This window comes from Azoarcus sp. DD4, from assembly GCF_006496635.1.
Lineage (GTDB): Bacteria > Pseudomonadota > Gammaproteobacteria > Burkholderiales > Rhodocyclaceae > Azoarcus.
Genome location: NZ_CP022958.1, coordinates 1,239,770 through 2,156,318, shown reverse-complemented (window position 1 = coordinate 2,156,318; position 916,549 = coordinate 1,239,770). Strand labels below are relative to the sequence as shown.

At 66.0% G+C, this 916,549-nt stretch carries 811 protein-coding genes, 20 tRNA genes, 3 rRNA genes, 1 other RNA gene, 6 pseudogenes and 2 riboswitches (1 of these 843 only partly in view); of the genes and pseudogenes, 329 read left to right on the top strand and 512 right to left on the bottom strand.

The window, feature by feature from the left end; all coding sequences use genetic code 11:
* Positions 1-253: 253 nt before the first annotated feature.
* Positions 254-1,351, top strand: a complete 1,098-nt coding sequence (locus CJ010_RS10085; RefSeq protein ID WP_141017916.1) for a formylglycine-generating enzyme family protein — start codon at positions 254-256, stop codon at positions 1,349-1,351.
* Positions 1,352-1,391: 40 nt separating this feature from the next.
* Here CJ010_RS10085 and CJ010_RS10080 read toward each other — a convergent pair whose 3' ends face one another.
* Positions 1,392-3,398, bottom strand: coding sequence for a serine/threonine protein kinase (locus tag CJ010_RS10080; RefSeq protein ID WP_141017915.1), 2,007 nt, complete (start codon positions 3,396-3,398; stop codon positions 1,392-1,394).
* A gap of 434 nt (positions 3,399-3,832) precedes the next feature.
* Between CJ010_RS10080 and CJ010_RS10075 the strand changes: the two genes are divergently transcribed.
* From CJ010_RS10075 to nadB, 5 genes are all read left to right on the top strand, one after another.
* Positions 3,833-4,105, top strand: coding sequence for a hypothetical protein (locus CJ010_RS10075; protein ID WP_141017914.1), 273 nt, complete (start codon positions 3,833-3,835; stop codon positions 4,103-4,105).
* A 36-nt stretch (positions 4,106-4,141) separates the two neighbouring features.
* Positions 4,142-4,414: a hypothetical protein gene (locus tag CJ010_RS10070; protein WP_141017913.1), complete on the top strand. Its 273-nt coding sequence runs from the start codon at positions 4,142-4,144 to the stop codon at positions 4,412-4,414.
* Positions 4,415-4,466: 52 nt separating this feature from the next.
* A complete protein-coding gene (locus CJ010_RS10065; protein ID WP_141017912.1) occupies positions 4,467-4,736 on the top strand; it encodes a hypothetical protein in 270 nt (89 codons plus the stop codon).
* Between the two features lie 140 nt (positions 4,737-4,876).
* Positions 4,877-5,092 (top strand): hypothetical protein, encoded by a 216-nt coding sequence (locus tag CJ010_RS10060; RefSeq protein ID WP_141017911.1) that lies wholly within the window; start codon positions 4,877-4,879, stop codon positions 5,090-5,092.
* 111 nt (positions 5,093-5,203) lie between these two features.
* Complete coding sequence (gene nadB, locus CJ010_RS10055; protein WP_141020646.1) at positions 5,204-6,829, top strand: L-aspartate oxidase; 1,626 nt, start codon at positions 5,204-5,206, stop codon at positions 6,827-6,829.
* On the opposite strand, the gene CJ010_RS10050 is transcribed toward nadB, so the two are convergent.
* From CJ010_RS10050 to CJ010_RS10010, 9 genes are all read right to left on the bottom strand, one after another.
* The gene (locus tag CJ010_RS10050) at positions 6,783-7,226 is read right to left on the bottom strand and encodes a protein YgfX (RefSeq protein WP_141017910.1); all 444 of its coding nucleotides are present in this window, start codon (positions 7,224-7,226) and stop codon (positions 6,783-6,785) included. The genes nadB and CJ010_RS10050 overlap by 47 nt on opposite strands.
* Before the next feature lie 19 nt (positions 7,227-7,245).
* Complete coding sequence (gene fabF, locus CJ010_RS10045) at positions 7,246-8,481, bottom strand: beta-ketoacyl-ACP synthase II (RefSeq protein ID WP_141017909.1); 1,236 nt, start codon at positions 8,479-8,481, stop codon at positions 7,246-7,248.
* A gap of 82 nt (positions 8,482-8,563) precedes the next feature.
* Positions 8,564-8,803 (bottom strand): acyl carrier protein, encoded by a 240-nt coding sequence (gene acpP / locus CJ010_RS10040; RefSeq protein ID WP_011765359.1) that lies wholly within the window; start codon positions 8,801-8,803, stop codon positions 8,564-8,566.
* A gap of 93 nt (positions 8,804-8,896) precedes the next feature.
* Positions 8,897-9,646, bottom strand: a complete 750-nt coding sequence (gene fabG / locus CJ010_RS10035) for a 3-oxoacyl-ACP reductase FabG (RefSeq protein WP_141017908.1) — start codon at positions 9,644-9,646, stop codon at positions 8,897-8,899.
* 3 nt (positions 9,647-9,649) lie between these two features.
* Positions 9,650-10,579: an ACP S-malonyltransferase gene (fabD, locus tag CJ010_RS10030; protein ID WP_141017907.1), complete on the bottom strand. Its 930-nt coding sequence runs from the start codon at positions 10,577-10,579 to the stop codon at positions 9,650-9,652.
* A 27-nt stretch (positions 10,580-10,606) separates the two neighbouring features.
* A complete protein-coding gene (locus tag CJ010_RS10025; protein WP_141017906.1) occupies positions 10,607-11,572 on the bottom strand; it encodes a beta-ketoacyl-ACP synthase III in 966 nt (321 codons plus the stop codon).
* Complete coding sequence (gene plsX / locus CJ010_RS10020; protein ID WP_141017905.1) at positions 11,569-12,588, bottom strand: phosphate acyltransferase PlsX; 1,020 nt, start codon at positions 12,586-12,588, stop codon at positions 11,569-11,571. Before plsX ends, CJ010_RS10025 begins: the two co-directional genes overlap by 4 nt.
* An 88-nt stretch (positions 12,589-12,676) precedes the next feature.
* Positions 12,677-12,856 (bottom strand): 50S ribosomal protein L32, encoded by a 180-nt coding sequence (rpmF, locus tag CJ010_RS10015; RefSeq protein ID WP_141017904.1) that lies wholly within the window; start codon positions 12,854-12,856, stop codon positions 12,677-12,679.
* Positions 12,857-12,893: 37 nt separating this feature from the next.
* Positions 12,894-13,406 (bottom strand): DUF177 domain-containing protein, encoded by a 513-nt coding sequence (locus tag CJ010_RS10010; protein ID WP_141017903.1) that lies wholly within the window; start codon positions 13,404-13,406, stop codon positions 12,894-12,896.
* 103 nt (positions 13,407-13,509) lie between these two features.
* Here CJ010_RS10010 and CJ010_RS10005 point away from each other — a divergent pair, with 103 nt between their 5' ends.
* Together CJ010_RS10005 and CJ010_RS10000 are read left to right on the top strand one after the other, a co-directional pair.
* Entirely contained in the window at positions 13,510-14,085 is a 576-nt protein-coding gene (locus tag CJ010_RS10005; protein WP_141017902.1) for a nucleoside triphosphate pyrophosphatase, read from the top strand.
* Positions 14,082-14,837 carry an SAM-dependent methyltransferase gene (locus tag CJ010_RS10000; protein ID WP_141017901.1) on the top strand — a complete coding sequence of 252 codons (756 nt, stop codon included), beginning with the start codon at positions 14,082-14,084 and terminating at the stop codon, positions 14,835-14,837. The genes CJ010_RS10005 and CJ010_RS10000 overlap by 4 nt, the downstream gene beginning before the upstream one ends.
* 32 nt (positions 14,838-14,869) lie before the next feature.
* On the opposite strand, the gene CJ010_RS09995 is transcribed toward CJ010_RS10000, so the two are convergent.
* Genes CJ010_RS09995 through CJ010_RS09980 form a run of 4 tightly spaced genes read right to left on the bottom strand, consistent with a single transcriptional unit; the run spans position 14,870 to position 17,757 of the window.
* Complete coding sequence (locus CJ010_RS09995) at positions 14,870-15,820, bottom strand: S49 family peptidase (protein WP_141017900.1); 951 nt, start codon at positions 15,818-15,820, stop codon at positions 14,870-14,872.
* Positions 15,817-16,170, bottom strand: coding sequence for a Rieske 2Fe-2S domain-containing protein (locus tag CJ010_RS09990; protein WP_141017899.1), 354 nt, complete (start codon positions 16,168-16,170; stop codon positions 15,817-15,819). Before CJ010_RS09990 ends, CJ010_RS09995 begins: the two co-directional genes overlap by 4 nt.
* A complete protein-coding gene (locus CJ010_RS09985) occupies positions 16,149-16,805 on the bottom strand; it encodes an HAD-IA family hydrolase (RefSeq protein WP_141017898.1) in 657 nt (218 codons plus the stop codon). Before CJ010_RS09985 ends, CJ010_RS09990 begins: the two co-directional genes overlap by 22 nt.
* A complete protein-coding gene (locus CJ010_RS09980) occupies positions 16,798-17,757 on the bottom strand; it encodes an RluA family pseudouridine synthase (RefSeq protein WP_141017897.1) in 960 nt (319 codons plus the stop codon). The genes CJ010_RS09985 and CJ010_RS09980 overlap by 8 nt, the downstream gene beginning before the upstream one ends.
* A gap of 411 nt (positions 17,758-18,168) precedes the next feature.
* Between CJ010_RS09980 and CJ010_RS09975 the strand changes: the two genes are divergently transcribed.
* Positions 18,169-21,213, top strand: coding sequence for an Rne/Rng family ribonuclease (locus CJ010_RS09975; RefSeq protein WP_141017896.1), 3,045 nt, complete (start codon positions 18,169-18,171; stop codon positions 21,211-21,213).
* A gap of 82 nt (positions 21,214-21,295) precedes the next feature.
* Here the strand turns inward: CJ010_RS09975 and CJ010_RS09970 are convergent, their stop codons facing one another.
* Both CJ010_RS09970 and uvrB read right to left on the bottom strand, forming a co-directional pair.
* The gene (locus CJ010_RS09970; protein ID WP_141017895.1) at positions 21,296-21,760 is read right to left on the bottom strand and encodes a low molecular weight protein-tyrosine-phosphatase; all 465 of its coding nucleotides are present in this window, start codon (positions 21,758-21,760) and stop codon (positions 21,296-21,298) included.
* Between the two features lie 12 nt (positions 21,761-21,772).
* Positions 21,773-23,845 carry an excinuclease ABC subunit UvrB gene (uvrB, locus tag CJ010_RS09965; RefSeq protein ID WP_141017894.1) on the bottom strand — a complete coding sequence of 691 codons (2,073 nt, stop codon included), beginning with the start codon at positions 23,843-23,845 and terminating at the stop codon, positions 21,773-21,775.
* Between the two features lie 142 nt (positions 23,846-23,987).
* Between uvrB and CJ010_RS09960 the strand changes: the two genes are divergently transcribed.
* From CJ010_RS09960 to CJ010_RS09950, 3 genes are all read left to right on the top strand, one after another.
* Positions 23,988-25,196 (top strand): amino acid aminotransferase, encoded by a 1,209-nt coding sequence (locus CJ010_RS09960; protein WP_141017893.1) that lies wholly within the window; start codon positions 23,988-23,990, stop codon positions 25,194-25,196.
* Between the two features lie 87 nt (positions 25,197-25,283).
* Positions 25,284-25,359 (top strand) — tRNA-Asn (locus CJ010_RS09955).
* 66 nt (positions 25,360-25,425) lie between these two features.
* A tRNA-Asn gene (locus CJ010_RS09950) sits at positions 25,426-25,501 on the top strand.
* Between the two features lie 98 nt (positions 25,502-25,599).
* On the opposite strand, the gene CJ010_RS09945 is transcribed toward CJ010_RS09950, so the two are convergent.
* Together CJ010_RS09945 and CJ010_RS09940 are read right to left on the bottom strand one after the other, a co-directional pair.
* Positions 25,600-28,020 (bottom strand): Lon protease family protein, encoded by a 2,421-nt coding sequence (locus CJ010_RS09945; RefSeq protein WP_141017892.1) that lies wholly within the window; start codon positions 28,018-28,020, stop codon positions 25,600-25,602.
* Positions 28,021-28,131: 111 nt separating this feature from the next.
* Complete coding sequence (locus CJ010_RS09940; protein WP_240794548.1) at positions 28,132-28,407, bottom strand: hypothetical protein; 276 nt, start codon at positions 28,405-28,407, stop codon at positions 28,132-28,134.
* A gap of 292 nt (positions 28,408-28,699) precedes the next feature.
* On the opposite strand from CJ010_RS09940, the gene moaA reads away from it, so the two are divergent.
* Positions 28,700-29,773: a GTP 3',8-cyclase MoaA gene (moaA, locus tag CJ010_RS09935; RefSeq protein WP_141017890.1), complete on the top strand. Its 1,074-nt coding sequence runs from the start codon at positions 28,700-28,702 to the stop codon at positions 29,771-29,773.
* Between the two features lie 10 nt (positions 29,774-29,783).
* Here moaA and CJ010_RS09930 read toward each other — a convergent pair whose 3' ends face one another.
* Positions 29,784-32,279, bottom strand: a complete 2,496-nt coding sequence (locus CJ010_RS09930; RefSeq protein ID WP_141017889.1) for an ABC transporter permease — start codon at positions 32,277-32,279, stop codon at positions 29,784-29,786.
* Between the two features lie 3 nt (positions 32,280-32,282).
* Positions 32,283-33,455 carry a M20 aminoacylase family protein gene (locus tag CJ010_RS09925; protein WP_141017888.1) on the bottom strand — a complete coding sequence of 391 codons (1,173 nt, stop codon included), beginning with the start codon at positions 33,453-33,455 and terminating at the stop codon, positions 32,283-32,285.
* A 263-nt stretch (positions 33,456-33,718) separates the two neighbouring features.
* Here CJ010_RS09925 and CJ010_RS09920 point away from each other — a divergent pair, with 263 nt between their 5' ends.
* The 5 genes from CJ010_RS09920 (at position 33,719) to CJ010_RS09900 (ending at position 42,511) form a co-directional block, all read left to right on the top strand.
* Positions 33,719-37,114 carry a DUF2126 domain-containing protein gene (locus tag CJ010_RS09920; RefSeq protein WP_141017887.1) on the top strand — a complete coding sequence of 1,132 codons (3,396 nt, stop codon included), beginning with the start codon at positions 33,719-33,721 and terminating at the stop codon, positions 37,112-37,114.
* Between the two features lie 49 nt (positions 37,115-37,163).
* Positions 37,164-39,653: a circularly permuted type 2 ATP-grasp protein gene (locus CJ010_RS09915; RefSeq protein WP_141017886.1), complete on the top strand. Its 2,490-nt coding sequence runs from the start codon at positions 37,164-37,166 to the stop codon at positions 39,651-39,653.
* Positions 39,654-39,755: 102 nt separating this feature from the next.
* Positions 39,756-40,712 carry a transglutaminase family protein gene (locus tag CJ010_RS09910; RefSeq protein WP_240794547.1) on the top strand — a complete coding sequence of 319 codons (957 nt, stop codon included), beginning with the start codon at positions 39,756-39,758 and terminating at the stop codon, positions 40,710-40,712.
* A 33-nt stretch (positions 40,713-40,745) separates the two neighbouring features.
* On the top strand, positions 40,746-41,663 hold the full coding sequence (locus CJ010_RS09905) for a histone deacetylase (RefSeq protein WP_141017884.1): 918 nt from the start codon (positions 40,746-40,748) through the stop codon (positions 41,661-41,663).
* Between the two features lie 11 nt (positions 41,664-41,674).
* Positions 41,675-42,511 carry a DUF429 domain-containing protein gene (locus CJ010_RS09900; RefSeq protein ID WP_141017883.1) on the top strand — a complete coding sequence of 279 codons (837 nt, stop codon included), beginning with the start codon at positions 41,675-41,677 and terminating at the stop codon, positions 42,509-42,511.
* Positions 42,512-42,525: 14 nt separating this feature from the next.
* Here CJ010_RS09900 and CJ010_RS09895 read toward each other — a convergent pair whose 3' ends face one another.
* The 6 genes from CJ010_RS09895 to mltG are packed head-to-tail and all read right to left on the bottom strand — an operon-like array spanning position 42,526 to position 47,057.
* On the bottom strand, positions 42,526-43,221 hold the full coding sequence (locus CJ010_RS09895; protein ID WP_141017882.1) for an ankyrin repeat domain-containing protein: 696 nt from the start codon (positions 43,219-43,221) through the stop codon (positions 42,526-42,528).
* Positions 43,208-43,978, bottom strand: a complete 771-nt coding sequence (locus tag CJ010_RS09890; protein ID WP_141017881.1) for a TatD family hydrolase — start codon at positions 43,976-43,978, stop codon at positions 43,208-43,210. The genes CJ010_RS09895 and CJ010_RS09890 overlap by 14 nt, the downstream gene beginning before the upstream one ends.
* Positions 43,979-43,997: 19 nt before the next feature.
* A complete protein-coding gene (locus CJ010_RS09885) occupies positions 43,998-44,363 on the bottom strand; it encodes a PilZ domain-containing protein (RefSeq protein ID WP_141017880.1) in 366 nt (121 codons plus the stop codon).
* Positions 44,360-45,427 carry a DNA polymerase III subunit delta' gene (gene holB / locus CJ010_RS09880; protein ID WP_141017879.1) on the bottom strand — a complete coding sequence of 356 codons (1,068 nt, stop codon included), beginning with the start codon at positions 45,425-45,427 and terminating at the stop codon, positions 44,360-44,362. Before holB ends, CJ010_RS09885 begins: the two co-directional genes overlap by 4 nt.
* Complete coding sequence (gene tmk, locus CJ010_RS09875; protein ID WP_141020645.1) at positions 45,424-46,047, bottom strand: dTMP kinase; 624 nt, start codon at positions 46,045-46,047, stop codon at positions 45,424-45,426. Before tmk ends, holB begins: the two co-directional genes overlap by 4 nt.
* Positions 46,048-46,052: 5 nt before the next feature.
* Complete coding sequence (mltG, locus tag CJ010_RS09870; protein WP_141017878.1) at positions 46,053-47,057, bottom strand: endolytic transglycosylase MltG; 1,005 nt, start codon at positions 47,055-47,057, stop codon at positions 46,053-46,055.
* 244 nt (positions 47,058-47,301) lie between these two features.
* Between mltG and CJ010_RS09865 the strand changes: the two genes are divergently transcribed.
* From CJ010_RS09865 to CJ010_RS09855, 3 genes are read left to right on the top strand one after another with little or no spacing between them, the layout of a single operon-like run.
* Positions 47,302-48,330, top strand: a complete 1,029-nt coding sequence (locus tag CJ010_RS09865) for a folate-binding protein YgfZ (protein ID WP_141017877.1) — start codon at positions 47,302-47,304, stop codon at positions 48,328-48,330.
* On the top strand, positions 48,327-48,644 hold the full coding sequence (locus CJ010_RS09860) for a DUF4936 family protein (protein ID WP_141017876.1): 318 nt from the start codon (positions 48,327-48,329) through the stop codon (positions 48,642-48,644). Before CJ010_RS09865 ends, CJ010_RS09860 begins: the two co-directional genes overlap by 4 nt.
* Positions 48,635-49,420 carry an NRDE family protein gene (locus CJ010_RS09855; protein WP_141017875.1) on the top strand — a complete coding sequence of 262 codons (786 nt, stop codon included), beginning with the start codon at positions 48,635-48,637 and terminating at the stop codon, positions 49,418-49,420. Before CJ010_RS09860 ends, CJ010_RS09855 begins: the two co-directional genes overlap by 10 nt.
* A 6-nt stretch (positions 49,421-49,426) precedes the next feature.
* Here the strand turns inward: CJ010_RS09855 and CJ010_RS09850 are convergent, their stop codons facing one another.
* The 3 genes from CJ010_RS09850 to tadA are packed head-to-tail and all read right to left on the bottom strand — an operon-like array spanning position 49,427 to position 50,804.
* Positions 49,427-49,861 (bottom strand): GNAT family N-acetyltransferase, encoded by a 435-nt coding sequence (locus CJ010_RS09850; protein ID WP_141017874.1) that lies wholly within the window; start codon positions 49,859-49,861, stop codon positions 49,427-49,429.
* Entirely contained in the window at positions 49,858-50,337 is a 480-nt protein-coding gene (locus tag CJ010_RS09845; protein ID WP_141020644.1) for a L,D-transpeptidase, read from the bottom strand. Before CJ010_RS09845 ends, CJ010_RS09850 begins: the two co-directional genes overlap by 4 nt.
* A gap of 2 nt (positions 50,338-50,339) precedes the next feature.
* The gene (gene tadA / locus CJ010_RS09840; RefSeq protein WP_141017873.1) at positions 50,340-50,804 is read right to left on the bottom strand and encodes a tRNA adenosine(34) deaminase TadA; all 465 of its coding nucleotides are present in this window, start codon (positions 50,802-50,804) and stop codon (positions 50,340-50,342) included.
* A 190-nt stretch (positions 50,805-50,994) separates the two neighbouring features.
* On the opposite strand from tadA, the gene CJ010_RS09835 reads away from it, so the two are divergent.
* The 4 genes from CJ010_RS09835 to ogt all read left to right on the top strand — a co-directional run bounded on the left by CJ010_RS09835 (position 50,995) and on the right by ogt (position 55,832).
* Positions 50,995-52,713 (top strand): PAS domain S-box protein, encoded by a 1,719-nt coding sequence (locus CJ010_RS09835; protein ID WP_168224927.1) that lies wholly within the window; start codon positions 50,995-50,997, stop codon positions 52,711-52,713.
* 102 nt (positions 52,714-52,815) lie between these two features.
* Positions 52,816-53,313, top strand: a complete 498-nt coding sequence (locus CJ010_RS09830; protein ID WP_141017871.1) for a DUF3016 domain-containing protein — start codon at positions 52,816-52,818, stop codon at positions 53,311-53,313.
* 227 nt (positions 53,314-53,540) lie between these two features.
* Positions 53,541-55,154 carry an ATP-binding protein gene (locus CJ010_RS09825; RefSeq protein ID WP_141017870.1) on the top strand — a complete coding sequence of 538 codons (1,614 nt, stop codon included), beginning with the start codon at positions 53,541-53,543 and terminating at the stop codon, positions 55,152-55,154.
* A 153-nt stretch (positions 55,155-55,307) separates the two neighbouring features.
* Entirely contained in the window at positions 55,308-55,832 is a 525-nt protein-coding gene (gene ogt, locus CJ010_RS09820) for a methylated-DNA--[protein]-cysteine S-methyltransferase (RefSeq protein ID WP_205754925.1), read from the top strand.
* A gap of 321 nt (positions 55,833-56,153) precedes the next feature.
* Here the strand turns inward: ogt and CJ010_RS09815 are convergent, their stop codons facing one another.
* From CJ010_RS09815 to CJ010_RS09805, 3 genes are all read right to left on the bottom strand, one after another.
* Positions 56,154-56,417 carry a hypothetical protein gene (locus CJ010_RS09815; RefSeq protein ID WP_141017868.1) on the bottom strand — a complete coding sequence of 88 codons (264 nt, stop codon included), beginning with the start codon at positions 56,415-56,417 and terminating at the stop codon, positions 56,154-56,156.
* A gap of 61 nt (positions 56,418-56,478) precedes the next feature.
* The gene (locus CJ010_RS09810; RefSeq protein ID WP_240794546.1) at positions 56,479-57,135 is read right to left on the bottom strand and encodes an SOS response-associated peptidase; all 657 of its coding nucleotides are present in this window, start codon (positions 57,133-57,135) and stop codon (positions 56,479-56,481) included.
* 29 nt (positions 57,136-57,164) lie between these two features.
* Positions 57,165-58,175 carry a phospholipase D family protein gene (locus CJ010_RS09805; protein WP_168224926.1) on the bottom strand — a complete coding sequence of 337 codons (1,011 nt, stop codon included), beginning with the start codon at positions 58,173-58,175 and terminating at the stop codon, positions 57,165-57,167.
* Positions 58,176-58,283: 108 nt separating this feature from the next.
* On the opposite strand from CJ010_RS09805, the gene CJ010_RS25390 reads away from it, so the two are divergent.
* Together CJ010_RS25390 and CJ010_RS09795 are read left to right on the top strand one after the other, a co-directional pair.
* On the top strand, positions 58,284-58,550 hold the full coding sequence (locus CJ010_RS25390; RefSeq protein WP_141017866.1) for a DNA-binding transcriptional regulator: 267 nt from the start codon (positions 58,284-58,286) through the stop codon (positions 58,548-58,550).
* Positions 58,551-58,629: 79 nt separating this feature from the next.
* Positions 58,630-59,109 (top strand): SHOCT domain-containing protein, encoded by a 480-nt coding sequence (locus tag CJ010_RS09795; protein WP_168224925.1) that lies wholly within the window; start codon positions 58,630-58,632, stop codon positions 59,107-59,109.
* Positions 59,110-59,141: 32 nt separating this feature from the next.
* Here CJ010_RS09795 and CJ010_RS09790 read toward each other — a convergent pair whose 3' ends face one another.
* From CJ010_RS09790 to guaB, 19 genes are all read right to left on the bottom strand, one after another.
* Positions 59,142-59,396: a hypothetical protein gene (locus CJ010_RS09790; RefSeq protein WP_141017864.1), complete on the bottom strand. Its 255-nt coding sequence runs from the start codon at positions 59,394-59,396 to the stop codon at positions 59,142-59,144.
* Complete coding sequence (locus tag CJ010_RS09785) at positions 59,393-61,189, bottom strand: terminase (protein ID WP_141017863.1); 1,797 nt, start codon at positions 61,187-61,189, stop codon at positions 59,393-59,395. The genes CJ010_RS09790 and CJ010_RS09785 overlap by 4 nt, the downstream gene beginning before the upstream one ends.
* Entirely contained in the window at positions 61,186-61,707 is a 522-nt protein-coding gene (locus CJ010_RS09780) for a hypothetical protein (protein ID WP_141017862.1), read from the bottom strand. Before CJ010_RS09780 ends, CJ010_RS09785 begins: the two co-directional genes overlap by 4 nt.
* Positions 61,673-61,912, bottom strand: coding sequence for a hypothetical protein (locus CJ010_RS09775; RefSeq protein ID WP_141017861.1), 240 nt, complete (start codon positions 61,910-61,912; stop codon positions 61,673-61,675). The genes CJ010_RS09780 and CJ010_RS09775 overlap by 35 nt, the downstream gene beginning before the upstream one ends.
* A 19-nt stretch (positions 61,913-61,931) precedes the next feature.
* Complete coding sequence (locus CJ010_RS09770; RefSeq protein ID WP_141017860.1) at positions 61,932-62,120, bottom strand: hypothetical protein; 189 nt, start codon at positions 62,118-62,120, stop codon at positions 61,932-61,934.
* Complete coding sequence (locus tag CJ010_RS09765; RefSeq protein WP_141017859.1) at positions 62,117-62,332, bottom strand: hypothetical protein; 216 nt, start codon at positions 62,330-62,332, stop codon at positions 62,117-62,119. Before CJ010_RS09765 ends, CJ010_RS09770 begins: the two co-directional genes overlap by 4 nt.
* Positions 62,333-62,340: 8 nt before the next feature.
* On the bottom strand, positions 62,341-62,994 hold the full coding sequence (locus CJ010_RS09760) for a hypothetical protein (protein WP_141017858.1): 654 nt from the start codon (positions 62,992-62,994) through the stop codon (positions 62,341-62,343).
* Between the two features lie 2 nt (positions 62,995-62,996).
* Positions 62,997-63,713: a hypothetical protein gene (locus CJ010_RS09755; RefSeq protein WP_141017857.1), complete on the bottom strand. Its 717-nt coding sequence runs from the start codon at positions 63,711-63,713 to the stop codon at positions 62,997-62,999.
* Positions 63,714-63,792: 79 nt separating this feature from the next.
* A complete protein-coding gene (locus CJ010_RS09750; protein ID WP_141017856.1) occupies positions 63,793-64,263 on the bottom strand; it encodes a hypothetical protein in 471 nt (156 codons plus the stop codon).
* A 70-nt stretch (positions 64,264-64,333) separates the two neighbouring features.
* Positions 64,334-64,798 (bottom strand): hypothetical protein, encoded by a 465-nt coding sequence (locus CJ010_RS09745; protein WP_141017855.1) that lies wholly within the window; start codon positions 64,796-64,798, stop codon positions 64,334-64,336.
* 165 nt (positions 64,799-64,963) lie between these two features.
* A complete protein-coding gene (locus CJ010_RS09740; protein ID WP_141017854.1) occupies positions 64,964-67,342 on the bottom strand; it encodes an AAA family ATPase in 2,379 nt (792 codons plus the stop codon).
* Between the two features lie 9 nt (positions 67,343-67,351).
* Positions 67,352-67,594 (bottom strand): AlpA family transcriptional regulator, encoded by a 243-nt coding sequence (locus tag CJ010_RS09735; RefSeq protein WP_205754924.1) that lies wholly within the window; start codon positions 67,592-67,594, stop codon positions 67,352-67,354.
* 146 nt (positions 67,595-67,740) lie between these two features.
* Positions 67,741-68,070: a hypothetical protein gene (locus CJ010_RS09730; protein ID WP_141017853.1), complete on the bottom strand. Its 330-nt coding sequence runs from the start codon at positions 68,068-68,070 to the stop codon at positions 67,741-67,743.
* Positions 68,067-68,297 carry a hypothetical protein gene (locus CJ010_RS09725; protein ID WP_141017852.1) on the bottom strand — a complete coding sequence of 77 codons (231 nt, stop codon included), beginning with the start codon at positions 68,295-68,297 and terminating at the stop codon, positions 68,067-68,069. Before CJ010_RS09725 ends, CJ010_RS09730 begins: the two co-directional genes overlap by 4 nt.
* Positions 68,294-68,569, bottom strand: a complete 276-nt coding sequence (locus CJ010_RS09720; protein ID WP_141017851.1) for an AlpA family transcriptional regulator — start codon at positions 68,567-68,569, stop codon at positions 68,294-68,296. The genes CJ010_RS09725 and CJ010_RS09720 overlap by 4 nt, the downstream gene beginning before the upstream one ends.
* 118 nt (positions 68,570-68,687) lie before the next feature.
* Positions 68,688-69,077 (bottom strand): hypothetical protein, encoded by a 390-nt coding sequence (locus tag CJ010_RS09715; protein WP_141017850.1) that lies wholly within the window; start codon positions 69,075-69,077, stop codon positions 68,688-68,690.
* Positions 69,074-70,513 carry a site-specific integrase gene (locus CJ010_RS09710; protein ID WP_141017849.1) on the bottom strand — a complete coding sequence of 480 codons (1,440 nt, stop codon included), beginning with the start codon at positions 70,511-70,513 and terminating at the stop codon, positions 69,074-69,076. The genes CJ010_RS09715 and CJ010_RS09710 overlap by 4 nt, the downstream gene beginning before the upstream one ends.
* 217 nt (positions 70,514-70,730) lie before the next feature.
* Positions 70,731-72,296: a glutamine-hydrolyzing GMP synthase gene (gene guaA, locus CJ010_RS09705; protein WP_141017848.1), complete on the bottom strand. Its 1,566-nt coding sequence runs from the start codon at positions 72,294-72,296 to the stop codon at positions 70,731-70,733.
* A gap of 81 nt (positions 72,297-72,377) precedes the next feature.
* Positions 72,378-73,838 carry an IMP dehydrogenase gene (gene guaB, locus CJ010_RS09700; protein WP_141017847.1) on the bottom strand — a complete coding sequence of 487 codons (1,461 nt, stop codon included), beginning with the start codon at positions 73,836-73,838 and terminating at the stop codon, positions 72,378-72,380.
* A 117-nt stretch (positions 73,839-73,955) separates the two neighbouring features.
* Here guaB and CJ010_RS09695 point away from each other — a divergent pair, with 117 nt between their 5' ends.
* Positions 73,956-74,486 (top strand): DUF4124 domain-containing protein, encoded by a 531-nt coding sequence (locus tag CJ010_RS09695; RefSeq protein WP_141017846.1) that lies wholly within the window; start codon positions 73,956-73,958, stop codon positions 74,484-74,486.
* A gap of 21 nt (positions 74,487-74,507) precedes the next feature.
* Here CJ010_RS09695 and CJ010_RS09690 read toward each other — a convergent pair whose 3' ends face one another.
* Positions 74,508-74,834: an RnfH family protein gene (locus CJ010_RS09690; protein WP_371415693.1), complete on the bottom strand. Its 327-nt coding sequence runs from the start codon at positions 74,832-74,834 to the stop codon at positions 74,508-74,510.
* The gene (locus CJ010_RS09685; RefSeq protein WP_141017845.1) at positions 74,834-75,271 is read right to left on the bottom strand and encodes a type II toxin-antitoxin system RatA family toxin; all 438 of its coding nucleotides are present in this window, start codon (positions 75,269-75,271) and stop codon (positions 74,834-74,836) included. The genes CJ010_RS09690 and CJ010_RS09685 overlap by 1 nt, the downstream gene beginning before the upstream one ends.
* 114 nt (positions 75,272-75,385) lie before the next feature.
* On the opposite strand from CJ010_RS09685, the gene smpB reads away from it, so the two are divergent.
* Together smpB and CJ010_RS09675 are read left to right on the top strand one after the other, a co-directional pair.
* Positions 75,386-75,832, top strand: coding sequence for an SsrA-binding protein SmpB (gene smpB / locus CJ010_RS09680; RefSeq protein ID WP_141017844.1), 447 nt, complete (start codon positions 75,386-75,388; stop codon positions 75,830-75,832).
* Between the two features lie 77 nt (positions 75,833-75,909).
* On the top strand, positions 75,910-76,503 hold the full coding sequence (locus CJ010_RS09675; protein ID WP_141017843.1) for an NnrU family protein: 594 nt from the start codon (positions 75,910-75,912) through the stop codon (positions 76,501-76,503).
* A 7-nt stretch (positions 76,504-76,510) separates the two neighbouring features.
* Here CJ010_RS09675 and CJ010_RS09670 read toward each other — a convergent pair whose 3' ends face one another.
* The 5 genes from CJ010_RS09670 to CJ010_RS09650 all read right to left on the bottom strand — a co-directional run bounded on the left by CJ010_RS09670 (position 76,511) and on the right by CJ010_RS09650 (position 83,716).
* A complete protein-coding gene (locus CJ010_RS09670; protein ID WP_141017842.1) occupies positions 76,511-78,070 on the bottom strand; it encodes a YdiU family protein in 1,560 nt (519 codons plus the stop codon).
* A gap of 106 nt (positions 78,071-78,176) precedes the next feature.
* A complete protein-coding gene (locus tag CJ010_RS09665) occupies positions 78,177-79,592 on the bottom strand; it encodes an ABC transporter permease (RefSeq protein WP_141017841.1) in 1,416 nt (471 codons plus the stop codon).
* Positions 79,593-80,570: an ABC transporter permease gene (locus CJ010_RS09660; RefSeq protein WP_141017840.1), complete on the bottom strand. Its 978-nt coding sequence runs from the start codon at positions 80,568-80,570 to the stop codon at positions 79,593-79,595.
* A gap of 1 nt (position 80,571) precedes the next feature.
* Positions 80,572-82,779, bottom strand: coding sequence for an ABC transporter substrate-binding protein (locus CJ010_RS09655; RefSeq protein WP_141017839.1), 2,208 nt, complete (start codon positions 82,777-82,779; stop codon positions 80,572-80,574).
* Between the two features lie 28 nt (positions 82,780-82,807).
* Positions 82,808-83,716 carry a bestrophin family protein gene (locus CJ010_RS09650; protein WP_141017838.1) on the bottom strand — a complete coding sequence of 303 codons (909 nt, stop codon included), beginning with the start codon at positions 83,714-83,716 and terminating at the stop codon, positions 82,808-82,810.
* A 165-nt stretch (positions 83,717-83,881) separates the two neighbouring features.
* On the opposite strand from CJ010_RS09650, the gene fabI reads away from it, so the two are divergent.
* Positions 83,882-84,673, top strand: a complete 792-nt coding sequence (gene fabI / locus CJ010_RS09645; RefSeq protein ID WP_141017837.1) for an enoyl-ACP reductase FabI — start codon at positions 83,882-83,884, stop codon at positions 84,671-84,673.
* Positions 84,674-84,759: 86 nt separating this feature from the next.
* Here fabI and CJ010_RS09640 read toward each other — a convergent pair whose 3' ends face one another.
* The gene (locus CJ010_RS09640; protein WP_141017836.1) at positions 84,760-86,655 is read right to left on the bottom strand and encodes a SurA N-terminal domain-containing protein; all 1,896 of its coding nucleotides are present in this window, start codon (positions 86,653-86,655) and stop codon (positions 84,760-84,762) included.
* 150 nt (positions 86,656-86,805) lie between these two features.
* On the opposite strand from CJ010_RS09640, the gene CJ010_RS09635 reads away from it, so the two are divergent.
* Positions 86,806-90,078, top strand: coding sequence for an EAL domain-containing protein (locus CJ010_RS09635; RefSeq protein WP_141017835.1), 3,273 nt, complete (start codon positions 86,806-86,808; stop codon positions 90,076-90,078).
* A gap of 66 nt (positions 90,079-90,144) precedes the next feature.
* On the opposite strand, the gene clpB is transcribed toward CJ010_RS09635, so the two are convergent.
* Positions 90,145-92,727, bottom strand: coding sequence for an ATP-dependent chaperone ClpB (gene clpB / locus CJ010_RS09630; RefSeq protein WP_141017834.1), 2,583 nt, complete (start codon positions 92,725-92,727; stop codon positions 90,145-90,147).
* A gap of 311 nt (positions 92,728-93,038) precedes the next feature.
* Between clpB and CJ010_RS09625 the strand changes: the two genes are divergently transcribed.
* Positions 93,039-93,545, top strand: coding sequence for a phasin family protein (locus tag CJ010_RS09625; protein ID WP_141017833.1), 507 nt, complete (start codon positions 93,039-93,041; stop codon positions 93,543-93,545).
* A 58-nt stretch (positions 93,546-93,603) separates the two neighbouring features.
* Here CJ010_RS09625 and moaE read toward each other — a convergent pair whose 3' ends face one another.
* The 6 genes from moaE to zapE all read right to left on the bottom strand — a co-directional run bounded on the left by moaE (position 93,604) and on the right by zapE (position 99,244).
* Positions 93,604-94,083: a molybdopterin synthase catalytic subunit MoaE gene (moaE, locus tag CJ010_RS09620; RefSeq protein ID WP_141017832.1), complete on the bottom strand. Its 480-nt coding sequence runs from the start codon at positions 94,081-94,083 to the stop codon at positions 93,604-93,606.
* A gap of 3 nt (positions 94,084-94,086) precedes the next feature.
* Complete coding sequence (gene moaD / locus CJ010_RS09615) at positions 94,087-94,341, bottom strand: molybdopterin converting factor subunit 1 (RefSeq protein WP_141017831.1); 255 nt, start codon at positions 94,339-94,341, stop codon at positions 94,087-94,089.
* A gap of 13 nt (positions 94,342-94,354) precedes the next feature.
* Positions 94,355-95,560: a gephyrin-like molybdotransferase Glp gene (gene glp, locus CJ010_RS09610; protein WP_141017830.1), complete on the bottom strand. Its 1,206-nt coding sequence runs from the start codon at positions 95,558-95,560 to the stop codon at positions 94,355-94,357.
* The gene (gene mobB / locus CJ010_RS09605) at positions 95,557-96,051 is read right to left on the bottom strand and encodes a molybdopterin-guanine dinucleotide biosynthesis protein B (RefSeq protein WP_141017829.1); all 495 of its coding nucleotides are present in this window, start codon (positions 96,049-96,051) and stop codon (positions 95,557-95,559) included. Before mobB ends, glp begins: the two co-directional genes overlap by 4 nt.
* A 96-nt stretch (positions 96,052-96,147) precedes the next feature.
* Complete coding sequence (locus CJ010_RS09600; RefSeq protein ID WP_141017828.1) at positions 96,148-98,121, bottom strand: ATP-dependent DNA helicase; 1,974 nt, start codon at positions 98,119-98,121, stop codon at positions 96,148-96,150.
* 10 nt (positions 98,122-98,131) lie between these two features.
* Positions 98,132-99,244 carry a cell division protein ZapE gene (gene zapE / locus CJ010_RS09595; RefSeq protein WP_141017827.1) on the bottom strand — a complete coding sequence of 371 codons (1,113 nt, stop codon included), beginning with the start codon at positions 99,242-99,244 and terminating at the stop codon, positions 98,132-98,134.
* Between the two features lie 221 nt (positions 99,245-99,465).
* On the opposite strand from zapE, the gene CJ010_RS09590 reads away from it, so the two are divergent.
* Positions 99,466-101,784, top strand: coding sequence for a DUF3141 domain-containing protein (locus tag CJ010_RS09590; RefSeq protein ID WP_240794545.1), 2,319 nt, complete (start codon positions 99,466-99,468; stop codon positions 101,782-101,784).
* An 87-nt stretch (positions 101,785-101,871) separates the two neighbouring features.
* Here CJ010_RS09590 and lpdA (CJ010_RS09585) read toward each other — a convergent pair whose 3' ends face one another.
* The 10 genes from lpdA (CJ010_RS09585) to CJ010_RS09540 all read right to left on the bottom strand — a co-directional run bounded on the left by lpdA (CJ010_RS09585) (position 101,872) and on the right by CJ010_RS09540 (position 113,374).
* Positions 101,872-103,296: a dihydrolipoyl dehydrogenase gene (gene lpdA, locus CJ010_RS09585; RefSeq protein WP_141017826.1), complete on the bottom strand. Its 1,425-nt coding sequence runs from the start codon at positions 103,294-103,296 to the stop codon at positions 101,872-101,874.
* Between the two features lie 81 nt (positions 103,297-103,377).
* Positions 103,378-104,568 carry a 2-oxoglutarate dehydrogenase complex dihydrolipoyllysine-residue succinyltransferase gene (gene odhB, locus CJ010_RS09580; protein WP_141017825.1) on the bottom strand — a complete coding sequence of 397 codons (1,191 nt, stop codon included), beginning with the start codon at positions 104,566-104,568 and terminating at the stop codon, positions 103,378-103,380.
* 131 nt (positions 104,569-104,699) lie between these two features.
* Positions 104,700-107,531, bottom strand: coding sequence for a 2-oxoglutarate dehydrogenase E1 component (locus CJ010_RS09575; protein WP_141017824.1), 2,832 nt, complete (start codon positions 107,529-107,531; stop codon positions 104,700-104,702).
* A 160-nt stretch (positions 107,532-107,691) separates the two neighbouring features.
* Positions 107,692-108,987, bottom strand: coding sequence for a citrate synthase (gene gltA, locus CJ010_RS09570; RefSeq protein WP_141017823.1), 1,296 nt, complete (start codon positions 108,985-108,987; stop codon positions 107,692-107,694).
* A gap of 63 nt (positions 108,988-109,050) precedes the next feature.
* Entirely contained in the window at positions 109,051-109,287 is a 237-nt protein-coding gene (locus CJ010_RS09565; protein WP_141017822.1) for a succinate dehydrogenase assembly factor 2, read from the bottom strand.
* A 4-nt stretch (positions 109,288-109,291) separates the two neighbouring features.
* Positions 109,292-110,002: a succinate dehydrogenase iron-sulfur subunit gene (locus tag CJ010_RS09560; protein WP_141017821.1), complete on the bottom strand. Its 711-nt coding sequence runs from the start codon at positions 110,000-110,002 to the stop codon at positions 109,292-109,294.
* A gap of 19 nt (positions 110,003-110,021) precedes the next feature.
* Positions 110,022-111,815, bottom strand: coding sequence for a succinate dehydrogenase flavoprotein subunit (sdhA, locus tag CJ010_RS09555; protein ID WP_141017820.1), 1,794 nt, complete (start codon positions 111,813-111,815; stop codon positions 110,022-110,024).
* 2 nt (positions 111,816-111,817) lie between these two features.
* Positions 111,818-112,165, bottom strand: a complete 348-nt coding sequence (sdhD, locus tag CJ010_RS09550) for a succinate dehydrogenase, hydrophobic membrane anchor protein (protein ID WP_141017819.1) — start codon at positions 112,163-112,165, stop codon at positions 111,818-111,820.
* On the bottom strand, positions 112,159-112,548 hold the full coding sequence (sdhC, locus tag CJ010_RS09545; protein ID WP_141017818.1) for a succinate dehydrogenase, cytochrome b556 subunit: 390 nt from the start codon (positions 112,546-112,548) through the stop codon (positions 112,159-112,161). Before sdhC ends, sdhD begins: the two co-directional genes overlap by 7 nt.
* Positions 112,549-112,645: 97 nt before the next feature.
* A complete protein-coding gene (locus tag CJ010_RS09540; protein WP_141017817.1) occupies positions 112,646-113,374 on the bottom strand; it encodes a GntR family transcriptional regulator in 729 nt (242 codons plus the stop codon).
* Positions 113,375-113,596: 222 nt separating this feature from the next.
* On the opposite strand from CJ010_RS09540, the gene CJ010_RS09535 reads away from it, so the two are divergent.
* Together CJ010_RS09535 and CJ010_RS09530 are read left to right on the top strand one after the other, a co-directional pair.
* The gene (locus tag CJ010_RS09535; RefSeq protein ID WP_141017816.1) at positions 113,597-114,589 is read left to right on the top strand and encodes a malate dehydrogenase; all 993 of its coding nucleotides are present in this window, start codon (positions 113,597-113,599) and stop codon (positions 114,587-114,589) included.
* Between the two features lie 108 nt (positions 114,590-114,697).
* Positions 114,698-115,693, top strand: a complete 996-nt coding sequence (locus CJ010_RS09530; RefSeq protein ID WP_141017815.1) for a CoA ester lyase — start codon at positions 114,698-114,700, stop codon at positions 115,691-115,693.
* A 14-nt stretch (positions 115,694-115,707) separates the two neighbouring features.
* Here CJ010_RS09530 and CJ010_RS09525 read toward each other — a convergent pair whose 3' ends face one another.
* The 3 genes from CJ010_RS09525 to CJ010_RS09515 form a co-directional block, all read right to left on the bottom strand.
* Entirely contained in the window at positions 115,708-116,397 is a 690-nt protein-coding gene (locus CJ010_RS09525; RefSeq protein ID WP_141017814.1) for a hypothetical protein, read from the bottom strand.
* 42 nt (positions 116,398-116,439) lie between these two features.
* The gene (locus CJ010_RS09520; protein WP_141017813.1) at positions 116,440-118,950 is read right to left on the bottom strand and encodes an EAL domain-containing protein; all 2,511 of its coding nucleotides are present in this window, start codon (positions 118,948-118,950) and stop codon (positions 116,440-116,442) included.
* 120 nt (positions 118,951-119,070) lie between these two features.
* Positions 119,071-119,964, bottom strand: a complete 894-nt coding sequence (locus CJ010_RS09515; protein WP_141017812.1) for a LysR substrate-binding domain-containing protein — start codon at positions 119,962-119,964, stop codon at positions 119,071-119,073.
* A gap of 226 nt (positions 119,965-120,190) precedes the next feature.
* Between CJ010_RS09515 and CJ010_RS09510 the strand changes: the two genes are divergently transcribed.
* A complete protein-coding gene (locus CJ010_RS09510) occupies positions 120,191-121,366 on the top strand; it encodes an MFS transporter (protein WP_141020639.1) in 1,176 nt (391 codons plus the stop codon).
* Here the strand turns inward: CJ010_RS09510 and CJ010_RS09505 are convergent.
* The 9 genes from CJ010_RS09505 to acnB form a co-directional block, all read right to left on the bottom strand.
* Positions 121,329-122,267 (bottom strand): AEC family transporter, encoded by a 939-nt coding sequence (locus tag CJ010_RS09505; RefSeq protein WP_141017811.1) that lies wholly within the window; start codon positions 122,265-122,267, stop codon positions 121,329-121,331. The two genes, CJ010_RS09510 and CJ010_RS09505, sit on opposite strands and share 38 nt — an antisense overlap.
* Positions 122,268-122,362: 95 nt before the next feature.
* Complete coding sequence (locus CJ010_RS09500) at positions 122,363-122,977, bottom strand: glutathione S-transferase family protein (RefSeq protein WP_141017810.1); 615 nt, start codon at positions 122,975-122,977, stop codon at positions 122,363-122,365.
* Positions 122,978-123,116: 139 nt separating this feature from the next.
* The gene (locus tag CJ010_RS09495) at positions 123,117-124,073 is read right to left on the bottom strand and encodes an alpha-ketoacid dehydrogenase subunit beta (RefSeq protein WP_141017809.1); all 957 of its coding nucleotides are present in this window, start codon (positions 124,071-124,073) and stop codon (positions 123,117-123,119) included.
* An 11-nt stretch (positions 124,074-124,084) separates the two neighbouring features.
* Positions 124,085-125,047: a thiamine pyrophosphate-dependent dehydrogenase E1 component subunit alpha gene (locus tag CJ010_RS09490; RefSeq protein WP_141017808.1), complete on the bottom strand. Its 963-nt coding sequence runs from the start codon at positions 125,045-125,047 to the stop codon at positions 124,085-124,087.
* A 136-nt stretch (positions 125,048-125,183) separates the two neighbouring features.
* The gene (locus CJ010_RS09485; protein ID WP_141017807.1) at positions 125,184-126,545 is read right to left on the bottom strand and encodes a GAF domain-containing protein; all 1,362 of its coding nucleotides are present in this window, start codon (positions 126,543-126,545) and stop codon (positions 125,184-125,186) included.
* Entirely contained in the window at positions 126,542-127,030 is a 489-nt protein-coding gene (locus CJ010_RS09480) for a hypothetical protein (protein ID WP_240794544.1), read from the bottom strand. The genes CJ010_RS09485 and CJ010_RS09480 overlap by 4 nt, the downstream gene beginning before the upstream one ends.
* A gap of 94 nt (positions 127,031-127,124) precedes the next feature.
* Positions 127,125-127,610, bottom strand: a complete 486-nt coding sequence (locus tag CJ010_RS09475) for a cytochrome C (protein WP_141017805.1) — start codon at positions 127,608-127,610, stop codon at positions 127,125-127,127.
* Between the two features lie 138 nt (positions 127,611-127,748).
* Positions 127,749-130,139, bottom strand: coding sequence for an EAL domain-containing protein (locus CJ010_RS09470; RefSeq protein WP_141017804.1), 2,391 nt, complete (start codon positions 130,137-130,139; stop codon positions 127,749-127,751).
* Positions 130,140-130,428: 289 nt separating this feature from the next.
* Positions 130,429-133,038: a bifunctional aconitate hydratase 2/2-methylisocitrate dehydratase gene (gene acnB / locus CJ010_RS09465; protein ID WP_141017803.1), complete on the bottom strand. Its 2,610-nt coding sequence runs from the start codon at positions 133,036-133,038 to the stop codon at positions 130,429-130,431.
* Between the two features lie 274 nt (positions 133,039-133,312).
* Between acnB and acnA the strand changes: the two genes are divergently transcribed.
* Positions 133,313-136,024 (top strand): aconitate hydratase AcnA, encoded by a 2,712-nt coding sequence (acnA, locus tag CJ010_RS09460; protein WP_141017802.1) that lies wholly within the window; start codon positions 133,313-133,315, stop codon positions 136,022-136,024.
* Positions 136,025-136,078: 54 nt separating this feature from the next.
* Here the strand turns inward: acnA and CJ010_RS09455 are convergent, their stop codons facing one another.
* Complete coding sequence (locus CJ010_RS09455) at positions 136,079-137,995, bottom strand: diguanylate cyclase domain-containing protein (RefSeq protein ID WP_240794543.1); 1,917 nt, start codon at positions 137,993-137,995, stop codon at positions 136,079-136,081.
* Between the two features lie 293 nt (positions 137,996-138,288).
* On the opposite strand from CJ010_RS09455, the gene CJ010_RS09450 reads away from it, so the two are divergent.
* The 3 genes from CJ010_RS09450 (at position 138,289) to CJ010_RS09440 (ending at position 140,896) form a co-directional block, all read left to right on the top strand.
* Complete coding sequence (locus CJ010_RS09450; protein WP_141017800.1) at positions 138,289-138,675, top strand: YchJ family protein; 387 nt, start codon at positions 138,289-138,291, stop codon at positions 138,673-138,675.
* An 89-nt stretch (positions 138,676-138,764) separates the two neighbouring features.
* Positions 138,765-139,148: a DUF6394 family protein gene (locus CJ010_RS09445; protein WP_141017799.1), complete on the top strand. Its 384-nt coding sequence runs from the start codon at positions 138,765-138,767 to the stop codon at positions 139,146-139,148.
* Between the two features lie 11 nt (positions 139,149-139,159).
* Positions 139,160-140,896, top strand: coding sequence for an NAD-binding protein (locus CJ010_RS09440; RefSeq protein ID WP_141017798.1), 1,737 nt, complete (start codon positions 139,160-139,162; stop codon positions 140,894-140,896).
* On the opposite strand, the gene CJ010_RS09435 is transcribed toward CJ010_RS09440, so the two are convergent.
* The gene (locus CJ010_RS09435) at positions 140,893-141,111 is read right to left on the bottom strand and encodes an RNA-binding S4 domain-containing protein (RefSeq protein ID WP_141017797.1); all 219 of its coding nucleotides are present in this window, start codon (positions 141,109-141,111) and stop codon (positions 140,893-140,895) included. The genes CJ010_RS09440 and CJ010_RS09435 overlap by 4 nt on opposite strands.
* Before the next feature lie 88 nt (positions 141,112-141,199).
* Between CJ010_RS09435 and CJ010_RS09430 the strand changes: the two genes are divergently transcribed.
* Positions 141,200-142,090, top strand: a complete 891-nt coding sequence (locus CJ010_RS09430; protein WP_141017796.1) for a DUF4922 domain-containing protein — start codon at positions 141,200-141,202, stop codon at positions 142,088-142,090.
* Between the two features lie 39 nt (positions 142,091-142,129).
* On the opposite strand, the gene CJ010_RS09425 is transcribed toward CJ010_RS09430, so the two are convergent.
* The 5 genes from CJ010_RS09425 to CJ010_RS09405 all read right to left on the bottom strand — a co-directional run bounded on the left by CJ010_RS09425 (position 142,130) and on the right by CJ010_RS09405 (position 145,312).
* Positions 142,130-142,489 (bottom strand): YkgJ family cysteine cluster protein, encoded by a 360-nt coding sequence (locus CJ010_RS09425; protein WP_141017795.1) that lies wholly within the window; start codon positions 142,487-142,489, stop codon positions 142,130-142,132.
* 61 nt (positions 142,490-142,550) lie between these two features.
* Positions 142,551-142,901, bottom strand: a complete 351-nt coding sequence (locus CJ010_RS09420) for a YkgJ family cysteine cluster protein (protein WP_141017794.1) — start codon at positions 142,899-142,901, stop codon at positions 142,551-142,553.
* Positions 142,894-143,601 carry a UPF0149 family protein gene (locus CJ010_RS09415; RefSeq protein WP_141017793.1) on the bottom strand — a complete coding sequence of 236 codons (708 nt, stop codon included), beginning with the start codon at positions 143,599-143,601 and terminating at the stop codon, positions 142,894-142,896. The genes CJ010_RS09420 and CJ010_RS09415 overlap by 8 nt, the downstream gene beginning before the upstream one ends.
* A complete protein-coding gene (locus CJ010_RS09410) occupies positions 143,598-144,296 on the bottom strand; it encodes a tRNA (guanosine(46)-N(7))-methyltransferase TrmB (protein WP_141017792.1) in 699 nt (232 codons plus the stop codon). Before CJ010_RS09410 ends, CJ010_RS09415 begins: the two co-directional genes overlap by 4 nt.
* Positions 144,297-144,325: 29 nt before the next feature.
* Positions 144,326-145,312 (bottom strand): tRNA-dihydrouridine synthase, encoded by a 987-nt coding sequence (locus CJ010_RS09405; protein WP_205754923.1) that lies wholly within the window; start codon positions 145,310-145,312, stop codon positions 144,326-144,328.
* 154 nt (positions 145,313-145,466) lie between these two features.
* Here CJ010_RS09405 and rpmE point away from each other — a divergent pair, with 154 nt between their 5' ends.
* Together rpmE and CJ010_RS09395 are read left to right on the top strand one after the other, a co-directional pair.
* Positions 145,467-145,685: a 50S ribosomal protein L31 gene (rpmE, locus tag CJ010_RS09400; protein ID WP_141017791.1), complete on the top strand. Its 219-nt coding sequence runs from the start codon at positions 145,467-145,469 to the stop codon at positions 145,683-145,685.
* A 221-nt stretch (positions 145,686-145,906) separates the two neighbouring features.
* The gene (locus CJ010_RS09395) at positions 145,907-147,553 is read left to right on the top strand and encodes a glycosyltransferase family 39 protein (protein ID WP_141017790.1); all 1,647 of its coding nucleotides are present in this window, start codon (positions 145,907-145,909) and stop codon (positions 147,551-147,553) included.
* 120 nt (positions 147,554-147,673) lie between these two features.
* Here CJ010_RS09395 and orn read toward each other — a convergent pair whose 3' ends face one another.
* Complete coding sequence (gene orn / locus CJ010_RS09390; protein ID WP_141017789.1) at positions 147,674-148,222, bottom strand: oligoribonuclease; 549 nt, start codon at positions 148,220-148,222, stop codon at positions 147,674-147,676.
* Between the two features lie 171 nt (positions 148,223-148,393).
* On the opposite strand from orn, the gene CJ010_RS09385 reads away from it, so the two are divergent.
* The 3 genes from CJ010_RS09385 to rsgA are packed head-to-tail and all read left to right on the top strand — an operon-like array spanning position 148,394 to position 150,910.
* Positions 148,394-149,647 (top strand): M48 family metallopeptidase, encoded by a 1,254-nt coding sequence (locus CJ010_RS09385; protein ID WP_141017788.1) that lies wholly within the window; start codon positions 148,394-148,396, stop codon positions 149,645-149,647.
* A gap of 19 nt (positions 149,648-149,666) precedes the next feature.
* The gene (locus tag CJ010_RS09380; RefSeq protein ID WP_141017787.1) at positions 149,667-149,984 is read left to right on the top strand and encodes a cytochrome c; all 318 of its coding nucleotides are present in this window, start codon (positions 149,667-149,669) and stop codon (positions 149,982-149,984) included.
* Positions 149,981-150,910 (top strand): ribosome small subunit-dependent GTPase A, encoded by a 930-nt coding sequence (rsgA, locus tag CJ010_RS09375; protein WP_141017786.1) that lies wholly within the window; start codon positions 149,981-149,983, stop codon positions 150,908-150,910. Before CJ010_RS09380 ends, rsgA begins: the two co-directional genes overlap by 4 nt.
* Positions 150,911-150,956: 46 nt before the next feature.
* Here the strand turns inward: rsgA and CJ010_RS09370 are convergent, their stop codons facing one another.
* The 4 genes from CJ010_RS09370 to CJ010_RS09355 all read right to left on the bottom strand — a co-directional run bounded on the left by CJ010_RS09370 (position 150,957) and on the right by CJ010_RS09355 (position 157,014).
* Positions 150,957-151,901: an alpha-E domain-containing protein gene (locus tag CJ010_RS09370; RefSeq protein WP_141017785.1), complete on the bottom strand. Its 945-nt coding sequence runs from the start codon at positions 151,899-151,901 to the stop codon at positions 150,957-150,959.
* A gap of 101 nt (positions 151,902-152,002) precedes the next feature.
* Positions 152,003-153,421, bottom strand: coding sequence for a circularly permuted type 2 ATP-grasp protein (locus CJ010_RS09365; protein ID WP_141017784.1), 1,419 nt, complete (start codon positions 153,419-153,421; stop codon positions 152,003-152,005).
* Positions 153,422-153,633: 212 nt separating this feature from the next.
* Positions 153,634-154,545, bottom strand: coding sequence for an alpha/beta fold hydrolase (locus CJ010_RS09360; RefSeq protein WP_141017783.1), 912 nt, complete (start codon positions 154,543-154,545; stop codon positions 153,634-153,636).
* Positions 154,546-154,680: 135 nt separating this feature from the next.
* Entirely contained in the window at positions 154,681-157,014 is a 2,334-nt protein-coding gene (locus CJ010_RS09355; RefSeq protein ID WP_240794542.1) for a DNA internalization-related competence protein ComEC/Rec2, read from the bottom strand.
* A 124-nt stretch (positions 157,015-157,138) separates the two neighbouring features.
* On the opposite strand from CJ010_RS09355, the gene CJ010_RS09350 reads away from it, so the two are divergent.
* The gene (locus tag CJ010_RS09350; protein ID WP_141017782.1) at positions 157,139-157,696 is read left to right on the top strand and encodes a DUF2062 domain-containing protein; all 558 of its coding nucleotides are present in this window, start codon (positions 157,139-157,141) and stop codon (positions 157,694-157,696) included.
* On the opposite strand, the gene lolD is transcribed toward CJ010_RS09350, so the two are convergent.
* From lolD to CJ010_RS09335, 3 genes are all read right to left on the bottom strand, one after another.
* Positions 157,693-158,388 (bottom strand): lipoprotein-releasing ABC transporter ATP-binding protein LolD, encoded by a 696-nt coding sequence (gene lolD, locus CJ010_RS09345; RefSeq protein ID WP_141017781.1) that lies wholly within the window; start codon positions 158,386-158,388, stop codon positions 157,693-157,695. The two genes, CJ010_RS09350 and lolD, sit on opposite strands and share 4 nt — an antisense overlap.
* On the bottom strand, positions 158,381-159,637 hold the full coding sequence (locus tag CJ010_RS09340) for a lipoprotein-releasing ABC transporter permease subunit (RefSeq protein WP_141017780.1): 1,257 nt from the start codon (positions 159,635-159,637) through the stop codon (positions 158,381-158,383). Before CJ010_RS09340 ends, lolD begins: the two co-directional genes overlap by 8 nt.
* 133 nt (positions 159,638-159,770) lie before the next feature.
* A complete protein-coding gene (locus tag CJ010_RS09335; RefSeq protein ID WP_141017779.1) occupies positions 159,771-161,975 on the bottom strand; it encodes a YgiQ family radical SAM protein in 2,205 nt (734 codons plus the stop codon).
* Positions 161,976-162,160: 185 nt separating this feature from the next.
* On the opposite strand from CJ010_RS09335, the gene CJ010_RS09330 reads away from it, so the two are divergent.
* From CJ010_RS09330 to CJ010_RS09315, 4 genes are all read left to right on the top strand, one after another.
* Complete coding sequence (locus CJ010_RS09330) at positions 162,161-163,237, top strand: hypothetical protein (protein WP_141017778.1); 1,077 nt, start codon at positions 162,161-162,163, stop codon at positions 163,235-163,237.
* Positions 163,234-164,925 (top strand): single-stranded-DNA-specific exonuclease RecJ, encoded by a 1,692-nt coding sequence (recJ, locus tag CJ010_RS09325; protein ID WP_141017777.1) that lies wholly within the window; start codon positions 163,234-163,236, stop codon positions 164,923-164,925. Before CJ010_RS09330 ends, recJ begins: the two co-directional genes overlap by 4 nt.
* Positions 164,926-165,041: 116 nt before the next feature.
* On the top strand, positions 165,042-166,460 hold the full coding sequence (locus CJ010_RS09320; protein WP_240794541.1) for a histidine kinase: 1,419 nt from the start codon (positions 165,042-165,044) through the stop codon (positions 166,458-166,460).
* On the top strand, positions 166,457-167,086 hold the full coding sequence (locus CJ010_RS09315) for a response regulator transcription factor (protein ID WP_141017775.1): 630 nt from the start codon (positions 166,457-166,459) through the stop codon (positions 167,084-167,086). Before CJ010_RS09320 ends, CJ010_RS09315 begins: the two co-directional genes overlap by 4 nt.
* A gap of 8 nt (positions 167,087-167,094) precedes the next feature.
* Here CJ010_RS09315 and CJ010_RS09310 read toward each other — a convergent pair whose 3' ends face one another.
* Genes CJ010_RS09310 through CJ010_RS09300 form a run of 3 tightly spaced genes read right to left on the bottom strand, consistent with a single transcriptional unit; the run spans position 167,095 to position 168,826 of the window.
* Entirely contained in the window at positions 167,095-167,490 is a 396-nt protein-coding gene (locus CJ010_RS09310) for a hypothetical protein (protein ID WP_141017774.1), read from the bottom strand.
* Positions 167,487-167,972: a tetratricopeptide repeat protein gene (locus CJ010_RS09305; protein ID WP_141017773.1), complete on the bottom strand. Its 486-nt coding sequence runs from the start codon at positions 167,970-167,972 to the stop codon at positions 167,487-167,489. The genes CJ010_RS09310 and CJ010_RS09305 overlap by 4 nt, the downstream gene beginning before the upstream one ends.
* On the bottom strand, positions 167,969-168,826 hold the full coding sequence (locus tag CJ010_RS09300) for a tetratricopeptide repeat protein (RefSeq protein ID WP_141017772.1): 858 nt from the start codon (positions 168,824-168,826) through the stop codon (positions 167,969-167,971). Before CJ010_RS09300 ends, CJ010_RS09305 begins: the two co-directional genes overlap by 4 nt.
* Positions 168,827-168,999: 173 nt before the next feature.
* Here CJ010_RS09300 and CJ010_RS09295 point away from each other — a divergent pair, with 173 nt between their 5' ends.
* Positions 169,000-169,428 (top strand): HIT family protein, encoded by a 429-nt coding sequence (locus tag CJ010_RS09295; RefSeq protein WP_141017771.1) that lies wholly within the window; start codon positions 169,000-169,002, stop codon positions 169,426-169,428.
* Between the two features lie 9 nt (positions 169,429-169,437).
* Here CJ010_RS09295 and CJ010_RS09290 read toward each other — a convergent pair whose 3' ends face one another.
* A complete protein-coding gene (locus CJ010_RS09290; protein ID WP_141017770.1) occupies positions 169,438-169,863 on the bottom strand; it encodes a DUF2721 domain-containing protein in 426 nt (141 codons plus the stop codon).
* A 183-nt stretch (positions 169,864-170,046) separates the two neighbouring features.
* On the opposite strand from CJ010_RS09290, the gene prfB reads away from it, so the two are divergent.
* From prfB to CJ010_RS09235, 11 genes are all read left to right on the top strand, one after another.
* Positions 170,047-171,151, top strand: a protein-coding gene (prfB, locus tag CJ010_RS09285; RefSeq protein ID WP_141017769.1) for a peptide chain release factor 2 whose coding sequence is annotated in 2 segments (ribosomal slippage) — positions 170,047-170,127 and positions 170,129-171,151 — 1,104 coding nt in all. Because the reading frame shifts where the segments join, the coding sequence is not laid out codon by codon here.
* A 55-nt stretch (positions 171,152-171,206) separates the two neighbouring features.
* Positions 171,207-172,520, top strand: coding sequence for a hypothetical protein (locus CJ010_RS09280; RefSeq protein ID WP_141017768.1), 1,314 nt, complete (start codon positions 171,207-171,209; stop codon positions 172,518-172,520).
* Positions 172,521-172,529: 9 nt separating this feature from the next.
* On the top strand, positions 172,530-173,228 hold the full coding sequence (locus CJ010_RS09275; protein WP_141017767.1) for a hypothetical protein: 699 nt from the start codon (positions 172,530-172,532) through the stop codon (positions 173,226-173,228).
* Between the two features lie 5 nt (positions 173,229-173,233).
* Positions 173,234-176,023, top strand: coding sequence for an ATP-binding protein (locus CJ010_RS09270; RefSeq protein ID WP_141017766.1), 2,790 nt, complete (start codon positions 173,234-173,236; stop codon positions 176,021-176,023).
* A 117-nt stretch (positions 176,024-176,140) separates the two neighbouring features.
* Positions 176,141-176,575 (top strand): DUF2784 domain-containing protein, encoded by a 435-nt coding sequence (locus CJ010_RS09265; RefSeq protein ID WP_141017765.1) that lies wholly within the window; start codon positions 176,141-176,143, stop codon positions 176,573-176,575.
* A gap of 322 nt (positions 176,576-176,897) precedes the next feature.
* Positions 176,898-178,742 (top strand): PAS domain S-box protein, encoded by a 1,845-nt coding sequence (locus CJ010_RS09260; protein ID WP_141017764.1) that lies wholly within the window; start codon positions 176,898-176,900, stop codon positions 178,740-178,742.
* Between the two features lie 2 nt (positions 178,743-178,744).
* Positions 178,745-179,137, top strand: a complete 393-nt coding sequence (locus CJ010_RS09255) for a response regulator (protein WP_141017763.1) — start codon at positions 178,745-178,747, stop codon at positions 179,135-179,137.
* 4 nt (positions 179,138-179,141) lie between these two features.
* Complete coding sequence (locus tag CJ010_RS09250) at positions 179,142-182,411, top strand: EAL domain-containing protein (RefSeq protein ID WP_141017762.1); 3,270 nt, start codon at positions 179,142-179,144, stop codon at positions 182,409-182,411.
* Between the two features lie 98 nt (positions 182,412-182,509).
* Positions 182,510-182,878, top strand: a complete 369-nt coding sequence (locus CJ010_RS09245) for a group 1 truncated hemoglobin (protein WP_141017761.1) — start codon at positions 182,510-182,512, stop codon at positions 182,876-182,878.
* A 61-nt stretch (positions 182,879-182,939) separates the two neighbouring features.
* Entirely contained in the window at positions 182,940-183,401 is a 462-nt protein-coding gene (locus CJ010_RS09240; protein ID WP_141017760.1) for a hypothetical protein, read from the top strand.
* Positions 183,402-183,454: 53 nt separating this feature from the next.
* Entirely contained in the window at positions 183,455-183,967 is a 513-nt protein-coding gene (locus tag CJ010_RS09235) for an O-acetyl-ADP-ribose deacetylase (RefSeq protein WP_141017759.1), read from the top strand.
* A 3-nt stretch (positions 183,968-183,970) separates the two neighbouring features.
* Here the strand turns inward: CJ010_RS09235 and CJ010_RS09230 are convergent, their stop codons facing one another.
* Positions 183,971-184,342, bottom strand: a complete 372-nt coding sequence (locus CJ010_RS09230; protein WP_205754922.1) for a hypothetical protein — start codon at positions 184,340-184,342, stop codon at positions 183,971-183,973.
* A gap of 157 nt (positions 184,343-184,499) precedes the next feature.
* On the opposite strand from CJ010_RS09230, the gene lysS reads away from it, so the two are divergent.
* Positions 184,500-186,002 carry a lysine--tRNA ligase gene (gene lysS, locus CJ010_RS09225; RefSeq protein ID WP_141017758.1) on the top strand — a complete coding sequence of 501 codons (1,503 nt, stop codon included), beginning with the start codon at positions 184,500-184,502 and terminating at the stop codon, positions 186,000-186,002.
* 74 nt (positions 186,003-186,076) lie between these two features.
* On the opposite strand, the gene CJ010_RS09220 is transcribed toward lysS, so the two are convergent.
* The 3 genes from CJ010_RS09220 to ald form a co-directional block, all read right to left on the bottom strand.
* Entirely contained in the window at positions 186,077-186,673 is a 597-nt protein-coding gene (locus tag CJ010_RS09220; protein ID WP_141017757.1) for a Yip1 family protein, read from the bottom strand.
* A gap of 188 nt (positions 186,674-186,861) precedes the next feature.
* A complete protein-coding gene (locus CJ010_RS09215; protein ID WP_141017756.1) occupies positions 186,862-187,227 on the bottom strand; it encodes a diacylglycerol kinase in 366 nt (121 codons plus the stop codon).
* A gap of 12 nt (positions 187,228-187,239) precedes the next feature.
* A complete protein-coding gene (gene ald, locus CJ010_RS09210) occupies positions 187,240-188,328 on the bottom strand; it encodes an alanine dehydrogenase (protein WP_141017755.1) in 1,089 nt (362 codons plus the stop codon).
* Between the two features lie 201 nt (positions 188,329-188,529).
* Between ald and CJ010_RS09205 the strand changes: the two genes are divergently transcribed.
* The 5 genes from CJ010_RS09205 (at position 188,530) to CJ010_RS09185 (ending at position 196,781) form a co-directional block, all read left to right on the top strand.
* Positions 188,530-191,373: an ExeM/NucH family extracellular endonuclease gene (locus CJ010_RS09205; protein ID WP_240794540.1), complete on the top strand. Its 2,844-nt coding sequence runs from the start codon at positions 188,530-188,532 to the stop codon at positions 191,371-191,373.
* Between the two features lie 120 nt (positions 191,374-191,493).
* Positions 191,494-193,491, top strand: a complete 1,998-nt coding sequence (locus CJ010_RS09200) for a bifunctional UDP-sugar hydrolase/5'-nucleotidase (RefSeq protein ID WP_141017754.1) — start codon at positions 191,494-191,496, stop codon at positions 193,489-193,491.
* 75 nt (positions 193,492-193,566) lie between these two features.
* Positions 193,567-195,477 (top strand): bifunctional tRNA (5-methylaminomethyl-2-thiouridine)(34)-methyltransferase MnmD/FAD-dependent 5-carboxymethylaminomethyl-2-thiouridine(34) oxidoreductase MnmC, encoded by a 1,911-nt coding sequence (gene mnmC / locus CJ010_RS09195; protein WP_141020634.1) that lies wholly within the window; start codon positions 193,567-193,569, stop codon positions 195,475-195,477.
* A gap of 51 nt (positions 195,478-195,528) precedes the next feature.
* Positions 195,529-196,467, top strand: coding sequence for a sodium-dependent bicarbonate transport family permease (locus CJ010_RS09190; protein ID WP_141017753.1), 939 nt, complete (start codon positions 195,529-195,531; stop codon positions 196,465-196,467).
* 2 nt (positions 196,468-196,469) lie between these two features.
* Positions 196,470-196,781 carry a P-II family nitrogen regulator gene (locus CJ010_RS09185; RefSeq protein WP_141017752.1) on the top strand — a complete coding sequence of 104 codons (312 nt, stop codon included), beginning with the start codon at positions 196,470-196,472 and terminating at the stop codon, positions 196,779-196,781.
* Positions 196,782-196,857: 76 nt separating this feature from the next.
* On the opposite strand, the gene gltX is transcribed toward CJ010_RS09185, so the two are convergent.
* Positions 196,858-198,258: a glutamate--tRNA ligase gene (gene gltX / locus CJ010_RS09180; RefSeq protein ID WP_141017751.1), complete on the bottom strand. Its 1,401-nt coding sequence runs from the start codon at positions 198,256-198,258 to the stop codon at positions 196,858-196,860.
* Positions 198,259-198,352: 94 nt separating this feature from the next.
* Here gltX and CJ010_RS09175 point away from each other — a divergent pair, with 94 nt between their 5' ends.
* The 3 genes from CJ010_RS09175 (at position 198,353) to CJ010_RS09165 (ending at position 202,168) form a co-directional block, all read left to right on the top strand.
* Complete coding sequence (locus CJ010_RS09175; protein WP_141017750.1) at positions 198,353-198,766, top strand: MerR family transcriptional regulator; 414 nt, start codon at positions 198,353-198,355, stop codon at positions 198,764-198,766.
* Between the two features lie 58 nt (positions 198,767-198,824).
* The gene (locus tag CJ010_RS09170; RefSeq protein WP_141017749.1) at positions 198,825-199,406 is read left to right on the top strand and encodes an NAD(P)H-dependent oxidoreductase; all 582 of its coding nucleotides are present in this window, start codon (positions 198,825-198,827) and stop codon (positions 199,404-199,406) included.
* Positions 199,407-199,585: 179 nt separating this feature from the next.
* Positions 199,586-202,168, top strand: coding sequence for a bifunctional diguanylate cyclase/phosphodiesterase (locus CJ010_RS09165; RefSeq protein WP_141017748.1), 2,583 nt, complete (start codon positions 199,586-199,588; stop codon positions 202,166-202,168).
* Here the strand turns inward: CJ010_RS09165 and ggt are convergent.
* The 8 genes from ggt to CJ010_RS09125 all read right to left on the bottom strand — a co-directional run bounded on the left by ggt (position 202,162) and on the right by CJ010_RS09125 (position 209,208).
* Positions 202,162-203,901, bottom strand: coding sequence for a gamma-glutamyltransferase (gene ggt / locus CJ010_RS09160; protein WP_240794539.1), 1,740 nt, complete (start codon positions 203,899-203,901; stop codon positions 202,162-202,164). The genes CJ010_RS09165 and ggt overlap by 7 nt on opposite strands.
* Positions 203,902-203,909: 8 nt before the next feature.
* Positions 203,910-205,175, bottom strand: coding sequence for a 6-phosphofructokinase (locus tag CJ010_RS09155; RefSeq protein WP_141017747.1), 1,266 nt, complete (start codon positions 205,173-205,175; stop codon positions 203,910-203,912).
* A gap of 205 nt (positions 205,176-205,380) precedes the next feature.
* Positions 205,381-206,034, bottom strand: a complete 654-nt coding sequence (adk, locus tag CJ010_RS09150) for an adenylate kinase (protein WP_141017746.1) — start codon at positions 206,032-206,034, stop codon at positions 205,381-205,383.
* A gap of 133 nt (positions 206,035-206,167) precedes the next feature.
* Entirely contained in the window at positions 206,168-206,974 is an 807-nt protein-coding gene (gene kdsB, locus CJ010_RS09145) for a 3-deoxy-manno-octulosonate cytidylyltransferase (protein ID WP_240794538.1), read from the bottom strand.
* Positions 206,961-207,149 (bottom strand): Trm112 family protein, encoded by a 189-nt coding sequence (locus CJ010_RS09140; protein ID WP_141017745.1) that lies wholly within the window; start codon positions 207,147-207,149, stop codon positions 206,961-206,963. The genes kdsB and CJ010_RS09140 overlap by 14 nt, the downstream gene beginning before the upstream one ends.
* Entirely contained in the window at positions 207,130-208,137 is a 1,008-nt protein-coding gene (gene lpxK / locus CJ010_RS09135) for a tetraacyldisaccharide 4'-kinase (RefSeq protein ID WP_141017744.1), read from the bottom strand. The genes CJ010_RS09140 and lpxK overlap by 20 nt, the downstream gene beginning before the upstream one ends.
* Before the next feature lie 28 nt (positions 208,138-208,165).
* Positions 208,166-208,588: a biopolymer transporter ExbD gene (locus CJ010_RS09130; protein ID WP_141017743.1), complete on the bottom strand. Its 423-nt coding sequence runs from the start codon at positions 208,586-208,588 to the stop codon at positions 208,166-208,168.
* Positions 208,589-208,599: 11 nt separating this feature from the next.
* Positions 208,600-209,208, bottom strand: coding sequence for a MotA/TolQ/ExbB proton channel family protein (locus CJ010_RS09125; RefSeq protein ID WP_141017742.1), 609 nt, complete (start codon positions 209,206-209,208; stop codon positions 208,600-208,602).
* A gap of 313 nt (positions 209,209-209,521) precedes the next feature.
* On the opposite strand from CJ010_RS09125, the gene xseA reads away from it, so the two are divergent.
* The 4 genes and pseudogenes from xseA to tal all read left to right on the top strand — a co-directional run bounded on the left by xseA (position 209,522) and on the right by tal (position 213,641).
* Entirely contained in the window at positions 209,522-210,895 is a 1,374-nt protein-coding gene (gene xseA, locus CJ010_RS09120; protein ID WP_205754921.1) for an exodeoxyribonuclease VII large subunit, read from the top strand.
* Positions 210,896-211,095: 200 nt separating this feature from the next.
* A complete protein-coding gene (locus CJ010_RS09115; RefSeq protein ID WP_141017741.1) occupies positions 211,096-211,680 on the top strand; it encodes a superoxide dismutase in 585 nt (194 codons plus the stop codon).
* A gap of 88 nt (positions 211,681-211,768) precedes the next feature.
* The gene (locus CJ010_RS09110; protein WP_141017740.1) at positions 211,769-212,551 is read left to right on the top strand and encodes a pseudouridine synthase; all 783 of its coding nucleotides are present in this window, start codon (positions 211,769-211,771) and stop codon (positions 212,549-212,551) included.
* Positions 212,552-212,567: 16 nt separating this feature from the next.
* Positions 212,568-213,641, top strand: a pseudogene (tal, locus tag CJ010_RS09105) (transaldolase).
* A 95-nt stretch (positions 213,642-213,736) separates the two neighbouring features.
* Here tal and CJ010_RS09100 read toward each other — a convergent pair.
* The 20 genes from CJ010_RS09100 to CJ010_RS09005 all read right to left on the bottom strand — a co-directional run bounded on the left by CJ010_RS09100 (position 213,737) and on the right by CJ010_RS09005 (position 238,037).
* On the bottom strand, positions 213,737-213,991 hold the full coding sequence (locus tag CJ010_RS09100; protein WP_141017739.1) for a DUF3135 domain-containing protein: 255 nt from the start codon (positions 213,989-213,991) through the stop codon (positions 213,737-213,739).
* A gap of 118 nt (positions 213,992-214,109) precedes the next feature.
* The gene (locus tag CJ010_RS09095) at positions 214,110-216,032 is read right to left on the bottom strand and encodes a chemotaxis protein CheA (protein WP_141017738.1); all 1,923 of its coding nucleotides are present in this window, start codon (positions 216,030-216,032) and stop codon (positions 214,110-214,112) included.
* A 103-nt stretch (positions 216,033-216,135) separates the two neighbouring features.
* Positions 216,136-217,011, bottom strand: coding sequence for a protein phosphatase CheZ (cheZ, locus tag CJ010_RS09090; RefSeq protein ID WP_141017737.1), 876 nt, complete (start codon positions 217,009-217,011; stop codon positions 216,136-216,138).
* Between the two features lie 37 nt (positions 217,012-217,048).
* Positions 217,049-217,450, bottom strand: coding sequence for a chemotaxis response regulator CheY (gene cheY / locus CJ010_RS09085; protein WP_011765193.1), 402 nt, complete (start codon positions 217,448-217,450; stop codon positions 217,049-217,051).
* Positions 217,451-217,489: 39 nt separating this feature from the next.
* Entirely contained in the window at positions 217,490-218,446 is a 957-nt protein-coding gene (locus tag CJ010_RS09080) for a chemotaxis protein (RefSeq protein ID WP_141017736.1), read from the bottom strand.
* An 8-nt stretch (positions 218,447-218,454) separates the two neighbouring features.
* Positions 218,455-219,420, bottom strand: a complete 966-nt coding sequence (locus CJ010_RS09075) for a chemotaxis protein (protein WP_141017735.1) — start codon at positions 219,418-219,420, stop codon at positions 218,455-218,457.
* A 202-nt stretch (positions 219,421-219,622) separates the two neighbouring features.
* Positions 219,623-221,188, bottom strand: a complete 1,566-nt coding sequence (locus tag CJ010_RS09070) for a methyl-accepting chemotaxis protein (protein WP_240794537.1) — start codon at positions 221,186-221,188, stop codon at positions 219,623-219,625.
* 246 nt (positions 221,189-221,434) lie between these two features.
* Positions 221,435-222,541: a chemotaxis response regulator protein-glutamate methylesterase gene (locus tag CJ010_RS09065; protein WP_141017733.1), complete on the bottom strand. Its 1,107-nt coding sequence runs from the start codon at positions 222,539-222,541 to the stop codon at positions 221,435-221,437.
* Positions 222,542-222,548: 7 nt separating this feature from the next.
* Positions 222,549-223,514 carry a CheR family methyltransferase gene (locus CJ010_RS09060; RefSeq protein ID WP_141017732.1) on the bottom strand — a complete coding sequence of 322 codons (966 nt, stop codon included), beginning with the start codon at positions 223,512-223,514 and terminating at the stop codon, positions 222,549-222,551.
* 2 nt (positions 223,515-223,516) lie between these two features.
* The gene (locus CJ010_RS25700; protein ID WP_141017731.1) at positions 223,517-226,045 is read right to left on the bottom strand and encodes a methyl-accepting chemotaxis protein; all 2,529 of its coding nucleotides are present in this window, start codon (positions 226,043-226,045) and stop codon (positions 223,517-223,519) included.
* Complete coding sequence (locus CJ010_RS09050) at positions 226,042-227,907, bottom strand: methyl-accepting chemotaxis protein (protein ID WP_141017730.1); 1,866 nt, start codon at positions 227,905-227,907, stop codon at positions 226,042-226,044. Before CJ010_RS09050 ends, CJ010_RS25700 begins: the two co-directional genes overlap by 4 nt.
* The gene (locus CJ010_RS09045) at positions 227,904-228,404 is read right to left on the bottom strand and encodes a chemotaxis protein CheW (protein ID WP_141017729.1); all 501 of its coding nucleotides are present in this window, start codon (positions 228,402-228,404) and stop codon (positions 227,904-227,906) included. Before CJ010_RS09045 ends, CJ010_RS09050 begins: the two co-directional genes overlap by 4 nt.
* An 81-nt stretch (positions 228,405-228,485) precedes the next feature.
* Positions 228,486-230,528 (bottom strand): chemotaxis protein CheA, encoded by a 2,043-nt coding sequence (locus CJ010_RS09040; RefSeq protein ID WP_141017728.1) that lies wholly within the window; start codon positions 230,526-230,528, stop codon positions 228,486-228,488.
* A gap of 18 nt (positions 230,529-230,546) precedes the next feature.
* The gene (locus CJ010_RS09035) at positions 230,547-230,972 is read right to left on the bottom strand and encodes a response regulator (protein ID WP_240794536.1); all 426 of its coding nucleotides are present in this window, start codon (positions 230,970-230,972) and stop codon (positions 230,547-230,549) included.
* Between the two features lie 88 nt (positions 230,973-231,060).
* Positions 231,061-232,128 carry a flagellar motor protein MotB gene (motB, locus tag CJ010_RS09030; RefSeq protein ID WP_141017727.1) on the bottom strand — a complete coding sequence of 356 codons (1,068 nt, stop codon included), beginning with the start codon at positions 232,126-232,128 and terminating at the stop codon, positions 231,061-231,063.
* A gap of 61 nt (positions 232,129-232,189) precedes the next feature.
* Entirely contained in the window at positions 232,190-233,044 is an 855-nt protein-coding gene (motA, locus tag CJ010_RS09025) for a flagellar motor stator protein MotA (RefSeq protein WP_141017726.1), read from the bottom strand.
* 223 nt (positions 233,045-233,267) lie between these two features.
* Complete coding sequence (gene flhC / locus CJ010_RS09020) at positions 233,268-233,822, bottom strand: flagellar transcriptional regulator FlhC (protein WP_141017725.1); 555 nt, start codon at positions 233,820-233,822, stop codon at positions 233,268-233,270.
* 10 nt (positions 233,823-233,832) lie between these two features.
* The gene (flhD, locus tag CJ010_RS09015) at positions 233,833-234,150 is read right to left on the bottom strand and encodes a flagellar transcriptional regulator FlhD (RefSeq protein ID WP_141017724.1); all 318 of its coding nucleotides are present in this window, start codon (positions 234,148-234,150) and stop codon (positions 233,833-233,835) included.
* Positions 234,151-234,285: 135 nt separating this feature from the next.
* Positions 234,286-235,995, bottom strand: coding sequence for a bifunctional diguanylate cyclase/phosphodiesterase (locus CJ010_RS09010; RefSeq protein WP_240794535.1), 1,710 nt, complete (start codon positions 235,993-235,995; stop codon positions 234,286-234,288).
* Between the two features lie 53 nt (positions 235,996-236,048).
* Positions 236,049-238,037: a diguanylate cyclase gene (locus tag CJ010_RS09005; RefSeq protein ID WP_141017723.1), complete on the bottom strand. Its 1,989-nt coding sequence runs from the start codon at positions 238,035-238,037 to the stop codon at positions 236,049-236,051.
* A 188-nt stretch (positions 238,038-238,225) separates the two neighbouring features.
* Between CJ010_RS09005 and CJ010_RS09000 the strand changes: the two genes are divergently transcribed.
* From CJ010_RS09000 to CJ010_RS08955, 10 genes are all read left to right on the top strand, one after another.
* A complete protein-coding gene (locus tag CJ010_RS09000) occupies positions 238,226-238,798 on the top strand; it encodes an NUDIX hydrolase (RefSeq protein ID WP_141017722.1) in 573 nt (190 codons plus the stop codon).
* Between the two features lie 126 nt (positions 238,799-238,924).
* Positions 238,925-239,560, top strand: a complete 636-nt coding sequence (locus tag CJ010_RS08995; RefSeq protein WP_141017721.1) for an HNH endonuclease — start codon at positions 238,925-238,927, stop codon at positions 239,558-239,560.
* 77 nt (positions 239,561-239,637) lie between these two features.
* Positions 239,638-240,222 carry an electron transport complex subunit RsxA gene (gene rsxA, locus CJ010_RS08990; RefSeq protein ID WP_141017720.1) on the top strand — a complete coding sequence of 195 codons (585 nt, stop codon included), beginning with the start codon at positions 239,638-239,640 and terminating at the stop codon, positions 240,220-240,222.
* 31 nt (positions 240,223-240,253) lie between these two features.
* Complete coding sequence (gene rsxB, locus CJ010_RS08985) at positions 240,254-240,805, top strand: electron transport complex subunit RsxB (RefSeq protein WP_141017719.1); 552 nt, start codon at positions 240,254-240,256, stop codon at positions 240,803-240,805.
* Positions 240,802-242,490, top strand: a complete 1,689-nt coding sequence (rsxC, locus tag CJ010_RS08980; RefSeq protein WP_141020628.1) for an electron transport complex subunit RsxC — start codon at positions 240,802-240,804, stop codon at positions 242,488-242,490. The genes rsxB and rsxC overlap by 4 nt, the downstream gene beginning before the upstream one ends.
* Positions 242,487-243,494, top strand: a complete 1,008-nt coding sequence (locus tag CJ010_RS08975) for an RnfABCDGE type electron transport complex subunit D (protein ID WP_141017718.1) — start codon at positions 242,487-242,489, stop codon at positions 243,492-243,494. Before rsxC ends, CJ010_RS08975 begins: the two co-directional genes overlap by 4 nt.
* On the top strand, positions 243,491-244,168 hold the full coding sequence (locus tag CJ010_RS08970; RefSeq protein ID WP_141017717.1) for an RnfABCDGE type electron transport complex subunit G: 678 nt from the start codon (positions 243,491-243,493) through the stop codon (positions 244,166-244,168). The genes CJ010_RS08975 and CJ010_RS08970 overlap by 4 nt, the downstream gene beginning before the upstream one ends.
* Entirely contained in the window at positions 244,165-244,866 is a 702-nt protein-coding gene (locus CJ010_RS08965) for an electron transport complex subunit E (RefSeq protein ID WP_141017716.1), read from the top strand. Before CJ010_RS08970 ends, CJ010_RS08965 begins: the two co-directional genes overlap by 4 nt.
* 11 nt (positions 244,867-244,877) lie before the next feature.
* Positions 244,878-245,510 carry an endonuclease III gene (gene nth, locus CJ010_RS08960; RefSeq protein ID WP_141020627.1) on the top strand — a complete coding sequence of 211 codons (633 nt, stop codon included), beginning with the start codon at positions 244,878-244,880 and terminating at the stop codon, positions 245,508-245,510.
* A 31-nt stretch (positions 245,511-245,541) separates the two neighbouring features.
* Complete coding sequence (locus tag CJ010_RS08955) at positions 245,542-245,982, top strand: DUF1841 family protein (RefSeq protein ID WP_141017715.1); 441 nt, start codon at positions 245,542-245,544, stop codon at positions 245,980-245,982.
* Positions 245,983-246,027: 45 nt separating this feature from the next.
* Here the strand turns inward: CJ010_RS08955 and CJ010_RS08950 are convergent, their stop codons facing one another.
* Entirely contained in the window at positions 246,028-246,375 is a 348-nt protein-coding gene (locus CJ010_RS08950; RefSeq protein WP_240794534.1) for a cytochrome c, read from the bottom strand.
* Positions 246,372-246,689, bottom strand: coding sequence for a cytochrome c (locus CJ010_RS08945; protein ID WP_141017714.1), 318 nt, complete (start codon positions 246,687-246,689; stop codon positions 246,372-246,374). The genes CJ010_RS08950 and CJ010_RS08945 overlap by 4 nt, the downstream gene beginning before the upstream one ends.
* 120 nt (positions 246,690-246,809) lie before the next feature.
* Here CJ010_RS08945 and CJ010_RS08940 point away from each other — a divergent pair, with 120 nt between their 5' ends.
* Both CJ010_RS08940 and CJ010_RS08935 read left to right on the top strand, forming a co-directional pair.
* Positions 246,810-247,661 (top strand): MoxR family ATPase, encoded by an 852-nt coding sequence (locus CJ010_RS08940; protein WP_141017713.1) that lies wholly within the window; start codon positions 246,810-246,812, stop codon positions 247,659-247,661.
* A 46-nt stretch (positions 247,662-247,707) separates the two neighbouring features.
* Complete coding sequence (locus CJ010_RS08935; protein ID WP_141017712.1) at positions 247,708-248,886, top strand: VWA domain-containing protein; 1,179 nt, start codon at positions 247,708-247,710, stop codon at positions 248,884-248,886.
* Between the two features lie 30 nt (positions 248,887-248,916).
* On the opposite strand, the gene CJ010_RS08930 is transcribed toward CJ010_RS08935, so the two are convergent.
* Together CJ010_RS08930 and CJ010_RS08925 are read right to left on the bottom strand one after the other, a co-directional pair.
* Positions 248,917-249,687 carry an MBL fold metallo-hydrolase gene (locus CJ010_RS08930; protein ID WP_141017711.1) on the bottom strand — a complete coding sequence of 257 codons (771 nt, stop codon included), beginning with the start codon at positions 249,685-249,687 and terminating at the stop codon, positions 248,917-248,919.
* 239 nt (positions 249,688-249,926) lie between these two features.
* Positions 249,927-250,439: a MarR family winged helix-turn-helix transcriptional regulator gene (locus CJ010_RS08925; RefSeq protein ID WP_141017710.1), complete on the bottom strand. Its 513-nt coding sequence runs from the start codon at positions 250,437-250,439 to the stop codon at positions 249,927-249,929.
* 219 nt (positions 250,440-250,658) lie between these two features.
* Here CJ010_RS08925 and CJ010_RS08920 point away from each other — a divergent pair, with 219 nt between their 5' ends.
* Positions 250,659-252,101 carry a chloride channel protein gene (locus CJ010_RS08920; protein WP_141017709.1) on the top strand — a complete coding sequence of 481 codons (1,443 nt, stop codon included), beginning with the start codon at positions 250,659-250,661 and terminating at the stop codon, positions 252,099-252,101.
* A gap of 47 nt (positions 252,102-252,148) precedes the next feature.
* Here the strand turns inward: CJ010_RS08920 and CJ010_RS08915 are convergent, their stop codons facing one another.
* From CJ010_RS08915 to greB, 3 genes are all read right to left on the bottom strand, one after another.
* Positions 252,149-252,637 carry an aminoacyl-tRNA deacylase gene (locus tag CJ010_RS08915; protein WP_141017708.1) on the bottom strand — a complete coding sequence of 163 codons (489 nt, stop codon included), beginning with the start codon at positions 252,635-252,637 and terminating at the stop codon, positions 252,149-252,151.
* 204 nt (positions 252,638-252,841) lie between these two features.
* The gene (htpG, locus tag CJ010_RS08910; protein ID WP_141017707.1) at positions 252,842-254,776 is read right to left on the bottom strand and encodes a molecular chaperone HtpG; all 1,935 of its coding nucleotides are present in this window, start codon (positions 254,774-254,776) and stop codon (positions 252,842-252,844) included.
* Between the two features lie 85 nt (positions 254,777-254,861).
* Positions 254,862-255,416 carry a transcription elongation factor GreB gene (greB, locus tag CJ010_RS08905; RefSeq protein WP_141017706.1) on the bottom strand — a complete coding sequence of 185 codons (555 nt, stop codon included), beginning with the start codon at positions 255,414-255,416 and terminating at the stop codon, positions 254,862-254,864.
* Positions 255,417-255,623: 207 nt separating this feature from the next.
* Between greB and CJ010_RS08900 the strand changes: the two genes are divergently transcribed.
* From CJ010_RS08900 to CJ010_RS08885, 4 genes are all read left to right on the top strand, one after another.
* Positions 255,624-255,839, top strand: coding sequence for a YdcH family protein (locus tag CJ010_RS08900; protein ID WP_141017705.1), 216 nt, complete (start codon positions 255,624-255,626; stop codon positions 255,837-255,839).
* 77 nt (positions 255,840-255,916) lie between these two features.
* Positions 255,917-257,221, top strand: coding sequence for an O-acetylhomoserine aminocarboxypropyltransferase (locus tag CJ010_RS08895; RefSeq protein ID WP_141017704.1), 1,305 nt, complete (start codon positions 255,917-255,919; stop codon positions 257,219-257,221).
* A gap of 3 nt (positions 257,222-257,224) precedes the next feature.
* Positions 257,225-258,031 (top strand): alpha/beta fold hydrolase, encoded by an 807-nt coding sequence (locus CJ010_RS08890; RefSeq protein WP_141017703.1) that lies wholly within the window; start codon positions 257,225-257,227, stop codon positions 258,029-258,031.
* Positions 258,032-258,169: 138 nt separating this feature from the next.
* Positions 258,170-258,967, top strand: coding sequence for a DUF2189 domain-containing protein (locus tag CJ010_RS08885; protein WP_141017702.1), 798 nt, complete (start codon positions 258,170-258,172; stop codon positions 258,965-258,967).
* Between the two features lie 9 nt (positions 258,968-258,976).
* Here the strand turns inward: CJ010_RS08885 and CJ010_RS08880 are convergent, their stop codons facing one another.
* Positions 258,977-259,828 carry an endonuclease/exonuclease/phosphatase family protein gene (locus tag CJ010_RS08880; RefSeq protein WP_141017701.1) on the bottom strand — a complete coding sequence of 284 codons (852 nt, stop codon included), beginning with the start codon at positions 259,826-259,828 and terminating at the stop codon, positions 258,977-258,979.
* A 121-nt stretch (positions 259,829-259,949) separates the two neighbouring features.
* Between CJ010_RS08880 and CJ010_RS08875 the strand changes: the two genes are divergently transcribed.
* Genes CJ010_RS08875 through CJ010_RS08865 form a run of 3 tightly spaced genes read left to right on the top strand, consistent with a single transcriptional unit; the run spans position 259,950 to position 263,068 of the window.
* Positions 259,950-260,963 carry a cation diffusion facilitator family transporter gene (locus CJ010_RS08875; protein WP_141017700.1) on the top strand — a complete coding sequence of 338 codons (1,014 nt, stop codon included), beginning with the start codon at positions 259,950-259,952 and terminating at the stop codon, positions 260,961-260,963.
* Positions 260,964-260,990: 27 nt separating this feature from the next.
* Entirely contained in the window at positions 260,991-261,848 is an 858-nt protein-coding gene (locus tag CJ010_RS25265; RefSeq protein WP_141017699.1) for an HDOD domain-containing protein, read from the top strand.
* Complete coding sequence (locus CJ010_RS08865) at positions 261,845-263,068, top strand: benzoate/H(+) symporter BenE family transporter (RefSeq protein WP_141017698.1); 1,224 nt, start codon at positions 261,845-261,847, stop codon at positions 263,066-263,068. Before CJ010_RS25265 ends, CJ010_RS08865 begins: the two co-directional genes overlap by 4 nt.
* Here the strand turns inward: CJ010_RS08865 and CJ010_RS08860 are convergent.
* From CJ010_RS08860 to CJ010_RS08840, 5 genes are read right to left on the bottom strand one after another with little or no spacing between them, the layout of a single operon-like run.
* Complete coding sequence (locus CJ010_RS08860) at positions 263,015-263,491, bottom strand: hydrogenase maturation protease (RefSeq protein ID WP_141017697.1); 477 nt, start codon at positions 263,489-263,491, stop codon at positions 263,015-263,017. The genes CJ010_RS08865 and CJ010_RS08860 overlap by 54 nt on opposite strands.
* 45 nt (positions 263,492-263,536) lie before the next feature.
* Positions 263,537-265,000, bottom strand: a complete 1,464-nt coding sequence (locus CJ010_RS08855) for a Ni/Fe hydrogenase subunit alpha (protein ID WP_141017696.1) — start codon at positions 264,998-265,000, stop codon at positions 263,537-263,539.
* Positions 265,001-265,008: 8 nt separating this feature from the next.
* Complete coding sequence (locus CJ010_RS08850) at positions 265,009-265,551, bottom strand: NADP oxidoreductase (protein WP_141017695.1); 543 nt, start codon at positions 265,549-265,551, stop codon at positions 265,009-265,011.
* A gap of 39 nt (positions 265,552-265,590) precedes the next feature.
* Positions 265,591-266,295, bottom strand: coding sequence for a 2Fe-2S iron-sulfur cluster-binding protein (locus CJ010_RS08845; RefSeq protein WP_141017694.1), 705 nt, complete (start codon positions 266,293-266,295; stop codon positions 265,591-265,593).
* Positions 266,292-268,139 carry an NAD(P)H-dependent oxidoreductase subunit E gene (locus CJ010_RS08840; RefSeq protein WP_141017693.1) on the bottom strand — a complete coding sequence of 616 codons (1,848 nt, stop codon included), beginning with the start codon at positions 268,137-268,139 and terminating at the stop codon, positions 266,292-266,294. Before CJ010_RS08840 ends, CJ010_RS08845 begins: the two co-directional genes overlap by 4 nt.
* Before the next feature lie 358 nt (positions 268,140-268,497).
* On the opposite strand from CJ010_RS08840, the gene CJ010_RS08835 reads away from it, so the two are divergent.
* On the top strand, positions 268,498-271,374 hold the full coding sequence (locus tag CJ010_RS08835) for an adenosylcobalamin-dependent ribonucleoside-diphosphate reductase (protein WP_141017692.1): 2,877 nt from the start codon (positions 268,498-268,500) through the stop codon (positions 271,372-271,374).
* A 156-nt stretch (positions 271,375-271,530) separates the two neighbouring features.
* Here CJ010_RS08835 and CJ010_RS08830 read toward each other — a convergent pair whose 3' ends face one another.
* From CJ010_RS08830 to tpiA, 18 genes are all read right to left on the bottom strand, one after another.
* Positions 271,531-272,082 (bottom strand): NUDIX domain-containing protein, encoded by a 552-nt coding sequence (locus CJ010_RS08830; protein WP_141017691.1) that lies wholly within the window; start codon positions 272,080-272,082, stop codon positions 271,531-271,533.
* 95 nt (positions 272,083-272,177) lie between these two features.
* Positions 272,178-273,647 carry an NADH-quinone oxidoreductase subunit NuoN gene (nuoN, locus tag CJ010_RS08825; RefSeq protein ID WP_141017690.1) on the bottom strand — a complete coding sequence of 490 codons (1,470 nt, stop codon included), beginning with the start codon at positions 273,645-273,647 and terminating at the stop codon, positions 272,178-272,180.
* Between the two features lie 37 nt (positions 273,648-273,684).
* Complete coding sequence (locus tag CJ010_RS08820) at positions 273,685-275,166, bottom strand: NADH-quinone oxidoreductase subunit M (RefSeq protein ID WP_141017689.1); 1,482 nt, start codon at positions 275,164-275,166, stop codon at positions 273,685-273,687.
* 75 nt (positions 275,167-275,241) lie between these two features.
* Positions 275,242-277,266 (bottom strand): NADH-quinone oxidoreductase subunit L, encoded by a 2,025-nt coding sequence (gene nuoL, locus CJ010_RS08815; protein WP_141017688.1) that lies wholly within the window; start codon positions 277,264-277,266, stop codon positions 275,242-275,244.
* Positions 277,267-277,278: 12 nt separating this feature from the next.
* Positions 277,279-277,584: an NADH-quinone oxidoreductase subunit NuoK gene (gene nuoK, locus CJ010_RS08810; RefSeq protein WP_133587840.1), complete on the bottom strand. Its 306-nt coding sequence runs from the start codon at positions 277,582-277,584 to the stop codon at positions 277,279-277,281.
* Positions 277,585-277,641: 57 nt separating this feature from the next.
* Positions 277,642-278,244, bottom strand: coding sequence for an NADH-quinone oxidoreductase subunit J (locus CJ010_RS08805; protein WP_141017687.1), 603 nt, complete (start codon positions 278,242-278,244; stop codon positions 277,642-277,644).
* 35 nt (positions 278,245-278,279) lie between these two features.
* A complete protein-coding gene (nuoI, locus tag CJ010_RS08800) occupies positions 278,280-278,765 on the bottom strand; it encodes an NADH-quinone oxidoreductase subunit NuoI (protein ID WP_141017686.1) in 486 nt (161 codons plus the stop codon).
* Between the two features lie 10 nt (positions 278,766-278,775).
* On the bottom strand, positions 278,776-279,825 hold the full coding sequence (gene nuoH / locus CJ010_RS08795; protein WP_141017685.1) for an NADH-quinone oxidoreductase subunit NuoH: 1,050 nt from the start codon (positions 279,823-279,825) through the stop codon (positions 278,776-278,778).
* Positions 279,825-282,140 (bottom strand): NADH-quinone oxidoreductase subunit NuoG, encoded by a 2,316-nt coding sequence (nuoG, locus tag CJ010_RS08790; RefSeq protein WP_141017684.1) that lies wholly within the window; start codon positions 282,138-282,140, stop codon positions 279,825-279,827. The genes nuoH and nuoG overlap by 1 nt, the downstream gene beginning before the upstream one ends.
* Positions 282,134-283,453, bottom strand: a complete 1,320-nt coding sequence (gene nuoF / locus CJ010_RS08785) for an NADH-quinone oxidoreductase subunit NuoF (protein WP_205754919.1) — start codon at positions 283,451-283,453, stop codon at positions 282,134-282,136. The genes nuoG and nuoF overlap by 7 nt, the downstream gene beginning before the upstream one ends.
* On the bottom strand, positions 283,450-283,929 hold the full coding sequence (gene nuoE / locus CJ010_RS08780; RefSeq protein ID WP_141017683.1) for an NADH-quinone oxidoreductase subunit NuoE: 480 nt from the start codon (positions 283,927-283,929) through the stop codon (positions 283,450-283,452). Before nuoE ends, nuoF begins: the two co-directional genes overlap by 4 nt.
* A gap of 93 nt (positions 283,930-284,022) precedes the next feature.
* Positions 284,023-285,276 (bottom strand): NADH-quinone oxidoreductase subunit D, encoded by a 1,254-nt coding sequence (locus CJ010_RS08775; RefSeq protein WP_141017682.1) that lies wholly within the window; start codon positions 285,274-285,276, stop codon positions 284,023-284,025.
* Complete coding sequence (locus CJ010_RS08770) at positions 285,269-285,874, bottom strand: NADH-quinone oxidoreductase subunit C (protein WP_141017681.1); 606 nt, start codon at positions 285,872-285,874, stop codon at positions 285,269-285,271. Before CJ010_RS08770 ends, CJ010_RS08775 begins: the two co-directional genes overlap by 8 nt.
* An 11-nt stretch (positions 285,875-285,885) precedes the next feature.
* Complete coding sequence (locus CJ010_RS08765; RefSeq protein WP_011765130.1) at positions 285,886-286,362, bottom strand: NADH-quinone oxidoreductase subunit B family protein; 477 nt, start codon at positions 286,360-286,362, stop codon at positions 285,886-285,888.
* A 4-nt stretch (positions 286,363-286,366) separates the two neighbouring features.
* A complete protein-coding gene (gene ndhC, locus CJ010_RS08760) occupies positions 286,367-286,741 on the bottom strand; it encodes an NADH-quinone oxidoreductase subunit A (RefSeq protein ID WP_141017680.1) in 375 nt (124 codons plus the stop codon).
* A 99-nt stretch (positions 286,742-286,840) separates the two neighbouring features.
* A tRNA-Leu gene (locus CJ010_RS08755) sits at positions 286,841-286,925 on the bottom strand.
* A 64-nt stretch (positions 286,926-286,989) separates the two neighbouring features.
* Positions 286,990-287,352 carry a preprotein translocase subunit SecG gene (gene secG, locus CJ010_RS08750; RefSeq protein ID WP_141017679.1) on the bottom strand — a complete coding sequence of 121 codons (363 nt, stop codon included), beginning with the start codon at positions 287,350-287,352 and terminating at the stop codon, positions 286,990-286,992.
* Positions 287,353-287,377: 25 nt separating this feature from the next.
* On the bottom strand, positions 287,378-288,133 hold the full coding sequence (gene tpiA / locus CJ010_RS08745; RefSeq protein ID WP_141017678.1) for a triose-phosphate isomerase: 756 nt from the start codon (positions 288,131-288,133) through the stop codon (positions 287,378-287,380).
* Between the two features lie 338 nt (positions 288,134-288,471).
* Between tpiA and CJ010_RS08740 the strand changes: the two genes are divergently transcribed.
* Positions 288,472-288,711 carry a DUF2789 domain-containing protein gene (locus CJ010_RS08740; protein ID WP_141017677.1) on the top strand — a complete coding sequence of 80 codons (240 nt, stop codon included), beginning with the start codon at positions 288,472-288,474 and terminating at the stop codon, positions 288,709-288,711.
* Here the strand turns inward: CJ010_RS08740 and CJ010_RS08735 are convergent.
* From CJ010_RS08735 to CJ010_RS08695, 9 genes are all read right to left on the bottom strand, one after another.
* Entirely contained in the window at positions 288,708-290,324 is a 1,617-nt protein-coding gene (locus tag CJ010_RS08735) for a methyl-accepting chemotaxis protein (RefSeq protein WP_141017676.1), read from the bottom strand. The two genes, CJ010_RS08740 and CJ010_RS08735, sit on opposite strands and share 4 nt — an antisense overlap.
* Positions 290,325-290,529: 205 nt before the next feature.
* Positions 290,530-291,294, bottom strand: a complete 765-nt coding sequence (gene pstB, locus CJ010_RS08730) for a phosphate ABC transporter ATP-binding protein PstB (RefSeq protein WP_141017675.1) — start codon at positions 291,292-291,294, stop codon at positions 290,530-290,532.
* A gap of 33 nt (positions 291,295-291,327) precedes the next feature.
* A complete protein-coding gene (pstA, locus tag CJ010_RS08725; RefSeq protein WP_141017674.1) occupies positions 291,328-292,170 on the bottom strand; it encodes a phosphate ABC transporter permease PstA in 843 nt (280 codons plus the stop codon).
* A gap of 10 nt (positions 292,171-292,180) precedes the next feature.
* The gene (gene pstC, locus CJ010_RS08720) at positions 292,181-293,143 is read right to left on the bottom strand and encodes a phosphate ABC transporter permease PstC (protein WP_141017673.1); all 963 of its coding nucleotides are present in this window, start codon (positions 293,141-293,143) and stop codon (positions 292,181-292,183) included.
* A gap of 111 nt (positions 293,144-293,254) precedes the next feature.
* Positions 293,255-294,298, bottom strand: a complete 1,044-nt coding sequence (gene pstS, locus CJ010_RS08715; RefSeq protein ID WP_141017672.1) for a phosphate ABC transporter substrate-binding protein PstS — start codon at positions 294,296-294,298, stop codon at positions 293,255-293,257.
* A 149-nt stretch (positions 294,299-294,447) separates the two neighbouring features.
* The gene (gene glmM / locus CJ010_RS08710; protein ID WP_141017671.1) at positions 294,448-295,803 is read right to left on the bottom strand and encodes a phosphoglucosamine mutase; all 1,356 of its coding nucleotides are present in this window, start codon (positions 295,801-295,803) and stop codon (positions 294,448-294,450) included.
* A gap of 32 nt (positions 295,804-295,835) precedes the next feature.
* Positions 295,836-296,657, bottom strand: coding sequence for a dihydropteroate synthase (gene folP, locus CJ010_RS08705; protein ID WP_141017670.1), 822 nt, complete (start codon positions 296,655-296,657; stop codon positions 295,836-295,838).
* A gap of 62 nt (positions 296,658-296,719) precedes the next feature.
* Entirely contained in the window at positions 296,720-298,612 is a 1,893-nt protein-coding gene (gene ftsH / locus CJ010_RS08700) for an ATP-dependent zinc metalloprotease FtsH (RefSeq protein ID WP_141017669.1), read from the bottom strand.
* A 121-nt stretch (positions 298,613-298,733) separates the two neighbouring features.
* Positions 298,734-299,351, bottom strand: a complete 618-nt coding sequence (locus CJ010_RS08695) for an RlmE family RNA methyltransferase (protein ID WP_141017668.1) — start codon at positions 299,349-299,351, stop codon at positions 298,734-298,736.
* Between the two features lie 43 nt (positions 299,352-299,394).
* Here CJ010_RS08695 and yhbY point away from each other — a divergent pair, with 43 nt between their 5' ends.
* Entirely contained in the window at positions 299,395-299,862 is a 468-nt protein-coding gene (gene yhbY, locus CJ010_RS08690) for a ribosome assembly RNA-binding protein YhbY (RefSeq protein ID WP_141017667.1), read from the top strand.
* An 89-nt stretch (positions 299,863-299,951) separates the two neighbouring features.
* Here the strand turns inward: yhbY and CJ010_RS08685 are convergent, their stop codons facing one another.
* The 11 genes from CJ010_RS08685 to CJ010_RS08635 form a co-directional block, all read right to left on the bottom strand.
* The gene (locus tag CJ010_RS08685; RefSeq protein WP_141017666.1) at positions 299,952-300,413 is read right to left on the bottom strand and encodes a DUF4149 domain-containing protein; all 462 of its coding nucleotides are present in this window, start codon (positions 300,411-300,413) and stop codon (positions 299,952-299,954) included.
* A gap of 8 nt (positions 300,414-300,421) precedes the next feature.
* Positions 300,422-300,898, bottom strand: a complete 477-nt coding sequence (gene greA / locus CJ010_RS08680; protein ID WP_141017665.1) for a transcription elongation factor GreA — start codon at positions 300,896-300,898, stop codon at positions 300,422-300,424.
* Complete coding sequence (gene carB, locus CJ010_RS08675; protein ID WP_141017664.1) at positions 300,895-304,122, bottom strand: carbamoyl-phosphate synthase large subunit; 3,228 nt, start codon at positions 304,120-304,122, stop codon at positions 300,895-300,897. Before carB ends, greA begins: the two co-directional genes overlap by 4 nt.
* A 54-nt stretch (positions 304,123-304,176) precedes the next feature.
* Positions 304,177-305,319: a glutamine-hydrolyzing carbamoyl-phosphate synthase small subunit gene (gene carA, locus CJ010_RS08670; protein WP_141017663.1), complete on the bottom strand. Its 1,143-nt coding sequence runs from the start codon at positions 305,317-305,319 to the stop codon at positions 304,177-304,179.
* A 249-nt stretch (positions 305,320-305,568) separates the two neighbouring features.
* Positions 305,569-305,644: transfer RNA gene (locus CJ010_RS08665), tRNA-Ala, on the bottom strand.
* 79 nt (positions 305,645-305,723) lie between these two features.
* Positions 305,724-306,770: an L-threonylcarbamoyladenylate synthase gene (locus tag CJ010_RS08660; protein ID WP_141017662.1), complete on the bottom strand. Its 1,047-nt coding sequence runs from the start codon at positions 306,768-306,770 to the stop codon at positions 305,724-305,726.
* Positions 306,767-307,921 (bottom strand): 5-(carboxyamino)imidazole ribonucleotide synthase, encoded by a 1,155-nt coding sequence (locus CJ010_RS08655; protein ID WP_141017661.1) that lies wholly within the window; start codon positions 307,919-307,921, stop codon positions 306,767-306,769. Before CJ010_RS08655 ends, CJ010_RS08660 begins: the two co-directional genes overlap by 4 nt.
* A gap of 13 nt (positions 307,922-307,934) precedes the next feature.
* On the bottom strand, positions 307,935-308,438 hold the full coding sequence (gene purE, locus CJ010_RS08650) for a 5-(carboxyamino)imidazole ribonucleotide mutase (protein WP_141017660.1): 504 nt from the start codon (positions 308,436-308,438) through the stop codon (positions 307,935-307,937).
* Positions 308,439-308,448: 10 nt separating this feature from the next.
* A complete protein-coding gene (gene folD, locus CJ010_RS08645; protein WP_141017659.1) occupies positions 308,449-309,312 on the bottom strand; it encodes a bifunctional methylenetetrahydrofolate dehydrogenase/methenyltetrahydrofolate cyclohydrolase FolD in 864 nt (287 codons plus the stop codon).
* 139 nt (positions 309,313-309,451) lie between these two features.
* Positions 309,452-310,090, bottom strand: coding sequence for a response regulator transcription factor (locus CJ010_RS08640; RefSeq protein WP_141017658.1), 639 nt, complete (start codon positions 310,088-310,090; stop codon positions 309,452-309,454).
* Positions 310,065-312,776, bottom strand: coding sequence for a PAS domain S-box protein (locus CJ010_RS08635; protein ID WP_141020624.1), 2,712 nt, complete (start codon positions 312,774-312,776; stop codon positions 310,065-310,067). The genes CJ010_RS08640 and CJ010_RS08635 overlap by 26 nt, the downstream gene beginning before the upstream one ends.
* A 171-nt stretch (positions 312,777-312,947) precedes the next feature.
* Here CJ010_RS08635 and CJ010_RS08630 point away from each other — a divergent pair, with 171 nt between their 5' ends.
* From CJ010_RS08630 to lpdA (CJ010_RS08615), 4 genes are all read left to right on the top strand, one after another.
* The gene (locus CJ010_RS08630) at positions 312,948-314,162 is read left to right on the top strand and encodes an ABC transporter substrate-binding protein (RefSeq protein WP_141017657.1); all 1,215 of its coding nucleotides are present in this window, start codon (positions 312,948-312,950) and stop codon (positions 314,160-314,162) included.
* A 433-nt stretch (positions 314,163-314,595) separates the two neighbouring features.
* Complete coding sequence (gene aceE / locus CJ010_RS08625) at positions 314,596-317,277, top strand: pyruvate dehydrogenase (acetyl-transferring), homodimeric type (protein WP_141017656.1); 2,682 nt, start codon at positions 314,596-314,598, stop codon at positions 317,275-317,277.
* 20 nt (positions 317,278-317,297) lie between these two features.
* The gene (gene aceF, locus CJ010_RS08620) at positions 317,298-318,944 is read left to right on the top strand and encodes a dihydrolipoyllysine-residue acetyltransferase (protein ID WP_141017655.1); all 1,647 of its coding nucleotides are present in this window, start codon (positions 317,298-317,300) and stop codon (positions 318,942-318,944) included.
* Between the two features lie 10 nt (positions 318,945-318,954).
* Positions 318,955-320,721, top strand: coding sequence for a dihydrolipoyl dehydrogenase (gene lpdA, locus CJ010_RS08615; protein ID WP_141017654.1), 1,767 nt, complete (start codon positions 318,955-318,957; stop codon positions 320,719-320,721).
* Positions 320,722-320,791: 70 nt separating this feature from the next.
* Here lpdA (CJ010_RS08615) and CJ010_RS08610 read toward each other — a convergent pair whose 3' ends face one another.
* Complete coding sequence (locus CJ010_RS08610) at positions 320,792-322,411, bottom strand: methyl-accepting chemotaxis protein (protein ID WP_141017653.1); 1,620 nt, start codon at positions 322,409-322,411, stop codon at positions 320,792-320,794.
* 206 nt (positions 322,412-322,617) lie between these two features.
* Positions 322,618-323,910, bottom strand: coding sequence for a serine--tRNA ligase (gene serS / locus CJ010_RS08605; protein ID WP_141017652.1), 1,293 nt, complete (start codon positions 323,908-323,910; stop codon positions 322,618-322,620).
* A 265-nt stretch (positions 323,911-324,175) separates the two neighbouring features.
* Here serS and CJ010_RS08600 point away from each other — a divergent pair, with 265 nt between their 5' ends.
* The gene (locus tag CJ010_RS08600) at positions 324,176-324,439 is read left to right on the top strand and encodes a hypothetical protein (protein ID WP_141017651.1); all 264 of its coding nucleotides are present in this window, start codon (positions 324,176-324,178) and stop codon (positions 324,437-324,439) included.
* A 49-nt stretch (positions 324,440-324,488) separates the two neighbouring features.
* Here the strand turns inward: CJ010_RS08600 and CJ010_RS08595 are convergent, their stop codons facing one another.
* The 4 genes from CJ010_RS08595 to CJ010_RS08580 all read right to left on the bottom strand — a co-directional run bounded on the left by CJ010_RS08595 (position 324,489) and on the right by CJ010_RS08580 (position 329,653).
* Positions 324,489-325,826 (bottom strand): replication-associated recombination protein A, encoded by a 1,338-nt coding sequence (locus tag CJ010_RS08595; RefSeq protein WP_141017650.1) that lies wholly within the window; start codon positions 325,824-325,826, stop codon positions 324,489-324,491.
* Between the two features lie 12 nt (positions 325,827-325,838).
* Complete coding sequence (gene lolA, locus CJ010_RS08590) at positions 325,839-326,510, bottom strand: outer membrane lipoprotein chaperone LolA (RefSeq protein WP_371415692.1); 672 nt, start codon at positions 326,508-326,510, stop codon at positions 325,839-325,841.
* The gene (locus tag CJ010_RS08585; RefSeq protein ID WP_141017649.1) at positions 326,507-328,795 is read right to left on the bottom strand and encodes a DNA translocase FtsK; all 2,289 of its coding nucleotides are present in this window, start codon (positions 328,793-328,795) and stop codon (positions 326,507-326,509) included. Before CJ010_RS08585 ends, lolA begins: the two co-directional genes overlap by 4 nt.
* Positions 328,796-328,981: 186 nt before the next feature.
* Positions 328,982-329,653, bottom strand: a complete 672-nt coding sequence (locus tag CJ010_RS08580) for a Crp/Fnr family transcriptional regulator (protein WP_141017648.1) — start codon at positions 329,651-329,653, stop codon at positions 328,982-328,984.
* A 253-nt stretch (positions 329,654-329,906) separates the two neighbouring features.
* Between CJ010_RS08580 and trxB the strand changes: the two genes are divergently transcribed.
* Both trxB and CJ010_RS08570 read left to right on the top strand, forming a co-directional pair.
* Positions 329,907-330,863 carry a thioredoxin-disulfide reductase gene (gene trxB, locus CJ010_RS08575; protein ID WP_141017647.1) on the top strand — a complete coding sequence of 319 codons (957 nt, stop codon included), beginning with the start codon at positions 329,907-329,909 and terminating at the stop codon, positions 330,861-330,863.
* Between the two features lie 8 nt (positions 330,864-330,871).
* Positions 330,872-331,924: a Smr/MutS family protein gene (locus CJ010_RS08570; RefSeq protein ID WP_141017646.1), complete on the top strand. Its 1,053-nt coding sequence runs from the start codon at positions 330,872-330,874 to the stop codon at positions 331,922-331,924.
* Positions 331,925-331,960: 36 nt separating this feature from the next.
* Here CJ010_RS08570 and CJ010_RS08565 read toward each other — a convergent pair whose 3' ends face one another.
* Positions 331,961-332,299, bottom strand: coding sequence for a P-II family nitrogen regulator (locus CJ010_RS08565; RefSeq protein WP_141017645.1), 339 nt, complete (start codon positions 332,297-332,299; stop codon positions 331,961-331,963).
* Positions 332,300-332,355: 56 nt separating this feature from the next.
* Positions 332,356-333,972: an NAD+ synthase gene (locus CJ010_RS08560; protein WP_141017644.1), complete on the bottom strand. Its 1,617-nt coding sequence runs from the start codon at positions 333,970-333,972 to the stop codon at positions 332,356-332,358.
* Between the two features lie 187 nt (positions 333,973-334,159).
* Between CJ010_RS08560 and CJ010_RS08555 the strand changes: the two genes are divergently transcribed.
* A complete protein-coding gene (locus tag CJ010_RS08555; protein ID WP_141017643.1) occupies positions 334,160-335,299 on the top strand; it encodes a GNAT family N-acetyltransferase in 1,140 nt (379 codons plus the stop codon).
* A gap of 81 nt (positions 335,300-335,380) precedes the next feature.
* Here the strand turns inward: CJ010_RS08555 and ppa are convergent, their stop codons facing one another.
* A complete protein-coding gene (gene ppa / locus CJ010_RS08550) occupies positions 335,381-335,908 on the bottom strand; it encodes an inorganic diphosphatase (RefSeq protein WP_141017642.1) in 528 nt (175 codons plus the stop codon).
* A gap of 271 nt (positions 335,909-336,179) precedes the next feature.
* Between ppa and CJ010_RS08545 the strand changes: the two genes are divergently transcribed.
* A complete protein-coding gene (locus CJ010_RS08545; protein WP_141017641.1) occupies positions 336,180-339,002 on the top strand; it encodes an EAL domain-containing protein in 2,823 nt (940 codons plus the stop codon).
* Positions 339,003-339,032: 30 nt separating this feature from the next.
* Here the strand turns inward: CJ010_RS08545 and CJ010_RS08540 are convergent, their stop codons facing one another.
* Both CJ010_RS08540 and CJ010_RS08535 read right to left on the bottom strand, forming a co-directional pair.
* Positions 339,033-339,242: a heavy-metal-associated domain-containing protein gene (locus CJ010_RS08540; RefSeq protein ID WP_141017640.1), complete on the bottom strand. Its 210-nt coding sequence runs from the start codon at positions 339,240-339,242 to the stop codon at positions 339,033-339,035.
* A 40-nt stretch (positions 339,243-339,282) separates the two neighbouring features.
* Positions 339,283-341,718, bottom strand: a complete 2,436-nt coding sequence (locus CJ010_RS08535; protein ID WP_240794533.1) for a heavy metal translocating P-type ATPase — start codon at positions 341,716-341,718, stop codon at positions 339,283-339,285.
* Positions 341,719-341,787: 69 nt separating this feature from the next.
* Here CJ010_RS08535 and CJ010_RS08530 point away from each other — a divergent pair, with 69 nt between their 5' ends.
* Complete coding sequence (locus CJ010_RS08530) at positions 341,788-342,183, top strand: MerR family transcriptional regulator (RefSeq protein ID WP_141017639.1); 396 nt, start codon at positions 341,788-341,790, stop codon at positions 342,181-342,183.
* A 19-nt stretch (positions 342,184-342,202) separates the two neighbouring features.
* Here the strand turns inward: CJ010_RS08530 and CJ010_RS08525 are convergent, their stop codons facing one another.
* Together CJ010_RS08525 and hemN are read right to left on the bottom strand one after the other, a co-directional pair.
* Positions 342,203-342,916 (bottom strand): sulfite exporter TauE/SafE family protein, encoded by a 714-nt coding sequence (locus CJ010_RS08525; RefSeq protein ID WP_141017638.1) that lies wholly within the window; start codon positions 342,914-342,916, stop codon positions 342,203-342,205.
* 86 nt (positions 342,917-343,002) lie between these two features.
* Positions 343,003-344,394, bottom strand: a complete 1,392-nt coding sequence (hemN, locus tag CJ010_RS08520) for an oxygen-independent coproporphyrinogen III oxidase (protein WP_205754973.1) — start codon at positions 344,392-344,394, stop codon at positions 343,003-343,005.
* A 111-nt stretch (positions 344,395-344,505) separates the two neighbouring features.
* On the opposite strand from hemN, the gene fnr reads away from it, so the two are divergent.
* Positions 344,506-345,246 carry a fumarate/nitrate reduction transcriptional regulator Fnr gene (fnr, locus tag CJ010_RS08515; protein WP_141020621.1) on the top strand — a complete coding sequence of 247 codons (741 nt, stop codon included), beginning with the start codon at positions 344,506-344,508 and terminating at the stop codon, positions 345,244-345,246.
* 35 nt (positions 345,247-345,281) lie between these two features.
* Here the strand turns inward: fnr and CJ010_RS08510 are convergent, their stop codons facing one another.
* Both CJ010_RS08510 and CJ010_RS08505 read right to left on the bottom strand, forming a co-directional pair.
* Positions 345,282-347,015 (bottom strand): alpha/beta hydrolase, encoded by a 1,734-nt coding sequence (locus CJ010_RS08510; protein WP_141017636.1) that lies wholly within the window; start codon positions 347,013-347,015, stop codon positions 345,282-345,284.
* 88 nt (positions 347,016-347,103) lie between these two features.
* The gene (locus CJ010_RS08505; RefSeq protein ID WP_141017635.1) at positions 347,104-348,513 is read right to left on the bottom strand and encodes an MBL fold metallo-hydrolase RNA specificity domain-containing protein; all 1,410 of its coding nucleotides are present in this window, start codon (positions 348,511-348,513) and stop codon (positions 347,104-347,106) included.
* Between the two features lie 127 nt (positions 348,514-348,640).
* On the opposite strand from CJ010_RS08505, the gene CJ010_RS08500 reads away from it, so the two are divergent.
* Both CJ010_RS08500 and CJ010_RS08495 read left to right on the top strand, forming a co-directional pair.
* On the top strand, positions 348,641-349,084 hold the full coding sequence (locus tag CJ010_RS08500) for a universal stress protein (RefSeq protein WP_141017634.1): 444 nt from the start codon (positions 348,641-348,643) through the stop codon (positions 349,082-349,084).
* A 191-nt stretch (positions 349,085-349,275) separates the two neighbouring features.
* A tRNA-Arg gene (locus tag CJ010_RS08495) sits at positions 349,276-349,352 on the top strand.
* 93 nt (positions 349,353-349,445) lie between these two features.
* Here the strand turns inward: CJ010_RS08495 and CJ010_RS08490 are convergent.
* From CJ010_RS08490 to CJ010_RS08435, 12 genes and pseudogenes are all read right to left on the bottom strand, one after another.
* Positions 349,446-349,682 carry a hypothetical protein gene (locus CJ010_RS08490; protein WP_141017633.1) on the bottom strand — a complete coding sequence of 79 codons (237 nt, stop codon included), beginning with the start codon at positions 349,680-349,682 and terminating at the stop codon, positions 349,446-349,448.
* Between the two features lie 32 nt (positions 349,683-349,714).
* Complete coding sequence (locus CJ010_RS08485; protein ID WP_141017632.1) at positions 349,715-349,864, bottom strand: DUF3149 domain-containing protein; 150 nt, start codon at positions 349,862-349,864, stop codon at positions 349,715-349,717.
* A gap of 26 nt (positions 349,865-349,890) precedes the next feature.
* On the bottom strand, positions 349,891-350,406 hold the full coding sequence (locus CJ010_RS08480; RefSeq protein WP_141017631.1) for a FixH family protein: 516 nt from the start codon (positions 350,404-350,406) through the stop codon (positions 349,891-349,893).
* Between the two features lie 4 nt (positions 350,407-350,410).
* Positions 350,411-351,838, bottom strand: a complete 1,428-nt coding sequence (gene ccoG, locus CJ010_RS08475; RefSeq protein ID WP_141017630.1) for a cytochrome c oxidase accessory protein CcoG — start codon at positions 351,836-351,838, stop codon at positions 350,411-350,413.
* 75 nt (positions 351,839-351,913) lie between these two features.
* Positions 351,914-352,807 carry a cytochrome-c oxidase, cbb3-type subunit III gene (gene ccoP, locus CJ010_RS08470; RefSeq protein WP_141017629.1) on the bottom strand — a complete coding sequence of 298 codons (894 nt, stop codon included), beginning with the start codon at positions 352,805-352,807 and terminating at the stop codon, positions 351,914-351,916.
* Positions 352,808-352,811: 4 nt separating this feature from the next.
* The gene (locus tag CJ010_RS08465) at positions 352,812-352,988 is read right to left on the bottom strand and encodes a cbb3-type cytochrome c oxidase subunit 3 (RefSeq protein WP_141017628.1); all 177 of its coding nucleotides are present in this window, start codon (positions 352,986-352,988) and stop codon (positions 352,812-352,814) included.
* Between the two features lie 18 nt (positions 352,989-353,006).
* Positions 353,007-353,642, bottom strand: a complete 636-nt coding sequence (gene ccoO / locus CJ010_RS08460) for a cytochrome-c oxidase, cbb3-type subunit II (RefSeq protein ID WP_141017627.1) — start codon at positions 353,640-353,642, stop codon at positions 353,007-353,009.
* A 15-nt stretch (positions 353,643-353,657) separates the two neighbouring features.
* The gene (gene ccoN / locus CJ010_RS08455; RefSeq protein ID WP_141017626.1) at positions 353,658-355,082 is read right to left on the bottom strand and encodes a cytochrome-c oxidase, cbb3-type subunit I; all 1,425 of its coding nucleotides are present in this window, start codon (positions 355,080-355,082) and stop codon (positions 353,658-353,660) included.
* 364 nt (positions 355,083-355,446) lie between these two features.
* Complete coding sequence (ccoS, locus tag CJ010_RS08450) at positions 355,447-355,674, bottom strand: cbb3-type cytochrome oxidase assembly protein CcoS (RefSeq protein ID WP_141017625.1); 228 nt, start codon at positions 355,672-355,674, stop codon at positions 355,447-355,449.
* A gap of 8 nt (positions 355,675-355,682) precedes the next feature.
* Positions 355,683-358,166 carry a heavy metal translocating P-type ATPase gene (locus CJ010_RS08445; RefSeq protein WP_141017624.1) on the bottom strand — a complete coding sequence of 828 codons (2,484 nt, stop codon included), beginning with the start codon at positions 358,164-358,166 and terminating at the stop codon, positions 355,683-355,685.
* Positions 358,167-358,342: 176 nt separating this feature from the next.
* Positions 358,343-359,109, bottom strand: a pseudogene (locus CJ010_RS08440) (3-hydroxyacyl-CoA dehydrogenase).
* Positions 359,110-359,242: 133 nt separating this feature from the next.
* Positions 359,243-360,385: pseudogene (locus CJ010_RS08435) on the bottom strand (lytic murein transglycosylase).
* 430 nt (positions 360,386-360,815) lie between these two features.
* Here CJ010_RS08435 and CJ010_RS08430 point away from each other — a divergent pair.
* The 8 genes from CJ010_RS08430 to CJ010_RS08395 all read left to right on the top strand — a co-directional run bounded on the left by CJ010_RS08430 (position 360,816) and on the right by CJ010_RS08395 (position 368,814).
* On the top strand, positions 360,816-361,826 hold the full coding sequence (locus CJ010_RS08430; protein WP_141017623.1) for a sulfate ABC transporter substrate-binding protein: 1,011 nt from the start codon (positions 360,816-360,818) through the stop codon (positions 361,824-361,826).
* On the top strand, positions 361,826-362,680 hold the full coding sequence (cysT, locus tag CJ010_RS08425) for a sulfate ABC transporter permease subunit CysT (protein ID WP_141017622.1): 855 nt from the start codon (positions 361,826-361,828) through the stop codon (positions 362,678-362,680). The genes CJ010_RS08430 and cysT overlap by 1 nt, the downstream gene beginning before the upstream one ends.
* Positions 362,680-363,567 (top strand): sulfate ABC transporter permease subunit CysW, encoded by an 888-nt coding sequence (gene cysW / locus CJ010_RS08420; RefSeq protein ID WP_141017621.1) that lies wholly within the window; start codon positions 362,680-362,682, stop codon positions 363,565-363,567. Before cysT ends, cysW begins: the two co-directional genes overlap by 1 nt.
* Positions 363,568-363,580: 13 nt before the next feature.
* Positions 363,581-364,666, top strand: coding sequence for a sulfate/molybdate ABC transporter ATP-binding protein (locus CJ010_RS08415; protein ID WP_141017620.1), 1,086 nt, complete (start codon positions 363,581-363,583; stop codon positions 364,664-364,666).
* A gap of 2 nt (positions 364,667-364,668) precedes the next feature.
* Positions 364,669-365,604, top strand: a complete 936-nt coding sequence (locus CJ010_RS08410; protein ID WP_141017619.1) for a CysB family HTH-type transcriptional regulator — start codon at positions 364,669-364,671, stop codon at positions 365,602-365,604.
* A 125-nt stretch (positions 365,605-365,729) separates the two neighbouring features.
* On the top strand, positions 365,730-366,764 hold the full coding sequence (locus CJ010_RS08405; protein WP_141017618.1) for an amino acid ABC transporter substrate-binding protein: 1,035 nt from the start codon (positions 365,730-365,732) through the stop codon (positions 366,762-366,764).
* Entirely contained in the window at positions 366,761-367,729 is a 969-nt protein-coding gene (locus CJ010_RS08400; RefSeq protein WP_205754918.1) for an ABC transporter permease subunit, read from the top strand. The genes CJ010_RS08405 and CJ010_RS08400 overlap by 4 nt, the downstream gene beginning before the upstream one ends.
* A complete protein-coding gene (locus CJ010_RS08395; protein ID WP_141017616.1) occupies positions 367,726-368,814 on the top strand; it encodes an amino acid ABC transporter permease in 1,089 nt (362 codons plus the stop codon). The genes CJ010_RS08400 and CJ010_RS08395 overlap by 4 nt, the downstream gene beginning before the upstream one ends.
* A 13-nt stretch (positions 368,815-368,827) precedes the next feature.
* Here CJ010_RS08395 and mltF read toward each other — a convergent pair whose 3' ends face one another.
* Positions 368,828-370,219, bottom strand: a complete 1,392-nt coding sequence (gene mltF / locus CJ010_RS08390; protein ID WP_240794532.1) for a membrane-bound lytic murein transglycosylase MltF — start codon at positions 370,217-370,219, stop codon at positions 368,828-368,830.
* A 174-nt stretch (positions 370,220-370,393) separates the two neighbouring features.
* Between mltF and CJ010_RS08385 the strand changes: the two genes are divergently transcribed.
* Positions 370,394-370,483: transfer RNA gene (locus tag CJ010_RS08385), tRNA-Ser, on the top strand.
* A 127-nt stretch (positions 370,484-370,610) separates the two neighbouring features.
* Here CJ010_RS08385 and CJ010_RS08380 read toward each other — a convergent pair.
* Positions 370,611-371,618 (bottom strand): zinc-dependent alcohol dehydrogenase family protein, encoded by a 1,008-nt coding sequence (locus CJ010_RS08380; RefSeq protein WP_141017614.1) that lies wholly within the window; start codon positions 371,616-371,618, stop codon positions 370,611-370,613.
* 113 nt (positions 371,619-371,731) lie between these two features.
* Here CJ010_RS08380 and CJ010_RS08375 point away from each other — a divergent pair, with 113 nt between their 5' ends.
* The 3 genes from CJ010_RS08375 (at position 371,732) to CJ010_RS08365 (ending at position 374,232) form a co-directional block, all read left to right on the top strand.
* On the top strand, positions 371,732-372,634 hold the full coding sequence (locus CJ010_RS08375; protein WP_141017613.1) for a LysR family transcriptional regulator: 903 nt from the start codon (positions 371,732-371,734) through the stop codon (positions 372,632-372,634).
* Positions 372,603-373,250 (top strand): YigZ family protein, encoded by a 648-nt coding sequence (locus CJ010_RS08370; RefSeq protein WP_141017612.1) that lies wholly within the window; start codon positions 372,603-372,605, stop codon positions 373,248-373,250. The genes CJ010_RS08375 and CJ010_RS08370 overlap by 32 nt, the downstream gene beginning before the upstream one ends.
* Positions 373,251-373,392: 142 nt before the next feature.
* Complete coding sequence (locus tag CJ010_RS08365) at positions 373,393-374,232, top strand: alpha/beta fold hydrolase (protein WP_141017611.1); 840 nt, start codon at positions 373,393-373,395, stop codon at positions 374,230-374,232.
* A 41-nt stretch (positions 374,233-374,273) separates the two neighbouring features.
* Here the strand turns inward: CJ010_RS08365 and CJ010_RS08360 are convergent, their stop codons facing one another.
* Positions 374,274-375,170, bottom strand: coding sequence for a LysR family transcriptional regulator (locus CJ010_RS08360; protein ID WP_141017610.1), 897 nt, complete (start codon positions 375,168-375,170; stop codon positions 374,274-374,276).
* Between the two features lie 119 nt (positions 375,171-375,289).
* Here CJ010_RS08360 and bla point away from each other — a divergent pair, with 119 nt between their 5' ends.
* Positions 375,290-376,159 (top strand): class A beta-lactamase, encoded by an 870-nt coding sequence (gene bla / locus CJ010_RS08355; RefSeq protein WP_141017609.1) that lies wholly within the window; start codon positions 375,290-375,292, stop codon positions 376,157-376,159.
* 214 nt (positions 376,160-376,373) lie between these two features.
* On the opposite strand, the gene CJ010_RS08350 is transcribed toward bla, so the two are convergent.
* From CJ010_RS08350 to CJ010_RS08335, 4 genes are all read right to left on the bottom strand, one after another.
* Positions 376,374-377,429: a universal stress protein gene (locus CJ010_RS08350; protein ID WP_141017608.1), complete on the bottom strand. Its 1,056-nt coding sequence runs from the start codon at positions 377,427-377,429 to the stop codon at positions 376,374-376,376.
* 29 nt (positions 377,430-377,458) lie between these two features.
* Positions 377,459-377,734: a fumarylacetoacetate hydrolase family protein gene (locus CJ010_RS08345; RefSeq protein WP_240794531.1), complete on the bottom strand. Its 276-nt coding sequence runs from the start codon at positions 377,732-377,734 to the stop codon at positions 377,459-377,461.
* A 155-nt stretch (positions 377,735-377,889) separates the two neighbouring features.
* The gene (gene hisD, locus CJ010_RS08340; protein WP_141017606.1) at positions 377,890-379,170 is read right to left on the bottom strand and encodes a histidinol dehydrogenase; all 1,281 of its coding nucleotides are present in this window, start codon (positions 379,168-379,170) and stop codon (positions 377,890-377,892) included.
* Between the two features lie 31 nt (positions 379,171-379,201).
* On the bottom strand, positions 379,202-379,633 hold the full coding sequence (locus CJ010_RS08335; RefSeq protein WP_141017605.1) for a carboxymuconolactone decarboxylase family protein: 432 nt from the start codon (positions 379,631-379,633) through the stop codon (positions 379,202-379,204).
* Between the two features lie 174 nt (positions 379,634-379,807).
* On the opposite strand from CJ010_RS08335, the gene CJ010_RS08330 reads away from it, so the two are divergent.
* Positions 379,808-380,287, top strand: coding sequence for a VOC family protein (locus tag CJ010_RS08330; protein WP_141017604.1), 480 nt, complete (start codon positions 379,808-379,810; stop codon positions 380,285-380,287).
* A 224-nt stretch (positions 380,288-380,511) separates the two neighbouring features.
* Positions 380,512-381,243 carry an MBL fold metallo-hydrolase gene (locus CJ010_RS08325; RefSeq protein ID WP_141017603.1) on the top strand — a complete coding sequence of 244 codons (732 nt, stop codon included), beginning with the start codon at positions 380,512-380,514 and terminating at the stop codon, positions 381,241-381,243.
* Between the two features lie 166 nt (positions 381,244-381,409).
* On the opposite strand, the gene CJ010_RS08320 is transcribed toward CJ010_RS08325, so the two are convergent.
* The 3 genes from CJ010_RS08320 to CJ010_RS08310 all read right to left on the bottom strand — a co-directional run bounded on the left by CJ010_RS08320 (position 381,410) and on the right by CJ010_RS08310 (position 384,604).
* The gene (locus tag CJ010_RS08320) at positions 381,410-382,615 is read right to left on the bottom strand and encodes a hypothetical protein (protein WP_205754916.1); all 1,206 of its coding nucleotides are present in this window, start codon (positions 382,613-382,615) and stop codon (positions 381,410-381,412) included.
* A gap of 701 nt (positions 382,616-383,316) precedes the next feature.
* Entirely contained in the window at positions 383,317-384,036 is a 720-nt protein-coding gene (locus CJ010_RS08315) for an SDR family oxidoreductase (protein ID WP_141017602.1), read from the bottom strand.
* Between the two features lie 22 nt (positions 384,037-384,058).
* Positions 384,059-384,604: an ester cyclase gene (locus tag CJ010_RS08310; protein WP_141017601.1), complete on the bottom strand. Its 546-nt coding sequence runs from the start codon at positions 384,602-384,604 to the stop codon at positions 384,059-384,061.
* Positions 384,605-384,738: 134 nt separating this feature from the next.
* Here CJ010_RS08310 and CJ010_RS08305 point away from each other — a divergent pair, with 134 nt between their 5' ends.
* Positions 384,739-385,641 carry a LysR family transcriptional regulator gene (locus tag CJ010_RS08305; RefSeq protein ID WP_141017600.1) on the top strand — a complete coding sequence of 301 codons (903 nt, stop codon included), beginning with the start codon at positions 384,739-384,741 and terminating at the stop codon, positions 385,639-385,641.
* Between the two features lie 353 nt (positions 385,642-385,994).
* Here CJ010_RS08305 and CJ010_RS08300 read toward each other — a convergent pair whose 3' ends face one another.
* From CJ010_RS08300 to CJ010_RS08290, 3 genes are read right to left on the bottom strand one after another with little or no spacing between them, the layout of a single operon-like run.
* A complete protein-coding gene (locus tag CJ010_RS08300) occupies positions 385,995-386,573 on the bottom strand; it encodes a methyl-accepting chemotaxis protein (protein WP_141017599.1) in 579 nt (192 codons plus the stop codon).
* Positions 386,536-386,901 carry a hypothetical protein gene (locus CJ010_RS25260; protein ID WP_205754915.1) on the bottom strand — a complete coding sequence of 122 codons (366 nt, stop codon included), beginning with the start codon at positions 386,899-386,901 and terminating at the stop codon, positions 386,536-386,538. The genes CJ010_RS08300 and CJ010_RS25260 overlap by 38 nt, the downstream gene beginning before the upstream one ends.
* 12 nt (positions 386,902-386,913) lie before the next feature.
* On the bottom strand, positions 386,914-388,014 hold the full coding sequence (locus CJ010_RS08290) for an amidohydrolase family protein (RefSeq protein WP_141017598.1): 1,101 nt from the start codon (positions 388,012-388,014) through the stop codon (positions 386,914-386,916).
* Positions 388,015-388,354: 340 nt separating this feature from the next.
* On the opposite strand from CJ010_RS08290, the gene CJ010_RS08285 reads away from it, so the two are divergent.
* The 3 genes from CJ010_RS08285 to CJ010_RS08275 all read left to right on the top strand — a co-directional run bounded on the left by CJ010_RS08285 (position 388,355) and on the right by CJ010_RS08275 (position 393,007).
* On the top strand, positions 388,355-389,302 hold the full coding sequence (locus tag CJ010_RS08285) for a LysR family transcriptional regulator (protein WP_141017597.1): 948 nt from the start codon (positions 388,355-388,357) through the stop codon (positions 389,300-389,302).
* Positions 389,303-389,507: 205 nt separating this feature from the next.
* Entirely contained in the window at positions 389,508-390,437 is a 930-nt protein-coding gene (locus CJ010_RS08280; protein ID WP_141017596.1) for a Tim44 domain-containing protein, read from the top strand.
* A 137-nt stretch (positions 390,438-390,574) separates the two neighbouring features.
* Positions 390,575-393,007, top strand: a complete 2,433-nt coding sequence (locus CJ010_RS08275; RefSeq protein ID WP_240794530.1) for a Lon protease family protein — start codon at positions 390,575-390,577, stop codon at positions 393,005-393,007.
* Positions 393,008-393,010: 3 nt separating this feature from the next.
* Here the strand turns inward: CJ010_RS08275 and CJ010_RS08270 are convergent, their stop codons facing one another.
* Genes CJ010_RS08270 through groL form a run of 8 tightly spaced genes read right to left on the bottom strand, consistent with a single transcriptional unit; the run spans position 393,011 to position 401,727 of the window.
* Positions 393,011-393,259: an acyl carrier protein gene (locus CJ010_RS08270; protein ID WP_141017594.1), complete on the bottom strand. Its 249-nt coding sequence runs from the start codon at positions 393,257-393,259 to the stop codon at positions 393,011-393,013.
* A gap of 9 nt (positions 393,260-393,268) precedes the next feature.
* Positions 393,269-394,456 carry a dihydrolipoamide acetyltransferase family protein gene (locus CJ010_RS08265; protein WP_141017593.1) on the bottom strand — a complete coding sequence of 396 codons (1,188 nt, stop codon included), beginning with the start codon at positions 394,454-394,456 and terminating at the stop codon, positions 393,269-393,271.
* Between the two features lie 4 nt (positions 394,457-394,460).
* Complete coding sequence (locus CJ010_RS08260) at positions 394,461-395,432, bottom strand: alpha-ketoacid dehydrogenase subunit beta (RefSeq protein WP_141017592.1); 972 nt, start codon at positions 395,430-395,432, stop codon at positions 394,461-394,463.
* A complete protein-coding gene (pdhA, locus tag CJ010_RS08255) occupies positions 395,429-396,439 on the bottom strand; it encodes a pyruvate dehydrogenase (acetyl-transferring) E1 component subunit alpha (protein WP_141017591.1) in 1,011 nt (336 codons plus the stop codon). The genes CJ010_RS08260 and pdhA overlap by 4 nt, the downstream gene beginning before the upstream one ends.
* Entirely contained in the window at positions 396,436-398,199 is a 1,764-nt protein-coding gene (gene acsA / locus CJ010_RS08250) for an acetate--CoA ligase (RefSeq protein ID WP_141017590.1), read from the bottom strand. Before acsA ends, pdhA begins: the two co-directional genes overlap by 4 nt.
* A 24-nt stretch (positions 398,200-398,223) precedes the next feature.
* The gene (locus tag CJ010_RS08245; RefSeq protein WP_141017589.1) at positions 398,224-399,657 is read right to left on the bottom strand and encodes an RtcB family protein; all 1,434 of its coding nucleotides are present in this window, start codon (positions 399,655-399,657) and stop codon (positions 398,224-398,226) included.
* A 20-nt stretch (positions 399,658-399,677) separates the two neighbouring features.
* On the bottom strand, positions 399,678-400,103 hold the full coding sequence (locus CJ010_RS08240; RefSeq protein ID WP_141017588.1) for an archease: 426 nt from the start codon (positions 400,101-400,103) through the stop codon (positions 399,678-399,680).
* Positions 400,104-400,113: 10 nt separating this feature from the next.
* Positions 400,114-401,727, bottom strand: a complete 1,614-nt coding sequence (groL, locus tag CJ010_RS08235; protein WP_141017587.1) for a chaperonin GroEL — start codon at positions 401,725-401,727, stop codon at positions 400,114-400,116.
* 223 nt (positions 401,728-401,950) lie between these two features.
* On the opposite strand from groL, the gene CJ010_RS08230 reads away from it, so the two are divergent.
* Entirely contained in the window at positions 401,951-402,583 is a 633-nt protein-coding gene (locus tag CJ010_RS08230) for a nicotinamidase (protein WP_240794529.1), read from the top strand.
* A 145-nt stretch (positions 402,584-402,728) separates the two neighbouring features.
* On the top strand, positions 402,729-404,081 hold the full coding sequence (locus CJ010_RS08225; protein ID WP_240794528.1) for a nicotinate phosphoribosyltransferase: 1,353 nt from the start codon (positions 402,729-402,731) through the stop codon (positions 404,079-404,081).
* Positions 404,082-404,094: 13 nt separating this feature from the next.
* On the opposite strand, the gene CJ010_RS08220 is transcribed toward CJ010_RS08225, so the two are convergent.
* The 5 genes from CJ010_RS08220 to CJ010_RS08200 all read right to left on the bottom strand — a co-directional run bounded on the left by CJ010_RS08220 (position 404,095) and on the right by CJ010_RS08200 (position 408,658).
* Entirely contained in the window at positions 404,095-404,823 is a 729-nt protein-coding gene (locus tag CJ010_RS08220) for an N-formylglutamate amidohydrolase (RefSeq protein ID WP_141017585.1), read from the bottom strand.
* A complete protein-coding gene (locus CJ010_RS08215; RefSeq protein ID WP_141017584.1) occupies positions 404,820-406,085 on the bottom strand; it encodes a glutamate-cysteine ligase family protein in 1,266 nt (421 codons plus the stop codon). The genes CJ010_RS08220 and CJ010_RS08215 overlap by 4 nt, the downstream gene beginning before the upstream one ends.
* Complete coding sequence (locus CJ010_RS08210) at positions 406,082-407,551, bottom strand: RimK family protein (protein WP_141017583.1); 1,470 nt, start codon at positions 407,549-407,551, stop codon at positions 406,082-406,084. Before CJ010_RS08210 ends, CJ010_RS08215 begins: the two co-directional genes overlap by 4 nt.
* On the bottom strand, positions 407,548-408,282 hold the full coding sequence (locus CJ010_RS08205) for a hypothetical protein (RefSeq protein ID WP_168224923.1): 735 nt from the start codon (positions 408,280-408,282) through the stop codon (positions 407,548-407,550). The genes CJ010_RS08210 and CJ010_RS08205 overlap by 4 nt, the downstream gene beginning before the upstream one ends.
* 88 nt (positions 408,283-408,370) lie before the next feature.
* The gene (locus tag CJ010_RS08200) at positions 408,371-408,658 is read right to left on the bottom strand and encodes a hypothetical protein (protein WP_141017582.1); all 288 of its coding nucleotides are present in this window, start codon (positions 408,656-408,658) and stop codon (positions 408,371-408,373) included.
* Between the two features lie 32 nt (positions 408,659-408,690).
* Here CJ010_RS08200 and CJ010_RS08195 point away from each other — a divergent pair.
* Positions 408,691-408,915, top strand: a pseudogene (locus CJ010_RS08195) (GTPase HflX); the annotation flags it as partial.
* A gap of 60 nt (positions 408,916-408,975) precedes the next feature.
* Here CJ010_RS08195 and CJ010_RS25695 read toward each other — a convergent pair.
* The 4 genes and pseudogenes from CJ010_RS25695 to CJ010_RS08175 all read right to left on the bottom strand — a co-directional run.
* Positions 408,976-409,143 (bottom strand): annotated as a pseudogene (locus CJ010_RS25695) (hemerythrin); the annotation flags it as partial.
* A 429-nt stretch (positions 409,144-409,572) separates the two neighbouring features.
* Positions 409,573-410,322, bottom strand: a complete 750-nt coding sequence (locus tag CJ010_RS08185) for a bifunctional 2-polyprenyl-6-hydroxyphenol methylase/3-demethylubiquinol 3-O-methyltransferase UbiG (protein WP_141017581.1) — start codon at positions 410,320-410,322, stop codon at positions 409,573-409,575.
* 341 nt (positions 410,323-410,663) lie between these two features.
* Positions 410,664-411,527, bottom strand: a complete 864-nt coding sequence (locus tag CJ010_RS08180) for a sulfite exporter TauE/SafE family protein (protein WP_141017580.1) — start codon at positions 411,525-411,527, stop codon at positions 410,664-410,666.
* Between the two features lie 145 nt (positions 411,528-411,672).
* Entirely contained in the window at positions 411,673-412,086 is a 414-nt protein-coding gene (locus CJ010_RS08175) for a winged helix-turn-helix domain-containing protein (RefSeq protein WP_141017579.1), read from the bottom strand.
* Between the two features lie 131 nt (positions 412,087-412,217).
* Between CJ010_RS08175 and CJ010_RS08170 the strand changes: the two genes are divergently transcribed.
* The 3 genes from CJ010_RS08170 to CJ010_RS08160 are packed head-to-tail and all read left to right on the top strand — an operon-like array spanning position 412,218 to position 414,027.
* Positions 412,218-412,823 (top strand): ATP-binding cassette domain-containing protein, encoded by a 606-nt coding sequence (locus CJ010_RS08170; protein ID WP_141017578.1) that lies wholly within the window; start codon positions 412,218-412,220, stop codon positions 412,821-412,823.
* Complete coding sequence (gene fetB / locus CJ010_RS08165) at positions 412,820-413,617, top strand: iron export ABC transporter permease subunit FetB (RefSeq protein WP_141017577.1); 798 nt, start codon at positions 412,820-412,822, stop codon at positions 413,615-413,617. Before CJ010_RS08170 ends, fetB begins: the two co-directional genes overlap by 4 nt.
* A gap of 38 nt (positions 413,618-413,655) precedes the next feature.
* Entirely contained in the window at positions 413,656-414,027 is a 372-nt protein-coding gene (locus CJ010_RS08160) for a hypothetical protein (protein ID WP_141017576.1), read from the top strand.
* A gap of 25 nt (positions 414,028-414,052) precedes the next feature.
* Here CJ010_RS08160 and CJ010_RS08155 read toward each other — a convergent pair whose 3' ends face one another.
* Positions 414,053-414,391 carry a zinc ribbon domain-containing protein YjdM gene (locus CJ010_RS08155; RefSeq protein WP_141017575.1) on the bottom strand — a complete coding sequence of 113 codons (339 nt, stop codon included), beginning with the start codon at positions 414,389-414,391 and terminating at the stop codon, positions 414,053-414,055.
* Between the two features lie 33 nt (positions 414,392-414,424).
* Positions 414,425-415,519 carry a tRNA (uridine(54)-C5)-methyltransferase TrmA gene (gene trmA, locus CJ010_RS08150; protein WP_141017574.1) on the bottom strand — a complete coding sequence of 365 codons (1,095 nt, stop codon included), beginning with the start codon at positions 415,517-415,519 and terminating at the stop codon, positions 414,425-414,427.
* A gap of 364 nt (positions 415,520-415,883) precedes the next feature.
* Here trmA and CJ010_RS08145 point away from each other — a divergent pair, with 364 nt between their 5' ends.
* Complete coding sequence (locus tag CJ010_RS08145) at positions 415,884-416,147, top strand: PAAR domain-containing protein (RefSeq protein WP_141017573.1); 264 nt, start codon at positions 415,884-415,886, stop codon at positions 416,145-416,147.
* A gap of 1 nt (position 416,148) precedes the next feature.
* Positions 416,149-417,213 (top strand): type VI secretion system protein TssA, encoded by a 1,065-nt coding sequence (tssA, locus tag CJ010_RS08140; RefSeq protein ID WP_141017572.1) that lies wholly within the window; start codon positions 416,149-416,151, stop codon positions 417,211-417,213.
* Positions 417,214-417,329: 116 nt separating this feature from the next.
* Here tssA and ssrA read toward each other — a convergent pair.
* Positions 417,330-417,707: a transfer-messenger RNA gene (ssrA, locus tag CJ010_RS08135) on the bottom strand.
* 263 nt (positions 417,708-417,970) lie between these two features.
* Between ssrA and CJ010_RS08130 the strand changes: the two genes are divergently transcribed.
* The gene (locus tag CJ010_RS08130) at positions 417,971-420,166 is read left to right on the top strand and encodes a bifunctional diguanylate cyclase/phosphodiesterase (RefSeq protein ID WP_168224922.1); all 2,196 of its coding nucleotides are present in this window, start codon (positions 417,971-417,973) and stop codon (positions 420,164-420,166) included.
* Positions 420,167-420,230: 64 nt separating this feature from the next.
* Here CJ010_RS08130 and CJ010_RS08125 read toward each other — a convergent pair.
* Positions 420,231-420,306, bottom strand: a tRNA-Thr gene (locus tag CJ010_RS08125).
* A 214-nt stretch (positions 420,307-420,520) separates the two neighbouring features.
* Between CJ010_RS08125 and CJ010_RS25135 the strand changes: the two genes are divergently transcribed.
* The gene (locus CJ010_RS25135) at positions 420,521-420,679 is read left to right on the top strand and encodes a hypothetical protein (protein ID WP_168224921.1); all 159 of its coding nucleotides are present in this window, start codon (positions 420,521-420,523) and stop codon (positions 420,677-420,679) included.
* Between the two features lie 30 nt (positions 420,680-420,709).
* Here CJ010_RS25135 and CJ010_RS08120 read toward each other — a convergent pair whose 3' ends face one another.
* Both CJ010_RS08120 and CJ010_RS08115 read right to left on the bottom strand, forming a co-directional pair.
* Positions 420,710-421,183, bottom strand: a complete 474-nt coding sequence (locus tag CJ010_RS08120) for a CreA family protein (protein WP_141017570.1) — start codon at positions 421,181-421,183, stop codon at positions 420,710-420,712.
* A gap of 14 nt (positions 421,184-421,197) precedes the next feature.
* Positions 421,198-421,611, bottom strand: coding sequence for a ProQ/FINO family protein (locus CJ010_RS08115; RefSeq protein ID WP_141020617.1), 414 nt, complete (start codon positions 421,609-421,611; stop codon positions 421,198-421,200).
* 154 nt (positions 421,612-421,765) lie between these two features.
* Here CJ010_RS08115 and CJ010_RS08110 point away from each other — a divergent pair, with 154 nt between their 5' ends.
* From CJ010_RS08110 to CJ010_RS08085, 6 genes are all read left to right on the top strand, one after another.
* Positions 421,766-422,719, top strand: a complete 954-nt coding sequence (locus tag CJ010_RS08110; protein WP_141017569.1) for a YcjF family protein — start codon at positions 421,766-421,768, stop codon at positions 422,717-422,719.
* A gap of 228 nt (positions 422,720-422,947) precedes the next feature.
* Positions 422,948-424,687, top strand: coding sequence for a diguanylate cyclase (locus tag CJ010_RS08105; protein ID WP_168224920.1), 1,740 nt, complete (start codon positions 422,948-422,950; stop codon positions 424,685-424,687).
* Positions 424,688-424,767: 80 nt separating this feature from the next.
* Complete coding sequence (locus CJ010_RS08100; RefSeq protein WP_141017567.1) at positions 424,768-426,576, top strand: diguanylate cyclase; 1,809 nt, start codon at positions 424,768-424,770, stop codon at positions 426,574-426,576.
* 210 nt (positions 426,577-426,786) lie between these two features.
* Positions 426,787-428,268 (top strand): flagellin, encoded by a 1,482-nt coding sequence (locus tag CJ010_RS08095; protein ID WP_141017566.1) that lies wholly within the window; start codon positions 426,787-426,789, stop codon positions 428,266-428,268.
* 80 nt (positions 428,269-428,348) lie between these two features.
* Positions 428,349-433,766: a methyltransferase domain-containing protein gene (locus tag CJ010_RS08090; protein WP_141017565.1), complete on the top strand. Its 5,418-nt coding sequence runs from the start codon at positions 428,349-428,351 to the stop codon at positions 433,764-433,766.
* A 13-nt stretch (positions 433,767-433,779) separates the two neighbouring features.
* Positions 433,780-437,517 (top strand): glycoside hydrolase family 99-like domain-containing protein, encoded by a 3,738-nt coding sequence (locus tag CJ010_RS08085; protein ID WP_141017564.1) that lies wholly within the window; start codon positions 433,780-433,782, stop codon positions 437,515-437,517.
* Here the strand turns inward: CJ010_RS08085 and CJ010_RS08080 are convergent, their stop codons facing one another.
* Positions 437,518-439,857, bottom strand: coding sequence for a tetratricopeptide repeat protein (locus CJ010_RS08080; protein ID WP_141017563.1), 2,340 nt, complete (start codon positions 439,855-439,857; stop codon positions 437,518-437,520).
* Positions 439,858-440,139: 282 nt separating this feature from the next.
* Here CJ010_RS08080 and CJ010_RS08075 point away from each other — a divergent pair, with 282 nt between their 5' ends.
* The 8 genes from CJ010_RS08075 (at position 440,140) to CJ010_RS08040 (ending at position 446,723) form a co-directional block, all read left to right on the top strand.
* Positions 440,140-441,618, top strand: coding sequence for a flagellin (locus CJ010_RS08075; RefSeq protein ID WP_141017562.1), 1,479 nt, complete (start codon positions 440,140-440,142; stop codon positions 441,616-441,618).
* Positions 441,619-441,696: 78 nt separating this feature from the next.
* A complete protein-coding gene (locus CJ010_RS08070; RefSeq protein WP_141017561.1) occupies positions 441,697-442,095 on the top strand; it encodes a flagellar protein FlaG in 399 nt (132 codons plus the stop codon).
* 26 nt (positions 442,096-442,121) lie between these two features.
* A complete protein-coding gene (fliD, locus tag CJ010_RS08065; RefSeq protein ID WP_141017560.1) occupies positions 442,122-443,540 on the top strand; it encodes a flagellar filament capping protein FliD in 1,419 nt (472 codons plus the stop codon).
* Positions 443,541-443,554: 14 nt separating this feature from the next.
* Entirely contained in the window at positions 443,555-443,965 is a 411-nt protein-coding gene (gene fliS, locus CJ010_RS08060; protein WP_141017559.1) for a flagellar export chaperone FliS, read from the top strand.
* 15 nt (positions 443,966-443,980) lie between these two features.
* A complete protein-coding gene (locus tag CJ010_RS08055; protein WP_141017558.1) occupies positions 443,981-444,307 on the top strand; it encodes a flagellar protein FliT in 327 nt (108 codons plus the stop codon).
* A gap of 34 nt (positions 444,308-444,341) precedes the next feature.
* On the top strand, positions 444,342-445,463 hold the full coding sequence (locus tag CJ010_RS08050) for a flagellar hook-length control protein FliK (RefSeq protein WP_141017557.1): 1,122 nt from the start codon (positions 444,342-444,344) through the stop codon (positions 445,461-445,463).
* Positions 445,450-445,839, top strand: coding sequence for an EscU/YscU/HrcU family type III secretion system export apparatus switch protein (locus tag CJ010_RS08045; RefSeq protein WP_141017556.1), 390 nt, complete (start codon positions 445,450-445,452; stop codon positions 445,837-445,839). The genes CJ010_RS08050 and CJ010_RS08045 overlap by 14 nt, the downstream gene beginning before the upstream one ends.
* A gap of 104 nt (positions 445,840-445,943) precedes the next feature.
* Positions 445,944-446,723 (top strand): flagellar brake protein, encoded by a 780-nt coding sequence (locus CJ010_RS08040; RefSeq protein ID WP_141017555.1) that lies wholly within the window; start codon positions 445,944-445,946, stop codon positions 446,721-446,723.
* A gap of 98 nt (positions 446,724-446,821) precedes the next feature.
* Here the strand turns inward: CJ010_RS08040 and fliE are convergent, their stop codons facing one another.
* From fliE to CJ010_RS08025, 3 genes are all read right to left on the bottom strand, one after another.
* Entirely contained in the window at positions 446,822-447,142 is a 321-nt protein-coding gene (fliE, locus tag CJ010_RS08035; RefSeq protein ID WP_141017554.1) for a flagellar hook-basal body complex protein FliE, read from the bottom strand.
* A gap of 151 nt (positions 447,143-447,293) precedes the next feature.
* Positions 447,294-448,796 (bottom strand): sigma-54 dependent transcriptional regulator, encoded by a 1,503-nt coding sequence (locus tag CJ010_RS08030; RefSeq protein WP_141017553.1) that lies wholly within the window; start codon positions 448,794-448,796, stop codon positions 447,294-447,296.
* Positions 448,793-449,986, bottom strand: coding sequence for a PAS domain-containing sensor histidine kinase (locus CJ010_RS08025; protein WP_141017552.1), 1,194 nt, complete (start codon positions 449,984-449,986; stop codon positions 448,793-448,795). Before CJ010_RS08025 ends, CJ010_RS08030 begins: the two co-directional genes overlap by 4 nt.
* Before the next feature lie 159 nt (positions 449,987-450,145).
* Between CJ010_RS08025 and fliF the strand changes: the two genes are divergently transcribed.
* The 5 genes from fliF (at position 450,146) to fliJ (ending at position 455,572) form a co-directional block, all read left to right on the top strand.
* The gene (gene fliF / locus CJ010_RS08020; protein ID WP_141017551.1) at positions 450,146-451,840 is read left to right on the top strand and encodes a flagellar basal-body MS-ring/collar protein FliF; all 1,695 of its coding nucleotides are present in this window, start codon (positions 450,146-450,148) and stop codon (positions 451,838-451,840) included.
* Complete coding sequence (gene fliG, locus CJ010_RS08015; protein WP_141017550.1) at positions 451,837-452,838, top strand: flagellar motor switch protein FliG; 1,002 nt, start codon at positions 451,837-451,839, stop codon at positions 452,836-452,838. Before fliF ends, fliG begins: the two co-directional genes overlap by 4 nt.
* Positions 452,839-452,871: 33 nt before the next feature.
* A complete protein-coding gene (fliH, locus tag CJ010_RS08010) occupies positions 452,872-453,627 on the top strand; it encodes a flagellar assembly protein FliH (protein ID WP_141017549.1) in 756 nt (251 codons plus the stop codon).
* The gene (gene fliI / locus CJ010_RS08005; protein WP_141017548.1) at positions 453,627-455,033 is read left to right on the top strand and encodes a flagellar protein export ATPase FliI; all 1,407 of its coding nucleotides are present in this window, start codon (positions 453,627-453,629) and stop codon (positions 455,031-455,033) included. The genes fliH and fliI overlap by 1 nt, the downstream gene beginning before the upstream one ends.
* 86 nt (positions 455,034-455,119) lie before the next feature.
* On the top strand, positions 455,120-455,572 hold the full coding sequence (gene fliJ / locus CJ010_RS08000; RefSeq protein ID WP_141017547.1) for a flagellar export protein FliJ: 453 nt from the start codon (positions 455,120-455,122) through the stop codon (positions 455,570-455,572).
* Here the strand turns inward: fliJ and tssG are convergent.
* The 9 genes from tssG to CJ010_RS07955 all read right to left on the bottom strand — a co-directional run bounded on the left by tssG (position 455,569) and on the right by CJ010_RS07955 (position 468,806).
* Positions 455,569-456,615, bottom strand: coding sequence for a type VI secretion system baseplate subunit TssG (gene tssG, locus CJ010_RS07995; RefSeq protein ID WP_141017546.1), 1,047 nt, complete (start codon positions 456,613-456,615; stop codon positions 455,569-455,571). The two genes, fliJ and tssG, sit on opposite strands and share 4 nt — an antisense overlap.
* Positions 456,579-458,441 (bottom strand): type VI secretion system baseplate subunit TssF, encoded by a 1,863-nt coding sequence (gene tssF, locus CJ010_RS07990; RefSeq protein ID WP_141017545.1) that lies wholly within the window; start codon positions 458,439-458,441, stop codon positions 456,579-456,581. The genes tssG and tssF overlap by 37 nt, the downstream gene beginning before the upstream one ends.
* 23 nt (positions 458,442-458,464) lie before the next feature.
* Positions 458,465-461,194 carry a type VI secretion system Vgr family protein gene (locus CJ010_RS07985; RefSeq protein ID WP_141017544.1) on the bottom strand — a complete coding sequence of 910 codons (2,730 nt, stop codon included), beginning with the start codon at positions 461,192-461,194 and terminating at the stop codon, positions 458,465-458,467.
* 61 nt (positions 461,195-461,255) lie between these two features.
* A complete protein-coding gene (locus CJ010_RS07980) occupies positions 461,256-461,750 on the bottom strand; it encodes an OmpA family protein (RefSeq protein ID WP_168224919.1) in 495 nt (164 codons plus the stop codon).
* A complete protein-coding gene (locus tag CJ010_RS07975) occupies positions 461,747-462,244 on the bottom strand; it encodes a type VI secretion system tube protein Hcp (protein ID WP_141017542.1) in 498 nt (165 codons plus the stop codon). The genes CJ010_RS07980 and CJ010_RS07975 overlap by 4 nt, the downstream gene beginning before the upstream one ends.
* A gap of 55 nt (positions 462,245-462,299) precedes the next feature.
* Positions 462,300-463,793 (bottom strand): type VI secretion system contractile sheath large subunit, encoded by a 1,494-nt coding sequence (gene tssC, locus CJ010_RS07970; protein WP_141017541.1) that lies wholly within the window; start codon positions 463,791-463,793, stop codon positions 462,300-462,302.
* The gene (tssB, locus tag CJ010_RS07965) at positions 463,790-464,305 is read right to left on the bottom strand and encodes a type VI secretion system contractile sheath small subunit (RefSeq protein WP_141017540.1); all 516 of its coding nucleotides are present in this window, start codon (positions 464,303-464,305) and stop codon (positions 463,790-463,792) included. The genes tssC and tssB overlap by 4 nt, the downstream gene beginning before the upstream one ends.
* Positions 464,306-464,376: 71 nt before the next feature.
* Positions 464,377-468,036 carry a type VI secretion protein IcmF/TssM N-terminal domain-containing protein gene (locus CJ010_RS07960; protein WP_141017539.1) on the bottom strand — a complete coding sequence of 1,220 codons (3,660 nt, stop codon included), beginning with the start codon at positions 468,034-468,036 and terminating at the stop codon, positions 464,377-464,379.
* Complete coding sequence (locus CJ010_RS07955; RefSeq protein WP_141017538.1) at positions 468,033-468,806, bottom strand: M15 family metallopeptidase; 774 nt, start codon at positions 468,804-468,806, stop codon at positions 468,033-468,035. Before CJ010_RS07955 ends, CJ010_RS07960 begins: the two co-directional genes overlap by 4 nt.
* A gap of 72 nt (positions 468,807-468,878) precedes the next feature.
* Between CJ010_RS07955 and tssJ the strand changes: the two genes are divergently transcribed.
* The 4 genes from tssJ (at position 468,879) to tssE (ending at position 472,079) form a co-directional block, all read left to right on the top strand.
* Complete coding sequence (gene tssJ / locus CJ010_RS07950) at positions 468,879-469,526, top strand: type VI secretion system lipoprotein TssJ (protein WP_168224918.1); 648 nt, start codon at positions 468,879-468,881, stop codon at positions 469,524-469,526.
* 12 nt (positions 469,527-469,538) lie between these two features.
* Positions 469,539-470,888 carry a type VI secretion system baseplate subunit TssK gene (gene tssK / locus CJ010_RS07945; RefSeq protein ID WP_141017536.1) on the top strand — a complete coding sequence of 450 codons (1,350 nt, stop codon included), beginning with the start codon at positions 469,539-469,541 and terminating at the stop codon, positions 470,886-470,888.
* Between the two features lie 61 nt (positions 470,889-470,949).
* A complete protein-coding gene (gene icmH, locus CJ010_RS07940; RefSeq protein WP_205754914.1) occupies positions 470,950-471,609 on the top strand; it encodes a type IVB secretion system protein IcmH/DotU in 660 nt (219 codons plus the stop codon).
* A 23-nt stretch (positions 471,610-471,632) separates the two neighbouring features.
* Entirely contained in the window at positions 471,633-472,079 is a 447-nt protein-coding gene (gene tssE, locus CJ010_RS07935; protein WP_141017534.1) for a type VI secretion system baseplate subunit TssE, read from the top strand.
* Positions 472,080-472,086: 7 nt separating this feature from the next.
* Here tssE and tldD read toward each other — a convergent pair whose 3' ends face one another.
* The 3 genes from tldD to CJ010_RS07920 all read right to left on the bottom strand — a co-directional run bounded on the left by tldD (position 472,087) and on the right by CJ010_RS07920 (position 478,371).
* Positions 472,087-473,532, bottom strand: a complete 1,446-nt coding sequence (gene tldD, locus CJ010_RS07930; protein WP_141017533.1) for a metalloprotease TldD — start codon at positions 473,530-473,532, stop codon at positions 472,087-472,089.
* A 64-nt stretch (positions 473,533-473,596) separates the two neighbouring features.
* Positions 473,597-474,457, bottom strand: a complete 861-nt coding sequence (locus tag CJ010_RS07925; protein WP_141017532.1) for a carbon-nitrogen hydrolase family protein — start codon at positions 474,455-474,457, stop codon at positions 473,597-473,599.
* The gene (locus CJ010_RS07920) at positions 474,454-478,371 is read right to left on the bottom strand and encodes a YhdP family protein (RefSeq protein WP_141017531.1); all 3,918 of its coding nucleotides are present in this window, start codon (positions 478,369-478,371) and stop codon (positions 474,454-474,456) included. Before CJ010_RS07920 ends, CJ010_RS07925 begins: the two co-directional genes overlap by 4 nt.
* Before the next feature lie 150 nt (positions 478,372-478,521).
* Here CJ010_RS07920 and glnE point away from each other — a divergent pair, with 150 nt between their 5' ends.
* From glnE to CJ010_RS07900, 4 genes are all read left to right on the top strand, one after another.
* Positions 478,522-481,203 (top strand): bifunctional [glutamate--ammonia ligase]-adenylyl-L-tyrosine phosphorylase/[glutamate--ammonia-ligase] adenylyltransferase, encoded by a 2,682-nt coding sequence (glnE, locus tag CJ010_RS07915; protein ID WP_141017530.1) that lies wholly within the window; start codon positions 478,522-478,524, stop codon positions 481,201-481,203.
* Positions 481,204-481,303: 100 nt separating this feature from the next.
* Positions 481,304-482,806: a CYTH and CHAD domain-containing protein gene (locus tag CJ010_RS07910; RefSeq protein ID WP_141017529.1), complete on the top strand. Its 1,503-nt coding sequence runs from the start codon at positions 481,304-481,306 to the stop codon at positions 482,804-482,806.
* Between the two features lie 68 nt (positions 482,807-482,874).
* Complete coding sequence (locus tag CJ010_RS07905) at positions 482,875-483,327, top strand: histidine phosphatase family protein (protein ID WP_141017528.1); 453 nt, start codon at positions 482,875-482,877, stop codon at positions 483,325-483,327.
* Positions 483,328-483,564: 237 nt separating this feature from the next.
* Positions 483,565-484,482, top strand: coding sequence for a hypothetical protein (locus tag CJ010_RS07900; protein ID WP_141017527.1), 918 nt, complete (start codon positions 483,565-483,567; stop codon positions 484,480-484,482).
* A 21-nt stretch (positions 484,483-484,503) separates the two neighbouring features.
* Here CJ010_RS07900 and CJ010_RS07895 read toward each other — a convergent pair whose 3' ends face one another.
* A complete protein-coding gene (locus CJ010_RS07895) occupies positions 484,504-486,186 on the bottom strand; it encodes a bifunctional protein-serine/threonine kinase/phosphatase (RefSeq protein ID WP_141017526.1) in 1,683 nt (560 codons plus the stop codon).
* Between the two features lie 125 nt (positions 486,187-486,311).
* Complete coding sequence (locus CJ010_RS07890; RefSeq protein WP_141017525.1) at positions 486,312-487,526, bottom strand: NarK/NasA family nitrate transporter; 1,215 nt, start codon at positions 487,524-487,526, stop codon at positions 486,312-486,314.
* Between the two features lie 671 nt (positions 487,527-488,197).
* Here CJ010_RS07890 and CJ010_RS07885 point away from each other — a divergent pair.
* The 3 genes and pseudogenes from CJ010_RS07885 (at position 488,198) to CJ010_RS07875 (ending at position 490,990) form a co-directional block, all read left to right on the top strand.
* Positions 488,198-488,494: a hypothetical protein gene (locus tag CJ010_RS07885; RefSeq protein WP_141017524.1), complete on the top strand. Its 297-nt coding sequence runs from the start codon at positions 488,198-488,200 to the stop codon at positions 488,492-488,494.
* 182 nt (positions 488,495-488,676) lie between these two features.
* Complete coding sequence (locus tag CJ010_RS07880; RefSeq protein ID WP_141017523.1) at positions 488,677-489,711, top strand: IS630 family transposase; 1,035 nt, start codon at positions 488,677-488,679, stop codon at positions 489,709-489,711.
* Positions 489,712-489,927: 216 nt separating this feature from the next.
* Positions 489,928-490,990: pseudogene (locus tag CJ010_RS07875) on the top strand (IS3 family transposase).
* A 220-nt stretch (positions 490,991-491,210) separates the two neighbouring features.
* Here CJ010_RS07875 and rrf read toward each other — a convergent pair.
* The 5 genes from rrf to CJ010_RS07850 all read right to left on the bottom strand — a co-directional run bounded on the left by rrf (position 491,211) and on the right by CJ010_RS07850 (position 496,390).
* Positions 491,211-491,324: ribosomal RNA gene (rrf, locus tag CJ010_RS07870) — 5S ribosomal RNA — on the bottom strand.
* A 117-nt stretch (positions 491,325-491,441) separates the two neighbouring features.
* Positions 491,442-494,326, bottom strand: a 23S ribosomal RNA gene (locus CJ010_RS07865).
* Positions 494,327-494,604: 278 nt separating this feature from the next.
* Positions 494,605-494,680: transfer RNA gene (locus CJ010_RS07860), tRNA-Ala, on the bottom strand.
* Positions 494,681-494,706: 26 nt separating this feature from the next.
* A tRNA-Ile gene (locus CJ010_RS07855) sits at positions 494,707-494,783 on the bottom strand.
* A gap of 71 nt (positions 494,784-494,854) precedes the next feature.
* Positions 494,855-496,390 (bottom strand): 16S ribosomal RNA (locus CJ010_RS07850).
* Together the 16S, 23S and 5S rRNA genes with 2 tRNA genes alongside form the textbook arrangement of a ribosomal RNA operon.
* A 594-nt stretch (positions 496,391-496,984) precedes the next feature.
* Positions 496,985-497,077, top strand: a riboswitch (glycine riboswitch).
* A 170-nt stretch (positions 497,078-497,247) separates the two neighbouring features.
* On the opposite strand from CJ010_RS07850, the gene gcvT reads away from it, so the two are divergent.
* From gcvT to CJ010_RS07830, 4 genes are all read left to right on the top strand, one after another.
* Positions 497,248-498,339: a glycine cleavage system aminomethyltransferase GcvT gene (gene gcvT, locus CJ010_RS07845; RefSeq protein WP_141017522.1), complete on the top strand. Its 1,092-nt coding sequence runs from the start codon at positions 497,248-497,250 to the stop codon at positions 498,337-498,339.
* Positions 498,340-498,430: 91 nt separating this feature from the next.
* Positions 498,431-498,817: a glycine cleavage system protein GcvH gene (gcvH, locus tag CJ010_RS07840; RefSeq protein ID WP_141017521.1), complete on the top strand. Its 387-nt coding sequence runs from the start codon at positions 498,431-498,433 to the stop codon at positions 498,815-498,817.
* Between the two features lie 73 nt (positions 498,818-498,890).
* A complete protein-coding gene (gene gcvP, locus CJ010_RS07835) occupies positions 498,891-501,785 on the top strand; it encodes an aminomethyl-transferring glycine dehydrogenase (protein ID WP_141017520.1) in 2,895 nt (964 codons plus the stop codon).
* Positions 501,786-501,890: 105 nt separating this feature from the next.
* Positions 501,891-503,501: a beta-1,6-glucan synthase gene (locus tag CJ010_RS07830; RefSeq protein WP_141017519.1), complete on the top strand. Its 1,611-nt coding sequence runs from the start codon at positions 501,891-501,893 to the stop codon at positions 503,499-503,501.
* On the opposite strand, the gene CJ010_RS07825 is transcribed toward CJ010_RS07830, so the two are convergent.
* Positions 503,442-503,837 carry a hypothetical protein gene (locus CJ010_RS07825; RefSeq protein ID WP_141017518.1) on the bottom strand — a complete coding sequence of 132 codons (396 nt, stop codon included), beginning with the start codon at positions 503,835-503,837 and terminating at the stop codon, positions 503,442-503,444. The genes CJ010_RS07830 and CJ010_RS07825 overlap by 60 nt on opposite strands.
* A 289-nt stretch (positions 503,838-504,126) precedes the next feature.
* On the opposite strand from CJ010_RS07825, the gene CJ010_RS07820 reads away from it, so the two are divergent.
* Complete coding sequence (locus tag CJ010_RS07820) at positions 504,127-506,745, top strand: glycosyltransferase family 2 protein (protein WP_141017517.1); 2,619 nt, start codon at positions 504,127-504,129, stop codon at positions 506,743-506,745.
* A 49-nt stretch (positions 506,746-506,794) separates the two neighbouring features.
* Here CJ010_RS07820 and CJ010_RS07815 read toward each other — a convergent pair whose 3' ends face one another.
* Positions 506,795-508,123: a DASS family sodium-coupled anion symporter gene (locus CJ010_RS07815; RefSeq protein ID WP_141017516.1), complete on the bottom strand. Its 1,329-nt coding sequence runs from the start codon at positions 508,121-508,123 to the stop codon at positions 506,795-506,797.
* 44 nt (positions 508,124-508,167) lie between these two features.
* Complete coding sequence (locus CJ010_RS07810; RefSeq protein WP_141017515.1) at positions 508,168-509,094, bottom strand: LysR family transcriptional regulator; 927 nt, start codon at positions 509,092-509,094, stop codon at positions 508,168-508,170.
* A 107-nt stretch (positions 509,095-509,201) separates the two neighbouring features.
* Here CJ010_RS07810 and CJ010_RS07805 point away from each other — a divergent pair, with 107 nt between their 5' ends.
* The 5 genes from CJ010_RS07805 to CJ010_RS07785 all read left to right on the top strand — a co-directional run bounded on the left by CJ010_RS07805 (position 509,202) and on the right by CJ010_RS07785 (position 515,795).
* The gene (locus CJ010_RS07805; RefSeq protein ID WP_141017514.1) at positions 509,202-509,978 is read left to right on the top strand and encodes a ferredoxin--NADP reductase; all 777 of its coding nucleotides are present in this window, start codon (positions 509,202-509,204) and stop codon (positions 509,976-509,978) included.
* A gap of 128 nt (positions 509,979-510,106) precedes the next feature.
* Positions 510,107-511,159 carry a cytochrome-c peroxidase gene (locus CJ010_RS07800; protein ID WP_141017513.1) on the top strand — a complete coding sequence of 351 codons (1,053 nt, stop codon included), beginning with the start codon at positions 510,107-510,109 and terminating at the stop codon, positions 511,157-511,159.
* On the top strand, positions 511,156-513,819 hold the full coding sequence (locus tag CJ010_RS07795; protein WP_240794527.1) for an EAL domain-containing protein: 2,664 nt from the start codon (positions 511,156-511,158) through the stop codon (positions 513,817-513,819). Before CJ010_RS07800 ends, CJ010_RS07795 begins: the two co-directional genes overlap by 4 nt.
* Before the next feature lie 89 nt (positions 513,820-513,908).
* Positions 513,909-514,400, top strand: coding sequence for a glutathione peroxidase (locus CJ010_RS07790; RefSeq protein WP_141017512.1), 492 nt, complete (start codon positions 513,909-513,911; stop codon positions 514,398-514,400).
* A 156-nt stretch (positions 514,401-514,556) separates the two neighbouring features.
* A complete protein-coding gene (locus tag CJ010_RS07785) occupies positions 514,557-515,795 on the top strand; it encodes a hypothetical protein (RefSeq protein WP_141017511.1) in 1,239 nt (412 codons plus the stop codon).
* On the opposite strand, the gene CJ010_RS07780 is transcribed toward CJ010_RS07785, so the two are convergent.
* Positions 515,784-516,683 carry a class I SAM-dependent methyltransferase gene (locus CJ010_RS07780; protein ID WP_141017510.1) on the bottom strand — a complete coding sequence of 300 codons (900 nt, stop codon included), beginning with the start codon at positions 516,681-516,683 and terminating at the stop codon, positions 515,784-515,786. The two genes, CJ010_RS07785 and CJ010_RS07780, sit on opposite strands and share 12 nt — an antisense overlap.
* 142 nt (positions 516,684-516,825) lie before the next feature.
* On the opposite strand from CJ010_RS07780, the gene ettA reads away from it, so the two are divergent.
* From ettA to CJ010_RS07755, 5 genes are all read left to right on the top strand, one after another.
* Positions 516,826-518,490, top strand: coding sequence for an energy-dependent translational throttle protein EttA (ettA, locus tag CJ010_RS07775; protein WP_141017509.1), 1,665 nt, complete (start codon positions 516,826-516,828; stop codon positions 518,488-518,490).
* Positions 518,491-518,577: 87 nt separating this feature from the next.
* Positions 518,578-519,714, top strand: a complete 1,137-nt coding sequence (locus CJ010_RS07770; RefSeq protein WP_141017508.1) for an ABC transporter permease — start codon at positions 518,578-518,580, stop codon at positions 519,712-519,714.
* On the top strand, positions 519,711-520,508 hold the full coding sequence (locus tag CJ010_RS07765) for an ABC transporter ATP-binding protein (RefSeq protein WP_240794526.1): 798 nt from the start codon (positions 519,711-519,713) through the stop codon (positions 520,506-520,508). Before CJ010_RS07770 ends, CJ010_RS07765 begins: the two co-directional genes overlap by 4 nt.
* Position 520,509: 1 nt before the next feature.
* Positions 520,510-521,451: an MlaD family protein gene (locus CJ010_RS07760; RefSeq protein ID WP_141017507.1), complete on the top strand. Its 942-nt coding sequence runs from the start codon at positions 520,510-520,512 to the stop codon at positions 521,449-521,451.
* Positions 521,448-522,080 carry an ABC-type transport auxiliary lipoprotein family protein gene (locus CJ010_RS07755; protein ID WP_141017506.1) on the top strand — a complete coding sequence of 211 codons (633 nt, stop codon included), beginning with the start codon at positions 521,448-521,450 and terminating at the stop codon, positions 522,078-522,080. Before CJ010_RS07760 ends, CJ010_RS07755 begins: the two co-directional genes overlap by 4 nt.
* Before the next feature lie 26 nt (positions 522,081-522,106).
* On the opposite strand, the gene CJ010_RS07750 is transcribed toward CJ010_RS07755, so the two are convergent.
* The gene (locus CJ010_RS07750) at positions 522,107-523,735 is read right to left on the bottom strand and encodes a DUF342 domain-containing protein (protein ID WP_141017505.1); all 1,629 of its coding nucleotides are present in this window, start codon (positions 523,733-523,735) and stop codon (positions 522,107-522,109) included.
* A 220-nt stretch (positions 523,736-523,955) separates the two neighbouring features.
* On the opposite strand from CJ010_RS07750, the gene purT reads away from it, so the two are divergent.
* The gene (gene purT, locus CJ010_RS07745; protein WP_141017504.1) at positions 523,956-525,137 is read left to right on the top strand and encodes a formate-dependent phosphoribosylglycinamide formyltransferase; all 1,182 of its coding nucleotides are present in this window, start codon (positions 523,956-523,958) and stop codon (positions 525,135-525,137) included.
* 12 nt (positions 525,138-525,149) lie between these two features.
* Here purT and CJ010_RS07740 read toward each other — a convergent pair whose 3' ends face one another.
* Both CJ010_RS07740 and CJ010_RS07735 read right to left on the bottom strand, forming a co-directional pair.
* Positions 525,150-525,374, bottom strand: coding sequence for a VF530 family DNA-binding protein (locus CJ010_RS07740; protein WP_141017503.1), 225 nt, complete (start codon positions 525,372-525,374; stop codon positions 525,150-525,152).
* Complete coding sequence (locus tag CJ010_RS07735) at positions 525,371-525,856, bottom strand: acyl-CoA thioesterase (protein ID WP_141017502.1); 486 nt, start codon at positions 525,854-525,856, stop codon at positions 525,371-525,373. The genes CJ010_RS07740 and CJ010_RS07735 overlap by 4 nt, the downstream gene beginning before the upstream one ends.
* Before the next feature lie 228 nt (positions 525,857-526,084).
* Between CJ010_RS07735 and CJ010_RS07730 the strand changes: the two genes are divergently transcribed.
* The 3 genes from CJ010_RS07730 to CJ010_RS07720 all read left to right on the top strand — a co-directional run bounded on the left by CJ010_RS07730 (position 526,085) and on the right by CJ010_RS07720 (position 527,762).
* Positions 526,085-527,110: a DnaJ C-terminal domain-containing protein gene (locus tag CJ010_RS07730; RefSeq protein WP_141017501.1), complete on the top strand. Its 1,026-nt coding sequence runs from the start codon at positions 526,085-526,087 to the stop codon at positions 527,108-527,110.
* Positions 527,111-527,179: 69 nt separating this feature from the next.
* On the top strand, positions 527,180-527,476 hold the full coding sequence (locus tag CJ010_RS07725; protein ID WP_141017500.1) for a hypothetical protein: 297 nt from the start codon (positions 527,180-527,182) through the stop codon (positions 527,474-527,476).
* 79 nt (positions 527,477-527,555) lie between these two features.
* A complete protein-coding gene (locus tag CJ010_RS07720) occupies positions 527,556-527,762 on the top strand; it encodes a hypothetical protein (RefSeq protein ID WP_141017499.1) in 207 nt (68 codons plus the stop codon).
* Positions 527,763-527,774: 12 nt separating this feature from the next.
* Here the strand turns inward: CJ010_RS07720 and CJ010_RS07715 are convergent, their stop codons facing one another.
* A complete protein-coding gene (locus tag CJ010_RS07715) occupies positions 527,775-529,028 on the bottom strand; it encodes an LCCL domain-containing protein (RefSeq protein WP_141017498.1) in 1,254 nt (417 codons plus the stop codon).
* Positions 529,029-529,065: 37 nt separating this feature from the next.
* Positions 529,066-529,278 (bottom strand): dodecin, encoded by a 213-nt coding sequence (locus CJ010_RS07710; RefSeq protein ID WP_141017497.1) that lies wholly within the window; start codon positions 529,276-529,278, stop codon positions 529,066-529,068.
* A 181-nt stretch (positions 529,279-529,459) separates the two neighbouring features.
* Here CJ010_RS07710 and CJ010_RS07705 point away from each other — a divergent pair, with 181 nt between their 5' ends.
* Genes CJ010_RS07705 through CJ010_RS07695 form a run of 3 tightly spaced genes read left to right on the top strand, consistent with a single transcriptional unit; the run spans position 529,460 to position 531,612 of the window.
* Complete coding sequence (locus CJ010_RS07705) at positions 529,460-530,089, top strand: LemA family protein (protein WP_141017496.1); 630 nt, start codon at positions 529,460-529,462, stop codon at positions 530,087-530,089.
* Positions 530,090-530,105: 16 nt separating this feature from the next.
* Positions 530,106-531,032: a YgcG family protein gene (locus tag CJ010_RS07700; RefSeq protein ID WP_141017495.1), complete on the top strand. Its 927-nt coding sequence runs from the start codon at positions 530,106-530,108 to the stop codon at positions 531,030-531,032.
* A 43-nt stretch (positions 531,033-531,075) separates the two neighbouring features.
* A complete protein-coding gene (locus CJ010_RS07695; RefSeq protein WP_141017494.1) occupies positions 531,076-531,612 on the top strand; it encodes a TPM domain-containing protein in 537 nt (178 codons plus the stop codon).
* Here CJ010_RS07695 and CJ010_RS07690 read toward each other — a convergent pair.
* From CJ010_RS07690 to CJ010_RS07680, 3 genes are all read right to left on the bottom strand, one after another.
* Positions 531,604-533,079, bottom strand: a complete 1,476-nt coding sequence (locus tag CJ010_RS07690; RefSeq protein WP_141017493.1) for an aminoacyl-histidine dipeptidase — start codon at positions 533,077-533,079, stop codon at positions 531,604-531,606. The genes CJ010_RS07695 and CJ010_RS07690 overlap by 9 nt on opposite strands.
* Positions 533,080-533,209: 130 nt before the next feature.
* Positions 533,210-535,261, bottom strand: a complete 2,052-nt coding sequence (locus CJ010_RS07685) for a C13 family peptidase (protein WP_141017492.1) — start codon at positions 535,259-535,261, stop codon at positions 533,210-533,212.
* A 95-nt stretch (positions 535,262-535,356) separates the two neighbouring features.
* Entirely contained in the window at positions 535,357-537,729 is a 2,373-nt protein-coding gene (locus CJ010_RS07680) for a serine/threonine protein kinase (RefSeq protein WP_141017491.1), read from the bottom strand.
* Positions 537,730-537,968: 239 nt separating this feature from the next.
* Here CJ010_RS07680 and CJ010_RS07675 point away from each other — a divergent pair, with 239 nt between their 5' ends.
* Positions 537,969-539,039 carry an extracellular solute-binding protein gene (locus CJ010_RS07675; RefSeq protein ID WP_168224917.1) on the top strand — a complete coding sequence of 357 codons (1,071 nt, stop codon included), beginning with the start codon at positions 537,969-537,971 and terminating at the stop codon, positions 539,037-539,039.
* A gap of 10 nt (positions 539,040-539,049) precedes the next feature.
* Positions 539,050-540,774, top strand: coding sequence for a GGDEF domain-containing protein (locus CJ010_RS07670; RefSeq protein ID WP_141017489.1), 1,725 nt, complete (start codon positions 539,050-539,052; stop codon positions 540,772-540,774).
* A 52-nt stretch (positions 540,775-540,826) separates the two neighbouring features.
* Here the strand turns inward: CJ010_RS07670 and CJ010_RS07665 are convergent, their stop codons facing one another.
* Positions 540,827-541,978, bottom strand: a complete 1,152-nt coding sequence (locus tag CJ010_RS07665; protein WP_141017488.1) for a PQQ-dependent sugar dehydrogenase — start codon at positions 541,976-541,978, stop codon at positions 540,827-540,829.
* Between the two features lie 110 nt (positions 541,979-542,088).
* On the opposite strand from CJ010_RS07665, the gene CJ010_RS07660 reads away from it, so the two are divergent.
* Both CJ010_RS07660 and CJ010_RS07655 read left to right on the top strand, forming a co-directional pair.
* Complete coding sequence (locus CJ010_RS07660) at positions 542,089-542,490, top strand: VanZ family protein (RefSeq protein ID WP_141017487.1); 402 nt, start codon at positions 542,089-542,091, stop codon at positions 542,488-542,490.
* Between the two features lie 96 nt (positions 542,491-542,586).
* Positions 542,587-544,527 (top strand): U32 family peptidase, encoded by a 1,941-nt coding sequence (locus tag CJ010_RS07655; RefSeq protein WP_141017486.1) that lies wholly within the window; start codon positions 542,587-542,589, stop codon positions 544,525-544,527.
* A gap of 14 nt (positions 544,528-544,541) precedes the next feature.
* Here CJ010_RS07655 and CJ010_RS07650 read toward each other — a convergent pair whose 3' ends face one another.
* From CJ010_RS07650 to CJ010_RS07635, 4 genes are all read right to left on the bottom strand, one after another.
* Complete coding sequence (locus CJ010_RS07650) at positions 544,542-544,742, bottom strand: SlyX family protein (RefSeq protein WP_141017485.1); 201 nt, start codon at positions 544,740-544,742, stop codon at positions 544,542-544,544.
* Between the two features lie 75 nt (positions 544,743-544,817).
* Positions 544,818-545,084, bottom strand: a complete 267-nt coding sequence (locus CJ010_RS07645) for a hypothetical protein (RefSeq protein ID WP_141017484.1) — start codon at positions 545,082-545,084, stop codon at positions 544,818-544,820.
* A gap of 9 nt (positions 545,085-545,093) precedes the next feature.
* Positions 545,094-545,828 (bottom strand): dinitrogenase iron-molybdenum cofactor biosynthesis protein, encoded by a 735-nt coding sequence (locus CJ010_RS07640; RefSeq protein WP_141017483.1) that lies wholly within the window; start codon positions 545,826-545,828, stop codon positions 545,094-545,096.
* A 144-nt stretch (positions 545,829-545,972) separates the two neighbouring features.
* Positions 545,973-546,896 (bottom strand): LysR substrate-binding domain-containing protein, encoded by a 924-nt coding sequence (locus CJ010_RS07635; protein WP_141017482.1) that lies wholly within the window; start codon positions 546,894-546,896, stop codon positions 545,973-545,975.
* Positions 546,897-547,010: 114 nt separating this feature from the next.
* Here CJ010_RS07635 and CJ010_RS07630 point away from each other — a divergent pair, with 114 nt between their 5' ends.
* The gene (locus CJ010_RS07630; protein ID WP_141017481.1) at positions 547,011-548,177 is read left to right on the top strand and encodes a mandelate racemase/muconate lactonizing enzyme family protein; all 1,167 of its coding nucleotides are present in this window, start codon (positions 547,011-547,013) and stop codon (positions 548,175-548,177) included.
* A gap of 86 nt (positions 548,178-548,263) precedes the next feature.
* Here CJ010_RS07630 and yiaA read toward each other — a convergent pair whose 3' ends face one another.
* Entirely contained in the window at positions 548,264-548,692 is a 429-nt protein-coding gene (gene yiaA / locus CJ010_RS07625; RefSeq protein WP_205754913.1) for an inner membrane protein YiaA, read from the bottom strand.
* 203 nt (positions 548,693-548,895) lie between these two features.
* Here yiaA and CJ010_RS07620 point away from each other — a divergent pair, with 203 nt between their 5' ends.
* The gene (locus CJ010_RS07620; RefSeq protein ID WP_168224916.1) at positions 548,896-550,530 is read left to right on the top strand and encodes a methyl-accepting chemotaxis protein; all 1,635 of its coding nucleotides are present in this window, start codon (positions 548,896-548,898) and stop codon (positions 550,528-550,530) included.
* Here the strand turns inward: CJ010_RS07620 and queG are convergent.
* Positions 550,520-551,596, bottom strand: coding sequence for a tRNA epoxyqueuosine(34) reductase QueG (gene queG / locus CJ010_RS07615; RefSeq protein WP_141017478.1), 1,077 nt, complete (start codon positions 551,594-551,596; stop codon positions 550,520-550,522). The genes CJ010_RS07620 and queG overlap by 11 nt on opposite strands.
* Before the next feature lie 12 nt (positions 551,597-551,608).
* On the opposite strand from queG, the gene tsaE reads away from it, so the two are divergent.
* Both tsaE and CJ010_RS07605 read left to right on the top strand, forming a co-directional pair.
* A complete protein-coding gene (tsaE, locus tag CJ010_RS07610) occupies positions 551,609-552,136 on the top strand; it encodes a tRNA (adenosine(37)-N6)-threonylcarbamoyltransferase complex ATPase subunit type 1 TsaE (protein ID WP_141017477.1) in 528 nt (175 codons plus the stop codon).
* The gene (locus CJ010_RS07605; protein ID WP_141017476.1) at positions 552,079-553,422 is read left to right on the top strand and encodes an N-acetylmuramoyl-L-alanine amidase; all 1,344 of its coding nucleotides are present in this window, start codon (positions 552,079-552,081) and stop codon (positions 553,420-553,422) included. Before tsaE ends, CJ010_RS07605 begins: the two co-directional genes overlap by 58 nt.
* 143 nt (positions 553,423-553,565) lie before the next feature.
* Here the strand turns inward: CJ010_RS07605 and map are convergent, their stop codons facing one another.
* Positions 553,566-554,348 (bottom strand): type I methionyl aminopeptidase, encoded by a 783-nt coding sequence (gene map, locus CJ010_RS07600; protein WP_141020614.1) that lies wholly within the window; start codon positions 554,346-554,348, stop codon positions 553,566-553,568.
* 44 nt (positions 554,349-554,392) lie between these two features.
* A complete protein-coding gene (locus CJ010_RS07595; protein WP_141017475.1) occupies positions 554,393-554,626 on the bottom strand; it encodes a ParD-like family protein in 234 nt (77 codons plus the stop codon).
* Positions 554,627-554,829: 203 nt separating this feature from the next.
* Between CJ010_RS07595 and CJ010_RS07590 the strand changes: the two genes are divergently transcribed.
* Complete coding sequence (locus tag CJ010_RS07590) at positions 554,830-555,261, top strand: DUF2141 domain-containing protein (protein ID WP_240794525.1); 432 nt, start codon at positions 554,830-554,832, stop codon at positions 555,259-555,261.
* Positions 555,262-555,313: 52 nt separating this feature from the next.
* On the opposite strand, the gene CJ010_RS07585 is transcribed toward CJ010_RS07590, so the two are convergent.
* The 26 genes from CJ010_RS07585 to CJ010_RS07465 all read right to left on the bottom strand — a co-directional run bounded on the left by CJ010_RS07585 (position 555,314) and on the right by CJ010_RS07465 (position 581,960).
* Entirely contained in the window at positions 555,314-556,981 is a 1,668-nt protein-coding gene (locus CJ010_RS07585; RefSeq protein ID WP_141017474.1) for an FAD-dependent oxidoreductase, read from the bottom strand.
* A gap of 27 nt (positions 556,982-557,008) precedes the next feature.
* Complete coding sequence (gene petA, locus CJ010_RS07580; protein WP_141017473.1) at positions 557,009-557,599, bottom strand: ubiquinol-cytochrome c reductase iron-sulfur subunit; 591 nt, start codon at positions 557,597-557,599, stop codon at positions 557,009-557,011.
* Positions 557,600-557,849: 250 nt separating this feature from the next.
* Positions 557,850-559,220 (bottom strand): sigma-54-dependent Fis family transcriptional regulator, encoded by a 1,371-nt coding sequence (locus CJ010_RS07575; protein ID WP_141017472.1) that lies wholly within the window; start codon positions 559,218-559,220, stop codon positions 557,850-557,852.
* Positions 559,221-559,329: 109 nt separating this feature from the next.
* Complete coding sequence (locus CJ010_RS07570) at positions 559,330-560,079, bottom strand: porin (protein WP_240794524.1); 750 nt, start codon at positions 560,077-560,079, stop codon at positions 559,330-559,332.
* A gap of 142 nt (positions 560,080-560,221) precedes the next feature.
* On the bottom strand, positions 560,222-561,787 hold the full coding sequence (locus CJ010_RS07565; RefSeq protein ID WP_141017471.1) for a GMC family oxidoreductase: 1,566 nt from the start codon (positions 561,785-561,787) through the stop codon (positions 560,222-560,224).
* Between the two features lie 25 nt (positions 561,788-561,812).
* Positions 561,813-562,406: a twin-arginine translocation signal domain-containing protein gene (locus CJ010_RS07560; RefSeq protein WP_141017470.1), complete on the bottom strand. Its 594-nt coding sequence runs from the start codon at positions 562,404-562,406 to the stop codon at positions 561,813-561,815.
* Between the two features lie 53 nt (positions 562,407-562,459).
* On the bottom strand, positions 562,460-562,861 hold the full coding sequence (locus tag CJ010_RS07555) for a VOC family protein (protein WP_141017469.1): 402 nt from the start codon (positions 562,859-562,861) through the stop codon (positions 562,460-562,462).
* Positions 562,862-563,249: 388 nt separating this feature from the next.
* Positions 563,250-565,313 carry a sigma-54-dependent Fis family transcriptional regulator gene (locus CJ010_RS07550; RefSeq protein WP_141017468.1) on the bottom strand — a complete coding sequence of 688 codons (2,064 nt, stop codon included), beginning with the start codon at positions 565,311-565,313 and terminating at the stop codon, positions 563,250-563,252.
* A gap of 201 nt (positions 565,314-565,514) precedes the next feature.
* The gene (locus CJ010_RS25130) at positions 565,515-565,667 is read right to left on the bottom strand and encodes a hypothetical protein (protein ID WP_168224915.1); all 153 of its coding nucleotides are present in this window, start codon (positions 565,665-565,667) and stop codon (positions 565,515-565,517) included.
* An 86-nt stretch (positions 565,668-565,753) separates the two neighbouring features.
* Complete coding sequence (locus tag CJ010_RS07545) at positions 565,754-567,391, bottom strand: molecular chaperone GroEL (protein WP_141017467.1); 1,638 nt, start codon at positions 567,389-567,391, stop codon at positions 565,754-565,756.
* Positions 567,392-567,466: 75 nt separating this feature from the next.
* A complete protein-coding gene (locus tag CJ010_RS07540) occupies positions 567,467-567,823 on the bottom strand; it encodes an MmoB/DmpM family protein (RefSeq protein WP_141017466.1) in 357 nt (118 codons plus the stop codon).
* A gap of 44 nt (positions 567,824-567,867) precedes the next feature.
* Positions 567,868-568,959, bottom strand: coding sequence for an aromatic/alkene monooxygenase hydroxylase subunit beta (locus tag CJ010_RS07535; RefSeq protein WP_141017465.1), 1,092 nt, complete (start codon positions 568,957-568,959; stop codon positions 567,868-567,870).
* Positions 568,960-569,025: 66 nt separating this feature from the next.
* Positions 569,026-570,069 carry an FAD-binding oxidoreductase gene (locus CJ010_RS07530; RefSeq protein ID WP_141017464.1) on the bottom strand — a complete coding sequence of 348 codons (1,044 nt, stop codon included), beginning with the start codon at positions 570,067-570,069 and terminating at the stop codon, positions 569,026-569,028.
* 78 nt (positions 570,070-570,147) lie between these two features.
* Positions 570,148-571,818, bottom strand: a complete 1,671-nt coding sequence (locus tag CJ010_RS07525; protein ID WP_141017463.1) for an aromatic/alkene/methane monooxygenase hydroxylase/oxygenase subunit alpha — start codon at positions 571,816-571,818, stop codon at positions 570,148-570,150.
* 420 nt (positions 571,819-572,238) lie between these two features.
* The gene (locus CJ010_RS07520; RefSeq protein WP_141017462.1) at positions 572,239-573,198 is read right to left on the bottom strand and encodes a metal ABC transporter permease; all 960 of its coding nucleotides are present in this window, start codon (positions 573,196-573,198) and stop codon (positions 572,239-572,241) included.
* On the bottom strand, positions 573,195-574,094 hold the full coding sequence (locus tag CJ010_RS07515) for a metal ABC transporter permease (protein ID WP_141017461.1): 900 nt from the start codon (positions 574,092-574,094) through the stop codon (positions 573,195-573,197). Before CJ010_RS07515 ends, CJ010_RS07520 begins: the two co-directional genes overlap by 4 nt.
* Positions 574,095-574,104: 10 nt before the next feature.
* Positions 574,105-574,905 (bottom strand): metal ABC transporter ATP-binding protein, encoded by an 801-nt coding sequence (locus CJ010_RS07510; RefSeq protein WP_141017460.1) that lies wholly within the window; start codon positions 574,903-574,905, stop codon positions 574,105-574,107.
* A gap of 19 nt (positions 574,906-574,924) precedes the next feature.
* Positions 574,925-575,869 carry a metal ABC transporter solute-binding protein, Zn/Mn family gene (locus tag CJ010_RS07505; protein WP_141017459.1) on the bottom strand — a complete coding sequence of 315 codons (945 nt, stop codon included), beginning with the start codon at positions 575,867-575,869 and terminating at the stop codon, positions 574,925-574,927.
* Positions 575,870-576,115: 246 nt separating this feature from the next.
* On the bottom strand, positions 576,116-576,646 hold the full coding sequence (locus CJ010_RS07500; protein ID WP_141017458.1) for a DUF1097 domain-containing protein: 531 nt from the start codon (positions 576,644-576,646) through the stop codon (positions 576,116-576,118).
* A gap of 129 nt (positions 576,647-576,775) precedes the next feature.
* Entirely contained in the window at positions 576,776-577,702 is a 927-nt protein-coding gene (locus CJ010_RS07495; protein WP_141017457.1) for a transporter, read from the bottom strand.
* Positions 577,703-577,838: 136 nt separating this feature from the next.
* Entirely contained in the window at positions 577,839-578,066 is a 228-nt protein-coding gene (locus CJ010_RS07490; RefSeq protein ID WP_168224914.1) for a hypothetical protein, read from the bottom strand.
* Positions 578,067-578,102: 36 nt separating this feature from the next.
* Positions 578,103-579,173: a WD40 repeat domain-containing protein gene (locus tag CJ010_RS07485; RefSeq protein ID WP_141017456.1), complete on the bottom strand. Its 1,071-nt coding sequence runs from the start codon at positions 579,171-579,173 to the stop codon at positions 578,103-578,105.
* Positions 579,170-580,162, bottom strand: coding sequence for a GTP-binding protein (locus tag CJ010_RS07480; protein WP_205754912.1), 993 nt, complete (start codon positions 580,160-580,162; stop codon positions 579,170-579,172). Before CJ010_RS07480 ends, CJ010_RS07485 begins: the two co-directional genes overlap by 4 nt.
* A complete protein-coding gene (locus CJ010_RS07475; protein ID WP_141017455.1) occupies positions 580,159-580,488 on the bottom strand; it encodes a hypothetical protein in 330 nt (109 codons plus the stop codon). The genes CJ010_RS07480 and CJ010_RS07475 overlap by 4 nt, the downstream gene beginning before the upstream one ends.
* 374 nt (positions 580,489-580,862) lie before the next feature.
* Complete coding sequence (gene gloB, locus CJ010_RS07470) at positions 580,863-581,627, bottom strand: hydroxyacylglutathione hydrolase (protein ID WP_141017454.1); 765 nt, start codon at positions 581,625-581,627, stop codon at positions 580,863-580,865.
* 9 nt (positions 581,628-581,636) lie between these two features.
* Positions 581,637-581,960 carry a hypothetical protein gene (locus CJ010_RS07465; RefSeq protein ID WP_141017453.1) on the bottom strand — a complete coding sequence of 108 codons (324 nt, stop codon included), beginning with the start codon at positions 581,958-581,960 and terminating at the stop codon, positions 581,637-581,639.
* A 405-nt stretch (positions 581,961-582,365) separates the two neighbouring features.
* Here CJ010_RS07465 and CJ010_RS07460 point away from each other — a divergent pair, with 405 nt between their 5' ends.
* The 5 genes from CJ010_RS07460 to ispH are packed head-to-tail and all read left to right on the top strand — an operon-like array spanning position 582,366 to position 588,096.
* Entirely contained in the window at positions 582,366-583,346 is a 981-nt protein-coding gene (locus tag CJ010_RS07460; RefSeq protein WP_141017452.1) for a bifunctional riboflavin kinase/FAD synthetase, read from the top strand.
* 37 nt (positions 583,347-583,383) lie between these two features.
* Positions 583,384-586,182, top strand: coding sequence for an isoleucine--tRNA ligase (gene ileS, locus CJ010_RS07455; RefSeq protein WP_141017451.1), 2,799 nt, complete (start codon positions 583,384-583,386; stop codon positions 586,180-586,182).
* Positions 586,175-586,705: a signal peptidase II gene (gene lspA, locus CJ010_RS07450; RefSeq protein WP_141017450.1), complete on the top strand. Its 531-nt coding sequence runs from the start codon at positions 586,175-586,177 to the stop codon at positions 586,703-586,705. Before ileS ends, lspA begins: the two co-directional genes overlap by 8 nt.
* Entirely contained in the window at positions 586,702-587,130 is a 429-nt protein-coding gene (locus tag CJ010_RS07445) for a peptidylprolyl isomerase (protein ID WP_141017449.1), read from the top strand. The genes lspA and CJ010_RS07445 overlap by 4 nt, the downstream gene beginning before the upstream one ends.
* 27 nt (positions 587,131-587,157) lie before the next feature.
* Positions 587,158-588,096, top strand: coding sequence for a 4-hydroxy-3-methylbut-2-enyl diphosphate reductase (gene ispH / locus CJ010_RS07440; RefSeq protein ID WP_141017448.1), 939 nt, complete (start codon positions 587,158-587,160; stop codon positions 588,094-588,096).
* A 374-nt stretch (positions 588,097-588,470) separates the two neighbouring features.
* Here ispH and CJ010_RS07435 read toward each other — a convergent pair whose 3' ends face one another.
* Positions 588,471-589,571, bottom strand: coding sequence for an aromatic ring-hydroxylating dioxygenase subunit alpha (locus tag CJ010_RS07435; RefSeq protein WP_141017447.1), 1,101 nt, complete (start codon positions 589,569-589,571; stop codon positions 588,471-588,473).
* Between the two features lie 129 nt (positions 589,572-589,700).
* On the opposite strand from CJ010_RS07435, the gene CJ010_RS07430 reads away from it, so the two are divergent.
* The 5 genes from CJ010_RS07430 to CJ010_RS07410 all read left to right on the top strand — a co-directional run bounded on the left by CJ010_RS07430 (position 589,701) and on the right by CJ010_RS07410 (position 594,638).
* Positions 589,701-589,955, top strand: coding sequence for an exodeoxyribonuclease VII small subunit (locus CJ010_RS07430; protein ID WP_141020609.1), 255 nt, complete (start codon positions 589,701-589,703; stop codon positions 589,953-589,955).
* On the top strand, positions 589,952-590,854 hold the full coding sequence (locus tag CJ010_RS07425; RefSeq protein ID WP_141017446.1) for a polyprenyl synthetase family protein: 903 nt from the start codon (positions 589,952-589,954) through the stop codon (positions 590,852-590,854). Before CJ010_RS07430 ends, CJ010_RS07425 begins: the two co-directional genes overlap by 4 nt.
* A 25-nt stretch (positions 590,855-590,879) precedes the next feature.
* On the top strand, positions 590,880-592,739 hold the full coding sequence (dxs, locus tag CJ010_RS07420; protein ID WP_141017445.1) for a 1-deoxy-D-xylulose-5-phosphate synthase: 1,860 nt from the start codon (positions 590,880-590,882) through the stop codon (positions 592,737-592,739).
* 86 nt (positions 592,740-592,825) lie between these two features.
* The gene (folE2, locus tag CJ010_RS07415; RefSeq protein ID WP_141017444.1) at positions 592,826-593,635 is read left to right on the top strand and encodes a GTP cyclohydrolase FolE2; all 810 of its coding nucleotides are present in this window, start codon (positions 592,826-592,828) and stop codon (positions 593,633-593,635) included.
* Positions 593,636-593,639: 4 nt separating this feature from the next.
* On the top strand, positions 593,640-594,638 hold the full coding sequence (locus CJ010_RS07410) for an LLM class flavin-dependent oxidoreductase (protein WP_141017443.1): 999 nt from the start codon (positions 593,640-593,642) through the stop codon (positions 594,636-594,638).
* A 76-nt stretch (positions 594,639-594,714) separates the two neighbouring features.
* Here CJ010_RS07410 and CJ010_RS07405 read toward each other — a convergent pair whose 3' ends face one another.
* A complete protein-coding gene (locus tag CJ010_RS07405; protein WP_141017442.1) occupies positions 594,715-595,893 on the bottom strand; it encodes an acetylornithine transaminase in 1,179 nt (392 codons plus the stop codon).
* A 63-nt stretch (positions 595,894-595,956) separates the two neighbouring features.
* On the bottom strand, positions 595,957-597,246 hold the full coding sequence (locus CJ010_RS07400) for an MFS transporter (protein WP_168224913.1): 1,290 nt from the start codon (positions 597,244-597,246) through the stop codon (positions 595,957-595,959).
* A 334-nt stretch (positions 597,247-597,580) separates the two neighbouring features.
* Between CJ010_RS07400 and CJ010_RS07395 the strand changes: the two genes are divergently transcribed.
* Entirely contained in the window at positions 597,581-598,168 is a 588-nt protein-coding gene (locus CJ010_RS07395; protein WP_141017441.1) for a malonic semialdehyde reductase, read from the top strand.
* A gap of 49 nt (positions 598,169-598,217) precedes the next feature.
* On the opposite strand, the gene CJ010_RS07390 is transcribed toward CJ010_RS07395, so the two are convergent.
* Positions 598,218-598,967 carry a GntR family transcriptional regulator gene (locus CJ010_RS07390; RefSeq protein ID WP_205754911.1) on the bottom strand — a complete coding sequence of 250 codons (750 nt, stop codon included), beginning with the start codon at positions 598,965-598,967 and terminating at the stop codon, positions 598,218-598,220.
* 562 nt (positions 598,968-599,529) lie between these two features.
* Between CJ010_RS07390 and CJ010_RS07385 the strand changes: the two genes are divergently transcribed.
* From CJ010_RS07385 to CJ010_RS25125, 12 genes are all read left to right on the top strand, one after another.
* Positions 599,530-600,852 carry an aromatic ring-hydroxylating dioxygenase subunit alpha gene (locus tag CJ010_RS07385; protein WP_141017440.1) on the top strand — a complete coding sequence of 441 codons (1,323 nt, stop codon included), beginning with the start codon at positions 599,530-599,532 and terminating at the stop codon, positions 600,850-600,852.
* Positions 600,853-600,864: 12 nt separating this feature from the next.
* Positions 600,865-602,304: a glutamine synthetase family protein gene (locus CJ010_RS07380; RefSeq protein ID WP_141017439.1), complete on the top strand. Its 1,440-nt coding sequence runs from the start codon at positions 600,865-600,867 to the stop codon at positions 602,302-602,304.
* Between the two features lie 8 nt (positions 602,305-602,312).
* A complete protein-coding gene (locus tag CJ010_RS07375) occupies positions 602,313-602,636 on the top strand; it encodes a 2Fe-2S iron-sulfur cluster-binding protein (RefSeq protein ID WP_141017438.1) in 324 nt (107 codons plus the stop codon).
* Positions 602,633-603,901, top strand: a complete 1,269-nt coding sequence (locus CJ010_RS07370; protein WP_141017437.1) for an NAD(P)/FAD-dependent oxidoreductase — start codon at positions 602,633-602,635, stop codon at positions 603,899-603,901. Before CJ010_RS07375 ends, CJ010_RS07370 begins: the two co-directional genes overlap by 4 nt.
* Before the next feature lie 110 nt (positions 603,902-604,011).
* Entirely contained in the window at positions 604,012-605,196 is a 1,185-nt protein-coding gene (locus tag CJ010_RS07365; RefSeq protein WP_141017436.1) for an ABC transporter substrate-binding protein, read from the top strand.
* 69 nt (positions 605,197-605,265) lie between these two features.
* Complete coding sequence (locus CJ010_RS07360; RefSeq protein WP_141017435.1) at positions 605,266-606,123, top strand: branched-chain amino acid ABC transporter permease; 858 nt, start codon at positions 605,266-605,268, stop codon at positions 606,121-606,123.
* A gap of 1 nt (position 606,124) precedes the next feature.
* Entirely contained in the window at positions 606,125-607,084 is a 960-nt protein-coding gene (locus CJ010_RS07355; RefSeq protein WP_141017434.1) for a branched-chain amino acid ABC transporter permease, read from the top strand.
* Complete coding sequence (locus tag CJ010_RS07350; RefSeq protein WP_141017433.1) at positions 607,084-607,854, top strand: ABC transporter ATP-binding protein; 771 nt, start codon at positions 607,084-607,086, stop codon at positions 607,852-607,854. Before CJ010_RS07355 ends, CJ010_RS07350 begins: the two co-directional genes overlap by 1 nt.
* Complete coding sequence (locus CJ010_RS07345; protein WP_141017432.1) at positions 607,847-608,635, top strand: ABC transporter ATP-binding protein; 789 nt, start codon at positions 607,847-607,849, stop codon at positions 608,633-608,635. Before CJ010_RS07350 ends, CJ010_RS07345 begins: the two co-directional genes overlap by 8 nt.
* 45 nt (positions 608,636-608,680) lie before the next feature.
* Positions 608,681-609,403 (top strand): type 1 glutamine amidotransferase, encoded by a 723-nt coding sequence (locus tag CJ010_RS07340; protein WP_141017431.1) that lies wholly within the window; start codon positions 608,681-608,683, stop codon positions 609,401-609,403.
* 77 nt (positions 609,404-609,480) lie between these two features.
* Positions 609,481-610,299, top strand: a complete 819-nt coding sequence (locus CJ010_RS07335; RefSeq protein WP_141017430.1) for an EcsC family protein — start codon at positions 609,481-609,483, stop codon at positions 610,297-610,299.
* A gap of 105 nt (positions 610,300-610,404) precedes the next feature.
* Positions 610,405-610,581: a hypothetical protein gene (locus tag CJ010_RS25125; protein WP_168224912.1), complete on the top strand. Its 177-nt coding sequence runs from the start codon at positions 610,405-610,407 to the stop codon at positions 610,579-610,581.
* 42 nt (positions 610,582-610,623) lie between these two features.
* On the opposite strand, the gene CJ010_RS07330 is transcribed toward CJ010_RS25125, so the two are convergent.
* Together CJ010_RS07330 and CJ010_RS07325 are read right to left on the bottom strand one after the other, a co-directional pair.
* Complete coding sequence (locus CJ010_RS07330) at positions 610,624-613,503, bottom strand: tetratricopeptide repeat protein (RefSeq protein WP_240794523.1); 2,880 nt, start codon at positions 613,501-613,503, stop codon at positions 610,624-610,626.
* Positions 613,504-613,530: 27 nt separating this feature from the next.
* A complete protein-coding gene (locus tag CJ010_RS07325) occupies positions 613,531-613,860 on the bottom strand; it encodes an antibiotic biosynthesis monooxygenase (RefSeq protein WP_141017428.1) in 330 nt (109 codons plus the stop codon).
* 180 nt (positions 613,861-614,040) lie between these two features.
* On the opposite strand from CJ010_RS07325, the gene CJ010_RS07320 reads away from it, so the two are divergent.
* The 3 genes from CJ010_RS07320 to CJ010_RS07310 all read left to right on the top strand — a co-directional run bounded on the left by CJ010_RS07320 (position 614,041) and on the right by CJ010_RS07310 (position 619,268).
* Complete coding sequence (locus CJ010_RS07320) at positions 614,041-615,087, top strand: porin (RefSeq protein ID WP_141017427.1); 1,047 nt, start codon at positions 614,041-614,043, stop codon at positions 615,085-615,087.
* Positions 615,088-615,244: 157 nt separating this feature from the next.
* Positions 615,245-616,531, top strand: a complete 1,287-nt coding sequence (locus CJ010_RS07315) for an ATP citrate lyase citrate-binding domain-containing protein (protein ID WP_141017426.1) — start codon at positions 615,245-615,247, stop codon at positions 616,529-616,531.
* A gap of 31 nt (positions 616,532-616,562) precedes the next feature.
* Positions 616,563-619,268 (top strand): CoA-binding protein, encoded by a 2,706-nt coding sequence (locus CJ010_RS07310; RefSeq protein WP_141017425.1) that lies wholly within the window; start codon positions 616,563-616,565, stop codon positions 619,266-619,268.
* Positions 619,269-619,296: 28 nt separating this feature from the next.
* Here the strand turns inward: CJ010_RS07310 and CJ010_RS07305 are convergent, their stop codons facing one another.
* Positions 619,297-620,361 (bottom strand): ABC transporter substrate-binding protein, encoded by a 1,065-nt coding sequence (locus CJ010_RS07305; protein WP_141017424.1) that lies wholly within the window; start codon positions 620,359-620,361, stop codon positions 619,297-619,299.
* A gap of 102 nt (positions 620,362-620,463) precedes the next feature.
* Here CJ010_RS07305 and CJ010_RS07300 point away from each other — a divergent pair, with 102 nt between their 5' ends.
* Together CJ010_RS07300 and CJ010_RS07295 are read left to right on the top strand one after the other, a co-directional pair.
* Positions 620,464-621,141 (top strand): response regulator, encoded by a 678-nt coding sequence (locus CJ010_RS07300; RefSeq protein WP_141017423.1) that lies wholly within the window; start codon positions 620,464-620,466, stop codon positions 621,139-621,141.
* Between the two features lie 11 nt (positions 621,142-621,152).
* Positions 621,153-622,550, top strand: a complete 1,398-nt coding sequence (locus CJ010_RS07295) for a sensor histidine kinase (protein WP_141017422.1) — start codon at positions 621,153-621,155, stop codon at positions 622,548-622,550.
* A 10-nt stretch (positions 622,551-622,560) separates the two neighbouring features.
* Here the strand turns inward: CJ010_RS07295 and CJ010_RS07290 are convergent, their stop codons facing one another.
* The 8 genes from CJ010_RS07290 to CJ010_RS07255 all read right to left on the bottom strand — a co-directional run bounded on the left by CJ010_RS07290 (position 622,561) and on the right by CJ010_RS07255 (position 629,313).
* Positions 622,561-623,010, bottom strand: a complete 450-nt coding sequence (locus tag CJ010_RS07290) for a universal stress protein (RefSeq protein ID WP_141017421.1) — start codon at positions 623,008-623,010, stop codon at positions 622,561-622,563.
* A gap of 52 nt (positions 623,011-623,062) precedes the next feature.
* On the bottom strand, positions 623,063-624,040 hold the full coding sequence (locus CJ010_RS07285; protein WP_141017420.1) for a tripartite tricarboxylate transporter substrate-binding protein: 978 nt from the start codon (positions 624,038-624,040) through the stop codon (positions 623,063-623,065).
* 22 nt (positions 624,041-624,062) lie between these two features.
* Positions 624,063-624,503 (bottom strand): universal stress protein, encoded by a 441-nt coding sequence (locus tag CJ010_RS07280; RefSeq protein ID WP_141017419.1) that lies wholly within the window; start codon positions 624,501-624,503, stop codon positions 624,063-624,065.
* A gap of 11 nt (positions 624,504-624,514) precedes the next feature.
* Positions 624,515-625,255, bottom strand: a complete 741-nt coding sequence (locus CJ010_RS07275; RefSeq protein ID WP_141017418.1) for a TerC family protein — start codon at positions 625,253-625,255, stop codon at positions 624,515-624,517.
* A gap of 12 nt (positions 625,256-625,267) precedes the next feature.
* The gene (locus tag CJ010_RS07270; RefSeq protein ID WP_141017417.1) at positions 625,268-626,785 is read right to left on the bottom strand and encodes a tripartite tricarboxylate transporter permease; all 1,518 of its coding nucleotides are present in this window, start codon (positions 626,783-626,785) and stop codon (positions 625,268-625,270) included.
* A 1-nt stretch (position 626,786) separates the two neighbouring features.
* On the bottom strand, positions 626,787-627,269 hold the full coding sequence (locus CJ010_RS07265; protein WP_141017416.1) for a tripartite tricarboxylate transporter TctB family protein: 483 nt from the start codon (positions 627,267-627,269) through the stop codon (positions 626,787-626,789).
* Positions 627,266-628,249, bottom strand: coding sequence for a tripartite tricarboxylate transporter substrate binding protein (locus tag CJ010_RS07260; RefSeq protein WP_141017415.1), 984 nt, complete (start codon positions 628,247-628,249; stop codon positions 627,266-627,268). Before CJ010_RS07260 ends, CJ010_RS07265 begins: the two co-directional genes overlap by 4 nt.
* Before the next feature lie 92 nt (positions 628,250-628,341).
* Positions 628,342-629,313, bottom strand: coding sequence for a tripartite tricarboxylate transporter substrate binding protein (locus CJ010_RS07255; protein WP_141017414.1), 972 nt, complete (start codon positions 629,311-629,313; stop codon positions 628,342-628,344).
* A gap of 394 nt (positions 629,314-629,707) precedes the next feature.
* Here CJ010_RS07255 and CJ010_RS07250 point away from each other — a divergent pair, with 394 nt between their 5' ends.
* Entirely contained in the window at positions 629,708-633,160 is a 3,453-nt protein-coding gene (locus CJ010_RS07250) for an EAL domain-containing protein (RefSeq protein ID WP_205754910.1), read from the top strand.
* Between the two features lie 103 nt (positions 633,161-633,263).
* Here CJ010_RS07250 and CJ010_RS07245 read toward each other — a convergent pair.
* The 6 genes from CJ010_RS07245 to pqqA form a co-directional block, all read right to left on the bottom strand.
* Positions 633,264-633,339 (bottom strand) — tRNA-Thr (locus CJ010_RS07245).
* A 35-nt stretch (positions 633,340-633,374) separates the two neighbouring features.
* Entirely contained in the window at positions 633,375-634,556 is a 1,182-nt protein-coding gene (gene pqqE / locus CJ010_RS07240; RefSeq protein WP_141017412.1) for a pyrroloquinoline quinone biosynthesis protein PqqE, read from the bottom strand.
* A 2-nt stretch (positions 634,557-634,558) separates the two neighbouring features.
* A complete protein-coding gene (pqqD, locus tag CJ010_RS07235) occupies positions 634,559-634,849 on the bottom strand; it encodes a pyrroloquinoline quinone biosynthesis peptide chaperone PqqD (RefSeq protein ID WP_141017411.1) in 291 nt (96 codons plus the stop codon).
* Positions 634,846-635,637, bottom strand: a complete 792-nt coding sequence (pqqC, locus tag CJ010_RS07230; protein ID WP_205754909.1) for a pyrroloquinoline-quinone synthase PqqC — start codon at positions 635,635-635,637, stop codon at positions 634,846-634,848. Before pqqC ends, pqqD begins: the two co-directional genes overlap by 4 nt.
* Positions 635,638-635,672: 35 nt before the next feature.
* Entirely contained in the window at positions 635,673-636,587 is a 915-nt protein-coding gene (gene pqqB / locus CJ010_RS07225) for a pyrroloquinoline quinone biosynthesis protein PqqB (protein WP_141017410.1), read from the bottom strand.
* Between the two features lie 58 nt (positions 636,588-636,645).
* Positions 636,646-636,720 (bottom strand): pyrroloquinoline quinone precursor peptide PqqA, encoded by a 75-nt coding sequence (gene pqqA / locus CJ010_RS25690; protein ID WP_083831988.1) that lies wholly within the window; start codon positions 636,718-636,720, stop codon positions 636,646-636,648.
* 325 nt (positions 636,721-637,045) lie between these two features.
* Here pqqA and CJ010_RS07215 point away from each other — a divergent pair, with 325 nt between their 5' ends.
* Genes CJ010_RS07215 through pip form a run of 3 tightly spaced genes read left to right on the top strand, consistent with a single transcriptional unit; the run spans position 637,046 to position 639,652 of the window.
* Entirely contained in the window at positions 637,046-637,306 is a 261-nt protein-coding gene (locus tag CJ010_RS07215) for a helix-turn-helix domain-containing protein (protein WP_141017409.1), read from the top strand.
* A gap of 43 nt (positions 637,307-637,349) precedes the next feature.
* Positions 637,350-638,666: a type II toxin-antitoxin system HipA family toxin gene (locus CJ010_RS07210; protein ID WP_141017408.1), complete on the top strand. Its 1,317-nt coding sequence runs from the start codon at positions 637,350-637,352 to the stop codon at positions 638,664-638,666.
* A 35-nt stretch (positions 638,667-638,701) separates the two neighbouring features.
* Positions 638,702-639,652 (top strand): prolyl aminopeptidase, encoded by a 951-nt coding sequence (gene pip / locus CJ010_RS07205; protein ID WP_240794522.1) that lies wholly within the window; start codon positions 638,702-638,704, stop codon positions 639,650-639,652.
* 13 nt (positions 639,653-639,665) lie between these two features.
* On the opposite strand, the gene CJ010_RS07200 is transcribed toward pip, so the two are convergent.
* Positions 639,666-640,604, bottom strand: coding sequence for a LysR family transcriptional regulator (locus CJ010_RS07200; RefSeq protein WP_141017407.1), 939 nt, complete (start codon positions 640,602-640,604; stop codon positions 639,666-639,668).
* A gap of 162 nt (positions 640,605-640,766) precedes the next feature.
* Between CJ010_RS07200 and uraH the strand changes: the two genes are divergently transcribed.
* Genes uraH through CJ010_RS07165 form a run of 7 tightly spaced genes read left to right on the top strand, consistent with a single transcriptional unit; the run spans position 640,767 to position 646,503 of the window.
* Positions 640,767-641,117, top strand: coding sequence for a hydroxyisourate hydrolase (gene uraH, locus CJ010_RS07195; RefSeq protein WP_141017406.1), 351 nt, complete (start codon positions 640,767-640,769; stop codon positions 641,115-641,117).
* 36 nt (positions 641,118-641,153) lie between these two features.
* Positions 641,154-642,347, top strand: coding sequence for a urate hydroxylase PuuD (locus CJ010_RS07190; protein WP_141017405.1), 1,194 nt, complete (start codon positions 641,154-641,156; stop codon positions 642,345-642,347).
* Positions 642,348-642,365: 18 nt separating this feature from the next.
* Complete coding sequence (gene uraD, locus CJ010_RS07185) at positions 642,366-642,893, top strand: 2-oxo-4-hydroxy-4-carboxy-5-ureidoimidazoline decarboxylase (protein ID WP_141017404.1); 528 nt, start codon at positions 642,366-642,368, stop codon at positions 642,891-642,893.
* A gap of 32 nt (positions 642,894-642,925) precedes the next feature.
* A complete protein-coding gene (locus tag CJ010_RS07180; RefSeq protein ID WP_141017403.1) occupies positions 642,926-643,954 on the top strand; it encodes a BMP family protein in 1,029 nt (342 codons plus the stop codon).
* 15 nt (positions 643,955-643,969) lie between these two features.
* A complete protein-coding gene (puuE, locus tag CJ010_RS07175) occupies positions 643,970-644,908 on the top strand; it encodes an allantoinase PuuE (protein WP_141017402.1) in 939 nt (312 codons plus the stop codon).
* Positions 644,909-644,936: 28 nt separating this feature from the next.
* On the top strand, positions 644,937-645,980 hold the full coding sequence (gene alc, locus CJ010_RS07170; RefSeq protein ID WP_141017401.1) for an allantoicase: 1,044 nt from the start codon (positions 644,937-644,939) through the stop codon (positions 645,978-645,980).
* 10 nt (positions 645,981-645,990) lie between these two features.
* Positions 645,991-646,503 (top strand): ureidoglycolate lyase, encoded by a 513-nt coding sequence (locus tag CJ010_RS07165; protein ID WP_141017400.1) that lies wholly within the window; start codon positions 645,991-645,993, stop codon positions 646,501-646,503.
* Positions 646,504-646,579: 76 nt separating this feature from the next.
* On the opposite strand, the gene CJ010_RS07160 is transcribed toward CJ010_RS07165, so the two are convergent.
* Both CJ010_RS07160 and CJ010_RS07155 read right to left on the bottom strand, forming a co-directional pair.
* Entirely contained in the window at positions 646,580-647,311 is a 732-nt protein-coding gene (locus CJ010_RS07160; RefSeq protein WP_141017399.1) for an aspartate/glutamate racemase family protein, read from the bottom strand.
* Between the two features lie 72 nt (positions 647,312-647,383).
* The gene (locus CJ010_RS07155; protein ID WP_205754908.1) at positions 647,384-648,046 is read right to left on the bottom strand and encodes a GntR family transcriptional regulator; all 663 of its coding nucleotides are present in this window, start codon (positions 648,044-648,046) and stop codon (positions 647,384-647,386) included.
* A gap of 285 nt (positions 648,047-648,331) precedes the next feature.
* On the opposite strand from CJ010_RS07155, the gene CJ010_RS07150 reads away from it, so the two are divergent.
* The 6 genes from CJ010_RS07150 to CJ010_RS07125 all read left to right on the top strand — a co-directional run bounded on the left by CJ010_RS07150 (position 648,332) and on the right by CJ010_RS07125 (position 655,213).
* Entirely contained in the window at positions 648,332-649,693 is a 1,362-nt protein-coding gene (locus CJ010_RS07150) for a C4-dicarboxylate transporter DctA (RefSeq protein WP_141017398.1), read from the top strand.
* Positions 649,694-649,938: 245 nt separating this feature from the next.
* Complete coding sequence (gene alc / locus CJ010_RS07145; protein WP_141017397.1) at positions 649,939-650,982, top strand: allantoicase; 1,044 nt, start codon at positions 649,939-649,941, stop codon at positions 650,980-650,982.
* A 10-nt stretch (positions 650,983-650,992) separates the two neighbouring features.
* Positions 650,993-651,502, top strand: a complete 510-nt coding sequence (locus CJ010_RS07140) for an ureidoglycolate lyase (protein ID WP_141017396.1) — start codon at positions 650,993-650,995, stop codon at positions 651,500-651,502.
* Positions 651,503-651,863: 361 nt separating this feature from the next.
* Complete coding sequence (locus CJ010_RS07135; RefSeq protein WP_141017395.1) at positions 651,864-653,387, top strand: nucleobase:cation symporter-2 family protein; 1,524 nt, start codon at positions 651,864-651,866, stop codon at positions 653,385-653,387.
* 41 nt (positions 653,388-653,428) lie between these two features.
* On the top strand, positions 653,429-654,298 hold the full coding sequence (locus CJ010_RS07130) for an outer membrane protein OmpK (RefSeq protein ID WP_141017394.1): 870 nt from the start codon (positions 653,429-653,431) through the stop codon (positions 654,296-654,298).
* A 399-nt stretch (positions 654,299-654,697) separates the two neighbouring features.
* Positions 654,698-655,213, top strand: coding sequence for an AmiS/UreI family transporter (locus CJ010_RS07125; protein WP_141017393.1), 516 nt, complete (start codon positions 654,698-654,700; stop codon positions 655,211-655,213).
* 109 nt (positions 655,214-655,322) lie between these two features.
* Here the strand turns inward: CJ010_RS07125 and CJ010_RS07120 are convergent, their stop codons facing one another.
* The 4 genes from CJ010_RS07120 to nirB are packed head-to-tail and all read right to left on the bottom strand — an operon-like array spanning position 655,323 to position 660,818.
* A complete protein-coding gene (locus CJ010_RS07120) occupies positions 655,323-657,059 on the bottom strand; it encodes a bifunctional protein-serine/threonine kinase/phosphatase (protein WP_168224911.1) in 1,737 nt (578 codons plus the stop codon).
* A gap of 22 nt (positions 657,060-657,081) precedes the next feature.
* Entirely contained in the window at positions 657,082-657,894 is an 813-nt protein-coding gene (locus tag CJ010_RS07115; RefSeq protein WP_141017392.1) for a formate/nitrite transporter family protein, read from the bottom strand.
* A gap of 45 nt (positions 657,895-657,939) precedes the next feature.
* Positions 657,940-658,278, bottom strand: a complete 339-nt coding sequence (nirD, locus tag CJ010_RS07110) for a nitrite reductase small subunit NirD (protein ID WP_141017391.1) — start codon at positions 658,276-658,278, stop codon at positions 657,940-657,942.
* 20 nt (positions 658,279-658,298) lie between these two features.
* Entirely contained in the window at positions 658,299-660,818 is a 2,520-nt protein-coding gene (nirB, locus tag CJ010_RS07105) for a nitrite reductase large subunit NirB (protein ID WP_141017390.1), read from the bottom strand.
* A 629-nt stretch (positions 660,819-661,447) separates the two neighbouring features.
* On the opposite strand from nirB, the gene CJ010_RS07100 reads away from it, so the two are divergent.
* Together CJ010_RS07100 and CJ010_RS07095 are read left to right on the top strand one after the other, a co-directional pair.
* On the top strand, positions 661,448-661,762 hold the full coding sequence (locus CJ010_RS07100) for an EthD family reductase (protein ID WP_141017389.1): 315 nt from the start codon (positions 661,448-661,450) through the stop codon (positions 661,760-661,762).
* A 241-nt stretch (positions 661,763-662,003) separates the two neighbouring features.
* Complete coding sequence (locus CJ010_RS07095) at positions 662,004-662,483, top strand: carboxymuconolactone decarboxylase family protein (protein ID WP_141017388.1); 480 nt, start codon at positions 662,004-662,006, stop codon at positions 662,481-662,483.
* Between the two features lie 53 nt (positions 662,484-662,536).
* Here the strand turns inward: CJ010_RS07095 and CJ010_RS07090 are convergent, their stop codons facing one another.
* Entirely contained in the window at positions 662,537-663,451 is a 915-nt protein-coding gene (locus tag CJ010_RS07090) for a LysR family transcriptional regulator (protein ID WP_141017387.1), read from the bottom strand.
* Between the two features lie 119 nt (positions 663,452-663,570).
* On the opposite strand from CJ010_RS07090, the gene eno reads away from it, so the two are divergent.
* From eno to pyk, 8 genes are all read left to right on the top strand, one after another.
* A complete protein-coding gene (gene eno / locus CJ010_RS07085; protein WP_141017386.1) occupies positions 663,571-664,851 on the top strand; it encodes a phosphopyruvate hydratase in 1,281 nt (426 codons plus the stop codon).
* A gap of 255 nt (positions 664,852-665,106) precedes the next feature.
* Positions 665,107-666,882 carry a glyoxylate carboligase gene (gcl, locus tag CJ010_RS07080; RefSeq protein WP_141017385.1) on the top strand — a complete coding sequence of 592 codons (1,776 nt, stop codon included), beginning with the start codon at positions 665,107-665,109 and terminating at the stop codon, positions 666,880-666,882.
* A gap of 58 nt (positions 666,883-666,940) precedes the next feature.
* Positions 666,941-667,720, top strand: a complete 780-nt coding sequence (gene hyi, locus CJ010_RS07075; RefSeq protein WP_141017384.1) for a hydroxypyruvate isomerase — start codon at positions 666,941-666,943, stop codon at positions 667,718-667,720.
* A 51-nt stretch (positions 667,721-667,771) separates the two neighbouring features.
* A complete protein-coding gene (locus CJ010_RS07070) occupies positions 667,772-668,656 on the top strand; it encodes a 2-hydroxy-3-oxopropionate reductase (protein ID WP_141017383.1) in 885 nt (294 codons plus the stop codon).
* Positions 668,657-668,977: 321 nt separating this feature from the next.
* Positions 668,978-669,400 carry a DUF3830 family protein gene (locus tag CJ010_RS07065; protein WP_141017382.1) on the top strand — a complete coding sequence of 141 codons (423 nt, stop codon included), beginning with the start codon at positions 668,978-668,980 and terminating at the stop codon, positions 669,398-669,400.
* 19 nt (positions 669,401-669,419) lie between these two features.
* A complete protein-coding gene (locus CJ010_RS07060; RefSeq protein ID WP_141017381.1) occupies positions 669,420-670,682 on the top strand; it encodes a glycerate kinase in 1,263 nt (420 codons plus the stop codon).
* 155 nt (positions 670,683-670,837) lie between these two features.
* The gene (locus CJ010_RS07055) at positions 670,838-671,260 is read left to right on the top strand and encodes a heme-binding protein (protein WP_141017380.1); all 423 of its coding nucleotides are present in this window, start codon (positions 670,838-670,840) and stop codon (positions 671,258-671,260) included.
* On the top strand, positions 671,257-672,684 hold the full coding sequence (pyk, locus tag CJ010_RS07050) for a pyruvate kinase (RefSeq protein WP_141017379.1): 1,428 nt from the start codon (positions 671,257-671,259) through the stop codon (positions 672,682-672,684). The genes CJ010_RS07055 and pyk overlap by 4 nt, the downstream gene beginning before the upstream one ends.
* A 130-nt stretch (positions 672,685-672,814) precedes the next feature.
* On the opposite strand, the gene CJ010_RS07045 is transcribed toward pyk, so the two are convergent.
* The 4 genes from CJ010_RS07045 to CJ010_RS07030 form a co-directional block, all read right to left on the bottom strand.
* On the bottom strand, positions 672,815-673,156 hold the full coding sequence (locus tag CJ010_RS07045) for an antibiotic biosynthesis monooxygenase (protein ID WP_141017378.1): 342 nt from the start codon (positions 673,154-673,156) through the stop codon (positions 672,815-672,817).
* 112 nt (positions 673,157-673,268) lie between these two features.
* Positions 673,269-674,660 (bottom strand): MBOAT family protein, encoded by a 1,392-nt coding sequence (locus tag CJ010_RS07040; RefSeq protein WP_240794521.1) that lies wholly within the window; start codon positions 674,658-674,660, stop codon positions 673,269-673,271.
* Positions 674,661-674,692: 32 nt separating this feature from the next.
* Positions 674,693-675,913, bottom strand: coding sequence for an SGNH/GDSL hydrolase family protein (locus tag CJ010_RS07035; protein ID WP_141017376.1), 1,221 nt, complete (start codon positions 675,911-675,913; stop codon positions 674,693-674,695).
* 181 nt (positions 675,914-676,094) lie between these two features.
* Positions 676,095-677,018, bottom strand: coding sequence for a LysR family transcriptional regulator (locus CJ010_RS07030; RefSeq protein WP_141017375.1), 924 nt, complete (start codon positions 677,016-677,018; stop codon positions 676,095-676,097).
* Between the two features lie 194 nt (positions 677,019-677,212).
* On the opposite strand from CJ010_RS07030, the gene CJ010_RS07025 reads away from it, so the two are divergent.
* Positions 677,213-677,995, top strand: coding sequence for a sulfite exporter TauE/SafE family protein (locus tag CJ010_RS07025; protein ID WP_141017374.1), 783 nt, complete (start codon positions 677,213-677,215; stop codon positions 677,993-677,995).
* Positions 677,996-678,015: 20 nt separating this feature from the next.
* Positions 678,016-679,620, top strand: coding sequence for a malate synthase A (gene aceB / locus CJ010_RS07020; protein WP_141017373.1), 1,605 nt, complete (start codon positions 678,016-678,018; stop codon positions 679,618-679,620).
* A gap of 80 nt (positions 679,621-679,700) precedes the next feature.
* On the opposite strand, the gene CJ010_RS07015 is transcribed toward aceB, so the two are convergent.
* Positions 679,701-680,657, bottom strand: coding sequence for a toll/interleukin-1 receptor domain-containing protein (locus CJ010_RS07015; RefSeq protein WP_141017372.1), 957 nt, complete (start codon positions 680,655-680,657; stop codon positions 679,701-679,703).
* A 308-nt stretch (positions 680,658-680,965) separates the two neighbouring features.
* On the opposite strand from CJ010_RS07015, the gene CJ010_RS07010 reads away from it, so the two are divergent.
* From CJ010_RS07010 to CJ010_RS06990, 5 genes are read left to right on the top strand one after another with little or no spacing between them, the layout of a single operon-like run.
* On the top strand, positions 680,966-682,102 hold the full coding sequence (locus CJ010_RS07010) for a cytochrome c oxidase subunit II (protein ID WP_141017371.1): 1,137 nt from the start codon (positions 680,966-680,968) through the stop codon (positions 682,100-682,102).
* Entirely contained in the window at positions 682,099-683,871 is a 1,773-nt protein-coding gene (ctaD, locus tag CJ010_RS07005) for a cytochrome c oxidase subunit I (RefSeq protein WP_141017370.1), read from the top strand. The genes CJ010_RS07010 and ctaD overlap by 4 nt, the downstream gene beginning before the upstream one ends.
* Positions 683,868-684,560 carry a cytochrome c oxidase subunit 3 gene (locus CJ010_RS07000; RefSeq protein ID WP_141017369.1) on the top strand — a complete coding sequence of 231 codons (693 nt, stop codon included), beginning with the start codon at positions 683,868-683,870 and terminating at the stop codon, positions 684,558-684,560. Before ctaD ends, CJ010_RS07000 begins: the two co-directional genes overlap by 4 nt.
* A 16-nt stretch (positions 684,561-684,576) precedes the next feature.
* Entirely contained in the window at positions 684,577-685,260 is a 684-nt protein-coding gene (locus CJ010_RS06995) for a heme-copper oxidase subunit III family protein (RefSeq protein WP_141017368.1), read from the top strand.
* Between the two features lie 11 nt (positions 685,261-685,271).
* Positions 685,272-685,595, top strand: a complete 324-nt coding sequence (locus CJ010_RS06990; protein ID WP_141017367.1) for a cytochrome C oxidase subunit IV family protein — start codon at positions 685,272-685,274, stop codon at positions 685,593-685,595.
* 11 nt (positions 685,596-685,606) lie between these two features.
* Here CJ010_RS06990 and CJ010_RS06985 read toward each other — a convergent pair whose 3' ends face one another.
* Entirely contained in the window at positions 685,607-687,157 is a 1,551-nt protein-coding gene (locus CJ010_RS06985) for a fibronectin type III domain-containing protein (RefSeq protein WP_141017366.1), read from the bottom strand.
* Positions 687,158-687,340: 183 nt separating this feature from the next.
* Between CJ010_RS06985 and CJ010_RS06980 the strand changes: the two genes are divergently transcribed.
* From CJ010_RS06980 to CJ010_RS06945, 8 genes are all read left to right on the top strand, one after another.
* Entirely contained in the window at positions 687,341-687,541 is a 201-nt protein-coding gene (locus CJ010_RS06980; RefSeq protein WP_141017365.1) for a hypothetical protein, read from the top strand.
* A 177-nt stretch (positions 687,542-687,718) separates the two neighbouring features.
* The gene (locus CJ010_RS06975) at positions 687,719-688,657 is read left to right on the top strand and encodes a nucleoside recognition family protein (protein WP_141017364.1); all 939 of its coding nucleotides are present in this window, start codon (positions 687,719-687,721) and stop codon (positions 688,655-688,657) included.
* A gap of 37 nt (positions 688,658-688,694) precedes the next feature.
* Positions 688,695-689,066, top strand: a complete 372-nt coding sequence (locus tag CJ010_RS06970; protein WP_141017363.1) for a CidA/LrgA family protein — start codon at positions 688,695-688,697, stop codon at positions 689,064-689,066.
* Entirely contained in the window at positions 689,063-689,797 is a 735-nt protein-coding gene (locus CJ010_RS06965; RefSeq protein ID WP_141017362.1) for an LrgB family protein, read from the top strand. The genes CJ010_RS06970 and CJ010_RS06965 overlap by 4 nt, the downstream gene beginning before the upstream one ends.
* Positions 689,798-689,910: 113 nt before the next feature.
* Positions 689,911-691,479 (top strand): folate/biopterin family MFS transporter, encoded by a 1,569-nt coding sequence (locus tag CJ010_RS06960; protein WP_141020602.1) that lies wholly within the window; start codon positions 689,911-689,913, stop codon positions 691,477-691,479.
* A gap of 95 nt (positions 691,480-691,574) precedes the next feature.
* Positions 691,575-693,623 (top strand): elongation factor G, encoded by a 2,049-nt coding sequence (gene fusA, locus CJ010_RS06955; RefSeq protein ID WP_141017361.1) that lies wholly within the window; start codon positions 691,575-691,577, stop codon positions 693,621-693,623.
* Complete coding sequence (locus CJ010_RS06950) at positions 693,620-693,916, top strand: DUF4212 domain-containing protein (protein WP_141017360.1); 297 nt, start codon at positions 693,620-693,622, stop codon at positions 693,914-693,916. The genes fusA and CJ010_RS06950 overlap by 4 nt, the downstream gene beginning before the upstream one ends.
* A 154-nt stretch (positions 693,917-694,070) precedes the next feature.
* The gene (locus CJ010_RS06945) at positions 694,071-694,844 is read left to right on the top strand and encodes a hypothetical protein (RefSeq protein ID WP_141017359.1); all 774 of its coding nucleotides are present in this window, start codon (positions 694,071-694,073) and stop codon (positions 694,842-694,844) included.
* 74 nt (positions 694,845-694,918) lie between these two features.
* Here CJ010_RS06945 and icd read toward each other — a convergent pair whose 3' ends face one another.
* Entirely contained in the window at positions 694,919-696,163 is a 1,245-nt protein-coding gene (gene icd / locus CJ010_RS06940; RefSeq protein WP_141017358.1) for an NADP-dependent isocitrate dehydrogenase, read from the bottom strand.
* Between the two features lie 237 nt (positions 696,164-696,400).
* A complete protein-coding gene (locus CJ010_RS06935) occupies positions 696,401-698,638 on the bottom strand; it encodes an NADP-dependent isocitrate dehydrogenase (protein ID WP_141017357.1) in 2,238 nt (745 codons plus the stop codon).
* 479 nt (positions 698,639-699,117) lie between these two features.
* On the opposite strand from CJ010_RS06935, the gene aceK reads away from it, so the two are divergent.
* On the top strand, positions 699,118-700,905 hold the full coding sequence (gene aceK / locus CJ010_RS06930) for a bifunctional isocitrate dehydrogenase kinase/phosphatase (RefSeq protein ID WP_141017356.1): 1,788 nt from the start codon (positions 699,118-699,120) through the stop codon (positions 700,903-700,905).
* A gap of 28 nt (positions 700,906-700,933) precedes the next feature.
* On the opposite strand, the gene soxB is transcribed toward aceK, so the two are convergent.
* From soxB to soxC, 7 genes are all read right to left on the bottom strand, one after another.
* Positions 700,934-702,658: a thiosulfohydrolase SoxB gene (gene soxB / locus CJ010_RS06925; RefSeq protein WP_141017355.1), complete on the bottom strand. Its 1,725-nt coding sequence runs from the start codon at positions 702,656-702,658 to the stop codon at positions 700,934-700,936.
* A 78-nt stretch (positions 702,659-702,736) separates the two neighbouring features.
* Positions 702,737-703,354, bottom strand: a complete 618-nt coding sequence (soxX, locus tag CJ010_RS06920; protein ID WP_141017354.1) for a sulfur oxidation c-type cytochrome SoxX — start codon at positions 703,352-703,354, stop codon at positions 702,737-702,739.
* An 11-nt stretch (positions 703,355-703,365) separates the two neighbouring features.
* A complete protein-coding gene (soxA, locus tag CJ010_RS06915; RefSeq protein ID WP_141017353.1) occupies positions 703,366-704,178 on the bottom strand; it encodes a sulfur oxidation c-type cytochrome SoxA in 813 nt (270 codons plus the stop codon).
* A 46-nt stretch (positions 704,179-704,224) separates the two neighbouring features.
* On the bottom strand, positions 704,225-704,536 hold the full coding sequence (soxZ, locus tag CJ010_RS06910; RefSeq protein ID WP_205754906.1) for a thiosulfate oxidation carrier complex protein SoxZ: 312 nt from the start codon (positions 704,534-704,536) through the stop codon (positions 704,225-704,227).
* 25 nt (positions 704,537-704,561) lie between these two features.
* Positions 704,562-705,029, bottom strand: a complete 468-nt coding sequence (gene soxY, locus CJ010_RS06905) for a thiosulfate oxidation carrier protein SoxY (RefSeq protein WP_141017352.1) — start codon at positions 705,027-705,029, stop codon at positions 704,562-704,564.
* A 41-nt stretch (positions 705,030-705,070) separates the two neighbouring features.
* Complete coding sequence (locus CJ010_RS06900; protein WP_141017351.1) at positions 705,071-706,126, bottom strand: c-type cytochrome; 1,056 nt, start codon at positions 706,124-706,126, stop codon at positions 705,071-705,073.
* Positions 706,110-707,444, bottom strand: a complete 1,335-nt coding sequence (gene soxC, locus CJ010_RS06895) for a sulfite dehydrogenase (protein ID WP_141017350.1) — start codon at positions 707,442-707,444, stop codon at positions 706,110-706,112. Before soxC ends, CJ010_RS06900 begins: the two co-directional genes overlap by 17 nt.
* 334 nt (positions 707,445-707,778) lie before the next feature.
* On the opposite strand from soxC, the gene CJ010_RS06890 reads away from it, so the two are divergent.
* Positions 707,779-708,078 (top strand): cytochrome C, encoded by a 300-nt coding sequence (locus CJ010_RS06890; RefSeq protein ID WP_141017349.1) that lies wholly within the window; start codon positions 707,779-707,781, stop codon positions 708,076-708,078.
* 15 nt (positions 708,079-708,093) lie between these two features.
* Entirely contained in the window at positions 708,094-709,359 is a 1,266-nt protein-coding gene (locus CJ010_RS06885; RefSeq protein ID WP_141017348.1) for an FCSD flavin-binding domain-containing protein, read from the top strand.
* A 61-nt stretch (positions 709,360-709,420) separates the two neighbouring features.
* On the opposite strand, the gene CJ010_RS06880 is transcribed toward CJ010_RS06885, so the two are convergent.
* From CJ010_RS06880 to coaBC, 4 genes are all read right to left on the bottom strand, one after another.
* Entirely contained in the window at positions 709,421-710,035 is a 615-nt protein-coding gene (locus CJ010_RS06880; RefSeq protein ID WP_141017347.1) for a c-type cytochrome, read from the bottom strand.
* A gap of 91 nt (positions 710,036-710,126) precedes the next feature.
* The gene (locus CJ010_RS06875) at positions 710,127-710,552 is read right to left on the bottom strand and encodes an NUDIX domain-containing protein (RefSeq protein WP_141017346.1); all 426 of its coding nucleotides are present in this window, start codon (positions 710,550-710,552) and stop codon (positions 710,127-710,129) included.
* Between the two features lie 4 nt (positions 710,553-710,556).
* A complete protein-coding gene (dut, locus tag CJ010_RS06870; protein ID WP_141017345.1) occupies positions 710,557-711,006 on the bottom strand; it encodes a dUTP diphosphatase in 450 nt (149 codons plus the stop codon).
* 20 nt (positions 711,007-711,026) lie between these two features.
* Complete coding sequence (gene coaBC, locus CJ010_RS06865) at positions 711,027-712,229, bottom strand: bifunctional phosphopantothenoylcysteine decarboxylase/phosphopantothenate--cysteine ligase CoaBC (RefSeq protein WP_141017344.1); 1,203 nt, start codon at positions 712,227-712,229, stop codon at positions 711,027-711,029.
* Between the two features lie 45 nt (positions 712,230-712,274).
* Here coaBC and radC point away from each other — a divergent pair, with 45 nt between their 5' ends.
* From radC to rpmG, 3 genes are all read left to right on the top strand, one after another.
* Positions 712,275-712,952 carry a DNA repair protein RadC gene (gene radC / locus CJ010_RS06860; RefSeq protein ID WP_141017343.1) on the top strand — a complete coding sequence of 226 codons (678 nt, stop codon included), beginning with the start codon at positions 712,275-712,277 and terminating at the stop codon, positions 712,950-712,952.
* A gap of 99 nt (positions 712,953-713,051) precedes the next feature.
* The gene (gene rpmB, locus CJ010_RS06855) at positions 713,052-713,288 is read left to right on the top strand and encodes a 50S ribosomal protein L28 (RefSeq protein WP_141017342.1); all 237 of its coding nucleotides are present in this window, start codon (positions 713,052-713,054) and stop codon (positions 713,286-713,288) included.
* Between the two features lie 65 nt (positions 713,289-713,353).
* Positions 713,354-713,521, top strand: coding sequence for a 50S ribosomal protein L33 (rpmG, locus tag CJ010_RS06850; RefSeq protein WP_141017341.1), 168 nt, complete (start codon positions 713,354-713,356; stop codon positions 713,519-713,521).
* A gap of 309 nt (positions 713,522-713,830) precedes the next feature.
* On the opposite strand, the gene CJ010_RS06845 is transcribed toward rpmG, so the two are convergent.
* Positions 713,831-714,034, bottom strand: coding sequence for a cold-shock protein (locus CJ010_RS06845; RefSeq protein WP_141017340.1), 204 nt, complete (start codon positions 714,032-714,034; stop codon positions 713,831-713,833).
* A 435-nt stretch (positions 714,035-714,469) separates the two neighbouring features.
* Here CJ010_RS06845 and clpS point away from each other — a divergent pair, with 435 nt between their 5' ends.
* The 4 genes from clpS to rraA all read left to right on the top strand — a co-directional run bounded on the left by clpS (position 714,470) and on the right by rraA (position 718,410).
* Positions 714,470-714,778: an ATP-dependent Clp protease adapter ClpS gene (clpS, locus tag CJ010_RS06840; RefSeq protein ID WP_141017339.1), complete on the top strand. Its 309-nt coding sequence runs from the start codon at positions 714,470-714,472 to the stop codon at positions 714,776-714,778.
* Entirely contained in the window at positions 714,779-717,061 is a 2,283-nt protein-coding gene (gene clpA / locus CJ010_RS06835) for an ATP-dependent Clp protease ATP-binding subunit ClpA (protein ID WP_141017338.1), read from the top strand.
* Between the two features lie 158 nt (positions 717,062-717,219).
* Positions 717,220-717,783 carry a hypothetical protein gene (locus CJ010_RS06830; protein WP_141017337.1) on the top strand — a complete coding sequence of 188 codons (564 nt, stop codon included), beginning with the start codon at positions 717,220-717,222 and terminating at the stop codon, positions 717,781-717,783.
* Positions 717,784-717,924: 141 nt separating this feature from the next.
* On the top strand, positions 717,925-718,410 hold the full coding sequence (gene rraA, locus CJ010_RS06825; RefSeq protein ID WP_141017336.1) for a ribonuclease E activity regulator RraA: 486 nt from the start codon (positions 717,925-717,927) through the stop codon (positions 718,408-718,410).
* Positions 718,411-718,490: 80 nt separating this feature from the next.
* Here rraA and CJ010_RS06820 read toward each other — a convergent pair whose 3' ends face one another.
* The 5 genes from CJ010_RS06820 to CJ010_RS06800 form a co-directional block, all read right to left on the bottom strand.
* The gene (locus CJ010_RS06820) at positions 718,491-719,675 is read right to left on the bottom strand and encodes an ABC transporter substrate-binding protein (RefSeq protein WP_141017335.1); all 1,185 of its coding nucleotides are present in this window, start codon (positions 719,673-719,675) and stop codon (positions 718,491-718,493) included.
* Between the two features lie 112 nt (positions 719,676-719,787).
* Positions 719,788-720,504 (bottom strand): ABC transporter ATP-binding protein, encoded by a 717-nt coding sequence (locus CJ010_RS06815; RefSeq protein WP_141017334.1) that lies wholly within the window; start codon positions 720,502-720,504, stop codon positions 719,788-719,790.
* Complete coding sequence (locus tag CJ010_RS06810; protein WP_141017333.1) at positions 720,501-721,247, bottom strand: ABC transporter ATP-binding protein; 747 nt, start codon at positions 721,245-721,247, stop codon at positions 720,501-720,503. Before CJ010_RS06810 ends, CJ010_RS06815 begins: the two co-directional genes overlap by 4 nt.
* Positions 721,244-722,239, bottom strand: coding sequence for a branched-chain amino acid ABC transporter permease (locus tag CJ010_RS06805; RefSeq protein ID WP_141017332.1), 996 nt, complete (start codon positions 722,237-722,239; stop codon positions 721,244-721,246). The genes CJ010_RS06810 and CJ010_RS06805 overlap by 4 nt, the downstream gene beginning before the upstream one ends.
* Positions 722,240-722,241: 2 nt before the next feature.
* A complete protein-coding gene (locus tag CJ010_RS06800; RefSeq protein WP_141017331.1) occupies positions 722,242-723,162 on the bottom strand; it encodes a branched-chain amino acid ABC transporter permease in 921 nt (306 codons plus the stop codon).
* Between the two features lie 343 nt (positions 723,163-723,505).
* Here CJ010_RS06800 and CJ010_RS06795 point away from each other — a divergent pair, with 343 nt between their 5' ends.
* The 5 genes from CJ010_RS06795 (at position 723,506) to CJ010_RS06775 (ending at position 727,915) form a co-directional block, all read left to right on the top strand.
* The gene (locus CJ010_RS06795; protein WP_141017330.1) at positions 723,506-724,453 is read left to right on the top strand and encodes a PDR/VanB family oxidoreductase; all 948 of its coding nucleotides are present in this window, start codon (positions 723,506-723,508) and stop codon (positions 724,451-724,453) included.
* 19 nt (positions 724,454-724,472) lie between these two features.
* On the top strand, positions 724,473-725,828 hold the full coding sequence (locus tag CJ010_RS06790; protein WP_141017329.1) for an aromatic ring-hydroxylating dioxygenase subunit alpha: 1,356 nt from the start codon (positions 724,473-724,475) through the stop codon (positions 725,826-725,828).
* Positions 725,815-726,351, top strand: coding sequence for an aromatic-ring-hydroxylating dioxygenase subunit beta (locus tag CJ010_RS06785; protein WP_141017328.1), 537 nt, complete (start codon positions 725,815-725,817; stop codon positions 726,349-726,351). Before CJ010_RS06790 ends, CJ010_RS06785 begins: the two co-directional genes overlap by 14 nt.
* A gap of 152 nt (positions 726,352-726,503) precedes the next feature.
* Entirely contained in the window at positions 726,504-727,109 is a 606-nt protein-coding gene (locus tag CJ010_RS06780; protein WP_141017327.1) for a cysteine hydrolase, read from the top strand.
* Positions 727,106-727,915 (top strand): SDR family oxidoreductase, encoded by an 810-nt coding sequence (locus tag CJ010_RS06775; protein WP_141017326.1) that lies wholly within the window; start codon positions 727,106-727,108, stop codon positions 727,913-727,915. The genes CJ010_RS06780 and CJ010_RS06775 overlap by 4 nt, the downstream gene beginning before the upstream one ends.
* An 80-nt stretch (positions 727,916-727,995) precedes the next feature.
* On the opposite strand, the gene CJ010_RS06770 is transcribed toward CJ010_RS06775, so the two are convergent.
* Positions 727,996-729,576 (bottom strand): NAD(P)/FAD-dependent oxidoreductase, encoded by a 1,581-nt coding sequence (locus tag CJ010_RS06770; protein ID WP_141017325.1) that lies wholly within the window; start codon positions 729,574-729,576, stop codon positions 727,996-727,998.
* A gap of 224 nt (positions 729,577-729,800) precedes the next feature.
* Entirely contained in the window at positions 729,801-730,832 is a 1,032-nt protein-coding gene (locus CJ010_RS06765) for an AraC family transcriptional regulator (RefSeq protein WP_141017324.1), read from the bottom strand.
* 514 nt (positions 730,833-731,346) lie between these two features.
* Between CJ010_RS06765 and aceA the strand changes: the two genes are divergently transcribed.
* From aceA to parC, 6 genes are all read left to right on the top strand, one after another.
* Positions 731,347-732,660: an isocitrate lyase gene (aceA, locus tag CJ010_RS06760; RefSeq protein WP_141017323.1), complete on the top strand. Its 1,314-nt coding sequence runs from the start codon at positions 731,347-731,349 to the stop codon at positions 732,658-732,660.
* 144 nt (positions 732,661-732,804) lie between these two features.
* Positions 732,805-732,904, top strand: a riboswitch (glycine riboswitch).
* A gap of 270 nt (positions 732,905-733,174) precedes the next feature.
* A complete protein-coding gene (locus CJ010_RS06755) occupies positions 733,175-733,789 on the top strand; it encodes a trimeric intracellular cation channel family protein (RefSeq protein ID WP_141017322.1) in 615 nt (204 codons plus the stop codon).
* Between the two features lie 73 nt (positions 733,790-733,862).
* A complete protein-coding gene (locus tag CJ010_RS06750) occupies positions 733,863-735,836 on the top strand; it encodes a DNA topoisomerase IV subunit B (RefSeq protein ID WP_141017321.1) in 1,974 nt (657 codons plus the stop codon).
* Between the two features lie 82 nt (positions 735,837-735,918).
* Complete coding sequence (locus CJ010_RS06745; RefSeq protein WP_141017320.1) at positions 735,919-736,710, top strand: TIGR01458 family HAD-type hydrolase; 792 nt, start codon at positions 735,919-735,921, stop codon at positions 736,708-736,710.
* Positions 736,711-736,770: 60 nt separating this feature from the next.
* Positions 736,771-737,286 carry a hypothetical protein gene (locus tag CJ010_RS06740; protein ID WP_141017319.1) on the top strand — a complete coding sequence of 172 codons (516 nt, stop codon included), beginning with the start codon at positions 736,771-736,773 and terminating at the stop codon, positions 737,284-737,286.
* 192 nt (positions 737,287-737,478) lie between these two features.
* Positions 737,479-739,875, top strand: a complete 2,397-nt coding sequence (gene parC, locus CJ010_RS06735; RefSeq protein ID WP_141017318.1) for a DNA topoisomerase IV subunit A — start codon at positions 737,479-737,481, stop codon at positions 739,873-739,875.
* A gap of 105 nt (positions 739,876-739,980) precedes the next feature.
* On the opposite strand, the gene CJ010_RS06730 is transcribed toward parC, so the two are convergent.
* Both CJ010_RS06730 and motD read right to left on the bottom strand, forming a co-directional pair.
* Positions 739,981-740,463 carry a bacteriohemerythrin gene (locus CJ010_RS06730; RefSeq protein WP_141017317.1) on the bottom strand — a complete coding sequence of 161 codons (483 nt, stop codon included), beginning with the start codon at positions 740,461-740,463 and terminating at the stop codon, positions 739,981-739,983.
* Between the two features lie 90 nt (positions 740,464-740,553).
* A complete protein-coding gene (gene motD / locus CJ010_RS06725; protein ID WP_141017316.1) occupies positions 740,554-741,399 on the bottom strand; it encodes a flagellar motor protein MotD in 846 nt (281 codons plus the stop codon).
* Between the two features lie 167 nt (positions 741,400-741,566).
* Between motD and CJ010_RS06720 the strand changes: the two genes are divergently transcribed.
* Entirely contained in the window at positions 741,567-743,189 is a 1,623-nt protein-coding gene (locus tag CJ010_RS06720; protein WP_141017315.1) for a methyl-accepting chemotaxis protein, read from the top strand.
* Positions 743,190-743,278: 89 nt separating this feature from the next.
* On the opposite strand, the gene CJ010_RS06715 is transcribed toward CJ010_RS06720, so the two are convergent.
* From CJ010_RS06715 to rlmD, 10 genes are all read right to left on the bottom strand, one after another.
* On the bottom strand, positions 743,279-744,019 hold the full coding sequence (locus CJ010_RS06715) for a flagellar motor protein (RefSeq protein WP_141017314.1): 741 nt from the start codon (positions 744,017-744,019) through the stop codon (positions 743,279-743,281).
* Between the two features lie 73 nt (positions 744,020-744,092).
* Positions 744,093-744,863 carry an RNA polymerase sigma factor FliA gene (locus CJ010_RS06710; RefSeq protein WP_141017313.1) on the bottom strand — a complete coding sequence of 257 codons (771 nt, stop codon included), beginning with the start codon at positions 744,861-744,863 and terminating at the stop codon, positions 744,093-744,095.
* Between the two features lie 124 nt (positions 744,864-744,987).
* On the bottom strand, positions 744,988-745,770 hold the full coding sequence (locus CJ010_RS06705) for a flagellar FleN (RefSeq protein WP_141017312.1): 783 nt from the start codon (positions 745,768-745,770) through the stop codon (positions 744,988-744,990).
* 1 nt (position 745,771) lies between these two features.
* Positions 745,772-747,286, bottom strand: a complete 1,515-nt coding sequence (gene flhF / locus CJ010_RS06700; protein WP_141017311.1) for a flagellar biosynthesis protein FlhF — start codon at positions 747,284-747,286, stop codon at positions 745,772-745,774.
* Between the two features lie 137 nt (positions 747,287-747,423).
* Positions 747,424-749,520 (bottom strand): flagellar biosynthesis protein FlhA, encoded by a 2,097-nt coding sequence (gene flhA, locus CJ010_RS06695; RefSeq protein ID WP_141017310.1) that lies wholly within the window; start codon positions 749,518-749,520, stop codon positions 747,424-747,426.
* Positions 749,521-749,536: 16 nt separating this feature from the next.
* Complete coding sequence (flhB, locus tag CJ010_RS06690) at positions 749,537-750,682, bottom strand: flagellar biosynthesis protein FlhB (protein ID WP_141017309.1); 1,146 nt, start codon at positions 750,680-750,682, stop codon at positions 749,537-749,539.
* A 151-nt stretch (positions 750,683-750,833) separates the two neighbouring features.
* Positions 750,834-751,292 (bottom strand): DUF192 domain-containing protein, encoded by a 459-nt coding sequence (locus CJ010_RS06685; RefSeq protein ID WP_141020600.1) that lies wholly within the window; start codon positions 751,290-751,292, stop codon positions 750,834-750,836.
* A 37-nt stretch (positions 751,293-751,329) separates the two neighbouring features.
* Positions 751,330-751,932 (bottom strand): pseudouridine synthase, encoded by a 603-nt coding sequence (locus tag CJ010_RS06680; RefSeq protein WP_141017308.1) that lies wholly within the window; start codon positions 751,930-751,932, stop codon positions 751,330-751,332.
* Positions 751,933-751,950: 18 nt separating this feature from the next.
* A tRNA-Ser gene (locus CJ010_RS06675) sits at positions 751,951-752,040 on the bottom strand.
* Positions 752,041-752,108: 68 nt separating this feature from the next.
* Positions 752,109-753,410, bottom strand: coding sequence for a 23S rRNA (uracil(1939)-C(5))-methyltransferase RlmD (rlmD, locus tag CJ010_RS06670; protein ID WP_141017307.1), 1,302 nt, complete (start codon positions 753,408-753,410; stop codon positions 752,109-752,111).
* Between rlmD and CJ010_RS06665 the strand changes: the two genes are divergently transcribed.
* Complete coding sequence (locus CJ010_RS06665) at positions 753,409-754,617, top strand: cupin domain-containing protein (RefSeq protein WP_240794520.1); 1,209 nt, start codon at positions 753,409-753,411, stop codon at positions 754,615-754,617. The genes rlmD and CJ010_RS06665 overlap by 2 nt on opposite strands.
* Here CJ010_RS06665 and CJ010_RS06660 read toward each other — a convergent pair.
* Positions 754,605-754,847, bottom strand: coding sequence for a hypothetical protein (locus CJ010_RS06660; protein WP_141017306.1), 243 nt, complete (start codon positions 754,845-754,847; stop codon positions 754,605-754,607). The two genes, CJ010_RS06665 and CJ010_RS06660, sit on opposite strands and share 13 nt — an antisense overlap.
* 100 nt (positions 754,848-754,947) lie before the next feature.
* Between CJ010_RS06660 and CJ010_RS06655 the strand changes: the two genes are divergently transcribed.
* The gene (locus tag CJ010_RS06655; RefSeq protein ID WP_141017305.1) at positions 754,948-755,253 is read left to right on the top strand and encodes a hypothetical protein; all 306 of its coding nucleotides are present in this window, start codon (positions 754,948-754,950) and stop codon (positions 755,251-755,253) included.
* A gap of 154 nt (positions 755,254-755,407) precedes the next feature.
* Here CJ010_RS06655 and bamC read toward each other — a convergent pair whose 3' ends face one another.
* The 3 genes from bamC to CJ010_RS06640 form a co-directional block, all read right to left on the bottom strand.
* Positions 755,408-756,553 carry an outer membrane protein assembly factor BamC gene (gene bamC / locus CJ010_RS06650; protein ID WP_141017304.1) on the bottom strand — a complete coding sequence of 382 codons (1,146 nt, stop codon included), beginning with the start codon at positions 756,551-756,553 and terminating at the stop codon, positions 755,408-755,410.
* Positions 756,554-756,579: 26 nt separating this feature from the next.
* The gene (gene dapA / locus CJ010_RS06645) at positions 756,580-757,458 is read right to left on the bottom strand and encodes a 4-hydroxy-tetrahydrodipicolinate synthase (RefSeq protein WP_141017303.1); all 879 of its coding nucleotides are present in this window, start codon (positions 757,456-757,458) and stop codon (positions 756,580-756,582) included.
* Between the two features lie 162 nt (positions 757,459-757,620).
* Positions 757,621-758,547 (bottom strand): histone deacetylase family protein, encoded by a 927-nt coding sequence (locus CJ010_RS06640; protein WP_141017302.1) that lies wholly within the window; start codon positions 758,545-758,547, stop codon positions 757,621-757,623.
* A 170-nt stretch (positions 758,548-758,717) separates the two neighbouring features.
* On the opposite strand from CJ010_RS06640, the gene CJ010_RS06635 reads away from it, so the two are divergent.
* The 4 genes from CJ010_RS06635 to mltB are packed head-to-tail and all read left to right on the top strand — an operon-like array spanning position 758,718 to position 763,624.
* On the top strand, positions 758,718-759,635 hold the full coding sequence (locus CJ010_RS06635; RefSeq protein WP_141017301.1) for a MoxR family ATPase: 918 nt from the start codon (positions 758,718-758,720) through the stop codon (positions 759,633-759,635).
* On the top strand, positions 759,635-760,624 hold the full coding sequence (locus tag CJ010_RS06630) for a DUF58 domain-containing protein (protein ID WP_141017300.1): 990 nt from the start codon (positions 759,635-759,637) through the stop codon (positions 760,622-760,624). The genes CJ010_RS06635 and CJ010_RS06630 overlap by 1 nt, the downstream gene beginning before the upstream one ends.
* Positions 760,608-762,608, top strand: coding sequence for a DUF3488 and transglutaminase-like domain-containing protein (locus CJ010_RS06625; RefSeq protein ID WP_141017299.1), 2,001 nt, complete (start codon positions 760,608-760,610; stop codon positions 762,606-762,608). The genes CJ010_RS06630 and CJ010_RS06625 overlap by 17 nt, the downstream gene beginning before the upstream one ends.
* Positions 762,605-763,624, top strand: coding sequence for a lytic murein transglycosylase B (gene mltB, locus CJ010_RS06620; protein WP_141017298.1), 1,020 nt, complete (start codon positions 762,605-762,607; stop codon positions 763,622-763,624). Before CJ010_RS06625 ends, mltB begins: the two co-directional genes overlap by 4 nt.
* Before the next feature lie 4 nt (positions 763,625-763,628).
* Here the strand turns inward: mltB and rpoS are convergent, their stop codons facing one another.
* From rpoS to CJ010_RS06460, 32 genes are all read right to left on the bottom strand, one after another.
* Complete coding sequence (gene rpoS, locus CJ010_RS06615) at positions 763,629-764,564, bottom strand: RNA polymerase sigma factor RpoS (protein WP_141017297.1); 936 nt, start codon at positions 764,562-764,564, stop codon at positions 763,629-763,631.
* A gap of 11 nt (positions 764,565-764,575) precedes the next feature.
* Entirely contained in the window at positions 764,576-765,484 is a 909-nt protein-coding gene (locus CJ010_RS06610; protein WP_141017296.1) for a peptidoglycan DD-metalloendopeptidase family protein, read from the bottom strand.
* Entirely contained in the window at positions 765,481-766,134 is a 654-nt protein-coding gene (locus CJ010_RS06605) for a protein-L-isoaspartate(D-aspartate) O-methyltransferase (protein WP_141017295.1), read from the bottom strand. The genes CJ010_RS06610 and CJ010_RS06605 overlap by 4 nt, the downstream gene beginning before the upstream one ends.
* The gene (gene surE / locus CJ010_RS06600) at positions 766,131-766,874 is read right to left on the bottom strand and encodes a 5'/3'-nucleotidase SurE (RefSeq protein ID WP_141020598.1); all 744 of its coding nucleotides are present in this window, start codon (positions 766,872-766,874) and stop codon (positions 766,131-766,133) included. Before surE ends, CJ010_RS06605 begins: the two co-directional genes overlap by 4 nt.
* Positions 766,875-767,076: 202 nt before the next feature.
* A tRNA-Pro gene (locus tag CJ010_RS06595) sits at positions 767,077-767,153 on the bottom strand.
* Between the two features lie 59 nt (positions 767,154-767,212).
* Positions 767,213-767,593 carry a MerR family transcriptional regulator gene (locus tag CJ010_RS06590; RefSeq protein ID WP_141017294.1) on the bottom strand — a complete coding sequence of 127 codons (381 nt, stop codon included), beginning with the start codon at positions 767,591-767,593 and terminating at the stop codon, positions 767,213-767,215.
* A complete protein-coding gene (locus CJ010_RS06585) occupies positions 767,574-767,885 on the bottom strand; it encodes an integration host factor subunit alpha (RefSeq protein WP_011764819.1) in 312 nt (103 codons plus the stop codon). The genes CJ010_RS06590 and CJ010_RS06585 overlap by 20 nt, the downstream gene beginning before the upstream one ends.
* The gene (gene pheT, locus CJ010_RS06580; protein ID WP_141017293.1) at positions 767,882-770,272 is read right to left on the bottom strand and encodes a phenylalanine--tRNA ligase subunit beta; all 2,391 of its coding nucleotides are present in this window, start codon (positions 770,270-770,272) and stop codon (positions 767,882-767,884) included. The genes CJ010_RS06585 and pheT overlap by 4 nt, the downstream gene beginning before the upstream one ends.
* Positions 770,273-770,278: 6 nt before the next feature.
* A complete protein-coding gene (gene pheS / locus CJ010_RS06575; protein ID WP_141017292.1) occupies positions 770,279-771,310 on the bottom strand; it encodes a phenylalanine--tRNA ligase subunit alpha in 1,032 nt (343 codons plus the stop codon).
* A 66-nt stretch (positions 771,311-771,376) separates the two neighbouring features.
* Positions 771,377-771,736, bottom strand: coding sequence for a 50S ribosomal protein L20 (gene rplT / locus CJ010_RS06570; RefSeq protein WP_011764816.1), 360 nt, complete (start codon positions 771,734-771,736; stop codon positions 771,377-771,379).
* Between the two features lie 12 nt (positions 771,737-771,748).
* Positions 771,749-771,946 carry a 50S ribosomal protein L35 gene (gene rpmI / locus CJ010_RS06565; protein WP_141017291.1) on the bottom strand — a complete coding sequence of 66 codons (198 nt, stop codon included), beginning with the start codon at positions 771,944-771,946 and terminating at the stop codon, positions 771,749-771,751.
* Positions 771,947-772,095: 149 nt separating this feature from the next.
* Positions 772,096-772,620 carry a translation initiation factor IF-3 gene (infC, locus tag CJ010_RS06560; protein WP_141017290.1) on the bottom strand — a complete coding sequence of 175 codons (525 nt, stop codon included), beginning with the start codon at positions 772,618-772,620 and terminating at the stop codon, positions 772,096-772,098.
* Between the two features lie 26 nt (positions 772,621-772,646).
* A complete protein-coding gene (gene thrS, locus CJ010_RS06555) occupies positions 772,647-774,563 on the bottom strand; it encodes a threonine--tRNA ligase (protein ID WP_141017289.1) in 1,917 nt (638 codons plus the stop codon).
* A gap of 197 nt (positions 774,564-774,760) precedes the next feature.
* Positions 774,761-774,837 (bottom strand) — tRNA-Val (locus CJ010_RS06550).
* Positions 774,838-774,894: 57 nt separating this feature from the next.
* Complete coding sequence (locus CJ010_RS06545; RefSeq protein WP_141017288.1) at positions 774,895-775,137, bottom strand: GlsB/YeaQ/YmgE family stress response membrane protein; 243 nt, start codon at positions 775,135-775,137, stop codon at positions 774,895-774,897.
* Positions 775,138-775,184: 47 nt separating this feature from the next.
* On the bottom strand, positions 775,185-775,973 hold the full coding sequence (locus CJ010_RS06540; RefSeq protein WP_205754967.1) for a 3'-5' exonuclease: 789 nt from the start codon (positions 775,971-775,973) through the stop codon (positions 775,185-775,187).
* Positions 775,973-776,383: a YdbL family protein gene (locus CJ010_RS06535; RefSeq protein WP_141017287.1), complete on the bottom strand. Its 411-nt coding sequence runs from the start codon at positions 776,381-776,383 to the stop codon at positions 775,973-775,975. The genes CJ010_RS06540 and CJ010_RS06535 overlap by 1 nt, the downstream gene beginning before the upstream one ends.
* The gene (locus CJ010_RS06530) at positions 776,380-776,571 is read right to left on the bottom strand and encodes a hypothetical protein (protein ID WP_141017286.1); all 192 of its coding nucleotides are present in this window, start codon (positions 776,569-776,571) and stop codon (positions 776,380-776,382) included. The genes CJ010_RS06535 and CJ010_RS06530 overlap by 4 nt, the downstream gene beginning before the upstream one ends.
* Positions 776,572-776,617: 46 nt before the next feature.
* Positions 776,618-778,663, bottom strand: a complete 2,046-nt coding sequence (locus tag CJ010_RS06525) for a hypothetical protein (RefSeq protein WP_240794519.1) — start codon at positions 778,661-778,663, stop codon at positions 776,618-776,620.
* Positions 778,626-779,516 carry a cysteine synthase CysM gene (cysM, locus tag CJ010_RS06520; protein WP_141017285.1) on the bottom strand — a complete coding sequence of 297 codons (891 nt, stop codon included), beginning with the start codon at positions 779,514-779,516 and terminating at the stop codon, positions 778,626-778,628. The genes CJ010_RS06525 and cysM overlap by 38 nt, the downstream gene beginning before the upstream one ends.
* A 194-nt stretch (positions 779,517-779,710) precedes the next feature.
* Positions 779,711-781,033 (bottom strand): UDP-glucose/GDP-mannose dehydrogenase family protein, encoded by a 1,323-nt coding sequence (locus CJ010_RS06515; RefSeq protein WP_141017284.1) that lies wholly within the window; start codon positions 781,031-781,033, stop codon positions 779,711-779,713.
* A gap of 89 nt (positions 781,034-781,122) precedes the next feature.
* Complete coding sequence (gene lapB / locus CJ010_RS06510; RefSeq protein WP_141017283.1) at positions 781,123-782,298, bottom strand: lipopolysaccharide assembly protein LapB; 1,176 nt, start codon at positions 782,296-782,298, stop codon at positions 781,123-781,125.
* A 7-nt stretch (positions 782,299-782,305) separates the two neighbouring features.
* Complete coding sequence (locus CJ010_RS06505) at positions 782,306-782,611, bottom strand: lipopolysaccharide assembly LapA domain-containing protein (protein WP_141017282.1); 306 nt, start codon at positions 782,609-782,611, stop codon at positions 782,306-782,308.
* A gap of 85 nt (positions 782,612-782,696) precedes the next feature.
* A complete protein-coding gene (locus CJ010_RS06500) occupies positions 782,697-782,981 on the bottom strand; it encodes an integration host factor subunit beta (RefSeq protein ID WP_141017281.1) in 285 nt (94 codons plus the stop codon).
* A gap of 11 nt (positions 782,982-782,992) precedes the next feature.
* The gene (gene rpsA / locus CJ010_RS06495) at positions 782,993-784,699 is read right to left on the bottom strand and encodes a 30S ribosomal protein S1 (RefSeq protein ID WP_141017280.1); all 1,707 of its coding nucleotides are present in this window, start codon (positions 784,697-784,699) and stop codon (positions 782,993-782,995) included.
* A 111-nt stretch (positions 784,700-784,810) separates the two neighbouring features.
* The gene (locus CJ010_RS06490; protein WP_141017279.1) at positions 784,811-786,763 is read right to left on the bottom strand and encodes a bifunctional 3-phosphoshikimate 1-carboxyvinyltransferase/cytidylate kinase; all 1,953 of its coding nucleotides are present in this window, start codon (positions 786,761-786,763) and stop codon (positions 784,811-784,813) included.
* Between the two features lie 2 nt (positions 786,764-786,765).
* Positions 786,766-787,656, bottom strand: a complete 891-nt coding sequence (locus CJ010_RS06485) for a prephenate dehydrogenase/arogenate dehydrogenase family protein (protein WP_141017278.1) — start codon at positions 787,654-787,656, stop codon at positions 786,766-786,768.
* Between the two features lie 18 nt (positions 787,657-787,674).
* The gene (gene hisC, locus CJ010_RS06480; RefSeq protein ID WP_141017277.1) at positions 787,675-788,772 is read right to left on the bottom strand and encodes a histidinol-phosphate transaminase; all 1,098 of its coding nucleotides are present in this window, start codon (positions 788,770-788,772) and stop codon (positions 787,675-787,677) included.
* An 18-nt stretch (positions 788,773-788,790) separates the two neighbouring features.
* Positions 788,791-789,855, bottom strand: a complete 1,065-nt coding sequence (gene pheA, locus CJ010_RS06475) for a prephenate dehydratase (RefSeq protein ID WP_141017276.1) — start codon at positions 789,853-789,855, stop codon at positions 788,791-788,793.
* A gap of 15 nt (positions 789,856-789,870) precedes the next feature.
* Positions 789,871-790,968: a 3-phosphoserine/phosphohydroxythreonine transaminase gene (gene serC, locus CJ010_RS06470; RefSeq protein WP_141017275.1), complete on the bottom strand. Its 1,098-nt coding sequence runs from the start codon at positions 790,966-790,968 to the stop codon at positions 789,871-789,873.
* Positions 790,965-793,607 carry a DNA gyrase subunit A gene (gene gyrA, locus CJ010_RS06465; protein WP_141017274.1) on the bottom strand — a complete coding sequence of 881 codons (2,643 nt, stop codon included), beginning with the start codon at positions 793,605-793,607 and terminating at the stop codon, positions 790,965-790,967. The genes serC and gyrA overlap by 4 nt, the downstream gene beginning before the upstream one ends.
* Before the next feature lie 102 nt (positions 793,608-793,709).
* Positions 793,710-793,940, bottom strand: coding sequence for an oxidoreductase-like domain-containing protein (locus tag CJ010_RS06460; protein WP_141017273.1), 231 nt, complete (start codon positions 793,938-793,940; stop codon positions 793,710-793,712).
* Positions 793,941-794,120: 180 nt separating this feature from the next.
* Between CJ010_RS06460 and grpE the strand changes: the two genes are divergently transcribed.
* The 4 genes from grpE (at position 794,121) to CJ010_RS06440 (ending at position 799,365) form a co-directional block, all read left to right on the top strand.
* Complete coding sequence (gene grpE, locus CJ010_RS06455) at positions 794,121-794,687, top strand: nucleotide exchange factor GrpE (protein ID WP_141017272.1); 567 nt, start codon at positions 794,121-794,123, stop codon at positions 794,685-794,687.
* Between the two features lie 133 nt (positions 794,688-794,820).
* A complete protein-coding gene (dnaK, locus tag CJ010_RS06450) occupies positions 794,821-796,749 on the top strand; it encodes a molecular chaperone DnaK (protein WP_141017271.1) in 1,929 nt (642 codons plus the stop codon).
* A 97-nt stretch (positions 796,750-796,846) separates the two neighbouring features.
* On the top strand, positions 796,847-797,968 hold the full coding sequence (dnaJ, locus tag CJ010_RS06445; RefSeq protein WP_141017270.1) for a molecular chaperone DnaJ: 1,122 nt from the start codon (positions 796,847-796,849) through the stop codon (positions 797,966-797,968).
* A 227-nt stretch (positions 797,969-798,195) separates the two neighbouring features.
* Positions 798,196-799,365 (top strand): ABC transporter substrate-binding protein, encoded by a 1,170-nt coding sequence (locus CJ010_RS06440; RefSeq protein WP_141017269.1) that lies wholly within the window; start codon positions 798,196-798,198, stop codon positions 799,363-799,365.
* A gap of 105 nt (positions 799,366-799,470) precedes the next feature.
* Here the strand turns inward: CJ010_RS06440 and cysS are convergent, their stop codons facing one another.
* Positions 799,471-800,853 (bottom strand): cysteine--tRNA ligase, encoded by a 1,383-nt coding sequence (cysS, locus tag CJ010_RS06435; protein ID WP_141017268.1) that lies wholly within the window; start codon positions 800,851-800,853, stop codon positions 799,471-799,473.
* Positions 800,854-801,075: 222 nt separating this feature from the next.
* Between cysS and CJ010_RS06430 the strand changes: the two genes are divergently transcribed.
* The 6 genes from CJ010_RS06430 to CJ010_RS06410 are packed head-to-tail and all read left to right on the top strand — an operon-like array spanning position 801,076 to position 805,316.
* The gene (locus tag CJ010_RS06430) at positions 801,076-802,188 is read left to right on the top strand and encodes a tetratricopeptide repeat protein (protein ID WP_141017267.1); all 1,113 of its coding nucleotides are present in this window, start codon (positions 801,076-801,078) and stop codon (positions 802,186-802,188) included.
* A gap of 2 nt (positions 802,189-802,190) precedes the next feature.
* A complete protein-coding gene (locus CJ010_RS25375) occupies positions 802,191-802,379 on the top strand; it encodes a hypothetical protein (protein ID WP_240794518.1) in 189 nt (62 codons plus the stop codon).
* A gap of 2 nt (positions 802,380-802,381) precedes the next feature.
* On the top strand, positions 802,382-803,383 hold the full coding sequence (locus CJ010_RS06425; protein WP_240794517.1) for a L,D-transpeptidase family protein: 1,002 nt from the start codon (positions 802,382-802,384) through the stop codon (positions 803,381-803,383).
* Between the two features lie 37 nt (positions 803,384-803,420).
* On the top strand, positions 803,421-804,002 hold the full coding sequence (locus tag CJ010_RS06420) for a peptidylprolyl isomerase (protein ID WP_141017266.1): 582 nt from the start codon (positions 803,421-803,423) through the stop codon (positions 804,000-804,002).
* 17 nt (positions 804,003-804,019) lie between these two features.
* The gene (locus CJ010_RS06415; RefSeq protein WP_141017265.1) at positions 804,020-804,514 is read left to right on the top strand and encodes a peptidylprolyl isomerase; all 495 of its coding nucleotides are present in this window, start codon (positions 804,020-804,022) and stop codon (positions 804,512-804,514) included.
* A 46-nt stretch (positions 804,515-804,560) separates the two neighbouring features.
* Entirely contained in the window at positions 804,561-805,316 is a 756-nt protein-coding gene (locus CJ010_RS06410; RefSeq protein ID WP_141017264.1) for a UDP-2,3-diacylglucosamine diphosphatase, read from the top strand.
* Between the two features lie 117 nt (positions 805,317-805,433).
* On the opposite strand, the gene CJ010_RS06405 is transcribed toward CJ010_RS06410, so the two are convergent.
* From CJ010_RS06405 to fdxA, 24 genes are all read right to left on the bottom strand, one after another.
* Positions 805,434-806,603, bottom strand: a complete 1,170-nt coding sequence (locus CJ010_RS06405) for an O-succinylhomoserine sulfhydrylase (RefSeq protein ID WP_141017263.1) — start codon at positions 806,601-806,603, stop codon at positions 805,434-805,436.
* Between the two features lie 14 nt (positions 806,604-806,617).
* Positions 806,618-808,147, bottom strand: a complete 1,530-nt coding sequence (purF, locus tag CJ010_RS06400) for an amidophosphoribosyltransferase (protein WP_141017262.1) — start codon at positions 808,145-808,147, stop codon at positions 806,618-806,620.
* A gap of 11 nt (positions 808,148-808,158) precedes the next feature.
* Positions 808,159-808,650 (bottom strand): CvpA family protein, encoded by a 492-nt coding sequence (locus CJ010_RS06395; protein ID WP_141017261.1) that lies wholly within the window; start codon positions 808,648-808,650, stop codon positions 808,159-808,161.
* Positions 808,651-808,659: 9 nt separating this feature from the next.
* Positions 808,660-809,322, bottom strand: coding sequence for an SPOR domain-containing protein (locus CJ010_RS06390; RefSeq protein WP_141017260.1), 663 nt, complete (start codon positions 809,320-809,322; stop codon positions 808,660-808,662).
* 13 nt (positions 809,323-809,335) lie between these two features.
* On the bottom strand, positions 809,336-810,634 hold the full coding sequence (gene folC, locus CJ010_RS06385; RefSeq protein WP_141017259.1) for a bifunctional tetrahydrofolate synthase/dihydrofolate synthase: 1,299 nt from the start codon (positions 810,632-810,634) through the stop codon (positions 809,336-809,338).
* Positions 810,635-810,650: 16 nt separating this feature from the next.
* Entirely contained in the window at positions 810,651-811,523 is an 873-nt protein-coding gene (gene accD, locus CJ010_RS06380; RefSeq protein WP_141017258.1) for an acetyl-CoA carboxylase, carboxyltransferase subunit beta, read from the bottom strand.
* Positions 811,520-812,335: a tryptophan synthase subunit alpha gene (trpA, locus tag CJ010_RS06375; protein WP_141017257.1), complete on the bottom strand. Its 816-nt coding sequence runs from the start codon at positions 812,333-812,335 to the stop codon at positions 811,520-811,522. Before trpA ends, accD begins: the two co-directional genes overlap by 4 nt.
* Positions 812,336-812,378: 43 nt before the next feature.
* Positions 812,379-813,593, bottom strand: a complete 1,215-nt coding sequence (gene trpB / locus CJ010_RS06370; RefSeq protein WP_141017256.1) for a tryptophan synthase subunit beta — start codon at positions 813,591-813,593, stop codon at positions 812,379-812,381.
* On the bottom strand, positions 813,580-814,203 hold the full coding sequence (locus CJ010_RS06365; protein WP_141017255.1) for a phosphoribosylanthranilate isomerase: 624 nt from the start codon (positions 814,201-814,203) through the stop codon (positions 813,580-813,582). Before CJ010_RS06365 ends, trpB begins: the two co-directional genes overlap by 14 nt.
* The gene (gene truA / locus CJ010_RS06360) at positions 814,204-814,998 is read right to left on the bottom strand and encodes a tRNA pseudouridine(38-40) synthase TruA (RefSeq protein WP_141017254.1); all 795 of its coding nucleotides are present in this window, start codon (positions 814,996-814,998) and stop codon (positions 814,204-814,206) included.
* A complete protein-coding gene (locus CJ010_RS06355; RefSeq protein WP_141017253.1) occupies positions 814,995-815,609 on the bottom strand; it encodes an energy-coupling factor transporter transmembrane component T in 615 nt (204 codons plus the stop codon). Before CJ010_RS06355 ends, truA begins: the two co-directional genes overlap by 4 nt.
* 61 nt (positions 815,610-815,670) lie before the next feature.
* A complete protein-coding gene (locus CJ010_RS06350) occupies positions 815,671-818,562 on the bottom strand; it encodes a FimV/HubP family polar landmark protein (RefSeq protein WP_141017252.1) in 2,892 nt (963 codons plus the stop codon).
* 215 nt (positions 818,563-818,777) lie between these two features.
* Entirely contained in the window at positions 818,778-819,911 is a 1,134-nt protein-coding gene (gene asd, locus CJ010_RS06345) for an aspartate-semialdehyde dehydrogenase (RefSeq protein ID WP_141017251.1), read from the bottom strand.
* Positions 819,912-819,946: 35 nt separating this feature from the next.
* Positions 819,947-821,011, bottom strand: a complete 1,065-nt coding sequence (gene leuB / locus CJ010_RS06340) for a 3-isopropylmalate dehydrogenase (protein WP_141017250.1) — start codon at positions 821,009-821,011, stop codon at positions 819,947-819,949.
* Between the two features lie 36 nt (positions 821,012-821,047).
* A complete protein-coding gene (gene leuD / locus CJ010_RS06335) occupies positions 821,048-821,686 on the bottom strand; it encodes a 3-isopropylmalate dehydratase small subunit (RefSeq protein WP_141017249.1) in 639 nt (212 codons plus the stop codon).
* Between the two features lie 16 nt (positions 821,687-821,702).
* A complete protein-coding gene (leuC, locus tag CJ010_RS06330; RefSeq protein ID WP_141017248.1) occupies positions 821,703-823,112 on the bottom strand; it encodes a 3-isopropylmalate dehydratase large subunit in 1,410 nt (469 codons plus the stop codon).
* Between the two features lie 84 nt (positions 823,113-823,196).
* Positions 823,197-824,018, bottom strand: coding sequence for a M48 family metallopeptidase (locus tag CJ010_RS06325; RefSeq protein ID WP_141017247.1), 822 nt, complete (start codon positions 824,016-824,018; stop codon positions 823,197-823,199).
* Positions 824,015-825,229, bottom strand: a complete 1,215-nt coding sequence (locus tag CJ010_RS06320) for an MFS transporter (protein WP_240794516.1) — start codon at positions 825,227-825,229, stop codon at positions 824,015-824,017. The genes CJ010_RS06325 and CJ010_RS06320 overlap by 4 nt, the downstream gene beginning before the upstream one ends.
* Positions 825,230-826,366 carry a chorismate synthase gene (gene aroC / locus CJ010_RS06315; protein WP_141017245.1) on the bottom strand — a complete coding sequence of 379 codons (1,137 nt, stop codon included), beginning with the start codon at positions 826,364-826,366 and terminating at the stop codon, positions 825,230-825,232.
* Positions 826,367-826,498: 132 nt separating this feature from the next.
* Positions 826,499-826,816, bottom strand: a complete 318-nt coding sequence (gene ilvN / locus CJ010_RS06310) for an acetolactate synthase small subunit (RefSeq protein WP_141017244.1) — start codon at positions 826,814-826,816, stop codon at positions 826,499-826,501.
* A complete protein-coding gene (gene ilvB / locus CJ010_RS06305) occupies positions 826,816-828,483 on the bottom strand; it encodes an acetolactate synthase large subunit (RefSeq protein ID WP_141017242.1) in 1,668 nt (555 codons plus the stop codon). The genes ilvN and ilvB overlap by 1 nt, the downstream gene beginning before the upstream one ends.
* Positions 828,484-828,760: 277 nt before the next feature.
* Positions 828,761-830,437, bottom strand: coding sequence for a long-chain-fatty-acid--CoA ligase (locus CJ010_RS06300; RefSeq protein WP_141017241.1), 1,677 nt, complete (start codon positions 830,435-830,437; stop codon positions 828,761-828,763).
* A 223-nt stretch (positions 830,438-830,660) separates the two neighbouring features.
* A complete protein-coding gene (locus CJ010_RS06295) occupies positions 830,661-831,110 on the bottom strand; it encodes a CBS domain-containing protein (protein ID WP_141017240.1) in 450 nt (149 codons plus the stop codon).
* 172 nt (positions 831,111-831,282) lie between these two features.
* Positions 831,283-831,606 (bottom strand): ferredoxin FdxA, encoded by a 324-nt coding sequence (gene fdxA, locus CJ010_RS06290; protein ID WP_141020594.1) that lies wholly within the window; start codon positions 831,604-831,606, stop codon positions 831,283-831,285.
* 281 nt (positions 831,607-831,887) lie between these two features.
* On the opposite strand from fdxA, the gene trxA reads away from it, so the two are divergent.
* The gene (gene trxA, locus CJ010_RS06285; protein ID WP_011764764.1) at positions 831,888-832,214 is read left to right on the top strand and encodes a thioredoxin TrxA; all 327 of its coding nucleotides are present in this window, start codon (positions 831,888-831,890) and stop codon (positions 832,212-832,214) included.
* 175 nt (positions 832,215-832,389) lie between these two features.
* Positions 832,390-833,649 carry a transcription termination factor Rho gene (gene rho, locus CJ010_RS06280; RefSeq protein WP_141020593.1) on the top strand — a complete coding sequence of 420 codons (1,260 nt, stop codon included), beginning with the start codon at positions 832,390-832,392 and terminating at the stop codon, positions 833,647-833,649.
* A 111-nt stretch (positions 833,650-833,760) separates the two neighbouring features.
* Here rho and CJ010_RS06275 read toward each other — a convergent pair whose 3' ends face one another.
* The 17 genes from CJ010_RS06275 to phaC all read right to left on the bottom strand — a co-directional run bounded on the left by CJ010_RS06275 (position 833,761) and on the right by phaC (position 848,038).
* Positions 833,761-834,591, bottom strand: a complete 831-nt coding sequence (locus CJ010_RS06275) for a 3-hydroxybutyryl-CoA dehydrogenase (protein ID WP_168224910.1) — start codon at positions 834,589-834,591, stop codon at positions 833,761-833,763.
* Between the two features lie 259 nt (positions 834,592-834,850).
* Positions 834,851-834,927, bottom strand: a tRNA-Asp gene (locus CJ010_RS06270).
* A 68-nt stretch (positions 834,928-834,995) separates the two neighbouring features.
* Positions 834,996-835,071, bottom strand: a tRNA-Glu gene (locus CJ010_RS06265).
* 9 nt (positions 835,072-835,080) lie between these two features.
* Positions 835,081-835,156: transfer RNA gene (locus CJ010_RS06260), tRNA-Ala, on the bottom strand.
* 94 nt (positions 835,157-835,250) lie between these two features.
* Positions 835,251-835,327: transfer RNA gene (locus CJ010_RS06255), tRNA-Asp, on the bottom strand.
* 67 nt (positions 835,328-835,394) lie between these two features.
* Positions 835,395-835,470, bottom strand: a tRNA-Glu gene (locus CJ010_RS06250).
* 23 nt (positions 835,471-835,493) lie between these two features.
* A tRNA-Ala gene (locus CJ010_RS06245) sits at positions 835,494-835,569 on the bottom strand.
* A gap of 115 nt (positions 835,570-835,684) precedes the next feature.
* Complete coding sequence (locus tag CJ010_RS06240; RefSeq protein ID WP_141017237.1) at positions 835,685-837,091, bottom strand: FAD-binding oxidoreductase; 1,407 nt, start codon at positions 837,089-837,091, stop codon at positions 835,685-835,687.
* Between the two features lie 28 nt (positions 837,092-837,119).
* Complete coding sequence (rssA, locus tag CJ010_RS06235; RefSeq protein WP_141017236.1) at positions 837,120-838,055, bottom strand: patatin-like phospholipase RssA; 936 nt, start codon at positions 838,053-838,055, stop codon at positions 837,120-837,122.
* Positions 838,056-838,085: 30 nt separating this feature from the next.
* Complete coding sequence (gene rimO, locus CJ010_RS06230) at positions 838,086-839,399, bottom strand: 30S ribosomal protein S12 methylthiotransferase RimO (RefSeq protein WP_141017235.1); 1,314 nt, start codon at positions 839,397-839,399, stop codon at positions 838,086-838,088.
* A gap of 297 nt (positions 839,400-839,696) precedes the next feature.
* Positions 839,697-840,029 (bottom strand): hypothetical protein, encoded by a 333-nt coding sequence (locus CJ010_RS06225; RefSeq protein WP_141017234.1) that lies wholly within the window; start codon positions 840,027-840,029, stop codon positions 839,697-839,699.
* Complete coding sequence (locus tag CJ010_RS06220) at positions 840,026-841,771, bottom strand: choice-of-anchor Q domain-containing protein (protein WP_141017233.1); 1,746 nt, start codon at positions 841,769-841,771, stop codon at positions 840,026-840,028. Before CJ010_RS06220 ends, CJ010_RS06225 begins: the two co-directional genes overlap by 4 nt.
* 1 nt (position 841,772) lies before the next feature.
* A complete protein-coding gene (locus CJ010_RS06215; RefSeq protein ID WP_141017232.1) occupies positions 841,773-843,131 on the bottom strand; it encodes a hypothetical protein in 1,359 nt (452 codons plus the stop codon).
* 636 nt (positions 843,132-843,767) lie between these two features.
* Positions 843,768-844,373, bottom strand: a complete 606-nt coding sequence (gene phaR / locus CJ010_RS06210; protein WP_141017231.1) for a polyhydroxyalkanoate synthesis repressor PhaR — start codon at positions 844,371-844,373, stop codon at positions 843,768-843,770.
* Between the two features lie 125 nt (positions 844,374-844,498).
* Complete coding sequence (locus tag CJ010_RS06205; protein WP_141017230.1) at positions 844,499-845,239, bottom strand: beta-ketoacyl-ACP reductase; 741 nt, start codon at positions 845,237-845,239, stop codon at positions 844,499-844,501.
* Positions 845,240-845,444: 205 nt separating this feature from the next.
* Positions 845,445-846,185, bottom strand: coding sequence for a beta-ketoacyl-ACP reductase (locus CJ010_RS06200; protein ID WP_141017229.1), 741 nt, complete (start codon positions 846,183-846,185; stop codon positions 845,445-845,447).
* A gap of 110 nt (positions 846,186-846,295) precedes the next feature.
* Positions 846,296-848,038, bottom strand: coding sequence for a class I poly(R)-hydroxyalkanoic acid synthase (gene phaC, locus CJ010_RS06195; RefSeq protein WP_141017228.1), 1,743 nt, complete (start codon positions 848,036-848,038; stop codon positions 846,296-846,298).
* Between the two features lie 116 nt (positions 848,039-848,154).
* Here phaC and CJ010_RS06190 point away from each other — a divergent pair, with 116 nt between their 5' ends.
* Positions 848,155-848,376, top strand: a complete 222-nt coding sequence (locus CJ010_RS06190) for a hypothetical protein (RefSeq protein ID WP_141017227.1) — start codon at positions 848,155-848,157, stop codon at positions 848,374-848,376.
* A 37-nt stretch (positions 848,377-848,413) separates the two neighbouring features.
* On the opposite strand, the gene pgeF is transcribed toward CJ010_RS06190, so the two are convergent.
* The gene (gene pgeF, locus CJ010_RS06185) at positions 848,414-849,178 is read right to left on the bottom strand and encodes a peptidoglycan editing factor PgeF (RefSeq protein ID WP_141017226.1); all 765 of its coding nucleotides are present in this window, start codon (positions 849,176-849,178) and stop codon (positions 848,414-848,416) included.
* The gene (rluD, locus tag CJ010_RS06180; protein WP_141017225.1) at positions 849,175-850,095 is read right to left on the bottom strand and encodes a 23S rRNA pseudouridine(1911/1915/1917) synthase RluD; all 921 of its coding nucleotides are present in this window, start codon (positions 850,093-850,095) and stop codon (positions 849,175-849,177) included. Before rluD ends, pgeF begins: the two co-directional genes overlap by 4 nt.
* Positions 850,096-850,168: 73 nt before the next feature.
* Here rluD and CJ010_RS06175 point away from each other — a divergent pair, with 73 nt between their 5' ends.
* A complete protein-coding gene (locus CJ010_RS06175) occupies positions 850,169-850,978 on the top strand; it encodes an outer membrane protein assembly factor BamD (RefSeq protein WP_141017224.1) in 810 nt (269 codons plus the stop codon).
* 57 nt (positions 850,979-851,035) lie between these two features.
* Here CJ010_RS06175 and CJ010_RS06170 read toward each other — a convergent pair whose 3' ends face one another.
* The 6 genes from CJ010_RS06170 to CJ010_RS06145 form a co-directional block, all read right to left on the bottom strand.
* Positions 851,036-852,187 (bottom strand): alpha-hydroxy acid oxidase, encoded by a 1,152-nt coding sequence (locus tag CJ010_RS06170; RefSeq protein ID WP_141017223.1) that lies wholly within the window; start codon positions 852,185-852,187, stop codon positions 851,036-851,038.
* A 74-nt stretch (positions 852,188-852,261) separates the two neighbouring features.
* Entirely contained in the window at positions 852,262-853,197 is a 936-nt protein-coding gene (locus CJ010_RS06165; RefSeq protein WP_141017222.1) for a LysR family transcriptional regulator, read from the bottom strand.
* Positions 853,198-853,302: 105 nt separating this feature from the next.
* Positions 853,303-853,379, bottom strand: a tRNA-Pro gene (locus CJ010_RS06160).
* 24 nt (positions 853,380-853,403) lie between these two features.
* A complete protein-coding gene (gene ispB, locus CJ010_RS06155; RefSeq protein ID WP_141020592.1) occupies positions 853,404-854,372 on the bottom strand; it encodes an octaprenyl diphosphate synthase in 969 nt (322 codons plus the stop codon).
* 154 nt (positions 854,373-854,526) lie between these two features.
* Complete coding sequence (gene ugpQ / locus CJ010_RS06150; protein ID WP_141017221.1) at positions 854,527-855,273, bottom strand: glycerophosphodiester phosphodiesterase; 747 nt, start codon at positions 855,271-855,273, stop codon at positions 854,527-854,529.
* A 10-nt stretch (positions 855,274-855,283) separates the two neighbouring features.
* Complete coding sequence (locus CJ010_RS06145) at positions 855,284-856,573, bottom strand: extracellular solute-binding protein (protein WP_141017220.1); 1,290 nt, start codon at positions 856,571-856,573, stop codon at positions 855,284-855,286.
* 248 nt (positions 856,574-856,821) lie between these two features.
* On the opposite strand from CJ010_RS06145, the gene CJ010_RS06140 reads away from it, so the two are divergent.
* A complete protein-coding gene (locus CJ010_RS06140) occupies positions 856,822-857,232 on the top strand; it encodes a hypothetical protein (protein WP_141017219.1) in 411 nt (136 codons plus the stop codon).
* Between the two features lie 12 nt (positions 857,233-857,244).
* Here CJ010_RS06140 and CJ010_RS06135 read toward each other — a convergent pair whose 3' ends face one another.
* Positions 857,245-858,297: an aldo/keto reductase gene (locus CJ010_RS06135; protein WP_371415689.1), complete on the bottom strand. Its 1,053-nt coding sequence runs from the start codon at positions 858,295-858,297 to the stop codon at positions 857,245-857,247.
* 142 nt (positions 858,298-858,439) lie between these two features.
* Between CJ010_RS06135 and rlmM the strand changes: the two genes are divergently transcribed.
* From rlmM to CJ010_RS06120, 3 genes are all read left to right on the top strand, one after another.
* On the top strand, positions 858,440-859,534 hold the full coding sequence (gene rlmM, locus CJ010_RS06130) for a 23S rRNA (cytidine(2498)-2'-O)-methyltransferase RlmM (protein ID WP_141017218.1): 1,095 nt from the start codon (positions 858,440-858,442) through the stop codon (positions 859,532-859,534).
* Positions 859,535-859,736: 202 nt separating this feature from the next.
* Positions 859,737-861,203: a DEAD/DEAH box helicase gene (locus CJ010_RS06125; RefSeq protein WP_141017217.1), complete on the top strand. Its 1,467-nt coding sequence runs from the start codon at positions 859,737-859,739 to the stop codon at positions 861,201-861,203.
* A gap of 99 nt (positions 861,204-861,302) precedes the next feature.
* On the top strand, positions 861,303-863,756 hold the full coding sequence (locus tag CJ010_RS06120; RefSeq protein ID WP_141017216.1) for an EAL domain-containing protein: 2,454 nt from the start codon (positions 861,303-861,305) through the stop codon (positions 863,754-863,756).
* Positions 863,757-863,760: 4 nt separating this feature from the next.
* Here the strand turns inward: CJ010_RS06120 and CJ010_RS06115 are convergent, their stop codons facing one another.
* The 14 genes from CJ010_RS06115 to hemC form a co-directional block, all read right to left on the bottom strand.
* The gene (locus CJ010_RS06115) at positions 863,761-864,216 is read right to left on the bottom strand and encodes a hypothetical protein (RefSeq protein WP_240794514.1); all 456 of its coding nucleotides are present in this window, start codon (positions 864,214-864,216) and stop codon (positions 863,761-863,763) included.
* Positions 864,216-865,595, bottom strand: a complete 1,380-nt coding sequence (locus CJ010_RS06110; RefSeq protein WP_141017215.1) for an NAD(P)(+) transhydrogenase (Re/Si-specific) subunit beta — start codon at positions 865,593-865,595, stop codon at positions 864,216-864,218. Before CJ010_RS06110 ends, CJ010_RS06115 begins: the two co-directional genes overlap by 1 nt.
* Positions 865,592-865,906, bottom strand: coding sequence for an NAD(P) transhydrogenase subunit alpha (locus tag CJ010_RS06105; protein WP_141017214.1), 315 nt, complete (start codon positions 865,904-865,906; stop codon positions 865,592-865,594). Before CJ010_RS06105 ends, CJ010_RS06110 begins: the two co-directional genes overlap by 4 nt.
* A gap of 13 nt (positions 865,907-865,919) precedes the next feature.
* The gene (locus tag CJ010_RS06100; protein ID WP_141017213.1) at positions 865,920-867,041 is read right to left on the bottom strand and encodes an NAD(P) transhydrogenase subunit alpha; all 1,122 of its coding nucleotides are present in this window, start codon (positions 867,039-867,041) and stop codon (positions 865,920-865,922) included.
* Positions 867,042-867,278: 237 nt separating this feature from the next.
* Positions 867,279-868,064: a PP2C family serine/threonine-protein phosphatase gene (locus CJ010_RS06095; protein WP_141017212.1), complete on the bottom strand. Its 786-nt coding sequence runs from the start codon at positions 868,062-868,064 to the stop codon at positions 867,279-867,281.
* 124 nt (positions 868,065-868,188) lie between these two features.
* Positions 868,189-869,433: a glycolate oxidase subunit GlcF gene (glcF, locus tag CJ010_RS06090; protein ID WP_141017211.1), complete on the bottom strand. Its 1,245-nt coding sequence runs from the start codon at positions 869,431-869,433 to the stop codon at positions 868,189-868,191.
* Between the two features lie 3 nt (positions 869,434-869,436).
* Complete coding sequence (gene glcE / locus CJ010_RS06085; RefSeq protein ID WP_141017210.1) at positions 869,437-870,498, bottom strand: glycolate oxidase subunit GlcE; 1,062 nt, start codon at positions 870,496-870,498, stop codon at positions 869,437-869,439.
* On the bottom strand, positions 870,495-870,623 hold the full coding sequence (locus CJ010_RS25565; RefSeq protein WP_256378944.1) for a hypothetical protein: 129 nt from the start codon (positions 870,621-870,623) through the stop codon (positions 870,495-870,497). The genes glcE and CJ010_RS25565 overlap by 4 nt, the downstream gene beginning before the upstream one ends.
* A 6-nt stretch (positions 870,624-870,629) precedes the next feature.
* Complete coding sequence (locus CJ010_RS06080) at positions 870,630-872,117, bottom strand: FAD-linked oxidase C-terminal domain-containing protein (protein ID WP_371415705.1); 1,488 nt, start codon at positions 872,115-872,117, stop codon at positions 870,630-870,632.
* Positions 872,118-872,230: 113 nt separating this feature from the next.
* Positions 872,231-872,974, bottom strand: a complete 744-nt coding sequence (locus tag CJ010_RS06075; protein WP_240794513.1) for a FadR/GntR family transcriptional regulator — start codon at positions 872,972-872,974, stop codon at positions 872,231-872,233.
* A gap of 143 nt (positions 872,975-873,117) precedes the next feature.
* Complete coding sequence (locus tag CJ010_RS06070) at positions 873,118-874,317, bottom strand: heme biosynthesis HemY N-terminal domain-containing protein (protein ID WP_141017209.1); 1,200 nt, start codon at positions 874,315-874,317, stop codon at positions 873,118-873,120.
* Between the two features lie 12 nt (positions 874,318-874,329).
* Positions 874,330-875,559 carry a uroporphyrinogen-III C-methyltransferase gene (locus CJ010_RS06065; RefSeq protein WP_141017208.1) on the bottom strand — a complete coding sequence of 410 codons (1,230 nt, stop codon included), beginning with the start codon at positions 875,557-875,559 and terminating at the stop codon, positions 874,330-874,332.
* Positions 875,560-875,568: 9 nt separating this feature from the next.
* The gene (locus CJ010_RS06060; protein WP_240794512.1) at positions 875,569-876,354 is read right to left on the bottom strand and encodes a uroporphyrinogen-III synthase; all 786 of its coding nucleotides are present in this window, start codon (positions 876,352-876,354) and stop codon (positions 875,569-875,571) included.
* Positions 876,355-876,376: 22 nt separating this feature from the next.
* The gene (gene hemC / locus CJ010_RS06055; protein WP_141017206.1) at positions 876,377-877,330 is read right to left on the bottom strand and encodes a hydroxymethylbilane synthase; all 954 of its coding nucleotides are present in this window, start codon (positions 877,328-877,330) and stop codon (positions 876,377-876,379) included.
* A 128-nt stretch (positions 877,331-877,458) separates the two neighbouring features.
* On the opposite strand from hemC, the gene CJ010_RS06050 reads away from it, so the two are divergent.
* Both CJ010_RS06050 and ppc read left to right on the top strand, forming a co-directional pair.
* On the top strand, positions 877,459-877,923 hold the full coding sequence (locus tag CJ010_RS06050; RefSeq protein ID WP_141017205.1) for a thioredoxin fold domain-containing protein: 465 nt from the start codon (positions 877,459-877,461) through the stop codon (positions 877,921-877,923).
* A gap of 77 nt (positions 877,924-878,000) precedes the next feature.
* Positions 878,001-880,754, top strand: coding sequence for a phosphoenolpyruvate carboxylase (gene ppc / locus CJ010_RS06045; protein ID WP_141017204.1), 2,754 nt, complete (start codon positions 878,001-878,003; stop codon positions 880,752-880,754).
* An 11-nt stretch (positions 880,755-880,765) separates the two neighbouring features.
* Here ppc and CJ010_RS06040 read toward each other — a convergent pair whose 3' ends face one another.
* Both CJ010_RS06040 and CJ010_RS06035 read right to left on the bottom strand, forming a co-directional pair.
* Positions 880,766-881,530 carry a LytTR family DNA-binding domain-containing protein gene (locus CJ010_RS06040; RefSeq protein WP_141017203.1) on the bottom strand — a complete coding sequence of 255 codons (765 nt, stop codon included), beginning with the start codon at positions 881,528-881,530 and terminating at the stop codon, positions 880,766-880,768.
* Positions 881,527-882,561, bottom strand: a complete 1,035-nt coding sequence (locus CJ010_RS06035) for a sensor histidine kinase (RefSeq protein WP_141017202.1) — start codon at positions 882,559-882,561, stop codon at positions 881,527-881,529. Before CJ010_RS06035 ends, CJ010_RS06040 begins: the two co-directional genes overlap by 4 nt.
* An 89-nt stretch (positions 882,562-882,650) precedes the next feature.
* Here CJ010_RS06035 and argH point away from each other — a divergent pair, with 89 nt between their 5' ends.
* From argH to CJ010_RS06005, 6 genes are all read left to right on the top strand, one after another.
* Entirely contained in the window at positions 882,651-884,093 is a 1,443-nt protein-coding gene (gene argH, locus CJ010_RS06030) for an argininosuccinate lyase (protein ID WP_141017201.1), read from the top strand.
* On the top strand, positions 884,090-885,385 hold the full coding sequence (locus tag CJ010_RS06025; protein WP_141017200.1) for a serine/threonine-protein kinase: 1,296 nt from the start codon (positions 884,090-884,092) through the stop codon (positions 885,383-885,385). The genes argH and CJ010_RS06025 overlap by 4 nt, the downstream gene beginning before the upstream one ends.
* Positions 885,386-885,642: 257 nt before the next feature.
* On the top strand, positions 885,643-886,215 hold the full coding sequence (locus tag CJ010_RS06020; protein WP_141017199.1) for a hypothetical protein: 573 nt from the start codon (positions 885,643-885,645) through the stop codon (positions 886,213-886,215).
* Positions 886,212-886,553, top strand: coding sequence for a hypothetical protein (locus tag CJ010_RS06015; protein WP_141017198.1), 342 nt, complete (start codon positions 886,212-886,214; stop codon positions 886,551-886,553). The genes CJ010_RS06020 and CJ010_RS06015 overlap by 4 nt, the downstream gene beginning before the upstream one ends.
* Complete coding sequence (locus tag CJ010_RS06010; RefSeq protein WP_141017197.1) at positions 886,540-887,460, top strand: HprK-related kinase A; 921 nt, start codon at positions 886,540-886,542, stop codon at positions 887,458-887,460. Before CJ010_RS06015 ends, CJ010_RS06010 begins: the two co-directional genes overlap by 14 nt.
* Positions 887,457-888,557: a nucleotidyltransferase family protein gene (locus CJ010_RS06005; RefSeq protein WP_141017196.1), complete on the top strand. Its 1,101-nt coding sequence runs from the start codon at positions 887,457-887,459 to the stop codon at positions 888,555-888,557. The genes CJ010_RS06010 and CJ010_RS06005 overlap by 4 nt, the downstream gene beginning before the upstream one ends.
* A gap of 43 nt (positions 888,558-888,600) precedes the next feature.
* On the opposite strand, the gene grxD is transcribed toward CJ010_RS06005, so the two are convergent.
* The 4 genes from grxD to hemA all read right to left on the bottom strand — a co-directional run bounded on the left by grxD (position 888,601) and on the right by hemA (position 892,299).
* On the bottom strand, positions 888,601-888,933 hold the full coding sequence (gene grxD, locus CJ010_RS06000; protein ID WP_141017195.1) for a Grx4 family monothiol glutaredoxin: 333 nt from the start codon (positions 888,931-888,933) through the stop codon (positions 888,601-888,603).
* 87 nt (positions 888,934-889,020) lie between these two features.
* Positions 889,021-889,857, bottom strand: coding sequence for a peptide chain release factor N(5)-glutamine methyltransferase (gene prmC / locus CJ010_RS05995; protein ID WP_141017194.1), 837 nt, complete (start codon positions 889,855-889,857; stop codon positions 889,021-889,023).
* A 49-nt stretch (positions 889,858-889,906) separates the two neighbouring features.
* Positions 889,907-890,992 carry a peptide chain release factor 1 gene (gene prfA, locus CJ010_RS05990; RefSeq protein WP_141017193.1) on the bottom strand — a complete coding sequence of 362 codons (1,086 nt, stop codon included), beginning with the start codon at positions 890,990-890,992 and terminating at the stop codon, positions 889,907-889,909.
* Positions 890,993-891,045: 53 nt separating this feature from the next.
* Entirely contained in the window at positions 891,046-892,299 is a 1,254-nt protein-coding gene (gene hemA / locus CJ010_RS05985) for a glutamyl-tRNA reductase (RefSeq protein WP_141017192.1), read from the bottom strand.
* Between the two features lie 1,403 nt (positions 892,300-893,702).
* On the opposite strand from hemA, the gene CJ010_RS05980 reads away from it, so the two are divergent.
* On the top strand, positions 893,703-893,966 hold the full coding sequence (locus tag CJ010_RS05980) for an AlpA family transcriptional regulator (protein ID WP_141017191.1): 264 nt from the start codon (positions 893,703-893,705) through the stop codon (positions 893,964-893,966).
* A gap of 168 nt (positions 893,967-894,134) precedes the next feature.
* On the opposite strand, the gene brxL is transcribed toward CJ010_RS05980, so the two are convergent.
* The 13 genes from brxL to CJ010_RS05915 form a co-directional block, all read right to left on the bottom strand.
* Positions 894,135-896,222: a BREX system Lon protease-like protein BrxL gene (gene brxL, locus CJ010_RS05975; RefSeq protein ID WP_141017190.1), complete on the bottom strand. Its 2,088-nt coding sequence runs from the start codon at positions 896,220-896,222 to the stop codon at positions 894,135-894,137.
* 5 nt (positions 896,223-896,227) lie between these two features.
* On the bottom strand, positions 896,228-898,756 hold the full coding sequence (locus CJ010_RS05970) for a PglZ domain-containing protein (protein ID WP_141017189.1): 2,529 nt from the start codon (positions 898,754-898,756) through the stop codon (positions 896,228-896,230).
* The gene (locus CJ010_RS05965) at positions 898,753-900,615 is read right to left on the bottom strand and encodes a DUF262 domain-containing protein (protein ID WP_141017188.1); all 1,863 of its coding nucleotides are present in this window, start codon (positions 900,613-900,615) and stop codon (positions 898,753-898,755) included. Before CJ010_RS05965 ends, CJ010_RS05970 begins: the two co-directional genes overlap by 4 nt.
* Complete coding sequence (locus tag CJ010_RS05960) at positions 900,612-901,262, bottom strand: hypothetical protein (protein ID WP_141017187.1); 651 nt, start codon at positions 901,260-901,262, stop codon at positions 900,612-900,614. The genes CJ010_RS05965 and CJ010_RS05960 overlap by 4 nt, the downstream gene beginning before the upstream one ends.
* On the bottom strand, positions 901,259-903,172 hold the full coding sequence (locus CJ010_RS05955; RefSeq protein WP_141017186.1) for a type II restriction endonuclease subunit M: 1,914 nt from the start codon (positions 903,170-903,172) through the stop codon (positions 901,259-901,261). Before CJ010_RS05955 ends, CJ010_RS05960 begins: the two co-directional genes overlap by 4 nt.
* Entirely contained in the window at positions 903,172-905,061 is a 1,890-nt protein-coding gene (locus CJ010_RS05950) for an Eco57I restriction-modification methylase domain-containing protein (protein WP_141017185.1), read from the bottom strand. Before CJ010_RS05950 ends, CJ010_RS05955 begins: the two co-directional genes overlap by 1 nt.
* Before the next feature lie 3 nt (positions 905,062-905,064).
* Positions 905,065-905,550, bottom strand: coding sequence for a hypothetical protein (locus tag CJ010_RS05945; RefSeq protein ID WP_141017184.1), 486 nt, complete (start codon positions 905,548-905,550; stop codon positions 905,065-905,067).
* Positions 905,543-906,874, bottom strand: a complete 1,332-nt coding sequence (locus CJ010_RS05940; protein WP_141017183.1) for an AAA family ATPase — start codon at positions 906,872-906,874, stop codon at positions 905,543-905,545. The genes CJ010_RS05945 and CJ010_RS05940 overlap by 8 nt, the downstream gene beginning before the upstream one ends.
* Positions 906,875-906,876: 2 nt before the next feature.
* Positions 906,877-910,500, bottom strand: coding sequence for a BREX system P-loop protein BrxC (gene brxC / locus CJ010_RS05935; protein ID WP_141017182.1), 3,624 nt, complete (start codon positions 910,498-910,500; stop codon positions 906,877-906,879).
* A 28-nt stretch (positions 910,501-910,528) separates the two neighbouring features.
* Positions 910,529-911,104 (bottom strand): BREX protein BrxB domain-containing protein, encoded by a 576-nt coding sequence (locus CJ010_RS05930; protein ID WP_021263471.1) that lies wholly within the window; start codon positions 911,102-911,104, stop codon positions 910,529-910,531.
* Positions 911,085-911,873 (bottom strand): DUF1819 family protein, encoded by a 789-nt coding sequence (locus tag CJ010_RS05925; RefSeq protein WP_141017181.1) that lies wholly within the window; start codon positions 911,871-911,873, stop codon positions 911,085-911,087. Before CJ010_RS05925 ends, CJ010_RS05930 begins: the two co-directional genes overlap by 20 nt.
* Before the next feature lie 2 nt (positions 911,874-911,875).
* Positions 911,876-912,376 (bottom strand): BrxE family protein, encoded by a 501-nt coding sequence (locus tag CJ010_RS05920; RefSeq protein ID WP_141017180.1) that lies wholly within the window; start codon positions 912,374-912,376, stop codon positions 911,876-911,878.
* Between the two features lie 62 nt (positions 912,377-912,438).
* Complete coding sequence (locus tag CJ010_RS05915) at positions 912,439-913,353, bottom strand: WYL domain-containing protein (protein ID WP_141017179.1); 915 nt, start codon at positions 913,351-913,353, stop codon at positions 912,439-912,441.
* Between the two features lie 2,208 nt (positions 913,354-915,561).
* On the opposite strand from CJ010_RS05915, the gene CJ010_RS05910 reads away from it, so the two are divergent.
* Positions 915,562-916,549, top strand: partial view of a hypothetical protein gene (locus CJ010_RS05910; protein ID WP_141017178.1) — the 5' portion only. 107 nt of this gene lie beyond the right edge of the window; the window shows 988 of its 1,095 coding nt (coding positions 1-988); its start codon is at positions 915,562-915,564; its stop codon lies beyond the right edge, outside the window.

Below are 916,549 nucleotides of genomic sequence, written 5' to 3'. Positions count from 1 at the left end.
TACATATAATGAAAGCAATAATCCGGGCGATCCCGCAGCGCTGAAGCCCTGGCGTTACGGGCCAATAACGGCGGCCGGGGACGGTCCGCGGCGCTCGACAGGCGCCCTGGGCAGGGCCGTCGGAAATGCCTGCCGCCATGATGCCGAGGGCACCGGACAGGCACGCGGCCGTCATCCGGATTCCGGCGGAGGAGACTGCGCCGGGTCTTCACTGCGGATCTGAGGGGGAGGGTCGGCTGTGTGGCAAAAACTCATGATCGCTTGCGTGCTCGGGGTGGCGACCTGCAACGGCGCCATGGCAGGCGTCCTGCCCAAGGACAGCGCCGAACAATACGAATTGCTGTTCTGGGATTCCATCAAGGACAGCAGCCACGCTGCCGACTACGAGGCCTATCTCGAAGCCTATCCGAAGGGGCGTTTCTCGGCACTGGCGCGCTCCCGTATCGAACGGCTCCGCGTATCAGCTCCGCCCAAGGGCGACCCGCCGTCCGACGGCGCGCGCACAACGGCACCACGCAAGCCGCCGGAATCGGTGCGCACCATACCACCCACGCCCGTGCCCAAACCTCCCCAGGAACGTGCCGTCCAACCGCCGGTCGAGACGGCTCCCCGGCCAGCCGCCGCGGTCGCCGCACTGGGCGAGCTGAAGGACTGTCCTGCCTGTCCGGTGCTGGTCAGCCTGCCCGGCGGACGCTTCACGATGGGCACCAACACCGGCGACCGTTCGGAGCGGCCGGCGCGCGAGGTAACAGTCGCGGCACCGTTCGCGATCGGTAAGTACGAAGTGACGGTGGAGCAGTGGACGATATGCGCCGACGCGGGCGCCTGCCCGCGCGTGGATACGATGGCCAATGCCAACAAGACCACGCCGGCGCGCGACCTCAGCTGGGACGACGCCCAGCGTTACCTGCGTTGGCTGAGCAGCACGACGGGCAAGGCTTATCGCCTGCCGACCGAGGCCGAATGGGAATACGCAGCCCGCGGCGGCACCTCGACCCGCTACTGGTGGGGTGACTCGATGCAGCCAGGCAAGGCGGCCTGCAAGGGCTGCGGGGATCCGTGGCGGCAGGAGGAGCCTGCGCCGGTCGGCTCCTTCGCCCCCAACCCCTTCGGTCTGCACGACGTCAATGGCGGCGTGTGGGAATGGGTCGGCGACTGCTGGCACACCACGTATACCGGCGCGCCATCGGACGCCCGCACGTGGGACGAGCCGAACTGCCGCGTCCGCGTGATACGTGGAGGTTCATGGCGGGACGGCGCGGACTACATGCCGTCATCGACGCGGTTCAAATACGATGCGAGCGTACGCTATTCGCAGAACGGCTTTCGCGTGGCGAGGGATGTGCCCTAGCGCGGCCATCTCCGCCCGATGAACCACATACCCGCGGCGCTCACTGGCTGCGGGCAGCGGTGGTGATCTGGACGAAATCGACCGCCACCCGGTCGGCGCCGTGCTTCTCCGCCACCTGGGCCAGTCGTGTTTCCATTGCCCGCAGATAGTCGCGCTGTGGCTCGGACTCGCGACGAAGACCACTGAACAGCCGCTCCGGGGTCACCACGAGCACGATCAGCTCGGTGCCGAAAGGCTTCGAGATCACCCAGTTGCCCAAGCTGCCTATCGTCGCGGCGTAGTTGGGCGGAGCCTGGTCTTCCCTCGCCCGCGGACTGGGCACGAGATGGACCACGCTGCCGTCGTGCACGTAGTAATCCACGTTCACGTAGGAGTCGAAGCCCGGAGTCCTGATGTCGACGACGAGATACTCGCCTTCGCTGAGTTGCGTCTTGCCGCCCCGGGTGCCTATCGACGCGGCTGCGGCTGCCTGACGGTTGCGGCTCCAGTAAGGCGCGAACTTTTCGACAACGCCGCACTTGTCGTCGCCGACCGTTTCGACGTCGGCCGCGACGGACCTCACCCCGGCGACCGTAGCAAGCTCATTCCTGAAGCGCGCGAGGCCGAAACGCTCCGGAATGTAGCCTTGGGCCCGCACTGCCCCGTTTTCCACGCTCGCAACCAGAGCCGAGCACGGCACCCCGGCCAGCACCGATGCTACTGCGGCTGACACGGCCGAATCCGGCGGTTGTGTCACCGGCGCCGGCGCTTCCGCATCCGGCACCGGCGCCGCCGCGACCGGGGAGCCCTCCTCGCTACGGCCACCGAGGTACAGGCCGGCAGCGCCAAGCACCAGCGCCGCAGCCGCCACGCCAGCGCCTATCATCAAGCCGCGCGACGGTGCGGCACCCCGATCGTCCCCCAACTCCTCGAGGAAACGCGCCACCGAGGGCGTGCGGGTTTCACGCTCGAACGACAAGGCATTCTTCAGCGCACGCCACTTGCGGCTGGACAGGTTCTTCGGTGGCTGCGGCTTCATTCCGGCGTTACGCGCCTGGGTCGCGGCGACCTGATCGAACGGATGGTGCCCGGTCAGGAGTTCGTACGTGATGCAGCCCAGCGCATAGATGTCGTCGCGCGGATCGGGCTCGCGGTGTTCGAGCATTTCCGGGCTGGCGTAAGCCGGCGTCAGCGCCCCCAGGCTGCCCGGATCGAAGACTGTCGCCTCGGTGTCCACCTCCGGACGCTGGAAGACCCGCGCGATGCCGAAATCGATTACCTTGACCTCGCCGGCATCGGTGAGGAAGACATTGGCCGGCTTGAAGTCGCAATGTACGAATCCACGCTGGTGGGCGTAAGCCAGCGCGCGGGCCATCCCATCGACAATGTGAATGACGTCCGCCCACGGCATGCCGTTGAAGCCCGGCGCGCGCAGTATCCGGTTGAGCGGCCGCCCCGAGAGATACTCCATGGTCAGATACACCATGGACCCCTCGCGATCGAAGTCGTACACCGTGACGATGTTCGGGTGAGCCAGTGTCTGCGCCTTCTTGGCTTCGCGCTGCAAGGCAATCAGCGACTTCGGATGTCCGCGGAACTGGACATTCAAGACCTTGATCGCGATATACGGATTGCGGTCGGACGCCTCCAGCTTGCGCAGGTCCAGTGCCTTGTACACCGTTCCCATCCCGCCGACGCCGAGGCACTCCTTGAGTTCGAAACGGCCGTTGAGCGTATCGCCGACGCCCTTGACCCTCCCGCCCTCGTCGCTAGCGATATTGAGCGGCAACCCCGAAGCCTGCGCCTGCGCCACCCGCTCGGTGCGCATCCGCGTCTCTTCGCTAACCGGCCCCTGCTCCGCTTCGCCGCGGTGTTCGATCCTGCGCTGGACCTCGGCATACACGTCGGGAGGCAGCGGAAACTTGGTCTGCTCCTCGCTCAGGATGTCCAGCAACTCCGCCGAGTTCGTTCCATCCGTGGCCAGCGCATGATCGATCTGGGCAAGAAACTCCGCCTGCGACAGACCGCCATGTTGGAAGATGTGGATCGCGTGAGTAAGGGTAGCCATACGTTTTCGCGATGCGTGCCCGGATAGACGCGTGGTCATCGGTATGGACTGCGCCTGGATTCGTCCAGGCCCCGACAAGAAAAATATAGTACAAACCCCGCCCCTCGGCCCGTACAGCTCATCCCCGCGCAGCAGGCCTGAATTCGCCTGCAAACCGCCACCACGGACCACCCCGCACCAGCTGTTCACGGAAATCCGACAGATCGCCGGCATCCGTTGGCCGCGACCGATCACCTGCAACCGTCCGAGGACGTCTTCCTGTCGACGGAACCACCGAGAAACTCATAGTTTATTATTTATTTTCATATACTTATCAATTTACCCCGGACTCGGACTCGCCCCTGGCACGCGTCCTGCGATATGAACCTCGAGCGCAGCAGATGGCTCACCCCCCAACCCCAAGCCGTACCGCCAGAACCCCGAGGAGAACCACCATGAACACCCTGACCATCAAGGACCTGCCCGCCACCGCCGAACTCGACCGCAGCGCCATGAGCGCCGTGCGCGGCGGCATGTTGAAAGGCTTCGCCCCCTACTGGATGCCCTACCACGCCGTCACCAAGAACTCGTTCTCGGTCGAAGCCTCCCAACTCATCGGCCAGACCCAGAACGTGATCAACACCAACGGCAACAACGTCGCCTTCGCCAGCGACATCCACTCCGTCGTCAAGCCCAACCAGACCGCCACCAACAACATCAGCTTCTGAACCAAAGCGCACAAGCGAACCCCGAGGAGAACCGCCATGAACACCCTGACCATCAAGGACCTGCCCGCCACCGCCGAACTCGACCGCAGCGCCATGAGCGCCGTGCGCGGCGGCATGATGAAAGGCTTCTACCCCTACTGGATGCCCTACCACGCCGTCACCAAGAACTCGTTCTCGGTCGAAGCCTCCCAACTCATCGGCCAGACCCAGAACGTGATCAACACCAACGGCAACAACGTCGCCTTCGCCAGCGACATCCACTCCGTCGTCAAGCCCAACCAGACCGCCACCAACAACATCAGCTTCTGAACCCCGGCCCATGCGGCGGCGAACCGCCGCCGCTGCCCCAAAGGAGAATCCCATGTCCGCCATCGTCATCCGTGACCTCGCCCAGCGCCGCGAACTCGATCGCCACGCCATGACCGCCGTGCGCGGCGGCAATGCCTGGCTCAAGGGCCTCGGCCCCGTCGCCAACGTCGATATCGACATCGGCGTCAGCCAAAGCATCGTTCAGCTACAGAACGTCGAGGTCAATGCCCTCAACAACGTCGGCGTCATCGGCCACGCCTTCGGACCCATCCGTCTCAACGTCAGCCCCACCCAGCACGCCGCCACCGCCGTCGTCTTCTGAACTAACCGGCAAGGCAGCCAACGGTTACCTTGCCCAACGGCGCAAGCCCGCAATCCAACACCTATACTCAGGGCCGAAGCAATCGTCTCCACGCGGAATCTTCGTTTCCGCTTGCCCTTGCCAGCCCGGAGGAGCAGATCATGGCCATGATCGTCATCAGGGATCTACCCGAAAGCCTGGAACTCGACCACGAAGCGATGCTCGCCATCGTTGGTGGTGCGCGCACGCATGGCAGGCAGCCCTTCGCAAGCCGCCTGCTGTCGCATGGGCACCTTCTCCGCAACGCGGCTGCCATCAAACCGAGCCAACTCTACTGCCCGCGCAAGCGGCTGGTCGATGCGCCTGTACCCCGCTGAACGACAGTCCCCTCCCCCTCGCCGGGCCGACAACCCCGCTGTTTCACGAACGTGAAGGGTGGAAGGCGCGTGCTATCATTCACGCGCTTTCAAATCGAACGACCCCCCATCTTGCAAAAAAAATACGACGTTCTCATCTTGGGGAGCGGCACGGCAGGTCAGTCCCTTGCACTGCGGCTCGCGGACCATCAACGTGTCGCACTCGTCACCAAGCGGGAACTCGCCGATAGCGCAAGCGCCTGGGCACAGGGTGGTATCGCGGCGGTGCTGGACACGACCGACAGCATCGAAGCACACATCCAGGACACCTTCACGGCCGGGGCCTACCTTTGCGACCCGGCAGCGACACGTTTCGTCGTCGAAAACGGCCGCCGTGCGATCGAGTGGCTGATCAACCGCGGCGTGCCTTTCACCCGCGAAGATCAGTCAGAACTCGGCTATCACCTCACCCGTGAGGGCGGACATTCGCACCGCCGCATCATCCACGCAGCGGACGCGACCGGGGCAGCGGTTCAGGCCACCCTGAGCGAGGAAGTCCGCCGCCACCCGAATATCGACATCTACGAGCACCATATTGCGGTCGATCTCATCATCGGCGACAAGATAGGCCGGCCTGGCGAGGGCTGCCTCGGCGCCTACGTGCTGGACATCAAGCAGGATCGCGTCATCACCTTCGGTGCGCGCAACACGGTCCTGGCAACCGGGGGTACCGGGAAGGTCTACCTCTACACCACGAACCCGGACGTCGCCACCGGTGACGGCATTGCCATGGCATGGCGAGCGGGTTGCCGGGTCGCGGACATGGAATTCATCCAGTTCCACCCGACCTGCCTCTATCACCCGCAGGCCAAGTCCTTCCTGATTTCAGAAGCAGTCCGTGGTGAAGGCGGGCTGCTGCGCCTGCCCGACGGCACCCGCTTCATGCCGGAACACGATCCGCGGGCCGAGCTCGCGCCGCGGGACGTGGTCGCCCGCGCGATCGACTTTGAAATGAAGAAGCATGGTGTCGACTGTGTGTATCTCGACATCAGCCACAAGCCTGCAGCCTGGCTGCGCGATCACTTCCCCAACATCCATGCGCGCTGCCTTGAGCTTGGCATCGACATCACCCGCGAACCCATCCCGGTGGTGCCGGCGGCGCATTACACCTGTGGCGGCATCGTCACCGATCTCGCGGCTCGCACCGATGTGGACGGCCTTTACGCGGTCGGAGAATCCGCCTGCACCGGCCTGCACGGCGCCAACCGCCTGGCGAGCAATTCGCTCCTCGAATGCCTGGTATTCGGCGAAGCCGCCGCGCAGGACATCCTGTCGAAAGCCTCGCATGAGCCGCTCCCGCTGCCCGACTGGGACGAGAGCCGGGTAACCGATGCCGACGAGGAGGTCGTGATCTCCCACAATTGGGCCGAGCTTCGCCGAGCCATGTGGGACTACGTGGGCATCGTTCGCACCACCAAGCGACTGCAGCGCGCCCAGCACCGCATCCGCCTGCTCGCGCGCGAGATTCACGAGTTCTATTCGCATTTCCGCGTGTCGAACAATCTGATCGAGTTGCGCAATCTCGTCGTAACCGCCGACCTCATCGTGCGCTGTGCCTTGCAACGCAAGGAAAGCCGCGGCTTGCACTACTCGCGTGACTATCCCGACTCCCAGGCAAACATCCGCGACACGGTACTGCGACCACGCGGCTTCAAGCCGCGGGCGCCTTCGTCGCGCGGTGACGCAACCAGATCCTGAAGAGTCGCCAGTGCCCTGCCGGCAGATTGGCCGGCAGCAGCATGAGACGGCGCAGGCGCCACGGCAGATCACCCCCGCCAGCCGGGTGCAAGCTCAACCACACCGCCCAGCCGAAATCGACGGCGCCACCCGCCGACACCCGGGCAGCGAATTCCCGCCCTCCCAGCCTTATCGAGACACCGCCATCGTGCTCAAGCAGCACTTGATGAGACTTCCCGGCCTCTTGCCACAGGCCATAGCAAGCCGACGCACAGATCACAGTCGTCGCGCCGGCAAAGACCCACGGCAACGGCGGGCTCAAATGAAAAAGCGCCAGTCCTGCGAGCATATGCAACGCAAGGACTGACGCGATTGCGCCCTTCGCGGGACGCACGTCGAGTTTCAGCGGGTACCGCATCCGCGCGGCACCTCGAGGCTTAAACCCGACGGAACACCAAGGTTCCGTTGGTGCCGCCGAAACCGAAGTTGTTCTTCATTGCCACATCGATCTTCATCTTCCGCGCGACATTGGCGCAATAGTCAAGATCGCACTCCGGATCCTGCTCGAAGATGTTGATGGTCGGTGGCGAGATCTGGTGATGGACCGCCAGCACCGTGAACACCGACTCCAGACCACCCGCCCCACCGAGCAGGTGCCCGGTCATCGACTTGGTGGAATTCACCACCAGCTTCTTCGCCGCATCGATACCGAAAGCGAGTTTGATCGCATCGGTTTCATTCTTGTCGCCAAGCGGCGTCGACGTCCCGTGGGCGTTCAGGTAGTGGATCTCATCCGGATTGACGCCGGCATTCTTCATCGCGTTGACCATGCTGCGACGCGGGCCATCGGTATCCGGTGCGGTCATGTGGAAGGCATCGCCGCTCATGCCGAAACCGGCGAGTTCAGCGTAGATACGCGCGCCGCGCTTGACCGCATGCTCGTATTCTTCCAGCACCATGACCCCGGCACCTTCGCCGAGCACGAAACCATCGCGCTCCTTGTCCCACGGCCGGCTCGCGGTAGCCGGATCGTCATTGCGGGTGGACAAGGCCTTCGCCGACGAGAAACCACCGATGGCAAGCGAAGTCACGGTCGATTCGGCACCACCGCAGACCATCACGTCAGCATCGCCGTATTCGATCATGCGCGCGCTGGTGCCAATAGCGTGCAGGCCAGTGGTGCACGCGGTCACCACGGCGATGTTCGGCCCCTTCAAGCCGAACATGATCGAGAGATTGCCGGAGATCATGTTGATGATCGTACCGGGAATGAAGAAGGGAGAAATCTTGCGAGGACCACCAGCAAGGTAGTCATCGTGGGTATCCTCGATCATCGGCAGACCGCCGATGCCGGAACCGATATTCACGCCGATCCGTTCGGCGTTCACATCATTGATTTCGATGCCGGAGTCACGGATGGCCTGGATTCCAGCTGCCATGCCGTAATGGATGAATACGTCCATCCGTCGCGCTTCCTTGGGCGACAGATAGGTCGTGACATCGAAGCCCTTCACTTCGCCGGCAATACGCGCGGCAAAAGCGGAAGCATCGAAACGGGTGATAGGGCCAATGCCGCTCTTGCCGGCAAGCAGGTTTTCCCAGGCTTCGGGAACAGTATTGCCGACCGGTGAGACGAGTCCCAGACCGGTGACGACGACTCTACGACGCGACACAGGCAACTCCGTAATAAAACGAGGCGGAGAGGTTTAAATCGATCCGGATTCCGTCAGCGCGAAATCCGGATGGAAAACCGAATTACTTCTTCAGATGGGCGTTGACGTAGTCAATCGCTTGCTGGACGGTAGTGATCTTCTCGGCTTCTTCGTCCGGAATTTCGCACTCGAATTCTTCTTCCAGCGCCATGACCAGTTCCACGGTGTCCAGCGAATCCGCGCCCAGATCGTCCACGAACGAAGACTCGTTCTTGATCTCCGATTCGTTCACGCCAAGTTGCTCAGCGACGATCTTCTTGACGCGCTGTTCGATGTTCTCCATGAACAAACTCCTTCCCTGAAAGATGCAGGTATGTAAGAAAAAAAGCCGGCGTATTCTACCAAAAAGCACCGTTACCGCTATCGCGGCGAACGGTCATGACATGTACATGCCGCCGTTGACATGCAGCGTCGTTCCGGTGACGTAGGCCGCCGCCGGAGAAGCCAGGAAGGCAACCGCCGCAGCGATCTCCTCCGGACGCCCGAGACGACCCAGTGCGATACTGCCGAGCAGAGCGTCGCGTGCCGCATCGGGCAGCGCACGGGTCATGTCGGTATCGATGAAGCCGGGTGCTACGCAATTCACGGTGATGTTGCGGCTGCCCAGCTCACGCGCCAGCGCGCGACTCATGCCCGCCACGCCGGCCTTGGCCGCTGCGTAATTGGCCTGTCCGGGGTTGCCCGCGCTGCCGACGACCGAAGTGATATTGATGATGCGGCCGCTCCGGGCTTTCATCATGCCCCGCATCACAAGCCGGGACATGCGGAAGACAGCCTTGAGATTGGTGTCGATCACCGCATCCCACTCATCGTCCTTCATCCGCATCGCGAGGTTGTCGCGCGTGATCCCGGCGTTGTTCACCAAGATGCCGACTGCACCGAAGCGCTTCTCGACCTCGCCGATCAATGCTTCGCAGGCCTCCGCGTCGGTAACGTTCAGCGCCAGACCCGCACCCTTGTAACCCGCTTCGGCGACAGCCTTCTCGATGTCGGCTGCGCCACCTTCGGAGGTCGCAGTACCCACCACCGTTGCGCCCAACCGACCCAGTTCCATCGCCACCGCGCGACCGATGCCGCGCGAGGCGCCGGTTATCAGGGCAACCTGCCCTTCAAGCGAAAAACTCATTTCTTACCTCACAGCCGCAATCGATTGCTCGAGGCTGGCGGCGTCGTGCGCCGAGCCACCCTCGACTTCCTTGGCGATACGCTTGGTCATGCCGGCAAGCACCTTTCCGGGACCACACTCGATGACATGACTCATGCCCCGACGCGCCATCTCCTGGACGGACTCGATCCAGCGAACCGGCGAAAAAGCCTGGCGCACCAGCGCATCGCGGATCTTCTGGGGATCATCATAGACAGCGACGTCGACATTGTTCAGCACGTCGATTTCGGGCTTGCGGATTTCGACGCCGGCGAGACGTTCAGCAAGGCGCTCGGCCGCTGGCCGCATCAAGGCGCAATGGAAAGGCGCCGACACCGGCAGCAGAACCGCGCGCTTGGCGCCCTTGGCCTTGGCCACTTCCACCGCACGCTCCACCGCCGCCTTGCCGCCGGCAATGACAATCTGCCCCGGCGCGTTCAGGTTGGCGGCCTCGACCACTTCGCCCTGTGCGGCTTCGGCACAGGCCTCGCGCACGGCATCCACTTCCAGGCCAAGCAGGGCCGCCATCGCACCTTCTCCGGCCGGCACCGCTTCCTGCATCGCCTGAGCGCGGAAGCGCACCAACGGAACCGCATCGGCGAACGCCATCGAACCTGCGGCAACCAGTGCGGCATATTCGCCGAGACTGTGGCCGGCAACGATGCTCGGCTTGGGACCACCACCGGCAAGCCAGGCGCGATATGCCGCCACGCCGGCAGTCAGCATCAGCGGCTGGGTGTTTACCGTCAGCGCCAGGCGCTCGGCCGGCCCCTCGCAAACCATCTGCCACAGATCCTCGCCCAAGGCGGCGGAAGCTTCGGCAAAGGTATCGCGGATCGCCGCCGACTCGCCGTAGGCGGCCATCATGCCGACGGACTGCGAACCCTGGCCGGGAAAAACCAGCGCAAAAGCCATCATCTCTCCACTATCGGTCGGAAGAAATCAGAAATCGATCAGGGCTGCGCCCCAGGTGAAACCACCGCCAACACCCTCGATGATGACGCGGTGCCCCGGCCGGATGCGCCCATCGCGCACGGCGAGATCGAGCGCCAGCGGAATCGAGGCAGCGGAGGTATTGCCATGACGATCAACCGTCGTGACCACTTTGTCCATGGACAGGCCGAGCCGCTTGGCGGTCGCCTGAATGATGCGGATGTTGGCCTGATGCGGGATCAGCCAATCGACGCTGTCGGCCGCTTCGCCAGCCTGCTCGAGCACTTCGAGCGCCACGTCGCCCAGCACCTTGACCGCGAACTTGAAGACCGCCTGGCCGTCCATGCGCAGGAAGGGGTCGCCGATGACCTGCCCCGACGCAACACCGCCGGCCACGCACAGGATGGGATGATGACTGCCGTCGGCGTGCAGCGCCGTGGTGAGTATGCCCGGACGCTCCGACGCCTCGAGCACCACCGCGCCTGCTCCGTCCCCGAACAGCACACAGGTGCCGCGATCGGACCAATCCAGAATGCGGGAAAACACTTCCGCACCAACCACCAGGGCGCGCTTGTGACTGCCGGATCGAATGAACTTCTCGGCCACGCTCAAGGCGTAGACGAAACCGCTGCACACCGCCTGCACGTCAAACGCCGCTCCGCCATTGCGGATACCCAGCTTGGACTGCAGCAAGGCCGCAGTGCTCGGGAAGATGTAATCGGGCGTCGACGTCGCCACGATGATGAGATCGATGTCTTCCGCCTCGCAACCGGCGGCTTCGATCGCACGCTCGGCCGCAATGCGCGCGAGGTCGCTGGCACCGACATCGGCAGCCGCAAGGTGGCGGGTCCGGATGCCGGTCCGCGTCACCACCCATTCGTCAGAGGTATCGATGCCGCGCGCAACCAGATCGTCGTTCGTCACCGGTTCGCCCGGCAGATAGCTGCCGGTGCCGGCGATCTTCGCGTGGATCATGCTGCTGCCTCCTGATTCATCGTCGCCATGCGCTCCTCGATACGTTCGATCAAGCGGTTGGATGCGGCATCAGCCGCGCGGGCAATGGCCTGCTCGAAAGCAAACGCGTCGGCCGAACCATGGCTCTTGACCACCACGCCGCGCAAACCGAGCAGCGACGCGCCGTTGTAGCGGCGGTGATCGACCCGCTTCTTGAAGCGTTTCAGCGCCGGCAGCGCCACCACCGCCATCAGTTTCGTCAGCCAGTTGCGGCTGAACTCCTCGCGCAGGAAGGTCGCCAGCATCTGCGCGAGGCCTTCCGAAGTCTTGAGCGCCACATTGCCGACGAAACCGTCGCACACCACGACGTCGACCGCGCCCTTGTAGATCTGGTCGCCCTCGACGTTGCCGGTGAAATTCAGACCGCTGGTTCGCAACAACTCGCCAGCCTGCTTGACGACCTCGTTGCCTTTGATCGCCTCTTCGCCGATATTGAGCAGGCCGACCGTCGGCCGGTCGATGTGCTCCACCGCGGAAACCAGCATCGCACCCATGATGCCGAACTGAAGCAGGTGCTCGGGCGTGCAATCCACGTTCGCACCGAGATCGAGCACATAGGTACGGCCATTGCGACTGGGCAGCACGGTGGCGATGGCTGGACGATCGATACCCGGCAACGTCTTCAGTACGAAGCGGGAAATCGCCATCAGGGCGCCGGTGTTGCCGGCAGAAACTGCGGCAGCAGCGACACCCGACTTCACCAGATCAACGGCGACGCGCATGGACGAATCCTTCTTGCTGCGCATCGCATTGGCCGGCGCCTCATCCATGCCGACCACTTCCGTCGCCGCCTGCAATACGAGACGATCGCCAAACTCACCTGCCACAGGCGTCAACAGCGGCGCCAGCACTTCTTCTCGACCGACCACGATCGCACGCGCATCCGCGTGACTGCGCAGGAACGCAAACACGGCAGGCAGCGTCACGACCGGGCCGTGATCGCCACCCATGCAATCGACTGCAACGGTGACACTCATCGGCTTCTCGCGTGATTCAGAAACATCGGATAAAAAAGGCGGCGCAGGCGCAACGCGCTCTGCGCCGCCTCCAATTCAGGAAGCAGGCTTATTCGCCCTTGGTCTTGACGACCTTCTTGCCGCGATAGAAGCCGTTCGGGCTGATGTGGTGACGCAGATGCACTTCACCGGTGGTCGCTTCGACAGCCAGCGACGGCGCGGTCAGGAAATCGTGCGCACGGTGCATGCCACGCTTGGAGGGGGACTTCTTGTTCTGCTGGACTGCCATGAAAAACTCCTAATTCACAGGTACTACGTAATTTCGTTCAAGCCTTGCCGCCGCCACGCAAGCCGGCCAGCACAGCAAAAGGCGACTGCTTGCCTTCACCATTGACCGGGCGAGGCTGATCACAATTCTCGTGCCGCGGCGCGATTGGCAACGCCAGCAGAATCTCGTCCTCGACAAGCCCGATCACATCAAGATCGGCCTCCACCTCGAAGGCATCAACCTCGTCGTCTTCAAGCTCTTCGTCAGGAATGCCCTGACCCGGGCGAACCGGTTGCAACACCGACTCCAGAACCAGATCCCAACTCATGCCCTCGAGACAACGCTGACAACGCAACTCAAGGCGACCATCGGCCACAAGCCGCAACCTCGGCTTACCCTGCTCATCGACAGATCCGTCGATGCGGTAACTGACCACACCGTCGGTATTCGCAAGGAAGTCCGCAAGCCGCTCAAGCGCAGCAATCCGCACCTCACCACCCAGACTGCGGAGATCGGCAGCAAAGCGGAAAGGATCGGAAATTACAACGGATTGAACGTCTTGATGCGACATAAGAGGCGCATGATATTATTTTTTTCAACCGTCTGTCAAAGCTTGCACCGCCCTCGAAGCCCTAGCCGGGCGTGCACCAAATTCCGTAACCGCACACGAAAACATGAAACTCGTACTTGCCTCCACGTCGTCCTATCGCCGCCTGCTGCTCGAACGCCTGCAATACCCCTTCGAGGTAGCCCGCCCCGACACCGACGAGGCGCCACTTCCAGGCGAACACCCCGCCGCCACCGCCGAACGCCTTGCCGTCGAAAAAGCGCGCGCTGTCGCCGAACATCACCCCGACGCCCTGGTGATCGGCAGCGATCAGGTCGCCTATCTTGGCGACACGATCTTCGGCAAACCCGGCACCGAGGCGCGCGCAATCGAGCAACTGACCCGCATGAGCGGACAAACCGTCATCTTCCATACCGCCCTTGCCGTGATCAACACCCGCAGCGGCCGTGTTCACTGCGAGGGAGTTCCGACCGAGGTCCGTTTTCGCGAACTCTCCGACGCAGAGATCCGGCGCTATGTCGACAAGGAAAAGCCGCTGGATTGCGCCGGCAGCGCCAAATCCGAAGGCTTGGGGATTTCGCTGCTCGATGCCCTTTCTGGCGACGACCCGACCGCACTGATCGGCCTGCCCCTGATTGCCCTCTCGCGCATGCTGCGTGCCGAGGGCATCGATCTGCCATGAACCCGGAACACGGACAGCGCGCCGGAAGCCCGGCGCCGCGCACCTGCGGCACGCTTTACCTGATCCCGGTCGGACTGGGCGGCACCGACTGGCCGGGATTTCTGCCGGCGCAGACGCAGGCGATCGCGGCCAGGCTCACTCACTTCATCGTCGAGAATGCGCGTGCGGCGCGCGCTCACCTCAAGCACATCGGCTACCCACAGCCACTGCGCGACACGGATATCCAGGAATTACCGGAGAACGCGTCGGCGGCGGCTCTCGACGCCCTCCTTGCACCGGCATTGCAGGGCGACGATATCGGGCTGATGTCCGACGCCGGCTGCCCGGCCGTGGCCGACCCGGGTTCCCGCGTTGTCGCACGCGCCCACGAACGCGGTATCGCGGTGGCGCCACTGGTCGGGCCGTCATCGATTCTGCTGGGATTGATGGGCTCCGGACTCAACGGCCAGAGCTTCGCGTTCCACGGCTATCTGCCGGTCGCCGAAGCCGAGCGCGACGCCCGCATCCGCGGACTCGAAGAAGAGTCGCGACGCCTCGATCGCACGCAGATCTTCATCGAGACGCCCTATCGAAACGAGCGCATGCTCGACGCCCTGCTCCGACTCGGCCACCGTGAAACCCGACTCTGCATCGCGTGCGACCTGACCACGCCGAACGAATACATCGTCACGCATCCGATCGACCGGTGGCGGCGCGAGACACGTCCGGCACTCGCCAAACGCCCCGCCCTTTTCCTGCTGCTTGCGCGCTGAACGCCTGAACGCGTTTGGCCCGTCCGACCGGCTCAGCGCAGGCTGATCCGGCCAAGCGCGCCAACAACGCTTTCGGTCATGCTCGCACCGAAACGGCGGGCAAAGCGCTCGGCAACGCTGGGCTTCTGAGTGAAGTCGCGAATCTCCTCGGCCTGGAATACATCACGCGCGACCGACTCTACCGTGCCGAAGCCGTCGGCAAGTCCGAGCTCCACGCTGCGCGCACCGGTCCACACCAGACCCGAGAACAGTTCCGGCGCATCCTTCAGCCGCGCTCCCCGCCCCTTGCGTACCACCTCGATGAATTGCCGGTGAATGTCGTCGAGCAGACCGCGCGCGTGCTCCATCTGCCCGTCACGCTGCGGCGAGAAGGGATCGAGGAAACCCTTGTTCGCACCGGCCGACAGCAGGCGGCGCTCCACCCCGAGCTTGTCCATCGCGCCGACAAAACCAAACCCGTCCATCAGCACGCCGATGGAGCCGACAAGGCTGGCCTTGTCGACCAGGATCTTGTCGGCCGCCACGGCGACGTAGTAGCCGCCCGAAGCGCACATGTCCTCGACCACCGCAACCACCGGCAGATCGGGGCGGGTGGCGCGCAGACGATAGACCTCGTCGTTGATCATCCCGGCCTGCACCGGGCTACCGCCGGGACTGTTGATGCGCACGATCACGCCGCGCACCGCCTTGTCCTCATAGGCCGACTGCAGCGCTGCGATGACGTGTTCGGCACTGGCTTCCGAGCCGGCATCGATGACACCCTCGACCGCAACCAGCGCGGTATACCCTCGGCCATCGGTCAGATTCTCGGCGGACTCGCCCCAGTCACCCGCCATCCAGATCAGGAATCCGACATAGGCGAAGGCCAGCAGCTTGAAAAAGATGCCCCAACGCCGCCGCCGCCGCTGTTCGGTCAAAGATTCGAGCGCCAGCTTTTCGAGCAGCTTGCGCTCCCAGTTGTTCCCGTCGCCATCGCCACTCATCGCTCACCTTCCAACAGGAATACCTGCCCCGATCGCTCGACCACGCTCAGGCGCGACAGCTGCCCTCCCTTGCAAGGCCCCATCACGCAACGTCCGTTTTCAGGCTGGTAGTGTGCACCGTGCACTGCACAAATCAAGAGATGCCCGGTCAGGTCGAAGAACTTGCCGGGCGTCCAGTCGAGCTCGACCGGAACGTGCGCGCAACGATTGAGATAGGCGTGCACCGCACCGCGATAGCGCACCACGAACGCCGGCTCCTCGACCCCGGCGCGCAGGACGGTGAACCGGATGCCGTCGCCGCCGTCGGCCAGCGCCTCGGCGGCGCAGATCAGACGTTCGCCCTGAGCCATCGATCGAGCGCTCCTGGCGTATCGACGAAAGCCAGCGGCAATTCGCTCTCCAGCGCCTCGCGCGGATGAGCACCGAAGCCCACCGCCAGCCCGGCAACGCCAGCATTCTTCGCCATCAGCAGGTCGTGCGTCGTGTCGCCTATCATCAGCGTACGGTCCCGTTCCACCCCGAGCTCGTCCATCAACTCTTCCAGCATCGCGGGATGCGGCTTGGAAAAGCACTCATCCGCACAGCGCGTGGCGTGGAAATACGCCCCCAGCCCGGAATGCGACAAGGCTCGGTCCAGACCGACCCGGCTCTTGCCCGTCGCCACCGCCAGCATTTTCCCCTGCCCCGACAGCCAACCCATCATTTCAGGCACGCCGGGAAACAGCGTCAGCTCGTGGTCGGACGCCAGGTAGTGATGCCGATAGCGCTCGACCATGCGCGGGTAGTCCTCGGCGCCGAGATCCGGCACCGCGTGGCGCAAGGCGTCGCCGAGTCCGAGCCCGATGACGTAGCGAGCACGCTCCTCGCTAGGCTCCGGGAGACCGAGGTCGCGACATGCCGCAAGTATGGCCCGCACGATGGCGGCCGCCGAATCCATCAGCGTGCCGTCCCAGTCGAAGACGATGAGATCAAAACGTTCAGCCATGTGCGGCGGACTCCTTGTCATCCAGTCGGGCGATGAAATCGTTCAATTCGTCCGGCAACGGCGCTTCGAATATGAGACGTTCGCCGGTGAGCGGGTGAACGAAACTCAGCGATGCGGCATGCAGGAACATGCGTCGCAAGCCCTCGCCCTCCAGCACCTTGTTCAGCGCGAAGTCGCCGTACTTGTCGTCGCCGCAAAGCGGGAAGCCGAGGTGGGCAAGATGCACGCGAATCTGATGCGTACGCCCGGTCTTCAGTTCCACCTCGAGCAGACTGTAGGCAGCCCAGCGTCGCACCAGCCGCACGATGCTGTGCGCAGGCTTGCCCTCGGCGCTCACGCGCACACGCCGCTCGCCTTCGGGGGTCAGATATTTGAACAGCGGCACTTTCACATGCTGCATCGGGTTGGTCCAGCGCCCCGGCACCAAGGTCAGGTAGCGTTTCTCCACCCTGCCCTCACGCATCATGTCGTGCAAGGCGGTAAGCGCCGAACGCTTCTTCGCCACGATGAGCAGGCCGGAGGTTTCCCGGTCCAGGCGATGTGCCAACTCCAGCATCTTCAACTCGGGGCGCTGGCTGCGGAGTTGCTCGATCACGCCATAGCTCACGCCGCTGCCGCCATGCACGGCCTTGCCCGACGGCTTGTTGACCACCAGCAGCGCGTCGTCCTCGAATACCACCGGCAGCGGCTTGCCGGCCGGCGCCGGTACAGTACGGGTCGGTTCGGCCACACGCATGGGCGGAATCCGCACCTCGTCGCCGAGCACCAGCCGATAGGTCGGCTGCACCCGCTTGCCGTTCACCCTCACCTCGCCGCCGCGCAGGATGCGATAGACGTGGCTCTTGGGCACGCCTTTGGCGAGCCGCAGCAGGTAGTTGTCGATGCGCTGGCCGGCGGCCGCATCGTCGATGCGTTCGTGTCGGACTGCGAGCGCTTTGCCTTGAGTCGTCATCCTGAAATATACTTGCGCACAGTTTTTCCGGTTGCGGTCGACATCCCCTCGCGCCCGAAGGTGGTGGTGGATGAACGACGACGAGCCCGCACGAGCGCTCCCGGAAGAACCGATGTGTGCCGTACGAAGCCCAAAAAGGCGGCGATGGTAACGCAATCAATAAAGTAAGACACACTCTTCGATCTACCAGTTGGATTTATTCGCGTAGCACGCACGCAGGATCAAATGTTCTGGCTCCGATACGGCATGCCGGTATCGAGCGGGAATACGAGAATTTCGACCAGCCGCTCCATCACAGCCCAATCAACCACCGGAAGAAAGCAGCCTTACCCAATCGCTCCTGATCCCGGAAAGCGCGATGGTGCGCGCCGTTCGTCCTGCCCGTGTGCTTTGCGCGGGGGAACGACCTAAATGAAGCGCATGCTTTTCAACGCGACGCAGGCCGAAGAACTGCGCGTCGCAATCGTAGACGGTCAGAAACTGATCGATCTCGATATCGAATCGGCCGCAAAAGAACAACGCAAGAGCAACATCTACAAGGCGGTCATCACCCGAATCGAGCCCAGCCTCGAAGCCGCTTTCGTGGATTACGGCGCCGAGCGCCACGGTTTCCTTCCCTTCAAGGAAATCTCCCGCTCCTATTTCCAGCCCGGCGTAGACGCCGGCAAGGCGAGCATCAAGGAAGCCTTGCGCGAGGGCCAGGAACTCATCGTCCAGGTCGAGAAGGACGAGCGCGGCAACAAGGGTGCGGCGCTCACCACCTACATCTCGCTGGCCGGCCGCTATCTGGTGCTGATGCCCAACAACCCCCGTGGCGGTGGCGTGTCGCGCCGCGTCGAGGGTGACGAGCGCGCCGAACTGCGCGACGTCATGGACCAGCTCGAAGTACCGGGAGGCATGAGCCTGATCGCGCGTACCGCCGCCATCGGCCGCAACGCCGAAGAGCTGCAGTGGGATCTCAACTACCTGCTGCAGTTGTGGACCGCGATCGAGGGCGCTGCCACCAGCCAGTCGGGCGCTTTCCTGATCTATCAGGAAGGCAGCCTGGTCATCCGTGCCATCCGCGACTATTTCCAGCCGGAAATCGGCGAGATCCTGATCGACACCGACGACATCTATGAGCAGGCGCGCCAGTTCATGGCCCACGTCATGCCGGGCAACGTCAACCGGGTCAAGCGTTACCAGGACGACGTGCCGCTGTTCTCGCGCTTCCAGATCGAGCACCAGATCGAATCGGCCTACTCGCGCCAGGTCGGCCTGCCCTCGGGCGGCGCCGTGGTCATCGACCACACCGAAGCGCTGGTGTCGATCGACGTGAACTCCGGCCGCGCCACCAAGGGCGCCGACATCGAGGAAACCGCCTTCCGCACCAACCTCGAAGCGGCCGACGAAATCGCCCGCCAGCTGCGCCTGCGCGACCTCGGCGGCCTGATCGTCATCGACTTCATCGACATGGAGTCGCAAAAGAACCAGCGCGAAGTCGAGAACCGCCTGCGCGACGCGCTGCGCCACGACCGCGCTCGCGTGCAGACCGGCAAGATCAGCCGCTTCGGCCTGCTCGAACTGTCGCGCCAGCGCCTGCGTCCGGCGCTTGCCGAGACCAGCTACATCCCCTGCCCGCGCTGCAACGGCACCGGCCACATCCGCAGCACCGAATCCTCGGCGCTGCACATCGTGCGCATCCTCGAAGAAGAGGCGATGAAGGAAAACACCGGCGCGGTGCACCTGCAGGTGCCGGTCGATGTCGCCACTTTCCTGCTCAACGAGAAGCGGGTCGACATCGCGCGCATCGAGATGCGCCACAAGGTGCAGCTGATCATCGTCCCCAACCGCCATCTGGAGACGCCGCAGCACGAGATCATCCGCCTGCGTCACGACCAGCTCAACCTCGAGGACATCGCGCTGGCCAGCTACCAGATGGTGCAAAAGCCCGCCGACGAGGAACCGCGCCTGCCGACCAAGGATGGCGAAAAGCCGGCCCGCCAGGAAGCCGCCGTCAAGGGCATCGCGCCCGAGCAGCCAGCCCCCATCGTCGAGCATCGTGCCGAAGCGGCTGCGCCCGCCGCCACAACTGCTCCGCGTCGCGGCCTGATCGAGACCATTCTCAGCTGGTTCCGCAGCGAACCCGCCGCCGCACCGGAGACCCCGGCTACGCCGGAAACACCCACACGCCGTGAAGGCCGCGGCCGCAGCGAACGCAGCACCGACAACCGTCGTGGCAACGGCAACCGCAACCGCCGCGAAGGCCAACGCGGCGAACGGCCGGATCGTGGCGAACGTGAAGAGAGCGCAGCGCAGCGCACCGAAGGCGGTCGCACCGGCCGCAGTGAACGTGGCGAACGCGCCGAGGGCGTCGAGCGTGAGAAGCCCCAGCGCCAGTCTCAGGAGCGTACAGAACGCGGCGAGCGTACAGAACGCGGCGAAGGCGGTCGCAATCGCGGCCGCGGCCAGCGGGGCGCCGGACGCGGCGAAGAAGCTGCCGAGAAGCCGGCCGACAAGGTCATCGAAGCAGTGTCCGATGTGGCTGTCGCCGCCGTGCCGGCAGAGCTGATCGTGTCCGCTGCCGAAACCGTGACGGCTCCGTCCACGCAAGATGAGGCATCGCTCGACAGCGGAACCCCGGAGAAACGCCGTCGCCGCGGCCGTGGCCGCCGCGACCGCCGCGGTCCGGACGCCGCCGGCGAGCAAGTGACCGAAGCCGGCGCAGTCGCCGAGCCGTCGTCCGCCGAAGTTGTCGCCGAGGTCGTCGACGAAGTTGTGGCATCGCCGGCCGCTCCCGCGGTCGAGGCTGTCGCCGTCGCGGAAGCGCCCGCGGAGCCGGCTGTCGAACCGACCGAGCCGCTCCACGAGCAGGTTGTGCTGGCCGAACCGGCAGCGGTCACTGAGGAAGTTGCCGCCGAACTGCCTGTCCCCGCGACCTCCGTCACGACGGTCGAGACCGTGGTCGAAGCGGCACCGTTGCCGGTCAGTGTCAGCACGCAGCAAGACCTGCCGTCGGCTGCCGAGCCTGCCGCATCGGAGGTCGTCGTGGTGGCTGTTGCCGCCGAGGAAGCGGTCGCATCGAGTGCGCCTGTAGAAGCTCCTGCAATCGAAGCTCAGCCGGCCACCTCGGCCGAACCGGTCGCAGTTGAAGTCGCCAGCGCTGAGGCCGCCGTGGCAGAGACTATCGTTGCCGAACCGGCACCAGTTGCGGTGGTCGGGACGGAAACCCAGGCCATGGAAGTCGAAACGACCACTACCCGTCCCGCTGCGCCGCAGCCACCGGCCACCAGCACGCCGATCGATCTCGGCCCCGCACTGGCTGACAGCGGCCTGGTACTGATCGAGACCAACCGCGACAAGCTGGCCAGCTTCGGCACCGGCGCGCCCGAGCAGCCCCAGCATATCGGCCGCAAGCCGCGCCCGGTGGCCGTAGTCGCCAGCGAACCGCTGCAGCAGGTCGAAACCCGTAAGTAAGGCAAGGCGCGAAAGTGCCGAAAGGAAAAGGCCACCCCGCGGGGTGGCCTTTTCCATTACGTCAGCGCTGCCGTGATCGAGCTCAGCGTACCAGCCTGTCCAGCAGGCCTCCGACGCCGCTTTCGCACAGGTCGAGCACCGCCTCGAAACCCTGGGGACCGCCATAGTACGGGTCCGGTACCTCGTCAAACTCCGCCAGGGGCGCGTAGTCGAGAAAAAGCGCCAGCTTGGGCCTGTAGACCTCCGGACAGGCACGGGTCATCAGTTCCAGATGACCGCGATCCATTGCCAGCAGCAGGTCGAAGCGCTGGAAATCGCCAGCATCGAGCTTGCGCGCGCGCAAGCGGCTGAGGTCGTAGCCGCGCCGCGCCGCCGCCTTGACGGAACGCGGGTCCGGCGCCTCACCGGCGTGATAGCCGTGCGTGCCAGCGGAATCGACCTCGACCATGCCGTCGAGCTTGCCGCGCTGGATGAAATGCTGCGCCACGCCCTCCGCAGTGGGCGATCGGCATATGTTCCCCGTGCACACGAACAAAACCCGTTTCACTCCTTCGCCTCCCTAGATGCTGCCGTGCTGGTCGGCGCCGAAGGCGCGCTCCCGCAACTTGAATAGTTCGTCCCGCGCCGCCGCAGCCTTCTCGAAATCCAGGTTGCGGGCGTGCTCCTGCATCTCCTTCTCCAGCTTCTTAATGGCGCGCGCGAGTTGCTTCTCGTCCATCGCCGCGTAATCGACCCTCGCCTCACCGACACGCGCAGCGTCCCGACTGGCGCCATCCGCATTGTAGACACCGTCGATGATGTCCTTGATCCGCTTGGTCACCGTCTTGGGCACGATGCCGTTGGCCTCGTTGAAGGCAATCTGCTTGGTACGACGACGCTCGGTTTCACCGATGGCCGCCCGCATCGAATCCGTCATGCGATCGGCGTAGAGGATGGCGGTGCCGTGGATGTGGCGTGCCGCACGGCCTATGGTCTGGATCAGCGAACGCTCGGAACGCAGGAAGCCCTCCTTGTCCGCATCGAGTATCGTCACCAGCGACACCTCGGGAATGTCCAGCCCCTCGCGCAGCAGGTTGATGCCGACCAGCACATCGAACTCGCCCAACCGCAGGTCGCGGATGATCTCGACACGCTCCACGGTATCGATGTCCGAGTGGAGGTAACGGACCTTGACCCCGTTGTCGCCGAGGTAGTCGGTCAGATCCTCGGCCATGCGCTTGGTCAACACCGTCACCAGCACCCGCTCCCCGACGGCGGTCCGTTTCTTGATCTCACCCAGCAGGTCGTCCACCTGGGTGGTCGCCGGTCGCACTTCGACCACCGGATCGATCAGCCCGGTCGGCCGCACCACCTGCTCCACCACCTGGCCCTGGTGTTCCGCCTCGTAGGCGGCCGGCGTGGCCGACACGAAGACGGTCTGCGGCATCAGGCGCTCGAACTCCTCGAACTTGAGCGGCCGGTTGTCCAGCGCCGAGGGCAGGCGAAAGCCGTAGCCGACAAGGTTTTCCTTGCGCGAACGATCGCCCTTGTACATGCCACCGACCTGGCCGATGGCGACGTGCGACTCGTCGACGAACATCAGCGCATCGGCCGGCAGATAGTCGATCAACGTCGGCGGAGGCTCACCCGGGCCGCGGCCCGAGAGATGGCGCGAGTAGTTCTCGATTCCCTTGCAGAAGCCCATTTCGTTCAACATCTCGAGGTCGAAGCGGGTGCGCTGCTCGATGCGCTGCGCCTCCACCAGCTTGCCCTCGCGCTGGAAGCAGGCCACGCGTTCCTTGAGTTCGTCCTTGATCGCCTCGATCGCCTTCAGCACCGTCGCCCGCGGCGTCACATAGTGGCTGGACGGATACACCGTGAAGCGCACCAGCTTCTGCTTGAGATGGCCGGTAAGCGGGTCGAACAGCGTCAGGTGCTCGATCTCGTCGTCGAACATCTCGATGCGGATCGCAAGCTCCGCGTTCTCCGACGGAAATACGTCGATGACATCGCCGCGCACGCGGAAGGTGCCGCGGCGGAAATCCATGTCCGAGCGTGTGTACTGCATCGCCACCAGGCGCGCGATCAGGTCGCGCTGCCCCATGCGTTCGCCTTCGCGCAGGTGCAGGATCATCGCGTGGTAATCGACCGGATCGCCGATACCGTAGATGCACGACACCGTCGCCACGATCACCACGTCGCGCCGCTCCATCAGGCTCTTCGTGGCCGACAGCCGCATCTGCTCGATATGCTCGTTCACCGATGAGTCTTTCTCGATGAAGAGGTCGCGCTGCGGCACGTAGGCTTCCGGCTGATAGTAGTCGTAGTAGCTGACGAAATACTCGACCGCGTTCTCCGGCAGGAACTCGCGGAACTCGGCATAGAGCTGCGCCGCCAGCGTCTTGTTGGGCGCCAGCACCAGCGCCGGCCGCCCCATGCGGGCGATGACATTGGCCATGGTGTAGGTCTTGCCCGAGCCGGTCACGCCGAGCAGGGTCTGAAACATCAGGCCGTCCTCGATGCCCTCGCACAGCTGTGCGATCGCCGTCGGCTGATCGCCCGCCGGCGGAAAGGGCTGGTGCAACCGGAACGGGCTCCCTTCGAAACTGAGCACCTGCGCACTGCTGGAACCGCTGTCGGTCGAACTCTGCATGCTAGAATTTCCGCCTTGTTTCAAGCGCCTTCACCGTGTGGGCCGGGCGAACGAAACATCGATTATTTCCCAAATCGCGCCGCAAGGCACGGCAGATCGCCGCGCCGGGTGCGACAGAACCGCTAGCGCAACTGGAGTCTTCATGTCCGCATCGATCTTCGCCGCCGTCGAACTGGCGCCCCGTGACCCGATCCTCGGCCTCAACGAGGCCTTCGCCGCCGACACCCGTGCCGAAAAGGTGAACCTCGGCGTCGGCGTCTACTACGACGACAACGGCAAGATCCCGCTGCTGGCTGCCGTTCGCGCTGCCGAGAAGGCCCGCCTGGAAGCCATGCCGCCGCGCGGCTACCAGCCGATCGAAGGCCCCGCCGCCTACAACAACGCGGTGCAGAACCTGCTCCTGGGCAAGGATTCCGCACTCATCGCCAACGGCCAGGTCGTCACCGTCGAAGCGCTCGGCGGCACCGGCGCGCTCAAGGTCGGCGCCGACTACCTCAAGCGCCTGCTGCCCGGCGCCAGCGTGTATATCTCCGACCCGAGCTGGGAAAACCACCGCGCGCTGTTCGAATCCGCCGGTTTCCCGGTCGAAACCTATCCGTACTACGACGCGGCCACCCGCGGCGTCAACTTCGCCGGCATGAAGGCCACGCTGGAAAGCCTGCCCGCCGGCTCGATCATCGTGCTGCACGCCTGCTGCCACAACCCGACCGGCGCCGACCTCAGCGACGCCCAGTGGGATGAAGTGGTTGCGGCCTGCCGCACCCGCGGCCTGGTGCCCTTCCTCGACATGGCCTACCAGGGCTTCGCCGACGGCATCGACGCCGACGCGGTGGCGGTGCGTGCCTTCTCGGCCAGCGGCCTGCAGTTCTTCGTCTCCAGCTCGTTCTCGAAGAGCTTCTCGCTCTACGGCGAACGCGTCGGCGCGCTCTCCATCGTCACCGCCAGCAAGGACGAATCCGCCCGCGTACTGTCGCAGGTCAAGCGCGTGATCCGTACCAACTACTCCAACCCGCCGATCCACGGTGGCGCGATCGTGGCCGCAGTGCTGAACTCCGCCGAACTGCGCCAGCAGTGGGAAGACGAGCTCGCCGGCATGCGCGACCGTATCCGCGCCATGCGTACCGGCCTGGTCGAGCAGCTCAAGGCCGAAGGCGTGGCGCAGGACTTCTCCTTCGTCATCAAGCAGCGCGGTATGTTCTCCTACACCGGCCTCAGCGCCGCCCAGGTCGAGAAGCTGAAGACCGACTTCGGCATCTACGCGGTCTCCACCGGCCGTATCTGTCTGGCCGCGCTGAACTCCAAGAACATCGGCTACGTCGCCAAGGCGATCGCGGCCGTGGTCAAGGCCTGACGTATCCGGCCGGCGACGATTTCTTGAAAAAATCGTCGCCGGTTTCTTGACGAACCGCGACTCGATGCCTAGAATGCGCGGCTCTGTTCCTCGATAGCTCAGTCGGTAGAGCGCCGGACTGTTAATCCGTAGGTCCCTGGTTCGAGCCCAGGTCGAGGAGCCAAAAATCTGGATGTACGACAGCAACAAGGTCGGACATCAAGCGGTAAAAGCAACAACGAGCATCAATTCCCCGATAGCTCAGTCGGTAGAGCGCCGGACTGTTAATCCGTAGGTCCCTGGTTCGAGCCCAGGTCGGGGAGCCAAATTAAAGGCCGTGTTCATGAGGAACACGGCCTTTTTCTTTTCCCGCGTCAGATCACCGGCCCGCCGGCGCAAGCGCCGCGCAGGCCGATGCAGCAACTCAATGCGTGCGCCGCCGCTTGCGCCGCGAAGCCGGCTCGCCGTCGGCAAAGGCGTGACGCGCCGCCGTCATGTCGGCCAACACGGCCGCCACCTTGTAGTTGAGCGAACCACGTGGCATTGCCCCCTTGGCATCCGGCTCGCCGGCCGGCACGCCGGTAAGCACCGTCATCGCCTCGTCCACGGTGTTGACCGGGTAGATATGGAAGCGCCCCGCCCTCGCCGCATCGACCACGTCCTCACGCAGCATCAGATGGCGCACACTCGCCGCCGGAATCACCACCCCGTGACTGCCGTCCAGACCGCGCGCTGCGCACAGGTCGAAGTAGCCTTCGATTTTTTCGTTTACGCCGCCGATGACCTGCACTTCACCGAACTGGTTCACCGACCCGGTGATCGCCAGACGCTGTTCGATGGGCAGCTGCGTCAGCGCCGACAGCAACGCGCAGAGTTCGGCAAGCGAGGCCGAATCGCCTTCCACCGGCGCATAGGATTGCTCGAATACAAGGCTGGCCGACAGCGACAGTGGCTGATGACGCGCATAGCGCGCTGCCAGGAAGGCCGACAGGATCAGCACGCCCTTGGAGTGGATCGCACCACCCAGATCGGCCTCGCGTTCGATGTCGACCACATCGCCCTCGCCCAGCCGCACCGTGGCGGAAATCCGCACCGGATGGCCAAAGCGCTCGCCGGCAAGCTCGATCACCACCAGACCATTGATCTGCCCGGCACGCGCGCCGGTGGTGCTGATCAGCGTGGTGCCCTCGAGCATGGACTGCCGTACCCGCTCGGGGTAACGCCCGCTGCGACGGACGCGGGCGGCAAGCGCGGCCTCCACCTGCTCGCGGCCGACACGGTCGCAGGCGGCCTCGCGGGCAAAGTGGTCTGCCTCGCGCATCAGATCGGCCAAGCTGCGCGTCTGCAAGGACAAGCGCCCTGCATCCTCGGCGAAGCGAGCACCCTCCTCCACCAGGCGGGCCACCGCACCGCGATCCAGCGGCAGCAGGTTGGCGCCTCGCGCCAGCATCGCCAGCAGCCGGGCATACTGGAACTCGTTCTCCGGCGTGCGGGGCAGGTCATCGTCGAAATCCGCCGCCACCTTGAAGAGTTCGGCAAAGTCCGGATCGTGCTCCATCAGCATGTAGTAGATGTCGCGGTCACCTATCATCACGACCTTGAGCGCACAAGGCACCGCCTCTGGCTCCAGCGTCAGCGAGCCGCTCCAGCCCTGCGCCTCCGCCGGCGGCTCGATACGGATCTCGCCCGAGCGCAGGCTGCGCTTGAGTCCTTCCCAGGCGAAGGGCTGGGTCAGCAAACGCTCTGCATCGACCACCAGATAGCCGCCATTCGCGCGGTGCAGCGCGCCGGCTCGGATCAGGTTGAAGTGACTGACCTGCACGCCCTGCTGCATCAGGTGCTCGATACGACCGATGAGGTTGCCGTAGCCCGGATTGTTCTCGAACACGATCGGAGCCCCCTGCGAGGCTGCGTGATCGACCAGCAGCTTCACCTGGTAACGGCTGAAACGGGCGTTTTCCTCGGTATCGGTCGTTTCGTCCTCTTCCTCCTCGAACAGCACGCTGTTGGCTGCGCTGTCCAGCACATCGCGCGCAACCGCATCGAAGAAGCGCAGCACTTCTGGCAGATCGACATGGCGCTCGCGCATCTCGCGCATCAGGTGGGCGATGGCCGGCGAAAGCACCTCATGCTCCGCGCGGACGATGGATTCACGCAGGGCCTTGCGCCAGCCAGGAAATTCGTTGAGCAGCGCCTCCAGCTTGTCGCTCCAGGCCTCGACACGCGCCTCTATCGCTTCACGCTCGGTCTCGGGCAAGGCCTCGAAGGCTTCCGGCGACAAGGCCTCGCCGTCGCGCGACGGGGCAAACACGAAGCCGTCCTGGGTCTGCAGCAGGGAAATACCCTCTGCGGCACAACCTTCGCCGAGTTCGCGCAGCGCAGCCTCTTCACGCGCCTTGTGGGAGTTCTGCAACGCCTCGATGCGCTCGGTGTGAGTTTCGTGGCCGAGTGCTGCGTCGATCGCCGGCCCCAGTTCGCGGATGAAGACCTGCATGTCGGTACGCAAGGCGGCCCCCCGACCAGCAGGCAGCGTCAGCAGACGGGGACGGAGGGTTTCGTCAAAGTTGTGGAGATAGCACAGGTCCGGCGGCACCGGCTCGGTTGCGGCGCGTTCGCGCAGCAGGCGGAAAGTGGTGGCGTGCTTGCCGCTGCCGGCCTCGCCGAGGACGAAGACGTGATAATCCGAATGCCCTATGGAAAGGCCGAAGCGCAGCGCTTCCATGGCGCGTGTCTGGCCAAGGTCGCCGGCGTGGCCTTCCAGGGTTTCGGTGGTATCGAAATCGAATTGATCGGGATTGCAGCGCGTCCGCAGCAGGTCAGCGGACAGGGGTGTGGCGTCGGCCATTATGTGTTCTTCTCCGGAAGCCGAAAATGAATCGGGGAGCAGGCGCGTTCGGCCCCTGCTCCCCGACATCTTTACCGCAAGCGTCCCGGCGGGCAAGCCCGGTACAGGCCTTCAGCGCCCGTAGCGCCGCAGGTGATCCTCGCCCCACATCGGCAATGCGGCGTCTTCCTCATACTGCGGATAGAGCCGGTCGTGTTCGAGCAGCAGCAGCATGATGGTCCGCGCATGCTCCGCCGGAAAACCCGCCCGACTGCCGCCCCGGGTATCGTTCATCAGCTTCATCAGCCGCATCCGACAGCCACGCGTACCCCATTCCTCGTCAATGGCGCGAAGGTGCGGAAAGCGTTGAAACAGGGCTTCCGCATCGGTCTTTCGTGATATGGACATGATTCGCGTCTCCATAATTTCTTCTTATCTTTCAGAACACTCTGTTCCGTTAGTCTCCGACTTCCATCCAGTGTTCCGCCCCGTTTCGATTTTGCCGATGCGTAGCCCGACAGCTGTGATTGGCTTCACGTTCGTTGCGGAAAATTCGCCGGTGCCGACGGCCTTGCCTCGCCGCAACGCTCTACCGATAATCGGATCAAACGAGTGCGACATCCGCAACTTGATCGCAGACAAGGCATGGTCCGGCCGACCATGCCGATAATGCTTCAAACGAATACGGCAGCCCCACACGATGAAGGTCATCCCCATCCGCGCCACCCCTGTGGCGACCGCGGAGTTTCCGCCGGCGCCGGCCGCCGGCCTGCCACTCGCGGACACGCGCGGCCGCAATGTGCGCGACCTGCGCATCTCGGTTACCGATCGCTGCAATTTCCGCTGTGTATACTGCATGCCGCGCGAAATCTTCGACAAGGATTACCCTTTCCTGCCGCGCACGCAATTGCTCAGCTTCGAGGAAATCCTGCGCGTCGCCCGGCTTTTCGTCGCCCGCGGCGTGCGCAAGATCCGCATCACCGGCGGTGAACCCCTGCTGCGCAAGGACATCGAACGCCTGGTCGAAATGCTGGCGACGCTCGATTGCGTGGAACTGACGCTCACCACCAACGGCGTATTGTTACCCAAGCTCGCTGCGCGACTGCGTGCGGCGGGGCTGCATCGCGTCACCGTCAGCCTGGACGCACTCGACGACGCCACCTTCCGCCGCATGAACGATGCAGACTATCCGGTCGAGCGCGTCCTCGAAGGCATCGCCGCGGCGCAGGCCGCGGGCTTCGACGCCATCAAGGTGAACATGGTGGTCAAGCGCGGTACCAACGACCAGGACATCGAGGCCATGGCCCGCCATTTCCGCGGCAGCGGCCATATCCTGCGTTTCATCGAGTTCATGGATGTGGGCTCCAGCAACGGCTGGAAGATGGACGAGGTGTTGCCCTCGCGCGAGGTCGTCGCCCGCATCGACCGACTGTTTCCGCTCGAAGCCATCGATCCCAACTACGAAGGGGAGGTTGCCGAGCGCTGGCGCTACAAGGACGGTGCCGGCGAGATCGGCGTGATCTCTTCCGTGACCCAGGCCTTTTGCGGCACCTGCACCCGCATCCGGCTATCGACCGAAGGCAAGCTCTACACCTGCCTCTTCGCACAACAGGGACACGACCTGCGCAGCCTCCTCCGCGAAGGTGCCGACGACACCCGGATCGACGCTGCCATCGCCCACGTCTGGCAGCGGCGCGATGACCATTATTCCGAAATCCGCACTGCTGCCACCGTCAAGGCACGCAAGATCGAGATGTCCTACATCGGCGGCTGAGCTGGCTCGTTCAGGCCAGGGCCCGCAGGCTGGCCAGCGGCGGACGCCGCAGGAGCCCACGGGTGCCCAGCCAACCGCCCAACACCACCCCGGCACCGCCGAGCAGCGCCGCCAGGAGCAAGGGCGCGAAACCCGGCAGGTAGTTCATCTTGAAGACGTAGTGCGCCAAGGCCCAGCCGATGGCACTGGCGCCGATGCCGGCGAGCACCCCGGCGAGTCCGCCGAGTACCAGGAATTCGGCCAGCAGGGCCTGGCGCACCTGCCGGTTGCGCGCCCCCAGCGTGCGCAGCATCGCCAGTTCGTATTCGCGTTCGTCGTGGGTGGACTGCAGCGCGGCGTAAAGCACCACCAGGCCTGCGAACAACGCAAAGCCAAACACGAACTGCACGATCACGATCAGCCGGTCGGTCATCGCCTGCACCTGGGCCAGCACCGCCGCGACGTCGATCACCGAGAGATTGGGGTAGGCATTGACCAGCGCGGTGGTGAAGTCGTGCCGTGCCGCGGGCAGATGGAAACTGGTGATGAGGCTGGCCGGATAGGCTTCCAGCCAGCCCGCCGAGCCGATGAAGAAGAAGTTCACCCGCATCGAGTCCCACGACAAGGCACGTACGCTGGTGATCGGCCCGTCCACCATACGGCCCGCGATCTCGAATCGCACCCAGTCGCCGACGGCGAGCCCAAAGGTTTCGGCAAGGCCCTTTTCGACCGACAGCTGCGGCGTGGTGTCGGTGCCGTGCCAGCGCCCCTCGGCCACCGCGTTGCCCGCCGGCAGCGCCGTGTCGTAGGAAAGATTGAACTCGCGTTCAGCTAGGCGGCGGGTCCGCTCGTCCGCATAATCTGCACCATTGACCGGCTTGTCGTTGATCGCCACGAGCCGCGCCCGGATCATCGGCTGGATCTGCGGCACCGGCAGCCCGGCCCCGGCAAAGCGGGCGGCGATGCCCTCTCGTTGATCGGGCTGGATGTTGATGATGAAACGGTTGGGGGCATCGGCCGGCGCCATGCGCCGCCAGCTGTCGAGCAGGTCGGCGCGGATCAGGGTAAGCAGCAGCAAGGCAGTCATGCCCAGACCAAGCGCCGTTACCTGGATGACGCTGCCGCCCATGCGCCGCCCGAGCGCCGCGATGCCGTAGCGCCAGCCACCGCCGCGCAGGCTGCCCTGCCCCTTCAGGCGGGTCACGAGGCCGAGACTCCACCATGCCATCAGGGCAAAAAGCCCCAGCGCGAGGACGAAACCGAGCGCGACGAACAAACCCAGGCGGAGATCGGCGGCAATCCAGAACACCAGCGCGAGCAGTGCCGCAGCGCCCAGCACCCAGGCGATGCTGCTGGCGGGTTCGGCGACATCGAACTCGCGCCGCAGCACCCGCAAGGTCGACACCTTGCCCAGACGCAGCAGCTGCGGCAGCACGAAACCCACCAGCAGGGCCATACCGACCGCCAGGCCGTGCGCCAGCGGCAGCAGCGAAGGCGCAGGCAAATCGCTGGCGAGAAAGGCCTGCACGCCATCGGCCAAGGCCCATTGCGTCACCCAGCCGAGCAGGCTGCCCAGCAGTGCGGCGATCAGGCCGAAGACGAGGAATTCCCCGGTCACCACCCCCAGCACCTGACGCTGGCGTGCGCCCAGGCAGCGCATCACCGCACAGGCATCGAGATGGCGACGCATGAAGCGCCGCGCCGACAGGCCCACCGCCACTGCGGCCAGGATCACGGCCAGCAGCGCCGCAAGCCGCAGGAAGCGCTGCGCGCGATCGAGCGCCTCGCGCACTTCCGGCCGCGCATTTTCGATGGTCTCCACGCGCTGGCCACGACCCAGCTGCGTCCTGGCCCATTTTTCGTAGTCGGCTACCGCCTCTTGCGTACCCGCGATGTGCAACAGCCAGCTGGCACGGCTGCCGGCAGCCAGCAGCCCGGTGGCGGGCAGGTCCGCGGCATTGAACATCGCCCGTGGCAGCAGGCTGAAGAAATTGGCGCCACGGTCGGATTCGAAGCTCACCATGCCACCGACGCGAAACTCCACCAGCCCGAGCCCGACCTTGTCGCCAACCTTCACCCCCAGATCGGCGAACAGGCGCTCGTCCAGCCACACCTCGCCCGGCGCGGGCACCCGGCCGGCGACCGCATCCGCCGCGTTCGGAGCTGGCGCAATGCGCACGCTGCCGCGCAGCGGATAACCCGGTTCGACTACCTTGACGCCGGCCAGCTGGGCAGCTGCCGGCGTGCTCGCCATGCTGGTGAAAAGCACGGTGGTGACAGTGCCCAGCCCGCGCTGCCGCGCCTCGTCGGCAAAGCGTTCCGGCCAGGGACGATCGGCGCGCAGCAACAGGTCGCCGCCGAGCAACTGGTTGGCCTCGCGGTCCAGGCCGCGGCCGACGCGATCTGCCAGGAAGCCGACGCTGGTGAGACTCGCCACCGCGACGATGATCGCCAGCCCGAGCAAATGGAGTTCTCCGGCGCGCAGGTCGCGCAGCATCATGCGGAAGGCAAGGCGCAGGGTGATCATCGTTCAGCGGGCTGCCGGCAGAAGGTGGCGGACGAGTTCTACCCAGTAGGCTACGCCCGCCGGCAGGATGTCGTCGTTGAAGTCGTAATGCGGGTTGTGCAGGGTGCAACCACCCTCGCCCGGCCCGTTGCCTATCCACACGTAGGCGCCCGGCTTTCGCTGAAGGAAATAGGCGAAATCCTCGGCGCCCATGCTCGGCCGAGCGGCGGTGTCGACTGCGGCGTCGCCGACCAGGCTGCGCGCGACCTCGACGCAGACCGCGGCCTCGGGCGCGGTGTTGATGGTCGGCGGGTAACCGCGCCGGTAGGCAAAGTCCACCTTCACCCCGAATCCGGCCGCGATGCCGTCGCACAGCGTGCGCAGCCTCGCCTCCACCGCATCCTGCACCGTCGCCGAAAATGCGCGGACCGTGCCGGACAGCTCGGCGCGGTCCGGAATCACGTTGTAGGCTTCGCCCGCATGGAACTGGGTGACCGAGACCACCGCCGAGTCGGCCGGGTCGAGATTGCGCGACACGATGGTCTGCACCGCCTGCACCAGCGCAGCGGCGGCCGTTACCGGATCGGCGCCGAGGTGCGGCATGGCCGCATGGGCGCCATGGCCGAGCACGGTGATGTCGAAACGGTCGGCGCTGGCCATCACCGGCCCGGCGTGGACGGCGAAGCTGCCCGCCGGAAGCCCCGGCCAGTTGTGCATGCCGAATACGGCCTCCATCGGGAAGCGCTCGAACAGGCCGTCCTCGATCATCGCCAGCGCGCCGCCTTCGCCTTCCTCCGCCGGTTGGAAGAGGAAATAGACGATGCCGTCGAAATCGGGATTCGCAGCCAGCACTTCGGCCGCGCCGAGCAGCATGGTGGTATGGCCATCATGGCCACAGGCATGCATGCAGCCATCGGTGGTAGAGCGGTGGGCGAAGGTGTTGCGCTCGGTGATGGGCAGTGCATCCATGTCGGCGCGCAGGCCGACCGCACGCAGGCCGCGACCGCCGCGCAGCACGCCGACCACGCCGGTGCCGCCCAACCCACGATGGACCTCCAGCCCCAGGGACTCGAGATGGCGGGCGACGAGGTCCGCGGTACGATGCTCGGCGAACGCGAGTTCCGGATGGGCATGGATGTCCCGCCGGATGGCCGTCAATTTGTAAAGACGCGGGCGGACGATATCGATGACGCTCATGTTGGCACCGGGGTGTAGATAGGGCGGGCGAATGACGGACAGGCCGGCAAGCCGGCTTTCGGGGCAAACCAGTGTAGTACAGGAGACAAGACGCTGTCCGCCCGCCAAACGGCGGGAATATTGAACAAAAACGGTGCGCCCCAAAACAGGGCGCGCCCGATTACAGTGCGCCCATGCCGTCTTGATCCCGACAATCCGGGCAGAGTGGCTTGGCGCAAGACTTGCTGTGCATTATCCAATCTGCTCGAACAAGGAAGACTTCCATGTCCATCCATGTGGCGCTCTCTCACGTCACCACCTACAAGTACGACCGCCCGATCAACCTCGGTCCGCAGGTGATCCGGTTGCGGCCGGCGCCACATAGCCGTACCCGCATTCTTTCGTACTCGCTGCGCATCCTGCCCGACACCCACTTCATCAACTGGCAGCAGGATCCGCAATCCAATTACCTTGCCCGCGTGGTCTTCCCCGAGAAGACCACCCAGATGCGCATCGAAGTAGACCTCGTCGCCGAGATGGCGGTCATCAATCCGTTCGACTTCTTCCTCGAGCCGCATGCGGAGCACATCCCCTTCGAGTACGAATCCTGGCAGCGCGACGAACTCGCGCCCTATTTCAAGAAGCTGCCGCTGACACCGAAGTTCGCCGAATACGTCGGCAGCATCGACCGCGAACAGAAGCAGAGCGTCAACTTCCTGGTCGACCTCAACGCCGAGCTCTACCGCCACATCGACTACACCATCCGGCTGGAGCCGGGGGTCCAGACCCCTGAAGAGACGCTGGAAAAGCGTTCCGGTTCCTGCCGCGATTCGGCCTGGCTGCTGGTGCAGCTGCTGCGCCACCTCGGTTTGGCTGCGCGCTTCGTGTCGGGCTACCTGATCCAGCTCACGCCGGACGTCAAATCGCTCGACGGCCCCTCCGGCCCCGAGGCCGACTTCACCGACCTGCACGCCTGGTGCGAGGTCTACCTGCCGGGTGCAGGCTGGATCGGCCTCGACCCCACCTCCGGCCTCTTCGCCGGCGAGGGCCACATCCCGCTCGCCTGCACGCCCGATCCATACTCCGCCGCCCCGCTCACCGGCGCGCTCGACAAGTGCGAGGTCGAGTTCGAGCACGCGATGAAGGTCACCCGCATCTGGGAGGCGCCGCGCGTCACCAAACCCTACACCGAAGAGCAGTGGAGCGAGATCGAACTGCTCGGCCACGCCATCGACGGCGAGCTGACCGAGCACGACGTCCGTCTCACCCAGGGTGGCGAACCGACCTTCGTATCGGTCGACGACCCCGACGGCGCCGAATGGAACACCACCGCGATGGGGCCGAACAAGAAGCGGCTCGCCGCCGACCTCTACGATCGTCTCGCCGCCAAGTACGGGCCGCAGGGCCTGGTCCACTACGGTCAGGGCAAGTGGTATCCGGGCGAGCAACTTCCGCGCTGGTCGCTCAACTGCTATTGGCGCAAGGACGGCGAACCGATGTGGGCGCGCCGCGAACTGATCGCCGACGAAAGCCGCCCGGATGGCGCCACCGACATCATCGCCGGCCGCTTCCTGCGCAGCCTGGCCGACCGCCTCGGGCTGGACGCCCAGTACGTCTTCCCGGCCTACGAAGACGTCTTCTATTACCTGTGGCGCGAACGTCGCCTGCCGGCCAACGTCGATCCCTTCGATTCACGCCTGGACGATGCGCTCGAGCGCGAGCGGCTGATGAAGGTCTATACGCAGGGCCTGACCAAGGTCGCCGGCCACATCCTGCCGATCGCGCGCAATCCCGCAAGCGGCGCCTGGCAGACCGGGCCGTGGTTCCTGCGCAGCGAGCGCTGCTACCTGATCCCGGGCGATTCGCCGCTGGGTTACCGGCTGCCGCTGGATTCCCAGCCGTGGACCACACCGGGCGAATATCCCTGGATCCACCAGCCCGACCCCTTCGACAACTTCCGGCCGCTGCCGACGCATGCGGCGATCCGCCAGCAATTCGGCCCGGCCAGCGGGCTGACCTCGGCGCTGTATCCGTCGGCCGGCGGCGACCCTGGCCTGCTGGCCGGTGGCGGCCGCGGCGGCAAGGACGGCAATGGAAAGCCCGGCAGCCAGGCGGAGACCACCGACCGCAAGCCCCAGGCCAAGCAGTCGGCCGGATGGATCACCCGCACTGCCATGTGCGCAGAAGCCCGCAACGGTACGCTCTACGTGTTCATGCCGCCGGTCGCCACGCTGGAAGACTACCTCGAGATCACCGCGGCAATCGAAGCCACGGCCGAAAGCCTCAACCAGCGGGTCATGCTGGAAGGCTACGAGCCGCCGCGCGATCCGCGCCTGTCGCATTTCCGCATCACGCCAGACCCGGGCGTGATCGAGGTGAACATCCACCCCGCCTCGAACTGGGACCAACTGGTGGACCAGACCACCCACCTCTACGAATCCGCACACTACTCGCGGCTGACCACCGAGAAGTTCATGCTCGACGGCCGCCATACCGGCACCGGCGGCGGCAACCACTTCGTGCTCGGCGGCGAGACACCGGCCGATTCGCCCTTCCTGCGGCGCCCCGACCTGCTGCGCAGCCTGATCAGCTACTGGCATAACCATCCCAGCCTGTCCTACCTGTTCTCCGGCCTCTTCATCGGCCCGACCTCCCAGGCACCGCGCATCGACGAGGCACGCAACGACTCGGTACCCGAGATCGAGCTCGCCTTCCGCGAGATGGACCGGATCATCAAGCAGAGCGACAACGGCTGCCCGCCCTGGATGGTCGACCGCCTGCTGCGCAACCTGCTGATCGACGTCAGCGGCAACACCCACCGCGCCGAATTCTGCATCGACAAGCTCTACTCGCCGGACGGCCCCACCGGCCGCCTCGGCCTGCTCGAAATGCGCGCATTCGAAATGCCGCCGCATGCCCGCATGAGCCTCACCCAGCAACTGCTGCTGCGCACCCTGGTCGCCCGCTTCTGGAAAGACCCCTACACGCCGCCCAAGCTGGTGCGCTGGGGAACGGAACTGCACGACCGCTTCCTGCTGCCGCATTTCGTCTGGCAGGACTTCAACGACGTCATGACCGACCTGCAGGCCGACGGCTACCCGGTGAAGGCTGAGTGGTTCGCGCCGCACCTCGAGTTCCGTTTCCCGAAATATGGCGATTTCGCCGTCAAGGGCATGCAACTCGAACTGCGCGCCGCCCTCGAACCCTGGCACGTCATGGGCGAGGAAGGTGCGGTCGGCACCACGGTACGCTACGTGGATTCCTCTATCGAACGCATCCAGGTCAAGCTCAACGGCGCCGCGCCGGACCGCTACACGGTGACCTGCAACGGTGTGCCCGTGCCGCTGCAGCCGACCGGCACGGTGGGCGAATCCGTCGCTGGCGTGCGCTACCGCGCCTGGCAGCCGGCATCCTGCCTGCATCCGACCATAGGCACCGACGGCCCGCTTACCTTCGATATCGTCGACACCTGGAACCAGCGCAGCCTGGGCGGCTGCCAGTACCATGTGGCCCACCCCGGCGGGCGCAACTACGACACCTTCCCGGTTAACGCGTTCGAGGCCGAAAGCCGCCGCATGGCGCGCTACTTCCGCATGGGTCATACGCCCGGACGGATGGACATCGGGGAAGCCCGCATCAACCCGGAGTTCCCATTCACGCTAGACTTGCGTCAACACTAACCCGCGCGCCGCGCTCGCCCTGCGAGCGCGGCGCGATTTGCTAGCGATCATGTCCGCAGGTCTCCTCGACACCTATCCGCTCATCGCGGACCGCTACGACGAGATGCTCGCCACGCGCGGCGAAACCCGGCCGCACTGGCAGGCCTTCGCCGAACGCCTCGAGCACGCGCCCGAAGACGCCTTGAAACGCCGTGCCGATTTCGTGCGCGACGCGATCGAGTCCGACGGTGTCACGTACAACGTCTATGCCGACCCCAAGGGCACCAAGCGCCCCTGGGAACTCGACATGCTGCCGCTGCTGGTCAGCCCGGAGGAGTGGCACGGGATTTCCAGCGCCATCTCGCAGCGCGCGCGCCTGCTCAACGCCATTCTGGCCGATCTCTACGGCCCGCAGACATTGCTCGCCGAGGGCCTGCTGCCGCCAGCGCTGGTATTCGGCCAGCACGGTTTCAAGTGGCCTGCGCGCGGCACCTTGCCGCCTGGCAAGGTGTGGCTCTTCAGTTACGCGGCCGATCTCGCGCGCGCTCCGGACGGTCGTTTCTGGGTCATCGCCGACCGCACCCAGGGGCCCTCGGGTGCAGGCTACGCGCTGCAGAACCGCATCATCGTGTCGCGCGCCTTTCCGGACGCCTTCCGTGAGCTCCACGTGCAGCCGCTGGCGGGCTTCTTCCGCGCGATGCAGGACAGCCTTGCGCGCATGGCGCCGGCCGACGGCGACGTGCCGCTCACCGTGCTGCTCACGCCGGGGCCGTACAACGAGACCTACTTCGAACACGCCTTCCTCGCCCGCTACCTCGGCTTTCCGCTGGTCGAGGGCCAGGATCTCACCGTTCGCGACGACACCGTCTACCTGAAGACGCTGCGGGGCCTGCGCCGCGTACACGCGATCCTGCGCCGGCTCGACGACGATTTCTGCGACCCGCTCGAACTGCGCGCCGATTCGGCCCTCGGCATTCCCGGCCTGCTCGGTGCGATCCGCGCCGGACGGGTGCTGATGGCCAACGCCATCGGTAGCGGCGTACTCGAATCCGGCGCCATCTTCGGTTTCCTGCCAGCGATCTGCCAGCGCCTGCTCGGCGAACCGATGGCAATGCCCTCGGTCGCGAGCTGGTGGTGCGGCGAACCGCCGGCGCTCGAGTACGTGCTCGAACACCTGGACGAACTCGTGATCAAGCCCGCTTTCGCCAGCATGCGCATGGAAGCCGTATTCGGCCACCAGCTCAAGGGCGACGCGCGCAAGCGCATGATCGCGAGCATCGTCGCGCAACCCCACGCCTATGTCGCCCAGGAATGGGTGCGGTTGTCGCAGGTACCGGTGTGGAACCAGCGTCTGACACCCCGCTCGGTGGGCGTGCGCGTGTTCGCGACCGCGACACCGGAAGGCTATGCCGTCATGCCGGGCGCGCTCGGCCGCGTCGCGCCGCGCGCCGCGATGGAAGTCATCTCCATGCAGCGCGGCGGCCTGTCGAAGGACGTTTGGGTCCGCGCGGAAGCGCCGGTGGTACGGACCTCGCTGCTCAAGCGCCGCCTCGGCGTGATCGACCTCGTCTGCGGGGGCTCCGACATTCCCTCGCGGGTGGGTGAAAACCTCTTCTGGATGGGACGCTACGCCGAGCGTTGCGAAGCCAGCGCCCGCCTGCTGCGCGCGGCCCTCACCCGGGTTGCCAGCACAGACCCTGAAACCGAACAGAGCCTCGCCGGCCTTGTTCTTGCAGCCCGCCGCCTCGGCGTCCTGTCGCCGCTGGACGACGAGGACGATGACGACGAGCGACCGCCGCTCGAAACCGAACTCGTCGCAGCCCTCACCGACTTCACCCAGCCCGGCTCGGTAGCCGCCAACCTGCGCGCACTGGCCTTTGCCGCCAGCCAGGTGCGCGAGCGCCTGTCGTCCGACAACTGGCACGCGCTCAACCGCCTGGAACAGCAACTCTCCGAGCCGGTGCTGACCACCGACCAGGCGCTGTCGGCGCTGGACCGGGTGATGCAGTCCTGTATTGCGCTGGCCGGTTTCGCGATGGACGACATGACGCGCGACGAAGGCTGGCGTTTCCTCATCCTCGGCCGCCGCATCGAACGCCTCGCCGGTCTGGCAGGCCTGATCTCGGTACCGCTGGAGGCACCGCCCGAGATCCGCGAACGCATGTTCGAATGGATGCTGGAGGTTGCCAACTCCATCGTCACCTACCGCGCGCGCTACCGCCGCGTGCCGGAACTGCTGCCGGTGGTGCACCTGCTGGTGTTCGATACCGCCAACCCGCACGCGGTCGGCTTCCAGGTCGAGATCCTTCAACGCTACCTGGCGCGCACCGCACGTGAACTCGGCCACCCCTATCCGTCCTTGATGATCGACCCGCTCGCCCGCCGCCTGGAAGACTTCGACCTTACCCGCTTCGAAGCCGACGACTGCGAACTCGCCATCGGCACGCTCCGCACCCTGCTGAACGAGGCCCTCGAGGCCTCCGGCAACCTGTCCGACGAAGTGCATCGCCGCTTTTTCACCCACACCGTGCGCCCGATGCACCTGCGGAGGGTCGCATGAGCGCCGCCGCCCGGCCGCCCGAAGGGGGCGGCGCACCCTCCCCCGGGGACGATGTCGCGCAGCGACAGGAGGGTCGTCGCGTTGCGCCAGGAGGTAGCTCCAGTGAGTGACTTCGCAGTGCGCTATCACATCCGCCACGACACGCTGTACGCCTACGACCAGCCGGTGGGGGAGTCGCGTCAACTGCTGCGCCTGACGCCGCGTGACCTGCCCTGGCAGCACTGCCTGTCGCACCGTATCGAGATCCATCCCGAACCCTCGCGCAAGCAACACTTCCGCGACGGCTTCGGCAATCCGGTGCAGTCCCTGCACTTCGAGCGCGACCACGAGGAACTCTTCATCCGTGCCGAAAGCTGGGTCGGGCTGACGCCACGGCCGGCGCTGTCCCTGTCCGATTCGCCGCCCTGGGAAGAAGTGCGCAACGGCCTCGCCTATCGGGCCGGCCGTAACGTACCGCCGGCCGAACTCGAAGCCACCGGCTACCTGTTCGAATCGACCCATGTGCGGGTCAAGCGCGACTTCGCCGATTTCGCCGCAGCCGACTTCGAGCCGGGCACGCCGATGCTGCTGGCGGTGAAGGGATTGATGCAGCGCATCTTCGACGAATTTACCTTCGACCCCGAGGCCACCGACGTATCCACCCCGGTGACCGAGGTGTTCGAAAAGCGCCGTGGCGTCTGCCAGGACTTTGCCCACTTCATGCTGTCCTGTCTGCGCTCGCTCGGGCTGCCCGCACGCTACGTCAGCGGCTATCTGCTGACCAGACCGCCGGCCGGCAAACCGCGCCTGATCGGCGCCGACGCGACCCACGCCTGGATCGCGGTGTATTGCCCGGTGTACGGCTGGGTCGATTTCGACCCGACCAATGCCTTGCTGCCGGCACTGGAGCACGTCACCATCGGCTGGGGGCGCGACTTCGCCGATGTTTCGCCGCTGCGCGGCGTTCTGCTCGGCGGCGGCGACCATGAACCCAAGATCGCCGTCACCATGGTGCCGGAAGGCGAACTCGCCGCCGTCTATGGCGACCGCGATGCCATCGTCGCCCCGCTGATCGAATGATCCGGCAAGCGCAGCACTGACACAGCGGCAAGCTTGAAGCTCTACTACGCGGACCACTTCGTACTGCCGCTGCCAGCCGGGCACCGCTTTCCAATGGAAAAATACGCCCGCCTGCGCGAACGCCTGGCCGCCAGCGGCACTTTCTCCGACGACGACTTCCGCGTACCGGCCGCCGCGACGGATGCCGAACTGTCACGCGCACACGATAGCGCCTACATCCGCCGCGTCGCCGACGGTGAACTGGCCCACGACGAAGTGCGCCGTATCGGCTTTCCATGGTCGGCCGCCATGGTCGAACGCTCGCGACGCTCGGCCGGCGCCACCCTGGCCGCATGCCGCAGCGCGCTGGCCGAGGGCTGTGGCGTCAATCTTGCCGGCGGCACCCACCATGCCCACCGCGCGTTCGGCTCTGGCTTCTGCGTCTTCAACGATGCCGCGATCGCAGCCCTCGCCATGCTGACCGAAGCGCGTGTCGAACGGGTCGCCGTGGTCGACTGCGATGTGCACCAGGGTGACGGCACCGCCGCCATCCTCGCCGCCGAACCCAGGGTGTTCACCTGCAGCCTGCACGGCGCCAAGAATTTCCCCTTCCGCAAGGCCGTCAGCGACCTCGACATCGAACTCGCCGACGACACCGGCGACGAGGCCTATCTGGCCGCGCTCGACAGCGCACTGAAACAGGTGTTCGACGGCTTCCAGCCGCAACTGGTGATCTACCTTGCCGGGGCCGACCCCTATGTCGGCGACCGGCTTGGCCGTCTCGCACTTACCACCGACGGCCTCGCCGCCCGCGACCGGCGGGTACTCGGGGCTTGCCACCAGCGTGGCGTGCCGGTGGCGGTCGCGATGGCCGGCGGCTACGCGCACCATATCGACGACACCGTTACCATCCATGTGAACACGGTGCTGACCGCGGCCAGCCTGTTCCACAGGCTTGACCAAAGCACCTGAGGCGACATGCGATGACGATGCAGGCTGTGCCGCGAGGCTGGCGCCTCTACGGCGTCGATTTCACCTCCGCCCCACGCGCCGCCAAGACGATCACCATCGCTCGCGGCACACCGACACCGGGCGGAGTACGGCTGGAGGCGCTGCGCAGCTGTCCGGACTGGCCGGCTTTCGAAGCCTTTCTCGGCGAGAGCGGCCCCTGGCTCGGCGCCTTCGACTTCCCCTTCGGCCTGCCCCGCGAAGCGGTCGCCGATCTGGGGTGGCCGCAGGACTGGCCGGCCTTGGTGCGCCATTGCCGCCAACTCGGTCGCGCGGACTTCCGGCGGGCGCTCGACGCCTACCGCGAAAGCCGCCCGCCAGGGCGGCGCTATGCCCATCGTGCCAGCGACCACGCGGCGAAATCCCACAGCCCGCTGAAGCTGGTCAATCCGCCGGTGGGTTTGATGTTCCTCGAAGGCGCGCCGCGCCTGCTCGACGCAGGCCTCACCCTTCCCGGCATGCACGCTGGGGCGGCAGATCGGATTGCGATCGAAGCCTATCCGGGCGCGCTGGCGCGGACGATCACGAACGCCTCGTACAAGAGCGACGAACGGCGCAAACAGACGCCGGAACGTCTGGCCGCCCGCGGCACCATCCTGGCTGCGCTATGCAGTGGTGATCATCCCCTGGACCTGATCCTCGAAGCGGATGAGACGCTGCGCGGCCAGCTCGTGGACGACGGCAGCGGCGATCTGCTGGACGCCGTGCTGGCCCTGATCCAGGCTGCCTGGGCCTTGCGCGCCGGAGCACCCCGGTACGGCCTGCCCGACAGCTTCGATCCGGTCGAAGGCTGGATCATCGCCACCGGTTGAGGACAGCCCGCCGCTTACTGGATCTCGATGCGCAGGGTGGGCAGTTCGCCGCCACGGCGCACCCGTTCCTGCCGGATCAGGCTGGCAATGTCGGTGTTGTTGTTCGCCATCGCCCAGGAATCCGCCGTCTGCCCGGCATCGTTGCGCAGGTCGAGGTCGGCACCGGCCCTGATCAGGGCACGGACGGCATCGATGTGGCCATTGCGCGCTGCCAGCATCAGTGCGGTGGATTTATTCGGCGCCAGCGCATCGATTGACGCACCGGCCGCGAGCAGGCGTTCGACCAGGTCCAGGTGCCCCTCGAACGCAGCGTAGTGCAAGGGTGCCCAGCCCTCCTGGTTCACCGGTGCCCCCGCTGCCAGCAACTGCGCCGCCACCTTGTCGTGCCCGCGCAGGACGGCCAGCATCAGCGCACTGTCCCCCGCCAGATTGCGCTGGCCGAGCGAGGGCCGGTACTTGAGCAGGCCTTCGACGGTGTCGGCGTTGCCTTCGCGCGCGGCCAGGATGAGCAGCGTATTGCCCTGCTCGTCGACCGTATTGACGTCGATGCCGCGATCGAGCAGGTCGACCAGTTGGCGGGTATCGCCCAGCCGTGCAGAGCTCAGCGCATCCTCGTAACTCCCGGCGAGCACCGGGCCGTTGGCAAGCAGGAGGTTCAAGCCGACGAGGCCGGCGAGCAGTACGCGACGCGGAAAATCAGGCATGGGCATGGCGGAACAGCCGGAAGAAGTTGTCGGTGGTCGCCTCGGCGATGCGTTCGAGCGTCTCGCCGCGCAGGCGGGCGATCTCTTCGGCGACATGCACCACCCAGGCCGGCTCGTTGGTGCGACCGCGATGCGGCACGGGTGCGAGATAGGGCGAATCGGTCTCGATCAGCAGGCGGTCGAGTGGCACCATCGTCGCAACTTCCTTGAGCGCCGCGGCGTTGCGGAAGGTGACGATGCCCGAGAACGAAATGTGGAAACCGAGTTCCAGCGCGGCCTCGGCCACCTCGCGGCTCTCGGTGAAGCAGTGCATCACGCCGCCGGCCTCCCCCGCCGACTCTTCACGCATCAGCCGCAAGGTATCGGCCGCGGCATTGCGGGTATGGACGATCAGCGGCTTGCCACTGGCGCGTGCGGCGCGGATGTGGGTCCGGAAGCGCGCGCGCTGCCACTCCGGTTCGTCCTTGTGCCAGTAGTAATCGAGCCCGGTCTCGCCTATCGCCACCACCTTGGGGTGATTCGCGAGGGTGGTCAGCCGTTCGACGTCGGGTTCCTCGCAGTCGGCGTTGTCGGGATGTACGCCGACTGAGGCCCACAGCCCCGGGTGGCGCTCGGCCAGTGCCAGCACCCGCGGGAAATCTTCCAGTTTGACGCTGACGCAGAGGGCGTGATGCACCCGGTTGGCCGCCATGGCGTCGAGTACTTCTGCCTCGCGCGCGATCAGGTCGGGAAAATCGAGATGGCAATGGGAATCGACGAACATCGGGCAGCGCAGCGTGTATTCAGAGCGTGTGGGTGGGACGGTTGGAACCGAGATGGCCGGCAAGGACCTGTTCGATGCGGTGGCGCAGCGCCTTGCCCGACTCGTCCTCGGAAAAATGCACGCCTATGCCTTGCGTCTTGCCGCCCTGGGCGCCCTGCGGCGTTACCCAGATCACCGAGCCGGCCACCGGGTGTTTGGTCGGATCGTCCATCAGCTGGAGCAGCATGAAGACCTCGTCACCCAGGTTGTAGCTCTTGGGCGTCGGCACGAAGATGCCGCCGTGGGTGAGAAAAGGCATGTAAGCGGCATATAGCGCCGACTTCGAATTGATGTTCAGCGACAGCACGCTGGGGCGTGCCACCTGCGGCCTTGCAGCTTCGCTCATCCTTTGGCTCCGGTGAGTGCGCGCGCATAACGCAGCAGCATGTCCTCCAGGACGAGGCGCATGTTCAGTGGGTGCTGGGAAACGCGGCGGATCTGGGCAAATTCATTGTAGCAGTTCGTCATCGCGGCCACGCTGACGCGCCTGCTTAGCGCAGCCATGGCGTCCTCCTGCGCCGGGAAGAAGCGCACCCGCCCCCCAAGCCGCAGGGAAGCCAGGTCGGCAACCCAACGTTGCATCCAGTCGATCAGCTGGACGATGCCGAAACCGACGGCGATCGCCTCCTTGGATTTGAGCCAGGTCTCCCACTGCCCTGCCAGGCGCAGCGGGTCGCCACCGGGCAACTGGGCGAGATCGCGCACGAAACGCTCGAACAAGGCCGCACCGCCGGCTTCCTCGAGCCGCTCGGCCGCGAGCGGCATGCCCCCCACCAGCGCGAGCAGATCGCCAGCCGTGCCGCCGGCCTGCGCCTGCCACTGCGCCAGCTGCACCGCATCCGGCCGGGAAAACGCCCATTGCTGGCAGCGGCTGCGGATGGTGGGCAGCAGCCGGCGCGGCGCCGACGATACCAGCAGGAAGGTGCAACCTTCCGGCGGCTCTTCCAGCAGTTTCAACAGCGCATTGGCGGTGAACACGTTCATCGCCTCGGCCGGATCGATGATCGCCACGCGCCGCGCACTGTGGTGCCCGGTCACGGCCAGCGCGGACTGCAGGTCGCGGATCTGCTCGATCACGATCTGTGCCGACTTGGCCTTGGTGCTGCCGCCCTCGCCACCCTCGCCCGCGCCCTCTGACTTCTCCGCGCTCTCCGCTTTCTCCGCATCGGCAGCGGGAATCACGCGATAGAAATCCGGGTGGTTGCCGGAGACGCGCCACTGGCATGGCTCGCACTGACCACAGGCGTTGCCGTCGGCACGCGGCGCGTCGCACAGCAGACGTGCGGCCAGCGCCTCGGCCAGGTCGCGCTTGCCCAGACCGCCCGGACCGATGAAAAGCAAGGCATGCGGCAGACGCCCGCCGAGCGCGACCAGCCGCGCCCACTCCGCCTGCATCCACGGATGGATCATGCGAACCAGCGCTCCAGCACGAGGCCTTCGATCTCGGCGCGTACGGTTTCGGGCGGGCGGTCGGCGTCGATCACCCGGACACGTCGCGGCGCCTGCTCGGCACGTTCGAGATAGGCAGCCCGCACCCGCTCGAAGAAGTCGAGCTGCTCGCGCTCGAAGCGGTCGGGCGCTGCGCCGCTCGCCACCACACGTGCGGCGGCCACCGCCGGCGGCAGGTCGAACACCAGGGTGAGATCCGGCTGGAAGCCGGGATGCACCCAGGCTTCGAGCGCTTCGAACTTGGCGCGATCGAGGCCGCGCCCGCCGACCTGATAGGCGTAGGTCGCATCGGAGAAACGGTCGCACACCACCCACCGGCCGGCGTCGAGCGCCGGCAGGATGCGGGCGGCCAGATGTTCCCGGCGCGCGGCGAACATCAGCATCGCCTCGGTCTCGAGATGCATCGGCTCGTGCAGCAGGAGCTCGCGCAGACGCTCACCCAGCTGCGTACCGCCCGGCTCGCGCGACTGCTCGACGGCACAGCCGCGTGCCTGCAGCAAGGCGACCACGGCGGCGATCTGACTGCTCTTGCCGGCGCCGTCTATGCCCTCGAAAGTTATGAAACGACCACGTTCGGGCATCTGGCTCAACTTCCCTTTCCATTGCGCTGGTAACGGTCGACCGCGCGGTTGTGATCTTCCAGCGTGCGCGAGAAGGCACTGGTGCCATCCCCGCGCGACACGAAATAGAGGTAATCGGTCTTGGCAGGCTTGATCGCCGCCTGCAGCGACTCCCGCCCCGGAATGGCGATCGGTGTCGGCGGCAGGCCGACCCGGGTATAGGTATTCCAGGGGTGATCGGTATCGAGGTCGCGACGCCGCAAACGCCCATCGAAGCCGACGCCCAGGCCGTAGATCACCGTGGGATCCGTCTGCAGCCGCATGCCGATCCGCAGGCGATTGGTGAACACCGAAGCGACCAGGTCGCGATCCTCGGCACGCCCCGTCTCCTTCTCGACGATGGAAGCGAGGATCAGCAACTCGTAGGGCGACGCCAACGGCAGGCTCGGATCGCGCGCTTCCCAGGCGAAGGCCAGCCTGTCCTTCATCGCGCCGTAAGCCCGTCGCAATACCGCAAGCGCGCTCGACTGCTTGTCGAACAGATAGGTATCTGGAAAGAACAAGCCCTCGGGGTGGCTTTCGCTAGCGCCGATGCGGCTCATGATCTCCTGCTCGGACAAACCGACGGTGTCGCGCAGCAGATAGGGGTGCGACTCCAGTGCCTCACGCACCTGACGGAAATTCCAGCCTTCGACGAACAGCACCTCGCCCTGGGAGACGTCGCCGGCGGACAGCTTCAGGATCAGCCCCCAGGGCGTGATTCCGTTGTGCACCTCGTAGCTGCCGGCCTTGATCAGCGCCGCCTTGCCACTGAGGCGGGCAATCCAGTAAAGCAGGTCGGGCTGGACCTGCACGCCGGCGCGGACTATCGTCGCAGCGGCCTGCCGCATCGTGTAGCCGCGCTGGACGGTGAAGTCGATTACCGGCGTTGCAAGCTTGAGCGGCTGCCACGCGTACCACCAGCCGCCAGCCGCAAGGACGACAGCCAGGACGCCAACAACGGCAGAAAGACGAAGAAACAGACGTTTCATGCTTAGAAGGAAGTGGTGCAAGGCATCGGGTCGCCCACGCCGACGGGCCGGCATTGTTGCGGCTTACGGGGCATGCTTCATGCTTGAACATCTCGACGACGCGGCGCCGAGCCGTACCCGGCCGGTTGCGGGGCCCTATAATACTGCATTGATTACAGCGCCGCCGCGCCAGCAAGCCTGTGCGGGCACGCGCCCGCCGCATCGTCGCATCCTCCACCAACTCCATCATTGTGCCGAAGACGACATGACTGCCTGGACTGATCACCTCGCGCTGGAAGGCGCCAAGCTCGACGCACTGTCCGTGAGTTTTGCGGACGCCCGAACCGAAGCCGCCGCGGCAGAACAGGGCACCGTCGTCGTGCCGCTGCTGCACCTCGGCCTGATCCGCAGCGTCGGCCCCGAATCGACACCATTCCTGCACAACCTTTTCTCCAATGACGTCGCCAAGCTCGGCGCCGACGCGGCGCAGTGGACCAGCTTCAACAGCCCCAAGGGCCGGATGCTGGCCAGCATGCTGCTGTGGCCGGAAGCCGAGGGCCACGCGCTGGTGATGTCGGCGGACATTCTGCCGGCCATGCTGAAGAAACTGTCGATGTATGTGCTGCGCAGCAAGGTCAAGCTTGCCGATACAAGCGAAAGCTGCGTGCTGCTCGGCATCGCGGGCGCCGACGCTGCCGGCACGCTGCAACGCGCCGGCCTGCCGCTGCCGGCGGCCACCATGGCCCAGGCTGCCGATAGCGCCGTGCGCAGCGTCCGCATCGGCGAACAGGCCTTCGTACTGGCCGTCGAGGCAGCCGAAGCCCCGCGCGTGTTCGCCGCGCTGCAGGCCTCCGGGGCTGCCAAGGCCGGCACCTCCGCCTGGCAACTGGCCATGATCCGCGCCGGCGTGCCGCTGATCACCGCGCCGACGCAGGAAGAATTCGTTGCCCAGATGCTGAACTACGACCTCATCGGCGGCGTCAATTTCAAGAAGGGCTGCTATCCGGGCCAGGAGATCGTCGCCCGCACGCAATACCTCGGCAAGCTGAAGAAGCGGATGTACCGTATTGCACTCGCCGCCGATGCGACACCGAGCCCGGGCGACGACCTCTACGCGCCCGAGTTCGGCGACCAGTCGGCCGGCAAGCTCGTGAACGTAGCACCCGCGGCCGATGGCGGTTTCGAGGCGCTGGCCGTACTCCAGAGCAGCAGTGTCGACGCCGGAGAAATCCACCTCGGCGGCCCCGCTGGCCCGCTGGTTCGTCTGCTCGACCTACCTTACGCCCTGCCATGAACGCACTCGCCGACAATACCGACGGTCCGATGCAGTACTTTGTGTACTACCGGGTCAGGGCCGACCTCGACGTCGACGATGCCCACGCGGGCATACGTGCCATGCAGAGCGAGCTCGAACGGCTCACCGGGGTGCGCGGACGCCTGCTGACCCGGGTGCACGAGGAATCGACCTGGATGGAAATCTACGTCGACGTCGCCGACCCGGTGGCCTTCGAAACCGCGCTGGAAGCGGCAGTGGCTGCGGCCGGCGTCCGCGACTACATTGAGGACGGCGCTGCCCGCCACATCGAGCGCTTCGTCGAATGTGCCTGATCCTGTTCGCCTGGCGGGCCCATCCGGCGTATCCGCTGGTGGTCGCTGCCAATCGCGACGAATTCCGCGCGCGCCCTGCCCTGCCCCTGCACTGGTGGCAGGATAGCCCCGACCTGCTGGCCGGGCGCGACCAGGAAGCCGGAGGCACCTGGATGGGCGTGAGCCGCAACGGCCGCTTCGCCGCCCTGACCAACTACCGCGACCCAAGCCTGCGCCGCAGTGACGCGCCCTCGCGCGGCGCGCTGGTGCGCGAGGCGCTGGAGAGCAACGCCGATGCGCACGCGACGCTCAACGCGCTCGCAAGCCGCAGTGCGGACTACGTCGCCTTCAACCTCATCGTCAGCGACGGCCACCAGCTGGGCATCCACGAAAGTACCACCGGTGCGGTGCGCATGCTGGCACCCGGCATCTACGGACTCTCCAACCACCTGCTGGATTCGGCCTGGCCCAAGGTCGAGCGTGCCCGTGCGCGCTTTGCCGCCGCGCTCGACAAGCTGCCGGCGGACGGCGACTTCGTCGAGCTGCTGCGCGACACCACGCCGGCCGAGGACGAAGACCTGCCGCGCACCGGAGTCAGCCTGGAATGGGAACGCTGGCTCTCGCCCGCCTTCATTCTCGCCCCGGGCTACGGCACACGCAGCTCCAGCGTCCTGAGCGCCGGCCACGACGGGCAAATCCGCTTCAGCGAGTGGACCTGGGACGAGGACGGCAACGAGCTCGGTGTCGTCACCCACCGCTTCCGCGCGGAAGCTGCGGACACCGGCACGCCTGGCTGAACCTGCTCAGGCGCGCAATACCCGCCGCATCGCCCGATGAGGAATGCCGGCCTCCATGAAACGCTCGCCGAATGCGGTAAACCCGTGGCGGGCATAGAAGGGCATCGCGACCACCTGCGCATTGAGCTCCACCACCTCGAATCCGCGGCCACGCGCTTCTTCGACCAGCACTTCCAGCACCTCGCCGCCGATGCCGCGCCCGCGCCAGCCGGCATCGACCGCCATCCGCCCCACGTGGCCATCGGGTAACAGACGCCCGGTGGCGATGACTTCGCCGTCGGTCGTGCGCACCACCGCGTGCAGGCAAACCGGATCGAACTCATCGAGCTCCAGCTCTGCCGGCACCCCCTGCTCCACCACGAACACCCGTTCGCGCAAAGGCATCACCAGACCGGCAGCCCGCGCCCAGTCGAGCACGGCCAGCGTGTATTCCTGACTCATTCGCAAATCTCCACCTTGGTGCCGGCTTCGACCAGCTCGAACAGTTCGATGACGTCGCGGTTGCGCATGCGCACGCAACCATGCGAGAGCGGACGCCCCATCGGCTGGTCCTCGCCGGTGCCGTGGATGTAGATGTAGCGACGCATCGAATCGACAGCGCCCAGGCGGTTGAAACCCGGCTCTTCGCCACACAACCACAGGATGCGCGACAGTATCCAGTCGCGCTGCGGCTGGGCCGCCGCCATCTCGACCGACCACCGCTCGCCGGTCGGTCGCCGGCCGCGAAACACCGTCCCCCACGGCATGCCCCGTCCTATCAGCGCGCGGATGCGATGGCGTCCGCGCGGCGTGCAGTTGCTGCCTTCGGTCTCGCCGGGCCCGTTCAGCGCGGTCGATACCGGATAGATGCGGATCGCCGCGCCGTCCGTGCCGAACAGCGTGAGTGTCTGTGCGCCGATAGCGATGCGGACGCGCATGCTCATGCCACCGAGGTCCGTCCGCGCCGCGCAGCGAAGAAGCCGGACAGCAAGCCGCCGCACTCCTCGGCCAGCACCCCGCCCTCGATCCGCGCATGGTGGTTGAGGCGGCCTTCCGCGTAGAGGTCGATCACGCTGCCTGCCACGCCGGTCTTCGGATCGCGCGCACCGAACACCACCCGGCCAATGCGGGCGTGCATGATCGCGCCCGAGCACATCGCGCAGGGCTCCAGCGTCACGAACAGCTCGCAACCCGGCAGCCGATAATTGCCGAGGCGTGCCGCCGCATCGCGCAGCGCCATCACCTCGGCGTGCGCCGTCGGATCATGACGGCCGATGGGCTGGTTGAAACCGCGGCCGACGATCTCGCCATCGCAGACCACGATCGCGCCGACCGGCACCTCGTCGCATGTCGCCGCCAGCCGTGCCTGCACCAGGGCCTCCCTCATGTACTCCTCGTCCGTCATTCCGTCCTTGCTCTCCGTTCTCAAGTCCCGCCAGTTTAACGGAGCCGGGCGCCGCCACGACGCCGGAGCCGCGGCCCCTTGCACGACACTATTACTTACGTATTATGAGGAGGGTATGGATGCAATTTCACCCGCAACTCCGCAACGAACGATCGCGCAGCCCGCCGGGCTGCTGGCGAGGCATGGCAGCTTGTTGCGCGCCGTTGCGCTCTACCTGATCGGTGCTGTCTCGTGGGGCCTGCTGTCGGCACCGACGCTCGCACTACTGGAAGTCGACCCGGACAGCACCGAAGCCCTGCGCTTCTGGGGGCTGGTGGCGCTGAGCGCGATGCTGCTGCCCAGCCTGTTGCGCCTGCAGGGCAAGGGCGACACCATCGTGCCGGACGGTGACATCGACCCGGCACAGTCCCTGCAACGCCGGCTCACCGAGGTCGCGGCGCGCTACAGCACGCTGGTGGACAGCTCTCCGGTCGGGATCTTCCACTTTGACAGCGATCTGCACCTCACCCACTTCAACACGCGTTTCGCCGACATTCTCAAGGCGTCCGCCGATGTCCTGGAAGGTCTTGACATGTGCTCACTGCGCGACCAGCGGGTATTGCCCGCCATGCGCGCCGCGCTCGACGGCCTGCCCGGCCAGTACGACGGCGAGTACATCACCACCCATTCCAGCCGCCACATCCACGTCAGCCTGCGCACGGCTCCGCTGCACGATGCCGAAGGCCGCGTCGTCGGCGGCATCGGCATTGTCGAGGATACGACCGCCCGGCACGAAGCCGAAGCCATGCTGCGGGAGAGCGAGACCCGCTACGCACTCGCGATGCGCGGCACCAACGAGGGCCTGTGGGACTGGAATCCGGTGACTCACGGACTCTTCCTGTCGAGCCGCCTGCTGACCGCACTCGGCATGAAGAGCGAACACCTGAGCACCAACAGCGACGAGTGGCTGGCACGCATCCACAGCGACGACAGGCCGGTCTTCCAACAGCGCCTGACCGAGCACCTCAAGGGCGTGACGCCGCATTTCGAGTGCGAATACCGGGTGCTCGACGCCGAGGGCAACTACCGCTGGGTACTGGCGCGCGGTCTTGCCCAGCGTGACTGGAAGGGCCGGGCCTACCGGATGGTCGGCTCGATCGGCGACATTACCGATCGCAAGCGCGCCGAAACCGCGCTCATGAACATGAACCGCGAACTCGAGGCCCGCGTCAGCGAACGCACCGCACAGCTCGGTGCAGCGCTGAAGGAGCTGGAAACCTTCAGCTATTCGGTGTCCCACGACCTCAGCAGCCCGCTGCGCGCCATCGACGGCTACAGCGCCCTGCTGGAAAGCGAACATGCAGCCGAGCTCGACGACGAGGCGCGCGAGCTGCTCAAGCGCATGCGTGCGGCGGTACATCGCATGGGCGAACTGATAGACGACCTGCTCGACCTGTCGCGCGTGTCGCGCCAGCCGCTCGTGCTCAAACAGGTCGATCTCAGCGCGCTGGCCGAGGACATTCTCCGCGAACTGCGCGAAGCCGACCCGGCACGCGGCATCATCACCGAGGTCGAACCCGGCATCGTCGTCGAAGCCGATCCGGGCCTGCTCCGCATCGCCCTGCACAACCTGCTCGCCAACGCCTGGAAGTTCACCGGCAAGACACCAGCGCCGCGCATCCGCCTGTACCGCAGCACGACCGAAAAGAACGTGCTGTGCGTCGAGGACAACGGCGCCGGCTTCGACATGCGCTACGCGGACAAGCTTTTCGGTGCGTTCCAGCGCCTGCACACCGAGCGCGATTTCCCCGGCACCGGCATCGGCCTGGCGACGGTGGCACGCATCCTTCAGCGTCATGGCGGACACATCCGGGCCCACGGCACCCCGGGCGCGGGGGCACGTTTCGAGTTCACCCTGAAGCGGTCCTGACGCCGGTCGCTGCACCGGCGCGGACATCACTTGACGCCGGGGCACGGCATCTTTGACGCATCCGGCTGTCCAACCCGCATCGGTCGATCCCTGGAGACATCGATGCGCGCGCCCTTCCTTGCCGCAGTCATCAGCCTGCTGTTCCTTGCTCCGGCACCATCGGCTGCTGCCGAGGTGATCGTGGAGTTCGTCGATCCACAAAGCTACACCGACACCGGCGGCTACGGTGTCGATGCCGAGCGCAATCTCGCCGCACTCAAGCGCCACCTGCAAACCGAAGGCCGGCGCTGTGTTGCAAGCGACGAGACGCTCGCCCTGCGCGTGCTCGACGTGGATCTCGCCGGTCGCCAGGAATGGTGGCACCCGCACAGCGGCGGCGACCTGCGGGTCATGCGGGAAATCACCTGGCCCCGCCTCGAGGTGGCCTACGTTCGCCGCAATGCCGCCGGGGCCAGCATCCAGGAAGGTCGGGAACGCATCAGCGACATGTCCTACCTGTGGCGCTCCGCCTACGTCCGAAACGACACCGGCCCGCTTCCCTATGAAAGGGCGATGCTCAAGGACTGGTTCGAACGCCGCTTCTGCCGCGACGCCCACTGACGAGATCCGCCACCTACCTGGCCGGCTGGCCGGGCATGAGGCCGAAGCCGGCTCGTTCGGCTATATTGCATGGACATCCGCCGTATCCGGTTTGAAACCCGGATCGGATAGATTCGACCTTTCGCAAGGTGGATGAAGGCCACTTCACATCGACAGACCGGCCACGCGACGAACCTCTTACCTTCCGACCAAGGCCGCCCAGCCCCCTCAGAACACCGGAGACGCCGATGAGTACCTTGCGGATTCTGCATATCGAGGACGACTCGAACGATGCCGAGCTGATCCACCGGGCTGCGTCACGTCAGGCCGAAGCGCCGAGTTGGACGATGGCCGACTCCCGCACCGCCTTCCTTGTCGCGCTCGGCGACGGCGAATACGACGCGGTTCTGTCCGATAGCCGGGTGCCCGGTCTGGACGGCCAAGAGGCAATGCGCATCGTGCGAGAGCGCCACCCGGGCCTTCCCTTCATCTTCGTCAGCGGCAGCGCGGACCCGCGCTGGGTGGAGCAGTGCTTCACACTCGGCGCCTACGACTGCGTCCCCAAGGACCAGCTGTGGCATCTGGGACCGGCTCTCAAGGGCGTACTCACCGCCGTCGAGAACCAGCGACTGGCTCGTCTTGCACGCGCGCACGCACTGCTGGTGGAGATCGTCACGCAACTGTCATTGGCACGCAGCCTCGATGCCATCGTCGACATCGTCAAGACCGCAGCCCGCCAGCTCAACGGTGCCGACGGAGCGACCTTCGTCCTGCGCGATGGCGATCTCTGCCACTACGTCGCGGAAGACGCCATCGGTCCGCTCTGGCAGGGCAAGCGCTTTCCGCTGCGTGCCTGCATCAGCGGCTGGGCGATGGCCGAACGTCAGGCCGCGGTGGTGCCGGACATCTATGCCGATCCGCGCATTCCGGTCGATGCCTACCGCCCCACCTTCGTCAAGAGTCTGGTCATGGTGCCGATCCGCGCCGAAGCGCCGATAGGCGCAATCGGCAATTACTGGGCCCGGCCGCACGAAGCCAGTCCCGACGAGGTCAGCCTGATCCAGGCCCTGGCCGATTCGACCTCGCTCGCACTCGAGAACCTCGAGCTGTACCAGAGTCTCGAGCGCCGGGTTCGCGAACGCACCCAGCGGCTGCAGGAGGCCAACGAGGAACTCGAAGCCTTCTCGTATTCGGTGTCGCACGACCTGCGCGCGCCACTGCGGGCCCTGCAGGGCTATGCCGACCTGCTGCTCGGCCAGATCGAACCACCACTCGAAGGACAAGCCCTGAGCTACGTGGAGCGGATACGCAATTCGGCGCAGCGCATGCACCTGCTGATCGAGGACCTGCTCAACCTGTCCCGCGTTTCGCGCGCGGAGGTACGCAGTGCGCCGGTCCCCTTGGGCCGGATCGCGATGGAGATCCTGACCAGCTTGCGCAACACATCCTCGCAGCGCGGCGACGTGCAGATCGTGGTGGACGAGTCGCTCGCGACCGAAGGCGATCCCGGCCTGCTGCGGATCGCCCTGGAAAATCTCCTGGCCAATGCGTGGAAATACACCGGGAAGACCCAGGACGCCTGCATCGAGTTCTTCGCCGAAAAATACCCCGGCAGCAAGACCGTCTACGCAGTGCGGGACAACGGCGCCGGCTTCGACATGAGTTTTGCCGACGAACTGTTCCAGGCCTTCCATCGGCTGCACACCGAAGCCGAGTTTCCTGGCACCGGCATCGGCCTCACCATCGTCCAGCGCATCATCCAGAAGCACGGTGGCCGCATCTGGGCAGAAGCAGCCCCCGGAGCCGGCGCCTGCTTCCGTTTCACCCTCGGCGTCTCATCCCCTCCCACGGCTGGCCGGTAAGCGCTCAGCCACCAGCAGCGGCCGGAGACTCGCGGAGTTCGCGTCACGGCAAAGCCTTCTACACTGGCAATACCCAGACTGGAGAAGTCCGCCAGACTGCAGTTGCCAGCGGATGACCCATCAGACCAGAAGCCCCGGTACAAGATGCCCACAATGAAATTCCTGCTGGAGCGAGTGACGACACCGCTCGGCCAGATGCTGATCGTCACCGACGAACAAGACCGGCTACGCGCGCTCGACTGGCAAGACTACGAAGACCGCATGCGCCTGCTCCTGCGCAGGCAATACCGCGCCGACACGGTCGCCTTGCAGGAAATCACGCATACGTCGTCGGCAACGCGGGCAATGCAGCTTTACTTCGATGGCGACACCGCGGCCATCGGCACACTTGCCGTGGTGACCGGCGGCACCGATTTCCAGCGCCAGGTCTGGACGGCCTTGCGCGACATTCCCTACGGCGAAACCATCAGCTACGGCGAGCTTGCCGCGCGCATCGGACGGCCGCAGGCGACGCGTGCGGTCGGACTGGCCAACGGCGCAAACCCGGTCAGCGTCGTCGTGCCCTGCCACCGGGTCATCGGCAGCAAGCGCTCGCTGACCGGCTACGGCGGCGGTCTTCCGCGCAAGCAGTGGCTGCTCGACCATGAGCGCAAGTGGCGGCATCCTGGATTGTTCTGAGCCCAATAAACAAACAGGGCGCCCGAATCGGCGCCCTGCTCGCATCTCACCTCAGGCTTCCGCTCACTCCCACTCGATTGTCAATAGGACTGAATCGGCGTTGAAACAATGGGCTCTGCGCCATTCTATCGAGCGCCGTTACCGTCATTCGTACCGTTCGTCAGAGATACGTGCCTCGCCGGCTCACGTGGCCACCAAGAGGTGCCACCTTGGGTAAGGCTGCCGCCCGGCGTGCTGTGCACACAGTTTTCCCTCTTTTGACGGTAGGAGACCATCGACGCACCGACGGTAAACGCCCGACCATGACGGTAGCGAACGCGGCTACTCATCTGCCCGCGTCACCGACTCCACAGTTGATTCCGGCGGCGTGCAGCGCGTCACCTTCTTCGGAAGCCAGCAGGCGAAGCGGTTGCGGCCTCGGCGGTATCGGAACCGCTCGAAGGTGATGGTTACCAGGCCGTGCTCGGGGACTTCGATCGTTCTCGAATAGGTGTCGAGATCCGCCGTATAAGGATTGGGGAGTCCATGCCTTTCCGGTGCGAGGTATTCACCTCGAACAGCGGCGAAGATGTTCTCGTCGTCCATGTGCGCCTCCGTGATTGCTGTACATCTGTACAGTATAGACCTCACGCGACGCTGCAACCGCCTACGTCTCCTTCACCGTCCGCGGGGGCCGTGGCGCTGGCTCCGCTTTCATCTGCTCAGGATCGAAGGGCTGTAGGAACGAACGGGCTTCGATCTCCGTCCGCGCCCTCAACCACCCCTCGTAATCGCCTGGGTCGAGCACCACGACGCTCCGCTTCTCCTCGCCTGGCTTGTGGAATCGCGACATCAGGGGGTGTTCGTCGGCGTTGATCGTGAGCATGGAGAACGACCAGCGCGCCGGCCCCTCGTCGCCCATGCGGCGCTCCCAGATCCCCGCGAGCGCGAAGGGCTCACTGTCGGCCCGCTCGATGCGCCAGCGAACCGGCTTGCCCGTTTCGTAGCAGGGCTCGTAGAACGACTCGACCGGAATCAGGGCGAACTGCCTTTGCTTCCAGGCGCTGCGGTAGGCGGGCTTCTGGCCGACCGTCTCCGACCGCGCGTTGTAGGTCATCCGGAACAGCTTCTTAGGGTCACCCCAGTGCGGCACCATGCCGAACATGCCGACCATCCACTCCGTCGGCAGGCAGTTCGCGAGGAACGGTGCCAGGCCGCCGGGGAAGGTCTCGCCGAAGTCCAGCGGAGGCGTGGAGATGGTGTGCCGCCCCCATGACATCCGCTCGAGGTAGGCGGTACGGGCGGGGTTGTAGTCGGCGCACACGTGGTGGCTCCTTTAAAGATGCCTCTTTGCTAGCTTGCCCGAAGCAAGTATTCCTCCTTCAGAGCCGCGATAAACCGCCCTATGTGGCCGCGACAGGAGTCTGCCGACCACAGTTCGCCGTCCTTCTCCCGGAAGCAGGAGAACTCCTCTTGCCCAAGCACCGCCTTGATGGCTCGATCGGTGACGGAGTCTAGGACAAACGGCGGCTGCGGTTGATTCCCGGCCTTTAGCTGTACGAGGACCTTCTTATATTCGTCGTTGGTGATCCCGTCTGCAATCGCATGATGGACGTACAGCCACGAAGCCACTCCTCGTCCGTCCGGCTTCCCGTCGCTCCTCGCGGGCCAAAGCAAGACCCACATGCCCTCGGAGATTTCATCGTCATTCAGCACGGTGGTCCAGTTGGCAACGTTCTCCTCGAACGTCGCCTCAGCCAGAAGGGGGTGTGCCGCGGTGAGCGCGCGGTCGTCCCTGACCACCTCGACGTTCCGGCACCACACCAAGGAAAGACTGCCATCTGTCACTAGTTGGTAATCGGTGATCCTGACCGCGGGTTCAGCGCTTTTTATGAAGCCGTGTCGGACACCGAGACTCAATTGCACCTCTAGCGCTTTGAGCTTCAGTTCCTTCTTATCCGGGGACGGATAGCACTGCATGGCGAGTTCTCGCCAGCGCTCAAATTCTCCAGCCAGCTGAGCAAGATGCGCTGGGTCCTCAGTAATGGCCCCCAGTTCTTCAAGGACTTCACCACTGAGACCATTCTTTGTGAGGTTGAAACTCCCGAATGCGGCGCTCTCCTCGCCCAGATACACCTTTGCATGGAGTTGATCGAGGAAGTGAACCCTGTCCCAACCAAGTTTGGCCTGAAGCTGCCGGATAGCCTTGGGGTTACTGCCAAATGTTGGGGAGACGATGACCTCCTGCAAACCATCCGCGGTAACGTATTTCTCCCAGTCGCCTCCGATATACGCAACGGCTACACGTTTTGCATTGATCGCTCTGATCGCTTCCGCGGCATCAGACGTGGTAAGGATGCGCATTTCTGAGGCTCCGAATATTCGAAAGTGATAGTCTGTCATGCTAATGCGAACGTGGTGGGGCTACCAGCGTCGCGACGGTGGACCGTGGAAATTCGAAGACGAAGGGCGATGAAGCTTAAGACATACACTGGAGCGCAGATTCGTGAGCACCGAAAGCGCCTCGGTCTCAACCAGACCGAGTTTTGGGGAGCACTCCAGATCACACAAAGCGGCGGCTGCCGGTACGAGTCGGGGCGCGATATTCCAGAGCCTGTTCAACTCCTGTTGAACCTGGCTCTCGGAGCGCCGAAAGCCTCGTCGAGCATCCTTGAATCCCTTCGCGACCTGCTCGGGCATGGGCGGCGGGCACCGCCGCCCCCTCGGTCGTCGTATTAGGGGTGGGCGTTCCGCCTCGGCTCCCCTGCGTGTTGGACTGCATCGCAGGGGCCACGCATTTCCCAGGAAGAGGGCAACAATGGAAGCAAAAGGAAGTGTGGCGCTTACGTTATGCGTCGCATTAGCAGCAGGATGCGCCGTATCTGGCCCCATCACTCCCCTCGAAAGCTCACAGTCCGGGTTTGATGGGGCGGTGTACGCTGGTCAGACAACCGTGATAAATGCCAAGACTCAGACGTCGGAGCAGTACCGCGTCTTCAATCAGGCGGCGACGGGATTTGTGCCGAACTCTGCAAATATTGCAGATGCCGAAAGCCGTGCGAAGACCTATTGCAACGACAAGGGAAAGCAGTTGCGAGTGCTTTCTTTAACGACCTCCCCCGCTGCACTGCTCCCAGGAAACTTCCCCAGGGCCGAGCTGGTTTTTGAGTGCGTCAATGGCGTTACGCAGGAGACCAAGTACGACCAGCTCCTAAAGCTCAAGTCCCTACTCGACAACAACGCGATTAGTGAAGCTGAGTTCGCGGATGAGAAGCGGAAAATCTTGAACTCGGAGTAGCGATTTGCGCCGGACCTCTGCGGCGGCCTAGGTCAGGACGTAACTCCACCCCGCTTGTGCATCTCCCGCAACAGGGTCTTGGCGAGGCACTGCAGGTCAGATCCAGCACCCTGCGTAACCTCCTTCTCTCGGCTGGTTGGCAGGATCGTGGTCACCGTCAGCAGGTCCGCGTCCCCGTCGTAGCTGGCGCGGCCGAAGATGACCAGCGGCGCACCAAGAAGCGTCGGATGGTCGGGAAGGAGGGCCACGACCAGCCAGGTGAGGGGGTCATTGAGGCCAATGCTCATACCCCCAACCTCGAGAACGGGTCATAGCTCAGGACGGCCAGGCGGTCCCGCTCGGAGTGTGCCGCGCTTGGCAGCATGTCCTCGCCCGGTAGCGGAGGCGACACGGCGAAGGTGATGGCCAGCGCGTCGGCCACGTCGGGCGACGACAAGCCGCGGGCCTTCATATCCGCCTTGCGCTCGAGCTGGATCTGCTCGGTGCTCGTGAACCCGTACTCGGGGCCGGTCAGGTCGTCGACCAGCTCCTGATCGTTCGGGATCGCGCCGACCTTCAACCAGTCCCGCAAGAGGCCCCACAGCTCACTGCGGCGCTGGGCGTACTTGCGCGGGTCCAGCGCGCGGCTGCCGAATTGCACCTCGTCTACCTCGTGGCCGATGGCACGAAGGCGGTCGATCACGCCCCCGCCCACACCGCCGCCGTCGATGGCGACCAGGACGTAGTGGCCGGCGCTGCGGAAGAAGTTGGCTTGCTCGGCGATGCGGCTGGCCACCTGCATCGTATCCGCCCCTTTCAGCTTGATCGGCGGGTAGGTCCGCGCATCGCGCCCCTGCCGGAAGTAGAGCACCGTCGAGTCGTCGCCGAAGCGTGCGATGTCGCAGCCGATGACAACAGCCTCTCCGCGGGCTGACGGCAGGTCGCGCGTGGCGGCGTCCTGAACCAGCTCGCGCCCGATGAACTGCAGGCTCGACTGGCTAGGGAACTCGCCAAGGACGCGGACCTTGAAGAAGTCGGAGTCGCGCCCGTAGTCGTGCGCCCACTGCTCGATCTGGGTCTTGTTCGTGATCTGGCACGTGCTGCTGTCGACGCGACGCGTCATCCAGCGGTGCCGCTGACCGTGGAAGCAGGCGTGAAAACGTGTGCCCGTCCGGGTGGGGTTCCCGAACGCGAACCACATGGGGCTGCCGTCGGTCATGCCGCCCTCGGCCACTTCCCAGATTCTCGCGGGGATGGCTGACGCCTCGTCGAAAATGTAGAACGGGGTCGAGTCGGCAGCGTGCAAGCCGGCGAACGATTCGCTGTTCTCCTCGCGGCAGGTCTGAGCGTCGCAGCGCCAGGACTCGGCGAAGCCCTTGGCCGTTAGGCGCATCGAGCCCTTGCCGGTCGTGATGTCGAACCAGTCCGCGAACACGGACCGCTTGAGCCACTTGCCCAGCTCAGCCCACGTCTTGCTCTCCAGTTGCGGGCTGGTGTTGGCCGTGACGACACCGCGCGCGTTGGGCCGGGTGGCCATGATCCAGAGGGTGATCCAGCTCGTGATCGCACTCTTGCCGATGCCGTGCCCGCTGGACACTGCGGCGCGGATCGCTTCGACCGCCTTGGTGCCGTCGAAGCCTCGGGCGCGCACCTCCTGCCCGATGTCGTCCAGCAAGTCGCAAGCCCACAGGTCGGGGCCGTACTCGCTGTCGTACTGCACTCGATACTCGTCGGGCAGATTCACCAGTCGCAGGGCGCGATCCACGTTCCAGTCGAAGGCGAACAGCACGAAGTCCAGCGGCTTGTCGTGCAGGTGGCCCGCCAGCATCGGCAGCAGGTGCTCGGGGTCGATCTCGGGCGCGGCAGCGCGTGGTGAGTCACTGGAATAGAGGCCGATGCGCAGCAGGCCGCGGGCGATGCGTGCCGTCAGAGCGTTGCCTTCAGCGAGCGCCAGCAGCTCGTCGTAGCTGTGAGTGGGCACGATGTCAGTGCTGCGTGCTTGCAGGATGCACTGGCGCAGGTCGCCCGTGGCGGTTGCCGTAGCCGTGCTCTCAAGCTTGGCCAGGCGCTGCTGAATGGTGGTGCGTGCGAAGCGGCTCATGCGAGGTCGTCCAGGTTGTCCAGCACGCGGCCGGTGTCATGATCCAAAGTGACCGGCTTAGGGGCGTTGCGCCCGGCCTCGATTGCCTGCAGGCGCTTCTCGTGATCGTCAGCGACCACCACGCGAGCGTAAGCGTCCAGGGTGCGCAGCAGGCGCTCGCCAGCCTCGGCAGTCACTTGACCCGATGCGACTGCGCTCATGACGGCCTGTGCCTTGAGTTCCAGCGTGGGCGCACTTGCAAAGCCCTCCACGATCACGCGCTCGGCATCCTGCTTGGCGATAGGCGCGTAGCGTTCGAGGATCAGTTTCTGGCTGGCCGGGTCCCCAAGTTTCGCCAGTTCGATGGCCTTCGCGATGATGTCGGGGATGTGGGGCTCGATGGCCTCCGCCAGCCGCTCGGCGCGGCTCGGGCCAGGTGTGCGCCCGCCCTTGACCGCGTGGCCAGAGCGGAACTTGCCATCGGGCAATCGGTTGTCGCTCATGTCAGTGCCCCCGCTGTTGCCGAGCTTGCGGGTCATTCATTTCCGCCTTGAGCCGGTCCCAGAATCCTTCCTCGTGCTTCCAGAGCTGTCGCATCGCGCGTTGCTGCGCGGCGACAGCGATGAGTTTCGCGATGGCACTGGTCAGCTCGGCGGTCTGCGAGCCGGGAGCGGGCTCGCCGTAGTGCTGGGTCAGGACGTCAAGGATCTGCACAGGGAGCGGCGCAGGAGTGGTTTTGCTCATGCTGTGTCTTCCTTTCGCGTCAAGAGGTTGGCCGGACGCGCAGGCTTCCATACTTGGCCACGAACGCATCAAGCAGCGCCTGATGTTCTGCCCACGACTTTTCGCGCTCGAAGCCAGCTTGTGCGGCGTACACCCGCTGCGCTGAGGCACGCAGAGCTTCCTTGTCCTGCGCCAACTCGGTCTGGTTGATGTCGTTCGGGTTAATCACGATCGGGGCTCCTTGTGGTCGTTTGGTGCGAGGAGGAAATAGCCGAAGGGCCGGTGCGTCGAGCAATGCCCGACCCGGTGGCCTTCACCGGCGCCGTGCGTGTGGGTCTTGCCGCACGTGCAACGGAAGAACCAGCCACCTTGCGGAGTGATGTGGCAGCGGAAGGCGGGTAGCCCTTCGACGCTGCCTTCGAGGTCCTGGCCGATGTCCATAGCAGGCCTCACTTCAGTTTGCCGGCCATGCGCAGCGCGCGCCCGCGGGCGGCGGCCATAGCGACGATCTTGGGATGGGAGCCAAGACCGAGCGCGTTGAGCATGTCGGCGGCGTCGGGCACGCCTGCGATATAGGCCCGCGCGTCATCCAGAGCGCGGCGGGCGCCTTCCACTCCGTACTCGGCCTGCAGGTTCTCGATCGCCGTCTCGCGCCAGGCGAGCACCGTCGCTTCGCTGGGCGGGGTACGCATCACAGAGGCCCCGATGTCGGCGACCACCTTCGACTCGGTGGCGTTGAGCTGGTGCTGGGCAAAGGTCGCCGCCCATGCCGCCGCGATCTCTCCGGCGGTGTCCGGGTCGTGCAGGTGGTCGTGCATCGCAGCGTTGCGGATGGCCACCGTGGCGTCGGCATGGGTGAGCTTCGGGTCGGTCTGGCCGTAGATCCGGTCTGCGAGTTCCGCTTCCGTCAGCTCGTTCGCCGGGCGGTCGTCACGCTGCGCCGGCTGGGTCTCAGCCTTGGGTTTCACGCCGAACAGGCGCTCGGCCGTGGTCTGCTCTTCGGTGGCCGGCGCCGGGGTGTCCCCAACCGGGGCGGGTGCTGCGGGCTTGGCTGTGCCGCCATAGAAGGCTTGGGCTGCACGTTCAAAGTCGAAGTCGTCCATGGTCAAAACTCATCCTCGGTGGTGGGTTGCGGATTGGTTGCCTGCTCGAGGGCATCGGCCAGGAAGGTGTCGAGCTTCTTCGCCTGGGCGTCCAGCGCCTCCAAGGCGTCGTCCGGCGTGCCAAGGCCCCCGAAGGGCGTGGAAACGATGACGTAAGGGTCCAGAGCCGGGCCGACCTGCCCGATCCCGGCGCGCACGATCGCGGCCAGCAGCGCAGCGCGCACATGGGCGTCGCCAGCGAGTCGATCGACGGTGCTGGCGCTGCGGTTTGCCGACTCTCGGCCCAGTGCTCCGGATGCGGCGGCCCACGCCTGCGAAGTACGCTCGCGTTGCAGCGAATCCAGCTCGGCCAAGGCGGGGCCGATGGTCATCTCGAAGGTTTCGACCAGACGCTCGAGCGTCGAATGAATGCGGAGGGTCGTGGCGGTGACGACCTTGGCGGCTTCACGGGCGGCATTGATCCGTGCCGCTTCGGCTTCCTGCTTCGAGGATGCGGACTGCGCGAGCTTCGCAGCCTCCAGCCGCTCAATTGCACGTGCGTGCTCGGCAATCTCGGCCTCCAGCTCGGCGACAGCGTGCTGGAGGTCACTGTCCTCGGGGCGCTGCGCGAGGAGGAGGCAGGCTTCGCGGTACGCGATTCGCGCACCCTTCTGGTCCTGGATGCGGGTCAGGATCTGGTTGTCGATGCTGAAACGGTCAGCTGCCGGTGTTTTCGCCATGAATGCGACTCCTGAAAAGACGCATCCATGGTCGGACCGTTCACGCGCTTCGGCCCCTTTACGAACTCAGCACGAACTTTTAGCGGGTGATTACCTTCGGCGCGTGCGCCGGGCGCTCGCATCGCACCACACCGGTACCATTGGCGACCTTGCACGCCGTCGCCGCAGCCGCCAGCTCTGGCATACCCCACCGGGCGAACTGCTTGGCCGCCGTGGTGCGAATCATTCGGCGCACCGACTGCTCGGGCTCGGTGGCGTGTGGCGCGGCAAGGTCAGTGGCTCGCAGGGCTTCAGATGCCCCGCCGTCGTCCAGCACCCACCACACGGCCCAAATGCCTCGATTTGAGGTCTTGACCACTCGCAGCCGGTCGCCCTCGCATCCGATCTCGAAATGGTCGTGCTGGCCCTCGGTGCGGAGGTGGCGAAAGACGGGGGCGCGGTGTTGGTTGCGTGCAAGTGCCTGCAACTCCGCGTCAAGGAACGCGCGCTCCTCAATAGTGAAACGGCGCTCAAAATCGTGGACGTGCAAAAAGGCGCGCAGTCGGTTCAAGGCTCGCCCTCTTGCTGCAGGGCTCATTGTGTTTTCGGCGTCTTCTATTGTCATGGTCGTTCAATGTCGGTCAATCTGTCGGTTCATCGCGATCAGCCCGTGGCGCATTCGGCTCCACCACTGGGTTCTCGCCCTGTCGTAAATGATCCTTATCGAATGATTCGGAACGAACACGGCGGGCGACGACGCGCGCCGCAGGCTTCCGAGCCGTCCCGGCAAGCCAGCGGTAGATCGTCGCGCGGTGGGGGCCGTCGAGTTGCGCAGCGATCCCGTCGATGGTCATCCCCTGAGCGCGCAGTGCGCGCGCTTCGGCGACCAGGGTGTCGGGCCACTTGCACATGGGTTGCGATTCGCCGCAAAGAACACCGCGGGCGTTTGTGGTGCGCAGTTCAATCAAAGTTGCTGCTCCTTGCGCGTTCGACGCATTGGAGGCGCTGACGGTGGTCGTGCGCTTCGTTTCGGGCACGGGTCCCACACAACCGCTCTTTGTCTTCTTCGTTCCTCCCCCACCAGCCGCGGACAGCCAGGGGGACATAGGACAAACCTAAGGGTTTTGTCCTGTCCTGTCCCCCTACTGGCCGGGACATGGCGGGACATGTCCCCCTCTTGTCCCCCTTGTCCCCCTCGGCGCAATTGACGGGGACAAAAGGGGACATGTCCCCCTTCCGTCCCCCTTGTCCCCCAGCGCGCACGGCCCGGCTCATGCTGCACCCCGGAGCCAACACATGTCCTTCCAAACCTTCACCATGCTGTCGGCGATCAGCTTCTCGCGCGCACGCTTGAACGCTTTCTTCTTGGCCTCGCCGTCACCGTCCGAAATCCCCATGTCGTAAGCCATGGCGCGCCAGTCGTCCACGTGCACGGCGGCCTCGGGTGCCGGGCAGTTGAGCGCATTGGATGCCTCGCCAGCGAAAGCGGCGTCGAGCATGCGGCTGGTCTTCATGTCGCCCAGCGCTGCATCGAGCGCGCGGTAGGCGACGCCGACTGCGCCTGTCAGCGGCTTGCGACCGATGGGTGCCGGGTCGTCGTTGTCGGACTCCACGGCCAGCACCGTGACGACAGGCTCACCGAAGTTGTCCTCCATCCCCGGCAACTCGAATCGCTCAAGCTCGAATCGCATCGGCTCGAAGCCGGGGCCGCGAAACTTGGTGCGGTGAAAGAACTCGACTTGCCCGCGCTCTTGCCAGGCGCACAGTTCACCGTCGATCGAACCAGAAAACGCACCGCCCCCTCGGGGCTGCAGGTTGTCGCGCGTGGCTTCCTTGGTCGGGTGCATCAGCGCCACAGTGGCCGGGTTGCCCAACGGCTCCATCAGGTCGCGCATGGCCATGGCCAGTTTGTGCATCTCGCGGTTGTCGTTTTCCTCTTCGGCCGACGAGTGCGCCGGACCGGTGTCGATCACGGCCATACCGAACGGGCCGAAAGCGCTGGCCTCTTTCACAAACCGCTTCAGCTCGACATCGTTGTCCAGGGCGAATGGTCGGCGGGTGAAGAAGATCTGGCCCGCGAGTTCGCTGGGTTCCATGCCGAACTTCAGCGCGGCAGCCGTGGTGCGCAGTTGCACGTCGGCGGGGTTCTCGCCGCAGAGGTACAGCACGCGCTGACGCTTGACCTGGTGGCCGCCCAGCTCGCGCCCGGTGGCAACGTGCATCGCCACGGTAATCATGACCGCCGTCTTGCCGTGGCCCCACTTGGCCGTCAGCGCGTACAGGCAGCCCTTCTGCAGCACCCGATGCCAGACGTAGCTCGGAGGCTCCATGCTGCTCGTGAACTCGGTATAGGGCACCACGTTGGCACCGAGCACGGGGGCGGTCTTTTCTCCCCATGCCGCTTTCGCCTTGGCGCGCCAGCTTTCACCCGTCTTGAGCACGCCGCACTTTTCATCGTGCTCGTCGGCCCACTTGAAGATGGACGTGTAGGTGATGTCGCGGGCGTTCTCCCGGTCCCACTTGGTGTCGTCGGGTTCTTTCACGCACCAGTTGAGACCGTGCGTCTGACTCCAGCCCTCAATAAGCGAACGGGCGCGCTCATCGTGCTCGGTGCCCTTGAAGCACACCATGGCCAGGAACGTCTCGTTCCAGGGGCCGCGCGCAACGGCGCGATCCTTGATTGCCTCCAGCGCAAACTCAAGATCGTGCAGGGTGCGGTCTGTCACCTTGCTGAGCGTGATGGCGCGCTCGAAGTCGCGGTCCTCGTCCAGCGCGGGGGAGGTGCGCTCGGTGGTCGCGGTCTTGGCTGCCTCGCCAGGCTTGCCAATAGGTGCCCAATCCACGCCGTCGACGGCCAGGATGTCGATAGGCAAGCCGGTCACACGCTCGAACCGGTACTCGACACCTCTGACCTTGCCGTAGAAGTAGGACCGGGAGGTTTCCCAGCTCTCACCGGCCAGGATGCCGCCCAGCGCGCCATTTACGAGGTCGAGGTATTCCGCGTACTCATCAGGTGTCACGGGGCTCGCCAACTGCGCGACGACACGCCAACGGGGCGAGTCCGGGCGATGCCTTGCAGTGGTATAGACCGCCGCTGAGATTCCCGCAGTGGACAATCGCTCAACAGCCTCATCGACCGTGACCAGGCCGTCGTCGTAGTCGCCTACAACTGCGGTCATGTTCTCGGGCACGGTGCCCGCGGTGCGCGAGTTGCGGGGGAGCTTGGAGAACTTCAGCAGCGGCATGTTCTCCTTGCTGGCGTACTCGTCTGGGTTGGCAAGCACTTCGCAGAGCTTGGTCCAGGTAACGTCGTGGCGCTTGCCAGCGGTCTCCTTCAAGTAGGCGAAACGTGTGATCGTCACGAGGGGGTCGTGGGCGTTGCGGATTACCTGAGCAACTTGGCGGCGCACTTCGGTGTCCAGCTGCTCGAACTCCTCGGGCTGCGCGGGCTCGCACAGGTAATCCTCGATGGACTCCCAGTCGTGTCCGTGAGCATCTGCTAAATGGGTATCCTTCATGTTGTCGTTTCCGTTAGTGCCGCCTCCGCTGGTCACGGCAGGCTGTTGTTCTTCGATGCCGCCTTCGGGCGGCATTTGTTTTTGCGCCGTATCCCCGCGCATCACGTCGATGAAGCTCTGCTCCCTCTTCATGGCCGTCGCTCACGCATGAGGCGCAGCTTTGCGCCCGGCAAACTCCACCCGCGGGAGTGACCCGATCCATGCGTCGATTTCGGAGGCCAGCCACACCAGACGGCGGCCGGGCTTCCGCGGCGCGGGGAACGTTCCTTGTTCGACCGCCAGATAGATGGACGTGCGGGGCTTGGCGGTGATCTTCATCACCTCGGGGAGGGTCAGCAGCCGATCAGTTGGCGAATTCATTTCGCGCTCCATGTGGTTGAACACGCCTAGATGTTCCTGCACTTTTTTGGAGTCACGGACACTCCCCAGGCTCTCCCTAAATCGCTGATTAGCAAACGCTAAGACCCCAAAAAGAAAACGCCCGCGCGGTATCCCGAGCGGGCATCTAGCAATCGCCAACTGATAGGCCCTCACCGCATGGCTGCCGCGTCGATGATCGCCTGCAGGCGTGCGCCAACGTCATCCCGCACCGCGCTCGCAGGCGCCGGCCGCGCTGGTGCCGGTTGTCCTGGTTGCACCCACGCAACGGGCGTCTGGCCGCGTCGCCGGCCGCTGATGACGTGCGCGATGCAACTCTTGGAGCACTCCATCCGCTGGGCGATCTGGGAAAGGGAGAGCCCGGCCTCCCGCAGCTCGTGCACGAGGTCGATCTCGTGGTCGGTGAGCAAGGCTAAAGGGTGCGACGCGCCAATCAGGCGACCGCGCTCGTTGACCGCCTTGAGCGCCATCAGCGGGCTCATTGCAGGCTCTCCACGATCGTGACGGCGAAAGGCGCCGGCTCCACGGTCTCCTCCAGGATGTCGTGCGCTGCGTCCAGGCGCTCGATTGCTGCGCTTATCGCCCCGAACAGGGTGAGCGCCCGGTGCGTGGTCAGCGGCTTGTCATCGCTCAACCTTTCGGCGACCAACTCAAGCACTGCCTGCGCCTCTGTGACGGCAAGTCCAATCTGTCCCATGTCAGCGCTCATGCCTCCACCCCCTGCTCGGGCTTTGCACGACCACGACCGGGGAAGTGGGTACGCCGGGTATGGTCAGGCCCCGCAGCGGCCGCTACGGGCGCTTGGCGACGGCTTTCCAACCAGGCGTCGATCTCACCTTCGTCCCATACAGCACAGCGGGGCGTGAGCATGAAATGCTGCGGAAAGCTGCCGGCCTTCTCGAGGTTGTAGATCGTGGTCTTGGAAAGGCCGGTCTTGGCCAGCAACTCGGCGCGGCGGATAGATCGCTTGATGGTTTGCATGTGTCGTCCTTGGTTGAAAGTGAACGACACCTATTTGATGACACACCCCTATACAAAGTCGTCCGCGCTTTTTTGTGCAGACTCGTGCGGGCAATAAAAAAAGCCGGGTTGCCCCGGCCTAATTGTGCTTCCTCAACTTTCGCCTGATGTACTCGATCCGGCGCATCAACTTGTGACGTGGAGCGCCTCTCACGTCGCACAGCAGGTCCGCCACATTGGCGAGTTGAGACGGCGTTGCTTCCGGAATCGCGACGACCAATTCCTGAAGGTCAGCATTCTTGTCGATCGCGCCTTCAAGCCCCAGCGCAGCCCGCGCGTTCTCTCGAGCGCGGTTCGCTGCGATGTCGGGGTTGATGACTTTGGCGACAACCTGCGTCGCCACAGAGCGCGCCCACGCCGCGGTGGTGGCGTCGTCCACCGCGCCGGCGTCGATGGCCCGCCATAGCGCCGCTGCAGCGGTGGCGTCACCCGCGATCGCCTGCTGCAGGAGTTTGGCGTGCTTGCTCATAGATCCATCTCGGAGTCGTCGTGCGCGGCTTCATCAATCTTGATCTTCGTCGCCTGGATGACCGCCTTGGCGCTCTCATCCCGCAGCCAGCAGTCCACGATGTCGGCCCAGCCTTGCATCAAGGCGCGCCGCGGCGCCGCATGCTTTGCATGGTTGTACGCAGCGGCCACTTGGTCCTTCTTGGCGTGGGCCAGGCATGCCTCGATCAGCGCCTCCGGGAACAGCGCGTCGTTCAGGCGTGTCGAGAAGGTCCGCCGCAGGTCGTGCACGCTGAACGTCTCGAACTGCTCGTCAGCGGGGTCGCGCTGCTCGTTGATTAGCTTGACCGTCGCGTCGATGGTCCGATTCAGCGTCGCATTGCTGATCGGCACGTCGCGCTCGTATCGGCCGGGGTGCAGGTACTTGCTCGACGGATAGCAAGCCTGGAACGTGGTGAGGATGTCGAGCGCCTGCTCCGACAGGTACACCACATGTTCGCGGTCAGCCTTCATCCGTTCCTTGGGAATGGTCCACGTCGCCCGGTCCCAGTCGATCTCCTTCCAAGTCGCGCCGATGAATTCGCCTTTGCGCACGCCCGTCAGCAGCATGAACTTGACCGCCAGCCGCAGGGTTGGACTCGTCGCGGTGTGTTGGAGAGCGTCGAAGAAGGTCTTGATTTCGTGGCGCGTCAGGTTGCGGTCGCGCGCCTGGAAGGTGGCAATGGCCTTGCGGGCGATCTTCTCGGCGGGGTTATCGACCTCAATCCCCTTTCCGATCGCGTAACGGAAAACCAGGAGCACCAGCTCGCGCGCATGGACTGCGGGACCCGGACCGCGCTCTTCCTTCGCCTTGTCCAGAAGCTCGGCCAGCGCCATCGGCTTGATCTCCTCGAGCCGCTTTTTGCCCAGCGGGATATCCAGGATGCGACGGTAAACGGATTTGCGCAGCGCCAGCGTCGAGTCGGCCAGTTGCTCTTTGCCGCTCTTGGGATCGGCCTTGTGCTCGAAATACTTCTTCGCCCAGGCGCCGAAGGTCTGGGCATCCGTCTCGGCAGCGCGCTTCTCGACCTTGGCCTTGGACGGTGAAATGCCCGCCTCGACCTGACGGCTGGCGCGATCGCGCAGGGCTCGCGCGTCCTTGAGTGAGACCACCACACCGTAGTCGAGCGCCTTCAGCTCGGCCTCGTCACGGCTGGCGGTGCCGGGCACGTATCGGCCGACGGTAAGCGTTTCGCGCTTACCGTCGAGTCGGTAGTCGTAGCGGAACGTGATCGTCCCAGCGTCCGACATGACGGCATAAAGGCCGTCGCTGTCGGCTAGCTTGCGCAGCGGGATCAACGTTCCCGCCTTGATCTTGACGACCTTCTCCCCTGTGGCGGGGTCAGTCTGGATGATGTCGCGTTTGCAGGGGGCCGTGTCGCTCGGTCGCCACGCCCGGAGTTGGGTATCGGTCAGCATTTCTCGGTCTCCGTGCCGGTTGCTGATACCGTCAGAACAGCCTGTCGGTAAAAATCAGCAACCGGATCGTAGCGGTCGAAAGACCCGTCACGGATACCGTAAAAGCAGCCTTGCTACCGTTGAACGCCCCTGAACGACGTTGATAGCTAAGTTATTGAACTGCCTGAAAAACAAGCGGGCTCGTGAACGTTCTTGAACGCTACGAACCGATCTTGTTTTATTCCCACTCGATCGTCGCCGGCGGCTTGCCGGAGATATCGTAGACCACCCGGTTGATGCCACGCACCTCGTTGATGATGCGGTTGCTCACCTTGCCGAGCAGGCTGTGCGGCAGTTCGGCCCAGTGCGCGGTCATGAAGTCCTGGGTCTGCACCGCGCGCAACGCCACCACGTATTCGTAGGTGCGGCCATCGCCCATCACGCCGACGCTCTTGACCGGCAGGAACACCGCAAAAGCCTGGCTGGTCTTGTCGTACCAGTCGGCGGCCCGCAGTTCGTCGATGAAGATCGCGTCGGCGCGACGCAGCAGGTCGGCGAACTCCTTCTTGACCTCGCCCAGGATGCGCACGCCCAGGCCCGGTCCCGGGAAAGGATGGCGATAGACCATGTCGTGCGGCAGGCCAAGCGCGACACCGAGTTCGCGCACCTCGTCCTTGAACAGATCGCGCAGCGGTTCGAGCAGCTTGAGGTTGAGCGTCTCGGGCAGGCCGCCGACGTTGTGGTGGCTCTTGATCGCATGCGCCTTGCCGGTCTTGGCGCCGGCCGACTCGATCACGTCGGGGTAGATGGTGCCCTGCGCCAGCCAGCGCGCCTTGGGTAGCTTCTGCGCCTCGGCCTGGAACACCTCGACGAACTCGCGGCCGATGATCTTGCGCTTCTGCTCGGGGTCGGACACGCCCTTCAGGTGCCCCATGAACTGCTCGGTGGCATCGACGTGGATGACCTTGACGCCCAACGAGCGGTTGAAGGTTTCCATCACCTGCGCCCCCTCGTTGAGGCGCAGCAGGCCGTTATCGACGAACACGCAGGTGAGCTGATCGCCGATGGCGCGGTGGATCAGCGCCGCCGCGACCGACGAATCGACACCGCCGGACAGGCCAAGGATGACTTCCTCGTCGCCCACCTGAGCGCGGATCTTCTCGACCGCTTCCGCGATGTAGTCCGGCATGTTCCAGTCGCGACCACAACCGCAGATCTCGTGCACGAAGCGGGCGAGCATCTCCTTGCCCTTCATCGTGTGCGTGACTTCCGGGTGGAACTGTACGCCGTAGAAACCTCTGGCCTCGTCCGCCATCGCCGCGATGGGCGTCGACTCGTTGCTGCCGATCACCTTGAAGCCGGCCGGCAGTTCGGTGACCTTGTCGCCGTGACTCATCCAGACGTCGAGCAGGCCGTGGCCTTCGTCGTTGGTGCGATCCTGGATGCCCTGAAACAGTTTGGAATGACCGCGGGCGCGCATTTCGGCATAGCCGAACTCGCGCTTGGCCGAACTCTCCACCTTGCCACCCAGTTGCTCGGCCATGGTCTGCATGCCGTAGCAGATGCCAAGCACCGGCACGCCGAGTTCGAACACTACCTGCGGCGCCCGCCAGTCCTGGGCTTCGTAGACCGAGTTCGGCCCGCCGGACAGGATCACGCCCTGCGGATTGAATTCGCGAATGAAGGCCTCGGAAACGTCGTAGGGATGCAGCTCGCAATACACCTGAGCCTCGCGCACGCGGCGGGCGATGAGCTGGGAAACCTGGGAGCCGAAATCGAGGATGAGGATTTTCTGGTGGGACATGTCCGCCTCAAGAAACAGGAAAGGCGGCGCCGGTAGTCTTACCGGCTGCCGCCTGGTCCGGATCGATGCCGGGATCGGGCATCAATCGACGTGGTAGTTGGGTGCTTCCTTGGTGATCTGAACGTCGTGCACATGCGATTCGCGCACGCCCGCCGAGGTGATCTCGACGAACTGGGCCCGCGCGTGCATCGTCGCGATGCTGTCGCAACCGAGGTAGCCCATGGACGCCCGCACGCCACCGATCAACTGGTGGATCACCGCGGTCACCGCCCCCTTGTACGGCACACGGCCTTCGATGCCTTCCGGCACCAGCTTGTCGACGTTGGCCGAGCTGTCCTGGAAGTAGCGATCCGCCGCACCTTGCTGCATCGCACCCAGCGAACCCATGCCACGGTAGGACTTGTACGAGCGGCCCTGATAGAGCACGGTCTCGCCCGGGGATTCCTCGGTGCCGGCGAAAAGGCCGCCCAGCATCACCGCATTGGCACCGGCAGCCAGCGCCTTGGCGATGTCGCCGGAGTAACGGACGCCACCGTCGGCGATCAGCGGGATACCGCTACCCGCCAGCGCGGTGGCGACATTGTCGACCGCGGTGATCTGGGGCACACCCACCCCGGCAACGATGCGGGTGGTGCAGATCGAGCCGGGCCCGATGCCGACCTTCACGCCGTCCGCCCCCGCATCCACCAGCGCACGTGCCGCGTCGCCAGTGGCGATGTTGCCGCCGATCACTTCAACGTTCGAGAAATTCTTCTTGACCCAGTTCACCCGGTCGAGCACACCCTGCGAGTGTCCGTGAGCGGTATCGACAACGATGACATCCACACCGGCCTCGGCCAGCAACTCGGCGCGTTCCTCGGTCCCGGCACCGACACCGATCGCCGCACCGACCCGCAGCCGGCCCAGTTCGTCCTTGGCGGCGAGCGGATGCTCGGTGGACTTCATCATGTCCTTGACGGTGATGAGGCCGCGCAATTCGCCGTCGTCGTTGAGCACCAGCACGCGCTCGAGGCGATGCTTGTGCATCAGCGCCCGGGCTTCTTCCAGGCTGCTGCCTTCACGAACGGTGACCAGGCGCGCATGCGGCGTCATGATCGCCGACACCGGTTGATCGAGATTGGTTTCGAAGCGCAGATCGCGGTTCGTGACGATACCCACGACCTTCTTGCCTTCCAGCACCGGCAGACCGGAGAACTTGTGCTGGCGGGTGAGCGCGACCACTTCACGCACGCTCATGGTCGGCGGGATGGTGATCGGATCCTTCAGCACACCGGATTCGAAGCGCTTGACCTTCAGCACTTCGGCCGCCTGCTGCTTGGGGGTGAGATTCTTGTGCACGATGCCCAGGCCGCCTTCCTGTGCCAGCGCAATGGCGAGACGGGCCTCGGTGACGGTATCCATCGCTGCCGACACGAGCGGGATGTTGATGCGGATGCGCCGCGTGAGCTGTGTCTGAAGGCTCACATCGCGCGGCAGGACCGTCGAGTGGGCGGGAACGAGAAGGACGTCATCGAACGTCAGCGCCTTCTGGATCACTCGCATGGCTTCTATCCTTTCAACCAAATCCGTATTATACAGACCGGTTGATCGCCTTGTAAGAGACCTTGCAGATCCCGTGCACGCGCAGCCCTGCATGGGACGTTCCGGAGAAAGCCCCGCATGATTCGCCGTGCCACGCTCACCATCGCCGCCCTTTCTCTGCTGACCGCACTGCCCGTCGGCGCCGAGATCTACAGCTGGCGCGACAAGGACGGCAAGATCCACTACTCGGACCAGGCCCCGCCCAGCGGCGACGTCAAGGTGTTGCGGGGCGGCGTGCAGCGGCCAAGCAGCCGCAATGCCGCACCGGCCGAGGGCGCCACCGAAGGCGCTGCGCAGGAACAAGGCCAGACGCAGGCCAAGCCCGCCGCCACGGAAACCAAGCCGAAAACGGCTGCCGACCAGGAACAGGCCTTCCGCCAGCGCCGCGCCGAAGCCGCCGAGGCGCAGGCCAAGGCGGACAAGGAAAACAAGAACTCGGCAGAGCGCGAACGCAATTGCCAGGAAGCGCGCAACCAGCTCGCCGCCCTGCAGTCCGGCCAGCGCATGGCCCGTTTCGGCGAGGGCGGAGAGCGCGTGGTCATGGACGACGCCATGCGGTCCGAGGAAACCGCACGCACCCAGCGCCTGGTAGACGATCTCTGCCGCTGATCCCCGCGGCAACCCGCCTGCTCAGGCGGCGTCGATCGCCCCGCCGCCTTTCTTCATGACCTTGCCCTCATCGGCGCGCTTCTTCCGTACCGCCTTGGGGTCGGCAATCAGCGGCCGGTAGATTTCCACTCGGTCGCGGTCACGCAACACGGTGTCGGCCTTCACCAGTTTGGCGAATATGCCCAGCTTGTTGGGGCCGTCGATCTCGATGTCGGGATACTTCCCGAGCAGACCGGACGCGATGACGGCATCGCGCACCGTCGCACCGTCGGGCAGATGCAGGCGCACCAGCTCCTGGCGCTGCGGAAGCGCATAGACCACCTCGATCTCGATATTGGAAGCCACCATCACCCCTTGGGATAGACCTGCGCCGCGCGCTTGACGAAGGAATCGACGAACGTGTTCGCGATATGGCTGAACACCGGCCCCAAGGCCTTTTCCAGCAACTTGCTCGAAAACTCGTAGTGCAGGTTGAACTCGATCTTGCAGGCGGTATCCCCCAGCGGCGTAAAGCGCCAGCTGCCATGCAGGTGGGTAAAGGGGCCTTCCTTCAGGCGAATGTCCATTTCGGTCGGTACGCGCTTGGCGTTTTCGGTACTGAAATGGGCCTTGATGCCGTGGTAGCTGATGTGCAGCGTCGCCGCCGTCACCGTGTCGCTCCGTTCGTGCACGTCGGCGCCGCCGCACCACGGCAGGAACTGTGGATAGTCTTCGCAGCGATCGACCAGATCGAACATCTGCGCCGGGGTGAATTCGATCAGAACCAGTTTCTTGACATCGGCCATGACGGACGGGGAACGGTTGGGTTGCCGAGCTGCTAAAATGCGCGATTCTACCGCAAGCCGAATGCCGTGCCGCCTGGCACGGTTGGCGACGCCTCCGGACGGACACGTGTTTCCATGAGCATCATCGACAACCGCAAGGCCTATCACGACTACTTCATCGAGGAAAAATACGAGGCCGGCCTCGTCCTCGAAGGCTGGGAAGTGAAGGCGATCCGTGCAGGCCGCGCCAACATCAAGGAAGCCTACATCATCGTGCGCGGCGAGGAGATCTTCATCCTTGGCATGCACATCACGCCGCTCACCAGCGCGTCGACCCACATCAAGGCCGATCCGACCCGCACGCGCAAACTGCTGCTGCACGGCGCCGAAATCGCCCGGCTGATCGGCAAGGTGGAACGCGCCGGCTTCACCCTGGTGCCGCTGGACCTCCACTACAGCAAGGGGCGGGTCAAGGCCGAGATCGGCCTGGCCAAGGGCAAGAAGCAGTACGACAAGCGCGAAGACGAGAAAAAGCGCGACTGGGAACGCGAGAAGCAGCGGTTGATGCGGGTGAAGACGTAGGACTTGCCGAACGCCGAGCGCGTGCAATCGTCATTCTGCCGCGCTAAGCTCGACCTTCCACCTTTGGGAGTCCGGTCATGAGCAAGCTTGCTACCAGCGGCCTCGTTCTCGGCCTGTTGATCTTTCTCGGCACGCATTCGGTCCGCATTTTTGCCGACAACTGGCGCAACGCCTGCATCGCCCGGATCGGGCCACATCGCTGGAAGGCGATCTACTCCGTGCTTTCCGGCCTCGGACTGGGCCTCATCGTCTGGGCCTATGCCGCCGGACGCGCGGAACCGACGATCCTGTGGCAGGCGCCGACCTGGAGCCGACACCTCGCCGCCTTCCTCACCCTGCCGGCCTTCGTGCTGATCGCCGCAGCCTATGTTCCGGGCACCCGCATCAAGGCGTGGCTGGGCCATCCGATGGTGCTCGGCATCGGGCTGTGGGCGCTCGCCCATCTGCTCGCCAACGGCAGCCTTGCAGACCTGCTGCTCTTTGGCGGTTTTCTGGGCTGGGCTGTGGTGGATTTCGCCTCGGCGCGCGCCCGCGACACACGCGCCGGCATGCGGTACGCAACACGCTCCATCCTCTTCGACGCTATCGCGGTGGCAGCGGGCATCGTCGCGTGGGCGGTGTTCGCGCGCTTCCTGCACGCCTGGCTGTTCGGCGTTCAGCCTTTCGCCTGAAGCCGGATCAGGAACTGCACGACAGCATCGAGCACCCCGCCTTCTGACGCGCCCAATCCGGTCGGCGCGCGGCGTAGCGCTCGCGCCCCGGCTGATCGTCGTAGGGCTTGCGCATGACGTCCAACAATTCACGCACGGGTGCGTAGTCGCCCTGCTCCGCCGCATCGATCGCCTGCTGGGCAAGGTAGTTGCGCATCACGTAGCGCGGATTGGCCGCACGCATGCGCTGACGCCGGACCTCGGTGGGAATCCCATCCTGCGTGCTGCGCACCGCATAGCGTGCCAGCCAGGCCGACAGCTCGACAGCCGACTCGGCACGCTTTTCTTCGTCGTAGAAGGCGTCCGCAAAGATCGCCGCATCCGGGGCGGCGAGATCGAGGTCGGACAGCGCGCGGAAGAAGATCGTCATGTCGATTTCGGCGCGCTTCATCAGGCTGTGCAACTCCTCGACGAGCGGCAGGTCGGCGTCGGCCAGTCGATCCCATCCCAGCTTGGCGGCCGTCATCCTGCGGCTTTCGAAGTCGTAGGTCTCGATGAAGGTGTTCATCCCGGCCTGCAACGGTTCGGTAGCCCCGAATGCCGGGAACAGGGCATTGGCGAGCTGCAGCAGGTTCCAGTTGGCGATCCTGGGCTGATGGCCGAAGCGGTAGCGCCGCCCCGCCGCGTCGGTGGTATTGGGGGTCCAGCCGGTGTCGAAATTGTCTATCCAGCCGTAGGGGCCGTAATCGATGGTCAGGCCGAGGATGGACATGTTGTCGGTGTTCATCACGCCATGGACGAAACCCACCCGCATCCAGTGCGAGACCATCACCGCGGTGCGCCGGCACACCTCGTCGAACCAGCGCGCGCGCCGAGCCTTGGCATCGCCCTCGATTTCGGGGAAATCGCGCGCGATGGTGAAGTCGATCAGGCGGTTGAGCAGATCGAGGTCGCCGCGCGCGGCGAGGATCTCGAAATTGCCGAAGCGGATGAAGGAAGGCGCGACACGGCACACCACCGCGCCCGGCTCGGCCTGCGGATTGCCGTCGTAGAACATGTCGCGTACCACCTGCTCGCCGGTTTCGACCAGGCAGAGTGCGCGCGTGGTCGGCACGCCGAGGTGATGCATCGCTTCGCTGCAGACGAATTCGCGGATGGAGGAACGCAGTACCGCGCGCCCGTCGGCGCGGCGGGAATACGGCGTCGGCCCGGCGCCCTTGAGCTGCAGCTCCCAGCGCTCGCCACGCGCGTTGATCGCCTCTCCCAGCGTAATCGCCCGGCCGTCGCCGAGTTGCCCCGCCCAGTTGCCGAACTGGTGGCCACCGTAGCAGGCCGCGTAGGGCTCCATCCCCTCCAGCAGACGATTGCCGCCGAACACCTCGGCGAACGCCGGCTCGGCAATGTCGGCTTCGCCCCAATCGAGCATTGCCGCGACCTCGGCGGAATGCGCGATCAGGTGCGGCGCCGCGACCGGCGTCGGATTCACCCGCGAATAGCTGGCGCCCTGTACCTGGCGGATCTGTGGCCCGGTCTCCGGATCGGCGGGCAGTTCGCGGACGAAGCGATTGTCGAAAACAAGTGGTCTCATCGGTCGGGGTTCGCGTTTTGTCGGGTTTTCACCATCAGATGACCGATGGCGGCGAAGGTTCGGCATGTTCGGCGCAGATCGAGCAAGGAGCGCGCCAGTGCGGGTGTCAGCGGCGCCGCGGATCGAAGGCATCGCGCACGACGTCGGCAAACAGGTTGGCCGCCAACACCAGCACGAACATGAAGACGAAGGCCGCGGCGAGCGACCACCACACCATCGGTTCGCGCGCGAGTTCGGCGCGTGCCATGTTGATCATGGTGCCGAAGCTGATGGTGGTCGGATCGACGCCGATGCCCACGTAGGACAGCACCGCCTCCGCCAGCACCAGGCCGGAGAAGTCCATCACCAGGGCGATCAGCACGATGTGCATCACGTTGGGCAGGATGTGGCGGCGCAGGATCCCGGCCGTACCGACGCCGAAGGCGCGCGCCGCCTGCACGTATTCCAGCTCGCGCAGCTTCAGCGTCTCACCGCGCAGGAGCCGGCACAGGCCGGTCCAGCTGGTGATGCCGAGGATGAAGCACAGCGCGAGCAAGCGGGCATCGGAACGCTCCGCGGCGGTGCCGAACCAGTGCGGGTGAGTGTCGATCACCACCTGCATCATCAGCACGGCGGCGGCAATCAGCAGCACGCCTGGAATGGCGTTGAGCACCGTGTACACATACTGGATGGCGTCATCCACCCAGCCACCGAGATAACCCGCTGCGATCCCCAGCGCGACGGCGAAGGGCAGCATCACCAAGGTGGTGATCGTGCCGATCACCAGCGCTGTACGCACGCTCTTCAGGGCAAGGTAGAGCACGTCCTGCCCGACCTTATCGGTACCGAGCACGTGGTAGTACGGCGCCAGCGCCCCCGCTACCGCGACGACCAGCAGCAGCAAGCCGGAGGCGAGCAGCGCGGCCCGCCATGCCAGGCTTGTGCGGCCCTGCACCAGGGCTTTCGCGGCAACAATCCAGCCACCATGAGAGCTTGCCAGTGCAGTCGCAAGCAGGCAAAAAAGCAAGGCGCTCGCCAGCATGCTACCACCGACCGCCGTCAGTAACCGCCTGCCTACGTCGTCGGCGGTATCGACATCGGGATCCGGCAGATGCGCACCGCCATACTGCAGACGCGGGTAGATGCGTGCCTGGCCGCCGCCAGCCAGTTCCACCGTCTCCCGTTGGTACAAGGTGGAGGCAAAGGGCGCCGAGTAAGTCTTCTCGGTGTTGAGGCGCAGGTCGGCCAGCAAGTGGTCGAGCACGCTCAGGACTTCGGCCGAATAGGTCGGACCACTCCGCGCGGCGTCGCCGTCGACTGTCGGCAAGGCCGGCCGGTAATGCAGGCTGTCGAGCAGGCCGACGGCGATGAAGGCCAGCAGCACGCAGGCCGACGCCATGCCTGTCGGCCTCTGTCCGACCTTGCGCCAGGCCTCGCGCAGGGGCGGATTGGCCCGCACATGCAGCGCGATCAGCACGCCGGCCGCCAACAGAACGAAGAGAAGCAGATCGGTCCACAACAGGACGGGCTGGAAGCTGCGCATCTACTGCAACCTCACGCGCGGATCGACCAAGGTGTAGGACAGATCGGTCAGGATCAGGCCGACGATGTAGAGCACCGAGCCGATGAAGACCATGGCGCGCACCACCGCGAAATCCTGCGCGTTGATCGCGTCGATGGTGTAGCTGCCCAGCCCTGGGATGGCAAAGAAGGACTCGACCAGCAGACTGCCGAGGAAGAGCAGCGGAATCACCACCACGACGCCGGTGAGGATGGGGATCATCGCGTTCTTGAGCACGTGCCGGAACAACACGGCCAGCTCGGACAAGCCCTTGGCGCGGGCGGTGCGGACGTAATCGCGCGAAATCTCCTCGAGGAAGAGCGTGCGATACCAGCGCACGCTGGAGCCGACGCCGCCCAGTACGCTGATCAGCACCGGCAGCACCAGGAAACGCGCCGCATCCAGCCCGCCCGCGTAGCCGGAGATCGGCACCAGCGCCCACAGCTTGGACACCAGCCACTGGCCGCCGATGATGTAGAAGAGACTGGAGATCGACATCATCGCCACGCACAGGACCACGCCCCAGAAATCGAGATAGGTGGCGCGGAAGAACACCAGCAGCAAGGCAAGACTGATGGACGCGAAGAGGCCGAGCACGAAGGTGGGCAAGGCGATCGCCAGCGACGGCCCCATGCGGGCGCGGATCTCGCGGCCGATGTCGCGACCGTCGTCGGCACGGCCGAAATCGAGCGCGAACATGCGCAGCGATTTCTCGAAGAAGATGGTGTCGGTCACATGCGCAATCCCTTTCGCCTCCGCATTGAAGAGCAGCGGGCGATCGTAGCCGCGTTCGACCTTCCAGCGCTCGATCGCTTCCGGCGTGGCGCGCTTGACGCCAATCTGCATGCGCGCCATGTCGTCGGGCGAATTGACCACGAAGAACAGCACGAAAGTCAGCAGGTTCACCCCGATCAGGATGGGCACCGCATAGAGCAGGCGGCGGACGATGTAGGCCAGCATCTCAGCGCACTCCCCTGCCCACCGTCGCGGTCTCGCGCTCGCGACGGCGCCAGTGCGACACCGCCGGCATCACGACCAGTGCGCCCAGCACGCCGAGCGCCAGCAAGGGCCACCACACCGGCCGGTTCCACTCGGCGCGCGCGGCCTCCCGCTCGGCGAGGTCGATGCGCTGGTACTTCAAGCCGTTGCGTACGATGCTGCCCGGCTTGCGGTTGTGCAGCCAGCCATGCTGCAGGGAGTAGGACTTGGGGTGGAAGCCGAACAGCCACGGCGCATCATGCTGGAGCATGGCCACCATGCGATCGATCACCGCCTGCCGCTGCGGACCATCCGGCAGCGTTTTCATCCGCTCGAAGAGCGCGTCGAATTCCGCGTTGGTGTAGTTCGACGCGTTCTGTCCCTGGTATTTCACCTTGCCCTGAGGGCCGTGAAGCAGGAACAGCATGTTCTCGGGATCGGGATAGTCGGCATTCCAGCCGAAAAAGAAGAGCTGGGCGTTGCCCAGGCGGATCTTGTCCTGGAAGCGGTTCCAGTCCGTCGGCCGCACCACGAACTGCACGCCGAGATCGCGGAACTGCTTGGCCAGCCAGTCGGAACGTGCCTTGTCGCCGAGCCCGCCTGGCGTGGTGTCGAGGTTGATGATCAGGGGTTCTCCGGTCTTCGCGTCGCGGCCGTTCGGATAGCCCGCCTCCGCGAGCAGTTGGCGCGCGCGTTCGACACCTCGGCGCAATGGACGACCATCACGCCATTCATACACCACCGGGTTGATGCCCTCCTCGCCCTCACGCGCACCGAAGACGCCCGGCGGAATCGGGTGCATCGCCGGCACGGCGCGGCCGTTCATGAAGATGGACACGAATTCTTCCATGTCGAGCGCGACCGAAATCGCCTGGCGCAGCTTGCGCGCCCTCTCGCGGGAGGCGGGGCCGGCCCCGTCGGGCGCCCCGACCACTGGGTCGAGCATGTTGAAACCCATGTAGAAGATGGACGGCGAGACCGAGGTAAGGAGGCGGATGCCGCGTTCCTGCATGTCGTCGGACAGGCTGACCTCGCCCTGGCTGGTCAGCACCACTGCCTGATCGAAGTTGTCTGACGACACGCCCGAGGCGTCGTAGTAACCCTGCAGAAACTTGTTCCAGTACGGAATGCCTTCACGCTCGCGCGAAAAAACCGCGCGGTCGATGAAGGGAATCGGCTTGCCGCAGTCCGCCAGCAGGCCTGCAGCCTCGTCGCCGGCTTCGCCCTCGCAGGGATAGTTCTCGCCGCGGAAGTTCGGGTTACGGGCCAGTTCGATACGGCCGTTGGGATCATTCTCCACCATCATGTAGGGGCCGGTGCCGATCGGCCACCAGTCGAGGGTGAGGTTGCGCTCGGCCATGCCCGGCTGCCCGAAGAAACGATCGGCCTCGGGCGGCACCGGCGCGAAGAAGGGCATCGACAGCCAGTACAGAAACTGTGGATAGGCCCCCTTGAGGGTGATGCGGTAGGTGTATCGGTCGACGATCTCGACGCCGGGCAGTTCGTAACGCGCGAGATCCAGCCGACCCGGTCTGCGCTTGAGCTCGTCCGCCAGTTGCTGCTGCAGGGTCTTGAGCCCCGGCAGATACTCCGCCATCAGTTCGAAGACCGGCGAGTGCAGCTGCGGATGCGCCAGGCGCTTCATCTGGTGGACGAAATCGGCGGCCTCCAACTCGCGGGAACCGGTTTCGGCAAAATCGGCGACTCCGTTCACGCCGCGCAGATCCTCGGGCTTCAGATCGAAGTAGCGCGGCGTGCCGTCCTCGCGCCTGGCGAAGGCCGGATGCGGCTGGTAGAGCACACCCTCGCGGACGCGGATCTCGTAGACGCTCCGTGCCACCCTGGACGCATCGACATTGGGCGGCAGTTCCCGGCCCCCAGCATCAAAGCGTTTGAGCAAGGGCATACCGGCGGCTGAACCGGGCTCGAGCTGGTAGGGGCGCTTGAGGTAGTGGTATTGCAGTGGCGGTTCGTAGATCTGGTAGACGAACACCGCCTCGTCTTCCGCATAGGACTGAACCGGGTCCAGATGTTTGGGGCTCTGGCTGAACGCGCTGTAGAGGATGTTCTGTCCCCGCTCAACCGCAGGGTAAGGATCGTTCCAGAGCGGTCCGCAGCCGGCGAGCAAGGAGGCGCCTGCAAGCGCGGCCGCAGCAAGGCGTATCGGGTGGAGTGGCACAGGGCGAGTCATCGCCCGCGAGTGTATGCGGCCTTGCCGCTCAAGTCAGTATGTAGTCTTGGGGAGTGGGCGCCGGCTGCGCCTTCTCGCCCAGCATCTCGCGCAGACTGGCCTCGATGCCGGCCGCCATCGCGTCCAGCGCCAGATCGTTGGGCGCAAGGCCGAAGGGTTCCTCGATCTCATCGCTCAGGGCTTCGAGCGCGAAGAAGGTGTAGGACACGAAGGCCACCACCACCGGCGTCATCATCCCGATCGCGTCTACCAGACCGAAGGGCAGCATCATGCAATACAGGTACACCGTGCGATGCAGGATGACCGAATAGGTGAAGGGCAGCGGCGTGCTGGCAATGCGTTCGCAGCCGCCCAGCACTTCCGAGAGCCCGGACACATGGACGTCGATCCGCTGCACCAACACGGGATCGAGTTCGCCCGCCTCGCGCCGTTCGCGCAGCCATTCAGCCAGCCAAAGCAGGATCAGCGCACAGGGAAAGCGCACCGTTTCCAGGCGTACAAGCAGCGAAGTCGGGAGCAGGCCGTCGAGACCCTTCACCGCCGGCAGGCCGCGCAACTGGTTGCGCAACGCAAAGGTGAAGGCGATTACCCCGAGGACGAAGGGGCGCGCATCGGTGCGCCGCCTTGTCATCGTCAGCGCCTGCCGGGTAACGGTGCGCGCCTCCACCAGCAGCCGCCCCCAAAGCTTGCGCGCTTCCCAGTAACGGTCGTAGCTGGCGCTGTTGCGAAAGCCGAGAAAGATCGCCAGCGCCACGCCCATCAGCGAGAACGGCGCCGAGGTCAGCGTCACCTTCCAGTGGAAGAGCTGTCCATGGGCCAGCACCACCGTGGCGGAAAGCAGCGTGGTGAATAGTAGCTGCGGAAGGATGCGACCGAGGATGGAACCACGACGGACGAATAGCAGCTTGAGCCAGTGCGGCCTGGGGCGAACGATCACGACGGCGACGCCCGGTGGGGCGCGATATGGAAGGGAGATGCGATTCTGTCAGGTTTCCCGACACCCTGCTGCGACGCAGCAACAATTTGTCGATATCCGATGGACGGAAGCGCTCGGGGAACTTTTCGATATAATCATCGGTTCTGTCACTCGGAGTTGTATTACATGGGCTTTCTCGCCGGCAAACGCATCCTCATTACCGGGCTGCTCAGCAACCGCTCGATTGCCTATGGCATCGCCAAGGCCATGCATCGCGAGGGCGCGGAACTTGCCTTCACGTACCAGAACGAGCGTTTCCAGGAGCGTGTGGCCAAGATGGCGGCCGACTTCGGCAGCACGATGCTCTACGCCTGTGACGTCCAGAACGATGCCGAGATCACTGCGCTGTTCGAGCAGATCGGCCAGAAATGGGACGGGCTCGACGGCTTGGTGCATTCGATCGCCTTCGCCCCGAGCGACGCGCTCGAAGGCGATTTCCTCGACGGGTTCTCCCGCGAAGCCTTCCGCATTTCGCAGGAAGTCAGCGCCTACAGCTTCCCGGCGCTCGCCAAGGCCGCACGTCCGCTGATGAAGGGCCGCAATGGCGCCATCCTGACGCTGTCCTACCTGGGCGCAGTCCGTACCATGCCCAACTACAACATCATGGGTCTGGCGAAGGCCAGCCTCGAAGCCGCGGTGCGCTACATGGCCGTCTGCGTCGGCCCGGAGGGCACGCGGGTGAACGCGATCTCCGCCGGCCCGATCAAGACGCTGGCCGCGTCAGGCATCGGCAGCTTCGGCAAGCTGCTCTCGTTCAACGAGCGCAATGCGCCGCTGCGCCGCAACGTCACCATCGACGAAGTCGGCAATGCCGCCGCCTTTCTCTGCTCGGATCTCGCCAGCGGCATCACCGGCGAGATCATGTATGTCGACGCAGGTTTCAACACCACCGCACTCGGCAATTCCGAACAGGTCTGAACCCGGCCGGGTGCGCAGCGCCCCGGCAGGTGAAAACAAAACGCCCGGCCATGTAGCCGGGCGTTTTGTTTTGAAGCGCCTGCCGCTTACTGCGCGGGCTTGTTCTCAACCAGCTTGAGCTGAACCTTGTAGCGCTCGCGCAACTGGTTAAGGAAAGCGCCGAAATCACGCTCGGAAACCAGCCGTCCGTACTGGCTGACCACTGCGGCGATGCGCGGGTCGTCGTCGGCCAGTTGCGGCCGATTCACCGCGTCGATGCGATACACGACATAGCCGCCGTCAGGCACGTTCACACCGACATGCGCCGGCAGCTTGCCGGTCGGGGCCGAAAACACCGCCTGCATGGCGGGCCCCGGCAGCGCGGGCGCGCCGCGTTGCAGCTTGCGACTCGGCGTCCAGTCTCCGCTCGGGCTCTCGCCCTTCTCCAGCGCGGCGAGCACGGCAGCGCCCCGTTCGGCGGCCAGTTTCGCCGCCTCTTCGTTGCGCAACTGCTGGTCGATCTGAGCCTTCACATCGTCAAAGGGCAGGCGCTGAGCCGCTTCGAAGGACTGCACCCGGGCCGCCACCAGGGTATTCGCCCCCGCCTCGACCGCCTCGGTGTTGCGGGCGTTCTTCACCACATCGTCGGAGAACAGGGCCTCGACCAGACGCGGACTGCGATAGCTGCCGAGCGCCTCGGCACCGCGGTTGATCCAGTCGCTGCTGCGGATCTCCAGGCCGAACTGGTCGGCCACCGGCTTCAGGCTGTCCGACTGCTCGTACACCATGTTGGAAAACTGCTCGGCAACTTCGGCGAAGCGGCGGCCGACAGCCTGCTTGCGCAGTTCCTCGACGATCTCGCCCCGCACGCTCTCGAAGGGACGAACCGTCGTCGGCTTGATGTCGGTGACCTGGATGATGTGAAAGCCGAAGTCCGAGCGCACCACCGGGCCAACCTCGCCCTTGTTCTGCGAAAACGCTGCATCCTCGAACGCCTTGACCATGGCGCCGCGACCGAAGAAACCCAGGTCGCCGCCGCGCGAGGCGGAACCCGGATCCTGCGACGACGCCTTGGCGAGCTCCCCGAACTGCTTCGGATCCTTGGCCAGACGACTCGCGATGTCGTCTATCGTCGCGCGCGCCTTGGCAACCGCATCTTCGGGCGCATCGGCGTCGACCTGGATCAGGATGTGGCTCGCGCGCCGCTCCTCGGCCTGACCGTAGCGCGACTGGTTGGCGTCGTAGTAGGCCTTCACCTCTTCGTCGCTCACCTTGACCGACTTACCAAGCGCCGCCTCGTCGAGCACCACGTATTCGGCCTTGAGTCGCGCCGGACGCTCGAAACGCGCGCCGTTGGCCTCGTAGTAACGCTGCGCCGCACCGTCGGCCAGCTTCACCTCGGCCAGGTAGCGGTTCGCGGGGAAGCGCAGTTCGCGGATCTCGCGTTCTTCCAGCTGCGCGGCAAGGAAGCGCTTGGCCGACGCCTTGGGCGCAAAACCGGCCTCGGCAACCGAGGCCGTGATCTGCTGGATGCGCACATCCTGGGCGAGACGCGCCTCGAAACCGGCCGGTGTCATTCCCTGGGCACGCAGCAGCGACTCGTAGCGCTGCAGCGAGAAGCGGCCGTTTTCCTGGAAGGCCTCCACCGCAGCGATGGTGTCCTGCAGTTCCTGCGGGCTGACCACCATGTGATTGTCGGCCGAGTAACGGACAAGCACCCGCTGGTTCACCAGGTTGTCGAGCACCGAGCGGCGCAAGACCTCGGACTCAAGCAGGGCGCGATCGACCTGGCCATCCATGGTGCTGCGCAGGCGATCCTGGCGCTCGCGCAGGGCCTGGTCGAACTCGACCGCGCGGATGGGCGTACCGTCGACCACGGCCACATCGCCGCCGCCGGGACCGTCCTGGAAATAGGCATCCAGACCGAAAAATGCAAAAGGAACGATGAGCAGCGCCAGGATGACCTGGGCGACACGCTTGTTGTTGCGAACAGCCTCGAACATCTTGATTTCCGTGTAAGACTCGGGGATACGGCGCACAGGACAGGGTCGTGACGCCAGAGGCCGGAGTGTAGCGCATCCGGCCCCGCCGCAGGCCTCGGACTGTGGCCCAGACCACGGTTTGCGGGGACGGCCGCAGCTATACTGCGCGCCATGCGTTCCTATCCCGCACAGCTCGCACTGATCGCTGCCGCTTATGCCGTCATTGGCGGCGTCTCGCTGAAGCTGGCCGTACCGCCAGGGTACGCCGCCCCCTTCTTCCCGGCCGCCGGCATCGCACTGTCCGCCCTGATCATCTTTGGCTGGCGCCTGCTGCCGGCCATTTTTGCCGGCTCGCTGGCAGTACAGATACTGGCGCTGATGCAGTCGTCCATCATCGACGTCAACTGGTTGGGCATTCTGCTCATCCCGTGCGGCGCATGCCTGCAGGCCGCAGCAGGCAAATCACTCGCACAATGGCTGGTACGCTTTCCGAACGCGCTCGACACCCCGTCCGCCATCGTCCGCTTCCTCGCCCTGGTAGCTCCCGCCAGTTGCCTGGTCAGCCCCAGCATCGCCATCCCGGTTCTTGCGCTGTCCGGCGTGTTGCCGGCCAACGAGGCCTCGTTCAACTGGTGGAACTGGTGGGTGGGCGACACGCTCGGCGTAATCGTCGCCACGCCGCTGATGTTCGCCTTTTTCGGCCGCCCCACCGCCGACTGGCGTTCGCGCCGCCTCGGTATCGCCCTGCCGCTGGGCATCGCCATCGTGCTGCTCGGCTTCGCCTTCCACCAGGTGCACAGCTGGGAAGCGCTGCGCGTACAGAATCAGTTCAACCGCGACGCCGAGCACTTCGCCAGCCAGGTACGCAAACGCCTCGATGTACAGATCGACATGATGCAGTCGATCGAGCGGCTGATCTCGGTCAGTTCCGATGTCGGTCGGAACGATTTCCGCGACTTCGTCATGCCCTGGCTGGACCGCTATCCGGGCGCCCAGAATTTCGGTTGGAGCCCGCTCGTCCGCCACGACGAAGCCGCTGCCTACGAGGACAGGATCAGGCGGACCGACGTCGCGGACTTCCGCATACTCGACCGCATGCCCAGCGGCCAGACCTTTGCGGCGGCGGCAGCGGATGAATACCTCCCCATCACCTTCGTCGAACCGCTCGCGTCCAATCGCAGCGTGCTCGGCCTGAATCCCCTCTCGCTGCCAGCCACCGCCGCCGCGATCCACCAGGCTCGTGTCAGCGGCCGTGCCGCGGCCACCGAAGGCATCCGCCTGGTACAGGAGAGCGGCGTCCAGCGTGGCGTGGCGGTGTATCTCGCGGTCTTCGAGCGACAGAGCGAGTTCGCCGCCGAACGCCACCTGCGCGGCGTGATCTCCAGCGTGTTCCGCATGGACGATGCGCTCTCCAGCGCAATCAGCGGCGCGCTCGCCAGCGGCATAGAACTCTGCCTCGTCGATCTCGACGCGACACCCGGCAACCGCCGTCTGTCCGGCGCCGAGGGCTGCGATCGCGATCAATGGCTCGCCGGCCGGATCTCTCACGCCAGCCCGCTGCACTTCGCCGAGCGGCGCTGGGCCCTGGTGCAGCGCGCCAGCATGGACTATCTCGGCGCAATACGGAGTTGGGCCGCGTGGAGCTCCATCGCTGTCGGCCTGGTGTCGGTCGGTATGCTGGGTGCCTTCCTGCTGATCACGACCGGCAACACCCGCCGCATCGCCGCGCTGGTGGAACGCCGCACGGCCGAACTTGCCAAAGCCAGCAGCCGCCTGCGCGAACAGCAGACCGCGCTCACCCAGGCGCAGCGCATCGCGCACCTGGGCAGCTGGGAGACCGACGCGGATCTCGACAAGCTGCGTTGTTCGAGCGAACTGCACAATGTGCTCGACCTGGCCGAAGGGCGTCTGGCGCGCATGGAGGATCTGCTCGCTGCCGTCATCCCCCCCGACCGTCCGGTGCTGCTGACCGCACTCGAACAGGTCGCACGCGCGCCGGAGCACGCCACCGTGGACTGCCGCGTGCAGGCCCGCCCCACCCGCATCGTGCAGTTCCAGATCGAAAGCGAATGGCATGGCACCGAACTGCAGCGGGTACGCGGCACCGTGCAGGACGTGACCAGCGCACGCGAGGCCGAGGCGCACATCCAGTACCTCGCCCATTTCGACGCGCTGACCGGCCTCCCCAATCGCAGCGCCTGGATGAACCAGGCCCGCAATGCCCTCAGTCAGGCACAACGCCACGACCATTCGCTGGCGGTACTCTTCCTGGACCTCGACAACTTCAAGACGGTGAACGATTCGCTCGGCCACCCGGTTGGCGATCGTCTGCTGTCGGCAGTCGCCCAGCGCCTGTCCCATTGCCTGCGGGAGGAGGACATGTTCGCGCGGCTGGGCGGCGACGAGTTCGTCGCCCTGCTGCCCCACCTTTCGCAGCCGGCCGACGCCGCCGCCGTCGCACGCAAGATGCTGGAGGTGCTCACCGCGCCGGTGGTCATCGACGAGCACGAACTGTCACCCTCGGTCAGCATCGGTATCTCGCTCTTCCCCGGCGACGGCGCCGACGTCGATACGCTGCTCAAGCACGCCGACACCGCGATGTACGGTGCCAAGGAAGCCGGCCGCAACAACTTCCAGTTCTTCGTGCCGGAGATGAACACCCGCGCCTTCGAACGCCTGATGCTGGAAAACGCGCTGCGCCGGGCAATCGAGCGCAACGAGTTGACGCTGCACTACCAGCCGCAGATCGCCGCCGCCACCGACCGCCCGAACGGCTGCGAAGCGCTGGTCCGCTGGAAGCACCCTGAACTCGGCCTGGTCCCGCCCGCCCAGTTCATCCCGGTGGCGGAAGATTCCGGGCTCATCATTCCTCTCGGCGTGTGGGTACTGCGCGAAGCCTGCCGTCAGCAGGTGGCCTGGGCTGCGAACGGCCTTCACCTGATGGTGGGCGTAAACATCTCGGCCCTGCAGTTCCGCCGTGAGGACTTCGTCGACTCGGTGGCCGACATCCTGGCGGAAACCGGCGCCAACCCGGAGCGCATCGAGCTCGAAATCACCGAAAGCGCGCTGATGCAGGCAAGCGCCGAACTGTCCGGGCGTCTGCGCAGGCTGGCCAACATGGGGCTGACGTTGGCGCTGGACGACTTCGGCACCGGCTACTCCAGCCTCGCCTACCTCAAGCGCCTGCCGATCGGGCGGCTGAAGATCGACCGCTCCTTCGTCAAGGATCTTCCTGGCGATCCGGAGGACGCGGCGGTCACCGCCGCCACGCTGTCGCTCGCCCGCGATCTCGGCCTCGAGGTGGTGGCAGAAGGCGTTGAAACGACGGCCCAGCGCGACTTCCTCGTCGCCCGCGGCTGCCACACGCTACAGGGCTTCCTCTACTCCCGCCCGCTCGACGTGACGGACTTCGAAGCCTGGATGCAGGCGACGCTGGAGGCATGAGAAAACGGGGCGGCCTATTGAAGGAAGCCGCCCCGTCTGCGCCTGCCCGCCCCGCTGCAGCCGGAGTCAATCCATCCGGCTGAAGCCCAGTTTGCCGCCAACCGCATCGACGCGGATTCGATCCTTCGCGCCGAACTGGCCTTCCAGGATGGCCTTCGCCAGCGGATTCTCGATTCGCTCCTGGATCGCCCGCTTCAGTGGCCGCGCCCCGAACACCGGATCGAAGCCGGCCTCGGCGATCTCCGCCAGCGCCGCATCGCTGACTTCCATGCTCATGTCGAGCTTGGCCAGCCGTTTTTCCAGATACTTGAGCTGGATGCGGGCGATGCCTGCGATGTTCTTCTCGTCGAGCGCATGGAACACCACCACCTCGTCGATGCGGTTGATGAACTCCGGCCGGAAGAAGGTCTTCACCTCGGCCATCACCGCCAGCTTGATGACCTGATAGTCGTCGCCCGACATCTGCTGGATCATCTGGCTGCCGAGGTTGCTGGTCATCACGATCACGGTGTTCTTGAAGTCCACCGTGCGGCCCTGGCCGTCGGTCATGCGACCGTCGTCCAACACCTGCAGCAGCACGTTGAACACGTCCGGGTGCGCCTTCTCAACCTCGTCGAACAGGATCACGCTATAGGGCTTGCGCCGCACCTGCTCGGTCAGGTAACCGCCTTCCTCGTAACCGACGTAGCCCGGCGGCGCGCCGATCAGCCGCGCGACCGAGTGCTTCTCCATGAACTCGCTCATGTCGATGCGGATGAGATGCTCTTCCGAATCGAACAGGAATTCGGCCAGCGTCTTGCAAAGCTCGGTCTTGCCCACGCCGGTGGGGCCGAGGAAGAGGAAGGAACCATACGGCCGGTTCTCGTCGGCGAGGCCGGCGCGCGAACGGCGGATGGCGTCCGACACCAGCCGCACGGCCTCGTCCTGGCCCACCACGCGGCCGTGCAGTCGCTCTTCCATCTTCAAGAGCTTGTCGCGCTCGCCCTGCATCATCTTGCTCACCGGGATTCCGGTGGCGCGCGACACCACTTCGGCGATTTCCTCGGCGCCGACCTGCGTGCGCAGCAGCTTGAACTGGCGCTCGCCGCTGCCCGCGGTTTCGGCGGCCTTCAGCTGGGCTTCGAGCTGCGGCAGCTTGCCGTACTGCAGTTCGGCGAGCTTGTCGAACTGGCCCTTGCGCTGCATCTCGGCCATCTGCGCGCGCAGCTTCTCGATCTCTTCCTTGATGTGCTGGCTGCCCTGCACGCTCGCCTTCTCGGAACGCCAGATCTCGTCGAGGTTGGCGTACTCGCGCTCGAGCTTGTCGATCTCGTCGCGGATCAGCAGCAGACGTCGCTGCGACGCCTCGTCGGTCTCGCGCTTGACAGCCTCCTGCTCGATCTTGAGCTGGATCAGCCGGCGTTCGAGCTTGTCCATGACTTCGGGCTTGGAGTCGATCTCCATCTTGATGCGCGCCGCCGCCTCGTCGATCAGGTCGATCGCCTTGTCCGGCAGGAAACGGTCGGTGATGTAGCGGTGGCTCAACTCCGCCGCGGCGACGATGGCCGGGTCGGTGATGTCCACGCCGTGGTGCACCTCGTACTTCTCCTGCAGGCCGCGCAGGATGGCGATGGTGGATTCCACCGTCGGCTCGTCCACCAGCACCTTCTGGAAGCGGCGTTCGAGCGCGGCATCCTTCTCGATGTACTTGCGGTATTCGTCCAGCGTGGTCGCGCCGATGCAGTGCAGCTCGCCGCGGGCGAGCGCCGGCTTGAGCATGTTGCCGGCGTCCATCGCGCCTTCGGCCTTGCCGGCGCCGACCATGGTGTGGATCTCGTCGATGAAGAGGATGATGCGGCCTTCGTCCTGGGCGATGTCCTTCAGCACCGCCTTCAGGCGCTCCTCGAACTCGCCGCGGTACTTGGCTCCGGCCAGCAGCGCCGCCATGTCGAGCGACAGCACGCGCTTGCCCTTGAGCGTTTCCGGCACCTCGTCGTTGACGATGCGCTGTGCCAGGCCTTCGACGATCGCGGTCTTGCCCACGCCCGGCTCGCCGATCAGCACCGGGTTGTTCTTGGTGCGCCGCTGCAGGATCTGGATAGCACGGCGGATCTCGTCGTCGCGGCCGATGACAGGGTCGAGCTTGCCGGCACGGGCACGCTCGGTGAGATCCATGCAGTACTTCGACAGCGCCTCGCGCTGGCCTTCGGCGTCCTGGCTGCCGACGTTCTGGCCGCCGCGCACCGCATCGACCGCGGCTTCCAGCGCCTTGCGGTTGAGGCCGTGCTCCTTCAGCAGACGGCCGCTCTCGCCCTTGTCCTCGGCGAGCGCGAGCAGGAACATCTCGCTGGCGATGAACTGGTCGCCGCGCTTCTGCGCCTCGCGGTCGGTGAGATTGAGCAGGTTGGTCAGATCGCGGCCGATCTGCACCTCGCCGCCGTGCCCTTCGACCCTGGGCAGGCGTTCGAGCGCGCGCTGCAAGGCAGTCTTCAGCGGCGGCACGTTGACGCCGGCGCGCTGCAGCAGCGACACCGTGCCACCGTCATCCTGGTTGAGCATGGCCGCGAGCAGATGCTGCGGTTCGATGAATTGTTGGTCGTTGCCCACCGCAATGCTCTGGGCATCGGCGAGGGCTTGCTGGAACTTGGTGGTGAGCTTGTCGAAACGCATGGCGATCGTCCTTGTGCTGAGCGGCTTGGCAGGGATATGGGGCCAGCACGGGCGAATTCAAGCGCATTCCACTGCCTCGCGGCGGCAGCCTGCCCAGTCTGGGCAAATCGCCCCCCGACGACAGCCGCAACGCAACATTTGCCCTGAAGGTCACGCCGGCCGACTATGCGACGCACCGGCCGTCAATGCGCTGTGTTATGTTTCACGATGAGGCGGAGGGAGAGGAAGGAATCGCGGCCGCAAGGCTGCCACCGACCGATATGGAGTCTTGAGCGCCTCTCACAACATTCAACTGCGCGCGGAGGAAACACATGGCTAGCAAACAGGATCAGTTCAACGAACTGCAGAAGAAGAACCTCGAAGCCGCAATGCGTCTGGCACAGCTGTCGATCGAGAACTCGCAGCGCATCATGGAAATCCAGGTGTCGACCGCCAAGTCCCTGTTCGAGGAAGGCGTCGAGAACGCCAAAGCCCTGTCTACCACTCAGGACCCGAAGAACCTGATGGAGCTGCGCACCCAGTTCGCCCAGGCCACCACAGAGAAGATGCTGGCGTGCGCCCGCGAGATCGCCGAAATCACCGCCCGTGCGCAGGCCGAAGTCGGCAAGCTGGTCGGCGAGCAGCTCACCACCGGCAGCACCGACGTGTTCGAAGCCATGCAGAAGATGTTCAAGGGCATGCCGATCACCGACCAGAACGCCATGGGCGCTATCCAGACGGCGATGGACACCACTCGCGCCGCCTTCGAACAGGTGAGCCGCGCCTCCGCCGAGGCGTTCCAAGCCTTCACCAACGCCGGCGGCAAGCCGCGCAAGTAAGCCGCAACCCTGGCATGCAGAACGGCGCCCGCGGGCGCCGTTTTTTGTGTCGACCGGGTCAGCGTCGTTGCTCGACTTCGTCCCAGTTTTCGGACCAGCGCGCAGCGGCACTGTCGTCGGTCTCCCGCGCATCGACCCAGCGTGCGCCCTCGGGTGTCTCCTCGCGCTTCCAGAACGGCGCGCGGGTCTTGAGGTAATCCATGACGAACTCGCATGCGGCAAACGCCTCGCCGCGGTGCGCCCCCGCCACCGCGACGAAAACGATGCGATCACCCGGCAGCAGACGCCCGTAGCGATGGATGACGCGCACCGCGTTCAGCGGCCAACGCTGCTGCGCCTCGGCCACGATGGCTTCCAGCGCCTGCTCGGTCATGCCGGGATAGTGTTCCAGCGTCATCGCCGACACGCCACTACCGTCGTTCGCATCGCGCACCAGACCGACGAAGCTGGCCACCGCACCGATATCCTTGCTTCCGCTGCTCAGTGCCGCGATCTCCGCACCGACGTCGAAATCCGCTTCCTGCACGCTGACCGACATCGCTCAGCCTCCGGTCACCGGCGGGAAGAAGGCCACTTCGTCACCCGCCCGCAGCTCGACATCCGGTCCGGCCATGCGCTGGTTCACCGCTGCCCGCACATTGCGGCCTGCCGCCAGCGCCCGCCAGCCTTCTCCCCGCGCGGCGAGTTCGCTGCGCAGGGCGCCCACCGTGACACCGCCGACGGGCAGTGCGAATTCTTCCGCTGCGGTACCGACCGCTTCGCGCAAGCTGGCGAAATAGAGGATCTTCACGTTCATGGAATCAGTATAGTCAGTAGAGCAATTCGCCATAGGGCAGGAAGCGGACCGTCTGGCCGCGCGCGATCGGTGTGTCGGCCGGTACGTCCACCAGTCCGCTGGCCCACACCGTGGAGCCCAGCGCTGCCGCCCCCTGGTTCGGAAAGAGTTCGACGCCGCCTTCGGCATTGATGCGGGCGCGCAGGAATTCGCGACGGCGGTCCGGCCGCGGCCAATCGAAATCCGCACGCAGGCTCAATGCCAGCGGCGCGGTCTCGCTCACACCCTGCGTGGCAAGCAGGAAAGGCCGCACCATCAGCAGGAAGGTGACGAAGCTGGATACCGGATTGCCCGGCAGCCCGATGAAGGCCGCGCCATGCACTTTGCCGTAGGCGAGCGGCTTGCCCGGCTTCATCGCTATTCTCCACATGTCGAGGCTGCCCTCGGCCTCCACCGCAGGCTTGACGTGGTCCTCCTCGCCCATCGACACACCGCCGCTGGTAAGGATCAGGTCGTGCCCCTGGGCGGCCTCGCGCAGGGTCGCGCGGGTGGCGTCGAGCTTGTCGGGCACGATGCCCAGATCGCTGACTTCGCAGCCCAGCCCGGTGAGCAGCGCCCGCAGCATGAAGCGGTTGGAATTGTAGATACCACCCGGCGGCAAGGCTTCGCCCGGCATCACGAGTTCGCTGCCGGTGGAGAACATCGCCACCTTGACACGGCGATAGACAGGCAGCTGGGCCAGACCGACCGAGGCCGCCAGAGCCACTTCCTGGGGTCGCAGGCGCGTACCGGCGGGCAGGATGACTGCACCGGCAGCAATATCCTCGCCCTCGCGGCGCAGCGATTCGCCCACACGCGGCACCCGGTTGACCACGACGCTGTCACCGTCGTGCTCGCAGAACTCCTGCATCACCACCGCGTCCGCACCCTCCGGCACCGGCGCACCGGTGAAGATGCGCGCGGCTGTGCCCGCCGCGAGCGGATGCGCGCTGCTACCGGCCGGAATGCGCTGGCTCACCGGCAAGCGGGTTCCGGCGGCTGGCACGTCCGCCACGCGCACGGCGTAACCGTCCATCGCCGAGTTGTCCATCGGCGGCTGGGCAATGGGGGAATGCTGGGTAACCGCAAGTACCCGCCCGGCGGCGACCATGGTGTCGACCTCGTCGATCTCGCGCACCGGCCGGGCGTAGCCGAGGAGTTGCTGCAGGGCGTCGTCGAAACTGAGCATGCTGGCGTTCATGGTTTGTCCGGGAAATCGATGATGAAGGCCGCGACCGCCGCGGCGTCGTTCAAGGGCAGGCGCGGCAGCGGGCAGTCGATGTCGGCATCGGTGGCCACTGCCACCACGTGGGGGTTCTCCGGCCACAGCGGCGGCTTGCCGTGGCTCGGTCGGTGAACCTCGACCTTGGGCACCGCGGCGGCCTTGTAGCCTTCGATCAGCACAATGTCGCAAGGCGCGAGCAGCGCAAGCTGCTCTTCCAGCGTCGGCTCGGCACGACCGCGCAGTTCGTGCATCAGCACCCAGCGCTCACCCGACAGCATCAGCACCTGGGTGGCTCCGGCCTCGCGATGACGGAATGAATCCTTGCCGGGACGATCGAGATCGAAACCGTGGTGCGCATGCTTGATCACCGACACACGCAGGCCGCGGCGGGTGAACTCCGGGATGAGTTTCTCGAGCAGGGTCGTCTTGCCCGAGCCTGACCAACCGGCGATGCCGAATACTTTCATCGAAGGCGCGCCGCAGGGGCGTCTCATTGTTCGAGGCAGGGAGCATACAACAAGGCGCCGCGATCGGCTCCCCCCGGGGACGCCCGCCGGCTCTGGCTACGAGTCGTGCTGGTCGGGCGAGGCCTTCGGCGGCGGCAGCTTTTCGAGGAAGGCCACGGCGACCGCCTCGTCCTTGGTGCGGCTCATCGGCGGCAGGCTGCGCCAGATCACCTTGCCGTAGGATTTTGTGAGCATGCGCGGATCGCAGATGCAGAGCACGCCGCGGTCGCGCTCGGTACGGATCAGGCGGCCGGCGCCCTGCTTCATGCTGATCACCGCGCGCGGCAGCTGATAATGGATGAAAGGACTGAGGCCCTGCTTCTGCATGTGCTCGACGCGCGCGGCCAGCACCGGATCGTCCGGCGGCGCGAAGGGAAACTTGTCGATCACCACCAGCGATAGCGCATCGCCCGGCACGTCCACGCCTTCCCAGAAGCTCTGGCTCGCCACCAGCACCGCGTTGCCCAGGCGCCGGAAACGCTCCAGCAGCTCGGTGCGCGAACCTTCGCCCTGCAGCAGCAGCGGCAGTTTGTCGCCGGCGCGCTCCAGACCGTCGGCGATCAGTTCATGGATGCGGCGCATCGCCCTCAGCGAGGTGCACAGCACGAAGCTACGGCCGCGCGCGGCACGGATCAGCGGCAGCGCGGTACGCGCCACGGCGTCCGCATAGTCCGGCGAATTCGGCTCCGGCATGGCCTGCGGCGCATACAGCAAGGCCTGCTCGGCGTAATCGAACGGGCTGCCCCACACCGCGGTCATCGGCGGCGGATCCATCCACGCCAGCCCGAGTTCGCGGCAGTAGTGGCCGAAGTCCTGACCGACCGCGAGCGTGGCCGAGGTGAAGATCCAGGCGCGCGGATGGCCTTCGAGCTGGCGGCGGAACACGTCCGACACATGCAGCGGCGTGGCATTGAGCGCCAGCGAGTGGCTGAAGACCTCGACCCAGCGGATCAGATCCTTCTCTTCCGGATTGCGCCAGCGCGCCAGACGTTCGCTCATCTCCTGGGTACGGCGCAGGCAGTTGGCCAGCCCCTCGGAACGCTCGGCCTGGGTGTCGAGGATGGCGTGGAAGTGATCCAGCACCTCGGTGAGCGCGCCCAGCTGCTTGTCGAACTCCGCCTTCTCGGCCGCCTGCGCGGCGGACAGCCGTGCCGGCTCGGCGCCGAACACCAGACGCAGGTCGCGCGCCGCTTTCTCCAGCGCGCGGGTGTCGTCGATCAGTGCGACGCAATCACGCGCCGCGGCCACGCCTTCCGAACGGGTATCGCGCGCCAGTTCCAGCACCTGGGCGGTGGACACGGTTTCGCCGAAGAACAGGCTGGCGGTTTCCGGCAGCTGGTGCGCCTCGTCGAAGATCACTGCGTTGCACGCCGGCAGCAGCTCGCCCATTCCTTCGTCGCGCAGCATCACGTCGGCGAAAAAGAGGTGATGATTCACCACCACCACGTCGGCCTCCATCGCATTGCGACGCGCCGCCATCACGAAACACTCCTTGACGTCGGGGCATTCCTGGCCGAGGCAGTTGTCGCGGGTGGAAGTAGCCGCCATCCAGGCGGCGGAATCCTCGCGCACCTCGGTGCACTCGGCCTTGTCGCCGCTCTGGGTGATCTTGGCGAAACGTGAGATCGCACGCAGGTCGGCGGCGTCCTGCGCGGTGAGGAAGCGGCCGTCGCGTTCGTTGCGGGCGAGATGGTAGGGGCAGACGTAGTTGGCACGGCCCTTCAGCAGCGCGATCGTCACCGGCACCTTGAGCGCCGCGCGCACGGTGGGCAAATCGCGATTGAAGAGCTGATCCTGCAAGGTCTTGGTGCCGGTGGACACGATGACCTTGCCGCCCGCCATCAGCGCCGGCACCAGGTAGGCGTAGGTCTTGCCGGTGCCGGTGCCCGCCTCGGCAACGAGAATGCGATGGCCCCGGATGGCCTCGGCAATGCGGCCGGCCATCTCGATCTGCTGCGGCCGCGCGCGAAAGCCCGGCACCGCCTGCGCCAGCGGGCCGTCGGGGGCGAACAGCGGGTCAAGGTCGGACATCGGTGCAGTCCTACTCCACCCGGTGCGCCTCGGCGAGGTATTCGCGGGTGCGCATTTCCATCAGGCGGCTGACCGTGCGCACGAACTCGTGGGCATTGTGGCCCTCGGTGTAGAGCTCGTAGGCCTCCACCTCGGCGCTGAGGATGAGCTTGACGCGGTGGTCGTAGAGCACATCGATCAGCCAAGTGAAGCGGCGCGCTTCGGAGGCGTTGCCGGCCGACATCTTCGGCACCGCCGACAGGAACAGGGTGTGATGCTCGCGCGCGATCTCGAGGTAATCGTTCTGCGAGCGCGGCCCGCCGCAGAGCGTGGCGAAATCGAACCAGATCACCCCCGGTGCGCGGCGGATAACCGGCAGCTTGCGCTCGTTGAGCGCGATCTCGCCGGTCGTGCCGTCGCTCGCAGCGAGCCGGCGGAAGTCGTCCTTCATCTTGCGGTCCGATTCGGCATCGGCCGGCACCAGGAAGATCTCGATCTTCTCCAGCGTGCGCAGGCGGTAGTCGGTGCCGTGGTCCACCTCGACGACGTCGAAGCGGCGTTTGATCATCTCTATGGTCGGCAGGAAGTTCACCCGCATCAGGCCGTTGGGGTAGAGACCGTCGGGCGGGTAGTTCGAGGTCATCACGAAGATGACGCCGCGGACGAACAGGGCTTCGAGCAAGCGGCCGAGGATCATCGCGTCGGCGATATCGGACACGTGGAACTCGTCGAAGCACAGCAGGCGGGTCTCGCGCGCGATGCGGTCGGCCACCTTCTGCAGCGGATCGGGTTCGTGGTTGTGGTTCTTGAGATCGTTCTGCACCTCCTGCATGAAGGCATGGAAGTGCACCCGGCGCTTGCGCTTGTAGGGCACCGCATCAAAGAAGCAGTCCATCAGGAAGCTCTTGCCGCGGCCGACACCTCCCCAGAAATACACACTGCGTGGCATGTCGGGCCGCGAGAACATGCGGCGCAAGGTGCTGCTGCGGGCGACCTTGAAACAGAGCAGTTCGCCGTAGAGCTTTTGCAGGCGTTGCATCGCGGCGCGCTGCGCCGGATCGGACTTGAAACCGCGGGCGCGCAACTGGGCCTCGTAGGCGTCCAGCACGCCGTGTTCGGAAACTTTGAGGGTGCGATGGGGCATGGTCTTGGGCGGTACCGCCGCGGGACCGGACCGACACCCCGCGTTCGGCCGCGGTGGCTCGAATCGAAGCCGAGATTGTAGTGCAAGTCGGGCGCCGATTTCCGCTATGCAACAGCGCTTGCCGTGGTTTCTCCCCGGCGCTATGCTGCAACGCAACATACGTCTTTTTCCATATTGCGCATGCAGGTACGCCCCGCCTGCCGTCCTTCGGAGACCTGCCCGTGTATCCAGTCCTGTCGCCCGTCGTCCCCACCTTGCCTGCCCTGACCACGCTGTCCGCCGCGCTTGCCGGCGTTCGGCAACTGCTTCGCTACCAGGCCAGCGGCTTCACCGCCGCGGCGGAGTATCTTTACGACCGCTGGCAACGCCAACTGCTGTTCGCCGACGTCCTGCGCGAACGCGGCAACCAGTATCTGGAGCACAGCCGCTCCGGCAAACCACCTGTGCTGGCATTCGACTACGAGATCATCATGGACGGCCGCGCCCTGCCCGATCCGGCCAACTATGCGCTCGCCCGCATCCATCCGCCGACGGACTGCCCCGCGACCGATCCGGCCAAGCGCCCTTTCGTCGTCATCGACCCGCGCGCCGGCCACGGTCCGGGCATCGGCGGCTTCAAGATAGACAGCGGCATCGGCATCGCGATGCGTCAGGGCCATCCTTGCTACTTCGTGATGTTCTTCCCCACGCCTGAACCGGGGCAGACCATCGAATCGGTCGCCAAGGCCGAATATGCCTTTCTGTCCCGCGTCAATGCCATGCACCCCGAGGCCAGCGCACCGCTGGTGATCGGCAACTGTCAGGGCGGCTGGGCCCTGATGATGCTGGCTGCAGCCGCACCCAGGGTGGTCGGCCCCATCCTGCTTGCCGGCTCGCCGATCTCCTACTGGGCGGGCGTACGCGGCAAGAATCCGATGCGCTACACCGGCGGTCTGATGGGCGGCACGTGGCTGGCCTCGCTGGTCGGCGACCTCGGCAACGGCCGCTTCGACGGTGCCTATCTGGTCAACAACTTCGAATTGCTCAATCCGGCCAACACCTTCTGGAGCAAGTCCTACAACTTGTTCGCCCGCGTCGATGAGGAACGCGAACGCTTCCTGGAGTTCGAGCGCTGGTGGGGCGGTCACTTCCTGCTGAACAGGGAGGAAATGGACTGGATCACCCAGAACCTCTTCGTCGGCAACCGCCTGACTGCCGGCGAGATCGTGTCGTCCAGCGGCAAGACGCGGATCGACCTGCGCAACATCCGGTCGCCCATCATCGTGTTCGCATCCTGGGGCGACAACATCACGCCGCCGCAGCAAGCCCTGAACTGGATTCCCGACCTGTACGACAGCGTCGAGGACATCCGCCTCAACGAGCAGACCATCGTCTATTGCCTGCACGAGAAGATCGGCCACCTCGGCATCTTCGTGTCGGGTGCGGTCGCCCGCAAGGAAACCGACAAGCTGGTCGGCACGCTGGAGCTGATCGACATCCTGCCGCCCGGTCTCTACGAGGCGGTGATCGAGGACACCCAGCCGGACATGGCCGGACGGGAATACGTGCAGGGCCGTTTCCATGTCCGCTTCGAGCCGCGCAACATCAGCGACATCCTGGCGCTGGACGACGGACGCGACGACGAACGTGCGTTCGAGGTGGTCAAGCGCGTGTCGGAGATCAATCAGGGGCTTTACGACACTTTCGTGTCCCCCTGGCTCAAGCTTGCAAGCAACGAATTTCTCGCCGAAACCCTGCGCAATCTCAACCCGGCACGCTTCGAGCGACTGTGGTTCTCCGACGCGAATCCGCTGCTGTGGCCGCTCGGCCCTATCGCCGGCCTCATCCAGCACAAGCGGGTGCCTGCTGCCGAGGACAATCCCTTCGTTGCGCTGGAGCACAAGATATCGGAAGGCATCGAGCATGTGCTCGACAGCTACCGCGACGCCCGCGACCTGATGCAGGAGCAGGTGTTCACCACCATCTACGAGGCACCGCTGGTGCGTGCCCTCAGCGGCCTGGGCAACAACACGGTCAGCCGCCGGCGCGAGCAGGCGCACAGTTGGATGGAAGACGAGTTCCGCAACCTGCAGCGCCGTGTGCTGGCGGAAGACTTCGAAAGTGGCACGGCGCTCGACGGCCTGGTCCGCACCATCTTCTACACCAAGCCGGACATGCTCGGTTTCGACGAACGGCCATTCAACCTGCTGCGCCAGGAGCTTCAGCACGCCGGCCTGTCGGCCACAGGAGCGGTGGCGGACCTCAAGCACACGCTCAAGCGCCAGGCATTGCTCTTCCTGCTGGACGAAGACCGCACCCTCGCCGGCCTGAGCGCCCTGCTCCCGACCGCCGAACTGCGCCGGCTGGCACTCGACACGGCCTACTCCCTGGCACGTGCGCGTGGCGACCTCGGCGACACCTTCCAGCAACGTTACAAGCGCGTTGCCGAGCAGTTCGGCCTGCCACCAGCACCGTTGCTGCTGGAAGAGCGCCCCGCACACACGCTGCCGGCCGACACGCCGGCGCCGCGGCGCCGGACCCGTCAGAAGCGGGACGCCTGAAATAGAGAACGGGCGGGTGTCGCCGACACCCGCCCGTTCTGCCCACCGCGCCCCACGGCGCGGCAAACCCAAGCGCTTACGCGTGAATCAGAAGTGCAACGGCCGCTTGTCGCAGGCCAGCGCCGCTTCGTGCACCACTTCCGACAAGGTCGGGTGGGCATGACAGATGCGGGCGAGGTCTTCGCTGCAGCCGGCAAACTCCATCGCCACCACGGCTTCGGAGATCAGCTCCGAGGCGTTGGCGCCGATGATGTGCACACCGAGGATGCGGTCGGTGGCGGCGTCGGCGATCATCTTGACGAAGCCGGTCGGTTCGCCCATGCCGAGCGCGCGGCCGTTGGCCAGGAAGGGGATCTTGCCGACCTTGTAGGCGACGCCTTCGGCCTTGAGCTGCTGCTCGGTCTTGCCGACCCAGGCGATTTCCGGGCTGGTGTAGATCACCCAGGGCACGGTGTCGAAGTTGCAGTGGCCGGCCTGGCCCGCCATCAGCTCGGCGACCATCACCGCTTCTTCCATCGCCTTGTGCGCCAGCATCGGGCCGCGCACTACGTCGCCCACCGCCCACACGCCGGGCAGGTTGGTGCGGCAGTGGCCGTCAACTTCGATCATGCCGCGCTCGTTGAGCTTGAGTCCCACCGCTTCGGCGTTTAGGCCGTCGGTGTTGGGCACGCGGCCTACCGAGACGATCAGGCGGTCGGCATCGAGCTTCTGCTCCGCACCGTCCTTGTCGGTGTAGGCGATGGACACGCCCTTCTTGGCGGTCTTGACTTCGCCGATCTTGACGCCGAGCTGGATCTTGAGACCCTGCTTGGTGAAGACCTTGAGCGCTTCCTTGGCGACGTCCTGGTCGGCGGCGCCGAGGAAGTCCGGCAACGCTTCGAGCACGGTGACGTCGGCACCGACGCGGCGCCACACCGAACCCATTTCCAGGCCGATCACGCCGGCGCCGATGATGGCGAGCTTCTTCGGCACCGCGTCGATGTCGAGCGCGCCGACGTTGTCGCAGACCAGCTTGTTGTCGACCGGGATTCCCGGCAGATGGCGCGCCTTGGAGCCGGTGGCGACGATGACCTGCTTGGCGGTGACGACTTCGTCGCCGACCTTGACCTGCCAGCCGCCCGCCGCCTGCGCGACGAAGGAGCCGTGGCCGTTGAGCAGGGTGACCTTGTTCTTCTTGAACAGCCCCTTGATGCCACCGGTGAGCTGGTCGACGATGCCGCTCTTGCGGGCGATCATCTTGGTGACGTCGATCTTGGGCGTGCCGACGGTGATGCCCTGGTCGGCGAAGCTGTGCCCGGCCTCCTCGAACAGGTGCGAAGTGTGCAGCAGCGCCTTGGACGGAATGCAGCCGACGTTGAGGCAGGTGCCGCCCAGACGCGGTTCGCCCTTGGGGTCGGCATAGGGATTTGATTCGCAGCATGCGGTCTTGAAACCGAGCTGGGCCGCGCGGATGGCCGCGACGTAGCCGCCGGGGCCGCCGCCGATGACGAGAACGTCGAATTCTTTGGACATTGAAAACTCCCTTGCAGAAAAACGGGGCGCACGCCGGCGGGGCAGCACGCTGCCCCGCGGAATGCGCCCCGACTACGTGTTTTAGACGTCGAGGATCAGGCGGGCCGGATCTTCCAGCGCTTCCTTCATCGTCACCAGGCCGAGCACCGCTTCGCGGCCGTCGATGATGCGGTGGTCGTAGGACATCGCCAGGTAGTTGATCGGGCGGATCACGATCTGGCCGTTCTCGACCACCGGACGGTCCTTGGTGGCGTGGATGCCGAGGATGGCGGACTGCGGCGGGTTGATGATAGGCGTCGACAGCATCGAGCCGAACACGCCGCCGTTGGAGATCGAGAAGGTGCCGCCGGAGAGCTCTTCCAGCGACAGCTTGCCGTCCTTGGCCTTCTGGCCGAATTCGGCGATCTTCTTCTCGATATCGGCGATCGACATCGATTCTGCGTCGCGCAGGATGGGCACGACCAGACCGCGCGGCGAACCGACAGCGATGCCGATGTCGATGTAGCCGTGGTAGACGATGTCGTTGCCGTCGACCGAAGCGTTCAGGATCGGGAACTTCTTCAGCGCAGCCACCGCGGCCTTGACGAAGAAGCCCATGAAGCCCAGACGCACGCCGTGTGCCTTCTCGAACTTGTCGCCATACTGCTTGCGCAGCGCCATCACCGGCGCCATGTTCACCTCGTTGAAGGTGGTAAGGATGGCGTTTTCGTTCTTCGATTGAAGCAGACGCTCGGCGATGCGGGCGCGCAGGCGGGTCATCGGCACGCGCTCTTCCGGACGCTCGCCGGCGATCACGACCGCCGGGGCGGCAGCGGCGGCCGGTTTGGCGCTGGCGGCGACTGCGTCTTCCTTGGTCACGCGGCCACCACGGCCGGAACCGGCCACGTCGGCAGCGGCAATGCCCTTCTCGTCGAGAATCTTGCGCGCGGCCGGGCTGGCAGCGCCCGCTGCGGCGGCCGGCGCAGCAGCAGCCGGCGGCGGGGTCACCGCCTGCACCGGCTCGGCCACCTTGGCGCCACCAGCGGCGGCCTTGGCTTCGGTGTCGATCTGGGCGATCAGCTCGCCCGAGGTGACGGTACCACCATCGGCCTTGATGATCTTGACCAGCACGCCGTCGGCCGGCGCCGGGGTTTCGAGCACGACCTTGTCGGTCTCGATGTCGATCAGGTTCTCGTCGCGCGTTACCGCGTCGCCTTCCTTCTTGTGCCAGGTCACCAGCGTGGCTTCGGACACGGATTCGGACAACTGCGGCACTTTCACTTCGATCAGCATGGAAATCTCTCCCGTTATCGTTCGGAGTTTTGCGTTGTTATTCGGCGCGACTCAAGCGAGCCGCTGCCCGCAGGGCGTTCGCCCCCGAAGGAGCGTGCCGGGCCGTCCTGCGACGGCCCGGCGGCAGTCACTCAGTCCTGGATCGGACCAAAGGCGTTCTCGATGACCGCCTTCTGCTGTGCATTGTGCTTGGCGTAGTAGCCGACCGCGGGCGACGCGGCGGCCGGACGGCTGACCAGCAGCAGCTTGTGCTTGGGACCGAGCACGTTCACCAGATGCTGACGCGAGGCCAGCCAGTACCAGGCCCCCTGGTTGCGCGGCTCTTCCTGGCACCACACCACTTCCTTGGCATTCGGGAACTGCGCGATCGCGGCGGCGAAGGCTTCGGCGGGGAAGGGATAGAGCTGCTCGATGCGGACCAGCGCGGTGTCCTTGATCTTGTTCTCGCGGCGGTGGGCCAGGAGTTCGTAGTAGATCTTGCCCTGGCACAGCACCACGCGCTTGACCTTCTTCGGATCGAGCTTCTCGACTTCCGGGATCACGGTCTGGAAGCGGCCGTTCGCCAGTTCGTCCATCGACGAGATCGCTTCCTTGTGACGCAGCAGCGACTTCGGCGTGATGATGATCAGCGGCTTGCGCACGCGACGCAGCATCTGGCGGCGCAGCAGGTGGAAGATCTGGCTCGGCGTGGTGGGCACGCAGATCTGCCAGTTGTTCTCCGCTGCGTTGTTCATGAAACGCTCGAGACGGGCGGAGGAGTGCTCCGGGCCCTGGCCTTCGTAGCCGTGCGGCAGCATGATGGTCAGGCCACACAGGCGACCCCACTTCGACTCGCCGGAGCTGATGAACTGGTCGAGCACGACCTGCGCGCCGTTCACGAAGTCGCCGAACTGGGCCTCCCAGACCACGAGCTCATTCGGCTCCGCAGTCGCGTAGCCGTACTCGAAACCAAGCACCGCTTCTTCCGACAGCACCGAGTCGAAGCACTGGAAGCCGGCCTGGCCGTCCTGGATGTGTTCGAGCGGCTTGTACGTCCCTTCGTCCCAACGCTCGCGCTTCTGGTCGTGCAGCACCGCATGGCGGTGGAAGAAGGTCCCACGGCCCACGTCCTCACCGGAAATGCGCACCGCGTAACCCTGCGCCAGCAGCGAAGCGTAGGCGAGGTTCTCGCCCATGCCCCAGTCGAGCGGCAGCTCGCCCCGGCCCATCGCAGCACGGTCTTCGATGATTTTCTTGACGCGCGAGTGCAGCGTGAAGGTCTCGGGGATGGCGGTCAGGCGCTCGGACAGGCGCTTGATCTCCTGCGTCGGGATCGCGGTGTCGCCCTCGTCGGTGTAAGGCTGGTTGAGGAAGGGGGTCCAATCGACCGAGTACTGACGGTTGTGGCCCGACAGCACCGGGTTGTAAAGCAACTCGCCCTTGTCGAGGTGTTCGCGGTATTCCTGGATCATGCGATCCGGCTCGTCGGCCTTCAGCGTGCCCTCGGCAACCAGACGGTCGGCGTAGAGCTTGCGCGTACCCGCATGCTGCTGGACCTTGCGGTACATCAGCGGTTGGGTGACCATCGGCTCGTCCTGCTCGTTGTGGCCGAGCTTGCGGTAGCAGACGATGTCGACCACCACATCCTTCTTGAATTGCTGACGGAATTCCACTGCCAGCGCGGTCACGAAGGCAACAGCTTCCGGATCGTCGCCATTGACGTGGAAGATCGGCGCTTCGACCATCTTGAAGATGTCGGTGCAGTACAGCGAGGAACGGTAGTCGCGCGGATCGGAGGTGGTGAAGCCGATCTGGTTGTTCACCACGATGTGCACCGTGCCGCCGGTGCCGTAACCGCGGGTCTGCGAGAAGTTCAGCATCTCCTGGTTGACGCCCTGCCCGGCAACCGCGGCGTCGCCGTGGATCAGCACCGGGATGACCTGGCTCTTCTCGGTATCCTTGCGGCGGACTTGGCGCGCATAGACCGAACCTTCTACCACCGGGTTGATGATCTCGAGGTGGGACGGGTTGAACGCCAGGGTCAGGTGGACCGGGCCGCCCGGGCTCATGACGTCGCTGGAGAAGCCAAGGTGATACTTGACGTCGCCGGCAGACAGGTCGGCCGCAGCCTTGCCCTCGAATTCGGAGAACAGCATCTTCGGCGACTTGCCGAGCGTATTCACCAGCACGTTCAGACGACCACGGTGGGCCATGCCGATGACGATCTCCTGGGCACCCAAGGTACCGCCGACGTGGATCAGTTCGTCCATCGCCACGATGGTCGATTCGCCACCTTCCAGCGAGAAGCGCTTCTGACCGACGTACTTGGTATGCAGGTAACGTTCGAGCGTCTCGGCCGCGGTGGTGCGTTCGAGCACGCGGCGCTTCTTCTCGGCGGTGAACTTCGGCGTGCCGCGCACGCTCTCCAGGCGGCTCTGAATCCAGCGCTTCTGCTGAATGTCGGAGATGTACATGTATTCCGAGCCGATCGAGCCGCAGTAGGTCTGGCGCACCGCTTCAAGGATCTCGCGCAGGCTGGCGTGCTCGGTCGAGAAGCCATGGAAGGAGCCGACGTTGAAGCTCTTCGACAGATCGGCTTCGGTGAAACCGTAGTAGGACGGCTCGAGTTCGGCGATCTGCGGGCGCTCGGTACGCTTGAGCGGATCGAGGTTGGCCCAGCGGTTGCCGAGGAAGCGGTAGGCGTTGATCAACTGCAGAGTCGCGACCTGCAGCTTGTCCTCGCCGCCTGCGGCGACCACGGTACGCACCGGACCACGCTTGGCCATCTGCTCGAAAGCAGCAATGACCGGACCATGGGCGACGTCGCGCACTGCGGCACCGGCCTGGCTTTGCAGGTTGTCGAAATAGGCCCGCCAGGCCTCCGGCACCGAAGCCGGATCAGCGAGGTAATTCTCGTAAAGTTCTTCGATGAACGGTGCATTGGCACCGAACAGATGGGACGTGTTCTGTAGTTGCTTCATCATGATGAAAGCCACCTGTGGTGTTCTGATTCCCTGCTTGCGGCAAAACGGCGGTTGGCGGATCCAGTGCTAGGCGTCGGATGGAAAAACGGGATGGCGACGCAAGGCCACCATCCCGCGACGGCTAGAGCCGGGATTGCCTCCCTCCCCTCTCCATCGTCTCTTACGGACGCTGCCCGATGGCCGGAACGTCGCGCCGTGCTGCGCCGGTGTACAGCTGGCGCGGACGGCCGATCTTGTATTCCGGATCGGTGATCATTTCTTCCCACTGGGTGATCCAGCCCACCGTGCGCGCGAGCGCAAAGATGCAGGTGAACATGGAGGTCGGGATGCCCAGTGCCTTCTGCACGATGCCCGAGTAGAAGTCGACGTTCGGGTAGAGCTTCTTCTCGACGAAGTACTCGTCTTCCAGCGCGATCTTCTCGAGTTCCTTGGCGAGCTTGAACAGGCGGTCGTTCTCAAGGCCGAGTTCACCCAGCACGTCGGCGCAGACCTTGCCCATCAGCTTGGCGCGCGGGTCGAAGTTCTTGTAGACGCGGTGACCGAAGCCCATCAGCTTGAAGCTGTCGTTCTTGTCCTTGGCACGCTTGATGTACTCGCCGACGCGGGAGACGTCGCCGATCTCTTCCAGCATGTTGAGGCAGGCTTCGTTCGCGCCGCCATGCGCCGGGCCCCACAGGCAGGCAATACCGGCCGAGATGCAGGCGAAGGGGTTGGCGCCGGAGGAGCCGGCCAGACGCACGGTGGAGGTGGAGGCGTTCTGCTCGTGGTCGGCGTGCAGCGTGAAGATCACGTCGAGCGCGCGCACCAGCACCGGGTTCGGCTTGTATTCCTCGCACGGCGTACCGAACATCATGTGCATGAAGTTCGACGTGTAGTCGAGGTCATTGCGCGGGTACATGAACGGCTGGCCGGTGTTGTACTTGTAGGCCATGGCGACGATGGTCGGCAGCTTCGCGATCAGGCGATTGATCGAGACGTTGCGGTGCTCCAGGTCGGAGAAATCCATCGCGTCGTGGTAGAACGCGGACAGCGCGCCGACCACGCCCACCATGATGGCCATCGGGTGGGCATCGCGGCGGAAACCGTTGTAGAAACGGGTCAGCTGGTCATGCACCATCGTGTGGTTCTTGATGGTGTTTTCGAAATCCAGCTTCTGCGTGGCGTTCGGCAGTTCGCCGTTCTTCAGCAGGTAGGCGACTTCGAGGAAGTTGCACTTCTCGGCGAGTTGCTCGATCGGGTAACCGCGATACAACAGTTCGCCCTTGTCGCCGTCGATGAAGGTGATCTTCGACTTGCAGCTGGCGGTGGAGAGGAAACCGGAATCGTAGGTGAAGAGACCGGTCTTGGCGCCCAGGGTACGGATGTCGATGACATCCTGGCCATGGGTGCCGGTCATCACCGGGAAATCGACGGTCTTGCCATCGACGGTTAGGGTTGCAATGCGTTCAGTGCTCATGGTCGTCCCTTTATGCTTGCCCGATTAAAGCTAACTCCCTCGTTCATGACCGGCTTGTCCGCGTCACTTCTGACGCAGTAAGCCAACCATCTCCTTCCAGCGGTCGACCGTGCATTCCGCGCTACCGTTGACCATCGCCCAGATGTCGTAGTCGTCGGCGCGCAGAAGATCGTCCAGATCCGCCAGCTGATCGTCGGTGAGACGATCAAAGTCGCGTTCGAGGAAACGCGCGAAGACCAGATCGAGCTCGAGCAGAGCCCGACGACACTGCCAGCGCACGCGCCCTCGATTGATAGTCATCGCCTTACACCGCCCTGCGGACCATCATGTCCTTGATCTTGCCGATGGCGCGCGTCGGGTTGAGACCCTTCGGGCAGACGTCGACGCAGTTCATGATGGTGTGGCAGCGGAACAGGCGGTACGGGTCTTCGAGGTTGTCGAGACGCTCGTTGGTCGCCTGGTCGCGGGTGTCGGCGAGGAAACGGTAGGCGGCAAGCAGGCCAGCCGGGCCGACGAACTTGTCCGGGTTCCACCAGAACGACGGGCAGGAGGTCGAGCAGCAGGCGCATAGGATGCACTCGTAGAGCCCGTTGAGTTCCTCGCGGTCCTCCGGGGTCTGCAGGCGCTCGCGCTCCGGCGCCGGGTCGTTATTGACCAGATAAGGCTTGATCGAGTGGTACTGCTTGAAGAACTGGGTCATGTCCACGATCAGATCGCGGATGACGGGTAGCCCCGGCAGCGGACGCAACGTGATCGGCTGCGCCAGGGAGTCCACATCGGTCAGGCAGGCCAAGCCGTTCTTGCCGTTGATGTTCATCGCGTCCGAGCCGCACACGCCTTCGCGGCAGGAGCGGCGGAAGGACAGGGTGTCGTCCTTGGTCTTGAGGCGGACGATGGCGTCGAGCAGCTTCTTGTCGGAAGCTTCGAGCTCGACCGAGATGTCCTGCATGTAGGGCTTCTCGTCCTTGTCCGGATCGTAGCGGTAGATCTTGAAGTGAACGGTACGCTTGCTCATTTGTGCTGTTCTCCCGCGCTCAGTAGGTACGCTTGGCGAGCGCGATGGGTTCGACATCGTCGGACATCGGCTTCAGGTTCACCGGCTTGTAGTCGAGGCGGTTGCCTTCACTGAACCACAGCGTGTGCTTGAGCCAGTTGGCATCATCACGACCATTCGGACGCTCCGGGGTATCGATGGCGTCGTCGCGGACGTGAGCGCCGCGCGATTCCTTGCGGGCCTCGGCGGAGATCATGGTGGCCTTGGCCACTTCGATCAGGTTGTCGAGTTCCAGCGCTTCGGTACGGGCGGTGTTCCAGACCTTGGACTTGTCGCCGATCTCGGTGGTCTTGGCCTGCTCGGCCACCTCGAGGATGCGGGTGACGCCTTCCTTGAGCAGGTCGTTGAAGCGGAACACACCGGCATGCTTCTGCATGGTGCGCTGCATGGCCAGGCGGACTTCGTGCACGTCGGTCCCGTTCTTCTGAGTTTCGAGACGGTTGATGCGTGCCAGCGAGGCATCGGCCGCATCGGCAGGCAGCGGCTTCAGCGTCAGGTTGCCGGACTGGTAGTCCGCCACCACGGTTTCACCGGCCGACTTGCCGAACACCAGCAGGTCAAGCAAGGAGTTGGTACCGAGGCGATTGGCGCCATGGACCGAGGCGCAGGCGCATTCGCCGGCGGCGTAGAAGCCGGACACCGGAGTGTTCGGGTTGCCGTCCTTCGGCACCACGACCTGACCCTTGTAGTTGGTCGGAATGCCGCCCATCTGATAGTGGCAGGTCGGCACGACCGGGATCGGCGCCTTGATCGGGTCCACACCGGCGAACTGGATCGAGATTTCACGAATGCCGGGCAGGCGCTTCATGATGGTCTCGGGCGACAGGTGGGTGATGTCGAGCAGCACGTGGTCCTTGTCGGGACCGCAACCGCGACCTTCGTTGATCTCGGTCACCATCGAACGCGACACGACGTCGCGCGAGGCGAGGTCCTTCAGGTTGGGCGCGTAGCGCTCCATGAAGCGCTCGCCCGAGGCGTTGCGCAGGATGCCGCCTTCGCCGCGCACGCCTTCGGTGATCAGCACGCCGGCGCCGGCCACGCCGGTCGGGTGGAACTGCCAGAATTCCATGTCTTCCAGCGGGATGCCGGCACGCGCGGCCATGCCCACGCCGTCGCCGGTGTTGATGAAGGCGTTGGTCGAACTGTAGTAGATGCGGCCCGCACCGCCGGTGGCGAAGATCGTCGCCTTGGCGTGGAAGATCGAGACTTCGCCGGTTTCCATTTCCAGCGCGGTGACGCCGAGGACATCGCCTTCGCTGTTGCGGATCAGGTCGAGCGCCATCCATTCGACGAAGAACTGGGTGTTGGCGCGCACGTTGCGCTGGTAGAGCGCGTGCAGCATGGCGTGGCCGGTACGGTCGGCTGCCGCACAGGAGCGCATCACCGGCGCCTGACCGTAGTTCATCGAATGGCCGCCGAACGGACGCTGGTAGATCTTGCCGTTGTCGGTACGGTCGAAAGGCATGCCGTAGTGTTCGAGTTCGACCACGACTTCGTTGGCCTTGCGGACCATGAATTCGATCGCATCCTGGTCGCCCAGCCAGTCCGACCCCTTGACGGTGTCATACATGTGCCAGTGCCAGTTATCTTCGGTCGAATTGCCGAGCGAAGCCGCCACGCCGCCCTGCGCCGCCACGGTATGGGAGCGAGTCGGGAAGACCTTGGTCAGCACGGCGGTCTTGAGGCCGGCTTCGGAGAGTTGCAGGGCCGCACGCAGGCCGGCACCACCGGCGCCGACGATGACCGCATCAAAGGTACGCTTTGCGACGTTCACGCTTACAGCCTCCACAGGATCTGGGCAGCCCAGCCGGCATAGCCGACGAGCAGAAAGAGGGTAATCAGGTGCAGGGACAGGCGCAGGCCGTCCGGCTTGACGTAGTCCATCCAGATGTCACGCACGCCGATCCAGGCGTGGTAGAACACCGAGAGGAAGAACAGGAAGGAGGCGAACTTCATCAGCCCGTTGGAGAACAGACCCGACCAGGCTTCGTAGGACAGCTCCGGCAGGGTCAGCGCACAGATCGCGAACACGACCGTGTAGAACGCCATGAACACCGCGGTCGCGCGCTGCGCGATCCAGTCCTTCAGCCCGTAGTGGGCGCCGACGATTTTGCGATTCACCACAGCTTCACCCCGATGATCACGGTGAGCGCGATGCTCACGACCAGAACGATGCGCGACGAGTTGCGCGCGGCCTGCAGTTCAGTCCCCTTGTGGAGATCGAGCGCGAGGAAGCGGATGCCGGCACAGAAGTGATGGAGGAACGCCCACAACAGGCCGATGAGGATCAACTTGACCAGCGGATGACCGACCACGGCTTCGAAGGTAGCGAAACTCTCGGGCGAACCCAGGCTACGATCCAGCAAATAGAGCAGGAAAGGCAGGAGCAGAAACAGCCCGGCCCCACTCACCCGATGAAGAATCGACACGATCCCTGGCAGCGGCAGCCGGATCTCGTTGATGGCCAAGTGCTTAGGCCTTTGTTTGCGTACTGTCACTTCTGACATGAAGACTCCCCTCAACATGTGCGACGGAGATCCGTCGCTGACTCCCAAAAGTTCATAATTATAGCGACCATCTCTCAAGTCGAAGCTGCCTGCATACTCAGTTCAACTCGTTGAGATAAAAGTGCTCGGCGGTCGAATAGAGCCCCCTGCGCCACTCGACCGGCTTGTCGCCATAGGTATATGTCACACGCTCGACAGACAGCAGCGGCGTCCCTTCCGCCACCTTGAGCGCCTCGCTGGTGGAACGATCGGCTGCGACCGCACGAATACGCTCCTGCGCACGGATCATGCGCAGACCGAAACGCGTCTCGAACAGGCTGTAGAGCGAACCGCTCCAGCCCTGCAGCATTTCGAAACTCAGCCCCGGGAAGACATCGCCGGGCAGATAGATCTCGTCTATCACCACCGGCTTCATCGCAAACCGGAGCAGACGACGAACAATGATGATGGGCGCACCCAGCTCGATGCCAAGCATGCGCGACGCCTCCTGACCTGCCTTGGCACGCCAGCAGTCGAGCGGAATGCTCTGCGGATGGGACAGATCCCCATCCATAGGCACCAACCTCAGGAAACGGAACAGCGCGCGCGGGTCGTTGTGCGAAGCGACGAAGGTGCCCTTGCCCTGCTTGCGGATCAGCAGGTTCTCGGCTGCCATTTCATCGATCGCCTTGCGCACCGTTCCCTGGGATACACTGAAGCGCGACGCGAGTTCCTGCTCACTCGGAATCGCCTGACCGGGACGCCACTCCCCCGCCTCAAGCGCCTGAAGAATCAAGGCCTTGATCTGACGGTAAAGCGGGCTGAATGTGGGGGATTCCTGAGCCATCCGCGTATTTGAGCATAAAAATTCTGTAGCGTCTATGGGCTGTCATATGTCTTATATAAGATAAAAGACATGATTTGACAGGCGCTCAGCTTGCTTCTACCATCTTCGCGCTCTCGTTCTATGGAACCGACCATCCCGCCCACCCACCGGCGTGCGGATGGTGCCGCCGCCGAGGCAGGAACACCTTTCACCCAGTCCGTCTTCTTTTGAGGGAGTATTCACATGAGCAAAGCCCCCGTGCGCGTTGCCGTGACCGGCGCAGCCGGCCAGATCGGTTACAGCCTGCTGTTCCGCATCGCCAGTGGCGAAATGCTGGGCAAGGACCAGCCCGTCATCCTGCAACTGCTCGACCTGCCCCAGGCCCAGAAGGCGGTCAAGGGCGTCATGATGGAACTGGAAGACTGCGCCTTCCCGCTGCTGGCCGGCATGATCGCCACCGACGACCCCAACGTCGCCTTCAAGGACGCCAAGGTTGCCCTGCTGGTCGGCGCCCGTCCGCGCGGCCCCGGCATGGAGCGCAAGGACCTGCTGACCGAAAACGCCAAGATCTTCACCGTGCAGGGCGCCGCCATCGGCCAGTATGCCGATCCGGACTGCAAGGTGCTGGTGGTGGGCAACCCCTGCAACACCAACGCCTACATCGCCAAGGAAGTGGCCCAGAAGTACGGTCGCGTCCCGGCCAAGAACTTCACCGGCATGCTGCGCCTGGACCACAACCGCGCGCTGTCGCAACTGGCTGCGAAGTCCGGCCGCGAAGTCTCCAGCCTCAAGAGCCTGGTCGTGTGGGGCAACCACTCGCCCACGATGTACGCCGACTACCGCTTCGTCACCTCCAACGGTGACGGCGTCAAGGGCCTGATCAACGACGAAGCCTGGAACAAGGACGTGTTCCTGCCGACCGTCGGCAAGCGCGGCGCCGCCATCATCGAAGCGCGCGGCCTGTCGTCCGCCGCCTCGGCCGCCAACGCTGCCATCGACCACATCCGCGACTGGGTGCTGGGTTCGAAGGGCGAATGGGTCACCATGGGCATCCCGTCCGATGGCTCCTACGGCATTCCTGAAGGCATCATCTACGGCTTCCCGGTCACCACCGAAAACGGCGAGTACAAGATCGTCCAGGGCCTGGAAATCGACGAGTTCTCGCGCGAGCGCATGACCCACACGCTCAACGAACTGCTCGAAGAGCGCGAAGGCGTGAAGGATCTGCTGGCCTAAGCTGCCGCCGGCATCACCGCGAAGGCGCACGGCTCCGGCCGTGCGCCTTTTTCGTTCACGACAGCGCTGCTATCCTTCGGCGCCATCGCCACCGCATAGAGACCGACGATGTCCCACGCTCCTCATCCCCGCGACGTGCTGTTCGCGGGCGAAAAGCCCTTCCCTGCCATGCCGGCCGTCGATCACTACGCGGGCTCGGAGAAACTGATGCAGAAGGCTCTCGCGCTGCAGAACGAACTCGGGCCGATATTCGACATTACCTGCGACTGCGAAGACGGCGCGCGCGCAGGCGCCGAGGCCGAGCATGCGCGCATGGTGGTCGGCGTGGTGAATTCCGCCGACAACCGGCATGGTCGCGTCGGCGCACGTATCCACGACGTCACCCACGGACATTGGCAGCAGGATCTGGACATTCTGGTTCGTGGCGCCGGCAAGCGGCTGGCCTTCATCACCCTCCCAAAGGTGCGCTCGGCGGCCGACACCCTTGCACAAATTGCCGAGTTGCGGCGCATCGAACGGGAATCCGGCCTGACGTCGGCCCTGCCGGTTCATGTGCTGATCGAAACCCACGGCGCACTGCGGGAAGTCTGGGAAATTGCCGCACTGGACGGCGTGGAGTCGCTCGATTTCGGCCTGATGGACTTCGTGTCCGGCCATCACGGCGCAATTCCTGGTTCAGCGATGAAGAGCCCGGGGCAATTCGAACATCCGCTCATCGTTCGCGCCAAGACGGAAATCTCGGCTGCGGCGCTGGCCAATGGCGTCGTACCCTCACACAACGTCACCACCGAACTCAAGGATCTCGACTACATCCGCAGCGACGCCGAACGCGCCCGCCGCGAGTTCGGTTACCTGCGCATGTGGAGCATCCACCCCAACCAGATCCGCCCCATCGTCGACGCGATGCGACCGGATTTCTCGGAGGTCGAGGACGCCGCCGCCATCCTGATTGCCGCGCAGGATGGCGCCTGGGGACCGATCCAGCACGAAGGCAAACTGCACGACAGGGCGTCGTACCGCTACTACTGGGAACTGCTTCAGCGCGCACGCAATACCGGCATGGAGCTGCCTGCCGAGGCCAGCCGGCGCTTCTTTGCCGGCTGATCCCCGGACCCCGATCAGGCGCCTTCCGGCTTCTGCCCGGAGGCTGGCGCCGTGGCCGGTTTCACGGCCTTGCGCCTGACAGCCTTCGGCCTCTGCGCTTCGGCGGACTCGACCACGGCCGCCTGGGCGGGCGCCGGAACCGCGGTCGCGACCGGCACACCGCCCGCCCGCTTTGCCGATCCGCCCTTACTCACCGCAGACGCCTTCGCAGCGGTCGTCGCCTTGCGTGGGCTGCGCTTGACCGGCGCCACGGCTTTCGTGGTCTCGACCTTCGGCTCGACCAGCGATAGCGGCCTCGCTTCCGCCGACTGCGCCGCCGGCTGGACATCGATCGCCTTCTCGTCGCCAGCCGGACGATAAGCGAGCGCACCGAACAGGCCCGCGGCCGGGACGGCGGCACGCAGCATTGCATGGACGGTATCACGCCCGGCATCGACGCCCTGCCACCCCATGCGGAAATCCGCCCGCGGCAGCCAGGGCAGGAAAAAGTCGATCGCCTCCGGCTGCTTCCTGCGCTCTTCCGCCAGGGCAGGCAACCAGGGCGTGGGGACCGCGGCAAGCGCATCGAACCAACGCTGCCATTGCTCACCCCACAGCCGCGACCAGGTCTGCCATGCGGACCAGGGCTGAGTCCAACTCTCCGTCCAGGCATCGGACAATTCTGCAAACGGATTGGACGGCGTACTCGGCGGCAAATGCTTCATCGGTAACCTCGCATCAGGAACGGAATCTGGCTTCGGAACAGGCTAACCGTTGGCGGCCTGTGCATGGACGTGGGGCCGGTAGGCCGCCAGCCATGCGGCAAACTCGGCCCCCGGCATCGGCCGCGCGAACAGATAGCCCTGGGCAAGGTCGCAGCCTTCGCGAACAAGGAATTCGGCCTGCCCGGCTTCTTCCACGCCTTCGGCCACAACGGCAAAACCCAGGCTACGGCACATGGCGATGACGGCACGGGTGATCGCCAGGTTGCCGGCGTCATTGGGCAGGTCGCGCACGAATTCGCGATCGATCTTCAAGGTCTGGATCGCCAGATTCTTGAGGTAGGCAAGCGAGGAATAGCCGGTGCCGAAGTCGTCGATTGCGACCGCCACCCCTTGCGCCCGCAAGGCAGCGACCGCACGTCGCGCGTTGTCTGCGCTGCGCAGCAACGAACCTTCGGTGATTTCCACCTCGAGGGCGGTCGCCGGCAGGCCGGAAACCTCCAGTGCGCGAGCCACCGCGTGCTCGAAGCCACCACGCTCGATCTGCGGCGCGGCCACGTTCACCGCGATACGCCCCGGTGCCAGTCCGGCATCGAGCCAGCCTCGTGCGGCCCGGCAGGCTTCCTCCAGCACCCAGATGCCGATCGGCACGATCAGCCCGGTCTCCTCGGCCAGCGGGATGAACTCGGCCGGCGACACCAGCCCCCGCTGCGGATCGCGCCAGCGCAGCAGTGCCTCGGCACCGGCCACCCTTCCGTTGCGCAGATCGATCTGCGGCTGGAACCAGAGCTCGAACCCGTCCTGCTCCAGCGCCTGACGCAGTCCGTGCTCGAGCGCGAGACGCCGGTGCGCCGCCTGCGCCATGTCCTCGTGGTGAAAGCTGAAGGTATTGCGGCCCAGCGCCTTGCTGCGGTACATCGCCGTGTCCGCCGCCTTGATCAGCGAGGTCGCGTCGTTGCCGTCACGCGGGAACAACGCGATGCCGATGCTGGCCGACACGCGGGCGCCATGGCCATCCAGATCGAGCGGTCGCGCGATCTCGTCGATGATGTGCTCGGCCACCTCGGATACGGCCTCGCCCAGCACGACGTCTTCCAGCACCACCGCAAACTCGTCGCCGCCGAAGCGCGACACCGAATCTTCCTTGCGCAGCACCGCACACAGACGCTCGGCGACGATCTGCAGCAGCCTGTCGCCGGCCGGATGCCCGAGACTGTCGTTGACGTTCTTGAAACCGTCGAGGTCGAGAAAGAGCACAGCCACCGAGGTGCCGGCGCGGCGTGCCCGCGAGATCGCGTGCTCCAGGCGGTCGTCGAGCAGCGCGCGGTTGGGCAAACCGGTCAGAGGATCGTAGTGCGCCAGCCGTTCGAGCTGCGTCTGGGCGTCCTTGATCTGGGAGATGTCCGAGAACACCGCCACGTAGTTGCTGACCTCGCCTTCCTCATTGCGCACCGTGCCGATGGTCAGCCACTGCGGATAGACCTCGCCGGTCTTGCGCCGATTCCAGATCTCGCCCTGCCACTGCCCCGTCCTGGCCAGCGTGCGCCACATCGCCCGGTAGTAGTCACGGCTGTGGCGGCCGGACTGCAGGACGCGGGTGTGGCAACCGACGACCTCGCTCTCGGCATAACCGGTGATGCGGCTGAAGGCCGGATTGACCGACAGGATGATGCCGTTGCGATCGGTGATGGAGATGCCTTCGATGGTGTTGTCGAACACCGTTGCGGCCTGTCGCAGGCGCTCCTCGACGACACGCCGGTCGGTGACGTCGCGCCCCACCACAACCAGACCGTCCCGCTCGCCGGCAGCGCCGAAGAGCGGGATGCGGGTGACGTCGAAGATCCGCCTCCGGCCTTCCGGATCCTCCACCACTTCGCTCGACTGGTAGGCGCCCCCCTGCCGCCAGACGGCTTCATCGTTCTCGGCGCAGGTCTGGTAGGTCTCGGCGTGCGCCGGGTCGAGTTTGGCGAGCTGATGGTCGGTCAGGCCGTACCAGGCCGTATCGCCCAAGCCGAACAGGGCCTGTGCCCTGCCGTTGGTGACCAGCCAGCGGCCGAGACCATCCTTGAAGAACACCGCATCGGGCAAGGCTTCGATCAGCGCACCGAGGCGCTGTTCGCTGTCGCGCACCCGGCCCTCGGCCCGCTTGCGGTCGGTGATGTCGAGGATGGTGCCGACCAGCCCGGCGACACGCCCCTGGGCATCGCGAAAGGTCGCCTTGTAGAACACCACGTCGCGCCGCTCGCCTCGAACGTTCTGCACCTGGGCTTCGTAAACCTGTTCGCCCGGCTGGTCGAACAGGACTTGATCCTGCGCGTGATAGCGGGCCGCGAGATCCTGCGGCGACAGATCGAACACCGACTTTCCGAGTATGCGATCGGCCTGGTAGCCGAGGAACTCCAGGAAAGCCGTGTTGCATCCCAGGTAGCGGCCGGTGGCGTCCTTGAAGAAAACCGGCGCCGGAATGGCATCGAGCACCGTTTGCAGGAAGACGCCGTCAGGGCGGAACGGGCCTTCCGCGTCGGACAGCGAGGCGTGGCCAGATGAAACGGGCATGTCGATGGCAGTCTTCCCTGGTCTGGGTCTGGCGTCGCTGAAGGGTCACGGGACCGCGAACGCATTGCCTGCATTCTACGCGGCGAGCGCCTATCGACAAAACCACCCCGGGGCCGAAGCTCACGAACGGCGGATATCGTCGAGCACTTCGAGGAAGCGGCTTACCGCGGGATTCCCTTTGCGTTCGGTACAGGCCACTGCCAGCGGAAAGTCCGCGCCCTCGTCCTTCACCGGCAGATAGCGCACGCGCGGAATCCGCACGCATTCGAGCGGACCAGGCAACAGCGCAACGCCGAGCCCTGCGGCGACCAGACCGATCTGCGTGGTGGCCTCGCGCGCGATCTGCACGATGCGGGGTTCGAAACCGGCAGCCCGACTCAGGCGCAGCAGGATGCCCGGCAGGCCGGTGCCGGCGTCGGCGGGAAAGCTGATGAATTCCTCACCCCGCAGATCACGGAACGCAACCGAATCCTGCGCGGCGAGCGGATGGGCAACGTTGACCACCAGCCGCAGGCCATCGCGACCGATCTCGCGGATGACGATGCCGGGAGGCGCCTCGGCAACGTCATGCCGCACCAGACCGACATCGAGGCGGCCCTGTTCCAGCGCCAGGAACTGGTCCGCGGAAAACATCTCCGTCACCTGCAGGCGCAGGCCGGGATGACGGCGGCGGAAGGCGCCGAGCACATCCGGCAGGATGGCCGTGTAGGGCAAGGACGACGTGATGCCCACGCGCAGTTCGCCGACCTCGCCGCGGGCTGTCCGGCGCGCCTCGTCCGCCGCAAGCACAGCCTGTTCGAGAATATTGCGGGCACGCGGCAGGAAGCGCTTGCCCGCCTCGGTCAGCTCGACCTTGCGCCGGCTGCGCTCGAACAGCACTGCGCCGATCTCGGTTTCAAGGTCACGTATCTGCATCGACAGGGGCGGCTGGCCGATGTGCAGACGCTCGGCAGCCCGCGTGAAGTTCAACGTTTCGGCCACGGTGACGAAGTAGCGCAGGTGACGCAGTTCCATATATACAAAACATATCAATAGACCATATCGAATATATTGGACTGATGACTGATCCGCAACCTAGGATCACATCCACGCTAGGCACCGCGCACTGGCCCCGAGGATTTCCCCGATGTCTCCCCCACCCGCCACCACTGCAGTTCCGCTCGCCAAGCCAGTGCTGCCGCCGGCCACGGCCGTACAACTGGAGGCTGGCACCGCCGCCTTCCGGCACGCCAATCTGGCGATGTTTCTCGGCGGATTCGCCACGTTCGCCATGCTGTACGGCACCCAGCCGATGCTGCCGTTGCTCGCCGCGGTATTCGGCGTCAGCCCGGCACACGCCAGCCTGTCCGTGTCGGCCGGCACGGCAGCACTGGCGTTGAGCCTGATTCCGGCCAGCGTGCTGTCCGACCGCTACGGCCGCGAGAAGGTGATGAAGGGCTCACTGGCGCTGGCGGCGCTGATCGCCCTGGCCAGCGCGGCGGTCAGCGACTTCAACCAGTTGCTGGTGTTGCGTGCCCTGCTCGGCATGGCACTCGCCGGCCTGCCGGCAGCGGCGATGGCCTATCTCGGCGAAGAGGTGGCGCCCAACGCCCAAGGGCGGGCGATGGGCATCTACATCGCCGGCAATGCCTTCGGTGGCATGAGCGGCCGCTTTCTCGCCGCGCTGCTGACGGAATGGGGCTCATGGCGGATCGCGCTGGTCATGCTCGGCGTGCTCGGCGGCATCGCCGCCGTGGTGTTCTGGCACGGGCTGCCCGCCTCCCGTCATTTCCGTCCGCGCCCGGCGACGCCGCTGCGCATCGCGCGCGACGCGGCCGACATCTTCCGCGACGCAGGCCTGCCCTGGCTGTTCCTGACCGCCTTCCTGATCATGGGCGCCTTCGTCGGCCTCTACAACTACCTCGGCTTCCGCCTGCACGACGCCCCCTTCCATCTCGGCCAGACGGCGATCGGCGCGGTGTTCCTGCTCTACTTGATCGGCACCTGGGCCTCGGCCTGGGTCGGCCGCCTTGCCGACCGCTTCGGTCGCCGCAACGTGCTTTGGATGATGGTATGCCTGATGGCCGGCGGCCTCGCGCTGACCGCCAGCGGGCAGCTCGCGGTCATCATCCTGGGGGTGGCGGTGTTCACCTTCGGTTTCTTCGCCAGCCACACTACCGCCAGCGGCTGGGTGGGACGACGCGCCCAGGAGCGCCGGGCGCTGGCGGCCGCGCTCTACCTGTGCAGCTACTACCTCGGCGGCAGCGTGATCGGCACGCTGGCCGGTTTCGCCTGGAGTTCGGCGCGCTGGGCAGGAGTCGCCCTGCTGCTCGGCCTCGGCACGGCGCTGACCTTCGCCATCGCCCTGCGCCTGCGCCGCCTGACGCCTGTTGCCGCAGTCAGCCCGTCGCCAGCGCCAGGATCAGGGGCGTCGTGAGCGCGGACAGCAGGGTCGATAGCACCAGGCTGCCCGCTACCGCGCCTTCCACCACATTGAACTGCCTGGCCATCAGGTAGACATTCACGCCGACGGCGGTCGATGCAAGCAGGACCACCACCTGGGTTTCCAGCGGCGGCAGACCCAGTGCGCGTGCGATGCCCCATACGATCAGCGGCTGCACCAGCAGCTTGATGGCCGAGATTGCCGCCGCCATGCCGATGCCGTCACGCACGCGGTAGTGCGCCAGGCCCATGCCGAGCGCCATCAGCGCAAGCGGTGCGGCGGTTTCAGCCACCATGCCCAGCGTGGTATCGATGAAGTCCGGCAAAGCGAGGCCAACGAAACCGAAGGCCGTTCCCGACAGGATGGCTGCGATCAGCGGGTTGGTGATCACGCCCCGTGCCGTCTTGGCAAAGCCCCCGGCGGAAAAGCGGCCGTGGCGCGCCCACTCCACCGAGGTGGTCACCAGCGTCCACAGGATGAGCGCATTGAACACCAGGACCAGCGCCACCGAAGGCACCGCTGCCTCGCCCAACGCAAGACGTGCGATCGGCAGACCGATCATGACGTTGTTGGAGAACACCCCGCCGAGCGCGAACACCGACTGGGCCACGCCGTCGAGTCCGAACAGGCGCCAGGCCACGATGCGCCCGATCACGAACACCACCAGGCAACTGCCGAAGAAGGCGATCAGCAGGCGCGCATCGACCGGCGGCAGGCGCGAGAAATCGCTCATCAGGCGGAACAGCATCGCCGGCAGCGCAGCCGCGAAGACGAAGCGCGATAGCGCATCGCCGATCGACCGCGGCCAGCCCGCCAGGCGGATCAAGGCATAGCCGACGAAGACAAGAAGGAACAGCGGCGCAGACAGCGCCATCTGCTGGGTGATCGCTTGCATAGGGGAAGGTGGGGGCAGACCATGAAGACCGGGGCTGCCCCCGAATCGAGCCCGCATTCTACCCGCAAGGCCAACCGTCCCCGCCGCCGCCCGGCTCAGCGATAGCCTTCCTCGCGCAGGACCTGCTGCACCACCGGCCGCGCCCGCATGCGCTGGTAGTGCGCAAGACAATTGGGTGGCAAGGGGATGCCGATGCGGTCGGCCCAGAACTCGACGTAGAAGAGCGCCGCATCGGCGATCGAGAAGTTGCCGACGAGGTAATCCTTGTCCGCCAGCGCCGCTTCCATCACCGCGAAGCCGGCATCGACGATTTCACGCCCGCGCGCCTTGACAGCATCGTGTTCGGCCGGATTGGCAGTGTAGGCATCGGTGGTGAAGATGCGGGTGAAACCCTGGCCGTGGATGGTGGCGGTGACGTAGCACAAGTGTTCCAGCACGCGGGCCACGCCTTCGTCGTCCTCCGGCAGCAGCCGCGCGCGCGGATTGGCGCGCGCCAGCCAGAAGGCAATGGCCGGGAACTCGGTCAGCACCGAACCGTCATCGCGCACCAGTACCGGAATGCTCGCCTTGGGATTCATCGCCAGATAGTCCGGCTTGCGGTGGTCGCCGGCCGGCAGATTGACGATGTAAGCCTCGAAGACCTTGCCGATCTCTTCGAGCAGGATGTGTATGCCGGTCGAACACGAGCCGGGGGTCATGTAGAACTTCATGCGGAATTCCGTCTGGTTGGCAGGGATGTCGCGAAACGCACACGAATGCGCCTTGACAGGACACGAAGCAAGCTCCGTTCCGCCGGGCGCAAGCGCGCTCGCCCCCCGCCGCCAGAAGGATGGGACCGCCGCTTGCGTGTCAGCCGAGCAGGCGCCGCACTGCGGCCACCACTGCATCGGGCTGGGGCACGAAGGCCTGCTCCAGCGGATAGCTTGCCGGCGCCGGCGCATCCGGCCCGGCCACGCGCAGGACCGGCCCCTTGAGCGCATCGAAGGCCTGCTCGGTAATGGTCGCCGACACCTCGGCACCCGCCCCGTAACTGCGGCTGGCCTCGTGCACCACCACCGCCCGGCCGGTCTTGCGTACCGATGCAAGCACCGTCTCGGTATCCAGCGGCTTGAGGCTGCGCAGGTCTATCACCTCCGCGGAGATGCCCTGTCCGGCCAGGGCGTCGGCCGCGCGTTGGCAGACATCCACCGTCTTGGCGTAGGACACCAGACTCACGTCGGTGCCCTGCCGCAGCACCGCCGCCTTGCCGATGGGCACCAGGCAGTCGCCCTCCGGCACCTCGCCGCTGGCATAGGCCAGGCCGATATCGACGAAGAACAGCACCGGATTGTTGTCGCGGATGGCGCTCTTCAACAGCCCCTTGAAATCGGCCACGCTGGCCGGCATCACCACCTTCAGGCCGGGCGAATGGGCGAACCAGGCCTCGACGTTGTGGTTGTGCTGGGAGCCGACGCACCAGCCGGCGCCCGTCATCGAGATCGCCACCATCGGGAACTCGAACTGTCCGCCCGAGAGGTAACGCAGCTTGCCGGCGCTGTTGACGATCTCGTCCATCGCATAGCAGAGGAAGGGCGCGAACAGCAGGTCGACAACCGGTCGCAGCCCCATCGCCGCGGCGCCCACCGCGGTACCGGCGATGATGCCCTCGGCAAGCGGCGTGTTGCGCACCCGCTCCGGGCCGAAGGCCTCCACCAGGCCGCGGCGCTTGGTGGCGACGCCCTCGCCCATCAGCATCACGCCCGGATCGCGGCGCATTTCTTCGGCCAGCGCCTGCTCGATCGCTTCCTGTACGGTGATCTGTGCCATCTTCGTGCTCCTCAGGCGTAGACGTCGGTGGTAAGTTCGGCGACGCCCGGATAAGGCGAGTCGATGGCGTAGGCATAGCCGGCAGCGACACGCGCCTCCGCCTCGGCCTTCATTGCGGCGATCGTGGCGGCATCGCAAAGGCCGGACGCGAGCAGACGGGCCTCCATCTGCGGCAGCGGATCGCGCGCCTGCCAGGCGGCCAGCTCCTGCGGGTCTACATACGCCTGGTCGTCCGGTTCGAAGTGGCCGCGCAGCCGGTAGGTGCGCGTCTCCAGCAAGAATGGCCGGCTACCGGCGCGCACCGTCGCCACCGCCTCGGCGGCAATCGCCCTGACCTGCTCGACGTCGTTGCCGTCCACGCTGGCATAGTCGATGCCGTAAGGCGCCGCCCAACCGGCGATGCTGTCGCCGACCATGGTTTCGCGCCGATGGACGAAAGCCTGCCACTCGTTGTTCTCGCACACATAGAGGATGGGCAGCCCCCACACCGCAGCGAGATTGAGCGATTCGTGGAAGCGGCCCTCGCAGGCGGCGCCGTCGCCGAAGAAACACACCACCACGCCCGGCCGGCCGAGCGTCTTCTGCGCCAGTGCCACGCCGGTGGCGAGCGCGAGTTCGCCGCCGACGATGGTGGATGTCAGGACCACGCCGAGCTCCTTCGCCGATATGTGCAGCGAACCGCTCTTGCCCTTGCAGTAGCCACCGCGCCTGCCCATCACTTCGGCCAGCATGCGGCCGGGATCGGCGCCGCGGGCAAGCAGATGGCCCGCGCTGCGGTGGTTGGTGAGGATGAGGTCGTCTTTCGTGAGTGCGGCCACCACACCGACAGCCGACGCTTCCTGGCCGACCGCGGTGCAGGTACCGGGTACGCCCAGTGCCGCCTGCAGCGCCACCGCGCGCTGCTCGTAGGCCCGGATCAGCAGCATTGCCTGCAGCAATGCCTCCGGGCTGTCGTCGTATTCCTTGATATCCATGCCTCGGCTCCTCGTTGCCAGGTTCATGGCGACGCACTGTAGCGACGGCGGTGCCGGGCGAATACCTGCTTAGGAAACTCTTAGGAATATCGAAAGGAATTCTTAGGCTGGGACGGCACAAGGCCGCCGGCCGCCATCAAGGCGCGGCGTCGACCAGCACCAGCGGACGGTCGACGCACAGCCGGAAACGGCCGCGGCCGGTCTTTTCGAGCCGCAACGGGGCCTTGCGCTCGGCGAGCCTCCGGGCAAGCAGGATGAGCCGCGCTTCCAGATTGTCGCTGATGTCGGGCAGGTGAATGCGGCGATCGAGGCGCAGTTCGCGGTTGGAAAACTCCGTCCGGCCCTTGTCGACGTAATCGCTCACCAGCGCCCAGAAGATCGACCCGGCCACGCCCTTGATGAGGTAGTCGCCGTCGAGGAAGACGCTGTCGTTCTCGCCGTAGTGCCGCAAGGACACCGCCTGTCCGCCATGCCGCGGCGGTGGGTCTTCCGCTACCGCCGCCGCCCCGGTCTCGTCCGGCTGCTCGAGCAGCGGCTGTTCGTGCGCCTGCTGCAGCAGGCGGATGCAGGCGCCGACCTGACCGGCCAGCGTCACCAGCGCGTCCTCGTCGTCGTAGCCGAAGCGCAGATCCTGCACGCTCTCAACGTACAGCACGCCGAGCAGGCGCTGACAGGCCATGATGGGCACGGCCAGCTGGCTGCAGGAATCGGGCAAGCCCGGCAAGGGAATCTCGGTCTCGATACCGGCGCCACCCTGACGCGCCAGGCTGTCGCGAATTGCCCGGCCGTAGCTGTACTGCGCCGTGAAGTGACCGATGCGGATGGGCGTCCTTTCACGCGCCGCAACGCCGATCACGCCGTCGCCGAGGGCGATCTCGGAGCCCACACCCGAGCTGGGATAGCCCCGGCTGGCGACGGTGTAGAGCCGCCCGCCCGCTTCGTCGAGCATCAGCACCATCGCATGTTCGACGCCGAACTGGCGCTCCAGCCCATCCAGCAGCTTGCCGAGCAAGGCATCGAGGTCGGTGGCGGCGCTCAACTGCTCGGCACAGGCGCGCAGGGCCGCCAGCAGGTTGCGGCGCGGCGGCGAAGGCAGCGTCTCACCCGGTACCTGTTCGATATCCAGTACCCGGTAGATATCCGCCCCGAGCAGTCGGAAGACCCCGCTCATGCCGGTGTGCGAGGCGATGCTTTCCAGCCGCGCCTTCATGTTTTCGAACAGCGGGCCGGATTCCTCGGTGCGCAGGTAGTGCAGGCTCATCCGGAAGTGCGCGCCGGTGTGCGGATCGATCGCGGCGATCCGGGCATAGGGCGAGGCAAGGATGTTGCGCCGGGTGTTGTTGAAGAACTGGTAGGACAGCGCCAGATGCTCGCTATCCACATACTGGATCTGCGAAAGATAGGCGACGTTGGGTGTGCCGTCTGCCGCGCAGGTGGCGATGTTGCCCGGGATGACGCCTTCGAGGCATTCCCGGATGGCGTCCAGCGTGATCTTCACGCGCTGCCCCCCAGCGGCTCGCCGGCATGCGGCCCGGGTGTCTGCTGGAACACCGACGACGGCGTGAAGCGCACGGTGACGAGATCGTCGGCCGGGACGGCGAGGAAGGCGTGGATGATCGCCGGTGGAAAGCCCATCGGCTCCAGCACCGCGGCGAAACCGGCGCGGTAAGCGTCCGCCAGCGCGGCGTCGCCCGCTTCGGCCGGCAGCACGATGGCGTCCTTGCCCTTGAGCTGCAGCGTGCGATGGCTCGGCGGATCGCTGAAAACCGCCGCGAAGGCGGCATTGCGCCGCACGCCTTCGATCACCTCCGCCGCCATCGCCGCCCCTACCAGCACGGTTACGTGCCGCCTGTCCGAGGACACCCGGCAACCGACCGCACGCGACAAGGCCGGAAACCCGCCCGGGCGGGATGCCGCGACGTTCATGCTCACCGGACCAGCGATGAAAACGGAAGAAGCAGCATCGAGCAGGGGCAAGGGCATGTCCGGCATGGTGCCGGAATCATAGCCGTATATCCCCCGCTGCCAGTAGTGTCACCGCGAAAAAATGCGTATCGCTTGGTCCGGGCGACCGCCGTCAGCCCGGCGGCATCGGAAAGCGCACCACCGGCCCTTCCGGCTGCTGCGTCGGCGGCAAGTAGGCCGGGGCCTCCTCCCCGGCGGGACCGAGCGCTCGCACGAAACGCCAGACGGCGCGCAGGTCGGCCGTGCTCATGTCGTGCAACACGCTGGACGGCATCGGCGGACGGTAATTGGCCTGGCGGGCGGTCTTCAGCCAATCCGCCTCGGAAACGCGCGAGAAGTAGTTCCGCAGATTGGACGGATAGCTCGTCCCCCACGGACCGTTCCACCCCAGCCTGTCGCCGGTCAGCCATTCGGCCTCGGCGACCTTGCCGCCACTCATCGCATAGTTGGGGGTATGGCAATCGTTGCAGCCGGCGATCTGCACGATATAGCGGCCGCGCTGCTGTTCGGCGCGCGTGGCCTGATTCCCGGCCGCACAGGCCGCCTGCGAAACGAATAGCACCGCAGCCACGGCAATGCCGGTCGATAACTTGTTCATCGAAATTCTCCTGGTCTCGGGATGGGAGTCCGCAAGCTCGCGTCACGACTTGGCGGACGGGGCGCAGCATGCGCCTGCCGGGCACAGGGGATTCCTAAATTGCACTGTCTGAAAGCCTAAATTTCTCTTAAAGCCCGCTTACATCAGCACCCTGCCCGAGGCACCTCCACTCACCCACCCGGCATAGGCCTCGGCCGGAATCGGATGGCTCAGCACATAGCCCTGGCAGACGTCGCAACCCTGCGCCGCCAGGTGTTCCCAACCGGCGTGATCCTCCACGCCCTCGGCGACGACTTCGAGATCGAGGTCGTGGGCCAGATCTATCGTCGACCGCACGATCACCGCGGAATCGCTGTTGGACAGCATGTCGTGCACGAAGGACTGGTCGATCTTGATCGCATCGACCGGCAGCTTCTGCAGATAGGCGAGCGAGGAATAGCCGGTGCCGAAATCGTCGATGAAGAGCTCCACCCCCAGATCCTTCAGGCGTTTCATGCTGTCCAGGCTGCCTTGCGGATCCTGCATCAGCGCGCTTTCGGTGAGTTCGAACTGCACCCCCTCCGGCTCCCCTCCCCAGGTGGTGAGCAGGTTGCGCACCCGCTCGACCAGTCGCGGATCGCGCAGGTCGCGGGCGGAGAGATTGACCGCCATCGGCAAACGCAGCCCGGCCTCACGCCACACATAGGCCTGGCGGAAGGCGGCCTGCATCACCCAATCGGTCAGCGGACTGATCAGGCCGCTGTGCTCGGCCAGGCCGATGAATTCGTTGGGCGAGATCATGCCCAGTTGGGGATGCTGCCATCGCACCAGGGCCTCGACGCCGCAGATCTCCCGGTTCGAAAAGCGTGCCTTGGGCTGGCAATAGAGCTGCAGCTCGCTGCCTTCGATCGCGCGGTGCAGGTCGCCGATCAGCGCCAGCCGGCGGGCGCACTCGCGGTCCCGCCCACCGGTGTAGAGCGCATAACCGTGGCCGCTCTGGCGTGCCTGGTGCATCGCCACGTTGGCGCGCCGCACCAGTGCATCCGGTTCGGTACCGTGACCGGGGAACACCGCGATGCCGATGCTGCTGCCGGCATCCAGCATGACGTCCCCGATCGCCACGGGATCGAACATCTCGGCGAGGATGCGCTGTGCCGCCACCGACGCTCCCCCGGCATCGCAATTGGTTAACAGAACGGCAAACTCGGCCTCGCCCATGCGCGCCACGTTGGCGCCGTCGGTCACGGCGCGCGCTACCCGCGCCGCGACCTCGCACAGCATCGCGTCGCCCTGCTGGTAGCCGAGCGTCTCGTTGATCTCCTGGAAATGGTCGATGCCGAGCATAAGCAGCGCGAAGGGGCGATGTCCGGCCCTGGCCGCGCGGATTTCCTCTTCCAGCCGCATGCGCAGCCGCCAGCGGTTGGGCAGGCCGGTCAGCGCGTCCTGCTCGGCCATGCGCTTGATCGTGGCCTCCGCCTCCCGGCTGCGCTGGCGCATGCGCAGGGTTTCGATGCCGAAGGCCAGGTCGCCGGCGAGTTCGCCGAGCAGGTCGGCTTCGGCCGCATCGAAGGCATCGGGCTCGACCGCGGCGATGCTCAGGTTGCCGATGACCTCGCCCGCCACCGTCAGCGGAAAGGCGGACACCGCCGCATAACCGCGGCGCAGGGCCTCGTCGCGCCAAGGCGCGAGATCCGGATCGGTGAGGATGTTGCGGCCTATGCTCGGCTGTCCGGTGCGTATCGCCATCCCGGTGGCGCTGCGGCCGCGCTCGCTGTCCGCCCAGGTCAGGCGCAGCCCTTCGAGATGGGCACGTTCGACGCCCACGTGCGCCATCACGTCGACGCCGCGGCTCTCGTCGCGGCGGGCATAGCCCACCCAGGCGTAGCGATAACCACCCTCCTCCACGATCACCCGGCAGATTTCGCCGAGCAGCGCGAGTTCGTCGGTGGTCCGCACCAAGGCGCGATTGGTTGCGCTCAGGGTGCGCCTGGCACGTTCGACGCGGTGCAACTCTGCCTCGGCACGCGTCCTCGCCAGGGTCGAGCGCAGCGTCGCGACACCGTAGGCCAGGCTACGCGCCGCCTCGTGCAACAGGGCGAGCTCCGCCGACTGCAGGGGCTGCCGGTCACGCACCACCATGACACCGAGGAGGCCCGCGCCGCTCCCCAAGGGCAGGATCGCCAGTGCGGACCCAGCGCCCATCGCCGACATAGGCACCTGCCACGACCAGCCGAGCCGCAGCCGCTCCAGCAGGCCGCCCCCGTCCTCGCCGCCAACCGGCGACAAGGCCAGGCGCCCGAACTCGCCCGCCTCGGCACCGCAGGCGGCCGCAATCCGCAAAGCGCCATCGTCGCCGTCGGGATAGCCGATCCAGGCACAGTCGTAGCCGCCGATCTCGACCACACTCCGGCAGGCGTCAGCGAGCAGCAGGTCTTCATCGCCGGCGTCGATGATCATCGAATTGATTGCGCGCAACACCGCCAATGCCCCGCCGCACTGCCACGCGTCACCGCCGTCCGCCGCGTGCCCGCCCTTTCTCGACTCGCTCATGGCCGCGCCCCTTGCCGAACACCACTCCGCCTAACTGGAGAATAGCTCCCGATACTCCATCCGACGACGGCAAAGTACGTCCGCTTGCAAATTCTTCTCACTTTCAAGCCCGTCGCCGTCCACCGCCGGGCATCGGCCGATGACAGACCGCCGCGGCAATGATCCGCGCTGCGAACGACGCGAAAAAAACAAACGCCCCTGCCGGCAACCCGGACAGGGGCGTTCCTCATCGATGGGCGGACGCTCTTGGGGCGCCCTGCTCCAGTCTCCCTACCTCAAACCTTGAAGCTCAGACCTCGACGGTATCGGCGACGCTCTTGAACTCTTCGATCTGGTCGAAGTTCATGTAGCGGTAGATGTCGGCAGCCTTCTTGTTGACCACTTCCACCTGGGCCAGATACTCCTCGACGGTCGGGATCTTGCCCATCAGCGCGCACACCGCGGACAGTTCGGCCGAACCCAGATACACGCGGGTGTCGATGCCGAGACGGTTCGGGAAGTTGCGCGTCGAGGTCGACATCGCGGTGCTGCCCTTGCGGATCTGCGCCTGGTTGCCCATGCACAGCGAGCAGCCCGGCATCTCCATGCGGGCGCCGGACTTGCCGAGCACGCCGTAGTAGCCTTCCTCGTTGAGGATCATCGCGTCCATCTTGGTGGGCGGGGCGATCCACAGTCGGGTCGGGATGTCGGACTTGCCGTCCAGCACCTTGCCGGCCGCGCGGAAGTGACCGATGTTGGTCATGCACGAACCGATGAAGACTTCGTCGATCTTGTCGCCCGCGACTTCGGACAGCAGCTTGACGTCGTCCGGGTCGTTCGGGCAGGCGACGATCGGCTCCTTGATGTCGGCCAGATCGATCTCGATGACCGCGGCGTACTCGGCGTCGGCATCGCCCGACAGCAGTTCGCCGTTGGCGATCCAGTCTTCCATGGCCTTGATGCGACGCTTGAGGGTGCGGGCATCCTGGTAGCCGTTGGCGATCATCCACTTCATCAGGGTGATGTTCGAGTTCATGTACTCGACGATCGGCGCCTTGTTGAGGTGGACCGTACAACCGGCGGCGGAGCGCTCGGCCGAGGCGTCGGTCAGTTCGAAGGCCTGTTCGACCTTCAGATCCGGCAGGCCTTCGATTTCGAGGATGCGGCCGGAGAAGATGTTCTTCTTGCCCTTTTTCTCGACGGTCAGCAGACCCTGCTTGATCGCGTACAGCGGGATCGCGTTGACCAGGTCACGCAGGGTGACGCCCGGCTGCATGGTGCCCTTGAAGCGCACCAGCACCGATTCCGGCATGTCCAGCGGCATCACGCCGGTGGCGGCGGCAAAGGCGACCAGACCGGAACCGGCCGGGAAGGAGATGCCGATCGGGAAGCGGGTGTGGCTGTCGCCGCCGGTGCCGACGGTATCCGGCAGCAGCAGGCGGTTGAGCCAGGAGTGGATCACGCCGTCGCCCGGACGCAGCGCGACGCCGCCGCGGGTGCTGATGAAGCTCGGCAGCTCGCGGTGCATCTTGACGTCGACCAGCTTCGGGTAGGCCGCGGTGTGGCAGAAGGACTGCATCACCAGATCGGCGGAGAAACCGAGGCAGGCCAGATCCTTGAGTTCGTCGCGGGTCATCGGGCCGGTGGTGTCCTGCGAGCCGACGGTGGTCATCTTCGGTTCGCAGTAGGTGCCCGGGCGGATGCCCTGCTGATTTCCGCCAATGAGCGGCAGTCCGCAGGCACGGCCAACCATCTTCTGTGCCAGCGAGAAGCCCTTGCCGGAATCGGCGGGCGCCTGCGGCAGGCGGAACAGGGTGGAGGGCGGCAGGCCCAGCGCTTCGCGCGCCTTGGTGGTAAGACCACGGCCGATGATCAGCGGAATGCGGCCACCGGCGCGCACTTCGTCGAGGATGACCAGGGTCTTGAGCTGCGATTCGGCGATCACGGCGCCATTCTTGAGCGCGGTGACCTTGCCGGTGGCGGCATCGACCTTGAGCTCGATCTCGTCGCCCATGTCCATCTGGCCGGCGTCGATCTCGATCGGCAGCGCGCCGGCGTCTTCCATGGTATTGAAGAAGATCGGGGCGATCTTGGAGCCCAGGCACACGCCGCCGAAACGCTTGTTCGGCACGAAGGGGATGTCTTCGCCGGTGAACCACAGCACCGAGTTGGTGGCGGACTTGCGCGAGGAGCCGGTGCCGACCACGTCGCCGACGTAGGCGACCAGGTTGCCCTTGGCCTTGAGTTCTTCGAGGAACTTGACCGGGCCGCGCACGCCCGGCTCTTCCGGGGTGATACCCGGACGCGCGTTCTTCAGCATCGCCAGCGCGTGCAGCGGGATGTCGGGACGCGACCAGGCGTCCGGCGCCGGCGAGAGGTCGTCGGTGTTGGTTTCGCCGGTGACCTTGAACACCGTCAGCTTCTGCGAAGCCGGCACTTCCGGGCGGCTGGTGAACCACTCGGCGTCGGCCCAGGACTGCATCACGGCCTTGGCGTTGGCGTTGCCGGCGGCGGCCAGTTCCTTGACGTCGTGGAAGTAATCGAACATCAGCAGCGTGCTCTTCAGACCGGTGGCGGCCACCGTGCCGACTTCGGCGTCGGCGAGCAGGTCGATCAGCGGCTTGATGTTGAAACCGCCGAGCATGGTGCCCAGCAGTTCGGTGGCCTTGGCACGGGAGACCAGACCACAGGATTCTTCGCCCTTGGCGACCTTGGCCAGGAACTCGGCCTTGACCTTGGCTGCATCGTCCACACCGGCCGGCACGCGATGGGTGAGCAGTTCGACAAGGAAGGCTTCCTCGCCGGCGGGCGGGTTCTTGAGCAGTTCGACCAGCTCGGCGGTTTGCTGCTTGGTCAGGGGCAGCGGCGGGATGCCGAGGGCGGCACGCTCGGCGACATGGGCACGGTAGGCTTCAAGCACGGCGACTTCCTTCCAGTTTCGTGACGGTGGCAGGGGGTCCAGGCGGGGTTCGCCCGCGCGGACGGACGGAATTATATGTCTTTTATAAGACTTGCGGTGCAACGCAACACAAAAGTGCAACGGGCGGCGCGATTCTACTCCCGGCACATCCTCGAACAATAGGCCAGGATGGCGGATTTATCAGCCCTTCATGTCGGGTCGCAGCACGGGAACATCGCCCGCCGCCCCCTGTCCGACCGGGGTATCCGGAACGCGCAGCCCAAGGGAGGAAACCATGTCCGACACCGGCATCGCTCGACTCAAGACACAGACGCTCAAGTCCTTTACCACCCGCAGCGGCATAACCGGCCGCTACTTTTCGCTGCCCGCGCTCGACGCGGCCGGCATCGGCCCGGTGTCGCGCCTGCCGGTGTCGCTGCGCATCGTGCTGGAGGCGGTCCTGCGCCACTGTGACGGCCTCAAGGTGGACGAAGAGCACGTCCGCGCGCTGGCCAACTGGGCACCCGCCGCCGAACGCAGCGCGGAGATCCCCTTCGTCGTCGCCCGCGTGGTGCTGCAGGACTTCACCGGCGTGCCGCTGCTGTGCGACCTGGCCGCCATGCGCGATGTCGCTGCCGGCCAGGGACGCGACCCGAAGCGCATCGAACCGCTGGTGCCGGTCGACCTCGTGGTCGACCACTCGGTGCAGGTCGACCACTACGGTTCGCCGATCGCGCTGCGCCAGAACATGGAACTGGAATTCGAGCGCAACCGCGAGCGCTACCAGTTCCTCAAGTGGGGCATGCAGGCCTTCGACACCTTCGGCGTGGTGCCGCCGGGCATCGGCATCGTGCACCAGATCAACCTTGAATACCTCTTCCGCGGCCTACGCCACGATGGCGACCTCTACTACCCGGACACCCTGGTCGGCACCGACTCGCACACCACGATGATCAACGCGCTCGGCGTGGTCGGCTGGGGCGTGGGCGGCATCGAGGCGGAAGCGGCGATGCTCGGCCAGCCGGTGTATTTCCTCACGCCCGACGTGATCGGCGTCGAACTACGCGGCCGTCTGCCGGAAGGCGTGACCGCCACCGATCTGGTGCTGACCGTCACCGAGATGCTGCGGCGCGAAAAAGTGGTGGGCAAATTCGTCGAGTTCTTCGGCGAAGGCACGGCGAATCTCACCGTCACCGACCGCGCCACCATCGCCAACATGGCACCGGAGTATGGCGCCACCATGGGCTTCTTCCCCGTCGATGAAAAAACCCTCGTCTACATGCGCGGCACCGGCCGCGACGAGGAGAGCTGCGAACTGTTCGAGGCCTGGTTCCGCGCCCAGCAGATGTTCGGCGTGCCGCGCGCCGGCGAGATCGACTATACCCGCACGCTGGTGCTCGACCTGGCGAGCATCGTGCCGTCGCTCGCCGGCCCCAAGCGGCCGCAGGACCGCATCGCCCTGTCCGACATGCGCAGCCGCTTCGCCGAACTGTTCAGCGCACCGACGGCGGACAACGGCTTCGGCAAGGTCGCCGGAGAACTCGACACGCGCTACCCGAGCGGCCGCAACGGCATCGAACTGGGCAACGGCGACGTGCTGATCGCCGCGATCACCTCCTGCACCAACACCAGCAACCCCGCAGTGCTGATCGCCGCCGGCCTGCTGGCAAAGAAGGCGGTGGATGCCGGCCTCAAGGTCGCGCCGCACATCAAGACCTCGCTCGCGCCAGGCTCGCGCGTCGTCACCGACTACCTGGAAAAGGCCGGCCTGCTCGCCCCGCTGGCCGAGCTCGGCTTTGCGCTGGCCGGCTACGGCTGCACCACCTGCATCGGCAACGCGGGCGACCTCGCGCCGGAATTCAACGACACCATCGCCAGGCACGAACTCGTCGCAGCCGCGGTGCTCTCCGGCAACCGCAACTTCGAGGCCCGCATCCACCCCTCGATCCGCGCCAACTACCTGGCCTCGCCGCCGCTGGTGGTGGCCTTCGCGATTGCCGGGCGCGCCAACATCGACCTCAGCGCCGAACCGCTCGGCAGCGGCCGCGACGGCAAACCGGTCTACCTGCGCGACCTGTGGCCGAGTTCGGACGAGATCGCCGCGATCATGCCGCTGGCGATGGACCCCGACAACTACCAGCGCCGCTACACCGACCTCACCCGCGACCACGACCTGTGGAACGCGATCACCGCGCCGGTCGGCCAGCGCTACGACTGGCCGGTCTCCACCTACATCGCGCGGCCGCCCTTCTTCGACGGCTTCGCGATGATGCCAACGCCGACAACGGATATCCGCGAGGCGCGCGCCCTGCTGCTGCTCGGCGATTCGGTCACCACCGACCACATCTCGCCGGCCGGCTCCTTCCGCGAGACCACGCCGGCCGGCCAATGGCTCACGGCCCGTGGCGTGGCGCGCAAGGACTTCAACTCCTACGGTTCGCGCCGCGGCCATCACGACGTGATGGTGCGCGGCACCTTCGCCAACGTGCGCATCCGCAACCTGATGCTGCCGGCCGACGCCGACGGCAAGCGGCCCGAAGGCGGCTACACCCTGCTCGACGGCCGGCAGGCCACGGTGTTCGACGCCGCCAGCACCTACCTCGCACGCGGTACGCCGACGGTGATCTTCGCCGGCGAGGAATACGGCACCGGCTCCTCGCGCGACTGGGCGGCCAAGGGAACCGCCCTGCTCGGCGTCAAGGCGGTGATCGCGAAGAGCTTCGAGCGCATCCACCGCTCCAACCTCGTCGGCATGGGCGTGCTGCCGCTGCAGTTCAGGAACGGCGACAGCTGGCAGTCGCTCGGGCTGGACGGCAGCGAACGCTTCGACATCGGCGGCGTCGCCGCGGGCTTGCAGCCGCTGCAGGACCTGGAGCTGGTGGTGCGAAGGGAGGACGGCAGCGAAACACGGGTGTCGCTGCTGTGCCGCATCGACACCCCGATCGAGGTGGAGTATTACCGGCACGGCGGGATACTGCCCTATGTGTTGAGGGATATCCTGCGCTGAGGCCGCGCCGCGCGCCGCCCGCCACAGTCGGGGCCAGCCGTGACCGCCTGCGGGTCAGCGGGCGGCATCGCTCGCGAGCGGCTCCCAACTGAAGCGGTTCTTTCCCGAGTTCTTGGCGGCATACATGGACGAATCTGCGTAGGCCACCAAGGCGGCGGTATCGTCGCCATGGGCGGGAAAGACCGCCGCCCCCACGCTGGCCGAGATGGAGACCGCAGCCGCCTCGAGTTCAAACAGTGTCGCCAGGGCATTGATGATCTTGAGGGCGACGGCCTCGCAATCCTGCGCCTTGGTGAGCTTTGCCAGCACGATGCCGAACTCGTCGCCACCGAAGCGCGACACCGTGTCTTCCGCCCGCACGCAGCCCTCCAGGCGACGGGCAACCTGCTGCAGCAGCGCATCGCCGGCAGCATGGCCGTGGTTGTCGTTGACCGCCTTGAAGCCGTCCAGATCGATATACAGGACTGCAGCCAGCTCGCCGTGCCGGCGCGCAGACTCCAGCACCCGGGCGAGCCGATCCAGGAACATCACGCGATTGGGCAGGCCGGTCAGCGCGTCGTGCAGCGCATCGTGCGAGAGGCGGGCCTCCAGATCCTTGCGGGCAGTGATGTCTTGCGTGACCACCACCAGGAAGTCCGGCCTGCCGCGCGCATCCCTCACCACGCTGAGCCCCTCGTTCACCCACAGGATGGAGCCGTCCTTGCGACAGTAGGTTTTCTCGATCTCGGGTGAAAAGACCGGCGAACGGGCCGACAGCAGGACGCTTAGGAACTGCCGCTCCTCATCGCGCCTGTCCGTGTCGCTCAGCTCGAACACCGTGCGTGCGCGCAGTTCGTCGCTGCCATAGCCCAGCATCAGACAGAACTTTTCGTTGGCGCCCAGGATGCGTCCGTCGGGGGCGATGTGCGCGATACCCACTGCAGCTTGATGGAAGGTCGCCCGAAACAGGGCTTCGCTTGCCTGCAGGGCGTCGGCTGCGGCACGCTGCCGCGCCAGAACCAGCATCAACATGCCGGCAAAGACCAGCAAGGCCGCGGTCGCGCTGCCCGCCATCGCCAGATAGGTCGAGCGCCGTTGCAGGACGGGTGCGAGTTCATCGGCATAGGCCGTACCCACGGTCACCATCAAGGGGTAGCCTGCCATGCTGCGGTAGCTGACGATACGTTTGACGCCATCGACCGCGTCACCGCCGTCCATGAAATCCCCCATCGACGCCGCTGCCCGGCGCTGAAACCAGGTGAGGCCGGCGGCTTCCAGCCCGAACATGCTCTCACCGCCGATCTTGCGTCCGCGCACGATGCCGTCGAGGCCGGTGAGTTCAAGCAGGCCCTGGCTTCCCAGGTCGGCCTGGCGATAGAAATCGGTGAAGTTGGCGGGATCGACCGACATCACCACCACGCCCCCGAAACCGCCATCCGGACGCGAGATACGCAGCGACATCGGAATCTGCCAACGGCCGGAGACCCGACCGAGCACCGGCCTGCTGACGAACAATTCGTCCTGCGCGCTATCGCGCTGCGACTGGAAGAACTCGCGATCGGCGTAGTTCACCCTGCCCGTCGCCAGGCTGCTGCTGACGATCTCGCCGCTTTCATCGACCACGCTGATGATGGTGAACATCGTCTCCCGGATGACGCCGTGCTCCACCCACTGGCGCAGGTTGATGCCGGAGCCCTGCTGGAGATATCGCTCCCGGACGAAGGCGGCCACCTGCTCGGCAGCCTTCAGGGTGCGGAACACCTGCTGCTCGAAGGCGATGGCCAGGTTGGCGTTCGATTCCATCGCCGCGGCCACCGCCTGCGCACGCTCTGACTCGATGCGCTGCAGCGTGGCCAGCCAGAGGCCTGCGATTGCGACGACGCACACCAAGGTGATGAGCAGATTCAGCCGCGTACCGGCACGGTCGGGCCTTGCTGCGCTTGCGGCTGGCGCCCCGTTACGGTCGCCACCGGACGGCCGGTGCGGTGTCATCGCATGGTTCTCCATGCCTGTTCTGAATTACCCCGAATGCCCCGGTCCGGACATTCCTTGGTCGATCGGGCAGACTGGCCTGCAGCCGGCATCGATCGCATCCGGTCTTTGCCCGATGCATATCTTCCTTCACGATCAGGGTGCAAGCAACAGCTGACCGCTTTCGTCATTCGCCGCATGGCCGCGACCGGGCAGGCTGCGTCGGACATCGCGAATCGCCGCGCCCCGGCACCGGGTGACGTCCCGCCCCCTTCATTGCAAAATCCCTGCCTTGCCGATTGCCTGTCCACCCGATGAAACCCACCGATTGCCCCTGCGGATCCGGTCGTACGCTTGCCACCTGCTGCGGCCCCGCGCTCCACGGCAGCACGCCGCCCGCCACCGCCGAAGCCCTGATGCGCTCGCGCTACACCGCCTTCACCCTGAGCCTGGGCGACTACCTGCTCGCCACCTGGCATGCAAGCACCCGCCCGGCCACCCTCGATTTCGACGAAGAACCGCGCCCCAAGTGGATAGGCCTGCAGGTCAGATCGCACCGCCCGCTGGCCGAAGACCGCGCCGAGGTCGAATTCGTCGCCCGCTACCGCGTCGGCGGCCGCGCCCATCGCCTGCATGAAACCAGCCGCTTCGTCCGCGAGGACGGTCGCTGGTATTACGTGGATGGCGACATCCACGCCTGAGCGCGGGCGCGCTTACCGCACACGCAGTGTGCCTATAATGGCCGCAGCTGGAGCGTCCGCCCTGGACGACGCCTCATGACGAGAACAACATGAACCTCGAAAAAGTCATCTTCGGCTTCTTCATCCTGCTCGCCGCCACGCTCAACTTCGGCTTCTTCGTCGGCGACATCGACGATCCGGCCCATCACGACATCTACGAGCTGTTCGCCGCCATCGTCGTCAGCCTGATCGCGACCGTGCTCAAGTTCGGCGACCGTACCCAGATCGGCGCGGTGCACCTCGCCACCAGCCTGGTGGCCGACCTGCAGCTGATCGCCGCGGCCATGGTGTGGGGCTACGCAGTCCACATATCGGGCGACGGCCTGACCGCCAAGGCCACCGCCAGCGTGGTGTCACTGTCGGGCGGCGCGCTGCTGGCCAACGTCGTCTCGGTCGTGATCCTGATCGCCGAGACCATCATGCAGCGCCGCTGAGCACCACCGCGATGACGCCACTGCCGCGCCATCACAGCATCTTCTTCCTGATCATGCGGCGCATGCGCGCGCCGCTGATCCTGCTGATCGTCATCATGTCGATCTCGGTGCTGGGCCTCACCCTGGCTCCCGGCGTCGATGCCGACGGCAACCCGCACAAGCTCAGCTTCTTCCACGCGCTCTACTTCATCAGCTACACCGCCACGACCATCGGCTTCGGCGAGATTCCCTACGCCTTTTCCGACCAGCAGCGGCTATGGGTGCTGGTCTGCATCTACATGTCGGTGATCGGCTGGGCCTACACCCTGGGCACGGTGTTCGCACTGCTTGCCGACCGCAACCTGCAGCAGGCCTTCGCCATGCAGCGCTTCGTGCGCAGCGTGCGCCACCTGCGCGAACCCTTCTACCTGGTGTGCGGCTACGGCGAAACCGGCGGCCTGATCTGCGATGCGCTCGATCGCATGGGCCACCGCGCGGTGGTCGTCGAGATCGACGAGGCCAAGGTCGGCGACATCGAACTCCACACCTACGCCGCCGATCTCCCGGCGATCGCCGCCGACGCGCGCAATCCGGAAATTCTCAAGTTCGCCGGTCTCACCCATCGGCATTGCATCGGCGTCATCGCGCTGACCAACGACGACAACGCCAACCTCGCGATCGCCATCGCCGCCCGCCTGCTCGCCCCCAAGATCCCGGCGCTGTGCCGCGCGGCCTCCCGCGACATCGCGGCCAACATGGCCTCGTTCGGCACCCGCCACATCATCAACCCGTTCGAGAAATTCAGCGAATATCTCGGCCTCGCGCTCCATGCGCCCGCCGCCTGGCACCTGCTCACCTGGCTCACCGGCCTGCCCGACACCATGGTCAAGCGCCACCGCGATCCGCCGCGCGGCAACTGGATCGTCTGCGGCCACGGCCGCTTCGGCCGGATGATGACCGAGGCGATGGATGCCCAGGCGGTACCCGTCACCATCATCGATCGGCAGCCGCCCGCCGACCCCGACCACCGCTGGGTACAAGGCGACGGCACCGGTGCCAATGCGCTGAACGAGGCCGGAATCCGCCAGGCAGCCGGGCTGGTGGCCTGCACGGGTTCGGACGTCGACAACCTGTCGGTGGCCGTCACCGCACGCGAACTCAACCCCGACCTGTTCGTGATCGTCCGCCAGAACCTCTTCGTCAATCGCGCCCTGTTCGACGCCTTCGACGCCGACATCGCGGTCGTACCGAGCGAGATCATCGCGCACGAATGCCTCGCCATCCTCGGCACGCCGCTGCTCGCACCCTTCCTCGAGGAGATCCGGCGTCGGGACGAAGCCTGGTGCGCACGGCTGCTGGAACGGCTGACCGGGCGTTTCGGCTGGTCGGTGCCGGTGGTGTGGAGCGAACGGATCAACCTGTCGCGCGCGCCAGCGCTCTACCGCCGGCTGATGCGCGGCGACACCGTCACCATCGGCCAACTGCTGCGTTCGCCAGCCAATCGCGACGAGGCGCTGGAGTGCGAAACCCTCTACCTGCGACGCGACGACGACGATCACCTGGTGATGCCGACACTGGACTGCGCACTCAAGCCCGGCGACGAATTGCTGCTGGTCGGCCGCGCGGGCGCCCGTAACGAACTCGGCCTGATGCTCGCCTACGAGCACACCCTGAACTACGTCCTGACCGGACGCGACCTGCCCGGCGGCTGGGTGTGGGAACGCTTTGCCAACCGCCGCGAAAAGCTGGCCACCCGCCGCCTGCCCTAGGCCTGGGCGACGAGAACGACCTCTTCCCCGCCGAAACGCACCCGCTGTCCCGGCCGCAGTTTGGCGCGCTTGCGCGACTCCGGCTTGCCGTCCACCTTTACCTGGCCGGCTTCGACCGCGGCATGCGCCTCGCCGCCCGAGGTCACCAGATTCGCAGCCTTCAGCAACTGGTCGAGCTGGATGTAGTCGCCGCGCACGGCAAATTCGATGGACATCGCGTTGCATTCCTTGTCATGGATGGAGCGTTCGCCGCTCCGGGTGGTCGTGTCACAATAGCGCGATTGTCCCCTGACCGATGCCCCGATGACCAGCGGCCCGAACCCCAACGCCGAACTGCTCGCCCAGATCGACCGCACGATCGCCGACGCGCTCGCCAGCGGCGCCCTGCAACCGATACGCACCGAACAGACCGAAGTCATCGACGCCGGACTGCGCTTCGCCGTGCGCTGGGTCTCGTCGCTGGCGCACAAGGATTCCGCCCGGGTGGACGCGGTAAGTCGCCGCAACCCCGACTTCAACCCATTCCTGCCGCCCGATCCGGCACTGACGGTGGCCGAACTGGGCAGCGCCCATCTGGCCGTACTGAACAAGTACCCGGTGATCGAACGTCATCTGCTCATCGTCACCCGCGCCTTCGAAGCCCAGACCTCACCGCTCACCGTGGCCGACTTCACCGCGCTCGCTGCGGTGATGGCCCCGCACGGCGGGCTGGGTTTCTACAACGGTGGCGCCGACGCCGGTGCCAGCCAGGCCCACAAGCACCTGCAATGGATCCCGCACGGCAAGGGCCTGGCCGCTTTCACCGACCACCTTGCCGATCTCGATGCCGGCCAGGCGGCGGCGCTGCACGTGCTCGAATGGCAGCACCTGTTCCTGAAGCTGGACGAAGCCATCTGGCGCTCGTCCGCCACCGCCGGCGCTGCCCTGCATGCCGTATTCGACCAGGCATGCCGCCAGCTCGGCCTGATCGCCAACAGCGACCCGATGCCGCCCTACAACCTGCTGGTCACCCGCGAGCACATGCTGGTGGTACCGCGCAGCTGCGAAAAGTGGGACGACATCTCGGTCAATGCCCTGGGTTACGCTGGCTCGCTGTTCGTGCGCCGGCCCGAGCAGATCGCGCATCTCCGGGACGTCGGCCCCCTCACCCTGCTCACCCGCGTGGCACGCCAGCGTACCGCGCCGGCCAGCTGAGGCGGGGCGCCCCGCCCCTTTACCGGAGTAGCAGGCCGTTCAGGCCGCGTCGGGCAAATCCCTGGGCGGCAGCGGCGGCAAGCCAATCCGTGCGCGCAGCTCGTCGCATTTCGGATTGGGCTCCCCATCGTCCAGATACGAGGGGAACTCGCGACAGGGCGTTGGCCTGTTCTCGTAGATCGTGCACCAGACTTGCTCGCCTACCTCGCCGGCCAGCGCCGAACAGCGCCGCGGCACCGAGTTGCTGCCCTTCATGCAGCGCAGGTGCGGCGTGAGCTGTTCGGTCATGTCGACAGGGACGAAGCCGCCAGGCGCGTCGTCGGCCTCGGTCCAGTAGAAGGAAACGCGAAAATGGACGCAGCACATGCCGCAGTCCAGGCAGGGATTGAAGGTTTCCATCGCGCGCTGCGCTCCAGAACAGTCTCTGCAAACTTGATGATGGTTTGAACTCAGGCCTCGCTCAGGCGGCCGCCAGTGGCGGCAGGCCGTGGCGCGCACGCGCACGGTCGCAGGCATCCTCGCCGATGCCCAGGGCCGCATAAGGTGCGAAGTCGCGGCAGGGCGAAGGCCTGTCCGCGTAGATGGTGCAGCGTACCGACTGGCCGACTTCCCCCGCCAGCGCGATGCAGCGCGGCGGCGCCTCATCGGTCCCGCGCATGCGCACCAGGCTGCCGGTCACCGGGTAGGTCAGCGCCACCGGCACGCCGTCGCCGGACAGGGCGCCATTGCCGCCCGCGAGTTCGGAACAGTGGAAGTCGACGCGGAAGGCTGCGCAGCAGGCGCCGCAACGAGTGCAATGATCCTCACGCATTGGCGCCGTGGCACTTCTTGTATTTCTTGCCGCTGCCGCAGGGGCAGGGTTCGTTGCGCCCCGGCCCGGCCGCCTTCGGCGCTGCAGGCAGCTCCACCGCAACCGGTACCGGCATCGCCAGTTCGAGTCCGCGCCAGCGTGCGACGATGCCGGACACGGTCTCACCCGCCTCCTCCAGCCAGCCCAGCCGCAACTCGTCGGTGGCGGCTGCTGCGGCGTCGCTGCCCCAGGGCCCGAGGATGGCATCGAGATCGGTGCGCACCGCCTCTGCATCGGCCGGAGACAGTACCGTCTCCCAGTCCTGCGGCCACAGTTCCAGCCCCTGGGCGAAACCGCCTATCCACTCCTCGCCGAGCTTGAGGCTGTCGCCCTCCGCGATCGCGAAGCAGAACGGCTCCCAGCCATCTTCCTCGCCTATCGTCGTCACCAGTTCGTTGTAGTACGCAAGCACCAGGCGGATCGCACGCTGCGCGCCGCTGCCGGAACCGAAGCTGATCTCTTCGGCATGGGCCGACCACACCGCCGGCAGCCATTCCGCCGTGGGGATGACCACCGGCGAGGCGAGCACACCGGCGAGAAAGCCGTCCAGCATCTCGAGGTCCATGCAGTCCTCGGGGACGACGTCGGAGGTCAGCAATTCTTCCAGCGCCTCGAAGTCTTCATCGCTCATCAGGTGAGGATGTTCGGCGTCGTTGTTCATCGGGGTTCTCCAGAAGGTGGGGCGCCGGCGCCCAGATCGGCGACGACGTGAAACAGCGGCTGGCCGGAATCGCGGTACTTGCGTTCGAAAGGCGTCAGCGGCGACGGCGCCTCGAAGCGCGCCCATGCAAACGATCGGCCGCAGGCACGCTCGAGGGCGAACGTGAACTCTTCAATATAGACCTGCCAGTTGCTGCGACATTCCAGCACACCCCCCAGCCGTGGAATCCACGGGAAAACCGGATGGCCGTGCCAGCGCCGCCCAAGGTGCCCGATCTTGGGCCAAGGATTGGGATACAGGATGTAGTGGCGGTCCAGTCGCAGGCCGGCATCGGCCAGCAGGCGCCAGAAATCGACCAGATCGGCACGCACGAAGACCATGTTGCGCGGCAGCAGCGCGTCCGGATAGGGCTTGCGCCGGGTCAGCCGCTCTTCGGACTGATCCACGCCGATCACCCAGTGCCCGGGATAGGCGCGCGCAAGCTGGATGGTGCTGTGGCCGACACCACAACCCGCATCGAGGATCAGCGGCGCGCGGCTGTCCCAGCCGGTGAGCGCGGCATCGAACGCGGCACGGTTGTAATCGGCATAGGGTTTGCGGAAGGGTTCGGCGAGGTGGCGATCGACGAGGCGGGCCAGGCTGTCGTGCACGCCCACCTGGGCGCTCGCTGGAATACGGGAATTGGCGTAACTCATGGTCGCATCTGTCGGTTCTGGGCGGAAACTCAGGCAGCGAGCCTGGTCTCCAGCATTGGCACGCCGTGCGCGGCGAGCACGCGGTCGATCTCAGGCATGTGGCGCAGCACGCGGATCTCGCCGAACAGGCAATCCGCCTGCGGATAACTGCGGCGCAGCAGATTCAGCCACTGCTTGATCCGGCCCGGCACATGGATTGCACGCAGCTTGCGGAGCACCCGCAGACGGAAATCGCCGAGCATTCCGAGCACTTCCAGCCATTCGGCCGCGCGCGTCCGTTCGTCCGGCGCTGCAAAGTCGCCACGACCGATGCGTGCAGCCAGGAAAGGATCGGCGACGGCACCCCGCCCCAGCATGACATCGGCCACGCCAGACACCTCGCGGCAGCGCTGCCAGTCCGCCGCGGTCCACACCTCGCCGTTGGCGACCACCGGCACGGCCACCTCGCCGGCGATGCGGCCAACCCACTCCCAGTGCGCCGGCGGCCGGTAACCCTGCTGTTTGGTCCGGGCGTGCACCACCAGTTCGCTCGCGCCGCCCTCGGCCAGGGCGCGTGCGCAGTCGATCGCTCGTCCGGTATCGCCGACACCCAGCCGCATCTTGGCCGTGAGCGGAATGTGCGGTGGCAGCGCCCGTCGCACCGCCAGCGCGATCCGATGCAGCAATTCAGGTTCGTCGAGCAGCACCGCGCCGCCGCGATGACGATTCACCGTCGGTGCAGGACAGCCAAAGTTCAGATCCACCGCAGTCGGCGCCAAGCCTGCCAGCTGCCTGGCGTTGTCGGCGAGGCAGTCCGGGTCCGACCCGAGCAGCTGCACACGCAGCGGGGTGCCGCCTTCGGTCCGGCTACCATGATCGAGTTCCGGGGCGATGCGCCGGAAGCTGCGCTGCGGCAGGAGCACCCCAGTCACCCGCACGAACTCGGTCACGGCGCAGTCGTAACGCGTCTGCCGGGTCAGCACGGCGCGCAGCACCTCGTCGAGCAAACCTTCCATCGGGGCGAGCAGCAGGCGCAACGTGTGAGATCCAATCGTGGGCGAAGCGCGCAATTGTAGTCGATCGCCCGGCCGGCATCGCAGCGGTCTTGCGATGTTCTTTCCAGTCGGGGATAATTCCGCTCTTTCCACCCAGGGCGGCCACATTCACCGCCCGCTTGTACCAAGGACCATCATGAAAGCCGACATTCATCCGAAGTACGCCGAAGTGAGCGTGACCTGCTCCTGCGGCCACGTCTTCAAGACCCGCTCCACCCTGGGCAAGCCCGAACTGCACGTCGAAGTGTGCGCCGCCTGCCACCCCTTCTACACCGGCAAGCAGAAGATCGTCGACACCGCCGGCCGCGTCGAGCGCTTCCGCCAGAAGTACGGCAACGTCCAGCGTCTGGGCTGAGCCGGTGTCCGGCGCGGAGCTTCCTCCGCGCCCGGCACGGATCATCGGAAAAGGCAGCTGCGGCTGCCTTTTTGTTGCGTCGGCGCATCGCATCGACGCCTCAGCATCGCTAGAATCCAGCCCCCGGGGGGCCTGCACCGCCGCGCCAGACAAAGGCCGGCCCATCCGGGCGCCACCTTCCCGAACGCCAACGTCCTATCCGCGGAACGACCGGAACGCGCATGATCAGCAACCCGCCCCAAGCCTCCCTGCTGCAGCGAAGAATCTACGGCACGCTGGGCCTGAGCGTGCTGGTCGCGCTCTACCTGCTCGTCGGCCTGACCGGGCATGACCCCTGGCGTGGCGACGACGCCCGTTACTTCGGCCCCATCCATTCCATCCTGCAAGGTGAAGGCTGGCTCTTTCCGCGCATTGCCGGGGAGCCCTTCCCTGACTTCCCGCCGCTGTATTACTGGACAGCGGCGCTGCTCGCCACCGCATTCAAGTTCCTGCTGCCGGTCCACGACGGGGCCCGCCTTGCCAGCGCGCTGTTCACCGCGCTCGCCATCTACTGGATCGCCCGCGCGGCCGAGCGCCTGCACGGCCGGCCGGCCCGCACGCCCGCAGCCATGCTCATGCTCGGCTCTCTCGGACTGGTGCTTCACGCTCACGAAACCCAGCCAATGATCGCCTTGATGGCGATGCAGGCACTGGTACTGGCCGGTCTCGCCCGTGCTCCGCAGCAACCGCTGGTGGGTGGCGTACAGGCGGGCGTGGGCGGCATGCTGGCGGTGCTCGCCGGCGGCCTGACCGGCGCCCTGCTGACAATCCCGCTGTTTCCGCTGGCGCTGGCGCTGAGCCCTGATTGCCGCAATCCGCGCACCAGCGGTGGCCTGTTGATCGGGCTCAGCCTGGCGCTCGGCCTCGGCGCCCTCTGGCCGATCGCGGTGCATCTGACCACGCCGGAGATTTTCTCCCTGTGGCTGCGCGAGGAATGGCAGCAGCTCACCGCCGGCGCGCTGGCGTTCGACGACATCCACCGCCTGCTCGAACTGCTGGGCTGGTCCACCTGGCCGCTGTGGCCGATCGCGCTATGGGGGCTGTGGCGCGGTCGCAGGCAGATCACCCGGCTGCACTGGATGCTGCCGCTGTCGGCCGTGTTGCTGACCGCCCTGTGGCTTTATCTGTCGGGCGATCTTTCTCCAACCGCGGCGCTGCCGCTGATTCCTCCGGTCGCACTGCTCGCAGCGGGGGGCGCACCGACCTTGCGGCGCGGAGCCGCCAACGCATTCGACTGGTTCGCGGTGATGACCTTCGCCGTGTTCGCCATCCTGATCTGGATCGCCTGGACCGCCCAGGCCTTCACCTGGCCGCCGGGCCTCGCCCGCCACATCGCCAAGGTCACGCCGAATTTCGTGCTGCATGGCGGCCTGACACAGGCCCTGATCGCCGGCACCATCTGCGTGACCTGGTTCGTGCTGGTGTGGCGGCTGCCGCGGACAAGCTCGCGCGGACCGGCGAACTGGGCGCTCGGCATGACCATGATCTGGTGCCTGGCGGTGGTGCTGCTGATGCCCTGGTTCGATTACGGCCGCAGCTACCGTCCGGTTGCCCGTTCGCTGGCCCAGGCGCTCAACCGCCAGGCCGACGAATGCATCGCCACCACCGGCCTGCCCGACGCCGTCCGCAGTTCGCTGGACTACTACGCCGGCATCCGCAGCAGCCTGATCCGCGGCGACAGCACCACCTGCAGGCTGTTGCTCATGTACGAGGATCGCCGGCCGAGCGGCCAGAAGCCCGCGCCGGAGTGGCAGAGCATCTGGGAATATCGCCGCGGCGGCGGCAAGCAGCTCGAAACCTTCCGCCTCTACCGCCGCCAGCCTTCATGACCGACCGGCGCCCGCGCCGCATCGTCTGAGCGAAGCGGTACCGGCGGGTCGGGCACGACTGCGCAGCGAAACCACCACCGCGCCGGGCACCGACCCATCCCCACCGGTGCCCGGTTTCGCTCATGCAAGACGCAGGAAGTTGTCGCGGTAGTGGCGCAATTCACCGATGGATTCGTGAATGTCGGCGAGCGCCTCGTGCTTGCCCTTCTTCTCGACTCCCTTGTACACCTCCGGCCGCCAGCGCTTGGCGAGCTCCTTCAGGGTCGACACGTCGAGGTTGCGGTAATGGAACCAGGCCTCGAAGGCGGGCATGTAGCGCGCGAGGAAGCGGCGATCCTGGCACACCGAGTTGCCGCACATCGGCGAGGTCCGCGCCGGCACCCATTCCTGCAGGAAGGCCAGCATGCGCGCCTCGGCCTCCGCTTCCGACACGGTCGATGCGCGCACGCGGTCGATCAGGCCGGATTTGCCGTGGGTGTTCTTGTTCCAGTCGTCCATCGCGTCGAGCACCGCATCGGGCTGATGCACCGCGATCACCGGCGCCTCGGCAACAGTATTGAGCTGGCTGTCGGTGATCACGAGCGCGATCTCGATGATGCGGTCACGGTCCGGTTCCAGCCCGGTCATCTCCATGTCCAGCCATATCAGGTGATTCGGGTCCTGTGCCATAATCTTCAAGCCTTTCCAATGCGTTGGAGCGAAACATTCGAGGGCGGGATTGTGTCACAGAAAGGCCAGCGTCACGGCCGCTTCGGATGCTCCCCGCCCGGGGTTTTCCGCCGCTCCGCCCACCGCGGCCCCAAGACGCAGCACCCACGGCCACTACCCATTTTTTTCCTGATGACAGCCCAGTCCTTTGCCCTTCTATTCGCCGGCTTCCTGCTGCTCGGCGTTCTCGTCAGAAGCCTGCTGATGTTGCGTCAGATCAGGCACGTCGGCGAGTTCCGCCATCGCGTTCCGCCGGTCTTTGCCCACAGCATCAGCCTCGAATCCCATCAACGCGCGGCCGACTACACCGCAGCGCGGATGCGTCTCGGCATTGTCGATGCCGTGGTGGGCGCGCTGCTGGCGCTGGCACTCACGCTGGGCGGCGGACTGCAGGCGATCTACGATGCCTGGGCCGCAGTGTTCGCAGCCGGCGGCATCGCGCACGGCATCGCCCTGCTGGCCACTCTGGCGGTGGTGAGCTGGCTGGTGGAGCTGCCGTTCGGTCTCTACCGGACCTTCGTCGTCGAGAAGCGCTTCGGCTTCAATCGCATGACGCCGGCGCTGTTCATCGCCGACACCGCCAAGGGCAGCGTGATCGCCACCGCCGTCGGCCTGCCGGTACTGGCGGCCGTGCTGTGGCTGATGGGCGCGATGGGGAGCTACTGGTGGCTGTGGGTGTGGGCCGTCTGGCTGGTCTTCAACCTGCTCGTGCTGCTGGTGTGGCCCACTTTCATCGCGCCCCTGTTCAACAAGTTCACCCCGCTGGCGGACGAAGCGCTCAAGGCCCGCGTCGAAGCCCTGCTCGCACGTTGCGGATTCCAGTCCAAGGGCCTTTTCGTGATGGACGGATCGAAGCGCTCGGCGCACGGCAACGCCTACTTCACCGGCTTCGGCGCGTCCAAGCGCATCGTCTTCTTCGACACCCTGCTGGCCAAGCTGGAGCCGGCCGAGGTGGAAGCGGTGCTCGCACACGAGCTCGGCCACTTCCGCCATCGCCACATCACCAAGCGGCTTGCGGTACTCGCGCCGGGTGCGCTCGTGCTGTTCGCCCTGCTCGGCTGGCTCATGCAGACACCCTGGTTCTATGCCGGACTGGGCATGGCGAGCGGCGGCACGGCGGTCGCGCTGGCGCTGTTCTCGCTCGCCCTGCCGGCCTTCACCTTCCCGCTGTCGCCCATCGCCAGCCATTGGTCGCGACTGCACGAGTTCGAGGCCGACCGCTACGCTGCCAGCCAGACCCGCGCCGACGACCTGGTTGCTGCGTTGGTCAAGCTGTATCGCGACAACGCCGCCACATTGACGCCCGACCCTTTGTATTCGCGCTTTTTCGATTCGCACCCGCCGGCGGCGATCCGCATCGCGCGCCTGCAGGGCCTGCCAGCCTGAGTCATCGCCGGAGGACGACATGCGCCCGCACATCCCCGCCACACTTGCCCTGCTCGCCACGTTGAGCACCGTGGCCAGTGCCGATCCCTTCCCGCAGGCCGATATCGCCGCCGGGCAGAAGCTGCACGCGGAGAATTGCGTGAGCTGCCATGCCCGCAACTTCGGCGGCGAGGACGCCGCCGCCATCTACACCCGCGCCGACCGGAGGGTGACGAGCGCTGCCGCGCTCAGCCGCCAGATCAGCTTCTGCACCACCCAGCTTCAACTCCAATTATTCCCGGAAGACGAGCTCAACCTCGCCGGCTATCTGAATCAGCGCTACTACAAGTTCAAGTGAAGCCGCACGGAAAAAAGCAACAGCCCACCCTCACCGGCACCATCACCGCCGCCTTCGGCCGCCACTACGAGGTAGAGACCGCACAAGGCCGGATGCAGTGCTATCCGCGCGGGAAAAAGAGCGTGTTCGCATGCGGCGACGAAGTCGACGTGCTGCCCGGCGGCGACGGCCAGGGGGCGATCGAACACCTGCATCCGCGTCGCAGCCTGCTGTGGCGCTCCGACGCCTTCCGCGAAAAGCTGATCGCAGCCAACCTCACCCACGTCGCCATCGTCGTCGCCACCGAGCCGGGGTTCTCGGACCTGCTTCTGTCGCGCTGCATTGCGGCTGCCGAACAGCAGGACATCACGCCGCTGATCGTGCTCAACAAGGCCGACCTCACCGACAGGCTGGAAGCGGCCCGCGCCCAGCTCGCGCCATTCGCCGCGCTCGGCTACGAGATCGTCGAACTCAGCGCGCTCGACAACGCCGAACTGCTGCGCGACACGCTCGCGGAACGCCACAGCATCCTGGTCGGGCAGTCCGGCATGGGTAAATCCACGCTCACCAACGCGCTGATACCCGAAGCCAACGCCGCCACCCGGGAAATCTCGACGGCGCTCGATACCGGCAAGCACACCACCACCTTCGCCCGCCTCTACCCGCTGGGCCCAAATGGGCACAAGACGGGCTGGCTGATCGACAGCCCCGGCCTGCAGGCCTTCGGACTGGCGCATCTCTCTGCGGAAGAACTGGCCGAGAGCTTCATCGAGTTCCGCCCGCATCTGGGTCGTTGCCGCTTCCGCGACTGCCGCCACGAGAGCGAACCCGGCTGCGCGCTGCAGGCCGCGCTGGCCAGCGGAGCCATCCATCCGCGCCGCTTCGAACACTACCGCACGATACGGGAAGAGATCGCGACCGCCCGTAAACTGAATCCGGGCTGGTAAGCCTGCGCCTGCCAGCCCGGACGCGGCCCCTCCGCGACGGTGCCGCTCAGGACACCGGCACGAGGAAGTCGTCCGCGATGCGGTTGCCGAGATCCTGTACCCGCGTCAGCAGGCGCGTCACGTAGTTGTGCAGGCCGCCGCGCACGATGTCCTCGACGCGCGAGAAGCGCAGCTGCGCCTCGAGCTCGCCGGCCTGGCGCTCGGTTTCGGCCGACTGCGCGTTCGACACCCGCTGCAGGTTGCTGTAGACCTCCTTCAAGCAACGTGCGAGCGAGCGCGGCATGTCCACCCGCAGCAGCAGCAGTTCTGCCACCCGTGCCGGCGTGATCAGATCGCGATAGACCTTGCGGTACACCTCGAAGGCGGACACCGAGCGCAGCAGCGCGCTCCACTGATAGTAGTCGGCCGCGCCGCCTTCGACCTCGCCGGCCGGCAGCAGCAGCTGGTACTTCACGTCGAGGATGCGCGCGGTGTTGTCCGCCCGCTCCAGGAAGGTGCCGATGCGGATGAAGCGCAACGCCTCGTCCTGCAGCATGGTGCCGATGGTAACGCCACGCGAGAGGTGCGAGCGGTACTTGACCCACTCGAAGAACTCGCTGGCGCCGACGTCGGCGAACTCTTCCGGCGTGAAGTCGCGCATCTTCAACCACGTACCGTTGGTGGTTTCCCACAGCTCGGAGGTCAGCGTGCCACGCACCGCGTGGGCGTTTTCGCGTGCGGCGCGCAGGCAGTTGCGGATGCTGGACAGGTTGTCCGGGTCGAAGATCATGAACTCCAGCACGTTGTCGGGCGTGATCTCCGCGTGTCGCTGATGGAAGGCGGCTTCCAGGCCCATGATGCGTAACGTGGCACCCCAGGCCTGCTCTTCCTGCGCGGGGGACTGCGGCATCATCGACATGCGGTGGTTCACATCGAGGATACGGGCGATGTTCTCGGCCCGTTCCATGTAGCGGGCCATCCAGTAAAGGTGATCGGCGGTACGGCTCAGCATGTTGTTTTCCTCTTGGTCCTGCTTGTATGTGCCCCACCCGCTGCGCGGTCGCCCCCCAAGGGGGCTGAGTGACCGTCTTGGGGCAGCCCGGCGACAGTAACTCAGGCTTCCAGCACCCAGGTGTCCTTGGTGCCGCCCCCCTGGGACGAATTCACCACCAGCGAACCCTCGCGCAACGCGACCCGCGTCAGGCCGCCGGGGATCAGCTGGATCTCCTCGCCCGACAGCACGAAGGGCCGCAGGTCGATGTGGCGTGGCGCAATGCCGGCATCGACGAAGGTAGGGCAGGCCGACAACGCCAGCGTGGGCTGGGCGATGTAGCGCTCGGGGTGCTTGACCAGGACCTCGCGGAAGGCCTCGATCTCGGCCTTGGTCGAAGCCGGACCGACCAGCATGCCGTAGCCGCCGGCACCATGGACCTCCTTCACGACCAACTCGGGCAGGTGATCCAGCACGTAGGCCAGATCGTCCTTCTTGCGGCACATGTGGGTCGGCACGTTGTGCAGGATGGGTTCCTCGCCGAGGTAGAAGCGGATCATGTCCGGCACGTAGGGATAGATGGACTTGTCGTCCGCCACACCGCTGCCGATCGCGTTGGACAGCGTCACCCGGCCGGCTTGGTAGGCCTTGAGGATGCCGGGCACGCCCAGCACCGAGTCGGAGCGAAAAGCCTGCGGATCGAGGAAGTCGTCGTCCACCCGGCGATAGATCACGTCCACCCGCTGCGGACCCTGGGTGGTACGCATGTAGACCTGCTCGTCCTTGACGAACATGTCCTGGCCTTCGACCAGTTCCACCCCCATCTGCTGGGCGAGGAAGGCATGCTCGAAGTAGGCGCTGTTGTAAGCGCCCGGGGTCAGCACCACCACGGTAGGATCGGTCACGCCGGTCGGTGCCACGCTGCGCAGCGTCTTCAGCAGCATGTCAGGATAACGGTCGACCGGCGCGACCCGGTAGCGCGAGAACAGGCGCGGGAAGAGCCGCATCATCATCTTGCGGTTCTCCAGCATGTAGGACACGCCGGACGGCACCCGCAGGTTGTCTTCGAGCACGTAGAACTCGCCGGCGCCGGCACGCACGATGTCGACACCGGCAATGTGCGCATAGATGTTTCGCGGCACGTTCACGCCCTGCATCACCTTGCGGTACTGCGCGTTGTTGAGCACCTGCTCGGCCGGGATCTTGCCCGCCTTGAGGATCTCCTGATCGTGGTAGATGTCGTGGATGAAGAGGTTGAGAGCCTTGACCCGCTGCTTCAGGCCCGCGGCAAGATCAGCCCACTCGTTGGCCGGAATGATGCGCGGAATGATGTCGAAAGGAATCAGGCGCTCGGTGCCCGCCCCCTCGCCATACACCGCAAAGGTGATGCCATAACGGTGAAACAGTGCATCCGCCTCGGCCCGCTTCTGCGCCAGCCTCTCTTCCGGCATTTCGGACAGCCACGCGGCATACGATGCATAGTGCGGCCTCACCCGCCCCGCATCGTCGGTCATCTCGTTGTAGAAGTTCTTGATGGTCATGGCGCCAAGCCCGCCTTTCTTGTGATGGATCCGGATAAAACCCAAACAGCGAAAAACATGCCAGCCACCGGCAAACACTTATCCACGGTCGGATGGCGGTTTTTCTTTCAACATAGCACCACCTTGGTGCATAAGGATCATCCAAATCCGGCGCATGGTGCATCCGGAATGTTTCTGCACCAATCTGTCGCGCCCAAGCCTGCAAACCGCGCTCAAGCTTCGAGCAGGAAATCGCGCACCACCGCAATCTGGCCAGGGTCCATCAGCATGGGCGCATGGCCCACCCCGGGGAATTCGACCGTCCGTGCCCGCGGTCCGCGCTCGGCCATCGCGCTCAGCGTGGCCGGTTCCAGCAGGTCGGATTCCGCACCGCGCAGCGCCAGCGTCGGACAATGGACGTGGTCGTAGACCTCCCACAGGCTGACGTCGAGCAACAAGGGCGTCTGGCGGAAGACTTCGCCGATGCCGGGGTCGTAGATCATCGCAAAGCCGCCTTCGACCGGGCGCACGGCATAGCGCGTCAGATGGCGCCACTGGGCGTCGGATAGCGGCCCGAAAGGCGCGCTCACCTCACGGATGTAAGCCTCGGCCGCCTCCATGCTGGGAAAGCGCGGCGCGGTACCGACGTACTGACCAATGCGGCGCAGCGATGCGGCGGTGATGACCGGGCCAACGTCGTTGAGCACCAGGCGGGTAACGGGTGTGTGGGGCTGGCTGGCGATGAGCATGCCGATGATGCCGCCCATGGAGGTGCCGACCCAATGCACCGTCGGCACGCCCAGCCGCGCGATCAGGGTGATCATGTCGGCTACGTAGAGCGGAAAGCCGTAGTCGGCCTTCACCCCCAGCCAGTCGCTGCGGCCGCGGCCGACCACGTCGGGACAGATGACCCGGTAGTGCGAGGACAGCGCACGGGCGAGATCGTCGAAATCGCGACCGTTGCGGGTAAGGCCATGCACGCACACCACCACCCTGGGATTGTCCGGATCACCCCATTCGGTATATGCCATCCGGTGCAGACCGTGCGGCCCTATGCACTGGACGGAGCGCTCACGCAGACCGAAGTCACGCGGCAGCACTGGCTCGGGTTGCAACAGGCGACGCAAGGCGGAAAGCAGACTCATGGCGGCTCACGGCGGCTGGTCGATGACGAGTGCGAGTCTAGCACCGCGCCATTCCGACCGTCCCGCGCGCATGAACGCCCACCCCGCAGCCGGTCGCCCCCGTACCTTAGGCATAGCCCGGCGGCGCCGGGTGGATCAGCGGCCATGCCAGTAGCGCGGCGCGCGCTCGCGCACCGCGGCGAGTCCGGCACCATTGTTGTCGATGAGGATCTCGACCGCCCCCTGGCTGTCGGTGCGCCAGTTGCGCGCGCCGGCTTCCGCCCAGCGCGCCCACACCGCCGGATGGGGATGGCCGAAGGGGTTGCGGTAACCGACCGAGAACACCACCGCCTCGGGCAGTACCGCATCGACGAAGGCCGGTGAGGACGAGCTGCGACTGCCGTGATGGGCCGCTACCACGACCGAACTCGCCAGGCGTTCCGGCGTGCGGGCGAGCAGTCCGGCTTCGCCGCGATGCTCGATATCGCCGACCAGCAGCAGGGAGCCGCCCCCGGCCTCGATGCGGATCACGCAGGAATCGTCGTTGTTGCGCCGCGCCGGCGGCAGCCCCGCGACCGGATGCAGGACTTCGAAGCGCACGCCGTCCCAGTCCCATGTCGTCCCGGCGGCGCACACTTGGGCAGGCAGATGGCCCGCCACCGCCAGCATGCCCGGCTCGCCTGCCATGACGGAGTCCACCGCCAAACCTTCGAGCACGCTGCCTGTCCCGCCGACATGATCGGCATCGTCGTGCGACAAAACCAAGCGATGCAGCCGCCCGACACCGTTCGCCGCGAGATGCGGCAGCACCACCCGGCCGCCGGCGTCCGCCAGCGGTCCATAGGGCGGCCCGGCGTCGTACAACAGGTCGTGTGTGGCGGTCTGGACATGCACCGCCAGGCCGTTGCCGACGTCGAGCACGGTGGCACGCAAACTGCCAGCCTGCGGCCGCGGTGCCGGCCACCACAACAGCCCGGCGAGTACCACCAGCGCCGCTGGTTTGCCCGGCGTGGCCCGCGGCAAGAGCAGCAGCAGGGTCGCCACGACCCCGGCCAGGGTCAGCCACGCAGGTATGGCCGCCTGCTGCCACAGTGCAAAGGGGGACGCCGCCAGCCACTCCATCACCTGCATCATCGCACTCGTCAGCCAGTGCGCCAGATGAAGTACCGCATCGAGCGGCAGCAGCATCGCCAGCAGGGCGAGCGGCGTGACCACGAAGCTCACCAGCGGAATCGCCAGCGCATTGGCCAGCGGCGACACCAGCGAGAAAGACTGGAACAGCGCCAGCAGCACCGGCAGCGTCGCCACGGTAATGCCCAGTTGCACGCGGACGGCGGCCCGCCAGCCGCCCGCCGCACCGATGCGCCCGCCGAGCAGGAAGAGGATGACCGCGACCGCGCCGAAGGACAGCCAGAAGCCGGCCGACAACACGCCCCAGGGATCGACCACCAGCACGCCCAGCAGCGCAAGCGCCAGCACCCGGCTCGGTGCCGGCTCGCGACCGAACAAGAGCGCAGCCGCCACGACCGCCAGCATGATCAGCGCCCGCTGTACCGGAATGCCCATGCCGGCCAGCAAGGCATAGGCGAGCGCCGCCAGCACGGCCGCAAGGGCCCCTGCCCGGCGGGCCGGCAGCCGCAGCACAAGTGCCGGAACACGTCGCCAGACGAAGGCCAGCGCGCCACCGACCACCAGTGCGACAAAGGACACATGCATGCCGGAGATGGAGACCAGATGCGAAATTCCGGTGCGGCGGAATACCTCCCATTGTGCGGAAGGAATCGCACGCTGATCGCCCACAGTCAGCGCCACCAGCACGCCTGCATAGGGGGCCTCGCCCAGCACTGCAAGAAAACGGTCGCGGATGTCGGCGCGCAGGCGATGCACCGCGGCCATGAGACCGCCCTCGCCCACCGCCAGCCTTTCGGGTGGCGGCGCCGCACGTACATAGCCGGTGGCACGCAGGCCACGCTCCAGCAGCCAGGCCTCGTAGTCGAAGCCGTGAGGATTGGCGAAGCCGTGCGGCCGCTTCAGCCGCAGCGTCATCTGCCAGCGTTCGCCGGCCTCGAGTTGCGGTATGGTCGCCTCTTCGTCGCGGCCGCGATACCAGGACACCAGCACCAGGCGCGGGACCGGCGCATCCGCGCGCTCGATCTGCAAGACGAAGCGCACGCCTTCGCTCATCGGCTGCGGCAGGTCCGCCACCACCCCCTCGACGAGCACGTCCTGCCCCTCCCAGCCCATGGGCAGCGCATCGGCCAGCCGCCAATGCGCGCGCATGCCCGCCCAGGCGAAGCCGGCGAGCAAGGCCGCCAGGCCGAGCGCAAGCAGGCCGATGTAACGAACCCGCCCGGATGCGCTGCGCAGACGAAACGCAAGCGCAACACCGAGGGTCAACGGCAGCATCAACCCGAGCAACGTGGCCTCGGCGGGCAGATCCGGCTGGCGCTGCAGCGCCCAGACCCCGGCCGCGAACATGAAAATTGACATCAGCATAATCCGGAATCATGCACGGCGGGCCGCTACGGCGGCAAGCGGAACCCGTCGCCCGCCGCTGGGCTAGAATTCGCCGAGGACGCGCCGGCCGCCCTTCCGCGTCGCAAGCCTGGAGACCATGCGCAAAGCACTGAAGCGATTCCTGCCCAAGCACGAGACAGTGAGCGAAAACCGCTGGCTGCGCCCGTTCGCCAACACCTTGCTGCATCCGCGCCTGTGGCACCTCAACCGCCATTCGGCGGCGGGTGCGGTGGCGGTGGGGCTGTTTTGCGGCCTGGTACCCGGCCCCTTCCAGATGCCGAGTTCGGCGCTGTGCTGTGTGGTTTTCCGGGTGAATCTGCCGCTTGCCCTGCTCACCACGCTCTACACCAATCCGCTGACCCTGGTGCCGCTCTACATCCTCGCCTTCAACATCGGCGCCTGGGTGCTGGGCGGGCAGCACACCTTCACCGCGCCGCCCGAGATGAGCGGCATGGACCTCGGTGGCTGGATAGTGGCGCTGGGGGGCTGGATGGTGGATCTGGGCAAGCCGCTGGCGCTCGGCCTGGTGCTGCTGGCGGCGACGCTGTCGCTGGCCGGCTACGTCGGCGTCAAGGCGGTCTGGCGCTGGTGGCTGATACGCCACTGGCGCCGCCGCGGCGCGCGGCGCAAGGCCGCGCCTCCTGCCTCGAACTAGACCAGCAGGCCGTCCTGCAGGCGCAGGGTGCGTTGCACCCGGCGGGCCAGCGCCTCGTCGTGAGTGACGATGACGAAGCTGGTGGCGTGGCGCTCGTTGAGCGAGAGCATCAGGTCGAACACGCTCTCGGCGGTGCGGCGGTCGAGATTGCCGGTGGGCTCGTCGGCCAGCACGCAGGCCGGCTGCGTCACCAGCGCGCGCGCGATCGCGGCGCGCTGGCGCTCGCCGCCGGAGAGTTCGCCCGGCGTGTGATCCAGCCGGTGACCCAGCCCGACTTCATGCAGCATCGCCGACGCCTTTTCGTCGGCCGCTGCCTTGTCCATGCGGCGGATGTAGAGCGGCATGGCCACGTTCTCCAGCGCGGTGAATTCCGGCAGCAGGTGGTGGAACTGGTAGACGAAGCCCAGCGCGGCATTGCGCAGATTGCCGCGCGCCGCATCCGACAGCCGGGAGAAGTCCTGCCCCATCAGGCTCACCTTGCCGGCCGTCGGCACGTCCAGCCCGCCCAGCAGATGCAGCAGCGTGCTCTTGCCGGAACCCGAGGCGCCGACGATGGCGAGCCGCTCGCCGCGCGCCACCGACAGGCTGACGCCCTGCCCTTCGCCATTGCCGCCCAACACCCGCAGGGCGTCGGCGCCTTCGCGGAACTGCTTCTGCAAGCCCTCGCAGGCGAGTACGGTCAGCTCACTCATAACGCAGCGCCTCCGCCGGATTCACCTTGGATGCCCGCCAGCTTGGGTAGAGTGCGGCGAGCAGGGTCAGCACGAAGGAGACAGTCAGGATGGTCACCACGTCGCTCATCAGCACCTTCGAGGGCAGCTCGTTGATGTAATAGATTTCCTTGTTCCACAGCGTGGCGCCGGTGATCGCCTCCAGCGCCGGGATCACCACGTCGAGGTTGTGCGCGATCGCCAGCCCGCCGACCACGCCGGCCACCAGCCCGACCAGGCCGATGATGGAGCCCTGCAGCACGAAGATCGCCATGATCGAACCCGGACTCGCCCCCAGCGTACGCAGGATGGCGATGTCGGCGTATTTCTCCTGCACCGCCATCACCAGGGTCGACACGATGTTGAACGCGGCCACGCCGACGATGAGGAAGAGGATCAGCGTCATCATGGTTTTCTCGAGCGCCACCGCTCGGAAGAAGTTGGCGTGGCTGCGGGTCCAGTCGGAAATCATGGCGTTGGGCTGCTCGATGTAGCCCACCAGTTCGCGCGCCACCCGCGGCGCGGCGAAGAGGTCGTCGAGCTTGAGGCGCACGCCGGTCACGCCGTCGCCCATGCGATAGAGCGCCTGGGCGTCCGCCATGTGCACCAGCGCCAGGCCGGAGTCGTATTCGTACATGCCGGCCTCGAAGATGCCGACCACCTCGAACTGCTTGACCCGCGGCAGCACCGCCGCCGGCGTCACCAGGCCCTGCGGCGCGATCAGGGTGACCTTGTCGCCCAGATGCACCCGCAGGCTCATCGCCAGATCGCGGCCGAGCACGATGCCGAAGCGGCCGGCCTGCAGCGCATCCAGGCTGCCCGCCTTCATGTAGCGGCCGAAGTCGGCGACCTTGTCCTCGACGGCGGGGATCACGCCGCGCACCAGCGTCCCGCGCACCACCTCGTCGAAGGAGAGCATGCCCTGCTCCTGGATGAAGGGCGCCGCCGCCTTCACCGACGGATGACGACCGGCTTCGTCCGCCACCTGCTGCCACGATGGCAGTTCGCCTTCCAGCCCCTGCACCACCACGTGCGAAGCCACGCCGAGGATGCGGGTGCGCAACTCCTCCTGGAAGCCGTTCATCACCGACAGCACGACGATGAGCGCGGCCACGCCGAGCGCGATGCCCAGCATGGAGACCAGCGAGATGAAGGAGATGAAGCGGTTGCGGCCTTGCGCACGCTTGCGCGAGCGGGTGTAGCGCAGGCCGACGAGGAATTCGTAACGCATCAGGTATGAGGGCGGCAGGAGACCGGCAAAGCGGCAAGCCCGGCATTGTGCCGTCTAGCCATGTCGATTGGGAGGGCGAAAACGCTTCGAGTTGATTCGGAGCGGGAATTACCCCCGCCCCGACGCTGCAATCTCAACCCCGCGCACCGCGCCGGTTCGGAGCCGGTTTGCGCGCTGCAGGTAACGCCGGCCGGCCGCGACCTTCCGCCGGCTTCCCGGCAGGCGCGCTCGTTCTGCCGCGTTGCGACTGGCCGCGTGGTGTCGCGCCCCGCCCCGCAGGCGCGGCCGCGGCGGCCGGCTGCTGGCGCGGCACCAGGCAGTCGGGGCCGTTGCCGATCAGGTCGGCACGGCCCATGCGCATCAGCGCCTCGCGCAGCATCGGCCAGTTCTCCGGGTCGTGCCAGCGCAGGAAAGCCTTGTGCAGGCGGCGCAGTTTGCCGGTGCGCACGGTGTCCACCGCCTCGGAATCGGCGCTCACTTTTTTTAGCGGATTCTTGCGGGTGTGGTACATCGCGGTGGCGAGCGCCATCGGCGTCGGCAGGAAGGTCTGCACCTGGTCGAGGCGGAAGTCGTTTGCCTTCAGCCACAGCGACAGGTTGAGCATGTCTTCGTCGGTGGTGCCGGGGTGAGCGGCGATGAAGTAAGGCACCAAGTGCTGCTTCTTGCCGGCTTCCTTCGAGTACTTCTCGAACAGCTTGCGGAAGGCCTCGTAGGCGCCCATGCCCGGCTTCATCATCTTGGAGAGCGGGCCTTCCTCGCTGTGCTCGGGCGCGATCTTCAACAGGCCGCTGACGTGGTGGGTCACCAGCTCCTTTACGTATTCCGGCGAGCGGACCGCGAGGTCGTAACGCAGGCCGGAACCGATGGTGATGCGCTTGATGCCGGGCAGCGCGCGCGCCTTGCGGTAGATCTGGATCAGCGGGCCGTGGTCGGTGCCGAGGTTCTCGCAGATGCCGGGATAGACGCAGGACAGCCGGCGGCAGGACTGCTCGATCTTGGGGTCCTTGCACGCCATCCGGTACATGTTGGCGGTGGGGCCGCCGAGGTCCGAGATATGGCCCTTGAAGTCCGGCGACTTGTCGCGGATTTCCTCGATCTCGCGCAGGATGGATTGTTCCGACCGGCTCTGGATGATGCGGCCCTCGTGCTCGGTGATCGAGCAGAAGGTACAGCCGCCGAAGCAGCCGCGCATGATGTTCACCGAGAACTTGATCATGTCCCAGGCCGGAATGCGCGCGCCCTTGTAGGCCGGATGTGGCTGGCGCGCATAGGGCAGGCCGTAGACGAAGTCCATCTCCGGCGTGGTCAGCGGCAGCGGCGGAGGGTTGAGCCAGACCTCGCGTGCGCCCGGCCCTTCGCCGTGGCGCTGCACCAGCGCACGCGCGTTGCCGGGGTTGGATTCGAGGTGGAACACACGCGAGGCGTGGGCGTACAGCACCGCGTCGTCCTTCACGGCTTCATAGGCAGGCAGGCGCACCACGGTGTGCTCCCGTGCCGCGCGCCGGGCCGCGACGCGTTCAGCCGCCGGCACGATGCGCACCGGCTGGGCGCCGTCGGCGGCGGGCTGCATCGCGCTGCCCTGCGGCTCCATCGCGTAGGGATCGGCATGGCTGTCGATGCGGCCCGGCTTGTCGAGCGCGAGCGAATCGATCTCGACCCAGCCTTCCGGCCGCCAGCCCGGCTTGGCCATGAAGGCGGTGCCGCGCAGGTCGCGGATGGATTCGATCGGTTCGCCCGCCGCCAGTCGCTGGGTCAGCGCCACCAGCGCGCGCTCGGCATTGCCGAACAACAGGATGTCGGCCTTGGAGTCCGGCAGCACCGAGCGCCGCACCTTGTCCGACCAGTAGTCGTAGTGGGCGATGCGGCGCAACGAAGCCTCGATGCTGCCGATCACCACGTTGGCGTCGGGATAGGCTTCGCGGGCGCGCTGGGCATACACGGTGAGCGCGCGGTCCGGCCGCTTGTTGGCTTCGGCGTTGGGCGTGTAGGCGTCGTCGGAGCGGATCTTGCGGTCGGAGGTGTAGCGGTTGACCATCGAATCCATGTTGCCCGCGGTGATGCCGAAGTACAGCCGCGGCTTGCCGAGCGCGCGGAAGGGCTCGGCCGAATGCCAGTCGGGCTGACTGATGATGCCGACGCGAAAGCCGTGGGCTTCGAGCAGGCGGCCGACCAGCGCCATGCCGAAGCTCGGGTGGTCGATATAGGCGTCACCGGTCACCAGGATGACGTCGCAGGCGTCCCAGCCGAGCTTGTCCATCTCGGCGCGCGAGGTCGGCAGAAAAGGGGCTGACCGACGCGGCGAGGCGCCGGCCGGCAATATCGTAGGCACTGCATTCATGATGGCCGCCATTGTAGCCGCCCGCGCCGCCCAAGCCCCGGTAAACACTAACTTTTTTTCCGTGGGGTTATTGCCGGGCGGGGGCTTTCCGGATGGCATGCGCAGCACCATGCCGGCGCCTAGTCGGCGGCCGGCCGTACGGCACTGCGTGCTAGACTGCGGCCGCTTCGCTTCCCCTCCCCGCCATGCAAATCCACCTCGTCATCCCCGGCCTGATCTGGCCGACGCCGCATGCCACCGCCCCGGCCGGCAGTCTTGCCCTGTCCGGCCTCGAACGCCTGCTCGGACTGGGCGAACGGCGCGCGCTCGACGATCGCTCCGGCGACGCGGCGCTGGCGCGGCTTTTCGGCATGGCGGTCGACGCGATTCCCTACGCCGCGCTGCGCCGGCTGGGCGAAGCCGATGGCGCAGGGATGGCGCGCGACGGGCAATGGCTGTGCGCCGACCCGGTGCACCTGCAGTTCGCCCGCGAACACCTGCTGCTCACCGAACTCGACGACAGCGAAGTCGACCAGCAGGACGCCGACACCCTGCTCGCCGCGCTCAACGACACCTTCGCCGACATCGGCCGCTTCGAGGCGCCGGCGCCGCGGCGCTGGTACCTGAAACTGGCGGCGCCGACACGGGCAAGCCTCTTCCCGCTGACCGACGTGGTCGGCCGTCCGATCGCCCATTTCCTGCCGGAAGGCGAAGACGCCCGACTGTGGCAGCGCACGCTCAACGAAGTGCAGATCGTGCTGCACAACCATGCGCTCAACCAGGCGCGCGAAGGCCGCGGCCTGCGCACCCTCAACAGCCTGTGGTTCTGGGGCGCCGGCATGCTGCCGGAACGCACCGTCGCGCCCTGCCCCACGGTGCTCGCCAGCGATCCGCTGAGCGTCGGCCTCGCCCGCCTCGCCGGGGCGACGCCGCAGCCGGCGCACTCCGCAGCCGCCCTCGCCGGCGACAGCCTGGTGGTGCTCGATGCGCTGCAGCGCCCCGCCCTGCAGCTCGACCTCGACCGCTGGCGCGAAGCCCTCATCACGCTCGAACGCGACTGGTTCGCCCCGCTCGCGGCGATGCTCGGCGGCAAGCTGCAGCGCCTGCGCATCACCGCCCCCGGCGACCACGCCGGCTTCGAACTCGAAGTGCGCGCCGGCCAGCGCTGGAAGTTCTGGCGCAAGCCGCAGTCGCTCGACGCCCTGCTCAAGCAGATCGTGCCACCGCCGCAACGGCCGGAAACCCCGGCCGGCGCGATGCACACCGAACACGGACACCCATGATCCAGATCCAGCCCCGCGCGGTTCCGCAGCGCGCCGTTGCGGCCCTTGCCGACGCCGGCATCCATCCGCTGCTCGCCCGCCTCTACGCCGCACGCGGCATCGCCCGCAGCAGCGAACTCGACAACTCCTTGAAGGCGCTGCTGCCGCCGCAGGCGCTCACCGGCGCCGCCGAGGCGGCGCAACTGCTGGCCGACGCCATCGAGGCCGGCGCCCGCATGGTCATCGTCGCCGACTACGACTGCGACGGCGCCACCGCCTGCGCGGTCGGCATGCGCGCACTGCGTGCCTTCGGCGCCGACGTACATTACCTGGTGCCCGGCCGCGTCACGCTGGGCTACGGCCTCACTCCCGCGATGGTGGAGATCGCCGCGCGGCTGGAGCCGGACGTGCTGATCACCGTGGACAACGGCATCGCCAGCGTCGAGGGCATCGCCGCTGCGCGCGCCCACGGCATGGCCACCATCATCACCGACCACCACCTGCCGGGCGACGTGCTGCCCGAGGCCGACGTGATCGTGAACCCCAACCAGCCCGGCTGCGATTTCCCCAGCAAGGCGCTGGCCGGCGTCGGCGCGATGTTCTACGCCATGCTCGCGCTGCGCGCCGAACTGCGCGAACGCGGTGCCTTCGCCGGCGGCCAGGAACCCAACCTCGCCGACCTGCTCGACCTGGTCGCGCTCGGCACCGTGGCCGACGTGGTCAAGCTCGACCACAACAACCGCATCCTCGTCTCGCAGGGGCTGCAGCGCATGCGCGCCGGCCGCATGCAGCCGGGCATCCGCGCGCTGTTCGCCGCCGCCGGCCGCGAACCCTCGCGCGCCACCACCTTCGACCTCGGCTTCGCCCTCGGTCCGCGGCTCAACGCCGCCGGACGGCTGTCGGACATGAGCCTGGGCATCGAATGCCTGATCACCGACGACGTCGGCCGCGCGATGAACATCGCCCAGGAACTCGACAAGCTCAACCGCGAACGCCGCAGCATCGAAGCCGGCATGCAGGAAGAGGCCGCGCTGCGGCTGGAAGGTTTCGATCCCGGCGCCAGCGCCAGCATCGCGTTGTTCGAGCCGGACTGGCACCAGGGGGTGATCGGCATCGTCGCCGGCCGCATCAAGGAGAAGCTGCACCGGCCGACCATCGCCTTCGCGCGCGGCAACGAGGGCGAGCTCAAGGGCTCCGGCCGCTCGATTGCCGGCCTGCACCTGCGCGACGCGCTCGACCTCGTCACCAAACAGCATCCCGACCTGATCGTGCGCTTCGGCGGCCATGCGATGGCGGCCGGCCTCACCATCCGCGAGGCGGACTTCGACCGCTTCACCGCGGTATTCGAGGAAGTGGTGGCCGGCCTGGTCGATCCGGCGGCGCTGCAGCGGCGCATCGAAACCGACGGTGCGCTCGAATCCGGCTACCTCGGGCTGGAATCCGCCCGCCTGCTGGAGCAGGAGATCTGGGGCCAGGGCTTTCCGGCGCCGGTGTTCGACGACATCTTCCGGGTCGAACGCCAGCGCGTGCTCAAGGACCGCCACCTCAAGCTGGAACTGGCCAAGCAGGGCGTGCGCTACGACGCAATCCAGTTCAACTTCGCCGACGGCGCGCCCGACACCATCCGCGCCGCCTACCGGTTGTCGATCAACGAGTACAACGGTGTCAGCAACGTGCAGCTGATGCTGGAGCACTTCGAAGCAGCCTGAGCGCGCTTTGCCCGCGTTGCGCCGGCCGGGCAATTTGCCCGCCTGGGCGATACCCGCTTCCATTCGGGATGCGGCGGCAGGAAGATGACGGCCCTCGCCGCCGCCCCGCCCCGCCGATGAATCCAACGCCTGCGCCTTCCGCGCCCACACACCGCCAACCCGCTGCCGCCAGTGCCGCCGCGTTCGACCTGCAGCGCGCGCTGCTGATCCGCATCGTCCTGTTCGGACTCGCCGCCACCGGCATCGGGCTTGCCGCGCTCGGCTGGCTGGCGCGGCAGGCGGCGCTCAGCGATCTCGAACCCACCGGCGCCATCGTCCAGCAACTGCTCAGCCAGGACCAGCCGCGCCTCGCCGACCCCTTCAACCGCGAGCAGATCGCGGTGGATCTCGCCGTGCTCGCACCGCTGGCGCGGCGGCTTGCATTCTGCGTCGAGGTCGAGGACCTGTGGGGCCGCGTGATCGCCCGCGACTGCATGGCGCCCGCCCCCGCACTGGCGGGCACGGCGCTTCCGGCAAGCGGGCTGGCCGCACTCGCCGGGGACGCGGGCGTCGCCCGCTTCGGCCTGCTGCGCCCGCCCGGGGTGACGGTCGGCGAGATCCGCGTCGCCCCGCATTGGGCCGCCGAGCTGTCGGGCTGGCTCGGCGCCGTCGGTGTCCTCGCCCTGGCATGGCTGGCCCTGGCGGCGCTGGCGGTAGTGCTGATCGCGCCGGTGCGGCGCGCGCTGCGGCCAGCCGATCGCATTCTGGCCGCCATCGGCCAGCTCGAAGCCGGCGACACCACGGTGCGCCTGCCGGCTTTCGAGCTGCGCGAATTCCGCCGCATCGGCGAGGACTTCAACAGTCTTGCCCGCCAGCTGGGCGAAACCCGCGCCGCCGAGCGCCGGCTCGCCACCGGCCTGCTCGATGCGCGCGAAGCCGAACGCCGCCATCTCGCCCGCGAGCTGCACGACGACATGGGCCAGCACCTCACATCGCTGCGGGCGGAAGCCGCCTTCCTGCGCCATGTCGCCGACGGCGACAAGGCCGCGCTGCTGCCAAGTCTGGACATCATCGAAACCAGCCTCGCGCAGTTGCACGAAAGCGTTCAAGGCATCGTCCAGCGCCTGCGCCCGCCCGGCCTGGACGCCTTCGGCCTCGGCAACTGCCTCGCCCAACTGGTACGCGATGCCCGCCGCCGTCCCGACGGTACGCCGGTGGAGACCGAACTCGCGGTACGCGGCGATCTGGCTGCCTTGCCGGGCGAGTTCGCCGTGCATGTGTACCGCATCGTCCAGGAAGGTCTCACCAATGCGCTGCGACATGCCTGCGCGAACCGGGTGACGGTCGCCGTTGCCTGCGATGGTGGCCGGATCGAGGTGGAAGTCGTCGACGACGGCCTTGCCGACGGTTCCGCCATGGACACGCGCGGCGGCCACGGACTGTCCGGGATGGCCGAGCGGGTCGCGGCCCTCGGCGGCAGCGTCGCGCTGGCGCCGCTGCACGCGGGTGGCATGCGGCTGGCGGCCGGCTGGCCGCTGCCGGAGGCGCGGCCGTGATCCGGCTGCTGTTGGTCGACGACCACGCGGTGGTGCGCCAGGGCTATCGCCGCCTGCTCGAACAGCAAGGCAACATCGTGGTAGCCGGCGAAGCCGCGACCGGGGCGCTGGGCCTGCAGCGATGGCGCGAACTGCAGCCCGACCTCGCCATCCTCGATCTTGCCCTGCCCGACATCGGCGGCCTCGAACTGCTCGCCCGCATCCGCCAGCGCGACCCGCAGGCGCGGCTGCTGGCCTTCAGCATGCATCGCGACGTGCTGTGGGCGGTGCAGGCGATACGCGCCGGCGCACTCGGCTACGTGACCAAGAGCAGCCCGCCCGAGGTGCTGCAGCACGCCGTGCGCGAGGTGGCCGGCGGCCGCAGCTTCGTCAGCCCGGACCTTGCCGCCGAGGTCCGGGCCGCGCTGCGCGAACCCGATCCGCCCGCCACCAACGGCCTGAGCCCGCGCGAACTCGAAGTGCTGCGCCTGCTGCTGGCCGGCACGCCGGTTGCCGACATCGCCACCGCGCTCTTCCTCAGCGCGAAGACGGTGCACAACACCCATTACCAGATCAAGGCCAAGTTGGGCGCGGCCAACGACTTCGAGCTGGTGCGCCTCGCCCGCCGCCTGGGCCTGGGCGACTGAGGCCCGGCTCAGGCAGCAACCGGAAAGAAGCCGAGCGTCAGCGCCAGCAACAGGCTGTAGAGCCCGATCTCGGCCGTTTCGGTCCAGGGCTGGATGCGCTGGATCGCGCCAACCACATGCAGCAGCACCATGCCGGCGAAGATCGCCACCAGGATCTCGAAGGTCGGCACGATGGCGGTGCCGGCCAGCGCGGCACGCAGCATCAGGGCCTCGACGATCAGGATGAAGCAGCCCAGGCAGCGGCCGAAATACACCGCCAGGTCGGTGTGCTCCGGGATACGCCAGCGCATCAGCCGGGCCCAGCGCAGCGGTGCGAAGGTGATGGGCAGCGCGAAGACCGCGGTGGTGACGATGCACAGCCCGAGCAGATAGGTTTGACTTGCGGATTGCCAGATTCCGATCATGGGTTTGCCTCATTGGTGTCGATGGTTTGGAGGAATTCGGCCGCGTCGGCGACGCCTTCGGCGGCGGCACGGCGCAGCCAGTAGCGCGCCCGCGGCAGGTCGGCCGGGACGCCGCGGCCCTGGGCGAGCACCACGCCCCAGTGGTAGCGCGCGAGGCTGGCATGGGCGTCGTTTTCGACCTGGGCGCCGCGCTCCATCAAGCGGGCGGCGCGAACCGGATCACGCGGCGTGCCGATCCCGGTTTCGAGGATCTGCGCCAGCCAGATCATCGAATACACGTCGTTCCAGCGCGCGATGCAGTCCTCGAAGATGCGGATCGCCGCGGCATGGTCGCCGGTCTTGTCGGCGGCGTAGCCGTACAGGCATTTGAAGCGCCGCGGGCTGTCGATATGGCTGCGGTAGCTGAGATCGCCTTCGTCTGCGGCCGCCGCCGCACCGCCGGCGAGCAGCAGGCCTGCGAGCGCGGGCAGCACCCGCTTCATTGCAGTCCTCCTGCAGGAAAATCCGGATCGTGGAACAGGCTACCGTCCGCCTGGCGCCAGGCGCTGTGGCTGCCACTGCGCAGAAAATCGACGGCGTCGGCATCGCCCAGCGCGGCGGCGCTGCGGAACAAGGCCAGCGCGCGCGGCCGGTCAGCTGCGGTGCCGACGCCGAAGTAAAGCGCGGTCGCGTACAGCGTCTTGGCACCTATGTGGTATCCGGTGCCGGTGGCCGCCGCCGCCCTTTCCAGGAAATGCGCCATGCGCTCGGGCCGCCGCGGCACGCCGCTGCCGATCTCGTACAGCTGCGCGATCCGCACCAGCCCGCCGGCATGGCCCTCGCGCGAGCAGATGCTCAGCAGCCGCAGCGTGGTTTCGTGATCGCCGCACTTTTCCAGTTCCAGCAGCGCGGACGAGAAATTGCCGGTGCCCATGCCGCAGCGAGTGGCGGCATCGATGCTCGGCTCGGGAACGTCGGCGTGGCGCGGGTCGGGAACCAGGCCGCGGCAATAACGGTTGCGCTGCGGCAGGCGGGCGGCGTCGGCGGCCACCCCCTCCATCCAGCCGGCCACGGCATCCGGCGCATCTGCGGAGTCGGTCCACCCCAGTCGCGTCAGCCCGCTGTGTTCATCCCAGTCGACCGACACCCGGACAGGCTCGCCACCACCCAGCGCCAGGCGTCCTTCGTAGCGCATGTCGTCCGCCACCAGCGCGCTGCCGGCGCGCGCGGCCAGCGCCGTCCACACTCGCTCCGGCCCCACGCTTAGCTGCAATTCGCCGGCCGCGGCTTGGTGGCCGGCCAGCATCCCCAGCGCCAGGGCGGCCGGGCCCGCCCACGTCGCATATCTATTTTTCATCGTCGTCTCCACCGTCAGGGTGGGACGATTCTATGCAGCGGGGTTGCGGGCAGTCCCGGGCAAATCGCCCGGCGTGAGGGCAGACGGAATCGCGCACGCCGATATAATCGCGGACATCGGTGCGGCGACGGCACCAGCCGCCGACCCTTCATCAGAACAAGGAAGATTCAACGATGAGCTACGACAACAACAACGTCTTCGCCCGCATCCTGCGCGGCGAACTGCCTTGCCAGAAGGTGTACGAGGACGACGCCACCTTCGCCTTCCTCGACATCATGCCGCAGGCCGAAGGCCACACCCTGGTGCTGCCCAAGGAGCCGGCCGCACTGCTGGTCGATCTTTCGCCCGCCGCGCTGCAGGCCGCCATCCTCACCACCCAGAAGCTGGCGCGCGCGGTGCAGGCCGCCACCGGCGCACCCGGCATGCTGATCTCGCAGTTCAACGGTGCCGCTGCCGGTCAGACGGTGCCCCACGTGCATTTCCACATCATCCCGCGCTCGCCGGAACAGCCGCTGCGCGCCCATGCGCGCGACAACGCCGACCCGGCCGCGCTCGCCGCCATGCGCGAAAAGGTGATCGCCGCGCTGGCCGCCCAGGCCTGAGTTCGCCAGTCAGAGCAAGGGCGGCGTCTCGTCGCCGCCGTTGCTGCGCTTGCCGCCGCGCTGCATGTCTTCGACCACCACCCATAGCGCATTGGTGGAGATCAGCACCTCGAACAGCGACAGCACCAGCGACACCGCCAGCGCGACGATGCTGGTGCCGAACAGCAGCTTGCCGGCCGCCTCACCGTGCATGAACAGCGCCAGCATCGACAGCGCGCACAGCAGAAAGCTCAGCACGCCGGAAGACTGCATGTACTGGATCAACTGGATGCGGCGCTTGAGCCCCGGAATCTGCCGCATCACCAGCGGGCTGTCGTGCTCCGGCGAGGCGTGCAGTTGGCGGATGACCTGCGCCAGCGTCAGGAAGCGGTTGGTGTAGGCGAGCAGCAGCAGCGAAATCGCCGGAAACAGCAAAGCGGGCGTGGTGATATCCATCGTCGGGTGCGCGGGCGGTGGCGAGGGCGCGGAGTTTACCCGCGAATGGCCGTCCGCCGCGTCCGTGATTACCCGCTGGCGCGCATCCCGGCCGCATTTGCGTTCCCAGCCCCAAGCCGCATGCAGGGAAGCGCCCATGCACCGGTATAATGCCGGGTTTTCCGCATTGTCCCGGAGCCGCACATGGAAGCCGAACGCAAGAACGCCATCGCCGAAAAACTCGCCGACCTCGCCGCCCGCGGTCGCGAACTCCGGAGGTATCTTTGACTACGATGAGAAAGCATCGAAGCTCGAAGAAGTAAACCGCGCGCTCGAAGACCCGGCCGTCTGGAACGATGCCGCCCGCGCCCAGGAACTGGGCAAGGAAAAGCGCCAGCTCGAAGACGTGGTGCTGACGCTGCAGCAGATCGAGCAGCAGGCGATCGACCTGAAGGACCTCTTCGACCTCGCCGACATGGAAGGCGACGACGACACCTTCGAGGCGGTCGAGGCCGATCTGGGTGCGCTGGAAGCGCTGGTCGGCAAGCTCGAGTTCCGCCGCATGTTCTCCAACCCGATGGACCCGAACGCCTGCTTCGTCGAAATCCAGGCTGGCGCCGGCGGCACCGAGGCGCAGGACTGGGCAGGCATGCTCGAACGCATGTACCTGCGCTACGGCGAAAAGAAGGGCTTTTCCGTCGAACTGCTGGAAGAGACCGAAGGCGAAGTCGCCGGCATCAAGAACTGCACGATCAAGGTAAGTGGCGAATACGCCTACGGCTTCCTGCGCACCGAGACCGGCATCCACCGCCTGGTGCGCAAGAGCCCGTTCGACTCCAACGCCCGCCGCCACACCAGCTTCACTTCGGTGTTCGTGTATCCGGAAGTGGATGATTCGATCGAGATCGAGATCAACCCGGCCGACCTGCGCGTCGACACCTACCGCGCCTCCGGCGCCGGCGGCCAGCACATCAACAAGACCGACTCGGCGGTGCGTATCACCCACCAGCCCACCGGCATCGTCGTGCAGTGCCAGAACGACCGTTCGCAGCACCGCAACCGGGACGAGGCGATGTCCATGCTGAAGGCGCGCCTGTACGAGCTGGAACTGCGCAAGCGCCAGGCCGAGCAGCAGAAGCTGGAAGACAGCAAGAGCGATATCGGCTGGGGCCACCAGATCCGCAGCTACGTGCTCGACCAGTCGCGCATCAAGGATCTGCGCACCGGCTACGAAGTCGGCAACACCCAGGCGGTGCTCGACGGCGACCTCGACAACTTCATCGCCGCCAGCCTCAAGCAGGGCGTCTGATCCCCGCACGCAACCCGCGAAGAGCCGGCCCGCCGCGGCCGGCTCCGTTTTTTTGATGACCGCTCCAGACCTCTCGGACTTTCTCGCTGCCGGCGTCGTCCCCGACGACGTGCCCGAGCTCGCCCCGCTGCTGGGCGCGCGCGGCATCATCGGCACCTTCATCTCGCTGTTCCGCGGCTCGGATGCCGAGGTGCTGCTGCGCCTGCTCGTCCTGCGCGAGATCGGCCAGGAATCGGAGGCGCCGCGCTGGTCGCCGGATTCGCTGCGGCGCCGCTTCTCCTACCTCGACACGGTCAAGCTGGAAACCGTGCTGAAGCGCCTGCGCGAGCACGACCTGCTCGCCATCGGCGAGGACGGCCTGTACCACCTGTCCGACCTCGGCCGCAACGCGGTGGCGGCGCTCGGCATGCTGCTGCAGTTCGGCGCCGGGGAAGACGCCGAGCTCGGCTTCCTCACCGCCCAGCTGGCCGGGCTGTCGGCCACCGGCAACGTTACCGCGGAAAACCTCAGCCATCTGCTGTCCAAGCTCAACGACCTCACCTGGCATTTCGAGGAGGCGATCGCCTCCGGCTCGGAGTTCCGCATCGTCACCGCGCGCAGCCGGCTCAAGGCCAACGGCCGCTGGCTGGACCGCGGCACCGCCATCCTGCGCGAGCTGCTGGCCGATCCCGAGGTGGATTTCGAGATCGCCCGTGTCGCCCAGCGCATCGGCCTCGCGCAGTCGCGGCTGGCGCGGGTGGATGCCGCCTTCCAGCGCGCGTTGAACAAGATCGAGACCCAGCGCGTCACGCTGGGCGGCTCGGGCATCTCGTCGTCCGACGTCGCCGCCTGGCTGCGTCGCCAGGACGCCGCCACGCTGGCGGCGATGATGGTCGGCGCGCTCGACGTCTCGCCCGCGCCGGCACTGCTCGCCGGCGGCCACGAACTGCTCGACCGCGCCGAAGCCACGCTGGCGGACGACCCGCGCGCCGAGGCCATCGCCGCGGTGCTGCCGGAAGCCGACAGCGCGCCGGTGTCGGTCGCGCCCGAGCATGAAGACCTGCGCCTGCTCGAACACTTCGGCGAACGCCTCGGCCGCGTCGCCGAACCCACCCCGCTGCACCAGCTGGTGGGCGGCGGCGGTTTCGCCCCGGCCAGCTACCGGCTGTCGCTGCTCGCCCTGCTGGCCGACGCCGACAGCAGCGGCCCCGCCGACGGCCCGGTGGCCGTCTTCATGAACCAGCCGCTGGACGTGCATTTCGGCGACACCCTGGTGCCGGTCGGCGAGGACGAGATCGCCGCGATGAGCGCCGGCCACGTCGCCCGCCGCGACCGCCCCATGCCGGACGCCGGCACGGAAGAACCCGGCCTAGCCCCCGCCACACCCTGAGGGAGCCCCATGGATCACGAACTGCAAACCCTCACCGCCCGCCTGCTGGCCAACCGCTGGCTGCCGCGCACCGACCGCATGGTGCGGCGCGCGCTGGTGGACGAGACCTTCCGCCTCGAACTCGACCGCCGCCTCGAGGCCGTCGGCCTGCGCCTGCTCGACAACCCCTACGCCGCCAACGTCGCGGTCGGGCTGAACACCGACATGTACGACCCGGTGTTCGGTTCCAGCCGCGAATACGCCGCCAGCAACCTCGGCCTCACCCGCGACGAGGTCGCGCTGCTGGTCATCGTGTGGTCGCTGATCGTGCTGCCCAAGCGCGAACGCCAGGTCACCCGGCGCGAGACCGATGACGACGGCCAGGGCGACATGTTCGGCGGCGAAAAGCCGGTGGCGCACGGCGACGCGGTCTCGGCCGGGCTGTCGGAAGCCTCGCTGATCGCCGACTTCGGCACCCGCCTCGGCGGCAAGACCAAGGTGCGCAACTTCATGCTCGGCAAGCTCGCGCGCCTCGGCTTCATCGAACGGCGCAACGGCATGGTCATCGAAGGCCCGCTGCTCGACGTCGCGCTCGACTACCGCATGCTGGCCGACCGCGTCATCCACGGCACGCTCGCCGAAGTGCTCGCCGAAGCCGGCCATCCGGTGCCCGAGGCCAACGCCTTCGAGGTGGCCGACACCCTGCCCGACGAAGAACCGGAAGACTGATCCCGATGTTCCACATCAAGACCCTAGAGCTGGTCCACTGGGACTACTGGCGCCGCTTCACGCTGCCGCTGGACGCCCAGATCATCACCATCGTCGGCCCCAACGGCTCGGGCAAGACCACCCTGCTCGACGCGATGCGCACGCTCTTCGCGCTGCGCTGCTCGGGCAAGCGCGACTTCCGCCGCTACGTGCGCCGCGCCGACCGCAGCTTCGCGTGGATACGCGCGGTGGTCGCCAACAAGCCGGGCAGCAGCGGCCGCCGCCCCTTCTTCCCCTGCCTGCAGGACGAAGTCACGCTCGCCTGCCGCATCCGCAAGGCCGGCGGCGACTGGACGCGCGATTACGCGATCATCGACGGCAACCTCAGCATCGAGGAGCTGGAGAACAGCAGCGACTGGACCGGCCTGCGCGACTACCAGACGCGGCTCGCCTGGGGCGGCCTGACCCCAGCGATCGCCAAGGTGCTGTCGCTGGAACAGGGCGACACCGACAAGCTGTGCGAATACTCGCCCAAGGCGCTGCTGGAATTGGTCTTCGACGTGTTCGGCGACAAGGAGGTGCTCGACAACTACGACGCCGCCCGCGAGGAACAGAAGAACGCCGAGCGCGAAATCGAAAGCCTCGGGCTCGACCTCGACCGCCTGCGCGCGCAGGCCGAGACCAAGCGCCTCGAGGCCGACCGCTTCCTCGAATGGAAGCAGCTCGCCGACGAAATCCACGCGCTCGAAGCCGAGATCGTGCCGCGCCTGGAAACCGCCGAACTCGCCCGCGAAGTCGAGAACGAACGCCATGAGCTGCTGCGCCTCGACGAGGAACGCGTGGACCGCCAGCGCGAACAGCGCGACGCCCGCGCCCGGCTGGAGCAGATCCGGGCCGAACAGAGCACCGCCACCGCCGAGCGCAGCCGGCTGAAGACCCACGCCGACGAGGCCGAACGCCAGCACCTCGCCGCCCACGACCGGGTGCGCGACCTTGAAAAGCTCACCGCCGAGCGCGACGCGCTGCGCGCCCAGCTCGCCAGCGAACACGGCGCCGACGCGGTGGCGCTGGAGAAGGAGCACGAGGAGGCCGACGCCGCGCTGGTCGCGCTGCGCCGCAAGGAACGCGAACTGGTCGCCGCCTTCGAGGAAAAGACCGAACAGCTGCGTGGCGAGCGCAGCCGCAGCGGCCCGCCGGGCGACGCCGAGGTCAGCCGCTTCCGCGTCAAGCTCAGCGCCGAGGGCATCGCTCACCAGAGCCTCGCCGAGGTGCTGGAAGTCACCGACCCGGCCTGGCAGGCAGCGCTCGAAGCCATCCTGCGGCCCTACCGCCATGTGATCCTGCTCGAACACGAAAGCGACCGCCACGCCGCCTGGGCGCTGGGCGAGCGCGAACGCTTCCGCCACTTCATCGTGCCGGAGCGCGAAACCCCGCCGCCGCCCAAGCCGATGAGCCTGGCCGAAGTGGTGAACATCGACGCCCCGGTGCCGCGCTGGCTCACCGACCTGCTCAACCGCATCCGCCGCGTGGAAGACGCCGAATCCGCGCGCAAGCTGCCGCGCGAGCAGGAATGGATCACCCGCGACGGCTACCATCGCGAACGCCGCGGCGCCCGCCACCTCGGCCGGCCGCAGGACTTCCACTTCGGCGAACTGGCGCGCCAGTCGCGCATCGACGCGCTCACCGCCGAGATCGCCGGGCTGGACAAGCAGTTGCAGGCGCTGCGGCCCAAACTCGACGCCGCCGGCGAGCGCCTTGCCGGCATCCGCCAGCGCCTGCTCGGGCTGCAATCGGCCCAGTTGCTCGCCGCCAACACCGAGAAATACGCCGCCGCCGACGCCGAGCTGCCGGCCGCGCGCAAGGCGCTGACCGAAGCGATCGCCGAACGTGCAGCGACCCGCGGTGCGCTCGACGAGGTGGCCGAGAAGCTGCGCGGCGTTGAAATCGAACTCGACCGCCGCAACCGCGAGCTGAAGAACATCGAGCTGCGACTGGCCGACATCGCCCGCGACAACGCGCCGCGCCGCCGCAGCCAGGCCGAGCGCATCCTCAAGCTGCGCCGGCGCCGCCGCGGCATGCCGGCGCACTGGCTGGACAGCGCCGAACTCGCCCTGCTGGCCGAAAAGTACGGCGACGCCCGCGGCGCCCGCCTGCAGCTCGACCGCCTGCGCCGCCACATGGACGAAGGCGACTGGGTCACCGACGGCACCGTGCTCACCCTGCGCGACCGCCTCACCACCGACCTCACCGGCCGCGAGCGCGACTACGGCGACCGCCAGGCCTACTGTGCCACCGCCCGCCGCCATACCGACGAGGCGCGCGCCGCCTACATCGCCAAGCTGCGCGCTACCGTGCGCCAGTACGGCAAGAACCTGAAGGCGCTCGGTGAGTTGGCCAACCTCGACGTCGATTGTCCGGCGCCGCACCTGGACAACGACGACCTCTCGCTCGCCCAGGCCGGCCTCGAAGTGCGCTTCGACTTCGACCGCAAGGGCGCGGTCGGCCTCAACGACGGCGAAGCCTCCGGCGGCCAGCAGGTGATGAAGTCGCTGATCCTGCTGGTGGCGCTGCTGATGGACGACGCCCGCCCCGGCGGCTTCGTGTTCATCGACGAGCCCTTCGCCCACCTCGACGTCGCCAACATCGACCGCGTCGGCACCTTCCTGCGCGCCACCCGCGCGCAGTACCTGATCACCACCCCGGTCACCCACAACGCCAACGTCTTCGCGCCCGCCCAGCTCACCCTGGTGACGCGCAAGAAGCCGCCGGCGGAAAGCTGGGCGCCGCCGATAGGCGTGCTGCAGCGCGCCGTCTAGCGCCAATCCGCCGGCGGCCGCCACGGCTGCCGGCCTGTTGCAGCGTCCCCGGGAGCACCGCGACACCCGCCCTGTCCAAGTACAGACCGGGTCAGACGCGCCGGGAGGTCGCGCACCATGCCCACGCCGCCCTATCGCCTGCTCGCCGATCTCGTGCTGGCCATCCACTTCGCCCTCGTCCTGTTCGTGATCGGCGGGTTGGTGGCGATCGTGATCGGCAACCGGCTGTCGTGGCCGTGGGTAAATCGCTGGAGCTTCCGCGCCGCGCATCTCGCGGCCATCGCCATTGTCGTCCTGGAATCCTGGCTCGGCCTCGCCTGCCCGCTCACCACGCTGGAAATGTGGTTGCGCGCCCAGGCCGGCACGGCAGTCCATGAGCAAGGCTTCGTCGCTTACTGGCTGCAGCGCCTGCTCTTCTACGAGGCGCCCGCCTGGGTCTTCGGCCTGGCATACACGGTGTTCGGCCTGCTGGTCGCCGCCGCCTGGTGGCGCTTTCCGCCCGCGCGGTCCGCACGACGCAGACCGCATGCCCGGCGTAACAGCGGGATATGAAGCGCCCCGCGCAGGAGCCGCGCCACATGTGCTTCTCCAGCCCGAACCCATGACAGCAGCAGGGGAATACCCGACAAAATCAGTTGGCTAAGCAAGCTGACTTTGCTATTAATACAACATTCCCGGCGGTCTATTTCATTCGCATTTCATGCCATGCGAACGCCGGGAACGCCCGCCGACAACATCCCGCCACGCAACGGCGCGTATTGCGGAGTCATGGCGTGCGGCAATGATTTTCGATTCCCCGCCGCTCCGTATCCGTTCGAACCTGACAGCCCGGAACGGGAACGCGCCCGGAGCATGGTGACCCACTGGAGCGGGCATGCCGATCGACGTTTGCAGACTGCTGCTGGACGAATCCCCCGATGCCTTCATCGTGCTCACTCCCGAAGGCGGCGTCGAGCACTGGAGCAAGGGAGCCGAGACGCTCTTCGGATACAGCGCGGAAGCCGCCGTCGGCCAGGCGCTGATAGACCTCGTCGTGCCCGCCGACCGCATCGAGGAGGAACGGGCCCTGCTGCACGAAGCGATCGGCCACGGCTATGCCACCTCGGAATCGATCCGGCGGCGCAAGGACGGCTCGCTCGTCTATGTGTCGATCTCGGGCAAGACGGTGCGCGACGAGGACGGCACCGTGCGCTACCTGATCATCAACAAGAAGGACGTCACCCAGTTGAAGGTGACGCGCGACGCCAAGCTGGTCGACGCCCGTTATCGCGACCTGCTGGAATCCATGCCCGACGGCATCGTCATGGTCAATCCCACCGGCCGCATCGTCTTCTCCAACCGCCAGGCCGAGGCGATGTTCGGCTACGATGCCGGCACGCTGCGCGGCCAACCGATCGAAATGCTGCTGCCGTCGCGCCTGCGCGGCAGCCATGTGGCGCATCGTTCGCACTACTTCGGCCAGTTGCGCACGCGCACCATGGGCATGGGCCTGGAACTCTACGGCCTGCGCCAGGACGGCACCGAGTTCCCGGTCGAAATCAGCCTCAGCCCGCTGCTCACCGAGGAAGGCACGCTGGTGATGAGTGCGATCCGCGACATCAGCGGCCGCAAGAAGGCGGAAGAGAAGTTCCGCAGCCTGCTCGAGTCGGCGCCGGACGCGATCATCATCGTCAATCGCCAGGGCCGCATCGTGCTGGTGAATTCGCAGACCGAAAAACTGTTCGGTTACGCGCGCGACGAACTCATAGACCAGGCAATCGAGATCCTGCTGCCCGAGCGCTTCCGCGCCCAGCATCCCGGCCACCGCAACGGCTTCTTTCAGGATCCGCGGGTACGCCCGATGGGCGTCGGGCTGGAACTCTACGGCCGGCGCAAGAACGGCGACGAGTTTCCGGTGGAGATCAGCCTCAGCCCGCTCGAAACCGAAGACGGCACCCTGGTGTCGAGCGCCATCCGCGACATCACCGAACGCAAGCGCTTCGAGCGCGCGCTGCAGGAGAAAAACGTCGAACTGGCCAATGCCAACGCCGCCAAGGACCACTTCCTCGCCAGCATGAGCCACGAGCTGCGCACGCCGCTCAACGCCATCATCGGCTTCACCGGCACGCTGCTGATGAAGCTGCCCGGCCCGCTCAATGCCGACCAGGAGAAACAGTTGCGCACGGTGCAGCAAAGCGGCCGCCACCTGCTGGCGCTCATCAACGACCTGCTCGACATTGCCAAGATCGAGGCCGGCAAGTTCGAGCCGGCCACGGAGCCGGTAGACCTGTGCGCCACCCTGGAAGAGCTGGTCGGCACCCTGCGTCCGCAGGCCGAAGGCAAGGGCCTGGCGCTGACGCTGACGCTGCCGGCGCAGGCCTGTGTGCTGCATACCGACCGGCGCGCCTTCAGCCAGATCGTCATCAACCTGCTGCAGAATGCGATCAAGTTCACCGCCCACGGCAGCGTGCACGTGAGCCTGTGCCACCGGCCCGATGGCGAAGCATCAGCGGTCGAACTGAGCGTCGAGGACAGCGGCATCGGCATCCATGCGGAAGACCAGGCACGGCTGTTCGCACCTTTCTCGCGCATCGCGCCGGCCTCCGGCCACGCGCCCGAAGGCACCGGGCTCGGCCTGCATCTGAGCCAGAAGCTGGCGGGTCAGATCGGTGGCCGCATCTCGATGCGCAGCACCCATGGCGAAGGCAGCGTGTTCACGCTGACCCTGCCGGAGCGCTGAGCATGGCCGCCCGCATTCTCGTCGTCGAAGACAACCCGGCCAACCTCGAGCTGGTGCGCTACCTGCTGCAGCACGCCGGCCACACCGTGCTCAGCGCCACCGACGGCGCCGAAGGGCTGGCAGTCGCGCAGCGCGAACGGCCCGACCTGGTGATCAGCGACCTGCAGATGCCACACATGGACGGCTACGAACTCCTCACCCGCTTGCGCGCAGAGCCGTCCCTGCACGGGACGCCGGTGATCGCCGTGACCGCCTTTTCGATGAGCGGCGACCGCAACAAGGTGATGCTCGCCGGCTTCGACGGCTACCTGCCCAAGCCCATCGTGCCCGAAACCTTCGTCGGCCAGATCGAGGCCTGGCTGCCCGAAGCGCTGCGGCACGTCGATCGGGGATGAGTCCATGGCCACAATACTGATCGTCGACGATCATCCGGCCAACCGCGAGCTGATCGCCACCCTCGCCCGCTACGCCGGCCACGAAGCCGTCGAAGCCGGCGACGGAGCCGAGGCACTCGCGGCGGTACGAAGGGCACGCCCGCAGCTGGTGATCTGCGACATCCTGATGCCCACCATGGACGGCTACGAGTTCGTGCGCCAGCTGCGCGCCGACCCGGCGGTGGCCGACACCACGGTGATGTTCTACACCGCCAACTACCACGAGCGCGAAGCCCGCAGCCTGGCAGGCGAGCTGGGCGTGTCGCGCATCCTGGCCAAGCCCAGCATGCCGGAAGAGATCATGGAGGCGATCGATCTGGCACTCAGCCAGTCGCCACCGCCGGTGGCCCCACCCGGCGAGAATTTCGAGCAGGACCACCTGCGCCTCCTCACCGACAAGCTGGCCGCCAAGGCCGACGAACTGGAACGCGCCAACCAGCGCCTGGCTGCACTCACCGAGCTCAACCTGCAGCTGTCGGCCGAACGCGATCCGCATATCCTGCTCGACAAGGTCTGCCAGGGCGCGCGCGAACTGACCGGCGCGCGCTATGCCCTGCTGTGCATCCAGGCCAGCAGCAACGGCCATGCGGTGGGCGTGTGGGGCTATGGCCTGTCGGCGGAGGAATCCGGCCGGCTGGAAAACCCGGTGATCGACCGCGGCGTGTTCGCGCAGGTGATGGCCGAGGGACGTCCCATCCGCTTTCGCAACCCGGGCGGCCAGCCGGAAGGCGTCGGCCTGCCCAGCGGCTTCCCGCCGGTGCACTGCGGCGTGGCCGCACCCATCGCCTCGGCCATCGCGGTGTTCGGCTGGGTCTGCCTGCTCGACAAGGTCGGCGCCAGCGAATTCACCGAAGAAGACGAATGGATCTCGCGCGCCCACGCCGCCCAGGCCGGGCGCATCTACGAGAACCGCAACCTCTACGCCCAGCTGGAGCGCCGCGCCACCGACCTCGCCGCCGAGATCCGCACCCGTCAGCTCGCCGAACAGCAGCTGCGCCGCGTGCTGCGCGCCCGCAAGGTGATGGCCGAGTGCAACCGGACGCTGGTGCGGGCCGCCGACGAGGCCACCCTGCTGCACGACATGTGCCGTTTCCTCGTCGATCTCGGCGGCTACGGCGCCGCCTGGGTCAGCCTCGTCCGCCACGACCCCGGCAGCACCCTGGAAACCGTGGCCAGCGCCGGCGACGACAAGGGTCTCCTGAAGGTGACGAAGTTGTCCTGGGCCGACAACGAGTACGGCCGCGGCCCGGCGGGGATGGCGATACGCACGGGTGTGCCGCAGATCGTGCACGATCTCACCACCCAAGCCAGTCTGCAGCGCTGGCGCGAAATCGCCGTGGAGCGCGGCTTCAACGCCGCCGCCGCGCTGCCCCTGCACTGCGAGGGCGAAACCTACGGCGTGCTCTGCATCGTCGCCACCGAAGCGGACGCCTTCGACGCCGACGAGGTCGAGCTGCTGGACGAACTCGCCGACGACATCGCCTTCGGCATCCACACCCTGCGCGCCCGCGTGGTGCAGCAGCAGCTCGCCGCCATGCTGGAGCTGCGCAATCGCGCCATCGAAGAGAGCATCAACGCCATCGTCATCAGCCGCGCCGACCGCAAGGCGGACAACCCGGTGATCTACGCCAACCGCGCCTTCACGCTGATGACGGGCTTCAGCACCGACGAGGCCATCGGCCGCAACGTCCGCTTCCTGCTCGGCAGCGACTGGGACCAACCCGACATCGAACGCCTGCGCGAAGCGGTACGCCACGGTCACGACGCCCGCGTCACGCTGCGTAATTACCGCAAGGACGGCTCCTTGCTATGGAACGAGATCTCGCTCGCGTCAATGCGCGATCCGCACGGCGACGTCTCGCACTTCATTTCCATCTTCAACGATGTCACCGAGCGCACGCGCTACGAGGCCGAACTCGAGCAGCAGGCCACCCATGACGCGCTCACCGGGCTCGCCAACCGCAACCTGCTCAACGACCGCATGCAGCGCGCCATCATCCGCGCCGCGCGCGACAACGCCGCGGTGGCGGTGATGCTGCTCGATCTCGACCGCTTCAAGCTCATCAACGACAGCCTCGGCCACGGCACCGGCGACGCCCTGCTGCAGGAGGCCGCCCGCCGCCTGCTCGCCAGCGTACGCAGGGGCGACACGGTGGCGCGCCTGGGCGGCGACGAGTTCATGATCGTGATGTCGGACATGAGCACGGTGAACGACGCCGCCACCCTGGCCTGCAAGGTGCTGGACACGCTGTCGACGCCGATGACACTGAACGGCCGCGAAATCATCATCACCGGCAGCATCGGCATCTCGCTGTACCCGCGCGACGGCGAGACGGCCGCAACCCTGTTCAAGCACGCCGACGTCGCGATGTATCGCGCCAAGGAACTCGGCCGCAGCCGGCTCCAGTTCTACGCGCCCGAGATGAACGAACGCATCCTCGAACGCCTGGAGCTGGAAAACGGCCTGCGCCGCGCGCTCGAGCACCACGAACTGGAACTGCACTACCAGCCCAAGGTGGAACTCGCCCACGGCCGGGTGGTGGGCGCCGAGGCCCTGATACGCTGGCGCCATCCGCGGCTGGGCATGGTGCCGCCGGGCGACTTCATCCCGCTCGCCGAAGAGACCGGGCTCATCGTCCCGATAGGCGAATGGGTCATAGACAGCGCCTGTCGCCAGGCACGCGCCTGGCGCGACCAGGGGCTACCCGAACTCAGCATCGCGGTTAATGTCTCTGCCCGCCAGTTCCAGCACGAACAGCTGACCACGGTGCTGGCGCGCGCGCTCGACACCTACGGCATACCGCCCGGCCAGCTCCACATCGAGGTGACCGAGAGCGCGGTGATGAGCAATCCCGAGCGCACCATCGTCACCCTGCAGGAGCTGAAGCGCATCGGCGTGCAGATCTCGCTCGACGACTTCGGTACCGGTTACTGCAGCCTCAACTACCTCAAGCGCTTCCCCATCGACAGCATCAAGATCGACCGCTCCTTCGTCACCGACATTGCCACCTCGGCCGAGGATGCCGCCATCGCGCTGATGGTGATTTCGCTGGCGCACAGCCTGCAGCAGACGGTGATCGCAGAGGGTGTGGAAGACGGCGACCAGCTCGACTTCCTGCGCCGCCACCGCTGCGACGAGATGCAGGGTTACCTGTTCAGCCGCCCGCTGCCGGCCGAGCACTTCGCCCGCCTGCTGCGCGATGGCGCGCGGCTGGACACCGCGGCGCAATCCTGAGCGCAGCGGGCGGCCCACCTCATCCGGACGTCGTATGCCGCCGCGCCGCTGTGCACTACAATTCCGGCAATACCCATTCCGCCTGACAAGGAGCCAGCATGACCAGCCTGTACGACAAGCTCGGCGGCGCCCCCGCCGTGGAGGCCGCGGTCGACATCTTCTACGGCAAGGTCCTGGCCGACGCCCGCATCAAGCACTTCTTCAGCAGTACCGACATGGCGCGGCAACGCCAGCACCAGAAGAGTTTTCTGACCTTCGCCTTCGGCGGACCGAACGCCTACCACGGCCGCAACATGCGCGCTGCACATCAGCAGCTGGTCGACAAGCTCGGTCTGGACGACAGCCACTTCGACGCCGTCGTCGAAAACCTCGCCGCCACACTGGGCGCACTCGGCGTGCCGCAGGCGCTGATCGCCGAAGTCGGGCAGGTCGCAGCCTCAGTCCGCGACGACGTGCTCGGCCGCTGACCGCCTCACCACGCGTACTTCACCCGCTTTCCCGACAGCCCACCCCGGAGGCCGGACGATCATGTCCCTCGAGTTTCACGACGGTTCCCATACGCTCTACCGCGGTTACGCCAGCAGTGCCTGGAACGACACCGGACTGTTGCGTCTCAATCCGGGCGCCAGCACCTGGGACGCCTGGCTGATGAACAACTACAACACCGAAGAGAAGGTGACCGCGCTGCTCGGCAGTTCCACCGCCCGCGCCATCAAGTTCAACAAGTTCGGCTCCAAGCTGGGCGAACTGCTCGATACCGACCATTCCAGCATCATGGTGGTCAAGGGTCTGCACCAGTGGCAGCGCGTCGGCAAGAGCTGGAACTACAAGCTGCACCTCACCCTCGGTTTCGACGCCAAGCTCTGGCACCTTTATGCGCTGTACGAGGACAGCTCGAGCAGCATCAAGCTGACAGGCAGCATCAGCGCCGGGGAGCAGTTCGGCAACGTCACCCACGACGGCTGGAATATCCCCAAGAAGAAGCGCTGAGCCGGAACACCACCCGCGCGGGAACGCCCCGTCAGGCCGCCGATCCAACCGCCATGCCCGCACAGCTGGAAGCCCTTCGTGCCGACATCACCACGCTGCCGGTAGACGCCATCGTGAATGCCGCCAACCGCTCGCTGCTGGGCGGCGGCGGAGTCGACGGGGCGATCCACCGCGCCGCCGGCTTCGAGCTGCTGGAAGCCTGCCGCCAGCTCGGCGGCTGCGACACCGGCGACGCCAAGCTGACACCCGGCTTCCGCCTGCCAGCACCCTGCATCATCCACACCGTCGGCCCGATCTGGCACGGTGGCATGCACAACGAAGCAGCCCTGCTCGCCAGTTGCTACCGGCGCTCGCTGGAACTCGCGGCGGCCCACCAGCTGCGCTCCATCGCCTTTCCCTGCATCAGCACCGGCGTGTACGGCTATCCGCCCGACCAGGCGGCCCGCATCGCGGTGCACACGGTGCAAACCACCCTTGCCGGATCGGACGCCATCGATCTGGTCGTCTTCTGCTGCTTCTCGCCGGCCGACCTGCGCCTCTACGAAGCCCTGCTGACCGCACCCTGAACCTCATTCGCCGCCGCTGCCGCCAAGCACGCCGGCTTCGCGCAGGCGCGCCTTGTAGGCCTTCATGACCGGGCGGGAAATTGCGGTCTCGGCCAGCACCCGGTGCTCGTAGATCTCTGCCACCAGCGCCTCGCGCTCGCCGTCGCGGGCACGGGCGATCAGCGTGTGCATGTCCTCGCCGAGCAACTGGCCCGGGCGGTGACGGATGGCGTCGTACAGCACCGGGATCACATCCTTGTCGCGCGGCCCCATCTTGCACTTGCCGTCGAGGATCTTGAGCATCACCGTGGTGGTGCAATCGACATCGGCAGGGGCCAGCAGGTGCGTCACGGCCCAGTCGGAAAGCCGGGCGGCATGCAGCGGGAACGACGGCATTGCGGACTCCATCCGGTAAGGGGTAGCTGTTTTCCGAGCAACAATCGCGCCAAAACCCGGCTTTCCCCGGAAATCTGCGCCGTTTCATGCAACTCCGATTTGCTCGACGGTGGCGCGCCTGCGACAATTGCGGCCTTGATCACAGTGCTGATGAATCATGTCCGACCAGAACGCTACACAAGCCCCCCAGGACGAAAACCACATCATCGCCGAGCGCCGCGAAAAACTGGCGCAGTGGCGCGCCAGCGGCCGTGCCTTTCCCAACGACTTCTCGCGTGAGAACACCGCGGGCAAGCTCGACGAACTCTACGGCGAGAAAGAACCGGAAGAACTCGAAGGCATCGCCGTCGAGGTCAGGGTGGCTGGCCGCGTCATGCTCAAGCGCGTAATGGGCAAGGCCAGCTTCATCACCATCCAGGACCTTTCCGGCCGCATCCAGCTCTACGTCCAGCGCGACGGCGTGGGCGAGGACGTGTACGCGGACTTCAAGCACTGGGACATCGGCGACATCGTCGGCTGCGTCGGCACCCTGTTCAAGACCAAGACCGGCGAACTCACCGTCAAGGCCAGCGAGATCCGCCTGCTCACCAAGAGCCTGCGTCCGCTGCCGGACAAGTTCCACGGCCTCACCGACGTCGAGCAGAAGTACCGCCAGCGCTATCTCGACCTGATCATGAGCGAGCAGACCCGCTTCACCTTCGTGGCGCGCAGCCGCATGGTGCAGTCGATCCGCAACTACATGGTCAATCACGGTTTCCTCGAGGTCGAGACGCCGATGATGCACCCCATCCCCGGCGGCGCCGCGGCCAAGCCCTTCGTCACCCACCACAATGCGCTCGACATGGAACTCTTCCTGCGCATCGCGCCGGAGCTCTACCTCAAGCGCCTGGTGGTCGGTGGCTTCGAGAAGGTGTTCGAGGTCAACCGCAACTTCCGCAATGAAGGTCTGTCGCCGCGTCACAACCCCGAATTCACCATGATGGAGTTCTACGAGGCCTACGCGGACTACAAGAGCCTGATGAACTTCACCGAAGGCCTCATCCGCCAGGCCGCGCGCGAGGCGCTGGGTGCCGAGAGCTTCGTCTACCAGGGCCGCGAGCTCGACCTCTCCAAGCCCTTCCACCGCCTGACCATCGTCGAGGCGATCCGCAAATACCACCCGGGCTTCTCCGAAGCCCAGCTGGCCGACGCGGAATGGGTCAAGGAAAAGATCCAGGCCTTTGGCGAAAAGGTGAAGCCGGGCGGCCTCGGCAGCCTGCAGCTGCAACTCTTCGAAGCCTGCGCCGAAGCCGAGCTGTGGGAGCCGACCTTCATCATCGACTACCCGGTGGAGGTCTCGCCGCTCGCCCGCGCCTCCGACAGCAACCCGGAAATCACCGAGCGCTTCGAACTCTTCATCGTCGGCCGCGAAATCGCCAACGGCTTCTCCGAGCTCAACGATCCGGAAGACCAGGCCGCGCGCTTCATGGCCCAGGCCCAGGCCAAGGAAGCCGGCGACGAGGAAGCCATGTATTTCGACGCCGACTACATCCGCGCGCTCGAATTCGGCCTGCCGCCCACCGGCGGCTGCGGCATCGGCATCGACCGCCTGGTGATGCTGCTGACCGACAGCCCGTCGATCCGCGACGTCATCCTTTTCCCGCAGATGCGACCCGAGTAAGCATCACCGATCCGCGGACACGCCAAAACCCGCCGGGCCGTCTGGCCGGGCGGGTTTTTCTTCGCTCTATGCCTTCAGCGCAGGCCGAGGATCATGCTCAAGGCGAGGGCCAGCACTACCATCAGCGCCGCCCAGGCAATCACGCCGGCCATCAGCACGAAGGTGCCCATCACCCGCGCCTTGCTCCTGTCTTCCATCTGGAAGAGCGGCAACACGCCGTGGTAGATGAGCGCCGCCGACGCCACCCAGGCCACCGCCACCACCAGGCCGCCGAACCACACCGACGGCACGAACAGGGCCAGCGCCGACAGCCATAACGGGGTCGGTGCCACCGCGGCCAGCATGAAGGCCTCGTGGTAGGCAGGCTTGACGTCGACCACGTCACCCATCTGCTGAATGATGGAAGCCATCAGCGGCACCATCAGCAGTTGCGCCAGATAGAAGGCGATCACCACCGCCAGCGCTTCCATCGCGGTGATCTGGGGTACCAGCGCGGGAAAGACCGCGCCCGGCGTCACCACCATCGAATAGACGAACATCGCCGGCGGAATCAGCGACATCGGCATGACGTAAAGGGAAAACAGCTTGGCGACCGAGGGGTGGATGCGGACCAATTCCGGCCAGCCTTCGGAGTACGAGTAGAACATCTTGGGCAGATCGTGGAGCGTCATGACGACCTCCTCTGTTGCCGATTGCTCCCCGTGCTTGTTTTTGTAGGAGTGCCGGATGCCCGCCCGCACCCCGGAGGCATCGCCTTCGCGCTCAGGCCACGCCCCTTGTCGATAGGCAGGGCTTCCGGCAATCGGGTAGACCGACTACCCCGGCAAGAGTGCCCGAAATCGGCAAACAGTCCGACGACTCAGCGCAGGCAGAAAGCGACGGCAACCGCCAGCGCGACCAGACTGGCAAGCAGCACCGCGGCGGCGGCGATGTCCTTGACCACACGGATCTCCGGATGGCGCTCCGGATGCAGATGATCGGCCAGGGTCTCCAGCGCGGTGTTCACCAGCTCGGCCACCAGCACCAACCCGATCGCCAGCAGGCCGATCGCCCACCACAGTGCGGGCGGCCGGGTCAGTACCAGCACCAGCAGCACGCCCACGGCCGCCAGCGCCTGGGTCCGCAGGCTGCGTTCGCGGATCAACGCAGTCCGCAGGCCGTTCGCGGCAAAGCCGAGCCGGCGCAACAGCCCCTGCCCCTTCCGCGCCTCCCGTTCCACCGGCATCGCCCTGTACCTTCAAACCAGGCCGAGCGCCTGCGCGACGGCGGTACAGGTAACCTTGCCCTCGTGGATATTCACGCCGTTGCGCAGGTTCGCATCGTCGGCCACCGCCTGCCGCCAGCCCTTGTCGGCCAGCGCCAGGACGAAAGGCAGCGTGGCGTGGTTGAGTGCAAAGGTCGACGTGCGCGGCACCGCACCCGGCATGTTGGCCACGCAGTAATGCACCACGCCATCAACTACGAACGTCGGATCCGTGTGGGTAGTCGGGTGGCTGGTCTCGAAGCAGCCTCCCTGGTCGATGGCGACATCCACCAGCACCGAGCCCGGCCGCATCCGTGCCAGCCAGCTCGCCGGCACCAGCCGCGGCGTGGCGGCACCCGCCACCAGCACCGCACCGATGACCAGATCGGCATCGAGCACCAGCGCCTCGATGTCGCTCGCGGTGGCGGCCTGGGTGCGGATGCGGTTGCCGAACTCGGCATCGAGCCGGCGCAAGCGTTCGATCGAGCGGTTCACCACCGTCACCCGCGCGCCCAAGCCCACCGCCATCCGGGTCGCGTTGTAGCCGACCACGCCGCCGCCGAGCACCACCACCTTGGCCGGCGCCACGCCGGGCACGCCGCCCAGCAGCAGGCCCGCGCCACCGCTGGGCTTTTCCAGGCAGGCCGCGCCGACCTGGATGGACATGCGCCCGGCCACCTCGCTCATTGGCGCAAGCAAGGGCAGGCCATCGCGGCCGTCGGTCACGGTTTCGTAGGCGATCGCGGTAACGCCGGCATCGAGCAATGCGCGCGCCTGCACCGGGTCGGCAGCGAGATGCAGATAGGTGAAGATCACCTGGCCGGCCCGCAGGCGGGCACACTCGCCGGGCTGCGGCTCCTTGACCTTGACGATCAGCTCCGCGCGCGCATAGACCTCGTCGGCAGTCGCCGCGACGGTCGCGCCGGAGGCAGCGTAGGCCTCGTCGCCCAGCCCGATGCCCGCTCCTGCGTCGTGCTCGACCAGTACCTGGTGGCCATGGGCGATCAGCTCCTGCACGCTCGCCGGGGTCAGGCCCACACGGTACTCGTTGTTCTTGATTTCCCTGGGTACGCCGACAAGCATGATGTTTCGCTCCTGCAGGAAGGAAAGACCGCTCGCATCGCCATCGTGCGCCGGGGCGCAGCCGAGATCAACCCGTCGCACAGCCTGCCGCCATCCGCTCAGGCTACACTCGCGCCCCTTGCCGCCTCCCTCGCCAGCCGGCTTCAAGAAGCCGCAACAGTCGGCCCCTACGCTGCCGGCATCCATACCGAGGGAATAAACATGATGCCCGCCACCCCAGCACTTCGCCCCACTGTCGTTGCGCTCCTCCTGGCAAGCCTGCAGCTGACCGCCGGCCCGGCAGGCGCTGCGCCGACCGAGCTGTTCTTCTCCGAATACGTGGAAGGCAGCGCCAACAACAAGGCGCTGGAGATCTACAACGGCACCAGCGCACCGATCGACCTCGCCGCCGGCGGCTACGTCGTGCAGATGTACTTCAACGGCGGAAGCAGCGCCGGCCTCAGCATCCCGCTCGTCGGCACCGTGGCCGCGGGCGAAGTCTTCGTGCTGGCGCAGGCCGCCGCCGATCCCGCCGTCCTCGCGCGGGCCGACCACACCAACACCAACGGCTGGTACAACGGCGACGACGCGGTGGTGCTGCGCAAGGGCGGCACCGACGGCAGCATCATCGACGTGATCGGCCGGATCGGCAGCGACCCCGGCGCCGAGTGGGGCAGCGCGCTGGCCAGCACCGCCGACAACACGCTGCGCCGCAAGGCGGCCATCGATCGCGGCGACACCGTGGCGGACGACGCGTTCGATCCGGCGCTCGAATGGGACGGCTATGCCACCAACACCTTCGACGGCCTCGGCAGCCACCTCGCCACGCCGGGTGACGGCAGTGGCGACGGAGGCACCGGCAATGGCGGCGGTGGCAACGCCTGCAGCGGCGCCTACACGGCCATCGGCCAGATCCAGGGGCACGGCGCCACGGCAGCCGTGACCGGCACGGTGACGACCCGCGGTGTGGTGGTCGGCGACTACGAACTCCCCGCCGGCGGCAGCCAGCTGCGCGGCTTCTACATCCAGGACCCGGTCGGCGACGGCGACCCGGATACCTCGGACGGCCTCTTCGTCTACAACGGCGGCAAGGACAGCGTCGCCCTCGGCGACCTCGTCCAGGTGGCGGGCACCGCCGGCGAATTCCAGGGCCAGACTCAGGTCAGCGCGACTGCCATCACCCGCTGCGGCACCGGCACGGTGAGCCCGACCGACATTCATCTGCCGCTCGCTGGCGCGGACGTGCTGGAACGCTACGAAGGCATGCTGGTGCGCCTGCCGCAGACGCTGTACGTGACGGAGCACTACCAGCTCGGCCGCTTCGGCCAGGTGGTGCTCTCCAGCGGCGACCGTCTGCCCCAGCCCACCGCGGTGGTCGCGCCGGGCGCCGCGGCGCTAGCCCGCCAGGCCGAGAACGACCTCAACCGCATCATCCTCGACGACGCCGACAATACCCAGAACCCCGACCCCGTCCGCTTCGGCCGCGACGGTGCGCCGCTGTCGGCCGTCAATACCCTGCGCGGCGGCGACAGCGCCAGCAATATCGTCGGCGTGCTGACCTGGGGCTGGTCGGGCAACAGCGCCAGCGGCAACGCCTGGCGCGTCCGTCCGGAGAACGCGCTCGGCGGCAACGCACAATTCGGCGCCACCAACCCGCGCCCGGCGGCACCGGACACCATCGGCGGCAGGCTCAGGGTGGCCAGCGTCAACCTGCTCAACTACTTCAACACCTTCGACGGCCTGCCCGACGAGGTGGACAACTGCCGCTACGGCCTGGGCGGCGGCGCCACCGACTGCCGCGGTGCCGACGACGCACCGGAGTTCGAACGCCAGGCGGCCAAGACCGTGGCCGCCATCCTCGGGCTGGACGCCGATATCGTCGGCCTGATGGAAGTGGAGAACGACGGCTACGGCGCGCAGAGTGCGATCGCCGACCTCGTCGCCCGCCTCAACGCCGCGGCCGGCCCCGGCCGCTATGCCTACATCGACGCCGACGCCATGACCGGCAAGACCAACGTGCTCGGTACCGACGCCATCAAGACCGGCCTGATCTACCAGCCGCCGCGGGTGAGCCCGCTCGGCACTGCCGTACTCGACCGCGCGGCCTTCGGCCTCTACACCACCGTGAGCGAAGGCACCATAGGCCGCAACCGGCCGGCGCTGGCACAGAGCTTCCGCGCCGCCGACGGCGGCCGCTTCACGGTGGTGGTGAATCACCTCAAGTCCAAGAGTTCGTCCTGCGCCGGCAACATCGCCCCGGTGCCGTCCGACCCTGACATCGGCGACGGCCAGGGCGACTGCAACCAGACCCGCAGCCAGGCCGCGCGCGAACTGGCCGCCTGGCTCGCCACCGATCCGACCGGCGCCGGAGACAAGGACGTGCTCATCATCGGCGACCTCAACGCCTACGCCCAGGAAGACCCGGTGACCGCGCTGACCGGCGCCGGCTACACCGACCTCGTCGCCCGCGACCTCGGCAGCGCCGCCTACAGCTACGTGTTCGACGGCCAGTGGGGCTACCTCGACCATGCGCTGGCCTCGCCCTCGCTGGCGCGGCAGGTGAGCGGCGTCGCCGGGTGGCACATCAACGCCGACGAACCGGGCGCGCTCGATTACAACACCAACTTCAAGAGCGCCGCGCAGATCGCAGGCTACTACGCCGCCGACGCCTTCCGCGCCTCCGACCACGACCCGGTGGTGGTCGGCCTCGACCTCGACGGCGAGGCGCCGGTGCTGCAGCTCGCTGCCACACCCGACGTGCTGTGGCCGGCGAATCACCAGTATGTCGACGTGGCGGTGACGGTGGACGTGCGCGACAACCGCGATCCGGCGCCGGCGGTGAAGCTGGTGTCGGTAAGCTCGAACGAGCCCGACCAGGGCATCGGCGACGGCCACAGCGCGAACGACATCGTGGTCGTCGACGAGCGCAACTTCCGTCTGCGTGCCGAACGCGCCGGCACCGGCAGCGGCCGCATCTACACCCTCACCTACCGGGCAACGGACTACGCCGGCAACGTCGGCACCGCCAGCGTCGGGGTGCGCGTACCGCACGCAGCGGACAAGTAAGCACCGACGGTGACCGATGTCACGCTGTGGCAGCCCGCTTCACGCGGCTGCCGCGGCAGCGTCACCGCAATGCAAAATGCAACTGGCAGGGTGATGGCTCCCCGCCCCCGGAGATTTTCCATGCATTTCCAGATCAAGACCCTCGCCCTGCTGGTCGGCCTTGCCTGTACGCAGCCGCTCTTCGCCGCCGAATGCGGCGGCAAGGTCGGCTTCGGCGAGGCCGCCGGCCGCGTGCTCACCCAGGTGGACAACCGCGCCGTCGGCGAGAACTGCTTCAACGACCTCATCGTCGACACCGATGCCGAAGGCGCCAACTACGGCAACCATGGCGAATTCGTCAGTGGTTTCGGCGCGCTCGCCCGCGACTGGCGCAGCAAGGGCCTCGTCAGCGAACGCGAGTACGGCGAACTGATGAGCGCGGCAGCGCGCTCCAACGTCGGCAAGACGCTCAAGCTGCGCGTCATCGCCTTCAACGACTTCCACGGCAACATCGACGGCGCCGCCCTCACGCTGTCGAGCAGCGCCGACGGCTTCTCCGGCGTGCGTGCCGGCGGCGTCGATTACCTCGCCGGCCTGGTGAAGCAGCTGCGCGCTTCCGCCCCCAACAGCGTGGTGGTATCGGCCGGCGACCTGATCGGCGCCAGTCCGCTCAATTCGGCGCTGTTCCACGACGAGCCCGCCATCGAAACCATGAACCGGCTCGGGCTCGACTTCAATGCGGTCGGCAACCACGAGTTCGACGAGGGCAAGGACGAGTTGCTGCGCATGAAGGCCGGCGGCTGCCACCCGACCGACGCCAATTCCTGCCAGGGCAACGCGGTCGGCACGCCCTACCCCTTCGAGGGCGCTGCCTTCGACTTCCTCGCCGCCAACGTCACCGACGGCACCACCGGCAAGACTGTCTTCCCGGCCTACGGTATCAAAGAATACAAAGGCATCCGCGTCGCCTTCATCGGCATGACGCTGAAAGGCACGCCGTCCATCGTCACGCCCGGCGGCATCGTCGGGCTGCAGTTCGGCGACGAGGCCGACACGGTCAATGCGCTCATCGGCAAGCTCAAGGACGATGGCGTGAACGCGGTCGTAGTGCTGGTGCACGAGGGCGGCTACGCCAGCGGCGGCATCAACGGCTGCAACGGCATTTCCGGCCCCATCGCCGACATCGTCCAGCGGCTGGACGACGCGGTGGACCTGGTCGTCTCCGGCCACACCCACGCCGCCTACAACTGCACGCTGCCCAATCGCAACGGCCGCAGCATCCCGGTGACCAGCGCCGGCTCCTACGGCCGGCTCCTCACCCGCATCGACCTGGTGCTGGACACCCGGCGCCGCGACGTCATCGCCGCCCGCGCCACGAACCTCGTAGTCGATCGCAACAACGCGCTCGGCGCCGCCGAACCCATCGTGCCGGACGCCGCCATCGCCGGCATCGTCGCCAACTACAACGCGCTCAGCGGCCCGATCGCCAACCGGGTGATCGGCAGCATCACCGCCACGCTCAGCCGCAGCGCCAACGCCGCCGGCGAATCGGTGCTGGGCGACGTGATCGCCGACGGCCAGTTGCTGGCGACCGCGCCGGCGGACAAGGGCGGCGCGGTCGTGGCCTTCATGAACCCGGGCGGCATCCGCGCCGACTTCACCTACGCCGGCAGCAGCGCCGGCGAAGGCGACGGCCAGGTGACCTACGGCGAGGCCTTCACCGTGCAACCCTTCGGCAACAGCCTGGTGGTGAAGACCTTGAGCGGCCAGCAGATCCACGACCTGCTCAACCAGCAGTGGGCGGTGGGCCAGTCGGCCAGCGGCCGCATCCTGCAGGTATCGGAAGGGTTCAGCTACAAGCACACCTTCACCCCCGGCGTCAGCCCGCTGGGCGGTAACTACCTGTGCGACGGCTCGGTCATGCTCAATGGCACCCCGATCGACAAGGCGGCCCCCTACCGGGTGACGATGAACTCTTTCCTCGCCACCGGCGGCGACAACTTCAGCGTGTTCAACCTCGGCACCGACCAGCTCGGCGGCGACGTGGACCTCGACGCGCTGGCCGCCTGGTTCGCGGTACGCGCGCCGGCCGCACCGACGCCGCTCGATCGCATCCAGAAAGTCGCGAGCTGCAACTAGGCGGGCACCACCATGGCGGACGGCAGGGCCGCCCGCTACCTGTGGCGCGGCGGGCGCGTTACCATGGCGCCCGCCATGCCCATCACCCCAGCCAGCCTCAGCTTTGCCGACGACGGCACCCCGTTTTCCGCCACCTACGACGACGTTTACCACTCGAGCGATGGCGGTCTCGGCCAGGCCCACCACGTCTTTCTCGCCGGCAATGGCCTGCCGGCGCGCTGGCGTGGACGCGAACGCTTCGTCATCGTCGAGACCGGTTTCGGCCTCGGCCTCAACTTCCTCGCCACCTGGGCCGCCTGGCGCGCCGATCCGCAGCGCAGCGCACGCCTGCACTTCGTGTCCTGCGAACTCCACCCCTTCCGCGTGGACGATCTCGTCCGCCTGCATGCGCGCTGGCCGGAATTTGCCCCGCTTGCCGCCGAACTGCAGGCGCAGTGGCCCTGCCTCGCGCCCGGCGTGCATCGCCTGCACCTGGACGATGGGCGGGTCTGCCTGACGCTGTGGTTAGGCGATGCGCGCGACGGCCTCGCCCAGCTCGACGCACGCGCCGACGCCTTCCTGCTCGACGGCTTCTCGCCGGCTAAGAACCCGGAGCTGTGGTCGGCGCGCATCTTCCACCTGCTCGCCCGGCTGGCCGCACCCGGCGCCACCCTGGCCACCTGGTCGGTGGCCGGCGAGGTGCGCGAAGGGCTGCGCCGCGCCGGCTTCGAGGTCGAGAAGGCGCCCGGCTTCGGCGGCAAGCGGCAGATGCTGCGCGGCCGCTACCTCGGCCGCGAGCCGGCGGTGGCGACCGACGCCGCATCGGCGCGCCAGGCGCTGGTGATCGGCGCCGGTGTCGCCGGCACGTCAGTCGCCGAACGTCTCGCCGCGCGCGGCTGGACGGTGGATGTGATCGACGCCGCCGACGGCCCCGGCCGGGGCGCCTCCGGCAATCACGCCGGCGTGCTGCGCCCGCTCCCCAGCCTCGACGACAACCGCATGGGCCGGCTGACCCGCGCCGGCAGCCTCTACGGCTGGCGCCACATCCGGCGCCTGCAGGCACGCGGCTTCGCAGTCCGCGCCGAGCCCTGCGGCGTGCTGCATCTCGCCCGCGACGCTGCGCAGGAGGCGAAGATGCGGGCGGTGGTCGAGCGCCTGCAACTGCCCGCTCACCATCTGCGTTTCGTCACCGCCGCGCAAGCCGGCGAGCTTGGCGGCTGGCCGGTGCCGCTCGGCGGCTGGTGGTTCGGCGACAGCGGCTGGGTGCAGCCGCCCAGCCTGTGCGCGGCCAACCTCGCCGCCGGCGGCGAGCGCATCCGCACGCACTGGAATGCCCGGGTGCGGCTGGCGCGCGCGGACGATCTCTGGCAGGCCGTCGATGAGCACGGCGCGGTCGTCGCTGCGGCGCCGGTCGCCATCCTCGCCGCCGGCACCGGCATCGCCGGCTTCCCGCTCGCCGCGGCACTGCCGGTGGTGAGCGCGCGCGGCCAGGTCAGCCTGCTGCCCGCCGACGCCGGCAGCCCGCCCAGGGTGGTGATGTGCCGCATGGGCTACGTCAGCCCGGCGGTCGATGGCCTGCGCTGCGCCGGCGCCACCTTCGACGTCGATGACGACGACGGCACGCTGCGCGAGGGCGACCACCGCGAGAACCTGGACAAGCTCGAAGCCATGCTGCCCGGCTATACCGCCGGGTTGGATGCGGCCCGGCTCGCCGGCCGTGTCGGCTTCCGCCCGGCCTCGCCCGACCGCCTGCCGCTGGTCGGTGCGGTGCCGGCGATTGACCATCTCGACAAACCCTGCAAGCTCGACGACATCCCCCGCCAGCCGGGGCTGTACGCACTCTCCGGCTTCGGCGCGCGCGGCCTGGTGTGGGCGGCGCTGGCGGCCGAGACGCTGGCCAGCCGGCTCGACGGGGAACCTTTGCCGGTCGAACGCGATCTGGTGGAGGCCGTCGATCCCGCCCGTTTCCTGCTCCGTCCGGTGCGCATGCCGCGCACCGAGGAATGAGCGCGCTCAGCCCGCGGCCACGGCACTTTTCCTCCTGACAAGACCAACGATATGGATGCGATTCCGCTCTTCTTCCTGCTCGGCTTCGCCGCGCGCCTTGCCCGTTCCGACCTCAAGCTGCCGGGCCAGCTCTACGAGGCCCTGTCGATCTACCTGCTGCTGGCGATCGGCCTCAAGGGCGGCATGGAACTGGCCAAACAGGACCCGCTGCAGGTGGCGCCCCAGGCGCTGGCGGTGCTGGCGCTGGGCGCGCTGATTCCGCTGGTGGCCTTCCCCATCCTGCACAAGCTCGGCCGACTCGACCGCTACAACGCCGCCGCCATCGCCGGCCATTACGGTTCGGTGAGCGTGGTCACCTTCGCGGTCGGGGTCGATTACCTCACCGCGCGCAGCATCCCCTACGAAGCCTACCTGCCGCTCTTCCTGGTGCTGCTGGAGATGCCCGGCATCGCGGTCGGCATCCTGCTCGCCCGCCTCGGCGGCGACCTGCGCAGCGTGCGCTGGGGGCCGCTGCTGCACGAGATCTTCCTCGGCAAAAGCATGGTGCTGCTGGCCGGCGGCCTGCTGATCGGCTGGGTGGCCGGGCCCAAGGGCCTGGTGCCGCTGGAGCCCTTCTTCTTCACCCTGTTCAAGGGCGTGCTCTGCCTCTTCCTGCTCGAAATGGGCCTGGTCGCCGCCGGCCAGGCCGGCGCCCTGCGCACCAGCGGCGCCTTCCTGGTCGGTTTCGCGGTGGCAATGCCGGTGGTGGCCGCAGTCATCGGCAGCGTGGTCGGCCTCGCCATCGGCCTGTCGGCCGGCGGTACGCTGCTGCTGGCGACGCTGGCGGCGAGCGCCTCCTACATCGCCGCGCCGGCGGCGATGCGGATCGCCGTGCCCGAGGCCAACCCCGGCCTGTCGATCACCGCGGCGCTGGTGATCACCTTCCCCTTCAACATCCTGCTCGGGATTCCGCTCTACGAGCGCATCGTGAGCTTTGTCCACGGGAGCTGACCATGCCCAACACCCATCCCTGCAAACTGGTGGTGATCATCGCCGAAGAGGCCCTCGAAGGCCCGCTGGAAAAGGACGTGATGACGCTCGGCGCCCACGGCTACACGGTGAGCGACGTGCGCGGCCACGGCAGCCACGGCGACCGCCAGGGCATCTGGGACGCCGACCGCAGCATACGCATGGAGATCCTGTGCGATGCGGCGACCGCGCTGGCGATCACCACCCACGTCGAGGAGAAATACTTCCGCCACTACGCGATGGTGGCCTATGTGGCCGACGTCGGCGTGCTGCGGCCGCAGAAGTTCGTGCGCTGAAAACGGCGCGGCGCCGGCCCCGCGCAAGGCGGGACGGGCGCCGCGAGTCACCGGCCGGATCGGCCGGCGGACGGGCTCAGAGGTGGTGCGCCAGGCGCGACAGCACGCGCTCGCGGCCCAGCACTTCGACCACCGCGTCGATGGACGGCGTCTGCGGCACGCCGAGCAGCGCCACCCGCAGCGGAATCGCCACCTGCGGCATCTTGAGGCCGTGCTCGGCCATGGTGTCCTTGATCGCCTGGTTGATCGCCGCCTTGTCCCAGTTTGCCGCCTCGAAGCGGGCGCGCAGGCTGGCGAGCGCGGCGCGCGCGGTTTCGGTGAGGTGCTGGCCGATCACCTCGGGCGCGGCATGCACTTCGACGCAGAAGAGTTCGGCCGCATCGGCCAGCTCGTTGAGATTGCCGGCGCGGTCCTTGTACAGCGCCACCACCGCTTCCAGCGCCGGGCCGGCCTCCGGATTCACGCCGCGGCGGGCAAGCCGGCTGGCGACTTCGGCCGCCAGGTAGGCGTTGTCGGCCTGCTTGATGTAGTGGGCGTTCAGCCAGTTGAGCTTCTCGGTGTTGAACTGCGCGGCCGAGGGCGTGATGTGGTCGAGGTCGAACCACTCGACGAATTGCTGACGGCTGAATATCTCGTCGTCGCCGTGGCTCCAGCCGAGGCGCGCGAGATAGTTGATGACCGCTTCCGGCAGATAGCCCTCGTCGTCGTACTGCATCACGCTCACCGCGCCGTGGCGCTTGGAGAGCTTGGTGCCGTCGTCGCCGAGGATCATCGACAGGTGGGCGTACTGCGGCACGGTGGCGCCGAGCGCCTGCAGCACGTTGATCTGGCGCGGGGTGTTGTTCACATGATCGTCGCCGCGGATGACCTGGGTGATGCCCATGTCCCAGTCGTCCACCACCACGCAGAAGTTGTAGGTCGGCGTACCGTCGGCGCGGGCGATGATGAAGTCGTCGAGTTCCGTGTTGGCGATCTCGATGCGGCCCTTCACAAGGTCGTCCCAGGCCACCACGCCGGTGGTCGGGTTCTTGAAGCGCACCACCGGCTGCACGCCGGCCGGCGGCGTCGGCAGCGTCTTGCCGGCTTCGGGGCGCCAGCGGCCGTCGTAGCGCGGCTTCTCCTTCCTCGCTTCCTGCTCGGCGCGCAGCGCGTCGAGTTCTTCCTTCGACGTGTAGCAGTGGTAGGCGGTGCCGGCGGCGAGCATCTGCCGGATCACTTCCTTGTAGCGATCCATGCGCTGCATCTGGTAGAACGGGCCCTCGTCGTGCTCCAGGCCCAGCCACTTCATGCCGTCCAGGATGGCCTGCACCGCTTCCGGGGTGGAGCGGGCGACGTCGGTATCCTCGATGCGCAGGATGAAGCTGCCGCCGTGGCGGCGGGCATAGGCCCAGGAGAACAGCGCCGTGCGGGCACCGCCGATGTGGAGGTAGCCGGTGGGGCTGGGCGCGAAACGGGTACGGACTTGGTTGGCGGCCATCGTGGGACTCGGAATGCGGACAAATCGGAAGGCGCGATTCTAAGCGATCGGCGCCACCTTGCGGCGCAGCAGGCGCCGCGCAAGAGGATTGCAGATGTATATCGGAGAAATCGCCCGACGGACCGGCGCCTCGCCCAAGGCGATCCGCCACTACGAGGCCCTCGGCCTGCTCGGCACGGTGGGGCGCAGCGGCAGCTACCGGGTGTATTCGGAACTGGATGTAGCGCAGGTCGAGCTCATCCGTCAGGCGCAGGCGCTGGGCTTTCGCCTGGCCGAGTTGCAGCCGCTGGTCGCCGGCGGCGGCGAACCGGACTGGCCAGTGCTGTGCCGGCTGATCGAAGCCAGGCGCGCCGCGATCACGGCCGAAATCGAACGCCTGCGCGCGCTCGACCTGCGACTCGACGCAGTACATGCGGAAATCCGCGCCTGCCTCGCCAGCACTGCGACCGTCGCCGCGTCACACTGCGAAGCGGCCCGCGCCGCACTGCCGGAAGACGCCCCCGCTTGACTCTGCCCCCAAGGGCAAGCTCTAGCCTGTTCGCCCTTTCCAGCATGGAGCGAAGACGATGGGCAAACGCATCCTGGTGATACTCGGGCATCCCTCGCACGAAAGCCTGTGCGGCGCGCTCACCGATGCCTATGCCGAAGCCGCTCAAGCGGCGGGGCACGAGGTCACGCTGCTGCGCCTGGGCGAACTCGATTTCGATCCCAGTCTGCACGAGGGCTACAACCGCATCCAGGCGCTCGAAGCCGATCTGGTGAAAGTGCAGGCCGCCATCCGGTGGGCCGAACACATCGCCTTCGTCTTCCCGGTGTGGTGGGGCAGCGTGCCGGCGGTACTCAAAGGCATGCTGGACCGCGTTTTCCTGCCCGGTTTCGCCTTCCAGTACCGGACGGGGGCGCTGTTTCCGGAACCGTTGCTGAAGGGCCGCAGTGCCGACCTCGTGGTGAGCATGGATACCCCGCCCTGGTATTTCCGCTGGATATACCGCATGCCGGCGGTGCACCAGATGCGCAAGACCACACTGGAATTCTGCGGCATCCGGCCAGTGCGGACCCTGCTGCTGGGCCCGGTGAAAGGTGCCGCGCCGCAGCGCCGCGAAGCCTGGCTGGCCAAGGCGCGCGCGCTGGCCGGACGCATCCGCTAGCCGCCGGCACCGGCGCCCCTGCCCTGTCGCACGGCTGCAATCTCCACGACTCCGTGACACCTGCCACATCCGCCGAAGGCCTGTGCGCCCCGCCCGCCGTCGATTCTTGATCTAGCGCAAATGCCTAAATTGGGCAGTCAGTATCGTTCCGGGCTGTTTACCCCGACACCTCCGCCACCATGAACCTCAAGGCCTTCATCATTGCCACGTCGGCCGCCGTCGGCATCATCTTTGCCGGTGGCAGCTGGTGGGCGATCAGCTCGGCGTTCGAACAGGCCTTCAGCACCCACGCCCGCGATCAGGCGCGCGAAGCCGCCCGCGTCAGCTTTGCGGCGATGTACGGGATCATGAGCCAGGGCTGGACGCGCGCGCAGGCCGAACGCTTTCTCGACGGCATCCACGCCGGCAGCAGCGAATCCGGCCTGAAGGTGGCGATCTACCGCGGCGCCGCGGTCGAGGCCCGCTACGGCAGCATCGCCCAGCCTGTTCCCGACGCGCTGGTGGATGCCGCCCTGCGCCACGGCGAAGCCGCCGACCGGCTGGCAGACGGCGTGTTCCGCAGTGCGATTCCGCTGAAGGCCGAGGCGCGCTGCCTCGGCTGCCACGACAACGCCGGCGTGGGCGAGGTGCTGGGCGCGATCGAGGTCAGCCAGCCCTATGCCCAGGTGCTGCAGCATGCGCGCTCGGCCTTCTATCTGAGCGCCCTGCCCAGCCTGCTGCTGGGCCTGCTGCTCGCCGGCACCGCGGTGTGGTGGGTCGGCCGCCTGATCTCGCGCAGCGTCAGCGAGGTCGAACGCAGCCTCGATTCGATCAACAAGGTGTCGGACCTGCGCCACCTCACTCCCGGCAAGCACCGCCACAGCTTCAGCGAGATCGAGCGGGTGCACGAGGCCATCGGCGGGCTTGCCGGCCGGCTGCGCACCATCGCGGTGGACAAGGACATCCTGCTGTTCGAGATCGGCCTGCTCGAGAAATTCGTCATCACCTCGGAAGTGATCCGCGACTGGCGCGCCTATGTCGGCAGGCTGCTGGAGGACATCAACACCATCATCGACGCCCATGTGCTGTTCTCGGTGTTCCAGATCGACGACGAACTCTTCGACGTCGAGATCTTCTGGCATGTGCAGCCGGGCGCCGCGACCCGCGCGCAGATCGAGGGCGTGGTGCGCGACACCCTGCGCGACGACCCGCGCTTCTCCGATCCCGCCCTGCTCAACATCCATCACCACTATCCGGCAAAGCCGGCAACCGAGCCGGTGGATGCGGTGGCGCTGACGCTGCGGGTGAAGTCCTTCTTCGTCGACCGCCCCAAGATCGGCAGCATCGTCGGCATCGGCGTGCAGTCGGCCGGCGCGGTGGACCAGACCCACAACCTGGTGCTCGACTCCATCCTGTCGACCCTGCTGAACGTGGTCGGCTCGATCAAGGCCATCCACAAATACACCCGCGACCTCGAGTACTACGCCACTCGCGATCCGCTCACCGACCTCTACAACCAGCGCGTGTTCTGGGAACTGCTCGACTACGAGATCGACCGCAGCCGGCGCCACGACAGCCGCGCCACCCTGCTGCTGATCGACCTCGACAACTTCAAGCTGATCAACGACCACTACGGCCACGCCACCGGCGACCGCTTCCTCCAGCAGTTCGCGCGCAGCATGCAGGGCGCGCTGCGCGGCGGTGACATCCTGGCCCGCTACGGCGGCGACGAGTTCGTCGTGATCCTGCCCGAAACCGAGCTGGAACAAGGCCATGCGATCGCACGCCGGGTGCTGGACGTGACCCGCGACATCGCCCTCGACGTGCCGGACAACGATCCGATCCGGGGCACGGTGTCGATCGGCCTGGCGGTCTATCCCGACCACGCCACCGCCGGCAAGGATCTCTTCCTCTTCGCCGACAACATGATGTACCGCGCCAAGGCCGAGGGTAAGGAACGGGTGGTGGTGCCGACCGAGGAGGACGTGATGGCGGTGTTCCGCGACGTCTCCGAGATGAGCCTGGCGGTGCTCAACGCCGTCAACGAGCGCCGCATCATCCCCTTCTTCCAGCCCATCATGCGGGTGGAGGACGGCCGCATCGCGGCGGTGGAAGTGCTGTCGCGGCTGGAGGTGAACGGCCAGTTGCTGCGCGCCGACCAGTTCATCGAGATCGCCGAGAAGATGGGCGTGATCCACCGTCTGGACGCCATCGTCATCGAAGCGGCCCTCGCCAGGGTGCGCGAGAGCGACTTCGACGGCCACATCTTCTTCAACCTGTCGCCGCGCGCGCTGGTGCTGGCGGAATTCGCCCGCACGCTACGCACCATCGTCGCCGCCTCCGGCATCGCCCCCGAGCGCATCGTGTTCGAGATCACCGAACGCGACACGGTGAAGAACCTGTCGCTGCTGGAACGCTTCATCTGCGACCTCAAGGCCGAGGGCTTCCGGCTGGCGATCGACGACTTCGGATCCGGCTTCTCGTCTTTCCACTACCTGCGCCGCTTCCCCTTCGACTTCCTCAAGATCGAAGGCGACTTCATCGCCAACATGATCAACAGCGAACGCGACCAGATCTTCGTGCAGAGCATCACCGAGCTGTCGCGCGCGCTCAACATCCAGGTGATCGCCGAGTTCGTGGAGTCGGCCGAGGTGCTCGACATGCTGCACGACTTCGGCATCGACTACGCGCAGGGCTACCACATCGGCCGGCCGGACCGTCAGATCGCGGCGCACCGCCCCGCGGCTGCCGCACCCGGCCGCGGGGTGGTGACGATTCAGTAACCCGCCGCCTTGCCCTCGCGGCGCGGATCGGCTGCGCCCACCCAGGCATCGCCTTCGCGCACGATCAGGCTGGTACCGCTGGTCAGTTCGCGCAGCACCGTTTCGTGGCCGAAGAGCCCCAGGCGCCGGGCCAGTTCGCGTCCGGCAGGCCCGTCCTCCACCTCGGTCGGCCCGTTGCGGCTGCCGGCATGCGGGCGTGCCAGCACCGCGTCCGGCGGCAACTGCCAGGCGAGCAGGCCGACCAGCGTCGCCGCGACGTAGTTGATGATGGCGCTGCCGCCGGGCGACCCCAGCACCGCATGCAATCGGCCGTCCGGTGCAAGCACCAGGGTAGGCGCCATCGAGCTCAAGGGCCGCTTGCCGGGGCCAACACGGTTGGGATGCTTACCGCGTGCATCCTCCGGCCGGAACGAAAAATCGGTGAGCTGGTTGTTGAGCAGCAGGCCATGCACCATGCGCCGGCTGCCGAAGGCGTTCTCGATCGACGCGGTCAGCGCCACCGCATTGCCGTCCGCATCGACCACAGAAACATGCGTGGTGGCCGGCAGTTCGGGGCTTATCGCCGCCGTCGCCGGTGGCGCGGACACCGGCACCCCCGGCTGTGCAAAGCCCATGCTCGCATCCAGCGCGATGCCATCCGCGCGCGCGGTCAGATAGCGCCGATCCAGCAGCCGCGCCGGACTCAGCGGCATGGCTGGCGGATCGCCGTACCAAGCATCGCGGTCGGCATAGGCCAGGCGGCCCGCCTCGGCAAACAAGTGTGTGGTAAAGGCGGAATCCGGATCGAGCGCCGGCAGGTCGAAGCGCTCCAGCATGCCGAGCAGGGCCAGCACGCTGGCGCCACCGGCGCTCGGCGGCGGCATGCCGCATACCGTCCAGTGGCGATAGGCGCCGCACAGGGGGCGCCGCTCGATCACCCTATATCCGGCAAGATCCGTTTCCGCCAGCTTGCCGGCGGCCGGCTCGCGCCGGACTGCGGCGACGATGTCGCGCGCGATCCCGCCACGGTAGAAGACGTCGGCGCCTTGCTCCGCGACCATGTGGAGCAGTTCGGCAAGCGGCGGATTGCGCAACGTCGCGCCGACCGCGAGCGGCCTGCCATGCGCATCGTAAAAGCGCTCCCGCGCCTCGGCATCGCTCGCCAGGAAGGGATCGCGCGCGATCAGGGCATGCAGCCGGGGGGAGACCGGAAAGCCCTCGCCCGCCAGCCGGATGGCGGCCTCGAACAGCCGCCGCCAAGGCAGCCGGCCATGCCGTCGATGCACCTCGCCGAGCAGTTTCGGCAAGCCGGGCACGCCGACCGCACGCCCCCCGACCACGGCGTCGAAGAAGCCCATGGCTTGTCCGTCCGGGCGCAGGAACCAGCGTTCGTCGACTTCAGCCGGTGCCGTCTCGCGGCCATCCCAGGCGCTGATGCGACGCGATGCGGCATCGAAATTCAGCAGGAAACCGCCACCACCCAAGCCGGCGGACTGCGGTTCGACCACGTTCAGCACCAAGGCTGCCGCGATCACCGCATCGACCGCGCTGCCGCCTTCGGCCAGTACGGCGACGGCGGCATCGGTGGCGTGCGGGTTGGCCGTGACGACCATCGCGCGCGGCGCACGGACCGCCGGCCTGGCCTCGAATCCGGTCGCACCTTCCGGCTGCGGCGGCAACCCGGCGGCATGCGCCCCCCAGGCGCCCGCGCACAGGGCCGCGAACGCCAGCCGGCCGAAGGCGCGCATCGACATGCCGCAGTTCAGCCGGTCCAGGCCGGCAGCTGCCGGGGCAGCGAAGTCCAGGCCAGACGCAGGTAGTCCGGCAGGCCCGCGCGCGTCTCCACCTCGACTTCACCTTCGAGCAGCGGTGCGAGATAGGCCTTGGCCTCCGCGGTGACATGCAGGCCGTCCGCGCGGATGAAACGTGCCGGCACGCGCCGCTCCAGATTGGCCACCTCTGCCACATCGATCGGCTGCACGTCCCAGCGGTAAGGCTGGTCGGCCAGCCGCCGGATGCCGGGCATCACGCCATCGAGACCGGCCAGCGCGTACATCACCCCGGCCCGCCCCACCGCCTTCGCCTGTGCCACGTCAGTGGCCGAACGCCAGTGTCCGGCCGCGCGCTGCAGGTAATCGGGAATCGCCCAGTGGTGCTTGTAAGCCAGCCTCGCTTCGACCAGCCGGGCAATGCACTGGCCGGCGCCGCCGAGTTGGACATGGCCGAGCGCATCATGCGACTGCTCCATCACCAGGCTGCCGTCGGCGCGGCGTATGCCCTCGGCCACGGTCACCGCGCAGTAGCCCAGGCGCTCCACCACAGCCTGCACCCGCGCGAGGAAGGTGGCCTCGTCGAACGGCACCTCGGGAAGCAGCACGATGTGCGGCGGCTCGTCCTCGCCACGCGCGGCAAGCGCGGTAGCCGCAGCCAGCCAGCCCGCATTGCGCCCCATCACCTCCATGACGAAGACGCGGCCGCGACGGCTGGACATCGCGGCCAGATCCAGGCCGGATTCGAGCATGGAGGTGGTAAGGTACTTTGCCGCCGAACCGAAACCGGGTGAACAGTCGGTGCCTTCCAGATCGTTGTCCACCGTCTTGGGCACGCCGATGCAGCGCAAGGGGTAGCCGCGCGCGCGCGCCGCCGCGGACAGGCGCGCCACCGTGTCCATCGAACCGTTGCCGCCGTTGTAAAGGAAAGCACCGATGCGATGCGCGGCAAACACCGCAAACAGGCGGTCGTACTGGGCGGGATTGCGCTCCATCGGATCGAGATCGAAGCGGCAGGAGCCAAAGGCCCCGCCCGGCGTGCGTGCCAGCCGTGCCAGTTCGTCGGCGGACAGGGCCGCGGTATCGAACAGGTTCTCATCGAGTACGCCGAGGATGCCGTGGCGGGCGGCCAGCACGGTACCGATCTCGTCCGGGTGCTCGCGCGCAGCCTCGATCACGCCTGCAGCGGTGGCATTGATGACGGCAGTGACACCGCCCGATTGCGCGTAGAGAAGATTGAAAGCGGCGTTGGAAGTCATCGGTATCGGTGTGCGGCGATTCGACATGGCGGCACGAAGGCCGCTTCATACCTGCAAAGACAAACGCGGCCGGCACCGGGTTCGGCACCGACCGCGTTCTGAGCGCGAAAAACGACTGCCACGCTTGCCACTACATGGCGGCGCTGCCCCCCGAGGGGGCGTTTTCTGTCTTGGGGTGGCCCGGCGACAAAAAAACGCGCGCTGCTTACTTGAGGGCGTCGAAGGCGCGTGCGGTGATCGCGTCGACCGCACCGAGGCCGGAGATCTTGCGCACCTTGGGCGCCTTGGCGTCGCCGGACGCAGCCCAGCTGCTGTAGTACTCGACCAGCGGCTTGGTCTGGGCGTGATAGACGTCGAGGCGCTTCTTGACGGTTTCTTCCTTGTCGTCGTCGCGCTGCACCAGGTCTTCACCGGTGACATCGTCCTTGCCTTCGATCTTGGGCGGGTTGTACTTGACGTGGTAGGTACGGCCCGAAGAGAGGTGGGCACGGCGGCCGCTCATGCGCTCGACGATCTCGCTGTCGGGCACGTCGATCTCGAGCACGAAGTCGATCGGCACACCGGCATCCTTCATCGCGTCGGCCTGCGGAATGGTGCGCGGGAAGCCGTCGAACATGTAGCCGGACTTGCAATCGTCCTGCTGCAGGCGATCCTTCACCAGGCCGATGATGATTTCGTCGGAAACCAGGCCGCCGGCATCCATCACCTTCTTCGCCTCGATACCCAGCGGCGTGCCGGCCTTGACCGCGGCGCGCAGCATGTCACCGGTGGAGATCTGCGGAATGCCGAATTTCTCCTTGATGAAGTTCGCTTGCGTGCCCTTGCCCGCTCCCGGCGGTCCCAACAGAATCAGTCGCATACACCCTCCCGATATTTCGGCCGTTACTGCGCGGCCTGACTTTATGAACTAAAAGGCCGAAACTTAACCGAGTCGCCGGGTGTGGTCAAACAATGGACTACCCGATGTCGGCTTTGCGACAGGCACCGCCGGCTCAGCCCGCCATCGCGGTGAAAACGGCCCGCACCCGCTCCAGATCTTCCGGCGTATCCACACCGGCTGCCGGTGCCGCATCGAGGCTGAGCACCCGGATGCGGTAGCCGTGCCACATCGCGCGCAACTGCTCCAGCGCCTCCCACTGCTCGATCGGCGCCGGCGTCAGCTCCGCATAGCGCCGCAGGAAGCTGACGCGGTATGCATAGAGCCCGACGTGGCGCAGCACCGGCATGCCGGACGGAATCGCTACACGGCCGCCCGCATCGGCCCAGGCGTCGCGTGCCCAGGGAATCGGCGCGCGCGAAAAGTACAGCGCGCGGCGCCTGGCGTCGCACACCACCTTGACCACGTTGGGATTGAAGACATCGCCCGCGTCGTGGATCGGGTGCGCCGCGGTGGCGATCGCGGCCTCCGGATCGTCGGCCAGCTCTTGTGCCACCGCGGTGATGATGCTGACGTCGATCAGCGGCTCGTCGCCCTGCACGTTGACCACGATGTCCTCGTCCCGCCACCCCAGCAGGCCAGCCACTTCGGCAAGGCGATCGGTACCGCTAGGATGGTCGGACCGGGTCATCACGACCCGCCCGCCGGCCGCCTCGACCGCCTCGCGCACGCCGTCGTGATCGGTTGCGACCCAGACCTCGTCCGCGCCGGCAGCGCAGGCCTGCTCCAGCACACGAACGATCATCGGCTTGCCGGCAATGTCGGCGAGCGGCTTGCCCGGCAGGCGGCTGGAGGCGAAGCGCGCCGGGATGACAATGCGAAACCCCTTGCCCATGACGGCGTGCGCGTCAGCGCAGGGCATCCACTTCTTCAGCGCTCATGGTGCGCGCCTCTTCTTCCAGCATCACCGGGATGCCGTCACGAATCGGGAAGGCCAGGCGGTCGGCCTTGCACACCAGTTCGCGCTTGTCCTTCAGGTAATCCAGCGGCCCCTTGCAGATCGGGCAGACGAGAATTTCAAGCAGGCGGGCGTCCATTGTTCAGTTTCTCCAGGATGCGTTCGGCGGCACCCGAACCGATTTCGGCCTGCACCGGGAACTCCCAGGTGTCGGCCGGCGCGAAAGGCGCGCATTTTACCGCATCCTTGCTGGTCATCAGCTTCGGTTCTCCGGGCGCGAAATCGAGGTCGGCCGCCGTGAAACGGTGATGATCGGGGAAGGGATGCGGCACCACGTCCAGCCCCATGGCCATGAGCTGATCGAAAAAGCGTTCGGGCCGGCCTATCCCGGCGATCGCATGCACGCGGCGACCGACGAAGGCCGCAGCGTCACAGCGGTCGGCCGGCGTGGCGAGCCTCCTGAACAGGCTGCCGGACAAATGCATGGCAAAGGTCGGTGCCGGCCAGACGGCACCCCGTGCCGAACGAGCGTCGCCGTGGAGCAGCACGACATCGACCGCCTTCAACCGGGACACCGGTTCGCGCAAGGGGCCGGCCGGCAGCAGCCAGCGATTGCCGAGCGTGGCCGGATCGACCACCGCCACTTCGACATCGCGTGCCAGCCGGTAATGCTGCATGCCGTCGTCGGAGACGATGACGTCACACTCGGGATGCCGGTCCAGCAGGGCCCGTGCCACCCGCGGACGGTCGCGGCCGACGAAGACCGGGCAGCCGGTGAGGCGGGCAAGCAGCACAGGCTCGTCGCCGAACACCGCGGGATCGCCGTCCGCCGGCACCGAGGCGAACTCGTCCACCGTACCGCCATGGCCCCGGCTGACAACGCCGGGCTGCCAGCCTGACGCTTTCAACCGCGCGACCAGCCAATCGACCGTGGGGGTCTTGCCGCTGCCGCCGACGGCGATGTTGCCGACGACGATGACCGGCACCGGCAAGCGTACCGCGCGCAACAGGCCGATCCGATAGAACCCGCGTCGCAGCCCGGCAAGCAGGCCGAACAGCAGGGAAACCGGGAACAGCAGCCAAGCGCGCGCGCCACGTTCGCGCCAGAACGCCGGGGCGGAGGGCATCTGCCCGCGCTCGGCCATCGTCGCTGCCTCAGTTCGCCGGCGTCTGGGTGGCGAAGGTGATGTGGGCGAGCCCCGCCCGCTGCGCGGCCTGCATGACATCGACCACGCTCTGGTGGGCAGTCTTGGCATCCGCGCTGACGACCACGACGGGTTCTGCACCGCTGCCCGGCATGGCTTTGCCGAGCGCCGCCGCGATCGCGTCTATGCCTTTGCCGCCGACCGGCTGGCGATTGACCAGCACGTCGCCCGCGGCGGTCACTGCCACCGCGATCTCGTTGGGAACGGTGTCGCTGCTTTCCGTCGCGGAGGTCGGCAGGTTGATTTCCAGCCCGGACACCTTGGAGAAGGTGGTGGTCAGCATCAGGAAGATCACGATGACCAGCAACACGTCGATGAACGGGATCAGGTTGATCTCCGGCTCCTCGCTACGGGCGCCCCGCCTGAAATTCATGGACATCGCCCTCAACCGCGCCGGTCGCCCTGGGCGACCTCGACCAGCTTGATCGCCTGCTGCTCCATGTCGATGACGAAATCGTCGATCAGGCGGCGGAAATGGCGCCAGAAAATCATCGTTGGAATGGCGATGACGAGGCCGAAACCGGTGGCATAGAGAGCAACGGAGATACCGTGCGCGAGTTGGGCCGCGTTGGCACCACCAACGCCCTGCGAGGCGAAGATCTCGATCATGCCGATGACGGTGCCGAACAGGCCCAGCAAGGGCGCCACCGAAGCGATGGTGCCCAGGGTGGTGAGGAAACGTTCCAGCTCGTGCACCACGGCGCGGCCGGTTTCTTCGATCGCCTCCTTCATCACCTCGCGCGTGCTGCCGATGTTGCGCAGACCGGCAGCCAGGACCCGACCGAGCGGGGAATGGGCTGCGACGCGGCCGATCATCTCGCTGGATGCGCCGTGATTGCGCAGGTCGGTCAGCACCTTGTCCAGCAGGCCGGCCGGCACGACGCGGGCGCGACGCAGGGAAATGGAGCGCTCGATGATCAGTGCCACTGCAATGACCGACGCCAGCAACAAGGGCCAGATCGGCCAACCGGCAGCCTGGATGATCTCGAACACGCGCACACTCCCCGGTAAAAAGCGGCACTCTAGCGCCCGGAATCGGACACGGCAAGCCCGCAACGCCATCGTCATCAGAGAGGCGGGATGGCCGCAGCAATCCACAAAAGCTGTGGATAAGTTTGTGGACTGATTCGGGATGTTGCCCCAAACCCTTGTCGCCACAAGCCTTCCCTTGCTCCGCTGAAAAAAGAGGCAACAAATTAAATCTTTTTAAAACAGATACTTATTAAATCCACCTAATCGGATCAAGGACTTGCGCTGTTCGGCTTGACAGGGCTTCGGCCCTGTGGATTGCGCTACAATCCGGGCCATGAATTTCACCGACCCGACGCCGGAAAAAACGCCGCTATCCCTGTCCGCTCAAGTGCTTACGGTGTCGGCCCTGAACCGTCTCGCGCGCGAGGTGCTGGAGTCCTCGATTCCCTTGCTGTGGGTCGCCGGCGAAATTTCCAACCTCACCCGGGCCGCGTCCGGGCACCTGTACTTCACCCTCAAGGACGAGCAGGCGCAGGTGCGTTGCGCGATGTGGCGCAACCGCGCGCAGCTGCTGGCCTTCCGCCCCGAAAACGGCATGCGGGTGGAAGCCCGCGCCCTGGTCACGCTGTACGAGGTCCGGGGCGACTACCAGCTCGGGATCGAGGCGCTGCGACCGGCCGGCATCGGCAACCTGTTCGAAGCCTTCACCCGCCTGAAGGAAAAACTCGCTGCCGAGGGGCTGTTCGACCCGCTGCTCAAGCGTCCGCTGCCGCCCTTCCCGCGCGGCATAGGCATCGTCACCTCGCCGGCCGCCGCCGCCCTCCGCGACGTGCTGGCAACGCTCAGGCGGCGCGCACCGCAACTGCCGGTCGTGCTTTATCCGGCGCCGGTACAGGGCCAGGACGCCGCCGCCAAACTGGCGATCGCACTCGAACAGGCGGGGAAACGTGCCGATCGTGACGGCATCGACCTCATCCTGCTGGTTCGCGGCGGCGGCAGCATCGAGGACCTGCAGGCCTTCAACGACGAGGCGCTGGCGCGCACCATCCGCTGCAGCCCGATACCGGTGGTGAGCGGGGTCGGCCACGAAACCGACTTCACCATCGCCGACTTTGCCGCCGACCTGCGCGCGGCGACGCCGACCGGTGCCGCCGAGCTCGCCAGCGCAGGCTTTCACGCCGCACAGGACCGCCTCGCCACGGCCGGGCACCGCCTCACCCACGCGCTGCGGCGACGCCTGGAGAGCGCAGCACAAAGGGTGGACCGCGCCGCACTGCAGCTCGTCCATCCGCGCCAGCGACTGCAGCGCGCCCGTGCCGACATCGATGCGCTATCGAGACGCCTGCGCACCGCCATGACGCAGCAGCTGCAGCGCGCCCGGCACGCCCACGGACGCCTCGAACTCCGGCTCGCGACCCGCCGCCCCGACCTTGCACGCGAACGCGACCGCCAACGGCAGCTGGCCCTTCGGCTGACGCGGGCTGCCGACCTCTGGCTGCACCATCGTCACCAGCAACTCGACACGCTGCGCGCCCATCTCCAGCACCTCGCGCCCGAAGCGGTGCTTGCTCGCGGCTACAGCATCGCGCGCGATGCCACCGGGAGCATCCTGCGCTCGACTGCGGCGGTGCAGGTCGGCGATGCAGTCAGCGTGCAACTGGCCGACGGCACCCTGCACACGCAGGTCAACCGAACCACGCCGGATTGAGGCGCCAGACACGCAAGCGCCGGGCGGCTTGCGCTCGCGCCGGCCGTCCGCGCGTAGCGGGATATGCATTTGCAGTCGCCGCGGTTTCCGAAAACCCCGGATCGGCTTAAGATCACCGGCTGTCGGGATTGGCATCGAACTCCAATCCTGACTAGAATTGTCGGACTTTACCCCCCAACGAATACTGACAGGAGAACTCGATGGAACACACCCTGCCCGCCCTGCCCTACGCCAAGAACGCCCTGGCGCCGGCCATCTCGGAAGAAACGCTGGAATTCCACTACGGCAAGCACCATCAAGCCTATGTCACCAACCTGAACAACCTGATCAAGGGCACCGAGTACGAGACCCTCGACCTCGAAGCCATCATCAAGAAGGCCCCGGCCGGCGGCGTGTATAACAACTCCGCCCAGGTCTGGAACCACACCTTCTTCTGGAACAGCATGAAGCCGAACGGCGGCGGCGAGCCGACCGGCGCGCTGGCCGACGCGATCAAGGCCAAGTGGGGCTCCTTCGACGACTTCAAGAAGGCCTTCCAGGCTTCCGCCGTGGGCAACTTCGGTTCCGGCTGGACCTGGCTGGTGAAGAAGGCCGACGGCTCGGTCGACATCGTCAACATGGGCGCCGCCGGCACCCCGCTGACCACCGGCGACAAGGCCCTGCTCTGTATCGATGTGTGGGAACACGCCTACTACATCGACTACCGCAACCGTCGCCCGGACTTCGTCGCCACCTTCCTCGACAAGCTGGCCAACTGGGAATTCGCGGCCAAGAACTTCGCCTGATCGCTCAGGTTCGCGGGTGCCCGGCACCTGCCACGCGGAAAGCGACCCCTGGGGTCGCTTTCTTTTTTTGCACGCGACGAGGGCCCCGGTGCTCGACATCCTCTATCGCGACGAGCACCTCGTCGCCATCCACAAGCCGTCCGGCCTGCTCGTCCATCGCAGCGCACTGGACGCCCACGAGGAACGCTTCGCGGTGCAGATGCTGCGCGACCAGATCGGGCGCCATGTGCACCCGGTGCACAGGCTGGACAAGGGCACATCGGGCGTACTGCTGTTCGCACTCGACCGCGACAGCGCCGCCCGGCTCGCCAGCCAATTCGAGAGTCGGCAGGTCGGCAAGCGCTACCTCGCGATCGTGCGCGGCCATCCGCCCGAAGGGGGGTTGATCGATCACGCCCTGAGCCGCCGTTTCGATCCCGTGGAGCATGTTCCCGCCGGGCGCGACGACACGCCCCAACCGGCGCTGACCCGCTATCGGCGCCTCGGCGTCGTCGAACTGCCGCATCAGGTCGACCGCTACCCGAGCAGCCGCTACGCCCTCGTCGAACTGGAGCCCGAGACCGGGCGCCGCCACCAGTTGCGGCGCCATCTCAAGCACATCGCCCACCCCATCATCGGCGACTCCACCTTCGGCAAAGGCAAGCACAACCGGCTGTTCCAGACGCTGTTCGGCAGCGACCGTCTGTTGCTCGCCTGCCTGCGCCTCGAACTTTGCCATCCGCATACCGGTCGACCGCTGGTCCTGGAGACGGCGCCGTCGGCCGACTTCGCCGCGGTGGCGAACGCACTCGGCTGGCATTCCGCGCTGGCGCGGCTTCCGGGCACGGCCGATACGGGGCACAATGCCGTCTCCGACCTACTTCCGCGCTAAGCCCAGCTCCACCGCCATGAATCCGCTGCTCCAGGTCCGCCAGCATGGCCAGCAAGTCTGGCTCGACAACCTCTCACGCACGCTGCTCAACGACGGCCACCTGGCCCGCTTCATCGCGGAGGACGGTGTTGCCGGCGTCACCACCAATCCGGCCATCTTCTACAAGGCGATCGCCGACGGCCGCTACTACCAGGACGACCTGACCGCGCTCAAGGCGCAGGATCTGAGCGCGGAAGCACGCTACGAAGCGCTGGTGATCCCCGACGTGCAGCGCGCCTGCGACCTGCTGCTGCCGCTGCACCGCGACAGCAAGGGCGACGCCGGCTATGTGAGCCTGGAGGTATCGCCAGCGCTGGCCCACGACGTCGACGGCACGGTCGCGGCCGGCCTGCGCCTGAAGGCCGCGGTATGCCGCCCCAACCTGCTGGTCAAGGTGCCGGCCACCGCTGCCGGTATCCAAGCCATCGAACAGCTGATTGCCAAGGGCGTCAGCGTAAACGTCACCCTGATGTTCTCGCTCGCTCATGTGGATGCCGTGGCCGGCGCCTACCTCAAGGGTCTCTCCCGGTTCAAGGCGGCAGGCGGCGATCCGGCCACCGTGATGTCGGTGGCCAGTCTCTTCCTTTCGCGCGTCGACACCCTGGTCGACGGTCTGCTCGAAGCCAAGGGACGCGGGTCTCGCCAGCCGCGGCAAAAGCGCGGTCGCCATGGCCAAACTGGCCTACCAGCGTTACCTGGAACGCTTCCACGGGCCGGCTTTTGCCGAGCTGCGCGCTGCCGGCGCACGGCCGCAGTTCATGCTGTGGGCGAGCACCGGCACCAAGAATCCGGCCTACAGCGACCTGCTCTATGTCGAGCCGCTGATCGGTGCCGAGACGGTCAATACCTTGCCCGACGCGACCCTGGCGGCCCTGCTCGACCACGGCAGGATCGCCGACACGCTCACTCTGGATGTAGACGCCGCACGGGCGCACTACACCACCTTGGCCCACATGGGCCTGGATATGGACACAATCGGGAGAACCTGCAGCTGGACGGGCTGAAGCAGTTCGAACAGGCCTTCGCCAAGCTGCTTGAACTGACCGCCTGATCGGACAAGAGGCCCGCGCCGGGGTCGGGGGCGGGCGTTTCAGATATGTTCTTCGAGGTGGCTCACCACCTCGCGCAGACGCAGGCTCGCGGCATCTAGCTCCGCCCCTGACGGCGCAGCAGCTCCATCCGTTCCTGCATCATGCTGGTGATGTTGCGTACCGCGCACATCGGTGTGCCTGAGGCCACCCGCACACAGTCGATGAATGCCTGCATCTCGCGCAGGCGACTCGCCTGCGGCGCCGGATGCGCATCGATGAAACGATCAATCAGGCGGCGCCGCGCCCGGAAGAAGGCCGCGGGATCGCGCTTGGCCAACTCGCTCCAGTGATCGAAATCGAACCCCGCCATGTCCGCCCCCGTCGGGGCTGCCAAGGTGGTCCCCGTGTTTCATCCTAGGCAAGCGGACCGGACAAAACAAACCCGCCGCCTGACGGCGGCGGGTGGCATGGGGGCAAGCGGGAACAGCTCAGGCCAGCACGGGAACGGCTTGCTCGCGCACCAGCACGGAACGCGCAACCCCGCGGTGGTCGCCGGCGGCACCAAGCAGTTCCTTCATGTCGAGGATGAGCACGATCTGGCCGTTGGACAGCGTGGTGACACCGGCCACGCCCTTGGGACGAAAGTCGTCGAGCGACTTGATCACCGCGTCCTCACGGCCGGCGAAGCTGTCGATCGCCAGGATGAAGGAGAGTTCGGCAGTCTGCATCAGCACGCCGTACTCCGGCGTACGCTCCTGCGGCCAGCCGAGCAGCGAGGCCAACGGCAGCACCGGCAGCACCTCGCCGCGCACCACCATGGTGGCGCGGCCGCCTACTTCCTGAACTTCCCTGACGTCGATCGGCAGGATCTCGCGCACCATCGACAGCGGCACCGCCAGCGGTTGCTCACCCAGACGCACCAGCAGCACCGGCAGGATGGCCAGGGTGAGCGGCAGGCTGATGACGAAGGTGGTGCCCTTGCCCTGCACCGAGCGGATGTCGATCGAACCGTTGAGTTTCTGGATATTGGTGCGCACCACGTCCATGCCGACGCCGCGGCCGGAGACGTCGGAAATCTGCGCTGCCATCGAAAAACCGGGCAGGAACACCAGATTGAAACTCTGGCGTTCGTCCATGGTGTTGGCCTCTTCGTCGGTGATGAGGCCCTTCTGCAGCGCCTTGGCACGCAGGCGCTCGGCATTCATGCCACGGCCGTCGTCGGCCACCATGATGACGATGTGATCGCCCTCCTGGCGCGCCTCGAGCCGCACGATGGACTTCTCCGGCTTGCCGCTGGCAAGGCGTTCGGCCTTGTCCTCGACACCGTGGTCCACCGCATTGCGGATGAGGTGGATGATGGGATCGGACAGATCCTCGATCATCGTCTTGTCGATCTCGGTTTCCTCGCCGGCCAGCACCAGTTCGACGTCCTTGCCGAGATTGCGGGCAAGGTCGCGGGCGATGCGCGGATACTTCTGGAACAGCCGGCCGATCGGCTGCATGCGCGTCTTCATGACCGCGTTCTGCAGGTCGGACACCAGCAGGTCGAGCTGGCTCACCGCCAGATCGAGCGCATGCAGGGTCTCGGTATCGTTGCGACCGGAGAGGATGTCGCTGCGCAGCGCATTGAGGCGGTTCTTGGTCAGTCCGATCTCGCCGGACAGGTTGAGCACCTGGTCGAGGCGGGCGGTATCGACGCGGATGGAGTTGTCGCGCTGGCGCTCGCCCTCGCGCCGGCCGACTGCCGCGGCGCCGGGCTTGTCGGTCGCACGACGGCCGATCGCCGCCTGGATGATTTCCTCGGGATTCTTCTCCGGCACCGCCGGTACAGCCTCCAGGACCTGGGCGACAGGCGCCGGCTGCGCGCGCGGCGGCGTCACCGACACCGGCAAGCCGGTGACCGCGTTGTAGAGCAGATCCCAGTCCGGCTCCTTGGCCCCACCGCCGGTCTTGGGCGGCGGCGACTTGCTCGCTGCCGCCGAAGCGGGCGCGGCCGGGGTGGCGGCGGCAATCACTGCCTCGCCGGCAATCACCGCCTTGAGACCGCTGATCAGCCCGGGATCGGCCGCAGCCGGCTGCGTGCCGCGTTCGAGATCGCCGAACATGTCGCGCACCGACGCCGTGGCGGCGAGGATCATGTCCATCACTTCGGCGGTGATCGACAGCTCGCCGTTGCGCAGCTTGTCGAACAGGTTCTCGGTGAGGTGGCAGAGCGTCACCAGCTCGGTGGCGTTGAGAAAGCCTGCGCCGCCCTTGATGGTGTGGAAACCGCGGAAGATGTCGTTGAGCAGGCCGCGGTCGTCGGGCGAACGCTCGAGATCGACGAGCTTGTTGTCCACGCCGGACAGCAGGTCTCCGGCTTCGATCAGGAAGTCCTGCAGCAAGTCTTCCATACCGGCAAAGTCACTCATGGCTCAAGCTCCCGTTCTTTCGTGTGCGGTGGCGACGCGCGCCCACCGGCTCCCGGACGTGCCGGTCGTACAAGACTGCTCCGGGGCCGCAGCCCCGGCATGTTCAGAAACCCAGGCTCTCGAGCAGGTCGTCGACCTGTCCCTGGCTGGTGACCACGTCGTCGCGCCCCTCGCTGCTGACCACCGGGCCGTTCATCAGGCCACTGTGCTTCTCGCTGCGCTTTTCCAGCGGGGTGACTTCGAGCAGGACCTTCAGCAGCTGGGACTCCAGCGTCTGAGCCATGTCGACGACCTTCTTGATGACCTGGCCCGTCAGATCCTGAAAATCCTGCGCCATCATGATCTCGAGCAGCTGGGCATTGGTCGCCCGGCTGCTTTCCGCGACCGTACCGAGGAAGCCACGCGTCTCCTGGGTCAGCGCCTTGAACTCTTCGACCGACAATTCCTGGGCAAAAAGTTTGTCCCAGCGCGCCTGCAGCGCTTCCGCATCGCTTTCCACCTTGTCCTGGATGGGGCGCGCGATGTCGGTGGCGTTCAGCACCCGGCTGGCGGCCTGCTCGGTCATCTGCGCGATGTAGGTCAGACGCTGGCGCGCATCGGGAATGGCCTCGGCGACTTCCTGCAGCGCGTTGTCGAATCCGAGTTCGCCGAGCATGTCGTGCACCTGACGGGTGAGCTGGCCGAGGCGGGTGAACACCACATCGCAGCTATGCTCATCGCCCGCGGCCGCCTGGCCGGATGCCGTGGCCGGCGCCGCACTGGTCGCCGGCTCGGAGAATTCCGCCGCAACGGCATCGAACAAGGCCTGCAACTCGTCGTTGTCGCCGGCGCCGCCACTGGCTGCCGCAGCCGGCGCTGTCGGCGCGACCACGCGCACCGGTTCGACCACCGCCGGCGCAGGTGTCGAAGCAATGCTGTCGAACAATGCCTGCAGATCGTCGGAATCGCCCGATTCGTCGAACTTCATCTTCTTCGCCATCTTCTGGCTCCCTGTTCTGTTCTCTTGCGCAGCCCGCTCAGGCGACGGTGCTCTTGCCCAGCCGCTCGAAGATCTTTTCCAGTTTTTCGGCCAGCGTCGCTGCGGTGAAGGGCTTGACGATGTAACCGCTGGCGCCGGCCTGGGCGGCGGCGATGATGTTTTCCTTCTTCGCCTCCGCGGTGATCATCAGCACCGGGAGGTGCTTGAGCTGCGGCGTCTGACGGATGGTCTGCAGCAGGGTCAGGCCGTCCATGTTCGGCATGTTCCAGTCGGTGACGACGAAGTCGAACGGTGCGCTGTTCAGCTTCTGCAGCGCGACCGCACCGTCCTCCGCTTCATCGACGTTGGTGTAGCCGAGCTCCTTCAACAGGTTGCGCACGATGCGGCGCATGGTCGAGAAGTCATCGACGACGAGAAATTTCATCTTGGGATCGGCCATATTGGTCTCCGTATTACGCTTGACGCTTGCCGGGAGGGCTCAGACCGCTCGGGCCCGCTGCAACAGCGGCCGCAAGGTTTCGGCGAGCACATCGGCGTCGAATTTTGCCACGTAAGAATCGACCCCGACCCGTTTTCCCATGGCCCGGTTGGCGTCGGACGACAAGGACGAGTGCATCACGACCGGGATGCCCTCGAAGCGCGAGTCGTTCTTGATGTTGCGGGTCAGCACGTAGCCGTCCATCTCCGGCATTTCGGCGTCGACCATGATGAGGTCGATCTCCTCGGCGACATGGCGGCCCATCTGCTGGGCATGGCTGGCCATCCCTTCGAGCCGGGTCCAGGCCTCCATGCCGTTCTGCGCATGCTTGTGGCGCACGCCGAGCTTGTCGAGCACCTCGGTGATCTTGCGGCGTGCCACCGCCGAGTCATCGACGAAGAACACGTTGACCTCGTGCCCGCCACTGATCGGCGCGATGTTGCCGACGATGGCTTCGCCGAAGGTGTTGGCGAGGATGGTCTCGACGTCGAGGATGGACACCAGCTTGCCGTCGGCGAGTTCGGTGATCGCGGTGATGTAGCCATTCACGCCGGAGGCGACGTTGTCCGGCGTGCGCACCTTGTCCCATTCCACGCGGATGATGCGGTCGACTTCCTCGACCAGGAAGCCGAGCGTGCGCTTGCTGTACTCGGTGACCATCATCGAACCGCCCAGGCCCGCGCCTGGCCGGGCCACGCCGAGGATCTTCGCCAGCGACAGCACCGGGATGACATTGCCGCGCAGCGAGATCAGCCCTTCGACGCCGTTGGGCATGTTCGGCGCCTTGGTGATGAAGGGCGTCTTGGAGACTTCGCGGACCTTGAACACGTTGATGCCGAAGGTCTCGCTGGTGCCGAGCGAGAACAGCAGGATCTCCATCCGGTTGGAACCTGCCAGCATGGTGCGGCCGTCGACCGCCTCGAGCAGCGCGTTGTCTTTGTGATCCAGATTCAGCATGACCTACCTCACTCGTTTCCGGCCAAGTCGCGCTTGAGCAGCCGGCGCAGGGTCTGGGACAGGCGCTGGGGTTCGAACTTGGGCACGTACTCGTCGACGCCGACCGACTTGCCCAGCTGCTGGTTCGACATCCCCGACAGCGACGAATGCATGATGACCGGCACGCCCTCGAAGCGCGGATCCGACTTGATGTGCTTGGTCAGGATGTAGCCGTCCATCTCGGGCATCTCGACATCGGTCAGCACCAGGCTGACCATATCCTTGACCTTGCGCCCGGTCGCATCGGCATGGGCGGCGACCTTCTTGAGTTCCTCCCAGGCTGCGCGGCCATTGACCGAACCGACATGGCGCACGCCGAGGATGTCCAGCGTCTGGGTGATCTGCTTGCGCGCGACGGAAGAATCGTCGGCGAAGAACACAGTGTGCTGCGAACCGTCCTCGATCGCCTCGATGTCCTTGAACAGGAAGGCGTCGTCGTAGCGGGTGGTCTCGGACAGCACCTTCTCCACGTCCAGCATCATCACCAGCTTGTTGCCCTGCAGCTCGGTAACCGCCGTGACCAGGCCGCCCATGTTGGCGGTGAGCATTTCCGGTGGCACCCGCATCTGCGACCAGTCCAGCCGCAGGATGGTATCCACCGCCTCGACCAGGAAGCCCTGGGTGTGACCGTTGTACTCGGTGACGATCATGATGTCGCGCGGCGTATCGGCGCCGATGCCGACGTACTTGGCCAGATCGACCACCGGCACCAGCACGCCGCGCAAGCTGACCATGCCTTCGACGGACGAAGGCATTTCAGGCGCGGCGGTGATCTGCGGTGTGCGCATCACCTCGCGGACCTTGAACACGTTGATGCCGAACGTCTCGCGGCGGCCGGTACGCTGATCCGTACCCAGCGTGAACAGCAGGATCTCCAGCTTGTTGGTGCCCGCTAGCCGGGTGCGTGCATCGATGTTCTTCAACAGATCGGACATTTCATTCTCCGCATGGGGCGGCTCATCTGGCCGGCCAACACGACCGGAAGTTGCTTGTTGTGTTTATCGACCGGTCGCCGGGAGACTTGAGGCATTCCGTAAGCAACCGTTACAGCCTGGCATTCTCGCATCAACCGGGCCGCTCGGCACCGCTGTCATGGCCGATTTTCACCTGCGTTACTCCTTCCCGCCCCTGCGCGGATCAAGCCCGGTAGCCGATGCGGAAGCCGCCCCAGTGGCGGCCCCGCACATAAACCGGTGCGGAAATATCGTGCATGATCTCGCCGGTGTCGCGGCGATAGGTCTGGATCAGGAACTGCAGTTCGTGCGTCCCGCACTGCTTGCCCACCGGATCGTCGAAGATCCGCTTGCCGCGGTTGCCGACGAAATCCTTGTCGTAATCACCTGTCAGCGGCAGCGAGAAGCGCTTGTTATGGGTCGGCACGTAACCCTTGCGGTCGCAGCCGATGGCATAGACCACCTCGCTGTTGCGATCGAGCACCGACTCCTGCACCCGCGGGAAAAGCTTGTCGGTGATGGAATCAAAGCGGGTGTTGAACTTCTGCGGCCGGGTGTTGGGGATCGGCTGGTAGTTCGCATCGAAAACCGCGTCCTCGGCGAGCTGGCCGGCCGCGATCGCGTCATCGAGCAGCTTGCCGATGTCGCGCGCGGCCTGCTGCACGAGTTCCGGCATGCGCTTGTGGACCTGCATCGCCTGTTCGCCCTCGGCACCGAGGCGGAACACCTTGCTGATTTCGTGCAGATTGGCCGCCAGGCTTTCGAGCGCCTGCGCCTCGTGCAGGGTATCGGCGGCGCCGGTCGAATTGCGTTCGACCATGTCCATGATCTGGCGGACATGGCCGACGACGCTGTCGGCCTCGCGGCTTTGCTGCGCGATCGCCACCGCGATCTCGTCGATGCGCTCCATGGTCTGCTGGGCGCCCTGGTTGATGCGATCGAGCGAACCGGCCGCCTGCTGCGCCAGTTGCGCGCCGGCATGGGCCTGGTTGCTGCCTTCGCGTATGGAAGAGATCGCCGTGCGGGTCTCGTCCTGGATGGCGGAGATCATGGTGCCGATCTCGCTGGTCGCCGCCGAGGTGCGCTCGGCCAGCTTGCGCACTTCGTCCGCCACCACTGCGAATCCGCGGCCCTGTTCGCCCGCGCGGGCCGCCTCGATCGCGGCATTGAGCGCCAGCAGGTTGGTCTGGTCGGCAATCTCGCGGATGACCTTGACGATGCCGCTGATCGCCTCCGAACGCTCGCCGAGCGCGGCAATCACCTGTGCCGACTGTTCCACCGAACGCGCAATGCGCTCGATCTCCTGCGAGGCGTCTGACACGATGCGGGTGCCTTCGCGTGACAGCTCGCGCGCCTCCTGGGCGTTCTGCGCGGTCAACGTGGCATGGTCGGCAACGGCATTCACCCCGGCGGTCATCTCCTCGATGGCACGGACCATGTGCTCGGATGCCTGGCGTTGCGCGCTCGAACCGTCGGCCACGCTGCGTGCGTGCGACGACAGTACATCGGCGGCATCCGCCACGCGCTGGGCGTCGTAGATCACCTTGCCGACGATGCCCTGGAAGCTCTCGATCAGCACGTTGAAACGATGGGCGCATTCGCCCACCGGCCCCGCCGCGGCCGGCGCGCGACGCGACAGGTCGCCATCCAGGTGCATGCGCTGCAGCGTATCGCCGAAGGCCGCCAGCGGTTGGCCGAAGCGCATCCGCAACCACACCCATCCGAACAAGGCGACCACCACGCCCACCACGAGATGTCCTCCGAGGACGAGCGGGGAAGCGTCCCCACCCAAGACCGCGATTGCCGCTCCACCCAGGGCCGAAACGGCGCCCAGGGCAATTCCGATTGAACCGTAACCCATTTTATTTCCCCCGATATCGCGATCATCGCCGCGCTTTTATCGCTTCTCCCGGCCATCGCCCGAGGGCGTGTCCGTCTCCGTGAAGCATTCTATCGGCGGGGAGGGGAAACTTCTTTAGGAAAGTCGGCGCGACACTCAGGCGCCGACTGCATGCTGCAGAACGCTGGCAGCAATCTCGGACAGCGGCAGCACCTGCACGGCCGCACCCAGCGCCGCCGCTTCGCGCGGCATACCGTACACGACGCAGCTGTCCTGGTCCTGGGCGATCGTCCACGCGCCGGCATCGCGCATCTGGCGCAGGCCGGCAGCGCCGTCCTTGCCCATGCCGGTGAGCAACACGCCGACCGCAGCCGCGCCGACCTGCTCGGCCGCCGAGCGGAACAGCACGTCCACCGCCGGACGATGGCGATTGACCGGCTCGGAGCGCGCGAGCTCGCACTGGTAGCCGGTACCGGCGCGGCGAATGGAAAGGTGGGAATGGCCCGGCGCGATATACACCGTGCCCGGCACGATGCGCTCGCCCGACTCCGCCTCCTTGACCCTCATCGCACTGAGACCGTCGAGCCGGCGGGCGAAGGAGGTGGTGAACATCTCGGGCATGTGCTGCACGATGAGGATGGGCGGGGTCGCGGCGGGCAGACGCTGCAGCACTTCCTTGATCGCCTCGGTGCCGCCGGTGGATGCGCCGATGAAGATGATGCGGCCGCCGGCGCTCCGCGCCGCAGTCGCCAGTGGCGCGGAGCGCGACGCGGCATCGGAGCGGACCGCACTGAGGGCTGCGACCGGTGGCGGTACGATGGGCCGGACCAGCGGGCGTGGCCGCGTTGCCCCGCGCATCCGTTCCCAGGCCTGATGCGCGGCACGAATGCGTTCGACCAACTGGCCGGCATACTCGGTGAGCGCCTCGGGACTGCGGGCGGCCGGCTTGCCGACGATCTCCAGTGCACCGAGCTCGAGCGCGCGCAGCGAAGCATCCGATCCCCGCTCGGTAAAACTGGAGATCATCACCACTGCCATCGGGTGCAGGCGCATCAGCCGTTCGAGGAAGGCCAGCCCGTCCATCTGCGGCATTTCCACATCCAGCGTCAGGACGTCGGGCTCGCGATTGCGGATCATCTCGCGCGCCACCAACGCATCGGCGGCGGTGCCGACCACCTCCATGCCGGGCTCGCGACCGATGATGTCGGCCAGCAGCGCGCGCATCACCGCCGAGTCGTCGCAAATGAGAACGCGGATCGGCATGCTGGGTTCAGCGCAAAGGCTGATCGGCGCGCTGGTAGACGGTGCGGCCGCGCGAACGGAACAGATCGGCCGCGTGCATGAAGCTCTCCGAATGGCCGGCAAAGAGCTGCCCATCCGGCCGCAGCATTGGCGCGAAGCGCTTGAGGATGCCGTACTGCGTCGGCTTGTCGAAATAGATCATGACGTTGCGGCAGAAAATCGCGTCGAGCGGCCCCTGCACCGGCCACACCGGTTCGAGCAGATTGATGCGGCGGAACTGGATCAGCCGGCGCAACTCGGGCCTCACCTTGACCATGCCATCCTGATCCCCCGTACCGCGCAGGAAGAAGCGCCGCAGGCGGTCGGGTGAAAGGCGCTCCACCCGGTCCTGGCGGTACATGCCGGCCTCGCCGTGGGCCAGCACCGCGGTGTCGATGTCCGAGGCGAGAATCTGTACCGGCGGATTGAGGCTGTCGAAGGCCTCGCAGGCGGTGATGGCCAGCGAGTAGGGTTCTTCACCGGTCGAGGATGCGCAGCACCAGATCTTCAGCGGCCGCTTTTCGGTCACGCGGCGCAGTTGTTCGGCGAGGATGTCGAAGTGATGGGCCTCGCGGAAGAACGAGGTGAGATTGGTCGTCAGCGAATTGACGAAGGTTTCCCATTCCGCGCGGTCGCGCTCCAGGCGCGCGAGGTATTGCGCAAAGGTGCGATCGCCGCAGGCACGCAGGCGCCGCGCCAGCCGGCTATAGACCATGTCCTGCTTGGCCGGCGACAGTGCGATGCCGGCATGATCGTGGATCAGCTTGCGGATGCGCTCGAAATCAGCACCGGTAAACTCGAACTCGCGCTCCCGCCCGGCGGCAAGCGAGGCCGGCATGGGCGGCAGCGAGCGCAGCACGGTCGGATCCGGGCGTCGCGCCGACGGGCTGGCCGCGGTGCCGGCCGGACGTGGCGGCACCAGCGGCGGGCGCGATGAATCACCGGACGACGACATGCCTAGAACTCCTCCCATTCTTCTTCAAGTGCGCGTCGCGGGGTGGGCGTGCGGCGTACCTTGGGTACAGCGCCGCGGCGCGCTCCCGGTCGCTGCGCCGCCTGCATAGGGGTCGTCAGCACGGGCTGGACCCGGTTGTCGTCATTGTGCCCACGTGGCGGTATTTCGGCCACGGCTTCGACACCGGATTCGAGCCCGTCCTGCGCCTCGTCGCTCACGCGGAACACACCGACGGTATCGACCAGCCCGCGCGCCTGCTCTTCCAGGCTGATCGCCGCCGCCGCCGCCTCTTCGACCAGCGCCGCGTTGTGCTGCGTCATCTCGTCCATCTGACCCACCGACATGCACACCTGACCGATCCCCGCGCTCTGCTCACCGCTCGCCGCCGCAATCTCCGTCATCAGCTCAGCCACCCGGCCGAAGGCCGACACCACCTCCTCCACCGTCCGGCCCGCGTCATCGACCAGCTTCACCCCGTGCTCCACCCGCTCCACCGACTCCCCGATCAGCGCCTTCACCTCGCGCGCCGACTGCGCGCTGCGCTGCGCCAGGCTCCTCACCTCCGCCGCCACCACCGCGAAGCCGCGGCCCTGCTCGCCCGCCCGCGCCGCCTCCACCGCCGCGTTGAGCGCCAGGATGTTGGTCTGGAACGCCAGCGCATCGATCACCCCCACGATGTCGCCGATCTTCCGCGCCGACTGCTCGATCTCCCCCATCGTGCTCACCACCCGCCGCATCGCCTCGCCGCCACGGCCCGCCACCGCATGCGCACCCAGCGCCAGACCGTTGGCCGCGCGCGCGTTGTCCGCGTTCTGACGCACCGTCGCTGAAAGCTCCTCCATCGAACTCGCCGTCTCTTCGAGCGCGCCCGCCTGCTGTTCGGTCCGCGCCGACAGCTCGCCATTGCCCGCCGCGATCTCGCGCGCCGCCCGGTTGATCGCCACCGCCGATTCCTGGATCCGAACCACCACGTCGCGCAGCCGCAGCACCGTCGCATTCGCGTCGTCCTGCAGCTGCCCGAACGTACCCCGGTAGTCACCCTCGATCCGTTCCGTCAGGTCGCCCCGCGCCACCGCATTGAGCACACGCGCCACCGCATCCACGCTGCCCGAGATCTCCCCCATCAGCCGGTTAAGACCCTCCGCAAGCTGCAGGAAGAAACCCGACTTCCCTTCCAGCGGCAAACGACGGCTGAAATCCCCCGTCGCCGCCGCTTCCACCAGACCGGTGAGCGCCTGCTCGACCGCGATCTCATCGGTGCGGTCACGCCATTCGCCGACGGTGCCGAGCTTGTTGCCCTGATCGTCGAGGATGGGCGTGGTGGTGACGACGAACATGCGTGCGCCGATCGGCATCTCGATCCGCGCCATCTCGCGCAGCGCGGCCAGCCGCTGGACTGCCGCGCGCGGGTCCGGATAGAGGTCGCCGATGCTGCTGCCGACGAAGCGTTCGGCGGCGAAACCGGGCAGGGTCTGGCGGATTTCCGCCTCCAGCCGACGCAAGGTGCGGCGCAACGCGTTGTTGGCATAGATCACGCGGCCGCTGTTGTCGGCGATCCGCACATTGGTTTCGACACAATCCAGTGCCTGGCGGATGCGCCGGTTCTCGTCGCCCAACCGGCGCTGCTGCTGCAACTCGTAGCCGAGCCGGGTCTGCATCGACTTCAGCTGCTGCAGCAAGCGCCCGAGTTCATCGTTGCGGCTGATGTCGAACTCGCTGTGGAAGCGCCCCTCGGCCATTAGGCCGAAGGCCTCGCTCGCCTGGCGCAAGGGGCGATGAAGCGTGGTCAGCACCAGCGCCACCGCCCCGCAGCCGACCGCCAGCACCGCGGCCACGCCAAGCACCATTGCCGTTTTGAAATCGGCCAGCCCGGCGGCAACCGCGGACAAACCGCCACTGGCGGACTCGCTCCCGACTTCCGCCCCGTGCCGCAGCAAGGCCTGCATCGCATGGTCCATGCCCAGCCAGCCGGCGACGGCCACCAGTGCCGACAGCAGCACCACGAGTGCGATTACCCCGCTCAGCTTGCCCACCAGCGACAGGTCGCGGAACCCCTGCGCGAGACGCGCCGACAGCCGGTCGGACACCACCCGGCCATGACGGATGCGCCGCCGGCCGGCACGCCCTTCGCGAAACAGCCGGTAATTGTGCTCCGCAGCGGCGACCTGCTCGCGCGAGGCGCGGCCACGCACCGACATGTAGCCGACGACCCGGCCGCCCTCGACGATGGGCGCGGCGTTGCCTTCCACCCAGTAGTGATCGCCGTTGCGGCAGCGGTTCTTGATGATGCCCGACCATGGCCGGCCGGCGAGCAGATCGCGCCACATATCCTCGAACACCTCGGCCGGCATGTCCGGATGGCGCACCACGTTATGGCGGGCGCCAAGCAATTCCTGCTCGGCATAACCGCTGACCGCGATGAAGTCGGGACTGGCGTAGGTGATGCGCCCGTCGAGATCGGTCTTGGACACCAGGGACTGCTGGGGCTGGATCTCGACCTCGCGCTGGGTCACCGGCTGCGCTGCGCTCATGGCTTGCCTCCCCGGTTCCGCCGCACCGGCGCCGGCGCGCCGCGGGAAACGGCGCGCAAGGCCGGCGTGCCGTCGCTCACGCGGAACACACCGACGGTATCGACCAGCCCGCGCGCCTGCTCTTCCAGGCTGATCGCCGCCGCCGCCGCCTCTTCGACCAGCGCCGCGTTGTGCTGCGTCATCTCGTCCATCTGACCCACCGACATGCACACCTGACCGATCCCCGCGCTCTGCTCACCGCTCGCCGCCGCAATCTCCGTCATCAGCTCAGCCACCCGACCGAAGGCCGACACCACCTCCTCCACCGTCCGGCCCGCGTCATCGACCAGCTTCACCCCGTGCTCCACCCGCTCCACCGACTCCCCGATCAGCGCCTTCACCTCGCGCGCCGACTGCGCGCTGCGCTGCGCCAGGCTCCTCACCTCCGCCGCCACCACCGCGAAGCCGCGGCCCTGCTCGCCCGCCCGCGCCGCCTCCACCGCCGCGTTGAGCGCCAGGATGTTGGTCTGGAACGCCAGCGCATCGATCACCCCCACGATGTCGCCGATCTTCCGCGCCGACTGCTCGATCTCCCCCATCGTGCTCACCACCCGCCGCATCGCCTCGCCGCCACGGCCCGCCACCGCATGCGCACCCAGCGCCAGACCGTTGGCCGCGCGCGCGTTGTCCGCGTTCTGACGCACCGTCGCTGAAAGCTCCTCCATCGAACTCGCCGTCTCTTCGAGCGCGCCCGCCTGCTGTTCGGTCCGCGCCGACAGCTCGCCATTGCCCGCCGCGATCTCGCGCGCCGCCTGGTTGATCGCCACCGCCGATTCCTGGATCCGAACCACCACGTCGCGCAGCCGCAGCACCGTCGCATTCGCGTCGTCCTGCAGCTGCCCGAACGTACCCCGGTAGTCACCCTCGATCCGTTCCGTCAGATCGCCCCGCGCCACCGCATTGAGCACACGCGCCACCGCATCCACGCTGCCCGAGATCTCCCCCATCAGCCGGTTAAGACCCTCCGCAAGCTGCAGGAAGAAACCCGACTTCCCCTCCAGCGGCAAACGACGGCTGAAATCCCCCGCCGCCGCCGCTTCCACCAGACCGGCGAGTTCGCCGCGCACGCCCGTCTCCGCGGTGATGTCGCTCCATTCCACCACCGTTCCGATACGCAGGCCATCGGCATCGAACACCGGTGTCGCGTGCTGACGCAGCACATGACCGCCGAGGCGAATCTCCGCCGTGTGCGTACCCACCAAACCGGCGATGCGTTGACGCTGGACCTCGGGCTGGCGATGGAAGACATCGAAGCTGCTGCCGACGATCTGGTCGGCACGCACGCCGCCCGGCAGGCTGCCGCCGAGCTCCACCTGAACCCGTTCGAGCAAGCGCAGGCCGGCCGCGTTCATATAGACGATGACGCCGGCAACGTCGGCCACCATCACGCTGGTCATTGCGGTATCGAGTGCGTCGCGGATCAGCCGGTTGTAGTCGGCCTCGGTCGCAGCTGCGCTAAAGCGCTCGCCCACGGTACCGAGGCTGCCCTCCATCGCCTGCCACAATGCGATCAGCGCGTCGCCGTCGCCGATCTGGCGTGGCCGGGCATTCAGTTCGCCTTCGGCAAAGCCCCTCAGCCGCCCGCCGAGCGCAGCCAGACGCCGCTCCAGCCCGTGGGCGAGCACCCACGCAAGAACGAAGCCGAGTACGACGCAGAACATCGCCGCCGCCGTCCGCCAGGACTGAACGCCGCCATCCTGCGGCCACAGCGCGATCAGCACGCCGGCAGCCGGCAGCGCCGCGAGCAGCCCGAGTTTGGCAAGCAACGGCAGGCGTTCGAACACGCCGGGCAGGTAGGGCGCCGTCACGTAGGTGGGCTTCATGGCAGGTTTTCCGAATCGGTTTCGACCAACGCCATCTCGGGCGAGGCCATCAGGCGTTCCACGTCGAGCACCACCAGCATCGTTCCGCCCGCGGCCGCCAGGCCGCGGATGTAGCGCGCGCCGATCAGCGCCGGCAGGTCGGGCGCGGGCTGAATGTCCGCCGCGGCGAGGTTCAGCACATCGGCCACGCCGTCGACCACGACGGCCACCAGCCGCCCGGCGAGCTGGAGCACGATCATCACGGTGAAAGGGCCGCAGGCGCCGTCGCCGCAACCGAGATACACCCGCAGATCGACCACCGGCACGATGGCGCCGCGCAGGTTCATCACGCCTTTCAGGAAAGGCGGGGCGCCGGCGATCCGGGTGACGCGTTCCCAGGCGCGGATTTCACGCACCTTGAGGATATCGATCGCGTAATGCTCGCCGCCCAGCGTGAAGGTGAGGAACTCGGCGACGGCGTCCGCAGCAGTGACAGGCTCCCGGTCAGGGGCGGACATGGAGGCGCTCCTTGGTTTCGATGAACAGGTCTACGGCCGGACCGCCGCGTTCTGTAGCGCGGCACCGCCGGGCCGGAAGATTCAGCATGCCAGCCTCACGCCGTGATCCGCTTCGCCCAACAGCGCCGGCACGTCGAGGATCAGCGCCACGCGGCCGTCACCCAGCAGCGTCGCCGACGACACCCCGCGCACACGCCGGAAATGGGTTTCCAGGCGCTTGATGACGACCTGCTGCTGGCCGATCAAGGTATCGACGAAAATCGCCGCGCGGCTGCCGTGGCGCTCGGCCAGAACCATGATGCCCCGCGTCCAGTCGCGGCCTGCGTCCGGCACCGCGAAGAAAGTGCCAAGCTCGACCACCGGCCAGTACTCACCCCGCACGGCGATCATCCGCGGCGCACCGCCCATGCTGCAGATCATCGCCGCCGTCGGCTGGAGCGACTCCACCACGCAGTCGAGCGGCACGATGAAGACCTCGTCGCCCACCGCGAGCTGCATGCCGTCGAGAATGGCCAGCGTCAGCGGAACGCTCACCGAAAAACGCGTGCCCCTGCCCGTCTGCGAAACGATGCAGACGCGTCCGCCGAGTGCGGCGATGTTGCTGCGGACGACGTCCATGCCGACACCCCGGCCGGAGAGTTCGGTGACCTGTTCGGCTGTGGAGAACCCCGGCAGGAAGATCAGCTGCCAGACGTCCTCGTCGCTCATCGCGTCATCGCAAGACATGCCGAGGGCTCGCGCCCTTGCCAGCAGCCGGCCACGGTCGAGACCGGCGCCATCGTCCTCGACCTCGATCAGCACATGTCCGCCGAGATGCGAGGCCGCCAGCCGCAAGCGCCCGGTTTCGGACTTGCCGGCGGCCTGCCGGACTTCGGTGGCCTCGATGCCGTGGTCGATGCAGTTGCGTACGAGGTGGGTCAGCGGGTCGACGAGTTTTTCCACCAGCCCCTTGTCGAGCTCGGTGTGCTCGCCCTCGAGCACCAGCTCGATCTGCTTGCCCAGGCGTACCCCGAGATCGTGTACCAGGCGGGGAAAGCGGGAAAACACCATGGCCACCGGGACCATGCGCACCGCCATCACCGCCTGCTGCAGGTCGCGCGTATGGCGCTGCAGCAAGGCGAGGCCGCTCTTCATCCGTTCGCCCACCGCGCTGCCGGCTTCGGCGGCGGCGTCGAGCAGCATGGACTGCGTGATCACCAACTCGCCGACCAGATCCATCATTTCGTCGACGCGCTCCACGCTGACGCGGATCGAGGTATCGACCGCAGCGGCCCGCGGCACCTCACCGGCCGTAACGGGCGCAGGCACCTCGATGGCGGCTTCCTCCGCAGCCTCGCGCCCCAGGCTGTCGAGCGGCACGAAAAAGCCGTAGCTGCCGTCGGCGGCGACGTCGAACAGGCCGCTCCCGCCGGCCTCTATCTCGGCCGGCTCAGGCGGGCCGGCATCGGCTTCCGTCTCCAGCACCACCGTGCCCGGCTCGGCCAGGCGCTCGAAGGCCGTTTGCAGCACGGCGGCCGGCTCCCAGGTCGCCATGCGGATCTCGCGTTCCCCTCCGCTCGCACCATCCTTGCCATCGACCAGCTCGAATTCGCCGAGCCCATTCAGATCCTCCAGCATGCTCTCGAACAGCAGGGGACTGCCGGCCAGGAAACGTGCAGGCACGAAACGGACGCGATACACCGGCAGCTCGCCGGATGCAGCCGGCGGCAGTGCCAACGGCGCCTGCGCCGGCTCACCACCCTCCTTGAGCGCAACGAGGCGCACCCGGACGGCCTCGGCCCTGTCCCGATCGGGGCGCTCTTCGCCGCGATGCGCACCAAGCAGATTGCGCAGCGCATCTCCGGCAGCGAGGCAGGCTTCGACGATGTCGGGGGTGAGCCGGCGCCGGCCACGACGGATGTCGTCGAGCAGGGACTCCATCTCGTGCGTCAGCGCAGCCAGATCGTCGAACCCGAAGGTCGCGCCCGAGCCCTTGATGGAGTGGGCCGCGCGGAAGATCTCCGCCACCTTCTCGGGATCGGGTTGATCGGACTCGATGGCGAGCAGCATGGTCTCTATCGTCGCCAGGTGCTCGTCCGCCTCTTCGAAGAAGATCTGGTAGAACTGGCTCATGTCGAAGGCCATGATCGCGCGCTCCGTGTCTCAGCCCAGCACCCGCCGGACCACCTCGAGCAGGCGTTCGGGGTCGAAAGGCTTGACCAGCCAGCCGGTAGCGCCGGCCTCGCGTCCACGCTCGCGCATCTCGGGCGCGGATTCCGTGGTGAGGATGAGAATGGGCACCTTGCGATAGGCCGGCTCGGCACGCAGGGCGCGCACCAGGGCAAGGCCGTCCATGCGCGGCATGTTGAGATCGGTGATCACCAGGTCTGCACGCTGGCTGCGCGCGCGCGCCAGACCGTCCTCGCCGTCCACCGCACTGCTCACCGCGTAACCTGCGGACTGCAGCACGACGCCGACGACGCTGCGGATGGCGGCTGAATCATCGACCGTCAGCACGGTTTTGATCATGTTCTTGCTCTCGGTGCGGGTGTCGAAGGGCGTCGGGCAAGTCGATGGGATCGCCGACACGATGCCTCCTGTCGGATAACGTCCCCGCGGCATTCAACTTTAGACACATCGGAAAGGCGACGCGAACACCGCTCGCCCGGGCAGCGGATCAGCGCCCGTTGCCCTGCGAAAAACGGGTGAACGGCGCCGGCGCCCGTGGCGCGGCCTGCGGTGCCGCCGGTGCCGGCGGCGCAGATGGAGGCGCGACGCCACGGCCGATGCCTTCGCGCAGCGCGTCGCTGTCGACCGGCGCCGAAGCATCGACATCCAGCTTGCCGCCCTCGCTGCGTATCGCATCTTCGGCACGCTTGTTGAGCACGATGATGCTGATACGACGATTGATGGGATCGAGCGGATCGTTGCGGTTGAGCGGAATGGTATCGGCCAGGCCGACCACCCGGACCACCTTGCCCGCCAGCAGGCCGCCGCTCACGAGTTCGCGCCGCGACGCGTTGGCACGGTTGGACGACAGCTCCCAGTTCGAGAATCCGCGCTCGCCGCCCGCATACTGGGCCGAATCGGTATGGCCGGACACGCTCACGCTGTTGCCGACATCGTTGAGCGCACGGCCGATCGCACGCAGCAGATCGCGGGTGTAGGGCCGCAAGTCGGCACTGGCGGAGTTGAACATCGGCCGGTTCTGCTCGTCGACCAGCTGGATGCGCAGGCCCTCGTTTACGATGTCCATCAGGATCTGGTTCTTGAACTCGCGCAAGGTCGGATTGGCCTCGACGATGGCCTCGATGCGCCCCTTGAGGTCGATCAGGCGCGAGCGCTCCCGATGGGTTTCGGCTTCGTCCTTGGTCGAGGACTCTTCGCTCGGCGTCTGCTTGCCCTTGGCCGCATCGAGGTTGATCTTGCGATGGCCTTCGACTTCACCGCGCTTGACCTGGCCTACCGAACGGGTGAGATCCTCGCCGCCGCCCTTGATGATGCTGGAGCTGTCGCCGCTGCCCTCGCCGCCATCCATTGCCAGCTTGAGCGGATTCTGGAAGTAGTCGGCGATGCCTTCGAGATCGCCCTGTGCCGTTGAGCCCAGCAGCCACATCAGCAGGAAGAAGGCCATCATCGCGGTCACGAAGTCCGCATAGGCGATCTTCCATGCGCCACCGTGGTGACCGCCGCCGCCCTTCTTGATGCGCTTGACGACGATGGGTTGTTGCGAATCGTCGCTCACGCGCAGGCTCCCCGTCCGTTCGCTTCACGCATCATCGTGCCGTTATGCATTCCAAGCCGCCTCAACCCTTGCGGTTCTTGATTTCCTGTTCCAGCTCGGTGAAGGTGGGCCGGTCGTTGGCATACAGCACCTTGCGGCCGAACTCGATCGCCACCTGCGGCGCATAACCGTTCATGCTGGCCAGCAGCACCACCTTGATGCACTGATAGATCTTGCCGCCTTCTTCCACCTTCTGTTCGAGCTGACTGGCGATCGGTGCGACGAAACCGTAGGACAGCAGGATGCCGAGAAAGGTACCGACGAGCGCTCCGCCGATCATCTTGCCGAGCACCGCCGGCGGCTGGCCCACCGAGCCCATGACGTTCACCACGCCCATCACCGCCACTACGATACCAAAGGCCGGCAGACCATCCGCCACCTTGGAGACGATGTGCGGCGCGACGTGGGCTTCCTGGTGGTGGGTCTCGATCTCCATGTCCATCAGGTTCTCGATCTCGAAGGCATTGAGATTGCCGCCCACCATCATGCGCAGGTAATCGGTGAGGAACTCGACCACGTGGTGATCGGCGGTGATGCTCGGGTACTTGCCGAAGATCGGGCTGGCATCGGGGTTCTCGACGTCGTTCTCGATCGACATGAGGCCTTCCTTGCGCACCTTGGCGAGAATCTCGTAGAGCATCGCCAGCAGGTCGACATAGAGCGCCTTGTTGTAGCGCGAGCCTTTCACCGCCAGCGACAGCGAACCCAGCGTCGCCTTGATTGCCTTCGACCCGTTGCCCGCGACGAAACCGCCTATCATCAAGCCAACGATCGCCAGGTATTCCATCGGCACCCAAAGCGCGGCAAGGCTGCCGTGCACTGCATAAGTGCCCACGGATGCCGCCAGGATGATGACGTAGCCAATGATCAGAAACACCGCTTGCTCCAGGAATTCGGTGGCGAGGACGACATTGCCTGAGATTGTATCGTCCTCACCGACCCAAACTTGAACCCGACCGATACAAAAAGAACGGGCCACCTGCTTTCGCAGGCGGCCCGTGACGGATTCTACAGCGGCCGGCCGGTTGTTCCCGGGCGCTGACCGTTCGCTCCGGGAGCGATCCGGCGACAGCCCGACGATGGCCCGCCTGTGCCTACATTCAGGCCGTCACCGTGCGCACCGAAGACTTGCGCGCCGCGGCACGTTTGGTCTTGCCGGCGCGCGAAGGCATGTTGCACAAGCCGCAGACGAAGCCCGCGGTCGGGTCGTAGGCATGCGCCACGAACTGGCCGCCGCAGCAGGTGCAGGGGGCAAGTTGCAGCAGGTCGGCGTCGAAGAAGCGCACCAGGGTCCATGCACGCGTCAGGCTCAGCACCGGCTCCATCTGCTCGGCCTCGATGTGATCGAGGTAAAGGTGGTAGGCCTTGATGATGGCATCCAGACCCTGCACCCCGGCACGCGCCTGGAAGAAGCGGTGAAAGCCCATGAACAGCGAGGAATGCACGTTCGGCTGCCAGGTCATGAACCAGTCGGTCGAGAACGGCAGCATGCCCTTCGGGGGGGAAACCCCGCGCACTTCCTTGTAGATCTTGAGCAGCTTCTCGCGACTGAGGCGGGTTTCCACCTCCAGCATCTGCATGCGCGCGCCGAGCTGCACCATTTCCACGGCTTTGCGGATGTCTTCCGCCTCGTCAATGATGCGCTTGTTTTTCATTCTTCTACTCCTAGGCCGTTTCCTGCATCGCCTTGCCGGCGGCGATGATGGCCGCATGCAGGCTGGAGGTGGCCGGATCGCGCCCTTCGCCCGACATCAAGCGGGCGAGTTGCTCGTCGTCAAAGCGAAAGCTGGGCATCAGCATCTGACTGTTGGCCATGCGCACGAGCTTGGCGGCCGACAGACCTTCGATCAACTCGGCGACCTCATTGCGCATACCCAATCTGAACATCGCCGTCTCCCTGTCGCTGCGCAACATCTGCTGGGCGAGCATGAGGTAGGCGAGATTCAATTCGCGTATTTCGGCCTGAAAATCGGGGCGTTTCATTATTTAAAGCTCCCTTTCAGGAACAAGCGCCCCGAACTTAAAGTAATTTGTAAGGATCTGCAAGGCTGAATACCCTTTACGGGTACGTGGACATGTCTTAAAAAAACAACAATCCACCCTGCCGCGTGACCGTCGTCACAGGCAGCCAGTCCTTTCCACCACAACACCATCGAGCACGAAACGCTCGACCGGTACCGGCCTGCCGTAGCGATACCCCTGGAATCCGTCGCACAGTTCGGCGCGCAGCATGTCCTCCTGCTCCACCGTTTCCACGCCTTCCGCGACGGTACGCAGGCGCAGGCTGCGGGCGAGCGCGATGATGGCTCGCACGATGGCGGCATCCTCGCCATTGCTGCTGACATCGCGGATGAAGGACTTGTCGATCTTGATGACGTCGATGGGTAGCCGCTTCAGGTAGGACAAGGACGAATAACCGGTGCCGAAGTCGTCCACCGCCACCTGCACGCCCATGTTCTTGAGAGCACGCAACATGCCTGCAGCCGATTCGACATCGCTCATCAGCGAGCCTTCGGTGATCTCGAGCATCAGGCATTCGGGCGGGAAACCGCTGCTGCGCAAGGCCTCGCGTACCGTCTCAAGCAAACGCGGCTGGCCGAACTGCACCGCCGAAACGTTCACCGACACCCGAAAGCCGGCGTGGCCTGCATCGTGCCAGCAGCGCCCCTGATAACACGCCTCGGCCAGCACCCAGGCGCCGATTTCGGCAATCAAGCCGGTTTCGTCGGCAAGGGCGATGAAGCGGTCGGGCGCGAGCAGCCCGTGTTCCGGATGCTGCCAGCGCACCAGCGCCTCCGCCGCGTACACCCTGCCATCCGGATCGACGATGGGCTGGTAATACAGCCGCAGTTCGCCGCGCACCACGGCATGGCGAAGCTCGGCCTCCAGCGTAAGCCTTTCGGCCGACGCCGCATTCATGGCGCGGTCGTAACAGCGCGCGCCATTGCCCCCCTGCTTCTTGACCTTGGCCACCGCAGCTTCCGCATTCATCAGCAGCTCGAACACATCGCGGCCGTCGCGCGCCACCAGGGCCACGCCTACGCTGGCAGTGAGGAAGAGTTCGATGTCGCCCTTCATGAAAGGCGCATCGAAGGCGCGCAGCAACCAGCGCGCACTGATTTCGGCCTGTTCCGGATCGCCCACGCCCGGCAGGAATATGCCGAAACGGTCGCCACCGACGCGCGCCAGGGTGACATCCGGCGCCAGCCCGGCGGCGAGGCGTTCGCCCAGTTCGCGCAGCACCGCACTGCCGGCGTCGTAGCCGAAACTCGCATTGATGCGCATGAAACGGTCCACATCGACCACCAGCACAGCACCGCGCGGCTGGCGGCCCTGCCGCCGCGCCTCGGCCACCCAGTCGGTGACCTTGTCGCAGAAGAGATGCAGATTGGGCAGCGCGGACAAGCCGTCGAAATTGACCAGTTCGCGTATCCGCCGATCGGCCTGCCCCACCGCGCGGCGCGCCAGCACACCGCGCAATTCACGTTCGATCACCGGCAGCAGGCGATCGTAGTCGCCCTTGGTGACGAAGTCGTCTGCCCCCTCGTACATTGCAGATACCGCGAGCTGATCGGAGATCCGGCCCGAGTGGATGATGAAGGGCAGGTCGACGCCGCTACGCCTCAGCACTTCGAGCGCAGCCAGCGAGCTGAAGCCGGGCATGTCGTGGTCCGAGAGCACGATGTCCCACTCCTCGGTCGCCAGCGCCGCGGCCATGTCGAAGTCGCAATCGACCCGGCGATGACGTATGTCGAGTCCGCGTCGCGCCAGTTCCGCGCAGACGAGATAGGCGTCGTCCTCGGAATCGTCCACGATGAGCACCCGCACCGGCCCGTCCCTGCGCGGAAGCAATGTGCTCCCGTCCTGCCCGGACCGAGCGGTCACAGCAGCGCCCCCTGGGGACCGTCGACGGACGGCCTCTGCATCGAGGCAACACGGTTGCGGCCGCGCTGTTTGGCGAGATAGGCGCCCTGGTCGGCGCGCTTCATCAGGGCGTCGAGGTCGGCCATGGTGTCGTCGCGCACTGCCACGCCGATGCTGATGGTCAGGCGCAAGGCCTCGCCACCGGTTTCGATGGCGAGCTGGTCGACCGCTGCGCGCAGGCGCTCGCCGCAGACCATCGCCTGGCCCAGATCGGTATCCGGGCAGATCACCAGGAATTCGTCACCACCGGTGCGGCAGATCACGTCCTGCCCCCGCAGCGCAAGCCGCAAGGCATCGGCAGACTGGCGCAACACCATGTCGCCGACATCGTGACCGTAGCTGTCGTTGATCTGCTTGAAGCCATCGAGGTCGATGATCATGCACGACAAGGGTCTGCCATTGCGCTGCGCCGCCGTCCATTCCTGCTGGATGCGATCGATGGCGTAGCGGCGATTGGGAAACCCGGTGAGTGCATCGGTCAGCGCGGCCTCCTGCAAGCGCCGGTTGGTGATCGCAAGTTCCGCCGCGAAGTGGCGGATTTCCTCGCGGTCGCGTTCGAGTTCCTGCTGCAGCCTGACCACCCGCTGACCGGCGCGCATGCGTGCACTCAGGACCCGCGGCTTCACCGGCTTGGTGACGAAATCGTCCGCGCCCGCTTCGAAGGCCTCGATCAGCCGTTCGTCGTCTTCCACGTGGGTGAGCAGCAGGATGTAGACCCCGCGACCGATCTTGGTGGCGCGCAAGGCCCGCACCAGATCGAGCCCGTCCATTTCAGGCATCACCCAGTCGAGCACCATCATGTGGGGCTGGATGTCGAGCGCCCGCTCGAGGCCGACCCGGCCGTTCTCCGCCTCGAACACGGTGTGCCCGGCGTCCGCCAGCACGGCGCACATCAGCTTGCGCACCGATGCCTCGTCGTCGACCACCAGCACCCGCATGCCGCCCTCGCGCGGCACAGCACTTCCGCCGTCGGTCTTCGTGCCGCCCGCATCGGCCGGGGCGGGCACCGCCGCCGGCGTCACCCCGCCACTGCGCTCGATCAGGTCGGCAAACTGGGGCGGCTCGGTCGTCTCCAGCTGGAGCAGCTTGCTCCATTCCACCCAGTCCCTGGCTATGCGCTCGCAGGCCGCGGCGAAGTCTTCCTTGCATAATCCGAGCCGCTGCGCCAGCTTGATCACCGCCGGCATCAGCCCCCCCTGCTCCACGCCGGGCGCAAGGCAGATTTCGGACACCGCACGCGCCACGATCAGGCACTGCATCAGGGTGGATTCCCGTCCCCCCTCGGAGAATGCGGCACGGTCGGTCTGCTCGAAGTACAGCACCGGATCGGTGAAGACCTGCGGCAGCCCCCAGTCCATCAACATGGCGGCGCTGAGTTCGCGGTGCGTCATGGCAAATGCCTGCTGTTCGAGGTCGAACAGGCGCAGCTCCGGAAAACGCCGCGCTTCGAGCAGGATGCGGCCGTAGTCCGCCGGGTAGAGCGTCGCCAGCGCCAGCTCCCCCACCCTTGCCAGCAATCCGACGCTGAAGGCTTCGTCTGCCGCCACCACCCGCACGCGCTGAACCAGCACCTGCATGGCCAGGGCCATCAGCAGCGACGACGACCAGAAGCGGCCATAATCGAAACCGGCACAGGAACCCTTACGGTAGTTGGACAGCAGGGAAAAACCGAGCGCCATCGTGCGTACCGCCGGCAGTCCGAGCACCATCAGCGCCTCCTGGACCGACACCACCGCACGGCGGTTGAAGGGCACCAGTCCGTTGGCCGCCTTGATCAGACGCCCGACGAAGGCGGGATCGCTCTTGATGACACGCGCCAGCTCCGGAATCGACACTTCCTCTTCCTGCGTGAGCCGGATGATGGCGAGTGCGACGCCGCGCGGCGAAGGCAGCTCGCCGGAAGCCTTGAGCTGCTCGAAGCGATGCATGTCGATCGGGGGAGGCATGGTGTCCTGGTATATGTCGCAATGACGAAGCGCGTGATCCGGCCGGCAATCCACATCGGTCGCGCCCGTCGCACTTTACCGTGGCTTCGATCGCGCTGCCAGCCACGCCGGCACATCGGTGCGCCATGGCATTCCAGCCGGGCTAGAATCGGGCATCCGATGCTGCCCGACGACCTTACATTTCTGCCATGAAGTACTGCTCAAGCTGCGGCTCGACCGTCGAATTCCGCGTCCCCAAGGGGGACACGCTACCCCGCCATGTCTGCCCCAACTGCGGTGCAGTGCATTATCAGAATCCCAAGATCGTGGTCGGCGCACTGCCCGAATGGGAAGGGAGGGTGCTGCTCTGTCGCCGCGCCATCGAACCGCGCCACGGCATGTGGACCCTGCCGGCCGGCTTCATGGAGAACGAGGAGACCACCGCCGAAGGCGCCGCCCGCGAAACCCTGGAGGAAGCCTGCGCGCGCATCGACGTGGGCCCGATGTACACGCTGATCGACGTGCCCTACATCAGCCAGGTGCACATCATCTACCGCGCCCGCCTGCTCGATCTCGATTTCCGGCCCGGAGAGGAATCGCTGGAGGTCGCCCTGTTCGACGAGGCCGACATCCCGTGGGAACAGATCGCCTTCCGCACCATCGCGCTGACACTGCGGCACTACTTTGCCGACCGCCGCAGCGGCAACTGGGCCTTTCATACTGCCAGCATAGACACGCCACCGCCGGGCTACGTCCTGCCCGGCCAGCCGCCGCACGGCTGAACCACACCGCCGGAAACGTACTCTAAACAGGTGTTTGGAGACGCCCGGCTTGCATCGCGGGCCAAAAAGCTGTTCTGATTCCGCCAGGCGCAGTGCCCGCTGCGCCGCTTCGGTGAGGGAGGACATGTGCTGAGCGAACCCGGCGCGTTGTTGATCGGCCCCGACGATGTCCTGTTGCGGGAGGACGGACAACATCCGTGGATCCTGTCGCTCGACGTCCATGGCACCCCCCACCGCTGGATCAGCTGGCAGGCCGCATGTCATTATCACGCGCGCGATCAGGTCGCCTGGAGCATCGGCGATCGCGCCTTCCGCTTCCTGGGGGGCATTTGCCGCGCCACCGGCCGGCGGTCGGAAATCACCACCCACAGCATCATCGCGATCAAGGGTCGGGCACTTCGCCCGGAAGTGATGCGTCATACACCGCCGCTCAACAATCGCGAGCTGTTCCGTCGCGACCGCCACGTCTGCGCCTATTGCGGCCACCGTCTGCCCGGCAGCCAGTTGACCCGCGACCACGTGTCGCCGGTGTCGCAAGGCGGCCTCGACATCTGGATGAATGTGGTCACCGCGTGCCGGCCCTGCAACCAGCGCAAGAGCGGGCGCACGCCGGAGCAGGCCAGGATGGCGCTGCTCTATGCGCCCTACGTGCCGAACAAAGCCGAATACCTGATCCTCTGCAACCGCAACATCCTTGCCGACCAGATGGACTTCCTCACCCGGCACCTGCCGCGCCAGAGCCGCCTGTTCCCTTCCGCCTGATACACCGCACGGTGTCAGGGTTGTGGCCACCGCCACCGGCAGGCGATAATCCGGCGATTGCCCCCGGTCAGCGCATCATGAGCAGCTACCTCTTCGTCGTCATCAGCGCGGTACTGGTGAATAACGTCGTTTTCGTCCGCATCCTCGGCCTGTGCCCCTTCATGGGGGTGTCGAAGAAACTCGAAACCGCCGTCGGCATGGGCGCTGCGACCACCTTCGTGCTCACCCTCGGCGCCGGCAGCAGCTACCTCATCGATCACTACCTGCTCGTTCCCAACGACCTCGGCTACCTGCGCACGCTGTCCTTCATCGTGGTGATCGCCGCGATCGTCCAGCTCACCGAACTCGTCATCCAGAAGACCAGCCCGCTGCTGCACCAGGTGCTGGGTATCTATCTGCCGCTGATCACGACGAACTGCGCCGTGCTCGGCGTGCCGCTGCTCAACGTCGGGCTCGGCCACGACCTGCTCGAATCCCTTCTGTTCGGCTTCGGTTCCTCGGTCGGTTTCACCCTCGCGCTGGTGCTGTTCGCCGGTATCCGCGAGCGGCTGGAAGGCGCCGACGTTCCGGCGCCGTTCAAAGGCACCGCGATCGCCATGATCACCGCCGGCTTCATGAGCCTGGCCTTCATGGGTTTCGCCGGGCTGGACCGCTTCCACTGACCGCCTCCCTTACACACCTGTCCTACATCGCATGCTGTCAGCCCTGATCGTCATGACCGGAATCGCCCTCGTGCTCGGCGCCGCACTGGGCTACGCAGCCATCCGCTTCAAGGTCGAGGGCGACCCGCTGGTCGAGAAGATCGATGCCATCCTGCCGCAAACCCAGTGCGGCCAGTGCGGCTATCCCGGTTGCAAACCCTATGCCGAAGCCATCGCCCAGGGCGAGGCCGACATCAACCAGTGCCCGCCGGGCGGCGAGGAAGGCATACGCAAACTGGCCGACCTGCTCGGGCGCGAAGTGAAACCGCTGTCGGAAGAGCACGGCGTCGAAAAGCCGAAGTCGGTCGCCCTCATCGACGAGCAGACCTGCATAGGCTGCACGCTGTGCATCCAGGCCTGCCCGGTCGATGCCATCGTTGGCGCTGCCAAGCAGATGCACACCGTGGTGGCGCCGCTGTGCACCGGTTGCGAACTGTGCGTGGCGCCCTGCCCGGTCGATTGCATCAGCATGGAGCCGGTGCGTGAAACCGTGCAGACCTGGAAATGGAAGTACCCGGTGATCGAAATCAGGAAGGCCGCATGATAGGGCGGCTGTTCAACTTCCGCGGCGGCATCAAGCCCGACGCCCACAAGCAGGAATCGGCCGCGTCGCCGATCCGCCCTGCGCCGCTGCCATCCCGGCTGGTGGTGCCGCTGCGCCAGAGCACCCGTGCCACCTCGCGCTGCCTGGTGCAGCCCGGCCAGCGGGTGCTGAAGGGCGAACGCATAGGCGAACCGGAAGGCACGCTCGGCACCGCCGTCCATGCACCGACCTCGGGCACCGTGGTCGAAGTCGGCCTGCATCCGATGGCCCACCCATCCGGGCTCGACACCCGCTGCGTGGTCATCGAACCCGACGGCGAGGAGCGCTGGATCGAACACGCTCCCTTCGATCACCGCGCCGCCGGCCGCGAGCGCAGCCTCGCCCACTTGCGCGAATGCGGCGTCGTCGGCCTCGGCGGCGCGACCTTCCCGAGCCACGTCAAACTCGGTCGCGGCAGCGGCATCGACACGCTGATCTTGAACGGCGCCGAATGCGAACCCTGGATCACCTGCGACGACCGCCTGATGCGCGAGCGCGCCCCGGCCATCCTCGCCGGCGCAGCCATCCTGCGCGAGCTGATCGGTGCCCGCCGGCTCATCATCGGCATCGAAGACAACAAGCCCGAGGCGCTTGCGGCAATGCGCAGCGCCGCGGCCGGCATCGAGGGCGAGGTTGCGGTGGTCGCGGTACCGGCACTCTACCCGGCAGGCGGCGAGAAGCAGCTGATCCGCGTGCTTACCGGTATCGAGATCCCCTATGGCAAGCTGGGCGGCGATTTCGGCGTACAGTGCTTCAATGTCGGCACCGCCCACGCCGTCCATCGTGCCTTCGCCTGCGGCGAGCCCCTGGTGTCGCGCGTCGTCACCCTGACCGGCAACGTCGCCGCCGCGGGCAATTACGAGGTCCTGATCGGCACGCCGATCGACGAGTTGCTGCCGCTGGCCCGGCCACGTTCCGATACCGACCGCTACCTGATGGGCGGCCCGATGATGGGCTTTGCCCTGCCGCGCCTGGACGTACCCGTCGCCAAGGCCACCAACTGCGTCATCAGCGCCTCGCCGGCACTGTTCCCGCCACCGCAGCCGGAGCAGGCTTGCATACGCTGTGGCGAGTGCGCGCGTGCCTGTCCGGCCGAGCTGCAACCTTTCGAGCTGTACTGGTTCAGCCGCGCGAAGAACTTCGGCAAGGCCCAGGAATACCACCTCTTCGACTGCATCGAATGCGGTTGCTGCGCCTACGTCTGCCCCGCCCACATTCCGCTGGTCGACTACTACCGCTTCGCCAAAAGCGAGATCTGGGCCCGCGAACGCGACAAGAGCGCTGCGGATGCAGCCCGTGAGCGCTTCGAGTTCCGCAATTTCCGGCAGGACCGCGAGAAGGAAGAAAAGGCCGCCAAGCTTGCCGCCAAGGCGGCGGAAACCCGTGCCAAGCTGGCGTCCGGCGACGACAGCAAGGCCGAGCCCACCGCCCCTGCTCCGGCGGCCGAGGATCCCAAGAAAGCCCTGATCGCCGCCGCCCTCGCCCGCGCCCAGGCACAGAAGCAGGAAGTGCAACCCAGGAACACCGACAATCTCAGCCAGGACACGCAGGCCGAGATCGCCGACATCGAAGCGCGGCGGCGCCAGCAGGGCACCGCGCATGCAGCCGCCAGCCCCGCCGTCGCGGCCGACGACAACCCGCAATGATCCATTCTCCCTACATCCGCAAACCGGCCAGCATCCAGCGCGTGATGCTCACCGTCCTGATCGCGCTGCTACCAGGCATCGCCGCCTATGTCTGGCAGATCGGCGCCGGCATCCTGGTCAACATCGTCATCGCCTCGGTCGCCGCGCTTGCCGGCGAAGCAGCGGTGCTCGCCCTGCGGCGCAAACCCGTCGCGATGGCGCTGGGCGACGGGTCGGCGCTCGTCACCGCCTGGCTGGTCGCGTTGTGCTTTCCCCCCATCGTGCCGTGGTGGCTGACGGCGCTGGCGGCGCTGGTGGCCGTGGTGGCCGTCAAGCAGCTCTACGGCGGCCTCGGCCAGAATCCCTTCAACCCAGCGATGGCGGCCTACTGCACCATGATCGTCGCCTATCCCGCGCTGATGTCGCAATGGCCGGCAGCCGGCCAGCTCGACTTCGCCACCCAGCTGCAGCTCATTCTAGGCAGCACCCGCGATCTCGACGCCATCACCGGCGCCACGGCGCTCGACACCATGCGCACCGGCCTGCGGGTGCCGGATGCCACGGTCGATAGCGTACGACAGCTCGGCGCCTTTGGTCTCGCCGGCGGCAAGGGCTGGGAATGGCTCGCCGCGGGCTACCTGGCGGGCGGACTCATCCTGCTCGCGACCCGCGTGATCACCTGGCACATGCCGGCGGCCTTCCTCACGGCGCTGGCCATCATCTCCGGCGCATTCTGGCTCGTCCACCCCGGGCAGTTCGCCTCGCCGCTGTTCCACCTCGCCAGCGGCGGCGCCATGCTCGCCGCCTTCTTCATCGTCACCGACCCGGTGTCGGGCGCGACCACCCCGCGCGGCAAGCTCATCTTCGCCGCCGGCGTGGCCTGCATCGCCTGGCTCATCCGCAGCTTCGGCGCCTACCCGGAAGGCATCGCCTTCGGCGTGCTGCTGATGAATCTGTGTGTGCCGCTGATCGACATGAAGACCCAGCCGCCGGTCTTCGGCCATCGCGGAGGGCGCGCCCCATGAGCACCGCCGACCGTTACGGCGCTGCCCGCACTTCGCTGCGGACGGCAGCCATCATGCTGGTGTTCACGGTGGTCTTCACCGCCCTGATGGCCTCCACCTACCGCGCCACCCGCCCGGCCATCGAGGCCTCGGTGCAGGAAGAACAACTGCGCCTGGTCAACGAAGTGCTGCCGGCCACCGCTTACGACAATGCCCTGCTCGACGACGTCATCCTTACCCGCGCCACAGTGCAGCTTGGCTTCGACGGCGCCCGCGTGTGGCGTGCGCGCCGCGGCGGCGACGTGGTGGCGATGGTGCTAGAGGCAGCCGCGACCGACGGCTACGCCGGCCGCATCGGCCTGATCGTCGCGGTCGGTGCCGACGGCAGGCTGCAGGGCGTGCGGGTCACCAGCCACAAGGAAACGCCGGGGCTGGGCGACTACATCGATCCGAAGAAGGACCGCAACAAGCGCTCACCCTGGATCGCGCAGTTCGCGGGTATCGCCTGGCAGGACATGGCCGCTGAACGCTGGACGGTGCGCAAGGACGGCGGCGCCTTCGACTACCGTGCCGGCGCCACCATCAGCGCGCGCGCCGTGACCAGCGCGGTCGGCAAGGCGGTGGGCTTTGCAGTCGAACAACGCGATGCGCTGATCGCCGCGGCCAGCGGTGCCACGCTGGGAGAAACGCCTTGAACATGCAGCAATTCCGCGAGATCGCCCACAACGGCCTGTGGAAACAGAATACCGGCCTCGCCCAGCTGCTCGGCCTGTGCCCCATCCTCGCGATCAGCACCAGCATGGTGAATGCGGTCAGCCTCGGCCTGGCGACCCTGCTGGTGATGGCACTCTCCAACCTGGCCGTCGCCGGCCTGCGCAACTTCATTCCCTACGAGATCCGCATTCCGGTTTTCGTCCTGATCATTGCCGCGCTGGTCACGGTGGTCGACCTCGCCTTCAATGCCTTCCTGCACAGCCTTTACCTGGTGCTCGGCATCTTCATTCCGCTGATCGTCACCAACTGCATCGTGCTGGCGCGCGTCGAAGCTTACGCGGCAAAGAATGACCCGCTCTCCTCCACCGTCGATGCGGTGATGATGGGCTGCGGTCTGGTGTGGGTGCTGGCGCTGCTGGGCGGCCTGCGCGAACTGGTGGGCAGCGGCACGCTGTTCTCCGGCATCGAGATGATCATCCCGGACACCTCGGCGCTGACGGTGTTCGGCGACGACTACCCCGGCTTCCTGATCGCGATCCTGCCGCCGGGCGCCTTCTTCGCACTCGGCTGCCTGATCGCCGCCTACAACGCGATCAATGCCCGACAGGCAGCTCGCCGCCGCGCAGCGCCGATGACGGCCACGCCCACGGAAACCGGGCCCGGCACCGAGGCGGCCTGAGCATGGCGACGATGAAGCGCGACGCGATCCGCGAATTCTTCCGTCGACTTGCCGCAGCCAATCCCGAACCGAAAACCGAACTCGAGTACGCCACGCCATACCAGCTGCTGGTGGCGGTGGTGCTGTCGGCGCAGGCGACCGACAAGAGCGTGAATATCGCCACCCGCAAGCTGTTCGCCGCGGCACCGACGCCGGAGGCGATGCTCGCGCTCGGCGACGAAGGGGTGGCCGACTACATCAAGACCATCGGCCTGTTCCGCAACAAAGCCAAGAACACCGTGGCGCTGTCGCGCCTGCTGCTAGAGCGGCATGGCGGCGAAGTGCCCAAGGACCGCGAAGCGCTCGAAGCGCTGCCCGGTGTCGGCCGCAAGACGGCCAACGTCGTGCTCAACACCGTTTTCCGCGAACCGGTCATGGCGGTCGACACCCACATCTTCCGGGTCGCCAACCGTACCGGGCTCGCCCCGGGCAAGGACGTGAACGCAGTCGAGCAAGCCCTGCTCAAACGCGTACCGAAGGACTACCTGCTCGACGCCCATCACTGGCTGATCCTGCACGGCCGCTACGTCTGCACCGCGCGCAAACCCGATTGCGCTGCCTGCATCGTGCGCGACCTGTGCCTGTTCCGCGACAAGACCGCCTGAACGCGGCGGCAACCCGAAGAGAGAATCGCTCATGTTCAATCCGACCCGCGACGAAGTGCGCAATTTCTTCATCGAAGCTTGGCGGAAGTACCAGGCGCGCGAGGTCCTGACCCCGCTGGAGACCATCGCCGCCGACATCGTCGCCCAGCATCCCGAATACCACGCCGTCGTAGACAAACCGGATTCGGTCGACCGCGATTTCCCGCCCGAAGCGGGTCAGGTCAATCCCTTCCTGCACCTGTCGCTGCACCTCGCGATCGAGGAGCAGCTGTCGATCGACCAGCCGCCGGGCATCCGTGCCGCCTTCGAGGCCGCCTGCGCGCATCGCGGCGAACGGCACGCGGCCATGCACGACGCCCTCGAATGTCTGGGCGAAACCCTGTTCAACGCCCAGCGCAACGGCACCCAGCCCGACGGCGTCGCCTATGTCGCAGCCTTGCGACGCAGCGCCGGGGTCGGGCCGCTTGCGTGAGCCATCGCCCGCCGCGGGTCCAGTTAGCGGTTCTGCCGCGTTTGTTCAACGCTTGAGGTAGAGCCCCTGCTGGCTGGCGAACCAGGCCGCGAGATCGGCAATGTCGCGCTTGCTCAGGTTTTCCACCTGTGCCGCCATGATGGGATTGCGCCGTTTGCCGGCCTTGTAGTCCGACAGGGCCTGGCGCAGGTAATCCTCATGCTGGCCGGCCAGGCGGGGAAATTCGACGGTAGCGCTGTTGCCATCCGCGCCGTGACAGGCCGCGCAGGTGGAGGATATCTCCTTGCCGCGCACTGCATCACCCCCGATCGCCGGGCTTGCCAGCGCCAGCACCAGCCCTCCCACGCAGGCACGCATGAAATCGGCCCAGCCGCGAACGGCGTTGCGGTTCATTTTCCACCCCCGTAGTACGCAGCCAGATCGGCCATATCCTGCTCGGACAGGCTACGTGCAATACCCTGCATGGTCGGGTGACTGCGCTCTCCGGCCTTGTAGGCCTCCAGCGCACGCACGATGTAGGCCGGGTGCTGGCCGCCGAGCTTGGGCACCGAATACACCGCGGGAAAGCTGGTCCGGTAACCCGGAATGCCGTGGCATCCGATACACATCGACAACTTGCCCTTCGCCGCTTCGGCATTGCCCTCCGCCGCCACCGCCTGCAGGCTTGCGGCCAGCATCACCGCTGCCATCAGATATCGTCCGCGCATGCTGTCCCCTTGTCGTTTATGCGCTTGCCGCAGCAAGGCTTGTCCGTAGCCGCCAAGACGGGTACGGGCTCCACTAAAGCTAGTCCTATAATCGCCAAGAATTAATCAGAGGAATCCCCGATGTCCCAGCTCCGTTTCGAAGGCTCGCAGGACTACGTCGCCACCCCCGACCTGATGCTGGCGGTCAATGCTGCCATCCGCCTGCAGCGTCCGCTCCTGATCAAGGGCGAACCCGGCACCGGCAAGACCATGCTGGCCGAGGAGGTCGCCGCCGCGCTCGGCCTGCCGCTCTTGCAGTGGCACATCAAGTCCACCACCAAGGCGCAGCAGGGGCTCTACGAATACGACGCGGTTTCGCGCCTGCGCGACTCACAGCTCGGCGACGACCGCGTCAAGGACATCGCCAACTACATCGTCAAGGGCGTGCTGTGGCAGGCCTTCGAGGCCGAGACCCAGACGGTGGTGCTGATCGACGAGATCGACAAGGCCGACATCGAATTCCCGAACGACCTGCTGCGCGAGCTCGACCGCATGGAATTCCATGTGTACGAGACGCGCAAGACGGTGCAGGCGCGTCACCGTCCCATCGTCTTCATCACCTCGAACAACGAGAAGGAACTTCCCGACGCCTTCCTGCGCCGCTGTTTCTTCCACTACATCAAGTTTCCCGACCGCGACACCATGCAGCGGATCGTGGATGTGCACTTCCCCGACATCCGCAAGACGCTGCTCGGCGAGGCGCTCGAAGTCTTCTTCGGGCTGCGCGACATTCCCGGCCTGAAGAAGAAGCCCTCGACCTCCGAGCTGATCGACTGGCTCAAGCTGCTGGTCGCCGAGGACATCCCCCCGGAGGCGCTGCGCTCGCCCGACCAGAAGGCCATCGTGCCACCGCTGGCCGGCGCACTGCTGAAGAACGAGCAGGACATGCATCTCTTCGAGCGCTTGGTGTACATGGCGCGGCACAACCGCTGAGCGGCGAGCGACCGTCGCCGTCCCACCGGGTACAACAGACAATGCCATGCTGATCGACTTCTTCCTGCACCTGAAGGCGCGCAAGCTGCCGGTGTCCACGCGCGAATTCCTCACCCTGCTCGAAGGCCTGCGCGAACGCGTGTGCGGGCATTCCATCGACGAGTTCTATTTCTACGCACGTGCCTGCCTGGTCAAGGACGAATCGCTCTACGACCGCTACGACCAGGCCTTCGGCGAGTACTTCAAGGGCGTCAGCGAACTGCCCGGCATGGACGCCGAAATCCCGGAGGACTGGCTGCGTGCGGCGATGAAGAAGCATCTCAGCCCGGAGGAACAGGCCAGACTGCAGAAGCTCGGCTGGGACAAGCTGATGGAGGAATTCCGCAAACGCCTGGACGAGCAGAAAGGCCGCCACCAGGGCGGCAGCAAGTGGATAGGCACCGGCGGCAGCTCGCCCTTCGGCAACAACGGCACCCACCCGGAAGGCATCCGCGTGGGCGGCGATTCCGCCGGCAACCGGACCGCGGTGAAAGTGTGGGACAAGCGTGAGTTCCGCAACCTGGACGATAGCGTCGAACTTGGCACCCGCAACATCAAGGTCGCGCTACGCCGGCTGCGCCGCTTTGCCCGCGACGGTGCGGCGGAAGAACTCGACCTCGACGGCACCATCGCCGCGACAGCACGCAACGCCGGCTGGCTGGATCTGCTGATGCGGCCGGAACGCCACAACGCGGTCAAGGTGCTGCTGTTCTTCGACGTCGGCGGCTCGATGGACGACCACATCAAGGTGTGCGAGGAGCTGTTCTCCGCCTGCCGCACCGAGTTCAAGCACCTCGAATACTTCTACTTCCACAACTGCGTATATGAAACCGTATGGCGCGACAGCAGCCGGCGTCACCATGAACGCACCGAGCTGCTCGACGTAATCCATCGCTACGGGCCGGACTACAAGCTGATCTTCGTCGGCGACGCCACCATGAGCCCCTACGAGATCCTGCACCAGCACGGCTCCATCGAGCACATGAACGCCGAACCGGGCGCCGCCTGGCTGCGCCGCCTGCTCGACGCCTACCCAGCGGCTGCCTGGCTCAATCCCGAGCCGGAACGGCTGTGGGGCTACCGCAAATCGATCGAGCTGATCCACCAGATCGTCGGAGGCCGGATGTTCCCGATGACGCTGGACGGCCTCGGCCGCGCGATGCAGTCGCTCTCGAAGAAGCACTGACACTCGCCCGCGGTGCGCGGGAACGGCTGTTCAGGGCGCGCGGTAGTTTTCCTGCGTCATCAGATCGACGCCGCACTGCAGGTTCTCGATCCAGTCGAGGAAGCGGTTGACCATCGCCTTGCCCTCGAAACGCGCGCCGTGCTGCGGCACGATCATCTCGACGTCGAGGCTGCGCACCATGTTCACCCAGAAGCGGCCGATCTTGTTCGACACCATGTAGCGGCGGTGGAAGCCGATCATGTACTGGATGTGCTTGTCGAAATCCTTCACCGGTTGCAGGGCGTCGGCGTGATCGATCAGCGATGCGCCCATGTCGCCCGAGAACAGGATCTTGGAGATCGGATCGTAGAACTGGAAGTTGCCTTCCGAGTGCATGAAGTGCGCCGGCAGCGCCTTCAGCTTGCACTGCCCCAGCGGCACCAGCATGCCTTCGTCGGGAATGCCGATGATGCGGTCGGTGTAGTCGCGGCCGGTGGTGAAGTGCGGCAGGAAGCGCGCCCACAGCTTGGAGATCATCACCCGGCAGCTGGTCGTCACCATCCACTTGTTGAGCGAAGCGATGATGTCGGGATCGGCATGCGAGGCCAGGATGTAGTCGAGGTTCTTCGACGGGAAATAGCGTTGCATCCCCATCAGCAGACCGTTGTACGTCATGTTGCCACCGGGGTCGACCAGCGCGCCATGATCGCCGTCGACAATCAGGAACTGGTTGCACTGAACGGCATGGTCGGCCTCTTCGTCCACGAGGTCGTAGAAGGCCAGGCAGACATGTTTGCCATCGTTGTAGAGCTCGACCGCCATGTTTCAATCACCCTGTCGTATGACGCAACCGCCCCTGCGGATGCACGGCGGCCAACTCTACCGCAGCCGGGCCGGGCTGTGTCGTCCTCGACACCTGCGCTTGACGCGCATCAACTCGCGCGAAAGTACCGATTGCTTCGGCCCGCCCAAAAAAAACGCGGCCCGAAGGCCGCGGAAGTTGCTGTCCGTCCGCACAACGCGAAACGAGTGGCCGGTATGCCCGCCGGCCCGGGTGTCCATCATTCGGTGAAGGGCAAGGGCTGCATGCCGAAGCCTTCATCCAAATCCTTGATCTGCCTAAGCAGGACGTCGAGTTCGCCCTGCAGCCGCGACAGCGCTTCCTCGTCGAGAAGGCGCAACGCCTCGGGCAACACGCCGCGCGCCGGGGAAGGCGCACGCCGCAGCAGGGCTTCGCCCTCCTCGGTAAGGTACAGCCGCACCACGCGCTGATCTGCACTGGTGCGCTCCTTGCGGAGCAGCTTGCCGGTTTCCAGACGATCGACCATGTTGGACGCGGTCGACTGGTGCAGGGCCATCCTGTTGGCCAGCTCGCCCACGCGCAGGCCCGGCGCTTCGCTCAATTCCTGGAGTGCCCACAGCTGGGCACCGGTAACCCCGCTCTGACGTTCGATCCATTGGGAATGACGCTGCGCGGTACGGATCAGCACCCTGAAGCGCTGCAGCACCGACAAGGGCGTAACAGTGGTTACTTTGTCCGCGGGCTTCTTCAAGGCGTTTTGCGACGGGGGCATCTACGTGGCTCCAACTATATTTGCTCAAATCATCATTGTCAAAAATTTAACCATTTCGGCGGCCGAGGCGTATCGTAACGGCTGTGCGTCGTAACACTGCCGAGGCCACAACCGATGGCTTATGTGTTTCAACGCCTATGCTGCCAAAAAAGTTTAGTACCAAGGTAATAATTCCCTCACACCCGACGCGCCCCGCGCAGCCCGCTCCTTGCGCCGCACATGCAGCCACCGCCTTCCCCGCCATCCGAACCGTCCCCCCCAAAGTTGCCTCCCGGCCCCACGCCCGACTCCACCTCGGGCCGCACCCTGCGCCACCTTGCGCGCGGGGGTCGCCGCTATGCCTTGCCATGGCTGTCACCGGGACGCTGGCACCAGCGCTTGCTGCTGGTCGGCGCCGCCCTTCTGGCCGGCCTGATTGCGATCAGCTTCGCCATTGGCGCCGAACTGGCCATCGACTGGCATCACCGGCTGATGTCGTACAGCCCCTGGTTGACGCTGATCATCGCACCCGGCGGTTTCGCGTTGATGGCCTGGCTGTCGCGCCGCTTCTTCGCCGGCACCGAAGGCAGCGGCATCCCGCAGGCGATCGCTGCCTCGCTCACCGACGACGGACGGCTGCGACGGCGCTTCCTGTCCTTGCGGATCGCGATCGCGAAAGTCCTGCTCACGCTCGGCGGCCTGCTTTCCGGCGCGTCCATCGGCCGTGAAGGTCCGTCGGTACAGATCGGCGCCTCGGTCATGCACATGCTCGCCGGGCGCCGGAGGGGCCGCATCGCCTCCAGCCGCGACCTCATCGTGGCCGGCAGCGGCGCCGGCATCGCCGCGGCCTTCAACACGCCACTCGGCGGCATCATGTTCGCGATCGAGGAGATGTGCCGCTATCGTGCCTTCCGCGCCAACAGCACCACGCTGACGGCGGTGATCTTCGCCGGTCTGATGTCGCTCGCCGTACTGGGCAACTACACCTATTTCGGTCGTACGCCTGCCGCCATCGGCTGGCCGGGTGGCATCTGGCCGGTGCTCATGTGCGGGATGCTTGGCGGGCTGCTCGGCGGCGGCTTCTCGCGGCTGCTGATCGCGTCGTCACGCGGCCTGCCTGGACGGGTCGGCAGCTTCGCACTGACGCGCCCGATCGCCTTCGCCGCGGCCTGCGGGCTGGCGACGGCACTGATCGGCCTGCTGACCGGCGGCCTGACCTACGGTACCGGCTACGCCGAATCGAAGGCCGCGCTCGAAGGCGCCGCCGGACTGCCAATCTACTTCATGCTGGCCAAGATGGTGGTGATCTGGCTTGCCTTCGTGTCGCGCATTCCGGGCGGCATCTTCGCACCCGCGCTGGCGGTGGGCGCCGGGCTGGGCGCCGACATCGCCTACTTCATGCCGGACGACCAGGATGCCGCCATCCTGGTTCTCGGCATGGTCGCCTTCCTCGCCGGCATGACCCAGACGCCGATCACGTCCTTCGTGATCGTCATGGAAATGACCGCCAACCACCAGATGCTGCTGCCCCTGATGGCAACGGCGGTGGTCGCGCACGGATTCTCGAAATCGGTGGCGCCGCTGCCGCTCTACCATGCACTCGCGCACCCCATCCTGCGCAGGCTCGAGGCCGAAGCGCACCCTCACCCTTCCGCAGCACCCCACAGCATGCTGCCGAAATAAACCACGCCCCTGCCGCCTTCTGGCGGTTCGGTGGCGGGAAGGTCGGCTCAGTGATGACGCCAGTTGTGTTCGCCGAAGCGCACATGACTGGCTTTTTCCATGTCCATCATCGCCATGAAGGTTTCGCGGCTCATCTGGATGATCCGCTCATGGTCGCCCGCCTCGAAATAGATTTCAGGGTGATCGGCCAGACTGTCGTCCATCACCATGCGCATGCCGTAAGCTGCACCGAGCGGAGGAACCGCGCCGGGCTCGCAGTCACCGAACAGGCGCCCGATTTCGTCTTCGGTGGCCAGACGCAGACGGCAATTCAACTCCTTGCTCAGTCTGCCCAGCTGCACATGGTGGGTGGACGGCAGCACCGCCATCAGGAAGCCGTCGTCGTCTTCGAGGACGACCGATTTGGCCAGGCAGCTACCGGGTACATGGGCCAACTGCGCGGTCTCCATGCTGTTATGCGAATGCGGGTGGCTCAGCACGTCATACCGCAATCCATGCTGATCCATGTAGTCCTGGACTCTGGAGGCAATGGCCATGATCATTCTCCTCGGTTTCGGCGCCGGGCTTGTGTTCTTGAACCTTGCCCGCAATGCGGCATCGACACTGCGATCCCTTTTCACTCCCTGCGGCCCCCGACAGCCGCCGCATTTCATTCTAGGTCGCGGGTGCGGACATGCCAGTCGCTCCCGTCAACGTAAAACCGCCCCGTAGGGCGGTCCGGACTGCGTTGACGAGGGCGCTCAGTTGCCGCTCATCGCCATCATCAGCTGGTTGATGCGCTTGACGAAGGTGGCCGGGTCGTCGAGCGTGCCGCCCTCGGCGAGCAGCGCCTGGTCGAACAGCACCGCGGCCCAGTCGTCGAAGTTCTTGTCCTCGTACTTCAGCCGCAGCACCGCCGGGTGGTTGGGGTTGATCTCGAGGATGGGCTTGGACACCGGCGCGCTCTGGCCGGCAGCCTTCAGGATGCGCGCCAGATTCATGCCCATGTCATGCTCGTCGGCCACCAGGCAGGCCGGCGAGTCGGTCAGGCGCAGGGTCACCTTGACGTCCTTGACGCGCTCGCCGAGGCTGGCCTTCATCTTCTCCAGCAGCTCCTTGTAGTCGTCGGCGGCCTTCTCCGCTTCCTTCTTCTCGGCCTCGTCCTCCAGCGCGCCCAGGTCGAGACCGCCCTTGGCGACCGACACCAGTTGCTTGCCGTCGAACTCGGTGAGGTTGCCGATCACCCATTCATCGACGCGGTCGGAGAGCAGCAGCACTTCGATGCCCTTCTTGCGGAAGACTTCCAGGTGCGGGCTGTTCTTGGCGGCGTTGAAGGTCTCGGCGGTGACGTAGTAGATCTTGTCCTGGCCTTCCTTCATGCGCTCGATGTAGTCCTTGAGCGACACGATCTCGTCCGGCGTATCGGCCTTGGTCGAGGCGAAGCGCAGCAGGCCGGCGATCTTCTCCTTGTTGGCGAAATCCTCGCCCACGCCCTCCTTCAGCACCTTGCCGAACTCCTTCCAGAAGGTGGCGTACTTCTCCTTGTCGCCCGCCTCGTCGCTGGTGGCGAGGTCTTCCAGCAGCGACAGCACCTTCTTCGTGCAGCCGGCGCGGATGGTGTCGATGTCCTTGGATTCCTGCAGGATCTCGCGCGACACGTTGAGCGGCAGGTCGGCGGAATCGACCACCCCGCGCACGAAGCGCAGGTAGGTGGGCATCAGCTTCTCGGCGTCGTCCATGATGAAGACGCGCTTCACATAGAGCTTGATGCCGTGCTTGGCGTTGCGGTCCCACAGGTCGAAGGGCGCGTGCGCCGGCACGTAGAGCAGGTTGGTGTATTCGTGGCGGCCTTCGACGCGCGAATGGGTCCACGCCAGCGGCTCGTCGTAGTCGTGGCCGACGTGCTTGTAGAAGGCCTTGTACTCGTCTTCCGAGATGTCGTTCTTGGAGCGGGTCCACAACGCATTGGCTTGGTTCACCGTTTCGTCTTCTTCGGTGACGACCTGCGCCTTCTTGTCCTCGTCCCACTCCTCCTTCTTCATCACGATGGGCTGGACGATGTGGTCGGAGTACTTGCGCACCAGGCTCTTCAGCTTCCACGACGACAGCAGGTCTTCCTGGCCGTCGCGCAGATGCAGGGTGATCTCGGTGCCGCGGCCGGGCTTGTCGATGTCCTCGACGGTGTAGGCACCGGCTTCGTCGCCGGCCATCGAGCACTGCCACTTCACCCCGGCCGAGGCCGGCAGGCCGGCGCGGCGGGTCAGCACGGTGACGCGGTCGGCCACCAGGAAGGCGGAGTAGAAGCCGACACCGAACTGGCCGATGAGGTTGGCGTCCTTCTTCTGGTCGCCGGTGAGCTTGCCGAAGAACTCGCGCGTGCCCGACTTGGCGATGGTACCGAGGTGGGCGATCGCTTCGTCGCGGCTCATGCCGATGCCGTTGTCGGCGATGGTGATGGTCTTGGCGTCGGCATCGAAGCCGATGCGGATCTTGAGGTCGCCGTCACCTTCGAACAGCGCCGCGTTGTCGAGCGCCTCGAAGCGCAGCTTGTCGCAGGCGTCGGACGCGTTGGAGACCAGCTCGCGCAGGAAGATCTCGCGGTTGGAGTAGAGCGAGTGGATCATCAGGTGAAGCAGCTGCTTCACCTCGGCCTGGAAGTTGAGGGTCTGGGCGGTAGCGGTGTGCGCTTCGGACATGGATGCAGCTCCGTGTTTTTCAGATCGACGCCCGCCCATATGGGGCCGACCCCGGCGCTTTCAAGCCCCCGCCCGCAAGTCCGGCTCAGATGTAGCGGACTTCGCTGACCTCGATCTCGCGCGGCCCCGCCGGGCTCATGAAGCGCACCGTCTCGCCCACCCGAACCTTGAGCAGCGCCCGCGCCAGCGGCGAGATCCAGCTGATCCGCCCGTCCGACGCATTGGCCTCGTCCACGCCGACGATCTGCCAGGTCTGCTCCTCGCCGCTGTCGATGTCGGTGATGGTCACCGTGGCACCGAAGAAGACCTGATCCACGTTCTCCTGGCGCTCCGGGTCGACCACGTCGGCGCTCTCGATGCGCTTGATCAGGAAGCGGATGCGGCGGTCGATCTCGCGCAGCCGCTTCTTGCCGTAGATGTAGTCGCCGTTCTCCGAGCGGTCGCCGTTGCCAGCCGCCCAGGCCACGGTTTCGACCAGCTTGGGACGCTCGATCCGCACCAGCTGGTCGAGCTCGACACGCAAGGCATCGTAGCCGCGCCGCGTCATGTAGTTCTTGCTGCCCGGCGGCAGCCTGAGTGCAGGCGACAGTTCCTCGTCGTCGTCCTGCCCGTCGCCTTCCTTGACGAATGCCTTGTTCACACCCTGCTCCAAACGACGCTGTCCAACAATCCGGCGATGTTACGGGATGGCCAGCAGCCAGGCCAGACACCCACTTGCGACTTGCGGCCCGGCGCATCGAACGGAAATCCATTTCCGTGAAGTTGTCATTCTCCGGGCCGGCGCATACCATTGCCTGGATTCGACTTTCGACCAACGGCGCATGCGCCACCGCCCGAGCTTACTCCGATGAACGACGAAGCCTTCGATGACGTCACCAGCCTCCATGCGCGGCTCGAAGCGCTGCGCGGCGAGCATCGCGACCTCGACGACGCGATCGCCCGGCTGGGTTCCAACCCGCAGGACGACGAGTTGCTGCTGCGCCGCCTCAAGAAGCGCAAGCTCGCGATCAAGGACCGCATCACCATCATCGAACGCATGATCGAGCCCGACGAGCTCGCCTGACGCTCCCCGCTCCCGACCCCGCCCGCACTCGCGGTGCGCTGTCCGGGATATCCGCTACCCCGCCTTCAGCCCGTCCGATGACCCAGACCGATCTCTTCGGCAGGGAAACGCTCGCCCTGCACGCCGGCCAGTCGCCCGATCCCGTACACGGTTCGCGCGCCACGCCCATCCATTTCACCACCAGCTACGTGTTCAGCGACGCCGACCAGGCCGCCGCGCTATTCAATCTGGAGCGCCCCGGCCACGTCTATTCGCGCATCTCCAACCCCACCACCGCGGTGCTGGAAGAGCGCGTCGCGGCGCTCGAAGGCGGGGTCGGCGCGATCGCGTTGGCCAGCGGCCAGGCCGCGCTGCACCTGGCCATCACCACGCTGATGGGCGCCGGCGGCCACATCGTCGCCTCGCGCGCGCTCTACGGCGGCTCGCACAACCTGCTCGGCTACACCCTGCCGCGCTTCGGCATCCACACCACCTTCGTCGATCCGCACGACCTCGACGCCTGGCGCGCCGCCATCCGGCCGGAAACCCGGCTGTTGTTCGGCGAATCAGTCGGCAACCCCGGGCTGGACGTGCTCGACATCCCGGCGGTGGCTGCCATCTCCCACGAACACAAGCTGCCGCTGCTGATCGACGCCACCCTGGTGAGCCCGCTGCTGCAACGCCCGCTCGAACTCGGCGCCGACCTGGTGATGCACTCCGCCACCAAATACCTCGGCGGCCACGGCGTCGCCGTCGGCGGGATCATCGTCGATGGCGGCCGCTTCGACTGGGAAGCCTCCGGCCTGTTCCCGACGCTCACCGAACCCTACGACGGCTTTCACGGCATGGACTTCGCCGAGGAATCGCCGGTCGCCGCCTTCCTGCTGCGGGCGCGGCGTGAAGGCCTGCGCGACTTCGGCGCCTGCCTGTCGCCGATGAACGCCTTCCAGATCCTGCAGGGGCTGGAAACCCTGCCGCTGCGCATGCGCGCCCACGTTGCCAATGCGCGCGCGGTGGCCGAACACCTCGCCGCCCATCCGCTGGTGGAAAAAGTCGCCTATCCCGGCCTGCCCGGCCACCGCGACCATGCGCTCGCCACCCTCCTGCTGCCCGAGGGCTGTGGCGCGGTGATGTCCTTCGACCTAAAGGGCGGACGCGAAGGCGGCCGCGCCTTCATCGGCGCGCTGCGGCTGTTCTCGCATCTGGCCAACGTCGGCGACGCCAAGTCGCTGGTGATCCACCCCGCCAGCACCACCCACTTCCGCATGTCGGCCGCCGACCTCGCCGCCGCCGGCATCGGCGAAGGCACGGTGCGGCTGTCTGTCGGCATCGAGAACTGCGCCGACCTGATCGCCGACCTCGACCGCGGCCTCGCCGCGGTGGCGCGCCTGTTCAAGGAGTGAGCGATGGACATCGTCGTCAATGAACGGCGCACCCGCGTCTACACCGGCGGCCGCAGCTTCGACCGCGAGCTACCCACCGTCGTGCTGATCCACGGCGCCGGCCACGACCACTCCGTGTGGAACTGCCAGGCACGCAGCCTGGCGCATCACGGCTACGGCGTGATCGCCCCCGACTTGCCCGGCCACGGCGTCTCGGCCGGTGATCCGCTGACGGGCATCGATGCGCTCGCCGATTGGATCCTCGCCCTGCTCGACGCCTGCGGCGTGGTCCGCGCCAGCCTGGTCGGCCACAGCATGGGATCCTTGATCGCACTCGCCGCTGCCGCGCGTGCCACAGACCGCATCGACCGTCTTGTGCTGGTCGGCAGCGTCGCCCCGATGCCGGTAGCACCGCCGCTGCTGCAGGCCGCCGCCGAGGCACGCGACACGGCCCACCGCATGATCAACCAGTGGTCCTTCAGCCCCACCGGCCAGCTCGGCCAGGCTGCGGCGCCCGGCACCTGGCAGACCGGCTTGAACCGCCGCCTGATGGAACGCCAGGCCGACGGCGTGCTCGCCACCGACCTCGGCGCCTGCAACGCCTGGAATGCCGGGCTGGAGGTCGCCGCCGCGGTGCGCTGCCCCACCCTGCTGATTTGCGGCGAACGCGACCAGATGACGCCGCCACGTGCGGTAAAACCCTTACGCGATGCGCTGGTCAACGCGGCCGGCGGTGCGCGTATGATCACCGTGAGCGGTGCCGGCCATGCCATGATGGCCGAAGCGCCGAATGCGATCAGTGACGCGATACGGGGGTTTCTGCACACATAACATCAACATCCGGAACAGGCTCTTCGGGCGCTGCGTCCTTTGCTGCGGCGCCCACCCAGGCCACATGGCCCGCCGCAATGCCCGCCTGTTCCACCCCCGTTCCGCTGCGCCGACACGAACCCACCAGAGGAGAGAGACATGTCGCAGCCGAACGAAGCCCCACTCGCCAAGGATGAAGGCCTACCCTTCCCGGGAATCCGCGATGTCCCGGCGACCTCGCCGCTGCGCTGGCTGGCACGCGGCTTCTCCGACCTGCGATCCTGCCCGATTCCCAGCCTCTTCTACGGCTTCTGCTTTGCCGGCATGGGCTTGCTGATCACCTTCGTGTTCGAGCATGCCTACGAATACACCTCGGCGCTCACCTCCGGCTTCCTGCTGCTCGGCCCCTTCCTGGCGATGGGCCTCTACGAGATCTCCCGCCGCCACGAGCTCGGCGAACACTGCTCGCTCACGCCGACGCTCACCGTGTGGCGGCGCAACGCCGGCAACATCGGTCTTTTCGCCGTCGTGCTCGGCATCGTCTTCCTGATCTGGGCACGCGCCTCGCTGGTCGTGTTCGCGCTCTTCTACACCAACGAGATGCCCAATCTCTCCGGCTTTCTGGAGCAGTTGCTGAAGATGGAGAACTTCGAATTCCTCGCCGTGTACTTCGGCGTCGGCCTGCTCTTCGCCGGGCTGGTGTTCGCGGTCAGCGTGGTGTCGATCCCGCTGATGCTGGACCGCAACCAGGATGCGATCACCTCGATGCTCGCCAGCATCGCCGCGCTCGCCCGCAATCCCGGTGCGATGCTGGTATGGGCGGCAGTGATTGTCGGCGTGACCCTGATCGGCTTTCTCACCTTCCATCTCGGGCTGGTGGTGCTCATGCCCATCATCGGCCATGCCACGTGGCATGCCTACCGCGACCTGGTCGAACCGCTGGCGGAGATCCGCTGAGCGCAGCGACTAATCGGCCAGATCGAGCAGCAGCGGCTGATGGTCGGAGGCATCGGTATCGGCGATGACCCGCAACTCGCGCACCCGCGCCGCGATGTCGCCGGAGACGAAGGCGAAATCGCAGCAGTAGGGGCGATCCGGCCATTCCGCCCCGTGCAACCCGACGGACGGTGGATGCGGCGCGGCACCGTGCAGCACCTGCCAGGCATCGATGAAGCCCGCCTCTGCCAGCGGCAAGGCCTCGCACATCGCCGCGTGATCGGACGAACCCGGCTCGCAGTTGAAATCGCCGCACACCACCGCCGACACCGGGCGCGGGCGCGTCGCGAAGGCGGGATTGGACTCCTTGCCCACCGGCGCCACCTGCGCCGTTGCCGCCACATCCTGCTGGATCGCACGCAGCGCCTGGATCTGGGCCGCACGCTGCAGGCCCGAGTAGTACTCGAGATGCGTGGTCATCACCCGCAGCGGCCCGAAGGCCGCTGCAATCACCGCCTCCACGCAGACCCGCTGCATGCTTGGCCAGGCGGGATCGGGCGGACTCGGCAGCAGATGACGGAAAACCTGCCCCACCGGCAGGCGCGACAGCAGCAGGTTGCCGAAGCAGGCCCGCCCGCCGCAAGCGCCGGGCACATCGAGAGCGGCACCGAACACCGCCTCGTAACCTGGAAAGGCCGCCGCAAGCCGTGCCGGCCCGTCGTCATCGCCACCGCCCGGCAAGCCCGGAAAATGCTGCGCCACCTCCTGCAGGCAGATCACGTCCACATCGGGAATCGCGCGCAGTACGGCGATAGTGCGCTCGAGCGCGACGATGCCGTCCGCTCCGCGTCCCCACTGTATGTTCCAGCTGACGATGCGCATGTCCGTCTCCCGCGGATGGCCCGAAGTTCGTCGCGATCTTAGCGCCGCTCACGCAGGCGGCGCGATTCGGCGCGATAATTCCTGCCATTCGGCCTTTCCGCCTCCACCAGCCTTCTCATCCATGGCAGCTCATCACGACCACGGCACCGTTCCGCATCGACACGACCACGATCACGCGCATGCGGAGGCACACGACCATGACCACAAGCATGCGCACGACCATGGTCCGGGGCATCACGGCCACCATCACGGCGCCGGCCGCTGGCTGCCGCTCGCCCTCGCGCTGACGCTCGGCTTCGCCGCGGTGGAGGCGATCGCCGGCTGGTGGTCGGGTTCGCTCGCGCTGCTCGGCGACGCCGGCCACATGGTCACCGATTCGATGGCGCTGGGGCTGGCCGCCCTCGCCGCCCGTGTCGCCCGCCGTCCGGCCAGCGCCCGCCATTCCTTCGGCCTGCCGCGGGTCGAAGCCCTGGCCGCGCTGGCCAACAGCCTCTTCATGCTCCTGCTGGTCGCGGCCCTGCTGTGGCAGGCGATTCTGCGGCTGACCACGCCACGCGAGATATCGGGAGAGACGGTCACGCTGGTGGCTTTCGCCGGCCTCGCGCTCAATCTGGCGGTGGCGTGGCTGCTGACCCGCGGCGAGGGCGACCTCAACACCCGCGGCGCGCTGCTGCACGTGCTGGGCGACCTGCTCGGCTCGGTAGCTGCGCTGGCCTCCGGCCTGGTCATCCAGTTCACCGGCTGGGTCACCATCGACCCGCTGCTGACCATGCTGATCTGCGGCCTGATTCTCGCCTCGACGCTGTCGCTGCTGCGCCACGTGGTGCACACCCTGCTGGAGGGCGTGCCCGACCACCTGTCGCTGCCGGATGTCGGCCGGGCGATGGCGAGTATCGACGGCGTGCGCTCGGTACACGACCTGCACATCTGGAGCCTCGGTTCGCAGCGTACCGCGCTGTCGGCCCACATCGTGCTGACCGAGACCGGGCGCTGGCCCACGATTCTTGCCGGCCTGCAGCAGCTGCTGGCCGAACGATTCGGCATATCCCATGTCACCCTGCAACCGGAGTTGCCGCCGGCCGAACCCGTGGTTTTCATGCCGCGGCATTCCCGACCGGCGCACGATGGCCGATAATCCGCGCGTCACACTGGAAACCTCGCCATGCATTCCGCCCTGGAACTCGTCAGCCACGTCGAAGCGCTCGCCTCGCTGCCTTCCGTCTACCACCGCATCCGGGAACAGCTGGATTCGCCCGACGGCTCCGTCATCGAGGTCTCCCGCCTGGTCTCGGCCGACCCTGCGCTGACCGCGCGCCTGCTGCGGCTGGTCAACAGCGCGCTTTACGGTTACGGCGGCCAAATCGACACCGTCGGTCGCGCAGTCCAGATCCTCGGCCTGCAGCAGGTGCACGACCTCGTGCTGGCGATGTCCATCAGCTCGGTGTTCGCCGGCATCCAGCCCGAGCGGATGGACATGGCGCGCTTCTGGCGCAGCAGTGTGATGTGCGGCCTGGCCGCGCGCAGCATCGCCCGCGGTTGCGGCCAGCCCACTGCCGAGCGGCTCTTCGTCATCGGCCTGCTGGCCGATCTCGGCCACCTGGTGATGTACCAGACCGTACCGGCGCTGGCACTCGAAGCCCAGCACACCTCGGACACCACCGGTCAGGCGCTGCACGAGGTCGAGCACCGCGTCGTCGGCTGCGACTACGCCGAACTCGGCGCCACACTGATGAACCACTGGCGCCTGCCGTCCTGTTTCGCCGAAGTGATCGGCGCCCAGATCGTGCCGCGCCTCGGCGGCGAATACACCTTCGACGCGGCCATCCTGCACGTCGCCAGCCACATCGTCGCGGCCGACCGCAAGGGCGAGACGAGCGAGGCGGCAGCGGCCACCATCGACCCCATGGTCTGGACCCAGCTCGACATGTCGCCCGAAAGCCTCGGCCGCATCCGCGAGGATGCGGAACTCAACCTCGCGGCCTACGTCTCGCTGTTCTTCCCCAAGCTGCGCGTCAATTGACCCCGCCCGCCCCAGGCGACGCCACCACGACGGCGTGGTGGCGCGAGCTGTCGCTGTCTGCCGTCATCGCCGGCTTCGTCGCCGTCCTCGTAGGTTTCACCAGTTCGGCGGTGCTGGTCTTCCAGGCTGCGGGGGCATTCGGCGCCAGCCCGGACGAAATCGCTTCCTGGATAGGGGCGCTCGGCCTCGGCATGGGAGCGACGTCCATCGCCCTGTCGCTGCGCTATCGCGCACCGGTGCTCACCGCGTGGTCCACGCCGGGGGCCGCGATGCTGATCACCGCCGGCGCGGGCGTGCCGATGAGCGAGGCGATCGGCGCCTTCATGCTGTGCGCCGTGCTGATCACCCTGGCAGGCTTCAGCGGGCTCTTTGAACGCCTGATGAACCGTATCCCGGTGGCGCTGGCAGCCGGCATGCTGGCCGGCGTGCTGCTGCGCTTCGGGTTCGACGTCTTCGTGGTCATGCAGCACCGCTTCGTGCTGGTGTTCGCGATGTTCTGCGCCTACCTCGCCGGCCGCCGGCTGTGGCCGCGCTATGCGGTGGTTTCGGCGCTCGCGTTGGGCATCGTGATCGCCGGCGGCCAGGGACTGCTGCACCTCGAGACGATCTCGCTGACCACGGTAACCCCGGTGTTCACGCCGCCCGCCTTTTCGCTCGGCGCCACTATCGGCATCGCACTGCCGCTGTTCGTGGTGACGATGGCCTCGCAGAACGTGCCGGGCATCGCCGTCATCCGCGCGTCGGGCTACCGCGTGCCGATATCGCCGGTCATCGGCTGGACCGGTATCGCCACTTTGCTGCTGGCGCCCTTCGGCGGCTTCGCGCTCAACCTGGCCGCCATCACCGCGGCGATCTGCATGGGCCGCGAGGCGCACGAGGATCCGGCCAGGCGCTATCTCGCTGCCGTCGCCGCCGGGGGCTTCTACCTGCTGCTGGGGCTGCTCGGCGGTACCGTAGGGGCGCTGTTCGCCGCCTTTCCACGCGAACTGGTGCTGGCCATCGCGGGCATTGCGCTGCTCGGCACCATAGGCAACGGCCTGGCGACAGCGCTGCGCGATGAAAAGGAACGGGAAGCGGCGCTCGTCACCTTCCTGGTCACGGCGTCCGGCACCAGCATTCTGGGCATCGGCTCGGCCTTCTGGGGCATCGTCGCCGGCAGCCTGACGCTAGTGGCGATGCATGCCGGCAAGCCGGCGCCAGGCAAGCAGTCCGGGCGCTGACAGCAGCGTCGCGAGCAATTCCCAGGCGTGGTCGAACGCCTCTTCGGCCAGCGGCGACAAGGCCTCACCGAGGCCGAAGCGTTCGCCCCGCACCGACAGCTGGAAGGACGGTGGCGCGTGCCCTTCGAGCTGCTCCAACACCGCGAGCACCGCTTCCGGCGCCAGGGCATGGCTGAATGCCGGTGTCGCCCGCGCCGGTTCGAGCTCCTGCAACTCGCAGGGGTGGCGCAAGCCGTGAGCCGCATCGATGAAGAGCACCAGATCGGCGCCGGCCAGGTCCAGGGCATGCTCGACCTGCAGCTGGAACTCGAGCTGCGTCTTCACCCCGGTAAAACCGGCCTCGGTGACACGCGTCAGCAGCATGGGGCCCAGTGCGTCGTCGCCGCGGGCATCGTTGCCGACGGCGATCACGACAACGTGCATCGCATCCTCCAGCAAGGCCGCATCGGCCCTTTCATGGTCCGCGCCTCAATCGCGCCGCACATGGTCCACCAATTGCCCGGCGGCATCGAACATGTCGACCTCCAGCGGCATCCGTCCCAGCGCATGGGTCGCACACGAGAGGCAGGGATCGAAGGCGCGAATCGCCACTTCGATGCTGTTGAGCGCCCCCTCGGTCAGCGCCTTGCCGGACACCGTCTGGCGCGCGACTTCGCGCACCGCGCTGTTCATCGCCTGGTTGTTGTGGGTGGTGGACACGATGAGATTGCACATCGTCACCAGGTCGTCGTTTCCAACACGGTAATGGTGGATGAGCGTGCCACGCGGCGCCTCGATGATCCCCACGCCCTCGCCACTGCGCACGCCGTCGGTCATCAAGGGGCCCGCCAAGAGGTCGGGATCGTCGAGCAGGTCGCGGATGAGTTCGGCGGCGTGCAGCATCTCGATCATGCGCGCCCAGTGATAGGCCAGCGGCGCGTGGACCGGCCGGCCGGCACCATGGTCGAGGAAGATGCGGCGCTCGGCCTCGGCCAGCGGCGTCGGGATGAAATCGCAGTTCTGCACCCGCGCCAGCGGACCGACCTTGTACCAGCCCTGTTCCGCCCCCCGTTCGGCGAGGTAGGGAAACTTCATGTAGCTCCAGGACTTGACCTCTTCGCGCAGCACGCGATGGTAGTCCTGGTCCGGGACCGCGTCGCGGATGATGGCGCCGTCGGCATCGCGGAAGCGCAATTGGCCATCGTAGAGGTCCATCGCGCCATCCGCCCGTACCAGACTCATGAAGCCGGAGGCGACCGTGCCGAAGCCGTCGTAGAGCGCAGGATTGGCACGATGCAGGCGCTTGACGAGTTCGACCGCGCCATGGCTCCACGACACCATGCGGCCGGCGTCGGCCTTGAGCAGATCGCGGTCCGCCACCGACAAGTGGCGGTTCATGCCGCCCGGCACGGCGCCCGTACCGTGGATGCGCTTGCCGGCGGTGGCGCGGATGATCTCCTGGCCGAACTTGCGCAGCAGCACCCCCTGGCGGGCGATGTCCGGGTATTCGGCGGCAACGCCGACGATGTTGCGCTTGCCGACCTCGGCATCGAAGCCGAACAGCAGGTCCGGCGAGGACAGATGGAAGAAGTGCAGCGCGTGTGACTGCAGGATCTGGCCGTAGTGCATCAGGCGGCGCAGCTTCTGCGCACTGGCCGTGATCGACTGCGCCCCCAGCACACGGTCCAGCGCCTTAGAGGCCGCGAGGTGGTGGCTTACCGGGCAGATGCCGCACAGGCGCTGCACCATCACCGGCACTTCCCAGTACGGGCGTCCCTGGATGAAGACCTCGAAGCCGCGGAACTCGACGATATGCAGGCGCGCCTCGCGCACCTCCCCGGCAGCGTCGAGCAGCAGCGTCACCTTGCCGTGGCCCTCCACCCTCGACACCGGGTCGATGACCAGGCGGCGCAGGCTCTCGCGCGCCTCGGCGGTTTCCAGTTCAAAGCTCATGACAGGTCTCAATCGAAATGCAGCATCGGATACGACAGGCGCGGCGTGCGCCCGGCGATCAGGTCGGTGAGGAACTTCCAGATCGCCTCGCCCGAAGGCGGGCATCCCGGGATGAAATAGTCGACGCGCACCACCTCGTGGATGGGGTGCACCTTGTCGAGCAGCAGCGGCAGTTCGGGGTCGTCCGGTACGCCCGGCGCATCCAGCCCTTCACGGTAACAATAGACCTCCTGCAGGCAGGCGCCGAGGTCGAGATGATTGCGCTGCGCCGGCAGGCCGCCGTTGATGGCGCAGGCGCCTACCGCGATCAGGGTCTTGCAGTGGCGGCGGAACTCGCGCAGCACGTGCACATTCTCGGCGTTGCATACGCCGCCTTCGATCAGGCCGATGTCGCAGGGCGCGCACTGCTTGATGTCGGTCAGCGGCGAGCGGTCGAATTCGACCAGTTCCACCAGTTCGAACAGATGCTCGTCGATGTCGAGCAAGGACATGTGGCAGCCGAAACAGCCGGCGAGCGAGGTCGTGGCGATGCGCAGCTTGCGGTGTTCCATCTTCGCCTCCCGGCGGGCATCGTCTGCCCGCAGCTCTCATTATTCGTCGCGCGCCATGGCAACCGTATGAATCGGCGCCTCGTCGTACTTGCGCTGGCCGATGGGCACGGCGAAGCCGACGCGCTTCTTCAGGATGACGCCCACCGGACAGATGTCGGCAGCCAGGTCGTCGGCAGCGAAGTCGGTATCGCCCAGCCGGCCGGATTCCGCGTTCACGACCAGGTGCTTGCCGATGCCACGGCCGGTCAGCGCGAACACGTTCTTGTTGTCGACATCGCGACTGGCCCGCACGCACAGCTCGCAGAAGATGCAGCGGTTGAAATCCAGCAGCACGTCGGGGTGCGAGGCGTCGACCGGGCGATCCGGGTAGAAGTGATTGAAGCGGCCCGCGCTCATCTCGAGATCGTAGGCAAGCGCCTGCAGCTGGCAGTTGCCGCTCTTCTCGCACGAGGGGCAGAAATGGTTGCCCTCGACGAACAGCATCTGCAGCAGCGTGCGGCGCTCGGCGTTGATCTCGGGCGTGTTGCTCTCGACTTCCATGCCCTCCCTGGCGGGCAGCGCACAGGACGACACATGGCGGCCGGCGACCTTGACCACACACAGCTTGCACGAGCCATGCGGCGGAAAGTCCGGATGCCAGCACAGATGCGGGATGTAGTGGCCGGCCGCACGCGCGGCCTGCAGGATGGTCTGCCCTTCCTCGAAGGGCACCGGGCGGCCGTCGAACAGGAATTGCCGGCTCATTGTCCTTCTCCATGTCGCGGTGCGCGGCTGCCCTGGGCCCCCGCCGCCGTGGTGTCGTGGTTGGCAAGATGGGCAGCGGCATCGTCCCGCCCGGTGGCACGTCGCGCCGGTGCGAGCGCAGCGTCGAGATCGAAGGCCGGCTCGAAATCCAGCGTCTTCAGGCGGCGTTCGTAGGCCGGTCGGAACTTGAGCAGGGTGTCCAGCACCGGGTTGGGCGCCGCCGAACCAAGGCCGCAGTGGCTGGCATTCTTGAGCAGGCGGTCGATCCACTCGATGTCGGCCAGATCGCGCTTGGCGCCGTGACCGGCGGCAAGCTTGTCCATCGCGTTCTTCAGCAAGCTGGTACCGACGCGGCACGGGGTGCAGAAGCCGCAGCTCTCGTGAGCGAAGAAGTCGACGAAATTGCGCGCCACTTCGAAGAGATCGCGGCTGGAGTCGAACACCATGAAGGCACCGGCGGTGGGTACATCCTCGAAGGCGATGCGGCGATGGAACTCGTAGCTCGCCAGGGTGATGCCGGCCGCGCCCCCCACTTGCACCGCCTGCGTGTCGGAGGCGCCGCAGTCCTCCAGCACCCGCTCCACCGGCACACCGAAGGGGTATTCGTAGATGCCCGGGAAGGCGCAATCGCCCGACACCGACAGCAGCTTGGAGCCTGTCGACTGCGCTGTGCCGGTGGCAGCGAAGGCTGCACCGCCGTGCAGGGCGATCAGGCAGGTCTTGGCCAGCGTCTCGACATTGTTCACCACCGTCGGCCGGCCGAGATAACCGTGCGTCACCGGGAACGGTGGCCGGATGCGCGGCGTGCCACGCTTGCCTTCGAGCGATTCGAGCAGTGCCGTCTCTTCACCGCATATATAGGCACCTGCGCCGAGGTGGATGTCGATGTCGAAGTCGAAACCGGTTTCGCCCAGGATGCCGCGCCCGAGCAGACCGGCCAGGCGGCGCGCCTCGAGCGTCGCGCGCAGATGCGGCAACAGGTAGCGATACTCGCCGCGCAGGTAAAGAAAGCCCTGCTGCGCGCCGGTCGCCCAAGCCGCCAGCGTCATGCCCTCGAACACGGCGTCGGCCATGCGGGTGAGCAACACGCGATCCTTGAAGGTGCCGGGCTCGCCCTCGTCGGCGTTGCAGACCACCACCTTGTCCTCGCCCGGGGCCTCGCGACAGGCGGCCCACTTCACCGCAGTGGTGAAACCCGCGCCGCCGCGGCCGCGCAGGTTGGCGGCCTGCATCTCGTCGAGCCAGGCCGTACGTCCCAGGCGTATCGCAGCAGCAAGCGCGGAACCGGCCACGATGGCACTGCCCAGCAAGGCGTCGGCCCGACGGATGTTGTCTTCCACCGTGAAGAAGGCCGCCGGCCAGGCTTCCGGCGGCACCGCGCGCCTGACCAACTCGGCGATCTCATTGACGCGTTGATGGGTCAAACGTGTAAGCGGTCGCCCATTCACCAGCGCTGCCGGCCCCTGATCGCCCATGCCGATGCAGGAGGTCCGGGCGATGCTGACCAGGCCGTCCTCCGAAACCCGGCCCGGCTCGACCCAGAGCTTGCCGCATAGCGCCGCCATCAGCTCGGTGGAGCCCTGCATGCGTTCGGTGATGTTGTCGGAAAAGAGGACGTGGTAACGGCCAACCGGCTCGGTATGCAGAAAGCTGTAGAAACCGGCAACGCCCTCCACTCGGGCGCGAGGCAAGCCGAGTTCGGCGGCCACGGCCGTGAGCAGCGGCGGCGAGAGATGGCCGGCAACGTCCTGCACCTCGATCAGTATCTGGAGCAGGCTGGTCGATGCGCCGCCATGACGCTGCGCGACGGTCCCGACCAGGCTCCGCAGATCTTGCGTATTCATGCAGCCGGCTCCCATGACAAAGCCTGGAGCCATTATATGCGCCGTAAGCCATATGCATCCACCGCCGGAACCCGCGACCTGCCGTGTTGGTGCGGCGACGTCCGCCAACCACCGCCGGTAGTGGTGCAAACCAGCCCGGAGATTGCCGGTCGCAGTAGCCAAGCCCGCGAATCTACTGGGTTTTCGGCGCAGGAAGCATGCAAAAAGCACTACTACATCTAGTGCTTTAAAATTTCTTGACGCACAATTTATTTTTATATCTATTTGTTTTTATGGTTATTTTTATTCTTTGCGAAAAGTCGCCCAACAAGCTATCCTTCCGGCACGCAACAACACATGGGAAGAAGAGACCGAAGCCATGAGCACGACCACCCAGAGCAACGCCAAACGCGACGCCAGCACCCTCCTTCCGCAGGAAATTTCCGGTGAAGTCCTGATCGAAAAATACGCCAAGGGCGACGAACAGAGCATCACCGCCGTCCGCAAACGCGTCGCCCGCGCCTTGGCGGCCATCGAGCCGGAAGACAAGCGCGCCCACTGGGAGGCCAAGTTCCTCGAAGCGCAGGAAAAAGGCTTCGTTCCCGCCGGCCGCATCAACAGCGCCGCCGGTACCTCGCTCGCCGCCACCCTGATCAACTGCTTCGTGCAGCCGGTGGGCGACTCCGTGACCGAAGCGGTCGACGGCCGCCCCGGCATCTACACCGCGCTCGCCCAGGCAGCCGAAACCATGCGCCGCGGCGGCGGCGTCGGCTACGACTTCTCGTCCATCCGCCCGAAGGGCGCGATGGTGCGCGGCACCGCCTCCAATGCTTCCGGCCCGGTGTCTTACATGCGCGTCTTCGACCGCTCCTGCGAGACGGTGGAATCCGCCGGCGCCCGCCGTGGTGCGCAGATGGGCGTGCTGCGCTGCGACCATCCGGACATCGAGGAATTCATTCACGCCAAGGACCACGGCGACCTCACCAACTTCAACATCTCGGTCGGCGTTACCGACCCCTTCATGAAGGCGGTGGAAGCCGACGGCGACGTCGAACTCGCCCACAAGGCCGAACCGGCCGATGAGCTCAAGCTAGCCGGCGCCTACCAGCGCGACGACGGACTGTGGGTGTACCGCAAGGTGCGCGCGCGCGATCTGTGGGACCAGATCATGCGTTCGACCTACGACCACGCCGAACCGGGCATCCTCTTCCTCGATCGCATGAACCAGGACAACAACCTGTACTACTGCGAGACCATCGAGGCCACCAACCCCTGCGCCGAACAACCGCTGCCGCCCTACGGCTGCTGCTGCCTGGGTTCGGTCAACCTGACGCCCTTCGTCAAGCACCCGTTCACCGACAAGGCGGAATTCGACTACGCCGCCTTCGGCAAGGTGGTGGACATCTCCATCCGCATGCTGGACAACGTGCTCGACGCCACCCACTGGCCACTCGAACAGCAAAAGAAGGAAGCCGACTCCAAGCGCCGCGTCGGCCTCGGCTTCACCGGCCTGGGCGACGCGCTGATCATGCTGGGCAAGCGCTACGACAGCGAGGAAGCACGCGAGGAAGCACGCAAGATCTCCGAATACATGCGTAACCGCGCCTACCTTGCCTCGTCCGACCTGGCCAAGGAGCGCGGCGCCTTCCCGCTGTTCAACGCCGACATGTACCTGTCGGGCGGCAACTTCGCCTCGCGCCTGCCGGCCGAAGTGAAGGACAAGATCCGCAAGAACGGCATCCGCAATTCGCACCTCCTGTCGATCGCCCCCACCGGCACGATCTCGCTCGCCTTCGCCGACAACGCGTCCAACGGCATCGAACCGCCGTTCTCCTACACCTACACCCGGCGCAAGCGCATGGCCGACGGCACCTTCAAGGAATACGCCGTCGAGGACTACGCCTGGCGGCTGTACAAGCACATCGGCGGCAACGTCGAGCAGCTGCCGCCCTACTTCGTGACCGCACTGGAAATCTCCGCCCAGGCCCACAAGGACATGGTCGCGGTGGTCGCCCCCTACGTGGATACGTCGATCTCGAAGACGGTGAACGTGCCGGAAGACTATCCCTACGCCGACTTCGAAGACCTCTACCTGACCGCCTGGAAGGCCGGCCTCAAGGGCCTCGCCACCTACCGCCCCAACTCGGTACTGGGCTCGGTGCTGTCGGTCACGCCGACCAGCGAACAGAAACAGCCGCACGACGTCGAGATTCCCGACGCCAACAAGCGCCTCTCGATCAAGAGCCTGCCGGCGCCGGTGCTCGCCTCGCTGCGCTGGCCGGGCCGTCCGGAACTGCCCGACGGCAACCTGGCCTGGACCTACATGCTGGGTACCCCGGCGGGCGACTTCGCCCTCTTCGTCGGCCAGTTCGGCACCAACGGCGGCACCTTCCCCTTCGAAGTATGGGTGAACGGCGCCGACCAGCCGCGCGGCCTCGGCGCAGTGGCCAAGACCCTGTCGATGGACATGCGTGCCAACGACCACGGCTGGCTCAAGCTCAAGCTCGACACGCTCGCCCGCACCGTCGGCGAAAAATCGTTCGAGATGCCTTTCCCGCCCCACGGCGAGAAGAAGCTTTTCCCCGGCGTGGTCTCGGCCTTCGCCCAGGTGGTGAACTATCGCTGCGAGACGCTCGGCGCCTTCGAAAAGGAAGGCCCGACCCCAGTGCTCGACACCCTGTTCAGCCTGGAGGAGCCCAAGACCGGCACCGACGGCACGCTGTCGTGGACAGTCGATATCTACAACCCCGCCACCGGTGAAGACTTCGTCCTCGGCCTGAAGGAAATCACGCTGCCTGCGCAGGACGGTTATTCCGCCAGCGTCACCCGTCCCTACTCGGTGTGGCTGTCCGGCAACTATCCGCGTGCGCTCGACGGCCTGACCCGCATCCTCTCGCTCGACATGCGGGTGATGGACCCGGCGTGGATCGGCATGAAGCTGCGCAAACTGCTGAACTACCCGGAGCCGCTCGGCGACTTCATGGCCTTCGTGCCCGGCACCAAGCGCCAGCAGAACTACCCGAGCACCGTCGCCTACATGGCCCAACTCATCATCCATCGGTATGCGATGCTCGGCGTGCTCGATGAAAAGGGTTATCCGATGCGCGAGATGGGCATACTCGAAGCGCCGCGCGACGAAAGCGAACCCAAGCTGATGCAGGGTTCTCTATGCAAGGAATGCGGCAACCACACCGTGATCCGCAAGGACGGCTGCGACTTCTGCACCGCCTGCGGCGCAGTCGGCACCTGCGGCTGAACGCCGAACCAGCCGGAGAGCAGGTTTAACGCTCTCCGGCCGGACTCTCCGGACGCCTCGCGGCATTCCGGAAAAGCAAAGAGCCCCGCGGCAAACGCCAGCGGGGCTCTTTGCTGTCGGCGACGACCGCGTCCTCGCGGCCCCCGACGGGCCGACTCAGGACAGAAGCGGCAAGGCGAGGAACAGCGCCGATATCGTCTTCGCGTCCGTGATGCGGCCATCCAGTACCCCAGCCCTCGCCTCGGCGGGAGAAAAAGACAGTATTTCCAGAAACTCGCCGTCTTCGAGTGCGCTCCCCACTTCCGACAATTCCGTTGCCAGGAAGACCTCGATGCGCTCGTCGGAGTATCCGATGCACGGATGCATCACCCCCAGGTGGCGCCACACGGCCGCCTCGTAACCTGTCTCTTCGCGGAGTTCACGCTTGGCGCAGTCGAGGATGTGTTCGCCGGCATCGATCTTTCCCGCCGGCAGCTCGAGGAAACTGCGCCGTAGTGGATAGCGGAACTGTCGCTCGAACACCAAGCCGCCATCCGGCAGCACGGCAACGATCACGACGGCGCCCGGGTGACGGATGTATTCGCGCACGGACTCCTTGCCATCCGGCAGCAACACCCGGTCACGCCTGACTTTGAGCAGTACGCCGTCGAACACCGCTTCGGAGTTGAGTTCGCTTTCGGCAAGCGGATCCATATTGTCGGCATTCATGCACTACCTCTTCGACGACGCAAATCGAAATTCACAAACAAAACCCCCGCCCCTGACGCATCGGCCAGGAAGGCGGGGGGCAGATGACAGCCGGATCAGAGCGACGCGAGCAGCGCGTAAGCGCACAGCGACATCAGACCCTGCGGCGCAATCCCCAGCGCGGCAATCGCCAGACCGTTGGCCGACAACAGCACCCGCAATTCCGCGGGGGCCCGAATCGGTGCCGTATCGACCGGCGGATCGAAGTACATGACTTTGACCAGACGCAGGTAATAGAACGCGCCGATCACGGACATCAGCACCGCGACCACCGCGATCCAGAAATATCCCGCAGCGACGACCGCCTGCAGCACGGCCATCTTGGCGAAGAAGCCGATAAAGAAAGGCACGCCGGCCATCGAGAACATCACGAACATCATGACGGCTGCAAACCACGGGCTACGCTTGTTAAGACCCTTGAAGTCGTCGATGTTCTCGGCTTCGAAGCCCGCGCGCGACAGCAGGATGATCATGCCGAACGACGCGAGACTCATGATCACGTAGGAAATCGCGTAGAACATCGCCGAGCTGTACGCATTCAGCGCAAAGTGCCGGTCACCTTCCACTACGCCGGACAGTAGTCCCAGCAACATGAAGCCCATGTGGGAAATACCCGAATACGCCAGCATGCGCTTCAGATTGGTTTGCGCGATCGCAGCCAGGTTGCCGAGGATGATCGACAGGATCGCGACAAACATCAGCATGGTCTGCCACTGCTCGGCAATATCGAACAGACCCCAGATCAGCAACCGTACCGCCATTGCAAATGCAGCAAACTTGGGCGCCGTGGCGATGATCAGCGTCACCGCCGTGCTGGCGCCATGATAGACATCCGGAATCCACATGTGGAAAGGCACCACGCCAAGCTTGAAGCAGATGCCAGCCATGAGGAAAACGACGCCGAAAAGCAGCACAGTGTCGTTCGCCGCCTGGTTGTATACCGACTGTGCGATACCTGAGAACTCCAGCGTACCGGTCGCGCCATAGATCATGGACATGCCATAGAGCAGCAGACCGGAAGCAAGGGCGCCGAGCACGAAGTATTTCATCGCCGCCTCGGTCGATCGCGCGGAGTCGCGATCGAAGGCGACCAGGGCGTAAAGCGCCAGCGACATCATCTCCAGGCCGATGTACATCGTCAGCATGTGGTTGGACGTCACCATCACCATCATGCCCAGCGTCATCAGCAGCGCGAGCAGGTAGTACTCGGGCTTGTCGATGTTGCGATCAGCGAGATAGCTGCGGCCATAGAGCAGCGCAATGGCCATCGAGAAGTAGATCAGCAACTTCAGGAAGTCTCCCATCAGGTCGCTGATGAACATGTTGTTGAAGGTCGCCACCACCTCACCCTGCATCGTGTAGATGGTGATGAAAGCGGCCGCGATCAATGTCACCTGGGTAAGACCGTAGGCGAGGCTGCGGGCGATGCTGCGCGCGAAGGTTGTCGCCAGCATGATCGCGAGCGCCATCACGGCAACGAAAATCTCCGCCGCTGCGGGGTAGAAGTCGGGGACAACAAAGTTCATCTTCTGACCAGTCCGGTTAAGTGTCTCGCCTGCGCGCTTACAGCTTGCTCACGGCGACGTGACGGAGGAGTTCATTGACCGATGCATGCATCACTTCCGTGAAGGGGAAGGGATACAGACCCATCGCCAGCACGCACAACGCAAGGATGCCGAGGAAGGCGAATTCGCGCCCGTTGATGTCCTCCAGTTCGGCAACATGCTTGTTTGCCACCGCGCCGAACACCACCCGCTTATACATCCACAACGTGTAGGCCGCGCCCAGGATCAGCGTCGTCGCAGCCAGGAAAGCGATCCAGAAGTTGTACTGAACGGCGCCGAGCACAATCATGAACTCGCCGACGAAGCCGCTGGTTGCCGGCAAACCCGAGTTCGCCATCGCGAACAGCATGAAGAAGGCCGCGAACTTCGGCATCGTGTGCACGACGCCGCCGTAATCGGCAATCTGTCGGGAATGAACGCGGTCATAGAGGACGCCGATGCAAAGGAACATCGCACCCGAGACGAAACCGTGGGAAATCATCTGCACCAGCGCACCTTCGATGGCGAGCGGGTTGAACATGAAGAAACCCAGTGTGACAAACCCCATGTGCGAGATCGACGAATACGCCACCAGCTTCTTCATGTCCGCCTGAACCAGCGCCACGAAGCCGATGTAGATGACGGCGATCAGCGACAGCGCGATGACCAGCGGTGCGAGCTCCTGGGCAGCGTCCGGCACGATGGGCAGGGAGAAACGCAGGAAGCCGTAGGCGCCGAGTTTCAGCGCAATCGCAGCCAGCACCACCGAACCACCGGTAGGCGCCTCGACGTGTGCGTCGGGCAGCCAGGTATGCACCGGCCACATCGGCACCTTTACCCCGAACGCGATCAGGAAGGCGAAGAAGATCAGTGTTTGCGCCTCGATCCCCAGCGGCAGTTGATGCCAGTCGAGGATGTTGAACGAGCCGCCCGCCTCCATGAACAGATAGAGCAAGGCGATCAGCATCAGCAGCGAGCCGAGCAGCGTGTAGAGGAAGAACTTGATGGCTGCATACACGCGATTCGGACCGCCCCAGATGCCGATGACGAGGTACAGCGGAATCAGCGAGGCCTCGAAGAAGACATAGAACAGCACGCCGTCGAGCGCGGAGAAGATGCCGTTCATCAGGCCCGACATGATCAGGAAGGCGGCCATGTACTGCGCAACCTTCTCTTCGATGACCTGCCAGCCAGCCAGCACCACCATGATGGTGATGAAGGCATTCAACAACAGGAACAGCACCGAAATGCCGTCCACACCGAGGTGGTAGTTGATGTTGAACCGCGGCACCCAAGGTGCGAGTTCGACGAACTGCATCGCGCTCGAAGACAGGTCGAAACCGGTATAGAGCGGAATGGTGACGATGAAGCCCGCAATCGAGGCCAGCAGAGCCAGCATTCGTGCCATCGGGGCGTTGCGGTCGGAACCGGTGGCGAGCACCAGTAGCCCGCCGACTATCGGCACCCAGATCGCCAGACTGAGGAGGGGAATATCCGTCATCGTTGCTTTCCGTTCTATGCGCCGTCGCCGGCGCGTTCGATCTTGTTGTTTGAATCCCTGAGCGGGCCGTGTCGCTTAACCGCGGTTGAACCAGAAGGTCAGCAGCACGAACACACCAATGATCATGGTGAAGGCGTACTGGTAGAGGTGGCCGGTCTGGAACAGGCGCGAGATCTGCGCCACCCAGCCCACCAGTTTGGCGGTGCCGTTGATCGCCACGCCGTCGATCAGCGCCTGATCACCGCCCTTCCACAGCCCCTTGCCAAGCAGGCGCGAACCGCCGGCAAAGAAGATCTCGTTGAAACGGTCGAAGTAGTACTTGTTCTCGAGCAGGGTGTGCAGCGGCTTGAACGTGCGCTGGATCGCTGCCGGAATGCCCGGCTTGACCATGTAGAAGAACCAGGCCACCGCAACACCGCCCATCGCCAACCAGAACGGCGCAGTCTGCAAGCCATGCACCGCCATCGCCACCGGGCCGTGGAAGTGCTCGGCCAGCTCCTTGATGCCGACGTGATTGTCGCCAACGAAGATCACACCCTTGAACCACTCGCCGAACAGCATCGGCTCGATGGTAAAGAAGCCGATCAGCACCGACGGAATCGCCAGCAGTACCAGCGGCAGGGTCACCACCCACGGCGACTCGTGCGGCTTCTGACCAGGGGCAAGACCGTGATGGTGATCGACCGACGGCTCTTCGTCGTCATGGTCGCCATGGTGATCGTGATGGGCGTGGCCGTTCTCGCCGAACCGCTCCTTGCCGTGGAACACAAGGAAATACATCCGGAAGGAATAGAACGCGGTGACGAACACGCCCGCCATCACGCAGAACAGGGCGTAGCCCGAACCCGGGATGGTCGAGGCATGGACCGCCTCGATGATGGAGTCCTTGGAATAGAAGCCGGAGAAGAACGGGAAGCCGATCAGCGCCAGCGAACCGAGCAGCGAGGTAAACCAGGTGATCGGCATGTACTTCCACAGGCCGCCCATATTGCGCATGTCCTGGTCGTGGTGCATGCCGATGATCACCGAACCGGCGCCGAGGAAGAGCAGCGCCTTGAAGAAGGCGTGCGTCATCAGGTGGAACACCGCCGCCGAGTAGGCGGAGACGCCCAGCGCGACAGTCATGTAACCGAGCTGCGACAGCGTCGAGTAGGCAACCACGCGCTTGATGTCGTTCTGCACGATACCGAGGAAACCCATGAACAGCGCGGTGGTGGCGCCGATCACCAGCACGAAGGACAGCGCGACATCGGACAGTTCGAACAGCGGCGACATGCGCGCCACCATGAAGATCCCGGCCGTCACCATGGTGGCAGCGTGAATCAGCGCGGAGATCGGGGTCGGACCTTCCATCGAATCCGGCAGCCAGACGTGCAGGGGAACCTGGGCCGATTTACCCATCGCGCCGATGAAGAGGCAGATACAGATCGCGGTGAGCAAGGGCCAGCCGGTCACCGCCATCTCCATGACCGACAGCTCCTGCGCCTTGGCGAACACCTCCGCGTAGTTGAGGCTGCCGGTGTAGGCGACGATCAGGCCGATGCCGAGCAGGAAACCGAAGTCGCCGACGCGGTTAACCAGGAAGGCCTTGAGGTTGGCATAGATCGCGGTCGGCCGCTCGTACCAGAAACCGATCAGCAGGTAGGAAACCAGGCCCACAGCTTCCCAGCCGAAAAACAGCTGAAGGAAGTTGTTCGACATCACCAGCATCAGCATCGAGAAGGTGAAGAGCGAGATGTAGCTGAAGAAACGCTGGTAGCCGGGATCCTCTGACATGTAGCCGATGGTGTAGATATGGACCATCAGCGACACGAAGGTCACGACCAGCATCATCATTACCGTGAGCGCATCGATCTGGAAGCCGACTTCGAAATTGATGCCGCCAGCGCTCATCCACGTGTAGATCGTGCCGTTGAACGTGTTGCCGGCCTGAACGTCCTGGTAAATAAATACCGAAGCCACCAGCGCTACGGCGACCCCAAGGATGGTAACCACGTGTGCGCCGGCCCGCCCGATCAGCTTGCCGAAGAGACCCGCGAGAATCGCGCCGGCCAGCGGCGCCAGCGGCACGAGGAGATAGAGCTTTTGCATGTCCGTCATCGTGACGCTTCCTTAACCCTTGAGGCTGTCCAGATCATCCACGTGGATCGTCCGCAGGTTGCGGAACAGCACCACCAGAATCGCAAGACCGATCGCCGATTCCGCTGCTGCCACGGTGAGAATGAAGAAAACGAAAACCTGCCCCGCGATGTCGCCCAGATAGTGCGAGAACGCGATGAAATTCAGGTTGACCGCGAGCAGCATCAGCTCGATGGCCATCAGCAACACGATCAGGTTCTTCCGGTTGAGGAAGATCCCGACAACGCTGATCGCGAACAGGATCGCGCCCAGGATGAGGTAGTGGGAAAGCGAAAGCATCTGTGACTCCCTGATCGCGCCGGTACCAGAACCGGCGCGTTTCTTGTTCGCGCCTTGTTATTCCTTCTCGGCCGGCATCTTCACCAGCTCGACCCGGCCTTCACGCTTGACCGCGACCTGCAGGGCCGGATCTATCGCCTTCGTGCCCTTGCGCTTGCGCAGCGTCAGCGACACCGCCGCAATCATCGCCACCAGCAGCACCAGCGAAGCAAGTTCGAACGGGTAGACGTAATCGGTGTAGAGCACACGGCCCAGTTCGCGGGTGTTGCTGTAGTCGGCAGCGGCGGCGGGCGGCGCCGGCATAGCATCCAGACCGAAGTAACGGCCGCCGAGCACCATTGCCATCTCGATCACCATCAGGATGCCGATCAGCGCCCCCACCGGCAGGTAACTCCAGAACCCCTGCCGGATGCGGTCGAGGTTGATGTCGAGCATCATCACGACGAATAGGAACAACACCATGACCGCGCCGACATAGACCATGATCAGCGTGATGGCTAGGAACTCGGCCTGCAGCAGCAACCAGATGCCGCCTGCGGTGAAAAAGGACAGCACCAGGAAGAGCGCGGCATGAACCGGGTTGCGCGCGGTGATCACGCGCAGTGCCGCGAGCACGAGAATCGCGGAGAGAAAGTAGAAGACAGCCGTCTTGAATTCCATGTTCAGTATCCACGGCGCCCTCAGGCGCCCTCCCCTTAGCGGTACTTGGCCTCTTGCTCGCGGTCCGCGGCAATCTGCGATTCGTAACGGTCACCGACCGCCAGCAGCATCTGCTTGGTGTAATACAGGTCACCGCGCTGCTCGCCGTGGTACTCGAACACCCTGGTCTCGACAATGGCATCGACCGGACAGGCTTCCTCGCAGAAACCGCAGAAGATGCACTTCGTCAGGTCGATGTCGTAGCGACTGGTGCGACGCGAGCCGTCATCGCGCTGCTCTGACTCGATCGTGATCGCCATGGCCGGGCAGACCGCCTCGCACAGCTTGCAGGCGATGCAGCGCTCCTCACCATTCGGATAACGGCGTAGCGCGTGCAGACCGCGGAAGCGAGGGCTCTGCGGCGTCTTCTCTTCCGGGAACTGAATCGTGATCTTGCGCGCAAAAAAATGGCGGCCGGTCAGGGCCATGCCCTTCACCAGTTCCTTGAGGAACAGACTACCGATGTAATCCTTGGCACCCATGTTCAGAACCTCACTTCCAGATCGACAGCGGCGACATCATCCACACCGCCACCACGATCACCCAGACCAGGGTGACCGGAATGAACACCTTCCAGCCCAGACGCATGATGTGGTCGTAGCGGAAACGCGGGAAGGTCGCACGCGCCCACAGGAAGATGAAAAGAATGCTTGCGGTCTTGAGCGCCAGCCAGTGGAACCCGTCGGGAAGGAAGCCCACCGGCGACAGCCAGCCACCGAGGAACAGCACCGAGGTCAGGATGGAGACCAGGATCATGTTCGCGTATTCGGCCAGGAAGAACAGCGCGAACGCCATGCCGGAATACTCGACCATGTGGCCCGCGACCACCTCCGCTTCGCCTTCAACCACGTCGAAAGGTGCGCGGTTGGTCTCGGCGATACCGGAAATCAGATAAACCACGAACATCGGCAGCAGCGGCAACCAGTTCCAGGACAGGAAGGAAAGCCCCATGTCGTGGAAACGACCCGTCCCCTGGGAGCCAACGATGTCGCTCAGATTCAGGCTGGCGGAAATCAGCAACACGCAGATCAACGCGAAACCCATCGATACCTCATACGACACCATCTGCGCCGCAGCGCGCATCGAACCGAGGAAGGGGTACTTCGAGTTGGATGCCCAACCGGCGATGATCACGCCATACACTTCCATCGAGGTGATCGCGAGCAGGAACAGCAGGCCGGCATTCACGTTGGCGAGAACCAGACCATCATCGAACGGAATGACCGCCCACGCCGCCAGCGACGGGGCCAGCGCGAGGATCGGACCAAGGATAAAAAGACCCTTGTTGGAGCTGCTCGGAACGATGATTTCCTTCAACAGCAGCTTCACCCCGTCCGCGATCGGTTGCAGCAGGCCGAAGGGGCCGACACGGTTGGGGCCGATACGAACCTGCATGTAGCCGATGACCTTGCGCTCGGCCAGCGTCAAGTAGGCCACGCAGCCCATCAACGGCGCGACGATGGCAACGATCTTGACCAGCGTCCACACTACCGGCCAAGCCGGTCCGAACAGATCTGCGACGGGTTGCAGAAAGCCTTCCATCAGACACGCTCCAGACTGATCGAGCCGCTCAGCGGGCCCAGAACCGCGGTGGTGGCATGAGCAGCCGCCACGCGAACACACCCCGGCGCCACCGAGTTATCCACCATAGCGGTAAGCTCCACCGCCACGCCATCCTGTTTGACCTTGACCCGAACGCCAGACTCGATGCCGAGCGCTCCGAGCGTCGCCGCATTCGCACGGGCCTGCGGCACAGCGGCATCCTTCGCTTTCTGTAGCGACGGTGCGCGACGCACGAGGGCATCAGCAAAGTAGATGGGCACATCGGCAACGCGCTCAAGCGCACCGGCCTCACCCGCCGAGAGACCAACGACACCGTTGAGTCCGTTTCCAAGGAGCGCGCCGAGATCGTCGGGGAGTGCATCACGCCGCACTGCTTCACTGTCCTCGTAGCCGAAACCATCGACATTGAGCAGGTTGCCGAGCACGCGAAGCACCTTCCACGCCGGTCGGGTGTCGCCGAGCGGCTTTGCGACCGCATTGAAGCTCTGCGCTCGCCCCTCGCAATTGACGAAGGTCCCGGAAGTCTCGGTAAAGGGTCCGATCGGCAACATCACATCGGCAACGTCACGCAGCACTGCCGAGTCGAATGCAGACATCACCACCACGAGCTGTGCGGTTTGCAGCGCAGCAAGCGTTGCCGCGCCATGAGCGAAATCGAGATCCGGTTCGGCACCCAGCAGTACGTAGGCCTTGCGCGCCGACTCGATCATTGCGCGGGCATTCAAGCCATCGGCGGTCGGAACCGCACCAGCCAGATAGCCGCCGACACTGTTGGCCGCTTCACCAATGAATCCGCAACGGCCATCGGTCAAGCGAGCGATCTCGAGCGCCAGCTCCTGCAGCTCGGCTGAGCGCGCATCCTGAACCGCGAGGTTGCCCAGCCAGATCGCGACCTTGCGGCCGGTCGCCAGGCTTTGGGCAATTTCACGAGCCTCAGCGCTGACCTGAACCGCGGGAGCAGCCTCGCCCTTCTCCGCGGCGAGCGTCGCGACGATGCCGGCAAGCGTTGCAACCATCGCCGACGGCGCCACCAGCGCACGGTGACGCACCGGAATCAGCCACTCCTCGGCGTTCGGACCAACCGCGGAAACGTGCAGACCGCGCTTGGCCGCCTGACGCACCCGCTGCGCGAGCAGCGGAGCATCCTTGCGGAGGAAGCTGCCGATGACCAACAAGCGATTCAGCTCGCCGATCTCCGCGACCGGCATGCCAAGCCAAGGCGCACCTGCACGCAGACCGTCGGCGCGGAAGTCCCATTGCCGCAACCGGAAATCGACATTGTTCGACCCCAGCCCGCGCATCAACTTCTGGCCAAGGAAGAGTTCCTCGACGGTTGCATGGGGTGAGAACAAACCGCCGACAGCCGTCGCGCCATGGTCTTTCACGACGGAGCGCAGGCCATTGGCGACAAACTCGAGGGCGGTCTGCCAGTCGACCGTCTTCCATTCTCCGCCCTGCTTCACCATCGGCGAAGTCAGGCGCTCGTCGCTGCTCAGGCCCTCATAGGAAAACCGGTCCTTGTCTGACAGCCAGCATTCGTTGATGGCCTCGTTCTCCAGCGGCAGAACGCGCTTGACGACATCGTGCTTGGTCTGGACGATCAGGTTGGACCCGAGCGAATCATGCGGACTCACCGAACGCCGGCGGGACAGCTCCCACGTCCGCGCGGCGAAACGGAAGGGCTTGGAGGTCAGCGCGCCAACCGGGCACAGGTCGATGATGTTGCCGGACAGCTCGGTGTCCACCGTCTTTTCGACAAAGGGCATGATCTCGGCGTGCTCACCGCGGAAAGCCTGGCCGAGTTCCATCTCGCCAGCGATCTCGGTGGTGAAGCGCACGCAGCGGGTGCAGTTGATGCACCGGGTCATGTCGGTAGAGACCAGCGAGCCGAGGTTCTTGTTGAACACGACCCGCTTCTCTTCCTGATAGCGCGACTCGCTACCACCGTAACCGACAGCAAGATCCTGCAACTGGCATTCGCCGCCCTGATCGCAGATCGGGCAGTCGAGAGGGTGGTTGATGAGCAGGAACTCCATCACCCCCTTCTGGGCTTTCACGGCCTGCTCGGAATGGGTCCACACCTTCATGCCGTTGGTCACGGGGGTGGCACAGGCCGGCAGCGGCTTTGGCGCCTTTTCGACCTGGACGAGACACATCCGGCAGTTGGCCGCGATGGACAGCTTCTTGTGGTAGCAGAAGTGCGGAATGTAGGAACCGGCCTTGGCGGCCGCATCCATCACGGTGCTGCCATCCGCTACCTGCAGCTGCTTACCGTCGATTTCGATCTCTAGCATGAGGGGCTCACGTAGATTTGGCTGCCCGCGTACTGGACTTCAGGCGGCACGAGGCATTGCTTGTTTTCGATGTGGTACGCGAATTCGCTGCCGAAGTGCTTGACGAAGCTCTGCACCGGCATCGACGCGGCATCACCCAGTGCGCAGATGGTGCGCCCCATGATGTTGCCGGTTACGGAATTCAGCAGGTCGAGGTCGTCCTGACGGCCAAGGCCGTTCTCGATACGATGCACCACGCGGTACAGCCAGCCTGTGCCTTCGCGACACGGCGTGCATTGACCGCAGGACTCCTCGAAATAGAAGTAGGACAGACGCTCCAGCGCCTTGACCATGCAGGTGGTTTCGTCCATGACGATGACCGCGCCGGAGCCGAGCATCGAGCCTGCCTTGGAGATGGAGTCATAGTCCATCGTGCAGTCCATCATGACGTCGCCCGGCAGCACCGGCGCGGATGAGCCGCCAGGAATCACCGCCTTGAGCTTGCGGCCGCCACGCATGCCGCCCGCCATTTCGAGCAATTCGGAAAACGGCGTGCCGAGCTTGATCTCGTAGTTGCCCGGGCGATTCACATGGCCGGAAACCGAGAACAGCTTGGTGCCGCCGTTGTTCGGCTTGCCGAGATTGAGGAAGCCCTCTCCGCCCATGTTGATGATGAACGGGACAGACGCGAAGGTCTCGGTATTGTTGATCGTGGTCGGTTTGCCGTAGAGACCGTAGCTCGCCGGGAAGGGCGGCTTGAAGCGCGGCTGACCCTTCTTGCCCTCGATCGATTCGAGCAGCGCGGTTTCCTCGCCGCAGATGTAAGCGCCATAACCGTGGTGGGCAAACAGCTCGAAAGAGAAATCGCTGCCAAGGATGTTCTGACCAAGCAGGCCGGCAGCGCGCGCTTCCGCCAAGGCTTCCTCGAAGCGCTGGTAGATCTCGAAGATCTCGCCATGAATATAGTTGTAGCCACGCGCGCAACCCATCGCGTAGGCCGCAATCGTCATGCCTTCGATGACGGTATGCGGGTTGTAGCGCAGGATATCGCGATCCTTGAACGTGCCCGGCTCGCCTTCGTCCGAGTTACAGGCGAGATACTTGTCGCCGGGGAAAGAGCGCGGCATGAAGCTCCACTTCAGGCCGGTCGGAAAACCTGCACCGCCACGACCACGCAGCGACGACGCCTTGAGCTCGCCGATGATGGTCTCGGGCGGAATCTTTTCCGCAATGATCCTCTTCAGCGCGGAATAGCCGCCTCGCGCCACGTAATCCTGGAGCCGCCAGGTGCGGTCGCCGTCTACCCCGGCGAGTATCAGTCCGTGCGCGCTCATTTGCTATCCAGGTCGGCCAGCAGTTGGTCGATTTTCTCGGTCGTCATCCAGCTGCACATGCTGTGATTGTTGTGCAGCAGCACAGGGGCATCGCCGCAAGCTCCCATGCACTCGCCTTCTTTCAGCGTGAACTTGCCGTCAGGCGTGGTCTCGTTGAAATCGATACCCAGCTTCTTCTTGATGTACTCGGCCGCATGCACGCCGCCCGACAGCGCACAGGGCAGATTGGTGCACACGGTGATCTTGTGGCGACCAACCGGTGCAAGGTCGTACATGTTGTAGAAGCTCGCAACCTCGTAGGCAGCGATGGCGGGCATCTCGAGATACTCCGCGACGAAAGCGATCGTCTCTTGCGACAGCCATCCCTTCTCGACCTGCGCGATACGCAATGCGGCCATCACAGCCGATTGCTTCTGGTCGGAAGGATACTTGGCGATCTCGCGATCGATCTGTTGCAGCGATTCCTGGCTCAGCATGTCGTGCTCGTCTTCCGGGTAGCCTGCCGTCTGTTCTTTACCTGTCATACGCATGCGAAATGCGCATGATCATCCTGCCGGTGCTGCGACGATTTATCTGTCGATCTCGCCGAACACCACGTCCATCGTGCCAATGATCGCGACGACGTCGGCGATCATGTGGCCTCGCGAAATATCGTCCATCGCCGCAAGGTGAGCGAAACCGGGCGCACGCAACTTGAGGCGGTACGGTTTGTTCGCGCCGTCCGACACTGCATACACGCCGAACTCGCCCTTGGGATGCTCGACGGCCGCATACACCTCGCCTTTGGGCACATGCATGCCTTCGGTGAAGAGCTTGAAGTGATGGATCAGCTCTTCCATGTTCGACTTCATCTGCTCGCGGGCCGGCGGCGCAACCTTGTGGTTGTCGGTGATGACCGGGCCGGGATTCTTGCGCAACCAGTCGATGCACTGGCGAATGATGCGGTTCGATTGGCGCATCTCTTCCATGCGACACAGATAACGGTCGTAGCAGTCGCCGTTCTTGCCGACAGGAATATCGAAATCGAGCTGGTCGTAAACTTCGTAGGGCTGCTTCTTGCGCAAATCCCACGCAATACCCGAACCACGCAGCATCGGGCCGGAAAAACCCCAGGCCAGCGCCTGCTCTGGCGACACCACGCCGATGCCCACCGTGCGCTGCTTCCAGATCCGGTTGTCGGTCAGCAGGGTTTCGTATTCATCGCAATAACGCGGGAAACGCTCGGTGAAGTCTTCCAGGAAGTCGAGCAGCGAACCTTGGCGTGCTGCGTTGAGGTCCTTGACGACACTCGCGTTCTTGAACTTGTTGGTCTGATACTGCGGCATGCGGTCAGGCAGATCGCGGTACACGCCGCCGGGGCGGTAGTAGGCCGCGTGCATGCGGGCACCCGATACCGCCTCGTAGGCATCCATCAGATCCTCCCGCTCGCGGAAGGTATAGAGCACCATCGTCATCGCGCCGATATCGAGCGCATGCGTGCCGACGTTGAGCAGGTGATTCAGCACGCGCGTGATCTCGTCGAACATCACCCGGATGTACTGCGCACGCAAGGGCACGTCGACACCCAGCAGGCGTTCGATTGCCATGCAGTAAGCATGCTCGTTGCACATCATCGACACGTAGTCGAGCCGGTCCATGTACGGGACGGACTGCACCCAGGTGCGCGTCTCGGCCAGCTTCTCGGTACCGCGATGCAGCAGACCGATATGCGGATCTGCGCGCTCGACGACTTCGCCGTCGAGCTCCAGAACCAGACGCAGCACGCCGTGTGCAGACGGATGCTGCGGCCCGAAGTTGATCGTGTAATTGCGGATTTCAGCCATGGCCGACGTCCCCGTAGTTCTCTTCGCGCACGATGCGCGGGGTGTTTTCGCGCGGCTCGATGGTTACCGGCTGGTACACCACTCGCCCTTGCTCCGGGTCGTAACGCATCTCGACATAGCCGGAAACAGGGAAATCCTTGCGGAACGGATGACCGACAAAGCCGTAATCGGTAAGGATGCGACGCAGGTCCGGGTGCCCGGCATACAAGATGCCGTAGAGATCAAAGGACTCTCGCTCGTACCAGTTCGCACTCGGCCATACATCCGAAACCGAGTCCAGCACAGGGAAGGCATCCTCCTCGGCAAACACGCGGACGCGCAGGCGCCAGTTGTGCCGGATGGAGAGAAGATGGGCTGCCGACGCAAAGCGCGGCCCCGTCCAGGCACCGTTGCCATACGCCGAATAGTCGAGACCTGAGAGATCGATCAACTGCTCGAACTGGAGATCCGCATGATCTCGCAGCGTACGTGACAACTGCAGATAGTCCGCAGCACCGACCTCGATGCTGACTTCACCGCGATCGACCACAAGCGACCTCAAGGTGTCGCCAAAGACGTCACGCAGCGTCTGGCTCAGGCGTTCAAGCTTGGCACTCATCTCTGACCCCGTCAGCGCGCAATGGTGTTAGTGCGCTTGATCTTGTTCTGCAACTGAATGATGCCGTAGAGCAGCGCCTCGGCCGTGGGCGGACAGCCCGGCACATAGACGTCGACCGGCACGATGCGATCGCAACCACGCACGACCGAATACGAGTAATGGTAGTAGCCACCGCCATTGGCACAGGAACCCATGGAGATAACCCACCGCGGCTCGGCCATCTGGTCATAAACCTTGCGGAGAGCAGGCGCCATCTTGTTGCACAGCGTACCCGCAACGATCATGAGATCGGACTGACGGGGACTGGGACGGAAAACCACACCAAAGCGGTCGAGGTCGTACCGAGAGCAACCGGCATGAATCATTTCGACAGCACAGCAGGCCAGACCGAACGTCATGGGCCACAACGAGCCAGTACGCGTCCAATTGATGACCGCATCGAGCGAAGTAGTCACAAACCCTTCGCGAAAGACGCCCTCAATGCTCATTGCATTACTCCCAGTCGAGTGCGCCGTTTTTCCACTCGACGATGTAGCCGATAACCAAAATAGCCAGGAACACCATCACCGAACCGAACACAAACCAGGCAAGCTCGCCGGCAGCAATGAATTCCTGAAAGACCGTCGCCCACGGAAAGAGGAAGGCGATCTCGAGATCGAAAAGAATGAAGAGAATTGCAATGAGGTAATAACGGACGTCGAACTTCATGCGGGCGTCTTCAAACGCCTCGAATCCGCACTCATAGGGAGACAGCTTTTCAGCGTCAGGACGATGGGGAGCAATGACTCGACCCAGAACGACAGGAACAACACCAATACCGAGACCAACGAGAATGAACATCAGAACGGGAAAGTAGTTTTCCAGCATGACTCATTGACCCCTATCGAGTTCGACGACTTGATGTCGCGATTATTGTTTTGGCCGCTTTGCAAGGAAACGCCCGCATATGCGGGCGTCATCCGAATCTGGTGCCGACGGTGAGACTCGAACTCACACGGCTTTCGCCACTACCCCCTCAAGATAGCGTGTCTACCAATTTCACCACGTCGGCAGGCGTTTCGTTACAGCCAAAGAATTATACGATGCTTTGCGCAGTGCGCAAAGTCCTTTCGGCTTTATTTCGGAATCTGCTGGGCCTTCGAAGCATCGGCCGGCGCCTCGACGGCAGGCTTCGCGGCATCGTCGGCGGGGGCGCTTTGCACGGCCCCTTCCATGACGCTGGAAGGCGCTGCGGGCTTGTTGCTGGCCAGGTAACTCAAGCTGAGACTAGTGACGAAAAACACCGTCGCCAGCACGGCGGTGGTTCGACTCAGGAAGTTGGCCGAGCCCGATGATCCGAACAGACTTCCCGAAGCTCCGCTTCCGAACGCAGCCCCCATGTCCGCGCCTTTGCCGTGCTGCACAAGAACCAGGCCGATCACACCCAGGCCGACCACTACGTGCACGACCAGCACCACAGAAAAAAGAATGTTGCTCATTACAGACCTTGAAAAATGACTTGCTTCAGGATTGAATCGCCGCCGCGCGGCAGATGGCGAGAAAATCGCGCGCCACCAGCGATGCACCGCCAATGAGACCGCCGTCGACTTCCGCCGCAGCGAACAGTTCGGCAGCGTTATCCGGCTTGACGCTACCACCATACAGAATCCGCACGCCGGCGGGCGCCTCGCAGTGACGTACCAGCCAGGCGCGAATGCCCTCGTGAACCTCCACCACCTGCGCCACCGAGGCCGACCGCCCACTACCGATTGCCCACACCGGCTCGTAGGCAACGACGATACGCGACAGCGCATTTGCATCCAGTACCGAACCAACCGCATCGAGCTGACGCCCGATCACCTGCATTACGAGGCCGGCGTCGCGCTCTTCCAGCGTTTCGCCCACGCATACGACGGGCGTCAGCCCGGCAGCCAGCGCAGCAGCCGCCTTGCGCCCGACCTGCTCATCCTGCTCTGCGAACAGCGCGCGCCGCTCGGAATGACCAACAATGACGTAGCAACAAGCAAATTCGGCGAGCATGGACGCGGAAACCTCACCGGTATAGGCGCCGCGGGCGAACTCGCTTACGTTTTGCGCACCCAGCGCCACCGCCGTTCCGTCGAGCATAGCCTGTAGCTGCGCCAGATACGGATACGGAACGCATACCGCGCAATCCACTAACGCCACCTCGGGCGCACTGGCGATATCCGCAACGAGCTCGGCGTTGGCAGCAAGACTGCCGTTCAGTTTCCAGTTGCCGGCAACCAGTTTCTTCGTCACGTGCAGACTGTCCGATAAATCGGCGGATTATATGTCCGTGCAGCTAGGCAGGCAAACTCCCCGCCGGAGTACCTTGGGGATCCGCCCCTCATCCTCGACACCCGCCCCGCCACCAAGAGCCGGCGGGCCCGGGAGGGGGCGCGGCGCAGACTCGGTGGAGACAGCGAACTCATCACCACATCTCACATCCCCCTGGCGGGCGCCAAGGGACGGGGTGAGCTTGTGTCGTAGATGAGCTATAAACGACTGGACGAACTGCTGCAGCCAACGCGGCATTCGCGCAACGTGCAGCCCCCGGGCCACGACGGGTCCGGCTGCGCTCATTAGGAGCCGACGTCATGGAAAAATCCATTCATCAATTGCCCGATCTGTTCGCCCAACTCGGGCTCGCGGCCGACGCCGAATCCATCACCCGCTTCATCAGAACGCATGCCCCGCTCGCCGACCACCTCCGGCTTGCGGAGGCGCCGTTCTGGAATCCGTCTCAGGCCGCTTTCCTGCGCGAGGAGATTGCGGAGGATGCGGATTGGGCCGAAGTGGTCGACCAGCTCGACGCTGCCCTGAGGAGCAGCAGCTAAGCGATTCGGAAGCGGCCAACGATGTCCGACATGCGCCCGGAGGTCTCGCGGGTGGAATCGGCACACTCGCGCGTACGGTCGGCGGCATTCTGAGCCTGGCGCATCAGCCCCTCGATCGTGTCCACCTGCGCCACGATCTGCGCGCTGGAGGCATGCCCGACCGCGACCTGGCGACCGATCTGGTCCACCGTGGCGACCACCTGGCGAGCCGCTGTCTCGATGTCAGCCATCGCATCGCCGGCGGCTGAGGTAAGCGCTATGTTGTGGCTGATTTCTTCGACCACCCGTTGCATTTGTCGGGTGGAATCGCCCGCCGTTGCATCGATACCCCTGACCTGCTCGGAAATGGACAGCGTCGCGGCGGTGACACGCTCTGCCAGCTTGCGGACCTCGTCCGCTACAACCGCAAAGCCTCTCCCAGACTCTCCCGCACGCGCGGCTTCGATTGCCGCGTTGAGCGCAAGAAGATTGGTCTGATCGGCAATTTCGTGTATTTCCTTGAGTTGGCTGGAGATCTTTCCGCTTGCTGCGGCCAGGGCATAGACACGTTGTGCGGCGGCCTCGACACCACCCGCCAGTGCATTGATCCGCTCTGCCGCTTCGCGTATCACCCGTCCGTTGTCGGTCGCCTGCCGGCCCGAGATTTCCGTGGCACGCCCCGCCTGCCGCGTGTCCGCATCGATCCGCAGCATCTGGGCCTGGACCTCCTTGACCGCCGTCTGTATGTCCCGCGACGAGGCGCTTCCTCCGGATGCTATTTCCACGAGCTCCAACGCCGACCGCTGCATTCTTGCGGCGATGATCTCGTTGCTTCGGATGACGTCCGCCATGTCCGCAAGACTGCGGCGCACCACATCGATCAAGGCGTTGAATGCGCGTACTGACTGCCCGACCTCATCGTCGCGGCTCACGGGGACTCGCCGGGTGAAGTCGAGGTCGCAGGATATCTGCACCATGGCCTGCTCCATCTCCCGCAACGGCAAGGTGATGCGGCGCGACAGCCGATACCCCAAGCTCACCAGTACGATCAGCGCAGCGAGCAACACCAGAGAGATGACGAGCATGGCCTGCTGCCCCGCAGCATCAATTGCGCGGAGCGAGTCCTCCTTTGCCCTGCGCTTTTCGACCAGCAAGGTACTGAGAACCTGCTCAAGTTCCTGCAACTGCGGTGCAGCGTTGCCGGCGAGAACAGCTCCTGCAATGAGCGGCTGCCCTTGCTTGCGCAGGTCAATCACCTGGTCCACCACCTCAAAGTAGCCGTCCAGACTGGTCATCGCCTGTCTGATCAGGCCTTCCTGTGTATCACCGATCGCAGTGGCGAACTGAGCTTCGAGTTGCTGGCGGAGAGTCCGCTGGCTCTCCGCGACTCGCTCGGCAAGCTGCTCCACGGTGCCGCTCCCGGTTTCATCTGCCGAGGTGCTCACAACCACATGCAGGGATTTCAGGTCGGACGAAATCTCAGCTGCGGCCAGAAAGGCCGGAACCGTCTGCTCAGTAAGCACTCTCGTCATGTTTGCACCGCGCTGAAACTGTTGCAGGGCCGCACCCCCAACGCCGAGCAAGGCGACAGCGGCAACAGTAAGGAGAAGCAGGAGATGCCGACGTATGCTCATCGAACGCGACCGTATCGAACCTGAAGGGTCGGCTACATTAGTACCGCTTCATTTCAGCGTTGTTACATGTAACAACGAAGCCCCACGACCAGCCCACTCCGTACGTCAAGCACCCCGTGGTTGTCGTATTCAAAACTACAATAATTCAATAATATTCAAATAATTAAGCAAAAAAATGGGGCGCCCAGCGCCCCGCTCTTTCACATCATCCGAAGCGACCGGTGATGTAGTCTTCGGTCTCCTTCTTCTTCGGCTTCAGGAACACCTCGTCGGTGACGCCGAACTCGACCATCTCGCCCAGGTACATATAGGCGGTGTAGTCGGAAATCCGCGCCGCCTGCTGCATGTTGTGCGTCACGATAACGATCGTGAATTCCTTTTTCAGCTCGTCGACCAGTTCCTCAATCCTCGATGTGGAAATCGGATCGAGCGCCGACGTCGGCTCATCCAGCAGGATCACCTCGGGCTTTACCGCAATGCCGCGTGCAATGCAAAGGCGCTGCTGCTGGCCACCCGACAGGCTCATGCCGCTTTGCTTGAGCTTGTCCTTGACCTCATCCCACAGCGCAGCCTTACGCAAGGCCCATTCCACCCGCTCATCCATCTGATTGACTGACAACTTCTCGTGCAATCTGACACCGAATGCAATGTTGTCGTAGATCGACATCGGGAACGGCGTGGGCTTCTGGAACACCATTCCAATCTTCGCCCGCAGCACGCTCACATCTACGTCGCGGTCCAGCAGATTGCGACCGTCGAACAGCAACTGCCCTTCGGCGCGCTGCTCCGGGTAAAGGTCGTACATCCGGTTGATCGTACGCAACAGGGTCGACTTGCCGCAACCGGACGGTCCGATGAAGGCCGTGACCTTGTGGCGTGCCATCTTGAAATTGACGTTCTTGAGCGCGTGGAACTTCCCGTAGAAGAAGTTGAAATCCTTGAATTCGATCTGCGCGTCAGTGATTTCCATTTTGGTCCCGAATCGTGAGCTCAGCGCCGAGCCTTAGTTGATCTTTTCAGCCCGCAGGAAAACCCGGGCAATGATGTTCAGAACGAGCACACCCAGGGTGATCAGGAACACCCCCGCCCACGCCAGCTGCTGCCAGTTCGTGAATGGGCTCATCGCAAACTTGAAAATGGTGACCGGCAGATTGGCCATCGGCTCGGTCATGCTGAGGCTCCAGAACTGATTCGACAGTGCGGTAAAGAGCAAAGGCGCCGTTTCACCGGCAATCCGCGCAACCGCGAGCAGAACTCCGGTGACGACACCTGCACGCGCAGCGCGCAACGTAACCTTGGAGATCACCACGCTCTTCGGCGCTCCGAGCGCGAATGCAGCCTCACGCAAGGTATTGGGGATCAGTTGCAGCATGTTCTCGGTCGTGCGGACCACCACCGGCAGCACGATCAAGGCAAGCGCGATCACACCCGACCAAGCGGAAAACTTCCCTGTTTTGGCAACCACGACCGCATATACGAACAGGCCGATGACGATCGACGGTGCCGACAACAGCAAGTCGTTGATGAAACGGGTGGTCTTCCCCAGCACGGTGAAACGGCCGTACTCGGCAAGGTACACCCCGGCCAGGACACCGATAGGCGTACCGACCGCGGTCGCGAGTGTAACCATCAGCAGGCTGCCGACGATCGCATTGGCGAGACCACCGACATCGTCGCCCGGTGGTGGCGTCATCTCGGTGAATAACGTCGCCGAAAGGCCCGACACACCGAGTTCGAGGACGGTGAACAGGATCCACGCCAGCCAGAACAGTCCGAAGGCCATTGCCGACATCGACAGGGTCAAGGCCAGCTTGTTGACCAGTTTTCTTCTTGTGAGCAGGTTCATGGGTGGTTACTCAGCTCTTCGCGCCTTCGCCCTGGGCGAGCCGCAGGAGCAGGAGCTTGGAAACGACGAGGACGATGAGCGTGATCGCAAACAGGATCAGGCCGAGTTCCATCAGTGCGGCCGTATGCAAACCCGGATCGGCCTCGGCGAACTCATTGGCGAGCGCAGAAGTGATGCTGTTACCCGGGTCGAACAGTGATGCCGAGTTGAGGAAGTTGGTATTGCCGATGACGAAGGTAACCGCCATCGTTTCACCAAGCGCTCGCCCGAGCCCGAGCATCACGCCACCAATCACACCCGTCTTGGTGTAAGGCAGTACAACACCCCACATGACCTCCCAGGTCGTGCAGCCAACACCGTAGGCCGACTCCTTGAGCATCGCCGGCGTCACTTCGAACACGTCGCGCATGACAGAAGCGATGTAGGGGATGATCATGATCGCGAGAATAATGCCCGCGCAGAGCAAGCCGATCCCGAGCGGGGCCCCCGCAAACAGCTGACCGACCACAGGCAGCTTTCCCAGTGTCGCTTGCAGTACCGGCTGCACGTACTTCGCAAAGATGGGGGCGAACACCAGCAGGCCCCACATGCCATAAACGATACTGGGAATCGCGGCGAGCAACTCCACGGCCGTTCCCAGCGGACGCCTCAACCAGGTCGGGGACAACTCGGTCAGGAAAAGCGCAATACCGAAACTGACCGGCACCGCAATCAACAGGGCGATGACGGACGTCACCACGGTACCGTAAATTGGAATCAGCGCACCGAACTTCTCCATCGGCGGATTCCAGTCCGACGAGAACAGGAAACCGATTCCGAACGCTTCGATGCTCGGCCAGGATGCATAGGTCAGCGCAACGACAATGCCGGCCAGCAGGACCAGCGTCAGGAAAGCGAACGATCGTGAGAGCGTCGCGAAAACCCGATCGCCCAATTTTGAAACCACGGAAGATTTGAATTCGGTCGCCCGCATGCTCGCTCCAGTAGGAACCGCCGCCCGAACGCCGCCCGCAGAGAGATTCAAGCCAAAGGCCTCTTCGGCCTCTGGCTTCTGGTTACGCAGAACCACGCGCTGACGCTCGCTTTATTCGGCGGAGAAGACCGACTTGCCCGATGCATCCTTCATCTGACCCCAGGAGGTGCGGATCAGCTTCAGGGTCGCAGCCGGCAGCGGTACGTAGTCAAGTTCGGCCGCCATATTGCCACCGTTCTTGTAAGCCCAGTCGAAGAACTTGAGCACTTCAACGGCCTGCTGCGGCTTGTCCTGGACCTTGTGCATCAGGATGAAGGTCGCCGCGGTGATCGGCCAGGCACCCTTCCCAGCCTGTTCGGTCAGGATCTCGTAGAAGTTCGACTTCGACCAGTCGGCGCCCGCAGCAGCAGCAGCGAACGCGTCGTCGGTCGGCGACACGAATTCGCCATTCTTGTTCTGAACCAGGGTGTAGGCCAGCTTGTTCTGCTTGGCGTAGGCATACTCGACATAGCCGATCGCACCCGGCAGACGCTGCACGAAGGCCGAGACACCCTCATTGCCCTTGCCCCCCAGACCGACCGGCCACTGCACCGCGGAGCCCTCGCCAATCTTGTCCTTCCAGTCCGTCGAAACCTTCGACAGGTAGTTGGTGAAGACGAAGGTCGTACCCGAACCGTCGGCGCGGCGTACCACACCGATCGCCTGATCAGGCAGGCTCAGACCCGGATTCAGCGCAGCAATCGCCTTATCGTTCCAGTTGACGATCTTGCCCTGGTAGATGTCGGCCAGAAGCTGACCGGTCAGCTTCATGTCACCGGCCTTGATGCCGGGCAGATTGACCACCGGCACCACGCCACCGATCACCGTCGGAAACTGTTGCAGACCGCCCTTCTCGAGTTCCTCGCCCTTGAGCGGCATGTCGGAGGCACCGAAATCGACCGTCTTCGCGTTGATCTGGCGAATCCCGCCGCCGGAACCGATGGACTGATAGTTCACCTTGTTGCCGGTAGCCTTTTGATATGCATCCGCCCACTTGGCATAGATCGGAGCCGGAAAAGACGCACCCGCGCCGGTAATTTCGGCGGCCTGGACACTCATGGCAACCAGCATTGCGGAAGAGGCAACAAAGGCGAACTTCTTCGAGAAGCGAATCATGACAACCTCTAATAGGGAACCGAGCGCGCAAGATAGCAGCCGATTGTTACAGTCGCGTTTCATGTCTTCTTAGCTTAAGAAAGCGGTTCGGCAAAGGCCGACTTCTCCACAGATGCCCGACTGGCCCCGCCCCTGCTCCGCGACGCACCTCAAGCCGCGACCGCAGCCTCAACGGCACCCGCTATCCGTCGGGCCAGCGCTTCCACCAAGGCGCCATCGCGGCCTTCCACCATCACCCGCAGCAACGGTTCGGTTCCAGACGGACGCAGCAACACCCGGCCACTGTCCCCGAGTTGCCGCTCGGCCTCGTTCCTGGCAGTTGAGACCCCCACATCGGCCTGCCAGTCGAAACCCAACGGCAGCCTGACGTTGATCAGGCGTTGCGGATAGAAGACCAGGTCTGCACACGCCTGGGCAAGCGTCAGGTCGCGCTGCTTGAGTGCGGCCAATACCTGCAGTGCGGAGATGATGCCGTCGCCAGTGCTATGCCGGTCGAGGCAGATGATGTGGCCAGAATTCTCGCCACCGATCTTCCAGCCCCGCTCATGCAGCATCTCGAGCACGTAGCGGTCACCGACCTTGGCCCGTGCAAACGGCACGCCGAGGCGTCCGACGGCGTGTTCGAAACCGAGATTGCTCATCAAGGTTCCGACCACGCCCTCAAGCCGGCCTTCCTCGCATCGTGCAGCGGCGATCACATAGAGCAGTTTGTCGCCGTCGTATATTTCGCCATGACGGTCGACCATGACCACGCGGTCGCCATCGCCGTCCAACGCGATACCGACATCAGCACCTTGCGCGAGCACGGTCTGGCGCAGATGTTCCGGCCGCGTCGCCCCGACATCGTCATTGATATTCAAGCCATTCGGCTCGACTCCGACCGTGATGACCTCGGCCCCGAGTTCGTGAAACACGCTGGGTGCAATGTGATACGCCGCCCCGTGCGCGCAGTCCAGCGCGATCCGCAGCCCACGCAAGTCGAGCTCATTGGGAAAGGTACTCTTGCAGAACTCGATGTAGCGCCCGGCAGCATCGTTGATGCGACGCGCCCGCCCCAGCCGCGCCGAATCGGCACAACCCATCGGCTGCTCCAGACGGTCCTCGATTTCCGCCTCTACCGCATCAGGCAGCTTCGCTCCCCCCGCGGAAAAGAACTTGATGCCGTTGTCAAAGAAGGGATTATGCGAAGCCGAGATCACGACCCCCGCCTGCAGGCGCAAGGCCCGCGTCAGGTACGCCACGGCAGGAGTGGGAATCGGCCCCGCCAGCATGACATCGACACCGGCGGCGGCAAAACCCGCCTGCAACGATGCCTCCAGCATGTAGCCCGACACACGCGTGTCCTTGCCGATAAGAATCGCGGGCCGCTCGCCTGCCGGAAGGTGCTCACGAGCCACCAGGGTCACGCCGGCCGCGTAACCCAAACGCATCACGAATTCGGGCGTAATCGGCTTCTCACCGACGCGCCCACGAACCCCATCCGTTCCGAAATACTTACGTCCCATCCCGTCCTCGGTCGTTTTCCGCAAAGCGCGGATTATGACATTGCCCGCATCACAAGGAGCGCATCGCGGGTCGGTGCAACGTCGTGTACGCGAACGATGGCCGCCCCGCGTTGCACCGCGATCATCGCAGCCGCCACGCTCGCCGCCAGCCGGTCTGCAACCGGTTTGCCCGTGATCGCGCCCAGCATGGTCTTGCGTGACAGTCCCGCAAGTATCGGCAGATCGCGCCTGCGCAAGACCGCCATGCTCCTCATCAACGCCAGATTGTGTTCCAGCGTCTTGCCGAAACCAAAGCCGGGATCGAGGACAATGCGCTCCATGGCGACACCGGCGGTTTCCAGTGTTGAAAGACGCTCATCGAGAAAGCCCGCCACCTCGGCAACGACGTCGCCATACTCCGGCGCGTGCTGCATGGTCCGAGGCTCGCCACGCATGTGCATCACGCACAGCGCGACTTCGCTGGCAGCGACAGCATCGATGGCTCCCGGCGCGCGGAAGGCGTTGACGTCGTTGATGAGATCCGCGCCGGCGGCGATCGCCGCCCGCATCACCGCCGGCTTGAGCGTATCGACCGACAGGGGAACCCCCCAGTTCGCCAGCGCCTCGACAACGGGAACAATGCGATCCAGTTCCTGTTGCTCCGAAACCGGGTCCGAACCGGGCCGGGTGGACTCGGCGCCGATATCGAGGATGTCAGCCCCTTCGTTCAGCGCGGTCTCAGCCCGGCGAATGGCCGCCGAAAGATCACCTTGCAGACCGTCGCCGGTAAAGGAGTCATCGGTGACATTGACGATGGCCATGATCTGGGGACGCTCCAGATCGACCTCGAAGCGTCCGCATCGCAGTTTCGACATGCCCCACCTGTGAAACGAAAAAGGGCCGGTTCTCACCGGCCCAGTATGGAGGACGCGAACGATCAGGCTGCAGGCGCCGCAGCCGTCGGCGCAGCACCCGGGGAGTCGTCGCGCGAGCGTGGCGCCGGAGCCGAGGCCGGCTTCGGCGGACGCGGAGGACGGCCTGCCATAATGTCATTTACCTGGTCGGCGTCTATGGTTTCCCACTCGAGCAGAGCATGCGTCATTGCCTCCACCTTGTCGCTGTTCTCCTCGATCAGGCGACGCGCAAGCGCGTACTGCTGATCGACGATGCGACGAATCTCGGCATCCACCTTCTGCATGGTCGCTTCCGACACGTTACGGTGCGTCGTGACCTGACGACCAAGGAAGATCTCGCCTTCTTCCTCGCCGTACACCATCGGCCCCAGCGTGTCCGACATGCCCCACTGCGTCACCATGCGGCGCGCCAAGTCGGTCGCTCGCTGGAAATCGTTGGATGCGCCGGTGGTCATCTGCTTCATGAAGATCTCTTCGGCGATACGTCCACCGAACAGCACGGTAATCGTCTGCAGCAGGCGTTCGCGATCCTGGCTGTAGCGATCTTCCGTAGGCAATTGCATGGTCACGCCGAGCGCACGACCGCGCGGGATGATCGTGACCTTATGCACCGGATCCGTCTTGTCGAGCAACCGTGCCACCACGGCGTGCCCGGATTCATGGTAGGCCGTGTTGCGGCGCTCTTCCTCGGGCATGACCACCGAACGGCGCTCCGCGCCCATCATGATCTTGTCCTTGGCGCGCTCAAAATCCTCCATGTCGACGAGCCGCTTGTTGCCACGGGCAGCGAACAAGGCAGCTTCGTTGACCAGGTTGGCAAGATCGGCACCCGCGAACCCCGGCGTACCGCGGGCCAGCACCTGCGGATCGACGTCCGGTGCGATCGGAACCTTGCGCATGTGGACCTTGAGGATCTGCTCGCGCCCACGAATATCAGGCAGCGACACCACCACCTGCCGATCGAAGCGCCCCGGACGCAAAAGCGCGGGGTCGAGTACGTCGGGTCGGTTGGTGGCCGCGATCACGATCACGCCGGTCTGACCCTCGAAACCATCCATCTCGACGAGCAGCTGGTTGAGCGTCTGCTCTCGTTCGTCGTTACCGCCCCCCATGCCGGCACCACGCTGGCGACCGACAGCATCGATTTCGTCGATGAAGATGATGCACGGCGCGTGCTTCTTCGCCTGCTCGAACATGTCACGGACACGGGCCGCGCCCACACCGACAAACATCTCGACGAAGTCGGAACCTGAGATCGAGAAGAACGGCACCTTGGCTTCGCCGGCAATCGCCTTGGCGAGCAAGGTCTTGCCGGTACCCGGCGAGCCGACCATCAACACGCCCTTCGGAATCCGGCCTCCCAGCTTCTGAAACTTGGAGGGATCGCGCAGGAACTCGACCAGCTCCGCAACTTCCTCCTTGGCTTCATCACAACCGGCGACATCGGCAAAAGTTACCGAATTGGCGGACTCGTCCAGCATTCGAGCCTTGCTCTTGCCGAAGGAAAAGGCCCCGCCCTTGCCACCGCCCTGCATCTGTCGCATGAAAAAGATCCACACGCCAATCAACAGCAGCATCGGGAACCAGGAAACGAAGATGCTCGTGAGGAAGGACTGCTCCTCCTCCGGCTTGCTCGCATTTATGGACACACCGTAACGCATCAGATCGGAGACCATCCAGATATCCTGAACGCCAGGGGTGTATACGGTGATTGAACGACCTTCCTGCGTAGTAGCCTTGACGACGCGACCGTCGATGACGGCCTTCGCGATGCGCCCGGCCTTGGCCTCCTCCATGAATTGGGAGTACTCCATGGTATTGGGCGCAGCCTGGCGCGCATTGAACTGGTTGAATACCGTCATCAGCACCACACCGATGACCATCCAGATCGCGAGATTCTTGAAGAGATTGTTCAACGTCTTACCCCGAAAGCCCGGTATGGGCGTGCGTTCGATTGACCCATTCTAGAGGGGATCGTTCCCACCCGCAAACCAATGGGTCCGATTGGGACTCCCTATCAAAAAGCCGCCGCTTCCATCAGCGCAGACCGCTTCCCAACAGGTACACCTCGGCACTACGGTCGCGAGATGCCTTGGGTTTGCGGACCTGTACCGATAGAAATACCCCTTCCATCGCGCGTCGGAACTCCATGAAACCCTCACCCTGGAATACCTTGACCAGAAACTGTCCGCCCGGCTTGAGGTGGCGCTGGGCGAAATCCAGCGCCAATTCGCAAAGATGGATGGATCGAGCCTGATCGACGGTGGCCACGCCCGATAGATTGGGGGCCATGTCTGAAAGTACAAGGTCCAGCGCCGCGCCCGCGAGTCGAGCCTCAAGTTCGGCAAGCACCGCATCCTCGGTAAAATCGCCCTGGAGAAAATCAACACCCGGAATCGGCTCAACCGGCAAGAGGTCCAGCGCAAACACCTTGCCGCTGGCACCGCAGCGCTGGCGCGCCACCTGGCACCACGACCCCGGCGCTGCACCGAGGTCGACAACCACCCGTCCCGGTTTGAGCAGATGATCGCGTTCGTCGATTTCCATCAGCTTGTATGCCGCGCGCGCGCGGTAGCCTTCTGCGTTTGCGCGTTGCACATAGGTGTCGTTGAGATGCTCATGCATCCACGCCTTGCTCGTCTTGTTCCGTTTCATCTGCTTAAAAGAGTAGAATCCCCGCCCCACGGAGAAAATATCAATGATCGAGCTCAGTCCTGCCCAGCGTCGCGACCTACGCGCCCGCGCCCACCATCTGAACCCCGTCGTGACCATCGCGGGAAATGGACTGGCCCCGGCCGTCGTTGCCGAAATCGAACGTTCGCTGCAAGCGCACGAGCTGATCAAGGTCCGCGTTCAGGGCGCCGAGCGCGATCAGCGCGATGCGTTGATGAATGAACTGTGCACGACGCTCGATGCAGCGCCGGTCCAGCATATCGGTAACATCCTTGTCGTGTGGCGCGAACGTCGGGAAGAAAAGCAGGCCGCGACCACCGCAGACTCCGGCAAGCGCGGGGCGCGGGCATCGACGGCAAAGTCGGCAGCGGGATTCGCCGCCGCCGCTCGCCGCGCAGCGCTGGCCAAGGCTGCGGCGGAAAAACGTCGTTCGCCGGCACGTGGACCGAGTGGCCGGGCACGCCCCCTGAGTGGCTCCGGCCGCGGTCGTTAAATCCGCAGGCCGTTCCAGGGAACTTGACACCACCCCCACCCTGCTCAAAGACTGGGCGGCCCAGCCAAGCTCGCCGCCCAGGCCTACCATCAGCGCAGCACCCGCCTGACGCCTATGGCCAGCCCGATCGCAAGCACGCTCTGAATGAGATAGAGCACACTCGAAACCCCATGCCAGGCGGCAAAGCGATCGCGCAAGGCGGTGTCCATCACGTCCGCCGGCAACGCGTTCGCCTTCAATTCCGCCATCAAGGGCTGGATGCCGAACTGTCCGACCACGGTGAGCAACAGCATCAACGCGGTCACCCATAACAAGGGCTCGCGAAACCTGCGCCGGCCTTCACGAAAGGCGATCAGGGCCAGCAGATAGGCGGCTGATCCTATGCCCAACCAGCCCACGATGGCAAAAAGCCGCCCCGCAACATTCCCGGCGAGCGCACGATCCGACAGCATGCCGAACAGCGTCGGCGCAACCACGTAGCCCACCGTCCACATCGCCCCAACCCACAGGGTGACGACAATCATGGCCACATGGTCGGCGAAACGCTGCACGGACCGACTCAAATGTAACGAACGTCTATGATTTCGTATTCGCGCACACCGCCCGGTGCCTGCACTTCTGCGATGTCCCCAGCGTACTTGCCGATGAGGGCACGGGCAATGGGCGAACTGACCGAAATTTTCAGTTCCTTGATGTCTGCCTCGTCCTCGCCGACGATCTGGTAGGTCACCATCTGGCCGGAGTCCATGTCCTCCAGCTGGACGGTTGCCCCGAAAACGCAACGACCGTCGGCATCGAGCAGCGTCGGATCGATGATCTGGGCGTTGGCGAGCTTGCCCTCCACCTCGGCGATGCGCCCTTCGATGAAACCCTGGCGTTCCTTGGCGGCATCGTACTCGGCGTTCTCGGACAAGTCTCCGTGCGAACGCGCCTCGGCGATGGCGGCGATCACATTGGGCCGGTCTACGGTCTTGAGGCGATGCAGTTCGAGCCGCAGCTTTTCGGCGCCGGCAACAGTGAGCGGGGTCTTGTTCATACGGCCTGCTTCAATTCTTTGTGGAGATCCTGCACGGCATACACCTCAAGCCCCGACAGATGGCGCATGCCCATGCACGCGGCGCGGGCGCCTTCGATCGTCGTATAGACCGTCACCTTGGCCGCCAGAGCCGACGTCCGGATCGAACGCGAATCGTTGATCGCCTGCCGCTTTTCCTCGACGGTATTGATCACCAGCGCGATCTCGTTGTTCTTGATCATGTCGACCACGTGCGGACGGCCCTCATTGACCTTGTTCACCATGGTCACCGGAATCCCGGCTGCCTCCAGGGCGGCCCCCGTTCCGCGGGTCGCCACGAGACTGAAACCGAGCTCGTGCAATTCACGCGCCACTTCCACCGCGGCCGGCCGATCGGTGGGCTTGACGCTGATGAAGGCCGCACCGGAGGTCGGCAAGCGCACGCTGGCGGCAAGCTGGCTCTTGACGAAGGCCTCTGCGAAGCTGCGGCCGACGCCCATCACTTCACCGGTGGACTTCATCTCCGGCCCGAGGATGGTATCCACACCGGGGAACTTCACGAAGGGGAATACCGCTTCCTTGACCGAGTAATACGGCGGCACGACTTCGCCGGTAACGCCCTGGCTCTCCAGGCTCTGTCCCGCCATGCAGCGCGCGGCGATCTTAGCCAGCGGCAGCGAGCAGGCCTTGGACACGAAGGGCACAGTGCGCGAGGCACGCGGATTGACTTCCAGCACATAGACGACGGCGTTGTCGCCTTCGCCCTGGATTGCGAACTGCACATTCATCAGGCCGACGACGTTGAGCGCACGCGCCATCGCCTCGGTCTGACGGCGCAGCTCGTCCTGAAGCTTGGCCGACAGCGTGTAGGGCGGCAGCGAGCAGGCAGAGTCGCCCGAATGCACACCCGCCTGTTCGATGTGCTCCATGATGCCGCCGATGATCACTTGCGTACCGTCGGACAACGCATCGACGTCGACTTCGGTGGCATCGTTGAGGAAGCGGTCGAGCAATACCGGCGATTCATTGGAGACCTTGACCGCTTCGCGCATGTAACGCTCGAGGTCCTTCTGCTCGTGGACGATCTCCATCGCCCGGCCACCGAGCACGTAGGACGGCCGCACCACCAGCGGATAGCCGATCTCGGCCGCCAGCCGCACCGCGGCTTCAGGCGTACGGGCCGTCCGGTTGGGCGGCTGCTTCAGACCGAGGTCGTTGAGCAGCTTCTGGAAGCGCTCGCGGTCTTCGGCCGCGTCGATCATGTCCGGGCTGGTGCCGATGATGGGCACGCCGTTGTCCTGCAGCGCCTGGGCGCGCTTGAGCGGCGTCTGGCCGCCGAACTGGACGATAACGCCGACCGGCTTTTCGATATGGACGATCTCGAGGATGTCTTCCAGCGTAATCGGCTCGAAATACAGGCGATCCGAGGTGTCGTAGTCGGTGGAGACGGTTTCCGGGTTGCAGTTGACCATGATGGTCTCGTACCCGTCTTCACGCAGTGCCAATGCGGCATGCACGCAGCAGTAGTCGAACTCGATGCCTTGGCCGATACGGTTCGGACCGCCGCCGAGCACCATGATCTTCTTCTTGTCGGTCGGACGGGCTTCGCATTCTTCTTCGTACGACGAATACAGATAGGCGGTGGAGGTCGCGAATTCCGCAGCGCAGGTATCGACCCGCTTGAACACCGGACGCACGCCGAGCGTGTGGCGCTGGAAGCGGACCGCCGTTTCGTCGGTACCAAGGAGCTTGGCGATGCGGCGATCGGAGAAGCCCTTCTTCTTCATCTCGCGCAGTTCGCCTGCCTGCATCGCCTTGAGCGAACGGCCGGCGAGCGCCTTCTCGGTCAGGACGATGTCCTCGATCTGTGCCAGGAACCAGGGATCGATCTTGGTGAGGTTGTGCACCTGCTCCTGGCTCATGCCTTCGCGGAAGGCCTGGCCGACGTACCAGATGCGCTGGGCGCCGGGATTGGCGAGCTCGTGCTCGAGATCCTCGCGGTCGGCTTCGACCTCGTCGAGACCATAGACACCCACTTCAAGACCACGCAGCGCCTTCTGGAAGGACTCCTGGAAGGTACGGCCCATGGCCATGACCTCGCCCACCGACTTCATCTGGGTGGTAAGGCGGTCGTTTGCCGCCGGGAACTTCTCGAAGGCAAAGCGTGGAATCTTGGTGACGACGTAGTCGATCGACGGTTCGAACGATGCGGGAGTCGCACCGCCGGTGATGTCGTTCTTGAGTTCGTCCAGCGTGTAGCCGACAGCGAGCTTGGCCGCGACCTTGGCGATCGGGAAACCGGTCGCCTTGGAGGCCAGCGCCGACGAGCGCGACACCCGCGGATTCATCTCGATGACGATCATCCGACCGTCCTTCGGATTGATCGCGAACTGTACGTTGGAACCGCCAGTATCCACACCGATCTCGCGCAACACCGCGATCGAGGCGTTGCGAAGGATCTGGTATTCCTTGTCGGTCAGGGTCTGCGCCGGTGCAACGGTGATCGAGTCGCCGGTATGCACACCCATCGGATCGAGGTTCTCGATCGAACAGACGATGATGCAGTTGTCGGCACGGTCGCGCACGACTTCCATCTCATACTCTTTCCAGCCGAGCAGGGATTCTTCGATCAGCAGCTCGTTGGTCGGACTTGCCTCCAGGCCGCGCTTGCAGATGTCATGAAACTCTTCCATGTTGTAGGCGATGCCGCCGCCGGTGCCGCCGAGCGTGAAGCTCGGACGGATGATCACCGGGAAGCCGATGCCGCCTTGCACCTGCAGCGCCTCTTCAAGGCTGTGGGCAATGCCGGAACGCGCCGAGCCGAGACCGATCTTGGTCATCGCATCCTTGAACTTGAGGCGGTCCTCGGCCTTGTCGATCGCCTCGCTGGTGGCGCCGATCAACTCCACGCCGAACTTCTCAAGCACCCCGTGACGGGCAAGATCGAGCGCACAGTTGAGCGCCGTCTGGCCGCCCATGGTCGGCAGCACCGCGTCGGGACGTTCCTTCTCTATGATGCGCTCGACCACCTGCCAGGTGATCGGCTCGATGTAGGTGACGTCCGCGGTTTCCGGATCGGTCATGATGGTCGCCGGATTGGAGTTAACCAGCACGACCTTGTAACCTTCTTCGCGCAGGGCCTTGCAGGCCTGGGCGCCGGAGTAGTCGAACTCGCAGGCCTGACCGATGACGATGGGTCCGGCGCCGATGATCAGGATGCTCTTTATGTCGGTGCGTTTGGGCATTGCCTTGCCTCTGAAATTCTTGGGCGGCGGACCAGGCCCGCCGGGGATGCAGACTTACTTGCTCGCTTCGATCAGTTTGATGAAGCGGTCGAACAGATAGGCGACGTCATGCGGGCCCGGGCTCGCCTCCGGATGCCCCTGGAACGAGAACACCGGGGCGTCGGTACGGACCAAACCCTGGTTGGTGCCGTCGAACAGCGACACATGGGTGACCCGCAGCGAATCAGGCATGACTGCGGAATCCACCGCAAAGCCGTGATTCTGGCTGGTGATCAGCACCTGCCCGCTGTCCAGATCCTTTACCGGGTGATTGGCGCCGTGGTGGCCCGCCTTCATCTTCATGGTCTTTGCACCGGACGCGAGCGCCAGCAACTGATGGCCGAGACAGATGCCGAAGGTCGGGATCTTCGCTGCAACGATCTGGCGAATCGCCTCGATCGCGTAGTCGCAGGGCTCCGGATCGCCGGGGCCGTTCGACAGGAACACGCCATCGGGCTTCATGCCGAGCACCACGCTGGCAGGCGTCTGCGCCGGCACGACGGTCAGGCGGCAGCCGCGATCGGCCAGCATGCGCAGGATGTTGCGCTTGATGCCGAAGTCGTAGGCAACCACATGGAAGCGTGGCGCGGTCTGCGGAACATAACCCTGTCCCAGCACCCACTCGCCCTCGGCCCACTCGTAGGGCTCCTTGACGCTGACGACCTTGGCCAGATCCATGCCGGCCAGCCCGGGGAAGCTGCGGGCTTCGGCAATCGCCGCCTCGACGTTGAGTGTGCTGCCTTCGGCCGCAGTAACGATACAGCCCGCCTGAGCCCCTTTCTCGCGCAGCACACGAGTGAGCTTGCGCGTATCGAGGCCGGCGATGGCGACGATGTTCTCGGCCTTCAGATAGGCATCGAGTCGCTGATCCATGCGGAAGTTGGACGGGAGAATCGGCAAATCACGGATGACGAGGCCGGCAGCATGCACACGATCCGCCTCGACGTCCTCCCGGTTGATACCGGTGTTTCCGATGTGCGGATAAGTCAGCGTCACGATCTGGCGACAATAGCTCGGGTCGGTCAGGATTTCCTGATAGCCCGACATCGAGGTATTGAACACAACCTCGCCAACCGTGCTGCCAACCGCACCGATACCCTTGCCGAAGAAGACGGTGCCGTCGGCAAGCGCAAGAAGGGCGGGCGGGAAAGCAGTCACGACAAACTCCTGAGTTCAGCCGAAAAAACAGGGGGCCGGATCCAGCCACCCCCATATGTGAAAAAACGGGACGAGCCCTTGGGCCAATCCCGCCATCAAATGCTTGAGATTATAACGAATTTACCCTGCCAAGACAACGCAGGGCGTCCTGCACCACGACCCGCAATCAGCCGCTCCTGCACTCGCGGATGCGCTCACGAGGCGCAAAAAAGCCCCGCAGATCATCGCTGACGCGGGGCTTTCGAATTCTGGTGGACCGAAGGAGGATCGAACTCCCGACCTCTGCATTGCGAACGCAGCGCTCTCCCAGCTGAGCTATCGGCCCGAAAGAGCGCGCATTATAGGCAAGTCGTCGGTCAATGGGAAGCCCCGCCCTCGGATTTCTGCTGCTGGACCGCCATCGCTCATGTTTCGTCGCTTTCGCCCCCGGACCCCACTGCTGCCCGTCCAAGGCGATCCCCTATCGCACGCCACTCCAGCGTCCGCGGCAGTTCCTCAACCACGATGAAATCGGCACCGAGCGCATCGAGCTCGCGCAGGGTGGCATAGAGTTCGTGCGCATAGGGCGCAGCGGTAGCCGGCGCCGACCTCCAGATCAGGCGTGCGTCATGCGGATCCGCCACCGTGCGCGCCAATACCGCGACCCGACTACCCTCGCCCGCCAGCACGGAGGCCTCTTCGACCAGGCGCACACCGTCGATCAGGCACAGCGGGGTTCGCGGCGCGTAGTGGGCCGCCAGTGCGCCGGACACGCGTGGCACCACCGCATCATCGATCGCGCTCGCCTCACCACGCACATGCGGTCGCCGGCCGATGACCGCGGCGATGTCTTCCGGCGAGATCGCACCGGGACGCAAGATCTCCGGCCCATGCTCCGCAAGTCTGGACAGATCGAGAATGGTGGACTCGATCCCGACTTCACAGGGACCACCGTCGAGCACCATTGCAAGCCTGCCGGCCAACTCGTCAGCGACATGCGCCGCCGTAGTGGGGCTGATGCGGCCGAAGCGATTGGCGCTGGGTGCAGCCAGACCGGAATCGAAAACACGCAGCAGGGCGAGCGCAACCGGATGCGCCGGCACCCGGACGCCAACGGTATCCTGACCGCCAGTCACCTCATCCGGCACCCCGCTCTCGCGTTTCAGGATAAGGGTTAGCGGCCCCGGCCAGTACGCGCGCGCCAGCGCCACCGCCTCTTTGGGAATGCTCGCCGCCCAGCGTGGCAGATGGTCGGCGTCCGGCAGATGGACAATCAGCGGATGATCCGCAGGCCGCCCCTTGGCAGCGAAGATCTTGCGCACTGCAACCGGATCGAGCGCATCTGCCGCCAGGCCATAGACCGTTTCGGTCGGCAAACCCACCAATTCACCCGCGCGCAGCAGATCGGCTGCGCGGCGGATATTGTCGGCAGTGGGCTCTACGATGAGCGCCGGCGCCGTGCGGGCGCTCATTCGTCGTGCACGCCTATCGCCGCCCGCGCCTCCATGGCACGCGCCAGCACCGCCCCAGCATCCTCGCCGATCACGGTGAAATGCCCCATCTTGCGACCCGGACGCGCGTGATGCTTGCCATACAGATGCAGCCTGAGCCCGGGCATCCCGGCCAACACATCCCATGCCGGCTCGCGGTAGGCCCCGTTGCCGTGACCGCCCTCGTACCAGAGCTCCCCCAGCAGATTGACCATCACCGCCGCCGAATGCTGGCGCGGACTGGCAAGCGGCAGGCCACACAAGGCCCGCAGTTGCTGTTCGTACTGGCTCACGTCACACGCGTCTATCGTGTGATGACCGCTGTTGTGCGGCCTTGGCGCCATCTCGTTCACGTAGAGTTCGCCGCCGCAGACGAAGAACTCGACCCCCAACGTCCCGACATAGGACAGCTTTTCGGCAATCCGCTCGGCGATTTCCTGCGCACTGTCGCGCAGGCAGGCAGACGCGCGCGCCGGCGCGATGGTGACGTCGAGAATGCCGTTGCGATGCTGATTCTCACCGGGCGAAAAACAGCGCACGGTGCCGCCCTCGTCGCGCGCCAGCACCACCGACACCTCGTAATCGAGTTTCAGCAACCTCTCAAGTACGCAGGCCTCGCCCTTGAAGTGGCGAAAGGCGGCGAGTGCCTCGTCACGATCGGCAACACGAGCCTGGCCCTTGCCGTCGTAGCCGAAGCGCGCCACCTTCAGCACGGCCGGGAAAAGTCCTGCACTGGCGTCGCGGATATCGTCTTCGCCGCGGATCACGGCGAAAGGACCATGTGGCAGACCGTTATCCGCCAGAAAACGCTTTTCCGCGATGCGATTCTGGCAAACCGCCACCGCACTCGCCGCAGGGTGGGTCGGAATGAACTTGGCCAGATAGTCCAGGGTGTCGGCCGGTACGTTCTCGAACTCGGTCGTCACCGCTGCACACTCGGCGGCCAGCGCGTCGAGCGCCGTGTAATCGTCGTAGGCGGCCACCAGGTGCCGATCGGCAATGCGCCCGGCCGGACTGTGCGGATCCGGATCCAGCACCCAGACCTTGTAACCCATCTCATGGGCAGCAGAAACGAAAAAGCGGCCGAGCTGGCCGCCGCCGAGCATGCCGAGGGTGGCAGGCGGAAGAATCATGTTGTGGACTCTCTCAATCCAGTTTCATGTCGAGCACGGCCTGGGTCTGGCGTGCCCGGAACGCCTCGAGCCTTTCAGCAAGCACGGCATCCTGATTGGCCAGCAAGGCCACCGCGAACAGGCCGGCATTGGCAGCACCCGCCTCGCCGATCGCGAAGGTCGCCACCGGAATGCCCTTGGGCATCTGCACAATGGAAAGCAGCGAATCCTGGCCCGACAAGGCCTTGGACTGCACCGGCACACCGAGTACCGGCACCGTGGTCTTGGCCGCCACCATACCCGGCAGATGGGCCGCACCACCGGCACCCGCAATGATGGCCTGCAGGCCGCGCGCGCGCGCGCTTGCCGCGTATTCGAACATCAGGTCCGGGGTGCGGTGAGCCGAAACCACGCGCGCCTCGAAGGGTACGCCGAACTCGGTCAACACCTTGGCGGCAGCCTGCATGGTCGGCCAGTCGGAATTCGAACCCATGATGATGCCGACGACGGGTTGCGCCGCAGCGGTGTTCTCGATCATCGTCATTGCCTCACTTCCCCGCTGCGCGAGCGGCACGCACGGCCGAAATCACCGTGTTCTCGAGCAGCATGGTAATCGTCATCGGACCCACGCCACCCGGCACCGGCGTAATGAGGCCGGCCACGTCCTTCGCCGAGTCGAAATCCACGTCGCCACAGAGCTTCCCGTCCGGCAAGCGGTTGATGCCGACGTCGATCACGGTAGCACCCGGCTTGATCATCTCGCCGGTGACGAAGCGCGGCTTGCCGATCGCGGCGACCACGATATCGGCCCGGCGCGTGTGGAACTGCAGGTCGCGGGTCTTGGAATGGCACACGGTCACGGTGGCACCGGCGTTGGTCAGCAGCATGGCCATCGGCTTGCCCACGATATTGGAACGGCCGATCACGACCGCCTCCGCGCCCGCCAGGGGCACGCCCTCGGCCTCGAACATCTTCATGACGCCATGAGGCGTACACGGCAGGAAGGCTTCCTGGTTCTGCGACAAGCGGCCGACATTCTCGGCATGGAAACCGTCGACGTCCTTGGCCACGTTGATCGCCTCCAGCACTGCAGCCTCGTCGAACTGCGGCGGCAGCGGCAGTTGCACCAGGATGCCGTGAACGGCAGTGTCGGCATTGAGCTCGGCGAGCTTGCCCATCACCACTTCGGGCGCCACGTCCTGCGGGTAGTCGAAGCGCAGCGAGCGGATGCCGGCCTTCTCGCATGCGGCAACCTTGTTGCGCACATAAACAGCGGAAGCCGGGTTTTCGCCGACGAGGATGACGGCGAGACAGGGCTGGACACCCCGACCGGTGAGCGCTGCGGCGCGTTCGGCGATCTCGCCACGCACGCGCGCTGCCAGCGCGTTGCCATCGATAATGCGAGCGCTCATAGGGAGTGCCTCGAAAAAAGCTCGCAATTTTATCGCAACATCAGGATCTTGCGTGCACCTTCGCGCGCTATCGCCAGCAATCCGGCGATGTCGCCCACCCCCCGCGCGGACCTGCTGCCCTCACCGCGCTGCGGTGAGTTCAACGCGTCGGCGCAGCGGGCTCGACCGTGACCACGTGCTGGACGAGTTCGGCGAGCGAATGCGCGCCCATCTTCTCCATGACGCGGGCACGGTGCACTTCCACCGTCTTGATGCTGATGCCCAGCACGTCGGCAATCTGCTTGTTGAGCTTGCCCGCGATGATGAGATCGAGCACCTCGCGCTCGCGCTGGGTCAAGTGCTCCAGCCGGCGCGCCGTGTCCGCCTCCTGGCGGCGCTTGCCCCGGCTGGCACGCTCCTGCTCGAGGCACTGCGCCACCAGGCGCAGCATGTCGCGATCGGCAAAGGGCTTCTCGATGAAGTCGGCGGCGCCCTTCTTCAGCGCCGCCACGGCCATCGGCACGTCGCCATGACCGGTAATGAAGATCACCGGCAAGGTGCAGCGGCGACGGCCCAGCTCTTCGAACAATTCCAGCCCGCTCATGCCCGGCATGCGCACGTCCAGCACCAGGCAACCCGCCATAAGGTCGCTCCACGCCGCAAGGAAGGCCTCGGCGGAATCGAAGGCGGCCACCCGGTAACCGCTGGATTCGAGCATCCACACCAAGGAATCACGCAGGGCCTCGTCGTCGTCGACGATGAAAATCTGTTGGTCAGGCGCGGCGTGCGATTCGCTCACTGGCGGCCTCCGTGGGCAAGGTGAATGAGAATATGGTACCGCCTTCGGGGTTGGCGTCGACCACCAGCCGGCCATCGTGGAACTCGATGATGGAACGGCAGATGTTGAGCCCCATCCCCATCCCCTCGGCCTTGGTCGTGTAGAAGGGCGTGAACAACCGCATGCGGTCGTCCTCGCTGATACCGTGACCACGGTCTATCACTGCCACCTCCACCGCATGCGGCCCGAAGGCGCGAGCCCGCACCGTAAGCTCGCGCTCGCTCGCCAAGGTGTCGGCCATCGCATCGAGACCATTGCGCACGAGATTGAGCAGCACCTGCTCGATCATGATCCGGTCGGCGTACACGGCGGGCAGATCGTGCGCCACATCGGCCACGATGCGGATGCCTACGCGCCGCGCGTCGATGTCGGCAAAGCCGAGCGCGTCGTCCAGCACGTCGGAAATCTGCACCGCGCTGCGGCGCGGTTCGCTCTTCTTCACGAATTCGCGGATGCGGCGGATGATCTTGCCGGCGCGCTCGGCCTGGAAACTGGCCTTCTGCATCGCGCCCAGGATGTCCTCCTGCTTCCAGCCGCCGCCCTGGATGCGCGTCACGCAGCCGGCACAGTAGTTGGCGATGGCCGACAGCGGCTGGTTGAGCTCGTGCGCAAGCGTGGACGCCATCTCGCCCATGGTGATCAGGCGCGCCGTGCGCTGCAGGCGCTCTTCCTGCTGGCGCGACACCTCCGCGGTCTGCTTGCGGTCGGTAATGTCGGTGGCGATACCCATCCGCACGACACGACCGTCCACCCAGCGCGTGGCGTGCTCGCGCACGTGATACCAGCGCCCCGACAGCGGATGCTGCAGTTCGCCGTCGAACAGCTCGCGCGGCAGATCGCCGACGGTAAGGCCGCGCGGATCGACGCGGTAGTCGCCGCGCTCGGGCTGGGGTACAGCAACGCCGCGCACCGTGCGGCCGACCGCATCGAAACCGTGGATGCTCTTGAAGGCCCGGTTGGCGAAGAGGATTTCGTCGGTACGCGCGTCGGCCACGAACACTGCGGCATCCAGCCCGTCGATCACCGCCTCGAAGCGTTCGTGCGCCGCTTCCAACGCCGCGCGCACCCGTTTCGGCTCGGTGATGTCGGTGACGGAAGCCATCCAGCCGGTCTGGCGGCCTTCGAGATCGATCAACGGCGACAGGTAGAAGCGCGCATCCAGCCGCTCGCCGTTCTTGCGCCGTATGCGCATCTCGAAACCGCTGGGCGGCGCGCGGCCGGCCAAGGTAAGTTCCAGGTTGCGACGGCAGATGTCGAATTCCTCGGTCGGCCAGTACGGGAAGGGCGCACCGGAACCGATCAGCTCCTGTTCGCTGAAACCGACCATGCGGCAGAAGGCGGAGTTCACATAGATGATGCGACCGCTCAGGTCGATCGCGCGCAGACCGGTGAGCACCGACTCTTCCATCGCCTTGCGGAAGGCGGACTCGGCACGCAAGGCCTCTTCCGCCGCCTTGCGGCCGGTGATGTCGTGCGCCACCCCATACACCAGTTTTTCCTCGCGCACCGGGTTGATGCTCCACACCAGCCACTTGTAGCTGCCGTCGGCGCAACGACAACGGTTTTCGAACTTCACCGGCTCGCCACTGGTCAGCCTCCGCATCTGCTCCAGGGTCGCAGCAACATCGTCACGATGGACGATGTCGAGCAAGGCGGAACCCGGCAAGGCCTCCGGCGCATGGCCAAGGATGTGCTCGAAGGCGGGATTGCAGCGGCGGAAAGCACCATCGAACCCCACCACGCACAGCATGTCGAGCGACAGGTTGAAGAGCCGGTCGCGCTCCTTTTCCACCTGCACCCGGCGCAGCACATGGTTGCGCAACATCCACAAGCTCCACAGCACGATGACCGAGAGCCCGACGATCAGTACCGTCGGCAGCGCCTGCGGCAAGGCGCCGCTGGTGCGGAAAGCGGTCGCCCGCAGGCTCAGGCCGTTGCCTGGCGGGTCGAGCGGAATCTGGAAGGAAAGTGTCTCGTCGGTATCGCGCAGCGCCGAATTCACCGCCAGCGTCTCGCCGCGCACGTTGTCGAGCGCCAGCCGGTATTTCTCGGCAAACCAGCCCGGTACGAGGTAGCGCACCATGCCTTCGATCGAATACACGCCGACGATGGCGCCACGAAAGCCCCGGCCGTGGCGCACCGGCACGTAGACTTCCAGCACCATGCCGCCGCGCGGGCTCTTGTAGGGCTCGCCGTAGATCGGCCGGCCCACCTCGCGCGCCCGGTTGAAGGGGAAAGTCTGCACCTGCGTGAGCGCGTCGCCGGCCAGCCAGTCGGTGGTATCGAAGGGTGCCGACCAGCGCACCACCTCGTCGGCGCCGACCCAGGTGATGTTGACCAATTCGCCGCTGTTGGCGATGTGCTGGTTGGCACGCACCTGGAAGGCATCCGGATCCAGCGTCTCGTTGGCGAGATCGCGGGCGAGCTGACCGAGAAACTCCTCCGTCCCCTGCATGTGCAGGCGCATGGTCTGCTCGGCCCATTGAACGTCGCGTGCGACCGCATTGCGCTGATTCTCCAGCTCACGGGTCTGCAGCAGCCACACCAGGGCGAGCATGGACAACGCGAATACCACGACCGCGACATAAGGCGCCGTCCAGTACCAGCGTAGTGGCGTCTGCATCGCGGTCTTGTTCGAATCGGGCATGAGGGAGGGCAGGTTGAGCCGCCGCCAGACACCAGCTGCGCGACGGAGGGACATTGTGGCATTGTTCCCGGCAGCAGCCATCCCCGACATACGGTTTAACCCTAGCGCCCCTACAGTCCTTGGGGTTTCCGCCAATTCTTGCGACGGTCGGCCAGTCATAAAGTAGCCGCCATGCTCTCCGCCGGATTCTTCCGTTCGTGTCGCGCGCATCTAGTCGCGCTGCTGCTCTTGTTGCAGCCTCTTCAGGTCCAGGCCGCCATGCCCGACCCGATCCGGATCGGCGTTTCCGGCCCATTCACCGGCGGTTCCAGCCCCATGGGCATCTCCATGCGCGAGGGCATCCGCATCGCCACTGCGGAAATCAACGCGAGCGGTGGCGTGCTCGGCCGACCGTTCGAACTGGTCGAACGCGACGACGAAGCGCGCAACGAGCGCGGCACGCTGATCGCCCAGGAGTTCATCCAGCGCGAACACGTCGTCGCAGGCCTAGGCATCGTCAATACCGGCGTAGCCCTCGCCAGCCAGCGCCATTATCAGGAAGCTCGCATCCCCATGCTGACCGCGGTGGCCACCGGGTCGCTCATCACCAAGCAGTTCCTGCCACCCGAACATCCGGACAACTTCATCTTCCGCGTCTCGGCGAACGACACCCTGCAGGCGAAGATGATCGTGGAAGAGGCGGTGTTGCGCCGCCGCTTCACCCGCATCGCCATCTTCCACGACGCCACCAACTACGGCCTGCTCGGACGCCTCGACCTTCAGCACGCACTGGAAGAACACAACATCCGGCCAGTCACGGTCGAGCGCTTCCATCTGCGTCAGGTCGACATGACCGCGCAGTTGCAGCGCGCGCGCGACGCCGGCGCGCAGGTTATCCTGACTTACGGCATCGGTCCCGAACTGGCGCAGATCGCGAACGGCATGGCGAGGATGAACTGGAGCGTGCCGCTGGTCGGCAGCTGGACGCTGGCAATGTCCAATTTCATCGACAATGCCGGCCCCAACGCCGAGGGCGCGCGCATGCCGCAGACCTTCATTGCCGAACCGACCACCCCCCGGCGCCGTGCCTTTCTGGAGGCCTGGCGCAGAGCCACCGGCACGGAGCGAATTCCGGTGCCGCCGGCCGCGGCGCAGGGGTATGATTCCGTCCTTCTGCTCGCGGCAGCGATCCGACAGGCGGGCAGCACCGACGGAGACCGGATCCGGGACGCGCTGGAAAACCTGCGCAACCCGGTCGAAGGCGTGATCATGACGTATGATCGTCCCTTCTCTAGAGACTCGCACGAAACCTTTACCGCATCGCAACATATACATATGGGCGAGGTGCGCAAAGGTCTGATCGTATTTGCGTACGACGAGGACCGCCGCCGGGCGGTACGGCAATGATCCCGTGCCAGTCGGCCCTGGCCTTTGGTCCCGGGTGCCGGCTGGCTTGCGACAGCGGTTTCAGGCTGCGAGTCGCCACGCTTTTCCTGATCGGCCGGGGGACCTCTCCCTCCCTCCCTCACCCCCGGCCGATTTTTTTCCCCGCTCCGATTGCCGCGCGACGACTGCCCGCACGCGCCCCGCCTTTTGCACCGCCGCATGCCAATCGGCTTTCCCTGCGCGCATGAATGCGCGATCTCATCGTCTGTTTCAGATCCGGTCTTCCCTGTTTCACGGAAATCGAACACAACGAGTTCATTGCACATCCCGAAACTTCGTTTTATAGTTTGAAAAGATGATCGACCAGCACCCTGGATCGGTCACGCGCGATTCCGAGAAACCTCCCGCCTTACCGGGCGGGATCCACCAACCGCACGTCATGAGGAGACAAACCATGACCGGAACAACCAACGCCTTCCTGCAAACCGACCCGGACACGCAGGAGACGCAGGAATGGCTGCAGGCACTCGCCGGCGTCATCGAAAACGAAGGCTCTGCACGAGCCCACTACCTCATCGAGAAGCTGATCGAATCGGCCCGTGAGGAAGGCGTAGACATCCCCTACTCCGCTACCACCCAGTACATCAACACCATTCCGGCCGATGCCCAGCCGCGCTATCCCGGCGACCCGGACATGGAAATCAAGCTGCACTCCTACATCCGCTGGAACGCCATGGCGATGGTGGTGCGCGCCAACAAGCACACCAACGTCGGCGGCCACATCGCCTCCTTCGCTTCCGCCGCCGCCCTTTACGACGTCGGCTTCTCGCACTTCTGGCATGCCCCTTCCGCCGACCACGACGGCGACATGATCTATTTCCAGGGCCACTCGGTGCCTGGCGTCTATGCGCGCGCCTTCATGCTCGGTCGCCTGACCGAAGAGCAGATGGACAATTTCCGCCAGGAAGTTGACGGCAAGGGCATCTCGTCCTACCCGCACCCCTGGCTGATGCCGGACTTCTGGCAGTTCCCCACCGTGTCGATGGGCCTGGGCCCGCTGCAGGCCATCTACACCGCCCGCTTCACCAAGTACCTAGCCAGCCGCGGCCTGATCGATGCAGCCAAGGCCGACCAGCGCAAGGTCTGGGCCTTCCTCGGCGACGGCGAGACCGACGAGGTCGAATCGCTCGGCGCCATCGGCATGGCCGCACGCGAGAAGCTCGACAACCTGGTGTTCGTCATCAACTGCAACCTGCAACGCCTGGACGGCCCGGTGCGCGGCAATGGCAAGATCATCCAGGAACTGGAGTCCGAATTCCGCGGTGCGGGCTGGAACGTCATCAAGGTCATCTGGGGCACCCACTGGGACACCCTGCTCCAGCGCGACAAGAAGGGCATCCTCAAGAAGCGCATGATGGATTGCGTGGACGGCGAATATCAGACCTTCAAGGCCAAGAACGGCGCCTACGTCCGCGAGCACTTCTTCAACACGCCCGAACTGAAGGAACTTGTCGCCGACTGGACCGACGATGAGATCTGGAACCTCAACCGCGGTGGCCACGACCTCTTCAAGATCTTCGCCGCCTACAAGGCCGCGTCCGAACACAAGGGCCAGCCCACGCTGATCCTGGCCAAGACCATCAAGGGCTTCGGCATGGGCGGCGCCGGCGAGGCGATGAACATCTCCCACCAGCAGAAGAAGCTGGACCTCGATGCCATCCGCCGCTTCCGCGACCGCTTCGGCCTGCCCGTACCGGACGACCAGCTCGAAAAGCTGCCCTACCTCAAATTCGAGGAAGGCTCGGCCGAGCACAAGTACATGATGGAGCGCCGCGTCGCGCTGGGCGGCTTCCTGCCGCAGCGCCGCCGCACCGCCGACGCGCTGCCGGTGCCGCCGCTGTCCGCCTTCGAAGCACTGCTGAAGGCCTCCGGCGAAGGTCGCGAACTGTCGACCACGATGGCCGTCGTGCGCATCATGAACACCCTGTTGAAAGACAAGGGCATCGGCCGCCACATCGTCCCCATCGTGCCGGACGAATCGCGCACCTTCGGCATGGAAGGCATGTTCCGCCAGTACGGTATCTGGAACCAGCAAGGCCAGAACTACGTGCCGGAAGACCATGACCAGCTGATGTTCTACAAGGAATCGAAGACCGGCCAGGTGCTGCAGGAAGGGATCAACGAAGCCGGCGCAATGGCCGACTGGATCGCCGCCGGCACCGCCTACAGCGTGCATAACGTGCAGATGGTGCCGTTCTACATCTTCTATTCGATGTTCGGCCTGCAGCGCACCATGGACCTGTGCTGGGCGGCAGCCGACCAGCGAACCCGCGGTTTCATGATCGGCGGCACCGCCGGCCGCACCACGCTGAACGGCGAAGGCCTGCAGCACGAAGACGGCCACAGCCTCCTGCTCGCCAACATGATCCCGAACTGCGTCAGCTACGATCCGACCTTCCAGTACGAAGTGGCGGTGGTGGTGCAGGACGGCATGCGCCGGATGTTCGCCGAGCAGGAGGACGTCTACTACTACATCACGGTGATGAACGAGAACTACGAACATCCCGAGATGCCGGCCGGTGCCGAGCAGGACATCCTCAAGGGCATGTACGCCTTCCGCAAGGGTGCCGACAAGGCCGGTCCGCGCGTCCAGCTGCTGGGTTCGGGCACGATCTTCCGCGAGGTGATCGCCGCTGCAGACCTGCTGAAGAACGACTGGGGCGTGGAAGCCGACATCTGGGGCTGCCCGAGCTTCAACGAACTGGCCCGCGACGGCCAGGACGCCGAACGCTGGAACATGCTGCATCCGCTGGAAGCGCCGAAGCAGTCCCACGTGGCACAGAAGCTTGCCGGCGCCCAAGGCCCGGTGATCGCCGCTACCGACTACATCCGCATGTTTGCCGAGCAGATCCGTCCCTTCGTGCCGGGCCGCTACGTCACGCTGGGCACCGACGGCTTCGGCCGCTCCGACACCCGCGAACAACTGCGCCACTTCTTCGAGGTGGATCGCCGCTGGGTTGCGCTGGCCGCGCTCAAGGCGCTTGCCGACGAAGGCACCATCGAACGCGACAAGGTTGCCGCTGCCCTGGTCAAGTACCAGCTTGACCCGAACAAGCCGAACCCGCTGTCCGTCTGAGTGCCAAGGGAGACAAGAACATGAGCCAACTCATTGAAGTCAAGGTTCCGGACATCGGCGATTTCGACGCCGTGCCGGTGATCGAACTGTTCGTCAAGGTCGGCGACACCATCGCCGTCGATGACGCCATCGCCACGCTCGAATCCGACAAGGCAACCATGGACGTGCCTTCGTCCGCCGCCGGCGTGGTCAGGGAAGTGCTGGTCCAGATCGGCGACAAGGTGTCGGAAGGCACGCTGCTGATCAAGGTGGAGGCAGCCGGCGCTGCCGCTGCCGCTGCCGCGCCGGCTGCCGCCGCTCCGGCACCGGCCCCCGCTCCGACCGCAGCCCCGGTTGCGGCGCCCGCCGCTGGCGGCGGCGTGGTCGAGGTGGTAGTGCCGGACATCGGCGACTTCTCCGACGTGCCGGTGATCGAGCTGTACGTGAAGGTCGGCGACACCCTCAAGGTGGACGACGCCATCGCCACGCTGGAATCCGACAAGGCCACCATGGACGTGCCGTCCTCGGCAGCCGGCGTGGTCAAGGAAGTGCTGGTCAAGGTCGGCGACAAGGTGTCGCAGGGCAGCCTGCTGCTCAAGCTGGAGAGCGGCGCGGCCCCTGCCGCCGCGGCTACTGCGCCGGCACCGGCCGCGGCCCCCGCTCCGGCGCCTGCCGCTGCGCCCGCGGCCGCTCCGGCTGCCGCACCCGCCCCTGTGGCTGCCGCCGCGCCAGCCGCGCCCTCGGCCGTCACCCTCGGCGGCAAGGTGCACGCCAGCCCGTCGGTGCGCGCCTTCGCCCGCGAGCTCGGCGTCGACCTCGGCCAGGTCAAGGCCACTGGCCCGAAGAATCGCATCCTCAAGGAAGACGTCGCCGCCTTCATCAAGGGCGCGATGAGCACCGGCGTTGTCCCGGGCAAGACCCCGGCCGCTGCCGCCGGCGCCAGCCTGGGCGGCGGTCTGGACCTGCTGCCCTGGCCCAAGGTCGATTTCGCCAAGTTCGGCGAGGTCGAGATCAAGCCGCTGTCCCGCATCAAGAAGATCTCCGGCCAGAACCTCGCCCGCAACTGGGTGATGATCCCGGCAGTGACCTACCACGAGGATGCCGACATCACCGATCTGGAAGCCTTCCGCGTCCAGATGAACAAGGAGTACGAGAAGTCCGGCAAGAAGCTCACCATGCTCGCCTTCATCATCAAGGCATCGGTGCGCGCGCTGCAGGAATTCCCGGAGTTCAATACCTCGCTCGACGGTGACAACCTCGTCTACAAGAAGTATTTCAACATCGCCTTCGCGGCCGACACCCCCAACGGCCTGGTCGTGCCGGTGGTGAAGGACGCCGACAAGAAGAGCGTGTTCGAGATCGCCGCCGAAACCGGCGCGCTCGCCAAGAAGGCGCGCGACGGCAAGCTCGGCCCGGCCGACATGTCCGGCGCCTGCTTCACCATCTCGTCGCTGGGCGGCATCGGTGGCACCTACTTCGCGCCCATCGTCAATGCACCGGAAGTGGCCATCCTCGGTGTCAACAAATCGGTGATGAAGCCAGTGTGGGACGGCAAGGCTTTCGTGCCCCGCCTCACCCTGCCGATGTCGCTGACCGCCGACCACCGCGTGATCGACGGCGCACTCGCCACCCGCTTCAACGTCTACCTCGCCCAACTGCTGGCCGACTTCCGTCGGGTCATGCTGTAAGGAGATCGCCATGAGCCTCGTAGAAGTGAAGGTTCCGGACATCGGCGATTTCGACTCGGTGCCGGTGATCGAGCTGTTCGTGAAGGTCGGCGACAGCATCAAGGTGGACGACGCGATCTGCACCCTCGAGTCCGACAAGGCCACGATGGACGTGCCGTCGTCGGCGGCCGGCGTGGTCAGGGAAGTGCTGGTCAAGGTCGGCGACAAGGTCGGCGAAGGTGCGGTGCTGCTCAAGGTGGAAGCGGCGGGCGACGCTGCCGCTGCCCCCGCCCCGGCGCCGGCGGCAGCGCCCGCCGCTGCAGCGGTGGCGGCCCCGGCTGCCGCCAGCCACGCCGGCAGTGCCGACGTCGAGTACGACATGGTGGTGCTCGGCGCCGGCCCCGGCGGCTACTCGGCCGCCTTCCGCGCCGCCGACCTCGGCCTCAAGACCGCGATCATCGAGCGTTATGCGACGCTGGGCGGCGTATGCCTGAACGTCGGCTGCATCCCGTCCAAGGCGCTGCTACATGTCGCCGCGGTGATCGAGGAAGCCGAGCACGTCGGTACGGCCGGCATCAGCTTCGCCAAGCCTTCGGTCGATGTCGATGCGTTGCGCAAGCACAAGGACGGCGTGATCGGCAAGCTCACCGGCGGCCTCTCCGGCATGGCCAAGGCGCGCAAGGTGGACGTGATCCGCGGCTACGGCAGCTTCCTCGACCCGCATCACCTCGAGGTCGAGGAAACCACCGGCAACGCCCAGGACAAGACCGGCGCGAAGAAGGTGGTGAAGTTCAAGCAGTGCATCATCGCCGCAGGCAGCGCCGCGGTGCACCTGCCCTTCATCCCGCGCGACCCGCGCATCGTCGACTCCACCGGCGCGCTCGAACTGCGTCAGGTGCCGGGCAAGATGCTGGTCATCGGTGGCGGCATCATCGGCCTCGAAATGGCCACGGTGTATTCCACCCTGGGCGCGCGCATCGACGTCGTCGAAATGCTCGACGGCCTGATGCAGGGTCCGGACCGCGATGCGGTCAAGGTGTGGGAAAAGCAGAACGCCCACCGCTTCGACAAGGTCATGCTCAAGACCAAGACCGCGGCCGTCGAGGCGAAGGACGACGGCCTGTGGGTCAAGTTCGAAGGCGAAGGCGCGCCTGCCGAGCCGGTGTGCTACGACATGATCCTGCAGTCGGCGGGCCGCTCGCCCAACGGCAAGAAGATCGGCGCCGAAAAGGCGGGCGTGGTGGTCGGCGAACGCGGCTTCATCCCGGTGGATGCGCAGATGCGCACCAACGTGCCGCACATCTTCGCGATCGGCGACATCGTCGGCCAGCCCATGCTCGCCCACAAGGCGGTGCACGAGGCCCACGTCGCGGCGGAAGTTGCGGCCGGTCACAAGGCGGCCTTCGACGCCACCGTCATCCCGGGCGTGGCCTACACCCATCCGGAAGTGGCCTGGGTCGGCTATACCGAAGCCCAGGCCAAGGCCGAGGGCAAGAAGGTCGAGGTGGCGAAGTTCCCGTGGGCGGCTTCCGGACGCGCAATTGCCAACGGCGCCGACTACGGCTTCACCAAGCTGATCTTCGACGCCGAAACCCACCGCGTAATCGGCGGCACCATCGTCGGCCCCTCGGCCGGCGACATGATCGGCGAAGTCTGCCTGGCGGTGGAAATGGGCGCGGACGCGGTCGACATCGGCAAGACCATCCACCCGCACCCCACCCTGGGCGAAACGGTGGGCATGGCGGCCGAGGTCGCGCACGGCAGTTGCACCGACCTCCCACCAATGCGGAAGAAATGAGCACTCGCCGCCGTACCAACAAAAAACCGCCGAAAGGCGGTTTTTTGTTGCCGGTCGAAGACGACCGCGTTCAAGCCACTACGCGGAAGAAACCGACAAGTTGTTTCAGGTTACCGACATTGGACTGCACACCGTCGGCCGCGCGATCGACCGCGTTTATCCCGGCCACGCTGCGTTCGACCAGGCCGGAGATCATCTCCATGTCCTGCGCGATCTGCTCGGACGCGGTCGAGTGCTCGGCCGAGGCATCGGCGATATGGCCGGCAAGACCCGCCACCCTGCCGCTGCCCTGTTCGATGCGCCCCATGATGTCGAGGCTGTCGCCGGCGCTGCCGCTGGCCTCGCCGACCAGCGCCGCCGCCTTGTCCATGTCGCCGGCCACGCTATCGGACACCCGGCGGATATCGCCCACCATGCTGGCGATGTTGCCGGTGCAGTGGGCCGTCCGTTCGGCCAGCTTGCGCACCTCGTCCGCCACCACGGCAAAGCCGCGACCGACCTCGCCCGCGCGCGCCGCCTCGATCGCCGCGTTGAGGGCCAGCAGGTTGGTCTGATCGGAGATCTCACGAATCTCCGCGGAGATGGTCGCCACACTCTGGATGGACTCGCCGAGCGCGCGCATCGCCCGGTTGGCGCCTTCCACCGCCTCGACCGTCCGGCGTGCCGCCCCCACCGTCTGGTTGAGATGGGTCCGGCCTTCGGCCACCAGCGACAGCGCATCGTTGGCGGCCTGCGCCGACGATTTGGCGCCACCCGCCACCTCGGCCACAGCCGCGCTGTTCTGTTCGGATGCCGCCGATACCGAGAGGATGTGGTCGCGCTGGGCCTGAGCGGACTCCTGCAAAGCCTGCACTTCGGCACGCAGGGTCGCGTTCTCCTTGTCGGTCAGGCTGGCGGAAAGACGGATCTCATCGAGCATCACCTTCAGCCGCCCCTGCATGTACATCAGCGACTCCATCAAGCGCCCCATCTCGTCAGAGCGGCCAACCGGCAACATGCTGGTGAGATCGCCCTCGGCAATGCGCTCGAAGGCCTTGAGCATCATCGACGACTCGGTGATCGTGCGTCGCCACAAGCGGCCTACCAGCACCAGGCTGGCGGCCAGACCCGCCGCGCCGGTCAGGCTCATGGCCGCAGCCCAAGCTCGCGGGAGACCTCCGAACAGCCCGGCCAGCACCATCATCAGCGCCATGCCGCAACCCAGCCCGCCCAGCATCCACAGCATCGCCGCGCTCGAGATGGTCTTGCGCACCGGCATGTCGAGGCTCTTGTAACGCGCCTTCTTACGCCGCATCGCCTCGTACAGCGCCTCTTCCGCCTGCACCCGTTCGCGCGGTACTTCACTACGCAGGCTCATGAAGCCGACATTGCGTCCGTTCTGCCGCACGGGAATGGTCAGCGCCGCCGACCAGGCGACACCGCCGTCCTGGTGCTTGAGCTTGGACAGACCCAGCCACGGCCGGCCGGTACTGGTCGTTCCGCGTACGTCGGCAAGCAACTCCGGCGGTACGTCCGGATGGGCGATCTCCTTGATGCTGCTACCGATCAGCGACTCGCGGGAAAAACCCACCATTTCGGCGCAGGCTTCGTTCGCGTAGGTGATCTTGAAATCCATGTCGTACTTGAGCACGACCAGTTTTCCACGCGGGAAGGGATGTTCCCGCGCTGTCGCAGCCTTGTTCTCGATCATGCCGTTCTCTCGTCGATGATGCCGTTGGGGGGGCGTTATTGGTTTTCTTTGCTACCTCGTCTTTTTATTTATTAATCGTTTACCTGTCAAACAGTTTGCGATTCGCGGGTGAATGACAGGCGGAACGCACAAAAAACAAAGCCCCGTGCCGGATTTCCGGCACGGGGCTGATATTGGAGCCCAGCGAGCGAACGCAGGCTTGCGCGTCAGCCGAGCGGCTTGATTACCTCCACGCCACCCATGTAGGGCACCAGAGCCGTCGGCACCACGATGGAACCATCTGCCTGCTGGTAGTTCTCCAGCACCGCCACCAGGGTGCGGCCGACGGCCAGACCGGAACCGTTGAGGGTGTGTACCAGTTCGTTCTTGCCTTGCGCATTCTTGAACCGCGCCTGCATCCGCCGCGCCTGGAAGGCCTCGCAGTTGGAACAGCTGGAGATCTCGCGATAGGTGTTCTGCGCCGGCAGCCAGACTTCAAGGTCGTAAGTTTTCGCGGCCGAAAATCCCATGTCGCCGGTGCACAGCGTGATCACCCGGTAAGGCAGCTCCAGCTTCTGCAGGATGGCCTCGGCATGGCCAACCATCTCTTCAAGCGCGGCATCGCTCTGTTCCGGATGGACGATCTGAACCATCTCGACCTTGTCGAACTGGTGTTGGCGGATCATGCCGCGGGTATCGCGACCGGCGCTGCCCGCCTCGGAACGGAAGCAGGGGCTGTGCGCGGTAAGCTTGATCGGCAGCGCGTCGGACGACAGGATCTGCTCGCGCACCGTGTTGGTCAGGGGGATCTCGGAAGTGGAGATCAGGTACTGCTCGCCCCCCTCCTCGTCGCCGCCGCGCAGCACCCAGAACATGTCTTCCTTGAACTTCGGCAGCTGGCCGGTGCCGACCAGCACGTCGCGGTTGACGATGTAGGGCGTGTAGCACTCGGTGTAACCGTGCTCCAGGGTCTGGGTGTCGAGCATGAACTGCGCGAGCGCGCGGTGCAGGCGAGCGATCTGGCCACGCATGAACGTGAAGCGCGACCCCGACAGGCGGGCACCGGTATCGAAGTCGAGCCCGAGCGCGCTACCGAGATCGACATGATCCTTGACCTCGAAATCGAACGCGCGCGGCGTGCCCCAGCGGCGGACTTCGATGTTGCCGCTTTCGTCCTCACCGACCGGCACGCTTTCCTGCGGCAGGTTGGGCAGCCCCGCCAGGAAGGCGTTGAGCTTGTCGAGAACGACCGGCAAGGCCTGTTCGCAGGCCTTGAGTTCGTCGCCAAGCGTCCCCACCTCGGCCATCACCGTCGAGGCATCTTCACCCTTGCCTTTCAGCATGCCGATCTGCTTCGACAGCGCGTTGCGCCTGGCCTGGAGCTCCTGGGTGCGAGTCTGCAACTGCTTGCGCTCATCCTCGAGCGCGGCGAACGCCGCAACGTCTAGTGTCAACCCACGCAGCGCAAGTCGGTCGGCCACCAGGTCGATCTGGCCACGGAGGAGTTGGATGTCGAGCATGTTCTTATCCTGAAACGTTTTCTGATCAGTGAATTAGTTGAGAAAGCCGCTACCGATTCGAGCATCGGCGCGCACTGCCCTGAACGCAAAGGGTTTCTTGATCCGATGTCGCAGTGCACAAGAAATGATATTTAAAATCAATTACTTGAAAACAAATCGAGGCGAAAATCCGCTTGCTATTGCCACCCTGTCGGATAAGCTTAAATGGTGCCCAAGCGCCGCTTGAGACAGCGCACGCACAGCAACGACAAAGGAGGAAGACAGCATGCTATCTATTCGCGATTGCCTAGACTACTGCGATCTCACCGAGGACGAAGTTGCCCTTATCGCCGAACACGAAGGCATTCCCGATGCTGCCGCAGCCCAGGTGGCTTGTGGCCTGGTACAGACGCCTGAAGGCGTTCTGGTGCTGACCAACTACATGCTCGATCTGATCGAGCGTGCCACTGAACGCGGCGACACCGAGAAGGCCGAACGTGCCAAATCGCTTTGCGCCCGGTTCATGGAAGATCATCCACTTCCTCATTGAGCAGCGTTCGGACAGCCGAGCATGATCGGTTGTCCGCCTTCGCGCGCCCTCACCCAGCCTCGCCCGTCCGATCGGCATCCGGAGTACCCGCGGCGCGATCGAGTTCGCGTAGGTGCGCGAGCTTGTCCGCAATCTTTGACTCCATGCCACGCGGCGTCGGCTGATACCATCCGGGCGGCGTCATGCCCTCCGGAAGGTAGCTTTCGCCGGCCGCATAGGCCTCGGCTTCGTCATGGGCATAACGGTAGGCCTTGCCGTAACCCAGTTCCTTCATCAGTTTGGTGGGCGCATTGCGCAGATGCAGCGGCACCGGCCGCGATCCATCCTTGGCGACGAACTGGCGGGCCGCATTATAGGCCTTGTACACGGCATTCGATTTCGCCGCGCAGGCGAGGAAGACGGTTGCTTCCGCCAGCGCCAGTTCGCCTTCGGGCGAACCCAGGCGTTCGTACGTCTCGCAGGCATTGAGCGAGATTTCCAGCGCGCGGGGATCGGCCAGACCGATATCCTCCACTGCCATCCGGACCAACCGGCGTCCGAGATAAAGCGCGTCGGCACCGCCGTCGAGCATGCGGCACAGCCAGTACAACGCAGCATCTGGATTGGAACCGCGGACCGATTTGTGCAACGCCGAAATCTGATCGTAGAAGGCCTCCCCGCCCTTGTCGAAGCGACGCAGATCTCGCGACAGGGCCTGATCCACGAAATCCGCCGTTACCGGCGCCACGCCGGCGGTCTCGGCAGCCGTCTGTACCTGCTCGATCAGGTTCATCAGGCGGCGCGCATCGCCATCGGCAAAGCCGATCATGCGATCGCGAGCGGCTTCCTCGAAGGCCAGCACCGGGCAGGCAACCTGACGGGCGCGCTCGAACAGGCCCTGCATCGCCGCGGCGTCGAGCGGCTCGAGCACATAGACTGCCGCGCGCGACAGCAAGGCCGAATTCACTTCGAAGGAGGGATTCTCCGTCGTGGCCCCGATGAAGGTGACCAGCCCCTGCTCGACATAGGGCAGGAAGGCATCCTGCTGCGCCTTGTTGAAGCGGTGCACCTCGTCGACGAACAGGATGGTGTGCCGACCGCGCGCTTTCGCCGCCTGCGCCTGGACGATGGCTTCGCGGATTTCCTTGACGCCGGAGAACACGGCCGACAAGGCCACGAATTCGGCGTCGAAACCCTTGGCCATCAGGCGCGCGAGCGTCGTCTTGCCGACGCCCGGCGGCCCCCACAGGATCATTGAATGCGGCTTTCCCGACGCAAAGGCGAGCCGCAACGGCTTGCCCGGCCCGAGCAGATGCACCTGCCCGGCCACTTCGTCGAGGTTGGCCGGCCGCATCCGCTCGGCCAGCGGCACCCGCGGCGGTTCTACCGCCTCGAACAGATCCGCCATCGTCAGTTCGCCCTAACGCCTGCCGCTACGACCGTCGCCGGCTTCTTCGCCAATTACGTCGGCACCGGGCGGCGGTGTAAAGCGAAAGCGTCCGGCGTCGAGTGCCGGATTCGGCACCAGGCGCGAAAATACGATAGCGGTGGCCTGGCCAAAGCTGTCGCGCATTTCCATGCGCTTCAGCTGGCCATCCGCCAGCCCCAGGCGCAGGTTCTCGAAGCCGCTGTCCGGCTTGCGCGGCCGCGCCTCGACCCAGGCCAACCCGTCGGCAACACCTCCATCGGCCAGTTCGAAGTTCTGCTCCAGATCGTTGCCACCGAACAGGATGGCTGCCGGCGTGGCGCCGAGCGCATCGCCGATACGCTTCACCGTGACCTGATTGAGATCCTTGTCCCAGGACCACATCCTCTCACCGTCGCCGACGAGCAGCTGCTGGTAGGGCAGTTCGTATTGCCAGCGAAACTTTCCCGGCCGGGCAAAGGCGAAAGTCCCCCCCGACTTCTGCGGCTTGCGACCTGACTTGGCGGTCACGACCTGCTCGAAGTCGCCTTCGGCGCTACGCGTAGCGGCGACGAACTGGCGCAACTGTGCGATCCCGTCGGCAGCCATCGCGTTACCGGCACTGGCGGCGAGCAGCGCGACACCCGCCACGGTCCGGCCAAGCCGGCCCCACAGTCTGCACATCATTCGGACTCCTTCGCCGGGACGATCACTTCCCGGTTGCCATTACTGCCCATCGGCGACACCAGGCCCGCGCGCTCCATCTGCTCGATCAGACGGGCGGAACGGTTGTAGCCAATGCGCAGATGGCGCTGCACCAGCGAAATCGATGGCCGGCGCGTCTTCAGCACCACTTCGACGGCCTGGTCATAAAGCGGATCGGCCTCGCCATCTCCACCCTCGCCAGCTCCGGCTACTGCCTCCATGTCGTCTTCCGGTGCGGCCAGGATGCCTTCGACGTAATCGGGCGGCCCCACCCGTTTGAGGTGATCGACCACCTTGTGAACTTCCTCGTCCGCCACGAAGGCGCCATGAACCCGTACCGGCAAGCCGGTACCCGGTGCGAGGTAGAGCATGTCACCCATGCCGAGCAGGGCTTCGGCGCCCATCTGGTCGAGGATGGTGCGCGAGTCGATCTTGCTGGAGACCTGGAAGGCGATCCGTGTCGGCACGTTGGCCTTGATCAATCCGGTAATGACATCGACCGACGGCCGCTGAGTGGCGAGGATGAGGTGGATGCCGGCCGCCCGCGCCTTCTGCGCCAGACGGGCGATCAACTCTTCGACCTTCTTGCCGACCACCATCATCATGTCGGCGAGCTCATCGACGACGACCACGATGTAGGGCAGGGTTTCCAGCGGTTCGGGGTTGTCGGGATTGATCGCGAAGGGATTGGTCAGCGGCTTCTCCGCCTTGCGCGCCTCCAGCACCGCCTTGTTGAACCCGGCCAGATTGCGCACGCCCACGGCCGCCATCAGCTTGTAGCGCTTTTCCATTTCGGCCACGCACCAGTTGAGCGCGTTGGCGGCGCGCTTCATGTCGGTGACGACCGGCGCCAGCAGGTGCGGAATGCCCTCGTAGATCGAGAGTTCCAGCATCTTCGGATCGACCATGATCATCCGCACCCGCTCAGGCTCGCTCTTGTAGAGCAGCGACAGGATCATGGCGTTGATCCCCACCGACTTGCCGGAACCGGTGGTACCGGCCACCAGCAGGTGGGGCATCTTGGCAAGATCGGCCACCACCGGCTGGCCGCCGATGTCCTTGCCGAGCACGACGGTGAGCGGGGAGCCCATGTCATGGTATGCCTTGGAGCCGACGATCTCCGACAACCGCACGGTCTGCCGCTTCGGGTTTGGCAGCTCGAGCGCCATGCACGACTTGCCCGGCACGGTTTCGACCACCCGCACCGACACCAGGGACAGCGCGCGCGCCAGATCCTTGGCGAGGTTTACCACCTGGCTGCCCTTGACGCCCGTCGCGGGCTCGATCTCGTAACGAGTGATGACCGGCCCCGGATAGGCGGCCAGCACCTTGACCTCCACACCGAAGTCGCCGAGCTTGGTTTCGATGAGCCGGGAGGTGAATTCCAGCGACTCGGCCGACGGCGGCTCGATGTCGCCCGACGCCGGATCGAGCAGGCTCAACGGCGGAATCCCCCCCTCAGGGGCATCGGTAAAAAGCGTCTGCTGGCGCTCCTTCTCCACCCGTTCCGACTTCTGCACCACGGTAACGGCGGGTTCGATGCGCAGCGGCGCCGGCGCGGCCTGCTCCGTCTTGCGCCGGCGGGTCTCCACCACAGCCTCGCGCTTCTCGGCAAGCTGCCGGCCAGCCTTGCGATCCAGCCAGCGGTAGTAGGCCTGCTGCGCACCCGCCACAGCCTGCTCGATCGCCAAACCTACACGCTCGACCGCCGCCAGCCAGGAGATGCCGGTAAATAGCGACAGACCGGACGCCATCAGCGCCAGCAGCAACAGCGTGCCGCCGGTGTAACCGAGCCAGCGTTGCATCAGTTGCCCGAACTCCATGCCGAGCAAACCGCCAGGCGTGAGCGGCACCGCTGCGCCATGAGAATGGAAACGCAGATACTCGAGTGCGCTGCTGGTAATCAGCACGCCGAAGAATCCGACCAGCACGAAGAAGAAGGACCGGCGGTCGAGCGTGAGCTGGTTCTTCAATCGGCGAAAGCCCCACATCAGGCTGTAGCCAAGGAACACCACCCACCACCACGCGGAAATGCCGAAGAGATAAAGCAGCAGGTCTGCCAGCCAGGCGCCGAAACGGCCGCCGGGGTTGGCCACGCGTGCCACCTGGGCGGCGTGCGACCAGCCGGGGTCGGCCTTGTTGTAACCGATCAGGATGAGGCCGACGTACAGCGACATCACGCCCAGGATCAGCCAGCGCGCTTCCTGCAGCAACAGCGAGAGCTTTTCCGGCAGAGGTTGAGAACGGGATGACGAACGAGGCAACATCGGCAGGCGACCAGAGGAGAACAACTGCAAAAAACAACAGGTGGGATTATATGCGATCGCCCGATGCGGTCGGCCGGTGTTTGCCCTTGATACAAATGCCGCGCCTCCGGCGGAGGCTGCCGGACAGCGCACGTTCGGACGCGACGGACGTCGCGAAAAGGATGGCCGGCCGAAGGCGGCGGGCTTTCAGATGTCGTTGAGCCGGTCGCGCAGGATGATGCCCTGCGCGGTCTCCTCGATCAGGCCTTCCTGGCCGAGATCCTTCATCACGCGGCTGACCATCTCGCGCGAGGCGCCGATCATCTTGGCGATGTCCTGCTTGGAGATCTTGCGCACCACCACCGTCTTGCCGTTCACGTCCTCGGCCATGTCGATGAGCAGACGCGCGACCCGCCCGTATACATCCATCAGCGCCAGGCTTTCGATCTTGCGGTCGGCGTTGCGCAGGCGCTCGGCGAGATTGCTCATGATGCGCCAGGCGATCTCGAAGTTTTCCTGCATGATCTGGCGGAAATCGTGCTTCGCGATCATCACCAGGTCGGCCGGCACCACCGCGATCACCGAAGCCGAACGCGGCTGCTCTCCGAACATGCCCATTTCGCCAAAGAGTTCGCCCTGGCCAAGGATGGACAGGATGACCTCGCGGCCATCCTCGTCGCTGACCACCACCTTGAGATTGCCGGTAAGCACGAAATAGACATAGTCGGTACGATCGCCGGCGCGAACCACGGCCTGACCACGCGGAATCCGGCGCATCATCGCGACCCGCGCAACCGCCGCCAGCACCTCGTCGGTCAACCCCTGGAACAGCGGGAAAGTCTTGAGCGCGATCGTCGAAACAGCGGTCGGCTGACTCATGAGGTCTCCGTGTGAATCCTGAGCAGGCTGCGGGTTGAACAAATGCGACGGCCTTGTCGCGGTCAAACGGCACGAAAGTATAAACGAATATCTCCGTGCGTCTAACCGCCGTCCTGCCGGGCAATACGGCTCGCGCCGAGCCCGACGGCGGTTCATTGGTCCCGACTATCGGCCCGATTGCCCGGCGCCGCAAAGTCGCTCGGCTATAATCCGCGCCAAAGACGTTTCACCTCCAATCTCGGGAAGCCCTGCCATGACGACGAAACACGCCCGCCTCCTCATCCTCGGCTCCGGCCCTGCCGGCTACACCGCCGCCGTGTATGCGGCACGCGCCAACCTCAACCCGGTGCTGATCACCGGTCTGGCCCAGGGCGGGCAGCTGATGACCACCACCGACGTCGACAACTGGCCTGCCGATGCCGACGGCGTCCAGGGCCCGGAACTGATGGAGCGCTTCCAGAAGCATGCCGAACGCTTCAACACCGAGATGCTGTTCGACCACATCCATACCGTCAAGCTGGGCGAGAAGCCCTTCCGCCTGATCGGCGACGCCGGCGAGTACACCTGCGACGCACTGATCATCGCCACCGGCGCCACCGCCAAGTACATCGGCCTGCCCTCGGAAGAGAAGTTCGCCGGTCGCGGCGTATCGGCCTGCGCCACCTGCGACGGCTTCTTCTACCGCAACCAGGAAGTCGCAGTGATCGGCGGCGGCAACACCGCGGTGGAGGAGGCGCTCTACCTTGCCAACATCGCCAAGAAGGTGACACTGGTGCATCGCCGCGAGAAGTTCCGTGCAGAGAAGATCCTGATCGACAAGCTCATGGAAAAGGTCGCGGCCGGCAAGATCGAACTCGCGCTCAATTCGACGCTGGATGAAGTGCTCGGCGACAACACCGGGGTCACCGGCATGCGCCTCAAGCAGCTCGACAGCGGCTCTACCCGGGACGTCGCGCTGCAGGGGGTGTTCATCGCCATCGGCCACAAGCCGAACACGGACATCTTCAAGGGCCAGCTGGAAATGGACGACACCGGTTACCTGATCACCCAGGGCGGCCGCAACGGCAACGCCACCCAGACCAGCATTACCGGCGTGTTCGCTGCGGGCGACGTTCAGGATCACATCTACCGCCAGGCGGTGACCTCGGCCGGGACCGGCTGCATGGCGGCACTCGATGCCGAGCGCTACCTCGACGCCATCGGCAAGTAAGCCTCACCATGCCCCGCCGCAAGGCCGATCCGGACCGGAACGACAGCAAGCCAGGCGGCGGGGACAGGCGCGCACATCCATTCGAGGCCCTCGCCGAACTGCGCCGGCGACAGGCCGACCGACAGACCACAAGACCAACGGCAGCAGCCAACGCGGACAAGCGCGCCACCCCCGCGGCAGAGGACGACACCGCCGCATTCCGTAAAGCCCTGCGCGATGTCGCACCGCTGCGCGACGATGGCCGCAAGGAAATCGAACGCCCACGCCCTGCCCCGGTCCCGCGCCCACGACCATCGGAACCGGAGGATATCGCCCCAGCGGCATCGCGCCGACCGCGTGATCCGTTGTCCGAGGCCTACGCCGACGTCACCCCCTTGCGCAACACCAACCGCGTCGCGCTGGCCCCTGCGCCTGCGCGCAACGTCTACCGCGCACTGGATGTCGCCGACGGCATCCAGGATCCGTCTCCGGACCTTGCCGAGCGTGCCTTGCGGGTCGTCCTCCCGCCTGAGGCCGAACACGTCGCCCCCGCCGAACTCTTCCGTAGCGTGATGCAGGACACCCGGCCGATCGATCTGCGCAACCGTGTCGAACTCGCCCGCCCGCAGCCTGCGCCGGCCCCGCTCAAGCGCGAGGCCGACGAGCGCTCGGCGCTCGACGAATCGCTGCTGGCGCCGCTCACGTTCGAGGATCGCCTCGACATGGGCGACGAAGCTGCATTCCTGCGCCCTGGCCTGCCGCGTCGGGTGTTGAGCGATTTGCGTCGCGGTCGTTGGACGCTGCAAGGCGAAATCGACCTGCACGGCTATACGCGCGAAGAGGCACGCGAGGCACTGGCCCATTTTCTTGCCGCCAGTCTGCAGCAAGGGCGTCGCTGCATCCGCGTAATCCACGGGAAGGGCCTGGGCTCACCAGGCAAGGTATCCATCCTGAAGCAGCTGTCGCGTGGTTGGCTGGCGCAGCGCGAAGAAATTCTCGCCTTCTGCCAGGCGGGGCCGCACGATGGCGGCTCCGGCGCGCTGCTGGTCTTGATGCGGGCGCCGAACGCCGCCCGCCGCTGACACGGCGCGAACACGCCGTGCGCCGGGAAAAACCGCTCAGATCGCGGCTTCGTTAGTCTCGCCGGTACGGATACGGATCACCTGCTCCACCGGGGTGACGAAGATCTTGCCGTCGCCGATCTTGCCAGTCTGCGCGGCCTTGATGATGGCATCCACGGTCTGCTCGACCATGTCGTCGGCCACCACCACCTCGACCTTGATCTTGGGCAGGAAGTCGACGACATACTCCGCGCCACGATAGAGTTCGGTATGGCCCTTCTGACGGCCGAAACCCTTGACCTCGGTCACGGTAAGGCCGGCGATGCCGACTTCCGACAGCGCTTCACGCACTTCGTCGAGTTTGAACGGCTTGATGATGGCTTCGATCTTCTTCATGTGAGTTCTCCGGTTCGGGGATGCGACGACGGGCGACAGACGCCTTGCGCCGTCATTCAGAATTCATCCTGATAGCGCGATGTTATCGGATAACGCCAGTCCCTGCCGAACCCGCGCTGGGTAACGCGGATGCCGACCGGCGACTGGCGCCGCTTGTATTCGTTGCGCTTCAGCATCGCCACCGTGCGGCGGACGTCGGCCTCGGGCAGGCCGCGGGCGATGATCTCGCGCGGCGACTCGTCGCGCTCCATGTAGGCCTCGATGATGGCATCGAGCACCTCGTAGGGCGGCAGACTGTCCTGGTCCTTCTGGTCGGGTTTCAACTCGGCCGAGGGCGGGCGGTCGATGATGTTCTGCGGAATCACCGGGCTCACGCTGTTGCGCCAGTTGCTCAGTTTGTAGACGAAAGTCTTGTAGAGATCCTTCAGCACCGCGAAGCCGCCGGCCATGTCGCCATACAGGGTGGCGTAGCCGGTCGCCATCTCGCTTTTGTTGCCGGTAGTGAGGACGATGGCACCGGTCTTGTTCGACAAGGCCATCAGGATCATGCCGCGGATGCGGCTCTGCAGGTTCTCTTCGGTGGTATCGGCCGGCAGCCCGGCGAATTGCGGCTCGAGCAGCTCGGCAAACACCTTCATCGCCGGCTCGATGGCGATCTCGTCGTAGCGCACGCCGAGCCGTTTCACCATCTCGCGCGAATCGTCCAGGCTCATCTGCGCGGTATAGGGCGACGGCATCATCACCGCACGCACCCTGTCGGCACCGAGCGCATCGACCGCCACGGCGAGCGTCAGCGCCGAGTCGATGCCGCCGGACAGACCGATGATGGCACCGGGAAACCGGTTCTTTGCAAGGTAATCGCGCACACCGGTGGTCAGCGCCGCATAGACGTCCGCCTCGGCCGACTTGAGCGCGACCCGACGGTCGGACACCCAGCTGCCGTGTTCGAGGCGGATCAGGTCCACGCCCTCCTCGAAAGCCGGCGCCTGGTAGGCCACGGAGCCATCGCGATCAAGTGCGAACGAGGCGCCATCGAACACCAGTTCGTCCTGGCCACCCACCATGTTGCAGTAAAGGATGGGCAAGCGCGTCTCGGTCACCCGTTCGCGCAACACGGTGTAGCGCAACTGTTGCTTGTTGATGTGAAAGGGCGAGGCGTTGAGCGACAGCAAGACCTCCGCGCCGGCGGCACGCGCCACCTCGGCCGGCCCCGGCTCCCACACGTCGGCGCAGATATTCACGCCGATGCGCAAACCCTTGAAGTCGAACACGCAGGGCGCACTGCCCGCTTCGAAATAGCGCTCCTCGTCGAACACTTCGTAGTTCGGCAGGAGATGCTTGTGGTAGGTGGCGATGATCTCGCCATTGCGGATCACCGAAGCCGTGTTGTAGTAGGCGCCGCCACGCTCTGCCGGATGGCCCAGCACCACGCACAGCCCTTCGGTGGCGAGGGCGATGCGGCGCACTTCGCGCGCGCAGGCGCGGTAGAAATCGGGACGCAGCAACAGGTCTTCCGGCGGATAGCCGGACAAGGCGAGTTCCGGGGTCAGGACGAGATCGGCGCCAGCGGCACGCGCGCTGCCTATCGCCTCGACGATGCGGTCGGCGTTGGCGACGAGGTCGCCCACCGTGAAATTGAGCTGGGCAACAGCGATGGAAAGCGAGGTATTCATGGGACGCAACTATATCCCTTCGTACCGGAGCGGTGGAGGCGCAGATGCTGCGCGTCATTCACAGCCGGCGTGGGCAAGCCTGTGGATAAGCCGTGGAGGACAATCCCAAACCGCCGCAGACAAAGCACTTCTTCGCATTGCACAATAATGTGGCAATACCACCTTTCCACAAGTTCCCGATGCCCCGATGATGCCCACCGACGGATTCCACCTTGTCTCCAGGCTGGCCGAAATTCCAGCCGCGGCCTGGGACCGCCTCGCCGGATCTCAGGTCTGTCTGTCCCATGCCTATCTCGACACCCTGGAACAGACCGGCTGTGTCGGCGGACGGACCGGCTGGACGCCCCGCCATGCGACGCTGTGGCGGAGCGGCGAGCTGGTCGCAGCGATGCCGCTGTACATCAAGCAGCATTCCTATGGCGAGTACGTGTTCGACTGGGCCTGGGCCGACGCCTATCAGCGTCATGGGCTCGACTACTACCCGAAGTGGCTTTGCGCGCTGCCATTCACGCCGATTCCCGGCCAACGGCTGCTCGGGCGCACCGCGGACGACCGTCGTGGACTGCTCGACAAGCTCCTCACACTGGCCGCCGACAGCGGTCTCTCTTCGCTGCACATCCTCTTCCCCGACGAGGACGAAGGACAATGGATGACCGACGCCGGCCTGCTGCTGCGCCAGGGCGTCCAGTTCCACTGGCAGAACGCCGGCTACACCGGTTTCGAGGACTTCCTTGCCGGCCTCAACCACGAAAAACGCAAGAAGATCCGGCAGGAACGCCGACGCGCAGCCGAGCACGGCCTGACGCTGCGCTGGCTGGACGGCCACAGCGCAACGGCGGCCGACTGGCGCTTCTTCCACCGCTGTTACGCCACGACCTACGCCCTGCACCGCTCCACGCCCTACCTCAACGAGGACTTCTTCACCGAACTCGCCCGCCGGCTGCCAACGCGCGTCCGCCTGCTGCTCGCCGAACGCGATGGCGCGGCACTTGCCGGCGCGTTCTTCCTGTGCGACGACAAGGCGCTCTACGGCCGCTACTGGGGCAGCACCGCGTCCTTTCCCTTTCTGCACTTCGAACTCTGCTACTACCAGGCGATCGCCTATTGCATCGAGCACGGTCTCGACCGTTTCGAAGGTGGGGCACAGGGCGAACACAAGCTGTCGCGCGGTCTGCTGCCGGTACTCACCCGCTCCGCCCACTGGATAGCGGACCCGCGCTTTCGCGATGCGGTCGATCGCTATCTGGCACGCGAGACCGAGGGCATCGGCTTCTACCTCGACGAACTCGCCGAACGGTCTCCCTTCCGCAGCCCCGGCGGCAGCTGAAAAGCAAAAGGCCCGCGCGATGGCGGGCCTTTCAATCGCAACGCAACGACCATCCCAGATGGCCGTCACTGCAGCACCGGCTTACTTCGCTGCGGCGGCGAGACCGTCGAGGATTTCCTTCTTGGCATCTTCCACGGTACCCCAGCCCAGCACCTTCACCCACTTGCCCGGTTCGAGATCCTTGTAGTGCTCGAAGAAATGCACGGTCTGCTTCATCAGCAGCTCGGGCAGATCGTCGGTGGTCTGCACCTTGTCGTACAGCGGGGTCAGCTTGGAGACCGGCACCGCGACTACCTTCGCATCCACACCACCATCGTCTTCCATTTTCAGCACGCCGACGGGGCGGCAGCGGATGACGACACCCGGCTGCAGCGGGAACGGCGTCACCACCAGAACGTCCACCGGATCGCCGTCGCCGGCCACGGTGTGCGGCACGTAGCCGTAGTTCAGCGGGTAGCGCATCGACGTACCCATGAAGCGGTCGACAAAAACGGCGCCGCTGTCCTTGTCCACTTCGAACTTGATCGGATCGCCTTGCGCGGAGATCTCGATGATCACGTTGATGTCGTTCGGCACGTCCTTGCCGGCCTTGACGAGATCGAAGCCCATACTCCCCTCCCATGGAAAAAGTCGGCGGATTATAAGTGGAAAAGCCGTCCGATATTGCAGCCGTGTCCCGCCCGGCGAGTTCGCGCCAGGGCATGAAGCGTGACCGCATTCTCGCCGGTGCTGCACCAGTGCTGGATCGCCTAATACAGAAGTCGTATCCTTGCGGACCTCCAACTAACCGCCGCATGGCGATGCAAGGCGCATCATCCTGGGTCGCATCTTCACTTTCCAGCTGAACGAAAAGAACCTGCCGCGGGCGATCACCGCCGGCATGCTGCTGCTCGTTCTGCTGATGACCGGCACCGTCGCCCTGCTTTCCGCGCTGCAGGACAGCCGCGACCTCGAACTCCGGCTGGCCGCGCGCGAGGCGGAAACGCTCGCGACCTACGAAACCCACCTGCGCAACCAGCTCGTCGGCCTTGCCGACTACCTGGAGTTCCAGCGCGCCCGCAGCGAGGAGCGTGCCCGCGCCATCGTCAGGGAGCAGGTGGATCTGGTGTTCGAGATGGCGACGGCGATCTACGAGCGCGAACACGGCCGCCTGCCCGAAGAGCGCATCCGCACGCTGATCATCGAAGCCATCCGGCCAATGCGCTTCCTCGACGGCCGCGGCTATTACTTCATCGACACCCTGGACGGCCGCTGCGTACTGCTGCCGATCTCGCCGGAACGCGAAGGGAGCTCGCTGTGGGACAACCGCGACGACAGCGGCCACTACATCATGCGCGGTCTCATCGACGCCGCCCGTAACCCGCAAGGGGCTGGGTTTTCGCGCTACCGCTGGTATCGGCCCGACAACACCGAGACGATGGCGGAGAAGATCGCCTACGTGCGCCGCTTCGAACCCTTCGACTGGATCATCGGCGCCGGCGAGTACATCTACAAGATCGAAGCCGACCTGCAGCGCGAAGCCCTGAAGCGGATCGAATCACAGCGCTTCCAGCCGGACGGCGTGATCGGGGTCGCCACGCCGGATGGTCACATCCTGGTCGAACCCCACCTGTCCATGCAGCCGCTGCCGCAGCACGCCAGGCTCGAACAGACACCGGAGCCGCACTGGACGCAGGCAGCGCGCGAGATCATCGCCCAACACGGCGGCGGCCGGCTGCAGTTCACGATGAAGACCGCCGACGGTCGCTCCGAGCGCCGGCTCGCCTACGCCGTCGAGCACGCCGGCTGGGGCTGGCACCTGGTCGCCAGCATCGGGCTGGCGGAACTCGACGCTGCGCTCGAGCGCGAACGCGCCGACCTGCATCGCAACGCCGCCCATCGCCTGCGGCTGACCCTTGCATTGCTGGCGCTCGCGTCCCTGGTCACGGTACTGTTCGGACTTGCCCTTTCAGGCTGGCTCACCCGACGTTTCGCCATTTATCGAACCGCGATCGCCGAACGCAACGCCACGCTGGAAGAGAACAACCGCGAGCTGCAGCTCGCCTCCAGGGTATTCGAATGCGGCAACGAGGCCATGATGGTGCTCGATGCCAGCCACCGCTACCTGGCGGTGAATTCGGCCTTTACGCAAATGGTCGCGGTCGACGGCAAGGCGCTGGAGGGACGTCCGGTTGCCGAACTTTTCGGCACGCACGATGGCTCCGGCTGGCCGGACATCGAGCGCGAACTCGCCAGCGTCGGCGCCTGGAGCGGTGAAGTCTGCGTACGCCGCACCGACAGGACGGAGCTGGCCGCGCAACTCTCGATCAGCGCGGTCACCAGCCCTGCCGGCAAGGCGACACATTTCGTCGGCGCGCTCACCGACATGACCGGGCACAAGCAGACCGAGGCGCTGCTGCGCCACATGGCGGAATACGACGCTCTCACCGACCTGCCCAATCGGGTACTGCTGCGCGATCGCGCCCGGCTCGCCATCCAGTCGGCCGCCCAGTCCGGCCGGCTTGCGGCCATGCTGTTCATCGATCTCGACCGCTTCAAGAACGTGAACGACTCGCTCGGCCACAGCGTCGGCGATGCGCTGCTGCGGTTGGTTGCCCAGCGCCTGTCTGGGCTCGTATCGCCGTCCGACACGATCAGCCGCCCCGGTGGCGACGAGTTCGTGGTGTTGCTGACCGACCTTGCCAGCCGCGAGGACATCGCCGCACAGGCCGCGCGCATCATCGCCGCCTTCGCGTCGGCCTTCCGTGTCGACCACTACGAACTGTCGGTCACACCCAGCGTCGGTATCGCCGTATGGCCGCACGACGGCGTGGACGCCGACACGCTGCTGCGCAATGCGGACGCGGCGATGTACCACGCCAAGGAATCGGGCCGTAACACCTATCGCTTCTTCACCAGCGAGATGAGCCTGCAGGTACGCGAGCGCCTCGACCTGGAGAACCTGCTGCGCCAGGCGCTGATGCGTGATGAGTTCGAAGTCCATTACCAGCCGCAGTTCAGCCTCGCCGACCAGCGCATCCTCGGCTGCGAGGCCCTGATACGCTGGCGGCACCCGGAACGCGGTCTGGTTCCGCCGGACCGTTTCATACCGCTGGCGGAAGACACCGGCCTCATCGTCGCGATCGGCCGCTGGGTACTCGCCGCGGCCTGTACCCAGGCCCGCCTCTGGCAGGACGCCGGCCTGGGTGACATCCCGGTCGCGGTCAACGCTTCACCGGTACAGATCCATCACGGCAACTTCGCCGAAACAGTAGCGGAAGTCCTCACCGAATCCGGCCTCCCGGCCCGATTACTGGAGATCGAACTGACCGAATCGACGCTGATGGCCGACGCTGCCCCCGTCGCAGCCACCCTGACCGCGCTGCAGAACGCCGGCGTGCGGCTGGCCATCGACGACTTCGGCACCGGCTACTCCAGCCTCGCCTACCTGAAGCGCTTCAAACTCGACAAGCTGAAGATCGACCGTTCCTTCATCAACGATCTGCCGGGCGATGTCGACGACGCCAACATCACCGTCGCCATCATCGGCATCGCCCGCAGCCTGGGCATGGGCGTGATTGCGGAAGGCGTCGAGACCCCGGAACAACAGCAGTTCCTGCTCGAACGGGGTTGCGGCGAAGGCCAGGGCTATCTCTTCTCCCGGCCACTCACCGCGGAAGCCATGACGGCGCTGCTGCGACGCACCGCCGCCATCGACACCTGACGCCCGGGCGCGCTACCGCTCGGCACGCCTTCAGGCCGGCGAATCGAATCCGGCTGCCTCGACGGCCTCGCGCAACTGCGCCACGTTGACCTGCGCCGGGTCGAACCTGATCTTTGCCTGCGCCGCGTCGAGCGACACTTCCGCATCTGCCACACCCGCCAGGCCCTTCAGCACACCCGTCACGTTGCGTACGCAACCACCGCAGCTCATGCCGTCGACCTTGATCGTCACTTCGTCCATCGTTTCTCACTCCTGTTGAAAGATTGATCGGAACAACACGCTAACGCCCGGCGCGCCAGCGCCGCAGCAGGAGCGAATTGCTCACTACCGACACCGAACTCATCGCCATCGCCGCACCGGCCACCACCGGATTGAGCATTCCCGCTGCCGCCAGCGGAATGCCGAGCACGTTGTAGATGAAGGCGAAGAAAAGGTTCTGGCGGATCTTCGCCAGCGTGGCGCGGGACAGGTCGATCGCGTCCGCCACGCCGTGCAGGGAATTGCGCACCAGGGTGATGTCGGCGGCCTCGACCGCGACGTCGGCACCGACGCCGATCGCAAAGGACACATCCGCCGCAGCAAGAGCAGGCGCGTCGTTGATACCGTCACCGGCCATGCCCACCCTCGCCTTGCCACCGCTCTCGGCCGCCAGCGCCGATACCACCGCGGCCTTGTCGCCCGGCAGCACACCGGCCCGCCATTCGGTAATGCCGGTCTGCTGGGCGATCGCCCGCGCTGTGGCCGGATGGTCGCCGGTCAGCATCAGCACCCGCAGGCCCTTTGCCTGCAAGCGGGCGACCGCCGACGCGGAATCCTCCCTTACCCGGTCGGCGACCCCCACCAGTCCGGCGAAGCGGCCATCGACAGCGACCGCGACCAGCGTCTTGCCCGCATCCGCGAGCGCCGCGCACAGCGCGTCCGCCGCCACGACTCCGCGCTCGGCAAGGAAAGCAGGGGAGCCCACCCACACCGTCCTGCCTTCCACCACGCCTTCGACGCCCTTGCCCGGCACCGCCTGCACACCCGTCGCTGCCGGTAGCGTACCAGCCTCACTGCGGGCGGCCTCGACCACTGCGGCCGCGATCGGATGGGCGCTGGCCTGCTCCAGCGCTGCCGCGCACGCAAGGAGCTTACCGCGCGTCCAGCCGTCGGCCGGCACCACCTCGCTGACAGCCGGCTGCCCCTCGGTCAAGGTGCCGGTCTTGTCCACCGCCAGGATCCTGATCTGCTCTGCAAACTCCAGAGCTGCCGCGTTCTTCACCAGCATCCCTGCGCGTGCCCCCTGGCCCGTACCCACCATGACTGCGGTCGGCGTGGCTAGCCCCAGCGCACACGGACAGGCAATCACCAGAACGGCAACCGCATTGATCAAAGCCTGCTGGAAATCTCCGGAGAACAGCCACCAGCCGGCCAGAGTGAGCAAGGCAATACCCACCACCACCGGCACGAACACCGCAGCGATCTCGTCGGCTCGCCTTTGCACCGGCGCCTTCGAGCCTTGTGCCTGCTCCACCAGCCTGATAATGCCTGCCAGCAGCGTGCTGGCACCAACCCCGGTCGCCCGACAGCGCAGCGCGCCCTCGCCATTGACGGTCGCAGCGAAGACCTTGTCACCCGCGGCCTTGTCCACGGGCAGGCTCTCCCCGGTCAGCATCGCCTCGTTGAGCGCCGAACGACCGGATTCGACCACGCCGTCCACCGGCACGGCGTCGCCTGGGCGCAATACGAAGAAATCCCCGGGATGCAGGCTGTCGACCGGCACGTCGACCAGCTCACCGTCGCGCTCGACCCGGGCCATCTTGGGCTGCAGGCGCAACAGCGCATCCAGCGCCGCAGTGGTCCGCGCCTTGGCGCGGGCCTCCATCAGTTTGCCGAGCAGGATGAGCGTGATGATCATCGCCGACGCCTCGAAATAGACGTGGAGGTCATGGCGATCGAACAGGGTGACAAAGAGGCTGTAGAAGTAGGCCATGCTGGTGCCGAGGGCAACCAGCACATCCATGTTGGCCGAACCACCCCGCAGCGCCGACCAGGCACCGCGGTAGAAGCGCGCCCCAATCCAGAACTGCACAGGCGTCGCCAGCAGCAGCTGCACCCAGCGCGGGATGATGTCATGCATCGCATCCATGCCACCCAGGCCGAACATCGCCGGCATCTGCGCCGCGAGCGGAAGGGTCAGCACTGCCGCGATGACGAAGCGCCGGCGCTCCTCGCGCCAATGCTCCTGCTGCCGCAGCCTGGCCTGATCGCGCGCTGCCAGTCCGGTCTCGGTCGCCTCGAAACCGGCCTTCAGCACCGCCTGGCGGATCAGCTCGGGGGTGACCAGCCCGGGGGTATAGCGCAGCGTTGCGCGCTCGCTGGCAAAGTTCACCGTGCCCGACACGCCCGGCAGACGGTTCAGAACCTTTTCGAGTCGCTGGGCACAGGCCACGCAGGTCATGCCGCCGATACCGAGTTCCAGCGTGGCATCCGGCACGTCGAAGCCGGCCTTTCGTATCGCCGCAACGATCCCTGCCGGCGTAGTGTCGGCGCCGGCAAGGCGCACGTGCGCTTTCTCGGCCGCGAGATTCACACTGGCCGCAACACCGGGGAGGCGGTTGAGGATCTTCTCGATGCGGCCCGCGCAGGCCGCGCAGGTCATGCCTGCCACCGGCAGATCGAGATTCGATACCACGGCGGCCGAGACAGCCCCGTCTTTGACCATGATTGCTGACATACTGTGCTCTTGCATGAAGCGACGATGAAGCGCAGTCTAAACCCCGTACTTGAGTACGGAGTCAACACCATGGCCAGCTACACCATCGGCGCCCTCGCGAAAGCGGCCGACGTCGGCGTGGAAACCATACGCTATTACCAGCGGCGCGCCCTGCTGGACGAACCCCAAAGGCGCAACGGCAGCTACCGCGCATACGGCGATGCGGATCTCTCCAGGCTACGCGCGATCCGCAGGGCTCAGCAGCTCGGCTTCTCGCTCGACGAGATTGCGGGCTTGCTATCGCTCAACGAGGAGACCGATCGAGACAAGGCGCGTAACCTGGCTCAGACAAAAATCGATCTCATCGAAGCACGCATGCGTCAGCTCGGTGAGATGCGCGACGCACTGCGCGAACTGGTGCAGTGTTGTCACGCCACCACCGCACCCGCCCCCTGCCCGATCCTGAAGGCCCTGGCGCGGGACTGAAGTCCCCCGGCGACGAGCGTCAGACCAGACAGACCACGCCGTTCCACAACGAACCGCCCAGGGTGGGCGCATGGAACAGCCCGAACACGCCGAACCCCAGCACCATCAGGCCCGCGGCAAAGCGTACCTTGCTGTTACGGGTGAGATCGCGAAAGCGCTTGAACAACATGCCAGCGAGCAGCAGATTGGGCAGCGTTCCCAGGCCGAAGGCCAGCATCAATCCCGCGCCACGCGCGGCCGATCCGGTCACCAGCGCGGTCGCAAGTACGCTATACACCAGCCCGCATGGCAGGAAACCCCACAGCAGGCCGAGCGGCAGCGCCTGCTTCACCGAATGCGCCGGCAGGAATCTGCGCGTCGCCGGTTGCAGCCGGCGCCACAAATGGTGCCCAGCCTTCTCCACCGGCGCGAGCACCGAAGTGAAGCCTGTCAGGTAAAGCCCGAGCGCGATCAGCATCAGGTTGGCGAGAACGTAAAGGCTGATCTGCACCGGCAGCACGCCGCCGTACAGCATGCCGACCGAACCGAGCGCCCCGAGCAGGCCGCCCGTCAGCGTATAGGTGGCGATACGACCGAGGTTGTACGCAAGATGGATGGGCCACTGACGACGGCTTTCCGCTGGCGTACGTACCTGTACGCTGAGTGCCCCGACAATGCCGCCGCACATGCTGACGCAGTGAGTGCCGCCGAGAAGACCAATCAGGAATACCGCAAAGTAGCCGGTTTCAGGCATGGGAAAATCTTGAACGCCCGCGAAAGGCGCGGCTCGAGCAGCAAGGAGAAGCCTGCATTCTACGCTCCCCGCTGCTCCGGCCGCACTCAGATCACGCGGGAATAGCGGGCCCGCTCGCGATCAGCGCGCAGGTAGCGATCGAACACCATGGCAATTCCGCGCACCAGCATCCGCCCTGCCGGCAACACGCTGATCCAGTCGCCCTCTACCTTGAGCAATCCCGCCGCCTCCATCTCCTTGAGATCCGCCAGCTCGTCGGCAAAATACTCGCGGAAGTCGATGAGGTGGGCGATCTCGATGGACTGCATCGACAGCTCGAAATGGCACATCAATGCCTGGATTACAGAACGCCGCAGCAGGTCGTCGGCAGTCAGTTCGATGCCACGCAATACCGGTAGCTCGTCACGATCCAGCACGTCATAGTATTCGTCCAGCGTCTTCACGTTCTGCGAATAGACCGGACCGATCTTCCCGATCGCCGACACACCGAACGCGAGCAGATCGCACTCGGCCTGGGTCGAATAACCCTGGAAGTTGCGGTGCAGCCGGCCCTGCCGCTGGGCGACGGTAAGCTCGTCGTCGGGTTTGGCGAAGTGATCCATCCCGATGTAGACGTAGCCGGCCTCGGTCAGACGGCGGATGGCGAGTTGCAGGATCTGCAGCTTCGCATCGGCACTCGGCATGTCGCTCTGGAGGATGCGGCGCTGCGGTTTGAACAGTCCGGGGAGATGAGCGTAACTGTAGAGCGAGATACGGTCCGGCGAGATGTCCAGCACCTGCTCAAGCGTGCGGTTGAAGCTGATCACGTTCTGCTTGGGCAGGCCGTAGATAAGGTCCATGCTAACCGACTTGAAGCCGGTGGCGCGGGCCGCTTCGATCACCAGGCGCGTCTCTTCGACGCTTTGCACCCGGTTGACCGCGCGCTGCACGTCTTCGGCGAAGTCCTGCACGCCGACGCTCATACGGTTGAACCCCAGGGTGGCCAACAATTCGACCGTGTCGAAATCGACTTTGCGTGGGTCGACCTCGATCGAATACTCGCCGTTGGGCACCAGATTGAAATGCGCCCGCACCGAATCCATCAACTGTCGCAGTTCCTCGTGCGACAGGAAGGTGGGCGTGCCGCCGCCGAGGTGCAACTGGGTGACCTGGCGGCTGCCACCGAGCGCGGCAGCCTGCATCTCGATCTCCTTGGCCAGATATTTCAAGTATTTGGCCGAACGCCCGTGATCCTTGGTGATGATCTTGTTGCAGGCACAGTAGTAGCAGATCGTGTTACAGAACGGGATGTGGAAGTATAATGACAGCGGTCGGCTAACCCCGCCAACCGCCCGTCTGGCCAACCAATCCTGCAAAGCCCTCGCATCGAACGCTTCGACAAAACGATCGGCCGTCGGATACGAGGTATAACGCGGTCCGTTGATGTCGAACCTGCGTATGAGTTGCGGATCGAAGATGAGGTCTGTGTGGGCGTTCATGATCGTGCTGCGGCAATGTGTGCCGAACAATGGCAGAAAGCCGGCGTTTTGTGGTTGACTTGGATCAACGCGACGATCCTCCTACAAACTCGGAGCAAGTGTATCGTGCAGATGAAGGCAGCAGTGCCGATTACTGTAGCAGGACTCAAGACGGCCTGTTCCCAATGCAACCTGGTGGAACTCTGCCTCCCCTTCGGGATGACCGAAAACGAGATCGACCGGCTTGACGAGCTGGTCGGCGCACGACGCAAGATCAAGCGTCAGCAACATCTGTATCGGGCTGGCGATCCCTTCGAAGCAATCTACGCGATCCGCGCCGGTTCGTTCAAGACGGATGTGCTGCTCGAAGATGGCCGGGACCAGGTCACCGGCTTCCAGATGACCGGCGAAATCATCGGCCTGGACGGCATCAGCAACGAAGTTCACTCCTGCAACGCGATCGCGCTGGAAGACAGCGAGGTTTGCGTGATCGCCTATGCGAAGCTGGAGGAACTGTCGCGTGAAATCGAGGGCCTGCAGCACCAGTTCCACAAGGTGATGAGCCGCGAGATCGTGCGCGACCACGGCGTGATGATGCTGCTTGGATCCATGCGGGCCGAAGAGCGCCTCGCCGCCTTTCTGCTGAACATGTCGCAGCGCTTTACTGCGCGCGGCTTCTCCGCTGCAGAATTCCACCTGCGCATGACGCGCGAGGAAATCGGCTCCTATCTCGGGCTCAAACTCGAGACCGTCTCCCGTGCCTTCTCGCGCTTCCAGGACGAAGGGCTGGTTGCTGTCCAGCAGAAACACATTCGTATCCTCGACAGTGCCGGCCTCAAGAAACTGATCCAGCACCAGTCAGCCTGCCGCTGACGGCCGCGGGCCAGCCACCCCGGCCGTTGTCGCACTCAGCGCTCCAGCACGTAGGTGCCCGGTGCCGGAGCCAGTTGGGGAAAGACATCCGAGGCAGCCGGCCGCGCGTCGACCAGCGCCCCTGCACGGGGTTTCAACCACTGCATCCAGTCCTCCCACCAGCTCCCCTGATGCTGTTCGGCGCGTTCCAGCCATGCGTCCGCGCTTTCGGATCGATGCGCCTCGGCGACCCGGAAGCTCCGCTTTGGCGGTTTGACCACAGGATTGACGATGCCGAGGATGTGACCCGAACTCGATAGCACATAGCGCTTTGGTCCTATGACCAGATTGTTCACCCTGAAGGTCTCGGCCCAGGGCGCAATGTGGTCATCCTCGGCTGCTACCGCGTAAAGCGGTTGAGTGATCATTCCCAGGTCCAGGGGCTCGCCCGCAACCACCAGTGCATCCTTCTGTACCAGCCTGTTGTGCAGATAGAGTTCGCGCAGGTACCACGCATGCATCGCGTACGGCATGCGCGTTGTATCCATGTTCCAGTACAGCACGTCGAACGGTGGAGGCGTCTCGCCGTAGAGCCAGCCATGCACCACGTAATGCCAGATCAGACTGTTGGAACGCAACAGACGGAACGCCGAAGCCATCTCCTTGCCGTCGAGAAAGCCCTTGCGCGCCATGCCGTCGGTCAGGTAGCGAATGCTTGCCTCATCGATGAAGACCTCTATATCGCCCGGCTTGCGAAAATCGACCAGGGTGGTGAACAAGGTCCAGTCCGCAACAGGCACCGCATCTTCGGCGAAATGGCGGTTCGCCCAGGCCATGTACATGCTCAGCGCCGTACCGCCGATGCAGTAACCGGCTGCGTGGACCTTGTCCGCTCCGGTGAAGGCACGCGCCGCCTCCACCGCGGCATGCACTCCCTTCATCAGGTAATCGTCGAACCGGTAATCCCGCATTGCAGCGTCGGGGTTCTTCCAGCTCGTGATGAATACGTCCAGCCCCCGATCGAGCAGAAAACGGATCATGCTCTTCTTCGGCACAAGGTCGAGGATGTAGAACTTGTTAATCCAGGGCGTAACGATCACCACCGGTTCGGCATGCACCTTGGGCTGCGTCGGAGCATAGTGAATTAGCTCGAGCAGTTCGTTGCGAAACACCACCGCCCCAGGAGTCGTCGCGAGATTCTCGCCAACAGTGAAATCGTCCGGATTGGTCATTCGGACATTGCCGCTCCGAAGATCCTCGAGCAGGTTGTGCAGGCCTTGAGCCAGACTCTCGCCCCGCGTCTCGACTGCCTTGCGCAAGGCAACCGGATTGGTCCACAGGAAATTGGTCGGAGCCACCGCGTTGAGCCATTTCCGCCACCAGAACGCCGCCCGTCTGCGCTCCTTGCCCGACAGCCCCGGAGTGTCGTAGAGCATATCCTGCATGTGGTGGGTCAGCGCCAGGTACCACTCCTTGGTGAGATCCCAAGTCGGCGAGTCGGTCCAAACCGGATCGGAAAAACGGGCATCGTCGACGTTCGGACGGATAGGATCCTCGCCCGCCAGGCCCACAACGCGGTTCCAGGTGTGCCACTGCAAACGCCACAGGTCGCTCGACAAGCGCGCAAACCGCTCCGCGAGTTCCTGCGGATGTGAAAGCCACGCCAGCTGCGCGTGGACAATGGGCGCAGCCATGCCGAGCGGATCGAACGTACCTTCCACCAGTTCGTGCAGCTGCTGCGCCGTCCGCCTTACAGCCAGGCCGGGATCGAGCCGATCAATCTTCTTCATGTTTCACCCTGGAAATGATGGGATCCTGCCTTCGGTCATCCGTCCTGATTCTGCCACTACCCGCCAGCGCAGCAACCATGAATAACGATTAGCACAATTCGTATCGCGTCCCGCGCTGCGACAAGACAGGAGACGGCCAACCGAGCCGATGTTCGATGGCTTTGGCAAATGCAGCCGAGGCGCCGGCCTCGCCGTGTACGATAAACGTCTGACGCGGCGGCCTGGAAAAATGCGCCAGCCAGGCGAGCAAGGCGGGCTGATCGGCATGAGCCGACAGACCACCTATTGTATGAACGCTCGCCTTGACCGGAATGCGCTCACCAAAGATTGTTACCGCCCGTGCGCCATCCACGAGGCGCCTCCCCAACGTTCCAGCAGCCTGGAATCCCGTCATCACAATGGCGCAAGCGCTACGTCCAAGGTTGTAGCGCAGGTGGTGCTTGATCCGGCCGGCATCGCACATGCCACTCGCCGAGACGATAACCAGACCAGAGGGGCGACTGTTCAGCGCCATGGACTCCTCTACGTCCTGCACAAAACGTACTTTGAAGCGATCTGCATGACGTTGAGACCATGCAAAGAGCTCACGGCTCTCGGCGTCCCAAAGCCCCTCATGTCGCACCGTCAATTCGGTCACCGCCGACGCCATCGGCGAATCGACGACGACCTCAAGCGGATCCATCTTCCCTTCACGTACGAGTTTGGCAAGCACGAACAACAATTCCTGAGTACGGCCCACCGCGAACGCCGGAATGATGACATTCCCGCGCCTGCGTTTCAGGGTCTCGTGCACGACTGCTGCCAGTTCCTCTTCAGTCTCGCTCATCGAACGGTGGGCACGGTTACCGTAGGTGGACTCGACGCACAGAAAATCAGCCGCCCCGATGAAGGCGGGGTCACGTAGCACCGGGCGCTCAGGCTGCCCGAGATCCCCCGTCATCACCAGCCGACGCTCTCCCTTTCCTTCCACGACGGAAATTTCGAGGATCGCCGACCCTAGGATATGACCCGCATTGCGAAACACACAACGCACGCCCGGCCCTGGTTTCAACTCGACGTCGTAGTCCACCGCACGCAGACGCTGCAGACTGGCGCGAGCCTGCGCAACCGTATAGAGCGGTGCGACATCCCAACCACGTCTCGCATGGCGGGCACGCTGATGTCGATTGAGCCATTCGGCCTCCTTTTCCTGTATATGGGCCGAATCGAGCAGGATGACGCCTGCCAGGTCCACCGTAGCGGACGTCGCGTACACCGGTCCTTTGTACCCAAGGGCGATGAGTCGCGGCAACAAGCCTGCGTGGTCCAGATGAGCGTGAGTAAGAAGCACGAAATCAATCGCCGTCAGATCGAAGTCCAGCGCCCTGAGGTTCTTCAGGGGGGCGTCCCGCCCTCCCTGGAAAAGACCGCAGTCAACCAGGAAACAACCGGCCTGATGCCTAACCTGCGCGCATGAACCCGTCACCTCGCCAGCGGCACCGTGGAACGTGATATCCATGTTTCACCTCCAACGGCAGAATCGCCCACATCATCGCGACCCGGGTTGACCACGGTCAAGCGATACCCGCAGCCCCCGGTGGCTATAATCAAGTGCAGTCAACACAAATCAATCAAGGGAGCACGTTATGTTCAAGCACATTCTTGTCCCGACAGACGGATCCGCCTTGTCAGAGAGCACGGTGGCCCGTGCAGTCTCCTTTGCGCGCGACGCCGGTGCACGTATCACCTTCTTCTATGCTCAGCCAGACTTTCCGATGCCCATCTACGGCGAAGGCGCACTCATCGACCCGACCACGCCCGAGCAGTTCGCCAAATCTGCCGCGCTCGAAGCCGAGCGGATTCTCGACGCCGCCAAGTCAGCGGCAGACGCAGCAGGGGTACTTGCCGACACAGACACACTGGTGAACGAAGTCACATACGAGGCCATCATCAACGCCGCCGACCGCCATGGCTGCGACCTTATTTTCATGGCTTCGCACGGACGCCGCGGCATCGCAGGTCTGTTACTCGGCAGCGAAACACAAAAGGTGCTCACGCACAGCAAGACACCCGTACTTGTGTACCGCTGAATTGCATGTAGCTTCCCCGCCAACGCGGGAGAAATGACGGAATGAAGAAAGTCCTTGCGGTCCGCGAAAACATGAGCTAATATGCGCGCCGTTGCTGACGTTGAACAAACTTTCTCCCAGCGAGAAAGGCAGCGAAAGTAAAAATAGTTTGAAAAAGAAAATAAACGTGTTATAATTATTTTCTTAACAAAGCGCCCGTAGCTCATCTGGATAGAGTACCTGGCTACGAACCAGGGGGTAGGAGGTTCGAATCCTTCCGGGCGCGCCAATTCAGAAAAAGGCCAATCGAAAGATTGGCCTTTTTCATTTTGCGGAGAGGAATGCCACTTGGAACAACCAGGTGCGATCTCAATCCGATCCACTACTCCAGATGATTGATCTCCTTGGCTGTTCGCTGAAAGAAAACAGTGCTCAGGCTTGACGCTGCGCATACCAGCCAGAAGCCGATGAACCCCACCGAGTAAGTCGCAATCGGTGAGAAATGAACCGGTTTTCCCAACAAGTAGAGTTCCTGAGGGTCGATGACGGTAAAGAAAATCGCCTCGGCCAGCCCCGCCACCAGAAACGATGGCCAAAAGATCTGAATCCACTTGAGCATCTGAGCAACCTCCTTTCCCGTCATCCGGGCCGTCAGTGGTGACCAACTCCTGCCTTTTTCTCATCCTCCGCGATATGACGAACCGCGAATCGGTAAATGTATCCCGCCATGACGACAACAAAGCCGATCGTGAAGAGACTGAGCAGACCAATATCCGTACTGAACAATTCACTCCAGGCCATTTTGACACTCCTCTTTAGACTACGGTCTATGTACCGGATGGATCTATCCGGATCTCCGTCTCTGTCGGGAGGAATGCGGCCCCGTTCATACGCCACTCGCGGGGCTCGTCTTCTATCTGAAACAACCATCTTCCGGTTGAGAGTGGCGCCATCGCCCCCTCGAACACACCGTCACGGCCACTCAAGCGGATTTGCTGATCCAAACCGCCACGCGTCGGGTGAGAAACCGTCAGATGTATGGTAGCCGGAACTGCAGCCGCATTGACAGCAGACGACAGCTCGATCCGGATCGAATCGGTTCGTATCTGCAGCCTCGCCTTCAACCCCAGCGTCCGCGCACGTTCCGTGCGTTCTATGGTTTGTACGAAAGCCTTCCCTTCTTTGTAGTAGTCATCAACAACAAGTCCGTCCCAACTGTTGATCGCGATGACTAGGGTTATTACCCCCGCGATGATCGCAGTTCCCGGCAAGGCGATCAGAAACCAAGGCCACCCCTGCTTGTACCAGGGGACAGGATTTTTCTCAGTCACGCTCAGACTCATCGTATCAATTTGGCATCAGAAACGTTGTCTTCTCCCGGAGTTCCAGATCTGGAGCATCTTCGGGAGAGATTACAAAGAAGACCTCATTGGCGCCGGGTTTGCCGGCATCGCCCGGCACCAGCACCTTTACGGTCACGGACTGTGTGGCTGCCGGTCCGACATTAATGGACTCGGCACCATCGATGCGAGCCTCCCGCAGCCCGGAGACGTTCAGGCGGAAGCTACGGGAGGTTTCAGTCATGTTCATGACCTGCAGACGATAGACGTTTTCGATCATCCCGTCTTCTACCTCTCGCGCCAACGACGTGCGATCACGAAGGATGTCGACCCTGAGCGGCTCCCTAGACGCCAGTCCCCACACGAAAGCGATGCTTACGAGGGCAAGCACGCCGCCATAGATCAAGGTGCGCGGACGCAGAACGTGGCCGATGATCTCCTTTCGCCCCCAATGCTTCTTGACCGCATTCTCGGTCGAGTAGCGAATCAGGCCACGCGGGTACTCCATCTTGTCCATCACCTGATCACAGGCATCGATGCAGGCCGCACAGCCAATGCACTCGTATTGCAGTCCCTTGCGGATATCGATACCGGTCGGACAGACCTGAACGCAGATGCCGCAGTCGATACAGTCGCCCTTGTTGACCGTACGCGGATCAACCCCCTTCTTGCGCGTCCCTCTCGGCTCGCCGCGATCTTCATCGTAGGTGATCACCAAGGTATCCGGATCGAACATGACACTCTGGAAGCGTGCGTACGGGCACATGTACTTGCATACCTGCTCGCGCATTACGCCAGCGAACAGGTATGTGAAACTACCGTAAAACAGGATCCAGAAAAGTTCCCATGGGCCGAAGCTCAAGGCACGCGCCGATTTCAACAATTCATCGAGCGGAGAGAAGAAGGCAACGAAGGTAAAGCCTGTCCAGAGTGCCAAGGCGCCCCAGGCAGCATACTTCGCCGCCTTGATACCGAACTTCCGCGCGGACATTGGAGCCTTGTCCAACTTCGCACGCTTGTTGTGGTCACCCTCAATCTTTTGCTCGATCCACATGAAGATCTCGGTGTAGACCGTCTGCGGACAAGCATAACCACACCATAGGCGACCGGCGATCGCGGTAAAGAAGAACAGCGCGTACGCCGAAATGATCAACAGAATGGCAAGAAAGAAAACATCCTGTGGCCAGAAGACCCAGCCAAAGATGTAGAACTTCCGCTCGGTCAGGTGGAACAGCACAGCCTGCCGGTCATTCCACGTCAGCCACGGCAAACCGTAAAACAACAGTTGGGTGAACCACACCAGCGCCCAGCGTGACGTAGCAAAAGCTCCGCTGACCGCACGCACATAGACCTTCTTCCGAACTGCGTAGAGGCCGTCTTCGGCTTCGTTTGGGGTTGGAGGGATGGATTTCGGATCGGACGCCGGGCTGTTCATGATCGTTTTATTAGTAGATTCTTATTTTTATGATCTGAAAATGTCCCCGGGTAGTTCCCCGGGGACGCGAAGAGCTTACTTCTTATTGCTGAGGCTGGTCACATAGGCTGCAAGCAGGTGAACCTTAGCTTCACCCAGGAAGTCCTTGAAGACCGGCATCTGGTTGCTGCGACCGTTGGTGATCGTTTCAATGATCGTCGCTTCAGAAGATCCGTACAACCAGGACTTGTTGGTGAGGTTCGGGGCACCGACGGCCGTGCTGCCCTTGCCGTCCGCGCCATGGCAGGCAACGCAGTTCTGCTCGAAAATGTCCTTGCCACGCTGAGCGCGCAGAGAGTCGTGCGCGAGGCCGGACAGCGAGCGAACATAGTTCGCAGCGTCCTTCACCCCTTCTGCGCCGAGCGCCGGTCCGAACGGCGGCATCACACCCATGCGCCCACCGAGAATGGTGGTCTTAATGGTATCGGGATCGCCACCCCAGTTCCACTCGTCATCGGTCAGATTGGGAAAGCCCTTGGCACCCTGAGCAGCGGCACCGTGGCACTGGGCACAATAGGTCAGGAACATACGCTGGCCCATGGCGTTGGCTTCTGGATCGGCCGCAACCGCCTTCAGATCCTTGTCGAGATACTTGTTGAAGATCGGTGCGTAGCGCTCCTCCGCCTTGGCCATCTCGTTCTCGTACTGGTGCAGCGCACCACGACCGTCGTTGGTCTTGCCGAAACCCGGATAGATCGCCAAATACACCACCGCAAATGCAAGGGTGATCCAGAAAAGGTACATCCACCAGCGCGGCAGCGGGTTGTTGTACTCGGCAAGCGTCTCGTCCCAGACGTGACCGTGCAACTCGACCGGCCCCGATTCTCGCTTGGTCATGTTCGAGACCAGCACGAACACACAGAACAGCAAGCTCAGGGCAACCAAGCCCATCACATACACGTTCCAGAAACCGCTAACAAAGTCAGCCATCTTTTTATCCTTCCTTTCCTTGCCGGCCACCAAGGGCCGACAGATCGTCATCGGTCAAGGGCAGGAGCGCCGCTTCATCAAAGCCTTCCTTTGCGTGCCTGCTATAGGCCCAGGCGCAAATCCCCAGGAAGCACAGGAAACCCATGACGGTGATCACGGTTCTCAAATCGTTGATATCCATGGCGCTCTCCTGCTGTCCTTACCTTACGTTCTGGAGCGCGAGCCCGAGGCCTTGCAGGTAAGCGACCACCGCTTGCAGTTCCGTAATCCCCTTGACCTGCTCCGGCGCGGCGGCGATCTCCTCGTCGCTGTACTTGTGCAGACCGACCTTGTTGAGCGCCCGCATCTTGTCCTGGATGTCATCCACCTTGGCCGGACGATCCAGCCAGAAATAGGCGGGCATGTTCGACTCGGGCACGACGTCGCGCGGATTCAGCAGGTGAACGCGGTGCCATTCGTCGGAATAGCGACCGCCAACACGGGCCAGGTCGGGGCCGGTACGCTTCGAACCCCACTGGAACGGATGGTCGTAGATGGACTCACCCGCCACCGAATAGTGGCCATAGCGTTCGGTCTCAGCCCGGAACGGTCGAATCATCTGCGAGTGGCAGTTGTAGCAGCCCTCGCGGATGTACACGTCACGACCAACGAGACGGACCGGGTCGTAAGGCTTGACTGCAAGCTCCTGCCCCTTTTGATCGATCGGCGAGGTCGTCGACTTCTGGAAGAACAGCGGTACGATCTCGACCAAGCCCCCGACGCTTACGGTCAGGAGGGTCAGTACGATCATCAGGAATACGCTGCGCTCGATTGCTGCGTGTTTGGATTGAGCCATTCTTGATTTTCTCCGTTACGCGTGAGCCGCGGCAGGCGCGATGACAGGCGCGTTGTAGGCCTTCTCGCCGGCAATCGTCTTCACCATGTTGTAGAACATGATCAGCATGCCAGTCAGGAACAGCACGCCGCCGAGGAGACGGATGCTCCAGAACGGATAGCTGGCCTTGACGCCTTCGACGAACGAATAGGTGAGCGTACCGTCGGGGTTGGTGGCACGCCACATCAGGCCTTGCATCACACCGGCAATCCACATCGAGGCGATGTAGAGCACAACGCCGATGGTTGCAATCCAGAAGTGTGCGTTGATCAACTTGACGCTGTACATCTCGCTCTTGCCGTAGAGGCGCGGCAGCAGGAAATACACCGAACCGATGGAAATCATCGCCACCCAACCCAGCGCACCGGAGTGCACATGACCGACAGTCCAGTCGGTGTAGTGCGACAGCGCATTGACCGTCTTGACGGACATCATCGGACCTTCGAAGGTCGACATGCCGTAGAACGAAAGTGCGGTGATCAGGAACTTCAGGATCGGGTCGGTGCGCAGCTTATGCCAGGCGCCCGACAGGGTCATGATGCCGTTGATCATGCCACCCCAGGACGGAGCAAGCAGAATCAGCGAGAAGATCATGCCGACGGACTGGGTCCAGTCAGGCAGGGCGGTGTAGTGCAGGTGGTGCGGGCCGGCCCACATGTAGGTGAAGATCAGCGCCCAGAAGTGCACCACCGAGAGGCGGTAAGAATACACGGGACGTTCGGCCTGCTTCGGCACGAAGTAGTACATCATGCCGAGGAAGCCAGCGGTCAGGAAGAAGCCCACCGCGTTGTGACCGTACCACCACTGCACCATCGCGTCCTGAACACCGGCATAAGCAGAGTAGGACTTGGTGAGGCTGACCGGGATCGCCATGCTGTTCACGATGTGCAGCAGGGCGACGGTGATGATGAAAGCGCCGTAGAACCAGTTGGCCACATAGATGTGGGCGACGGTCCGCTTGGCGACGGTGCCGAAGAACACGACCGCGTAGGACACCCACACGACGGCGATCAGCAGATCGATCGGCCACTCAAGTTCGGCGTACTCCTTGCCGGAAGTGAAACCGAGCGGCAGCGTGATCGCGGCCAGGACGATGACCAGTTGCCAGCCCCAGAAAGTGAAAGCAGCCAGGCCCGGCGCGAACAGGCGGGTGTGGCAGGTACGCTGAACGACATAGTAAGACGTCGCGAACAGCGCACAGCCGCCGAAAGCGAAGATCACCGCATTGGTATGCAGCGGACGCAGCCGGCCGTAGCCTAGCCACTCGTGAACGCTCAACTCGGGCCATACGAGCTGTGCCGCGGCGATAACACCGACCAGCATGCCCACAATGCCCCAAACCACCGTCATGATGGCGAACTGGCGCACGACTTTGTAGTTATAAGTCGCTTGCGATTGCATGAGTCACCTCTTAGTTAAAAACCCCTTCGTAAATCCTGCCGACCCCGGAACCGGGCGCTATTTCGTTGTCCGCGGGAAGGATACGCCCGGGTCGGTTCCATAATTTGATACAGATCAACATTGTATTGCACCGCGGCAGTGCATGAAAGCATGCATCTCGGGCATGGTGGAGATCTGCTCCAAAATGGAGCAGATCTCGATGAAGTGCGGGGAAAATACAAAAAAAAAGGGTGCGCTTTGGACGCACCCCCAACCCCAACAGAGAGACAAAATTTCCTGCATCCCGCCTGCGCGAAGAACTCCGCAGGCAGAAAAAACCGTGAGTGAAGTATGCCTTTAGCCGATTTTGGGGCGTTGACCTAGATCAAACATCATTGTCATTCGCGTCCCTGGGCTTGCCGTCCGCCCCTTCGCCGGGCGCATCAACCTGCCGGCGACGATTGGGCGGCTCGTCGCGATCGTCCATCAGGAGCCGGTAAGCGGGCCCCTCGAGATCATCGTACTGGCCATTACGCAAGGCCCACCAGAAGATCACACCGATCAGGAAAACCAGCACGACCGACAGGGGAATGAGCAGATACAAGGTTTCCATCGTGTTCTTCAGGCTTTGCGCGGACGGTATTGAAGGCGGAGCGCATTCAGCACCACCAGCAACGAACTGCCGGCCATGCCGATGCCAGCCATCCACGGCGTCACCAGCCCGGCCATCGCAAGCGGCACCGAGGTGAAGTTGTAAATGAAGGACCACCAGAGGTTCTGACGAATGATGCGCAGGGTTCGTCGCGCGAGATCCATCCCTTGTCCGAGGCTAGCGAGGTTTTCGCTCAACAGCACGATGTCGGCCTGATTGCGCGCCAGATCGGTACCTCCACCCATCGCGATCGACACGTGTGCCTGGGCCAGGACAGGAGCGTCGTTGACGCCATCGCCTATCATCGCCACGACGGCAGACGGTGTCTGCTGCAGTCGCACAAGATAAGCCTGCTTGTCCTGCGGCGACATTGCACCATGGGCATCCGCGATGCCGAGACCGGTCGCCACCGCGGTCACGACGGTGGGCGCATCGCCGGACAATACCGTCGTGCGCAGGAGCTCGCCGGAAAGCTTGGCAATCAGTCCCGCCGCCTCTGCCCGCGGGGTGTCGGCAAGGCGAAAGAGCGCAAGCCATCCGCGACGAACACAGCCGAGCGCGACGACCGTTCCGCCGCGTAGCTCGACGGCATGAAGAGTCTCCGGCAAAGGACGGGCGATGCGCATGGCGACATGATCCGGCCGCCCGATCCATAGCTGTTCGCCATCGACGCGACCTCCCAACCCCTGCCCGGTTTCGGCACGGACATCGGTCGCGACAGGCAGGACGCGATCGACAGCGTCGCGCACCCCGGCCGCTATCGGATGCTCGGATCCCTGCTCCAGGGCCGCGGCAAGCACCAGTGCATCGGCGGCCGGAATCTCTCCCAGTGGCAGCGTTTCCTGCAACGCCATCCGGCCGTAGGTCAGCGTTCCCGTCTTGTCGAACACGAAGTGGTTGGCGTTCGCCAGCGTCTCGATGGCATGGCCGCGCGTCACCAGCACACCCATGCGAGCGAGGGCGTCGGTGCCTACCGTAAGCGCGGTCGGTGTGGCCAACGATAGCGCGCACGGACAAGCCACCACCAGCACCGAGACGAAGACCCACAGCGCACGCTGCGGATCGACGAAGTACCACACTACGCCCGTGAGTGCAGCCAGTACCAGCAGGGTGACGATGAAGACCACCGCGACCCGGTCGGACTGCGCCGCGATCCTCGGCTTCTCCTCTGCCGCACGTTCCATCAGCCGGCGGATCGCTGCCAGCCGGGTCGCATCGCCCACCTGCTCAACGCGGAACACCAACGGACTGGAGATATTAATGCTGCCACCGGTCAACGTAGCCCCTGTCGCCTTCGGCACCGGGCGGCTCTCACCGGTCAGCAGCGCCTCATTGGCATCGCTGCGTCCTTCGACGACGACACCGTCGGCCGGAATCACCTCGCCGGGGCGCACACGCACCAGATCGCCCGGCGTCAACTGCGCCACCGGAATCCGCTCGTGACCACGCTCGGCATCGAGACGTTCGGCGAAGGCGGGCAGAACCTTGCCAAGTTCCTCCACGCCGCGAACGGCTTTCTGTCGCGCCAGCATCTCAAGGTAGCGACCGCCAAGCAGGAAGAACACGAACATCGTCACCGAGTCGTAATAGACCTCCGGCCCGCCAGTCACCGTTGCCCAGACACTGGCGGCAAACGCGCTGCCAACGCCGATCGCCACGGGAACATCCATGCCAAGCCGACGCAAACGGACGTCGCGCAGGGCGCGCCGGAAGAATGGCGCCGCGGAGTAGAGCACCACCGGCAGGGTCAGCAGCAGACTCGCCCATCGCATCAAGGCCTCGATGTCCGCAGTCATCTCGCCTTCACCGGCCAGATAGACCGGGACCGCGTACATCATGACCTGCATCATGCCGAAGCCGGCAACGAACACGCGCCAAAGCATGGAGCGACGCTCGCGGTGGGCGATCTGTTCCGAACGCTCCGCATCGTAGGGGTAGGCGCGATAGCCGATGGCCGCGATCGCGCCCAGGATGTCAGACAGCTTGATGCGCCGCTCGTCCCAACGTACGCGGGCACGGCGGGTGGCGTAGTTGATTTCCACGGCGGAAACGCCGGGCTGGCGGCCGACATGCTGCTCGTTGAGCCAGACGCAGGCCGCGCAGGTGATGCCCTCGAGGATCAGCGAAGCTTCGCGCTCATGCTCGCCAACCGGGCGTACGAAAGACTTCTGGAAATCGGGATGGTCGAACAGGCCGAGTTCCTGGAGTTCCGGAGGCAGTGCCTCGCGACGCTGCTCGGGCATGGCATCGCGATGGCGGTAGTAGTCTTCGAGACCGTTGTCGACGATGGACTGGGCCACCGCCTCGCAGCCCACGCAGCACATCCGCCGGTTGGCGCCGTCGATTCGTACGTAGTGCCGGGTCTCGGCCGGAATGGGCAGGCCGCAGTGGTAGCAGTCCTGATCGCTATCGGCGGCCGCGGCGTCTACGGCAGGCAAGTCGGGTGAGTTCATGGATCGGGGACATTGCCGGCCGCGGGAGCGGCGGTGCTGTCCCGGGGGTCACGACGGGAAGCGCACCTTGTAGCACATTTCACCAAACCGACCAATGCGCCAACGCAAATGCGCTGCAGACAGGGCGGTGGCGGCATGCTGCCACCGCCCTGTCTGCAGTCGGGCTGGGATTCGCCTTACTTCGGCGCCATCCGGATCGCGCCGTCGAGGCGGATCACCTCGCCATTCAGATAGGGATTCTCGATGATGCTGCGTACCAGCGCAGCATACTCCGACGGTCTGCCCAGCCGCGAAGGAAAGGGCACCATCTTGCCGAGCGAATCCTGCACTTCCTGCGGCATGCCCATCAGCATCGGCGTTTCCATGATGCCCGGCGCGATCGTCATCACCCGGATGCCGAAACGGGCCAACTCGCGTGCCACCGGCAAGGTCAGGCCAACGATGCCGGCCTTGGAGGCCGCATAGGCCGCCTGACCGATCTGACCGTCATAGGCGGCCACGACGCGGTGCTGACGATGACGCCGCGCTCGCCCTCCTCGTTCGGTGCTGCCTTGCTCATGATGTCGGCCGCCAGCCGCATCATGTTGAAGCTGCCCACGAGGTTGATGTTGATCGTGCGGGCAAAGGCATCGAGCCGGTGCGGCAGCTCGCGGCCCACCACCTTTTCGGCCGGCGCCACACCGGCGCAGTTCACCAGTCCGGACAAGCCGCCAAAGCCGTTCAGCGCGCACTCGAACGCCGTCTTCGCGCTGGACTCGTCCGCGACGTCGGTCTTCACGAAGCGCGCCGCCTCACCCAACTCGGCGGCCACGGCTGCACCCGCCGCCTCGTTTACGTCGGCCAGCACCACCTTGCCGCCAGCAGCGACCAGCATGCGCGCCGTCGCCGCACCGAGGCCGGAGCCTCCGCCCGTCACCACGAATACGCTGTTCTCGATTTTCATGCGTGCGCCTCCTTCCACCCTGTCGTCGGTATTGCGATTGGCGGCACCTTAGTTTCAGTTGACGTAAACGTCAACTTAATCCGCGCGATTGCGCCAGACCAGCGCGAGCCGGCGCAATCGGGAGCGCCTGAGCTCAACTGGAAGGCTGGCGCAGCGCCTGCAGGATGCGCTGGCCGGCGCGGCCGTCCGCTTCCAGACCAAGTTCGGTCTGGACCTTGCGCAAAGCTTCACGCGTACGTGCGCCTATCATTCCGTCCGGCTCGCCGATGTCGTATCCGCGGGCGATCAAGCGCTGCTGCAGCTCCCGCCGCTCGGCGCGGGACAGGCCTGGGTCGTCGGTCGGCCAAGCCCGGACGAAGGGTCCCGCCACGCAGACGATCCGACAGGTGCGCGATCGCCAGCGCGTAGCTCTCGGCCGCGTTGTAGCTGTACACAGCGTCGAAATTGCGCGTCACCACGAAAGCCGGACCAGCTGCGCCGGGGGCAGGAGAATGGCAGCGCTACCGTTGGCATCGAGCGCGGAGCCATCCCCCCGCTTCACGCCTCTGGCTGCCCATTCGCTCAAGGGCCGCTTGTTCTTCCTCCCTGCAACCGACGCATCGAAGCCCGGCGGCAACTGCACTTCATAGCCCCACGGCAGACCGCTCTGCCAGCCAGCCTTACGCAGGAAGTTGGCGGTGGATGCGAGGGCATCCGGCACGCTGTCGACCAGGTCGCGACGGCCATCGCCGTCGAAATCGACCGCCAGTCGCATATAGGTTGTCGGCATGAAACTGGGTGTGGCCAAAGGCCCCGGCCCAGGAGCCGTTCAAACGCTCGGGCGCGACCTGTTCGCCCTCGACGATTCTCATCGTGGCGAACAGCTCCTGGCGGAAGAAGGGCTGACGGCGCCCGTTGCAGGACAGGGTCGCCAGCGAGGTCAGCAACGGGCGACCACCGAAGTTGCGCCCATAATGCTTTCCACGCCCCACACCGCGACGACCGTCGCCGCATCGACACCGTAGGCCGCCTCCACCCGGGCGAGCACATCCGCCCATTGCGTCAGCATCGCCTTGCCGTCGTTCACTCGCTCCTCGTCCACCAGACCCGCCATGTAATCCCAGATCGGCGTGACGAACTCGGGTTGGGCATCGAGCAGCGCGACCACGCTCATGTCCGCCTGCAGGCCGGCGGTAAGGCGATCGAAACCGGCACCGGACACCCCCGCGGCAACGGCATCCGGACGCAGTTGGGCAAGACAGCCGGAAAGCTCATCGGCATGGGCGGCCTGGAGCAGAGGATGCTCAGACCGGGCAAGACAGCACGGCGCACGCGGGCCGTCATCACGGACGCAGGGTTGCGACGGCCGCGCAAGCGCGGGCGGACAAGGGTCGTCATCGGTATCTCCCCAGACAGAATGCGGCGAAGACCGCCACGACCCGTCGATTATACGAGGCCCATGTCCGACGGCCGGACCGCCGCCACGTTCGGCTGACTTCACTTTTTGCGATATCGAGCGCAGATATTCGTAGAAGCACCCCGTGCACTGCCGCCCTCATTACAAGCCGCTGTTCCATATCGATTTTTCTGCATAGACGCAGGCGCGCCCCGTACCTTGCCCGATCTTTATTCCAAAATACCACTATAGAAATATCCGCTTATCGATTCCCGTTCTTTTTGCAGCGCACTAATCTCGCCTGGAAGTTGAAACCAACAGGAATGCACGCATGAACTTCCGTCTTCGCACATTGCTCGTCGTCGCCCTCGGCGGACTTTCCGTCGCCATACTGCCGGCCGCCCATGCCCAGACCACGCTGCTCAATGCGTCCTACGACGTCACCCGCGAGCTCTACAAGGACATCAACCCCGCCTTCTCCGCCTGGTACAAGGCGAAAGCCGGCAAGGACGTCACGGTGAACCAGTCCCACGGCGGCTCCAGCAAGCAGGCGCTGTCGGTGGCGGCTGGGCTGGAAGCCGACGTGGTGACGATGAACCAGTCCACCGACATCGACATCCTGGTCGAACGCGGCAAGCTGGTCGCACCCGACTGGCGCAAGCGCTTCCCGCACGAGGCCACGCCCTACACCACCTACTCGGTGTTCCTGGTGCGCAAGGGCAACCCGAAGAACATCAAGGACTGGAACGACCTCGCCCGCAACGGCCTGTCGGTGATCGTCCCCAACCCCAAAACCTCCGGCAACGGCCGCTACACCTATCTCGCCGCCTGGGGCAGCGTGGTCGCCAGGGGCGGCTCCGAAGCCGACGCGCGCAACTTCGTCACCCAGGTGTTCCGCAACGTGCCGGTGTTCGACGGCGGCGGCCGCGGCGCCACCACCACCTTCACCCAGCGCGACATCGGCGATGTGCTCGTCACCTTCGAGAACGAGGCCGCTCAGATCGCCAAGGAGCTGGGCGAAGGCCAGTTCGACGTGGTCTATCCGTCGATCACCATCGATGCCAGCCCGCCGGTGGCGGTGGTCGAAAGCGTGGTCGCCAAGCGCGGCACCGCCGCCGAAGCCAAGGCCTACCTCGACTTCCTCTACTCGGACGACGGCCAGAAGATCATCGTCAAGCACTGGTTCCGGCCGCGTTCGGAAGCGCTGCTCAAGGCCAACGCCGACCGCTTCCCGCCGATCAAGGCCTTCAAGGTCGAGGAACTGCTGGGCAGCTGGGCCGACGTGCAGAAGAAGCACTTCGCCGACGGCGGCATCTACGACCAGATCGTGGTGAACCGCTGATGAGCGCTGCAAGCTTCTTCAACCCGACATGCCAGACCCGCGTGCTGCCGGGCTTCGGCCTGTCGCTCGGCTACACGCTGGTTTATCTGTCGCTGATCGTGCTGGTGCCGCTGGCTGCTGTCTTCCTCAAGACGGCCAGCCTCGGCTGGGCCGACTTCTGGACCGTGGTCACCAACCCGCGCGTGATCGCCTCCTACAAGCTGTCCTTCGGCGCCTCGCTGCTCGCCGCCGCGATCAACGCGGTGTTCGGCCTGATGCTGGCGTGGGCGCTGGTGCGCTACAGCTTCCCCGGCAAGAAGCTGATCGACGCCCTGGTCGATCTGCCCTTTGCGCTGCCCACCGCGGTAGCCGGCATCGCGCTCACCGCCCTCTACGCCGGCAACGGCTGGGTCGGCAAGCTGCTCGAACCGCTCGGCATCAAGGTCGCCTTCACCCCGCTCGGCGTGCTGGTGGCGCTGGTCTTCATCGGCGTGCCCTTTGTCGTGCGCACGGTGCAACCCATCCTGGAAGACATGGAGACCGAGCTCGAAGAAGCCGCTGCCAGCCTGGGGGCGCATCGCTGGCAGACCTTCACCAAGGTGATCCTGCCCATCCTGCTGCCGGCGCTGCTGACCGGTTTTGCACTGGCCTTTGCGCGCGCGGTGGGCGAGTACGGCTCGGTCATCTTCATTGCCGGCAACATCCCGATGGTGTCGGAAATCACGCCGCTGATGATCATCACCAAGCTCGAACAATACGACTACGTCGGCGCCACCGCGATCGCCGTGGTGATGCTGGTGTTCTCCTTCGCGCTGCTGCTGGTCATCAATCTGCTGCAGGCGTGGAGTGCGAAACGGACCGGGAGGAACCGCTGATGGCTGCCGCCGCTGGCGTACTGCACGGCCGGGCCGACGCCCGCCGTTACGAAGACAACTCCGCGACGCGTGAAGCGCCGTGGGTGAAGTGGACCATTCTCGGCCTGGCGCTCGGCTTCTTCGCGCTGTTCCTGCTGCTGCCGCTGATCGCGGTGTTTGCCGAGGCGCTGCGCAAGGGCTGGATCACCTATCTCACCTCGCTGTCGGATGCCGACGCGCTGTCGGCGATCAAGCTGACGCTGATCACCGCGGCCATCGCGGTGCCGCTCAACCTGGTGTTCGGCGTCGCCGCGGCGTGGGCGATCGCCAAGTTCGAGTTCCGCGGCAAGCACTTCCTCACCACGCTGATCGACCTGCCGTTCTCGGTGTCGCCGGTGGTCGCCGGCCTGATCTACGTGCTGCTGTTCGGCGCCCATGGCTGGTTCGGCGGCTGGCTGGCGGCACACGACGTGAAGATCATCTTCGCGGTGCCCGGCATCGTGCTGGCGACGGTGTTCGTCACCTTCCCCTTCGTCGCCCGCGAGCTGATCCCGCTGATGGAAGCCCAGGGCCGCGAGGAGGAGGAAGCCGCGGTGGTGCTCGGCGCTTCCGGCTTCCAGACCTTCTGGCGGGTGACCCTGCCCAACATCAAGTGGGGCCTGCTCTACGGCGTGATCCTGTGCAACGCGCGCGCTTTCGGCGAGTTCGGCGCGGTCAGCGTGGTGTCCGGCCACATCCGCGGCCAGACCAACACCATGCCGCTGCATGTCGAGATTCTCTACAACGAATACAACTTCGCGGCCGCCTTCGCGGTGGCCTCCCTGCTGGCGCTGCTGGCGCTGGTGACGCTGGGCCTGAAGTCCTTCATCGAGTGGAAGGCCGGCCAGACGCATACCGAATCGGAATGAGGAAGCACGCACCATGAGCATCCAGGTCGAAAACATCCACAAGCAGTTCGGCAGCTTCACCGCGCTGAACGACGTCTCGCTCGACTTCCCCAGCGGCGAACTGGTCGCCCTGCTCGGCCCCTCCGGCTGCGGCAAGACCACGCTGCTGCGCGTCATCGCCGGGCTGGAAACGGCGGATTCCGGCCGCGTCATCCTCGAAGGCGAAGACGCCTCCGGCACCCATGTGCGCGAACGCCAGGTCGGCTTCGTGTTCCAGCATTACGCGCTGTTCCGCCACATGACCGTGTTCGAGAACGTCGCCTTCGGTCTGCGCGTGAAGCCGCGCAAGGAACGCCCGAGCGAAGCCGAGATCAGGAAGCGCGTCCATCGCCTGCTGGAACTCGTGCAGCTCGACTGGCTGGCCGACCGCTTCCCGGCGCAGCTTTCCGGCGGCCAGCGCCAGCGCATCGCGCTGGCCCGGGCACTGGCGGTGGAACCGCGCGTGCTGCTGCTCGACGAGCCCTTCGGCGCGCTCGACGCCAAGGTGCGCAAGGAACTGCGTCGCTGGCTGCGCCGGCTGCACGACGAACTCCACGTTACCTCCATCTTCGTCACCCACGACCAGGAAGAAGCGCTGGAAGTGGCCGACCGCGTGGTGCTGATGAACAAGGGCAAGGTGGAACAGGTCGGCACCCCGCAGGAAGTCTATGAGCACCCGGCCACGCCCTTCGTCTATGGCTTCCTCGGCGCGGTCAATCTCTTCCACGGCCGCGTCGATGGCGAACACGTGCGCGTCGGCGAGGCGGTGCTGCCGCACGACGGCCGCGATGCGGAGCACGGCGTCGATGTGGTCGGCTTCGCCCGTCCGCACGAACTCGACATCGTCACCGACCTCGCCGCGCCCAACGGCGTCGATGCCATCGTCGCCCGCGTGCTCGCCTTCGGCGCCAGCGTGCGGGTGGAGCTCGACGCCGTCGAAGCCGAGGGCGACAGCGGCCTGCCGCGCCACTACGAGGTGGTGCTCACCCGCGAACGCCTGGCCAGCCTGCCGCTCGCGGAAGGCCAGCGTGTCCGCCTGGTACCGTCACAATTGCGCGTATTCCCGCGCGAGGCAGCCTGACCATGAACTTCCAGCAATTGCGCATCGTGCGCGAAACGGTGAGGCGCAACTTCAACCTCACCGAGGTCGCCAACGCGCTCTACACCGCGCAGTCGGGCGTCTCGAAGCACATCAAGGACCTGGAGGACGAGCTCGGCGTCGAACTCTTCGTGCGCCGCGGCAAGCGCCTGCTCGGTCTGACCGAGCCGGGCAAGGAACTGCTGCCCATCGTCGAACGCATCCTGCTCGATACCCAGAACATCAAGCGCCTGGGCGAGCAGTTCTCGCAAAAGGACAAGGGCCACCTCGCCATCGCCACCACCCACACCCAGGCGCGCTATGCGCTGCCGCCGGTGGTGACGCGCTTCAAGCAGGAATTCCCCAAGGTGCACCTCGAACTGCACCAGTGCGGACCGAAGGAGATCGTCGCGCTGCTGCGCGGCGGCCAGGTGGACATCGGCATCGCCACCGAGGCGCTCGGCGACGAAGACGACCTGGTGAGCTTCCCCTTCTACCACTGGCAGCACACCCTGATCGTGCCGGAGGACCATCCGCTCACCCAGGTCCATCCGCTGACGCTGGAAGCGGTGACCGAATACCCCATCATCACCTACCACGAGGGCTACACCGGCCGCACCCGCATCGACGCCGCCTTTGCGCGCGCGGGGCTGACGCCCGACATCGTGATGTCCGCGCTCGATGCCGACGTGATCAAGGCCTACGTCGAGCTCGGCCACGGCGTCGGCATCATCGCGGCGATGGCCTTCCATCCGCAACGCGACGCCGGGCTCAAGCTGCTCGACAGCAAGGGCCTGTTCGAGATGAACACCACCTGGATCGCGCTGCGTCGCGGCCACTACCTGCGCGGCTACGCGCTGCGCTTCATCGAATGCTGCTCGCCGACGCTGACCGAGGCCAAGGTGCGCGACGCGGTATTTCCCAAGGTGTCGACGCAGTAGGCAAGCCGCCCTCGGCACGGCATGGCAGCATGCCGCGGGCGTGTCCCGGCCTCGGCCGGGCGCCATTCGCGCCGAATCGTGCAAGAATCGGCGCTCCGTCCTCTTCCGGACACCTTCCCGCTGCCATGAAGAATCCCTTTCGACGTCTCTCGACCGCGCTCGCCCTGCTGTTGGCGAGCACGCTGTTCGCCCCCGCCAGCCAGGCCGGCGCCACCCTCGACCAGATCAAGCGCAAGGGCGAAATCGCCTGCGGCGTCAGCTCCGGCGTGCCCGGCTTTTCCGCCACCGACAGCCGCGGCAACTGGAGCGGGCTGGATGTCGACGTCTGTCGCGCGCTGGCCGCCGCGGTGCTGGGCGACGGCAACAAGGTGAAGTGGGTCCCGCTCGGCTCGCAGCAGCGCTTTTCGGCGCTGCAGGCCGGCGAGGTCGACATCCTGTCGCGCAACACCACCTGGACGCTCACCCGCGACGCCTCGCTCGGCCTGGCCTTCACCGCCATCACCTATTACGACGGCCAGGGTTTCCTGGTGCCCAAGTCGATCAAGGTGACGAGCGCCAAGCAGCTGCGCGACGCCGAAATCTGCGTGCAGTCCGGCACCACCACCGAAAAGAACCTTGCCGACTACTTCCGCCGCTTGGGCATCCGCGTCAAGCCGGTGGTGTTCGAGAAGTTCGACGCCTCGCTCAAGGCCTTCTTCAACGGCCGCTGCGTCGCCTACACCACCGACGCCTCCAGCCTCGCCGGCATCCGCGCCGGCGAAGCGCCCAAGCCCGACGACTACCTCATCCTGCCCGAGACCATCTCCAAGGAACCGCTCGGCCCCATCGTGCGACGTGGCGACGACGAGTGGTTCACCATCGTCAAGTGGGTGATCTACGCGCTGATCGAGGCCGAGGAGCTCGGCGTCACCCGCGACAACGCCGACAAGCAGGCCGCGGGCGGCGATCCGGCGGTCGGCCGGCTGCTCGGCAAGACCGAAGACCTCGGCAAGCCGCTCGGGCTGGATGCGCAGTGGGCCTATCGCGCGGTGCGCGCGGTAGGCAACTACGGCGAGATCTTCGAACGCAACCTCGGCGCCGGCTCGCCGCTGCGCCTGCCGCGCGGCCAGAACGCGCTGTGGAGCCAGGGCGGCCTGATGTACGCCCCGCCGCTGCGGTGACCCGGCCCGGCACCGCAGGCCGCAGCCTGCTGCTGCAACTGGGGCTGCTCGCGCTGATCGCCGCCGCCCTGTGGCTGCTCGCCGCCACCGCCGCCGGCCACATGCGCGAACGCGGCATCCACAGCGGCTTCGACTTCCTGCTGCAGTCGGCGGGCTTCTGGATTTCGGAGGGCGTGCCCGCCTTCGACCCGGCGGAAAGTTACCTGAAGGCCTTCGGCGTCGGCCTCGCCAACACCTTGCGGGTGGCGCTGCCGGCCACGCTCGCGGCGCTCGCGATCGGCTTCCTGGTCGGCCTCGGCCGCATCGCCCACAACCCGCTGCTGCGCGCCTGCTGCACCGCCTACGTGGAGACGCTGCGCAACATCCCGCTGCTGCTGCAACTGCTTGCCTGGTACTTCGTGCTGACCGCGGTGCTGCCGCCGGCGGCGCAGGCGATCGAACTGCTGCCCCATGTGTATCTCGGCAAGAACGGCCTCGCCCTGCCCTGGCCCGGCAGCGACGGCCTGGAGCTGCCGGAGCGCGGCAGTTTCTCGATCAGCGGCGGCGCCCAGCTGTCGCCGGAATACCTCGCGCTCCTCATCGGGCTGGCGAGCTACACCGCCAGCTACGTCGCCGAATCGGTGCGCGCCGGCGTGCAGGCGGTGTCCGCCGGCCAGACGCAGGCGGCGGCCGCGCTCGGCCTGCGCCGCGGCCAGATCCTGCGCCACATCACCCTGCCGCAGGCGCTGCCGGCCATCGTGCCGCCGCTCGCCAACCATGCGCTCAACCTGGTCAAGAACAGCTCGCTGGCGGTGGCGATCGGTTATCCGGACCTGGTGTCGATCGCCAACACCACGCTCAACCAGACCGGCCGCGCGGTGGAATGCATCGCCATCGTGGTGGCGGTGTATGTGACGATCTGCGCGCTCGGCATCGGCCTCGCCCATCTGCTCGAGCACCGCTTCGGCCACTGGCAGCACGCATGAGAACCGCCTCCCTTGCCCCGCGCCGCGGTTTAGTCGCCAGCCTGCGCAGCCGCTTGTTCGACGGCCCATGGTCGTCGCTCGCCACGCTCGTCATCCTCGCCCTGCTGCTCTTCCTCGGCCAGCGCCTGATCGGCTGGGCCGTAGTCGATGCGGTGTGGGTGGCGGACACCGTACGCTGCGAGGCAGCCCGCGGCGCCTGCTGGGGCGTGATCGCCGAGAAGCACCGTGCCATCCTGTTCGGCCGCTACCCCTACGATGCGCAGTGGCGCCCTCTGCTGGCGACGCTGGTCCTGCTCGTCGCCATCGCGTTGACACTGCTTGCCGCCGGCCGGCGGCCCAGCGCAACGGGCGCCCGGCGCTGGCGCCTCGTCGGCGCTGCCTGGCTGGCCGCCCTGGCGCTGTTCCCCTTGCTGATGGGTGGCGGCCTCGCCGGGCTGGCGCCGGTGCCCACCGAACTGTGGGGTGGCCTGCCGCTGACGCTGATGCTGGCGGTGGGCGGCATCGCTACCGCCTTCCCGCTCGCCATCGCGCTGGCGCTCGGCCGCAGCGGACCGCTACCGGCGATGCGCGCGGTGTGTTCGGTGTATGTGGAGCTGATCCGCAGCGTGCCGCTGGTGCCGGCACTCTTCCTCGCCTCCTTCCTGGTGCCGCTGCTGCTGCCGGCCGACTGGCAGGTGGATGTGCTGTTCCGCGTGCAGGTGGCGATCACGCTGTTCGCCGCCGCCTACCTCGCCGAGGCGATCCGCGGCGCACTGCTGGCCATCTCCGACGGTCAGCGCCAGGCCGCCGCCGCGCTGGGCCTGGGCTGGTGGCAGACCCAGCGTCACATCCTGCTGCCGCAGGCGCTGCGCAACGCGACGCCGTCGATCGCCAACAGCTTCATCAACCTGTTCAAGGACACCTCGCTGGTGGTGGTCGTCAGCCTCTACGAACTGACCGGCGCGCTCGAAATCGCGCTGGCGGGCGATGCCGAATGGCGCAGCTATCAGCTCGAGGGCTACGTCTTCATAGGCGCGATCTACTGGACGGGCTGCTTCGCGCTTTCGCGCGCCAGCCGGCGGCTGGAGCGCCCCCAGGCCGGCTAGGCCGGCCCACCCGCTACCAGCCGCTGGCCGACAGGCGCAGCTTGGGCACCGCCTTGCGTGCATCGAAGGGGGCTTCGATCCGCATCAGGATGTCGTGATAGTTGCGGATGTTCTCGGTCATGATCACCGCTTCGCCGCCGCGCGCCGGGCCGGACTTCAGCCGCGCGGCGTAATCCTGGCGCGACAGCAGCGGCAGCACCGACTTCATCTCCCACCACGAAGCGTCGTCCTTGCCCAGCTTGCGGGCGATGGCGCGGGCGCCGTTCATGTGCCCCATGCCCAGGTTGTAGGCTGCCGTCGCCATCCAGGAACGGTCCGGCTCGGCGATCTCGTCCGGCAACTGTTCGCGGATCATCGCCAGGTAGCGCGCACCGCCGAGAATGCTTTGACGCGCATCCAGCCGGTCCGCGACGCCGAGACGATCGGCGGTATCGACCGTCAGCATCATGATGCCGCGCACACCGGTGCGCGAGGTCGCGAGCGGATCCCAGTGCGACTCCTGGTAGGACAGCGCGGCGAGGTAGCGCCAGTCGATGCCGGTACGGGCCTGCGCTTCCTGGAAATGCGACCGGAAGCGCGGCAGGCGCTCCTGGACCCGACCGAGGAAGGTTTCGATATCCACGTCGTTGAGTCTGCGCACGTGGCCGAAATAGCGATCGGCAACGCGGGCGATCAGGCCGTTGCCGGCCGCATCGGCCAGAAAGCCCTCCACCGTCCTGCCGAGATCGGCATCGTGGTCGCGCGGCATCGCCCAGGCAATGTGCGACTTGATCGGCAGATCGTAGACGATGGCCAGCGCCGGGTGTATTCGCGCAGCCAGCGCATAGTGCACCCGGTCGGTCGCAACCAGATCCAAGCTGCCTTCGGCCAGCTGTTGCAGCAGATCCTGGTCGCCGGCGCGGTGCGGATAGTGGACCTGCAGGTCCGGCACGCGCTGACGGATGCGCTCCAGCGCATCCGCCGGCAGCGAACCGCGGCGCACGCTGACCTTGTGGCCGCCGAGATCCGACTCCCGGTCGATCTCGGCGGCATCGGCCTTGCCGGCAAGCACGTAGTCCAGCTCGCGCAACGGAGCCGACCAGCGCAGCGGCAGGCGATCATTGCGGGCGAGACCGGCAGCGGCGAGATGAGCCTCGCCATTGATCACCGCATCCATCGCACGCAGTGAATCCGGATAAACGATGAAGCGCACCGGCACGCCCAGCGTCTCGCCCAGCCTCATCAACAGGTCGTACTCGAAGCCCGATACCGTCCCGTCGGCCTCGACCCGGTAGGACACGGCGTCCATGCGGGTCGCCACCCTGAGTTCGCCGAGGGTGCGAAAATCGGCGATGCGCGCCGACTTCTCGGGCGCGCAACCGGCCATCATCACCGCAAGCAGAAGACAGAAAAGGATACGAAGCACGATGCATGTCCGCATAAGGGACGCTGATTCTGCTTGAGCCGCGCCCGCCCGGCAATGTGCCCATGCGGATCGATCGCACGGGAATTTCGACCTACGCCCATAAAAATCCAACACTTCGCCAAAACCCTGCGTATAATGCGCGCTCCTCAAGACGCCCCGGCGTCGGCGGGACGCGGAGAGGTGGCAGAGTGGTCGAATGTACCTGACTCGAAATCAGGCGTAGGTGCGAGCCTACCGTGGGTTCGAATCCCACCCTCTCCGCCACTATTCAGAATGAAGCCCCTGAGCGATCAGGGGCTTTTTTCGTTTCCACCTCGTCGCGCCTGCCCACATCCGCGCATTCGCTTCAGCCGACCGGAACAGGGTGTGCCGCCGGCCTCGCAGGGTCCGCTCAGGACGCCAGAACATCCACCACCACTTTGCCGTTGGCGCGGCCCCCGGTCAGCAAGGCATGTGCCTCATCGACGGTGGAGAGATCGAAGCGGCGCGCATCGACATTGGGCCGAAGCAGGCCGGCGTCCGCGAGGCGGGCGGCCTCGGCCAGGATCCGGCCGTGATGTGCGCGCCCCCGGCCGGTCAGCAGCGGCAGCAGGGTAAAGACCCCCGAGTAGGTGGCGCCACGGAAGGATAGCGGCGCCAGGGCATGCGTCCCCCAGCCCAGGCAGCTCACCACATGACCGTGGTAGCTGCGGACCGCCTGGAAGGAGGTGTCCAGGGTCGCGCCGCCTACCGTGTCATAGACGATGTCGAAACCGTCCCCCGCCGTATGTTGCCGTACATAGTCGGCGACAGACTGCGCCCGATAGTCGATCGGCGTTGCGCCGTAAGCCGCCACCGTCGCCATGTCGTCGGCCGATACCGTGGCATACACCTCGGCCCCGCGAGCCTTGGCGAGCTGCACCGCAATGTGGCCCACACCGCCCGCGCCGCCATGCACGAGCACCTTATTGCCGGCACCCGCTCGGGCGCGGTCGACCAGGCCTTCCCAGGCCGTGATGAAGATCAGCGGCAGTGCGGCAGCCTCCCGCATCGAGAGCCTGGCCGGTTTGTGTGCCAGGAGTCTGGCATCCACGGCCGCATATTCGGCCAGCGAACCCTGTACGCCGCCGACGCCGCCCGTCATGCCGAACACGGCATCGCCCGGCTGGAAGTGCGTGACGCCCTCGCCCACCGCCACCACCATGCCGGCGAGGTCGATGCCCAACACGGCCGGGAGTGGATGACGCGCATGCTCGGCACGGCCGGCGCGGATCTTGGTATCGAGGGGATTGACACTGCTGGCGGCGATGCGCACCAGCACTTCGCCGGCGCCCGCCGCGGGCAGCGCAAGTTCGCGGCGCATGAAGGGGCCGTCCACTTCTTCGATGTAGAGGGCCTGCATGGTGGTCGTCCTTTCCATGATCGTGACTCCGTTGTGATTGATCCTGGAGCCATTCTTTTCCATTCATAAATGAATGAAAATCCAAGATATCGCATATCTTTCATGCACCAATGCATAACCCGGAGCAAGCCATGGAGTGGAGCGACCTCAAGACCTTTCTCGCCATAGCGCGTAGCGGCACGCTGAGCGGCGCGGCACGCCTGACGGGGCAGACCCAGCCCACCATGGGTCGGCGCCTGCGGGCACTGGAAGCGGCCGTCGACCACGCCCTGTTTCAGCGGACGAGCGATGGTTTCATCCTCACCGACGAAGGCCGCGTAGTGCTCGCCCACGCCGAGCAGATGGAAGAGGCCGCCCTGACGCTGGAACGTCGCCTGGCCGGCCAGACTCAGGCACTCGAAGGCCTGCTACGCATCTCTTCGTCCGACTGGTTCGGCGCGCACATCCTCAGCCCCATCGTGGCGGGCTTTCGCAAGCTGCACGCCGGCGTGTCGGTGGAGCTGATCACCGACAGCCGGCTGTTCAGCCTGGCGCGACGCGAGGCCGATCTGGCCTTCCGCATCAAGCCCTTCGACGAGCCCGACGTCGTGCAGCGCCCGCTCATGCAGCTCGATTACGCCGTCTATGCGGCTCCGCAGCTGCCCCGGCCCTCGCCCGGCGACGGCACCGCTTGCGTGCTGATCACCATGGACGCCGCCTTTGCCGACATTCCCGACGCTCAGTGGTTGCGAAAGCGCCTGCCCAATGCGCGCGTCGGCTTCACCAGCAACAGCCGGGAGGCGCAGGCGACGCAGTGCATCGCCGGCGCCGGCATCGCCGTGCTGCCCTGCCTGCTGGCGGACCGTATTCCGGCAATCTCCCGCATCGACCTGGGCGAAACGCCACCGGGCCGGACCGTCTACGTCGGCTACCATCGCGACCTGCGCCACCTTGGCCGCCTGCGCGCCTTCATCGACCACGTGTTCGCATCCTTGCCTGCCAGAGAATCAGACCCGCCCGACCATGCCGCAGACACTTTCCTCCGCCGCCCATAGCGAACTCCTGATCAAGAAGAGCCGCTTCATCGCGTGCGTCCAGCCGATGACCGATCGCGCTGCCGCACAACAGGTCGTGGCCGGCTTGCGTGCCGCGCATCCGGGCGCCGCGCACGTGTGCTGGGCCTTGCTGGCGGGTGGGCAATCGGCCGCCGTCGACGACGGCGAGCCATCCGGAACGGCGGGACGGCCAATGCTGGATGTGCTGCGCCATCAGGATCTGGAGGGCGTGCTGGCGACCGTGGTGCGCTACTTCGGCGGGGTAAAGCTCGGGGCCGGCGGCTTGGTCCGGGCATATACCGACTGTGTCGCGCAGGCCCTGCTCGGCGCCACCAAGGTGGCCATCGTGCGCCGGCGCACGCTCCGCTGCGCCGTACCCTACGCGCTGGAAGGCCGCCTGCGGCGCGAACTCGACATGGCCGGGGCGGCCCTGGAAGAGGTCCGCCACGACGCCTTGGTCGAACTGGTCTTCAGCCTGCCGGAAGAACACGCCCCTGCCCTGCTGGCGCGACTGCAGGAGGCCGGACAGGGGCGCATCGTGTGGCCGGCTGCCTCGGAGTCGGCCACCGACATGCCGCTTCGCCGGGCACCGGGCGGGGCCGCAGGAATTTGTTGACGTTAACGTCAACGCGAACAAAAATCGACACTGGCGCAGCTTCACCGGCACGGAGCGGATGCGCTCGTTCCGCCCTGCATCCGCCCCTGCCTATCCGGACGGCGCGAGACGCCGCGGCAACGCACTCATAGAGAACAAGACCATGTCAGACCCCACCAGCCCCAACGTCTCCCACCACGACAGCTGGGTCGAACACGAGCACGGACGACTGTTCGCGCGCAGCTGGACGCCATCCGGCGGTCCGGCCATGGCAGCGGCCGAAGCGCCCATCGTGCTGTTTCACGACTCGCTCGGTTGCGTCGATCTGTGGCGCGACTTCCCGGCACGACTGAGCGCGCTCACCGGACGCCGGGTCGTCGCCTACGACAGGCTCGGGTTCGGCCGCTCCGACGCGCGCGCCGGCCAGCCCGCGCTCGACTTCATTGCCGACGAGGCGAAGACCTACTTCCCGGCTGTGCGCGCCCAACTCGGCATCCAGCGCTTCGTCGCCTTCGGCCACAGCGTCGGCGGCGGCATGGCCGTCAATTGCGCGGCCGAGTTCGCCGCGGATTGCGAGGCGCTGATCACCGAGTCGGCGCAGGTCTTTCCGGAAGAACTCACGCTGCGCAACATCGCGGCGGCGAAGGAACAGTTCAAGGACACAACGCAGGTCCAGCGGCTGGAGAAGTACCACGGCGACAAAGCCCGCTGGGTGCTCGCCGCCTGGACCGAATCCTGGCTGCATCCGGACTTCGCCTCGTGGTCGCTCACACCCGTCCTGCCGCGGGTGAGCTGTCCGGTGCTGGCCATTCACGGCATCCACGACGAGTACGGCACCACGCGCCACCCCGAGATGATAGGCGAGCTCTGCGCCGGGCCCGCGCGTGTCGAGATCATCCCCGACACCTACCATGTGCCGCACCGCGAACGCCCCGAGGACATCGCCGGCCTGGTGTCGGCCTTCATCGCATCCGCCCGGCAGGAAAGCGGCCGCCCGGCCTGACCGAGGAATACCGCCCGCATCAGCCCTGCGGGCGGTGCCGCTCACGGATCGACCACCTCGTCACCGTTGGCGGGGCTGACAGCCGCGCATTGCGCGACCAGCCAGCCATGCAGCTCGCGCATTGCGCGGGTGTGCGGGTGGGACTTCTGCCAGGTCAGCCAGTACTGCCCGGTACTGACGGTCGGCTCGAAGGGCTGCACCAGCAGGCCATCACGCAGCCGGCGTTCGAACATGGCGACCGGCAACAGGGCCACGCCCAGGCCCTGCACCGCCACCTCGGCCATCGCCAGCGACGAGTCGAACACCGGCCCACGGATCAAGGGATCGGCAAGTCCTGCAGCGGCGAACCAGCGCGGCCACTGGTCCGCCCGGTAGGAACGCAGCAGCTCGCAATCGAGCAGGTCGGCCGGAGTCTTCAAGGCGGCCGCCAGCCTCGGCGCGCACACCGGCGCCATGCGCGCATCCACCAGGCGTTCAGCCCCCATGCCGTGCCAGGCGCCGTCACCGTAGCGGATCGCAAAATCCAGGCCCTCGGCGCTCAGGTCCACCCGATTGTTATGGGTGAAGAGGCGCAGATCGATGAAGGGATGCGCCTGCCGGAAAGCAGCCAGACGCGGCATCAGCCAGCCGACGGCAAAGGTGCCCACCGCGGCGAGGTTCAGCACTTCACGCACCCGGCCGCCTTCGAACTGCTGCAGCACCGACTGCAGGCGCCCGAAGGCATCGGACAGGGCCGGCAGCAACGCCAGCCCCTCGTCGGTCAGCGCCAGCCCCCGCGGCAGACGGCGGAACAGCAACGTGTTCAGGCGCGCCTCCAGATTCTTGACCTGCTGGCTCACCGCCGCCTGGGTGACGTTCAGTTCCTGCGCAGCCAGGGTGAAACTGAGGTGGCGGGCCGAGGCCTCGAAGGCTCGCAAGGCGTTCAACGGAATGTTCATGCCGGCATTATCGACCCGCTCCCCAGATTTTCTTATGCGTGACCATCGAAATCATCGTTTGAAGCAAGCTCGACACACCCACTAGGATGCGCCCTTCATTTTCCCGTGGAGCCGGACCGATGAAGCGCCGCACCTTCCTCCTGATCAGCAGTTTGAGCCTCACCCTGGGCGCCCGCATCGCCCATGGCGCGCCGCCGCAACTCGCCGAGCTCTGCCGCAAGCTCGAGGCGGACAGCTTCGGCCGTCTCGGGATGTACCTGTTCGACGGCCGCAGTGGACAAGAATTTCTTTATCGCAGCGAAGAGCGCTTTCCGATGTGCAGCACCTTCAAGTGGCTGGCCGCAGCGGCGGTGCTGGCCCGGGTGGATGCAGGCAAGGAGCGCCTCGACCGTCGCATCCGCTTCGCCGGGCAGGATCTGCTCGAATATTCGCCGGTGACCCGCTCCTTCGCCGACGGACCGGGCATGAGCGTGGCGCAACTGTGCGAGGCCGCGGTCGCGGACAGCGACAACACGGCGGCCAACCTGCTGCTCGACGCGCTGGGCGGACTGGAGGCCTTCAACGCCTTCCTGCGCGCGCAGGGCGACAGCCTTACCCGACTGGACCGCTACGAGCCCGACCTGAACGAAGCCCGCCCGGGCGACCCGCGCGACACCACCACACCCGCCGCGATGGGTGCCGACCTGCGCCGCCTGCTGCTGGGCGACGGTCTCGGCAGCCATTCTCGCCAGCAACTTACCGACTGGATGCTCGCCACCCGCACCAGCGGCGAGCGCCTGCGCGCCGGGCTGGAAGCCGGATGGCGCCTTGCCGACAAGACCGGCACCGGCGACAACGGCACCGCCAACGATGTGGGCGTCTACTGGACGCCGACCGGCCAGCCCGTCGTCCTCTGCGTGTTCCTGACCGGGGCCAGGACCGACCGGGCGGCGCAGGCCGCGGTAATGGCCAGCCTGGGCCGCCAGGTCAGGGCAGCGCGACTGGATTGAACGGCTGCGGATTCATGAGCGCAGCGGTGACGAAATGCTCGCCCGCGGCGCATTGCCTATGAAAAAAATCGGCGGCCGACCGAGACGGCCGCCGAGCGCTCGAAACCGCTTGCAGGCAAAGAGGAAGACGGGGGAAACCTGCAGCGGCAAAGCCAATTCGGCAACGAAAGGGGCGAGGCGGCGAGCGCCGGACGGCGCCGTTGCCCCGACGCCCTCATCTAAGTGCGGCATCCGGCGTGCCGGTCCGGTCCGCCTGCTCGGCGACCAGGTTGAGGATGCGCGCGAACAGGCGCCGGAACTGCTCGTCCGGTTCGGCCCCCAGGCGGGGATCGCCATTGTCGGCAAAGGCGCGGGCGATCTCGTGCCAGTCGTGTTCGGAGAGGCGCGCCTGGGCGGCGGGGATGACGACCTTTTCCTCCACGCTCATGTGCTCCCATTCGAGTTCGGCGAAGTGCTCCAGGGCGGTGGCGAAGCCGTCGATGTCGGCCCGGCCTTGCTCGAAGGCCGCCAGCGTCTGCTCGAGCTCGGCGAATCGGCGACCGCCGTCGCGATGCTGCCCTTCCAGCAGGCTCAGCGTGGCGTCGAGCCGATCGTCGTGCCCGCGCAGGCGGCGGAACAGCCAGTCCTCCTCCTTCGGATGATGCAGGGCTTCCGGGAAGACGCGGATGTAATGCAGCGCCGCCCGCAGCAGGCCGGAATCGGCCGCGACACCCTGCTCCCGGACCTGAGCCACCAGGTGGCGCAAGCCGTGGATTACCGCGGCGAGCGAGCGGTGTTCGTCCTTGATGATGCCGATCGCACGCTTCATCTCCTGGCCCGCGGCATTGCTCTCGACGGTGCACACCAGCACCGGGATGGCGCTGTGCTGCAGCACCTTGTGGGTCTGCGAGCCGAGCATCAGCCCGCGGATGCCTCGCCGGCCGTGCGAGGCCATGAAGATCAGGTCGCAGCCGCGGGCTTCGGCCGCCTCGACGATGGCTTCGAAGGGCCGGTCGGATGTGACAGCAAGCGTGTCGTACGCGACCCCGGCCGCGCGTGCGGACACCTCGGCCTTGGCCAGCACGGCACGCGCATGCCCTGCGGCGCCGGCGGCGAAGCCGGCCGGGTCCAGGCTGCGCTGCAGCGCGCCGTCCTGGGTGGCGCCGAAATCGGGCCGTGCATGGAAGAAGGTGATGTGCGCACCGAGCGGCCTGGCGAGCGCGAGGGCCTGCGCGACCACCTCGACGGCGAGATCCGAATCGTCGAGCGGAACCAGCAGATGTCGGTACATCGAATTTCTCCGGTATCGGTTTGCGGGAATCAGCGCGCAGGTGCCGCGACGCAGCGGTTGCGCTGGGTGCCGATGCCGGCGATCGTCCCTTCCATGACGTCGCCGTCGCGCAGGTAGCGGTTGTAGTGGGAGCCGTTGCCGGCGGGCGAGCCGGTGATCAGGATGTCGCCCGGCCACAGCTGGATGCGCGCGCTGAGGTATTCGATCAGGCGCGGGATGGGGAAGATCATGTCGGCGGTGCTCTCGTCCTGCATGGTGTCGCCGTTGAGCTTGAGTGTGATGCGCAGGTCCTGCGGCTGCGGCACCAAGCGCGCCGGCACGACGTAGGGCGCCGCCGGTGACGAGTGCGACCTTGTTGTCGAGCGTCATCTCAGGTCTCCCGCCGGGCCGCCCCAAGGGGATCTGCGCCCCCTCGGGGGGCAGCGCAGCGGCGGCAGCCGCAAGCGTGGGGGTCCTCACCTCAAGCGGCCTTCAAACGCCGCACGCGGATGTCGGCCTGTTCCTCGTGGCCGCTCATGTGCTCGTAGCCGCACAGGCGCGAGCAGTATTCGCCGACCATCACGGCGGCCTCGTCGGTGAGCACGCGCTGGTAAGTGTGGGTCTTGATGAACTTGCCCACCCACAGCCCACCGGTGTAGCGGCCGGCGCCCTGGGTCGGCAGCGTGTGGTTGGTGCCGATCACCTTGTCGCCATAGCTGACGTTGGTGCGGTGGCCGAGGAAGAGCGCGCCGTAGCGGGTCATGCGCTGCAGGTACCAGTCGGGGTCCCTGGTCATCACCTGCACATGCTCGGAGCACAGGCGTTCGGCTTCCTGCAGCGCCTCCTCGTCGGTGTCGCACAGGATGATCTCGCCGTAGTCGCGCCACGACACGCTCGCCACCGGCGCGGTGTCGAGGCGGGCCAGCACGGTTTCGATGGCGGCGGGCAGTTCGGCGGCGATCTTCTTGCTGGTGGTGATGCAGTAGGCGGGCGAAGTCGGGCCGCGTTCGGCCTGGCCGAGCAGATCCACCGCCACCAGTTCGGCGTCCACGGTGTCGTCGCAGATCACCATGGTCTCGGTCGGGCCGGCGATGAGGTCGATGCCGACGCGGCCGAAGAGCGGGCGTTTGGCTTCGGCGACGAAGGCGTTGCCCGGGCCGACGATCATGTCCACGCCTTTGATCGATTCGGTGCCGATCGCCGTCGCCGCCACCGCCTGCACGCCGCCCAGGCAGAAGATCTCGTCGGCGCCGGCCAGATGCATGGCGGCGACGATCTCGGCGCAGGGCTTGCCCTCGAAGGGCGGCGCGCAGGCGATCACCCGCTTCACCCCGGCCACCTGGGCGGTGAGCACGCTCATGTGGGCGGAGGCGATCAGCGGGTACTTGCCGCCGGGGATGTAGCAGCCCACCGAGTTCATCGGGATGTTGCGGTGGCCGAGGATGACGCCGGGCAGGGTCTCGACCTCGACGTCCGTCATCGAGTCGCGCTGGATCTGCGCAAAGCGACGGATCTGCGCCTGGGCGAAGCGGATGTCCTCCAGCGTCTTCGCCGGCAGGCCGGCGATGCAGGCCTCGATCTCTTCCGCACTCAGGCGGAAGCTCGCCGGCGACCACTTGTCAAACTTCGCCGAGTACTCGCGCACCGCGGCGTCGCCGCGGCTTTCGATGTCCTTGAGGATGCCTTCGACGGTGACGCGCACCTGGGCGTTGAGGTCGGCCTTCACTTCGGCCGGCTTGCCTTGCTTGATGTACTGGATCATGGGGTTCTCCTTGGGTGTCGGGGATTGCCCGTCATTCGGGCTGGATGTCGAGGGTGTTGATGAAGCGGGCGACCATGTTGTAGGCGGCGATCACGCCGACCAGCTCCACCGCCTGCTGGTCGTCGGGCGGTGCCGCGCACGCCGCGGTCACCGCCTCGGCCCTGGCGGCGCCGCCCTGTGTCATCTCCACGACGAGCCGCAGCACCGCGCGCTCGGTGGCGTCGAACAGGCCGTCGTCATTGCTTGCGCGGATGCCGTCGGCGAGCGCGGCGAACTGCGCCGCGCTGCCGCCGGCGCGCAGGAACTCCGGCCGGTGCTGCTGCAGCTCGTAGGCGCAGCCGGTGAGCGCCCCCACCGCGCAGATCGCCAGTTCGCGCAGCCGGTACGGCAGCGCCAGCTCGGTGCGCACCGCGCGCAGAAAGCCGCCCCAGCCGGTGACGAAGGGCGGGATGTGCAGCAACATGCGGTCGATGTCGAGCAGCCTGCCGCCGCGGCGGGACCGGAAAATCGGACGGAACGGGCGCTGGCGCCCAGCCGAAAGCCGACGTCTATGCTTCACAGCAGCGAGCGCAAGGGCCGGCGCGTCGGGCCCGCCGTCCCGGCTCGGCCCCACCTTCCTCAAGCGCAGGAGAACGACATGGTCAGCAGGAACACGATTTGTCTCTGGTACGACGGCACGGCCGAGGAGGCCGCCCGCTTCTACGCACGGACGTTTCCGGACAGCGCGGTGGGACGCATCCTTCGCTCCCCGGCCGACTATCCCTCCGGCAAGGCAGGCGACGTCCTCACCGTCGAATTCACCGTCATGGGCATCCCCTGCCTCGGGCTGAACGGCGGCCCGGGAATCACCCACAACGAGTCCTTCTCGTTCCAGGTCGCAACCGACGACCAGGCCGAGACCGACCGCCTGTGGAACGCCATCGTCAGCAACGGCGGCCAGGAAAGCGTGTGCGGCTGGTGCAAGGACAAATGGGGCCTGTCGTGGCAGATCACGCCGCGGGTGCTGACGGACGCCATCGCCGACCCGGACCCCGCCGCGGCCAAGCGGGCGTTTGAAGCGATGATGGAGATGGGGAAGATCGATGTTGCGGCGATCGAGGCTGCGCGGCGGGGGTGATGCCGATTCGCTGCCGCTTGCGCCAGCGAGTAGTGCTGCTTGTCCGCCGGGCAGTCCTCGGCGGCGCCTCTGCGGTGCGCGCAGGAGCGGCCGCGCTTCGATGTCTTCCTAACGGTGGGCTGCCGGCGCCACAGGATTGCAGTGCGGCGTCGGGTCGCCTACAAGAAGGGGTGTAACGATCTGCCGGGTGGCGACAGATCCTGCGCTCTTTCACTGGAGGTCCCATGATCACCAACCGCGAGTCAGGCACCAATGTCCACGAGATCGCCGATGGCATCTACCGCATCAACACCCCCATCCGGTTTCCGGATGGCGCCGCTTTCAGCTTCAATCAGTACTTGATCGTGGACGACGAGCCGCTGCTCTTTCACACCGGGCCACGAAAGCTGTTCCCGCCGGTCAGCGAGGCCATCGCCCGCGTGCTGCCGCTCGAACGGCTGTGCTATCTCGGCCTGTCGCACGTCGAGGCCGACGAATGCGGCTCACTGAACGAATTCCTCGCGGCAGCCCCGCGGGCCGTGCCGCTGTGCGGTCAGATTGCCGCCATGGTGTCGATGAACGACCTGGCGGACCGCGCGCCGCGCGCGATGGCCGACGGCGAGTCGCTCGTCACAGGCCGCCACACGATGCGCTGGTTCGACACGCCGCACGTGCCCCACGCCTGGGAGTGCGGGCTGATGATGGACGTATCCACCCGCACCTTCTTCTGTGGAGATCTGTTCACACAGCCGGGCGCCGGCGAGTTGGCGCTGACGGAAGCCGACATCCTCGCCCCGAGCGAAGCCTTCCGAGCACCGATGGATTACTTCGCTCATGCGCCGAGCACCCGCGCCACGTTGACCCGGCTCGCCGACGAGCAGCCGACGACGCTGGCCTGCATGCACGGTAGCGCGTGGCGAGGCGACGGTGGTTCGTTGCTGCGGGAACTGGCTAGCGTGCTCGCCAAAGCCGCATAGCCGGAGGCGTCCGGCAAACCTTCGCGACCGCAGGACGATCCGCCTACCGCACGATCCTGACCATCTGCTCTTCGGGAAGAACGGCTCTTGCGGATGACTTCCCCTTCTTCCTGGAAGCGGCCATCTCGCGTTTCAGATGGCCCGAACCGTCGGGAGCAGTCACGTACTAGGCAGCGAGCTCAACCGCTCTTGTTTCAAGCAGGTCGATCAGGATGCGCTCAACACGACTTCCCCCAACGCCAACGCGTTGATCTGCAGATATCAGCTTCAATGTATCGGCTGCCTCGGCGTACTGCCCCCTGGCAAACTGGCTGACGGCGTCAACCAGCCTGAGCGAGAGCCGTGTCTGGTCGCTGGGCTCCTTGGCCGTGATAGCCGCCCTGCTTTGCTCAAGGGCACCAGTATCCCCCGCCGATGCCTGAATTCCCGCGAGATGCAGCGCTATGAACGGATGCGACAGCATAGAATTGAACCGCTCGGACAGGACGGAAACCGCGGCTGAAATCGGGCGCGTAGCTCCGGTGCGCAGGTATTCACGCAACAAGAAACCGCCACAGTCAGCCAGGGTCAACACCGGACCACAGCGAGTGACCTCTGGTGCACAGTAACGCTCATAGCGCTGCCATGCCTGCTCGGTTAGCCCCAACTGCCACTCGGCCAGTGCCAGGTGCCACTGCACATGACCATACATCGCGCCGCCCTCCGCCGCCGGGCGGTGTTCATTCAGCCAGCAACCCAGCAATTCCAATGACTCTCCGGGTTCGCCCTGGTCGTGTAACACGTGCGCATAGCTGTGAATAACGTAGGGAGCCTGTGGGCGCCGCTGCAGTGCTTGCTCGACAAGCGCCCGACCACGCTTCTGATCACCGGCCTCACTGGCTGCGAACCCCAGGCGTGCGAGCCAGGCCCAATCATCACGCAAACTGGGATCGACCGATTCCATGATATTGAGAACGCGCTCAAGCTTGCGCTCACCTCCGTAGAAGATCAGATAACCGCAAAGTTGCGAAATGACCAGCAGGTCTCTGGGATTGGCAGCAACGTAGGCCTCGGTAGCGGCAAGGTTGGTATAGGGATCTTCAAGCAGGGCAAAGAGTGCGGAGATGTGCGCACGCTCCCAGGGCAGCGCAGATCGTGCTGCCAGTAGGGCACGTTCTTTGAATAGATCGGCATCTGCAGCGTTGGCGTCTTTGCCAAGCATATGACGTGCAGCAAGGGCCAGCGCGAGATTGCTGTCCAGCGCCAAAGCCTGATCGAGAGCTTCCACAGCGCCGGTCTCAGAACCGAGGATGAGATCAACAGCGAGCTGATACCGTTCTGCAGCTTTTGGACAATCAGTGGTAAGCGGTCTACCGGTACGCGCGTCGATCATTTTGGCTCCTTGGGCTGCAAGTTGCCGATGCGAAAACGGTTTCAGTGTAGTTCACCCGTCGGCGCCGGGATGTCTGATAGGAGCGAACCTGTTTCGCCGCCGAGAGCACCCAGTTGCACACCGGCGCGTAGGGCGAAATGCGGTGCTCAACCAAGCTCGCTGCGGATTTGTAGCAGAGGGTGAAATTTCGATGCGATCAGCTAGCCCCTTTGGGACTTGTTCGCCAATGTCCGGAGTTGGCCGGTAGCGCAAGATCGCGAGTCATCGTTGGAGAGGCAACTCCGCTCCGGAAGCCGCCATCCACGCCATGCCAGCAACTCGGCCAGAGCGGCCAGTCACAACGTCTAGCCCGGTTCACTGTTTCCGACCCGATCCGGACATTCGGCCTGGCGAGCATCAGCGGCAGGAAACTGAGCACAGAAGGCATTGAGGATGGGAGTCCTGCTCGGCGCCTTTGCTGAGGTTCAACGGACCATAAGGCTGCTGCCGCTCCAAGCGTTAAAGCGGCAGGAGACGTCCACTAAAAAAAATCGGAGCGATTCAACCGGCCTCCACGAAACCCGGTGCGATTCACTCTGGTCCAGTCATTGCTCAACGGGGCTTCACGAACGGCGGCGCGATTCAGGCGGCAGGGAATGGAATCCGGCACTGCGCAGTGCGAAGACGCCGCTACGCTGTGCCGGCTACGAATATCGGTTTCCTTATCCGGCGATCAAGGCGCCGCTGTCGAGGTCGATCACAGTGCCGGTGAGGGCGCGAGCTTGCATGGCGAAGAGGTAGGCGGCGGCGGTGTCGTCAGGGCTGGCGGCGAAGCCGACGGGCAGCGTGCTGTTGAGCTTGTCGAACACGGCGGCGCGGGCGGTGTCGTCCAGGTGCGCCCAACTGGGAGTGTTGACGGGGCCGGGGCTGACAGCGTAGACGCGCAGCGGGGCGAGTTCCTTTGCCATCTGCCGGACCGCGGCTTCCAGCGCGGCATTGATCAGCGTCTTGACGAGCGCATTGGCCGTGGGCTTGCGGGCCAGCATGCCGGAGGTCAGGCCGATGGACCCACCGGCGCGCAGACGCGGGGCGGCGTGCTTGGCGGCCAGCAGGCTGACGTAGAGCTTGCTGACCACCGCATCGCGCAGGGCAGCGAAGTCTTGTGTGACGAGTGGCGAGGCCGCGACCAGGCCGCCGGCGGTGACGACCAGGTGGTCGAGCGAGCCGATGCGCGCGAAGTAGTCGGCGACTTGTTCTTCGTCGCGCGCGTCGAGCACTTCGGTAGCGATACCCGGAATGGCGTGGGCGGCGGCAGCCAGCTTGTGGGCATCGCGTCCGGCAACGAGGACTTTGGCGCCTTGTGCGGCAGCGCCATGGGCGACGGCGAGGCCGATGCCGGAGCTGCCGCCGATAACGACGATTTGTTTGTCTTTGAGTGACATGATGGACTCCTTGGCGGTGGGCTTAGTGACCGACGATGCCCATTTGCTGCAACAGCGCCAGGTTGTCTTCCAGATGCCAGTTCTCGGCGATGCGCCCGTCGGCAATGCGGTAGATGTCGGTCGCGATGAAATCCACCTTTTGGCCCTTGCCCTGCACCCCGTTGAAACTGCCGGTGAAGTGCCCGGTGAAGTGCAGGCGGCCCACCACGCGGTCGCCAACGAGGAGCATTTCGTCGACCGAAGCGGCAAGGTCGGGCACGGCGGCGCGAAAGTGGCTGGAGGCAAACATGGGGCCTTCAACACCTTGCGGGCGGCCGGACGGCAAAGTGCGGTCGATAAAGTCGCTGGCAAGCGCCGCTTTGGCATAGCTGGCATCACCCGTGTTCCAAAAGGCGTAGTAGCGGCGGGCGGCCAGCATCATGGCTTCACGCTGCGGGGCGGCAATGCCCTGATCGACGATGAGCGATGACGCGCTGGGCAGCGCGGGCGTGTCGGCGGCGCAGGCGACAGCGGCCGTGAGTGTTAATGCGAGGGCGATAGTGATGTGCCGGAGTCGTGGTGTCGTCATGGAGTCGTCCTTTATCGGTCAGTCGTCAGCCCCTTGCTGACGTGCCTCTATTTTTATATTTTTGCTTTTGGATAAAAATACAGCTAAACGCACAACCATCTATTCCAGTTTGGAAAACATAGCGAGGGTCAAGCATGGTGGAACTGGCCGATATGCGCTTTTTTGTGAGCGCCGTAGCCTGCGGTAGTTTGTCGGCGGCGGGACGTGAGCTGGGCTTTTCACCGGCGGTGGGCAGCAAGCGTCTATCTCGGCTGGAGGCGGATCTGGGCGTGCGCCTGCTGCAGCGCAGCTCACGTCGCTTGGCGTTGACAGAAGAAGGGGCGATCTACTACGAACGCTGTCAGGTGATTCTGGCCGAGGTGGACGATGCGGAGGTGGCGGTGGGCCGTGGCCGGCACGAGGCGCAGGGCGTGCTGCGTGTGTCCTCGCCGGTTGCACTGGGTCGTCGCTGGATCGGGCCGGCGCTGGCCGAGCTAGCGGCGATGGCACCACGATTGACGGTGCAGCTGATGCTGTCGGATCAGATTGTCGATTTGATTGAGGGCGGCCTGGATTGTTCGGTGCGAATCGGCGGTACGGCGGATTCGCGGCTGATTGCGCGGCACCTCACCGACAATCGCCGCATCATCTGCGCGGCCCCGGCTTATCTGGCCAAGCGCTGTGCGCCGCAGACGCCGGAACACTTGGCCAAGCACGATTGCATCGTGATGAGCCGCAGCGGCGTGGCTCACGCAGACTGGCGACTGGAGCAGCGCGACACGGGCGCGCTAACGACCGTGAGGGTGAAGGGGCGATTTGCGACGGATAACGGCGAACTTGCACATGACTGGGCGCTCGCGGGCTTGGGCTTGGTACGTCGCTCTATCCTCGACGTGGCGGACGAGTTGGCCAGCGGCCGGTTGGTGGAGGTGCTGCCGCAGTGGGCAGGTCCGCGCGCGCCGGTGCAGGTGCTGTACGCGTCACGCCGTCATCTGCCGGCGCGGGTGCGGCTGTTCATAGATCACTTGGCTGCGATGTTTGCACGGGTGGCGACATAGCTAGATGAGGAGGAGAGCAAGAAGCAAAGCGTGGATTACCATCGGCGATGGAGCAAGGTGCATTCTGGCATCGACGAGCGGACGCCGGAGACTCACGTCATTGAAGTCACAGCCAATATCATCGGTGACGCACCGATCCGGCCCGCGTTGCTCGAACGAGTTTCGTCGGAAAACGCGTTGGCCAGTATCGGTGGCGGAGACGCTTATGAATGGAAGGCATGCCACGCCGTGTATGGACTTGGCACCCGTGAACGCGTCGGAAGGCCACTTCATTATCTAGAGCGGCCGGTACCGCGAGGTTCGCCGAACGTCGGCAATGGCCGGTCAGCAACCCCTAGGCACCGCAGTGCCCCTCAAACCCGAAACACCAACACCGCCCCCGCCAGCCCCCCAGCCAGTTCCTCCAGCTTCCGCGCCGCTCCCGCAGCCCGCACCACCACCTGCGAGTTGTCTTCCACCATCCGCGCGATCTCATCCACCTTGCCCGCCACCTCGGTGCTACCGCGGCTCTGCTCCCTGACTGCTTCGGCGTTGCCGTCGATCTCGCGGGTGGTGGTTGCCACCGCGTCGCCGGCAGCGAGCATGACCTGTTGCAGGCCGGCGAGTTGTTCCAGGGCGGCTTCCAGCGAGCGATGGCCGGATTGCAGCGAATCGCCCACCGTTGCCGATTGCGCGCCCAGCGCGGTGGCGACTTCCTCGATGCCTCCGGCGGCCTGGCTGGAGTGTTCGGCGAGCTTGCGCACTTCGTCGGCGACGACGGCGAAGCCGCGGCCTTGTTCGCCGGCGCGGGCGGCTTCGATGGCGGCGTTGAGGGCGAGCAGGTTGGTCTGGCCGGCGATGCCCTTCACTTGATGGGTGAGTTCGGCGATGGCGGCGGTGCGGCGCAGGAAGTCTTCAACAAGCTGGCGGATTTCGGTGAAGGCGGTGTGCACCCGGTCGACTTCGCTGCGTCAGGTCGAGCGCGTGGCTGCCTTCCTGGGTGCCGTTGAGGCTGTGCAGCGCGTTGGCGCGGACCTGTTCGGTGCCGTCGGCAACCAGCGCGATGCTGGCGCTCATCTGTTCCATGGTGGTCACCACCACGCCGGTGGCGTCGGTCTGGCTGGCGGCGCCGCGCTCGGCCTCGCGGGCGTCGGCCGCCCACAGTGTGCCGTCGGGCTCGGCGAGGATGCATTCGGGGCGCTGCAGGTCGTGGCCGACGAAGCGGATCGCCTCGCGGTCGAGCTGCCAGCCCTTGAGCGGATTGGGGGTGCGGGAATTCATGGGGACTCCGGTTCAGCGCGGGGAGGTTTCCGGCACCAGGCCGAGCAGCTGCGCGGCATTGCCGCCGAGGATGCGGGCGCGGTCGTCGTCGTTGAGGCCGGGGATGGCAGCGACCAGGCCGTGGACGTCGTCGCTGCCCATGTCGAAGGGGTAATCGGTGCCGACCACCACCTGGCCGATGCCGACCTGGTCGATCAGCCAACGCACCGCCTGCGGCGAATACACCAGCGAGTCGATCCAGATCTGGCGCAGGTAGTCGCTGGGCTTGCGGGCGATGGCGCCGGCTTCCGGGCGCACCTTGTAACCGTGGTCGGAACGGCCGGCGTAGGTGGGCAGGTAACCGCCGCCGTGGGCGGCGAGGATGCGCAACGCCGGGTGGCGGTCGAGCACGCCGCCGAAGATCAGGTGCGACAGCGCGATGGTGGTTTCCAGCGGCTGGCCGATCAAATTGGAGAGGTAGTGCTGCTGCAGCCGGCTGCCGAGATTGGCGCCGAAGGGATGGACGAAGACCACGCAGCCGAGCGCTTCCACCTTCGCCCAGAAGCGCTCGAGGCGGGCATCGCTCAGTTCCATGCCGTCGATGTGGGTGGAGATCTCCACCCCGCGCAGGCCGAGCCGTTTGACGCCGTGCTCGAGCTGGGCAAGCGCCAGTTCCGGATGCTGCAGCGCCACCGTGCCGAGGCCGAGGAAGCGCGCCGGGTGTTCGGCGCACATTGCGGCGATCGCCTCGTTCTGCTGACGCACGACCTCTTCGGCGAGTTCGGCGCCGGCCCAGTAGTAGTACTGCGCCGGCGACGGGCTCAGCACCTGCACATCCACGCCCATCGCATCCATCTCGCGCAGTCGCAGCGCGACATCGACCAGGCGCGGACCGGCGTGCGGCAGCATCGTCTCGCGGTTGTGGGTCATCGAGGCCTCGCCCATCGACTCGGCCAGCGCGGCGGCTTCGACCTGGCGTTCGGCTGCGCCCTCGACCAGCGCCTCGACCGCCGGCACCAGCGCATGGCAGTGCAGATCTATGGTGTGCGGATGGCGTTCGTCGCGGCGCGGCGCGGCGGTACCACAGGCCGGCGGACAGGCCGGGCCGCAGGGATGCAACTGGATCGCCGTCACGACTCAGGCCCCCGGCGCGCCGGCGTTGGAACTGGCAACGAAGCAAGCCGCGGACTGCAGCGCACGCGGCGAAGCGGCCGCGCAAAGGCGTGGTGTGACGATACGGCTTGTCTCCTGTCTTTATCTGTCTGCCCGCGCACCGGGCTGAGCGGGGCGGCGGGAGCGTTCGCTGGCACCTTTTGCGCACCATGCAAGCGCGTGAAGGAAAGAGTAAATCCCCTCCATTCATCAAAAAAATCGTTTGATCCCATGACAGGTATCGACACGACGGATGAAAGACAGGGCCGGCACACGACGACCGGCTTCGCTTCGATAACGACAGCGACAGGGGACTTCCGCAATGCGCTTCAACCGACTCGACCTCAACCTGCTGGTGGTGCTCGACGCCCTGCTGAGCGAACAGAACATCACCCGCGCCGGCGAGAAGGTGTATCTGAGCCAGTCGGCCACCAGCGGCGCGCTGGCGCGGCTGCGCGAGTTCTTCGGCGACGAATTGCTGGTGCAAGTGGGCCGCAAGATGGTGCTGACGCCGCTGGGCGAGAGCCTGGTGACGCCGGTGCGGGCGATCCTGATCCAGATCCAGATCCAGATCCTGATCCTGATCCAGATCCAGATCCAGACCACGATAGAACAGCGGCCGGAGTTCGACCCCGCCAGCGCCGACCGCAAATTCCCCCTGATCATGTCCGACTACACCGCGACGGTGCTGATGCCGGAGGTGATCCGCGCCGCCAGCGAGATCGCGCCCAGGGTCAGCTTCGAGCTGCTGACGCCGACCGACGCGCCGGTCGAGGAGCTGGAGCGCGGCCACGCCGACTTCATCCTGCTGCCGGACAACTTCCTCTCCGACCAGCACCCGCGCTGCGCGGTGTTCGAAGAGTCCTTCGTCTGCCTGTGCTGGCGCGACAATCCGCTGATCGGCGAGACCCTGAGCCTGGACGAATACCTCGGCCTCGGCCATGTGATGGTGCGCTTCGGCAGCCAGCGCCGGCCGAGCGTGGATGAATGGCTGACCGACAAGTTCGGCATCGAGCGCCGCGCCGAGGTGGTCGCCACCACCTTCAGCGCGGTGCCGCACTACGTCGTCGGCACCACCCGCATCGCCACCATCCACCGCCGCCTGGCCGAGCTGTGGGCGAGCTACCTGCCGCTGCGCGTGCTGCCGGCGCCACTCGACATCCCCAACATGGGCTGGAGCCTGCAGTGGCACCAGTACCGCGACGTCGACCCCGCCACCCGCTGGATGAGCCGGCTGATCCAGGACACGGCGAAGTCGCTGGGAGGCTAGTGCGCCCCTGGCGCAGCCTGCGCCGGGCTGCTCCTGCACTCGCGGAGGCCAGCGGCCCATGGCTGCCGAGGCAAATTGCCACCGAGGTCCGGATTCAGTTCCCACCAATTCGGTTTTTTCGATTCAAAAGTCTTCTCATTCCTGATTTTTCTTTCTTCCATCGACCGCTATCCTCCAGGAGTCATTTCCTCACCAGGAGCCTTCGATGAAAGGATTCTCTTTGTTTGCCGCAGTACTTGCCCTCGGGCTCACCCTGAACGTGGCCGAAGCCGAAGCTGCCAAGCGCCTCGGCGGCGGTAGCTCGTCGGGCATGCAACGGCAGATGACCACGCCCAGCACGTCCCCCAGCACCACGCAGATGCAGACGCCCACCGCGCCCACGGCTTCGACCGCCGCGAAGACGCCGGCCACCGCGGCGGCCCCGGCGGCTCAGCCCAAGCGCTCGTGGATGGGCCCGCTCGCCGGTCTGGCCGCCGGTCTGGGTCTCGCGGCACTGGCCTCGCACCTGGGCTTCGGTGAAGAACTCGCTTCGATGATGATGATCGGCCTGCTGGTCATGGCCGTGCTGGTGGTCGTCGGCCTCATCATGCGCCGTCGTGCCGCGGCCCAGCAGCCCGCCCTGGCGGGTGCCGGTGCAGGTGGCATGCACTACGCCGGCTCCGCCCCGACGCGGGGCAGCTACGATGCAGCCGTCCCGCCGGCCGCTGCCACGGCGTCCAGTGCGCAGACGGCCTTCGACGCCCCCACTGCCGCCGGCAACATTCCGGCCGGGTTCGACGTGGCCGGCTTCGTCCGCCAGGCCAAGGTCAACTTCATCCGCCTGCAGGCCTCGCACGATGCCGGCAACCTCGAAGACCTGCGCGAGTTCACCACGCCCGAGATGTTCGCGGAACTCAAGACCAATATCCTCGCCCGCAGTGAAGCGGCGCAGCAGACCGACGTGCTCGAGATCGAGGCGGAAGTTCTGGAAGTGGTCGAGGAAGCCTCGCGCTACGTCGTCAGCGTGCTCTACCGCGGCCTGCTGCGCGAAGACCGCGACAGCGCACCCGAGCCCATCAACGAGATCTGGCACCTGGTCAAACCGCGCGACGGCAGCGGCGGCTGGCGCCTGGCGGGTATCCAGCAGGCGCAGTAAGCGCATTACAGCGATGGCGGGGGCGGCCAGCGCCCTCCCCGCCATCCAGCGGTTCCAGCAGAAAAGCGCCCCGCAGGGCGCTTTTCTGCTTTCGGGCGCTTATGCTTTATTCAAAAGCACAACACGAGGCCGTCCCCATGTGCCCGTCCGCTCCGCTTCAGCCGGAAGTGCTCTACACCGCCTGCGATCCGGCAGCGCTCGATTTCGGCAGTACCGACGAACTCCCCGATCTCGACGCCGCCCTGATCCACCCGCGCGCCGTCGAGGCGATGCATCTCGGCCTCGACATCCGCAAGGACGGCTACAACCTCTTCGTGCTCGGCGAGACCGGCAGCGGCCGCCACGCCATCACCCGCCAGTTGCTCGAAACCGAACGCCGCGGCGGCGAACCACCGGCCGACTGGTGCTACACCTACAACTTCGCCGAACCGGCCCGCCCCTGCCTGCTGCGCCTGCCCTGCGGCCGTGGTCCCGGCCTGCGCGACGACATGCAGCGCCTGGTCGACGCCCTGCTGCCGGCGATCACCGCGGTATTCCAGAGCGACGACTACCGTGGCCGCCTCGAAGCCTTGCAGGACGAGGAGAAGCAGCGCGAGGAAGCAGCACTGCAGGCGCTCGGCAACGAGGCCGTGACGCTGGGCATCGCGCTGCTGCGCACGCCCCACGGTTTCGCCTTCGTGCCCCTGAAGGAAGGCGAGGAGACGCTGACGAAGGAAGAGTTCGAAGCGCTGCCGGATGCGCGCAAGGACGAACTCGCCGGCCACATCAAGATGCTCCACGAGCGCATGCACAAGCTGATGGAGCAGTTTCCGCGCTGGCGCCAGGACATGCAGGACCGCATCAAGCAGGCCGGCAGCGAGGCCCTGCGCGCCACCGTGACCCACCTGGTCGATGCGATCAGGCCGCGCTACGACGACCTCCCCGTCGTCACCGCCTACCTCGACGCAGTTCTGCAGGACATCATCGAAACCGGGGAATCCCTGCACACCTCGACCCAGAGCGAAGGCGACACCGAAACCACCACCTACAGCGGCCTGATTACCGTGCAGCGTTATCTGGTCAACCTGCTGGTGGAGAACCCCGCCGACGGCCAGCGGCCGGTGGTCCATGAAGACCATCCGACGCTGCAGAACCTGGTCGGCCGCATCGAGCACGTGGTGCACATGGGCACCCTGCTCTCCAACTTCACCCTGATACGGGCCGGCGCGCTGCACCGCGCCAACCGCGGCTTCCTGATGCTGGACGCGGTCAAGGTGCTGTCCCAGCCCTACGCCTGGGAAGGTCTCAAGCGCTGTCTCACCGCCGGCCATGTCCGCATCGAGTCGCTGTCCGACCTGATCGGTCTCACCAGTACGGTCCAGCTAGAACCCGAACCGATGCCGCTCGAACTCAAGATCGTGCTGATCGGCGAGCGCCTCATCTATTACCTGCTGTCGCAGTACGACCCGGAGTTTCCTGCGCTCTTCAAGATCAACGCCGACATGGACAGCGAGGTCGAGCGCAATCCGCAGAACACCGCCCACTACGCGCGGCTGATCGCCACCCTGGCACGCCGCGACGCGCTGCGCCCCTTCAGCGCCGCAGCGGTTGCCCGGCTGATCGAGCAGGCAGCGAGGCTGGCGAGCGATGCCGAGCGCCTCAGCACCCAGACCCAGCCGCTCGACGACCTGATGCGCGAGGCCGACTACTTCGCCGGCGCGGCGCACGCCACGCGCATCGAGCGCGAGCACGTCGAGGCGGCGCTCGACGCCCATCGCCGTCGCCACGAACGCATCCGCGAGCGCTACCGCGACGGGATCCTGCGCGGCCAGCTGCTGGTCGATACCGCCGGCAGCGCGGTCGGCCAGGTCAATGGGCTGGCCGTGGTGCCGCTAGGCGACAGCAGCTTCGCCCACCCGGTGCGCATCACCGCCGCGGTGCGTGTCGGCGAGGGCGAGGTGGTGGACATCGAGCGAGAGGTCAAGCTCGGCGGGCCGATCCACTCCAAAGGCGTGCTCATCCTGTCGTCCTTCCTGGCCGCCCGCTTCGGCCGGCGCATGCCGCTGTCGCTCAAGGCCAGCCTGGTGTTCGAACAGTCATACGGCGGCATCGACGGCGACAGCGCCTCGCTGGCCGAACTCGCGGCGCTGCTGTCCGCGCTCGGCAATGTGCCGCTGCGCCAGTCGCTCGCGGTCACCGGCTCGGTCAACCAGTTCGGCGTGGTGCAGCCGGTGGGCGGCATCAACGAAAAGATCGAGGGCTATTTCGACATCTGCGCGGCGCGCGGTCTCACCGGCGAGCAAGGCGTGCTGATCCCCGCCGCCAATGTCTGCCACCTGATGCTCAGGCGCGAGGTGGTGGACGCCGCCCGTGCCGGGCGCTTCCGCATCTGGCCGGTAGCGAGCGCCGACGAAGCGATGGAATTGCTGAGCGGCCTGCCGGCCGGCGTACCCGACGACGAGGGCGAGATGCCGGCCGAGTCCTTCAACGCCCGCGTCGCCACCGGGCTGCGCCAGCTCACACAACTGCGGCGCGAGTTCGCCCGTCCGCTCACGCCGCCCAAGCCCGGCAGCAAGGCCGAAGACGCCTGAACCTCAGTCCGGCAGACGGTCGCGCAGGTAATCGACCAAGGCATCCAGCGTCGCCAGCCGGCCGTAGTCCGCTTCCGGGATCGCCACCTTCAGCCGGGTGGCGAGGCCGATCAGGAAGTTGAGCCAGTCCATCGAATCGAGATCGACCTGCTGGCGCAGCGGCCGGTTGCCGCGCAATGCGTCCGTTTCCACTTCCGGCGCGATCGTCTTCAGCGTCGCCAGCACGACGGCGCGCAGTTCGGTATCGTCCATCCCGCCTCCCTAGAGTTCCTCCGGCCGCTGCAGCAACTCGCGCACCTCGGCGAGAAAGCGCGCGCCGCGATGGCCGTCCGACACCCGGTGATCGGCCGCCAGGCTGGCGGTGACCACCGGCACGACCTGCATCACGCCGTCTTCCACCCACGGCCGCGGCGCGATGCGGCCGAAGCCGACCAGCGCCACCTGCGGCGGATGGATCACCCCCAGCACCGCCTCCACGCCCTGGTCGCCGAGATTGGTGACGGTGATGGACGGATCGCGCATCTCCGAGCTGCGCAGCGAGCCGGCGCGGGCGCGTTTCACCAGGTCGCCGAGCTCGGCCATCAGCACGCCGAGCGGCTTGGCATCGGCCTCGTGCAGCGCCGGCGCGATCAGCCCGCCCTGGCGCAGCGAAATCGCCACGCCGATGTGCACCGCCGCAGCCGGCTCGAAGCCGCCGTCGCGGTACCAGCCGTTCATCTCGGGATAGCGCTTCGCGGCCAGCGCCACCGCCTTCAGCTGCAGCACCGCCATCAGCAGGCGCGCGGTGATCGGGCGATCGGCATTGGCGGCGGCCAGCCAGGCCTGGGCGCGCGCCAGCGGAACCGACTCGAACAGGTAGTAGTGCGGGATCTCGCGCTTGGCGCGGCTCATCGCCGCGGCGATGGCACGGCGGGTTTCGGCGATGCGGTCGACGGCGACAGCGGGCGCCGCTTCCGCTGCGCCGGGCGCCGCCGCCGCGGCACGTTCGACATCGGCCAGCGTCACCGCACCGTCGGGGCCGCTGCCCTGCAGGCCGGCGAGCGCCACACCCAGTTGCTCCGCCCTGCGCCGCGCCGCCGGCGAGATGCGCAGCCGCGCCCCGGCCGACGGTGCCGCCACCGCCACCGCGCTGATTGGCTGTACCGCGGCCGGCGCCGCCTTCGCCGACGGCCTGCCGTGCGCCCTTGGCGATTTCGCCGCCGGCGCCTTCTCGCCGGGCGCCAGCACGATGGCGAGCACGGTGCCCACCGGGATCTTCTCGCCCGGCTGCACCAGCAGCTCGTGCATCGTGCCGTCCTGCCAGATCTCCACGTCCACCGCCGCCTTGGCGGTATCCACCACCACCACCGCCTGGCCCTTCTTCACCGCGTCGCCGGGCCGCACCAGCCATTCCAGCAGCCTGCCTTCGTCCATGTCGGCGCCGAGCGAGGGCAGCTTGAAGTCGAACATCGGCCTACGCCCCCACCAGCGCCTTCACCGCCGCGACGATCTTGCCGACCTGCGGCAACGCCGCCTCTTCCATGTGCTTGGCATAGGGAATCGGCACCTCCTCGCTGCACACCCGGACCGGCGGTGCGTCGAGCTCGTAGAAGCTGTCCTCGACGATGCGGGTGATCACCTCGGCGGCGAGGCTGCCGCTCCGCCAGCCCTCGTCCACCACCACCGCGCGATGCGTGCGCGCCACCGAGGCGGCGATGGTTTCGGTATCGAGCGGACGCAGCACGCGCAGGTCGACCACCTCGACGTCGATGCCCTCGGCCGCGAGTTCCTCCGCCGCCTGCAGCGCCTTGGGCAGGCAGCCGCCGTAGGCGAACACGCTCGCGCGGGTGCCGGCGCGCCGCACCGCCGCGCGGGCGATGTCGCACCGCCGTTCGTCCGGCAGCTCGTCCTCCAGGTTGTAGAGCTGGGCGTGCTCGAAGATCACCACCGGGTCGGGGTCGGCCAGCGCCGGTGCCAGCATGCCGCGCGCATCCGCCACGGTGGCCGGCGCCAGCACCCGGATGCCGGGGATGTGGGCGTACCAGTTCTCCAGGCTGTGCGAATGCTGGGCGGCGAGCTGGCGGCCGGCGCCGGTGGCCATGCGCACGACCAGCGGCACCGAGCACTGGCCGCCGGACATGTGGCGCAGCAGCGCCGCGTTGTTGACGATCTGGTCCAGCGCCAGCAGGCTGAAATTGACCGTCATCACCTCGACGATGGGCCGCATGCCGCCGAGCGCCGCACCGATGCCGGCGCCGACGAAGCCGAGTTCCGACAGCGGCGTGTCGCGGATGCGCTCCGGGCCGAACTCCTCCAGCAGGCCCTTGGACACCGCGTAGGTGCCGCCGTAACGGCCGACGTCCTCGCCCATCAGGAAGACGCGCGGGTCGGTGGCGAGCGCCTCGCGCAAGGCCAGGCGCAGCGCCTCGCGGTAGCTCATCCTCATGGCTGCGCTCCCGGCGTGTACACGTCCCTCGGCAGATCCTCGACCGGCTCCCAGGGGGCGGCCTCGGCGAACGCCACCGCGGCGTCGATCTCCGCTCCGGCTTCGGCATCGAGCGCGAGGAAGCCTTCCTCCGTCAGCATGCCGGCCGCCTTCAGCTGCGCAGAAAAGGTGTGGATCGGCCCGCGCGCCTTCCACGCCTCGACCTCGGCCTTGTCGCGGTACAGCTCGGGGTCGAACATGGAATGCGCACGGAAGCGGTAGGTCTGCAGTTCGAGGAAGACCGGGCCCTCGCCCTCGCGCACCTGGCGCGCCGCCTGCGTGGTGGCCTCCAGCACCGCGCGCACATCCATGCCGTCGGCCTTGCAGGTGGCCATCCGGTAGCTGGCGGCCTTGGCGCAGAGATCGGTCTGCGATTCGGAGCGCGCCAGCGCGGTACCCATCGCGTACAGGTTGTTCTCGCAGCAGAACAGCACCGGCAGCCGCCACAGCGCAGCGAGGTTCATCGCCTCGTGGAAGGCGCCTTCGGCGACCGCCCCCTCGCCGAACACGCAGGCGGTGACGCGGCGCACGCCCTGCATGCGGTCGGCCAGCGCCAGCCCCGTCGCCAGCGGCAGGCCGCCGCCGACGATGGCATTGCCGCCGTAGAAATGGCGCGTCACGTCGAAGAGGTGCATCGAGCCGCCGCGCCCGCGCGAACAGCCGGCCGCCTTGCCGAACATCTCGGCCATGATCGCGCTCATCGGCACGCCGCGCAGCAGCGCATGGCCGTGCTCGCGGTAGGTAGCGACGACGTTGTCCCCGTCCTCCAGTGCATGCATCGTGCCGGTGGCGCAGGCCTCCTCGCCGATGTAGAGATGGAGAAAACCGCGGATCTGGCCGGCCCCGTACAGCTCGGCGCATTTCTCTTCCATGCGGCGGATGCGCAGCATGTCGGCGAGCAGGCGCAGCGCCAGCGGGCGGGCGGTCGTCGTGGCGGTCGCAGTGGTCGCGGTAGTCTTGCGCGTCATGCGCCGGCCTCCAGCGTCGAGGTGTCGCCTTCGGGCAGGCCGAGTTCGCGCGCCTTCAGCAGGCGCCGCATGATCTTGCCGCTGCGGGTGCGCGGCAGCACCGGCAGGAAATCGATCTCCTTGGGCGCGACCGCCGCACCCAGCCGCTTGCGGGCGTGGCCGAGCAGTTCCAGGCGCAGCGCCTCGTCGGCCACGTAACCCTGCCTGAGCGAGACGAAGGCCTTCACCACCTCGCCCACCATCTCGTCCGGCTTGCCGATCACCCCGGCCTCGGCCACCGCCGGGTGCTCCATCAGCGCGCTCTCGACCTCGAAGGGGCCGATCAGATGGCCGGCGGACTTGATCACGTCGTCGCTACGGCCGACGAACCAGTAGTAACCGTCGGCATCGCGCCGGGCGAGATCGCCGGTCAGGTACCAGTCGCCGGCGAAGCACTTGCGGTAGCGTTCCTCGTTGTTGAGGTAGCCGCGCAGCATGGACGGCCAGCCGCGCCTCAGCGCCAGTTCGCCCTCCTCGTCCGCCTTGCTTACCAGCGCCACCGAACCGTCGGCGTGCTGGCGCACGATGGCGGCTTCCACGCCCGGCAGCGGCAGGCCCATGGAACCGGGCTTGATGTCCAGCGCCGGCAGGTTGGCGATCATGATGCCGCCGGTCTCGGTCTGCCACCAGTTGTCGTGGATGGCGTGGCCGAGCACTTCCTTGCCCCACCACACCGCCTCCGGGTTGAGCGGCTCGCCGACGCTGGCGACGAAGCGCAGCCTGGGGAAGCGGAACTTGCGCGCCAGTTCTGGGCCGGCCTTCATCAGCATGCGGATCGCGGTCGGCGCGGTGTACCACACGCTCACCTGCTGTTCCTGCAGGATGCGATACCAGCGCTCGGCGTCGAAGTCCGCCTCGTCCACGATGGAACTCACGCCGTGCAGCAGCGGCGCGACGATGCCGTAGGAGGTGCCGGTGACCCAGCCAGGGTCGGCGGTGCACCAGAAGACGTCGTCCGGATGCAGGTCTAGCGCGTAACGGCCGGTCGCCCAGTGCGTCACCACCGCGCCGTGCACATGCATCGCGCCCTTGGGCGTGCCGGTGGTGCCGCTGGTGAAGTGCAGCAGCGCGGGGTCGTCGGCGGTGGTGGCCGCGGTGTCGAATTCGTCGGCGGCCTGCGCCATCAGCGCGGCGAGGTCGTGGGTGCCAGGCTCGCTGGTGGTGCCACCCTCTTCGGCCACCAGCAACACATGGCGCAGGCTGGGCAGCTGCTCGCGCAGCTTCGCCACCTTGCGCGCGTAAAGCAGGTCGGTCGTGACCAGCACCGCGCCCTCGCCCAGCCGGATGCGTGTCGCCACCGGCTCCGGGCCGAAGGCGGAGAAAAGCGGCGACACCACGCAGCCGGCACGCAGGCTGCCCAGCACCGCGACGTAGAGTTCGGGGATGCGCCCGGCGAGCACGAAAACCGTCTCGCCACGGCCTACGCCCAGCATGCGCAGCACATTGGCGAAGCGCGCGGTGAGCGCGGCGAGTTCGCCGTAGCTCACGTCGCGCACGCCGCCGCGGCCGAGAAAGCGGAAGGCGACATGGTCGCGCAGCGCGCCCGCCGCATGGCGCACCACCGCCTCGTGGGCGATGTTGAGGCCGCCGCCCGGCAGCCCCGCCAGCGCCGCGCGTGCGTCGGCCCAGCGGAAGTTGCGGCAGGTGGCAGCGTAGTCGGCCAGATTGGGCGCCACCGCCAGATCGGCGGCGGTCTTGTGGATGATGGCGGGACGCGGCATGTGCGCTCTCCGAAGTCCGACGGCTCAGCCCTTGATGCACACCAGTGGCCGCAGCCGCGCCACCCGTCGCGCCAGCCCGGCGCACTCGGCGGCCTCCACCACCGCGCCGACGTCCTTGTAGGCGAGCGGCGCTTCCTCGGCCACGCCGCGCAGGCTGGGGCTGCGGATCAGGATGCCGCGCGCCTCGAGTTCGCTCACCACGCTGCCGCCGTGCCAGCGCCGCAAAGCCTCGTTGCGGCTCATCGCGCGGCCGGCGCCGTGGCAGGCGGAACCGAAGGCGCGTTCCTCGGTACCCGCGGCACCGGCCAGCACCCAGGACGCGGTGCCCATGCTGCCGCCTATCAGCACCGGCTGGCCGGTGGCACGGTACTCGGCCGGCAGTTCGGCATGCTGCGGCCCGAAGGCGCGCGTCGCCCCCTTGCGGTGGACGAAGAGGCGCCGCCGCCGGCCGGCGCGATCGACGTGCGACTCCTCCTTGCAGGTGTTGTGCGACACGTCGTACAGCAGGCTCAGGCGCGCACCCGGCAGCACCGTGGCAAAGGCCGCGCGGGCGAGATGGGTGAGGATCTGGCGGTTGGCGAGCGCGCAGTTGATCGCCGCCCGCATCGCGCCGAGGTAGCGCCGGCCGAGTTCGGACCCGAGCGGCGCGCAGGCGAGTTCGCGGTCGGGCAGCGCGATGCCGGCCTTGGGCGCGGCCACCACCATCTCGCGCAGGAAATCGGTGCCGATCTGGTGGCCCATGCCGCGCGAACCACAGTGGATGGTGACGAGCACGTCGCCCGCCGCCAGCCCGTAGGCCTGCGCGGCGGCGGCGTCGAAGAGCTCGTCGACGATCTGCACTTCCAGGTAGTGGTTGCCCGAACCGAGCGTGCCCATCTCATCGCGCTGGCGCTTCTTCGCCCTCTCCGACACCGCCGCCGGATCGGCACCGGCGACGCAGCCGTGCTCCTCGATGCGGGCGAGGTCGGCCTCGCTGCCGTAGCCTTCCTTCACTGCCCAGCGCGCCCCGCCGCGCAGCATCGCGTCCATGCCGGCGGCGGACAGGTGCAGCGCGCCGGTGCTGCCCACGCCCGCCGGAATGCGCGCATAGAGCACGTCGGCCAGCCGCGCCTTCACCGCCTCGACCTCGGCGAGCTTCAACCCGGTGTGCAGGCTGCGCACGCCGCAGGAGATGTCGAAGCCGACGCCGCCGGCCGACACCACGCCGCCCTCGCCGGCATCGAAGGCCGCCACCCCGCCGATGGGAAAGCCGTAGCCCCAGTGCGCGTCCGGCATCGCGTACGACGCATCGACGATGCCGGGCAGGCTGGCGACGTTGGCGACCTGCTCGCGCACCTTGTCGTCCATCGCCTCGATCAGCGCGCGCGAGGCGAAGATCACCCCCGGTACCCGCATGCGGCCGGTCGCCGGCAGCTCCCATTCGTAGGGGCCGCGCTGGCGCAGTCTGGCGATGTCCATGTCCGCTGCCTCCTGACGCCTCAGACGTCGACCACGCACTGCGCAAGCCAGCCGCCGTCCGCCTGCCGTGCGACTTCGAGCTCGCAGTAGGTCGCGCCCTTGACCTCGGCCGCCGGCTGGTGGCGGCCGACCTCCACCGGCTCGCCCCAGGCGCTGGCGCGCAGCCAGGCACCGCCGGCATCCACATCGATCTCGATGTCGAAGCGCGAGAACAGCATGCGCCGCGTCGCCATCTCGAACACCAGTGCGTTGAGCCAGTCGACCAGCAGCTGTTCGAGCTCCGGCGCGGTGCATTCGATGCTCACTGCCTCGCGCGGCACCACCGTCGCAAGGTCGCAGATCACCGCGGTCAGTGCAGTCGCCGCCCCGGCAAAGGCATCTTCCGGGCTCGCGCCGCGGCCGCGCACGCCGATGTCGGCCTCGTGCGGAAAGGTCTCCCACGGCATCGGTCGCCCTCTACATGTCCATGTCCGCGGCCGGCGCAGCAAACGGCGCCGGCGCCTCGGCCACCATGCAGTCGGTTGTGAGGATCAGCCCGGCCACCGAGGCGGCGTTCTGCAGCGCGGTGCGCGTCACCTTGCAGGGGTCGAGCACGCCCATTTCCACCAGGTCGCCGTATTCGGTGCTGGCCGCGTTGAAGCCGAAGTTGCCGCTGCCGGCCATCACCCTGTCCAGCACCACCGAGGGTTCGATGCCGGCGTTGGCGACAAGCTGGCGCAGCGGTTCCTCCACCGCGCGCAGCACGATCTGGATGCCGCAGTCCTCGTCGTGATTGGCACCGTGCAGGCTGCCAAGCGCCGCCCGCGCACGCAGCAAGGCCACGCCGCCGCCGGGCAGCACGCCTTCCGCCACCGCCGCGCGGGTGGCATGCAGCGCATCCTCCACGCGTGCACGGCGCTCCTTCATCTCGGTCTCACTGGCGCCACCCACCTTCACCAGCGCCACGCCGCCGGCCAGCCGCGCCAGCCGCCGCTGCAGGCCCTCGCGCTCGTAGTCGCTGTGGACATGTTTGAGTTCGGCACGGATGCGTTCGATGCGGGCGTCGATGCCCGCGCGCGCGCCGCCTCCGCCTATCAGGGTGCAGGCTTCCTTGTCGACTTCCACCCGCCGCGCCGTCCCGAGCTGCGCCAGCGTCATGTCCTCCACGCTCAGACCGGCGTCGGCGCTGATCAGCGTGGCGCCGGTCAGCGCGGCGATGTCTTCCAGCATCGCGCGCCGGCGCTCGCCGAATTCCGGCGCCTTCACCGCACAGGCCTTGAGGGTGCCGCGCAGGCTGTTGACTACCAGCACCGCCAGCGCCTCGCCGTCGATGTCCTCGGCGATCAGCAGCAGCGGGCGGCCGTCGCGCGCCACCAGTTCGAGCAGCGGCAGCACGTTGGCCACCGCCGAGAGCTTGCGGTCGCTCACCAGCACCAGCGCGTCCTCCAGCACCGCGAGCGTGCCCTCCTTGGTGTTGATGAAGTAGGGCGAAAGATAGCCGCGGTCGAACTGCATGCCCTCGACCACTTCCAGCGTGCTCGCCAGCCCGCTGCCCTCCTCGACCGTGATCACGCCGTCCTTGCCCACCCTATCCATCGCATCGGCGATCAGCTCGCCGATGGCGGAGTCGTTATTGGCCGAGATGCTCGCCACCTGGGCGATCTCCAGCCGCGTCGCGCACGGCCGCGCCATCGCCTGCAGCGCAGCGACCAGCGCCTCGGCCGCCCGATCCACGCCACGCTTGAGATCCATCGGATTGATTCCGGCGGCCACGTGCTTCATGCCTTCGCGCAGGATGGCGACGGCAAGCAGGGTCGCGGTGGTGGTGCCGTCGCCGACCAGCTCCGAGGTGCGTGCCGCGACCTGACGGACGAGCTGCACGCCCATGTTCTCGAAGGGATCGGCCAGCTCCACCTCGCGCGCCACCACCACACCGGAGTTAATGACGACCGGCGGGCCGTAAGGACGTTCGAGCAGCACCGTGCGCGCGCGCGGGCCGAGGGTTTCGCGCACCGCGTCGGCCAGGATCATCACGCCGTGGAGGATCTTGTGGCGCGCAGCTTCGTGAAAAAGGAACTGCTTCGCAGCCATCTTCCCCTCCCCTCTCGTCCTTGCCCGCGGGCGATGCCCCTGTGGGCCGGATGGTCTTGCTTCGCCATTTCATCTTAGCGGGCTATCCCACCGTTGCCAGATCGCTTGCGCTTCGGCGCGCGGCCGCTGTCCTGTCGCCCGCCGGCAGGCTATATAAAAAGGTGAAGCGTCGACAGCCGCCGGACCGCTGCGGCTGGCAGAACGCCCACCGAGGAGACAGGGGATGAAACGACACAGGCTGGCGGGCAGCGGGCGCATGCCTGCCTTGCACCTGCAGCGTGGCGATGCGCTGCTGGTGGTCGATGTCCAGCGCGACTTCCTGCCCGGCGGCGCCCTCGCAGTACCGGACGGCGACCGGGTGGTGCCCGTGCTCAACGAGTACATCGCGCTCTTCGCACGCGAGGAACTACCCATCGTGTTCAGCCGCGACTGGCACCCGGCCGACCATTGCTCTTTCCAGGCCCGGGGCGGGCCGTGGCCGCCGCATTGCGTGGCGGGCAGTCCCGGCGCCTGCTTCGCACCGCGGCTGAAGGTGCCGGCCGTCGCCACCGTGGTGTCCAAAGCCACCACCAGCGCCGCCGACGCGTATTCCGCCTTCGAGCGCACCTGCCTGGCCGAATGGCTGCACGGCCGCGGCCGCCGCCGCCTCTTCATCGGCGGGCTCGCCACCGACTACTGCGTGCTCGCCACCGTGCGCGACGCGCTGGCCGCCGGCTTCGAGGTGATGCTGCTGGTCGATGCGATACGTGCGGTCGACGTCCATCCGGGCGACGGCGCCCGCGCGCTGCAGGCAATGCGCGCGGCGGGCGCCCACCCGGTCACCTTGGCCGCGCTCGACAGGGCGGTGCACGCATGAGCGCCGCCGCCCGGCCGCCCGAAGGGGGCGCGCCCTCCCCCGGGGAGGGTGAAGATGGGGTTTCATGGAGCACTGCTCCGCGCCGGCGGAACGGGCCGACTGTGCAAAGCCGACCCGCCGTCGTGCAGCGACAGGGGGTAGTGCAGTGAGCACCGAGGCCGGCAGTCCGGCGCTGCTCACCGACCTCTACGAACTCACCATGCTGCAGGCCTACTTCGACGAGGCCATGTACCGGCCGGCGGTGTTCGAGCTCTTCGTGCGGGTGCTGCCGCCGCAGCGCAACTTCCTGATGCTGGCCGGCATCGAGCAGGCGCTCGACTACCTGGAGAACCTGCGCTTCACCCCCACCGAACTCGACTGGCTGCGCGGCACCGGCCGCTTTCGCGGCGAATTCATCGACTGGCTGCGCGATTTCCGCTTCACCGGCGAGGTGCATGCGATGCGCGAAGGCAGCCTGTTCTTCGGCAATGAGCCGGTGCTGCGCGTCGAGGCACCGATCGGCCAGGCCCAGTTCGTCGAGAGCCGGCTGATCAACCTGGTGAACTTCTCCACCCTGGTCGCCACCAAGGCCGCGCGCTGCGTGCTGGCCGCGCCCGGCAAGGTGCTGATCGACTTCGGCCTGCGCCGTGCCCACGGCGCTGAGGCCGGGCTGCTGGCGGCACGTTCCAGCTACCTCGCCGGTTTTGCCGGCAGCGCCACGGTGCTGGCCGGCCAGCGCTACGGCATCCCGGTGTTCGGCACGATGGCGCACTCCTACATCGAGGCGCACGAGTTGGAGGTCGACGCCTTCGAGCATTTCGCCGCCTCGCAGCCGCGCAACGTCACCCTGCTGATCGACACCTACGACACCGAGGCCGCCGCGACCAAGGTGGTGGCGCTGGCGCCGGCCTTGCTGCGCCGCGGCGTCAACCTGGTGTCGGTGCGGCTGGACAGTGGCGACCTTGCGATCCATGCGCGCAAGGTGCGCGCCATCCTCGATGCCGGCGGGCTGGAGGACGTGCGCATCTTCGCCAGCGGCAACCTCGACGAATTCCGCATCGCCGCGCTGCTGGACGGCGGCGCACCTATCGACGGCTTCGGCATCGGCACCCACCTCACCACCTCGTCGGACGCGCCGACGCTGGATTCCGCCTACAAGCTGGAGGTCTATGCCGGCGAAGCGCGGCGCAAGCGCTCAGAAGGCAAGGCCACCTGGCCGGGCGCCAAGCAGGTGCACCGCCAGCTCGACGCCGACGGCGGCCTGCTACGCGACCACATCACCCTCGCGGACGAAGCCCATGCCGGCGCGCCGCTGCTGCAGGCGGTAATGCGCAACGGCCGCCGGCTGGCCGCGCCGGAAGCGCTGCCAGCACTGCGCCAGCACGCCGCCGCCGAACTCGGCCGCCTGCCGGCCGCACTGCGCGGGCTGGAAAGCGTGCCCGCCGAAGCGGTCTATCCGGTGGAGATTTCCGCCGGCCTGCGCCGCCTCGCCGCCCAGCTCGACCGCGTGCCGCACTGAAGCGCACCACCCGTCACCAAGCGTGGTGGGCCAGCGCCGCCTGCAGCGCGGCGATCAGCTCGGCGCGCAGGCGCCGCCAGTCGGACCTGCCGGTGCGCACGATGCGCTGGTTGATCTCGATCTCCACGCCGATGTAGCGGCCGCCGTCGAACTGCCGCCGCAGGTAGGCGGTCAGCCCGTCGGACTTGCCGGCGTAGGGGTAGTTGCGCCGCACCCGCCAGGCGGGCGCTGCCGCCGCCAGCGCCATCTGCCACGCCCGGCACAGCGCGGCCTCGCCGGCGCGCGCCGGGTCGTAGAGCAGGCCGACATCGGCATTGCGCTCGACGCCGTCCAGCACCGGGGTGAAGCTGTGGCTGGACAGGTGGATCACCCGCGCCCCGCCCGCCATCGCCTCGCGGATGGCGTGCTCGGCGCGTTGGCGATAAGGCAGGTACCAGGTCTCGACGATGTCGTGCCGCGTGGCGGCCGGCTGCGCCCGGATCGTCGGCGAGAACAACCGCGGATGCCCCGGCGAACGGTTGAGATCGACCAGCAGCCGGCTCGTCGTCGCGTAGATCAGCGGCGCCGGCAACGCCTTCGCCAGCTCGCGTGCCAGCGCCAGCGCGCCCGGATCGTAGCCGCGGTGGCTGCGCAGCAGCGCGCCCTGGCCGGCGAAACAGGCGCGATAAGCCGGCGGAATGCGGTTGCCGCCGTGCTCGCAGCTGACGAGAAAGGCGGTACCCGCCGGCAGCGGCGGGGTCATGACGCCGCGCCGGCGAACAGCTCGCCCGCCGCCAGGCAGTCGCACAGGCGCCGATACATCGCCTGCAGCCGCACGCGGTCGATCCGCCCGCCCAGCGCGGCGACGATGCGGCGCGCCAGCGGGCCGCGGTCGAGGATGAACTGCAGCGTGTCCGCGGCGATCGGCGACAGCGCCGGGTCGTCGCCGCAGGCGTCGAGCAGGTGGCGCCACAGCGCGCCCGCCTCGCACGGCCCGGCCGCCATGCCAAAGAGGCCGAGGTAGGCCGCATCGTCGATGACATGGCGGTCGGCATCGTGGATCGTGCCCTGCAGCAGGTGGAACAGTGCACCGGTGTCCATCGCACGCTGCGCCGCCAGCGGGCTCCAGCGTTCTTCGTAGAGCGCGCGCGCCGCCGCGACGGTGATGGCCGCGATCGCCAGGTCGGCCTGCGGGCATTCCTGCACGTCGATCACCCGCACTTCCAGCGCATTGCGGTCGAAGCGCGGCATCACGCCGCGGGTGTTGAGCCATTCGTGGCGCAGCACGCCGTCTGGGTCGAAGGGCGCGATGTCGTGGTACATCGGCGCCAGCACGCGTGCCTCGTAGTCGGCGCGGCCGGCGGTGTCGTCCGGCACCACCTGGCCGATCAGCGCCGGCACCCGGCGCGGATGCTGGCAGTAACAGGCCATGCGGAAGTCCAGCACCGGCTTGCGCTCGCCGTCGGCCACCGGCGAACTCGCCGCCAGCGCCGGCAGCAAAGGCAGCAGCAGGCGCAGCGCGGCATGCAGGCGGACGAATTCGGCGTCGTCGGCGAAAGGCAGGTTCACGTGCACGCTCTGCAGGTTGGCCCAGCCGTGCTGGCGGCAGTCGAAGATGTGGTGGTAGCTCATGTAGATGTCGGCGTGCTGATGCGGCCACAGGTGCAGCTCGTGCGCCGGGTCCATCCAGGGATGGGTGGCGGTGGGCATCAAGCGGGCGTCGAAGTCGGCGAGCAGGCGGTCGATGGCGCCGACCTCGGCCTGGAAGCCCGCCGCCAGCTGCGCCACGTCGGCATCCGGCCGCGCGTTCTTGACCTCGACCAGGTGCAGCACCAGTTCGTTGGACCAGGCGAACCGGCCGCGCGCCACCTCGTCCACCGGCGTCGCCGCCCCCGCCGCACGCTGCAGCAGGCGGTCGGCAACGGGCAGCACGCCCAGCGTGTCGCGGTCGACGATCATGTATTCCAGCTCGATGCCGCAGGCGGCGAAGGCGCCGAGCGGCGGCAGGGATGCGACATCGTTCATGGCAGGCGGCTCCGGCGCTGGGCGATGCGGCTGGCGAAGACGTCCAGCACCCGGCGATAGAGTTCGTCGCCGAGCACGCCGTCCTCGTTGCCGGCATCGACATTGGGGTTGTCGTTCACTTCGATCACGTAGCAGCGCTGGCCGACCTGCTTGATGTCGACGCCGTAGAAGCCGTCGCCGATCAGGTTGGCGGCGCGCAAGGCGGTGCGCACCACCTCGGGCGGCGCCTCCTCCAGCGCCAGCGCCACGGTCGGCCCTTCCTCGTAGTGACCGTGCCCGGCATCGTGGCGGATGATCTGCCAGTGCCCCGGGGCCATGTGGTACTGGCACACGAAAAGCGGCCGCCGGTCGAGGATGCCGACGCGCCAATCGAAAGCGGTCGGCAGGTACTCCTGGGCGACGATGAGGTCGGACTTCTCCAGCAGGCCATCGACCAGCCGCGCCAGCTCCTCGGCCGTTTCTGCCTTGACCACGCCGAGCGACAGGCAGCTGTCCGGCTGCTTGAGCACGCAGGGCAGACCGAGCGTCGCTTCGATGTCGCCGACATTGCCGCGATGCACCAGCAGCGTCCGCGGCGCCGGCAGCTTGTGCCGCGCCAGCAATTCCGCCAAGTAGACCTTGTTGTTACAGCGCAGGATGGAATCCGGGTCGTCGATCACCACCAGCCCGACCGCCGCCGCGCGCCGCGAAAAGCGATAGGTGTAGTGGTTGATGAAGGTGTTGTCGCGGATGAAGAGGCCGTCGAACTGCGCCAGCCGGGCGAGATCGCCGCGGCCGATGCACTCGGTGGCGATGCCCATGCCGCGGGCGATGCGCTCGAACTTGCGGATGGCCGCGGCGTTCGAGGCCGGCTGGGTGTTGTCCGCATCGCGCAGGATGGCCAGCGTGCAGCGCGCGGTCTGACGCCTGCGCGGCCGTGGCCAGCGGCCGGCGAAATAGGCCTGCGCCGCCTCCATCACGAAGGCGCGATGCGCGGCCGGGATCTCGCTGGCGGCGATGGGCCGCGCCCCCTTCACCTGCCAGTGGCCGTTGCGGCGCACGAACTGGGCCTGCAGCAGCGGCGCCTGCAGCAGCTCGAACAGCTGGCGGGCGAGCGCATCGTGGCGGGCGGCGACGTTGCGCCCGAAGTAGATGCTGAGCATGAAATCGTCCGCGCGGATGCGGCCGAGCGAACGCTGGATCTGGCCGTTGAGTTCGGCGGTGAGCAGCGGCACCAGGTCCTGCGACTGCAGATCCTCGATCGCGCCGATGCCGGGCAGCGGCTTGTGGCCGCGCGCCTCGGCCAGCAGCGAGACGTAGTAGCCCAGGCTCTGGTAGCGGTAGGACTTGCACAGATTGAACACCTGCAGCCCGCGCTGGCGGCCGTAGGCGGGATCGGTCAGGTAATCGCGCGCCGGCACCACGCTCACGTCCGGCAGCGCCAGCGGCCAGTCCTTGGGGTTGCCGACGACGACGACCGCGCTCACGGCAAGGCGCTCCCCTTTTCCGTCTTCGGCTGGATCACCAGCAGGTTGGCGTCGTGGGTGAGCGTGCCGAGCAGGATGGCCCCCACCGCCCGGTCTATCTTCAACCAGTACTCGCGCGACGGCCCGTAGGGATGCGGTCCGTAGGGATCGGCCACCAGCACGGTGCGCGCCGGACGGTCGTAGCCGGCCAGCACCACAAAGTGGCCGCCGGGCGAACCGCGCAGGTCGTCGGACACGTCCTGCGGGCCGTACTCGCGCATGGTGCGGTAGAGGTAGGTGGAACTCAGCCCGGTGATGATGGGCAGCCGGCGCCGCAGCAGGCCGCGCAGCAGGTAGCGCGACAGGTCCTTCAGCCGCAGCCGGCCGCCGAGGCGCAGGAAGTCCAGGTAGCCCTCGGTGACCTCCTGCACCCGGCGGTCGGCCGGCTTTTCGCTGCGCTGGCGCTGCAGGCGATCGGCTACATCGATGCCCGGCCTGAACCAGGACGGATCGAACACCGTCAGGTTGTAGGTGTAGATGGTCGCGTCGAAGCCCCGGCGCAGCGCATCGCAGGCAAGGAACACCGCCACCGTGCCGCCGCGCGGCAGCTTGCCGCTGCGGGCGATGACCTCGGCCAGCGGTTCCTCCCTGCCCCAGTAGCGGTAGAGCGCATGCAGGCAGGTCGGCCCGCAGGTGGTTTCGTCCGGCTGGGGCAGCATGGGCACGGGCAGGTGGAGTCGCGGAGTCAGCATGGCGTGATCCTGCGAGCGAGGGCACCGGCGCCGCCCGGCCTCGCGGCGGCGCCCGGCGCCTCCCTGTCCTTGCGGACATCAATCCATACTAGACCACGCCACCACCCATGACATACGCACCCATGCCGTGGGTGTATGCGGACGGCCGCGCGCCGGCCCGGCGCGGGACATCCGCTTCGACCGACCTGGTAAGGCGGACGTGGCAAGTCATCCGCCAGTCCTCCTGGCCCGTTTCGAGCATGCCTTCAAGCCGGCCGAGCACCGCCGATGCATCGACATACTCGCAGCTGACGCGCGCCTCGTCGCGGGAGCGCAAACCGCGCGCAACGCACTCTCGCTGGGCCAGCCTGCGTTCAGTGCTTTCTGCGGTTAGCATCCCCACCCTTCCCCTCTCCACACCAGCCCCGAATGCAAAAAGACCTCGCCGACAAACCCAGGTACGCCATCGCCGCCTCGGTGCAAATCCCCAACGTGAGCGACGCCGAGTTCTAAGCCTCGCTCGCCGAGCTGCGCGAGCTGGCGAAAACGCTCGGCTACCAGGTGGTCCACACCTCCGTGCAGAAGCGCAGCGGCTTCGACACCACCGGCTACCTCGGCGTGGGCAAACGGCAGGAAATCCGCGACTTCGTCAGCGGCTAGTTCGGCGGCGAAGGCGCGGCCGATTTCGATGTTGCCCGCCAGCACCAGGGCTTCCACTTCCTGCGCCGAGGCGAACACCGCGTTGTGGTCGTCGACGTGGCAATCGGTGGCGGGGAAGCCGGTCGCTTCCATCATCGCCTTCTCGTCGGCGAAGTGCGCTTCGGCATGGACGACGAAGGCGCTGACCGCAGCGGCAAGATCGGCATCTGCACAGGTGAGCATGCGGTCGACCACGGCGACGAATTCGCGGTGGGGTTCGTCCAGCCGGGCGTGGCCGAGCAGGAAGTTGTCGGTCCAGGGCAGGCCCTGGGCAGGGGTGATGGTCTGGGACACGGCGGTCTCCTTCGCTGCTTGTTTGTTGTCTGGTTTGCCGCTTCGCCGGATGGCCGGCGAGGCCGGGCGCGAGGCTTCCGCGGAGAGGCTTGCCGGGGGCCGCAGAGCTGCGGTTCCGCCCCGGACGATCGTGGGCTATCGCCCCGCTCCGGCGCGGCACGGACGGGATCCATATCATTCGGACGAGCGAACGCATCACGCCGTAGCGACTGGCGTTGGCGGCTGGCGAGGGAGGAGAAGACGGCGCCGACCGGTCGCCGGCGCACAAGGTATCGCGCTGCCGGGGCGCGTGCGCTTGCGGCGGCGCCCCGGCAATCGTCAGTGGGCGTGGCCCAGCTTGCTCGCCACGTAATCCCGCACCGAGCGCCCGAACACCCGGAAGCTGCGCTTGACGCCGTCCTGAGCGCGCGCCTTGCTCAGGTAGAGCTCCGGATGCACCACGTCCAGCGGCAGCGTCGATGGCGCATTCGTCGCGATGTCCGCCGCCCCCGCCGGCTGCAGGCGCTGGCGGGCGTACAGGAAGATGTTCTGGCGATACCAGTAGGGAATGGCGCTGTCGGTCCAGATCTGCGGCCGGATGAAGTCGTGCACCAGGTAGCCGAGGTCGGCGAAGAGATCGGCCCAGTAGTGCTGCCACTGCTCGTTTACATGGTTGATGCCGCCCTGGAAAGGCACCGCCGCCGAGAACAGCACGTAGTCCGACAGCGCGGTGAGCGAGCGCACGAAATCGCGCGCTCGCTCGGCCGGCAGGTGCTCGGCGACCTCCAGCGACATCGCCAGGTCGTAGCGGCGCGGCAGCGCCAGGTCGGCGGTGCCGAGGTCGACCTGCTTGAAGCTGGTACGCGGGATTTCCAGCAGTTCCTGATCGACCCAGCTGCCGTCCATGCCCTGTATCTCGCGCACGCCCTTGTCCTGCAGCACCGACAGCCAGGTGCCGATGCCGCAGCCGAGATCGACCGCGGAGTGTACCGCGGGGATGCGCGACAGCACGATGGACAGGATGGTGTGCGCGGAATGGACGGTGTTCGCGTGCCGGTTCGCGTAGAAATCCTGGGTGTACGCCTTCATTGCCACCTCCTTCGACATTGGAAACGACGGCGCAGGCGCGCGCGGCCCTTCGCCTCAAGGGCCCGGCCTGCGGCTCGGGGGGCTGGCGGAATGTTTGTCCTTATTGATCCAGGTTCGCCGGTGCGCCACTTCCGGGCGCATACAGCAGCGGCGACAAAGCCGGATGCCAGCGCTTCAGTGTGGGTCGGATTCCGCGGATTTCAACGCGGATTCCCATCCGACATGACGGGGGTGAAGACGTGCGGACCGTCAGAAGCCAGTCGTGGCAAGGAAATGGCGGCAGATCTGATGCCGCGAGGTCTTATATTCAGACAAGAATGAATCGCCCTGGGCCACCGCGCCTAGTGCGCATGCCGATAGGTTTTCACCGCCGACAGCAGCAGGATCACCCCGAGCGCGCTGACGAGGTAGCCGGTGGGGACGAAGCCGAGCAGCAGCCCGCCAATGCCGGCGCCGACGACGGAGCCAGCGGCCATCCAGCGAAACAGCAGGCGCTCGCGCACCACCACCGCGAAGGTGGCCGAACTGCGGTAGCGGGCGAAGCCGACCACCATGGTCGGCAGGCTGACCAGCAGCGACAGGCTGCCGGCCAGTTTGATGTCCACCCCGAACAGCAGCACGATGGTCGGGATCAGCAATTCGCCGCCGGCCACGCCGAGCAGCGCCGCGACCACGCCGATTGCGAAGCCCGCCAGCACGCCGGCGGCGTTGCGCGGGCCGGGGTCGGCCAGCAGCGGCGCCCCCGGCGTACCGATGCCCGCCCAGGCTTCGATCAGCACCAGCAGCGCGAGCCCGGCGAGCAGCGCCATCACCGCCTGGTTCAGCCTGCGACCCGACATCGTCAGCGCATGCCCGGCCGCCCACCACGCGCCGAACAGGCTGCCGGCAAGCAGGTTGAGCGCCACGTCCGCATGGCCCAGCAGGGTGGCGAACGGAATCGACCCTCCCCGGAACACCAGCGCGGCGGCGACCACCACCAGGCTCATCGCCTTGTTGAGGATGACCGCTTCCAGCGTCGGCAGGCGGAAGGCCATCACCAGCACCGGCAGGCGGAACTCCGCCCCGCCCAGCCCGATCAGCCCGCCGAGCAGGCCGATGAGTGCGCCCCAGCCGCCACTGGCGACGCGGTTGCGGCGGATGCACAGGGTGTTGGCGGCAAGCGGCAGCGCGCACGCTGCCGGGGCGGACGGGATGGTGGATGGCATGGCGACCTCGATATGTCGTGTGGACCATATCGAAGCGCCCATCGATATGTCAACGAAGGCATATCGAATCACGTGCGACACGGGAAGGCGCACGCCGACGCCGGATTGCGCCTGCAGGGTTCGGGGGAACTACGCGGTGGGAGACTCAGCTGGTCGGCGCGTCGCCGCCGGCGTCGCGACGGCGCAGCGACTCCTGCAACGCCGCAACCTCGTCGGCAATGGCGGCTTCCGCCAGCGCCTGCATGCGCCGGTAGCGTTGCAGCACTTCCTCGCCGAGATCGGTCAGGCGGGCGCCGCCGCCGCGCGCACCACCCTTGGAGGCTTCCACCAGCGGGCCGGAAAAGCAGCGGTTCATCGACTCGACCAGCAGCCACACCCGCTTGTAGCCCATGCCCAGCCGACGCCCGGCGGCGGCGATCGAGCCGGTGTCGCGGATGCCTTCGAGCACGTCGGCTTTGCCGGGCCCGATCGCCACGCTTTCACCGAGCAGCACGCGCACCCGGGCGCCGATCTGCAGGGGCGCCGATCCGGCGGAGGGGCTCTGTTCGGGGTCGGACATCGTGGCGCTCGGCGGAAAGATGAGGGAGCCCGGACTTTGAGCCAGCACGCACGCCCGGTCAATCATCCGGAATGATGGCTACCCGCTTCGGCGCCCTTACAATCCGCCCATTCCATCGCCGCGCCGCCGCCGTGCCCACGCTCCGCCTCGACCAGCTTGCCACCCGCCACGTCGGCCCGCTCTCGCTCACCGTCGCGGCGGGCGAATGCGTCTGCCTGCGCGGCCCTTCCGGCTGTGGCAAGTCGCTGCTGCTGCGGGCAATCGCCGATCTCGACCCGCACGAGGGCGAAGCCTTCCTCGACGATGTCGCCTGCTCGGCCTTGCCTGCGCCCGTCTGGCGGCGCCGGGTGGTGCTGGTGATGGCGGAAAGCCAATGGTGGGCGCCGCGCATCGGCGATCACTTCGCCGACGGCATCGAGCCTCACTGGCTGAAGCGGCTCGGCCTCGCACCGGACGCGCTGGAATGGGAGGTGGCGCGCTGCTCCACCGGCGAACGCCAGCGCCTTGCCCTGCTGCGCGCGCTGATGCGCAAGCCGGCGGTGCTGCTGCTCGACGAGCCGACCGGCAACCTCGACGCCGACAGCACCGCGCGGGTCGAGACGCTGCTCGCCGACTATCTCGCCGGCGACGGCGCGGCGCTGCTCTGGGTCAGCCACGACGAACACCAGGCCGCACGGGTGGCCCGACGCCGTTTCCGCATGGACAACGGCCAACTCATCGAGCAGGCGCAGCCATGAACGTGATCGAGCTCAGCGCCTTCGACCTCTCGCTCGCCGCCCTGCTGGTGGTCGCGCTGGCCGCGCTGTCGTGGCGGATGCGGCTCGGCGTCGAGCATCAGCTGCTGGTGGCCGCGGCGCGCACCACGCTGCAGCTGCTGCTGATCGGCCTGGTGCTGAAGGCGCTGTTCGAGAATGTGCATCTCTACTGGGTAGCGCTGATGGCGGTCGCCATGGTGGCGATCGCCGGCCGCGAGGTGATGGCGCGCCAGAAGCGGCGGCTGACCGGCTGGTGGGGTTTCGGCGTGGGCACGCTGGCGATGTTCGTGTCCTCCTTCAGCGTCACCGTGCTGGCACTGCTCACCATGATCGCCAACCACCCCTGGTATGCGCCGCAGTACGCCATTCCGCTGCTCGGCATGGTGCTCGGTAACACCATGAGCGGCATCTCGCTCGGGCTGGACCGCCTGACCCAGGATGCGGTGCAGAAGCGGGCCGTGCTGGAAACCCGGCTGGCGCTCGGCGAAGACTCGAATTCGGCGATCGCCGACAGCCGGCGCGAGGCCATACGCGTCGGCCTCATCCCCATCATCAACGCGATGGCGGCAGCCGGCGTGGTCAGCCTGCCCGGCATGATGACCGGCCAGATCCTGTCCGGCACGCCGCCGGTGGAGGCGGTGAAATACCAGATCCTGGTGATGTTCCTGATCGCCGCCGGCACCGGCTTCGGCACCACGGTGGCGGTGAGCATGGCCGCGCGCCGGCTGTTCGACGAACGCCAGCGCCTGCGGCTGGATCGCCTGCGCGGCGGCTGAAGGGCTACACTGCCGGCCTCCCCACCGCCCGCCTTCCGATGCAGCACGATCCGATTCCCTCCACCGCCAGCGAGCGCGGCATCCGCGTCGCGCTGATCTTCGCGCTCGCCGCCGAGCGGCTGTCCATCTTCTACGAACACGGCCAGTGGCTCACCGAGGCGCAGGGCGCCACGCTGGCGGCAGAATGGCTGGCGCGCTCGAAACGGAACATCGCGCTGGAGGAGCGGCGGGCCTTGTCGGCCGCCAGCGACACCCTGGCGCGCCAGGTGCAGGGTTCGGTGTCGCGCGAGGCCGGGCTCTACATCAGCCACGAGATGAGCGAGGCGCTCGATCCACGCTACGAATCGGAAGTGGCCAAGTCGCTGATGGAAGAGTGCGAGCGCCTGCTCGACGAACTCGGCGGCGGCTGAAACCGCCGCCGCACAGCGTGGCCGATCAGGCCTTCTTGACGAACTCCGACTTCAGCCCCATCGAACCGAAGCCATCGATCTTGCAGTCGATGTCGTGGTCGCCGTCGACCAGACGGATGTTCTTGACCTTGGTGCCGACCTTCACCACCGAGGACGAACCCTTGACCTTCAGGTCCTTGACCACCACCACCGAATCGCCATCCTGCAGCACATTGCCGTTGGCGTCGCGCACCACCCGCGCCTCTTCCACGGCCGCAGCGGCGGCCTTGGGCCATTCGTGGGCGCACTCGGGGCAGACGTAGTTGTCGCCGTCCTCATAGGTGTATTCGGAACTGCACTGGGGACACTTGGGCAGGCTGCTCATGATCTTCCTTTGTCGTTATGGATGCGCGGACATTCAGGCCGCGCGGCGCGCCAGCAGCACCCCGCATTCGAGGTGGTGGGTGTAGGGGAACTGGTCGAAGGCCGCCGCCGCGGCGATGTGGTGGGTGTCCTGCAGCGCGGCGACATTGTCGCGCAGCGTGTGCGGATTGCAGGAAATGTAGAGGATGCGGTCGAAGCCGCGCGCCAGCGCCACCGTGGCCTCGTCCAGGCCGCTGCGCGGCGGATCGACGAAGAGGGTGCCGAAGCGGTAGCCGGCGAGGTCGATCTCCTTCATGCGGCGGTACTCGCGGCCGCCGGCGAGCGCGTCGCTGATCTCCTCGCTCGCCATCCGCACCATAGTCACATTGCCGACGCCGTTGGCTTCCAGGTTGTAGTGCGCAACGCGCACCGAGGGCTTGCTCATCTCGGTGGCCAGCACCTTGTCGAACAGCGGCGCCAGCGCCACGGTGAAGTTGCCGTTGCCGCAGTAGAGCTCCAGCAGGTCGCCGCCGCTGCCGGCGGCCTGCGCGCGCGCCCAGCCCAGCATATGGCGGTTCACCCCGCCGTTGGGCTGGGAGAAGCAGCCCTCGATCTGTTGGTAACGCAGGCGGCGGCCGTCGAGTTCGAACTCCTCCAGCAGCCAGTCGCGCTCGAGCACGATCTTCTGCTTGCGGCTGCGGCCGATGATCTGCACGCCCATGGCGGCGGCGAGCTCGCGCGCGGCCGCCTCCCAGTCGGCCTCCAGCGAGCGGTGATAGACCAGGCTGATCATCAGCTCGCCCGACAGGGTGGCGAGGAACTCGACCTGGAAGATCTTGCGCTTGAGCACCTCGCTGGCCATCAGCCGCTCGCGCAGCACCGGCATCGCGGCGGCGATCGGCGCCGCCGCGGGCGGAAAGTCGGAAAGGATGACCGGCACTTTCGGCTCGGCCGGATCGAACATCGCGTAATCGACCCGGCCGCCCTCGTGCCACATGCGGAACTCGGCGCGCAGCCGGTAGTGCAGCGGCTCGGAGCGGAAGACTTCCGGTTCCGGCACGCCAAGGGCGGCAAAGTCCGCCTTGAAGCGGGCGACCTTCCCGGCGAGCTGGGTGTCGTAATCGGCGGGGTTGAAGCTGGGCAACGGCATGGTGTGGGCAACGGTAAAACAGGTGAATCCGGATCCGTCCGGGAAGGACGGAGGGCGGACTATACCCCAGGCTGCGGGTAGTGAGGACGATCTCCCTGATGGCGAAGGGGATGAAGCATCCGCTCCGGCTACCCTCATTGCGGCACCTGCCGACATGTCTCGTCCCGGGCTTCTCCAGCCATTCCACCACCTTGCCGCAAGGCGCCTGCGCAATCGCGACATGCGTCATGGCGGTCGCGGACGATGAAGGCGCGCCAGGCTCCGGGCGACGCAGCGCTGCATCATGTCTCGCAAACCGACCTGACCAGCTGCCACGACGGCGCGATGGTCGATATACTTCCGAAATATGCCAATGGAGTACTCAATGCGCCCTCTCATCCGACTCGGCGATCCGACCAGCCACGGCGGCATCGTCGCCAGCGCCTCTCCCAACTGCGAAGTCATGGGCAAGGCGGTAGCCCGCCTGGGCGATCGCGTCGTCTGTCCGCTCTCCGGCCACGCCGTCGGCGTGATCATCGAAGGCGATCCCGACTGGCTGATAGACGGGCTCCCTGTCGCACTCGAAGGACATCTCACCAGTTGTGGCGCGAGCCTGATCGCCACGCTGGCCAACGCGGGCAGGGGCTGACATGGACGAAGCCCTGCTTCGACGCCTGCTCGCGCCGGTCGCGGCCGACGCTCCCGCTGGAGCCGACCTCGGCTACACATCCCTGTTCGACCAGATCCGCGAGGCCCGCCACGCCGACGATCCCAGCCTCGCCCAGGGCGACTGGGTCGCTACGCTGAAGGTGGCGGACTGGGAACTCACCGCCCGCCTGTGCGAAGAGGCCTTGGCCGTGCAGAGCAAAGACCTTCGGCTGGCTGCCTGGTATGTGGACGCCCTCGCCCATACCGCCGGTTTCGACGGCATCGCCTTCGGGCTGACATTCCTCGCCAACCTGCTCGACGCCCATTGGCCGCAGCTCTTCCCCCGACCCGACGACGGCGACCTCGGCGAACGCAGCGGACGCATCGAATGGCTGGATGCACAACTGGCCGGAACGGTGCGCACGCTTGCGCTGACCTCGCCTGATCATGGCGGCTACAGCTGGCACGACAACAGCCCCTCCCACGCGCCAGATGGGGAAGGCAGCCGGCCCGCACCGGCAGCGACCGTCCCAGGGCAGCCCGCTCCGCCTGCGACCCTGCTCGAACGCAGCGCTGCGGCTTCGGGACCACAGTGGTTTGCCAAGCTCGATGCGCGCCTGGAGCGCGTTCGTCATGCGTGGCAAGGGCTGGACGCCAGCCTCGCGAGGCATTTCGGCCTCCAGGCCCCCGTCATGCGGCAGACATGCGATGCGGTGGAAGCTTGCACCCGGCTCGCTGCCCGTCTGCACCGCCACGGCAGCGCAACACCGGCAATCGCCGCGCACACGGCGCCGCCGCCGACCGCGGCAACCGACCAAGCTGCTCCCCCGGACATCCGTTCCGCCGCCTGCGAGTCACCTGCAGGGCGCGTCGAGGCGATACGGCAACTCGAAGAAGTCGCCCGCTACTTCCGTCACCACGAGCCCCACAGTCCGGTCGCGCTACTCGTCGAACGTGCCGCCCGCTGGGCCGGAATGAGCTTCGAGGAATGGCTGCAGACAGTGATCAAGGACGGATCGACCCTGGGCCAACTGCAGGAATTGCTGGAGTTCCGCGCGTCGGACTGACGATGCGTCGTCGACCCGACCGCGGACAGACGTGCCGAGACAACACGAGAAAAAGGCCAGAACCCTTGATTTCTCTCGGAGTTCTGGCCTTCTTTGGACTTCCTTGGAAGTCGTGCTGGTGGAGCCGGGGGGAATCGAACCCCCGTCCGCAAGCCCTCTACAGACAGCTCTACATACTTAGCCGACCTATTTGGATTTAGCCTCTGACTTAGCCGATCGGCAGGCCGGTCATCAGCGAGTTACCTTACCTTTAGCTACAGAGCCAAGTAACCCGGCCCTGCTCGCGATTCTCTGTAAATGACACTGCAGCGGCTCAGCTTACGCTAAGACCACCCGGCCCAGAGACCTGCCGGTGCAGCGCCCGCCGGGATTAAGCGGCGAGAGCGAAACGCTCGTCGTTGGCGTTTGTAGTTTCCCAGATGGATTTACGAGGTGACTGGTCCTCGGTATGCACTGCACTGCTTCGCGACCCACGTCGAAGCCAGGTCGGCCCCAGGTGATCGGTAACGCATGTCCCCTATATGGAGACGGCGCGCTGTATTTCAAGGGCTGCAGTCTAACATGCCGCCGGCTGCCCTCGTCTTTCTTTGCGCTGCCGGATCAGACCTGACGACAGCCAAAGCGTTCCCGGTAATCCGGAATGCCCGGTCCCGCTCCGCTGCACCGTCGGCGTAACACGGCTGCAATGTCGCCGCGCGACCATGCGCACCCGCCGCATCGACGGCCTGCCTGTTACGACCGGGCGAACAATAACCCTGTGAACGACTCCTGCCTGTTCGGCCCACCGCTGAGGTCACCCACACCACCGGCCCCCTTCGCCCCACCCGTCCTCGAACAACAGGTGCGGATCGATGGCTGGCTGGGTCTGATCATCGGTCCGCTGCTGCTCGTCGCCGTGCTGGTGGCGGCGATCTGGGCAGGGCACGGCATCTATGCCGAGAGGGAACGCAACCTCGCAATCCGCTTCACGCTGGCGCAAAACGACGGGCTCGCCAGGCTGGTCGCCGACCGGATCGCGGCTCGACTCGAGCACGATATCGCCGCGGTCGGGACAAGCGCAGGCAGCACGCCGGCCGGCGCCATGGTCGCCACGCAGGAACCCGCTCCGACCGTAGGCATCGATGACGATATGCTCACCGTCACGCTGCAGTCCGCGCCGGGCACCGGGCACCGAATCGGCATCGACACCGGCAGCCTGCTCGCCGGACTCGAACGTGTCGCCCCGGGACATCCCGGCATCGTCGTCCTGTACGATCACCGCGGGCGCTCGACCTGGCGGCGCCCGACACCACCGGGTGCAACGGCGTCGGCAATAGCGGCCATCCAGCACCCTCCGCCGAACGCCGGGGTGATCCACTCCTCCGCCGGCGGCACCGTCGTGATCGGCCATGCCGAAATCCCCGGCTACGGCCTGCACGTCCGCGTCGTCAGCGCGCTCGACGAGGTGCTCGCGCTGACCGACGGCGCACGCAGCAACATGCGCAGCTGGGGCTGGAGCCTCACCATTGCGTTATCGGCCGCTGCCGTCGTACTGGTTTCGATCGCTTACCGCCAACGCCGCCTGTGCCACGAACTGGTCCGCGCGGGTGAAGCCAACAGCGAACTGGTCGCCCGCCTGCGCGACGAATCCTCGCGCGCCTACCAACTCGCCTCCCACGACCACCTGACCGGACTGCCCAATCGCATGCTGTTCTCCGAGCTGGCGAACAGTCACCTGAGCCGGGCAAAACGCAGCCACTCGCCGTTCGTGATGATGTTTCTCGATCTCGACCGTTTCAAGCGCATCAACGACACCCTCGGGCACCGCATCGGCGACCTGCTGCTGCAGGAGGTGGCGAACCGCTTGCGCGGCTGCGTCCGGCAAACCGACATCGTCGCCCGCCTGGGTGGCGACGAATTCGTGCTGCTGCTCACCGAGCTCGACACCATCGACGACGCCAGCCGCGTCGCACGCAAGCTGATCGAAACCGTCGCCCAGCCGATGCAGTTCGAAACGCACGAAATCGAAGTGCGCCCGAGCATCGGCATCTCCATCCATCCCCGCGACGGCACGGACGTCGAAACCATGATGCGCAATGCGGATACGGCGATGTACGAAGCCAAGCGCACCGGTAGCGGGTGCTTCCACTACTACGACCCCTCGCTCAACGCCCGCTCGTCGCTGCAGCTGGATCTCAGCGGTCGCTTTCGTCGCGCCATCCTCGGCGACGAATTCGTGCTCCATTACCAGCCACGCGTCGCCCTCAACGGCTTTCGCGTCACCAGCCTGGAAGCATTGATCCGCTGGCAGCATCCGCAACGCGGACTCGTACCACCCGGCGAATTCATCGAGTATGCGGAACAGGAAGGCCTGGTGATCGAACTGGGCAACTGGGTGGTGCGCGAGGCCTGCCGCCAGATCGCCGCGTGGCTGGCCGAAGGCCTGGACGTGGTTCCGATCGCGATCAACGTATCGCCCAAGCAACTACGCGACCAGAGCTTCGTCGATGTGATCCGCGAATCCGTCGCCCACTGCGGTATTCGTCCCGAACTGCTGGAAATCGAAATCACCGAGCGTTGCGTGGTGGAGGACTTCGAACGCCCGCGGGCCGCGCTGGAAACGCTCTCGGCGCTCGGCCTCAAGATCGCGCTGGACGACTACGGCACCGGCTTCTCCAGCCTCAGTTACCTCAAGCGCCTGCCGATCGACATCATCAAGATCGACCGCTCCTTCATCAGCGACATCCGCAACCAGACCAATGATGCGGCCATCGTCGCCTCCACCATCGCGCTCGGCCACAACCTCGGTCTGACCGTCATCGCCGAAGGGGTGGAAACCCGCGAGCAGGTCATCTACCTGCGCACCGCCGGTTGCGACGAAGTTCAGGGCTACTACTTCCAGAAGCCCGCCGCGGCCGACGTCATCCGCCCCCTGCTCGAACACGGCGGTCTCGGGCTGCCCGCCGCCCCATGAACCGGGCACCAAGGTCCGGTTAACGCAAAAGGCCTGCGCAGCAAAGCGCAGGCCTTTCTGTATCTGGTGCCCCCGGCAGGACTCGAACCCGCGACCTTCGGTTTACAAAACCGTTGCTCTACCAACTGAGCTACAAGGGCAAATCTGTACTTCTGCGACACGCGCACAGCGGGACTGTCAGTCCGGCACGGCTGAAGAAGCGGCGCGGATTATAGCGCAAAGCGCCTGAAGCCGCGCCCGCGACGCACGGACACCCGCCGGTTCCGCCACAGCGCTTTCCTTTTTCGAACTACTGTATATAATAACAGTTATCGCCATATCATCCGACCACGGTTACCACTCCAGGAGCTCGCAATGGAATCGAAACTCACACAGTCTTTGATGATGCTCGGCTTGCTGGCGGGATCGATGATAGGCGTCGGCCTGCCTGGCGGCGGAGTTGCCCTTGCTCTGGCCGGGATAGCCACCGCATGGTTGTTGCGCTCGGGAATGCGGGACGAAGAACGCTCCTGATCAAGAAGCCGGAAGCAGGCAAAACCAACCCTACTTCCGCAAGGGGATGGCGATGGAGCGATCCACCGGCACGGCGGTCACGCTGTTCTTGGGGCTGCCTTCGACCAGCTTGTCCGAATAGGTGAGGTAGACCAGCACGTTGCGCTTCGGATCGGCGATGCGTACGACCTGCAGTCTCTTGAACAGAACCGACAGGCGCTCGGAAAAAACCTCTTCCTGCACCGGTATCGATTCGCGAAAACGAATGGGCCCGACCTGCCTGCAGGCGATGGAGGCATCGGAACGATCCTCAGCCAGCCCGACCGCTCCCGAAAGGCCGCCGGTCTTGGCACGGGAAACATAGCAGGTGACGCCCTCGACCCGCGGATCGTCGTAGGCTTCGACCACAACCTTGTGATTGGGGCCTATCAGCTTCCACACTGTGGACACTTCGCCCACGGTCTCGGCCGACGCGCTCACGCACGCCAGGCAACAACCGACACCGACGATGGCCCTGCGTATCATGCGGGTCGTCCGTCTCACCGGCCGAACTTGCTCACCAGTTGCTGCAATTTCTCCGCCCGCCGCCGCTCCGATTCTTCGGCTTCGCGCTTTGCCTTCTGCTGTTTTGCCGCCGCGGCAAAACGCTCCTTGAGCATCGTTGCGGCGTGGCTGCGCTGCTCGTCGGTCACCTCGCCGGCGACGTTGCCGTCGAGGTCGAAGCGCTCGGCAGAACGCTCCACCGCCTTCAGGTAGCGGGTCGACGCCGTATGCATACGCAGCGCGGCACGCAAGGCCTTGCGTTCGAATTCCGGGAAGCGTTCGAGGATGCTCGTATCGATCCGCAGGGCGAGCGGCTTGCAGTCGCGGAAGGTCGGAGACAGTGCCTGGAGTTTCTGCAACAGCGCTCGGGGTTCAAGCGCGGGCTTGGCCGCGGGAGTATCGGTAGTCATCGCTCGGGTAGACAATATGGGGAACATCGCCGGCGTGAAGCAGCAGCATCGGCGATCTGGCGACATTCTACCCGACACCTGCGCCGGAAACCTGCAAGGACCTTTCGCGGTCGATGACAGGTGACGATTCACTGGAACCCGGATGGAAACTCCTATGCAAGCACAGCAGAACCGCGCCATTCTCGCCATCTGCCTTCTCGCCGCCTTCGCCGACAACCGTAAGGACGACCGCGAACGCGAACATATACGGCGCGTGGCGGAATCCTTGTCCCGCGACGCGAATGCCGACCTGATCGGTCTGTACCAGGACGTCCTGCTCAAACGCATCCGGCTCGAAGACCAGGCCGCGATGCTGGATTCCACCGAACTTCGCCAGCTCGCCTACGAAATGGCAGTTGGCGTTTGTGATGCCGACGGCGTCCATGATGCAGCCGAAGCGGCTTTTCTCGAACGCCTCTCCGCTGCCCTCGGCCTGGATCGCAAGGTGGCTGCGCAGCAGCTGGAGCAAGCCGATGCCATCGCCGCCCTGCCGCTGGACACCGGCACCGCGACGGACGCGCCGGCCAGCACGACCGACGCACGGGCCGCCACGCCCGACCGCAGCGAACTCGAACGGATGATCCTCAACGCCGCCATCCTCAACGGCGCGCTGGAGCTGCTCCCGCAATCGCTCGCCTCGATGGCGATCATTCCGCTGCAGACCCGTCTCGTCTATCGCGTCGGCAAGGCGCACGGCTACGAACTGGACCGCGGCCACATCACCGACTTCCTCGCCACCGTCGGCGTCGGCCTGACCTCCCAGTACGTGGAACAGTTCGGCCGCAAGCTCATCGGCGGCCTGCTCGGCAAGGTGCTCGGCAAGACAGGGAAGACCATAGGCAGTGCAGCCACCGGTTCCGCCTTCTCGTTTGCCAGCACCTATGCCCTCGGGCATGTGGCGATCCAGTATTACGGCGGCGGACGCACCCTGGATGGCGCAGCCTTGAAGAATGCATTCGCCGGCCTGCTCGGCGAGGCACGCAGCCTGCAGCAGCGCTATACCCCCGAGATAGAGCAACGCGCCCGCAACCTCGATGTCGGCAAGCTCATGACCGAACTGCGTGCCTGAATACCCCCGGCCGGTGCCACACCGCCGGCCGCCAACCGCATCCGCGCGCGGTGGCCGGCACAAACTCCCTTCAAGTCCGTGGTTTTCAAGGCGCGGCGCGTGCATAATCCGTGCGTCCGATCGGCTGTTCCGCCGGTAGGCACTCATCCGGATTGCTGAATGACGCGCACGCCTCCATCCGCCCTCCCCCCCTCCCGTTCGGGATCCGATCCGCGCCGGACCGGCGCCATGACCGAATCGACCACGCCACCGGAAATCGCACGCGAAGCGCTGCGTCAACTTGCTACCAAGCGAGTACCGCCCACTCCCGACAATTACCGCGCGTTCTACCACCAGATCGCGGGTACCGTCGCCGAGGATGAATTCCCTGCGCGCACGCTCAAGGCGATCGCTGCGGCCTTGCCGCGCGGCACACCGGAGGCGGTGCGCACCGCACGCCAGTTCGAGGAGGCGGTCGGCAGCGGCCAGTGGCCGGCCTTGAAGCAGGCCATCGTCTCGATCTGCGAAGCGCGTACCGAAGGACAGCTCGCCTGGGGGCTGCTGATCCGCGAACTGATCGCGCAGCTCGAGCGCCCTCACGCCAAGCAGACCCGCGCCCGCAAGCTGGAATCGTTGCAACACGTGCTTGCCGCGTCGAGCACGGACAGCGGTCAACTCTACCTTCGCCTGCAGGGGCTGCTGCGCAGCTGGACGCAGGCCGACGACAGTGCCGATGCGCCGGCCCTGGCAGATCCGGTCGCGGAAGAAAGTGCCGGAGCGAGCGTAAACCTGCCGGTCGCCCTGGCAGAGCTGCTCTCCCGCCTCCTTCGCCGCGGCATCGCCCCCACGGTGGCGCACGACAGCGGCTTGTCCGCCGAGGTCGCCGAGCTGGCCGACGCCGCCCTGAAGCTGGCCGACTATGAAGCGATCGCAAGCTACGGCGAACGCCTCGACAACTTTGCCACCCGGCTGGCCTGGTACGGCGACGACCAGCAAGCGGTCCGTCAGGCGCTGCTCACCCTGCTGCGCCTGCTGGTCGACAACATCCGCGAACTGGTGCTGGACGACAACTGGCTGCACGGCCAGCTAAGCGTACTGGCCGAAGCCTTCACCGGCGAACTCGACATCCGCGTGCTCGATGAAGTCGAACGCCGCCTGCGCGACGTCATCGACAAGCAGAGCCACCTCAAGCGCCAGCTGTCGGATGCGCAGCAGCGACTGAAGACCATGCTGGCCGGCTTCATCGACCGGCTGGCGGCCTTTTCCGACACCACCGGCGACTTCCACGACGTGCTCGACGACTGCGCCACCCGCATCAGTCAGGCCAACGACATCAGCGAACTCTCCGACGTCGTCGAAGAGATGCTGCGCGAAACCCGCAACACCCAGGAATCGGCCCGGCGCTCCGGTGAAGAACTCGCCGAACTGCGCGAGCAGGTGGAATCGGCCAACCAGCACATCGTCCGGCTGCAGCGCGAACTCGACGAAACCAGCGAGCTCGTCCGCCACGATCCGCTGACCGGTGCGCTCAACCGCAAGGGTCTGGACGAAGCGCTCGCCCGCGAGATCGCTCGGGCACGCCGCCACGGCAGCAGCCTGTGCCTGGCCCTGCTCGACGTCGACAACTTCAAGCAGCTCAACGACACCTTCGGCCACCGCGCCGGCGATGACGCCCTGCGCCACCTCTTTGCGGTGATACGCGAAGCGGTACGGCCGCAGGACGCGGTCGGCCGCTACGGCGGCGAGGAATTCCTGATCCTGCTGCCGGACACCGAGCTGGACCAGGCCAATGCCGTCATCGTCCGCCTGCAGCGCGAGCTCACCCGCCGCTTCTTCCTGGCCAATGCGCAGAAGCTGCTGATCACCTTCAGCGCCGGCATCGCCCGCCTCGACCACGCCGAAGACCCGCAGATCGCGATCGACCGCGCCGACAAGGCCATGTACGCCGCCAAGCGCGCGGGCAAGAACCGGGTGCTCACCGCCGCTTGAGTTCGCGCCGGGCGGCGGGCGCCGCGGCAGCCATGCCGGACGCCTATAATCGCCGGCTCTTGCCCTTGCGGACGCCGCCCATGCCTGCGCCCACCAACCCGTCCGAGATCGCACGCGAGACGCTGCGCCAGCTCGCCCTGCGCCGTATCCCGCCGACACCGGACAACTATCTCAGCCTCTACCACGAGATCGCCGGCAGCCGGGCAGCGAACCAGGACTTCCCCGCGCCCTTCGTCAAGCGGCTCGCGCAGCGCTTGCCGCGCGACTCCGCCGAGCGCCTGCGCCTCGCCCGCCAGCTCGACCAGGCGCTCGCCAATGACGACACCGCCGCCGGCGCCCGGGCGCTGGACGACTACATCGACAGCCTCAAGACGGGCGACGCCCCTGCGTGGAACGAACTCATCGCCCAGCTCCTGCGCCAATGGGAGGGCCGGCAGCTTGGCTGGACAACCGCGCGCAAGCGCGACTCGCTGGAACGGGTACTCGCCGCCAGCGACCCGGCCACCCTGCACGGACGCCTGCAGGCGCTGCTCAATGCCTGGGGCCAGGCGCCCACCGATCCCGAGCTGCCGCCGCCGGTCGACACACCGAGGCTGGCGGAGAGCGTCGCCACACCGGCGCCGCAGACCGGCAGCCCGCCAGCGCCGTTGCGCGCGCTCGACAACGCGGAGGCTGCCGAACTGCTCGAAGCCCTACGCGGCGTGTTGCTGCTCGCGCTCGAAACGGTGGTCCCCGCTTTTCTCGGCGACGATGACGAACTCGCCACCGATGCAGCCCTCATCGCCACCAGCGTCCGCCAGGCGACCGACCTGCGCGCCTTCGATGTTGCCGCCCGCCAGCTGCGCAAGTTCGCCCTGCGCCTGGAAGGCGCCGCGGCCGATGCCGCCGAGATCCGCGCAGCCCTGCTCGACCTGCTGCGCCTACTTCTGCGCAACATCGACGAGCTCGTCATCGATGATCGCTGGCTGCACGGGCAGATCGACACCCTGCGCGGCCTCATCGACCAGCCGCTCGACATCCGCCTGCTCGACGACGCCGAACGCCGTCTCAAGGAAGTCATCTACAAGCAGAGCCAGCTCAAGCACAACCTCGTCGAGGCCCAGCGCAATCTCAAGGACATGCTCGCCGGTTTCGTCGACCAGCTCGCCCGCTTCAGCGCCAGCACCGACCGCTATCACGGCAAGCTGGGCAGCTGCGCGCAGAAGATCGCTGCAGCACGCGACATCACCGAAATCGGCCAGGTGCTCGACGAAGTCATGACGCAGACCGTCGCCATGCGCGACGAAACCCGCCGATCGCACGACGAGCTCCAGATCACGCGCGAACGCGTGCGCAGCGCGGAAGCCGAGCTCGCGGCCATGCAACAGGCGCTCGATCAGGCCAGCCGCCTGATGCGCCACGACACGCTCACCAGCGTGCTCAACCGGCGCGGGCTGGAGGACATGTTCGCCAAGGAAAGCGCCCGTGCCGGCCGTCGCCATGCCCCGCTCTGTATTGCGCTGCTCGACATCGACAACTTCAAGCGGCTCAACGACACCCTCGGCCACGACAGCGGCGACAGCGCGCTCCTGCACCTCACCGGCGTAATCCGCCGCTTTCTGCGCCCGCAGGACACCCTTGCGCGCTACGGCGGCGAGGAGTTCGTCATCCTCTACCCCGAGACCACCCTCGACCAGGCCGAAGCCGCCCTGGTGCGCCTGCAGCGCGAACTCACGCGCAGCTTCTTCATGTCCGGCCAGATGAAGGTAGTCATCACCTTCAGTGCCGGCGTCACACCGCTCGCCGCCGGCGAGAGCCTGCAGCAGATCCTCGCCCGCGCCGACGCCGCCATGTACCGGGCCAAGCAAAGCGGCAAGAACCAGGTCGTTGCCGCCCCGGCAAACCCCTGATGGCGGCGGCAATCGCCGGCAGTAGTTGCCGGTTTCTGCAAAAACTTGCCGCAACACCCTGACAAAAAAGGGATTTAGCCGCCCAAAAAAACCTGGCACACATTTCGCTGATATCTGGCCAGAAGGCTCGGATGCCCTGCTCGAACCGCGGACACACCCCGCGTCGGCGACCCGAGCACCAGCCGAACCAGATATCGAAGGAGATGCAAAATGGCCCAGGTCATCAATACCAACGTCGCCTCGCTCAACACCCAGCGCCACCTCAACAGCTCGCAGAGCGCGCTGTCGACCTCGCTGCAGCGGCTGTCCTCCGGCTTGCGTATCAACAGCGCCAAGGACGACGCCGCCGGCCTCGCGATTTCCGAGCGGATGACCTCGCAGATCCGCGGCCAGGACCAGGCGCGCCGCAATGCCAACGACGGCATCTCGCTGGCGCAGACCGCCGAAGGCGCGCTTCAATCCGCCGGCGACGTGCTGCAGCGCATCCGCGAACTCGCGGTGCAGTCGTCCAACGCCACCAACTCGGCGTCCGACCGCCAGGCGCTCAACGCCGAAGTGAACCAACTCACCGCCGAACTCGACCGCATCGCCAAGACCACCGAGTTCAACGGCCGCAAGCTGCTCGACGGCTCCTTCACCACCGCCACCTTCCAGATCGGCGCCAACGCCGGCCAGACCATCCAGGCTACCACTGCCAACTTCAGCACCAGCCAGTACGGTGGCTACCGCATCGGCTCGCTGGCCGCAGCCACGCCGGGCGACAAGGGCGACCTGACGCCGGGCAGCACCGCCTTCGCGCTCGGGTCCACGGCCGCCGCTACCAACCGCGTCGCCGGCGGCACCGTCACCATCAACGGTGCCACCGGCTCCTCCACCGTGGCGATCCCGGCCGGCGCCTCGGCCAAGGATGCAGCCGCCCTGATCAACGCCGAAAGCGGCACCACCGGCGTGACCGCCTCGGCCAAGACCGAATTCGACATCGACTTCAGCGCGCCCAACGTCAGCTACAAGTTCGACGTGAGCTCGGACAACAGCACCCCGATCACCGTCTCCTTCACCATCGGCGCCGAAGACAACGACGGCCTCGCGGCCGCGGTGAATGCCTTCAACGATGTTTCCGCCAAGACCGGCGTCACGGCACGGGTCAACGACAACGGCGACGGCATCACCCTGCTCAACTCCTTCGGCGAGAACATCACCATCGCCAACGCCGCGTCCGGCTCGAACACCGCCACCATCGGCGGCACCTCGACCGCCGCCGGCGCCACCGCCATCGGCACCGGCCAGCTGGTGCTCGACTCGGACAAGTCGTTCAGCATCGACGCACCCAACACCACCGACTTCTTCAACAACGTGTCGGCTGCCGGACAACTGCAGAAGGTCGCCGACCTCGACGTCAGCTCGGTCGATTCCGCCCAGCGCACCCTTGCCATCGCGGATGCGGCGCTGTCGGCGATCAACGGCCAGCGCGCCAAGTTCGGCGCCCTGCAGTCGCGCTTCGAGACGACGATTTCCAACCTGCAGATCTCGTCGGAAAACCTGTCGGCCTCGCGCTCCCGCATCCGCGACACCGACTTCGCCGCAGAAACCGCCAACCTGACCCGCTCGCAGATCCTGCAGCAGGCCGGCACCGCGATGCTGGCCCAGGCGAATGCACTGCCGCAGCAGGTGCTGTCGCTGCTGCAGGGTTGAACCCGCGTCACTTCGACCAAGGCCCGCTCCGGCGGGCCTTTTTTATTTCAAGCCAAGCAAATTGGCGCTTAAAAAGCCACTTGATCGGAGGATCCGGTCCGGGACAATCCGCTAAGCTGCCGAATCAGGATTCCTCTGTGCCAATTGCGCCTGCCCCTCAATCGACATATGCAATGAGCCTCCCACCGCATTCCGCCAACCCTGCGCTCTCCCAGCAACCCGCAGGTTTACGCATCCTCGTAGCAACGGTCGAGATGTATTCGAGCGGCGGCATGCTGCGGTTCGAGCGCATTGCGCGCTGCCTCCGGGCGCAGGGACACAGCCTGAGCTTTTGCTGCATGACCGGGAAGGTATCGCCGCAGTGGCCCGGTACGTCGCCCGTGTTGAGTCCCGAGGAAGCGGCAGCCGCCACCTGGGATGCCACCCTGCTGCCTGGCCGGGCCGGTTTCGATCTCACCCCCGACACCTTGTCGAGCCTCGCTCCGTTTCGCAAACCGCAGTTTGGCCTGCGCGTGCAGTTCGTTCTCAACGACACCTCGTACAGGGCCGGGTTTCTTGCCGTCAACCGGGCGTTCCAACCTCAATTGGTTGTCTTCAACAACCACGCCTGGACTGTCGCAGACTTTCCGGATTTTCTCGGCGCCCAGTTTCACTTCCTCGAAGGCGGCGTCGACCTGGCCGCGTTTCAGCGCATTCCCCTTGCCACGCTTGATCCGGCCGGCCCCTGCTGGATTGGCGGACAGGCCAGAAAGAATTCGCTCGACCTTGCCGGCGCACTGAGGCATTTGCCGCCCAACTTCCGGATGCGGCTGTTCGGGGACATACCCTCTCAGTTGATCGACGGATGCGGTGATCTCATCGCCGAAGGCCGCCTGGAGCTTGTCGGGCCGATCGAAGAATCGGCCTTGCCCGCCTACTACGCGGGCGTGGACATCGTTGTCACGCCGGAACTTGTTGCCGGATGGTCCAACACAGCCGCGGAGGCCGCTGCAGCCGGACGCCCCCTGGTGTGCACCGCATCCGGGACCGGGGCCTTCGCCCGACATGGCGAAACCGCGGTCGTGATCGGCGACACCCGTCCGCTCCGCATCGCACAAGCAGTCCTGGAGCTGCATGCATCCCCCTCCCACGCCAGTCGCCTGGCGGCCCAAGGGCGGGAGGCCATTGCCCAATTCGACTGGCATGAATATTCGAACCGCCTGATCGAACTACTGCGGGCGCCACCGAATGCGCATTATTTCTATGCCCCGGAAGCCGGCCTCTACGGCAAGTGGCCACTGAACCGCCGCACGGCCGGACTGGACGCGCTGTTCGCCGCCTGCTCCGGATGCAGCGTTCTCGACATCGGCGCGGCAGAAGGTTTGATCGCTGAGCGGTGCCTGCAGGCGGGTGCCCGCCAAGTCGATGGCGTGGAGCTTGACGCGGAACGGGTCCAGGAGGCACGACGCCGCAACGCGGGAGACGCGGACCGCGCCCGCTTCTTCACGCTGGACCTCAATCAGCGGAACGCCTTGAAGCAGCTCGCGACGCTGCTGCCAAAGTACGACATCGTGCTCTACCTCGGCGTTCACCATCACCTCGACCCGACGACAGCAAGCGGCGTGTTCGACGCGCTCCTGCGTCGTACCGGACGCACGCTTTACATGCGGACGTCCGAAACGGTTGCATCGCGTGATCAACTTGTCGAACGCGCGCAGGCGCTCGGCTTCACGCTCACCAGCACGGCCCTCGTCGAAGAGGGCGATCAGATCGGCGCGCTGTGGGAATTCACCGCCCCCGCACCGGCCAGGATCACTCAGGAACCCGTCACGATGACGCCCCAATTCGTCTCCTATCCCAAATCCGGGCGGACATGGATCCGTTATGTCCTGTTCCAGCTCGGCTACGAGGGACGTATCCAGTTCCACCACGATGGCTTCGAATTCAACGACGGAAGCCGCCCCCCTCACGATTTCGATCTTGCCCAGCGGCGGGCTCGCTACGCCACCTCGGGCCCCGTCGTCTTTCTTGTCCGGGACCCACGGGCTGTCATGGTGAGCCTGTATCATCAGGTGACGGGCCGCTTCAAGGACATGTTCCGTTATGAGGGCAACCTGTCCGACTTCCTGCGCGACCCCTACTTCGGTGCGGATGTCCTGGCCCGCTTCCGCAACATGTGGACTGCGCTGGCCGACCTGCCGAACATCCGCGTGGTCAGCTATGAAGACTGCCATGCCGACCTGGGTGGCGTGATCGAATCCATCCTGCAGCACTTCGGCCTGCCGATCGACCGGCAGGCGATTGCCGAAGCCGTCGCCAACTCGACCCTGGAGCGGATGCGCGCCAAAGAAGAGACCGATAGTTTCTCCGAGCCCTGGCTGAGAAAACGCAATGGCCACGGCAAGGTTCGAATTGGCTCCACGCAGGGTTACCGCGACGAGTTGAGTGCCGCCGATATCGCCTACCTCGATGCGATCTTCAAACCCCAGGAATGCGTCTTGACCAGACCAGTCAACGAAGCCGTCCGGCGCAAGCCCGGCCCGTTCTCTCCCATCATCGTGCTCGGGATGCATCGCTGCGGCACCTCGGCCACCGCAGGGTTGCTGACCGCCCTCGGACTCGATGCCGGTGCGCACCTGTTCCAGGGCAACGAATTCAACCAGAAGGGGTACTTCGAGGACTCGCGCGTCGTCGGCCTGCACGACAAGCTGCTGACCGGCCTCGGATCCTCCTGGAAGGATTTGCGGCCGCTGCCGGAAGGCTGGCTGGATGCGCCACTGACACGGGAGATCGCAGAACAGCTTCGCGGCCTGATCAGCGACGCCGCGCGCCAAGGCGGCCAGTGGGTTCTCAAGGACCCGCGCATGTGCAAACTGCTGCCGCTATGGCTGCAGCTGCTAAGGGAACTGAAGCTTGCCCCCCGCTTTGTTCTTCCCGTCCGCAACCCGGACGCCTGCGCCGCGTCGTTGCATGCACGCGATGAGCTCACACCGGAGGATGCCTGCGCGCTCTGGCTGATGCATGTCAAAGCGTCCGAACTGGGCACGAGAGGCTTCCGCCGATCCTTCGTCGCCTATGAAGCGCTGCTGGAAGACTGGCGCACCGAGCTTGCCCGTCTCGAATCCCATCTCACTCTTCAGCTCGACTGGCAGAGCGACAACGTCAACCGCGCTGCGGCCTTCATCTCGCCCGAACTCAATCACGCGCCGAGGGCGCCCACTCCGAACGCCGACGGCCTGGTCGCCGCCGCGCGCACCGTCCATCGTCGTTTGATGGATGCCATTCCTGCCTACGACCCCGCGGGAACGGTGGACGATCTGTTCGGCGAAATCGACCGTCTGCTGTTCGAGCAGGCTTACGTCCTCGCCCCGTCACAGGCCACGGCCGAAAACCGCGCCAAGATCCTTGCGACTCACGCAAGCGGCCTCGTCCGCATCCTTGACGACTTCGACCAACGCCGAGCCGCCCCCGTACCGAGGGCTCGCCAGCAGGATCCAGACTTCGACCGCTACGAGCAGGCCTCCGCCCGGATGAAGGCCGGTCAGGTCGAAGAGGCGGCTGGCGCCCTGATCGAACTGGCAAGCAGCGCCACCAAGGTCGGCGATGTCTATGTCGACCTGGCGCACTATGCGCAGACACTCGGCGACGTCGATGCGGCGGGTGCTTTGCTCGACAGCCTGCAGGACAGGGAGATCGTCTCCGACGAAGCGCTGCTGCGTCTCGCAAACCTGCAGACCGCGACCGGCAGAACAAACGAGGCCCTCGTCACCGTCGGCGCATTCCTGCGCCGGCAGCCCAATGGGCAAGAAGGCTTGGCGCTTCTGCGCCACCTGCTCGGGATGGTCGCGGAATTGTCCCCCATCAGCTGGGCCCGACTACTGGCCGACCTACGCTATCCGGCGGCCGTCCTGCGTACGCAGCTCGATGAAGCGCTCGACACGCTATCGCTCGTCAGGGAGCACGCCACTTCGATCCCGACCGCAGCCCAGGCCTCTCGACCGCCGGCGGAAAGTCCTTCCGCAGCAACGGAAGCCGCCAGCAGTAACGACATCGCAATCGCCCAGAACCCACGCCAGGCCTCAGGAGCCGCCGCCATGCAAACCACCGCCGCCGACCAGGACCGCCAACAAGTCGAACTCGCCCGCAGTCTCATCGCACAAGAGCAGCTCGGCGAAGCCGCCGAAATACTTACCGCGCTGGTGCTGGCGGAAACCCCGCTGTTCGAGGCCTATTACGACCTCGGCTGCCTTGCGGTGCGCCAGGGCGACGTGGAGACCGCGGTTTCGCTGTTCGGCATGGCGCTCGAGCGCGACCCGGAATCCGTCGCCGCCCGCCGCAACCTTGCGCTGGCGCAGGGTATCGAGCAGCACTATGAAGACGCGCTCGCCACCCTCAGCCCCATCCTGCGTTCCGGCCGTGCCGGCAACGAGGACTACGGCCTGGTGCGTGACATCCTCGGCAAGGCGCCGCTGCTCGGGCCGATCGCGTGGGCGCGGCTGCTGTCCGACCTGCGCACGCCGTCGGCCGAACAGAAGAAGGCGCTCGACGAGCATGAAGCGCTGGTGCACCAGCTCGCGGTCGCCAGGGCAGAGAATGAACGCCTGCGCGCCGAGGTCGCCGAACTGCGCGGCGAGCTGCGCCACCTTGCTGCCACCCCGAGCACCGAGGCCCGCACCGCCGCCTGGCAGCAGATCCACGCGCTGCCCGACGACGACTGGCTGAACGTGCTGATCCGCAGCGTAGATACCCCGTCCTACCGCGGCTTCCCGCTGCCCGGCTTCCCGGCCGAGGGCCTGCAGACCGGCATCGTCGGTTCGAGCAACGAATCCGCGCTGCGCGAGGGCTTCAACTTCTACCGCGCGGTGAAGGCGCTGTGCGCCGACCACGGTCACCCGCTCACCGCCGACACCCGGCTGCTCGACTTCGGCACCGGCTGGGGCCGCTACTCGCGCATCTTCATGAAGGAGATCGCGCCGGACAACATCACCGGTGTAGACGTCGATCCCAGCCTGGTGCAGGTCTGCCGCAGCACCTTCCCCTACTGCAACTTCGAGGTCGTGCCGCCCTTCCCGCCCACCGAACTCGGCGCCGGCCAGTTCGACCTGGTGATCGCCTACTCGGTGTTCTCGCACCTGTCGGAAGCCGCCGCCACCGCCTGGATCGAGGAGTTCGCCCGCATCCTCGCGCCCGGCGGCATGATCGCGATCACCACCCAGGGCCGCCGCTTCATCGACTACTGCGAACACATCCGCCGCTCGGGCGAGATCACCCACCCGTGGCACCTCAAGCTGGCGCAGTCCTTCACCGACGTCGAGGCCTGCCAGGCCGCCTACGAGCGCGGCGAATTCCTCTACTCCGCCACCGGCGGCGGCGACGCCCGGCCGTCCAGCTTCTACGGCGAAGCGCTGGTGCCGCCGGGCTTTGTCGAGCGGGTGTGGTCGCGCTTCCTGGAGCCTGTCGCCTTCATCGACGACGGCAGCCTGCCGCAGGCGCTGATCGTGATGCGCAAGCCACGCTGAGGCAGGTTCGTCCATGAATCCGAAGCTCATCGCCTTCCACCTCCCCCAGTTCCACCCCATCCCGGAAAACGACGCCTGGTGGGGCAAGGGCTTCACCGAGTGGACCAACGTCACCCGGGCGACGCCGCGCTTTCCCGGCCACCACCAGCCGCAGCTGCCGACCGACCTCGGCTTCTACGACCTGCGCCTGCCGGAAGCGCGCGCCGCCCAGGCCGAGCTCGCCCGCGAGTACGGCATCCATGGCTTCTGCTACTACCACTACTGGTTCAACGGCAAGCTGCTGCTGGAACGCCCGTTCGAGGAAATCCTTTCCTCCGGCGAGCCGGATTTCCCGTTCTGCCTGTGCTGGGCCAACGAGAACTGGACGCGGCGCTGGGACGGCGCCGAGCAGGAAGTACTGATCGGCCAGAACTACAACGACGACGACGACCGCGCCCACATCCAGTACCTGATCCGCGCCTTCCGCGACCCCCGCTACATCCGGGTGGACGGCAAGCCGCTGATCCTGATCTACCGCGCCCGCCATCTGCCCGACCCGAAGCGCTCGCTCACCATCTGGCGCAACGAGGCGCGCAAGGCCGGCATCGGCGAACTTTTCATCTGCCGGGTGGAGAACTTTTTCAACGAACGCGACAACCCGCATGCGCTCGGCTTCGACGCCTCGGTCGATTTCCAGCCCGACTGGATGGCGATCAACGACGACAATCCGAGCGTGGTGCTGCCCGACGACCATTTCGTCGTCGACTACCGCGACCTGGTAGAGACCGAACTCGCCCGTCCCGAAGTGCCCCATCTGCGCTTCCCCGGCGTGACGCCGTCGTGGGACAACTCCGCGCGGCGCAAGAAGAACGCCTTCATCATCGCCGACAGCACGCCGGAGGCATACGAGTACTGGCTGTCCGAAACCCTGCGCCGCATCAAGGACCGCCCGGAAAGCCAGCAGCTGGTGTTCATCAATGCCTGGAACGAGTGGGCCGAGGGCAACCACCTCGAACCGGACCAGAAGTTCGGCCGCGGCTACCTGGAAGCCACGCGTCGCGCACTCGACACGGCTGCCGCCCCGGATGGGCTCAAGGCGCCGCCCTTGACCGACCCGTTCGAACACCACGGTTTCGTCATCCGCCAGCAGTACGCCAAGTGGCTGGCGGCGCAGCGCATCGGCAAGCCGGTCGCCCGCCTGCACGACGAACGCATCAACCGCAGCACCCCGCCGCGTATCCACGTCATCCTCGACGCGACCCGCTGTAGCGACGATGCGCTGTCGCGCTCGCTCAACGCGATCTCGGGGCAGCTGTACGAACACTGGCACCTCGATGTGCTGTCCACCAGGGCGGCGCCGCAGATCGCCTCATCCCGGCTGGGCTGGCACACCATCGCGCCGCACCAGGCCAGCCAGGCGGTGGCCGAGCTGGTCGCCGCCAGCGATACCGGCTGGCATGCCGTGCTGACGGGTGGCGACAGCCTCGCCGAGGATGCCCTGCTGTTCGCCGCGCAGCACCTGATCGGCGCCCCCGACTGCCAGCTCATCCTGTCCGACGGCGACAGCCGCGGCGCCGACGGCGGCCCGCTGCGCAGCTGGTTCGCACCGGGTCTCAACCCCGACTGGTTGCGGGCAACGCTGCAGGTCGGCGGCCTGGTGATCGCATCCAGGGAACTCATGCTGGCGGCACTGCGGGACATCGGCGATTCGCCGTCGAACGCCCTGCCGCTGGCCGCGGTACTGCGCGCGCTCGAATCGCCGCCCGCGCATCTGCACCACCTGCCGCGTGTTGCCCTCAGCCGCCAGGAAACGGCGGAGCCGATACCGCTCGCTTTCCGCGCCGACCTGCTGCGCCTCCATCTGGATCGTCTCGGCCAACCGGCGAACCTGGAACACGGGCTCATCGACGACAGCTGCCGTATACGCTACGAACACGCCGGCGAGCCGCCATCCGTGGCGGTGCTCGTCACCCACCCCACCACACCCGAAGACGTGTTGCGCACGGTCGAAGGCGTGCTCGCGCAGAGCGGGCCTTTCCCGGTGTCGGTCTGGCTGCCACGTGCGTCCGACTGCTCCGCCCCCCTGCGCGACTGCCTCGGCCAGCTCGTCGCGCTGGGTGCGCCCAACATCCGGATTGTCGATGTCGACACCCTCCCGCCCGCGGCCACCTGCAACCGCCTCGCCGCCGCGGCCAACGCAGAACTGCTGCTCCTGCTGGACTGCGGACTGACACCGCTCGATGCCGAGTGGCTGACAGCGCTGACCGCCCATGCCCGCCGACCGGGCATCGGCGCGGTGGGCGGACGCGTCGTCGCCCCGGACGGCAGCCTGTGCGAAGGCATGGTGAGGCTGGGGCAAGCCGGCGTTGCCGGCAGCCCCTATGTGGGTGTCTCGGCCAACTACGCCGGCAACGGCGGCGAACTCCAACTGGACCAGAACTGCTCGGCGGTTTCGCAACGCTGCCTGATGGTGAGCCGTGAACGCTTCCTCGAACAGGGCGGCTTCAAGGCCGAGCGCTATCCCGACGCGCACGCGGCCACCGACTTCTGCCTGCGGCTCGGCGAGCGGGGTCTGCGCCATGTGTGGACGCCGCACGCCACCTTGGTTGCACCCTCGCCGGCAAGGCCGCGCCCCTTCGCCCCTCCCACCCCGGCCGATCTCCCCTTGCTGGAGGACTGGCTGCACGTCCGGCCCGCCGACCCCTACGGCAACCGACAGATCAGCTACAGCGAGACGCGGCCGCGCCTGCAGGCAGACCATGCGCTGGCCCAGGACCCGCTGCCCTGGCACCCGGTGCCGCGCATCTACGCCCACCCGGCCGATCTCAGCGGCTGCGGCGAGATGCGCGTGCTCACCCCCTTGCGCGCCCTGACACGCAGCGGCCTGGTTCAGGGCGGCGGCGGCACGCGCTTCATCGGTCCCTGGGATCTGGCCGCACTCGCGCCCGACACCGTCATCACGCAACGCATCTTCAGCGACCTCTCGCTCGAATGGCTGGAGGCCTACCGCAAGTACAGCGGCGGCCTGCTGATCTACGAGCTGGACGACCTCATCAGCCGCATCCCGCGCGACAACGAGCACAGCAAGGGTTTTCCGCCGGACATGGAGGCCAGGCTGGCGAAGGGCATGCGCCTGTGCGACCGCCTCGTCGTGTCCACCGAACCGCTGGCAGCTGCCTACGGTCGTTACGCGCAGGAAACCGTGGTCGCCCCCAACCTGCTCGACGACACGGTATGGGGACCGCTGGCGGCACTGCCCAACGAGGGAGCGCGGCCGCGCGTGGGCTGGGCGGGCAGCACCAGCCACGGCGGCGACCTGGCGCTGATCCACGACACCATCCGCGCCACGGCCGACGAGGTCGACTGGGTCTTCCTCGGCTTCTGCCCGGAAGCCCTGCGCCCGCTGGTGCGCGAGGTGCATCCGCCCGTCCCGGTGAAAGACTACCCGGCGGCGCTTGCCAGCCTGCGGCTGGACATCGCCATCGCCCCGCTGGCGGCCAACGCCTTCAACGAGGCCAAGAGCAACCTCAAGCTGCTGGAGTACGGCGCACTTGGTTATCCGGTGATCTGCAGCAACATCCTGCCCTACCAGGGCCAGTTGCCCGTCGTCCGCGTCGCCAACACCACCCAGCAGTGGGTTGCAGCGATTCGCCGCCTGCTGGCCGACCGCAGCGAGCGCGAAAGTCTGGGTGCCGCGCTGCGCGACGCCGTCAGGGCAGACTGGATGATCGATGCCCGGCAAGCCGAATGGCTTGCCGCCTGGACACGCTGATCAACCGGCGTCGATGTGCGCCGGCGGCAGGCCTGCGGCATATCGTGCCCAGGCCTGCCGCCAGCCCGCTTCCAGGCAACGGGCGAAGCCGGCCGAATCGAACAGCGGCGCCCGTCCGCGGGCCGCGCGGATGCGTTCGCGCAGCGCCTCGCGGCGCGGTACATCCTGTGCCAGCGCCAGCACCAGCGCCGCATAGGCGTCATCGTCCCGCGCGACCAGCGCTTCGCATCCGATCGCGCTGACGACGCTGGCCGATACCCGCGACACGAAGGAGTCGCCGCAGCGTGCGATTTGCGGCACGCCCGCCCACAAGGCGTCGCTCGCCGTGGTGTGGGCATTGACCGGAAAGACGTCGAGCGCCAGATCGGCAGCGGCAAAGCGCCCGAGATGCTCGCTGGCCGGCAGCCGTAGCGCCCAGACGAGGCGGGCCGGATCCACGCCGGCGCCAACAGCCGCAGCTTCCAGAACGGCCCTGGCTTCCGCCGGGGCATCCAGCAGCCAGAGCACCGCGGTGGGGAGTTGCCGCAGCAGGTCCAGCCACAGCGCGAAGGTGGCGCGGGTGATCTTGTAATGCTGGTGAAAGGCCGCCAGCACCAGCGCCCCTTCCGGCAGGCCGAGAGCCGCGCGCGGCGGTGTCGGAGCGACCTCCCGCCGGGTGTCGTTGGGCTGGTAACAGCCCGGCAGGCGCAGGATGCACTCGCTGTAGGCGGCCTCCGCGCCGGGCGGAATCGTCACGGCATCGGCAATGAGGTAATCCAGCCAGGGCGCGCCCATCGTGCCCGGGAAGCCGAGCCACTGCATCTGCACCGGCGCCGGGCGATAGGCCAGGATGCCGCCGCGATAGCCCTGGGTCCAGCCCTTGAGGTCGATGGCGATGTCGATGCCGTCCGCCAGCATGCGCTGCGCTGCCTGCTCGTCCGACAGACCGGCGACCGTCACCCACTCCGGAATGGCGGCTTCCAGCCGGCCTCGGTAGGCGTCGTCGGCCGCCGCCATCGGACCGTGGTCGTAGGCAACAAGCCCGAACGCCGACCGATCGATCTCCTCCAGCACCCCAGTCAGCAGATGGGCCGTCGCGTGGTCGCGAAAATCCGCCGACAGCAGGCCGATGCGCAGCCTTCGTCCGGCCTCTTCACCGGGCGCCTTCGCCACCGGCCGGCGCAGCGCCGGCCGCGCCGCGAACTGTGCGGCAAACTGCCGGGCAACCGCCAGTTGGCCGGCCGCATCGGTACCCGGGGTGGTGAGAAAGGCAAAAGGCGACAGCGCCGCCGCCCCGCCGGGCAAGGGCGCATCGGCAAGCTGGCGGGCAAGTTCTTCCTCCAGCAGTTCGGCGCCGTCCCAATCGAGCACCTGCCGGCAGGCATGCGCGCCCTGCAACAGCCAGCCCGGCCGCGGCGCACGTTTCACCGCCTCGATGTAGGCCTCGCGCGCCAGCGCATGCTCACCCAGATCGACGCATACGCAGCCGAGGTTGTAATAGGCATCGACGCAATCGCCGTCCAGCGACAGGGCCCGCAGGCAATGCGTCTTGCTTTCGTCCCAAGCGCCGGCGTCGCGCAACGCGACCGCGAGGTTGCTGTGGCCTTGTGCCCAGTCGGGCGCCAGGGTGGTCGCACGCCGACCGGCCTCGACCGCCTCGGCAACGCGTCCATCCGCCTGCAGTGCGACGCCGAGATTGGACCAGGTGGCCGCATCCCCGGGCGCTCGCTGCAGCGCCGTGCGCAACAGGTTCTCGGCCTCGGCCCGGTCGGCCCCGGCATCCTTCAGCAGCAGGGCGCCGAGGATCGCGAGCGCGCCGGCATCGTCCGGCAGATGCTGGAGGTTGAGCCGGCAGAACGCGCCCAGGCGCTGTTCGTCGCCGATCTCGGCCAGCAGTTCGCGGCACAGCCTGGCGGTGTCCGCCTCGGTCGGGGCCTTTTCGAAGGCCTGCCACAAGGCTTGCAAGGCCTCCTCGCGCCGCCCCTGGGCCAGCAAGGTGCAACCCAGGTTGTAGCGCGGCGTTGCGGCCTCCGGCTGCAGCGCGATGGCCGTCCGGTGCGACGCAATCGCGTCGTCCGGCTGCCCTGCAGCGGCCAGCGCGTTGCCGAGATTGGTATGCGCCTGCGCATCCTGCGGCATCTGCCGGACAGCCAGGCGCAACACGACCACCGCTTCGGCATGCCGCCCCTGGGCGTGGAGCGCACTGCCCAACAGCTTGTTGGCCAGCCCCAGGCCAGGCTGGCGGGCCAGCAGTTCCCGCGCCAGGCGTACGGCATCGTCAAGACGCCCTTGCTGGAAGCAGGCTGCCGCGCTGGCGAGCGCTTCCCTATCCCGGGAGGGCAAGGTGTTCAACATGGACATGGACTGAAATCACTAAAGAAACCATGAGAGGGTGCCGTTAGCCGCGATCGACGACGGATCGGTAGTCCAGCGGCATCGAAACCGGCACCGGTTCCGACCCGCCGTCCGGGCTAGCTGGCAGGCAGATACAGATTTGGCGACCACCGGCAAAAAATGCCTAAAGCTTTCCGAATCGCGCCCGTTAATGGTCTCAACGGCAATCGGATCACGCAGCAAGCCTAAGTTGGAAGCGCGAAACGGCCGGTTTATCGACGGAATTTTTCTTCTCTTCGGGAGACGATCATGGCACAAGTCATCAACACCAACGTTCAATCGCTGACCGCTCAGCGCAATCTGAACACCTCCGCTGGCTCGCTCGCAACCTCGCTGCAGCGCCTGTCTTCCGGTCTGCGCATCAACAGCGCCAAGGACGACGCCGCCGGCCTCGCGATTTCCGAGCGCTTCACCGCCCAGATCAAGGGTCTCGACCAAGCCCGCCGCAACGCCAACGACGGTATCTCGCTCGCGCAGACCGCCGAAGGCGCCCTGCAGTCGTCCGGCGATATCCTCCAGCGTATCCGCGAACTCGCGGTGCAGTCCTCCAACGCGACCAACTCCGCTTCGGACCGTCAGGCCCTGAACGACGAAGTCAACGCGCTGACCTCGGAACTGAACCGCATCGCCTCGACCACCGAATTCAACGGCAAGAAGCTGCTCGACGGCTCCTTCACCACCGCGACCTTCCAGGTCGGTGCCAACGCCGGTCAGACCATCTCCGCCACCACCGCCAACTTCTCGACCACCCAGTACGGCAACTACCGTATCGGCTCGGCCGCGGCGACCACCACCGGCGGCAAGGGCGACCTGACCATGGGCAGCACCGCCAGCGCGATCACCTCGAACGCGGGCACCGCCAGCCGTGTCGCGGGCGGCGCGATCACCATCAACGGCTCCGCCGGCGCGTCCTCGGTGACCATCGCCGCCGGCGCTTCCGCCAAGAAGGCCGCCGAGCAGATCAACGGCGAAACCGGCAAGACCGGCGTGACCGCTTCGGCCAAGACCGAAATCGATGTGAGCTTCAGCGCGGCGAACACCTCGTACAAGTTCGACCTGACCTCCGACAACTCGACCGCCGTCACCATCTCCTTCACCACCGGTGCGAACGACAAGGACGGTCTGGCCGCCGCGGTCAATGCCTTCAACGACGTGTCTGCCAAGACCGGCGTGACCGCACGGGTCAATGATGCCGGTACCGGCATCACGCTGCTCAACAGCGCTGGCGAGAACATCACCGTCGCCAACGCAGCCTCGGGCTCCGCCACCGCGACGATCGGCGGTCAATCGACGGCTGCCGGCGCCACCGCGGTCGCCACCGGTCAGCTGGTGCTCGACTCCGAGAAGTCCTTCAGCATCGAAGCGGCGAACACCACCGACTTCTTCAACGCGACAGCGGCAGCAGGACAGTTGCAGAAGGTCAGTAACCTCGACGTGAGTTCGGTCGATGCAGCACAGCGCTCGATCGCGATGGTGGATGCGGCGCTTGCCGCGGTGAATGGCCAGCGTGCGAAGTTCGGTGCCCTGCAATCGCGGTTCGAGAACACGATCGCCAACCTGCAGACCACCTCGGAAAACATGTCGGCCTCCCGCAGCCGGATCCGCGACACCGACTTCGCGGCCGAAACCGCCAACCTGACCCGTGCGCAGATCCTGCAACAGGCCGGTACCGCGATGCTGTCGCAAGCCAACGCCCTGCCGCAGAACGTGCTTTCGCTGCTCGGCTAAGCAAGGTAGCCTAGCGTTAATCGCACGGCGCGGGGCTCGCAAGGGCCTCGCGCCGTTAGACCATGAGGGAGGCGAATCATGAGCATCACCTCGATCAGTTCCCAGGCGGCAGACGCGCGGCTCCAGGGCCTCGCCCAGCAGGCGGCGTCCCGCATGTCGCAGCCCACCGCAGCTGCGGCAGCCCAGGCTGCACCCACGCCAGCCACCGCGGCGACGGACGCCACAAGCCCGGAGGCGGCGGCCCAGCCGACCTCGCTCGAGCAGGTTCAGCAGGCCATGGAGGACGTCCGCAAGGCGATCACACCTGTGGCACAGGACTTGCTTTTTTCGATAGACGAAGATACCGGCAAAACCATCGTCAAAGTGGTGGATGCCAGCACGGACGAAGTCATCCGCCAGATCCCTTCCGAGGAAATCATCTCCATCGCGAAGGCACTGGACAAGTTGCAGGGACTGCTCGTCCAGCAGAAAGCCTGATTCAGTAGATAGAAGGAGGACACCTCATGGCAACGATCACCAGCAGCGGCTCGATACTCGATATCGACTCCCTGGTCAGTGGCCTGATGACCGTCGAAAGCCGCCCGCTCACCCTGCTGGCCAACAAGGAGGCCAGTTACCAGGCAAAGCTCTCGGCATTCGGCCAGATCAAGAGCGTGTTGTCCTCCCTGCAGACGGCAACAACCGCACTCAATAGCGCGGACAAATTTGCCGCCACCAAGGCAACGGTTGCCGGCGAGGGCTTCACCGCCACCTCCGATGCCAACGCCGCCACTGGCAGCTACAGCGTCGATGTGACGCAGATGGCCAAGATCCAGCGGGTGTCGACTTCGACCGGCAGCTCCTTCGTGCCGGCGGCCGGCAAGCTGACCATCGAGTTCGGCACCGTCAGCGAATCCGGCGGCACCAAGAGCTTCGTCAGCGATTCCCCCGCACGCACCGCCAGCCTGGAATTCGAAGGCAGCACGCTCGAAGAGCTGCGTGATGCGATCAACAACGACGCTACCCTGGGCATCAAGGCAAGCGTCGTCAACAACGGCACTACCAACCAGCTGGTGCTGAGCGGCACGGCCACCGGCGCCAAGATGGCCTTCAAGCTGACCGGCGAAAGCGGCCTCGCCGACCTCAGCTACGATCCTTCGGCAACGCCCGCTGTCGGCGACAAGATGTACTCGGTGCAGGCCGCGCAGGACGCCATCCTCGAAGTCGATGGCATCTCCGTCACGCGCAGCAGCAATACGATTTCCGACGTGATCGACGGCGTCACGCTGACGCTGAACAAGGAACCCAGCGGCACCGCGACCTCGCTCTCGGGCACCCTCACCGTGGCCGCCGACCAGAGCACTGCAAAGACGGCGGTCGAAGCCTTCATCAAGGCTTACAACGAGGTGCAGAGCACGCTCAAGTCGCTGACCTCGTACAACACCGATACCGAAACCGCCGCCACGCTGACCGGCGACTCCACCGCGCGCAGCATCCAGGGCCAGCTGCGCAGCGCGCTCGCGTCCACCTTCGGCGGACTCGGCAACGCCAGCACGCTTTCCCAGATCGGCATCAGCTTCGCCAAGGACGGCACACTCAGTCTCGACAGCACCAAGTTCAACAAGGCGATGAGCGATCCGGACATGGACGTCGGCGCACTGTTTGCCGGAACCGACGAGGTCGATGGCTTTGCCGATGTTTTCGGAGCCAAGCTGGAGAGCTTCCTCGACACCGACGGCCTGCTTGCCAGCCGGACCGACGGCATCAACTCGACCATCAAGTCGATCACCAAGCAATACGACGCGATGGAAACCCGTCTCGAAACGATGGAAGCGCGCTACCGCGCGCAGTTCTCGTCGCTCGACACCCTGCTCTCCAGCCTGAGCCAGACCAGCAGCTATCTCACCCAGCAGCTCGCCAACCTGCCGTCGGCCAGTTCCTAAGGAGCCTGATTGCCATGTTCGGATCCACGTCCTACGCCAATCGCGCGGCAGCCTATGCGCGTGTCGGCACCGAAACCAGCATCGAGGCCGCCTCACCACACAAGCTCATCCTGATGCTCTACGACGGCGCGCTGCTGGCGCTGCGTTCCGCCAGCGTGGCCATGGAGAAACAGGACATTCCTGCCAAGGGCATGGCCATTTCCAAGGCGATAGAGATCATCACCAATGGTCTGAAGGTCAGCCTCGATCTCAATGCCGGCGGCGAGCTGGCCGAGCGGCTGGACGCACTGTACGAGTACATGGGCGACCGCCTGCTCTATGCCAACCTGCACAACAACCAGGCGGCGCTCGACGAGGTGTCCGGTCTGCTCGCCAGTCTGCGCGAAGCCTGGCAGGGCATCGCCGACCAGGTGTCGCCCTCCTGAAGGGGAACCGTCATCATGCTGACGCTGGAGAACGGCTCGAAGCTGCTGGCCCTCTACGATGAGATGGCGCAGGCCGCGCGTGCCAACGACTGGAACCGTCTCGCGGCCCTCGGCACCGACGCCGACGTGGTACGCAAGGCGGCGAGCGGCGACATCCGCCCGATGAATACGCTGACACCGCAGGACCAGGAAAAGCTCGCCATGACGATACGACGCATTCTCGACCTCGAGCGCGAAATCCGCGAGCACGCCGAGCCTGCCCTCGAAAGCACCCGCAAGCTGCTGAGCAGCTCCGTGCGTGGCCGCAACGTGCGCGATGCATACGGCAGCGCGGGATTCTAGCGTGCGCTGAACGGACAACACGCAGGACGCCATCATGATCCCCGCCGACCTCGCCGCCCGGTTGCGGATGATCAATGAAGCGAGCTTCTTCGACACATCCCCGCCGGTAGCGGGCCTGCAGCGGGCCCGCGAAATCCAGGCGCTGCTGCCCGATCTCGTTCCCGGACAGCGCTTTCTCGCCACGCTGCAACGCACCCTGCCCGACGGCACATTCCGCGCCGTGGTCGCGGGCCAGCAGGTTACCCTGGCGTTGAGTTCCAGCGCCAAGCCGGGTGACACGCTGGAGCTTGTCGTCACCGAGACATCGCCCAAGGCGGTATTTGCCCGCCTGGCCAACCCGGAAGCGGCAGCCGCGGCCACGCCCTCCTCGGCTCAACCCGCACTCAGTCAGACGGGCCGCCTGATCAGCTTTCTACTCACCGGTCAGCCGCCGGCGCAGGCCGCCTCCCTCGCAGGCAATCAACCCCTTCTCACCGCGCCGCCGACAAACGCCACACAACTCGCGCCCATGCTGCGACAGGCGCTCGCCCAGAGTGGCTTGTTCTATGAAGCGCACCAGGCGCAGTGGCTCGCCGGCAAGGTCGACACCGCCAGCCTGCTGCGCGAGCCGCAGGCCAATCCCTCGCCCGCCAGCGCGCAGCATCCGCAACCCGCCGTGGGCGGGCGCAGCAACGCGCCGGCAAACCCGGCAGCCACGCCACTCGAGCTTGCTGCCAACGAACGCTACGCCGCCAACGCCGGCGCTGCCGACGAGATTGCCGGCCCCCGTGCGGGCCCCATCCCCGAGCGGCTGCTGGCGGTGGTGCACCAGCAACTCGACGCGCTGGCCACCAACCAGTACGTGTGGCAAGGGCAGGCGTGGCCGGGGCAACAGATCGAATGGATCATCGAGGATCCGCGCAACGGCCGCGAAGGCGACGGCAGCGAGGACCTGCGGGAATGGAACACCACGCTGCGCCTCACCCTGCCCCGGCTCGGCGGCCTCGAGGCGCAGCTTCATCTGACGCCGGCCGGCGTCGCGCTGCGCCTGCGCGCTGACGACGCCGGCACCATCAGCGCGCTGGAATCCGGTCGCAAGGCGCTTGAAGAATCGCTGTCGGCGGCCGGCCTGCCGCTCACCGGCATGGTCGTGGAGCAACGCAATGACGCCGGATGACGAATCCGACCTCGGCGATGCCGTACCGCGCGGCGAAGCCGTCGCCCTGACCTACGCCGCCGGCGAAGCCGCACCGCGGGTCGTCGCCAAGGGGCGCGGCCTGATCGCCCAGGAGATCATCGAGCGCGCCCGCGATGCCGGCATCTATGTGCACGAGTCACCCGAACTCGTTGCCCTGCTGATGCAGGTCGATCTGGACACCCACATCCCGCCACAACTTTACGTGGTGATCGCCGAACTGCTGGCCTGGCTCTACCGCATCGAAGCCGGCGCCGAAGCGGGACCGGCACCGGTCCCGGCGCCGGGCACCCTGCGCGAACTGATCGAGGCCCTGCCGGAAAACCGCAAACCCGTGGCTGGCAAGGCCAGCGAATAGGCTGCCCAAGTGCATTTCCGCAGCAGGCAAAGGCCCTCTTCACGGCGCGGCCATGCTATAAGTTGCCTGTTTCCCGAGCCGGCCAACGTCCAGAAATCAGCGGCATGTCCAACCAGAACGAGCACACCCGGGTCGACCTCATCGGCTCCGACGATCACGACAAATACCTGCTTCGCGGCAGTCGTGAAATCCGCCAGATCCTGCAGGGCCTGATCGACGGCCACGCACTCGTCACCGCCCAGCTCTCGCCGGGCCAGCAGTCCTTTCTCACGGCCCTGATCGCCTTGTCGGACGACGGCAACAGCGTGCTGGTGGATGCCAGCGCCGACGAGCACATCAACCAGCGCATAGGCAGCTCGGAAAAGCTGATCTGCATGACCCAGCTGGACAAGATCCGCATCCAGTTCGAACTGCAGACGCCCGCCGCAACGAACCACGACGGTCATCCGGCCTTTCGTGCCGCGGTGCCGGACCAGCTCTTTCGATTGCAGCGGCGCGAGTTCTACCGCCTGCAGACGCCCGTCACCCACGCGGTGAGCTGCCGGATACCGATCCCGCAACCCGACGGCAAGAAGATCAGCCTGGAAACCCGGGTCATCGACATCAGCGCTGGCGGTGTCGCGGTCGTGGTGCCGCCGGACAATGTGCCCTTTTCCGCCGACATGGAATTCGTCGACTGCCAGCTGCAACTGCCCGAACTAGGCACGATTGCGGTACGGCTCAGGGTGCGCAACATCTTCCGCCTCACCAACCGCAACGGCATCCAGATGCTGCGCGCGGGTTGCGAGTTCGTCGATCTGCCACGCAGCGCGGACAACGCCATCCAGCGCTATATCTTCAAGGTCGAACGCGAACGCAGCGCCCGCGAACGCGGACGGCTCTGACCCGGCAAGCGACCGCGTAAACGGACGATGCCGCCCTTGCGGGCGGCATCGCTTCATGCCGGGTAGCCAAACCGGGCGGACTTACGCCGGCATGAAAGTCAGACCGGCATATTCATGATGTCCTGGTAGGCAGTGACAAGGCGATTGCGCACCTGGACCATCTGCTGGAAGGACAGATTGGCCTTCTGCAGATTCACCATCACATCCTGCAGGTTCACATTCGGGTCGCCGGCAGAAAAATCCTGCGCCATGGCGCGTGCTTCCTTTTGCGCTGCGCTCACGTCGGCCATGGCCGTCTGCAGCACCTGGGCGAAGTCGGTGCCCTCGGCGCCCTGCACGGTCTGGGCAGGCTTGTTCTGCGCAGCCTGCGTCACCGAACGCAGTTCGCTCAACATCTGGTCAATTCCGCGGGTATCCATTACGCCTTTCCCCCGGCCTCGGGTTTCTCCTGATTCTCAGTCTAGCAGAGCAATCCGCATGCCACCAATGGACATGATCGGCCCGCTCCACACGTGCTGGCGAGCAGCTTCACAAAGGCATACGCAAGAACCGGGCCTCGGTGTTCAGGCATTAGACGTCATGGCCTTCCTCGCGATATTGCTGCAGCTTGTAGCGCAGCGTGCGTTCGGAAATGCCAAGCTTTTCAACGGCCTTCTTGCGCGAACCGCCGACCGCGCGAAGGGTGCCGAGAATGTGCTCCCGCTCGAGATCCTTCATGTTGCTCGGCCGGCCGGCGCCCTCCGGAAGCACCGCTCCGGTGGCCGCCATTGCAGCACCGGCAAGATTTGCCGCTCCGCCGCCGTTTGCGGCAGAACCCTGGGCAAGATTTGCCGCCTGCGCCGGCATCGGCCAGGAATGAGCAGGCGCAGCCGGTGCGGCAATCGCCGGCTGCGGCGCCGGCGCCGCGGGCGCCATCACGGGCACACTGGCCATCGCGTCGGCGGTCCAGTGCGGCAGGCACAGCCGCACTGTCTCCGCGCTGACGGTATCGCCCACCGTGAGGATCAAGGCGCGGTGCATGGTGTTCTCCAGCTCGCGCACGTTGCCCGGCCAGCCGTATTGGCAGAGCAGCATCTCGGCCTCGGGCGAGAAGCGGGCGTGACGCTTCAAGCGCTCGCCGTGACGGGCGAGGAAGTGGCGCGCCAACGGCAGCACGTCGCCCGGACGCTCGCGCAATGCCGGAATCGCCAGCGGAAAGACGTTGAGCCGGTAGTACAAGTCCTCGCGGAAGCGGCCCGCAGCCACCTCCTTGACCATGTCACGATTGCTGGTCGCCAACACGCGGATGTCGAGCGCCACCGGCTTCTTGCCGCCGACGCGTTCCACTTCGCGTTCTTGCAGCACCCGCAGCATCTTGGCCTGCAAGCCGAGCGGCATCTCCGAGATTTCGTCGAGCAGGATGGTGCCGTCCTGCGCCTGTTCGAACTTGCCGGGCTGGGCGGTCTGCGCGCCGGTGAAAGCCCCCTTCTCGTAACCGAACAGCGTTGCTTCGAGCAGGTTCTCGGGAATGGCCGCGCAGTTGATCGCGACGAAGGGGCCACTGCGGCGGGGTGAGTGATGATGGATGTAGCGTGCGAACACCTCCTTGCCGGTACCGGACTCCCCGGTCAGCAGCACCGTGGCGTCGGTTTCAGCCACCCGCGCGGCGAGCGCCAGCAGGTTGCGGGTGTGCGTATCCTCGGCGACGGTGTCGTCGGCACTCGGCTGCACGGCCGCGTAGCGACGCACATTTTCCAGCAGCACCTCGGGTTCGAAGGGCTTCATCAGGAAGTCGCACGCACCGCCACGCATCGCCGCCACCGCCTTGTCGACATCGCCGTAGGCGGTCATCAGCAGCACCGGCAACTGCGGCAGGCGGGCGCGGATCTCGCCGAGCAGCTGGAGGCCATCCATCGGCTGCATGCGCAGGTCGGATACCACCAGGTTGAAGGACTGCCGTTCAAGCTCGGCCAGCGCGGCGGGGCCGCCGTCTGCGCCGGTAACGCCGTGTCCGGCCATTTCCAGCGTCAGGCAGACGGCATCGCGCAGCGCGGCGTCGTCCTCGACGACCAGGATATTGAGGTGTTCGATCATGAGGCTGAGACTCCGCTGTCGGCGGCGGTGCCAACGGGTGCTTCGCCGCGCCACAGGGGCAGGTTGAGAGTGAAGGTGGAACCCTGGCCCGGCGTCGACAGCAGCGCAATGTCGCCGCCGTGTCCACGCGCCACGCCGCGGGCGATTGCAAGGCCGAGGCCGGTGCCTTCGGCGCGGGTGGTGAAGAAGGGTTCGAAAAGTCGTTCCTGCAGCTCGGCCGGGATGCCGCGACCGCTGTCGCGCACCACGAAGCACACGCCATCGCCCGCAGCCAACTGTTCGCGATGCGCTTCGCACGTCACCCGCCCGCCGGCTTCGGTGGCCTGGATGGCGTTCTCCAGCAGGTTGGTCAGCGCGCCGCCGAGCGCCTTGCGGTCGCCGTAGAGGGTGAGGTCGCCGCAATCGCAGGTGCTGTCGAACTCGATCTGGCGTGCACGTGCCAGAGGTTCCAGCGTGTGGGTGAGTTCGGCGACCAGGTCGCACACGCCGAAATGCTGGCGGCCAAGGCTGTCGCCGCGGGCGAACAACAGCATGTCGCGGATCAGGCGTTCGAGGTAGCGCAGGCGCTCGATGGCGCGGTCGGCCACCTTGGCGCGTTCGACCGGCCCCAGCTCGGGCTGGCGCAGATTGCCGGTGTAGAGCAAGGCCGCCGCAAGCGGCGTGCGCAACTGGTGGGCCAGGCCCGCGACCATCTCGCCCATCGCGGCCAGGCGCTCGTTGCGTTCGGCAGCCAGACGCATGCGATGCGTTTCGGTGACGTCGTGCAGCAGCAGGATGCGTTCCTCGCCGGATTCCAGCGCGGTCTCGGACACCGACAGGCGGCGCTGCCCCTCGGCATGCTCCAGCGTGACCTCGCCCGGCGTGCCCGTTGCTTCCAGTACACGCGCGATCGCCGGCCAGCGCTGGCCGGCCAGCCCGGCACCGAGCAGGCTTTCCGCCGCACGATTGACCTGCACCACGACCCCGCCACGATCGACCACCACCACGCCGGCCGGCAAGGCGCCCATCAGCACGGTCAGCCGCTCGGTAAGCTGGGCGACCTGGCCCTGCAGGGCGTTGTAAGCGGTCGACAACTCCTCCGAGGCGCGGCTGAACAGCGCGAAGGCCTCGGCCAGCTGCGCGGCATCGAGCGGCGGCGCCGCTGGCGGCGTCGCGGCGGAAGGCGCGTCGGGGATCGTCGTGGGTGACATTGGCACTTGCTCCAGTTTCACGGCTGGCACTCTACCGGCACTCATGCAAATGTTAGCCGGCAAACAGGCGGCAAAAAATGCCGCTTTTCGTTCGACCGCGCTTGCCACCTGAGCCCGACAATGCCGCCATCCGAAAAAGGGCTTGCATCAGGGGTTCCCATGGCCACCGCAGAGAACGCCGCAACAGCAAACGTAGCCGCACCAACCAGCGCCTTGAACGCGCGCCTGCAGCAGGCGGTGCAGAACATCAACGCCTTGACGCCACGGCAGAAGATTGCCGCAGCGGCGGCGATCGCGCTCGCCATCGCGCTGGTGGTCGGCGTGCTGATGTGGAACCGCCAGCCCGAGTATGGCGTGCTGTTCTCCAACCTCGACGAACGCGACGGCGGTCAGGTGATCGCCGCCCTGCAACAGCAGAACGTGCCCTACCGGATGTCGCCCAACGGCATGTCCATCCTGGTGCCGCAGGCCCAGGTGCACGAACTGCGGCTGCGCCTGGCCGCCAACGGCCTGCCCAAGGGCGGGCTGGTGGGTTTCGAGCTGATGGATACGCAGAAGCTCGGCGTGTCGCAGTTCAACGAGCAGATCAATTACCAGCGCGCGCTCGAAGGCGAACTGTCGCGCACCATCCAGTCAATCAACTCGGTGTCGGCGGCACGGGTGCATCTGGCCATGCCCAAGCAGACCGCCTTCCTGCGCGACGACCAGAAGCCGACCGCCTCGGTGATGGTGACCCTGCGTCCCGGCCGGGTGCTGGACGCCAACCAGGTCGCCGGCATCGTGCATCTGGTTTCTTCCAGCGTGCCGCGCATGGTCGAGTCCGGCGTGAACATCATCGACCAGAACGGCGAGCTGCTCACCACCAAGAACGACCCGCTGCGCCAGTCCGGCCTCGATGCCACCCAGCTCGAATACGTGAAGGAAGTCGAAGCCGGCTTCATCCGACGCATCGAGAACATCCTCCAGCCCATGGTGGGCAAGGACAATTTCCGCGCCCAGGTGGCGGCCGACGTCGATTTCAACCAGGTCGAGCAGACCGCCGAGACCTTCAAGCCCAACCCCTCGCCCGACCAGGCCATCCGCAGCCAGCAGACCACCGAGGAAACCAATCGCCAGCCCGGCCCGCAGGGCGTTCCCGGCGCCCTCACCAACCAGCCGCCGGTACCGGCCACCGCCCCCATCACCACGCCGCCGGTGCCGCCCAACCAGGCCGGCACCGGCCAGACCGCGACCACCAACCGTACCGCGGTGCTCAATTACGAGGTCGACCGCACCGTCCAGCACGTCAAGCAGTCGCTCGGTCAGCTCAAGCGCCTGTCGGTGGCGGTGGTGGTGAACCACAAGACCGAAACCCTGCCCAACGGCCAGACGCAGACGGTGCCGCTGTCCGACGAGGAAGTCGCCCGCATCAACAACCTGGTGCGCGAAGCGGTAGGCTACAACCCGGCGCGTGGCGATACCATCAACGTTGCGACCAGCCCCTTCGCCGGTCTCGGTGCCGAGCCCGCGCTGCCGATCTGGAAGGACCCGGAAATGGTCGAGCTCGGCAAGGAAGGGCTCAAGTACCTGCTGGTGCTGCTGGTGGTGCTGTTCGTGTATTTCGCCATCATCCGGCCGCTGATGAAGTCGGTGATGCCGCCGCCCACCGAGGCGGAAAAGGCCGAGGCTGCGGAAGCGGGCGAGCCCGGCGAGGAAGGCGAGGAAGGGGTCGAGGTCAGCCTGTCGGGCGCCGCCCAGGCCAACACCTACGAGGCCAAGCTGGCACGTGCACGCGAACTGGCCAAGGAGGACCCGAAGATGGTGGCCAACCTCATCCGCGAATGGATGGGCGTAAACGATGAGGGGCGCAAGTGATGACACCGGAAGAAGGACTGGAAAGCGCCGCCCTGCTGCTGCTGACCTTGGGCGCCGACGAAGCCTCGGAAGTGCTCAAGCACCTCGGCCCGCGCGAGGTGCAGAAGCTGGGCATGAAGATGGCGACCATGCCGGCACAGCCGCGCACCCGGGTGGAACCGCTGCTCGAAGAGCTGGAATCCCACTTCGGCAAGGGTTCGCCCATCCACGCCGACGAAGAGCAGATCCGCCAGATGCTGACCAAGGCGCTGGGCGACGAGCGTGCCGCCCACCTCATCTCGCGCGTGCTGCAGGGCTCGGACACCGCCGGCATCGAAAGCCTGAAGTGGATGGATTCGCCCACCGCCGCCGATCTCATCAAGAACGAGCACCCGCAGATCATCGCCACCATCCTGGTGCACCTCGAAACCGACCAGGCCGGCGAGATCCTCAAGTACTTCCCGGAACGCCTGCGCAACGACGTGATCCTGCGGATCGCCACCCTGGACGGCGTGCAGCCGACCGCGCTGAAGGAGCTCAACGACGCGCTCACCCGCATGCTGGCCGGCGCCTCCACCGTCAAGAAGGCGGCGATGGGCGGCGTGCGCCATGCGGCCGAGATCCTCAACTTCGTCGGGTCGGCGGTGGAAACCGCAGTCATCGACAACGTGCGCGAGTACGATCCGGACCTGGCGCAGAAGATCCTCGACGAAATGTTCGTGTTCGAAAACCTCATGGACATCGACGACCGCGGCATCCAGACCATCCTGCGCGAGGTCCAGTCCGATTCGCTCATCGTCGCGCTCAAGGGCGCCTCGCCGGAATTGCGCGAGAATATCTTCAAGAACATGTCCAGCCGCGCCGCCGAGATGATGCGCGAGGATCTCGAAGCCAAGGGGCCGGTGCGGCTGTCCGAAGTCGAGGCCGAGCAGAAGGAAATCCTCAAGATCGTCCGCCGCCTGGCCGAGGAAGGCCAGGTGATGATGGGCGGCAAGGGAGGCGACGATGGCTTCGTCTGATCGCACTGATCCCCGCCGGGCGGAGAGCGCCCGATGAGCATCTCGCGTCACCAAGCCGTCGGCGCCTACCGGCCATGGGCCCCGCCCGCCTTCGACGGCAACGACGAAACCGCACCGCCGCAGGAAGAGCAGGCGCCGCTTGCGCAGGAGGCCGCGCCGGTGCCCGAGCCCGCCCCGGACATCGATCCGGCCTTGCTGGCCGGTCTGAACAACCTGCCCACCGCGGAAGAGCTCGAGCGCATGCACGAGGACGCGCGCGCCGCGGGACATGCCGAAGGCTATGCCGCCGGCCAGCAGGCGGGCCAGGAAGCCGGCCACGAGCAGGGCTTTCGCCAGGGCTACGAAGAAGGCAGGACGCTCGCCGAGCAGCAGGCGGCCCGCCTCGCTGAACTCGCCGGCAATCTCGACCAGGCGCTCACCCAGCTCGACGCCGAAGTCGCCGAGGAACTGATGGCACTCGCCATCGAAATCGCCCGCCAGATGGTGCAGCACACACTCCTGGAGCGGCCGGACAGCGTGGTCGAGACGGTGCGCGCCGCGCTCGGCCAGTTGCCGCACAACCACGCGCAGATCCGTGTGCATCCGGAAGATGCCGCGCTGGTGCGCGAACACCTCGGCGACCAGATCGCCCACGCCGGCCAGCGCCTGGTGGAAGACAGCACGCTCAGTCGCGGCGGCTGCCGCATCGATTCGGCCGGCGCGCAGATCGACGCCACCATGGAGACGCGCTGGCGGCGCATCCTGGAAAACCTCGGCCGCCACAACGCGCAGTGGGACGAGGCCCCCTGATGGACCGCCACGGCGCCCTGTGGCGAGCCTTCCTGCAAGATGGCCGCAGCCTGGTCGAAGCATCCAACCCCTTCCAGTACGCGGGCCGGCTGACGCGCATCAACGGCCTGGTGATGGAAGCCTCCGGCTTGCGCCTGCCGCTCGGCTCCGGCTGCCAGATCGCGGTACCGGGCAGCGGTGCGGTGGAAGCCGAAGTGGTCGGCTTCAACGGCGAAAAGCTCTACATGATGCCGACCGACGACGTGTTCGGCCTGGCCCCGGGCGCCCAGGTGCTGCCGATGGAGAACACCGTGCCGCGGCTGGTGCCCGGCAAACGCCTGGGCCCGCGCCGGCGTGCCTCGGACCGCGCCAAGCACCTGCCGGTGGGCAATGCCATGCTCGGCCGCGTGGTCGACGGCGCCGGCCGCCCGCTCGACGGGCTCGGCCCGCTCAACACCCAGGAAACCCGCTCACTGCAGGGCCGTGCGGTGAATCCGCTCAACCGTGCGCCGATCGCCCAGCCGCTCGACGTCGGCATCCGCGCGATCAACAGCCTGCTCACCGTCGGCCGCGGCCAACGCCTCGGCCTCTTCGCCGGCTCAGGCGTCGGCAAGTCGGTGCTGATCGGGATGATGGCGCGCTTCACCTCGGCGGACATCATCGTCGTCGGCCTGATCGGCGAACGGGGCCGCGAAGTGAAGGAGTTCATCGAGCACAACCTCGGCGCCGAGGGCCGCAAACGTTCGGTGGTGGTCGCCGCGCCGGCCGACAACAGCCCGCTGATGCGGCTGCAAGGTGCCGCCTACGCCACCACCATCGCCGAGTATTTCCGCGACCAGGGCAAGCAGGTGCTGCTGATCATGGATTCGCTCACCCGCTACGCCATGGCGCAGCGCGAGATCGCACTCGCCATCGGCGAGCCGCCGGTCACCCGCGGCTACCCGCCGTCGGTGTTCGCGCGCTTGCCGGCTCTGGTGGAACGCGCCGGCAACGGCCCCGACGGCGGCGGTTCGATCACCGCGTTCTATACGGTGCTCGCCGAGGGCGACGACCAGCAGGATCCGATTGCGGACTCGGCCCGCGCCATCCTCGACGGCCACTTCGTGCTCTCGCGCAGTCTCGCCGACCAGGGCCACTACCCTGCGATCGACATCGAGCAGTCGATCTCGCGTGCCATGCACACGCTGGTCGACAACGCCCACTTCGACTTGGTCCGCCGCTTCAAGCAGCTCTTCTCGCGCTACCAGCGCTCGCGCGACCTCATCGCCGTCGGCGCCTACCAACCGGGCGCCGAGCCACTGCTCGACCTGGCGGTGGCGCTGTACCCGCGTCTGGAGGCCTTCCTGCAGCAGCGTGTCGATGAGCGCGAACCCTATGAGAGCGCGGTGATGAAACTCGCCCAGCTGTTTGCCGCGGGCGGCGGCTGAAGGCCCGCCACCGGCTGACAGATAACCGCCACAACTGCCGCCGGCAGGCGTAAAATGCGCGCCGTTCCCGTAACGACAAACGCATCATGACCGGGAAATTCCCCCTGCAACCCCTGCTCGACCTTGCCAACACGCGCATGGACGAAGCCGCGCGCCGGCTTGGCGAGCTGATCGCATCCCAACGCGACGGCCAGCAGAAGCTCGAGATGCTGCAGGGTTACCGCGACGAATACCACGCCCGCTTCGTCGAAGCCGCCCGCAACGGCATCGGCCCCGACGCCTGGCGCAACTTCAGCGCTTTCATCGGCAAGCTGGACGACGCCATCGCCGCCCAGCGCCGGGTGGTGGAACAATCACGCGACCGCACCGCGCAGGGCCAGGAGGTGTGGCTGGCACAGCGCAACCGGGTCAAGGCCTTCGACACCCTGTCGCAGCGCCACCAGGCCGGGGTGGCCAAGCAGGACGCCAAGCGCGAGCAGAAACTGAGCGACGAGCACACCGCCCGCCGCTATGCAGGCGGCACCAAGGACGACAGCTAGGCGAGCAGCGCGTAACGCAGATCGTCGGCATCAGCACCATCCTGTCGCGAGCAGCACCAGGCATCTCCCCCCAGAACCGGGGCGCCCTCCTCCATCAGCCGGGCGGGCCGGACATCGCGGGCGTCGAGTACCACGGTCAGATCGCAAGCAAGCGCATGTCCGAAGGCGAAGCGCAGCAGGTCGCGCAACAGTTCGGCGCGGCTGCCCCCCGGCAGCAGGCGGTCGAACAACGGTCGTCGCACCGGACCGATCCGCAGTCCCATCTTCCCCTGCCGGTCCCACGCACGATCGCCGCAGAATGCGCCACTGCCCAGTTCGCATGCGCCCACGCCGAGGCGGGAGCGCTCCTGCGGCGACAGCGCGATCCAGTTGCCGACAAAGGATGTCAGCTCGAGCTCGACGCCCAGCACCCCACGCAGCACCGTCGCCAGCGCATCGGCCGACAGCGGCTTCTGCGACAGCAGGCCGGCGTAGCGCAGCACGACCGATAGGCTCAGCCCGCGCTCGGCCCCCCTTGCAAGACTTGCCCTCAAGGCAGGCGAGCCGAGTCCGCAGACTGCGAGCAGCTGCGCCGCAAAGTCGTCGTCCCCGCCCGCTTCGGCGACCAGCCAAGGTCTGTATTTGCGCCATGCGGCATGGAACAAGGCCACGATGCGGTGATTGAAGACGTCGAGAAAAGCGTGGCTGGCGGCGTCGCGCCCATGCAGCCGCCGATCGGACAGCAGCTCGGTGTAGGCGGTGGGGAGCACGCCGCTCGGACCGGTCAATCCGATGAAACTGACCGTCAGTTCCGCCGGCGCTGCCGCCTGATGTTCCGCGACCGCAGCAGGCTCGCCCCGGAAACCGGCTACCTCGCTTGCCGGAAAGGCCAGCGACACGCTCGTGCGAAAGCGCAGCGCCGGCGGCAGGTAGTCCCGCCGCGCCGGGATGTCGGGCTGAGCCAGGGCCAACAGCCGCACGGCCTGGAAAAAGCCGAACTGGCAGGGCTCCTGCGCCAGTTCCCTGTTCAGATCACGACGGCTTCGCCCGAGCGCGGTGCCCATTCGACCACGGTCTCCTCGTTCTGCAACGTCCTGTATCGCAGGCGGACGAAGCTGTTGGGCGCGCAGTACAGCGCGAAGAAGCGCTCCAGCACCCCTGCAAACAGATAGGTACTGCCGCCGACGTAACACTCTTCGTCCAGCGTCAGCTCGATATCCGTGCCACGGACCCAGCTCGCAAAATCGGGGCCTGCCAGCCTTGCCACCGACGGTGCGCTGCGGACGGCACGGATGCCGTCGATCTGCCGCCGGACAGCCTGCCTGTCAGTCGGGTTATAGAGCGCCAGCAAGGCGCGCAACGCCGCACCGTCGCCGTCCGCAATCGACAGGTGGTTCAGCGACAGGTGGGACACCAGCTGCCACTGCCAGCCGGCCCGGTCCGGCGGTCTCACGCTGAGCGTCGGCTTGCGCAACAGGCGTACGCGGCGAACCATCGCCTGCCCCGGCAGAGAGAAGTCTGTGTGCGACCCGCTTTCGCTCCCGCCGAAGGGCAGGCGCTCCGGCAGGTCGCGGTTGCTGCAGAGCAGTTCGACGCTGAGGGTCTCGGCGGCCGGACGCGATGGCGAGTAGGAGCCGTCGACCAGATGAAGCTCGACGTCGGTGCCACGGTCGCCCGCTCGCGTTGCCCGCTCGCGCCCGGCACGCCATCGCAACGAGGAAGTCGACTCGCCCCGCCCATCGCCATCGACGGCGTAGAGCGGCAGGACGTCGCGCACGACAGTCGTGTCGCTCCCCCTTTCGATGCACTGCACCCGTCCGATCCGGACCACCTCGTAGGCCTGCGGCGCACGCGCATCGGCCATCACCGGGTAGGCCGTGCGGCGGTGGGTGAGCCGTATCGGCTCCGCCGCCTGTCGAAAGAGATTCACCACCGGCGTGCACCCCAGGCGCAGATGCCGGGCGTCCAGCTGTTCGAGCAAGCGCAGGTGGCGCCCGTTCGCCGGAAAGTGGCGGAACAGGCACTGGATCACCAGCCTGCCACCGACGATATCGGCCGAGACCTTGCCCAGCCCTTCGAAGTCGAGAAAGAGAAACTTTTCCGGGAAGCTGAAGTATTCGCTCAGCAAGCGATAACCGAGAAACGAACGGTCATCGTAATCGAGCAGGCCATCCTCGCGAGCGAACCCGACCGGCCGCACGGCACCGGGCGCAAGCATCGACAGCCGGCCTGCCTCAACCCCACCGCCACCGGCCCTGACTTCGAGGTCGTCGGCCAGCAGCAACTGGTACAGCAGGTGCATCAGGGCGGGTTCGCCATCGAGGAAAAAGCGCAGGGATTGCAGGCCGATGGAGGCGAGCGGCAGAGCACCGTGCGTCTCCAGGGTCAGCGTGAGCACCGCGGCCGCCCGCGGCGCGATAGCCGCGAGGCGGGGCTGCGCACTGGTGAGTTCGATGCCTGCCGCAACGAGCGACAGCGGATAGAGTTGTACCGGGTAGCAGGTCCGGAAGCGGCAGACGATCTGATCCACCGCCGGCGTCAGGACGGTCTGGTGAGGCTCGACGACATGGCCCCGGCTCAGTTCCGGTCGGTCCGGATCGGCTTCGAACTGGACGATGCTGGCCGCCGGGATGGGCTGCAACAGATGCGGATACAAGGCATCGAGAAAGTCCCCGGTAATCTCGGGGAACTCGTCGTCGATCTTGCGGTGGATGCGGGCGGTCAGAAAGGCGAAGGCCTCGATCAGGCGCTCGACATGCGGATCCTCGCATTGGTCGCCATCGAGTTGCAGCCTCCCGGCAATCCGCGGGAAGCGCCGGGCAAACTCGCCGGAAAGCTCACGCAGATAGCCGAGTTCACGCTCGTAATGCGGCAGCAATGCTTCAAACACGTCGGGTCTCCGGTCGTCGCCAGTCAGGCATCGAAGATGCGGATGCGAGCCAGCTGCATCGCATCGGCAACAAGCAGTTCGGTCCTGCCCTCGCTATCCGACACGCCACTGATCACGCGGCCGTCCTTGAGCGTGATCTCGTACCGCCGCTCGGCCGCCGCCTGGCGGACGCTTGCGTCGGCATGCGGATAGAACAGCTGGAAGCGCTGATCGACGCTGCCCTTGTCGAACGCAGGTAGATCGACGGCATCGGTGGCCGGTCCGCTCATCGACTGGCGTGCGGCCTTGACTGCGACCACCGCCTCGGTACCGAGGGTGATGCCGCCGCCAATTCGGATGAAAGAACCGTCCCCGGCAACCAGGCGTATGGTCGGTGCGCTGACGACGACCTCGCCAGTGGTCGCCGACACACGCACATTGCGCTCCGCCTCCGCGACCAGATCGCCGTGCTGCGCCTGCATCAGATACTGCCCCTGGTGAGCGATCGCCCTGACGTCGCCCGATTGCGCGAACAAGCTCAGACCGGCACCGGCATTCACGCCCACCTGCTCGCCGGCGGTCAATTGCAGATGCTGGGCGGCCGCCAGATCCTGGTTCAGTCCGGCGTAACTCAGGATGTTCTGCGGCGTGGCCAAGGCCAGGCCTTCCGGTGCTGTCACGCAGATCGCCGGCTTGCCGCCGCCCTGCCCGCTCCTGTCGAGATTGCTGCCCGCGTCCCACGCTTTCAACCCCTCGATCAGCGTCTCCATTGGCCCCCCATCGCCGGCCAGTGCCTGGTGGCGTTCGGCATACTCGGCCAGCGAACGGCAAGCCTGACGGCATTGCTCCAACAGATCGAGGAGTTCGCCGCGAGCCAGTTGCCCCTCTTTCCCCGCCACCCGACCATAGGCGCTGAACAGCATGCCCTGCGCGCTGCGCAGCGCGATCGCGGCATCGGTCCTCAACTCCGCACCTTCGCCACGCGGCTCCGCCTTGCCGTCGGTCCGCGGATGGACCAGATAGCCGAGATTGAGCTGGCTTGCCGCATGGTCGCTGCTCAAGCGCGTGCGCAACTGGCCTGCGGTATCGTCGAACAGCAGCTCGTTGTAGCCGCTCCCCTTCATCTCCTGCGACTTGATGCCTGACAAGGCCTTGTTGGCGGGCAACTGCCCCCGCCCCGAGAAATGCACGGGTCGATGCGATCCGTTGCCGAGCACGCCAACCACCACCGGTCTGTCGATGTCACCGTCGAGGAAATCCACCAGGACCTCCTGTCCTATCCGCGGCACGAACTGATGCCCCCATTGGGTGCCGGCACTCGGATAGCTGACCCTCAGCCAGCAGGACGACCGCTCGTCGAACACAGCCCCTCCATCCGCGTGATCGCGTTCGCGCTGCCAGTGGAACTGGACCTTGATGCGACCGTATTCGTCGGTATGTATCGCCTCGCCGGCCGGCCCTACCACAGTGGCCGTCTGGGGCCCGCGCGCGGTCGGGCGGGCATGCGCCGTACCACGGTAGTCCGGTGGCAGTGCAATACCGCGCCGTTGCGCCTCGAAGCTCACCCGGCAAGGCATCTCGGGCGCGCCATTCGACGCAGCAACCCCCGACAGAGGCTCGCCGGACAAAGCGCCGGCCAGGCCGGGCAGGTTATTCGCCACGCGGAGGTGCAGTCCGGTGACGACGAATTCGTGCTGCGCGGATGGATCTGCCCCGAGCTCCGGATGATCCACCAGTTCGAACCAGCGGCCAGCCTGGAGGGTCCGGACTGCTCCCTCGCCATGGAAGACCTTCTTGTCGCGGTCGTGCGCCTGCTGCCGCAGGCGGGCATAGTGCGCCAGCTCGGCTGAATCGCTTGCATAGTAGGCTACCTGGGGATCGTAGTCCTCCAGCGTCGCTTCGATGCCGTCCGCCTCGCCCGCCTGCCTGCCGCCGTGTTCGCTCACCTGCAATGTAGCCACCGGTTTGTAGTCGAAACTCGCCAGCCCGCTGCTCCCGCTACCCAGGCGGCGCGCACCCTGCCATACGGTCAGTCCGTCCGCGGCTTCGCTGATGTCGGTGCGGTGGAAGCGGACCTGCCGACCGATGCAGGGCGGCAGATCGCCTGCGTCATCGAACAACACCCAGGCCACGCGCGGCACAGAGTCGTCTTCCTCGTTGCCGGCGATATGCTCGTAACGCCATGCGATACCCTCCTCGGTCAGCAGGCGTTCCATGAAGGCCAGTTCGGACTCTCGATACTGGACACAGTAGGAGCGCGCCGGGTAGGTCTTGCGCAACTCCACGCGCAGTTCGAAACAGGCAGCGATCGCCGGGCTTTCCTGCCGCCTTTCCTGTACGAGCCGATCGATAATCTCCGGCACCGAACAGGCCTGAAAGATCCGGCTGCCATGGCGATGCCGAAGCAGCGCGAGTGGCGCTTCGACCTGCAGTTCATAAGCGGCAAAGCCACCGTCTCCCCCCAATGCCCGGGCACGCGTCACCAGCCCGCAGCGCAGGATCGATTCGCTCTCACTCGTCACCAAACCCAGGCACGCGGGCTGCCCCACAAACTGTTTCAGCGGCAAACCCGCCTGCGGCGAAAGGCAGCGTATCCACAGGGTATATCCCCCGGAAAGCTGCTCCTCGATTTCGGCATACTGGGGAAGGAGCCGCGTCGACCACAGCTCGGAAGCACCGAGTCGGAGCGACAGCAGCCTGCCGTGCTGACTGAACGCAGAGGCGAAAGGTGCCAGGAGATCGGCAAGCGGGTCCATCTTCGAGATTTGATTCACGCCAGTTATCGTTCAAGCCGGGCAGCGGCTGCGCTCGACTGGCGCAACCGCTGCCCCTCGCTCAGTTGAGCCTCAGGACCGCTGCGTGCAGGCCGTCTTCGGTGCTGTAGCGGACACGGATCTTCGCCGCCGGCACGCCCTCCTGCACCAGCACCGTGCGTACCGCAAGAGCGCGGGCGATTGCCGCCTCCTTGGCATTTCCGACCATGGTGCGATCGCAGGAGCCGCGTATGACAATGTTCCGCGCGGTACGCGCTTGTCCCGCCAGGCCCGCCAAGCGCAGCTTGTCGCTGTCGGCAAGGGCAACGCTCATGGTGTCGAACTTGAAGGTATGGCTGCCATTGGCCAACTGCTCCGGCTCCGCCCGCTGCGCCGGCGCGGCCTCGACCCGTGGTTCGACACGCGGACTCTCCGCAACCGGCTCCGGCAACGGCGGCGTACTCGAGCACGCCGCGAGCGCCAGCACGGACACCAGCATGCCCAGTCGGCCGGAGTTCAGCCACCGCGGTCGCCCGACGCCGACCTCCGCTTTCAGCTCGCCGGCAGCCACGTTCATGCGACCACCTTGTTGGCGGTCAGGTCCCAGCCGGCGCTGATGTTGCCGCCACCAGCCCCATCCTCCCGCTTCTGCCGGGTATAGATCCATTTGATGCGGCCGTAGCTGAACGAAACCTTCTCATGCGGGAAGCCACTTTCGTTGGCCGCCCCGCCCGGCATCACCCTGGACACGACGACCTGCTCCAGCTTGATTTCCATGTACTTCAACTTGTCGCCACCGGCGCGGCACAACTCCAGCGTGACCTCCTTGATGTGCTTGCCGGTGCAGCAGGCCTCATAGATCTTGGGACTGGCCTGGTCAATGAGGTGGGTTACATCGAAGGTGTCGTGATTGACGCGCTCGGCGGTCGCGCCGCCCACCGAACTCGCGGTTGCCGAGGCCGGCTGCTCCATGTTGTGAGCGAAGGAGAGGATCTCTATCCAGTCCTTGTGCCCGTCGTCCGTACTTTCTCCCGGGATGCCCTCGATCTTGAGGAAGGCGTCGAATGCCATTGCCAGTCTCCAGCCATGATGCAGTTGATGAAAAGGGGGAACCGCCAGAACCACCCTAGCGCGCCGGCGCGGGCAGCTCGGCGACGAGCCGCAGCGAGATGGTCAGCTCGTCGAGTTGGAAATGCGGGCGCAGGAAGGCCACCGCACGGTAGGCACCAGGACGCCCCGCCACCTCCACCACCTCGACGCGCGCCTCGCGCAGCGGATATTTCGACTTCGCCTCCTGCGTCGCCGAGTCGTCGAGCAGGACGTACTGCGCCAGCCAGGTATTGAGGTAGTCCTGGACGCTCTGGCGCGAAGCGAAGCTGCCGATCTTGTCGCGCATGATCGACTTCAGGTAGTGCGCGATGCGGGATACAGCAAAGATGTACGGCAGTTGCGCCGACAGGCGCGCGTTCGCATTGGCCGCGTCGGTGTTGTAGCTTCGCGGTTTCTGGGTCGACTGCCCGCTGAAGAACGCCGCATAGTCGCTGTTCTTGCAGTGCGTCAGGGCGATGAAGCCCAGGTCCGACAGCAGCTTCTCGTTCCGGTCGGTCACCGAGAGTTCGGTCGGGCACTTCAGCGCGATCTCGCCGTCGTCGGTGGTGAAGGTATGTACCGGCAGGTCTTCGACCAGGCCTCCGCCTTCGACCCCACGTATCGCAGCGAGCCAGCCGAACTGTGCGAACGCGCTGGTCAGCCTGCTGGCGTACGCGTAGGCGGCGTTGGTCCACAAATACTTGCCGTGATCGCTACCGTCGACGTCCTCTTCGAAGTTGAAGGCCTCGACCGGCTGGGTGGCGCGGCCGTACGGGAGACGCCCCAGCACATGGGGCAGAACGAGCCCGACATAGCGGGCGTCCTCCGACGCCCTGAAGGATTTCCACTTCACGTATTCGACCGTCTCGAACACCCGCGAAAGATCACGCGGCTTGCCGAGATCCGCGAAGCTCTCGAGGCCGAACATGCCCGGCGCCGCCGAAGCAATGAAAGGCGCATGGGCGGCGGCAGCGACATGGGAAATCTCTTCGAGCAGGAAGAGGTCCTCCGGGTGGCGCGAGAACTCGAAGTCCCCCACCAAGGCGGCAAAGGGGGAGCCGCCGAAGGTGCCGTACTCTTCCTCGTAGACCTTGCGGAACAGCGCACTCTGGTCGAACTCGGAGGCATGCCGAAAATCCTTGATCAGATCCCGCTTCGACGCATTGAGCATCTTGATCTTCAGCATCGGGCCGGTCTCGCTGGCGTCGACGAGATACTTCAGGCCACGCCACGCAGCTTCGAGATGCTGGAAATCCGGCAAGTGCATGATCTCGTTGAGCTGTGCGGAGATCATGGCGTCCAGCTCGGCGATACGGGCGTCGACGCAGGCGGCAAGATCGCCCGACATCGGCACGGTGCCGGCCATGACCTGATCGACCAGTTCCCCGATCAGATCCCGCGTCCTGTCCCGCTCCTGTTCATCAGCAACGATGCGGCTGCGCTCGATCAGGGCGTCGAGCAGGGAGCCGGTGCGCGCGGGTTCAGCCCCGGCGTGCCCGCTGCCAGCCAACAGTTGGCCATCAGGGCTCATTGCTCCCCCCCGCGACGTACGCTCAACTCGCCGTCCAACGTTTCCAGCAGTGTCCGATCCCCGACCGCATCGTTGAGCAGTTCCTCGAGCCGGTCATTCCCCACCATCTTGTTGCGAAGCTCGGCCAGGCGCTGACGCGCCTCGAGCAGGAGTCGGAGCGGCTCCACCTGACGCACGACCTTGTGTGGCTCGAAATCCGACATGCACCGGAACTCCAGTTCGACAGGAAGCAATCCGCCCTCGTCCGACAAGCGATTACGCGCCTGCAGCGCAAGGCGCGGTGCCACCGCCTGCAACACGTCGTCGAAGTTGTCGCGGTCGATGCCAACGAATTTGCGTTCCTTCAGCTTCGGCAAGGGCTCGTGCGGATGTCCGGAGTAATCGCCGACAACGCCGAGCACGAAGGGCAGCTCCTTGGTCTCGATCGCATCACCGACTTCGACGTCGTAAGTGATCTGCACCCGCGGCGGGCGCACGCGGGACAGCTTCTTCTGGGTACTTTCTCGAACCATGTTCAAGCTCTCATGAAAGACATCGGGAACAGAGACAATGCATGCAGCTGTCGGCCTCGAGGGCAATCGGCTCAGCGCACGATGCGCTCCGGCAGCGCCAGGCCTCGCAAGCCGGCGAGCTGGACGGGACTGGCACCGCTCACCATGCGGAAATTCAGGCGGACCGGAACGACAGCTTCGCCATTTCGGGCTTGCCATTCGAGTTGCGTGACGCCACTGTCCCGGCTGCTGGTACGCGCGCCCGCGAGCAAGCGCACAAGCCCCATCCGCCCTGGATGGCTGGCGGCCACCGAGGCCGCGCCAGCAAAATCGACCGTGCGGACGAGCGCCCCTTCGGAACCGCTCGCGCCCGGCCAGACAAATGCCTGCCAGGTCTGGGCGCCATTGCGATAGCGCAACTTCTGCCCATCGATTTCGAGCACGATTTCGCTGAGACCGGGCGTAGGTTCCGGCTGCAATTCGTAACGCCCGCCGTCGCCTTCGCGGGGAAAGCTCGCACCAAACGCAAACAGACGCTCTGCTCCCGCGACAAACCCGGGATGCAGCTGCAGGCCTTGACCGCCCCAGGTCCGCGGAAGCAGTTGGTTGCCGCGGCGGCTGACATATCCGTCAAGACGCTGAGCGACGAATTGGTCGAGTGCTCCGCCCACCCGAACAAAGGCGGAGATGTCAGCGTGCAGGGCTTCGTTCGGCATATCGCTGAACGGGTACTTATCGGAGAGGTTGCGCCATTGCGGAAGTACCTCGCGCTGCCAAGCGAGGTTGATGTGCTGCTCGGCCAACGGAAGAAGTGCGGAAAAGGCCTGGTTCAGCGGACGAACGAGCAGCGGCCGCAGTACCGCCTTGGATGCCGGATCGGCCAGATCCAGCACGCTGCCCTCGACATGGAGCAGGGTCGCGGAGAACTCGGACCCGCCACCCTCCAGCGTCGCCTTGACGAGACGGCCGGCACTTTCCGACTCGGCGCTGCTGTTCGCGATGGTGAGGAGTTGCCCCCGCAGTGCGACAAGATGAGCGAGATAGGCGGCAAGTTGAGGCGACGGCTCGCCCCCTTGATCGACAAGGGCGCGCAGCCTCGCAAACGGTCGGCTTTCCTGGCCCGGCTTGGGCGAAGCGGGGTTGGTCGCTTCCTGGCCCCGAACCAGCCTGCTCGCTCTCTGCAGCACGACAGTTGCAACAGAAGCGTCGTCCTGGCTAGCGACATCCCGCGGGAACCCGTCGAATTGAGCCGCAACGGCCTGCAACAGTGGCGGCAGCGGCGAGTGTTCACCATCCGCGAGCCGGCCGAGAATATCGATCGCCTCATCGAGACTCACACGCTCCTCGACGCGGATGCTCGACAGGAAGCGCAGCCAGGCATCCTCGTAATCGCGGCGATAAAGCGCCTCGAGCGCCTCGCGGTCAAACACCGTGGCGGTTTCTGCGCCCAGGTTTCCAACCGGCCCGTCGAGCACCCAGTCCTCACCCGCCACGACCGTTGCGCCCGCATCCGCTGCGGCGGCAGTCTTTACGTAGCTTTCATAGGCCTCCCGTGTGTAGAAGCCGGGTACCGTCTCGTTCGCAACCAGGGGCGCAGCGCTTCGGCTGCCGAGCAGGCGGGCCAGGGAGACGGGCTCGAAGCGTGCAGAAGCCCCGGTCTTCAGCGCACGATATGCACGTTCGTGCGCCGGCAGCTCGCCTAGGCCGGACCTCAAGGACTGACGGACTCCTGCGACCAACTGCGGGTCGTTGTCGATCACCGGTATATCAGGCGTGGCGCGCTGGGCAACATAGAACGCGACCAAAGCCTGGGCCGGCTGCGCGACCTCCTGCATGGACGCACGGCCCCGGTGCTCCTCGAGCCACCCCCGCCAGTGGCGCGGCAACTGGTCGCTCAAGTGGGCGTCCTCCATCCTTGCCCGGTTGCCGAGCATCAGATAGGTCTTGAGTGCCTGGTAGTCACGCTCGGCAACCGACGCCTTATCGACCGTCTTCCTCGTTGCCCGCCGGTCGGGCACGAACGCCGCGACCCGGTCCTCGGCATCGACGACCACGTCTCCCAGCGGAATGATGGGAAGGCCGCCGTCGCCGTCCCGATCACGCTGCCAGCTGAAGCCCTGGAGCCCTTGCCGACCACCGTCGCGTGACGGCGCGCTGCGCCCCGCCGCACGCAGCGTGTTTCTCAACGCCACGCCCACCGGATCGAGCATGAGTGTGCGCAACTGCGAAAAATACTGGTCACGCAGGCTCCCCGTGACCCGATCGCCCTGATAGAGCCCCAGGCCAAGACGCCAGGGCCGGCCTTCGCGCAACCGTTCCAGCTGTTCCAGCCTGGTCTGCAAGCGCAGCAGGCGCTCAAGCCGTTCGGTCAAGGGCGCTTCATCCGGAGGGATGGCACCAGCCGCCGCCGCGGCCAGTTCATCCAGCAGTACCCGGTTGCCCAGGTAGGAACGAGTCAGGCCGGCAACGCAGAGGCAGGTGACAGCCAGCGAGGCGATCATGGCGGCGATCCGCCAGCCCAGCAGGCGAGCCGGCAAGGCAGCGAGGAAATGCCGATCGGGCAGGATGACTTGATCGAAGATGGCGCGCAGCGACACGCACACCCGAGATGTTCCAGTTGGCTCGGCGAGTGGATGAAGCTCCAGGCCGAAGCGATCCGATACCGCGCGTGCGACACGTGGCACGGGCCGCCCAGCCGGAATGGCGCTCGAGAAATACACCCCTCGCAAGCGGGGATCGAGATGATACGGATTGGGCTCGCACAGCAGCCGGACATAGTCCGACAATGGCGCCGTTACGGCCTCGAACTCCACGGGAAAACCGAAGGCCGCCTGCTGCGCGGCCGGCGCCGCGCCATCCGTCAGTTTCCCGTCGCGCAAACGCCGCAGTTCCTGGCACAAGCCTGCAAACGACTTCTCCAGGCGCAGCGTAAGCCCCTCCTCGGCTGCAAGAGCAAGGCTGACACCGAGTACTCGTGGCAAGAACGGATCGTCGCTCCCTCCGAAGAAGCTGCCGAAGCCGTCCAGCAGATCGAGTTTGGTGACGAGCAGATAGACCGGGGGACGCATGCCCAGGCCATCGGCCATTTCGTCCAGGCATGCACGCATCTGCAGCGCGTGCGAGCGACGCCGCTCCTGATCGCCGTCGAGTAGCTCCGCAAGGCTGATCGCCAACAGCACGCCATTCAGAGGTTCGCGCGGACGACTGCGCCTGAGCAGGCGCCAGAAGCCCCGCCACTCTGCCCGCGGGCCCGGTTCGACGGTGTCGAAGCCACAGGTGTCGAGAAAGACCGCTTCGGTGGAGAAGAGCCAGTTGCAGGAACCATCGGTGCCTGAGGCTGATTCGCGTGCGTCACGACCGACCGGAAAACTGAACCCGCCCTGCCGGATGACGCTGCTCTTGCCGGCACCGCGGGCGCCAAGCACCAGATACCACGGCAACTCATACAGGGCCGCAGTCCGCTGCGCTCTGCCCAGCCTGGACTGCTTGATGACAGCCAGCGCCTGCATCAATCCCTGCCGCAAGCCGAGCGCGTCGGAAGCTTGCGGAGCCGCAGCCCGAAGCCGGAACCAGCGCCAAGCCATCAACACAGATGCCACCGCCAGCCCTGCGACCATTGCTGCGACCGCCCAGGCAAGCTTCCCCTCGAACTCTCCAACGGACATGGCGGACAGGAGAAAACCGGCGAGCGCCACCAATGCCAGCAATGCGGCGGCAGCCACCGAAGCGCGGACAGCATGCGTGATATTCATCCGCGGACCTCCCGCGAGGTCGGCACTGCCAGCTCGACATGACCGTAGTCGCGCAGCGTCCACCGACCGCCCCAGGTCAGACCAGCGGCTTCCGCCTCCTCCCCCAAGGCCTGGTAAGCGCCAAGGGCTTCTTCGCTATCTGCAGAGACGAGGACACGCCCTGCGGAGATCGGAGCCAGGTCTGCGGCAAGACCGAACTGGTGACGGCTTTGCCAGGCGCCGGCGTAGGTCACACGCACCGGCATGGCCAGCAGTTGCTCCTGCCGTTCGGGCGTGCGATAGCCTTCGATCAATTGAAAGCGATATCCACGCCGTCCCAGCCGGTCGATCACCCGTTCCAGCCGATCGCGGAAAACGGGTTCCAGCCGGTTCCAGTCGCGATCGGCCGTTGCGGCACCGTGCCCGGAATCAATCGCGACGACCGCGGATGCAGTGGCGGCCGTGCCGGAAAGATCTCCCAGAAATGCCGAATGGACAGCCAGCCTCGACGAACTCGACGGCTCCGCCACCACCGGCACGGCCGCCGTCCATGCACAGCCGGCGCTGGCAACAATCGCCAGCGCCGCCGCGAGCGGCCACGCAAGCGTCACCTGCCCGGGCTCAGCCAGAACCCGTAGTCGAGCCGGTTTGCACTGCCGGTCTTCACACTTTCCGCGACTGACTGCCGGCACGACAAACCCACGACCGCACATCAACGCCCCGGTCGAGGCCAGGGCGATGAACGTGAAGATTAGAAGCGGAGGCAACCACCAGTGGTCTGCAGGGAACATGCTAGAAGCGCGTCATGTATATGTCATTTACATGCTAACATGACATTCAAGTTTTCCTGCAAGCCCTCGAAAATGGATCACACCGACCACGACGCACACCTGGCTCCCAGCATCGCGCCACCAGCATCGACGAGCCACGGCCACCGCTTTCCCCGCTTCGGTTTCGCTGTCGTCTCCGCACGCGGCAAACACAACCGCACGCTCTTCCTTGCACTGGCGGTCACTCTGGCAATTGCCGGCTGTGGCACGCCACGCCCTCCCCTGTTCCAAGCGCAGGCCACGCAGCACGTCAATCGCGATGTCAGCGGCGCACCGCTGTCCGTTGTCGTCCGGGCCTACCAACTATCCGACCGACAAGCATTCGATCGGCTCGGCCTCGACAGCATTGCCGGCGGCAAACCGGAGGCCGATGCCCTGGGCGAGCAGTTGCTGACGCTGCACGAATGGGTGCTGACCCCGGGTGGATCGATCGAAACAGCTTTGCCCCTCGCGCCACACGCGCGTTACGTCGGCCTGATCGGCTTCTTCGTTCAACCCGACGCCCAACGCTGGCGCCTGCTGGCCGACGCGACCGCGATCAGGAGATACGGCCTGCGTATCGAGGCACGAGACTGCCACCTGGTCATGACGAGCCCGGCGCCGCTGGCCATTCCCGGCCAGTCCGCCGATCACCAGATGGACTGCGGCAAGCCGGCGCCACACACGGCCGCCAGCCGCTGAGGAGAAACCGAAATGTCCAGGGCCAAGCGCATCCTTTGGGGCGAGGGCATGTTTCTCCGCCCTCAGCATTTTCAGCAGCAGGCGCTCTATGAAGAGCAACAGCGAGCCCATCTGGCCAACGCGGTTCGGCGTCACGGCTGGGGACTGGCGGGAATCGAGTTTGACGACGCGGCCTTGAAATGCGGGCAAGTCCGACTCGACCGACTGTCGATACGCTTTCGCGACGGCACCAGCCTCGTGGCACCCGGCCTCGACCCCTTGCCGGTTTCAAGAGAACTCAACGAAATCCCGACCTGCGGCACGCGAACCACCTTGTACGCCTGCCTCCCCGACCTGCGGGCCTACGGCGGCAACGTCCTTCGTGAGAGTTCTCCGCCCGGTAAAACCGAACGCTACGCCAGGCACACCGGCAGTGTTGCCGACCTCTACACCACCGCACTTGAGACTGAACTCATCTGCCTGCACCTGAACGTGCAGTTGCGCGTTGCCGAAGAGAACCGCGACGGCTTCGACGCCTTGCCGGTCGCCTGTCTGCTCAAGGACGGCAGCGGCCACTGGCAAATCGACGAAAGCTACCTTCCACCGATGACGGAACTGGGCGCATCGCCCTTACTGACACGCCTGTTACGCCGCCTGCTCGACATCCTCGCCGCGAAGTGCGCTGCACTGACGGCCCTGCACCGCGAACGAACAGCCCACGTGATGGAATACACGACGAGCGATATCGCATCGTTCTGGCTGCTGCACACGGTCAACCGGAACCATGCCCGGCTGCGCCATCTACACGCCACCTCGCCTGTCCATCCGGAGGAGCTCTACATGGCTCTGGCCGAGCTTTGCGGCGAACTGCTCACCTTCTCCCGCACAGAGGTGGTCGCCGACCTGCCGGCCTATCGACACGACGACCTTGCGGCCACTTTCCTTCCACTCGATGAACGGATCCGGGACCTGCTCGATACCGTGATCTCCAGTCGCTACGTGGCAATTCCGCTGAACAGCGCCAAGCCGAGTTTTCACATCGGCCATCTGGACAGCGACCGTCTGGTCGACGGCGTCGACTTCTACCTGTCGGTGCAGACCGAGTTGCCGCTGGCAACGGTCATCGAGTCCATACCTTACAAGCTGAAGGTCGGTGCACCCGACGATGTCGACAAGATCCTGAATTCGGCGGTACGCGGCGTCGCCCTCGCCCATGCGACGCAGACGCCGTCTTCCATCCCGGTACGGGTCGGAAACCACTACTTCGCCCTGGAACCTCATGGTGAAATCTACCAGCGCATGCTCCAGGCGCGGTCGATCTGCATCTACGTTCCACAGACCCTGGCTGCAGTGAAACTCGAGCTGCTTGCGGTATTCCGTTGAGCGGGTATCAGGCATGACGGCAGGACAAATGAACCCATCGCATACAGAAGCCGCACTTCGCATGGCACCAGCCGCGCCACCGACGCTGCTCGACCTGCTCGAAGAAGGCGTCCACCTCATTCTGCTGCTGCGCAACGGCAATGCGCCCCGCAACAGCGCCCACTTCAACGACCAACTGGACAGCTATTTACAGTGCTATGTCAGCCGGGCACGTACGCAGGGCAAGGCGGACGAGGCAATAGAACATGCCCGCTACGCCTTCTGCGCAGTGCTGGACGAACTCATCCTGTCGTCCAACTTCGCGATCCGGGGTGAGTGGGAGCGGATGCCCTTGCAACTCCGCCTGTTCGGCGAACACCTGGCCGGCGAGGGCTTCTTCGAGCGCCTCGCCCACCTGCGTCTGGCGCCAAGCGAGAACCTCGAGGTACTCGAACTCTTCCACATGGCGCTGCAACTGGGATTTCGAGGCCGCTACCTGCTCGAAGAGCGCGACAAGCTGGATTACCTGAAACGCGGGCTCAGGGACGAGATCGGACGTCTGCGAGGAGAACCGCACCAGGCCGTCGCCCACTGGCGCTTGCCGGACAGCCCCGCCGCTCCCTCGCGACGGGGCTTGCCCCTCCGACTCTACCTTGCGCTTTTGCTGGCGGCGACGGCGGCATTCTTCGGCACTTATCGGTGGTTGCTCGGCCGACAGGTCAGCACACTTTTCGGCCTCTGAGCAGAACGCTCCGGATCAGCCCCATGCCTTCCCTGCTCGACCGCCTGATGGATGACGACCTCGCCCCCGGAACAAGCCGGCCCGCTCCCTTGGCCAGCCAACTGAGGGCAGCACTCGCGCGCGATCTGGAAGCCCTCCTCAACACGCGGCGTGCAGACAACCGGGCCGGGTTCAGCAGCTATCCGCGCGCTGCCGACTCCATCCTCACCTTCGGCCTGCCCGAAACACACGGCCTCGGCCTGCAGACGCCGTCCGACAGGATGCAGCTGGCGGAAAAGCTCAGGCGGGCGATAGTGCGCCACGAGCCGCGTCTAAGGCAGGTTCAGGTCAGCGTATTACCAACACGGGATGGCGATCACCCTATCCGGCTGCGGATCGATGCGGAACTCCGCCAGGTGTCGGCGCGCACGCCGGTCAGCTTCGACGCAACCCTGAAGCTGTCGTCGAATGCTTACCGGGTGCGCGGCTGAATACGGCTCAGGCGGTGCCGCCCACCGTCAGGCCATCGACGCGCAGCGTCGGCTGGCCGACGCCCACCGGAACGCTCTGGCCGTCCTTGCCACAGGTGCCCACGCCCGGATCGAGCGCCATGTCGTTGCCTATCATGCTCACGCGGGTAAGCACATCCGGGCCGTTGCCGATCAGGGTCGCCCCCTTGACCGGGCGCGTGACCTTGCCATTCTCGATCAGGTAGGCCTCGGCGGTGGAAAACACGAACTTGCCCGAGGTGATGTCCACCTGGCCACCGCCGAAATTCACCGCGTAGAGCCCCTTCTTCACCGACTTGATGATTTCCTCGGGTGCCTTGTCGCCGTTGAGCATGTAGGTATTGGTCATGCGCGGCAGCGGCAGGTGGGCGTAGGACTCTCGCCGGCCATTGCCGGTCGGCGCCATGCCCATCAGCCGCGCGTTCATGGTGTCCTGCATGTAGCCGGTGAGGATGCCGTCTTCGATCAACACCGTGCGCTCGGTCGGATTGCCTTCGTCGTCGATGCTGAGCGAGCCGCGGCGGTCGGGGATGGTGCCGTCGTCGACCACAGTGACACCCTTGGCCGCGACCTGCTGGCCAAGCCGGCCAGAGAAGGCCGAGCTGCCCTTGCGGTTGAAGTCGCCTTCCAGACCGTGACCAATGGCCTCATGCAGCAGGATGCCCGGCCAGCCCGCACCCAGAACCACCGACATGGTGCCGGCCGGTGCCGGGCCAGCAGCAAGATTGACGCTCGCCTGGTGGACTGCTGCACGGGCGTAGTCGCGCAGGCGCTCGTCGCTGAAAAAGCCGTAGTCGTAACGGCCGCCGCCACCGGCGCTGCCCTGTTCGCGGTGGCCGTTCTCTTCCATGATCACGGTGATCGACACCCGCACCAACGGCCGCACGTCGGCCGCCATGTGGCCGTCGTTGCGCGCCACCAGGACCACCTCCCAGGAGCCGGCGATGTGCGCCATTACCTGGGTAACGCGCGGATCCTCGGCGCGGGCAAAGCCTTCGAGGCGTTCGAGCAGCTTCACCTTCGCAGTGTCTTCGAGCGAATCCAGCGGATCGTCGGCCCGGTACAGGCGGATGCGCGACTTCTTCGGCTCGATCGCAACGCTGCGCCGGCTGCCGGCCTCGGCAATCGCGCGGGTGGCGGTCGCGGCGCCGATCAGCGCATCGATGGAAATATCGTCCGAGTAGGCGAAGGCGGTCTTCTCGCCGCTGATCGCGCGCACGCCAACGCCCTGCTCGATGTCGAAGCTGCCGGACTTGACGATGCCCTCTTCCAGGCTCCAGGCCTCGGCGCGGTGGTACTGGAAGTAGAGATCAGCGTAATCGATGCGATGACGCATCAATTTGCGGAACACCTTTTCCAGCTCTTCGCCGCCCAGTTGGTAAGGGGCAAGCAGGTACTGGTCGGCGATCTTGAGGGGATTGGTGGATTTGCTCATGTGAGGTCCAGTTCTGACGTTGTCGGGTTGGACTCCGACAACCGGAAAACGATCTGCGCCGGCATCACGGGGCCGTCGGCAGGCAACGATGGTTCAGGGCTGGCAGGCTGGCGCGAACCGAAGCGATGCGCGAAAAATCGACATCCGCGGCGACAAAACCCCAGCCCTCCTCCCTGCAGGCAAGCACCTCGCCCCACGGGTCGACGATCATGGAATGCCCCCAGGTCACGCGCCCGCTCGGATGGCGGCCGCCCTGCGCCGGTGCCATCACGTAGCACTGGTTCTCGATCGCACGCGCCCGCAGCAGCACTTCCCAGTGTGCTCGACCGGTGGTGTAGGTAAAGGCCGCCGGCAGGATGATCAGGTCGGGTTCACCCATCGCCCGGAAAAGTTCGGGAAAACGCAGGTCGTAGCAGACGGACAGACCGGTGCGCCCCGCCGGGCTGTCGAAACTGACCACCTGGCGGCCGGGCTCGATGGTCGCGGCCTCGTCGTAGCGCTCGGCTCCGCGCTGAAAACCGAACAGGTGGATCTTGTCGTAGCGCACCACCTGCTCGCCACGGTCGTTGAACACCAGCGTGGTGTTGCGCACCTTGTGATCGCTCGATGCCACCATCGGGATGGTGCCCCCCACCAGCCAGACGCCGTGCCGCGCCGCGGCTTCGGCGAGGAAATCCTGTAGCGGTCCCTGACCTTCGCGTTCGCGCAGGCTGACTTTGGCCGTCTCGTCCGCACTGATCAGCGGAAAATACTCCGGTAGCGCCACCAGGCGGGCGCCGTCGTCGGCGGCCGCGGCGATCAGCGCAGCCACCTCGCGCAGATTGGCGGCGACGTCAGGGCCGGATACGGTCTGTACCGCGGCGACACGCACGGGTGCGGGCGGAATCGGGTCGGCAGGATCTTCGGCAGTCGGTTCGGTGCTCATTGGGCAGGTGTTGCGGATTGTTTGGCAGGCTGCCCCAGCGGCAACTGCGGAATCAGGTTTTCGGCCGGCGAACCGAGCTTCTCCACCTTTGGATCGTCCCATTCGCCGGTGATCGCGTAGTCGTAGGCAAAGAGCTTTTCGATCGGATCGCTCAAGGCCTTCTGTGCGAGATAGGTCACCACCCCGGCCACCGGGTTGATCAGGCCGGCCGCCGCGCCGATCGCCACCGACTCCGACAGCGTAGGCTGCACGGTGACTCTCAAATCCTGGGTTTCGGCGCCGATGTCGGCCGAGCCGCTCATCAGCACGCGGGCCGCGGGCCCACGGATCTGCAGGTTCTCGGTGCGCATCACCCCGGCACGCACGTCGATGCTACCGGAAATGCGATCGAAGGCGAAACCTTCGGAAAAGACATCGCGGAAGTCCAGCGTGATGCGCCGCGGCAGCGCCTGCAGACTGAGGATGCCGAGCAGGCGGCCAACCCCCGGATCGAGCTTGTTGAACTGGCCGTTCTCCGCCTCCACGGTCATCTCGCCGTCGAGCGAGGCGTAGTCGATGCGGGTCGGCGCACCGCGCCAACCGAGCTTGCCGGCGAGCGTCGCCTGGCCGCCGCGCACCGCGTCTGGATAACCCAGCGCGTGGGTGAGCCGGCCGATGTCGGGCGCTTCGAGACGGAAGTCGAGCTCGGTACGCGGATTGCCGCTTGGCCGCCACAGGCCGCTGCCGCTCAGGCGCCCCTCGGCACGGGTCAGGGCAAAACGCTCGAGCAGCCATTGACGATCGCGGTTGCGCGCCAGCACCTCCAGACGGCCGAGCGGCTGGCCGCGCAGCGACAACTGAGCGACCGTCACGTCCAGCCCGGGCAGGCTGTGCGGCGGGTCGGCCGGCACCTCGGCTTGTTCATCGACCACCACGGCACCATCGTCCTTGTCACCCACCATCAGGCGCGAAAAACGCGCCACCAGGTTACCGTTTCCGGCCTGACGCCAGTCGAATTCACCCTGTGCCTGGGCGCTGTCCAAGCGCGCCTTCCAGCCGCCGGGATCGGCCACCGCGCGCAAGTTGAGACCGGTGAGATGCTGCCCCAACACGATCACCTTGCCCGCCTGCAGAGCCACGCCGGCCAGCGGCAACTGCAGGCCGGCGTCGTTTTCCTCAGTCCTTCCGACCATGCCGAGCGCGTTGCGCCAGGCATCGACGTCGAGTTCATCCAGGGTGGCCGCCACCAGCACGCCACGTTCGGCCATGCGCACCGGCTGGAACACACCGACACCGCCGCGGACCACCCCCGCGTGCCTCTGCTCGCCAGGGCGGCGCTCGAACTCGAGCTGCAGGCGGCCGTCGATTGTCGCCTTGAGCACCGAGGTATCGCTATTGGCCGGATAGTTCAACGCCACCTCCAGCGGCCAGCGTTCGGTGGCGGTCTTGTTCAGCGGATACGGCAGGCTGGAGACAAGGCCATCCAGGCCCGACTGCACATGCACCCGCGTTCCGTCGCGACGCACGGCGATGTCCGCCTGCCACGGCGTGCTGCCGGCAAGGTGGGCAAGCAGCGGCCAGTCGTGGGTCTGCATCAGCGCGGCCGCACTCAGGCGGCCGGTCGCGTTGAAGGCGACCGTCCCATCCGCCGCAGTCTGGGCGGTGAGTATCATCGGCTCGCCGAACAGCCGGGCGCGCGCTTCCGGAATCGCCAGTTCGTCGGCGGTGAAGCGCAGGCGGCCGGCGGCCTCCTCCATCGGCGGCAGGCCTTCGACCACCCACAGGCGATTGCCGCTGAAGCGGTATTCGCCGCGCACCGTGCTGTCGCGCGTGTGGCGCAGCGGCATCACCAGTTTGAGATCGAGACTGCCATTGCCCTCGGCGCGCATCGCATCGGTGAAACGGTCGATACGGTCGGCCACCGGGCTTTCGGAGACAAAGCGCAGGAAGTCGGCAGTGGCGCCATCGGCCCTGCCGGTGAGCGTCATGACCTCGCTGGGCAGCACATCGAGATCGGGCACGTTGGCGACGACCTCGCTCAGCGCGACGTTGAGGATGCGGCCGCGGTTGGCAGCGATGCGCAGGCCCGGTCCTTCGAAGCGGACCTCGCCGTAGATGCCTTCGATGATGGGCCAGCCCGGCGCGTAATCGAGCACGGCGTCGGCTACCTGGATCGCCACCAGGAACTGTCCATCGCCTTTGCGGAAGGGGAAATCGTCCAGGTTGCCCTTGAGGCGCAAGCGCGTGTCGGGCACGGTGGCGCGGCGAATCGCGTTGCGCACCCAGTCGTGGGTATCGCGATTGACGACGCGCGGCAGGTAGCGCCACACCGCCGTGCCCTCGGCACGGGTGAGACGGGCCTGCAGGTCGATTTCGCCGGCGCCGCCGGTCGCCGGCCAGTAGCGGCCGGATGCGGTACCGGCCGCGTCCGGATTGTCGAAGCTCGCCGAATCGAGCGCGATCTCCAGTCGACCGTCCTTGCGCGTCCACCCGCCTTCCGCACGGAAAGTGGAGAACAGCAGACGCGACTCGACGAACACTTCCGGCAGATCGACGTGGGTATCGCGTCCGTCGAGCCGGAAACGCCCGCCTTTCTCGGTGCCCTCGACATCGCCCGAAAGACCGCCGATACCCGGAATCGCATCACGGGCCGCCAGGCCGATGCCGTCGAAGCGGGCCGCCAGCGACCACGACTGCGGCGCATCCAGTTCGCCCCGCCAATCGACCTGCAGATCCTGCACCCGGCCGCGGGGAGCGAAGGCCGCGAGCCGCTGGCGCACGCTGTCGTCGAAGGGCAGATGGGCCGCCAGCGCAGCAAGTCCGGTGAGATCGAGCTGATTGGCGCGGGCGAGGCCGCCGGCGCCGTCACCCTCGTGCCGAACCTCGAGCTGGAAGTCCGTCGGGGCGACACTCACGCCATCACCGGTTTCCAGGCTGAGGCCGCGGGCACTCACCTTGAAAGCCGCACCCGAGGTGCTCGCCGCCAGACGGCCGCTCAGGCGGGTAAGCTGCAGCGCCGGCAGGCCTTCGCCGAGGCGGGTCTCGACGGCATTCAGGGCGACGTCGGCAACGATGCCGCGCCGACCGTCGGCCTCCATGTCTATCCAGGCCCGCACACCGCCGCTGCCGCTGACCGGCACGGGGTAATCGACCCACGAGCGCCAGCCGCCGAGGTCGGCGTGATCGAGCGCGATGTAGACGCGCCCGACCGACTTGACCGGGGCGTCCACCGCAAGCCGCGTCAATTCGCCACGCAGATCGAGCGCCGAGGCCAGCGCTGCCGGCGGCTGGGCTCTCAGCGCAAAACGATGCTTGCCGAAGCTGCGGTCCACCCGGAACTCGACGCGGGTCAGGCGCAGTTCGGGTGCGCCGCGCAGGTCGTCCGTCCAGCTCAGCGCGGCATTGCGCACCACCACCTGGCGCTGCTCGAGCAGCCATTCGATGAAACCGCCGTCGGACGCGCCGGTGTCGACCGCCATGCCGGCCACCTGGATGCTGCCGTCGGCGCCGCGGCGGGCGGCGATGTCCGGCCCGACGATTTCGAGACGATGGAAATAGGGCCGCAGCTTGAGCAGCGCCGACCAGGCCAGCGTGGCATCAACGCGTTCCAGGCGCAGCGCCGGCTGGCCCTGCTGGTCGCTCAGCGCGAATCCCGACAGATGCAGGCGCGGGCGCAGGCCCGACCAGTCACCGCTCAGCGCGTCTATCGAAACGGGCAACCCGACCGCGCGCGACAACCCGGCCGCGACCTCCTCCCGATAGGCGCCGACGTTGGGCAACACGAATTCGCGCAGGGCGATGAAGAGGCCACCGAAGGCAAACCAGACGACGAGCGCCGCGACACCTAGCCGGCGCAGGAATGCATACGCCGACACGCGCCAGGGCGCTGCCGGGACGGAAGGAACAGGAGGAAGGCGCTGCGGCTCGTCGCTCATGGGTATTCGGACCGACCTTGCGGGCCGGAATATCCCGGCTTGGCTACAATCCTTGCTTCATCCACGTTGGTCAGTTTTCCGGGCAGCAGGGCCGCCCGTCGGAGCCCGGCATTCTACCAACGATCACGCCCACGTTCGGAACTCGTCCACATGCCCACCGAATCCGCCCTCCTGCCTGCCGCCATCCAGCACGCTGCCGGACTGTCGCGCTACCTTGCCCGCATGCTGGACAGCCGTCCCTGGCTGGCGGAAACGCTGGCGGCCAGTATCGACGCCCCGGTCGACGCGGCAGCAATGCAGGCCTTCATTGCCGAACAGGGCGCCGATGAAGCCAGTCTGCGCCCGACCCTGCGCCAGTTGCGCACCTGGGTGCTGGGCCACCTGATCGTGCGCGACCTGAGCGGCAGCGCCGACCTCGCCGAGGTCACCGAGACCATGACCGTGCTCGCCGAAGTCGCGGTGAAGCACGCCCACGACGTGCTGCGCGAGGGGCTGATGCAGCGCTACGGCGCACCGCTCTCGCCCACCGGCTGGGAGCAGGAACTGCTGGTGATAGGCATGGGCAAGCTCGGCGGGCGCGAACTCAACGTGTCCTCGGATATCGACCTGATCTTCATCTACCCGGAAGACGGCGATACCGGTGGCAAGAAGGTGATCAGCAACTTCGAGTTCTTCGAGCGGCTGGGCAAGCAGCTCATCCAGTCGCTGGCCGAAATCACCGAGCACGGCCAGGTCTTCCGCGTCGACATGCGGCTGCGGCCCAACGGCGACTCCGGTCCGCTGGTCGGCAGCTTCGACATGCTGGAAAACTACTTCATTAGCCAGGGCCGCGAGTGGGAACGCTACGCCTGGATCAAGGCGCGCGTGCTCGCCGGCGAACGCTGGCGCGAACTGGAACAGATCGCCCGCCCCTTCGTTTTCCGCAAGTATCTGGACTTCGGCGCGATCAACGCGATGCGCGACCTGCATGCGCAGATCCGCCGCGAGGTGAGCCGCCGCGACCGCATGCACAACGTCAAGCTCGGCCCCGGCGGCATCCGCGAGATCGAGTTCATCGCCCAGGTCTTCCAGCTGATCCGCGGCGGCCGCGACACCGAGCTGCAGATCCGGCCGACGCTGCAGGTGCTGGCACGACTGGCCGCGCGCGGCATTCTCGGCGCCGACACCGTTGCCGAGCTGTCGGCCGCCTACGACTTCCTGCGCCGGCTCGAACACCGCCTGCAATACCTGGACGACGCCCAGACGCACGACCTGCCGGACAGCGAATCCGACCGCGCGCTGATTGCCCGCGCCATGGGCTTCGACAGTTTCGCCGCGCTCAACCACGTGCTGGAAGGCCATCGCGCCGTCGTCAGCCGCCATTTCGAAGCGGTATTCGGCAATCCCAACGACGAAGATCACAACCTCAACGCTACATGGGCTGCGGCCCAGGACAGCACGCGCACCGCGCCCAAGCTGACCGAACTCGGTTATCGCGACGCCGACGCCGCGGCCAGCCGGCTCGCCGCCATCCACGCCAGTTCGCGCTACCAGCAGCTGCCCAACCACATCCGCCACCGCTTCGACGCGCTGATGCCACGCGTGATCGAGGCGGCCGCCGCGACGCAGGACGCAGACGAAACCCTGGCCCGCTGCCTCGACCTGCTCGAGGCGATCAGCCGACGCGGTGCCTATCTGGCCTTGCTGCAGCAATACCCTCAGGCGCTGCGCCGGGTGGCCGATCTGGTCGGCAGTTCGCGCTGGGCCGCGCAGTACCTCGCGCGCCACCCCATCCTGCTCGACGAACTGCTGGACGACCGCAACCACGAACCCCAGCCCGACTGGCAACGTTTCCGCGACGAGCTCGCCGCCCAGCTCGACGCCATCGAGCCCGACATGGAACGCCAGATGGACCTGATGCGCGAGCAGCACCACGCCCAGGTCTTCCGCCTGCTCACCCAGGACATCTCCGGCCTGCTCACGGTGGAGAAGCTCGCCGACCACCTCTCCGCGCTGGCCGACATCATGGTGGCGCTGACCCTGCCGCTGTGCTGGCGCAAGATCAAGATCCGCCACCGCGACGAACCGAAGTTCGCCGTCATCAGCTACGGCAAGCTCGGCGGCAAGGAACTGGGTTACGCCTCGGACCTCGACATCGTGTTCCTGTATGACGACGAGGCGCCGGAATCCGCCGAGGTCTATTCCCGCCTTGCCCAGCGCACCAACACCTGGCTGTCCAGTCAGACCGCCGCCGGCATCCTGTTCGAGACCGACCTGCGCCTGCGGCCCAACGGCGAATCCGGGCTGATCGCCTGCTCGCTCGAAGCCTTCCGCAAGTACCAGCTCGAGTCCGCCTGGGTGTGGGAGCACCAGGCGCTCACCCGTGCCCGCTTCAGCGCTGGCGATCCGGCCATCGGCGAAGCCTTCGAGCGCATCCGCTGCGAGGTGCTGCGCCTGCCGCGCGATCTCGCCGCGCTGCGGACGGAGGTCGCCGACATGCGTCAGAAGATGCGCGATGCACATGGCGGCAAGAGCGCGCTGTTCGATCTCAAGCACGACCACGGTGGCCTGATCGACGTCGAATTCCTCGTCCAGTATCTGGTGCTCGGTCATGCCAATGCCCATCCCCAGCTCACCGGCAACCTCGGCAACATCGCACTGCTACGCATCGCTGCCGAGCTGGGACTGATTCCCGCCGAGCTGGCCGAGGCCTGCGGCGACAGCTACCGCGAGTTTCGTCGTCTGCAGCACCGACAGCGCCTCAACGGCCAGCCCTCGCGGGTCGAACCGGACGAGGTGGCCGAAGCACGCAAACCGGTGGAAGCCTTGTGGGCAAGCGTGTTCGGCGGCTGAGGAGGCGCGGGACGATGGAACGCCGCTGTAACCACGCCCACTTTTGGGGCGGGTAGAATCCTGCGTTTCCCGTCCCTTCCGACGCGCCGTCGCCCCCGCCATGAGCCAGGAAATCGAACTCAAGCTCGCGTTGCCCGCCCGCGCGCTGCCCGCCCTGCGTCGCCACCCGCTGGTTGCTTCCGCCCAGAAAGTGGGCAAGATCGAGACGCTGGACAACACCTATTACGACACCGCGGCGCTCACGCTGAAGGCACGCAAGGTGGCGATCCGGACCCGTAAGCAGGGCCGCAAGTGGCTGCAGACGGTGAAGTGCGCCGCGACATCCACCGGTGGCCTGACCCAGCGGCCCGAGTGGGAAGGCCCCTACAGCGGCAGCTTCGACTTCTCCGCGATCGACCGTCCCGAGGTGGCGAAGCTGCTGCACAAGCACCACGACCAGCTCGTTCCGCTCTTCACCACCCGTTTTCGCCGCGAAACCCGGCTGTATGCGCCGCGTGACGGCGTCCGCATCCTTTTGATGACCGACAACGGCACCATCGTGGCGCAGGAGCGCTCCACGCCGATCTGCGAACTCGAACTCGAACTGGTCGAGGGCACTGCACTCGATCTGCTCGAACTCGCCTGCACCCTGGCGCGCGACCTGCCGCTGACCCCGAGCGACATCAGCAAAGCCGAACGCGGTTACCGCCTTTTCCTCGACCAGCCCGTCCTGCCCGCTCGCGCCCAGCCGGTGCCGCTCACCGCCGATGTGGACGTGAGCGTCGCCTTCCGCGAACTTGCCTTCGCCTGCCTGCGGCAATGGCAAGCCAATGCGGTCGCAATCGCCGCCGGCGACGACGGGCCGGAATTCGTGCATCAGTTGCGGGTGGCCCTGCGACGCCTGCGTTCGCTGCTGCGCATCTTCGCCCCAGCCCTGCCGGCCGGCTTTCGCAGCGAATGGAACAACCGCCTGCGTGACAACGCCAACCTCGTCGGCGATGCACGCGACCTCGACGTGCTCTACGACGAACTGCTCGCTCCGGTGATCACCGACGAACTCACCGACCGCAACGTCGACGTGGCCGGATTGCAGACGCTCGCCACCGAGGCACGCGAAGCCGCCCGCCATCGCGCGCTCGGGAATCTGGCCGCCGCGAACCAGGGGCTACCCATCCTGGAGTTCACCACTGCCCTGCATCGGCTGGCACCCCCGCCGGCAAACAGCGGCACGCTGGGCGATTTCGCCGCGGCCCAGCTCGATCTGCTGCGAAAACGCGCCCGGCGCCGCTACGACGATGCCGCGTCGCTCGCCCCGACCCGTCTGCATGCGCTGCGCATCGCGCTCAAGCACCTGCGTTACGGCGCCGAGTTCTTCGCGCCGCTCCTGGCCCGCAAGGCAGGCGAGCGCTACATCGCCCGCCTCACACGGGCGCAGAACACACTCGGCTACCTGAACGACGTCGACGTGGCTCGTGGCCGACTGGAGGCCTGGGCGGACGACATCCCCGCCCTGCAGGCGGCCAGCGCCTTCGTGCTCGGCTGGCATGCAACCCGCTATGCCCGCTATCGCCGGCGGGTGCTCGACGACGTGCGGCCGGTACTGTGGGGAAAGAAGCCATGGTGAGCGCAGCTGCAATACCGGTGCAACCGGCGGACGCCAAGATGGCGGCCCTTTCCAGGACCGACACACGCATGGATCTACTACTCTGGCGTCACGCCGAAGCCGTCGAGGGCACGCCCGACCACACCCGCGAGCTCACCGAGCGCGGCATCAAGCAGGCGCACAAGATGGCTGACTGGCTCCACGCGCACAAACCGAAGCGGCTGCGCGTCCTGGTCAGTCCCACGCTGCGTACCCGACAGACGGCCTCGGCCTTCACCGACGACTTCGAGGTCGTGCCCGCGCTGGGCCCAATGGGCAGCGTGGCCGATCTCCTCGGCGCGGTCGGCTGGCCGGATGGTGGCGGCGCAACCCTCATCGTCGGTCACCAGCCTGCGCTCGGACGACTCTCTTCACTGCTGCTGGCCGGCGTGGAAGCCGACTGGACGATCAAGAAAGGCGCGCTGTGGTGGTTCACCAACCGCGTACGCGACGGTGAAACGCAGACCGTGCTGCGCGCGGTCCTGCCGGCCGACCTGGTCTAGCCAAGCACTATACAAAGTCGTAGCCGGGCACGGCTCCGAACACGCCCCGGGGAACGGTCGTCCTGCGTGGTGAGCCCTATCCCCTGCCTCACGCCTGCGGCCCCGGCAGGCGCCGCTGCCCGTGCCTTTCGGTGAGGCGGCGGCATCCTCTTCTTCCAAGTCGCGGAAGACTTTTTTGCAGCGCACGATCGGCGTATTCTTTGCTCCCCGCCCCTCCCGGCAAGGACAGTTGCGCACATGAACCCGGACATCCCCAACGGTACCCTCGACACCGTCGACGGCGTACGCCGTGTGTATTACGACGGCTACTGGATGAAGGTCTACGATCCACCAGCAGATTCGCTGCAGGCCAAGAAGACGCTGATCCAGGCACTGACGCGCCGACTCTTCAACCACGTCGAGCACGGTATCAACATTCCCGGCAAGCGCCTGGAAGACGCACGCCGTGCCTTCGAAACCGAGCAGGATCCGGAACACAAACGGGTAAAGGGAGCAATGCTGGCCGGCGCGCTGTTCAACCGTGCAACCGATATCTTCACCAAGCTGGTCGAACTGCAAGCGCTGGGCATCGAAATCGAAACCGATAATGCGCTGATGCGTGAGTGCGGCGTCTGTCTGCAGGAAGCGCTCAACCTCGGCCGGATGGTTCTGCACCGCAGCGGAGAAGAGGGCATCGACGAGCTCTGGGGTGAGCCCTTCCGCGCCTTCTCGATCCCGGTCGAGGCCTTCTATGAAAGCCGTTACGTCAAGATTGCCCAGGCCCTGCGTGATATAGACCGTGTCGCAGACGTGATGATCGCCACCTTCAAGGACAATCCGCTGTTCGCCGGGGTGGAGGCACTGATCGCGGAATTCTCGCGCATCGCCAAGGTGAAATGCGAGACATTGCGGACCGACGAGGCGATCTTCGAAATCTGGCCCAACTTCGTGGTGACTTCGGAACGCATGGCCGCCTTCGCACCGCGGCTGTCCTGTACGCCGACGGCGGAAGAAAGACAGAGCGCGGCCGACGGCCTGCGCCTGATCATGCAGGGACGAGACCTGCTGACCTACATCGCCCGCGCCCGCGTCACCATGCCGAAGAGCGCGCGCGAATACATGGAGCGCTGCGAGCAGTACGCAGCCTCCCAGCGATCGGCCTCGCCCGGCGCCTGAGCGTCATCGTCGATCGCTCCCTCAACGGGCGAACAGCAGCAGCGCGAGGAATACGTTGAGCACGATGGAGGCGACGGCGAGCAGTTTCAGGCCGAGGTCCGGATGGCGTCGGGCCAGCGGGCGCTTGCGCGGCATCCGCAGCGGCCGGTGTGCGCCCAGCTCCAGCGCCAGCAGGAACTCCTCTGCAGTCTCGAAACGCTCGCCCGGCTCACGCGCCACCGCCTTCAGCAGCACCGCCTCGAGCCAGTCGGGGATATCTGGCCGATAGCGGGTGGGCGCCACCGGTTCGCCGAAACGTGGCTTCTGGAAGGGTTCGATCTCGCCATAGGGGTAATGGCGCGTCAGCAACTCGTACAGGCTCACGCCGACCGCGTAGAGATCGGTGGATTCGTTGGCGCGCTCGCCGGCATAGAGATCGGGCGCCATGTAGCTCGGTGTGCCCGGATTGTTGATCTCGTTGAATTCCTGGCCATCGGTGGCGGACACGCCGAGGTCGAGAATGCGCAGCTTGCCCTGGGCATCCAGATGCAGGTTGTCGGGTTTGATGTCGCGATGCACGATCGCCAGCCGGTGCAGAGCGCCAACGCCGCGCAGGATCTCGCACCCCAGGTCGGCCACCTCCGCACTGGAGAAGCGGTAGCCGCTCGCCAGCCGCATCTTGAGGCTTGCACCCTCGTGCCAGGTCATCAGGTAATAGAGATGCTTGCGCTCCGGCCAGTCGATGACCTCGGGAAAATGCCGGTCCACCACCCGCTTGGCAATCCACTCCTCGTAGACCAGGGCGCGGCAGTTCTCCTCGTCGCCGGCGCCCGGACGTAGCGTCTTCAACACCAGCGGCCGCCCCTGCGGGTCGGCCACCCGGTACAGGCGAGTCACCAGCGAATCGTGCAGCACCTCGTCCACCACGAGACCATCCAGCATCTCGCCGGCCTTGAGGCTGGGGGGCAGCGGCAGCAGGCGGCCGGCCTCGAACAGCTCTGGCAGGCGCGACGCAGGCAGGCTCTCTACCCGCAGCACCAAGGCGGTGCAGTTGTCGGGCGAACCCGAGCGGGTCGCCATCATCGCGAGTTCGGCCGCCACATCCTGCGGGTCGCTGACATCCTCGAGGATCTTGCAGATGCGCTCGTCGCCCAGCGTTGCCCACACGCCGTCGCTCATCAAGGCATAGACGTCGCCGCGCGCCAGATCGCCGTCGGACAGGTCTATGCTGAGTCGCGAATCCAGGCCGACTGCGCGCGACAAGACGGAATCCAGCTCGGGGTGAGCCCAGGTATGGTCGGTAGTGAGCTGCTCCAGGCGTCCATCGCGCCAGCGGTAGATGCGGGTGTCGCCGACGTGCGCCAGGTAATAACGGGTGCCGCGCACCACCATCGCCGACAGCGTGGTAGCCATGCCCGCGGTCTGGCGGTTCTTCTTTGCCTGGCTGACCACCCACTGGTTGAGCGACTGGATGACCCGTTCCAGGCTGGTGTTTACAGCCCAGGTGTCCGGCGTGGCGTAGTAGTCAGCCAGCAGTCCACGCACTGTACCTTCGGCAGCCTCACGCCCATTCTCGTGCCCCCCCAGACCGTCGGCCACCGCCAGCAGGATGCCCTTATCGACAAGCTCCGCGCCGGCGGGCGTGACATAGCCCCCGTAGTCCTCGTTACGCGGACGCGCTCCGGTGAGCGACGAATAGCCGATGCGAACATTGAGCTGGCTCATGAGGGCCTGTGAATGCGCAGAGGGTGAGCGTTCCGCATGGAAGCATCAGATGCGTCCGCGGGCAAGGTCCGAACACGCGAGCGCGGCGCATCCGAGCTGCCGATGCGCCGCACTGCAGGCAAGAGTCAGATCTTGGCGGTGGTCAGGTGGGGAGCCCCCCAGGTGGTGCGCCACCGCCTCTTCACCGCGGTCAAGCCGGTCAGCGCGGCGAGCGCGAGGCCAGCAAAGATCAGGAAGCCGAACATGTAGGAACCACTCACCTGCTTGGAATAGCCGAGGCTGGATGCCAGGTAGAAACCGCCGACACCGCCCGCCATGCCGACCAGACCGGTCATCACGCCAATCTCCTTGCGGAAGCGCTGCGGCACCAACTGGAACACCGCACCGTTGCCCATGCCGAGCGACAGCATTGCGCAAACGAAGACCAGCAGCGCCATCCAGGCGCTCGGCAGACCAACGGACACCAGTGCCAGCGCGACCGCGGCCGCGACATAGACGACGGAAAGCGATTTGATACCGCCGATGCGGTCAGCCAGATTGCCGCCGATGGGGCGCACCAGGCTGCCGGCAAAAACACAGGCAGCCGTGAAGTAACCCGCCATCTTGGCGTCGAGCCCGTACTGGGTATTGAAGTAGATGGTCAGCGACGACGCCAGGCCGACGAAACCACCGAAGGTGACGCTGTAGAAGAACATGAACCACCAGGCGTCCTTGTCCTTCAGCACCGCCAGATACTCACTCAGCTTCTTGGGCGGAGGACAATCCGGCGCATCCTTCGCCAGCACAAGATACACGACGAAGACGAGGCAAAGCGGAATCAGCGCCAGCCCGAAGACATTCACCCAGCCGAACGCGGCAGCCAGACCCGGCCCGAAGAGCGCGGCCAACGCCGTACCGGAATTACCGGCGCCGGCAATTCCCAGCGCGGTACCCTGATGCTCCGGCGGATACCAGCGCGACGCCAGCGGCAAGGCCACCGCGAAGGACGCCCCCGCCACACCGAGGAACAGGCCGAGGATCAGGGTCTGCTCGTAGGAGTGGATGCCGTTACGCCACGCATAGGCCAGCGCGACAATCACGATCACCTGGCCGATCGCTCCGGTGAGCTTCGGCTTGAGGTGGTCGACCATCATGCCCATGACGAAGCGCAGCAAGGCACCTGCCAGCACTGGTGTCGCAACCATCATGCCTTTTTGCGCATGTGTCAGACCAAGGTCTGCCGATATCTGCACGCCCAGCGGGCCAAGCATCACCCACACCATGAAGGCGAGGTCGAAGTAAAGGAATGCGGCTAGCAGGGTGGGCATGTGGCCCGCCTGCATGAAGGATTTCTTGTCCATCGTGTGCTCCCGATCGGAGCAGAACGCCTGCTCCGATTATGGCTGTTGATTCAGAGGGCCAGATGGATCTGGCCGTTTAATACCCAGAGGTCGAGGGGTGTGCTGCAACCGGCATCGAATACCATCACCTGACAGCTCACGCGCTGCGCCTTGCAGCGATCCCTCCGGCAAGCGTCCGTGCGGCGCCTGACCATGCCCTGATATGGCGGCCCGCCTATCCGCGGACACCTGACGCGCATCGAAAGCCCCCAACGCCCGCACGGCCGAACATGCGGATGTCTTTGCCATGTCGGAAGCCCCCCCAGATACAGTCCCTGCGAGCGGCAAGCATGACTGGACCCGACCCCTCGCCGACGGTTACCCAAAACTCGCGCGGTCTCACCGGGCCCGGCTAGCGTTCCCCAGTCTTTACCCCCGAAATGGGTCGCGCTAACGCCCGGCCGTGCAAACAATCGCGCCCGCAACCCACATGAGCGTTCGTAGCGCCAGGGGCGTTTGCGCACCGGGCAAATGTTCAAACCGGCCGTCTTGAGAGCATTGTCGAGGACAATGTCGCAGATGTATTCCGAACCGGCGTAGTCCACCACGCTCGTACTGGAACGCATAGCTCCTGTCATCAGCGCGACACCAGTCGGGGAACCAGCGCTCTCGGGAAAATGGAGCGTTGCGAAGTGGCCGTTGCAGTGCGCATCCAGCCTGTCGACGGCCGCGAGACCAAGCCGGCCAACACCGATCATGGGCGAAAATCTAGTGTTGTCGAAATTTGGCTGAGGTTGAGCGTCGACGACCGTGGCACCGAACAGATCGACGCCCACATTGAACAACACTTCCGGCGCGCAGGCACCGGCCATGCCATTGCCGATCGTGACAGGCCAAGGTTTGTTCATAAGACAGCTCCCGATTCAATCGGCAGAGGCGTGAGCCACTACCAAGCCAAAAAATGGCGTCTTGACTGGGATCGTCTTTGATCTGACAGCACTGCCTCTTTGCAGTACCGGTGATAAGCCCCGGAAGGCTCCAAGTTGTCGGTCAACGCTGACCGGACGCGGGTCAGAGCCACTAAAGCAGAAACTGTGCCACAATAGAAACGGGAGACTAATCAATTACTAACATTCTCGTAAGTATTGTCACAGCATGAGACAATACGCGCATGAAATGCAAACGGAACTCGGACGGTCGGGCCATCGACCATCACTCGCTTCAGGTCATGCGCCAACAGGCCATCAAGGCGGTTCGCGAAGGGCAGACAGCACAAAGCGTAGCGGCCGCCTTCGGCGTGAACGTGCGCAGTGTCTTTCGGTGGCTGGCCGACTTTGCGAGCGGCGGACAGAACGCGCTGCTTGCCAAGCCGATTCCGGGGCGCCCCTCGAAGGTGAGCGCCGAGGAGATGCGCTGGCTCGCTCAGGCAGTGCGGGAGAACACGCCGCTGCAGTACAAGTTCGAGTTCGGGCTGTGGACGCTGTCGCTGATTCGCGCGCTGATCAAGCGGCAGTTCGGCAAGGAGCTGTCGATCGCCACGGTCAGCCGGCTCATGAAGATGCTCGGATTCAGCGCCCAGAAGCCGCTCTACCAAGCATGGCAGCAGGATGCCGCGCTGGTGCGCCAATGGGAGTCGGAAACCTATCCGGCGATTCGTGCCAAAGCGCGTGCGGCGGGCGCGACGATCTACTTTGCCGACGAATCGGGGATTCGCTCCGACTACCACACCGGCACCACGTGGGCCCCGCGTGGGCAGACGCCGGTCGTCGAGGTCACCGGCCGGCGCTTCTCGCTGAACATGATTTCGGCGGTGAGCCCGCAAGGCGAGTTTCGCTTCATGCTTCACGAAGGCTCGGTCACCGCTACGGTATTCCGGGAGTTCCTCAAGCGACTGATGATCGGCGCCACCAAGCCCGTCTTCGTCATTGTCGATGGACACCCCATTCACAAGGCGAAGCTGGTTCGCGCCTACGTCGAGAGCCTGAAGGGGCAGCTCGAGCTCTTCTACCTGCCGCCGTACTCGCCCCAACTGAACCCCGACGAACAGGTCTGGGCGCACGTGAAGCGCCAGGTCTCGAAGCGCCTGGTGCAGGACAAGGACGAAATGAAGCGGCTGGCGCTGGGCGCGCTGCGCCGGATTCAACGCCTGCCGAACCTGGTCAAATCGTTCTTCCGCCAGCCGGAGTGTCAATATGCCCTTGCCTGACATTACTTTTTAGAAAGTTAGTAATATCAACTCTTTAGAGTGAGCCCCCACTTGAATAGGCACCTAAAATGGTGCGCCCCCTTAGACTCACGCAACATCATGGTGCATGAAGTCCTCATCGCTGTCCCGTGCGGGCCTGAATCAATGGTGACCTGCTCCCGGCTTTTCGGACCATCTGAAACTTGAGAGGATGGCTTCCAGGAAGAAGAGGAAGTCATGCGCAAGAGCCGTTTTACCGAAGAACAGATGGTCAAGAGCCTGCGTGAGGCGGATCGCTCGCCAGTCGCGGAGATCTCGAAGAAGCACGGCGTGAGCGAGCAGACGATCTACACCTGGCGCAAGCGCTTCGGCGCCATGAGCGGGGATGAGGTCAAGCGGCTGCGCCAGTTGGAGGCCGAGAATGCGCGGCTCAAGAAGATGCTGGCCGAGCGCGACCTGGAGATCGACGTGATGAAGGAGATCGCGGAAAAAAAAGGTGAGCACCTGCGCCAGGCGTGCGCCCTGATGCGTGTGTCGCGCTCGGCCCTGGCTTATGTGTCCCGACCGGACGAGCGCGATCGCCCGTTGATCGGCGAGATGCGGCGATTGACAGCCCAGTATCCGCGCTACGGCTACCGGCGCATTCGCATCTTCCTGCGCTGTGCCGGCCACCGACTAAGCATCGGTCGTACCTGGCGGCTGTGGAACAAGGCAGGTCTGCAGGTGCCGCGCAAACGCCCGCGTCGCCGGGTGGCCAGCCAGCGCGATCAGGTACAGCGCGCATCGGGGGCGAACGGAATCTGGGCTTACGACGTCGTGTTCGACACCTGCGCCAACGGCCAGCAACTCAAGTGTCTGACGGTCATCGACGAGCACACCCGCGAAGCGCTGGCGATCGATGTCGCCGGCAGCATCCGCTCCGAGCGCGTCATCGAGGTCTTGAGCCGCTTGATCAGTGAGCGCGGCGCGCCGACGGCCGTCCTTGCGCTCGGACAATGGCTCGGAGTTCGTCTCGATTCGGTTGCTCCAATGGGCGACCGATCAAGGCTTGCAGATGGCGCTGTCGCAACCGGGCAAACCCTGGCAGAACGGCACCGACGAGAGCTTCAACGGCAAATTCCGCGACGAGTACCTGTCCATGGAATATTTTCGCAATTGCCTGAAGGCGCGCGTCGTCATCGAGCATTGGCGCCGTCATTACAACGAGGTGCGGCCGCATTCCGCGCTGGGCTACCTGACCCCGGCACAGTACGTTCAGAAGCAGTCAGGCAACGACCACGAGGCCATCCGTCTCACGTAATTCGTGGTCCGAAGAATCGGGGCAGGTCACGTGATGCCATTCGTAGCCAAAGTGCTCCCCACCAAATATTTGGTGGGCGCCACTCTGGGCGATCCCAATCAGAGGCGGAAGACGGTGCTGGGCGGATGCTTACGTCACTTACCGTAGGGTTTGGGGAATTTTTCGATTTTGCAATAAAAAAGCCCGTACAGTAGAACTGTACGGGCTTTTTGATGGGTTAGTCTGACGATGACCTACTTTCACGAGAGCGGATCTCACTATCATCGGCGCGGTCTGGTTTCACGGTCCTGTTCGGGATGGGAAGGGGTGGTACCCAGACGCTATGGTCGTCAGACTTTGACTTGTTGCTCGGCGTTTTTGTCATCCGAGCCAAATTTGGAAGAAGTGTTGGATTGTGTGACTGCGTCGTGTTGTACACGCTTTGACGAGTTTGACGCTATTTTAAGGTTATAGGATCAAGCCTCACGGGCAATTAGTATCGGTTAGCTTAACGCATTACTGCGCTTCCACACCCGACCTATCAACGTGGTGGTCTTCCACGACCCTTCAGGGGGATCGAGTCCCCAGGGAAGTCTCATCTTGAGGCGAGTTTCCCGCTTAGATGCTTTCAGCGGTTATCTCTTCCGCACTTAGCTACCCGGCGATGCGACTGGCGTCACAACCGGTACACCAGAGGTGCGTCCACTCCGGTCCTCTCGTACTAGGAGCAGGTCCCCTCAAACTTCCAGCGCCCACGGCAGATAGGGACCAAACTGTCTCACGACGTTTTAAACCCAGCTCACGTACCACTTTAAATGGCGAACAGCCATACCCTTGGGACCGGCTACAGCCCCAGGATGTGATGAGCCGACATCGAGGTGCCAAACTCCGCCGTCGATGTGAACTCTTGGGCGGAATCAGCCTGTTATCCCCAGAGTACCTTTTATCCGTTGAGCGATGGCCCTTCCATACAGAACCACCGGATCACTATGTCCTGCTTTCGCACCTGCTCGACTTGTCGGTCTCGCAGTCAAGCCTCCTTTTGCCATTGCACTATCAGTACGATGTCCGACCGTACCTAGGAGACCTTCGAACTCCTCCGTTACCTTTTGGGAGGAGACCGCCCCAGTCAAACTGCCTACCATGCACTGTTCCCGACCCGGATTCACGGGCCTGGGTTAGAACCTCAACGACACCAGGGTGGTATTTCAAGGACGGCTCCACGAGAACTAGCGTTCCCGCTTCATAGCCTCCCACCTATCCTACACAAGTCCCGTCAAAGTCCAATGCAAAGCTACAGTAAAGGTTCATGGGGTCTTTCCGTCTAGCCGCGGGGAGATTGCATCTTCACAAACATTTCAACTTCGCTGAGTCTCAGGAGGAGACAGTGTGGCCATCGTTACGCCATTCGTGCAGGTCGGAACTTACCCGACAAGGAATTTCGCTACCTTAGGACCGTTATAGTTACGGCCGCCGTTTACCGGGGCTTCGATCAAGAGCTTGCACCCCATCACTTAACCTTCCGGCACCGGGCAGGCGTCACACCCTATACGTCCACTTTCGTGTTTGCAGAGTGCTGTGTTTTTAATAAACAGTCGCAGCCACCGATTCTCTGCGGCCCCTTCGCCCTTCGGATGTACTCCTACAAGCTAATGGGGCATACCTTCTCCCGAAGTTACGGTATCAATTTGCCGAGTTCCTTCTCCTGAGTTCTCTCAAGCGCCTTGGTATTTTCAACCTGCCCACCTGTGTCGGTTTGCGGTACGGTCGATTCTAGACTGAAGCTTAGAGGCTTTTCCTGGAAGCAGGGTATCAACCACTTCGCGAACAAGTTCGCTCGTCATCACGCCTCAGCTCAGCTCTCCGGATTTGCCTAGAGAGCACGCCTACACGCTTAAACCGGGACGTCCAACACCCGGCCGGCCTAACCTTCTCCGTCCCCCCATCGCATCTAGAACCGGTACAGGAATATTGACCTGTTTCCCATCGACTACGCATTTCTGCCTCGCCTTAGGGGCCGACTCACCCTGCGCCGATGAACGTTGCGCAGGAAACCTTGGGCTTTCGGCGAGGGTGCTTTTCACACCCTTTATCGCTACTCATGTCAGCATTCGCACTTCCGATACCTCCAGCATCCCTTACGAGACACCTTCGCAGGCTTACGGAACGCTCCCCTACCACGTGTCAAAGACACATCCGCAGCTTCGGTTCATGGCTTGAGCCCCGTTACATCTTCCGCGCAGGACGACTCGACTAGTGAGCTATTACGCTTTCTTTAAAGGGTGGCTGCTTCTAAGCCAACCTCCTAGCTGTCTATGCCTTCCCACCTCGTTTGCCACTTAGCCATGCATTTGGGACCTTAGCTGGCGGTCTGGGTTGTTTCCCTCTTGACACCGGACGTTAGCACCCGATGTCTGTCTGCCGTATATCACTTTGCGGTATTCGGAGTTTGCTATCGCGGGGTAGATCGCAGTGACCCCCCCAACGATTACAGTGCTCTACCCCCGCAAGTGTCCGTACGACGCACTACCTAAATAGTTTTCGGGGAGAACCAGCTATTTCCGGATTTGTTTAGCCTTTCACCCCTATCCACAGCTCATCCCCTAGTTTTTCAACACTAGTGGGTTCGGACCTCCAGTGCGTGTTACCGCACCTTCATCCTGGCCATGGATAGATCATCCGGTTTCGGGTCTACGCCCAGAGACTAAATCGCCCTTATCAGACTCGCTTTCGCTACGCCTCCCCTATTCGGTTAAGCTCGCCACTGAACGTAAGTCGCTGACCCATTATACAAAAGGTACGCAGTCACCCCTTACGAGGCTCCCACTGTTTGTATGCATGCGGTTTCAGGATCTATTTCACTCCCCTCCCGGGGTTCTTTTCGCCTTTCCCTCACGGTACTGGTTCACTATCGGTCGATCACGAGTATTTAGCCTTGGAGGATGGTCCCCCCATCTTCAGACAGGATTACACGTGTCCCGCCCTACTTGTCGCACGCTCAGACCCGCCACCGGCTTTTCGCATACGGGACTATCACCCTGTATCGTCGGACTTTCCAGACCGTTTTGCTAAGCTGATGGTTTAGTCGTGCAGGCTATTCCCCGTTCGCTCGCCACTACTTGGGGAATCTCGGTTGATTTCTTTTCCTACGGCTACTTAGATGTTTCAGTTCGCCGCGTTCGCCTCCACGTACCTATGTATTCAGTACGGGATACTGCTTGCGCAGTGGGTTTCCCCATTCGGATATCGGGGGATCAAAGCTCCATTGCCAGCTCCCCCCCGCTTTTCGCAGGCTTGCACGTCCTTCATCGCCTGTGATCGCCAAGGCATCCACCACATGCACTTAGTCGCTTGATCCTATAACCTTAGATCCTCTCGCGCGTTCTCACGCACTGAAGATCCGGCTACAGGTCGAACTCGTTTGTGCGATCCGCCACTGTGCTGACTACGCAGTGTCGGATCAATGCAATCACACAACCCGTGCAACACACCTAGATGTGCTGCACTAACTTCTTCCAATTTGTTAAAGAGCGAACCTCTGGCACGATGACCAAGAAGTCAGGCATGAGCACTTGCATACGCATGACTGACGTCTCGACATGTCGAACAACCGAGCAGCGCGGGCGCTGCGGCACTGGTGGAGCTGGTCGGGATCGAACCGACGACCCTCGGCTTGCAAAGCCGATGCTCTCCCAGCTGAGCTACAGCCCCATTCTGACTTCGAGCACCTAAAAGACTGGTGGGTCTGGTTGGGTTCGAACCAACGACCCCCGCCTTATCAAGACGGTGCTCTAACCAGCTGAGCTACAGACCCTCGACATCGAGGCTCTTCGCCTGAACAACCGATAAGTTGTGGATACTTGGCCGTTAGCGGCTTTTCTCTTGAAAGGAGGTGATCCAGCCGCACCTTCCGATACGGCTACCTTGTTACGACTTCACCCCAGTCATGAATCTCACCGTGGTAAGCGCCCTCCCGAAGGTTAAGCTACCTACTTCTGGTGAAACCCACTCCCATGGTGTGACGGGCGGTGTGTACAAGACCCGGGAACGTATTCACCGCAGCATGCTGATCTGCGATTACTAGCGATTCCGACTTCACGCAGTCGAGTTGCAGACTACGATCCGGACTACGATCGGCTTTAAGGGATTAGCTCCACCTCGCGGCTTGGCAACCCTCTGTACCGACCATTGTATGACGTGTGAAGCCCTACCCATAAGGGCCATGAGGACTTGACGTCATCCCCACCTTCCTCCGGTTTGTCACCGGCAGTCTCATTAAAGTGCCCAACTGAATGATGGCAATTAATGACAAGGGTTGCGCTCGTTGCGGGACTTAACCCAACATCTCACGACACGAGCTGACGACAGCCATGCAGCACCTGTGTCCTGGTTCCCGAAGGCACTCTCGCCTCTCAGCAAGATTCCAGGCATGTCAAGGGTAGGTAAGGTTTTTCGCGTTGCATCGAATTAATCCACATCATCCACCGCTTGTGCGGGTCCCCGTCAATTCCTTTGAGTTTTAACCTTGCGGCCGTACTCCCCAGGCGGTCAACTTCACGCGTTAGCTGCGTTACTCACAGAGTTACCTCTACGAACAACTAGTTGACATCGTTTAGGGCGTGGACTACCAGGGTATCTAATCCTGTTTGCTCCCCACGCTTTCGTGCATGAGCGTCAGTACAGGCCCAGGGGGCTGCCTTCGCCATCGGTGTTCCTCCACATCTCTACGCATTTCACTGCTACACGTGGAATTCCACCCCCCTCTGCCGTACTCTAGCCTTGCAGTCACAAGCGCAGTTCCCAGGTTAAGCCCGGGGATTTCACACCTGTCTTACAAAACCGCCTGCGCACGCTTTACGCCCAGTAATTCCGATTAACGCTCGCACCCTACGTATTACCGCGGCTGCTGGCACGTAGTTAGCCGGTGCTTCTTCTTACGGTACCGTCATCCACGCGGGATATTAGCCCGCGCGATTTCTTTCCGTCCGAAAGAGCTTTACAACCCGAAGGCCTTCTTCACTCACGCGGCATGGCTGGATCAGGCTTTCGCCCATTGTCCAAAATTCCCCACTGCTGCCTCCCGTAGGAGTCTGGGCCGTGTCTCAGTCCCAGTGTGGCGGATCATCCTCTCAGACCCGCTACAGATCGTCGCCTTGGTGAGCCTTTACCTCACCAACTAGCTAATCTGACATCGGCCGCTCCAATCACGTGAGGTCTTGCGATCCCCCACTTTCCCCCTCAGGGCGTATGCGGTATTAGCTACGCTTTCGCGTAGTTATCCCCCATGACTGGGCACGTTCCGATGCATTACTCACCCGTTCGCCACTCGCCGGCGGGCCGAAGCCCCCGCTGCCGTTCGACTTGCATGTGTAAAGCATGCCGCCAGCGTTCAATCTGAGCCAGGATCAAACTCTTAAGTTCAATCCATACAAAGCACTCAAAGTCACTTACTGACATGAGCACCTAATCATTGCGAAACTAAACCGCCGAAGCGGCTTCGCCACAACAACCAAGCACCCACACTTATCGGTTGTTCAATTTTTTAAAGAGCGCTGCATTCGCTGCAGCAGAGAAGCGAGATTATGTAGCACTTGCTTCGCTTCGTCAACCCCCGCCGCAACCTTTTTAAAACCGATCACGCCGAGACAAACTCGCAAAACCACCTCGCAAAACCCCTTCACCACCGCAAAAAAACACAGACAGTCGCGAAGAGCCGCGCAGTATATACATCACTCAAGAAACATCAAGGGCAAAGTGAAGGAGCGCTACTGAAATGGCAGCTGAACAGCCAACGGACGTATTTCCTCACCTATATAGATGGAGAACGCCACGCTCCATCGGCTCCACCCTTTCAGGTTCAATGGGTCGGCGAACACTCAGTAAGCCATACCGCCTAGAGGACCGGAGGCCATTCAATGCAGGTATCACAACACGAAACACGCGCGTGTATTCTAGGCCACCCGGTACCGGCGTCATTTCATATTGCCGCGCGTCACCTTGCGGTGATATCTTCCGACAAGTCGCGCGGGAGAGAACTTGGCTGATTGGCCGAGTCGCCGAAGGCGTAACCCCCAGGAATCGCTCAGGCAACAGGGACCGCCGACACGTATCGAAAGTCTGGAGAGCGATGCGGGAGCATGAATATGGCTCTGGCGCATCCACCGAAGGGGCACCCGGTGTAATTGCCGGAATCTCTCAGGTACAAGGGACAGATGGGGCGAACTGGCGTAAGCCGGCTTCGCCCTTTTTTGTTTCCCGAACATCGAGAGGACATACCCATGGACACGCCCGCAAAACGTACGCCGCTACACGCCTGCCACCTTACCGCCAACGCCCGCATGGTCGACTTTGCCGGCTGGGACATGCCGGTAAACTACGGCTCGCAGATCGAAGAACATCACTCGGTGCGCCGCGACGCAGGCATGTTCGACGTTTCTCACATGCTTGCCCTAGACTTGGTTGGCCCCGATGCCACGGCCTGGCTACGAAACTTGCTCGCCAACGACGTTGCAAAGCTGCGCACGCCAGGCAAGGCGCTGTACGCCTGCATGCTCAACGCCGAAGGCGGAGTCATCGACGACCTGATCGTCTATCGGCTTGCCGACGACGACTATCGGGTTGTGGTAAACGCCGGTACCGCCGACAAGGATCTCGCCTGGATGCGTCATCGGATCGCACAGACCGGCGCAAACCTGACCCTGACCTCCCGCCGGGATCTCGCGATGATCGCCGTTCAGGGCCCCAACGCCCTCAGCCGCTTCTGGACCGCACTTCCCGAATTCCGCCCCGCTGGCGAATCGCTGCAGGCCTTCGTCGGCATCCGAATTGGCGACACTTTCATCGGGCGTACCGGCTACACGGGTGAAGACGGATTCGAGATTGCTGTGCCGGCTCCCCTGGCCGAGGCGACATGGTCCAAGCTGCTGGCTGCGGGCGTCCGCCCTTGCGGCCTAGGGGCGCGCGACACGCTGCGCCTGGAAGCGGGCATGAACCTCTACGGTCAGGACATGGATGAGACCGTTTCACCCCTGGACTCCGGGCTGGCTTGGACAGTCGACCTCAAGGATGGCGAGCGCGACTTCGTCGGCAAGCCGGCCTTGCTCGCCAACCCGGCACGCCAGCAGTTGACCGGATTGATCCTTGAAGACAAGGGCGTGCTGCGCGCACACATGAAGGTATTCACCCCGGATGGCGAGGGCGAAACCACCAGTGGCAGCTTCTCGCCCACGCTCGAGCGCTCCATCGCCTTCGCACGTATTCCCCTAGCCGTTGCGCCCGACACGACCGTCGAAGTCGATATTCGCGGCAAACGTCTGAAAGCGCGGACCGTAAAGCTTCCTTTCGTCCGCAAGGGTACGCCGCTGATCTGAGGCGCGGGTCACCCGGGCCCGATATCGCCCCTCCTTCTTCCGCCTTCAAACACGTCCTCACTAACCATTTAGCCCACCTCCGGAGCCCACGATGAGCAACATCCCGGCAGAACTGAAGTACACCAAGTCCCATGAATGGGTCCGCGCCGAAGCGGACGGCACCGTGACAGTGGGCGTTACCGACCACGCTCAGGAAGCCTTGGGCGACGTTGTTTTCCTTGAATTGCCGGAAGTCGGCCGCAAGCTCGCCGCCGGCGAGGCCTGCGCGGTGATCGAGTCTGTCAAGGCAGCCTCCGACATCTACGCACCGGTTGCCGGCGAAATCATCGCCACCAACGACGACACCGCTGACTCGCCCGAGACGGTGAATGCGGATGCCTATGCCGCCTGGCTGTTCAAGATCAAGCCCGACAACATTTCCGATGTCGCCGGCCTGCTCGACGCCGCCGGCTACGCCGCGGAAGTTGCTGCCGCCTGAGTTACGCCCACTCCGCTTCGGACCCTCCACCCGTTAGCCGGCGGAGGGTCGTCCTGCCTGACCGAGCACCACGATGCCCCAGACGCCGCTTTCCGCCCCGCTTGTCCAACTCGAACAACGGGATGCCTTCCTCCATCGCCACCTCGGCCCCAACCCCGATGAGATCGCGCAGATGTGCGCAGCCATCGGCGTTCCGGACCTCGACAGCCTGATCGCACAAACCGTACCTTCCGCGATCCGGCTGGCAGCACCGCTGCCGCTCGAAGGGCCACGTCCGGAGCAGGAAGCGCTGAGCCTCTTGCGCGACATCGCGTCGTGCAACCAGGTAAAGAAATCGCTGATCGGCATGGGCTATTACGGCACCCATACACCGTCAGTCATTCTGCGCAATGTCATGGAAAACCCGGGCTGGTACACCGCCTACACGCCCTACCAGGCGGAAATTGCCCAGGGGCGGCTGGAAGCATTGCTGAATTACCAGCAAATGGTGATGGACCTCACCGGGCTCGAGTTGGCCAATGCCTCGCTGCTCGACGAAGCCACCGCCGCTGCAGAGGCGATGGCGATGGCCCGCCGGGTTTCCAAATCCCGATCGAATGCCTTTTTCGTCGACGAGGCCTGCTTCCCCCAGACTATCGACGTGGTCCGCACGCGAGCCGCCTACTTCGACTTCGAACTCGTCGTCGGCAAGGCTGAAGATGCCGCAAGTCACGACGTCTTCGGCGCGCTGCTGCAGTACCCCAACGTTCATGGCATGGTGGACGATCTGTCGGCCGTGCTGACCGAGCTCAAGACACGCGGGGCTATCACCGCCCTCGCCACCGACCTGATGGCGCTGATGCTGCTCAGGTCGCCGGGCGCGATGGGGGCCGACATCGCATTCGGCTCGGCACAGCGCTTCGGCGTGCCGATGGGCTTCGGCGGTCCGCATGCGGCATTTTTCGCTACCCGCGAAGCCTATGTGCGCGCCATGCCCGGCCGCATCATCGGGGTATCGAAGGATGCACGCGGCAAGACCGCACTGCGCATGACGCTGCAGACGCGCGAACAGCACATCCGCCGCGAAAAGGCCAACTCCAACATCTGTACCTCTCAGGTGCTGCTCGCCAACATGGCCGGCTTCTATGCCGTCTATCACGGCCCGCAAGGCCTGCGGACCATCGCCGCCCGCATCCACCGGCTGGCCGCCATCCTTGCCGCCGGCCTGCGCGCGGCCGGCTTCGACGCGCCCGATGCGGGCTTCTTCGACACCTTCGAAGTGGAAGTCGGGCAGCGGACAGCAGAAGTCCACGCGAGGGCCGAGGGTGCCGGCTACAACCTGCGGCACGCTTCCGCCACCCGCATCGGCCTGTCGGTCGATGAAACCACCACCGGCACCGACATCGCCGCTGTGCTCGCCTGCTTCGGTGCGGCCACCGATATCAACGTACTCGATGCAGCCGTCGGCGCAAAGGGCGGTGCCCTGCCTGCCGCCCTCCTGCGCAGCGACGCGGTGCTGACCCATCCGGTGTTCAATACCCACCACACCGAGCACGAGATGCTGCGCTACCTGAAGAAGCTTCAGAACCGCGACCTCGCGCTCGACCATTCAATGATCTCGCTCGGCTCGTGCACCATGAAGCTCAACGCCACCAGCGAGATGATCCCGGTCACCTGGCCGGAATTCGCCAACCTGCACCCCTTCGCGCCGCGCGCACAGGCCGCCGGCTACCTGCAGATGATCGACGGGCTGGCCGACTACCTGAAGGCAGTCACCGGGTTCGACGCGATCTGCATGCAGCCGAACTCCGGTGCGCAGGGCGAATACGCCGGCCTGGTCGCCATCCGCCGCTATCACGCGAGCCGCGGCGAGGGTCACCGCAACGTCTGCCTCATTCCCAAGTCGGCCCACGGCACCAACCCGGCGACGGCACAGATGTGCGGCATGGAGGTGGTCGCGGTCGAATGCGACAGCAACGGCAATGTCGACCTCGAAAACCTCAAGACCAAGGCCGCGCAATATGCGGACAAACTCGCCGCGCTGATGATCACCTACCCTTCCACCCACGGCGTGTTCGAGGAGAACATCCGTGAAATCTGCGCCGCGGTGCACGCCCATGGCGGCCAGGTTTACATGGACGGCGCCAATCTCAACGCCCAGGTCGGTCTCACTTCGCCTGCCACCATCGGCGCCGACGTGTCGCACATGAACCTGCACAAGACCTTCTGCATTCCGCACGGCGGCGGCGGCCCTGGCATGGGACCGATCGGACTGAAGGCGCATCTCGCGCCCTTCATGGCCGACCACGTGGTGGCGGCGACCGGCGGCGAGGATCGCTCCAACAAGGGGCAGGGCGCGGTATCGGCCGCCCCCTTCGGCTCAGCCAGCATCCTGCCGATTTCGTGGATGTACATCGCGATGATGGGGGGCGAAGGCCTGAAACGCGCCACCGAGGTGGCCATCCTCAACGCCAACTACCTCGCCGCCCGCCTGGGCGAGCACTACCCGGTGCTCTACACCGGCAGCCAGGGTCGCGTCGCGCACGAGTGCATCCTCGACATCCGTCCGATCAAGGCGGCGACCGGCATCAGCGAGGTCGACATCGCCAAGCGCCTGATGGACTACGGCTTCCATGCGCCGACGATGTCCTTCCCGGTGGCCGGCACCATCATGGTGGAGCCGACCGAATCCGAGGACCTCGCCGAACTCGACCGCTTCATCGCCGCGATGGTGGCGATCCGCGAGGAAATCCGCTGCATCGAGCGCGGCGAATGGCCTGCCGACAACAATCCGCTGCGCAACGCGCCGCACACCCAGGCTGAAGTCGTCACAGCCGAATGGAACCGCCCGTACAGCCGCGAGCAGGCGGTGTTCCCGCTGCCGTGGGTGGCCGAAAACAAGTTCTGGCCGAGCGTAAACCGCATCGACGACGTCTATGGCGATCGCAACCTCTTTTGCGCCTGCGTGCCGATGGAGGCGTATGCCTGACTACAGGTAGAATGCCCGCGCTTCACACGAAGCCACGCCGCGCGCGTGGCTTTTTTTCGGGGATGCCCCCCGTAACGAACACCCGCCTTCACCTGACGAGACACCATGTCCGCCCGACCTTCCCTCTGGATCAGCCTGCTGCTGGTCCACCTGATCGCGCTGGTCGCGCTCATTGCCTGGGTATTCAGCCAGACCCGCCCGGTGGAAATGCACGATCTGCATCTCGCCGACGGCGAGAAGCTCAAATGCGTGTCGTACGCGCCCTATCACCTGCCCGGCCAGACGCCGTTCGACAAGGATCTGCGCATCCCGCGCGACCAGATCGTGGCCGACCTCACCGCGCTCGCCGGGATCACCGACTGTGTGCGCCTCTACTCTGTTGACCAGGGACTGGATCAGGTGCCCGCGGTCGCGCGCGAAGTCGGCATGAAGGTGCTGCTCGGCGCCTGGATCGGATTCGACCGCAAGAAGAACGCGATAGAACTCGATCACGCCATCGCCATCGCCAACGAATACAAGGACGTCGTGCGCGCACTGATCGTCGGCAACGAGGTCCTGCTGCGCCGCGAGCGTACCGAGGACGAGATGCGGGTGCTGATCGACTACGCGAAGTCGAAATCGCAGGTGCCCGTCACCTATGCCGACGTATGGGAATTCTGGATGCGGCACGACGGCCTGGCCGGCTCGGTGGATTTCGTCACCGTGCACATTCTCCCCTTCTGGGAAGACGAGCCCGTCGACATCGAGCACGCGCTGCAGCATGTGGCCGAGATTCACGGCAAAGTCAGTGCTCACTTCACCAAGCCCATCCTGATCGGCGAAACCGGCTGGCCGAGCGAAGGCCGTCGCCGTGAGGAGTCGCGCCCCTCGCCTGCCAACCAGGCGCGCTACATCCGCGAATTCGTCCATCAGGCGCACGACCGCGGCTGGAACTACAACCTGATCGAAGCCATCGATCAACCGTGGAAGCGCCGCCTCGAAGGTACCGTGGGCGGCCACTGGGGCATGCTCGACGCCCAGTTGAAGCCGAAATTCCCGCTGGCCGGTCCGGTCGCGGATCGCCAGTCCATGCACGCGCCGCTCGTCGGTGCCGCAATCGGCGCCCTCGTGGCGCTGGGTCTGGGCATCGCCAGCCGGCGCAAGGCCGGCGGGGGAGCGCCGAGAATCGCGGCCGTCGCCGCGGTCGGCGCCGTCGGCGGACTGCTTGCCATACTGCACTGGGAGCATGCCGTGCTCGCCTATCGCGACGAGCTGGAATGGATGGTGCTGGGCGGCGTCGGCCTAATCGCCAGCGCAAGCGCACTGCTGCTGGCGTGCTGGAACGGAGCCCGCCTGCCGAGTGCGAGCCTGGCCTGGCGCCGGGTACGCCAGCAGCAGGAGCTTGCCTCGGCGGCCAACCTGCTCGGACTGGCGCGCGGCGTGCTGACTTTTGCCGCAGCCGTGGCGGCCCTTCTGCTGTTCGCCGACGCGCGCTACCGCGACTTTCCAAGCCTGCTCTATCTCGCCCCGGCCCTGATGTTCGGCACGCTGGCCATGCTCGGCCACCGTGCCGGGCGTGCCGAACGCATCTGCGCCGCCGCCATCGTGATCAGCGCCGTCGGCCGCTGGCTGCCCGAACCGGCCAACCCGCAGGCCATAGGCTGGCTGCTCACCGGTCTAGGCTTCGGCCTGCCGCTGCTGCTTTCCGCCTGCGGCAAGGACCAGCAGAGCCAGTAAGGCGCCAACCGCCGCGTAATCGTAGTTGTACAGCACCAGGCCGGCGAGGCCGGCGAGCCAGCCGGCCCACGCCAGCCTGCGGCAACCGAGCGCAAAGGCAAGCACGCCGCACACCAGGCTGAAGATGCCCAGACGTTGCGCGTGGAACATCTGTACCAGCGTCCATTTGACTGCGCACAGCCCTGCCCGGGCCTGCGCCTCGGGCACCGTGCAATCGCGCGGCAGCACGCCATTCTCGATCAGACCGTAACGTGCGCCGAGCGCCAGTGCCAGCACTACGACCGCCCCGACGACGATCGCGCGCACGCCACATTCCTGCGAATTATTTCGACTCACGTCGCTTTTCCCTTACAAATCAATTCGACTGACCGGGCAACATGCAATGTTGCAAATTCCGTTTTCAACGTTCTCGTAACAGCCTGAAATAACGCATAAAATGCAGCGCGTCAGGTTCCCGTGGCGAGGGTGCGAATTCTGTCACAGCGCACGATGCTTGGGAATTTTGCCCACCGACACCTGCCAAACACGTGCCGAACAAATCGCCCGCAGGATCAGACCCGCAGCTCACAAGCTGCCCGCCGCGACGCCGGATGGCTCGTAACCCTCTGATCGGACAAACATCCCGATGAAGAATGCAGCATCTCTTGTCTACCGAATGACGATCGCCCTGGCCATCGCCAGTCTGGTGGCTATCGCCCAGTACTGGATCTGGGAACACTTCAATCGCGGCTCCGAATTCATCGGCGCAAGCCAGAGCATCAAAGGCTTCGCCTACAACGGCTTCCAGCGCGACCAAAGCCCGCTGCGCGGTACCTATCCCACCGACGCCCAGATCGCCGCCGACCTCGACCTGCTCGGCCGCTCCGCCGACGGCTTGCGCACCTATGGCGTGAATGACCTCCCGACCCTGCTCCAGCTCGCCGGCCAACGCGACATGCTGGTCACCGCCGGCGCCTGGCTCGATACCGACAAGGACAAGAACGAGAAAGAAATCTCGGCGCTGATCGAGGCCGCACGCAAGCACCGCTTCATCGAGCGTGTGCTGGTCGGCAACGAAGCCATCCTGCGCGGCGACCTCGATGCCGACCAAATGGTCGGCTACCTCGACCGCGTGCGCAAAGCGCTGCGCAAGCCGGTCTCCACCGCCGAACCCTGGCACGTATGGCTGAAATATCCGGAGCTGGCGAAGCACGTCGATTACATCACCGTCCACCTGCTGCCCTACCACGAGGGCGTGCCTGTCGAAGCGGCGGTCGAATACGCATTGCAGCGTTACGACGAACTGGTGAAGACCTTCCCCAAGAAGAAGATCGTCATCGGCGAAATCGGCTGGCCGAGCAAGGGTCCGGTCATCGGCGCCTCGGTACCCTCGCTCGACAACGAAGCCCGCTTCATCCGCGAATTTCTCGCTCACCCGCGTACCGCGCGCCTCGACTACTTCCTGATGGAGGCGATCGACCAACCGTGGAAGGTCGAGGTGGAAGGCTGGGCCGGTGCCTACTGGGGCATGTTCAACGCCGACCGCGAACCCAAGTTCGCGCTCGAAGGCCTGGTCGAACGCGATCCGCACTGGGCCAAGAAGGCCAGCAACGCCGCCGCGCTCGCCTTCATTCCGATGCTGCTCATCGCCTTCTTCCTGGCGGACTGGAGTGTCGCCGGCCGCATCTTCCTCGCCGGTCTGATCCAGGCCTGTGTGTCCACGCTCATCGTCGGCCTCAACGTGCCGGTCGATTACTACCTGACTCAGCGCGACCTCATCGGGCTCGGCATGTTGATCGCCGCAACCTGCCTGACCGCTGCCGTATTGCTCTCCCACGGCTTCGAGTTCGGCGAGATGCTGTTCAAGCGCAAGTGGCAGCGCCGCTTCATGCCGCTGCCGCCGCACGCGCCGGAAGACCAGCCCTTCGTCTCCATCCACCTGGCCTGCCACAACGAGCCGCCCGAGATGGTGATCGCTACCATCGACAGCCTGGCCGCGCTCAACTACGCCAACTTCGAGGTTCTCATCCTCGACAACAACACCAAGGACGATGCCAAGTGGAAGCCGCTGGAAGCCCGCTGTGCCGAGCTCGGCCCGCGCTTCCGCTTCTTCCACCTGATGGACTGGCCGGGCTTCAAGGCCGGCGCGCTCAACTATGGCCTCAAGGTCACCGATCCGCGCGCCGAGGTGGTCGGCGTGGTCGATGCCGACTACGTCGTCGATCCCGACTGGCTGTCCTGCCTGATCCCGCACTTCGACAAGCCCGACGTCGCCGTGGTGCAGGCACCGCAGGCTCACCGCGACTGGGAGACCCACCCCTTCCGCCGCATGTGCAACTGGGAGTTCGACGGCTTCTTCCGCATCGGCATGCACCACCGCAACGAACGCAACGCCCTGATCCAGCACGGGACCATGACCCTGGTGCGCCGCCTGGCGCTGGAAGAAGTCGGCGGCTGGTCGGAATGGTGCATCTGCGAGGACACCGAGCTCGGCCTGCGCCTGATCGAAAAGGGTTACGACACGCGCTACGTGGACCACATCCTCGGTCGCGGCCTCACGCCGTCGGACTTCGCCGCGATCAAGAGCCAGCGCTTGCGCTGGGCCTTCGGTGCGATGCAGATCCTCAAGGCCCACCTGCCGCAGATGGTCGGCAAGAGCACGCTCAACCTCGCCCAGCGCTACCACTTCCTTACCGGCTGGTTCGCCTGGCTGGGCGACGCGCTGCAGCTGGTATTCGCCTTCGGCAGCCTGCTGTGGACGCTTGGCATCCTGCTGTTCCCCAAGGCCTTCGGCCTGCCGGTGACGGCGCTGGCGCTGCCCATCCTCGGCTTCATGGCCTTCAAGGCCGCGCTCGGCCCCATTCTCTACCGCCGCACGATGGACTGCCCGTGGAAAGACATTCTCGGCGCATCCATCCTCTCGGTCGGCCTGGCACATGCGATCGCACGCGGCGTGTTCACCGGCCTGGTGAAGAAGAAGGGGGTGTTCGTGGTCACGCCCAAGGGTTGGAAGGCCAAGGGCGCGCTCGCCTTCTTCGGGCCGATCCGCGAAGAGCTGGGCATGCTGATCGCGCTCGTCCTCGGCGCCGTGGCGCTGGTGAGCCTGCGCGGCGCCAACGATCTCGAAACCCAGCTGTGGGTCGGCATCCTGGCCCTGCAGTGCATACCCTACATCGCCTCCATCGCCTGCCAGGTGGCAGCCTACATGCCGGAACGCCCGGCTGCCGCCCCCGCCGGCATCAACAAGCTCGGCACCGCGGCCTGACCGGCGTCACCCGGCCCGAAACGCCATGTCGTCAGACATGGCGTTTTTTCTAGGCGAACATCAAACCGAGCGCCCCGGCGGCGAGCAATACCGGGAAGGCCACCGCACTCACGCCCAGGCCGCCCCGTATCATCGTCCGCTGCGGCAGCTTGCCGGAGCCGTACACGATCGCGTTCGGCGGTGTCGCCACCGGCAGCAGAAAGGCGCAGGATGCCGCGCTTGCGACGAGCACGGCGAGCGGCTCGCCGGGCAAGCCGGGCGCCAGTTGCAGGAAGAGCGGCACCAGCAGTGCCGCACTTGCGGTATTGCTGGTCACCTCGGTGATCGCCATGGCAAAGAGAATCACCAGCGCAAGGCACAGCACGGCGGGCAGCATCGCCAACGGCTCACCGAACTGAGCGGCGATCCAGGCGGCGGCACCGCTGTCCGACAACACCCGGCTCAAGGTCAAGCCGCCGCCGAACAGCAGCAGCACACCCCATTCCGCACTGCGGTCGATATCGTCCCAGCTTGCAAGACGCAGTCCATGCAGCAGGAAGAGCGCGAACAGGGCCACCGCCGCATCGAAGCCGCGCCCCAGCCCGGAAATCACCGCCAGCGGCGCACCGAACACCCACAAGGCAACGGTCAAGGCAAACACGCCCAGCATCAGGCTTTGCGGCGCGCCCCAGTCACCCGTGCCACCGACCGGCGCCTCCACCCGCGCCGACAGCTCCGGCTTCAAGGTCCAGCGCAAGGCCAACTCCATCAGCGGCATCAGAACCAGTACCAACGGAATGCCCCACAGCAGCCAGTCGGCGAAATCCATCCCCACATTCGCCGCCGCGATCGCGTTCGGCGGGCTCCCGACCAACGTCCCCATGCCGCCGATGTTGGCGGCAAACGCGACACCCAGCAGCACGTAAGCATAGGTGGAGCGGTGGGATTCGTAGGGCAAGGGTGACAGCAGACCGAGCGCCAGCGGCAGCATCATGGCGGCGGTGGCCGTATTGCTGATCCACATCGACAGCAGGGCCGTCAGCCAGAACAACCAGCGCGCCGCCCTCCCCAGCCGCTGCCCGGCACGCGCGATCACCCAGGCCGCGATGCGCACATCAAGCCCCTGCCGGTGCAAGCCTGCCGCAAGGGCGAAACCGCCGAGAAACAGGAAGATCACCGGGTCGGCAAACTGCCGCAACGCCTCGTCGAACGGGAGCAGGCCGGTCACCGCAGCCAGCAGTGGTACCAGCAGCGCAGTAACGCTTACGTGCAATGCCTCGCTCACCCACAGCCAGGCGATGGTGGCAAGCAGCGCCAGGCCGCTGCCAACGGCGCCGCCCGCCAGGGCTTCGATGCCGAAGAACAGGGCGATCGCGATTGCCAGATTCAGGTTACGCAAGCTTGCCTCTCACCGAAATGGGTGCCGCTCATCCCGCCAGCCGCTCACGGCACCGCCGGCAGCGGAATCTCGTGGCTGTAGTCCACGCCCGCGGTCAGCGCCCGGCAATCGTCGAGGAAGGTGCGGATCGCCGCGGTGTGGTACTTGCCGCGATGCCAGACGAACTGGAACTTGCGCCGGAGATCCAGTTCCGGCGTCACCACCCGCACCAGGCTGCCGCGCCGGAAGGCGTCGCGCAACGCCAGCAGTGAGATGCAGCCGATGCCCAGTCCACTCTCCACCGCCCGCTTCACCGCCTCGGTGTGTTCCAGTTCGAGGCGTGGGGTGAAGCTGCCGGCATGATGACGCAAGGCCTGCTCGAGCGTCTGCCGGGTGCCGGATCCACGCTCGCGCAGGATCCAGGGTTCGCCGGACAGCTCGGCCACGGTGGCCTCGCCACGACGCGCCAACGGATGACCGGGCGCGCAGAACACCGACAGCTCATCGCCCACCCACTCGCCGACCTCGACTTCCGGATCGTTCACCACGCCCTCGACCAGACCGAGGTCGATCTCGTAGCGCGACACCATGCCGACGATGCTGGCCGTGTTGTGCACCTGCAGTTGCACACGGCTTTCCGGGTGGCGCTGCAGGAAGCCAGCCACGATCAACGGCAGCAGGTAGTTGCCTATGGTCAGCGTCGCGCCGATGCGCAGGCTGCCGAGGCCGCGCTCGCCGCGCAGCAGCGCTTCGATCTCCTGTGCGCGGTCGAGGAACTCCACCGCCTTCGGCAACAGCAGGCGCCCCTGCTCGTTCAGGCGCAGGCGCTTGCCGTGGCGGTCGAACAACTGCTGTGCGAACTGATGCTCCAGTTCGGCCAGCGCGGCGCTGGTGGCCGACTGCGACAGATTCATGACTTCGGCCGCGCGCGACACGTTTTCGCTGCGCGCGATGGCAACGAAGACTTCGAGCTGGCGCAGGGTGTATCGCATATCGATCAAGCCTCTAAGTGTTATCTGAATTATCCACTGAATCGCTAAACCGGTGTCCTTACAATTCAAGCCATCGATAGACCCCACCCACCTGGAGCGCAACCGGCATGAGCAACCTGAACGAAGAACGCGTCATCAGCGTGCACCACTGGAACGATTCCCTGTTCAGCTTCCGCACGACCCGCAATCCGGGGCTGCGCTTCGAGAACGGGCAGTTCGTCATGATCGGCCTGGATGTCGACGGCCGTCCGCTGACCCGCGCCTACAGCATCGCCAGCCCGAACTACGAGGAGCACCTGGAGTTCTTCAGCATCAAGGTGCCCAACGGTCCGCTCACCTCGCGCCTGCAGCACCTGCGCGAAGGCGACCCCATCGTGATCAGCAAGAAGCCCACCGGCACGCTGGTGCTGCACGACCTCAACCCCGGCAAGCACCTCTATCTGCTGGCCACCGGCACCGGCCTCGCCCCCTTCATGAGCGTGATCCAGGATCCGGAAACCTACGAACGCTTCGAGAAGGTGGTGCTGATCCACGGCGTGCGCTACGTGTCGGAACTCGCCTACGCCGACTTCATCACCGAAGGGCTGCCCAGCAGCGAGTTCTTCGGCGACGAAGTGCGCGACAAGCTGATCTACTACCCGACCGTCACCCGCGAGCCTTTCCGCAACCAGGGACGTCTTACCGAACTGCTCGACTCCGGCAAGCTCTGCGCCGACATCGGCCTGCCGCCGCTCGACCCGGCCACCGACCGCGCCATGATCTGCGGCAGCCCGGCGATGCTGCAGGACTGCTGCGACCTGCTCGACCGTCGCGGTTTCAAAGTATCGCCCCGCATCGGCGAACCGGGCGACTACGTCATCGAGCGCGCCTTCGTCGAGAAGTAAGTCCGATCGAGCTGATGCAACTCCCGGACCGCAGGCCGGCGTGCAGCACCTACCGCCTGCCAGCGGCGCCGGCCAGAATCGTTGACACGGCTCAAATCGCGTCGCCGCACCATCGTTAAGATGCTGCGGTGAAACGCCGCGCATTTCATTTACTCGTCATCAGCCTGCTCGCCCTGCTGGCCGTCGCCCTGGTCGCGCTGACCTGGCGCACCCCGGTACCGGAGGTAGCGGCGTCGACGGCCAGCCCGATCAACACGCCCGCCGACACCATCGCCCGCGACGAGCCGGTTTCGCCACTGCCGCGCGACATCGCGTCCATCGACCCCGTCCGCCGCGCGCTGGGCGAACGCCTGTTCCACGACCCCGGCCTGTCGCGCGACGGCACCATCTCCTGCGCCAGCTGCCATCCGCTCGGGCTGGGCGGCACCGACCGGCGGCGGGTATCCATCGGCGTCGGCGGCACCCCGGGCCAGTTCAATGCGCCGACAGTGCTCAACGTCGGCCTCAACTTCGCGCAGTTCTGGGATGGGCGTGTCTCCACCCTGGAAGCCCAGGTTGCCGGGCCCATCCACAGCCCGGTGGAAATGGATTCCGACTGGGCACGGGTGATCGCCCGCCTCGACGCCAGCACCGAGTACCGCGACGCCTTCGCCCGAGCCTACCCGGAAGGCATCACCGCGGCCACCGTCGCCGACGCCATCGTCAGTTTCGAACGCAGCCTCACCACGCCCGACGCCCCCTTCGACCGCTACCTGCGCGGCGAACAGCCCGCCCTGGATGCCGATGCGCGCGAGGGTTATGCCCGCTTCAAGGCCTACGGTTGCGCCAGCTGTCACCAGGGCATCGGCATAGGCGGCAACATGTTCCAGCGCTTCGGCGTCATGGGCAACTACTTCGCCGACCGTGGCAAGGTCGACCCTGCGGACCTCGGCCGCTACACGGTCACCGGCCTCGAGAGCGACCGCCATGTGTTCAAGGTGCCCAGCCTGCGCAACGTCGCGATCACCCCGCCCTACTTCCATGACGGCGCGGTCGACAGCCTGGACGAGGCGGTGGCGATCATGGGCCGCTACCAGCTCGGCCGCGAGATTCCCGCCGACGACCGCCGCCTGATCGTCACCTTCCTGCAATCGCTCACCGGCAGGACGCCGGACCTGCAACGCCCGACCCCTGCCCGATGACACCGCTCCCCGCCACGTTCAATCCCTTTGCCGGCATCGACCGCGGGCGCATCATGCGCACCGCGCTGCTGATGGTCGCCGCGATGGCCCTGCTGGGTTGGCTTTTTTCGCAAGCGGACGCCGTCACCTCCGACGACAACCAGCGCTATGGCCGCGACCTGCGCCAGCTGCTCAACATCGACTCCGACCTCAACGCCGCGGTACTGGCCAGCGGCAACGGCCTCTACCGCGACTTCGACGCGGTCACCCGTGGCACGCTGGCACTCAGCGACATCGGCACCGCGCTGCAGCGCACCCCCGGCTTCCTGGACGAACGCGACCGCAACGCCCTCGACCGCGAAGTCGTCGAACTCCGGCGACTCACGGCCCGCAAGGCCGAGCTCGTCGACCACTTCAAGCGCGAAACCGCGGTGCTGCGCAACTCGCTGTCCTACTTCCCGGCCGAAACCGACGCCCTGATCGACGACGGCATGCTCCCGCCGCCGCTGTCGCGTCGGGTCGGCATCTTCGCCCGAACGGTGATGACCCATGCGCTTAACGGCGACCCCGCGCTGTCGCGCACGGTAGCGCAGCGGCTGGACGCGCTTGTCGCCGCGTCCCGCGAATTGCCGCCACCGCTCGCTGCCCGGCTCGCCAACCTGCTTGCGCACGCGCGCATCGTTCTCGAACGCAAGCCGACGCTGGACGCCCTCACCCGCGACATCCTCGAACTGCCCACGACCGCCCGCGGCGAATCGCTGATCCGCGCCTATGCCGCCGGCTACCAACGCGCCGCCGAGCGTGCCCACACCTACCGGGTGCTGCTCTTCGTCGTCGCGCTCGCTCTGGCCGGCTACCTCGCCCTCGCCATCCTGCGCCTGCAACGTGCCTCGCTCGCGCTGGCGGGTGCCAACCGCAAGCTCGAAGAACGCATCGAAACCCTGCGCCTCACCCAGTCCGAGCTGCACCTCTACGCCAACGTGTTCACCAACGCCAGCGAGGGCATGGCGATCACCGATGCCGAAGCCCGCATCGTCGCGGTCAATCCGGCTTTCACCGATATTACCGGCTACAGCATCGAGGAAATCGGCGGCAAGACCCCGGCAGTGCTCAGCTCCGGCCGCCAGGACGCGGCCTTCTACCGCAAGATGTGGACCACGCTCGCCCGCCGCGGCCAGTGGCAGGGCGAGATCTGGAATCGCCGCCGCAGCGGCGAGATCTACCCGGAATGGCTGTCGATCACCGCGGTGCGCAGCGAGACCGACGACATCAGTCACTACATCGGCATCTTCTCCGACATCACCGACCGCAAGGAATCCGAAGCGCGCATCCGTCACCTCGCCCACCACGACGCGCTCACCGGCCTGCCCAACCGCCTGCTGCTGCAGGACCGCCTGGCCCAGGCCATCCTGCAGGCCCGGCGCGGCGAGCGCCACGCGGCGGTGCTCTTTCTCGACCTCGACCGCTTCAAGACCATCAACGACACCCTCGGTCACGAGGTCGGCGACGGCCTGCTGCGCCAAGTGACCCAGCGTTGCCTTGCCGCTGTGCGCGAAACCGACACCGTGGCACGTCAGGGCGGCGACGAGTTCGTCATCGTGCTGCCCGATCTCGAACACCCGCAGGACGCCGGCATCATCGCACGCAAGATACTCGGCACACTCGCCCAGCCCTGCCGGCTGGGCATGCACGAGCTCACCGTCACCGGCAGCATAGGCATCGCCCTGTACCCCGGCGACGGCAACAACGCCTCGATGCTGCTGCGCAACGCCGACGCCGCCATGTACCGTGCCAAGGCGGACGGCCGCAACGGCTTCCAGTTCTACGCCGCCGACATGAACACCCACTCGCTCGGCGAACTGCTGCTGGAACATCAGCTGCGCGGCGCGCTCGACCGCGACGAACTGCGGCTCTACTACCAGCCCAAGGTCGACGCCGCCGACGGCAGCCTCCGTGGCTGCGAAGCCCTGCTGCGCTGGCAGCACCCCGACCTCGGCCTGCTGTCGCCCGGCCGCTTCGTCCCGGCAGCGGAAGAATCCGGCCTCATCGTGCCCATCGGCGAATGGGTGCTGCGCGAAACCTGCCGCCAGCTGCGGGCGTGGCTGGATGCAGGCCTGACGCCGGTGCCGGTGGCGGTCAACCTTTCCGGCCAGCAGTTCGCCCACCAGGACATCGTCGCGCTGGTCCGCGATGTGTTGGCCGAGCACCGCCTCCCGGCCCGGCTGCTGGAGCTGGAGCTTACCGAAACCATGCTGATGCGCGACGTCGACCGCACCATCGCCACCCTGGCCGAACTGCGCGACATGGGGGTGACGCTGGCGATCGACGATTTCGGCACCGGATACTCCTCACTGGCCTACCTGCGCCAGTTCCGCGTCAATACGCTCAAGATCGACCGCAGCTTCGTGCACGACATCCGTCCGGGCGGCAGCGACGGCAAGATTGCCACCGCGGTCATCGCCCTCGCCCACAACCTCGGCCTGCAGGTCACCGCCGAGGGCGTCGAAACCGCAGCCCAGCAACACTTTCTTGCCCGTCACGGTTGCGACCACCTGCAAGGCTTCCTGTTCGGCCAGCCGGAGCAGGCCGACGTTCTTGCTACGCAGCTCGCCGCCGACGCCCCATCACACGCCGTGCCGCGGGCGAACGACGGCCCGTCCGCGCTGGCACACGCCTGCTGAACCTGCGCGACGCGCACAATCCGCCCCCTTCGGGCACTATTGGGCCGCCAGCGATCCAACTCATCGCCCCCTTCCCGATGGAGTCCGCCATGACCTCACCGCTCTACGACATCGCCGTCCAGCGTCTCGACGGCGCAGACACCACGCTCGCCGAATACGCCGGCAAGGTGCTGCTCATCGTCAACACCGCCAGCCAGTGCGGTTTCACCCCTCAATACGCCGGACTGGAACAGCTCTACCGCGACTACAAGGACCGCGGCCTGATGGTGCTCGGCTTCCCCTGCAACCAGTTCGGTGCCCAGGAGCCGGGCGACGCCGAAGAAATCGCCGGCTTCTGCCAGCGCAACTATGGCCTGAGCTTTCCACTGTTCGCCAAGATCGACGTCAATGGCGACCAGGCCCATCCGCTCTACGTGCACCTCAAGCACGCCGCGCCCGGCGTGCTCGGCACCGAAGCCATCAAGTGGAACTTCACCAAGTTCCTGATCGACCGCAAGGGCGAGATCGTTGCGCGCTACGCCCCCACGACCACGCCGCAGGAGCTGGTGACGGACATCGAAGCGCAGCTTGCCCGCGCATGAGCGCCCCCGCCCGGCCGCCCGAAGGGGGTGCTCCCTCCCGCGGGGACGGTGAGGCAGGGGTTTCGTGGAGCACTGCTCCGCGCCTGCGCAACGGGCCGACTGTGCAAAGCCGACCCTCCGTCGTGCAGCGACAGAGGGTAGTGCAGTGAGCGCGCCATGATGCGTGCCCTCGGCTGGCTCGCCGGCAGCCTGCTGCTGCCCGGGCTGCTCGCGCTCGCACTGGCGGCGGCGATCGACAGCGCACCCTTGGTGGTAAGGGCGCAGTCGATATCGCCCGACTCGGTGGCCCACGCCCGCCGCCTGCTTGCCGGCAACGATCCGCGCTACCTGCGCCGCGGCGAGCAGCGGCGGGTCGCGCTGCCCGCCGGCCTGATCGACGACGGCCTCAACCACCTGGCCGGCCTGCGCTACGACGGCCGGGCGTCCTTCGCCCTCGATGCGGACGGCGCCGAGATCCGCGTCACACTGCCCCTGCCCCGTCTGGCCGGCGCCCGCTACCTCAACCTGAAAGCCAGGCTGAGATCCGGCCCGGGCGAACCGCAATTCGAGGACGTCCGCCTGGGCGCGCTGCCGCTGCCGCCTGCCGTGCTCGACTACGCCATCGCCACGGCGGCCCGCCATCTCGGCTACGGCGAGGCGTGGCAGCTTGCCCGCCAGGCCGTCCGCCAGCTGAACTTCATCCCCGGCGGCCAGGTCGTGTTGGTCCACTACGTGTGGCAACCGGAGATCCTCGATCGTGCGCGCGCCATCGCCCTGGCGCCGGCCGACGTGGTCCGCCTGGAGCGCGCCCAGCAGGCCCTCGCCGCCACCCTGGCGCCCTGGGCGCCGGGCAGCACACGGCCGCTGACCGCCGTCCTCGCCCCTTTGCTCACGCTCGACGCCGACAATGCCTCCGCGCAGCAGCGCGCCAGCCTGCTGGTACTGGCGAGCTACATGGCAGGCCGCGGTCTGGAAGCGCTGGTGCCGGAGGCGAAGCGCTGGCCACGCCCGCCGCCGCTGGCGCTCACCCTGCGCGGGCGCCACGACAGCGCCCAGCATTTCGTCGTATCGGCGGCCCTGGCCGCGTGGGCGGGCGAACCGGTGGCCGACGCGATCGGGCTCTACAAGGAACTCGAGGACGCCCGCCGCGGCAGCGGCTTCTCCTTTGCCGATCTCGCCGCCGACCGCGCCGGCACCCGCTTCGGCGAAGCGCTGGTCAATGCGCCCGAACGCATCCAGCCCCTGCTCGCCGGCACGATGGGCGACGCGGACCTGGCGCCCCGCCTCGACGATCTGCCGGAGTTTCTCGCCGAACGCGAATTCCGCCGCCGCTACGGCGGCATCGACAGCCCGGCCTACCGCCGGCTGACCGACGAAATCGAACGCCGGCTGGATGCGATGCCGTTATACCGCTGAGCCGAGCAGCGACCACGGCCGGTAGGCGAGCGGAAAACCGCCGTGGCCGAAGAAGCGCGCCAGATCGCGCAGGTCGTAGCGCTGGCGCGACGACAATGCCCGGTAGAGCGCGCGTGCCGCCGCCCGGCCTTCCGCGCGCAGCGCGTGGTGGTGGCGGCTGCGGATCGCCACCAGGAAAGGCACGAGAAAGGTCCGCTTGACCTGCACGGCATCGCCGAGCACGGCTGCAGCCCCGCGCAGTTCCGCCAGGCTGAAGGCGGCCCGCAGCGAATTGTAGTAATCGGCGGTGAAGAGTTCGGGCTGGAGCGCCGCCCGCTCGGTCGCAAAGAAACGTTGCCCGGCCTCGCGCCTGAGCCGGCCGAAATCGACCAGATAGACGCCGCCGCCGGGCTTGAGGATGCGCTTCACCTCACCCAGCGTCGCCGCCAGCGCCGCGGTGTCGGCGAGGTGGTGCAGCGACATGGTGGAAATCACCGCATCGGCGCCGGCATCGGTGATGCCCGCCAGCGACTCCATCTTCGCCTGGCGCAGTTCGACGTTGGCCGCGCCGCAGCGCGCCAGGGTGTCAGCGGCCAGCGTCAGCATTTCGGCCGAGGCATCGACGCCGATGAAGTGCGCGTCCGGATTGAGCCGCGCCACCTGCACCAGCTGGTTGGCCGGCCCGCAGCCAAGGTCTACCACGGTGGCCCCAGGCAGAATCACGGTGCTCGCCTGGATCGCGTGATAGACGTAGGTGTGCGCCAGGATGCCGTCCTCGCGCCCGGCCCGCATGAAGGCTTCGGCCGCCCCGGCATCGTCCATCACCAGCGCCGGCTCCGGCACGCGCGGCTGCTCGCCACGGGCGACGAGGTCGAGGAAGAGATTGAGCAGCAGGGCGGGACTCGGCATGGCGCAACGGAAAACGCGGGAAAGCCCGGATTATCGCCGCGAACCGGCCGATGGGCGGCATGTCGTGCACCGCAGCGATTGCACCCCGCGCCGCCTGCGCTAGACTTCCGGCTTTCACGCCATTCTTCAACAACGGAATCCCATGGCCCAGTACGTAATGTCGATGCTCCGCGTGTCCAAGATCGTTCCGCCCAAGCGGCAGATCATCAAGGACATTTCCCTGTCCTTCTTCCCCGGCGCCAAGATCGGCCTGCTCGGCCTCAACGGCTCGGGCAAGTCCACCGTGCTGCGCATCATGGCCGGGGTGGACAAGGAGTACGACGGCGAAGTGCAGCACCTCGCCGGTCAGCGCATCGGCTACCTGCCGCAGGAGCCGGAGCTCGACGCTGCCAAGACGGTGAAGGAAGAGGTCGAATCCGGCCTCGGCGAAATCCTCGAGGCGCGCCAGAAGCTCGAAGAGATCTACGCCGCCTACGCCGAACCCGATGCCGACTTCGACAAGCTCGCCGAAGAACAGGCGCGCTACGAGAACATCCTGTCCACCGCCGGCGCCGACATCGAGAACCAGATGGAGGTCGCCGCCGACGCGCTGCGCCTGCCGCCGTGGGATGCCGTGATCGGCAACCTGTCCGGCGGCGAGAAGCGCCGCGTCGCGCTGTGCAAGCTGCTGCTGTCCAGGCCCGACATGCTGCTGCTCGACGAACCCACCAACCACCTCGACGCCGAATCGGTCGAGTGGCTGGAGCAGTTCCTGACCCGCTTCCCCGGCACCGTGGTGGCCGTCACCCACGACCGCTACTTCCTCGACAACGCCGCCGAGTGGATTCTCGAACTCGACCGCGGCCACGGCATCCCCTGGAAGGGCAACTACTCGTCCTGGCTAGAGCAGAAGGGCGACCGCCTGGCGCAGGAAGCCAAGCAGGAAGCGGCCCACGTGAAGGCGATGAAGACCGAGTTGGAATGGGCGCGCTCCAACCCCAAGGCACGCCAGGCCAAGTCCAAGGCACGTCTGGCCCGCTACGAGGAAATGGCGAGCGTCGAGTACCAGCGCCGCAACGAGACCCAGGAAATCTTCATCCCGCCCGGCGAACGCCTCGGCGACAAGGTCATCGAGTTCCACAACGTCAGCAAGGCCTTCGGCGACAAGCTGCTGATGGACAACGTTAACTTCAGCATCCCGCCGGGTGCCATCGTCGGCGTGATCGGCCCCAACGGTGCCGGCAAGTCGACGCTGTTCAAGATGATCGAAGGGCGCGACAAGCCGGATTCCGGCGAAGTCGTGGTCGGTTCCACCGTCAAGCTCGCCGCGGTGGATCAGTCGCGTGCCGGTCTGGCCAACGACAAGACGGTGTTCGAAGCCATCTCGGAAGGTGCTGACATCCTCACCGTCGGCCGCTTCGAGATGCCCAGCCGGGCCTACATCGGCCGCTTCAACTTCAAGGGCGGCGACCAGCAGAAGATCGTCGGCAACCTGTCCGGTGGCGAACGCGGCCGCCTGCACTTGGCCAAGACCCTGATCGCCGGCGGTAACGTGCTGCTGCTTGACGAACCATCCAACGACCTCGACGTCGAGACCCTGCGCGCACTCGAAGACGCGCTGCTGGAATTCGCCGGCTGCGCGCTGGTGATCTCGCACGACCGCTGGTTCCTCGACCGCATCTGCACCCACATCCTGGCGGCCGAAGGCGATTCGCAATGGACCTTCTTCGCCGGCAACTACCAGGAATACGAGGAAGACAAGAAGAAGCGCCTGGGTGAGGAAGGCGCCAAGCCCAAGCGCATCCGCTACAAGCCGATCACCCGCTGATCGCCGCCCCGCGGGCACCTGCAGTGCGCAGCGCGATCCGACAGGACGCGCTGCGCATTTCCCGGAACTTGGCTAAAGTTCCACTCCATGAGTGAAACGTCATCGATCGGCCGGGCGGAGCTATCCGCGTCGGCGGGCCAGCCATTGCTGCGCATCAGCGGCGACTGGACGCTCGCCCACTACCGCACGCTCGCTGCCGGCCTGGACGCATTGCGCGCCCGACTGCAGGCCGACACCCGCATCGACATCGACACCCTCGGTGCGCTCGACACCGCCGGCGCCAGCCTGCTGGTCGACCTGCTCGGCCCGGAACGCGTGCAGGCGCTGGCAGCCGCCCTGCCGCCGGAGCGCCGCGCCCTGCTGCAGGCCGTCGCCGGCGCCCTCGCTCCCACCGGCAGCGAAGCGCCACGCCGCCGCGGCTCGGCAGTCGGCGACGTACTCGAACACATCGGCATTTCGACGGGCGTGTTCTGGCGCCACCTCACCAGCCTGCTCGGCTTCATCGGCCTGACGCTGGAATCGGCCCTGCGCGTCATGGTCATGCCGCCGCGCTGGCGCCTCACCTCGCTGGTCGCCAACCTGGAAAAAACCGCGCTGGACGCGGTGCCCATCGTCGCACTGCTCACTTTCCTGGTCGGCGCGGTGGTCGCCTTCCTCGGCGCCACCGTGCTGGCCGACTTCGGCGCCAGCATCTTCACCGTCGATCTGGTGGCCTTCTCCTTCCTGCGCGAATTCGGCGTGCTGCTCACCGCCATCCTGGTCGCCGGCCGCACCGCCAGCGCCTTCACCGCGCAGATCGGCTCGATGAAGGCCAACGAGGAGGTCGACGCGATCCGGGTGCTCGGCCTGGACCCGATGGAACTGCTGGTGCTGCCGCGCGTGTCCGCCTTGCTGATCGCGCTGCCCATGCTCACCTTCGTGGCGATGATTTCGGGCATCGTCGGCGGCATGCTGGTGTGCGCGCTCACCCTCGACATCTCGCCGACGATGTTCCTCTCCATCTTCGAGAACGACGTCAGCCTGCGCCACTTCCTGATCGGCCTCGCCAAGGCGCCGATCTTCGCCTTCCTGATCGCTGTGATCGGCTGCCTCGAAGGCTTCAAGGTCAGCGGCAGCGCGCAGTCGGTGGGCGAGCACACCACCTCGGCGGTGGTGCAGTCCATCTTCGTCGTCATCGTGGTCGACGCCGTCGCCGCGCTGTTCTGCATGGAGATGGGCTGGTGAGCACCGCCGACAACATCATCGAGGTGCGCGGCCTGCGCAACCAGTTCGGCCCCCAGGTGGTGCACGACCAGCTCGATCTCGACGTGCGCCGCGGCGAAATCCTCAGCATCGTCGGCGGTTCCGGCACCGGAAAATCGGTTCTGCTGCGCACCATCGTCGGCCTCAACCGGCCGGCCACCGGCAGCGTACGGGTGTTCGGCGCAGACCTTCTGACGCTGCCGCCGGCCGAGCGTTCGCGGCTGGAGCGGCGCTTCGGCGTACTGTTCCAGAAAGGCGCGCTGTTCTCCTCGCTCACCGTGGCCGAGAACGTCGCGCTCCCGCTGATCGAGCACGCCGGCTTGCCGGCCACCGAGGCGGCCCGGCTGGCCGCGCTCAAGATCGCGCTCGCCGGCCTGCCGGCACTGGCCGGCGACAAGTACCCGTCCGACCTCTCCGGCGGCATGATCAAGCGTGCCGCGCTCGCCCGCGCGCTGGCGCTGGACCCGGACATCCTCTTCCTCGACGAACCCACCGCCGGGCTGGACCCGATAGGCGCAGCCGCCTTCGACCAGCTCATCCTCACCCTGCGCGACGCGCTCGGACTCACCGTCTTCATCGTCACCCACGACCTCGACACCATCTACACCATCACCGACCGCGTCGCGGTGCTGGCGCAAAAGCGCGTGCTGGTGAACGACAGCCTGGATGCGGTCGCCGCCACCGACGACACCTGGATCCACGAATACTTCCACGGCCCGCGCGGCCGCGCCGCCCAGGTGGCCGCCGCCGGCCACCCCGAACCGGAGAATCGCTGACATGGAAACCCGTGCCCATCACGTGCTGATCGGCCTTTTCACCCTGCTCGTCGTCGGCGCGGCACTCGTGTTTGCGCTGTGGCTGGGCAAGGTCGACAGCGACAAGCAGTTCGACATGTACGACGTCGTCTTCCAGGAGGCGGTCGCCGGGCTGTCCAAGGGCAGCACGGTGGAATTCAACGGCATCAAGATCGGCGAGGTGAGCAGCCTGCGGCTGGACCCTAAGGACCCGCGCCGGGTGCTGGCCCGCATCCGCGTCGACAGCGAGGCGCCGATCCGCAGCGACACCCGCGCGCGCCTGGCGCCGGCCGGCATCACCGGCATCTCGACGATACGGCTTTCCAGCGGCGACGACCCCAACAGCACCGAGCTGCGCCCGGCCAACGGCGAAGTGCCTGTGATCGTCGCCCAGCCCTCGCCGCTCGCCAAACTGCTGGCCGACGGCGAGGACGTGATCTTCAACGTGAACGAACTGCTGATCCAGGCACGCGCACTTTTCTCCAGCGACAACGCCGCCAGCGTCGGCCGCACGCTGCAGCACCTGGAGCAGACGACCGGCGCGCTCGCCGCCCAGCGCGAGGACATGGGCCGCGCGCTGCGTCAGCTGGCGCTCGCCAGCGAGCAGGCCAATGCCGCGCTGGCCGAGGCGACGAAAATGATGAGCGCCACCAACCACCTGATCGACACCCAGGGCAAGCAGACGCTGGAGAGCGCCCAGCGCTCCATGGCCGCCTTCGAGCAGGCCATGCAGACGGTGGACAAGCTGGTGGCCGACAACCGCGGCCAGCTCGACAGCGGCATGCGCGGCATTGCCGACATCGGCCCGGCGCTCACCGAACTGCGCCGCACCCTCGCCTCGCTGCGCACCATCACCCGTCAACTGGAAGACAGGCCGGCCGACTACCTGCTCGGCCTCGAACCGACCAAGGAATTCCAGCCATGAGCCTCACGTCCGCCGTCCTGCGCCGACCGGCCGCCATCGCCATCCTTGCCGCCGGCGTGCTGTCGGCCTGCTCCATCCTGCCCAGGGCCGAACCGGTCGAGCTTTACCTGCTGCCGGCCACTGCCGCACCCGCCGCCGAAGCGCCGAAGCTCGACATCTCGCTGCGGGTCGCACGCCCGGAAAGCAGCCTGCACCTGGCCGGCCAACGCATCGTGGTGCTGCCCGAGGGCAACCGCGTTAGCATCTACAAGGGGGCGAGCTGGAGCGATCCGGCACCGGTGCTGGTGCGCAACCGCGTATTCGACGCCTTCCGCGCCGACGGCCGCATCTCCGCACTCAGCAGCGACGACAAGGCGCTGTACGCCGACCTCGAACTCGACAGCGACCTGCGCGCTTTCCAGAGCGAATACCGCCAGGGCGTGCCGGAGGCGGTAATCCGGCTGGAAGCACGGCTGGTGCAGCCGGCTTCGCAGCGCATCATCGCCAGCCGCCGCTTCGAGGTGCGCCAGCCGGCATCGGGCACGCAGGTGGATGAAGTGGTGCGCGCCTTCGGCACCGCCGGCGACGCGCTCGCCGCCCAACTGGTGAGCTGGACCATCGAACAGGCAACCGCCCAGCGCGGGCGCTGAAACCGGACGGGCGTCTTGCGCGCCCTTCAGGCCGCGTCCGGCGCCAGCAGTTCCAGTCCGTGGGCGCCAATGCCGATGGTGGCGGCGCCGTGTTCCCCCGCCACGCGGTAGCGCTGGTTGCCCAGCGTCACCACCACCCCTTCGTACATCGCCTGCTCGGCGATCACCCGCGCCATGTGCGCCAGCTCCACCTTCTGCGCCAGCGCTTCTTCCCCGGCACGCAGCTCGGCTATGTCGGCCGACAGCACCGCCGCGGTCTGACGCGCCTTGCCCACCGTTTCGGCCGGCAACCGGCCCGGATGCTGATCGGCGAAGGCGAGCAGCTTGCTGATGTCGAGCAGCTGGCTCTCCTTGCCGTCGCGCTGTTTGGCCAGTTCGAGCTGCCGGCGGTGCAGCTCCGGTGGCGTACCGACCTCGCAGCGGGTCTCGATGCGGTTGGGCGAACCAAGCACCTTGGCGCGAATCGACAGCGTGGCCTGCAGCCGTCCACCGATCACATAGCCGCGGCGACGCTGGCCGATGCGGATGTGGTTGCCAGCGGCCAGTTCGCACTGCATCGCGATGTCGTCGATGAAGATGCTGTCGCCCGCCTCCACCCTGACCTGCTGCGCGTAGGCCGCCGAGAACGAGGCGGCGCAACGGAGGTGATGTTCGCCGCCGTCCTTGCGGCCGAGCTTGCCGATCGCGCCGCCCTTGATGACGATGCTGCCGCCAGCCTCCAGCGTGGCCGATTCCACCACGCCGCCGACCTCGATGTCGCCGGTCGCGCTCACCACCATGCCGGCGGCGACGTCGCCCCGTATCTTCACGCTGCCATCGAAACGGATGTTGCCGCTGGCCATGCTCACGGTGTCCACGCTGAACACCTGCTCCACCATCATCCCGCCGCGCACCTGCACCGGCTGCCCCGCCACCGTCGCCACCAGCAGATCGGGATCGCCGCTGGCCGGCCCCGCGCCCGCCAGCGTGGGCGCAAACGCCACCTCCTTGCCCGGCCGTGCCGGCAGCGCGACCCCGCACACGCTGACGCCGGCCACCCCTGCGGTCGCCGGATGGCGGCGCATCAGCGCGTCACCCGGCCGCACCACCTGGATCTCGCCCAGGTCGCGGTAATCGATATGGCCGCTCGCATCGAGCTGCGGACGGCGGTCGCGCACTTCCGGCAGCAGGCTTTCCAGCCAGCCGTCGTCGCCGGCCACCGGAGGACGGCCATTCGCAATCCCCACCTCCAACGCGGCGCCCGCGGCGATGGCGGCATTGATCGCATCGAGCGCGATCCCCTCGGTGATGCCCTTAGCCGCCAGCTCGGCAAGCACGTCTTCCTTGGCGATGGGCTTGCCTCCCTGCGCCGGCACGATGCTGAGCGTGGCCGACAGGCCGTCGGCGGAAATCCGCACCGCCAGGCCAGCATCGACGCATTCGGCGACCGGCAGCGCCGCCACCGGCTTGCCCGCGTTGTACTGCAGCAGCAAGAGCTTGAACGCGGCGGGCTGCACGCGCAGTTCGGCAAAGCCGGCGTCGGCGATCCGCTGCTGCAGCCAGGCCTCGTCTATGGGTACGGCATCCGGCACCGGCGCAACGGCCGCGAGCAGGACCTTGCCGCCGTCGTCCAGGCGCAGGCTGAGGCCGGCACCCCTGGTATCGGGCTCGTTCATGTCGTCTCCTTGGCTTCCCGTCCCGACCCCCGGGGCGAGTGGCTACGCTTGTACTTTTGTAATAGGCGCATAGTGCCCGCAAGGAATGCAGAACATGGCTTCCGGCACGCCGACAGGTGCACACCACGCGACGGGCGGCGGCACCGCCGGGCGCTGCGCTTGCCCATGCACGCCGGCATTGCCACAATCGCTTCCCCGCACTTCCTCCAGGACCGCCCCCATGCCCCGTATCGGAACCCCGCTCTCTCCCACCGCCACCCGTGTGCTGCTGTGCGGCTCCGGCGAACTGGGCAAGGAAGTCGTCATCGAGCTGCAGCGCCTCGGCTGCGAAGTGATCGCGGTCGACCGCTACGCCAACGCCCCGGCGATGCAGGTGGCGCACCGCAGCCACGTCATCAGCATGCTGGACGGCGCCGCCCTGCGCGCGGTGATCGAGCAGGAAAAGCCGCACTACATCGTGCCCGAGATCGAGGCCATCGCCACCGCCACCCTGGTCGAGTTGGAAGCGGAAGGCTACACGGTGATCCCGACCGCGCGCGCCGCCCAGCTCACCATGAACCGCGAGGGCATCCGCCGCCTGGCGGCCGAGGAACTCGGCCTGCCGACCTCGCCCTACCGCTTCGCCGACAATTACGAGGACTACGCTGCCGCCGTCACCGCGCTCGGCTTCCCCTGCGTGGTCAAACCCATCATGAGTTCCTCAGGCAAGGGCCAGAGCCTGCTGCGCGGACCCGACGACGTGAAGAAGGCCTGGGACTACGCCCAGGAAGGCGGCCGTGCCGGCAAGGGCCGGGTGATCGTCGAGGGTTTCATCGACTTCGACTACGAGATCACCCTGCTCACCGTGCGCCACGCCGGCGGCACCACCTTCTGCGCGCCGGTCGGCCACCGCCAGGAAAAGGGCGACTACCAGGAATCCTGGCAGCCGCAGCCGATGAGCGACAAGGCCATCGCCGAATCCGAACGCATCGCGCTCGTCGTCACCGGCGCGCTCGGCGGCCGCGGGCTGTTCGGCGTGGAGCTTTTCATCAAGGGTGACATGGTGTGGTTCAGCGAGGTCTCGCCGCGCCCGCACGACACCGGGCTGGTGACGCTGATTTCGCAGGATCTTTCCGAATTCGCGCTGCATGCGCGCGCCATCCTCGGCCTGCCCATCCCGGCGATCCGCCAGTTCGGACCGTCCGCCTCGGCGGTGATCCTGGTCGAGGGCGAATCGACCCGGACGGCGTTTGCCAATCTCGGCGCGGCGCTGGCCGAACCCGACACCGCGCTGCGCCTGTTCGGCAAGCCGGAGGTGAAGGGTCAGCGCCGCATGGGCGTGGCGCTGGCGCGCGACGAATCGATCGAGGCCGCGCGCGCCAAGGCCTTGCGCGCCGCGAGCGCGGTCAAGGTCGAACTCTGAAGCGGCTGCGGTTCAGCCCCGCCTGACCAGTTCCACGTAGAGTGCTTCCACCTGCGCCCGCGCCCACGGCGTGCGGCGCAGGAATTTGAGGCTGGAAGCGATGCTGGGGTCGACGTTGAAGCAGCGGATATCGATGCGCCGGCCCAGTTCGTCCCAGCCGTAGTGCGCCACCAGCTCGTTGAGCAGGCGCTCCAGGGTGACGCCGTGCAACGGATCGCGGCTGGCCGCGTCGTTCATGCGCTGGCCGGCTTCAAGGCTTGCTGGCGGGCCTCGAACTCCTGGCGCAGCTCGCGGCGCAGTTTCGCGGCCTGGTAGCGCCGCTCTTCGTCCGGCGTGCCCGGCACCAGTTGCGGCACGTGGGTGGCGCGGCCGTTCTCGTCCACCGCCACCATGGTGAAGAAGCAGCTGTTGGCATGGCGCATGCGCTTGCCGCGGATGTTCTCGGCCACCACCTTGATGCCGATCTCCATCGACGTCTTGCCGGTGTAGTTCACCGAGGCGAGGAAGGTCACCAGTTCGCCGACGTTGATCGGCTCGCGGAACATCACCTGGTCCACCGACAGGGTGACGACGTATTCGCCGGCGTAGCGGCTGGCACAGGCATAGGCCACCTGGTCGAGCAGCTTGAGGATGGTGCCGCCATGGACCTTGCCGGAAAAATTTGCCATGTCCGGGGTCATCAGCACCGTCATGGTGAGTTGGTGATTGGGCAGCTGCATGAAAACTCCGATAACCTGCGCCGCAAACGGCCACCCGCGTGCAGGCATGAAGATGCGGGCGCTCACAGGTTAAGCCAGCAGCCCGCGCGCCGCCAAGCCTGAACCGCCGGCGCCGGCGATTTACCCCGGCCAAGGTACAAACGCCGATGGCCGACGCGCCACGCCCGCGCGATAATCGCCGCCACGGCTTCGCCCCCTACACCAGCACGCGCACCCCCAGGCCGCCCCATGGACCCGTACTCCCTGCTCGGCATCACCCCCGGCGCCGAAGAAGGCGAACTCAAGCGCGCCTTCCGCCGGCTGGCGATGCGCTGGCATCCGGACCGCAATCCGGCGCCGGACGCGCTCGAGCATTTCAAGGCCTTGCGCGCCGCCTACGAAACCCTGCTCGCCGACCTCACCGACGGCGGCGCCGAGCCATCCGGGGACGACGAGGACATCGACCCCGGCGAGGAAGCCGCAGCCGACGCGGCGGCCCCGGCCGGCCCGCGCGGCGCCGACCGCCGCCAGACGCTGGTACTGAGCATCGAGGAGGCCTGTCTCGGCGCGGAAAAGATCGTGGTGATCGCCGACGAAACCGTGTGCGCCCACTGCCACGGTAGCGGCGAAACCGCGCTGAGCCACAGCCGGCTGTGCGCCACCTGCCACGGCTCGGGCCGGCTGCGCGGTGCGCACGGGCTGGTGAGCTGCGCGGTCTGCAACGGCCGCGGCTATGTCAACAAGGACGCCTGCCCCGACTGCGCCGGCAGCGGCCGGCAGCGCAGCGAACGCCGGCTGGCGGTGCGCGTGCCGCCCGGCATGCTGCCCGGCGACGAACTGCGCCTCGAAGGCGAAGGCGAAGCGCACGACGGCGCCGACGGCCGCCCCGGCGACCTGCGCCTCGTCGTCGAGCTCGCACCGCACCCGCTGTTCCGCCGCGACGGCCGCGACCTGCTGGTGACGCGACCGGTCAGCCTGTTCCGTCTGCTCGCCGGCGGCGAGCTGGTGGTACCGGTGCCCGGCGGCGTGCGCCGCATCGCACTGCCCGGCGACCTCCGCATCCGCCAGCTGCGGGTGGATGGCGCCGGCCTGCCCGGCCGCGGCGGACGTCCGGCCGGTGCGCTGGTGGTCGAGCTCGACGCGGTACTGCCCGACACCGTCGATGCCGGCCTGCGCACCCGGCTTGGCCGTCTCGACGACGCCCTGCGCCTCACGCTCGACGCGCACCTGCCGGCACTCGCCGAGTGGGAGGCCAACTGGCTGCCCGAGGACTGAAACGGCCGCAGCGGCACTCGATAGGCGCCGACGCGGTCCAATCCGCATTCCCCCGCCGGAGACCCCGCCATGAACCTGCAATCCATCGAATCCCTGATGGCCGACATCGAGGAAGAAGATCCGCTCGATCTCGGCGATCTCGCCATCGACGAGACCGAAGCGCGCAGGCTGATGGCCAGCCATTTCTGCGAGATCGACGAACGCCTGTCCGAACACGGACTCGATGCCGAGGCCCGGCTGGAGATCATGGCAGCGATCGCGGCGCACACCATGACCGAGAACATGATCCTGCACCTCGGCCGCCTGCGCGGCGCCGGCGGGCGCGACGAATTCAAGGACTGGATGCGGCGCCACGGCATGTCCTGAGCGGCAGCCCGCGGACATCGCAGGCGCGGCATGGGACAATCCGCCCAGCCATCGCCAACATCCGCAGGACACACCGCCCATGAGCTACGAAGCGCACCTCGACGAAGTCACCACGCTGATCTACGAACACTACGGCCTGAGCGAGAAGGCGGCGATCGCCCTGGTGATGCGCGCCCAGGCCGATGATTTCTTCAGCGGCCACGACGACGACCCTTCGATCTGCACCCAGGAGCGCGCCGAACAGGACGCCAAGGCGGTATTCAAGAAGTACGGCAAGGCCAAGTGAGCCGCCTCCCGGCTAGGGGAAGCGAATGCTGAGCGGATACGCGCCGTAGTCGGCGCTGCCCACGCCGTTGCGGCTGCTGCCCACATAGAGCGACCGGCCTTCGGCGAACACCACGCTGATGGTGCCGCCCGCGCGCGTCACCTTGCCGGCGTGCAACGCAGCCCGGCACAGCCCGGAATCCGCGGTATAGATGTCGCTCCCCCACACCGCGCCGTTGTGGATCGCATCGCCGGAGCACACGCAGGAAAACGGCGTGACCAGATCCGGATTCAGCGACAGATGCGCCGGGCAGGGCTCCACGGCGGCGGGCAGCGCGGTGCCGGCGAAGTGGATCGCCGGGTGATAGCGCCCGTAGTCGCTGCTGGTCACGCCATTGCGCTCGGTGCCCGCGTACAGATCGCGCCCGGGCATTCGCTCCACCACCACCTTGCCGCCCGCACGCGGGATCGCCCCCGCATGCAGCGCCGCCTGGCACAGGCCGGAATCGGCGGTGTAGACGTCCGTTCCCCACACCGCATTGTGCGTATAAGTTCCCGCCGCGCCGCAGACACAGGTGAAGGGCGTAGGCAGGTCGGGATTGATCGCAAAGTACTGCGGACACGGCCCGGGCGCATCATCCCCGGTGCTCGCAGCAAGCGGTCCCGGTGCCGGCGGCGCTGACACGGCAGGCGGAGCCGAGCCGGTCGTCGCTGCTTCCTGCACAAGCGGCTGCGGCCTGACAGCCTCCTGCCCGCCCTCGCCCAGCAACTGCCAGCCGGCCAACAGCGCCACCGCGGTCACGACGCCTGCACCCGCGCCAACCACGAGCGCCATCACCGGCACTCGCCGCCGCGGCGCCGTTGCCGACCCGCTGGCTGCCGCGCGCCGCCCCTGGATCGCATCGGCCAGACGTACCCAGTGCGCCTCGACCGGCTCCTGCCAGGCATCGATCCAGTGCTCGGACGACACGAACAGCTCCAGCGAGCGGTCCGGGGCGACATCCTCGATACGCACCAGGAATACCGGCTTGTCCTTGCTCGCCGCCCGCTCCAGCTCGCGCCGCACGAAGGGCGAACGATTGGCCTGGGCCGACAGCAGCAGCACGAACACCGCCGAGGATTCGATACCGTCGAGGATCTCGGCGGCATACTCCCGCCCCGGCGTCACGTCGCGCGGCGCAATCCAGCAGTCGATGCCGGCGCGTTCGAGGAAGGCACACAGCCCATCGGCAATCCGCGCGTCCTCGGACGCATGGCTGATGAAGGCCTTCCAGCCGCTGCCTGCCACGACGCCTCCCCGGGCGCGCCTGGCGCCCTGCCCCGCGTCAGCCGTTCTCGATGCGGAAGCCCACCTTCAGCGTGACCTGGAAGTGGGCGACCTTGCCGTCGACCACATGGCCGCGCGTTTCGCTGACCTCGAACCAGTCGATGTGCCGGATCGTCTGCCCGGCGGTCTCGATGGCGTTGCGGATGGCATCGTCGGTGCCGGTCTTGGATGAGCCGACGAGTTCGACGAGCTTGTAGACATGGTCCGACATGGCAGCGTCCTCCTCCTGAGCGTGAATTCAGTATAGGAAGCGCTCGCCGCGCCTGCCGCATCCATCGGCCTGCGCGCAGCCAGCGCATGACGCTGGTAAAGTAACGCGGTCCCGGACACCCGTGGCCACCCCGCATCGCGCCGTGCGGCGGCGCCCCCACCCAACCACGCGAAGGACGACCATGCCCGCCTCCCTCCTGCTCCGCACCGCCCGCCTGCTTGCGCTCTCCGCCGTCGTCGGCCTCGCCGGCCTGCTCGGCGGCTGCGGCTACAACGACTTCCAGCGTCTCGACGAACAGAGCAAGTCCGCCTGGGCCGAGGTGCTCAACCAGTACCAGCGCCGTGCCGACCTCATCCCCAACCTGGTCAGCACGGTCAAGGGCGAAGCCAGTTTCGAGCAGGAAACCCTCACCCGCGTGATCGAGGCGCGCTCGCGCGCGACCGCCATCCAGGTCACCCCCGAAATGCTCAACGACCCGCAGGCGATGGAGCGCTTCCAGCAGGCCCAGGGCCAGCTCGGCAGCGCGCTGTCGCGCCTGCTCGCGGTGTCCGAGAACTACCCCAGCCTCAAGGCCAACCAAGGCTTCCAGGATCTGCGGGTGCAGCTCGAAGGCACCGAGAACCGCATCACCGTCGCGCGCAACAAGTACATCCAGAGCGTGCAGGACTACAACGTGCTGGCGCGCAGTTTCCCCACCAACCTGACCGCGATGATCTTCTCCTACGCGCCCAAGGCCGGCTTCACCGTGGCCAACGAAGCCGAGATCTCGCGCCCGCCCACGGTGGACTTCGACAAGCAGCCGGCGCGCTGAACGCCGCGCCGCCCGCATGAAGCGCCCCGCCCACCTGCCCTTGCCCCCTGCGCCGCCGGCCTGGCTCGCTGCGCTGTTGCGCATGGCGCTGTGCCTGCTGCTTGCCGCAGCGCTGCCGGCGGCGGCGCAGGCGCTGCAGCCGGTACCGCCGCTGAACGCGCGCGTCATCGACCAGACCGCCACGCTGGACGCCGGCCAGCGCCAGGCGCTGGAAGACAAGCTCGCCCGCTTCGAAGCCGAACGCGGCACCCAGATCGTGGTGCTGGTGGTCGCGACCACCGCGCCCGAGGACATCGCGGCCTATGCCTTCCGCGTGGCCGACAGCTGGAAGATAGGCCGGCGCGAGGTCGGCGACGGCCTGCTGCTGATCGTCGCCAGGGACGACCGCACGATGCGCATCGAGGTGGCACGCGCACTCGAAGGCGCGGTGCCGGACCTCGCCGCCTTCCGCATCATCGACCGCATCATCGTGCCCGCCTTCCGCCGCGGCGACTTCGCCGGCGGCATCGATGCCGGGGTCGATGCGCTGATGGCACTGGTGCGCGGCGAAGCGCTGCCGCTGCCGGCCGCCGGCGATACCGGACGGAAGGACACCCTGTCGCTGGCCGACCTCGCCGTCTTCCTTTTCGTCGGAGTGCCGGTGGTGGGCGGCGTGCTCACCGCGATGCTGGGCCGCAAGCTCGGCACCCTGGCCACCGCCGGCGCCACCGGCGTGCTGGTGCAGATCCTTACCGGCAGCCTCCTGCTCGCCATCGTCGGCGGCGTGCTGGCGCTGCTCTTCGTGCTGACCATGGGCTCGGGCGGCGGCGGCCGGGGTGGTCGCGGCGGCGGTGGCCTGGGCGGTCCCATCATCTGGGGCGGCGGACGCGGCGGCGGCGGAGGCGGCTTCAGTTCGGGCGGCGGCGGCAGCTTCGGCGGCGGTGGCGCCTCCGGCAGATGGTGAGGCCGCCCATGCACACACACGGACTGGCAGTCGGAAACCCCGCATGAACGCCCTCTTCACCCTGCTCCGACACCTCTGGCTCGACGCCGGTGACGCCCACCGCGCGCTCGGCGGGCCGGCGCTGCACCGCCTCGAAGCGCGCATCGCCGACAGCGAACGCCGCCACCGTGGCGAGATCTGCCTCTACGTCGAAGCCAGCCTGCCGCTGAGCTATCTCTGGCGCGGGCTGCGCCGGCGGCTGCCGATGGCGGTCATCGTGCGCGAACGCGCGCTCGCCCAGTTCGGCAAGCTGCGGGTGTGGGACACCGAGTTCAACAACGGCGTGCTGATCTATCTGCAGCTGGCCGAGCACGATATCGAGATCGTCGCCGACCGCGGGCTGGCGCGCCACGTCCCGCCCGGGGACTGGGCGGCGCTGCTCGGCGACATGAGCGCGGCCTTTCGCGCCGGCCACTACGAGGATGGCCTGGCGCGCGCGATCGACGCCGTCGGCACCGAACTCGAACGCCACTTCCCGCGCGGCGACGGCGAACACGAGGCCGACGTCGACGAACTGCCGAACCGGCCCCGGCTAGGCTGAGGGCACCTCGCGCGACGGCATCGCCGCCAGCACCGCCACCAGCAGGCGCCAGGCGCGCTCCACGCTCGCCACCTCCACCCGCTCGCCCGGCGCATGCGCGCCGCGTATGGTCGGGCCGAAGGAAATCATGTCCATGTCCGGCCAGGTGGCGGTGAAGATGCCGCATTCCAGCCCGGCGTGGATCACCTTCACCGCCGCTTCGCCGCCGAACTCGCGCCGGTAGACCTGCTGGAACAAAGCAAGCAGGCCGGAATCCGGATTCGGCGCCCAGCCGGGGTAAGGCTCGCTCACCGTCGCCGCCATGCCGGCAAGGCCGAAGAGGCCGACGATCTCGTCCGCCAGTACGCGCGTGCCCGCATCCAGCAGCGAGCGCACCATCAGCGTCGCCTGCAGACGATCCGCATCCAGCTTCAGCACGCCGAGGTTGTTGGAGGTTTCGACCACGCCCGCCACCCGCGTGCTCATGCGGCGCACGCCGTGGGGCGCCGCGTGCAGCGCCGCCAGCGCGCGGCGGGCGGCCGCATCGCTCAGCACGCGTGCCGGCTGGGCGGCGTCCGGCTCGGCGCGCAAACGGAAGCCGTCGTCGACACCCGCCAGTTCGTCGGCAATGTCGGCGGCGATGCGCGCCAGCGCCTGCTGCAGCGCCTGCGCCTTGCCGTCCGCCACCAGGATCAGCGCGCAGGCCTCGCGCGGCAGGGCATTGCGCGCGGTGCCGCCGTCGATGCCGGCCAGGGCGAACGGCAGTCCTGCGCCGGCCAGGCCCTGCAGCGCACGCACCAGCAGCTTGATCGCATTGCCGCGCTGCAGATGGATGTCGACGCCGGAATGGCCGCCCTTGAGGCCATCGACCAACAGGCGCAGCGCCTGCTGCCCGGCTGGCGCCGGCACCGACTCCAGCGGCGCGTCCACCACCACGTCGGCGCCCCCGGCGCAGCCGAGATAGAACTCGCCCCAGTCCTCGGTATCGATGTTGATCAGCCGCCGGCCACGCAAAGCCTCGGCCTGCGCGCCGCGCGCGCCGGTCATGCCGGCTTCCTCGTCCACCGTCAGCAGCACTTCCAGCGCCGGATGGGCGATGTCGTCCGCCTCCAGCGCCGCCAGCGCCAAGGCCACGCCGATGCCGTTGTCCGCCCCCAGCGTGGTGTCGTCGGCCACCAGCCAGCCGTCGCGCAGCTCGGCGCGGATCGGATCGTGCAGGAAGTCGTGCCTGCTTGCCGCGTTCTTCTGGCAGACCATGTCGAGATGGCCCTGCAGCACCACGCCCGGGCTGTCCTCGTAGCCCGGCGTGGCCGGCTTGGACAGGACGAGGTTGCCGGTGGCATCCATCGCCACGCCCAGCCCGCGCTGCCGCGCCCAGGCAGCGATCTCGTCGCGCAGCGCCTGCTCGTGCGCGGACATGCGGGGAATGCGGCACAGCGTGGCGAAATGGCGCCAGACGGCGGCGGGCTGGAGGTGGGACAGATCCATGGAACATCCTGGGCAGATTCGTTGGCGAAATGCCGCGGCGGGAAAACCCTCCGCGGCAAGGTGCTGCCACCGAGCATAACGTCTACCCGGCGCAGGGCGAATAGCGGCGGCGGCCCCGCCGCACTCCCGGCTAGGGCAAGGCAGCGCCGACCTTCTGCAGGTGGGCCGGCGCCGGTAGCGGTTCCCTCGCGAACTGCAGCAGCATCGGCGCGAGTGCGGCGCCACCGCGCATCTGCGGCAGCGAGGCGAGCAGGCCCTCGGCCTGCTCGCGGCTGGCGATGCGCGTGCTGGCGATCTCGAAGGCTTCGGTGAAGGAACGCGTCTCGCGCAGCGCTTCGTGGAAATAGGCGCGGCCGAAGTCGGTGAATTCATTGTGGTCCGCGCAACCGAAGGAATTGCGGTCGGCCGCGGCGGCAGTGATCACCAGCGTGTGCTCGTCCTCCAGCGCCGGAATGAAGCCGCCGGAATAGCAGGCCGAGATCACCACTACCCGGCGCGGAATGCCGGCGTCGTCGAGCGCGCGGCGCAGCATCCCGGGTGTGATGTCCTCGAACTGGAAGGGCCAGAAGGACAAGGAAAAGCGGTGGTTGGGCGAACCGTGCGAGGTCAGGAACAGGAACAGCAGATCCTCCTCGCCGTTCATGCGGGCACCGATCTCGCGCAGCGCGACGGCCAGGGATTCGCGGTTGGCCACCGGCAGATCCTGCACCGTGGCGGGGTTGTTCACCAGCACCGCCGAATGGCCGGCGGTGCCGAAACGTTGGACAAAGAGCTGCTCCACGGCGCGGACCTCGCGCAGGAAGACGTCCTGCCCGCCGTCGCCGCCCACCCCGAGAAAGTAGATTTCCGGCACGCCCGCGCGGCCGGGCAGCAGGCCGGCAAGCTGGCGCTCCAGTACGCGCGGCTGGCCGTAGAGCACGCTTTCGTCGATGCGCAGCCGCGGCTTGCCCGCCCCTTCCGCCGGCGCCACGTACCAGAGCTCGGGCGGTTCGAGATGCAGCCACAGGTTCCCTGCCATGGCCAGCGTCGCGACACCGGCCGCCAGCGCACGCAGGCCGCGGCTGCCATCTACCAGCCGCCACACCAGCACAGCGCCGGCGAGCAGCAGCCACAGTTGGGGCAGGTAGTACAGGGCCCACAAGGTGGCCAGCAGGGCGCCCTCGGGCGCCAGACCGCGCGCGGCGATCAGCTTGCCCACCGGCAGCTCAGTCCACAGGGCGGTCAGCGGCAGCGGCAACAGCAGCAGGGTGAAGGCAATCAGCAGGCGCCCGGCGGCAACCCGGCGCCGTGCCGCAAGCAGCGCCAGCGAGGCCACGAGCGCCGCACCGGCAAAGGGCGACAGCAGCTCCGTCGCCTCGTACCACACCAGTTCGCCGGGATAGCCCTCCGCCACTATCTGCAGCACCAGCGTCAGCACGGCGAAGACCAGTACCGCGAGCACCAGGCTGGCGGCATCGGCCACCAGACTGCCAGCCAGCGGCGGACGCAGCAGCAGGATGCGGCCGAGTTGGTGCAGGTCGTCGACGAAGCTGCCGCGCCGCGGCTCCGGTGCTAGCTCCCCGGCCGCGGACGGGGGCGCACCGGCCGCCGTCGCCGCCACCTCGTCTGCCGGCCCGGAAAGCGGGGCCTCGTCGCCGGCGGGCTCCGACACGGCAGCACCGGCCATGCCGGCACGCAGGGCGGCCAGCCATTGCGCCCGCTGCGTACCGTCGGCGAAGGCGCTGTCGGCCACCGCCAGCACCTGCGGTACCGGCCCGAGCACGATGGCGATCCAGCCGGGCTGCTCCGAGACCTCGGCCACCCGCGACCACGGCAACAAGGAGACGCCCAGCCCCGATACGTCCTCGATGCCGCGCTCGGTCAGGCGCAGGCTGATCTCGCCGCTCGCCTCCGCATAGCTCCTGCCGAGGTAGCCGAACAGCCGGCGCCGCGCGGCGCTGGCGGACAGCAGGCCGGCCAGGACCAGCAGCACGATCAGCCCGGCCAGGGTGCCGCGGTCGCCGATGGCCTCGGCGCCGAACAGTATGCCGAGCACCGCGCCGACGACGATCCAGCCGAGCAAGTGCCGGCCCCCGGCCGCCGGCCCCTGGCCGACACGGCGATTCAGGCTCGCTGCCGACAGCTCGTAGGCGGCGCGCGCGGTGGCAGGGTCGAGGGTGTAGCGGATGGCGGAAGGGTGCATGGGGAATCCGGGGCAATGGGCCGGGCCGGCCGGCTGGCCCGAGGATTATGCCAGCTGCCTGAACCGGCCTGCACCCGCTGCGACCCACGGCTGCCCTAGCTCGACTGCTTGATCGCCAGCACCGCCTGGTTGCGCAAGGTGCGCAGCAGCGAGAGTTCCTTCTCGGTGATCTCGATCTCGCCGGCGTGCTCCTTCTCGGCGTAGATCAGCGCCACCGGCGCGTTCTTGATCGTCAGCGGGAACAGCACGAAAGTCTTGGCGCTGACGGACTGGCGATACCAGGCGGGGATGCGTTCGGCAATCTTGGCGTCGTCCACGTCGCTGATCAGGATGTCCACGCCCTTGGAGGTTGCGGCATGGAAGATGTCGGGCGTGAAGTTGAGGGTGAAGCGGAACTGCTTGGCCAGTTCGGTCACATCTGGGCCGAAGCCGAAACGGCCCTGCATGGTGTTGCTGCGGGCATCGCGGATGCACAGCAGCACCCGGCGAAAGCCCATCGCCCGGTACATGGTCTCGAGGATGATGCGCAGGATGTCGTTGAGCTTGAAGTCCTCGACCAGCGTATTGCTGATGTCCTGGATGCCGGCGGTGAGCACCGCCTGGGCATCGGCGGCCTTGCGGCCCTCTTCGCCGAAGTTGCCGGTATCGAGCGCCGGCGAACGGTTCTGCTCCAGCACCGCACCGCCCATGCTGCCCTCGCCGCCCTCTTCGTCCGCAGCGCTCGTGCCCGATGCGTATTTGCGCAGCTGCTGGCCGAAATGGGTCTGGCCGAGGTTGATGCGGATGATGCGGGCGAACTCGGTGACTTCCTCGATGGCGTGGTCTATCGCCTCCTTCAGCTCGGCCGCGTCCAGCGGCTGGGCGTCGGCGAAGCGGGCGGCGATGCGCTGCATCTCCTTCTTGCGCTGCTCCGGCGTCAGCGTCGCGATGGCCGAAGAGATCTCGTTCGACAGCGCCGACACTACCCGCAGACGGTCTTCCTGCGTGGCCGGCTTGCGCACCTTGCCGGCCGCCAGCTTGTGCATGGATTCGACGATGAGCGTCGGAAAACCCCAGCTGCGCGCGATGCCTATGCCCAGGTCCTCGAAGCTGATGCCCAGCACGCGCAGCGCCGCCACTTCTTCGGTACAGGACTTCTGCACCATCACGCGGCGGATCTCCTCGCTCTCTTCCGGAAAATAGAACTGGCTGAGCAGGCGCCCGAGGCTGTGGAAAACCGAGCAGATGAAGGCCTGCTCCAGGTCGCGGGTACGCGCCTTGGCGGAGATGTCCTTGGCCAGGATGCCGGCCAGGTTGGCGCGCAGGAACTCTTCCTTGAGCTGGCCGGCATTGCTCTTGTTCTGCAGATGCTCGAACAGCAGCACGGTGATGGCGATGTTGCGCACGGTATCGAAGCCGAGCACGATCACCGCGCGCGACACCGTGCTGATGCTGCCGCCGCCGGCCTGGCGGTAGGCCACCGAATTGACCAGGCGCAGGATCTTGTTGGTGAGCGAGAAGTCGCGCAGGATGGACACCGACAGCTTGGAGACGCTCTCGGATTCGCTCGATGCGATGCGGTTGATCGCGCTCACCGACTCCGACAGCGCGGGAAAGTCGCTCTTGTGGCGCATGCGCCGCAGCAGGAAGTCCACCGTGCTCTGGCGCGCCTCGGCCGACTGCGCCTCGTCCTCCGGCTCCAGCCAGGCAGCCAGCGCCTGCCGGAACGCGGCGGCACTCTCGAAGCGCTCGGCCGGATCGCGCGCCACCGCGCGCAGCGCGATGCCGGCCACCCGCTCGTCGAGCGGAATATCGTCGGGCAGCACCACCGGCTGGCTGACGATGCGCTGCATCACCATGTCGATGTTGTCGCCGGCGAAGAGCCGCCGCCCGGTCAGCAGTTCGATGAAGATGACGCCGGCGGCGAACACGTCGATGCGTTCGCTCACCGCGCGGCTGGCGATGTACTCGGGCGCCATGTAGGCCGGCGTGCCGGAGAAATCACCCTGGCCGGCATTGCCCGCCATGCGGCAGGCGATGCCGAAGTCCATCACCCGGACCGCGCCGCCCTCGTCCAGCAGCACGTTGCTCGGCTTGAGGTCGCGGTGGATGATGCCCTCGGCGTGGGCCTGGCCCACCGCCGCCAGGATCTGCACCATGATCTCGGCCGCGCGCACCGGCTGCAGCGCGCCTTCGCGCCGCATGCAGGCCGCCAGGCTCTCCCCGCGCACGTACTCGAACACCAGGTAGACGTCGCCGTCGGCCTCGCCGGCCTCGAAGATGGGCACGATGCCGGCATGACGCAGCGGACTGACGATGCGCGCCTCGGCCAGCAACACCTCGTTCTGCCCCGGTTTGTGCTCGGAAAAATGCAGCGTCTTGACCGCGACCTCGCGCTCCAGCTGCGGATCGAAAGCCCGATAGACGACGCTTTGCGCGCCGCGACCCAGCTCCCCCCTGATTTCGAACCGACCTATGTTCTTGTTCATTGCTGTTGCGTCGAACCCCGCCGGCGCCAGTGCGCCGCCTCCTGCCGGCAACCTACTACAAAATGGGTAGCTCTTCGAGGGTTTTCCGCGGCCCCGCGCGCAATATCGCCGGCCGCCGCAACCGCCCGGCCCGGGCCGGCGGGCGCGGCGTGGCGAGCGTGACAAATTCCCGCGCCAGGACTTGGTTCCTCGTTGAATTTGCTATCCAATACGAAAACACTACGCCAAGCATGGAAACCATGCGCAAGCCCGCTCCCCGCTCACTCCGGCTCGCTGCCCTGCACCTCGGCTGCGTGCTCGTGCTCGCGCTGGGCCAGGCGCCGGTCGTCGCGGCCGAGCTGCTGCGCGTGCTCGCCTGGCCGGGCTATGCCGACCCGGACATCGTGCAGGCCTTCGAAGCGCGCCACCGGGTGAAGGTCGAAATCACCTTCATCGGTTCGGACGACGTCATGTGGGAAAAGCTGGCCGTCGGCCAGGGCCGCGATTTCGATGTGTTCGCGGTGAATACCGCCGAGCTGCAGCGCTACATCGACACCGGCATCAGCGTGCCGGTCGATCAGCAGCGCATCCCCAACACCGGCCGGCAATTGCCGCGTTTCCGCGACCTCGCGGCCATTTCCGGCCTGGTACGCGACGGCAAGGCCTACGCGATTCCCTATACCTACTCGACGATGGGGCTGATCTACGACCGCCAGCGCTTCGCCACGCCGCCGGACTCCATCGCGGTGCTGTGGGACCCCGGCTATCGCGGCCAGATCCTCGCTTTCAACGGCAGCAGCCACAACTTCTCGCTGGCCGCACAGGCGCTGGGACTGGAATCGCCCTTCCGCATCCCGGAAGCGCAGATGCGCGACGCCATCGACAAGCTGATCGCCCTGCGCCGCAATGTGCTTACCTTCTACAGCCTGCCGGAGGAGTCGGTGGAACTGTTCCGCAGCCAGCGCATCGCCGTGATGTTCGCCAACTACGGCACCCAGCAGGTACAGCAGCTGCGCAAGGCCGGCATCAACATCGGTTACGTGCTGCCGCGCGAAGGCGTGTTCGCCTGGCTGGACTGCTGGTCCATCACCCGCGGCGCGCGCAACCGCGCCCTGGCCGAAGCCTGGATAGACCACATGCTGGACCGCGCCGCGAGCAAGGCGCTAGTCGACCGTCAGGGCCTCGCCAACACCACCGACAGCACCGGCGCTCCTGCCGCAGCCGACCGCATCATCTGGCTGCAGCCGGTGGAAGACGTGGGCCGGCGCACCGCGCTGTGGGAGCAGATCCTGTCGGGCGAGCGGCACGTGGCCGACCGCTCTCCGCACTGAAGCGCCCGCCATGCGCATCAATCTCGGCCTCAAGCTCGGTGTCCTGCTGGCAAGCTTTGCGATGCTTGCCGCCGGCCTGACCGGCTACTACTCCTATTCCGCCAGCCGCAACATGCTGATCGATGCGGCTGAAAGCGCCCAGCTCACGGCCACGCAGGTGCTGGCACGGCGCTTCTCGACCGCGGTCGGCGAGGCCGCCGACGATGCCATCCAGCTCGCGCTGCAGCCGCGGACCCAGCGCGTCGGCGCCAACCCCGACGCCATCGGCGTACAGGCGGACAAGGACGCGCTCACCGAGCAGTTCGTCGCCCTGCTGAGCGCCAATCCGGAGTACTTCCAGATCCGGCTCATCAGCGCCGGCATGCACGGGCTGGAGATCGTGCGTGTCGACCGCGACGGCGACCGCCTTGCCCGCATGCACGGCGACGAGCTGCAGGAAAAAGGGCACTACCCCTATGTCTTCAAGACGCTCGCGCTCGGCAGCGGCGAGGTGCATTTTTCCGACATCGGCATCAATCACGAACGCGGTGCGCACAGCGGTCTCGGCCAGCCCAGCCTGCTGGTGGCGACGCCGATACGCGGCGAACAGGGCGAAGCCTACGGACTGATCGTCGTCAATGTCGATCTCAACGGCCTGTTCGGCCAGTTGCGTCGCGACCTGCCGGAAGCCTATCAGGTGTACCTGACCAACCAGCGCGGCGACTTCCTCGTTCATCCGGACGACACGCAGACCTTCGGCTTCGACCAGGGCCGCCGCATCCTGGTGCAGGACAGCTTCGCCCCTACCGCTGCCATCGTCCAGGGCCAGGCCGGCCAGGTGGTGACGACGCAGGCGACCGCCACCGGCGGCGACGAAGTGGTGGCCAGCTTCGTCAAGCACCCCTACGGCGATCCGCTTACCGGCCAGTTCGTCATCTTCGGCCTGACCCAGCCGCTGGGCGGCGTGCTGCGTGAATCCCGCGAGCTGGGCGAAGCCATCGTGCAGATCGTGATCGGCTTCAGCCTGCTGGCCATCCTGCTGGCCGTCGTCACCTCGCGCGCCGTCACCGAGCCTCTCAAGAACATGGTGGCGGCGGTGCGCCGCTTCCCGGACGACGACGCGATGCAGGCGCTGCCGCTCACCCGCAGCGACGAGATCGGCGTGCTGGCCTGCAGCTTCAAGGACATGCAGACGCAGACCCGCGCCTACCTCGACGATCTGCACGAAAGCCGCAGTGCGCTCGCCCAGCTGGCAAGCCACGATCCGCTGACCGGCCTGGCCAACCGCCGCCACTTCCAGGAACGGCTGGAGCACGCCATCGCCACCAGCCGGCGCACCGGCCAGGCGCTCGCCCTGCTCTACATCGACCTCGACAACTTCAAGGACATCAACGACCGCTACGGCCATGCCAGCGGCGACCTCGTGCTACAGGCGGTGGCGCAGCGGCTGCGCCACACCGTGCGCGAGATCGACACCGTGGCGCGCCTGGGCGGCGACGAGTTCGTGATCCTGTTCGACGCCGTGATCGGCCGCGACGACGTCGTCCGCATCGCCGACAAGCTGCTGGCCGCCCTGCGCCAGCCCGTACTGACCCACGGCCATGCGCTCAAGGTGCTGGCCAGCATAGGCATCAGCCTCTACCCGCAGGACGGCGAGACCGCCGATGCCCTGCTGAGCCACGCCGACCGTGCGATGTACCACTCCAAGACCAGCGGCCGCGACAGCTACCGCTTCTTCGACTCGCTGGAACGCTGACGCGCGCCTACCGGACTACCCGCTTGTCACTACGCGGGCCGGGCGGGAGCGCTCAGGCCGGATCGAGCCGCAGCACTCTGCCGTCGCCGTCGTCCAGCAGCCACAGGCGGCCATCCGGCCCCTGGCGCACGTCGCGGATGCGGATGCCCTGGTCGGTCAGCAAGCGTTCTTCCTTCACCACCTTGTCGCCGTCCAGCACCAGCCGCGCCAGCAGGCGGAACTTGAGCGCGCCGGCAAAGACATTACCCTTCCAGGCCGGGAAGGCATCGCCGCTGTAGAACGCCAGCCCGGACGGCGCGATCGACGGCGTCCATTGCCACCGCGACGGCTCCACATCGGCGCGCTCCGCGCCCTCGCCGATACGAAAGCCGGTAACGTACTCGCGGCCGTGGGTGATCACCGGCCAGCCGTAATTGCGCCCGGCCAGCACCCGGTTGAGTTCGTCGCCGCCCTGCGGGCCGTGCTCGGTCGCCCACAGTTCGCCGGTCTGCGGATGAAGCGCCGCGCCCTGCACGTTGCGGTGGCCGTAAGACCAGATCTCCGGCAGCACGCCCGGCCGGCCGGCGTAAGGATTGTCCGCCGGCACGCCGCCGTCCGGGCGGATGCGCACGATCTTGCCGAAGTGGGTGCCGAGATCCTGGGCGCGGTCGCGCTCGCTGTAGCGGTCGCCCAGGGTGATGAAGAGATTGCCGGCACGGTCGAACACCAGCCGAGAACCCCAGTGGTTGTTGCCGTCGACCGCGTCGCGCTGGGTGAAGATCACCTTCAGCTCCGTCAGCCGCAGCCCGGCCAGATCCAACGTGGCACTCGCCACCGCGCTGCGGGCACCGCCGCTGGCGGGCTGCGCATAAGAGAAATAGATGCGGCGGCTGGAGGCGAAGTCGGGCGCCAGCACCACGTCGAGCAGGCCGCCCTGGCCGCGCGCATGCACCGCGGGCACGCCGGCGATCGGTGGCGACAGCTCGCCGCTGGCCGAGACGATGCGCATCCGCCCCGGCCGCTCGGTCACCAGCAGCCGGCCATCGGGCAGGAAGGCCAGCGCCCACGGGTTTTCCAGCCCGCGTGCGACCTCGGTGATGCGGATCGGCCCGGCCTCGCTCTGCGACACCGCGTCGGCCCTCGCCGACAGGGGCAGGGCGAGCGTCCCGCCTAACAGCGCGGCCGTCAGGGTGAGAGCGGAAAGGGACAGCGGGGTGGCGGACATCGGCAATCTCCTGAAGAATCCGGGCGGACGACGCCCCGGCGACCTGTTGAGGACACCGACAGGCGCTGCCGGGTTCAAGCCCGAGCCATTCCACTGGATTTTCGACCGCCATGCCCCAGACATCCGCCGCGTGCCCTCCCACCTTCCTCACCCTGCTGCGTGCGGCCTATGGCTTGGCACTGGCGGCGATATTCTGGCTGGCGGTGCAACCGGCGCCGGACATCGTGGTGCTGTTCTCGTGGCAGGACAAGGTCGAGCATGCCCTGCTGTTCTGCGCGCTGGCCGTGTCCGGCCTGGCGGCCTGGCGCTCGCGCCCGGCCGCCATCGTCGTCGGCCTGATGCTCTACGGCGCGGCGATGGAAGTGGCGCAGTCCTTCACCGCATTTCGCGTCGGCGACCCCTGGGACTGGCTCGCCGACGCCATCGGCGTGCTGGCCGCACTGCCGCTGCTACGCCTCTTGCCGCAGCGCTGGCTGACGGGCGCAAGGCACTCGTCCGGAGCGGACGCTTAAGCGGTATCATTGCGCACCCAAAAAAAGGGCGGCAGCACCCGATAAGCCCTTTTTCGATCAATGACTTGCCCAGCCCCGACGCAACACGCCGCAGCCATGAGCCACAACCGCAAGGTCCTCGAACTACTCGCCCCCGCCAAGACCGCCGATATCGGCATCGAGGCCATCAACCACGGTGCCGACGCCGTCTACATCGGCGGGCCGTCCTTCGGCGCGCGCTCGGCGGCGGAGAACACCGTGGCCGACATCGCCCGCCTGTGCGCGCACGCCCACCGCTACCACGCGAAGATCTTCGTCGCGCTCAACACCATCCTGCGCGACGACGAACTCGAAGCCGCCCGCCAGCTGGTGTGGCAGGTATATGAGGCCGGCGCCGACGCGCTGATCGTGCAGGACATGGGCCTGCTGGAACTGGACCTGCCGCCCATCCAGCTGCACGCCAGCACCCAGACCGACATCCGCGACGCCGCCAAGGCGCGTTTCCTGCAGGACGTCGGCTTCTCGCAGATCGTGCTGGCGCGCGAACTCAGCCTCAAGCAGGTGCAGCAGATCGCCGCCGCCACCGATTGCCAGCTCGAATACTTCGTGCACGGCGCGCTGTGCGTGGCCTACAGCGGCCAGTGCTACATCAGCCACGCCCACACCGGGCGCAGCGCCAACCGCGGCGAGTGCTCGCAGGCCTGCCGGCTGCCCTACGACCTCGCCGACAAGGACGGCAACATCGTCGCCAGCGACCAGCACATGCTGTCGATGAAGGACAACAACCAGAGCGCCAACCTGCGCGCGCTGGCCGACGCCGGGATCAGCTCGTTCAAGATCGAGGGCCGCTACAAGGACCTCTCCTACGTCAAGAACATCACCGCTCACTACCGCCAGCTGATCGACGAACTGATCGACGGCGCCGACGGCGAGTACAGCCGCGCCTCGTCCGGGCGCAGCCAGTTCCTGTTCACGCCGCGCCCGGAAAAAACCTTCAACCGCGGCTACACCGACTACTTCGCCAACGAACGCCAGCACGGCATCGAGGCCTTCGAGTCGCCCAAGTTCGTCGGCGAGGCCATAGGCCGGGTGACCAAGATCGACAGCCGCCAGCGCAGGTTCTTCGACGTCGAGCGTACCGAGCCCATCCACAACGGCGACGGGCTGGCCTACTACAACCCCAAGGGCGACCTCGTCGGCCTGCGCATCAACACCGCCGAGCAGCTCGCCGACGGCACAGACCGGCTGTTCCCGTCCGACGCGCTACCGGCCGACCTGGTGCCCGGCACCGCGGTCTTCCGCAATCACGACCACGCCTTCGAACGGCTGCTGGAGAAGAAATCCGCCGAGCGCCGGGTCCGGGTGGATCTGCGCCTGTACGACACCGCCGACGGCTACGGCCTCGGCCTCACCGACGAAGACGGCGTGCAGGTCGACGTCACCGTGACCTGTGTGCGCGAACCGGCGCAGAACGTGGAACGCGCCCTTGCCGGCCTGCGCGACAACCTCGCCAAGCTGGGCAACACCATCTTCACCGTCGGCGAACTCCGGCTGGACGTGGCCGGCGCGCCCTTCATCCCCGCCTCCATGGTGAACGGCCTGCGCCGCGAAGCCTGCGACAAGCTCGAAAGCGCGCGCCTCGCCGCCCATCCGCGCCCACCGCGCGCCGCGGCGGTCGAACCGCCGGCGCCCTACCCGCAGGATGCGCTGTCCTATCTCGCCAACGTGCTCAACGACAAGGCGCGCGCCTTCTATGCGAAGCACGGCGTCAGCCTGATCGAAGCGGCCTACGAGGCCAACGAAGAGACCGACGAAGTCTCGCTGATGATCACCAAGCACTGCCTGCGCTACAGCTTCAACCTGTGTCCGAAGGAAGTGAAAGGCATCCGGCCCGAGCCGATGACGCTGATGAACGGCAAGGAAAAGCTGACCTTGCGCTTCGACTGCAAGCGCTGCGAAATGCATGTGGTGGGCAAGCTCAAACCGCACGTCGCCCATCTGCACCAGCACGTACCGGCGCAGAAGCTGCAGTTCTACGCCTCGCGGCCGACGGTCTGAGAGGCGCTTCGCGCCTAGTAGTGCGGCGGGATCTCGTCTTCCGGGCGCAGGCGCGCGGCCGGCTGGGCGGACTGCACCTGCTGGGCGAGCTGGCGTAGCTGCTGCTGCAACAGATCGATCTGCTGCTGCTGGCGGTAGACGGTGCGATTGAGTTCGTCGAGCTGGTCTTCGGCCAGCATCTGCTTGGCTTCGAGGCGTTCCAGGCGGTCTTCCATGGGGGTTCCGGGGCGATGGCAGGGCGCGATTCTAGCCCTCCGCCACCGCCCCGGCCACGAAAGCGGTGCCGAAACTCAGCGCGTCGCCGCCATTGCAGCCACCGCGGCGGTCAGCGCCGGCACGATCTCCGCACCATCGCCGGCATCCAGCAGTTCGCGCGCATGCTCTATCAGCGCCTGGGCCTCGTCCTCCTGTTTGCCGACCTTCAACTCCGCGGCAAAGCGCCCGATGCTGCCCGCGACCAGGCGGGTGATGCGACCGTTCTCGCCCGCCACCTTGGAGGTCTTGATCGCATTGGCGATCAGGTCGGTGATGATGGCGTGGTAATCCTTGTCGGCCACGGCATCCTCCTATTCTTCGACCAGTTCGGCGTTGTAGTTCTTCAGGCGCTGGCCGGCAGCAACACCGAGGATCTTGGCCAGCCAGGGCGGCGGCGAGTCGGTCATCATGTGCTGGAACTCGGCCAGCACCACCGCGGCCTCGCCGCCCTCGATGCGCTTGATCGGGTAGATGCCGCCCTTGATGACCTTGGCCGCGGCCGGACCGCCGACCGAGACCACGTAGAGCACATGGCAGTCGGAGATGAGCTGGACGCGGAAACCGTTCTTGTCTTCGGCGAAATCGGCCTCGAGCGCGTCGCGGATGCCGACCAGGCGGGCTTCGGTGGTCGACACCTGGTAGACCAGGTAGCGCACACAGGAACCGAAATGGCCATTGAGCGCCTCGCCGCTGTCTGACGCGAGCGCCACCCGCACCGAGCCCGGCATGTCGCCTTCCTCGTAGGGCTGCACCGGCGGCAGCACCTCGCCGTCGGCGTCACCCCAGAGGATGCGCACTGCCAGCTTCATCGCTTCCAGGCCGATGCCGATGTCCTCGCCGTCTTCCTCGCCGTCGGCGCTGGCGAAAGCGGTCTTGAGATCGGTGACGGTCACGGTGCGCAGCTCGTCGACGTCGATCTGGTCGCTGCCGATGCGGTTCTGCAACACGTCGATCAGTTGCGGCAGGGTGATGCCGGGCATGGCCCGCGCCGCCAGCGCCACGCGCAAGGCGGCATCACGGGTGATCGGGGCTGGACTCTGTTGCATGGGAGAGACTCCTCTGTCGGGGATTTTCACAATCTCCAAAGCACGATGAGTGCCAACCGGCATCGTCGCAGCACCTTCCTCCAAGCCGCTGATTCCATTGAACTCATGCAAAGCCGCCGGCGGTAGGTCGACGCCGCGGCAATGTCACACGCTCGACAATTGCCCGCTCCGCTCCGGCGCAGACGGCGCAAAGCGGTCCAGCAGGAAATCGATGAAGGCACGCACCCGTGCCGGCTGGTTGCGGCGCGCCGGATACACCGCGTAGAGGTCGGCGGTGGGCAGGGTGTAGTCCGGCAGTACCGCGCGCAAGCGGCCGCTTTCCAGGTACTTCGCCAGATCCCATTCCGAGCGGATGAGGATGCCGTGGCCGTCCAGCGCCCAGCCCAGCACCACATCGCCGTCGTTGGAGGACAGCGTGCCGCGCACCTTCACCGTCTCCACATGGCGGCCGCTCGACAGCCGCCAGATGCCGTAGGCGTCGTCGTTCTGGCGGTGAAGGATGCAGGCGTGGCGGGTGAGTTCGGCCGGTGTCTGCGGCGCACCGTGCGTTTCGAGATAGGCCGGCGAGGCGCACAGGAAGCGGCGGTTGCTCATCAGCTTGCGCGCCGACAGGCGGCTGTCCGGCAGTTCGCCGAAGCGGATCGCGAGGTCGAAGCCGGTGGCGACGAGGTCGATGGGCGCGTCGGTGAGCTGCAACTGCACCTCCACTTCCGGATGCTGGCGCGCGAAGGCGGACACGATGGGCGCGATCGTGGTGCGGCCGAAGCCGAGCGTGGCGTTGACCCGCAGCAGGCCCTTGGGCGCGGCGCGCCGATTGCCCAGCGAGGCTTCCATATCCTCGATGTCGGCAAGGATGCGGCGCGCGTGTTCGAGGTAAAGCTCGCCCTCGTCGGTGAGGCTCACCCGCCGCGTGCTGCGGTTGAGCAGGCGCACGCCGAGGCGCTGCTCGATCTGCGCCAGCCGCTTGCTGACCGCTGGCGGCGTCAGGTTGAGTTCGCGCGCGGCGGCGGTGAAGGAACCCTTGTCGGCGAGCAGCAGGAAGAAGGCGAGTTCGGAAGGAGCGTCCATTTTTAACTTTTTCGACCTAATGATTTTAATTCTTATCGATTCTACGTCTTCTGGAATTCAATAAGCTTCGCTCCGTTCGCTGCCGCTTGCAGCGCCCCCAAGGAGGAAAGCCCCATGAAAATCATCGACATCCGTGAAGTCACCAAGCCGATCAAGTCCAACATCCGCAACGCCTACATCGACTTCAGCAAGATGACGCTGAGCCTGGTGGCGGTGGTCACCGACGTGATCCGCGACGGCAAGCCGGTGATCGGCTACGGCTTCAACTCCAACGGCCGCTACGGCCAGGGCAGCCTGATCCGCGAGCGCTTCCGCCCGCGCCTGCTCGAAGCCGCACCGGAATCCCTGATCAACGATGCCGGCGACAACCTCGATCCGCACAGGATCTGGGCGACGATGATGACCAACGAGAAGCCCGGCGGCCACGGCGAGCGCTCGGTGGCCGTGGGCACCATCGACATGGCGGTATGGGACGCGGTGGCGAAGATCGCCGGCAAGCCGCTCTACCAGCTGCTGGCCGAGCAGTACGGCACCGGTACGCCCGATCGCAAGGTGTTCGTCTATGCCGCCGGCGGCTACTACCACCCGGGGCAGGATCTGGAAGCGCTGAAGAACGAGATGCGCGGCTACCTGGACCGCGGCTACAAGGTGGTCAAGAAGAAGATAGGCGGCGCCCCGCTCGCCGAGGACCTGCGCCGCATCGAGGCCATTCTTTCCATCCTGCCCGCGGGCTGCAAGCTGGCGGTGGATGCCAACGGCCGCTTCGACCTGCCCACCGCGATCGACTACGCCAAGGCGCTGTCGCAGTACGACCTGTTCTGGTACGAGGAGGCCGGCGACCCGCTGGACTATGCGCTGCAGGCCGAACTGGCGAACCACTACGCAGGCCCGATGGCCACCGGCGAGAACCTGTTCTCGATGCAGGACGCGCGCAACCTGATCCGCTACGGCGGCATGCGCCCCGACCGCGACTGGCTGCAGTTCGACTGCGCGCTGTCCTACGGCCTGGTCGAATACCTGCGCACGCTGGAGATGCTGAAGGACAACGGCTGGTCGCCCAGCCGTTGCATTCCCCACGGCGGCCACCAGATGTCGCTCAACATTGCCGCCGGCCTCGGCCTCGGCGGCAACGAGTCCTACCCCGACCTGTTCCAGCCTTACGGCGGCTTCCCCGACGGCGTCAAGGTGGTCGACAGCCATATCGAGATGCCCGAGCTGCCCGGCATCGGCTTCGAGGGCAAGGCCGACCTCATCGCCGAGATGCGCGCGCTGGCGAGCTGATTCTCGTAGTAGCGCGATAGCGGCCTCCCTTCGCGGGGCTCGGCCGCCATCGCTCGTTTCATCTGTGAACGTGACGATGCATGGGCCTAGGCGCCGGCGTCGTCGCCGACCAGGCCCGACGGCGCACCGTCGTTCAGGCGGGCGACGTCGCGCACGTTCTTCTGGACGGCAATCGCCGCGAACAGGCTCAGGAGGAAGGACATCGCATAGAAGCCCTTTTCGCTCGACGCCAGCGTCGCGTTCCACAGGCCGATGGCCAGCAGCAGTACCGCCAGCATGAAGGACAGCCAGCACAGCCCGTGGTAGATCCCGGTTGTCGGTGTACCTTCGAGCCGGTCGCGCACCGTCTTCTGTAAGGACACCGCGGCGAACAAGCCATACATCAGGACGGTGAAGTAATAGCCCTTTTCGTTGAGCTGCATGTCGGCATTCCAGAGACCGACGAGATAGGTGAGCGCGCCGATGAACAAGGCTGCCCACGAAGCCCCGATGAAGGCGCCAGTAGGTTTGTGCATGTGCGGAGGCAACTGCATGATTCATCCTTCGGAGTAAATGACGTGTCAATATATATTCAATTGACATTAATTTGCCAGCTCGACCGGGGGCGATTCCGGCCGGCGTCGCGGAGACGACTTCCGGTAGCATCGGGCTGATTCGCGCTCAAGCCACGACAACGATGGCCGTTGAGGACACAACGAACTCTCTCAGGACCGCTCCCATGACCGTCAAGGCCCGTCTCATCCTGCTTTCCCTGCTCGGCTCGGCCGGCATGCTGGCCATCGGCCTGTACGCGCTGTTCGAGCTGTCCGGCTTCAACCTCGCCATGGCCGACTCCTTCGCCCGCATCAAGGCCGGCGAATCCTCGCTGGTCGCGGTCGGCCGCGCGCAGGCGGCCTTCAAGACCCAGGTGCAGGAGTGGAAGAACGTGCTGATCCGCGGTAACGATGCCGCCACCTACGAGCGCCACCTGAAGGGCTTCGAGCACGAGGAAGCGCTGGTGCAGCAGGAACTGGCCAAGGTGCAGCCCTATGCCCGTGAAGCCCTGCCCGGGATCGACATCGGCGCCCTGCTCGCCGAGCACCGGCAGATGGGGCAGCGCTACCGCGAAGCGCTGAAGCGCTTCGATGCCAACGACCCCGAAACCGGCAAGGCGGTCGACAAGGCGGTGCGCGGCATGGACCGCACCTTTGCCGGCGGCCTAGACAAGCTCGTCGAAGCCATCCAGGCCCACGAGGCGGCCACGCTCAACGACACGCTCGCGGCCGCCGGCCACACCCACGCCACGGTGCGGACCAGCCTGCTGGTGGTGCTGGTGGTGCTGATCGGCGCAATGGGCACGATGGCGACACTGATGGTCCAGCGCATCGTGCGGGCCCTGACCGGTCTGGCTGCGACGATGAACCGTGCCGCGCGCGAACGCGACCTGCGCCTGCGGGCCGCGGCGGACGGCCAGGACGAGATCGCCGCCACCGGCCGCGGCTTCAACAGCATGCTCGAAACCTTTCAGCAGCTGGTCCGCCAGATCAACGAGCAGGCGGGCAGCGTCGCCGGCAACACGGCAGACGTGGCGCGTGCGGTGGGACACATCGACGGCAGCGTGAGCGTGCTCAACGACTCCACCGCCACCGTGGCCGCCTCCATCGAACAACTCACCGTGTCGATCAACCATGTGCGTGACAACGCCGCCCAGACCCTGGACATCACCCGCGAGTCGGCCCGGCTGGCCAACGAGGGCGGCGAGGTGGTCGGCCGCACGGTCGGCCGCATGCTCGACACCGCCGGCCGCGTGCGCGAAGCCGCCCGCAACGTGGACGAACTCGGTGCCCACTCCTCCGCCATCGGCGACATCGTGCAAGTCATCCGCGAAGTGGCCGAGCAGACCAACCTGCTCGCCCTCAACGCCGCCATCGAGGCAGCCCGCGCCGGCGAGCAGGGTCGCGGCTTCGCGGTGGTGGCGGACGAAGTGCGCAAGCTCGCCGAACGCACCGCGCAGGCAACGCGCGAGATCGGCGTGAAGATCGCCGCCGTCCAGCAGCAGGCCGGCCAGGCAGTGGAGGAAATGCGCCAGATGGTCGAGCAGGTCAACGCCGATGCCGAACTCGCGCGCGAAGCCGGCGAGGTGATCGTGCACATCCAGGACCGCACCCGCCGCGTCGTCGACGTCGCCAGCGAGATCAGCGCGGCGCTGCACGAGCAGGCGGTGGCGAGCGACACCATTGCCCGCCAGCTGGAAACCATCGCCCGCTCCAGCGACCAAAGCACCGCCGCGCTTGGCGATACGACGCGTTCGGTGCGCAGCCTGGAAGGCATGGCCGCCCGCATGCACGAGGCGGCGGCGCAGTTCAGCGTCTAGCGTCCCTGCCCGCCGGGCAGTGGCGGGCGAGCGCCCAGGCGACGTGCTCGCGTACCAGCGCCGACGGGTCGTCCGAACGCGCGCGCAGCGCGGCAAGCACCTCCGGCGTCGTCGGCGCATTGCCGAGCGCCACCGCGATGTTGCGCAGCCAGCGTTCATGGCCGATGCGATGGATGGCGCTGCCGGCGGTGCGCTCGTCGAACTCGGCCGCCGTCCAGGCGAAGAGCTCGCACAGCGTCGCCTGGTCCAGCCGGTGGCGCGGCGAGAAGTCCGGCTCGGCGGTAATCCTGGCGAAGCGGTTCCACGGACAGACCAGCTGGCAGTCGTCGCAGCCGTAGATGCGGTTGCCGACGAGCGGTCGCAGGTCTTCCGGGATGGCGCCGTCCAGCTCGATGGTGAGATAGGAAATGCAGCGCCGCGCATCCACCCGGTAGGGCTCGACGATGGCGCCGGTGGGGCAGGCGTCGATGCAGGCGTGGCAGCTGCCGCAGTGCGGCGTGACCGGCGCATCCACCGGCAGCGGCAGGTCGGTGAACAGCTCGCCGAGGAAGAACCAGGAGCCGGCGCTGCGATCGAGCAGCAGGGTGTGCTTGCCGCGCCAGCCCAGCCCGCTGCGGCTGGCAAGCTCCACCTCCAGCACCGGCGCCGAATCGACGAACACCCGGTAGCCATGCGGCGCAACCGCGGCGATGCGGTCGGCCAGCTGCTGCAGACGCTTGCGCAAGACCTTGTGGTAGTCGCGCCCCAGCGCGTAGCGCGACACATAGGCCCGCGCCGGATCGGCCAGCGCCGCCCCGGCATCGTCCGCCTGCGGCCAGTAATCCATCCGCGCGCTGATCACCCGCAGCGTACCGGGCACCAGTTCGGCCGGACGGGCGCGCTTCATGCCGTGGCGCGCCATATAATCCATGCCGCCGTGAAAGCCGGCCGCCAGCCAGCGCTCGAGGCCTTCTTCGGCGCTGCCCAGATCGATATCGGCAATCGTGACCGCACCGAATCCGAGCTCCGTGCCCCATTGCCGGATACGCGCCACGAGCGCGGCCAGGCTTTCCGTTTCCCCCGTCACCGAGAGGTTTTCATGATCAGCATCGTTCTCTCCGCCGATGATAGCGATGCGCGCCTGCAAGCGCACTTGCCGGGCGAGGACGACACCCTCGCGCTGGGCGCCGCGCTGGCCGCGGCCCTGCAACCGGGCCTGCACATCTGGCTGCAGGGCAACCTCGGCAGCGGCAAAACCACCCTCACCCGCGGGCTGCTGCGTGCACTCGGTCACACCGGCAAGGTGAAGAGCCCGACCTACACCTTGATTGAACCTTACTCAGTTTCTAGATTAGACTTATATCACTTTGATTTTTATCGCTTCAACGCGCCGGAAGAGTACCTGGATGCTGGGCTGGACGAATATTTCGCCGGACAGGGCGTATGCATTGTGGAATGGCCTGACAAGGCGCTGCCCTATCTCGACCAACCCGACATCGAACTTCGGCTCGATCCGGAAGGAGACGGCCGTGTCGCAAACGTCGCAGCAAGAAGCGAGGCGGGGCGAACATGCGTGATCGAACTGGCCAATCTGCTGAAACAAACCCCGCCTCCAGGCGCGGCCTGAGCCGCCGGGAGCTGCTCAAGTTCACCGGTGCCTCGCTGACCCTGCTGGTCACGCGCACCGGCCACGCCGCGGCCAGCCTGCTGGCGGTGCGGGTCTGGCCTGCCGAGGAATACACCCGGATCACACTGGAAGGCACGGCCGAGCCCAAATTCACCCACATGCTGGTGAAGGATCCGGAACGCCTGGTGGTCGATCTCGAAGGCGTCGAACTCAACAGCGTATTGCAGTCGCTGCCCTCCAAGGTGCTCGACACCGACCCCTACATCCGCCTGATCCGCGCCGGCCAGAACCGGCCCGGCGTGGTGCGTGTGGTCATCGAACTGAAGGCCGAGACCAACCCGCAGGTGTTCACGCTGAAGCCGGTAGGCGACTACGGCCACCGCCTGGTGCTGGACCTCTACCCCACCCAGCCGGCCGACCCGCTGCTCGCACTGATCCAGAAGCCCTCGCCGATGGACGCCGCCGCCGGCGACAACGGCAGCGGCGTCCAGCAAGCCACCCGCGAACTGCGCCCGCCGCCGCACAACGATGCCCCGCAGGCCGCCAAGCGCAATGTGCCGCAGGTAAACCGCCTGTTCACCGTGGTGCTCGACCCCGGCCACGGCGGCGAAGACCCCGGTGCGGTCGGCCGTGCCGGCAGCTACGAGAAGAACGTCACCCTGTCGATCGGCCGCCGCCTCAAGCGCAAGATCGACAGCGATCCCGGCATGCGCGCGGTGCTCACCCGCGACGGCGACTTCTTCGTGCCGCTTGCCCAGCGCGTCACCCGCGCCCGCAAGGTCCAGGCCGACCTCTTCGTCTCCATCCACGCAGACGCCTTCGTACGCCCCGAAGCGCGCGGCAGCTCGGTGTTCGTGCTGTCGGAAAGCGGAGCCTCCAGCTCGGCCGCACGCTGGCTGGCGCAGAAGGAAAACGATGCCGACCTCATTGGCGGCGTCAACCTCGCCAGGCAGGACGGCCACCTCGCCCGCACCCTGCTCGACCTCTCGCAGACCGCCACCATCAACGACAGCCTCAAGCTCGGCAAGGCGGTACTGTCCGAACTCGGCGACATCAACACCCTGCACAAGGCCCATGTGGAACAGGCCGGCTTCGCGGTGCTGAAGGCGCCGGACATCCCGTCCATCCTGGTCGAGACCGCCTTCATCAGCAATCCCGAAGAAGAGCGCCGCCTCAACGACGACGCCTATCAGGACAAGATGGCCGACGCCATCCTGCGCGGAATCAAGCGCTACTTCGAAAACAACCCGCCCAACCCGCGGACCAAGGTCGCGCAGCTGGGTTGAGTCGGGTTTGTTTGGTCAGGTCTGGTCGAGTCGGACTGGCTGGCCCGGCCTGACGCCGGGCCTTGCCCTGCTCCGGCGGTCGAGGACCGCGGCGGCCGGATGTCGTGGCTCGCCGCTTCAGTGCGCGTCGACAGGCCACCGCGTCAACACGCCGCAGCGGGCGAAGGCGACACTTCTGAAGTGATGGGCGAATAGTCCCCGTATTCGTCGGGCCACGAAGTCAGGATCTCGAAGCCGCCATCCGTTACGGCCACCATGTGCTCCCACTGTGCCGACAGGGAGCGATCCTTCGTCACGACCGTCCAGCCGTCAGCCAACTGCTTCGTCCCTGGTCTGCCCGCATTGAGCATTGGCTCGACAGTGAAGATCATGCCCGGCTCTAGCACCAGACCCGCGCCCGGCCGGCCGAAGTGCAGCACCTGCGGTTCGTCATGATAGACAGTCCCGATGCCATGACCGCAGAAGCCGCGCACGACGCTGAATCCCTCGCGGTGCGCGACGGTCTGAATGGCGTGGCCAACATCGCCCAGTGTTGCGCCAGGGCGCACCGCCAGAATGCCGGCGCGCAGCGCCTCATAGGTCGTGCGCACCAGGCGCCTGGCAAGAATTCCCGGTTCCCCAACAAAATACATGCGGCTGGTATCACCGTACCAGCCGTCCTTGATGACGGCGACGTCGACGTTGATGATGTCGCCATCCTTCAGACGTTTGCAGGAAGGGATCCCGTGGCAAACGACATGGTTGACGGAAGTGAGGATGGTGTTCGGATAGCCGTTGTAGCCCACGTTGGCAGGGATGGCCTTCAATTCGTCGACGATGTAGTCGTGGCAGATCCTGTCCAGTTCGCCCGTGGTAATGCCTGGCCTGACGTGCTCGGCAATCATCCTGAGCACGTCTGCCGCCAATGCGCCTGCGCGCCGCGCCATCCCGATCTCCGAGTCCGAACGGATGGGAACGTTGTTCCTGACCGTCACGCCGCCTCCGGCTCGACGGCCGGCCGAACGGCAGCCGGGATGAGATCCGCAGCCTGATGTGCCTGAATCAGCAACTGGCAGATGTCGCCATAGCTCAACGTGGGATTGAGTTCGGCCAACATGCCGACTCGAAGCCAGTGTTCGGCTTGCGCGTTGATGGAGCGACTGAGCGCAGCGCTGGTGGAGCGCAGGTTTTCGTGCATCTGCTCGGAGATCTTCAGAATTCCCATGCTTATACCGGATATATGATTAGTAGTCGTTTCATATATTAGCATGGGTGCTTTGACAGCCAAACGTCAGCCTTCAAGAGAACTGAAAGCGGACTCAGGGTCGGCAACGCTAGCCCGACGGCCCAGTACACCCTCAGCCCGGAACCCCCGCCCCCATACACCGTCCACCACGGCGACATTCCACCAGCCGAGGATTCCCCGACGTGACCACGCCACCCCTGCCCCGCCTTGCCGCCCTTCTTTTCACCCTCGGCGCAAGCCCGGTCTTCGCCGCCCAGCCGCTGGAGGTCAGTCTTGCCGGCGTGCAGCATGCGCGCGGCAGCGTCCGGGTCGGCCTTTACGCCGATCCCAAGACTTTCCGCAAGGAAGCGCAGGCCTACGCGGTGGAGCAGGTGCCGGCTGCGGCCGGCACGGTGACGGTCCGTTTCACTGAGGTGCCGCCCGGGCGCTACGCGATCATGGCCTACCACGACGAAGACGGTAACGGCGAACTCAACCGCCGCCTGGGCATGTTCCCGACCGAGGGCTACGGGCTGTCGAACAATCCGTCGGTGATCGGTCCGCCGGCCTTCGACGACAGCGCCTTCGATGTCGGCGAAGGCGCGCAGAGTGTCGGCATCGAGATGCGCTACTGAAGAGGGAGAACGGCGCCGGTAGCAACTGCCGCCGGCGCCGTGGCCGATGCGCTCAGACGCTCGGCAGCCGGGCCGGCGTGCGCGGATCGATGTTGGCCTTGAGGCCGCCGCTGAAGCTCGTGACCGCAAAGCCCTGCTGGCGCAGGATGCGGGCGGCGAAATAGCTCATCTTGCCGAACGCGCACAGCGTGACCACCGGCCGGTTCCGGTCCAGTTTGTCCAGATTGGCGCGCAGCGTGGCGAAGGGAATGTTGATGACCTTGCCCGGCGCCGGATAGGCTTCGGCCAGCGGCCTGGGCCGGACATCGACCACCTGCACCCAGGGGTCGGTCGGCAGCGCGGTGGTGTGGCTGACGAGCCCGTCGCGGCGGTTGCAGGCCGCGAAGCCGGCCAGATTCACCACGTCCTTGGCGGTGCCGAAGGGCGGCGCGTAGGCCAGCTCCAGATGGCACAGGTCCTCCACCGTAAGGCCGCCGGTGATCGCGGTGGCGAGCACGTCGAGGCGCTTGTCTATGCCCTCGAAGCCGCTCGCCTGCGCGCCGAGCAGGCGGCCGCTCACCGGATCCCACAGGATCTTCAGCGTCAAGGGCCGTGCACCGGGATAGTAGGTGGCGTGCTGGTGATCGTTGACGGTGACCGTGTCGAAGGGGGTGCCGGCGGCAAGCAGGCGTTTTTCGCTCCAGCCGGTGATGCCGGCAACCGCCCCGAAGGCACGCACGATGGCCGTGCCCTGCGCACCGGGGAAAGGACGTGCCAGGTCGGGGCGGAACATGTGGTCGGCAGCCACCCTGCCCTGCCGGTTGGCCGGGCCACCCATCGGCACGGCGGTCCGTCCGCCCGATACGCGGTCGGCGACTTCCACGGCATCGCCGGCGGCATAGATGTCGGGGTCGGACGTGCGCTGGAATTCGTCGACCACGATGTGTCCCTGCGGACCGAGCTGCAGCCCGGCCTCGCGGGCGAGATCGGTGTCTGGGCGGACGCCGATGGCCAGCACCACCAGATCGGCATCTAGCGTCTTGCCGGATGCAAGGTGGCAGCGCAGGGCGTCCTCCAGGGGCTCGAAGCGCGCCACCGCATCGCCCAGCGTCAGGCCGACGTCGTGGTGGCGCAGTTCGCTCTCCAGCAGCGCCGCCATGGTCGCGTCGAGTTGGGGAAAGACCTGCGGCTGCAGCTCGACCAACTGCACCGACAAGCCCCGGCGATGCAGCTGCTCGGTCATCTCGAGGCCGATGAAGCCGGCGCCGACCACCACCGCGCGCATGCCGGACGCGGTGGCGGCGACGATGCGGTCCATGTCCTGCAGGTTGCGCAGCGTATGGATCCGGGCGTCGCCGACGCCGGGCAGGGCCGGCCGCAACGGCGCCGCGCCGGGCGCCAGCATGAGCTTGTCGTAGTGCTGCCACTCGGGGCTGCCACTGTCCAGGTGGCGGACCTCGACCCGCTTGTTGGCGCGGTCTATCCGTATGGCTTCGCAACCGGTGCGGACATCGAGCTTGAGCAGGCTTTGCAGCGAGGCCGGCGTCTGCACCGCGAGCACTTCGCGGCTGCCGATCTCGCCGCCGATGAAGTACGGCAGGCCGCAATTGGCGAACGAGACGTCGGGGCCGCGCTCGATCATCATGATCTCGGCGTCCTCGCGCAGGCGGCGGGCGCGCGCGGCGCAGGAGGCGCCGGCGGCCACGCCGCCGATCACCAGCAGTTTGGGAACAGTCGTCATGGATAAGCCTTGTCGGAAGATACGGGGTCAGGCCGAAGCGGTGTCGGCCTCGCCGATGCGCACGACGGCATCCGACAGCCAGGCGTGGGGCGGCACTTCGAGGTTGGTCGGCGCCGGCTGCTTGAGAAAGACACGCCCTGCAAGGTCGAAAGTCGAACCGTGGCAAGGGCACAGAAAGCCGCCGGGCCAGTCGGCCGCCATGCCGGCGCCCGCCCCGGTGGCGAACTTCTCCGACGGCGAGCAGCCGAGGTGGGTGCAGATCCCGATCACCACCAGGAATTCGGGCCGGATCGAGCGATGCGGATTGGTCGCGTAGTGGGGCTGCTGCGCCTCGGACGAGGCTGCATCGGCCAGGCGGGCGTCGTGCTCCGCCAGCGCGGCCAGCATCGCCGGGCTGCGTCGCAGGATCCAGACCGGCTTGCCGCGCCACTCGACGGTCATCATTTCGCCGACGGCCAGCTTGCCGACATCGACCTCGACCGGCGCGCCACTGGCGCGGGCGCGGGCCGACGGCGTCAGGCTGGCGACGAAGGGGACGGCCGTCGCGGCAGTGGCCACGGCGCCGGCACCGGTGGTGGCAATCAACAGTTTGCGACGATCTTCGAGAAAGGCAGACATGACGGCTCCGGGGCTGGCCTGCAGGCGGCATCGTTCGGAAAGTTGAAGCGGAACCGCCGGAGCCTGTCCGTAGCGCTGTCGCCGTCCCAGGGGTTTGGCGATCGCAGAGGTGACGATCGGGTGGCGACCGCGGCGCGGCCCCGCTTCAGCACCCGTTCTGCAAACCCCGTGCCAACGCCCGGTTACCGCGGTTTTGCAGGGTTGAAGCCGTTCGTCGCGGTGCCAGACACTGCCACTACCGCCATTTCCGTCAAGCCATGTCAGCGTCGTCTGGCAGCGTCTGCGCCTGGTCGAGGCCAAGCGCCCGCAGCCGCCGGTAGAGCGTGCGCTCGCTCAGGCCGAGCTTGCGCGCCAACTCGCGCCGGCTGCCGCGATGGCTGCGCAGCGCCCGGAGCAAGGCCTGGCGCTGCACTTCGTCGAGGTCGAGCGCAGCCTCGTCTGCCGCCGCGAAGGCCGGGCCGCCAACGCTGGGGATCGAGGGCGAAGGCGGCTGGCGCACTTCCTCGGCGAGGTGCTCCGGCCCGATCAGATCGCCATCGCACATCAGGCTGGCGCGTTCGAGCACGTTGCGCAGTTCGCGCACATTGCCCGGGAAGGGGTAGGCGGCCAGCACCCGCAGGGCCGCGGGCGACAGCGCCAGACCACGATGGGGCGCCACCCGTTCGAGCAGCGACGCCACCAGCAGCGGCAGGTCTTCGGTCCGCTCGCGCAGCGCCGGCACGGTGATCGGAAAGGTGTTGATGCGGAAATAGAGGTCCTGCCGGAACCGGCCGTCGCGGATCATCTGCTGCAGCGGCCGGTGGGTAGCGGAGACGAGCCGGATGTCGGCGCGGCGCAGCTCGGTGGAGCCGACCCGGCGATAAGTTCCCGTTTCCAGCAGGCGCAGCAGCTTGACCTGCATGCCGAGCGGAATGTCGCCCACCTCGTCGAGGAAGAGCGTGCCGCCGCTGGCGGCTTCGACCAGGCCGGTCTTGCGCGCCACCGCGCCGGTGAAGGCGCCGCGTTCGTGGCCGAACAGCTCGCTCTCGAACAGCATTTCAGGCAGCCCGGAACAATCGACCACGACGAAGGGGCGGTCGGCACGCCGGCTGGCCTCGTGCACCGCAGCGGCCACCAGCTCCTTGCCGGTGCCGGATTCGCCCTGCAGCAGCACGCTGGCATCCGACGGCGCCACCCGCATCACCAGTTCGAGCATGCGCTGGAAGGCCGGCGCGCGGCCGATCAGGCCGCGATGGTCGGACACGCCGCGGGCAACGTGCATCGGCTCCATCTTCTCGATGAACCAGGCGATCTCCCCTGCCGCATCGCGCACCGGCGACAGCTCGATGTTCACGTACTCCTCGCCGCGCGGGGTATGGTGCAGGTGCAGCACACGCTCCCTTTGGCCGGACTTCAGGCTCTTGGCCAGGGGGCAGGATTCGCCGGCACGGTCGCAGGGCACGCTGTAGTGGTGCGAAACTTCGTAGCAGGTGCGCCCGACGACGTCACGCCCCGCTGCGCAAGAACCGCGATAGGCCGCGTTGGCGGCGACGATGCGGTAGTTGCGGTCGCACAGGATGTGCGGCTCGGCCAGGGTTTCGATGAAGGACACCAGCTCGGGCAAGGGGCGCGGATCGGACATGGACTGTCAATTGTGGCGGCGTGGATGGCAGCAACTCTGCCCCCGCGTCAGCCCCGGCGTCAATTCCGGCTGCAGATGCGGCAGCCCGCGCCCGGTGCGCTGCCGCCGCTCAGAACTCCCACGTCAGGCCGGCGTTGAAGAAGCTGCGATCATTGCCGCGACCGACGGCGGCCGAGAGCTTGACGCCGTCGGCGACCTCGTAACGCCCGCCCGCGGCCCGGTCCGGCCGGCTACCGCTGTCGCCGTAGGTTTCCACCGTCAGGCTCAACCCGTCCGACAAGGCGTGCTCGGCGCCCACGCCCCAGGTGGTGACCGCCTCGTCGTCGCCATCGAAACGGCCCCATTCCCGGCCCAGATTGAGATGCAACGCCTCGCCCGACGCCCAGCGCCAGCTCGCCAGGCCGGTCAGCCCCTGACTGCGGCCCCACCGACGCGGGCCATCGTCAGGCTCGAACGCCTCGCGCACGATTTCGTACCTGATGCCGAGGGCAAGCCCGGTTTCCGGCTGCAGCGGCACCCACTTGACGGCAAGGCCCCGGCTCCACTGGTTGCGCCAGGGGTCGCGGGCCGGGTTGTGGCCACGCGCGTAGGCCAGTTCCAGCTCCAAGTTCTCGAGCGGCGCATAGCCTGCCGCCAGTTCGAGCCCGCGCAGGTCGTCGTCGCGCGACCAGCCGAGTTCCAGCTTGCCGCCGCCGGCCGCCAGGGTGCCGGCGTCGTCCACCGTCATCGGCCGCTCGCTGCTGGCCGGTTGCGCCGCCAGCAAAGTCAGGGCAAGGACTATCGCCTGCAGCCTGCGCCCGCGGCGCGGGTGCTGCACGGCGCCCATGTTGCGGCACTGCCGCCGATCTGCAATCCACATGATCGCTACACCAAAAAAAGAACGCCGGACGGAGCCGGCGCCAAGGAGGGAGGTGCACTGCTCTTGTATCGAGCGATTCTTGACCCGCGGCCCTCGCCCGGGGCCGTCGGATGGCGGCCGGCGCGAACCGGCCGTCATCCGATCAGAGGGCGCGTGCCTGCATCTGCCCGGCGATGTACTCGGCCTGGCGGATGGCCAGCGTGACGATGGTCAGCGTCGGGTTTTCCGTCGCGCCGGTGGTGTACTGGCTGCCGTCCGAAATGAAGAGGTTGGGGATGTCGTGCGTCTGGCCCCACTTGTTCACCACGCCGTCACGCGCCTTTGCGCTCATGCGGCAGGTGCCCAGGTTGTGGGTCGAGGGATAGGGCGGCACCTCGTACACCTTCTTCGCCCCCACCGCCTGGTACAGCGCCGTGGACTGCTGGTAGGCGTGCTTGCGCATGGCGACGTCGTTGGGGTGGTCGTCGTAGTGCACGTTGGGCACCGGCAGGCCCCACTGGTCCTTCTCGGTGGCATGCAGGGTGATGCGGTTGGATTCCTGCGGCATGTCCTCGCCGACGATCCACAGCCCCGCCATGTGCGCGTAGTGGTCCATGGCATCGGCGAAGTCCTTGCCCCAGCCGCCGGGGTTGAGGAAGGCGGCCATGAAGGGCAGGCCGAGCGACAGCGTCTCCAGCTCGTAGCCGCCGGCAAAGCCGCGCTTGGTGTTGTGGTGCGCCTCGTCCTGCACGATGCCGGCCATGGTGGTGCCGCGGTACATGCGCACCTCCTGCTCGAAGGTGGCGTAGACCGAACCGGTGGTGTGGCGCATGTAGTTGCGGCCGACCTGGCCCGACGAGTTGGCCAGCCCGTTGGGGAACTTGCTCGAGGCCGACATCAGCAGCAGGCGCGGCGTCTCGATGGCGTTGCCGGCCACGCACACCACCCTCGCCTTCTGGCGCTGCTCCTTGCCGTCCTTGTCGAAATACACCACACCGCTGACCTTGCCAGCGGCATCGTGCTCGATGCGGGCGACGTGGCATTCGGTGCGCAGCTCCAGCTTGCCGGTCTTCTCCGCGGCGGGAATCTCCGTATAGAGCGTGGACCACTTGGCGCCGCTCTTGCAGCCCTGGAAACAGAAGCCGTACTGCTGGCAGGCGCCGCGATCGGCGCGCGGCTGGCTGTTGATCGCCATGCGCCCGGTGGTCGCGCCGTAGCCCAGCTTGGTGGCGCCGTTATAGAACACCTTGAAGTTGTTGTTGCCGGGCAGGCCGGGGATGTCGGTGGTGCGCGTCACGCCCATCTTGTCTTCGGCGCGCGCGTAGTAGGGTTCCAGCTCCTTCAGCGTCAGCGGCCAGTCGAGCAGGTTGGCGCCGGCGACGTCGCCATACACCGTGCGCGCCTGGAACTCGTGCTCCTGGAAGCGCAGCGAGGCGCCCGCCCAGTGCGTGGTGGTGCCACCCACCGTCTTGCAGATCCAGGCCGGCAGGTTGGGAAAGTCCTTCGCCACCCGCCAGCTGCCGGAGGTGGTTCGCTTGTCGGTCCACGACAGCTGACCGAACGCGGCCCACTCGTCGTTGATGAAGGTGGCCGGCGACTGGCGCTTGCCCGCCTCCAGCACCACCACCTTCACGCCCTTCTGGCACAGCTCGTTGGCCAGGGTGCCGCCGCCGGCGCCCGAACCGATGATGACCACTACCGAATTGTCGTCGTGCTTGTACGTTGCCATGATGTTCTTGTCCTCGGATGCGGGGTCAGGCGCCGAACGGCGCCGGGCTGGCCTGGGCGCTCGGGTTGGGCAGCCACTTCAGGTCGTTGAAGCCGCGCAGCAGATAGCCGCCGCCCTGCTGGAAGGCATTGCCTTCGTAGCCGAAGTGGGCAAAAGCCAGTTCGTTGTTGTAGAGCGCCACTACCGCGGTGCCATGCACCTTCAGGAAGAAGGGCTTGCCGGCCAGGCTGGCGACGATGGCGTCCTTCTTGGCCAGCGGTGCGCCCGCCCAGTTGCCGCCCGCCAGCTGGGCCAGCGTGGCGACGCCGTCCACCAGCAGCTTGCGGGTCTCGGGGCTCTTGGCAGCGGCGGCATCCAGCTCCTTCACCACCAGTGCATAGACGGCGTCGTCCAGCTTGTCGTGGGGGAAGATGCGGCGACAGAAGCCGAGCAGCGCTTCACCGGTGGCCTGGTCCAGGCTCTTCAGCTCCAGCGCCCAGGCGCGGCTCGGGGCGAGCGCCAGCAGTGCGCTGGAACTGGCCCACAGGGTGCCCACGAGCAGGCCGCTGCCCTTGAGGAAGGCCCGCCGGGTCACGCGCGGCGCGGCGAGCGCGCCGAGGGATACGGGATGTTCGGACATGTTGTCTCTCTCCTTGTTGGTATGGGGGTGCTACTGCGCTGCCGGGGCCGCGGTCACTGGTAGTGGCCGTGGCGTTCCAGCACCTCGACCTTGTAGCCGTCGGGGTCCTGGATGAAGAAGAAGCGGGCGATCAGGGCGTCGCCGTCGCGGAAGCTCTTGACGTCGGTGGGCAGCAGGCCCAGCGCGACGAGGCGGCGATGCTCGGCCTCGACGTCGTCTACGCAGACGGCGATGTGGCCGTAGCCGGTGCCGTGGGTGTAGGGCTCGCTGCGCCCCTTGTTGAGCGTGAGTTCCAGCTCGAAGTCGTTCTCGGGGTTGCGCAGGTAGGCCAGCGCGAAGTCGGGGAAGTCGAGGCGGTAGGCCTCTTCCAGTGCTAGCGCATCGCGGTAGAAGGCCAGGGACTTGTCCAGGTCCAGGACCCGGATCATGGTGTGGATGAGTTTTGGCTTTGGCATGGGCGTCTCCCTCTATGGTTCTCGGAGGCAAGCGCCGCGTGCGTCGGGGTCGTTCACAGGAGGAGAGCCCTTCCCCTCGGCACGACGGCAGCTTGCAGAAAGCCTTATTGCAACCCCTGTGCCAAGCCGCGCAACACCCGAAGAATCACTGCAACATACTGTATTTTATAGACTTTATTTTCCAGACCCGACCGCAGCGCACGCGCGCGGGATGACCCGCGTCCCAAGATCGGACGCCACCGCCAGCGTGCCTCGCGGGGCACGACTGATATTGGGACAGGCAGGCCGGCCGCCATTGCGCTGGCAAGGCGCGGCCTGCAAAGCACTGCGGCCGCCGGGTATGCCCCGGCGGCCGCAGTGGTGAAGATACGCAACAGGAAGATGCGGCTTAGTCGGGCGCGCCGCCGCCTTCGGCCTCCAGGTTGCCGCCCGCCGCACGCACGAAATCCTCCAGCCCGTAACGTTCCACCTTGCGGTACAGGGTGCTGCGCGAAATGCCGAGCAGGCGTGCCGCCTGGGCGAGATTGCCCTGGAAGTTGATCACCGCCTTCTGGATGGCGCAGCGCTCGGCCGCCTCCAGGCTGGCGCACTCCGGCTCCACCCCCGGCACCGGCGGACGCACGCGCTGCGGCACCGCGGCGAGGATCTCTTCCGGCAGTTCGTCCAGCCGCACCGTCGGCTCGGACGACATCAGCAGCAAGGACTCGATCACGTTGCGCAGTTCGCGCACGTTGCCCGGCCAGCAATAGGCTTCCAGCGCCTCCAGCACCTCCGCGCCAAGCTGTCGCCGCGCCACGCCATGACGCTCGGCGAGCTGTTCGGCGAAGTGCGTGGCCAGCAGCGGAAGATCGCCTTCGCGTTCGCGCAGCGGCGGGATGCGCAGGCGGGTCACGCCGATGCGGTAGTAGAGATCGCGGCGGAAGCGGCCGGCGGCCACCTCGTCGCGCAGGTTGCGGTTGGTCATGGCGATCAGCCGCACATCCACCCGGCGCGGCTGGGTGTCGCCCAGGCGGTAGACGATGCCCTCCTCCAGCGCGCGCAGCAGCACCGGTTGCAGGTCGAGCGGCATCTCGCCGATCTCGTCCAGACAGAGCGTGCCGCCATTGGCGAGTTCGAAGCGGCCCGGCCGGCCGTCGTTGGTGGCGCCGGTGAAGGCGCCGCGCACATGGCCGAACAGATCGGCGGCGATCAACTCCTTCGACGCCGCCCCGCAGTTGTAGGTGATGAAGGGACCGCCAAGGTGTTCGCCGCCGTGCAGCGCGCGGGCGAAGAGTTCCTTGCCCACCCCGGTCTCGCCCTCGACCAGCACCGGCACCCGCTTGGTGGCGAGCTTGCGGCCCAGGCCGGTCGCTTCCTGCATCGCCGTGCTGCGGCCGAGGATGCTGTCGAAACAGGAGCGCCGCGGGTCGGCTTCGGAACTCTGCTCGGCCAGCCGCGCCACCGGCGAGCCACGCACGCCGCGCCCCGGAACCAGCACCACCGCACCCACCGTGCGCCCGCCCGACACCACCGGATGCAGCCATTCCGGCCGCAGGCCTTCGGGCAGGTGCTCGGCCCACTCTTCGATGTCGGCATGGGGCCGGAATCCGGGCAGCCGTTCGCCCACGCCCACCGGCAGCGGCACCCGCCCGGCGGAGTGGATCAACCGCCCCTGACGGTCGATCGCAACCATGCCGGCGGCATCGGTCAGCGACAGCTTGCCCATGCACTGTTCGAGCAGGCGCAGGCGCTCGCCGAGCGCACTCTGCGACAGCACCATTTCGATCTGGTGGGCGAGCGACACCGCCAGCAGCAGGTTGTTGCGCTGGTAGGTCTGCGGCGGACCGGAGATGTCGAGCACGCCGAGGATATCCTGCGTGCCCGGCTCGAAGATGGGCGCCGCGGCACAGGTCCAGCCCTTGATGCCCTCGCAGAAGTGCTGGGCGCCGTGGATGTGGGTCGGGCAGCGGGTGGCGATCGCGGTGCCGATGCCGTTGGTGCCGACCACCGCCTCGCACCAGTTGCCGCCGGTCATCAGGTGGATGTCGCGTGCCGCCTCCAGCGTCGCGGCATCGCCGGCGGCGTCCAGCACCACGCCCTCGGGGCTGGTGAGCAGCACGATGGAACGCGACCCGGCCAGCAGGTCGCAGGTATGGGCGAAGAGGTTGGCGGAGGCCGCCATCAGTTCGCGATGGCGATGACGCAGCGGCGCCATGTCGTCGCCGCGCGCCACCACCGGTGCAGCGCGGCCGACCGGGTTGACCCCGGCGGCGCGGCTGCGGGTCCAGGAATCCAGCACCGGCGAATCGACCGCACTCGGCGTCAGCGGCTCGCCGGTCAGGAAGCGCTCCCAGGCCGAGTAGGTGGCGCGCTCGAGCGCCACGTCCTCGTTCCCGGCCAACTGCATGCCGAAGCCGCACTGCACCGCCTCGGCCTGCCGAGCGCCGGACTTTCGGTAAGAAACGTCCCGCATGTCTCACTCCTTTGGAGCGGACGGGCTACGGCCGATCTGGCGTCGGCCTGGCCCGCCCTGTCTCTTTTGATCAATGCATCTGACGTGCATCTCGCTGGCTCGACCCAGCTACAGACAGTAAATAATACCCTCATTCAACGGCTGGAAAGGCACCCGGACTATCACCGACAGGATAGTCCGGGCGACCCGGACGGACCGGCTTCAGGCGTAGAAGCCGCCGGACAGCCAGATCAGCAGGCCGGCCATCCAGATCACCAGGCCCAGCACCCGTTGCAGGCGCCGGACCGGGCTCCTGGGGAGCACGAACAGCGGCAGGAAGGCCGCCGGGTAGTGGCGGTCGGAAGTCTCGTTCATCGCGTCAGCATCCCGAAATTGGACGAAGGCCCGGGACACCGCGTGCGGTTTCCCGGGCAGGACGGAGCCTCTGAACCCGGCGGGACTCAGTCGCGGCCGTAGTGCTCGGCGCCGCCGCCGGTGGCCGGGCCGGCGGTGGGATCGACGATCTCCGGCTTCTTCGCCACCAGGGTCTGGGTGGTGAGGATCAGGCCCGCGACCGACGCCGCATTGCGCACCGCGGTGTAGCTGACCTTGACCGGATCGATCACGCCTGCCGCCACCAGGTCGACGAAGGCGCCGCTGCGCACATCCAGGCCATGGCCCGGTTCGGCACGCATCGCCTGCTCCACCACCTTGTCGCTATCCAGGCCGGCGTTGCTGGCGATGTGGTAGAGCGGACGCGACAGGGCGCGCTGCAGCAGGCGCACGCCCTGCTGCACGCCGCCGCTGGTGTTCGCCACCAACTGTTCGAGCCGGCCGGCCGCCTGCAGCAGGGTGACGCCGCCGCCGGGCACGATGCCTTCGGCGATCGCGGCACGCGCCGCATGGATGGCATCCTCGATCAGCAGCACGCGGCGCTTCTGCTCCACCGGCGTGGCGCCGCCGGCGAGGATGAGCGCGGTGCCGCCGGTGAGCTTGGCAAGCCGGTCCTGGAACTTGTCGCGCTCGATGTTCTGCGGTGCGAGCTCGTACTGGCGCTGCACCTGCTTGCGCCGCGCGGTGATCGCTTCGTGGCTGCCGCCGCCGCCGGAGATCACCGTCTGGTTGGACGAGATCCGTACCTGGCGCGCGCTGCCGAGGTCGGCCAGGGTGACGTCCTTGAGCATGCCACCGAGGTCGCGCGCGATGACCTTGCCGCCGGTGACGATGGAGATGTCCTCCAGCATGGACTTGCGCCAGTGGCCGTACTCGGGCGGGTGGATGGCCGCCACCGGCACGCCGGTCTTCTCGCGCCACGCCATCAGGCTGACCACGCAGGCGGGCGCCACTTCCTCGGCGATGATGAGTAGCGGCCGCTTGCTGCCGGCGAGCAGGCTCTGCAGCACCGCAATCTCTTCCTGGCTCTGCAGGCGCTGGTCGGTCATCAGGATGTAGGGATCGTCCAGCACCACCTGCATCTTCTCGACGTCGGTGACCATGTGGTGCGACAGGTAGCCGCGGTCGAAGGCCATGCCGTCGAGCACGTCGAGCGTGGTCTCGACGGTGGTGCCGTACTCGACGTCGACGATGCCGTCCGGGCCGACCCGTTCCAGCGCCTCGGCCACCAGCGCACCGGTGCTCTCCTCGTTGGCCGCGACCACCGCCACCGCGAACACGTCCTCGCGGCCGCGCACCGGGATGGCCATGGACTTGAGCGCGGCGATGGTCTCCTCGACCGCGAGATCCAGCCCCTTGACCAGTTCGACCGGCTTGGCGCCGGCCTGGACACAGGCGAGGCCGCCCTGCACCAGCGCGTCGGCCAGCACCGTGGCGGTGGTGGTGCCGTCGCCGGCGACCTCGTTGGTCTGGCGCGAGACCTCGCGCAGCACCTGGGCGCCGATGTTCTCGAACGGGTCTTCCAGCTCGATCTCGGCGGCGATGCTGACGCCGTCGCGCGAGATGATGGGGGTGCCGATGGGGCGGTCGATGATGGCGTTCATCCCCCGCGGGCCGAGGGTGCCGCGTACCGCCTTGGCCATCTTGGCGACGCCGCGTGCCAGGGCGGCGCGGGCTTCGTCGTCGTGCAGCATGATGTTGGGCATTTTGTCTCTCCTCCGGTATTTGTTGTCGGCGTGCCGCCCGCGGTCCGGTGTGCCGGCCGCGGGCGGCGAGCGCGCTTACTCGTAGGCCAGCGCGGCGTCCATGTCGCCGAACAGGACCACGGTGTCGTCGTCGATCATCACCATCCGGCCGTAGTGGGTGGAGGTGAAGATCTCGAACAGGTGGGGCGTCATCTCGCGGCCGAGCGCTTCGCTGATCTCGGGCATGCTGAATTCGATCTTGCCCTCGCCGTCGATGCGGATCATGGCCGGCATGTAGGTCACCTTGAGGCCCGGCTTAGTCGCCATCAGCTCGGCGATGGCGCGCGCTTCCACGCTGTCGTTCATCGTCACGCCGCACTGGTGCGAGATGGTCTGTTCGAACTTCATGTCCTTCATGGACTGGAAGATGTTGCCGTTGTGGTAGTTGCTCATGTCTTTTCCTCTGAGTCGGGTTTGGGGGCTGGGACCGGGCAGGCTCAGGCCTTCAGCTCGGCCGGCAGGTCGAGGCCGAGCTCGCCGGTGATGCTGCGGATGCGCTCCAGCGAGCGGGCCAGCGCATCCGGGAACTGGGCGACCTTGTGGTGCGGCAGCGACCACATCGGCTGCAGCTGCTGCGCGGCGATCAGCGCGCGCTTGCCGTGGTCGGCCAGCCAGCGGTTGAACAGCGCGCGGTTGTGGGCGCCGTGCTCCGGATCATGGGCGAGGATGTGCACCAGTTCGGCGGTGTTGGCGAGGTTGCGCTGGTAGTCGCCTTCGGCCGCGGAGATGACCGTCGGCGTGGTGAAGTCGCCCTGCGCGGCCGACACCTGCATGAAGAAGCCGCTGCGCACCAGCTCGGCCACCAGCGGCTCGAACACGATGTTCACCGCGAAGTACTTCTCGAGGTAGTCGGTGGCGCCGTTGATCGCCTCGATGGCGTGGCGGGTACCCTGCCAGGCCGGGTTCTCCATCCAGTGCTGCTTGCCGAGGTCGAGGTTGAGGTCCGGCTGGTCGAGTTGGAGCTCGGCCAGGTAGAGCGTCAGATCCTGGGCCAGGCGCAGCTTGTAGGACGAGTTGGTGAGGATGGCGCTGTTGATCATCTGGGTGTAGCCGTAGCGCTGGGCGTGCATGGTGGCCATGCCCAGGCCGAACTCGGCGTGCTTGTAGGCGCCGAGGTACTGCTCCAGCACCTTCACCCAGGCGCGGTCGAGGCGCTTGGTGGCGCCGGCGCGGCGGGCGTTCTCGATGACGTTGGTGATCATCCCGCAGATGGTCGACTGGCGCTGGTAGTGGGTGCGCTCCCACTCCTCGTCGATCGCGCGGAACTTGTGCCAGTCCGAGCTCTTCGCTTCGGTCCAGTGCTCCGAGTAGGTCGGCGTGCCGTCCGGGAAGGAGATGATGAAATCCTGCAGCAGGTAGCGCTTCGGATCGGGCTGGACGTCCACCGTGACGTCTTCGTAGTGGGTGGCGTGGCGGCCCTTGGGCGTGTAGTAGTTGTACTTGCGGCTGTCCCAGCCGGCGAACTGGGCGGCGCCGGCAGCGCCGGACTTGACCGGCTTGGCGATGGCTTCCTGGGTGAATGCGTTCACTTGAGTCTCCTCTTTGTCCTTGCTTGTGGATGGGTGCTGCGGCGAGACGGGTTGCAGGCCCGGGCCTTAACGGACCGCCTGGGTGAATTTGTCGAAGTACATCTGGTCGGGCGGAACGCCGGCCATCTGCAGCACAGGGGTGATGGCGTCGATCATCGGGCCCGGGCCGCAGGTGTAGGCGTCGATGCTTTCGCCGTCGTAGCCCTCGGCCTTGAGCGTGCGCGCCACCACCTCGTGGATGTAGCCGGTCTCGCCGGTCCATTCGTCTCCCGGTTCGGCGGCGGACAGCGCCGGGATGAAGCGGAAGTCGGGGATCTTCTTCTCGAACTCGGCGAACTGCTCCAGGTAGAACAGGTCGCGCCGGGTGCGGGCGCCGTAGAAGAAGCGCACCGGCCGCTGCTCGCCGCTCTCGATGTGGTCGTTGAGGATGGACCACAGCGGCGACATGCCGGAGCCGCCGCCGATCAGCACCATCGGGCCGGGGCGTTCCTCGCGGCGGAAACAGCCTCCGTAGGGGCCCTTCACCAGCACCGGGTCACCCGGCTTGAGCTCGGTGTCGAGCGCGGTGGAGAAGGCGCCGTCGGGGTACTTCTTGATGATGAAGGACACCTGGCCGGGGCTGCTCGGCACGCTCGCCATCGAGTACGAGCGGGTGATGCCCTTCTGCGGCAGCGTGATGTCGACGAACTGGCCGGCCCAGAAGCGGATGGGCTGATCGAGCTCGACGTCGAGCTGGCGGATGTCGTGGGTCAGCGCGCGGATGCCGACCACCTTGCCGGCGAATTCCTTGACCGCGATCGAACGCCGCATCAGGTCTTCGTCGTAGTTGAGCAGCTCCACCGTGATGTCGGTGTAGGCCAGCGTGCGGCACAACAGCACGTGGTTGGCGTCGCGCTCGTAGTCGGGCAGCGCGAAGGTGGAGTACTTGAGCATTTCGACGTCACCGTCGATCAGCAGCGCCTTGCAGCTGCTGCACTGCCCTTCCTTGCAGCCGTGCATGACGGCCACGCCCTGGCGAAAGGCCGCGTCGAGTACGGTTTCGCCTTCGGCGACTTCCATCTCGACGCCGACCGGTTCGAACCGGACGATGTGTACGGGGGTTTCGGACATGCTGGTCTTCCTTATTTCATGTGCATGGGCCGTGGGTAAGGCGGGCGCGCGCACCGCCGCGCGCGCCCGCCTGCAGGCTTACTGGAACGGGTTGATCTTGAAGCCGGCGCGGTACTCGGCGATGTGCTTCTCGCGCTGTTCCGGCGTCATGTTGCGCAGCAGGACGAGCGGGCTCTGGATGGTGTGGCCCTTGATGTGGTCGAGGGTCCACATGTCCTTGTCGTCGAAGCGCAGGTGCGGCTGCGACACCATGGTCTTGCCGTCCGGGCGGACGAAGCCGAGGTCCTTGACGACGTCGGCCAGATCCCAGCCGTGGTAGCACTCTTCCCATTCGCGGCGACCGCTGAAGCGGCCCATCGCCGGGGTGGAGCGGCCTTCGTATTCGGCGCTGAAGGCGACCTTGTGGGTCCAGCGGCAGAGGTCGGAGCAGTAGGTGTAGAGCTTGCCGTCCACCTCATCGACGACGAAGTCCTCGCGGATCAGGCAGGGCACCATGCAGCTCCAGCAGCGGTGCGGATAGACGTAACCGTTTTCCTGGTCGAACAGGATGTTGGTCTCGCCCGGCACGCTCTTCTTGCCGTACCACTTCCAGAAGTCGCCGAACTCGGCGTACCAGCCCGGGTACTTGTGCTCGAACCACTCGAAGTCCTTCTCGGTCTGGGCTTCGATGCGCCAGAAGTTGACCGGCCAGCCGACCGCGAAGAACTGCGCGACCTTGTGGTGATAGTTCTTCTTGACCAGACGGTCCCAGGCGGCGGCGACGTCGTCGTGGTGCACCTTGATGCCGTACTTCTCCAGCGGAAGCATGTAGGTGCGGTAGTAGTCCTCGTAGATCCAGCGGTGCCACAGCTCGACGTACGATTCCTTGTTCTTGTCGCGGTTGGTGGTGCCGTACTCGATCAGGGTGCCGACCGCCGCATCGATGATGCAGTGGTTCTGCCAGAAGGCGTAGCGCAGGTCGCGCTCGAGCAGCAGGTGGTTGTCCGGGTCGTTGAGGATGGACATCAGCAGCGAGTGGCCGTTGCCGATGTGGCGGCTCTCGTCCGACTGCACCGACAGGAACACCGTCGGCAGGGCGTAGTCGCCGTTGCGCGCGGCCTCGGAAGGCATCGCCACGAAGAGCGTGTTGGTGAAGGCGGTTTCGGCGACGACCTGCAGGTAGACGTTGGCCGCGGTCACCGCGTCACCGGTCAGGAAGCCTTCGCCGAACTGGCGGCCGATGGTGGTGGCGTAGCACTTGCCGAAGGCGGCCTCGGTGATGTCGAAGCCGGCCGGGTCGATGTAGTTCTCCATGTACCACTTCTTCAGGTTCATCTGAATCGTGGAGTGGCGGAACTCGTCGACCATCTGCATGGTGAAGCCGGTGCGCAGTTCCTCGCCCGGGGCCAGGCGGGCCAGCATCGACATCGAACGGGCGGCGGAGATTTCCGGGAAGGGGATGATGGCCAGGAAGAGCTTCATCCATTCCACCCAGCGCGCTTCCACGTTGCGGAACATGTCGCCGCGCAGGGCGGCGTCGAGCGCGCCGTAGACCCGGTTGTCCTTCTCTTCCTGCATCGGGAAGTAGGAGCGCAGCACCTGCTTCATCGGGTCCTTGGGTTGGCGGCCGATCTTGTAGTCGGTCGGGAAGGTCATGGCTTCCTGGACGTAGGAAGGATTCCACCCGAGGTCGGCGATGCGGCGGGCTGCTTCGCCGATGCTGACCCCCCGCTGGGAGGTGATCTTGTTGAGGGTCAATCCAGCAGACATTCGAATCTCCTTTCGCTCTCGTATTGGTATGGGCGGCCCCGCGAGGGGATGTCGCCGTGTTGAAGCCGATCGCCGCCGGGGGGCCTGTGCTGCGCTGGCCGGGCCCGTTGTGCCGATCAACCTGAGGTCTCTTTAGCGACATGCGTGCCAGCCCGTCCCCCCCCCGTTTTCCAGTGAAAAAGCGCCGAAAACAGCGGTTCATGCAGTGCAGCATGTTGTGTTCTGCGACTCGGCCGGCATGGGCCTCGTCCGATTTTGGGACGTGCCTCGCGCCGCCCCGCCAGCGCGCGGCACCCACCTGGAAAAGCGCGAAAAATCAGGAATATGGAGAAGGCACGGCAGGCCGCAGCCGGCCGCAAAGGAAAGGGGCGTCCGGCCGCAGCGCGCGGCGGGACGCCCCTCGCAGGCGCAAGGCGCGGATCAGGGCGCGAGCATCGCCCGCCGGCGCGCGCGCCAGGCCCGCGGCAGCACGCCGTAGCGCGGCGCCAGCAGCATCGCCACGCATTGCATCGCGCCGGCCGCCACCGCCACCATGCCGGCGGCGTTGAGCGCATTGGGATGGCCGAGCAGCGGCGGCAGGAAGGCCGCCAGCCAGTAGCCGCCGGCCCCGGCCAGCACCGCGAACAGCGCGCTCAGCCACACCTGTCGCGACAGCCGGTCGGTGAGCATGCGGGCGGTGGCCGCCGGGCAGACGAACATGGCGATCACGATGATGGAACCCACCGCCTCGAAGGCCGCCACCGCTGCCACCGCGGTCATCGCCAGCAGGCCCATCCCGACCGCCCGGTTGGAGATGCCCATCCCGGCGGCAAGGCCGGGGTCGAAGGTGGTCACCGCCAGTTCCTTGAAGAACAGCAGCAGCAGCAAAACCATCGCCACCGTCACCCCGCCCAGTGTCACCAGCACCCGCGGCAGGCTGCGGTAGCTGGCGGGATCGAGCAGATCGGCCCAGGTCCGCGGCCCCATCCACAGCGTGCCTTCGAGGTTGCCGTAGAGCGCGTGCTCGGCGTCGAGGTGGGCATTGCCGGCGCCGCTCTGCTCCAGCAGCACCAGCCCGGCGGCGAACATCACGGTGAACACCACCCCCATTGCCGCGCCCGGTTCCAGCCCGCCCAGCCGCTGCAGCGCGTTGATCAGCATCACCGCCAGCAAGGCGGCCCCGAGCGCGCCCGCCACCATGGCCAGCGGCGCGATGTCGCCGACCACCAGGTAGGCGCAGACGATGCCGGGCAGCACCACGTGCGACATCGCGTCGCCCATCAGCGCCTGGCGCCGCAGCACCAGGAAGCTGCCGGGCAGCGCGCAGGCCAGCGCTGCCAGCACCGCGGCCAGCACCGCCGGCAGGTCTATCATCAGGAAGTCCTCGACGCCGGGGTTCATACCGACCTCCTCCGCCAACGCGCCGGCAGCCCGCGCGCCGGGCCGCACAGCAGCGACAGCGCCAGCAGGCCGGCGGCCACCAGCACGATCACCCCGCCGGTCGGCAGGCGCGGCAGCAGCGACGAGGCCGCCGCCCCCAGCCAGGCGGCGAGCGCGCCGAGCACTCCCGCCAGCACCACCATCGCGCCCAGCCGCTCGGTCCAGAAGCGCGCCGCCACGGGCGGGATGGTGACCAGCGCGACGACGAGGATGAGCCCCACCGTCTTCAGGCCGATCGCCACCACCGCCAGCAGCAGCACCAGCAGAGCGAGATCCAGCCTCCGCACCGGCCAGCCCAGCGCGGCGGCGTATCCGGCGTCGAAGCAGACCAGGCCGAACTCCTTGGCCAGCAGCGCGGCGAGCCCGACTACCGCCAGCGCCGCGCCACCCACCAGCCAGGCCTCGTCCAGGCTCATGGTGGCGGCCGAGCCGAGCAGGAAACTGTTCATGCCCGCCTGCCCGCCCACCGGCAGGGTCTGGATGTGCGACAGCAGCACCACGCCGACGCCGAAGAAGAGGCTGAGGACGGTGGCGATGGCGCTGTCTTCCGGCAGCCGGGTATGGTCCCGGATCGCCTGCACCAGCAGCACGCCGAGCGCGCCGGACACGCCGGCGCCGACCAGCAGCAGGCCGAAGTGGCGCCCGCCGCCGGTGAGCGCCACGCCGAGCAGGAAGGCCAGCGCCACGCCCGGCAGGGTGGCGTGGCTGATCGCATCGCTGATCAGCACCCGTTTGCGCAGCAGCACGAAGGCGCCGATGGTGCCCGCCGCCAGCCCGAGCAGCGCGGCGCCCGCCACCACGACCGCACTGTTGTAGCCGGCACGCAGCAGCAGGATGTCGATGAAACCGGTGTCCATGGCCCCTCCCCTAGCCGGCCCGCGCTGCGGCCGCGGTGCCGATCAGCGACAGGCCGACGCCGTAGGCTTCTTCCAGCGCGGCGGTGGTGAAGGCCTCCGCCATCGGCCCGGCGGCCACCACCCGGCCGGCCAGCAGCAGCAGGTGCTCGAAGTAGTCGGGCGCGGTCTGCAGGTCGTGATGCACGCACAGCACCGTGCGGCCACGGCTCTTGAGGGTACGCAGCACTTCGACGATGGCGCGCTCGGTGGCGGCGTCGACCCCGGCGAAGGGCTCGTCCATCAGGTAGAGCCTGGCGTCCTGCGCCAGCGCGCGGGCCAGGAACACACGCTGCTGCTGGCCACCGGAAAGCTGGCCGATCTGGCGGCGGGCGAAGTCGGCCATGCCCACCTGCTCCAGGTAGGCCATTGCCTGTTCGCGGTGACGGGCGCGCACCGGCCGGCACCAGCCGATGCCGCCGTACAGGCCCATGGTCACCACGTCGAGCGCGGAGGCGGGAAAGTCCCAGTCCACGCTGCTGCGCTGGGGCACGTAGCCGATCAGGCGGCGCTGACGCTCCACCGGCCGGCCGTAGCAGGCGACTTCGCCGCTGATGCGCGGCTGCAGGCCGAGCACCGCCTTGATGAAGGTGGACTTGCCGGCACCGTTGGGCCCGACCACCGCCACCAGTGCAGCCGCCGGGGCGACGAAATCGACCTTCTGCAGCACCGGCTGGTGGCCGTAGGCCACGGTCAGGTTGTGCACCGCGAGCGGGCTGTCGGATTCGGCCGGCAGCGGGCGGTGGCGCGGACGGAACTTGAGCAGGGTAACCATCTGTGCGCTCCTTCTGCGGTCAGTGGAGATCGGCCAGCCGGCCGAGCATGCCGCCGGCCGGTACGCGGCCGCCGAGGCCGCGCGCGACGGTGGAGGCGTTGTGGTCCAGCATGCCGATGTAGGTGCCGGTGTAGTCGCCCGGGCTGCCCATGGCGTCGGAGTAGAGTTCGCCGCCGATGCGCACCTGATGGCCGCGCGCCGCGGCGCCGTCGATCAGCGCGCGCACGCTGCGCGGCGACACCGAACTCTCGACGAAGACGGCGCCGATGCGGCGGCGGACCAGCACGTCCACCAGTTCCTCGATGCGGCGCAGGCCGGCCTCGCTCTCGGTGCTGATGCCCTGGATGGCCAACACCTCCAGACCGAAGGCGTGGCCGAAATAGCCGAAGGCGTCGTGCGCGGTGACCAGCACCCGCGCGCCGGCCGGCACCGTCGCCAGCACCTCGCCGACGTAGGCCCGCAGGTGGTTCAAACGCTGGAAGTAGTCGCGCGCGCGGCTGCGGTAGCCGTCGGCGCCGGCCGGATCGGCCTTGATCAGCGTCGCCACCGCGGCCTCCAGCGCCACCCGCCACAGCGCCGGATCCATCCAGACGTGCGGATCATGCGCCGGGCCGTCGTCGTCGCGCAGCCGCGCCGGATCGATGGCGGCGCCGATCGCCACCACCGGCTTGCGGCTGGCGAGCGACTGCAGCATTTCCTCCATCTGCGCCTCGAGGTGCAGACCGTTGTAGAACACCAGGTCGGCCCGGGTCAGACGGGCCACGTCGCTGCGCGTCAGGCGGTAGAGATGGGGATCGACACCGGGTCCGAGCAGGCTGCTGACGCGCGCACGGGGGCCGGCGATGAGGGCGAGCGGCTCGGCGATCTGCGCCAGGGTGGTGACCACCTCCAGCGGCGGTGCGGCACGGCTGGCCGGCGCGACGAGGGACAGGCAAAGCAGGATGCAGGACAGCAGGCGTGGCATGTTCGGGTCTCCTCCGGTGGTGCCGCCCCGTCTGCCGGACGGGTGCGGCCTTGTTTGCCACCGCTTTCGCAAGAGCCGGACCATGCCCGCCATCGCCCTGTCCGCAGCCGCAGTCCGATTCGATTTCTCCTTTTTATCAGTACCTTGATTTCGCATTGGCATACCCGGACGCGACTGCGGGCGGCCGTCGCGTCCTGCTTTGCGACGGCCGCCCGCGGGCGCTGGCCTATTCTGGGACGCGCCCGCTCATGCGGCGCGGGCATCGCGCGCCATCAGCACGCCGCCCAGCCGGCCCGAGACGTAGCCGAACAGCGCGCCTATCCCCATCGACAGCGCAGTGACGATGAAGGCGTTGTCCAGCGTCGGGCTGGTGAGCGTGGCGAGATTCATCTTCTCCGGCGTCTGCAGCAGGAAGGCGAAGGTGCTGGCATAGCCGTAGAAACTGGCCGGGATGGTGGCGAAGGCCGGGATGTTGGCCGCCATGCACACCAGCCAGGCGGTGACGAACACCACCACCGCCGCCCAGCCGGGCAGGGTGAGGGTGTCGGCCAGCGGCAGGGCGAGGATCACCACTGCCGCCACCCAAGCGACGCCGGCGCCGAAGGTGTTGCACACCAGGGTGTTGCGCAGCGCCTGGGCGTTGCCGCCGGCCTGGAAGTAGCAGCCCCAGGCGACGAAGGCGGCCCAGATCAGCACGCCGCCGACGGTGAGGAAGAGCCAGGTGGCGAAGCCTCCGAGCAGGCCGATGCTGAGGGACAGTGCAGCGAGTTGGGACATTGCGGACTCCTTGCGATGGCCCCGCCGCGCGGGCGGGGCGGATTGGGTGCAGGACGGGATGCCGGACTGCGGGAAGAAAAAGGGCACCGGGCGGGTGGCCGCCGCGGTGCCAGGTGGCTCAGGTCACCATCAGAAGACCTTGAGCCAACGGAAGTTGAGGCGGTTGCGCTCCTTGAAGCCGTTCTCCACCGTCAGGTCCTGGCCGTAGGTGAAGACGACCTGCGCGCTCGGCTCGTAGAACCAGGCGGTGCCGACCTGGTACTTGGAGCTGCGCACGCGATCGTCGCTGGATACGCCGTTGACCTTGGTCTCGCCGCCCCAGGTGTGGAAGTAGCCGGCACGCACGTCCCAGGCGTCGGTGAGCTTGTAGCGCAGCCAGCCCTGCACCTGGTAGAGCGGATCCTGCTTGAGCGTGGCCGAAGTCGGACCGTAGTCGTTGTTGTTGCCGAACACGGTGACGTCGGCATAGAGGTCGAGCAGCAGCTTGTCGGTCAGCCCGGTGATGTAGCCGAGCTGCAGCGTGCCCTTCCAGCGGTTCTCACCGAGGTTGAGCGCCTCGTTCTTGTCGTAGCTGCCGGTGGGCACGTAGAGATAGGGTGTGATGGCGAAGTAGGTGTTGGTCTCCGGCTTCTCCACCAGCCAGAACACCGAGGCCAGGATCAGGTCGCCGACACCGCTGGCGCTGCCGAGCGGCGACAGGTCGCCCTTGGCGTGCAGATTGCCGAAGGGCAGCAGGAACTGCGGGTTGATCGTCATCCCGGCGAACTTGGTGTAATGCACGAAACGGGCGATGCCGATGTCGGAATCGAGCCGGTTACGCCCCGCCGCCTTGTCGCCGTCTACATACAGCCGGTCGCGCTCGACGTGCTGGTAGTACAGCACCGCGAGATTGGTGCCCTCCGGCAGCGGCGTGTCGTCGCCGGCGTCCATCTCCAGCGCCCAGGCACCGCTCGATGCCGCTGCCAGTCCCGCCGCCATCCATGCGCCTGCCAGCGCCCTGCCCAAACTGCGCCGCGCGACGGGCGCGACTTCCCCTTGGCTGTGTTTCGCCGCCATCTTCGACTCCTCTTCTCTCTATTGGTGTGTGCGGGCTGACGGTGTCGCCCGTGGTGCTGCGCCTGGCCCGGACGGGCCGGCGCATTTCTTGATTTCGGTACTGCTGCCGCCGCCGCGAGGACGGCGGCGGACGCCCTCAGGGCTGGGTGATGATCTGCGGCACGGGCGCGGCCTCGGCCGGCCGGGTCTGGGCGATGTAGCGCGCCGCCAGCAGCAGCACGCCCATGGCGAAATCGCGCCCGTAGGCCTGGATCATCTCCTCCGAGACGCGGGAAACCTGCTCGAAGAATTCGTCCTTGGCGGCGGCTTCGGCCGGATCGATCGCGTCTGCGGCCGGGTCTTGGGTGTACGTTTGGTTTGTCATATTGGTCTCCTCCATTGCGCGATGTTGTGCCCCGCCTCAGGCCGCCCTGGCCATGGACAGGATTTCGGGGGGAATCGCCACCATGGCGAGTTCCCCTTGCTGCGTGCCCAGCGCCAGGCCGCTCCCGTCGGCCGCCCAGGCAAGCGCGGTGACGGGGCCGGAACCGGAACCCTGGACGAACAGATGCTGGTCGCTGCCCGGCCGGCACAGCAGGACCGCGCCGTTGTGGTAGCCCGCCGCGACCATGCCGCGGCCGGGATGCCAGGCCACTGCGCTGACCGGCACCCGGCCCGGATAGCCGAACTCGATACGGCTGTCGGCCGGGCGCGGGCGGTCCAGGTCCCAGGCCACCACGCGCGGCCCGCCGCTGGTGGCGAGCGTGTGGCCGCGCGCGGCGAAGGACAGCGCACGCGGCTGGCCGGGATAACCGTCGAAGACAAAGCGCCGGCCATCGCCCAGCCGCCAGCAGCACACCGCGTTCTCCTGCAGGCCGCTGGCGAGAAAGCGCCCGTCCGGGCTCCAGGCGAGCGCGCGGTGGTAGCCCGGTGCCTCGAGCCGGCGCCGGCTGCGATCCGCCGCCGACCACAGCTCGACGCCGCCATGGCCGGCGATCGCCAGCGTCCGTCCGGCGGGATCGAAGGCGAGCGCGGTGACGCCGCTCGCCAGCGTCAGCACGTCCTCGAAGTCCGGCCCCCTGATCCACAGCCGGCGACCGCTCGCGCAGGCGTGGATGCCGCGCGCACCGACGGCGACGTGGTCCAGCCATTCGCCCGGCTGGTTGGCGAGTTCGACCGGCGCCGCCGGCGGTACGATGCCCAGCAGCCGGCCGTCGTCACCGGCGCTGAGAAAGCCGCCCTCGCCGTCCGCCGCCAGCGCCAGACAGGCACCGTCGTGGGCGGGGATGCGGTTCAGCTCGCGCGGCCCGCGCGGCGGCTGGCCGGCGCGGACGACGAACGGCCCGCCGAACGCCACGGTGCCGTCGCCGAACGCGAAGGCCGCCCGTCCGCCACGGCGCGCCCATGCCACCGCGACCACCGGCGCATCGAGGCGCCAGCGTGTGCCGAGCAGATCGACCAGCGGCGGCAGCGCATTTGGCGGGCCGTTCATGGCCAGGGCACCTGGCAGGCATCCAGGCTGGCGCGCAATTCGACGCCATCCAGGCCATGGCCGATGAAGACCAGCCGGCTGTCGCGCGTCTCCTCGCTGCGCCACGGCCGGTCGAAATCGCTGTCGACCATCATGTGCACACCCTGGAAGACGAAGCGGCGGTCGGCACCGGCCAGCGCCACGATGCCCTTGGTGCGCAGCAGCTTCTCGCCGCGCTCGGCGACCAGGCGCTGCAACCAGCCAAGGAAGCTGCTGCGCTCCAGCGGACGGTCCAGCACCATCGACACGCACTCCAGATCGTCGGTATGGCGTCCCTGCGGCACAGCCACGTAGCGCGGCCGGGCCGGTGCGGGGCTGGCCGGCAGTTCCAGCCGCGGCAGCTCGTAGGCGCCCTGGTCGAGCAGTGCCTCCACCGGCACCGCGCCGCGAGCGCTGCGCAACACCGTCGCGCTCGGATTCAGCCGCGCGATCTCGGCCTCGACCGCGGCCAGCGTCGCCTCGTCCGCCATTTCGACCTTGTTGATCACTACCGTGCTGGCATGCGCCAGCTGCACCCCGGCCTCGCGGGTGCGCGCCAGGCTGGCAAGGAAGTGACAGGCATCGACCACGCAGACCACGCCGTCCACCCGCGCCGCCTGGCGGATCTCGTCATCGGCCATGAAGGACTGCACCACCGGCGCCGGATCGGCCAGCCCGGTGGTCTCGATCAGGATGCCGTCGAAGCGGCCGCGCCGCTTGAGCAGCCCGCTCACCACCCGGATCAGGTCGCCGCGCACCTTGCAGCAGATGCAGCCGTTGTTGAGTTCCAGCACCTCTTCCTCGGCACCGACCACCAGCTCGCCGTCGATGCCGATCTCGCCGTATTCGTTCACGATCACCGCGTAGCGGCGGCCGCTCTCGCGCAGCAGGTGATTGAGGAGCGTGGTCTTGCCCGCGCCCAGGAAGCCGGTCAGGACGGTGACCGGCAGCCGGCTCACACCCGCGCTCATGGCTGCCCCCCGGCCAGCTCGGCGGCGTTGAGGGCGTCGAGCACCGCCAGCAGCGCGGAGCGCCGCAGCTCGAGCGCATCGAGCTCCGCCTCGGCCGCGGCCAGCGCCTCGCGCAGCAGATCCATGCCGGTCGGCAGCGCGGCATCCGGCGTCCGTTCCAGCGCGCCCTGCAATTCGATGTCGGCCCCGGCGCGACGGGTTTCGACACGCAACTGCCGCGAGTTGATTTCCACCAGCTCCGACACCACCCGTACCCGCCAGCTTGCGCGCCCGGCAAAGTCCAGCGTGTGCGGGGTGCAGTCCGCCAGTTCGACCGCGCTCAACATGGCTGCGCTCCGATCCCGGCGCGGCCTACATGTGCTCGTTCCATCGTTCTCCTCCCGCGCAAGCCTTGCGCTGTGCGGCTGTTCAGCAACTTCCAAGCCACGCACGGAAGACGGCGGGAGAATTTCACCAAATCATTGAATCAAAAACATTTTTTATCGCCACCCAGACGCCCCGGCGGGCTGATGAAGCAGGCATGTCCGAGAATCGGACAGCCACGCGGACCTCTGGAACGTGGTGCTGTCCGAAAACGCGACGCGCCCCGGCCAAGGCATGCGGACGGCGCCGTGGCGCCATGCACCGCGCGCGATCGCCGCCGGAGCGGGGATCGCGCGGGACCTGCCTGAAGGGGAAAGGCGTGGCGGCAGTCGGACGGCTAGAAGCCGTTCTTCCACTCGCGCAGCACGGCGAAGACCTCGGCCTCGTCGGCAAGCGGATGGCCGCAGCGCTGGCTGGCGGCGGCACTGACGGCCGCGGCGCCGCAGCGCAGGAAGGGATTGGTGTCGAACTCGTCCTCGAGCGACGAGGGCACGGTCGGCATGTCCGCCTCCCGCCGCGCCACCATCCAGCGCTGGCGCGCCTGCAACAGGGTGTTGCCGGGTTCGACCGCCAGCGCAAAACGCGCATTGGCAAGGCTGTACTCGTGCGCGCAATACACCTGGGTCGTCGCCGGCAGCGCCGCCAGCCGCGCCAGCGAGGCGTGCATCTGCGCCATGGTGCCCTCGAACACCCGGCCGCAACCGCAGGGGAACAGCGTATCGCCGCAGAAGAGGCTGCTGCCGTCGTAATAGGCGACGTGCCCCAGCGTGTGGCCGGGCAGCGCCAGCACCTCGAAACCGGCGTGGCCCTCCAGCGGCGTCACGCGGTCGCCGTCCGCGACGCGGTGCGTCAGCACCGGAATGTCCTCCCCCGCCGGGCCGAACACCGGCACCGGGAAGTGCTGCAGCAATTCCGCCACGCCGCCGACGTGATCGTGATGATGATGGGTGATCAGCACAGCCCGCAGCCTGAGCCCCTCAGCCACCAGCGCCGCGAGCACCGGCGCCGCACAGCCGGGGTCCACCACCACGGCGTCGCCGCCCGCGCTCGACAGCCAGATGTAGTTGTCCTGGAAGGCCGGAATCGCCCTTGTCCGCAGCATGGCGCGACCTCAGCCCGCGTCCACCAGGCGGGCCGCTTCCTCACGCGAGAAAAAGCGGTCGTCCAGCACGAAACCGGAACTGAGCGAAGCCTTGGCACCCCGTACCCGGCCCGCGCCATCCCGGATGGTCAGCTCGGGCGGCAGGCCGTCGAGCAGATGAAAGGCCGCCGGACGGCCGTCAGCGTGGCAGGACAGGAACACCTCTCCGGTCTCCTGATCGCGGAAGGCGGGGCGGAACCCGCGGTGGCGGTTGCCGCTGCTCACCGCGGCCGTCCCCTGGAATACTTCGTTCTCGCGGCTCAGGACTGCGGCCGTCATCGGATATGCGCTCATCGTCGTCTCCTTTGGGTGTGCTTGGGCGCGTCGGCCAGAAGCGGACCATGCCCCGCGCCGACGTCCCGGACGCCTGAATCCGGCGCCTCGCCCTGACTCCAGCAAGGGCCGCGCCAGCGCGGCCGACAACGCGCAAGCCATTGCCCTTGAAGGGATTTTCGCCAGAACGAGGCAGCCATCCGGCCTATGATCGTTCGAGAATCGGACAACCCGTCCAGCCACCGGTCCGAGCTGTACAAATTTGAACCACGCGGAGCGACGGACGAAAATCGGCCGCGACGCGATGTTGCGGCCGGCACACACCCCGCTGGACCAGGCGGGCGCCGCAGCACCGGCCCGAGCACCGCCGTTAACAGCTGATCGCCCCCCGCTTTGCCGTTATAATTGCGGCTTTTTCAGGCGGTTATGCAGGTCTTACGCGGGATTCCCGAGCAGGCCAGCCAGGCCTCGGTCCTCACCATCGGCAACTTCGACGGCGTGCACCGTGGCCACCAGGCCCTGCTCAAGCTGCTCACCGACAAGGCGCGTGCCCTCGGCCTGCCGGCGGTCGTGCTCACCTTCGAGCCGCATCCGCGCGAGTACTTCGCGCCCGACGCTGCCCCTGCCCGCCTTGCGTCGCTGCGCGAAAAGCTGCTGCTGCTCGCCGCCTGCGGTGTCGACCGCGTCCATGTCTGCCGTTTCGACGCCCGCTTCGCGCAACAGCCGGCACAGGCCTTCATCGACGACTTCCTGGTACGCGGCCTGGCCGTGCGCCACCTCTACATTGGCGACGATTTCCGCTTCGGTGCCAGGCGCGCCGGCGATTTCGCCATGCTGCAGAGCGCCGGCGAAGCACACGGCTTCGGTGTCGAATCGATGGAAACCCTGGACGTCGAAGGCGAACGCGTGTCCAGCTCGGCGGTGCGCGCGGCGCTCTCCGAAGGCGACATGGCCCATGCCGAACGCCTGCTCGGCCGCCCCTACAGCATCGCCGGCCGGGTGATCCACGGCGACAAGCTCGGCCGCCGCATCGGCCATCCGACCGCCAACATCCAGATGAAGCACCGCAAGCCGCCCTTCACCGGGGTCTATGCGGTACGCGTCGAAGGCCTCGCCGAGGGTCTGGTCGATGGCGTCGCCAACATGGGCATCCGCCCCACAGTCACCGGCTCCGGCCGCCTGCGGCTCGAAGTGAACCTCTTCGACTGGAACGCCGACTGCTACGGCGCCCATCTGCGGGTGCACTTCCTGCACCGCCTGCGCGGCGAGACCAAGTTCGACTCGCTCGACGCGCTCACCGCCCAGATCCGCCGCGACGCCGACGCCGCCCGCGCCTGGCTGGCCGCGCATCCGGGCACCAGCGCGGCCTCCGCAGCGCACACGAATCCGCCGACACTTCCACGATGACTTTCCCCCGCCCCCGGGGCTGACCAAGACCACTGCCATGGCTGACTATCGCAAGACGCTGAACCTGCCCGACACCGCCTTCCCGATGCGCGGCGACCTGCCCAAGCGCGAACCCGGCTGGATTGCCGCCTGGCAGCAGCAAAAGCTCTACCAGAAGATCCGCAAGGCAGCCGCCGGCCGGCCCAAGTTCGTGCTGCACGACGGCCCGCCCTACGCCAACGGCAACCTGCACCTCGGCCATGCACTGAACAAGATCCTCAAGGACATCATCGTCCGCTCCAAGACCCTGGCCGGCTTCGACGCGCCCTACGTGCCGGGCTGGGACTGCCACGGCCTGCCGATCGAGCACAAGGTCGAAGTCACCCACGGCAAGAACCTGCCCGCCGACAAGGTGCGCGAACTCTGCCGTGCCTACGCCGCCGAGCAGGTCGAGATCCAGAAGAAGGAATTCATCCGCCTCGGCGTACTCGGCGACTGGGACAATCCCTACCTGACGATGAGCTTCGCCAACGAGGCCGGCGAAATCCGCGCCCTGGCCGAGATGGTCAAAGCGGGCTACGTGTTCAAGGGCCTCAAGCCGGTCAACTGGTGCTTCGACTGCGGCTCCGCACTGGCCGAAGCCGAGGTTGAATACGCCGACAAGCCCTCGCCCGCGGTGGACGTCGGCTTCCCCTGCGCCGAACCCGACCGTCTGGCCGACGCCTTCGGCCTCGGCCCGCTCGCCAAGCCGGCGCTGACGGTGATCTGGACCACTACGCCGTGGACCATCCCCGCCAACCAGGCGCTGAACATGCACCCGGAGTTCGACTACGCCCTGGTCGACACCGGCGAACGCTACCTGGTGCTGGCGCACGACCTGGTCGCCAGCTGTCTCGAGCGCTACGGTCTGGACGGCCGCATCGTCGCCACCTGCAAGGGCGCGGCGCTCGACCACATCGCCTTCCGCCACCCTTTCTACGACCGCCAGTCGCCGGTCTTCCTCGGCGACTACGTCACGCTCGACACCGGTACCGGCGTGGTGCACAGCGCGCCGGCCTACGGCCTGGAAGACTTCCAGTCCTGCCGCGCCAACGGCATGGCGAGCGACGACATCCTGACCCCGGTGATGGGCGACGGCCGCTACGCACCCGACCTGCCCTTCTTCGGCGGCATGAACATCTGGAAGGCCAATCCGGCGGTCATCGAGAAACTGCGCGAAGTCGGCTGCCTGCTGGCCGAAGCGAAGATCACCCACAGCTACATGCACTGCTGGCGCCACAAGACGCCGCTGATCTACCGCGCCACCGCGCAGTGGTTCGTCGGCATGGACAAGCCGGTGGCCGACAATTCCACGCTGCGCGAGCGCGCGCTGCGCGGAGTCGAAGCCACCCGCTTCTTCCCCGCCTGGGGCCAGTCGCGCCTGCACGCGATGATCGCCAACCGGCCCGACTGGTGCATCTCGCGCCAGCGCAACTGGGGCGTGCCGATTCCCTTCTTCCTGCACAAGGAAACCGGCGAGCTGCATCCGCGCACTGTCGAACTGATGGAAGAGGTGGCCAAGCGCGTCGAGCTGGAGGGCATCGAAGCCTGGTTCAAGCTCGATGCCGCCGAACTGCTCGGCATCGATGCTGCCCAGTACGACAAGATCAGCGACACGCTCGACGTCTGGTTCGATTCCGGCACCACCCACAAACACGTGCTGCGCGGCTCGCACAACGACGGCCATGTCGAAGGCCCGCGTGCCGACCTCTACCTCGAAGGCTCGGACCAGCACCGCGGCTGGTTCCATTCCTCGCTGCTGACCGGCTGCGCGATCGACGGCCATCCGCCCTACAAGGCGCTGCTCACCCACGGCTTCACCGTGGACCAGCAGGGCCGCAAGATGTCGAAGTCGCTCGGCAACACCATCCTGCCGCAGGAAGTGTCCGAAAAGATGGGCGCCGAAATCCTGCGCCTGTGGGTGGCCTCCACCGACTACTCCGGCGAACTGTCGATCTCCAAGGAAATCCTCGACCGCGTCGTCGAGGTCTATCGCCGGGTGCGCAACACCCTGCGCTTCCTGCTCGCCAACACCGCCGACTTCGACATCGCCAGGGATGCGGTGCCGCTTGAGCAGTGGCTGGACATCGACCGCTACGCGCTCGCCTTCACCCGCCAGCTCGCCCAGCAGGCCGAGGCCGACTACGCCAAGTTCGAATTCCACCGCATCGTGCAGGCGCTGCAGGTGTTCTGCGCCGAGGATCTCGGCGCCTTCTACCTCGACATCCTCAAGGACCGCCTCTACACCACCAGCGCCGGCAGCCTGCCGCGCCGTGCCGCACAGACCGCGCTGTGGCACATCACCCAGACCCTGCTGAAGCTGATGGCGCCCATCCTGTCCTTCACCGCCGAGGAAGCGTGGGCGGTGCTCAACCCGGGCAAGGAAGACAGCGTGATGCTGCACACCTTCCACGCGCTGCCGGCGCAGGAAGGCGAAGCCGGGCTGGTTACGCGCTGGGAGACCATCCGCGCGGTGCGTTCCGACGCGCTCAAGGTGATCGAAGCGCTGCGTACCGAAGGCAAGGTCGGCGCCTCGCTGCAGGCCGAGCTCGAACTGCGCCTGACCGCCGACAAGCTCACCGCGATGCAGAGCCTGGGCGAAGACCTGCGCTTCGTCACCATGACCTCGCGCGCCACGCTGGCCGCTGCGGCCAGCGCCGAGGACGAGGCCATCGTCGCCGTACCGAGCGCGCTCGCCAAGTGCGAACGCTGCTGGCACTACACCGACGATATCGGCCACGACGCCGAACACCCGACGCTGTGCGGTCGCTGCGTGAGCAACCTCTACGGCGAAGGCGAGACGCGCGCGCATGCCTGAGCTGCACACCGCCCAGCGCCCGGCCTTGCGGGCGATGCTGCCCTGGCTGGCCCTCGCCGTGCTGATTATCGTGCTCGACCAGCTCACCAAGCAGGTGGTGCTGGGCACGATGCGCTACGGCGAGGTGATTCCGGTCACCGGCTTCTTCGACCTTGTGCTGGTCTTCAACCGCGGCGCCGCCTTCAGCTTCCTCGCCGACCATTCCGGCTGGCAGCGCTGGTTCTTCACCGGCCTGGCCGTGGTGATCTGCGGCTGGCTGCTGGCGCTGATGCACCAGCATCGCGAAGAACGACTGCTGCCGACGGCCTTCGCGCTGATCATCGGCGGCGCCATCGGCAATGTGGTCGATCGCCTGCTGCACGGCGCAGTGGTCGACTTCCTGTACTTCCACGCCGGCAGCTACGGCTGGCCGGCGTTCAATCTCGCCGATTCGGCGATCACCCTCGGAGTCGGACTGATGCTGTGGGCACAATTGCGCGCCGGCAAACAGGCATCCGACACCAACACGGAGCGTCCCTCGTGAGTCAGACCGTCGCCGCCAACAGCCTCGTCACCCTGCATTACCGGATCACCCTGCCCAACGGCCAGCCGCTGATCAGCACCTTCGAGGCCACGCCCGCCACGCTGCAGCTCGGCGCCGGCGAAATGCTGCCGGCCATGGAACAGCTCATCATCGGCCTGGAAATCGGCAGCAACCACGTCTTCGAACTGGAGCCGGAAAGCGCCTTCGGCCCCCATCGCGCCGAGCTGGTCGAGCGCGTCAAGCGCGAACACATGCCGGCCGAGGAAATCGAAGCGATGTCGATCATGGAATTCACCGCGCCCGACGGTTCGCGCTATTCCGGCCTGGTGCGCGAGATCGACGAACAATCGGCGCTGATCGACTTCAACCACCCGCTCGCCGGCAAGGCGATCCGCTTCGAGGTGAAGATCATCGGCGCTTCCTGAGGCCGCGTTCGCCCACAGAGAGAAAAGATGGACAACAACGAAATCCTGCTCGCCAACCCGCGCGGCTTCTGCGCCGGCGTGGAGCGCGCCATCGAAATCGTCGAGCAGGCTCTTCGCCGCTTCGGCGCGCCGATCTACGTCCGCCACGAGGTGGTGCACAACAAGTTCGTGGTCGACGATCTGCGTGCCAAGGGGGCGATCTTCGTCGAGGAACTGGACGAGGTTCCCGCCGGCAACACGGTGATCTTCAGCGCCCACGGCGTGTCGCAGGCAGTGCGCGAGGAGGCCGACAAGCGCGGCCTGCGCGTGTTCGATGCAACCTGCCCGTTGGTGACCAAGGTGCACCTGGAAGTCGCCCGCATGCGTGAGCAGGGCCGCGAGCTGGTGATGATCGGCCACAAGGGACACCCCGAAGTCGAGGGTACGATGGGCCAGGTGAAGGACGGCATCCACCTGGTGGAGACAGCCGCGGACGTCGCCGGCCTGCAGGTCGCCGATCCGGACAAGCTCGCCTACGTGACGCAGACCACCCTGTCGGTGGACGATGCCGCTTCCATCGTGACTGCGCTGCGCGAGCGTTTCCCCAACATCGTCGGGCCGAAGAAGGACGACATCTGCTACGCGACGCAGAACCGCCAGGACGCGGTGAAGTTCATGACCCCGCACGCGGACGTGGTGTTCGTGGTGGGCTCGAAGAACAGCTCCAACTCCAACCGCCTGCGCGAAGTCGCCGAGCTGCGCGGGGTGCCGGCCTACCTGGTCGACAACGCCGAGGGCATCGATCCGGCCTGGATCGCCGGCAAGCGACGCATCGGCGTCACCGCCGGGGCGTCGGCGCCGGAGGTGCTGGTGGCGGAGGTGATCGAACGGCTCAAGGCACTGAGCGGTGCTTCGGTGCGCAATCTGGACGGCGTGCCGGAGAAGGTGACGTTCCCGCTGCCGAAGGAGTTGCAGGAGGTGCGCTGAGCGGGCTTCGCGGCTCTCTTAGGTGCTGCTTGTCGCCTTAGTTGCAGCGAACGCGGCGCACGGGAGGTTTGCGCCGCGGGCTGCGGAACTCGCCCTGCGGGCTCGGACAGTCCTCGCCCGCTCTGCAAACCTCCCGCCCACCGCTTGAATGCAGCAGGCACTCAGACGTCAAAAATGCGAAAGGCCCTACCGGGGCCTTTCTGCTTCTTGGGCTTGCGCCTGACACTCACTGCCAAAAGCGACGTGCGGGGTATTTGTGGAGGCGGCGAGGACTGCCGAGTGAGCGCAGCGAGCGAGTTCCGCAGCCGCCGGAGCAACTACCCCGTGCGGCGCGTATCGCAGCCGCGCAAACCCTCAGTCCGCCAACAAATCACTCAGACATTCGGCTCCATGATCCGCCGGTAGAACTCATGGAAGTGCTGCATCCCGTCCTCGTACGGCGACTGGTAGGGACCGACCTCGTTGCGCCCTTCCTTCAGCAGCGCCAGACGGCCGCGATCCATGCGTTCGCCGATGTCGTCGTCCTCGATGGCGGTTTCCATGTAGGCGGCCTGCTCAGCCTCCACGAACTCGCGCTCGAACTCCACGATGTCTTCCGGGTAGTAGAACTCGACCACGTTGGTGGTCTTGTCCACATCGGTCGGAATCAGCGTGCTCACCACCAGCACATGCGGATACCACTCCACCATGATGTTGGGGTAGTAGGTCAGCCAGATCGCACCGTGCTGCGGCTTCTTCTCGCCGTAATACTCCTGCACCGCCTTGTGCCACTTGGCATAGGTCGCCGAACCCGGCTTGGCGAGCGAGGTCACGCCCACGCGCTGCACCGAATACCAGTCGCCGAACTGCCAGGTCAGGTCGTCGCAGGTGACGAAATTGCCCAGACCCGGGTGATAGGGCACGACGTGGTAATCCTCGAGATAGACCTCGATGAAGGTCTTCCAGTTGTAATTGCACTGGTGGATCTCGACGCGGTCGAGCTTGTAGCCGGCAAAATCCAGCTCCTGTGCCACCTGCATGCCGGCCAGGTCGGCATTGGCCGAGCGCGGCCCCTTGAACAGCAGGCCGTGCCAGTTCTCCAGCACGTCGCGCTTGAGGTTGAGGCAGGGATTGCTCGGGAAATGCGGCGCGCCCAGCAGGCTGCCCTGCTGGTCGTAGGTCCAGCGATGAATAGGGCAGACGATGTGCTCGGTCTTGCCTGCACCTTGCAGCATGATCGCCTGGCGATGGCGGCAGATGTTCGACAGCTGGTGTATGCCCGCGTCGGTGCGGAACAGCAGCTTGGAATGGTCCAGCCACTCCAGCGAACGGTAATTGCCGACTTCCGGTACCATCAGCTCATGGCCGACGTACCCCGGACCGGCATCGAAGAGGAGTTTCTTCTCCAATTCGAAAACCTTCTCATCGAAGTACCATGACACCGGCAGTTGAGAAACCGCAGGCGCCAGCCGAGCCGTGGAAGCGATGTCGGACATCCCCGAACCCCCTATCTGGACCAGAAATCCGGAAAATTAAACGCGCAATTCTAAGCCAGATGGCGTTTGACCGCCAGACGCGCGATCGGTTATTTTCCCCTTTTTCCGTCCCCGTTCCGTGCCAGATCCATGCCGAAGCCGGCGTCATCTCCCAAATCCTTTGAAGCCGCCGTTGCCGAGCTCGAATCCATCGTCCAGGACATGGAATCCGGCCAGCTCAATCTGGAAGACGCACTTGCGCGTTATCAACGCGGCATCGGCCTGTTGAAGTTCTGCCAGGAAACGCTCAGCGGCGCGGAACAGCGCATTCGACAGCTCGAAGGCGACGAACTCACCGACCTGCCTGTGGACCTGGGCAAGGGCAGCAGCCAGGAGCCCGCATGACGAACACTGCACAGCAGGATTTCGCAGGCTGGATGAGCCACATCCAGCAGCGCACCGAAGAAGCCCTGTCCGCCGCCCTGCCCGATCCCGGCCTCGCCCCGGAACGCCTGCACGAAGCCATGCGCTACGCGGTGCTCGGCGGCGGCAAGCGGGTGCGCCCGCTGCTGGTGCACGCGGCCGGCGCCATCGGCGGCGCCCAGCCGGAACGACTGGACCGCATCGCCTGTGCGGTCGAGCTCATCCACGCCTATTCGCTGGTGCACGACGACATGCCCTGCATGGACGACGACGTCCTGCGCCGCGGCAAGCCCACCGTGCACGTCGAATACGACGAGGCCACCGCGCTGCTGGTGGGCGATGCACTGCAGACGCTCGCCTTCCAGGTGCTCGCCTCCGCGCCGGTCGCCGATTCCTCCAGCCGCCAGCTCGGCATGATCGGCCTGCTGGCGATGGCCTCCGGGTCGCGCGGCATGGCCGGTGGCCAGGCCATCGATCTTGCCGCAGTCGGCAAGCAGCTCGACCTGCGCGAACTCGAATTCATGCACATCCACAAGACCGGCGCGCTCATCCGCAGCTCGGTGCTGCTCGGCGCCCAGGCCGGCACGGTGGATGGCGCCGTACTCGAACGCCTGGACCGCTACGCCAAGCTCGTCGGCCTGCTGTTCCAGGTGGTGGACGACATCCTCGACGCCGAGGCCGACACCGCCACGCTGGGCAAGACCGCCGGCAAGGATGCCGACAACGACAAGCCGACCTACGTCAGCCTGCTCGGCGTAGCCGATGCCCGGCGACTCGCCGGCGAAATGCTCGACGAAGCGCTCGCCGCGCTCGAACCGCTGGGCGAACGCGCCGGCCGCCTGCGCGACCTGGCCGACTACATCGTCCATCGGCCCTTCTGACCCCCTCTACTGCCCTGACCGCCCCATGTCACCGTATCCGCACCTGGAACGCATCGGTTCTCCCGCCGACCTCCGCGCCACCGAGCGCCGCGAGCTCGGCGCCGTCGCCAACGAACTGCGCGCCTTCCTGATCGAATCGGTATCGAAGACCGGCGGCCACCTGTCGTCCAACCTCGGCACCGTCGAGCTCACCATCGCCCTGCACTACGTCTTCAACACGCCCGAAGACCGCATCGTGTGGGACGTTGGCCACCAGACCTACGGCCACAAGATCCTCACCGGCCGCCGCGAGGCGATGAGCGGGCTGCGCCACTGGGGCGGCATCTCCGGTTTTCCGCGCCGCTGCGAAAGCGAGTACGACACCTTCGGCACCGCGCACTCGTCCACTTCGATCTCGGCCGCGCTCGGCATGGCGGTCGCCGCCCGCGACCGCGGCGAGGACCGCCGCGCGATCGCGGTGATCGGCGACGGAGCGATGTCGGCCGGCATGGCCTTCGAAGCGCTCAACAACGCCGGCGACATGGATGCGAACCTGCTCGTCATCCTCAACGACAACGAGATGTCGATCTCGCCGCCGGTCGGCGCGCTCACCAAGATCCTCGCCAGACTGATGTCCGGCTCCACCTATAACGCCGCGCGCCGCGTCGGCGAGAAGGTGCTGGGCATGGCGCCGCCCATGGCCGAACTGGCGCGCAAGGTCGAGGAATACGCCAAGGGCATGATCGCGCCGGGCACCCTGTTCGAGGAATTCGGCTTCCACTACTACGGCCCGATCGACGGCCACGACCTCGACGCGCTGATCCCCACGCTGCAGAACATCCGCAAGCTCAAGGGCCCGCAGTTCCTGCACGTGATCACCAGGAAGGGCCAGGGCTACAAGCTCGCCGAGGCCGACCCCATCCTGTACCACGGCGTCTCCAAGTTCGACCACACCGCCGGCATCCAGACTGGCAAGGGCGGCGGCAAGCTCACCTACACCCAGGTGTTCAGCGACTGGCTGTGCGACATCGCCGCCGCCGACTCGCGCATCGTCGGCATCACCCCGGCCATGCGCGAAGGCTCCGGCCTGGTCGCCTTCGCACAGCAGTTCCCCGACCGTTACTACGATGTCGGCATCGCCGAGCAGCACGCGCTCACCTTCGCCGCCGGCCTCGCCTGCGAGGGCCTCAAGCCTGTGGTGGCGATCTACTCGACCTTCCTGCAGCGTGCCTACGACCAACTCATCCACGACATCGCACTGCAGAACCTGCCGGTGGTGCTGGCGATAGACCGCGGCGGTCTGGTCGGCGCCGACGGCGCCACCCACCACGGCGCCTTCGATCTGTCCTTCCTCGCCTGTGTGCCCAACCTGGTGGTGATGGCGCCGGCCGACGAGAACGAATGCCGGCAGATGCTCTATACCGCGGTCTGCCACGACGGCCCCACCGCAGTGCGCTACCCGCGCGGCGGCGGCTCCGGCGTCGCGCCGGCCAAGCAGATGACGGCGCTGCCCATCGGCAAGGGCGAGATCCGCCGCAGCGGCCAGCGCATCGCGCTGCTCGCCTTCGGCAGCATGCTGGGCGTTGCGCTGGAAGCCGGCGAAGCGCTCGATGCCACTGTCGCCAACATGCGCTTCGTCAAACCGCTGGACGAAGCGCTGATCGCCGAACTCGCCGCGAACCACGACCTGCTGGTGAGCGTCGAAGAGAATGCGGTGATCGGTGGGGCCGGCGCGGAGGTCGCCCGCTTCCTCGACACCTTGCCCAAGCGGCCACGCATGTTGCGCCTGGGCCTGCCCGACCGGTTCATCGACCACGGCGACCAGACCCAGCTGCTCGCCTCCGTCGGCCTGGACAAGGCCGGAATACTCGCTGCCATTGAGCGCGTCTATCCCGGCAATAGTTGAGTAATTTTGTCGGGAACGATAGCATCGCTCTATCTCACGCGGGGGCGCCACCGGCACCGCCGCCCGACCACAACAGAGAACAGCCCATGAACAGCTCCGTGGCCCACGCCATCCCAGACGTCCAGAACAGCGCAGACAGCCGCCAGATCGCCATCAACAAGGTCGGCATCAAGTCCATCCGCCATCCGGTCAAGGTCAGCGACAAGACCGGCGGCGTGCAGCACACGGTTGCCAACTTCAACATGTATGTCGGCCTGCCCCACAATTTCAAGGGCACCCACATGTCGCGCTTCATCGAGATCCTCAACGGCAACGAACGCGAGATCTCGGTGGAGTCCTTCGAGCCCATGCTGCGCGAGATGGTCAAGCGCCTCGAGGCCGAAACCGGCCACGTCGAGATGACCTTCCCCTACTTCATCAACAAGTCCGCCCCGGTCTCCGGCGTGCAGAGCCTGATGGATTACGAGGTCACCTTCACCGGCGAAATCCACGAGGGCGGCCGCTACGAATTCACCATGAAGGTGGTGGTGCCGGTCACCAGCCTGTGCCCCTGCTCCAAGAAGATCTCGGCCTACGGCGCGCACAACCAGCGTTCGCACGTCACCGTCACCGCCACGCTCAACGACCACCTGTGGATCGAAGAAGTAGTGCAACTGGTGGAAGGCCAGGCCTCGTGCGAGGTCTATGGCCTGCTCAAGCGCCCGGACGAGAAGTACGTCACCGAGCGCGCCTACGATAACCCCAAGTTCGTCGAGGACATGGTGCGCGACGTCGCCGGCCTGCTGAATGCCGAAAAGCGCATCGACGCCTACGCGGTGGAATCCGAGAACTTCGAATCCATCCACAACCACTCGGCCTACGCCCTGATCGAACGCGACAAGCGCCTCGAGGCCTGAGCCGGTGGAGCGCAGGCTCTCCGTCCTCGACCTCGCCCCGATCACGCGCGGCAGCAATGCCGCGCAGGCGCTGGCCAACACCCGCGATCTCGCCCGCCACGCCGAACGCTGGGGCTACACCCGCTACTGGGTGGCCGAGCACCACAACATGACAGGCATCGCCAGCGCAGCGACCGCGGTGGTGATCGGCCACATCGCCGCCGCCACTTCGACCATGCGCGTCGGCGCAGGCGGCATCATGCTGCCCAACCACGCCCCGCTGGTGATCGCCGAACAGTTCGGCACGCTGGAATCGCTCTTTCCCGGCCGCATCGACCTCGGCCTGGGCCGCGCCCCCGGCACCGACCAGCGCACCGCGCGCGCCCTGCGCCGCAACCTCGTCGGCAGCGACGACAGCTTCCCGCAGGACGTGGTCGAGCTGCAGGGCTGGTTCGCCGAGCCGCAACCCGGCCAGGCCATCCAGGCGGTACCCGGCGCCGGGCTGAACGTGCCGATCTGGCTGCTCGGTTCCAGCCTCTACAGCGCCGGTCTGGCCGCTCAGCTCGGCCTGCCCTTCGCCTTTGCTTCGCACTTCGCACCGCGCTTCCTCAAGCAGGCGATCGCGCTCTACCGCAGCGAGTTCAAGCCGTCCGAACACCTCGCCGAACCCTACGTGATGGTCGGCGCCAACGCGATCGCGGCCGACAGCGACGAGCAGGCGCAATTCCTGTTCCGTTCCTTGCGCCTGCGCTTCGCCGCAATGGCGCGCGGCGTACGCGGCCAGCTGCCGCCGCCGGAGGAGTTCGACGAGCGCGACTGGGCACCCAACGAACTCGCCTTCGCCGACGAATCGCTATCCTGCTCGGTGATCGGCAATCCGCAGGCGGTGCGCCGCCAGTTGCAGGTGCTGTTCGACGACACCGGCGCCAACGAGCTGATGCTCACCGCGCAGATCTACGACCACGCGGCGCGCCTGCGCTCCTTCGAGCTCGTCGCCCAGGCCTGGGAGCAGCTTCCCGCCTGAGCAACCGATTCCGTACCGGCGATAAAACGAAAACGGCCCCGCGCAGGGGCCGTTTCCTTTTCGGGCGGGCGCCGGATCAGGCCAGCAGCGTGTCCAGCATCTCCACCATACGGTCGATTTCCGCCTCGCTTACCGTCAGCGACGGCATGAAGCGCAGCAGGTTGGGGCGCGGTGCATTCAACAACAGGCCAGTCGGCGATCCTTCCAGCGCCGCCTTGACGATGGCCGGGGCACGCTCGCTGTCGAGCACCAGCGCGCGCAGGAGGCCCGACCCGCGTTCGCCGGCCAGGCTGCGGCGCGCAATCAGTTCGTGCAGCCGCGCCGCCAGGTATTCGCCGCGCGCCACCACGCCGTCGAGGAAGCCGGGCGCGGTCAGGCGCCGCATCACCGCCACGCCGGCAGCGGTCATCAGCGGGTTGCCATTGTAGGTGCCGCCCTGGTCGCCGGCCTCGAAACAGCTCACCGCCTCGGTCGCCAACAGCGCCGACAGCGGCACGCCACCGCCTATGCCCTTGCCCAGGGTCATGATGTCCGGCTCGATGCCGGCATGCTGGTGGGCGAACAGCCGGCCGGTGCGGCCCATGCCGGACTGCACCTCATCGACGATCAGCAGGATGCCGTGCTCGCGGGTGAGCGCGCGCAGCGCCTGCAGGAACTCGGGCGCGGCCGGGATCACGCCGCCCTCGCCCTGCACCGGCTCCAGCATCACCGCCACGGTCTCCGGCCCGATCAGCGCCTCGACCGAGGCGATGTCGTTCAGCCTGGCCTTGGGGAAACCCGGCACCTGCGGCGCGAACAGGGTGTCCCAGCCGGCCTTGCCGGACGCCGACATGGTGGCCAGCGTGCGGCCGTGGAAGGAATGCTCGAAGGTGATGATCTGGTAGGCGCCGTTGCGGTGCAGCCGGCCCCACTTGCGCGCCAGCTTGATCGCGCCTTCGTTGGCCTCGGCGCCGGTGTTGGCGAAGAACACCCGGTCGAGCGCACAGTGCGCGGTGAGCAGGCCGGCCAGTTCTATCATCGGGCCATTGTAGAAGGCCGGACTCGGGTTGATCAGCTTCCCCACCTGGGCAACGATGGCATCGCGGACCTCGGCCGGCGAATGGCCGAGGCAGTTCACCGCCCAGCCCTGGACGAAGTCGAGATAGGCCTTGCCCTGCGCGTCGTAGAGCCAGGAACCCTCGCCGCGCTCGAACAGGATGTCCGGCCGGTTGGTGATGTACATCAGGGAGGCGGAATCGAACTCGCCGTATTTCATTCGGGCACTCCGAAAACAGGGTCAGGGGAAAACGGCGCGGCCTGCGCCGCGCAGGACAGGATGCTACCGCGAGCTTGCAGCGCCATGACCATCGCCGGCATGGATCAGGATGTCGCCATGCAGGCGCCCGCGTATGCGCAGCGCCCACGCCACGAAGGCCACCAGCAGCACACCTTCGACCACCATCGCCGCCTGCACGCCGATCTGCGCCGCGATCAGGCCGGCGATCAGGCCGCCGATGGCATCGAAGCCGAAGCGGGTGGAGCTGAAGAAGGACACCACCCGGCCGCGCAGGTGATCCGGCGCCAGGCTCTGCAGCAGCATGTTGATCGCCACGTTGCACACCGAAATGCCGAAGCCGACGACCGCCATCGCCGCCAGCGCCACCGGCATGTGACGGTTGTAGGAGAAGGCCAGCATCGCCAGCGCGCTCGCGCAGGCGCCGCTCAGGATCACCCTGATCAGCCCCGGCAGGCTCTTGCGGGTAGCGAGGAAGATGGTGCCGACGAAGGCGCCCGCCCCGGCCGCACCCCACAGCCAGCCCAGCATGCGCGCATCGCCGCCGAACACGTCCTTGGCAAACACCGGCAGCAGCACCGCATAGCTCGATGCGGTGACGTTCACCGTGGCCAGGGTCAGGATCAGCATGCGGATGGTATATACGTCCCACACGTACTTCAGCCCTTCGCGGAACACGGCTCCCATCGAGCCCTTGGCGCGCGGCTGGGCGTCGACGCGGATCATCGCCACGCCGAAGGCGAGCGCCGCAAACGACACCGCGTTCAGGCCGAAGCACACCGCCTCGGAAGTCAGCCCGAGGATGAGGCCCGCCAGCGGCGGGCCGATGAAGCGGCCGGAATTGAACACCATCGCGTTGAGCGCGAGTGCATTGGGCAGATCGGCGCGATCGCCGACGAAGACGCTGATCTGCGCCTGGCGCAGCGGCGTATCGAAAGCGTTGAGCACGCCGAGCAGCACCGACATCGCCACGATCAGGGTCGGCCCGATCGCATCGAGCGCGGTCAGCACCGCCAGCACCGCCGCCTGGAGGGCGAGCACGCCTTGCACCACGATCAGCAGCCGGCGCTTATCGCGGCGGTCTATCCAGGCGCCGGCCAGCGGGCCGACGATCAGCATGGGCAGGAGCGCGGCGAAGGCAGTGACGCCCAGCAGCGCCACCGAACCGGTTAGGCGGTAGATCAGCCAGGACAGCGCGACCTGCTGTATCCACGAGCCAAGCACCGACACCGCCTGCCCGCAGAAATAGAAACGGAAATTCCGATGGCGCAACGCGCGCACCGGTGCAGGCCAGGCACCCTGCTCGGCGGGGCCGGAAGAAGACGAGGAACTCAAGAAAACTCCGTGATCGGCAGACATCGCCCCGAACTGCACGCCGGCAAGGCGGCCGGAACGGCAAGGCGAAAGGATAGCGCAGAATCGATCGCTAATATCTTAACGTAAAGCCGTGCGATCACCCTGAGTGCCGCATCGATCACCATGCAAGGTCCGCATCGGGCACGGCTCCGCCCGCTTTCGGCAGGCGATTGATGCGGATTTCGGAACACTGTGATCCAGCCGGCGCGATTTTCCCCACCAGCCCAAGCGCGCAGAATCCGGGCATGAGATGCAGGCCGGGCGATGCCGCCGGCCTGCCCTCCGCCCCGAGACCAACATCCCAGGAACCGCGATGACCGCACCCGACACCGCCCTCGACCTAGCCTTCCGCTCCGCGCGCAGTTTCAACCGCTTCACCGACCGCCCGGTGAGCGCCGACACCCTCGCCCGCCTCTACGAGTTGCTGAAGTGGGGTCCGACCTCGATGAACTCGCAGCCCGCGCGTTACGTCTTCGTGCAGAGCGCGGAAGCCAAGGCCCGCCTCAAACCCTGCCTCGCCCCCGGCAACGTCGACAAGACCATGAGTGCGCCGGTCACGGTGATCGTCGCCTTCGACACCGCCTTCTACGAAAACCTGCCGACGCAGTGCCCGGCCATTCCCGGCGCGCGCGACATGTTCGCCAACAACGCCGCACTGGCCGACGCCACCGCCTTCCGCAACAGCAGCCTGCAGGGCGGCTACCTGATTGTTGCGGCGCGCATACTGGGCCTCGACTGCGGCCCGATGAGCGGCTTCGACGCCGACAAGCTGAATGCCGAGTTCTTCCCGGACGGCCGCTGCAAGGCCAACCTGCTGATCAACCTCGGCTACGGCGACGCCAGCGCCAATTACCCGCGCGGCCCGCGCCTGGACTTCGCGACCGTCGCCGAGGTCGTCTGAGCCGTGCCCGTCCGGCCAAAGTGCACGACAGTCGCCGGCCGGACGCCGCTCAAGGCCGCGCGATGCGCCCGCCGGGCGCCACGAAGCGGATGCCCGGCATGATGTCGGCGACCCGTTCCGGGCGCTCCAGCGCTTCATCCACGTTCATCCGGGCAATCTCCACATGCTCCTGCGCCAGCGCACTGGCGCGCATGCCCTGACCGCGGGCGATCGCCTCGACGATGGTGCGATGCTGCTCGTGCGCGTAGCGCATCCAGCGGTGCCCTTCCTCTTCCAGCGCCGACTGCATCGGCAGGGTGGCGCTGGCGGCGGCGAACGGCTGACCGTTGAGCATGTCCATTGCCCGTACCAGCGCGGTATTGCCGCAACCATGGACGATGAGATCGTGGAAGCGGTTGTTCATCTCCTGGTAGGCGGCGTAATCGTCGAGATCCATCGTCGCCTTGTTCACCGCCTCCTCGCCCTGCGCGATGCAATCCTGCAGTTCGCGCATCAACTGGCGCGGTACGCCCCGCTCCGCCAGCAGGCGCGCCGCCATGCCCTCCAGCACACCCCGCACCTCGATCGCGTCCGACACCTCCTGCGCGGTGAACTGCCGCATCTGATAGCCGCCGCCGTTCAGCGGTTCGATCAGCCCCTCGTGCTGCAAGGTAGCCAGTGCAAGCCGCACCGGTGTGCGCGATGCCCCCAGCCGCTCCGCCAGCGGAATCTCCGCCAGCCGTTCGCCCGGCGCAAAGGCGCCCTTGAGGATGAGATCGCGCAACTGCACCAGTACGCGTGATTGCTGGGACTGCATCATGGATTCGCCACCTTGTCTCGTCGTATCGGTCGGATTCTAACCCCATTGTATGCAATGCCGGCAGCCGGCATCTCCAGCCCCGGCCGGACACGCCACTCCTCAATCCAGTGCATCTACGCCCATCAGTGGTGCAGAAGCACCCGGAAAAGCGCCCGACCCACGCACCAAAACCTCCGAAAGTATTGATTTTCTAGCCTTTCAGAGCGAAACGGCGACTTGCACTTTCGTCAAATGTTTGTTTATGAACAATTTTGATTGGAACAAATCGGCATTACGTCGAACTGGAGCGCTTCTTGCATCCATCGAAATACATGCCGTTTTTAAATCTACTTCACTGCATACATCAATCGCCAGATTGTTGGCGAACGGAAAAACGGACATCAACAGCCAAACGGTTATAATTTAAACAAGTAATTGTTTTTTATATAAAACTAAAAATCACCCCACCTCCAAGGCAACAGCACCAAACCAGAATTTTCCAAATTCGTGTTGACCTGGATCAAGGTTTGTCTACTATTGGATACCGTTGTATGCAATCACAAGACAGCCCAGGAGAACTCCCTTGATCAGTGCAGAACAGAACGATCTCATCACCCGCATCGGCCCCGCAGCTCCTGCCGGCAAGCTGCTGCGCCGCTACTGGCAGCCGGTCGCCCTCGTCGAAGAACTGGAAGAAAAGCGCCCGGTCAAGGCGGTCCGCCTGATGGGGCAGGACTTCGTGCTGTTCCGCGACGACAAGGGCCAGCTCGGCATGCTCGACCGCGACTGTCCGCACCGCGGCGCCGACCTCGCCTTCGGCCGCCTCGAAGGCGGCGGCCTGCGCTGCCCCTTCCACGGCTGGCTGTTCGACACCAAGGGCACCTGTCTGGAAACCCCCGCCGAGCCGGAAGGCAGCAAGCTGTGCAGCCGTATCAAGCAGTCGGCCTACCCGGTGGTCGAGAAGAGCGGGATCGTCTTTGCCTACATCGGTGAAGGCGAGCCGCCGGCCTTCCCCGAGTTCGACTGCTTCGTCGCCCCGGACACCCACGTCTTCGCCTTCAAGGGCCTGTTCGAATGCAACTGGCTGCAGGCGCTGGAAGTCGGCATCGACCCGGCGCACGCCTCCTACCTGCACCGCTTCTTCCAGGACGAAGACACCGAGGCGAGCTACGGCAAGCAGTTCCGCGGCGCCTCCAACGACTCCGACATGCCGATCACCAAGGTGCTGCGCGAGTACGACCGCCCCGAGATCAACGTCGAGTCCGCCGACTACGGCCTGCGCCTGACCTCGCTGCGCAAGCTGAGCGAGGACAGCACCCATGTGCGCGTCACCAACGTGGTGTTCCCGCAGGCCTTCGTGATCCCGATGAGCTCGGAGATGACCATCTCGCAGTGGCACGTGCCGGTCGATGACTACAACTGCTACTGGTACGCCATCTTCACCAGCTTCACCGGCCCGGTGAACAAGCAGCAGATGCGCGAGCAGCGTCTCGAACTGTACGAGCTGCCGGACTACACCTCGCGCAAGAACAAGCGCAACAACTACGGCTACAGCATCGACGAGCAGCTGAACGAGACCTACACCGGCATGGGCAACGACATCAACGTCCACGACCAGTGGGCGATCGAGTCGCAGGGCCCGATCCAGGACCGCACCCGCGAACACCTGGGCACCACCGACAAGGGCATCGTCGCCTACCGCCGCATCCTGGTAAATGCGATCGAAGCCACCCAGGCTGGCCAGCCCGCACCGATGCTGATCGACGCCGCGCAGGCCGCTGCCTTCAGCGGCCCGCCCTCGATCGACGGCGTCAGCCCGTCCGACAAGACCGCCAGCTACTGCCTGGAAGCCGACCGCAAGCGTCGCGAGCAGTCGTCCTGGGCCGCCGCCCGCCTGCCGAAATAACGGGGAACAGCCATGGCCAGCTTTGTAGATCGCTTCGATCTGTGGTCGCCGGCGCAGGCCGACGCCGCGGACGCGGTCATCCGCCGGATCGACGCCGAAGGGCTAGAGCTGGTGCGCTTCGCCTTTCCAGACCAGCACGGCGTGCTGCGCGGCAAGACCCTGGTCGCCGAGGCGGCCAAGGATGCACTGCGCGACGGCGTCAACATGACGACCACGCTGCTGGCGAAGGACACCTCGCACAAGACCGTCTTCCCGGTGTTCTCCACCGGCGGCGGCTTCGACTTCCCCGGCATGCAGGGCGGCGCCGATTTCACCATGGTCGCCGATCCGGACACCTTCAAGATCCTGCCCTGGGCGCACAAGACCGGCTGGGTGCTGTGCGACGCCTACATGGCCGACGGCCAGCCGTCGCCCTTGTCTACCCGCCAGATCCTGCGCCGCGCCGTGAGCCAGCTGGACGAACTCGGCCTCGAGTTCATCGCCGGGCTGGAGGTGGAATTCCACGTCTTCCGCCTCGACGATCCGAAGATGGCGCTGCCCGATTCCGGCCAGCCGGGCACGTCGCCGGCGGTGTCGCTGCTGTCGCACGGCCACCAGTACCTCACCGAGCAGCGCTATGACGGCGTCGACACGGTGATGGAGTTGCTGCGCACCACCATCCAGGGCCTGGAACTGCCGCTGCGTTCGCTGGAGATCGAGTTCGGCCCCAGCCAGTTCGAGATCACCTTCGGCCCCACCGCCGGACTGGCGCCGGCCGATGCCATGGTGCTGCTGCGCAGCGCGGTCAAGCAGGTGTGCCGGCGCTACGGCTACCACGCCACCTTCATGTGCCGGCCGAAGATTCCGAACGTGATGTCGAGTGGCTGGCACCTGCATCAATCGCTGAAGAGCAAGCGCGACGGCCGCAACGTCTTCGTGCCCGAAACCGCCGGCGAGGATCTGAGCGAGATCGGCCGCCACTACCTCGGCGGCCTGCTCGCCCACGCCTGCGGTTCGGCCGCGCTCGCCAGCCCGACCATCAACGGCTACCGCCGCTACCGGCCGTTCTCGCTGGCGCCCGACCGCGCGGTGTGGGGGCGCGACAACCGTGGCGCGCTGCTGCGGGTGCTCGGCGGTGTCGGCCAGTCCGCCACCCGGATCGAGAACCGCATCGGCGAACCCACCGCCAACCCCTACCTCTACCTCGCCTCGCAACTGTTCTCCGGGCTGGACGGCATCCACCGCCGCATCGAACCCGGCCCGTCGGCCGACTCGCCCTACGAGACCGCCGCTGCCCCGCTGCCACGCACCCTGGGCGACGCGCTCGACGCGCTGCGCGCCGACAACTACCTGTGCGAGCAGCTCGGCCGGCGCTTCGTCGACTACCTCTGCCACATCAAGGAAGCCGAGATCGCCCGCTTCAACCTCGAAGTGAGCGACTGGGAACAGCGCGAATACTTCGAGATGTTCTGAGAGACACCATGCCCACGATCAACTTCATCCTCAAGGACGGCACCACCCGCGCGGTGGAAGCCCCCATCGGCCAGAGCGTCATGGAAGCGGCCATCCGCAACAACGTCCGCGGCATCGACGCGGAATGCGGCGGCAGCTGCTCCTGTGCCACCTGCCATGTCTATGTGGACGACGCCTTCCTCGACAAACTGCCGGCGCCCGACGACATGGAGCAGGAGTTGCTGGACGGCGTCGCCGCCGAACGCCGCCCCGGCAGCCGCCTGAGCTGTCAGCTGCCGCTCAGCGCCGAGCTGGACGGTATCGTCGTCAGCGTGCCGGCGCAGCAAGCGTGAACGCCGCCCCGCCTGTTCTCGTCATCGTCGGTGCCTCCTACGCAGGCGCCCAGCTCGCCGCCAGCGCACGCGACGCCGGCTTCGACGGGCGCATCCTGCTGATCGGCGACGAGACCCGTGCCCCCTACCAGCGCCCGCCGCTCTCCAAGGGCCTGCTCACCGGCAAGACCCAGGTCGATGCGCTGGCGCTCAAGGCCGACGACTTCTACCGTGAGAGCGGCATCGAACTTCTCACCGGCCACCGCGTCACCGCGCTCGACACCGCCGGCCGCGTGGTCGTGCTCGACGACGGCCGCCGCCTCGGCTACGACTGGCTGGCGCTCACCACCGGTGCACGCTGCCGGCCGCTGACGCTGCCCGGCGCCCACCTCGCCGGCGTGTTCGAACTACGCAGCCTGGGCGACGCCCTGGCGCTCGACGCCGCCGCCCGCAACGCCCGCCGCGCCTGCGTCATCGGCGGCGGCTTCATCGGCCTGGAGGTCGCGTCCGCGCTGGCCACCCGCGGCCTGCAGGTGAGCGTGGTGGAAGCCGCGCCGCGCCTGCTGGCGCGTGCGGTCACGCCCGAATTGAGCGACTTCGTCGCCGCGCTGCACCGCCGCCACGGGGTGGACATCCACTGCGGCCAGGGCGTGCGCGCGCTGATCGGCCAGGCCGACCGAGTCACCGCGGTCGAACTGCAGGACGGCGAAAGCATCGCCTGCGACCTGGTGGTGGCCGGCATCGGCGTGCTGCCCAACACCGGCCTGGCCGAACGGGCCGGCATTGCCTGCGCCAACGGCATCCTCACCGACGCCCTCGGCCAAACCTCGGCGCCGCGCGTGCTCGCCGCCGGCGACTGTGCAGCCTTCCCCAATCCGTACGCCGCCGATCCGGCCGCGCCGATCCGGCTGGAATCCATCCAGGCGGCCAACGACCTTGCCCGCGCCGCCGCCAGCCTGGTCGCCGGCCAGCCGCAGCCTTATGCGGCAGTTCCCTGGTTCTGGAGCGACCAGTACGACGCCAAGCTGCAGATGGCCGGCCTGATGGCAGCGGACGACGAAGTAGTCGTGCGCGGCGATATCGCCAGCGGCCGCTTCAGCCTGTTCTGCCTGCGCGGCGGACGCATCGCCTCGGTGCATGCCGTCAGCAGACCGGCCGACCACATGCTCGGCCGCAAGCTGGTGGCCGCGCGCTGCGCCGCCACCCCGGCCCAACTGGCCGACGAAGGCTTCGACCTCAAATCGCTGCTCGCCGTCCAGGCCTGCAACTCATGCAATGCGCAGTGAATCCGACCCCGCCGCCAAGCAAGCGCGCGGGGCATGAGCAAGGCAATACGCAATACCCGTTCGCCAACCCCTGCCCCGCCCCCGGGGGCACCAACAGTGGAGATTCAACGATGAGAAAGACCCCCTTGCTGGCCGCACTGGCCCTGGCGTGTAGTGCCGGGTTCGCCCAGGTCGCCACGGCCGCGGACGACACCCTGCGCATCGGCGTGATCGCCACCTACTCCGGCCCCTACGCCGACTACGGCCGCCAGTTCGACGCCGGCATCCAGCTCTACCTGAAGGAGCATGGCGGCATGATCGGCGGCAAGAAGGTTGAGATCATCAAGAAGGACACCGCCGGCCCGGCGCCCGACGCCGCCAAGCGCTTCGCCCAGGAACTGGTGGTGCGCGACAAGGTGAACTTCATCGCCGGCCTCGACTTCAGCCCCAACGCCTACGCCATCGCCCCCATCGTCACCCAGGCCAAGATCCCGACCGTGGTGATGAACGCCTCGTCCTCGGCGATCACCACCAGCTCGCCCTACATCGCCCGCGTGTCCTTCACCGTGCAGCAGGTATCGGCGCCGATGGCGCAGTGGATGCTGAAGAACGGCATCAAGGAGACCTACGTCGTGGTGGCCGACTACGCCTCCGGCACCGATTCGCACACCGCCTTCGAGCAGGCCTTCACCGCCGGCGGCGGCAAGGTCGTCGGCAGCGTGCGCACACCGATGAACAACCCGGACTTCTCCGCCTACGTGCAGCGCATCAAGGATGCCAAGCCGCAGTCGGTGTTCTTCTTCTTCCCCTCCGGCGTGATGCCGCCGGCCTTCCTCAAGGCCTGGAAGGAGCGCGGCATGGAAGAGGCCGGCATCAAGCTGTTCGCCACCGGCGAGGCCACCGACGACAGCTACCTCACCGCCACCGGCGACGTTGCCAAGGGCCTGATCACCAGCCACCACTATTCCTACGCCCACAAGTCGGACAAGAACCAGAAGTTCGTCAAGGACTTCTACGCCACCTTCGGCAAGGAGATGCGCCCGAGCTACTTCGCCATCACCGCCTACGACGGCCTTGCCGCCATCGACGGCGCGCTGCAGAAGACCAAGGGCGACGTGTCCGGCGACAAGGTGATGGAAGCGCTCAAGGGCCTGACGCTGGAAAGCCCGCGCGGCCCGATCGAGATCGACGCCACCACCAAGGACATCGTGCAGACGGTGTACATCCGCCGCACCGAACAGGTCGGCGGCGAGTTGGTGAACGTCGAATTCGACAAGTTCGACAAGGTCAAGGACCCGGCCAAGGAAGGCAAGTAAGCCGCGGCGGGCCTGCTGCGGCGGGCCCGCCTTCCCGACTTCCCCTTCCAGAGAATCCGTGGAGACCCAATGGGCATAGTGATATTCGACGGCGTGGCCTACGGCATGCTGCTTTTTCTCATCGCGGTCGGTCTGTCGATCACGATGGGCCTGATGAGCTTCGTCAACCTGGCTCACGGCGCCTTTGCCATGGTCGGCGGCTATGCCGCGGCGGTGGCGATGAACCGCTTCGGCATCGGCTTCTTCCCGGCGCTGGCGATCAGCTTCGCGGCCGCCGCCGCGGTCGGCGCGATACTGGAATTCGGCCTCTACCGCCGGCTGTACCGCGCCCATCCGCTCGACCAGGTGCTGCTGTCCATCGGCCTGGTGTTCGTGGCCATCGCGGTCTTCACCTACTTCTTCGGCCCGACCATGCAGCCCTTCGCGCTGCCGGAAAGCCTGGCCGGCCGCGTTTCGCTGCTGGGGCTGGAAGTCGGCAGCTACCGGCTCTTCCTGGTGGTCTGCGGCCTGCTAGTGCTCGGCTGCATGCTGCTGCTCCTCAACAAGACGCGCTATGGCGCGATGGTGCGGGCGGCGGTGGACAACCAGCGCGTAGCGCGCGGCACCGGCATCCATGTGCAGCGCCTGTTCTTCCTCACCTTCTCGCTCGGCTGCGGGCTGGCGGGCCTGGGCGGCGCGCTCAGCCTGGGCGTGCTCGGACTGGAGCCGAGCTTTCCGCTGAAATACCTGATCTTCTTCCTGATCGTGGTCTGTGTCGGCGGCGCCGGCACCATCACCGGCCCCTTCGTCGCGGCGCTGCTGGTCGGCATCGTGGACGTGGCCGGCAAGTACTACCTGCCCGAGTTCGGCGCCTTCCTGATCTACGTGTTCATGGTGATCACGCTGCTCGTCCGGCCCAACGGACTGATTCCGCGCAAGGGGATATGAGATGACCTTACTCACCCTCTCTTCCAGACGTCTGCCGCTGGTCGAAGCCCTGTTCTGGGCGGCGCTGGCGAGCAGCTACTTCCTGCTGCCCGACCACCTCACCCTGCTCAGCCAGGTGCTGATCTTCGGCCTGTTCGCGGTCTCGCTCGACATGGCGCTGGGCTATGCCGGCATCCTCACCGTCGGCCATGCGGCCTTCTTCGGCTGCGGCGCCTACGCCGCCGGCCTGCTCGCCAGGCACGGCTGGAGCGAGCCATTCTCCGGCCTGTTGCTGGCGCTGTTGGTGTGCGGCGCGCTCGGCTACATCCTGAGCTACCTTGTGGTGCGCGGCGCCGACCTCACCCGGCTGATGATCACCATCGGCGTCTGCGTACTGCTGGCCGAACTGGCCAACCGCCTGTCCGGCATCACCGGCGGCACCGACGGCCTGCAGGGCATCACCATGGATCCGGTATTGGGCGTGTTCGAATTCGACCTGTGGGGCAGGACCGCCTTCATCTACAGCTTCGCCATGGTGCTGGTGGCCTTCCTGCTGGCACGGCTGATCGTGCGCTCGCCCTTCGGCCTGGCGCTGCGCGGCATTCACGACAGCCGCAAGCGCATGCAGGCGATTGGCTCGCCGGTCGAGGCGCGGCTGCGCATGGCCTACGCCTTCTCCGCGGCCATCGCCGGGGTGGCGGGCGCGCTGCTGGCGCAGACCTCGCAGTTCGTCGGCATCGAATCGCTCAGCTTCAACCGTTCCGCCGAGATCCTCATCATCCTCGTGCTGGGCGGCACCGGCCGACTCTACGGCGGCATGATCGGCGCCATTGTCTACATGCTGGTGCACGACTGGTTCGCCGACATGAATCCGCAGTACTGGATGTTCTGGCTCGGCATCTTCCTGATCGCGGCAGTCATGCTGGGCCGCGGCGGCATCATGGGCATGCTGTCGCGTCTCGTCACCGTGAGGAGAGCCTGATGAGCGCCCCCGCACTTTCCACCCGCGGCCTCGGCATCCAGTTCGGCGCCTTCCGCGCGGTCAACGACGTCAATCTGACGGTCGAACCCGGCGCCCGCCAGGCCCTGATCGGCCCCAACGGCGCCGGCAAGACCACGCTGATCAACCTGCTGACCGGCGTGTACAAACCGACCTCGGGCAGCATCCAGCTCGGCGGCGAGGACATCACCGGCCTGTCTTGCGACCAACGCGCTCGCATCGGCCTGGTCCGCACCTTCCAGATCAACACCCTGTTTCCCAGCCTCACGCCGCTGCTGTCGGTGGTACTGGCGATCAGCGAGCGTGACGGCCTCGGCGCCACCTGGTGGCGACCGCTGACGCGCTGTACCGCCGCCTTCGACGAAGCCCACGCGCTGCTGGCGCGGCTGCGGCTGGACAGCCTGGCCGACGTGCCGGTGTCGGCGCTGGCCTACGGCAAGCAGCGCCTGCTGGAAATCGCGCTGGCGATGGCGGCACGACCGCGCATCCTGCTGCTCGACGAACCCGCCGCAGGCATCCCGGCGGGCGAGAGCGGCGAACTGTTCGAAGTCGTCGCCGAACTGCCGGACGACATCAGCATCCTCTTCATCGAGCACGACATGGACCTCGTCTTCCGCTTCTCCAGGCGCATCTCGGTACTGGTCGCCGGCGAGGTCCTGACCGAAGGCACGCCCGCCGAGATTTCCGCCGATCCCCGCGTGCGCGAGGTCTATCTCGGCAGCGGCACCCATGCAGGAGAAGTCCATGTCTGAACTGCTCGCCTTCGACCAGGTCACCGCCGGCTACGGCGACGCGGTGGTACTCGACCGCATGAGCTTCGCGCTCGAAGCGGGCAAGAGCCTCGCCATCCTCGGCCGCAACGGCGTCGGCAAATCCACGCTGCTCGAGACCCTGATGGGCAATACCCGGGTGAAGAGCGGCAGCATCCGCTGGCAGGGGCGCGACATCACGCGCGAGCCCTCGCACCGCCGGGTGCGCGCCGGGCTGGGCTGGGTGCCGCAGGAACGCGAGGTTTTCCCCTCGCTCACCGTGGAGGAAAACCTCACCGTGATCGCCACCCGCGGGCCGTGGAACCTGAAACGGGTGTACGAACTCTTTCCGCGCCTGCAGGAGCGCCGCGCCAACTACGGCAACCAGCTATCGGGCGGGGAGCAGCAGATGCTGGCGATCGGCCGCGCGCTGATGACCAACCCCAGGCTGCTGCTGCTCGACGAGCCGATGGAAGGCCTCGCGCCCATCATCGTCGAGGAGCTGGCGCTGGTCATCAAGCTGCTGTGCGAAAGCGAGGGCCTGGCCTCGGTGGTGGTGGAACAGCATCCGGTGCTGACGCTGTCGATGACCCACCACGCCATCGTGCTCGAACGCGGTACCGTGGTGCACGCCGGGCCGAGCGCAGAACTCGCCGGCGACGGCGCGCTGCTCGACAGCCTGCTCGGCGTCGGCCAATCGCGCCGCCCGGCAACGGTCGCCACACCCGCCGTCGCCCCCACCCCGCCCGAAGACGGCGCCTTCCCGGCCCTCCAGCCGGCCTGACACCCAGCGGCCCGCAACGACGGGCCGCCCCACCAAGCCCCCGACATGAAACCGGTCGCCATCCTCCAACACACCGAAGTCGGCGCCCCCGGCGCCGTCCTCCCCGTACTCGACAGCCTGGACATCCCCTGGGAGATCGTACCCATTGTCGACGGCGCACCCATCCCCGCCTCCGCCGAACCCTACAGCGGCCTGGTGCTGATGGGCGGCTACATGGGCGTGAACGACCGCCTGCCTTGGATGCTGGACGAGATCCGCCTGATCCACGATGCCGACGCGCGCGGCCTGCCGGTGGCCGGCCACTGCCTCGGCAGCCAGTTGCTGGCACACGCCTTCGGCGCGCAGATCCGCCGCAACGCGCGCAAGGAGATCGGCTGGCAGACGATACGCATCGACGAGCACGCCGACGCGGCCGAGTGGTTCGGCACGCCTGGCGGCACCGAGCACACGGTATTCCAGTGGCACGGCGACACCTTCGACATTCCGGCCGCAGCGGTGCGCATCGCCAGCAGCCGGCATTGCGCCAACCAGGCCTACGTGGTCGCCGGCCGCCATCTCGGCATGCAGTTCCACCTCGAGATGACGCCCGAACTCATAGACCGCTCGCTCGCCCGCAACGGCCACGAGCTGGTGCGCGAACGCGAGGCAGGCAATCCGGCGGTCGGCACACTGGAAGATACCGCCACCGATGCGGCTGGCCGCAGTGCAGCGATGCATGTGCTGATGACCCGGCTCTACCGGCGCTGGAGTCGCACACTGGCGCGCTGATCGCCCACGGCAGGCAACGCTGAACCGAAGGCGCCCGGGGCCACTCGAATGTCGCTCACGCCCTGGAAGAACGCCCGATGCCGCAGTCCCCGCCCGCGCTGTCCCCGTCCGATCTCGCCGCCCTCGCCGCCGCCCGCAGCACGCTGGAGTCGCCCGGCCTGGCGATGCGACTGAGCGACGCCGTCGGCCGTCCCATCGAGAAGGGCATGGCGCGGCTGCCGGCGAGCTGGCGCCGCAGGCTGGGCGGCATCGCGCAGGACGCCCTCGGCCGCGCCATCGCGGTCGCCGCCCGCACGCTCGATGCCGATGCCGGGCCGCGCACCGCCTCGCCGCGCCTGCACAAACTGCTCGGCTCGGTCAGCGGCGGCGCCGGTGGCGCTTTCGGGCTTCCAGGGCTGACGGTCGAGATCCCGTTGTCCACCATCCTGATCATGCGCGCCATCCTCGATGTCGCGCGGGCACACGGCGAGGACATCAACGCCCCCGCCACCCGCATGGCCGCGCTCGAAGTGTTCGCACTCGGCGGACCGGGCAGCGCCGACGACGGCATCGAAACCGGCTACTACGCGGTCCGCGCCGCGCTCGCCAGCGCGGTCAGCGACGCCTCGCGCCATGTCGCCAGCCAGGGCCTGAGCGGTCTCGGCCAGCAGGGCGCGCCGGCGATCGCGCGCCTGCTCTCCATGGTCGCCGCACGCTACAAGGTACAGCTCACGCAGAAGGCCGCCGGCATGCTCGTTCCCGGCGTCGGCGTCGGCGCCGGCGTGGCGGTCAACCTGCTGTTCATGACGCACTTCCAGGCGGTCAGCGAGGCGCACTTCACCATCCGCCGGCTGGAGCGGCGCTACGGGACCGGGCTGGTACGCAATGCCTATCGCACTGCCGCCGGCCGGGGCTGAACCGGATCCACCAAGCAGCCCGCAGCGCACATGGAACTAGCCACGACGATGACCATGGACTAAGCTAGCGATAATTCAATAAACATATTTCAACAGGGACGCGTCATGGATCGCCGGACCAACCCCTTACTCCGTGCACGGATCGATCTGCTGCTCCACGCCGTGAAAACCGGCCGGCTCAGCATCAACGACGCCGGCCGCCGCATGGACCAGCTCGGCGTGCCCTTTGCCGTTGCCTGCCGGGTTCTCACCCGCTCGGACCTGCAGCCGGCGCCGCATTGACGCGCCGCCGTTCCCCGCTGCAGGGGCATATCGGCCGACGTTTCATGTCGGCGATACGCCTGCGCCCGCGGCATCTGCAGTACGTCCGGCCCTCGCGGCCGCAAGCCAGCCCGATCCCCAGGTTGCTTCCTCATAGGCGGGCAGTACGGCCAGCACCTTCTCGCCATACGCCGCTGCGGCGGGCACGATGTCCGCTTCGTCGAGGCCCGCTGGAAACAATGCTGCGGCGAGTCGTGCCGGCACGCCGCTCTCCAGTGCCGCATCCAGCGCCGCTGTGTCGTCCGGACCGCCCGGGCTGCCGCGGCACGGCGCCCCGAAATCCGCCAGCATGCGGGCAAACGCGCGGCCGCGCGCCGGGTCCGTGGCCAGCAGCGCGGCGAGCTGCCCGGCGACGCGGCCGGTGATCTCGCGGTAAAACGCCATGGTGTAGGAATCCGCCGGCTCCGGTATGGCCTGGAAGATGTAGGCATAGAGCGCCGCCCGGCAATAGGCCCGCGCGGCTGTCTCGCTGTCGCCGGCGGCCAGGGCCAGATCGCCGAGCAGGCGGTAATCGTTGGCTAGCAGTTCGGAATCGCGCTGTTCGAGCGGTGCAGCCTCGCCGAACTCGGCGCTGCCCTCCGCCAGCGATTGCTGCGCCTGCTCCCGCGCCGCAGTCAGGTCGCCGAGTTCGAACAGGTATTGCGCCACGTAGAAGGCGATCCACGCCGCGATCCAGGCCATGCCGTCGGCAACCAGGAGCGTGCGTGCTGCCTCGTAGTGGCGCAGGGCTTCATCGCGATCGCCGCGGCCGTAGGCCCAGGCCTCGGCAAGGAAGAAATCGATGAAGGCGCGCACCCGGCGCGCATCCTCGCCCTCGATGCGGCGGATTTCGCCGACTAGGCCGAGGCGGTCGCGGATGGTGAGCAGCGCCTTCTCCACCCGCGCCCAGTCGCCCGCCGCCGCACGCTTGTCCGGGCCGGCCGGATAGGCATCCTGGAAGCGCGCCACCTCGTTCAGGATCTCGCGGGCGCGGGGCTCCAGCTCGCGTTGGCGCCACTCGGCAATCAGGCGCTCGCAGAAGGGAAAGCGCTGGTAATAGCCCCACCACCAGAAGGCATCGAAGAAGACCCGCAGGAAGGCGAGCACCCCGGCCGCGGTGTCACCGGCGTGCGCCATGTGATAGAGGCAGGCGTCCTTGGTTTCCTGCCACTCGGCCTGCTCGTAGCGGTACCAGCCGAGATAGGCCTCGGGATCGCTCTCCAGCGTGCCGCGCAGCTTGTCGGCGTAGAAGGCGAGCGCCTTGCGGTGCAGCGCCTGCGAGGCCGTCAGCGGCAGGCGGGTGCGGGCGTACTCGGCGACGATGCGATGCATGGTGTATTCGCTGCTGTTGCCGCGCAGGTAGTGGCCGATGAGGCCCATGTCGCTGATGTCCCACAGCATGTCCTCATCGGCGTCACACACCGCCAGCGCGATGTCCTTGCAGAAGCCGTTGGGCTTGGGCCGGAAGATGGACAGCGCGATCGCCGCGTCGCGCGCCGCATCGGTATGCAGTGCGGCAAAGGACAGCTCTATCACGTCGCCGAGCGAGCGGCGGTCGTCGCCACACAGATCCAGCCGGCGCCCCGCCTCGGCGGCATCGTGGTAGGCGCGGCGCAGGCGGTCGGGGTCGGGTGGATCGTCCGCCGCCGCCCGCCGCAACAACTTGCCGACCAGCACCAGCGCCAGCGGCAAACCCTGCATCGCGCCCACCAGCGCCTTGGCACCGAAGGGATCGAAGCGCACCGCCTCGGGTGCGATTTCGCGCAGCAGGCGAAAGCCCTGCGAACGCGGCAGCTCGGCGACGACCTCCCTGTCGCCCAGCTCGATCGCCACCGCCTTGGAGCGCGTGGTCGAGACGAACACGCAGTGCGGCCCCAGCGCCATGAAGCGCTGCGCGTCCTCGGTACGCCAGACATCATCCAGCACCACCAGCAGGCGGCGCTCGCCGATCGCTTCGCGCAGTGCCTGGGTCCACAGTTCCGGCCGGTCCAGGCTGTTCATCCGCTCGGATGAAATGCCCAGCGCCTCGGCCCAGCGCCGCAGCTCCTCGTTGTCCACGTGCTGACGGCCGAGGTTGGCCCACAGCACGCCGTCGAACGCGGCCAGCACCTTGTCCCTGTCGCGCACCAGCTCCTGCGCCACCGTGGTCTTGCCCACCCCCGGCAGAAACAGCAGGCTGGTGTTGCGGCCGGCACAGACCCGCCGCCAGACCTCGTCGACCAGCTTGTCGCGGCCGACGATGCGATGGCTGCGCAGGGCCTCGCGCACCAGCCAGGGCTTGGCCGGCGGCGGCGCGGCCGGCATCTCCGGCAGGCGCCCGCGCAGGTAGGCATTGAAATGCTTGCGGAAGGCATCGACGAAGGCTTCCGGCGTGTCGTACTTGTTGATGCCGCCGCAGTAGCTGCCGTCGGCGTTCTTCTTCACCCGCTCGCAGAAAGTGTCGAGTGCGGCAAGCTGGGCGCGCTTCTCGTCGAACTTGGGGTCGCGCAGGCTGACCTCGGGGTCACGCGTGCAGCGATACACCAGCACCTCGTGCTCGGGATGCAGCTGCCGGCCCGCCAGCGCATTCTCGAATTCCCACACCGTGCCGGACTCGTAGCAGCTGCCGTCGGCGCGGCGGATGTCGGCGGCGAGCGGCGTGCCGATGCGCCCGCGCAAGATCACCACCGTCAGGTCGCAATCGGCAGGCAGGCCCTTGTAGCGGTTGATCGCCGACTGCGGCGTCTCGCCCGCCACCATGGGCGCCGGCGCCTCGGGGTCGTCCCAGGCGACCACGCTCAGCGTCACCCGGTCGGCCAGCAAGGGATCGCGCGGCAGACGCGCCAGCAGATCGGCCAGCAGCTCGCGCTCGCGCGCGACATCGCCCGGCGAGGACACGAAGATGCGCAGGTGCAGCGGCGTCATGGCCACCGTCCGGCCGGCCGCGCTGCCTCAACCCGCATGCTGCACCCGGCCGCCGTCCAGCGTGAAGCTGTACTCGCGCAGCGGCACGCACACCTGCACCCGGTACTCGCTGAAGTAGCGCTCGCGGCCGCGCTGCTGGATCTCGCGGTGCTCCGGGTGGTCGCGCCAGGCAGCCAGCGCCTCGGGCGAATCGAACTCGACGATGGACACGAACTCGCCGTCGGCGGCGGCGTAGTCCTTGTAGGACAGGAAGCCGGGCATTGCCGACGCGATCTCGTACATGCGCCCGCCCACCTGCTCCATTTCGGCTTCATCCACGCCTGCACGCAGGCGGGTACGGAACACGATCACGACCATGGCGCCCTCCTTCCGTCGTCCCCGCGGCGGGCGCAGCGCGCCCGGCAGCTTGTTTCCATCATAGACAAGCCCGTGGCAGGCGCAGGCCAACGAAAGCAGATCGAAAGCCAAGCCGGTTTCAATCGCCTCCACCCCGCCCGACGCAGGCGGGATCACAGCCAAGAACGAGGAGGAGATTCCATGAACCGCAACATCCTGGCGGCGGCCGTCGCCGTTTCCGCGCTGGTCCTGCCGCCGGCAGCCTGTGCCCAGTCCAACGTGACGATCTACGGCCTGATCGACCTCAACCTCAGCCACACCAGGGCCGGGTCGCAAAGCCGCAGCGCGCTCGACCATGGCGAACTCAACGGCACCCGGCTCGGCTTTCGCGGCAGCGAGGATCTCGGCAACGGCATGAAGGCCATCTTCACGCTGGAACAGGGCTTCGACCCCTCCACCGGCCTGCTCGAACAGGGCGGCCGGACCTTCGGCCGGCAGTCCTTCGTCGGCGTCGAAGGCGGCTGGGGCCGGCTCACCCTGGGCCGTCAGTACACGCCCGCCTTCGTCGCCATCGACCCGATGGACGCCACCGGCAGCGCCGACCGCAGCCCCGGCCTGCTCAGCCGCAAGACCGGCGGCATCAAGCCGGCCTACGAGGTGCGGCTGGACAGCATGGTCAAGTACCGCTCGCCCGAGTTCAGCGGCTTCTCGGTCGACGCCGCCTACTGGCTGGGCGGCAAGACCGCCACCGACTCCACCGCGCGGCGCGAGGGCGACGGCTTCGGCATCGCAGGTCTCTACAAGCGCGGGCCGCTGTCGGCCTCCATCGTCACCCAGCGCATCCAGCGCGATTCCACCGGCGGCAAGGTGCGCACCGACGGCTTCGGCCTGGCCTACGACTTCGGCCCGGCCAAGGCCTATTTCGCCTACACCCGCGACAAGGAGAGCGGCAGCCAGGGCGAAGGCAAGGCCCGCACCTACGACATCGGCGTCGAGATCAAGGCCGGCGCCCGGAGCACCGTCGCGATCAGCTACGCCGACCGCAACGAGTCCAACGACGCCGCCGCCGAGGATGCCCGCGGCTGGTCGGCCTATTACATGTACGACCTGTCCAAGCGCACCACGCTCTACACCGGGTACAGCAGGCTGATCAACAAGGACGACGCCAACTACGCGCTCGGCAACTTCACTCCGGCGGCCGGAGGCGACCCGCGCGTGGTGATGGCCGGCATCCGCCACAAGTTCTGACACCCCGGATCCGGCGACGGGACTGCTACCGGGCGCGCCCTCTGGGGAGAGAGGGTGCGCCTTGCGTCTCGACCGTTGCGTCCGGGGTGTTTCTTTCTTGATTCGAAAGCGCCCCTGCCCAGCATCGAAATCACCCCACCAGCAAGGAGACAACGCCATGCAGATCACCGGCATGTTGTACGGATCGCGCCTGCTCGAGTTCGCCGATTTCCCAAGCGCGGAAGTGCTCGGGCCGGATGCCAGCGAGGAGGCCATCGGCGCGCTGATCGAGCGCTACGGCTCGGTCTTCGTCAAGCCCGTGTTCAAGGGCGGCGTCGGCAAGAAGGGCAAGGCCGGCCTGATCGGCCGCGCGCAGGATCTCAAGAGCGCACTCGCCGAAAAGGAGCGGCTCTACTTCGTCGAGCACCGCCACGGCAACCAGGTCGCCAAGGCCAATGGCGTCACCTTCGAGGGCGCGGTACCGGCCGAGCACGAGGTGTATTTCTCGATCACCGACTCGACCGAATTCCGCGCCCCCACCATGACACTGACCCACGTGGGCGGCATGGACATCGAGGAACTGGACAAGTCGCAGGTCGCACGCATCCCCTTCGACCCGCTGACCGGGCTGAAGGCCTTCGTCGTCGCCAACGCGCTCGCCGACATCGGCGCCCCCAAGGAGATCATCTCGCCGCTGGTGCAGCAGCTGCCCAAGCTGTGGGAGCTGTACCACGACTTCGGCATGACCACGCTCGAACTCAACCCGATCCGCATGCGCCCCGACCGCCGCGGTCGGCTGACGCCGGTAGCCTGCGACTTCAAGTGCGGCTTCGACCGCGACGACCCGCGCTGGCATCGCCTCAAGCTGCCGGCCCACCTGTTCGCCGCCGACTATTCCAACTTCGAACAGGAGATCAACCAGCTGCGCACCCACCAGGGCCAGAGCGACGTCTACGTCATCAATGAACACGGCACCATCCTCGCGCCCACCTTCGGCGGCGGCGCCAACTCACTGGTCACCGAGATGCTCGGCGACGACGCCATCATCTCGTCGGATTTCGGCGGCAACCCGCCCTACGAGAAGATGAAGTCGGTCGCGGCCATCTGCTTCAAGCACTGGCTGGCCCAGGCCAACGTGCTCTTCATCATCGGCGGCAAATCCAACAACACCGACATCTTCGAAACTTTCCGCGCCATGGCCGACGCGCTGCGCGAGCACGTCAGCCGCCACGGCCCGACCCCGCTCTACGTCGTCGCCGGCCGCGGCGGGCCCAACCTGGTACGCGGCATGGGCGTGCTGCGCGACACCTGCGAGGCACTCGGCCTGCCCTACCGCCTGTTCGGTTTCGATTCGGCGATGAGCGAGGTCGTCGACTACGCCCGCGAAGCCAACGAATGGATGAAGGCCGGTGGCCGCGACGCGGTCGCCCGCCGGCTCGGCCTGGCCCCGGCGCCGGCCGTCTGAACGCAGACCAAGAGCAATCAAGGAGACAGCCATGTACCAGCAGGGTGTAGGCGATTTCAAGTATTACGTGGGCATCAGCTCGCTGGCGCAGATCGCGACGCGCGGCGACCGGGTATGCGTACTCAACATCCTCGGCGGCGAATCGAGCGAGGTGACGCCGGTCGGCCATGCGTGGTCGGGCGGCAACGTGGTGTTCGGCACCTCACCCGGACGCCGCGGCCAGGTGCTGGAAACGCCGGCCGGCAACATCCCGGTCTACAACAGCGTGCGCGAGGGTCTGGACGACGGCCACCGCTTCAACTGCGGCGTGGTCTATCTGCCGCCTTCGGCCGCGCGCGACGGGGTGGCCGAGCTGATCCGGGTGAATCCCGAGCTGAAGAAGATCTTCATCATCACCGAGAAGATCGCCGTCCATGACGCCCGCGAAATCCGCGCGATGGGCCAGCAGCACGGCATCGACATCTTCGGCGCCAACTGCCTCGGCGTCGCCGACGCCTGGAACCAGGTGCGCATCGGCGGTGCGCTGGGCGGCGACAGCCCGTCCGACACCCTCAAGCCCGGCTCGATCGCGGTGCTGTCCAATTCCGGCGGCTTCACCACGACCATCGCGCAATACCTGCGCATGGCCGGCTGGGGCACGACCACGCTGGTGTCGAGCGGCAAGGACGTCTACATCCACTACGCGGCACCGGAGTTCGCCTTCGCGCTTGCCAACGACGCCCGCAGCAAGGCCGCGGTGCTGTACTGCGAACCCGGCGGCTACTACGAGCGCGACGCCGTCTTCACCAAGCCGGTGGTCGCCTGCGTGGTCGGCCGCTGGAAGTCCAAGCTCACCCGCGCCGTCGGCCACGCCGGCGCGATGGCCGGCGGCGAGGACGATGCCGCCGCCAAGGAACGCTGGTTCATGGAGAAGTTCGGCGTCGACGCGCTGTTCACGCCGGACAGACCGGTGTTCTCGGCCAAGGGTGCGGTCGTCGCCAACATCGCCCACATTCCCGCCGCGCTGACCGCGGTGATGCGCGCCAACGCCACCCTGCCCGACTTCGCGCCGGAAGGCACGATGGAACTCAAGCCCTGGTTCGGCGCCAACCCCGGCATCGAGCTGCCGGCCCGGCTGGACCTGCCGGTGGTCGACGCGCTCGACCCCTACCGCACGCAGATCGCCGCCCTCGCCCGGCAGGTCGGTGCATCCTTCCCGCGCGAAGCGCTGAAGGACGCCTCCGGCGCGTCGAAAATGGACCCGAAGACCCAGGTCGCCAGCCTGCACGGTCTCAGCGTGCTGGAAGCGGCACGCCTGCCGCTCGAAGCCAACGTCGGCCTCGCCCTGCTGCGCGAAGCCGGCGGCGACAACGACCGCAAGCTGGTGAATGTGGCGCTCGCCGCCTGCGTGAACCTGCATGGCGATCCGGCGCTGGCCGCCGCGCACGCCGCACGCGAGGCCGGCAATGCGCCCAACAGCGTGCTCGCCGCGGCGCTCTCCATCGTCGGGCCGCGGCGCGCCGAACGCGCCCGCGAGATCGCCGCCGCCTTCATCGAGCGCTTTCATGCGGCCGGCCTGCGCGACGCGCTGGCCGAGGATTTCGACCTCGCAGCTCTGGCCGAAGACGCCGCGCTCGCCCGCCTGGTCACCGTGGCGGAACCCGACGCGCGCGCCGAAGCCATGCTCGCCGGACTGGATGCGCGCGCCGCGCGCTCGGTACCGGTGCGCTACCTGCGCAGCCTGGGGCGCCCGGTCGGCGCCGACGCGGTGCTCGCCGCGCTGACGACGACACTCGCCTGGGGCCCGCTGATGCGCAAGCGCGTATCGCGCCTCACCGTCGAGACCCTGCCGTGGTGGCTGCGGCTGTTCGGCACCCTGATCGGCGCCGCCGCGCTGCCGGAGCGCCACCAGCCGGCCGCCTTCTGCGGCATGCCCACCGCGCAGCTGCTCGGCCACGCCTCGATCACCGAGATCGCCTGCCGCGCGCTGCTCGACCGCAGCCCCGACGCCGCCGACCTGTTCGCCTTCCAGACCCTGGTCGGCATCCTGCTGACCAACGGCCCCGGCACGATCTCGGCGCAGGGCGCGAAGGGCGCGGTCTCGGCCGACGGTCCGGAAACACCGCAGCGGGTGCAGCTCAACAAGGCGCTGGTCGGCTTCCTCACCCACACCGGCTACGCCCACGGCGGCAACGGCTTCGAAGGTGTGCAATTCCTGATCGAAGCCTTCCGCGACACGCCGCTCGCCGATCCGGCCGACCCTGCCCACGGGCTGGATCTCGCCGCGCTGGCGCGAGGCTGCGCCGAAGACTACGCGCGCTACAAGGCCGAAGCGAAATCCGCCGGCGCCTTCGACCTGCGCAAGCTGCCCGGCGTGAATCACCCGGTGTTCAAGGACAGGCCGGTGAACCTCGATCCGCGCGAGGTCTTCATCCGCGAGCTGATGACGGCCCGGGGCGAGACCAACGTCTTCCACGACTTCTACCGTGCGCTGGTGCAGGCACTGCACCAGGCCGGGGTGTCGCGCACGGTGTACTGCGTGAACATCGACGCGGTGATCGCCGCGCTGTTGCTCAAGCTCACCTGGAAACCGTGGCGTGCCGGGGAGATCGGCGAATCGGCACTCGAATCGGCCGCCTTCACCGTGTTCCTCTACGCGCGCATGCTGGGCTGCGCGGCCGAAGCCGATGACCACCTCAACCGCGGCCGCAACATGGACACGCGCACCGCCGCGTCGGCCTGCCGCTTCGTGAGCTGAAGCGGTGACGGCGTCAGCTTCCGGCCGCTCAGGGCTTGCGCATCGCGGCTTCCCACTCGCGCAGGAAGTCGCGCTGCTTGACCTGATCGAGGTAGGCCAGCAGCGCGGTGCCGAGCGCGATCGGCCGGAAGGCGGTGCCGAGCTGCTGGCGCAGGCCGGCGGCGTCGCTGGCGTCCTCGCGCACCGAGAACAAGCCGGCGCGGGCGAGCAGCACCTGCCCCTGCGCCGACAACAGGAAGTCCAGCCAAAGCCGCGCCGCCGCCGGATGCGGCGCACGCCGCGCAACGAAGGCCACCCGGCTCAGCACCAGGGTGTAGTCGCGCGGCCACACCACGCCGACATTGGGATCGAGCCGCGCGCGCGAATGCGCGTAGGAGCCGAGCAGGTTGTAGCCGATCAGTACCTCGCCGCTGGCAATGCGGTCGAGTACTACCGCAGTCTTGACGTGCAGCTCCACCTGGCGGCCGCCGAGCGCGCGCGCGAGCTGCCAGAAGGCGGTGGGGTTGGCGAGCGCGTCCTGGCTGTGCAGCAGCAGGCCGAGGCCGGCGCGGACGGGGTCGTAGGTGGCGACGCGGCCGCGGAAGCGGTCGGGCTGCTCGGCGAGCAGGCGGATCAGCGCGGCGTGGGTATCGGGCACCTCGTAGGGGCCGAGCGCGCGCTTGCTATAGACGATGGCCGCAGGTTCGTAAGAGGTGGCGAAGGCCTCGTCCTTCCACACCGCCCAGGCCGGCAGCGCGGCGGTCTCGGCGGAACGGTAGGGCTGAGCGTAGCCGTCGTTCACCAGCTTGACCTGCAGGTCCATGGCCGAACTCCACACCACGTCGACCTCGTGCCGGCCCTGCTCGGCCTCGGCGACCACGCGGCGATACACCTCGGCGGAATTCATATCGTGATAGTCGATGCGCACGCCCGGATGCTGCGCCTCGAAGGCGTCGAGCACCGGCTGCACGATGTCGCGGTCGGTGGCGGCATAGACCACCACCCGGCCGCCCTCGCGCACCGCCGCCGCCAGCCGGTCGGCATTGCCCTGCGCGAACGCCGCGAACGTGCTCAACGCCAGCGCGGCGCAGAGCAGCTGTCTAATCCGGCCCATCCTGTCTCCTCCTGCGTGGGCTCGCCGGTCACGGCTTGGCCCACCCGCTCTTTTTCGACAATAATCGCCGCCCAAGCTTTCGATAATCTTTCGGGGTCAGCCATGCGCCTGCTGCTTGTCGAGGATCATGCCGAACTCGCCGAATGGGTCGCGAAAGCCCTGCGCCACGCCGGTTATGCGCTCGACGTACTCGACCGTGGCGACCATGCCGACCACGCGCTGCGTTCGCAAGCCTACGATCTGGTCATCCTGGACCTGTCGCTCCCCGGCCTCGATGGCCTGGAGGTGCTGCGCCGCCTGCGCAGCCGCGAACAGGGGCCGCCGACCCCGGTGCTGGTGCTCACCGCGCGCGGCACCACCGAAGAGCGGGTCAAGGGTCTCAACCTGGGCGCCGACGATTATCTGCCGAAACCCTTCGAGCTGACCGAACTCGAGGCGCGCATCAAGGCGCTGCTGCGGCGCAGCGGCAACCTCGTGCCGCTAGTGCGCATAGGCCGCCTGGAGTTCGACACCACCACCCGCCTGGCCTCGGTCGGCAGCGCCCCGCTGGCGCTGACGCCGCGCGAACTCGCCGTGCTGGAGGCACTGCTGTCGCGCGTAGGGCGCCCGGTCGCGCGCGAGGCACTGTTCGAAAAGGTGTTCGATTTCGACGCCGAGGCCCGCCCGGAAGCGATCGAGATCTACGTCTCGCGCCTGCGCAAGAAGCTCGAAGGCTCCGGCGTGGCGATCAACACCCTGCGCGGGCTCGGCTACCTGCTCGCCGAGACGCCAGCCCCCTGAGCGGCCGGACCATGCCGTCGAAGGTCCGCTACAGCCTGCGCCGGCGGGTCGGCTGGTGGCTGCTGCCGCCGCTGCTGATCGTGCTGGCGATCAACGCGGTGCTGTCCTACCGCAGCGCGCTCGAGGTGGTCAATCGCGCCTACGACCGCTCGCTCACCGCCTCGATCAAGGCGGTCGGCGAGCGTACCCACTCGCTCGCCGGCGAGATCCATGTGGACATCCCCTATTCCGCCTTCCAGGTGTTCGAGGACAGCGCGCAGGAGCGGATCTTCTACGCCCTCGTCGCCCCCAACGGCAAACTGCTGACCGGCTACGCCGGCCTCGTGCCGCGCGAGCTGCCGCCGGACACCGGCGAGGTACGGATCGCCACCGCGCAGTTCCAGGGCGAGGAAGTGCGCATCGGCGCCATGCGCAAGCGGCTCTACGACCCGCTGCTGGCCGGCGGCGACGCGGTGCTGATCGTGTTCGCCGAAACCACCGGCGCCCGCACCGCGCTCGCGCGCGACCTCTTCTTCGACAGCCTGCGGCGCCAGCTCGCGCTGATCGGCGTCGGTGCCGTACTGATCGTGATCGCGCTGGCGTCGGCCTTCCGCCCCCTGCTCAAGCTGCGCGAGGCGATACGCAACCGAGACGACGAGGATCTGACGCCGGTCGAGGGCGGCAACGTGCCGACCGAAGTCGGCCCGCTGATCGACGCGATCAACCACCACATGGAGCGGCTGTCGGCGATGCTGGTCGCGCGCCGGCGCTTTCTCGCCGATGCCGCGCACCAGATCCGCACGCCGCTGGCAGTGCTGACCACCCAGGCCGAATACGGCCTGCGCCAGAACGATGCCGACGAGATGCGGCGCACGCTCGCCAGCCTGCTGGCGACCATCCATTCGACACGGCGGCTGGCCAACCAGATGCTGGCGATGTCACACGCCGAGGCCATCAACGGCATCATCGGCGAGCGCGCGCCGGTGGACCTGAGCGCGCTGGTCAGGGAGGTGGCCCTGGACCTGGTGCCGCTCGCGTTGAAGAAGCACATCGACCTCGCCTACGAAGGCCCGGATGCACCGGTAACGCTGCAGGGCAATGCGGCGATGCTGCGGGAGATGGTCGCGAACCTGGTGGACAACGCCCTGCGCTACGGCCCGCCGGCCTCCCAGGTCGTGGTCGCGGTGGCGGCCTGGGGCGGCGAGGCGGTCGTCAGCATTTGCGACGAGGGGCCGGGCATCCCCGAGGCCGAGCGCGAGAACGTGTTCAAGCGCTTCTACCGCATCCTCGGCCAGGGCGACACCGAGGGCAGCGGCCTCGGCCTCGCGATCGTGCGCGAGATCTGCTGGGCGCACCGCGGCCGGATCGCGTTGAAGGACGGCGCCGGCGGCCGCGGCCTGTGCGTCGAGGTGGAACTGCCGCTGACCTGAGCGCCGTGCTTCAGCGGCAGACCAGCACCGGAATCCTGCAGTAGGTCAGCACCTTGTGCGTCTCGCTGCCGAGCAGCAGCGCGTCGAGGCCGCGACGGCCGTGCGAGGCCATCAGGATCAGGTCGCAGGCGCGTTCGGTGGCGGCGCGGATGATGGCGCGATGCGGCACGTCGCTGGTCTCCAGCACGTGCTCGGCTTCGACGCCGGCACCCTGGGCGCGGGCGACGGCGGCTTCGACGATGCGCTGGCCATGTGCCGCTGCCTGTTCGGCGAAGCGGCTGGAGCGTGCCGGATCGTAATGGCCGTCCTCGCCGAAGTTGGTCACCGGAAACGGTGCCTCGGCGGTGGCGTTGAGGATGGTCAGGCGCGCGCCCAGGGTCTGGGCGAGTGCGATCGCGCGCTCGACGGCCTCGTCGGAAAGCGGCGAACCGTCGGTCGGAACGAGGATGTGCTTGAACATGATGGATCCTTGTAGGCGGAAAGGCTTGCGCGCTGCCGGCGGCGGCGCAGGTTCATTCGCTTTGTGCGGCGGCATCGCGCAGGATGGGCTGCCAGCGCGAGATCTCCGACTGCAGGCGCTCGCGTAGCGCCGCCGGCGTCGCCTGCGCGGCGCTGGCCGGCTGCGCACCGAGCTGGCGCATGCGCGCCTGCAGCGCCGGTTCGGCGAGCGCGCGGCGCAGGCCGGCAGCGAGCGCGTCGATGACCTCCGGCGGCGTTCCCCTGGGCGCATACAGGCCGTGCCACACCACCAGTTCGACCCCCGCCAGCCCCGCTTCGCGGACGGTCGGCAGCGCCGGCAGCAGGTCGAGCCGCGCCGGACCGGTCACCGCATAGCCCCGTACCTGCCCGGTCTCGATCGCCTTCAGGGTGTTGGTCGGCTGGTCGCACAGCAGGTCGACATGGCCGCCGGCGAGATCGGACAGCGCCTCCTGCGTGCCCGGGTAGGCGATCGCGCGCAGCGGCGCACCGCTGGCGCTGCGCAGCAGCAGGCCGCACAGGTGCGACGCCGAGCCGGTGCCGGCGTGGGCGTAGCTCATGCCGCCGCGGACGTCGCGCAGCAGTTCGCCGACGTTGCCGGCGGCGAGGTCGCGGCGCCCGACCAGCGTCATCGGCACATCGGCCACCAGGCCGACCGGCTCGAAGCCGGCCACCGGGTCGTAACGCAGCTTGGGATGGAGCGTCGCGCTGGTCGCGTGGCCGATGTTGGACAGCAGCAGCATCGTGCCGTCGGGCTTGGCCTTGCTGACCTTCTCGGCGCCGAGCGTGCCGCCTGCACCGAGAACGTTGCGCTCGACGACCTTGCGTTGCAGCGCCCGGCCGAGCGGCTCGGCCAGGATGCGCGCGATCTCGTCGGTGGGGCCGCCGTGGGTGAAGGGCACCACGATGGTCAGCGTCGGCGCCTTAACCGCGGCACCGGCGGCGTCGGCCGCCAGGGCCTGCGGCGCGGTCGCCAGCGCAAGCAGCAGCGTCACCGTCTTCTTCAGCGTCATCGGACTCTCCTGACCGCGGGGCTCAGCCGGTCGCGCCGGGTTTGACCAGCGTCACCGGGATGGTGGAGCGCTCCAGCACCTCGTGCGCGACCGAGCCGAGCAATGCCAGCATCAGCCCGCTGCGCCCGTGCGTCCCCATGACGATCTTGTCGAAGCGGTGCTCGCCGGCGTAGCGGATGATGGTATCGGCGACGTGGCCAACCGCGATGTGATGGGTGTAGCGCACGCCAGCGGCATCGAGCAGGCGGCGGGCGGCCTCCAGCGCCGCCAGCCCCTCGTCGCGGTGATAGCGCTCGAGCTCGTCGTGGCCGACGAACATTCGCGCGTGGCCGGAGTCGATCGGGATCTGCACGTTGAGCAGGTGGATGTCGGGTTCGCCGCTCGCGGCGCGCAGCCTGAGCAGGTGGTCGACCACCGGGCCGACATTGTCGGCGCCGTCCACCGGTACCAGTATCTTGAGCATCGTGTTCTCCTTCATTCGCCACGCCCGGCGCTGTCGCCGGCGTTTTCGACCGCGAGTTCGACCAGCGGCGCCGCCGTCTCGCGCCGGGCCAGCCAGGCGCCGAGCGCGACCACGAAGAGCGCACCGATGGCCGACGTCACGTAATGCAACCAGCCCGGCATGCCTTCCAGCCAGGGCTTGAGCATGACATCGCCGACCAGCATGCCGCCGGCGATCCAGCCGAGCAGCGCGGCACCGAGCGTGATCACGATGGGGAAGCGATCCATCAGCTTGAGCACGAACTTGCTGCCCCAGACGATGATGGGAATGCTGATGACGATGCCGAACACCACCAGGCCGAGATCGCCCTTGGCCGCACCGGCGACCGCGATGACGTTGTCCAGGCTCATCACCGCGTCGGCGACGACGATGGTCTTGATCGCGCCGAACAGGTGGGTGCTGCCTTCGATATTGCCGTGGCCGTCCTCGTCCTCCGGCTGCATCAGCTTGACGCCTATCCACAGCAGCAGCAGCGCGCCGACCAGCTTGAGGAAGGGCAGTTCGAGCAGCTGCAGGGCAAAGAAGATCAGCACCACGCGCAGGCCGATGGCACCGACCACGCCCCAGGCGATGCCCTTGTTGCGCTGGTGCTCGGGCAGCCGGCGGCAGGCCAGCGCGATCACCACCGCGTTGTCGCCGCCGAGCAGGATGTCGATGGCGATGATCTGCAGTACCGACACCCAGAAGGCGCCGTCCATCATGAATTCGAACACGGGAAAGTCTCCTTATGCGGGGTTGTGATGACCGATCGCAGCCGCGCGCATCCGCGCGATGCGGCGCCACACGGGCGGCACGACGACGACCAGCGCGGTGACGGCCAGCACCGCACCCGAGATCGGCTGAGTGACGAAGATGGCGAGATCGCCCTGGCTGATCGCCAGCGCGCGGCGGAACTGCTGCTCCGCCAGCGGCCCGAGGATCATGCCGACCAGCACCGGCGCCACCGGGATGTCGTAGCGGCGCATGACGAAGCCGATCACGCCGATGCCGTACAGCAGCGCGAGGTCGAACCAGGAATTGCGCAGACCGTAGGCACCCAGCGTGGCGAAGATCAGGATGCCGGCGTAGAGCAGCGGGCGCGGGATGGTCAGCAACTTGACCCACAGCCCGACCAGCGGCAGGTTGAGCGCGAGCAGGATGACGTTGCCGATGTACATGCTGGCGATCAGGCCCCAGATCAGCTCGGGCTGGGTGTCGAACAGCAGCGGGCCGGGCTGCAGGCCGTACTGCTGGAAGGCGGCCAGGATGATGGCGGCGGTCGCCGTGGTCGGCAGGCCGAGGGTCAGCAGCGGCATCAGCGTACCGCTGGCGGAAGCGTTGTTGGCGGCCTCCGGCCCGGCCACGCCCTCGATGGCGCCCTGGCCGAATTCCTCCGGATGCTTGCTGAGCTTCTTCTCGGCCGCGTACGACAGGAAGGTCGGAATCTCGGCGCCGCCGGCCGGGATACAGCCGAACGGGAAGCCCAGCGCGGTGCCGCGCAGCCACGGCTTCCACGAGCGCTTCCAGTCGTCCTTGCTCATCCAGATCGAACCCTTCATCCGCTCGACGGTGTCGGTGCTGCGGTTGAGGTAGGTGGCGACGTAGAGCGTCTCGCCGACCGCGAACAGTCCGACCGCGACCACCACCACGTCGAGCCCGTCGAGCAGTTCGGGGATGCCGAGCGTGAAGCGTGCCTGGCCGGTCTGACTATCCAGCCCGATCAGGCCGATGGTCAGACCGAGGAAGAGGCTGGCCAGCCCGCGCGCAGGCGAGGCGCCGAGCACCGCCGACACCGTGACGAAGGCGAGCACCATCACCGCGAAGTACTCGGTGGGGCCGAACTTCAGCGCCACATCCACCGCCAGCGGCGACACGAAGGTAAGCAGCAGCGTGGCGATGGTGCCGGCGACGAAGGAGCCGATCGCCGAGGTCGCCAGCGCCGGACCGGCGCGGCCGCGCTTGGCCATCAGGTTGCCTTCCATCGCGGTGACGATGGTCGAGGACTCTCCCGGCGTGTTGAGCAGGATCGAAGTGGTTGAGCCGCCGAACATGGCGCCGTAGTAGATGCCGGCGAACATGATGAGCGCGCCGGTCGGGTCGAAGCTTGCGGTCGCCGGCAGCAGCAGCGCCACCGTCAGCGCCGGGCCGACGCCCGGCAGCACGCCCACCGCGGTGCCCAGCGTGACGCCGACGAAGCCGAGCAGCAGGTTCTGCAGGCTCAGCGCGACGGCGAAGCCGGAAAGCAGTGCATTCAGGGTATCCATGTCAGCCTCCGAAAGGGCCGGCGGGCAGCGTCAGCCCCAGTCCGTGCGTGAAGAGGAAATAGGCGGCGGTACTCAGTGCCAGGGCCAGGACGAGGTCGCGCACCGGCCGCGTGCTGCCGAAGCCGCGCGCGACCAGCACGAACAGCAGCGCCGAAGCGAGGATGAAGCCGGCCCAGGCGATCAGCACCATGTGCAGCAGCACGCCCGCGCTGACGACGACGAAGGCCATGCGGTCGGGCGCGGCGTGCGTACCGTCGTCCTGCGGCACGTTGCGCCATCCGCCGGTGAGCGCCTGCCACGCCAGCCAGGTGCCGCACACGCTCAGGCCGGTGCCGATGAGATAGGGGAATAGGCGCGGCCCGATCTGGGAATAGCCCTGGGTTTCGGCAATGCCGCCGGTCTCCAGCACCACGAAGGTGCCGAGGGCCAGCAGCGCGAGCGAGATCAGCAGTTCGCCGGGCCGGATGCGTGCCTGCGTGCTCATTTCTTCACCAGCCCGAGCTCGTTGACCAGCTTGAAGACCGTCTTCTGTTCGGCTTCGACGTAGCTTGTGAAGGCGTCGCCGGTCATCAGCATGTCGGTCCACCCGTTCTTGGCGAGCGTCGCCTTCCACGCTTCGCTGGCAGCCATCTGCGTCACCAGGGCCACCAGCGCATGGCGCTGGGCATCGCTGATCCCTGGCGCCGCCATCAGGCCGCGCCAGTTCACGAACTCCACGTCGATGCCCTGTTCCTTCAGGGTCGCGATGTCGATGTCCTTGACCCGCGCCGCCGCGGTGATGGCCAGGGCGCGCAGCTTGCCGGCCCGGATCTGTGCGGCGAACTCGTTGTAGCCGCCGAGGCCGACGGTGACGTGGCCGCCGAGCACCTGGGCCAGCACCTCGCCGCCGCTGCCGAAGGCGACGTAATTGAACTTGCCGGCCTCGCCGCCGATGGCCTGCACGATCATCCCGGCGGTGAGCTGATCGACGCCGCCGGCAAAGCCGCCCGCCCACGACACCGCGCCGGGGTTGGCCTTGTAGGCCGCCACCAGGTCGGCCATGGACTTCAGCGGCGACGACGCCGGCACCACCAGCACCTCGAATTCGCCGGTCAGGCGGGCGATCGGAGTGGCGTTCGACAGGCTCACCGGCGACGCGTTGATATACACCGCCGACACCATGCCCTTGCCGCTCGCCATCAGCGCGCCGCCGTCGCCGGTGCTGCCGTTGATGAGCTGCGCCAGCCCTATCGTGCCGCCGGCGCCGGGAACGTTGTTCACCTGCACCCGCCCGGCCAGCCTGGCGCCCTGCAGCGCAGCCTGCACGGCGCGGCCGAGCTGGTCGTAGCCGCCGCCGGGCGCAGCCGGAACGAGGATCTTGTAGTCCGCGGCGAGCGCCGTGTTGGCCGCGGCCGCCAGGGCGAAGCCGGCCAGCACGGATCGCAGCGCGCGGCCGACGCCGGCGCCGATGATGTTGGAAAGCATGTCGAAAATCTCCGGACGATGGAGGGCAGGCGGGCCGCGCTCGCGGCCGGGGCCCGGACAGGCGTTGCCGCGCCAGCCCAGGCGCTGCAGGCTTACTTCGCGACCAAGCCGAGGTCGGTGACCAGCTTGTTCAGGCGGGCGATATCCGCCTCGAGGAACTTCTTGAATTCCGGGCCGGTGAGGTAGATGTCGGCCCAATCGTTACGCTTGAGCGTTTCCTTCCACGAGGCCGATGCCACCGCCTTGTCGAGCGCGGCGACCAGTTCCTTCTGCTGCGCCTCGGTGATGCCGGGCGCGCCGAAGATCGCGCGCCAGTTGATGAGTTCGACATCGACGCCCTGCTCCTTCAGCGTCGGCACGCTCTCGCCGGGGATGCGTTCGGCGCCCGAGACCGCCAGCGCGCGCAGCTTGCCCGACTTGATCTGCGACTGGAATTCGCCGAAGCCGCTGATGCCCGCCGCCACGTGGCCGCCCATGATGGCCGCCTGGGCTTCGCCGCCGCCGGCATAGGCGATGTAATTGACCTTGGCCGGCGCGACACCGACAGCCTGCGCGATCAGCCCGGCAAGGATGTGGTCCGAACCGCCGGCCGATCCGCCGCCCCACGCCACCGAGCCGGGGTTGGCCTTGAACTGGTCGAGCAGTTCCTTCAGCGTCTGGATCTTGGAGCTGGCCGGCACCACCACCACCAGCACTTCGCCGGTGAGGCGCGCAAGCGGCGTCACCTGGCTGAGGTTCACCGGCGACTTGTTGGTGGCGATCGCGCCCACCATCACCATGCCGCCGACGATGGTTGCATTGCCGTCGCCCTTGGCGCCATTGACGAACTGGGCCAGGCCGATGGTGCCGCCGGCCCCGCCCTTGTTGTCCACCGTGACCTTCTTGACCACGCTCTCCGAGTTCAGCGCCGCCTGCAACGCCCGCCCAGTCTGATCCCAGCCGCCGCCGGGGTTGGCCGGCACCAGGATCTTGAGGCTGTCGAGCGCCAGCGCCGGCGCGCTCGCCACCACGCCGAAACCGATCGCACCGGCGACGATAGTCGCCTTGAAGATGTTCTTGAACATGATTGTCTCCTCGTCACTAAGGCATCGCCGTCGCCCCGCCGGCTATGCCGGCTGGCCGAGGCGAATCGCGTCATCCGCTTGTTGTCGGCAGGGACGGTCCGCCTGGCCCCTGCATGGAGACCGACGATACGGAGAAGGGCTTTCGGTTTGCTTTCAGTCCGGACGGCAGCAACGCGCCAGCGGCCAGCGGAGTTCGCCCCTTTGCAGTCCATCGGCGACGGAACTAGCCTCATAGCAGCATCGCGCTACGCAATCCGGTCGCCGTGTCGGGCATTCAGGGGGTTCGCTCGTGAAATCGGAAACGGGAAAGGAAAGGACCGGCAGATATCCAGGACATGGCACAGCGCCGCTGAACCGTTTGTTCAGGGACTCGCCGACGCTGCAGGTCGGCGCCGTGACACTGGCCGCCACCGACAGCGCCCAGACCCACAGGGAGAAGCTCGCACGCATCCTGCTCGACGGCATGTACCAGTTCGTCGGCCTGCTCGATGCGCAGGGCACGACGCTGGAGATCAACCGCGCGGCGCTGGAAGGCGCCGGCCTGCGGCTGGCGGACGTGCGCGGCCGACCGTTCTGGGATACCCGCTGGTGGGCCGTGTCGCAGGAGACCCGGCGGGTGGCGCATGATGCCGTCCGCCGTGCCGCCGCCGGCGAGTTCGTGCGCTGCGACGTCGAGAACTACGGCCGCGCCGCCGGCGGGGAAACCATCGTCGTCGACTTCTCGCTGCTGCCCGTCCGCGACCGCCACGGCGACATCGTCTTCCTCCTCGCCGAAGGCCGCGACATCACCGAGATGAAGCGTGCCGAAGCCGAAATATCGCGCAAGAACGAAACCCTGCAACAACTGCTCGACAAGGTGCGGCGCCTGGATGCGGCGAAGCGCGAATTCTTCGCCAATGTCAGCCACGAACTGCGCACGCCGCTGGCGCTCATCCTTGGCCCGGCCGAGGCCATGCTCGCCGGCACCGAAGCGCTGAGCGAACGCCAGCACCGCGATCTGCTCGTCATCCACCGCAATGCGGCGACCCTGCTCAAGCACGTGAACGACCTGCTCGACCTGGAAAAGGTGGATGCCGGCAAGCTGAGCCTGAACTATGCACGGATCGATCTGGCGCGCGCGGTGCGCGCCGTCGCCGCACACTTCGACGCGCTGGCGCCGCAGCGTTCGCTAACCTATGCGGTATCGACACCCGATACGCTGCTGGCGGAGGTCGACCCGGAGAAATTCGACCGGGTGCTGGTGAACCTGCTCTCCAATGCCTTCAAGTTCACCCCGGCGGGCGGGCGGATCAGCTGCACCCTCGCCCCTTGCGAGCGCGACAGGCTGCTGCTCACCGTGCAGGACAGCGGCCCAGGCGTGCGTCCGGAACTGCGCAGCGCAATCTTCGACCGCTTTCACCAGGGCGACGGCGGCACCGCGCGCGAATTCGGCGGCACCGGACTGGGCCTGGCGATCGCACGTGACTTCGTCGGCCTGCACGGCGGCACCATCACCGTCACCGAAGCCCCTGCCGGCGGCGCACTGTTCCAGGTCGAACTGCCGCGGCTTGCAGCGGCGGGGGCCTACGTCCGGCTGCCGGACGAGGGCCGGGACCGTGCCGAAGACAGCCACGCCATCGACGCCGCCGTCGAGGAACTGGAGCGTGGCGGCGCCCACCCCGGTGCGCCGCCGGCGGCCGGCCGCGCCACCGTGCTGGTCGCCGAGGACAATGCAGAGATGCGGCGCTTCATCGCGGAAGTCCTGGGCGACGACTACCATGTCGTGACCGCCGCCGACGGCGCCGAGGCACTGACGGCGGCACTCGCCGCGCCACCCGACCTGCTCGTCACCGACCTGATGATGCCGCGGCTGGATGGCGAGGCACTGGTCGCCGAACTGCGCGCGCACCCGCAACTGGCGCGTCTGCCGGTACTGGTATTGTCCGCCCGGGGCGATGAGGCGCTGCGGCTCAAGCTGCTCGCCGAGGCGGTCCAGGACTACGTCACCAAGCCGTTCTCGCCCCACGAACTGCGCGCCAGGGTGCGCAACCTGGTGACGATGAAGCGCGCCCGCGACGCGCTGCAGCAGGCGCTGGCCAGCCGCAGCGAAGACCTCGCCCAGCTGACGCAGCAGCTCATCGACAACCGCCAGGCGCTGCAGCGCAGCCACGACGCCCTGCAGGAATCCGAGCAGCGCTGGCGGGCGGTCTACCAGCACTCGGCGGCCGGCATCGCGCTGATCGACACCGACGGCCGCATCCTCGCCGCCAACCCGGCGCTGCAGCAGTTGCTCGGCTACACCGAGGACGAACTGCGCGGCCGCACGCCGACCGGGCTGAGCCTGGAAGACGGCGACGCCATCCGCGCCCAGGTGGCGGAGCTCGTGGCCGGCAGGATCAGCGAATACCACGCGCTGCGGCGCTACCAGCGCAGCGACGGCAGCACGATCTGGGCCAACGCGAGCGTGTCGATGATCCCCGGCACGCCGGACGCGCCGCGCATGCTGGTCGCCATCATCGAGGACATCACCGAGCGCAAGCGCGCCGAGGACAGGCTGCGGCACCTCGCCTACTTCGACGCCCTCACCGACCTGCCCAACCGCGTCCAGTTCGAGGAATGCCTGCGCGATGCCGTGGCCCATGCCCAGACCGACAACCGGCCGGTAGCGGTGATCATCCTCGCGCTCGAACGCTTCAAGGAGATCGCCTACACGCTGGGTCAGGCCAACGGCGACCTGCTGCTGCAGCAGGTCGGTCCGCGCTTTCGCAGCGCACTGGACGAAAACGCCCTGCTCGCCCACTTCGGCGGCCGCCATTTCGCCGCGTTGCTGCCGAACTGCGGCGTCCAGGCCGCGCGCGAAACCGCACTGCGCCTGCAGAAGACCATAGAGCGGCCGTTCGACATTGCCGGTTTCACGCTGGAAGTCGGCGCCAACCTCGGCATCGCCGTCTTCCCCGGTCATGCCGGGGACGCGACCGCGCTGCTGCGCTGCGCCGAGATCGCCCAGCACCACGCACACCAGACCGCCGACGGCTGCGCCTTCTACGCGTCCGAGCAGGACTCCTACAAGCCGCGCCGCCTGCAACTGATGGGCGAACTGCGCACCGCGATCGAGGAAAACCAGTTGGTTCTCTACTGCCAACCCAAGCTGGACCTGAAAACGCGCGAGATCGTCGCACTGGAAACCCTGGTGCGCTGGCAGCACCCGATCTACGGCCTCATCGCTCCCGACCAGTTCGTGCCCTACATCGAAAGCACCGGCCTGATCGGCCCGCTCACCCGCTGGATCATCGATGCCGCGGTGACGCAGTGTCACGGCTGGCAGAGGGCCGGCATGCGCGTACCGGTCGCGGTCAATCTGTCGGCGCGCAACCTCACCGACCCCGCCCTGGTCGGCCACATCCAGGGCGCACTGCTGACCTGGGGCGCGGATGCAGGCTGGATAGGGCTGGAGATCACCGAGAGCGCCATCATGACCGAGCCGCAGACGGCGCTCGAAACCCTGAAACGCCTCAGCAGCCTGGGCTTCCGGCTGTTCATCGACGACTTCGGCACCGGCTATTCGTCGCTCGCATACCTGCAGCAGCTACCGGTCGATGCCATCAAGATAGACAAGTCTTTCGTCCTGCCCATGCTGGCGGACGAGGACGCGGCGACCATCGTGCGGTCCACGCTGGAGTTGGGTCACAACCTCGGGCTGGCGGTGATCGCCGAAGGCGTGGAGAACGAAGCCATCTGCGAGCGCCTTGCCGCGCTGGGCTGCGACGAGGCGCAGGGCTACTACCTCAGCCCGCCGATGCCGGTGAGCGGCTTCATCCCGTGGGTGAAGACGGCGCCGTGGCCGCTGCGGGCGACGGCGCCGCACTGAGGGGTGCTCTCCTAGCGTCGCCCAAGGCCGGCAAGGGGCGCCCGTTCCACCCCCGAAAAGCAAAAGGCCAACCCTTGCGGATTGGCCTAAATGCTTGAATCTTTGGTGCTGCTGACCGGAATCGAACTGGTGACCTACTGATTACGAATCAGTTGCTCTACCGACTGAGCTACAGCAGCGAAGGCGCGCACTATACAACAGGCCCGTGAGCGCTTCAACCTCGAAGCGCCGTATCGGCCGCTTGGTGTTTGCCGCAGGCCGCGAGTTCGCGCGATCGGGCCGGATCGCGGAAGATCAGCGGTTTTTCCGCGCCCTTCCACGCCGGGTCGCTGGCGCGTTCGACTGCCTCGACCACCTTGCCGTGCGCCGGCGATTTGTCGCACACCGGGTCGGCCGCGGTCGGGTCGCCGGCCAGCATGTAGGCCTGGCAGCGGCAGCCGCCGTGGTCCTTTTCCTTGTCCGGGCAGGTCCGGCACGGGTCCTTCATCCAGCCGTCGCCGCGGTAACGGTTGAAGCCTTCGGAGTCGTACCAGATGGATTTCACATCCATCTCGCGCACGTTGGGGAAGTCCAGCCCCGGCAGCATGCGCGCGGTGTGGCAGGGCAAGGCGGTGCCGTCCGGGGTGACGGTGAGGAAGACGTTGCCCCAACCGTTCATGCACTTCTTCGGCCGCTGCTCGTAGTAGTCGGGCACCACGAAGAAGATGCGGATGCGGTCGCCGAGGCGTTCGCGGTATTCGTTGGTGATGCGCTCGGCGCGTTCGAGCTGCGCGCGCGAGGGCATCAGCTGGTCGCGGTTGAGCAGCGCCCAGGAGTAGTACTGGCTGTTGGCGAGTTCGAGGTATTCGGCGCCGAGTTCGACCGCCATCTCGATGATGCGGTCGATGTAGTCGATGTTGAGGCGGTGGATCACGCAGTTCATCACCATCGGCCAGCCGTTGTCCTTGATGAGGCCGGCGACGCGCTGCTTGAGGTCGAAGGTGCGGGTGTGCGAGAGGAAGTCGTTGAGTTCGCGGGTGGAGTCCTGGAAGGACAGCTGGATGTGGTCCAGCCCCGCCGCCTTCAGCGCCGCCGCGCGTTCGGCGGTGAGCCCCACGCCCGAGGTGAGCAGGTTGGTGTAGTAGCCCAGCCGGTGGGCCTCGGCGACCAGCACTTCGAGGTCGTCGCGCATCAGCGGCTCGCCGCCGGAGAAGCCGCACTGCACGCTACCGGCCGCACGCGCCTCGCGCAGCACGCGCAGCCAGTCCTCGGTGGAGAGCTCGGTGTCGTCGCGGGCGAAGTCCACCGGGTTGTAGCAGAAGGCGCAGTGCAGCGGGCAGCGGTAGGTCACTTCCGCCAGCAGCCACAGCGGCGGGCCGAGGGTAGTCGTCGGCGACGAGGGCAGCACTGCATTCATGGTCACACCCCGGCGAATTCGACCCACTGCTGCTTGCGGGCCATGTCGATGAAGGCGGCGACGTCCGCTGCCAGATTGCCCGCACCGAAAGCCTGCTCCAGCGCCACCACGATGGCGCCGAGGGTGCGCTCGCCGTCGCAGCGGGAGAGGATCTCGCCGGCGCTGCGGTTGAGCTTGACCATGCCTTCCGGGTAGAGCAGCACCCAGGCCTGCTGCGCCTCTTCCCACTGCAGGCGGAAGCGGCGGGAGACGCGCGGGCGCAGGTCCAGCGATTCGGCGACTGCTGTGCTCATGCCTTCGGCCCCCGGATCTCGATCTCGCACTGGCTCAGCATGATCGCATCCGCCAACGCCCACAGCACGTCGAGCTTGAACTGCAGGATCTCCAGCGCCCGCTCCTGCAGCGCGCGCGTCTGACTGAAGTGCTCCAGCGTGAAGCGCAGGCCGTGGGCGACGTCGCGGCGCGCCTGGGTCAGCCGGTTGCGGAAGTACTGCAGGCCCTCGGGCTTGACCCAGGGATAGACCTGCGGCCAGGTGTCGATGCGCTGCTGGTGGATGTGCGGCGCAAACAGCTCGGTCAGGCTGGAGGCCACCGCCTCTTCCCACGGCCGCTGGCGGGCGAAGTTGATGTAGGCATCGACGGCGAAGCGCGCCGCCGGCGCCACGAAACGCAGCGAGGTGACGTCGTCGCGGCTCAGCCCTACCGCCTCGCCCAGCCGTATCCAGGCTTCGATGCCGCCGGGGTCGGAGATGCCGCCGATCTCGTAGCCATCGTGGTCGAGGATGCGCTGTATCCACTCGCGGCGGATCTCGCGGTCCGGGCAGTTGGACATGATGGCCGCGTCCTTCACCGGGATCGCGATCTGGTAGTAGAAGCGGTTGGCCACCCAGCCGCGCAGCTGCGCCGGGGTCAGCCGGCCCTCGGCCATCATCACGTGGAAGGGATGGTAGATGTGGTAGCTGGTGCCCTTGGCGCGCAACTGCGCCTCGAATTCCTCGCGCGGCATCGGCGGGCGGTCGTCGCGACCGGCGGCGGGGGCAAAGGCAGGCGCGGCAGGCGCGGCGAGCAGTTCGGCTTCCATGCGGGACATCCTCGAAGGCGTGAAGGAAGAGCGGTTCAGAGCGAAATCACCATGCCGTCCCAGGCGACCTCGACGCCGTGCGCGGCCAGTTCGGCGCGCTGCGGGCTGTCTTCGTCCAGGATGGGATTGGTGTTGTTGATGTGGATCAGCACCTTGCGGGTGCTGGCCGGCAGGCGGTCCAGCCACTCCAGCATGCCGCCGGGGCCGCTCTGCGGCAGGTGGCCCATGGCTCGGGAGGTCTTGCTGGAGGCGCCGAGCCGGATCATCTCGTCGTCGGTCCACAAGGTGCCGTCGACCAGCACGCAGTCGGCGGCCTGCATCGCCGCCCACACGTGGGGCTCCATCTCGCCCAGGCCGGGCGCGTAGAACAGCTTGCGGCCGCTGCGGGTATCGGTGAGGGTGACGCCGATGTTGTCGCCCGGCACCGGTTTGTCGCGCCGCGGCGAATACGGCGGCGCATTGCTGGTGAGCGGCAGCGCGGCGAAGCCGACGCCGGGCACGCCGGCGATGTCGAAGCCGCCCTGCAGCGGAATCTCGTGCAGGTCCAGCCCGCAGTAGTGGCCGAGCACACCGAACAGCGGATTGCCGGTGGACAGGTCTTCGCGCACCGGCGCGGTACACCACAGCGCGTGCGGCTGGCGGTGCTCGCGCAGCATCAAGAGGCCGGTGGTGTGGTCGATCTGGGCGTCGATCAGCACGATGGCGCGGATTGCGGTGTCGCGCAGCGCGCGGGCGGGCTGCAATTCCGGCGCTTCGCGCAGTTGCTGAAGGACATCCGGCGAGGCGTTGAACAGCACCCAGTTCTCGTCGTCGCCAGTCACCGCAATCGACGACTGGGTGCGGGCGCGGGCACGCACGGTGCCGCGACGCAGGCCGTCGCAGTTGCGGCAGTTGCAGTTCCACTGCGGAAAACCGCCGCCGGCGGCCGAACCGAGAACCCTGATCTTCACCTCATGCCCTCCCGCGGTATTCGCAGGGGCAGCCGCGACGCGGAGCCCCTAAGACGACTCAGCGCGTCGCGATGTACATCGTGATTTCAAAACCGAAGCGGAAATCGATGGCGGTCGGGGTTTCCCATTGCATGGTGAGTCTCCAGTGTGTGTGCCGGTGTGCGCCCGGCGCGGTGCCGGACCGGGTGTCCGGGCACGGGACATAGCGTGCGCCGGAACGCGGCTGGAGACATCGCGGGGTTTGTTAAGTGGGGCTCATGATTTTCATGAAGTACCCCTGGTCCCGCCGCGACACAATCGCAACATCCCGCAAACCCACACGTGGCTGACATTCCGCCAGCCACTTCGGTGGCTCCCATTACAGACCACGAGCTGTAAAACTGAAAATACAAAGCAGCTTGTGTATTCTTGATTTACAGCCTAAATTCTGTAAATCGTAAATACAACACGAGGGTTGTATGCCCGACTTCACCGTTCGCACCGCAGAGCAGCTTCCCGCACTGCTTCAGGGGTTCCGCAAGCAGGCCGGCTTGACCCAGGCAGCTACGGCGATGCGCCTGGGGGTGACCCAGCAGACGCTCTCCGCGCTGGAGCGCAATGCCGAGAAGGTCAGTGCCGCCCGTTTACTGCAGCTGCTGAGCATCCTGGATGTCGAGCTCGTTCTGCGCCAGGGCGGCGCCACGCCGACGAGTGGCACGCCATCCGGCCCGAACTGGTGAGCCTGTGGGCCGACGTTCTCACACACGGGCCCTGGGCCTCTGGATGAATGGCGCCTTCGTGGGCACATGGAGCGTGACGCCCCACTCCGGCGAAATCCTGCAGTACGCCGATGACTGGGTGGCCACCGAGCAAGGGCGGCCGCTGTCGCTGTCCCTTCCCTTCACACCAGGCAATCGCCCTCATCGCGGCGACGCTGTGCGCGCCTACTTCGAGAACCTGCTACCGGACAGCAAGGAGATCCGCGAGCGTGTCGCGCGCCGCTTCCACGCCGGCTCGACCGATGCGTTCTCCCTGCTGACCGAGATTGGCCGGGATTGCGTTGGCGCCCTGCAGATACTGCCTGACGGAGTGGTTCCGGCCGGCGTGCAGGCGGTGGAGGCAACGCCGCTGAGCGACGCAGAGGTGGCGCAGCTGCTGCGCAACACCGTGGCGCAACCACCGTTGGGCGGCGCGGATCGGGCCGACGACGATGCCTTGCGGATTTCCATTGCCGGCGCACAGGAAAAGACTGCCCTGCTGTGGTTCGACGGCAACTGGTGCCGGCCACATGGCGCGACGCCATCCACCCACATCTTCAAGCTGCCGTTGGGCCTGGTCGGCAACATGCAGCTCGACCTGCGCGAGTCGGTCGAAAACGAGTGGCTGTGCTCGGAGATTCTGGCCGCCTATGGCTTGCCCGTGGCGCGCACCCAGCCCTTGCAGTTCGAGGACATGAAGGTGTTGGCGGTCGAGCGATTCGACCGGATGTGGTGGACGTCTGCCGACGGGAAGCGCTGGCTCATCCGGTTGCCGCAGGAAGACATGTGCCAGGCCACCGCCACGCCGCCTCATCTCAAGTACGAATCCGACGGTGGGCCCGGCGCGGGTCGCATCATGGACTTGCTGGCGACCTCCCGCGAGGCGGAGCGCGACCGACGCATGTTCTTCCAGGCCCAGGTAATCTTCTGGATGCTGTGGGCTCCCGATGGTCACGCGAAGAACTTCAGTCTGTTCCTGCGTCCCGGGGGCGCCTACGAACTCACGCCGCTCTACGACGTGCTCTCGACCTCTCCGATGCTCGGCGAAGGCCCCGGCAAGCTGTCGCCCTTCAAGGTGAAGATGGCCATGGCCGTGCGCTCAAAGAACGCGCACTGGCGTATGCACGACATCCTGCGCCGGCACTGGGTGGCTGTCGGTCAGCGCCATGGGATTGTGACGCCCGACGGCCGCGGGGCGGAATGCGTTGTCGATGACCTGGTCGCCCGTACACCAGCGGTTGTGCACGCAGTCCGTGGCAAACTGCCGGACGGCTTCCCCCAAGTGCTGGCCGACAACATCCTGGACAGTCTGCTAGCCGCGGCCGACAAACTTGCCGGTTAGCCCCCGGATGAATGATGGGCAATAGCATGATTGCCATGGCCACCCACCCCACCGCCCCGCCCCATCCTTGGAACGACGGTCTCCTCGACGTCGGCGACGACCACACCCTCTGGTTCGAGCAATGCGGCAACCCCGCCGGCATGCCCCTGCTCTTCCTCCACGGCGGCCCCGGCAGCGGTTGCAGCCCGCGCCATCGCGATCTCTTCGACCTCACCCGATTCCGCGTCGTCCTCTTCGACCAGCGCGGCTGCGGCCGCAGCACGCCGCGTGGCAGCCTCGCCGCCAACACCACTGATCACCTCGTCGCCGACATCGAGCGCCTGCGCGCCCACCTCGGTGTCGAGCGCTGGCTGGTCAGCGGCGGCTCCTGGGGTTCCACGCTGGCGCTCGCCTACTGCGCGCGCCACCCGGAGGCCTGCCTGGGTGCGGTGCTGCGCGGCATCTTTCTCGCCCGCCGCGAGGACATAGCCTGGTTCTTCGAGGGCGCGGCGACGCAGCTACCGGCGGCTCACGCGGAATTCGCCGCCTGCGTGCCGGGCGGTGGCCGGCTGGCGGAGCGGGTCGTCGAGGCGGTGCTGGGCGCCGACGACGCCCGTGCGCTGGCGGTCGTCCGCCGCTGGATGCAGTGGGAGGAAAGCCTCACCCTCGGCCGCCCGGCCGCGCTGCCGCAGCTCGACGCCGAAACCGCGGCGCGCATGCTCGACAAGTACCGGGTGCAGGCGCACTACCTGCACCACGACTGTTTCCTGCCGGAAGGCGAATGGAGGCGGCTGGCGGCGTCGCTGGGCGATCTGCCGGTGGTCCTGCTGCATGGCAGGCAGGATGCGATCTGCCGGCCGGAGGGCGCGCTGGCGCTGCATGCGGCGCTACCCGGCAGCCGGCTGCAATGGGTGGAGAACGCCGGCCACAATCCCTTCGACCCGGCGATGATGGCGGCGCTGCGCGCGGCCTGCGCCGAGATGGCCGACGCGCCCGGCCGCACCTGAGGCGGCGCGCCCCTCAGGCCAGCGCGGCGTTGATCCTTCGGCCGCAGTCGCTCAGCAGCCGTCGCAGCCAGATGTGCCCCGGCGCGTTGTGGTTGCGGTCGTGCCAGAGCTGGTAGAAGCGCATCGGCGGAAAGGCGATCGGCGACGGGATGATGGCCAGCGGCAGCAGCTTGGCGTAGAAGCTGGCGAAGTGGCGGGTGGTGGTGAACACCAGGTCGGTGTTCTGCAGCACATAGGGCGCGGCGGTGAAGGACTGCACCATCACCCGCTCGTCGCGGTTGATGCGCTGCGATGCGAGCACGCTGTCGATCACGCCGCGCTGGCTGATGGAATACGGCATCGGCACCACGTGCACCGCACGCAGGTAATCCTCGGGGGTGAAGCCCTTCTTCGCCAGCGGATGGTGGGCCGAGACCAGGCACACGATCTCGTCTTCCAGCAGCATCGACAGATGCATGCGGTGCGGCGGTTCCGGCCAGTTGCCGATCACTACGTCCAGATCGCCCTCGGCGAGCGAGCGCTCGAAATCGACATTGGGGCCGAGCGCATGCAGCGTCAGCCGCGCCTGCGGCGCCTCGCGGCGCAGCCGTTCGACCACGCTGGAGACGAACACCGGCGCCAGATAGTCGGGCGAGCCGATGCGGAATTCCTGCCGGGTGGTGTGCGGGTCGAAGGATTCCGGCCCGCCGGTCATGCGGTCGATTTCGGCGAGCGCGCCCTTGGCGTGCGACAGCAGCGCCAGCGCGCGCTCGGTGGGCACCATGCCGCCCTTCTCGCGCACCAGCAGCGGGTCGCCGAGGATGTCGCGCAGCCGCTTCAGGGCCGCACTGATCGCGGGTTGCGACTGGTTGAGCTTGAGCGCGGTGCGCGAGACGCTACGCTCGGTGATGAGCAGACAGAATATCCGCAGCAGATAGGTGTCGAGCGGATCGTCGCCGCGCCGGATGGCCATGTCTCGCGTCTCCTTCGGTGGCCGGCGGCTTGTGTACGGCCGCCTTGGTCAAAATAAGCGCGAGCATATATCAGTTATAAGGACATAAAGATTCCCGTAAGAGCCAGCCGTCGTAGACTCGTCGCATCCACACAAACAGAACAGCACTCAGGAGGCAGCACCATGGGACGACTCACCACCCACGTTCTGGACACCGCCACCGGCAGGCCGGGCGCGGGCATCGCGGTCACGGTCTACCGGCTGGACGGCGAACGCCGCGAGGTCGCGCGCACCATCACCAACCACGACGGCCGTTGCGACAAGCCGCTGCTGGAAGGCGCGGCGCTGCAGGCTGGCCGCTACGAAATCGTGTTCGCCGCCGGCGACTACTTCCGCGCACAGAGCACCGAACTGCCCGATCCGCTCTTCGTAGACGACGTCGTGTTGCGCTTCGGCGTGGCCGCACCCGACCAGCACTACCACGTGCCGCTGCTGGTCTCGCCCTGGAGCTACTCCACCTACCGCGGCAGCTGAGCCGGCCCAACCCCGGAAACAGAGAGCACCTACAAGATGGAAACCTATCTCCTCGACTGGGCCAACCTGCTGCTGCGCTGGCTCCACCTCATCACCGGCATCGCCTGGATAGGCGCGTCCTTCTACTTCGTGATGCTGGACACCTCGCTCAAGCCGCCGAAGAAGCCGGAAGATGCCAAGCGCGGCGTGTTCGGCGAGCTGTGGGCGGTACATGGCGGCGGCTTCTACTGCAGCCAGAAATTTCTCACCGGCCCCAAGGGCGAACCGCTCTCCGACGACCTCCACTGGTCCAAATGGGAGGCCTACACCACCTGGATGTCCGGCTTCGCGCTGCTGGTGGTGGTGTACTGGATAGGCGCGTCGAGCTACCTGATCGACAACCAGGTGATGGCGCTCACGCCGGCGGCGGCCATCGGCATCTCGATCGCGGTGCTGGTCGCCGGCTGGGTGGTCTATGACATCCTGTGCCGCAATCTCATCGGCAAGGACAGCCTGCTCGCCGCGCTGGTGTTCGTGTTCGTGATGATCGCCAACTGGGCGCTGCACCAGGTCTTCTCCGCCCGCGGCGCCTACATCCACGTCGGCGCGATGCTGGGCACGATGATGGCGGCCAACGTCTTCTTCCACATCATCCCGGGCCAGAAGCGCATGGTCGACCAGATCCGCAAGGGCCAGGAAGTCGATACCAAGCCCGGCATCGTCGGCAAGCAGCGCTCGGTGCACAACACCTATTTCACCCTGCCGGTGCTGTTCATCATGATCAGCAACCACTACCCGATGACCTACGCCAGCAAGCACGGCTGGCTGATTCTGGCGGTGCTGATGCTGGCCGGCGTGCTGATCCGCCAGTTCTTCGTGCTGCGCCATCGCGGCGAATTCAAGCTGTGGCTGCCGGCCGCCGGTTCCGCGCTGATCGCGCTGCTGATGGTGGTCATGGCGCCCAAGGCGGTGGATGCCGGTGGTGCTCCGGTGAGCTTTGCCCAGGTCAAGCACGTCATCGACTCTCGCTGCGTCGCCTGTCACGCCGCCCAGCCCAGCTGGGAGGGCTTCGCCCAGCCGCCCAAGGGCGTGGTGCTGGAGTCGGCCGAGCAGATCGGCCAGCACGTGGCCAAGATCGCCGAAACCGTGGGCAACGGCTACATGCCGCTCGGCAACCTGACCCACATCACCGACGACGAGCGCACGCTGATCGCCACCTGGGCCGCCCAGGGCGCCCGCCTTGCCGACTGACCCGCCCGCGAGAACGCCATGACCCCGACCACCACCCCACGTCTTACCCTGGCGGCGCTGTCGGCGCTGCCGCAGGCGGAGTTCACCGCCCGCCTCGGTGACATCTTCGAGCATTCGCCGTGGATACCCGAGCGCGCCTGGGCCGCCCGCCCCTTCCTCAGCGTCGAGGCATTGCACACCGCGATGCTCGTGGTGCTGGATGCCGCGAGCGAAGCCGAACAGCTCGGACTGATCCGCGCCCACCCGGAGCTCGCCGGCAAGGAAGCCGCCGCCGGCACGCTCACCACCGCCTCCACCGGCGAGCAGCGCGGCGCCGGCCTGGACCAGTGCAGCGCCGAGGAACTCCAGCGTCTGCGCGGTCTCAACGCCGCCTACCGCGAACGCTTCGGCTTTCCCTTCGTGATCGCGGTCAAGGGCCTGTCGCGCTACCAGATCATGGACGCGGTCGAAGCGCGGCTGGCCAATGATGCCGCCACCGAATTCCGCACCTGCCTGGGCGAGATCGGCAAGATCGCCCGCTTCCGCCTCGACGCACTGCTGGGCTGACCGCACGCCCCCACCCCTTCCGGAGACAAGGCATGAAGAACGACAACAATGCATATTCCCCGCGCCGCCGCCAGCTGATCGCGGCCACCGGCGCCCTCGGTGCGCTTGCACTGACCGGCAGCCCGTGGCCGGCGCTCGCCGCGCGCGCACCGCTCACCGTCGGTGCGCTGTTCGCCGGCCGGATCGACGACGGCGGTTTCATGGAAGCCGGCTACCGCGGCCTGGAGCGCGCCCGTAGTGAATTCGGCGTCAAGACCCGCCACATCGACGACATTCCCCCCGAGCACGACAAACTGGCCGCCGCCCTGCGCGAGCTCGCCGCCGGCTCGGCCCTGGTGATCGCCCACGGCGGACAGAACAACGAAGCCGCCCGCCAGGTCGCGGCCGAGTTCCCCAAGGTCCGCTTCGTCGTCACCCAGGGCGCGGTCACGTCGGCCAACCTCGCGAGCTACGACGTGCTGCAGGAGCAGTCCGCCTTCCTGGCCGGCGCGCTGGCGGCACTTCACACCCGCAGCAACGTCGTCGGCCACATGTCGGGCATCCGCGTCAAACCCGGCCTCAAGGGGCGCGCCGCCTATGTCGCCGGCGTGCATGCGATCAACCCCAAGATCCGGGTGCTGACCAACTTCTCCGGCAATCAGGATGACAACGCCTTGTCGAAGCGCGTCGCCGAAGCGCAGATCGCCGCCGGCGCCGACGTCATCTTCACCATGCTCAACGCCGGCCGCGGCGGTGTCGGCGAGGCCTGCCGCGCCCACGGCATCAAGCAGATCGGCAACGTGGTCGACTGGGTCAAACGCGACCCGGAGGTCTTCGTCGCCTCGGCGATCGCCGACGTCGGCATCGGTGTCTACAACGCCGTGCGCGACCAACGCGAGGGCAAGCTGCGCGTGGGCGAAATCCGCAAAATCGGCCTCGACGATGCAGCAGCGGTGCGGCTCAGCCTGCACCCGGACGTGCCCGGCCGCTTCGCCTCCCGGCTGGCCGACCTCACCGAAGGCGTTCGTAGCGGCCGCATCCACGTGCCTGAAGACTACGATGGCCCGGAATTCAACGTCTGACCCAGGAGACGGACCATGAGCAAACCCGATCCCGCCTACCCCCGCGACCTCGTCGGCTACGGCCGCAACCCGCCGCACGCCGACTGGCCGGGCCGCGCCCGCATCGCGGTGCAGTTCGTGCTCAACTACGAGGAGGGTGGCGAGAACAGCGTGCTGCACGGCGACCCCGGCAGCGAGCAGTTCCTGTCCGAGATGTTCAGCCCGGCGAGCTACCCCGACCGTCATCTTTCGATGGAAGGCATCTACGAGTACGGCTCGCGCGTCGGCGTGTGGCGCATCCTGCGGGAATTCGAACGCCGCGGCCTGCCGATGACCATCTTCGGCGTGTCCATGGCGCTCGAACGCCACCCGGAACTCACCGCCGCCTTCCGCGAACTCGGCCACGAGATCGCCTGCCACGGCTGGCGCTGGATCCACTACCAGAACACGCCGGAAGCGGTCGAACGCGAGCACATGCGCATCGGCATGGAGATCATCGAACGGCTGACCGGCGAGCGCGCGCTCGGCTGGTACACCGGCCGCGACTCGCCCAACACCCGCCGCCTGGTGGCGGACTACGGCGGCTTCCTGTACGACTCGGACTACTACGGCGACGACCTGCCGTTCTGGACCGAAGTGCGGAAGACCGACGGCAACACCGTGCCCCACCTGATCGTGCCCTACACGCTGGACACCAACGACATGCGCTTCTCGCTGCCGCAGGGCTTCTCGCACGGCGACGAGTTCTTCGAATACCTGAAGGACGCCTTCGACGTGATGTATGCAGAGGGCGAGGAACGCCCGGCGATGCTGAGCATAGGCATGCACTGCCGCCTGCTCGGCCGCCCGGGGCGCTTCAAGGCGCTGCAGCGCTTCCTCGACCATGTCGAAAAGCACGACCGCGTGTGGGTCTGCCGCCGGGTGGATATCGCGCGGCACTGGATCGAACACCACCCCTACAAGCCGCAGGCTTGAAAATACAGAGACACGAGGAGAATCCCCCATGGCCAGCCACACCCCCGGCGCCCCCGTTTTCGCGCCCCCTGCCGACCTGCCCGACTGGGCACTGCGTTCGGTCGATCTCGCCAGCACCCGCCTCGGCGCCCAGGCGCTGTACGCCTCCGACGACTTCTTCGCCGAGGTCGCCCGCATGCTCAATCCCGAGCCCGCCCAGTTCGTCCCCGGCAAGTTCGACACCAACGGCAAGTGGATGGACGGCTGGGAGTCGCGCCGCAAGCGCGTCGCCGGCCACGACTGGGCGCTGGTGAAACTCGGCGTGCGCGGCGTCATCCGCGGCTTCGACGTCGATACCAGCCACTTCACCGGCAACTACCCGCCCGCCGTCTCGATCGAGGCCTGCGTGTCCGAGTCCGACGAGGTCGAGACGCTCAAGGCCGCGACCTGGACCGAGATCCTGCCCGCCACCCCGCTCGGCCCCAACAGCCACCACCTGATCGAGTGCGCCAGCCAGGCGGCCTGGACCCACCTGCGGGTGAACATCTACCCGGACGGCGGCATCGCGCGCCTGCGCGTCTATGGCCGCCCGGTGGGCGGGCTGGAGCGCGCCGCGCCCGATGCGCTGGTCGATCTGGTGGCGATGGAGAACGGCGGCCGTGCGGTCTCCTGGAACGATGCGAGCTTCGGTTCGTCCGCTTCCGCCCTGCTGCTGCCGGGCCGCGGGGTGAACATGGGCGACGGCTGGGAGACGCGGCGGCGCCGCGAGCCGGGCAACGACTGGTGCGTGATCGAACTGGGCGCGCCCGGCATCGTCGAGCGCATCGAGGTCGATACCGCCTTCTTCAAGGGCAACTACCCCGACCGCTGCTCGGTGCAGGCGGCTTTCGTTTCCGGAGGCACCGACCGTTCGATCACCACCCAATCGATGTTCTGGGCGACGCTGCTGCCCGAGCAGAAGCTGGAGATGGATGCCATCCACAGCTTCACCGAACTGGCCAAACTCGGCCCCATCACCCACGTGCGCTTCAACATCTTCCCCGACGGCGGCGTCTCGCGCCTGCGCCTGTGGGGCAAGGTCGCCCCGCGCTGAGGAAACGCCGATGGACACGATCACCCCACACCGGCTTACCGTCGAACCGCTCAGCCGCGAGGCCTTCGCCCCCTATGGCGAGGTCATCGAGGCGAGCGAGGCGGTGCAGCACTTCACCATCAACGCCGGCAACACCGAGCGCTACCACGACCTCGCCGAGATCGCGCCGGGGCCGGACGGCCGGGTGATCGTCTCGATCTTCCGCGGCCAGCCGCGTGCGCTGCCCTTCCGGGTGGCGATGATGGAGCGCCATCCGCTCGCCTCCCAGGCCTTCATCCCGATGTCGGGACGGCCCTATCTGGTGGTGGTCGCGCCGGCGGGCGCACCGCCCGCGGTGGACGACCTGCGCGTCTTCCTCGCCCGCGGCGACCAGGGCGTGAACTACGCCACCGGTGTCTGGCACCACCCGCTGCTCGCGCTCGACGCAGTCTGCGACTTCCTCGTCGTCGATCGCGCCGGGCCAGGGCATAACTGCGACGAGGTCGTGATCGAACCGGCCGGCGTCATCCTCGCGGCGGACTGAACGCCACCGCGGCAGCACGGCAAAGGGCCCGCAGACGCGGGCCCTTTTTCATTGCAGCGTGAGCAGCGACGCCGGCTCAGTTGCCGAGGTAGTCGAAGCGGCCGGTGAAGCGCTTAGGGCGCGGAAAGGCGAGATCGCCGTACTTGCTGGTGCCCAGGCCGAGGCTGACCAGCGATTCCGCCAGCTTCACCGCCGCGGTCACGCCCTCGACGATGGGCAGGCCGACCGCATCGCGGATCTCGGCGGTGAGGTCGGCCATGCCGCCGCAGCCGAGCACGATGGCGCCGATGCCATCCTCGTCGCGCGCGCGGCGGCATTCGTCGATGATGCGGCCAAGCGCGCAGGCGCCATCGTCCTCCAGTTCCAGCACCGGGATCTCCGCCGCGCGCACCCGCCGGCAATGGTGGGCGAAGCCGTAGTTCTGTAGCAGATGCTCGGCGATGATGCAGGTGCGCCCCAGCGTGGTGACCACCGAGAAGCGGGTGGCGATCAGGGTCGCCAGATGGAAGGCCGCCTCGGCGATGCCCAGCACCGGGGCGCGGGTCAACTCGCGCGCGGCGAGCAGGCCGGGGTCGCCAAAGCAGGCGATGATGTAGGCGTCGCAGCCCTCCCGTTCGCCGCGGCGGATCTCTTCAAGCACGCCGACCGCGCTGATCGCCTCGTCGAAATGGCTTTCGACCGACACCGGGCCGGCCTCCGGGTTGGTCGCCGAAATGCGCGTGCCGGCACCGGCGACGCGCGCCGCCGCCGCACCTATCTTCCCGGTCATGCTGGCCGTGGTGTTGGGGTTGATGAGCCTGATGTGCATGTCTGCCTCCTGGAAGCCACGGCGCGCTCATCGCCGTGGCGGATCTATCGACGCGCCCCGCGCCCCGGCCGCTCAGACGATGATGCCCCACCAGCGCAGGGTCTGGCGGTAGTGGTCGCGCACCGCGGTGGCGGCAAGGGTTTCGTCGCCGCCGGCGATCGCGTCCAGGATGACGAGGTGCTCTTCCATCGCCGGCACGATGCGGTCCGGCAGCAGCGGGCGCGAGTGCTGCATCACCGAGATGCGGTCGCGGTTGCGCGCGTAGATTTCGCGCACGCTGTCGTTGTCCAGGGCTTCGGCCAGGGCGGTGTGCAGATCCCAGTCGACCTGCATCGCCTCGCGCTGCAACGCAGAGGTGATGCCCCCGCGCGCCGCATCGAGCACCCGCTGGTGGGTAGCGCGCAGGGCATCGAGCCGATTGCCGGCACCGCCGCGCACCAGCTCGCGGGCGCCTTCCTGGTCGAGGATGGTGCGCAGATGGAAACAGTCGCGGATCAAGGCCGGCGTCGCCTCCATGACCGCCACGCCGCGCTTGGGCAGGATGCGGACCAGCGCGGCCGATTCCGCCCGCTTGACCGCCTCGCGCACCGGCGCCATCGGCATGCCCAGCGTGCGCATCAGGTCGGGCATCGACACGAACTGCCCCGCGCGCAGACCGCCGCTGGTGAGCAGGTCGCGCAGCGCAAGAAAAGCCTTGTCGGCCAGCAGCAGGCCTTCGGCGTCCGGCATGTTCATTCGTTTCCCCCGAGAGTTGGCGCGATTGTCACACCGCGGCCGGCGACCGGCAAATGTCGGGCAGCATCCCTCGACGATCACCAAAAGAAATTTTTATTGGTATATCGCTAAGCTTATATCTAACATTTCAGCAGACATATATCTCAGCATCTGTGCCGGCAGCGCCACCACGCGGCCGCAGCAAAGATGGCCAAGGATGGACGGGCGGTTACCGCCCCCGTCATCACTGCGGCAAAAGACCGGTCGCCCCGGGCGGCCCTTTCCATCCGGCTCATGAGGTGAGCAATGCACAAGCGTTTCCACAAGACCCTGTTCGGCCAGGTCGTCATCGCCCTGATCCTGGGCATCATCGTCGGCGCCGTCTGGCCCGAGTTCGCCGCCAAGCTCAAGCCACTCGGCGACGGCTTCATCAAGCTGATCAAGATGATCATCGCGCCGCTGGTGTTCTGCGTCGTGGTCCACGGCATCTGCAGCACCGGCGACCTCAAGAAGGTCGGCCGCGTCGGCGTCAAGGCGCTGGTCTATTTCGAAATCGTCACCACCTTCGCGCTCGCGCTCGGCGTGCTGCTGGCCTATGTGCTGCAGCCCGGTGTCGGCATGAATGTCGACCCGGCCAGCCTCGACGCTTCGGCCATGGCCGGCTACACCGAGAAGGTGGCGCAGGCGACCAGCACCATCGACTTCCTGATGAAAATCATCCCGGCCACCTTCATCGACGCCTTCGCCAAGGGCGACATCCTGCAGGTGCTGCTGATCGCCATCCTGTTCGGCTGCGGCGTGGCGGCGCTGGGCGAACGCGGCCGCCCGGTGACCGCGGCGATCGACAGCCTGGCGCATGTGTTCTTCAAGGTGATCGGCTTCATCGTCAAGCTCGCGCCGCTCGGCGTGCTCGGCGCCATCGCCTTCACCGTCGGCAAGTACGGCGTCGGCTCGCTCAAGCAGCTCGGCATGCTGGTGGTGCTGTTCTACGTCACCTGCACGATCTTCGTGACCGTCGTGCTCGGCTTCATCCTGCGCATGGCCGGCTTCAACATCTTCAAGCTGCTGCGTTACCTGCGCGAAGAGCTGCTGGTGGTGCTCGGCACCGCATCGTCGGATTCCGTGCTGCCGCAGGTGATGCGCAAGCTCGAACTCATGGGCGTCAAGGATTCCACCGTCGGCCTGGTCATCCCCACCGGCTATTCCTTCAACCTCGACGGCTTCTCCATCTACCTGACCCTGGCCGCGGTCTTCATCGCCCAGGCCACCAACACCCCGCTGTCGATGATAGACCTGCTCACCATCCTGGCGATCTCGCTGGTCACCTCCAAGGGCGCGCACGGCGTGCCGGGTTCGGCCATCGTCATCCTCGCCGCCACGCTGTCGGCGGTGCCGGCGATTCCCGCCATCGGCCTGGTGCTGGTGCTGTCGGTGGACTGGTTCATGGGCATGGCGCGTGCGCTCACCAACATGATCGGCAACTGCGTCGCCACCGTCGTGGTCGGCGTGTGGGAGAAGGACATCGACCGCAAGCGCGCCAACCAGGTGCTGAACGGCGAGATCACGGTGGATCTCAACGCCCCCGCGGCGCTCGACACCAGCGAGGAACAGGCCCGCCTCAGCACCGCCGGCCCGCTCGCGGTACAGGTCGAAGCTTCGCGGGCCTAATTTGCTGCCGCGGCCGCTTTGTCCCTCCCCCTTCAATGGGGGCGGAACCCGGGTTTCGGCAAGCATGCTTGCCGCCGGTGTAGCGGCGAGGCGAAGCCGAGACTACCGGCTAAAAGGGGGTTGGCGCACGCGCGGCCCCTGACCCATCCCCACCCCAACCCTCCCCTTGAAGGGGAGGGAGCTAAAAGCCTGCACCGCAGTCGCGCCGATTACCTCTTTGATAAAGCAGAACCAGGAGAACCCCCATGGCCAGCCACACCCCCGGCGCCCCCGTTTTCGCGCCCCCTGCCGACCTGCCCGACTGGGCACTGCGTTCGGTCGATCTCGCCAGCACCCGCCTCGGCGCTCAGGCGCTCCACGCCTCCGACGACTTCTTCGCCGAAGTCGCCCGCATGCTCAATCCCGAGCCCGCCCAGTTCGTCCCCGGCAAGTTCGACACCAACGGCAAGTGGATGGACGGCTGGGAGTCGCGCCGCAAGCGCGTCGCCGGCCACGACTGGGCGCTGGTGAAACTCGGCGTGCGCGGCGTCATCCGCGGCTTCGACGTCGATACCAGCCACTTCACCGGCAACTACCCGCCCGCCGTCTCGATCGAGGCCTGCGTGTCCGAGTCCGACGAGGTCGAGACGCTCAAGGCCGCGACCTGGACCGAGATCCTGCCCGCTACCCCGCTCGGCCCCAACAGCCACCACCTGATCGAGTGCGCCAGCCAGGCGGCCTGGACCCATCTGCGGGTGAACATCTACCCGGACGGCGGCATCGCGCGCCTGCGCGTCTATGGCCGCCCGGTGGGCGGGCTGGAGCGCGCCGCGCCCGATGCGCTGGTCGATCTGGTGGCGATGGAGAACGGCGGCCGTGCGCTGTCGTGGAACGATGCGAGCTTCGGTTCGTCCGCTTCCGCGCTGCTGCTGCCGGGCCGCGGGGTGAATATGGGCGACGGCTGGGAGACCCGCCGCCGCCGCGAGCCAGGCAACGACTGGTGCGTGATCGAACTGGGCGCGCCCGGCATCGTCGAGCGCATCGAGGTCGATACCGCCTTCTTCAAGGGCAACTACCCCGACCGCTGCTCGGTGCAGGCGGCTTTCGTTTCCGGAGGCACCGACCGTTCGATCACCACCCAATCGATGTTCTGGGCGACGCTGCTGCCCGAGCAGAAGCTGGAGATGGATGCCATCCACAGCTTCACCGAACTGGCCAAACTCGGCCCCATCACCCACGTGCGCTTCAACATCTTCCCCGACGGCGGCGTCTCGCGCCTGCGCCTGTGGGGCAAGGTCGCCCCGCGCTGAGGAAACGCCGATGGACACGATCACCCCACACCGGCTTACCGTCGAACCGCTCAGCCGCGAGGCCTTTGCCCCCTACGGCGAGGTCATCGAGGCAAGCGAGGCGGTGCAGCACTTCACCATCAACGCCGGCAACACCGAGCGCTACCACGACCTCGCCGAGATCGCGCCGGGGCCGGACGGCCGGGTGATCGTCTCGATCTTCCGCGGCCAGCCGCGTGCGCTGCCCTTCCGGGTGGCGATGATGGAGCGCCATCCGCTCGCCTCCCAGGCCTTCATCCCGATGTCGGGACGGCCCTACCTGGTGGTGGTGGCGCCGGCGGGCACGCCGCCCACGGCCGACGACCTGCGCGTCTTCCTCGCCCGCGGCGACCAGGGGGTGAACTACGCCACCGGCGTCTGGCACCACCCGCTGCTCGCGCTCGACGCAGTCTGCGACTTCCTCGTCGTCGATCGCGCCGGGCCAGGGCATAACTGCGACGAGGTCGTGATCGAACCCGGATTCATCACCGCCATCGACTGAACGCGCTCCATCGCTCCTCCACAGACCAAAGGCCCGCTTGCGGGCCTTTCGCATTTCCGCCCCTGGCTTTATGCGATTTCGCAATGCAGCACATCCACAAGATGCCGCTACAGGCACGCGGGAATCTGCCTATGATTGATTATTGCGTCGCAACAATACGCGCCGTCTTATTTCACTTATTCGTGAACCAGGCTTCCGCCCGACGCGCTGCTGCCTAGACTCTGCGCATCACTCGCAGCAGTGCCACGGCCATGAGCCGACAGACCGAGCCGGTCCGGGACTACCCCCCGCGGCGGCGCAGACGCGCAACCGGTCATGCACAGGGCACGCTGCAGCCCATAACCAGAGAAAGGAGATGACGATGGCGGAGCACACCCTGGAACGAAACCCACAACAGCCCGACGCGGTCGACGAGCGCCTGCCCGCCGGCCGCCTGTTCACCCTCGGCCTGCAGCATGTGCTGGTGATGTATGCCGGCGCGGTGGCGGTGCCGCTGATCATCGGCCGCGCACTCAACCTGAGCCCCGAACAGGTGGCGATGCTGATCTCGGCCGACCTCTTCTGCTGCGGCCTGGTCACGCTGATCCAGTCGCTCGGCTTCGGCCGCCATTTCGGCATCAAGCTGCCGGTGATGATGGGGGTGACCTTCGCCGCTGTCGGCCCGATGGTGGCGATGGCCAATGTGCAGGGCGGCCCCGAAGGCGCGCGGGCGATCTTCGGCGCCATCATCGGCGCCGGCCTCATTTCCATCGCCATCGCGCCGCTGATGAGCCGGCTGCTGCGCTTCTTCCCGCCGGTGGTCACCGGCACCATCATCGCCATCATCGGCATCAGCCTGATGCGGGTCGGCATCGGCTGGGCGATGGGCGGCCCCGCGCCGCTGGCACAGAGCGTGGATGTGCCCAGGCTCGCCGCCATGGTCGACCAGGCGCGCGAATCCGCCACTGCGGCCGCCGCCAACCTCGCCCCCGGCACCGCCGCACCGGCGATGAAGCTGCCCGGCCCCATCCCGATGCAGAACAATCCCAACTACGGCGCGCTCGACAACATGGGCGTCGCCGCCTTCGTGCTGGTCGCCATCCTGCTGCTGGTGCGCTACGGCCGCGGCTTCGTCGCCAACATCGCGGTGCTGCTCGGCATCGTCATCGGCTGTTTCGCCGCCGCCGGACTGGGCAAGATGCACTTCGACAAGGTCGCCAAGGCGCCCTGGTTCGACGTCGTCACCCCCTTCGCCTTCGGCATGCCGACCTTCGACGTGGTGATGATCCTGACCATGACGCTGGTGATGATCGTGGTGATGATCGAATCGACCGGCATGTTCCTGGCGCTGTCGGAGATCACCGGCCGCCGCATCGGCCAGAAGGATCTCGCCGCCGGCCTGCGCACCGACGGTCTGGGCACGGTGATCGGCGGCGTGTTCAACACCTTCCCCTACACCAGCTTCTCGCAGAACGTCGGCCTGGTCGGCGTCACCGGCGTCAAAAGCCGCTGGGTATGCGTGGCCGCGGGCATCATCATGATCGTGCTCGGCCTGCTGCCCAAGATGGCCGCGCTGGTGGAATCAGTGCCCACCTTCGTGCTCGGCGGCGCCGGTCTGGTGATGTTCGGCATGGTCGCCGCCACCGGCATCCGCATCCTCGCCAACGTCGATTTCAAGAGCAACCGCAACAACCTCTACATCGTCGCCATCTCGATCGGCGCCGGCATGATCCCGCTGGTCGCGCCGCGCTGGACGCAGCACATGGCGCACAGCCTGCACCCGCTGCTGGAGTCCGGCATCCTGCTCACTGCGATCTCCGCCGTGGTGCTCAACCTCTACTTCAACGGCGGCAAGGAAGACAGCGTCGGCGCCATCGAGGCCGCCAAGGCAGCCGAAGCCCACTGATCCCGTAGCACCCCCAAAACAACACCAACGGAGACACCCGCATGAACAGCCTCGACCGGCTGGCGACCTCGCTCGCCCTGGCCTCGGCCACCTTCGCCATTGCCCCAGCCCAGGCCGCGACCTGGAGCGACACCTTCATCGGCTACCGCTACGGCACCGATTTCCGCGAGCCGACCAACCGCAACGACGTCGAAAAGCACGTGCTGCAGCTCACCCACGCCAGCGGCTACTCGGTCGGCCAGAACTTCGTGAACATCGACATGCTGCAGTCGGACGACAAGGACCCGGCCAGCGGCAGCGACAGCGGCGCCACCGAGTTCTACCTGACCTACCGCCACCAGGTGCATCTGGGCAAGCTGTTCGACAAGTCCCTCGCCTTCGGCCCGGTGAAGGAAGTCGCGCTCACCGCCGGCTTCGACCTCAACACCAAGAACACCCGCTTTGCGCCGCGCAAGCGCCTGCTGGTGGTCGGCCCGACGCTGAAGTTCGACGTGCCCGGCTTCCTCGATGTGAGCCTGCTCTACGGCAAGGAGTGGAACCACTGCGGCCTCGGTTCGCCCGCCTGCCCCAAGAGCGAGATCGCCTTCGATCCGCAATGGATGATCAGCGTGGCCTGGGGCATCCCCTTCGAGGCCGGTCCGGCGCCGTTGAAGTTCCAGGGTTTCCTCAACTACAACAGCGAGAAGGGCAAGGACTACGCCAACGTCAAGACCAAGCCCGAAACCCTGATGCGCACCTCGCTGATGGTCGACGTCGGCCAGATGGTGGCCGGCAAGAAGAACACCTTCCTGATGGGCGTGGGCTACGAGTACTGGAAGAACAAGTTCGGCAACCACGACTACGCCAACGGCAGCACCAAGCCCGGCATCGATACCAACGCGCCGACCTTCCAGATGGAGTGGCATTTCTGAGCTTGCACCCGGGGCGCCCTGCCCCCGCGGGCGGGGCGAACAATCCCGGCCCTGCTCCCACCACTCCATACCACGGGTATCGGGAGTAGCGACCGCGGCGGGCATTCAGCCGCCGCCTGCCCGCGGCTAATCTCGCCTCCTCCCGCCAGCCGGACTGCCGCCGCGCTGCGGTGGCGCACACACTCCTCGCACTCCTTCAGCAGGCTTTACGCCCATGGCACTGAGCACCGGCCTTTTCCGCATGAAACACCGTCACCCGCGGCAACCCGCCAGCCCCCCTCGCAGCGAGGCCACCGCGCCTGCCACGCCCGCCGCCGACACGCCCACCTCCGCGGCGCCGGAACCCGTCTGCGCGCAAACCCGCGCCGCGCGCCCGGCCTGAACGGGGGGAAGGACGTCATGCTGCTCGGACTTGCCCTGTTCTACGTCGGCGCGGTGCTGATCCTCAACGGCCTGTGGATGCTAGGCCGCATCGGCGACCGCGAGATTTCGGTCATCAACCTCTTCGCCGGCGGCCTCACCCTGCTGGTGTCGCTGCACCTCGCCTTCGGCGAAGGCGCCGACGCCGCCTCGGTGAAGGCGGCGGCGCTGTCGCTGCTGTTCTCCTTCACCTACCTGTGGGTGGCGATCAACCGCTACAACGGCGCCGACGGCCGCGGCCTCGGCTGGTTCAGCCTGTTCGTGGCGATCACCGCGGTGCCGGTGGCGGCCGAAGCGCTGCTCTCCGCCCACACTGCCTGGGATGTGTGGCTCGGCCTGTCGTGGGCGGCGTGGGCGGTGCTCTGGCTGCTGTTCTTCCTGCTGCTCGCGCTGCAGCGCCCGCTGGCGCGGCTGACCGCCTGCGTCGCGATCGGCCAGGGCGTGCTCACCGGCTGGCTGCCCGGCTATCTGCTGCTGACCGGCGCGATCGCCTGAATCCAGGACTTCCCTCGGTCGCCCGCCTCACCCGGGCGGCCACTTGCCCGGCCCGCCGTCATGGCGGGCTTTTTTTTGCCGGACGCAGGCGACACCGGCAGCGACCGACTCAGCGCCCCTGCCGGAGGTAGAACAGCAGCGCCACCACCAACGCCCCCAGCACCGCCGACAGGCATTTCCAGAACAGCACCGGATCGCGCTCGGTCAATGGCGTCCGTTGCGTGCGGTTGAAGCGCGCGCCGGGCATCTTCAGGTCGTGCACGAACTCCGACACCGCCTCCTGCCGCTTGGCCGGTGCCACCTGCAGCGCCTTGCCGAGTACGCCGTCCAGCCACGCCGGCAGTTCCGGCCGGTGGTGGCGCAAAGGCACGTAGCGCAGGTTGCGCAGATCCTGCGGCGTGCGCACCCGCGCCGCGCTGAGGCCGTAGGGCAGCTGGCCGCACAGCATCTGGTAGGTGATCGCCGCCAGCGAGAAGAGGTCGGCCGCGGCGCTAGCCGGCTGGCCGAGCAGGCATTCCGGCGCCATGTACTGCAGCGTGCCGGGCGGCGCGCCCTGCTCCGCCCCGCCGCGGCCTTCGGCAAGGCCGGCGACGTGCACATTGGCGAGGTCGATCAGCTTGACCGTGCCGTCGCGGTCGATCATCACGTTCTCGGGGCGCAGGTCGCGGTGCAGCATGTCGCGGCCGTGCAGCGCCTGCACGCCCTGGGCGAGTTGTTCGACGATGGCGCGCACCGCTTCCAGCGGCGGCTGCGGATGGTCCGTCATCCACTGCGCCAGGGTCTGGCCCTCGATGTACTCCATTGCCACATAGAGATGGCCACGCCGGCGCTCGCCCGGCCAGGCCTTGATCACGTGCGGGCTGTTTACCCGCCGCGCCACCCATTCCTCCAGCACGAAGCTGTCGAGATAAGCGGCGTCGCCGCGCAGGTCGACCGAGGGCGTCTTGAGCACGACAGGCCGGCCGCTGTCGTTGTCGGTCGCCAGCAGCACATGGCTGCGCGCACTCACCTGCAGCTCGCGCACGATGGTGAAGCCTTCGAACACCGTGCGCGGCGTCAATGCCGGCGGCAGCGCAAGCCCCTCCCGGCGCAGCTGCGCCTGCTGCGCGTCGTCCTGCGGCAGTTCGTCGATGCGCAGCAGTTGCAGCGTGGCGTCGTCGTCGCTGCCGGCCGCGCGCGCCTGCGCCACCAGCGAGGCGGCGGCGGCATCGAGGTCGTCAGCGTGCGTGGAAATGGCCCGGTGGATGGCCGCGGCGTCGAGATGCGCGTAGGCCCCATCGGTGGCGAGCAGGTAGATTTCGCCGACTTCCGCCTCCCAGCTGCGGTAGTCGATCTCGACGTGCGGGCCGGTGCCGAGCGCGCGGGCGAGGTAGCTTTCGACGGAGGAATGGCTGACGCGGTGGTCTTCGCTGAGCTGTTCCAGCGATTGCGGGTGCAGCCGGTAGATGCGCGAGTCGCCGACGTGCAGCAGGTGGAGGTCGCGGCCCTTCAGCACCAGCGCGCTGAAGGTGCAGACGTAGCCGCGATCCTTGTCGAAGCGGCCTTCGCCGCGCTGGGTCTGGCCATGCAGCCAGGCGTTGGTGGCGCCGAGCACGCGCTGTGCGGCGCGGCGCACCGTCCACGCCTCGGAGGTGGCGTAGTAGTCCTCGAGGAAGGAGCCGACGGCGGTCTGGCTGGCGAGATGGCTGACGCTGCTGGAGCTGATGCCGTCGGCCAGCGCCAGCGCAATGCCCTTGGTGGCCAGCAGCGTACCGCCCGGCAGCACCGCGCCGTGGAAGTCCTGGTTGGTGTCGTGTCCGCCGGCCAGCGAGTGCTGGCCGACGGACACGCGCAGCGACTGGCGCATCGCTCGCAGCCGCCGGCGCCGCTTATGCGACCTTGCGCTTGGGCGCGGTCTTGTAGTGCGTGGAGTACAGCGTGGCGCCGACGAAGGTGAGGCCGCCCACGAGGTTGCCGAGCACGGTCGGGATCTCGTTCCAGATCAGGTAGTCCATGAAGGTGAACTGGCCGCCCAGCATCAGACCCGAGGGGAACAGGTACATGTTGACGATGCTGTGCTCGAAGCCCATGTAGAAGAACACCAGGATGGGCATCCACATGGCGATGACCTTGCCCGACACGCTGGTGGACATCATCGCGGCGACCACGCCGGTGGAGACCATCCAGTTGCACATCACCGCGCGCACGAACAGCGTGAGCATGCCGGCCGCGCCGTGGGCGGCGTAACCGACCGTGCGGCCTTCGCCGATGTGGCCGATCTTCTGGCCGATGGCGTTGGGCGCTTCGGAGAAGCCGTTGGTGAAGATGATGGCCATGAACACCGCCACGGTAAGCGCGCCGGCGAAATTGCCGGTGAACACCAGCGACCAGTTGCGCATCACCCCGCCCCAGGTGGCGCCGGGGCGGCGGTCCAGCACCGCCAGCGGCGCCAGGGTGAACACCCCGGTGAGCAGGTCGAAACCGAGCAGGTAGAGCATGCAGAAGCCGACCGGGAACAGCAGCGCACCGATCAGCGGATTGCCGGTATTCACCGTGATCGACACCGCGAAGGCCGCAGCCAGCGCCAGGATGGCGCCGGCCATGTAGGCGCGGATCAGGGTGTCGCGGGTGGACATCAGCAGTTTGGATTCGCCGGCATCGACCATCTTGGTGACGAATTCGGCAGGCGCGATATAGGCCATGTTGTTGTTTTCCTGAATCAGTTGAACGGGCTCGGTCGAGCCGAGTCAGGCGAGCGCGACCAGCACGTCTTCGCCGCGGATCTCCACCCGGTGCGCGCGCACCGAGTGCTCCGGCGCTTCCAGGCATTCGCCGGTGCGCAGATCGAAGTGGTTCTTGTAGATCGGCGAGGCGACGACGATGTGCTCGCCGAGGTTGCCGATGAGGCCGCGCGACAGCACGCTGACGCCGGAGCGCGGGTCGATGTTGTCGATGGCGTAGAAGTTGTCCTTGCCGAGGCGGAACACGGCGACATGCTGGTCATCGACCAGCGCGCACACGCCGGTGCCGGGGAGGATGTCGCCGACCTTGCAGACGGCGGTCCAGTTCTGGGTTTCGGTAGTCATGTTGGCTATTCCTTTCGGGCTCAAGCAGTCAGCTCGGCATCGCGCTCTTCGGGGCGGGCGGGACGGATCTGACCGCGCTCCTCGACGAAGACGATGCGCTTGTCGGCGCGCTGGTCATTGACGAAGGTGCGGAAGCGCTTGCGCACGTCCGGGTCGGTCACCGCGGTCTTCCATTCGCACTGGTAGGTATCGACCACGTGCTGCATCTGGGCTTCCAGCTCGGCGCACAGGCCCAGGCTGTCGGCGATCAGCACATCCTTCAGGTAGTCCAGCCCGCCTTCGAGGTTCTCGCGCCACGTGCTGGTGCGCTGCAGGCGGTCGGCGGTGCGGACGTAGAACATCAGGAAGCGGTCGATCAGGCGGATCAGCGCCGCCTTGTCGAGGTCGGAGGCGATCAGTTCGGCGTGGCGCGGCTTCATGCCGCCGTTGCCGCACACGTAGAGGTTCCAGCCGCGCTCGGTGGCGATTACGCCGACGTCCTTGCCCTGCGCCTCGGCGCATTCGCGGGTGCAGCCGGATACGCCGAACTTGATCTTGTGCGGCGCGCGCAGGCCCTTGTAGCGGTTCTCCAGCTCCACCGCCATGCCCACCGAATCATCCACGCCGTAGCGGCACCAGGTGCTGCCGACGCAGCTCTTCACGGTGCGCAGCGCCTTGCCGTAGGCGTGGCCGGATTCGAAGCCGGCGGCGATCAGCTCTTCCCAGATCGCCGGCAACTGCTCGACGCGGGCGCCGAACAGGTCGACGCGCTGGCCGCCGGTGACCTTGGTGTAGAGGCCGTACTTCTTCGCCACCTGGCCGACCGCGATCAGGCCGTCCGGCGTCACTTCGCCGCCGGGCATGCGCGGCACCACCGAGTAGGTGCCGTCCTTCTGGATGTTGCCGAGGAAGTAGTCGTTGCTGTCCTGCAGGCTGGCGAGTTCGCCCTGCAGCACGAAGTCGTTCCAGCACGAGGCGAAGATCGACGCCGCGGTGGGCTTGCAGATGTCGCAGCCGTGGCCCTGGCCGTGGCGGGCCAGCAGGTCCTCGAAAGACTTGATGCCGCCGACGCGCACCAGGTGGTAGAGCTCCTGGCGCGAATACGGGAAGTGCTCGCAGAGGTGGTTGTTCACCGCCATGCCGCGCTTGGCCATTTCGGCCTTCATGATCTGCGTCACCAGCGGCACACAGCCGCCGCAGGTGGCGCCGGCCTTGGTGCAGGCCTTGAGCTCGCCGATGCTGGTGGCGCCCTCGCCCACCGCCGCGCAGATCTGGCCCTTGCTGACGTTGTTGCACGAGCAGATCTGGGCGCTGTCGGGCAGCGCATCCGGGCCCAGGCCCGGCTTGGCCTTGCCGTCGCTAGACGGGAGGATCAGGAATTCGGGCTCGGCCGGCGGCGCGATGCCGTTCAGCGCCATCTGCAGCAGCGTGCCGTATTCGTCGGCATTGCCCACCAGCACCGCGCCGAGCAGGCGCTTGCCGTCCTCGCTGACGACGATCTTCTTGTAGACCTGCTTCACCTCGTCGCTGTAGCGGAAGCTGCGGCAACCCGCCGTCTTGCCGTGCGCGTCGCCGATGCTGGCCACATCCACCCCCATCAGCTTGAGCTTGGTGCTCATGTCGGCGCCGGCGAAGGCCGCCTTGGTCTCGCCAGCCAGATGGCGGGCAACCAGGCGCGCCATGTCGTAGCCCGGGGCGACGAGGCCGAAGGTCTGGTCGCGCCACGCCGCGCATTCGCCGATCGCGTAGATGTCCGGGTCGCTGGTGCGGCAGTGGTCGTCCACCGCAATGCCGCCGCGGGCGCCCACCGCCAGCGCGTTCTGCCGCGCCAGCTCGTCGCGCGGGCGGATGCCGGCGGAGAACACGATCATGTCGGTTTCGAGGTGGCTGCCGTCGGCGAACACCATGCGGTGGCGCGCCGTCATGCCGTCGGTGATCTCGGTGGTGCTGCGGCTGGTGTGCACCTGCACGCCCAGCGCCTCGATCTTCTCGCGCAGGATGCGGCCGCCGTCGTCATCCACCTGCACCGCCATCAGCCGCGGCGCGAACTCGACGACGTGGGTTTCGAGGCCGAGGTCGCGCAGCGCCTTGGCGCACTCCAGCCCGAGCAGCCCGCCGCCCACCACCACGCCCTTGCGCGAAATCGCCCCGGCGGCGGTCATCGCCTCCAGGTCTTCGATGGTGCGATAGACGAAGCACTGCTCGCGGTCGTTGCCCTTGACCGGTGGCACGAAGGGGTAGGAGCCGGTGGCGAGGATCAGCTTGTCGTAGGACAGCGTCACGCCGTCCTGGGTGGTGACGGTCTTGGCGCGGCGGTCGATCGCCGCGGCGCGACTGTTAAGGCGCAGCGCGAAGCCGGTGTCGTCGAAAAAGCCCGGCGCCACCAGCGACAGGTCTTCGGCGGTCTTGCCAGCGAAGAATTCGGAAAGATGCACGCGGTCGTAGGCGGTGCGCGGTTCCTCGCACAGCACGGTGACTTCGGCACCGGGGATCTGGAGCTGCTGGAGTTCCTCGAGGAACTTGTGGCCCACCATGCCGTGGCCGACGAGAACGATCTTCATGCGCGGTATCACTCATTAGGCCCCGGGAGGCTCGCGATACCTGTGCGCTTCGGGAATTAACCCCGCACATGCATGAAGGCCTCCGCAGAACGCGGTTCGATGTAGGTTCGAATGGCCGGAAAGCGGCGATGCATATCGCAGCTTCCGGACCCCACCGTCATCGGCGGAGGCTTTGCTCGCCGCAACTTTGCTAACGAGCGAGGACTATTAAGCAGGTTCTGTACCAGCGGGAAAATGGGGCGAAAACGGCGCGTTTACTGGGGAAACGGGTTGCCTGGGACGCGGATGACGCACCGCAGCAGTGCATGGATCACCAGAGTGGTGCCCATGCGTACAAGCAGGACACTGCTTCCGGTGTTCCGCGCGAAACACGCGAGAAATGCTCGGCGAGCGCGACGGGAGGCTCGCTGCGACGGCTGCTGCGAATGCGCCGCAGCCGCATGGTCGCCATGAACGGTGGTCGACGCATGAACCACGTGTGCGAGGCAGTGGCTACCTTCTCCGCCCCAGCGCCCCTCGTGCCTTGCCGGAGCGCTCGGCAAGGATAGGCGGGTCACTTGCACGCCTTCGTATCTGGCGAGCATGATGAACGCGGCCGCAACCCGGCTTAAAACAACGGAGACTTGCCCATGATCAAGGTTAGCGTGATGTACCCGAATGCGCCTGGCGCCAGATTCGACCACGAGTACTACCGTGACAAGCATCTGCCTCTCGTGAAGGCGCGCATGGGGGACAATTGCAGGTACTACACGATAGACAAAGGACTGGCCGGCGGAGAACCCGGCGCACCAGCGACCTACGTGGGGATGTGCCACATCTTCTGTGACTCAGTGGAAGCCTTTCAAGCCGGCTTCGGTCCGCACGCAGAGGAAATCCTGGCGGACATTCCGAACTACACCGACCAGACACCGATCCTCCAGATCAGCGAAGTAGTCGTGGGCTGAACTCGCTTTCGCAGGCGGATGACGAAATTGAGGGGCACGTCGCCGCCAGGTGGAGCCCCTCACGGTGCACCAGCACCAGCACCATCCGCATGTCCCACTCCAAAACCCCATTCTTGGCCCTTAATCACTAGGCCAAGCCGCTCCAGAATCATGGCTACCGGATCGCTGCAACCGTCGCCCTTACAAGGGTCGCCAGCAAGCGGCGATGCCCCGATATCCCCAGCCCCCAACGGAGCCAGCCATGAGCCAACGTCTCGACTATTACAAAGCCTCCCCCGAAGCCGCCCGCAAGTACGTGGAATTCCACCAGGTGCTGCACGACAAGCCCTTTCTCGCCGAGGTGAGCCATCTGGTCACGCTGCGGGCGTCGCAGATCAACGGCTGCGCCTTTTGCGTGGATATGCATGTGAAAGAGGCCAAGATCCGCGGCGAGCGCGAACTGCGCCTGCACCACGTCGTCGTGTGGCGCGAGTCGCCGCTGTTCTCGCCGCGCGAGCGTGCGGTGCTGGAATGGACGGAGGCGCTGACGACCCTGCCGCCGCACGGCGTGCCGGACGAGGTGTTCCGCCGCGTGCGCGAGCAATTGTCCGAGCAGGAACTGGCGGATCTGTCCTTCCTGATCGTCGAGATCAACGGCTGGAACCGGCTGAGTGTGGCCTTCCAGGCGGTGCCGGGATCGGCGGACAAGCTCTACGGGCTCGACAAGGCCGGGCTGGCCTGAGCCGCCCTGCTTCGCGGCCGGCCGCAATGGCCGCCGCGTGACCGCGCCCGGCCTCAGCCGGGCGTGCGCTCCCAGTAGCCGGGCGTGTTGTAGACCGCCTTCAGGTAATCGATGAAGTGGCGCACCTTGGCCGGCAGGTAGCGCTGCTGCGGATACACCGCCTGGATGTCGTAGCTCGGCACCGCGAAGTCGTCGAGCACCGTCACCAGTTCGCCGCGCTTCAACTCCGCCTGGATCTCCCAGGTGGAGCGCCAGCCTATGCCTAGGCCCTGTTTGACCCAGCCGTGGAGCAGTTCGCCGTCGTTGCAGTCGAGATCGCCATCGACCCGCACCGCGAACAGGCGCCCGTCGCGCACGAAGCTCCAGCCGCGCTGCTGGCCGCCCTGCAGGTTGAAGGCGAGACAGTTGTGGCCGGCGAGTTCTTCCGGGGTGCGCGGCACGCCGTGGCGGGCGAAGTAGGCGGGCGTGCCGCACACCACCCGGCGGTTGGGGAAGAGCCGCACCGGCACGTAGTTGGGGTCGGTGACCTCGCCGATGCGGATGGCCATGTCGTAACCCTCGCGCACCAGGTCGACCACGCTGTCGGTGAGGTTGAAGGAGAGCTTCAGTTCCGGGTACTTCGCCTTGAAGGCAGGCGCGTGCGGCGCGACGTGGCGGCGGCCGAAGGCGGCGGGCGCGGAAACGACGAGGTGGCCGCGCACCACGTTGCGGCCTTCGCTGATGCTGCTCTCGGCCGCGTCGAAGTCGCGCAGCAGCTGGCGGCACTGCTCCAGGAACTGCTCGCCCAGGTCGGTCAGCGTCAGGCCTCGGGTGGAGCGGTGCATCAGCTTCACACCCAGCCGGCGCTCCAGGCCGTCGAGCCGGCGGCCCATCACCACCGGGGTGACGCCCTCGACCAGCGCCGCGGCGGCGAAGCTGCCCTTCTCGGCGACCAGGGTGAAGCTGCGGATTTCGGTGTAGCGGTCCATTCGATACTCCGGCTATCGACAGTCGCGATGCTAGCAGCGATTCAGTCCGCTGGCGGTGCTGCCTATGCTCGCCGCGCAACCGGCCGCCCGGCGAAGGTTACTCAGCCAACAGGACACCCATGCACACCATTACCCACATCGAAGGGCTCGAAATCCTCGACTCTCGCGGCAATCCCACACTGCAGGCCACCGTCACGCTGGCTTCCGGCCATCGCGGCCGCGCCGCCGTGCCTTCCGGCGCATCGACCGGCCGGCGCGAGGCGCTGGAACTGCGCGACGGCGATCCGGCGCGCTTTTCCGGCAAGGGCGTACTGCGCGCGCTCGCCCATGTCGAAGGCCCCATCCTGACCGCGCTGCGTGGCCGCGACGCCACCCGCCAGGCGGAGATCGACGCGGTGCTGTGCGAACTCGACGGCACCGCGGGCAAGTCGCGCCTCGGCGCCAACGCGGTACTGGCGGTGTCGCTCGCCTGCGCCCACGCGGCGGCCGCCGCGCTCGGCCGGCCGCTCTACCGCCACCTGGCGCCGGACGCGCGCCCGCCGCTGCTGCCGGTGCCGCTGATGAACGTCATCAACGGCGGCGCCCATGCCAACAACAGCCTGGACATCCAGGAATGCATGATCGTGCCCTACGGATTCGAACGCTTCCGCGACGCGCTGCGCGCCGGCGTGGCGGTGTTCCATGCGCTGCGCGGGCTGCTCGATCGCCACGGTTTTCCCACCGCGGTGGGTGACGAAGGCGGCTTTGCGCCCAACGTGCTGCACACCCGCCATGCGCTCGACCTGATCGTCGAGGCCATCGGCGCAGCCGGCTACCAGCCGGGCAGCGAAGTGGCGCTGGCGCTCGACTGCGCCTCGTCCGAGTTTCACCGCGACGGCCGCTATCGCCTGCCGGACGAGGGGCTGGATCTCTCGCCGGCGGAGTTCAGCGGCTACCTCGCCGGGCTGGTGGGCGACTACCCGGTGATCAGCATCGAGGACGGCATGGCCGAAGATGACTGGGCGGGCTGGGGCCAGCTCACCGACCGCCTCGGCCGCCGCGTGCAGCTGGTAGGCGACGACCTGTTCGTCACCCACGAGGAAACGCTGGCGCGCGGCATCGAACGCGGCATCGCCAACGCCATCCTGATCAAGCCCAACCAGGTCGGCACGCTGACGGAAACCCACGCCGCGATGGCCCTGGCGCGCCGCCACGGCTACGCCGCCATCGTCTCGCACCGCTCGGGCGAGACCGGCGACACCACGATCGCCGATCTGGCGGTAGCGACCGCCTGCGGCCAGATCAAGACGGGATCGGCGAGCCGGTCGGATCGGGTGGAGAAGTACAACCGGCTGCTGGCGATAGAGCGGGAGCTGGGGCCGCAGGCGCGGTTTGCCGGGGCAGGGGCGTTTCGGCGGTGAGGTGGTTGGCCCCCTCCCCTTCAAGGGGAGGGCTGGGGTGGGGATGGGGTTCGGTCGAAGCTGAACCCCATCCCCCTCCTAACCTCCCCCTTGAAGGGGGAGGGACAAAACCATCTCTCCTTCAGCAGGGGGGCAAACCGGACTACCCGATACCAAAAGTATCGACAGAACCAACCCGCCCGGCAATTCACCCTTTCCCGGGCGCCGACTAATCTGGCCCCAACAAAACCCTACATTCCCCCGAAGGAGACAAGCATGGCCCGTATGAGAGCGATCGATGCCGCCGCCGCGGTAATGCGCAAGGAAGGCGTCAGCACGGTGTTCGGCGTGCCGGGCGCGGCGATCAACCCGCTGTACTCGGCGATGAAGAAGAACGGCGGCTTCCGCCACGTGCTCGCCCGCCACGTCGAGGGCGCCTCGCACATGGCCGAGGGCTTCACCCGCACCAGGGCCGGCAATATCGGCGTCTGCATCGGCACCTCGGGCCCGGCCGGCACCGACATGATCACCGGGCTGTACTCGGCCTCCGCCGACTCCATCCCCATCCTCTGCATCACCGGCCAGGCGCCGCGCGCCCGGTTGTACAAGGAAGACTTCCAGGCGGTGGATATCGAATCCATCGCCAAGCCGGTCACCAAGTGGGCGGTCACCGTGCGCGAGCCGGCGCTGGTGCCGCAGGTTTTCCAGCAGGCCTTCCACGTGATGCGTTCCGGCCGCCCCGGCCCGGTGCTGATCGACCTGCCCTTCGACGTGCAGATGGCCGAAATCGAGTTCGACCCGGACACCTACGAGCCGCTGCCGGTGTACAAGCCCGCCGCCACCCGCGCCCAGGCGGAGAAGGCGATGGCGATGCTGAATGCCGCCGAGCGCCCGCTGATCGTTTCCGGCGGTGGCGTGCTCAATGCCGATGCCGCGGCGCGCCTGCAGGCATTCGCCGAACTCACCGGCGTGCCGGTCATCCCCACGCTGATGGGTTGGGGCACCATTCCCGACGACCATCCGCTGATGGTCGGCATGGTCGGCCTGCAGACCTCGCACCGCTACGGCAACGCCACCCTGCTCGCCTCCGACTTCGTGTTCGGCATCGGCAACCGCTGGGCCAACCGCCACACCGGCTCAGTCGAGGTCTATACCGAAGGCCGCAAGTTCGCGCACATCGACATCGAGCCCACCCAGATCGGCCGCGTGTTCGGCCCGGACTTCGGCATCGTCTCCGACGCCGGCGCGGCGCTCGACCGCCTGCTGGAAGTGGCGCGCGAGATGAAGGCCGCCGGCACCCTGCGCGACCGCAGCGCCTGGGTCGCCCAGTGCCGCGAGCGCAAGCGCACGATGTTGCGCAAGACCAATTTCGACGACGTGCCGATGAAGCCGCAGCGAGTCTACCAGTGCATGAACAACGCCTTCGGCAAGGACACCTGCTATGTCAGCACCATCGGCCTGTCGCAGATCGCCGCCGCGCAGTTCCTGCATGTGTACAAGCCGCGCCACTGGATCAACTGCGGCCAGGCCGGCCCGCTCGGCTGGACCATCCCGGCGGCGCTCGGCGTGGTCGCGGCCGATCCGGAACGCAAGGTGGTGGCGCTGTCGGGCGACTACGACTTCCAGTTCATGATCGAGGAACTGGCGGTGGGCGCGCAGTTCAAGCTCCCCTACCTGCACATCGTGGTCAACAATTCCTACCTCGGCCTGATCCGCCAGGCCCAGCGCGGCTTCGACATGGACTACTGCGTGCAGCTCGCCTTCGAGAACATCAATTCGCCGACGGTCGGGGGCTACGGCGTGGATCATGTCGCGGTGGTCGAAGGTCTGGGCTGCAAGGCGATCCGGGTGCGCCGCCAGGAAGAGATCGCCCCGGCGATCGAACAGGCCCGCGCCTGGATGGCCGAGTACAAGGTGCCGGTGGTGATCGAGGTGATGCTGGAGCGCGTCACCAACATCGCGATGGGCACCGAGATCAACGCCATCAACGAATTCGAGCCGCTGGCCGAAAGCGCCGCCGACGCGCCGACCGCGGTGGGGCTGCTCGACTGACGAACGCCGCCGGCCCCGTCCGCCCGGGGCCGCCATGAATACTGAAGGAGAACGAACGATGCCGAAACTTGCCGCCAACCTCACCATGCTGTTCAACGAGGTCGATTTCCTCGACCGCTTCCAGGCCGCGGCCGACGCCGGCTTCAAGGGCGTGGAATTCCTCTTCCCCTACGCCTGGCCGGCCGAGCAGATCGCCGAGAAGCTGCAGCGCGCGGGCCTGGTGCAGGTGCTGCACAACCTGCCGGCCGGCGACTGGGCGGCGGGCGAGCGCGGCATCGCCTGCCATCCGGACCGCGTCGGGGAGTTCCAGGACGGCGTCGGCCGCGCCATCGACTACGCCCGCACGCTGGGCTGCAAGCAGCTCAACTGTCTGGCCGGCATCGCCCCGGCGGGCGTCGCTGCCGACACGGTGCACGAGACCTTCATCGCCAACCTGCGCTTCGCCGCCGACCAGCTGAAGGAAGCCGGCATCCGCCTGCTGATGGAGCCGATCAACACCTTCGACATCCCCGGCTTCTACCTCAACCGCACCGAGCAGGCCGCGCGCATCCTCGACGAAGTGGTGTCGGACAACCTCTATATCCAGTACGACATCTACCACGCGCAGCGCATGGAGGGCGAACTCGGCAACACCATCGCCAGGCACCTGCCGCGCATCGCCCACATGCAACTCGCCGACAACCCGGGCCGCAACGAACCGGGCAGCGGCGAGATCAACTACGCCTGGCTGTTCCGCCACATCGACCGCCTCGGCTACGACGGCTGGATAGGCTGCGAATACAAGCCGGCCAACGGCACCCGCGAGGGGCTGGGGTGGATCAAGGCGCTGGCGGCCTGACGCCCCCCACGCCCCAGCCCCCGACAGAGACAACGAACAGGAGACAAACAAATGGCAAACATCGGATTCATCGGCCTCGGCATCATGGGCGCGCCCATGGCGGGCCACCTCATCGCCGGCGGTCACACCATCTTCACCTACACCCACGGCGACACACCCCGCGCCCTGATCGACGCCGGCGCCAAGGTCTGCGCCAACGGCGCCGACGTCGCCCGCCAGACCGACATCGTCATCACCATGGTGCCGGACACGCCGCACGTCGAAGACGCGCTGTTCAGCGCCAACGGCGTCGCCGCCGGGCTGACGCCGGGCAAGATCGTGGTCGACATGAGCTCGATCGCGCCGGTCGCCACCAAGGACTTCGCGCGCCGCATCAACGCGCTCGGCTGCGAATACCTGGATGCGCCGGTGTCGGGCGGCGAGGTCGGCGCCAAGGCCGCCAGCCTGACCATCATGGTCGGCGGCAGCGAGGCGGCTTTCGCCAGGGTCAAGCCGCTGTTCGAGCTGATGGGCAAGAACATCACCCTGGTCGGCGGCAACGGCGACGGCCAGATCACCAAGGTCGCCAACCAGATCATCGTCGCGCTGACCATCGAGGCCGTCGGCGAAGCGCTGCTGCTCGCCGCCAAGGCCGGCGCCGATCCCGCACGGGTGCGCCAGGCGCTGATGGGCGGCTTCGCCAACTCGCGCATCCTCGAAGTGCATGGCGAACGCATGGTCAAGCGCGCCTTCGATCCGGGCTTCCGCATCGCGCTGCACCAGAAGGATCTCAACCTGGCGCTTAGCACCGCGCGCGAACTCGGCGTCGCCCTGCCCAACACGGCGACCGCGCAGGAGCTCTTCAACACCTGCGCCGCGCACGGCGGCGCGAGCTGGGACCACTCGGCGATGGTGCGGGCGCTGGAGAAGATGGCCAATTTCGAGATCGGGCAGTAAGGCGATAAGTCAGCCCGAGGCGGAGAATGTTTGCTCCTCCCCCTTCAAGGGGGGCGGAGCAGGGGTTTCGGCGAGCGCAGCTCGACGCCTGCGTAGCGGCGAGGCGAAGCCGAGACTCCTGGTTGGGAGGGGGATGGGGGTGATCCCGGCGCCGCTACACCCCATCCCCACCCCAACCCGGGAGCCCTCGCTTCGCTCCGTCGTTCGGCCGGCGGCCAGCGATGCTCGCCGAAACCCCGCCCTCACCCCCTTGAAGGGGAGGGAGTTAGTCCGCCAACGCTCGACCGCCTAGGTTCGACCCAATCCCATAGGAATCCCCCCATGCGTCACCTCGCCATCGACGTCGGCTCCTACCGCTTCGTCGCCCGCCTGGAAGAAGAAGCGGCGCCGCGCACCTGCGCCGCCTTCCTCAAGCTGCTGCCCTTTTCCAACCAGGTCATCCATTCGCGCTGGAGCGGCGAGGCGGTGTGGGTGCCGCTCGGCGACTTCGACACCGGCCTTGGCTTCGAGAACCACACCAGCCACCCTTCACGCGGCGACATCCTGCTCTACCCCGGCGACTTCTCCGAGACCGAGATCCTGTTCGCCTACGGCAGCAGCCGCTTCGCCAGCAAGATGGGCCAGCTCGCCGGCAACCACTTCCTCACCGTGGTGGAAGGCGGCGAGCAGTTGATGGACATGGGCCGCACCGTGCTGTGGAAGGGTGCGCAGTGGATACGCTTCACCGACCTCGGCGACCGCTGAGCGCACAGGGAGACCCGCCATGAACACCCCGCCCCGCGAGCTGCTCGCGCAGATGTTCGCCGCCGCGGTGAATGCCGCCCAGCCGGAGCACTGCATCCCGCCCCACCTGCCGGCACCGCCGCGTGGCCGCACCCTCGTCATCGGCGCCGGCAAGGCGTCGGCGGCGATGGCGCAGGCGCTGGAGCGCTACTGGCCAGGGCCGCTGTCCGGCTTGGTAGTCACCCGCTACGGCTACGCAGTGCCCTGCGAACGCATCGAGATCGTCGAGGCCGCCCACCCGGTGCCCGACGCCGCCGGCCGCGAGGCTGCCGCCCGCCTGCTGGCGCTGGTCAGCGGCCTCACCGCCGACGACCTGGTGATCTGCCTGATCTCCGGCGGCGGTTCCGCGCTGCTGCCACTGCCGGGCGCGGGCGTGACGCTGGAGGACAAGCAGGCGATCAACCGCGCGCTGCTGAAGTCCGGCGCGACGATTGCCGAAATGAACTGCGTGCGCCGCCACCTTTCGGCGATCAAGGGCGGCCGCCTCGCCGCCGCCTGCCATCCGGCGCGAGTGGTGAATCTGCTGATCTCCGACGTGCCCGGCGACAACCCGATGGACATCGCCTCCGGCCCCACCGTGGCCGACCCGACGACCTGCGCCGACGCGCTGGAGATCGTGCGCCGCTACGGCATCGCCCTGCCCGCGGGTGCGCGCGTGCTGCTGGAGAGCGGCGCCGGCGAGACGGTGAAGCCGGGCGATCCGCGGCTGGCCGGCGTCACCACCCGCCTCGTCGCCACGCCGCAAATGGCGCTGGAAGCCGCTGCCCGCGTCGCGGAAGCGGCCGGCCTGCCGGCGCTGATCCTCGGCGACAGCATCGAGGGCGAGGCGCGCGATGTCGGCAAGGTGATGGCGGGCATCGCGCTGCAGGTGCGCCAGCGCAACCAGCCGGTGGCCGCGCCCTGCGTGCTGCTGTCCGGGGGCGAAACCACGGTGACGGTGCGCGGCCGGGGCCGCGGCGGCCGCAACGTGGAATTCCTGCTGTCGCTGGCAGTGGCGCTCAACGGCGCGACTGGCATCCACGCGGTGGCCGGCGACACCGACGGCGTCGACGGACAGGAAGAGATCGCCGGCGCCTTCGTCGCGCCCGACACCCTCACCCGCGCCTGGGCGGCCGGCCTGCGCCCGCGCGACCGCCTCGACGACAACGACGGCCACGGATTTTTCGAGGCGCTGGGCGACTCGCTGGTGACGGGGCCGACGCTGACGAATGTGAATGATTTTCGGGCAGTGTTGATTCTTTGAGCGGGGCATTCCTGGTTCCTCCCCCTTGAAGGGGAGGGAGCAGAACACCCAACCCCGTCCTCACCCCCTTGAAGGGGCGGAAGCAAAGGGCACCGCACTTGCGTCGCCGGATTGCAGCCAAAACATAAGAGAGAGAGAGAGAGAGGAGACAGCAAATGAAAGACAGCAAGGTACTCACCCTGGACGACGTCAAGCGCATCGCCGCGGCCGCCGAATCCGAGGCCATCGCCCACGGCTGGGCGGTCAGCATCGCGGTGTGCGATGCCGGCGGCCACGCCCTGTGGCTGCAGCGCATGGACGGCGCGCCGCCGATGAGCGCGGCGGTCGCGCCGGAGAAGGCGCGCACCTGCGTGCTGAGCGGCAAGCCGAGCAAGGTCTACGAGGACATGGTGAACAACGGCCGCTACGCCGCGCTGGCGATGCCGGTGGTGCCGCTCGAAGGCGGCGAGCCCATCGTGGTCGGCGGCCGGGTGATCGGCGCGGTCGGCGTCTCCGGCGTCAAGGCCGGCGAGGACGCGCAGGTGGCGCGCGCCGGCGTGGACTCCGTGGGCAGCGACGACCGGAGGGCTTTCCAATGAGACGCCAGCGCAGTGCCCGCATCCTCGCCACGCTCGGGCCGGCGAGTTCCAGCCCGGAACGCATCCGCGCCCTCGCCGAGGCCGGCGCCGACGTGTTCCGCCTCAACTTCAGCCACGGCAGCCACGAAGACCACGCCGAGCGGCTGCGCGCCATCCGCGAGATCGAGCGCGAACTCGGCCGTCCGATCGGCGTGCTGATGGATCTGCAAGGGCCCAAGCTGCGCATCGGCAAGCTGGCCGGCGGCAAGGTGCTGCTGGAAGCCGGCGCCCGCTTCCGCCTCGACCTGAATCCGGCCGAAGGCAGCGTGGAGCGCGCCAACCTGCCCCACCCGGAAATCTTCGCCGCGCTCGAGGCCGGCACCGAGCTGCTGCTCGACGACGGCAAGCTCCGCCTGCGGGTCGACGCCTTCGGCCCCGACTTCGCCGACACCACCGTGCTGGTAGGCGGCACGCTGTCCGACCGCAAGGGGGTGAACGTGCCTGGCGTGGTGCTGCCGATCTCGCCGCTCACCGCCAAGGATCGCGCCGACCTCGCCTACGGCCTGGAGCTGGGTGTGGATTGGGTGGCGCTGTCCTTCGTGCAGCGGCCGGAAGACATCCGCGAGGCGCGCGAGCTGATCGGCGACCGCGCCTGGATCATGGCCAAACTGGAGAAGCCGGCGGCGATCGAGCACCTCGACGCCATCGTCGCCCTGGCCGACGGCGTGATGGTGGCGCGCGGCGACCTCGGCGTGGAACTGCCGCCGCAGCAGGTGCCGGTGCTGCAGCGGCGCATCGTGCGTGCCGCGCGGCGTGCCGGCCGCCCGGTGGTGATCGCCACCCAGATGCTGGAATCGATGATCACCGCGCCGGTGCCGACCCGCGCCGAGGCCTCGGACGTGGCCACCGCGATCTACGACGGCGCCGACGCGGTGATGCTGTCGGCCGAATCCGCCTCCGGCGCCTACCCGGTGGAAGCGGTGGAGATCATGGACCGCATCATCGGCGAGGTGGAGCGCGACCCGGCCTGGCGTGCCGGCCTGGACGCCAGCCATGTGCCAGCCCAGGCGAACACGCCGGACGCGATCTGCTGCGCCCTGCGCCGCACCGTCGAACTGCTGGAACCCGCCGCCACCGTGGCCTTCACCGCCTCCGGTTTTTCCAGCCTGCGCGCCAGCCGCGAGCGCCCGCCGGCGCCGATTCTGGCGCTGACGCCGCGGCTCTCCACCGCGCGCCGGCTGGCGCTGGCGTGGGGCGTGCATCCGGTGCCCTTCGAGGAGGTGGGCGACGTCGGCGAGATGGTCGAACACGCCGCCCAGGCCGCGGTCGCCAACGGCTTCGCCCAGCCCGGCGACAGCGTGGTGGTGATCGCCGGCCTGCCCTTCGGCCGCAGCGGCAGCACCAACCTGCTGCACGTGGCTCGGGTTCCCTCCACCACCGTCTGAGCGCGCGGGCACCGACCCGGGCAGTCAAACGGGTGCGCTCCGTCGCCACTGCCACCGGCGCCGCTCCCTCCGGCGCGACGCCGGTGGCGGCGGCCCCGCACTCCCGCCTGCTTCTTCCAGCTGCTACGCATCAGGCCGCGGCCGGTTTGCTCCAGGTGCCTACGGGCAAGCCGCCCAGCCTGTCGTCGCCATAGATGCGGATGACCTCGGCGATCACCACCTGATAGCCGTCCAGCCAGTTCGCCTGCCCGGCCTTGGCTTCCAGATGCCGCGGATGCCGCACCAGCGCCTGGAGCGCGTCGAGCGTCTCCCAGTAATACACGTTCGAAACCAGGCCGGTGGCCGGGCTCTCCCAGCTCTCTTCGCCGAGATAACCGGGACTGGCCCGCGCCGCCTCGGCGATGGCCTGGTCGAGCGCGTGGAAGGCGTCGTCGAATTGCTTCTTCGCGAAGATGAAGGTCGATGAATACATGGAGCGCTATCCATAGGAGTGGATGGGAAGCATCGCATCGCCGCCGGCGAAGGGGTTGTCGATTCGCGGGCGACCTGCGGCCCGACGACCGCTGCGCAGTTCCGTTCGCCCTTCAGAAGCGGAAATAGACGAAGGAAGAAGCCCCCGGACTTGCCGCCAGCGCACCGAGCATCACTACGAGGGTCGCGCAGGCCTGCACCGGAGCAGGAGACTTGGTGAACGCCGAGCCCGCCTGCGCCACCCACGATTTCGGAACGTAATGCAGCAGCACCGCGCCGACCAAGGCCGCGAGACCGATCGTGGGAAACGGTGTCTGCATGCTCCCATTGCGCCAGAGCGCCTGCGCGAACGCCCCTGCCGCGTCGAGCTCGTCGGACCTGAAAAGGATCCGTGAAAACGCAACGAACATGAACGTCGCTGCGATCGCGAAGACGGCATAGAGGCGCGTGCGGACGATCGCGCCGAGGCCGAGTTCGGACTCATGGTTACGGAAGCAGCGCTCCAGCCCGACGATGCTCCCATGGAGCAGTCCATACACCACGAAATTCCAGCCTGCGCCATGCCACATGCCGATCGCGACGAAGGTGACCAGCAGGTTGATGTAGACGTTTCCCTTCTTCGAGCCGCCGATACCGAAGTAAAGATAGTCGCGGAAGAAACTCGACATCGACGTGTGCCAGCGCTGCCAGAAGTTCGAAACGCTGCGCGCCTGGTAGGGACGATCGAAGTTCTCCGGAAGTTCGAAACCGAGGGTCCTGGAAATGCCCCGCACCATGTCGGTGTAGCCGGACAGGTCCATGTAGATCTGGAAGCTGTAGGCGATCACCGCCACGATCAGAAAGAAGGAGCCGTAATCGCCCGGCTGGTCGAATGCGGGATTGACGATGTGCAGGGCGAGAACATCGGCGAAGAAGACCTTCTTGACCAAGCCCCTGAGGATCAGGAAGAAGCCTTCCTGCGCAGCCTCCGCACGATAGGGCAAGGGGGCGGCGAACTGGTGCAGAAGCTGGCGGCCACGGGTGATCGGACCGCAGAGGACGGTCGGAAAGAAAGCGATGAAGAGCGCAAAGTCCCTGAAATCGGTGACGGCCCGCTGTTGCCTGCGGTACACGTCGATCGTGTAGGCGATGCCCTGGAAGGTGAAGAACGACACGCCGATCGGCAAGAGCATCGAGAGGGTCGGCAGGTCGGCGTGGAAGCCCAGCCCAGCGAGAAGCCGGCCGGTGCTGTCGATGAAGAAGTTGGCGTACTTGAAGAAGCCGAGCACTCCCAGGCACGCGGTCAGCGCGAGCACGAGCCAGCCCTTGCGCCCGGCGCCGTCGGCGGCCTCCTCGATCTTCCTGGCAGCCAGGTAATTGACTGCCGCGACCGCCAGGAGCAGGCCGGCAAAGCGCCAGTCCCAGCACATGTAGAAGTAGTAGCTGGCGGCGAGCAGCATGTTCTTGCGCCACGCCAGACGACGCAGCAGCAGCGCGTTCGCGGTAAACACGGCGAGCGCAAACACCAGGAAATGCAGAGACTGGAAGGACATGCTTGTTAATCGCGCGCGATGAGCGCGTGGTCGATGAAATGACGATGCAGTTGTTCGGCGGCCATCTGTTCGCCACCGCTCGAGAAATGGCTGGCGTCGACGAAGTAGCTCCGCCCGCCCGGGATACGCTCGCCGAGCGGGACGAGGCTGACCTCATGCCGGGCTGCCGCCGCGGCGATCTCCCGGTTATGGCGGTCATACAGCGTGTGCAGGCCGGAAATGTCGAAACAGGGCGTGTAGTAGCGCGCGGTTTCGGACAGCCTGAGCTGCTCATCCAGCGCTTGTTCCGGGCGGTAGGCCCGCGCATTGGTTGCGATGACGACCCGCGCTCCGGTGGCTTTCGCCGCCGCCAGCAATCCATCGAGTTTCGCGCGGTAAGGCGAGAGGTCGATGCCGTGGGCCGGGATGTAGGTGGCGCCGCTTTCGGGCGCCGTGCGCAGGGAAACCGTGTTCTTTCGCACGAGTTCGACCGACAGCAGCCATTCCGGCGACTGCAGCAAAGGCAGGCCAACGCGTTCCATCGCTTTGGTCGCGGTCGCGGCGTCGTTGCGGCAGTAAGCCGCGAAATCGTTGAAGCCCGGATAGATGACGATCAGGTCGACGTCGAACGGGAGAATGAGCTTCTCGATCATCCGCCGCTGGTCGTGCAGGTCATAACCCGCGATGCCGGCATTGATGACCTGGAAGTCGGTCGTCTTGTCGCCCGCGTCCAGCAAGGCTTCGAGGCGATAGCTGAAGGTTTCCTCGTTGGTCGCCGCATAGGCCCCCATGACGGTGGAAGCGCCAACGACGGCAATGCGGACGGTGGCCGGCGGCTTGTCCACCGTGATCGGTTCGCTGCGCAGGCCCAGGCTGTTCGTTCTGATCTCGACCTGGTTGCCGCGGAATACGTGATCCGGCCGCAGGGTCTGCAATCCTGTTTCGGGGTGCTCGACGTAGCGGGTCTCGGCGGTCAGGGCATTGAACACGCTCTGCCCATAGCGGATGTGCGAACGCACTTGCAGCGCAAGTTCGACACAGACGAAGAGCAGTACGGTGAGGGCCAGCGTCAGGCCGAGCTTACGGGCGGGGTGCCGACCGTCCGGGGCAGTCTGCGCGGCCGCCCGGCGGGGCGGGTCATCGCCGTTCCGATCGCTGCGGGTGTCTATACTCCCAACCGCGCCGCAGACCTGGGTAATGCCGCCGGGTCCGGCACCCCGGTATGAGTCCATTTCGCGGAGTTGCAAGCTCGTCCGCCGCGAGTAACCGAACATCTTATTGTTATGTCATATGAATTATATTGAAACATGATCATAACATGCGATGGCGGCATCCTCGCGCAGCGCCCCCACTCGGGATATCCGGCAACGCCCGGAGAGCGCCACTGCGGCGCGGACTCCCATGCCGTTTCCGCACGCAGCCTGGCCGTCAGGCCGGGGCGGAATCGATCGCGGCGGCCTCTACCCAGTATTCAGCGCTGCCGTAACGCTGTTTCAGGTAATCGATGAAGTAGCGCACCCGCAGCGCCAGATTGCGGCGGTAGGGGAAGACGGCATAGATGCCGGTGGGCGCGGCGGCGAACTCGTCGAGCACCGACACCAGACGGCCGGCACGCAGGTCGGCCGACACCTCCCACAGCGAACGCCAGGCGAGGCCCTGCCCGGCCAGCGCCCAATCGTGCAGCACGGCACCGTCATTGCATTCCAGCCGGCCGGCCACCTTCACCGTCACCACGCCGCCGCGGCCGTTGGAGAACTGCCAGCCGCGCTGCTGCACCAGCGACAGGCAGACGTGGCGCGGCAGGTCTTCGGGGGTGCGCGGCATGCCGTGGCGCTCGAGATAATCGGGGCTGGCCACCACCACCCGGCGGTTCTCCGCCAGCTTCACCGACACCAGGCTGGAATCGGCCATGTCGCCGATGCGCACCGCGCAGTCGATGCCTTCGTTGGCGAGATCGACCAGGCGGTCGGACAGGTCGAGGCTGCAGCTCACCTCCTGGTTGGCAATCAGGAACTCGCGCACCAGCGGCGCCACGTGGCGGCGGCCGAAGCCGCCCGGCGCCGAGATCCGGAGGTGTCCGCTCGGCTTGACGCCGTGCAGGCTGACCGAGGCTTCGGCGTTGGAAAGGTCGTTGAGAATACGCTGGCAATCTTCGAGAAACGCACTACCTTCGAAGGTGAGCGTGATGCTGCGGGTGGTGCGCACCATCAGCTTGACGCCCAGTCGTTCCTCGAGGGCGTCCAGCCTGCGCCCCATGACCGCGGGCGTCACGCCTTCTGCCCGTGCCGCCGCGGACAGGCTGCCCCGGTTTGCGATGTTGACGAAGCTTTCGATCTGCTTAAGCTGGTCCATTTTATACTTTTGGTAAAAGATAAAGTGATCATACCGCTTCTTTTGTTTTATATAAGACCGTTTTAGACTGCGCAGCATTCGGGGGAGGAGACAGACCCGAACATAGACGACGCACTCCGGAGGACTCCCCGCCTCCGGAGCAGCGCGCGAAGCAGCACCGTAGCAACCCCCTAAGCGCAACCGGATACTCCCCCATGGCCGCCCTGGAACTCATCGACATCCTGATCATCGCCATCGCCGCCCTCGCAGCCGGCGCGGTGAACTCGATCGCCGGCGGCGGCACCTTCTTCTCCTTCCCCGCCCTGCTCGCGGTGGGCGTGCCACCGGTGGTGGCCAATGCCAGCAACTCGGTGTCGCTGTGGCCGGGCAGCCTGGCCGGTGCCTGGGCCTTTCGCCGCGAGTTGGCACGCTTCTCACGCAGCCTGCCGCTGCTGTCGGTGGTGGCTTTTATCGGCGGCATCGCTGGCGGCCTGCTGCTGCTGGCCACCTCCAACGCCGCCTTCTCGGCATTGATCCCCTGGCTGCTGCTGGTGGCCACGGTGCTGTTCGCCTTCAGCGCGCAGATCTCGGCGTTGGTGAAAAAGCTCAAGCCGGCGCCCAAGGCTGCGGACGAGCGTCACGTCGGCCCCGGCGGCTACGTGTTCCAGCTTGGCGTGTCGATCTACGGCGGCTTCTTCGGCGCCGGCATGGGCATCCTGATGCTGGCCGCGCTCGCCATCCAGGGCTTCAAGGATGTGCACGAGATCAACGCGCTCAAGAACTGGCTGTCGGCGGTGATCTACAGCGTCGCCGTCGGCACCTTCGTCATCGCCAACGCGGTGTCCTGGCCGCACACGCTGGTGATGCTGGTCACCGGCACTGCCGGCGGCTACCTCGGCGCGGCCGTCGCCCGCCGCATTCCGGCCCGTTTGCTGCGCTACTTCATCATCGCCACCGGCACCGTGTTGACCGCCTACTATTTCTCCAAGACCTTCTGATCACGCACAAGGAGCCTCACATGACCGCCACGCTCGACCTGCCGCAAGGCATGCAGATCAACGCGCCGCTGCATCCGCGCTTCGACCAGATCCTCAGCCGCGACGCGCTGGAACTCGTCGCCAAGCTGCACCGCGCCTTCGAACCGCGCCGCCAGGAACTGCTGAAGGCCCGCGTCGCCCGCCAGGCCCGCATCGACGCCGGCGAACTGCCCGACTTCCTGCCGGAAACCAAGCACATCCGCGAAGGCGACTGGAAGGTCGCGCCGCTGCCGAAGGCGCTGGAATGCCGCCGCGTTGAGATCACCGGCCCGGTCGAGCGCAAGATGATCATCAACGCCTTCAACTCGGGCGCTGATTCCTACATGACCGACTTCGAGGATTCCAACAGCCCCAACTGGTACAACCAGATCCAGGGCCAGGTGAACCTGTACGACGCGATCCGCCGCGAGATCAGCTACACCAACGAAGCCGGCAAGACCTACAAGCTCAACGACAAGATCGCCACCCTGCAGATCCGTCCGCGCGGCTGGCACCTGGACGAGAAGCACGTGCTGGTCGACGGCCAGCGCGTCTCCGGCGGCATCTTCGACTTCGCCCTGGTGTTCTTCCACAACGCCAAGGAACAGATCGCCCGCGGCGCCGGCCCCTTCTACTACCTGCCGAAGATGGAGTCGCACCTCGAAGCCCGCCTGTGGAACGACATCTTCGTGATGGCGCAGGACCACATCGGCCTGCCGCAGGGCACCATCAAGGCCACCGTGCTGGTCGAGACCATCCTCGCCACCTTCGAGATGGAAGAGATCCTGTACGAGCTGCGCAACCACTCCGCCGGGCTGAATGCCGGGCGCTGGGACTACATCTTCTCCTGCATCAAGAAGTTCAAGAAGAACAAGGACTTCTGCCTCGCCAACCGTGGCGCCATCACGATGGAAGTGCCCTTCATGCGCTCCTACGCGCTGGCCCTGGTGCAGGCCTGCCACAAGCGCGGCGCCCCGGCGATGGGCGGCATGAGCGCGCTGATCCCGATCAAGAGCGACCCGGTCGCCAACGAGAAGGCGCTGGCCGGCATCCGCCACGACAAGACCCGCGACGCCAACGACGGCTACGACGGCGGCTGGGTGGCGCACCCGGGCCTGGTGCCGATCGCGATGGAAGAGTTCGTCAAGGTGCTGGGCGACAAGCCCAACCAGTGGGAAAAGCAGGTCTCGGGCAGCTTCGGCCCGAAAGACTGGCTGAACTTCCAGCCGGAACAGCCAATCACCGAAGTGGGCGTGCGCAACAACATCAACGTCGGCATCCACTACCTCGGTAGCTGGCTCGCCGGCAACGGCTGCGTGCCCATCCACAACCTGATGGAAGACGCCGCCACCGCCGAGATCAGCCGCTCGCAGATCTGGCAGTGGGTGGTGAGCCCGAAGGGCAAACTCGACGACGGCCGCAAGGTCACCGCCGAGATGGTGCGCGCGATGATCCCGGAAGAACTCGCCAAGGTGAAGGCCACGGTGACCGCCGCCGGCGAGCAGACCGCGACTTACGAGCAGGCCGCCGGCATCTTCGAAACGATGTCGCTGTCCGAGGACTTCCCCGAGTTCCTGACGCTGCCGCTGTACGAAGCGATGGAATAAGCCGGTCGTCCTGGAGACACCGCATGCGGACGGCGTCCGGGGCAACCCGGGCGCCGTTTTTCATTGCGGCGGCAGGTGTCTCAGGAGCTCCGCCGATGGAGCAGGATGCGCGTGGTGCCGCCGTTCTTGAGATCGGTCAGGACGCCGGTGAGGCGCTGACCGTCGTCCGACAACACCAGCTGGCCGCTCAAACGCGGTTCGTCCGGCACCATCACCACGTACTCGAAACTGATGCTGCGGTCGCTGATCGTCCCCTGCCCGTAACCGATCGCCGTCCCGGTGCCGGCCGCGGTGTGATTGATCTCGACCTTGTCCTGGTCGACGCGTATGCCCCATTCCGCGGCGTCCTCGTCATACCAGTTGCCTTCGAAGCTGGCCGGGGCGACGGCCACCGCGCCGCTGTCGGCGTGCGCACCGCCATCCGGCACGCTGGGCACCGCATCGGGCGGCAGCTCGGGGATCACGTCCGCATCGGGCCACAGCAGCCACACCGCGCCGGCGATCACCAGCGCCGCCGCGGCACCCGCATGGACGGGCTTGATGCGCCGTGGCCTAGGTGCGACTTGCTGCTGGGGCACGATCGCAGCCGCGCTCGCGATCATGCTCATCAGCCGGCCGGTGTCGTACTCCCAGCGCGAATCCGACAGCTCGTGCGCCTGCCATCGCACCAGCGGCTTCAGGTCGTCCGGCAACTCTGCCTCGACCGGCATGCGCGCGCCTTCGACCAGCACCGGCACCACCGGTACCTCGCGCTCCAGCGCGGTGACCACCTCGCGACGCAGGTGATCCTGGGGATCGTCGATGCGACGCCGGCCGCCCTGGTCCGCCGCCAGCCAGTCGCGCCCTATCACCGCCACCAGCACGCGACAGCTGCTTACCCCGTCGCGGATGACCTCGTCCCAGCGCCGCCCCGCGCCGATGGACTGCACGTCCTGGAACACCGCCTGCCGGCCGAAATGCCGTTCAAGACTGTCGACCAGGCGCCCCGTGTGTCCTGCGCTGTCGCCGCGCCGGTAACTGACGAAAATATCCGCCATGTCCGGCCCTCCCCGGAGTGGATGAACGATAGGCGGGCGCCGCACGCCCGGTCGCCGCCACTATCAACTTAGCATCCCGCCGGCCGGCGTCCACAGTCCCGGCGATCGGCGCCCGGTCCGCACGCCACGAAGCGGCCCTGCCTTGAAAGCGGCCCCGCGCGGAACTAGCTTGCAAGCATGTATCCGGAGCCGCTCGCGGCCGGTAGCGGCTCGCGATCCGGATAGCGGCAGGGAGGACGGCGGCGGGCGCACCTGCCCACGCCGGCGCCCGGCCGCCCGGCAAGATCCAGGCACGAGGGCCGCCCGCCATGGCGCTGGCTGTCGCACTGATCCTGATCGTCATCGCCGCGGTGCTGTTCCACTTCCTCAGCCCGTGGTGGTTCACCCCGCTCGCTTCGAACTGGGGCCTGCTCGACGACACCATCCTGATCACGCTGGCGATCACCGGCGCGGTGTTCGTCGCGATCAACCTCTTCGTCGCCTGGACGGTGATCCGCTTCCGCCACCGCAGCGACCGCCGCGCTCACTACGAACCGGAGAACCGGCGGCTGGAAGGCTGGCTGACGGCGCTCACCGCGGTCGGCATCTTCGCGATGCTGGCGCCGGGGCTTTACGTGTATTCGGCGATGATCAACCCGCCCGCCGATGCCGCCACGGTGGAGGTGCTCGGCCAGCAGTGGCAGTGGCGCTTCCGCCTGCCCGGCACCGACGGCAGGCTAGGCCGCAGCGACGTGCGCTTCATGAGCCCGGAGCAGCCCTTCGGCCTGGACCCGGACGATCCCGCCGGACTCGACGACGTGCTGGTCGACAGCGGCGAACTGCACCTGCCGCTGGGGCGGCCGGTGGTGATGCTGCTGCGCTCGCGTGACGTGCTGCACAACTTCTACGTACCGCCCTTCCGCGCCAAGATGGACCTGGTGCCGGGGCTGGTGTCGCGCTTCTGGATGACGCCGACCCAGGCCGGCCGCTTCGAGATCCTGTGCGCCGAACTCTGCGGCGTCGGCCACTTCAACATGCGCGGCACGGTGGTGGTCGAGGAGCCGACGGCCTACGCCGCCTGGCTGGCGGCGCAGCCGACCTTCGCCGCGCGGTTGGCCGGCGCGGCCGACGACGGGCTGGACGCCCAGGCCCGGCGCGGCAAGGCGCTGGCGCAGGCCGGCGGCTGCACTGCCTGCCACAGCACCGACGGCAGCCGCAGCATCGGCCCCGGCTGGCGCGGGCTGTACGGCCGCGAGGAAACCCTGGCCGACGGCCGCCGGGTGACGGCCGACGCCGCCTATCTCGCGGAATCCATCCGCAACCCGGGCGCGGCGATCGTCCAGGGCTACCCGGCCATCATGCCGCCCGGCGCGCTGGACGAGACCGAGATCGCTGCGCTGGTGGCCTACATCCGGGCGCTGGCCGGTCCGCCGGCAGCGGCGCAGGCAGGAGGGACGCCGCAATGAGTACCCACCACGACGACGCGCCGCGCAGCTTCCTGACCCGCTACATCTGGAGCCAGGACCACAAGGTGATCGCGATCCAGTACACCCTCACCGCGATCGCGGTCGGCCTGGTGGCGCTGGTGCTGTCCAACCTGATGCGGCTGCAGATCGGCTTTCCCGGCCGCTTCGACTTCATCGATGCCGCCGCCTATTACCAGTACGTCACCATGCACGGGATGATCATGGTGATCTACCTGCTCACCGCGCTCTTCCTCGGCGGCTTCGGCAACTACCTGATCCCGCTGATGGTGGGCGCGCGCGACATGGTCTTCCCCTACCTCAACATGCTGTCCTACTGGGTGTATCTGCTCGCGGTGGCGGTGCTGATGGCGGGCTTCTTCGTGCCCGGCGGGCCCACCGGCGCCGGCTGGACGCTCTACCCGCCGCAGGCCATCCTGCCCGGCACGCCCGGCACCGACTGGGGCATCGTGCTGATGCTGGTGTCGCTTGTCATCTTCATCGTCGCCGCCACCATGGGCGGGCTCAACTACGTCACCACCGTGCTGCAGGCGCGCACCCGCGGCATGACGCTGATGCGTATGCCGCTCACCGTGTGGGGCATCTTCACCGCCAGCGTCCTGGCGCTGCTGGCCTTCCCGGCGCTGCTGGTGAGCGGGGTGATGATGCTGTGCGACAAGCTGCTCGGCACCAGCTTCTTCATGCCAGCCATCGTCTCCATGGGGCAGACGCTGGAGCACGCCGGCGGCAGCCCGGTGCTGTTCCAGCACCTGTTCTGGTTCTTCGGCCATCCCGAGGTCTACATCGTGGCGCTGCCCGCCTTCGGCATCGTGTCGGACCTCATCAGCACCCATGCGCGCAAGAACATCTTCGGCTACCGCATGATGGTGTGGGCCATCGTCGCCATCGGCGGGCTCTCCTTCGTGGTGTGGGCGCACCACATGTACGTCAGCGGCATGAACCCCTACTTCGGCTACTTCTTCGCCACCACCACGCTGATCATCGCGGTGCCGACCGCGATCAAGGTTTACAACTGGGTGCTGACGCTGTGGCGCGGCAACATCCACCTCAACGTGCCGATGCTGTTCGCGATCGGCTTCATCAGCACCTTCGTGCTCGGCGGCATCACCGGGCTCTTCCTCGGCAACGTCAGCGTGGACATTCCGCTGTCCGACACCTATTTCGTGGTCGCCCACTTCCACATGGTGATGGGGGTGTCGCCCATCCTGGCGATCTTCGGCGGCCTCTACCACTGGTACCCCAAGGTCACCGGCCGCATGCTGGACGAGACCCTGGGCAAGGCCCACTTCTGGGTGACCTTCCTCGGCACCTATGCGATCTACTTCCCGATGCACTACCTCGGCTTCCTCGGCATGCCGCGGCGCTACTACGCCTACGAGGGCTACGACTTCATCCCGGCCTCGGCGCAGCAGCTCAACGCCTTCATCACGGTAGCGGCCATCGTCGTCGGCGTGTTCCAACTGGTGTTCCTGTTCAACCTGGTGTGGAGCCTGCGTCACGGCAAGCCGGCCGGCGCCAACCCCTGGGGCGCGACCACGCTGGAATGGCAGACGCCGCACACGCCGCCGCAGCACGGCAACTGGGGCGAGGCGCTGCCGGTGGTGCACCGCTGGGCCTACGACTACAGCGTGCCCGGCGCCAAGGACGATTTCATCCCGCAGAACGTGCCGGCGGACGGCGAAGCCGAAGGCGGCGAACACGGCCGCCTGACCTCCGCGGCGCGGCGGGCCGGCGGAGGATTGCAGACATGAGCGCACCGTGGACCGGCAGCCTGCGCCCGGCGCGCGCGCTGTTCGACGCCCTCACCGCCCGCCCCTGGCTGCCGGCGCCGGCTCCCGGCGACGCCGGCGCCACGCAGCCGGCGGCCAGGACGGGGCTCAATGTGCTGCTCGGTGTCGTCACCGCCCTGTTCGCGCTGCTCGTGGTCGCCCTGCTGATCCGGGCGCAGCTGCCGGACTGGGCCGCCCTCGCCGGCTCCCCCGCCAGCCCCTTCGCCACCCTGGCGCCACTGTGGGCCAACACCGCGGTGCTGCTGGCCGGCAGCATCGCCATGCAGTTCGCGAGCCGTGCGGCGCGGCTGGGACAGCGCGGCGGCGCCCGTGTCGCCTTCCTGATCGGCGGGCTGTGCGCGCTGGCCTTCCTCGCCGGTCAGGGCTGGGTGTGGCGGCAGCTCGTCGCCGGCGGCCATTTCGTCGCCGCCAGCCCGGCGCTCAGCTTCTTCTACCTGCTCACCGGCCTGCACGGCCTCCATCTGGCCGGCGGTCTGGTGGCTTGGGCGCGCGCCGCCCGGCGCCTGTGGCGAGCGGCGCCGGCGCTGTCCGTCGCCCTGTGCGCGCGCTACTGGCATTTCCTGTTCGCCGTCTGGCTGGTGCTGTTCGGCCTGCTCGCCAGCCCGCCGCCGACGCTGCGCGCGCTCGCCGAGATCTGCGGCGTGCGCTGAATCCGAGGAGCCCGCGATGACGCCGCACGCCCCCGCTTCCCCCATCGCCCCGACCACCGGGCTGGGCAGCCTGGTCGCCGACTGGTCCGACGAACGCGAGGTGTTCCGCGTGCCCTGGGGCAAGGCGATGATGTGGATCTTCCTGCTGTCTGACACCTTTGTGTTCAGCTGCTTCCTCACCGGCTACATGACGGTGCGGATGTCGACCACGGTGCCCTGGCCCAACCCGAGCGAGGTGTTCGCGCTCACCATCGGCGGCGCCACGGTTCCGCTGATCCTGATCGCGATCATGACCTTCGTGCTCATCACCAGCAGCGGCACCATGGCGATGGCGGTCAATTGCGCCTACCGCCGCGACCGCCGCCGCACCGCCGCGCTGCTGCTGGCGACCGCGCTGCTCGGCGCCACCTTCGTCGGCATGCAGGCTTTCGAGTGGACCAAGCTGATCCACGAAGGCGTGCGGCCCTGGAGCAACCCCATGGGCGCCGCCCAGTTCGGCGCCAGCTTCTTCATGATCACCGGCTTCCACGGCCTGCATGTGAGCGCCGGCGTGATCTACCTGCTGGTGGTCGCCAGCCGCGTGCTGGCGGGGCGCTACGAGGCGCGCGGCGACTACGGCATCGTCGAAATCGCCGGCCTGTACTGGCACTTCGTCGATCTGGTGTGGGTGTTCATCTTCGCCCTGTTCTATCTCTGGTAAGGAGGCCCGCCATGGAACAAGCCCGCGGCCAGCAGCACCCGATCGGCCTCTACCTCAAGGTCTGGGGGCTGCTCTTCGTGCTCAGCACCCTGTCCTACCTGGTCGATTACTTCCACCTCGCCGGCGTGCTGCGCTGGGGGCTGATCCTGGCCTTCATGTTCATGAAGGCCGCGCTCATCGTCGCGGTGTTCATGCACATGCGCTGGGAGCGGCTGGCGCTGATCTACACCGTGCTGCTGCCGCCGCTGTGCCTGGCTGTGCTGGTGGGCCTGATGGCGATGGAGGCCGATTACACCTTCCTCAGCCGCGCGAGCTACTTCTCGCCCGGCCCCTGAGCGCGGCTGCGTCAGGGGCAGACGGCGGCGGTCGGCCGGTTGCGCGCATCCACCGGGCGGTCCTGGGCGAGCGAAAAGTAGGGATCGCAGGCCGGCGCGGCGGCGGCGGTGGTGACGTCGAGCCCGGCCGAGGCCGCGCCCTCGACGCCCGCAGCGTCCACCGCATGCACCCGGTAGCGGTAGGCGGTCGACGGTGCCAGCCTGCCATCGGTGACGCTGGGCACTGCCCGCGCTTCACCCACCGCCTGCGCCGCGCCGTTCCCGGCTGCGCTGCGATAGACCCGGTAGGCGGTGGCGCCGGCCACCGGCGTCCATGCCAGTGCCACCCGGTGCGCGCTCACATCGGCCAGCCGCAGCACCGGCGCCGCGGCCGGCACCGGCCCCGCGACCCGGCCCGCGCCGCCGCCGGTGAGCTGCTGCACCATGCGCCATACGGCGGCGATCTGCACGCCGTCGCGGGTGGCGTAGCGGCCAACGGCATCGAAGAAGAAATCGTTGTAACCCCACCAGTCCCAGCAGCCCTTGGGATTGAAAGGCGTGATCGGCACCGCCGAGGTCGCCGCCGCCTGCGGGTAGAGCACCACGATGCGGTTGGCGTCCGCCCATTCGTTGAAGCCGGCGCGCTCGGCGAAGGTGGTGCCGATGCGCCCGGCTTGCTGCTGGCAGCCGTGAAAGGCGACGTGCAGCCGGCACGGCTCGCCGGCGGCGCAGGCGGCCGGCAGATAGAGGTAGCCGGTCGGGCCCATGGACGCCCGGATGGGCGCAAGCGTGCGTTCGCCGCGCCGGATGTAAGGCGCCTGGTCGAAGCTCAGCAGTTTGCCGGTGAGCGCCGTCGGCTCGGTGCGTTGCAGCGGACCGAGAAAGAACTGCAGCGCCGCACCGGCGGCGTCGTACTGCGGCGCGCCGGTGGCGCGGTCGGGGCAGCTGTTGATGAAGTTGCCGCCGGTGCCGGCGCAGGCATTGCAGCTCGCAGCGGGCGCGGCGGCGGTGCAGCTCGCCGAGATCTGCGCATGGGCGGCGTTGAGGTCGTTGCGGTAGAAGATCTGCGCCGCCGGCACGAAGGCGCCGTACCAGTCGACCAGCGCATCGCTGACCGCCCGCTTGACGATGCCGTCGTTGTAGCCGTGAAAGATCCAGATGCGCTGGCGCGCCAGCCCCGCCAGCGGGTCTATCCGGCCTTGATGCGCCCAGGCCCGCGTCGCCGCCTGCATCGCCGCCATGTCGCCGGCGGTGATGGGCACCGCCGGGTAGTCCGGGTCGCCCTGCATGCAGCGCGCCATCACCCGGCTCACCGCCGCGCCGCCACGGGCGTCCTCTCCGGCGCAGAAGTAGGGGCCGCCGGCGGTGACAGCCACGCCGCTCACCGCCGCCGAGTGCGCAGTGCCGAACTGCACCGCCATGTATGCACCGGAAGATATCCCCGACACGGTGATCTGTGTCGGATCCAGCACAAGCGCCGGCAGCGGCGCCGCCGGTACCGCCCCGATGCCGCCGAGCGCGACACCCAACACCGCGACCGCCTGCCGCAAACGGCGGCGCATCGCCGACTGGCCCATATTCATTGCGTCCCCCCGTTTCGCTACGCACCGGACTACCACATCAGCATAGACACCTGTCATGCATAACGCCAAGTCAGGAAAACCGGCAACTCGCCCGCCGCCACCTACACTTGAAAAAGGCGGTACCGGCACGGATTGTGCATCGCACAAACCGCCGATAACAGACAGATCCCACAGGAGAACGACATGATCCAATGGAGCAAGGTGACCGATTTCCTCGCCCACGGGCTGCTGGTGCTGCCGCTGGTCCTCGGCTTCGGGCTGCGCAGTTTCGACGTCTTCGCGCTGACGCTCGCGCCGATGCTGCTGTTGCTGATAGGTGTCACCCTCGGCGCGCCGGCGGTGCCGGCACCAGCCGAAGACGACGAACGCAAGCGCGAGAACTGATCCTACCCTCCCCTTGACGGGGAGGCGCGTGCGAACGGCCGGATGCAGTCCGCGGGACACCGCGCACTGCCGCTGTGCGCGGCCGCGCTTCCACCATGCCTGCTCAGCGGCGCCGCACTCGCCAGCTCAGCCCGCAACCGGGTAGCATCTGCGGCGTTGCAACAATAACGACAAGGCATGGACCAACTCACCGACATCATCCTGCGCGCCGGCCGTTCGGCGGTGGAGCTTTCCCTCTTCGTCCTGCTGCCCATCATGGTGGTGATGCTGTCGCTGATGCGCCTGCTCGAAGCGCGCGGCGTGCTCGACTGGGTGGTCGCCCGGCTTGCCCCGGTGCTGCGCCCGGTGGGCCTGACCGGACTGGGCGTATTCGCCGCGCTGCAGATCAACTTCGTCAGCTTCGCCGCACCGGTGGCGACGCTCACCATGATGGAAGGCCGCGGCGCCTCCGACCGCCACCTGGCCGCCACGCTGGCGATGGTGATGGCGATGGCGCAGGCCAACGTCACCTTCCCGATGGCGGCGATGGGCCTGGCCTTCGGGCCGGCGCTGGCGCTGTCGCTGCTGGGTGGCCTGATCGCCGCCGCTGCCACCTACCACGGCTTCGGGCGCGGGCTTTCCGCCAGCGAAGGCACCCTGGACGAAACCCTGCACCACCACGTCGCCGACAACGCCAAGGGCGTGCTCGACGTCATCAACCGGGCCGGCGCCGAGGCCTTCAAGATTTCCGTCGGCTCCATCCCGATGCTGGTGCTGGCGTTGGTGGCGGTGATGGCGCTGCGCGCCACCGGCGCCATCGACGCGCTGACCGCGGCGCTCACACCCACGCTCGCCGCCATCGGCATCGACCCGGCGATGATCCTGCTGACACTCACCAAGTACATCGCCGGCGGCACGGCGATGATGGGTGTGATGGACGAGATGCTGCGGAACGGCGTCACCACGGTGACCACGCTCAACCACGGCGCCGGCTTCCTGATCCATCCGCTCGACGTCGCCGGCGTGGCCATCATGATGTCGGCCGGCCGCCGCGTCGCCGCGGTATGGAAACCGGCGGCGCTCGGCGCCGCGGTCGGCATCGCCGCCCGCAGCGTCGGCCACGCGCTGATCGGGTAAGCTCGCAGCCCGACAAGAACCACGGGGACACCCAACCATGCTCGGCGCGCTGACCCTGCTGCTCGTATTCCAGCTCGTGGGCGAAGTCACCGCCCGCGCCTTCGCCCTGCCCATCCCCGGTCCGGTGATCGGCATGGCGCTGCTCTTCCTCACCCTGGTGGTGCGCGGCGGCGCCGGCGACGACCTGCGCCAGACCGCCGGCACCCTGCTGCAGCATCTGTCACTGCTGTTCGTGCCGGCCGGTACCGGCATCGTGCTCTACGGCAGCCGCATCGCCGACGAATGGCTGCCGCTGGGCGTGGCGCTGGTCGGCAGCACCGCGCTGGCGATCGCGGTCACCGCACTGGTGCTGAACGCGCTCACCCGGCGCCGCGCCGCCGCCGGTATCGATGAGGAGCGCCGGTCTTGAGCCCCCGCCTCGACGAGATCTGGGTCTATCTCTCGACCACGCCCCTACTCGGCCTCACCCTCACCCTGCTCGCCTACCAGGCCGCCTTCTGGGTGTACAAGCGCTGCGGCTTCCACCCGCTGGCCAACCCGGTGCTGATCTCGGTGGCGCTGCTGGCGAGCATCCTGCTTGTCACCGGCACGCCCTACCAGACCTATTTCGACGGTGCGCAGTTCGTGCACTTCCTGCTCGGCCCGGCCACCGTGGCGCTGGCGATTCCGCTCTACGCCCAGTTGCCCAGGCTGAAAGCGATGGCCCTGCCGCTGGGCATCGCGCTGGTGATCGGCTCGCTCACCGCGGCGCTGTCGGCCTACGGCCTGGGCGCGCTGCTCGGCGCCAGCCGCGAATCGCTGATGTCGCTCGCGCCCAAGAGCGTGACCACGCCGATCGCGATGGGCATCGCCGAGCGTCTCGGCGGCCTGCCCTCGCTGACCGCGGTGCTGGTCATCAGCACCGGCATCCTCGGTGCCGTCGGCGCGCGCTACATCTACCGCCTGCTGCGCATCGAGGACCACGCCGTACGCGGCTTCGCCATCGGCATCGCGTCGCACGGCATCGGCACCGCCCGCGCGTTCCAGGTGAGCGAGCAGACCGGCGCCTTCGCCGCGCTGGCGATGGGGCTGAACGGACTGGCCACCGCGCTGTCACTGCCGTGGATCCTGCCCTGGATCGAAGGCCTGCTCGGCCGCTGACACCCCTGCCCTGACCGACCGCCAACCGAAAGGACGCCCGCGTGCTTGCTTCCCTCCACCAGAACGCCCTTTACCGCTGGATAGACCGCACCATCCTGGAACTCGGCCGCGAGATGCGCCTGGGCTACCTGCCGCCGCTGATGGTGTATTGCGCGGCGGGGGTGTCGGGCCTCACCGGCATCGTCGGCACCTTCTTCATCAAGGACTACCTCGGGCTGTCGGCCGCCTTCCTGGCCGCGCTCGGTTTCTGGGCAGGCATTCCGTGGGCGCTGAAGATGCCGATCGGCCACTTGGTCGACCTTCTGTGGCGCTACAAGGCAGGGCTGGTGTACCTCGGCGCGCTGCTGATTACCGCCAGCATCGCGATCATGATCGGCCTGATCGGCTCGCCCGGGGCGATGCGTGCGGTGATGCCGGCCGAAGCCTGGTTCGTGCTGTCGGTGCTGCTGTCCCCGGTGGGCTACGTGATGCAGGACGCGGTGGCCGATGCGATGACGGTGGAGGCGGTGCCGCACTTCGACGAGCGCGGCGAACGCATCGGCGAAGACCAGGTTCGGCTGATGCACACCACCATGCAGATGCTCGGCCGCGTCGCCATCATCGGCGGCACGGTGCTGGTGAGCTTCGCCAACGTGGTGATGTTCCAGGGCGCGGAAGCCCTGCCGGAGGCCGCCAAGGTGGACATCTACCTGCGCATCTACGAGCTGGCGCTGGTGATCCCGCTGCTGTCGGTGAGCGGCGTGCTGCTCGCCGGTGTCCTCAAGCGGCGCGAGGCCCGGCGGCTGGCGGCCCTGGGCCGCGACCGTGCCGAAATCGAGCGCCTGCTGCACGAACCCACGGAAAAGACCGCGCCCAACTGGTGGATACTCGGCGGCAGCGCGGTGTTCGTCGCATTCACGCTGGGCATCGGCCTGTCCGGCGTGCCCTACGGCCAGGAGATCATCTTTGCCGGCTCCTTCGGCATCATCGGCTTCATGATCACCCGCCTGCTGCGCGAACTCTCGCCCGAGGCGGCGCGCACCCTGCTCGGCACGGTGATCGTGATTTTCATATTCCGTGCGATGCCCGGGCCGGGCGCGGGCGCGAGCTGGTGGATGATAGACGAGCTCGGTTTCGACCAGAGCTTCCTGTCCCGGCTGGACCTCATCACCAGCCTGCTGACCCTGGCCGGGCTCTTCCTCTTCCGCCGCTTCATGGCGGAGAAGTCGATCGCGCACATCGTCGTCTTCCTCACCCTGGCCGCGACGCTGCTGTCCCTGCCCATCATCGGCATGTACCACGGCCTGCACCACTGGACGGCCAGCCACACCGGCGGCGTGGTCGATGCGCGCTTCATCGCCATCGCCAACACCGCGCTCGAATCGCCGCTCGGCCAGGTGTCGATGGTGCCGATGCTGGCCTGGATCGCCAACTCGGCCCCGCCGCACCTGAAGGCCACCTTCTTCGCGGTGATGGCCTCCTTCACCAACCTCGCGCTGTCGGCCTCGCAGCTGGGCACCAAGTACCTCAACGAGATCTACGTGGTCAGCCGCGAGGTGCGCGACGCCGTCACCCGCGCGGTGACGACGCCGGCCGACTACAGCGAGCTCGGCGTGCTGCTGCTAGCGGTGACGGCGATCGGCCTGCTGCTGCCGCTGGCGGCGATCCTGCTCACCCGCGCGGCCGGCCTCAAAAGCGCGTAGACGACGGCCCGGCGCGTGTCGGCTTGATCTGACGCATTGCCAGCCGCGGCCGAGTGGCGGACACTCTCTCCCGACAATACCAAGGGGAGACCGCCATGACGCCCAGCTCGGTTCACGACATCCGTAACCTTGCCCTCCTCGGTCACGCCGGCTGCGGCAAGACCAGTCTGCTCGAAGCCCTGCTCGCGACCGCCGGCGAAATCGGCGCGGCCGGCAGCGTCGAGCGCGGCGATACCGTGTCCGACCACGACCCGCAGGAAAAGGCGATGGGCCACTCGCTCAACGCCACCCTCGCCCACCTCGAATGGGCCGGCCACTGGGTCAATGTGCTCGATACCCCGGGCCTGCCCGACCTCGCCGGCCGTGCGCTGGCCACGCTGCCGGCGGTGGAAACCGCCGCCATCGTCATCAGCGCCGCGTCCGGAATCGAAACCGGCAGCCGTCGCATGATGGCCGCCGCCGCCGGCAAGTGCCGCATGATCATCGTCAGCAAGATCGACGCCGCCGGCGCCGACTGCGCTGCGCTGATGGAAGCCATCACCGCGGAATTCGGCCGCGAGTGCCTGCCCATCAACCTGCCCGCGCCCGACGGCAGCCGCGTCATCGACTGCTTCTTCGGCCCGGAGATCGGCGCCGCCACCGCCTTCGGGCAAGTCGGCGCCACCCACGACAGCATCGTGGACCAGGTCGTCGAACTCGACGAAGCGCTGATGGCGCAATACCTGGAACAGGGCGAGTCACTCGATCCGGAACAGCTGCACGGCCCCTTCGAGCAGGCCCTGCGCGAAGGCCACCTGGTGCCGGTGTGTTTCGTCTCGGCGCGCACCGGTGCCGGCGTGCGCGAGCTGCTCGACGTGCTCGGCCGCCTGCTGCCCGATCCGACCGAGGGCAATCCGCCCGCCTTCCTCAAGGGCGAAGGCGCTGGCGCGCAAGCAGTCGAGGTGCAGCCCGAGCGCGACCGCCACACCGTCGCCCATGTATTCCAGGTCAGCAACGATCCCTACCGCGGCAAGCTCGGCCTGTTCCGCATCCACCAGGGCACGGTGACGCCGAGTTCGCAGCTCTACATCGGCGACGGCCGCAAGCCCTTCAAGGTCTCCCACCTGCTGCGCCTGCAGGGCCGCAACACGGTGGAGACGCCGCTCGGCGTGCCCGGCGACATCTGCGCGGTGGCACGGGTCGACGAGCTGCGCCGCGACGCGGTGCTGCACGATTCGCACGACGAGGACTACTTCCACATCGTGCCGCCGCGCTATCCGCAGCCGGTGTTCGGCCTCGCGCTGATCGCTACCAAGCCGGCCGACGAGCAGCGCCTGTCCGAAGCGCTCGCCCGCCTGGTCGACGAAGACCCCTGCCTTGAAGTCAGCTATGACACCCGCGGCCGCCAGACGGTGGTGCGCGGCCTGGGAGAGCAACATCTCAAGATCGTGCTGGAACAGCTCTCCAGCCGCTGGAACCTGCAGCTGAACACCGCCACGCCGGCCATTCCCTACCGCGAGACCATCTCCGCCGTGGCCGAGGCACGCTACCGCCACAAGAAACAGAGCGGCGGGGCCGGCCAGTTCGGCGAGGTCGCGCTGCGGGTCGAACCGCTGGCGCGCGGCGCCGGCTTGCAGCTGGGCGACGAGGTCAAGGGTGGAACCATCCCCATCCAGTTCATGCCGGCGGTCGAAAAAGGCGTGCGCCAGGCCCTCGCCGAGGGTGCGCTGGCCGGCTTTCCCATCCAGGACCTGCGCGTGGTCGTCACCGACGGCAAGCACCATGCGGTCGACTCCAACGAAGTGTCCTTCGTCACGGCCGCGCGCCACGCGCTGATCGAAGCGGTACTCGCCGCCCGCCCGGTGGTGCTGGAGCCCCTGCTCCACGTCACCGTCAAGGTGCCGGACTCGCACTTCGGCGAAGTCAGTGCCGAACTGGCCGGCCGCCGCGGTCGCGTCACCGCCACCGACAGCCCGGCCAGCGGCTGGACGCTGATCTCGGCCAGTGTGCCGATGGCCGAGCTGGACGGTTTCGAATCGCGCCTGAAGGCGATCAGCGCGGGCGACAGCGAGTTCGTGCTCGACGCCGGCGGCCACGAGCCGGCACCGGGCGAAGTACAGAACCGGTTGGTGCAGGCCTACCGCTCGCAGGGCGCGGCGCAATGACCGACCCGCTCACCGAAGCGCCGATGACGGTCGGTACGCTCACCGCCCGTCATCGCGCCTACTGGCGCCGCACCCAGGGACTGACGGTGGCGCTGCTGCTGCTCTGGTTCGCCGTGACCTTCCTCGCCGGCTTCTGCGCAGCCGAACTCAATGCTTATGAGTTTCTCGGCTTTCCGCTGGGTTTCTACATTCTCGCGCAGGGCGCGCTCATCGCTTATCTCTTCATCATCGGCATCTACGTGCTGGCGATGAACTGGCTGGACCGGCGCTACGGGGTGGGCGAGCGCCGCTAGACTGCCCGCATCGGCACATGCACGACGGTGCGGGCGGTGGTGCCGAAATGGCCGATAATGCCGTCCAGCCCGGCCGGCGGCGGCCTCGACCACGTCCTGCCGCAATCCACCGCCGGTCGACGTCCGGTCGCTCCGCCAAGGTTATTCCAGTTCGATGTCCGTAGAAACGCTCTTGCTCAAGTTGCTGCTGGTTCCACTGTTCCTGTTGCTGGTTTCGCTCGCAGGCAAGCGCTGGGGGCCCGGCATCGCCGGCTGGCTGGCCGGCTTGCCACTGGTCGTCGGCCCCATCCTCTATTTCGTCGCGCTCGAACAGGGGCCGCAGTTTGCCGCCCAGGCCGCGACAGCCGCGGTCGCGGCGGTGGTCGCCTCGATAGCCTTCGGCGTGGCGTATTCGCATTGCTCGCGGATCGCACGCTGGCCGATGGCGCTACTGGCCGCAACCACCGCCTGGCTGGCGGTGAGCGTTCTGCTGGCCGCGGTCCCGCTATCGCTGTGGTCGTCCTTCGCTGCCGCCTTCGCCGTGTTGATGGTGGCGCCTTACTGCTTCCCGCCTACAACAAGCAGCGCATCCGCGCCGGCCACTGGCTACATCGAACTCGCCTTGCGCATGGCGGCGGGAGCGGCGCTGACCTTCGGCGTGACCCTGGCGGCCGGCGCCGTAGGGCCGCGCTGGAGCGGCTTGCTGGCGGTGTTTCCCGTGCTCGGCACGGTGCTGGCGGTGTTCTCGCACCAGCAACAGGGCGGCGATGCCGCCACCCAGTTGCTGCACGGCATGGCGCGCGGCTTTTTCTCCTTCCTCGGGTTCTGCCTCGCCGTTGCGATTGCCCTGCATCACCTGAGCGTGCCGGCAGCCTTTGCACTAGCGATCGGCGTGTCGCTCGCCATCCAGTTGCTGACCAGGAAGCCCCCCGCCGCCGCGCGGGGCTGACCGGGCCCCATCAGGAAAAAACCCGCCGGCCACCTGGCCGACGGGTTCTGTTCCGACGTCGCCGCAGCGACTACTCACATGCGCGCGATCATCGCGTCGCCGAAGGCCGAGCAGCTGACTTCCTGCGCCCCGTCCATCAGGCGGGCGAAATCGTAAGTCACGACCTTGTCGCCGATTGCCGCTTCCATCGATTTGATGATCAGGTCGGCGGCCTCGGTCCAGCCCATGTGGCGCAGCATCATCTCGGCCGACAGGATGATGGAGCCGGGATTCACCTTGTCCAGCCCGGCATACTTGGGCGCGGTGCCATGGGTCGCTTCGAAGCAGGCGTACTGGTCGGAGATGTTGGCACCCGGCGCGATGCCGATGCCGCCCACCTCGGCCGCCAGCGCGTCGGAGATGTAGTCGCCGTTGAGATTGCAGCAGGCGATGACGTCGTATTCCGCCGGACGCAACAGGATCTGCTGCAGGAAGGCATCGGCAATGGCGTCCTTGACGATGACCTCCCGCCCGCTCCTCGGATTCTTGAACGCGCACCACGGACCACCGTCGATCGGCTGGGCACCGAATTCCTTCTGCGCCACCTCGTAGGCCCAGTCGCGGAAGGCGCCTTCGGTGAACTTCATGATGTTGCCCTTGTGCACGATGGTGACGCTGCGACGGTCGTTGTCGATCGCGTACCTGATCGCCGCGCGCACCAGGCGGGCCGTGCCTTCGCGCGACACCGGCTTGATGCCGATGCCGGAGGTTTCCGGGAAGCGGATCTTCTTGACGCCCATCTCTTCCTGCAGGAACTTGATGAGCTTTTTCGCGCCTTCGGATTCCGCCGCCCATTCGATGCCGGCGTAGATGTCCTCGGTGTTCTCGCGGAAGATCACCATGTCGACCTTGCTCGGATCCTTCAGCGGCGAGGGCACGCCGCGGAACCAGCGCACCGGGCGCACACACTGGTAGAGATCGAGCTCCTGGCGCAGCGCCACGTTGAGCGAGCGGATACCACCGCCCACCGGGGTGGTCATCGGCCCCTTGATCGATACCGAGTATTCCTTGAGTGCATCGAAAGTCTCCCTGGGGAGCCATTCGTCCGGGCCGTAGAGCCGCGTCGACTTCTCGCCGGCGAAGACCTCCATCCAGTGGATCTTCTTCTTGCCGCCGTATGCCTTGGCAACCGCGGCATCAATGACCTTGATCATCACCGGCGTGATGTCCACGCCGATGCCATCGCCTTCGATGTAGGGAATGATGGGGTTGTCGGGGACAGGCTGGCCCGGGACGATCTTCTGGCCACCTGCCGGAACCTTGATGTGAGACGTGCTCATGTCTTCCCTCCTCCTGGTGAACGCTTATTAGACCAACAGTCTTCCCGACGCATGGCCCGTTCAGCAGTACCAGACGGGCCAGGTCGCGAGATCTGGCGCCGGCTCCCGGTTGTCTGCCGGGACGGTCGTCCGATTATCCACGAAAAACCGGCCCGGGTCGGCGGCGGTCGTGCGCCGCTGCAGGACGAAAAAAAACGCCAGGGCGAGCCCTGGCGTTTTCATCGGCGTTTGCGCGGATCAGGCGGATGCAGCAGCGATCACGGCGTTGAAGGTCGCGCTCGGACGCATCACCGCAGCGCACTTCTCCACATCGACGCGGTAGTAGCCGCCGATATCGACCGGCTTGCCCTGCACCGCCTTGAGCTCGTCGACGATGCGCTGCTCGTTGTCGGCCAGGCTCTTGGCGACCGGCGCGAAATGGGCGGCCAGCGCGGCATCCTCGGTCTGTGCGGCCAGCGCCTGCGCCCAGTAGAGGGCGAGGTAGAACTGGCTGCCGCGGTTGTCGAGTTCACCAGTGCGGCGCGAAGGCGACTTGTCGAGGTCGAGCAGCTTGCCGGTGGCTTCGTCCAGGGTCTTGGCGAGCAGCTTGGCCTTGTCGTTGCCGGTCTTGATGCCGAGTTCCTCCAGCGACACCGCCAGCGCAAGGAACTCGCCGAGCGAATCCCAGCGCAGGTGGTTTTCCTCGACCAGCTGCTGCACGTGCTTGGGCGCCGAACCGCCCGCGCCGGTTTCGTACATGCCGCCACCGGCCATCAGCGGGACGATGGAGAGCATCTTGGCCGAGGTGCCGAGTTCCATGATGGGGAACAGGTCGGTGAGGTAGTCGCGCAGGATGTTGCCGGTGACCGAAATGGTGTCGAGGCCGCGGACCACGCGCTCGAGCGTGAAGCGCATCGCACGCACCTGCGACAGGATCTTGATGTCCAGCCCGGTAGTGTCGTGGTCCTTGAGGTACTTCTCGACCTTCTTGATCAGCTCGGCTTCGTGCGGACGGTAGGGGTCGAGCCAGAATACCGCCGGCATGCCGGAGTTGCGCGCACGGGTCACCGCGAGCTTGACCCAGTCGCGGATCGGCGCGTCCTTGACCTGACACATGCGCCAGATGTCGCCGGCTTCCACGTTCTGCGACAGCAGCACTTCGCCGGTGGCGAGGTCGGTGATGTTGGCGACGCCGTCTTCGGCGATCTCGAAAGTCTTGTCGTGCGAGCCGTACTCTTCCGCCTTCTGCGCCATCAGGCCGACGTTGGGCACCGTGCCCATGGTCTTCGGATCGAAGTTGCCATGCCATTTGCAGAAGTTGAGCATCTCCTGGTAGATGCGGGCGAAGGTCGACTCCGGCATCACCGCCTTGCAGTCGTAGGGCTTGCCGTCAGCACCCCACATCTTGCCGCCGGCGCGGATCATCGCCGGCATCGAGGCGTCGACGATGACGTCGTTGGGCGAATGGAAGTTGGTGATGCCCTTGGCCGAATCCACCATCGCCAGTTCGGGGCGGTGTTCGTGGCAGGCGTGCAGGTCGCGGATGATCTCGTCGCGCTTGGACTCCGGCAGGGTCTTGATCTTTTCGTACAGATCGGCCATGCCGTTATTGACGTTGATGCCCAGTTCGTCGAACAGCTTGCCGTGCTTCTCGAAGGCTTCCTTGTAGTAGATCTTGACGCAGTGGCCGAAGACGATGGGGTGCGAGACCTTCATCATCGTCGCCTTGACGTGCAGCGAGAACAGGATGCCGGCTTCGCGGCAGTCTTCCAGCTCCTTCTCGTAGAACTCGCACAGCGCCTTCTTGCTCATGAACATCGAGTCGATGACTTCGCCGTCGAGCAGCGCAACCTTGGGCTTGAGCACGATGGTCTTGCCCGACTTGGTGAGCAGCTCCATCTTGACGTCACGCGCCTTGTCGAGCGTCATCGACTTTTCACCGTGGTAGAAGTCGCCGTGGTGCATGTGGGAAACGTGGGTCTGCGACCACTGCTTCCATTCGCCCATCGAGTGCGGGTGCTTCCTGGCGTAGTTCTTGACTGCGGCGGGCGCGCGGCGGTCGGAGTTGCCTTCGCGCAGCACCGGATTCACCGACGAACCCAGACACTTCGAGTAGCGCGCCTTGATGTCCTTTTCTTCGTCGGACTTCGGATCTTCCGGGAAATCGGGGAGCTTGTAGCCCTTGCCCTGCAGTTCCTTGATCGCCGCCTTCAACTGGCCCACCGAGGCGCTGATGTTGGGCAGCTTGATGATGTTGGCTTCCGGCTGCAGGGTCAGCGCGCCGAGTTCGGCCAGGGTGTTCGGCACCTTCTGCGCATCGCTCAGGAAGTCGGGGAACTCGGCCAGGATGCGGCCGGACAGCGAGATGTCGGCTTCGTCGACCTGGATGCCGGCCGGCTTGGTGAAGCTGCGGATGACGGGCAGGAAGGCGGCGGTCGCCAGCATCGGCGCTTCGTCGGTAATGGTGTAGATGATGGTCGGCTGCTGCGAAGGCATTGCTTGTTTCTCCCTCATTGTCTTGATAGAGCTGGTCGAACGATGGCGCGAGCAGGCCACGGCGCGGGCGGCACGATGCGCCGGGCTCGTTGAAAGACATTGGAAACGCGGAGCCACAGCCCGAACGGCGCACTCACCTGCGCAGGTTCCAGGCACTCGACGTAGCCACTACCGGCACGCTCGCGGCCAACCCGCTCCGCGACGCCTCGCGACTCCCAACCGACTTTTCAAACGCTGCATTATACCGCTCGGACAGGCCGATCACGCCAGAAGTAAAATCAGCTTTCACAATATGAAAGAAGACAGCATATAAAAGATATAAGACATGCCACCTCCCGCCCGGTCCGGTAGCACGATCCAGCACTGCCGACACACCCCGCCCCGCCGCAAACCCCTGGCGCAGCAAGGCCTCGCGGTGCGAAACTAGTGCGCAGGGCCGGCGGCCTCGCCCGCGGGAACGAGCCAGCAAGGAAGACCACATGGACGCATTGCCTGGGGACAACCCGGTGGCGCAGGCGATCGCGCAGGCGCTGATCGAGGGCTTCAACAAGCACTACCGGATCTTTCGCGGCACCTCGCGGCGGGCCAAGGAGTTCTTCGAGGCCGGCGAGTGGCAGGCCCAGCTCGACGCGGTGCGCGAACGGGTGCAGTTCTACGACGACAGGGTGGACGAGACGGTGCATCGCCTGCTCCACGAGTTCGACGCCGACTCGCTCGACGACGCCACCTGGCAGCAGGTCAAGCTGCATTACATCGGCGTGCTGATCAGGCACAAGCAACCCGAGCTGGCGGAGACCTTCTTCAACTCGGTGTGCTGCAAGATCCTGCACCGCACCTACTTCAACAACGACTACATCTTCGCCCGCCCGGCGATCTCCACCGAGTACATCGAGTCCTACCCACCGGTGTATTCCAGCTACTACCCGCGCGATGCCGGGCTGCGGGCGACGATACGCCGCATCGTCGAGGACTTCGACTGGCAGCGCCCGTTCGAGGATCTGGACCGCGACGTCGACCACATCATGCGCACCACCCTCGCCCACCTCGGCGAGTGGCCGGCGATGGAGGTCAATTGCCAGCTGCAGGTGCTGTACTCGGCCTTCTACCGCAACAAGACCGCCTACATCATCGGCAAGGCGATCAACGGCTGGCAGGAGATGCCCTTCACGCTGGCAGTACGTCACGGCGACGGCGGCAAACTCTACATCGACACCATCCTGCTCGATCCGTGGCGGATCTCGGTGCTGTTCTCGCTGTCGCGCGCCTACTTCATGGTCGACATGGAAGTGCCTTCGGGCTACGTGCAGTTCCTGCGCTCCATCATGCCCAACAAGCCGCGGAGTGAGCTCTACACCATGCTGGGCCTGGGCAAGCAGGGCAAGACGATGTTCTTCCGCGACCTCGTCTCCCACCTGCGCCATTCGAACGACCGGTTCATCGTCGCGCCGGGCATACGCGGCCTGGTGATGCTGGTATTCACGCTGCCCTCCTACCCCTATGTGTTCAAGATCATCAAGGACGTGTTCGGTGCCTCGAAGAACATGGACCGCGCCACGGTCAAGCGCAAATACCTGATGGTCAAGCAGGTCGACCGCGTCGGCCGCATGGCGGACACGCTGGAGTTCTCCTACGCCGCGTTGCCGCTGTCACGCTTCCACCCGGAGTTGCTGGAAGAACTGCGCACGCTGGCGCCGTCGGCCTTCGAGGTCGAGGGCGACACGCTGGTGATCAAGCACCTCTACATCGAGCGCCGGATGACGCCGCTCAACATCCACCTGGAGCGGGCGACGGACGAGGAGGTCGAAGCGGCAGTGCGCGAGTACGGCAATGCCATCCGCGAGCTGGCCATCGCCAACATCTTTCCCGGCGACATGCTGTGGAAGAACTTCGGCGTCACCCGCTACGGCCGCGTCGTGTTCTACGACTACGACGAGATCGAATACATGACGGCGATGAACTTCCGCCGGATCCCGCCCGCGCCCTACGAGGAGATGGAACTGGCGGGCGAACCGTGGTATTCCGCCGGGCCGATGGACGTGTTCCCCGAGGAGTTCGCCACCTTCCTGCTCGGCTCGCCGCGGGTGCGCAAGGCCTTTCTCAAGTACCACCGCGACCTGCTCGAACCGCGCTTCTGGCAGGAAGCGCAGCAGGGCATACGCAGCGGCCACGTCGAGGACTTCTTCCCCTACCCGGTCGAGCTCCGCTTCTGCAATCTCTTCCCCCAGCAGGACGAAACCGCCCCACCCTCGGCCACGCGCGCCGCTTGAAACGACCGACCGCCGGGACGGCGTCGAATTAGCCCGCCAGACCGGCGTTGCCCTGCATGCCCCTGAGCGTCGGCAGGTTGAGCGCGCGCTGGCTCACCACCTTCTGGCCACGCAGGTAGCCGGCCACCACGTCCCAGACGGCGGGCCCGGCGTTCTTCGCCTCTTCCGACACCGGCGCCCAGCCGGCCACGCGGTAGGTCTTGCCCGCCTCGATCGGCTTGCCCCGCAGCGTCATGTTGTCGATCCGCCTGCCCATCGGCGCGTTGGGATCGCAGGTGTATTGCAGCCCGCCGACGCGCACCATGTCGCCACCCTGCTGGTAGTAGGGGTCGGGATTGAAGAGGTTGTCGGCCACATCCTCCAGCACCGTCTTGATCATCTCGCCGCTCATCGGGGTGAGCGTCGTCCACGGGTAGGTGATCGCGGTCTGGTCGAGCAGGTGCTCCATGGTGATGGTATCGCCCGGCAGCAGGGTCGTACCCCAGCGGAAGCCGGGCGAGAACGCGATCTCGGCGTCCTTTTCGGCCATCAATGCATCGACGATGAGCTGGTCCCAGGAACCGTTGAAGTTGCCGCGGCGGTAGAGCAGGCCTTCGGTGACGGCGAGCTTTTCGCCCAGCTTGCCGAGGTAGGGCGCGCGCACCTTGTCGATGAAGGCCGCCATTTCCGCATCGGCCGGCAGCAGCCGGGCGAACACCGGCAGCAGCTTGTAGCGGAAGTCGGCGACCTTGCCGCCCTTCACCTCGAAATCGAGCACGCCGAGGAACTTGCCGTTGGAGCCGGCATTGGTCACCAGCGTCTGGCCGCCGGCGTTCTTCACCACCACCGGCGCCGGGATGCCGTCGTGGGTGTGGCCGCCGAGGATGGCGTCGATGCCGGTGACCCGGCTCGCCATCTTCAGGTCCACATCCATGCCGTTGTGCGACAGCACCACCACGACCTGGGCGCCTTCGGCCCGCGCTTTGTCCACCGCCGCCTGCATGCCCGGCTCCTGGATGCCGAAGCTCCATTCCGGCGTCTGCCAGCGCGGGTTGGCGATCGGCGTGTAGGGGAAGGCCTGGCCGACGATGGCGACCGGCACGCCGTTGATGTTGCGGATCACGTAGGGCTTGAACACCGGGTCTTCGAAATCGGTGGTGCGCACGTTCTGCGCGACGATGTCGATGTGGCCGGCGAAATCCTTCTCCTCGACTTCCTTGACGCGCGCGGCACCGTAGCTGGATTCCCAGTGCAGGGTCATCACGTCGACGCCGAGCAGCCTGGCGGCATCGACCATGTCCTGCGCATTCGTCCACAGTGCGGTGGCCGAGCCCTGCCAGGTGTCGCCGCCGTCGAGCAGCAGCGCGCCAGGGCGGCTGGCCTTCAACTGCTTCACCAGCGTCGCCAGGTGGGCGAAGCCGCCGACCTTGCCGTAGGTTTTCGCTGCCTGGGCGAAATCGAGGTAGCTGAAAGCATGCGCTTCCGCCGTGCCGGGCTTGATGCCGTAGTGCTTGAGCAGACGCTCGCCGACCAGATGCGGCACCTGCCCCGCCATGCCGCCGACGCCGAGATTGACGCTGGGTTCGCGGAAATGGACAGGCAGCAGCTGGGCGTGGCAATCGGTCATGTGGAGCAGGCTGACCTTGCCGAAACGGGGCAGCTCGTAGAGCGCGGCAGCGGCCTTTTCGGCGCGGGCGCGTTCGCTGTGCAGGGTCAGCCCCCCGGCGGCGGCGATGGCCAGCACCTGGAGGAATTCGCGGCGATTCATGCTCATGGCAAGCCCTCGGGAAGCGGATTCAGGCGAAAAAAATGCCCGGACCAATCTCTGGCCGGGCGGTTCGGGGCGTGACCTTCAGCGCTTGTTCACCGGCGACGCCGGATCGAACAGATAGGCCATCAGGTGCTTGATCTGCTGTTCGGTGAGGATTTCGGCATCGCCGTTGCGCGGCATGTTGCTGCAGGCGTTGTAGGCCTTGGCATTCCAGATCTTGCCCCAGGTGTATTTGACGGCCTCGTCGGTATTGCCGCGCAGCCTGCCGTAGTCGAGCAGGCTGGGGCCTATCGTGCCGTAGGCGATTTCCTTGTGCGAGAGCTGGTGGCAGTTGTAGCAGCCGCCGCCGTTGTCGGTGGGCGTCTTGTCCGTCCAGGTGAGACCGCGGCCGCTGATGGCGATCTTTTCGCCTTCCTTCCAGTCGCCAAAGTACTTGCCGTCGGCGGGCCAGCGGATGGTCTTCATCTGCTCGGCCTCGATGCGCTTCATCTCGGCCGCCGGCGGGTGCTGCGGCTGCGAGCAGGCGCGCTGGAAGTCGAGCTGCAGCATGCGGTACTGCTTGGCGATGCCGTGGTCCCTGAACGAATCGACCATCATCGCGCGCGCCTTGTCGTCGAGCTCGTCGGCCCTGGCGGCCTGAACCGCGGGTGCGGCAGCGATCAGGGCGAGCAGCAGCGGAACAGTCAGGGTGATCTTCATCTTCCGCCTCCTCAGCGCTTCAGGCCCGGGGTCATCATCTTGCCGCCATCGGCCGTCGCCGCCATGAAGACGGACAGCGCGATAGTGACGTCTGAGCCGTAGATCGGCTCGGCAGTGCGTTGCTGGCGGAAGCAATCGTTGAGACGGTGCTGCATCGTCCAGAACTGACTGTTCGACACCCGGTAGGCCGGCCAGCTGCCCCAGCCGGCGGCCGCGCCCTTCTGCGTGGTGAGCTTGGGCAGATCCTGCAGGCGGATGCGCTTGCCCTCATCGCCATGGCAGGTGGCACAGGAGAAATCCATCGGCCCCGCCCGGTAGTAGAAGGCTCGCTTGCCGAGCTCGTACATCTCCTTCATCTGCGCCGGCTTCATGTCCACATGGATGGTGTCGCCGCGCGAGTGCGTCACCACATAGGCGACCAGTGCCGCCATCGTCTTGCGCTCGCCGCGGTTGAACTCGCCATCGACGATGGTTCTGGTGGCAATGCCCTGCAGGGATTCCATGCAGGTCATCAGGCGCGACTCGAGATCCTGCACCCGGCCGGTGTCCTTGAAGTAGCGCGGCATTTGCGCGTAGGCGCCCTTGACCACGCCGGGGCCGAGCCCGAGGTCGCAGCGTTCCAGGCTGGCCTGCTTTGGCCCGCGCGGCGTCTTCCAGAGCGTCTCGCCCTCCATTTCATAGAGTTCTGCCGGGTTGCCGTCGGCGATCATCTCGCGGTAGCGGGCGATCTCGTCGCTGGCGGCGTCGGCGCGGGCACCGCCAGCTGCCAGCGACGAGATCACGCCGGCGGCTGCGACGGCCGCCAATCGGTGCAGTTTGCCCATCGCATCTCTCCTTGGGTTGGCCGGACGCATGCCCGGCCGCTCGCGTTCAGGCGATCTGGACTTCGTCGGTCCGGCTGTCGCCCTTGTTGTCCACCCAGCTCACCGTGATCTTGTCGCCCTTGGCGCCGCCGTTGAACTTGAACGCCAGGTAGGGATTGGTCGAGACCGAAGGGCCAAACTGCGCCGACAGTACGAGCCTGTCGTTGTGCTTGGCGGTGAGTTCGGTGATGAAGTGGGCCGGGATGGTGGCGCCGGCGGCGTCCTTGCGCTGGCCGGTTTCCATCACGTGGGACATGAGCACGCGCACTTCGGTCAGGCCGTCCTTGGCCGCGGCGCGGATACGCATCGGGTTTGCCATCGAATTCTCCTTTGTTCAGTCCGGTTCAGCCGCCGCAGCCGCCGAGGGTGACTTTCACTTCCTTCCTGGCGACGACGAACTTGCCGTCCGCCTTGACCAGGGCATAGACGTCGGAGGTCTGGCCCATCTTGATGCGGGTCTGGATGTCGGCCACGGTCCCGGCCGGGATCTCGAAATTGGCCGCGAGCATGAAGGGGTTCTTCTCGACCAGGATCGCAATCTGCTCGGTCTTGGGCAGATTGCTGACCACGCCGACCGGTACCACCGCACCGTTTTCGGCGATGTCGGGCGCGGTGATCTGGATGTCGGCGCTGTCAGCCGGCTTGCCGGCGCCAAGCGCGGCGAAGGCCTCATCCAGCGTCTTGGCATCGAAAGCACCCTTGTTCCACGCCGCCTCGGCGACTTCGGGCCGGATCAGGCCGGCTGCCACCAGCAATCCGAACAGGCCCAGGCTGCCGCCCGCCTTCAGGACGTCCCTGCGTTGATGATTCATTGCGTCTTCTCCTCGTCGAAGCTTGGTGGTCCGCACGCTTGTCAGCGCGCCTGCGCACCGGCCAGTATCCAGCGCACCAGTTGCCGGAGTTCGTCGTCCTGCACATGGGCCTGCGGCGGCATCGCCACCGCGCCCCACACGCCCTGCCCGCCCGTCTTCAATTTGGACAGCAGGCGCGCCTCGGCGTCGGCCTGGGCGCGGTATTTTGCCGCAATCTCGTCATAAGCCGGGCCAACGATCTTGCTGGCGACGCCGTGACAGGCCATGCACCCCCTGGCCTGGGCGAGCGCCAGCGGCCCCTCGCCGCCGGCCGCATGCGCCGCGCCGCCCGCAACTGCCGTCTGCTTGCCGCGCGTCTGGCCGATGTTGCGGTTCTGCTCGGCGATGTTGCCATGCGCATCCTGCGCATAGTCGGGCAGCATGGACACCACCTGCGGTGCCGGCTTGCAGTTCGTCATGCACGCGGTGTTCTTCGTATCGGATTTGCCACCGTTGCCCATGCCGCCATGCGCGGCCGCAGCGCCCGGCCACATGCCGTGATCGGTACGCATGCCGTTGCGATTGGGCATGCGCGCCTGCACCTCGCGGATGTTGCGCTCGTTCAGTTCGAAGTCGGCGGGAACGATCTCGGCGAGGTTCAGCAGGTAGGCCAGCACCGCGTAGACATCGTCCGGCGACAAGGATTTCGGCGACGTCCATGGCATTGCGCGCTGGATGTAGTCGAACAGCGTCGACACCGTCGCCACCTTCATCATGGTCGTGCGCTGCGGCGACGCGCCGCTCACCAGTGCGTGCACGCGGCCGCTCGCAATGTCGTCGGCCGTGGTTCCGCCGACGATGGGAGTGAACACCTCGTTCGATTCGCCGAACACCCCGTGGCAGGACGCGCACTGTGCCTCCCACAACACCAGGCCGCGCTCTACCGTACCCGCGCCCTTGGGCAGGCCGGTGAAATCGGGCCGCACGTCGATGTCCCAGGCCCGCACTTCGGCGGGCGTGGCCGGCCGGCCGACGCCGGGGTAAAGGTCGGCAGCCGTCGCGATACAGGCGCCGAGCGACAACAACACAGCGAGCGCCGCCTCAAAGCACCTGGACATTGCTCACCTCGCCGGACTCGATCACCTTCCACGACTGGATGGCGTTGTTGTGATAGATCGACCGGGTGCCTCGCGCCGCCCGCAACTGGCCGTAACCCGGCTGTACGTAGCCGGTCTCGTCACTGGCGCGCGATTGCAGGATGGCCGGCTTGCCGTCCCAAACCCAGTCGATGTTGAAGCGGGTCAGCGCCTTCGACAGCACCGGTGTCTCCAGCCGCGCCTCACGCCAGTTGATACCACCGTCGGTGGAAACGTCGACCCGCCGGATCCGGCCCCGCCCCGACCAGGCCAGGCCGGAGATGTTGTAGTATCCCCGGTCGAGCAGCATCTGCCCGCCCGACGGCGTGGTGATGACCGACTTGCATTCCTGCACCGAGGTGTATTGGCGGTGCGTGCCGTCCGGCATCATGTCGATGTAATGCACGGATTCGTCCTTGGTCGCCCACGGCGCGTCGCCCACTTCGATGCGGCGCAGCCACTTCACCCAGCTGACGCCCTGCACGCCGGGCACCACCAGCCTCAGCGGATAGCCGTTCTCCGGGCGCAGCATCTCGCCGTTCATGCCGTAGGCCACCAGCACCTCGCCCGACTCCACCAGCTCCATCGGGATGGTCCGCGTCATCGACGAACCGTCGGCGCCCTCCGCGAGGACGTAGCGCCCCTTGCGGTAGTCGGCACCGCAGAAGTCGAGCAGGGTGCGCAGCGGCACGCCGGTGTATTCCGAGCAGGACAACATGCCGTGGCTGTACTGCACCGTCGGCACCGCCACGTTGCCCCACTCCATGCCGGTATTGGCGCCGCATTCGATGAAATGGATGCGCGACACCGGCGGCAGGCGCATCAGGTCGTCCATGGTGAATACCGAAGCGGTCTTGACCAGGCCGTTGATCATCAAGCGGTGTCGGGCTGGATCGACGTCGTGCCAGCCCTGGTGATGACGCTCGAAGTGCAGGCCCGACGGCGTGAGGATGCCGAACAGGCCCTGCAGCGGCGTAAAGGCCACCGAGGAGGCGCCCACCCGCGTCAGGCCGGGGCTCTCGCGCCGGACCAGGTTGCGCTCGAAGCGCGAGGGCATGCCGTAGGGCATGGCCGCGACCGGCTGGCCGAGCGAGGTCGACCACGGCGGCAACTCGAGGATCGCGGGATCGCCCTCGCCAGCCGCACGCGCCGCCGGCAGCGCCATCGCGGCGCTGGCGCCGAGCAGCGCCTTGCGCAGGAAATCGCGCCGCCCCTGCTGGACGAGCCGGATATCGGCGTCGCTGAGGAAGTTCTCCGGCGCAAGCCGCAGCCGACCCGGCCGGGCATCCTGGTTTGCCATGCGTTGTCTCCTCATTCTTGTATCCGAAGAGCCCCGGCGAACGCCGGCTTGGCAAGGCTTCCTCAGACCTGATGAGAATTAATTTATAACCGCACAACTATATAGTCAATCTCTAATATTGCTGCACCGCACCAGGCGACACCCAACTCAACTTCCGCCAACTGGTAGCCAGAATGGTGGATTGCGCACCCATCCTGCTCGGATATACTGAATTTCAGAACGCGTCCCGGCTGGCAAGGCTCGACATGCAAGGCGTCCGGAGGTCGGCAACGGCAGCGTGTTCGCACTCGATGCGCAAAACAGCACATAACCAAGAACCGGAGAGGAGGACGTCGTGAAACTCACCACCGTATTCGCCGCGCTCTGTCTGATCGGCGCCCAGGGCGCCGCGCTGGCCGCGGACCCGAACCTGGCACGCGACCTTGCGGCAGGCTGCGCCAACTGCCACGGTACCGACGGCAAGAGCCTGGGCGGCATCGAAAGCCTGGCCGGCAAACCCAAGGAGACGCTGCTGCAGAAGATCGCCGACTTCAAGTCGGGGGCGAAACCGGCCACGATCATGCACCAGATCGCCAAGGGCTATACCGACGAACAGCTCGACCTGATCGCCGGCTACTTCGCGGCACAGAAATAATCCGGGGAGACCGAGATGCTGAACAGACGCGATTTTCTCAAGACCGTGGGCGCCATCGCGGCCGGCTCGGCGCTATCCGGCTGCGCCGGCATGGGCCGCGCCGGCAGCGGTCACGTGGTGGTGGTGGGCGGCGGCTACGGCGGCGCCACCGCGGCAAAGTACCTCCGCATGTGGAGCAAGGGTGCCGTTAAGGTCACGCTGGTGGAGCGCAATCCTCAGTTCGTGTCCTGCCCGATATCCAACCTGGTGATAGGCGGCGTCAAGCAGATGCAGGACATCACGCTGGGCTACGACAAGCTCCGCTCCACTTGGGGCGTGAACGTGATTACCGACGACGTGACCGCGATCGATCCCGCCAGGAGAACGGTCACCACCGCCAGGAGCGGCACGCTGAACTACGACCGCCTGGTGCTCTCGCCCGGCATCGACTTCATCCCCGGCGCCATCGCCGGCCTGGACGGCAACGACAACCGCATCCCGCACGCCTGGAAAGCCGGCCCGCAAACCGTGCTGTTGCGCCAGCAGTTGACCGCCATGAAGGACGGCGGGGTCTATGCGATACAGATCCCCAAGGCACCCTACCGTTGCCCGCCCGGCCCCTACGAACGCGCCTGCGTCGTCGCCAACTACCTGCGCGCGACCAAGCCGAAATCCAAGATCCTGGTGCTCGATGCCAACCCCGAGATCCAGTCCAAGAAAGCGCTCTTCACCAAGGCCTTCGACAGCTACAAGGGCATGATCGAATACCGGCCGAACAGCGAGCTGCACGCGGTGGACGCCACCACGCTTACGGCCGAACTCGAGTTCGACAAGATCAAGGCCGACGTGCTCAACGTGATCCCGCCGATGCGCGCCGGCAACATCGCGACCACGGCGGGTCTGCCGCTGATCAACAGCCGCTGGGTGGACATCGACTGGCTGAGCTACGAGGCCAAGGGTGTCCCGGGCGTTCATGTGCTCGGCGACGCGCTGTTTCCGGCGCCGACCATGCCCAAGTCCGGCCACATGGCAAACCAGCACGCCAAGGTCGCCGCTGCCGCAATCCTCAACCTGCTCGCCGGCGAAGCGCCCAACCCGACCCCGGTGGTGATGAACACCTGCTACAGCTTCGTGGATGGGAAGAACGTCATCCACGTGGCCTCGGTGCACCAGTACGATGCCGAGAAGAAGCAGCCGATGCCGGTGGCCGGTGCGGGCGGGGTATCGCTGGCGGCCAACGAGATCGAAGGCAAGGTGGCGCTGGCCTGGGCACAGAACATCTGGGCCGACATGCTGGCGTGATCCCGCCTCGCTGGCGTACCGGACCGCTACCGCGGCCCGGTGCGCCATGAGCGGCGGGCCCCTATTCGTGCAAGGTACTGATATAGACCGCCACCGCCTTCATCTCCAGATCGGTCAGCTTCGACGCGATGGAATGCATCACCGCATTGTCGTTGGTGCGTTCCCGCTTGTTGAATGAGCGCAACTGGCTCTCGATGTATTGTGGAATCTGCCCGGCGAGGCGCGGCAACTGCGCGGTACCCAAGCCCTTGTCGCCATGACAGGTGGCGCAGGCAGGGACGCCGGAATACTCGTTGCCGCGACGAAAGACGAAGCGTCCCACCGCCGCCAGTTCACCGTCCTGCGCCTCTTGTACCCGTGCCGGCTTGCGCTCGAAGAACACCCCCAACGCCTGCATCTCCTCGGGCGTCAACTCGACCGCCATGCTGGTCATGGTGTCACTCTTGCGCCTTCCCGACTTGAAGTCGGCAAGCTGCTTGGCGATGTACTGGTAATGCTGCCCGGCCAGACGCGGGTAGAGGGCCGTCGAACTTTCGCCCTCGGCGCCGTGACACAGGAAACAGCGCCCCATGTGAATTTCTTCGGCACGTGGCAGATCGACCTGAGGCATCTCGGCGATAACCGGCCCCGCCAGGCCAATGGCCGTGAACAATGCGATCCTTGCGATGGACTTCATGTCTCCACTCCTCTTCTTGTGACTGCTGTTCGAGGTGCGAAAACAGACTATCAGAATATGATAATACTTAGAATCGTGTGACCTGCCGGACTCACCAGCCCAGCTCCATGATCCAGGGCCCGACACCGGCCGCCAGGGCTTCGCGCACATAGGGCACCATGGCGGTCGGCAGCGCGTCCATGGCGAACCAGTCGAGCGCGTCGCACTTGTCCGGTTCGGCGATGCGGGCCTCGCCCTGCCAGATCGCCGCACGCAGGAAGAAATCGATGCGATTGGTATCCGACAGCCGGTGCACCACGCCGCAATAGGTGAACTCATCGGGCGCGACCACCAATCCGGTCTCCTCGCGGAGTTCACGCCGCGCCGCCTCCCTCACTGACTCGCCCGGCTCCACGTGACCACCCGGCAGGCTGAAGAGGCCATCAAAAAATCCGGTACCGGCACGACGCATCAGCAGCACGCGTCCATGCCGCTCGCAGACGACATGAACGCCGGTCGGTATTCCCTGATGAGGCATCGGCTCAGTGCTTGCCGGTGCTGCCGAAACCGCCGCCGCCGCGCTCGCTCTCGGAAAAATCCTCGACCACGTTGAAGCCCACCTGCAGCACCGGCACCACGACTAACTGTGCAATCCGCTCCATCGGCTGGATGGTGAACACCTCGCGGCCACGGTTCCAGACCGAAACGAAGATCTGGCCCTGGTAATCGGAATCGATCAAGCCGACCAGATTGCCCAGCACGATGCCGTGCTTGTGCCCCAGCCCCGACCGCGGCAACACCATCGCCGCCAGCCCGGGATCGGCAAGATGGATCGCCAGGCCGCTCGGAACAAGCGAGGTCTCACCCGGATGCAGCAACACCGGCGCATCGAGGCAGGCGCGCAGGTCCAGTCCGGCCGAACCCGCCGTGGCATAGCCCGGCGGATGAGTCTTCAGTCGCGGGTCCAGGATCTTGACGTCGATACGGTGCATGTTCTGTTGCCCTCGGAATATCAGGAAGGAATCGCCCGCGCGGCCAGCAGGCCGGCGAGATGGTCTACGATCTGCCCGGCGAGCACACTCTTGGGCGCGCGCGGCAACGGGTGTTTGCCGGCATCGTCGTACAGGATCACGAGGTTGTCGTCGCTGCCGAGGCCGTCGCCCACCAGATTGCCCACCAGCATCGGCAGGCGCTTGTTGCGTCGTTTGCCTTCGGCATAGGCGTCGAGATCGCGACTTTCGGCGGCAAAGCCCACGCAGAAAGGCGCGTCGGCGCGCGCGGCGACCTCGGTGAGGATATCGGGGTTGGGGGTCAGCGCCAGCGACAGCGTTTCGCCCGATTTCTTGATCTTGTGCTCGGCCGCCTGGGCCGGCCGGTAGTCCGCCACCGCGGCCACACCGATGAAGACGTCGGCACCCGGCAGCGCGTCGAACACCGCCGCCCGCATCTCAAGCGCACTGCGGACGTCTATCCGGCGGACGCCGACCGGCGCTGGCAAGGCCACCGGCCCGCTCACCAACACCACTTCCGCACCGGCCTGCGCACAGGCACGCGCCAGCGCATAGCCCATCTTGCCCGAGCTGCTGTTGGTGATGCCGCGCACCGGATCGATGGCTTCGAAAGTCGGCCCCGCGGTCAGCACCACGCGGCGACCGGCCAGCGTCTTCGGCACGAAGTAGGCGATCAGGTTCTCAAGCAGCGTCTCCGGCTCCTCCATGCGCCCCATACCGATCTCGCCACAAGCCTGGTCGCCAGCCGCCGGGCCGAACAGGGTCACCCCGTCGTCCACGATCTGTCGCACATTGCGTTGCGTCGCCGGGTGCTCCCACATCTGCCGGTTCATCGCTGGCGCCACCAGCAGTGGGCAGTCGCGCGCCAGACACAGCGTGGTCAGCAGATCGTCGGCCAGCCCGTGCGCGACGCGGGCGATGAAATCGGCCGAAGCCGGCGCCACCAGCACCGCGTCGGCATCCCGGCTGAGGTCGATGTGCGCCATGTTGTTGGCCATGCGCGGATCCCATATGTCGGTCCACACCGTATTGCCGGACAAGGCCTGGAAGGTGACCGGCGTGACGAAACGCGCCCCCGCATCGGTCAGCACCACCTGCACGCGGGCGCCCGCCTTGCCCAGCAGCCGCACGAGTTCGGCTGCCTTGTAGGCGGCCACTCCGCCGGTGACACCCAGTACGATTTTCCTGCCTGCCAGCTCATTCATGACATTCGCGTTAAACTAATCACGACATTGGAATAGACGATACCCATGGCGATTACCGACTGGCCCGAAGACGAACGCCCCCGAGAAAAGCTGCTCAGCCGCGGCGCCAATGCACTGTCGGACGCGGAACTGCTCGCACTGTTTCTGCGCGTCGGCATTCGCGGCCACACCGCCGTGGATCTCGCCCGCCAGCTGATCGCCCGCTTCGGCACGCTCACCCGGCTCTGCGCCGCCAGTGCCGAGGAATTCGCCGCCATCCCCGGCATGGGGCTGGCGAAGTATGCCCAACTGCAGGCGGTGATGGAACTGGCGCGACGCGCGCTGTCGGAGACACTCACAACCCGTGACCTCTTCGACTCGCCGCAGGCGGTGCGCGACTGGCTGCGCCTGCGGCTCGGCCACCTGCCCCATGAAACCTTCTGCGTGCTGCTGCTCGACGCCCGCAACAGCCTGATCGACGCAATCGATCTCTTCCGCGGCACACTGACGCAGACCAGCGTGTACCCACGCGAGATCGTCAAGCTTGCCTTGGCCCACAATGCCGCAGCGGTAATCTTCGCCCACAATCATCCGTCCGGCGCGGCCGAGCCGAGCAGTGCCGACGAGGCGCTCACACGCACGCTCAAGGACGCGCTGGCCCTGGTCGACATCCGGGTACTCGACCACTTCATCGTACCGGCACATGGAAAGCCCACGTCATTCGCCGAACGCGGCCTGATCTGAGCGCGTCGGGCGGTCGGTTTTACGAAACCATCTTGCCTAGTCCGCCGCAACTAAGGTATCCTCCAACGTTTTCGCAATCCGAATTCCCTGGAGCATCGTATGGCTCGCGTCTGCCAAGTGACCGGTAAAGCACCGATGGTGGGAAATCATGTTTCCCACGCCAACAACAAAACCAAGCGCCGTTTCCTTCCGAACCTGCAAAACCGCCGGTTCTGGAGCGAAAGCGAAAACCGCTGGATCCGTCTGCGCGTCACCAACGCCGCGCTGCGCACGATCGACAAGAAGGGCATCGACACCGTCGTTGCCGAGCTGCGCGCCCGCGGCGACAAGATCTGATCCGGACTATCGTCCCAGGCAACCCTATTGCGGCCCTGCGCCGCACGAACTGAACGGAGATCGCCATGGCCAAAGGCGCCCGCGAAAAGATCAAGCTGGAATCGACCGCCGGTACCGGTCATTTCTACACGACCTCGAAGAACAAGCGCACCACCCCTGAAAAGCTCGAATTCAACAAGTACGACCCGGTCGCGCGCAAGCACGTCCCGTACAAGGAAATCAAGCTCAAGTAAGGTCGCGGCGGGCGCCTGCCCGCCGACGCGGCTGCTGTCCGGCATCGTTCCACGGTGCATTTCGGACAAAGCCTGCACCACCGTAGTGAATCGCCCGCTGCGGCAATTGCACGACAGCAAGCAGTAAGGCCATACGACCGCAAGAGTCAGTGCCGCCTGATCTACCAATCGGGCGCAAAGCACCTGATTTGTGCGTGATGCAGACGCCAAAAAGCAGAAGGCCGCCGGTCACCCGGCGGCCTTCTGCTTTTTGATGGAGCCAGACCTTCAGGCCATCCCCTTCAGGTCAAACCCCATCAACTCGACTCGTCAGGCCCGCTGAATGTTCGAAGCCTGCTTGCCCTTCGGCCCCTGCGTGACCTCGAAGGAAACCTTTTCGCCTTCCTTCAGGGTCTTGAAGCCACTCATGTTGATGGCGGAGAAGTGCGCGAACAGGTCTTCGCTGCCATCGTCAGGGGTAATGAAACCAAAACCCTTGGAGTCGTTGAACCACTTAACAGTGCCAGTTGCCATATTGCCTTAATCCTTCAAAGTTACTTGATACAAACCGGCTCCACTGCCGGCGAATGCCTCGTTGTCAAGTCAAGCATAACCAGCACTGCGGGTTCAGGCCACGCGACGCGAAACTCGCGCACCCGGCCGCAACTAACAGAACCAGCGCATTACACCTTACACGACGCACGCGCTAGTTTTTACCCACTTGTCAGCACAGCGTCAACGTTTTCTTTTTCCCGCGCCTTGCCTGGCGGGCGTTTGCGCGGAGCCTGCCGCAACGCAGCATTCATACCGAATTATTGCCTTGAGAATGGCACGCTTCTGGCTTTGTTGAAATCAACCGGAGGCGCCCTCAGATAGATTCCGACGGGCGATTTTCCGGGATCCCGGAGCGCAAATTACCCCGTTGCCAGGCGTGTTGCACTCTGCTTCGACTTCATTAGAATGGACCGCATGGCCACGCAGAAACAAGACGGATTCGTATTGGAAGCGAAGCGGACGCGTACCCGTCCGCCCCCGTTGTACAAGGTGCTTCTGCTCAACGACGACTTCACTCCGATGGACTTTGTCATCGTCGTTCTGCAGAAATATTTCGGCATGGACCGCGAACGTGCCACGCGGGTCATGCTCCAAGTCCACAGAGAGGGCATGGGGGTGTGTGGTGTCTTTCCCCGGGACATCGCCTCGACCAAGGTTGAACAGGTCGTCTCCTTTGCCCGCCAGCATCAGCACCCACTGGCATGCGTGATGGAGGAAAACTGAATGATCGCGCAAGAGCTTGAAGTCAGCCTGCACATGGCCTTCGTCGAGGCGAGGCAAAAGCGACACGAGTTCATCACCGTGGAGCATTTGCTACTTGCCTTGCTCGACAATCCGTCAGCGGCCGAGGTTCTGCGCGCCTGCGCAGCCAACCTCGACGAACTGCGCCGCGAACTGACCAACTTCATCAACGAACACACCCCGAAGGTCGAGGGCAGCGAGGAGATCGACACGCAGCCCACGCTCGGATTCCAGCGCGTGATCCAACGCGCCATCCTGCACGTCCAGTCCTCGGGCAAGAAGGAAGTCACCGGCGCCAACGTGTTGGTTGCCATCTTTGGCGAGAAGGACTCGCATGCTGTGTATTTCCTGCAGCGTCAGAACATCTCCCGCCTCGACGTGGTGAACTTCATTTCCCACGGTATCGCGAAGACGCCCCAGCAAGGCACGGGTGGGCAAAATCGCAGCCAGGGAGAACAGGGGGAACAGAACGAGCAGGAGGCCGAGGAAAAGCAGTCCGGTGGAGCGCTCGAGAACTACACGCAGAACCTCAACCAGCAAGCCCTGGTCGGCAAGATCGACCCGCTCATCGGCCGCGAGAAGGAAGTCGAGCGCGTCATCCAGACATTGTGTCGCCGGCGCAAGAACAATCCGCTGCTGGTCGGCGAGGCCGGCGTCGGCAAGACAGCCATTGCCGAGGGTCTGGCGCGCCGCATCGTCGAAGGTCGCGTGCCGGAAATTCTGGAAAACGCCCAGGTATATGCACTCGACATGGGTGCCCTGCTCGCCGGCACCAAGTACCGCGGCGACTTCGAGCAGCGCCTCAAGGCGGTGCTGAAGCAGCTTGTCGAAAACCAGGACGCCATCCTCTTCATCGACGAGATCCACACGCTGATCGGCGCGGGCGCCGCATCGGGCGGCACGCTCGATGCCTCCAACCTGCTCAAGCCGGCGCTGTCGTCCGGCCAGCTGAAGTGCATCGGCGCGACCACCTATAACGAGTATCGCCAGATCTTCGAGAAGGACCACGCCCTGTCGCGGCGCTTCCAGAAGGTCGACGTGACCGAGCCCTCGGTGTCCGAAACCGTCGAGATCCTCAAGGGGCTCAAGAGCCGCTTCGAGGAGCACCACGGCGTCAAGTACTCGGCCTCGGCGCTGTCGAGCGCGGCAGAACTGTCGGCCAAGTACATCAACGACCGTCACTTGCCCGACAAGGCGATCGACGTCATCGACGAGGCAGGCGCCGCGCAGCGCATCCTGCCGAAGTCCAAGCAGAAGAAGACCATCGGCAAGAACGAGATCGAGGAGATCGTCGCCAAGATCGCCCGCATCCCGCCGCGCACGGTGTCCAACGACGACAAGGCCGCGCTCAAGACGCTGGAGCGCGACCTCAAGAACGTGGTGTTCGGCCAGAACGCCGCCATCGAGGCGCTCGCCAAGGCGATCAAGATGTCGCGCTCCGGCCTGGGCAACCCGGCCAAGCCGATCGGCTCCTTCCTGTTCTCCGGCCCCACCGGCGTCGGCAAGACCGAAGTCGCCCGCCAGCTCGCCTACACGCTGGGCATCGAACTGGTCCGCTTCGACATGTCCGAGTACATGGAGCGCCACGCGGTCAGCCGCCTGATCGGCGCGCCGCCGGGCTATGTCGGCTTCGACCAGGGCGGCCTGCTCACCGAGCAGATCACCAAGAAGCCGCACTGCGTGCTGCTGCTGGACGAGATCGAGAAGGCGCACCCGGACATCTACAACATCCTGCTGCAGGTCATGGACCACGGCACGCTGACCGACAACAACGGCCGGCAGGCGGACTTCCGCAACGTGATCGTCATCATGACCACCAACGCGGGCGCCGAGACCATGCAGAAGTCGGTGATCGGCTTCTCGGCCAAGCGCGAGGCGGGTGACGAAATGTCCGAGATCAAGCGCATGTTCTCGCCCGAGTTCCGCAACCGCCTGGATGCGACCATCTCGTTCAAGGCGCTCGACAGCGACATCATCCTGCGCGTGGTCGACAAGTTCCTGATGCAGCTCGAAGCCCAGTTGCACGAGAAGAAGGTGGAGGCCCACTTCACCGACGAGCTCAAGGCCTGGCTGGCCGAGCGGGGTTTCGATCCGCTGATGGGTGCGCGCCCGATGGCCCGCCTCATCCAGGACACGATCCGCTCGGCGCTTGCCGACGAGCTGCTGTTCGGTCGTCTGGCGAATGGCGGCAGGGTGACGATAGACATCGACGACGAACACAAGGTCAAGCTGCAGTTCGACGAGACCGAGGTCGCCACCGTCTGAGCATCCGCCACCGGGCGCCGGCCCGGTCTGCATCAGCCTCCGAGGGGCACGTCCGCAAGGGCGTGCCCCTTTTCCATCTGCTCCGCCGTTCATACCCCTGACGCCGGCATGCTTATTGCAGGCCTGCTTGGCATTCTCAAACCAAGCAGGAGATTCACATGCTGTTCGACCGCTATGAGCAACAAGGGCTGCTCTTCAACATGAACTTCAAGGAGGCCAGCACCACCGCCGGCAAGGCTGCCTATCGGGGCGAACTCGTCCTCGTCGAAGGCGAAATCGGCGATGCCGCCGGTCGTCGCAAGCCGCCCACGGAAGTGATGCGTGGCGCGGTGCTGCTGTCCGACGGCGACAAGCTCGTGATGGCTGCCGGCATGCTCAACGACGTTGCGGAGATTCCGCTGTTCTTTGAAAAGTACGGCGAGGATCTCGCTCCCGGCGCGAAGCTGCTGTTCTTCGTGGTGAACGTCGCCAAGCCGCTGTTCACCGAGTTCGGCGGTCAGACCTCGGCGCTGATTCCCCTGCAGGACGGCATGGTCTGGAACGAGCTGATCGAAGAACTCAAGCTCGAAAAGGGTGATTTCAAGGGCCAGTCCGCCGCCGACAAGGTGCTGACCGTGGCCGGCGCCTTCGACGACTACAAGCCCAAGTACCCGACCGTGGGCTGGGACGAAGTGGTCGCCACCAAGACCAACGCCGTGCGCGAAGCCCGCGGCCCGGTCTGATCCATCCTGATCTTGTCGGGTTCGGTCCTGTCGGCTGTCCTACAACGGACGGCCGACAGGCCGCAAAGACGCCCGACTCATCCGTTATGATGCGCAACGCCCGGCCCGTCCGGGCCCTTCCCGCCCATCAACGGAGCCACCATGACCCTCACCATCCAGACTGCCGATCTCTGCGACGCCAACGAAGACAAGGTCAGTGTCGTCGCCCCGATGTTCCGCAGCTTCGGCGGCCGTAGCGCCTTCGGCGGCGCGATCGCTACGCTCAAGCTGTTCGAAGACAATGCGCTGGTGCGTAAGACGCTCGAAACCCCGGGCAACGGCCGCGTGCTGGTGGTCGATGGCGGTGGCTCGATGCGCTGCGCCCTGGTCGGCGATCAGCTCGGCGAACTCGGCGTGAAGAACGGCTGGGCCGGCATCGTCGTCTATGGCTGCATCCGCGACTCCAAGGCGCTATCGGGCATGGACCTCGGCGTGTTCGCACTCGGCACACACCCTAGGAAGTCGATCAAGCGCAACACCGGCGAAGCCGAACTGCCGGTCACCTTCGGTGGAGTCACCTTCACTCCCGGCCACTATCTCTATACGGATGACGACGGCATCATCGTCTCGCCCACGCCGCTGTTGTAAACGACAACGGGCGGCAACCTGAAGGCGCCGCCCGCACACATACCGCCCGCCACATGGCGGGCCGGCCATCGTTCGGGTGCTCAGGCACCCGACATCTTGCACTCCGCCGCAAAGCGGTCGGCGTGATCCTTGATGACCACGCCCACCGTCTTGTTGGTGGTCTGTCCCTGCTGGTTACGAATCACCGAGCGCATGTAGATGTCCTGGATCGGGTACTGGTTGGTATTGAAGCGGAAACCGCCACGCACCGACTGGAAGTCCGCCGCGCGCAGTGCCTTGCGGAAGGCCGCCTTGTCCTCCACCTTGCCGCCGACCTTCTTCACCGCGCTGTCGATCAGCATGGCGGTGTCGTAGGCTTGGGCGGCGTACATGGTCGGGATGCGACCATACGCCTTGACGAAGTCGGCGACGAAGCGCTTGTTGGCCGCGTTGTCAAGATCGGCGGCCCACTGCGAGGCGTTGTAGAGGCCGGCGATGGACTCGCCCACCGCCTTGATGGTGTCCTCATCCGCCGAAAAGCCCGGCGCGAGTAGCGGCATGGTCTTGTTGAGACCGGCACCGTCGAACTGTTTGATGAAGTTCACGCCCATGCCCCCCGGCAGGAAGAAGAACACCGCGTCCGGCTTGGCGACGCGGATGGTGGCGAGTTCGGCGGCATAGTCGAGCTGGCCGAGCTTGGTGTAGATCTCCTCGACCACCTCGCCCTTGTACAAGTGCTTGAACCCGTCCAGCGATTCACGCCCGCCGGGGTAGTTGGGCGCGATCATTGCCACCTTCTTGTAGCCCATGTCGTTGGCGAACTTGCCCATCGCCGCCGGAATGTCCTCGTTCTGCCAGGCCAGCGCGAAGAAGTTGGGATCGCACTTGTCCGCCGCATAGTCGCGGGGACCGGTGTTGGTCGACAGATACACGGTGTCGGCCTGCAGGATGGACGGCAGTACCGGCAGCACCACGTTGGAGAACACGCCACCGGTCACCAGATCCACCTTGTCGCGCTTGAGGAAGCGCTCCACCGTCTGGCGGCCGGTCTGTGGGTTCTGCTGGTCGTCGACCACGTCCATCTTCACCGGCAGGCCACCGAACTTTTCACCCGTGTGCTTGAGCGCCAGCTGAAAGCCGTCGCGCACCTCGGTGCCGATGGCAGCGCCGGGGCCGGACAGGGTGGTCATGAAGCCGATCTTGATCTCGTCGGCAGCAAAGGCCGGCGCACAGCTCAGTCCGAACGCCAGGAGCGCGGCGGCGGTTCGGTTCAAGGTGCCTTTCATCGTGTATCTCCGTAAGGGGGTGGGGGATGCGGAACGGCGGGTTGAAGCACGGCACGGCCGCACACCTCGTGGGATGGCGGTCCATGCAAGAACGGGCGTCGGCGACATCGCCTCAGACGCCCATGTAGCGATGCCACAGGCTGTGGTCGGCAGCGAGTTCGGACGAGGAGCCTGCCCACACCACACGACCGCGCTCGAGGATGAGGTGGCGATCGGCAAGCTCGACCAGCCGATCGACATACTTGTCTACCACCAGCGTGGTCTGGCCCTCGGCCTTCAACTGGGCGAGGCAGCGCCAGATCTCGTCGCGGATCACCGGCGCCAGGCCTTCGGTCGCCTCGTCCAGGATGAGCAGGCGCGGATTGGTCGACAGCGCGCGGCCGATCGCCAGCATCTGCTGCTCGCCGCCGGAGAGCTGGTTGCCGAGGTTGTCGGCGCGCTCCTTCAGGCGCGGGAACAGCGCGTAGATGCGTTCCAGCGTCCAGCCGTCGCGGTGGTCGTTGCGCTTGTCGGCGAAGGCGACCAGGTGCTCGCGCACACTGAGGTTCGGAAAGCAGTGGCGGCCTTCCGGCACGATCGCCACGCCCATGCGCGCGATCGCGTCGGGCCGCATACCGGCGATCGACCGGCCGAGAAAGCGGATGTCGCCGCGGCTGGGCGCCAGCGTGCCGACGATGCTCTTGATCGTGGTGCTCTTGCCCATGCCGTTGCGGCCGAGCAGGCCGATGACCTCGCCCGGATTGATCTCGAAATCCAGCCCGAACAGCACCTGGCTGGCGCCATAGCCGGCCTGCAGGCCGGAACAGGATAAAAGCGCGTCGTGCTTCATGCCGCCTCCGACCCAAGGTAGACCGCCTGCACCTCCGGGTGCGCCTTGATCTGCTCCGCATTGCCGCTGGCCAGCACCCGGCCGTACACCAGCACCGAGATGCGGTCGGCGAGCCGGAACACCGCGTCCATGTCGTGCTCGATCAGCAGGATGGCCATGTCGCGCCGCAGCTGCTGGATCAGCTCGACCATGCGCGCCGACTCGTCCGGCCCCATGCCGGCCATCGGCTCGTCGAGCAGCAGCAGCTTGGGATCGGCCGCCAGCGCCAGCGCCACGTCGAGCTGACGCTGGGCGCCGTGCGGCAGGCTGCCGGCGATGCGCTCCAGCTCGCGGCCGAGGCCGACACGCTCGGCCAGCGCCACCGCGCGCTCGGCCAGTTCCGCCTCGCCATCGCGGCGGCCGAAGGGCTGGAAGCTGCCACCGTTGTGCGACTGCACCGCCAGCATCAGATTGCTGCGCACCGTCGCCCCCTTGAACAGATTGGTCACCTGGAAGCAGCGCGACAAGCCGGCGCGCACCCGCTGGTGCGGACGCATCGCGGTGAGCTCGACGCCGTCGAGCACGATGCTGCCGCCATCGGCCGGGAGCATGCCGGAGATGAGATTCACCAGCGTGCTCTTGCCGGCGCCGTTGGGGCCGATCAGGGCATGCACCTCGTTCGGCGCAACCTCGATGGACACGTCGTCGGTGGCGCGCAGGCTGCCGAACTGCTTGATCAGGCCACGGGTGGAAAAGAGCGTCATGCCGACCTCCGCAGCAGGGTGAGGAAGCCGCCGCGCGGCTGCGCCGGAACGCCCGCGGCACGGCGGCCGAAGAGCGCACCGAGACCGTCGGGCGCGAACAGGATGATGGCGATCAGCAAGGCGCCCAGCGGCCAGTGCCAGTACTCGGTAGCCTGGCGCAGCACTTCTTCCAGCGTCACCCACACCGCCGCGCCGATGACCCCGCCCCAGCGATGGCCGAGCCCGCCGAGCACGACGATGACGATGAGCACCGCCGATTGCGACCAGTGCATGGACGACGGGCTGATGAAACTGTTCTGCGTCACCATCAGGGCGCCGCCCAGGCCGGCCACCGCCGCGGCGATCACGAAGGCCTGCAACCGGAGCAGGAACACCGGGTAGCCAAGCGCCATCATGCGCGACTCGTTGTCGCGGATGCCGACCAGCGCCTGGCCGAAGCGCGAACCCAGGCTGTGGTGGAAGAAGGCGAAACAGAGCGCGCACAGCGCCAGCACCACCCAGTACAGCGTGGCATCGTCGGCGGTGTCCAGCCCGAAGCCGAGCAGCGGGCGCGACATCAGGTTGTAGCCGTCGTCGCCGCCGTAGGCCCGCAGCGACACCGCCAGGTAGTAGAGCATCTGCGCGAAGGCGAGCGTGATCATGATGAAGTACACGCCGCGGGTGCGCAGCGACACCGCGCCGATCAGCACCGCCGCCAGCGCCGCCGCCAGCATCGCGCCGCCCCACAGCGCCCAGGCCGAGGTCACCCCCGCTTCGCTCATCGCCACCAGCGCATAGGCGCCGACGCCGACGAAGCCGGCATGGCCGAGCGCTACCATGCCGCCGTAGCCCATGAGGAAGTTGAGGCTGGTGGCGATCAGCATCACGATCAGCATGCGCATCACGAAGCCGGTGTAATAGTCCAGGCCGAAGTGCGGCGCGATCGCCGGGAAGGCTGCGAGCACCGCCAGCAGCACGCCGGGGACGAGCGCGCGATTCAGGTTCGTCATCATCTTCATCCCCTCGCCGGAAACAGGCCGCGCGGCTTGAAACACAGGATAGCCGCCATCAGCACATACATGGCAATCCCCGCCAAGGCCGGGCCGACGTCGGCCGCCAGCGCAGGCGGCATCACTGCACGCAGGGCCGGCGGCACGAAGGCGCGGCCGGCGGTGTCGACCAGCCCGACCAGCAGCGCGGCGATGAAGGCTCCGCGCACCGAGCCAATGCCGCCGATCACGATCACCACCAGCGCCGGGATCAGGATGGCCTCGCCCATGCCGATCTGCACCGCGGTCAGCGGCCCCATCAGCGCACCGGCCACACCGGCCAGCGCCGCGCCGATCACGAACACCACGGTGAATACCGACTGCACCCGCACGCCCATCAGCTCGGCCATGGTCCGGTCGGAGGCACCGGCGCGCACCAGCATACCGAGCCGGGTGTGGTTCACCACGAAATACAACAGCAGCGCCGCCGCGATGCCGGCCACCAGGATCAGCAGACGGTAAGACGGATAGGGCAGCTCGGCCATCAGCTGCACCGGGCCGGACAGCGCGGCCGGGGTCGGCGCCATGATGGGCGCGGCACCCCACAGCCACTTCACCAGATCGTCGGCCAGCAGGATCACGCCGAAGGTCGCCACCACCTGATTGAGGTGATTGCGGCGGTAGAGCCGGCGCATCAGCAGGGTTTCCATCAGCGCGCCGATGAGCATGGTGACCACCACCGCCGCCAGCACCGCGCCGATGAAGGAATGACTGTGCTCATGCACGGTGGCGGCGATATAGGCGCCGAACATGAAGAGCGTGCCGTGGGCGAGATTCATGGTGTCCATGACGCCGAACACCAGCGTCAGCCCGGCGGCGAGCAGAAACAGCATCAGGCCGTAGCCGATGCCGTTGATCAGTTGCTCGATGACGAAGGTGCTATCCATGACAGCCTCCGGCGCGCCGGGCCCGGCCGGGCGGCGACGCGGGCATCGTGTCGAGGTGAAGTGCATCCAAGGTCTGGCTCCCCGCGCAGCGAACTGCGCCCTAGGTGATAAGCGGTCCGGGCCGGTAACCCGGCATGGAAAGGATTCTTGGTGAATTCCCCGGCAGGGACTATCCGGAATAGGCAAGCGGGGCGCCGCCTTTGTCCGAATCAGGCAAAGCACGCCAGCCGTGCAAATTGCGGACAAGGCTTGCCAATCGCGGCTATTGCGCCCGCGCCCGGCCGAATAGATTTTGCTCCGCCGGCACCACCCGTCGTCCGCCGGGGCCTTCAACGGAGCAAACATGAGCGCACTGTCCCTGCGCGTCGAACAGATCGACGCCCTCACCCCGCTGATCCGCAGGCTGATCCTGCGCACCGCGGACGGCAGCGCCATCCCCGCCTACAGCGCCGGCGCCCATATCGAACTGCATGTGCCGGGCGAGCGCCCGCTGCGCCGTGCCTATTCGCTGGTGACGCCGGCCGACGGCGGCGACCGCGTCGAGATCGCGGTGCAGCTGGAAGCCCAGGGCAGCGGCGGCTCGCGCTGGGTGCACAGCCTGACCGGAGGCGAGACGATCACCGTGTCGCCGCCGAAAAACCTCTTCCCGCTGGAAGAAGCCGCCGAGGAACACCTGCTGTTCGCCGGCGGCATCGGCATCACCCCCATCCTGTGCATGGCGCGTACGCTCGCCGCCGCCGGCAAGCGCTACGCCATGCACTACGCCGCCCGCGACCGCGAGCGCGCCGCCTACTGCGCCGAGGTGGAGGCGCTGGAGCACGCGCGCTGCTGGTTCGACGGCGGCGATCCCGCCAGGGGCGTGCCGCTGGCCGAGGTCATCGGCCCCCCGGCCGCCGGCCGCCATCTCTATGTCTGCGGCCCCAAGGGCTTCATCGCCGCGGTGATCGACACCGGCCGCAAGCTCGGCTGGACGGACGCCAACCTGCACTGCGAACTCTTCACCGGCGCGCTGGATGAAGCCGGCGACCGCCCTTTTACCGTGGAACTCACCACCAGCGGCATCACGCTGGAAGTGCCGGTGGGCAAGACGGTGATGGACGTGATGGAGGAAGCCGGACTCGACCCGATGTTCGACTGCCGCCGCGGCGAATGCGGCATCTGCACCGCCAAGGTGGTGGCAGGCGAAGCCGACCACCGCGACATCTGCCTGTCGGCGCGCGAGCGCTCGGAAGGCGGTTTCTGTACCTGCGTTTCACGTGCCCGGTCCGAGCGGCTGGTGCTCGAACTTTGACAACCCGAGGAGAGCAGCAATGACTCTGTCCAACGAAGCGCTCGCCGCCCTGGTGCGCGCCGACAGCGTGCACAAGCGCGTCTATACCGACCCCGAGATCTTCGCCCTGGAGATGGAACGCATCTACGGCCAGGCCTGGATCTACGTCGGCCACGAAAGCCAGGTGAAGAAGACCGGCGATTACCACACCACCCGCATCGGCGATCAGGACGTCATCATGGTCCGCGCCGCCGACGGCAAGGTGCACGTGGTCTACAACCGCTGCCCGCACAAGGGCGCCAAGGTGGTAGCCGACGGCGACGGCTGTACCGGCAAGTTCTTCCGCTGCCCCTACCACGCGTGGACCTTCAAGCTCGACGGTTCGCATCTGTCGCTGCCGCTGAAGAATGGCCTGGAAGGCACCTGCTACGACCCCGCCAACCCCGACTTCTCGATGAAGGCGGTGGCCCGCGTCGACAGCTACCGCGGCTTCGTCTTCGCCAGCCAGTCGGCCGAAGGCCCGGATCTCAAGACCTTCCTCGGCGGCGTGGCGTCTTCGATCGACAACCTGTGCGAGCGCTCGCCGGTGGGCGAGGTGGAAGTGGCCGGCGGCACCTTCCGCGTCATGCAGAAATCGAACTGGAAGGTGTTCTACGAGAACCTGCACGACACCATGCACGCCCGCGTGACGCACGAATCCTCCTTCGTCGCCGCGCGCGAAGAAGCGGCGGCGCTGGGCGAGATGCCTTTCGAGCTGCTGATCATGGACGGCAACGGCGAGCCCTACGAGTTCTGGGAAAAGCTGGAGCTGCGCGCCTATCACAACGGCCACGGCTACATGGAAGGCATCTTCGACCCCACCGCCGCCACGCGCGACCCGGTCTCGCGCGACCACTTCGCGGTGCTGACCGAAGCCTACGGCGAAGACAAGGCCCGCCAGATCCTCGGCATGAACCGCCACAACACCATCATCTACGGCAGCGGCTCGCCGCACACCGTGTTCCAGCAGTTCCGCGTGATCCGCCCGGTGAGCGTGGACCGCACCATGATCGAGATCCAGACCTTCCGCCTGAAGGGCGCGCCGGACGCGGTGTTCGACCGCGCGCTGACCTACGCCAACCTGATCAACTCGCCCTCCTCCAACGTGATGCCGGACGACGTCGAGGTGTACAAGCGCTGCCAGGAAGGCAACCAGACCCACGGCGGCGACTGGGTGAGCCTGCACCGCTACCTCGGCACCGACCAGGAAACGCCGGACGGCATGGTGTCCACCAACGGCACCAGCGAACTGCCGATGCGCAACCAGTTCGCCGCCTGGAAGCAGTACATGCTCAACCCCGCCCCCACCCGCCAACGCCAAGCCCAGGAAAAGGAGGCCGACCGTGCAACTGCTTGATCGTACTTTCGACGTCTCCACCGCGCCGGTGTCCGGCGCCAGCCTGTCCGCCGAGGCCATCCGCCGCGTCGAGCAGTTCCTCTTCCACGAAGCCCGCCTGCTCGACGAGCGCCGCTTCGCCGAATGGCTCGCTCTATGGACCGAGGACGGCCGCTACTGGGTGCCGCGCTTCCACGACCAGGCCAACCCCTTCGAGCAGATCTCGCTGTTCTGGGAAGACAAGATGCTGCGCGAGGTGCGCGTGCGCCGCGTCGAGAACGCCCGCAACTGGTCGCAGCAGCCGCTCACCCGCAGCGCCCACCTCGTCGGCAACATCACCATCGAGGGCCTGGACGCTGCCGGCCACCTGATCGTGCGCTCCACGCTGCAGCTCACCGAATGGCGCATCGACCAGCGCCAGCTCGCCGGCGCCGTGTTCCACAAGCTGGCGGCCACCGAGGACGGCAGCTGGAAGATCGTGCTCAAGCGGGTGAACCTGGTGAACTGCGACGACGTGTTCGCCAACCTGGAGGTGTTCATCTAGATGCGCGCGTCCGCACGGCCGCCCGAAGGAAAGCGCGCCCCTCCCCTGGGGAGGGTGAAGCAGGGGTTTCGCGGAGCCCCGCTCCGCGCCTGCGTAACGAGCCGGCTGTGCAAAGCCGACGCTCCGGTGCGCCTGGACGGGAGGGCAGAAAAATGACAACGCCGGTTGTCCTCGCCCTGCACTACCAGAACGACCAGCTGCACCCCGAGGGCCGCATCCGTGTGGGCCTCGCCGAGGACGACCCGGCGCGCGCCCGCCTGATCGCCGCCGCCGGGCGGCTGCTGGCGGGCGCCCGCGCACGCGGCTGGCCCGTCATCCACGTGCGCATGGCCTTCCGCCCCGACTACGCCGACCTCGCCCGCAACACGCCGATCTTCCGCAAGACGGCGGAGATCGGCGCGGTGCGCGACGGTCACTGGGGTTCCGAATTCTTTTCCGAGCTCGCGCCGCTGGACAGCCCGCGCGAGTTCGCCTTCAAGCACAACCGCATCAGCGCCTTCTACGGCACCGAACTGGAAGCGCTGCTTCGCCTGCTCGACGCAAAGCAGCTGGTGATCGCCGGCATCGCCACCCACTCGGTGGTGGAGAGCACGGTGCGCGACGCCGCCGACCGCGGCTACGAAGTCACCGTCGCCGCCGATGCCTGCGCCGCCGCTGGCACCGCCCACGACAACGCGCTCGCCAGCATGCGGCTGATCGCCGAGGTCGGCGACGTCGACAGCGCCTTCGCCACCCTCGCCCCCAAAGGAAACGCATGAGCACTACCGAAACCCCGCGCCTGGCCGGCAAGGTCGCCATCGTCACCGGCGCCACCCAGGGCCTGGGCGCCGACATCGCCCGCGTGCTGACCGGCTCCGGCGCCACCGTGTACATCGTCGGCCGCGGCCGCGAAGCCGGCGAGGCGGTCGCCGCCGGCATCGGCAGCCAGGCCCGCTACCTGGAAGCCGACATCACCGACGATGCCGCCATCGAGCGCTGCATCCGCACGGTGATCGACGACTGCGGCCGTTTGGATTTGCTGGTGAACAACGCCTGCAGCTACAACGACCGCGGCCTGGCTTCATCGCGGGCCGAATGGCTGGCGACGCTGAATGTGAACCTGGTGTCCGGCGCGATCTTCACGCAGAAAGCCGCCGAGGTGATGCGGCCCGGCAGCGTGGTGATCAACCTCGGCAGCACCGGCGGCAAGTTCGGCGCCGACGGCCGTGCGGTCTATCCCGCCTCCAAGGCGGCGATCATCCAGATCACCAAGAACTTCGCGGTCAGCCTGGCGCCGCTGGGCATCCGCGTGGTGTCGGTGTCGCCGGCGTGGACCTGGTCGCCCTCGGTGGAGAGCATGACTGGCGGCGACATCGCCAAGGCCGACGCGGTCGGCGCCCACTTCCATCCGCTCGGCCGCATCGGCCGCGGCGAGGAAGTCGGCCGCGCCATCGCCTTTGCCGCGAGCTCGGATGCGTCGTGGATCACCGGCATCGACATTCCGGTGGACGGCGGCTTCTCCATCCTGGGGCCGGACCAGGGACGGTCGCCGCGGGAGTGGTTTGCGCGGCTGCAGCCCACCTGAATATCACCTCCCCCGAAACAGAAACGGCCGATCCGGACATCCCGGATCGGCCGTTTCACGCGTGACGCGCTGACCTCGGCTCAAGCTTTCGCCAACGCATTCGCCACATGAAACCCCGACGCGCCCGACAACCCCGGTCCCGGATGCGTCGAGGCACCGATGTGGTACAGCCCTTTCACCGGCGTGGCGTGGTTCTTCACCCCGCGCAGCGGCCGCCAGAACAGGTACTGGTCGATCGCGCATTCCCCCGAGTACGGGTCACCACCCACCAGGTTGATGTTGAGCCGCTCCAGGTCCGCCGGCGAGATCACCTTGCGGCCGATGATGCTGGCCTTGAGATTCGGCACATGCGCGGCGATCCGCTCGATCGCGCGGTCGGCGTAGCGCTCGCGCACCTCTTCCGTCCAGCTGCCGTCGGCCGGCGCGGCGATTTCGCCGGCGGCGTCGCCGCGCACGGTGCGCGGGCATTCCGGCAGCTGCACCCACATCACCCAGCCTCCGGCCGGCGCGCGTGAGGGATCGACCGCGCAGGGCTGGGCCACGCAGATGGTGCCTTCGGCCGGCAGCAGGCCGCGCTCGGCCTCGTTCACCGCGCGCGACACGCCGTCCAGGCCGCTGGTCAGGTGCAGGTAGATCACCTCGCGCAGCTTCGGGTCTGCCCATTGTGGCGGCTCGGACAGCGCCAGGTGGATCTGCATGTTGCCCTTGCCGTAGCGGTACTGCGCGGCCTGGCTGCGCAGCGGTTCCGGACTGTGGGCGGCGGGCAGCAGGCGGCCGTAGAGCTGAGTAGGGGTGACGTTGCAGATCACTTGCTTCGCCTCGAACACCCGGCCGTCGCCGGTGCGCACGCCGCGCGCCTTGCCGCCTTCGACCAGAATCTCGGCAACGTCGGCACCAGTCTCGAAGCGCCCGCCGGCGGCTTCCACCACCGCGCGGAAGGCATCCACGGTGCGCGCATTGCCGCCCTTCACCAGCGGCAGGCCGACGGCTTCCAGCGTGAAGGCGATCACCTGCGCCATCAGCGCCGACATCGCGCTTTCCGGGCCGAGGCCGGTGTGCAGCACCCAGGGCGCGAGCATCGCCCGGACGAGGTCGGACTTGAGGTTGGTCTCCATCCATGCGCGGCAGCTCTGCATCGCCGGGCCGAAGAAACCGACCGTGTCGTGCGTGCCCTGCTTCCACAACCGGCCGAGCATGGTCTTGGCGACGCCGACGCTCCATAGCTCGTTGCCGAGCAGCGCAAAGATCAGCTGGGCGTTCTGCTCAACGAAGGCCATGCCTGCGCCGTAGGCATCGCCATCGCCGGGGGCGAGCGCGTTCATCATCGCGATGTTGGCGGCGCGGTCGCGGCCGAGGATCAGCGAACGGCCGTCGGGCAGCAGCACGCCGGTGGGGGTGGCGTTGTTACCGTAGTCCAGCCCGTTGGCGTGCAGCGCGTCCTTGAGCTCGGCGTAACCGGGCGAGGTGACGAACAAGGGATGCGCGGTCGACATCGTGTCGTGCAGATAGCCGGGCGCAGTGAGTTCCTCGCTGCGGATGCAGCCGCCGAGCACCGCCTCGCGCTCCAGCACCAGCACCTTCTTGCCGCGTTTGGACATCACGCCGGCACACACCAACGAGTTGATGCCGCTGCCGACGATGATAGCGTCGTAGCTGCTCATCGCGCGCCTCCTTGGAACCGGACGGCGGACTTCGCGGGTTGTGCAGGGGCATGGGTGCTCATGGCAATCGGCTCCGGGACTGGAAAGAAATGAAGCCCAGCGTGCCGCCGGTGCCCCGGCCGCGCTAGCCGAATCGCGCAGCGCCTTATCCGCTTTGAGCAGCTTTGCGAACGGCCGTCCCGGTGCGACCCATACATGTGCAAAGCGCGCCGCCGCAGCTCGCGTCAGTGGCGCAACATGCAGGTATCGCGGGGCAGCTCGCCGAAACGCTCTCGGTAGTAGGCGGAGAAACGGCCGAGATGGCCGAAACCGTACTCGAGCGCCACCTCGGTGACGCTGACCAGCGGATCGGACACGAGGCGCGCGCGCGCCGCATCCAGCCGCACGTTGCGCAACAGCACCATGGGCGCGACACCGCGGTAGCGATGACAGAGGATATTGAGCGTGCGCGCGCTCACCCCGGCCGCCTTGGCCAGATCGGCCAGCGAAATCGGCGCAAACAGCCGGCTGCGCATGTAGTCCTCGACCGCGTCGAGCTTGCGCCCCGCCAGTCGCTCCGAGGATGACAGCGCGATCGCCTCTTCCTCGTCGCCGCGCAGATCGCGCGCCAGTGCGCTCGGCTGGTGCGCCAGCAGGAAGAGCGCCACCGTCTGTTCGAACTGGTTGAGCCAGCCTGGATGGATGCCGGCCTCGCCCGGCATCGGCAGCAAGTTCAACAATTGCTGGACCAGCGCCCGCCATTGCTGATTCAGCGCCGGCTCCAGCACGAAGGCCGATTCCAGCCCGACGCCGCAATCGGGCGCGTTGTCCGGGCAATGGCTGCGCGTACAGGTGTGACAGGAAACCTGACGCACCAGCTCGTAAGGCACCTTGAGGATCAGCTGCTCGCAGCCCGGCTGCCAGACCAGGCGGATGTGCCGGCGCGGCGCGACCACCGCGGCCTCGCCCTGCGCCACGGTGATGCGCACACCGTCGCATTCGATTTCGGCCGCACCACGAAGGGGCATCTGCACCAGGGCGAAGTCCTTGAACGGCTCCGGCCGCACTTCGACCTCGGCGCCATAGCGCAGCGCGAGAAAGCTCATGCGATTGACGTCGGCGCGGAACAACGCGGTGTCGACATTGCCGCGGCGCCAGTCGAGATCGTGCCCGCACAACTCTCGGCTGAGCTGCGTGTGGGACGCAACAGCAGAGCGGGACTGGAAGACACAATTCCGATAGACCTTGGTCAGGTCCAGATTCGCCGATGGACTCATGGTTTGCCGCCTCTCCGTGGCCTGCTCTTCCCTGCGTCGGGCCGGCTTGCACCCGGCCTCGCGGAAAAGCATCGCTTATTTGTTTATAAGTAAAAATTACACTCCTATCGTGCTGCTGGGCAATCCATTTTCAGCAATGGAGTCCGCGTGAGCCGATCTCACCCCGTGGGTAGCAAACATCGGACCATGCCGGTGCAAGGTCCGTCCGGCGACAAGCGCTCGCGAACCGGATGTGCATCGCAGCAGCAGAAAACCTCGATCTCGTTTCACAACGTTGATTTAGATTTCACATATCGGAACGAATTTTTTAATACGCTGATTTTAATTGATAAAATTTTTTCTTATATCTTATATAAGACATATTGCTGCTACGCGGAATGCTCCCTATACTGCCCTTCAACCGACGCAGCTTTCTCCCTCGAAGCGATGTCGGCAGAGCAGTCGAAAACGCCGGGGCTCACCACCCGGCAAACATGGTTGCCCCCTTCTTCGCCAACACTGACAAGGATCCATCATGACCCTGACCCGCGAACAGCAAATTGCCGCCCTGGAAAAAGATTGGGCTGAGAATCCCCGTTGGAAAGGCATCAAGCGTGGCTACAGCGCCGCCGACGTGGTGCGCCTGCGTGGCTCCCTGCCGATCGAATACACCCTGGCCAAGCGCGGCGCCGAAACCCTGTGGGCCAAGGTCAATGGCGGCGCCAAGAAGGGTTACGTGAATGCCTTCGGCGCGATCACCGCCGGTCAGGCGATGCAGCAGGCCAAGGCCGGCCTGGAAGCCGTGTATCTGTCCGGCTGGCAGGTCGCCGCCGACGGCAACACCTCCGAAACCATGTACCCGGACCAGTCGCTGTACGCCTACGACTCGGTGCCGACCATGGTTCGCCGCATCAACAACACCTTCAAGCGCGCCGACGAAATCCAGTGGTCGCGCGGCATCGAGCCGGGCTCCAAGGAATTCATCGACTACTTCCTGCCGATCGTGGCGGATGCTGAAGCCGGTTTCGGCGGCGTGCTCAACGCCTTCGAACTGATGAAGAACATGATCGCCGCCGGCGCCGCCGGGGTGCACTTCGAAGACCAGCTGGCCGCCGTGAAGAAGTGTGGCCACATGGGCGGCAAGGTGCTGGTGCCGACCCAGGAAGCGATCGAGAAGCTGATCTCGGCCCGTTTCGCCGCCGACGTGATGGGTGTCTCCACCCTGATCCTGGCCCGTACCGACGCGGAAGCCGCCAACCTGATCACCTCCGACCACGACGCCAACGACAAGCCCTTCCTGACCGGCGAGCGCACCCAAGAAGGCTTCTACCGCGTCAAGAACGGTCTGGAGCAGGCCATCTCCCGCGGTGTCGCCTACGCTCCGTACGCCGACCTGGTGTGGTGCGAAACCGGCACGCCGGACCTCGGCTTCGCCCGTGAATTCGCGCAGGCCGTGCATGCCGCCTGCCCGGGCAAGCTGCTGTCGTACAACTGCTCGCCGTCCTTCAACTGGAAGAAGAACCTGGACGACGCCACCATCGCCAAGTTCCAGGAAGAGCTGTCGGCGCTGGGCTACAAGTACCAGTTCATCACCCTGGCCGGCATCCACGTCAATTGGTTCAACACCTTCAAGTTCGCCCACGCCTACGCCCGCGGCGAAGGCATGAAGCACTACGTGGAAATGGTGCAGGAGCCGGAATTCGCCGCTCGCGAACAGGGCTACACCTTCGTGTCGCACCAGCAGGAAGTGGGCGCCGGTTACTTCGACGACGTCACCACCGTGATCCAGGGCGGCTCCTCCTCGGTGAAGGCGCTGACCGGTTCGACCGAAGAAGAGCAGTTCCACTAAGCATCAGTTTGCGGCAATCGGAGCGCCTCCCCGCGCTCCAGTTCCTTCGGGCCCCCGCCTTCACCGGCGGGGGCCTTTTTTGTGCACGCCGCCCCGCCGCGGGCACCACCGGTTTGACCACGTCGGCGTGTCGCCGGATAATCGAGCCTTCTCGCGGGAGAGCGAGGTCGTCCGGGCAGCCGGACCCTCCGCCGAAGGCGCAAACTCCCATAATCGCTCAGGCACACCGAACCGCGGGAAACGTTCGCCGACTGGAGAGCGATCGACCGCCGGCACAGCCGGCGCAAGCGATCCACCGAAGGGGCAGGCGCCGCAAGGGCGCCGAAACTCTCAGGTAGAAGGACAGGGGGAGAGGCAGCGCAAGGCACACGGCTCACCGCAACGGCGGCGCGCCCACCCTGCGCGCGCACCCACCCCAGGACGATCGCCCGATGATGCCCTTCTCCAGCCGCCCCGCCGGCCCCTCCTCCTTTGTTTCGCGCACTTGCGCCCACGTCGCGAGCGGAGGTGCGCCGTGCTGACCACCATCTACCTCATCGCCATCACCGCCGAGGCCATGTCCGGCGCGCTCGCGGCCGGCCGCCGCAACATGGACATCTTCGGCGTCGCGGTCATCGCCTTCGTCACCGCGCTCGGCGGCGGCACCATCCGCGACATGATCCTCGGCCATTTCCCCATCGGCTGGACCCAGCACCCGCAGTACGTCTATCTGGTGATCTCCGCCGGCCTGCTCACCACGCTGGTAGCGCGCTACATGCACCATCTCAAGACGGTGTTCCTGGTGCTGGACGCGATGGGTCTGATCGCCTTCTCGCTGATCGGCTGCGGCGTCGCGCTCGGCATGGACTATCCCACCCCGGTGGTGATCATGTCCGGCATGATCACCGGCATCTTCGGCGGCATCCTGCGCGATGTGCTGTGCAACCAGGTGCCGGTGGTGTTCCGCCACGAGCTCTACGCCAGCGTCTCGCTCGCGGTGTGTGCGCTTTACCTGTCGCTGCACCACTTCGGCGTGCCCGAGCAGATCAATATTGCGGCGAGCTTCGCCGCCGGCCTCACGCTACGGCTGCTGGCGATCTGGCGCGGCTGGAAGCTGCCGACCTTCTCCTACCGCGAGCGCTGGGAGTAAGAAGTTCGCCCGTCAGGGGGCGTGCGCCTGCTATCCTTGCGCCCGATCCGCATCCGCTAGTGGCGACCCAGGCATGACAAGCAAGCAATACGACGAATCCTCTTTCCGCGTCCTCAAGGGGCTGGAACCGGTGCGCGAGCGCCCCGGCATGTACACCCGTACCGACTCCCCGGCGCACATCATCCAGGAAGTCATCGACAACGCCGCCGACGAGGCGCTCGGCGGCTTCGCGAAGAAGATCCACGTCACCCTGCACCTCGACGGCTCTGTCACCGTGGCCGACGACGGCCGCGGCATCCCGGTCGGGCTGCATCCCGAGGAAGGCGTGCCGGTGGTAGTGCTGGCCTACACCCGGCTGCACGCCGGCGGCAAGTTCGACAAGCGCGAGGGCAACAGCGCCTACGCCTTCTCCGGCGGTCTGCACGGCGTCGGCGTGGCGGTGACCAACGCGCTGTCCACGCGGGTGGAGGTGGAGGTCAAGCGCGACGGCAAGCTGCACCGCATCGACTTCAGCGACGGCGGCGAGAACATCGGCCAGGTGCGCATCGAAGGCGAATGCGGCCGCCAGACCGGCACCCGGGTGCGCGTCTGGCCCGACCCGAAGTACTTCGAAGCGCCGCGGGTGCCGATGAACGAGCTCGAACGCCTGCTGCGCAGCAAGGCGGTGCTGCTTTCCGGCGTCGCCGTGCGGCTGGACATCGAGCAGGCCAATGGCCCGGTGCTGACCAAGACCTGGTCCTACCCGGAAGGCCTCGCCGGCTACCTCAAGGAACTGGCCGGTGACACCGAGCCAGTGGCACCGATCTTCACCGCCGAGAAGTACGCCGGCAAGGACGACGCCAGCTTCGCCCCCGGCGAAGGCGCGGCCTGGGCGCTGGCCTGGTTCGAATCGGCGGTGCCGAGCGAGTCCTATGTGAACCTGATTCCCACGGTGAATGGCGGCACCCACGAATCCGGCCTGCGCGCCGGCGTGTTCGAGGCGGTGAAGTCCTTCATCGAGCACCACACGCTGCTGCCGCGCGGCGTCAAGCTGCAGCAGGAAGACGTCTGCGGCCGCATGAGCTTCGTGCTCTCCGCCCGCCTGCTCGACCCCCAGTTCCAGGGCCAGGTGAAGGAAAAACTGAACTCGCGCGAAGCGGTCAAGCTGGTCTCCAGCCAGCTGCGCGACCCCTTCGAGATCTGGCTGAACAACCACGTCGACGCCGGCAAGGCGATCGCCGAGCTGTCGATCAAGCAGGCGCTGGCGCGGCAGAAGAGCGCGCAGAAGGTCGAGAAGAAGAAAACCTCCGGCGTCGCGGTGCTGCCGGGCAAGCTGTCCGACTGCGAATCCGAGGACATCGCCGAAAACGAGCTCTTCCTGGTCGAGGGCGACTCCGCCGGCGGCTCGGCGAAGATGGCGCGCAACAAGGAAACCCAGGCTATCCTGCCGCTGCGCGGCAAGGTGCAGAACGCCTGGGAGATCGACCCCGACCGCCTGCTCGCCAACGCCGAGATCCACGACATCGCGGTGGCGCTCGGCGTCGATGCCCACCGTGCCGACAGCAACCCGGACCTCTCGGGCCTGCGCTACGGCAAGATCGTCATCATGTCCGACGCCGACGTCGACGGCTCGCACATCCAGACCCTGCTGCTCACGCTGTTCTTCCGCCATTTCCCCAAGCTGATAGAGCGCGGCCACATCTACGTCGCCCAGCCGCCGCTGTACCGCGTCGACGTGCCGGCGCAGGGCAAGAAACGGCCGCCGCGCCGGCTCTACGCGCTCGACGACGGCGAGCTCGCCGCCATCCGCGACCGCCTGGCGCAGGAGGGCTTCAAGCCCGACGCCATCGAGATCGGCCGCTTCAAGGGCCTGGGCGAGATGAACCCCGACCAGCTGCGCGAAACCACCATGGACCCGGCCACCCGCCGGGTGCTGCCGGTGCAGGTGCGGACAGAAGCCATCGAGCAGACCCTGAAGATGTTCACCCTGCTGATGGGCAAGGGCGAGGCCTCCGGCCGCCGCGCCTGGATGGAGGAAAAGGGCGACACGGTCGAGGCCGACATCTGAACCGGCGGGATGCGGTGCTTGCCGCCCTGCCGCTGCCTTCCTATAACGGCAGCAGCACATCGCCCATTGCCGCAGACCCGCCATGACGGCCTCCACGACCACGCTCCAGTACCGCCGACCTCGGGCCGTACTGATCGATCTCGCGGGCGTGCTGCACATCGGCGACACCGCCATCCCCGGCTCGATCGCAGCCTTGGCCCGCCTGCGCGATGCGCAGCTGCCGGTGCGCTTCCTGACCAACACCACGCGCACGCCGCGCGACCTTATCGCCGCCAGGCTGCGCCACATGGGATACAGCATCGACGCCGGGGAGATCCAGACCGCGGCGCATGCAGCGCAGCAACTCGTGTGCGCACGCGGCCTGAACCCGATGTATCTGGTCCATCCCGACCTGCGCGCTGAAGTCGGCCCGGACGCGGACCGCCCTGACGCAGTGGTGATGGGCGACATGGGGCCCTTCCTCGACTACACGCGCTTGAACGCCGCATTCCGACTGCTGATCGACGGCTGCCCCTTCATCGCGATGGCGCGCAACCGCTACTACATGGACGTCGACGGCCTTGCGCTCGACATGGGCGCCTTCGTCACCGGACTCGAGTTCAGCAGCGGAACGACGGCCGAGATCGTCGGCAAACCGGCGGCAGGTTTCTTTCACAGCGCATTGGCCGAGCTCGGCGTCGCCCCGGCGGACGCGTTGCTGATCGGCGACGACCTCCACGACGACGTCGGTGCGGCGCGCGCCGCCGGCATCCGTGCCGTCCTGGTGCGCACCGGCAAGTTCCGTGCGGGCGACGACGCCGAGCCGAACGTACCCCCCGATCTCGTCGCCGACGACTTTGCCGCCGCAGTCGCGCACCTGCTGGCGGAGGACTGACCCGGCGCGACGGAATGCTCCTTGCTTGATGCAGTGGATCACCATCCCGAGTCTTGCGTCATGGCCCGCCCCACGCCCAAGGAAAACCTCGTCGATTTCGGTCCGCTGCCGGCCCACGTCAATTCGCTGTTGCAGGAAGGCGTCGGCTGCCACCGCAGCGACCCGGCCCGCGCCCGCGCCCTCTTCCGTCACGCCATCGAGATCTCGCCGTCCTCCTTGCCGGCCTACCGCTGCCTGCTCAAGCTGCAGAACCAGCAGCGCGAATTCGACGACGCCCTCGCGGTCGCGATGGAAGGCCTCGCCGAAGCCGCCCACCAGGCGCGCGTCGGCCAGGACTGGCGCACCTGGACGCTGGCCGAGGTCGGCGACGACAAGCGCCGCAGCGTGCCGCAACGCTTCCTGCTGCTGTTCCTGAAGGCGATGGCCTTCATCGAGCTGCGCCGCGGCAACACCGAAATCAGCCGCAACCTGGTCGCCCAGCTCAAAGTGCTCGACCCTGAAGACGGCTGCGGCCATTCGGTAATCTCGGCAATGCTGGACGACGTCGACGACGACGCCGAGACCGAGACCGACTGATAGCGCCCCGCTCCCGGCGAGTCAGGATTCCGACAAGCACGACGCCGGCGTCGCATCATCGACGGTGATCGGCTGCAGCCGGCTCGCGCCATGTCACGCAGACGGGTTAAGATCGCCCCCTTTCCGGCGTGGCCGGCAGTCGCCCTGCCGCCAACCGCGCCGCTGGCCTTACGATCCCGGCCCTGATCCCCGATGAGCAACGACATTCCCGACCTGTTCGGCGACACCGCCACTCCCCCCGCCGCCGCAGACGCGCCGCCCCCGGCCCCGCCGGCCGCAGCAGCCCCGCCGGCCGCCCCGCCTGCACCGCCCGCGCCGTTGATGCCTTCGCCCGATGGCGCGCTGCCGCTCGATCTCTACGCCGAGCGCGCTTACCTCGCCTACGCGATGAGCGTGGTGAAGTCGCGCGCGCTGCCGCAGGTCGAAGACGGCATGAAGCCGGTGCAGCGCCGCATCCTGTTCGCGATGAACGAGATGCGGCTGTCGGCCACCGCCAAGCATGTGAAGTCGGCACGCGTGGTCGGCGACGTGATCGGCAAGTACCACCCGCACGGTGATTCCAGCGTGTACGACGCGATGGTGCGGGTGGCACAGGACTTCTCGCTGCGCTATCCGCTGGTCGACGGCCAGGGCAACTTCGGCTCGCGCGATGGCGACTCGGCTGCGGCGATGCGTTACACCGAATGCCGGCTGACACCGATCGCCGAACTGCTGCTGGCCGAGATCGACCGCGGCACGGTGGACTTCGTCCCCAACTACGACGGCGCCTTCGAAGAGCCGCAGCTGCTGCCCGCGCGCCTGCCCTTCGTGCTGCTGAACGGTGCCTCCGGCATCGCGGTCGGCATGGCCACTGAAATCCAGCCGCACAACCTGCGCGAGGTGGCCGAGGCTGCCTGCCACCTGATCCGCCATCCCGACGCCGGGCTGGACGACATCCTGCCGCTGCTGCCCGGCCCCGATTTCCCCGGCGGCGGCCAGCTGATCTCCTCGCCCGAAGCGATCCGCGACGCCTACGCCGGCGGCCGCGGCAGCCTGCGCATGCGCGCGCGCTGGCGCATCGAGGAACTCGCCCGCGGCCAGTGGCGGGTGATCATCGAGGAACTGCCGCATGGCGTTTCCGCCGCGCAGGTGCTGTCCGAGATCGAAACGCTGACCAACCCGCAGCCGCGCGCCGGCAAGAAGGAAGTCAGCCAGGAGCAGAAGCAGTTGAAGCAGCTGGTGCTCGGCGTGCTCGACACCGTCCGCGACGAATCCAGCGACAAGGCGCCCGTGCGCATCGTGCTGGAGCCCAAGTCCAGCCGCCAGAGCCGCGACGAGTTCATGGCGGTGCTGCTCGCCCACACCAGCCTCGAGACCTCGGTCTCGGTCAACATGACCATGATCGGCCGCGACGGCCGGCCGCAGCAGAAAAACCTGGTGCAGATCCTGCGCGAGTGGATCGACTTCCGCTACGTCACCGTCGAGCGCCGCACCCGCCACCGCCTGGACGAGGTCGATCGCCGCATCCACATCCTGGAAGGCCGCATGATCGCCTTCCTGCACATCGAGGAAGTGATCCGCGTCATCCGCGAATCGGACGAACCCAAGCCGGCGCTGATCGCCGCCTTCGGCCTATCCGACATCCAGGCCGAGGACATCCTCGAGATCCGCCTGCGCCAGCTCGCCCGCCTCGAAGGCTTCAAGATCGAGAAGGAGCTGAACGAGCTGAAGGAAGAGCGCGACGGCCTGCAGCACCTGCTCGACAACCGCGCGGCGATGACCAAGCTCATCCTCAAGGAGATCGGCGAGGACACGAAGAAGTACGGCGATGACCGCCGCACCCTGATCGAAAGCGTGGCGCCGATCGCCAGCGCCGAAATCAGCGTCGCCGACGAACCGGTCACCGTGATCCTGTCGCGCAACGGCTGGATACGCTCGCGCCAGGGCCACGGCCTGGATGCTGCAGCGATCAGCTACAAGGCGGGCGACTTCGCCTTCGCCCTGCTGGAAACGCGCACCACCTGGCCGCTCGTCGTCATCGACACCCACGGCCGCGCCTACACCATCAAGGTGTCGGACCTGCCGGGCGGGCGCGGCGACGGCGTGCCGATCGCGACCCTGGTCGAATTCCAGGACGGCGGCAAGCCGGCGCAGGTGGTGAGCGACGATCCCGCCACCACATGGTTCTTCGCCAACTCCGGCGGTTACGGTTTCCTCTGTTCGGTGGCCGATGCCACCAGCCGGCAGCGTGCCGGCAAGTCGTTCATGGCGCTGGAGAAGGGCGAGAAGGTGCTGGCACCGGCCAAGGCGTTCGGCGAGTGGATCGCCGCGGCGTCGGAGAATGGCCGCATCCTGGTCTTCCCGCGCGCCGAGATGAAGACGCAGAGCGGCGGCCGCGGCGTCATCGTGATGGCGCTTGACGAAGGCGAGGCGCTGTCCGCCGTCGCGGTACCGGCCGACGACGCGGTGCTGACGGTGGAGGGCGGCGGTCGCGGCGGCAAGACCACCACGATCGAACTCAAGCCCTTGCAGCGCGAAAGCCTGCGCCACCGCCGCGCACGCAAGGGCGCACCGCTGGCGCCCAGGATCAAGCCCGAGCGCATGCGCTGAAGCGGAACCGCCACCCACTGACAAAACGGCGCGAGGGATGATGCCCTCGCGCCGTTTTCGTTTCCCTGCCGCGCCGACTCCTGCACCGCCGCGGCATTCGCGCGATCAGGCCCGCGCCTTCCAGAACTGCCACCAGCGCCGGTTGGTCATCGCCGCGTGGGCCTCGACCATCCATTCCGGCCGGGTGCCGTTGGCGATGAAGTAGGCACCGAAGTGCTTGTCCACATCGAGGATGTGACGGATCAGCCACATGCGCAGGAAATGCAGCAGTTCGAAGGTGATCGACGCTTCACCGCTGTCGAGCTTCTCCCGCAGCACGTGGATCTGGTCGATCAGGGCTTCGTGGTAGCCGCGGTGGGTTTCGTATTCCGGGTAGTTCGATTCGCGCATCAGGCGCTCCTCGATGGCGAAGTGCGTGCGGGTATACTCGATGAGTTCGTCCAGCGTGTTGCGCACCTGCTTGGACGCCTTGTGATCCCGGATCGCGCGGTGAAGCTGGTTGATCAGGGCGACCAGTTCCAGATGTTGCTCATCGATATCCGACACCCCGACGTTGTAGTCGTCGTCCCACTCGAACAGCTCGGCCATGGTCTCCCTCTCGATTGCCTGCGGGTTTGCAATGGGCACGAGTATGGGCTGCCGGCCGCGGCGGCATCTTGACGCCGGTCAACGGCCAAATCACTGGCTGGCGCTGGCCTCCGGGAGGATGGAACGGATGGGGTCGTCACGCGGAATGCGGCCAGGCGCCGCGGGGGCCAGTTCGCCCACGCGCGACTCGATCATGATGGTGACGCGGCGGTTGCGCGCCCTCCCGGCCTCGCCGTCGTTGGCCGCCACCGGCCGCTGATCGGCATACCCCGCCGCCGTCAGGCGCTCCGCCGCGACGCCGGATTCGATGAAGAGGCGTACCACCGACGACGCCCGCACCGCCGACAGCTCCCAGTTGGACGGAAAACGGAAAGTGCTGATGGGCACATTGTCGGTGTGGCCTTCGATGGTGATGGGGAAATCCGCCCCGGCCAGCACATCGGCCACCGCGCGCAGTGCCGAGACCGCCGCCGTACCCAGCGTCGCCTCGCCGGGTGCGAACAGCACGCTGGCGTTGATCTCCACCGCAATGCCGAACGCGCCTTCGGAAATGCTGACCTGGCCGCCCTGTGTCAGCGGCGCCAGCACGCGGCGTATTTCCTCCGCCATGTTGCGCATGCGCTGAGCGGTCTGCTGGCGGCGCGCCTCGGCCGCCTCCTCTTCGGGCGAACGGCTGGGCGACATCGGCGACGGCACCGCGGGCGACACCACACTCACCGGCGGCAGCACGATCTGCTGGCCGCTCTCGTTGATGTTGATGCTGCGGAAAGCCTGCACCAGCGAATCCGACAACACCCGGTACTTGCCCTCGTTGATGGACGACAGCGAGTACATCACCACGAAGAAGGCGAACAGCAGGGTGATGAAATCGGCGTAGGAGACGAGCCAGCGCTCGTGGTTCTCGTGCTCGTCTTCCTGTTTGCGTCGGCGTGGCATGGGTGGGCTCCGGGGCTGAGGCATTCTACGGAAAAAATCCGCGATCCTTTAACGCCTCATCCGGTGCGGCCCCGTCCGGCAGCGTCCGCCGACTACGGGAAATCCCTCTCAAGCTCGGCGACCGACTGTCGTTACAGTGGGCACCCTTGCACTCGACTGGAAGCGCCATGGACTTCATCCTCAACAGCATCCGCAACAAGCTGCTGATTATCTGCGGGGGTGGCACCGCGCTCGTGCTGCTGGCTGCTACCGTCGGCCTCTTCCTCCAGTTCCGCAGCATCGACCAGCTCACCAGCGGCGAACTCGCCGAGTTGCAACGGATGCGCGCGGTAGCGATCGACAGCAAGGTGAACTACTACGACCAGTTGCTGGAGTGGAAGAACACCATCCTGCGCATTACCGACGCGGAAGCCCAGAACAAGCACTGGACCACCTTCCGGACGCTGGAGCAGCAGGTCGAAGACAAGGTCGCCGCCCTGAAGACCGTGGACGTTGCCGAGATCCGCACCCTGGCCGACCAGTTCAGCACGGAGCACAAGGCGCTCGGCGCGCGCTACCAGAAGGCGCTCGACGACTACAAGATCGATTTCAACATCTACGACCTCGAACAGAACGTCCGCGACACCGATTCGGCCTCGGACGCCCTGCTCGACCGGCTGGTGGACGCCATGGTGCGCCACATCGACGCGCAGACTCAGGCCATCCAGCGCAGCTCGCATCGCGCGGTGTTCATCAGCATCGCGCTGATGGCGGCGGCCTGCGCGATCGCCTTCGTCGTCTTCCTGTGGCTGCTGCGCCAGCAGGTCACCCGCCCGGCGGAGGAGCTGGAAGCCAGCCTGCACCGCCTCGCCAAGGGCGATTTCAGTTCGCCTATCCGCGCCCACACGCGTGACGAGATCGGCCGCATCGCACTGAGCGCCGAATCCATCCGCCGCGACCTAGGCAGCCTGATCCAGCAGGTCGCCCGTTCGGTCGAACAGGTGGACAACGCCGCCGGCGGCATGGCCGGCGAAACCCGCAGCGTTGCCGATGCCACCGCCGGCACCTCGGAGATCGCCGCATCCACCGCCGTGACGCTGGAGGAGGTGACGGTGTCCATCCAGGCCATCAGCGATAACGCCGGCCGTGTCAGCGCACTGTCACGCACCGGGCGCGACGAGGCCCGCGCCGCTGAATCACAGCTGGCGACACTCGCGCGGTCGGTGGACGAATCCACCCAGGTGATGAACGCCGTGACCGACACCGCCCGCGCCTTCATCCAGAACGCCGAGAAGATCACCACCATGACCCAGCAGGTGCGCGAGATCGCCGACCAGACCAACCTGCTGGCACTCAATGCCGCGATCGAGGCGGCCCGCGCCGGCGAGCAGGGTCGCGGCTTCGCGGTGGTCGCAGACGAGGTGCGCAAGCTCGCGGAAAAGTCGGGCCACTCCGCCAGCGAGATCGACGCCATCACCTCCACCCTGGGCGAACAGGCCCATGCGCTGGAACAGGCGCTCAACCACGGCCTGCAGACGCTGGAATCCAGCCGCGACAGCATGGCCGGCACCTCGCAGGCGCTGGGTGCGGCCAGTCAGTCGTCTGCCCGTGCGGCCGAGGAGGTCGAGCAGATCAGCCAGGCGGTGCGCGAGCAAAGCGCCGCCAGCACGCAGATCTCGCAACAGGTGGAACGGATCGCCCAGATGGTGGAAGACAGCCACGGTGCGCTCGGCCGCATGACCGACACCGCCAACCGCCTGCATCACCTGGCGGACGATCTCAAGGCTGCGATCGACAGCTTCCGGCTCTAGGAAAGCACCCGCAGCGCAGCAGGAGAAAGCGGACCATCACCGCCGTGCCGCACCAAGGCGATGGCGCGCCCCCTCGGGGCCTGTCGGGCTCACACAACGTAACCCTGCATGCGGCTTTCGATGATGCGCGGGTTGTCGCCGTTGGCGATGCCGACCAGTCCGTCGACGAACATCTCGCGCTGCGCCACCAGGGTCGCGATGTGAGCAAGCAGCTTCTTGGCGATGGGCAGGAACACCAGGTTGGCGGAACCGACGCCGTAGATGGTCGCGACGAAGGCCACGGCGATGCCGGAGCCGAGCTTGGCCGGGTCGGACAGATTTTCCATCACGTGGATCAGCCCCATCACCGCACCAAGGATGCCGATGGTCGGTGCATAGCCGCCCGCCCCTTCCCAGATCTTGGCGCTCTGGCGCAGCTGGGCTTCCCAGGCGCCGATCTCAACCTCCAGCACTTCCCGCAAACGGCCCGGCTCGACGCCGTCGACCAGCATCTGCAGCCCCTTGCGCATGAACGGATCGGGCAGACGGTCCACCTGCGCCTCGAGTGCCAGCAGCCCCTCCTTGCGTGCGACCTGACTCCAGCTCGCAACCTGCTGGATGATGGTGGCGTGGCTGGTGGCCGGCGGGACGAACACCCACTTCGCCATCCGCATGCCGTCCATGAACACCCGCAGCGGGCTCTGCAGCATGACCGCGCCCAAGGTGCCGCCGATGACGATGAGAAAGGCCGTGGGCTGGAGCAGCGAGGCAATGTGGCCGCCCTCCATCGCCTGGCCGACGAGGATGGCGGCGATGCCCAGGGTAAGTCCGACGAGGCTGATGCTATCCATGCAGGTTCAGTCCGGTTGTGGGCCTGGCCGGGGCATCCGAACCGCCGGGCTGTGCAGCATCCAGGCCTGGTTATCAGGCCTCCGGCGCCCGCTTGGGCGGGCGCCCGCGCCGCGCGCCGCCGGTAGCGGGCGTTCGCGCACCGATGACACGCGCACGCAGCCGCGCCACCGCCTGGCTGTGGAGCTGGCACACGCGCGACTCGGTCACGCCCAGCACCTCGCCGATCTCGCGCAGGTTGAGCTCTTCTTCGTAGTACAGCGCCATCACCAGCTTCTCACGCTCGGGCAGGTCGTCGATCGCGCGGACCAGATGGACGCGCATGTCGGCATCTTCGAGCAGCTCGAGCGGGTTGGAACCGTGCTCGCCGAGATGGCGTTCGAGATAGTCCTCGCCTTCGCCATCGGTGAAATCCTCGAAATAGACCAGCTGGTGGCCGCGTGCATCCTGCAGCATGCGCTGGTATTCGGGCAGCGACACGCCCAGCGATTCGGCCAGCTCGGTTTCGCTCGGCGCCCGGCCGTGCTGTTGCTCGAGCTGATGGATAGCCGATTCGATGCGTCGCATGTCGCGTCGCAGGCTGCGCGGCAGCCAGTCGTTTTCGCGCAGACCGTCGAGCATGGCGCCGCGCACCCGCTGCACCGCATAGGTTTCGAACTGCGCACCCAGGCCTTCCTCGTAGCGGCTGATTGCGTCGAGCAGGCCCATCATGCCGTTCTGGATGAGATCCTCGACCTCGACACTGGCCGGCAGCTTGGCCATCAGCTGGAAAGCGATACGCTTTACCAGCGGGGCATAGGCCACCACCAGGTGATTCTTGTCGAGATTGCCCTCAGCGTCGTACATCCAGCTCGCCTGTATCTTTTTGCGGCGGGGACGCTCGCCGGCGCCGCCGTCGCTGTTCGCGGGCGCCCATTTTCCCGCACTGACGCCGGCATTACCAGCAGCATAATTGAATGGCAGCATGCCCTCATGCTCCCGACGTACGATGCCCGCCCGGTGTTGCCAGGCGCCGCAGGAAGGCGGCTTCCGGCTCGCACGGCGGGGTCTGCACGGCCGGCGCCTGCAGCCCGGCGGCAAGATCGTCGCGCTCCACTTCGCCGACGAAGGCGAGCGGCACGCCGACATGGCGGCGCACCAGCGCCTCGAGGCTGGCGAAGAAGGCCGCCGCTTCCGCCCGGCTGCGCGCACGGCAGACCGCGACGTGGAGCGAGCCGGCGCCGGCCGCAGCCAGCTGCTTGATCGTCTGGTAGGCCTCGGTGGCTCCGCTGGCGCTGACTTCGGCCACCAACAGGCGGCGCGGCGCGGCCTGGACAAACGGCGAAGGGTAGTCCGGCGATGCGGCGTGGATCAGCACAAAGCCGGCATGGCGATGCAGCACCCGCATCGCTTCCACCAGGCAGGCACGGCGGGCATCGTCGAGCAGCGGCAGGGCCAGCGCGGCAGCGGCGGCAGGCACGCGCCCCATCAGGCCAGGTACCGGCTGCAACAGTTCGGCCAGCGTAAGACGGCCATCGAGCATCTGCAGTAGATCCAGCCCGGGCGGCAGGCCGAGCACCTCGGCCAGCGCGTCTTCGCCGGTGGCTTCGTCGAGCAGCAGCACACGTTCGGCGCGGCCGGCAATACGGTGCGCCGCGCGCACCACGTTGTGGGCACGCTGGCGCCCCGCGGCATAAAGCGCCACCACCGTCGGCGGTGCCTTGCGGAACAGCCGCCTCAGCCCTGCGGCCTGGTCTTCACGTCGGTCGAGCATGTCAGGCTCCAGTGCCGGCGGCAAGCATGAGGCCGGCCTCGTCCCCGCTGACTCGCCACGGCGACTCCGCCGATTGTTCGCGCAGTGCGCGGTGCAGCAGGTAGGCGCGGTTGGGCAGATGGAGGTCTTCCGGCACGCGCTGGCCATTGGTGACGTAGAGCAAGTCGAGTTGGCGACGCACGGCGACGTCGATCGCCGGCGCGAGCGAGGCCGCCTCGTCCACCTTGGAGAAGATGACGCCGGCAAGATCCGGCCCGGCATAGGCGCGCACCACGTCGTCCAGGGTGTCGCCGCGGCAGGTGGCATTGAGCAACAGCAGGCGGCGCACCTCGCCGGCGCCGCTCAGCATCGCGGCCTGCTCGGCGACCATGCGGTCGCGCTGGCTGACGCCCATGGTGTCGATCAGCACCATGTGCTTGTTGCGCAGTTCGGCCAGGGTCTGGCGCAGGTCGGCGGCGTCGCGCACGGAGAACACCGGCACGCCGAGGATGCGGCCGTAGATGCGCAACTGCTCCTGCGCGCCGATGCGGTAACCGTCGGTGGTAATCAGCGCCAGCTTGCTGGCGCCGTGGCGCACCACGCAGCGCGCGGCGAGCTTGGCGGTGGTGGTGGTCTTGCCGACACCGGTGGGGCCGACCAGGGCGAACACGCCGCCGCGGTCGATGAGGTCATCGTCGGAGGCACGGGCACGCAGTGCGCGGTCGAGCTCGGCACGCACGGCGGCACGGGCCGCCTGCGGGCTGTCGTCCTGGCCTACCGCCTCGGCAAGCTTGCGCGCACTCGGCGCGGAGAAACCGGCTTCGAGCAATTCGCCGACGATGGCGGCGCGGGCCGGCGCCTGGCGGCGCGTTTCGCCCCAGGCGAAACCAGCGAGCTGGCGTTCGATCATGCCGCGGATACCGGCAAGTTCGGCCATCAGCCGGGCGTTGGTCTCCTGCAGTTCACGCACCCGGCCGTCGTCGCGCGGGCGGCTGTCGATCGCCTCGACACGCGTTTGCGGCACCTGGATCGCAGCCGGTTCGGACGGCAGCGGTGCCTCGTCGCGCAGACGCGGCGCGCTCGGCGCAGCCGTCCGGCGGGTCTGCACCGCGTCTGCGCGCAGCATGTAGTCGGCCGTTTCGATGCGCGGCGGGTTGAACGGGCGGATCACCTTGTCGGCAGGGGCACGCGCGGCGGCAGGTGCCTGCGTACGCGGCACGGCGCCGGCGGCGAGCGCCGACAGGCTGACATGGAAATCGTCGTCCTCGAAGCGTGCGGCAGGCTGCGGCCGCGCGGCACGGAGTTCCTCGCGCTCGACGGCGGGACGCGCCACCGGCCGGGCGGCCGGCTGCACCGCGGGGCGGGCCGGGCGCGACGCGCTCTGCAAGGCCCCGACGGCGTCGGCGGGCAGGGCCAGGATCTCGACGCCGCCTTCGACCGCCCGGTTGGACAGCACGATGGCATCGGCTCCGAGTTCCTCCTTGAGCGCACGCAAGGCTTCGCGGGCGGTGGGGGCAAAGTAGCGCTTGACGTTCATGACGATTCTCCGTGCGGCCACGCATTGCGCGCAGCTTTGACAGGATTATCGCCAAACGGCCCTGTCCGCCATGGGGCGAATAAGCCGGCTTTCCCCCGCTTATTCGTGCCGCGGCCGACGCGGCACCGCGCCCGGCATCAGGCAGCCCCGCCCACCATGGCGGTCACGCGGATGGTGCGCGATTCCGGCACTTCGGCGTTGGAGATGACCTTGAGCGTCGGCACCGCGCGACGCAGGAAGCGCGACAGCAGCATGCGCAGTTGCGCCGGCACCAGCAGCACCGGCGGCAGGCCGATGTCTTCCTGGCGCTGGGCGATCTGTGCGGTCTGGCGCAGCAGTGTGTCGGCCAGGCCGGGCTCGATCGCGCCGCCGTCGCTGCCGGCGCTCATCGCCTGCATCAGGATGCGTTCCAGGCCCGGCTCCAGTGCCATGACCTGCACCTCGGCGCTGCCCGGGAACAGGCTCTGGATGATCGCCCGCCCCAAGGCCTCGCGCACCTTGGAGGTGAGTTCGAGCGGGTCCTGGTTGCGCGGCGCATGCTCGGCCAGCACCTCGATGATGGTGCGCATGTCGCGGATGTTGACGCCTTCGTCCAGCAGGTTCTGCAGGACGCGCTGCACCGTCGAGATCGGCAGCAGCTTGGGCACCAGGTCGTCGATGAGCTTGGGCGCTTCCTTGCCGATGTGGTCGAGGAGCGCCTGGGTTTCCTGGCGGCCCAGCAGCTCGGCTGCGTGGTTGAGGATGAGGTGGTTGAGGTGGGTCGCCACCACGGTGCTGGCATCGACCACGGTGTAGCCGAGCGCATGCGCCTGTTCGCGGCTGCCGGCATCGATCCAGTAGGCAGGCAGGCCGAAGGCCGGATCCTTGGTCTCGCGCCCGGTCATCGGCCCCGACACCCGCCCCGGATTGATCGCCAGGTACTGTCCGGGATAGGCCTCGCCGCTGCCGATCTCCACACCCTTCAGCGCGATGCGGTAGGCATTGGGCTTGAGTTCCAGATTGTCGCGGATGTGCACCGGCGCCGACAGGAAGCCGACCTCCTGCGCGAACTTCTTGCGCAGGCCGCGGATCCGCTTCAGGAGTTCGCCGTCCTGGCCCTTGTCCACCATGGGAATCAGGCGATAACCGACCTCAAGCCCAAGCACGTCCACCGGCGCGACATCGTTCCAGCTCGCCTCCTGGGCTTCGGCCTGGGGCTGCGCCGCGGCCTGCTGGGCGGCCGGCGTCGGCGGCGACTCGGCCTCCTCCTGGAGCTTCCTGTTGCGCTGCCAGGCGAGCGCGCCGAGCGCCGACGCCAGCAGGATGAAGACGAGGTTGGGCATGCCCGGGATCAGGCCGAGCACGCCGATGATGCCGGCGGTGAGCGCCAGCACCTGGGGATTGGCGAAGAGCTGCCCGATCACCTGCCCGCCGATGTCGCCCTCGTCGCCGACGCGCGACACCACCAGGCCGGCCGCCACCGAGATGATCAGCGCCGGGATCTGCGCCACCAGGCCGTCGCCGATGGTGAGCAAGGTGTAGGTGTGGGCGGCCTCGCCGGCAGCCATGCTGTGCTGGATGATGCCGACAAAAAGCCCGCCGATGATGTTGATGACCAGGATCAGGATGCCGGCCACCGCGTCGCCGCGTACGAATTTGGACGCACCGTCCATCGCGCCGTAGAAGTCGGCTTCCTGCGCGATCTCCTTGCGCCGGGCCTTGGCCGTCTTCTCGTCGATGAGGCCGGCGTTGAGGTCGGCGTCGATCGCCATCTGCTTGCCCGGCATCGCATCCAGGGTGAAGCGCGCGCTCACTTCGGCGATACGGCCCGCACCCTTGGTGATGACCACGAAGTTGATCAGGGTGAGGATGATGAACACCACGATGCCGACCGCGGTGTTGCCGCCGACCAGGAAGTGGCCGAAGGCCTCGATCACCTTGCCGGCGGCGTCCGGCCCGTTGTGGCCTTCGAGCAGCACGATGCGGGTGGACGCGACGTTGAGCGACAGGCGCAGCAGCGTGGTTACCAGCAGCACCGTGGGGAACACCGAAAAATCCAGCGGCTTCTTGGAATACATCGCCACCAGCATCACCATCACCGACACCGCGATGTTGAAGGTGAAGAAGACGTCGAGCAGGAAGACCGGCAGGGGCAGCACCATCATCGACAGAATCATGACGATGAGGATGGGTGCGGCCAGCTGGCGCAGGTTGGCGGCGGAGAGGAGTTCGCGCAGGTTGAGGGTATTGTTCATGGCGGTTCAGGCGGGCTCAGGCCTCGTCGGGCGATCCCGGGTCCATGCCTTCCGGCACGGTCAGGTCGGTCGGCGTCGAGGGCGGCAGACCACCGCTCTCCATCCAGTGGTTGAGCTGATAGACATAGGCCATCACTTCGGCGACCGCGGTGTAGAGCGCCGCCGGAATGGCCTGTTCGAGCTCGCAGTTGGCATACAGCGCACGCGCCAGCGGCGGCGCTTCAAGCAGCGGCACATCGTTTTCGCGCGCGACCTCGCGGATCTTCAACGCCGTCTCGCCGCGCCCCTTGGCCACCACCACCGGCGCCCCCATGCGGTTGGCGTCGTACTTGAGCGCGACCGAAAAGTGGGTCGGGTTGGTCACCACGACATCGGCGTTGGGCACCGCAGCCATCATCCGCCCGCGCGCCATCTCGCGCTGCATCGCGCGGATGCGGCCCTTGAGCTGTGGATCGCCGTCCTGCTCCTTGGACTCCCGCTTGACCTCTTCCTTGGTCATGCGCAGCCGCTTGTGGTATTGCCAGAGCTGGAATGGCACGTCGAGCAAGGCCAGCAGGCCAAGGCTGGAAGCGATCAGCAGGGCCGTGAAGATCACGGTTTCGGCGAAATCAGGCATGCTGACTTCGAGCGGCTCGATCATCAGGTCGAAGAGATGGTCCTTGTAGGCCCACAGTACCGCTGCGCCGACACCGCCGACCAGCAGCGCCTTCAGTGTCGCCTTCACCATCTCGGCCAGACCGTGCACCGAGAACATCCGCCCCAGCCCCTGGATAGGATTTAGGCGGCCGAAGTTCGGCCCCAGCGCCTTCGGCGCGAACACCAGACCACCCAATGCGATCGGCGAGGCGACCGCCGCCACCAGCAAGGCCAGGAACAGGGGCATGAGCGTCAGCAGGGCGCCCCCCAGCAGATTCTGCAGCTCGGCCAGCATCAGCGTCGGGTCGTAGGCCATCTCGCGCTCGAAGCTGAAGGCCTGCCGTATCAGGGCGAGCATCCGCTGCGCCATCCAGCCGCCCAGCATCCAGAGGGTAACGACGCCGGTGATGGTGACGAGAAAGGTCGACAGCTCGCGCGACTGCGGAACCTGCCCTTCCTCGCGGGCCTGCTCCAGCCGTCGCCCTGATGCTGGTTCTGTTTTCTCGAGATCGCTGTCTTCGGCCACCGCCGGCTCCGGATACGCCGCGCCGGGCCGGGATCAGGCCGGGCGCAAAGGCAGATGCGGCAATTATCGCCGCCCAGCGGCAAGCGTCAGGCGTGGAATAAGCGGGACAAAGCGCCGCAATTCGGCGCCAGCGCGCGGCGGTAAACCCGCCTCAGTAGCCGGCCGGCAGGCGCTCCACACCGCGTATGCTGTCTCCCGCCTTCAGCCCGCGCTCACGGAACCAGCCTTGGTTCATCTCCAGGGCGAAGCGCGCCGCACCGCTGGCGCAGTGGCTGTCCTCGGTCTGCGGCTTCATGTCCTCGATGTTGAGGATGCGCCCGCGCGCGTCGAGAAAGGCCACCGAGAGCGGCAGCAAGGTGTTCTTCATCCACATGCAGTGGCGCGCGTCTTCGGTGAACACGAACACCATGCCGTGCTGCGCGGCCATTTCCCTGCGGTTCATCAGGCCAAGCTGCCGGTTTTGCGGCGTTGCAGCCACTTCCACCTCGATCCGGTACATGCCGGCTGACAGTTCGCTCCGCGGCATTTCCGTGCGCGCCTGGGCTGCCAGCGCCGGCACGGCCAGGGTCAAGGCAAGCAGGACACGCGGCAGGACAGGCAGATGCGTCATGTTCATCTTTGATCCGGGGAAGGAAGAATTGCCGATTCTAGCGCCGGCGGGCGGCAACCGCGCTGCTCCGGGGAGCCGCATCTGGCGGCGCCGGCAGGATCGCCGGCACCTCCCGCCAGGCACCGGGCGCCAGGCCGTCCAGCCGCCAGGGGCCGATCGCAAGCCGGACCAGGCGCAAAGTGGGAAAGCCGACCTTGGCGGTCATCCGCCGCACCTGCCGGTTCTTGCCTTCGCGCAGTTCGAGCTCCAGCCAGGCGGTCGGCACGGACTTGCGAAAACGTACCGGCGGATCGCGCGGCCACAACCAGTCGGGCTCAGCCGCGCGCTGCACGACACAGGGACGGGTGTGGAAATCACCCAGGTCGACGCCGCGCCGCAGCGCATCGAGTGCCGCATCGTCGGGCTCGCCCTCGATCTGGACGAGATAGGTCTTGGGGAGCTTGTGGCGGGGGTCGGCGATACGGTGCTGCAACTGGCCGTCATCCGTGAGCAGCAGCAGCCCTTCGCTGTCGGTATCGAGGCGGCCGGCGGCATAGACGCCAGGAACGGCCACGTAGTCTTTCAATGTCGCACGCCCGGGTTCGCCGCTGAACTGGCACAGCACGCCGTAGGGCTTGTTCAGGAGAATGAGGCGGGGCATGGCGGGTGGCGGGCTGTCTGGCGGAGGCGGTGAGATTCGAACTCACGAGGGGCGCAAACCCCTGCCGGTTTTCAAGACCGGTGCATTCAACCGCTCTGCCACACCTCCGGAAGCGGCGGAGTATATCACTCCGCCCGGCACTGCCAAACGCGCGGCGCGCACGCCCCGCTGCGCGCTCAGGCAAGTTCGAACAGCGCGATCGATTCCACGTGCGAGGTCTGCGGGAACATGTTGGCGATGCCCGCGCCGCGCAGCGCGTAGCCCTTCTCGCGCACCAGTACCGCGGCATCCCGCGCCAGCGTCGCCGGATTGCACGACACATAGACAATGCGCGGCGGCAGCTGCGCCGGTCCGAGCGCCTTCACCACCGCGATCGCGCCTTCGCGCGGCGGATCGATCAGCAGCTTGTCGAGACGACCGAGCGCGGCCAGACTGTCTTCGGTCGCCTCGAAGAGATTGGCCGCGTAGAACTCGCTGCATTCCGCCACGCCATTCTTGCGGGCGTTTTCCAGCGCACGCGCCACCAATGTATCGCTGCCTTCCACTCCGACCACCGTCGCCCCGCGCCGCGCGATCGGCAAGCTGAAGTTGCCGAGGCCACAGAACAGGTCGGCAATTCGCTCGCCCGGCCGAGGATCGAGCAACTGCATCGAACGGCGGATCAGCAGGCGGTTGATCTGCACATTCACCTGGGTGAAGTCGGTGGCGCGGAAATCCATGCTCACATCGAATTCCGGCAGCGTGTAGGCGAGGCCCGGGCCATCCTTCGGATGCAGCGGCCGGATGGACTCGGGCCCGCCGGGCTGCAGCCAGACCTGGACGCCCTCGGTATCGGCAAATGCGGCGAGCCGGGCTTCATCCCCGCTCTTGAGCGGCAGCAGGTTGCGGAACACCAGCACCGTGGTGTCGTCGCTCACCGCCACCTCGATCTGGGGCAAGCGATCGGCAATCGACAGCCCGGCGACGAGCATCTTCAATTTCGGCAGCATGGCCGAGATGTGAGGCGGCAGCACGTCGCACGACTGCAGATCGGCGATGTAGCTGGAGCGGCGCTCATGAAAGCCGATCAGCACCCCACCCTTCTTCGGCACCAGGCGTACGCCGAGCCGGGCTCGGTAACGGTAGGCCCAGGCGGGGCCGTGGATCGCGGGATAGATGATCTGCGGCCTGACCTTGCCGACGTGCCACAGGGCGTCTTCGAGCACGCGCTGCTTGGTCGCGGCCTGCGCCACCGGATCGAGATGCTGCATGGAGCAACCGCCACAGGTACCGAAATGACGACAGCGCGGTGTGACCCGTTGCGCGCTGCGCTTGATGATGCGAAGGGCTTCAGCCTGCTCGTAGGTGGGCCGGCTGCGATGCACCTGATACTCGACGGTCTCACCGGGCAGGGCGCCCTCGATGAAGATTGCCTTCCCGTCCACCCGGGCAACGCCGCGACCTTCGTGATCCAGCGATTCGATGACAGCAACCGGCATGGCACTTCCCGCCGCAAAAGCCCGCGATTCTACCGCCAAGACCGGCGCCCGCGCGATTTCAGGCACAGTCCGCGCCCGTATAATCGCGCCCATGATTACCACCCTGCTCGGGGGCATCACGCCCCGCCAGTTCCTTGCGGAATACTGGCAAAAGAAACCGCTGCTCGTCCGTCAGGCCATCCCCGGCTTCACCGGCGTGCTCGACCGCGAAGATATCTTCGATCTCGCCTGCGACCCTGACGTCGAGTCCCGCCACATCCGCCATCATGACGGCGAATGGCAGCTGGAACACGGCCCCCAGACCCGCGGTCGGCTGCGCGGCAAGCGCGCGCCCTGGACCGTGCTCGTCCAGGGCATCAACCTCTGGTCCGAGGCCGCCGACGAGCTGCTGCACCGATTCGACTTCATCCCGCAGGCGCGCCTCGATGACCTGATGGTGAGCTATGCGGTTGACGGTGGCGGGGTCGGCCCCCATTTCGACAACTACGACGTCTTTCTCCTCCAGGGCATCGGCAAGCGGCGTTGGCAGATCGCCGACCAGGAAGACCGCACACTGGTCGAAGGTGCGCCGCTGCGCATCCTGCAGAATTTCGCCCCCGCCCACGACTGGGTTCTCGAACCGGGCGACATGCTCTACCTGCCACCTCACTGGGCGCACAACGGCATTGCCGTGGGCGAATGCACCACCTACTCGATCGGTTTCCGGTCGCCGACCGCACAGGAGCTGGGCACGGAATTCCTTGGCTGGATGCAGGAGCGCATCTGTCTGGACGGCCTGTACGCCGATCCGGACCTCGCCCTGCAGGACAATTCTGCACAGATAGGCCCTTCCATGATCGACCAGATCCAGCGCATGATCGCTGGCATCCGCTGGTCCCGCGACGATATTGCCGCCTTCGTGGGCCACTACCTCACGGAACCCAAGCCCAATGTGTTCTTCGATCCCCCCGCGGCGCCCTTGTCCCGCGCGGCTTTCAAGCGTGCGCTGGTCACGCGCGGCTTCCGGCTGGATGCGCGTTCGCTGCTGCTGTGGTCCGAAGCGGGCTTCTTCCTCAACGGCGAAGCAATTGCAGTCGAGCCCGAGTGGCGGGATACGCTAGCCGCACTGGCTCACGCCCGACGGCTGCCGGGTCCGCTGGCGCCGCCGGCCAGCCTGGTCGACACGCTGTACGACTGGTACTGCGACGGCTTCGGTCAGCCGCTGTAAAGTGGCTTGCAAGAAATCGTGACGCCAATGGCCTGAACCGCCACGCCTTCGACATGCACAAGAATGAGGCATTGCAGCACCGGATTGCGGCAAGCGACGCAAATGGCGACCACGTAGCCATCGAATCGCCAGTGCATTGCAGCAAAACCCGCGCAGATACACGTACTGGCAATAGCACAAGGCAACGTTTGGTTACGGTGCAATGCACCAAACTGGTGGCTGCCCTTCATCGGCGCATGTTAACATTCGGACCGGATTGACACTCGAACGAGCTTCATCGGTGTCCTCCGGCTCCTGCTGTCCCCACCCCACGAACAAGGAAAATAGAACATGAAGCACTCTCTTCTCGTCGCCGCCCTCGTCGCTCTCGCCGTGTCCGCTTGCGGCAAGAAGGAAGAACCGGCACCGGCCGCAACCACCGCGCCGGCCGAACAAGCTGCTCCTGCTGCGGCTGCTCCAACCGCCCCCGCTGAGCAAACTCCCGCTCAAGGCGCTGCCGAAGCCGTGAAGGAAGCCACCGAAGCCGCCAAGGATGGCGCTGCCGCCACCGTGGAAGCCGCCAAGGAAGGCGCTGCAGCTGCCGCCGACGCCGTCAAGGACGCCGCCGAAGCCACCAAGGAAGCCGTGCAGAAGTAAGACTTCCGCACGTGCGCAAAAAAAGCCGGCATCTGCCGGCTTTTTTATGCCCGAAGCTGTCGGGCGGAATACCGATCACACGCAGACCTGCCGTCCGCAATGTGGTGCGACCGGCAGCAGTACGGAACCAACCCGACCGCCGCCGGCCAACCAATTACTTCAGCTCGGCCTGTAGCAGCCCGAGCATCTTCCTGGCCGTATCCGAACTGTCGGCACCGCCTTCCCGGGTGAGCACGTTGACGACGGCCGCATCGCCCTGCCCCTTCACCTGCAGGCGGTACTCGCTGCCGCCCTGGGCCGGCTTGTCGCTCCCACGCCAGAACGCCAGCTTGGAAAGGAAACCCTCGCTGCTGGCCTTGCCGCCATTGTCGGCCTCCGGGTCGACGTAACGGACGTAGTACAGACCCTTGGCGCGGTCGCGATCTTCGACGGTGAAACCGATACGGTCCAACGCCAAGCCGACGCGCCGCCAGGCGCGATCGAACGGCTCTTCGATCGTGAGCGAAACCACGCCAGCACCGGCGGATATCTTCGCCCGCTCGGTAGCCGGCGCGACCGCGAGCGCGGCCTGAGCACGCGCCTCGTCGGCACCGAGGCGGACCATCAGGCGGCGCAGCATCTCGGCTTCGAGTTCGGGATTGGCCGGACGCGGCTGCCAGATGGTCGTGTCCTTGGCCTCGGTCGGGTAGATTTCCATCATGCCGCGGTGGCTGATGTAGATCTCGACCTGCCCCGTTTCCTTGTTGGTTTCGATACGCGTCCGGAACTTGTCGCGCTCCGGCGTCGAGAACAGCCCGTCAAGCACCTTGCCAAGCGCGCCGCGCACGAAATCCTGAGGGATCTTGGCACGATCTTCAGCCCAGTCGGTTTCCATCACGCCGATCTCGGGGCTGTCGATATTGAGGATGAAGCCGAGTTCGAGCCAGAACTCCTTCAGTTGCGGCCACAGTTCGTCGGGATTGCCCTGCACGACCAGCCAGCGCTGCGACCCGGCGCGTTCGATACGCATGCGCTCGGATGGCGGCAGCACCTCGGAGGCAGCGCGCACTGCCGGCTGGTTGGCTCGTTCGGCGCTGTAGGCGGAATAGGTTGCCACGCCACGCGGCGCGACGTCAGGAACGGCAAAGCGATCGTCGCGGGTCGGCGCGGTGAGGTCGGGGGGGACTTCGAGCGGTGATACCTGGCGCGTGCTCGCACTCTTGTAATCGATACGCTTGGTCTCGAGCAGAGAGCCCGAGCAGCCTGCCAGCATGAGCGACAGCGCAATAAGGGAAGCGGACGTGCGCGTGGAGCGATTCATGGGGTTCCTGATGTGGGATTGACGGTTCAGGCCTGGATACCGGCCTGGCGCATTGCCTGGCGTACCCGCTCATGCAGGGAGTCGCCAAGCGGGGTCAGCGGCAGGCGGATGCCGCCACCGATCAGACCCATGTGCTCGACGGCCCACTTCACCGGAATCGGGTTGGCCTCACAGAACAGATGTCGATGCAGCCCGACCAGGCGGGCATTGATCTCGCGCGCCTTGATCGCGTTGCCTTCGAGCGCAGCGGCGCACATTTCGTGCATGGCACGCGGCGCTACGTTGGCGGTCACCGAGATGGTGCCGTGACCGCCGAGCAGGATGAAAGCAGCAACGGTCATGTCGTCGCCGCTGTAGAGGGCAAAGCCTTGCGGCGCGCGCTCGATCAGGTCGCAGGCGCGGTCGATGCTGCCGGTGGCGTCCTTCACACCGATGATGTTGGGGATCTCGGCAAGGCGCAGGGTGGTGTCGTTCGACAGGTCGGCGACGGTACGCCCCGGCACGTTGTACAGGATCATCGGGAGCTCGACGGCTTCCGCGATCGTCCTGAAGTGACGGTACAGGCCTTCCTGCGACGGCCGATTGTAATAGGGCACCACGGACAGGTGCGCCACGGCACCGGCTTCCTGGGCGAAACGCGCCAGCTCCACCGCCTCGGCGGTGGAGTTTGCGCCGGTACCGGCAATCACCGGAATGCGGCCCGCCGCATGCTCCACCGCGACCCGGATCAGTTCGCAATGCTCGTCGACGCTCACCGTGGGCGATTCGCCCGTGGTGCCGACGATGACGATACCGTCGGTGCCTTCGGCGACATGCCAGTCGATCAGACTGCGGAGACGGGGGAAATCCAGGCTGCCATCCTCGTGCATCGGGGTGACGATGGCGACAATCGATCCGGTAATCATGGCTCTGGCCGTTACGATAAAAGCTCGATTCTAACCGATCGCCAGAAACCGAACAGAGGCTGAAATGTACGGATAATCTCGTGCTGCAGCCAAGAGGGATATGCCGCGTCCGGCGTACCGGCTGCGCCTGCCGGCGCAGCGACGGTGGCCAGCCCGGAATCTTCAGAGGTCGGCCATTGCCTTGATGTGTGCGACCACCGAGCGCGCCAGCGAGGATAGCGAGTAGCCGCCTTCCAGTACCGATACGATGCGCCTGTGCCCGCAGTCCTCGGCCACCGCCTTGATCTGCTGCGTAGCCCAGACGTAGTCGGATTCGACCAGGCCGAGCGACCCCATGTCGTCCTCGTAATGGCCATCGAAACCGGCCGAGATGAAGATGGCCTGCGGGTTGTGGTTGCGCAGTGCCGGTACCCAGATGTCGCTGACGATCTGGCGGAAAGCATCGCCGCGCGTGCCTGCGGGCACCGGCACATTGCACATGTGCGCCGGCTGGTTTTCCACCCCGCTGTATGGGTAGAACGGGTGCTGGAAGATGCTGGCCATCATGACGCGCGGATCATCGCGGAAGATGTCCTCGGTGCCGTTGCCGTGATGGACGTCGAAATCGACGATGGCCACGCGCTCGAGGCCGTGGGCTTCGAGCGCGTGGCGCGCGGCAATCGCGACGTTGTTGAGGAAGCAGAACCCCATCGCCTTGGCGCGCTCGGCATGGTGCCCGGGCGGGCGCACCGCGCAGAAAGCACTTTCGATCTCCCCCTTGAGTACCAGGTCGGTCGCCAGCACACCGGCACCAGCCGAGCGCAACGCGGCCTTCATGGTGCCCGGTCCCATCGCCGTGTCGGGGTCGAGATGGCGGATGCCGTGCTCCGGCACATTGGCCATCAGCTCATCGAGATAGGCCGCGGGATGCACGCGCGTCACCTGCTCGGTCGTCGCATATGGCGCATCGTAAAACGACAGGTAAAGGTCCAGGCCCGCGGCGATCAACCTGTCGTTGATCGCCGACAGGCGATCGGGGCATTCCGGATGGAAAGTCCCCATGTCGTGCAGCCAGCACTCACGATGTGTGATGAACGCTGTCGTTGTCATATCCCCCCTCTCCTGTCGCGCACGAACTTTCCCGCATAATCCGCTTCCAACCGGGCGATCTTTGTGCCGCCCTCGGCCGCAAGCCCAATGTCCGCGGACCTTTGCGCGAATTTGCGTTGTTTGCTGGCTATTATCACCGCTTCCCTGCCAATTTCACAGTACGCCCCGCCATGCCCCAAAAACACGTCGTTCGCCTGCTCGAAGCGGCCAGCCAGATCATCCTCGGCAAGGAACGGGAACTGCAACTCGCACTCGCCTGCCTGATCGCCCGCGGTCATCTGCTGATCGAGGATACGCCGGGTGTCGGCAAGACCACCCTCGCCCACATGCTCGCCCGACTGGTCGGGCTGCAGCTCCAGCGTATCCAGTTCACCAGCGATCTGTTGCCGGCCGACATCGTCGGCGTCTCGGTTTTTGATCGGGATACCCACAGTTTCCGCTTCCACCCCGGGCCGATCTTCGCCCAGCTCATCCTCGCCGACGAAATCAACCGCGCCACTCCGAAAACCCAAAGCGCCTTACTGGAAGCGATGGAAGAGCGGCAGGTGACTGCGGACGGCACCACGCTCGCCCTGCCCGAACCTTTCTTCGTGATCGCAACGCAGAACCCGGCCCATCAGATCGGCACCTTTCCGCTGCCCGAGAGCCAGCTCGACCGCTTCCTGATGCGAATCCGGCTGGGTTACCCGGAGCCGGCCGCCGAGCGCGCGCTGCTCATGGGCGAAAACCGGCGCAGCCTGCTCGAGCGTCAGCAGCCTGTAGTTACGCCCGGGCAGATGATGGAGCTGCAGGAAGCGGCCAGCCGGGTCACAGTGGCGGAGCGTCTGATCGACTATCTCCAGGCACTGATCTCCGCGACGCGGCAAGCCGCCGAGTTCAACTGCGGCCTGAGCCCGCGCGCCGGCCTTGCACTGCTGGCCGCAGCACGGGCGCGCGCCTTCATCGAAGGGCGCGACCACGTCCTGCCGGAAGACATCCAGACCGTCTTCCCGCATGTGGCCGGACATCGCCTGCATCTGGCCGGCGACGGTCGCAGCGCACCGTCGTCCGTACTCGATGCGCTGCTCCGCGCAGTCCCGGTAAGGTGATGGGGACGTTTGCTGTCCCTTCGGCCACGCTGCGCCGGCAGCTGGACCGCTGGCTGTTTCGCGTCGGCCGGCCCGAAACCGCGCCGATACGCCTGGCCCAGCGTCGCATCTACGTGCTTCCCACCCGCAGCGGACTCGTCTTCGCCGCAGCCCTGATCGTCATGCTGATTGCCTCGATCAACTACGCGCTCAGCCTCGGCTACATGCTGACCTTCCTCATCGGCGGCATCGGCGTCACCAGCATCGTGCACGCTTTCCGCAACCTCCTGCACTTGTCCATCAACGGCGGACGCGCGCCCGCCGTTTTCTGCGGCGAACCCGCCGAGTTCCGCCTGTTCGTCGAAAACGCCCGCAACGAGCGCCGCCCGGCATTTCGCCTGCGCGCGCTCGACGGCCTCAGCACTTTCGATCTCAAGGCGGAAAGTACAACCGAAGTGTCGATCCGATGCACGACTTCACGGCGCGGACGGCTTGCACTCGGACGCACCGTGCTCGAGACGACCTGGCCGCTGGGGCTGATCCGCGCCTGGAGCGTTTTCGTCCCCGACGTCAGCTGCCTGGTCTATCCCGCACCCGAACGGGATGCGCCGCCGCTACCCGCAGACGGTGCCGGCAGCACCAACGGCGGCTCGCGCCCCCAGGCTGGCGACGACGATTTTGCCGGACTGCGTCCACATCAGACCAGCGACTCCCTGCGGCATGTCGCATGGAAGGTGCTTGCGCGCGGCGGCCCGCTGCTGACCAAGCAGTTTTCCACCACGCAGGGGGGAGAGCGCCTGCTCGACTGGCACGCCCTGCCTGCACAACTCGACACCGAGGCCCGCATCGCCCGACTGACCGCCTGGGTACTGGCTGCCGAACGGACCGGGCAGCCGTTCAGCCTGGTGCTGCCGGGAGCAGTCATGCCGATCGGTCGCGGTCCCGGCCATCTGCACGCCTGCTGCAGGCTGCTCGCACTCCACGGACAACGGGATGCAGACAGTGATTGAGCATCGCCTGTTCGCCCGCTTCAAACGACCGAAGCCGCCCGCCCCGCCCCCCCGGCCGCGACGCGACGTCGGCTACTGGCTCATCGCAACCGCCGCAATCACGCTCGCGCCACACGCTGCGCACCTCCCTGCCTGGATCAGCGCGCTATGCGCCCTGCTGCTGGCATGGCGCGGCCTCGCGCTCAACCGCGCCCTGCTGGAGCCCGCCAGCTGGTTATTGCTGGTGCTGGCGATTGCGGCCGGTTTTGCGGTACGCGCGCAGTTCGGTCATTTCTTCGGGCAGGAACCCGGTGTCGCGCTGCTGGCGCTACTGCTGTGCCTGAAACTTCTGGAGCTACGCACGGCGCGCGACGTGCGCGCCGCAGTCTTGTTGTGTTTCTTTCTGCAGCTGGGTCTCTTTTTCGACGATGAAACGCTACCCGTCGCGATTCTCGCGCTCATCGGCACCCTCGCCGCAGTAGGCTGCCTGCTCGCCATCGAGGACGAAGGCGCCAACACCAGAGCAAGGCTGCGCAGCGCCGGCTTGCTCCTTGTACAGAGCCTGCCGCTGATGGCCGTACTGTTCGTGCTCTTCCCCCGCATACCGGCACCGCTGTGGGGGCTGCCGGCAGATGCGAACAGCGGCGTCACCGGCCTGTCCGACACCATGAGCCCCGGCTCCATCAGCAGCCTCGGTCTGTCGGAGGAAATCGCGTTCCGGGTCGAATTTCTCGGAACTGCGCCGGACCCGTCATTGCGCTACTGGCGTGGTCCGGTACTCACCGAATTCGACGGACGGGTCTGGCGGCCGTCGGCTCGCTCGGTCGCGCCCCAACCCGCCTACACGTCGACCGGCCCCCGCATCGATTACCGGCTCACGCTCGAACCCCACGGCCAGCGGTGGCTGCTCGCACTGGATTTTCCGGCCGCCGGCCTTGGCCACATCCGCTACACGAGCGACTATCAGGCGATCACCACGACGCCGGTACGAACCCGGCTGCAGATGGACATCAGCGCCTTCCCGGCCACCCGCGTCGGCATGGAGGAAACGGCGGAGTCCCTGGCGGCAGCACACCGCCTGCCCACAGGAGGCAACCCGCGCAGCCGCGAACTCGCACGCCGGCTCGCCGACGGAGCCCCCTCTCCTGACATCATCGTGCAGCGCACACTCGAACACCTGCGGAGCGGCGACTACATCTACACCCTGCATCCCCCGCTGCTCGGCAACAACGTGATCGACGAGTTCCTGTTCGACAGCCGCCAGGGCTTTTGTGAACACTTCTCGGCCGCCTTCGTTTTCCTGATGCGCGCGGCAGGCGTACCGGCGCGCGTCGTCACCGGTTACCAGGGCGGTGAGAGCAATCCCTTCGACGGCACCTTGATCGTGCGCCAGTCCGACGCCCACGCCTGGGCGGAAGTCTGGCTGCCGGGCCGGGGCTGGATGCGAGTGGACCCCACGGCACAAGTCGCGCCGCGCCGCATCACCGGCGACCTGAGCGCAGCTCTACCGGCCGGCGACGCACGGCCCCTGCTGATGCGTCCCCAGCTGGAGTGGCTGCGCCAGGTCCGTTTGCGCTGGGAGGCCGTTTCTCATGCCTGGGATCGCTGGGTTCTTGGCTACAATTCGGAACAACAGAACGCCTTCCTCCGCCGCCTGGGTCTCGGGCGCACCGACTGGGTCACGCTCGCCGGTCTGATCAGCCTGATCGGCGTCGGCCTCTTCGGCTTGCTGTTCGCGTGGGCGCAACTCAAACGTCGCAACTCGGACCCGCTGGATATGGCTTGGGATGCGTTCTGCGCCAAGCTCGCGCGCGCGGGCCTCTCCCGCGCGGACTGGGAAGGACCACTCGATTACGGAAACAGGATAGCCAGCGCGCGCCCCGAACACGCCGCATCCTTGAGCAGGATCACGCACACTTACGCCACGCTGCGTTACGGTCGACACACAACGGCCGACGACGTCCGCTCACTCGCACGCGATATCGCATCACTCAAACTGAAATGACCCTTCGTACCACAACGCTCCTCGCCGCCTTCTCCGCCTGCCTGTGCGGCAGCGCCGCCGCTGCCGCCTACCCCGACACGGCCGACGGAAAAGCCTTCATCCAGGACATGGCGAGCCGCCATGGCTTCGACCCGATCGCCGTCGAGCAGGCGCTCTCCGTGGCGCGCTACGAACCGCGGGTAATCACCCTGATCCAGCCACCGAGCAAACCCGGGATACGTTCATGGCAGAAATACCGGGCCCGCTTTCTCGACCAGACCCGAATCAGCGGCGGGCTCGCCTTCTGGGAAGAGAATGAAGCGACGCTCGCGAACGCCAGCAGCCGCTTTGGAGTACCGGTCGAGATCATCGTCGCCATCATCGGCGTGGAGACCATCTACGGCCGACAGACCGGCAACTTCCAGACGCTGTCTGCGCTGGCAACACTGGCCTTCGACTACCCGCCGCGCGCCGAGCTTTTCCGCCGCGAACTCGAAAGCCTCTTCCTGCTCGCACGGGAACAGGGGCGCGACCCTGCGAGCTACTCCGGCTCCTATGCCGGCGCACTCGGCTATCCGCAGTTTCTGCCTAGCAGCGTGAGGCACTATGCGCTCGACTTCGACGGCGACGGTCGGGTGGATTTCGACGCGACGCCGGCCGACGCCATCGGCAGCGTCGCCAACTACCTGCATGTTCACGGCTGGACGTCCGGCGCCCCAATCGCCCAGCGCGCCCGGTTCAGCGGCGTGGTCGACACTCAACCGCTGGTAGCCACCGGCATCGAACCGACCCTGAACCCGGAGCAGCTCAGTGCAGCAGGCGTGCTCGCCGCTAACGGAGAGCCGGCCGCCGCGACCGCAACCCTGGTCGACCTTGAAACACCTGGCGCCCCCACAGAATTCTGGTTGGGCTATCGAAATTTCTACGTGATCACGCGTTACAACCGCAGCAGCTTCTATGCGATGGCGGTGTTCGAGCTGGCTGAAGCGCTACGCAGCCGTCGCCTGCAGACACAGGCGACCACGGCACAGAACTGAACGTCTAGAAAAGGACGTCGCGGGAAATGCCGCGGCGTTTAAGAATGCGTCGGAGCTGACTCAAGGCCTCAAGCTGGATCTGTCGCACGCGCTCACGCGTGAGCTCGAGCCGTGCGGCGAGTTCTTCCAGGGTCATCAGCTCGCACTCGCCAATGCCGTAGCGATGGCGGATCACCAAGCGCTGCTTGTCGTTGAGCATGTCTATCCAAGCGCGAATCAAACCCTCGATCTCGGCATTGTGGATCTGAGCTTCCGGCGTTTCTGCATGCTCGTCGGCCAACGACTCACCGATCGATAAGGTTGGATCGATGTCCAGTGGCGCGTCGAGCGACGCCGTGTGTTCGCTCAAAGCCAGAATGGCGCGAACTTCCTCGATGGGCTTGTCGAGCCGGCGCGCGATTTCGTCGAGGCTGAACTCGCCATTGGACGCGGCCTCGACATTGCGCTGAGCACGCAACACCTGATTGAGTTCCTTGACCACGTGCACCGGCAAGCGAATGGTGCGCGACTGGTTCATGATCGCGCGTTCGATGTTCTGACGTATCCACCACGTAGCGTAGGTGGAAAAGCGAAAGCCGCGTTCCGGGTCGAACTTTTCCAGTGCATGCATCAGACCGAGGTTGCCCTCCTCGACCAAGTCCAGCAATGGAATACCGCGATTGAGATAGTGCTTGGCAATATTAACGACGAGGCGCAGGTTGCGCTCTATCATCGTCTGACGGGCCGCGAAGTCACCTGCCCGGACCTTGCGCGCGAGACTGGCCTCCTCGTCCGCAGACAGCAGGGGATTCGCCCCGATTTCGTTCAGGTAGATCTGCGTGACGTCGCTGAGGAAGTCGTTCTCGAAAGTCTGTGCATGAGGCTCGGCAAAAACCTCGACCTCCAGCGGGAGATCCGGTTCATGACTATCGAGTTCGTCAGAGCTAACCGGATCTTCCATACGCCTCCTCGTCAGCGTGCAGAAAGGAACTTCATCGGATCCACCGGCCGCCCCTGCTTTCGGATCTCGAAATGCAGTTTCGGTCGGTCTGCATCGGTACTTCCCAACTCCGCGATCTTCTGCCCCTTGGCAACCTGATCGTCTTCCTTCACCAACAGTTTCTGATTGTGGGCGTAGACAGAGTTGTACTCCTGATTGTGCTTGATGATGACCAGTTTTCCATAGCCACGCAAGCCACTCCCGGCATAGACCACACGTCCCGCAGCCGAGGCAATCACCGGATCGCCCGGATTGCCGGCGATGTCGACCCCCTTGTTGGTCGCTTCATTGAAGCCATTCAGGATCCGCCCCTTGGCCGGCCACAACCACTCTGCGTCGGCGGACTCCTGCGCCGGCACCTGTGGCGGCGGGGCAACCTCGGGTTTGACCTCACCAGTTGGTGCCGCATCTCCCGAACGCCTGACCTTGGCCCACACGTCGTCGGAGTAAGCCTGCTTGCCCCCCTTGGGCTCAAGCTTGATCGCACCACCGGTGGCAGGCTGAGGAACGACCGGCATGGCGACAGCCGGCTCGGATGTGATGGGAATCGCCGTCGCCACCGCACCGTTGGCCGTCGATTCCGGAGATACGACACGCAACTCCTGCCCGACGTGGATCTGGTTCGGATTGGTCAGGTTATTCCACGCGACCAGATCGCGAACGCTCTGCCCATGCTGCCGCGCAATCGCCAACAGCGTTTCGCCCGGCTTCACGACATGGACGCCGACACTTGGAACAGCAGCCGTCGCGGGTGCAGGCGCCACGCCGTTGCCGTCGCGGACGGGGACCGAAACACGCGACGCGCACCCTGAGAGCACCGCCACCGCGAGAACAACACCAAGCAGACCAATTCGTCTTTGAGTATGCACTGAACCGTTCATTCCGTACCTGCGAGCAAGGGCACGAAACGCACCGCTTCGTAGCCGCTCTCCCTGAATACATTTCCCTGCCGTTCGATGAGCAGCAGGCGTTGTTCATTTCCCCCCACCGGGATGATCAGACGCCCACCGGGCGCAAGCTGATCCTTGAGGGCCCGGGGGACACCTATGGCTGCCGCCGCAACGACGATGCTGTCGAACGGAGCAGCCTCGGGCAGACCGAGGCTGCCATCAGCGTGTTTCAGCCGAACGTTCGGCAGGCGCAGCGGGCGAAGATTAGCACGAGCCCTGTCAAGCAACGGCCGGATGCGTTCGACCGCGTAGACCTCGGTTGCAATGGAGGACAACACCGCAGCCTGGTATCCGCAGCCAGCTCCGATCTCCAAAGTCCGCCCCAGTTCGCGACCGGCGCGCAGCAGCTCTATCATTCGAGCCACCACATAGGGCTGCGAGATGGTCTGCTGAAAACCTATTGGCAGCGCCGTGTCGTCGTATGCACTGTACGCCAGGCCCTCTTCAACGAAATGATGGCGCGGCACCTGCATCATCGCCGCCAGGGCAACTGAGTCCTGAATACCCTGGGCACGCAGACGATCGACCATGCGAGCACGCGCCCTGGCCGCCTGGGAGCTGTCAGCCTGACGGATGCTCATTTCCCCAGCCAATCGCCGACAGCCCCGATTTGGCCTGTGTGAGTCAGGTCGACCTGCAGTGGCGTGATCGATACGAAACCATTCGCCACCGCGTGAAAATCCGTTCCTTCACCAGCGTCCGCAGCGCCGCCAGCAGCCCCTACCCAGTACACGGTTTCATTGCGTGGGGTAGTGCTGCGGATGACAGGCTCAGCCTTGTGGCGCTTGCCCAGACGGGTGACCTGTAACCCACGCAACGCGCTCTCACTGCAATCCGGCACATTGACGTTGAGTAGCACCGGCTGCTTGAACGGCGCCCGCACGAACCGCTCGGCAAGGCTTCGCGCAACGCTAGCCGCCACAGAGAAATCGGCGGCGGCCTTACTCACGAGGGAGACCGCGATCGACGGGATACCAAGCAGGTAGCCTTCGGTAGCGGCGGCAACCGTACCGGAGTAGATAGTGTCGTCACCCATATTGGCGCCGTGATTGACGCCCGAAACAACCATATCTGGCAGGGTATCCAACATGCCGGTAACGGCCAGATGCACGCAATCGGTGGGCGTGCCGTTCACGAAGTAGAAGCCGTTGGCAGCACGGCGCAAGGAAAGCGGCCGATCCAGCGTCAGCGAATTGCTCGCGCCGCTGCGATCACGCTCGGGAGCCACAACAGTGACATCGCCGACCTCGCTCAAGGCCTCGGCAAGCGCCGCAATGCCGGGAGCGAAGTAACCGTCGTCGTTACTGACCAGGATACGCATCATGAATCCGTACGGAAGGCCGAAATCGGACCCGTCGGCAAGTCATGGACCCACACGACGAGCAAGGGGGAATGGTAGCACAGCCAGCGTAAGCACCCGGTTATGCGGCTGACCCGCATTCCTGGTCAGTTCAGATGCATACAAAAATGGCGCACGGAAAAAAACAAGGCCAATCTTTCGACTGGCCTTGTTCTCGAATCAATGGTCGGGGCGGCGGGATTCGAACTCGCGACCCCTTGCACCCCATGCAAGTGCGCTACCAGGCTGCGCTACGCCCCGACTAAGCGCGCATTATAGCAATTTTTCGATCGATTGCCAGTACCGTTCGCTACTTCCGTTCAACTCTTCAGCGTCGCAAGAACATCCTGGATGCCGGCGCGCAGTTCGCGGAGGCGAACACGGTAGCGCTCGACTTCCTCGACCTCCTCACGATGGAGGATATCCGCCTCACCAAGCCGATTGCGGGCGCCTGAGATGGTGAATCCCTCGCTGTAGAGCAGCTGACGAATCCGGCGAATCAACAAGACCTCGTGATGCTGGTAGTAGCGGCGATTACCCCGGCGCTTCACCGGTTTGAGCTGGGTAAACTCCTGCTCCCAGTATCGCAGCACGTGCGGCTTGACTCCGCACAATTCGCTCACCTCGCCGATTGTGAAATAGCGCTTGGCCGGTATCGGCGGCAGCGCGGCTTCATCGGCTTCAGGGCTGCTTGCTTGCATCGCTGAGTTGCTCCACAGCGGCCTTCAGTTTCTGGCTGGCGTGAAAGGTGACCACCCGTCTTGCCGTGATCGGGATTTCTTCGCCGGTCTTGGGATTGCGCCCCGGACGTTGCGGCTTGTCGCGCAACTGAAAGTTGCCGAAACCGGACAGCTTGACGCTGTCACCCCGTTCGAGCGCCGTCCGGATCTCCTCGAAGAAACCTTCGACCATGTCCTTGGCTTCGCGCTTGTTGAGCCCGACCCGCTCGAACAGCAAATCGGCCAGCTCAGCCTTCGTCAAGGTTACGTTCATTCACCCGCTCCACGCAGTCGCGCGCCGAGAACTTGCTCGGCCTGTTGCACAAGCGCTGCCACAGCGGCATCAACCTCGGCATCTTCAAGAGTCCGATGAGTATCTTGCATCAACACCCTGAAAGCAAGGCTCTTCTTGTCCGGATCAATGCCTTTACCATGATAAAGATCGAACAGCGCAATCTCGCGAACGACAGGCGTTGCCGCCTCGTTCAGCACGGCCAGCATGCGGGCCACAGGCACATCCACCGCAACGACCAAGGCCAGATCGCGCGTCACCGCCGGCATCTTCGACACCTCGGCGCACTCCGGCAGGCACGTTCCAAGAGCAGCCTCCAGTTCCACTTCGAACACCACCGGCGCACTGCCGAGGTCGTACCGCTGCACCCACACCGGGTGAAGCTCGCCGACCAGACCGACATGTCGGCCGTCAAGCAGGACCGCCGCGGCTCGCCCGGGATGCAGGGCGGGATGGGAGACCGGCTCGAAGGCCAGTCGGCGCGGCGCGAACAAGGCTTCGAGATCACCCTTCACATCAAAGAAATCGACCTGTCGGTCCTTTTCACCCCATTGCTCAGGCACGACGGTACCGGCCGCGAGCGCAGCCACGCGCACGGGCTGATGGAAGCCGGACACCGGCGTGCCATCAGCCTTACGCTCGAAACAGCGACCGATCTCGAATACCCGCACCCGGTTCTGCTGGCGCTTGCGGTTGGTCACCAGATTGGCCGCGAGGCCTGGGATGAGACTCGACCGCATCACACTCATCTGGCTGGCAATTGGATTGGCCAGGCGGATCGGGGAGTCGTTGGCGCAGAAATCGCGCTCCCACGCTTCATCAACAAATGCGAAATTGACCACCTCCTGATAACCGCGACCAGCAATCAGGTGGCGCACCGTCCATGCAGACCGTGCCGACTCCGTCCTCTCGATCATCATCAATCCACCCTGGGGTGCGATCGCCGGGATATTGTCGTAGCCGTGCAGGCGCGCCAGTTCCTCGATCAGATCCTCTTCGATCTCGATGTCGAAACGGAACGAGGGCGGCGTCACCAGCAAGTCCGCGCCGTCACGGATGACGCTCAGATGCACCCGCTCCAGCAGGGACTGCATCGCCGCATCATCCAGGCTGATGCCAAGCAGGCGGCGCGCCCGCGCCGGCCGCAGGCGCACCGCCGGACGTACCGGCAGTTGGTCCTGCGCCAAAGCCTCGATAACCGGCCCGGCCTGACCGCCACAGATGTCGAGGATCAGCCGAGTGGCTCGCTCGATCGCAAGCGGAGGCAAAGCGAAGTCCACGCCGCGCTCGAAGCGATGCGACGCATCCGACGAGAAACCGTAGCTGCGCGCACGCCCGGCGATCGCGTCGGGAGCGAAGAACGCGCTCTCAAGAAATACTTCCGTCGTTTCCAGCGTGATGCCGCTTTCCTCTCCACCCATGATGCCGGCCAAAGCCAGCGCACGAGCGTCATCGGCGATCAGCAAGGTATCGGCCGCAGGCGTTATGGTTTGCTCGTTGAGCAAAAGCACCTGCTCACCGTCAACCGGCATGCGGACATGGATTGAGCCGTGCAGACGGGCATCGTCGAACGCGTGCAAGGGTTGACCGAGTTCGAGCATGACGTAATTGGTAATGTCGACCAGCGCGCTAATTGCACGAAGCCCACTGCGCTGCAGACGCCGCTTCATCCAGTCGGGCGTCGGCGCCTTGGCGTCGACACCGCGTAGTATCCGTCCGCAGTACCGCGGGCAGGCATGCGGCGCATCGAGCACGATGCCACGGCGTGCGTCTATCGTCGGGGGCACCGGCGCTATCGCAGGCAGCTGGAGCGGCATGCCGGTAATCGCCGCGACCTCGCGGGCGACCCCTGACAGACTGAGACAGTCGGCCCGATTCGGCGTCAGCTTGATCGTGAAGAGCGTGTCGTCAAGGCCAAGATACGCGCGAATGTCCTGCCCGATCGGCGCCTCCTCGGGCAATGCGAGCAGCCCGCCATGGTCGTCCGAGATGCCGAGCTCGCGTGCGGAGCACAGCATGCCAAAGGACTCCACGCCGCGCAGCTTCGCAGCCTTGATCGCGAAATCGCCCGGCAGCACGGCCCCCACCAGGGCGCACGGCACCTTCATACCCGCCGCCGCGTTGGGTGCGCCACACACGATCTGGAGCAGCTCGCCGACGCCCGCATCGACCTTGCACACCCGCAGCTTGTCAGCGTTCGGATGCTTTTCAGCCTCGACGATACGCGCGACTACGATACCGGCGAATGCCGGCGCGACCGCATCGGCCTCCTCCACCTCGAGGCCAGCCATGGTCAACAGATGGCCGAGCGCCTGACTGTCGAGCGCCGGATTGACGAAGGTCCGCAACCAATGTTCGGAGAATTGCATGTTCGATTACCTGAATTGGCTCAAGAAGCGCACGTCGCCTTCGAAGAACAGGCGCAGGTCATTCACGCCGTAACGCAGCATCGTCAGACGGTCCGGTCCCATGCCGAAAGCGAATCCGGTGTAGCGCTCTGGATCGATTCCGCCGAAGCGCAACACATTGGGATGCACCATGCCGCAGCCTGCGATTTCCAGCCAGCGCCCTTCGAGGGCTCCACTCATGAAGGCCACGTCGATCTCAGCCGACGGCTCGGTGAACGGGAAGAAGGACGGCCGGAAGCGGACCTGCAGATCTTCCGTTTCGAAGAATTTGCGCAAGAAATCCGCGATCACGCCCTTGAGGTCGGCAAAGCTCACCTTTTCACCGACCCACAGGCCTTCAACCTGATGGAACATCGGCGAATGCGTCGCATCGGAGTCGACCCGGTAGACGCGACCGGGAATGATCACCCGAATCTCAGGCATCACCTCCAGATCCGCATGCCGCTTCACATGGTCAAGCATCGTGCGGATCTGCACCGGGCTGGTGTGGGTACGCAGCAGCACGTCGTCACGCCCTTCCAAGTAGAAGGTGTCGTGCATCGAACGGGCCGGATGATTTTCCGGCGTGTTGAGCGCGGTGAAGTTGTGCCAGTCGGTCTCGATCTCGGGCCCATCGGCCACCACGAATCCGATCGAACGGAACAATGCCTCGATGCGTTCGAGCGTGCGGCTGACCGGATGCAGGCCACCTGCAACGGTACCGCGCCCGGGCAGGGTCACATCCAGCGCTTCAGCGGCGAGCTGGGCGAGAAGCGCAGCCTCGCGCAACGCATCGCGACGCTTCTCCAGCGCCGTCTCGATGGCTTCCTTGACACGGTTGATCGCGGCACCGGCCTCGCGCCGCTGCTCGGGTGCGAGCTTGCCCAGCGTCTTGAGCCTCTCCGTCAGCGCACCGCTCTTGCCGAGGTAGCGTGCTTTCGCCTGCTCGAGCTGAGCGCCGTCTGCAGCCGCCGCGAACTCCGCTTCGGCCTGTTGAACCAGTTGATCCAGGTTATCCATTTGCAAGACGTCCGGTATTCAGAAAAAAAAAGGAGGCCAGGCCTCCTTTTTTCGAGCTGCGTCAGCTTACGCAGCGAGTTTGGCCCGGGCTTGCTCGGCGAGTGCGGCAAACGCCGGCTTGTCGAACACGGCCAGATCGGCCAGGACTTTGCGGTCCACTTCGACGGCGGCCTTCTTCAGACCGTTCATGAAGGTGCTGTAGGTCAAGCCCAGCTCGCGGGCGGCCGCATTGATACGGGCAATCCACAGGGCTCGGAACTGGCGCTTGCGCTGACGACGGTCGCGGTAGGCGTACTGACCGGCCTTCATCACCGCCTGTTTGGCGATGCGGTATACGTTCTTGCGGCGGCCGCGGTAACCCTTGGCCTGGTCGAGGACTTTCTTATGACGTGCGCGGGCAGTTACACCACGTTTAACTCGGGGCATTGCGGTCTCCTATCAAGCGTAAGGCAGCATGGCGCGGATCAGCTTCTCGTCGCTGGCATGGACTTCGGTCATGCCGCGCAGCTGGCGCTTGCTCTTGGTGGTCTTCTTGGTAAGGATGTGGCGCTTGAACGCCTGGGACCGCTTGATCCCACCGCTGGCACGCACCTTGAACCGCTTTTTGGCGCTGCTCTTGGTCTTCATCTTGGGCATTGCTAAGACTCCGTGTTTATGAATGCCGTCAGGTAGCGCCAGCAACCGGCACGTTTTACACCTGACACCACTTGTATTCCGCTGCGGGGATCCAACCTTTCGCAGCGGTCTTGCCCGGGTACTGCAAGGGCAATTCCTTCATCGCCAAATCAGCGATTCTTCTTCGGCGCTATCACCATGATCATCTGACGCCCTTCCATCTTGGGCATCTGCTCGACCTGGCCAAGTTCTTCGAGATCCGCCTTCACGCGCTCAAGCTGACGCAGGCCAAACTCCTGGTGCGCCATTTCGCGGCCGCGGAAACGCAAGGTGACCTTGCACTTGTCACCTTCTTCCAGAAAGCGCCTCAGATTGCGCAACTTGATCTGGTAGTCGTTCTCATCGGTACCGGGACGGAGCTTGACCTCCTTCACCTGCACCTGTTTCTGCTTCAAACGGGCTTCGTGGGCCTTCTTCTGCTCCTGATACTTGAACTTGCCGAAGTCCATGATCTTGCACACCGGCGGCTTCGCCATCGGTGCGATTTCGACGAGATCAAGCCCCGCCTCTTCGGCGGCGTTCAGTGCGGCGTTCAGGGAAACGATGCCGAGTTGTTCGCCATCTTCACCGACCAGACGCACTTCCGATGCGTTGATCTCCCCGTTAACGCGCTGCTTCTTGTTATCTTGAGCGATGGTTCAAATCTCCACGAAAACCAATATCAGACCGGACCGGAGCGCGAAGCCAGTTCGCCGTTCCAGCGTTCGATCAACTTATCTAGGGACAGTTGGCCAAGGTCTTGACCACCCCGGACGCGCACAGCCACGACACCCGCGGCCTTTTCTTTTTCGCCGACCACGAGCTGATAAGGTAGCTTGTGCACGCTATGTTCGCGGATTTTATAGTTAATCTTTTCGTTACGCAAATCAGCCTCGACCCTGAAACCGGCCTGCTTGAGCTGCTCGGCAACGTCGGCAGCGTAGTCAGCCTGGCCTTCGGAGATATTCATCACCACCGCATGCACCGGCGCCAGCCACAGCGGCATCGCACCGGCGTAATGCTCGATCAGGATGCCGATGAAGCGCTCGAGCGAGCCGACGATGGCACGATGCAGCATCACCGGATACTTCTTGGTGTTGTCTTCGGCGACGTACTCCGCACCGAGACGTACAGGCAGGTTGAAATCCAGCTGCAGCGTGCCGCACTGCCACACCCGGTTCAGGCAATCCTTGAGTGAAAACTCGATCTTCGGACCATAGAACGCACCCTCGCCCGGCTGGAGCTCGTAGACCAAGCCTTGTGCGTCGAGGGCTGCCGCCAGCGCAGCCTCGGCCATGTCCCACTGCTCGTCGGCGCCGACTCGCTTCTCCGGCCGGGTCGACAGCTTGATCTGTATATCCTGGAATCCGAAGTCGGCATACACCTTCTGCAACAACGCTATGAAGGCCGCCGCCTCGCCCTGCACCTGCTCGTCCGTGCAGAAGATGTGGGCATCATCCTGCACAAAATTGCGCACCCGCATGATGCCGTGCAACGATCCCGACGGTTCGTTGCGGTGACAGGAACCGAATTCCGCCATGCGCAGCGGCAAGTCGCGATAGCTCTTCAAGCCCTGGTTAAAGATCTGGATGTGGCAGGGGCAGTTCATCGGCTTTACCGCGTAGTCGCGCTTCTCCGACTGCGTGGTGAACATGAGATCGGAGTACATGCCCCAGTGACCTGACTTCTCCCAAAGCGAACGATCGACGATCTGAGGCGTCTTCACTTCCTGGTAGCCATGGCGGCCAATGGTCTGGCGAAGATACTGTTCGACCTGCTGCCAGAGAGTCCAGCCCTTGGCATGCCAGAACACCATGCCCGGCGCCTCTTCCTGGATATGAAAGAGATCGAGCTGACGACCGAGCTTGCGGTGATCCCGTTTCTCAGCCTCCTCCAGCATATGGAGATAGGCGTCGAGATCTTCCTTCTTCGCCCACGCGGTGCCGTAGACCCGCTGCAGCATCTCGTTCTTGGAATCACCGCGCCAGTAAGCACCTGCAAGCTTGGTCAGCTTGAACACCTTGAGCTTACCGGTCGACGGGACGTGGGGCCCGCGGCACAGGTCGACGAAATCGCCTTGGCGGTAGAGAGATACATCCTCGCCAGAGGGAATGGAGGCAATGATCTCCGCCTTGTAGTGCTCACCGATCGACTCGAAGAACGCCACAGCCTTGTCACGCGCCCACACTTCACGCGCCACCGGAAGCTCACGCTTGGCGAGTTCGGCCATGCGCTTCTCGATCGCAGCGAGATCCTCCGGCGTAAACGGGCGCTTGTACGAGAAGTCGTAATAGAACCCGTTCTCGATCACTGGCCCGATCGTCACCTGCGCATCGGGGAACAACTCCTTGACCGCATGAGCAAGAAGGTGAGCCGTCGAATGGCGAATGATATCGAGTCCCTCTGCACTCTTGTCAGTGACGATGGCCAGCCCGATATCCGATTCGATCCGGCAGGACAGATCGACCAACCTGCCGTCGATCCGTCCGGCCAGCGCCGCCTTGGCCAAGCCGGCACCGATGGACGCAGCGACGTCAGCCACGGTAACCGGATGATCGAAGCTGCGGACAGAACCATCGGGAAGCGTGATATTCGGCATGATCTCAGGGTCTCGGACGGGGGTTCGACAAGCGGTCGATTGCGTGACAACCGGGCAGGCAAGAACGACGGTGCAAAACGTGGACGAAAAAAAAGTGCGGTCTGACCGCACTTTTTCTTCAAGCAGACTGGCGGAACGGACCTGTTATTTTCCGGCCTTGATGCTAGTTCGGAACATTCAGATCTACTCCAGAAATCTGGTAGGCGCGATTGGACTCGAACCAACGACCCCCACCATGTCAAGGTGGTGCTCTAACCAACTGAGCTACGCGCCTGCTAAGAGCCGCGAATTATAGGCACTTTACGGAACGTGTCAAACGTTTTTTTACTTTTCAGCGCTTCAAACGTGCCACGATGAAGAGAATCACGATCGCCCCGACCACCGCTCCCATGAAGCCCGCAGTTTGCCCTGCGCGATAGATGCCAAGGAACTGCCCGCCATAGGTGGCCAGCATCGCCCCACCGATGCCTAGCAAAGCGGTCATGATCAAGCCCAGGCCGTCACGACCGGGATGCAGCAACCTGGCAATCAGGCCGACGATCAATCCGATGATGATGGTTCCAATGATGGACATGCTCGACTCCTCCGCTGGATGGATGACAACTGCCTGGGGGCATCCGCTCAATCCGCCGGCCAGGCTTCGAGAAAGGCCTTCCAGTGTTCGGCCTCGAAGCGTTCCAGCGTATCGCGCACGACCTTGACCTCCTGCGCCCACGCCAACGCGTCGAGGTGCCCGCGCATGCGCTGGAAGCGGAGATACACCAGGTAGGTATTGACGACGTCGGTTTCACAGTAGTCGCGGATCTCGGCAATCCTGCCCTCCTGCCACGCCTGCCAGACAGCCGAGCCATCCATCCCCAGCTTACCCGGATACCCCATGAGCTTGGCCAACTCGTCCAGCGGCGCATTGGCGCGCGGCTGGTAGAGCGCAAGCATGTCCATCAGGTCGAGATGCCGGGTGTGGTAACGACTGATGTAATTGTTCCACTTGAAATCGCGCGAGTCGTTGTAGTCGCCGTCGCCCAGATCCCAGTAGCGCGGGGCCGACACACCGTGCAGCATGCCGCGGTAATGCAGCACCGGGAGATCGAAGCCACCACCGTTCCACGATACGATCTGCGGCGTGTAGCGCTCGATGCCGTCGAAGAAACGCTGGATGATCTGCGCCTCGGTCGCATCCGGCTCGGACAGCGAGAACACGCGAAACTGGTTGGCGTCGCGCAACGCGCAGGAGATCGTGACCACCCGCTGCAGGTGATGCTGCAGGAAATCGGTGCCATTGCTCGCCCGCCGCTGCTGAAAAGCGAACTCGGCGACCTCGTAGTCCGAAAGCTCCGGCGGTAGATCGTGAAGATTGCGGATTCCGGCTACATCCGGAATCGTCTCGATATCGAACACCAGCACCGGCATCACTTCTTCACCCAATCCTTGCCGCGTTGCACCCACCACCCAGCCTGCGCGCGCTCGATCCAGCGCTGCGCGAACGTGCTGCGCACCTCTGCCTCCCACTCCGGATGGCTATTGGCGCGGGCGATCTCGCGGTACAGCGCCGCCCGGTCGGCGTTCTCCGCTGCGACCAGGGCATTCACCTGGCCGCGCTGCGGCAACGGCACGCCGGACGCGTCGCGCAGGGCGACCGAACCGTCCGCCGCCAACCCGACCGCCCCGGCTGCATACAGCGGCGCCAGCTGGGCATGACGCTGCTGCATCGATGCTTTCAACGCGGTGATCGCCGGCGAATCGATGTCCAGATTGCTCTGGGCGAAGGCATGAGCAGCGAGCACGAGGGCGACAGCCCCCAGCGCTTGGGACAACTTCATGGTTTGGACTCCTCCGTCGGCGACCTCGACGGCACGTCCGGCCCCTCGCGCAATTGCCAGACTTCGTCGATGATGCGATCGGCCGCCTTCTCGGCAGCCGCCGCCGGGAAATAGATGTTGATGGTGACGCAGGCCGAGACTGCGAGCAGCGGCATCAGGACGACCATCGCACGCAACAGGCGAATCATCGATACTCCTGGGCAGTTGGCGAACAGCGGTCGCGGAGGACGCCGCTCAGCGCACGACCGGAGCGACATTCTCGGCCAGCACTCGACGCAGGCGCGCAATCAGCTCCCTCCAGGCGACGTGTCGATTGTAGCCGATGACATCCAGCGCGGGGACGCCGCCGCCCCGCACGATCACGAATCCGCCGTCTGCGCGCTGTCCGTCGATCCCGTCCATAAGACACACATCGCGGTCGAGTACACAGCGAAACCCGATCTCGCTGTAGCCGAAGGTATCGAACAGGCCGAACAGGCCACGCTGTAGCGCAGTCATCCCGCCTGTGCCGCCGAGTGCCCCGATGTTCTGCACCGCACGCTGACTGATGCGCCGCGGATAACTGCCCGCACTGCTGGCGATGCGGGCATCGAAACGGACCGGTTGCCAGTTCGCCAGCTCCAGGCCGCGGATGTCTGCATCGATGTAGCCGGTCATGTTGCCAAAACTGAAGGTCTCGGTCAGCAAGCCGAGATCGAGATGCCGCAGCTCCACGTCGGCGGACAGGTGCGACGCGACGCCGAAAGCCTCGCGCACACGCAGACCGGTCGCCTGCAGATAGCCACCGAACACAGATATCACCAGGGCGCCGTCGAGCGCAATCTCCCCCGGCCGTAAACGCAGGCCGGGCATGGACGCCGCCAGGACGCCACGCATCTCCGGCAATCCGAGCGCTGCGGTGAGCTGCGACATGGAAATCGGCTCGAGCACCACGGCACCGGATCCCTCCCACGCACCCGCATCACGTCGCAGCTTGAGGCCGTCGAGCTCAAGCGCTCCATCGAGTACGGGGATGCGAATGCGATCGAACTGCAGCTGGTCGTCATCCAGGCGGAGCCCCAGGACGAAAGCCCCGAGCGCGAGACCTTGCCAGCGTCCTCCATCGACATCGAAATGCGCCTGCGACCGACAGCCGCGCTGCCATGGCAAATGGCCGCTCACCGGCCCGAAGTGAAGAAGCTCGCCACGATCACGCTCGGCCAGGCCGAGCGTCGCGGCGTCCAGCACCAGATCGAGGCCAGTCAGCATCCCTTCGTCGAACCGCAAGCCAGCACTCAAGCTGCCTGAGAAGTGCAGACGCTCGCCATCAGCCGGTGCCAACGACGGCGCCAGCCAGCGCGGGCCAATCACAGCGAGATCAGCATCGGCCAGGGACAAGGCGGCAGACCGGAGCTTGAACTCGGCAAGATCGACGCGCGCCGAGAAGGCGAGCTGCCGCACCCCCTCAACCGCCAACGAGGCTAGCGCGACTTCGAGGCGCCGGTCATCCAGCCGCCCCTCGGCCCGCAGCACCGGGCCAGCCTCAATGTAGAACGGATGCCAGTAAGCCGCTCCCGCGCGCCACTCGGCATCCGCCGACCAGGACCAGGCACCCTCGTGGAAACGCGCCGCTATCGCGACATTGGCCACGAGCTTTTCCGCGGCTCGCAGGCCGTCCGCCGTACCGAAGCGTCCATCGGCGAGTTCGCCGCGGAGCGTGAATTGCCCTGACGATGCGATCTTTCGGAAACGCAGCTCACCACTGAACACGCCGCCCGCCTGCCACACCTGCAGCGCCGGCAGCCACGCTGCCACCACGCCAAGATCGAGGCGCCCGACCTGCGCCGTCAAGCTCCCGTCCGAGCCCAGACTGGCCCTCAGGCGTATCCCGCCGCCATCGTCGATCGCCACATCGACCGTACGACGCACCAGATCCACCCTCAGCTCAAGCTCGAGCGCCCGGCGAGCGCCTCCCACCCACAAGCGCCCATCACGGCAGCTCACATGCTCGGCCGACAGGGAGGCAATGCCACATTCCAGGCGAAGTCGTCGCAGGCGCTGGCCACCAAATCTGGCCCGCTCTATGCTCAGCCGGGCCCCGCCGCCTGCGACGAAGTCAAGTCGCAGTTCCTCCAGCAGAATCAGCGGATGCGAGATCCGGTCAACACGCAGGGAGACCGCATCCTGCGCCGACGCCAAGGGAAGAACAAACAGCAGCAGCGCTGCGCCGAGCCAGTGGCCGACGCAGCACCCAAGACTGCGCTCAGGCCGGGAACACGCCAGTCGAGAGATAGCGGTCACCGCGATCGCAGATGACCGTGACGATCACCGCATTCTCCACCTCAGCCGCAATGCGCAGCGCCACGTGCATGGCGCCGCCCGAGGAGATTCCGGCGAAGATGCCTTCCTCGCGCGCCAGACGGCGCGTCATTTCCTCGGCATCGGCCTGACTGACGTACTCGAGCACATCCACCCGTGCCTTGTCGTAGATCGACGGCAGGTAGGCCTCCGGCCACTTGCGGATACCCGGAATCTGCGACCCCTCTTCCGGCTGGCATCCGACGATGCGTATCTCCGGATTCTTCTCTTTGAGGAAACGCGACGTCCCCATGATCGTGCCCGTCGTCCCCATGCTGCTGACGAAGTGGGTAATGGTGCCGCCGGTCTGCTCCCAGAGTTCTGGGCCGGTGCCCTCGTAGTGCGCCAGCGGGTTGTCCGGGTTGGCGAACTGGTCGAGGATGATGCCCTTGCCCTCGTCGCGCATTTTCTCCGCCACATCGCGCGCCATCTCCATGCCGCCTTCCTTGGGCGTCAGCACCAGTTCGGCACCGAAGGCGCGCATCGTCTGCCGACGTTCGACGCTCTGGTTCTCCGGCATGACGAGAATCATGCGGTAACCGCGCATCGCCGCGGCCATCGCCAGCGCGATCCCGGTATTGCCGCTGGTCGCTTCGATCAGCGTGTCACCCGGTTTGATGTCGCCGCGGGCCTCGGCATGCACCACCATCGACAGCGCCGGCCTGTCCTTCACCGAACCGGCTGGGTTGTTGCCCTCCAGCTTGGCCAGGATGACGTTGTTACGTCCGGCGTTGATGCGCTTCATCCGCACCAGCGGCGTGTTGCCGACGTAGTCCTCGAGCGTCTTGAATTCCATAAACTTCACGCGTCCGGTTCGATTGAATGATGGTAATCCCTGACACGCGGTTTCGAAAACGCGTGTCGCCGGGAAGTGATGCAAGCCACGGGCCAGCGGCTTTCGCGCCTCACCACGCCGCGAAAGCGCGCGAAGCGCCTGTCAAACCTGCCGCAAAGCCCACGCGCCTGTCGGATCCGGAACAGACCGCCGGCTCAGCGTCGGCCGATGCCGTGATAATCGATACCGGCCGAACGCATCACCGCCGGGTCGTACATGTTGCGACCATCGAAAACCACCGGCTGGCGCAGACTGCTGCGGATACGTTCGAAATCCGGACTGCGAAACTCCTTCCACTCCGTCACGATGACCAGTGCGTCGGCACCATCGAGTGCCTCCATCGGGCGCTCGACGTAGCTTAGACGCGCCTCGTCGCCGAAAATGCGGCGCGCCTCGTCCATCGCCACCGGGTCGTAGGCTTGTACCGTCGCTCCCCGACGGAAAAGCTCGGCCAGGATGACCCGGCTCGGCGCCTCGCGCATATCATCGGTATTCGGCTTGAACGCAAGTCCCCAGACGGCGAAGTGGCGACCGGACAAGTCCTCGCCGAAGCGCGCGACGATCTTGTCGACCAGGCGCAGCTTCTGCGCGTCGTTGGCTTCCTCCACCGCGTTGAGCAGCACCAGGTTATGGCCGTTCTCTTGTCCGGTGCGCACCAGCGCCTTGACGTCCTTCGGGAAGCACGAACCGCCGTAACCGCAACCTGCGTATAGAAAGTGCCAGCCGATGCGTGGATCGGAGCCGATACCCTGGCGCACCAGTTCGATGTCGGCGCCCAGCGTTTCCGCCAGATTGGCGAGTTCGTTCATGAAACTGATGCGCGTCGCCAGCATCGCATTGGCCGCGTATTTGGTGAGCTCGGCACTGCGCACATCCATCACCAGCAGCCTCTCGTGGTTGCGCTGGAAGGGGCCGTAAAGCTGTCGCATGAATTCGATCGCACGCTCGTCCTCGGCGCCGACGATGATGCGGTCGGGCCGCATGAAATCCTCAACCGCGGCCCCCTCCTTCAGGAATTCAGGGTTGGAGACGACGCTGAACGGAAGTTCGCTGCCACGCGCCGCCAGTTCCTCGGCAATCGCCGCCCTTACCTTGTCGCCAGTGCCGACCGGTACCGTGGATTTGTCCACGACCACACGGTAGGCGTCCATGTGGCGGCCGATATTGCGGGCAGCGGCGAGCACGTACTGCAGATCGGCCGATCCATCTTCATCCGGCGGCGTACCGACGGCGATGAACTGGACCGTGCCATGCCGTGCGGCACGCTCGACATCGGTGGTGAAGGACAGGCGGCCGGCGGCGACGTTGCGCCGAACCACCTCCAGCAGGCCCGGTTCGTGAATCGGGATCCCTCCCTGCTCGAGCACGCGGATCTTGGCGGGATCCACATCCAGGCACAACACATCGTTGCCGACGTCGGCAAGACACGCACCGCTTACCAGCCCGACATAGCCGGTCCCGACTACAGTAACCTTCATGAATCCCCCGATTCTCGATGTATTCCGTCGTCCGGGCATGCACCCGTTGGTTCACTCTGAGGCAGTAAGATGACAGGCGGCGAGGCCCCTCAGGGCTCGAGATCGAACTCTTCGGTACGCCGCGGCGGGTAAGTTTCCCAACCACCGCAGGCGGGGCAATGCCAGTGGAACTGCCGTGCCTTGAAGCCGCAGGCGTCGCAACGGTAGCGCGCCACCTTGCGCGTATGGCCATGAATGAGTTGCTTGACCAGCTCGATGTCGCCGCGCTGCTCGGCCGGCGCGGCCAACAGAGCCGCCTCGAGCAGCTTGTCGAGTCCAAGCAGTGTCGGATTGCGTCGCAGTTCCTCGCGCACCAGATCGTAGGCGGCCTTGGGCCCGAGCTTCTCGATCTCCCACTGGAAGAGTTCATCGAGCAGATCCAGCGACGCATGGCGCTCCAGCCACGACCTCAGCAACATGTGGCCTTGCTCGACCCGGCCGAGCCGACCGTAGGCGTCCATCACCCGCTCGGCGGCGAGCGCGAGGTAGACCGGATCCTGGCTCTCGATGCGCTTCCACGCTTCCAGCGCCTCTTCGTCCTTGCCCTGAGCGGCAAAAAGGTCGCCTTCGATCAGGCTTGCCCGCACGCAGCGGCGATTGATCGCAAGGGCTGCATCCACGTGGCGACGCACCTCGTCGAAGCGGGAGTTCGCCAGCGCGGAAGTCGCCAGTTCGCAATGAAAGCTTGCGACATCCTTGCGCCACATCACGCCCTCGTGGTCGGGCAGGGCAGCGGCGACTTCGATGGCTTTCACCCAATCCTTTTCCTGCTGGTAGATCTCGAGCAAATAGCGCAACGCAACGTCGTCCGCACGGGTGCCGCGCAGCTTCAGGAACACCGCTTCAGCGCGGTCGAGCAGGCCGGCCTTGAGGAAGTCCTGACCGAGTTCCCCCAGCGCCTGCAGACGCTGGTCTTCGGAAAGGTCATCGCGATCGACCAGCAGTTGATGGAGACGGATCGCCCTGTCGGTCTCCCCCCGCCGCCGAAACAGGCTGCCGAGGGCGAAATGCAGCTCGATGGTCTGAGGGTCGATGCGTACCGCCTCGATAAAGGAGTCGATCGCCCTATCCGGCTGCTCATTGAGCAGGAAGTTCAGACCGGCCAGATAGGAGCGCGGCAATGCCCTCGACTCCTGCACAACCTGGCGGATGTCGATACGCGCGGCCAGCCAGCCGAGCGCAAAGAAAAGGGGCAGCGCGAGCAGCCACCAGAACTCGATTTCCATATTCTTCTTAAAGGGTTTCCGGTGCCTGGGCCACGGCCGTCGGCGGAGCAGCATCCGTCGGCGCCCGTTCCGCACGTGCGAGCTGCTTGCGCAGCCGCGATATCTCGCGTCGCTGTCGCAGCAGAGAGGCAAAAGTCGCCGTCACGCCGAGCAGCGCACCAGCGGAAAAGCTGACGAGGATGACGAACACCACGGGCAGCTGCCACTCCCCGCCAAAGAAGAATCTCAGGCTCGCGAGATGGTCATTCTTGACCGCGAACCCGAAGAGCAGGAAGAACAGCAGGAAGCGAAGCAACCACATCACGATGCGCATGGGTCGGCATTATCTCCGAGCAGATGGCAAAAAAGAAGGCGGCCTAAGCCGCCTTCCACATCCGATACATCCGATTACCGTGCGGTCATCCGCTGATATCGACACGCTCCCGCAATTCCTTGCCCGCTTTGAAGTGCGGAACGTATTTCTCAGGAACGTGCACCTTCTCGCCGGACTTGGGATTACGCCCGACGCGAGGCGGTCGGTAATTAAGCGCAAAGCTTCCAAAACCGCGGATCTCGATACGATCCCCACGCGCCAGGGCGTCGGACATCGCATCGAGGATCATCTTGACCGCGTAATCGGCATCCTTTGCAACCAGCTGCGGAAAACGTGCCGCAAGCTGAGCAATCAGCTCCGATTTGGTCATGATCGGCCAGATTACTGCTTTTGCTCGTTCAGCTTGGCCTTGAGCAGCGCACCGAGGTTGGTGGTACCGGAGGCAGCGGAGCTCTCCGAGGCCAGCTTCTGCATGGCTTCGGACTGTTCGGCCTGATCCTTCGCACGGATGGACAGGTTGATCGAGCGGGTCTTGCGATCGACGTTGATGATCATCAGCTCGAGCTCGTCGCCTTCCTTGAGCATCGTGGTGAGGTCGTCGACACGGTGCGGAGCAGCTTCGGAAGCGCGCAGGTAACCTTCAACCTCATCACCCAGACCGATCACGGCGCCGCGGGCATCCACCGACTTCACGGTACCGCGCACGAGGCTGTTCTTCTCGTGGGTGGCGATGAAATTGGTGTACGGATCGCCTTCGAGCTGCTTGATGCCCAGCGAGATGCGCTCGCGTTCGACGTCGATGGCCAGCACGACGGCCTCGACCTCGTCGCCCTTCTTGAACTTGCGCACGGCGTCTTCGCCGGACTCGCTCCAGGACAGGTCGGACAGGTGAACCAGGCCGTCGATGCCGCCATCCAGGCCGATGAACACGCCGAAGTCGGTGATCGACTTGATCTGGCCGCGAACCTTGTCGCCCTTCTTGTGGTTGATCGCGAAATCGTCCCACGGGTTGGAGGCGCACTGCTTCATGCCCAGGGAGATACGGCGACGGTCTTCGTCGATCTCGAGGATCATCACTTCGACCTCGTCGCCCAGCTGGACAACCTTGGTCGGGTGGATGTTCTTGTTGGTCCAGTCCATTTCGGACACGTGGACCAGACCTTCGATGCCCTGCTCGACTTCAACGAACGCGCCGTAGTCGGTGATGTTGGTGACCTTGCCGAACAGGCGGGTACCCTGCGGATAACGGCGGGAGATGCCGACCCACGGATCTTCGCCGAGCTGCTTGAGGCCCAGGGAAACACGGTTCTTTTCCTGGTCGAACTTGAGCACCTTGGCTTCGATTTCGTCGCCGACGTTGAGCACTTCCGACGGGTGACGCACGCGACGCCAGGCCAGGTCGGTGATGTGCAGCAGGCCGTCGATGCCGCCGAGATCCACGAACGCGCCGTAGTCGGTGATGTTCTTGACCACGCCCTTGACGACAGTGCCTTCCTTGAGGTTTTCAAGCAGCTTCTGACGCTCTTCGCCCATGGACTCTTCGAGCACGGCACGGCGCGACACGACCACGTTGTTGCGCTTGCGATCGAGCTTGATGACCTTGAATTCGTATTCCTTGCCTTCGTACGGCGAGGTGTCCTTGACCGGACGCATGTCGACCAGCGAACCCGGCAGGAAGGCACGGATGCTGTTGGTCATGACGGTGAGGCCACCCTTGACGCGACCGGAAATCACGCCCTTGACCAGCGTACCTTCGTTGAGCGCCTTCTCGAGGTCGTTCCAGGCGGCGATGCGCTTGGCCTTGTCGCGCGACAGGCGGGTTTCGCCGTAGCCGTCTTCCAGCGCTTCGATGGCGACGTGGATGAAGTCGCCCGGATTGACTTCGAGTTCGCCGCGGTCGTTGCGGAACTCGTCGAGCGGGACGTAGCTTTCGGACTTCAGGCCGGCGTTGACGACGACGAAGTTCTGGTCGATGCGCACGACTTCGGCGGTGATGACTTCACCGGTGCGCATTTCTTGAAGGGCAAGGCTTTCCTCGAAAAGGGCGGCAAAGCTTTCTTCGAAGGAAACAGGGGTGGCAGTGGACATAAAGGAAAGAACCCGGCACCGGCCCGAAGGACGGCGTTCAGTGATAATTGAAAAAAAGCACGCGCAGAGCACCTGCTCCCGCATGCGACGCTTCGGCCGTTGGCGGAGCGCTCAGCGCCCCGCAAGCCCCCGTTCCCGAACACGATCGAGCACGAAAGCAACGGCCTGCTCGGCATCCATGGAGGTCGTATCGAGCAAGGCCGCATCCGGCAACTTCTGCAAGGGTGCAACGGCACGGGCCGCATCGCGCGCATCCCGCTCCCGCAAATCCTGCATAAGGCTTTCCATGTTAGCAGGCAAACCCTTGTCGATCAACTGCTTATAACGGCGTTCGGCACGCGCCTCGACGGAAGCGGTAAGGAAGATCTTCACGGAGGCATCGGCGAAGACCACCGACCCCATGTCGCGCCCCTCGGCAACCAGACCCGGCCCCGCGCGGTAGTCGCGCTGGCGGTCGAGCAGCGCGGCGCGCACCGCAGGCAGCACCGCAACCTTGGACGCGCCACTGGAACACGTCTCGCTGCGGATGACGTCCGTAACATCCTCCCCCTCAAGCCAGACCCGCTCCTGCTCGAAGCGCGCCGGCAGGGCTGCTGCAATCGCAGCCACCCGCTCTTCGTCCCCCAGATCCACCCCGGCGCGCAGCGCGGCGAGCGCCACGATGCGGTAGAGCGAACCGCTGTCGAGGTGATGCCAGCCCAGCGCCTCGGCCACGCGCGCGCCTACCGTGCCCTTGCCGGACGCCGACGGGCCGTCGATCGCGACGACCGGCACCGGCGCAGCGACCTCGCCGAACACCTGGAAATAGGTCGGGAAGGTCTTGTTCACGCACTTTGGGTCGTTGATGCGCACCCGGCAGCCACCCAGGCTCACCAGGGAAAAGCACATCGCCACGCGGTGATCGTCGTAGGTATCGATCGCCGCCGGGCGCAGGCTTTGCGGCGGAACGACCTTGAGGTAGTCGGCGCCCTCTTCCACCTCCGCGCCGACCTTGCGCAGTTCGGTCGCCATCGCCGCGATCCGGTCGGTCTCCTTGACGCGCCAGCTCGCGATGTTGCGCAGCACGCAGGGTCCGTCGGCGAACACCGCCGCCACCGCCAGCGTCATCGCGGCATCCGGAATGTGATTGAGATCGAGATCGAAGGCCTTCAGACGCCCGCCCTCGGGTGCCGACGCCTCGATCCAGTTGTCGCCCAGTTCTATGCTGGCGCCCAATTGCGCAAGCGCATCGGCAAATCGTACGTCGCCCTGGATGCTGTTCCGCCCCACGCCTTCGACCCGCACCGGCCCGCCGCCGATCGCACCCGCCGCCAGGAAATAGGACGCCGAGGACGCATCGCCCTCGACGAAAAGCGTACCCGGACTACGGTAGCGCACGCCGCCCGGCACGGTGAAACGCTGCCAGCCCTCGCGCTCGACCACCACGCCGAAGCGCGCCATGAGGTCGAGCGTGATGGCGATATAAGGCTTGGAGATCAGCTCGCCGACCACCTCGATCGAGGTCTCGACGCCCGTCAGCGGCAGGGCCATCAGCAGTGCCGTGAGGAACTGGCTGGACACGTCGCCGCGCACCTTCAGCACACCGCCAGGGCGGATCGCCGCCGGACGAATGTGGAGCGGCGGGTAGCCCTCGTTGCCGGTGTATTCGATATCGGCACCAGCCTGCCGCAGAGCATCCACCAGATCGCCGATCGGGCGCTCGTGCATGCGCGCCACGCCCGAAAGCATGTACTCGCCACCGGACAGCGCCAGCGCTGCCGTCAGCGGCCGGAAAGCCGTGCCGGCGTTGCCAAGGAACAGATCGGCTGACTTCACCGGGAAGGGGCCACCGACACCTCGCACGCGATAGTTGTCGGTGTCGCCCTCGCGCTCCCACTGGACGCCGAGCGCACGCAGCGCGTCGAGCATGCGCTCCACGTCGTCGGAGGCCAGCAGGTCGCGGATGTCGGTCTCGCCTTCGGCGAGCGCCGCCAGCAACAGGCTGCGGTTGGAAATGCTCTTGGAGCCCGGCAGGCGCACCCGCCCACGGGCACCGAGCATGGGCGGCAAATCGAGAAATTCCATGATCATTCTGCAGTAGAAGTGGGCGAAAACTGTGCCGCCCAGGCATTACGGGCGCGCTGCGCCTCGTCGAACAGCTGCTCGAGTCTCGCCCCGTCGCCGGCCATGAGAAGCGCGCGCAGATAGGCAAGCTCGGCGAGGTACTGGTCAAGCTCGGCAAGCAGCGCCTGCCGGTTGGCGACGCAGATGTCGCGCCACATTTCAGGGTGACTGCCGGCAATCCGGGTAAAGTCGCGGAATCCGCTGGCAGCGTGCGAAAACAGCAGCTCGGCGTTCGCACGACCAGCCAGATCGTGCACCAGGCCGAAGGCAAGCAGATGGGGCAAGTGGCTGACCGCGGCGAACACGCGATCATGCTCCTGCGGCGCCATATCCACTACCGTTGCTCCGCAGGCCGCCCACGCCGCGCGTACGCGCTCGACAGCGGCGGGGTCGTTTTCCGGCAGCGGCGTGACCACGACCTTGCGACCGACGAAAAGGTCGGCGAACGCGGCATCCACCCCGCTCTTCTCGGCACCGGCGATCGGATGCGCAGGCACCGCCCGCGGCAGTTGGGCGTCCAGCCGGCGGTAGATGGCCTCGATCACGTCGCGCTTGGTGCTGCCGGCGTCGGTCACGACGGTGTTCGGCCCAAGATGCGGCGCCATCGCGCTCATGATGGCGTCGAGCTGACCGACAGGGGTCGCCAGCAGCACCAGATCGGCGCCATCGAGCGCCGTCGCCCAGTCGGTGGCGATCTCGTCGATGACGCCGAGTTCGAGCGCCCGTTCGAGCGATGCCGGCTTGCGGCCAACGCCGACGATGTGACCGACCGCGCCGCGCCGCCGCAAGGCGAGCGCGAACGAACCGCCGATCAGGCCGACGCCGCAGACCACCAGTTTGCCGATCAAGGCCATGCCGTACCCCGGTATGCGTCAGGCCAGCGCCTGGCGCAGCGCCTCGATGAAGCGGGCGTTCTCTTCGGGCAGACCGACCGACACCCGCAGCCATTCGGGCATGCCGTAGCCTGCGATCGGCCGGACGATCACACCTTGCTCGAGCAGGCTCCGGTTCACGGCCACGGCATCGCCGACCTTCACGGTGACGAAGTTGCCGGAAGACGGAATCCACTCCAGGCCGAGTTCGGCAAAGGCCGCCGTCAGCTGGGCCATGCCGCGCCGATTGACATCGGCGCTGCGGGCGACGAACTCGTCGTCGGTCAACGCCGCTTCGGCCGCGGCGAGCGCCACGCTGGACACGTTGAAGGGTTGGCGGACGCGGTTCATCAGGTCGGCGACGTCCGGATGCGCGATCGCGTAACCCACCCGCAGACCGGCCAGCCCGTAGGCCTTGCACAAGGTGCGCGACACCAGCAGATTGGGGAAGCGGGCGAGCCAGGCGATGGAATCGTAACGCTGCTCCGGCCGCAGGAACTCGGTGTAGGCCTCGTCCAGCACCACCAGCACGTCTTCCGGCACCTTGGCGAGGAAGGCCTCGAGCTCGGCGCCGGAAAGGAAGGTGCCGGTCGGGTTGTTGGGATTGGCAATGAAGACGATGCGGGTGTCGGCTTCGATCGCCGCCGCCATCGCGTCGAGGTCGTGACCGAAGCCTTTGGCGGGGACCTCGATGCAGCGCGCGCCACGGGCGTTCGTCGCCAGCGGATAAACCGCGAAGGAGTAACGCGAGAACACCGCCGAGGTGCCGGGCGAAAGGAAGGTCTGCGCGGCGATCTCGAGCACGTCGTTGGACCCGTTGCCGATGACGAGCTGGTCCGCCTTCACGCCGAACTTGCGCGCCAGTGCCGCCTTGAGCGCGAAGGCGCCGCCGTCGGGATAGCGAAAGGCCTCGCTCAGCGCGGCCTGGGCGGCGTCGCGCGCGCGCGGCCCCATGCCCAGCGGGTTCTCATTGGAGGCGAGCTTGACGATGCTCGCTTCCGGAAGCCCCATTTCGCGGGCCAGCTCGGAAATCGGCTTGCCCGGCTGGTAGGGCGAAATGGAACGGATGTAGGCCGGCGCCCGACTGGCAACGCTCATGGTGTTTCTCCTGCAGGTTCAGATCGCGGCGACGGGGTAGGACCCCAGCACCTTGACGAAGGCGGCGCGCGCATTGAGTTCCGCCAGCGCAGCCGCGACCGGGGCATCGTCCTGATGCCCCTGGATATCGACGTAGAACACGTATTCCCACAAACCACCGCGCGCCGGGCGCGACTCGAGCTTGCTCATATCCACGCCATGGCGCGCCAGCGGCTCCAGCAGCGCATGCATCGCCCCCGGACGATTCTGCGCCGAACACACCAGCGAGGTCTTGTCATTACCGGACGGACCGGCATCGTGACGGGCAATGACGAGGAAGCGCGTAGTGTTGTTGGGATCGTCTTCGATATTGGTGGCGAGCTTGTTGAGCCCGTAGAGTTCGGCCGCCGCTTCGCCGGCGATGGCACAGGATTCGGGATCCTCCGACGCCAGCCGGGCCGCCTCGGCATTGCTCGCGACGGGCACCCGCGGCAGATGCGCCAGGTTGCGGTTGAGCCATTCGTGGCATTGCGCCAGCGACTGCGCATGCGAATAAAGCCGCTTCGCCCCGCCGATACCTTCGGCGCGCGACAGCAGGTTCTGGTGGATGCGCAGCTTGACTTCGCCGCACACCTTCAGCGGGTTGGCCAGCAGCAGGTCCAGCGTGCCGCCGATCGCCCCCTCGGTCGAGTTCTCCACCGGTACCACGCCGTAGTCGGCATTGCCGGCCTCGACCGCGCGAAAAACCTCGTCGATCGAGGCCGTCGGCAGGAAGTTCGGCGCCGAACCGAAGTGCTTGCGGCTGGCGCTCTCGGAAAAAGTACCGGCCGGCCCCAGATAGGCCACCTTAAGCGGACTCTCCAGACCGAGACAAGCCGACATGATCTCGCGGAAGATCGTCTGCACCGCGGTCGAAGGCAGCGGCCCGCCATTGAGGTCGGCCAGCCTGCGCAGCACCTGCGCCTCACGCTCGGGGCGGTACACGTTGCCGTGCTTGATCTCGCCCACCCGCTGCGCACAGCGGGCGCGTTCGGACAGGCGGGCGAGGATCTCCTCGTCGAGGCGGTCGATCTGGTTGCGCAGCTTCAGCAGTTCGTCACTCATGGTCACCGCTCCAGATCAGCCGTGGCGGGCGGCAAAGTCGCGCAGGTAATCGACCAGCGCCTGCACACCCTGCAGCGGCATTGCGTTGTAGATGGAGGCACGCATCCCGCCCACCGTCTTGTGGCCCTTCAGCTGCACCAGCCCGGCTTCCCTCGCTCCGGCGAGAAAGGCGTCGTTGAGCGACTCGTCCTTCAGGAAGAAAGGCACGTTCATGCGCGAGCGGCAGGCGCGGTCGACACGGTTCTCGTAGAAACCGCTGCCGTCGAGATAGCCGTAGAGCAGGTTCGCCTTGGCGATGTTCTGCGCCTCGATCGCGGGGACGCCGCCCTGACGCTTGAGCCACTGGAACACCAGGCCGGCGATGTAGATCGCGTAGGTCGGTGGGGTGTTGTACATCGAACCGTGCTCGGCCACCGTCTTGTAATCGAAGGCCGAGGGGCAATGCGGCGAGGCCTTGCCGAGCAGATCCTCGCGCACGATCACGATGGTGAGCCCGGCCGGGCCGATGTTCTTCTGCGCGCCGCCGAACAACAGCCCGTACTTCGACACGTCGAACGGCCGCGACAGGATGTGCGAGGACACGTCGGCCACCATCGGCACCTCGCCGCGGCCGATCTGCGTCAGATCCGGCTCGAAGGGGTACTCCACGCCGCCGATGGTCTCGTTGGTACAGGCGAACACATAGGCCGGATCGGCCGACAGCTTCCACTGCGCCATCGACGGCACCGTGGTGTAGCCGCTCGCCTCCGAAGTGGCGGCGATGTTCACCGTGCCGTACTTGCGCGCTTCCTTCTGCGACTTGGCCGACCAGGAGCCGGTCACCACGTAGTCGGCGACCTTGTGCTCGCCCATCAGGTTGAGCGGGACGATCGCGTTTTCGCCGAGCCCGCCGCCCTGCATGAAGAGGATGCGGTAGTTGGCCGGCACCGCCATCAGTTCGCGCAGGTCGGCCTCGGCCTGCTCGACGATGGAGACGAACTCCTTGCTGCGATGGCTCATCTCCATCACGCCGATGCCGACGCCATGCCAGTCGAGCATCTCCTCGGCGGCCTGGCGCAGCACCTCTTCAGGCAGTGCGGCCGGACCGGCGCTGAAATTCCACACGCGACTCATGCTTCGCTTCCCTCTTCACCATTGCCTTCTGCCGGCGTATCGCCCGCATCGCCGGACTCCACGCCATCGCCCTCGACTACACCTTCGCTCTCGACCTCGTCGGCCTCGGATTCGGCCACCTTCTCGATCCCGGCCAGGTAGGTGCCTTCGTCGAGGTTGATCAGGGTCACGCCCTGGGTGGCACGGCCGAGTTCGCGGATGTCCTGCACCTTGGTGCGGATCAGCACCGCGCCGGTGGAGATCAGCATCACCTCATCGGTCGGATCGACCAGCACCGCGCCGACCAGCTTGCCGTTGCGGTCCGAGGTCTGGATCGCGATCATGCCCTTGGTGCCGCGGCCATGGCGGGTGTATTCCGCCACCGGGGTGCGCTTGCCGTAGCCGTTCTCGGTGGCGGTCAGCACCGACTGGGTTTCGCCCTTGGCGACCAGCATGGCGATCACGCGCTGACCGTCCTCCAGCATCATGCCGCGCACGCCGCGCGCGCCACGACCCATCGGACGCACGTCGCTCTCGGCGAAGCGCACCGCCTTGCCTGCGTCGGAGAACAGCATCACGTCGCACTCGCCATCGGTGATGGCGACGCCGATCAGGTGGTCGCCATCGTCGAGATCCACCGCGATGATGCCGGCCTTGCGCGGGTTCGAGAACGCCGTGAGCGCGGTCTTCTTGACCGTGCCTTCCGAAGTCGCCATGAACACGAAATGGTCGTCGTCGAAGGCCTGCACCGGCAGCACCGCGGTGATCTTCTCGCCCTCGATCAGCGGGAAGAGGTTCACGATCGGCTTGCCGCGCGAGTTGCGCGTGCCTTCCGGCACCTCGTAGACCTTCAGCCAGTAGGCGCGGCCGCGGCTGGAGAAGCAGAGCACGGTGTCGTGGGTGTTGGCGACGAAGAGGTGGTCGATGAAGTCCTCGTCCTTCATCGAGGTCGCCTGCTTGCCGCGGCCACCGCGACGCTGGGCGCGGTAGTCGGCCAGCGGCTGGCGCTTGAAGTAGCCGGTGTGCGACAGGGTGACGACCATGTCTTCCGGCGTGATCAGGTCCTCGATGTTGATCTCGGCGGTGCTTAGCACGATCTCGGAACGGCGCGGGTCGCCGAACTGATTGCGGATCGCGGAAAGCTCCTCGACGATGATCGCGGTGATCCGCTCGGGGCGCGCCAGGATGTCGAGCAGGTCGGTGATGAGATCCATCACCTCGCGGTATTCGCCGACGATCTTGTCCTGCTCGAGGCCCGTCAAGCGCTGCAGGCGCAGTTCGAGGATGGCCTGAGCCTGGGCGTCGGACAGTTTGTAGCCCTGGGCGGAGAAGCCGAACTCGGGGTCCAGCCCTTCCGGCCGGTAGCTGTCGGCGAGCGCGCGCGACAGCATCTCTTCCACCAGCGGCGAACGCCAGGTGCGCTCCATCAGCCCGCGCTTGGCGTCGGCCGGGGTCGGCGCCGCCTTGATCAGGGCGATGATCTCGTCCACGTTCGAGAGCGCCACCGCCAGGCCTTCCAGGATGTGGCCGCGGTCGCGCGCCTTCCTCAGTTCGAAGATGGTGCGGCGGGTGACGACCTCGCGGCGGTGCTCGAGGAAGCACACCAGCATCTGCTTGAGGTTCAGCAGGCGCGGCTTGCCGTCGACCAGCGCCACCATGTTCATGCCGAAGGTGTCCTGCAGCTGGGTGTGCTTGTACAGGTTGTTGAGCACCACCTCGGGCATTTCGTTGCGCTTGAGCTCGATCACCACGCGCATGCCGGACTTGTCCGACTCGTCGCGGATCTCGCTGATGCCTTCGACCTTCTTCTCGTTCACCAGCTCGGCGATGCGCTCCAGCAAAGTGCGCTTGTTCACCTGGTAGGGCAGTTCGTCGACGATGATGGCTTCGCGGTCGCTGTTCTTGCCGATCGGTTCGATGTGGGTGCGCGCGCGCATCACCACCCGGCCGCGGCCGGTGCGATAGCCCTCGTGCACGCCGTGCAGGCCGTAGATCAGGGCAGCGGTCGGGAAGTCCGGCGCCTTGACGATGTCGATCAGCGCCTCGATGTCGGTGTCCGGCTCGGCCAGCAACTTGAGACAGGCGTCGACCACTTCACCCAGGTTGTGCGGCGGGATGTTGGTCGCCATGCCGACCGCGATGCCGGACGAACCGTTGATCAGCAGGTTGGGAATGCGCGCCGGCAGGATCAGCGGTTCTTTTTCGGAGCCATCGTAGTTCGGCCCGAAATCCACCGTTTCCTTGTCGATGTCGGCAAGCAGTTCGTGGCCGATGCGGGCCATGCGGATTTCGGTGTAACGCATCGCCGCGGCGTTGTCGCCGTCGACCGAACCGAAGTTGCCCTGACCGTCGACCAGCATGTAGCGCAGCGAGAAATCCTGCGCCATGCGCACGATGGTGTCGTACACCGCCGAATCGCCGTGCGGGTGGTACTTACCGATGACGTCGCCGACGATACGCGCCGACTTCTTGTAGGCACGGTTCCAGTCGTTGGACAACTCGTGCATGGCGAAGAGCACGCGCCGGTGCACCGGCTTGAGGCCGTCGCGCGCATCGGGTAGCGCCCGCCCCACGATCACGCTCATGGCGTAATCCAGGTAGGAGTGGCGCATTTCCTCCTCGAGGCTGATCGGCAGTGTTTCTTTTGCGAACTGAGTCATGCTCGAAGGCGGTAAAACCCGCGTAAACCAAAAGCGTGCGATCTTACCATGCGCACCCTGTTGCCGCCCCATCCGGGCCTGGAATCCACCCCGGAACGTCGCCTATCGAACCAGCAGCGCCACCGCATCCTCCCGCCAGTAGCGCAACGCGGCGTAATAGCCCTCCCAGACGCAGCCGTTGCAGCCTCGCCCGCAGCAGGTCGTCGGCACCGGCGGTGGCTCACGCAGGCTCAGACCGGCGGCGTCGAGCCGGACGCGCACCGCGACGATCATCGCCTCGGCCTCGGCGAGGTTGCGCACCGGCGCGTCGAACGGTTCGGCAGCTGGCTTCATGACAGGACAGACCCGATTGAGAAGGCGGCGATTATCGGCGACATCGCCGCACCCTGCACAGGCGCCCCACTCTCCGACAGGCTGTCCGCGCCGCGGACATTTTTTCGGAGAAACCCTCTTGAAATCGCCCCTCCCGCCCCAAGATACCCGCCCGTCAATGAGAACACAGGGAGCCCCCAGATGCCGGATCCGAGCCAGAACCCTAACCTCACCCCCGAACTCGAGCAGCAGCCCGAGCGTGCAGACACAGCCGCGGCGGCCGCGGACGTCGCCCCTGACGTCATGCCCAGCCTCGAAGAAACCCTGCGCCAGGCCGAACTCAAAGCCGCCGAACACTACGACGCCTGGCTGCGCGCCAAGGCCGAAGGCGAGAACATCCGCCGCCGCGCCCAGGACGACATCGCCAAAGCTTCCAAGTTCGCCGCCGAGAAATTCGCCAGCGCGATGGTGCCGGTGAAGGACAGCCTGGAAGCCGCGCTCGCAGTCGAAAACCAGACCGTCGAAAAGCTGCGCGAAGGCGTGGAGCTCACGCTCAAGCAACTTGTTTCCGCCTTCGAGGGCGCCGGCCTCGCCGAGGAAAGCCCGCTCGGCCAGAAGTTCGACCCGAACAAGCACCAGGCGATCAGCGCAGTCGAGGCCGACGGCGAGCCCAACACGGTCATCAACGTGCTGCAGAAGGGCTATCTCCTGCACGAGCGCGTGGTGCGCCCGGCCCTGGTCGTCGTCTCCAAAGCCAAGGCCCAGTAAGGCAGCGCGAACAATGCGTGGGTGCCGCCACGGCGAGGCTTGAAAGCCCGCCCGGCCACCCCATATTCGATACAGGCCGCGCTGACAGACCGTCAGCCATCAACGAATTCAGAACCTCAAGGACATCATCACCATGGGCAAGATCATCGGCATCGACCTCGGCACCACCAACAGCTGCGTTTCCGTGATGGAAGGCGGCAAGCCCAAGGTCATCGAAAACTCGGAAGGCGCGCGCACCACCCCGTCGGTGGTCGCCTACGCCGAAGACGGCGAAATCCTGACCGGCGCGCCGGCCAAGCGCCAGGCCGTCACCAACGCCAAGAACACGCTGTTTGCGGTCAAGCGCCTGATCGGCCGCCGCTTCGAAGAGAAGGAAGTGCAGAAGGACATCGACCTGATGCCCTACACCATCTGCAAGGCCGACAACGGCGACGCCTGGGTGGAAGTGCGCGGCAAGAAGATCGCGCCGCCGCAGGTTTCCGCCGAAGTGCTGCGCAAGATGAAGAAGACCGCCGAAGACTACCTCGGCGAAGAAGTCACCGAAGCCGTCATCACCGTACCGGCCTACTTCAACGACAGCCAGCGCCAGGCCACCAAGGACGCCGGCCGCATCGCCGGCCTCGAAGTGAAGCGCATCATCAACGAGCCGACCGCGGCCGCGCTCGCCTTCGGCATGGACAAGAAGCCGGGCGACTCCAAGATCGCGGTGTATGACCTCGGCGGCGGCACCTTCGACATCTCCATCATCGAGATCGCCGACATCGACGGCGAGCACCAGTTCGAAGTGCTGGCCACCAATGGCGACACTTTCCTCGGCGGCGAGGACTTCGACCAGCGCATCATCGACTACATCGTCACCGAGTTCAAAAAGGAACAGGGCGTCGACCTCAAGAACGACGTGCTCGCGCTGCAGCGCCTGAAGGAAGCCGCCGAAAAGGCCAAGATCGAGCTGTCCTCCGGCCAGCAGACCGAAGTCAACCTGCCCTACATCACGGCCGACGCCACCGGCCCGAAGCACCTCGCTGTCAAGATCACCCGCGCCAAGTTCGAGGCGCTGGTGGAAGACCTGATCGAGCGCTCGATCGAGCCCTGCCGCGTCGCGCTGAAGGATGCCGGCGTCAAGGTCTCCGACATCGACGATGTGATCCTGGTCGGCGGCCAGACCCGCATGCCCAAGGTTCAGGAGAAAGTGAAGGAGTTCTTCGGCAAGGAGCCGCGCAAGGACGTGAACCCGGACGAAGCCGTGGCCGTCGGTGCTTCCATCCAGGGCGGCGTGCTGCAGGGCGAAGTCAAGGACGTGCTGCTGCTCGACGTCACCCCGCTGTCGCTCGGCATCGAAACCCTGGGCGGCGTGATGACCAAGCTGATCCAGAAGAACACCACCATCCCGACCAAGGCCTCGCAGGTGTTCTCCACCGCCGACGACAACCAGTCCGCGGTGACCATCCACGTGCTGCAGGGCGAGCGCGAAATGGCCGCGGGCAACAAGAGCCTGGGCCAGTTCAACCTGTCCGACATTCCGCCGGCGCCGCGCGGCATGCCGCAGATCGAGGTCACCTTCGACATCGACGCCAACGGCATCCTGCATGTGTCGGCCAAGGACAAGGCCACCGGCAAGGAAAACAAGATCAAGATCCAGGCCAACTCCGGCCTGTCGGATGAAGAAGTCGAACGCATGGTGCGCGACGCCGCCGCTCACGCCGAGGAAGACAAGAAGGCGCACGAGCTGGTCGACGCCCGCAACCAGTGCGACGCGCTGATCCACTCGACCAAGAAGGCCCTGGCCGAACATGGCGACAAGATCGGCGACGACGACAAGGCCAAGATCGAAGCTGCGATGAAGGACGCCGAAGAAGCGATCAAGAGCGGCGACAAGGACAGCATCGAAGCCAAGAGCCAGGCGCTGGCGCTGGCCAGCCAGAAGCTGGGCGAAGCGATGTACGCCCAGCAGCAGGCCGAGGGCGGCGCCCAGGCGGCCGGCGGCGCGGCGGGCAGCGGCAGCAAGGCCGACGATGCCGACGTGGTCGATGCCGAGTTCACCGAAGTGAAGGACAAGAAGTAAGCGCCTCGCCGGACGGCAAACCTTGTGGCCGAGCCCCCACCGGAGCCTCCTCCGGTGCCGGCTCGGCCTTTGCATGACATAGCCTGAGCGAAACACAATGTCCAAAAGGGATTACTACGAAGTCCTCGGCGTCAATCGCGACGCCGGCGACGACGAGATCAAGAAGGCCTATCGCAAGCTGGCCATGAAGTTCCACCCGGACCGCAACCCGGACAACAAGGACGCCGAAGAGAAGTTCAAGGAGGCCAAGGAGGCCTACGAGATCCTCTCCGACGCACAGAAGAAGGCCGCCTACGACCGCTACGGCCATGCCGGCGTCGACCAGTCCGTGGGCGGCGGTGGCCAGGGCTTCGACGGTTTCGCCGATGCCTTCGGCGACATCTTCGGCGATCTCTTCGGCGGCAGCCGTGGCGGCGGCGGGCGTTCCAACGTCTATCGCGGTGCCGACCTCCGCTACAACCTGGAAATCTCGCTGGAAGAAGCCGCGCGCGGCGCCGAGAAGACCATCCGTATCCCCACCGTCGAGGAATGCGGCACCTGCCACGGCAGCGGCGCCAAGCCCGGCACCCAGCCCAAGACCTGCCCCACCTGCGGCGGCGCCGGTCAGGTTCGCATCCAGCAGGGCTTCTTCTCCATCCAGCAGACCTGCCCGAAGTGCCACGGCACCGGTCGCATCATCCCCGATCCCTGCAACGACTGCGGCGGCGCCGGCCGGGTGAAGAAGCAGAAGACGCTGGAAGTGAAGATCCCCGCCGGCATCGACGAAGGCATGCGCCTGCGCCACGCCGGCCATGGCGAACCGGGCGTCAATGGCGGCCCGCCGGGTGATCTCTACGTCGAGATCCACATCCGCCAGCACGCGGTGTTCCAGCGCGACCACGACGACCTGCACTGCGAGATGCCGATCAGCTTCGCCACCGCGGCACTTGGCGGCGAGATCGAGATCCCCACGCTGGAAGGCATGGCGCGCATCAAGATCCCGGCCGAAACGCAAAGCGGCAAGGTCTTCCGCCTGCGTGGCAAGGGCATCAAGAACGTGCGCTCGCACAGCCACGGTGACCTGATGTGCCATGTGGTGGTGGAAACACCGGTGAATCTGACCGAACGCCAGAAGGAACTGCTGCGCGAGTTCGAGGAAGTGTCGAAGGACGACGCCGACCGCCACAATCCCAAGGCCAAGTCCTGGATGGACAAGGTGCGCGACTTCTTCGGCACCTGAGCGCATCGCCCTCGGCAAGCAGGGCGACAAGATGCCAGCGTAGTGTCCGGCGGGCGGGCGAACCCGCCGGAGTTGGCTATACTCCGCCCCAGAGGAGTCTTTCGGCTGCCGGCGAGAATATTCCGCAGAGATACCCCCGGACAGCACCGCCCCACCGACACGGCAGGGCGGTAAACACGAAAACAAGAACAGCGGCTCCTCGTCGATGCATCGATAACGGAGACCCTATGACATTGCTGCGCCTGCCGCGTCCTGCGGTACACCGCCTCGCCCGCCGTTTCGCATCACTCCTTGCCGCCGCGGCGCTGGCCTTGCCAAACGCTGCGGCCCTCGCCCAGCAGGGCGTGGACGCCGAAACCATCACCCTCGGCCAATCCGGCGCCCAGAGCGGACCGCTCGCCGAGCTCAACAAGGAATACCTGGCCGGCGCCAATCTTTATTTCACCCAGATCAACGAGCGGGGTGGCGTGAACGGCCGCCGCATCCGCCTGATTACGCTCGACGATGCCTACGACCCCAACAAGGCGGCCGAGAACGTCCAGCGGCTGATCGAACAACAGCAGGTCTTCGCCCTCTTCGCCTGCTTCGGCACCGGCCCCAGCCTCAAGGCTGCACCCATCGCCACCGCAGCCAAGGTGCCCTTCTACGCCCCTTACACCGGCGCCGAAGCGCTGCGTGAGCCGCTGAACCCATACGTCTTCCACGTTCGCGCGTCCTACCGGCAGGAAATCGAAAAGGTCGTCGACCACCTCACCAAGCTCGGCATCCAGGCGATCGGCGTCGTCCACCATGCCGACCCCTTCGGCCTTGCCGGGCTGGAAGCCGCCACCGGCGCACTCGCCAAACGCGGACTCAAGCCGGCCGTGGTGGCACCGATTGCGTCCGGCGGCAACGACGCCGCCGAGACCGTGCAGAAGCTCGCCGCCGCCAACCCCGCGGCCGTCATCATGGTCACCGCCGGCAACAGCTCAAGCGCACTCCTGAAGGCCATCCAGCAGGCCGGCATCCAACCCATGCTGTACGGCCTGTCGGTCATCAGCAGCACCCAGCTGATCCGCGATCTTGGCGACAAGGCGCACGGACTGGTCATCGCGCAGGTGATGCCCTCGCCCTTTCGCGTCGATTACCCCTTCGTGCGCGACTACCGCCAGGCCGCGGAAAAGGCCGGCCTGCCTTACGCCTACGCCTCGCTGGAAGGCTATCTCGCCGCCCGCAGCTTTACCGAGGCACTGCGCCGCAGCGGCCGCGACCTGACCCGCGAGAAGCTCGTCAACGCGCTGGAGACCATGAGCGATTGGGACGCCGGCGGCCTGCGCCTGGCGTTCTCGCCGCGCCGCCACGTCGGCATGGATTACGTCGACCTGGCCGTCATCAGTCGCGGCAACTTCAACCGCTGAGCACGCCGACGCACCTGCTGCAAAGACAGAGCCCGCGTTCTCCGCCCTGCTTCAGGCGGTGATCGCGGGCTCGTTTCCTGCCCTGCCGGTTCGACCGGGTTGCGCTCAGGCGCGGCGCCAACTCGTTCCGCCGGGACCATCCTCCAGCACGATGCCGGCTTCGAGCAGCTCGGCGCGGATGCGGTCGGCCTCGGCATAGTTCCTGGCCTTCTTAGCCGCAGCGCGGTCTGCGATGCGCGCCTCGATCTCGTCCGCGGCCAGACCGGATGCCGCCGGCGTGCTTCCCTGCAGGAAGGCAACCGGATCGCGCCCGAGCAGGCCGAGCACGCCGCCCAGCGCCTTCAGCTGGGCTGCCAGCGCCGGCCTTGCCTGGCGGTTCACCTCGTTGGCAAGCTCGAACAACACCGCGAGTGCCTCGGCGGTATTGAAGTCGTCGTCCATCGCCGCCTTGAAGCGCACCGCATGCGCTTCCGACCAATCGACCGTCGCGGCCGCGGCCGGCACATGCTTGAGCGCGGTATAAAGACGAGTGAGCGCCTGCCGGGCGTCGTCCAGGTGCGCGTCGGAGTAGTTCAGCGGACTGCGGTAATGCGCACGAAGGATGAAGAAGCGCACCACCTCGGCATCGTAGGTCTTGAGCACATCGCGGATGGTGAAGAAATTGCCCAGCGACTTGGACATCTTCTCGTCGTCGACCCGCACGAAACCGTTGTGCATCCAGTAGTTCACGAAGGTATGGCCGTGCGCACCTTCGGACTGCGCGATCTCGTTCTCGTGATGGGGGAACTGCAGATCCTGACCGCCACCGTGGATATCGAAATGCTCGCCCAGCAGGTCGGAACTCATGGCAGAGCACTCGATGTGCCAGCCGGGACGACCATTGCCCCAGGGCGACGCCCACTTGGCTTCGTCGGGTTCCTCGGCCTTGGCCTGCTTCCAGAGGACGAAATCGAGCGGATCGTTCTTCTCGCCCGCGACCTCGACGCGCTCACCGGCACGCAGCTCGTCCAGCGACTTGCCCGAAAGCTTGCCGTAACCTGAGAACTTGCGCACCGCGTAGCAGACGTCGCGATTGGCGGCGACATAAGCCAGGCCCCTTTCCTGCAGGCGTTCGATCAGGCTCTGCATGCTGGCAACGTAGTCGGTCGCGCGCGGCTCGTGGTCCGGCCGCAGCACACCGAGCGCATCGGCATCCTCGTGCATCGCATCGATGAAGCGGTCGGTCAGCGCGCGGATGGACTCGCCGCTCTCCTGTGCCCGCCGGATGATCTTGTCGTCGATGTCGGTGATGTTGCGCACATAGGTGACGTCGAGCCCGCTCGCACGCAGCCAGCGTGACACCATGTCGAACACCACCATGACCCGGGCATGGCCGAGATGGCAGTAGTCGTACACTGTCATGCCACAAACATACATCCGGACCTTGCCGGGCTCGATGGGCTGGAAGGCTTCCTTGCTTCGGGTCAGCGTGTTGTGGATCGATAGCATGCCGTATTACCGAAAAACTCGGCGGCGCACCGCGCGCCGCGCCGATCAAGTCGCGATCGCGGTCTGCGCATCGCGTAAAAAAAGCGGGTGCCGGCTGGCCCCGCCTTGCCGACTCTGGCCACGGGGGCGCTAGGACGTCGGATTGTGGGAGTACAGGGGTGTTGGTAGAATCGGGCGCTGGCCCGCCTGTACATCCCCTGAAAAACCAAAGCAGTATAGCACATGAAGATCCGCCCCTCCGCCGCCTTGGGCGCGCTGGCGCTGATGCTGTCCGTCAGCGCCACCCCCGTGTTCGCGGCCGAAGGTCCTCGCGAGATCCGGGGCCTGCTGCATCAGGGCAAGGCCGCCGAAGCGCTGTCTCTCGCCAACCGCATGATCGACCGCCAGCCCCGCGAAGCGGAAGCCAGGCTGCTCAAAGGTGTGGCGCTTGCCGAACTGGGCCGCCAGGACGAAGCGATCGCGGTCTTCGTCAAGCTCACCCAGGACTTCCCCGCTCAACCCGAGCCCTACAACAACCTGGCCGTGCTCTACGCCCGCCAGAAGCAGTATGACAAGGCGCGCAGCGCGCTCGAATCAGCCATTCGCACCCATCCGAGCTACGCGGTGGCCCATCAGAATCTGGGCGACGTCTATGCACGGCTCGCAAGCCAGGCCTACGAGAAGGCACTGCAACCCGACACCAGCCGTAGCACCGAGCCGCCGGCCCGTCTTGCCCTGATTACCGAAATGACGGCTGGCGGCTCGGCAAAGCCGGCGCAAGCCGCGACAGCAACGGCGCTCCCGCCGCCCCCGCCAGCGCCTGTGGCACCGGCCGCGGTCGCCGTGCTCGCGCCGCCGCCGGCGCCCCCGCCGACCGCCACACCCAAGCCGCCTGCCCCTGCCGCCGCCATCCCGCCGGTCGCCCCCTCGACAACGCCAGTCCGCGAAGCCGCCCCCCTCGTCGCCGCCGAGCGCAAGACGCCGGCGGCGGTAGCCCCAACTGCCGATGCGGCACGACTCGAGAGCGGCGTACTGCGCGCCGTCGAATCCTGGGCGCAGGCCTGGTCACGTAAGGACATCAAGGCCTACCTTGCAGCCTATGACAAGGAATTCGAGGTACCCGACGGCCGTAGCCGCGACGCCTGGGAACGCGAACGCCAGCAGCGGGTCGGAAAGCCCGGCAGCATTTCCGTCGAAGTGGAGGCTCCCCGCGTGACCCTGAATGGCGACCGCGCCACAGTGCGCTTCCAGCAGCGCTACCGTTCCAGCGGCTTCAAGGCCTCGACCACGAAGACGCTGGAACTGGTGCGTCGCGGCGACGACTGGCGGATACGCCGCGAACAGGCCGGGGGCTGAGCATGCCTGCATTGCACACCCTGCTGCCTGCCCTGCTCCTCGGCTCAATGCTGGCCCTGCTCGCCGGCCAGGCGCCTGCACAGACGGGGGCGGCCACGCACACCGGCCCCGACACCGCGCTGCAGGGGTCTTCCGCGAAATCGAAGCCAATCGTCTCGACGCCGCACTCGATAGAACCGAAGCGCTGCTGAAGGTGTACCCGAACTTTCGCCTCGCCCACCTGGTCAAGGGCGACCTGCTGCTGGCACGCACCCGCCCGTTGACCACCTTCGGCAACGTCGAGGGCCCGGGACAACAGGTCGAGGCCCTGCGCGAAGAAGCGGTTGCGCGTTTACGAGCCTATCGCGAGCGCCCGGCGACCGAATTCGTTCCCCGCTACCTGATGCAGATGGGGCCGGAACAGCAGTACGCGGTCGTGGTCGACGCCGAGCGAGCGCGTCTTTATGTCTATCGCAACGACAACGGGCGCCCCCGCTTCGTTACCGACTACTACGCCAGCCACGGTAAGGCCGGCGTAGAGAAATGGCGTGAGGGCGACAACCGCACGCCGCTGGGCGTCTATCACGTCACCTCGTTCATCGATCCCAAGCGTCTACCTGACTTCTACGGCAGCGGGGCGTTTCCGATCAACTATCCGAACGACTGGGACAAACGTCTCGGCCGCACCGGCCATGGGATCTGGCTGCATGGCACCCCCAGCGACACCTACGCCCGCCCACCGAAAGCGTCGGAGGGTTGCGTGGTACTCGCCAACCAGGATTTCAGCAGCCTGTCGAACTACGTCCAGCCCGGACTGACGCCGGTCATCATCAGCAACGAGATCGAATGGCTCAGCGTCGACGACTGGCAGCGCAATCGCCGCAACCTCAACGACGCCATCGAGGCATGGCGGCAAGACTGGGAAAGCCTGGATGTCGAACGCCACCTGTCCCATTATGCGAAGGATTTCCGGAGCGACCGCCTCGACCGCGACGCCTGGGCGAGCCAGGCACGGCGCATTGCCAAGGGGCAGCGCGCGCTCAAGGTGGCGATCGACAAGCTCAGCATGTTCCGCAATCCGGGCAAGGACGAACTGGTCGTCGTGACTTTCGAGCAAACCCTTCGCGGCCAAGGCCTGGCCGACACGCAGCGCAAGCGCCAGTACTGGGTCCGCGAAGGTGGCCGCTGGAAAATCGCCTACGAAAGCGCGGCCTGACGGCCCGCCTCCCTGCTTCAACACAACCGGAGACTCCATGAAGCGCATTCTCGCCTTTTTCGCCCTGTCGGCCTGGTTCGGCCTCGCGCTTGCAGCGAACCCGCAGGTCCAGATCAGCACCAGCCAAGGCGACATCGTCGTCGAACTGTATGCCGACAAAGCGCCCAAGACGGTCGCCAACTTCCTGCAGTATGTCGGCGACAAACACTACGATGGCACCGTCTTCCATCGCGTCATCAACGGCTTCATGATCCAGGGCGGCGGCATGGACGCAGCGATGAAGGAGAAGCCCACCCGCGCGCCGATCGAGAACGAAGCCAGGAACGGCCTGCGCAACGAACCCGGCACCCTGGCGATGGCGCGGACCGGCGCCCCCCACTCGGCCACCGCACAATTCTTCATCAACGTGGCTCCGAACGACTTCCTCGACTACCCTTCGCGTGACGGTTGGGGCTACGCCGTGTTCGGCAAGGTCGTGCGTGGTCTCGACGTCGTAGACAAGATCGCCCGCGTGCCGACGCGCACCATCGGTTTCCATCAGAATGTCCCGGCCGAGCCGGTCGTCATCCAGTCGGCACGCGTTCTCGACACGCCGCCGGCCGGTCCCGCAGCCCGATAAGCACACAGGAGCACACCATGGCAGTCAACCTGCACACCAATCACGGCATCATCACCATCGAACTCGATGCCGAGAAGGCGCCCGTCACGGTCGAGAACTTCCTCGCCTACGTCACCGCCGGCCACTACGACAACACCGTGTTCCACCGCGTCATCGACGGTTTCATGATCCAGGGCGGCGGTTTCGAACCCGGCATGAAGCAGAAGCCGACGCGCGATCCGATCAAGAACGAAGCCGACAACGGCCTCAAGAACGAGCGCGGCACCATCGCCATGGCCCGCACCCAGGCTCCGCATTCGGCGTCAGCCCAGTTCTTCATCAACATCGCCGACAACGACTTCCTCAACTACCGCTCGCCCGACATGCAGGGTTGGGGCTATTGCGTGTTCGGCCGCGTCTCCGCCGGGATGGACGTGGTCGACGCGATCCGCAAGGTCAAGACCGGCTCCAGCGGTTTCCACCAGGACGTGCCCAAGGAAGACGTGATCATCGAGCGCGCCGAAGTTGTCTGATCGCGTGTCCGCATCCGTTCCCGCCGCCGGCGGGAACGGCTCCCCGATGCCGGAAGCCGTCCGCGTGGCCCTTCCGGCATTGTTTATCTCCGACCTGCACCTGGCCGAAGATCAACCCGCTACCGTCACTGCCTTTCTCGACTTCCTGCGGGGCCCGGCGCGCGAGGCCGGCAGCCTCTTCATCCTCGGCGACCTCTTCGAATACTGGGCCGGCGACGACGATATCGACGACAGTTTCAACCGTCGCATCTCCAACGCGCTGCGCGCGCTCGCCAGCACCGGCACCGCAATCTTCTTCATCACCGGCAATCGCGATCTGCTCGCCGGTGCGGGCTTCGCGGCAGCGGCCGGACTGCAATTGCTTTCCGACCCCGCCCGGATTCGCCTCGGTACGGCCGACGACGCCCCCGTCGTCCTGTTGAGCCATGGCGATGCGCTGTGCACCGACGACGTCGCCTACCAGGCCTACCGTCGCCAGGTGCGCGACGCGGCCTGGCAGGCGGGCTTTCTCGCCCAGCCGCTCGCCGCCCGCAAGGCCTTCATCGAGAGTCTGCGCCAGCAGAGCGAGGCCGCGAAGCGCGACAAGGCGATGACGATCATGGATGTGAATGCCGACGCGGTCGCTGCGTTGCTGCGCGAACACGGCTATCCGATACTGATCCACGGCCACACCCACCGCCCCGCCCGACACGAGCACGAGGTCGATGGGCACCGCTGCGTGCGTTGGGTGCTGGCCGACTGGCACGGCGAGGCACGCTGGCTGTCCTGCGACGGCAGCGCTTTCGTCAGCAACCCGCAATAACGCAATCGCCGTTCGGCCTGGAGCGCCTCCCAGCGTCTGCGCCGTGCCATGAAGCAAAAAAGCGCCAGTCATTCGACCGGCGCTTCCATCACTTCAACAATGACACGCAGGGCGGCTTCAGCGCGTCAGGCCCCTTGCCAGATCCGCCTTCAGATCCTCGAGCGCCTCCAGACCGACCGCCACCCGCAGCAGACCGTCGCCGATGCCGGCAGCCGCACGTGCCTCCGGCGACACACGGCCGTGGGTCGTCGTCGCCGGGTGGGTGATGGTCGTCTTCGTATCACCAAGATTGGCAGTGATGGAGATCATTCGCGTCGAATCAACCACCTTCCACGCTGCATCCCGCCCGCCCTCGACGTCGAACGCAAGGATGGCACCACCGGTCTTCTGCTGGCGCATCGCCAGTTCGTGCTGTGGATGAGACGCCAGGCCGGGGTAATACACCCGCGCGATGCCGGGCTGCTGCTCCAGCCAGGTGGCCAGCGCCAGCGCGCTCGCCGACTGTGCCTCCATGCGGATGCGCAGGGTCTCCAACCCCTTGAGGATCACCCAGGCATTGAACGGCGACAGGCTGGGCCCGGCCGTCCGCAGGAACTTGTAGACTTCGTCGGTCACCACCCGCGCACCAGCCACGGCTCCACCCAGCACGCGTCCCTGACCATCGAGGTACTTGGTGGCCGAATGCACCACCACGTCGGCCCCCAGGGCCAGCGGACGCTGCAGCGCCGGCGTGCAGAAACAGTTGTCGACCGCCAGCAGTGCGCCCGCCTCATGCGCAATCGCTGCCACCGCCGCAATATCGACCACTTCGGTCAGGGGATTCGACGGCGTTTCGATGAAGAACAGTTTGGTGCGCGGACGCACCGCCTCGCGGTAGGCATTGAGGTCAGTCGCCGGCACGAAGCTGGTTTCGATGCCGAATTTGCTCATGATGCCGCCGAGCAACTGCTGCGTGGCCCCGAACAGCCCGCGCGATGCCACGATGTGATCGCCTGCCTGCAATGTTGCCATCACCAGCGACAGAATCGCCGACATGCCCGACGACGTCGCGACGCAGGCCTCCGCCCCTTCCAGGGCAGCCAGCCGCGTCTGCATGGCGGTGACAGTCGGGTTGGAAAAGCGGGCGTAGACGTTACCCTCTTCCTCGCCCGAAAACCGCGCTGCAGCCTGGGCCGCGCTCTCGAACACGAAGCTCGAGGTCAGATACATCGCCTCGCTGTGTTCGTTGAACTGGCTGCGGTCGATGCCGGCCCGCACCGCCAGCGTGTCGAAACTCAGATCGTCCATATCGCAGCCGGCGCTCACTGGTCGGGATGGGTGATGAGGTTCAGGTCGAGCTGCCCTTCCTCGCCGTCGTCGCGGCTGGATGGTTTCTCCTCGCAACGCTGGTTCTCGACACCGTTCAGGTACTCGACCGTAATGTCCCCGGTGATGTAGCTACCGTCGAAACAGGACGTCTCGAAAAAGTTGATCGACGGATTCAGCGCCCGCACCGACGCCTTGAGATCGTCGAGATCCTGGTAGATCAGTCCGTCGGCGCCGATCTCCCGACAGATCTCGTCTTCGCTGCGGTCCGACGCGATCAGTTCGGCGCGCGTCGGCATGTCGATGCCGTACACGTTCGCATAACGCACCGGGGGCGCCGCGGAGGCCATGTAGACCTTGTTGGCGCCCGCTTCGCGCGCCATGTTGATGATCTCTCGGCTGGTCGTGCCGCGCACGATGGAATCGTCGACCAGCAGCACGTTCTTGCCCTTGAACTCCTGGTGGATGGTATTTAGCTTCTGCCGCACCGACTTACGCCGCTTGGCCTGCCCCGGCATGATGAAGGTCCGGCCAATGTAGCGGTTCTTCACGAAGCCTTCGCGATACGGCAGGCCGAGCCGGTGCGCCATTTCCATCGCCGACGGCCGGCTGGAGTCGGGAATCGGAATGACCACGTCGATATTCACGTGAGGCAGCGTGCGCTTGAGCTTCTCGGCGAGGAATTCGCCCATCTTGACGCGCGACTCGTAGACCGAGATGCCGTCGATGATGGAGTCGGGCCGTGCCAGGTAGACGAACTCGAACATGCAGGGCGCCTCCACCGTCTTCTCGGCGCACTGCCGGCTGCGGAAGTTGCCCTGGGTATCGATCAGCACCGCTTCGCCCGGAGCCACGTCACGCAGCAGGGTGAAGCCAAGCACGTCGAGCGCGACCGATTCGGACGCAACCAGCCATTCGGTCCCCTCGGCCACGTCGTTGCGGCCTATCACAAGCGGACGGATGCCGTACGGGTCGCGGAAAGCGAGCAGGCCATAGCCAGCAATCATCACCACCGCGGCGTAGGCGCCACGACAGCGGCGATGCACCCCGGCCACCGCGCGGAACACCGCCTCTTCATCGAGCTTGAGGCCATTGCAGGCCGCCTGCAGTTCGTGCGCCAGCACGTTCAGCAGCACTTCCGAGTCGGAATTGGTGTTGATGTGGCGCAGGTCGGCGAGAAACATCTCGCGCTTGAGCTCATCGGAATTGGTCAGGTTGCCGTTGTGGGCCAACAGCAGACCAAACGGCGAATTGACGTAGAAAGGCTGGGCTTCGGCTGCGTTGTAGGCCGACCCGGCCGTCGGGTAGCGCACATGGGCGATACCCCAGTTGCCTTCGAGGTTGCGCATGTTGCGGGTCCGGAACACGTCACGCACCAGGCCGGACCCCTTGTGCATGTGAAAACGTCCGCCCTCCGCGGTGGCGATGCCTGCCGCATCCTGTCCGCGATGCTGAAGGACCTGCAGCCCGTCGTAGAGCAACTGATTAACCGGGGAAGTCGCGACGACCCCAAGAATTCCGCACATGGAAACCCTGCCTATCTGAATCGAATCCGGGTGGCCACCGCATCCGGCAGCCACGGTTTGGCGGCGATGACCGCCGTTTCGAGCGGCGGTGAAAACATCGCGTTCGCCCACCAGGGCTCGCGCGCGATTCCGACCAGACCACCCAGCAACACCACGACCAGCGCGATCAACAGCCCCCGCGCCAGACCGAACAAGGCACCGAAAAAGCGATCGGTCGCCCGCAAACCCGCTGCCCGCAACAACTCGCGCAACAGGAAACGCAAAAACGCCGCGATCAGCAATACCGCGACGAAGATCAAAAGAAAGCCCGCCAGCTGGCGCCACACCATCTCGACGAACAGGCCGCGGAACAACTCCGCCGCGTCAGCCGCATAGTGCCAGGCTGCAAATAGGGCCAGCACCCAGGTCACGAGCGCCAGTACTTCACTGACCAGACCACGCCACATGCCGACAAGCGCCGAAAGGACAAGGATGCCCAGAAAAACGTAGTCGAAAACCGTCATTCAGGTCGTTCAGCGCGGCGTCAGTACCGCATTGCGTCCTTGTGCCTTGAGCTTCGCTGCGGCCTTCTCGGCGTCTTCACGACTGGAAAAGGGACCGACGCGTACCCGGGTCACCGTGCCCGCCTTCTCAGTGTAGGCAGAAAATCCGGCTTGCTTGAGTTCGGAACTGATAGCCGCGGCCTTGCCGGCGTCGCCGAAGGCGCCTATCTGGATGACAAAGGATTCCCTGCCCGCTGCAACGGCCGGATTGCCGGTGGCAGGCTTGCCTTCGAGCAGCGCCCGCACGCGTGCCGCTTCATCCTCGGACTGTGCCGGCTTGGCAGGAGCCGGCGTCGTGACCGAGGCTTTCGGAGCCGTCTCTGCGGCCACCGCCGGCGGTGTCGCAATCTGCGGACGCACCGCTTCGGTCGTTGCCGGCTGGGGCGGCTCCTCGACCGGCGCCGGGGCGACACCGGCATCGGCCGCCGGCGCCCCGCTGTTCCCGGCAGCGCGCGCGGCGCCCGCAGGTGCGTCGCGATCGGGGATGGTGACTTGAATGTCCGGGCTGCCGGGCGCAGGCTCCTGTTCCATCATCATCGGCAGGATGATGGCGGCGGCCAGCGCCAGCGCTGCTGCGCCGACAAGCCGTCGGCGGGCGCGTTTCTTGATCTCGAGGTTGTCTGCGTCGCTCACCCGGAAACCTCAATCAATGTCGCTCGGCCCGAATTGCCGCCAACACGTCGGCCACGGTCAGGAAGGAACCAAAGGCGACGATTCTATCACCCTCGGCCGCGCTTTTCCGCGCTGCGGCAAAGGCTTGCTCCGGGCTGGCAAAACAGCGGACGTCGCCGCCGACCTCCGCCGCATGCAGGCGCGCGGCCAGGGATTCGGCATCCAGCCCGCGGGGCCCGGGAAGGTCTGCCAGCAGCCAATGATCGACCCGATGCCGCATCAGCGCAGCGACGCCTTCGACATCCTTGTCGGCCATCATGCCGAGCACCGCCCAGGTTTCGGGATAGAAACCCATGCCGCCGAGGTTCTCCGCCAGCACGCCCGCGGCCTGCGGGTTGTGGGCGACGTCGAGCACCACGGTAGGCTTGCCGGGCAGCACCTGGAAGCGCCCCGGCACCTCGACCAGCATCAAACCCTGCCGAATCGCCTGCATCGACACCGGGATGCGCGAGCGCAAGGTATCAAGGGCGGTAAACACCGCCGCCGCGTTGAGCAACTGATTGGCGCCGCGCAATGCCGGATAGGCCAAGCCGCCGCGCTTCGTCAGTGCGCCGCGCGCACCTGGCGCCGGATAGCGCCAGTAACCCCATTGCTGCTGATCGCCCCCGAAACCGAAATCCCGGCCGCTGATCCACAGCATCGCACCGATCGCCTCGGCATGCTCGCGCAGCGATGCCGGCGGCTGGGGGTCGCCGCATACGGCAGGACGCCCGGCGCGGAAAATGCCGGCCTTCTCGAAACCGATGGCCTCGCGTGTATCGCCGAGGTAGTCCATGTGATCCATGGCAACGCTGGTCACGATGGCGCAGTCGGCGTCGAACACATTGACCGCATCCAGCCGCCCGCCCAGCCCCACTTCGAGGATGATCACGTCGGGCGCGGCAATGCGGAACACTTCCCACGCAGCCAGCGTGCCGTGCTCGAAATAGGTGAGCGGGGTATCGCCACGCGCGGCCTCGACCGCCGCGAAACCGGCGATCAACTGTTCGTCGCTCGCATCGACGCCGTTCACCCGCACCCGCTCGTTGTAGCGCAGCAGATGGGGCGAGGTATAGCAGCCGACGCGATAGCCCTCGGCAAGCAGGATGGCCTCCAGCATTGCACAGGTCGAACCCTTGCCATTGGTGCCGCCGACGGTGATGAGCACTGCGTCCGGATCGGCACCGAGCGCTGCGCGCACGGTCTGCACCCGGTCGAGACCGAGGCGTATCGCCTGACCATGCCTTTGCTCGAGCAGTCCGAGCCAGCCGTCCAGCGTTTGCGGCAACGACATCGTGAAAGCGCCAGGTTCAGTCATTGACTGCCGGTTGACGCGTCAGCAGCGTGAGCAGATCGGCCAGTCGTTCGCGCAACTGGCGACGATCCACGATCATGTCGATGGCGCCTTTCTCCAGCAGGAACTCCGACCGCTGGAAACCTTCCGGCAGCTTCTCGCGCACGGTCTGCTCGATCACGCGCGGACCGGCAAAGCCGATCAGCGCGCCCGGCTCGGCGATCACCACGTCACCCATGAAGGCGAAGCTCGCCGACACGCCACCCATGGTCGGGTCGGTCAGCAGCGTGATGAAGGGCAGCTTGCGTTGCGACAGCTGGGTGATGGCCGCGGTGGTCTTGGCCATCTGCATCAGCGAAAAGAGCCCTTCCTGCATGCGCGCGCCGCCAGTGGCAGTGATGCAGATGAAAGGCAGGCGCTGTTCGAGCGCAGCGCGGGCGCCACGCACAAAGCGCTCACCGACCACCGACCCCATGGAGCCGCCGAGGAATTCGAACTCGAAGCAGGCCACGACCACCGGGACAGTCAGGATGGCGCCCTGCATCACCACCATGGCATCAGCCTCGCCGGTATCGGCCACCGCAGCCGACAAGCGCTCGGGGTAACGGCGGGAATCCTTGAACTTGAGCGGATCGACCGGCACCACTTCGGCGCCGATCTCGAAGCGGCCTTCGGGGTCCAGCAACAGGTCGAGACGCGCGCGCGCGCGCAGGCGCTGGTGATGGCCGCACTTCGGACACACGCTCTGGTTGCTCTCCAGATCGGAGCGGTAAAGCACCGCCTCGCACGCCGGGCACTTGCTCCAGAGGCCTTCGGGGATGGACTTGCTGCGCACCGCCGCGTCGTTGCGCTTGATCTTGGGCGGAAGCAGTTTCTGCAGCCAGCTCATTGCTTGACTCCCGGCAAGGTATCCAGCGCCTCGCGTATGCCTTTGAGAAAGGCGGTGACATTGGCGACGGCCTGCTCACGCGGGCTACGCTCGATTTCCTCGATGATGCGGCTGCCGATCACGACGGCGTCGGCAACCGCGGCCACGCGCTTGGCGCTCTCGGCGTCGCGGATGCCGAAGCCGACGCCGACCGGCATGCCGACCGCTGCGCGGATCTGCGGAATGCGGCGAGCAACGTCGTCAAGATCGAGCGTGGCGGCGCCGGTCACACCCTTGAGCGAGACATAGTAGATGTAGCCGCTGCCCGCCCGCGCGACGTCGGCGAAGCGTTGCTCGGACGAGGTCGGAGCCAACAGGAAGACGGGATCGAGCCCGACAGCCTTTGCCGCCGCCGCAAAATCGACACATTCCTCGGGCGGGTAATCGACCACCAGTACGCCGTCGACGCCGGCATCGCGCGCAGCAGCGACGAAGGCTGCCTGCCCCATCGCCTCGATCGGATTGGCGTAGCCCATCAGCACCACCGGCGTCGTCGCATCGGTCGCGCGGAAATCACGAACGAGCTGCAGTACCTTGCGCATGCTCATGCCCTGGGCCAGGGCACGTTCGGACGCACGCTGGATGGTCGGGCCGTCGGCCATCGGGTCGGAGAACGGCACGCCCAGCTCGATGACATCGGCGCCGCCGGCCACGAGCGCATGCATCAAGGGCAAGGTCAGCGCGGGATCGGGATCCCCCGCGGTGATGAAAGGAATCAGCGCCTTGCGGCCGTCGGCCTGCAGGCGCTGGAATGTGGTCTGGATTTTCGACATGTCGGATTCAGGCACGGCGGGTCACGAACGACCCGCACTGGGTTCAGAACTGGATGCCGGAACGCTCGGCGACGGTGTGCATATCCTTGTCGCCACGGCCGGAGAGATTGACCAGCAGTACCTGGTCCTTCGGCAGCGTCGGCGCGATCTTGGCCGCATAGGCCAGCGCATGCGACGATTCGAGCGCCGGAATGATGCCCTCGAAGCGGCACAGGTCGTGAAAGGCCTGCAGCGCCTCGGTATCGGTCACCGCGACGTACTGCGCCCGTGACGTGTCTTTCAACCACGCGTGCTCCGGCCCCACGCCCGGATAGTCGAGACCCGCCGATATCGAGTGGGTTTCGACGATCTGGCCGTCCTCGTCCTGCATCAGATAGGTCCGGTTGCCGTGCAGCACACCGGCCTTGGCGTTGGCGGTGAGCGGCGCGGCGTGGCGGCCGGTATCCAGCCCGTCGCCTGCGGCCTCGACCCCGATGAGCTTGACATCCGGCACGTCGAGGTAAGGATAGAAAATGCCCATGGCGTTTGAGCCACCACCGACGCAGGCGATCACGTAATCGGGCTGGCGGCCGATGAGTTCCGGCATCTGTACCAGGCACTCCTCGCCGATCACCGCCTGGAAGTCACGCACCATCATCGGGTACGGGTGCGGCCCCGCCACCGTACCGATGATGTAGAAGGTGTTGGCGACATTGGTCACCCAGTCGCGCATGGCCTCGTTGAGCGCATCCTTGAGCGTCTTGGAGCCCGACTCCACCGGCACCACCGTAGCGCCGAGCAGCTTCATCCGATAGACGTTGGCCGCCTGGCGCTTGATGTCTTCCGAGCCCATGTAGACGACGCATTCCATGCCGTAGCGGGCCGCAACGGTGGCCGTTGCGACGCCATGCTGGCCGGCGCCGGTTTCGGCGATCACACGCGGCTTGCCCATACGGCGGGCGAGCAGCGCCTGGCCGATGCAGTTGTTCACCTTGTGTGCGCCGGTGTGATTGAGATCTTCACGCTTCAAGTAGATCTGCGCGCCGCCGAGGAGGTCCGACCAGCGCTTGGCATGGTAGATCGGACTCGGGCGACCGACGAAATGCTTGAGCTCGTACTCGAACTCGGCGATGAAGGCCGGATCCCGGCTGTAACGGGCGTAGGCCTCGCGCAATTCTTCCAGCGCGGGCATCAGCGTTTCAGCGACGAAAATACCCCCGTACGGGCCGAAATGCCCACGTTCATCGGGAAACGGATAAGGCTTGTCAGCCATCTGCATGTCGAACTCCGGCTATGAATGCGGCGATCTTGGCCGCATCCTTGATCCCTTTGGCCACCTCGACGCCACTGGAAACATCGACCGCCCACGGGCGGACGCGGCGTACCGCTTCTTCCACGTTCGCGGGGTCGAGACCACCGGACAGGATGAGGGGACGCCCCGGTTCGGGAGGAATCAGAGACCAATCGAAAGTCTTCCCACCCCCGCCATAGCCGTCGACAAACGCATCGAGCAGGATGCCACGGGCGCCCGGATGGGAAGCGCAGAATTCTACCAGATCGACCCCGGGACGCATCCTCGCCGCCTTGATCCAGGGCAGACCATGGTGTGCGCACTCGGCATCGCTCTCGTCCCCGTGAAACTGCAGCAATTGCAGCGGCACTTCCGCCCTCGCCTGGGCAACGAACTGCGCATCGGGATTCACGAACAGACCGACAGCCGTAACGAAGGGCGGCAACAACGCGGCAAGCTCAGCCGCTCGGGAGAACGAGAGATTGCGTGGGCTGGGCGGGTAGAACACGAAACCGATCGCGTCCGCTCCGGCATCGACCGCCGCGCGCACGTCATCCGGCCGCGTGAGGCCACAAATCTTGATACGGGTTCGGGACATTCAGGCGAGCGGGAGCTGGGGCAGCGCGATGATACGCCCATCGTCCGGCAGCGGCCAGTGCGGCGGATAGCTCACGCCGCACAGATAAAGCCCATCCGGCGCGAAGGTGGGCGCCGCACGGCTGCGGTCGCAGCCCGCCAGCACTTCCGCCAACCAGCCGGGTGGATAGCGCCCCTTGCCGACATAGACCAGCGCGCCGACAAGGTTGCGGATCATGTGGTGCAGGAAGCCGTCCGCACGGAAATCGAAGGCGAGATAGGAACCCATGCGGGTGACGGCCACCTCGCGCATGTCCCGGATCGGCGTCTTGGCCTGGCATTCGGCCGCCCGGAAGGCCGAGAAGTCGTGCTGGCCGAGCAGGCAAGCCGCCGCCTCGGCCATCTTCACCTCGTCGAGCGGCATGTGAAACCAGCCGACGCGGCCGGCAAGCAGAGCGGGACGCGTCGGCGAGTTGAACAGCAGATAGCGGTAACGACGTTCAAAGGCGAGAAAGCGCGCGTGAAAGCTGTCGTCCACCTCGACCGCCCAACGCACCGCCACACCTGCCGGGAGGTAGGTGTTCACACCCCTCACCCATGCCGACGCCGCGCGCACCGCCGTGGTATCGAAATGGACGACCTGGGCCGTCGCGTGGACGCCGGTATCGGTACGTCCGGCACAATGCACCCGCAGCGGATCACCGGCGATCCGGGCCAAGGCCGCCTCCAGCGCATCCTGCACGGTTCGACCATGACGCTGACTCTGCCAGCCCTCGAAGCGATCACCGGCATATTCGATACCGAGCGCCACCCTCATCGCCAGGCCCTCAGCGCGAACCAGAGCAGCGTGCCGACGACGAGCAGCGCGATCACGGCCACATCGGCCGGACCATAGGATTCACGATGCAAAACCATGGGCGTCGCGGCTCCGGTGTCGTCATCGACGAGCCAGGTTCGCCAATCGTGCGCGTCGCTGCCGCCCGCCGTCTCGACGTAATGCAGCACCAGCAACAGACGCAGGGCCAGTCGTTCGGGCGAGATGCCGATCAGGGCCAATGGCCGGCAGGCGACGTGCAGCCCGCCGACCAGACGGACCGGTGGCAATGCTTCGAGCAACAACGCAACACAGCACACTACCGCAACGAGGCGGCCGCCATGCTCCAGGGCAAGCGACACCCCTTCGCGAGTTGGACTCAATAGCGGCCAATCGACGACAACTGCTGCGCCCGGGGTGAACCATGCGAACAAGACGAAGATCGCCAGCAGCAGGACGCGCACCCGGCGGATCAGGCGTTTCACCCGTTGCGGTGCAAACACGAGGCCCGCCAGCAGGCAGGCCGCTACCGCCCCGCCCAGCCAGGCCGCCGACAGCAGCTGGATCAGCGATACGCCCAACAGCCAGAGAGTCAGGACTACGACGGGATGCATGCGCGCCAGAAATGGAAACGCCGCCGCACGAAGGCGCGGCGGCGGTTTGAACCGGACACGATCAACCCAGCTTGGCGATCAACTCGCGAGCGGTAGCCTGCTGGCCGGCCGACCCTTCACGCAGCACTTCGTCCAGAAGCTCGCGCGCGCCCTCCTTGTCACCCATCTCCTCATAGGCGCGAGCCAGTTCGAGCTTGGTTTCGACCTCGTGGTCGATCTCGCCGTCTCCCCCGCCGGCCACCAGGCCATCCAGCGCAGGAAGGGCATCTGTCATCGCCGGCGCCGTATCGAGATGAAGGTCGCCGTCGGCGGACGGCTCGAGATTGAGATCGATGCTGGTCAGGTCCAATCCGGCAGGCTCGGCCGGCGCCGGCTTGGTCGAGGCATCCAGATCGAAATCGAAATCGAGCAGATTGCTGTCGAAACCGGTGTTCTCCAGATCGGTCATGGCCGCATCCACGGCACCCTCAGCATCGAGGCCATCCGCCTGAACGACCGTGGCGTTCAGATCGAAACGATCCGGGGTTTCAGCCTGCACGGCGTCGACCTCGGGCAGATCGAAGGCGAGTCCGTTAGTGTCTGTCGCCGAGAAGTCGAGATCCTTGCCGATCACCGTTACGGTGCCGAAATCGGCGTTGCCCCCCCCCGCGGACGAGTCGACTTCCTCGCCGCTACCACGTGCAACAGGCGGTTCCTCGCCACCGATATCAAGGTTGAGCATCAGATCGGAAGCGCCCGCGACCTCGCTGTCGACCACGGCTGGAGCGTCGTTCGCCTTGCCTTCGTCCTCGCCCTTGTCCAGATCGAGATCGAAATCGAGCGAATCCAGGCTGACGTCGAAACTGGTGATCTCTTCGGCGGCGGCTCCACCGGCCGCAAGCTGCTCGACCGGAGGCTCGTCACCGCCAGCCGCCTCCGAAAACTGATCCAGTGCCCCCGGTGAGGTCCAGGTGGCGGTCATCTCCTGGGTTGCGGCATCGACATTGCCCGGCGTCGAGATGGTGAAGTCGAGATTGGACAGTTCGAGAGCGGCGGACTCCTCGGTAGCGGCAGCCTGCGCGGACGCGGCTAGCGCCGCAGCACCCAGTGCCGCAGCTCCGACAGCAGCCGGCATTTCCGTCGACGGTGCCTCGGTGCGCTCAGGCTCGATGGTCTTGCTGCTATACAGCGGATTCTCGGGATCGAGCTTGCGCCCCATCAACGCGGTCTTTTCCCAATCGAGGCCCTTGCCGCCCGTTCGCGCGTACAACTCGGACGCAATGGTTTCGAACTGCTTTGCATTTTTGCGCTTGGAATAGATCTCGAGCAGCTTGAGCGGAATTGCCAAACGCTCCGGATCGGTCTTCAGCGCGTCGAGCAGGATCTCCTCGGCCTGCGCGTCACGACCGTAGGCCATGTAAACGTCAGCCTCGGCAACCGGATCGACGCCTTCATCCGCATCGATCGAAGAAAGACCGGACTGGCTGAAGTCGGTATGGATCAAGCTGCTATTGCTGGTATCGACGCTCTGGCCACCCGTGCCGCCGAACACCGCACTGCTCTCGGGCGGAAACTCGCTCATCAGCGCCGACGTCTCGCCTGCGCCACTTGGTTTGCGCCCCTTGCGCATGCGCAAGCCTGCGTAGGCGAGCAGCAAGACAACGATGCCGCCACCAGCCGCCAGCATCGTCGGATCCTGCGTCAGCGACTGCAGAAGATCGGGTTCCGGTTCGGGCGGCGGAGGCGCCACGGCCCTGGGCTTGGGTCGCGGCGGCGGCTCGGCCGCCTTGGGTGGCTGCGCGTCCGCGGCAGCCGGCGCAGCCGCCTGTGCCGCGGCCTCAGTCCCAGGGGCTGGCGCAGACGCCGTGGCTGCCGGAGCACCGCCGGCATTGGCCTGCTGCTGCGCCATCGCATCGCTCTTCAACTGCAGCAGCTTCTGCATCTCGCGAATATTCTGTTCGAGCTGGGCGAGACGCGCATTCGCTTCGTCCAGCGCTTTTTCACGCGAAACCAGTTCCTCTTCGAGCGCCTGCAGGCGATGGGCTGCTTCCGTGCTGCCCTGCTCACCCGGCTGGGTGCGCGAGACCTGCACCTTGTCGCCAGATGGCGCCGTTGCCGGCGCCTCGACCCGCGGAACGATGAGACCGGCGCCCGACTGCGCCGTGGGCGCCTCGGCCGGACGCTCGACAACCGATGAGGCCAGCTTGCGGCGATAGGCATCGAAGTCTGCCGCCTGCGCCACAATTTCGCGGCGAGCTTCCTGCCGATCCACGGCCTGCACCTCGCTCGGCGCAGGCATCGACAGGATCGCACCGGTCTTCAGGCGATTGATGTTGCTGCCATCGAAGGCGGCGGGATTGCTTCGAAACAGCGCCACCAACATCTGATCGAGCGTGGCATCCGCAGGACGATTGCTTTCCGCGATGCGACGCAAGGTGTCGCCGCGCTGCACACGGTAGCTGCCGCCGTCGCCAGCCTGACTTGCCGTCGCCGCTGGCGCCGGGACCTGCGGACGCGCCGCGCGCGGGGCAGGCGCTGCCGCCGGCGTATCTACTCGCGCCGCAAGCGGCTTCGGTGCAACCAGATCGACAGGATCAAGCAGGAAAGTGTATTCCCGCGATAGGCGACCACCATTCCAATCCAGCTCGATGAGGAGATCGACGAAGGGGTCGTTGATCGGGCGGTCGCTGCTCAGTTTGACGATTGCACGCTGACCGCGATTTTCAAGTGCTGCACGCAGGGTCTGGATGACCGGGGAGTAAGGAATGTTCGCTTGCCGGAACGCATCGGGCGAAGCAAGTCGGGCTCTCAGGGACTGCAACTCCTGAGGCGTCGCGTTGATCTGGATCTCGGCCCGCAGCGGCTGCCCAAGCCCGCTCAACACACTGATCTGGCCAAGTCCGGCAGCCTGGCTGCCAAACGGGAACGAGGCGATCGCGACCGCGATCAGGGATGCCTTGAGCGACTTTTTCATAGGTGTCTTCGAACCGCGTTCTCCCACTGCCGGACGGCAAGGGACATAGCATCATGAACTTGGATTAGCAATCTAGCATTATCTTTAAGTTCATGCAGCAATTGTTTCTTCGGCAAAGGATTTTCCCCTCAAGGGGTCGCCAAGGCCGCCGTGCTCGGAAAAAGGGGCCGGACAGCCCTCGCTGTCCAGCCCCCGAATACATCCCATCCAGTGAATCAAGCGTCGAGCAGAATGCGCAGCATGCGGCGCAGCGGCTCCGCGGCCCCCCACAGCAACTGGTCGCCGACCGTGAAGGCGCCGAGATAGTCGGGCCCCATCGCCAGCTTGTGCAAACGGCCGACGGGTACCGTCAGGGTGCCGGTCACTGCGGCCGGCGTGAGATCACGCTCGGAGATCTCACGCTCGTTGGGCACAACCTTCACCCAGTCGTTGGCCGTCGCGATGATCTCGCTGACCTCGTCGAGCGGAACATCCTTCTTCAGCTTGATGGTCAGGCCCTGCGAGTGGCAGCGCATCGCGCCGATGCGCACGCACAGGCCGTCGATCGGAATGCTGCCCTGGCTGCGGAAGGCCGGCTTGCCGAGGATCTTGTTGCACTCGGCGCCGCCCTTCCACTCTTCCTTGGACTGGCCGCCGTCGACGGGCACGTCGATCCACGGGATCAGGCTGCCGGCGAGCGGGGTGTTGCGGAAGTTCTTCTTCGGGAACCCATCGGAGCGGATGGTCTCGGCGACCTTGCGGTCGATGTCGAGGATGGCGGACGCCGGATCGGCCAGCAGGTCCGCGACCGACGCGTGAATGGCGCCCATCTGCGCGATCAGCTCGCGCATGTTCTGCGCACCGGCGCCGGAAGCAGCCTGATAGGTCATCGCCGACACCCACTCGACCAGGTCGTGCTTGAACAGACCGCCCAGGCCCATCAGCATCAGCGACACGGTACAGTTGCCGCCGATCCAGTTCTTGCCGCCCTTGGCAAGCGCATCCTTGATCACGTGCATATTGACCGGATCGAGGATGATGACCGCGTCGTCGGCCATGCGCAGCGCGGAAGCGGCATCGATCCAGTGACCGTTCCAGCCGGCAGCGCGCAGCTTCGGGAAGACTTCCTTGGTGTAGTCGCCGCCCTGACAGGTGATGATGATGTCGCAGGCCTTGAGCGCGTCGATGCTGGTCGCATCCTGCAGCGGCAGCGCTGCTTCCTTGCCGCCGAACACCGGCGCCTTGCCGCCAGCGGCGGACGTGGAGAAATACACCGGCTCGATATGGGCGAAGTCGCCCTCTTCCACCATGCGCTGCATCAGCACCGAGCCAACCATGCCACGCCAGCCAACCAGACCTACTCGCTTCATCACATCACCTCGAATCGAAAAACCTCGGAGCGTCCTCAGAGTGCAGCCAGCACCGCGTCGCCCATTTCCTTCGTACCGACCTTCGTCGTACCCGGCTCGTAAATGTCGCCGGTCCGGAAGCCCTGCGCAAGCACCTTCTTGACCGCGCCTTCGATCCGCAGCGCCGCCTCTTCTTGATTGAAGGTGTAGCGCAGCATCATCGCTGCCGACAGGATGGTGGCCAGCGGGTTGGCCACGCCCTTGCCGGCGATGTCCGGCGCCGAACCGTGCGAGGGCTCGTACAGGCCCTTGTTGTTGGCGTCCAGCGATGCCGACGGCAGCATGCCGATCGAGCCGGTAAGCATGGAGGCCTCGTCCGACAGGATGTCGCCGAACATGTTGCCGGTGACCATCACGTCGAACTGCTTGGGATTGCGCACCAGCTGCATCGCAGCGTTATCGACCAGCATGTGCGACAGTTCGACGTCCGGGTAGTCCCTTGCCATCTCGTCGGCGATGTCGCGCCACAGCTGGGTGGTTTCGAGCACGTTCATCTTGTCGACCGAGCACAGCTTCTTGCCGCGCTTCTGCGCCGCCTCGAAAGCCACCTTGAGGATGCGGCGGATTTCGTATTCGGCGTAGATCATGGTGTTCCAGCCCACGCGCTGCTGACTGCCATTGACTTCGCGGGTCTCGATGCCGCGTGGCTGACCGAAATAGATGTCGCCGGTGAGTTCGCGCACGATCAGGATGTCGAGCCCCGATACTACTTCCGGCTTCAGCGTGGAGGCGTTGGCGAGTTCCGGATACAGGATGGCCGGGCGCAAGTTGGCGAAGAGGCCGAGATCCTTGCGGATGCCGAGCAGACCGCGCTCCGGACGCTGCTCGCGCGGCAGGGTGTCCCACTTCGGACCACCGACCGCGCCGAGCAGCACGGCGTCCGCCGCGCGCGCGAGCTTCTGGGTGGCTTCCGGGTACGGCGTACCGGCGGCGTCCACCGCACTGCCGCCGAGCAGGGCTTCTTCCAGTTCGATCTTGAGGTCGAGCGCACCCAGCACGCGCACGGCTTGCGCCGTGATTTCGGGACCGATGCCGTCACCCGGCAACACGCAAATCTTCATCCAGTGTGTCTCCACGCAAACCCGGGCCGCGTCGGCTCAGGCGAAGTAATAGGGGTGCTCGGCGCGACGCTTCTCTTCGAAGGCGCGGATCTTGTCGGCATGGCGCAGGGTGAGGCCGATGTCGTCCCAGCCGTTCAACAGGCATTCCTTGCGGAAGGGATCGACGTCGAAGGCGATCGCCTTGCCGTCCGGGCGGGTGATGGTCTGCGCCGCGAGATCAACCTTCAGGCGATAGCCTTCGGTGGCCTCGCACTGCTGGAACAGCACGTCGAGCTCGGCCGCATCCAGCTTGATCGGCAGCAGGCCGTTCTTGAAGCTGTTATTGAAGAAGATGTCGGCGAAGCTCGGCGCGATGATGACGCGGAAGCCGTAGTCTTCCAGCGCCCACGGCGCGTGTTCGCGCGAGCTGCCGCAGCCGAAGTTGTCGCGCGCGAGCAGCACCTGCGCGCCCTGGTAGCGCGCCTGGTTGAGCACGAAGTCGGGGTTCTTCGGCCGGTTGCTGCAGTCCTGGCCGGGCTGGCCGACGTCGAGGTAGCGCCATTCGTCGAACAGGTTGGGGCCGAAGCCGCTGCGCTTGATCGACTTCAGGAACTGCTTGGGGATGATCGCATCGGTATCGACGTTGGCGCGGTCGAGCGGCGCGACGATGGCATCGAGAACGGTAAACGGTTTCATGGTTCTGCCTGTGCTGTCAGTTCAGGGTGCGCACGTCGGTGAAGTGGCCGGTCACGGCCGCAGCCGCAGCCATCGCCGGGCTCACCAGATGGGTGCGCCCGCCGGCGCCCTGGCGGCCTTCGAAATTGCGGTTGGAGGTCGAGGCGCAACGCTCGCCCGGCTCGAGGCGGTCGGCGTTCATCGCCAGGCACATCGAACAGCCCGGCTCGCGCCATTCGAAGCCGGCGGCGACGAAGACCTTGTCCAGCCCTTCGGCCTCGGCCTGCTGCTTGACCAGGCCGGAGCCCGGCACCACCAGCACGCGACGCACATTGGCCGCCTTGCTACGGCCTTTTGCGACCGCCGCCGCCTCGCGCAGATCCTCGATGCGCGAATTGGTGCACGAGCCGATGAAGACCTGATCGACCGGGATCTCGTTGATCGGGGTATTGGGCGCGAGGCCCATGTACTTGAGCGCGCGCTCCACACCCTCGCGCCGGACCGGATCGGCGATCGCGGCCGGATCGGGCACGCGGCCATCGACCGTGGTGACCATCTCGGGCGATGTGCCCCAGGTGACCTGCGGCAGGATTTCGGAGGCGTCGAGCTCGACCACCTTGTCGAAGCGCGCGCCCTCGTCGGAGGTCAGCGTGCGCCAGTAGGCCACCGCGGCATCCCATTGCGCGCCCTTCGGCGCGAAGGGCTTGTCGGCGAGGTAGTCGATGGTGGTCTGGTCCACTGCAACCAGGCCAGCGCGCGCACCCGCCTCGATTGCCATGTTGCAGACCGTCATGCGCCCTTCCATCGACAGCGAGCGGATCGCGCTGCCGCCGAACTCGATCGCATAGCCGGTACCGCCGGCGGTGCCGATCTTGCCGATGATGGCGAGCACCACGTCCTTGGCGGTGACGCCACGGCCGAGCGTGCCTTCGACCTTGATCAGCATGGTCTTCGACTTCTTCTGCAGCAGGCACTGGGTCGCCATCACGTGCTCGACCTCGGAGGTGCCGATGCCGTGCGCCAGACAGGCGAAGGCGCCATGGGTGGAGGTGTGCGAGTCGCCGCAGACCACGGTCATGCCCGGCAGCGTCGTGCCGTTCTCCGGCCCGATCACGTGGATGATGCCCTGGCGCAGATCCTTGAACGGGAAGTAGGCGAGCGAACCGACCTCACGGATGTTGGCATCGAGCGTCTCGACCTGCTGGCGCGACACCGGATCCTGGATGCCCAGTTCCCAGTGGTCGGTCGGCGTGTTGTGGTCGGCGGTGGCGACGATGGACGAGATGCGCCACGGCTTGCGACCGGCTAGTTTCAGCCCTTCGAAGGCCTGCGGACTGGTGACTTCGTGGACGAGGTGGCGATCGATGTAGATCAGCGCCGTGCCGTCGGCCTCCTGGTGAACGACGTGACTCGACCAGAGCTTTTCGTACAGCGTTTGGGCTTCCATCCAGTGCACTTCCGGGGAAAGAAAAGGTTTCGATTATTTCACAAAGGCCGCGCCACTGAACAGCACTGCCCGGCCGACGGCCACTCAACGTCCGCCGCGCGTCCGCTCGTAGAGCGGCAACACACGCCGGGCGTAGTCGGCAAGATCCTGCTGCCGGCTGTCGTGCGACGGGTGGGTCGACAGCCACTGCGGCGGCGCCCCGTTCGACTGTGCGGCCATCTTGTTCCACAGGCTGACCGCAGCCCTCGGATCGTAGCCGGCACGCGCCGCCAGTTCGACGCCGATACGATCGGCCTCGGTTTCGTGCAGACGCGAATTCGGCAGTTCGAAGGTCACCTTGGCCACCGTGCCCATCAGGTCCTGGCCGGCCTGCCCTACCCCGAGCAAGGCGCCTGCGACGGAAATGCCGAGGCCGGTTGCCATCGCCTTGGAGACCCGTTCGCGTGCGTGCTCCCGCAGGGCATGGGCGATCTCATGCCCCATCACCGCGGCGATCTCGTCGTCCGACAGACCGAGGCGCTCGATGAGACCGGAATAGACCGCGATCTTGCCCCCTGCCATGCACCAGGCGTTGAGCTCGTCCGAACTCAGCACGTTGACCTCCCAGCGCCAAGCCGGCGCATCGCTGCGAAACACGCCTGTCGCCGGCGTCAGCCGGGCGGCGATGCGACGCACCCGTTGTACCTGCTCCGCGTTTCGGTTGAGCGCGTTCTTGCGCCGAGCGTCTGCCAGTACCTCCTGGTATTGCTGGCTCGACGCCTGCTCGACTTCCTGGGCCGACACCAGCATGGCCTGACTGCGGTCTACGCCGACCGCCCCGCCGCCGGTGGTCTGCACGCTCTGGCAAGCAACCGCCATCGTCAGCGCCAGTACGCCTGGCAACACAACCCTGCTCCAAGCCATCATCTTCCTCCTCCATCCGGTCGATCCGTCCCGTCTTCACCCAGCCCGGGCTGCCAACCCCACACCAGCCACAGCAAACCGGCCAGTGCAAAGCCGGAACCGAGCGTGAAGGTCCACGCCGGCCCTATCGTCTCCCAACCCAGCCCGCTGACGAGCCCACCCAGCATTCCACCTGCACCGAAGGACAGACTGCCGTAGAGCGCCTGCCCCCTCGCTTGGAGCCTACCGGCGAACCATCGGTTCACTGCTGCAATCGCTGCTGCGTGGTAGGCACCGAAGGTCGCGCCATGCAGTACCTGCGCGAACGCGACCAGCGCGGCACTTGCTACCCCCCATCCCGTCAGCGCGAAACGCAACACCGCGCAGGAAAAGGCGAACAGCAGGATGGCCCGCAGCGAGTAGTGCCGCATCAGACGGGGCATGAACATGAAGACCAGTATCTCGGATACCACCCCAAGTGCCCACAGGCCTCCGACCATGGCCTTGCCGTAACCGTGATCGACCAGCAGGATGGAAAAGAACACGTAGAACGCACCATGCGCGGCGGACATCAGGAAGCATGCACCGAGCAGTGCCTTGACCTCCGGTCGGCGCAGGGTATCCCCGAGGCTGGCGCTCGCCGAATGCGCCAGCGGTCGCACAGCCTCCGGTACGGCCAGCGAACAGAGGAAGATACTTGCCAACACCGAAGCTGTCCCCCACAGCACCGCCATGATGGGTAGCCAGTCGAGTACCACGCCCAGCCCGATCACCGCCACGATGAAGCCGACCGAGCCCCATGCCCGGACGCTGCCGTAGCGATGCCCCTGCGTACCGAGATGGGCAAAGGTGACGCTCTCGATCAACGGCAGCGAGGCGCTCCAGAAGAAGGACATCAGCGCCATGCCGAGAAAGATGCCGGCAAAGCTGTCGGTGAAGAAGAACACGGAAAAGCCGGCGAGGCTCATCAGCGCCGACAGCCGCACGATGGGCAAGCGCACGCCGAGGTGCTCGGCCAGCCAGCCCCACAGGTTGGGCGCCAGCACCCGCATCACCTGCATCAGGGACATCAGCACCGCGATGTCGGTCGCCGAGAAACTCAGCGCCTTCAGGTAAAGCGTGAAATACGGCGAAAAGGCGCCGACGAAGGCGAAGTAGCAGAAGTAGTAGGCCGACAGCCGCCAGTAGGGCAAGGCTCCCGACACGGCGGCGGACGCGACTGCGCCAGCGGACACTCAGCGGCTGCGCGGCGACGGCACCGCCTGCACTCCGTCCGGCGCCAGCCCCGCGATGCGCGGCGTCGCAGTCACGACATCGCCGCACTGGGCGCGGTGACGCAGTGCGTGATCGATCAGCACCAGCGCCAGCATGGCTTCGGCGATCGGCGTGGCGCGAATGCCGACACAAGGGTCATGGCGACCGTGCGTATTGACGATGGTCGGGCTGCCGGCGCGGTCGATCGACCGCTTGTCCAGCCGGATGCTGGAAGTCGGCTTGATCGCCATGCTCACCAGGATGTCCTGACCGGAAGAAATCCCGCCCAGCACGCCGCCAGCGTTATTGGACAGGAAACCCTCAGGCGTCAACTCGTCGCCGTGCTCGGTACCGAGCTGCGCGATCGAATCGAAGCCGGCGCCGATCTCCACGCCCTTGACCGCATTGATGCTCATCATCGCGTAAGCAATGTCGGCATCCAGCCGGTCATATACCGGCTCGCCCCACCCGACCGGCACGCCGCTCGCCACCACGTTGATGCGCGCACCGACCGAATCGCCCGACTTGCGCAGCTCGTCCATGTAGGCTTCGAGCTGCGGCACAATTCCGGCGTTCGGCACGAAGAAGGGATTGCCGTCGACCTCCTCCCAGGATGCGAAAGGGACCGAGATCGGCCCGAGCTGGGCCATGTAGCCGCGGATGACGATGCCGAACTTCTCGGCCAGCCACTTCTTGGCGATGGCACCCGCGGCCACCCGCACCGCGGTTTCGCGCGCCGACGAACGGCCGCCACCACGGTAGTCGCGGATACCGTACTTCTGCCAGTAGGGGTAGTCGGCGTGGCCGGGACGGAAACTGTCGGCGATGTTGCCGTAGTCCTTCGAGCGCTGATCCTGGTTGCGAATCAGCAGCGCGATCGGCGTACCGGTGGTGACGCCCTCGAACACGCCGGACAGGATCTCGACCTCGTCCGGCTCGCGACGCTGCGTCACGTGACGCGAAGTCCCGGGCTTGCGGCGATCGAGCTCGGCCTGGATGTCGGCAGCGGTCAGCATCAGCCCCGGCGGGCAACCATCGACCACGCAGCCGATCGCAGGGCCATGGGATTCACCGAAGGAAGTGACGCAGAACAGCGTGCCTATCGTGTTGCCGGACATGGGAAGCTCGTCGAGATACAGGCCGTTTCGGCCCGGATTGGGGCCGCGAGCGGCCCGGGACAGGCGGCGGAGTTTAGCACAGCCGCCCGCCGCGCCTCCCCAAGGGGGAAGCACGGCAGCGGTCGCAGCGCCTTAGTGGAAGAAGTCTTCCAGGCGTTCGAACACCTCGTGCTCGGCACCGTGACGACGCACCGCCAGTACGTCCTCCAGCTTTTCCAGTTGGCGCAACATCTGCTCCAGCCGCTGGTCCTCGAACACCAGCAGCCAGATGCGGCTCTTCTTGCCGTCGGACACCGGCATGCAGAGGATGCCCTCCATGTTGAACGCACGGCGCGCAAAGAGATTGCAGATGTGGCTCATCACCCCGGGGTGATTGCGCACGTCCAGCTCCAGGATCACTTTGGCGAAGCCCGCCTGCGGCAGCGGGTCGGCAACCTGTTCGATCATCATCAGCCTCCGATCATCTCGGTGTTGGCCGCACCCGGCGGCACCATGGGATACACGAACTGCTCACGGTCGATCGACACGTGGATCAGGCAAGGACCGGGCGCCTGCAGCGCCTGGGTGAGCGCCGCGCGCGGACTCTCCGCGGCATCGAGATCCACCGCTGCGATGCCGAAGCCTTCCGCGATGCGGCAGAAGTCCGGACCGCCGCGATACTTGGAGGCGAACACCCGCTTGCCGTAGAACAGGTTCTGCTGCTGGTACACCAGGCCGAGCGAGTTGTTGTTCATCAGCACGACCTTGACGTTGAGACCGAGCTCGGCCAGCGTGGCGAACTCCTGGATGTTCATCTGCAGGCTGCCATCCCCCGAGAAACACACCACGGTGCGCTCGGGCGCCGCCAGGGCCGCGCCGATCGCCACCGGCATACCGAAGCCCATGGTGCCCAAGCCACCGGACGTGAGCCACTGGCGCGGCCGGCGGAAGGGATAGGCCTGCGCCACCCACATCTGGTGCTGGCCAACGTCGGTGGTGATGACTGCCTCGTCGTCGAGCGCGGCAGCGACCGCGTGGATCAGGCCGTAGTGGCTGCGTGCATCGTCGAGATCCGGCATCTGCATCGGGAAACGGCTCTTCAGGCTCTCCACGTGCGACAGCCAACGCTTGCGCAACTGCACCTTCACCCGTGGCAGCAGCGCATCGAGCACCGCGCCAACGTCGCCGTTGATCGCCACATGGGCGGTCTTGATCTTGTGCAGCTCCGACGGGTCGACGTCGATGTGGATGATCTTCGCGTTCGGACAGAACTGCGCGGCGCGTCCGATGGCGCGGTCGTCGAAGCGGGCGCCGACGCAGATCAGCAGGTCGGATTCCTCCAGCACGAAGTTGGTGTAGCGCGCGCCGTGCATGCCCAGCATGCCGATGGACAGCGGATGATCGATCGGCATCGCCCCCAGCGCCATCAGCGTCATCGTGGTCGGCAGGCCAGCCTGCTCGGCCAGCGTCACAGCCTGGGCCGCGGCACCGGAATGGATGACACCGCCGCCGAGATAGAGCACCGGCTGGCTGGCTTCATTGATCATCGTCGCGGCCTGCTCGATTGCCGCCAAGTCCAGTAGCGGCACCGCATCGGTCTCGGCCGGGGCCGGAAAGTCCTCGAATTCGACCAGCTGATTCTGCACATCCTTGGGCACATCGACCAGCACCGGACCGGGTCGGCCGGACATGGCGATGCGGAAGGCGTCGGGAATCACCTTAAGCAGCTCGGCCGCCGAGCGGACGAGGAAGTTGTGCTTGGTGATCGGCACGGTCATGCCGTAGATGTCGACTTCCTGGAAGGCGTCGGTGCCGATCATGGACAGCGGCACCTGGCCGGTGATCGCCACCAGCGGGATCGAATCCAGCTGGGCGTCGGCAATGGCGGTGACCAGGTTGGTCGCGCCCGGACCACTCGATGCGAAGCACACCTCGGGCCGCCCCGACACCCGCGCCATGCCCTGCGCCATGAAACCCGCCCCCTGCTCGTGGCGCGCCAGCACGTGTTCGATCTTCTCGCTGCGGGACAGCGCATCGTAAAGCGGCAGGATGGCGCCGCCGGGAATGCCGGCGATGGTACGCACGCCCTGTCGTTCCAGCAGGCGCACGATCAGGTCTGCGCCAGTCATCTGCTTCATCGTTTTCTCTCCTCGGATCAGGTCCGGAGCTGGCTTTCCGGCGGCGCAAAAAACAAAACCCCCGCCGGCATTTCGCGCCGGCGGGGGTTTCGGGATTCTGTTTAAGCTGCTTGTACCCTTATCCGCTACGACGCGCGACTGCCTACGCCTACTACTACGCGTACGGACAGGGCTACGAAGGAAGCGAATGCGAAACGGGACATTGCAAGACCAAGCAGTTCAGGGCGCCGATCTAATCACAGCCGCAACGGAAAAACAAGCGCTTTTCATGCGCGCTTCACCCCGTCGCCCCGTCGCCGTCGCGCAAGGCACGGCGCAGAATCTTGCCGACATTGGTCTTGGGCAGCGACTCACGGAACTCGACGCGGTGCGGCACCTTGTAGGGAGTGAGGTTCTCTCGGCAATAGGCGATCAGATCGGGCTCCGTCAGCCCCGGATCCTTCCTGACGACAAAGACCTTGACCGCTTCGCCGCTCCGCTCGTCGGGGACCCCGACTGCCGCCACCTCGAGCACCCCGGGATGGCTGGCGACGACATCCTCGACCTCGTTCGGATACACGTTGAAGCCCGACACCAGGATCATGTCCTTCTTGCGGTCAACGATGCGGATATAGCCCGTCGCGTCGATGACCGCGATGTCACCCGTGCGCAGGAAGCCGTCATGGGTGAAGGCACGGGCGGTGTCCTCCGGGCGGTTCCAGTAGCCCCGCGTCACCTGCGGCCCACGCACGCACAATTCACCACGCTGCCCGACTGGCTGCTCGACGCCATCATCGTCGCGAATGCTGATTTCGGTAGAGGAAACAGGCAGACCGATCGAATGATTGAATTCCGCCAGGTCGAGCGGATTGATCGCCACTGCCGGCGAGGTCTCGGTCAGGCCGTAGGCCTCGATCAGGGGCACACCGGTCACCTTCTTCCACCGCTCGGCGACGACCTGCTGTACTGCCATGCCGCCGCCGAGCGTGATGTGCAACGCCGAAAAATCGAGTTTTGCGAACTCAGGATTGTTCAGCAGCGCATTGAACAGGGTATTGACGCCCGTGATGGCGGTGAAACGGTACTTGCCCAACTCCTTGACGAAGCCGGGAATATCGCGCGGATTGGTGATCAGCACGTTGGTCGCGCCGACCTTGAAAAAAGTCAGGCAATTCGCCGTCAGCGAGAAGATGTGATACAGGGGCAGCGCTGTGATGATGACTTCGTCGCGCTCGCGCAGATGGGGTTTGATCCACGCATGCGCCTGCTGCAGATTGGCGATGATGTTGCCGTGAGTGAGGATCGCCCCCTTCGCCACCCCAGTCGTCCCGCCGGTGTATTGCAGGTAGGCGATGTCGTCGCGGCCGATGTCGACCGGCGCCAATGTTTGGCGTGCGCCCGCTGCAATCGCGTCCGAAAATCGAACCGCCCCCGGCAAACGCCACGGCGGCACCATTTTCTTCACCCTCCGGACAACGAAGTTGACCAGCGCGCCTTTCGGGAAACCCAGCATTTCGCCGAGACTGGTCACCACCACATGCCGGACCGGCAGATGCTGCACGACCATCTCCAGCGTGTGGGCGAAGTTCTCCAGGATCACGACCACATCCGCACCGGCATCGCGCAACTGATGCTCGAGTTCGCGCGCGGTATAGAGCGGATTGACGTTGACGACGGTGTAGCCCGCTCGCAGCACGCCGAACATCGCCACCGGGTACTGCAGCACGTTCGGCATCATCAAGGCAACGCGCGCACCGGGCGCCAACTTCAGTTCGCCCTGCAGATAGGCCGCAAAGCGCGCCGACAAGGTGTCGAGCTCCGCATACGTCAGGGCCTTGCCCATGCAGATGTAGGCGGTCCGCTCGCCGAACTTGCGCACGCCCTGCTCGAACAGATCGCCGATCGAGCGGAATTCGTTGATGTCGATTTCTGCAGGAATGCCGGGCGGGTAGCTTTTCAGCCAGATTTTTTCCACGCTAGTCTCCTCCGTGTGTTGGAAAACTCGCCGGACGGACTGCAAGCGCGTCCGGCTCCGCCCTCCCGAGGCGTTGCGGCGGGCTCCTGCCGGAGCGCCGCCGGATTCCAACCCGAATCTCGCCCGTCTGACGCAGGCGTCGATTCCGCCGAGGTGTCCGCGCTCGCGCGGCCCCGCGCCGCCTTCCGACCTGCTCGGCCGTCAGGCATCTCCAGCTAAAGGCTCAGCTCTCACCCTCTTCGGCGGGCCAGTTGCGGATGTAATTCTTGAGCATGCGGTTCTCGAAACTCTGCTCTTCAAGCACCGCCTTGGCCACGTCATGGAAACTGACGACGCCGAGCAGCGTGTTTCCGTCCATCACAGGCAGGTAACGCTGGTGCCGATCAACCATCAAGCGGCGCAACTCGTCCATTTCCATCGCGGGCGCCGCCGTCAACGGGGCCTTCAGCATCGCCTCCTCGACCGCCAGCGACTCCCAGCCGCCCCCACTCTTGTGTACCGCCTGAAGGACCTCACGGAACGTGAGCAGACCGACCATCTGCCCGTGAGCGAACACGACGAGCGAACCGACATCCTGCTCGGTCATGATGGTCACGGCTTCCGACAGACGCCTGTTCGGCGCAATGGTGTAGAGCACCTTGCCCTTGATTGCGAGAATCTCGCTCACCAGCATGTTGATCCCCTGCCTTTATGTATATGGTTTGCGGCGCTGTGCTGCGTGATGTTAGTGGATTGGCGGGAAGCGGCAAAGCCTATTGCCGACACTGCCGGCCGCTCCGCGCAGGCACCGCCCCGAAGGCGCACTTGCCCGGTCGCCCCGGACCTGCCGGGCAGACCCAAACGCTTCAGCGCTTGAGTTCGCCCAGCTTGCCCTTGACCTTTGCCCAGTCCTCGGCATCCGGCAAGGGGTCCTTGCGCTCGACGATGGGTTTCCAGCTTCGTGCCAGTTCGGCGTTGAGTGCGATGTACTGCTGCTGATCGGCCGGCACATCGTCTTCCGCGTAGATTGCCTCGACCGGACACTCGGCGACGCAGAGCGTACAGTCGATGCACTCCTCCGGGTCGATGACGAGAAAATTCTCCCCTTCGCGGAAGCAGTCGACCGGACATACGTCCACACAGTCGGTGTACTTGCAGCGGATACAGGATTCAGTCACCACGTAGGCCATTTTGCTCACTCTCGATCGATGAACCATCGCGCCGCGACTCGCCGCTAAAGCGAACGGACTGGCGACGGCGGGTTAGCAATAGTAGTCAGCTGTGTGCGTTTTTGCCACGTCAGGACAAGCCCCTACGCCCTCCAGCCGAGTTTTTCTTGACGCGAACGACGCCTTGACATAACGTCGCGGAAACTTTCCTGGGGTGGCTTCTTCGCACCCCGGTCTTACGGATCATCACGATCCAACTCTCCGACTCCAAGCAAGAACCGTCACCCCTGATGTGAGGAATCATGAGCGAGCATATCCATTACGTGACCGATGGCAGCTTCGAAGCCGAGGTGCTGCAGTCCCAGACGCCGGTCCTGGTCGACTACTGGGCTGAATGGTGCGGCCCCTGCAAGATGATTGCCCCTATCCTCGACGAAGTCGCCAAGGACTACGCGGGAAAACTCAAGGTCGCCAAGCTCAACATCGACGAGAACCAGGAAACGCCGGCCAAGTACGGCATCCGTGGCATTCCGACCCTGATGATCTTCAAGGGCGGCAATATCGAGGCGACCAAGGTTGGCGCCCTCTCCAAATCTCAACTGACCGCCTTCATTGACAGCAACATCTAAGTCGGAATCGACTCCGACCCGTTCTCGCGGTGCTTCGCGGACCCGCCGCAGGGGTGCCCGCAACCGCGACGGTAATTCCCCCCAAGGCAACGCCTCCGAACTTGACCTGCTCGACGCCGAGCTGGCCATGGAAGAGGGCGTTGCTTCGTCCGCCGAATCCACAGCTGCTGCGGCCTTGCACCTGTCGGAGCTTAAAGCTCTGCATGTGAGCCAGCTGCTGGAAATGGCGGTTGCCAACGAAATCGAAGGCGCCAATCGCCTGCGCAAGCAAGAGCTCGTCTTCGCGCTGCTGAAGAACCGCGCGCGCAAGGGTGAGCCGATCTATGGTGACGGCGCGCTCGAGGTACTGCCGGACGGCTTCGGTTTTCTGCGCTCGCCCGATACGTCCTATCTGGCCGGCACGGACGACATCTACGTGTCGCCGTCGCAGATCAGACGCTTCAACCTGCACACCGGCGACACGATCGAAGGCGAAATCCGCACGCCGAAGGACGGCGAACGCTATTTCGCACTGGTCAAGCTGGACAAGATCAACGGCCGACCGCCGGAAGAGTGCAAGCACAAGATCCTGTTCGAAAACCTGACGCCACTGCATCCGCAGGAGTGTCTCAAGCTCGAACGCGAGATCCGCGGCGAAGAGAACATCACCAGCCGCATCATCGACATGATCGCGCCTATCGGCAAAGGTCAGCGCGGCCTGCTCGTCGCCCCGCCGAAAAGCGGCAAGACGGTGATGCTGCAGCACATTGCGCACTCGATCACAGCGAATCATCCGGACGTCGAACTGATCGTGCTGCTGATCGACGAGCGCCCGGAAGAGGTCACCGAGATGCAGCGTTCGGTGAAGGGCGAGGTCGTAGCCTCCACCTTCGACGAACCCGCCTCCCGGCACGTGCAGGTGGCCGAAATGGTCATCGAAAAGGCCAAGCGCCTGACCGAGCACAAGAAGGACGTGGTCATCCTGCTGGACTCGCTCACCCGCCTGGCGCGCGCCTACAACACGGTGGTACCCGCCTCCGGCAAGGTACTGACCGGCGGTGTCGATGCGAACGCCCTGCAGAAGCCCAAGCGCTTCTTCGGTGCAGCGCGCAACATCGAGGAAGGTGGCTCGCTGACCATCATCGCCACTGCGCTGATCGATACCGGCAGCCGGATGGACGACGTGATCTACGAGGAGTTCAAGGGCACAGGCAACATGGAGCTCCACCTCGACCGGCGCATGGCCGAGAAGCGCGTTTATCCCGCCATCAACGTCAATCGCTCGGGCACCCGGCGTGAAGAACTGCTGATGAAGCCGGACGTGCTGCAGAAGATCTGGATCCTGCGCAAACTGCTCTACGGCATGGACGACATCGATGCGATGGAATTCCTGCTGGACAAGGTCAAGGCTACGAAGAGCAATGCCGAGTTCTTCGACGCGATGCGTCGCGGCTGAACCAGCCGGCAAGAAACAAGAAAGCCACCCGAGGGTGGCTTTCTTGTTTCTGGACACTCCGGAAGCGAGCAGGCGCGCTCCGATATCCGGCCGGAAGGCGCGCCAGTCGAATCACTGGTAGTCGAAAAAGCCCTTGCCGACCTTGCGGCCGAGATAGCCCGCCTCGACCATCTCCACCAACAGCGGCGCCGGACGATACTTCGGATCCTTGAAGCCTTCGAACAGAACCTGCATCACGGCAAGCTCCACATCCAGGCCGATCAGGTCGCACAGCGCGAGCGGTCCGATCGGGTGGTTGCAGCCCAGCTTCATCGCTTCGTCGATCTCCGACGCAGTCGCCAGCCCCTCGCCGAGCGTGAAGATGGCCTCGTTGATCATCGGACACAGCAAGCGATTGACCACGAAACCCGGACTATTGCGAACCTGTACCGGCGTCTTGCCGACCGCCTTTGCAGCCTCCTCGACGGCAGCATAGGTGGCATCGGAGGTCTGCAGCCCACGGATCAGCTCGACCAGCGCCATCATCGGCACCGGATTGAAGAAGTGCATGCCAACAACACGGTCCGCTCGCTTGGTTGCCGCCGCCAGCTTGGTGATGGAGATCGAAGAGGTGTTGCTGGCGATAATCGCGTCTGCCTTAGCGGCGGCGTCGAGTTGAGCGAAGATTTTGAGCTTGAGCTCGAGATTCTCGGTAGCCGCCTCGATGACGAGATCGGCATCGCCGACTGCTGCGATGTCGGTCGAAGTCGTCACATGCGACAGCGCCGCGTTCTTCTGCTCGGCGCTCATCTTTTCCTTCTTGATCAAACGATCGAAGCTGCCCGAGATCGTTGCCACACCACGTTGAAGGGCAGCGTCGGCGACATCGGTCATCACCACATCGAAGCCCGCGACCGCAAAGGCCTGGACAATACCGTTACCCATGGTTCCGGCGCCGATCACGCCGACTTTCTTGATGCTCATCGTGCTGTCTTCTCCTGTAGGAATTCGACGCAGCCGGACGGACCATACCCATACCGATGCGTATGGATAAAATGTAGCGCATCGTCTCCGGTTTGAACAGCCGAAAAGCGCGGCTCCATCCCCCACTCCAGGCGCCGCGGCAGCATCGCCCCAAGACCCGAAACACTGCGGGGTACATTGGAGACTAGGATGACACACAAAAAAATAGGGAGCCCTAAGGCTCCCCATTTCCTGAAACTGGCGGAGTGGACGGGACTCGAACCCGCGACCCCCGGCGTGACAGGCCGGTATTCTAACCGACTGAACTACCACTCCGCACTGACCTGCTACCGGCATTGCTGCCGATTTCACATATCGAAGCTTACCACTTCGCTACGCCTTGTTGGCGTCCCCACGGGGATTCGAACCCCGGTTATCGCCGTGAAAGGGCGGTGTCCTAGGCCTCTAGACGATGGGGACCTGAACCTTTGGTGGAGGTAAGCGGGATCGAACCGCTGACCTCTTGCATGCCATGCAAGCGCTCTCCCAGCTGAGCTATACCCCCACAACGAGCCGGCGATTATAGCTTTCGGTTAAGCTCACCGCAAGCACTTCAGAAAATTTTCCGAAGCTGCAGAGCCGAAACCCTGCGATAAAACTGGCGGAGTGGACGGGACTCGAACCCGCGACCCCCGGCGTGACAGGCCGGTATTCTAACCGACTGAACTACCACTCCGCACTGACCTGCAACCAGCATCACTACTGGCCTTGCACGCTGAACTTAGACTTTCAACGCGTCATGTTGGCGTCCCCACGGGGATTCGAACCCCGGTTATCGCCGTGAAAGGGCGGTGTCCTAGGCCTCTAGACGATGGGGACATCGTCACTGCAACTCTTTCGACTGGTGGAGGTAAGCGGGATCGAACCGCTGACCTCTTGCATGCCATGCAAGCGCTCTCCCAGCTGAGCTATACCCCCGACGGCGAAAGAGCGCGCATTATAGGGTGGGGTTAGGGGTCTGTAAAGCAGGCGCAACGATATTTTTTCAGGACACATCGGACGACACCCGGCAGGACCACACCACACCCTGGCGCTAAAGCACTTTGCCTGGATTCATCAATGACCGCGGGTCCAGCGCGTGCTTTACGGCCCGCATCAAATCCATTTCGACCTCGCTCTTGTAACGCAGCACCTCCCCCCGCTTGAGCTGCCCCAGGCCATGCTCAGCCGAAATCGACCCGCCGAGCTCTGTGACCAGGTCGTGCACGATGCGATTGACTTCACTCGTCCGCGCGATAAAGGCCGCGTTATTCTCCTGCTCCGGGCGAGACAGGTTGTAGTGCAGGTTGCCGTCGCCAATATGGCCGAAGGCGACGATGCGCACACCAGGCCATGCGGCACGCAAGACCCGCTCAGCGCGCTCGAGGAAACGCGGAATCCGGCTGACCGGCACCGACACGTCATGCTTGATGCTGATACCCTCGATACGTTGCGCTTCCGAGATGTTCTCACGCAGCGCCCACAAGGCTTCGGTCTGCATCAAGCTGGCGGCGATCGCCGCGTCGGCCACCTGCCCCGCCTCGATTGCATCCGCCAATTCCGCCTCGAGCAGCTCAGCCAGTCCACCGTCGTTCATGGTGTCCGTCAGCTCAACGAGTACGCTCCAGGCAGCCTGCGTTGTCAACGGATCGCGCGCGCCTGGAATATGCTTCAGGACCAACTCGAGCGCGCTGCGCCCGACGATCTCGAACGCGGTAACTCGATCACCGCAACGCGCGCGCAGACGCCCGAGCAAGGTGACTGCGGCAGCCGGGTCGGTCACTGCAGCCCAAGCCGTTGCGCGTGCCTTAGGCCGCGGAAAGAGCTTGAGTACAGCGGCCGTCACGATACCCAAGGTTCCTTCGGCGCCGATGAAAAGGTGCTTAAGGTCATAGCCGGTATTATCCTTGCGCAATCCACGCAATCCATCCCAGACGCGGCCATCGGGCAATACCACTTCCAGGCCAAGCGTCAGCTCGCGGGCATTGCCATAACGCAATACCTGCACTCCCCCTGCGTTAGTCGAGAGATTGCCGCCTATCGTGCAACTTCCCTCCGACGCCAGCGAGAGCGGAAACAATCGATCGTGCTCTGCAGCAGCAGCCTGGACCACTGCCAGCGTGCAGCCCGCCTCGACACATAGCGTATTGTTGTCGACGTCGATCTCGCGGATGCGATTCAGCCGCCCAAGACTCATCAGCACGGCATCGCCCTTTTCGGACGGCGTCGCGCCGCCGCACAGCCCGGTGTTGCCGCCTTGCGGCACCAGGGGAACACCGGTCGCGTGACAGATGCGAACAACATCGGCGACTTCCGCAGTCGATGCCGGACGCACCACCGCACGAGCCCGCCCCCGATAGCGCCCCCGCCAGTCGCTGACGTAGGGCGCAACGTCCTCGGCCCGCGTCAATACGTGGTCGATACCCAGCGCATCGATGAGCGCGCGTAACAATGTGTCCATCGACTCCTCCGAAAGTCGCGGCACCGAATCAAGCCTCGCCGCCGCGCCCCAAGGCGTAGTGCAGCAAGGGGCGCACGCGGGCGACGGCCGCCTCGCCTTCGGCTATGGCCTCGGCGGCACGATGGTAGTCGAGCAGCCCGAGCTGCCCCACGCGCGGGGCGATCAGCACGTCGGCCGGCTCCCCCGCCAATCGGCTGCGCGCAATCCGCACCTGCATGATGTTGATACTTGAACTCAGCACTGTAATCAGTGATGGCAGGTTGGCATCGGCGGCGCCAGTCCCGTTTGCGCCAAAGCCTAAGCGGGCCAGCAGCCTGTCGCTCCAGCCCATTTCGGTCTCTTCGATCGGTGCAGGCTCGATTGAAGTGTGCTTCCAGGCACGGCCGACCATGTCCGAGCCGAGATCGACCGCGATCACCACATCTGCCCCCATGGCACGACACAGCGATACCGGTACCGGATTGACCAAACCACCATCGACCAGAACCCGGCCACCATGCAAGACGGGCGTCATCAACCCTGGCAGAGCGATCGACGCCCGCACGGCAGCCGAAACGCTACCTTCATGCAACCACACCTCGCGTCCACTGGCGAGCTCGGTGGCAACACAGGCGAACCGGGTCGGCAACTCGGCGAAGTCGCGGTCGACGAAATTGCGCTGAAAGAACTGGATCAATCGCTCCCCCTTGATCAGCCCTCCTCGCAGGCTCACGTCGAGTAGCGACACCACATCCTGCCAGGTCAGCGTTTCCGCCCATTCAGTCAGCTTCTCAAGATCGCCCGACGCAGCCGCGGCGCCTACGAAAGCGCCAATGGAGCATCCACAGACGACTCCCGGCACAACGCCCTCGGCTGCCAGGGCACGCAAGACGCCCAAGTGAGCCCAACCGCGGGCAGCACCGCTGCCCAGCGCCAAACCGATGACCGGCTCACTGCCGGTCCTGGGTGCGGGCAAGCTTTCCAGACGCCCTCCTCACTCCCGCCTGCAGCCCTACTACAGCCGCTCGGCGTAAAGGTCGTGAATGTCGCAGTCGGTGATGCGGACACGGACGAAGTCGCCCGGCGCCAGATCGTCTCCATCCGGAATGATCACCAGGCCATCGATCTCCGGTGCGTCGCCCGGCGAACGAGCCAGAGCCCCTTCCTCGTCGACATCATCTACCAGTACGGTCATCTCGCGACCGATCTTGGCCTCCAGGCGCTGGGTCGAAATGTCTTCCTGAAAATCCATCAGGCGTGCGCGCCGCTCCTCACGCAGTTCGTCGGGCACCGCATCCGGCAGATCATTGGCCGCCGCTCCTTCCACGGGCGAATACGCGAAGGCGCCAACGCGGTCGAGCTGGGCCTCTTCGAGAAACTGCAGCAGCAGCTCGAAATCCTCCTCAGTCTCGCCGGGAAATCCGGTGATGAAGGTCGAGCGTATGGTCAGGTCAGGGCAGATACTCCGCCACTTGCGCACCCGCTCCAGCACATTCTCGGCGTTGGCCGGGCGCTTCATCGCCTTCAGTATCCTGGGACTCGCATGCTGGAAGGGCACATCGAGGTAAGGAAGGATCTTGCCCTCGGCCATCAGTGGAATCAGGTCGTCCACGCTCGGGTATGGATAGACGTAGTGCATACGGATCCAGATACCAAGCTCACCGAGCGCATTGGCGAGGTCGTAAAGCCGCGTCTTGAGCGGCTTGCCACCCCAGAAGCCAGTGCGGTACTTGACGTCGACGCCGTAGGCGGAGGTGTCCTGCGAGATCACCAGGATCTCCTTCACGCCGGATTCCGCCAAAGCCTCGGCTTCGCGCATGACCTCATGTATCGGACGGCTGACAAGATCGCCCCGCATCGACGGGATGATGCAAAACGTGCAACGGTGATTGCAGCCCTCGGAAATCTTGAGGTAGGCGTAGTGCTGCGGCGTCAGACGGATACCCTGGGGCGGCACCAGGTCGGTGAAGGGATCGTGCGGCTTGGGCAGATGCCTGTGCACAGCCTGCATCACCTCTTCGGTGGCATGCGGTCCCGTCACGGCCAGCACTTGCGGATGCGCGGCCAGCACAACGTCGTCCTTCGCGCCCAGACAGCCGGTAACGATGACCTTGCCGTTCTCGGCAAGGGCCTCGCCGATTGCCTCGAGAGACTCTTCCACCGCCGCGTCGATGAAACCGCAGGTATTCACCACCACGATGTCGGCAGCGTCGTAGCTGCCGGATATCTCGTAGCCTTCTGCACGCAGTCGGGTGAGGATGTGTTCGGAGTCTACGGTTGCCTTGGGGCACCCGAGGGATACGAAACCTATACTAGGCGGCTTCTGCATGCGCTGCTCTGTAGATCATGATCAAGTCCAGAGTATACAGCTACATAGACTTAGCGACCCGACACAATCGGCCAGATCCAGCGCGGCCTGCCAAGCAAATCGATTCCTGGGCGGACGGAAACACAGACCTCCGCCCAGGACGTGCTCCTCTCGATCCATCGGGAGGCCCGCAGCGAGTTGTCCAACGCCATCGAAGCCATCCGGTGCGCGTCGGCCAGCGCGCTAGCGGCAATATTCATTGCACAGCCAGTTACGCCACCACTACCGGACGAGACGCCTAACACCTCGGCCAGAACCTTAGCCGACCCCGCTGGTCAGCGTTACGGTCTGGGGCAGGCCGAACACGGCACCGTTCAGGTAGAGCTGTGCGGTGAAAAAATCGCTTGCTCCAATGTATTCCCAAGACGTGTCGGGCCACATGTAAAACCTGCCGTTGATGGGCTGGCGTGTTACGACGATCCAGAATTCGGCATCGCTGTCACCCGGAAATGTGCCCCACACGCGGCCAAGCGACGCGGCTTGCTCACCATCCTGCGGGAGGGAGGCACCAAGGACGCCCCACCCACCAAACCCAATCACCATCGGGCAATCAGGCAATATCTGTCCATTAGTTAGACGCATGAGGCTCATGTCGCGGTCACCTCGTCCGAAAGGCCTATCCAGCCGGCTGCCGTTTTTGCGCTTACATGGTACACGGCGCCGGTGATGATCGCCGCATGCCTGATCTCCAGCACGCCCGCAGTGATTGCGTGGCCAGCCCCGTAGTAGATCTGCTGCATCGTATCGGCGCGCATAACGCTCACACGAACGCTGGACTCATTGACAACGACATTTGCGGAATTGCGAATCGGATGCGCCGCCGACCCAACCGTGACGGTTCCAGCCACGCCGGAAAGCAAGTGCACAGACTGCGAGAGCGCCGGAGTGCTCCTGTTGCCCGCAGCGTCATAAGCCCGGAGCTCGAAGATATCTGACGATCCCGCCGTCCGGCCACTGATATTGACGCTGGTGCTGGTCGCGTTGTTTATCCAAATACCTCCATTCAGTCGGTACTCGTAACCAGCCACACCGATATTGTCCGACCCGGCCGGCCAACTCGCCGTATAGCTGGTCGTCGTCAACGAAGAAATCGTGATGGAACCGATCAGCGTAGGTGGCGTAGTGTCCGAGGTCCCGTGGGTGGTGAACGCAGCCGAGCTGACCACCGTCGAGTCGTTGCCTGCCGCATCGCGATGCAGGTAGTGGATACGATAGCCGGTGCTCGCGGAGAGGCCCGTGACCGAGACATTTTGCGTCCCGATCGTGTCGACGGCGAGACTAGCCCCAGCCTTGAGCGCCGAGGGGCTCTCGGTCGGGTTCTGGGTGGCAACCCAGTATAGGGTACCGTTGGCTTCGTTCGTACTGACCGTACCAACAGCAGTGGTCATACTCGTTGCTGTTGCGGTCGGGCTGGACAAGGTGGGCGCAACGGCATCAGCCGCAGCCAACTCGAATGCCCCGATATCACACGCGGAACCCTGTGGCCGCGCCCTGCCGATGATGTCCGTCACGACACCGGAAACCATAATGCCAGCATCGATCAGAGGGGATCCCGCCGCCAACGTGAAGTTGAGCATTGCCGGGCTGGTAAATGCCGCCGTTCCAGCTACGTTGTTGATCGACCCGGTCGGATACAGCGCGATCGCCGAATTGTCGGCCGAAGCATTATGACTACCGGTCCCCCCGGTAGCGGTGTAGTAGCACTGCGAAGACCCGGTCGATGCACCACTATAGTTGTTCCGCGCCTCGGTTCTGCTGTCGGCCAAGAAGCCAATTGCATCTGCCGTTCGCCATAGGTCATTGCCAAATACCTTGGCGGACACCGCACCGCGCGTGTCCAGCGATCGGCACGCAGATACGACAATGTTGTTCTTGATCGTAACGTTGCCCGCGCCAGCCGCGACAGCCGGCACGCCTGTATTGGTACAGACACTACGGATGATGCAGTTCTCGATCATCACCTCGGACTCAGCCAAGGCATTCGGGATGCCAATGGCTTCCAGAGAGGCCCCCGCCTTGTCCATGTAGATGCCGATACCCCTGATTCGAATGTGCGCGGCAGTCATATACAAGGCGGGCACGACTGCACTTGGCCCACAGCGAAAACGGGCGCCAGCACCGACCACGCCTTGATGCCCATGCCCGGATGCAGCTCGAATTTCAATGTAGGCAGTCGGCGTGGTGATCTTGCCTCCGATCGTGACCTGTTCGACCAAATCGAAAGACTCGAGCTCTGCAATTTCCGGCTCTGTCAATCTGGTCGGCAAAGAGGCGAGCCATGCCGAGAGAGTGGTGAAATGGCCGCCGGATGCTGCTATTCGCTTGGTTGCCATATCAACTCCTCGGGTCGGTCCAGCCGGCCAGCTTCAATGCCCACACGTTGCCGGCATAGTCACCACGGATTGCAATGCAACAGCCCAGATCTTCCGCATAGCGAAATTTCCCACATACTCCCATCGCGTCGGTCTCGATCTCGGGCGGCGCGCTCGTACCGGCATCCATCGTCGGTCTGGTCAGCGTCCAGCCCGTACTTGGCGTCGGATTGCCTTCTGGCGGATGGATAAGCCATGGCTGGCGGCCCTTGTACCAATAAACGAAGCACTCGCCTGCCGGGTAATAGGCAAAACCGCAGTACTTGTGGTGTCCATTCGACCCCAGATAGCCGAGCGCCAACTCGCTCGGATAAGACACCACGTAAGGCCACGCAGCGGAGAGATTCGGCACCTTCTTCAGGTCGATGAAGTTGAGCCGCCGGCTTGTCGTGTCTCCGGTCGGCATGACGAAGAGTTTGCGCAACGGGTCATAGGCGACCGCGCCGTTCGTGTAGCGCGACGGATCGTATCCCGCAACCTGAGTGATGACGTCATTATCTGGATCGTCGTCAACAAACTCGACGCGGAAAACACACGACAGGATGACCATGTAGAGTACGTCATGGCCATTTTCCACTGCGTGCGCCACGCCCGACTCGATCTTCGACGGGTTCACGGTCGACGGCAGCACCGCTAGGCGTCCATCGCAGAAATTGCGCAGCTTCCACGCTCTCGCGCCGGGAAAATCGTGCCCCGACAAGGATCCGTGCTTGCAGTTCGATCCGGTCAGCCCACCAACGAAACCCTGTCCGGCCAGTGCAAGATCGAGCGTGAAGCCGCCCGCATACCCCACGGTAGTGTTTCCATCCCAAACAGACATCGTCGTCCCGCCGGGTTGGTTTGCACCTCCGCCGGTGAAAAAGCGGTCAAGGATCGGTAGGTAGAAATTGTTGGCGTACGTGTGCGACGAGACCGGCGAATTATTACCATCCACCGGGCGGCCGATTGCCGTGAGCATATCGGTGCAGTAGAAGGCGTGCGCCCACTTGCGGGTATAAGCGGACCAAGTATAGACCTCGTTCGCCCATGAGTTAGCATGCCCGCCGCCCCACAGCACAGCGCGGCTACGCTTGCTATCCCAGCCTATCGACGCCCACGAACGCATGATCGCATCCGGGCCTTCGGCCGAATTATTGCCGGAAATCCAGCGCGAGTCTGCTGGCGACCAAGCCTCCTGGAAAGTGTTCGTATTCAGTTGAATCCAGGAGTTTTCGGGCGCTGCAGCGATCAGGTCCAACACTGCGTGTGGATACAGGAAGCGGCCACCCGCCATCGGCTTACCTGCCGGGGCGTAATACGTGAGGGACTGCGGATTGGCCATGGCGCACACTCCGTCAGAAATCTCGATTGCGGTGACATCACGCGCTACTGCTGGCGCCGAACAGATACATCAGGCCGTCGAAGGCGCTACGAATGACTTAGTAACCGTGCAACGCTCAGGGCTGCGTCGGAAGTTCGACTGGCCCGAGAGACAACCGAAGCGCGATCGACGACTTCCCCTTGGACAAGCTACGAAACACAATCGGCAGGCATTCCATACCCAGGCGGCAAAGCCCCCGGTCACAGCATTCAATCAACCGGGACACGTAACTCCGACGCGGCATAGCGAAACAGCCGAGAGTGAGGCTGAGTTGATGGTGCATGGTCGGAGAGCATGCAGTATGGAGCCGCCTCTATGACAAGACACTGCTCAAATCGTTCTCGAACCGACACGCTACTTGTCGACGATCGGCCACTGGGCCTTGATGCATGAACTTGGCGGAAGCCAACAATAATGGACCTGATGGCACTCAAGACGCCCCCGAACCCAACCCGTCATTCGTCCACATAAGCACGACCTTCAGCCCCCTTCACTGATGCAGCCGACATTCGGCACGCCCGGGGTTTTGGGAGGGGTCTGCTGGTCGTGCCTTCGGGGAGTCAGGCCCCCCGAATGCATCGGGGAGCGGGCGACGCCCTATTTCTCGGCGCTGCTCTTGCCGGAGGGCGCAGCGTCTTCCGCCTGCTCGTCCTTGCCGGTCGTCGTTCTAGTGTAGGTCGGGAACTGGAAGCCGGTGAACATGTTGCGGGTCTGGCTTTCGACCTGTTCCTGCATCTGCTGGAACATCCGCTTGGACTGCTCTACGTAGGTCCCCATCATGCTCTGCAGCGCCGGCCCCTGGAAGTTGAGGAACTGGGCCCAGAGATCCTGGCTGACAGGGCTGTTCTCGCCGTAGATCGAACGCGCCTGCTCCTGCAGCTTGCCCTGCATGTCGGTGAAGGCCTTGATGTTGTTTTCAAGGTACTTGCCCATCATGCCCTGCATCGCATTGCCGTAGAAACGGATCATGTGGGCGAGCAGATCACTGGTGAACATCGGTGCACCGCCGGCTTCTTCTTCGAGGATGATCTGCAGGAGAATGCTGCGCGTCAGGTCTTCGTTGGTCTTGGCGTCGACGACCTGGAACTCCTCGTGCCCCAGCACGAGTTCCTTGACGTCGGCGAGCGTAATGTAGGAACTGGTGCGGGTATCGTAAAGGCGGCGATTCGGGTACTTCTTAATCAGGCGCGGCTGTTCAGCCATGGTGTTCATCTCCTCGCGGCGGTGAATTCCGCTCTCGCTTGTTACACGATTATATCGCGCTGCGAAAATAAAAACCCCGTCACAGGACGGGGTTAAGCGTCTGCGCAGCTAGCGCGGATGCGGCATCAGCACATGTGCAGACCACCGTTGATGTTGATGGTCGAACCGGTGATGTAGCCCGCGAGTTCGGACGCGAGGTAGGAGCACAGGCCGCCGATTTCCTCCGGCTTGCCGAGGCGCTTCATCGGCACGGAGTCGGTGATCGCCTGACGGATGTCGTCGCGGATTGCCATGACCATGTCGGTGCCGATGTAGCCCGGTGCGATCGCATTGACCGTGACGCCCTTGGTGGCAAGCTCCTGGGCCAACGCCTTGGTGAAACCCAGCACGCCCGCCTTGGCGGTGGAATAGTTGGCCTGACCAGCCTGACCCTTGACGCCGTTTACCGACGAGATGTTGATGATGCGACCCCAGCCGCGCTCGGCCATCTTCGGCGAAATGTGATGGGTGACGTTGAACAGGCTGTTCAGGTTGGTGTTGATCACCGCATCCCACTGGCCCTTCTCCATCTTGGGGAAGAACTTGTCGCGGGTGATGCCGGCGTTGTTGATCAGCACGTCTACCGGACCAACATCGGCCTCGATCTTCTCGACCATGGCTTTACAGGATTCGTAGTCGGAAACATCGCCTTCTGCTGCTACGAAATCGAAACCAAGCTCCTTCTGCTTGGCCAGCCACTCTTCCATTTGCGGAAAACCGGGCAAGCAGTTGGCCACCACCTTCATGCCGTCCTTGGCAAGCGCTTGGCAGATCGCGGTGCCGAGGCCGCCCATGGCGCCGGTAACGAGTGCGACTTTCTGGCTCATTGTCGAATCCTTGTACAACGGTTGTCGGTTGGGGCACGCCTTCACCGTGCGGAGAAGCGGCCCGGAGTCGTGCGGCAGCGCGTCAGCTGCCAGACCGCTGCATTATAAACAGTAATCGTGTCAGGATGTTGCAACGCAATAGCCCAGCAAAAAGGCGGCGTTCCTTGCGGAAACGCCGCCTGGTGCACCGTCAGGCCGAAGGCGGTCAGAACATGTGCTGGCCGCCGTTGATCGAGATGTTGGCGCCCGTAACGAACGCCGCCTCGTCCGACGAAAGATAGGCCACCAGACCCGCGATCTCCTCTGGCTTGCCCAGGCGCGCAACCGGGATCTGCGGCAGGATCTTGGAGTCCAGGATCTCCTGCGGGATCGCCATCACCATCTTGGTGCCGATGTAGCCCGGCGAGATGGTGTTCACCGTCACGCCACTGCGGGCCACCTCGAGCGCAAGCGCCTTGGTGAAGCCGTGCATGCCAGCCTTGGCCGCTGAATAGTTGGTCTGACCGAAGGCGCCCTTCTGGCCATTGACCGACGATACGTTGATGACTCGGCCCCACTTGCGCTCGACCATACCGTCCATGACCTGTTTGGTCATGTTGAAGACCGAGTCAAGGTTAGTGCTGATCACCGCATCCCAGTCGGCCTTGGTCATTTTCTTGAAGGTCATGTCGCGGGTGATGCCGGCATTATTCACCAGCACGTCGACCGGACCGACATCCTTGGTCACCTCATCGACGCAGGCCTTGCACGAGTCGAAATCAGACACGTCGCAGGCGTAGCCCTTGAAGCCGTAACCCATGTTGTTCATCGTCTGCAGCCATTCTGCCGCCTTGCTGTTGCCGGGCGAATGCGTCGTGACCACCCTGTAACCCAGCGCGGCGAGCTTGATGCAGATCGCTTCACCCAGGCCACCCATACCGCCCGTTACCAGTGCAACTCGAGACATGGTTTATCTCCTCTCCCATTGTGTGTCTCGGGGGGGTAGCAAGCTCGACTGGCGGCGCCCTCCCCTTCGCCATCAGTCGACCGATTGTTGTGTTGTCAGGCAGGCCTGGATCAGGCCTTCTCCTTGACGTAGCGGCCCGGGGCCGGCTCGATGGGCTCGTACTTGGCACTACCCAGCCGACCGCGCGCAGCCACCTGCTTGCCGCCGTACTGCGCGAGCCATTTGATCCAGTGCAGCCACCAGCTGCCCTTGTGTTCGGCAGTCTGCTCCAGCCACTCTTCCGGATCGGCAGGCTTGGCCTCCGCAACCCAATAGCTGCGGCGATTCTTCGAAGCCGGATTGATCGCCCCGGCAATATGGCCGCTTGCGCCCAGCACGAAGGTCGTTTCGCCGCCCAACAGGTTGCGCGCCCGGTAAGCGCTGTTCCACGGCACGATGTGGTCCTCGCGAGCGGCCATGAGATAGGCCGGCGCGTTAATCTTGCCCAGATCGACCTTCTGGCCGAGCATCTTCAGCTTGCCCGGAACCCGCAGATTATTCTCCAGGTACATGTTACGGAGATACCACGTCAGGAAAGGGCCGGGCAGATTGGTCGAATCCGAGTTCCAGTAGAGCAGATCGAAAGCCTGCGGCTTCTGCCCCTTGAGGTAGTTGCCGACCACATACTGCCACACGAGATCGTTCGCGCGCAGCGACGAGAACACGTTTGCGAGTTCCTGGCCGGGCAGCACGCCCCCCTTGCCGATAGCGGCCTCGCGCGCGGTCACGCTGGCCTCATCCACAAGGCAGCCGAGCTCCCCGGAATCGGCAAAATCGAGCAAGGTCGTCATCAGAGTAAGGCTGGCCACCGGATCCTCGCCGCGCGCCCGCGCAACCGCAAGTGCCGAAGCCAGGATGGTGCCGCCAACGCAAAAGCCCAGCACGTTGGGCTTCTTGACGCGGGTAACGGAACGCACCACCTCCAGCGCTGCCAATGGCCCCTTGTCGAGGTAGTCGTCCCAGGTGTAGCGACCTTCGTCGGGGCGGACGTTCTTCCACGACACCAGGAAGACGGTGTAACCCTGCTCGACGACGAAGCGCACCAGGGAATTCTCCGGCTGGAGGTCCATGATGTAGAACTTGTTGATGCAGGGCGGCACGATCAGCAGCGGCGCCTGCGCCACCTTGTCGGTTAACGGCGCGTACTGGATGAGCTGCATCAGTTCGTTTTCGAAGATCACCGCGCCAGGCGAAACCGCCAGATTGCGCCCCACCTCGAAGGCGGCATCGTCGGTCATCGAGATCCGCCCCTTCTCGAGATCGGCAATCAGGTTCTTGATGCCATTCGTGATGCTCTCGCCCTTGGTGTCGATGGCGGTCTTGATGAACTCCGGGTTGGTGGCGGCGAAATTGGTCGGGGCCAGCGCGTCAATGTACTGCCGCGTCAGGAACTGGATGCGCGACTTCGCCCGTCCGTCGGCAATCGGCAGGGCTCCCGCGACTTCCTTCAGGAACCCGGCGTTGAGCAGGTAGGCCTGACGCATGTAATCGAACACCGGACTGCTCATCCACTCGGGGGAACTGAAGCGGCGGTCGCCCGGTTCCGGCTGCGCGACAGGGATACCCTGCTCACCCGGCTTGCGTTCGAGCATCGAGGACCACAGCGTCAGGTGCTTTTCGGCGTAGGCCTGCTGCAGGCGCGAAAAGATCTCGGCCTCCGGCATGGGAATACCGGGCGCGGCAGCACCGCTGGAATCCTGGATGGCGACATGCTGCTTGGCAATGTTCTCGAAAAAACTCTGCGCCATCGCCTGGCCGGCGAGAAGCATCGCCTGCATCGCAGCAGTCGGTCTCCCCTCGTTCGAATTGGACATCAGCCCCTCCTAAGGCTTGGATCGCAGCGACGGCAGCGCCGTACGCAAGCTTGATGATCTGATTTTCACGCGGGCCGGCAATGCGCTCCACCCGACCCAAAAGGTAGAATCGACCCATGTATCTGGTCGCGATTGCCTGGCTCTATGTTGCCCTGCTCGCCGCGGTGTCGGACGACACCGTCGTCGGCGGCGTGCTGACCTTCGTATTCTATGGTCTCGCCCCGCTTGCACTGTTTCTCTGGCTGTTCGGCTCACGGGCCCGCCGGCGCCGTCGTGAAGCGGCGCAGCTGACCGACGAGAGCCTCAACGATAGAGCCGATTCCGGGCGGGATCAATAGCGTTCATGCGCTTGTGGTAGAGCGAACGCGGCGCCGGTCACGACGCCGCGTCGCGCCAGACCAGGGAGGCAAATCGCCCGGTGACGCCATCCCGACGGTAGGAATAGAAGGACGTCGCATCGGCATAGGTACATAGCCCGCCGCCGTAGACCCGGGCAACACCGGCCCGCATCAACCGCCGCCTTGCCAGTACGAAAAGATCAGCCATCCACTTGCCCGGTGCGGCAGCAGAAACAAAGGCGATGTCGGCCCCTGGATCGATTCGCAAGAATGCCTCGCGCACCTCGCCGCCGATTTCGAAAGCAGCCGGCCCGATGGCCGGTCCCAGCCAGGCAAGCAGGGACGCCGGCGATACGCCCATGCGCGCAACCGTCGCCTCCAGCACCCCTGCCGCCAGCCCGCGCCAGCCGGCATGGGCAGCGCCCACCACGCTGCCGGTATCGTCGCAAAACAGCACCGGCAGACAGTCGGCCGTCAGGACCGCGCACACCACATCGACCTCGCGCGCCACGGCCGCATCCGCCTGCGGTACAACCGCTGGCCAATCGGCATCGGCCACGGTGACGCCATGCACCTGCTCCAGCCAGCGCGGCTCGGCAGGCAATATCCTGCGCAAACGGGTGCGGTTCTCGGCAACGGCCTCTGCCGCATCGCCGACATGAGTCGCCAGGTTGAAACTGCAGTAGGGCGCAACGCTGATGCCCCCGGCACGAGTCGTCACCAGCGCGCGCACATTGGCCGGCGCAGGCCAGTCGGGAACGATCACCGTGGGTTCCGGTGCAGAGCGGACAGATGGATTCATGGTTCGGGATTGCCTCCGAGAGCGGTCAGCAGCGCGACTAAGTCGGCCGGCAGCGGCACCGACCAGGCCATGTCGGCCCCCGTGGCAGGATGAACCAGCCCGAGACGAAACGCATGCAGCGCCTGCCTTGGAAAAGCCTCGAGACGCACATCCTTGCTGCGGCGCAGGCCATAAACCGGATCGCCCACCAGCGGATGGCCGATGTGCGCCATATGCACCCGTATCTGGTGGGTCCGCCCGGTCTGCAGGCGGCACTCCACAAGCGTCGCCACCCCGAGGCGTTCACGTACCAGATAACGTGTCAGGGCCGGACGCCCACTGGGCACAACGGCCATGCGAGTGCGCTGCACCGGATGACGGTCGATAGGCGCATCGACCTCGCCCGCTCCCGCCACCTCGCCGTGCACCAGCGCAAAGTAATGGCGCTTGACCGTACGTGCCTGCAACTGGCGGATCAGGTCGGTCTGCGCTTCCAGGGTCTTGGCCACCACCATCAGACCGCTGGTGTCCTTGTCGAGCCTATGCACGATACCAGCCCGCGGCACGCCGGCAAGTGCCGGCACATGATGGAGCAAGGCGTTGAGCAGGGTACCGCTCCAGTTGCCGCTGCCGGGATGGACCACCAATCCCGCCGGTTTGTCGAGCACCAGGATGGTGTCGTCCTCGAAGACGACGGACAAGGGAATAGGCTCCGCTGCGCACGCGACCTCGTCAGGCAGCGGTGCCGCGTCCACCGCCAGCAATTCGCCGCCATGGACCTTGTGCTTCGAATCGGGTGAGGCGCCATCGACACGGATTCGACCTTCCTTCAGCCACGATTGCAGGCGGCTGCGGGAGTGCTCCGGATACAGCCGCGCCAGCGCTTGGTCGAGACGCAGGCCGGCGAGTTCGAAAGGGATGTGCAGCGTTGTAGCCATCGTCGCTTCGCCAGGCGGGTCCAGCGGGTCGGCTAGGCTATAATCGTCGGGTTCATTCACGCGAGTGTTATCGATGGCCAGGTTCACCCTCGGAAGTTTAGCGGGAAATGTCGCGCTGGTAGGCGCCCTGCTGCTCGGCGCATGCAGCTCCCTGCCCGACGAGATCGACGAAACCACCGGCTGGAATGCCCAGAAGCTCTATTCCGAGGCGAAGGCATCCATGACCGAAGGCGGCTACGACCGCGCGATCAAGATGTTCGAAAAGCTCGAGGCCCGCTACCCCTATGGCCGCTTCGCGCAGCAGGCGCAAATCGAGGTCGCCTACGCCTACTACAAGTCGAACGAGCCGGCGCTCGCGCTCGCCGCCGCCGATCGCTTCATCAAGCTGCACCCCAATCATCCGAACGTCGATTACGTCTACTACCTGAAGGGCCTGGTCAATTTCAACGAAGATCTCGGCCTGCTCGCCGGTCTTTCAAACCAGGATCTCTCCGAACGCGACCCTAAAGGTGCCCGCGAGGCCTTCGAAACCTTCCGCGAGCTGGTGACCCGATTCCCGGAAAGCCGCTACGCCGAAGACTCCCGCCAGCGCATGCAGTACCTCGTCAATTCCCTCGCATCCCATGAAGTGCACGTGGCGCGCTACTACTACCGGCGCGGCGCCTACATCGCAGCGGCCAATCGTGCCCAGGCTGCGGTGACCAGCTATCCGCGCGCGCCCGCCAACGAGGAGGCGCTCTACCTGATGGTCAAGAGCTACGAGGCACTCGGCATGAAAGACCTGCAGAGCGACGCGGAGCGCGTGCTGGAGAAGAACTTCCCGAACAGCATCTACTACTCGGGCGGCCCGCCGGATACCCGGCCGTGGTGGCAGCTCTGGTAATACCCGAGCAACAGGCCGCGAGCAGAAGGGCGCCCAACCGCGGCGCCCTTTTTCATTTCAGCGCGGCAACGTCGCCGGCAGCAGGATGTTGCGATCCACCTGGCGGATGTCGGTATGCCCGCAAAACGCCATCGTCAGGTCGAGTTCCTTCGCGATGAGCTCCAGGCACTTGGTCACTCCAGCCTCGCCCATCGCGCCGAGGCCATACAGGAAGGAGCGCCCGATCAGCGTGCCCCGCGCCCCGAGCGCGACCGCCTTGAGTACATCCTGTCCGCTGCGGATGCCACCGTCCATCCACACCTCGATCGACTTGCCGACGGCATCGGCAATAGCCGGCAACGCATGAATGGAGGACGGCGCGCCGTCGAGCTGGCGACCGCCGTGGTTGGAAACGACCAGCGCGTCGGCTCCGCTGTCGGCCGCGAGGCGGGCGTCCTCCTCATCCATGATGCCCTTGATGATAAGCTTGCCGCCCCAGCGCTTCTTGATCCACTCGACATCCGCCCAACTGAGCGCCGGATCGAACTGCTCGGCCGTCCAGCTGGCGAGCGACGACATGTCGCCGACGCCCTTCGCATGGCCGACGATATTGCCGAAGCTGCGTCGCTTGGTACCGAGCATTCCCATGCACCAGCGCGGCTTGGTCGCAAGATTGATCAGATTGGCCAGCGTCGGCTTGGGTGGCGCCGACAAGCCGTTCTTCAGGTCCTTGTGGCGCTGGCCGAGGATCTGCAGGTCCAGCGTCAGCATCAGCGCCGAACAGTTGGCCGCCTTGGCGCGATCGATGAGGCGTTCGACGAAGTCGCGATCCCGCATCACGTAAACCTGGAACCAGAACGGCGCCTTGGTGTGCGCGGCGACATCCTCGATCGAGCAGATGCTCATGGTCGATAGGGTGAAGGGCACCCCGAACTTCTCCGCCGCGCGCGCGGCCAGGATCTCGCCGTCGGCGTGCTGCATGCCGGTCAGTCCGGTCGGCGCGATCGCCACCGGCATCGCCACCGCCTGCCCCGCCATACTTGTCCGCAGGCTGCGCCCCTCCATGTTCACCGCCACGCGCTGGCGCAGCTTGATGGCTTGGAAATCCGCCTCGTTGGCACGGTAGGTACCCTCGGTCCACGAGCCGGAGTCGGCGTAATCATAGAACATCCGCGGCACGCGCTTGACGGCCAGGCGGCGGAGATCCTCGATGCAGGTAATGACGGGCATGAGCGGCGTTCCTCTTGCGATTGCTGGAAACCGCCATATTCGCGATGTCCGCCCGGGCGAGCGCGGAATATTCTTCAGGTCTGACGCGAAACAAGTTCCGCCGACTCGCGTTGGACTTTTGCGCAGATGTCGCGCAACCAGGTTTCGAAGCCGGTTCGCACGGCGAGACCGCAACCGCTGACATGGGGCAACGGAGCGGCCAGGTAGTACTGCGTCCGGGTCGGCACGGCCAGGTCGAACAAGGCCTGCAGGGCACCACTTTTCAGCCATTGCCGCGCCAGACTGGGCCGCCCCAGTGCCACCCCCTGACCGCAGGCCGCCGCCTCGAGCAGCAGCCCGAGATCGACCAGCCGCGGCCCCTGCGCCGGCTCGGGCCAGTCCAGCCCGGCCACCCTAAACCACGGCACCCAGGATTCGAGCGGTGTGCGCAGCAGCCGCGTACGCTGCAAATCCACCGGGCGTGACAAACCACCGGCGCGCGCCACCACCGCCGGCGCGGCCATCGGCAAAGCAACGTCGGTCATCAGCACATCGCCGCCGTGCGCCCCGGTGTCGCCGTGACGAATCTCGACATCGACGTCGGCCGAGGCGGCATCCAGATAGGGGACGCTGAGCACGATCTCGAGCTCCACGTCGGGATAGACGGCGGTGAAATCGTCCAGCGCCGGCACCAGGATCTGGCGGGCGAAGGTCGGCGGCGCGCACACGCGGAGGCGGGTCATGCGCTGCACCGCACGGTGATGAAGCGGCATCGCCGCCAGCAGCGCCAGCGCGGCCCGCACCTGCTCCAGGTATTCCTTGCCTGCGGCAGTAAGGGTGAGCGACTTGCCGCTGCGGCTGAAGAGCAGCGCACCGACCAGTTCCTCGACGGTCGCCACCCGCTTGCTTACCGCACTGGCAGTGATGCTCAATTCGTCGGCCGCGCGCTCGAAGGTTCCCAGCCGCGCCGCTGCATCGAAAGCACGCAGGCCTTCGATCGAAGGGAAACGGACGTCGGGGCGCACGGTCATGAATGCAGGCTGGCTGAGCGGAAAGCCCAAGGCTAGCCGGAGCGTCGGAAAAAACAAAGGGGCCAAGGATTTTTATCCTTGACCCCTTGTTTATTCGGGAATTCGTGGTCGGGGAAAGAGGATTCGAACCTCCGGCCCCTGCGTCCCGAACGCAGTGCTCTACCAGGCTGAGCTATTCCCCGACTGGACTTTTCCGATGAAAGAGATCAGTGATTTCTCTCAACTGCAAAGTCCGATAATTGTAGCAGCGATTCCTTGAAAATGGAAGGGGGCAGACCCGACAAAGCTGAAATTGCCCGGTTTGCTTCCTCACGGGCGTGACGCCGCGTCACCTCCAGCGCATCGGTCTGCTGGATGGCCTGCAGCACTGCGGCAAAGTCGTCGCGTCCGCCGCTCTCAATCGCACCACGCACCAGCGCGGCCTGTTCGGGCGTGCCGTGCTGCATCACGTGGATCAGCGGAAGGGTCGGCTTGCCCTCGGCCAGATCGTCGCCGAGATGCTTGCCGGTGTCGGCCTCGTCGGCGGAGTAGTCAAGCACGTCGTCGATCAGCTGAAAGGCCGTACCCAGGTGCATGCCGAAAGCTGCCATGCTGTTTTCGAGCGCCTCGTCCGCACCGCCGAGCACCGCGCCCAGGCGGGATGCCGCTTCGAACAGCTTCGCCGTCTTGTAGCGGATCACCCGCAGGTAGTCTTCGACCTCGACGTCCGCATTGTGGCAATTGAGCAACTGCAACACCTCGCCTTCAGCAATGATGTTGGTCGCGTCGGCGAGGATCTGCATCACCCGCATGTTGTCGACCCCGACCATCATCTGGAAGGCGCGCGAATAGAGGAAGTCGCCAACCAGCACCGAGGCCGCGTTGCCGAACATGGCGTTGGCCGTCTTGTTACCACGCCGCAGCTCCGATTCGTCCACCACGTCGTCGTGCAGCAGGGTGGCGGTGTGGATGAACTCGACCACGGCGGCAAGCTCGTGGTGACGTGTCCCGGAGTAACCCATGGCGCCGGCAGAGAACAACACCAGTGCCGGCCGCAAGCGCTTGCCGCCACTATGGATGATGTACTCCGCAACCTGACGGATCAGCACCACGTCGGAGTAGAGGCGCTGGCGGATGACCGCATCAACCGCATTCATGTCGGCGGCGATCGGCGCAAAAAGCTGCTGGACGGACAAGGCGGTGGTGCTCGCGGAAAAACCGCGATGGTAGGGGTGCCCTGCAAGCGGCGTCAACACGGCCCGAATCGGGCGGCATTCATCCAAAAGTCTGATGCGCGCCAGCGCTGCGCCGCTGCTGCATGCCTCGCACTAGGGCAGTGCGGCAGCCCGATTAGCGGAATGGAGGCTCGCGAAAGCGCTCAGGATGGTCGGTGATCACCGTGTCCACACCCCAGGCCAGCAAATCGGCTGCTCGCCGCACATTGTTCTCCGTATATACGGCCAGATGCAGGCCTGCGCTGCGGACAGCCTGTACGGCCGTCGCGCCCAAGCCACGGCTCGAGGCGTGCAGTGCGATCGCACCGACATCGGCGCAACGGCTATGCCAGTCCGGCGGAATCCGCCCGACGAGCAAGCCGCGTGGCCAGGCAGGACACTCCGCCGCGACCGCACGCAAGGCCACATCGGAGAACGACGACAGCACCAGGGCGCAGGGAAAGCCCATCCAGCGCTCACGCAGGCTGCGGCCGACTTCCGCTCCTGTGGTCGCCTCGTACCCGGCCGCCGGCTTGATTTCGAGATTGACTGCCAGGCCGAGCCCGGCGCATCGGGTCAGGGCCTGATCCAGCGTCGGCAGGCGTTCGCCAGCAAAGCGCGGATCGAACCAGCTGCCGGCGTCCAGCCCGAACAATACTTCGTCAGGCGTATCGGCGATGCGGCCATGGCCGTCGGTCGTGCGCTGCAAGGTCTCGTCGTGGATCAGCAGCGGCGTGCCATCGGCCGACAGCATTACGTCGAACTCCACGCCGCGGCATCCGCTGGCGGCCGCGGCATCGAGCCCGGCCAAGGTGTTCTCCGGCGCCAGCGCCCCGCCACAGCGGTGCGCCAGCACCGGCGGCAGGGGCCAGACGCCATTCATGAGCGGCCGCTCAATTGACCGAAGCGCGCGCCACCGCGGTATCGAGTGCTTCCTTGGCCGGCTTGCGGTCGGCCCAGACCGCAGCCAGTTCCTCATCCAGAATGCGACGCACCCTCGCGCGCTGGACCACCGGCTGGGCCGCGGAGGTCGCGGTGGTCGGCTTGTTGGTCAGCTGGGCGACGGCGACACGGACGTTCTCAAGGTCTGCGCCGAGCAGATCGCTCTGCGAAGCCAGCAGGCCGGCACGGTTGAGCGGCAGGTAGCCGGTCTCGCGCTGCCAGGCGACCTGGTTTTCCGGCTGCAGCCAGAAGCTGACGAAACGCGCCGCAACCTTGTACTCGGCCGGCTTCTTGCCCGCCGACACCCACAGCGCGGGGCCGTCGGCAACGGTATTCTGCGGAGCACCAGGGAAATCATCGTAGTACGGCAAGCGCAGCACGCCGACATCGGTACCGGCACGGCGGAAATCCGTCCAGCTCGCGGAAGGCGCAGCGATCACCGCGCATTCGCCGCTCGCAAAGCGACGCTCGGCATCGGCGCCGCGGTCGAATATCTGCAGATAACGCGCACGGTGCCAGCTCGCCATCATCGCGACGTGCTTCACCTGGAACATGCCGTTGAAGGACGGGGCCTGCCCGTCCTTGCCGCGCGCCGCCGCCACCGGCTCGTTGTGCCACGCGCTGAGGTTCTCGACCATCACCCTGCCCGGCTCGGACACGGTGTAGGGACAGGCGTGACCGCTGTCGGCGAGACGGCCGAGCGCCTGCTGCAGATCGAACCAGGTACCGATGGGCGTGGTATCCGGATCGAGGCCGGCGCGGCGGAAAGACTCACGGTTCACGAACAGCAGCGGCGTGGTCAGGCCCACCGGCAGCGCCAGCAACTGCCCCTTCGCGTCGACCGGCGTGCGCGTCATCATCGCGGGCGGACGCAGGGTCTGCAGCGGCACGCCGGATTCCTTCATCATCGCGTAGAGCGGTTTGTAGCGCGGCTTGCCGACGAGAAAGCTGTCCTCTTCGTCACCGTCGAGGATCAACAGCGCGGGCGGCGTCGCGCCACGCCAGTCGCGCTCGGCCAGCACGATCTGCGCTTCCGGGCTTTGCGCATTGAAACGGGAGATCAAGGCCTTGAGCGCCTCGGCGCGCTCGGCTGGAAGGTGATGGACGATTTCGATCGAGACCGGTCCGCTCGGTGCGGGCGCAGCCTTCTGCGCCTTTGCTGGCGCGGCTGTGGCGGGCAGGACACCGAATGCGGCCAGCGGCAGGCCGACCAGTCCAAGTTTCAGGGTTCGGAGTTTCATCGCTTTTTGTGCAGATCAGACGGAAGAGGGCGGGCGCGTGACGGCGCCATCGGGACAGCCGGTCGATTATATTTCCCGACGATCAAAGATACGTGAAAGCTCGTAACGTCCCAGCACCGCCAAGCGCTGACAGCACCTGCGCGGCTTGGGTGGACCGGCAGCCGGTAATACAGTCAAGCTTTCGCGAGGGCTGACGTTAAGCTATCCGACGCTCCACCTATCCCAACCTATTCGCCCAGCGGTCCGCCATGCGTATCTCCGTCCCTTCGGCCTCCCTGCTTGCCGTTCTCCTGTCCGTGCCGCTGCTGGCTGCCTGCGACCAGCTCGGCGAACTGCTGGAGCTTCCCAATCCCAAGAAGGAGGCCGCCCAAGCGGAGGCCGAGGGCCGTGCGATAGGCGGCGCCTGTCGCCATGCCGGCCGTTCGCTGGAAGACTGCTACGTACTCAACCCCGGTGCACAGAAGGCGGCGGTGTTCGCCGGCTGGCGGGACATGAACGACTACATGATGGAACACAAGCTGGAAGTCGTCCCCTCGCAACTGCCGCAACTGCCGCGCCCGTCTCAGCCGTCGGCAGCAGCGAGCCACAACGACACCCCGTCGCCTGCAGCGCCCTCCGCAGCAGCGCCCACCCCGTCGCGGCCGACAGCAGCCCGCTGACCCCTGGACAGCTCAGGGCGCAGGATTGGTGAAACGAAGGTGGATCGCGTCGATCGCCTCGGCCAGTCCCGCAGGGAGGAGGCCGTCCCAGACGGCCAGGTTCTCCTGCAGTTGCGCCAGCGTGCTGGCACCGATGATGGTGCTTGCCACGCAGCGTCGACGATAGAGGAAGGCCAGTGCGAGCTGGGTCGGCGTCAGCCCATGTTGGCGGGCGAGCTCGGCGTAGGCCTGCGCTGCGGGAATCACGTTCGGCTTGGTGTAACGCTGGCCGAATTGCTCGAACAGGGTTAGCCGTCCGGTCGCAGCGGCATCGGCCAGGTACTTTCCCGTCAGGTGGCCGAAGGCCAATGGCGAATAGGCCAGCAGGCCGACCGACTCGCGGTGGCAGACCTCGGCCAGACCGTACTCGAACACCCGGTTGAGCAGGTTGTAGGCGTTCTGGGTGGAGACCACCCGCGGCAGGCCGTGCGCTTCGGCCAGGCGCACGAACTCCATCACCCCCCACGCATGTTCGTTCGACACCCCCACATGGCGGATCTTGCCTTCGGCGACCAGCTCGGCCAGCGCTTCGAGCTGGGCGCGGATCGGCGTGCACTCGCGCTCCTTGTCCGGATCGTACTGCCACTGGCCGAACATCGGCTGGTTGCGTTCCGGCCAGTGCAACTGATAAAGATCGATGTAGTCGGTGCGCAGGCGACGCAGGCTGCCCTCCACCGCCTCACGGATATTGGCGCGGTCCAGCGCCAGCGGACCGCCGCGTATCCACTGCAGGCTGCGCGCCGGCCCGGCAACCTTGGTGGCAAGCACAACGCGCTCGCGCTGCTGCCGCACCAGCCAGTTGCCGACGATGCGCTCGGTCTCGCCCGAGGTCTCGGCCCGCGCCGGCACCGGATACATTTCCGCGGTGTCGATGAAATTGATGCCGCGCTCCAGTGCCAGATCGAGCTGGGCGTGCGCGTCCGATTCTCCGGTCTGCTGGCCGAAGGTCATGGTGCCCAGGCACACTGCGGACACCTGCGGGCCGCTGCGACCGAGCACGCGATATTCCATGGGATGCTGCGCCATCTGTCGTGGATCTCCTGTCATTGTCATATCAGGCATCGTCGCTCCGCCCGAGCACGGCATCGCCGCGCTCGCACGTCCCGCCGTGGCGCCTTATCATGCGCCGCTTCCGCATGATACTTCAGCGCGCCCAAGGCCCCGCCCGATGTCCTCCCACTCCGCCGCATCCAGTTTTTCCGTCTCCGGCCTGCTCGCTTACTGCCGCGCGGGGTTCGAAAAGGAACTCGCCTCCGAGCTCGACGATCTTGCGGCCGACGCCGGCCTGATCGGCTATGTCCGTACCGAGCCGGGCAGCGGCTACGCCGCCTTCGAAACCTTCGAACCCGTACCGGTGATTGCGCTGGGCGAGCGCGCTGACTGGCGCAAGCCCGTCTTCGCCCGCCAGCTGCTACCCTGGTTCGACCGCATCGAAGACCTTCCCGAACGCGATCGCGCCACGCCGCTGGTCGACTTGGTCAGGGGCTCCGGCCAGCGCTTTTCCGGCGTCGTGCTCGAAACCCCGGACACCGACGAGGCCAAGCAGCGCTCGGGCTTCTGCCGCCGTTTCACCGAACCGCTCACCCGCGAACTGGAAAAGGCCGGTGCGCTGCGCCTGGGCAAACCCGGTTTGCCGGAACTCCACGTCATGTTCCCTGACGCGACCAGCGCCTGGCTCGCCACCGGCATGAAGGGCCGTTGCGCGCCGTGGCCAATGGGCATTCCCCGCCTGCGCATGCCGTCCAGCGCTCCCAGCCGTTCCACCCTCAAGCTCGCCGAAGCCTTCATGACCCTGCTGAGCGAGGAGGAACGCGACACGCTGCTGCGTGCTGGCATGCGTGCGGTCGACCTCGGTGCGGCCCCCGGCGGCTGGACCTGGCAGCTTGCGCAGCGCGGCATGCGCGTCACCGCCATCGACAACGGCCCGCTGCGCGATACCGTGATGGCCACCGAGATGGTCGAGCACCTCAAGGCCGACGGCTTCACCTGGCGACCGCAGCGGCCGGTGGACTGGATGGTCTGCGACATGGTCGAGCAACCCAGCCGCATCGCCTCGCTGATGGCCGAGTGGGTTGCCACCGGCCGCTGCCGCCACACCATCTTCAACCTCAAGCTGCCAATGAAGCGCCGGCTCGATGCCGTCGAGCAGTGCCGCGAACTGATCCGCAAGCGGCTTGCCAGCGTCGGCCCCTTCGATCTGCGCATCAAGCAGCTGTACCACGATCGCGAGGAAGTGACCGCCTACCTGACGCTGAAGAAGTAAGCGCGCGGCCGGCTGCCGGAAAAACATCGGAAGCACTTGTCACGAAAAGGCTTTCGGTGCACGTGTATAATCACGGCTTTCCATGCACCCGGCCTGCCGGCTGGCGCGAGCGCTTCCGGGGCGGTTCCGTCCCCGGTCCATGTTCCTCCCGCCGCCCGGAGCGGCACCATCCACCGCACGGCCGCCAACCAGAAAGGCGCCCATGAGTTTTGCCGACCTCGGCCTCATCCCCGAACTGCAGCGCGCAGTAGCCGACGCCGGCTACACCGAGCCGACGCCCATCCAGCGCCAGGCCATCCCCATCGTCATCGCCGGCCACGACGTCATGGGCGGCGCCCAGACCGGCACCGGCAAGACCGCCGGCTTCACCCTGCCGCTGCTGCACCGCCTGGCCCGCCACGCCAACACCAGCACCTCGCCGGCGCGCCACCAGACGCGGGCGCTCATCCTCGCGCCCACGCGCGAGCTGGCGATGCAGGTGTACGAGTCGGTCAAGACCTACAGCAAGCACCTGCCGCTGCGCGCCACCTGCATCTACGGCGGGGTGGACATGAACCCGCAGATCCAGGAACTGCGGCGCGGCATCGAGATCGTCATCGCCACCCCGGGCCGCCTGCTCGACCACGTACAGCAGAAGACGATCAATCTCACCCAGGTCGAAATGCTGGTGCTGGACGAAGCCGACCGCATGCTCGACATGGGCTTCATCCCCGACATCAAGCGCATCCTCGCGCTGCTGCCGGCCAGCCGCCAGAGCCTGCTGTTCTCCGCCACCTTCTCGGACGAGATCAAGAAACTCGCCGACCAGATGCTGAAGAGCCCGCAGCTGATCGAGGTGGCGCGGCGCAACATGGTGTCGGAGACCATCACCCACCGCGTGCATCCGGTGTCCTCGGGCATGAAGCGCAACCTGCTTGCCCACCTGCTGCGCCACCAGCCCGACACCCAGGCGCTGGTCTTCGTCGATACCAAGCTGGTGTGCGGCCGGCTCGCCCACTTCCTGGAGCGCCACAGCATCTCGGCCGACTCCATCCACGGCGACAAGAGCCAGCAGCAGCGCACCGAAACGCTGGAAGCCTTCAAGGCCGGCAAGCTGCGGGTGCTGGTCGCCACCGACGTCGCCGCACGCGGCATCGACATCGACGAGTTGCCCTACGTCATCAACTACGAGCTGCCGCACACCGCCGAAGACTACGTGCACCGCATCGGCCGCACCGGCCGTGCCGGCCACCAGGGCAACGCGGTGTCGCTGGTGTGCACCGAGGAAAAGCACCTGCTGGCCGACATCCAGAAGCTGATCAAGCTGGAGATCCCGCAGGAAGTGGTGCCCGGCTTCGAGCCCGACCCCGACTTCTTCGAAGCCGGCAGCCGCGCCCACAAGGGCCGCCGCCCCGTTGAGGATTTCGACGAGCGGCCCAAGCGCGAACCGCGCGCAGCGCGCGAAGAGCGCCCGGCACGCGAGGACCGCGGCGCCCGCAACGTGGTCGCCAAGCGCCCACGCTCCACCATCGCCGCGGACGGCTTCGACTTCAGCAAACCCTATGTCGCCAAGCCGGTGGGCACGATCGACGGCACCACGCCGGCGCCGGAACATGCCGATGCCGATGCGCCGCTGCGTCGTCCGCAACGCCCCATCGCCTTCCTGCTCGGTGGCCTGGGGCGGAAATAGGGCCGCCTCGCCCGGTTATTCGGCGGCTTGCGCGACTGCGCTTCAAGTATTCTGGTTCCCAGCCGATATGTGCCCGGAACACCTGGAATGCAGCCGCCGATGAATCCAGCAGGTCGCCCTCGAGGCGAAGACAAACCCGATGATCGCCCCCAGGAGCCCTTCCTTCCGGATCTGTCGGAAGGTGCGGAAACCGGGGTTTATCTTGCCCTCCTCGAACTGCTCGACGAGGGCCTGATCATCACCGGCGACGAAACCATACTCGACGCCAACAGCGCCGCCTGCAAACTGCTGCAGCGCGACTACCGCCAGCTTGCCGGACGGCCGCTGGCCGATATCTTCCCGTCCGAGCGCGCCTTCATCGAGGCCCGGGCGCGGCTCTTCATCCGCGGCGAAATGCGCGGCGCCATCACGGTATCCCTGCCCGCCGGCGGCGAGCGCGAACTGCAGTTCATCGCAGCGCCGCGCCTGCGCCCCGGCATCCACGCCCTCATCCTCAGCCCGCTGCCAGCAGCGGGAAGCCGCGACGACCCCGCGTGCTTGCCGGTCGACACGGTATGGCCGCGCCTTGCCGCTGCGCTGTCGCAGCCGGTCATCGTCATCGACGACGCCGGGCGCATCACCGCCGCCAATGCCGCGGCGCTGGCCACGCTCGGCATGCAGCGTGACGAACTGATCGGCAAGCCGCTCGGCGACAAGCTGTGGGTGGAATGGCCGGCAGCCGACGCGCCGCCGGTCGCCCGTCTTGCCATCCCCGGCCGCGAAGGCCACTTCACCGCCCGCCAGTTGGCCGGCCCGCGCCCCGGCTGGCGGCTGCTGATCCTGCCGCCAAGCGCCGAGGCAAGGTCTGTCGCCGCATGCGTGCCGGCCGAAGATGCCGGTTCGACCGCGCTGCAGCTTCCGGTGGACGTGTTCGACGCCGCCAGCCAGGCCATCCTCGTCACCGATGCCAGCAATCGCATCGTCGCGGTCAATCGTGCCTTTACCGAGATCACCGGTTACAGCCGCGAGGAAGTCCTCGGGCGCAATCCCTCGCTGCTAAGCTCCGGGCGCCAGGAGACCGGCTTCTACGCCGACATGTGGCAAACCCTTGCCACCAGCGGAGAGTGGCAGGGTGAGATCTGGAACCGCCGCAAGAATGGCGAGATCTTTCCGGAGTGGCTTACGATCACCGCCGTCCGCACCGGACAGCAGCCGCCACGCCATTACATCGCGATGTTCACCGACCTCACCGCCCGGCGCCAGGCGGAAGCACGAGCCGAGTACGTCGCCCGCCACGACATCCTCACCGGCCTGCCCAACCGGCGCCTGTTCGAGAGCCGCTTCAAGGACGCCGTCGGACGGGCACGCCTGCGCCGCGGCAGCATCGGCCTGCTGCGCATCGATGTCGACAAGTTCAAGGCGGTCAACCAGGAGCATGGCGACAATACCGGCGACGCCTTCCTGCAGCAGATCGCCCGCCGCCTGCTCAGCAGCCTGCCGCAAGCGGCCGTGCTCGCACGCGAACGCAGCGACACCTTCCTGGCCTTGCTGCCCGACCTCGATCTGGCCGGCGCCACCACCCGCGCCGCCGACCAACTGCTCGCGGCCCTCGCGCCCCCCTTCCGTGCGGAACACGCCGAGGTCCACCTGACCGCGAGCATCGGCATTGCCCTCTATCCGGCCGACGGCACCGATCTCGAAACGCTGCTGCGCCGCGCCGGCAGCGCGCTGCACCAGGCGCGTCGGCTCGGCGGCAACAACCACCAGCGCTATGTCGCCGAGAACGGCAGTGCCGGCCTCGATCAGGCCGACTTCGGCGGCGGGCTGTACGCCGCGCTCGAACGACAGGAACTCGAAGTCCACTTCCAGCCGCTGGTCGATGCCCGCAGCGGCCGCATCTGCGCTGGTGAAGCCCTGCTGCGCTGGCGCCATCCCGAACTCGGCCTCGTCCCCTACCGCCACTTTGCCGACGCTGCACGCGAAAACGGCCTGATCGTGCGGCTGGGCGACTGGATCCTGAACGCCGCCTGCAACGCTGCGGCCCGGTGGCCCACCATCGAGGGGGCCATCCCGACGGTCACCGTCAATGTCGCCATCGAACAGGTCATGCGCGGCGACTTCGCCGACGCCGTGGAGCGCGCCCTGGGGCACGCCGGCCTGCCGGCAGACAAGCTGGAACTCGATCTCGACGAAGGCATCCTTGCCACCGACAACGATCACGTCCGCACGACCCTGGGCCAGCTCGCCGGCCGCGGTATCCGACTGGCGATCGACGACTTCGGCCGCGGTCTGTCGTCCATCCCGCGTCTGCGACGGTATCCGGTACGGGCGCTCAAACTGGCCCCCGGCCTGGTGCAGGGCGTCGGCAGTAGCGAGGACAGCGAGGCCGTCGTCGAAGCCATCGCCGGCATGGCCGGCTCGCTCGGTCTCAAGATCTTCGCCCGGGGCGTGAGCGATGCGGCGCAACAGGCCTTCCTGTCGGCGCTCGGCTGTCACCTGCAGCAAGGACCGCTGTTCGGGACGCCGCTGGCGACCGACGCCTTCGCCGCCTACCTCACCGCGCGCACCGGCTGAAACCTCAGTAGTCCATCAGGCTGGGACAGGTTTCCTCACGGCCGGTCATCGCACTGAAGCGCTTCAGCCGCTCGCGCACGAAATCATCCGGCACCCGCCGGTCGGCACAATAGTCGCGCAGGGTCATCGCATAGGCGACGTTCTGCATGTCGGTCACCGTCTTGGCGATGGCCGGGAAAGTGTAGTTGCTGGTATCGCGCCAGTTATCAGCCGGCTTCCTGGCGCTCGCCCCGCTTTCTGCTGCCACGGCGGCGGCCCCTGCGGCCGGTGACGCGACCGGCGCGGCGGTGCCCTGCGCCATCGCGGCGGACACAGGCAACATCAGCAACAGGATCAGACGCAAAAAAAACATTGGGCCGCAAACCGGGAAACAGTAACCTCCCGGTTTACGGCCCGATGCGGCCATCTCTTGAGCGTCAGGCGCCACCTCGGTCCGCAGCCCGAAGCGACGCCGGTCCATCACACCTCCAGCGCCTTCACATGCGTGATCACCTCGGCGATCGCCTGCTGCGCGCTGCCGTAGAGCATGCGGCAGTTGTCCTTGTAGAACAGCGCATTCTCGATCCCGGAGTAGCCCGCGCCCTTGCCGCGCTTGACCACGATCACGTTCTGCGCCATGTCCACATTCAGGATGGGCATGCCGTAGATCGGGCTGGACTTGTCGGTGCGCGCCACCGGATTGACCACGTCGTTGGCCCCGATCACGAGCGCCACCTCCGCCTGCGGGAAGTCGGCGTTGATCTCCTCCAGGTCGAAGATCTTGTCGTAGGGCACGCCCGCCTCGGCCAGCAGCACGTTCATGTGGCCCGGCATGCGTCCGGCGACCGGGTGGATCGCAAAGACGACCTCCACCCCGCCCTCTTCGAGCAGCTGCGCCATCTCCCACACCTTGTGCTGGGCACCGGCCACGGCCATGCCGTAGCCCGGCACGATGATGACCTTGCTCGCGTAGCGCATCACCGACGCCGCATCGAGCGCCGAGAACTCCTTCATCGTCCCTTCGATGCCTTCTCCGCCGCCCGATGCCGCCCCGCTGATCGGGGTGAACAGCACGTTGGAGATCGGACGGTTCATGGCTTTCGCCATCAGCTGGGTGAGCAGCGTGCCGGATGCCCCGACCACGATGCCGGCCACGATCAGCGCCGGATTGCCGAGCACATAGCCTTCGAATCCGACCGCGAGGCCGGTGAAGGCGTTCAGGAGCGAGATCACCACCGGCATGTCGGCGCCGCCGATCGGGCTGGTGAGAATCGCGCCGAGGATGAGCGCGAGCACGAAGAAGGCGATCACCAGCTGCGGGTTGATGGTGTCCGCAGCGATGATGGCCACGCCCAGCCCGATGGTGACCAGCGCCAGCGCCACGTTCACCGCGTTCTGCGCCGGCAGCCGCCAGGCCTTCTTCATGATGCCCTGCAGCTTCGCGAACGCGATGCACGAGCCCGAGAAGGCGACCGAGCCGATCAGCGCGCCCAGCACCGCGAGTGTGGCGACCACGGTGCCGTGCACCTCGCCACGGGCGAACTCAAGCGCCGCGATCGCGGCCGCGGCGCCGCCGCCCATGCCGTTGTAGATGGCGACCATCTGCGGCATGTCGGTCATCTTGACTGTCTTGCCGCTCCACCAGGCCACGGCCGCGCCACTGACGATGGCGAGAATCATCCAGCCGAAGTTCTGCAGTCCCGGCGTGGCGAAGGTGACCAGGGTGGCGGCCACCATGGCGATGCCGCCCCAGACGATGCCGCGCCGCGCCGTCACCGGCGAACTCATCGCCTTCAAGGCGAGGATGAAGACGACTGCGACCGCGAAGTAGGACGCGTCGATGAACCACTTGGCCGTCATTGCGCGCCCTCCTTCTTGCTGCCCTTGTTGCCGCTCTTGTTGAACATTGCCAGCATGCGCTCGGTCACCACGTAGCCGCCGGCGGCATTGGCCGCGCCGAGGAACACGGCGACGAAGCCGATCGCCAGCTGCAGCGGGCTCTCCGGGTCGGCATGGCCGAGCACGACCATCGCGCCCACCAGCACCACGCCGTGCACGAAGTTGGAGCCCGACATCAGCGGGGTGTGCAGGATCACCGGCACCCGCGAGATAACCTCGTAGCCGGTAAAGGCGGCGAGCATGAAGATGTAGATTGCGGTAAAGCCTTCCATGGCAGCGTCTCCGTTACAGGCCGAGGGCGGCTTTGACGCCGGCGTGGCGCAGCTCGCCGGCGTGGGTGAGGCAGGTACCCGCGAGCACTTCGTCGTCCCAGTCGAGCGTGAGCGCGCCGTCCTTGATGAAGGGGCCGATGAAGTTGAAGAGGTTCTTGGCGAGCATCTCGGCCGCGTGCACCGGCATGCGGCTGGCGATGTGGGTGGGGCCGATCACCAGCACGTCGTTGATCCAGGTCTTTTCCCCGGCGACGGTGCCTTCGACGTTGCCGCCGGTCTCGGCCGCCATGTCGACGACGACCGCGCCCGGCTTCATGCGCGCGACCATGTCGGCGGTGATGATCTTCGGCGCACGCTTGCCGGGGATGGCCGCGGTGGTGATCAGCGCGTCGCACTGGGCGACGGCCTTGGCCAGGCGCTCCGCCTGTTTCGCCTTCTCTTCCTCGGTGAGTTCGCGGGCGTAGCCGCCGGTACCGGCCGCCGAGACGCCGGTGTCGACGAACTTGGCGCCGAGCGATTCGATCTGCTCACGGGTCTCCGGGCGCACGTCGTAGGCTTCGACCATGGCGCCGATGCGCCGCGCGGTGGCGATCGCCTGCAGCCCGGCGACGCCGGCGCCGATCACCAGCACCTTGGCCGGGCGGATGGTGCCGGCGGCGTAGGTGAGCATGGGGAAGAACTTGGGGCTGTGGTCGGCGGCGATCAGCGCGCATTCGTAGCCCGCCACCGCGCCCTGCGAGGAGAGCACGTCCATGCTCTGCGCGCGCGAGATGCGCGGCAGGAGTTCCATCGCGAAGGCGGTGATCTGCTTCTCCTGCAGCAGCTTCGCCCGCGCGGCATCGCTCCACGGTTGCAGCAGGCCGATCAGCACCGCACCCGGCTTCATCGCCGCCAGCCGCTCCAGGCTCGGCGGCTGCACGCACAGCAGCACGTCGGCCTCGCCGAACACCGCTTCGGCGCCGGCCAGCGTCACCTCCGCGAAGGCTTCATCGCGGTAGTGCGCCGGCATCCCGGCACCCTTCTGCAGCATCACCCGGGCGCCGAGGCCCTGGTACTTCTTCACCACGTCGGGGACCACCGGCAAGCGACGCTCGCCGGGGGTGGTCTCCGCTGGCACTCCGATCAACAGAGGCATGGGGTAAATCCTCCCTTAGGATTGGATGGAAAATGCGCGCCGGAACCGCTTTTATATATTTGGAATCTCCCTGCCCCACACCAGAACGGTGCGCAGCCGGCGCCACGCCGGATATTACCGGTAAAGGCCGTGTACGCAACCTTCAGTCTGACGAGGTCGCAGCACTGCCGACGCCACCGCACATGCTGCCCGGATTGCCGCGGCACTGGCGTCCTGCCCGGCGACGGTCGTTCGCGGCTAGTCCCTGGCGCCGGACGGACGGCCCGGCCTGGGAGCCTGCGCGTCAGACAGCTTGATGATGGCCAGCGAGATATTGTCGCCATAGCCGCCCGCACGGTCGCGGGCGAGGTCGATCAGCAGTTGCGCGGCTTCACGCGGTGTGTGGCTGTCGATGACGGTGGCCAGCTCTTCGCTCGAGAAGTAGGACCACAACCCGTCGGAACACAACAGAAAGCTGTCGCCTGCGACCAAAGGCCGGGCCTCGCCGTACTCGATGCGCGGCTCACGGTCGCTGCCCAGGCAGGACAGCAGCACGTTGCGCTGCGGATGCCTGAGTGCCCCCTCTTCGTCCAGCTTGCCCTTGCGCAACAGTTCGCCGACCAGCGAATGGTCCTGGCTACGCAGGCAGGTTTCGCGACCGCGGAAGTGGTAGAGGCGGGAATCGCCGCAATGCACCCAGCTCGCCCGGCCCGGCTGCAGCACGAACACCACGGCGGTGCTGTGCGGATCCTGTTCGCTGGTGAAGCGGGTGAGTTTGATGACCACGTGCGACTCGCGCACGATGCTGTCGAGCAGATGCTCGGCCGTCTCATGCTGAGGCATGAAGGCTTCGAAGTTCTGCTTGGCTTTGATCGCGACCTGCTCGGCCGCCATCGCACCGCCCGAATGCCCGCCCATGCCATCGGCCAGCACCGCGAGCAAGGTGCCGGGCTGCGTCGGATGCGCAAACAGCGCGACCCGGTCCTGCTGCTCCTTCCGGTCTCCGGTGTGGCGGGCAACACAGGTCTCGGCGATCAACGGCATGACAGGAGCAGGAAGAACGGGAAGGCGGCGATCATAACAACCATCGCCGGATTTGGGGTGCCTACGCGCGATCCGGCACCCCGGCGCTGCGGCAAGGCAGCACGCCGCCCGCTCGGCCGCGGCGCTAGAGCGGAAAACCGTTCAGGCGGGCGTCGATGGCCTCGATCCAGTGCCGCACCGGCGTCGACGTACCTGCCTGCAAGTGCGTGATGCAGCCGATGTTGGCCGACAGGATGATGCCCGCGCCGCCCGCGCCCAGCGCGGCAAGCTTGTTGTCGCGCAACTGATGCGAGATCTCCGGCTGCAGCAGCGAATAGGTTCCGGCCGAACCGCAGCACAGGTGGCCGTCGCGTACCGGGGTGAGCCGGAAGCCTGCGGCGGCGAGCAGTTGCTCGACCACCCCGCGTACCTTCAATCCGTGCTGCAGGGTGCAGGGCGCATGCCAGGCGACTGCAGTTTCGCCGCCGCCCTTGGCGTTCAATTGAGCCCGCAGCTGCCCGGCCTCGCCGGCGACGACCTCGGCCACGTCGCGGGTGAGTGCGCTGATGCGCGCCGCCCTCTCGGCATAGGCCGGATCGTGTTGCAGCAGATGGCCGTAGTCCTTCACCTGCACGCCGCAGCCCGATGCGGTCATCACGATGCCTTCGACCTCGCCGCTCTCAATTGCCGGCCACCAGGCGTCGATGTTGCGTCGCGCCTCGCCGCGGGCGCCGTCCTGGTCGTTCAGGTGAAAGCGGACGGCACCGCAGCAGCCGGCCGTGGGCGCTTCCTGCAGTGAAATCCCCAGCGTATCGAGCACCCGCGCAGTGGCGGCGTTGATGGACGGTGCCATCGCCGGTTGAGCGCACCCGGCCAGCGCATACATGCGCCGCGCATGGCGTGGCCGCGGCCACGGCCCGGATGCGCGCGCCACTGGCACCTTGTCCTTGAGCACCGTCGGCAGCAGGCCACGTACCGCACGGCCGGCCTTCATCGCCGCGCCGAACACCGAGGCGCGCGGCACCAGCTCGCGCAGCACCCAGCGTGCAGCCTGATCCAGCCCGCGGCGCGGCACGCGCTGCTCGACGATGTGGCGGCCGATGTCGGCCAGCCGGCTGTAATGCACACCGGATGGACAGGTTGACTCGCAGGAACGGCAGGTGAGGCAGCGGTCGAGGTGGAGCCGCGTCTTCTCGGTGACGTCCTGGCCTTCGAGCAGCTGCTTGATGAGGTAGATCCGGCCGCGCGGCCCGTCCAGCTCGTCACCGAGCAGCTGGTAGGTCGGACAGGTGGCGGTGCAGAAACCACAATGCACGCACTTGCGCAGGATCTCGTCAGCCTCGCGGCCCTCGGGCGTATTGCGGATGAAATCGGCGAGCTGGGTCTGCATGCGTCAGAGTCCTTGATAGATCCGGCCGGGGTTGAAGATGCCGGCGGGGTCGAAAGCCGCCTTCAGGCGTTGCTGGATGCGCATCAGCGCCTCGGGCAAGGGATGGAAGACGTCGCCGCTGCGATCGCCGCCGGCGAAAAGCGTGGCCGTACCGCCGAGCTGGGCGACGCGCTCGCGCACCGCGGCGGCCGGCTGGTCGGTCTGCAGCCAGCGCAGTGCCCCACCCCATTCGATGAACTGCTTGCCGGCGAGGCGCAGCGGTGCCGCCGAACTCGGCAACGACAGCCGCCACAACGGCGCACGGGCGAACCACGGCGCGGTGTGCTCGCGCACGCTGGTCCAGAAAGCCGCGGCTTCGTCCGCAGCCAGCGTTTCGCCGCCGAGCCGCGCGCGGGCGGCACTCACCGCCGCCTCGGCACCCGACAGCCGCAGCGTGAGCACGCCATCCGCCCAGGCCGACGCCGAGATCGGCAAGGGCTGGCCGCCCCAGTCGTTGAGCCGGTCGATCGCGCTCGCCTCGTCGCACTCGAAGCGCAGGCTGGCCTCGGCGGTGGGCTGGGGCAGCACCTTGAGCGACACCTCCAGCAGCACGCCGAGCGTGCCCATGCTGCCCGCGATCACGCGGGAAACATCGTAGCCGGCCACGTTCTTCATCACCTGGCCGCCGAAGGACAGTACGTCGCCACGACCGTCGAGCAGCTTCACGCCCAGCACGAAATCGCGCAGCGCACCGGCCGCTGCACGGCGCGGCCCGGACAGCCCTGCCGCGACACAACCGCCGACGGTGGCATTCGGGCCGAATGCCGGCGGCTCGAAGGCGAGGAACTGCTGGCGCGTGGCCAGCAGTGCTTCGAGCTCGGCAAGCGGCGTACCGCCGCGCACCGTCACCACCAGTTCGGTCGGCTCGTAGCTCACCACGCCACGATGGCCGGACACGTCGAACGGCTCGCCCTCGCAGCTGCGTCCGTAAAACGATTTGGTGCCGCCGCCGTACAACTGCAGCGGCCTGCCTTCGGCCGCGGCGGCGCGAATGCGCTCGGCCCAGCCGGAAACGATATCGGTCATTGATCTTCAGCCTTGTCTTGGGGTTTGCGGCGCCCGCTCACCGCGCGCAACGCCAGCCAGGCGCCGACCAGCGACAGCACCGGCACCGCGACGAACAGGAACTGCGCCCACGCCTTGTCGCCCATGGCGGATCAGAAGCGCGGCAGTTCGGGATGCGGCAGGGCGCCGCCCGTCACCCGCATGCGGCCATATTCGGCACAGCGATGCAGGGTCGGGATCGCCTTGCCGGGATTGAGCAGACCGAGCGGGTCGAAGGCCGCCTTCACCCGGAAGAACTGGATGCGCTCACGCTCACCGAACTGGCTGCACATCTGGTTGATCTTCTCGACACCGACACCGTGCTCGCCGGTGACGGTCCCGCCCAGCGCCACCGACAGTTCGAGGATGTCGGCGCCGAAGGCTTCCGCCCGCTCGAGTTCGCCCGGCTGGTTGGCATCGAACAGGATGAGCGGATGCAGGTTGCCGTCGCCGGCATGGAAGACGTTGATGCAACGCAGCGCGTACTTCTGCTCCATCGCCTGGATGGCCTCCAGCATTTCACCCAGGCGCTTGCGCGGAATCGTGCCGTCCATGCAGTAGTAATCGGGCGACAGCCGGCCGGCAGCAGGGAAGGCGGCCTTGCGCCCGGCCCAGAACCTGAGCCGTTCGGCCTCGTCACGCGACACCCGGATCTCGGTCGCGCCGCTGTGCTCCAGCACCTCCCGCACGCGGCCGATTTCCTCGGCCACTTCCTCCGGCGTGCCGTCCGACTCACACAGCAGGATGGCCTTGGCGTCCAGCGGATAGCCAGCATGGACGAACTCCTCGACCGCGGCGGTGGCCGGCTGGTCCATCATCTCCAGCCCGGCCGGAATGATGCCGGCGGCGATGATGGCTGCCACCGCTTCACCCGCCTTGACCACATCGTCGAAGGCGGCGAGTACGCACTGCGCAAGCTGCGGCTTGGGTGTGAGCTTGACCGTGACCTCGGTGACCACCGCCAGCATGCCCTCGGAGCCGGTCATCAGCGCCAGCAGGTCGTAGCCCGGCACATCGAGCGCATGGCTGCCGAACTCGACCACCTCGCCCTCGATGGTAACGCCGCGCACCCGCAGCAGGTTGTGCCCCGTGAGGCCGTACTTCAGGCAATGCACCCCGCCGGAATTCTCGGCGACGTTGCCGCCTATGGTGCAGGCGATCTGCGACGACGGATCAGGCGCGTAGTAAAGACCGTAGGGCGCTGCAGCCTCGGAGATGGCGAGGTTGCGTACGCCCGGCTGCACCACGGCCGTCCGCGCATGGGCGTCGAGGTGCAGGATGCGGGTGAAGCGTGCCAGCGACAACAGCACGCCGTGCGTATGCGGCAGCGCGCCGCCCGACAGCCCGGTACCAGCGCCGCGCGCCACCACCGGCACACCGAGTTCGGCGCAGACCTCGAGCACGGCCACCACTTCCGCCTCGGTCGCCGGCAACACCACCGCCAGCGGCAGGGCGCGGTAGGCCGCCAGGCCGTCGCATTCGTAAGGCCGCAGATCCTCGGCCTCGAACATCAGGGCACCGGCGGGCAATACCCGCGCCAGCGCCTCGACCACCCGCGCCTTGTCGATCGCGGAGAAGTCCACGTCGTCGCGGCCGGGCATCGCGTCAGCCGCGGTGAGCACATCGCTTTCAGCCACATTCACCCCCTTTTTGTATCGCCACGGCAACGTCGCACCGTCGCTTCAGATCTGCGTGTCCGCGCCGCGGACACCGTTTACGCCGACGCCATCGGCAGCGGAAAGGCCTGCTCCAGCGAAACCATGCCCAACCTGCGGGCGGCACTCACCAGATGCGCGCGCGCCGCCTCCCGTGCTGCCTCGCCATCCTGCGCACGGATAGCCTCGAAGATGCGCCGGTGCTCGGCCTGAGCCTCGGCCGCACGCCCCGAACGCAAACCGCTCGCGTCCCAGGTCGGCTGACGCGACTCGGAAAACTGGCGCCCCATGAAGGCCAGGAAACGCGCAAGCTGCCCATTGCCGGTTGCGGTGGCGATGGCGACGTGGAAAGCATCGTCGGCGCTCGCACCATCGACGTCGCCAGCCAGCGCGCGTTCCATCTGAGCCAGCGCCGCGGCCAGGCGTTCGAGATCGGTCTGGCTGCGCCGCCGCGCCGCCAGCTCGGCAGCGCCGGTCTCCACCAGGCAACGCATCTCGAACACTTCGGCAAACTCGTCGGGCGTGGCCTCCGCCTCGCGCAGCAGGCGGAAACTGCCCTGCCCCGGCCGGGCCGCGACAAAAGCGCCCAGTCCCTGCCGCGTCTCGACGCAGCCTTCGGCCTTGAGCCGCGAGATCGCCTCGCGCACCACCGCACGGCTGACGCCGAAGCGCTCACACAGCAATTTTTCGGTGGGCAGCTGCGCTCCCGGCACCATGCCCTGGTCGCGTATCCAGTCTTCGATCTGGCGCGCCAGGGTGTCGCTGAGCCGTAAGGGGCGGGGAAGTTTGGCAGCTTGGATCAAGGTTATCTGCTTGTCAGACAAGTTGATGAATCGTAGATCGTGAACGCCGATCTGTCACTAGGGAATTCCCTTAATCCACTGCCGGGAAGCGGGCAAGCAAACGCCTGAAAGAGACGAGGCCCGCATGGGGCCTCGTCCGCTTGCTAACCAGCCGCGCTGGCAGCGCCGTCTATCCTTACCGCCGCGGCGCGGTAATGTCGCTGCGCCTCGTCCGGGCGCTCCAGTCGTTCCAGCAGACGGGCCAGGGCGAGATGGGTTTCCACGGTCGGCGCGAGATTGAGCGAGGCTTCCAGATAGCTCTGGGCCTTGCCCCACAGCTGGGCGGCTATGCACAGGCGTCCGAGCGCGAACAAGAGGCCGGCATCGCGCGGCTGCTTCTTCAGCCAGGCCTCGCCGCGCGCCAGACAGGCCACCGCGTCGCCCTCGCCATCGCCGCAGTGGGCGTACAGCCGGGCCAGCCCGCCGTCCCACTCTTCATCGAGCAGACGCTCCAGGGTACGGCGCGCCAGCGCCCCCTGGCCGACGCTGGACAGCATCGGCACCGCGCGCTCGACGAAGCGGCGATCGCGCAGTTCGTCGGCGGGGATCTCGTTCCAGTAGTCCGCCAGCGCAGCGGCATCGCCGCCGAGTTCCTTGAGGCGCTCGACATGGGCGCGACGCAGCAGCGGCGCCGCCTGTTCGTCCGACAGCGCCTTGTGCTTGTAGAGCTGGCGGGTGAGCCGCAGCACTTCGTCCCAACGCTGCAGCGCCGAGGCGACCCGCAGCGACAGGCGCAGCACGGCAATCTGGCGATGCCCCGAGAGGCGCAACATCTCGAGCCGCTCGGCCGCTTCGTCGAAACGCCGCCCTTCGATCGCGAGTTCGGCCTCGGTCATCAGCCGGGCGACGCGCGCCTCCTCACCCTGGTCGGTGGCGTGACCGAGCCAGATACGGTAGCGGGTGTCGTCACGCATCGCATGCGCGGCACGCGCCGCCACCAAGGCGGCCATGGCCGGGCTTTCCCCTGCCGAAAACGCACCCGAGGCATGCTTGAGCGCCTGCGCGAAGCGACCTTCGAACAGCGCCCGCAAGGCCTCGCGCAAGGCACGCCCGGCCTTCTCGCGCCGGCGCCGTTCGCGCCACAGGCTCACCCGCGCCGGCAACTCGAGCGTGCGGCCGATCAACCGCAGCACGAAATAGCCGACGACGAAGCCGAGCAGGAGCAGCACCACCAGCAGGTTGAGCGACAGCTGCACCCGCCAGGGCGGCAGCACCACGAGTACATAACCGTCGTTGAGGCCGGCGACCATCGCCAGTCCCACCGCCATGGCAAAGATGCCGATCAGCCAGATCAGGGCCCGCATGTCCGCCCGTCCTCAGCGTTGCGGCGCGGTGGGCGTACCACCGGGCTGGGCAGCGGGCGTCGGCTTGCCGCCGCTGGCCGGCTGGGCCGGAGCGGCAGGACGCAGGTCGCCGGAACGGGCCTGCAGCACGCGCAGGGCGGCGAAGCTTTCGGTGAGCGCGGGGCGTTCGGCACTGACCGGTACAGCCTCCAGCACCTTCAGTTCGTCGATCGAATTGCGCACGCGCTCGTCGCGGGTGTCGAAGAAACGCTCGATCCAGCTGCGCGCCTGGGCGAGGTCGGCAGCGTAGGTGCGGCCGTCGCGCGCCAGCAGGGCCAGCCTGGCCGTCAGCAGGCGGATCTTCAGGTTTTCCCGCAGATAAGTGCTTTGCGCCGGGGCAAGCAGCACCGGTTCGGACTGGTCGAGCCGCTCGACCCGCACCAGGGCACGCAGCTCGCGCCAGATATCGAGGGCGAACTGGCTGACGAACTCCATCGCCAGGCCGAAGCGCCCGTCCGCGGCCGGCGCATCCTTGCCGGACGTCGCCTCGGCAGATTCCGGCAGCGTGCTCTCGAACGCGAACGGCAGTGCATCCGCCCGCTCCAGCAGGCGTTCGAGCCGCAGCGCCACACCGCCGACGTCGACTTCCGGCAGCAGTTTGAGCTGCTCGATGTCCTTGGCCAAGGCCCGACGCAGCGGCGCAAGCTGCCCCTTGTCCTGCAGCGCCAACCGCGCTTCCGCGCCCTGCAGCGCGATCAGGGCGGCCTCGAGATTGCCAGCGAGCTGCAGCTGCTGGGCAGCGATGGTGATCGCCTGCTCCACCTCGGCGACCACGCGGTCTTCGCGCGAGCGTGAGAATTCCTGGTACAGCGCCTCCAGCGCGGCGGCCTGGCCCTCGGTCGCCTCGACCTTGGCTTCGAGCGCACCGACCTTGCCCTGCAGCGCAGCAAGCGTTTCCTGCTGCTGGCGTGCGATGGCACGGGCCTCGGTCGCCACCGTGTCGCCCGCATTCAGGCGGCTGGCGAGTTCCTCGCGCAGCTCGCCGACGCGACCACGTGTTTCCCAGGCCTGCCAGCCGGCGAGGCCGGCACCGCCCACGGCGATGACCGCGAGCAGCACCGCCCAGCCCGCCGCGCCGCTCGCACGCGGCGCCGGAGCAGGAGGTTTGCCGGCAGAGGAATCGGACGGCGCCGCCGACGCGGCGCTTGCTGCCGGCTGCGCGGAAGCCGGCGACGAGGTGAGCGCGGGAGTTTCTTCGTTCATGCCGAGAGTTTAACCAAAGTGGCGGACGAGCGCCCGCAGCAGGCCGTCGTCACCGGCCTCGGTCTCGATCACCGTGGCAAATCCCGCCGCGCGGGCGTGGGCGGCGATGCGCGGATGTGGCACGAACACCGGCACCGCATTCAGGCGCGCGCAGGCGGCATCGCCAAGCATGTCGACCAGGTTGCGCACGCCTTCGCTGCTGGTCAGCAGCAGCGCATCCAGCTCGCCACGCGCAGCAGGCGCCAGCAGGATGGCCGGATCGAGCGCCGGCCGGTAACGGCGGTAGCAGGTCGCGTGGACGACTTCGGCACCGCGCTCGCGCAGCACTTCGGCGAGCAGGTCGCGGCCGCCGTCGCCGCGAAAGATGAGAATGCGCTTGCCGCGCACCGCGGGTTCGGCGAATTCGGGCAAGGCCAGCACCGACTCGGAATCGAAACCGCTGGCCGGAGCGATGACCTGCGCGAACCCCGCCTGTGCAAGCGCCCGCTCGCTACCCTTGCCCACCGTCGCGACCGCCAGCCGCGATGGCCAGTTGCGGCGGCCGCGCACTGCCGCAAGCGCATGCTCGACGGCGTTCGGGCTGACGAAGAAGGCGAGGTCGAAGTCGTCGAGCCGGTCGATGGTCGCGACCAGCGCGCCATCGTCTTCCACCGCGGCGATGGCGAGCACCGGGAACAGCAGCGCTTCACCACCCGCGGCCTGGATGGCATCGCACAACGAGGCAGCCTGGCCCGCCGGCCGCGTCACCGCGATCCGGCGCCCGGCAAGCGGCAGTGCGGAATCAGCCCCCGGCACGGAACACCTGCTGGCCGCCCGCTCAACCCAGCTCGGCCAGGATGGCATCTGCCCCCTGCGCGCGCAGATCCTCGGCCAGCGCACGACCGAGCGCCTCGGCATCCATGGGATCCCCTTCGCGTTCGGCGCGGACGATACGGTTACCGTCCGGCCGGGCGACGAAACCGCGCAGCCACAAACGCGCTTCGCGCAGTTCGGCATAGGCACCGAGCGGCACTTCGCAACTACCGGCCAGCGCCCGCGCCACCGCGCGCTCGGCGCGCACGCAGGCGGAGGTGGCGAAATCGTTCAGCGGCGCAAGCCAGGCAGCGACTTCCGGCCGGCCGGCCAGGCATTCAATGCCGAGCGCGCCCTGCCCCGCCGCCGGCAGCGACACTTCGGCCGGCAAGGTGGCGCGGATGCGGTTCTCCAGGCCCAGCCGCTTGAGCCCTGCCGCGGCGAGAATGATCGCGTCGTACTGGCCCTCGTCGAGCTTGCGCAGGCGGGTATCGAGGTTGCCGCGCAGGCTGGTCACCGCCAGGAAGGGATACTGCGCGTGCAGCTGCGATTCGCGCCGCAGCGAGGATGTGCCCACCACCGTGCCCGGCGGCATGTCGCCGAGGCTGTCGTAGCGGTTGGAGACGAAGGCATCGAGCGGAACCTCGCGCACCGAAATGCAGGCCAGCGTGAAAGGCTCGGCCATCTCCATCGGTACATCCTTCATCGAATGCACGGCGATGTCGGCACGGCCGTCGAGCAGCGCCGTTTCCAGTTCCTTGACAAAAAGCCCCTTGCCGCCGACCTTGGCCAGCGGGCGGTCGAGGATCTGGTCGCCGCGGGTGGTCATGCCGAGCAGTTCGACGCGACACGCGGGATACAATCCTTCGAGACGCGCCTTGACGTGCTCGGCCTGCCACAGGGCCAGACGGCTTTCACGGGTGGCGATGACGATGCGCTCGGGCGCGGCGAAGGGCGCTGCGGGGGTGCTAGTGCTCACGGCGACGGACTCATGCAGGAGGATCGGATTCGATGCGGTTGAACGCCCTCCCCGACACGCGCTCCGCGCCGGGAAGCCGCCGCCGCGGGGGTGGTGGCTTGCGCAGTGCAGCATCAGGGTTCGCACCAATGGCGCGCTGGCTGGCCGCGATTCTAGCATGCGTCGCGTTACCCCTCGCCGCTGCGCCGGGTCTGCCCTCCGCGCGGGATCTTGCCGCGGATGCCGGCCGGCTGGGGCGCGACGGCCGCGTGCTGGTGGTGCTCTACAGCCAGGCGGACTGCACCTGGTGCGACGCGGCGCGGCGCTACCTGGTGCCGATGGCGAACGACGACCACTGGCGCCGCCGCGCCGGGTTCCGCCAGGTCGACCTGGATGCCGATACCGCACTGGCCGACTTTGCCGGCCGGCCCGGCACGCACCGCGAATTCGCCCGCCGGCAGGGCATACGGCTGGCACCGACGGTGGCAATCTACGACGCTCGGGGCGTGCAACGCGGCGATCGCATCGTCGGCATGCGCACCCCCGATTTTTATGGACAGTATCTCGAACAGGCCATCGAATCCGCCCATGAAACCGCGCAACTGAAACACTGAATCGCACGCCGCCCGCAAGCCGGTACAGACCGGCGGGGCGTTTCCCCTCCCTCCCTCCGCCTCAGCCCGACCCGCCCATGACCCAAGACAAGGACGCGCCCCTGCGCGAAGACATCCGCCTGCTAGGCCGCCTGCTCGGCGATACCGTGCGCGACCAGCAAGGCGCCGCCAGTTTCGACCTGATCGAACGCATCCGCCAGACCTCGGTGCGCTTCCGCCGCGACGACGACCTCGCCGCCCGGCGCGAACTCGAAGACACCCTCGACGCCCTCTCGCGCGAGCAGACCCTGCAGGTGGTGCGCGCCTTCGGCTATTTCTCGCACCTGGCCAACATCGCCGAGGACCAGCACCACATCCGCCGCTCGCGCGCCCACCTGATCGCCGGCTCGGCGCCGCGCGAAGGCAGCCTGGCGCACGCCATCGCGGTCGCGCTGGAGGAACAGCGGCTCGACCCGACCGAACTCGCGGCCTTTTTCGACACCGCGCTGGTGTCGCCGGTGCTCACCGCCCACCCGACCGAGGTGCAGCGCAAGAGCATCCTCAACTGCCAGACGGTGGTTGCCCGCCTGCTCGACGAGCGCGACCGCATGCAGCTCACGCCGGAAGAGGCCGAGGCCAACCTCGAAGGGCTGCGCCGCGCGGTGCTCACGCTGTGGCAGACGCGCATCCTGCGGCCGGCCAAGCTGTCGGTGATCGACGAGGTGACCAACGGGCTTTCCTACTTCGAGAGCACCTTCCTGCGCGAACTGCCGCGGCTCTACGCCAGCCTGGAAGACCGCCTCACCGCCACCCAGCCCGCCCTCGCCAACCATGAGCTGCCCGCCTTCCTGCAGGTCGGCAGCTGGATAGGCGGCGACCGCGACGGCAACCCCTTCGTCACCGCCACCGTGCTGGAAGAAGCACTGGCGATGCAGGCCGCGGTCGCACTCGGCTATTACCTCGACGAGCTGCACACGCTGGGCTCGCAGCTGTCCCTGTCGCAGGGCCTGGTGGGCGCATCCGACGCACTGATCGCACTGGCCGGCCGCTCGCCGGATCAGTCGCCGCACCGCAGCGACGAACCCTACCGCCGCGCCATCGCCGGCATCTATGCCCGGTTGGCGGCGACCTACCTCGCGTTGCTCGACCACGCCCCGGCACGCCACGCGGTGGCCGCAGCCGAACCCTACGCCAGCGTCGGCGCGCTGGCCGACGACCTCGACATCCTGCATCGTTCGCTGGTCGCCAACGGCACCGCCACCCTGGCGCGCGGCCGCCTGCGCCACCTGCGCCGCGCGGTGAAGGTGTTCGGCTTTCACCTGGCACCGATCGACCTGCGCCAGAACTCGGACGTGCACGAGCGCGTCGTGGCGGAACTGCTGGAAGTCGCCCGCCCCGGCACCGACTATCTCGCCCAGGACGAAGCCGGCCGCTGTGCGCTGCTGCTGGAAGAGCTCGGCACCGCACGGCCGCTGGCCTCGCCCCACGTGCGCTACTCGGACGACAGCGAATCCGAACTCGCGATCTTCCGCGCCGCCCGCCGCGCCCATCTGCGCTACGGCCAAGGCGCGATCCGCAACTGCATCATCTCCAAGACCGACGACCTCTCCGACCTGCTCGAACTCGCGGTGCTGCTGAAGGAAGCCGGCCTGCTGCGGCCGCTGGAAAACGCGCTCGACGTGAACCTGGTGCCGCTGTTCGAAACCATCGGCGACCTGGAGAACGCCGCGGGCGTGATGGACCGCCTGTTCTCCCTCCCCGGCTACCGCAGCCTGCTCGCCGCCCGCGAACAGACCCAGGAAGTGATGCTCGGTTACTCCGACAGCAACAAGGATGGCGGCTTCCTCACCTCCGGCTGGGCGCTGTACAAGGCCGAGGGCGAACTGGTCGAGGTGTTCGCCCGCCACGGTGTGCGCCTGCGCCTGTTCCACGGCCGCGGCGGTTCGGTCGGCCGCGGCGGCGGCCCGAGCTACCAGGCCATCCTGGCGCAGCCGGACGGCGCCGTGCAGGGCCAGATCCGCCTCACCGAACAGGGCGAAGTGATCGCCGCCAAGTACGGCAACCCGGAGGTCGGCCGCCGCAACCTTGAAGTGCTGGTCGCCGCCACGCTGGAGACCAGCCTGCGACGCAACGGCCGCGACCGCACGCCACAGGCCTTCCTCGACGCCATGCAGGCGCTGTCCGACACCGCCTTCGCGAGCTACCGCGGCCTGGTGTACGAGACGCCGGGCTTCGAGCAGTACTTCTGGGAATCGACCGTCATCTCGGAAATCGCCGGACTCAACATCGGCTCGCGCCCGGCCTCGCGCAAGAAGGGCACCAGCATCGAAGACCTGCGCGCGATCCCTTGGGTGTTCTCGTGGTCGCAGTGCCGGCTGATGCTGCCGGGCTGGTTCGGTTTCGGCAGTGCGGTCAAACAGTGGCTCGCCACCCACCCCAAGGACGGACTCGGCCTGCTGCAGCGGATGTACCGCGAGTGGTCCTTCTTCGCCACGCTGCTGTCCAACATGGACATGGTGCTGGCCAAGACCGACCTCGCGATTGCCTCGCGCTACGCCGCACTGGTGAAAGACGTGGCCCTGCGCGACAGCATCTTCGAGCGTATCCGCGCCGAATGGAAGGACACCGTGGACGCGCTGCTGGCGATCACCGACCAGGTCGAACTGCTGGACGCCAACCCGCTGCTGAAGCGCTCGATCCGTAACCGCTTCCCCTACCTCGACCCGCTCAACCATGTGCAGGTCGAACTGCTGCGCCGCCATCGCGACGGCAACGGCGAGGACGCGCGCATCCGCAACGGCATCCACATCTCGATCAACGGCATCGCCGCCGGCCTGCGCAACAGCGGCTGAAGGCCCTCCTGCTACAGCCCGAGCGCCTGCTTGACCGTCGGCCACTGCCGGCGGCTCACCGGCAGACGCTCGGCGATGCCGGCGAGCAGGATCTCCCAATGCGCCTCGCCGTCCTGTTCGCCGGCACGCTCGACGCCGACGACCGCAGCGCGCGCCACCAGGCAGTTGCGGTGGATGCGCAGGAAACGGCCGGCGAATTCCTGCTCGATCTGGGTCAGCGCCTCGTCGAGCACGAATTCGCGCTCGGCAGTACGCGCGGTCACGTATTTGAGTTCGGCCTTCAGGTAACGGACCTCGGCCACCGGCAGCAACAGGATGCGGCCGCGCTCATTCACGCTGAAGTGCCGGCGCTCGCCCGGCGCCAGCGCAGCCAGCGCCTCATCGGCGGGTGGCCGCCGCTGACGCACCTTGGCCAGCGCCGCAGCCAGGCGCTCGGCACGCACCGGCTTCAGCAGGTAATCGACCGCTGCCAGCTCGAAAGCCTGCACCGCGTACTGATCGTAGGCGGTGGTGAAGATCACCGCAGGCGGCGCCGGCAGGCGGCCCAGGTGACGGGCCAGCTCGACGCCGTCCATCACCGGCATGCGGATGTCGCACAGTACCGCGTCGACAGCACCGCCCTGCTCGATCAGCCGCAGCGCCTCGAGCCCGTTCGCGGCCATGCCGGCCAGCAGGTTCGGACATTCGCCGGCGATGTCGCCGAGCAGGTCACGCAGGCGGCTGCGTGCCGGTGTCTCGTCATCGACGACCAGCACGCGCAGCGGGGTGTCGTTCATGCGCTGACGCTCCGGAATGGCAGTCGGATGCGAACGCGGTAGCGGCCATCCTTGCTTTCGATGTCGAGACCGGCCTCGAGATCGAAGAAGAGGGTCAGGCGTTCGCGGATATTGGCCAGCGCCATGCGGTTGCCGGCCTTGTGGCGATCGGCCTCGACGATGGGATTATCCACTTCGAGGTGCACCTCGTCGGCGCGGCGCGCCACCCGCACGACGACCTCACCAGCATCGAAAGCCGGCTCGATGCCGTGATAGACGGCGTTTTCCAGCAAGGGCTGCAACAGCAGCGGCGGGACCTTCTGCCGCAGCAGGCGTTGGCGCTCGCCGCTGCCCTCCTCGCCGTCGATCTCCCAGCGCACCGACAGGCGATCGCCCAGGCGCAGGCTTTCCAGATCGACATAGCGCTCGCACAGCGCGATCTCTTCGCCGAGCGCCACCAACTCGCGGTGGTCCTGCATCAGCGCGCGGAACAGATCGGCCAGTTCCTCCAGCGCCCGCTCGGCGCGGCGCGGATCGGAACGGATCACGCCGAGCACGCCGTTGAGGCTGTTGAAAAGGAAGTGCGGCCGGATGCGCGCAGTCAGCGCCAGCAGTCTTGCCTCGGTCAATGCCGGCGAAAAGCGTCGGTTGCGGTAATCGAAGTAGGCCAGCGTGACCATGACCGCGACGCTCGCCCAGGCCAGCCAGCGCGGCAGGCTGTCGCCCGCATCGGCAAGCAGCGGAAACCCGGCGCCGACGGTCACCAGTACGGCCGTCCACACCGCGCCCACGCCTTGCCATGACGACAGCCCGGCAAGCACCCCCTGCGCCGCGTAGAGCAGCAGCACCAGCACGAAGAGCGGCAACTCGACCCGGGCGGCCATCAGCATCAGCTCGGCCGGAATGGCGCCGGACTCATCGACGCGGACGAGCACCGTCAGCAGCGCGAGCAGGTTCACCGCCAGCAGCACGCGCAGGATGACGCCCAGGTTGCGGAAATCCGGCAGGGCCGGGGCGGCGAGCGATTGAGGCTTTTGTTTTATACTTTCCATGGTTTACGCGGCCGGATCACCCGCCCGCAGCAACATTCCACAACCGGCCCGAATGCGTGCGGGCCGGCATCTCCTCAGCAGCGGACATTATGACAGACACCACCCCGTCGGCCGATCTCGGCGCTTCCCCCCAGCAACCCGCCAAAGCCTGGTCCGGCCGTTTCTCCGAACCGGTCTCCGACCTCGTCAAGCGCTACACCGCGTCGGTGTTCTTCGACAACCGCATGGCCGAACAGGACATCCGCGGCTCGCTCGCGCACGCGAAGATGCTGGCGAAGCAAGGCATCATCGGCGCGCAGGACCTGGCCGACATCGAGCGCGGCATGGCGCAGATCAAGGGCGAGATCGAACGTGGCGAGTTCGCCTGGAACCTCGACGACGAGGACGTCCACCTCAACATCGAGAAGCGCCTCACCGCGCTGGTCGGCGACGCCGGCAAGCGCCTGCACACCGGCCGCAGCCGCAACGACCAGGTCGCCACCGACATCCGCCTGTGGCTGCGCGACGCGATCGACCGGATCATCGCGCTGATCGGCGACTTCCAGAAGAACCTGCTCGACGTCGCCGAAGCCAACGCGGCCACGCCGATGCCCGGCTTCACCCACCTGCAGGTCGCCCAGCCGGTGACCTTCGGCCACCACCTGATGGCCTATTTCGAGATGAGCCGGCGCGACGCCGAGCGCTTCGCCGACTGCCGCAAGCGGGTCAACCGCCTGCCGCTGGGCAGCGCCGCGCTGGCCGGCACCAGCTACCCGATCGACCGCGAATTCGTCGCCGCCGAACTCGGCTTCGACGAAGTCTGCTACAACTCGCTCGACGCCGTCAGCGACCGCGACTTCGCGATCGAATTCTGCGCCGCGTCCTCGCTGCTGATGACCCACCTGTCGCGCCTCTCCGAAGAACTCATCCTGTGGATGAGCCCGCGCTTCGGTTTCATCGACCTCGCCGACCGCTTCTGCACCGGCAGCTCCATCATGCCGCAGAAGAAGAACCCGGACGTACCCGAACTGGTGCGCGGCAAGACCGGCCGGGTGAACGGCAGCCTGATCGCGCTGCTGACCCTGATGAAGGGCCAGCCGCTGGCCTACAACAAGGACAACCAGGAAGACAAGGAGCCGCTGTTCGACACCGCCGACACGGTGATCGACACCCTGCGCATCTACGCCGACATGATCACCGGCATCCGCGTCAAGGCCGACAACATGCGCGGCGCGCTCACCCAGGGCTACGCCACCGCCACCGACCTCGCCGACTACCTGGTGAAGAAGGGTCTGCCCTTCCGCGATGCCCACGAAGCCGTCGCACTGGCGGTGCGTGCGGCCGAGGGGCGCGGCTGCGACCTGCCGCAGTTTTCGCTCGACGAACTGCGCGCGGCGATGGCGCACGTGCCCGGCGCCGCCGACAAGCTGGCTGACGACATCTTCGGCGTGCTCACGGTCGAAGGCTCGCTCGGCTCGCGCAACCACGTGGGCGGCACCGCGCCAGCGCAGGTCCAGGCGGCGATTGTGCGGGCCCGGGCGCGCCTGGGCTGAACACCGTGGCCCCCGAGCGGATCGGCAAGTACGAGATACGCCGCCTGCTCGGCGAAGGGGCCACCAGTGCCGTATACCTGGCCTGGGACCCCTTCAACCAGCGCGAAGTCGCGCTCAAGCAGCTCTATCCCGAGATTCTGCGGGACCGCGACCACGGCCGGCTCTACCGCCACCTGCTGCTCAACGAAGCCGCCCTGGCGGGGAAGATGTCCCACCCGCACATCGTGCAGATCTTCGATGCGGTGATCGGCGACGACGAAGGCTATGTGGTGATGGAGTACGTGCCCGGCGGCACGCTCGACGCCCTTACGCGCCCGGAAACACGCCCGGGCTTCGATCGCCTGATCGAGATCATTTTCAAGTGCACCCGGGCACTGGATTACGCCTTCCACCGCGGCATCACCCACCGCGACATCAAACCCGCCAATATCCTGCTCGTCGCCCCCGACGGACAGGACATCCGCATTTCCGACTTCGGTGCTGCCTTGCGCACCGCTACCGATACGACGCAGATCTCCGGCATCGGCTCGCCCGCCTACATGTCGCCGCAGCAGGTACGGGAAATGCCACTGGACCACCGTACCGACATCTATTCCCTGGGCGTGGTGATGTACCAGTTGCTGACGAGCCGGTTGCCCTTCGAATCCGACAACAACTACAGCCTGCTCTACCGCATCGCCAACGAAACTCCGCCTCCGCCATCCGAGCTGCGCCCCGACGTACCGGAAGCGCTGGACAGCATCGTGCGCCGCGCGATGGAGAAGGATCTGGACCGGCGCTACAGCAGCTGGGCCGAGTTCTCGCACGACCTCGCACTGGCCTTTCGCAACCGCAGTGTAGCCACCGCCCACAACGTCGTTCCGGACACCGAGAAGTTCCAGACCCTGCGTGCCATGCCCTTCTTCCGCGAGTTCGCCGATGCCGAACTGTGGGAGGTGATCAGCCTGTCGTTGTGGAGCCACGCCCAACCCGGCACCGTGGTCATGAAGGAGGGGGAAACCGGAGACCACTTCTGTTTTCTCGCCCAAGGTGAAGCACGCGTCCGGAAACGCGGCCGCCTGCTCAACCTGCTGACGCCGGGCGACTGCTTCGGCGAGGTCGCGCTCTTTTCCGCCGGCGGCGGCGTCCGTTCCGCGTCGGTCGAAGCAACGACCGAGGTGGCCATCATCACGGTCCATTCCCGCGCCCTGAAGCGCGCTTCGGATACCTGCCGCATGCACTTCTACAAGAGCTTTCTCGAAGTGCTCGCGACACGTCTGTCGCTGGCAAGCGCACGCATCGCCAACCTGTAGGCACCGGATCACGGGCCCCGGCAAAAACGTCGGAATATTTGACACCTTGCCCATCCGACTGCGCGAACACGGTAAAGCTTCTTTATTTAACCACTAAAAATCAATGCATTATAATTCTGCACCAAAAAGGTACGACTCTTGCTTTTGTCCTAGCAAACAGTAGAACCGTGACACGAGTCATGGTTCGGTCATCCCGGCCCGACTATACTTCGGCCAGCCAGATCATCCGAATGGCGCAGCAATTGAGAGAAGCCGCAATGAGCGACCCCAAGGCCAAGCTTCAGCAAGCTTCACCCGACCCTCGCGTGGCTGAAAGCCGGCGGCGTCTGGTGCAGGCGGGCTTGGCCAGCGCGCCTCTTTTCCTTGCACTCAGGACCACGCCCGTTCTTGCTGCGAACTGCAAGAATCCGTCAGGATTTTCCGTATCCGGAAATCTGAGCCGCCCAGGGGATTTCACTCCGTGCAACTTCCTCGGCCCCAGCGGCTGGCGTTCCACGCCACTCTCCTCGTGGCCCTCGGTTGCCCTGCAAAATGCGACCCAGACCAAGAAGCTGTCGGAAACGCTCGGTCCGAATCCATCGTTCACCAACTCGATCAACAACACCCGTCTGTACGACGCGCTGGCGAGCAGCGATGCCTTCATCCGCTACCTGGCGGCTGCATATCTCAACAGCGTATCCAACGCTGCCTTCCCGGCAACAACAGCCCAAGTGACGGCCATGTGGCTCAACGGCCCCACGTCGGCAGGCTACGTGCCCAACGCGAGCTACGGCAGTTCCTGGGACCCCAATGAGATCGTCGCCTACCTTCAGTACCTGATGGGCACTTGAAGCCCGCTGCAGCGGATTTCATCATCGGATCACCGGACACACTCCTGCGCGCAAGGCTCGCCGATCCTCCGCTGTGGAAGGAAGTCGACGAAGGATGGGTGGGGTACGCCGAACTCGCCGGCCACACCTTTCTTCTCGATCCGTTTTCGCGTTTCGTGCTTGATGCCATACTTAGCCGGGAAAACGGCATTCGCCGCAGCGAGCTACCTGAGTGGCTGAGCGAACTCGCCCCTGACCTCCAGCCCGGAGACATGGCCGACACGCTTGATGCCGCGCTCGAAATCCTGCACTCGGCACAATTGATCGAAAGTCTTCCCCTAAGCCTTGAAGCTCGGTGATCTCTCGCAACAGGAGTATCTGCATCGACTGGCCGGCGAAGGCCTGAGGCTGCGCACCGGCCCCTTCGTTGTCCGCATCCGCAGCGACATCGACGCCGTCCGGCAGGGACTGCGCCTGCTCTACGAGCACAATCCACTGGCTGCCGACGACGGTTTCGCCGACTTCCACGTCGCGGTGAGGCACGGTGGCGTATTGCGACGCTGGTTTCGCCCCCAGGTCCGCTTTGAGGTCGACGGTGTCGAACCCTTCCTGCCGCTACCGGCCAATCAGGCACTACCCATGCTCGAATGGGGCATGAACTGGTGCATTACCGCCTACGGACATCATCAACTCGTCCTCCACGCCGCCGCGGTCGCGCGCGGTGAGCACGCGTTGATCCTGCCGGCCCCTCCCGGTTCGGGCAAGAGCACGCTTTGTGCAGCCCTGGTGAATCGCGGCTGGCGCCTGCTTTCAGACGAGCTGACCCTGATAGACCTTGCCTCCGGTACGGTGCACGGCCTGGCACGGCCGGTCAATCTGAAGAACGACTCGATCGGGATCATCAAGCGTTTTGCTCCGGCCGCCGTTTTTTCGGCCCCGGCCACCGACACCGCCAAAGGGACCGTAGCCCTCATGAAAGCGCCGACCGCAAGCGTCGATCAGGCCACGGCAGGCACCCTGCCCAAGTGGATCGTGCTGCCGCGCTACACCCCCGGCACGAGCGCCCGGCTGAAGACCATGCCTTCCGGCGCAGCCTTCCTGGCGATTGCCGATAACGCAATGAACTATCACGTTCTCGGCCGCAAGGGCTTCGAAGCCGTCGGCCGGCTGATCGACCGCTGTAGTCGTCACAGTTTCGAGTACAGCGAGCTGGATGAAGCCGTCGCCTGTCTCGACCTGCTCGCATCCGGGGGCGTGATCGGATGAGATCCGCCATCCTGACGGAGGTATTGCGCCAACCGGAACGCATCCGCGGCCTGCCAGCCGCAGACTGGGATGTCCTGATCCGGCAGGCCCGCCACGCCAACATGCTGGGCCGCCTGCATGCGCGCCTCGCGACCGCCGGACAAACCCCCGAAATACCCGAGGATGCCGCCCGCCACCTCATTGCAGGCGCCCATCTCGCGGCGCGGCTGCATCATTCGGTACGCAACGAAGTCATCCAGATCAAGGCCGCACTCGACGCGGCGAACGTACCCCTGGTGCTGCTCAAGGGTGCAGCCTACGTGGCCGCCACTCTGCCGGCGAGCGAAGGCCGCATATTCTCGGACATCGACATCCTCGTGCCTCGCTCGGCGCTTGGCACGGTCGAGGGCCGGCTCATGCAGCACGGCTGGATCACGCCGCCGATCAGCGCCTACGACCAGCACTACTACCGGCAATGGATGCACGAATTGCCGCCGATGCAGCACATCTTTCGCGGCACCGCCCTGGACGTCCACCACGCGATCCTGCCGCCGACCGCCCGCTACCATCCGGACCCGCGCAGTCTGCTCGCCGAACGAGTGGAGGTTCCGGGGTTGCCCGGCGTATTCACGCTCTCACCGGCCGACATGGTGTTGCACGCGGCAACCCATCTGTTTCATGAGGGCGAGGCAGACAACGCCTTGCGCGATCTCAGCGATCTCGACCTGCTGCTGAGGCACTGGGGAGCCGGTCAGCCTGAAACCTTCTGGAGCGGATTGCTGGCGCGAGCCCGTCAGCAACAGCTGACGCATCAACTCTGGCTGGCCGTTCATTTCGTTCGCCGGATATTCGACTGCCCGGTGCCACCGGCAGCGATGCAGTCACTTGCCAGCTTCGAGCCCGGAACAATGCACAGGAAGGTGCTTACCGTGCTGTACGACAGGATCTTCCTGCCTCAACACGCCAGTTGCCGACAAGCCGGCGCCAGCGTGGCCCGCACGACGCTCTATGTGCGGGGGCACTGGCTGCGCATGCCCGCTCACCTGCTTGCCGCCCATTTGCTGCGCAAGGCGTTTGCACCATCCCGCATCGCCTCGCCACAGGCGGATCACCACTGAACGGCGGGCGAAACCCGCATCCCCCGCCGCCCGACAAGCGCTTTCAGGCAGCCGAACTCACGACGCCGGCATCCTTCAGCAGTTGCTGCATCTCACCGCTCTGATACATCTCGCGCATGATGTCGGCACCCCCAACGAACTCGCCGTTCACGTAGAGCTGCGGAATGGTCGGCCAGCTCGAGAATTCCTTGATGCCCTGGCGGACCTGGTCGTCGGCCAGCACGTTCACCGAGAAGAACTCGCGCACGCCACAGGCCTTGAGGATCTGCACCGCAGTAGCCGAGAACCCGCAGGCCGGCGCCTGGGGCACACCCTTCATGTAGAGGGCAACCGGGTTGGTGGTGACCTGCTCGCGAATGACGTCCTTGATATCCATGCTTTTGACTCTCGAAAAAGTTGAGTAAAACAGTCGGGAAAGTCTAGACCTTGCCCGTAACAGCGTCAATATCGTGGAACACGCAGTTCAGCCACGGCCGAGCCAGCGCCCTCCCGACACCCGCTCGATCCCCGCTAGGTCCTTCCATGACGCAATCGAGGCGAAGCCAGCATCTGCAAGCAAGCCGCGTACCGCGAATGCCTGATCGTAACCGTGCTCCACGAACAGCCAGCCGCCTGACTCTAGGTGTTGCGGCGAACGACCGACTATCTCGGCAAGATCGTCCAGCCCAGATGCGCCGGCAGCCAGCGCCGAACGCGGTTCGAAGCGTAGATCGCCCTCCTCGAGATGAGGGTCCGCTGCAGCGATGTAGGGCGGATTCGCGACAATTAGCTGAAACCGCTCCTCCCCCAGGCTGCCGAACCAGTCGCTCTGCACGAAGGACACACTCGCGCCAAGCCGCGCCGCGTTGGCCATTGCCACCCACAAGGCTTCCCGCGAACGATCGAGCGCGGTCACGTCCGCCGCATCGAGTTCCAGGGCAAGCGTAATCGCCAAGGCACCACTGCCGGTACCCATGTCCAGCACCCGCAGGCGCGGCTGGGCGGAAAAATGCGCCAGCGCCAGTTCGACGAGCAGCTCGGTATCGGGTCGTGGAATCAGCACCGCCGGCGTCACGCTGAAGCTGCGCCCGTAGAACTCTCGCTCGCCGATGAGGTAAGCAACAGGCTCTCCCGCGACACGGCGTTCCACCATATGCTGGAACGCCGCCCACTCCGCGTCGCTGAGACGCTGCTCGGGCCAGGCGACCAGGCGTGACGCGGGGCAAGCCAATGCATGGCGCAACAGCACGCGCGCGTCCATCTGCTCGATCCGCTCGCGCGCCCAACCCAGCGCGCCGGCGATGTCCGGCACAGCGCTCATCGGCCGCCTCCGGCGCGACACCCACGCCCGCGATACTCCCGCGACACGCTCACGTCGCCTCCTCCGCCAGTGCCGCCAGCAATTCGGCCTGATGCTCCAGCGTCAAGGCGTCGACCAACTCGTCGAGTTCGCCCTGCATGACGGCGTCCAGCTTGTACAAGGTGAGATTGATGCGATGATCGGTAACCCGACCCTGCGGGAAATTGTAGGTGCGAATCCGCTCCGAACGATCGCCGCTGCCGATCAGGCTCTTGCGCGTTGCCGCCTCTGCAGTCTGACGCGCGCGCAGTTGCGCGTCGTGCAGGCGCGCCGCCAGCACCGCCATGGCTTGCGCCTTGTTGCGATGCTGCGAGCGGTCGTCCTGGCATTCGACGACGAGCCCGGTGGGCAGATGGGTGATGCGCACCGCAGAGTCCGTCTTGTTGATGTGCTGGCCGCCGGCACCCGACGCCCGGAAGGTATCGATCCGCAGATCGGCCGGATTGATGTCGATCGCCGCGACCTCGTCAGCCTCCGGCATCACCGCCACCGTACACGCCGAGGTGTGAATCCGCCCTTGCGTCTCCGTCACCGGAATGCGCTGCACCCGATGGCCGCCGGATTCGAATTTCAGCTTTGAATACGCGCCACCGCCGACGATACGGGCGATGACCTCCTTGTAGCCGCCCAGGTCGGACGGACTGGACGACACGATCTCGACCTTCCAGCGCTGGCGTTCGGCGTAGCGCGCATACATGCGCAACAGATCGCCGGCAAAGAGCGCGGCCTCGTCGCCACCGGTACCGGCCCGAATTTCCAGGAAGAGGTTGCGTTCGTCGTTCGGATCTCGCGGCAACAGGGCGCGCTGCAGCTCTTCCTCGAGTACGCCGATGCGTGCCTCCCCGGCGTCGAGCTCGGTTTGTCCGAGCTCGCGCATTTCCGGATCGTCGATCATCTCGCGCGCCGTGGCGCAGTCGGCCTCCGCTTGCCGGTAGGCACTGTAGAGCTCGACCACCGGCTCGATCTCGGCACGCTCACGGGACAGCTCGCGAAACGCATTCATGTCGCGCGCGCCGTCTTCGGCCGCCAGTTCGCGATCGAGCTCGGCCAGCCGGCTGGCCAGGTATTCCAGTTTGTCGCGTATGCTCTGCTTCATGTCGTCGCAAGAATGGCGCGGCCGCCACAGCGCCCGCAACGGCTGGCCGGCAGCTAGTCGTGCCGGGTGAGATTGAAGAGTTGCTGCACCAGGCGGCTGGCGTCGGCCTGCGTCTCGCCTTCGCTCTGGTTCAGGTAACGCGTGGGGCCATGCATCAGCTTGTTGGTCAAACCGTGCGACAGCGCCTCGATGACACGCTCCGGATCGTCACCGCGCGCCAACTGTCGCAGCGCCCGCTCGATTTCGGCCTGGCGCACACCCTCCGCGTGCTCGCGCAAGGCACGTATGGTCGGCACCGCGTCGCGAGCCTGCATCCAATGCAGGAAACCGTCGACACGCTGATCGATGATGCCTTCCGCTTCGAGCACCGCCTGCTGACGCGACTCCAGGCCGGCATCGACCACTTGGGCAAGATCGTCGACAGTGTAAAGAAAAACGTCGTCGAGCCCCCCAACCTCCGGCTCGATGTCACGCGGCACGGCCAGATCGACCATCACCATCGGCCGGTGGCGTCGCGCCTTCACCGCACGTTCGACCATGCCGAGACCGACAATGGGCAGCGGCGAGGCCGTACAGGAGACCACCACGTCGAAGCGCGGCAGCACATCGCCTATCGTATCGAGCCGCATCGTCTGTGCGCCGAAGCGTGCCGCCAACGCGTCGGCACGCGCCTCCGTGCGATTGGCGACCACCATCGATCTCGGCCCTGCGCCGGCAAAGTGCGCCGCACAGAGTTCGATCATCTCGCCCGCGCCGATGAACAGCACATGCTGATCGGCAACCCGCTCGAAAATACGCTCGGTCAGATGGACCGCCGCCGCCGCCATCGACACGATGTTCGCGCCGATCGCAGTGGTGGACCTGACCTCCTTCGCTACCGCGAAGGTGTTCTGGAAGAGCTTGTGCAGCAGGGTACCCATGGTCCCGGCCTCTTCCGCGCGCCGGGCGGCCTCCTTGACCTGACCCAGGATCTGGGGCTCGCCCAGCACCATGGAGTCCAGCCCGCTCGCCACCCGGAACATGTGGCGGATCGCGTCGCGCTGCGGGTAGGAATAGAGGTAGGGCGAGACCTGGGCCAGCTGCAACTGGTGATAGCCCGCGAGCCAGTCGGCCGCGAGTTGCGGCTGTTCGGCAGCGAAATAGAGTTCGGTGCGATTGCAGGTGGAAAGGATGGCCACCTCGCGCACCCGCTCGGAGCCGGTCAACTCGTGCAGAGCCTGATCCAGCCGCTCGGGCTGGAACGCGACCCGTTCGCGGATCGCGAGCGGGGCCGTATGGTGGTTCAGGCCGAGGGCGTAGAGTTGCATGCGGAGCAGCGGTCGAGCAGGTTGCGTCGGATTATAGCATCGCCGCAACCTGTCAAAAAATTCAGAAAAATCATGGAGTTCTGAAAACCAGCTGCAGAAAGCAAAACAGGCCGACATTAAGTCGACCTGTTTCTATATCTGGTGGCCAGTCGCGGAATCGAACCACGGACACGCGGATTTTCAAGGCATAAATAGCCTTTATCCGCTGCGCAGCTACACGCAACAGGTCGTAAAATCAAGCACTTGGTCGCACTGGACCGCAGTCAAGCGCAGACGTTTTCCGTTGGCTCAGGCAGAAAAACAGCAGAAACCAACGGTGGCGGGAGTATGCCACGACGTCCGAGCCCAATGCAAACCAGGAACGACATAGAGCGCGCTAATGAGCACTCCCGGTTTGACATGGCCATCTTTCCACCTGGTGAAATACATCGCACGCGCTCGCCGCATGAAAAAGAGCCTCCGTGGAGGCTCTCTGTCGATCATGCTCTTTCAGGCTGCTAGAAGCCGTCGCGCAGGCGGGCATGCCAAGCGCGATTCGCGGCCACGGGCTTTGACGGCGAGTCCATCGCCTTCACCATCGGCGCACCTCCGACAAATCGATGATGTCCGAACGCAAGGGTGCGCCCGGAGACCGAACATCGCGCGACCATACCTTCACTTCCCGCATGCCCTTTTCCTTCTGTCGGGCACGGTAGGCGCGCTGACGCTCAGCAGCCGAAGCGTGCTTAGACGGCCTGCCCCGCCGTGTGGGAGAGGCCTCGTCTGAACGGCAGGGAGTTGGGCTAGCGGATTTCGTTGGGTCGTTCATTCTCGTTACTCCATCAGGTGGGTGGAGTGAACGTATAGGCGGTGAGCCAGACGATGGCACCCATGCCTTCAGAAGAGCAGTCCCCAAGGCGCCCGTTGCCACTCACTCGCCGCCTGGCCGCAGGAGTAGCCATTTTCGCAGGTCATCCCACTAAGTTTCGTCACACCGTGACGTCAGACAAGTCACGCCGTGATGAAATTGGCTGCGCGCGCTTTCGTCAGTCCATGACGAAATACACCCAAAAAACTACATTTACATAATTTTGGAACTGGGATTTTCGTCACACCGTCGTACCAGCCGAGACGTCGCGCGTCACCCGTGACGAAAAGCGACGCCCAAAAAACGCAAGACGTCGAATGCCGGACGTCAGCTCCGTCGCCCACCCAAGACTGCGGCCGGTCACCGTACATCAAGCGGCGACACCTCCGCGGACTCCACCACCGCGTCGATGCGGCCCCTATGCGCGTGAGGCCGTCACTTGAGAACTCACCCGCCTGCCCTTACACCGCGGGAGGAAACCAATAGCGCACCTGGTGGCATTCATCCCCCATTCATTGCACCTATACACCTGCGTCATCACATACAGGCACACCTTATGGCGCACGCACGCACATCGAACGACAGCACCGACATTACTCCGACGCCGTCACGCGACGCACAGCAACTCGCCAAGTTGCTCGACAAAGCCACCCTCTGCGAACGCCTGAACATCTCGCCCAGGACAATCGAAAACATGGTGAAGGACGGCTCCTTCCCGCCCCCGGTGCGGGTCGGGAAGTACGTCTACTGGAGCGAGGTTGCAATCCAAACTTGGCAGCGCCGGCTCTTCGCAGCGCAAGAAGCCTGGACAGGGCATTGATCTCCTGCCGTTGAGCCTCGTGACTGCCATCCCTAACGGCAGCCTGAACTGATCGGCCAACCGACAGTGGTCATGCCTTCAAGACGAGCAAGAGAGTCGGTTTGTGACCAAGCCTCAGCTCCGGCCTCAATGGAAACCAGTGGTTCATTGTCTCTCGCCATCACCCTGCTAGCCCTTGAAAATATCTACCTTAGTTTCGAGGCACTTACGCAGATTGAGATCATGCGCACCGACCTCAAACCAACTCGAGGGCTTCTGATAGAAGTCGAGCCCCCGACCGATCTTGATCACCCACCCGTTATCTATACGAATCTCTCGGTCGTGCATATTCGGGTTGAGCTTCACCTCCAGTTCCACATCCAACTCCAGAAGACTCTGTCTGAGCTCCTCGAGCTTTTCAGCGATGTCTGCGAACTGGGTTTTGTCGTCGTAACCGGTGATCAGGTTGATATTCTTCACGGTTCCAGCTCTCAGCACCGTCTCACAGAAGCGGACAAAATTCTGGATCTGGTGCTGCAGGCGGATGTACGGGTCTTCGATCACGACGGATTTGGCGCCCTGTAGATAGGGTCCGATGATCGACTCATAGCTGTAACCGGTATCACCATAAAGGATGGTGAAGTGCTGCTCCTTGAGCTCGACCGAAGAAGACGCAGTGGCTGGGGCCAATGGTGTCGATGTGGGCACGGTCGAATATGACTCAGTCGCAGGCACTGGCTGCACAGCGGGTTGCACCGAACCAACCTCAGCAGGTTGACCATCCGCCTGATGCAAACGGCGACGCGCCGGCTCCTGTGTTGCCGGCGCATCCTTCGACTCAGGGCAGAACACCACCACTTCGTCACCACTGGCCTTGAAGTAGGATAGGTTGATTCTCGCGAACTCGTCATCCGGCTTACGCTTGTTCATCTGCTCCTTGACTCGGCGGCGACACTCAGTGGCGTAGGCCACGTACTCCTCGAACTCCTCGTCCGTCGGCGGCCCGTTGGGATGCAGCACCTTCAAGAACGCACAGACGGTCTTCTTTATGCCTTTTTCGTCGCGCCCTTCGATCGATTTGCCGAGGCGAATGCGCTTACTCACTTCCTCGTACCGATTCGTGTGCTTGAACTGGTAGTGGAAGGCCTCGGCCAAGTAATCGGTAATGAATCCATAGTTGCTGGTCAGGAACTCGCTACTGTTCTTGGGCATCTCCCAACCTGGTATGTACGCGGCGAAGCGATCCATCACGGCCAAGTCGAGCTCCGGCGGCAACGGCTGAAACAGGTCGTGCTCGTTGGAATTCACGACCTGCTGCACAGACACATCGATGTTGCCGACAAAACTCAGGCTAGCATCGGCAATGACTTCGGCCCCGCGTGAGAAGCGCCCGTTGGCCATGAAGTCCTTCATGATCTGTATGGTGTCGGGGTCGCGCACTTTGATCCCGCCAACCTCGTCAAAGGCGACCGTATCCCAGAAGCCTACCAAGCCCACCTTTCGGCGCGCGTTGTTGTAGAACAGCGTTGCCTTGGTCGCCTGGCCTCCCGATATCAAGGTAGCGTAAGGCGAAAACTCGCTGAAGAAATAGGACTTTCCAGTGCCGCGTGGGCCCAGCTCAATGTAGTTGTAATTGGGCTCCACCAGCGCAGCCAGTCTGGCGATGAAATGCATCTGCACGCGTTTCGAGAGCTTCGTAGGCTCCAAACCGACGGAGCGCAGCACCGCTGCGATCCACTCATCGCGGGTGAAAGCTGCTCGGCCTTCTGCGTAGCGGTCAAAGTCGAAGCGGGTCAGCTGGATCGGGCGCAGGTCCTCAATGGAAAACGCGTAGTCGTCCTCATCGATGTCGTTGTGCGCCAGAGTAACTTCGGCCCAGATGCCGCCTTCCAGCAACCTGTCGTTGTCGCGGTAGAACTTCTCACCAATCGCGATGCGTTGCGAGTTGAAGTTTTCCAGCGATGCCCAGTGGCGCTTCTCTTTCTCGACGTAGCGAACGTGAACCTTGTCGATGAAGCGGTGCTTGCCTTTGGTGGCCACCTTGGACTGCGCGGCATTGGCTTCATCCGGCCGTACATAATTCTCCTGCAGCGACGAAAGCACCGCTTCCATGCCGGCGTCCATCTCTGCCTGGTCATTACTGGCACAGTACTTGGCAAGCAAGAACTCCAGGACGAACGTCGGGACGTTGGTGCCTTTCTTGATCCGGTGCAACAAATCTTTTCGTAGCACCTTGCCATCAAAAGTGGCATTCAGTTTTTGATCGAGTTCGTCCATAGGACTTATTCCGTATAGTCGGTTTCAAGCGCTAGGTTGCTATATGCCGCCAAGGTGGTCGGGTTCAACGCCACGACCTTGAACTTACCTCTGAAATCCTCATCCATTCGCAATGCAATCTGTTTGCGTTGGTTCGGCATCAAAGTCACGGTTCTCGTCGCAGGGTTCACGTCGCCACCAGGGCGAGGCTCGCCCACGACGTTACCTTTGCTGTCCTGGGCCTCAAGCAAGATTTCCACGCTCATGTCCTGCGTGAACATGTCGTCTGATACCAAGGTCACCTCGATCACAGGCAAGAGCGTCGTGATGCGCTTCGCGCCGTTCTTGTAGCTCAGCTCCACCACCACCTTGCGCAATTCCGCATGGGCGGCGGTATCCAGCCTGGCCACCAGCACCGGCACAACGGCCTCGGCCAGGGATGCGCCGCCGTGGAAGTACAGGTGCCCTGAGCGATAAGGGGCCATGCTGCGCGGTAGTGCCACTTGCGTGAAATCACCGCGAATGCCGAGCTTCTCTGCACTGACCACCAGGCTGTGACCATCCGCCGTGCCGTCGCCCAGCATCATGCGGTCGTGAGCATTCACCGGCCATTTCCCCTGCGGTTTCACGCACACATCGCCAGCTTCTGCTTGCGCATTCAGGAAGAAGCCGTGGTCGGTCACGATGACCGCCTCTTTGAAGCCCATGCCACGCAGCTTATGCAGTGCCACGCGGATCAGCTTCAGCGTTCCGGGGATCAGGCCCAGCGTCGTTTCCGGGTTGCTTTCCAGTTGGCTGTCGATTTCTGTGGAGCGCAGCACCAGCAGGTCGACGGTTTCGGCAATCTTCGGTTTGCTGCGAACGAAATCGTTGAGCGGCATTTCCGCGAAGCGATCGCCATACCTCTTGGCCAGCACATTCATGCGCTGCGGGACATTGCTTACTGGGGCACCTGCTAGCTTGGGCACCAGGGAGTCGTTCTCCAGCGACAGTGTCAGCCCCGTGCGTGCTCCAGGGAGCAAGCTCGCCATACCTACCAGGGTGATAGTCGGCAGCTGCGCATAGGCCGCTTGCAGCTCGACGGGACCGTCTTCGGCCAGCAGTTTTTCCAATGCCACGCCCAACTCGTAGCGCAGGGCATCTACCATCAGGTAGGCCACCTTACGGCCGCTTTCCTTAAGGCGATCTGCGATCAAGCGATCAAAGGCATCGGCATTTGCAAGGCGCCCAGTGGGTGGCCAACCGGCGGACTCAACGTGCTTCACAAACACGCCCTGAACCTTCTCTGCCAAACGGCGATAACGCGTCCGAGCCTGGCTGATCACTTCATGCATCAAGCCATGCGGATCGAGGAAGTCACCCGCCGCTTGCTCAAACTCGCGCTGCAGACGATCTGCTTCACGCAGGCTGCCTAGGTAGAAGTCGATCAGCTCCGCTTGCGAGCGAGCGTAATCCGGGAGCTGTCGCTCAAAATCTTCGCAGGCCTCGACCAGGCTCAAACCAGAGCGCACCAACTCCCATTGGGCTTGGCTTTCGCCTTTTTCCATCCATACAGAATTTTTTCGTCCACTCAGTACTTGACGTGTGGCATCAGTGTCACCAGTGACTATGCCTTTGATCGCTGCGCGCAGGAAGGTCCGCTCCTCGAAGGGGAAGGTGTCGCGCTCGCCCAGGTCTTCAATCGCACCACAAAGATCGGTCAGGTTGAGTTCTGCCTCGGCGGTCTCGGCGTACTCGATGTACGCCGCACGTGACTTCGGGTCGCTGCGCAGACGGTCGCATACATCCTCGACGATGGGTCTGGCTTCCATCGGTGCGTGCGGCACCCCCTTCAGGGTGTCCGGCAGCGCCACTGGCAGATCAAATACAAATTCACTGAATAGCACGTAGCGCCAAAGTTCATCCGCCAGGGCAGACCAGGTCTTGCCGCGCGTCTTCACGCTTAGGCCCAAGGTAGCACGGAGAAAGTCACGCGCCTCTTGTACCCAGCCTTCCTGACCCTTGAGCGCCTCGGATTGGTTGGCAGTGGGGGCCAGTAGTGCAGCCAGGATCTCGCGGCCGGACTCCACCCGCAGCGTGGCTCGCAACTGGGGCCAACTCACACCGCCGCCGATGGCATCGATCACTGCAAAGGTCGGCCCAGAGGGAGACGTGGCAAAGACCTGTCGGATCTCGGTCGCGTGATCTGGCCTGGCGCGCAGGCACAGGCTCAGATACTCGTCGCCATCATCTTGCGGGAACACCGCGCCGCATTCTGCGTACAGAGCGAATGGGTCGGTTTGCTTCTGCTCGTCAGTCTCAGGTCGCTTGGCAGGCACATAGATCAACACCCCTTCCAGCGGCGCCTTGGGCTGACCTACCTCACGCAGCGCCAGCAGCGCCGCCTCACGGCTTTCGATGCTGCTTTCAGACGCACCTACCACCCGCACCTTGTCGGCGGCCAGATCGAAACACAGCTCGCGGTAGCGCTTGTCGGCGTCGTACACCACCAAGGCGCCTGCCTGTTTCAGGCGCGGCCGCAGCACGCTTTCTCGAATAAATTCAGCAATACTCATGCGGTGGCCTCCGCGTTATCCGTTTTAGTGGCGAGGTGCGTGACCCACAAAGTCTCAAGCGCAGGACTGTTTCCCTCGGTGAGCGAAGTCATCGCTGCAACGACCAGGCTGGCACGATCTCGCAAGAACTCGTTGAAGTCAGCGGTCAGTTTTGTCTTGAAAGCAGTACCTTCAAGATCTGCGTAATGCGCCTTGGAAAGCAAGTCATATGAAATTAGGTGGGATTTCAAGCGTTCGCGCACTACGTCTTCATTGGCCCACTGAACACGCTCTTGCAGGTATTCCAGCGGATCCTTGCGGCCAATCATCCGGTTGGTCTTCCAGGTGATCAGCGCACAGTTCAGTGCCAAATAGCTGGGTATTCCAGCTTCTGAAAGCAGAGCATCTGGAAAAACATGGTGGTATTCGCGCTTCTGAATACTGTCATAAGTTGCTGGCTTGTGGTCTGCAAAGTCGATGGCACCGAGATAGGTCGATACTGCCAAAATGGCGCGAGCCTCAATACCAGCTGCCTTTGGCCAGCCGGCGGCCATCAGTGAATCCACATTTGCCAACGGGAATTCGGCGCGATTCAGCGCAGGTACCGTTGCCAATTCGGAATCGGTAAAGCCGGGATTCTTCAGCAGTGCCTTGATGGCCTTGAAGTCCGCAAACGCACGCGAAGCTGCAGTGTTTTCGTAGCGGTCAGTGAAGAACGCTGACCACAGGTAGCGGCGCAACAGCTTTTCCGCTTTGGCCAGAAAATCACCGTGATCCGGGATCAATTCATAGGCAGCCGCTATCACCGCCAGAACAGCATTCGTCGGCAGCCGCGCCTCGTCGAACACGCGCTGGCCATCCAAAAACGACGCCATGCGCTCTAGCCCGCGCTCCAGCTTTGGCCAGTTGGCAAGCAGCTGCTTCTTATCCATCTCAATCATGCCGCGCGTATTGGGCAGCTTTTCCTGTAGCAACGCGGAGGTGGACAGGATGAGATCAGACACATTGCCGTAGCGACCAGCTGTCGGGCATTTGTCCGTCAGGCTGGCTTCAAGCGCGTGAAGCGACTTCTCAGCCACGCTCTCTACCTCTGCCACGATGATGTCGTACAGGGACAAGGGCTTGCTGTTGGTGTTCATGTTTATGAATACCTGCAGGGCTACATCCTTGCTGGTATCCGCCGGCAACGACAGGTAGGGCAGGTTGAAGTGCGTCACGCGCTCTCGCAGCGTGGTGATCTCTGCCTTGATCTTGTCGCGGGTGGCGGTATATGCCTTGTATTTGGCCAGTGCATCCGGATCTGTGTCTGCTGGCTCGAGTGGCTTGGTCGCATCGTTCAGCCATAGATCGATCTCGGTCGAAATGTCGCCGGGGCGGAGTAGAGAAACAGGGAGCAATCCGCGCTTGAAACACTGGGCTGGCTCTTCAGCCCAGCGTGGCATGCGCAGCTGGTGCTTGTTGACCCAACGCGGAATGCAGCGGATTTCAACCTCGGAGCCCGACTTGCTCTCCCCCCGGTCAAAATGCGGCAAGTAAACGAAAAATGTCTCCCACTCGTAGTTGTTGTGCATCGATCGCCAGAACGCAGTCAGCCGCTGCTGGCCGTCCAACAAGTGCTGAGTCACGGTGCCTGGCGTTTCAGGGTCCGAGCTTGCGATGTAGCGCGACTCGAATTTCTCCTGACCGGCAACTTCGAGTGCCAAGGTCACTCCCACTGGCAGGTTGTTGATGATGGTGTTCAGAAAGCTGGCGATTCGCCCCCGATCCCAGGCCTCGAAACGCTGAAAGCGCGGCAGCTTGACCATGCCTTGCTGAATGTTTTGAAACCAAACGCCCAGAGTTCGGTCTTGTGCCTTGCTGGATTGCTGCATGATGCTCATTCTGTTTTCTCCTCCCAGTGCCTCGTGTGTAAGCCAAGTCGAGGAGGAAGCGATGGAATGAAACTGTTCAACTTTTCCACGTCACGGTCACCAAACCAGCGCAATGAATAGTCTGAGCCATCAGAAAACCTCTCAGCACCAGACATCTCTTCATAACGCAGTGGCGATGGGTAGCGGCCAGCCCATTCCGCGCACCTCGATAGCCGCCTAAGCAGGTCCTCCTCACCTTCTAGAAGGCTCAGCTCTGCCTTGACGGACAGGTCAAACAAATCATGAGTTTTCAGCTCAGACGGAAAACACTTTCCAGACTTCACTCCGCTCTCCACACATGATTTGAATTCCTTCTTGTATTGCGAACTGCCAGCCTGAATCAGTGCTGCCTTTAGAAAATTTTCGATACAAAACGACATCAACATGAAGTACGTTCCCAGGAAATGGTCTGGGACGTGAGCTGCTGGTCGGCCTTCTGACTTGCTTCGCCAGTAACCCCAAAGCTCCTGAATGCTCGGTTCCAGCAGCTTGGCGGACTCAAACAGGTCGATCCCCTTTTGAATCCACTTCGCTGAGCTAAATGCTGCAGATTCGAAATTGGAGCGATGGACCACATTCCAGTCGACGAGATCATTTCCATCCTGGTGTTGGCTCATTCGTTGCCCCCAGCTTTTTTCCTGCCGCGAGCCTTCTTCGGGGCGGCTTCGGGCTCGATGTACAGATTCTCAAGGCCGTGTGCGATGGCCAGGGATTTATCGGCCTTGCACTTCTCGCGCACGCGTTCGGGCCAGTAGTTCATGGCCAGGTGTGCCCAGTCATACTCGCCCTTTTCCAGCTTGGCCCAGGTGTCCTTGAGCACCTTCTGCCAGGGCTTGTGGCGGAACAGCGGCCACAGCGGTGCGGCGGTGATCTGCACGCCATCATCGTGGTTGGGCTTGTAGGTCGGCGCGAGCTTGAGCAGGGTGTCGCGCAGTTCGATCAGCTCCAGCTCGAAGGCTTGCAGGGACTCGAACTGCTTTTCGTCGTCGCGCGCGCGGGCTGCACCCTTGTTGCGCAGCGCCGTCACGTCAGCGCCGACTTGTTTGAGCTTGGGCTCGACGAAGTCGTTGATGGCGGTGTACAGCGTCTGACTTGTGAGGCTGGGGTAATAGACCCACAGCGTGTAACTGCCGGACGTCGTGCTCAGCGGCCAGTAGATCGGCGCCTTGCGGCGGCTCTTGGAGTAGCGCTGTAGATGGAAGGCGAAAAAGTCCCGTTGCAGCCAGCGGCGCACATCTTCCGGCACCGCGACATCCACGCGGGTCAACACCTCCTCGACCAGACGCGCCAGGTCGTGCGGATGGCCTGGGTCGTCCACTAGGATGCCAGTGTGGGCGTGAAAGGGCACCGCACCTTCGGGCAACATACCAGGGCTCTTGGCCGGTAGTGGATCGAAGGGATCAGGGGCCGATGGTGCCTTACGTTCCCCTGTGGCTAGGCGCCAGTCAAAACGGCCAAAAGAGCAGCCGACAGCCCACGAAAGCAGCGTTGACTCAGCATCAGCAGGCAGACTGATTACCTCATCTTCGTCCTCTTTGTCGTTACTTGCATCGTCCGAGGCATCAATGACAATCTGAGAGATGGCCTCGCGGTCTCTTTCGGTAAAGCCATAAATATCAAAGGCGATCAAATCAATATCAGCTTGGATACGACTCAGATAGAGTTCGGCGCTTAACGTGGAAGACTCGTAAACGCGTGCCTGCAAAGCAGCGGGCAATAAAAACGCGTGCGACGTCTCTTCGACAGTGTCCATGACGTATCGGAGAGACCAAGCTTCTTTTGCAAGTTGTGCAAGCGCATCGCGGACGTCGCCTCTTAAATCTGGCGCTGGCGTCTTTTGAATAATCCCAACTTCGAACGATCTCGCAGTTGAATCCGCAGCGTTAAGCCTGGTGCCGACCAACGCCTTAAAGGGCGTTGAGTTCATCAAAGCGCAGTTGGCAAGCAGGTGCTTAGCGCTATTCTCCAAATCAAAGGCAGCAGGGCCTTTGCCGGTGAACACACAACCGGATGGCATCACCCTTGGACCAAATTCCTGTGTCCGACTTGGCCAAGTAATTCCTGGCCTGAAGAAAAAGTCTACCGAGGCAGGCTTTTCTAGAGGTCTATGCTCTGTTCCGATAAATCCAAGGTATGTCTCACGCTGAGGATTCCAAGCCACAACCAAGTGAACGTCATAATAGAACGGGCTGTAGCTTCCCCCCTTTGCAATCGGTCGCCAGGAGAGATTCGGCCTTAGGGATGGATTAATCTCCCACCAGGTGCGGATATAGCGCTTATCGTCGCCAGCGGGATTTGTGATGCATGCATTAGTCCGACCGGTGCTAAATGCGGGAAAAGCTGTAAATGCATTTCGGATATTCTTGGTTACCCAGTAGGCGAAGGATGACCCAGGGATATCTGAAAAATCCTCTGGAGCAACTTCGTAGAAGTTGCTTCTTGTCTCACCACGTCGAAAGGAATCCACAGCGGCGAAAAGCGCTTTTTGTTTATCCTGGTCAGCGAGCAGACGTATGAATAGAGTCATTATTGTTTCTCCAACACGTAGGCTGCTGCTTCCACCATGGCGTCATCCATGACCCCATGACCGAGATCTATCATGACCGCTGGGCGCGCCATATTGAGGACAATTTCTTCCCGCCACTGCTGGTAGCTGGATAGAAAAAAACAGGTCCTAGAGGTTATGGACCCTAGCCGGCCTCCAGCTCTGAGCAAACCAAGACCTCGCTCGACAAAGATTGTGAGCAAATCGTTTCTCGATCGTGGGTATGCAGAAACAAGCGCACTTTTGACCCCGAGACTAGGCTCTCCAAACGGAGGATTCATCACTACCACGTCGAAAAACTCGCGGCACAAGTCAATGAGGCGAAGCCCCTGCAGAGCATCTTGCGCAAATAAGCGCCCCTGATACGTCGACTTGGCTGCATGGGCGAATTCGGTGAGTGCCGTGCGCAAACGCGCCTCCGCCTGTTGCCAGTTCTCCAGCTCCTGCGCAGCAAACAGGCCGGTGCCTTTGCCGACGTAGACCTGGCGGATCAAGCTCGGCAACTCGCGTTCAACCTGGAGCAGCACTCCGAGCTCCGGCAGGCCCTTGAGCAGTTGCAGGGTCTTCTCGAACAGCTCGGCATCTTGTTGATCGAGGTTGGCCGCAAACTGCTGGCGCAGCTCACGTTCCGCCGGCGGCGCAATGGCGGCGACCACATGGCCGCGCCCAATCAAAGGGCGGTCTTTGGCCTTGACGCCGGCATCGTGCCAAGCACGTTGCGCCCGCAGCCACAGCGCCAACGAAGCGATCTGCGCGGCGCGCGGATCAATATCGACGCCATAAATGTTGTGTTCGATGATCAGGCGCGGCACATCGCGCAGAAATGTCGCCTCGTCCTCATAGGTCTGGCACAGTGGCTTCAGGGCCGCTTTGGGCTGGGTGGAAACGTCCAGCGAACCAGGGCCGTGCTGTTGTTCCCAAGCCCAGGCCTCGCAATAGATCTCGGCGAACAGATCAAAGGCATACAGGCCGAAGTGCATGGAGCCGCAGGCCGGGTCCAGCAGCTTGAGCGTGCGCGGGTCACGCAGCTTGGTGGCGGCTTGTGGCATTTCGTCCGGCTTCACCAGCAGGTATTGGCAGCGATCGCGTAAACCTGTTTGCCCGCCCGTGGCGTTGAACCAGAGTCGCCCGAGGGTGTTGTCCACCAGGAACTCGACCACATAGCGCGGCGTGAAGAACTGGTTGCGTACCGCCAGTTCTCGGCTGTTGCGCGGTGCCTGACTGGCATCGCGCATCGCCTTGCGCTCTTCCTTGGAGTTGAAGTACTGGTAGATCCAGCCGATGGTTTCGTCTTCGCTCCACAGCGGGGCGATGTCGGCATCGTTGATCAGGTTCAGCACTTGCAGCAGCGCGGCCTCGCGCGGGAACAGGCGGCCCTGCGGTGAGTAGCGGTCAAACAGACCGGGCAGGTCTTGGGCGAGCTCATCGAACACGCTGAACAGGTACACGCGGTAGGCATCGCCGGTTTCGCCCAGGCCGGTGCCAGCCAAGCGCGCGTAGAGCTGAAAGCCCTTGGCTTGGAAGCCATTGCCCACTGATTCGACCAACAAGCCACGCGCCTCAGCCATGCGCAGCGCCGCCAGGCGGTTCAGCACGGTAAAGGCCTGCTCGCGGACGATACGGTCCAGCCCCTGGGTGGCATTCATGTCGCCACTGGCGGTGTAGTGCGCCAGGGTGTCGCGCAGGATGCGGGCAGTTTCGCGCTGGGCGTCGTTGATATGCCGCAGGCTGGTCAGATCGGCCACGCTGCCCGAGTTCGGGTCCATGCCGTAGTCGTTCTGCAACTGGCGGGTGAACTCTTCTTCCAGCACCCGGCGCGCATCGTTGACGAAGCGCTGCAGACGGTTTCTTGTTGTTTGGTCGAAGGCCATCAGCTATCGGGCTCCTGTGTCGTAAGCAGCGAGGTCGCTGTCGAGCGACCAGATCAGCACGCGCGACATGGGGTGTCGGTCGCTGGTTTGCTCCCACTCTTTGATGATGGAGAGGTCGCTGAGACTGACGCCTTCGCGGGTTTGGCGGTCTGATTTGTTGCGCTGCGCATAGTCTGGGAAATCACCCAGCCATCGGAGAAAGACTTCGCTGTCTGGAAAGTAGGTTGTTTTAAATGGCGCTTGATTGTTAAAGGCCTGTGTCACCTGTTCAACCAATGACTGAGCGAATTGACGACGCAGGCGGCCATCGGTCAGGTCGGCAATGTGGTCCCCTGTTTCCCAAATGGTGGCCATTGGCAGAAGGAAATAGTCGCCGCTCTCAACCCGAACGGCAAATTCATCCAAGATTTCATCTCGGTCTTGATTGAAACCTGGCACATCGAGAACATTCAAATAAACCGATGTATCCAGTAATACGATGTCACTCATTGCTGGCTCCCGATCGCATCTTGGCCAGCCAATCCAGGGCACGCTGCTTACGGTCTTCACCGGTTGGATGGTGTTTGACGAAGCGCTCCAACGCGCCAGAGGTCATCAGGTGGCCCAAGGTGCCCTGGGCGATCAGTTCTGGGTAATCGGGCACATCGGCCAGGCGCACCAAGCGGCTGGCGCCGTCTTCTGGGTGGCGATAACAAAACACCACATCGGGCACGGCGCTGTCGGGTAGCGCATCGAGCATGGCCGGATTGTGGGTGGAGAGCAGCACGCGCAAATCGCGCTGGCTGGCGATGCTTTGAATCTGTTGCAGCAGATGGTGAGCCCGGCTGGGGTGTACGCCGTTGTCAATTTCCTCGATGACCACCAGGCTGCCTTCCGGAGCTGACAGCATTGCGGCGGCAATAGCCAGAACACGCAAGGTGCCGTCGGAGAGCAAAGAAGCATCTCGCTGATCTGTCCTGCCACCAAAGGTCTCGGTGAGCTGAACCATCACGCCACCGCGCGGCTCCTCTAGGAAAGACAGGCCGGCGATATCTTGCTCGGGCAAACTTTGAATGAAACTCAGAATGGCGGTACGGTTGCTGGCATAAGGCTCATTCTGAGCTTGTTCCTCACGCCCCCACAGATTGAATAACACCGCCGAGACGTTGCGGCCGTTGCCTTGCAAGTCTTTGTCAGAAGGAAACGCATACTCGCGCATCTGCGCTGGTACAGGATCGAGAAAAAGAATGGCAGAAAGCCACCGCTCCAAGTCTTTTGTAACCGGGGGGATACGCTCCCGAGAGCTTTTATGCTTAGCTTCGAAAGTAGCTTGGCTGGTGAGCTGGGTAAAAATGGCAGTTTGGTCAGTGCAAGTTATATGCGGCTTATTTCGCCCGTTTGCAAAATTGTTGTAGGCCACACCCGCGTCCGTACTTTGCCCATTGGACGGCTGATCCAACGTATACAGCGGTACTTTTGCCCCGTCGTGAGTTAGCGTCTCCTTGGTGATGTGCAAGCCATCAGCACGGCGGCTTAGATTCATACTGAGATGGTTCCACTCGGTAGCGTTTGTGTACACGCCTAGGCCAAATGAATCACAACGTTGATAGGCCAAATCCTCCTGTTTTCCGCGCACCACCTGATCGCCACTTTGTACAGCAAACCGGATAGCCGAAAGTTTTTGCCCTTGAGCCAGCCAGGACAAAAGTCGCAAGCCTTCGATGACATTGCTCTTACCTGAGGCATTAGCACCGATCAGTACCGTCAGTGCAGACAGCGGTAATGTTGCCTGTCGGTAGCTTTTGAAGTCTTCCAAAGTGATGGCCGTGAGCATGGTCACTCTCCTTTGAGCGCAAATGACACTTCGATCTCGGCATACAGCGCGAGCTGAGCCTTGATTTCGTGGAGCTGCTGAATCAGCGCGTCGATGTCTGCCGCCGAGGTCATCTTCACCGGCACGGCGATGGACTTGGTGAGCTTGGCGGGGCCTTTCTCGCCTGTCTTGGCCCGCTCTTCCTCCATGCGCTGGCGCAGGCGCTCCTGGCCCTGGCGCTGGATCGACCGTTTCAGGTCGTCGAGGGTGCTGTTGATGTCGTAGTCGCGGGCCAACAGCTTCTTGAGTCCAGCCAGATCCTGCGTTGCTGCCAGGGCGAGCCCGTCCAGCCGGTTCACGGCGTTGCCGCGCTCCTCCTGGGTGAGCTCTTCCCACTCGGGGATGCGCTGCAGATCCTCGACACCTTCCTTCAAACGCAGCTTTTGCTGATCGGAGAGCGTGATGACCGCATCGCGCACGCGGCCCTTCAGATGGGTGAGCTGCGAATTGAAGTCGGCGGTGTGTTTGTAAAAGTCCTCTTTGCCCAAGCGCTCCGACAGGGTTCCCAGGTCTTCGGCGAGTTCGCGGCGCAGCTCCCCTGGCACGCCGGTGTCCGGCAAGGCCTCGATGTCGCGGCGATGGGCTTGCAAGTCACGCAGGGTGGCGTCGAGCCCGTTGTCGAGCGCCCGCTTCACTTCGAGTGCCCACTTGAGGTTGTCGTAAATGGCGGACGTTTCGGCACCCAGGCGCTGCGGGGCGTCGGAGGCATCGGTGAACAGGACATCGGCAATGTCCTGGTTCAAAGTGCGGATGCGGTCACTGCCTGCCAGCCCAAGGCCACTGAGCTTTTCGGCCAAGGAACCATAATCGTGCTGGAAGCGCGGGAAGTGCTTTGCCGCCGCCTTGCTGATCTCTTGTTCCAGCGGGATCACCATGTCGCCCACCAGTTCGGTGAGCCTTTCAGCGGCACGTCCGAGCGTTTCGATGGACGGGCGCTCATCGCGCAGCGCGACGCCGATCTGCTTGAAGGAGTTGTTGGTCTTCAGGGCGTCGATCGCCTGCTGCCCTGCAGCCGTGACCTCACGCCCGGATACCTTGAGTTTGATTTCACCCGCCATGAGCATGGCGGCCACGATGTAGCGCGTGGTATCGGGTGACCAGCCAAACGGATCATTGCTGAAATCGTCGAGCAGCCGCTTGCCATCGACGGTACCGCGTTTGTCGATGTAGTCGCGGATGCTGATCATCGCCTTGTGGTCGGTCTTAAACGAGGCACGACCCGCGACGGTTTGCACCAGGCCGAGCGGGTCCAGCGCACTGCTGATGGCGGCGGGATTCGCGACCTTGAGGAATTTCTCGGCGGTGTCGGTTCCCGCACGTACCGGCGCTTCTACGTACCGGTCGAACACTTGGTCGGCCACGTCAGAGAGCAGCTTCTTGGCGGCCTCCAGCAAATCAGCATCCAGTGCCGACACCGCCGTGGCCTGGCCACGGAACACGAACGAGCCGGCTTGCAGAGTTTGTTTGATCTTGCTCTGGAGCTGGGTCGCCAGCTTGGCAGCACGGTCGAGCTGGCCGGTGCAGTAGTCTTTGACCTCTTGGTCTGGCTCGTTGCGGTGCAGTTCGGCAATGCGCTGGCAGCGATAGATTTCGTTCGCCAGATCGTCGAGTTCGGAATTGGCGCGAGCCAAGAGCCCGATGACATTCCGACCGGCCCGACTACGGGAGTCATCCAGCATCCGGTTCTTGGCGGTGTCGTAGTCGCTGGCAGGCACCAACTCGACAACGGTCTGGATGGTGCTCTGATCACCAGCCAGGCTGGTGATGGCGCTGCCGGCCTGGACCTTCAGGCCCGTTGCGACGGCCATCGTACCGTGGAGGCTGACACGGGGCAGCGGATCGAAGGACTCGCGCAGCGCATCGTTGAAAATGCGCTTCACATCCACGGTGCGCAACGCAATGGCGCCACGCTCCTGCTCTATATCCCGCAGCTTCTCGCTGAGGAACACCAGGTTGCCATCCTTCTCGCCCAGCGGCACATGCACGTCGTTCAGCATCTCTTCGACGGCTTTCTTGACCGTATCGAGCTGGGATGCTGCCGTGACGGAGGGATGCATCAGGCTGGCGACGTTCTGCACCGACACCGGCAGGTTGCCGAGGATCTGCAGGACGGCGACGGACTTGGCGATGTCCTGATGGAGTTGCGAGTCCGGGAAGCGAATCTGCACCTTGCCGACCGCCTGGTGGATGGACGTGAAAGCGCGGCGAATGTCCTTTTCCAGTTCGTCGTACAGCGTCACCGTGGTGGCGAGCCAACCCACGGGCTGATCGGCCATGGCCTTGGAGCCGCCTTCACCCTTGAGGACATCCTGGATCACCTTGATCGCAGAGCGCAGGCCGATACCGCCGGTGGACTTGGCGAGCGCGCCGAGTAGGTGCAGCAGGATGTCGAAGTGCGCCGGCAGGAATGGGTAGAGATTGGTGAAACTCTCTTTGCTGAAGTCCGCGTCGTAATACTTGGCGTCTTGCAACTTGGTGTTGTGTCGCAGTGCCTGACCATGGGCATCGAACAGCTTGGCAAGCTCGGTCTCGCCCGCTGGCGATTTACCGAGCAGACGGCGGTAGCAGATTTCTTTGATGTCACTCGATTCGAGGTCGATCTGGATTGGGAAGCGGTCTTTCAGCTTGTAGAGCTTGTCGGAGTTCAGCGCGGCGCGTGGGTCGTCTTCCGTCAGCGTCTGCTGCGCGGTAGAGATGATCCATGCCTTGCCGTCGCCCAGCCGCTTGAGGTTCTTGGCCAGGCCATCGAGGTTGAGGATCAGGTTGTCGCGAGAGGCCACGTACTGACCGACCTCGTCGACAATGAAAATGATGTTCTGCTTGCCGCTTTTTTCGCGGACGATGTCGATCATCTCCTGCACGCGCTGGTCTTCGAACTGGAAGAAGCCCTCGGTGCTGGAAGAGAAGGACTTGGCCTCGGGGAAGAGTGCCGGGTACATCTCGTGGGCGATTTTTGGGATCAGCCCGTCGATGGCCAACGGGTTGTTCTGCACGCGCGCCCAGGTTGCACCCGGCAGCGCTTGGGCGATACGGTCGTGCAGCTCGGGGGTGCGACCGTCTTTCTCGACCATGCGCTCGAAGGCCGCGACCTTGAGGTTTCGTGAGTAGCCGGCCCACTGCAGCACCTTGAAATAGAGGACGGTGGAGACGTCTTCCATGGTGGCGCCGGCGAGCATTTCACTGGCCAGGTCCAGCATCACCACGGCGGCCGGGAAGCGCTTCGCCACCGTGCTGAGGAGCGCCTTGGTCTGTGGCTTGTGCAGGCGGTCTTGCAGGTAGTTGATGAACGGTGTGCCGTCGATAGTGCGCTGATCATCGAAAGCCAAGCCGAGGTACTTGGTGAACGAGCTCTTACCGGAGCCGTAGAAGCCAGAGACCCAGACGCCTACCTCATTTTCGCCACCAGACTCCATCGCCAGCTGCATGCGATCGAGAAGCTTGCGGAACTGCTCCTCGATGCTCTCGGTGACCACGTATTCGGAGATCTCAGCCTTGAGGCGGCCTTCTTGCGAGGCGCCATAGGTGATGACCTTCTCGATGGTCCGGTAGATGTCCTTGCTTGGGTCGAAGAGTGAGCGAATGGTCATAGGTTTATCCCAGGGTTCTTTTGTCTGTTCAGCCGCCGACGTGGACGGAGCGGTAATTACCGTCTTCCGGGTAGAAGCCAAGAAACTTCAGGCGCGTCTTGCCGGTTCGCACGCCGGGGTACAGAAAAATCGTCGGCACATGAAACTTGCCCTGGAGCTGACTCTCGATGGCACCGATCCGCATGAACGGGTGCAGTGCCTCAAGGTCCGTTACCAAGAGCAGCGCGTTCTGTTGGCCTTCGAGCGGCTGCAGGGCATCCTCAAGTCGCTTCAACAGGCCGTTATCCGCCGTCAGGATGTCCGCTAGCGCTTTGTTGGTACGTGGCCAATCCAGTGGTGCTGACTTGTCTTCCATCACGCAGAGCGACCAGAACGGGTCGTCTTTGAGCAGTGCCCAGAGCTGTTCGGCGATGGAGAACGTGTGCACGTCCCAGCCTTCCTGGTGCAGTTTGGCCACCCAAGCGGGTGTTTGCCGCTTCACCTCGAGGATTTGCTCTGGCGGGAAGACCAAGTAGTAGATCGGCTCGAAGCTCGCATGGCCGAGCTCGCGCCCGTGGCGGATGCGCTCGCGCAACTCGTCGAAATCAGCTTTGAGTGAGGACATCGCAGAGCGCCTCCATGTTTTGTTGTTTCCAACTGATGCGAATCACATCACCCGCCGCTTGGACGATGAGCAACCCTTTCAGCGAAAGTCGCTTGAGCTCTTCCAGCACGTCTTCCCGTGCGAGGCCAAACAGCTGCCAGTCTTCATGGGTCAGCAACGCGTTATCACCGACGCCGGAAAAGTGCAGCTCATAGGCTAGATATGCAGCCGCAGACGGCGAGATGCGAAACGGCAGGATGCGGCGGCTTGAGCGCAATCCGCGCTCAAGCATTCCGTAGTCGGCACAGCATCCGGTCAGATAGGCGGAGACGCGCCGCACCGTGGTTTCCGACCAGCGCTTGATGGTTTTGCCGTCATCGATACCTCGCTCGACAAAGGTGCGAGCATCCTCATTGGTGATCTGGGTGTATCCACCTGCGTACCGGATCCAGTAAACGTGGCGCACGAAGTCTCCAAGGATCGGGTTGGATCGACTCGTAAACACGAGCATGAGCTGCGTCAGGTCGGCAGTAGAGATCGTTGTGGACAGGCGCTTGAGGTGTGCGGCTGGCGCGCCGTCTGACACCAGGTAACGAGGAGCGAAGCATTCGACGACGATGTTGCGCAGTCGGCGCGCTGTAACGGTGGGGAATCGACCCGATTCCAGTGCGACCTGATGCAACTGGTTGGCCGACATGCCAGGCGACCACAGTTCGAGCAGCGTCTTGGTCTCATTGACGAGCCCAAGGCCTGCTTGCAACTGAGTCGTGTAGGGCTTGTTGTCGACCACGATCACCCCACCAGATACGGGTATGTTTTGGTGTTCTGCGTGAACGCGGAGAGGTAGCCTGCTGCGATGGCATTCAGGGTGTCGGTGGAATCGAGATCCTTGATGCTCCCGACCGCCGTCGGACCCACGCTGGACGTGCCGCCCGTGGCGGCCAATCGCTTCAACGCATCCAGTGCAGCTTCTTTGCTCAGTGGCGCCTGACTGGCGATCTCCTCTCCCACGCTGCTTTGCAGGGTCGCGTGCAGGTCTTGCTCGACCTCCTCGGGCAACCGGAACAGGTGGTAGCTACCCACGCTCAAATGCTCGTCGTGCAATCGTCTGGCGGCCTCCAGCACGCCGTGGTACTGAGCAAGGCGAGATGTCTTGGAAAAAACAGGCTCCAGGAAGAGCCGGCTTGATGCCTCATAGAAAGCCGTTGGCCACCAGGCGCACTGAGCACGTTCTCCGAGGAAGCCGACGAGGAGCCTCATTAGCAGCAGGGTAGACAGGTAGGACTCCTTCATTTCATTTCTCTTTGTTCGTAGGTTTTGCCGACTCAGCCCGCGTAGGGTGATGCATTTGTTGATCAGTCATTAGCTGCTCCTGCACCAGAACTTTCTGGTGCAGCATATCCCGGTGCCAGTACAGCATTGCGCACACCGTAGATAGCAAGGTGGTCTCTCAGCCAAAGCCGGTACTCATGCCCGCGCAGGCTGTGATCAGGGGAGCAGTCGACACTCCATTTACGTAGGACGTATCCAGCCGTGGCAGCGCGCAGTTTCATCCGCAGCATGCCGTCGCGCATGCCGTAATCCATTTCGGTGATCTCCGGCCGGGGCTGATCCGGGTGCGGCACCAACTCCAGTTCGACGATCCGCGTCCACTGAACGTCTTGATCGCTGATCTCATTGGCTGCAACTGGCTGCCCCTGAAGCAGGACAGGGTTCTTGATCCGGGTGATGACGAAATCCCGGAACTCCTTCGACTCCCGGTCGAAGGCCCGGACATGCCAGCGCAGGCCGTTGTCGATCAGCGCGAACGGGACGATCTGTCGCTCGGTGCGGCCTCTGGAGAGGGAGTAGTACTCGATGCCCAACGGACATTCCTGATGGATTGCCCGGGTCACGCTCGCAAGGGTGTCCAGATCTGGATCGGTGAGCCGAGACAGGCTCTCGCTGACAACCCACGCATTGAGCCGCATCGGCTCGCCGTCACCAAATCCCTGAGTCAGCCACGACAGCACCCGCTCCGGGGGGAATTCAAAGACCGGCTGGAAGCCTGGCGCCAAGACGTAGGACTTTGCCTTGGAGTCGTAGTCGATGTTGCCAGGGGCCAACTCCTTGTACAGCGCCAGATCCCTGGATGCGGCGGCAGACCCGATGCCAAACCGCGTGACCAAATCCTGGCGGCGTATCTCCCCGATGAAGCGCAGGCGCAACTCCACAAACGCGAGTCGGTCGCGCTGCGGCTGGGTTAAATCTGCAAGCTGTTCGTTTGGCATCTGGCCTCGCTCGCTATGGTTATCGCATGTATACGACAGCAATTTCCGCAAGTATATGACTCAAAACAATATCCATCTATGACCTTTTTAATACCAACATCAGCATCTTTATGATAACAATACCCCCGCGACGATCAGACGATCAACACTGCCTACGAAAAATTTCGCTTAGATGCCCCTCAAGGCGGTGATGTCGGGTCAATAAGGATTACTGGAACGTCCTGCCCCCGCATACCTGCCCTCGGCGGGAGTCGGCTTTGGTCGATAACAAGGGGCGGCCACTGCCCCCAGTGCTACGTGTTCTGAACCCGCCTGACCTGGAGAGCGAAGCCGCGTGGCAACAGATCGCCCCTATAGCTACTTGCCAAGCCCGCAGCGCCCAACGATGCTTGCAAAGTTATGCTTGCCCGTTAGAACCGGCCCAGGACTCCAAGACACCCTTACGCGACGGGGTTTGCCGGAGGTATTGATGAAGACGGAGAAGGTGCTGCCGCGTTTCACGATGAGTTCAAAATCCTGATGCCCGAGCCAGGGCATCCGGTGGTGAGATGGCGTTACGCCTCGGGTAAGCGGCAGCCGTGTAATTTGGCAAGCAGTCCGGGGAGCCGATACAGCACAGCACCCAGTGCATCGCCTGTGTTCGACGCTGACGGTGCATCCAAGCAGTTACAGCCTGGGAGCAGCACCCCGTCCCCAGAGCGTGCGGCGGACGATTAGCGCGCTGAGGTGCGCCCATCATGCATACCGAGAGCCCCGTGGGCTCGTCGATGGCTACCAACAGATCCGCAACGATCTGAACGACCTTGGCGAGCTTTGTGGCAGGCTCCGCGTCCGCGGTTGATGCGTTTGGCCGGCGATTTCTCATTCAATATGGAGCAATGGATTAACCTGGCCGTTGAGGCCATGAGCCACGCGAGGTTAATCCCGTTTGATGGAGCCTCCGATGCGCGGAGATAAAGGTCTTCCGCGCGCGATCCCCGGACCCGCAAGACGAGGTGTTGTTATCGTCGCCACGGCATCATTACCCGATGGCACTTCAGCCAACCTGCAAGGCAATAGCTGAAGGAACGAACTTCCAGCACCGTGATAATCCTTTTGAGTACCCAACTGTCGACGCTGACGAGCAACCGTTCAATAATCATCCGATGGCAAACTTGCAAGCAAGCCCTGGTCGTCGTCACATGAGTTGATCCGATACGTTAAGCCAGGATCAGCATAGTTCGCGGCAACTCACCATCCCGCGAGACTTTATACGACGGGCACCCAGGTTCCCCTACGGGTCACAGCCAACTCACGTCCGGCCGCAACCAACCGAGTGATGACTAACGTATCCACCGACAATGGCGCCGTCGAGGCAGTATTCAGAGCATCGACGCCCCCAAAAGGTGCGCCAGTGGCTGACCACCGTAGGCCCCATTAATTCACTATTGGCAATCAACTGCGGCAAACGGAAGCAAACCTGCAGCAGGTTCTCATGACCTCAACGTCGAGAAGCGGACGTCTGGCGCCGTCCTTCAAAAACCGCTGACCAGGGCGGCCGGCGGGACGACTCACTGCAAGCCGGCATCAGCCGGCCTGGGTGCAAACCTCCCCTTCATGGCTCCGCACCAGCACAGCACTCCATGCGCTCCCTCCTCACAAAGAAGGCCACCACCCTCGCGCAACACAAGTAAGGACAACCTTGCCTGAGCGAAGGAGGGGAAGGACGCCACGCCCAAAAAGACAGCTACCTGAGGATAAAGAGGCTAGAAAAGGCTAGAGGCGCGCAGGCACATAGAAAAACGCCCTCCACCGCAGGTCAATATGCCGATACGACGGCCTCCACGAACTGTGGAGTTCAGGTTTCTCTGCTGCGGAGTTCAGGCACAAAGGCTGTGGTGTTCAGCAAAATTGCCTGTCGCGTTCAGGTCGGCCAGCTTGCGAGCCGGGATACTGCTCGGCCCCCCTTAGCGGGTGGTCTCCCATCGAACTAGGGCCCGTACCACAGCAGGCGGACCGTTTGTGCCTATACAGTCCCCCCGTAATCGAGCTTCCCTGAAATGATCACCTCTTCCCGCCTTGCACCTGGCAAGACTCAGCTCAGCACGTGCGCCCCTAGCCAACTCCATCAGCAGTTCTACAGCGCTTGCGCCCAACGTGGGATAACTGCTTCCGACATGCTTCGGACGCTGATGGAACGTTTCGTTCAAATGTCCTCGGAGCGGCCGAATGGTCAAGCGTAAGCCCCAGGCCGACCGTATCGCTGAGCTCCAGGCTCTGGCTGACAGCACTGCGGAGGCTGCTCTCGGCGCCGAACCGGCCTATCAGACAACGGTACTCAACGCGGCGGAGACGATAAAGCACATCGCCAGCAACATGAGTCGCAAGAACATTGCGCCGGCGCCCGCGGTTCTGACTCTTCCGGACAATGCAACCGCCCAGGAGCTGCGCAGTGCCCGCACGAAGCAGGCGGCCCGCCGCGGCCAGGATGTGTATTTGCCGAACTGGTCGAGCACGGCCCGTGCGCTGCCCGACGTCTTCCTGCGCACCGCTCTCTTCTCCTCGAGCTCGTCGGTTCAGAAGCAGAACGACCAAGTACTTGCCGGCGACCTGCCCTTAGTGGTGACCAACGACGAGATTGCCTCCTTCAGCGGCATCAGCTTCTTCTTCAGCGGATACCGCCTGTGTCAGTACGACCGCCAGGTCTACGCCACCTGTCTGGACTACTACCGCGAGCAGCCGCTGGCAACGGACGACTGCCCCCGGCACATCCGGACTAGCTTCCACGCGTTTGCCAGCCGAATGGGCGGCACGCACAACGCGAAGACCTACCGGAGCATCCGGGCCAGCCTGCTGCGGCTAAGTTTCGCCCAGATTCGCCTGCGCTCCGATTGTCTCAACATCGAGGTCCCCAAGCTGCTGTCGGTGGGCTTTGAGGACGACCACCCGGCCGAGGAGATGAAGGGTGCCAACGTCGTGCTGCTGTGCGTGCCCGAACCGGTAGCCGAGCTTTTTGGGGTGGCGTCCTGGACGGCAATCGACCGTCAGGCGGTCGACTACGATGGCTTGCGTGGCTGGCTGGCCAACTTCTACGCGACGCACAAGAAGGCTAAGTGGCTTCCCATAGAGACGCTCTACCGGCTGTCCGGCTACGAGTCCAAGATGAGCAACTTCCGGGGTAGTGTCGTGAAGGCGCTCGACAAGCTCAAGGAGCCTG

What these genes read in the sequence shown, in the direction of transcription:
- CJ010_RS09140 (WP_141017745.1), bottom strand. Translation starts at nt 207,149, where the DNA reads ATGGACGCCCGCCTGCTTGAAATTCTCGTCTGCCCGATCTGCAAGGGG.
- CJ010_RS09420 (WP_141017794.1), bottom strand. Translation starts at nt 142,901, where the DNA reads ATGCGTGAGGATCATTGCACTCGTTGCGGCGCCTGCTGCGCAGCCTTC.
- pheS (WP_141017292.1), bottom strand. Translation starts at nt 771,310, where the DNA reads ATGGATAACCTGGATCAACTGGTTCAACAGGCCGAAGCGGAGTTCGCG.
- nirD (WP_141017391.1), bottom strand. Translation starts at nt 658,278, where the DNA reads ATGACTACCGAAACCCAGAACTGGACCGCCGTCTGCAAGGTCGGCGAC.
- CJ010_RS07910 (WP_141017529.1), top strand. Translation starts at nt 481,304, where the DNA reads ATGAGCCAGGAAATCGAACTCAAGCTCGCGTTGCCCGCCCGCGCGCTG.
- CJ010_RS08930 (WP_141017711.1), bottom strand. Translation starts at nt 249,687, where the DNA reads ATGGCGGTCGAGCTCTACAACGATGGCAAACATGTCTGCCTGGCCTTC.
- CJ010_RS07065 (WP_141017382.1), top strand. Translation starts at nt 668,978, where the DNA reads ATGCGTCACCTCGCCATCGACGTCGGCTCCTACCGCTTCGTCGCCCGC.
- argH (WP_141017201.1), top strand. Translation starts at nt 882,651, where the DNA reads ATGACAGACACCACCCCGTCGGCCGATCTCGGCGCTTCCCCCCAGCAA.
- CJ010_RS06110 (WP_141017215.1), bottom strand. Translation starts at nt 865,595, where the DNA reads ATGACGGCCAAGTGGTTCATCGACGCGTCCTACTTCGCGGTCGCAGTC.
- CJ010_RS06640 (WP_141017302.1), bottom strand. Translation starts at nt 758,547, where the DNA reads ATGACAACGACAGCGTTCATCACACATCGTGAGTGCTGGCTGCACGAC.
- alc (WP_141017401.1), top strand. Translation starts at nt 644,937, where the DNA reads ATGGCCAGCCACACCCCCGGCGCCCCCGTTTTCGCGCCCCCTGCCGAC.
- CJ010_RS09305 (WP_141017773.1), bottom strand. Translation starts at nt 167,972, where the DNA reads ATGAAGCGGGTGCTGCCCGCGCTCGCAGGCCTGCTGCTCGCCGGCGGT.
- CJ010_RS07920 (WP_141017531.1), bottom strand. Translation starts at nt 478,371, where the DNA reads ATGAGCGACGAGCCGCAGCGCCTTCCTCCTGTTCCTTCCGTCCCGGCA.
- CJ010_RS07540 (WP_141017466.1), bottom strand. Translation starts at nt 567,823, where the DNA reads ATGAGCAACTACCACAACGGCAACATCTTCCAGTCCATGAAGGACATG.
- CJ010_RS06730 (WP_141017317.1), bottom strand. Translation starts at nt 740,463, where the DNA reads ATGGCCGAGCTGTTCGAGTGGGACGACGACTACAACGTCGGGGTGTCG.
- CJ010_RS06500 (WP_141017281.1), bottom strand. Translation starts at nt 782,981, where the DNA reads ATGACCAAATCGGAGCTGATTGCTCAGCTTGCGGCACGTTTTCCGCAG.
- CJ010_RS09455 (WP_240794543.1), bottom strand. Translation starts at nt 137,995, where the DNA reads ATGACACCGCACCGGCCGTCCGGTGGCGACCGTAACGGGGCGCCAGCC.
- CJ010_RS06115 (WP_240794514.1), bottom strand. Translation starts at nt 864,216, where the DNA reads ATGGACCGGCGTCGCTTCGGGCTGCGGACCGAGGTGGCGCCTGACGCT.
- fliI (WP_141017548.1), top strand. Translation starts at nt 453,627, where the DNA reads ATGGACCGCCACGGCGCCCTGTGGCGAGCCTTCCTGCAAGATGGCCGC.
- CJ010_RS08585 (WP_141017649.1), bottom strand. Translation starts at nt 328,795, where the DNA reads ATGTTGCCTCGTTCGTCATCCCGTTCTCAACCTCTGCCGGAAAAGCTC.
- CJ010_RS09395 (WP_141017790.1), top strand. Translation starts at nt 145,907, where the DNA reads ATGATCAGCAACCCGCCCCAAGCCTCCCTGCTGCAGCGAAGAATCTAC.
- CJ010_RS08365 (WP_141017611.1), top strand. Translation starts at nt 373,393, where the DNA reads ATGTCAGACCCCACCAGCCCCAACGTCTCCCACCACGACAGCTGGGTC.
- CJ010_RS06745 (WP_141017320.1), top strand. Translation starts at nt 735,919, where the DNA reads ATGACGGCCTCCACGACCACGCTCCAGTACCGCCGACCTCGGGCCGTA.
- CJ010_RS08070 (WP_141017561.1), top strand. Translation starts at nt 441,697, where the DNA reads ATGAGCATCACCTCGATCAGTTCCCAGGCGGCAGACGCGCGGCTCCAG.
- CJ010_RS07975 (WP_141017542.1), bottom strand. Translation starts at nt 462,244, where the DNA reads ATGGCATTCGACGCCTTCCTCAAGATCGAGGGCATCCCGGGAGAAAGT.
- CJ010_RS07895 (WP_141017526.1), bottom strand. Translation starts at nt 486,186, where the DNA reads ATGAGCCAGCTCAATGTTCGCATCGGCTATTCGTCGCTCACCGGAGCG.
- CJ010_RS09660 (WP_141017840.1), bottom strand. Translation starts at nt 80,570, where the DNA reads ATGCTGGCCTACATCGTCCGCCGCCTGCTCTATGCGGTGCCCATCCTG.
- CJ010_RS08765 (WP_011765130.1), bottom strand. Translation starts at nt 286,362, where the DNA reads ATGAGCATTGAGGGCGTCTTTCGCGAAGGGTTTGTGACTACTTCGCTC.
- cysS (WP_141017268.1), bottom strand. Translation starts at nt 800,853, where the DNA reads ATGCTATCGATCCACAACACGCTGACCCGAAGCAAGGAAGCCTTCCAG.
- CJ010_RS06170 (WP_141017223.1), bottom strand. Translation starts at nt 852,187, where the DNA reads ATGCCCGTCATTACCTGCATCGAGGATCTCCGCCGCCTGGCCGTCAAG.
- CJ010_RS08975 (WP_141017718.1), top strand. Translation starts at nt 242,487, where the DNA reads ATGATCCATTCTCCCTACATCCGCAAACCGGCCAGCATCCAGCGCGTG.
- CJ010_RS08155 (WP_141017575.1), bottom strand. Translation starts at nt 414,391, where the DNA reads ATGAGCAGCCTGCCCAAGTGTCCCCAGTGCAGTTCCGAATACACCTAT.
- CJ010_RS09155 (WP_141017747.1), bottom strand. Translation starts at nt 205,175, where the DNA reads ATGACTTCCAACGCCGCTTTCAATCTTCTCTACGCGCAATCGGGCGGT.
- CJ010_RS10065 (WP_141017912.1), top strand. Translation starts at nt 4,467, where the DNA reads ATGTCCGCCATCGTCATCCGTGACCTCGCCCAGCGCCGCGAACTCGAT.
- CJ010_RS08695 (WP_141017668.1), bottom strand. Translation starts at nt 299,351, where the DNA reads ATGAAACGGAACAAGACGAGCAAGGCGTGGATGCATGAGCATCTCAAC.
- CJ010_RS08205 (WP_168224923.1), bottom strand. Translation starts at nt 408,282, where the DNA reads ATGCTGACTCCGCGACTCCACCTGCCCGTGCCCATGCTGCCCCAGCCG.
- CJ010_RS09850 (WP_141017874.1), bottom strand. Translation starts at nt 49,861, where the DNA reads ATGAGTCAGGAATACACGCTGGCCGTGCTCGACTGGGCGCGGGCTGCC.
- ccoO (WP_141017627.1), bottom strand. Translation starts at nt 353,642, where the DNA reads ATGGCTCAATCCAAACACGCAGCAATCGAGCGCAGCGTATTCCTGATG.
- coaBC (WP_141017344.1), bottom strand. Translation starts at nt 712,229, where the DNA reads ATGAATGAGCTGGCAGGCAGGAAAATCGTACTGGGTGTCACCGGCGGA.
- ugpQ (WP_141017221.1), bottom strand. Translation starts at nt 855,273, where the DNA reads ATGAATGGCGTCTGGCCCCTGCCGCCGGTGCTGGCGCACCGCTGTGGC.
- CJ010_RS08395 (WP_141017616.1), top strand. Translation starts at nt 367,726, where the DNA reads ATGAGAACCGCCTCCCTTGCCCCGCGCCGCGGTTTAGTCGCCAGCCTG.
- fnr (WP_141020621.1), top strand. Translation starts at nt 344,506, where the DNA reads ATGAAGGCAGCAGTGCCGATTACTGTAGCAGGACTCAAGACGGCCTGT.
- nuoF (WP_205754919.1), bottom strand. Translation starts at nt 283,453, where the DNA reads ATGAGCGCGCACGGACTGATACTCGCCGGGGTAGACGGCGACCGCACC.
- mobB (WP_141017829.1), bottom strand. Translation starts at nt 96,051, where the DNA reads ATGAAAGTATTCGGCATCGCCGGTTGGTCAGGCTCGGGCAAGACGACC.
- CJ010_RS08775 (WP_141017682.1), bottom strand. Translation starts at nt 285,276, where the DNA reads ATGGCTGAAATCCGCAATTACACGATCAACTTCGGGCCGCAGCATCCG.
- CJ010_RS09115 (WP_141017741.1), top strand. Translation starts at nt 211,096, where the DNA reads ATGGAACACACCCTGCCCGCCCTGCCCTACGCCAAGAACGCCCTGGCG.
- gcvP (WP_141017520.1), top strand. Translation starts at nt 498,891, where the DNA reads ATGCCCCAGACGCCGCTTTCCGCCCCGCTTGTCCAACTCGAACAACGG.
- CJ010_RS09330 (WP_141017778.1), top strand. Translation starts at nt 162,161, where the DNA reads ATGCAAATCCACCTCGTCATCCCCGGCCTGATCTGGCCGACGCCGCAT.
- CJ010_RS09445 (WP_141017799.1), top strand. Translation starts at nt 138,765, where the DNA reads ATGAACCTCGAAAAAGTCATCTTCGGCTTCTTCATCCTGCTCGCCGCC.
- CJ010_RS07135 (WP_141017395.1), top strand. Translation starts at nt 651,864, where the DNA reads ATGGCGGAGCACACCCTGGAACGAAACCCACAACAGCCCGACGCGGTC.
- ccoN (WP_141017626.1), bottom strand. Translation starts at nt 355,082, where the DNA reads ATGCAATCGCAAGCGACTTATAACTACAAAGTCGTGCGCCAGTTCGCC.
- CJ010_RS09080 (WP_141017736.1), bottom strand. Translation starts at nt 218,446, where the DNA reads ATGCTGAATCTGGATCACAAAGACAACGCGCTGCTCGAGGCGGTCGAC.
- hemA (WP_141017192.1), bottom strand. Translation starts at nt 892,299, where the DNA reads ATGCAACTCTACGCCCTCGGCCTGAACCACCATACGGCCCCGCTCGCG.
- soxC (WP_141017350.1), bottom strand. Translation starts at nt 707,444, where the DNA reads ATGGCAAACCAGGATGCCCGGCCGGGTCGGCTGCGGCTTGCGCCGGAG.
- CJ010_RS06175 (WP_141017224.1), top strand. Translation starts at nt 850,169, where the DNA reads ATGGCCAGGTTCACCCTCGGAAGTTTAGCGGGAAATGTCGCGCTGGTA.
- phaC (WP_141017228.1), bottom strand. Translation starts at nt 848,038, where the DNA reads ATGTCCAATTCGAACGAGGGGAGACCGACTGCTGCGATGCAGGCGATG.
- CJ010_RS08540 (WP_141017640.1), bottom strand. Translation starts at nt 339,242, where the DNA reads ATGGACGAAGTGACGATCAAGGTCGACGGCATGAGCTGCGGTGGTTGC.
- lolA (WP_371415692.1), bottom strand. Translation starts at nt 326,510, where the DNA reads ATGATGTGCAGACTGTGGGGCCGGCTTGGCCGGACCGTGGCGGGTGTC.
- CJ010_RS09940 (WP_240794548.1), bottom strand. Translation starts at nt 28,407, where the DNA reads ATGTCCATATCACGAAAGACCGATGCGGAAGCCCTGTTTCAACGCTTT.
- CJ010_RS06515 (WP_141017284.1), bottom strand. Translation starts at nt 781,033, where the DNA reads ATGAAGGTTACTGTAGTCGGGACCGGCTATGTCGGGCTGGTAAGCGGT.
- CJ010_RS09510 (WP_141020639.1), top strand. Translation starts at nt 120,191, where the DNA reads ATGTTTCTCGGCGGATTCGCCACGTTCGCCATGCTGTACGGCACCCAG.
- CJ010_RS10005 (WP_141017902.1), top strand. Translation starts at nt 13,510, where the DNA reads ATGAAACTCGTACTTGCCTCCACGTCGTCCTATCGCCGCCTGCTGCTC.
- nuoN (WP_141017690.1), bottom strand. Translation starts at nt 273,647, where the DNA reads ATGAACTTTGTTGTCCCCGACTTCTACCCCGCAGCGGCGGAGATTTTC.
- CJ010_RS07485 (WP_141017456.1), bottom strand. Translation starts at nt 579,173, where the DNA reads ATGAACGGCCCGCCAAATGCGCTGCCGCCGCTGGTCGATCTGCTCGGC.
- CJ010_RS09280 (WP_141017768.1), top strand. Translation starts at nt 171,207, where the DNA reads ATGACCGCTCCAGACCTCTCGGACTTTCTCGCTGCCGGCGTCGTCCCC.
- fabD (WP_141017907.1), bottom strand. Translation starts at nt 10,579, where the DNA reads ATGGCTTTTGCGCTGGTTTTTCCCGGCCAGGGTTCGCAGTCCGTCGGC.
- CJ010_RS09515 (WP_141017812.1), bottom strand. Translation starts at nt 119,964, where the DNA reads ATGGAACTGCGTCACCTGCGCTACTTCGTCACCGTGGCCGAAACGTTG.
- CJ010_RS07735 (WP_141017502.1), bottom strand. Translation starts at nt 525,856, where the DNA reads ATGCAGCTGCCCAATCACCAACTCACCATGACGGTGCTGATGACCCCG.
- CJ010_RS07190 (WP_141017405.1), top strand. Translation starts at nt 641,154, where the DNA reads ATGGAAACCTATCTCCTCGACTGGGCCAACCTGCTGCTGCGCTGGCTC.
- soxZ (WP_205754906.1), bottom strand. Translation starts at nt 704,536, where the DNA reads ATGGCAAACCCGATGCGTATCCGCGCCGCGGCCAAGGACGGCCTGACC.
- serS (WP_141017652.1), bottom strand. Translation starts at nt 323,910, where the DNA reads ATGCTCGACATCCAACTCCTCCGTGGCCAGATCGACCTGGTGGCCGAC.
- CJ010_RS09340 (WP_141017780.1), bottom strand. Translation starts at nt 159,637, where the DNA reads ATGCGTTACGAATTCCTCGTCGGCCTGCGCTACACCCGCTCGCGCAAG.
- CJ010_RS09295 (WP_141017771.1), top strand. Translation starts at nt 169,000, where the DNA reads ATGAGCTACGACAACAACAACGTCTTCGCCCGCATCCTGCGCGGCGAA.
- CJ010_RS09890 (WP_141017881.1), bottom strand. Translation starts at nt 43,978, where the DNA reads ATGTTCGTCGATTCCCATTGCCATCTCGATTTTCCCGACCTGATCGCG.
- CJ010_RS09255 (WP_141017763.1), top strand. Translation starts at nt 178,745, where the DNA reads ATGGCCGCCCGCATTCTCGTCGTCGAAGACAACCCGGCCAACCTCGAG.
- CJ010_RS06220 (WP_141017233.1), bottom strand. Translation starts at nt 841,771, where the DNA reads ATGGCAACCAAGCGAATAGCAGCATCCGGCGGCCATTTCACCACTCTC.
- CJ010_RS09795 (WP_168224925.1), top strand. Translation starts at nt 58,630, where the DNA reads ATGGAAGCAAAAGGAAGTGTGGCGCTTACGTTATGCGTCGCATTAGCA.
- pqqC (WP_205754909.1), bottom strand. Translation starts at nt 635,637, where the DNA reads ATGGAAGCCGAACTGCTCGCCGCGCCTGCCGCGCCTGCCTTTGCCCCC.
- CJ010_RS07395 (WP_141017441.1), top strand. Translation starts at nt 597,581, where the DNA reads ATGACCGCACCCGACACCGCCCTCGACCTAGCCTTCCGCTCCGCGCGC.
- nuoH (WP_141017685.1), bottom strand. Translation starts at nt 279,825, where the DNA reads ATGGAAGGCTTTCTGCAACCCGTCGCAGATCTGTTCGGACCGGCTTGG.
- CJ010_RS09575 (WP_141017824.1), bottom strand. Translation starts at nt 107,531, where the DNA reads ATGATGAAGCAACTACAGAACACGTCCCATCTGTTCGGTGCCAATGCA.
- lspA (WP_141017450.1), top strand. Translation starts at nt 586,175, where the DNA reads ATGCCTGAGCTGCACACCGCCCAGCGCCCGGCCTTGCGGGCGATGCTG.
- CJ010_RS07905 (WP_141017528.1), top strand. Translation starts at nt 482,875, where the DNA reads ATGGATCTACTACTCTGGCGTCACGCCGAAGCCGTCGAGGGCACGCCC.
- CJ010_RS10050 (WP_141017910.1), bottom strand. Translation starts at nt 7,226, where the DNA reads ATGCGGTACCCGCTGAAACTCGACGTGCGTCCCGCGAAGGGCGCAATC.
- CJ010_RS07505 (WP_141017459.1), bottom strand. Translation starts at nt 575,869, where the DNA reads ATGCCACGCCTGCTGTCCTGCATCCTGCTTTGCCTGTCCCTCGTCGCG.
- carB (WP_141017664.1), bottom strand. Translation starts at nt 304,122, where the DNA reads ATGCCCAAACGCACCGACATAAAGAGCATCCTGATCATCGGCGCCGGA.
- lpdA (WP_141017654.1), top strand. Translation starts at nt 318,955, where the DNA reads ATGAGCCTCGTAGAAGTGAAGGTTCCGGACATCGGCGATTTCGACTCG.
- CJ010_RS09350 (WP_141017782.1), top strand. Translation starts at nt 157,139, where the DNA reads ATGCGCAAAGCACTGAAGCGATTCCTGCCCAAGCACGAGACAGTGAGC.
- CJ010_RS07435 (WP_141017447.1), bottom strand. Translation starts at nt 589,571, where the DNA reads ATGTCCGACATCGCTTCCACGGCTCGGCTGGCGCCTGCGGTTTCTCAA.
- CJ010_RS09505 (WP_141017811.1), bottom strand. Translation starts at nt 122,267, where the DNA reads ATGCAAGCGATCACCCAGCAGATGGCGCTGTCTGCGCCGCTGTTCCTT.
- thrS (WP_141017289.1), bottom strand. Translation starts at nt 774,563, where the DNA reads ATGCCGAATATCACGCTTCCCGATGGTTCTGTCCGCAGCTTCGATCAT.
- grpE (WP_141017272.1), top strand. Translation starts at nt 794,121, where the DNA reads ATGCCGGATCCGAGCCAGAACCCTAACCTCACCCCCGAACTCGAGCAG.
- purE (WP_141017660.1), bottom strand. Translation starts at nt 308,438, where the DNA reads ATGATCGAGAACACCGCTGCGGCGCAACCCGTCGTCGGCATCATCATG.
- CJ010_RS10060 (WP_141017911.1), top strand. Translation starts at nt 4,877, where the DNA reads ATGGCCATGATCGTCATCAGGGATCTACCCGAAAGCCTGGAACTCGAC.
- CJ010_RS07200 (WP_141017407.1), bottom strand. Translation starts at nt 640,604, where the DNA reads ATGGCCATCCGGCGCGGCGACGATCCGCTCGACACCTATCTGCTGCGG.
- glmM (WP_141017671.1), bottom strand. Translation starts at nt 295,803, where the DNA reads ATGGGACGTAAGTATTTCGGAACGGATGGGGTTCGTGGGCGCGTCGGT.
- CJ010_RS09985 (WP_141017898.1), bottom strand. Translation starts at nt 16,805, where the DNA reads ATGGCTGAACGTTTTGATCTCATCGTCTTCGACTGGGACGGCACGCTG.
- CJ010_RS07650 (WP_141017485.1), bottom strand. Translation starts at nt 544,742, where the DNA reads ATGGAAGACCGCCTGGAACGCCTCGAAGCCAAGCAGATGCTGGCCGAA.
- CJ010_RS08860 (WP_141017697.1), bottom strand. Translation starts at nt 263,491, where the DNA reads ATGCACGTTGTCGTGATCGCCGTCGGCAACGATGCCCGCGGCGACGAC.
- CJ010_RS07210 (WP_141017408.1), top strand. Translation starts at nt 637,350, where the DNA reads ATGAATGGCGCCTTCGTGGGCACATGGAGCGTGACGCCCCACTCCGGC.
- CJ010_RS08805 (WP_141017687.1), bottom strand. Translation starts at nt 278,244, where the DNA reads ATGGAATTCAAGACGGCTGTCTTCTACTTTCTCTCCGCGATTCTCGTG.
- CJ010_RS07795 (WP_240794527.1), top strand. Translation starts at nt 511,156, where the DNA reads ATGACACCGCTCCCCGCCACGTTCAATCCCTTTGCCGGCATCGACCGC.
- rlmD (WP_141017307.1), bottom strand. Translation starts at nt 753,410, where the DNA reads ATGCCGGTTGCTGTCATCGAATCGCTGGATCACGAAGGTCGCGGCGTT.
- icd (WP_141017358.1), bottom strand. Translation starts at nt 696,163, where the DNA reads ATGAGCACGTCTCACATCAAGGTTCCGGCAGGTGGCCAGAAGATCGTC.
- bamC (WP_141017304.1), bottom strand. Translation starts at nt 756,553, where the DNA reads ATGAATCGCTCCACGCGCACGTCCGCTTCCCTTATTGCGCTGTCGCTC.
- pstB (WP_141017675.1), bottom strand. Translation starts at nt 291,294, where the DNA reads ATGGAAATCACTGACGCGCAGATCGAATTCAAGGATTTCAACTTCTTC.
- clpS (WP_141017339.1), top strand. Translation starts at nt 714,470, where the DNA reads ATGGCCACGCAGAAACAAGACGGATTCGTATTGGAAGCGAAGCGGACG.
- CJ010_RS07155 (WP_205754908.1), bottom strand. Translation starts at nt 648,046, where the DNA reads ATGAACATGCCGGACGCCGAAGGCCTGCTGCTGGCCGACAAGGCTTTT.
- CJ010_RS09855 (WP_141017875.1), top strand. Translation starts at nt 48,635, where the DNA reads ATGTGCCTGATCCTGTTCGCCTGGCGGGCCCATCCGGCGTATCCGCTG.
- CJ010_RS08100 (WP_141017567.1), top strand. Translation starts at nt 424,768, where the DNA reads ATGCCTGCGCCCACCAACCCGTCCGAGATCGCACGCGAGACGCTGCGC.
- CJ010_RS09565 (WP_141017822.1), bottom strand. Translation starts at nt 109,287, where the DNA reads ATGACTATCAATCGAGGGCGCGTGCGCTGGCAGTGTCGTCGGGCTCTG.
- mltG (WP_141017878.1), bottom strand. Translation starts at nt 47,057, where the DNA reads ATGAAACGTCTGTTTCTTCGTCTTTCTGCCGTTGTTGGCGTCCTGGCT.
- moaA (WP_141017890.1), top strand. Translation starts at nt 28,700, where the DNA reads ATGAAGGTCATCCCCATCCGCGCCACCCCTGTGGCGACCGCGGAGTTT.
- ctaD (WP_141017370.1), top strand. Translation starts at nt 682,099, where the DNA reads ATGAGTACCCACCACGACGACGCGCCGCGCAGCTTCCTGACCCGCTAC.
- ggt (WP_240794539.1), bottom strand. Translation starts at nt 203,901, where the DNA reads ATGTCGATGCGCGCCTTCGGCCGGCTGGCGTTCGCGGCCCTGTGCGCG.
- fdxA (WP_141020594.1), bottom strand. Translation starts at nt 831,606, where the DNA reads ATGGCCTACGTGGTGACTGAATCCTGTATCCGCTGCAAGTACACCGAC.
- uraD (WP_141017404.1), top strand. Translation starts at nt 642,366, where the DNA reads ATGACCCCGACCACCACCCCACGTCTTACCCTGGCGGCGCTGTCGGCG.
- CJ010_RS06950 (WP_141017360.1), top strand. Translation starts at nt 693,620, where the DNA reads ATGACCGACCCGCTCACCGAAGCGCCGATGACGGTCGGTACGCTCACC.
- CJ010_RS06050 (WP_141017205.1), top strand. Translation starts at nt 877,459, where the DNA reads ATGGCGCGCTGGCTGGCCGCGATTCTAGCATGCGTCGCGTTACCCCTC.
- CJ010_RS09245 (WP_141017761.1), top strand. Translation starts at nt 182,510, where the DNA reads ATGACCAGCCTGTACGACAAGCTCGGCGGCGCCCCCGCCGTGGAGGCC.
- lapB (WP_141017283.1), bottom strand. Translation starts at nt 782,298, where the DNA reads ATGGAAATCGAGTTCTGGTGGCTGCTCGCGCTGCCCCTTTTCTTTGCG.
- petA (WP_141017473.1), bottom strand. Translation starts at nt 557,599, where the DNA reads ATGTCTGCCTTTCTCGAAGATCGTCGCAAACTGTTGATTGCCACCACC.
- CJ010_RS08280 (WP_141017596.1), top strand. Translation starts at nt 389,508, where the DNA reads ATGAAAGGATTCTCTTTGTTTGCCGCAGTACTTGCCCTCGGGCTCACC.
- CJ010_RS06990 (WP_141017367.1), top strand. Translation starts at nt 685,272, where the DNA reads ATGGAACAAGCCCGCGGCCAGCAGCACCCGATCGGCCTCTACCTCAAG.
- CJ010_RS07365 (WP_141017436.1), top strand. Translation starts at nt 604,012, where the DNA reads ATGAGAAAGACCCCCTTGCTGGCCGCACTGGCCCTGGCGTGTAGTGCC.
- tsaE (WP_141017477.1), top strand. Translation starts at nt 551,609, where the DNA reads ATGATCAGCATCGTTCTCTCCGCCGATGATAGCGATGCGCGCCTGCAA.
- adk (WP_141017746.1), bottom strand. Translation starts at nt 206,034, where the DNA reads ATGCGACTGATTCTGTTGGGACCGCCGGGAGCGGGCAAGGGCACGCAA.
- prmC (WP_141017194.1), bottom strand. Translation starts at nt 889,857, where the DNA reads ATGAGCGCTGTGCCGGACATCGCCGGCGCGCTGGGTTGGGCGCGCGAG.
- CJ010_RS08840 (WP_141017693.1), bottom strand. Translation starts at nt 268,139, where the DNA reads ATGAATACGCAAGATCTGCGGAGCCTGGTCGGGACCGTCGCGCAGCGT.
- CJ010_RS07695 (WP_141017494.1), top strand. Translation starts at nt 531,076, where the DNA reads ATGAACGCCCTCTTCACCCTGCTCCGACACCTCTGGCTCGACGCCGGT.
- aceB (WP_141017373.1), top strand. Translation starts at nt 678,016, where the DNA reads ATGACCGCCACGCTCGACCTGCCGCAAGGCATGCAGATCAACGCGCCG.
- CJ010_RS08580 (WP_141017648.1), bottom strand. Translation starts at nt 329,653, where the DNA reads ATGAGTCAGCCGACCGCTGTTTCGACGATCGCGCTCAAGACTTTCCCG.
- CJ010_RS08510 (WP_141017636.1), bottom strand. Translation starts at nt 347,015, where the DNA reads ATGAAGAAGATTGATCGGCTCGATCCCGGCCTGGCTGTAAGGCGGACG.
- phaR (WP_141017231.1), bottom strand. Translation starts at nt 844,373, where the DNA reads ATGGCTGAACAGCCGCGCCTGATTAAGAAGTACCCGAATCGCCGCCTT.
- nuoK (WP_133587840.1), bottom strand. Translation starts at nt 277,584, where the DNA reads ATGCTTTCGCTTTCCCACTACCTCATCCTGGGCGCGATCCTGTTCGCG.
- CJ010_RS07585 (WP_141017474.1), bottom strand. Translation starts at nt 556,981, where the DNA reads ATGACGACTGTTCCCAAACTGCTGGTGATCGGCGGCGTGGCCGCCGGC.
- aceE (WP_141017656.1), top strand. Translation starts at nt 314,596, where the DNA reads ATGACCGGAACAACCAACGCCTTCCTGCAAACCGACCCGGACACGCAG.
- CJ010_RS07320 (WP_141017427.1), top strand. Translation starts at nt 614,041, where the DNA reads ATGAACCGCAACATCCTGGCGGCGGCCGTCGCCGTTTCCGCGCTGGTC.
- CJ010_RS10010 (WP_141017903.1), bottom strand. Translation starts at nt 13,406, where the DNA reads ATGTCGCATCAAGACGTTCAATCCGTTGTAATTTCCGATCCTTTCCGC.
- guaA (WP_141017848.1), bottom strand. Translation starts at nt 72,296, where the DNA reads ATGTCCCACCAGAAAATCCTCATCCTCGATTTCGGCTCCCAGGTTTCC.
- CJ010_RS07900 (WP_141017527.1), top strand. Translation starts at nt 483,565, where the DNA reads ATGAACCCGGACATCCCCAACGGTACCCTCGACACCGTCGACGGCGTA.
- CJ010_RS08335 (WP_141017605.1), bottom strand. Translation starts at nt 379,633, where the DNA reads ATGTTGCTGCACATCCCGCCCTTCGTCACCGGCTGGGGCGGCTTTCTG.
- CJ010_RS08085 (WP_141017564.1), top strand. Translation starts at nt 433,780, where the DNA reads ATGAATCCGAAGCTCATCGCCTTCCACCTCCCCCAGTTCCACCCCATC.
- CJ010_RS07640 (WP_141017483.1), bottom strand. Translation starts at nt 545,828, where the DNA reads ATGCAACAGAGTCCAGCCCCGATCACCCGTGATGCCGCCTTGCGCGTG.
- CJ010_RS08080 (WP_141017563.1), bottom strand. Translation starts at nt 439,857, where the DNA reads ATGTCCATGTTGAACACCTTGCCCTCCCGGGATAGGGAAGCGCTCGCC.
- CJ010_RS09975 (WP_141017896.1), top strand. Translation starts at nt 18,169, where the DNA reads ATGAAGCGCATGCTTTTCAACGCGACGCAGGCCGAAGAACTGCGCGTC.
- ilvN (WP_141017244.1), bottom strand. Translation starts at nt 826,816, where the DNA reads ATGATGATCGAACAGGTTGCCGACCCGCTGCCGCAGGCGGGCTTCGCC.
- CJ010_RS08145 (WP_141017573.1), top strand. Translation starts at nt 415,884, where the DNA reads ATGCGCCCTCTCATCCGACTCGGCGATCCGACCAGCCACGGCGGCATC.
- CJ010_RS07635 (WP_141017482.1), bottom strand. Translation starts at nt 546,896, where the DNA reads ATGGACGCTCCTTCCGAACTCGCCTTCTTCCTGCTGCTCGCCGACAAG.
- CJ010_RS07430 (WP_141020609.1), top strand. Translation starts at nt 589,701, where the DNA reads ATGCCGAAGCCGGCGTCATCTCCCAAATCCTTTGAAGCCGCCGTTGCC.
- CJ010_RS09365 (WP_141017784.1), bottom strand. Translation starts at nt 153,421, where the DNA reads ATGACCATCAAGAACTTCTACAACGAGATGACCGACGATGCGGGGCGG.
- CJ010_RS08595 (WP_141017650.1), bottom strand. Translation starts at nt 325,826, where the DNA reads ATGGCGGATCTGTTCGAGGCGGTAGAACCGCCGCGGGTGCCGCTGGCC.
- leuB (WP_141017250.1), bottom strand. Translation starts at nt 821,011, where the DNA reads ATGAAGATTTGCGTGTTGCCGGGTGACGGCATCGGTCCCGAAATCACG.
- parC (WP_141017318.1), top strand. Translation starts at nt 737,479, where the DNA reads ATGAGCAACGACATTCCCGACCTGTTCGGCGACACCGCCACTCCCCCC.
- CJ010_RS08360 (WP_141017610.1), bottom strand. Translation starts at nt 375,170, where the DNA reads ATGAACATTCCGTTGAACGCCTTGCGAGCCTTCGAGGCCTCGGCCCGC.
- CJ010_RS06780 (WP_141017327.1), top strand. Translation starts at nt 726,504, where the DNA reads ATGACAACGCCGGTTGTCCTCGCCCTGCACTACCAGAACGACCAGCTG.
- CJ010_RS07340 (WP_141017431.1), top strand. Translation starts at nt 608,681, where the DNA reads ATGAAACCGGTCGCCATCCTCCAACACACCGAAGTCGGCGCCCCCGGC.
- CJ010_RS05960 (WP_141017187.1), bottom strand. Translation starts at nt 901,262, where the DNA reads ATGAGCCAACACCAGGATGGAAATGATCTCGTCGACTGGAATGTGGTC.
- CJ010_RS08945 (WP_141017714.1), bottom strand. Translation starts at nt 246,689, where the DNA reads ATGCGCGGACGATATCTGATGGCAGCGGTGATGCTGGCCGCAAGCCTG.
- CJ010_RS06325 (WP_141017247.1), bottom strand. Translation starts at nt 824,018, where the DNA reads ATGATGGCTTGGAGCAGGGTTGTGTTGCCAGGCGTACTGGCGCTGACG.
- CJ010_RS09100 (WP_141017739.1), bottom strand. Translation starts at nt 213,991, where the DNA reads ATGGCGGGGTTCGATTTCGATCACTGGAGCGAGTTGGCCAAGCGCGAT.
- CJ010_RS09215 (WP_141017756.1), bottom strand. Translation starts at nt 187,227, where the DNA reads ATGCCGGTGGAACGGGAGGCGCGGAAGGGGCAGGGGCTGTTGCGCCGG.
- CJ010_RS07570 (WP_240794524.1), bottom strand. Translation starts at nt 560,079, where the DNA reads ATGTGGATTGCAGATCGGCGGCAGTGCCGCAACATGGGCGCCGTGCAG.
- ispH (WP_141017448.1), top strand. Translation starts at nt 587,158, where the DNA reads ATGGACAACAACGAAATCCTGCTCGCCAACCCGCGCGGCTTCTGCGCC.
- CJ010_RS09945 (WP_141017892.1), bottom strand. Translation starts at nt 28,020, where the DNA reads ATGGCCGACGCCACACCCCTGTCCGCTGACCTGCTGCGGACGCGCTGC.
- CJ010_RS09075 (WP_141017735.1), bottom strand. Translation starts at nt 219,420, where the DNA reads ATGTCCGATCTGTTGAAGAACATCGATGCACGCACCCGGCTAGCGGGC.
- motD (WP_141017316.1), bottom strand. Translation starts at nt 741,399, where the DNA reads ATGCCACGCCGACGCAAACAGGAAGACGAGCACGAGAACCACGAGCGC.
- CJ010_RS07045 (WP_141017378.1), bottom strand. Translation starts at nt 673,156, where the DNA reads ATGTATTCATCGACCTTCATCTTCGCGAAGAAGCAATTCGACGACGCC.
- alc (WP_141017397.1), top strand. Translation starts at nt 649,939, where the DNA reads ATGGCCAGCCACACCCCCGGCGCCCCCGTTTTCGCGCCCCCTGCCGAC.
- map (WP_141020614.1), bottom strand. Translation starts at nt 554,348, where the DNA reads ATGGCGCGGCGCGCAGGCGCATTGGCGGCAGACGTGCTCAGGATGATT.
- asd (WP_141017251.1), bottom strand. Translation starts at nt 819,911, where the DNA reads ATGAAGCGAGTAGGTCTGGTTGGCTGGCGTGGCATGGTTGGCTCGGTG.
- CJ010_RS08270 (WP_141017594.1), bottom strand. Translation starts at nt 393,259, where the DNA reads ATGGACGATACCGAACTGCGCGCCGTCGTGCTGGCGACGCTGAAGACG.
- CJ010_RS07500 (WP_141017458.1), bottom strand. Translation starts at nt 576,646, where the DNA reads ATGTCCCAACTCGCTGCACTGTCCCTCAGCATCGGCCTGCTCGGAGGC.
- CJ010_RS06540 (WP_205754967.1), bottom strand. Translation starts at nt 775,973, where the DNA reads ATGCCGGTGCTGGTGTTCGATATCGAGACGATTCCGGATGTAGCCGGA.
- CJ010_RS09600 (WP_141017828.1), bottom strand. Translation starts at nt 98,121, where the DNA reads ATGTCCGACCTTGACCCGCTGTTCGCCCCCGACGGCCCGCTGGCGCAG.
- soxA (WP_141017353.1), bottom strand. Translation starts at nt 704,178, where the DNA reads ATGGGCAAACTGCACCGATTGGCGGCCGTCGCAGCCGCCGGCGTGATC.
- CJ010_RS08570 (WP_141017646.1), top strand. Translation starts at nt 330,872, where the DNA reads ATGCCCCGCCGCAAGGCCGATCCGGACCGGAACGACAGCAAGCCAGGC.
- CJ010_RS08115 (WP_141020617.1), bottom strand. Translation starts at nt 421,611, where the DNA reads ATGACTACCGATACTCCCGCGGCCAAGCCCGCGCTTGAACCCCGAGCG.
- kdsB (WP_240794538.1), bottom strand. Translation starts at nt 206,974, where the DNA reads ATGCCCTGCGCTGACGCGCACGCCGTCATGGGCAAGGGGTTTCGCATT.
- CJ010_RS08220 (WP_141017585.1), bottom strand. Translation starts at nt 404,823, where the DNA reads ATGACCCCGCCGCTGCCGGCGGGTACCGCCTTTCTCGTCAGCTGCGAG.
- aceF (WP_141017655.1), top strand. Translation starts at nt 317,298, where the DNA reads ATGAGCCAACTCATTGAAGTCAAGGTTCCGGACATCGGCGATTTCGAC.
- rpmI (WP_141017291.1), bottom strand. Translation starts at nt 771,946, where the DNA reads ATGCCCAAGATGAAGACCAAGAGCAGCGCCAAAAAGCGGTTCAAGGTG.
- CJ010_RS08320 (WP_205754916.1), bottom strand. Translation starts at nt 382,615, where the DNA reads ATGATCGACGCGCGTACCGGTAGACCGCTTACCACTGATTGTCCAAAA.
- lpxK (WP_141017744.1), bottom strand. Translation starts at nt 208,137, where the DNA reads ATGCCCTCCGCCCCGGCGTTCTGGCGCGAACGTGGCGCGCGCGCTTGG.
- cysT (WP_141017622.1), top strand. Translation starts at nt 361,826, where the DNA reads ATGAGCGCTGCAAGCTTCTTCAACCCGACATGCCAGACCCGCGTGCTG.
- CJ010_RS07255 (WP_141017414.1), bottom strand. Translation starts at nt 629,313, where the DNA reads ATGTTCAAGAACATCTTCAAGGCGACTATCGTCGCCGGTGCGATCGGT.
- CJ010_RS06790 (WP_141017329.1), top strand. Translation starts at nt 724,473, where the DNA reads ATGACTCTGTCCAACGAAGCGCTCGCCGCCCTGGTGCGCGCCGACAGC.
- CJ010_RS08735 (WP_141017676.1), bottom strand. Translation starts at nt 290,324, where the DNA reads ATGAGCATACGTCGGCATCTCCTGCTTCTCCTTACTGTTGCCGCTGTC.
- CJ010_RS07980 (WP_168224919.1), bottom strand. Translation starts at nt 461,750, where the DNA reads ATGAACGTGGCTGCCGGCGAGCTGAAAGCGGAGGTCGGCGTCGGGCGA.
- CJ010_RS08245 (WP_141017589.1), bottom strand. Translation starts at nt 399,657, where the DNA reads ATGGACATCGCCAGACTGCGCCAGCGCGGCCCCTACGAATGGGAGCTG.
- CJ010_RS07160 (WP_141017399.1), bottom strand. Translation starts at nt 647,311, where the DNA reads ATGCACATCAGGCTCATCAACCCCAACACCACGGCCAGCATGACCGGG.
- rpmE (WP_141017791.1), top strand. Translation starts at nt 145,467, where the DNA reads ATGAAAGCCGACATTCATCCGAAGTACGCCGAAGTGAGCGTGACCTGC.
- CJ010_RS06505 (WP_141017282.1), bottom strand. Translation starts at nt 782,611, where the DNA reads ATGCGCATCGTGATGTGGTTGCTTCGCTTCCTGCTGTTCTTCCTGCTC.
- rsxC (WP_141020628.1), top strand. Translation starts at nt 240,802, where the DNA reads ATGATAGGGCGGCTGTTCAACTTCCGCGGCGGCATCAAGCCCGACGCC.
- CJ010_RS07330 (WP_240794523.1), bottom strand. Translation starts at nt 613,503, where the DNA reads ATGACGCCGCTGCACCTGCGCATCTTCGTGTCCTCGCCGGGCGATGTC.
- CJ010_RS08885 (WP_141017702.1), top strand. Translation starts at nt 258,170, where the DNA reads ATGTCGCAGCCGAACGAAGCCCCACTCGCCAAGGATGAAGGCCTACCC.
- CJ010_RS06610 (WP_141017296.1), bottom strand. Translation starts at nt 765,484, where the DNA reads ATGAACGGTTCAGTGCATACTCAAAGACGAATTGGTCTGCTTGGTGTT.
- CJ010_RS06140 (WP_141017219.1), top strand. Translation starts at nt 856,822, where the DNA reads ATGCGTATCTCCGTCCCTTCGGCCTCCCTGCTTGCCGTTCTCCTGTCC.
- CJ010_RS06105 (WP_141017214.1), bottom strand. Translation starts at nt 865,906, where the DNA reads ATGGAAGGCTTTACCGCAATCTACATCTTCATGCTCGCCGCCTTTACC.
- pdhA (WP_141017591.1), bottom strand. Translation starts at nt 396,439, where the DNA reads ATGACGCGCAAGACTACCGCGACCACTGCGACCGCCACGACGACCGCC.
- CJ010_RS06820 (WP_141017335.1), bottom strand. Translation starts at nt 719,675, where the DNA reads ATGAAAGGCACCTTGAACCGAACCGCCGCCGCGCTCCTGGCGTTCGGA.
- CJ010_RS08260 (WP_141017592.1), bottom strand. Translation starts at nt 395,432, where the DNA reads ATGAGGATGAGCTACCGCGAGGCGCTGCGCCTGGCCTTGCGCGAGGCG.
- uraH (WP_141017406.1), top strand. Translation starts at nt 640,767, where the DNA reads ATGGGACGACTCACCACCCACGTTCTGGACACCGCCACCGGCAGGCCG.
- CJ010_RS06800 (WP_141017331.1), bottom strand. Translation starts at nt 723,162, where the DNA reads ATGGATAGCACCTTCGTCATCGAGCAACTGATCAACGGCATCGGCTAC.
- folC (WP_141017259.1), bottom strand. Translation starts at nt 810,634, where the DNA reads ATGTCGTTGCCGCAAACGCTGGACGGCTGGCTCGGACTGCTCGAGCAA.
- CJ010_RS09710 (WP_141017849.1), bottom strand. Translation starts at nt 70,513, where the DNA reads ATGCTGACCGATACCCAACTCCGGGCGTGGCGACCGAGCGACACGGCC.
- CJ010_RS09665 (WP_141017841.1), bottom strand. Translation starts at nt 79,592, where the DNA reads ATGCGCAGCTTCCAGCCCGTCCTGTTGTGGACCGATCTGCTTCTCTTC.
- aroC (WP_141017245.1), bottom strand. Translation starts at nt 826,366, where the DNA reads ATGTCCGGCAACACGATAGGCACGCTGTTCTGCGTCACTTCCTTCGGT.
- CJ010_RS09360 (WP_141017783.1), bottom strand. Translation starts at nt 154,545, where the DNA reads ATGAGTCTGCTTTCCGCCTTGCGTCGCCTGTTGCAACCCGAGCCAGTG.
- CJ010_RS06365 (WP_141017255.1), bottom strand. Translation starts at nt 814,203, where the DNA reads ATGTCCCGAACCCGTATCAAGATTTGTGGCCTCACGCGGCCGGATGAC.
- CJ010_RS08200 (WP_141017582.1), bottom strand. Translation starts at nt 408,658, where the DNA reads ATGCTAACCGCAGAAAGCACTGAACGCAGGCTGGCCCAGCGAGAGTGC.
- CJ010_RS07595 (WP_141017475.1), bottom strand. Translation starts at nt 554,626, where the DNA reads ATGGGAATTCTGAAGATCTCCGAGCAGATGCACGAAAACCTGCGCTCC.
- CJ010_RS25135 (WP_168224921.1), top strand. Translation starts at nt 420,521, where the DNA reads ATGGAATCGAAACTCACACAGTCTTTGATGATGCTCGGCTTGCTGGCG.
- CJ010_RS06740 (WP_141017319.1), top strand. Translation starts at nt 736,771, where the DNA reads ATGGCCCGCCCCACGCCCAAGGAAAACCTCGTCGATTTCGGTCCGCTG.
- CJ010_RS09685 (WP_141017845.1), bottom strand. Translation starts at nt 75,271, where the DNA reads ATGGCCGATGTCAAGAAACTGGTTCTGATCGAATTCACCCCGGCGCAG.
- CJ010_RS06240 (WP_141017237.1), bottom strand. Translation starts at nt 837,091, where the DNA reads ATGGACACATTGTTACGCGCGCTCATCGATGCGCTGGGTATCGACCAC.
- CJ010_RS07925 (WP_141017532.1), bottom strand. Translation starts at nt 474,457, where the DNA reads ATGAGCACCGAACCGACTGCCGAAGATCCTGCCGACCCGATTCCGCCC.
- CJ010_RS09170 (WP_141017749.1), top strand. Translation starts at nt 198,825, where the DNA reads ATGGGCAAACGCATCCTGGTGATACTCGGGCATCCCTCGCACGAAAGC.
- CJ010_RS09385 (WP_141017788.1), top strand. Translation starts at nt 148,394, where the DNA reads ATGACAGCCCAGTCCTTTGCCCTTCTATTCGCCGGCTTCCTGCTGCTC.
- CJ010_RS06405 (WP_141017263.1), bottom strand. Translation starts at nt 806,603, where the DNA reads ATGGACGATCTGAGTTTCGACACGCTGGCGGTGCGGGCCGGCATCGAC.
- CJ010_RS06225 (WP_141017234.1), bottom strand. Translation starts at nt 840,029, where the DNA reads ATGAGCCTCATGCGTCTAACTAATGGACAGATATTGCCTGATTGCCCG.
- sdhC (WP_141017818.1), bottom strand. Translation starts at nt 112,548, where the DNA reads ATGTCAGAAGTGACAGTACGCAAACAAAGGCCTAAGCACTTGGCCATC.
- CJ010_RS09320 (WP_240794541.1), top strand. Translation starts at nt 165,042, where the DNA reads ATGAATCCAACGCCTGCGCCTTCCGCGCCCACACACCGCCAACCCGCT.
- rpmB (WP_141017342.1), top strand. Translation starts at nt 713,052, where the DNA reads ATGGCTCGCGTCTGCCAAGTGACCGGTAAAGCACCGATGGTGGGAAAT.
- CJ010_RS06350 (WP_141017252.1), bottom strand. Translation starts at nt 818,562, where the DNA reads ATGAAAAAGTCGCTCAAGGCATCCCTGATCGCGGTCGCGATCGCCTCG.
- CJ010_RS07525 (WP_141017463.1), bottom strand. Translation starts at nt 571,818, where the DNA reads ATGTCTGCTGGATTGACCCTCAACAAGATCACCTCCCAGCGGGGGGTC.
- pheT (WP_141017293.1), bottom strand. Translation starts at nt 770,272, where the DNA reads ATGCAATTCTCCGAACATTGGTTGCGGACCTTCGTCAATCCGGCGCTC.
- CJ010_RS09275 (WP_141017767.1), top strand. Translation starts at nt 172,530, where the DNA reads ATGGATCACGAACTGCAAACCCTCACCGCCCGCCTGCTGGCCAACCGC.
- CJ010_RS05940 (WP_141017183.1), bottom strand. Translation starts at nt 906,874, where the DNA reads ATGCTCACGGCCATCACTTTGGAAGACTTCAAAAGCTACCGACAGGCA.
- CJ010_RS25125 (WP_168224912.1), top strand. Translation starts at nt 610,405, where the DNA reads ATGGATCGCCGGACCAACCCCTTACTCCGTGCACGGATCGATCTGCTG.
- rraA (WP_141017336.1), top strand. Translation starts at nt 717,925, where the DNA reads ATGACCCTCACCATCCAGACTGCCGATCTCTGCGACGCCAACGAAGAC.
- CJ010_RS09240 (WP_141017760.1), top strand. Translation starts at nt 182,940, where the DNA reads ATGTCCCTCGAGTTTCACGACGGTTCCCATACGCTCTACCGCGGTTAC.
- CJ010_RS06415 (WP_141017265.1), top strand. Translation starts at nt 804,020, where the DNA reads ATGGCAGTCAACCTGCACACCAATCACGGCATCATCACCATCGAACTC.
- CJ010_RS07180 (WP_141017403.1), top strand. Translation starts at nt 642,926, where the DNA reads ATGAAGAACGACAACAATGCATATTCCCCGCGCCGCCGCCAGCTGATC.
- CJ010_RS06765 (WP_141017324.1), bottom strand. Translation starts at nt 730,832, where the DNA reads ATGAGTCCATCGGCGAATCTGGACCTGACCAAGGTCTATCGGAATTGT.
- CJ010_RS08055 (WP_141017558.1), top strand. Translation starts at nt 443,981, where the DNA reads ATGCTGACGCTGGAGAACGGCTCGAAGCTGCTGGCCCTCTACGATGAG.
- CJ010_RS06120 (WP_141017216.1), top strand. Translation starts at nt 861,303, where the DNA reads ATGAATCCAGCAGGTCGCCCTCGAGGCGAAGACAAACCCGATGATCGC.
- rluD (WP_141017225.1), bottom strand. Translation starts at nt 850,095, where the DNA reads ATGGCTACAACGCTGCACATCCCTTTCGAACTCGCCGGCCTGCGTCTC.
- CJ010_RS09425 (WP_141017795.1), bottom strand. Translation starts at nt 142,489, where the DNA reads ATGGAAACCTTCAATCCCTGCCTGGACTGCGGCATGTGCTGCGTCCAT.
- CJ010_RS07725 (WP_141017500.1), top strand. Translation starts at nt 527,180, where the DNA reads ATGAACCTGCAATCCATCGAATCCCTGATGGCCGACATCGAGGAAGAA.
- CJ010_RS09260 (WP_141017764.1), top strand. Translation starts at nt 176,898, where the DNA reads ATGCCGATCGACGTTTGCAGACTGCTGCTGGACGAATCCCCCGATGCC.
- CJ010_RS08660 (WP_141017662.1), bottom strand. Translation starts at nt 306,770, where the DNA reads ATGAGCGCCCGCACGGCGCCGGCGCTCATCGTAGAGCCCACTGCCGAC.
- CJ010_RS09355 (WP_240794542.1), bottom strand. Translation starts at nt 157,014, where the DNA reads ATGTCAATTTTCATGTTCGCGGCCGGGGTCTGGGCGCTGCAGCGCCAG.
- CJ010_RS06295 (WP_141017240.1), bottom strand. Translation starts at nt 831,110, where the DNA reads ATGCTGGTGAGCGAGATTCTCGCAATCAAGGGCAAGGTGCTCTACACC.
- clpB (WP_141017834.1), bottom strand. Translation starts at nt 92,727, where the DNA reads ATGCGTTTCGACAAGCTCACCACCAAGTTCCAGCAAGCCCTCGCCGAT.
- CJ010_RS07095 (WP_141017388.1), top strand. Translation starts at nt 662,004, where the DNA reads ATGAGCCAACGTCTCGACTATTACAAAGCCTCCCCCGAAGCCGCCCGC.
- CJ010_RS06535 (WP_141017287.1), bottom strand. Translation starts at nt 776,383, where the DNA reads ATGAAGTTGTCCCAAGCGCTGGGGGCTGTCGCCCTCGTGCTCGCTGCT.
- grxD (WP_141017195.1), bottom strand. Translation starts at nt 888,933, where the DNA reads ATGGATATCAAGGACGTCATTCGCGAGCAGGTCACCACCAACCCGGTT.
- CJ010_RS08935 (WP_141017712.1), top strand. Translation starts at nt 247,708, where the DNA reads ATGCTGATCGACTTCTTCCTGCACCTGAAGGCGCGCAAGCTGCCGGTG.
- CJ010_RS06935 (WP_141017357.1), bottom strand. Translation starts at nt 698,638, where the DNA reads ATGCCTTCGCAGCAGCCGACCATCATCTACACCATTACCGACGAAGCG.
- hemN (WP_205754973.1), bottom strand. Translation starts at nt 344,394, where the DNA reads ATGAACGCCCACACAGACCTCATCTTCGATCCGCAACTCATACGCAGG.
- truA (WP_141017254.1), bottom strand. Translation starts at nt 814,998, where the DNA reads ATGAGGGTGGCGCTCGGTATCGAATATGCCGGTGATCGCTTCGAGGGC.
- CJ010_RS09220 (WP_141017757.1), bottom strand. Translation starts at nt 186,673, where the DNA reads ATGACGCTCCACGATCTGCCCAAGATGTTCTACTCGTACTCCGAAGGC.
- CJ010_RS06795 (WP_141017330.1), top strand. Translation starts at nt 723,506, where the DNA reads ATGAGCGCACTGTCCCTGCGCGTCGAACAGATCGACGCCCTCACCCCG.
- fliE (WP_141017554.1), bottom strand. Translation starts at nt 447,142, where the DNA reads ATGGATACCCGCGGAATTGACCAGATGTTGAGCGAACTGCGTTCGGTG.
- CJ010_RS07025 (WP_141017374.1), top strand. Translation starts at nt 677,213, where the DNA reads ATGGCCGCCCTGGAACTCATCGACATCCTGATCATCGCCATCGCCGCC.
- CJ010_RS07285 (WP_141017420.1), bottom strand. Translation starts at nt 624,040, where the DNA reads ATGACGCTGAAGAAGACGGTGACGCTGCTGCTTGCGCTGGCGACCGCG.
- CJ010_RS08375 (WP_141017613.1), top strand. Translation starts at nt 371,732, where the DNA reads ATGGAGTGGAGCGACCTCAAGACCTTTCTCGCCATAGCGCGTAGCGGC.
- smpB (WP_141017844.1), top strand. Translation starts at nt 75,386, where the DNA reads ATGAGCATCATCGACAACCGCAAGGCCTATCACGACTACTTCATCGAG.
- CJ010_RS07560 (WP_141017470.1), bottom strand. Translation starts at nt 562,406, where the DNA reads ATGTCCGAACATCCCGTATCCCTCGGCGCGCTCGCCGCGCCGCGCGTG.
- CJ010_RS08180 (WP_141017580.1), bottom strand. Translation starts at nt 411,527, where the DNA reads ATGCCATCCACCATCCCGTCCGCCCCGGCAGCGTGCGCGCTGCCGCTT.
- dnaK (WP_141017271.1), top strand. Translation starts at nt 794,821, where the DNA reads ATGGGCAAGATCATCGGCATCGACCTCGGCACCACCAACAGCTGCGTT.
- CJ010_RS09290 (WP_141017770.1), bottom strand. Translation starts at nt 169,863, where the DNA reads ATGGATATCACCACGCCCGCTTTGCTGTTTCCGGCGATTTCGCTGCTG.
- soxB (WP_141017355.1), bottom strand. Translation starts at nt 702,658, where the DNA reads ATGAGCATGAATCGCCGCGAATTCCTCCAGGTGCTGGCCATCGCCGCC.
- CJ010_RS05915 (WP_141017179.1), bottom strand. Translation starts at nt 913,353, where the DNA reads ATGCCAAACGAACAGCTTGCAGATTTAACCCAGCCGCAGCGCGACCGA.
- CJ010_RS08655 (WP_141017661.1), bottom strand. Translation starts at nt 307,921, where the DNA reads ATGATTCTTCCGCCTGCCACCCTCGGCATGCTCGGCGGCGGCCAGCTC.
- CJ010_RS09920 (WP_141017887.1), top strand. Translation starts at nt 33,719, where the DNA reads ATGTCCATCCATGTGGCGCTCTCTCACGTCACCACCTACAAGTACGAC.
- CJ010_RS09640 (WP_141017836.1), bottom strand. Translation starts at nt 86,655, where the DNA reads ATGTTCGAGGCTGTTCGCAACAACAAGCGTGTCGCCCAGGTCATCCTG.
- tssG (WP_141017546.1), bottom strand. Translation starts at nt 456,615, where the DNA reads ATGGGCACCGCGCTCGGGCGAAGCCGTCGTGATCTGAACAGGGAACTG.
- ogt (WP_205754925.1), top strand. Translation starts at nt 55,308, where the DNA reads ATGAAATTCCTGCTGGAGCGAGTGACGACACCGCTCGGCCAGATGCTG.
- CJ010_RS08565 (WP_141017645.1), bottom strand. Translation starts at nt 332,299, where the DNA reads ATGAAGAAGATCGAAGCCATCATCAAGCCGTTCAAACTCGACGAAGTG.
- CJ010_RS06205 (WP_141017230.1), bottom strand. Translation starts at nt 845,239, where the DNA reads ATGAGCCAGAAAGTCGCACTCGTTACCGGCGCCATGGGCGGCCTCGGC.
- ald (WP_141017755.1), bottom strand. Translation starts at nt 188,328, where the DNA reads ATGCTTGTCGGCGTACCCAGGGAAATCAAGAACAACGAGTACCGTGTG.
- CJ010_RS09530 (WP_141017815.1), top strand. Translation starts at nt 114,698, where the DNA reads ATGTCCCACGCTCCTCATCCCCGCGACGTGCTGTTCGCGGGCGAAAAG.
- CJ010_RS07730 (WP_141017501.1), top strand. Translation starts at nt 526,085, where the DNA reads ATGGACCCGTACTCCCTGCTCGGCATCACCCCCGGCGCCGAAGAAGGC.
- trpA (WP_141017257.1), bottom strand. Translation starts at nt 812,335, where the DNA reads ATGTCGAAAATCCAGACCACATTCCAGCGCCTGCAGGCCGACGGCCGC.
- CJ010_RS07380 (WP_141017439.1), top strand. Translation starts at nt 600,865, where the DNA reads ATGGCCAGCTTTGTAGATCGCTTCGATCTGTGGTCGCCGGCGCAGGCC.
- CJ010_RS07495 (WP_141017457.1), bottom strand. Translation starts at nt 577,702, where the DNA reads ATGGCGGCGAAACACAGCCAAGGGGAAGTCGCGCCCGTCGCGCGGCGC.
- rpoS (WP_141017297.1), bottom strand. Translation starts at nt 764,564, where the DNA reads ATGGAAGATCCGGTTAGCTCTGACGAACTCGATAGTCATGAACCGGAT.
- CJ010_RS09525 (WP_141017814.1), bottom strand. Translation starts at nt 116,397, where the DNA reads ATGAAGCATTTGCCGCCGAGTACGCCGTCCAATCCGTTTGCAGAATTG.
- CJ010_RS07465 (WP_141017453.1), bottom strand. Translation starts at nt 581,960, where the DNA reads ATGAGCGCATATCCGATGACGGCCGCAGTCCTGAGCCGCGAGAACGAA.
- CJ010_RS25130 (WP_168224915.1), bottom strand. Translation starts at nt 565,667, where the DNA reads ATGAACGAGACTTCCGACCGCCACTACCCGGCGGCCTTCCTGCCGCTG.
- ndhC (WP_141017680.1), bottom strand. Translation starts at nt 286,741, where the DNA reads ATGCTGGAAAACTACTTTCCCGTTCTGATGTTCATTCTCGTTGGTCTC.
- CJ010_RS08855 (WP_141017696.1), bottom strand. Translation starts at nt 265,000, where the DNA reads ATGAGCTTTGAACTGGAAACCGCCGAGGCGCGCGAGAGCCTGCGCCGC.
- CJ010_RS25265 (WP_141017699.1), top strand. Translation starts at nt 260,991, where the DNA reads ATGCATTCCGCCCTGGAACTCGTCAGCCACGTCGAAGCGCTCGCCTCG.
- ppa (WP_141017642.1), bottom strand. Translation starts at nt 335,908, where the DNA reads ATGGGCTTCGATCTCGTCAAGGCCGGCAAGGACGTGCCGAACGACATC.
- CJ010_RS08875 (WP_141017700.1), top strand. Translation starts at nt 259,950, where the DNA reads ATGGCAGCTCATCACGACCACGGCACCGTTCCGCATCGACACGACCAC.
- CJ010_RS06530 (WP_141017286.1), bottom strand. Translation starts at nt 776,571, where the DNA reads ATGATTCGCCTGTTGCGTGCGATGGTCGTCCTGATGCCGCTGCTCGCA.
- eno (WP_141017386.1), top strand. Translation starts at nt 663,571, where the DNA reads ATGCACACCATTACCCACATCGAAGGGCTCGAAATCCTCGACTCTCGC.
- CJ010_RS06705 (WP_141017312.1), bottom strand. Translation starts at nt 745,770, where the DNA reads ATGCTCGACCGACGTGAAGACCAGGCCGCAGGGCTGAGGCGGCTGTTC.
- CJ010_RS09000 (WP_141017722.1), top strand. Translation starts at nt 238,226, where the DNA reads ATGAAGTACTGCTCAAGCTGCGGCTCGACCGTCGAATTCCGCGTCCCC.
- CJ010_RS25700 (WP_141017731.1), bottom strand. Translation starts at nt 226,045, where the DNA reads ATGAGCGCAGCGCAGCCGGTGACCCAGCGCGAGGTCGAGATCCAGCCC.
- CJ010_RS25390 (WP_141017866.1), top strand. Translation starts at nt 58,284, where the DNA reads ATGAAGCTTAAGACATACACTGGAGCGCAGATTCGTGAGCACCGAAAG.
- CJ010_RS07360 (WP_141017435.1), top strand. Translation starts at nt 605,266, where the DNA reads ATGGGCATAGTGATATTCGACGGCGTGGCCTACGGCATGCTGCTTTTT.
- tssA (WP_141017572.1), top strand. Translation starts at nt 416,149, where the DNA reads ATGGACGAAGCCCTGCTTCGACGCCTGCTCGCGCCGGTCGCGGCCGAC.
- lolD (WP_141017781.1), bottom strand. Translation starts at nt 158,388, where the DNA reads ATGAGTGAGCTGACCGTACTCGCCTGCGAGGGCTTGCAGAAGCAGTTC.
- CJ010_RS09045 (WP_141017729.1), bottom strand. Translation starts at nt 228,404, where the DNA reads ATGTCCGCCCCTGACCGGGAGCCTGTCACTGCTGCGGACGCCGTCGCC.
- CJ010_RS09450 (WP_141017800.1), top strand. Translation starts at nt 138,289, where the DNA reads ATGAAACCCACCGATTGCCCCTGCGGATCCGGTCGTACGCTTGCCACC.
- purF (WP_141017262.1), bottom strand. Translation starts at nt 808,147, where the DNA reads ATGTGCGGAATTCTTGGGGTCGTCGCGACTTCCCCGGTTAATCAGTTG.
- CJ010_RS07375 (WP_141017438.1), top strand. Translation starts at nt 602,313, where the DNA reads ATGCCCACGATCAACTTCATCCTCAAGGACGGCACCACCCGCGCGGTG.
- leuD (WP_141017249.1), bottom strand. Translation starts at nt 821,686, where the DNA reads ATGAAACCGTTTACCGTTCTCGATGCCATCGTCGCGCCGCTCGACCGC.
- CJ010_RS07520 (WP_141017462.1), bottom strand. Translation starts at nt 573,198, where the DNA reads ATGAACCCCGGCGTCGAGGACTTCCTGATGATAGACCTGCCGGCGGTG.
- CJ010_RS05920 (WP_141017180.1), bottom strand. Translation starts at nt 912,376, where the DNA reads ATGAAGGAGTCCTACCTGTCTACCCTGCTGCTAATGAGGCTCCTCGTC.
- CJ010_RS06775 (WP_141017326.1), top strand. Translation starts at nt 727,106, where the DNA reads ATGAGCACTACCGAAACCCCGCGCCTGGCCGGCAAGGTCGCCATCGTC.
- CJ010_RS07880 (WP_141017523.1), top strand. Translation starts at nt 488,677, where the DNA reads ATGAAATGCAAACGGAACTCGGACGGTCGGGCCATCGACCATCACTCG.
- CJ010_RS05950 (WP_141017185.1), bottom strand. Translation starts at nt 905,061, where the DNA reads ATGGCCTTCGACCAAACAACAAGAAACCGTCTGCAGCGCTTCGTCAAC.
- CJ010_RS09065 (WP_141017733.1), bottom strand. Translation starts at nt 222,541, where the DNA reads ATGCCGATCCGCGTTCTCATTTGCGACGACTCGGCGGTGATGCGCGCG.
- CJ010_RS07060 (WP_141017381.1), top strand. Translation starts at nt 669,420, where the DNA reads ATGAACACCCCGCCCCGCGAGCTGCTCGCGCAGATGTTCGCCGCCGCG.
- CJ010_RS06070 (WP_141017209.1), bottom strand. Translation starts at nt 874,317, where the DNA reads ATGCGGGCCCTGATCTGGCTGATCGGCATCTTTGCCATGGCGGTGGGA.
- CJ010_RS08925 (WP_141017710.1), bottom strand. Translation starts at nt 250,439, where the DNA reads ATGCCCCCGTCGCAAAACGCCTTGAAGAAGCCCGCGGACAAAGTAACC.
- CJ010_RS06805 (WP_141017332.1), bottom strand. Translation starts at nt 722,239, where the DNA reads ATGATGACGAACCTGAATCGCGCGCTCGTCCCCGGCGTGCTGCTGGCG.
- CJ010_RS06100 (WP_141017213.1), bottom strand. Translation starts at nt 867,041, where the DNA reads ATGCCTCTGTTGATCGGAGTGCCAGCGGAGACCACCCCCGGCGAGCGT.
- CJ010_RS07350 (WP_141017433.1), top strand. Translation starts at nt 607,084, where the DNA reads ATGAGCGCCCCCGCACTTTCCACCCGCGGCCTCGGCATCCAGTTCGGC.
- surE (WP_141020598.1), bottom strand. Translation starts at nt 766,874, where the DNA reads ATGCGTATCCTGGTCAGTAACGACGACGGTTACTTCGCTCCCGGCATT.
- CJ010_RS09470 (WP_141017804.1), bottom strand. Translation starts at nt 130,139, where the DNA reads ATGAGCGAGTCGAGAAAGGGCGGGCACGCGGCGGACGGCGGTGACGCG.
- CJ010_RS08410 (WP_141017619.1), top strand. Translation starts at nt 364,669, where the DNA reads ATGAACTTCCAGCAATTGCGCATCGTGCGCGAAACGGTGAGGCGCAAC.
- CJ010_RS08030 (WP_141017553.1), bottom strand. Translation starts at nt 448,796, where the DNA reads ATGATCGAACACCTCAATATCCTGGTCGTCGAGGACGACGCCGCGCTG.
- dapA (WP_141017303.1), bottom strand. Translation starts at nt 757,458, where the DNA reads ATGATTACCGGATCGATTGTCGCCATCGTCACCCCGATGCACGAGGAT.
- rpmG (WP_141017341.1), top strand. Translation starts at nt 713,354, where the DNA reads ATGGCCAAAGGCGCCCGCGAAAAGATCAAGCTGGAATCGACCGCCGGT.
- CJ010_RS08045 (WP_141017556.1), top strand. Translation starts at nt 445,450, where the DNA reads ATGACGCCGGATGACGAATCCGACCTCGGCGATGCCGTACCGCGCGGC.
- CJ010_RS05980 (WP_141017191.1), top strand. Translation starts at nt 893,703, where the DNA reads ATGGCGCACGCACGCACATCGAACGACAGCACCGACATTACTCCGACG.
- CJ010_RS05970 (WP_141017189.1), bottom strand. Translation starts at nt 898,756, where the DNA reads ATGAGTATTGCTGAATTTATTCGAGAAAGCGTGCTGCGGCCGCGCCTG.
- CJ010_RS07665 (WP_141017488.1), bottom strand. Translation starts at nt 541,978, where the DNA reads ATGTCCGCCACCCCGCTGTCCCTTTCCGCTCTCACCCTGACGGCCGCG.
- fliD (WP_141017560.1), top strand. Translation starts at nt 442,122, where the DNA reads ATGGCAACGATCACCAGCAGCGGCTCGATACTCGATATCGACTCCCTG.
- CJ010_RS07335 (WP_141017430.1), top strand. Translation starts at nt 609,481, where the DNA reads ATGCCGCAGTCCCCGCCCGCGCTGTCCCCGTCCGATCTCGCCGCCCTC.
- CJ010_RS08095 (WP_141017566.1), top strand. Translation starts at nt 426,787, where the DNA reads ATGGCCCAGGTCATCAATACCAACGTCGCCTCGCTCAACACCCAGCGC.
- gcvT (WP_141017522.1), top strand. Translation starts at nt 497,248, where the DNA reads ATGGACACGCCCGCAAAACGTACGCCGCTACACGCCTGCCACCTTACC.
- CJ010_RS09725 (WP_141017852.1), bottom strand. Translation starts at nt 68,297, where the DNA reads ATGAGCGCTGACATGGGACAGATTGGACTTGCCGTCACAGAGGCGCAG.
- CJ010_RS09310 (WP_141017774.1), bottom strand. Translation starts at nt 167,490, where the DNA reads ATGATCGGAATCTGGCAATCCGCAAGTCAAACCTATCTGCTCGGGCTG.
- fabI (WP_141017837.1), top strand. Translation starts at nt 83,882, where the DNA reads ATGGGCTTTCTCGCCGGCAAACGCATCCTCATTACCGGGCTGCTCAGC.
- CJ010_RS10080 (WP_141017915.1), bottom strand. Translation starts at nt 3,398, where the DNA reads ATGGCTACCCTTACTCACGCGATCCACATCTTCCAACATGGCGGTCTG.
- CJ010_RS06040 (WP_141017203.1), bottom strand. Translation starts at nt 881,530, where the DNA reads ATGAACGACACCCCGCTGCGCGTGCTGGTCGTCGATGACGAGACACCG.
- purT (WP_141017504.1), top strand. Translation starts at nt 523,956, where the DNA reads ATGCCCCGTATCGGAACCCCGCTCTCTCCCACCGCCACCCGTGTGCTG.
- CJ010_RS09500 (WP_141017810.1), bottom strand. Translation starts at nt 122,977, where the DNA reads ATGAAGTTCTACATGACCCCCGGCTCGTGTTCGACCGGCATACACATC.
- CJ010_RS08315 (WP_141017602.1), bottom strand. Translation starts at nt 384,036, where the DNA reads ATGTCACTCAAAGACAAACAAATCGTCGTTATCGGCGGCAGCTCCGGC.
- CJ010_RS07405 (WP_141017442.1), bottom strand. Translation starts at nt 595,893, where the DNA reads ATGAAATACGGCGAGTTCGATTCCGCCTCCCTGATGTACATCACCAAC.
- CJ010_RS09300 (WP_141017772.1), bottom strand. Translation starts at nt 168,826, where the DNA reads ATGAAAAATAGATATGCGACGTGGGCGGGCCCGGCCGCCCTGGCGCTG.
- CJ010_RS08350 (WP_141017608.1), bottom strand. Translation starts at nt 377,429, where the DNA reads ATGTACCGACATCTGCTGGTTCCGCTCGACGATTCGGATCTCGCCGTC.
- CJ010_RS07700 (WP_141017495.1), top strand. Translation starts at nt 530,106, where the DNA reads ATGAAGCGCCCCGCCCACCTGCCCTTGCCCCCTGCGCCGCCGGCCTGG.
- CJ010_RS07710 (WP_141017497.1), bottom strand. Translation starts at nt 529,278, where the DNA reads ATGTCGGACCATGTCTACAAGCTCGTCGAACTCGTCGGCTCATCCAAG.
- nuoE (WP_141017683.1), bottom strand. Translation starts at nt 283,929, where the DNA reads ATGCTGAGCCAGGAATCGCTGCAACAGATCGATCGCGAGATCGCCAAG.
- CJ010_RS08490 (WP_141017633.1), bottom strand. Translation starts at nt 349,682, where the DNA reads ATGCTCAAGTGGATTCAGATCTTTTGGCCATCGTTTCTGGTGGCGGGG.
- CJ010_RS07390 (WP_205754911.1), bottom strand. Translation starts at nt 598,967, where the DNA reads ATGATGCAGTCCCAGCAATCACGCGTACTGGTGCAGTTGCGCGATCTC.
- CJ010_RS06625 (WP_141017299.1), top strand. Translation starts at nt 760,608, where the DNA reads ATGCAGACAGTGATTGAGCATCGCCTGTTCGCCCGCTTCAAACGACCG.
- glcE (WP_141017210.1), bottom strand. Translation starts at nt 870,498, where the DNA reads ATGACCGATATCGTTTCCGGCTGGGCCGAGCGCATTCGCGCCGCCGCG.
- CJ010_RS06585 (WP_011764819.1), bottom strand. Translation starts at nt 767,885, where the DNA reads ATGAACGTAACCTTGACGAAGGCTGAGCTGGCCGATTTGCTGTTCGAG.
- CJ010_RS09695 (WP_141017846.1), top strand. Translation starts at nt 73,956, where the DNA reads ATGATTCGCCGTGCCACGCTCACCATCGCCGCCCTTTCTCTGCTGACC.
- CJ010_RS10025 (WP_141017906.1), bottom strand. Translation starts at nt 11,572, where the DNA reads ATGATCCACGCGAAGATCGCCGGCACCGGCAGCTATCTGCCGGGCGAA.
- secG (WP_141017679.1), bottom strand. Translation starts at nt 287,352, where the DNA reads ATGAGCAACATTCTTTTTTCTGTGGTGCTGGTCGTGCACGTAGTGGTC.
- CJ010_RS07675 (WP_168224917.1), top strand. Translation starts at nt 537,969, where the DNA reads ATGCGCAAGCCCGCTCCCCGCTCACTCCGGCTCGCTGCCCTGCACCTC.
- ccoG (WP_141017630.1), bottom strand. Translation starts at nt 351,838, where the DNA reads ATGAACAGCCCGGCGTCCGATCCGAAATCCATCCCTCCAACCCCAAAC.
- CJ010_RS06830 (WP_141017337.1), top strand. Translation starts at nt 717,220, where the DNA reads ATGCTGTTCGACCGCTATGAGCAACAAGGGCTGCTCTTCAACATGAAC.
- pgeF (WP_141017226.1), bottom strand. Translation starts at nt 849,178, where the DNA reads ATGAATCCATCTGTCCGCTCTGCACCGGAACCCACGGTGATCGTTCCC.
- CJ010_RS07305 (WP_141017424.1), bottom strand. Translation starts at nt 620,361, where the DNA reads ATGGGCCGGATTAGACAGCTGCTCTGCGCCGCGCTGGCGTTGAGCACG.
- CJ010_RS10075 (WP_141017914.1), top strand. Translation starts at nt 3,833, where the DNA reads ATGAACACCCTGACCATCAAGGACCTGCCCGCCACCGCCGAACTCGAC.
- rplT (WP_011764816.1), bottom strand. Translation starts at nt 771,736, where the DNA reads ATGCCCCGAGTTAAACGTGGTGTAACTGCCCGCGCACGTCATAAGAAA.
- rpsA (WP_141017280.1), bottom strand. Translation starts at nt 784,699, where the DNA reads ATGTCCACTGCCACCCCTGTTTCCTTCGAAGAAAGCTTTGCCGCCCTT.
- CJ010_RS06885 (WP_141017348.1), top strand. Translation starts at nt 708,094, where the DNA reads ATGCTGAACAGACGCGATTTTCTCAAGACCGTGGGCGCCATCGCGGCC.
- ilvB (WP_141017242.1), bottom strand. Translation starts at nt 828,483, where the DNA reads ATGAAGCAGATGACTGGCGCAGACCTGATCGTGCGCCTGCTGGAACGA.
- CJ010_RS06970 (WP_141017363.1), top strand. Translation starts at nt 688,695, where the DNA reads ATGCTCGGCGCGCTGACCCTGCTGCTCGTATTCCAGCTCGTGGGCGAA.
- CJ010_RS07680 (WP_141017491.1), bottom strand. Translation starts at nt 537,729, where the DNA reads ATGAACAAGAACATAGGTCGGTTCGAAATCAGGGGGGAGCTGGGTCGC.
- trmA (WP_141017574.1), bottom strand. Translation starts at nt 415,519, where the DNA reads ATGCCGTTGCCCAGCTTCAACCCCGCCGATTACGACACCCAGCTCGCC.
- cheY (WP_011765193.1), bottom strand. Translation starts at nt 217,450, where the DNA reads ATGGCCGATCCCAAGATGAAATTTCTCGTCGTCGATGACTTCTCGACC.
- CJ010_RS09440 (WP_141017798.1), top strand. Translation starts at nt 139,160, where the DNA reads ATGACGCCACTGCCGCGCCATCACAGCATCTTCTTCCTGATCATGCGG.
- CJ010_RS09130 (WP_141017743.1), bottom strand. Translation starts at nt 208,588, where the DNA reads ATGAATTTCAGGCGGGGCGCCCGTAGCGAGGAGCCGGAGATCAACCTG.
- CJ010_RS07120 (WP_168224911.1), bottom strand. Translation starts at nt 657,059, where the DNA reads ATGCGCCAGTCGCTGCGCGTGTCCGTCGGCCAGCACTCGCTGGCCGGC.
- odhB (WP_141017825.1), bottom strand. Translation starts at nt 104,568, where the DNA reads ATGCTGATCGAAGTGAAAGTGCCGCAGTTGTCCGAATCCGTGTCCGAA.
- CJ010_RS09675 (WP_141017843.1), top strand. Translation starts at nt 75,910, where the DNA reads ATGAGCAAGCTTGCTACCAGCGGCCTCGTTCTCGGCCTGTTGATCTTT.
- CJ010_RS07750 (WP_141017505.1), bottom strand. Translation starts at nt 523,735, where the DNA reads ATGAACGAGCCCGATACCAGGGGTGCCGGCCTCAGCCTGCGCCTGGAC.
- CJ010_RS06095 (WP_141017212.1), bottom strand. Translation starts at nt 868,064, where the DNA reads ATGCCGTTGATCGCCGAGACCTGTGTTGCCCGCCACACCGGAGACCGG.
- CJ010_RS09490 (WP_141017808.1), bottom strand. Translation starts at nt 125,047, where the DNA reads ATGGATATCAAGGAATACGACGACAGCCCGGAGGCATTGCTGCAGGCA.
- CJ010_RS10085 (WP_141017916.1), top strand. Translation starts at nt 254, where the DNA reads ATGATCGCTTGCGTGCTCGGGGTGGCGACCTGCAACGGCGCCATGGCA.
- puuE (WP_141017402.1), top strand. Translation starts at nt 643,970, where the DNA reads ATGAGCAAACCCGATCCCGCCTACCCCCGCGACCTCGTCGGCTACGGC.
- CJ010_RS06200 (WP_141017229.1), bottom strand. Translation starts at nt 846,185, where the DNA reads ATGTCTCGAGTTGCACTGGTAACGGGCGGTATGGGTGGCCTGGGTGAA.
- CJ010_RS07015 (WP_141017372.1), bottom strand. Translation starts at nt 680,657, where the DNA reads ATGGCGGATATTTTCGTCAGTTACCGGCGCGGCGACAGCGCAGGACAC.
- CJ010_RS07720 (WP_141017499.1), top strand. Translation starts at nt 527,556, where the DNA reads ATGAGCTACGAAGCGCACCTCGACGAAGTCACCACGCTGATCTACGAA.
- CJ010_RS09050 (WP_141017730.1), bottom strand. Translation starts at nt 227,907, where the DNA reads ATGAAGCCCACCTACGTGACGGCGCCCTACCTGCCCGGCGTGTTCGAA.
- CJ010_RS09670 (WP_141017842.1), bottom strand. Translation starts at nt 78,070, where the DNA reads ATGAGACCACTTGTTTTCGACAATCGCTTCGTCCGCGAACTGCCCGCC.
- CJ010_RS09040 (WP_141017728.1), bottom strand. Translation starts at nt 230,528, where the DNA reads ATGGCCTTCGACATGAGCCAGTTCTACCAGATCTTCTTCGAAGAGGCG.
- rsxA (WP_141017720.1), top strand. Translation starts at nt 239,638, where the DNA reads ATGAGCAGCTACCTCTTCGTCGTCATCAGCGCGGTACTGGTGAATAAC.
- CJ010_RS07475 (WP_141017455.1), bottom strand. Translation starts at nt 580,488, where the DNA reads ATGTTGAGCGCGGTCGAACTGGCGGACTGCACCCCGCACACGCTGGAC.
- soxY (WP_141017352.1), bottom strand. Translation starts at nt 705,029, where the DNA reads ATGAATCATCAACGCAGGGACGTCCTGAAGGCGGGCGGCAGCCTGGGC.
- CJ010_RS07010 (WP_141017371.1), top strand. Translation starts at nt 680,966, where the DNA reads ATGGCGCTGGCTGTCGCACTGATCCTGATCGTCATCGCCGCGGTGCTG.
- CJ010_RS08040 (WP_141017555.1), top strand. Translation starts at nt 445,944, where the DNA reads ATGTCCAACCAGAACGAGCACACCCGGGTCGACCTCATCGGCTCCGAC.
- ccoS (WP_141017625.1), bottom strand. Translation starts at nt 355,674, where the DNA reads ATGGAAACCTTGTATCTGCTCATTCCCCTGTCGGTCGTGCTGGTTTTC.
- htpG (WP_141017707.1), bottom strand. Translation starts at nt 254,776, where the DNA reads ATGTCCGAAGCGCACACCGCTACCGCCCAGACCCTCAACTTCCAGGCC.
- CJ010_RS08850 (WP_141017695.1), bottom strand. Translation starts at nt 265,551, where the DNA reads ATGGAACACCGCAAGCTGCGCATCGCCACGACCTCGCTCGCCGGCTGT.
- CJ010_RS08880 (WP_141017701.1), bottom strand. Translation starts at nt 259,828, where the DNA reads ATGCGCATCGTCAGCTGGAACATACAGTGGGGACGCGGAGCGGACGGC.
- fliH (WP_141017549.1), top strand. Translation starts at nt 452,872, where the DNA reads ATGAGCATCTCGCGTCACCAAGCCGTCGGCGCCTACCGGCCATGGGCC.
- CJ010_RS07130 (WP_141017394.1), top strand. Translation starts at nt 653,429, where the DNA reads ATGAACAGCCTCGACCGGCTGGCGACCTCGCTCGCCCTGGCCTCGGCC.
- CJ010_RS07620 (WP_168224916.1), top strand. Translation starts at nt 548,896, where the DNA reads ATGACCGTCAAGGCCCGTCTCATCCTGCTTTCCCTGCTCGGCTCGGCC.
- CJ010_RS09185 (WP_141017752.1), top strand. Translation starts at nt 196,470, where the DNA reads ATGCCCAACACCCATCCCTGCAAACTGGTGGTGATCATCGCCGAAGAG.
- glcF (WP_141017211.1), bottom strand. Translation starts at nt 869,433, where the DNA reads ATGCAGACCCAGCTCGCCGATTTCATCCGCAATACGCCCGAGGGCCGC.
- recJ (WP_141017777.1), top strand. Translation starts at nt 163,234, where the DNA reads ATGATCCAGATCCAGCCCCGCGCGGTTCCGCAGCGCGCCGTTGCGGCC.
- CJ010_RS06145 (WP_141017220.1), bottom strand. Translation starts at nt 856,573, where the DNA reads ATGAAACTCCGAACCCTGAAACTTGGACTGGTCGGCCTGCCGCTGGCC.
- CJ010_RS07315 (WP_141017426.1), top strand. Translation starts at nt 615,245, where the DNA reads ATGCAGATCACCGGCATGTTGTACGGATCGCGCCTGCTCGAGTTCGCC.
- mltB (WP_141017298.1), top strand. Translation starts at nt 762,605, where the DNA reads ATGACCCTTCGTACCACAACGCTCCTCGCCGCCTTCTCCGCCTGCCTG.
- CJ010_RS09780 (WP_141017862.1), bottom strand. Translation starts at nt 61,707, where the DNA reads ATGACCCGCAAGCTCGGCAACAGCGGGGGCACTGACATGAGCGACAAC.
- CJ010_RS07955 (WP_141017538.1), bottom strand. Translation starts at nt 468,806, where the DNA reads ATGTTCCCTGCAGACCACTGGTGGTTGCCTCCGCTTCTAATCTTCACG.
- tssJ (WP_168224918.1), top strand. Translation starts at nt 468,879, where the DNA reads ATGGATCACACCGACCACGACGCACACCTGGCTCCCAGCATCGCGCCA.
- CJ010_RS08845 (WP_141017694.1), bottom strand. Translation starts at nt 266,295, where the DNA reads ATGAGCCGGCAATTCCTGTTCGACGGCCGCCCGGTGCCCTTCGAGGAA.
- CJ010_RS06460 (WP_141017273.1), bottom strand. Translation starts at nt 793,940, where the DNA reads ATGAAGCCAGCTGCCGAACCGTTCGACGCGCCGGTGCGCAACCTCGCC.
- CJ010_RS07780 (WP_141017510.1), bottom strand. Translation starts at nt 516,683, where the DNA reads ATGCCGAGTCCCGCCCTGCTGCTCAATCTCTTCCTCGACCTCGTCGCC.
- nirB (WP_141017390.1), bottom strand. Translation starts at nt 660,818, where the DNA reads ATGAAGATCGTTCTCGTCGGCCACGGCATGGTGGGCCACAAGTTCCTC.
- CJ010_RS06975 (WP_141017364.1), top strand. Translation starts at nt 687,719, where the DNA reads ATGGACCAACTCACCGACATCATCCTGCGCGCCGGCCGTTCGGCGGTG.
- CJ010_RS06750 (WP_141017321.1), top strand. Translation starts at nt 733,863, where the DNA reads ATGACAAGCAAGCAATACGACGAATCCTCTTTCCGCGTCCTCAAGGGG.
- brxC (WP_141017182.1), bottom strand. Translation starts at nt 910,500, where the DNA reads ATGACCATTCGCTCACTCTTCGACCCAAGCAAGGACATCTACCGGACC.
- CJ010_RS06215 (WP_141017232.1), bottom strand. Translation starts at nt 843,131, where the DNA reads ATGGCCAATCCGCAGTCCCTCACGTATTACGCCCCGGCAGGTAAGCCG.
- CJ010_RS09720 (WP_141017851.1), bottom strand. Translation starts at nt 68,569, where the DNA reads ATGCAAACCATCAAGCGATCTATCCGCCGCGCCGAGTTGCTGGCCAAG.
- CJ010_RS08530 (WP_141017639.1), top strand. Translation starts at nt 341,788, where the DNA reads ATGGCCAGCTACACCATCGGCGCCCTCGCGAAAGCGGCCGACGTCGGC.
- CJ010_RS08465 (WP_141017628.1), bottom strand. Translation starts at nt 352,988, where the DNA reads ATGGATATCAACGATTTGAGAACCGTGATCACCGTCATGGGTTTCCTG.
- CJ010_RS06065 (WP_141017208.1), bottom strand. Translation starts at nt 875,559, where the DNA reads ATGAACGAAGAAACTCCCGCGCTCACCTCGTCGCCGGCTTCCGCGCAG.
- CJ010_RS09205 (WP_240794540.1), top strand. Translation starts at nt 188,530, where the DNA reads ATGATGCCCGCCACCCCAGCACTTCGCCCCACTGTCGTTGCGCTCCTC.
- CJ010_RS09540 (WP_141017817.1), bottom strand. Translation starts at nt 113,374, where the DNA reads ATGGCTCAGGAATCCCCCACATTCAGCCCGCTTTACCGTCAGATCAAG.
- CJ010_RS09765 (WP_141017859.1), bottom strand. Translation starts at nt 62,332, where the DNA reads ATGGACATCGGCCAGGACCTCGAAGGCAGCGTCGAAGGGCTACCCGCC.
- CJ010_RS06945 (WP_141017359.1), top strand. Translation starts at nt 694,071, where the DNA reads ATGTCCGTAGAAACGCTCTTGCTCAAGTTGCTGCTGGTTCCACTGTTC.
- CJ010_RS07515 (WP_141017461.1), bottom strand. Translation starts at nt 574,094, where the DNA reads ATGGACACCGGTTTCATCGACATCCTGCTGCTGCGTGCCGGCTACAAC.
- CJ010_RS09250 (WP_141017762.1), top strand. Translation starts at nt 179,142, where the DNA reads ATGGCCACAATACTGATCGTCGACGATCATCCGGCCAACCGCGAGCTG.
- CJ010_RS07100 (WP_141017389.1), top strand. Translation starts at nt 661,448, where the DNA reads ATGATCAAGGTTAGCGTGATGTACCCGAATGCGCCTGGCGCCAGATTC.
- CJ010_RS08890 (WP_141017703.1), top strand. Translation starts at nt 257,225, where the DNA reads ATGGACATCGTCGTCAATGAACGGCGCACCCGCGTCTACACCGGCGGC.
- CJ010_RS08175 (WP_141017579.1), bottom strand. Translation starts at nt 412,086, where the DNA reads ATGTCCGACCCCGAACAGAGCCCCTCCGCCGGATCGGCGCCCCTGCAG.
- nuoL (WP_141017688.1), bottom strand. Translation starts at nt 277,266, where the DNA reads ATGACGGACATGCAAAAGCTCTATCTCCTCGTGCCGCTGGCGCCGCTG.
- CJ010_RS08265 (WP_141017593.1), bottom strand. Translation starts at nt 394,456, where the DNA reads ATGTTCGACTTCAAGCTGCCCTCGCTCGGCGCCGACATGGACGAAGGC.
- CJ010_RS07140 (WP_141017396.1), top strand. Translation starts at nt 650,993, where the DNA reads ATGGACACGATCACCCCACACCGGCTTACCGTCGAACCGCTCAGCCGC.
- pheA (WP_141017276.1), bottom strand. Translation starts at nt 789,855, where the DNA reads ATGAGTGACGAACTGCTGAAGCTGCGCAACCAGATCGACCGCCTCGAC.
- CJ010_RS09790 (WP_141017864.1), bottom strand. Translation starts at nt 59,396, where the DNA reads ATGAGCATTGGCCTCAATGACCCCCTCACCTGGCTGGTCGTGGCCCTC.
- CJ010_RS09480 (WP_240794544.1), bottom strand. Translation starts at nt 127,030, where the DNA reads ATGCCCTTGCCCCTGCTCGATGCTGCTTCTTCCGTTTTCATCGCTGGT.
- tssK (WP_141017536.1), top strand. Translation starts at nt 469,539, where the DNA reads ATGTCCAGGGCCAAGCGCATCCTTTGGGGCGAGGGCATGTTTCTCCGC.
- CJ010_RS08915 (WP_141017708.1), bottom strand. Translation starts at nt 252,637, where the DNA reads ATGGCCATTGCCTCCAGAGTCCAGGACTACATGGATCAGCATGGATTG.
- serC (WP_141017275.1), bottom strand. Translation starts at nt 790,968, where the DNA reads ATGAGTCGCGTGTGGAATTTCAGCGCCGGTCCGGCCGCACTGCCTGAA.
- CJ010_RS10000 (WP_141017901.1), top strand. Translation starts at nt 14,082, where the DNA reads ATGAACCCGGAACACGGACAGCGCGCCGGAAGCCCGGCGCCGCGCACC.
- fliF (WP_141017551.1), top strand. Translation starts at nt 450,146, where the DNA reads ATGGCCACCGCAGAGAACGCCGCAACAGCAAACGTAGCCGCACCAACC.
- CJ010_RS08075 (WP_141017562.1), top strand. Translation starts at nt 440,140, where the DNA reads ATGGCACAAGTCATCAACACCAACGTTCAATCGCTGACCGCTCAGCGC.
- CJ010_RS09475 (WP_141017805.1), bottom strand. Translation starts at nt 127,610, where the DNA reads ATGAACAAGTTATCGACCGGCATTGCCGTGGCTGCGGTGCTATTCGTT.
- CJ010_RS09370 (WP_141017785.1), bottom strand. Translation starts at nt 151,901, where the DNA reads ATGCTGAGCCGTACCGCCGATCACCTTTACTGGATGGCCCGCTACATG.
- CJ010_RS06715 (WP_141017314.1), bottom strand. Translation starts at nt 744,019, where the DNA reads ATGGATAGCATCAGCCTCGTCGGACTTACCCTGGGCATCGCCGCCATC.
- CJ010_RS07820 (WP_141017517.1), top strand. Translation starts at nt 504,127, where the DNA reads ATGAAGAATGCAGCATCTCTTGTCTACCGAATGACGATCGCCCTGGCC.
- folD (WP_141017659.1), bottom strand. Translation starts at nt 309,312, where the DNA reads ATGAGCGCTCGCATTATCGATGGCAACGCGCTGGCAGCGCGCGTGCGT.
- CJ010_RS08830 (WP_141017691.1), bottom strand. Translation starts at nt 272,082, where the DNA reads ATGAATGCCGACAATATGGATCCGCTTGCCGAAAGCGAACTCAACTCC.
- CJ010_RS06810 (WP_141017333.1), bottom strand. Translation starts at nt 721,247, where the DNA reads ATGACGCTCTTTTCCACCCGTGGCCTGATCAAGCAGTTCGGCAGCCTG.
- CJ010_RS06770 (WP_141017325.1), bottom strand. Translation starts at nt 729,576, where the DNA reads ATGAGCAGCTACGACGCTATCATCGTCGGCAGCGGCATCAACTCGTTG.
- CJ010_RS09815 (WP_141017868.1), bottom strand. Translation starts at nt 56,417, where the DNA reads ATGGACGACGAGAACATCTTCGCCGCTGTTCGAGGTGAATACCTCGCA.
- CJ010_RS09865 (WP_141017877.1), top strand. Translation starts at nt 47,302, where the DNA reads ATGACTGCCTGGACTGATCACCTCGCGCTGGAAGGCGCCAAGCTCGAC.
- CJ010_RS09560 (WP_141017821.1), bottom strand. Translation starts at nt 110,002, where the DNA reads ATGAGCAAGCGTACCGTTCACTTCAAGATCTACCGCTACGATCCGGAC.
- CJ010_RS08480 (WP_141017631.1), bottom strand. Translation starts at nt 350,406, where the DNA reads ATGAGTCTGAGCGTGACTGAGAAAAATCCTGTCCCCTGGTACAAGCAG.
- CJ010_RS08770 (WP_141017681.1), bottom strand. Translation starts at nt 285,874, where the DNA reads ATGAGTGCCAAGCTTGAACGCCTGAGCCAGACGCTGCGTGACGTCTTT.
- CJ010_RS07355 (WP_141017434.1), top strand. Translation starts at nt 606,125, where the DNA reads ATGACCTTACTCACCCTCTCTTCCAGACGTCTGCCGCTGGTCGAAGCC.
- CJ010_RS08330 (WP_141017604.1), top strand. Translation starts at nt 379,808, where the DNA reads ATGGTCAGCAGGAACACGATTTGTCTCTGGTACGACGGCACGGCCGAG.
- CJ010_RS08285 (WP_141017597.1), top strand. Translation starts at nt 388,355, where the DNA reads ATGCGCTTCAACCGACTCGACCTCAACCTGCTGGTGGTGCTCGACGCC.
- CJ010_RS06410 (WP_141017264.1), top strand. Translation starts at nt 804,561, where the DNA reads ATGCCGGAAGCCGTCCGCGTGGCCCTTCCGGCATTGTTTATCTCCGAC.
- gloB (WP_141017454.1), bottom strand. Translation starts at nt 581,627, where the DNA reads ATGCTGCGGACAAGGGCGATTCCGGCCTTCCAGGACAACTACATCTGG.
- CJ010_RS07165 (WP_141017400.1), top strand. Translation starts at nt 645,991, where the DNA reads ATGGACACGATCACCCCACACCGGCTTACCGTCGAACCGCTCAGCCGC.
- lpdA (WP_141017826.1), bottom strand. Translation starts at nt 103,296, where the DNA reads ATGTCCAAAGAATTCGACGTTCTCGTCATCGGCGGCGGCCCCGGCGGC.
- trxA (WP_011764764.1), top strand. Translation starts at nt 831,888, where the DNA reads ATGAGCGAGCATATCCATTACGTGACCGATGGCAGCTTCGAAGCCGAG.
- acpP (WP_011765359.1), bottom strand. Translation starts at nt 8,803, where the DNA reads ATGGAGAACATCGAACAGCGCGTCAAGAAGATCGTCGCTGAGCAACTT.
- trxB (WP_141017647.1), top strand. Translation starts at nt 329,907, where the DNA reads ATGACGACGAAACACGCCCGCCTCCTCATCCTCGGCTCCGGCCCTGCC.
- CJ010_RS06430 (WP_141017267.1), top strand. Translation starts at nt 801,076, where the DNA reads ATGAAGATCCGCCCCTCCGCCGCCTTGGGCGCGCTGGCGCTGATGCTG.
- CJ010_RS06395 (WP_141017261.1), bottom strand. Translation starts at nt 808,650, where the DNA reads ATGACGGTTTTCGACTACGTTTTTCTGGGCATCCTTGTCCTTTCGGCG.
- CJ010_RS07670 (WP_141017489.1), top strand. Translation starts at nt 539,050, where the DNA reads ATGCGCATCAATCTCGGCCTCAAGCTCGGTGTCCTGCTGGCAAGCTTT.
- CJ010_RS06655 (WP_141017305.1), top strand. Translation starts at nt 754,948, where the DNA reads ATGAAGCACTCTCTTCTCGTCGCCGCCCTCGTCGCTCTCGCCGTGTCC.
- CJ010_RS09200 (WP_141017754.1), top strand. Translation starts at nt 191,494, where the DNA reads ATGCATTTCCAGATCAAGACCCTCGCCCTGCTGGTCGGCCTTGCCTGT.
- pstA (WP_141017674.1), bottom strand. Translation starts at nt 292,170, where the DNA reads ATGAACCTGCTCACAAGAAGAAAACTGGTCAACAAGCTGGCCTTGACC.
- bla (WP_141017609.1), top strand. Translation starts at nt 375,290, where the DNA reads ATGAAGCGCCGCACCTTCCTCCTGATCAGCAGTTTGAGCCTCACCCTG.
- flhD (WP_141017724.1), bottom strand. Translation starts at nt 234,150, where the DNA reads ATGAAACGCCCCGATTTTCAGGCCGAAATACGCGAATTGAATCTCGCC.
- mnmC (WP_141020634.1), top strand. Translation starts at nt 193,567, where the DNA reads ATGCCCATCACCCCAGCCAGCCTCAGCTTTGCCGACGACGGCACCCCG.
- CJ010_RS06080 (WP_371415705.1), bottom strand. Translation starts at nt 872,117, where the DNA reads ATGCCCGGCCGCGACGACGTGGACTTCTCCGCGATCGACAAGGCGCGG.
- moaE (WP_141017832.1), bottom strand. Translation starts at nt 94,083, where the DNA reads ATGTCGGTCAGCGTGCAGGAAGCGGATTTCGACGTCGGTGCGGAGATC.
- CJ010_RS25260 (WP_205754915.1), bottom strand. Translation starts at nt 386,901, where the DNA reads ATGAATTCCCGCACCCCCAATCCGCTCAAGGGCTGGCAGCTCGACCGC.
- CJ010_RS07425 (WP_141017446.1), top strand. Translation starts at nt 589,952, where the DNA reads ATGACGAACACTGCACAGCAGGATTTCGCAGGCTGGATGAGCCACATC.
- CJ010_RS07280 (WP_141017419.1), bottom strand. Translation starts at nt 624,503, where the DNA reads ATGCTCAAGATACTGGTACCGGTGGACGGCGCCGACAATGTCGGCCCG.
- soxX (WP_141017354.1), bottom strand. Translation starts at nt 703,354, where the DNA reads ATGAAGATCACCCTGACTGTTCCGCTGCTGCTCGCCCTGATCGCTGCC.
- CJ010_RS08025 (WP_141017552.1), bottom strand. Translation starts at nt 449,986, where the DNA reads ATGTCACCCACGACGATCCCCGACGCGCCTTCCGCCGCGACGCCGCCA.
- pstS (WP_141017672.1), bottom strand. Translation starts at nt 294,298, where the DNA reads ATGATTCGCTTCTCGAAGAAGTTCGCCTTTGTTGCCTCTTCCGCAATG.
- CJ010_RS06985 (WP_141017366.1), bottom strand. Translation starts at nt 687,157, where the DNA reads ATGAATATGGGCCAGTCGGCGATGCGCCGCCGTTTGCGGCAGGCGGTC.
- CJ010_RS09925 (WP_141017888.1), bottom strand. Translation starts at nt 33,455, where the DNA reads ATGAGCGTCATCGATATCGTCCGCCCGCGTCTTTACAAATTGACGGCC.
- CJ010_RS06900 (WP_141017351.1), bottom strand. Translation starts at nt 706,126, where the DNA reads ATGTCCAGGTGCTTTGAGGCGGCGCTCGCTGTGTTGTTGTCGCTCGGC.
- CJ010_RS06845 (WP_141017340.1), bottom strand. Translation starts at nt 714,034, where the DNA reads ATGGCAACTGGCACTGTTAAGTGGTTCAACGACTCCAAGGGTTTTGGT.
- tssC (WP_141017541.1), bottom strand. Translation starts at nt 463,793, where the DNA reads ATGAGCCCTGATGGCCAACTGTTGGCTGGCAGCGGGCACGCCGGGGCT.
- lysS (WP_141017758.1), top strand. Translation starts at nt 184,500, where the DNA reads ATGTCCGACCAGAACGCTACACAAGCCCCCCAGGACGAAAACCACATC.
- CJ010_RS07565 (WP_141017471.1), bottom strand. Translation starts at nt 561,787, where the DNA reads ATGGCAACGTACAAGCACGACGACAATTCGGTAGTGGTCATCATCGGT.
- ccoP (WP_141017629.1), bottom strand. Translation starts at nt 352,807, where the DNA reads ATGGCTGACTTTGTTAGCGGTTTCTGGAACGTGTATGTGATGGGCTTG.
- CJ010_RS08630 (WP_141017657.1), top strand. Translation starts at nt 312,948, where the DNA reads ATGCTCTCCGCCGGATTCTTCCGTTCGTGTCGCGCGCATCTAGTCGCG.
- tldD (WP_141017533.1), bottom strand. Translation starts at nt 473,532, where the DNA reads ATGAGCAAATCCACCAATCCCCTCAAGATCGCCGACCAGTACCTGCTT.
- fusA (WP_141017361.1), top strand. Translation starts at nt 691,575, where the DNA reads ATGACGCCCAGCTCGGTTCACGACATCCGTAACCTTGCCCTCCTCGGT.
- CJ010_RS07770 (WP_141017508.1), top strand. Translation starts at nt 518,578, where the DNA reads ATGAGTGAAACGTCATCGATCGGCCGGGCGGAGCTATCCGCGTCGGCG.
- CJ010_RS07755 (WP_141017506.1), top strand. Translation starts at nt 521,448, where the DNA reads ATGAGCCTCACGTCCGCCGTCCTGCGCCGACCGGCCGCCATCGCCATC.
- CJ010_RS07295 (WP_141017422.1), top strand. Translation starts at nt 621,153, where the DNA reads ATGCCGTCGAAGGTCCGCTACAGCCTGCGCCGGCGGGTCGGCTGGTGG.
- CJ010_RS08920 (WP_141017709.1), top strand. Translation starts at nt 250,659, where the DNA reads ATGCAGCCACCGCCTTCCCCGCCATCCGAACCGTCCCCCCCAAAGTTG.
- CJ010_RS08050 (WP_141017557.1), top strand. Translation starts at nt 444,342, where the DNA reads ATGATCCCCGCCGACCTCGCCGCCCGGTTGCGGATGATCAATGAAGCG.
- tmk (WP_141020645.1), bottom strand. Translation starts at nt 46,047, where the DNA reads ATGCCCGAACGTGGTCGTTTCATAACTTTCGAGGGCATAGACGGCGCC.
- CJ010_RS09535 (WP_141017816.1), top strand. Translation starts at nt 113,597, where the DNA reads ATGAGCAAAGCCCCCGTGCGCGTTGCCGTGACCGGCGCAGCCGGCCAG.
- yhbY (WP_141017667.1), top strand. Translation starts at nt 299,395, where the DNA reads ATGATCGAGCTCAGTCCTGCCCAGCGTCGCGACCTACGCGCCCGCGCC.
- CJ010_RS08950 (WP_240794534.1), bottom strand. Translation starts at nt 246,375, where the DNA reads ATGAACCGCAACGCCGTTCGCGGCTGGGCCGATTTCATGCGTGCCTGC.
- CJ010_RS06420 (WP_141017266.1), top strand. Translation starts at nt 803,421, where the DNA reads ATGAAGCGCATTCTCGCCTTTTTCGCCCTGTCGGCCTGGTTCGGCCTC.
- flhF (WP_141017311.1), bottom strand. Translation starts at nt 747,286, where the DNA reads ATGAACGTCAAGCGCTACTTTGCCCCCACCGCCCGCGAAGCCTTGCGT.
- pyk (WP_141017379.1), top strand. Translation starts at nt 671,257, where the DNA reads ATGAGACGCCAGCGCAGTGCCCGCATCCTCGCCACGCTCGGGCCGGCG.
- CJ010_RS07805 (WP_141017514.1), top strand. Translation starts at nt 509,202, where the DNA reads ATGAGCAACCTGAACGAAGAACGCGTCATCAGCGTGCACCACTGGAAC.
- CJ010_RS07290 (WP_141017421.1), bottom strand. Translation starts at nt 623,010, where the DNA reads ATGTTCAAGCACATCCTCGTTCCGACCGACGGTTCGCCGCTTTCCGAC.
- CJ010_RS09165 (WP_141017748.1), top strand. Translation starts at nt 199,586, where the DNA reads ATGAACCTCAAGGCCTTCATCATTGCCACGTCGGCCGCCGTCGGCATC.
- icmH (WP_205754914.1), top strand. Translation starts at nt 470,950, where the DNA reads ATGGCACCAGCCGCGCCACCGACGCTGCTCGACCTGCTCGAAGAAGGC.
- brxL (WP_141017190.1), bottom strand. Translation starts at nt 896,222, where the DNA reads ATGGACGAACTCGATCAAAAACTGAATGCCACTTTTGATGGCAAGGTG.
- CJ010_RS06545 (WP_141017288.1), bottom strand. Translation starts at nt 775,137, where the DNA reads ATGTCCATCATTGGAACCATCATCATCGGATTGATCGTCGGCCTGATT.
- CJ010_RS07030 (WP_141017375.1), bottom strand. Translation starts at nt 677,018, where the DNA reads ATGGACCAGCTTAAGCAGATCGAAAGCTTCGTCAACATCGCAAACCGG.
- CJ010_RS09885 (WP_141017880.1), bottom strand. Translation starts at nt 44,363, where the DNA reads ATGAGCGAAGCTGCAAGGCCGCAGGTGGCACGCCCCAGCGTGCTGTCG.
- CJ010_RS09755 (WP_141017857.1), bottom strand. Translation starts at nt 63,713, where the DNA reads ATGGCGAAAACACCGGCAGCTGACCGTTTCAGCATCGACAACCAGATC.
- CJ010_RS06190 (WP_141017227.1), top strand. Translation starts at nt 848,155, where the DNA reads ATGTATCTGGTCGCGATTGCCTGGCTCTATGTTGCCCTGCTCGCCGCG.
- CJ010_RS09335 (WP_141017779.1), bottom strand. Translation starts at nt 161,975, where the DNA reads ATGAATGCAGTGCCTACGATATTGCCGGCCGGCGCCTCGCCGCGTCGG.
- CJ010_RS07345 (WP_141017432.1), top strand. Translation starts at nt 607,847, where the DNA reads ATGTCTGAACTGCTCGCCTTCGACCAGGTCACCGCCGGCTACGGCGAC.
- CJ010_RS09005 (WP_141017723.1), bottom strand. Translation starts at nt 238,037, where the DNA reads ATGCCTCCCCCGATCGACATGCATCGCTTCGAGCAGCTCAAGGCTTCC.
- CJ010_RS07310 (WP_141017425.1), top strand. Translation starts at nt 616,563, where the DNA reads ATGTACCAGCAGGGTGTAGGCGATTTCAAGTATTACGTGGGCATCAGC.
- CJ010_RS08970 (WP_141017717.1), top strand. Translation starts at nt 243,491, where the DNA reads ATGAGCACCGCCGACCGTTACGGCGCTGCCCGCACTTCGCTGCGGACG.
- CJ010_RS07785 (WP_141017511.1), top strand. Translation starts at nt 514,557, where the DNA reads ATGATGCGTGCCCTCGGCTGGCTCGCCGGCAGCCTGCTGCTGCCCGGG.
- CJ010_RS09990 (WP_141017899.1), bottom strand. Translation starts at nt 16,170, where the DNA reads ATGGCTCAGGGCGAACGTCTGATCTGCGCCGCCGAGGCGCTGGCCGAC.
- CJ010_RS09745 (WP_141017855.1), bottom strand. Translation starts at nt 64,798, where the DNA reads ATGTCCCCCTGGCTGTCCGCGGCTGGTGGGGGAGGAACGAAGAAGACA.
- nuoI (WP_141017686.1), bottom strand. Translation starts at nt 278,765, where the DNA reads ATGGGTGCCAAGGATTACATCGGTAGTCTGTTCCTCAAGGAACTGGTG.
- CJ010_RS09380 (WP_141017787.1), top strand. Translation starts at nt 149,667, where the DNA reads ATGCGCCCGCACATCCCCGCCACACTTGCCCTGCTCGCCACGTTGAGC.
- fliJ (WP_141017547.1), top strand. Translation starts at nt 455,120, where the DNA reads ATGACCGGGAAATTCCCCCTGCAACCCCTGCTCGACCTTGCCAACACG.
- CJ010_RS06020 (WP_141017199.1), top strand. Translation starts at nt 885,643, where the DNA reads ATGAGCGACCCCAAGGCCAAGCTTCAGCAAGCTTCACCCGACCCTCGC.
- CJ010_RS06165 (WP_141017222.1), bottom strand. Translation starts at nt 853,197, where the DNA reads ATGACCGTGCGCCCCGACGTCCGTTTCCCTTCGATCGAAGGCCTGCGT.
- CJ010_RS25565 (WP_256378944.1), bottom strand. Translation starts at nt 870,623, where the DNA reads ATGGGCGACAAGGCGTGGGCGCAGTTCCTGTTCGTCGCGGTGCCGGTG.
- flhA (WP_141017310.1), bottom strand. Translation starts at nt 749,520, where the DNA reads ATGAACAATACCCTCAACCTGCGCGAACTCCTCTCCGCCGCCAACCTG.
- CJ010_RS09265 (WP_141017765.1), top strand. Translation starts at nt 176,141, where the DNA reads ATGCCCACGCCGCCCTATCGCCTGCTCGCCGATCTCGTGCTGGCCATC.
- CJ010_RS05930 (WP_021263471.1), bottom strand. Translation starts at nt 911,104, where the DNA reads ATGTCCTCACTCAAAGCTGATTTCGACGAGTTGCGCGAGCGCATCCGC.
- greA (WP_141017665.1), bottom strand. Translation starts at nt 300,898, where the DNA reads ATGAACAAGACCCCGCTCACTGTTGCCGGCGCCGAAAAGCTGCGGCTC.
- CJ010_RS07605 (WP_141017476.1), top strand. Translation starts at nt 552,079, where the DNA reads ATGCGTGATCGAACTGGCCAATCTGCTGAAACAAACCCCGCCTCCAGG.
- aceA (WP_141017323.1), top strand. Translation starts at nt 731,347, where the DNA reads ATGACCCTGACCCGCGAACAGCAAATTGCCGCCCTGGAAAAAGATTGG.
- CJ010_RS09625 (WP_141017833.1), top strand. Translation starts at nt 93,039, where the DNA reads ATGGCTAGCAAACAGGATCAGTTCAACGAACTGCAGAAGAAGAACCTC.
- CJ010_RS07690 (WP_141017493.1), bottom strand. Translation starts at nt 533,079, where the DNA reads ATGGATCTGTCCCACCTCCAGCCCGCCGCCGTCTGGCGCCATTTCGCC.
- CJ010_RS08110 (WP_141017569.1), top strand. Translation starts at nt 421,766, where the DNA reads ATGCAAGCACAGCAGAACCGCGCCATTCTCGCCATCTGCCTTCTCGCC.
- CJ010_RS08505 (WP_141017635.1), bottom strand. Translation starts at nt 348,513, where the DNA reads ATGGATATCACGTTCCACGGTGCCGCTGGCGAGGTGACGGGTTCATGC.
- CJ010_RS07090 (WP_141017387.1), bottom strand. Translation starts at nt 663,451, where the DNA reads ATGGACCGCTACACCGAAATCCGCAGCTTCACCCTGGTCGCCGAGAAG.
- CJ010_RS09095 (WP_141017738.1), bottom strand. Translation starts at nt 216,032, where the DNA reads ATGAGTGACTTTGCCGGTATGGAAGACTTGCTGCAGGACTTCCTGATC.
- orn (WP_141017789.1), bottom strand. Translation starts at nt 148,222, where the DNA reads ATGGCACAGGACCCGAATCACCTGATATGGCTGGACATGGAGATGACC.
- tadA (WP_141017873.1), bottom strand. Translation starts at nt 50,804, where the DNA reads ATGACGGACGAGGAGTACATGAGGGAGGCCCTGGTGCAGGCACGGCTG.
- CJ010_RS10070 (WP_141017913.1), top strand. Translation starts at nt 4,142, where the DNA reads ATGAACACCCTGACCATCAAGGACCTGCCCGCCACCGCCGAACTCGAC.
- CJ010_RS08740 (WP_141017677.1), top strand. Translation starts at nt 288,472, where the DNA reads ATGGAAAAATCCATTCATCAATTGCCCGATCTGTTCGCCCAACTCGGG.
- CJ010_RS08430 (WP_141017623.1), top strand. Translation starts at nt 360,816, where the DNA reads ATGAACTTCCGTCTTCGCACATTGCTCGTCGTCGCCCTCGGCGGACTT.
- CJ010_RS09980 (WP_141017897.1), bottom strand. Translation starts at nt 17,757, where the DNA reads ATGACGACTCAAGGCAAAGCGCTCGCAGTCCGACACGAACGCATCGAC.
- CJ010_RS09730 (WP_141017853.1), bottom strand. Translation starts at nt 68,070, where the DNA reads ATGAGCCCGCTGATGGCGCTCAAGGCGGTCAACGAGCGCGGTCGCCTG.
- CJ010_RS08535 (WP_240794533.1), bottom strand. Translation starts at nt 341,718, where the DNA reads ATGTCAGCAATCATGGTCAAAGACGGGGCTGTCTCGGCCGCCGTGGTA.
- CJ010_RS07550 (WP_141017468.1), bottom strand. Translation starts at nt 565,313, where the DNA reads ATGCGGGACGTTTCTTACCGAAAGTCCGGCGCTCGGCAGGCCGAGGCG.
- CJ010_RS07215 (WP_141017409.1), top strand. Translation starts at nt 637,046, where the DNA reads ATGCCCGACTTCACCGTTCGCACCGCAGAGCAGCTTCCCGCACTGCTT.
- CJ010_RS09415 (WP_141017793.1), bottom strand. Translation starts at nt 143,601, where the DNA reads ATGAACAACGACGCCGAACATCCTCACCTGATGAGCGATGAAGACTTC.
- CJ010_RS06710 (WP_141017313.1), bottom strand. Translation starts at nt 744,863, where the DNA reads ATGTACGACGCTGAGGGCAATCTCGACAAGAATCACCTGGTGGTGGCC.
- cheZ (WP_141017737.1), bottom strand. Translation starts at nt 217,011, where the DNA reads ATGGCGAAGAAGATGAAGTTCGACGAATCGGGCGATTCCGACGATCTG.
- CJ010_RS09930 (WP_141017889.1), bottom strand. Translation starts at nt 32,279, where the DNA reads ATGATCACCCTGCGCCTTGCCTTCCGCATGATGCTGCGCGACCTGCGC.
- CJ010_RS07660 (WP_141017487.1), top strand. Translation starts at nt 542,089, where the DNA reads ATGCCCCAGACATCCGCCGCGTGCCCTCCCACCTTCCTCACCCTGCTG.
- CJ010_RS06880 (WP_141017347.1), bottom strand. Translation starts at nt 710,035, where the DNA reads ATGAAGTCCATCGCAAGGATCGCATTGTTCACGGCCATTGGCCTGGCG.
- ettA (WP_141017509.1), top strand. Translation starts at nt 516,826, where the DNA reads ATGGCCCAGTACGTAATGTCGATGCTCCGCGTGTCCAAGATCGTTCCG.
- CJ010_RS09860 (WP_141017876.1), top strand. Translation starts at nt 48,327, where the DNA reads ATGAACGCACTCGCCGACAATACCGACGGTCCGATGCAGTACTTTGTG.
- CJ010_RS09655 (WP_141017839.1), bottom strand. Translation starts at nt 82,779, where the DNA reads ATGACTCGCCCTGTGCCACTCCACCCGATACGCCTTGCTGCGGCCGCG.
- dxs (WP_141017445.1), top strand. Translation starts at nt 590,880, where the DNA reads ATGTCACCGTATCCGCACCTGGAACGCATCGGTTCTCCCGCCGACCTC.
- CJ010_RS05945 (WP_141017184.1), bottom strand. Translation starts at nt 905,550, where the DNA reads ATGAGTGACATCGTATTACTGGATACATCGGTTTATTTGAATGTTCTC.
- CJ010_RS09715 (WP_141017850.1), bottom strand. Translation starts at nt 69,077, where the DNA reads ATGAGCAAGCACGCCAAACTCCTGCAGCAGGCGATCGCGGGTGACGCC.
- CJ010_RS06355 (WP_141017253.1), bottom strand. Translation starts at nt 815,609, where the DNA reads ATGCATCCCGTCGTAGTCCTGACTCTCTGGCTGTTGGGCGTATCGCTG.
- pqqE (WP_141017412.1), bottom strand. Translation starts at nt 634,556, where the DNA reads ATGAATGCAGTGCTGCCCTCGTCGCCGACGACTACCCTCGGCCCGCCG.
- CJ010_RS06485 (WP_141017278.1), bottom strand. Translation starts at nt 787,656, where the DNA reads ATGGCCTTGATCGGCAAACTGGTGGTCTGCGGCGTCGGCCTGATCGGC.
- prfA (WP_141017193.1), bottom strand. Translation starts at nt 890,992, where the DNA reads ATGAAGCAGAGCATACGCGACAAACTGGAATACCTGGCCAGCCGGCTG.
- CJ010_RS09740 (WP_141017854.1), bottom strand. Translation starts at nt 67,342, where the DNA reads ATGAAGAGGGAGCAGAGCTTCATCGACGTGATGCGCGGGGATACGGCG.
- CJ010_RS07555 (WP_141017469.1), bottom strand. Translation starts at nt 562,861, where the DNA reads ATGCCAAAGCCAAAACTCATCCACACCATGATCCGGGTCCTGGACCTG.
- CJ010_RS06980 (WP_141017365.1), top strand. Translation starts at nt 687,341, where the DNA reads ATGATCCAATGGAGCAAGGTGACCGATTTCCTCGCCCACGGGCTGCTG.
- clpA (WP_141017338.1), top strand. Translation starts at nt 714,779, where the DNA reads ATGATCGCGCAAGAGCTTGAAGTCAGCCTGCACATGGCCTTCGTCGAG.
- CJ010_RS09495 (WP_141017809.1), bottom strand. Translation starts at nt 124,073, where the DNA reads ATGGCACAGATCACCGTACAGGAAGCGATCGAGCAGGCGCTGGCCGAA.
- acnA (WP_141017802.1), top strand. Translation starts at nt 133,313, where the DNA reads ATGTCCGACACCGGCATCGCTCGACTCAAGACACAGACGCTCAAGTCC.
- CJ010_RS08500 (WP_141017634.1), top strand. Translation starts at nt 348,641, where the DNA reads ATGTTCAAGCACATTCTTGTCCCGACAGACGGATCCGCCTTGTCAGAG.
- CJ010_RS07655 (WP_141017486.1), top strand. Translation starts at nt 542,587, where the DNA reads ATGAGCCACAACCGCAAGGTCCTCGAACTACTCGCCCCCGCCAAGACC.
- rsxB (WP_141017719.1), top strand. Translation starts at nt 240,254, where the DNA reads ATGCTGTCAGCCCTGATCGTCATGACCGGAATCGCCCTCGTGCTCGGC.
- CJ010_RS07070 (WP_141017383.1), top strand. Translation starts at nt 667,772, where the DNA reads ATGGCAAACATCGGATTCATCGGCCTCGGCATCATGGGCGCGCCCATG.
- folP (WP_141017670.1), bottom strand. Translation starts at nt 296,657, where the DNA reads ATGTCGAAACTGCGATGCGGACGCTTCGAGGTCGATCTGGAGCGTCCC.
- CJ010_RS06125 (WP_141017217.1), top strand. Translation starts at nt 859,737, where the DNA reads ATGAGTTTTGCCGACCTCGGCCTCATCCCCGAACTGCAGCGCGCAGTA.
- CJ010_RS08560 (WP_141017644.1), bottom strand. Translation starts at nt 333,972, where the DNA reads ATGAATACCTCGCTTTCCATCGCTGTTGCCCAGCTCAATTTCACGGTG.
- CJ010_RS07685 (WP_141017492.1), bottom strand. Translation starts at nt 535,261, where the DNA reads ATGCACCCTTCCGCCATCCGCTACACCCTCGACCCTGCCACCGCGCGC.
- CJ010_RS06680 (WP_141017308.1), bottom strand. Translation starts at nt 751,932, where the DNA reads ATGCCCCGCCTCATTCTCCTGAACAAGCCCTACGGCGTGCTGTGCCAG.
- CJ010_RS07270 (WP_141017417.1), bottom strand. Translation starts at nt 626,785, where the DNA reads ATGGATACCCTGAATGCACTGCTTTCCGGCTTCGCCGTCGCGCTGAGC.
- CJ010_RS09995 (WP_141017900.1), bottom strand. Translation starts at nt 15,820, where the DNA reads ATGAGTGGCGATGGCGACGGGAACAACTGGGAGCGCAAGCTGCTCGAA.
- zapE (WP_141017827.1), bottom strand. Translation starts at nt 99,244, where the DNA reads ATGCCCCATCGCACCCTCAAAGTTTCCGAACACGGCGTGCTGGACGCC.
- CJ010_RS09635 (WP_141017835.1), top strand. Translation starts at nt 86,806, where the DNA reads ATGCGTTCCTATCCCGCACAGCTCGCACTGATCGCTGCCGCTTATGCC.
- trpB (WP_141017256.1), bottom strand. Translation starts at nt 813,593, where the DNA reads ATGCAGATGGCTGACAAGCCTTATCCGTTTCCCGATGAACGTGGGCAT.
- CJ010_RS08310 (WP_141017601.1), bottom strand. Translation starts at nt 384,604, where the DNA reads ATGACGACACCACGACTCCGGCACATCACTATCGCCCTCGCATTAACA.
- rimO (WP_141017235.1), bottom strand. Translation starts at nt 839,399, where the DNA reads ATGCAGAAGCCGCCTAGTATAGGTTTCGTATCCCTCGGGTGCCCCAAG.
- CJ010_RS08380 (WP_141017614.1), bottom strand. Translation starts at nt 371,618, where the DNA reads ATGGAAAGGACGACCACCATGCAGGCCCTCTACATCGAAGAAGTGGAC.
- fabG (WP_141017908.1), bottom strand. Translation starts at nt 9,646, where the DNA reads ATGAGTTTTTCGCTTGAAGGGCAGGTTGCCCTGATAACCGGCGCCTCG.
- CJ010_RS08105 (WP_168224920.1), top strand. Translation starts at nt 422,948, where the DNA reads ATGACCGAATCGACCACGCCACCGGAAATCGCACGCGAAGCGCTGCGT.
- CJ010_RS07630 (WP_141017481.1), top strand. Translation starts at nt 547,011, where the DNA reads ATGAAAATCATCGACATCCGTGAAGTCACCAAGCCGATCAAGTCCAAC.
- CJ010_RS08485 (WP_141017632.1), bottom strand. Translation starts at nt 349,864, where the DNA reads ATGGCCTGGAGTGAATTGTTCAGTACGGATATTGGTCTGCTCAGTCTC.
- radC (WP_141017343.1), top strand. Translation starts at nt 712,275, where the DNA reads ATGGCGATTACCGACTGGCCCGAAGACGAACGCCCCCGAGAAAAGCTG.
- CJ010_RS06005 (WP_141017196.1), top strand. Translation starts at nt 887,457, where the DNA reads ATGAGATCCGCCATCCTGACGGAGGTATTGCGCCAACCGGAACGCATC.
- CJ010_RS09805 (WP_168224926.1), bottom strand. Translation starts at nt 58,175, where the DNA reads ATGCGCATCCTTACCACGTCTGATGCCGCGGAAGCGATCAGAGCGATC.
- CJ010_RS09830 (WP_141017871.1), top strand. Translation starts at nt 52,816, where the DNA reads ATGCGCGCGCCCTTCCTTGCCGCAGTCATCAGCCTGCTGTTCCTTGCT.
- gltX (WP_141017751.1), bottom strand. Translation starts at nt 198,258, where the DNA reads ATGGCCGCCAACCAAGTCCGTACCCGTTTCGCGCCCAGCCCCACCGGC.
- ileS (WP_141017451.1), top strand. Translation starts at nt 583,384, where the DNA reads ATGGCTGACTATCGCAAGACGCTGAACCTGCCCGACACCGCCTTCCCG.
- CJ010_RS06635 (WP_141017301.1), top strand. Translation starts at nt 758,718, where the DNA reads ATGCCCCAAAAACACGTCGTTCGCCTGCTCGAAGCGGCCAGCCAGATC.
- fliS (WP_141017559.1), top strand. Translation starts at nt 443,555, where the DNA reads ATGTTCGGATCCACGTCCTACGCCAATCGCGCGGCAGCCTATGCGCGT.
- CJ010_RS06720 (WP_141017315.1), top strand. Translation starts at nt 741,567, where the DNA reads ATGGACTTCATCCTCAACAGCATCCGCAACAAGCTGCTGATTATCTGC.
- dut (WP_141017345.1), bottom strand. Translation starts at nt 711,006, where the DNA reads ATGCACCGTATCGACGTCAAGATCCTGGACCCGCGACTGAAGACTCAT.
- CJ010_RS06630 (WP_141017300.1), top strand. Translation starts at nt 759,635, where the DNA reads ATGGGGACGTTTGCTGTCCCTTCGGCCACGCTGCGCCGGCAGCTGGAC.
- CJ010_RS07545 (WP_141017467.1), bottom strand. Translation starts at nt 567,391, where the DNA reads ATGCCCAACATCATGCTGCACGACGACGAAGCCCGCGCCGCCCTGGCA.
- plsX (WP_141017905.1), bottom strand. Translation starts at nt 12,588, where the DNA reads ATGAGTGTCACCGTTGCAGTCGATTGCATGGGTGGCGATCACGGCCCG.
- CJ010_RS07740 (WP_141017503.1), bottom strand. Translation starts at nt 525,374, where the DNA reads ATGAACGACGCGGCCAGCCGCGATCCGTTGCACGGCGTCACCCTGGAG.
- CJ010_RS06875 (WP_141017346.1), bottom strand. Translation starts at nt 710,552, where the DNA reads ATGCCTCATCAGGGAATACCGACCGGCGTTCATGTCGTCTGCGAGCGG.
- pip (WP_240794522.1), top strand. Translation starts at nt 638,702, where the DNA reads ATGGCCACCCACCCCACCGCCCCGCCCCATCCTTGGAACGACGGTCTC.
- pstC (WP_141017673.1), bottom strand. Translation starts at nt 293,143, where the DNA reads ATGCGGGCGACCGAATTCAAATCTTCCGTGGTTTCAAAATTGGGCGAT.
- CJ010_RS09690 (WP_371415693.1), bottom strand. Translation starts at nt 74,834, where the DNA reads ATGGTGGCTTCCAATATCGAGATCGAGGTGGTCTATGCGCTTCCGCAG.
- nth (WP_141020627.1), top strand. Translation starts at nt 244,878, where the DNA reads ATGAAGCGCGACGCGATCCGCGAATTCTTCCGTCGACTTGCCGCAGCC.
- CJ010_RS07150 (WP_141017398.1), top strand. Translation starts at nt 648,332, where the DNA reads ATGCACAAGCGTTTCCACAAGACCCTGTTCGGCCAGGTCGTCATCGCC.
- CJ010_RS09845 (WP_141020644.1), bottom strand. Translation starts at nt 50,337, where the DNA reads ATGCGCGTCCGCATCGCTATCGGCGCACAGACACTCACGCTGTTCGGC.
- hisC (WP_141017277.1), bottom strand. Translation starts at nt 788,772, where the DNA reads ATGAGCGTTGCCAGTCGGGCGCCGGCCTACATCCGTTCCATTTCGCCC.
- CJ010_RS25375 (WP_240794518.1), top strand. Translation starts at nt 802,191, where the DNA reads ATGCCTGCATTGCACACCCTGCTGCCTGCCCTGCTCCTCGGCTCAATG.
- CJ010_RS09430 (WP_141017796.1), top strand. Translation starts at nt 141,200, where the DNA reads ATGACCAGCGGCCCGAACCCCAACGCCGAACTGCTCGCCCAGATCGAC.
- hyi (WP_141017384.1), top strand. Translation starts at nt 666,941, where the DNA reads ATGCCGAAACTTGCCGCCAACCTCACCATGCTGTTCAACGAGGTCGAT.
- CJ010_RS09435 (WP_141017797.1), bottom strand. Translation starts at nt 141,111, where the DNA reads ATGTCCATCGAATTTGCCGTGCGCGGCGACTACATCCAGCTCGACCAG.
- CJ010_RS08120 (WP_141017570.1), bottom strand. Translation starts at nt 421,183, where the DNA reads ATGATACGCAGGGCCATCGTCGGTGTCGGTTGTTGCCTGGCGTGCGTG.
- CJ010_RS07460 (WP_141017452.1), top strand. Translation starts at nt 582,366, where the DNA reads ATGCAGGTCTTACGCGGGATTCCCGAGCAGGCCAGCCAGGCCTCGGTC.
- leuC (WP_141017248.1), bottom strand. Translation starts at nt 823,112, where the DNA reads ATGGAAGCCCAAACGCTGTACGAAAAGCTCTGGTCGAGTCACGTCGTT.
- CJ010_RS08415 (WP_141017620.1), top strand. Translation starts at nt 363,581, where the DNA reads ATGAGCATCCAGGTCGAAAACATCCACAAGCAGTTCGGCAGCTTCACC.
- glnE (WP_141017530.1), top strand. Translation starts at nt 478,522, where the DNA reads ATGCCCACCGAATCCGCCCTCCTGCCTGCCGCCATCCAGCACGCTGCC.
- CJ010_RS07830 (WP_141017519.1), top strand. Translation starts at nt 501,891, where the DNA reads ATGTCCGCCCGACCTTCCCTCTGGATCAGCCTGCTGCTGGTCCACCTG.
- gltA (WP_141017823.1), bottom strand. Translation starts at nt 108,987, where the DNA reads ATGAGCACTGAACGCATTGCAACCCTAACCGTCGATGGCAAGACCGTC.
- CJ010_RS09520 (WP_141017813.1), bottom strand. Translation starts at nt 118,950, where the DNA reads ATGCCCGTTTCATCTGGCCACGCCTCGCTGTCCGACGCGGAAGGCCCG.
- CJ010_RS08370 (WP_141017612.1), top strand. Translation starts at nt 372,603, where the DNA reads ATGCCGCAGACACTTTCCTCCGCCGCCCATAGCGAACTCCTGATCAAG.
- nuoG (WP_141017684.1), bottom strand. Translation starts at nt 282,140, where the DNA reads ATGCTAGAGATCGAAATCGACGGTAAGCAGCTGCAGGTAGCGGATGGC.
- CJ010_RS08305 (WP_141017600.1), top strand. Translation starts at nt 384,739, where the DNA reads ATGGTGGAACTGGCCGATATGCGCTTTTTTGTGAGCGCCGTAGCCTGC.
- CJ010_RS08820 (WP_141017689.1), bottom strand. Translation starts at nt 275,166, where the DNA reads ATGACGGATATTCCCCTCCTCAGTCTGGCGATCTGGGTGCCGATAGTC.
- aceK (WP_141017356.1), top strand. Translation starts at nt 699,118, where the DNA reads ATGGACGCATTGCCTGGGGACAACCCGGTGGCGCAGGCGATCGCGCAG.
- CJ010_RS07810 (WP_141017515.1), bottom strand. Translation starts at nt 509,094, where the DNA reads ATGCGATACACCCTGCGCCAGCTCGAAGTCTTCGTTGCCATCGCGCGC.
- CJ010_RS07325 (WP_141017428.1), bottom strand. Translation starts at nt 613,860, where the DNA reads ATGGTCGTGATCGTGTTCCGTACCCGCCTGCGTGCAGGCGTGGATGAA.
- accD (WP_141017258.1), bottom strand. Translation starts at nt 811,523, where the DNA reads ATGAGCTGGCTGCAGAAACTGCTTCCGCCCAAGATCAAGCGCAACGAC.
- dnaJ (WP_141017270.1), top strand. Translation starts at nt 796,847, where the DNA reads ATGTCCAAAAGGGATTACTACGAAGTCCTCGGCGTCAATCGCGACGCC.
- glp (WP_141017830.1), bottom strand. Translation starts at nt 95,560, where the DNA reads ATGAACGCCAGCATGCTCAGTTTCGACGACGCCCTGCAGCAACTCCTC.
- CJ010_RS07125 (WP_141017393.1), top strand. Translation starts at nt 654,698, where the DNA reads ATGCTGCTCGGACTTGCCCTGTTCTACGTCGGCGCGGTGCTGATCCTC.
- CJ010_RS08610 (WP_141017653.1), bottom strand. Translation starts at nt 322,411, where the DNA reads ATGATCGAGAACAAGGCTGCGACAGCGCGGGAACATCCCTTCCCGCGT.
- CJ010_RS08240 (WP_141017588.1), bottom strand. Translation starts at nt 400,103, where the DNA reads ATGCCGTGGGAGACCTTTCCGCACGAGGCCGACATCGGCGTGCGCGGC.
- pqqD (WP_141017411.1), bottom strand. Translation starts at nt 634,849, where the DNA reads ATGAGCACAGCAGTCGCCGAATCGCTGGACCTGCGCCCGCGCGTCTCC.
- CJ010_RS08635 (WP_141020624.1), bottom strand. Translation starts at nt 312,776, where the DNA reads ATGCCCGATTCGAACAAGACCGCGATGCAGACGCCACTACGCTGGTAC.
- CJ010_RS09900 (WP_141017883.1), top strand. Translation starts at nt 41,675, where the DNA reads ATGACGATGCAGGCTGTGCCGCGAGGCTGGCGCCTCTACGGCGTCGAT.
- acsA (WP_141017590.1), bottom strand. Translation starts at nt 398,199, where the DNA reads ATGCCGCGTCCCGCCATCATCCACAAGACCGCCGCCGATCTGGCGGTG.
- CJ010_RS08955 (WP_141017715.1), top strand. Translation starts at nt 245,542, where the DNA reads ATGTTCAATCCGACCCGCGACGAAGTGCGCAATTTCTTCATCGAAGCT.
- cysM (WP_141017285.1), bottom strand. Translation starts at nt 779,516, where the DNA reads ATGGAATTCAAGACGCTCGAGGACTACGTCGGCAACACGCCGCTGGTG.
- CJ010_RS06685 (WP_141020600.1), bottom strand. Translation starts at nt 751,292, where the DNA reads ATGACGCATCTGCCTGTCCTGCCGCGTGTCCTGCTTGCCTTGACCCTG.
- CJ010_RS07480 (WP_205754912.1), bottom strand. Translation starts at nt 580,162, where the DNA reads ATGAGCGCGGGTGTGAGCCGGCTGCCGGTCACCGTCCTGACCGGCTTC.
- CJ010_RS09785 (WP_141017863.1), bottom strand. Translation starts at nt 61,189, where the DNA reads ATGAGCCGCTTCGCACGCACCACCATTCAGCAGCGCCTGGCCAAGCTT.
- CJ010_RS07510 (WP_141017460.1), bottom strand. Translation starts at nt 574,905, where the DNA reads ATGGTTACCCTGCTCAAGTTCCGTCCGCGCCACCGCCCGCTGCCGGCC.
- CJ010_RS08600 (WP_141017651.1), top strand. Translation starts at nt 324,176, where the DNA reads ATGCTATCTATTCGCGATTGCCTAGACTACTGCGATCTCACCGAGGAC.
- CJ010_RS06440 (WP_141017269.1), top strand. Translation starts at nt 798,196, where the DNA reads ATGACATTGCTGCGCCTGCCGCGTCCTGCGGTACACCGCCTCGCCCGC.
- CJ010_RS08325 (WP_141017603.1), top strand. Translation starts at nt 380,512, where the DNA reads ATGATCACCAACCGCGAGTCAGGCACCAATGTCCACGAGATCGCCGAT.
- CJ010_RS08185 (WP_141017581.1), bottom strand. Translation starts at nt 410,322, where the DNA reads ATGAAGGCGTACACCCAGGATTTCTACGCGAACCGGCACGCGAACACC.
- tssB (WP_141017540.1), bottom strand. Translation starts at nt 464,305, where the DNA reads ATGGTTCGAGAAAGTACCCAGAAGAAGCTGTCCCGCGTGCGCCCGCCG.
- gcvH (WP_141017521.1), top strand. Translation starts at nt 498,431, where the DNA reads ATGAGCAACATCCCGGCAGAACTGAAGTACACCAAGTCCCATGAATGG.
- CJ010_RS07530 (WP_141017464.1), bottom strand. Translation starts at nt 570,069, where the DNA reads ATGTCCGAAACCCCCGTACACATCGTCCGGTTCGAACCGGTCGGCGTC.
- CJ010_RS08835 (WP_141017692.1), top strand. Translation starts at nt 268,498, where the DNA reads ATGAGCACGACCACCCAGAGCAACGCCAAACGCGACGCCAGCACCCTC.
- moaD (WP_141017831.1), bottom strand. Translation starts at nt 94,341, where the DNA reads ATGAACGTGAAGATCCTCTATTTCGCCAGCTTGCGCGAAGCGGTCGGT.
- CJ010_RS07890 (WP_141017525.1), bottom strand. Translation starts at nt 487,526, where the DNA reads ATGGACAAGAAATCCTTCATGCAGGCGGGCCACATGCCCACCCTGCTA.
- CJ010_RS09915 (WP_141017886.1), top strand. Translation starts at nt 37,164, where the DNA reads ATGTCCGCAGGTCTCCTCGACACCTATCCGCTCATCGCGGACCGCTAC.
- cysW (WP_141017621.1), top strand. Translation starts at nt 362,680, where the DNA reads ATGGCTGCCGCCGCTGGCGTACTGCACGGCCGGGCCGACGCCCGCCGT.
- CJ010_RS07055 (WP_141017380.1), top strand. Translation starts at nt 670,838, where the DNA reads ATGAAAGACAGCAAGGTACTCACCCTGGACGACGTCAAGCGCATCGCC.
- CJ010_RS08215 (WP_141017584.1), bottom strand. Translation starts at nt 406,085, where the DNA reads ATGAACGATGTCGCATCCCTGCCGCCGCTCGGCGCCTTCGCCGCCTGC.
- CJ010_RS08555 (WP_141017643.1), top strand. Translation starts at nt 334,160, where the DNA reads ATGATGCCCACCGACGGATTCCACCTTGTCTCCAGGCTGGCCGAAATT.
- CJ010_RS08525 (WP_141017638.1), bottom strand. Translation starts at nt 342,916, where the DNA reads ATGCCTGAAACCGGCTACTTTGCGGTATTCCTGATTGGTCTTCTCGGC.
- rpmF (WP_141017904.1), bottom strand. Translation starts at nt 12,856, where the DNA reads ATGGCAGTCCAGCAGAACAAGAAGTCCCCCTCCAAGCGTGGCATGCAC.
- flhC (WP_141017725.1), bottom strand. Translation starts at nt 233,822, where the DNA reads ATGAAAAACAAGCGCATCATTGACGAGGCGGAAGACATCCGCAAAGCC.
- CJ010_RS06135 (WP_371415689.1), bottom strand. Translation starts at nt 858,297, where the DNA reads ATGGCGCAGCATCCCATGGAATATCGCGTGCTCGGTCGCAGCGGCCCG.
- hisD (WP_141017606.1), bottom strand. Translation starts at nt 379,170, where the DNA reads ATGATCCAGTACATCAAGCAAGGCAAGCCGGCCGAAGTGAAGGCCGAC.
- CJ010_RS05965 (WP_141017188.1), bottom strand. Translation starts at nt 900,615, where the DNA reads ATGAGCATCATGCAGCAATCCAGCAAGGCACAAGACCGAACTCTGGGC.
- guaB (WP_141017847.1), bottom strand. Translation starts at nt 73,838, where the DNA reads ATGCGAGTGATCCAGAAGGCGCTGACGTTCGATGACGTCCTTCTCGTT.
- CJ010_RS06605 (WP_141017295.1), bottom strand. Translation starts at nt 766,134, where the DNA reads ATGAGCATCCGTCAGGCTGACAGCTCCCAGGCGGCCAGGGCGCGTGCT.
- CJ010_RS09270 (WP_141017766.1), top strand. Translation starts at nt 173,234, where the DNA reads ATGTTCCACATCAAGACCCTAGAGCTGGTCCACTGGGACTACTGGCGC.
- CJ010_RS08275 (WP_240794530.1), top strand. Translation starts at nt 390,575, where the DNA reads ATGTGCCCGTCCGCTCCGCTTCAGCCGGAAGTGCTCTACACCGCCTGC.
- CJ010_RS06960 (WP_141020602.1), top strand. Translation starts at nt 689,911, where the DNA reads ATGCGCCTGGGCTACCTGCCGCCGCTGATGGTGTATTGCGCGGCGGGG.
- CJ010_RS08545 (WP_141017641.1), top strand. Translation starts at nt 336,180, where the DNA reads ATGCTGCTGCTCGTTCTGCTGATGACCGGCACCGTCGCCCTGCTTTCC.
- CJ010_RS09060 (WP_141017732.1), bottom strand. Translation starts at nt 223,514, where the DNA reads ATGTCGTCGTCCGGTGATTCATCGCGCCCGCCGCTGGTGCCGCCACGT.
- CJ010_RS06995 (WP_141017368.1), top strand. Translation starts at nt 684,577, where the DNA reads ATGACGCCGCACGCCCCCGCTTCCCCCATCGCCCCGACCACCGGGCTG.
- CJ010_RS07490 (WP_168224914.1), bottom strand. Translation starts at nt 578,066, where the DNA reads ATGACAAACCAAACGTACACCCAAGACCCGGCCGCAGACGCGATCGAT.
- CJ010_RS07300 (WP_141017423.1), top strand. Translation starts at nt 620,464, where the DNA reads ATGCGCCTGCTGCTTGTCGAGGATCATGCCGAACTCGCCGAATGGGTC.
- CJ010_RS05955 (WP_141017186.1), bottom strand. Translation starts at nt 903,172, where the DNA reads ATGACTCTATTCATACGTCTGCTCGCTGACCAGGATAAACAAAAAGCG.
- CJ010_RS06815 (WP_141017334.1), bottom strand. Translation starts at nt 720,504, where the DNA reads ATGAAGCACGACGCGCTTTTATCCTGTTCCGGCCTGCAGGCCGGCTAT.
- CJ010_RS08940 (WP_141017713.1), top strand. Translation starts at nt 246,810, where the DNA reads ATGTCCCAGCTCCGTTTCGAAGGCTCGCAGGACTACGTCGCCACCCCC.
- CJ010_RS09235 (WP_141017759.1), top strand. Translation starts at nt 183,455, where the DNA reads ATGCCCGCACAGCTGGAAGCCCTTCGTGCCGACATCACCACGCTGCCG.
- CJ010_RS06660 (WP_141017306.1), bottom strand. Translation starts at nt 754,847, where the DNA reads ATGAAGGGCAGCCACCAGTTTGGTGCATTGCACCGTAACCAAACGTTG.
- uvrB (WP_141017894.1), bottom strand. Translation starts at nt 23,845, where the DNA reads ATGCAGAGTTCGACCGACAGCGGTTCCAGCAGTGCGCAGGTGCTCAGT.
- CJ010_RS06590 (WP_141017294.1), bottom strand. Translation starts at nt 767,593, where the DNA reads ATGCAAGCAAGCAGCCCTGAAGCCGATGAAGCCGCGCTGCCGCCGATA.
- CJ010_RS09410 (WP_141017792.1), bottom strand. Translation starts at nt 144,296, where the DNA reads ATGAGTTACGCCAATTCCCGTATTCCAGCGAGCGCCCAGGTGGGCGTG.
- tssE (WP_141017534.1), top strand. Translation starts at nt 471,633, where the DNA reads ATGCCTTCCCTGCTCGACCGCCTGATGGATGACGACCTCGCCCCCGGA.
- CJ010_RS09960 (WP_141017893.1), top strand. Translation starts at nt 23,988, where the DNA reads ATGTCCGCATCGATCTTCGCCGCCGTCGAACTGGCGCCCCGTGACCCG.
- CJ010_RS07705 (WP_141017496.1), top strand. Translation starts at nt 529,460, where the DNA reads ATGCCCGCCTCCCTCCTGCTCCGCACCGCCCGCCTGCTTGCGCTCTCC.
- xseA (WP_205754921.1), top strand. Translation starts at nt 209,522, where the DNA reads ATGAATTTCACCGACCCGACGCCGGAAAAAACGCCGCTATCCCTGTCC.
- CJ010_RS09190 (WP_141017753.1), top strand. Translation starts at nt 195,529, where the DNA reads ATGGATGCGATTCCGCTCTTCTTCCTGCTCGGCTTCGCCGCGCGCCTT.
- CJ010_RS06665 (WP_240794520.1), top strand. Translation starts at nt 753,409, where the DNA reads ATGGCACTTCCCGCCGCAAAAGCCCGCGATTCTACCGCCAAGACCGGC.
- holB (WP_141017879.1), bottom strand. Translation starts at nt 45,427, where the DNA reads ATGATCCATCCGTGGATGCAGGCGGAGTGGGCGCGGCTGGTCGCGCTC.
- CJ010_RS07260 (WP_141017415.1), bottom strand. Translation starts at nt 628,249, where the DNA reads ATGCTTTCCAACATCATCGGCGCCGGCGTCGGCCGCGCGCTGCGATCC.
- CJ010_RS09230 (WP_205754922.1), bottom strand. Translation starts at nt 184,342, where the DNA reads ATGCCGTCGTTCCCGCTGCATGCCGCCCGGCTTTCCGACTGGGCCGTG.
- gyrA (WP_141017274.1), bottom strand. Translation starts at nt 793,607, where the DNA reads ATGACTCAGTTCGCAAAAGAAACACTGCCGATCAGCCTCGAGGAGGAA.
- CJ010_RS09775 (WP_141017861.1), bottom strand. Translation starts at nt 61,912, where the DNA reads ATGAGCAAAACCACTCCTGCGCCGCTCCCTGTGCAGATCCTTGACGTC.
- CJ010_RS08445 (WP_141017624.1), bottom strand. Translation starts at nt 358,166, where the DNA reads ATGAACTCACCCGACTTGCCTGCCGTAGACGCCGCGGCCGCCGATAGC.
- CJ010_RS09175 (WP_141017750.1), top strand. Translation starts at nt 198,353, where the DNA reads ATGTATATCGGAGAAATCGCCCGACGGACCGGCGCCTCGCCCAAGGCG.
- CJ010_RS06035 (WP_141017202.1), bottom strand. Translation starts at nt 882,561, where the DNA reads ATGGAAAGTATAAAACAAAAGCCTCAATCGCTCGCCGCCCCGGCCCTG.
- CJ010_RS06490 (WP_141017279.1), bottom strand. Translation starts at nt 786,763, where the DNA reads ATGGAATTTCTCGATTTGCCGCCCATGCTCGGTGCCCGTGGGCGGGTG.
- CJ010_RS08405 (WP_141017618.1), top strand. Translation starts at nt 365,730, where the DNA reads ATGAAGAATCCCTTTCGACGTCTCTCGACCGCGCTCGCCCTGCTGTTG.
- CJ010_RS09895 (WP_141017882.1), bottom strand. Translation starts at nt 43,221, where the DNA reads ATGCCCATGCCTGATTTTCCGCGTCGCGTACTGCTCGCCGGCCTCGTC.
- CJ010_RS08230 (WP_240794529.1), top strand. Translation starts at nt 401,951, where the DNA reads ATGAAACGACACAGGCTGGCGGGCAGCGGGCGCATGCCTGCCTTGCAC.
- CJ010_RS08900 (WP_141017705.1), top strand. Translation starts at nt 255,624, where the DNA reads ATGAACGACGAAGCCTTCGATGACGTCACCAGCCTCCATGCGCGGCTC.
- gcl (WP_141017385.1), top strand. Translation starts at nt 665,107, where the DNA reads ATGGCCCGTATGAGAGCGATCGATGCCGCCGCCGCGGTAATGCGCAAG.
- yiaA (WP_205754913.1), bottom strand. Translation starts at nt 548,692, where the DNA reads ATGCACAAACCTACTGGCGCCTTCATCGGGGCTTCGTGGGCAGCCTTG.
- CJ010_RS09825 (WP_141017870.1), top strand. Translation starts at nt 53,541, where the DNA reads ATGAGTACCTTGCGGATTCTGCATATCGAGGACGACTCGAACGATGCC.
- ppc (WP_141017204.1), top strand. Translation starts at nt 878,001, where the DNA reads ATGACCCAAGACAAGGACGCGCCCCTGCGCGAAGACATCCGCCTGCTA.
- CJ010_RS07960 (WP_141017539.1), bottom strand. Translation starts at nt 468,036, where the DNA reads ATGAATATCACGCATGCTGTCCGCGCTTCGGTGGCTGCCGCCGCATTG.
- CJ010_RS07115 (WP_141017392.1), bottom strand. Translation starts at nt 657,894, where the DNA reads ATGGCCTATATCGCGCCTGCCGAATTCGTCACCAAGATGGTCGATGCC.
- CJ010_RS08160 (WP_141017576.1), top strand. Translation starts at nt 413,656, where the DNA reads ATGCAGCACGATCCGATTCCCTCCACCGCCAGCGAGCGCGGCATCCGC.
- CJ010_RS07760 (WP_141017507.1), top strand. Translation starts at nt 520,510, where the DNA reads ATGGAAACCCGTGCCCATCACGTGCTGATCGGCCTTTTCACCCTGCTC.
- rlmM (WP_141017218.1), top strand. Translation starts at nt 858,440, where the DNA reads ATGTCCTCCCACTCCGCCGCATCCAGTTTTTCCGTCTCCGGCCTGCTC.
- CJ010_RS07575 (WP_141017472.1), bottom strand. Translation starts at nt 559,220, where the DNA reads ATGTCCGATCCGCGCCCCTTGCCCGAGCTGGTGTCCTTCATCGAAACC.
- CJ010_RS07265 (WP_141017416.1), bottom strand. Translation starts at nt 627,269, where the DNA reads ATGAGCACGCAGGCACGCATCCGGCCCGGCGAACTGCTGATCTCGCTC.
- folE2 (WP_141017444.1), top strand. Translation starts at nt 592,826, where the DNA reads ATGAACAGCTCCGTGGCCCACGCCATCCCAGACGTCCAGAACAGCGCA.
- CJ010_RS08895 (WP_141017704.1), top strand. Translation starts at nt 255,917, where the DNA reads ATGACCCAGACCGATCTCTTCGGCAGGGAAACGCTCGCCCTGCACGCC.
- CJ010_RS07000 (WP_141017369.1), top strand. Translation starts at nt 683,868, where the DNA reads ATGAGCGCACCGTGGACCGGCAGCCTGCGCCCGGCGCGCGCGCTGTTC.
- groL (WP_141017587.1), bottom strand. Translation starts at nt 401,727, where the DNA reads ATGGCTGCGAAGCAGTTCCTTTTTCACGAAGCTGCGCGCCACAAGATC.
- CJ010_RS09760 (WP_141017858.1), bottom strand. Translation starts at nt 62,994, where the DNA reads ATGGACGACTTCGACTTTGAACGTGCAGCCCAAGCCTTCTATGGCGGC.
- fetB (WP_141017577.1), top strand. Translation starts at nt 412,820, where the DNA reads ATGAACGTGATCGAGCTCAGCGCCTTCGACCTCTCGCTCGCCGCCCTG.
- CJ010_RS07790 (WP_141017512.1), top strand. Translation starts at nt 513,909, where the DNA reads ATGACCTCACCGCTCTACGACATCGCCGTCCAGCGTCTCGACGGCGCA.